The 922,746-nt window shown below is 37.6% G+C and carries 776 protein-coding genes, 8 tRNA genes, 6 rRNA genes, 15 pseudogenes and 2 riboswitches (2 of these 807 cut by a window edge); of the genes and pseudogenes, 475 read left to right on the top strand and 330 right to left on the bottom strand.

Going from position 1 to position 922,746, the window contains the following annotated elements:
- A protein-coding gene (locus tag ODZ84_RS08160; RefSeq protein ID WP_266176484.1) for an exo-beta-N-acetylmuramidase NamZ family protein crosses the window boundary here: on the top strand, window positions 1-1,015 show its 3' portion. Its footprint begins 182 nt before the window's first position; 1,015 of the gene's 1,197 nt are visible here — the last part of the coding sequence; its start codon lies off the left edge, out of view; its stop codon occupies window positions 1,013-1,015.
- A 52-nt stretch (window positions 1,016-1,067) separates the two neighbouring features.
- On the opposite strand, the gene ODZ84_RS08155 is transcribed toward ODZ84_RS08160, so the two are convergent.
- The 7 genes from ODZ84_RS08155 to ODZ84_RS08125 form a co-directional block, all read right to left on the bottom strand.
- Window positions 1,068-1,274: a hypothetical protein gene (locus tag ODZ84_RS08155; protein ID WP_266176483.1), complete on the bottom strand. Its 207-nt coding sequence runs from the start codon at window positions 1,272-1,274 to the stop codon at window positions 1,068-1,070.
- 4 nt (window positions 1,275-1,278) lie between these two features.
- Window positions 1,279-1,905, bottom strand: coding sequence for a DUF3575 domain-containing protein (locus ODZ84_RS08150; RefSeq protein WP_266176482.1), 627 nt, complete (start codon window positions 1,903-1,905; stop codon window positions 1,279-1,281).
- A gap of 6 nt (window positions 1,906-1,911) precedes the next feature.
- A complete protein-coding gene (locus ODZ84_RS08145) occupies window positions 1,912-3,087 on the bottom strand; it encodes a thioredoxin fold domain-containing protein (protein WP_266176481.1) in 1,176 nt (391 codons plus the stop codon).
- A gap of 384 nt (window positions 3,088-3,471) precedes the next feature.
- Window positions 3,472-3,547: transfer RNA gene (locus ODZ84_RS08140), tRNA-Phe, on the bottom strand.
- A 116-nt stretch (window positions 3,548-3,663) separates the two neighbouring features.
- Window positions 3,664-3,736 (bottom strand) — tRNA-Phe (locus ODZ84_RS08135).
- Between the two features lie 98 nt (window positions 3,737-3,834).
- Window positions 3,835-5,676: a lysophospholipid acyltransferase family protein gene (locus ODZ84_RS08130; RefSeq protein WP_266176480.1), complete on the bottom strand. Its 1,842-nt coding sequence runs from the start codon at window positions 5,674-5,676 to the stop codon at window positions 3,835-3,837.
- A gap of 22 nt (window positions 5,677-5,698) precedes the next feature.
- A complete protein-coding gene (locus tag ODZ84_RS08125) occupies window positions 5,699-6,937 on the bottom strand; it encodes an aspartate kinase (RefSeq protein ID WP_266176479.1) in 1,239 nt (412 codons plus the stop codon).
- Window positions 6,938-7,252: 315 nt separating this feature from the next.
- Here ODZ84_RS08125 and fbp point away from each other — a divergent pair, with 315 nt between their 5' ends.
- Both fbp and menC read left to right on the top strand, forming a co-directional pair.
- A complete protein-coding gene (fbp, locus tag ODZ84_RS08120) occupies window positions 7,253-8,269 on the top strand; it encodes a class 1 fructose-bisphosphatase (protein ID WP_266176478.1) in 1,017 nt (338 codons plus the stop codon).
- Window positions 8,269-9,276 (top strand): o-succinylbenzoate synthase, encoded by a 1,008-nt coding sequence (menC, locus tag ODZ84_RS08115; protein ID WP_266176477.1) that lies wholly within the window; start codon window positions 8,269-8,271, stop codon window positions 9,274-9,276. Before fbp ends, menC begins: the two co-directional genes overlap by 1 nt.
- A 45-nt stretch (window positions 9,277-9,321) precedes the next feature.
- On the opposite strand, the gene eptA is transcribed toward menC, so the two are convergent.
- The 3 genes from eptA to ODZ84_RS08100 all read right to left on the bottom strand — a co-directional run bounded on the left by eptA (window position 9,322) and on the right by ODZ84_RS08100 (window position 12,873).
- Window positions 9,322-10,845: a phosphoethanolamine--lipid A transferase EptA gene (gene eptA / locus ODZ84_RS08110; protein ID WP_266176476.1), complete on the bottom strand. Its 1,524-nt coding sequence runs from the start codon at window positions 10,843-10,845 to the stop codon at window positions 9,322-9,324.
- On the bottom strand, window positions 10,832-11,410 hold the full coding sequence (locus ODZ84_RS23415; protein ID WP_266177338.1) for a phosphatase PAP2 family protein: 579 nt from the start codon (window positions 11,408-11,410) through the stop codon (window positions 10,832-10,834). The genes eptA and ODZ84_RS23415 overlap by 14 nt, the downstream gene beginning before the upstream one ends.
- Before the next feature lie 944 nt (window positions 11,411-12,354).
- The gene (locus ODZ84_RS08100; protein ID WP_266176475.1) at window positions 12,355-12,873 is read right to left on the bottom strand and encodes a hypothetical protein; all 519 of its coding nucleotides are present in this window, start codon (window positions 12,871-12,873) and stop codon (window positions 12,355-12,357) included.
- Between the two features lie 157 nt (window positions 12,874-13,030).
- Here ODZ84_RS08100 and ODZ84_RS08095 point away from each other — a divergent pair, with 157 nt between their 5' ends.
- The 3 genes from ODZ84_RS08095 (at window position 13,031) to ODZ84_RS08085 (ending at window position 18,381) form a co-directional block, all read left to right on the top strand.
- Window positions 13,031-14,704, top strand: coding sequence for a glutamine--tRNA ligase/YqeY domain fusion protein (locus ODZ84_RS08095; protein ID WP_266176474.1), 1,674 nt, complete (start codon window positions 13,031-13,033; stop codon window positions 14,702-14,704).
- Window positions 14,705-14,861: 157 nt separating this feature from the next.
- Window positions 14,862-16,088, top strand: coding sequence for an MFS transporter (locus ODZ84_RS08090; protein WP_266176473.1), 1,227 nt, complete (start codon window positions 14,862-14,864; stop codon window positions 16,086-16,088).
- Between the two features lie 262 nt (window positions 16,089-16,350).
- Window positions 16,351-18,381: a TonB-dependent receptor gene (locus tag ODZ84_RS08085; RefSeq protein WP_266176472.1), complete on the top strand. Its 2,031-nt coding sequence runs from the start codon at window positions 16,351-16,353 to the stop codon at window positions 18,379-18,381.
- Window positions 18,382-18,473: 92 nt separating this feature from the next.
- Here ODZ84_RS08085 and ODZ84_RS08080 read toward each other — a convergent pair.
- Window positions 18,474-19,435 (bottom strand): annotated as a pseudogene (locus ODZ84_RS08080) (YpdA family putative bacillithiol disulfide reductase).
- Window positions 19,436-19,776: 341 nt separating this feature from the next.
- On the opposite strand from ODZ84_RS08080, the gene ODZ84_RS08075 reads away from it, so the two are divergent.
- From ODZ84_RS08075 to ODZ84_RS08060, 4 genes are all read left to right on the top strand, one after another.
- Entirely contained in the window at window positions 19,777-21,045 is a 1,269-nt protein-coding gene (locus tag ODZ84_RS08075) for a hypothetical protein (protein ID WP_266176471.1), read from the top strand.
- 18 nt (window positions 21,046-21,063) lie between these two features.
- Window positions 21,064-21,630 (top strand): DUF6705 family protein, encoded by a 567-nt coding sequence (locus ODZ84_RS08070; protein WP_266176470.1) that lies wholly within the window; start codon window positions 21,064-21,066, stop codon window positions 21,628-21,630.
- Between the two features lie 100 nt (window positions 21,631-21,730).
- A complete protein-coding gene (locus tag ODZ84_RS08065; RefSeq protein WP_266176469.1) occupies window positions 21,731-22,294 on the top strand; it encodes a DUF6705 family protein in 564 nt (187 codons plus the stop codon).
- 100 nt (window positions 22,295-22,394) lie between these two features.
- Complete coding sequence (locus tag ODZ84_RS08060; protein ID WP_266176468.1) at window positions 22,395-22,952, top strand: DUF6705 family protein; 558 nt, start codon at window positions 22,395-22,397, stop codon at window positions 22,950-22,952.
- Window positions 22,953-23,236: 284 nt separating this feature from the next.
- Here ODZ84_RS08060 and ODZ84_RS08055 read toward each other — a convergent pair whose 3' ends face one another.
- The 9 genes and pseudogenes from ODZ84_RS08055 to ODZ84_RS08015 form a co-directional block, all read right to left on the bottom strand.
- Window positions 23,237-24,529, bottom strand: a complete 1,293-nt coding sequence (locus tag ODZ84_RS08055; RefSeq protein WP_266176467.1) for a glycosyltransferase family protein — start codon at window positions 24,527-24,529, stop codon at window positions 23,237-23,239.
- A gap of 33 nt (window positions 24,530-24,562) precedes the next feature.
- On the bottom strand, window positions 24,563-27,103 hold the full coding sequence (locus tag ODZ84_RS08050) for a YfhO family protein (RefSeq protein WP_266176466.1): 2,541 nt from the start codon (window positions 27,101-27,103) through the stop codon (window positions 24,563-24,565).
- 34 nt (window positions 27,104-27,137) lie between these two features.
- Window positions 27,138-27,368, bottom strand: a complete 231-nt coding sequence (locus tag ODZ84_RS08045; RefSeq protein ID WP_266176465.1) for a hypothetical protein — start codon at window positions 27,366-27,368, stop codon at window positions 27,138-27,140.
- Window positions 27,369-27,393: 25 nt separating this feature from the next.
- Window positions 27,394-28,443 carry a DUF6263 family protein gene (locus ODZ84_RS08040; protein ID WP_266176464.1) on the bottom strand — a complete coding sequence of 350 codons (1,050 nt, stop codon included), beginning with the start codon at window positions 28,441-28,443 and terminating at the stop codon, window positions 27,394-27,396.
- Window positions 28,444-28,642: 199 nt separating this feature from the next.
- Window positions 28,643-28,768 (bottom strand): hypothetical protein, encoded by a 126-nt coding sequence (locus ODZ84_RS08035; RefSeq protein ID WP_266176463.1) that lies wholly within the window; start codon window positions 28,766-28,768, stop codon window positions 28,643-28,645.
- Between the two features lie 3 nt (window positions 28,769-28,771).
- Window positions 28,772-29,521, bottom strand: a complete 750-nt coding sequence (rlmB, locus tag ODZ84_RS08030; protein WP_266176462.1) for a 23S rRNA (guanosine(2251)-2'-O)-methyltransferase RlmB — start codon at window positions 29,519-29,521, stop codon at window positions 28,772-28,774.
- A 93-nt stretch (window positions 29,522-29,614) separates the two neighbouring features.
- A pseudogene (locus ODZ84_RS23410) lies at window positions 29,615-30,003 on the bottom strand (four helix bundle protein).
- Between the two features lie 28 nt (window positions 30,004-30,031).
- A complete protein-coding gene (locus ODZ84_RS08020; RefSeq protein ID WP_266176461.1) occupies window positions 30,032-30,502 on the bottom strand; it encodes a DinB family protein in 471 nt (156 codons plus the stop codon).
- 347 nt (window positions 30,503-30,849) lie between these two features.
- Window positions 30,850-32,187, bottom strand: a complete 1,338-nt coding sequence (locus tag ODZ84_RS08015) for a peptide-N-glycosidase F-related protein (protein ID WP_266176460.1) — start codon at window positions 32,185-32,187, stop codon at window positions 30,850-30,852.
- A gap of 238 nt (window positions 32,188-32,425) precedes the next feature.
- Here ODZ84_RS08015 and ODZ84_RS08010 point away from each other — a divergent pair, with 238 nt between their 5' ends.
- The 11 genes from ODZ84_RS08010 (at window position 32,426) to ODZ84_RS07960 (ending at window position 42,701) form a co-directional block, all read left to right on the top strand.
- Complete coding sequence (locus ODZ84_RS08010; RefSeq protein ID WP_266176459.1) at window positions 32,426-33,733, top strand: hypothetical protein; 1,308 nt, start codon at window positions 32,426-32,428, stop codon at window positions 33,731-33,733.
- 225 nt (window positions 33,734-33,958) lie between these two features.
- Window positions 33,959-34,963 (top strand): AAA family ATPase, encoded by a 1,005-nt coding sequence (locus ODZ84_RS08005; protein ID WP_266176458.1) that lies wholly within the window; start codon window positions 33,959-33,961, stop codon window positions 34,961-34,963.
- Window positions 34,964-34,968: 5 nt separating this feature from the next.
- A complete protein-coding gene (locus ODZ84_RS08000; RefSeq protein ID WP_266176457.1) occupies window positions 34,969-35,424 on the top strand; it encodes a GNAT family N-acetyltransferase in 456 nt (151 codons plus the stop codon).
- Between the two features lie 64 nt (window positions 35,425-35,488).
- Window positions 35,489-36,352: a DUF58 domain-containing protein gene (locus ODZ84_RS07995; RefSeq protein ID WP_266176456.1), complete on the top strand. Its 864-nt coding sequence runs from the start codon at window positions 35,489-35,491 to the stop codon at window positions 36,350-36,352.
- Window positions 36,353-36,390: 38 nt separating this feature from the next.
- Complete coding sequence (locus ODZ84_RS07990; protein WP_266176455.1) at window positions 36,391-37,287, top strand: BatD family protein; 897 nt, start codon at window positions 36,391-36,393, stop codon at window positions 37,285-37,287.
- Complete coding sequence (locus ODZ84_RS07985) at window positions 37,280-38,272, top strand: vWA domain-containing protein (RefSeq protein ID WP_266176454.1); 993 nt, start codon at window positions 37,280-37,282, stop codon at window positions 38,270-38,272. Before ODZ84_RS07990 ends, ODZ84_RS07985 begins: the two co-directional genes overlap by 8 nt.
- Window positions 38,272-39,279: a vWA domain-containing protein gene (locus tag ODZ84_RS07980; protein ID WP_266176453.1), complete on the top strand. Its 1,008-nt coding sequence runs from the start codon at window positions 38,272-38,274 to the stop codon at window positions 39,277-39,279. Before ODZ84_RS07985 ends, ODZ84_RS07980 begins: the two co-directional genes overlap by 1 nt.
- 116 nt (window positions 39,280-39,395) lie before the next feature.
- Window positions 39,396-40,118, top strand: a complete 723-nt coding sequence (locus ODZ84_RS07975) for a tetratricopeptide repeat protein (protein WP_266176452.1) — start codon at window positions 39,396-39,398, stop codon at window positions 40,116-40,118.
- The gene (locus ODZ84_RS07970; protein ID WP_266176451.1) at window positions 40,118-41,854 is read left to right on the top strand and encodes a BatD family protein; all 1,737 of its coding nucleotides are present in this window, start codon (window positions 40,118-40,120) and stop codon (window positions 41,852-41,854) included. Before ODZ84_RS07975 ends, ODZ84_RS07970 begins: the two co-directional genes overlap by 1 nt.
- A gap of 44 nt (window positions 41,855-41,898) precedes the next feature.
- Entirely contained in the window at window positions 41,899-42,501 is a 603-nt protein-coding gene (locus ODZ84_RS07965; protein WP_266176450.1) for a MarC family protein, read from the top strand.
- 5 nt (window positions 42,502-42,506) lie between these two features.
- Window positions 42,507-42,701 carry a hypothetical protein gene (locus tag ODZ84_RS07960; protein ID WP_266176449.1) on the top strand — a complete coding sequence of 65 codons (195 nt, stop codon included), beginning with the start codon at window positions 42,507-42,509 and terminating at the stop codon, window positions 42,699-42,701.
- 87 nt (window positions 42,702-42,788) lie between these two features.
- Here ODZ84_RS07960 and ODZ84_RS07955 read toward each other — a convergent pair whose 3' ends face one another.
- From ODZ84_RS07955 to ODZ84_RS07935, 5 genes are all read right to left on the bottom strand, one after another.
- Window positions 42,789-43,757: a chorismate-binding protein gene (locus ODZ84_RS07955; RefSeq protein ID WP_266176448.1), complete on the bottom strand. Its 969-nt coding sequence runs from the start codon at window positions 43,755-43,757 to the stop codon at window positions 42,789-42,791.
- A gap of 850 nt (window positions 43,758-44,607) precedes the next feature.
- Window positions 44,608-45,045 (bottom strand): PaaI family thioesterase, encoded by a 438-nt coding sequence (locus ODZ84_RS07950; protein WP_266176447.1) that lies wholly within the window; start codon window positions 45,043-45,045, stop codon window positions 44,608-44,610.
- A 53-nt stretch (window positions 45,046-45,098) separates the two neighbouring features.
- Window positions 45,099-45,695, bottom strand: a complete 597-nt coding sequence (locus ODZ84_RS07945) for a 1-acyl-sn-glycerol-3-phosphate acyltransferase (protein ID WP_266176446.1) — start codon at window positions 45,693-45,695, stop codon at window positions 45,099-45,101.
- Window positions 45,696-45,999: 304 nt separating this feature from the next.
- Window positions 46,000-47,721, bottom strand: coding sequence for a PspC domain-containing protein (locus ODZ84_RS07940; RefSeq protein ID WP_266176445.1), 1,722 nt, complete (start codon window positions 47,719-47,721; stop codon window positions 46,000-46,002).
- A gap of 11 nt (window positions 47,722-47,732) precedes the next feature.
- Entirely contained in the window at window positions 47,733-48,062 is a 330-nt protein-coding gene (locus tag ODZ84_RS07935) for a PadR family transcriptional regulator (protein ID WP_266176444.1), read from the bottom strand.
- 299 nt (window positions 48,063-48,361) lie between these two features.
- Here ODZ84_RS07935 and ODZ84_RS07930 point away from each other — a divergent pair, with 299 nt between their 5' ends.
- From ODZ84_RS07930 to ODZ84_RS07920, 3 genes are read left to right on the top strand one after another with little or no spacing between them, the layout of a single operon-like run.
- Window positions 48,362-49,066, top strand: a complete 705-nt coding sequence (locus ODZ84_RS07930; protein ID WP_266176443.1) for an FG-GAP repeat protein — start codon at window positions 48,362-48,364, stop codon at window positions 49,064-49,066.
- Complete coding sequence (locus ODZ84_RS07925) at window positions 49,044-49,634, top strand: HD domain-containing protein (RefSeq protein ID WP_266176442.1); 591 nt, start codon at window positions 49,044-49,046, stop codon at window positions 49,632-49,634. Before ODZ84_RS07930 ends, ODZ84_RS07925 begins: the two co-directional genes overlap by 23 nt.
- 16 nt (window positions 49,635-49,650) lie before the next feature.
- Window positions 49,651-50,823 carry a WG repeat-containing protein gene (locus ODZ84_RS07920; protein ID WP_266176441.1) on the top strand — a complete coding sequence of 391 codons (1,173 nt, stop codon included), beginning with the start codon at window positions 49,651-49,653 and terminating at the stop codon, window positions 50,821-50,823.
- Between the two features lie 93 nt (window positions 50,824-50,916).
- Here ODZ84_RS07920 and ODZ84_RS07915 read toward each other — a convergent pair whose 3' ends face one another.
- The 4 genes from ODZ84_RS07915 to ODZ84_RS07900 form a co-directional block, all read right to left on the bottom strand.
- Window positions 50,917-51,300: an acyl-CoA thioesterase gene (locus tag ODZ84_RS07915; protein WP_266176440.1), complete on the bottom strand. Its 384-nt coding sequence runs from the start codon at window positions 51,298-51,300 to the stop codon at window positions 50,917-50,919.
- Between the two features lie 110 nt (window positions 51,301-51,410).
- Window positions 51,411-51,595: riboswitch (cobalamin riboswitch) on the bottom strand.
- 73 nt (window positions 51,596-51,668) lie between these two features.
- Window positions 51,669-52,469 carry a hypothetical protein gene (locus ODZ84_RS07910; RefSeq protein WP_266176439.1) on the bottom strand — a complete coding sequence of 267 codons (801 nt, stop codon included), beginning with the start codon at window positions 52,467-52,469 and terminating at the stop codon, window positions 51,669-51,671.
- A gap of 30 nt (window positions 52,470-52,499) precedes the next feature.
- On the bottom strand, window positions 52,500-53,162 hold the full coding sequence (locus tag ODZ84_RS07905) for an ATP-binding cassette domain-containing protein (RefSeq protein WP_266176438.1): 663 nt from the start codon (window positions 53,160-53,162) through the stop codon (window positions 52,500-52,502).
- Window positions 53,163-54,273: 1,111 nt separating this feature from the next.
- Window positions 54,274-56,421 (bottom strand): endonuclease MutS2, encoded by a 2,148-nt coding sequence (locus ODZ84_RS07900; protein WP_266176437.1) that lies wholly within the window; start codon window positions 56,419-56,421, stop codon window positions 54,274-54,276.
- A gap of 418 nt (window positions 56,422-56,839) precedes the next feature.
- Here ODZ84_RS07900 and ODZ84_RS07895 point away from each other — a divergent pair, with 418 nt between their 5' ends.
- Entirely contained in the window at window positions 56,840-57,343 is a 504-nt protein-coding gene (locus ODZ84_RS07895) for a GNAT family N-acetyltransferase (RefSeq protein WP_266176436.1), read from the top strand.
- A 141-nt stretch (window positions 57,344-57,484) separates the two neighbouring features.
- On the top strand, window positions 57,485-58,126 hold the full coding sequence (locus tag ODZ84_RS07890) for a uracil-DNA glycosylase (RefSeq protein WP_266176435.1): 642 nt from the start codon (window positions 57,485-57,487) through the stop codon (window positions 58,124-58,126).
- Here ODZ84_RS07890 and ODZ84_RS07885 read toward each other — a convergent pair.
- The 3 genes from ODZ84_RS07885 to ODZ84_RS07875 form a co-directional block, all read right to left on the bottom strand.
- A complete protein-coding gene (locus tag ODZ84_RS07885) occupies window positions 58,113-58,604 on the bottom strand; it encodes a hypothetical protein (RefSeq protein ID WP_266176434.1) in 492 nt (163 codons plus the stop codon). The genes ODZ84_RS07890 and ODZ84_RS07885 overlap by 14 nt on opposite strands.
- 12 nt (window positions 58,605-58,616) lie before the next feature.
- A complete protein-coding gene (locus tag ODZ84_RS07880) occupies window positions 58,617-59,108 on the bottom strand; it encodes a DUF456 domain-containing protein (RefSeq protein WP_266176433.1) in 492 nt (163 codons plus the stop codon).
- Between the two features lie 75 nt (window positions 59,109-59,183).
- Entirely contained in the window at window positions 59,184-60,362 is a 1,179-nt protein-coding gene (locus ODZ84_RS07875) for a carboxypeptidase-like regulatory domain-containing protein (protein ID WP_266176432.1), read from the bottom strand.
- Window positions 60,363-60,634: 272 nt separating this feature from the next.
- On the opposite strand from ODZ84_RS07875, the gene ODZ84_RS07870 reads away from it, so the two are divergent.
- From ODZ84_RS07870 to ODZ84_RS07810, 13 genes are all read left to right on the top strand, one after another.
- Window positions 60,635-61,903 (top strand): mechanosensitive ion channel family protein, encoded by a 1,269-nt coding sequence (locus tag ODZ84_RS07870; RefSeq protein ID WP_266176431.1) that lies wholly within the window; start codon window positions 60,635-60,637, stop codon window positions 61,901-61,903.
- A gap of 150 nt (window positions 61,904-62,053) precedes the next feature.
- Window positions 62,054-62,773, top strand: a complete 720-nt coding sequence (locus ODZ84_RS07865; protein ID WP_266176430.1) for a pyridoxine 5'-phosphate synthase — start codon at window positions 62,054-62,056, stop codon at window positions 62,771-62,773.
- A 98-nt stretch (window positions 62,774-62,871) separates the two neighbouring features.
- Window positions 62,872-63,651: an alpha/beta fold hydrolase gene (locus ODZ84_RS07860; RefSeq protein WP_266176429.1), complete on the top strand. Its 780-nt coding sequence runs from the start codon at window positions 62,872-62,874 to the stop codon at window positions 63,649-63,651.
- A gap of 114 nt (window positions 63,652-63,765) precedes the next feature.
- Window positions 63,766-64,002 (top strand): microviridin/marinostatin family tricyclic proteinase inhibitor, encoded by a 237-nt coding sequence (locus ODZ84_RS07855; protein ID WP_266176428.1) that lies wholly within the window; start codon window positions 63,766-63,768, stop codon window positions 64,000-64,002.
- 21 nt (window positions 64,003-64,023) lie between these two features.
- Window positions 64,024-64,263, top strand: coding sequence for a microviridin/marinostatin family tricyclic proteinase inhibitor (locus tag ODZ84_RS07850; protein ID WP_266176427.1), 240 nt, complete (start codon window positions 64,024-64,026; stop codon window positions 64,261-64,263).
- 28 nt (window positions 64,264-64,291) lie between these two features.
- The gene (locus ODZ84_RS07845) at window positions 64,292-64,486 is read left to right on the top strand and encodes a microviridin/marinostatin family tricyclic proteinase inhibitor (RefSeq protein ID WP_266176426.1); all 195 of its coding nucleotides are present in this window, start codon (window positions 64,292-64,294) and stop codon (window positions 64,484-64,486) included.
- 91 nt (window positions 64,487-64,577) lie between these two features.
- Window positions 64,578-65,525, top strand: a complete 948-nt coding sequence (locus ODZ84_RS07840; protein ID WP_266176425.1) for an MvdC/MvdD family ATP grasp protein — start codon at window positions 64,578-64,580, stop codon at window positions 65,523-65,525.
- Window positions 65,526-65,528: 3 nt separating this feature from the next.
- On the top strand, window positions 65,529-66,533 hold the full coding sequence (locus ODZ84_RS07835) for an MvdD family ATP-grasp ribosomal peptide maturase (RefSeq protein WP_266176424.1): 1,005 nt from the start codon (window positions 65,529-65,531) through the stop codon (window positions 66,531-66,533).
- A gap of 260 nt (window positions 66,534-66,793) precedes the next feature.
- Window positions 66,794-67,807: an NAD-dependent epimerase/dehydratase family protein gene (locus ODZ84_RS07830; RefSeq protein ID WP_266176423.1), complete on the top strand. Its 1,014-nt coding sequence runs from the start codon at window positions 66,794-66,796 to the stop codon at window positions 67,805-67,807.
- Window positions 67,804-69,573: an AMP-dependent synthetase/ligase gene (locus ODZ84_RS07825; protein WP_266176422.1), complete on the top strand. Its 1,770-nt coding sequence runs from the start codon at window positions 67,804-67,806 to the stop codon at window positions 69,571-69,573. Before ODZ84_RS07830 ends, ODZ84_RS07825 begins: the two co-directional genes overlap by 4 nt.
- Window positions 69,574-69,715: 142 nt before the next feature.
- The gene (locus ODZ84_RS07820; protein ID WP_266177337.1) at window positions 69,716-70,771 is read left to right on the top strand and encodes a diphosphomevalonate/mevalonate 3,5-bisphosphate decarboxylase family protein; all 1,056 of its coding nucleotides are present in this window, start codon (window positions 69,716-69,718) and stop codon (window positions 70,769-70,771) included.
- A 274-nt stretch (window positions 70,772-71,045) separates the two neighbouring features.
- A complete protein-coding gene (locus ODZ84_RS07815) occupies window positions 71,046-71,216 on the top strand; it encodes a bacteriocin-like protein (protein ID WP_266176421.1) in 171 nt (56 codons plus the stop codon).
- A 78-nt stretch (window positions 71,217-71,294) separates the two neighbouring features.
- Window positions 71,295-72,149, top strand: a complete 855-nt coding sequence (locus ODZ84_RS07810) for a GLPGLI family protein (RefSeq protein WP_266176420.1) — start codon at window positions 71,295-71,297, stop codon at window positions 72,147-72,149.
- A 416-nt stretch (window positions 72,150-72,565) separates the two neighbouring features.
- Here ODZ84_RS07810 and ODZ84_RS07805 read toward each other — a convergent pair whose 3' ends face one another.
- On the bottom strand, window positions 72,566-73,648 hold the full coding sequence (locus ODZ84_RS07805; protein WP_266176419.1) for an endonuclease/exonuclease/phosphatase family protein: 1,083 nt from the start codon (window positions 73,646-73,648) through the stop codon (window positions 72,566-72,568).
- Window positions 73,649-73,787: 139 nt separating this feature from the next.
- Between ODZ84_RS07805 and ODZ84_RS07800 the strand changes: the two genes are divergently transcribed.
- Both ODZ84_RS07800 and gloA2 read left to right on the top strand, forming a co-directional pair.
- A complete protein-coding gene (locus ODZ84_RS07800; protein ID WP_266176418.1) occupies window positions 73,788-74,228 on the top strand; it encodes a nuclear transport factor 2 family protein in 441 nt (146 codons plus the stop codon).
- Between the two features lies 1 nt (window position 74,229).
- Window positions 74,230-74,607, top strand: a complete 378-nt coding sequence (gene gloA2 / locus ODZ84_RS07795; RefSeq protein WP_266176417.1) for an SMU1112c/YaeR family gloxylase I-like metalloprotein — start codon at window positions 74,230-74,232, stop codon at window positions 74,605-74,607.
- A gap of 1 nt (window position 74,608) precedes the next feature.
- On the opposite strand, the gene ODZ84_RS07790 is transcribed toward gloA2, so the two are convergent.
- Window positions 74,609-74,992: a DUF1634 domain-containing protein gene (locus tag ODZ84_RS07790; RefSeq protein WP_266176416.1), complete on the bottom strand. Its 384-nt coding sequence runs from the start codon at window positions 74,990-74,992 to the stop codon at window positions 74,609-74,611.
- Complete coding sequence (locus tag ODZ84_RS07785) at window positions 74,992-75,822, bottom strand: sulfite exporter TauE/SafE family protein (RefSeq protein ID WP_266176415.1); 831 nt, start codon at window positions 75,820-75,822, stop codon at window positions 74,992-74,994. Before ODZ84_RS07785 ends, ODZ84_RS07790 begins: the two co-directional genes overlap by 1 nt.
- Window positions 75,823-75,906: 84 nt before the next feature.
- On the opposite strand from ODZ84_RS07785, the gene ODZ84_RS07780 reads away from it, so the two are divergent.
- The 5 genes from ODZ84_RS07780 (at window position 75,907) to ODZ84_RS07760 (ending at window position 79,467) form a co-directional block, all read left to right on the top strand.
- Window positions 75,907-76,458, top strand: coding sequence for a DUF1543 domain-containing protein (locus ODZ84_RS07780; RefSeq protein ID WP_266177335.1), 552 nt, complete (start codon window positions 75,907-75,909; stop codon window positions 76,456-76,458).
- A 67-nt stretch (window positions 76,459-76,525) separates the two neighbouring features.
- The gene (locus ODZ84_RS07775) at window positions 76,526-77,638 is read left to right on the top strand and encodes a 5-(carboxyamino)imidazole ribonucleotide synthase (protein WP_266176414.1); all 1,113 of its coding nucleotides are present in this window, start codon (window positions 76,526-76,528) and stop codon (window positions 77,636-77,638) included.
- A 296-nt stretch (window positions 77,639-77,934) separates the two neighbouring features.
- Window positions 77,935-78,366, top strand: coding sequence for a helix-turn-helix domain-containing protein (locus tag ODZ84_RS07770; RefSeq protein ID WP_266176413.1), 432 nt, complete (start codon window positions 77,935-77,937; stop codon window positions 78,364-78,366).
- Window positions 78,367-78,530: 164 nt separating this feature from the next.
- Window positions 78,531-78,962, top strand: a complete 432-nt coding sequence (locus ODZ84_RS07765) for a type VI secretion system amidase effector protein Tae4 (protein ID WP_266176412.1) — start codon at window positions 78,531-78,533, stop codon at window positions 78,960-78,962.
- Between the two features lie 73 nt (window positions 78,963-79,035).
- A complete protein-coding gene (locus ODZ84_RS07760; RefSeq protein WP_266176411.1) occupies window positions 79,036-79,467 on the top strand; it encodes a hypothetical protein in 432 nt (143 codons plus the stop codon).
- A 336-nt stretch (window positions 79,468-79,803) separates the two neighbouring features.
- On the opposite strand, the gene ODZ84_RS07755 is transcribed toward ODZ84_RS07760, so the two are convergent.
- From ODZ84_RS07755 to ODZ84_RS07745, 3 genes are all read right to left on the bottom strand, one after another.
- Window positions 79,804-81,927, bottom strand: a complete 2,124-nt coding sequence (locus ODZ84_RS07755) for a cation:proton antiporter (RefSeq protein ID WP_266176410.1) — start codon at window positions 81,925-81,927, stop codon at window positions 79,804-79,806.
- Between the two features lie 7 nt (window positions 81,928-81,934).
- A complete protein-coding gene (locus tag ODZ84_RS07750) occupies window positions 81,935-82,498 on the bottom strand; it encodes a hypothetical protein (RefSeq protein ID WP_266176409.1) in 564 nt (187 codons plus the stop codon).
- Between the two features lie 122 nt (window positions 82,499-82,620).
- Complete coding sequence (locus ODZ84_RS07745; protein WP_266176408.1) at window positions 82,621-83,526, bottom strand: DMT family transporter; 906 nt, start codon at window positions 83,524-83,526, stop codon at window positions 82,621-82,623.
- Between the two features lie 143 nt (window positions 83,527-83,669).
- On the opposite strand from ODZ84_RS07745, the gene purE reads away from it, so the two are divergent.
- Entirely contained in the window at window positions 83,670-84,170 is a 501-nt protein-coding gene (gene purE / locus ODZ84_RS07740; RefSeq protein WP_266176407.1) for a 5-(carboxyamino)imidazole ribonucleotide mutase, read from the top strand.
- A 103-nt stretch (window positions 84,171-84,273) separates the two neighbouring features.
- On the opposite strand, the gene yiaA is transcribed toward purE, so the two are convergent.
- The 3 genes from yiaA to ahcY all read right to left on the bottom strand — a co-directional run bounded on the left by yiaA (window position 84,274) and on the right by ahcY (window position 87,085).
- Window positions 84,274-84,666, bottom strand: a complete 393-nt coding sequence (gene yiaA / locus ODZ84_RS07735) for an inner membrane protein YiaA (RefSeq protein ID WP_266176406.1) — start codon at window positions 84,664-84,666, stop codon at window positions 84,274-84,276.
- 149 nt (window positions 84,667-84,815) lie between these two features.
- Window positions 84,816-85,628 carry a hypothetical protein gene (locus ODZ84_RS07730; protein ID WP_266176405.1) on the bottom strand — a complete coding sequence of 271 codons (813 nt, stop codon included), beginning with the start codon at window positions 85,626-85,628 and terminating at the stop codon, window positions 84,816-84,818.
- 140 nt (window positions 85,629-85,768) lie between these two features.
- On the bottom strand, window positions 85,769-87,085 hold the full coding sequence (ahcY, locus tag ODZ84_RS07725; RefSeq protein WP_266176404.1) for an adenosylhomocysteinase: 1,317 nt from the start codon (window positions 87,083-87,085) through the stop codon (window positions 85,769-85,771).
- A 168-nt stretch (window positions 87,086-87,253) separates the two neighbouring features.
- Between ahcY and ODZ84_RS07720 the strand changes: the two genes are divergently transcribed.
- Complete coding sequence (locus tag ODZ84_RS07720) at window positions 87,254-87,784, top strand: HugZ family pyridoxamine 5'-phosphate oxidase (RefSeq protein WP_266176403.1); 531 nt, start codon at window positions 87,254-87,256, stop codon at window positions 87,782-87,784.
- A 243-nt stretch (window positions 87,785-88,027) separates the two neighbouring features.
- Here ODZ84_RS07720 and ODZ84_RS07715 read toward each other — a convergent pair whose 3' ends face one another.
- The gene (locus ODZ84_RS07715) at window positions 88,028-88,609 is read right to left on the bottom strand and encodes a GLPGLI family protein (protein WP_266176402.1); all 582 of its coding nucleotides are present in this window, start codon (window positions 88,607-88,609) and stop codon (window positions 88,028-88,030) included.
- A 342-nt stretch (window positions 88,610-88,951) separates the two neighbouring features.
- Window positions 88,952-89,314, bottom strand: coding sequence for a hypothetical protein (locus tag ODZ84_RS07710; protein ID WP_266176401.1), 363 nt, complete (start codon window positions 89,312-89,314; stop codon window positions 88,952-88,954).
- Between the two features lie 419 nt (window positions 89,315-89,733).
- Between ODZ84_RS07710 and ODZ84_RS07705 the strand changes: the two genes are divergently transcribed.
- On the top strand, window positions 89,734-90,348 hold the full coding sequence (locus tag ODZ84_RS07705) for a 4'-phosphopantetheinyl transferase family protein (protein WP_266176400.1): 615 nt from the start codon (window positions 89,734-89,736) through the stop codon (window positions 90,346-90,348).
- Here the strand turns inward: ODZ84_RS07705 and ODZ84_RS07700 are convergent.
- The 3 genes from ODZ84_RS07700 to porU form a co-directional block, all read right to left on the bottom strand.
- A complete protein-coding gene (locus tag ODZ84_RS07700) occupies window positions 90,329-92,614 on the bottom strand; it encodes an FUSC family protein (RefSeq protein ID WP_266176399.1) in 2,286 nt (761 codons plus the stop codon). The genes ODZ84_RS07705 and ODZ84_RS07700 overlap by 20 nt on opposite strands.
- Before the next feature lie 332 nt (window positions 92,615-92,946).
- Window positions 92,947-94,110 carry a type IX secretion system outer membrane channel protein PorV gene (gene porV, locus ODZ84_RS07695; protein ID WP_266176398.1) on the bottom strand — a complete coding sequence of 388 codons (1,164 nt, stop codon included), beginning with the start codon at window positions 94,108-94,110 and terminating at the stop codon, window positions 92,947-92,949.
- Window positions 94,111-94,170: 60 nt separating this feature from the next.
- Window positions 94,171-98,079 (bottom strand): type IX secretion system sortase PorU, encoded by a 3,909-nt coding sequence (porU, locus tag ODZ84_RS07690; RefSeq protein ID WP_456298824.1) that lies wholly within the window; start codon window positions 98,077-98,079, stop codon window positions 94,171-94,173.
- Window positions 98,080-98,242: 163 nt separating this feature from the next.
- Here porU and gldJ point away from each other — a divergent pair, with 163 nt between their 5' ends.
- Together gldJ and ODZ84_RS07680 are read left to right on the top strand one after the other, a co-directional pair.
- Complete coding sequence (gene gldJ, locus ODZ84_RS07685) at window positions 98,243-99,847, top strand: gliding motility lipoprotein GldJ (protein WP_266176396.1); 1,605 nt, start codon at window positions 98,243-98,245, stop codon at window positions 99,845-99,847.
- Between the two features lie 64 nt (window positions 99,848-99,911).
- Window positions 99,912-101,183, top strand: a complete 1,272-nt coding sequence (locus tag ODZ84_RS07680; protein ID WP_266176395.1) for a UDP-N-acetylmuramoyl-tripeptide--D-alanyl-D-alanine ligase — start codon at window positions 99,912-99,914, stop codon at window positions 101,181-101,183.
- On the opposite strand, the gene ODZ84_RS07675 is transcribed toward ODZ84_RS07680, so the two are convergent.
- Window positions 101,176-101,787, bottom strand: coding sequence for an NUDIX hydrolase (locus ODZ84_RS07675; protein WP_266176394.1), 612 nt, complete (start codon window positions 101,785-101,787; stop codon window positions 101,176-101,178). The genes ODZ84_RS07680 and ODZ84_RS07675 overlap by 8 nt on opposite strands.
- A gap of 36 nt (window positions 101,788-101,823) precedes the next feature.
- On the opposite strand from ODZ84_RS07675, the gene ODZ84_RS07670 reads away from it, so the two are divergent.
- The gene (locus tag ODZ84_RS07670; RefSeq protein ID WP_266176393.1) at window positions 101,824-102,213 is read left to right on the top strand and encodes an SRPBCC family protein; all 390 of its coding nucleotides are present in this window, start codon (window positions 101,824-101,826) and stop codon (window positions 102,211-102,213) included.
- Window positions 102,214-102,243: 30 nt separating this feature from the next.
- On the opposite strand, the gene ODZ84_RS07665 is transcribed toward ODZ84_RS07670, so the two are convergent.
- The 4 genes from ODZ84_RS07665 to ODZ84_RS07650 form a co-directional block, all read right to left on the bottom strand.
- Window positions 102,244-103,293, bottom strand: a complete 1,050-nt coding sequence (locus tag ODZ84_RS07665) for an anhydro-N-acetylmuramic acid kinase (RefSeq protein ID WP_266176392.1) — start codon at window positions 103,291-103,293, stop codon at window positions 102,244-102,246.
- Between the two features lie 4 nt (window positions 103,294-103,297).
- Window positions 103,298-103,891 carry an LPS export ABC transporter periplasmic protein LptC gene (gene lptC / locus ODZ84_RS07660; protein ID WP_266176391.1) on the bottom strand — a complete coding sequence of 198 codons (594 nt, stop codon included), beginning with the start codon at window positions 103,889-103,891 and terminating at the stop codon, window positions 103,298-103,300.
- A gap of 1 nt (window position 103,892) precedes the next feature.
- Window positions 103,893-105,173 carry a hypothetical protein gene (locus ODZ84_RS07655; RefSeq protein ID WP_266176390.1) on the bottom strand — a complete coding sequence of 427 codons (1,281 nt, stop codon included), beginning with the start codon at window positions 105,171-105,173 and terminating at the stop codon, window positions 103,893-103,895.
- 358 nt (window positions 105,174-105,531) lie between these two features.
- Window positions 105,532-105,783: an aldehyde dehydrogenase family protein gene (locus tag ODZ84_RS07650; protein WP_266176389.1), complete on the bottom strand. Its 252-nt coding sequence runs from the start codon at window positions 105,781-105,783 to the stop codon at window positions 105,532-105,534.
- Window positions 105,784-106,079: 296 nt separating this feature from the next.
- Here ODZ84_RS07650 and ODZ84_RS07645 point away from each other — a divergent pair, with 296 nt between their 5' ends.
- The 7 genes from ODZ84_RS07645 (at window position 106,080) to ODZ84_RS07615 (ending at window position 115,098) form a co-directional block, all read left to right on the top strand.
- Window positions 106,080-107,198, top strand: coding sequence for a DNA polymerase III subunit (locus ODZ84_RS07645; RefSeq protein ID WP_266176388.1), 1,119 nt, complete (start codon window positions 106,080-106,082; stop codon window positions 107,196-107,198).
- 297 nt (window positions 107,199-107,495) lie between these two features.
- Window positions 107,496-108,119, top strand: coding sequence for a TetR/AcrR family transcriptional regulator (locus ODZ84_RS07640; RefSeq protein WP_266176387.1), 624 nt, complete (start codon window positions 107,496-107,498; stop codon window positions 108,117-108,119).
- Window positions 108,106-109,419, top strand: coding sequence for a TolC family protein (locus ODZ84_RS07635; RefSeq protein WP_266176386.1), 1,314 nt, complete (start codon window positions 108,106-108,108; stop codon window positions 109,417-109,419). Before ODZ84_RS07640 ends, ODZ84_RS07635 begins: the two co-directional genes overlap by 14 nt.
- Window positions 109,420-109,438: 19 nt before the next feature.
- On the top strand, window positions 109,439-110,542 hold the full coding sequence (locus ODZ84_RS07630; RefSeq protein WP_266176385.1) for an HlyD family secretion protein: 1,104 nt from the start codon (window positions 109,439-109,441) through the stop codon (window positions 110,540-110,542).
- Window positions 110,543-110,584: 42 nt separating this feature from the next.
- Window positions 110,585-110,731 (top strand): hypothetical protein, encoded by a 147-nt coding sequence (locus ODZ84_RS07625; RefSeq protein ID WP_266176384.1) that lies wholly within the window; start codon window positions 110,585-110,587, stop codon window positions 110,729-110,731.
- 405 nt (window positions 110,732-111,136) lie between these two features.
- Window positions 111,137-112,711, top strand: a complete 1,575-nt coding sequence (locus ODZ84_RS07620) for a DHA2 family efflux MFS transporter permease subunit (protein WP_266176383.1) — start codon at window positions 111,137-111,139, stop codon at window positions 112,709-112,711.
- A 1,835-nt stretch (window positions 112,712-114,546) separates the two neighbouring features.
- The gene (locus ODZ84_RS07615) at window positions 114,547-115,098 is read left to right on the top strand and encodes a DNA-3-methyladenine glycosylase I (RefSeq protein ID WP_266176382.1); all 552 of its coding nucleotides are present in this window, start codon (window positions 114,547-114,549) and stop codon (window positions 115,096-115,098) included.
- Between the two features lie 66 nt (window positions 115,099-115,164).
- Here ODZ84_RS07615 and ODZ84_RS07610 read toward each other — a convergent pair whose 3' ends face one another.
- The 3 genes from ODZ84_RS07610 to ODZ84_RS07600 all read right to left on the bottom strand — a co-directional run bounded on the left by ODZ84_RS07610 (window position 115,165) and on the right by ODZ84_RS07600 (window position 118,565).
- Complete coding sequence (locus ODZ84_RS07610) at window positions 115,165-115,674, bottom strand: hypothetical protein (RefSeq protein ID WP_266176381.1); 510 nt, start codon at window positions 115,672-115,674, stop codon at window positions 115,165-115,167.
- Window positions 115,675-115,892: 218 nt separating this feature from the next.
- A complete protein-coding gene (locus ODZ84_RS07605; protein ID WP_266176380.1) occupies window positions 115,893-117,479 on the bottom strand; it encodes a patatin-like phospholipase family protein in 1,587 nt (528 codons plus the stop codon).
- A gap of 186 nt (window positions 117,480-117,665) precedes the next feature.
- Window positions 117,666-118,565 carry a magnesium transporter CorA family protein gene (locus ODZ84_RS07600; RefSeq protein WP_266176379.1) on the bottom strand — a complete coding sequence of 300 codons (900 nt, stop codon included), beginning with the start codon at window positions 118,563-118,565 and terminating at the stop codon, window positions 117,666-117,668.
- A gap of 73 nt (window positions 118,566-118,638) precedes the next feature.
- Here ODZ84_RS07600 and ODZ84_RS07595 point away from each other — a divergent pair, with 73 nt between their 5' ends.
- From ODZ84_RS07595 to ODZ84_RS07580, 4 genes and pseudogenes are all read left to right on the top strand, one after another.
- Complete coding sequence (locus ODZ84_RS07595; RefSeq protein ID WP_266176378.1) at window positions 118,639-119,661, top strand: 3-oxoacyl-ACP synthase III family protein; 1,023 nt, start codon at window positions 118,639-118,641, stop codon at window positions 119,659-119,661.
- Between the two features lie 206 nt (window positions 119,662-119,867).
- Window positions 119,868-121,283 carry a hypothetical protein gene (locus tag ODZ84_RS07590; RefSeq protein WP_266176377.1) on the top strand — a complete coding sequence of 472 codons (1,416 nt, stop codon included), beginning with the start codon at window positions 119,868-119,870 and terminating at the stop codon, window positions 121,281-121,283.
- Window positions 121,284-121,439: 156 nt separating this feature from the next.
- Window positions 121,440-121,756 (top strand): annotated as a pseudogene (locus ODZ84_RS07585) (3-oxoacyl-ACP synthase III family protein); the annotation flags it as partial.
- A gap of 303 nt (window positions 121,757-122,059) precedes the next feature.
- Window positions 122,060-122,761 (top strand): hypothetical protein, encoded by a 702-nt coding sequence (locus ODZ84_RS07580; protein WP_266176376.1) that lies wholly within the window; start codon window positions 122,060-122,062, stop codon window positions 122,759-122,761.
- A 73-nt stretch (window positions 122,762-122,834) separates the two neighbouring features.
- On the opposite strand, the gene ODZ84_RS07575 is transcribed toward ODZ84_RS07580, so the two are convergent.
- From ODZ84_RS07575 to pruA, 4 genes are all read right to left on the bottom strand, one after another.
- The gene (locus tag ODZ84_RS07575; RefSeq protein WP_266176375.1) at window positions 122,835-123,995 is read right to left on the bottom strand and encodes a thioredoxin family protein; all 1,161 of its coding nucleotides are present in this window, start codon (window positions 123,993-123,995) and stop codon (window positions 122,835-122,837) included.
- A 373-nt stretch (window positions 123,996-124,368) separates the two neighbouring features.
- Entirely contained in the window at window positions 124,369-124,575 is a 207-nt protein-coding gene (locus ODZ84_RS07570; RefSeq protein ID WP_266176374.1) for a hypothetical protein, read from the bottom strand.
- Window positions 124,576-124,805: 230 nt separating this feature from the next.
- A complete protein-coding gene (locus tag ODZ84_RS07565) occupies window positions 124,806-125,027 on the bottom strand; it encodes a cytochrome C551 (protein WP_266176373.1) in 222 nt (73 codons plus the stop codon).
- Between the two features lie 260 nt (window positions 125,028-125,287).
- Window positions 125,288-126,913: an L-glutamate gamma-semialdehyde dehydrogenase gene (pruA, locus tag ODZ84_RS07560; protein ID WP_266176372.1), complete on the bottom strand. Its 1,626-nt coding sequence runs from the start codon at window positions 126,911-126,913 to the stop codon at window positions 125,288-125,290.
- Between the two features lie 161 nt (window positions 126,914-127,074).
- Between pruA and ODZ84_RS07555 the strand changes: the two genes are divergently transcribed.
- On the top strand, window positions 127,075-127,554 hold the full coding sequence (locus ODZ84_RS07555; protein WP_266176371.1) for a hypothetical protein: 480 nt from the start codon (window positions 127,075-127,077) through the stop codon (window positions 127,552-127,554).
- A 12-nt stretch (window positions 127,555-127,566) separates the two neighbouring features.
- Here ODZ84_RS07555 and ODZ84_RS07550 read toward each other — a convergent pair whose 3' ends face one another.
- Genes ODZ84_RS07550 through ODZ84_RS07540 form a run of 3 tightly spaced genes read right to left on the bottom strand, consistent with a single transcriptional unit; the run spans window position 127,567 to window position 129,330 of the window.
- A complete protein-coding gene (locus ODZ84_RS07550) occupies window positions 127,567-128,670 on the bottom strand; it encodes a DNA topoisomerase IB (RefSeq protein ID WP_266176370.1) in 1,104 nt (367 codons plus the stop codon).
- Window positions 128,671-128,679: 9 nt separating this feature from the next.
- The gene (locus tag ODZ84_RS07545) at window positions 128,680-128,847 is read right to left on the bottom strand and encodes a phosphatidate cytidylyltransferase (protein WP_266176369.1); all 168 of its coding nucleotides are present in this window, start codon (window positions 128,845-128,847) and stop codon (window positions 128,680-128,682) included.
- 45 nt (window positions 128,848-128,892) lie between these two features.
- Window positions 128,893-129,330: a DUF6526 family protein gene (locus ODZ84_RS07540; protein WP_266176368.1), complete on the bottom strand. Its 438-nt coding sequence runs from the start codon at window positions 129,328-129,330 to the stop codon at window positions 128,893-128,895.
- A 360-nt stretch (window positions 129,331-129,690) separates the two neighbouring features.
- Between ODZ84_RS07540 and ODZ84_RS07535 the strand changes: the two genes are divergently transcribed.
- The 22 genes from ODZ84_RS07535 to ODZ84_RS07430 all read left to right on the top strand — a co-directional run bounded on the left by ODZ84_RS07535 (window position 129,691) and on the right by ODZ84_RS07430 (window position 147,798).
- Window positions 129,691-131,460 carry an aminopeptidase P family protein gene (locus tag ODZ84_RS07535; protein ID WP_266176367.1) on the top strand — a complete coding sequence of 590 codons (1,770 nt, stop codon included), beginning with the start codon at window positions 129,691-129,693 and terminating at the stop codon, window positions 131,458-131,460.
- Window positions 131,461-131,732: 272 nt separating this feature from the next.
- On the top strand, window positions 131,733-132,041 hold the full coding sequence (locus ODZ84_RS07530) for a Crp/Fnr family transcriptional regulator (RefSeq protein WP_266176366.1): 309 nt from the start codon (window positions 131,733-131,735) through the stop codon (window positions 132,039-132,041).
- A gap of 686 nt (window positions 132,042-132,727) precedes the next feature.
- Window positions 132,728-134,113, top strand: coding sequence for a tRNA uridine-5-carboxymethylaminomethyl(34) synthesis GTPase MnmE (gene mnmE / locus ODZ84_RS07525; RefSeq protein ID WP_266176365.1), 1,386 nt, complete (start codon window positions 132,728-132,730; stop codon window positions 134,111-134,113).
- Between the two features lie 169 nt (window positions 134,114-134,282).
- Complete coding sequence (locus ODZ84_RS07520) at window positions 134,283-135,422, top strand: site-specific integrase (protein ID WP_266176364.1); 1,140 nt, start codon at window positions 134,283-134,285, stop codon at window positions 135,420-135,422.
- A 195-nt stretch (window positions 135,423-135,617) separates the two neighbouring features.
- A complete protein-coding gene (locus tag ODZ84_RS07515) occupies window positions 135,618-135,902 on the top strand; it encodes a helix-turn-helix transcriptional regulator (protein WP_027374281.1) in 285 nt (94 codons plus the stop codon).
- Window positions 135,903-136,005: 103 nt separating this feature from the next.
- The gene (locus ODZ84_RS07510) at window positions 136,006-137,166 is read left to right on the top strand and encodes a VapE domain-containing protein (RefSeq protein ID WP_266176363.1); all 1,161 of its coding nucleotides are present in this window, start codon (window positions 136,006-136,008) and stop codon (window positions 137,164-137,166) included.
- 237 nt (window positions 137,167-137,403) lie between these two features.
- The gene (locus tag ODZ84_RS07505) at window positions 137,404-138,285 is read left to right on the top strand and encodes a toprim domain-containing protein (protein WP_266176362.1); all 882 of its coding nucleotides are present in this window, start codon (window positions 137,404-137,406) and stop codon (window positions 138,283-138,285) included.
- Window positions 138,282-138,920 carry a cyclic nucleotide-binding domain-containing protein gene (locus ODZ84_RS07500; RefSeq protein WP_266176361.1) on the top strand — a complete coding sequence of 213 codons (639 nt, stop codon included), beginning with the start codon at window positions 138,282-138,284 and terminating at the stop codon, window positions 138,918-138,920. Before ODZ84_RS07505 ends, ODZ84_RS07500 begins: the two co-directional genes overlap by 4 nt.
- Before the next feature lie 537 nt (window positions 138,921-139,457).
- A complete protein-coding gene (locus tag ODZ84_RS07495) occupies window positions 139,458-139,712 on the top strand; it encodes a DarT ssDNA thymidine ADP-ribosyltransferase family protein (RefSeq protein WP_266176360.1) in 255 nt (84 codons plus the stop codon).
- A gap of 40 nt (window positions 139,713-139,752) precedes the next feature.
- Window positions 139,753-141,110 (top strand): IS3 family transposase gene (locus ODZ84_RS07490; RefSeq protein WP_408612347.1). Its coding sequence is split into 2 segments (ribosomal slippage): window positions 139,753-140,088 and window positions 140,091-141,110, totalling 1,356 coding nucleotides; the frame shifts between segments, so codons are not numbered across the junction.
- Window positions 141,111-141,636: 526 nt separating this feature from the next.
- On the top strand, window positions 141,637-141,936 hold the full coding sequence (locus tag ODZ84_RS07485; RefSeq protein ID WP_266176359.1) for a hypothetical protein: 300 nt from the start codon (window positions 141,637-141,639) through the stop codon (window positions 141,934-141,936).
- A 2-nt stretch (window positions 141,937-141,938) separates the two neighbouring features.
- Window positions 141,939-142,592 carry a hypothetical protein gene (locus ODZ84_RS07480; protein WP_266176358.1) on the top strand — a complete coding sequence of 218 codons (654 nt, stop codon included), beginning with the start codon at window positions 141,939-141,941 and terminating at the stop codon, window positions 142,590-142,592.
- 218 nt (window positions 142,593-142,810) lie between these two features.
- A complete protein-coding gene (locus tag ODZ84_RS07475; RefSeq protein WP_266176357.1) occupies window positions 142,811-143,269 on the top strand; it encodes a hypothetical protein in 459 nt (152 codons plus the stop codon).
- A gap of 161 nt (window positions 143,270-143,430) precedes the next feature.
- Window positions 143,431-143,715, top strand: a complete 285-nt coding sequence (locus ODZ84_RS07470) for a hypothetical protein (protein WP_266176356.1) — start codon at window positions 143,431-143,433, stop codon at window positions 143,713-143,715.
- A gap of 152 nt (window positions 143,716-143,867) precedes the next feature.
- Window positions 143,868-144,104: a hypothetical protein gene (locus tag ODZ84_RS07465; RefSeq protein WP_266176355.1), complete on the top strand. Its 237-nt coding sequence runs from the start codon at window positions 143,868-143,870 to the stop codon at window positions 144,102-144,104.
- Between the two features lie 167 nt (window positions 144,105-144,271).
- Entirely contained in the window at window positions 144,272-144,652 is a 381-nt protein-coding gene (locus ODZ84_RS07460) for a hypothetical protein (RefSeq protein ID WP_266176354.1), read from the top strand.
- Between the two features lie 111 nt (window positions 144,653-144,763).
- Window positions 144,764-144,934, top strand: coding sequence for a hypothetical protein (locus ODZ84_RS07455; protein WP_266176353.1), 171 nt, complete (start codon window positions 144,764-144,766; stop codon window positions 144,932-144,934).
- Window positions 144,935-145,001: 67 nt separating this feature from the next.
- Complete coding sequence (locus ODZ84_RS07450) at window positions 145,002-145,592, top strand: hypothetical protein (RefSeq protein ID WP_266176352.1); 591 nt, start codon at window positions 145,002-145,004, stop codon at window positions 145,590-145,592.
- Window positions 145,593-145,962: 370 nt separating this feature from the next.
- The gene (locus tag ODZ84_RS07445) at window positions 145,963-146,424 is read left to right on the top strand and encodes a hypothetical protein (protein WP_266176351.1); all 462 of its coding nucleotides are present in this window, start codon (window positions 145,963-145,965) and stop codon (window positions 146,422-146,424) included.
- 75 nt (window positions 146,425-146,499) lie between these two features.
- Entirely contained in the window at window positions 146,500-147,117 is a 618-nt protein-coding gene (locus ODZ84_RS07440) for a hypothetical protein (RefSeq protein ID WP_266176350.1), read from the top strand.
- Between the two features lie 48 nt (window positions 147,118-147,165).
- Entirely contained in the window at window positions 147,166-147,549 is a 384-nt protein-coding gene (locus ODZ84_RS07435) for a hypothetical protein (RefSeq protein WP_266176349.1), read from the top strand.
- Between the two features lie 33 nt (window positions 147,550-147,582).
- On the top strand, window positions 147,583-147,798 hold the full coding sequence (locus ODZ84_RS07430; protein ID WP_266176348.1) for a hypothetical protein: 216 nt from the start codon (window positions 147,583-147,585) through the stop codon (window positions 147,796-147,798).
- Between the two features lie 193 nt (window positions 147,799-147,991).
- On the opposite strand, the gene ODZ84_RS07425 is transcribed toward ODZ84_RS07430, so the two are convergent.
- Window positions 147,992-148,747 (bottom strand): T9SS type A sorting domain-containing protein, encoded by a 756-nt coding sequence (locus tag ODZ84_RS07425; protein WP_266176347.1) that lies wholly within the window; start codon window positions 148,745-148,747, stop codon window positions 147,992-147,994.
- Between the two features lie 471 nt (window positions 148,748-149,218).
- Here ODZ84_RS07425 and ODZ84_RS07420 point away from each other — a divergent pair, with 471 nt between their 5' ends.
- From ODZ84_RS07420 to ODZ84_RS07340, 17 genes are all read left to right on the top strand, one after another.
- Window positions 149,219-149,992, top strand: a complete 774-nt coding sequence (locus ODZ84_RS07420) for an SDR family NAD(P)-dependent oxidoreductase (protein WP_266176346.1) — start codon at window positions 149,219-149,221, stop codon at window positions 149,990-149,992.
- A gap of 65 nt (window positions 149,993-150,057) precedes the next feature.
- Window positions 150,058-150,975, top strand: coding sequence for a helix-turn-helix domain-containing protein (locus tag ODZ84_RS07415; protein WP_266176345.1), 918 nt, complete (start codon window positions 150,058-150,060; stop codon window positions 150,973-150,975).
- A gap of 114 nt (window positions 150,976-151,089) precedes the next feature.
- The gene (locus tag ODZ84_RS07410) at window positions 151,090-151,686 is read left to right on the top strand and encodes a HEAT repeat domain-containing protein (protein ID WP_266176344.1); all 597 of its coding nucleotides are present in this window, start codon (window positions 151,090-151,092) and stop codon (window positions 151,684-151,686) included.
- Window positions 151,687-152,579: 893 nt separating this feature from the next.
- Window positions 152,580-154,097: ribosomal RNA gene (locus tag ODZ84_RS07405) — 16S ribosomal RNA — on the top strand.
- A 224-nt stretch (window positions 154,098-154,321) separates the two neighbouring features.
- Window positions 154,322-154,395 (top strand) — tRNA-Ile (locus tag ODZ84_RS07400).
- Window positions 154,396-154,495: 100 nt separating this feature from the next.
- A tRNA-Ala gene (locus ODZ84_RS07395) sits at window positions 154,496-154,569 on the top strand.
- A 207-nt stretch (window positions 154,570-154,776) separates the two neighbouring features.
- Window positions 154,777-157,540, top strand: a 23S ribosomal RNA gene (locus tag ODZ84_RS07390).
- 182 nt (window positions 157,541-157,722) lie between these two features.
- Window positions 157,723-157,831, top strand: a 5S ribosomal RNA gene (gene rrf / locus ODZ84_RS07385).
- Between the two features lie 1,426 nt (window positions 157,832-159,257).
- Window positions 159,258-160,775: ribosomal RNA gene (locus ODZ84_RS07380) — 16S ribosomal RNA — on the top strand.
- A gap of 224 nt (window positions 160,776-160,999) precedes the next feature.
- Window positions 161,000-161,073 (top strand) — tRNA-Ile (locus tag ODZ84_RS07375).
- A gap of 101 nt (window positions 161,074-161,174) precedes the next feature.
- Window positions 161,175-161,248: transfer RNA gene (locus tag ODZ84_RS07370), tRNA-Ala, on the top strand.
- A gap of 207 nt (window positions 161,249-161,455) precedes the next feature.
- Window positions 161,456-164,219, top strand: a 23S ribosomal RNA gene (locus ODZ84_RS07365).
- 182 nt (window positions 164,220-164,401) lie between these two features.
- Window positions 164,402-164,510, top strand: a 5S ribosomal RNA gene (gene rrf / locus ODZ84_RS07360).
- Together the 16S, 23S and 5S rRNA genes with 4 tRNA genes alongside form the textbook arrangement of a ribosomal RNA operon.
- An 849-nt stretch (window positions 164,511-165,359) precedes the next feature.
- The gene (locus ODZ84_RS07355) at window positions 165,360-166,475 is read left to right on the top strand and encodes a glycoside hydrolase family protein (protein WP_266176343.1); all 1,116 of its coding nucleotides are present in this window, start codon (window positions 165,360-165,362) and stop codon (window positions 166,473-166,475) included.
- A gap of 710 nt (window positions 166,476-167,185) precedes the next feature.
- The gene (locus tag ODZ84_RS07350) at window positions 167,186-168,064 is read left to right on the top strand and encodes a helix-turn-helix domain-containing protein (protein WP_266176342.1); all 879 of its coding nucleotides are present in this window, start codon (window positions 167,186-167,188) and stop codon (window positions 168,062-168,064) included.
- Between the two features lie 723 nt (window positions 168,065-168,787).
- Window positions 168,788-170,338, top strand: coding sequence for a GMC family oxidoreductase (locus tag ODZ84_RS07345; RefSeq protein ID WP_266176341.1), 1,551 nt, complete (start codon window positions 168,788-168,790; stop codon window positions 170,336-170,338).
- 27 nt (window positions 170,339-170,365) lie between these two features.
- Window positions 170,366-171,811 (top strand): aldehyde dehydrogenase family protein, encoded by a 1,446-nt coding sequence (locus ODZ84_RS07340; RefSeq protein ID WP_266176340.1) that lies wholly within the window; start codon window positions 170,366-170,368, stop codon window positions 171,809-171,811.
- 214 nt (window positions 171,812-172,025) lie between these two features.
- On the opposite strand, the gene ODZ84_RS07335 is transcribed toward ODZ84_RS07340, so the two are convergent.
- The 3 genes and pseudogenes from ODZ84_RS07335 to ODZ84_RS07325 form a co-directional block, all read right to left on the bottom strand.
- Entirely contained in the window at window positions 172,026-172,226 is a 201-nt protein-coding gene (locus ODZ84_RS07335) for a hypervirulence associated TUDOR domain-containing protein (RefSeq protein ID WP_266176339.1), read from the bottom strand.
- Window positions 172,227-172,419: 193 nt separating this feature from the next.
- Window positions 172,420-173,313, bottom strand: a complete 894-nt coding sequence (locus ODZ84_RS07330) for a cation diffusion facilitator family transporter (protein WP_266176338.1) — start codon at window positions 173,311-173,313, stop codon at window positions 172,420-172,422.
- Window positions 173,314-173,528: 215 nt separating this feature from the next.
- Window positions 173,529-173,875, bottom strand: a pseudogene (locus ODZ84_RS07325) (winged helix-turn-helix transcriptional regulator).
- A 95-nt stretch (window positions 173,876-173,970) separates the two neighbouring features.
- Here ODZ84_RS07325 and ODZ84_RS07320 point away from each other — a divergent pair.
- Both ODZ84_RS07320 and ODZ84_RS07315 read left to right on the top strand, forming a co-directional pair.
- Window positions 173,971-174,573 carry a nitroreductase family protein gene (locus ODZ84_RS07320; RefSeq protein ID WP_266176337.1) on the top strand — a complete coding sequence of 201 codons (603 nt, stop codon included), beginning with the start codon at window positions 173,971-173,973 and terminating at the stop codon, window positions 174,571-174,573.
- A gap of 531 nt (window positions 174,574-175,104) precedes the next feature.
- A complete protein-coding gene (locus tag ODZ84_RS07315) occupies window positions 175,105-175,722 on the top strand; it encodes a DUF4142 domain-containing protein (protein ID WP_266176336.1) in 618 nt (205 codons plus the stop codon).
- An 82-nt stretch (window positions 175,723-175,804) separates the two neighbouring features.
- On the opposite strand, the gene ODZ84_RS07310 is transcribed toward ODZ84_RS07315, so the two are convergent.
- From ODZ84_RS07310 to ODZ84_RS07290, 5 genes are all read right to left on the bottom strand, one after another.
- Window positions 175,805-177,973 (bottom strand): glycoside hydrolase family 97 protein, encoded by a 2,169-nt coding sequence (locus ODZ84_RS07310; protein ID WP_266176335.1) that lies wholly within the window; start codon window positions 177,971-177,973, stop codon window positions 175,805-175,807.
- Window positions 177,974-178,276: 303 nt separating this feature from the next.
- Window positions 178,277-178,975, bottom strand: coding sequence for a DUF1826 domain-containing protein (locus ODZ84_RS07305; RefSeq protein ID WP_266176334.1), 699 nt, complete (start codon window positions 178,973-178,975; stop codon window positions 178,277-178,279).
- A 173-nt stretch (window positions 178,976-179,148) separates the two neighbouring features.
- Window positions 179,149-180,906 (bottom strand): flavin monoamine oxidase family protein, encoded by a 1,758-nt coding sequence (locus tag ODZ84_RS07300; protein ID WP_266176333.1) that lies wholly within the window; start codon window positions 180,904-180,906, stop codon window positions 179,149-179,151.
- Between the two features lie 11 nt (window positions 180,907-180,917).
- Window positions 180,918-182,105, bottom strand: coding sequence for an FAD-dependent oxidoreductase (locus ODZ84_RS07295; protein WP_266176332.1), 1,188 nt, complete (start codon window positions 182,103-182,105; stop codon window positions 180,918-180,920).
- 291 nt (window positions 182,106-182,396) lie between these two features.
- Window positions 182,397-182,801, bottom strand: a complete 405-nt coding sequence (locus tag ODZ84_RS07290; RefSeq protein WP_266176331.1) for a hypothetical protein — start codon at window positions 182,799-182,801, stop codon at window positions 182,397-182,399.
- Window positions 182,802-183,046: 245 nt separating this feature from the next.
- Between ODZ84_RS07290 and ODZ84_RS07285 the strand changes: the two genes are divergently transcribed.
- From ODZ84_RS07285 to ODZ84_RS07275, 3 genes are all read left to right on the top strand, one after another.
- Window positions 183,047-183,592 carry a hypothetical protein gene (locus ODZ84_RS07285; RefSeq protein ID WP_266176330.1) on the top strand — a complete coding sequence of 182 codons (546 nt, stop codon included), beginning with the start codon at window positions 183,047-183,049 and terminating at the stop codon, window positions 183,590-183,592.
- A 24-nt stretch (window positions 183,593-183,616) separates the two neighbouring features.
- Window positions 183,617-184,486 (top strand): AraC family transcriptional regulator, encoded by an 870-nt coding sequence (locus ODZ84_RS07280; protein WP_266176329.1) that lies wholly within the window; start codon window positions 183,617-183,619, stop codon window positions 184,484-184,486.
- 79 nt (window positions 184,487-184,565) lie between these two features.
- Window positions 184,566-185,288 (top strand): SIP domain-containing protein, encoded by a 723-nt coding sequence (locus tag ODZ84_RS07275; protein WP_266176328.1) that lies wholly within the window; start codon window positions 184,566-184,568, stop codon window positions 185,286-185,288.
- Window positions 185,289-185,547: 259 nt separating this feature from the next.
- Here the strand turns inward: ODZ84_RS07275 and ODZ84_RS07270 are convergent, their stop codons facing one another.
- On the bottom strand, window positions 185,548-186,060 hold the full coding sequence (locus tag ODZ84_RS07270) for a hypothetical protein (RefSeq protein ID WP_266176327.1): 513 nt from the start codon (window positions 186,058-186,060) through the stop codon (window positions 185,548-185,550).
- 29 nt (window positions 186,061-186,089) lie between these two features.
- Entirely contained in the window at window positions 186,090-187,553 is a 1,464-nt protein-coding gene (locus tag ODZ84_RS07265; protein ID WP_266176326.1) for a hypothetical protein, read from the bottom strand.
- A gap of 587 nt (window positions 187,554-188,140) precedes the next feature.
- Here ODZ84_RS07265 and ODZ84_RS07260 point away from each other — a divergent pair.
- The 10 genes from ODZ84_RS07260 to ODZ84_RS07215 all read left to right on the top strand — a co-directional run bounded on the left by ODZ84_RS07260 (window position 188,141) and on the right by ODZ84_RS07215 (window position 192,385).
- Window positions 188,141-188,356 (top strand): RebB family R body protein, encoded by a 216-nt coding sequence (locus ODZ84_RS07260; RefSeq protein ID WP_047400697.1) that lies wholly within the window; start codon window positions 188,141-188,143, stop codon window positions 188,354-188,356.
- Between the two features lie 17 nt (window positions 188,357-188,373).
- Window positions 188,374-188,931 carry a hypothetical protein gene (locus tag ODZ84_RS07255; protein ID WP_266176325.1) on the top strand — a complete coding sequence of 186 codons (558 nt, stop codon included), beginning with the start codon at window positions 188,374-188,376 and terminating at the stop codon, window positions 188,929-188,931.
- A 14-nt stretch (window positions 188,932-188,945) separates the two neighbouring features.
- Window positions 188,946-189,173 (top strand): hypothetical protein, encoded by a 228-nt coding sequence (locus ODZ84_RS07250; RefSeq protein WP_266176324.1) that lies wholly within the window; start codon window positions 188,946-188,948, stop codon window positions 189,171-189,173.
- Entirely contained in the window at window positions 189,170-189,979 is an 810-nt protein-coding gene (locus ODZ84_RS07245) for a hypothetical protein (protein WP_266176323.1), read from the top strand. Before ODZ84_RS07250 ends, ODZ84_RS07245 begins: the two co-directional genes overlap by 4 nt.
- A 45-nt stretch (window positions 189,980-190,024) precedes the next feature.
- A complete protein-coding gene (locus ODZ84_RS07240) occupies window positions 190,025-190,420 on the top strand; it encodes a hypothetical protein (protein WP_266176322.1) in 396 nt (131 codons plus the stop codon).
- A 25-nt stretch (window positions 190,421-190,445) separates the two neighbouring features.
- A complete protein-coding gene (locus ODZ84_RS07235) occupies window positions 190,446-190,673 on the top strand; it encodes a RebB family R body protein (protein WP_266176321.1) in 228 nt (75 codons plus the stop codon).
- Between the two features lie 445 nt (window positions 190,674-191,118).
- Window positions 191,119-191,385, top strand: a complete 267-nt coding sequence (locus ODZ84_RS07230; RefSeq protein ID WP_266176320.1) for a RebB family R body protein — start codon at window positions 191,119-191,121, stop codon at window positions 191,383-191,385.
- Window positions 191,386-191,449: 64 nt separating this feature from the next.
- Window positions 191,450-191,710, top strand: coding sequence for a RebB family R body protein (locus ODZ84_RS07225; protein ID WP_266176319.1), 261 nt, complete (start codon window positions 191,450-191,452; stop codon window positions 191,708-191,710).
- A 77-nt stretch (window positions 191,711-191,787) separates the two neighbouring features.
- The gene (locus ODZ84_RS07220) at window positions 191,788-192,048 is read left to right on the top strand and encodes a RebB family R body protein (protein WP_266176318.1); all 261 of its coding nucleotides are present in this window, start codon (window positions 191,788-191,790) and stop codon (window positions 192,046-192,048) included.
- 76 nt (window positions 192,049-192,124) lie between these two features.
- Window positions 192,125-192,385, top strand: coding sequence for a RebB family R body protein (locus ODZ84_RS07215; RefSeq protein WP_266176317.1), 261 nt, complete (start codon window positions 192,125-192,127; stop codon window positions 192,383-192,385).
- 221 nt (window positions 192,386-192,606) lie between these two features.
- Here ODZ84_RS07215 and ODZ84_RS07210 read toward each other — a convergent pair whose 3' ends face one another.
- From ODZ84_RS07210 to ODZ84_RS07195, 4 genes are read right to left on the bottom strand one after another with little or no spacing between them, the layout of a single operon-like run.
- Complete coding sequence (locus ODZ84_RS07210) at window positions 192,607-193,287, bottom strand: response regulator transcription factor (protein ID WP_266176316.1); 681 nt, start codon at window positions 193,285-193,287, stop codon at window positions 192,607-192,609.
- Between the two features lie 2 nt (window positions 193,288-193,289).
- Window positions 193,290-194,048 carry a sensor histidine kinase gene (locus ODZ84_RS07205; RefSeq protein ID WP_266176315.1) on the bottom strand — a complete coding sequence of 253 codons (759 nt, stop codon included), beginning with the start codon at window positions 194,046-194,048 and terminating at the stop codon, window positions 193,290-193,292.
- Window positions 194,018-194,665, bottom strand: coding sequence for a hypothetical protein (locus ODZ84_RS07200; RefSeq protein WP_266176314.1), 648 nt, complete (start codon window positions 194,663-194,665; stop codon window positions 194,018-194,020). The genes ODZ84_RS07205 and ODZ84_RS07200 overlap by 31 nt, the downstream gene beginning before the upstream one ends.
- On the bottom strand, window positions 194,649-195,353 hold the full coding sequence (locus ODZ84_RS07195; protein ID WP_266176313.1) for a hypothetical protein: 705 nt from the start codon (window positions 195,351-195,353) through the stop codon (window positions 194,649-194,651). Before ODZ84_RS07195 ends, ODZ84_RS07200 begins: the two co-directional genes overlap by 17 nt.
- A gap of 361 nt (window positions 195,354-195,714) precedes the next feature.
- On the opposite strand from ODZ84_RS07195, the gene ODZ84_RS07190 reads away from it, so the two are divergent.
- Genes ODZ84_RS07190 through ODZ84_RS07180 form a run of 3 tightly spaced genes read left to right on the top strand, consistent with a single transcriptional unit; the run spans window position 195,715 to window position 198,926 of the window.
- Window positions 195,715-196,740 (top strand): hypothetical protein, encoded by a 1,026-nt coding sequence (locus ODZ84_RS07190; protein WP_266176312.1) that lies wholly within the window; start codon window positions 195,715-195,717, stop codon window positions 196,738-196,740.
- Window positions 196,741-196,743: 3 nt separating this feature from the next.
- Window positions 196,744-197,688, top strand: coding sequence for a hypothetical protein (locus ODZ84_RS07185; RefSeq protein ID WP_266176311.1), 945 nt, complete (start codon window positions 196,744-196,746; stop codon window positions 197,686-197,688).
- 5 nt (window positions 197,689-197,693) lie between these two features.
- Entirely contained in the window at window positions 197,694-198,926 is a 1,233-nt protein-coding gene (locus tag ODZ84_RS07180; RefSeq protein ID WP_266176310.1) for a hypothetical protein, read from the top strand.
- A gap of 80 nt (window positions 198,927-199,006) precedes the next feature.
- Here ODZ84_RS07180 and ODZ84_RS07175 read toward each other — a convergent pair whose 3' ends face one another.
- The 4 genes from ODZ84_RS07175 to ODZ84_RS07160 form a co-directional block, all read right to left on the bottom strand.
- On the bottom strand, window positions 199,007-199,774 hold the full coding sequence (locus ODZ84_RS07175; RefSeq protein ID WP_266176309.1) for a methyltransferase domain-containing protein: 768 nt from the start codon (window positions 199,772-199,774) through the stop codon (window positions 199,007-199,009).
- 156 nt (window positions 199,775-199,930) lie between these two features.
- Window positions 199,931-200,782: a hypothetical protein gene (locus ODZ84_RS07170; RefSeq protein ID WP_266176308.1), complete on the bottom strand. Its 852-nt coding sequence runs from the start codon at window positions 200,780-200,782 to the stop codon at window positions 199,931-199,933.
- A gap of 161 nt (window positions 200,783-200,943) precedes the next feature.
- Complete coding sequence (locus tag ODZ84_RS07165) at window positions 200,944-201,606, bottom strand: HipA family kinase (RefSeq protein WP_266176307.1); 663 nt, start codon at window positions 201,604-201,606, stop codon at window positions 200,944-200,946.
- Window positions 201,607-201,886: 280 nt separating this feature from the next.
- On the bottom strand, window positions 201,887-202,357 hold the full coding sequence (locus tag ODZ84_RS07160; RefSeq protein WP_266176306.1) for an Lrp/AsnC family transcriptional regulator: 471 nt from the start codon (window positions 202,355-202,357) through the stop codon (window positions 201,887-201,889).
- Window positions 202,358-202,500: 143 nt separating this feature from the next.
- Between ODZ84_RS07160 and ODZ84_RS07155 the strand changes: the two genes are divergently transcribed.
- Together ODZ84_RS07155 and ODZ84_RS07150 are read left to right on the top strand one after the other, a co-directional pair.
- Complete coding sequence (locus tag ODZ84_RS07155) at window positions 202,501-203,889, top strand: MFS transporter (protein ID WP_266176305.1); 1,389 nt, start codon at window positions 202,501-202,503, stop codon at window positions 203,887-203,889.
- Between the two features lie 441 nt (window positions 203,890-204,330).
- Window positions 204,331-205,077 (top strand): metallophosphoesterase, encoded by a 747-nt coding sequence (locus ODZ84_RS07150; RefSeq protein WP_266176304.1) that lies wholly within the window; start codon window positions 204,331-204,333, stop codon window positions 205,075-205,077.
- Here the strand turns inward: ODZ84_RS07150 and ODZ84_RS07145 are convergent.
- Window positions 205,074-206,054: a hypothetical protein gene (locus ODZ84_RS07145; RefSeq protein WP_266176303.1), complete on the bottom strand. Its 981-nt coding sequence runs from the start codon at window positions 206,052-206,054 to the stop codon at window positions 205,074-205,076. The two genes, ODZ84_RS07150 and ODZ84_RS07145, sit on opposite strands and share 4 nt — an antisense overlap.
- Before the next feature lie 12 nt (window positions 206,055-206,066).
- A complete protein-coding gene (locus tag ODZ84_RS07140; protein ID WP_266176302.1) occupies window positions 206,067-208,124 on the bottom strand; it encodes a phospholipase D-like domain-containing protein in 2,058 nt (685 codons plus the stop codon).
- Between the two features lie 426 nt (window positions 208,125-208,550).
- Here ODZ84_RS07140 and ODZ84_RS07135 point away from each other — a divergent pair, with 426 nt between their 5' ends.
- The 9 genes from ODZ84_RS07135 to ODZ84_RS07095 all read left to right on the top strand — a co-directional run bounded on the left by ODZ84_RS07135 (window position 208,551) and on the right by ODZ84_RS07095 (window position 224,905).
- Entirely contained in the window at window positions 208,551-209,099 is a 549-nt protein-coding gene (locus ODZ84_RS07135) for a DUF2652 domain-containing protein (RefSeq protein WP_266176301.1), read from the top strand.
- A 340-nt stretch (window positions 209,100-209,439) separates the two neighbouring features.
- Window positions 209,440-210,999, top strand: a complete 1,560-nt coding sequence (locus tag ODZ84_RS07130) for a T9SS type A sorting domain-containing protein (RefSeq protein ID WP_266176300.1) — start codon at window positions 209,440-209,442, stop codon at window positions 210,997-210,999.
- A 5-nt stretch (window positions 211,000-211,004) separates the two neighbouring features.
- On the top strand, window positions 211,005-214,637 hold the full coding sequence (locus tag ODZ84_RS07125) for a DUF5977 domain-containing protein (protein ID WP_266176299.1): 3,633 nt from the start codon (window positions 211,005-211,007) through the stop codon (window positions 214,635-214,637).
- A gap of 8 nt (window positions 214,638-214,645) precedes the next feature.
- Complete coding sequence (locus tag ODZ84_RS07120) at window positions 214,646-215,167, top strand: DUF6443 domain-containing protein (RefSeq protein ID WP_266176298.1); 522 nt, start codon at window positions 214,646-214,648, stop codon at window positions 215,165-215,167.
- Between the two features lie 27 nt (window positions 215,168-215,194).
- Window positions 215,195-216,381 (top strand): IS3 family transposase gene (locus ODZ84_RS07115; protein ID WP_408612399.1). Its coding sequence is split into 2 segments (ribosomal slippage): window positions 215,195-215,447 and window positions 215,447-216,381, totalling 1,188 coding nucleotides; the frame shifts between segments, so codons are not numbered across the junction.
- Between the two features lie 18 nt (window positions 216,382-216,399).
- The gene (locus ODZ84_RS07110) at window positions 216,400-219,510 is read left to right on the top strand and encodes an RHS repeat-associated core domain-containing protein (protein WP_266176297.1); all 3,111 of its coding nucleotides are present in this window, start codon (window positions 216,400-216,402) and stop codon (window positions 219,508-219,510) included.
- Between the two features lie 497 nt (window positions 219,511-220,007).
- On the top strand, window positions 220,008-220,961 hold the full coding sequence (locus ODZ84_RS07105) for an RHS repeat-associated core domain-containing protein (protein WP_266176296.1): 954 nt from the start codon (window positions 220,008-220,010) through the stop codon (window positions 220,959-220,961).
- On the top strand, window positions 220,943-221,590 hold the full coding sequence (locus tag ODZ84_RS07100) for a hypothetical protein (RefSeq protein WP_266176295.1): 648 nt from the start codon (window positions 220,943-220,945) through the stop codon (window positions 221,588-221,590). The genes ODZ84_RS07105 and ODZ84_RS07100 overlap by 19 nt, the downstream gene beginning before the upstream one ends.
- Window positions 221,591-222,742: 1,152 nt before the next feature.
- Window positions 222,743-224,905: an outer membrane beta-barrel family protein gene (locus tag ODZ84_RS07095; RefSeq protein ID WP_266176294.1), complete on the top strand. Its 2,163-nt coding sequence runs from the start codon at window positions 222,743-222,745 to the stop codon at window positions 224,903-224,905.
- 297 nt (window positions 224,906-225,202) lie between these two features.
- Here ODZ84_RS07095 and ODZ84_RS07090 read toward each other — a convergent pair whose 3' ends face one another.
- Window positions 225,203-225,544 (bottom strand): cupin domain-containing protein, encoded by a 342-nt coding sequence (locus tag ODZ84_RS07090; protein WP_266176293.1) that lies wholly within the window; start codon window positions 225,542-225,544, stop codon window positions 225,203-225,205.
- A gap of 131 nt (window positions 225,545-225,675) precedes the next feature.
- On the opposite strand from ODZ84_RS07090, the gene ODZ84_RS07085 reads away from it, so the two are divergent.
- Window positions 225,676-226,635, top strand: coding sequence for a Fic family protein (locus ODZ84_RS07085; RefSeq protein WP_266176292.1), 960 nt, complete (start codon window positions 225,676-225,678; stop codon window positions 226,633-226,635).
- Window positions 226,636-226,687: 52 nt separating this feature from the next.
- Here the strand turns inward: ODZ84_RS07085 and ODZ84_RS07080 are convergent, their stop codons facing one another.
- The 5 genes from ODZ84_RS07080 to ODZ84_RS23070 all read right to left on the bottom strand — a co-directional run bounded on the left by ODZ84_RS07080 (window position 226,688) and on the right by ODZ84_RS23070 (window position 231,850).
- Window positions 226,688-228,952 carry a glycoside hydrolase family 3 C-terminal domain-containing protein gene (locus ODZ84_RS07080; protein ID WP_266176291.1) on the bottom strand — a complete coding sequence of 755 codons (2,265 nt, stop codon included), beginning with the start codon at window positions 228,950-228,952 and terminating at the stop codon, window positions 226,688-226,690.
- A gap of 279 nt (window positions 228,953-229,231) precedes the next feature.
- A complete protein-coding gene (gene metQ, locus ODZ84_RS07075) occupies window positions 229,232-230,044 on the bottom strand; it encodes a methionine ABC transporter substrate-binding lipoprotein MetQ (RefSeq protein WP_266176290.1) in 813 nt (270 codons plus the stop codon).
- 129 nt (window positions 230,045-230,173) lie between these two features.
- A complete protein-coding gene (gene metI, locus ODZ84_RS07070; protein ID WP_266176289.1) occupies window positions 230,174-230,830 on the bottom strand; it encodes a methionine ABC transporter permease MetI in 657 nt (218 codons plus the stop codon).
- Complete coding sequence (locus ODZ84_RS07065; protein ID WP_323136876.1) at window positions 230,823-231,596, bottom strand: methionine ABC transporter ATP-binding protein; 774 nt, start codon at window positions 231,594-231,596, stop codon at window positions 230,823-230,825. The genes metI and ODZ84_RS07065 overlap by 8 nt, the downstream gene beginning before the upstream one ends.
- Window positions 231,593-231,850 (bottom strand): ATP-binding cassette domain-containing protein, encoded by a 258-nt coding sequence (locus ODZ84_RS23070; RefSeq protein WP_323136875.1) that lies wholly within the window; start codon window positions 231,848-231,850, stop codon window positions 231,593-231,595. Before ODZ84_RS23070 ends, ODZ84_RS07065 begins: the two co-directional genes overlap by 4 nt.
- Before the next feature lie 751 nt (window positions 231,851-232,601).
- On the opposite strand from ODZ84_RS23070, the gene ODZ84_RS07060 reads away from it, so the two are divergent.
- From ODZ84_RS07060 to ODZ84_RS06995, 14 genes are all read left to right on the top strand, one after another.
- Window positions 232,602-234,854 (top strand): hypothetical protein, encoded by a 2,253-nt coding sequence (locus tag ODZ84_RS07060; RefSeq protein ID WP_266176288.1) that lies wholly within the window; start codon window positions 232,602-232,604, stop codon window positions 234,852-234,854.
- Between the two features lie 24 nt (window positions 234,855-234,878).
- Window positions 234,879-238,319, top strand: a complete 3,441-nt coding sequence (locus ODZ84_RS07055; RefSeq protein WP_266176287.1) for a peptidoglycan-binding domain-containing protein — start codon at window positions 234,879-234,881, stop codon at window positions 238,317-238,319.
- A 120-nt stretch (window positions 238,320-238,439) separates the two neighbouring features.
- A complete protein-coding gene (locus tag ODZ84_RS07050) occupies window positions 238,440-244,991 on the top strand; it encodes a hypothetical protein (protein WP_266176286.1) in 6,552 nt (2,183 codons plus the stop codon).
- Between the two features lie 2 nt (window positions 244,992-244,993).
- Window positions 244,994-249,847 (top strand): hypothetical protein, encoded by a 4,854-nt coding sequence (locus ODZ84_RS07045; RefSeq protein ID WP_266176285.1) that lies wholly within the window; start codon window positions 244,994-244,996, stop codon window positions 249,845-249,847.
- A 20-nt stretch (window positions 249,848-249,867) separates the two neighbouring features.
- Window positions 249,868-251,610 carry a hypothetical protein gene (locus tag ODZ84_RS07040; protein WP_266176284.1) on the top strand — a complete coding sequence of 581 codons (1,743 nt, stop codon included), beginning with the start codon at window positions 249,868-249,870 and terminating at the stop codon, window positions 251,608-251,610.
- Window positions 251,603-252,139 (top strand): hypothetical protein, encoded by a 537-nt coding sequence (locus ODZ84_RS07035; RefSeq protein ID WP_266176283.1) that lies wholly within the window; start codon window positions 251,603-251,605, stop codon window positions 252,137-252,139. Before ODZ84_RS07040 ends, ODZ84_RS07035 begins: the two co-directional genes overlap by 8 nt.
- A 155-nt stretch (window positions 252,140-252,294) precedes the next feature.
- Complete coding sequence (locus tag ODZ84_RS07030) at window positions 252,295-253,227, top strand: ring-cleaving dioxygenase (protein ID WP_266176282.1); 933 nt, start codon at window positions 252,295-252,297, stop codon at window positions 253,225-253,227.
- Between the two features lie 53 nt (window positions 253,228-253,280).
- Window positions 253,281-253,577 (top strand): GNAT family N-acetyltransferase, encoded by a 297-nt coding sequence (locus tag ODZ84_RS07025; RefSeq protein WP_266176281.1) that lies wholly within the window; start codon window positions 253,281-253,283, stop codon window positions 253,575-253,577.
- Between the two features lie 68 nt (window positions 253,578-253,645).
- Complete coding sequence (locus ODZ84_RS07020; protein WP_266176280.1) at window positions 253,646-254,599, top strand: VOC family protein; 954 nt, start codon at window positions 253,646-253,648, stop codon at window positions 254,597-254,599.
- Between the two features lies 1 nt (window position 254,600).
- A complete protein-coding gene (locus ODZ84_RS07015) occupies window positions 254,601-255,221 on the top strand; it encodes an alpha/beta hydrolase (protein WP_266176279.1) in 621 nt (206 codons plus the stop codon).
- A gap of 156 nt (window positions 255,222-255,377) precedes the next feature.
- Complete coding sequence (locus ODZ84_RS07010; protein ID WP_266176278.1) at window positions 255,378-256,988, top strand: Na+/H+ antiporter; 1,611 nt, start codon at window positions 255,378-255,380, stop codon at window positions 256,986-256,988.
- A 175-nt stretch (window positions 256,989-257,163) separates the two neighbouring features.
- Window positions 257,164-257,475 (top strand): hypothetical protein, encoded by a 312-nt coding sequence (locus tag ODZ84_RS07005; RefSeq protein ID WP_266176277.1) that lies wholly within the window; start codon window positions 257,164-257,166, stop codon window positions 257,473-257,475.
- A 9-nt stretch (window positions 257,476-257,484) separates the two neighbouring features.
- Window positions 257,485-258,069, top strand: coding sequence for a Crp/Fnr family transcriptional regulator (locus ODZ84_RS07000; RefSeq protein WP_266176276.1), 585 nt, complete (start codon window positions 257,485-257,487; stop codon window positions 258,067-258,069).
- Window positions 258,070-258,386: 317 nt separating this feature from the next.
- Complete coding sequence (locus ODZ84_RS06995) at window positions 258,387-259,262, top strand: pirin family protein (RefSeq protein ID WP_266176275.1); 876 nt, start codon at window positions 258,387-258,389, stop codon at window positions 259,260-259,262.
- Between the two features lie 644 nt (window positions 259,263-259,906).
- On the opposite strand, the gene ODZ84_RS06990 is transcribed toward ODZ84_RS06995, so the two are convergent.
- The gene (locus ODZ84_RS06990) at window positions 259,907-261,088 is read right to left on the bottom strand and encodes a hypothetical protein (protein ID WP_266176274.1); all 1,182 of its coding nucleotides are present in this window, start codon (window positions 261,086-261,088) and stop codon (window positions 259,907-259,909) included.
- 439 nt (window positions 261,089-261,527) lie between these two features.
- On the opposite strand from ODZ84_RS06990, the gene ODZ84_RS06985 reads away from it, so the two are divergent.
- From ODZ84_RS06985 to ODZ84_RS06960, 6 genes are all read left to right on the top strand, one after another.
- Entirely contained in the window at window positions 261,528-263,138 is a 1,611-nt protein-coding gene (locus tag ODZ84_RS06985) for a reverse transcriptase domain-containing protein (RefSeq protein WP_266176273.1), read from the top strand.
- 123 nt (window positions 263,139-263,261) lie between these two features.
- Window positions 263,262-265,385, top strand: a complete 2,124-nt coding sequence (locus ODZ84_RS06980) for a type IA DNA topoisomerase (protein ID WP_266176272.1) — start codon at window positions 263,262-263,264, stop codon at window positions 265,383-265,385.
- 167 nt (window positions 265,386-265,552) lie between these two features.
- Complete coding sequence (locus ODZ84_RS06975; RefSeq protein ID WP_266176271.1) at window positions 265,553-265,975, top strand: PaaI family thioesterase; 423 nt, start codon at window positions 265,553-265,555, stop codon at window positions 265,973-265,975.
- 408 nt (window positions 265,976-266,383) lie between these two features.
- Window positions 266,384-266,728: a phage holin family protein gene (locus ODZ84_RS06970; protein ID WP_266176270.1), complete on the top strand. Its 345-nt coding sequence runs from the start codon at window positions 266,384-266,386 to the stop codon at window positions 266,726-266,728.
- 452 nt (window positions 266,729-267,180) lie between these two features.
- The gene (locus ODZ84_RS06965) at window positions 267,181-269,175 is read left to right on the top strand and encodes a S9 family peptidase (RefSeq protein WP_266176269.1); all 1,995 of its coding nucleotides are present in this window, start codon (window positions 267,181-267,183) and stop codon (window positions 269,173-269,175) included.
- Window positions 269,176-269,293: 118 nt separating this feature from the next.
- Window positions 269,294-269,782, top strand: a complete 489-nt coding sequence (locus ODZ84_RS06960; RefSeq protein ID WP_266176268.1) for a DNA-deoxyinosine glycosylase — start codon at window positions 269,294-269,296, stop codon at window positions 269,780-269,782.
- 50 nt (window positions 269,783-269,832) lie between these two features.
- On the opposite strand, the gene ODZ84_RS06955 is transcribed toward ODZ84_RS06960, so the two are convergent.
- The 4 genes and pseudogenes from ODZ84_RS06955 to ODZ84_RS06940 form a co-directional block, all read right to left on the bottom strand.
- Entirely contained in the window at window positions 269,833-270,861 is a 1,029-nt protein-coding gene (locus ODZ84_RS06955) for a phosphotransferase enzyme family protein (protein ID WP_266176267.1), read from the bottom strand.
- Complete coding sequence (locus tag ODZ84_RS06950; RefSeq protein ID WP_266176266.1) at window positions 270,852-271,760, bottom strand: sugar phosphate nucleotidyltransferase; 909 nt, start codon at window positions 271,758-271,760, stop codon at window positions 270,852-270,854. The genes ODZ84_RS06955 and ODZ84_RS06950 overlap by 10 nt, the downstream gene beginning before the upstream one ends.
- Window positions 271,750-273,141: a Gfo/Idh/MocA family protein gene (locus ODZ84_RS06945; RefSeq protein ID WP_266176265.1), complete on the bottom strand. Its 1,392-nt coding sequence runs from the start codon at window positions 273,139-273,141 to the stop codon at window positions 271,750-271,752. The genes ODZ84_RS06950 and ODZ84_RS06945 overlap by 11 nt, the downstream gene beginning before the upstream one ends.
- Before the next feature lie 164 nt (window positions 273,142-273,305).
- Window positions 273,306-273,859 (bottom strand): annotated as a pseudogene (locus ODZ84_RS06940) (AIM24 family protein).
- Between the two features lie 315 nt (window positions 273,860-274,174).
- On the opposite strand from ODZ84_RS06940, the gene queA reads away from it, so the two are divergent.
- The 5 genes from queA (at window position 274,175) to ODZ84_RS06915 (ending at window position 279,390) form a co-directional block, all read left to right on the top strand.
- Window positions 274,175-275,224 carry a tRNA preQ1(34) S-adenosylmethionine ribosyltransferase-isomerase QueA gene (gene queA / locus ODZ84_RS06935; protein ID WP_266176264.1) on the top strand — a complete coding sequence of 350 codons (1,050 nt, stop codon included), beginning with the start codon at window positions 274,175-274,177 and terminating at the stop codon, window positions 275,222-275,224.
- A 100-nt stretch (window positions 275,225-275,324) separates the two neighbouring features.
- Entirely contained in the window at window positions 275,325-276,359 is a 1,035-nt protein-coding gene (gene rlmN / locus ODZ84_RS06930) for a 23S rRNA (adenine(2503)-C(2))-methyltransferase RlmN (RefSeq protein ID WP_266176263.1), read from the top strand.
- A 74-nt stretch (window positions 276,360-276,433) separates the two neighbouring features.
- The gene (locus ODZ84_RS06925) at window positions 276,434-277,375 is read left to right on the top strand and encodes a sterol desaturase family protein (protein ID WP_266176262.1); all 942 of its coding nucleotides are present in this window, start codon (window positions 276,434-276,436) and stop codon (window positions 277,373-277,375) included.
- Between the two features lie 87 nt (window positions 277,376-277,462).
- Window positions 277,463-278,341, top strand: coding sequence for a hypothetical protein (locus tag ODZ84_RS06920; protein ID WP_266176261.1), 879 nt, complete (start codon window positions 277,463-277,465; stop codon window positions 278,339-278,341).
- 71 nt (window positions 278,342-278,412) lie between these two features.
- The gene (locus ODZ84_RS06915) at window positions 278,413-279,390 is read left to right on the top strand and encodes a polyprenyl synthetase family protein (protein ID WP_266176260.1); all 978 of its coding nucleotides are present in this window, start codon (window positions 278,413-278,415) and stop codon (window positions 279,388-279,390) included.
- Between the two features lies 1 nt (window position 279,391).
- On the opposite strand, the gene ODZ84_RS06910 is transcribed toward ODZ84_RS06915, so the two are convergent.
- Entirely contained in the window at window positions 279,392-279,685 is a 294-nt protein-coding gene (locus ODZ84_RS06910) for a hypothetical protein (protein ID WP_266176259.1), read from the bottom strand.
- Window positions 279,686-279,821: 136 nt separating this feature from the next.
- Between ODZ84_RS06910 and ODZ84_RS06905 the strand changes: the two genes are divergently transcribed.
- The 3 genes from ODZ84_RS06905 to ODZ84_RS06895 all read left to right on the top strand — a co-directional run bounded on the left by ODZ84_RS06905 (window position 279,822) and on the right by ODZ84_RS06895 (window position 283,396).
- A complete protein-coding gene (locus tag ODZ84_RS06905) occupies window positions 279,822-282,254 on the top strand; it encodes an alpha-ketoacid dehydrogenase subunit alpha/beta (protein WP_266176258.1) in 2,433 nt (810 codons plus the stop codon).
- A gap of 141 nt (window positions 282,255-282,395) precedes the next feature.
- The gene (locus ODZ84_RS06900; RefSeq protein ID WP_266176257.1) at window positions 282,396-282,611 is read left to right on the top strand and encodes a hypothetical protein; all 216 of its coding nucleotides are present in this window, start codon (window positions 282,396-282,398) and stop codon (window positions 282,609-282,611) included.
- A 479-nt stretch (window positions 282,612-283,090) separates the two neighbouring features.
- A complete protein-coding gene (locus tag ODZ84_RS06895) occupies window positions 283,091-283,396 on the top strand; it encodes a hypothetical protein (protein ID WP_266176256.1) in 306 nt (101 codons plus the stop codon).
- Window positions 283,397-283,406: 10 nt separating this feature from the next.
- Here ODZ84_RS06895 and ODZ84_RS06890 read toward each other — a convergent pair whose 3' ends face one another.
- Window positions 283,407-283,796, bottom strand: coding sequence for a winged helix-turn-helix transcriptional regulator (locus ODZ84_RS06890; protein ID WP_266176255.1), 390 nt, complete (start codon window positions 283,794-283,796; stop codon window positions 283,407-283,409).
- 243 nt (window positions 283,797-284,039) lie between these two features.
- Here ODZ84_RS06890 and ODZ84_RS06885 point away from each other — a divergent pair, with 243 nt between their 5' ends.
- The gene (locus ODZ84_RS06885) at window positions 284,040-285,101 is read left to right on the top strand and encodes an NADH:flavin oxidoreductase (RefSeq protein ID WP_266176254.1); all 1,062 of its coding nucleotides are present in this window, start codon (window positions 284,040-284,042) and stop codon (window positions 285,099-285,101) included.
- A gap of 492 nt (window positions 285,102-285,593) precedes the next feature.
- On the opposite strand, the gene ODZ84_RS06880 is transcribed toward ODZ84_RS06885, so the two are convergent.
- The gene (locus ODZ84_RS06880; protein ID WP_266176253.1) at window positions 285,594-286,796 is read right to left on the bottom strand and encodes a C1 family peptidase; all 1,203 of its coding nucleotides are present in this window, start codon (window positions 286,794-286,796) and stop codon (window positions 285,594-285,596) included.
- A 440-nt stretch (window positions 286,797-287,236) separates the two neighbouring features.
- Between ODZ84_RS06880 and ODZ84_RS06875 the strand changes: the two genes are divergently transcribed.
- The 3 genes from ODZ84_RS06875 (at window position 287,237) to ODZ84_RS06865 (ending at window position 290,281) form a co-directional block, all read left to right on the top strand.
- On the top strand, window positions 287,237-287,755 hold the full coding sequence (locus ODZ84_RS06875; RefSeq protein WP_266176252.1) for an RNA polymerase sigma factor: 519 nt from the start codon (window positions 287,237-287,239) through the stop codon (window positions 287,753-287,755).
- A 12-nt stretch (window positions 287,756-287,767) separates the two neighbouring features.
- Window positions 287,768-288,877 carry a TonB-dependent receptor plug domain-containing protein gene (locus ODZ84_RS06870; RefSeq protein WP_266176251.1) on the top strand — a complete coding sequence of 370 codons (1,110 nt, stop codon included), beginning with the start codon at window positions 287,768-287,770 and terminating at the stop codon, window positions 288,875-288,877.
- A 213-nt stretch (window positions 288,878-289,090) separates the two neighbouring features.
- Window positions 289,091-290,281 (top strand): hypothetical protein, encoded by a 1,191-nt coding sequence (locus ODZ84_RS06865; protein WP_266176250.1) that lies wholly within the window; start codon window positions 289,091-289,093, stop codon window positions 290,279-290,281.
- On the opposite strand, the gene ODZ84_RS06860 is transcribed toward ODZ84_RS06865, so the two are convergent.
- Window positions 290,227-291,081 (bottom strand): IS5 family transposase, encoded by an 855-nt coding sequence (locus ODZ84_RS06860; RefSeq protein ID WP_266176249.1) that lies wholly within the window; start codon window positions 291,079-291,081, stop codon window positions 290,227-290,229. The two genes, ODZ84_RS06865 and ODZ84_RS06860, sit on opposite strands and share 55 nt — an antisense overlap.
- A 447-nt stretch (window positions 291,082-291,528) precedes the next feature.
- Here ODZ84_RS06860 and ODZ84_RS06855 point away from each other — a divergent pair, with 447 nt between their 5' ends.
- The 16 genes and pseudogenes from ODZ84_RS06855 to ODZ84_RS06780 all read left to right on the top strand — a co-directional run bounded on the left by ODZ84_RS06855 (window position 291,529) and on the right by ODZ84_RS06780 (window position 310,931).
- Window positions 291,529-292,782, top strand: coding sequence for a hypothetical protein (locus ODZ84_RS06855; protein ID WP_266176248.1), 1,254 nt, complete (start codon window positions 291,529-291,531; stop codon window positions 292,780-292,782).
- 4 nt (window positions 292,783-292,786) lie between these two features.
- Window positions 292,787-297,361 (top strand): TonB-dependent receptor plug domain-containing protein, encoded by a 4,575-nt coding sequence (locus ODZ84_RS06850; protein WP_266176247.1) that lies wholly within the window; start codon window positions 292,787-292,789, stop codon window positions 297,359-297,361.
- Window positions 297,362-297,590: 229 nt separating this feature from the next.
- On the top strand, window positions 297,591-298,094 hold the full coding sequence (locus ODZ84_RS06845; protein ID WP_266176246.1) for a GbsR/MarR family transcriptional regulator: 504 nt from the start codon (window positions 297,591-297,593) through the stop codon (window positions 298,092-298,094).
- Between the two features lie 79 nt (window positions 298,095-298,173).
- Window positions 298,174-298,566: a hypothetical protein gene (locus ODZ84_RS06840; protein WP_266176245.1), complete on the top strand. Its 393-nt coding sequence runs from the start codon at window positions 298,174-298,176 to the stop codon at window positions 298,564-298,566.
- Window positions 298,567-298,598: 32 nt separating this feature from the next.
- Entirely contained in the window at window positions 298,599-298,943 is a 345-nt protein-coding gene (locus ODZ84_RS06835) for a hypothetical protein (protein ID WP_266176244.1), read from the top strand.
- 7 nt (window positions 298,944-298,950) lie between these two features.
- Entirely contained in the window at window positions 298,951-299,352 is a 402-nt protein-coding gene (locus ODZ84_RS06830) for a hypothetical protein (RefSeq protein WP_266176243.1), read from the top strand.
- A 157-nt stretch (window positions 299,353-299,509) separates the two neighbouring features.
- A complete protein-coding gene (locus ODZ84_RS06825; RefSeq protein ID WP_266176242.1) occupies window positions 299,510-299,980 on the top strand; it encodes an SRPBCC family protein in 471 nt (156 codons plus the stop codon).
- A gap of 131 nt (window positions 299,981-300,111) precedes the next feature.
- Window positions 300,112-301,038, top strand: a complete 927-nt coding sequence (locus ODZ84_RS06820) for a TIGR01777 family oxidoreductase (RefSeq protein ID WP_266176241.1) — start codon at window positions 300,112-300,114, stop codon at window positions 301,036-301,038.
- Window positions 301,039-301,809: 771 nt separating this feature from the next.
- Window positions 301,810-303,252, top strand: a pseudogene (locus ODZ84_RS06815) (alpha-L-fucosidase).
- A 20-nt stretch (window positions 303,253-303,272) separates the two neighbouring features.
- A complete protein-coding gene (locus ODZ84_RS06810; protein WP_266176240.1) occupies window positions 303,273-305,909 on the top strand; it encodes a glycoside hydrolase family 3 N-terminal domain-containing protein in 2,637 nt (878 codons plus the stop codon).
- Window positions 305,910-305,988: 79 nt separating this feature from the next.
- On the top strand, window positions 305,989-306,252 hold the full coding sequence (locus tag ODZ84_RS06805; RefSeq protein ID WP_266176239.1) for a hypothetical protein: 264 nt from the start codon (window positions 305,989-305,991) through the stop codon (window positions 306,250-306,252).
- A gap of 328 nt (window positions 306,253-306,580) precedes the next feature.
- Window positions 306,581-307,969, top strand: coding sequence for a dihydrolipoyl dehydrogenase (gene lpdA / locus ODZ84_RS06800; RefSeq protein ID WP_266176238.1), 1,389 nt, complete (start codon window positions 306,581-306,583; stop codon window positions 307,967-307,969).
- A gap of 22 nt (window positions 307,970-307,991) precedes the next feature.
- Complete coding sequence (locus ODZ84_RS06795; RefSeq protein WP_266176237.1) at window positions 307,992-308,606, top strand: PH domain-containing protein; 615 nt, start codon at window positions 307,992-307,994, stop codon at window positions 308,604-308,606.
- 64 nt (window positions 308,607-308,670) lie between these two features.
- Window positions 308,671-309,264 (top strand): hypothetical protein, encoded by a 594-nt coding sequence (locus ODZ84_RS06790; protein WP_266176236.1) that lies wholly within the window; start codon window positions 308,671-308,673, stop codon window positions 309,262-309,264.
- Between the two features lie 95 nt (window positions 309,265-309,359).
- The gene (locus ODZ84_RS06785; RefSeq protein WP_266176235.1) at window positions 309,360-309,959 is read left to right on the top strand and encodes a hypothetical protein; all 600 of its coding nucleotides are present in this window, start codon (window positions 309,360-309,362) and stop codon (window positions 309,957-309,959) included.
- Window positions 309,960-310,130: 171 nt separating this feature from the next.
- Window positions 310,131-310,931, top strand: a complete 801-nt coding sequence (locus ODZ84_RS06780; RefSeq protein ID WP_266176234.1) for a patatin-like phospholipase family protein — start codon at window positions 310,131-310,133, stop codon at window positions 310,929-310,931.
- Window positions 310,932-310,965: 34 nt separating this feature from the next.
- Here ODZ84_RS06780 and ODZ84_RS06775 read toward each other — a convergent pair whose 3' ends face one another.
- The 3 genes from ODZ84_RS06775 to ODZ84_RS06765 form a co-directional block, all read right to left on the bottom strand.
- Window positions 310,966-311,400 (bottom strand): hypothetical protein, encoded by a 435-nt coding sequence (locus tag ODZ84_RS06775; RefSeq protein ID WP_266176233.1) that lies wholly within the window; start codon window positions 311,398-311,400, stop codon window positions 310,966-310,968.
- A gap of 48 nt (window positions 311,401-311,448) precedes the next feature.
- On the bottom strand, window positions 311,449-312,156 hold the full coding sequence (locus ODZ84_RS06770) for an ABC transporter ATP-binding protein (RefSeq protein ID WP_266176232.1): 708 nt from the start codon (window positions 312,154-312,156) through the stop codon (window positions 311,449-311,451).
- Window positions 312,157-312,236: 80 nt separating this feature from the next.
- Window positions 312,237-312,803, bottom strand: a complete 567-nt coding sequence (locus ODZ84_RS06765; RefSeq protein ID WP_266176231.1) for a hypothetical protein — start codon at window positions 312,801-312,803, stop codon at window positions 312,237-312,239.
- A 901-nt stretch (window positions 312,804-313,704) separates the two neighbouring features.
- Between ODZ84_RS06765 and ODZ84_RS06760 the strand changes: the two genes are divergently transcribed.
- The 14 genes from ODZ84_RS06760 to ODZ84_RS06695 all read left to right on the top strand — a co-directional run bounded on the left by ODZ84_RS06760 (window position 313,705) and on the right by ODZ84_RS06695 (window position 336,717).
- The gene (locus tag ODZ84_RS06760; RefSeq protein WP_266176230.1) at window positions 313,705-316,812 is read left to right on the top strand and encodes a SusC/RagA family TonB-linked outer membrane protein; all 3,108 of its coding nucleotides are present in this window, start codon (window positions 313,705-313,707) and stop codon (window positions 316,810-316,812) included.
- Window positions 316,813-316,822: 10 nt separating this feature from the next.
- Entirely contained in the window at window positions 316,823-318,361 is a 1,539-nt protein-coding gene (locus ODZ84_RS06755; RefSeq protein ID WP_266176229.1) for a RagB/SusD family nutrient uptake outer membrane protein, read from the top strand.
- A 406-nt stretch (window positions 318,362-318,767) separates the two neighbouring features.
- On the top strand, window positions 318,768-320,036 hold the full coding sequence (gene fucP / locus ODZ84_RS06750; RefSeq protein WP_266176228.1) for an L-fucose:H+ symporter permease: 1,269 nt from the start codon (window positions 318,768-318,770) through the stop codon (window positions 320,034-320,036).
- A gap of 90 nt (window positions 320,037-320,126) precedes the next feature.
- Window positions 320,127-321,767 carry a UxaA family hydrolase gene (locus tag ODZ84_RS06745; RefSeq protein ID WP_266176227.1) on the top strand — a complete coding sequence of 547 codons (1,641 nt, stop codon included), beginning with the start codon at window positions 320,127-320,129 and terminating at the stop codon, window positions 321,765-321,767.
- A 118-nt stretch (window positions 321,768-321,885) separates the two neighbouring features.
- The gene (locus ODZ84_RS06740; RefSeq protein WP_266176226.1) at window positions 321,886-322,650 is read left to right on the top strand and encodes an SDR family NAD(P)-dependent oxidoreductase; all 765 of its coding nucleotides are present in this window, start codon (window positions 321,886-321,888) and stop codon (window positions 322,648-322,650) included.
- Window positions 322,651-322,744: 94 nt separating this feature from the next.
- Entirely contained in the window at window positions 322,745-323,596 is an 852-nt protein-coding gene (locus ODZ84_RS06735) for a fumarylacetoacetate hydrolase family protein (RefSeq protein WP_266176225.1), read from the top strand.
- Window positions 323,593-323,922, top strand: a complete 330-nt coding sequence (locus tag ODZ84_RS06730; RefSeq protein ID WP_266176224.1) for an L-rhamnose mutarotase — start codon at window positions 323,593-323,595, stop codon at window positions 323,920-323,922. Before ODZ84_RS06735 ends, ODZ84_RS06730 begins: the two co-directional genes overlap by 4 nt.
- Window positions 323,923-323,939: 17 nt before the next feature.
- Entirely contained in the window at window positions 323,940-324,764 is an 825-nt protein-coding gene (locus ODZ84_RS06725; RefSeq protein ID WP_266176223.1) for an amidohydrolase family protein, read from the top strand.
- Between the two features lie 503 nt (window positions 324,765-325,267).
- Window positions 325,268-326,050, top strand: a complete 783-nt coding sequence (locus tag ODZ84_RS06720) for an L-fucose dehydrogenase (protein WP_266176222.1) — start codon at window positions 325,268-325,270, stop codon at window positions 326,048-326,050.
- Window positions 326,051-326,665: 615 nt separating this feature from the next.
- Window positions 326,666-329,188 (top strand): RCC1 domain-containing protein, encoded by a 2,523-nt coding sequence (locus ODZ84_RS06715; RefSeq protein WP_266176221.1) that lies wholly within the window; start codon window positions 326,666-326,668, stop codon window positions 329,186-329,188.
- A gap of 548 nt (window positions 329,189-329,736) precedes the next feature.
- The gene (locus ODZ84_RS06710; RefSeq protein ID WP_266176220.1) at window positions 329,737-330,918 is read left to right on the top strand and encodes a hypothetical protein; all 1,182 of its coding nucleotides are present in this window, start codon (window positions 329,737-329,739) and stop codon (window positions 330,916-330,918) included.
- A gap of 19 nt (window positions 330,919-330,937) precedes the next feature.
- Window positions 330,938-334,138 carry an RCC1 domain-containing protein gene (locus tag ODZ84_RS06705; protein ID WP_266176219.1) on the top strand — a complete coding sequence of 1,067 codons (3,201 nt, stop codon included), beginning with the start codon at window positions 330,938-330,940 and terminating at the stop codon, window positions 334,136-334,138.
- A gap of 364 nt (window positions 334,139-334,502) precedes the next feature.
- Complete coding sequence (locus ODZ84_RS06700; RefSeq protein WP_266176218.1) at window positions 334,503-335,750, top strand: hypothetical protein; 1,248 nt, start codon at window positions 334,503-334,505, stop codon at window positions 335,748-335,750.
- Window positions 335,751-336,150: 400 nt separating this feature from the next.
- The gene (locus ODZ84_RS06695; protein ID WP_266176217.1) at window positions 336,151-336,717 is read left to right on the top strand and encodes an REP-associated tyrosine transposase; all 567 of its coding nucleotides are present in this window, start codon (window positions 336,151-336,153) and stop codon (window positions 336,715-336,717) included.
- Window positions 336,718-337,306: 589 nt separating this feature from the next.
- On the opposite strand, the gene ODZ84_RS06690 is transcribed toward ODZ84_RS06695, so the two are convergent.
- Complete coding sequence (locus ODZ84_RS06690; protein ID WP_266176216.1) at window positions 337,307-337,600, bottom strand: helix-turn-helix domain-containing protein; 294 nt, start codon at window positions 337,598-337,600, stop codon at window positions 337,307-337,309.
- A gap of 565 nt (window positions 337,601-338,165) precedes the next feature.
- Between ODZ84_RS06690 and ODZ84_RS06685 the strand changes: the two genes are divergently transcribed.
- The 8 genes from ODZ84_RS06685 to ODZ84_RS06650 all read left to right on the top strand — a co-directional run bounded on the left by ODZ84_RS06685 (window position 338,166) and on the right by ODZ84_RS06650 (window position 345,147).
- Complete coding sequence (locus ODZ84_RS06685; RefSeq protein WP_266176215.1) at window positions 338,166-338,708, top strand: hypothetical protein; 543 nt, start codon at window positions 338,166-338,168, stop codon at window positions 338,706-338,708.
- Between the two features lie 440 nt (window positions 338,709-339,148).
- Complete coding sequence (locus ODZ84_RS06680) at window positions 339,149-339,823, top strand: MarR family winged helix-turn-helix transcriptional regulator (protein ID WP_266176214.1); 675 nt, start codon at window positions 339,149-339,151, stop codon at window positions 339,821-339,823.
- Window positions 339,824-339,825: 2 nt separating this feature from the next.
- Window positions 339,826-341,298, top strand: a complete 1,473-nt coding sequence (locus ODZ84_RS06675) for a phytoene desaturase family protein (RefSeq protein ID WP_266176213.1) — start codon at window positions 339,826-339,828, stop codon at window positions 341,296-341,298.
- A 2-nt stretch (window positions 341,299-341,300) separates the two neighbouring features.
- Window positions 341,301-342,137: a phytoene/squalene synthase family protein gene (locus ODZ84_RS06670; protein WP_266176212.1), complete on the top strand. Its 837-nt coding sequence runs from the start codon at window positions 341,301-341,303 to the stop codon at window positions 342,135-342,137.
- 21 nt (window positions 342,138-342,158) lie between these two features.
- Window positions 342,159-342,629, top strand: a complete 471-nt coding sequence (locus ODZ84_RS06665; protein ID WP_266176211.1) for an SRPBCC family protein — start codon at window positions 342,159-342,161, stop codon at window positions 342,627-342,629.
- A complete protein-coding gene (locus ODZ84_RS06660) occupies window positions 342,626-343,084 on the top strand; it encodes a sterol desaturase family protein (protein ID WP_266176210.1) in 459 nt (152 codons plus the stop codon). The genes ODZ84_RS06665 and ODZ84_RS06660 overlap by 4 nt, the downstream gene beginning before the upstream one ends.
- 2 nt (window positions 343,085-343,086) lie before the next feature.
- Window positions 343,087-343,764, top strand: a complete 678-nt coding sequence (locus ODZ84_RS06655) for a lycopene cyclase domain-containing protein (protein WP_266176209.1) — start codon at window positions 343,087-343,089, stop codon at window positions 343,762-343,764.
- Between the two features lie 246 nt (window positions 343,765-344,010).
- Window positions 344,011-345,147 (top strand): cysteine desulfurase family protein, encoded by a 1,137-nt coding sequence (locus ODZ84_RS06650; RefSeq protein WP_266176208.1) that lies wholly within the window; start codon window positions 344,011-344,013, stop codon window positions 345,145-345,147.
- Between the two features lies 1 nt (window position 345,148).
- Here ODZ84_RS06650 and moaCB read toward each other — a convergent pair whose 3' ends face one another.
- Genes moaCB through ODZ84_RS06600 form a run of 10 tightly spaced genes read right to left on the bottom strand, consistent with a single transcriptional unit; the run spans window position 345,149 to window position 352,952 of the window.
- Window positions 345,149-346,057, bottom strand: a complete 909-nt coding sequence (gene moaCB, locus ODZ84_RS06645; protein WP_266176207.1) for a bifunctional molybdenum cofactor biosynthesis protein MoaC/MoaB — start codon at window positions 346,055-346,057, stop codon at window positions 345,149-345,151.
- Between the two features lie 3 nt (window positions 346,058-346,060).
- Window positions 346,061-346,498 carry a molybdenum cofactor biosynthesis protein MoaE gene (locus tag ODZ84_RS06640; RefSeq protein ID WP_266176206.1) on the bottom strand — a complete coding sequence of 146 codons (438 nt, stop codon included), beginning with the start codon at window positions 346,496-346,498 and terminating at the stop codon, window positions 346,061-346,063.
- The gene (locus ODZ84_RS06635; protein ID WP_266176205.1) at window positions 346,491-347,600 is read right to left on the bottom strand and encodes a HesA/MoeB/ThiF family protein; all 1,110 of its coding nucleotides are present in this window, start codon (window positions 347,598-347,600) and stop codon (window positions 346,491-346,493) included. The genes ODZ84_RS06640 and ODZ84_RS06635 overlap by 8 nt, the downstream gene beginning before the upstream one ends.
- A gap of 1 nt (window position 347,601) precedes the next feature.
- A complete protein-coding gene (locus tag ODZ84_RS06630) occupies window positions 347,602-347,832 on the bottom strand; it encodes a MoaD/ThiS family protein (protein ID WP_266176204.1) in 231 nt (76 codons plus the stop codon).
- Complete coding sequence (locus tag ODZ84_RS06625) at window positions 347,832-348,320, bottom strand: molybdopterin-binding protein (RefSeq protein ID WP_266176203.1); 489 nt, start codon at window positions 348,318-348,320, stop codon at window positions 347,832-347,834. The genes ODZ84_RS06630 and ODZ84_RS06625 overlap by 1 nt, the downstream gene beginning before the upstream one ends.
- A 9-nt stretch (window positions 348,321-348,329) precedes the next feature.
- Entirely contained in the window at window positions 348,330-349,064 is a 735-nt protein-coding gene (locus tag ODZ84_RS06620) for a sulfite exporter TauE/SafE family protein (protein WP_266176202.1), read from the bottom strand.
- A 10-nt stretch (window positions 349,065-349,074) separates the two neighbouring features.
- The gene (locus ODZ84_RS06615; protein ID WP_266176201.1) at window positions 349,075-350,253 is read right to left on the bottom strand and encodes a molybdopterin molybdotransferase MoeA; all 1,179 of its coding nucleotides are present in this window, start codon (window positions 350,251-350,253) and stop codon (window positions 349,075-349,077) included.
- On the bottom strand, window positions 350,250-350,846 hold the full coding sequence (locus ODZ84_RS06610) for a nucleotidyltransferase family protein (protein WP_266176200.1): 597 nt from the start codon (window positions 350,844-350,846) through the stop codon (window positions 350,250-350,252). Before ODZ84_RS06610 ends, ODZ84_RS06615 begins: the two co-directional genes overlap by 4 nt.
- Window positions 350,846-351,826 (bottom strand): GTP 3',8-cyclase MoaA, encoded by a 981-nt coding sequence (gene moaA / locus ODZ84_RS06605; protein WP_266176199.1) that lies wholly within the window; start codon window positions 351,824-351,826, stop codon window positions 350,846-350,848. The genes ODZ84_RS06610 and moaA overlap by 1 nt, the downstream gene beginning before the upstream one ends.
- 7 nt (window positions 351,827-351,833) lie before the next feature.
- The gene (locus tag ODZ84_RS06600; RefSeq protein WP_266176198.1) at window positions 351,834-352,952 is read right to left on the bottom strand and encodes an XdhC family protein; all 1,119 of its coding nucleotides are present in this window, start codon (window positions 352,950-352,952) and stop codon (window positions 351,834-351,836) included.
- 244 nt (window positions 352,953-353,196) lie between these two features.
- On the opposite strand from ODZ84_RS06600, the gene ODZ84_RS06595 reads away from it, so the two are divergent.
- The 6 genes from ODZ84_RS06595 (at window position 353,197) to ODZ84_RS06570 (ending at window position 360,983) form a co-directional block, all read left to right on the top strand.
- The gene (locus tag ODZ84_RS06595; RefSeq protein WP_266176197.1) at window positions 353,197-353,790 is read left to right on the top strand and encodes a (2Fe-2S)-binding protein; all 594 of its coding nucleotides are present in this window, start codon (window positions 353,197-353,199) and stop codon (window positions 353,788-353,790) included.
- Window positions 353,787-354,764 (top strand): FAD binding domain-containing protein, encoded by a 978-nt coding sequence (locus ODZ84_RS06590; protein ID WP_266176196.1) that lies wholly within the window; start codon window positions 353,787-353,789, stop codon window positions 354,762-354,764. The genes ODZ84_RS06595 and ODZ84_RS06590 overlap by 4 nt, the downstream gene beginning before the upstream one ends.
- A 26-nt stretch (window positions 354,765-354,790) precedes the next feature.
- Window positions 354,791-357,016, top strand: coding sequence for a xanthine dehydrogenase family protein molybdopterin-binding subunit (locus tag ODZ84_RS06585; protein WP_266176195.1), 2,226 nt, complete (start codon window positions 354,791-354,793; stop codon window positions 357,014-357,016).
- A 211-nt stretch (window positions 357,017-357,227) separates the two neighbouring features.
- Window positions 357,228-357,710 carry a (2Fe-2S)-binding protein gene (locus ODZ84_RS06580; protein ID WP_266176194.1) on the top strand — a complete coding sequence of 161 codons (483 nt, stop codon included), beginning with the start codon at window positions 357,228-357,230 and terminating at the stop codon, window positions 357,708-357,710.
- Window positions 357,703-358,722, top strand: a complete 1,020-nt coding sequence (locus ODZ84_RS06575; protein WP_266176193.1) for an FAD binding domain-containing protein — start codon at window positions 357,703-357,705, stop codon at window positions 358,720-358,722. Before ODZ84_RS06580 ends, ODZ84_RS06575 begins: the two co-directional genes overlap by 8 nt.
- Before the next feature lie 23 nt (window positions 358,723-358,745).
- Entirely contained in the window at window positions 358,746-360,983 is a 2,238-nt protein-coding gene (locus ODZ84_RS06570) for a xanthine dehydrogenase family protein molybdopterin-binding subunit (RefSeq protein ID WP_266176192.1), read from the top strand.
- Window positions 360,984-361,112: 129 nt separating this feature from the next.
- Here ODZ84_RS06570 and ODZ84_RS06565 read toward each other — a convergent pair whose 3' ends face one another.
- From ODZ84_RS06565 to ODZ84_RS06525, 9 genes are all read right to left on the bottom strand, one after another.
- Window positions 361,113-362,639, bottom strand: a complete 1,527-nt coding sequence (locus ODZ84_RS06565; protein ID WP_266176191.1) for an FAD-dependent oxidoreductase — start codon at window positions 362,637-362,639, stop codon at window positions 361,113-361,115.
- 56 nt (window positions 362,640-362,695) lie between these two features.
- Window positions 362,696-362,866 (bottom strand): hypothetical protein, encoded by a 171-nt coding sequence (locus tag ODZ84_RS06560; RefSeq protein ID WP_266176190.1) that lies wholly within the window; start codon window positions 362,864-362,866, stop codon window positions 362,696-362,698.
- A gap of 31 nt (window positions 362,867-362,897) precedes the next feature.
- Window positions 362,898-363,695: an SDR family NAD(P)-dependent oxidoreductase gene (locus tag ODZ84_RS06555; protein ID WP_266176189.1), complete on the bottom strand. Its 798-nt coding sequence runs from the start codon at window positions 363,693-363,695 to the stop codon at window positions 362,898-362,900.
- 29 nt (window positions 363,696-363,724) lie between these two features.
- Entirely contained in the window at window positions 363,725-364,891 is a 1,167-nt protein-coding gene (locus ODZ84_RS06550; protein WP_266176188.1) for a zinc-dependent alcohol dehydrogenase, read from the bottom strand.
- 36 nt (window positions 364,892-364,927) lie between these two features.
- Entirely contained in the window at window positions 364,928-367,069 is a 2,142-nt protein-coding gene (locus ODZ84_RS06545; protein WP_266176187.1) for a catalase, read from the bottom strand.
- A 155-nt stretch (window positions 367,070-367,224) separates the two neighbouring features.
- Entirely contained in the window at window positions 367,225-367,881 is a 657-nt protein-coding gene (locus ODZ84_RS06540) for a ferritin-like domain-containing protein (protein WP_266176186.1), read from the bottom strand.
- A gap of 79 nt (window positions 367,882-367,960) precedes the next feature.
- Entirely contained in the window at window positions 367,961-368,812 is an 852-nt protein-coding gene (locus ODZ84_RS06535; protein ID WP_266176185.1) for a KGG domain-containing protein, read from the bottom strand.
- Window positions 368,813-368,996: 184 nt separating this feature from the next.
- On the bottom strand, window positions 368,997-369,590 hold the full coding sequence (locus ODZ84_RS06530; RefSeq protein WP_266176184.1) for a Crp/Fnr family transcriptional regulator: 594 nt from the start codon (window positions 369,588-369,590) through the stop codon (window positions 368,997-368,999).
- Between the two features lie 307 nt (window positions 369,591-369,897).
- Window positions 369,898-370,494, bottom strand: coding sequence for a Crp/Fnr family transcriptional regulator (locus ODZ84_RS06525; protein ID WP_266176183.1), 597 nt, complete (start codon window positions 370,492-370,494; stop codon window positions 369,898-369,900).
- A 286-nt stretch (window positions 370,495-370,780) separates the two neighbouring features.
- Between ODZ84_RS06525 and ODZ84_RS06520 the strand changes: the two genes are divergently transcribed.
- Complete coding sequence (locus ODZ84_RS06520) at window positions 370,781-371,293, top strand: CinA family protein (protein WP_266176182.1); 513 nt, start codon at window positions 370,781-370,783, stop codon at window positions 371,291-371,293.
- A gap of 22 nt (window positions 371,294-371,315) precedes the next feature.
- Window positions 371,316-372,068: an SDR family oxidoreductase gene (locus ODZ84_RS06515; RefSeq protein ID WP_266176181.1), complete on the top strand. Its 753-nt coding sequence runs from the start codon at window positions 371,316-371,318 to the stop codon at window positions 372,066-372,068.
- A 184-nt stretch (window positions 372,069-372,252) separates the two neighbouring features.
- On the opposite strand, the gene ODZ84_RS06510 is transcribed toward ODZ84_RS06515, so the two are convergent.
- From ODZ84_RS06510 to ODZ84_RS06475, 10 genes are all read right to left on the bottom strand, one after another.
- Window positions 372,253-372,900, bottom strand: a complete 648-nt coding sequence (locus ODZ84_RS06510) for a MarR family winged helix-turn-helix transcriptional regulator (protein ID WP_266176180.1) — start codon at window positions 372,898-372,900, stop codon at window positions 372,253-372,255.
- Window positions 372,901-372,935: 35 nt separating this feature from the next.
- Entirely contained in the window at window positions 372,936-373,634 is a 699-nt protein-coding gene (locus tag ODZ84_RS06505; protein ID WP_266176179.1) for an SDR family NAD(P)-dependent oxidoreductase, read from the bottom strand.
- Between the two features lie 17 nt (window positions 373,635-373,651).
- Window positions 373,652-373,849: a DUF2805 domain-containing protein gene (locus ODZ84_RS23405; RefSeq protein WP_408612433.1), complete on the bottom strand. Its 198-nt coding sequence runs from the start codon at window positions 373,847-373,849 to the stop codon at window positions 373,652-373,654.
- Entirely contained in the window at window positions 373,819-373,932 is a 114-nt protein-coding gene (locus tag ODZ84_RS23620; RefSeq protein ID WP_323136874.1) for a DUF2805 domain-containing protein, read from the bottom strand. Before ODZ84_RS23620 ends, ODZ84_RS23405 begins: the two co-directional genes overlap by 31 nt.
- 58 nt (window positions 373,933-373,990) lie before the next feature.
- Window positions 373,991-375,184, bottom strand: a complete 1,194-nt coding sequence (locus ODZ84_RS06495; RefSeq protein ID WP_323136933.1) for a cryptochrome/photolyase family protein — start codon at window positions 375,182-375,184, stop codon at window positions 373,991-373,993.
- A gap of 19 nt (window positions 375,185-375,203) precedes the next feature.
- Entirely contained in the window at window positions 375,204-375,473 is a 270-nt protein-coding gene (locus tag ODZ84_RS23060; protein WP_323136873.1) for a cryptochrome/photolyase family protein, read from the bottom strand.
- A complete protein-coding gene (locus ODZ84_RS06490) occupies window positions 375,458-376,759 on the bottom strand; it encodes a DASH family cryptochrome (protein ID WP_266176178.1) in 1,302 nt (433 codons plus the stop codon). The genes ODZ84_RS23060 and ODZ84_RS06490 overlap by 16 nt, the downstream gene beginning before the upstream one ends.
- On the bottom strand, window positions 376,711-376,866 hold the full coding sequence (locus ODZ84_RS23400) for a DUF2256 domain-containing protein (protein WP_266176177.1): 156 nt from the start codon (window positions 376,864-376,866) through the stop codon (window positions 376,711-376,713). Before ODZ84_RS23400 ends, ODZ84_RS06490 begins: the two co-directional genes overlap by 49 nt.
- Window positions 376,867-376,868: 2 nt before the next feature.
- Window positions 376,869-378,188, bottom strand: a complete 1,320-nt coding sequence (locus ODZ84_RS06480) for an ABC1 kinase family protein (protein ID WP_266176176.1) — start codon at window positions 378,186-378,188, stop codon at window positions 376,869-376,871.
- A gap of 149 nt (window positions 378,189-378,337) precedes the next feature.
- Complete coding sequence (locus tag ODZ84_RS06475) at window positions 378,338-378,994, bottom strand: TetR family transcriptional regulator C-terminal domain-containing protein (protein WP_266176175.1); 657 nt, start codon at window positions 378,992-378,994, stop codon at window positions 378,338-378,340.
- Between the two features lie 95 nt (window positions 378,995-379,089).
- Here ODZ84_RS06475 and ribA point away from each other — a divergent pair, with 95 nt between their 5' ends.
- Window positions 379,090-379,680: a GTP cyclohydrolase II gene (ribA, locus tag ODZ84_RS06470; RefSeq protein ID WP_266176174.1), complete on the top strand. Its 591-nt coding sequence runs from the start codon at window positions 379,090-379,092 to the stop codon at window positions 379,678-379,680.
- A gap of 43 nt (window positions 379,681-379,723) precedes the next feature.
- A complete protein-coding gene (locus tag ODZ84_RS06465) occupies window positions 379,724-381,157 on the top strand; it encodes an SDR family oxidoreductase (protein ID WP_266176173.1) in 1,434 nt (477 codons plus the stop codon).
- Window positions 381,158-381,225: 68 nt separating this feature from the next.
- On the opposite strand, the gene ODZ84_RS06460 is transcribed toward ODZ84_RS06465, so the two are convergent.
- The gene (locus ODZ84_RS06460) at window positions 381,226-381,822 is read right to left on the bottom strand and encodes a Crp/Fnr family transcriptional regulator (RefSeq protein ID WP_266176172.1); all 597 of its coding nucleotides are present in this window, start codon (window positions 381,820-381,822) and stop codon (window positions 381,226-381,228) included.
- A 530-nt stretch (window positions 381,823-382,352) separates the two neighbouring features.
- On the opposite strand from ODZ84_RS06460, the gene ODZ84_RS06455 reads away from it, so the two are divergent.
- From ODZ84_RS06455 to ODZ84_RS06420, 8 genes are all read left to right on the top strand, one after another.
- Window positions 382,353-383,189: a cyanophycinase gene (locus ODZ84_RS06455; RefSeq protein WP_266176171.1), complete on the top strand. Its 837-nt coding sequence runs from the start codon at window positions 382,353-382,355 to the stop codon at window positions 383,187-383,189.
- Between the two features lie 59 nt (window positions 383,190-383,248).
- Window positions 383,249-383,413 carry a hypothetical protein gene (locus ODZ84_RS06450; RefSeq protein WP_266176170.1) on the top strand — a complete coding sequence of 55 codons (165 nt, stop codon included), beginning with the start codon at window positions 383,249-383,251 and terminating at the stop codon, window positions 383,411-383,413.
- 204 nt (window positions 383,414-383,617) lie between these two features.
- The gene (locus tag ODZ84_RS06445) at window positions 383,618-384,745 is read left to right on the top strand and encodes a glycosyltransferase family 1 protein (RefSeq protein ID WP_266176169.1); all 1,128 of its coding nucleotides are present in this window, start codon (window positions 383,618-383,620) and stop codon (window positions 384,743-384,745) included.
- Window positions 384,738-385,841, top strand: coding sequence for a UDP-galactopyranose mutase (glf, locus tag ODZ84_RS06440; protein ID WP_266176168.1), 1,104 nt, complete (start codon window positions 384,738-384,740; stop codon window positions 385,839-385,841). Before ODZ84_RS06445 ends, glf begins: the two co-directional genes overlap by 8 nt.
- Window positions 385,831-387,009, top strand: coding sequence for a hypothetical protein (locus ODZ84_RS06435; RefSeq protein ID WP_266176167.1), 1,179 nt, complete (start codon window positions 385,831-385,833; stop codon window positions 387,007-387,009). Before glf ends, ODZ84_RS06435 begins: the two co-directional genes overlap by 11 nt.
- A gap of 169 nt (window positions 387,010-387,178) precedes the next feature.
- Window positions 387,179-387,739, top strand: coding sequence for a YciE/YciF ferroxidase family protein (locus ODZ84_RS06430; RefSeq protein ID WP_266176166.1), 561 nt, complete (start codon window positions 387,179-387,181; stop codon window positions 387,737-387,739).
- A gap of 54 nt (window positions 387,740-387,793) precedes the next feature.
- The gene (locus ODZ84_RS06425; protein ID WP_266176165.1) at window positions 387,794-388,972 is read left to right on the top strand and encodes a PQQ-dependent sugar dehydrogenase; all 1,179 of its coding nucleotides are present in this window, start codon (window positions 387,794-387,796) and stop codon (window positions 388,970-388,972) included.
- Window positions 388,973-388,977: 5 nt separating this feature from the next.
- Window positions 388,978-389,943, top strand: coding sequence for a gluconolaconase (locus tag ODZ84_RS06420; protein ID WP_266176164.1), 966 nt, complete (start codon window positions 388,978-388,980; stop codon window positions 389,941-389,943).
- A gap of 171 nt (window positions 389,944-390,114) precedes the next feature.
- Here ODZ84_RS06420 and ODZ84_RS06415 read toward each other — a convergent pair whose 3' ends face one another.
- The 5 genes from ODZ84_RS06415 to ODZ84_RS06395 form a co-directional block, all read right to left on the bottom strand.
- Window positions 390,115-391,092: a helix-turn-helix domain-containing protein gene (locus ODZ84_RS06415; protein WP_266176163.1), complete on the bottom strand. Its 978-nt coding sequence runs from the start codon at window positions 391,090-391,092 to the stop codon at window positions 390,115-390,117.
- A gap of 96 nt (window positions 391,093-391,188) precedes the next feature.
- Window positions 391,189-391,629 carry a nuclear transport factor 2 family protein gene (locus tag ODZ84_RS06410; RefSeq protein WP_266176162.1) on the bottom strand — a complete coding sequence of 147 codons (441 nt, stop codon included), beginning with the start codon at window positions 391,627-391,629 and terminating at the stop codon, window positions 391,189-391,191.
- Between the two features lie 341 nt (window positions 391,630-391,970).
- Window positions 391,971-392,150: a hypothetical protein gene (locus ODZ84_RS06405; protein ID WP_266176161.1), complete on the bottom strand. Its 180-nt coding sequence runs from the start codon at window positions 392,148-392,150 to the stop codon at window positions 391,971-391,973.
- Window positions 392,151-392,321: 171 nt separating this feature from the next.
- Complete coding sequence (locus ODZ84_RS06400; RefSeq protein ID WP_266176160.1) at window positions 392,322-392,918, bottom strand: DNA-3-methyladenine glycosylase; 597 nt, start codon at window positions 392,916-392,918, stop codon at window positions 392,322-392,324.
- A gap of 60 nt (window positions 392,919-392,978) precedes the next feature.
- Entirely contained in the window at window positions 392,979-393,359 is a 381-nt protein-coding gene (locus tag ODZ84_RS06395; RefSeq protein WP_266176159.1) for a Fur family transcriptional regulator, read from the bottom strand.
- A gap of 86 nt (window positions 393,360-393,445) precedes the next feature.
- On the opposite strand from ODZ84_RS06395, the gene ODZ84_RS06390 reads away from it, so the two are divergent.
- The 3 genes from ODZ84_RS06390 (at window position 393,446) to ODZ84_RS06380 (ending at window position 396,486) form a co-directional block, all read left to right on the top strand.
- Window positions 393,446-393,784: a MerC domain-containing protein gene (locus tag ODZ84_RS06390; protein WP_266176158.1), complete on the top strand. Its 339-nt coding sequence runs from the start codon at window positions 393,446-393,448 to the stop codon at window positions 393,782-393,784.
- 12 nt (window positions 393,785-393,796) lie between these two features.
- Window positions 393,797-394,996, top strand: a complete 1,200-nt coding sequence (locus ODZ84_RS06385; protein WP_266176157.1) for a GTP-binding protein — start codon at window positions 393,797-393,799, stop codon at window positions 394,994-394,996.
- Between the two features lie 83 nt (window positions 394,997-395,079).
- Window positions 395,080-396,486: an alkaline phosphatase gene (locus ODZ84_RS06380; protein WP_266176156.1), complete on the top strand. Its 1,407-nt coding sequence runs from the start codon at window positions 395,080-395,082 to the stop codon at window positions 396,484-396,486.
- An 831-nt stretch (window positions 396,487-397,317) separates the two neighbouring features.
- Here the strand turns inward: ODZ84_RS06380 and ODZ84_RS06375 are convergent.
- On the bottom strand, window positions 397,318-397,890 hold the full coding sequence (locus ODZ84_RS06375; protein WP_266176155.1) for a hypothetical protein: 573 nt from the start codon (window positions 397,888-397,890) through the stop codon (window positions 397,318-397,320).
- 568 nt (window positions 397,891-398,458) lie between these two features.
- On the opposite strand from ODZ84_RS06375, the gene ODZ84_RS06370 reads away from it, so the two are divergent.
- Both ODZ84_RS06370 and ODZ84_RS06365 read left to right on the top strand, forming a co-directional pair.
- Window positions 398,459-398,740, top strand: coding sequence for a helix-turn-helix domain-containing protein (locus tag ODZ84_RS06370; protein WP_266176154.1), 282 nt, complete (start codon window positions 398,459-398,461; stop codon window positions 398,738-398,740).
- Between the two features lie 843 nt (window positions 398,741-399,583).
- Window positions 399,584-399,781, top strand: coding sequence for a hypothetical protein (locus ODZ84_RS06365; protein ID WP_266176153.1), 198 nt, complete (start codon window positions 399,584-399,586; stop codon window positions 399,779-399,781).
- A gap of 123 nt (window positions 399,782-399,904) precedes the next feature.
- On the opposite strand, the gene ODZ84_RS06360 is transcribed toward ODZ84_RS06365, so the two are convergent.
- From ODZ84_RS06360 to ODZ84_RS06330, 7 genes and pseudogenes are all read right to left on the bottom strand, one after another.
- Window positions 399,905-401,077 (bottom strand): cation:proton antiporter, encoded by a 1,173-nt coding sequence (locus ODZ84_RS06360; protein ID WP_266176152.1) that lies wholly within the window; start codon window positions 401,075-401,077, stop codon window positions 399,905-399,907.
- Between the two features lie 98 nt (window positions 401,078-401,175).
- Complete coding sequence (locus tag ODZ84_RS06355; protein WP_266176151.1) at window positions 401,176-401,631, bottom strand: Hsp20/alpha crystallin family protein; 456 nt, start codon at window positions 401,629-401,631, stop codon at window positions 401,176-401,178.
- A 302-nt stretch (window positions 401,632-401,933) separates the two neighbouring features.
- Window positions 401,934-404,210 (bottom strand): cyanophycin synthetase, encoded by a 2,277-nt coding sequence (gene cphA, locus ODZ84_RS06350; protein WP_266177334.1) that lies wholly within the window; start codon window positions 404,208-404,210, stop codon window positions 401,934-401,936.
- On the bottom strand, window positions 404,168-404,491 hold the full coding sequence (locus ODZ84_RS06345) for a hypothetical protein (RefSeq protein WP_266177446.1): 324 nt from the start codon (window positions 404,489-404,491) through the stop codon (window positions 404,168-404,170). The genes cphA and ODZ84_RS06345 overlap by 43 nt, the downstream gene beginning before the upstream one ends.
- Before the next feature lie 202 nt (window positions 404,492-404,693).
- Window positions 404,694-404,945, bottom strand: coding sequence for a hypothetical protein (locus tag ODZ84_RS06340; protein WP_266176150.1), 252 nt, complete (start codon window positions 404,943-404,945; stop codon window positions 404,694-404,696).
- Between the two features lie 58 nt (window positions 404,946-405,003).
- A pseudogene (locus ODZ84_RS06335) lies at window positions 405,004-405,384 on the bottom strand (FAD-dependent oxidoreductase); the annotation flags it as partial.
- A 641-nt stretch (window positions 405,385-406,025) separates the two neighbouring features.
- Complete coding sequence (locus tag ODZ84_RS06330; RefSeq protein WP_266176149.1) at window positions 406,026-406,601, bottom strand: YciE/YciF ferroxidase family protein; 576 nt, start codon at window positions 406,599-406,601, stop codon at window positions 406,026-406,028.
- An 807-nt stretch (window positions 406,602-407,408) separates the two neighbouring features.
- Between ODZ84_RS06330 and ODZ84_RS06325 the strand changes: the two genes are divergently transcribed.
- Window positions 407,409-411,314: a response regulator gene (locus tag ODZ84_RS06325; protein ID WP_266176148.1), complete on the top strand. Its 3,906-nt coding sequence runs from the start codon at window positions 407,409-407,411 to the stop codon at window positions 411,312-411,314.
- 426 nt (window positions 411,315-411,740) lie between these two features.
- Here the strand turns inward: ODZ84_RS06325 and ODZ84_RS06320 are convergent, their stop codons facing one another.
- From ODZ84_RS06320 to gntA, 5 genes are all read right to left on the bottom strand, one after another.
- On the bottom strand, window positions 411,741-412,103 hold the full coding sequence (locus ODZ84_RS06320; protein ID WP_266176147.1) for a response regulator: 363 nt from the start codon (window positions 412,101-412,103) through the stop codon (window positions 411,741-411,743).
- 179 nt (window positions 412,104-412,282) lie between these two features.
- Entirely contained in the window at window positions 412,283-412,534 is a 252-nt protein-coding gene (locus ODZ84_RS06315; RefSeq protein ID WP_266176146.1) for a hypothetical protein, read from the bottom strand.
- Between the two features lie 201 nt (window positions 412,535-412,735).
- Window positions 412,736-414,436: a pyridoxal phosphate-dependent decarboxylase family protein gene (locus ODZ84_RS06310; RefSeq protein ID WP_266176145.1), complete on the bottom strand. Its 1,701-nt coding sequence runs from the start codon at window positions 414,434-414,436 to the stop codon at window positions 412,736-412,738.
- Window positions 414,437-414,443: 7 nt separating this feature from the next.
- Window positions 414,444-415,028 carry an urea carboxylase-associated family protein gene (locus tag ODZ84_RS06305; RefSeq protein ID WP_266176144.1) on the bottom strand — a complete coding sequence of 195 codons (585 nt, stop codon included), beginning with the start codon at window positions 415,026-415,028 and terminating at the stop codon, window positions 414,444-414,446.
- Window positions 415,025-415,720 (bottom strand): guanitoxin biosynthesis heme-dependent pre-guanitoxin N-hydroxylase GntA, encoded by a 696-nt coding sequence (gntA, locus tag ODZ84_RS06300; RefSeq protein WP_266176143.1) that lies wholly within the window; start codon window positions 415,718-415,720, stop codon window positions 415,025-415,027. Before gntA ends, ODZ84_RS06305 begins: the two co-directional genes overlap by 4 nt.
- A 633-nt stretch (window positions 415,721-416,353) precedes the next feature.
- Here gntA and ODZ84_RS06295 point away from each other — a divergent pair.
- Complete coding sequence (locus ODZ84_RS06295) at window positions 416,354-416,539, top strand: hypothetical protein (protein WP_266176142.1); 186 nt, start codon at window positions 416,354-416,356, stop codon at window positions 416,537-416,539.
- Between the two features lie 231 nt (window positions 416,540-416,770).
- Here the strand turns inward: ODZ84_RS06295 and ODZ84_RS06290 are convergent, their stop codons facing one another.
- The gene (locus tag ODZ84_RS06290; RefSeq protein ID WP_266176141.1) at window positions 416,771-417,286 is read right to left on the bottom strand and encodes a hypothetical protein; all 516 of its coding nucleotides are present in this window, start codon (window positions 417,284-417,286) and stop codon (window positions 416,771-416,773) included.
- 545 nt (window positions 417,287-417,831) lie between these two features.
- Between ODZ84_RS06290 and ODZ84_RS06285 the strand changes: the two genes are divergently transcribed.
- Both ODZ84_RS06285 and ODZ84_RS06280 read left to right on the top strand, forming a co-directional pair.
- Window positions 417,832-418,401, top strand: a complete 570-nt coding sequence (locus tag ODZ84_RS06285) for a 3'-5' exonuclease (RefSeq protein WP_266176140.1) — start codon at window positions 417,832-417,834, stop codon at window positions 418,399-418,401.
- A 41-nt stretch (window positions 418,402-418,442) separates the two neighbouring features.
- The gene (locus ODZ84_RS06280) at window positions 418,443-419,501 is read left to right on the top strand and encodes an ATP-grasp domain-containing protein (RefSeq protein WP_266176139.1); all 1,059 of its coding nucleotides are present in this window, start codon (window positions 418,443-418,445) and stop codon (window positions 419,499-419,501) included.
- 653 nt (window positions 419,502-420,154) lie between these two features.
- Here the strand turns inward: ODZ84_RS06280 and ODZ84_RS06275 are convergent.
- The 10 genes from ODZ84_RS06275 to ODZ84_RS06230 form a co-directional block, all read right to left on the bottom strand.
- Window positions 420,155-420,397, bottom strand: a complete 243-nt coding sequence (locus ODZ84_RS06275; protein ID WP_266176138.1) for a hypothetical protein — start codon at window positions 420,395-420,397, stop codon at window positions 420,155-420,157.
- A gap of 197 nt (window positions 420,398-420,594) precedes the next feature.
- Window positions 420,595-421,104, bottom strand: a complete 510-nt coding sequence (locus tag ODZ84_RS06270; protein WP_266176137.1) for a YfbM family protein — start codon at window positions 421,102-421,104, stop codon at window positions 420,595-420,597.
- Window positions 421,105-421,154: 50 nt separating this feature from the next.
- A complete protein-coding gene (locus ODZ84_RS06265) occupies window positions 421,155-421,586 on the bottom strand; it encodes a hypothetical protein (RefSeq protein ID WP_266176136.1) in 432 nt (143 codons plus the stop codon).
- Between the two features lie 187 nt (window positions 421,587-421,773).
- Window positions 421,774-422,403 (bottom strand): DUF4304 domain-containing protein, encoded by a 630-nt coding sequence (locus ODZ84_RS06260; RefSeq protein ID WP_266176135.1) that lies wholly within the window; start codon window positions 422,401-422,403, stop codon window positions 421,774-421,776.
- Window positions 422,404-422,481: 78 nt separating this feature from the next.
- Window positions 422,482-422,934, bottom strand: a complete 453-nt coding sequence (locus ODZ84_RS06255) for a DUF4304 domain-containing protein (RefSeq protein ID WP_266176134.1) — start codon at window positions 422,932-422,934, stop codon at window positions 422,482-422,484.
- Between the two features lie 103 nt (window positions 422,935-423,037).
- Window positions 423,038-423,589, bottom strand: a complete 552-nt coding sequence (locus ODZ84_RS06250; RefSeq protein WP_266176133.1) for a hypothetical protein — start codon at window positions 423,587-423,589, stop codon at window positions 423,038-423,040.
- 204 nt (window positions 423,590-423,793) lie between these two features.
- Window positions 423,794-424,411, bottom strand: coding sequence for a DUF4304 domain-containing protein (locus ODZ84_RS06245; protein WP_266176132.1), 618 nt, complete (start codon window positions 424,409-424,411; stop codon window positions 423,794-423,796).
- 15 nt (window positions 424,412-424,426) lie between these two features.
- Window positions 424,427-429,970 carry an RHS repeat-associated core domain-containing protein gene (locus tag ODZ84_RS06240; protein WP_266176131.1) on the bottom strand — a complete coding sequence of 1,848 codons (5,544 nt, stop codon included), beginning with the start codon at window positions 429,968-429,970 and terminating at the stop codon, window positions 424,427-424,429.
- A 60-nt stretch (window positions 429,971-430,030) separates the two neighbouring features.
- Window positions 430,031-430,777 (bottom strand): SpvB/TcaC N-terminal domain-containing protein, encoded by a 747-nt coding sequence (locus ODZ84_RS06235; protein WP_266176130.1) that lies wholly within the window; start codon window positions 430,775-430,777, stop codon window positions 430,031-430,033.
- 6 nt (window positions 430,778-430,783) lie between these two features.
- On the bottom strand, window positions 430,784-431,236 hold the full coding sequence (locus tag ODZ84_RS06230; protein WP_266176129.1) for a CIA30 family protein: 453 nt from the start codon (window positions 431,234-431,236) through the stop codon (window positions 430,784-430,786).
- 369 nt (window positions 431,237-431,605) lie between these two features.
- On the opposite strand from ODZ84_RS06230, the gene ODZ84_RS06225 reads away from it, so the two are divergent.
- The 8 genes from ODZ84_RS06225 (at window position 431,606) to ODZ84_RS06190 (ending at window position 437,783) form a co-directional block, all read left to right on the top strand.
- The gene (locus ODZ84_RS06225; protein WP_266176128.1) at window positions 431,606-432,169 is read left to right on the top strand and encodes a Crp/Fnr family transcriptional regulator; all 564 of its coding nucleotides are present in this window, start codon (window positions 431,606-431,608) and stop codon (window positions 432,167-432,169) included.
- 73 nt (window positions 432,170-432,242) lie between these two features.
- Complete coding sequence (locus tag ODZ84_RS06220; RefSeq protein ID WP_266176127.1) at window positions 432,243-433,139, top strand: NmrA family NAD(P)-binding protein; 897 nt, start codon at window positions 432,243-432,245, stop codon at window positions 433,137-433,139.
- Window positions 433,140-433,154: 15 nt separating this feature from the next.
- Window positions 433,155-434,087: an alpha/beta fold hydrolase gene (locus ODZ84_RS06215; protein WP_266176126.1), complete on the top strand. Its 933-nt coding sequence runs from the start codon at window positions 433,155-433,157 to the stop codon at window positions 434,085-434,087.
- A 322-nt stretch (window positions 434,088-434,409) separates the two neighbouring features.
- Window positions 434,410-434,865 (top strand): hypothetical protein, encoded by a 456-nt coding sequence (locus tag ODZ84_RS06210; protein ID WP_266176125.1) that lies wholly within the window; start codon window positions 434,410-434,412, stop codon window positions 434,863-434,865.
- A 260-nt stretch (window positions 434,866-435,125) separates the two neighbouring features.
- A complete protein-coding gene (locus ODZ84_RS06205) occupies window positions 435,126-435,395 on the top strand; it encodes a hypothetical protein (protein ID WP_266176124.1) in 270 nt (89 codons plus the stop codon).
- 76 nt (window positions 435,396-435,471) lie between these two features.
- The gene (locus ODZ84_RS06200; protein WP_266176123.1) at window positions 435,472-435,726 is read left to right on the top strand and encodes a DUF5694 domain-containing protein; all 255 of its coding nucleotides are present in this window, start codon (window positions 435,472-435,474) and stop codon (window positions 435,724-435,726) included.
- Window positions 435,727-435,939: 213 nt separating this feature from the next.
- On the top strand, window positions 435,940-436,701 hold the full coding sequence (locus ODZ84_RS06195; protein WP_266176122.1) for a hypothetical protein: 762 nt from the start codon (window positions 435,940-435,942) through the stop codon (window positions 436,699-436,701).
- Window positions 436,702-437,015: 314 nt separating this feature from the next.
- Window positions 437,016-437,783 (top strand): phosphatase PAP2 family protein, encoded by a 768-nt coding sequence (locus tag ODZ84_RS06190; RefSeq protein ID WP_266176121.1) that lies wholly within the window; start codon window positions 437,016-437,018, stop codon window positions 437,781-437,783.
- A gap of 102 nt (window positions 437,784-437,885) precedes the next feature.
- On the opposite strand, the gene ODZ84_RS06185 is transcribed toward ODZ84_RS06190, so the two are convergent.
- Together ODZ84_RS06185 and ODZ84_RS06180 are read right to left on the bottom strand one after the other, a co-directional pair.
- Complete coding sequence (locus ODZ84_RS06185; protein ID WP_266176120.1) at window positions 437,886-438,272, bottom strand: hypothetical protein; 387 nt, start codon at window positions 438,270-438,272, stop codon at window positions 437,886-437,888.
- A 3-nt stretch (window positions 438,273-438,275) separates the two neighbouring features.
- Window positions 438,276-439,445 carry an FAD-dependent monooxygenase gene (locus ODZ84_RS06180; RefSeq protein ID WP_266176119.1) on the bottom strand — a complete coding sequence of 390 codons (1,170 nt, stop codon included), beginning with the start codon at window positions 439,443-439,445 and terminating at the stop codon, window positions 438,276-438,278.
- Window positions 439,446-439,530: 85 nt separating this feature from the next.
- Here ODZ84_RS06180 and ODZ84_RS06175 point away from each other — a divergent pair, with 85 nt between their 5' ends.
- The 4 genes from ODZ84_RS06175 (at window position 439,531) to ODZ84_RS06160 (ending at window position 442,630) form a co-directional block, all read left to right on the top strand.
- Window positions 439,531-440,496 (top strand): helix-turn-helix transcriptional regulator, encoded by a 966-nt coding sequence (locus tag ODZ84_RS06175; protein WP_266176118.1) that lies wholly within the window; start codon window positions 439,531-439,533, stop codon window positions 440,494-440,496.
- 116 nt (window positions 440,497-440,612) lie between these two features.
- The gene (locus tag ODZ84_RS06170; protein ID WP_266176117.1) at window positions 440,613-441,182 is read left to right on the top strand and encodes a Crp/Fnr family transcriptional regulator; all 570 of its coding nucleotides are present in this window, start codon (window positions 440,613-440,615) and stop codon (window positions 441,180-441,182) included.
- 78 nt (window positions 441,183-441,260) lie between these two features.
- Window positions 441,261-441,995: an SDR family NAD(P)-dependent oxidoreductase gene (locus tag ODZ84_RS06165; protein ID WP_266176116.1), complete on the top strand. Its 735-nt coding sequence runs from the start codon at window positions 441,261-441,263 to the stop codon at window positions 441,993-441,995.
- Window positions 441,996-442,213: 218 nt separating this feature from the next.
- Entirely contained in the window at window positions 442,214-442,630 is a 417-nt protein-coding gene (locus ODZ84_RS06160; protein ID WP_266176115.1) for a pyridoxamine 5'-phosphate oxidase family protein, read from the top strand.
- Between the two features lie 403 nt (window positions 442,631-443,033).
- Here the strand turns inward: ODZ84_RS06160 and ODZ84_RS06155 are convergent, their stop codons facing one another.
- Both ODZ84_RS06155 and ODZ84_RS06150 read right to left on the bottom strand, forming a co-directional pair.
- Window positions 443,034-443,468, bottom strand: coding sequence for a hypothetical protein (locus tag ODZ84_RS06155; RefSeq protein WP_266176114.1), 435 nt, complete (start codon window positions 443,466-443,468; stop codon window positions 443,034-443,036).
- A gap of 188 nt (window positions 443,469-443,656) precedes the next feature.
- Window positions 443,657-445,108, bottom strand: a complete 1,452-nt coding sequence (locus tag ODZ84_RS06150; protein ID WP_266176113.1) for an OmpA family protein — start codon at window positions 445,106-445,108, stop codon at window positions 443,657-443,659.
- A 585-nt stretch (window positions 445,109-445,693) separates the two neighbouring features.
- Between ODZ84_RS06150 and ODZ84_RS06145 the strand changes: the two genes are divergently transcribed.
- A complete protein-coding gene (locus ODZ84_RS06145; protein ID WP_266176112.1) occupies window positions 445,694-446,362 on the top strand; it encodes a hypothetical protein in 669 nt (222 codons plus the stop codon).
- Between the two features lie 349 nt (window positions 446,363-446,711).
- On the opposite strand, the gene ODZ84_RS06140 is transcribed toward ODZ84_RS06145, so the two are convergent.
- Window positions 446,712-447,059 carry a hypothetical protein gene (locus ODZ84_RS06140; protein ID WP_266176111.1) on the bottom strand — a complete coding sequence of 116 codons (348 nt, stop codon included), beginning with the start codon at window positions 447,057-447,059 and terminating at the stop codon, window positions 446,712-446,714.
- Window positions 447,060-447,584: 525 nt separating this feature from the next.
- Here ODZ84_RS06140 and ODZ84_RS06135 point away from each other — a divergent pair.
- Window positions 447,585-448,079 carry a hypothetical protein gene (locus tag ODZ84_RS06135; protein ID WP_266176110.1) on the top strand — a complete coding sequence of 165 codons (495 nt, stop codon included), beginning with the start codon at window positions 447,585-447,587 and terminating at the stop codon, window positions 448,077-448,079.
- Between the two features lie 13 nt (window positions 448,080-448,092).
- A complete protein-coding gene (locus ODZ84_RS06130) occupies window positions 448,093-448,299 on the top strand; it encodes a hypothetical protein (protein WP_266176109.1) in 207 nt (68 codons plus the stop codon).
- Between the two features lie 26 nt (window positions 448,300-448,325).
- On the opposite strand, the gene ODZ84_RS06125 is transcribed toward ODZ84_RS06130, so the two are convergent.
- A complete protein-coding gene (locus tag ODZ84_RS06125) occupies window positions 448,326-448,469 on the bottom strand; it encodes a hypothetical protein (RefSeq protein WP_266176108.1) in 144 nt (47 codons plus the stop codon).
- A 309-nt stretch (window positions 448,470-448,778) separates the two neighbouring features.
- Between ODZ84_RS06125 and ODZ84_RS06120 the strand changes: the two genes are divergently transcribed.
- Both ODZ84_RS06120 and ODZ84_RS06115 read left to right on the top strand, forming a co-directional pair.
- Window positions 448,779-449,483 (top strand): hypothetical protein, encoded by a 705-nt coding sequence (locus tag ODZ84_RS06120; RefSeq protein ID WP_266176107.1) that lies wholly within the window; start codon window positions 448,779-448,781, stop codon window positions 449,481-449,483.
- A 652-nt stretch (window positions 449,484-450,135) separates the two neighbouring features.
- Window positions 450,136-450,684 carry a helix-turn-helix domain-containing protein gene (locus tag ODZ84_RS06115; RefSeq protein ID WP_266176106.1) on the top strand — a complete coding sequence of 183 codons (549 nt, stop codon included), beginning with the start codon at window positions 450,136-450,138 and terminating at the stop codon, window positions 450,682-450,684.
- A gap of 182 nt (window positions 450,685-450,866) precedes the next feature.
- Here ODZ84_RS06115 and ODZ84_RS06110 read toward each other — a convergent pair whose 3' ends face one another.
- Window positions 450,867-451,358 (bottom strand): hypothetical protein, encoded by a 492-nt coding sequence (locus tag ODZ84_RS06110; RefSeq protein WP_266176105.1) that lies wholly within the window; start codon window positions 451,356-451,358, stop codon window positions 450,867-450,869.
- Between the two features lie 107 nt (window positions 451,359-451,465).
- On the bottom strand, window positions 451,466-451,774 hold the full coding sequence (locus ODZ84_RS06105; RefSeq protein WP_266176104.1) for a helix-turn-helix domain-containing protein: 309 nt from the start codon (window positions 451,772-451,774) through the stop codon (window positions 451,466-451,468).
- A 566-nt stretch (window positions 451,775-452,340) separates the two neighbouring features.
- On the opposite strand from ODZ84_RS06105, the gene ODZ84_RS06100 reads away from it, so the two are divergent.
- From ODZ84_RS06100 to ODZ84_RS06080, 5 genes are all read left to right on the top strand, one after another.
- Window positions 452,341-452,634 carry a hypothetical protein gene (locus ODZ84_RS06100; protein ID WP_266176103.1) on the top strand — a complete coding sequence of 98 codons (294 nt, stop codon included), beginning with the start codon at window positions 452,341-452,343 and terminating at the stop codon, window positions 452,632-452,634.
- The gene (locus tag ODZ84_RS06095; RefSeq protein ID WP_266176102.1) at window positions 452,634-452,912 is read left to right on the top strand and encodes a hypothetical protein; all 279 of its coding nucleotides are present in this window, start codon (window positions 452,634-452,636) and stop codon (window positions 452,910-452,912) included. Before ODZ84_RS06100 ends, ODZ84_RS06095 begins: the two co-directional genes overlap by 1 nt.
- Window positions 452,913-453,868: 956 nt before the next feature.
- Window positions 453,869-456,373 (top strand): PIG-L family deacetylase, encoded by a 2,505-nt coding sequence (locus tag ODZ84_RS06090; protein WP_266176101.1) that lies wholly within the window; start codon window positions 453,869-453,871, stop codon window positions 456,371-456,373.
- Between the two features lie 100 nt (window positions 456,374-456,473).
- A complete protein-coding gene (locus ODZ84_RS06085; RefSeq protein WP_266176100.1) occupies window positions 456,474-458,165 on the top strand; it encodes a sodium:solute symporter in 1,692 nt (563 codons plus the stop codon).
- Window positions 458,166-458,276: 111 nt separating this feature from the next.
- Window positions 458,277-458,795, top strand: coding sequence for a DUF2911 domain-containing protein (locus ODZ84_RS06080; RefSeq protein WP_266176099.1), 519 nt, complete (start codon window positions 458,277-458,279; stop codon window positions 458,793-458,795).
- Window positions 458,796-458,859: 64 nt separating this feature from the next.
- On the opposite strand, the gene ODZ84_RS06075 is transcribed toward ODZ84_RS06080, so the two are convergent.
- Entirely contained in the window at window positions 458,860-459,333 is a 474-nt protein-coding gene (locus tag ODZ84_RS06075) for a hypothetical protein (RefSeq protein WP_266176098.1), read from the bottom strand.
- 69 nt (window positions 459,334-459,402) lie between these two features.
- On the opposite strand from ODZ84_RS06075, the gene ODZ84_RS06070 reads away from it, so the two are divergent.
- Complete coding sequence (locus ODZ84_RS06070; protein WP_266176097.1) at window positions 459,403-459,594, top strand: hypothetical protein; 192 nt, start codon at window positions 459,403-459,405, stop codon at window positions 459,592-459,594.
- A 105-nt stretch (window positions 459,595-459,699) separates the two neighbouring features.
- On the opposite strand, the gene ODZ84_RS06065 is transcribed toward ODZ84_RS06070, so the two are convergent.
- From ODZ84_RS06065 to ODZ84_RS06050, 4 genes are all read right to left on the bottom strand, one after another.
- Window positions 459,700-460,761, bottom strand: a complete 1,062-nt coding sequence (locus ODZ84_RS06065; protein ID WP_266176096.1) for a hypothetical protein — start codon at window positions 460,759-460,761, stop codon at window positions 459,700-459,702.
- Window positions 460,762-461,076: 315 nt separating this feature from the next.
- Window positions 461,077-461,952 carry a hypothetical protein gene (locus ODZ84_RS06060; protein ID WP_266176095.1) on the bottom strand — a complete coding sequence of 292 codons (876 nt, stop codon included), beginning with the start codon at window positions 461,950-461,952 and terminating at the stop codon, window positions 461,077-461,079.
- A gap of 35 nt (window positions 461,953-461,987) precedes the next feature.
- The gene (locus ODZ84_RS06055; RefSeq protein ID WP_266176094.1) at window positions 461,988-462,869 is read right to left on the bottom strand and encodes a hypothetical protein; all 882 of its coding nucleotides are present in this window, start codon (window positions 462,867-462,869) and stop codon (window positions 461,988-461,990) included.
- A gap of 47 nt (window positions 462,870-462,916) precedes the next feature.
- Entirely contained in the window at window positions 462,917-463,777 is an 861-nt protein-coding gene (locus ODZ84_RS06050) for a hypothetical protein (protein WP_266176093.1), read from the bottom strand.
- Window positions 463,778-464,534: 757 nt separating this feature from the next.
- Here ODZ84_RS06050 and ODZ84_RS06045 point away from each other — a divergent pair.
- Window positions 464,535-465,233, top strand: a complete 699-nt coding sequence (locus ODZ84_RS06045; RefSeq protein WP_266176092.1) for an SMI1/KNR4 family protein — start codon at window positions 464,535-464,537, stop codon at window positions 465,231-465,233.
- 584 nt (window positions 465,234-465,817) lie between these two features.
- Here the strand turns inward: ODZ84_RS06045 and ODZ84_RS06040 are convergent.
- The 3 genes from ODZ84_RS06040 to ODZ84_RS06030 form a co-directional block, all read right to left on the bottom strand.
- The gene (locus tag ODZ84_RS06040) at window positions 465,818-466,453 is read right to left on the bottom strand and encodes a hypothetical protein (RefSeq protein WP_266176091.1); all 636 of its coding nucleotides are present in this window, start codon (window positions 466,451-466,453) and stop codon (window positions 465,818-465,820) included.
- Between the two features lie 7 nt (window positions 466,454-466,460).
- Complete coding sequence (locus tag ODZ84_RS06035) at window positions 466,461-467,423, bottom strand: hypothetical protein (RefSeq protein WP_266176090.1); 963 nt, start codon at window positions 467,421-467,423, stop codon at window positions 466,461-466,463.
- A 444-nt stretch (window positions 467,424-467,867) separates the two neighbouring features.
- Window positions 467,868-468,839, bottom strand: a complete 972-nt coding sequence (locus ODZ84_RS06030) for a hypothetical protein (RefSeq protein ID WP_266176089.1) — start codon at window positions 468,837-468,839, stop codon at window positions 467,868-467,870.
- A gap of 373 nt (window positions 468,840-469,212) precedes the next feature.
- Between ODZ84_RS06030 and ODZ84_RS06025 the strand changes: the two genes are divergently transcribed.
- On the top strand, window positions 469,213-469,797 hold the full coding sequence (locus ODZ84_RS06025) for a hypothetical protein (RefSeq protein WP_266176088.1): 585 nt from the start codon (window positions 469,213-469,215) through the stop codon (window positions 469,795-469,797).
- 43 nt (window positions 469,798-469,840) lie between these two features.
- Here ODZ84_RS06025 and ODZ84_RS06020 read toward each other — a convergent pair whose 3' ends face one another.
- A complete protein-coding gene (locus tag ODZ84_RS06020) occupies window positions 469,841-470,023 on the bottom strand; it encodes a hypothetical protein (RefSeq protein ID WP_266176087.1) in 183 nt (60 codons plus the stop codon).
- Between the two features lie 238 nt (window positions 470,024-470,261).
- Between ODZ84_RS06020 and ODZ84_RS06015 the strand changes: the two genes are divergently transcribed.
- From ODZ84_RS06015 to ODZ84_RS06005, 3 genes are all read left to right on the top strand, one after another.
- Window positions 470,262-471,167 (top strand): SDR family oxidoreductase, encoded by a 906-nt coding sequence (locus ODZ84_RS06015; protein WP_266176086.1) that lies wholly within the window; start codon window positions 470,262-470,264, stop codon window positions 471,165-471,167.
- Window positions 471,168-471,173: 6 nt separating this feature from the next.
- Window positions 471,174-471,911: an SDR family oxidoreductase gene (locus ODZ84_RS06010; protein WP_266176085.1), complete on the top strand. Its 738-nt coding sequence runs from the start codon at window positions 471,174-471,176 to the stop codon at window positions 471,909-471,911.
- 67 nt (window positions 471,912-471,978) lie between these two features.
- Window positions 471,979-472,890 (top strand): helix-turn-helix domain-containing protein, encoded by a 912-nt coding sequence (locus ODZ84_RS06005; RefSeq protein ID WP_266176084.1) that lies wholly within the window; start codon window positions 471,979-471,981, stop codon window positions 472,888-472,890.
- 284 nt (window positions 472,891-473,174) lie between these two features.
- Here the strand turns inward: ODZ84_RS06005 and ODZ84_RS06000 are convergent, their stop codons facing one another.
- From ODZ84_RS06000 to ODZ84_RS05990, 3 genes are all read right to left on the bottom strand, one after another.
- The gene (locus ODZ84_RS06000; protein ID WP_266176083.1) at window positions 473,175-473,984 is read right to left on the bottom strand and encodes a helix-turn-helix domain-containing protein; all 810 of its coding nucleotides are present in this window, start codon (window positions 473,982-473,984) and stop codon (window positions 473,175-473,177) included.
- A gap of 1 nt (window position 473,985) precedes the next feature.
- Window positions 473,986-474,957, bottom strand: coding sequence for an aldo/keto reductase (locus ODZ84_RS05995; protein ID WP_266176082.1), 972 nt, complete (start codon window positions 474,955-474,957; stop codon window positions 473,986-473,988).
- A 216-nt stretch (window positions 474,958-475,173) separates the two neighbouring features.
- The gene (locus ODZ84_RS05990) at window positions 475,174-475,551 is read right to left on the bottom strand and encodes a winged helix-turn-helix transcriptional regulator (RefSeq protein WP_266176081.1); all 378 of its coding nucleotides are present in this window, start codon (window positions 475,549-475,551) and stop codon (window positions 475,174-475,176) included.
- A gap of 69 nt (window positions 475,552-475,620) precedes the next feature.
- Between ODZ84_RS05990 and ODZ84_RS05985 the strand changes: the two genes are divergently transcribed.
- Window positions 475,621-476,394, top strand: coding sequence for an SDR family oxidoreductase (locus ODZ84_RS05985; protein ID WP_266176080.1), 774 nt, complete (start codon window positions 475,621-475,623; stop codon window positions 476,392-476,394).
- Window positions 476,395-476,576: 182 nt separating this feature from the next.
- Here ODZ84_RS05985 and ODZ84_RS05980 read toward each other — a convergent pair whose 3' ends face one another.
- Entirely contained in the window at window positions 476,577-476,798 is a 222-nt protein-coding gene (locus ODZ84_RS05980; protein WP_266176079.1) for a hypothetical protein, read from the bottom strand.
- A 1,267-nt stretch (window positions 476,799-478,065) separates the two neighbouring features.
- On the opposite strand from ODZ84_RS05980, the gene ODZ84_RS05975 reads away from it, so the two are divergent.
- From ODZ84_RS05975 to ODZ84_RS05855, 29 genes and pseudogenes are all read left to right on the top strand, one after another.
- Window positions 478,066-486,837 carry a non-ribosomal peptide synthetase gene (locus tag ODZ84_RS05975; protein ID WP_266176078.1) on the top strand — a complete coding sequence of 2,924 codons (8,772 nt, stop codon included), beginning with the start codon at window positions 478,066-478,068 and terminating at the stop codon, window positions 486,835-486,837.
- Window positions 486,838-486,895: 58 nt separating this feature from the next.
- Entirely contained in the window at window positions 486,896-500,908 is a 14,013-nt protein-coding gene (locus tag ODZ84_RS05970; protein WP_266176077.1) for a non-ribosomal peptide synthetase, read from the top strand.
- A gap of 27 nt (window positions 500,909-500,935) precedes the next feature.
- The gene (locus ODZ84_RS05965) at window positions 500,936-501,661 is read left to right on the top strand and encodes an aspartate/glutamate racemase family protein (protein ID WP_266176076.1); all 726 of its coding nucleotides are present in this window, start codon (window positions 500,936-500,938) and stop codon (window positions 501,659-501,661) included.
- The gene (locus ODZ84_RS05960; RefSeq protein ID WP_266176075.1) at window positions 501,661-504,930 is read left to right on the top strand and encodes a non-ribosomal peptide synthetase; all 3,270 of its coding nucleotides are present in this window, start codon (window positions 501,661-501,663) and stop codon (window positions 504,928-504,930) included. Before ODZ84_RS05965 ends, ODZ84_RS05960 begins: the two co-directional genes overlap by 1 nt.
- Before the next feature lie 70 nt (window positions 504,931-505,000).
- Complete coding sequence (locus tag ODZ84_RS05955) at window positions 505,001-531,058, top strand: non-ribosomal peptide synthase/polyketide synthase (RefSeq protein WP_266176074.1); 26,058 nt, start codon at window positions 505,001-505,003, stop codon at window positions 531,056-531,058.
- 2 nt (window positions 531,059-531,060) lie between these two features.
- Complete coding sequence (locus ODZ84_RS05950) at window positions 531,061-535,539, top strand: type I polyketide synthase (RefSeq protein ID WP_266176073.1); 4,479 nt, start codon at window positions 531,061-531,063, stop codon at window positions 535,537-535,539.
- Between the two features lies 1 nt (window position 535,540).
- A complete protein-coding gene (locus tag ODZ84_RS05945; protein WP_266176072.1) occupies window positions 535,541-549,751 on the top strand; it encodes a non-ribosomal peptide synthetase in 14,211 nt (4,736 codons plus the stop codon).
- 96 nt (window positions 549,752-549,847) lie between these two features.
- A pseudogene (locus tag ODZ84_RS23755) lies at window positions 549,848-554,503 on the top strand (amino acid adenylation domain-containing protein); the annotation flags it as partial.
- A gap of 84 nt (window positions 554,504-554,587) precedes the next feature.
- Window positions 554,588-555,946, top strand: a pseudogene (locus tag ODZ84_RS23750) (amino acid adenylation domain-containing protein); the annotation flags it as partial.
- Window positions 555,935-557,611, top strand: a complete 1,677-nt coding sequence (locus ODZ84_RS23745; protein WP_456298826.1) for a condensation domain-containing protein — start codon at window positions 555,935-555,937, stop codon at window positions 557,609-557,611. The pseudogene ODZ84_RS23750 and the gene ODZ84_RS23745, both read left to right, overlap by 12 nt.
- Window positions 557,612-557,703: 92 nt before the next feature.
- Window positions 557,704-560,100: an outer membrane beta-barrel family protein gene (locus ODZ84_RS05935; protein WP_266176070.1), complete on the top strand. Its 2,397-nt coding sequence runs from the start codon at window positions 557,704-557,706 to the stop codon at window positions 560,098-560,100.
- A 56-nt stretch (window positions 560,101-560,156) separates the two neighbouring features.
- Window positions 560,157-560,864 carry a thioesterase II family protein gene (locus ODZ84_RS05930; protein WP_266176069.1) on the top strand — a complete coding sequence of 236 codons (708 nt, stop codon included), beginning with the start codon at window positions 560,157-560,159 and terminating at the stop codon, window positions 560,862-560,864.
- Between the two features lie 139 nt (window positions 560,865-561,003).
- On the top strand, window positions 561,004-562,515 hold the full coding sequence (locus ODZ84_RS05925) for a cyclic peptide export ABC transporter (protein WP_266176068.1): 1,512 nt from the start codon (window positions 561,004-561,006) through the stop codon (window positions 562,513-562,515).
- Window positions 562,516-562,569: 54 nt separating this feature from the next.
- Entirely contained in the window at window positions 562,570-567,021 is a 4,452-nt protein-coding gene (locus tag ODZ84_RS05920) for an amino acid adenylation domain-containing protein (protein WP_266176067.1), read from the top strand.
- 78 nt (window positions 567,022-567,099) lie between these two features.
- Window positions 567,100-567,678 carry a 4'-phosphopantetheinyl transferase family protein gene (locus tag ODZ84_RS05915; RefSeq protein WP_266176066.1) on the top strand — a complete coding sequence of 193 codons (579 nt, stop codon included), beginning with the start codon at window positions 567,100-567,102 and terminating at the stop codon, window positions 567,676-567,678.
- A 7-nt stretch (window positions 567,679-567,685) separates the two neighbouring features.
- Window positions 567,686-569,626: an alpha/beta fold hydrolase gene (locus tag ODZ84_RS05910; protein WP_266176065.1), complete on the top strand. Its 1,941-nt coding sequence runs from the start codon at window positions 567,686-567,688 to the stop codon at window positions 569,624-569,626.
- Between the two features lie 446 nt (window positions 569,627-570,072).
- Window positions 570,073-570,240, top strand: a complete 168-nt coding sequence (locus ODZ84_RS23615) for a transposase (RefSeq protein ID WP_408612397.1) — start codon at window positions 570,073-570,075, stop codon at window positions 570,238-570,240.
- A gap of 527 nt (window positions 570,241-570,767) precedes the next feature.
- Window positions 570,768-571,643, top strand: a complete 876-nt coding sequence (locus ODZ84_RS05905; protein ID WP_266176064.1) for a helix-turn-helix domain-containing protein — start codon at window positions 570,768-570,770, stop codon at window positions 571,641-571,643.
- An 82-nt stretch (window positions 571,644-571,725) separates the two neighbouring features.
- On the top strand, window positions 571,726-572,922 hold the full coding sequence (locus ODZ84_RS05900; protein WP_266176063.1) for an MFS transporter: 1,197 nt from the start codon (window positions 571,726-571,728) through the stop codon (window positions 572,920-572,922).
- 45 nt (window positions 572,923-572,967) lie between these two features.
- A complete protein-coding gene (locus tag ODZ84_RS05895; RefSeq protein WP_266176062.1) occupies window positions 572,968-574,023 on the top strand; it encodes an alpha/beta hydrolase in 1,056 nt (351 codons plus the stop codon).
- A gap of 7 nt (window positions 574,024-574,030) precedes the next feature.
- A complete protein-coding gene (locus tag ODZ84_RS05890) occupies window positions 574,031-575,215 on the top strand; it encodes an NAD(P)-dependent alcohol dehydrogenase (protein ID WP_266176061.1) in 1,185 nt (394 codons plus the stop codon).
- Between the two features lie 38 nt (window positions 575,216-575,253).
- Window positions 575,254-576,003, top strand: a complete 750-nt coding sequence (locus tag ODZ84_RS05885) for an SDR family NAD(P)-dependent oxidoreductase (protein ID WP_266176060.1) — start codon at window positions 575,254-575,256, stop codon at window positions 576,001-576,003.
- Between the two features lie 150 nt (window positions 576,004-576,153).
- Window positions 576,154-576,663: a cupin domain-containing protein gene (locus tag ODZ84_RS05880; protein WP_266176059.1), complete on the top strand. Its 510-nt coding sequence runs from the start codon at window positions 576,154-576,156 to the stop codon at window positions 576,661-576,663.
- Between the two features lie 6 nt (window positions 576,664-576,669).
- Window positions 576,670-577,734 (top strand): carboxymuconolactone decarboxylase family protein, encoded by a 1,065-nt coding sequence (locus ODZ84_RS05875; protein ID WP_266176058.1) that lies wholly within the window; start codon window positions 576,670-576,672, stop codon window positions 577,732-577,734.
- 76 nt (window positions 577,735-577,810) lie between these two features.
- Window positions 577,811-578,035: a hypothetical protein gene (locus tag ODZ84_RS05870; RefSeq protein ID WP_266176057.1), complete on the top strand. Its 225-nt coding sequence runs from the start codon at window positions 577,811-577,813 to the stop codon at window positions 578,033-578,035.
- 278 nt (window positions 578,036-578,313) lie between these two features.
- A complete protein-coding gene (locus ODZ84_RS23610) occupies window positions 578,314-578,358 on the top strand; it encodes a bacteriocin-like protein (protein ID WP_408612432.1) in 45 nt (14 codons plus the stop codon).
- A gap of 191 nt (window positions 578,359-578,549) precedes the next feature.
- A complete protein-coding gene (locus tag ODZ84_RS05865) occupies window positions 578,550-579,626 on the top strand; it encodes a hypothetical protein (RefSeq protein ID WP_266176056.1) in 1,077 nt (358 codons plus the stop codon).
- 1,157 nt (window positions 579,627-580,783) lie between these two features.
- The gene (locus tag ODZ84_RS05860) at window positions 580,784-581,527 is read left to right on the top strand and encodes a fatty acid desaturase (RefSeq protein ID WP_266176055.1); all 744 of its coding nucleotides are present in this window, start codon (window positions 580,784-580,786) and stop codon (window positions 581,525-581,527) included.
- A gap of 131 nt (window positions 581,528-581,658) precedes the next feature.
- Window positions 581,659-581,820: a hypothetical protein gene (locus ODZ84_RS05855; protein ID WP_266176054.1), complete on the top strand. Its 162-nt coding sequence runs from the start codon at window positions 581,659-581,661 to the stop codon at window positions 581,818-581,820.
- Window positions 581,821-581,844: 24 nt separating this feature from the next.
- On the opposite strand, the gene ODZ84_RS05850 is transcribed toward ODZ84_RS05855, so the two are convergent.
- The 7 genes from ODZ84_RS05850 to ODZ84_RS05820 all read right to left on the bottom strand — a co-directional run bounded on the left by ODZ84_RS05850 (window position 581,845) and on the right by ODZ84_RS05820 (window position 586,569).
- On the bottom strand, window positions 581,845-582,114 hold the full coding sequence (locus ODZ84_RS05850) for a heme oxygenase (RefSeq protein ID WP_266176053.1): 270 nt from the start codon (window positions 582,112-582,114) through the stop codon (window positions 581,845-581,847).
- 195 nt (window positions 582,115-582,309) lie between these two features.
- Complete coding sequence (locus ODZ84_RS05845; RefSeq protein ID WP_266176052.1) at window positions 582,310-583,113, bottom strand: hypothetical protein; 804 nt, start codon at window positions 583,111-583,113, stop codon at window positions 582,310-582,312.
- Window positions 583,114-583,140: 27 nt separating this feature from the next.
- Entirely contained in the window at window positions 583,141-583,647 is a 507-nt protein-coding gene (locus tag ODZ84_RS05840; protein ID WP_266176051.1) for a hypothetical protein, read from the bottom strand.
- Window positions 583,648-583,673: 26 nt separating this feature from the next.
- Entirely contained in the window at window positions 583,674-585,371 is a 1,698-nt protein-coding gene (locus ODZ84_RS05835; protein ID WP_266176050.1) for a glycosyltransferase, read from the bottom strand.
- Window positions 585,372-585,408: 37 nt separating this feature from the next.
- A complete protein-coding gene (locus ODZ84_RS23395; protein ID WP_266176049.1) occupies window positions 585,409-585,633 on the bottom strand; it encodes a glycoside hydrolase family 130 protein in 225 nt (74 codons plus the stop codon).
- Window positions 585,554-586,282, bottom strand: coding sequence for a glycoside hydrolase family 130 protein (locus ODZ84_RS05825; RefSeq protein WP_266176048.1), 729 nt, complete (start codon window positions 586,280-586,282; stop codon window positions 585,554-585,556). Before ODZ84_RS05825 ends, ODZ84_RS23395 begins: the two co-directional genes overlap by 80 nt.
- A gap of 155 nt (window positions 586,283-586,437) precedes the next feature.
- Window positions 586,438-586,569: a hypothetical protein gene (locus ODZ84_RS05820; protein WP_262484501.1), complete on the bottom strand. Its 132-nt coding sequence runs from the start codon at window positions 586,567-586,569 to the stop codon at window positions 586,438-586,440.
- A gap of 166 nt (window positions 586,570-586,735) precedes the next feature.
- On the opposite strand from ODZ84_RS05820, the gene ODZ84_RS05815 reads away from it, so the two are divergent.
- From ODZ84_RS05815 to ODZ84_RS23605, 4 genes and pseudogenes are all read left to right on the top strand, one after another.
- Complete coding sequence (locus ODZ84_RS05815) at window positions 586,736-587,296, top strand: helix-turn-helix domain-containing protein (protein ID WP_266176047.1); 561 nt, start codon at window positions 586,736-586,738, stop codon at window positions 587,294-587,296.
- A gap of 103 nt (window positions 587,297-587,399) precedes the next feature.
- On the top strand, window positions 587,400-587,618 hold the full coding sequence (locus ODZ84_RS05810) for a CsbD family protein (protein ID WP_266176046.1): 219 nt from the start codon (window positions 587,400-587,402) through the stop codon (window positions 587,616-587,618).
- Window positions 587,619-588,119: 501 nt separating this feature from the next.
- Window positions 588,120-589,294, top strand: a pseudogene (locus ODZ84_RS05805) (IS3 family transposase).
- A gap of 204 nt (window positions 589,295-589,498) precedes the next feature.
- Window positions 589,499-589,756 (top strand): T9SS type A sorting domain-containing protein, encoded by a 258-nt coding sequence (locus tag ODZ84_RS23605; protein ID WP_408612431.1) that lies wholly within the window; start codon window positions 589,499-589,501, stop codon window positions 589,754-589,756.
- A gap of 159 nt (window positions 589,757-589,915) precedes the next feature.
- On the opposite strand, the gene ODZ84_RS05800 is transcribed toward ODZ84_RS23605, so the two are convergent.
- Both ODZ84_RS05800 and ODZ84_RS05795 read right to left on the bottom strand, forming a co-directional pair.
- Window positions 589,916-590,302 (bottom strand): hypothetical protein, encoded by a 387-nt coding sequence (locus ODZ84_RS05800; RefSeq protein WP_266176045.1) that lies wholly within the window; start codon window positions 590,300-590,302, stop codon window positions 589,916-589,918.
- A 74-nt stretch (window positions 590,303-590,376) separates the two neighbouring features.
- A protein-coding gene (locus tag ODZ84_RS05795) for an IS3 family transposase (protein WP_408612347.1) occupies window positions 590,377-591,734 on the bottom strand; the annotation gives its coding sequence in 2 pieces (ribosomal slippage) (window positions 590,377-591,396 and window positions 591,399-591,734; 1,356 coding nt in all).
- Between the two features lie 19 nt (window positions 591,735-591,753).
- On the opposite strand from ODZ84_RS05795, the gene ODZ84_RS05790 reads away from it, so the two are divergent.
- Together ODZ84_RS05790 and ODZ84_RS05785 are read left to right on the top strand one after the other, a co-directional pair.
- Window positions 591,754-591,942, top strand: a complete 189-nt coding sequence (locus ODZ84_RS05790; RefSeq protein WP_266176044.1) for a hypothetical protein — start codon at window positions 591,754-591,756, stop codon at window positions 591,940-591,942.
- Between the two features lie 323 nt (window positions 591,943-592,265).
- Complete coding sequence (locus tag ODZ84_RS05785; protein ID WP_266176043.1) at window positions 592,266-592,445, top strand: hypothetical protein; 180 nt, start codon at window positions 592,266-592,268, stop codon at window positions 592,443-592,445.
- A gap of 133 nt (window positions 592,446-592,578) precedes the next feature.
- Here ODZ84_RS05785 and ODZ84_RS05780 read toward each other — a convergent pair whose 3' ends face one another.
- Window positions 592,579-593,175, bottom strand: coding sequence for a Crp/Fnr family transcriptional regulator (locus tag ODZ84_RS05780; RefSeq protein WP_266176042.1), 597 nt, complete (start codon window positions 593,173-593,175; stop codon window positions 592,579-592,581).
- A gap of 265 nt (window positions 593,176-593,440) precedes the next feature.
- Between ODZ84_RS05780 and ODZ84_RS05775 the strand changes: the two genes are divergently transcribed.
- The 4 genes from ODZ84_RS05775 (at window position 593,441) to ODZ84_RS23600 (ending at window position 596,041) form a co-directional block, all read left to right on the top strand.
- Window positions 593,441-593,968: a GNAT family N-acetyltransferase gene (locus ODZ84_RS05775; protein ID WP_266176041.1), complete on the top strand. Its 528-nt coding sequence runs from the start codon at window positions 593,441-593,443 to the stop codon at window positions 593,966-593,968.
- A 231-nt stretch (window positions 593,969-594,199) separates the two neighbouring features.
- Window positions 594,200-594,577, top strand: coding sequence for a hypothetical protein (locus ODZ84_RS05770; RefSeq protein ID WP_266176040.1), 378 nt, complete (start codon window positions 594,200-594,202; stop codon window positions 594,575-594,577).
- A gap of 470 nt (window positions 594,578-595,047) precedes the next feature.
- Window positions 595,048-595,410, top strand: a complete 363-nt coding sequence (locus ODZ84_RS05765; RefSeq protein WP_266176039.1) for a hypothetical protein — start codon at window positions 595,048-595,050, stop codon at window positions 595,408-595,410.
- A 268-nt stretch (window positions 595,411-595,678) separates the two neighbouring features.
- The gene (locus ODZ84_RS23600) at window positions 595,679-596,041 is read left to right on the top strand and encodes an integrase core domain-containing protein (RefSeq protein ID WP_408612429.1); all 363 of its coding nucleotides are present in this window, start codon (window positions 595,679-595,681) and stop codon (window positions 596,039-596,041) included.
- Here ODZ84_RS23600 and ODZ84_RS05760 read toward each other — a convergent pair.
- A protein-coding gene (locus tag ODZ84_RS05760; RefSeq protein ID WP_266176038.1) for an IS3 family transposase occupies window positions 596,038-597,149 on the bottom strand; the annotation gives its coding sequence in 2 pieces (ribosomal slippage) (window positions 596,038-596,894 and window positions 596,894-597,149; 1,113 coding nt in all). The genes ODZ84_RS23600 and ODZ84_RS05760 overlap by 4 nt on opposite strands.
- An 84-nt stretch (window positions 597,150-597,233) precedes the next feature.
- On the opposite strand from ODZ84_RS05760, the pseudogene istB reads away from it, so the two are divergent.
- A pseudogene (istB, locus tag ODZ84_RS05755) lies at window positions 597,234-597,949 on the top strand (IS21-like element helper ATPase IstB).
- 303 nt (window positions 597,950-598,252) lie between these two features.
- Here the strand turns inward: istB and ODZ84_RS05750 are convergent.
- From ODZ84_RS05750 to ODZ84_RS05730, 5 genes are all read right to left on the bottom strand, one after another.
- The gene (locus tag ODZ84_RS05750; RefSeq protein WP_266176037.1) at window positions 598,253-599,317 is read right to left on the bottom strand and encodes a DUF3887 domain-containing protein; all 1,065 of its coding nucleotides are present in this window, start codon (window positions 599,315-599,317) and stop codon (window positions 598,253-598,255) included.
- A gap of 307 nt (window positions 599,318-599,624) precedes the next feature.
- Window positions 599,625-600,092 carry a hypothetical protein gene (locus ODZ84_RS05745; protein ID WP_266176036.1) on the bottom strand — a complete coding sequence of 156 codons (468 nt, stop codon included), beginning with the start codon at window positions 600,090-600,092 and terminating at the stop codon, window positions 599,625-599,627.
- The gene (locus tag ODZ84_RS05740; protein WP_266176035.1) at window positions 600,044-600,919 is read right to left on the bottom strand and encodes a sporulation-delaying protein SdpB family protein; all 876 of its coding nucleotides are present in this window, start codon (window positions 600,917-600,919) and stop codon (window positions 600,044-600,046) included. The genes ODZ84_RS05745 and ODZ84_RS05740 overlap by 49 nt, the downstream gene beginning before the upstream one ends.
- A gap of 9 nt (window positions 600,920-600,928) precedes the next feature.
- Entirely contained in the window at window positions 600,929-601,459 is a 531-nt protein-coding gene (locus ODZ84_RS05735; RefSeq protein WP_266176034.1) for an SdpA family antimicrobial peptide system protein, read from the bottom strand.
- A 6-nt stretch (window positions 601,460-601,465) separates the two neighbouring features.
- On the bottom strand, window positions 601,466-602,278 hold the full coding sequence (locus ODZ84_RS05730; protein WP_266176033.1) for a hypothetical protein: 813 nt from the start codon (window positions 602,276-602,278) through the stop codon (window positions 601,466-601,468).
- 1,319 nt (window positions 602,279-603,597) lie between these two features.
- Here ODZ84_RS05730 and ODZ84_RS05725 point away from each other — a divergent pair.
- From ODZ84_RS05725 to ODZ84_RS05715, 3 genes are all read left to right on the top strand, one after another.
- The gene (locus ODZ84_RS05725) at window positions 603,598-604,089 is read left to right on the top strand and encodes a hypothetical protein (protein ID WP_266176032.1); all 492 of its coding nucleotides are present in this window, start codon (window positions 603,598-603,600) and stop codon (window positions 604,087-604,089) included.
- A gap of 61 nt (window positions 604,090-604,150) precedes the next feature.
- Entirely contained in the window at window positions 604,151-604,405 is a 255-nt protein-coding gene (locus ODZ84_RS05720; RefSeq protein WP_266176031.1) for a hypothetical protein, read from the top strand.
- A gap of 37 nt (window positions 604,406-604,442) precedes the next feature.
- Complete coding sequence (locus ODZ84_RS05715; protein ID WP_266176030.1) at window positions 604,443-605,243, top strand: hypothetical protein; 801 nt, start codon at window positions 604,443-604,445, stop codon at window positions 605,241-605,243.
- Between the two features lie 585 nt (window positions 605,244-605,828).
- Here ODZ84_RS05715 and ODZ84_RS23050 read toward each other — a convergent pair.
- From ODZ84_RS23050 to ODZ84_RS05705, 3 genes are read right to left on the bottom strand one after another with little or no spacing between them, the layout of a single operon-like run.
- On the bottom strand, window positions 605,829-606,131 hold the full coding sequence (locus ODZ84_RS23050) for a helix-turn-helix domain-containing protein (protein ID WP_323136869.1): 303 nt from the start codon (window positions 606,129-606,131) through the stop codon (window positions 605,829-605,831).
- Between the two features lie 10 nt (window positions 606,132-606,141).
- Window positions 606,142-606,732, bottom strand: coding sequence for a hypothetical protein (locus ODZ84_RS05710; RefSeq protein WP_323136868.1), 591 nt, complete (start codon window positions 606,730-606,732; stop codon window positions 606,142-606,144).
- Between the two features lie 8 nt (window positions 606,733-606,740).
- A complete protein-coding gene (locus ODZ84_RS05705; protein WP_266176029.1) occupies window positions 606,741-607,550 on the bottom strand; it encodes an SDR family NAD(P)-dependent oxidoreductase in 810 nt (269 codons plus the stop codon).
- Between the two features lie 571 nt (window positions 607,551-608,121).
- Here ODZ84_RS05705 and ODZ84_RS05700 point away from each other — a divergent pair.
- The 3 genes and pseudogenes from ODZ84_RS05700 to ODZ84_RS23595 all read left to right on the top strand — a co-directional run.
- A protein-coding gene (locus ODZ84_RS05700; RefSeq protein WP_408612395.1) for an IS3 family transposase occupies window positions 608,122-609,308 on the top strand; the annotation gives its coding sequence in 2 pieces (ribosomal slippage) (window positions 608,122-608,374 and window positions 608,374-609,308; 1,188 coding nt in all).
- An 85-nt stretch (window positions 609,309-609,393) separates the two neighbouring features.
- Window positions 609,394-610,407, top strand: a complete 1,014-nt coding sequence (locus ODZ84_RS05695) for a PDDEXK nuclease domain-containing protein (protein ID WP_266176028.1) — start codon at window positions 609,394-609,396, stop codon at window positions 610,405-610,407.
- 386 nt (window positions 610,408-610,793) lie between these two features.
- A pseudogene (locus ODZ84_RS23595) lies at window positions 610,794-610,940 on the top strand (GntR family transcriptional regulator); the annotation flags it as partial.
- 53 nt (window positions 610,941-610,993) lie between these two features.
- Here the strand turns inward: ODZ84_RS23595 and ODZ84_RS05690 are convergent.
- The 7 genes from ODZ84_RS05690 to ribB form a co-directional block, all read right to left on the bottom strand.
- On the bottom strand, window positions 610,994-612,073 hold the full coding sequence (locus ODZ84_RS05690; protein ID WP_266176027.1) for an efflux RND transporter permease subunit: 1,080 nt from the start codon (window positions 612,071-612,073) through the stop codon (window positions 610,994-610,996).
- Window positions 612,070-613,140, bottom strand: coding sequence for an efflux RND transporter periplasmic adaptor subunit (locus tag ODZ84_RS05685; protein WP_266176026.1), 1,071 nt, complete (start codon window positions 613,138-613,140; stop codon window positions 612,070-612,072). Before ODZ84_RS05685 ends, ODZ84_RS05690 begins: the two co-directional genes overlap by 4 nt.
- Window positions 613,141-613,163: 23 nt before the next feature.
- Window positions 613,164-614,498, bottom strand: a complete 1,335-nt coding sequence (locus ODZ84_RS05680) for a TolC family protein (protein WP_266176025.1) — start codon at window positions 614,496-614,498, stop codon at window positions 613,164-613,166.
- A gap of 111 nt (window positions 614,499-614,609) precedes the next feature.
- Window positions 614,610-615,371, bottom strand: a complete 762-nt coding sequence (locus ODZ84_RS05675; protein ID WP_266176024.1) for a LytR/AlgR family response regulator transcription factor — start codon at window positions 615,369-615,371, stop codon at window positions 614,610-614,612.
- Window positions 615,372-615,375: 4 nt separating this feature from the next.
- Window positions 615,376-616,422 (bottom strand): sensor histidine kinase, encoded by a 1,047-nt coding sequence (locus ODZ84_RS05670; RefSeq protein WP_266176023.1) that lies wholly within the window; start codon window positions 616,420-616,422, stop codon window positions 615,376-615,378.
- A gap of 59 nt (window positions 616,423-616,481) precedes the next feature.
- Window positions 616,482-617,486 (bottom strand): DUF6268 family outer membrane beta-barrel protein, encoded by a 1,005-nt coding sequence (locus tag ODZ84_RS05665; protein ID WP_266176022.1) that lies wholly within the window; start codon window positions 617,484-617,486, stop codon window positions 616,482-616,484.
- A 339-nt stretch (window positions 617,487-617,825) separates the two neighbouring features.
- Window positions 617,826-618,476, bottom strand: coding sequence for a 3,4-dihydroxy-2-butanone-4-phosphate synthase (gene ribB / locus ODZ84_RS05660; RefSeq protein WP_266176021.1), 651 nt, complete (start codon window positions 618,474-618,476; stop codon window positions 617,826-617,828).
- Between the two features lie 94 nt (window positions 618,477-618,570).
- Window positions 618,571-618,697: riboswitch (FMN riboswitch) on the bottom strand.
- Between the two features lie 613 nt (window positions 618,698-619,310).
- Between ribB and ODZ84_RS05655 the strand changes: the two genes are divergently transcribed.
- The 7 genes from ODZ84_RS05655 (at window position 619,311) to ODZ84_RS05625 (ending at window position 624,819) form a co-directional block, all read left to right on the top strand.
- Entirely contained in the window at window positions 619,311-620,696 is a 1,386-nt protein-coding gene (locus ODZ84_RS05655) for a T9SS type A sorting domain-containing protein (protein WP_266176020.1), read from the top strand.
- A 791-nt stretch (window positions 620,697-621,487) separates the two neighbouring features.
- Entirely contained in the window at window positions 621,488-622,036 is a 549-nt protein-coding gene (locus ODZ84_RS05650; protein WP_266176019.1) for a hypothetical protein, read from the top strand.
- A 125-nt stretch (window positions 622,037-622,161) separates the two neighbouring features.
- Window positions 622,162-622,665 carry an SMI1/KNR4 family protein gene (locus ODZ84_RS05645; RefSeq protein WP_266176018.1) on the top strand — a complete coding sequence of 168 codons (504 nt, stop codon included), beginning with the start codon at window positions 622,162-622,164 and terminating at the stop codon, window positions 622,663-622,665.
- Between the two features lie 296 nt (window positions 622,666-622,961).
- The gene (locus tag ODZ84_RS05640) at window positions 622,962-623,387 is read left to right on the top strand and encodes a hypothetical protein (protein WP_266176017.1); all 426 of its coding nucleotides are present in this window, start codon (window positions 622,962-622,964) and stop codon (window positions 623,385-623,387) included.
- A 56-nt stretch (window positions 623,388-623,443) separates the two neighbouring features.
- Window positions 623,444-623,668, top strand: a complete 225-nt coding sequence (locus ODZ84_RS05635; RefSeq protein ID WP_266176016.1) for a hypothetical protein — start codon at window positions 623,444-623,446, stop codon at window positions 623,666-623,668.
- 395 nt (window positions 623,669-624,063) lie between these two features.
- A complete protein-coding gene (locus ODZ84_RS05630) occupies window positions 624,064-624,369 on the top strand; it encodes a DDE-type integrase/transposase/recombinase (RefSeq protein WP_266176015.1) in 306 nt (101 codons plus the stop codon).
- Between the two features lie 87 nt (window positions 624,370-624,456).
- Window positions 624,457-624,819, top strand: coding sequence for a response regulator (locus tag ODZ84_RS05625; protein ID WP_266176014.1), 363 nt, complete (start codon window positions 624,457-624,459; stop codon window positions 624,817-624,819).
- A 33-nt stretch (window positions 624,820-624,852) separates the two neighbouring features.
- Here ODZ84_RS05625 and ODZ84_RS05620 read toward each other — a convergent pair whose 3' ends face one another.
- The 3 genes from ODZ84_RS05620 to ODZ84_RS05610 all read right to left on the bottom strand — a co-directional run bounded on the left by ODZ84_RS05620 (window position 624,853) and on the right by ODZ84_RS05610 (window position 627,391).
- Complete coding sequence (locus ODZ84_RS05620) at window positions 624,853-625,446, bottom strand: Crp/Fnr family transcriptional regulator (protein ID WP_266176013.1); 594 nt, start codon at window positions 625,444-625,446, stop codon at window positions 624,853-624,855.
- An 87-nt stretch (window positions 625,447-625,533) separates the two neighbouring features.
- Complete coding sequence (locus tag ODZ84_RS05615) at window positions 625,534-626,625, bottom strand: calcium:proton antiporter (protein WP_266177333.1); 1,092 nt, start codon at window positions 626,623-626,625, stop codon at window positions 625,534-625,536.
- A 571-nt stretch (window positions 626,626-627,196) separates the two neighbouring features.
- Window positions 627,197-627,391, bottom strand: coding sequence for a cold-shock protein (locus tag ODZ84_RS05610; protein WP_266176012.1), 195 nt, complete (start codon window positions 627,389-627,391; stop codon window positions 627,197-627,199).
- Window positions 627,392-627,828: 437 nt separating this feature from the next.
- Between ODZ84_RS05610 and ODZ84_RS05605 the strand changes: the two genes are divergently transcribed.
- From ODZ84_RS05605 to ODZ84_RS05595, 3 genes are read left to right on the top strand one after another with little or no spacing between them, the layout of a single operon-like run.
- Entirely contained in the window at window positions 627,829-627,984 is a 156-nt protein-coding gene (locus ODZ84_RS05605; protein WP_266176011.1) for a hypothetical protein, read from the top strand.
- Window positions 627,985-628,326 carry a beta-1,6-N-acetylglucosaminyltransferase gene (locus ODZ84_RS05600; protein ID WP_323136932.1) on the top strand — a complete coding sequence of 114 codons (342 nt, stop codon included), beginning with the start codon at window positions 627,985-627,987 and terminating at the stop codon, window positions 628,324-628,326.
- Between the two features lie 38 nt (window positions 628,327-628,364).
- Window positions 628,365-628,736: a hypothetical protein gene (locus ODZ84_RS05595; RefSeq protein ID WP_266176010.1), complete on the top strand. Its 372-nt coding sequence runs from the start codon at window positions 628,365-628,367 to the stop codon at window positions 628,734-628,736.
- A gap of 155 nt (window positions 628,737-628,891) precedes the next feature.
- Here ODZ84_RS05595 and ODZ84_RS05590 read toward each other — a convergent pair.
- Window positions 628,892-630,249, bottom strand: a protein-coding gene (locus ODZ84_RS05590; protein ID WP_408612347.1) for an IS3 family transposase whose coding sequence is annotated in 2 segments (ribosomal slippage) — window positions 628,892-629,911 and window positions 629,914-630,249 — 1,356 coding nt in all. Because the reading frame shifts where the segments join, the coding sequence is not laid out codon by codon here.
- A 227-nt stretch (window positions 630,250-630,476) separates the two neighbouring features.
- Window positions 630,477-631,508, bottom strand: a complete 1,032-nt coding sequence (locus ODZ84_RS05585) for a helix-turn-helix domain-containing protein (RefSeq protein WP_266176009.1) — start codon at window positions 631,506-631,508, stop codon at window positions 630,477-630,479.
- A 15-nt stretch (window positions 631,509-631,523) separates the two neighbouring features.
- On the opposite strand from ODZ84_RS05585, the gene ODZ84_RS05580 reads away from it, so the two are divergent.
- Entirely contained in the window at window positions 631,524-632,696 is a 1,173-nt protein-coding gene (locus ODZ84_RS05580; RefSeq protein WP_266176008.1) for an FAD-dependent monooxygenase, read from the top strand.
- A complete protein-coding gene (locus ODZ84_RS05575; protein ID WP_266176007.1) occupies window positions 632,696-633,067 on the top strand; it encodes a hypothetical protein in 372 nt (123 codons plus the stop codon). The genes ODZ84_RS05580 and ODZ84_RS05575 overlap by 1 nt, the downstream gene beginning before the upstream one ends.
- A gap of 439 nt (window positions 633,068-633,506) precedes the next feature.
- On the opposite strand, the gene ODZ84_RS05570 is transcribed toward ODZ84_RS05575, so the two are convergent.
- From ODZ84_RS05570 to ODZ84_RS05550, 6 genes are all read right to left on the bottom strand, one after another.
- Window positions 633,507-633,680: a hypothetical protein gene (locus ODZ84_RS05570; protein WP_266176006.1), complete on the bottom strand. Its 174-nt coding sequence runs from the start codon at window positions 633,678-633,680 to the stop codon at window positions 633,507-633,509.
- Window positions 633,681-633,913: 233 nt separating this feature from the next.
- Window positions 633,914-634,042 (bottom strand): DinB family protein, encoded by a 129-nt coding sequence (locus ODZ84_RS23590; RefSeq protein ID WP_408612388.1) that lies wholly within the window; start codon window positions 634,040-634,042, stop codon window positions 633,914-633,916.
- Window positions 633,985-634,407, bottom strand: coding sequence for a DinB family protein (locus tag ODZ84_RS05565; protein ID WP_266176005.1), 423 nt, complete (start codon window positions 634,405-634,407; stop codon window positions 633,985-633,987). The genes ODZ84_RS23590 and ODZ84_RS05565 overlap by 58 nt, the downstream gene beginning before the upstream one ends.
- A 52-nt stretch (window positions 634,408-634,459) precedes the next feature.
- On the bottom strand, window positions 634,460-635,305 hold the full coding sequence (locus tag ODZ84_RS05560) for a helix-turn-helix domain-containing protein (protein ID WP_266176004.1): 846 nt from the start codon (window positions 635,303-635,305) through the stop codon (window positions 634,460-634,462).
- A 417-nt stretch (window positions 635,306-635,722) separates the two neighbouring features.
- On the bottom strand, window positions 635,723-635,896 hold the full coding sequence (locus ODZ84_RS05555; protein ID WP_266176003.1) for a winged helix-turn-helix transcriptional regulator: 174 nt from the start codon (window positions 635,894-635,896) through the stop codon (window positions 635,723-635,725).
- A gap of 616 nt (window positions 635,897-636,512) precedes the next feature.
- Window positions 636,513-638,981: a glycoside hydrolase family 95 protein gene (locus tag ODZ84_RS05550; RefSeq protein ID WP_266176002.1), complete on the bottom strand. Its 2,469-nt coding sequence runs from the start codon at window positions 638,979-638,981 to the stop codon at window positions 636,513-636,515.
- A 372-nt stretch (window positions 638,982-639,353) separates the two neighbouring features.
- On the opposite strand from ODZ84_RS05550, the gene ODZ84_RS05545 reads away from it, so the two are divergent.
- The 5 genes from ODZ84_RS05545 (at window position 639,354) to ODZ84_RS05525 (ending at window position 643,574) form a co-directional block, all read left to right on the top strand.
- Window positions 639,354-639,833, top strand: a complete 480-nt coding sequence (locus ODZ84_RS05545) for an NAD(P)H-binding protein (protein WP_266176001.1) — start codon at window positions 639,354-639,356, stop codon at window positions 639,831-639,833.
- A gap of 358 nt (window positions 639,834-640,191) precedes the next feature.
- Complete coding sequence (locus tag ODZ84_RS05540) at window positions 640,192-641,088, top strand: SDR family oxidoreductase (RefSeq protein WP_266176000.1); 897 nt, start codon at window positions 640,192-640,194, stop codon at window positions 641,086-641,088.
- Between the two features lie 40 nt (window positions 641,089-641,128).
- The gene (locus ODZ84_RS05535) at window positions 641,129-641,851 is read left to right on the top strand and encodes an SDR family oxidoreductase (protein ID WP_266175999.1); all 723 of its coding nucleotides are present in this window, start codon (window positions 641,129-641,131) and stop codon (window positions 641,849-641,851) included.
- Between the two features lie 33 nt (window positions 641,852-641,884).
- Window positions 641,885-642,610 (top strand): SDR family oxidoreductase, encoded by a 726-nt coding sequence (locus tag ODZ84_RS05530; RefSeq protein WP_266175998.1) that lies wholly within the window; start codon window positions 641,885-641,887, stop codon window positions 642,608-642,610.
- A 49-nt stretch (window positions 642,611-642,659) separates the two neighbouring features.
- Window positions 642,660-643,574, top strand: a complete 915-nt coding sequence (locus ODZ84_RS05525) for a helix-turn-helix domain-containing protein (RefSeq protein ID WP_266175997.1) — start codon at window positions 642,660-642,662, stop codon at window positions 643,572-643,574.
- Between the two features lie 530 nt (window positions 643,575-644,104).
- On the opposite strand, the gene ODZ84_RS05520 is transcribed toward ODZ84_RS05525, so the two are convergent.
- Together ODZ84_RS05520 and ODZ84_RS23740 are read right to left on the bottom strand one after the other, a co-directional pair.
- Window positions 644,105-644,899 carry an NmrA family NAD(P)-binding protein gene (locus tag ODZ84_RS05520; RefSeq protein ID WP_456298825.1) on the bottom strand — a complete coding sequence of 265 codons (795 nt, stop codon included), beginning with the start codon at window positions 644,897-644,899 and terminating at the stop codon, window positions 644,105-644,107.
- Complete coding sequence (locus ODZ84_RS23740) at window positions 644,860-644,988, bottom strand: NmrA family NAD(P)-binding protein (RefSeq protein WP_456298822.1); 129 nt, start codon at window positions 644,986-644,988, stop codon at window positions 644,860-644,862. Before ODZ84_RS23740 ends, ODZ84_RS05520 begins: the two co-directional genes overlap by 40 nt.
- A 73-nt stretch (window positions 644,989-645,061) precedes the next feature.
- Between ODZ84_RS23740 and ODZ84_RS05515 the strand changes: the two genes are divergently transcribed.
- Window positions 645,062-645,448, top strand: coding sequence for a winged helix-turn-helix transcriptional regulator (locus tag ODZ84_RS05515; RefSeq protein ID WP_266175996.1), 387 nt, complete (start codon window positions 645,062-645,064; stop codon window positions 645,446-645,448).
- Window positions 645,449-645,577: 129 nt separating this feature from the next.
- Here ODZ84_RS05515 and ODZ84_RS05510 read toward each other — a convergent pair whose 3' ends face one another.
- The gene (locus ODZ84_RS05510) at window positions 645,578-646,063 is read right to left on the bottom strand and encodes a DUF4385 domain-containing protein (protein WP_266175995.1); all 486 of its coding nucleotides are present in this window, start codon (window positions 646,061-646,063) and stop codon (window positions 645,578-645,580) included.
- A 155-nt stretch (window positions 646,064-646,218) separates the two neighbouring features.
- Here ODZ84_RS05510 and ODZ84_RS05505 point away from each other — a divergent pair, with 155 nt between their 5' ends.
- The 3 genes from ODZ84_RS05505 to ODZ84_RS05495 all read left to right on the top strand — a co-directional run bounded on the left by ODZ84_RS05505 (window position 646,219) and on the right by ODZ84_RS05495 (window position 649,459).
- Window positions 646,219-647,055, top strand: a complete 837-nt coding sequence (locus ODZ84_RS05505; protein ID WP_266175994.1) for an SDR family NAD(P)-dependent oxidoreductase — start codon at window positions 646,219-646,221, stop codon at window positions 647,053-647,055.
- 58 nt (window positions 647,056-647,113) lie between these two features.
- Complete coding sequence (locus ODZ84_RS05500) at window positions 647,114-648,034, top strand: helix-turn-helix domain-containing protein (RefSeq protein ID WP_266175993.1); 921 nt, start codon at window positions 647,114-647,116, stop codon at window positions 648,032-648,034.
- A gap of 78 nt (window positions 648,035-648,112) precedes the next feature.
- On the top strand, window positions 648,113-649,459 hold the full coding sequence (locus ODZ84_RS05495; protein WP_266175992.1) for an exodeoxyribonuclease VII large subunit: 1,347 nt from the start codon (window positions 648,113-648,115) through the stop codon (window positions 649,457-649,459).
- 279 nt (window positions 649,460-649,738) lie between these two features.
- Here the strand turns inward: ODZ84_RS05495 and ODZ84_RS05490 are convergent, their stop codons facing one another.
- The gene (locus ODZ84_RS05490; protein ID WP_266175991.1) at window positions 649,739-650,407 is read right to left on the bottom strand and encodes a cation diffusion facilitator family transporter; all 669 of its coding nucleotides are present in this window, start codon (window positions 650,405-650,407) and stop codon (window positions 649,739-649,741) included.
- A gap of 53 nt (window positions 650,408-650,460) precedes the next feature.
- The gene (locus tag ODZ84_RS05485) at window positions 650,461-650,853 is read right to left on the bottom strand and encodes a winged helix-turn-helix transcriptional regulator (RefSeq protein WP_266175990.1); all 393 of its coding nucleotides are present in this window, start codon (window positions 650,851-650,853) and stop codon (window positions 650,461-650,463) included.
- A gap of 276 nt (window positions 650,854-651,129) precedes the next feature.
- Between ODZ84_RS05485 and ODZ84_RS05480 the strand changes: the two genes are divergently transcribed.
- Window positions 651,130-651,585: a nitroreductase family protein gene (locus ODZ84_RS05480; RefSeq protein ID WP_323670683.1), complete on the top strand. Its 456-nt coding sequence runs from the start codon at window positions 651,130-651,132 to the stop codon at window positions 651,583-651,585.
- 273 nt (window positions 651,586-651,858) lie between these two features.
- Here the strand turns inward: ODZ84_RS05480 and ODZ84_RS05475 are convergent, their stop codons facing one another.
- Window positions 651,859-654,912: a DNA polymerase III subunit alpha gene (locus ODZ84_RS05475; RefSeq protein WP_266175989.1), complete on the bottom strand. Its 3,054-nt coding sequence runs from the start codon at window positions 654,910-654,912 to the stop codon at window positions 651,859-651,861.
- 19 nt (window positions 654,913-654,931) lie between these two features.
- Complete coding sequence (gene dinB / locus ODZ84_RS05470) at window positions 654,932-656,074, bottom strand: DNA polymerase IV (protein ID WP_266175988.1); 1,143 nt, start codon at window positions 656,072-656,074, stop codon at window positions 654,932-654,934.
- Between the two features lie 61 nt (window positions 656,075-656,135).
- Here dinB and ODZ84_RS05465 point away from each other — a divergent pair, with 61 nt between their 5' ends.
- The 6 genes from ODZ84_RS05465 to ODZ84_RS05440 all read left to right on the top strand — a co-directional run bounded on the left by ODZ84_RS05465 (window position 656,136) and on the right by ODZ84_RS05440 (window position 660,436).
- On the top strand, window positions 656,136-656,915 hold the full coding sequence (locus ODZ84_RS05465; RefSeq protein ID WP_266175987.1) for an XRE family transcriptional regulator: 780 nt from the start codon (window positions 656,136-656,138) through the stop codon (window positions 656,913-656,915).
- Window positions 656,916-657,022: 107 nt separating this feature from the next.
- On the top strand, window positions 657,023-657,649 hold the full coding sequence (locus ODZ84_RS05460; RefSeq protein ID WP_266175986.1) for an alpha-ketoglutarate-dependent dioxygenase AlkB family protein: 627 nt from the start codon (window positions 657,023-657,025) through the stop codon (window positions 657,647-657,649).
- Window positions 657,650-657,656: 7 nt separating this feature from the next.
- Window positions 657,657-657,869 (top strand): hypothetical protein, encoded by a 213-nt coding sequence (locus ODZ84_RS05455; protein ID WP_266175985.1) that lies wholly within the window; start codon window positions 657,657-657,659, stop codon window positions 657,867-657,869.
- Window positions 657,870-657,998: 129 nt separating this feature from the next.
- Window positions 657,999-658,676 carry a type 1 glutamine amidotransferase domain-containing protein gene (locus ODZ84_RS05450; protein ID WP_266175984.1) on the top strand — a complete coding sequence of 226 codons (678 nt, stop codon included), beginning with the start codon at window positions 657,999-658,001 and terminating at the stop codon, window positions 658,674-658,676.
- A 627-nt stretch (window positions 658,677-659,303) separates the two neighbouring features.
- Window positions 659,304-660,077, top strand: coding sequence for an exodeoxyribonuclease VII large subunit (locus ODZ84_RS05445; RefSeq protein WP_266175983.1), 774 nt, complete (start codon window positions 659,304-659,306; stop codon window positions 660,075-660,077).
- 65 nt (window positions 660,078-660,142) lie between these two features.
- Window positions 660,143-660,436: a hypothetical protein gene (locus tag ODZ84_RS05440; RefSeq protein WP_266175982.1), complete on the top strand. Its 294-nt coding sequence runs from the start codon at window positions 660,143-660,145 to the stop codon at window positions 660,434-660,436.
- Window positions 660,437-660,469: 33 nt separating this feature from the next.
- On the opposite strand, the gene ODZ84_RS05435 is transcribed toward ODZ84_RS05440, so the two are convergent.
- The 3 genes from ODZ84_RS05435 to ODZ84_RS05425 form a co-directional block, all read right to left on the bottom strand.
- Window positions 660,470-660,958 carry a DUF6265 family protein gene (locus tag ODZ84_RS05435; protein ID WP_266175981.1) on the bottom strand — a complete coding sequence of 163 codons (489 nt, stop codon included), beginning with the start codon at window positions 660,956-660,958 and terminating at the stop codon, window positions 660,470-660,472.
- A gap of 113 nt (window positions 660,959-661,071) precedes the next feature.
- Window positions 661,072-661,884: a helix-turn-helix domain-containing protein gene (locus ODZ84_RS05430; RefSeq protein ID WP_323136865.1), complete on the bottom strand. Its 813-nt coding sequence runs from the start codon at window positions 661,882-661,884 to the stop codon at window positions 661,072-661,074.
- 373 nt (window positions 661,885-662,257) lie between these two features.
- Window positions 662,258-662,572 carry a DUF2511 domain-containing protein gene (locus tag ODZ84_RS05425; protein ID WP_266175979.1) on the bottom strand — a complete coding sequence of 105 codons (315 nt, stop codon included), beginning with the start codon at window positions 662,570-662,572 and terminating at the stop codon, window positions 662,258-662,260.
- A 391-nt stretch (window positions 662,573-662,963) separates the two neighbouring features.
- On the opposite strand from ODZ84_RS05425, the gene ODZ84_RS05420 reads away from it, so the two are divergent.
- From ODZ84_RS05420 to ODZ84_RS05405, 3 genes and pseudogenes are all read left to right on the top strand, one after another.
- Complete coding sequence (locus tag ODZ84_RS05420) at window positions 662,964-663,230, top strand: hypothetical protein (RefSeq protein WP_266175978.1); 267 nt, start codon at window positions 662,964-662,966, stop codon at window positions 663,228-663,230.
- Window positions 663,231-663,705: 475 nt separating this feature from the next.
- Window positions 663,706-664,275, top strand: a complete 570-nt coding sequence (locus tag ODZ84_RS05415) for a Crp/Fnr family transcriptional regulator (protein ID WP_266175977.1) — start codon at window positions 663,706-663,708, stop codon at window positions 664,273-664,275.
- 78 nt (window positions 664,276-664,353) lie between these two features.
- Window positions 664,354-665,087: pseudogene (locus tag ODZ84_RS05405) on the top strand (SDR family NAD(P)-dependent oxidoreductase).
- Between the two features lie 199 nt (window positions 665,088-665,286).
- On the opposite strand, the gene ODZ84_RS05400 reads toward ODZ84_RS05405, so the two are convergent.
- The gene (locus ODZ84_RS05400; protein WP_266175974.1) at window positions 665,287-665,616 is read right to left on the bottom strand and encodes a winged helix-turn-helix transcriptional regulator; all 330 of its coding nucleotides are present in this window, start codon (window positions 665,614-665,616) and stop codon (window positions 665,287-665,289) included.
- A 120-nt stretch (window positions 665,617-665,736) separates the two neighbouring features.
- On the opposite strand from ODZ84_RS05400, the gene ODZ84_RS05395 reads away from it, so the two are divergent.
- Window positions 665,737-666,510 carry an SDR family oxidoreductase gene (locus ODZ84_RS05395; RefSeq protein WP_266175973.1) on the top strand — a complete coding sequence of 258 codons (774 nt, stop codon included), beginning with the start codon at window positions 665,737-665,739 and terminating at the stop codon, window positions 666,508-666,510.
- A 274-nt stretch (window positions 666,511-666,784) separates the two neighbouring features.
- Here ODZ84_RS05395 and ODZ84_RS05390 read toward each other — a convergent pair whose 3' ends face one another.
- The 3 genes from ODZ84_RS05390 to ODZ84_RS05380 all read right to left on the bottom strand — a co-directional run bounded on the left by ODZ84_RS05390 (window position 666,785) and on the right by ODZ84_RS05380 (window position 668,706).
- The gene (locus tag ODZ84_RS05390; protein WP_266175972.1) at window positions 666,785-667,663 is read right to left on the bottom strand and encodes an NmrA family NAD(P)-binding protein; all 879 of its coding nucleotides are present in this window, start codon (window positions 667,661-667,663) and stop codon (window positions 666,785-666,787) included.
- Window positions 667,664-667,740: 77 nt separating this feature from the next.
- Window positions 667,741-668,310 carry a Crp/Fnr family transcriptional regulator gene (locus ODZ84_RS05385; protein ID WP_266175971.1) on the bottom strand — a complete coding sequence of 190 codons (570 nt, stop codon included), beginning with the start codon at window positions 668,308-668,310 and terminating at the stop codon, window positions 667,741-667,743.
- 39 nt (window positions 668,311-668,349) lie between these two features.
- Window positions 668,350-668,706: a winged helix-turn-helix transcriptional regulator gene (locus ODZ84_RS05380; protein WP_266175970.1), complete on the bottom strand. Its 357-nt coding sequence runs from the start codon at window positions 668,704-668,706 to the stop codon at window positions 668,350-668,352.
- A gap of 80 nt (window positions 668,707-668,786) precedes the next feature.
- Between ODZ84_RS05380 and ODZ84_RS05375 the strand changes: the two genes are divergently transcribed.
- The 4 genes from ODZ84_RS05375 to ODZ84_RS05360 all read left to right on the top strand — a co-directional run bounded on the left by ODZ84_RS05375 (window position 668,787) and on the right by ODZ84_RS05360 (window position 671,223).
- Window positions 668,787-669,146: a VOC family protein gene (locus ODZ84_RS05375; RefSeq protein ID WP_266175969.1), complete on the top strand. Its 360-nt coding sequence runs from the start codon at window positions 668,787-668,789 to the stop codon at window positions 669,144-669,146.
- Between the two features lie 278 nt (window positions 669,147-669,424).
- Window positions 669,425-669,880 carry a DinB family protein gene (locus tag ODZ84_RS05370; protein WP_266175968.1) on the top strand — a complete coding sequence of 152 codons (456 nt, stop codon included), beginning with the start codon at window positions 669,425-669,427 and terminating at the stop codon, window positions 669,878-669,880.
- Window positions 669,881-670,042: 162 nt separating this feature from the next.
- Window positions 670,043-670,807: a helix-turn-helix domain-containing protein gene (locus ODZ84_RS05365; protein ID WP_266175967.1), complete on the top strand. Its 765-nt coding sequence runs from the start codon at window positions 670,043-670,045 to the stop codon at window positions 670,805-670,807.
- Between the two features lie 29 nt (window positions 670,808-670,836).
- Window positions 670,837-671,223, top strand: coding sequence for a VOC family protein (locus ODZ84_RS05360; protein WP_266175966.1), 387 nt, complete (start codon window positions 670,837-670,839; stop codon window positions 671,221-671,223).
- 63 nt (window positions 671,224-671,286) lie between these two features.
- On the opposite strand, the gene ODZ84_RS05355 is transcribed toward ODZ84_RS05360, so the two are convergent.
- Window positions 671,287-672,066 carry a helix-turn-helix domain-containing protein gene (locus ODZ84_RS05355; RefSeq protein WP_266175965.1) on the bottom strand — a complete coding sequence of 260 codons (780 nt, stop codon included), beginning with the start codon at window positions 672,064-672,066 and terminating at the stop codon, window positions 671,287-671,289.
- Window positions 672,067-672,158: 92 nt separating this feature from the next.
- On the opposite strand from ODZ84_RS05355, the gene ODZ84_RS05350 reads away from it, so the two are divergent.
- The 4 genes from ODZ84_RS05350 to ODZ84_RS05335 are packed head-to-tail and all read left to right on the top strand — an operon-like array spanning window position 672,159 to window position 676,390.
- The gene (locus tag ODZ84_RS05350) at window positions 672,159-672,395 is read left to right on the top strand and encodes a hypothetical protein (protein WP_266175964.1); all 237 of its coding nucleotides are present in this window, start codon (window positions 672,159-672,161) and stop codon (window positions 672,393-672,395) included.
- 11 nt (window positions 672,396-672,406) lie between these two features.
- Window positions 672,407-673,741 carry a TolC family protein gene (locus ODZ84_RS05345; RefSeq protein WP_266175963.1) on the top strand — a complete coding sequence of 445 codons (1,335 nt, stop codon included), beginning with the start codon at window positions 672,407-672,409 and terminating at the stop codon, window positions 673,739-673,741.
- Between the two features lie 10 nt (window positions 673,742-673,751).
- Window positions 673,752-674,798 carry an HlyD family secretion protein gene (locus tag ODZ84_RS05340; protein WP_266175962.1) on the top strand — a complete coding sequence of 349 codons (1,047 nt, stop codon included), beginning with the start codon at window positions 673,752-673,754 and terminating at the stop codon, window positions 674,796-674,798.
- Between the two features lie 2 nt (window positions 674,799-674,800).
- Window positions 674,801-676,390: an MFS transporter gene (locus tag ODZ84_RS05335; RefSeq protein WP_266175961.1), complete on the top strand. Its 1,590-nt coding sequence runs from the start codon at window positions 674,801-674,803 to the stop codon at window positions 676,388-676,390.
- 250 nt (window positions 676,391-676,640) lie between these two features.
- On the opposite strand, the gene ODZ84_RS05330 is transcribed toward ODZ84_RS05335, so the two are convergent.
- Window positions 676,641-676,898, bottom strand: coding sequence for a hypothetical protein (locus ODZ84_RS05330; RefSeq protein ID WP_266175960.1), 258 nt, complete (start codon window positions 676,896-676,898; stop codon window positions 676,641-676,643).
- A gap of 220 nt (window positions 676,899-677,118) precedes the next feature.
- Here ODZ84_RS05330 and ODZ84_RS05325 point away from each other — a divergent pair, with 220 nt between their 5' ends.
- The 3 genes from ODZ84_RS05325 to ODZ84_RS05315 all read left to right on the top strand — a co-directional run bounded on the left by ODZ84_RS05325 (window position 677,119) and on the right by ODZ84_RS05315 (window position 681,155).
- Window positions 677,119-677,400, top strand: a complete 282-nt coding sequence (locus tag ODZ84_RS05325) for a helix-turn-helix domain-containing protein (RefSeq protein WP_201134281.1) — start codon at window positions 677,119-677,121, stop codon at window positions 677,398-677,400.
- A 98-nt stretch (window positions 677,401-677,498) separates the two neighbouring features.
- Entirely contained in the window at window positions 677,499-678,959 is a 1,461-nt protein-coding gene (locus ODZ84_RS05320) for a DUF3945 domain-containing protein (protein ID WP_266175959.1), read from the top strand.
- A 75-nt stretch (window positions 678,960-679,034) separates the two neighbouring features.
- Window positions 679,035-681,155: a type IA DNA topoisomerase gene (locus tag ODZ84_RS05315; RefSeq protein ID WP_266175958.1), complete on the top strand. Its 2,121-nt coding sequence runs from the start codon at window positions 679,035-679,037 to the stop codon at window positions 681,153-681,155.
- Window positions 681,156-681,210: 55 nt separating this feature from the next.
- On the opposite strand, the gene ODZ84_RS05310 is transcribed toward ODZ84_RS05315, so the two are convergent.
- From ODZ84_RS05310 to ODZ84_RS05225, 18 genes are all read right to left on the bottom strand, one after another.
- Window positions 681,211-681,999, bottom strand: a complete 789-nt coding sequence (locus ODZ84_RS05310; RefSeq protein ID WP_266175957.1) for a hypothetical protein — start codon at window positions 681,997-681,999, stop codon at window positions 681,211-681,213.
- Between the two features lie 12 nt (window positions 682,000-682,011).
- Window positions 682,012-682,230: a hypothetical protein gene (locus ODZ84_RS05305; RefSeq protein ID WP_266175956.1), complete on the bottom strand. Its 219-nt coding sequence runs from the start codon at window positions 682,228-682,230 to the stop codon at window positions 682,012-682,014.
- Window positions 682,231-682,344: 114 nt separating this feature from the next.
- Window positions 682,345-682,773 carry a hypothetical protein gene (locus ODZ84_RS05300; protein ID WP_266175955.1) on the bottom strand — a complete coding sequence of 143 codons (429 nt, stop codon included), beginning with the start codon at window positions 682,771-682,773 and terminating at the stop codon, window positions 682,345-682,347.
- A gap of 23 nt (window positions 682,774-682,796) precedes the next feature.
- Complete coding sequence (locus ODZ84_RS05295) at window positions 682,797-683,027, bottom strand: hypothetical protein (protein ID WP_266175954.1); 231 nt, start codon at window positions 683,025-683,027, stop codon at window positions 682,797-682,799.
- Between the two features lie 47 nt (window positions 683,028-683,074).
- Entirely contained in the window at window positions 683,075-684,037 is a 963-nt protein-coding gene (locus ODZ84_RS05290; RefSeq protein ID WP_266175953.1) for a hypothetical protein, read from the bottom strand.
- Between the two features lies 1 nt (window position 684,038).
- Window positions 684,039-684,800 (bottom strand): hypothetical protein, encoded by a 762-nt coding sequence (locus ODZ84_RS05285; RefSeq protein ID WP_266175952.1) that lies wholly within the window; start codon window positions 684,798-684,800, stop codon window positions 684,039-684,041.
- Window positions 684,801-684,945: 145 nt separating this feature from the next.
- Window positions 684,946-685,665, bottom strand: coding sequence for an HNH endonuclease (locus tag ODZ84_RS05280; RefSeq protein ID WP_266175951.1), 720 nt, complete (start codon window positions 685,663-685,665; stop codon window positions 684,946-684,948).
- 102 nt (window positions 685,666-685,767) lie between these two features.
- On the bottom strand, window positions 685,768-686,598 hold the full coding sequence (locus tag ODZ84_RS05275; protein ID WP_266175950.1) for a hypothetical protein: 831 nt from the start codon (window positions 686,596-686,598) through the stop codon (window positions 685,768-685,770).
- A 35-nt stretch (window positions 686,599-686,633) separates the two neighbouring features.
- On the bottom strand, window positions 686,634-687,563 hold the full coding sequence (locus ODZ84_RS05270; RefSeq protein ID WP_266175949.1) for a hypothetical protein: 930 nt from the start codon (window positions 687,561-687,563) through the stop codon (window positions 686,634-686,636).
- Between the two features lie 22 nt (window positions 687,564-687,585).
- Entirely contained in the window at window positions 687,586-688,476 is an 891-nt protein-coding gene (locus ODZ84_RS05265; protein ID WP_266175948.1) for a bacteriophage abortive infection AbiH family protein, read from the bottom strand.
- A gap of 49 nt (window positions 688,477-688,525) precedes the next feature.
- Window positions 688,526-688,984 carry a hypothetical protein gene (locus ODZ84_RS05260; protein WP_266175947.1) on the bottom strand — a complete coding sequence of 153 codons (459 nt, stop codon included), beginning with the start codon at window positions 688,982-688,984 and terminating at the stop codon, window positions 688,526-688,528.
- Window positions 688,985-690,239: 1,255 nt separating this feature from the next.
- Window positions 690,240-690,527, bottom strand: a complete 288-nt coding sequence (locus ODZ84_RS05255; RefSeq protein WP_266175946.1) for a hypothetical protein — start codon at window positions 690,525-690,527, stop codon at window positions 690,240-690,242.
- A 20-nt stretch (window positions 690,528-690,547) separates the two neighbouring features.
- Window positions 690,548-691,045 carry a hypothetical protein gene (locus ODZ84_RS05250; protein ID WP_266175945.1) on the bottom strand — a complete coding sequence of 166 codons (498 nt, stop codon included), beginning with the start codon at window positions 691,043-691,045 and terminating at the stop codon, window positions 690,548-690,550.
- Window positions 691,046-691,057: 12 nt separating this feature from the next.
- Complete coding sequence (locus ODZ84_RS05245) at window positions 691,058-692,059, bottom strand: hypothetical protein (protein WP_266175944.1); 1,002 nt, start codon at window positions 692,057-692,059, stop codon at window positions 691,058-691,060.
- Window positions 692,060-692,087: 28 nt separating this feature from the next.
- Entirely contained in the window at window positions 692,088-693,284 is a 1,197-nt protein-coding gene (locus ODZ84_RS05240; RefSeq protein ID WP_266175943.1) for a hypothetical protein, read from the bottom strand.
- Between the two features lie 63 nt (window positions 693,285-693,347).
- Window positions 693,348-694,103, bottom strand: a complete 756-nt coding sequence (locus ODZ84_RS05235; RefSeq protein ID WP_266175942.1) for a hypothetical protein — start codon at window positions 694,101-694,103, stop codon at window positions 693,348-693,350.
- A 9-nt stretch (window positions 694,104-694,112) separates the two neighbouring features.
- A complete protein-coding gene (locus ODZ84_RS05230) occupies window positions 694,113-695,024 on the bottom strand; it encodes a hypothetical protein (protein ID WP_266175941.1) in 912 nt (303 codons plus the stop codon).
- Between the two features lie 401 nt (window positions 695,025-695,425).
- Window positions 695,426-695,725 (bottom strand): hypothetical protein, encoded by a 300-nt coding sequence (locus ODZ84_RS05225; RefSeq protein ID WP_266175940.1) that lies wholly within the window; start codon window positions 695,723-695,725, stop codon window positions 695,426-695,428.
- A 665-nt stretch (window positions 695,726-696,390) separates the two neighbouring features.
- On the opposite strand from ODZ84_RS05225, the gene ODZ84_RS05220 reads away from it, so the two are divergent.
- The 3 genes from ODZ84_RS05220 to ODZ84_RS05210 are packed head-to-tail and all read left to right on the top strand — an operon-like array spanning window position 696,391 to window position 703,240.
- Window positions 696,391-699,399, top strand: coding sequence for a SusC/RagA family TonB-linked outer membrane protein (locus tag ODZ84_RS05220; protein ID WP_266175939.1), 3,009 nt, complete (start codon window positions 696,391-696,393; stop codon window positions 699,397-699,399).
- An 11-nt stretch (window positions 699,400-699,410) separates the two neighbouring features.
- The gene (locus tag ODZ84_RS05215) at window positions 699,411-700,799 is read left to right on the top strand and encodes a RagB/SusD family nutrient uptake outer membrane protein (protein WP_266175938.1); all 1,389 of its coding nucleotides are present in this window, start codon (window positions 699,411-699,413) and stop codon (window positions 700,797-700,799) included.
- Window positions 700,799-703,240: an alpha/beta hydrolase family protein gene (locus ODZ84_RS05210; RefSeq protein WP_266175937.1), complete on the top strand. Its 2,442-nt coding sequence runs from the start codon at window positions 700,799-700,801 to the stop codon at window positions 703,238-703,240. The genes ODZ84_RS05215 and ODZ84_RS05210 overlap by 1 nt, the downstream gene beginning before the upstream one ends.
- A gap of 35 nt (window positions 703,241-703,275) precedes the next feature.
- Here the strand turns inward: ODZ84_RS05210 and ODZ84_RS05205 are convergent, their stop codons facing one another.
- The 3 genes from ODZ84_RS05205 to ODZ84_RS05195 form a co-directional block, all read right to left on the bottom strand.
- Window positions 703,276-703,551 (bottom strand): DUF6520 family protein, encoded by a 276-nt coding sequence (locus ODZ84_RS05205; protein ID WP_179468696.1) that lies wholly within the window; start codon window positions 703,549-703,551, stop codon window positions 703,276-703,278.
- 47 nt (window positions 703,552-703,598) lie between these two features.
- Entirely contained in the window at window positions 703,599-705,080 is a 1,482-nt protein-coding gene (locus tag ODZ84_RS05200) for a MauE/DoxX family redox-associated membrane protein (protein ID WP_266175936.1), read from the bottom strand.
- Between the two features lie 200 nt (window positions 705,081-705,280).
- Window positions 705,281-705,502 (bottom strand): hypothetical protein, encoded by a 222-nt coding sequence (locus ODZ84_RS05195; RefSeq protein WP_266175935.1) that lies wholly within the window; start codon window positions 705,500-705,502, stop codon window positions 705,281-705,283.
- Window positions 705,503-705,779: 277 nt separating this feature from the next.
- On the opposite strand from ODZ84_RS05195, the gene ODZ84_RS05190 reads away from it, so the two are divergent.
- A complete protein-coding gene (locus tag ODZ84_RS05190; protein WP_266175934.1) occupies window positions 705,780-707,489 on the top strand; it encodes a helix-turn-helix domain-containing protein in 1,710 nt (569 codons plus the stop codon).
- A 151-nt stretch (window positions 707,490-707,640) separates the two neighbouring features.
- Here ODZ84_RS05190 and ODZ84_RS05185 read toward each other — a convergent pair whose 3' ends face one another.
- From ODZ84_RS05185 to ODZ84_RS05175, 3 genes are all read right to left on the bottom strand, one after another.
- Entirely contained in the window at window positions 707,641-708,552 is a 912-nt protein-coding gene (locus ODZ84_RS05185) for a helix-turn-helix domain-containing protein (RefSeq protein ID WP_266175933.1), read from the bottom strand.
- Between the two features lie 67 nt (window positions 708,553-708,619).
- Window positions 708,620-709,531 carry an alpha/beta hydrolase gene (locus ODZ84_RS05180; protein WP_266175932.1) on the bottom strand — a complete coding sequence of 304 codons (912 nt, stop codon included), beginning with the start codon at window positions 709,529-709,531 and terminating at the stop codon, window positions 708,620-708,622.
- A 6-nt stretch (window positions 709,532-709,537) separates the two neighbouring features.
- Window positions 709,538-710,341, bottom strand: a complete 804-nt coding sequence (locus ODZ84_RS05175; protein WP_266175931.1) for an SDR family oxidoreductase — start codon at window positions 710,339-710,341, stop codon at window positions 709,538-709,540.
- Window positions 710,342-710,616: 275 nt separating this feature from the next.
- Between ODZ84_RS05175 and ODZ84_RS05170 the strand changes: the two genes are divergently transcribed.
- Window positions 710,617-711,462: an RteC domain-containing protein gene (locus ODZ84_RS05170; protein WP_266175930.1), complete on the top strand. Its 846-nt coding sequence runs from the start codon at window positions 710,617-710,619 to the stop codon at window positions 711,460-711,462.
- Window positions 711,463-711,512: 50 nt separating this feature from the next.
- Here the strand turns inward: ODZ84_RS05170 and mobC are convergent, their stop codons facing one another.
- The 5 genes from mobC to mobA form a co-directional block, all read right to left on the bottom strand.
- Window positions 711,513-713,513, bottom strand: a complete 2,001-nt coding sequence (gene mobC / locus ODZ84_RS05165) for a conjugal transfer protein MobC (protein ID WP_266175929.1) — start codon at window positions 713,511-713,513, stop codon at window positions 711,513-711,515.
- Between the two features lie 249 nt (window positions 713,514-713,762).
- Window positions 713,763-714,575: an AraC family transcriptional regulator gene (locus ODZ84_RS05160; protein ID WP_266175928.1), complete on the bottom strand. Its 813-nt coding sequence runs from the start codon at window positions 714,573-714,575 to the stop codon at window positions 713,763-713,765.
- A gap of 58 nt (window positions 714,576-714,633) precedes the next feature.
- Window positions 714,634-715,671 (bottom strand): SDR family NAD(P)-dependent oxidoreductase, encoded by a 1,038-nt coding sequence (locus ODZ84_RS05155; protein ID WP_266175927.1) that lies wholly within the window; start codon window positions 715,669-715,671, stop codon window positions 714,634-714,636.
- A 117-nt stretch (window positions 715,672-715,788) separates the two neighbouring features.
- The gene (gene mobB, locus ODZ84_RS05150) at window positions 715,789-717,078 is read right to left on the bottom strand and encodes a conjugal transfer protein MobB (RefSeq protein WP_266175926.1); all 1,290 of its coding nucleotides are present in this window, start codon (window positions 717,076-717,078) and stop codon (window positions 715,789-715,791) included.
- Between the two features lies 1 nt (window position 717,079).
- Window positions 717,080-717,517, bottom strand: a complete 438-nt coding sequence (mobA, locus tag ODZ84_RS05145; RefSeq protein ID WP_266175925.1) for a conjugal transfer protein MobA — start codon at window positions 717,515-717,517, stop codon at window positions 717,080-717,082.
- Between the two features lie 646 nt (window positions 717,518-718,163).
- On the opposite strand from mobA, the gene ODZ84_RS05140 reads away from it, so the two are divergent.
- The 3 genes from ODZ84_RS05140 to ODZ84_RS05130 are packed head-to-tail and all read left to right on the top strand — an operon-like array spanning window position 718,164 to window position 719,966.
- Window positions 718,164-718,931 (top strand): ParA family protein, encoded by a 768-nt coding sequence (locus ODZ84_RS05140; RefSeq protein WP_266175924.1) that lies wholly within the window; start codon window positions 718,164-718,166, stop codon window positions 718,929-718,931.
- A gap of 4 nt (window positions 718,932-718,935) precedes the next feature.
- Window positions 718,936-719,331 (top strand): DUF3408 domain-containing protein, encoded by a 396-nt coding sequence (locus ODZ84_RS05135; protein WP_266175923.1) that lies wholly within the window; start codon window positions 718,936-718,938, stop codon window positions 719,329-719,331.
- An 11-nt stretch (window positions 719,332-719,342) separates the two neighbouring features.
- Window positions 719,343-719,966 carry a hypothetical protein gene (locus tag ODZ84_RS05130; RefSeq protein ID WP_266175922.1) on the top strand — a complete coding sequence of 208 codons (624 nt, stop codon included), beginning with the start codon at window positions 719,343-719,345 and terminating at the stop codon, window positions 719,964-719,966.
- An 84-nt stretch (window positions 719,967-720,050) separates the two neighbouring features.
- Here ODZ84_RS05130 and ODZ84_RS05125 read toward each other — a convergent pair whose 3' ends face one another.
- Both ODZ84_RS05125 and ODZ84_RS05120 read right to left on the bottom strand, forming a co-directional pair.
- Window positions 720,051-721,154, bottom strand: coding sequence for an FAD-dependent monooxygenase (locus tag ODZ84_RS05125; protein ID WP_266175921.1), 1,104 nt, complete (start codon window positions 721,152-721,154; stop codon window positions 720,051-720,053).
- Between the two features lie 80 nt (window positions 721,155-721,234).
- A complete protein-coding gene (locus ODZ84_RS05120) occupies window positions 721,235-722,080 on the bottom strand; it encodes an AraC family transcriptional regulator (RefSeq protein ID WP_266175920.1) in 846 nt (281 codons plus the stop codon).
- Between the two features lie 262 nt (window positions 722,081-722,342).
- Here ODZ84_RS05120 and ODZ84_RS05115 point away from each other — a divergent pair, with 262 nt between their 5' ends.
- From ODZ84_RS05115 to ODZ84_RS05060, 12 genes are all read left to right on the top strand, one after another.
- On the top strand, window positions 722,343-722,648 hold the full coding sequence (locus ODZ84_RS05115; RefSeq protein ID WP_266175919.1) for a DUF4134 domain-containing protein: 306 nt from the start codon (window positions 722,343-722,345) through the stop codon (window positions 722,646-722,648).
- An 11-nt stretch (window positions 722,649-722,659) separates the two neighbouring features.
- Entirely contained in the window at window positions 722,660-722,992 is a 333-nt protein-coding gene (locus ODZ84_RS05110; protein ID WP_266177330.1) for a DUF4133 domain-containing protein, read from the top strand.
- On the top strand, window positions 722,989-725,496 hold the full coding sequence (locus ODZ84_RS05105) for a TraG family conjugative transposon ATPase (RefSeq protein WP_266175918.1): 2,508 nt from the start codon (window positions 722,989-722,991) through the stop codon (window positions 725,494-725,496). The genes ODZ84_RS05110 and ODZ84_RS05105 overlap by 4 nt, the downstream gene beginning before the upstream one ends.
- A gap of 24 nt (window positions 725,497-725,520) precedes the next feature.
- Window positions 725,521-726,153 (top strand): DUF4141 domain-containing protein, encoded by a 633-nt coding sequence (locus ODZ84_RS05100; RefSeq protein ID WP_323136863.1) that lies wholly within the window; start codon window positions 725,521-725,523, stop codon window positions 726,151-726,153.
- 1 nt (window position 726,154) lies between these two features.
- Window positions 726,155-727,147: a conjugative transposon protein TraJ gene (gene traJ / locus ODZ84_RS05095; RefSeq protein WP_266175917.1), complete on the top strand. Its 993-nt coding sequence runs from the start codon at window positions 726,155-726,157 to the stop codon at window positions 727,145-727,147.
- 12 nt (window positions 727,148-727,159) lie between these two features.
- A complete protein-coding gene (gene traK, locus ODZ84_RS05090) occupies window positions 727,160-727,783 on the top strand; it encodes a conjugative transposon protein TraK (RefSeq protein WP_266175916.1) in 624 nt (207 codons plus the stop codon).
- Window positions 727,784-727,794: 11 nt separating this feature from the next.
- The gene (locus tag ODZ84_RS05085; RefSeq protein ID WP_266175915.1) at window positions 727,795-728,064 is read left to right on the top strand and encodes a hypothetical protein; all 270 of its coding nucleotides are present in this window, start codon (window positions 727,795-727,797) and stop codon (window positions 728,062-728,064) included.
- A gap of 4 nt (window positions 728,065-728,068) precedes the next feature.
- A complete protein-coding gene (traM, locus tag ODZ84_RS05080) occupies window positions 728,069-729,364 on the top strand; it encodes a conjugative transposon protein TraM (protein WP_266175914.1) in 1,296 nt (431 codons plus the stop codon).
- Window positions 729,365-729,383: 19 nt separating this feature from the next.
- Window positions 729,384-730,286, top strand: a complete 903-nt coding sequence (gene traN, locus ODZ84_RS05075; RefSeq protein WP_266175913.1) for a conjugative transposon protein TraN — start codon at window positions 729,384-729,386, stop codon at window positions 730,284-730,286.
- Window position 730,287: 1 nt separating this feature from the next.
- Window positions 730,288-730,848 carry a conjugal transfer protein TraO gene (locus ODZ84_RS05070; protein ID WP_266175912.1) on the top strand — a complete coding sequence of 187 codons (561 nt, stop codon included), beginning with the start codon at window positions 730,288-730,290 and terminating at the stop codon, window positions 730,846-730,848.
- A 12-nt stretch (window positions 730,849-730,860) separates the two neighbouring features.
- Window positions 730,861-731,301, top strand: coding sequence for a DUF3872 domain-containing protein (locus tag ODZ84_RS05065; RefSeq protein ID WP_266175911.1), 441 nt, complete (start codon window positions 730,861-730,863; stop codon window positions 731,299-731,301).
- 132 nt (window positions 731,302-731,433) lie between these two features.
- Window positions 731,434-732,423, top strand: a complete 990-nt coding sequence (locus tag ODZ84_RS05060; RefSeq protein ID WP_266175910.1) for a DNA adenine methylase — start codon at window positions 731,434-731,436, stop codon at window positions 732,421-732,423.
- Window positions 732,424-732,688: 265 nt separating this feature from the next.
- Here ODZ84_RS05060 and ODZ84_RS05055 read toward each other — a convergent pair whose 3' ends face one another.
- Genes ODZ84_RS05055 through ODZ84_RS05015 form a run of 9 tightly spaced genes read right to left on the bottom strand, consistent with a single transcriptional unit; the run spans window position 732,689 to window position 738,126 of the window.
- Window positions 732,689-733,486: a PRTRC system ThiF family protein gene (locus ODZ84_RS05055; protein WP_266175909.1), complete on the bottom strand. Its 798-nt coding sequence runs from the start codon at window positions 733,484-733,486 to the stop codon at window positions 732,689-732,691.
- Entirely contained in the window at window positions 733,483-734,196 is a 714-nt protein-coding gene (locus ODZ84_RS05050; RefSeq protein ID WP_266175908.1) for a PRTRC system protein B, read from the bottom strand. The genes ODZ84_RS05055 and ODZ84_RS05050 overlap by 4 nt, the downstream gene beginning before the upstream one ends.
- Window positions 734,197-734,206: 10 nt before the next feature.
- On the bottom strand, window positions 734,207-735,376 hold the full coding sequence (locus ODZ84_RS05045) for a hypothetical protein (RefSeq protein WP_266175907.1): 1,170 nt from the start codon (window positions 735,374-735,376) through the stop codon (window positions 734,207-734,209).
- Between the two features lie 19 nt (window positions 735,377-735,395).
- Window positions 735,396-735,614, bottom strand: coding sequence for a PRTRC system protein C (locus ODZ84_RS05040; RefSeq protein ID WP_266175906.1), 219 nt, complete (start codon window positions 735,612-735,614; stop codon window positions 735,396-735,398).
- Between the two features lie 17 nt (window positions 735,615-735,631).
- Window positions 735,632-736,150 (bottom strand): PRTRC system protein E, encoded by a 519-nt coding sequence (locus tag ODZ84_RS05035; protein WP_266175905.1) that lies wholly within the window; start codon window positions 736,148-736,150, stop codon window positions 735,632-735,634.
- On the bottom strand, window positions 736,140-736,367 hold the full coding sequence (locus ODZ84_RS05030; protein WP_266175904.1) for a hypothetical protein: 228 nt from the start codon (window positions 736,365-736,367) through the stop codon (window positions 736,140-736,142). Before ODZ84_RS05030 ends, ODZ84_RS05035 begins: the two co-directional genes overlap by 11 nt.
- Window positions 736,342-736,551: a hypothetical protein gene (locus ODZ84_RS05025; protein WP_266175903.1), complete on the bottom strand. Its 210-nt coding sequence runs from the start codon at window positions 736,549-736,551 to the stop codon at window positions 736,342-736,344. The genes ODZ84_RS05030 and ODZ84_RS05025 overlap by 26 nt, the downstream gene beginning before the upstream one ends.
- 49 nt (window positions 736,552-736,600) lie before the next feature.
- On the bottom strand, window positions 736,601-737,674 hold the full coding sequence (locus ODZ84_RS05020) for a DUF932 domain-containing protein (RefSeq protein ID WP_266175902.1): 1,074 nt from the start codon (window positions 737,672-737,674) through the stop codon (window positions 736,601-736,603).
- 41 nt (window positions 737,675-737,715) lie between these two features.
- The gene (locus ODZ84_RS05015; RefSeq protein ID WP_266175901.1) at window positions 737,716-738,126 is read right to left on the bottom strand and encodes a single-stranded DNA-binding protein; all 411 of its coding nucleotides are present in this window, start codon (window positions 738,124-738,126) and stop codon (window positions 737,716-737,718) included.
- Window positions 738,127-738,527: 401 nt separating this feature from the next.
- Here ODZ84_RS05015 and ODZ84_RS05010 point away from each other — a divergent pair, with 401 nt between their 5' ends.
- A complete protein-coding gene (locus tag ODZ84_RS05010) occupies window positions 738,528-739,202 on the top strand; it encodes a DNA-processing protein DprA (RefSeq protein ID WP_266175900.1) in 675 nt (224 codons plus the stop codon).
- Window positions 739,192-739,800, top strand: coding sequence for a hypothetical protein (locus ODZ84_RS05005; protein ID WP_266175899.1), 609 nt, complete (start codon window positions 739,192-739,194; stop codon window positions 739,798-739,800). Before ODZ84_RS05010 ends, ODZ84_RS05005 begins: the two co-directional genes overlap by 11 nt.
- Before the next feature lie 64 nt (window positions 739,801-739,864).
- Here ODZ84_RS05005 and ODZ84_RS05000 read toward each other — a convergent pair whose 3' ends face one another.
- From ODZ84_RS05000 to ODZ84_RS04990, 3 genes are all read right to left on the bottom strand, one after another.
- Complete coding sequence (locus ODZ84_RS05000) at window positions 739,865-740,635, bottom strand: DUF5677 domain-containing protein (RefSeq protein ID WP_266175898.1); 771 nt, start codon at window positions 740,633-740,635, stop codon at window positions 739,865-739,867.
- 563 nt (window positions 740,636-741,198) lie between these two features.
- Window positions 741,199-741,993, bottom strand: coding sequence for a hypothetical protein (locus ODZ84_RS04995; protein WP_266175897.1), 795 nt, complete (start codon window positions 741,991-741,993; stop codon window positions 741,199-741,201).
- Window positions 741,980-743,026 (bottom strand): hypothetical protein, encoded by a 1,047-nt coding sequence (locus ODZ84_RS04990; protein WP_266175896.1) that lies wholly within the window; start codon window positions 743,024-743,026, stop codon window positions 741,980-741,982. The genes ODZ84_RS04995 and ODZ84_RS04990 overlap by 14 nt, the downstream gene beginning before the upstream one ends.
- A gap of 60 nt (window positions 743,027-743,086) precedes the next feature.
- Between ODZ84_RS04990 and ODZ84_RS04985 the strand changes: the two genes are divergently transcribed.
- Window positions 743,087-743,959: a hypothetical protein gene (locus ODZ84_RS04985; RefSeq protein WP_266175895.1), complete on the top strand. Its 873-nt coding sequence runs from the start codon at window positions 743,087-743,089 to the stop codon at window positions 743,957-743,959.
- Window positions 743,960-744,032: 73 nt separating this feature from the next.
- On the opposite strand, the gene ODZ84_RS04980 is transcribed toward ODZ84_RS04985, so the two are convergent.
- The 3 genes from ODZ84_RS04980 to ODZ84_RS04970 form a co-directional block, all read right to left on the bottom strand.
- Window positions 744,033-744,512: an LA2681 family HEPN domain-containing protein gene (locus tag ODZ84_RS04980; protein ID WP_266175894.1), complete on the bottom strand. Its 480-nt coding sequence runs from the start codon at window positions 744,510-744,512 to the stop codon at window positions 744,033-744,035.
- Between the two features lie 410 nt (window positions 744,513-744,922).
- A complete protein-coding gene (locus ODZ84_RS04975; protein ID WP_266175893.1) occupies window positions 744,923-746,608 on the bottom strand; it encodes a UvrD-helicase domain-containing protein in 1,686 nt (561 codons plus the stop codon).
- Complete coding sequence (locus ODZ84_RS04970) at window positions 746,599-748,677, bottom strand: ATP-dependent nuclease (protein ID WP_266175892.1); 2,079 nt, start codon at window positions 748,675-748,677, stop codon at window positions 746,599-746,601. Before ODZ84_RS04970 ends, ODZ84_RS04975 begins: the two co-directional genes overlap by 10 nt.
- Before the next feature lie 325 nt (window positions 748,678-749,002).
- On the opposite strand from ODZ84_RS04970, the gene ODZ84_RS04965 reads away from it, so the two are divergent.
- The gene (locus tag ODZ84_RS04965; RefSeq protein WP_266175891.1) at window positions 749,003-751,303 is read left to right on the top strand and encodes an AAA family ATPase; all 2,301 of its coding nucleotides are present in this window, start codon (window positions 749,003-749,005) and stop codon (window positions 751,301-751,303) included.
- A 2-nt stretch (window positions 751,304-751,305) separates the two neighbouring features.
- Here ODZ84_RS04965 and ODZ84_RS04960 read toward each other — a convergent pair whose 3' ends face one another.
- Window positions 751,306-751,761 carry a hypothetical protein gene (locus ODZ84_RS04960; protein WP_266175890.1) on the bottom strand — a complete coding sequence of 152 codons (456 nt, stop codon included), beginning with the start codon at window positions 751,759-751,761 and terminating at the stop codon, window positions 751,306-751,308.
- Between the two features lie 513 nt (window positions 751,762-752,274).
- Here ODZ84_RS04960 and ODZ84_RS04955 point away from each other — a divergent pair.
- The 4 genes from ODZ84_RS04955 to ODZ84_RS04940 all read left to right on the top strand — a co-directional run bounded on the left by ODZ84_RS04955 (window position 752,275) and on the right by ODZ84_RS04940 (window position 763,309).
- A complete protein-coding gene (locus ODZ84_RS04955) occupies window positions 752,275-758,730 on the top strand; it encodes an ATP-binding protein (protein WP_266175889.1) in 6,456 nt (2,151 codons plus the stop codon).
- Window positions 758,684-759,385, top strand: coding sequence for a hypothetical protein (locus ODZ84_RS04950; protein ID WP_266175888.1), 702 nt, complete (start codon window positions 758,684-758,686; stop codon window positions 759,383-759,385). Before ODZ84_RS04955 ends, ODZ84_RS04950 begins: the two co-directional genes overlap by 47 nt.
- A gap of 83 nt (window positions 759,386-759,468) precedes the next feature.
- Window positions 759,469-760,380: a PIN domain-containing protein gene (locus ODZ84_RS04945; RefSeq protein ID WP_266175887.1), complete on the top strand. Its 912-nt coding sequence runs from the start codon at window positions 759,469-759,471 to the stop codon at window positions 760,378-760,380.
- Window positions 760,367-763,309 carry a hypothetical protein gene (locus ODZ84_RS04940; protein WP_266175886.1) on the top strand — a complete coding sequence of 981 codons (2,943 nt, stop codon included), beginning with the start codon at window positions 760,367-760,369 and terminating at the stop codon, window positions 763,307-763,309. The genes ODZ84_RS04945 and ODZ84_RS04940 overlap by 14 nt, the downstream gene beginning before the upstream one ends.
- Window positions 763,310-763,863: 554 nt before the next feature.
- On the opposite strand, the gene ODZ84_RS04935 is transcribed toward ODZ84_RS04940, so the two are convergent.
- Window positions 763,864-765,221, bottom strand: a protein-coding gene (locus ODZ84_RS04935) for an IS3 family transposase (protein ID WP_408612347.1) whose coding sequence is annotated in 2 segments (ribosomal slippage) — window positions 763,864-764,883 and window positions 764,886-765,221 — 1,356 coding nt in all. Because the reading frame shifts where the segments join, the coding sequence is not laid out codon by codon here.
- A gap of 299 nt (window positions 765,222-765,520) precedes the next feature.
- Between ODZ84_RS04935 and ODZ84_RS04930 the strand changes: the two genes are divergently transcribed.
- Window positions 765,521-765,736 carry a hypothetical protein gene (locus ODZ84_RS04930; RefSeq protein ID WP_266175885.1) on the top strand — a complete coding sequence of 72 codons (216 nt, stop codon included), beginning with the start codon at window positions 765,521-765,523 and terminating at the stop codon, window positions 765,734-765,736.
- Window positions 765,737-765,763: 27 nt separating this feature from the next.
- Window positions 765,764-767,401, top strand: coding sequence for a recombinase family protein (locus ODZ84_RS04925; protein ID WP_266175884.1), 1,638 nt, complete (start codon window positions 765,764-765,766; stop codon window positions 767,399-767,401).
- Here the strand turns inward: ODZ84_RS04925 and ODZ84_RS04920 are convergent.
- Window positions 767,367-767,440: transfer RNA gene (locus ODZ84_RS04920), tRNA-Arg, on the bottom strand. The genes ODZ84_RS04925 and ODZ84_RS04920 overlap by 35 nt on opposite strands.
- A gap of 59 nt (window positions 767,441-767,499) precedes the next feature.
- Here ODZ84_RS04920 and ODZ84_RS04915 point away from each other — a divergent pair.
- Genes ODZ84_RS04915 through ODZ84_RS04905 form a run of 3 tightly spaced genes read left to right on the top strand, consistent with a single transcriptional unit; the run spans window position 767,500 to window position 771,279 of the window.
- Window positions 767,500-768,546: an ABC transporter substrate-binding protein gene (locus tag ODZ84_RS04915; RefSeq protein WP_266175883.1), complete on the top strand. Its 1,047-nt coding sequence runs from the start codon at window positions 767,500-767,502 to the stop codon at window positions 768,544-768,546.
- Window positions 768,547-768,590: 44 nt separating this feature from the next.
- The gene (mtgA, locus tag ODZ84_RS04910; protein ID WP_266175882.1) at window positions 768,591-769,235 is read left to right on the top strand and encodes a monofunctional biosynthetic peptidoglycan transglycosylase; all 645 of its coding nucleotides are present in this window, start codon (window positions 768,591-768,593) and stop codon (window positions 769,233-769,235) included.
- Window positions 769,236-769,248: 13 nt separating this feature from the next.
- Entirely contained in the window at window positions 769,249-771,279 is a 2,031-nt protein-coding gene (locus ODZ84_RS04905) for a hypothetical protein (protein ID WP_323136862.1), read from the top strand.
- A gap of 5 nt (window positions 771,280-771,284) precedes the next feature.
- Here ODZ84_RS04905 and ODZ84_RS04900 read toward each other — a convergent pair whose 3' ends face one another.
- The 3 genes from ODZ84_RS04900 to ODZ84_RS04890 all read right to left on the bottom strand — a co-directional run bounded on the left by ODZ84_RS04900 (window position 771,285) and on the right by ODZ84_RS04890 (window position 773,488).
- On the bottom strand, window positions 771,285-771,581 hold the full coding sequence (locus tag ODZ84_RS04900; protein ID WP_266175881.1) for a hypothetical protein: 297 nt from the start codon (window positions 771,579-771,581) through the stop codon (window positions 771,285-771,287).
- Window positions 771,582-771,650: 69 nt separating this feature from the next.
- Window positions 771,651-772,730, bottom strand: coding sequence for a DNA replication/repair protein RecF (gene recF / locus ODZ84_RS04895; protein WP_266175880.1), 1,080 nt, complete (start codon window positions 772,728-772,730; stop codon window positions 771,651-771,653).
- Window positions 772,727-773,488, bottom strand: coding sequence for a UbiA prenyltransferase family protein (locus ODZ84_RS04890; protein WP_266175879.1), 762 nt, complete (start codon window positions 773,486-773,488; stop codon window positions 772,727-772,729). The genes recF and ODZ84_RS04890 overlap by 4 nt, the downstream gene beginning before the upstream one ends.
- Before the next feature lie 18 nt (window positions 773,489-773,506).
- On the opposite strand from ODZ84_RS04890, the gene ODZ84_RS04885 reads away from it, so the two are divergent.
- Window positions 773,507-779,449 carry an alpha-2-macroglobulin family protein gene (locus tag ODZ84_RS04885; RefSeq protein ID WP_266175878.1) on the top strand — a complete coding sequence of 1,981 codons (5,943 nt, stop codon included), beginning with the start codon at window positions 773,507-773,509 and terminating at the stop codon, window positions 779,447-779,449.
- A 41-nt stretch (window positions 779,450-779,490) separates the two neighbouring features.
- Window positions 779,491-779,979 (top strand): serine protease inhibitor ecotin, encoded by a 489-nt coding sequence (gene eco, locus ODZ84_RS04880; protein ID WP_266175877.1) that lies wholly within the window; start codon window positions 779,491-779,493, stop codon window positions 779,977-779,979.
- A 313-nt stretch (window positions 779,980-780,292) separates the two neighbouring features.
- On the opposite strand, the gene ODZ84_RS04875 is transcribed toward eco, so the two are convergent.
- Both ODZ84_RS04875 and ODZ84_RS04870 read right to left on the bottom strand, forming a co-directional pair.
- Entirely contained in the window at window positions 780,293-782,017 is a 1,725-nt protein-coding gene (locus ODZ84_RS04875) for a helix-turn-helix domain-containing protein (protein ID WP_266175876.1), read from the bottom strand.
- Between the two features lie 142 nt (window positions 782,018-782,159).
- Entirely contained in the window at window positions 782,160-782,324 is a 165-nt protein-coding gene (locus ODZ84_RS04870) for a hypothetical protein (RefSeq protein ID WP_266175875.1), read from the bottom strand.
- Between the two features lie 25 nt (window positions 782,325-782,349).
- Between ODZ84_RS04870 and ODZ84_RS04865 the strand changes: the two genes are divergently transcribed.
- The 25 genes from ODZ84_RS04865 (at window position 782,350) to ODZ84_RS04745 (ending at window position 803,668) form a co-directional block, all read left to right on the top strand.
- Window positions 782,350-782,544, top strand: a complete 195-nt coding sequence (locus ODZ84_RS04865; protein WP_266175874.1) for a hypothetical protein — start codon at window positions 782,350-782,352, stop codon at window positions 782,542-782,544.
- 98 nt (window positions 782,545-782,642) lie between these two features.
- Window positions 782,643-783,092, top strand: coding sequence for a hypothetical protein (locus ODZ84_RS04860; protein ID WP_266175873.1), 450 nt, complete (start codon window positions 782,643-782,645; stop codon window positions 783,090-783,092).
- A gap of 115 nt (window positions 783,093-783,207) precedes the next feature.
- Window positions 783,208-783,822 (top strand): ATP-grasp domain-containing protein, encoded by a 615-nt coding sequence (locus ODZ84_RS04855; RefSeq protein WP_266175872.1) that lies wholly within the window; start codon window positions 783,208-783,210, stop codon window positions 783,820-783,822.
- A gap of 164 nt (window positions 783,823-783,986) precedes the next feature.
- Window positions 783,987-785,030: a grasp-with-spasm system SPASM domain peptide maturase gene (gene gwsS, locus ODZ84_RS04850; protein WP_266175871.1), complete on the top strand. Its 1,044-nt coding sequence runs from the start codon at window positions 783,987-783,989 to the stop codon at window positions 785,028-785,030.
- Window positions 785,008-785,841, top strand: a complete 834-nt coding sequence (locus tag ODZ84_RS04845) for a GLPGLI family protein (RefSeq protein ID WP_266175870.1) — start codon at window positions 785,008-785,010, stop codon at window positions 785,839-785,841. The genes gwsS and ODZ84_RS04845 overlap by 23 nt, the downstream gene beginning before the upstream one ends.
- Window positions 785,842-786,163: 322 nt before the next feature.
- Complete coding sequence (locus tag ODZ84_RS04840) at window positions 786,164-787,054, top strand: GLPGLI family protein (protein ID WP_266175869.1); 891 nt, start codon at window positions 786,164-786,166, stop codon at window positions 787,052-787,054.
- A 207-nt stretch (window positions 787,055-787,261) separates the two neighbouring features.
- Window positions 787,262-788,068: a GLPGLI family protein gene (locus ODZ84_RS04835; RefSeq protein ID WP_266175868.1), complete on the top strand. Its 807-nt coding sequence runs from the start codon at window positions 787,262-787,264 to the stop codon at window positions 788,066-788,068.
- A gap of 306 nt (window positions 788,069-788,374) precedes the next feature.
- Window positions 788,375-789,790, top strand: coding sequence for a TolC family protein (locus ODZ84_RS04830; RefSeq protein ID WP_266175867.1), 1,416 nt, complete (start codon window positions 788,375-788,377; stop codon window positions 789,788-789,790).
- Window positions 789,791-789,801: 11 nt separating this feature from the next.
- The gene (locus ODZ84_RS04825; protein WP_266175866.1) at window positions 789,802-790,758 is read left to right on the top strand and encodes an HlyD family secretion protein; all 957 of its coding nucleotides are present in this window, start codon (window positions 789,802-789,804) and stop codon (window positions 790,756-790,758) included.
- Between the two features lies 1 nt (window position 790,759).
- On the top strand, window positions 790,760-791,956 hold the full coding sequence (locus ODZ84_RS04820) for an ABC transporter permease (protein WP_266175865.1): 1,197 nt from the start codon (window positions 790,760-790,762) through the stop codon (window positions 791,954-791,956).
- Window positions 791,957-792,148: 192 nt separating this feature from the next.
- Window positions 792,149-792,604: a DUF1569 domain-containing protein gene (locus ODZ84_RS04815; RefSeq protein WP_266175864.1), complete on the top strand. Its 456-nt coding sequence runs from the start codon at window positions 792,149-792,151 to the stop codon at window positions 792,602-792,604.
- 11 nt (window positions 792,605-792,615) lie between these two features.
- Window positions 792,616-793,086, top strand: coding sequence for a hypothetical protein (locus ODZ84_RS04810; protein ID WP_266175863.1), 471 nt, complete (start codon window positions 792,616-792,618; stop codon window positions 793,084-793,086).
- A 2-nt stretch (window positions 793,087-793,088) separates the two neighbouring features.
- On the top strand, window positions 793,089-793,493 hold the full coding sequence (locus tag ODZ84_RS04805) for a hypothetical protein (protein ID WP_266175862.1): 405 nt from the start codon (window positions 793,089-793,091) through the stop codon (window positions 793,491-793,493).
- Window positions 793,490-793,861, top strand: a complete 372-nt coding sequence (locus ODZ84_RS04800) for a VOC family protein (RefSeq protein WP_266175861.1) — start codon at window positions 793,490-793,492, stop codon at window positions 793,859-793,861. The genes ODZ84_RS04805 and ODZ84_RS04800 overlap by 4 nt, the downstream gene beginning before the upstream one ends.
- Window positions 793,862-793,878: 17 nt before the next feature.
- The gene (locus ODZ84_RS04795) at window positions 793,879-794,421 is read left to right on the top strand and encodes an SRPBCC family protein (RefSeq protein ID WP_266175860.1); all 543 of its coding nucleotides are present in this window, start codon (window positions 793,879-793,881) and stop codon (window positions 794,419-794,421) included.
- A gap of 58 nt (window positions 794,422-794,479) precedes the next feature.
- A complete protein-coding gene (locus ODZ84_RS04790) occupies window positions 794,480-794,929 on the top strand; it encodes a VOC family protein (RefSeq protein ID WP_266175859.1) in 450 nt (149 codons plus the stop codon).
- Window positions 794,930-795,075: 146 nt separating this feature from the next.
- On the top strand, window positions 795,076-795,471 hold the full coding sequence (locus ODZ84_RS04785; RefSeq protein ID WP_266175858.1) for a DUF1398 domain-containing protein: 396 nt from the start codon (window positions 795,076-795,078) through the stop codon (window positions 795,469-795,471).
- Between the two features lie 160 nt (window positions 795,472-795,631).
- The gene (locus tag ODZ84_RS04780) at window positions 795,632-796,306 is read left to right on the top strand and encodes a DUF2490 domain-containing protein (protein ID WP_266175857.1); all 675 of its coding nucleotides are present in this window, start codon (window positions 795,632-795,634) and stop codon (window positions 796,304-796,306) included.
- 107 nt (window positions 796,307-796,413) lie between these two features.
- Window positions 796,414-797,418, top strand: a complete 1,005-nt coding sequence (locus ODZ84_RS04775) for a bestrophin family protein (protein ID WP_266175856.1) — start codon at window positions 796,414-796,416, stop codon at window positions 797,416-797,418.
- Between the two features lie 149 nt (window positions 797,419-797,567).
- Complete coding sequence (locus tag ODZ84_RS04770) at window positions 797,568-799,181, top strand: Na+/H+ antiporter (protein ID WP_266175855.1); 1,614 nt, start codon at window positions 797,568-797,570, stop codon at window positions 799,179-799,181.
- Between the two features lie 266 nt (window positions 799,182-799,447).
- Complete coding sequence (locus tag ODZ84_RS04765; protein WP_266175854.1) at window positions 799,448-800,470, top strand: glutaminyl-peptide cyclotransferase; 1,023 nt, start codon at window positions 799,448-799,450, stop codon at window positions 800,468-800,470.
- Window positions 800,471-800,578: 108 nt separating this feature from the next.
- Complete coding sequence (locus ODZ84_RS04760) at window positions 800,579-801,604, top strand: glutaminyl-peptide cyclotransferase (protein WP_266175853.1); 1,026 nt, start codon at window positions 800,579-800,581, stop codon at window positions 801,602-801,604.
- Between the two features lie 87 nt (window positions 801,605-801,691).
- Entirely contained in the window at window positions 801,692-802,612 is a 921-nt protein-coding gene (locus tag ODZ84_RS04755; RefSeq protein ID WP_266175852.1) for a hypothetical protein, read from the top strand.
- Between the two features lie 37 nt (window positions 802,613-802,649).
- Window positions 802,650-803,264, top strand: coding sequence for a deoxynucleoside kinase (locus ODZ84_RS04750; protein ID WP_259111122.1), 615 nt, complete (start codon window positions 802,650-802,652; stop codon window positions 803,262-803,264).
- A 53-nt stretch (window positions 803,265-803,317) separates the two neighbouring features.
- Window positions 803,318-803,668 carry an ArsC/Spx/MgsR family protein gene (locus tag ODZ84_RS04745; RefSeq protein WP_266175851.1) on the top strand — a complete coding sequence of 117 codons (351 nt, stop codon included), beginning with the start codon at window positions 803,318-803,320 and terminating at the stop codon, window positions 803,666-803,668.
- Window positions 803,669-803,719: 51 nt separating this feature from the next.
- On the opposite strand, the gene ODZ84_RS04740 is transcribed toward ODZ84_RS04745, so the two are convergent.
- Entirely contained in the window at window positions 803,720-804,025 is a 306-nt protein-coding gene (locus ODZ84_RS04740; protein WP_266175850.1) for a DUF493 family protein, read from the bottom strand.
- Window positions 804,026-804,065: 40 nt separating this feature from the next.
- On the bottom strand, window positions 804,066-804,734 hold the full coding sequence (locus tag ODZ84_RS04735; RefSeq protein ID WP_266175849.1) for a DUF4197 family protein: 669 nt from the start codon (window positions 804,732-804,734) through the stop codon (window positions 804,066-804,068).
- A 370-nt stretch (window positions 804,735-805,104) separates the two neighbouring features.
- On the opposite strand from ODZ84_RS04735, the gene ODZ84_RS04730 reads away from it, so the two are divergent.
- The 5 genes from ODZ84_RS04730 (at window position 805,105) to bglX (ending at window position 814,200) form a co-directional block, all read left to right on the top strand.
- Window positions 805,105-807,942, top strand: a complete 2,838-nt coding sequence (locus tag ODZ84_RS04730; RefSeq protein WP_266175848.1) for a SusC/RagA family TonB-linked outer membrane protein — start codon at window positions 805,105-805,107, stop codon at window positions 807,940-807,942.
- Window positions 807,943-807,946: 4 nt separating this feature from the next.
- The gene (locus ODZ84_RS04725) at window positions 807,947-809,410 is read left to right on the top strand and encodes a RagB/SusD family nutrient uptake outer membrane protein (RefSeq protein ID WP_266175847.1); all 1,464 of its coding nucleotides are present in this window, start codon (window positions 807,947-807,949) and stop codon (window positions 809,408-809,410) included.
- A gap of 73 nt (window positions 809,411-809,483) precedes the next feature.
- Window positions 809,484-810,872 (top strand): glucoamylase family protein, encoded by a 1,389-nt coding sequence (locus ODZ84_RS04720; protein ID WP_266175846.1) that lies wholly within the window; start codon window positions 809,484-809,486, stop codon window positions 810,870-810,872.
- A 139-nt stretch (window positions 810,873-811,011) separates the two neighbouring features.
- Window positions 811,012-811,713 carry a carboxylesterase family protein gene (locus ODZ84_RS04715; RefSeq protein WP_266175845.1) on the top strand — a complete coding sequence of 234 codons (702 nt, stop codon included), beginning with the start codon at window positions 811,012-811,014 and terminating at the stop codon, window positions 811,711-811,713.
- Between the two features lie 159 nt (window positions 811,714-811,872).
- Window positions 811,873-814,200 carry a beta-glucosidase BglX gene (bglX, locus tag ODZ84_RS04710; protein WP_266175844.1) on the top strand — a complete coding sequence of 776 codons (2,328 nt, stop codon included), beginning with the start codon at window positions 811,873-811,875 and terminating at the stop codon, window positions 814,198-814,200.
- Window positions 814,201-814,477: 277 nt separating this feature from the next.
- Here bglX and ODZ84_RS04705 read toward each other — a convergent pair whose 3' ends face one another.
- Together ODZ84_RS04705 and ODZ84_RS04700 are read right to left on the bottom strand one after the other, a co-directional pair.
- Window positions 814,478-815,644 carry an iron-containing alcohol dehydrogenase gene (locus ODZ84_RS04705; protein WP_266175843.1) on the bottom strand — a complete coding sequence of 389 codons (1,167 nt, stop codon included), beginning with the start codon at window positions 815,642-815,644 and terminating at the stop codon, window positions 814,478-814,480.
- A gap of 67 nt (window positions 815,645-815,711) precedes the next feature.
- Window positions 815,712-816,641 (bottom strand): AraC family transcriptional regulator, encoded by a 930-nt coding sequence (locus ODZ84_RS04700; protein ID WP_266175842.1) that lies wholly within the window; start codon window positions 816,639-816,641, stop codon window positions 815,712-815,714.
- Window positions 816,642-816,917: 276 nt separating this feature from the next.
- Between ODZ84_RS04700 and purB the strand changes: the two genes are divergently transcribed.
- From purB to ODZ84_RS04665, 7 genes are all read left to right on the top strand, one after another.
- Window positions 816,918-818,345 carry an adenylosuccinate lyase gene (gene purB / locus ODZ84_RS04695; protein WP_266175841.1) on the top strand — a complete coding sequence of 476 codons (1,428 nt, stop codon included), beginning with the start codon at window positions 816,918-816,920 and terminating at the stop codon, window positions 818,343-818,345.
- A 96-nt stretch (window positions 818,346-818,441) separates the two neighbouring features.
- Entirely contained in the window at window positions 818,442-819,404 is a 963-nt protein-coding gene (locus ODZ84_RS04690) for a WG repeat-containing protein (protein WP_266175840.1), read from the top strand.
- Window positions 819,405-819,428: 24 nt separating this feature from the next.
- Window positions 819,429-820,460, top strand: coding sequence for a PDDEXK nuclease domain-containing protein (locus ODZ84_RS04685; protein ID WP_266175839.1), 1,032 nt, complete (start codon window positions 819,429-819,431; stop codon window positions 820,458-820,460).
- Between the two features lie 29 nt (window positions 820,461-820,489).
- Window positions 820,490-824,185: a phosphoribosylformylglycinamidine synthase gene (locus ODZ84_RS04680; RefSeq protein WP_266175838.1), complete on the top strand. Its 3,696-nt coding sequence runs from the start codon at window positions 820,490-820,492 to the stop codon at window positions 824,183-824,185.
- 133 nt (window positions 824,186-824,318) lie between these two features.
- Entirely contained in the window at window positions 824,319-824,702 is a 384-nt protein-coding gene (locus ODZ84_RS04675; RefSeq protein WP_266175837.1) for a ribonuclease inhibitor, read from the top strand.
- 162 nt (window positions 824,703-824,864) lie between these two features.
- Complete coding sequence (locus tag ODZ84_RS04670; RefSeq protein WP_266175836.1) at window positions 824,865-825,494, top strand: SGNH/GDSL hydrolase family protein; 630 nt, start codon at window positions 824,865-824,867, stop codon at window positions 825,492-825,494.
- A complete protein-coding gene (locus ODZ84_RS04665) occupies window positions 825,494-825,826 on the top strand; it encodes a gamma-glutamylcyclotransferase family protein (RefSeq protein WP_266175835.1) in 333 nt (110 codons plus the stop codon). The genes ODZ84_RS04670 and ODZ84_RS04665 overlap by 1 nt, the downstream gene beginning before the upstream one ends.
- Before the next feature lie 54 nt (window positions 825,827-825,880).
- On the opposite strand, the gene ODZ84_RS04660 is transcribed toward ODZ84_RS04665, so the two are convergent.
- Window positions 825,881-826,237, bottom strand: a complete 357-nt coding sequence (locus tag ODZ84_RS04660; protein WP_266175834.1) for a diacylglycerol kinase — start codon at window positions 826,235-826,237, stop codon at window positions 825,881-825,883.
- A 203-nt stretch (window positions 826,238-826,440) separates the two neighbouring features.
- Between ODZ84_RS04660 and dnaN the strand changes: the two genes are divergently transcribed.
- The 4 genes from dnaN (at window position 826,441) to ODZ84_RS04640 (ending at window position 831,671) form a co-directional block, all read left to right on the top strand.
- Window positions 826,441-827,571 (top strand): DNA polymerase III subunit beta, encoded by a 1,131-nt coding sequence (gene dnaN, locus ODZ84_RS04655; protein WP_266175833.1) that lies wholly within the window; start codon window positions 826,441-826,443, stop codon window positions 827,569-827,571.
- A 67-nt stretch (window positions 827,572-827,638) separates the two neighbouring features.
- Window positions 827,639-828,469 (top strand): M23 family metallopeptidase, encoded by an 831-nt coding sequence (locus tag ODZ84_RS04650; RefSeq protein WP_266175832.1) that lies wholly within the window; start codon window positions 827,639-827,641, stop codon window positions 828,467-828,469.
- A gap of 169 nt (window positions 828,470-828,638) precedes the next feature.
- Entirely contained in the window at window positions 828,639-831,041 is a 2,403-nt protein-coding gene (gene pheT, locus ODZ84_RS04645; protein WP_266175831.1) for a phenylalanine--tRNA ligase subunit beta, read from the top strand.
- A gap of 219 nt (window positions 831,042-831,260) precedes the next feature.
- The gene (locus tag ODZ84_RS04640) at window positions 831,261-831,671 is read left to right on the top strand and encodes an META domain-containing protein (protein ID WP_266175830.1); all 411 of its coding nucleotides are present in this window, start codon (window positions 831,261-831,263) and stop codon (window positions 831,669-831,671) included.
- 46 nt (window positions 831,672-831,717) lie between these two features.
- Here the strand turns inward: ODZ84_RS04640 and ODZ84_RS04635 are convergent, their stop codons facing one another.
- The 9 genes from ODZ84_RS04635 to ODZ84_RS04595 form a co-directional block, all read right to left on the bottom strand.
- A complete protein-coding gene (locus tag ODZ84_RS04635; protein ID WP_007845674.1) occupies window positions 831,718-831,957 on the bottom strand; it encodes a hypothetical protein in 240 nt (79 codons plus the stop codon).
- Between the two features lie 38 nt (window positions 831,958-831,995).
- Window positions 831,996-833,315 (bottom strand): hypothetical protein, encoded by a 1,320-nt coding sequence (locus ODZ84_RS04630; RefSeq protein ID WP_266175829.1) that lies wholly within the window; start codon window positions 833,313-833,315, stop codon window positions 831,996-831,998.
- A gap of 69 nt (window positions 833,316-833,384) precedes the next feature.
- Window positions 833,385-834,275 carry a 3-hydroxybutyryl-CoA dehydrogenase gene (locus tag ODZ84_RS04625; RefSeq protein WP_266177327.1) on the bottom strand — a complete coding sequence of 297 codons (891 nt, stop codon included), beginning with the start codon at window positions 834,273-834,275 and terminating at the stop codon, window positions 833,385-833,387.
- A gap of 10 nt (window positions 834,276-834,285) precedes the next feature.
- Window positions 834,286-834,696 (bottom strand): hypothetical protein, encoded by a 411-nt coding sequence (locus ODZ84_RS04620; protein ID WP_266175828.1) that lies wholly within the window; start codon window positions 834,694-834,696, stop codon window positions 834,286-834,288.
- Window positions 834,697-834,738: 42 nt separating this feature from the next.
- Complete coding sequence (gene bla-A, locus ODZ84_RS04615) at window positions 834,739-835,617, bottom strand: CGA/CIA family class A beta-lactamase (RefSeq protein WP_266175827.1); 879 nt, start codon at window positions 835,615-835,617, stop codon at window positions 834,739-834,741.
- 67 nt (window positions 835,618-835,684) lie between these two features.
- Window positions 835,685-836,140: a DUF5362 family protein gene (locus ODZ84_RS04610; RefSeq protein ID WP_266175826.1), complete on the bottom strand. Its 456-nt coding sequence runs from the start codon at window positions 836,138-836,140 to the stop codon at window positions 835,685-835,687.
- Window positions 836,141-836,209: 69 nt separating this feature from the next.
- Complete coding sequence (locus ODZ84_RS04605) at window positions 836,210-837,931, bottom strand: cellulase family glycosylhydrolase (protein ID WP_266175825.1); 1,722 nt, start codon at window positions 837,929-837,931, stop codon at window positions 836,210-836,212.
- Between the two features lie 154 nt (window positions 837,932-838,085).
- Window positions 838,086-838,463 carry a hypothetical protein gene (locus tag ODZ84_RS04600; protein WP_266175824.1) on the bottom strand — a complete coding sequence of 126 codons (378 nt, stop codon included), beginning with the start codon at window positions 838,461-838,463 and terminating at the stop codon, window positions 838,086-838,088.
- Window positions 838,464-838,466: 3 nt separating this feature from the next.
- Complete coding sequence (locus ODZ84_RS04595; protein ID WP_266177326.1) at window positions 838,467-839,429, bottom strand: Gfo/Idh/MocA family protein; 963 nt, start codon at window positions 839,427-839,429, stop codon at window positions 838,467-838,469.
- A 129-nt stretch (window positions 839,430-839,558) separates the two neighbouring features.
- Here ODZ84_RS04595 and ODZ84_RS23390 point away from each other — a divergent pair.
- The 6 genes and pseudogenes from ODZ84_RS23390 (at window position 839,559) to ODZ84_RS04565 (ending at window position 849,756) form a co-directional block, all read left to right on the top strand.
- Window positions 839,559-840,211, top strand: a pseudogene (locus ODZ84_RS23390) (protein-L-isoaspartate(D-aspartate) O-methyltransferase).
- Window positions 840,212-840,466: 255 nt separating this feature from the next.
- Window positions 840,467-841,444 (top strand): 2-hydroxyacid dehydrogenase, encoded by a 978-nt coding sequence (locus tag ODZ84_RS04585; RefSeq protein ID WP_266175823.1) that lies wholly within the window; start codon window positions 840,467-840,469, stop codon window positions 841,442-841,444.
- A gap of 86 nt (window positions 841,445-841,530) precedes the next feature.
- A complete protein-coding gene (locus ODZ84_RS04580) occupies window positions 841,531-841,824 on the top strand; it encodes a hypothetical protein (RefSeq protein ID WP_266175822.1) in 294 nt (97 codons plus the stop codon).
- A gap of 161 nt (window positions 841,825-841,985) precedes the next feature.
- The gene (locus ODZ84_RS04575) at window positions 841,986-846,182 is read left to right on the top strand and encodes a T9SS type B sorting domain-containing protein (RefSeq protein WP_266175821.1); all 4,197 of its coding nucleotides are present in this window, start codon (window positions 841,986-841,988) and stop codon (window positions 846,180-846,182) included.
- 241 nt (window positions 846,183-846,423) lie between these two features.
- Window positions 846,424-848,409: a urocanate hydratase gene (locus ODZ84_RS04570; protein ID WP_266175820.1), complete on the top strand. Its 1,986-nt coding sequence runs from the start codon at window positions 846,424-846,426 to the stop codon at window positions 848,407-848,409.
- Window positions 848,410-848,418: 9 nt separating this feature from the next.
- On the top strand, window positions 848,419-849,756 hold the full coding sequence (locus ODZ84_RS04565) for a WG repeat-containing protein (protein ID WP_266175819.1): 1,338 nt from the start codon (window positions 848,419-848,421) through the stop codon (window positions 849,754-849,756).
- A 426-nt stretch (window positions 849,757-850,182) separates the two neighbouring features.
- On the opposite strand, the gene ODZ84_RS04560 is transcribed toward ODZ84_RS04565, so the two are convergent.
- Complete coding sequence (locus tag ODZ84_RS04560) at window positions 850,183-850,545, bottom strand: hypothetical protein (RefSeq protein WP_266175818.1); 363 nt, start codon at window positions 850,543-850,545, stop codon at window positions 850,183-850,185.
- Window positions 850,546-850,749: 204 nt separating this feature from the next.
- Between ODZ84_RS04560 and ODZ84_RS04555 the strand changes: the two genes are divergently transcribed.
- Window positions 850,750-851,094 carry a hypothetical protein gene (locus ODZ84_RS04555; RefSeq protein WP_266175817.1) on the top strand — a complete coding sequence of 115 codons (345 nt, stop codon included), beginning with the start codon at window positions 850,750-850,752 and terminating at the stop codon, window positions 851,092-851,094.
- 290 nt (window positions 851,095-851,384) lie between these two features.
- Window positions 851,385-852,158 (top strand): NAD(P)-binding domain-containing protein, encoded by a 774-nt coding sequence (locus ODZ84_RS04550; RefSeq protein WP_266175816.1) that lies wholly within the window; start codon window positions 851,385-851,387, stop codon window positions 852,156-852,158.
- 58 nt (window positions 852,159-852,216) lie between these two features.
- On the opposite strand, the gene ODZ84_RS04545 is transcribed toward ODZ84_RS04550, so the two are convergent.
- A complete protein-coding gene (locus tag ODZ84_RS04545; protein ID WP_266175815.1) occupies window positions 852,217-852,681 on the bottom strand; it encodes a DUF6591 domain-containing protein in 465 nt (154 codons plus the stop codon).
- Window positions 852,682-852,947: 266 nt separating this feature from the next.
- On the opposite strand from ODZ84_RS04545, the gene ODZ84_RS04540 reads away from it, so the two are divergent.
- Window positions 852,948-853,514, top strand: coding sequence for a hypothetical protein (locus tag ODZ84_RS04540; protein ID WP_266175814.1), 567 nt, complete (start codon window positions 852,948-852,950; stop codon window positions 853,512-853,514).
- Window positions 853,515-853,590: 76 nt separating this feature from the next.
- On the opposite strand, the gene tpx (ODZ84_RS04535) is transcribed toward ODZ84_RS04540, so the two are convergent.
- The gene (gene tpx, locus ODZ84_RS04535) at window positions 853,591-854,160 is read right to left on the bottom strand and encodes a thiol peroxidase (protein ID WP_266175813.1); all 570 of its coding nucleotides are present in this window, start codon (window positions 854,158-854,160) and stop codon (window positions 853,591-853,593) included.
- Between the two features lie 264 nt (window positions 854,161-854,424).
- On the opposite strand from tpx (ODZ84_RS04535), the gene ODZ84_RS04530 reads away from it, so the two are divergent.
- A complete protein-coding gene (locus tag ODZ84_RS04530) occupies window positions 854,425-856,053 on the top strand; it encodes an NADP-dependent glyceraldehyde-3-phosphate dehydrogenase (RefSeq protein ID WP_266175812.1) in 1,629 nt (542 codons plus the stop codon).
- Window positions 856,054-856,124: 71 nt separating this feature from the next.
- Here the strand turns inward: ODZ84_RS04530 and ODZ84_RS04525 are convergent, their stop codons facing one another.
- A complete protein-coding gene (locus tag ODZ84_RS04525; RefSeq protein ID WP_266175811.1) occupies window positions 856,125-856,955 on the bottom strand; it encodes an alpha/beta fold hydrolase in 831 nt (276 codons plus the stop codon).
- A 195-nt stretch (window positions 856,956-857,150) separates the two neighbouring features.
- On the opposite strand from ODZ84_RS04525, the gene ODZ84_RS04520 reads away from it, so the two are divergent.
- Window positions 857,151-857,645 (top strand): RNA polymerase sigma factor, encoded by a 495-nt coding sequence (locus ODZ84_RS04520; RefSeq protein WP_266175810.1) that lies wholly within the window; start codon window positions 857,151-857,153, stop codon window positions 857,643-857,645.
- A gap of 24 nt (window positions 857,646-857,669) precedes the next feature.
- Entirely contained in the window at window positions 857,670-858,263 is a 594-nt protein-coding gene (locus tag ODZ84_RS04515; RefSeq protein ID WP_266175809.1) for a hypothetical protein, read from the top strand.
- Window positions 858,264-858,360: 97 nt separating this feature from the next.
- Here the strand turns inward: ODZ84_RS04515 and ODZ84_RS04510 are convergent, their stop codons facing one another.
- Window positions 858,361-858,924 carry a YdcF family protein gene (locus ODZ84_RS04510; protein WP_266175808.1) on the bottom strand — a complete coding sequence of 188 codons (564 nt, stop codon included), beginning with the start codon at window positions 858,922-858,924 and terminating at the stop codon, window positions 858,361-858,363.
- 3 nt (window positions 858,925-858,927) lie between these two features.
- A complete protein-coding gene (locus tag ODZ84_RS04505; RefSeq protein WP_266175807.1) occupies window positions 858,928-860,472 on the bottom strand; it encodes a S41 family peptidase in 1,545 nt (514 codons plus the stop codon).
- A 167-nt stretch (window positions 860,473-860,639) separates the two neighbouring features.
- Between ODZ84_RS04505 and ODZ84_RS04500 the strand changes: the two genes are divergently transcribed.
- Window positions 860,640-861,743 (top strand): MBL fold metallo-hydrolase, encoded by a 1,104-nt coding sequence (locus ODZ84_RS04500; RefSeq protein ID WP_266175806.1) that lies wholly within the window; start codon window positions 860,640-860,642, stop codon window positions 861,741-861,743.
- Between the two features lies 1 nt (window position 861,744).
- On the opposite strand, the gene ODZ84_RS04495 is transcribed toward ODZ84_RS04500, so the two are convergent.
- The gene (locus ODZ84_RS04495; RefSeq protein ID WP_266175805.1) at window positions 861,745-862,032 is read right to left on the bottom strand and encodes a GNAT family N-acetyltransferase; all 288 of its coding nucleotides are present in this window, start codon (window positions 862,030-862,032) and stop codon (window positions 861,745-861,747) included.
- 332 nt (window positions 862,033-862,364) lie between these two features.
- On the opposite strand from ODZ84_RS04495, the gene ODZ84_RS04490 reads away from it, so the two are divergent.
- The 4 genes from ODZ84_RS04490 (at window position 862,365) to ODZ84_RS04475 (ending at window position 866,254) form a co-directional block, all read left to right on the top strand.
- Window positions 862,365-862,787 (top strand): hypothetical protein, encoded by a 423-nt coding sequence (locus tag ODZ84_RS04490; protein ID WP_266175804.1) that lies wholly within the window; start codon window positions 862,365-862,367, stop codon window positions 862,785-862,787.
- A gap of 234 nt (window positions 862,788-863,021) precedes the next feature.
- Window positions 863,022-863,915: a helix-turn-helix domain-containing protein gene (locus ODZ84_RS04485; RefSeq protein WP_266175803.1), complete on the top strand. Its 894-nt coding sequence runs from the start codon at window positions 863,022-863,024 to the stop codon at window positions 863,913-863,915.
- A gap of 88 nt (window positions 863,916-864,003) precedes the next feature.
- A complete protein-coding gene (locus ODZ84_RS04480; RefSeq protein WP_266175802.1) occupies window positions 864,004-865,005 on the top strand; it encodes an aldo/keto reductase in 1,002 nt (333 codons plus the stop codon).
- A 58-nt stretch (window positions 865,006-865,063) separates the two neighbouring features.
- Entirely contained in the window at window positions 865,064-866,254 is a 1,191-nt protein-coding gene (locus tag ODZ84_RS04475) for an MFS transporter (protein WP_266175801.1), read from the top strand.
- 471 nt (window positions 866,255-866,725) lie between these two features.
- Here the strand turns inward: ODZ84_RS04475 and ODZ84_RS04470 are convergent, their stop codons facing one another.
- On the bottom strand, window positions 866,726-868,945 hold the full coding sequence (locus ODZ84_RS04470; RefSeq protein ID WP_266175800.1) for an NADP-dependent isocitrate dehydrogenase: 2,220 nt from the start codon (window positions 868,943-868,945) through the stop codon (window positions 866,726-866,728).
- Window positions 868,946-869,319: 374 nt separating this feature from the next.
- On the opposite strand from ODZ84_RS04470, the gene tpx (ODZ84_RS04465) reads away from it, so the two are divergent.
- From tpx (ODZ84_RS04465) to gcvP, 20 genes are all read left to right on the top strand, one after another.
- Window positions 869,320-869,817, top strand: coding sequence for a thiol peroxidase (gene tpx, locus ODZ84_RS04465; protein ID WP_266175799.1), 498 nt, complete (start codon window positions 869,320-869,322; stop codon window positions 869,815-869,817).
- A 178-nt stretch (window positions 869,818-869,995) separates the two neighbouring features.
- Window positions 869,996-871,207: a DUF763 domain-containing protein gene (locus tag ODZ84_RS04460; RefSeq protein ID WP_266175798.1), complete on the top strand. Its 1,212-nt coding sequence runs from the start codon at window positions 869,996-869,998 to the stop codon at window positions 871,205-871,207.
- Window positions 871,208-871,347: 140 nt separating this feature from the next.
- The gene (locus ODZ84_RS04455) at window positions 871,348-871,938 is read left to right on the top strand and encodes a Crp/Fnr family transcriptional regulator (protein ID WP_266175797.1); all 591 of its coding nucleotides are present in this window, start codon (window positions 871,348-871,350) and stop codon (window positions 871,936-871,938) included.
- Window positions 871,939-872,013: 75 nt separating this feature from the next.
- Window positions 872,014-872,262 (top strand): VOC family protein, encoded by a 249-nt coding sequence (locus tag ODZ84_RS04450; RefSeq protein ID WP_266175796.1) that lies wholly within the window; start codon window positions 872,014-872,016, stop codon window positions 872,260-872,262.
- A 13-nt stretch (window positions 872,263-872,275) separates the two neighbouring features.
- Window positions 872,276-872,425 carry a VOC family protein gene (locus ODZ84_RS04445; protein WP_266175795.1) on the top strand — a complete coding sequence of 50 codons (150 nt, stop codon included), beginning with the start codon at window positions 872,276-872,278 and terminating at the stop codon, window positions 872,423-872,425.
- Between the two features lie 21 nt (window positions 872,426-872,446).
- The gene (locus ODZ84_RS04440; RefSeq protein ID WP_266175794.1) at window positions 872,447-872,860 is read left to right on the top strand and encodes a VOC family protein; all 414 of its coding nucleotides are present in this window, start codon (window positions 872,447-872,449) and stop codon (window positions 872,858-872,860) included.
- A gap of 309 nt (window positions 872,861-873,169) precedes the next feature.
- Window positions 873,170-873,601, top strand: a complete 432-nt coding sequence (locus tag ODZ84_RS04435; protein ID WP_266175793.1) for a VOC family protein — start codon at window positions 873,170-873,172, stop codon at window positions 873,599-873,601.
- Window positions 873,602-873,678: 77 nt separating this feature from the next.
- Window positions 873,679-874,092 carry an SRPBCC family protein gene (locus ODZ84_RS04430; protein ID WP_266175792.1) on the top strand — a complete coding sequence of 138 codons (414 nt, stop codon included), beginning with the start codon at window positions 873,679-873,681 and terminating at the stop codon, window positions 874,090-874,092.
- 35 nt (window positions 874,093-874,127) lie between these two features.
- A complete protein-coding gene (locus tag ODZ84_RS04425; RefSeq protein ID WP_266175791.1) occupies window positions 874,128-874,367 on the top strand; it encodes a helix-hairpin-helix domain-containing protein in 240 nt (79 codons plus the stop codon).
- Window positions 874,368-874,464: 97 nt separating this feature from the next.
- Complete coding sequence (locus tag ODZ84_RS04420; protein WP_266175790.1) at window positions 874,465-875,331, top strand: VOC family protein; 867 nt, start codon at window positions 874,465-874,467, stop codon at window positions 875,329-875,331.
- 144 nt (window positions 875,332-875,475) lie between these two features.
- Complete coding sequence (locus tag ODZ84_RS04415; protein WP_266175789.1) at window positions 875,476-876,309, top strand: SDR family oxidoreductase; 834 nt, start codon at window positions 875,476-875,478, stop codon at window positions 876,307-876,309.
- 39 nt (window positions 876,310-876,348) lie between these two features.
- Window positions 876,349-876,777: an SRPBCC family protein gene (locus ODZ84_RS04410; RefSeq protein WP_266175788.1), complete on the top strand. Its 429-nt coding sequence runs from the start codon at window positions 876,349-876,351 to the stop codon at window positions 876,775-876,777.
- 105 nt (window positions 876,778-876,882) lie between these two features.
- Complete coding sequence (locus tag ODZ84_RS04405; RefSeq protein WP_266175787.1) at window positions 876,883-877,329, top strand: SRPBCC family protein; 447 nt, start codon at window positions 876,883-876,885, stop codon at window positions 877,327-877,329.
- Between the two features lie 61 nt (window positions 877,330-877,390).
- Window positions 877,391-877,849 carry a DoxX family protein gene (locus ODZ84_RS04400; RefSeq protein WP_266175786.1) on the top strand — a complete coding sequence of 153 codons (459 nt, stop codon included), beginning with the start codon at window positions 877,391-877,393 and terminating at the stop codon, window positions 877,847-877,849.
- A gap of 165 nt (window positions 877,850-878,014) precedes the next feature.
- On the top strand, window positions 878,015-880,012 hold the full coding sequence (locus tag ODZ84_RS04395) for a S9 family peptidase (protein ID WP_266175785.1): 1,998 nt from the start codon (window positions 878,015-878,017) through the stop codon (window positions 880,010-880,012).
- Between the two features lie 400 nt (window positions 880,013-880,412).
- Window positions 880,413-880,991, top strand: a complete 579-nt coding sequence (locus tag ODZ84_RS04390) for an RNA polymerase sigma factor (RefSeq protein WP_266175784.1) — start codon at window positions 880,413-880,415, stop codon at window positions 880,989-880,991.
- Between the two features lie 13 nt (window positions 880,992-881,004).
- On the top strand, window positions 881,005-881,352 hold the full coding sequence (locus ODZ84_RS04385) for a hypothetical protein (RefSeq protein WP_266175783.1): 348 nt from the start codon (window positions 881,005-881,007) through the stop codon (window positions 881,350-881,352).
- Between the two features lie 84 nt (window positions 881,353-881,436).
- A complete protein-coding gene (locus tag ODZ84_RS04380) occupies window positions 881,437-881,694 on the top strand; it encodes a hypothetical protein (protein WP_266175782.1) in 258 nt (85 codons plus the stop codon).
- Between the two features lie 485 nt (window positions 881,695-882,179).
- Entirely contained in the window at window positions 882,180-882,830 is a 651-nt protein-coding gene (locus ODZ84_RS04375; protein WP_266175781.1) for a J domain-containing protein, read from the top strand.
- A gap of 611 nt (window positions 882,831-883,441) precedes the next feature.
- Entirely contained in the window at window positions 883,442-886,300 is a 2,859-nt protein-coding gene (gene gcvP, locus ODZ84_RS04370; RefSeq protein ID WP_266175780.1) for an aminomethyl-transferring glycine dehydrogenase, read from the top strand.
- Between the two features lie 125 nt (window positions 886,301-886,425).
- On the opposite strand, the gene ODZ84_RS04365 is transcribed toward gcvP, so the two are convergent.
- Window positions 886,426-887,403 (bottom strand): IS110 family RNA-guided transposase, encoded by a 978-nt coding sequence (locus ODZ84_RS04365; protein ID WP_266175607.1) that lies wholly within the window; start codon window positions 887,401-887,403, stop codon window positions 886,426-886,428.
- Window positions 887,404-887,664: 261 nt separating this feature from the next.
- The gene (locus ODZ84_RS04360; protein WP_266175779.1) at window positions 887,665-887,958 is read right to left on the bottom strand and encodes a GIY-YIG nuclease family protein; all 294 of its coding nucleotides are present in this window, start codon (window positions 887,956-887,958) and stop codon (window positions 887,665-887,667) included.
- Window positions 887,959-888,679: 721 nt separating this feature from the next.
- On the opposite strand from ODZ84_RS04360, the gene ODZ84_RS04355 reads away from it, so the two are divergent.
- Both ODZ84_RS04355 and ODZ84_RS04350 read left to right on the top strand, forming a co-directional pair.
- Window positions 888,680-891,154 (top strand): fibronectin type III domain-containing protein, encoded by a 2,475-nt coding sequence (locus tag ODZ84_RS04355; protein ID WP_266175778.1) that lies wholly within the window; start codon window positions 888,680-888,682, stop codon window positions 891,152-891,154.
- Window positions 891,155-891,174: 20 nt separating this feature from the next.
- Complete coding sequence (locus ODZ84_RS04350; protein WP_266175777.1) at window positions 891,175-891,675, top strand: T9SS type A sorting domain-containing protein; 501 nt, start codon at window positions 891,175-891,177, stop codon at window positions 891,673-891,675.
- Window positions 891,676-891,869: 194 nt separating this feature from the next.
- Here the strand turns inward: ODZ84_RS04350 and ODZ84_RS04345 are convergent, their stop codons facing one another.
- From ODZ84_RS04345 to ODZ84_RS04315, 7 genes are all read right to left on the bottom strand, one after another.
- On the bottom strand, window positions 891,870-892,595 hold the full coding sequence (locus ODZ84_RS04345) for an ankyrin repeat domain-containing protein (protein WP_266175776.1): 726 nt from the start codon (window positions 892,593-892,595) through the stop codon (window positions 891,870-891,872).
- Window positions 892,596-892,699: 104 nt separating this feature from the next.
- Window positions 892,700-893,152, bottom strand: a complete 453-nt coding sequence (locus ODZ84_RS04340) for a hypothetical protein (protein ID WP_266175775.1) — start codon at window positions 893,150-893,152, stop codon at window positions 892,700-892,702.
- 52 nt (window positions 893,153-893,204) lie between these two features.
- Entirely contained in the window at window positions 893,205-893,936 is a 732-nt protein-coding gene (locus ODZ84_RS04335) for a YggS family pyridoxal phosphate-dependent enzyme (RefSeq protein ID WP_266175774.1), read from the bottom strand.
- Complete coding sequence (locus ODZ84_RS04330) at window positions 893,933-894,652, bottom strand: AAA family ATPase (RefSeq protein WP_266175773.1); 720 nt, start codon at window positions 894,650-894,652, stop codon at window positions 893,933-893,935. Before ODZ84_RS04330 ends, ODZ84_RS04335 begins: the two co-directional genes overlap by 4 nt.
- Window positions 894,653-894,666: 14 nt before the next feature.
- Window positions 894,667-895,278, bottom strand: a complete 612-nt coding sequence (locus tag ODZ84_RS04325) for a MarR family winged helix-turn-helix transcriptional regulator (RefSeq protein ID WP_266175772.1) — start codon at window positions 895,276-895,278, stop codon at window positions 894,667-894,669.
- Complete coding sequence (locus ODZ84_RS04320) at window positions 895,278-895,541, bottom strand: DUF2024 family protein (RefSeq protein ID WP_266175771.1); 264 nt, start codon at window positions 895,539-895,541, stop codon at window positions 895,278-895,280. The genes ODZ84_RS04325 and ODZ84_RS04320 overlap by 1 nt, the downstream gene beginning before the upstream one ends.
- A 78-nt stretch (window positions 895,542-895,619) precedes the next feature.
- The gene (locus ODZ84_RS04315) at window positions 895,620-895,853 is read right to left on the bottom strand and encodes a thioredoxin family protein (RefSeq protein ID WP_266175770.1); all 234 of its coding nucleotides are present in this window, start codon (window positions 895,851-895,853) and stop codon (window positions 895,620-895,622) included.
- Window positions 895,854-896,805: 952 nt separating this feature from the next.
- Between ODZ84_RS04315 and ODZ84_RS04310 the strand changes: the two are divergent.
- Window positions 896,806-897,134: pseudogene (locus ODZ84_RS04310) on the top strand (DMT family transporter).
- A gap of 21 nt (window positions 897,135-897,155) precedes the next feature.
- On the opposite strand, the gene ODZ84_RS04305 reads toward ODZ84_RS04310, so the two are convergent.
- The 3 genes from ODZ84_RS04305 to ODZ84_RS04295 form a co-directional block, all read right to left on the bottom strand.
- The gene (locus ODZ84_RS04305) at window positions 897,156-897,815 is read right to left on the bottom strand and encodes a glycosyltransferase family 32 protein (protein WP_266175769.1); all 660 of its coding nucleotides are present in this window, start codon (window positions 897,813-897,815) and stop codon (window positions 897,156-897,158) included.
- A gap of 383 nt (window positions 897,816-898,198) precedes the next feature.
- Complete coding sequence (locus tag ODZ84_RS04300) at window positions 898,199-899,287, bottom strand: hypothetical protein (protein WP_266175768.1); 1,089 nt, start codon at window positions 899,285-899,287, stop codon at window positions 898,199-898,201.
- 13 nt (window positions 899,288-899,300) lie between these two features.
- Window positions 899,301-900,035, bottom strand: coding sequence for a DNA-formamidopyrimidine glycosylase family protein (locus tag ODZ84_RS04295; RefSeq protein WP_266175767.1), 735 nt, complete (start codon window positions 900,033-900,035; stop codon window positions 899,301-899,303).
- Between the two features lie 70 nt (window positions 900,036-900,105).
- Here ODZ84_RS04295 and ODZ84_RS04290 point away from each other — a divergent pair, with 70 nt between their 5' ends.
- Window positions 900,106-901,461, top strand: coding sequence for a deoxyguanosinetriphosphate triphosphohydrolase (locus ODZ84_RS04290; protein ID WP_266177325.1), 1,356 nt, complete (start codon window positions 900,106-900,108; stop codon window positions 901,459-901,461).
- A gap of 19 nt (window positions 901,462-901,480) precedes the next feature.
- Here the strand turns inward: ODZ84_RS04290 and ODZ84_RS04285 are convergent, their stop codons facing one another.
- A complete protein-coding gene (locus ODZ84_RS04285) occupies window positions 901,481-902,554 on the bottom strand; it encodes an NAD(P)H-dependent flavin oxidoreductase (protein ID WP_266175766.1) in 1,074 nt (357 codons plus the stop codon).
- Window positions 902,555-902,890: 336 nt separating this feature from the next.
- On the opposite strand from ODZ84_RS04285, the gene ODZ84_RS04280 reads away from it, so the two are divergent.
- Window positions 902,891-903,823: an SPFH domain-containing protein gene (locus ODZ84_RS04280; protein ID WP_266175765.1), complete on the top strand. Its 933-nt coding sequence runs from the start codon at window positions 902,891-902,893 to the stop codon at window positions 903,821-903,823.
- A gap of 49 nt (window positions 903,824-903,872) precedes the next feature.
- Here the strand turns inward: ODZ84_RS04280 and ODZ84_RS04275 are convergent, their stop codons facing one another.
- Window positions 903,873-904,220, bottom strand: coding sequence for a DUF4377 domain-containing protein (locus tag ODZ84_RS04275; protein ID WP_266175764.1), 348 nt, complete (start codon window positions 904,218-904,220; stop codon window positions 903,873-903,875).
- Between the two features lie 135 nt (window positions 904,221-904,355).
- Here ODZ84_RS04275 and ODZ84_RS04270 point away from each other — a divergent pair, with 135 nt between their 5' ends.
- Entirely contained in the window at window positions 904,356-906,377 is a 2,022-nt protein-coding gene (locus tag ODZ84_RS04270) for a hypothetical protein (RefSeq protein ID WP_266175763.1), read from the top strand.
- 139 nt (window positions 906,378-906,516) lie between these two features.
- Here ODZ84_RS04270 and ODZ84_RS04265 read toward each other — a convergent pair whose 3' ends face one another.
- A complete protein-coding gene (locus tag ODZ84_RS04265; protein ID WP_266175762.1) occupies window positions 906,517-908,520 on the bottom strand; it encodes a M43 family zinc metalloprotease in 2,004 nt (667 codons plus the stop codon).
- Between the two features lie 97 nt (window positions 908,521-908,617).
- Between ODZ84_RS04265 and ODZ84_RS04260 the strand changes: the two genes are divergently transcribed.
- Both ODZ84_RS04260 and ODZ84_RS04255 read left to right on the top strand, forming a co-directional pair.
- A complete protein-coding gene (locus tag ODZ84_RS04260; protein ID WP_266175761.1) occupies window positions 908,618-909,103 on the top strand; it encodes a hypothetical protein in 486 nt (161 codons plus the stop codon).
- A gap of 213 nt (window positions 909,104-909,316) precedes the next feature.
- On the top strand, window positions 909,317-910,234 hold the full coding sequence (locus ODZ84_RS04255) for an IS982 family transposase (protein ID WP_323670682.1): 918 nt from the start codon (window positions 909,317-909,319) through the stop codon (window positions 910,232-910,234).
- A gap of 26 nt (window positions 910,235-910,260) precedes the next feature.
- Here ODZ84_RS04255 and ODZ84_RS04250 read toward each other — a convergent pair whose 3' ends face one another.
- The gene (locus ODZ84_RS04250; protein ID WP_266175760.1) at window positions 910,261-910,602 is read right to left on the bottom strand and encodes a DUF962 domain-containing protein; all 342 of its coding nucleotides are present in this window, start codon (window positions 910,600-910,602) and stop codon (window positions 910,261-910,263) included.
- A gap of 120 nt (window positions 910,603-910,722) precedes the next feature.
- Window positions 910,723-912,393, bottom strand: coding sequence for an APC family permease (locus ODZ84_RS04245; RefSeq protein ID WP_266175759.1), 1,671 nt, complete (start codon window positions 912,391-912,393; stop codon window positions 910,723-910,725).
- A gap of 248 nt (window positions 912,394-912,641) precedes the next feature.
- Here ODZ84_RS04245 and ODZ84_RS04240 point away from each other — a divergent pair, with 248 nt between their 5' ends.
- The 3 genes from ODZ84_RS04240 to ODZ84_RS04230 all read left to right on the top strand — a co-directional run bounded on the left by ODZ84_RS04240 (window position 912,642) and on the right by ODZ84_RS04230 (window position 917,583).
- Window positions 912,642-915,605, top strand: coding sequence for a tetratricopeptide repeat protein (locus ODZ84_RS04240; protein WP_266175758.1), 2,964 nt, complete (start codon window positions 912,642-912,644; stop codon window positions 915,603-915,605).
- A 90-nt stretch (window positions 915,606-915,695) separates the two neighbouring features.
- Window positions 915,696-917,459, top strand: coding sequence for a TonB-dependent receptor (locus ODZ84_RS04235; RefSeq protein ID WP_266175757.1), 1,764 nt, complete (start codon window positions 915,696-915,698; stop codon window positions 917,457-917,459).
- 52 nt (window positions 917,460-917,511) lie between these two features.
- Window positions 917,512-917,583: transfer RNA gene (locus tag ODZ84_RS04230), tRNA-Arg, on the top strand.
- A gap of 233 nt (window positions 917,584-917,816) precedes the next feature.
- Here the strand turns inward: ODZ84_RS04230 and ODZ84_RS04225 are convergent.
- The gene (locus ODZ84_RS04225) at window positions 917,817-918,761 is read right to left on the bottom strand and encodes an ISAon1 family transposase (RefSeq protein ID WP_266172842.1); all 945 of its coding nucleotides are present in this window, start codon (window positions 918,759-918,761) and stop codon (window positions 917,817-917,819) included.
- 28 nt (window positions 918,762-918,789) lie between these two features.
- Window positions 918,790-919,143 carry an ISAon1 family transposase N-terminal region protein gene (locus tag ODZ84_RS04220; protein ID WP_266172843.1) on the bottom strand — a complete coding sequence of 118 codons (354 nt, stop codon included), beginning with the start codon at window positions 919,141-919,143 and terminating at the stop codon, window positions 918,790-918,792.
- Between the two features lie 111 nt (window positions 919,144-919,254).
- Between ODZ84_RS04220 and ODZ84_RS04215 the strand changes: the two genes are divergently transcribed.
- Together ODZ84_RS04215 and ODZ84_RS04210 are read left to right on the top strand one after the other, a co-directional pair.
- A complete protein-coding gene (locus tag ODZ84_RS04215; RefSeq protein WP_266175756.1) occupies window positions 919,255-919,584 on the top strand; it encodes a hypothetical protein in 330 nt (109 codons plus the stop codon).
- Between the two features lie 19 nt (window positions 919,585-919,603).
- Window positions 919,604-920,790 (top strand): IS3 family transposase gene (locus ODZ84_RS04210; protein WP_408612365.1). Its coding sequence is split into 2 segments (ribosomal slippage): window positions 919,604-919,856 and window positions 919,856-920,790, totalling 1,188 coding nucleotides; the frame shifts between segments, so codons are not numbered across the junction.
- Here ODZ84_RS04210 and ODZ84_RS04205 read toward each other — a convergent pair.
- A complete protein-coding gene (locus ODZ84_RS04205) occupies window positions 920,758-922,398 on the bottom strand; it encodes a lantibiotic dehydratase (RefSeq protein WP_266177323.1) in 1,641 nt (546 codons plus the stop codon). The genes ODZ84_RS04210 and ODZ84_RS04205 overlap by 33 nt on opposite strands.
- Window positions 922,399-922,568: 170 nt before the next feature.
- Between ODZ84_RS04205 and ODZ84_RS04200 the strand changes: the two genes are divergently transcribed.
- Window positions 922,569-922,746: the 5' portion of a hypothetical protein gene (locus ODZ84_RS04200; RefSeq protein ID WP_266175755.1), read on the top strand. 41 nt of this gene lie beyond the right edge of the window; 178 of the gene's 219 nt are visible here — the first part of the coding sequence; it begins with the start codon at window positions 922,569-922,571; its stop codon lies beyond the right edge, outside the window.

Here is a 922,746-nt window from a genome sequence, read left to right as displayed (position 1 = left end):
ATTAATGAAGGACCGCACCCACGTGGTGGATTTTTTAGTTAAGAACGGAATTACCATTAAATCGATTTTTGCTCCGGAGCACGGTTTTCGTGGTGATGCGGATGCCGGAGAAAAAGTTAAAAACGGGGTCGACATAAAAACAGGGATTCCGATCGTTTCTTTATATGGAAATAATAAAAAGCCGAAACCAGAGCAGTTAAAAGATATAGATATCGTTGTTTTTGATATTCAGGATGTCGGCGTGAGGTTTTATACTTATATCTCAACGCTGACTTATCTCATGGAAGCCGGCGCTGAAAATAAAGTGGAAATTATGGTTTTAGACCGCCCCAATCCCCATGATGGCTATACAGATGGTCCGGTGCTGAAGAAAAAATGGACAAGCTTCGTGGGAATGCATGAAGTTCCGGTGGTATACGGACTCACAATAGGAGAGTACGGAAAGATGGTGAATGGTGAGAAATGGCTCAGGAACGGAGTTCAGGCAAAATATACGCTGATACCGATGAAGAACTACCATAAAAATCAGCGATATCACATGCTAGATAAGCCTTCTCCTAATTTACCGAACGATAAGGCGATCAATCTGTATCCAAGTCTTTGTTTTTTTGAAGGAACCCAGGTCTCTGTAGGACGAGGAACCGATCTGCCTTTTCAGATATACGGTTCTCCCTGGACGGTAGGTTTACCTTATCAGTTTACTCCCAAACCCAATTTTGGAGCTAAAGATCCTTTTCTGAACGGGAAATTGTGCTATGGCGAGAATCTCTCTGCATATTCCGAAGATCTCAGAACATTAAATCTGGAATGGGTTATCAAAGCCTATCAGCATTATAAAAATCCACAACAGGATTTCTTCCTTAAAAATCTATGGTTTGATACCTTATCCGGAACAGATGAACTGAGAAAACAGATCATTGCCGGAAAATCAATGAAAGAAATTAAATCTTCGTGGAAGTCTGATCTGGAGAATTTCGAAAAAATCAGAACGAAATATGTAGTATACGAAAACTGAATAAAATGTCAACGGTAAACTTTTACAATTGACATTTCTATTTCATATGTATTTAGTCAAAATGCTGGGGCGGATTTTTATCATCCTTTCCTTTGTTCATGATGACAAGACCTATGGTCAATCCGATTACTCCTGCTCCTGCAATCATGAGAGCAGTTTCCAATTTGTCCGGCTGATCATTGCCCAGATAATTCATTAAAAAAAGAATCCCGAAGGTGATGATACAGATGATGATATGATTTTTACCAAATATTTTCATAAAATTATTTTAGTTTATAAGAGATCATTACCCCACCCCGGTAGGGAAGAATTTCTCCACTTTTATTATAACCGTCAGCATGATCATATCGCTTTCCTGTTGTACGGTCATAGCCTTTGTAGAAATCCTGGGAAGATCCGATACTGGCATATAAGTCAATATTCAATCGGTCAGAAACCCTGAACTGGTACCCTCCTGTAATACCGAATATTATTGAATATCCATTTTGATACAGATCAGATCTGTTATACGTAATTCCGGTATCTTCATCCGTCATAATACCATCTTTCCAGTAATTCCATTTTTGAGCGATGAAGCGCGATCCTGCGATACTGGCACCAATGTACCAGTGTTTGAAGGCTTCGTCAAAATAATATCTTCCTTCCAGAGATAAAGAATAATACTGCAATTCGTGTCCGGCAAAAGATTTCCATGGAGAGATGAGAACATCCCCCTGTACCGTAAATTTCTTACTCAGCTGGTGCTCCAGCCCCACATTAACAATTCCTATCGGAATAAGCAATGCATTCCCCTTTACATAAACGCCTGTTTCGTCCGTCTTCTCCTGTGCACCGATTGTTCCCAGTAAAAATATACAAAAGAAACCTGCGTACAATTTTTTCTTCAACATTAGTATTTATTTGATTTGCTTTAACAATTCTTCTGCCAAAGCAGAGTCCTTATTAGCCTGTTTAGCCATATCCCGGGACATTTCTGCATACGTTTTTGCCATCTCTTTATTTCCGTTAAGATAATAAAGCTTTGCAAGAATGTAGGTGTTTTCAGAGGTTTCCGTTCTCATCACTGATTTTTCTGCCCACTCAGCAGCTTTTTTCAGAGAGGAAGGCGTTTTTACATGCTCAGAAAATATCCATGCTGCTTTCAGCAATTCATTAGGTTCGAAAGATTCGGAATTTTTATAATACTCCAGTGCTGCTTTTTCATACTCGGCAAAATTTGCGTTCTGTTCGTAGTAGCTTAGTTTTGTCTGGTTTAATTTAAGCTGCGCATGGTATTTTCCTACCAGAGGCTCTGCTGTTTTCATGAAATAGTCTTCATTGATCCTTTTGTTTTTGTCATCGATAGACTGTTCCACTACTTTTGAAAGTTTGATCTGATTATCAAATTCGTTATAAGTTTCCTCAGGCAGATACCTGATAATGTCCGCTTTCTTTTCGGTAAAAACTTTGTAGTTCGGATCATCAGCAGATTTCAGAAAAAACAGCAGAAATCCGATGTCTTCTTTCGAAAGCTCCTCTGTAGCTTTTTTATTTTGAAAATACCTTTCGGAAGCTGTTTTTGCAAAGTTAAAATCAGAAGCAGAATTCAATTTCATGATGTTGATGAGGAATTCAGGATCTTTTTCTCCCTTAGCGAAACGCTCTTTAAGAGAGCCCTTTTTATTGTTAGGAGAATTGATTTCTTTAGCCATGGATATAAAAGAAGCTTCTTCCATATAGCCGAAGTTTTGAGAAACCAGTTCACCATCACCATTCAAAAATAGATAAGTAGGGTAGGACCGGACACCATATTTTGCCGCGATTTCTCTTCCTTCCCCTTTTTCCATATCAATTCTGGCGTTGACAAAATTGGCATTATAATAATCACCGACAGCTTTTTGGGTAAATATGTTTTTCTCCATCATTTTACAGGGACCGCACCATGAAGCATAGGCATCGATAAAAACAATTTTGTTCTCTTTTTTTGCCTTTGTAATAAGATCCTTAAAAGGAATATCCTGAAACTGGATCGCTTCCTGCGCAAATGTTATGATAGAGGAAATTAAAAATAATCCGGAGAAAATCTTCTTCATTTTTATACTAAAATTAGAAAGGCGAATATACTTATTTTCAACGTAATTTGTAAGGGTATTAGTATGGTAAATAGATCGGTCTTCATAAGTTTAACGAAGCTTTAACATATAAACTGTTCAATAATCAGTCTTGCCAAGAATATTTAAAAGCTGATTTTAAGATGCATCTGGCTTTGAAACTGATGTGTCAGATAGTCAACCAGATAGTCCGGTACCAGTAATTTAATAATTCTTTCTCAGATGACATCTCGTAAAATTACAATTATTAATTTTTCTCCCCAACTTTTTATACTGATCCATTTTCTCCCGCACTTTTGAAACTGATCCCTAATAAGAGCATAAAGAAATTATGTAATAAAAAAACCACCTCGATAAAGGTGGTTTTGGTGGTTTCTCCAGGAATCGAACCAGGGACACATGGATTTTCAATCCATTGCTCTACCAACTGAGCTAAGAAACCATTTAATATTTACTTCTTTTTTTGAAGTGGTGCAAAAATGATCATGATAATCATTCTTCACCGGTTTATTTAAAACTTTGAAAATAAAACCACCTTTTTACAGGTGGTTTTTTAAGTGGTTTCTCCAGGAATCGAACCAGGGACACATGGATTTTCAATCCATTGCTCTACCAACTGAGCTAAGAAACCATTCTTGTTACTTCGTTGTTTTAAAGTGATGCAAAAGTACTAAGTTTTAATATATGAAGCAAGTATTAACAATACTTTTTTTAACAAATCTTAAAAACCTATTGATTCTCAGTCTGATTATTTTCCTGTTCCTTGCGGATCTGGTCACTCATTTCCTCTAATACAGGTTTAATCGTACTTTCGGGAAGATCACTGATTCTGATATACATTAACCCGTCAATCGCATCATTAAAATTAGGATCAACATTGAAAGCAATCACTTTTGCGTTCTGCTTGATGTATTTTTTAATTAAAACAGGCAGTCTCAGCTCAGGTTCAAGGTCGTCAATAATTTTATCCAGCTTATTCAGATCAGATTCCATCTCTTCAAAAAACAGATGTTTATCCCGGTCGCGAAGCTTTACTTTGTATTCGTTTCTTGGGGTAATATATTGTGCTACCGCAGAATCATAGTAATTTGAGCGCATAAACTCAATCATCAGAGATTTTGAGAACTCAGAGAATTTATTGGATATGCTTACGCCTCCCATGAGGAACTTATGATCGGGATTTCTCAGGCAGACATGTACAATTCCTCTCCATAAAAGAAAAAGGGGAAGGGGTTTCTGCTGGTATTCCTGGCAGATATAAGCTCGGCCCATTTCAATCACTTTTTTAAAGAAAGGGTGGATATCCTGCTCAAATTCAAATAAAGAACTCGTATAAAAGCCTTTAATGCCGGATCTTTTCATGACTTCTTTACCTAAAGCCATTCGGTAAGCTCCCACCAGTTTTTCCTCGGCATTATCCCAAAGGAAAAGATGGTGATAATGTTTATCATATTCATCCAGATCAAAAGGAAGATTGCTCCCTTCACCTACCGCGCGGAATGTAAGCTCCCTCTGGCGGCCGATTTCCCGCATAATAGAAGGGATTTCTTCGTATGCTGTAAAGTATACTTCATAGTTCCCGTTGCTGAAAAACATCTTATCGGTGCCTTTCAGTTTGCTGATGTCCTTAAGGATATCTTCTTTGGGTGTTTCATCAATGATGTTCTGAACGATATTTTCTTCTTTGAGCAAGGGAAATTTTAAAGAAAGATTCTGAAGGTTAATCGCCTGGGCAAGAGATTTTCTTTTTTCATAGTAGGACTTCATCATATAGACCTTACGTTTAAGAAACTCACCCAGCTCTTCAATAGTTTCCATCTCATCCATCGCCTTTACCGCAATAGGTTTTCCGATCCGGATGCGGATCGGTTTTTCCCTGTCATTCATCATTTCTGCAGGCAGCATGAGGGTCTGTAAATTCGGATGCACCTTAGAAACCTGATAAAATAAACGGCTGTTTTTCGCATGAAAATACATCGGAACTACCGGCACTTTGGCCATTTTTATCAGCTTAAGCGCCGGCTTTTCCCATTCTTTATCTAAGATTTCACCGTACGGATTGTTTTTGTTTGAAACTTCTCCCGCCGGGAAAATGCCTACACATCCTCCGTTCTGTAAATGTTTCAGGGTTTCACGCATTCCGGATGAACTGCTGTAGGCCCCTTTTCTGTTTTCAAAAGGATTTACGGAAATGACGTACGGCTCCATAGGCTTTATTTTTTCCAGAAGAAAATTACCCATTACCTTGAAATCCGGACGGACTTCAGATAGGACTTTGCACATTAAAATCCCGTCAATCGCTCCCAACGGATGATTCGAAACCAGAATAAACGGCCCCGTTTTCGGAATTTTAGCCAGGTCTTCTTCGAAAGCGATATAGCTTAAGTTTCTTTCTCTCACAAATGAGTCGAAAAAGTCTTTACCTTCCTTGTCTTTCAGTTTGTCGTACAGCTTATTAACTTTATTAATTTTGGCAACGCTCATAACAGCAGATGCCACAGGATTTTTTAGAAATCCTATTTTACTTAAGCCGGAAGCCTGGATTAAATCGTTTTTCGAAATTAAACTCATATGTGTTTAGTCGCAATTTGTTTTAGTGTGTTACCATTTGAAGCGTATTCTTCGCAATCTGCTCCAATAATACACTTTTTTCCTGGTAAAATTTATCTATGTTCTCTATCTTCGCGTTTCTTACGGTAAATAAAGATACATTTTTAACTACTTCAGTAGAAAATACTTTCTGCAGTTCTTCATTAAGTTCATTTACATTATCGAATTTATCTTCCAGACATAAAGCTAATGAAATAGCAGAATTCTGCATTAGGGAAACTTTGATCTTATATTTCGACAGATATCCGAAAATCAGGCTCATATGGTCTTCTGCAATGAAGGAGAAGTCTCTCGTTGATATTTTTAATAACGTCTGATTTTCTTTTAATATATAGGATTCTTCGCTTTGGTTTTTTTCTGAAGCACCTACTTTTGTTCCCTCTTTGGTAGGATCTATGAATGATTTTACAAAAAAGGGAATGTTTTTTTGCTGAAGCGGCTGCAGCGTTTTCGGGTGAATGACACTGGCGCCGTAATAAGCCATCTCAATAGCTTCTTCGTAAGAAATATTCGAAAGAAGGGTTACATCCTTGAATTTTCTCGGATCTCCCGTCATCACTCCGGGTACATCTTTCCAGATCGTCATAGCTTCTGCATTCAGGCAGTAAGCAAAGATGGCGGCAGAATAATCCGAACCTTCTCTTCCCAGCGTCACTGTAAAATTATTATCATCGGATCCGATGAACCCCTGCGTAACATAGCAGATTTCTTTATTTAAATGAGAAATAAATTCTTCCGTTTTCGTCCAGTCTACGGTTCCTTCCCTGTATGAATTATCCGTTTTTACATAATCTCTTGCGTCCAGCCATTGGTTGGAAAACTGGATTTCGTTCAGATACTCGCTTACAATTTTAGTGGAAATCATTTCTCCGCAACTAACCACCTGATCGTAAACGAAATTGTAGTTCGGAGATTTGTTTCTTCTTAAAAAAGAATCAATATCATCAAAAAACAGATTAATTTCTGCAAAAACCGGGTGGTTTTCAGGAAACAGACCTTCCGCGATCCCCATGTGTTTTCGTTTTATCTTTTCAATCTCAGTCTGATAGTTATCCTTCTTGAAATAAAGTTCTACAACTTTTTCCAACTCATTCGTCGTCTTGCCCATGGCTGAAATAACCAGCAGACATTTGGCAAATCCCTGGCTTTTTAACACCATAGACACATTTTTTACACTTTCAGCATCTTTTACCGATGCTCCACCAAACTTGAAAATTTTCATTAAATTGTTAATAATAAAATTGTTAGATAAAAATTAGTTGAGTTTTTTACGGGTGTCAAAATTATAAATTTACAACGAGATATGAAATAGGCGTGCTGCAGGTTAGGCTTAAGATTTGATTAAAATCAGTAATTCGTCTGAATTTTTCGTAATGCTTTAACAGATTGGGGAATTCATTTTAACAATAAATGTGATGGATCGGGAATTATTGTAAGTGTATCTGGTTGTAAGACAAGGATTAAGGTCTTTTATACAAAAAAGCTTTAAAATGTAATAAATTTTACGAAATTTGGTGAAAACGTAAAAAGAAAAAATATGTCAGATCAGCCATTACAGACTTTAGGAGAATTTCTTATTGATAAGCAGGACGATTTCCAGTACTCCACAGGTGAATTTTCCCGTCTTTTAAGTGCCATAAGATTAGCTTCAAAGGTCGTAAACAGGGAGGTGAATAAGGCCGGAATTGCAGATATTATCGGAAAAGCCGGAAACGAAAACGTTCAGGGCGAAGAGCAGCAGAAACTGGACGTTATTGCCAATGATATCTTTATCACTGCATTGTCTCAGAGAGAAGTGGTCTGTGGTATTGCTTCCGAAGAAAATGATGATTTTATAGACATTAAATGCGGCGAAAACGGCCACCTAAGCAAATATGTCGTATTGATTGATCCGCTTGACGGATCCTCAAATATTGATGTAAACGTTTCTGTGGGAACTATTTTTTCAATTTACAGAAGGGTTACCGAACCCGGAACCCCGGTTCAGATGGAAGATTTTCTACAGAAAGGGGTTAATCAGATTGCTGCAGGGTATGTGATCTACGGATCTTCAACCATGATTGTCTACACGACCGGAAACGGAGTAAATGGCTTTACACTGGATCCTTCTTTAGGTACTTATTATCTCTCACATCCGAATATGCAGTTTCCGAAAACAGGTAAAATCTATTCAATTAATGAAGGAAATTACATTAAATTTCCCCAGGGTGTTAAAAATTATCTGAAATATTGCCAGATGGAAGAAGGGGACCGACCGTACACCTCAAGGTATATCGGTTCACTGGTTGCAGATTTTCACAGAAATATGCTCAAGGGCGGAATTTACATCTATCCTTCTTATTCCCAGGCTCCTAATGGAAAACTGAGATTATTATACGAATGCAATCCAATGGCTTTCCTGGCTGAACAGGCAGGCGGAAAGGCAACCGATGGTTTCAGAAGAATTCTGGAAATCGAACCGACAGAACTGCACCAGAGAATTCCGTTCTTCTGTGGAAGTGTTGATATGGTTGAGAAAGCGGAGGAATTTATGCGAATTGATAGTGTAAAATAATGACAGCAACGTATTTTAAATATTTGTTAGAATTCAAGCGCCCGAGTGGAACATCTCGCGGCGTTTTGCATGAAAAGGAAACGTTCATTCTTGAAATTTCGGAAAACGGAAGAAAAGGAACCGGAGAATGTGCCGTTTTCAGAGGTTTAAGCTTTGATGACCGTCCGGATTACGAAGAAAAACTGCAATGGCTGTGTGACAATATCCACCAGAATCCTGACTTTTTAAAAGAGGAATTAAAAGCATTTCCATCAATTTGGTTTGGGTTTGAACAGGCGATTCTGAACTTACAAAATGGAGGGAATCTCTATTTTCCCAGTGAGTTTACTGAAGGGAAAAAGTCCATTGTCATCAACGGTCTGATCTGGATGGGCAATATTCATTACATGGAAGAGCAGATCCAGGATAAGCTGGAACAGGGTTTTCACTGTATTAAATTAAAAATCGGTGTTGACTGGGAATCGGAGCACCAGGTTCTTCAGGAACTGAGACAAAAATTTTCAAAAGATACGTTAGAACTGCGCGTTGATGCCAACGGGGGATTCACCAAGGAAGAAGCCAAAACAGTTTTACAGCAATTAGCCGATTTAGATATTCATTCCATCGAACAGCCGATCAAGGCAGGAAACCGGGAAGATATGGCAGACCTTTGTGCCGAAACTCCAACTCCAATTGCTTTGGATGAGGAATTAATAGGAATTGTTGATTTTAACGAGAAGAAAAAATTGTTAAGCCTGATAAAACCTCAGTTTATTATATTAAAGCCAGCTTTAGTTGGCGGCTTTTCAGGTTCAGATGAGTGGATTGCCCTGGCCGAAGAGCAAAATATCGGCTGGTGGATCACTTCAGCGCTGGAAAGCAATGTGGGATTAAATGCCATTGCCCAGTATACATTTTCTAAAAATACTAACATGCCTCAAGGTTTGGGGACAGGAGGCTTATTTACCAATAATTTTGACTCTGATCTTGAGCTCAAGAATGAATTATTATGGTTTAAAGTGTTATAATAACCAAGATGTATTTCGCAGCCTATAAAAAAATAATGAACTTGATTATCTGAATATATTTAATTCTTCATTGTAAATGGGGCTTTGGATTCCTAAAAAATACATTACACTGTGAAATACATGATGTTGAGATAATGAGATATTATTGGATTTTAGCTTTTTTGAATCCTCTGATACCCAAACAATGAATGGGATTTCATATTGTTGTTTTGGGGCAATACTTATAGGTATTCCATGCATATACAGGTTTTTTTCGCCAAGGGATTCTCCATGATCTGATACAAATAGCATGGTACTCTTATAATCTTTTAATTGTTCTAAATACTGAATGACATTATACAGGAGGTAATCTGTATAGATAATAGTATTATCATACGCATTAATAAGTTCCTGCTGGGAACAATTTCCCAATTCAACACTAGTGCAGACTGGTGTAAAGTTTTCAAATCTGAGTGGATATTTTTTGCTGTATAAGGGGCCGTGGCTTGTACTGGTATGCAAAACAATAAATACCTTATTTTTTGTACTCTTCAGTATCTGTTCTTTTAGATCGGTCAAAAGAATTTCATCATAATCACAGTCTTTACCTTTACAGTGCGACTCTAAATTTTCCTTATCCTGGTATTTTTTAATATGAACGGGGGGTTCACCCCAATTGGTAGTTCGCCAGATCACATCTACATTATGTCTAAATAAATAATTGGGCAGTATTTCATATAGCTCATCTGTATAACGATGTTCTAAAATACACTTTACCCCGGCAGTAGTATAGGTACCACACGAAGTAGCTTCAAAGCTGTATAAATTTTGTACTTTCGACAGCAGCGGGTTGGTATTTCTGCTATATCCATATAGAGAAAAGTTCTCACTTCTTGCAGATTCTCCGATTACCAAAACGACCACTGTTTTTTCATTGTCCTTCATCACTGCATCCGGCAGTAAAATTTCTTTCTCATTTCTTTTGTATTTATGAATATAAAATAGAGCTGAATTTACTGAATAGGACCAGGGCATGGCAAGACCGCCTAACGTTTTAGAGTGTTTGTCGATCCACAGCCAATTAGCTGCATTGGCGAATGCCATACACACAAGAAATGACAATGTACAGGAAGAGGTAATCAAAAAATTTCGTAATGGGACATTCAAAATTCTGACTTTAATTGTATACACACTGGGAATGATCCCCAGTACAATAATATACATTATTAATTTTACAGAAAAGAAACTGCTCGACTCTTGATAGTTGGTATTAATTATATTACCAATCATGCTCTCGTCTATGATAATACTGTAGGTATTAATAAAGTAAACAGCAATCGAATTGATGACAAATGTTAAAACCAGCAATATTTTTCCGACAAAACGAGAAATAAAACAGAGTAAATAGAAAACAAATGTGTTAGCTATTACCATCACAAGTATTAAACTGATGATAAGAACAATACCGTTGAATTTTTTACAATCAACATTATCAAAAACAAAACTGAAAAACGGAATATGAAAGAGCAGGAAATTAACAACACTCATCAACAGGGAGAAATCTAATAATTTTAAATTATTTTTTGACATATTTAGCAGTAATTATTGTTAGTGAGACCAGTAAGCTTATTAATGATAAATAGAATACAATTAGATTTTCATTAATAATTTTAATAACCAGGATCATGACATGAACTATGAATAAGAGTATAAAAACAGGATAATATTTCCTGTTGCCAATCCATATCCATATATTATATTTTCGGTTAATAAAAATACCGGAAAGAGCTGAGATATATCCGATAATACTTCCAAAAATCACATCAAGAGGATAGTGAGCACCTACTGCTACCCTTGAAAATGAAATAATGAAGCCTGCCAACAGTATGCTGCAGCACCAGATTATTTTATACTGTATCTTATTAGGCATAAATGTAAGCATCAATACAGTGAATGTTGTGAAAACTGTTATTGCATGTCCGGAAGGAAAACTGTTATGTCCAGATAATGTCTCTCCTATACACACAAATTTTTTATGATCAAAAACGGTGGCCGGTCTAGGCACTTTAAAATATTTCTTAGATAGAATGCTGAATAGGACCGAAACAAATGATGCTGTCAATAAAGACTCCCATATTTTCGGAGTATATGTCATAAGGATAGAAAAAAAGGGCAGCAGAATAAGTGCATTTCCTAATTGCGTTAAATTATACTGAAGATTAGGGTATTTTGACAATTCGGAATTTAAAAACAAGAACCACGATTTCTGGATATGCACATAGTTATATTGATTTATATTTTGATGATAAAAGAAAAGCAGGATTAGAGTTAATAAAAATATCGGAATATAAAATAAATAACCCCTGATAACATTTTTGTTCATAATATGTTTTTTAGATGTTTATAGTATAAATTATAAATCCCTAGGTGTGCATTGTGTTTATCTGTAAATATCAAAATGTTTAATATAAACCGTTATATCGTTTACGATATACAGGTATCATCAGTTCCATTGATTTTTATACGTAACAAATACGTCCACATAAATCAATTTGATTAATATAGCTTTCTTGTTGTTTTGATATGGCTAAAGATTATTGTTGCGGTTCTCTCTTCCGTTTAAATCTATTCTGATTAAGACTTTGCTTAAGAATTTTCTCTAATAAAATAAAATGGTATTTTCATCTTGTGCATTAATTCCATTCTATAACATAGTATAGGGGTGTTTTATTGTTTAATAAAGTAATTTTCTAATACGCTTATAATTATCTTTAATGTAATTAATATGCTATAATTTTTTTATATTATAAAATTATATAGCGAATTAAAATAAAAAAATGATAAAAATGTTTTTTTTAAAAATATCGATTAATTTTTTTTATTTCTATGGAAGGAGTTTAATAAGCAAAAAAAAATTCCTAGAAAATTGTAGGAATTTAAAATGTATTTGGTATTTCAAAGTATACAATAATTATTTGACCATATAATTATAGTTTATAGATTGTTTAATGCTAAATTACGTCTTTTACAAAAATTGCTTTCTTAATATACTCAAGTATAGAAGAAAACCTTCTTTTAACCTTTTTCATTGTATTAAATTTAGTATTTCTCTCGGTGATGGATTTGCAAGGGCTGTGCCAGAAGGTACCCTGTTTTTAAGTTTAACATATGACTTATTTCATGGTTATATTTTAGCATATTCTTAGGAAATAATTGTGAAAATATTTTCGTTATTAGTTGATGTGTATTGATGATATTAAAGAAAAATGATGTTTTTACAGTTAAATATCCTGAAAGGAGGTCAGGCAGTACGATCAGTTCGGGTGCATTGACCGAAGCCCTCTGAGTTGAAACAGATGCATTCAAACCTGTTTCTTTTAAAGGCACTTTAATTTTTGGACGATATTTTTTGAATTCTGAAAGCAGTAAACGTTTTACAGTACTCCGGATGCAGTAGGCTTTTTTTCTTTTTAATGCAATAATTAGTTTTCTATTGATTTCAAAATGAGATCCGGCTGTTCCGGGAGTCGGGACAGTGGATTCATCGTCAGGAGAAGCGTCTGATTCTTCAACCTGATGACGAACAATTTTTCGATTGCTTAAGAGGTAAACAGCCATGTTCGGGATTTGAGAAAACGGTTTTTAGTCAGGTCCAAGATATATAAAAAAATTGAATTATTAATAATTATTGTTTTACGCGATAATTTCCGTAAACCCTTAAAATTTCCTAAATTTGCAGATTGTTGTGCAATACCACATTTTAAAGCGAATTGTAATGGAAGAAGAAAAAAAATCACTCAATTTTATTGAGCAAATTATCGAAGATGATTTGGCAAACGGTCTGAAAAAAGATCAGATCCGTTTCCGTTTTCCACCTGAGCCGAACGGTTATCTGCATGTAGGTCATACAAAAGCGATCTGCATCAATTTCGGTTTGGGTGAAAAATACAATGCTCCCGTAAACCTTCGTTTCGACGATACGAATCCTGAGAAAGAAGAGCAGGAATTCGTAGATTCTATCATGAAAGACGTTGAATGGTTAGGTTTTAAGTGGGATAAAGTATTGTACGCATCCGATTACTTCCAGCAGCTTTATGATTGGGCCGTTCAGCTTATTAAAGAAGGAAAAGCATATGTAGATGAGCAACCTTCTGAAGTGATTACCGAACAGAGAAAAAATCCTACGGAACCGGGTGTGGAATCTCCATACAGAAATCGCCCTGTAGAAGAGTCTCTGGACTTATTTGAGAGAATGAAAAACGGTGAGTTTGAGGAAGGGGCAATGTCTCTTCGTGCAAAAATCGATATGGAATCACCCAACATGAATATGCGTGACCCTGTGATGTACAGAATTCTGAAAAGACCTCACCACAGGACCGGCACAGACTGGAAAATTTATCCGATGTACGACTGGGCACACGGTGAATCCGATTATCTGGAGCAGGTTTCGCACTCATTATGCTCATTAGAATTTGAAAATCACAGACCGCTTTACAACTGGTATCTGGAGCAGGTTTATGATGAATCTAAGATAGCGCCGAAGCAGAGGGAATTTGCCAGGATGAATGTTTCTTATATGATTACTTCCAAAAGAAAACTGCAAAGGCTTATTGCCGAAAATGTAGTCAACGGTTGGGATGATCCGAGAATGCCTACCATCTCTGGGATGAGGAGAAAAGGTTTCACGGCCAATGCCATCAGAAACTTTATTGATAAAGTGGGCGTGGCAAAAAGAGAGAATCTAATTGAAATTCAGTTATTGGACTTCTGTGTTCGTGAAGATTTAAACAAGGTGGCCAAGAGAGTAATGGCGGTGGTAGATCCGATCAGGCTGGTGATCGAAAACTATCCTGAAGGACAGGAAGAGTGGCTGGATACTGAAAATAATCCTGAGCAGGACAATGCAGGAACGAGACAGGTACCTTTCTCAAGAGAATTATATATCGAGCGTGAAGATTTCAAAGAAGAAGCGGGCAACAAGTTTTTCAGGCTGAAATTAGGCGGCGAGGTCCGTCTGAAGTCTGCCTACATCATTAAAGGAGATAGGGTAGAGAAGGATGAAAATGGAGAGATCACTACGATTTATGCCACCTATGATGAAAAATCAAAGTCCGGAAGCGGAACTGAGGAAAGTCTTAGAAAAGTAAAAGGTACGATCCACTGGGTGTCGGCTAAGCACGCTATTCCTGTGGAAATCAGAAATTACGAGAAATTATTCACCGTAGAACAGCCTGATGCCGAGAAAGATGTAGACTTCTTAAACTTCATTAATCCTGAATCTGTGACGACCATTAAGGGGTTTGCTGAGCCGGGCTTAAAGGATGTTGCAGTTGGGGAGCCTCTGCAGTTTCAGAGAATTGGCTATTTCACGAAAGATCAGGATTCTACAGATAGAAATTTTGTATTCAACAGAACTGTGACCTTAAAAGACTCTTATAAGCCGGAGTAGAAATTATTTATATCCATATAAATGAAACAGGGCTTAATTTTTAAGCCCTGTTTTTTTATGTCTACGCGGAGGTTTCTGACCTCAGATGAAGAAAAGAGTAAGACGGTCTTTCAGGCCTGTTCAAATTGATTTAAGTTAACCATCAAATCAAAAAAGTATGAAAATAATAAACATATATACCAACTCATTCAAAGGACTTTCACAGGAAAGCTGGATGCTCGCGCTGGTGATGCTCATTAACCGTGCTGGATCCATGGTGCTGCCGTTTTTAGGCGTTTATATGACAGACCACCTGCATTTCAGCATTGAAAACACGGGCGTTGTCCTGAGTTTTTTCGGGATCGGTTCCGTATTGGGATCATGGATAGGCGGAATGATTACAGATAAAATAGGAGAATATAAAGTGCAGTACCTCAGTTTATTGCTCAGTGTTCCTTTGTTCTGTCTGATTCCCGTTTTTAAAACAGAAGTTGGTGTCGCCGCGATTATTTTAGCACAGAGTATTATTAGCGAGACGTTCCGTCCCGCCAACTCGGTTGCGATCACAAAATATGCAAAACCGGAAAATATTACCCGCGCGTTTTCATTAAACCGGATGGCCGTAAATCTGGGATTTTCAATCGGTCCGGCTCTTGGAGGGATTTTATCTGCCATATCTTATGAATTTTTATTCTTCAGTAATGCTTTTGCCGCATTATCAGCTGGTTTAATATACATCTGGTTCTTTGCAAAACGAAACAGACTGGCTAAAGTAAAGGCGAAAAAAGTGAAAGAGGCAATCGTCATCAAAAAAGAAAATTCACCTTACCGCGACGGGAAATTCCTGATCTACTGCTTCCTGTGTATGCTGTTTTCGATCTGCTTTTTCCAGTTATTCAGTACGCTGACAATATTTTATAAAGATACCGCAAGATTAAGTCAGCAGAATATCGGATATATCTTAGGGTACAGCGGTTTTCTGATTGTACTGCTTGAAATGGGCTTTGTGCAGATTGCCGAAAAATACTTCAGCCTGGCGGTAACCATGCTTTTGGGGACCTTCATCTGTGGATTGTCTTATGCCATGCTGGCGTTTGACTACAGTATGATCACCCTGGTGATTTCCATGACGGTACTTTGTATCGGTGAGATCTGGACGTTGCCCTTTATGTCTACCATTACGGCTTTGCGTTCCGGAAAAAATAATAAAGGAGCCTATATGGGACTGAACGGGATTTCGTTTTCTGTTGCATTCATCGTGACACCATACCTGGGAACGATGCTTGCCGAACGGTTTGGCTTCAATGCACTGTGGATCGGAACAGGCATTTTAGCCTCTCTGGTTGCTGTTGCACTCTATTTCACGGTCCCATGGATGCTCGGTGATAAGAAAGACAGAGTATAGTTTCCTGGGCGTATCCCGGAGATTTCCTTTCAATATCATTCAGAATCTCCGGGCCGGGCTTTTGCGGGGTCCGCTTCGCTTCCGTACTCGTTCGTTTCTCACTCGCACCGGCTCCTTCGTCGCCGCCCTCCATATCCCTTACGCAAAATCACCTGGCAAGGTTTTCAAACCTTGCCAGGTGATTTTTTCTTAGAAACAGATATTTTATTCAATTTAATTTCAATTCAATGAAAAAAAGAATAATTTTTGCTACCATTAGTCAATGACAAAATTTTATTATCTGCTTTCCCTTTTTTCAGCTTCGTTTTTCTTTTCACAAAAGAAGGATTCTGCAACACTCATTTCGGAAGTCCGCATTGATGCCTATAAAAAAGCAACCCCTTTTATAACGTCTACCAAATCTGTTTCTGTGGTTTCAGAAAACCTGATGAACCAGAGTACTCCCGAAAGAATGCTGGAGTCTGTCAATCAGATTGCAGGAGCCAGAATGGAAGAACGGTCTCCAGGAAGCTACAGGATTGCTCTGCGCGGCAGTACCCTGAGGTCACCGTTCGGAGTGCGTAATGTGAAGGTGTATCTGGATGATTTTATTCTGACGGATGCTTCGGGAAACACTTATTTTAACGTGATATCGCCTGAGCTTATTGAAAAAATGGAGATTTATAAGGGTCCGGAAAGCGGCGATTTCGGAGCCGTTACAGGCGGAACAGTGTTGTTACAGACGACAGCATCAGATCATCTGTCGGCCAATCTGTCCATTGGAAGTTACGGAACCTTCAGTCAGAGCTTTAATTTTTCAAAACAGGTCGGAAAGCATTTTGTCGAGGTTTTCCAGAATTATTACCGGACCGATTCTTACAGGGAACAGTCTGCCGTACAGCGGAAACAGATTTTTTTAAAAGATCATTATCAGTATTCGGAAAAAGCATCTTTAAAAGCCATGCTTTTATATACAGATCTGGATTATGAGACTCCCGGTGGATTAACGCTGGAGCAGATGCAGGCCGACCGGAAACAGGCCAGGCCCGCCACTGCCGCACTTCCCGGGGCTAAGGAACAGGATGCGGGAATCCGTAACAAAATGATTTTGGCAGGACTTTCCCATGAATTTAAGATCAGTCCGGAATTCTCTCATTTTATACTTGTTCAGGGATCTTACGTAGATTTTGAAAATCCTTTTATCACCAATTATGAAAATCGGTTTGAAAAGAATTTTGCCCTGAGAACTCATCTTAATTATGAAAAAAACGGGAATGGTTTTTATTTGGCTTACCGGCTGGGCTTTGAAGGCGGAATGAATGATATTACCGTTAAGAATTTTGATAATAACAAAGGAACCGAAGGCGATCCCCAGAATTTTGATCAACTGAAAAACGTATCAGGATTTTATTTTCTGTCACAAAAATTAAATATCGGTGAAAAATTATTTACAGATATTTCAGTAAGCTTAAATTCAAATTCTTATCAGTGGGAACGCCGGTATCCGCAAGTAGAAAATGGAGATGTGAGATTTAAAAACCAGTGGCTTCCCAATTTTGGGGTGACCTATGTTTTCGGAATAGGGTTTTCGGTAAGGGGGAAAATAGGAAAAGGAAATTCAGCTCCGACCAATGAAGAGATCCGTTCCTCCAACCAGGAATTTAATACGGATCTGAGCCCGGAATATGGCTGGAACAAAGAGATCGGATTACGGAAACAGTTTGGGAATTTTATTTTTTTAGAAGGAAGTTACTTTGATTTCAGGATGAAAGATGCGATTGTCAGAAGACAGAATGAAGCGGGACAGGAATACTTTGTCAACCAGGGAGAAACCGCTCAGAAGGGTATCGAATTTCTGGTAGAATCAAAAAAGATAGATCTTAAAAACCGGTTTTTCAGCAATTTAAAATTCAGATTTTCAGGAAGTTTTTACCATTTTACCTTTGAAAACTACCGGCAGGTCGACAAAGATTTTTCAGGAAATGATTTGACTGGAGTCCCGAAAACAAGTATAAACAGTTTACTGAATTTTACTTTATTTAAAAATATGACCGTCGACTGGTCTCACTTTTATGTTTCAGAGATGCCTCTAAATGATGCAAATACTGTTTGGTCGGACGCGAGTTTTGTAGGCAATATCAGGTTCGGATTTCCCTTAGCTTTTGAAAAAACAAGGGTGAATTTATCTTTACAGATCCAGAATTTATACAACACAGACTACGTTTCAGGCTTTGACATCAATGCTTTTGGCAACCGTTTTTATAACCCGGCGGCTAAAAGAAACTTCATCTTTGGCGTAAAAATGGACTTTTAATGATTCCCAATATCAGTCGTCATTCTGTAAGAACCTAAGCATTTTACATAACTCGGAGCATCGATTTTTACAGGATGACAAATAAGTTTACCTTATTCTGAAAGAATATTCCGGATAATCATTTCCGCATGAATTCTGGAGTTTTCAATAAACCAAAGGTGCGTATCTTTTCCCCGCAGACCACTCCCGCCAGGTAAAGGTTTTTAATATTGGTCTCCATGGTTTCCGGATGGTAATGTGGATTCAGACAATCGCCATGCAATTCGATTCCGGAATTTTTCAGGAAGTCAAAATCGGGAAGGTATCCGGTCATCGCAAGAACGAAATCGTTCTCAATTTCATGCACTTCACCTTTTTCATCTGTAAATATCACCGAATTTTCCTTAATTTCAACGATCCCCGAATTAAAATAGGCTTTAATGCTCCCTTCGGCAATCCGGTTATCAATATCCGGCTTTACCCAATATTTGACACTCTTTGAAATCTCAGAATGACGTACGATCATCGTTACTTCAGCTCCTTTCCTGTACGTTTCCAAAGCGGCATCCACCGCAGAATTGCTGGAACCTACCACCACGATCTTCTGTTTCGCGTAAGGGTAGGGCTCTGTATAATAATGCTTCACTTTTTCAAGATGCTCTCCCGGGATGTTCATCAGGTTGGGAATGTCATAGAATCCTGTAGAAATAATCACATTTCTGGCGACATAGTATCCCTTAGAAGTTTTGATTTCAAAAACATCATTCTTTTTAGAAACTGCCGATACTTTCTCATACAAATTGATATTCAGGTTTCTTTGTCTTGTAATTCCCTGGTAATATTCCAGAGCTTCCTGTCTTCCGGGTTTCGGAGCCGTGGAGATAAAAGGAATATCACCGATTTCCAGCTTTTCAGCAGTTGAGAAAAACCTCATGTATAAAGGATAGTTATATAGAGAATTGACAATGGTTCCCTTTTCAATGATCCGATAGGTAAGATTGTTTTTCTGAGCTTCCAGGGCACAATTAAGACCGATGGGTCCTCCTCCGATGATGAGAATATCTAGAATTTCCATAACGCTAAGATATTGAAAAACTTTTTTACTTTTCATCGAATTCGTGAATATCCAGGAGTGGAATTAATATGTGATGACCTTATGAAAAACGCTATGGTAAAATAGCCTTTAATAATTTCTGCCTGCGACAGACGAATGATTTTTTTGTTTTAAAATATTTAATAATATGTAAATCAGTAGTTTGTAATATTTCTACACCTGTGTTTAAGATCAGTTAAGTTAAAATTTTATAAAAATTTATCACTTCTATTGGAATTATTTTATATTTTTACAGGAAAGATTTTATCTTTAAGATGTCAGCTTTTGCAGACATTAAAAAAAACACACTTGTAAAAAATTCGATGATGAAAAATTATTTTATGGCTATTCTGGCCGGAAGTTTTCTTTTAATGGCTTCCCTTCAGTCCTGTTCCCGTGACGGTGTAGAAACTGAAATTTCGGATGCTCATCAAGATCCTGTGGATTTTATCAGGAACGAATATATCAGAGGAAAGGATATGTTGGCAGGAAAGAAGATCGAATGGGATAAAATAAAAGAATACCGTCATGAAGGAGATCTTATCCTGATCACGGTTCCCATCAAAAATGAAAATTCAAACGTTATTGAAAAACTGTCTTTCAGAATAGACAATAACAGGGTATCCGGGCATTTATGGAAATTTCAGTCCGACGGATTCTTTACTTCTGAAGATTATGTCCTGCCGGCTCATGAGCTGATGGAAAAGATGACCGGTACGGTTTCCTATACCTCTCTGGAAGGCTCTGTACGGTATACAAAGAAAGTAGTAAGAGGTGAGTTTATTGATGAAGTGGCTAAAAATGGGACGGGTCCCATCACTTCTGCTGCCTGTAAACCTTGTCACGGAGAAATTAAAACGATAGTCATTACACCTCCCAGACCTAGGCCTAATCCTGATCCTGGCATACCAACCAATCCTATTCCCGGGATTATTATTATACCTAATCCGCAGATCACCGATCCTTGCTCAAAAATAAAGCATCAGAAAAGTATCTCTGAATACAATCAGAAGATTAATGATTTAAAAGGGAAAACAGGGCAGCAAAAAGAGACCGGATATACTCAGAAAGCGGATGGCACCTATGCTTATCATAATAACGCTTCTACCAATCCCGGCTCCAACTCTCTTTCTCTTCCTGCTTATCCTAACAATAAGAATATTTTAGGGTATATGCACACCCATGTCGATGACTTTACCGATGCTAATGGAGACCTTAGACAGGGAATCAAAATGTTCTCACCCGCCGATGTAGGATATTTTATGGATATGCTCCACAATGCCCAGGCAGCGGGCCGGCCTTTGGGAGAGGTATATGCGGTAATGGTGACCAGTATGGGAGTCTACCAGATAAGATTTACAGGAAGTGCCGGTCAGATAAAAACTTTTACCAAACTGCAAATTGAGAATTTTAATGAGTCCTATAAAGATGATATGGGTGATTTTAAAAATTTAGAGTCTAAATTTTTAAAATTTGTAAAAAATACAATGGGATTAGAAGGGGTAAATTTGTATAAGACCCCACCTATCGGAAAAGCGAAAGAATTAAAAATTAACAGTGACAATACAATTTCGGAATCTGAATGTCCTTAAACAATTAAAAATATAACAATGAAAAATCTTTTTTTAATTTTAACATTACTATACTATGCTCATTCTACAGCACAGCAGACTGTTTCTTTAGAGACCATAGCCTCGTGTCGCAGTAATCCTGAGACCTGCCCTGATGCTCAGTATGTAAAAGACGTGAATAACCTCTTAAATAAATATGTGGGAATCTGGAAAGGGAACTTAGACGGGAATAATTATGAATTTAATTTTATTAAAAAAGAAAATGTTGAACGTGGATTTGACTCTATTAAATGGGATAGATTAATTGGAAGAGTTAAAATAACGAGTCAGAATGGAAGCATTCTCTTTAACAATTTTAATAAACCCGATAATAAAGCGAACTTAGGTGATAACTTTCAAAATGATTTAAAAACATATTTGGTAATTTTCTCAGGAAATAAATCAGGTTGTATTGATAGCGGATATCTTTATTTAAGGATCAGCCCTCAGACGCCCAACCAAATGACGATTACCTTTCATCCGGACTTTGATATTGTAACACAGGACTGCAGTCATTTCAAAACAACCATTCCTACGGGTGAAAAAATCTACCTGACAAGACAGTAAAGGTTCTGGTATTTATGAGGTTTTAGCTGGAATTATTAGACAGGATCTTGATTATTCTATGAAGATTTGATCTTGTCAGTATCGGGATAAAATGCAAACAATGAAAAAACTATTTTTAATTTTAACACTGCTGTACGGTGTCCATTCTACAGCACAGCAGACTGTTTCTTTAGAAACAATGGCTTCATGTCGCAGTAATCCTGAGACCTGTCCTGATGCTCAGTATGTAAAGGACGTGAATAACCTATTAAATAAATATGTAGGAACCTGGAAAGGAAACTTAGACGGCAATAATTATGAGTTTAACTTTATTAAAAAAGAAAATGTTGAACGTGGAAGTGATTCTCAATGGGATATGTTGATTGGAAGGGTTAAGATAACTTATCAAAATGGAAGTACTCTCTTTAACAATTTCGATAAACCCGATGATAAAGTAAGCTTTGGTGATATTTTTCAAAAAGATTTGAAAGTTTATTTAGTAAGATTTTCTGGAAATAAGTCAGGTTGTATTGATAGCGGATATCTTTATTTAAGGATCAGCCCTCAGACGCCCAACCAAATGACGATTACCTTTCATCCGGACTTTGATATTGTAACACAGGACTGCAGTCATTTCAAAACAACCATTCCTACAGGCAAAAAAATCTACCTGACAAGACAGTAAAGGTTCTGGTATTTATGAGGTTTTAGCTGGAATTATTAGACAGGATCTTGATTATTCTATGAAGATTTGATCTTGTCAGTATTGGGATAAAATGCAAACAATGAAAAAACTATTTTTAATTATTTTGTCAGCTTTAGCAATATTCCTGAGTGCTCAAACGGTCTCTTTAGAAACAATGTCTCAGTACAGTCCGGGAAACTATCCGGCTGCAGAATACGTAAAAGATATTAATGGGCTGCTTAACAGGTATGTAGGAACCTGGAAGGGAACATATGAGGGAAAAGTATACGAATTTAACCTTATTAAAAAAGAAAATGTAATAAGCGAATTTTCAACGACAAAGTGGGATAGGTTGATAGCCCGGATTAAAATAATTAATTCTAATGGAACAGTGGAATTTAATAATTTTAATAAACCTGATGACCAGGTTAATCGCGGCTATAATTTTCAGAAAGATTTAAAATTTTATTTAATCACTTTTTCTGGAGGAAAGCTTGATTGTATTGATTATGGCTTCATATATGCGGGGATTAAGTCTGCAACGCCCAACCAAATGACCATTCATTTCCTTCCGGATCATGATATTGTAACACAGGACTGCAGTCATTTCAAAACAACCATTCCCACAGGTAAGATGATTTATCTGACCAGATTATAAAATATTACTTTCGCGTTTGTCTGGTTGTTTAGACCAATGATTTACCTGCCGAGGTCAAAAACACCGCTTCATCCAATCAACGCAGTCGGGTCCTCTGCTCCTTTAAATGCATTGCTTCATTAAATAAACTTTGCTTCAGAAAACTAAAAAAGTCAATTTTCAAAGTTGTATATCTTTACAGTCGTGATACGCCAGGTAAGACAGATCGCTGATCAATTGATGAAATTAAATAAACAGAGTATTTTAATTATTTTGAAAGTCAGATAATCTGTGCAAAGAAATATCTACTCTAAAATTCCCACCAATTGTCCCGTCAGATTTCTTCTTGAAAACTGCTCTATATTCTGACTGTTTTCAGAAAGATTTCCGTTTTTCCACCGTTCAAATTCTTCGAGAATAAAATCTTTGATCACTTCATAATCATTGTAGCAGAAATGTTTTCCTGCATTGGTCTCCTTCAATATTCTGGACACATCCGCATCGTTGGGGCCAAATGAGATGATCTGTTTTCCTGTCGCGAGATATTCGAATATTTTTCCGGGAATAATGCCTTTAGAAGATTCATTGGGAAAGTTGGTGATCAGTAACAACGAAGAACTCTTCATTTCCTCAACCGCTTTATCATGAGCAAGATATCCTAAATTCAGGATATGAGTTTTCAGATCCGAATTTTCGATGGAATTTAAAATTTTATCATCTATTCTTCCTACAAATTTCAAAGTGAAATTTTCAGCAAAAGAAGCGTGCGTTTTAACCAATTCATCCAGTGCTTTCCAGAGGTTTTCAGGATTTCTGAGCTGTTCCAGAACTCCGATATAACTCAAAACAAACTTATCCCGGTAAGCCAGAGAGACGTCTTGTGAATGAGCATCTGTTTCGTCAAAACCATTGGTGATACAAATGGCATTAGCCCCGTTTCTTCTGAAGTTTTCAGCATCGGTGTAGCTTGTGGCTAACGTAATATCTGCATTTTTAAAAACGTCATTTTCCAGCTGACGGTGCTTTTTATCAGAACTTTTAGTCAGTTTCAGATGTTTATAATAAGAAATTTCCGTCCAGGGATCCCTAAAATCGGCAATCCACCGGATATGAGGCATCTTTTTTTTCAAATGTAAACCGATCAGGTGTAGAGAGTGGGGAGGCCCCGAGGTCACGATGACTTCTATTTCATGATCTTTCAGGTATTTTTCCAGGAACTTCACAGATGGTTTTACCCAGAAAACCCGGGCATCCGGAATAAAGAAATTCCCTCTCACCCAAATCGAGAGTTTCGATTTCCAGCTTTGGTTTTTCCCGACATCAAACTGCCCGGCCTTAAATTTTTTATTGCTTTTATTGAGTTTTTCAGCCAGCTGATACGGCTCCCATATTTTTGTTTTAACAATGTCGATATTCTCTGGAATATCTTTCATCAGACTTTCATCTAACAATGGATAACTTGGATTCTCCGGAGTATAAACCACCGGTTTCCACCCGAATTCAGGAAGATATTTTGCAAACTTGAGCCATCTCTGAACACCAGGACCTCCCGCAGGAGGCCAGTAATAGGTGATGATCAGTATTTTTTTCTGTTTCATATATTAAATTCCGCAGGAATCAGACTTAATATTTTAAACTTTTCCTTCCACCAGGATTTTCTTCTTCTTGTTTTTATTCATCCAGAAAATTCCAAAAGCACTTAACGCAATAAATAATCCGAAGCAAAGCATGGAAATCCATTTCCCGGTTTCAATGACCTGGGGTTCAAAAATCATTCTGACCGTATGTTTTCCGGCAGGAACATGTACTGCACGAAGTAAATAATCAGCTTTAATGTAAGGAACCTCTTTTTCATCAATAAACATTTTCCATCCGTGAGGATAATAAATTTCGGAAAATATGGCTAACTGAGGGGTTTTGGACTCTGCCTTAAATTCCAGTTCATTCGGACGGTATTTCGTTAAACTGATTACTGCCGCAGGATCTGCCTGAACTGGTTTCCCGTCGAAATAATTTTTATCTGAAGAGGCAATTACCGCTGTCTTTTTACTGTCGATGATGCCTATTGACTTAATTTCTTCATTAGGCGTGTTTACAAATTTTAAATCACTGACAAACCAGGCATTTCCGTTCGCCTTAGGATTCGGAACAGCCTGCGGCTGTTCAGGTGCACCAACGACCCAATATTTCGCATTCAGTAAATTCAGTACATTCGGTACTTTTACAGAATCCATGACCTGGAAATATTCATTGATGACGTCATCATACCTTCTTAATTTCACAGCATGATAACCACCGATGGAAGATTTGAAGTAAGAGGTATTGGTCTCACTGAATGTTCCTAAAATATTGTTGAAAACCCGGTAATGCGTCTTATCCTTTTCAGCAATGGTTTCTAAAGTTTTGTTAACATGAACACTAGATAAAATAGAACTTAGGCTCGGATTTGCTTCTACTTTTTCCGCAAGAAGATCGGAACCTTCAGTCTGGAAAGGGTTTTCGGCAAATACTTTATCCACATAGTTTTCATCGTTTAAATACCGTTTGTTTACGGTCCAAAGGTCAAATAAACTTACGGCTCCGATAATGATCAAAGCGATATTCTGACTCAGTTTCTGCTTTAAGACCATCAATAGAGCAGCTGCTGTAATGGCAACATAAATAAAAGCTTTTATGGCATCGATTCTGAATAGTTTGAATCGTTCTTCCGTTAAATAATCCAGTAAAAATGGTGGTAAATAGGTTCTTTCATTAGAAGTTGAAAAGCCCAGCACAGATTTTCCTGCTACCAGAAGAATTAATAACAGCCCTAAAGTGGCTCCGCTTACATACAGAAGGATTTTCTGTTTGTATTCCCCGGTTAATTTTTCATCAGTAAAGAATCTGTACAGCCCGAGAATAGCAATTAGCGGGAATAACAATTCCACTACCACCAAAATAGATGATGGAGCCCTGAATTTATTGTAAAACGGCACAAAATCGATAAAGAAGTCCGATAATACCATAAAGTTGCTTCCCCAGGCCAGTAAGATGGTTAAAATGGAAGCTCCTAAAATCCAGTATCGGTATTTTTTTGAAGCAAAAAAGAATCCTAAGACCGCAAGGAAACAAACGATCGCTCCTTGATAAGCCGGTCCGGAAGTACCGGGCTGGTCACCCCAGTAGGTTACCGATCCGAAGCCTTTGGACACGCGGTCCATTTCGGATTGCGAACTTACGTTTTCCTGAACCAGCTCCTGAATTTTATTCATCATTTCCTTTCCTTCAGGCTCCTGGCTTCCGCCACCCATTAATCTGGGAATGAAAAGATTCAGGGTCTCCAGCTGTCCGTAGCTCCACATCAGGATGCTTTCCTTATCCATTCCGGATTTTCCTGATGTATGGCTGTCATTCGTTAAAATCTGTTTTCCACGAACGGTTTCCTTAATATATTCCGAGTTCGCCATGATTCTCTGTGAATTCATTCCGACACCTATGATCCCTGCGGCAGCGATAATTCCTGAAGAGATCAGGAAATGTTTCATCGGCGTTTTCTTCCGGATTGCCCTGATTAATTCAGATATAAATAAAAAGCCTAATGCCAGAAACAGATAGTAGGTCATCTGAGGGTGGTTTGCAGCAATCTGAAGTCCCATAAACAAAGTGGTCACAATGAACCCCCAGATATACTGCTTTCTGATATAGACGAGCAATATACCGGCTAAAAGCGGTGCAAAATACTCAATGGTATTCACTTTACCGTTGTGGCCCGCTGCAATAATGATATAAAAATAGGTGGAGAGCCCGAAAAAAGTGGCGCCCAGGAGCGCATATTTCCAGTTTCTTACCACAACCATTCCCAAAAGGAAGAACCCGGCAAACAGTAAAAAGAGATAATTGACAGGTCGTGGAAGAATATTGAGATAACTGTCGATTTTCTTGATAATATCGCCTTTAAACTGGCTTCCCATCTGATAGGTAGGCATTCCCCCAAACATGGAATCACTCCAGTAGGTTTCTTTTCCGGTATCTGCTCTGTAATCCAGAAGCTCTTTTGCGCCTCCTCGATACTGTACAATATCATGCTGGAAAAGCTGTTTCCCTGTAAAAACAGGAGTAGAGTATAAAAATGCTAAAACAATAAATACAGCTAATGAAATTGCAATATAAATTAAGTTTTTATTTTTTGCCATACGGGGTGATTATCTTTTATTATCCGGGAATTTTTTACCTTTTGCCTTTAGTTTCTTTTACCTCTTCATAATCTACAGTTTCTGCGTCCCATTTGATATTCTGATGGGTATTCTTGGGAGAGTTTAGATCTTGTGGATTGTTATTCTGTTTGTTATTATTGTTGAATCTATAACTGTAAAACGTCTTGAAGAAAATCCTTTTCAAGATATTCCAGACAAAGAAAATAATAATCGCGGTGAGTACTAACTCAAGAATGTACTTCATAACTTTAATTTTAAAAACTTCTACATTATTTTGCGGAAGGATTTACCATCACAGAAGACTTTGATACGCTTTTCATAGACTGAGACTGTTTTCCGTCTGAAATAGTTTCAATCTGAGTGGTCACGACATTGATGTTCTGATTGGTGATCCATCCTGTATTCTGGTCAAATTTCATGGTCCCGTTCTGTACCAGTTCACTGCTTAAACTGTGCGTGATAGGCCCTTGATTCTGTTTCTCCGTTTTTTTCGGAATTCCTCCGGTTACGGAAATTTCAGCAATACCGTTTCCGACACTTGTTAAAGTATAATTTGAGGTTACCTTTATTTTACCGTTCGGATCCGCATTTTCACTGTTCGTCCATTTATCGCCTATTTTAGCGCCCTTTTTAGGAATAATCGTGAGGTTTTTGGTAAACTGATCTTTAAGGACCTTTTCGTTAAATGATTCCTTAAGACTGGCAACCACACTTTCTTTCTGGTTTTTATCTTTTAAGATGGTTGATACAGCATTAGACACCTTAGTATAAACAGCATCAAAACCGGTAATTGAAATGACATTTCCTTTAGTGTCCATTTTCATGTTCAGCTTATTGCCTGTAAGAGCCTTATTGATATTCCAGATCATTTTAAGATCATCTTCCTTCGGGATAGGCAGTTTTGTATCTACAATAATGGTTTTTCCGTCAGCAGTCTGGGAATTTCTTTTTCCGATAAGGTTTAAGGTCATATCATATAGGTTTCCTTTGATATCATTTACGGTAAAAGTCATTTCGTCAGTCGACTCACTTGTTCCGTTCAGAGTTTTTCCCTGAGGATCCGTCATCGTTTTGGTGTCCCGCTGATAGGTCGTAAGAGGATAAGTTTTCCCTTTTTCAAGCTTAAAAGTCTGTGTGAAAATGCCTGCAGAATCTTTAATGGCAGGATTGGCTTCCACTTTTGCTACTGAATCGGCAGGAACTTCTACGGTGATGGTTTTTCCTGTTTTAGGATCTACTTTTGTAATTTTTGCCGTTTCTTTTTTACAAGAAACAAGAGCTATAGATGATATTAGCGCGAGCGCTGCAATGTTCTTCATTAGATTTTTTTAATTTTTACTACTGTTTAAATATATTTTCTGCGAGGTCCTGCAGTTTTCCCTGCGAAGATCCATCAGATTTATTAGAAAGGATAATCACGTCCATATTCTGTGATGGATAAATCTGTAGGGCACCTGAAAGACCGAACGTTCCTCCGGTACGCCATAAAGTTCGGCTGCTATCTTCTATAAACCAGTCTCACCTCTGCTGGTGAACGAGCCGGTCTGGTTCATTCATCTGGCGATTATCCGTAGATACCTCTTTATTCTGAGCATTGCAGGTAACCAATCCAAAGGCAAACGGTAAAAGAAGCAGGATTTTCATCAATTACAGATTTGGGACTGCAGTCATTTTCTGCCTTACCGCTTCATACAGAATTGCTCCACAGGCTACGGATACATTCAGAGACTGTGTTTTTCCTTCAATCGGAAGTTTTATTTTTTCATCGGAATGATGCAGGACTTCTTTGGAAATTCCCGTTTCTTCATTACCCATGACGATGGCACAGGGTTCTGTAAAGCTTACGTCGTAAATAAGTTTCTGCGCCTTTTCAGTCGCTGAAAATACAGAAATTCCACTTTGCTGCAGGAAATCTACCACATGAGCCAGGTTAGGTTCCTTACATATTTTTATGTTGTAAAGTGCTCCTGCGGAAGTTTTTATAGCGTCTGAATTGATGGGCGCTCCGCCTTTCTCAGGAATAATAACCGCATCTATTCCTACACATTCTGCCGTTCTGCAGATGGCTCCGAAATTCCGTACATCCGTTAATCGATCCAGGATCAGCAAAAAAGGCGTTTTTCCTTCTTCGAATAACTGAGGGACGATATCTTCAACCCTGTGAAACGGAACATCTGATATAAATGCGACAACACCCTGGTGATTTTTTCTCGTAAACCGGTTCAGTTTTTCAACCGGAACGTAGTTGGGACGGATTTTGTTTTTAGCTAAAACAGTTTTTAATTCAGCATAAATTTCTCCCTGTAGCGCATTTTGCACAAAGATTTTATCAATTGTTTTTCCTGCTTCAATAGCTTCAATTACGGGACGCAGCCCGAAAATAAAATCGTCTTTCATTAAGTTTTTTAAATTTTATGTTCAGGGTTTAAAGCTAAAATTAGTGATCCAGTTCTTATTTACTTTTCAGACAGTAAAATTCAGGAACGGATATCATTTATACTTTGTACCTTTTAAATCTGTTATTTTCAAATATTTAATAAATGAGCTAATTTTTCTACTCAATACCTCGGTCTGGTTTTTTAAGCATTCAAATTTATCCTGTGAAATGAAATTTCTATCAAAAACACGGTACAACTGTGATCGTGTTTCTCCACAAGATGCTTTCGAGATTGATAAAAACTGAATAAATTCCTTATTTCCGTTTCGCCCAATCCTTCAGCAATATTGTCCATAATGGAACCTGATGAACTATTAATCTGATTGCACAGCCTAAAATTATTTTTCAGATCCGTTGTTTCAATCACAATATAAATTTCTTTACAAAGTTCTATGGATAATTTCCAAATTTCTAAGTCTTCAAATCTGTTTACTGTGGCCATAAACTTTAAACCAAAAACCTTAAACTGATCAGTATTTTTCTCCTAAAATTGCTCTTTTCTGCGACATGATATATCCGTAATGCAAGCTCTCATGCATATTGTTGAAGATAATCGCATCCTGAATGCTTTTCAGATCCATCCCGAAACTTGTCGTATAAGGTGTGTAATCTGCAAAGAAATCGCTGTCATAATCTTTCATCAGAATCTTTGAAGTTTCAGTAAGTAAAAACTCCAGGTCTTCCACTTCTGATACGTGAACATTTAAATTGGGTAAAGTTCCCTTTTTATAGGTTTCTATCCAGTATTTATCAATTCTGAACGGATTTCCGCTGAGGTAATAATGCAGCAGCTGCTGTGTGGCAACGGTATGCGCAATATTCCAGTAGATATTGTTGTTAAAACCATCCGGGATCAGCAGAAGATCCTCATGAGAAGTGTTCTGCAGGATATCCAGAAGGTTTCTCCTTACCTGTCTGTGAGCTTGAAAATGATAATTCATTTTGCAAAAATTTTAATCACCAAAAATAGTTTAATAAACTGGAAATGACAATTTTTGAAAGGCAGATTAAAGTAAAATTTATATATTTTTATGAAAAAATGTAATAATGGTATTGAGTGTTAAGGTTTCAGGTATTCTTAACCTTCTATCAATGCCGGAATATTTAACAAAATTTAACGCAGATATGGCATTAATTGTTGATTAATGCCTGTAATGATTAGAAATTTACCAATTATTTTGAAGCTAAAAACCCTCCGATGATTTGTCAAAGGAGGCTTTATTATTTATTAGCTGTTTTATAAGTTATTTATTTTTTTAAAAGAAGTTTTTTCTACTCATTAAATCAATTATTTTTTAATGATCTTATGTTTAAAAGCGGTTCCGTCTTTCAGAACAATATTCAAAAAATAAACTCCTGTACTGTATGAAGAAAGGTTGATCCTGTTTTCTTTATATACTTCAGTCAGTTTTCGTCCATCCACGCTGAAAAGTGCCATTGATGAAACGCTCTCTTTTGATTTTATATTGACGAAATCAGCAGTTGGATTAGGATAAATGTTAATATCTATAGTTTTTACGTCCGTTACATTCAAAGAAGCATTGCTTTTCCCCTGCATATAAACAGAAAGATACACATCCCCTTGTTGTCCGTTAAAAACAGCAGTAGGAACCGAATGTTTTAAAGTGTGATTTCCGGCTGCCATAGAAGGTAAAGTAAATCCTCTGATTGGTACTGAGTTACCCGGACACCAATTGTTCCACGAGGTCCAGTCCTCAAAAGATTTAGGCGCTGCTCCATAGATTCCGTTTCCCTGAGTATTGTAAACCCTGTAAGGCTCACAGGATATTCCCCCTGGGGTATAGGTGAGTACCTGTACATCATCTAGATAGGTGTAATTCTGTCTTCTTATATATTCTTCACCTCCTGCATTGGCGCCGTGTGGCGTAGAGATAACTACAAAATTAGCATGGCTAACAGCATTGGGAAGATTGAAGGTAACCAGCCTTACCGTCTCTCCGGCAACATCTGTACTGTTATAATTATTGAGCCTGTTATAACTTAAAATAGGAGTCAGGGTGTTATAATCTGTAGGCGTGGCTCCAATATCCGTTGAAAAGAAGGTAAGGTTTCCTGAAAAAACATCAATCCTGTTGGTACATCCGGCAACCTGCGTCTGAGCAGCGTAGGGTACCCCGAACATCTCAAGCTCCATATATATATCATACATATTTCGAAGCTCAGTATTATGAAAAACGCTGTACAGGTTGCTTATGTCATAGGTGTAGGGAACTTCTGCGGGAGAGCGGTTTTTATTCATGAACGGAGTGATGTATCGGGCTGCTTCAATTCTTTTTACATGGGCATCATCCATGGTATAGGTAGGTTGATTCTTAGGAACCAAAGCAAGGAAAACATCTCCCACACGGTCATAGTTATCACATAGCGCTCCAACGGTTACCCTCATGGCAATTTTGGCTTTAAAGGAATCCATTTCTGCATCTGTTAGCTTCCTTGCATATCTTGTATTGCCCAGTCTGATGAGACCATTAGGAACCGGAGTAGTTACCGGAGCAGCATAGCCGTCGTAATACACAGCATCTGAAATCAGATTTGTCATGGTTGTAGTCTGTGATCTGAAGAGACCTGTAAGGAACAGACTTACAAAAAATAGTCTTTTATACATATCGCTGATATTTAATGTAAATATATTAAAATAGGCATTAAAAATAACAATTATTTGTTTTTATTTTAATTAAATGACTTTTTTATTATTGATTATTTAAATATTTAAATTGGATATTGAAATTTATCTAAAAATATTCATTATATTCAATGGATTTGATTAAATATTTTCTTTTATTACCATAATCAATATTTTTATTATTAAATTAGCAATGTATTTAATAAAAATATTATTAATAATGAAAAGAATTTTACTTTTGGCTTTATTCTTTCTGGTATTTGCAGTTAATGCTCAGATCAATATCAATATTGGAAGTACAAGCGTAGGAACGGCTCCGGTGAGCAGTTTTTTTTCCTACTCCTATGTTCAGCAGATCTATCGTAAACAGGAAGTAAATGCCGCTGCTGCCGGGAATATTACCGGTTTAACCTTTTATCTTGATCCCTCTGCAGTCATTAATGACTCATCCAATTGGAGCGTTTATCTCGGTCATACTTCAAAAGGGTCTTTTCTATCCGGTACCGACTGGATTCCTATTGCCCAACTGACTCAGGTATTTTCGGGTACTGTTAATAGAAACGGCAATAAAGTCGAAGTGGTTTTTACAACTCCGTTCGCGTACAATAATACAGATAATTTGGTTGTTGCTGCAAAAGAAAACTCTCCCAGCATCGATATTAATAATTTTGATGAGGTTTTCCGTGTCTATTCGCATCTGCCTAATTCGACCCTTTACTATAAAGGTGACAGAGCGGTTGTAGATCCTGCATCTCCACCAGGAGGAATAAGAGGCGGGTATAAATCGGCGATAACGATTTCCGGATTGCTTCCTTCGGCGACTCCTTCCTGTCCTTTTATTACTTTTCCTCTGAATAATGCTCAGAAGATTGCCCTGTTGCCTGAATTTAAATGGATTGCTGTTTCAGGGGCCACTTCCTATAAGCTGTCAGTAGGAACAAGTCCGGGGGCTACAGATGTTGTTAATCAGCAAACAGTCATCGGTACCAGCTACACATTAACGTCACCTCTTAACCGGGATACCAGTTATTATCTGAAAATAACGGCAATATCAGGAACTGCGGAATCATCGGGCTGCGCAGAGGTTGTGTTTAAGACAGTCCCGCCGATACCAGTCAATGATGCATGTTCCGGGGCATTGTCAGCATCAGCCTTTCCTTATACGTATACACAGAATGATGCTGTGTCTGCCACCAATAATTCCGGGAATATAGCTGTATGCTCTGTTCCTCAGAATACCGGCATGAATGACGGAACCTGGTTTAAGTTTACCGGAAACGGAAATCAATATACCGTTAAAATAACCATGCCTCCCGGTAGTGCTTTTGATCCGGAAGTTGCGGTATATAAAGGAAGCTGTACTCATCTGGAATGTGTGGATACGATGGATAACGGAGGCGGCGGGCAGACAGAAACGCTTGTTGTCAATACGACTGCAGGTACCGAATACTTTGTGAATGTGGGAGCTTACGAAGATACCACGGATGCTCCTGAAGATGTATTTACCATCACCATTACAACCCCCTGACAGAATAAATCAGTTAGATGAATTCAGACCTGATGAAAATGTTGCGATATAGTTGTCGCGACATTTTTTATGCTTAATTTGTAAGATGGAAAGCTGGGGCAGTTATTACTCTGAAATCTCTGTGGAAGCCGGAATATTTAACAAACTTTAACTCAAATATGGCACTAATTGTGTTGATTAATGCCAGTAATTATTAGAAATTTACCAATTATTTTAATTTAGACTATGTCAGATACCTATCAAGCAGAAGATATTCGCCGGTTAACGGAACAGGTAAAGGAGGCTAACTTCCACTTTTCCCGTCTTCGGGATGAAATCAATAAAGTTATTATTGGTCAGGAATATATGGTAGACCGCCTTCTGGTGGGTCTTTTGGGGAATGGTCACGTTCTTTTGGAGGGGGTACCCGGATTGGCCAAAACTTTAGCGATAAAGACACTGGCAGATGCTGTGCACGGGGAATTCTCAAGAATTCAGTTTACTCCGGATCTTCTTCCTGCAGATGTGGTGGGTACTATGATTTATAATGTAAAAGATAACGATTTTTCTATTAAAAGAGGTCCTGTTTTTGCCAATTTTGTGCTGGCAGATGAGATCAACCGTGCTCCTGCCAAAGTGCAGTCGGCGCTTCTGGAGGTAATGCAGGAAAAGCAGGTGACCATCGGCGATGAAACCATGAAGCTTCCGAAACCTTTTCTGGTGCTGGCTACCCAAAACCCGATCGATCAGGAAGGTACTTATCTGCTACCGGAAGCACAGAGCGACCGTTTTATGCTGAAATGCACCATCGATTACCCGAAATTCGAAGATGAAAGGACGGTAATGAGAATGGTTTCCACTTCTCATCAGCCGGAGGTCAAGCCGGTGATCTCGCTGGAACATATTGTGGCGGCAAAAGAGCTGATCAACCAGATCTATCTGGACGAAAAAATCGAAAAATATATTCTCGATATGGTCTTTGCTACCCGTTTTCCTCAGGATTACGGACTGGCCGAACTTAAAAACTACATCAGTTTTGGAGCTTCTCCAAGAGCATCCATCAACCTGGCAATTGCTTCCCGGGCATATGCATTCTTGAAAGGCAGAGCTTTTGTAATTCCCGAAGATGTAAAAGCACTGGCCAAAGACGTGTTGAGACACAGGATTGGTTTAACGTTCGAAGCAGAAGCGGAAGAAATTTCATCAGAAGAAATTGTAAACAGAATTTTAGCAAAAATACAGGCACCTTAATTCTAATGAAGGAAATTGTAATAAGGAGGGCCGTTCCGCAGGATTGCGCTGCAATGCTGGATTTAATTAAAGAACTGGCTGAATATGAAAAGGCACTGCATGAGGTGACTTTAACTTTAGAGCAGTTTACCGAAGACGGATTCGGCAAACATCCCGTTTGGGGAGCTTTTGTTGCAGAACTGCACGGGAAGATTGTCGGAATTTCTTTATATTATGACCGGTATTCGACCTGGAAGGGCCGAAGATTATATCTTGAAGATTTAGTGGTTACCGAAACAATGAGAGGAAAGCAGATCGGAAAGAAACTGTTTGATGCTACCCTGGAACACGGAAAATCAAATCAATACAGCGGAATGGTTTTTCAGGTTCTGAACTGGAATGAAGCTGCCATTAATTTTTATAAAAAATACAGCCCGAAATTTGATGATGAATGGTTGAATGTATCCATTGAGTTTAACTGACCCGAAAACGGACAAACTTATGAAGGTCATAAAATAACTTAACTCTAATACACTGAAACGACCTATGCAGATAAAAGATATTGTAAAAAAAGTAAAGCAGATTGAGATCCGTACCAGAAAGAAAACGGAAGCATCTCTGATGGGACAATATCACAGTGCTTTTAAAGGGCAGGGAATGACTTTCTCGGAAGTGCGTCCCTATCAGTTCGGCGATGAGATCCGCAGGATCGACTGGAACAAGACAGCCCGTTTCCGGGAGCCATTCGTAAAAGTGATGGAAGAGGAAAGGGAACTGACAATGATGATCCTAGTGGATATCTCGGCCTCCATGGATTATGGCACCAAAACGCAGCTTAAAAGAGAATATGTGGCAGAAATCGCCGCAAGCTTAGGTTTTTCTGCGGCAGGCAATAATGATAAGGTAGGATTGATTCTGTTTGCGGATAAAGTATATAAAGTAATTCCGCCCCAAAAGGGGAGAAAGCATATTCTCTCGATTATCAGTACGATCTTAACCGCCGATTATGTTCCTGCAGAATCAAAAATGGATAAAGCCATGGAATACATGATGGGAATTTTCAAAAGAAAATCACTGGTCTTTTTATTTTCGGATTTTGAAGATGAGTACGATTCCAAGATCCTGAGGGTAACATCTAAAAAACACCAGTTGCTCGGGATGAGAATTTATGACGAAAAAGATAATGAAATTCCTGATGTTGGATATGCTTTACTGTATGATTCAGAAACGGGAGAACAGGTGTGGGCCAATACTTCCAGTGCAAGGTGGAGATATACTTTTGCAGAGGCTCAGAAACAGAAATTAAAAGCATTAGAAGAAGATTTTGCCCATAGCTCGGCCAGCTTTTTGAATGTAAGCACAGGAGAAGATTACTCAAAATTGCTGTATCACTACTTTCAGAAAAAATAACAAAAGAGAACGGAAGGCTTTGCCAAATTTATTTACCATTGAAAAAAATACTACTTATACCATGTTTTTTAATCTGTGTCAACGTATTTTCACAGATCCTGTCTTCAAAGGTGGAGAAGAAAACCCTCGCATTAGGTGAGGTGAATCATTTTGTCATAAAGATTGATAACCTGAATAATCAGCAGGTTACATCAGCTCCCAAAAATGAGCTGCTTCCTTTTCATTTTGAGGAAACAAAAGACAGCATTGGACAAAACCAGAATTTATACGAGAGAAAAATTGAATTTGCCGTTTACGATGAAGGGAAATTCACCATTCCCGAACTGGAATTCAAAGTAGGTGATAAAGTTTTGAAAACGGTTCCTTATGAAATAGATGTGATCAATACTGCACAGAAAACGGATCAGATCACGGATATTATGAATAATAAGGAAGTAAAGCTTGAAGTGAAAGACTACTGGGAGCTTTATAAATTCTATATTTTAGCGGGATTAGGAATTATAGCTCTGATCATTGCAGTGATCATGTTTATAAAGTGGGGCAGGCGACCTAAAGATTCGCCGGTGGTCACAACTAACCAAACCTTAAAGGAGCTGGATGCGCTCAAAAAGAAAAAATATGTGGAAACCGGCGATTACCGCTCGTTTTATGTAGAACTGATTGATATTTCAAGAAACTTTATTACACGGCAATACCGTGTGCCGGCTGATGTCCTGCTGACGGATGATTTAATTGATCTCATTAAAAAGAACAACACGATTTCCCAGGAGAATGAAAGAGTGGTGGAAGATGTATTTTTAAGGGGAGACATGGTGAAATTTGCGAAAACGTTCCCGGACAAAGAAGCAATGGAGAAAGATTTTGCAGATATCAGAGATTTTGTGAAGAGATCATCAAAAGACATAGAATTCGAAAATTTGAGAAAGGATGTTTAATTTTGAGTTTTACAGCCCATGGTTTCTGCTGCTTTTCGTCTTGTTTATTCCTTTATTCATTAAAGATGTAAGCGTAAAGAAAAGAAAAGGAACGAGAGTTCCAACGGTTAGAAATATGGAAAGCAGCGGAGGAATTCAGGCAGTGCTTTTTTTTCTTAAAATATCAAAGTATGTGATCCTTTCTGCATTGATTATCGCTATGGCACGGCCCAGAACTTTTACCATATCCCAGGATCGCGACGATACAAAGGGAATTGATATCATGCTTTCCGTAGACGTTTCTTTAAGTATGCTGGCAAAAGATTTAACGCCCGACCGTCTGACGGCATTGAAAGATATTGCTGTAAAATTTGTCGAAAAAAGACCAAACGACCGCCTTGGATTGGTAACCTACTCGGGAGAAGCATTTACAAAAGTACCTGTAACCTCCGATCACCAGGTGGTTATCGATGAACTTAAAAACCTGAACCCTTTGGAGCTTCAGCCGGGAACAGCAATAGGAGAGGGACTTTCCGTAGCGGTGAATCATCTTAAAAACAGCAAGGCAAAAAGTAAGATTATAATCCTGATGACCGATGGGGTCAATACGATAGAAAATGCGATGCCGCCTGCTATTGCTGCAGAACTTGCAAAAAACAATAATATCAAGGTATATTCCATAGGTATCGGAACCAACGGATATGCGCTGATGCCCACTCAAACAGATATTTTCGGTGATCTTGTGTTTACGGAAACAGAAGTGAAAATAGATGAACCTGTATTAAAGGAAGTGGCGGAGATGACAGGAGGCAGGTATTTCAGAGCTACCTCCAACAGCGGTCTGGAGGAAGTCTATGATGAAATTAACCAACTGGAAAAATCAGACATCAAAGTATCAAAACTATATAATTACGATGAGTATTTCAAAATTTTTCTTTGGGTTGCTTTAGGAATGCTGGTTTTTGACGCTTTGCTAAGATGGGTCTTTTATAAAATTTTAAGCTGATGGAGTGGTATTTAGGAAATTACTGGTATTTATTGTTACTGTTGCTTTTGCCGCTGTTAGCTGTTTTTCTGATCCGTTATCTGAAATGGAAAAACAGAAAAAGGGAGATTTTTGCAGACAGCCGTTTTCACGAGGTCTTATTTGAAAAAAGATCGGGATTCACAAAATTTTTTCCCGCTTTGTATTTACTGGGAACTCTTTTTCTAATCTTTTCAATCATTGATTTGTTGAACGGTTCGGAGGAGGTCAAAACCAATCAGAAATTAAATAATGTCATCTTCATGCTGGATGTGTCCAATTCTATGAATGCAGAGGACATCAGTCCAAGTCGTCTTACAGAGGCTAAAAATCTTATGATTCAGACGATGCAGAAGATGAAAAGCGATAAAGTGGGCATTGTGATTTTTGCGGGACAGGCAGCTTCCATCATGCCGCTGACCACAGATTATAATTCTGCGGAAACGTATATTAATGCTATTGAGACCAACTCTATGCAGATTCAGGGTACAGATTTCCTGAATGCGATGGAAACGGCTGTTCAGAAATTTAAAAATGTCAATAAAGGCGCCCGTAAAGTTGTTCTTCTGAGTGATGGAGAGGATAATGAGGGAAATGACAAGGCCGCGATAAGTCTGGCAAAAAAAGAGGGAATTACAGTGACTTCCGTAGGAATAGGCTCCAATGAGGGCGCACCGGTTCCAGAGTATGTTTTCGGACAGCTGATGGGATACAAAGCTGACGTAAACGGGGAGACGGTAATTTCAAAGAGGCAGACCGCTGCATTAACAAATATAGGAGAATCTACAGGTGGATCTTACATTGACGGAAATAATATCGATGACGCTCCGGATATGATTATCAGTGCATTAAACCGTAAATCTTCTTCGTCCGAAACATTGGTGAAATCCCAGATTGCCAATCATTATTATCAGTATTTTTTAGCTGTTTCTATATTCTTATTCTTTTTAATCTATATTTTCAATCCGAAAAGAGATTTTAATGTGTAGCCCGGAGCTCATTAGACAGAATGTCGCTGACTTTAACCCAAATTTAACAATTAAGGCACTGTTTATTAACATATAAAGGAATAATTTTGCAGGTAATGAATACTAAAATCACAGTTTTGTCGTTTATAATTGCTTTTGCATTCTCAAATACTTTATTTGGGCAGGAAAGATATAGAACGCTGGTTTATGAAGGTAATCAGAAATTCAACGGTAAAGACTATGATGGGGCCTCTTCAAAGTACATGGAAGCCATAAAATCCAATGATAAAGATTTTACTGCCCATTACAATCTGGGGAATGCCCTGTATAAAAATAAAAAATACGAAGAAGCCAAGGCAGAATTTGAAAAAGCACAGCAACTTTCCCAGACCCTTCCTGATAAAGCAGCCTCTCTTCACAATTTAGGAAATACGTATATGCAGATGAATCAGCCGGAAAAAGCGGCAGATTATTATAAACAGTCCTTGAAGCAGGATCCTTACAACGAATCGACAAGAAAGAATTATGAAATTGCGAAGTTGAAGGAAAAAGAAAACCAACAAAATAAAAACGACCAGCAGAATAACTCAGATAAAGGAGGCGGTGGTAAAGACCAACAGCAGCATGATGATCAGAAAGGAAATGATCAAAAGCAGGACCAGGGGCAGGGTCAGCAGAATAAAGGCAAGAGCCAGCAAGGAGATAACCCTGATCCCAACCAGAATAATGAAGGAAAATTACCCAAAGATCTTGAAAACGCAATATTAAATAAAGTAAGCGAAAAAGAAAAAGAAACCGCCAAAAGAATTTTGAATAAAAATTCTTATTCGATGCCCGAAAGCAACGAGAAAGATTGGTGATGCAGTACAGATTTACCCACATATTGTTTCTTCTTATATCCGTAATTTCTTATGGACAGGTAAATCTAAGCTTAAAAACGGATAAAACGGATTATAACGGTAAGGAAGCTGTTAACCTTACGATCATCCTGGAGATGAACGGAGGAGATCTTGTACAGCAGACCGGCTTTCAACTGCCCGATCTCTCGAAATTTAACATGATCGGAAGCGGATCTGTAACCAATACGCTGGTAGATCCCGAAACCAATACCGTCATTATCCAGAAAGTTTCCAGAATTGCTCTCGAACCCAAGCAGAAAGGAAAGGTGAAAATAGGGTCCGTTCTGGTAACAGTCAGCAATAAAATCTACAAAACAGAACCTTTTAATATTTTTATAAGGGATGTTGACAAGAAGTCTGTTGCCGGGAAAACTTCCAATGACGTCTATCTTAACCTGGAGATCGAAGACCGTGAAGTGTATCAGGATCAGCCTACCATTGCTGTTCTGAAGGTATATTCAAAGAATATGGACAACTTCAGGAAAGTGAAAAATATAAGCCTTCCGAAAAATGAAAATATCAACGTACACCCTGTAAGTTTTGCAAAATCTGAAATAGATCCTGCGGATTACGGGAATATGGCATCACAGGTACTTGCCGTTTTTATGGTATTTCCTAATGAGGCCGGCGTAATAGAAGTTCCTTCAGTTTCTGCATCCATAAATTCATATTCCCATAAAAATAAAATTTTATCCAACAAGGTAAAAATTAATGTAAAAAAATTACCTGAAGGTTCCCCTGTATATTTCAGGAATGCGGTGGGTAATTTTAAAGTAAGGGTGTATAATGAATCCCGGGAGAGAATAGAGGCTAAGAAACCGGTTAATGTCGTCGTAAAAGTTTCCGGGGAAGGAAATTTGGCAGATATGGAACTGCCCAAGATAACAGCTTCACCGGACTATGAGGTTTTTGCCCCGAAAATTACATCAAAAACAGCTCCCGGTACTACAGGTATTAAAGGGGAAATTCAGGCGCATTATGTGATTATTCCTAATAAGACAGGGCCGCTTTTCATTAAAACTGAGCCTTTTGCATTCTTTGATCCTGCTGAAAAAGAATATGTAGACGTAGGCCAGCAGACTTTGGCATTAAACTCATTGTCGCATGAGCAGGTAATGGCATCACGTACTACTGTTGAAAAGGTGAATGAGTATACCAATACTTTTTTGGAAACCGTTAATACTCCTGTTTTAAAGACAACTACTTTTAAAGTCAAGGAGAAAAGCAAATTTCATTGGAATGTACTTTTAATTAATATAGCGATTTTAATAGCGCTGTTTATTTCCTATCTCATGTTTAAGACTTGGCAAAAAAAACGCAACTTGGTTAGCGAAATAATACCGGCAAAATCATTGGGTTCTGTTGCGGAAACTGAAAATGAGATCAGGGAGACGATGAAAACGGATATTAATGATCATTTCAGTTACCTGGAAAATCTTAAAGATAATGAAGAGTTTCAGAAGTTTTTTGATACCGTGGAAGATTTGGATCAGGAAGTACGGTCCCGTTATTTAATAGGCTCAAAACAAGAATTCAAGGCATTCCTTGAACAGGATCAAGGAAGTGTTATAGCAGAAAGGTATGGTATTCTTTCTCAAAGAATACAATTGGAGAAATTTGCTCCGGTAAAATCTAAAGAAGGAATAGATGAACTTTTAAAAGCAATTGTTAATTTGTATTCTCAAATTGAGAAATAATCAATTTATTTTCATATTTTTGCGAAATTTTTAATTACAAATAGATGGAAGTTTTTAATGATTTTTCTATAAAAGAGATCGTCACCTGTTTTATGGTACTTTTTGCCGTAATTGATATTATCGGCTCAGTTCCCATTATTGTAAGTCTGCAACAGAGATTCGGACAAATTGAAGCCGGACGGGCTTCTATAACGGCAGGCCTTATCATGATTGTTTTTCTGTTTGTCGGAAATAAAATTCTTAAATTGATCGGGGTAGATGTTAATTCATTTGCCATTGCCGGCGCTTTTGTGATTTTTATCATAGCCCTGGAAATGATTTTAGGAATCGAAATCAACAAAACCAGTGAAGTGAAGGCCGCCTCCATTGTGCCTATTGCGTTTCCGCTGGTGGCCGGAGCAGGAACGCTGACCACTACTTTATCCTTGAGGGCTGAATTTCATGACATTAATATTATTTTAGGAATCGTCCTCAATACAATTTTCGTATATTTGGTGCTGAAATCTGCGAAATGGCTGGAGAAGAAAATGGGAGAAGCCACATTGTCTATTCTGCAAAAAGTTTTCGGCATCATCCTTTTGGCAATTTCAATAAAATTATTTACCGCAAACTTTGCGCAATTAGTGCAGAATTATATTAATTTTTAAGAATCATGCAGAAGTTTTATAAAGTATTATTAGTCGTATTAATTATTATTGTTGCCATCAATATATATGCAATAGATTGGCAGTCAGATGTTTTGTCAGAAGATAACCAGAAGTTTGTATTCTCCATTGCCGCAGGTGTTCTGGGGATCATCTTACTTTTTGTGATGAATACCTGGAGCAAAATTGGCGTAAAAAAATAAATAATAAACCATTAGCAATATAAAAACCTCTTTCATCAGTGTGAAAGAGGTTTGTTTTTTATGACGGAGCATGATGCTTTAAACCTTTCAGGAAATGACCAGATTTTTCAAAATAGCTTCAGACTTAAGTTCTGTTTCCGTCCATTCTTTATGAGGATCACTCTGGGCTGTGATTCCTCCGCCGACAAATAAGTGAATGGCGTTCTGATAAAGTTTTGCACAACGGAGGTTGACAAAATACTGTATAGTTTCCGTGGTTTCAATTTTTATATATCCTGAGTACAGCTCGCGGGGATATTTTTCAAACTTTTCGATATTCTCTTTGCAGAAATCTTTTGGTATACCGCAAACAGCAGGAGTAGGATGAAGATCGTGGATCAAATCATCGAGCCTTTCGGATTGAATCTTTATTTTAAAATCATTTCTGAGATGCTTGATATTTCCGGAAATATGATCATAGGTCTCTGATTTTTCGATGACATCCGAATAATTTTTAAGAATATGTTCAATATACTCTGAGACCGGTTTTTGTTCCTCAATTTCTTTCCGGGACCAGCTTTCTGAAACCGGAAGCGTACCCGCGAGGCTCATCGTTTCAAATTCGTGTGTTGCCTTATTGAATTTTCCTAAAACTTCTGAAAATGCTCCCATCCATGCGTCATGTCCTTCATTGAAAATATACCTGAACGCATTCGGATAAGACCTGCAAAGATGCTTAAAACTTTCTTTCAGATCGATTTCTTTAAAATCAGTCAGGATCTTTCGTCGGGAATATACGAGTTTAGGAAGTCTGTTTTCCTTAATGACTTCAATGATCTTTTCCAGGTTTCGTAAATATTCACTTTCCGTTTCCTCTTCAAAATTTTCCACATTTCCGGGTAAATCGTCATTTTCGATAGAAATCTTTTCGAAACTTTCAGCATCAATTTCAATGAGATCCCCGTCAAAATGCAGTGGCTCTGAACGATCGAAAGGCTTAAAGAATACTGTTTTTGTATTGTTATTCTGTTTGGTGGAATAGAATTTTTCGTCAAAAGGAAATTTGAAGTAAATCATGAATGCAGTTCTTTATCGAAAATCAGGATCTGAAAATATGTATTAAATTCGCTGGCTGATTTTCTTTGTACAAAGGTATTATTAGTCCCAAAGATGTCAAAGCTAAATACGTTTTTTTTAATGATACTTTCTATCTAATGATAAAAAAAGACCCAAAAATTCGAATCTTATTATTTTAATATGGAAGTTGTTTAAACTTATTCAGGTAAAAAGAGTTCCGAGAAAATTAGCAATTTTGGATTGCAATGTGAAACATAACAATCTGGAAATCATCAGCAAAGATAAAATAGAGAAATGGATTTTACCATTTAAGCAAATGGAAAAGAGAATTTTCTACGAAGTTTGACTTGGTAAAAATAATTCAGATCATTATAAACGGCTGAAAACCGGTTGCCAGTGGCGGAAACATTCGTTAAAGGACTATTTCGGGGAAGAAAATACCAAAGAATTAAGTGTGCTTCAGAAGAAAATCAGATTTTTAACAAGACTTCAGTGTACTTCTTCTGCGCAAAGTATACTACTTGAATTAACTTAAGTTTTTAGAAATCTCTTGGATTTCCTTTGTGGTTTGCTACAGACAACCACACGAAGGGATTCGTGCGGTAGCGGTGAAGGGATTCGTGCGGTAGCAGTGTGTGGTATTTACTGTCTCAAACTTAAGTACACTTTAGAAAGTTTAAAAAAATATCGCAGAATTAAGTTCACATGAGGTGAAAATCAAAAATTTTCAAAAAACTTAAGTGTACTTCTTTTGCGTAAAGTATATTACTTTAATTAACTTAAGTGTTTAGAAAGCTTTTGGATCTACTTTGTGATCATAGAAAAGCTTAAGCAGCTTTATGCTATAATCCTATTTTAAGAGAATATTGTTCGTCATGGTAGTATGATTCAGCAACTGTCCTTTTTCATCACGGATTTCGATTTCCGAAACATGCATTGTTTTTCCTTTTCTGATAAAACGTGCCACAGCAGTTACCAGTCCGTCTTTTTTACTTCTCAGATGGTTAGAGTTGATATTCGTTCCTACACCATAATATTTACTGCCGTCTATGAAAATATTAGACAGGCTTGAACCCATGGTTTCTGCCAGAACACAGCTTGCACCACCGTGTAAAATTCCGAAGGGCTGATGTACTTTCGGACCTACCGGCATGGTAGCGGTCAGGGTTTCATTTTCCTGATCAATATCGATAAATTTTATTTCCAGTGTTTTGGCTAAGGTAACTTCACCTCCCCAGCTGTTCAGAAACTGTAAAATTTCTTCCTTATTTTTACCTTCCGTATACATATTTTATAAGTAGTGAATAATTTTGATAACTTCTAACTTCTAACTTCTAACTTCTAACTTCTAACTTCAGCATCATTTCCCATAATATTCGGATTCCAGTTTTCCGGAATTTTAGGAACAATATCATGTTTAATATAGTAATTCTGAATTTCCTCCATAATTTCAGAGAAAGGAACCGAAGCTATTCTTTCATAAGGAATAGTATAGCCTAAATACACAATATTTCTTTTAAAATCCCCGGCAGCCAGTACGATAGGAACTTTAGCCGCTAAAGCCATATGATAGAAGCCTTTTCTCCATTTCGGGACCCAGCTTCTGGTACCTTCCGGGGTGATCACCAGGCTGAAGTCTTCTTTTGCAAATTGCTGAGCTACAAAATTAACCAGGTCATTTTTCTGGCTTCTGTCGATGCCTATTCCGCCCAGGCCTCGGACCGCGCTACCATACCAGGCTTTGGTATGAGCATCTTTAATGATGATTTTTATCGGTTTTTCTAAAGACCAGTAGGCAAGGTTTCCCAAAATGTATTCCATATTGTGAGTGTGAGGCGCTACCACGAGGATACACCTGTTCAGGCTGTCGGCGTCACCCTGGAGAACGACTTTCCAGCCTAAAATTTTCAGCATCAGTTTGCCTATCAGTTTTTTCATAAATTCAGAATTAAAAACAAAAAAGTATAACCAAACTTTGGTTATACTTTACAAATATATTGAAATATTGTTGCTCTTAAAACAATCCGCTGATTAAATCTGCGATTTTGATTACTATTTCTAGTGCTAATTGAACCATTTGTTTACGTTTTTGATTGGGGTTATTAATTTTGTACGAAGATAATATAAATTTCTGATATGCAGTAATTAAAATTTGTTTTTTTGTGTGATGAAGAGAGAAGAAGAGTGTGAATTTCAAACCATTGGCTATCCATCCACACCTTCTGCCACTCTCTGCAGTTTATTATTTGGTTTTTATAGAAATTTCGTTTTTAGCTTCGTTTACTTTGATATCTACGTTACCTCCTTTCATCTTTTTGATATTTGATTTCATGGAGTCGATCACCTGATCTGCCTGATTGGCGGGAACCTTTTTTCCGTTAATGATGATGCTGTCTTCATCGTTGGAATTATACTCAATGGTGGAACCGTTTACCGTGATTTTATTTTTTTCAATTCTGATATTTTCTTCATCATCTGTATCCTGTTCATTATCATCAATACCATCTGCATTTAAGTCTCCGTCAAAGCTGATGCCATCTTTTTCCACAGGTATTACGACTGTTTTGATAGGAACCACCAATTCGTAATTTACACTAAAATCTCTGAACCTGTGTTCATAAGGATATTTGATGTAGTTAGGAAGAATTACCTTATTATTGATCACTTCTACCGGGATGCTCACATTAAGAGGTAAGTTGTAGCCTTTTGCTTCTTTTTTAATGATCAGGTAAGGTGTTTTAATGTCGGCTTTTCTTGTAATCTGTACATGAACCCAGTCTTTTTCATACACCGATATCTTATCAGAATAAAGGTCGTCATCGTATCCGATAAAGTTCTGAGGAATGGTTACCTGTTTAAGATCGACATATAAACTGTCAGAAGTGGTACTGATTGCAACTTCTTCGGTATCTTCCTTATGGCCTTTCAGAAACATTTCTTTTTTGGCCATGCTTACTCCGAAATAAGATCCCAGACCAATCAGGATAATAAATAAGGCACCGATTACCCAACCGATATTTCTGAGTTTTGTCTTAGGGGAGAATATCTTGATGCTTAATAGGCTGAAGATGATGGCAGGGATCAGGGAGCCTATAATGATGATGGCTGATAATATTTTATCCAGTCCGTTGTCATCAAAATAAAATCTGATTTCATTAGCTCCCGGAAAATTAGAATCCATTCCGAAAAGTCCGAAAACAACGAATACTCCAACGATGCTGCTCACGGCCATTAAAGCCAGGATACCTCCCACGATATATTTAAAAACATTCCAGATTCCGCTGCTTGCGTTATTGATATAAGGTTTGTTTTCGATGTATATTTCTCCGACTCTCTGGGTAGACTCATTGGCAAACTGTACCAATTTATTAGACTCACTCTTAAGATTGTCGAAGTTCATAGGCTTTCCCTTCATTTTCAGGAAATCTGCCGCAGTTTCCGCTTTTGGTAACACAATCCACAGAATGATGTAAAGCAATACGACCAGTGATGAAGAAATGGCTGCAGTGAAAATTCCAAGAACAAAAACGCCTAACCATATCGCTCTCATCGCTGTGATATCCATCCCGACATAGTGAGCCAGTCCTGCACATACTCCTGCTATTTTCTGTCTTTCAGGGTCGCGGAATAACTGTCTTTTATCCGTATATTCTGTTCCGGACGAGTATGTCTTTTTAGTGTTTTTTTCAGAATAATAGGCTTCCTCCTGTTCTTCAATTTTTTCAGGAGAACCGATTTGGGCAATTACTCTTTCTACATCAGAATCATTGATGACTTCACGTTTGGCCATCGTATCTCTGAAGATTTCCACCATTCTGATTTCTATATCGTGCATTACCTCATCTGCTTCCGAAGCATCCAGAGAGCTTCTCAGCGCGTTCAGATAATCGCTCAGCTTTATATATGCGTGTTCTTCTATAGTAAAAGAAAAACCTGCGAGTCCTATTGAGAGTGTTTTGTTCATAGCTTTGTTTTTTAGTTCTTTTGTGTTATTTGATTTACGGCATCTGTCAAGTCGTTCCAGGTATTCTGAAGTTCACCTAAAAAAAGTTTCCCTTTTTCTGTGATCTGATAATATTTTCTCGGAGGGCCTCCTGTAGATTCTTCCCACCGGTAAGAGAGAAATTCTCCGTTTTTTAATCTTGTTAAAAGAGGGTAGAGGGTTCCTTCCACGACATCCAGTTTTCCTTTTTTCAGTTCATCGATTAGATCGGAAACATACATTTCACGATGATTGATGAGGCTCAAAATACAGAATTCCAGAATCCCTTTTCGCATTTGCGCTTTGGTATTTTCAGTATTCATCTTTATAAGTTTTGTTAATGGGTTATATAATTCCGAATCCGGATCCTAGCTAGTCGATCCTATTTCGATTTTACATTACAAAGATATGTAATTAAAATGGTATTATGCAATACAAAGTAGTGTAAATTTTTATAATTTATATTTAAATACCTTTAAATCAATTTATTAAATTTTATATTGAATTTTTAATAGGTAGACGCGGTAGCAATATGAACCAGAAATTTGTAAATTTTTGTACTTTTGACTGAAATTTTATTAAGCCGTTTCGGTGAGATTTTTCAGAATAAACATAATTTAAGATGAACTGTAAATTTATATTTCCAATGATCCTTTTGGGAAATTTGTGTTTCTCTCAGCATACATTCGAATTAAAAGATGCATCACAGAAGTATGGAATCAAAATAAATGTTGAGCACTGTGAAGGGGAAGAATGCGGTGGAAAGGCAGTTATCGATTTGACTGATAAAAAAAGCGAAAAAAAAATCCAGACATTACATTCTGATGATTTAAACTTTTATCTGAATAAAGATCAGATGCCCACAGCCAATATTATACAGTTATATAATGAGCAGAGTCCGTTGATTTTTGATGATTTTAATTTTGACGGGACAGAAGACCTGGCCATCAGAAACGGAAATGAAAGTGGCTATGGCGGACCGTCCTATGATGTGTACGTTTTTAACAGGACCAGAAATAAATTGGTTCCCAGCGAAGAATTAACTGCGCTCGCTCATGAAAATCTGGGAATGTTTAACACCGATCCGGAAAGAAAAAGGCTGGTTACTTATTCCAAGTCAGGATGCTGCTGGCACCTGACCACAGAATATACCGTGCTTCCGCAAAGAGGTCTCTTTAAAGTCTACGAGCTTGAAGAAGACGCCACAGGAGATGACAAAGTAAAAGTGACGAAAAAAGAATTTATTAATGATCAATGGATTACCAATATCAAAGTGTATCCGATAAGCGAATATTATAAAGAAAATGAAAATACAAAAGGAGATTGATTTTATACTGGCAGTGGATGCCCTGAAAAATGTACAGCGAAGAAATTACAATGCCGATGATTGCCGAAGAGAAAATACAGCAGAACATTCGTGGCAGATTATTATCCTGGCCCAGATTCTGTTTCCCTATGCGAAAAGCAGAGCGGATATTGATCTGTTACGGGTAATCAGAATGCTTTCCATTCACGATCTGGTTGAAATTGAAGCGGGAGATACTTTTTTATTTGATGAAGCAGCCATGGTTGGAAAATTTGAACGCGAAAAAATTTCAGCCCAAAAGATTTTCGGGATTCTGGACGAACCTTTAAGCACGGAGTTTTTTAATATGTGGCTGGAATTTGAAGAAGAGCAGACCCCTGATGCTGTTTTTGCGTGCGCCATCGACAGAATCATGCCATTTATTTTGAACTCCCACACTTCAGGAAAAAGCTGGACGGAAGCCGGAGTGACTGAAAAACAAATCAGAAATATGCTGGAAAACGCGATCAGCAGGGCTTCAGATGAAATGGGTGAGGCCTTCCGGATATTGCTCAATTTTAATCTTGATTCTGAAAAAGTTTTAAGATAAAAACAAAAAAATGCTAATGGTACCAATTAAAATATTGCTCATCATTGTCTTTGTATTTAATGCAAAATTATACGCTCAGAAAAATAATGAAATTGCCATTCCTTATCGGGACGGGAAATTATGGGGATTAAGTGATACACTGGGCGTCATTAAAGTAAAACCTTTTGCCTCTGAGTTTAAAAAAATGGTGTACAGCAGTATTGCACCCACTTCCAGATTTGTGTTTAAGACCGATAAAGGCTTTGTCGTTACCGATCATGCAGGGAAAATATTTCTGCCGGATAAGGAAACAGCGGATTCTGTAAAGGTGGATGAATATCAAAATGACTATGTCTATATCTTCAAAAATTCCAAAATGGGATTGGTATATCAAGGTAAAAAAATTATTGATTGCCTGTATGATGACATATTCCTGTCTTTTAACAGAAGTTACGTCGTTAAAAAAGACCATAAAGCAGGCCTCATCAACAGTAAAGGAAAAATACTGATTCCGGTACAATACGATCGGGTAGTTCCTTCTGCAGACAATGATACTAAAGATTTTAAATGGACAGCTATTGATGGAGCAGAACGGATAACTTTTTCTGATGTAGATATCTATGGTCTTGGAAGTCCCGGTCCTCCCAGCGCTTCCGGTACTTCAAGAAGCTATACCATCGGTGGTAAAAATAAAGTAGCCTCAAATATTGATGTCGACAGCCTAATCAGAGTCCTGAATAAAAAGTACAATTTCGTCGATACTTCCTATAAAAGAAATGGGATGATTCTTGTTGAAGAGGATAAGAAAATAGGAGCTTACAGTACTGTTGACGGTAAAATAATATCAGAACCGGTGTATGACGAAATGACTTTTTTCTCCAATGATAAGGGTGGGATTGCCCTGAAGGTCAAAAAGGACGGGAAATACGGAATTATCAATAACAGCAGAAAGATTAAGGCCGAAGTCATCTATGACAATATCTATTTTGACGTAAAAAATAACGTATACATTTTACAGAAAGAAGGTAAGAAAGGCATTGTCGTTTTCAGCACGGTTTATGACATTATCCCTCCTAAATACAGAGACGTAAAAGCTGCAGGACCTATCAGAGTAAGCGACCGCTGGAACTTCGGCCTTTTTGACGTGGTGACTGAGGATCATAAGAGAGGTTTTGTCGGGGAAAACGGAATAGAATTTTTTAAAAATTAACTATTTTGTGGGTTTCAGCGGGCTTCGCCCGCCGAAACCCACAAAATAGTTCAGAATAAGAACTCGGGCGGCCGTCGGCCGCCCGAGCTTTTTTTATAAAATCTGAATAGGCTTTTTAAATTCATCAATGGCGACAAAAGTAAAATCTCCGACAATGGCTCTTTCCCGTTCATAAGAGTACATCTGTTCGGTATAGATTTCTACATTTACTTTCATACTCGTTTTTCCGACATGGGATACCCGTCCGATCAGTTCAACGATCGTTCCGGCAGGAATGGGTCTGTTAAAGTCTATTTTATCGCTACTCACGGTAACCACTCTTTTTCTCGCAAAACGGGTCGCTGTAATAAACGCTACCTCATCCATCAGCTGCATTGCGGTACCTCCGAAAAGCGTATCATAATGATTGGTCGTGTTTGGAAAAACAGCCTTAAAAATTCGGGTTTCAGATGCTTCAATTCTTTCTTCTGTAGTCATATTTCATTATAATTAATGCAAAATGAACTTTATTAAAACAACAGAATAAGATCAGGAACAGAAATTCCTGACACCTCTATCAGATCAATAAACTTCAAATCGCGAAAGTTTTTTGTTTAAAGAAAAAGGCAGGTCTCCTGACTTGTAACATCCTCATCTCCTTCCCATCCCGCTTTACGAAACAGTGGACTTGTGATAAAGACATTAGTTACTTACAGTTGCGCGACAGTTCGTGATTTTCACACGATTCCCTGTTAATCTGCAGTTAAGCAGAACCATTTTCTGAAAAGTATGTTCTGGAGACTGCAAAGCCGCCAGAAATTGCTTTTCGGCTGCAAAAATAAGGATAATAAGGAATAAAAGAGTAATTATTCCAGGTTTTTATAAATGATCTGGCTTTCTACGCGGCCTTGTTTTATCGTCCAGATGGTGGTATATCTGTTTTCACCGGACCCGTTGGTCATATAAAGAAAAATATGATCATTGTCGATCGCTGTTACCCCGACATTATTAAAATCCATAGTGGGCTGAAACATATTTTTAATGGCATCCCTTACAAATACAGAACCTCTTCCCGGCTGCTGTACCCGTACAGATTTAATCTCGGTTAAATCTTCGGGAAGCTCTTTACCGATTCCCCAGGGCTTTACCTTATCGAGTTTAACAATATTTCCGTCGGCATCTTTTTCCTGTTTTTTAATTTTTGCATACGACGGATAAATATCAATAATGACCTTTGTTCTTTGGTTTCCCGGAATTTTTGGATTCGTATCATCGGTGAAAATAAGCGATTTTCCGTTCTTAGACTTCGATGGGGTGAAAGGCGGCAGCTGATCTACAAAAACCACGCGGTTTTTATTCACCATTCCTTCTTTCGTAATGCTGTCGTATCTTACAAAAGGCTTTTCAGTATCTTCTTTTTCAGGATATTTAATCCAGATCCATTCGGTTTCCCCCGGAGCCGGCTTTACATAAACAAATACATCCCCCGTCTTCATCCGGATTTTATCGATGATTTTTCGGTAATTGTCCATTGGTACGCGCACCATAGCATATCCTTCCTCGGCTTTTACCACCCCAAAAGGTACTTTATTCTGTCCTTTTGCAAAACCCAAAGAGAACAGACTGAAAACGGATATATAAAAAGCTTTGTGTACGGAAATCATCATGAAAAATTTTTCGGTCTTCAAATATATAAATTAAATGCTTTTCGGCAGATAATTATACTGTTGTAATTCCTTTAAATCTTTAATTTGTTTTAAAAAAGTATCCGAAAGTAAATAAATATCATCCGAAATATCCAGAACTTCCTGATAATGGTGATCGGAAATAATAATTCCCTTTTTCTCAGATTGTCGGCGAATATGCCTTTGAATTTCGTCCGTCATCTTAGGAGATAAAGCGCTGAAAGGCTCATCAAGCAGAATAAACTTTGAATCAGAGTAGATCAGGAGAAGAATTTCAATCATTCTTTTTTCTCCACCGGAAAGATTTTTTGCCCTTTCACTAAGAAATGGTTTAATAATGCTCAGCTGCAGCAGTTTTTCTGTGTCCTCTTTATTGCAGAAAAGAGAAATAAGTTTTCTGATTTTAATGCCTTTTGGAATAAAAGAATACTGGGGCAAATAGGCCATATTTCCTTTTCTGTCCATTTGATTTTGGAGAACTTTATCATTGATCCGTATAAACTGTGAATCACCTTTTAGTGTTCCGAAAATGATGTTCAGAAGAGTCGATTTCCCGGCGCCGTTAATCCCCAGAAGTCCGACAATTTTCCCTGTTTCACAGCTTAAATAAATATCCTGTAAAATTTTTTTCCCTTTAAACGATTTATTGACGCTGTCTACATGTAATCTGTTCATAAAAATTTTGTCAGCATATTTACGGTTAAGCTTACTGAGAGCGTGAAAATCCACAGAAAAGATCTTGAAAACCCAAAGTTAGCATAAAAATAATATTCCTGTTTTAATCTCAGTTCATAAATCAAATATTGAGAGACCGGAAAAAAGACAGAAAAGCATAATCCGAAATGATGAGCACTAAAGCCCAGCTGTGCTGAGATCATGAGAGAAAAGATAACCGTTGGGATTAATAATTTTAAATAGAAAATCCACAAAATCTTACAATTTTTAATCATGCTTAATATGAAGTTGTTTAAACTTATTCAGGAAAAAAGAGTTCCGATAAAATTAGTAATTTTAGATTGCAATGTAAAAGACTAACAATCTGGAAATCATCAGCAAAGATAAAATAGAGAAATGGATTTTACCATCTAAGCAGAGGAAAAAAAGGATTTTCTACGAAGTTTGACTTGGTAAAAATAATTCAGATCATTATAAACGGCTGAAAACTGGTGCCAGTGGCGGAAACATTCGTTAAGGACTATTTCGGTGAAGAGAATACCACAGAATTAAGTGTGCTTCAGAAGAAAATGAGAAGATTTTTAACAAGACTTCAATGTACTTCTTCTGCGCAAAGTATATTACTTAAATAAACTTAAGTGTTTACAAATCTCTTGGATTTCCTTTGTGGTTTACTACAGACAACCACACGAAAGGATTCGTGCGGTAGCGGTGTGTGGTACTTACTGTCTCACACTTAAGTACACTTTAGGAAGTTTAAAAAAATACCGCAGAATTAAGTTCACATGAGGTGAAATCAAAGATTTTCAAAAAACTTACGTGTACTTCTTTTGCGTAAAGTATATTACTTAAATTAACTTAAGTGTTTAGAAAGCTTTCGGATCTCCTTTGTGATAATAGAAAAGTTTAAACAGCTTTAATGTAATAAGAATAAAAGTTTCACAAACTAAGAGATAAACATCGTGCTATACACTTACAAATTATAACAATACTACACAGATAAAGTTTATTATGCAATCCAATATAAAAGAGAGTGCCCAACAATGAACACTCTCTTTCTATGTATGAAATGAAAATCATTTTCAAATTCTCAAATGAATCCATTTTCAAATTAAATCCTTTCCAGTTCATCTGCATTTATCGTTGTTTTAAAAGTACCGTAATTCACGATCACTTTATTTCTGGAGATCTTTTCAATCGTTCCCACACTGGTACTTCCGGTAATACGGACCCTTTGGCCGACTTTCATCCAGACCGCCCGGTCCGTTTTACGTTTTTCTTCGATCTTTTCGTTCGTTTCCGTAATCTTTTCAATGACCTCTTCCTTTTTCAGCTGTTGTGTGATTTTTCTTTTCACCACCTGCAGTCTTTTGGTTTCATCCTTATCAGCACCGATTTTTCTGAACTTTTCCTGTTCCAGGATTTTCACAAAATCTTTTACGACATCTTTTCTGGACTTTCCTTTTACATAACTGTCGATAAAGGTTTCAATTTTATTTCCGAACTGAAGTTTGCGGTGTTCTTCCTCGTATAATTTCTGGAAATTAAATAGCTTCTGCTGAAGCTGCTCATTCAGTTTTTGCAGATTGTCACGTTTATCTTCCACCGATTCTTTTCTTTCCGCAAGATCGGTCTTCAGTTTCTCAACCTCATACTTTTCCTGCTGAAGCTTAACGATGGTTTTGTCAAGATTTACAATATCATGTTCTACCTTTTTCTTGGCAGAATGAATGATAAACCTCGGAATTTTATTCTTCTCGGCAACCTCGAAAGTAAATGAACTTCCCGCCTGTCCGACTTCCAGTTTATACATCGGTTCCAGGGTCTCTTCGTTAAAAAGCATGGCTGCATTCTCAGCATTGGGGAGCTGTTCCACCACCAGTTTAATGTTGGTGTAGTGGGTTGTAATGATGGCAAAACTTTTTTTATCATAGAAAAACTCCAGGAAGCTTTCTGCCAGGGCGCCACCCAGCTCAGGATCTGAACCTGTCCCAAATTCGTCGATCAATAAAAGTGTATTGGCATCAGATTCACGGATAATTCCTGACATTTTCTTCAGCCTTGATGAATACGTCGACAGATGATTTTCAATGGATTGGTTATCCCCGATATCCGTCATGATCTTGTCAAAGAAAAACATCTCTGATTTCGGGTGCGTAGGAACCAGTATACCTGTCTGTATCATCAGCTGAAGCAGTCCGACTGTTTTCAGCGTGATGGACTTTCCGCCTGCATTGGGACCGGAAATACAGATAATCCTGTTGTGTTCCGTTAATGACAGCGTCTGCGAGAAAATCGTTTTATTTTCTGCCTTATTCCTCAGCCACAGCAGAGGATGGAAAGCTTCTCTCAGCTTTAACGTTCTGTGACGGTTGATTTTCGGTAAAACTCCATTGATTAATTCTGCAAACTTAGCCTTGGCTCTCGTTAAGTCAAGATCAAAAATATACCCCTGATACCTCCATAGCTGAGGTTGGAATTCGGCCAGTTCTGAAGTTAATTTCCTCAGGATTTTATCAATCTCTTTTTTCTCTTCCTCCTCGCTTTCCTTAAGCTTAAAGTAATGCTTTACCACGCTGTCCGGCTGCATATAGGTAATAGAACCTGTCTTTGATAGCCCAAGTACTCTTCCCGCCACTCTTTTTTTATAAGCAGATTTTACAGCGAGCACGCGCTGGTCATCAATAATCGTTTCCCGGATATCATCCAGAAAATCACTCTGTCCGTAATTGAATAAAGCTTTGTTGAAATTTTCCTGAATCGCTTTTCTGGCAATCTGAATTTCAGCCCGCAAAGCCTTCAGAATAGGGGAGGCCTCACTTTTAACCTCACCAAACCTGTTAAAGACCTTATCTACTTTGTCAATAATTTCTTTTCTGAATTCCAGTACTGAAACATCCTGGATCAGGGTAGGAAAAGTTTCAGGCATGGTCGGGAAAAACTTCTGAAGTCTTCCGATCTGTTCCGTGATGGTTTTGATTTTGATGAAAGCGCTGTTTTCAAGACGGTAATTTTCGATCAGCATGAGCTTCAGCTCACTTTCGATATCCTCATATTCATCAAACGGAATCGCATTTGAACTTTCAAAACTCGATAAATATTCGGAGGTCTTTTTTAATGAAAGTTCTGCCTCGTCAATTTCCATCGGACGAAGGTGAAGAATTTTTTCTCTTGTTTTCGGAGAATATGCAAATGGAGAAATCTCCGCGAGCAATTGCGGAAATTCCAATTCGTTTAAATCTTCTTTATTTATATACACACTGCAAATTTAGTGAGAAAATGTGAAATGGATGAAGGACAATTTGAAAATGAGTTAATTTGAAAATTTGGGAATGAAGATTTTTAAAGATAATTTTGTGTAAATTCATAATGTATGGTAAAAATTATTAATAACCGCACTTCAGAATTCTCTGGTTATATATACCATGTAGCTCTGCTTTTCCGAGATACAATATCGGGATCATTAAAATAGTGAATCCTGAGATCTGAAGTGAACCAGGGAAATAAGTAATGACTTTCAGATCCACCGGTGCAACTCTGATTCTTTACCTTTGGATATTGATTCCTGCCGGATACTTTTAGATTTACTATGAGCAGCAGAAATCATTTTTTTTCTGTTTATTATATTGCATTCGGGAGAAATCAATTCATAAATTAAATCAATCAAATAACAGACAATGAAATTGGAAACTGAAAGACTCTTGTTAAAAGACATCAACGAAAGGCATGTTGAAGACATTCTGCGGATCCGGAGTAATGAAGTGATCAATCGGTTTGTCAAGAGAAATTCACCGAAAAATAATTATGATGCGCTACAATTTATTTTAACCATTAAAGAAAGAACCCGGAATAATGAAACTTTTTACTGGGGAATTTCCTTAAAAGATCACCCTGATCTTATCGGGACCATCTGTCTCTGGAATTTTTCGCAAGACCGCACAACCGCTGAGATTGGTTACGAATTATTACCCGACTATCACCGTAAAGGGATCATGTCTGAAGCATTGGCAGCCGTTATTCATTTTGCATTTAACCATTTAGGCTTAAACGAAATTCTGGCCATGACCGACACGCTTAATGAAAATTCAAAAAGACTTCTTTTAAAACATGATTTTGTATGGGAAGAAAATAAGGAAGATGAAGGCTTTCCCGAAAATCTGGTTTTTAGCCTGAAGAAATAAAAATAGAATATTGCTTTCTGACGCATGAAAAATAAGTTTCTATTTTAATTATTAAATTTGCTTACAGATTCTTGATACGCTCGATTAAATACAGTCTGGCGTAAAAATTGAATTTTCAAACAATCATTTCAAATTGAACCTATGACCTGGACAGAAATACTAGCCCCGATAAAAAAAACGCCTTATTTTACGAACCTTTGGGAAAAAGTGAAACAGGAATACGCTACTACGAAAGTTTTCCCCCCTAAAAATCAGATCTTCCGGGCATTGGAAATTACCCCTTTTGATGACATTGAGGTTGTTATTATCGGACAGGATCCTTATCATAATGATTACCAGGCCAATGGTCTGTGCTTTTCTGTTTCCGAGCAGGTAGCGGCGCCACCGTCTCTTAAGAATATTTTCACTGAACTGAAAGACGATCTGGGAATCGAGAGAACTTCGAAGGAACTGGATGACTGGGGAAAGCAAGGTGTTTTATTACTGAATGCTACCTTAACCGTCCGGGCACATACTCCCAATTCTCACAAAGACCTGGGTTGGGAAACGTTTACCAATTATATCATCAAAGAAATTTCAGATAAAAAAGAGAATGTCGTTTTTGTACTGTGGGGCGCTTTTGCACAGAAAAAAGCCGAACTCATTGATCCGGCTAAGCATTTTATTCTGAAGTCTGCCCACCCGTCACCTTTTTCAGTTTACAGGGGCTTTTACGGGAGCAAACCATTTTCAAAAATTAATGAATATCTTGTTTCAAAAGGGAAGAAGCCTATTTCGTGGTAAGATTTTCCTTGGTGATAGTTATTCCGATTCTGTATTTTCCTGCCAGAGCTTTGGCGCCATTCACAGATTCAGGATAAGGTGTTACTTCTGTCAATGTAACCGTATACCCGTTGAAAGGAGAAGATCTTTGGTGTTTTCTTCCTTCATTTTCTTCTGTTGCAAGATTTAAAACCATGGGTCTTGTAGCTAATCCCATGACCTCAACCTGTGCAATCGCAACACCTGCCCAGATACAGTTGACGCCTTTCGGGCATCGGCTGTCCTCGGAAATACCTTTGAAGGTTACATTCATGTCGTACTCCTTTAGAAACTTATTTTCTCCTTCGTTAAAATAAATAATGTTGCTTTCTTTATTCATGGGAGAGTCTTTAGCTGAAGTTACTGCTGAAGTCTTTGTTGAGGTTTTTGTTTCTTTCTGAGCATTGCAGCAGGCTAATGTCAGCAGTGCCAGGCTCAGTAGGGTGGATTTACAGATCATTATTTTGTTTTTTTAGATAATATTAAGCATATTAAGTACGACTACCAAAAACATTGCCACCCCTACAACAAAACTGAAACCTGTTCCGTAAATGAATCCTATAAAAGCCCCTTTTGTGGATTTCAGGGCCTTATTGATATCTTTGCTGTCATGTAATAATTCTCCGACAAATACCCCGGCAAACATTCCGATCAGAAAACCTAACGGAATAGGTAAAAACATTCCGATAATCATTCCCACGACAGAGCCGATGCTTCCCCAGCGCGTGCCACCGTATTTTTGATTGGTCTTAGCCGGAATCACATAGCTTAATACCACTGATATAACTGTTAAAATTCCGAAAGCCCACACATAGATCATCGGCAAATCGGCATCCGTTCCGAACTTATAGATTAATAATCCACAGATGCTCAGTAATAAACCGGGCAGAATGGGAAGAAAGGTGCCCAGTGCTCCCAGAAATAAGAGTACAAGGCAAAGAATATTAATTAATGCAGTATCCATTTTTTTAATTATACAGGCAAGATAAAAAAAAGTGGCCTTATAAAAAAGCCACTTTGTCAAAGAAGTTGGAAATTATTATAAGTTTAAGATGACATACTGCAGAATAACACCTGCGTTTCCGATATTTCCGGAAGCGTGGTTATGGAAAGTAGTGTAATAAATATATCCGCTGTTTGAAGATCCCGAGCAGGGTCCTACCGTTGCTCCCAGTGCTACCAGATAAGGAACCAGTGCCTGCGGTACAGAAATACTGATCTGAATATTTCCCGGAAGACTTATGCAGACGGTTGTAAAGGTTGTATTAGGTGCATTTCCGATCGTTGTATTCGGAATACCGGTTGCTGTAAAATGATTGGTTCGGATCATCAGCGCATCATTGGTGGCTGTTTCTTTAACCAGAACTTCCCAATAGGCCGGGTCATAGTTCACTATTTTTTGCCACGAACCCAAATCGTAATCAATACCTAAGGTGCTGAATCCTAAAGCTGTTGAAAGACCGGCACTGTTTACCGTAGCGGCTACCATTCCCGAGTTGCCGGTATTTTTAGAGCATAATTTGCTGTCAGGAACAAATCCTCCGGCAAGCGAACAGTTATTGGTATTGTTGGTACCGCCCACCAGATACGCAACATCCCAGTCGGAAGCATAAATACTGCCTCCATTGGCCACGAAGGTCGCCAGATTGGTGTCAATAGCAGCATATAGTGCTGTATTGGAATAATTGATTCTGGAACCGCAGTTCAGAAAAATGATATCATATTGGGCAATCGTCGTGAGGTTAGCAAGATCATTGGTCGTGATTTCAGTAGCGGCATATCCCAAGGTCTGGATAATATCTTCTATTTTATCATAAGAACCTTTCACGTATGCAATTTTCGCCACCTGGTTCAGTTTGGTCTGGCTGACATCAAGATTCAGATTTTCATTCTCTTTCACGTTAGCGGAAATTTCAGTCCGGAAATTGCTGCCATTACCCGTCTGAATATAAATCGTATGATTTCCGGTCGGGGCTTCAAGACTGAAGTTTCCATCTGCGTCTGAGGTTGTGTAATAGATTTTGTACTGGTCATCAAATGTAAAAACGGATGCGCCGCCAATGGGCTTGGTTCCGTTTTGTGACATGACCTTTCCGGTAAGTTTTCCGGTTTTGATGATCTCGGGTCCTTCATGATCGGAAGGAGAAGTAACTTCTCCGGTACAGTTGATTAAAAGTGTGAAGACCCACAGCAATAGAATCAGGTAATGTTTTCTCATATCTGCTTGGTTTTGATTTGTTTAGTTTTATTCAAATTTAGAAAATATTCAGATATAAATTCATAAAATATCGAATAAATTTTAAAATAATTCATTAATATCTGTAATTGATAGTGAATTTTTTACTTGTTTGCTGCGCTTACAGAAAATTTCGTATTTTTAGTAAAATCATTTAAAATTTTAATTAAATATTGGATACCTCTTGCTTTTGGGATGAAAATTGATGCATGCTTCTGATAAATATCAAACTCATAATTCCTAAATTCGCGATAATGAATGACCAGATACAAGAAACCAAAAATGTTTTACAGGAACTGAGTGACAAACTCTATATTTATATAAGCAGTGCATCACCATCAGGACTGGATTGGGTTTTCCACATTATTATAAAACTGGCTCTGCTCTGTGCTATATTTTTGGTGATTGATTTTATTTTTAAGTTTGTAATCAATTACGTTTTCCGTTTTTTTCATAATGAAAGCAGATATCCGGTCATAAGCTCTATATATCGCTCGAGAATTACAAATTCTCTGGCGCATTTTGCAGCATTGGCAGTTGTGGGAACGATGCACAGTTCGATATTTCCAAGCACAGCGCTTCCGAAAACCACGATTTTTATTATCAGGTCTGTCAATTTGGGAATGGTACTCATTCTTGCCGGGATGCTTTACAGATCGCTCACAGCTTTCAGAAATTATTTCGTGATCAAACAGGATTTCTACAAGATTATGGCCCTGAATGCCATCTCTGAGACCATGAAGATTTTAGGGATTTTTATTTTTTCAGTAGTCGGAATCTGTGTCATATTCGGGATCAGGGGCACCACGATTGTCGGAAGTCTGGGAGCAATTACGGCAGTATTGGTGTTGGTTTTCCGGGATACCATCTTAGGATTTGTAACAGGTATTCATGTGGCCACGTCAAAAAGTTTAAAAGTGGGCGACTGGGTAAGTATTCCAAAATACAGTATTGAAGGTAATATTGCCGATATCAGCCTACTGACGACAAAAATCAGTAATTTTGATAAAACAGTTTCTACCATTCCCACGTACGATTTGCTGACCACCGAGATTAAAAACCTTCAGGTGATGTCGGAATCCAATACCAGGAGAATTAAAAAATCAATTTATTTTAATATCAATTCATTTAAGTTTCTGACCCAGGAAGATATTGAACGTCTGAAAGAAATTAACCTGATTTCAGAATACCTTCAGGGTAAAAGTGATGAGCTGAAAAAAGAAAAAGAAAATATAGAGCATGCCGATAAAATTATTAACGGAAGACAGCTTACCAACATCGGTGTTTTCAGGTATTATGCCCAGAGATATATCGAAAATGATCCTGATATCGATCAGGAAGGGGCGATGATGGTTCGCCAGCTTGAGATTACCCCCCAGGGATTACCCCTGGAAATCTACTGTTTTGCCAATGATTCACGATGGGCAAATTTTGAACAGATTCAGGCTGATATTTTCGATCATTTATTGGTTGCTTCCAAAGAATTTGACCTGCAGGTCATGCAGGTAAATGTGAAAATATAATTAGAGATGTAAATACTGGGAAGCTCGAAATTAGTATTAAACCCTGACTTTTTTTAAAGGTCAAAATGCAGGAGATGAGAAGTAGAAGTGCAGTTTATAAAAAATAAGTAATTTTACGTCTCAATCTATGATTAACAGGTATATTAAAAAATGACAAAACTAAGTGTAAACATTAATAAAATTGCAACCATAAGAAATGCAAGAGGAGGAGAGACTCCAAGTGTGACGGAAGCGGCCATTAAAATTCAGGAATTCGGGGGACAGGGAATCACGATTCACCCCAGACCTGATGAAAGACATATTACCAGAAAAGATGTTTATGATCTGAAACCTCTGGTAACGACAGAATTTAATATTGAAGGAAATCCTCACCGTCCGTTCATCGACATGGTTCTGGAGGTAAAGCCGGAACAGGTAACACTGGTTCCTGATGCTGATGATGCCATTACTTCCAATGCAGGATGGGATACAAAAAAGCATCTGGATTTTCTGACAGAGATCATCGCTGAATTTAAAAATGCCGGAATCCGAACTTCCATTTTCTTAGATCCGACCCCTGGATTGGTGGAATATGCTGCTAAAACCGGAACAGACCGGATCGAATTATACACAGAGGCGTATGCTAAAAATTACATCAGTAATAAGGAACAGGCTATCAAACCTTATTATGAGACTGCTGTTGTTGCTGCAGACTTTGGTCTGGGAATAAATGCAGGACATGACCTGAGCCTGGAAAACTTAAAATATTTTGCAGATGAAATTCCTAATCTGCTGGAAGTTTCCATCGGTCATGCGCTGGTTTCCGAAGCTTTATATATGGGATTGGAAAACACCGTTCAGTCCTATTTGAAGAGGCTGGCAAAATGGTAATTTAAAAACTTCAGATGGGAAATCTCTGATCTAAAATAGAAAAATATAACTTATCTGTTGTCTAAATCTGAAGTCTGGAATCTTTTTATCTAAAAAACATGGAAATTTTACATTCAAAAATATTGGGCGAAAATCTATCGTCTACACCGCTATTAGTATTTCACGGATTATTCGGAATGCTCGACAACTGGGGAAGCTTCGGGAAGGATCTCGGAGAATCGCTGCCGGTTCATCTAATAGATTTAAGAAATCACGGGAGAAGCTTTCATTCCGAACATATGTCGCACGATGATCTGGCTGACGATATTGCCCGCTATATGAATCATTATGGAATAAGCAAAGCTCATATCCTGGGGCATTCCCTGGGAGGAAAGGCAGTAATGCAGTTCGCGATAAAATACCCCGCAATGGTTGAGAAACTTATCGTTGTGGATATTTCTCCAAAAGCATATCCGCCGCATCATCAGGGCATTATCAAAGCATTGGAAAGTGTGGATTTCAATACGGTACATTCAAGAAGTGAGGTGGAATCGGTATTGAATCAGTATATCCCTGAGAAATCGACCATCCAGTTTCTGCTGAAAAACCTGTATTGGGATGATGATAAAAATCTGAGATGGAGATTTAATCTGAAGACCTTATCAGATAAATATACCGAATTTGTCTCCAATGCTATAAAATTTGGCGTTTTCGAAGGGGAAACTTTATTTATTGCAGGCGGAAATTCGAACTATATCCTTCCGCAGGATGAATTTGCCATTAAGCAGCAGTTTCCCAAAGAAAAGATTGTTACCGTAAAAAATGCAGGGCATTGGGTCCAGGCTGAAAATCCGGTCGATTTTGCGAAGGTGGTTAAAGAATTTTTGGGACTGAACTGAATTGATTCTCTGCTGGTTCGATTTAGTTAAAATTTTCTTAAAACGGTGATTTATTTTTATCTGTATCATAATTTTTGTATTTTAGTTTCATCAAATAACTAAAAATATTAACTTATGAAACAGAAAAACTCAAAAAAACCTTTCTTTGCTTCATTTTTAGAGAAACAAATTCAGGATCCGGAAAAAGTAAAAGGAGGATCAGAAACAACAGCTGCTCTTGAAGATTCAGTAACCAATGCTTTAAGAGATAATGTAACGTCTCTTATCCATGATGGCTATACCAGTCCGGGTAGTGACCACGTTACGGCGAAATACCCTTCTGACGGTGATGAAGACGGCGTTAAGTTTTAAACTTATATCATCGTTGTAATCATGAGTAAAAAGAATTCAAAAAAACCTTTTTTTGCTTCGTTTCTTGAGAAACAGGTGAAGGAGCCGGAAACCATTACCGGAGGGACAGGGTCTCTTACCTCTGCCCTTGAAGACAATGCCACTACCCAGCTCAGAGATTCCGTTACATCTTCACTGCAGGATCAGCTGACAAGACCGGGGCTTGACCTCGTGTCCAGTAAATATCCTTCTGATAGTGATGAAACCGGAGAAATAATATAAACTAACTTATCATAAAAATAGTATTCATATGAAAAATAAGACTTCAAAAAAACAGCCGTTTTTTGCTTCGTTTCTTGAAAAACAATTAAAAGAACCTCAAAAAGTAAAAGGAGGGACAGATATTACAATCCCTGAAAGAGATGTAGTTACAAAACCTCAGTATGACATGGCGCAGACCCAAAAATATCCGTCTGATGGAGACGATGACGTTCAGTCTGTGTAAGATGACTTGTTTATATCAATGAACATATTAACAAATTCATATTGAAAGGAAACTTAGCATTTAAGTTTCCTTTTTTAATAAAATATAACCAATGATTCTCTGTATTACTCATTCCAACGATTTTTACAATATCGACCTGTTTTTTGAATATCTTACCTCAAAAAATATTCCTTATTTCAGACTCAATTCCGATCATCTGAACCATCTTCAGAAAATAAGTGTCGGTGAAGATTCATTTGAACTTACGGATGAATCCGGAACAGTCATCAATTCAAGAGATATTAAAGCCGTCTGGCACAGGAAATCATGGGGGATTGAAGTTCCCGGGGAACTGGACGAAGATTATGAAAAAATATTCCTGAAAGAATACGGAAGCCTGCGTTACAATCTTTTTACCATCCTGGAAGATCTACCATGGATCAACCCCTTCGGAAAGGAAGCAAAAATCGACGGAAATAAAATGTTTCAGCTCAGAATAGCAACGAAACATCATCTTCATACTCCAAAAACCCTCTTTTCCAATGATGAAGAGAAAATAAAAGCTTTTTTCCAAGAATATTGCCATGGAAAAGCAGTGGCAAAACTGCACGGAGCCATTAAAAAATCTATGAATGGGGAAAACTTTCTTTCCACGACGATCATAGATCAGGATAACCTGGAGCACCTTGCTGATATTGTCTACTGTCCCATGATTTTTCAACCGTATATCGAAAAAGAATATGAGCTCAGGATCGTTTATGTGGATGGTGAGTTTTTTACCGGTAAAATCAACAACAGCGAAAATGCAGACTGGAGGGTGGGACACGAAAGCTTCTTCTGGTCGGCCTATGAGCTGCCTGAAGACATTCAACGAAATCTTACTTCAATGATGAATGAGATGGGACTTTATCTGGGAGCTATTGATATGATAAAGGGCAGGGACGGAAATTATCACTTCCTGGAAGTCAACCCACAGGGAGAATGGGGAATGCTGCAGAAAGATCTTAACTTTCCGATAGCACAAAAAATAGCTGATTTTCTAATAACAAGATTACAATAACCAATGAACAAAATTTTAATTATTACCCATACGGGAGATAACTTTTCGATCGAAAAAGTAACAGAATATATTGAGAAAAATAACTGTGAGGTCATCCGTTTCGATGTGGATCTCTATCCTTTGCAGAATAAGCTGTCAACAGTTTTCGAAGATGGCCGGTGGATCAGTGTTCTTGAGACTGCTGATAAAAAACACCGCCTGGACGATATCTCGGCAGTGTGGTACAGAAGAGCCTACAATATCGGCAATGGTCTGAAGGAAGAGCTCGACTCTAAGTTTTACGGTGCAGCTATGGGAGAGATCAGAAATACCCTTTTCGGTTTTTTAGAATCTGTTGATGTATATTCCTTAGGTAAGCCGAGTATTTACAGAAGACTGGACAGTAAAGAAGAACAGCTGAAAATTGCCGATAAAATAGGATTTAAAGTTCCGGAAACCTGCCTGACTAATAATCCGGATCATGCCAGACAGTTTATCATTAAGCATCAGAATGTCGTGGCCAAGATGCAGACCGGATTTGCCATTTATGAAGACGGTGTAGAAAGTGTCGTATTTACCAATGTCGTTAAAGAGGATAAATTAGAAGAGATAGATTCGCTTTTATACTGTCCGATGCAGTTTCAGAAAATGATTCAGAAGAAAAGAGAACTTCGGGTAACGGTAGTGGGGCGCGACGTTTATGCTTTTGAAATCGATTCCCAACAGTTTGAAGATGCCAAGGTAGACTGGCGGAAAGACGGTGTTAATCTCATTGATAAGTGGCTGCCTGCCGAACTTCCCAAAGATATTGAAGAAAAAGTGCTGGAGCTTTTAGATGTTTATAACGTGGACTACGGAGCTTTGGATATTATCGTATCGCCGGAAGATGAGTATTTTTTTATAGAAATTAATGCTGCAGGTGAGTTTTTCTGGCTGGACAATCTGACGGAAGGAAACCTTATTTCAAAAAGTATAGCCGATGTTCTTTGTGATAAAGCACCAAGAAGAAATAATATGATTCTGGTATAACTTGTGGTGCCTGATATTACAGAACAATGATAACAATGGAGCGGGCGTTAGCCCGCTTTTTATATCTCCGGAGTCTGATGGCTTCAGCCGAAATTTATATTATCCCTGATAAAAGGAATTTAATAAAATTTAGGATGAGATTCTCCTTTAAAAATCGCAAATTTGCAGATGACGTTTTCGGATCATTTTTTTTATGAAAAATGAGAAATTTCCGGGATGAATATCATATTTAGTCATTAATCAAGCAGAAATATAATTTGATGGTTTTTGTAACGGGTGCCACCGGAATTTTAGGCAGAGTCATTGTTTTGGAACTTCTTAAGAAGGGCAAAAACGTACGTGCAGCCAAGAGACCTGCCAGCAATATCAATGATGTAAAACATTCCTATAGATTTTATACGGAAAATCCGGATGAATTTTTTAATAAAATTGATTGGGTGGATGTAGATTTTGATGATATTCATTCTTTGCAGGATGCGCTCAGGGGAGTGGATGAAGTATATCACTGTGCAGCAAAAGTAGGCTTCAATCCCAAAGACGATCAGGAAATATACCATACCAATATAAAAGGTACCGAAAATTTATTATTCGCCTGCGAAGGATCCGGGGTTCAGAAATTTCTTCACGTAAGCAGCATCGCAGTGTTAGATCTCTTTAATGAAAACGGAGAACTGGATGAAAGCTCCGATTTTAATCCGAAAGACGAGCATTCAGCCTACGCTGTTTCTAAACACCTTTCCGAAATGGAAGTCTGGAGAGCCTCTGCAGAAGGCCTGAATACCATAATCGTAAATCCGGGAATGATCATCGGAAGCGGAAACTGGGGCCGGAGCAGCGGGGAAATTTTTCCGACTTTTGAAAAAACAGGATTTACATTTTCCGGAGGAACGAGCTATGCAGATGTGAGAGATGTTGCCGGAGTCTCTATAGAACTCATGGAAAGAAATATCTTCGGAGAGCGTTTTATCATCATTTCAGAAAATGAAAAATATACAGAGCTCGCCCGGCAGATCAGGCCGAAACTGGGATTGAAAGAAGCAAAAGTGCTCACAAAATCTCTGTTAAATGCAGGAAGATGGGCTAATATCCTTCTCGGATGGCTGATCCCGCCCCTGAGGATGATTACAAAATCCAATATAGACGCTATTTCATCCCTTAATATTGTTTCCAATAAAAAAATCAGGGACAGAATCGATTATCAGTTTATTCCTGTTGCGGAAAGCATTGATTTTCATCTTAAAAATTATATTAACGACAAAAAGCTGAAGAAATGAACCTTGCAGAGGCAATTATTAATAAGAATATAGAAAAACATCCTGTAAAATCTGCAATAGGCTTTAAAAAGAAAGAAGAAGGCTGGAAAGAAATCAGCTGGAAAAAATTCGGTGATATTGTTTTTAAAACAGCCAATGCACTGAAAGAGGCCGGGATTAAGGAAAATGACCATGTCGCCATATATTCGGATAACTCTTCCGAATGGATGATTTTTGATATGGCAGCCATGTCTGTGGGAGCGGTTACTGTTCCGGTTTACTCGACCAATAATGCAGAACAGGCAGAATATATTATCAATGATTCTCAGACCAAAGCCATCTTAGTAGGGAATCAGGCACAGTACGATGCCTGTCTGGAAATGTTGCAGAAAGATAACAGCAGTCTTGAGCTGATTATCGTTTCAAAAAAAGCAGTCTGGATCAAGAAAGAGTTTAACAGCTTTTATCTGGAAGATTTTATTGCAAAAGCAGCGGCGACATTTGAAATCTGTAAAAAAGAATACGATGACGTGGCTACACTCATCTATACCTCAGGAACAACGGGTACCCCTAAAGGCGTTATGCTGACTCACGGGAACTTTATCAGAGCTTTCGATGCTCATTTTGAATTTTTCAAATTTAAAAATTTTGAAGAAGAGCTGTCACTGGCATTTCTGCCTTTAAGCCATGTTTTTGAAAGAAGCTGGAGCTTACTCTGCCTGTATGGCGGAGCAAGAGTTTATTTTCTCGAAGATCCGAAAAATATATCAAAAGCCCTGGAAGAGGTAAAGCCTACGACCATGTGTGCTGTGCCGCGGTTTTTTCAGAAAGTCTACGCCGGAGTTCTGGAAAAGGCTGAGGAAGGCTCATCCCTAAAGAAAAAAATATTCGACTGGGCTGTGGCAACAGGCTGGCAGACTGCAGAATTAAGGAGAAATGAACAACCGGTTCCTTTAGGTCTAAAGATCAAAGAATCTATTGCTGATGCGCTGGTTTTCAGTAAAATTAAACAAAGAATGGGCGGAAGACTTTGGTTTCTTCCCTGTGGAGGCGCTTCCTTGTCTCCGGAAGTGACAAGGTTCTTTGAATCGGTGGGAATACATGTAACGGTAGGATATGGCTTAACTGAAACCACAGCTACACTCACACTTTTTCCGTTAACTCATTTTGAGCATGCAACAAGCGGAAAACCCTTGCCGGGAGTGGAACTCCGGATCGGAGAAAGCGATGAGATCCAGGCAAAAGGAAACGGAATTATGAAAGGCTATTACGGCAGGCCCGAAGAAACTCAGAAAGTCTTCACTGAAGACGGCTGGTTTAAAACAGGAGATGCCGGAAAGATCGATGAAAAAGGAAACCTGATCATCACAGACCGGCTGAAAGACCTGATGAAAACTTCCAACGGAAAATACATCGCACCACAGCAGATTGAAAATCTTCTTACAAATAATAACTTTATTCAGCAAATTGTCCTGATTGCGGAAGGCAGGCAGTTCGTTTCAGCATTAATCGTTCCTAATTTTGAGTTCCTTGAAGATTTCATTAAAAGAAATAATATCCCATTTACCAATTGGGCAGAGCTGGTGAAAAATCAGACGGTGCACGATTTTTATAAAGATAAGATTAAAGAACTGCAGCATGATTTATCAGACTTCGAAAAAGTGAAAAAATTTACTTTAATGCCTGCTGAATTTGACATCAATACAGGAGAAATCACGCCTACGCTGAAAGTGAAAAGGAATGTGGTGCTGAAAAAATATGCAGATCTTATCGAGAAAATGTATTAACCGTTATTCGCTGGCGATCCGGTAATAAATTATGTAGTATCTTTAGGGTAAATTTAAAGTAAGATTCTTAAATTCCGTCCAATGAACCATGACCGGCAGATTCCGGTCAGCATTCAGGATGATATATGAACAGTAAAAAATGATGACAACACAAGAATTTCTAGGACAGGAAGATTTCAATATCAATTCAAAAACGGTTTCAGAAAGCTGCCCGTCCAATATTGCTTTGATCAAGTATTGGGGAAAATACGATAACCAGATTCCGGCCAATCCAAGCATCAGTTATACCCTGAGTCATTGTAAAACCATGACTGCGATGGAATTTATAGCCCATGAACCATTTTCTGTTCAGACATTTTTATCAGGGAAAGAAGAGCAGAAATTTGCTGCGAAAATAGAAAAATATTTTAATAATATCGAACAGTACCTTCCGTGGATTTTGCAGGGGAAATATATCATCAATACTGAAAATACATTTCCGCACAGTTCTGGAATTGCAAGTTCAGCTTCCGGCTTCGGCGCTATTGCCAAATGTCTGATGAGCCTTGATGCCTCTTTTTCGGGAATAACATCAGACGAAGAGTCATTAAAAAAAGCCTCTTTTTTAGCAAGGTTAGGAAGCGGAAGTGCATGCAGAAGTATTTACAGCGGTTTAGCAGTTTGGGGACAGTCCCAGGTAAGGGAAAGCTCAGATTTATTTGCCGTAAAATATCCTGATGATGAGGTTCACGAAATTTTCAGGGATTTTAATGACTGGGTTTTACTGATCCATGAAGGAGAAAAAAGTGTTTCGTCAACGGTAGGTCATGGGCTGATGAAAACAAATCCGTATGCTGAAAGAAGGTTTCAGGAAGCAAGGGATAATTTTGAACCGATGATCAGAATACTCAAAAATGGCGATCTGCAGGCCTTCATACAATTGGTGGAACATGAAGCGCTTACCCTTCACGCCATGATGATGATGAGTGATCCTGCTTTTATCTTGATGAAGACAGGAACGCTGGAAGTCATTAATAAAATCTGGGATTTCAGAAAAGAAACCGGTTTGCCGTTATTCTTTACACTGGATGCAGGAGCAAATGTTCATCTTTTATTCCCTAATAACGGCTCCGAGGAAACGGTTCAATCTTTTATTCAGGAAGAATTACTGCAACATACTCAAAATAATGGAGTAGTAAAAGATGTGATGAGGTTTTAAGATAAAATATGATAATAATAATATACTAAATAATTAAACAACTTTTGGTTTTGAAATTTTGGACTGATATTAATTATTTGACCTGTACAAAAAATACCTAAAGCATTCGTTAAGAATGCTTTTTTATTTACGTCATAAAAACAATTTAGCCATCTATATTCAAATATAACTTACGGGTTTCCACACTAAATGAGATACTTAACATAATAAAAAATATCTCTCAGACATGAATTAATTGTATATATTTATAGCTTCATCTTAAATTTTCACAATTATGAAAAAACTGAAAAAATTATCTCGTAAGGACCTTAAAACTGTAAAAGGAGGGGGCAGACAAGTTTGGATCGCAGAATTTTGTGGTCAGACTGCTACCACAACTCAGGATTGGACTCCTGCACAAGCAAATCAGTGGCTTGCTGAACTTGAAAAAAATTACTGTAATTAATTTTCATCATATTAATTATTTGCACTTATGACCCGATAAAGTTATAAGTGCATTTTTTTTGCAATCAAAAATAGTTCTATGTATTACTTAAAAAAATTATTTCAATTAATAGTCTTATTTTTTAATGTCTTATTTTTTTCTCAATTACATAAAAATGATACTTTGCGTGGTGAATTTACCTATTTATTAAAAGCCAAATTGAGTACATTAACTTGTGATTATAAACATGAAGAATTTTTTTCGTTACAGGTAAGTGATAAACGTGCATTTTTTGCAAGTAGACAATCAATTAAGAGAGATTCTACATTCCAGACAGTCCAACACAAGAAATTGGATCATGGTGGGATTCTTTTAAGTACAAAAGGAATGAATATACCAAAAACCCAGTTCTATTATACAATTATACAATCAAATGAAAATGTTCAGTTTTTTGAGTCTGTTTCAATGTCATTACTTACGTATAAAGAACCCGTAATAAAAAATTGGAAACTTATAGATGAAACAAAAATAATCAATACAATTACTTGTAAGAAAGCAGAGGTTAATTTTAAAGGTCGAAACTGGATCGCATGGTATTCTCCTGAAATTCCGTTGCCCTATGGTCCATATAAATTTAGTGGCTTACCAGGACTAATTGTCAAAATAACAGATGATAAAGAAGAGTATGATTTTGAATTAGTAAAATCTATATCTGCATCTAAATTAAATGATAAATTAATTACCATTAAAAAGAGCAGATATACAGAAGCCATAGAAACGACACCGCAAAAATTAAAACAGGCAATTAAAAGTGCTGATGCAAATACCGCTGGCGTACTCGCAAGTTACGGAACTACTATTATACAAGGGCAGGAAACTATAAGGCAACGACAAAAAGAAAAAGAAGAAAATAAAAAATACGAAAACCCGATAGAATTAGAAAATGATGAGTAAACAACTGATCTTTTTTGGTTGTTGACTATATAGGTAGTCTATCCATTAGTTGAATAAATATTCTTATCAATGAAATTTCAATAATATAATCTTTAAAAGATTGTATCAACGAACAATTAGAAAATGACCTTTCCAAAAAACTCTACTTTTGAACATATCCAATTCGGATGAAATTACACCGATACAACAGTTTTTGTTTTGGTGCTTCGACCTGAGCTTTTCAGTTCTTTTTCTTTAAATTCTTCTGATTTTTTCTTCCTGCCATTTTGATGAGAGGATCGAATTCAGGATGGTAATTGCTTGCTTTTGAACTTAAAAATTTTATTGATACCATAACTGCAATAAAAAAAGTCGAGATTGTTGCTTACCGGGTAATGACAGGATAACTGCAATTTTTCTTAACAAAGCTAAAATTCTCAATCCTCTGTCACCACTGCATCGCGGTCTCCGTCTTCTTTTTTACCCTCGCGGATCATCTCTTCAGCTTCCGCTTTTTCCTCATCGGTGGCGTGATCGATTCTCTCTTCCTGCTCTTCATTCTGATGATCTATAAAAAACTCACAATAAACAGGGAGATGATCGGATCCGAAATTTTCCAGTGTTTTAAGATCTTCAATAAATATTTCTTCACTGTGGAACATCAGATCAATCGGGAATCTCAGCAGTTTGTATTTTGCATGAAAAGTAGAAACAAAAGAACGTCCGATCCGGGGATCTATCAGATGGCTGGTTTTTCTGAACAGAATGGAAGATTTCGACCATGCGACATTATTGAAATCTCCCGCAACAAGTACCGGGTCTTCGATTTTGCGTATCCGTTTTGCCGTACTCAGGAGATCACCATCCCTTTCTTTGGAGGTTTCCTCTTCAGTGGGACTGGGAGGTGGGGGATGCACAGCGAAAAATACGAATTTAAAGCCGTCCCCGGTCTTCAGATGGGCTTCAATAGTAGGAATATCATCCGCAACGAAAAAATGCGTTTTTGAGCTTTGTATTTCAATGGTGGAATAAAAGTGCATTCCATATGTATTTTCAAGGGTGACTTTATGCTGGTAAGGATATTTTTCCTCCAGCGGAACCAATGCTTTTTCCCAATCTGCATTACTCTCCATCGTAATAAAAATTTCGGGACGGTACTTTTCTATGAGATTGATAAAACGTTGGTATTCTTTATTAAACTGATAAACATTGGCAGAGATAAAACTCAGCTTTTCAGACGACCGGGCTCCCCGGCTATGTTTCCTGATGCGGTAAAGAGGCGTGTACCGGATAAGGATGATCCCATGATGGATAAGCATAATGATTAAAAGTGCCTGACAATACCAGAAGCCTTTTGGATTCCCCGTGAAAAATCCGAACAGGAAAGTGAAAATGATAAAATAAGCAATCTGTATTTTACCAAACTCAGGAACACGAAATATCCAGTGAGGATTTTGAATTTTTGGAAGTATCGTTAAAATCAGTAACAATCCGGTTAAAATCAGATAAGCTGTCCCCATATATTATTAAAATAAGCATGTAAAATTAATTTATTTATCCGGATATCAGCAAATTGTTTTTTAAACTTTGTGCATTGTTCAAGCTTTTTTTTCCTTCCGAAACCTATTTTTCCTTATTTTTATTCAAATAAGATATAACATGAATAAATTAATTATGGCAGGACTGTTTTTTTCAGGCTTATGCTCTGCCCAGCTATCTTCAAAAGAAGAAGTCCAGAAGCCGGTTGAAGATTTATTTCTGGGCATGAAAAATGCCGATTCCAAATTGGTAAGTACTGTTTTTACAGATACGGCTATTATCCAGACCGTAGCGAAAGACGGGAGTGTGAAGACAGAAAGTGTTAAGGATTTCATTGCTTCCATATCAAAAGCAGAAAAAAATGAACTGGATGAAAAAATCACCGTGGGATCTATAAATATTGACGGTAATCTGGCGAGTATTTTTACGCCTTATCAGTTTTATTTAAAAGATAAATTTACCCACTGCGGCGCCAACAGTTTCCAATTGGTTAAACAAAATAATACCTGGAAAATTCAATACCTTATTGATACCAGAAGAAAAGAAAATTGCGAAAATTAATATGAAAATTCATCATATCGCCATCATTTGTTCAGATTACGTGATTTCTAAAAGATTTTATACTGAAATTTTGGGGTTAAATATCATCCGGGAAGTCTATCGTGAGGAAAGGCAGTCTTATAAACTTGATCTTGCCATCGGAGATCATTATGTCATCGAGCTGTTTTCGTTTCCTGATCCTCCTGAAAGACCTTCCCGTCCCGAGTCATGCGGACTGAGGCATCTTGCTTTTTCAGTGGAAAATGTATATGAAAAACGCCAGGAATTAATTCAGAAAGGGCTGATGTGTGAGGAAATAAGAACCGACGAATTTACAGGGAAAGAATTTTTTTTCACCCGGGATCCCGATCAGCTTCCGTTAGAGTTTTATGAAATGTAAATTAATGCGCGTATCCTGTAAAGAAACTCACCGCCATAATCGCTAAAACGATGGAAGAAATGACTACATAAACATAGTCTTTTTCTTTCAGATATCCGATCAGTGCGAAAATAATTCTCATCAGAGGAGTAAAGATCAAAAGAAGAATTCCCAGCTGAATAATTGCCATTCCTTCTCCTTTACACAGCGAATCCCAAAACTGTCCCCATACTTTTTCAGAAGAGGATCCCATGTCGAGGGAAGTGTACTTTTTCGGCATTTTAAAGCCTTCCAGAAACAGTTTGATAAAACCGATCAGTGAGGTGACAACAGATAAAATAACCCCCAGCCTCAGAAGGTTTCCTACCGAACGGTTCAGATCTACATCCGTGAAATTCTTTTTCATTATCTGAAACTTTTATTAATACCGTTATACATCATATAAATGGATAAAATGGTAATGACAATGGCGAAGAACACTTTAAGCTTTTTCGTCTTGGAAACCATCAGCGTCTTAGATCCTATGAAACTTCCTACTACGACACCGATAAGTACCGGAGCTACGATCACCGGAACGATTTCTCCTCTCTGAAAATAAATCAGCGAGCTGGCCACTGCCGTGACCCCGATCATAAAATTACTGGTCGTTGTAGAAACTTTGAAAGGAAGTCTCATCATATTGTCCATCGCCAGAACCTTCAATGCACCGGAACCGATTCCTAAAAGTCCGGACATGGCCCCTGCAAACATCATCATCATAAATCCGGGAACGGTATTTTTTGCCGAATAGCTTTTTACCACCCCTTTATCAGGAAAAGTGCCGTAAAGTTTCAGTTTATCTTCCAGACTGCCTTTGATAACGGGTTCCTGATGATCGGGCTTGCCTTTAAGATTCAGAATAACAGTCAGAAGAAGTATGCTGGCAAAGATGATTCCAATGGTATTGGGATTAAGCATTCCCGAAACCAAAGCTCCGATAATAGCACCCGATGTAGTGGCAATCTCTAAAAACATTCCGATTCTCATATTCGTGAAGCCCTCTTTCACAAAAGCTACTGCCGCTCCTGAAGACGTTCCGATTACAGAAATAAGGGAAGCACCGATGGCATAATGCATAGGAACACCGAAACCCAACGTTAATAAAGGAATAATGATAACCCCTCCTCCTAAACCTGTCAGCGAACCCAGAAGTCCCGCCGAAATTGCTCCCAGGAAGAGAATAATAATTTCTGACATGCTACAAATATAAAACTATTGTAGTAGTCTGCCAAACGTTTAAAAAAGATAAATTTGACGTATTTTTGCAGTATGGAAAATGACCTGAAATTATTCTACGTGATCCTCGGGGCCACCCCTGAAGGACGAAATATTGAGCAGCACGATGTGTTTTTCGGAATTGCGGAAAGTCTGAAAGACCTCGTTCCGGATATGAAAAATTTCTGGAAAGAAGCCCATGGGAAGATTCACGTCGACGCTTATCAGGAAGTGAAATTTGCAGACGGATATGAAGTAAAGATTATTGAAAAAACAGATCGTCCATCGCTGCATCAGCTGTATTTTGTAAACCTTGGCGGTTACAAAAGAGGATATTTTGAAGAATTTCACGAACAGCACCTGATGGTGGGAGCATCGATGGGAGAAATTGTAAAAAAAGCAAAATCGACCGCGTTTTATAAAACCATGGGGTTTGAAGGAGCCGTGAGCCATATCGATGATAAGTACGGAGTGGATATCGATGATATTTTCAACGTAAATGATATTCTTCCCGCCAGGATGAAAGAAAAATACTCCATCATCCTGACCAGGTCTGATGCCGAAAATCAGGAAAACCCAATGGGATTAGGTTATCTGAAAGTTGATAAAATTCAGTAATAAGTCTTCCCTGCCAGGGAACAAATGTTTATCAAATTAAATCTAACAGAAAAAATAAAAAGAAAAAATGAAAATAGGAATTTTAGGTGGAGGACAACTTGGGAGAATGCTGATCCAGGAAGCATTGAAATACGATGACGAGTTTTATACGCTGGATCCTGCTTCTGATGCCCCTTGCCACAATATTTCTTACTTTACACAGGGAAGTTTCAACGATTACGAAACCGTCCTGAATTTCGGAAAGGATAAGGATGTCGTGACGATTGAGATCGAACATGTGAATGCGGATGCTCTTGCCGAGCTCGAAAATCAGGGGGTGAAAGTGGTTCCTAATGCAGCGATCATCAAGACGATTCAGCAAAAAATCCTTCAGAAACAATTTTATAAAAATCATGATATTCCAAGCCCGGAATTCGAAGTAATGGACGGAAGTTCGGATGAGATCAGAATGCCATTGCCTTTTGTGCAGAAAATGAACACCGGCGGATACGACGGGAAAGGAGTTCAGGTAATCCGTACGGCTGAAGAGATGAAGAATCTGTGGCTACAGGATTCTGTGATTGAAAGTCTTGTAGATATTGATAAAGAACTTTCTGTCATCGTTGCCAGAAATGAAAGCGGAGAAACTGAAACGTTTCCTGTGACCGAAATGGTGGCCGATCCGAAACTTAATTTACTGGATTTTAATATCTGTCCGGTATTTCTGGATGAAGCTATCGAAGAGCAGATCGATGCAATCACAGAAAAATTCCTGAATGCCGTTAATTCTCCGGGACTTTTTGCGATCGAATTATTTTTAGATAAAGAAGGAAAAGTATGGGTGAATGAAACTGCTCCGAGACTGCACAATTCAGGGCATCAGAGTCAGGAAGGAAACGCCAATTCACAGTTTGAACAGATGTACAGAGTGATAAAAAATTTACCTCTGGCTGATACCGATGCTGTGATCTACAGCGGAATGCTGAATCTGGTGGGAGCAGAAGGCTTTTCAGGAAAGGTCGTATACGAAGGGATGGATGAGGTCCTGAAGATGCCGGAAACCTATATTCACCTGTACGGAAAAACAGAAACCAAGCCCGGAAGAAAGATGGGACACATCAATGTGTTAGCAGAATCCAGAGAAGAACTGATGGAAAAACTGGTAACCGTAAAAGAAATGGTGCGGGTGATCGCAGAATAATTTTACTGATTATATTAAACAGAATGATTAAATAGAGGGCCCCGAAAGTTGACAAACTTCCGGGGCATTTTTATTCGATCAATTTCTGAGTTTTTCATATCCGTCAGTTTCTGGTCATACGAATGGATTTTGCGGAAGGTGTACAGTGTGACATAATCTGAGATTTTTCAGCAAGTTATCCACACAATTCATGGTACCGAACCACGGGAAGTGGTATTATACCAAATGGGATATGTAAAAAACCGGACTGGCAGAATACCGTATAATTTTATATCTTTGATTTCAAATCTCAACCTATGACCGCTACAACAAAGAAACATATCGGGAGAAACATCGCAAGAATCAGGGAAATGCGCGGCATGAAGCAGGAAACCCTGGCCGAAATTTTGGGCATCAGCCAGCAGAAAGTATCCCTGTTGGAAAATGCCGAAACACTGGAAGATCTCAAACTGGTACCGATTGCCGAAGCATTGGAAATCTCTGTGGAAGCCCTGAAGAATTTTTCGGAGGATGCTTTCTTTAATATTATTTCGAATACCTTCAATACAAATGATAACGCTATCGCCATTTTGCGGACAGAGATTTATCAGCCTACTTTCAATCCGTTGGATAAGCTGCTGGAATCTTATGAAGAAAATAAAAAATTATACGAGCGGTTATTAGAGACTGAAAAGGAGAAGAGTAGGGTGATTGAGGAGCTGGTGAGGAAGGTGATGAGGGAATCTTGATGGTCTGAGTTTGTGAAAGTTTGCTTTTTTTATTGTTTTGCAAAGAAACTATATTTAAATGTTTCAGTTTTTTGGAAATAGGTCATTATCAGTTTATAATAGTACGGGTTCCCTTGATTGTGAATTAAAAAATAGTATTATATTACAGTAATAAATTTTTCATAATGGTGAGATTTGATGATTTATGGAAAAATCACCCCGGACGTTACAAGCCTTGCAATGAAGCACTGTTTCAAAACCAATGTGCGATTAGAATGAGCCAGGCATTGCATGATTCTAAGGTTTATCTGGTTTCTTTTCATGGAGCAAGGTGTTGGGAAAAGCACAAAGATGGGTTCAGGCATATATTGAGAGCCCAAGAATTAGCAGATTGGATTCATATGCATCCTGAAATTTTTGGAAACAGATTAAAGCTCGAAAGAAAAAAGTACCCCAAAATGAATCACAAAAGTTTCAGACACAAAGGAATTGTTTTTATAAAGGATGGATGGGGAGCTACAGATCATATTGATTTATGGAACGGTATATCTTTAAAAGCCGGGAGTCTGGATTATTTAGAGAAGGGAACAGAAATTTGGTTCTGGTTTGTAATTTAAATAAAAAGAGATGAAAATATTGTGCATTATTATAATAAGTATCTTTCTTTTATCCTGTGAAAAGAAGAATCAGATGGAGATTGGCCGTAATAATCATAGCATAACAGTAACAGATTCTACCGTAATTGATGGAGTTAAGTTAAAGTTAATTGACAGCAGCGGTGTAGGAAAATTAATTACAGATTCTAATAAATACAGAATTTCAGGGAAAATTAAAATAAAAGCGCCTTGTTATTTTTTAAGAGACAGAAATAATAAAGTTACCTCTTTTTCTTATTCTGATATAGGGGTTAAACATACTTTAGCAATTGTTGGGGATATACTCAACAATGAAGAAAAATCACACTATAGTTCCTTTGGTAAGGATGAGATATGGGGATTAAAAGTTCAGGGAATATTACTTAAAAATGATATCTTTTTAACAGATAAAATTGTCTTTGGAGGGCCGTTTTGTGTGAATATAGGGTTAGATGAAAAAGATTATTGGGCATTTGCCCATGATTAAAATTAAACAGGGTAAATGATATTTGAAAAGGCATCTTATTTCGTAAAATTTCTGAGCTCTAAGGGCTCACAATTTCCAGAATAACTTTTTTTACTCAGACAGTTAGTGAGACACTACCAAATAAAATGGTTTCCCTGTGAAGCAATCACAACATTACAGGAGTTCAAATAAGCATTATCTACCATAAAGAATAGATAGGATCACAATATTTTTATATGTTTCCAATTATTAAAAATTAAATTTACATCAAGCCGAAGAAAATTTAATTTCTCCAGGATTATTTTTTTTCATTCTTTATTCTTTAAGGCAAAATTAAATGTTATTCTCTTTACTTGTTTACTTGAAAATTTTCTTGATCACATTTCCGATTTCCATAAAATCATCATGGTTTCCGACAGAACGTTTTTCGGAACTCGTCTTGTCATATTCTGAAAACGGATAGATCAGCAGGTAATTGTTATCATTCAGTTTTCTGTTTAATAGCTTCGGGATCAGTCGCATCTGCGGAATAAATGAATGCATTCCTTTTTTTGCCATAAAAAGAATCAGGGCCTCATCTTCTTTCAGCTCCGAAGCGGTTTTCTCACCATCCTTCCAGCTTTTCATAATGATAAATTCAGCTTCTATATTGGCTTTTTTAAGGATTCTCTGCAGAATGTCCAGAATATTTTCCGGTGTATAGAAAACCATGGTTGCCCCGGAATTCCTGGCGATATTCCAGACCCTCAGCAGAGCATGGAAAAATCCGGCTTCCCGGTGCGCGTTTTCAGGAATCATCACCGCATATTTTTTTATGGTGGATAGAGGCTGCGCAGCATGATACACAAGAACATTCACATCATCATTCTGCAGATAACCGTTATAAAGATTATAAACAAAAGAAGGGGATAAGCCTTTTTCGTTTTCGAGCCCGATGATAAGGTCGGTAATATTCTGTTCTTTAATGACATTATTGATTCCGTTCACCACGTCATTGTCATATCTTTTCAGGGCTTTTAAGGAAACATCTGCCGACGCTGCTGAATCGGTTGCTTTATGAAGCAGTTTCTCGGCATTTTTTACAGAAGACTCGTTTTTATCTTCATTAATGACATTCAGGGCAGAGAGATTTTCCCTGTTGGTATGCGCTTTTATCAGAATTCCCAGATTCACCATTCTTTCTACCGTTTCTTCGTGATTGATGGCCAGGAGAATATTTTCCTCTTCGTGATTGTTTCCTGAGACGGTAGCTTCATTATCACTTTCCGCTATTTTCTGTGCACTCGACATCGAGATAAATGAGGAAATGGTACATGAGACCAGGATCAGAAGAATGCTGCCGTTAAGCACATGTTCGTTCAGCAAACGGATCGGTTCGCCGGTTTCAGTTTCAGAAAGAATAATATTGTATCCCACCATTACAGAAGCCAGTGTAGCTGCCGCAGATGCAGAACTTAATCCGAAAATAAGCTTTCCTTCTTCTTTAGAAAGTCTGAATGTTTTCTGTGTGGCAACCGCCGAAAGATATTTTCCGCCGATGGAAGCGACCAGCATGATACCGGCAACTTCTAACGTTTCCCAGCTTTTAAAGAATACCGTAAAGTCAATCAGCATTCCGACACTGATCAGGAAAAAAGGAATAAAAATAGCATTTCCGACAAATTCTACCCGGTTCATCAGTGAGGACGTATGCGGAATCAGCCTGTTTAAGGCCAATCCTGCAAAGAATGCCCCGATGATGGCTTCTACACCTGCCAGTTCTGCAAGAAGGGCTGCCAGGTAAATCATCACCAGTACAAAAATATATTGCGATATTTTATCATCTACTTTTTTGAAAAACCATCGTCCGATCATAGGAAAAATAACCAGGACAATCAGTCCGAAAATAATGAATGATACGGATAATTTGATCCAGAATTCCGTTCCTACCTCTCCCTGTGACATTCCTACAATCACTGCCAGCACCAGAAGTGCCAAAATATCGGTGATCATCGTTCCGCCTACCGTAATATTCACGGCCAGATTTTTGGAGATCCCCAATTTACTGACTAAAGGATACGCGATCAGGGTATGTGATGAAAACAGACTGGCGAACAGTACAGAGGTCAGCATCGAAAAATGTAAGATGTAATATCCTCCCAAATATCCTAAAACAAAAGGAGCGGCAAAGGTATAAATCCCGAAGGTAAGGCTCTTCCATTTGTTTTTCTTAAAGTCCCCCATATCGATTTCCAGACCTGCAAGAAACATGATGTACAGAAGTCCGGTAGTTCCGGTAACAACGATACTGCTGTCCCTTGCCAGAACATTAAAGCCGTTCGGTCCGATGACCGCACCGGCAATGATCAGCCCCAAAAGATGCGGAACTTTGATTTTATTCAGAAGAAGAGGGGCTGCGAGAATGATAATCAGTACCAGTAAGAATTTAAGTACCGGATCTTCTATCGGAAGACTCAGGTTATGGATGCTCAGCAAAATCATAAGTGTTTTATTTGGTGGAACGTATCAGTTCTACAGAGAATTTGGCCATACAGTTATCAACAGTGATGGTGCGTGTTCCTCTGATTTTATTGTCGGAAATATCATTAAGAAGAATATTCATTTCCACCTTTTTTGCGGCGGTGGAATCGGTCTTGAAATTCAGCTTAATTTCATTATGATCAAACTTTCCTGAATAGACTCTGATCAGGTTATTGTTATTAATGATCTTGGTAACCAGCTGTGTCGAATCGCTATCGAATTCCCAGGTATCTGTTCGCTGATCACCCACTACATAATCGCTGCAGTTGGACTCTGTACAGATCACTTTGCCATTCCACGAACCCGCAATTTCTTCCGGCCATTTCAGTATCTGTACAGAATCTTTTTTAGCGAAAATACTGTCTCTCATTTTCAGAAGCGACTGATATTCGAGTTCTTTTTTTGCGAATGATTTTTCTTTTTCCAACAGCTGCTGCTCCCGCAGTGCGATATTTCTTTCTTTGTCTTTATGATCACAACCTGTCAGCAGTAATACAATAACAGATAGAAAAGGAATAATATTTTTTTGCATATTGTCTGTCTTGGTGTAAACAAGATAAGAAAAAAAAGAAAAAATAAAACTTGCGGATGTGAGAGAAGTCTTCTCCTTAGTTCCGGCAAAGATAAAAATTCATCAAGCCGAATAGTATCAGGTCATTCAATTCTTTGTTTTTTAAACATCTGTGGATTATAATTAATGACAAATACTCCAAAAATAATCAGGACGGCCGCGATTATAAACTTTGCTGAAATCTCTTCTTTTAAAAGCAGCCAGCTCAGGAAAATGGAAATAATCGTGTTGACATAGGCCAGAATGGAAACCTGTACCGGGGAAACCTTGGTCAGCGCGTAATGATACGCGAAAAATGCCGCTACGGAACCAAAAAGGGCAAGGTAAAGCATCGCAGCAAAACTTTTTAAGCTCCAGTTTCCGAAATTATAATCTTCTGAAAATAAAAAAGCGAAGATAAGCTGTAATATCCCGGCAAAAATAAACTGATAAAAAAGATTCAGTGATATACTTTTGCTCTGTATTTTTAATTTTTTTGTAAAAAGAGTCCCTGAAGCCCATCCCAAGATGGCCGTGAACAGCAGTACGATCCCGATCCGGTACTCAGGATTGGCAAGATCTTTTATTCCATCCCAAAAAATAAAGACGATTCCGCTGAAGCACATCAGTAATCCGATAAAGGCCCGGAGGGTAAATTTCTGTAATCCAAGAGCCAGACTGCCCAAAAATACGACGATAGGCGAAGTAGCGCTGATCAGAGAAGTAAGGCTACTGGTCATAGTTTCCTCTGCAACAGTCGTTAAGCCATTAGCAATAACCAGCATCAGTAACGAAAAAATCAGCTGATATCCAAGATTTTTCCATCCGATCCAGCTAAACTGTTTCCGGTAAAGAAGGATAATAAGCATAATAATCCCGGCCAGAAACTGCCTGATCCCGGCAACAAACCAGGCCGGAATGGTCTCTACGGCAACACGGATTGAAAGAAATGTAGTTCCCCAGACAATGGCAACAGTAAGAATAGCGAATGTAAGTTTATAATCTTTCATATCAATAGCAATCAGCAAAACGATGCACTTTAATAAACGGAATGAATACAGTTTCCACTGTCTTCAGGTGACAGAACAACTTTTGCGCCTTTTTGCACGAACCTTATTAATTTTTTATCTTTGAACATCAAATAAACTGAAGAATGGTAGGAATTATTATGGGCAGTCAGAGCGACTTGCCAATCATGGAACAGGCTGCAAATTTTTTGAAATCTTTAGACATTCTGTATGAGCTGACCGTAGTTTCTGCTCACAGAACACCCGAGAGAATGTTTGACTATGCCAAAACAGCTCAGGAAAGAGGGTTGAAGGTAATCGTTGCCGGAGCAGGCGGGGCGGCGCATCTTCCGGGGATGGTGGCAAGCTGTACCACGTTACCGGTCATTGGTGTTCCGATTTTATCCAGCAATTCTATTGACGGATGGGATTCTGTACTCTCTATTCTTCAGATGCCGGGAGGTATTCCTGTAGCTACCGTAGCTTTAAACGGCGCACTGAATGCCGGAATTTTAGCGGCGAAGATCATCGGTACCGGAGACGCTCAGGTGGCAGGCCGCCTTCAGAACTATCAGGATGCTCTGAAGGATAAGGTATTGGGTACAGTGGATGATATTAAGGCGCTGCACCCTAACCAGTATGATTAATTTTATTATGACATCATAAAAAACATTCGCCCCGCAATTTTGCGGGGCGAATGTTTTTATTTTAACAGCAAATAAAAACTCTCCCAAAACAGGAGAGTCGTGTTTATTGCTCAAGCATATTGTCTCTTGTGTTTTTCTGCACGGCAATAGCGCCGAACAGGGCCAGCAAAAAGGCAAATGCATAAAACCCTTTTTCACTCGGAAGGATGGTTGCATTCCAAAGCCCGATGGCCAGTAATACAATGGAGGACAGCGTCGCAAACCAGCAGATTCCATAATAAATATCCGTTACCGGAATGTTTTCCAACTTATCACGCACTGCTTTCTGCAAAGAGACCACGGCAAATAAACCGTATAACAGGATCGTGAAATAATACCCTTTCTCATTGAGCAGCATTTCTGCTCTCACCAATCCTACGATAAAACCGATCATACCGGCTCCCAATGCAATCCACGATGCCGCAATAAATGCATTCGATACCTTTTGTTTTTTCATGTTTAATGTTTTTTTATCAAAGTTCTCAAAGATATAGATTTTTTACTATTCCGGGACGGGAAAATCCAAGGAATTGGTTATGTCATTAAAAAGAAGTAAGAATAATGTTAATTTAAAAAACGCCACAAAAAAGGGAAGTTCTGAAGGTCTTATTGCGTGATATATTCGTAATTATGTTTCACATATATATTTCCGTTGCTTTCTTTTCCGATCACCTGGGTTGGTAACTGCTTATCATTATATTGAATTTCATATATGATGTTTTGATTATTAATCCAATTTCCAGCGTTGTCTTTATAACTGATTTTTTCGGTAGTGTAGTTATTTGAACTTAATGCATAGGCTCCGCCAGTAGACACTTTAAAATATTTATTGGTGTAAGAAAAAGGATTTAATTTACCATCATAGGTGAATTCTCTTTTTGTAGTATATGAAAATGTTCCTCCGCTTACAGAGATTTCTGAAGAGATATTATCCCCGGTATAAGTGTATGATGAGGTACTTGGCTTTGTACAATCTCCGGACTGGCACTGGGTATATCCGCTTACTTTACCATTGTTATAGGTGTAATTTACTGTCCGGTTATAGTCTGAATTGCTGTAGATGGATTTAACTTTTTCAAGCTGTTCACCATTATAAATATATTCGGCGTAATATTCTAAACTGCCATCCGCTTTATAATAGTTTGTTTTAATAGGTCTTCCTGCCATATCGTACTGAAAAACCGAAGTTCTCCCGGCAGATACAATTTTGCTGAGTTGCTTCTGGCTATTGTATTCCAGCGTTGTTACAGTAGTTTCAGGATTTGCCGGATTATCATAATAAACCGTTATAATTTTGCTTAACAGGGCAGGCGGTGCAACCGCAGGATCTGTAATTATTACCGCAGTATCATCACTACTGTTGCAGCCTGTGAAGAATACCACTGAACTCATCATGCTTAAAAGAAAGTATTTTTTCATTCGTGTCATAATTTTTTTAATGTGCAAAATAAAAATAATCAATAATTTAGAATCATTAAAAAACTCTCCGATGATTCGGAGAGTTCTGTATATCAGGATTCATCTGTAATTCGGCAGGATCTTACAGATTAAATCATTTTCTAGTATCTGTAATACTCAGGTTTGAACGGTCCTTTCACGTCTACACCGATGTATTCAGCCTGTTCAGGAGAAAGCGTTTCCAGTTCTACACTTAATTTCTTAAGGTGTAAAGCAGCTACTTTTTCATCCAAATGTTTAGGCAGCATATACACTTCGTTTTTGTACGCTGCAGCGTTGTTCCAAAGTTCGATCTGAGCCAGAGTCTGGTTGGAGAAAGAGTTGGACATTACAAATGACGGGTGACCGGTAGCACATCCAAGGTTTACCAATCTGCCTTCAGCAAGAATAATTACTTCTTTACCTTCTTCCAGGGTATAGATATCCACCTGAGGCTTCACTTCAGATTTGGTGTGACCGTAGTTTTCGTTTAACCATGCCATATCGATTTCGTTATCGAAATGTCCGATGTTACAAACGATCGCCTTATCTTTTAATTTTAAGAAGTGCTCTTTTCTTACAATGTTGAAGTTACCGGTAGTCGTGATAACGATATCTGCGTTATCAACAACAGTATCTAATCTTTTTACTTCGTAACCGTCCATAGCAGCCTGAAGCGCACAGATCGGGTCGATTTCCGTAACCGTAACGATAGATCCGGCACCTCTGAAAGAAGCAGCAGTTCCTTTACCTACATCTCCGTATCCGCAAACAACCACTCTTTTTCCGGCTAACATCACATCGGTTGCTCTTCTTACCGCATCTACGGCAGATTCTTTACATCCGTATTTGTTATCGAATTTAGACTTTGTTACAGAATCGTTAACGTTGATGGCAGGCATTACCAAAGTTCCGTTCTTCATTCTTTCGTACAGTCTGTGAACACCGGTAGTTGTTTCTTCAGAAAGTCCTTTGATATCTTTTGTGAATTCAGGGTATTTATCGAAAACCATATTCGTTAAATCTCCACCGTCATCCAAGATCATATTTAACGGCTTTCTGTCTTCACCGAAGAATAAAGTCTGCTCAATACACCAGTCGAATTCTTCTTCATTTAAACCTTTCCAGGCATAAACCGGAATTCCTGCAGCAGCAATGGCGGCAGCAGCGTGATCCTGTGTAGAGAAAATATTACAAGAAGACCAGGTAACTTCAGCTCCTAAAGCAACCAGCGTCTCGATAAGCACAGCAGTCTGGATCGTCATGTGAAGACATCCTGCGATTCTTGCTCCTTTTAATGGCTGTGACGGCCCGTATTCTTCACGGATGGCCATTAAACCAGGCATTTCTGCTTCAGCAAGGGTAATTTCTTTTCTTCCCCATTCAGCAAGGGAAATGTCCTTCACTTTGTAAGGAACGTATTGTGTTGTAGTACTCATATGTAATGAATAAGGTTTTAATTCAATTGATAACGAACTGCAAAATTACGATTTATAATTCAGATACAAAAACGACACATCAATTCGGTCATATGAGATTTTACATAGCCAATATTATTTTTCTTTATTCTAAATAAACTATTTTTGCCATAATAAATTTTTTATTCTATGAACCATACCCATACCCAGGAAGACGCTCAGAAACAGGCAAAGCCTCTAACTCCGAAAGTAAAGGAACTGATCGCCCGCACCAGGAGTGTCATTTTAGCCACCGTTGATGCGGAAGGAATTCCCAATTCAAGTTATACACCTTTTGTTGAAATGAACAACACTTTTTACATTTTAGTATCATTCATGGCAAAGCATACCAAAAACCTGGCTGACGGAAGAAAAACTTCAGTGATGTTTATTGAAGATGAATCCTCAACCAAGCAGATTTATGCCCGTGAAAGACTGACGATCGAGGCGTCAACCTCGCAGATTGAAAGAGATTCTGAAGTCTGGAATACCGTTGTTGTCGAACTGAAGGAAATGCACGGAAAAGTAGTAAACGTTATCGCTGAAATGAAAGATTTCATCTTAATCGGTCTTCATCCGATCAAGGGCTCGTATGTAAACGGATTCGGAAGTGCCTATTTTGTAGATCAGAATCTGGAGATCATGGAACACAGAAACGACGTAAACCATCAGTATAAATAGTACCGATGAGAACCGCAAGGTTCAACGGTTAAGTCTTTCATATTTTAATTTCTAATAGGATTATAATTCACTTGAATCTGGGTTTGAGTGAATTTTTTATAAACTGGCTTTAACTTATAGTACTGAACTAATATATAACTACCTAATAAGAAAGATTTGATACTCCGATTGAAATCTGTTAAAAAAAGGTGAAAAAATTTAAGCATCCAAGGGGATCCTTTCAGAACGAATGATAAGTTAATATCAATGAGATGGTTTTTCTTCCCATTCAAATGTTTTTTCAAGATGAGGTCTTACAGTAACTATTTTTCCGGTACTTCCGGCAACCTGAGCATTATTCATATATTGATTCCCTTTCTCATCCTTTAATTGAATATAGTCCTGTACCTGTATCTTAGTAAAAGTTTTAAACTGTGGATTGAAGTCAATTTTGCTTTTGTCATTGAGATCAACACTAATCGCTTTCCATATGTCATAATCTTTACTGTCTACCCGTACATCAAGGATGGTGCCCGGAAGACCATAAAATTTAAAGGGACCAATAGGGTACGGTATTTCTTTTGTAAAATAAGCCGTAACCGATGAACCACGAAAAACAGTTGTTGCTTTAAAGCATTCATAACCAAGAATCTTTTTAGAAGTCTTATAATCTATTGCCCATATAATATCGGGAACATTATCATGAATAAAAAAGTCTCCTTCATTTTCCAAGTATTGGGTATAGAAAAAATCTTTGTTTTGATCTCTAGGATTTATTTTAGAGATAAAGTAAAAAATCTTTTTGTATTTTCCCTTTTTTACCATCGCTAAACATAATATTACCATCCTGTTTTGATAGAACATTTAAGCCATCTGTATAAAGGTCTTCATATACATTTGCAATAGGTGAACGAACATTCAAATACTTTATATGGATCTTTTTTGTTTGGGAATTAAGTATCTCGGGAATAGAGATAAGAATGATAAAAAGAAACCTAATCATACTTACATATTTATTATATCTTGATTCATTTGCTGTACTCTGTACCCTTGCGCTCTTATAGCTGAAGGTACTCCAGACTGGTAAGTCATACAAAATTTTAGATTCATTTGACCAGATGTGTACATTAAAGCTGAATTAATGAGTTTTTAATTTTTTTGCTGTAAAATATTTGAAAATATAATAAATTAATAATCCGTTATAGGCTTATCTAAATTTGAACAATCAATTTTTGTAATTTCTTCTTGCAAGCTGTCGTGTAATTGTTTGTTTCCATTTATTCGAGTAATATATTTGTTTTCCTCATTAATACTAACAACAGAGACCGAATAATAAAAATATTTAATTAAATTTTTTTCAATGAAGCCAAAAAATTTATCTGGTTCAAAATCTTTATATATTATTAAAAATGTTGATTCTGTATATCTATATATTTGATGAAAGTTAGATGAGGCAAGAACACATAATAAAAATTTTCTTGCTTTATTATGATCGTTTTTAAAATCACTTTCACAATTTTTCACATCATAAGATAAATGATATAATGTCATAATTATTAATTTAATTGTTTCGTCAATATTACAAACAAAAACAACATCTTCATTACGGAAAACCGTAACGAGGAGGGTGTATCATAACTAAACCATGTGGGTTGAGAATCTTTAAACGAAAATCCTTCTCATACAGGAGGGATACAGGAAAATTTAGTAAAAAAGGCCGTTTTTACGAGTTGTGAGACGGTCTCTTTTGCTAGTGTAAAATTAGTACGTAGACGCCATAAATTATTATATAAATCTGATCGGGATTCATATAATGACAACTTAGACAAACAAAATTTGTGTCTCAAATTAGCTGTAAAATGAAACTTTGGATATAAAAACAAGGTGGGCTAAAAACTTTCTTTAATCTTCGGTAACCGTCATCTTTCAGCCAAAATTATTTTTACTAATTTTGTATCATAAATATATCCATGCCTCTTTACCGCGATTTTTCAGATGATACTGCCACCATTCTTGTATGGAAATACGATGAGAAGGAAGATTTGAATATTCATGAGCTTCTGGAGCCTGAAAATGCCGACAAAGTAAAAGATTATCATCCGAAAAAATTACTGGAGGTATTAATGGTCCGTAAACTGCTGAAAGGTCTGAAGCCGGATTCCAAAATATTATATAAAGACAGGGAACCGTTTTTATCGCCCAAAGATGCAGAAATTTCCATTACCCATTCTTTTCCTTTTGCTGCAATTGCGATTTCCAAAAGCAAAATAGGAATCGATATTGAAAAATTTAATCCCAAAATTTTACGGGTTATTGACAAGTTCACTTACGAAAATGAAAGAGGATTTATTCCCTTTGACAATGAAGTGACTTACTACACCATCATCTGGAGTGTAAAGGAAAGCATGTACAAAATTCATCATTCCAAACACTGGTCACTGAAAAAACATTATGACGTGAGACCTTTTGAATTAAAACATCTTCATCATATTAAGTGTAGAGTGTATGACGACCATATATCTGATGAATTCAAGGCCAGGGTAGAATTTTTCGATGACTACTGTTTTACGATTGTTGAAGAGTAGCTGTTCCTGCAGTAGTCATATTTTTAGACTCGTTTTTATAATTTTCAATTACCTTTCGCTGTTCTTTGGCAACATCATAGATCAGCTCAAGAACGTCATGAATATTTTTAAGTTCTGTTAAATGAGATATTTTATCCGGATCTCTTCTGTCGTACCCTTCATTTTCTATGAGTTCGGTTTTTCTTTTTAGGATCAGATCCTCAAGTGATGAATCTTCAGGTTCGATGCGGCTTTCCATTTTTAGAACCTCACTTATGGTATCACCATTCAGAAGATTGGAGACCTGCTGCATTTCTGCCTCAATTTTTTTGCTCCAGCCTTCAGCATCTATCTCAGGATATTTTTCATTATCTTTCACATACTGCGAAAGAGAAGCGGTGTAAGCAGTCACCAGATGAGAAGTGGCCACAAACTGATGAACGACTTCCAGTTTTTTCTGCTGATTTTTCGGCTCGGAAATCATTCTTTGAAAATTGTCCGAAAGATTGGCCAGGGAGATAATAGCATTTTTACGTTTTACTTTATAATCCTCAAGGTTGTGCTTTTCGTCCAGAAACTTAGCAATAACACTCTGAAAATAACTCAAATTGCATTCAGCCGATTTTCTCATCAGATCAAGATTCTGAGTGTGCTCCCAGACCGGAAGAACAATATAAGCGACCAAAGAAGTGATTAAACCTGCAATAACCGTATCAACAATCCGGTCTCTGAAAATAATATCGATGTTGCCCGGGCTTAAAAAATTAAAACTCAGAAATACATAAATGGTCATGAACAGTACGGCCCAAAAGTATTTCCCCTTTAAGAAACTGAAACACATGACCATACTTAAAAGCAAAATACCAAACAGCAGGGCATTGATATGGATGACATGCAGGATTCCATAAGCAATGACCGCCCCGACAATGGTTCCGTATAGCCGCAAAAGATTTCTTTTTTTGGTAATAGAGTAGGCCGGTTTCAGGATAGCGACCGTGGTAATCAGAATCCAGTAGGTGTGCCCGATCCCTAAAAACTGAAACAGCGAAAAGGAGTATCCTATCAGCAAAGCGATGGTAATTCTCAGTGCATGGCGAAAATGGGAGGAAGAAAAAGAAATATTATTCCTTAAAACCCTGAAATTCAGCTTTTCTTCATTAGGCATGAATTTCCTTAAATCCAATCCTGTTGAAAGGCTTTTTGCCAGTTTTACGTTTTGTGAAAAAACTTTATAAATCTCATTGATCTCTTTGGTGATTTCATTAATGCGCATTAAGATCTGGCGCAGAATCATGAAATTTTCAAAATTATCCGGAGAGATTTTTTTATTTCTGAGTTCGAAATAATGATGATTCAAATTTCTCAGTTCTTCATCGAGATCATAAACAGGTCTGGCTTTTGTTCCAATCTGGAGAGAAATTCCGATATTGGTCATTTCTTCTGCCAGCAGATTCAGATAATCGTGAATACTGACCAGGATGGTCGTATCCTCAAAACTTTTCTGAAGTTTTTCATAGTCACTTTCCGAGGTCATTAATTTCTCATGAAGATCCATAGAATTCAGCAGCATCAGCATCAGCAAACGGCTGGTCGTGGTGGATTCATTCACAATGACCCGGGTTTTGAACACCGTTTCCCTGGTTTCTTCCTGAAGGTTTTTTATTTCGATCTGCTTGGCAATTACCTGCGTAGTCAGTTTGTCGAAGTCCGGATTTTTTTCGTAATAATTGGCCTTGATCTTTAAAAATTCGGCCAGCTGAAGATAGTTCTCACCGATCATCTGGCTTGCCAGTTTGTAAGGCTGAATGGTAGTAACAATTAAAAATATCAGCAGAAACCAGATACATCCTGATGCAAAAATCAGTAAGCTTTTAAAAATATCGGCTCCCGTCAGGTGCCCGTCGATGAATATGGCCATCACCACTAGAGACAGTGAGCCTACTGCCGCCAGTCTCTGCCCGTACACGCCAATTAATGAAAAGAACATTCCGAAGATGATGATCTCCGCAAAAACCAGAATCTTCACATGCATGACCATACTGGCAATGAACGCTACGAAGACAAAACAGAAAATAGCAAAGGTAAGTGCATTTCTTCTTCTGATAAACGGTCCCGGCTGATCGGTGAGAGCAACAAAGCTGGTTCCCAGGGGGAAAAGAAAATATTCTTTTAAAATACCGAAGTGGGCGAGGACCAGACAGGGCAGAACAGTAGCCAATGTAATCCTGATGGCAGAATATACATATTGGCTGGTTACGAATTTTTTGAGTTCCGCGGAATAATTCATATTGCAAAAATACTTATAGAAAATAGAAAAGCCTTATAAAAATAAGACTTTTGTAGAGATATCTTAGGGTATTGAATTTTATTTTAATGTGAATTGTGAACAGTCATTATAAGCAGTCGATTTATTGCGGCACTAAAATGATACATTCTGGCTGTGGGCAAGATGTCAGCTAAAGATTTCGGGCAGATTCCGGAAGGCTGAAACCAAGGATAGGAGAGAAGCGAAAAGAGCTTCAAATGACAGGTCTGCTTTTAGTAAATTCAGATCACTGAGTGTGGAGTAAATCAAAAAAGCCCCATAAAATGAGGCTTTGTATCAGAGAAGATATATTTTTAATAATCTACATTAGAGGTTTCATCACCGATATTCCAGGTAAGACCGAAACGAAGGGTGTTATCCAAAGCAGTATTAATTTTAGACATATTGATCAGGTAAGAAATATCCAATCCGAAAGAACGGTATTTTAAGCCAATACCCGCCGTAGCAAATTGTCTTGCTCCCTGCTCTTCACTTTCGTGAAAATATCCTGTTCGCACTGCGAAGGCATTGTCATAAGAATATTCCAGCGCACCGCTATACATAATAGAGTTTTTGTTATCGAACGATTTTGAAATACCCTGTATTACACCTACGTTAGGCACCGCATAGATGGGCTGTCTTGTATTAGGATCCATTCCTACAAATTCAGAACCCGGAACTAGGATCTTAGAACCTTCAACACTGATTCCAACCCGGTTCATATCATCCAGGTACATATCATAGCCTACCCCTAATCTGGCCATGGTCGGAAGATAAGATCTGGATTCTTCATTTCCTGTATAATCCAACTTCGGACCAAGGTTCTGAACGGCAAAACCGGCGTTTATTTTACCATCCATATTTCCTAAACCTGAAAATTTTGGAGAAGTATAATAACCCGAAATATCTACCGCAAAAGAGTTAGCAGGCTTAAGGGTCGTATCTGTGTTGAACCCTCCGGCTAAATCGGAACGGATATATCTACCCGTAACGGCCATTGAGTAAGAATCTGAAAGTTTAAGACCATAAGCAATATCAATAGAGAATTCGTTTGGTTTCGAGGTACCCATGGAAGTTACATCATTTCCTACTAACTGAGTAAGGTCTACTTCCCCCATATTAAAGTAATAGATACTCGCAGAGATGGTAGATCTTTCTTCCTGCCCTAAGAATTTATGGAACGCTCCATATAGCAAAAACACATCATTGGTAAGTTTTCCCATGTAAGGAGTATAGTTTAATCCTACGGAAGAACTTGTTCTGCTAAAAGGATATTTCGCAGCATTCCAGAACTGAGAAAATGCATCAGGTGAGGTTACCACCCCCTGGTCTCCCATACCTCCGGACCTTGCATCCGGCGCGATTCTTAAAAAGGGAGCTCCCGTCAATACTGGTCTTACCAGGCTCAGATCCTGAGCGTAGCCTAAAAAACCAGCACCTAACCCAATTCCTAAAAGCAGTTTAGTAGTTAAATTCATATGTTGTCTTTTATATATTATCAGTTTTTTATTAATATGTTTAGTATTATTATTTTAAAATTATTTCAAAAGTACCATTTTTTCTATAGCGGTAGCACTTCCTTTGCATTTTTCTTGATTTTGACTTTTTGCAAATATCTTAAAAATATACGTACCTTTTGCTACTGTCGACCCAAAATCATCTCTTCCGTCCCATTCTATTGCCTGGCGTGGTGTTCTGAAGCCCTGTAGGAAGGGTTCTGCGACCACCGGCTGAGATAAAGTTCTTACCAGTTTCCCTGTTATGGTATAAATTTGAACATTCACATCCAGAATATCATCACAATTGTGTTCAAACTGGATGTACGTTTTATTGGTAAAAGGATTCGGCCAGTTTAAAGGTCTGTTAATGATCAGATGCTGATCGGCCTCATTCTTAACTTCAAAGTTTAACGTAGAGGTTGTCGAATTATTGTTTATGTCCCAAACTTTAAATGTCAACTGATGCTGACCGATCGCTAAATTCCTGAAAGGGTAGGTAACGTTCCCTTTCTGATAGTCTGCTAAACTTGGACTCAAACATCCGTTTCCTTCACCTGAAGCATAGAAGTCGTTCAATACAACGGTGTTAATGATTTGACCGTCCAAATATACAGTAATATCATGACCGATACCAGATCCTGTGGAATTAATTCCCGTATCATCCGTAACACAGGCCAGCAGCGTCGGATTCTGATCAGTGATTCCGCCTTCTGCAAAGTTGGTATTGTTCATGTACAATTTCACTTTTGGCGGCTCATTATCATTAATCCCATTAGGGTTAATATCTCCCACCTGTACGGCCTGGTTATTAAATACGTCAAAGTTTTTATTATCCGCATATCCTAATATTCTGCCTTCCCCTACGGCATAATTAATATCTTTCGGAACATAAAATTCTACATTGAAAACCCCGTTTACAGCAGTTCCCGATGCTTTAACAATAGCGCTTCCTTCTTCTGTATAATTTAAAACGGCAAGATTACCGTCGTTATTCAATGTTTTTTTGTTTAACCTTTTATCAAAAATATTAATCACCACTCTTCCGTTAAAGGTCGTATTAATCGTTCCGTTCGGATTATTGATATGACCTTTTACTTTTACGAAATCCAGTCCTCTGATTAATCCGGGAACCGGAGTCTCAATATTATCAATGACCATTAATCTCTGAGGTCTGCTTAATTTCATGGCGGGGTCACCCAGTAAATTTACTTTTAAGTGGTTGGAATCTCCCGGCTTTAATTTTTTAGCATTTAAATGGGCATTTCCTAATGTATTGAAATCATCGCCCGTTAATTTGAATATCTCCTTTGTATAAAGATTGGTAAAATCAATACCGTAACCGATACCCACCGCACGGCTTGAAGTGATCATGGTAGCAGGTCCTCCCTGTTTCAGCTTCATAAACTGCTCTCCTGCAGAGAATGTTGCGGGCTCATCCCACAGCGTAAACTCACAGGTGATGGTGGATACAAAAGGGAATCTGCTGTATACGTTCGAGTAATTGTTGGCGTTCTGAATCTCATCTGTTGTCAGCACTCTTTCCTGTGCCCAGCCATTAATCCCTCCATGCCCGAAATAGAACAGGTACAGACTGTTTCCGATATCATTGGAAATCGCCTGGTTTACCTGCGGATAGCGCTGTCCTCCTGCGGTACTTTGTGCCTGGAAAGCATCAAGATACAGTTTTCTTACGTTGTATTCTCTCAGCAGAGTAGATCCGGGCTGTTCAAAAACATCTGCCAGCGTATTGTTCATTACCGTATGGAAAGGAACAGGATTGCTCGGAGATTCATCGTGATCATCATCTACGACAAAATCCAGTTTCATACGCCATTCTCCAAATGGAGTAGACTGTCCCGGCATATTATTATAATACGCCAGGATTTTATCGATCATATTACCGGCTTCCGTATTATTGGCTGCAGGAATTCTTCCGATCGGAACATCAGGCATATTGTTCGAAAGAGAAGCTGATGTCTGCGGCTTGGTCATAACGATATAGTCATCCGTTACGAAAGAATTGATATAATCCGCAGAATCTTCACTTTCATAGCTGGACACCACATTAGAATTATTGGAAATTCTGTTTTTGTAATCATAAGAAGCATCGCCGACGATCAGAACATATTTCAGAGTTCCCAGGGGGGTATTTAATTTGGTGATAAAATCTCTGATCGCTGTCAGATCTCTGCTTCCGCTCCCGAATTCGTTATAAATCTTATCCGTATCAACGATTTGTACGTTATAGTTGTTTTTTGTCTGATGGTAATTGGCCATTCTCTGTGCCTGACCCATCAGTTCAGGAGTGGTGATGATAAGATAGTCTACATTCTGTAATGCGGAAAGATTCTGATTATTAATCCGGCCTACAAACTGAGGACTGAAGGCGGCATCATTTTTAAAAGCCACAAATTCATTGTTGAAATTTTGATCTGCGGCAATATATCCGAAATTAAAAGTAGCGTTTCCCGCTGCCTTATTCACCCTTCTGTTAGCATTCGTAATATCGGTAACATCCCAGATCTGCTCCATTCCCGATGCATTTGAAACACTAAAACCATAATTTGTGTTGCTTCCGCTCAGCAGGGAGAAATCTCTGAAGTTCATCTGAGTCCCGTTGAATGTAAGATTCTGCTTATACTGCACTTCTACATAATCAAAATAATACGTTCCGTTAGGATTTACGGTGATATTGGGTTTGTAATTAAATGTAATCTGGGTACCGCTCAGATTTGAGATGGTTCCGGCATATCTTGAAAGATAAAAGTCGTAGTTGGAATTGGCTGTATTGGCAGGTATCACTACCGTAATAGGATTTTGGTTATTAATATTGAATTCCAGACTGTTCTGCTGCGATTTAAAGCCTATGGCCTGTGTTCTGTACCTTACGACATCGCCTGCCTGAATGGGTGTTTTTGTATTGAAGGTAATGGTCTTCGGACTGGTGAAAGGCGTGTCTTCTACCCAGATCCGTCCTACTTTTAATAAATTTTTCTGGTCGATATTGGTAACCTGATAATCGTCATACCTGGTAATAAGGGGAGTGGCCGGAAGATTGACATCTACTGCCTGAACTCTTTTTCCCGGACCTTTATCGAAGTTAATATAATAGTATGAAAAATCTTCGTAAATATTTTTGACGTTATTGCTGTAATCGTTTCTGTTTTCAGATCTCTTGAAGCCATTACCGTTATCGTTGTTGTAAAGGTTGTATCCGTCCGGTCCCTGTGCATAGAACAGCGCGTAGTCTCCATCATTCCATACGCCGTCATCTTCACCGACGACCTGAATGGCATTTTCCTGGAGGGCACTGTATTTTGCATCCTGATTAAATTCAGGAAGCATAATGCCCCCGTTTCCGTAAACTCTGAAGTTTTTTGGGTTTACAGAAGAAGGGTTGATCCCGTTGGCACTCAGAAACTGAGCCGTTATTTTGAAAATTCCGGATTTATCGACTTTTATTTTATAAAAATTTCCGCTGGAAAGAGGATTGTTTGTGGTTCCTACTTTAGCTGTGCTGAAATTACTGATGGAAGATCCGGATTCTGAAATTTCGAAAGAAGATAAACGCTGAGCCCTTCCGTTTACTCTTTTTAACAGAGAAACATTAATGCTGGCGTATCGATCCCCTTCAAAATAATAATAATCAACATCACTGATGTCGCGTTCCGGTAAAAGATCCTTGTTCAGATCATACAGATCTCTGGCGGAAACGTTCTCCCAGACCGGGTTGGTTATTTTTATCTGTCTTTCTCCGATTTTTTGCTTGGTTAGTATAAAAATGTTATTTTGGCTGAACGAAAGTCCTTCATTTTTAATATTAGGAAGTGTCAATTTTGTATCACCAAAGTCCTGAACTTTTGATCCGCTCCATTCGATAGAGATTCTTTGGGCGTAAATCATTGACACGAAATTGATTAGGAGTAAAATCGTAATTTTTTGTCTCATGTTTATTTTTGAAATTTCTAAATTACAAAATAAATGAAAATTTTATAATTAAATTGCGATACAATAAAATTAATTTGTTAACGTTTTTCAAAAAAATCAATCTTTATTTGATTTATTGAATAATTTATTTTTTCTTTGTACTTTGAAAATATTTATATCGACTATGAAAAAACTACAGTTGTTTTCATTAATAGCATTAAGTTCTACACTTGCATTAACCAGTTGTGGCGGCGGAGGTACCAACAAAGGTGGCGGTACTAAAAAGTTTGTCAGCAAGACCGGTTGGAAGCCAAACGAAAAACAAGGTTGGTTTTTTGCAGGAAAGCAACAAAAGCAGAAAGGTTGGCCGGGAATGGTATATGTAGAAGGTGGAACTTTTACCATGGGATTAGTGAAAGATGATGTTATGCATGATTGGAATAACTCGCCTCGCAGAATGCAGGTAAGCTCATTCTTTATCGGAGAAACAGAAATTACTAACTACGAATACCGCGAATACCTTACATGGTTGAAGTACGTATTCCCACCAAGTGATCCTAGTTTTAAGGAAATCTACAACGGTGCTTTACCGGATACCTTATTATGGGATAACAAATTATCCAGAAATGATTACAACGAAACCTATTTCCGTTCTCCGGAATTCGATTACTATCCGGTAGTAGGGGTTTCATGGACTCAGGCTAACAGATATTGCGAGTGGTTAACAGACAGAGCAAACGAAAAGGCTTTAATGCAGGCCGGTATCATCGCGAAAGATCTGTATATCAACGAATCAAACAATCAGGGAGGTACGGCATTTAATATGGATAAATTCAAATCGAATGATCCTGAAATGCAAGGTTATATAAACGAAAAAAGAATGCAGCAGAAGAACGGTATCAAAACTACCAATCAGAGACTGCTGTCAGCAAACAGGTCTCCAAGCAGTGCTATGGTGCAGAAATTCAGACTTCCTACAGAAGTGGAATGGGAATATGCAGCTTTGGGGATGGCCAAAAACAGAGAGTACAACCAGTATCAGGGTAAAAAACCTGAAATCGAATTGTTAAGAGGAACCAAAGGAAGAGACAGAGGGATGTTCCTTGAAAACTTCAAAATGGGTACAGGAGATTATTCAGGTATTGCCGGTTGGAAAAATGACGGGTCTGCAAGAACTTCAGACGTAAGACAGTATCCATCCAATGACCTTGGAATCTACGGAATGTATGGCAACGTCTCTGAATGGACTGCAGATGTTTACAGACCGATCATCGATGAAGATTTCAGTGACTTCAACTATTACCGAGGAAATATGCCTCAGGCAATCGTAAGAAACGGAGACGGAACTTACAAGATGGTAGACGAGAGCAACATTAAATACGATACTTTAGCTGACGGAAGATTGGTTTATAAGAACTTACCGGGTCAGTTTGAAAGAGAAACCATAGCAGACTACAGAAACTACAGAGATGGTGACAGACAGTCTTCATTAGATTACAGAAGTACTTCGGACTCTGTGAGCAGCAGTGAGAATATGTACAATGCGCCTCAGAAACGTTTCATCGTAGATGCTGCAGGTAAAGTAATTCTACAGAAAGACAGAAAAGAAAGAACTTCTTCAATGACGAATGACATCAGAGTTATTAAAGGGGGATCCTGGCAGGATACAGCTTATTGGCTGGATCCGGGACAAAGAAGATATAAAGACCAGAACAAAGCTTACGGATGGATCGGATTCCGTGTAGCTCAGGACGCCAGAGCAAGCGACAAAGCAAGAACGAGAAGATAATATTATCAAAAAAATACTTATAGAAAACCTTACGTAATCCGTAAGGTTTTTTTATTTTTGGACTATGAATATAGAACAGTTTTACCCGATATTTTTACAGTCAGAGAAGGTCACTATTGATAACCGTAAGATTAATAAGAACGATATTTTCTTTGCGTTTTCAGGTGAAAATTTCAATGCTGCCACCCAGGCCGGTAAAGCGATTGAAGATGGAGCATTGGCTGTCATCGTGGAACAGCAGGATTTTGAAGATACAGACAGAAATATATTCTATGTACGTTCAACACTTGAATTCTTACAGGAGCTTGCCGTGTATCACAGAAGGCAGCTTCGGATTCCTGTAATAGGACTCACAGGAAGTAATGGGAAAACGACTACGAAGGAAATTATCCATGCTGTGCTTTCGCAGAAATTTAACGTACAATATACCAGTGGAAATTTAAATAATCATATCGGGGTTCCTTTGACTTTGCTGTCTGTAAAGCCGGAACACGAGATGGCAGTCATCGAGATGGGGGCCAATCACCAGAAGGAAATTGAGCTCTTATGCAGTATTGCCCAGCCCAATTTCGGATATATTACCAACTTTGGAAAGGCCCACCTGGAAGGATTCGGTGGATTTGAAGGAGTAATTAAAGGAAAATCTGAGCTGTATGAGTATCTGGAAAGTCATGCGCAGACTATTCTGGTTAATGAAAATGATGCTATTCAGGCAGATAAAACAAAAAGCTATTCCCCTAAAATTACCTTTGGGAAAGAAAGTTCAGATTATCAGTTCGGGCTGTTTTCTGGAGAACATTTTGTGGGATTAAGCTACGAGGGAACGAAAGCTATTTCTCAGCTGACCGGTGAGTACAATTTTACCAATCTGTGTGCCGCAGCAAGTCTGGGCCTGCATTTTGGAATTGATTTTGAAAAGATCAGGCAGGCTATTGAAGAGTATACGCCTACCAATATGCGTTCTCAGATTGTCAAAAAAGAAAACCAGACCCTGGTACTGGATACGTACAATGCCAACCCAAGTTCGATGGTGGCTTCTTTGAAGAATTTTATCACTTTTGAAGGTTCCAAAACTATTATTATCGGAGATATGCTTGAACTAGGGGACGACAGCGAAAAAGAACATCAGAATGTCCTCAGATTAAGCCGCGAACTCAATTTTGACGGGATTATTACCGTTGGAAAAAATTTCAGAAGCGTGAATGCGTCAGAAACATCTTTTGAAAATACTTTACAATTAATAGAATATCTTAAAACGAACAAAATTCAGTCTGAAAATATTCTATTAAAAGGATCACGGGGCATTGCTCTGGAAAAAGCGATCGGCTTTATCTGATCTTTGTATTCCGGAATTCTTTGATGATCAGCTTTATATTTTGAAATGTGCTTGGGAAAACCTCGTCTTCGATCTGAGCGGCGTTTTTCCATGCCACTTCCGTAATACCTTCCTCGGTCTGTGGTTTTGAGGTATCTTCTCCATCGAAATTCATTTCAAACCAATGGGTACATTTCAACACTTTATCGCCATTTCTTTCTACGTAAATATGGTAAGTAGTATTGATAAATCTCACCAGTTCCACATCCTTTAAACCTGTTTCCTCTTCAATTTCCCTTACGGCAGATTCTTCACGCGATTCTCCCGCTTCCATTTTCCCTTTCGGAAGATCCCATTTTCCAAGTCTTCTGATGAAAAGAATATCTCCGTCAGGATTACTTACAACCCCGCCTGCAGCTTCAATAATTCTGAAAAGCCCCTGAAATTCAGTCCATATGGCATCGATATGCTCACCAAATACGTTCAATTCCGTTACAGATGTATTCTCTAAGAGATCCAAAGCAATCTCCAAAGATGTAACGTCTTCGTATCCAAAAGTTTTTTCAAGATTTTCAGACTGCTTAGACAGTAATAATTTTTTTTCGTTCACAAAAACTTTATACATTTGTAAGAATTAAGAATTTAAATACAAAAATAAAAAATGAATTTAGAAGGACGAAAGATTATTGTTAATAAATCAGCTAAAGAATTAAGCGAACTCTTAAAATCTCCGGAAAATTACAAAGAGTTTATGCCGGATGGCCTTCAAAAGTTTGAAACCAGAGAAGACGGATTTAAATTCGGACTACAGGGAATGCCGGAAATTGCTCTGAAAATAGATGAGGTAAATGATGAGAAAGCAGTTTTGAAGTCTGCAAGCTCAAGCCTGGATTTTTCATTAACGGCTACTTTAAATCCTCTTAATGAAAGCCAGACTGAAGTACAGATGCTATTTGAAGGGAAGTTTAATCCATTTATAAAAATGATGGTGGAAAAACCCTTACAGAACTTTATCAATACTTTAACGGATAAGATCGAAGCTTATAAATAAGATCACAGACCTTCAGAAATGAAGGTTTTTTTATGCAATAATTCCTGAACTGTGATTCTCCGGACTTCCTGTTGCAGAGGCAAGAACATTGATCTCATTATTCAGCTTTAAAACACCCATCAATGCGAAAATCAAAGCTTCCTTATAATCAATAATATCTTTTTCCGGTATGATTACTTCAACAGCAGTTTTGGATTTTATTTTTTCAATAAGATAGGTGTTGTAAGCGCCGCCGCCGGTGACAAGTACGTTCGAAATAGGATATTGATTGAGAACATTTGAAATCTGAAGGGCGATATGCTCGGTACAGGTAGCCAGAAGATCGAGGGTAGCTATTCCGCTTAATTTAGGGAAAATGTACTCGTTGCACCATTCGATTCCTAATGATTTAGGATGACTCCGACTGTAGAATTCGAGTGCGTTTAACTGTGTTAATAATTCCGGAATAACTTTTCCTTTTCTGGCAAGATCACCATTTTCATCAAAACTTTTATGAAGATCACTGGCCAGATAATTCAGTAAGATATTCACAGGCGCAATATCAAAAGCAACTCTTTGCTGATTAACCTGTAGAGAAATATTTGAAAAACCTCCCAGATTAAGGCAGGCATCATATTCAGAAAACAAAAGCGCATCACCGATCGGCACCAGGGGGGCTCCGTTTCCGCCCATCAGAACATCCTGCGTTCTGAAATCATAGATCACGGGCAAGCCGGTCATTATCCTGATTGCTCTTCCGTCACCGATCTGTAAGGTGAATTTTTTCTGTGGCTGGTGAAAAACGGTGTGACCGTGAGATGCGATCAGGTCGATATCTTTCAGACGGTATTTCCGTAAAAAATCTGACACTTCTTTTCCAAGGTAAAAACCATAGGCAGAATTGAGTTCAAAAAGTTCTTCAGAAGAAAGATGAATAGCCTCTTTCAGCTTCTCTTCCCAGAATAAAGAATAGGGGATGGTTTCTGCCTGCAGGATCCTGAAGGTCCAGGTCGTCTCTTGTTTCTTAAATTCTGCAAAGCAGATATCAAGACCGTCTACGCTGGTCCCGGACATCAATCCGATGGCGTGAAAAGTCATCATCCGGCTATTTTTTTGATTCTGAGATTTGTGTAGTGCTGAAATTTCCGGAGTTTTTATAAAAAGTATATTCAGAAAAATCATCTTTGGCAGTCATTCCATTGGCTCCTACCAGGGTAGAGCCGTCTTCCATGGTCACATAAACGGTATCATGGGTGTAAATACGGTTTCTTTTCTGATCCCAGTAGATGGTCTGTGTAGCAAACTTCTGTCCCTCATTGGTTGTAATTCTTACATCACCTTTCGCTTCATAGAATTTTTTATATTCATAGATGCGGGCATATTTGGCGGTAAGCTTACCGGGAACTTTAGGTTTTTTCTTATCAAAAAACTGGATGTTAATTCCTTTTCGGGCTTCTACATACGGGCTGTCTATTAACTCATATTTTTCAATGATGGGGGCCAGTGCTTTAAGCGTTACGAAACCGGAATCTCTCTGGATGATTTTGGCATTATTAATGATCTGTGAAGGGAAATTCTTGCTTTGATTGCCATGCGCTTTGGTCATATCTTCTTCACAGGATGTTACAACAAAAAATATAGCACAACTAAAAAGATATGCTATATTTTTATATAATATGTTATGGTTAACAAATTTCATCTTATTCAAGTAAACGCTTTCTGAACCATTTGTCAGCAAAATTGAAACCAACTTTCAGGTTAATAAAGTTCTGATTGATCAGGTTGTTTTTAAGAGTTCCCCTTTTTCCGACTTCAAGGCCAAGTTCAAGCCCGCTCATCCTTGTGATGCTGCTGTTTTTGAATGGAAGCAATACCCCTGCTGAAACCCCGAATTTATTGATGTTGGTACCCCAGATCTGTAAATTCCCTTTTTCATAGAAAGCCCCATATCTGTATACCACTCTTGAGAAGTAACTTCTGAAGTTATTGTAATTCGGAAGATACCAGCCTCCGGCAGAAATTCTGTAAGAATCCTGAAGCTCGACAGAACTTCCGAAATAGTTTACAGCTTCTCCTTTTTTATAATCTCCCTGGAGGGAAAGGAACCATTTGTTCTCTTCACCATATCCTACACCCAGTGATGCCTGTAGAGGGATCAGGTTCTTGGAATTGGTACTTCTTTCTTCAATGATCGATTCGTTGCTCTTGGTAGTACCGGCGGCATCAGCATAAAAATACGTACTGTTTTTATAATCCGTAGTCATATTGCTGGTATTACCGAAAGTCGTCGTAGCACCAAAAGTCCATTTACGGTCGTTACGGGTATCAACAAGCTGATAGTTGGCTCCCAGAGTAAAATTAAAGTTCTTGATGCTGTTTTTGGTTTCATAGCCGTTGATCAGTTCAGCATTGGAATAGGCAAGTTCGTTAAGATCGTAAAGATTTCCGAAATAATAATTTGCTCTGGCTCCCACTCCGAAATGATCGGTTACCTTATAGGATACAGCGATCTGAGCTGTATTTAATGTTCCGCTTCCCTTGAATCTGTTGGCCGTAATAACCCCGTCATTAGTCTGTGTGTCGAGGATATCATAGCTCTTGGAGCTGTAAGGCTGATAAGACAATCCCATTTTGATTTTTGAAGATATCGGGAAAGCCAAGGATATATTAGAAAGATACGTAGAATGTTTTGTAGACTTCGTATTATTATAATCGGTTTTAAAGTAATTATTTTCGTTGGTGGCTTCCAGTTTTATACTGGTAAGCTCGAAATTATTGTTATTTGCGGGGTTCGCAAAATTAAAATTACTGGTAAAATCACTTATAAATGCTGTTGATATACCTCCCATAGAGGAAGTTTCAATCGTATTATCATATTTTGCATCTCCAATTCCATAAGCGGCATACGGTGAGTTACTCAAATTCTGCGCATTTAGGAAATATCCAACCGATATAAATGATAGTACAAAGATTTTTTTCATTCTTTATTTTTAAAATAATGCGCAAATATCTTAAATATTAATGAATTGTAAAAGTTTCATGAGGTTAAAGTTTGTTAAGGGGAATTCTTTGCACGGAAATTGTAATTTCACATGATCATTGATACCGGTTGAATTTACATAAAAGGCTGCTGTGAATGATAGAACAGTCTTTTTAAGTGTTTTATGCATCCTTATTTATTTTACTTCCAGTACGGATCTGGTATGGCTGAAATTTTTAAAACTGAATTTCCGTGGTATTTTCCCATTCCCGAGGTTCCGACACCGCCAAAAGGCAGATAGTGGGAACCCACATGCACGATCGTACTGTTGATTTAAGCATCTCCGCTGGCTGTACGGCTTAAGACATCTTCTGCAAATTCCTGATTTTCTGTAAAAATATAGAGCGCCAGGGGTTTCGGACGGCTGCTGATTTCTTCAGTACGTCATTAATATCAGAATAGACAAGCATCGGCAGGATTGGGTCGGAGATCTCCTGCTGCATAACCTGGTCATTCCAGGTTACGTTATCCATCAAGGTTGCTTCAAAATGACGGCTTTCAGGATCATAATTTCCTCCGTAAATTACTTTGAGAGGTTTCCGGCGAGCCAAAGGCTCGCCGGAAACCTCTCAAACAGGAGTGTAGAGAAGATAAGGCATCGCGTAAAATTTTTAGAAGTCACTATAAATCTTAAGCTTTTTTTTGAACTGATCTGCTGCCGGTGTCAATATGAGTTATATTTAATACCTGCAGTACCTGTAAATAAAATATATCCGTATATTTTACAAAATCTGTAGCGGTAAACGACTGTTTAATTTATCAAATCAAAGTTTCAGAACGACAGCAGATTAAACTTAAATTAATGGATAATTAAAAAAAGTGAGCGAAGATTTTTTATCTTTGGAGTATGAATTGGGAGAACATTGCCGGACAGGAAAACCTGAAAAAACTTCTCAGAGACAGTATCGCAGAAAACAGAGTAAGCCACGCCCAGCTTTTCACAGGAAAAGAGGGATATGGTACATTGCCCATCGTGCTCGCATACGCTAAAGAAGTCCTGAGTCGGGAAAATGAGCATGCCGCCTCAAAAGTGGAGCATCTCAATCATCTGGATCTGCATTTCAGTTTTCCTGTTTTTACAGATAGCAGAAATTCTTTAAGTAAAAATAAGTTCGAAGAATTCAGAGAGATGATCATGGCTTCTCCCTACGCAAGCTATGATGACTGGACTGCTTTCCTTGAATCCGAGAACAAGCAGCTTTTCATTTCAGCAGATGAAATAGATGATCAGAACCAGAAATTCGCTCTTAAAAGTTTTGAAGGGGGGACAAAAATTCTTGTTGTCTGGAGAGCGGATAAAATGAATGTCGCCGCGGCTAATAAGTTCCTTAAATTTTTGGAAGAACCGCCGGCAAAAACGATTATTCTTCTTACTGCAGAAAGTACCAACGATATTCTTCCGACGATTCTTTCCAGAACGCAGGTTGTAGAAATTCCGAGAATCCATGATGAAGATCTGAAAGTTTATCTCAAAAAGAATTTCAGTGTTTCTGATGAAAAAATAAGAGAAATTACCCATCAGGCCCAGGGAAATTTAAATGACGCCATTAAACTTCTGAATTCAGGAACTAAAGATGAAGAATTTGAAAAATTATTTATTCAGTGGGTTCGGGATGCTTTTATGGTAAAAAAGAAACCAGGATTTCTGAAAAATATTATTTTGTGGGCCAGGGAAATTGCCGGCTGGAACAGGGAGAAACAAAAGAATTTTCTGAACTACTGTTCAGAAATTTTCAGATTGGCATTGCTGCAGAATTACCAGTCAGAAGACCTGGTGTACAAAAAAATAGAGGCTCACGGATTCAACTGGGCCGGTTTTTCAAAATTTATCAGTGGGGCAAATATTGAAAATATCCTGGAAGAGATCAGTATCGCCGATCTTCATTTAACCAGAAACGGAAATCCTAAAATTATCTGGACCGATTTAGGAATAAAATTATCAAGATATATCCATAAGAATACTTAAAGTGAGCTTGTGATAAATGATTACAGGTTTTACTACCTGATCAGTTAACAAAGCTGTAATTTCCTGACCTTAAAATTTGAAAATTCAGTCCTTTAACATCTATTTCGTGAACATTTACAGAGGAAATAACCGTAAAGTTACAGTATCTATAATATATATTAAATTTATTAATATTATTTAAATGTATGATTATGAGTTATTTACATTAATTAGAATTAAAAATATATTAAAAAATCAATCAATCGTTTGATTTATCGGAAATCCGTTGTACATTTGCGCCTTGAAAAATGAGACAAGATGATTTCTAAAGAAGAAAATATATTATATGCCGCTGAAAAGCTCTTTGCTGAATTGGGCTTCGAAGGAACTTCCACCAGGGAGATTGCCAAAGCGGCGAATGTAAATATTTCAATGATTTCGTATTATTTCGGTTCAAAAGAAAAGCTTTACGAAAAATTAGTTGAGCACAGAATGAAGGAAGGGCAGTTCTTTTCAAAGGACATCCTGGAAAGAACGGATATTAATGAATGGGAGAAAGTAGAAAAAATTGTTGATCAGTTCTCGGGCAGGGTAAGACACCACAAATGTTTTTACAGAATCATGCAGCGTGAGCAGCTTCACAGCAAAAATCCTCAGATCGTAGAATTCCTGAAAGAAACAAAAATGGGATTTATTGCCATGTATTCAAAAATACTGGAAAGCGGTCTTGAGAAAGGGATTTTTACTAAAAATCCACCGATTTATCTGCTTCATTCTACAGTAAGCGGAACTTTATTTTACGCATCCAATGCGAAGGAAATGTATAAAGAATTCCTTAACGACAGGGATGATGAAGACGTTTTTGACGAAAAGTATTACACAGAACTTAATAAACATATTAAATATTTACTAAAAGACCTTTTAGGTTATGAAGAGAATTAATAACTCAGTCCTTGCACTTGCCCTATTTGTAGGGTTTGCCAACATCAATGCTCAGGAGAAAAAAACTTTGACTCTTGACGAAGCCGTGCAGTTGGGTATCCAGAACAGTAAAAATCTTAAGATCGACGCAGCTAAGATCGAAGAGGCTACTGCTGATCTTCTGGAAGCAAAAAACAGACAGCTTCCGGAGCTGAAAGTTTCAGGAAGCTATATGTATCTTCCCATAAAACCGAATATTGATCTTAAACTTCCCGGAGTTTCCGCAGCAGGTGGTCCTGAAGTACATCAGGTAGCGTACGGATCAGCGAATCTAAGTGTTCCCATCTACAGTGGCGGAAGAATAAAATATGGAATTCAATCTGCCAAATACCTGGTGGAGGCCTCAAAACTGAGTACCGAAAATGATAAAATAGCCATTGCTTATAATGTGGCTCAGGCTTATAATAACCTGTTTAAAGCCAATCAGTCCATTAAAGTTTTAGAAGAAAACCTCAGTGCTTCTCAAAAGCGAGATGAAACTTTCCTTAAACTTGAAAATAATGGAGTTATCGCCAGAAATGACCGTTTGAAAGCAAATCTACAGACTTCAAACATTGAGCTGCAGCTGCTGGAAGCTAAAAATAACTACAATATTGCCAATATCAATATGGATTTATTGTTAGGTATTCCTGAAACTACTGAGATTGAAGTTGATCAGAATTATATCGAAGAAGCAGGAGACGTAAAACCGGTAGATTTTTATATCAGTGAGGCTCGGGACAACCGTAAAGATCTTCAGGCCCTGGCTCAGCAGAGAAAAGCAGCAGAGCTGGGATCAAAATCGGCAAAAGCTGAAAATCTTCCTTCCATCGCATTTACAGGAGGTTATGTAGCAGCGGATATTCCTAAATTTCTTACGATTTACAATGCGGTAAATGTAGGTGTCGGAATTTCCTATAATTTATCTAATATCTGGAAAGAAAATTCTTCATTAAAGCAGTCTCAGGCAAGAGAAAAGCAGTTGGCAGCCAATAATGAATTATTAAATGACAATATCAAGCTTGAGGTCAATAGAGAATATCAGAATACAGATTATTCTAAAAAGAGAATATCAGTTTTCGAAAAATCTGCTGAACAGGCTAATGAAAATTACAGAATTACAAAAAATAAATATGAAAACGGTTTGGCAACCATGACGGAGCTGCTGGATGCCGATGCCGCTCAGATTGCTGCAAATGTTGGAGTTATTAACGCAAAAGCAGATGCAGTACTGGCTTACAGAAAATTATTACAGACTACAGGAACTTTAACAATTAAATAAATTAAGAACGATACCAACAATGGAAAATAATAATACACCAGTAACTGAACCTAAAAAGAAAAAGAGTTTAGTATTCCCGATCATTTTGGCGGTTGTTTTAATCGGTGGAGGAATCTACGGGTACAGAGCGTATACGTACGGGCAGTCTCACGAAGAAACGGATGATGCCCAAATCGCTTCCAATCTCGCTCCTGTTATTTCTAAAATTTCAGGATATGTAACGGAAGTTAAGGTAAAAGATAACCAGTTTGTGAAAAAAGGGGACACCCTGGTAATTCTGGATAACAGAGATCAGAAAATGGCTCTTCAGCAGGCGGAAGCGGCATTGTCTACTGCAAAAAGTAATATTTCCAATGCACAGGCTTCTACCACGGCAACTTCAAAAAATATCGGTTCTTCCCAGGCAGCAGTCACCACGGCAAATGCCCAGATCGAAGCCGCTAAGGTGAATGTATGGAAAACAGCTCAGGATTTAAAGAGATATTCTGTACTGGTAAAGGACCATTCGATTACAGAGCAGCAATATGAGCAGGCTCTTGCAGCCAAGCAGACAGCCGACAAACAGCTACAGGTTTTAGTGGATCAGAGAAACCAGATTGCTCAGCAGACCAACATCGCTTCTTCCCAGACAGCAGCGAGTTCTCAGCAGATCAGCGTTGCGGGGTCTGTTGCCAAACAGAGAGAAGTAGATGTTGAAAATGCAAAATTAAACCTGTCATACACTGTAGTGGTAGCTCCTGAAGACGGATATGTAGGAAAAGTTCCTATTCAGGCCGGACAATATCTTCAGGCCGGATCTCAGTTATTTGCTTTGGTTAAAAACGATCAGAAGTGGGTAGTGGCCAACTTTAAAGAAACTCAGGTTGATAAAATGGTGGAAGGACAGAAAGTGAAAATTGAAATCGATGCTTTTCCTGATCAGGAATTCGAAGGGGTCGTAAGCTCATTCTCTCCTGCAACCGGGGCTACTTTCTCCATACTTCCTCCGGATAATGCCAGTGGTAACTTTGTAAAAGTGGTTCAGAGACTTCCTGTAAAGATTGATTTTGTGAATCTTGATAAAAATATCGCAAAAAGACTGAGAACAGGAATGAATGTGAAAGCAGAAGTTTCTTTGAAATAATAATATAATAAGTGAATTGTCAGTTGGGAGAAGGGTAGTCCGATGATGAGGTCTGATGATGTGGGATTGATCATGAAGTCGGAGCCGGTCATGAAGAAGAAGTCAGCGATGAAGAAGAAAATGAAAATCATGAAGTTGATCACGCAGCGGATTTTTGCAGTTGGAAATGAAGAGGCAGGCAGAAACTGATGATGCGTTACGCCGGACTATAGAGGAAATCGATGACAGGTTGAAGATGAACGTAAGACAGACTACATTGTTGATGGTCATTGACAATTCACTTTTAAAAATAATTAAAATATTAAGAATTAGGAGATTTGGAAACAGTATTGACGGAAGTTTTAATGATTAAAAATTTTAATAGTTAAATCTACCATTAAAAAAACTGTTGAGGGACTCATCAATACGAACGGGCTCCAGCCCGTTTAACGAAAACGTAATTCTCGGTTGGCTTTAGCCAAAACCTAAATTTTTAACAGCAATCAGTACGGAAACTATTAATAGAGAACGAAGTTAGTTCGTAAAAATAGCTGTTCTCCTTTCCGAAGTTTCTAAATCTCATAATTTCTTGATTTTTTAATACCTATAAAAACTATGCAAGATTCATTAGTAGAATATGGAGCCCGAAGAGTAATCATCACGATTACGGCAATTCTTTGTGCGCTGCTTGAAATCGTAGATTCCACGATTGTAAATGTTGCCCTGAACGAAATGAAGGGAAACCTGGGAGCTACCCTTTCTGAAGTTGGATGGGTGATCACGGCATACGCGATCGGTAACGTTATTGTGGTACCGATGACCAGCTGGCTGTCCCAACAGTTCGGACGAAGAAACTATTTCGCTGCTTCCATCATTATATTTACCATATTTTCATTCTTATGCGGAAACGCATCGAATATCTGGGAATTGGTATTTTTCAGACTGATGCAGGGAATCGGCGGCGGTGCTTTACTCGTAACTTCACAGACCATCATTACGGAATCTTATCCGATTGAAAAAAGAAGTATGGCTCAGGCGATTTATGGCCTCGGGGTAATTATCGGCCCTACTTTGGGTCCACCGTTAGGAGGATATATCGTAGATAACTTCAGCTGGCCCTATATTTTCTATATTAATATTCCTATCGGGATTGCGGCCACTTTAATGACGCTGCAGTTCGTGAAAAGCCCGAAATATGCTGAGAAACGTAAAGCCTCTGATGTCGACTGGCTCGGTATTGCATTACTGGCCATTACCGTAGGATCATTACAGTATATTCTCGAAAGAGGTCATGAAGAAGACTGGTTTGCCAGTGGGTGGATTGTCTTATTTACCGCATCGGCCGTCTTAGGATTTATATTATTCCTATGGCGGGAGCTTACCTTTAAATATCCTATTGTGGAGCTAAGGGTGCTGAAAAACAGTAATTTAAGAATCGGAACGGTCATGTCCTTTGTTTTAGGATTCGGTTTATACGGTTCTACCTTTATTGTTCCGCTGTATACGCAGAGTATTTTGGGGTGGACGGCCTTACAGTCGGGAGCTCTGATGATTCCGGCGGCGCTCACCACTGCTTTCATGATGCCGATTATCGGAAGATTGCTGGCAAAAGGAGCCAAGCAGCAGATTCTCGTCGCTTTAGGATTGTTTATCTTCTTTATCTACAGTTTCTGGGGGTACAAAATTCTGACACCGGATACCGGTAAAGATGCTTTCTTCTGGATGCTGATCGTAAGAGGAGCAGGCCTCGGATTACTGTTTATCCCGATTACTTCATTGTCATTAAGCACGCTTAAAGGTCAGGAAATCGGTCAGGGAGCGGCTTTTACTGGGATGATGAGACAGCTTGGAGGTTCATTCGGAATTGCTGCGATTACCACATTTATTGCCAATGCCAGCCAGAAATACAGGGTGAATCTGATTTCCCATCTCGACGAAACGGACTTTGCCGTACAGCAAAGATTACAGGCTCTAAAGGGGAGCTTCATGGCTAAAGGAATGACGCCTGATGCCGCCATGAATGCTGCCTATAAAATGCTCGACCTATCAGTAACCAAACAGGCAACGGTACTTTCATACATGGATGTTTTCCTTTATTTAGGAGTCATATTCCTGATATGTATTCCGTTTATCCTCTTCATTAAAGAGCGAAAAAGCAAAGAAAAAATAGATTTAAGCGGAGTACATTAAATCTTATCAAATCATAACAAAACCTTCACCAACGTGGAGGTTTTTGTCATTTATAATGAAAAGGTCCGGGAATGATGCTGCAATGTATTGCGATCATTACCGTTTGTACTGTTACTGCTCTGATCCGATACTTTCTTTGTGAAGGGTTCCCCATTTTTCAAGTTCTTCGATCACGGGCTTCAGCTGATATAGGCAAATAGTTATCATAACGTCTGGTAAGGTTTTCTCGATACACTCCGCTTTGCTGCGTTATTCGAAGTGACGGGAGTTGTTATTTGCTGATTATCAATCAATTTAAAAGAGCAACTGTATATTTCCAAATATTTAATGAGACTACCGTCACTTCGAGTAGGTTTTTGAAAAAACCGTATCGAGAAGTGCTGTATCAGGGAAATAATTGTGATATTATACCATTCTCTCCAAAACTTCTCGATACACTCCGCCTTGCTGCGTTACTCGAAGTGCCGGGAGTTGTTATTTGCTGATTATCGGACTATTTAAAACAACAACTGTATATTTCCAAATATTTAATGAGACACTACCGTCACTTCGAGTAGGTTTTTGAAAAAACCGTATCGAGAAGTGCTGCATCAGACAAATAGTTATAGGAGCATTTTATTGTGTACAAACTTCTCGATACACTCCGCTTTGCTGTGTTACTCGAAGCGACGGGGAGTGGTTATTTTACTGATTATCGGGCTATTAAAAAGAGCAACTGTATATTTCCAAATATTTAATGAGACACTACCGTCACTTCGAGTAGGTTTTGAAAAAACCGTATCGAGAAGTGCTGCATCAGGGAAATAATTGTGATATTATACCATTCTCTCCAAAACTTCTCGATATACTCCGCTTTGCTGTGTTACTCGAAGCGACGGGGAGTGGTTATTTTACTGATTATCGGGCTATTAAAGAGCAACTGTAATAATGGAAAGGTCCGAGAATGATGCTGCAATGTATTGCGATCATTACCGTTTGTACTGTTACTGCTCTGATCCGATACTTTCCTTGTGAAGGATTCCCCATTTTTCAAGTTCTTCGATCACGGGCTTCAGCTGATATAGGCAAATAGTTATCATAACGTCTGGTAAGGTTTTCTCGATACACTCCGCTTTGCTGCGTTATTCGAAGTGACGGGAGTTGTTATTTGCTGATTATCAATCAATTTAAAAGAGCAACTGCATATTTCCACATATTTAATGAGACACTACCGTCACTTCGAGTAGGTTTTGAAAAAAACCGTATCGAGAAGTGCTTCATCAGGGAAATAATTGTGATATCATACCATTCTCTCCAAAACTTCTCGATACACTCCGCTTTGCTGCGTTACTCGAAGTGACGGGAGTTGTTATTTGCTGATTATCAATCAATTTAAAAGAGCAACTGCATATTTCCAAATATTTAATGAGACTACCGTCACTTCGAGTAGGTTTTTGAAAAAACCGTATCGAGAAGTGCTGCATCAGACAAATAGTTATAGGAGCATTTTATTGTGTACAAACTTCTCGATACACTCCGCTTTGCTGTGTTACTCGAAGCGACGGGGAGTGGTTATTTTACTGATTATCGGGCTATTAAAAAGAGCAACTGTATATTTCCAAATATTTAATGAGACACTACCGTCACTTCGAGTAGGTTTTTTGAAAAAACCGTATCGAGAAGTGCTGTGTCAGGCAAATAGTTATAACGTCATCAAAAACAGAATTGAAATGCTGAAGAACCCGAATAAAAAGTAGCTCAAATAGCCGGCGGATGATTATCTTAGCATAAGAAACAGGGATAAACATCAGGAAAGCCCCTGAAAAACTTTTAACTAAAACAGAAAATATACTGAAATGAGTTACTGTTCAGCAATAAATGGGATGCAGCCGGAAAGCAGGAGAGCACTTCATAAAAAATACCATGATCATCACTATGGTTTCCCGATTCATGATGATGATGAACTGTTCGGGAGATTGATCATGGAGATTAATCAGGCAGGATTAAGCTGGGAAACTATCTTGAAAAAGGAAGAAAGCTTCAGGGCGGCTTACGATAATTTTAATATTCACAGAGTGGCCGCTTATACGGAAGAAGACCGTGAACGATTATTAAGCGATCCCGGGATTATCAGAAATAAATTAAAAGTAAATGCAGCTATCGAAAATGCAAAAACAATTGTCGGATTACAGAAGGAATTCGGATCATTTGAAAAATGGCTGGAGCATCATCATCCTAAAGAATTGACGGAATGGATGAAATTATTTAAAAAAACGTTTAAATTCACCGGGGGAGAAATTGTTAATGAATTCCTGATGAGTATCGGCTATCTTAAGGGTTCACACGATGAAAACTGTCCGGTATATCAGGAGGTCCTGAAACATGATCCTCTATGGCAGAAAATATAATGATGATGAGCGTTCAATTCTTTATCTTCTAACCCTATAATATACCTAAGAAGTTTTACAGGGCGATTACCTTAAAACTCTCACTGAAACATCCGGTTTTTCGCCTTGCGGAACAATGAAGATGGCATCATCACTAATCGTATCTCCGGTATCAAAATAATAACTTCCGGTAATAGGTATGGTACTGCTGACGAACTTTCCTGACTTATCATAAGCAGAATACGTAACATTGATCATCTGCGGCTTCATTTTCAGCTCTATTTTTTTTGAAGTGAGTTTTGAGCCGGTTGCGTTGATACAGTCCAATTCTACTAACCCGATATTTGTTACGATTTGCGGATAGGAAGAAAGTCTGATCGTGTATGATTTTTCGGAATTATTTTTTACGGAAGCTGAAACTTTATACCGGTCGAAGGACTTTCCTCCTGTTTGTACCGTTTCTTTATTCAGAACACTGAATGTCACACTCATTCCATTGACATTGATGGTTTGTCCGTCCGATATTTTCTGTGCATGCATAGAAGTTCCGAAATGGAATGCGAAAAAGAATATAAATAATACAATGGAGTTTTTCATAGATTTAAGTTTAAGGTTAAATTTACGGAAAATTATAGATCAAAAAGCCGTATTATTTAAAATTAACCTGATCCTGAAGACATTGCGTGTAAAAGTTGCTTTATAACGGAACGGTAAAAATCCTGTAAGGCAGTAATTTCTTATGTTTTTGTACGTTAGGACAGATTTTAATGACTATAGATATCAACATTAAATTCTTATCAGGAAGCTGCAAGACATTACCCTACCGTCGGCGTATCCTCTTCCTTCAGTATTTTCTTTTCCTTCATCGAAACCATCATTCGCTCACATTTGTATTTCTCCCAGTCAAACCGGTTGAGAAAATCCAGGGCAGCACAAAAACCTCTGTTGAAAAGGTCTTCTTTTTCTTCCCTTTTCATAAAGAAGTTGAGCCAGTTGCTCGTTCCGCAATTCACGGTCTGAATACTGAAAAGGTGATAAAAGGTATGTTTGGTAAGGAATGTTTTGTCATTAAAACCCTTCAGGGTGCTGATGATATTTCCGGCAAAAGATATAGGCGATTTTAAAATTTCTTCACTCGTTTTTCCTTTTTCTGAAAGCAGATCAGAGTCGCTGGTCAGCTGTACGCCGAATAGGGGCATTCTTGGGTAGAAAATATCGGTAGCGTGGAAAATATCAATCGGGAAATTGGAAATGCTGCCGCCATCAATAAATACACCTACAGGGTTAATATTTTCCTGCTGGGTGTTCATCCAGTACCTCCAGGCATATTTTACAGAGTCATCGTCTTTATGGATAAGTTTTTGGAAGGGTTCAAAAAAGAAAGGAACCGACATGGAGGCTCGAACGAATTCAGCCGGGCTGCTGTGTTTCAGCTCCTCTTCAGACCAGTATAAATTGGCCATGGTGGGAAGTTCCACTTTTATTTTGGCGTTGATATCGGTGGTGATAACGACATATTCAGATTTTAATTGATAAAAAGGATCCTGCTTATAATATTCATTATTGACTGTGCTGTCGTAGAATATCTTGTAGCGGACCTCATCGATATGATCTTTGTTGTTTATTCTGATCTCTTCGATGCTGTTGAGGGCGATGGTATAATATTCCGTTCCGTTCCCGTAGCGGTAGTTCAGGTTAAGGTCCTCACCGGATTTTACAAACTTATGGTTAAGAGCAGCCACTGTTTTTATACCGAAACTTTCAAGCACTTCTTTCATCTGGTTCAGAAAAGTATTTCCCGGATTAAGCCCGGAATTCGCTTTCGTCAGATCGTTATATAATTTACTCAGATACAGAAATGCAATGGTGACCGGTACGATCGGAACCAGGAATAGAAGTTTGGCCTTTAAGGTCGTCTCAGACGGAATAGCAAAAGGTGCGATCACAAGAATTCCCATGACAATGGCTGAGATCATTGCATTGATTTTAATGAAATCCTTATTGTTGAGTATCGAATGGATCGTTGTTTTCACGTACGGTTTACCGTCCATAAAATCTGAAAAATCCCAGTTGAACAGAATATCTCTGATCATGTCGCTTTTAGCTTCTTCCTTGGTTTTACAGGCTGCAATAAGTATCGTATTGATCGCGCCGGCACTGGTTCCTGCGACCTTTAAAAAACGGATTCCGAAAATTTCAAGACCATACAGATAGCCCACCAGTGCGCTTCCCCAGACGCCGCCGCCTTCCTGTACAAATTCTACATACTGCTGTCCTTTGGCATCAAGGATATCAGAAAATTCCTTGGAAGAGATATTTTCATGCAGTGCCTGGAGTTTTTCTTTAGACGCCTGGGAAAGAATATGATCATCAATGATCCTGTTGAGCATTTCGGTTTTCATGGTAGTTTTACTTTATGGTGGATCGGGCTTCGGTTTACAGACCTGCTTATATGTAACCTCAAGAAGGAATATAGTATGATTTAACATAATAAAAATACATCATTTAACCGTTGATGATATATTTTAAAAATTAAATATTATTGAATTTTGTCATAAGGGATTTTAACCTATCTGACCGGTATTAAATCACCATTGCTTTCTTCTCGCGTAGATAAAAGTACAGATAACCACCACAGCCATTAAGCCCAGCGTACAGAAATAACCATATTTCGTGTGCAGCTCCGGCATATGGTCAAAATTCATTCCGTATACTCCTGCGATAAAAGTAATGGGTAAGAAATAAACGGAATAAATGGCCAGTACTTTCATCACCTGGTTGGCTTTCTGATCCGACAGTGCCAGGAACATCGAGATCAGGTTGGTGATCTGGATGTTTAAATGATCAAAATCTGCCACTACATCCTTATGTTTGTCTTTAAGATCTACCACTTCAGAATCCCGTAATCCGAGAAGCTTAAACTTATCGATCGCATCCGTGGAAATGGTAAGCACCCTGGAGTTCAGGCCCGATTTTCTCTTCAGCTTATACAACCTCCTGATCTGGTTCGTATGATTGGTATTCTTAAGGAAAATTTCATTCTCGATATTATCCATTGTTTCAAATAAACTTACCGACTCATCATCAAAGCTTTTCATAATCAGCAGGGTCAGCATTAACGCAATCTGTTGAGGGTTGCTGTCATCCTTCGATGCGGAGAGCTGCTTTTTCGTTTCTGCAATACTTTTGGTTTTCATCCGGTGTACGGTGATAATGGTACTGTTCAGAAGAAAAATGCCGATTTTGGTACTGATGTCACTGATGGTGTTGAGGTTTTTCCTTTCAAGCTCCGTGCTTTCGCGAAGCAGAAAAAATTTCACATTACCGTCCTCCTCGTATTTGGGAAGGTGATTGGGATCCAGCGTATCTTCCAGCAGGAAATTATTAATTTCGTATCGTTCATGAAGAAACTTCAGATCCTCGGCTGTAGGAGCTTCCACATCCACCCATTCGCACCGGGAGTCTCTGTATAAGGTATTAATTGGCATACAATAAAAATAGTAATATTTTGAAATACGATGGATTAAATAAGTTTATCTTTGCCAAAATTAAAAAAACTATATGATTAAAAGTACAATAAAGGGAATTGGTTTTTATGTTCCGGAGAATGTTGTAACGAATGATGATTTAGCTAAATTAATGACCACCAATGATGAATGGATCACAGAGCGAACAGGCATTAAAGAAAGAAGGCACCGGAAAAACAGAAACGATTCTCAGGAAACCAGTGCCTATCTTGGATTCAGGGCATCAGAAAAAGCATTGGAAAAAGCAGGTTTAACCGCTGGTGATATCGACTATATTATTTTTGCCACCCTTTCACCGGATTATTATTTTCCGGGTTGCGGCGTATTATTACAGGATATGCTGGGATGTGACACCATCGGAGCGCTGGATGTGAGAAACCAATGCTCGGGTTTTGTCTATGCATTGAGTGTGGCGAATGCATTCATCAAATCAGGAACCTATAAAAACATTCTGGTGGTGGGCGCTGAAATTCACTCCTTCGGATTAGACTTTTCTGACGCAGGAAGAGGCGTTTCCGTGATTTTCGGCGATGGGGCAGGTGCTATTGTACTTTCTGCCACGGAAGATGAAAATGCAGGAGATATCTTAGCCGTCAATATGCATTCCGAAGGAAAATATGCCGATGAGCTATGTACGCAGTTCCCAGGTTCGAAATTCGGGTGGAGCGACAGGATGAGGAAAGAGCCTGAACAGGTAACCGATAAAGAAGTATACCCGATCATGAACGGAAATTTTGTTTTCAAACATGCGGTGACCAGATTTCCGGAAACCATGCAGGAAGCACTGGATAAAGCAGGAAAAACCATAGAAGAGGTAGACATGTTCATCCCGCATCAGGCGAACTTAAGGATTGCTCAGTTTGTTCAGCAGAAATTTGGACTGCCGGACGAAAAAATTCATAATAATATCCAGAAATACGGGAATACAACTGCTGCTTCTATTCCTATCGCTCTACATGAAGCGATTGAATTAGGGAAAGTCAAAAGAGGAGATCTCGTTCTTCTCTCCGCTTTCGGAAGTGGATTCACCTGGGGAAGCGTATTGTTTCAATATTAGACCTGAACTTAAAGATAGAAGAAGTGGATTTTATATCCACTTTTTTCATTTTTAATTAAATTATTCTTCTTTTTGTGAATTTTTAGTTAAGTTTTTTTATTTACACTTAATTTTGCCGTTGATTATGATTTTTATAATAGTTTTGCACCATACAAATGAAAAATATTTATAAAATTAATATTTATTGACTATTAAATTTTACAAAAATGAAATCTAATTTATTATTGGGGATTCTTTTTTTTCCCTTAATGTATTATGCGCAGGTTGGGGTTAATACCGCAGCACCTGCCGCCTCTCTGGATATTACGGCAAAGAATCCCACAGGCGCTGCCACCAATGTAGACGGTCTCCTGATTCCCCGTGTGGACCACCAAAGAGCTCAAAGTATGACCGGTGTACCTGTTTCTACACTGATTTACGTAAATAGTATTGCTACCGGAACCCAGTCAGGCAGTGCAGTGAATGTCGACACCGTAGGATACTATTATTATAATGGTACTGCATGGACAAAACTGAATCCCGCAGTTACCCCTGCCTCATCCTTTAATATTTATAATACAGACGGCAGCCTTTCTTCAAACAGAGTGGTGACCCAGGGCGGAAATACCCTGTCATTTACCGGTACTGCCGCCAATGCTTTTTCAGTAGACGGCACCACCTTATCCGTGGATGCAGCCAACGACAGAGTAGGAATCGGCAGTATTGCCCCTACCAGAAAACTGCATGTGGAAGGAAGCCAGTTCCTGAATGCTGCGGCAACAGCTTCTGCCACTAAAGAAGCTTTAGATATTAATGTAGGACACGATGGAATTGGCTACGGTAACCGTGCCGATAATTATGGAATCAGTATGAGAACGGCTTCTTCGGCTGCCGGTGGCCTTATTTCACGGATCAACTTTGGAGACACCTCTACCGTCAATGCAGATGGTACACGCTATTTGTCATTTAGCGTTGGACAAACGCCTAATGAACTGATGTATCTTACCGATGCCAATTCCGGAAGAGTAGGTATAGGCACTTTGACTCCGCAGAAAACATTGCACGTTAACGGATCTTTACAATTCACCAATGAACTGAACGTAGGAGGGACAGCCACCACTGCGGGAAGTGCAGGAACTGCCGGACAGGTGTTAAAATCCAACGGCCCCGGAGTAGCCCCCAGCTGGCAGGAAGTCATCAGTCCTGCAGACAGTGTGGTACGTCTTAGTGGAGTCGCTATAAGATCAGGATTGCAAACTGCTTCTACCGCCGGTACATGGACAACGATTATGTATAATTCGACACCGAAAATGGATCCCTCTGTGGTATCTTATAATTCTGGTACTGGAATTTTCACTGTTTTAAAAGCGGGGTATTACCAGCTGATATCCTATTCTTCATTTGATATGAGTGCCAATGCCAGTGGTGAAACTTCGGGGACAGGCCAAACAAGAATTCGAAAAAATACAATTAGCATTTCCTTATCGAGCAGTGGATACTCGGAAAGGACAAATGAAGTTAATCATACCACGGCTGGATTAGATTACTTTAACGTGGGAGATACTTTTAGCATACAAATGGTTATGACCCGACCCTTTAGGATCTCTAAATCTTCACTTTCAATAACGTATTTGGGAGAGTAAGCAATATATTTATTAGATCAGTCATTGGGTAAATGTCAACGTTGGTCTTTACAGCTATCCGGAGAACTGAAGTTTATCCGGTTTTCCCATTAGTGAAATCATATAGTATGTATATTGATACCAATTAATAATGCAGTGCTCATACAGGGAATTTGTTTTCAAATAGCGGTGACCAGGTTTCCGGAAACCATGCAGGAAGCACTGGATAAAGAAGGAAAAACCATACAAGAGGTAGACGTGTTCATTCCGCATCAGCCGAACTTGAGGATTGCCCAGTTTGTTCAGCAGAAGTTTGGCTTACCGGATGAAAAATCCATAATAATATCCAGAAATATGGAAATACAACTGCTGCTTCTATTCCTATCCCCTTACATGAAGCGATTGAGCTGGAAAAAGTCAAATGAGGGGATCCCGTACTTCTCTCTGCTTTCGGAAATGGATCCACCCGGGTAAGCGTATTGTTTAAGTACTAATATTTTAAATTTAAGATAACAGGAGGCCATCTCACAACTTGTGAAAACGGCCTTTTTTATGAAATTTTTCTGTATCCCTATACGAAATAGGTTTTCGTTTAAACGATTCTCAACCACACCGTTTAGTTATGATACACCTTCTTTTCATTTTTAATTAAATTATTCTTCTTATTGTGAATTTTTAGTTAAGTTTTTTTATTTACACTTAATTTTCTCATTGATTATATTTTTTTTGATAATTTTACTAAATACAAGTGAAAGTATTATAAAATTAATAATTATTAAAGATTAAACTTTACAAAAATGAAAAACAATTTATTATTTGGCATTTTGATGTTTCCATTGATCTGCAATGCCCAGGTAGGCGTTAATACTCCAACTCCGCAAAAAACTTTACACGTGAACGGCTCTCTACAGGTAACCAATGAAATCAATGTAGGCGGAACGGCTTCTGCCGCAGGAAGCGCAGGAACCTCCGGGCAGATCCTCGTTTCAGGGGGAGCAGGAGCAGCGCCAGCCTGGCAAACCCTGAATACCGTAAGTGGTACCATCAGTAATGCCTATTATGTGCAGGGAACAACAACAGCGACGGCCACCCAAGGACAGACTATTGATGTTCCCGGAGTGACCATTACTTTGACCGTTCCTGCCGGGAAAACGCAAACATTTATGTTCAATATTACAGGCTACATGGTGGGAACAAACCTCTCTTCTCAGGGGGCTTTTGAGTTACATCAGAATAATGTCAAGATTTCATCAGCATTTGTTTCAATGGTTTCGTCCAGAGATCCAGGCCTTATTAATCTACCAGTTCCCACAACTTTCCTTAAATCTGTTACTCTGGGTGAAGGAACTTATACTTTTACTGTTAAGTATAGCAGCTGGGGAAATCAAGGAGGAGGAGGAACCCAGTTTGTCAATTATAACCCTACCGGTTATCTAGGCTACAGTGGCGATACAGAAGCAATGCTTACCAAAATGCAGGTTTTAGTATATAACAACTAATTCATAAAATCGTAACATGTACAAATAAAATAAGCGGGCCATTGGCCCGCCTTTCTATTGTATTTTCCGTTAATTAAAGACTTTTCAGCAATTTCTCCGTGTCCGCAGCGTCCTGTCCGGTACTTTTTGCCAGCTGGACCGATTTTTCCGCCCACAGTTTAGCATTTTTTTTGTCTCCAATTTTGTTATAGAGATTGGCTAAAGTGTCGGTGTTCGCATAGTTTTCGCTTTTCTTTACAGATTCCTGAGCCCAGCTTATGGCTTTTTCTAATGAAGACCTGGTGCTTACATTTTCAAAGTAATTCCATGCCAGGAAATTGAGTTCTTCAGAACTTATAGAAGATGGATCCTTGTAAAGTTCGAGGGTTAATTTCTCATACGTGGCGATATCTTTATTTTTCAAAGCACTGTTGGCTTTGGACTTCTTGAGCATCTTTTCAGCTTCCTCTTTGCTTAAAAAACTTTGGGTTTCTTTCATAAAATACGCATCATCCCATGTTTTGGAATCAGCATTATAGGACTTCTTCAGAACAGTCGTAAATTTTATATTCTTATCGAACATTTGATATTGGGTTTCAGGGAGAATTTTTATAATATCTGCCTTCTTTTCTTTAAAAATTTTATACAACGGGCTTTCTGTGCTTTGGGTTCCGGCCAGTAACATCTGAACATCTTCCTGATCCAAGTTTTGCTTAGACTGGAAGTAACGTTCCAATACCCGGCCTGTAAAAGGAGCATCGGTATACAGTGTAAGCCCGGCAAGATTTTTCAGAAATTCAGGATCTTTTTCACCCTCTTCAAATTTTTGCTTCAAAGCAGCTAATCTTTTATTAGGATCACCGGCATCTTTGGCAAACTGAATAAAATCGTTTTCTTCAACGTATCCTAAAGTTCTGTGCACTTCTTCACCGTCTCCATTGATGAACAGGTAGGTAGGGAAGGCCTTGACATTATATTTTTTAGCGAGACCTATTCCTTCTCCTTTTTCCATGTCGATTTTGGCATTGATGAAGTGGCTGTTATAATAATCTCCCACCGACTGCAATGGGAAAATATTCTTCACCATCAGTTTACATGGGCCACACCAGGAAGCGTAGGCATCTACAAATACCAGTTTATTTTCTTTTTTTGCTTTCGCCAGAATCGCGGTGAAATTGCTGTCTTCAAATTTAATTCCCTGAGCAAATGCCAGGACACCAATGCATAGGGAGGATAATATGGCTAATTTTTTCATAAATATTTTTAATAATTACAAATGTAATCATTATGTAAATACATCAGTCGGAAGAAATGAAAAATAGTTACACCTGACAGAGCTGATGATGATCGGGAAGTTTTTTTGGCTTGAATACATTTTGTATAACAGTTCTTATCCGATCCATCGTTAATGAATTTAGTTGTTTGTATGAATATGGGCTGCGCCGGATGATCGCAGGTCGATTTAAAAGGGATTTCAGGTTTTTTCAGCTGACTTATAAAAGGCAAAAATAACAGAATTAGACTTGATCTAAAGGGAAAGAGTCCGGTACAATACCGAACTCTTCTTATCAAAATATTATTCAATTTTGTCTAAACTTTTGGGTGCAGTCTAAATACTGCGGTTCTGATTATTTTGTTTTCGTACTGTCCGTTTTTATGGTTGCCGTATCAGCAGCAGTATTGCGGTCCGAATGGGCCACAGCAGAATCGCCCAGATCATTTCTGAACGGACTTTTGTCATGCTCATCTTTATATTCTTCCCTGTTTTCTTTTTTATCAGCGCAGCTTCCTAAAACAGACAGGCCGATCACAGCTCCGATCCATAATTTTTTCATAGTAAATTTCTTTAATGTTAGTAGTAATCAAATATAATCATTATTAAGTAAAAAGTAAAAAGTAAAAAGTAAAAAGTAAAAAGAGCTTGATAAATTTCAATACAACGGAGGGTGGGGTTGTACTGCCAGGATATACTTTAAAATTCTTTGAAATTGGAGATCCGTCAGCGTAAAATATAAAAATTCCCAGTGGTTATCTGGGAATTTTGGATTTTAAGATTAACAATGGTTTATCTGTTTGTCGGAGAGGCAGCTACAGAATCGGTAACTCTGGTGCTGTCAGGATTTGCAGTAGTGGTCGTAACAGTATCCATCGTTGTAGATGGTGATCGTTGGGCCGAACTGTCCATTGCCGTTGAATCTGTATTGTTTGTGGACATCGAAGATTCCTTGGTTCCGCAGCTCACTGCAAATAATCCGATAATTGCTGCTATTAACAATGACTTTTTCATAATCTTATATTTTGTTGTTAGTGTATTGTTAAGCACTCAAAAATTATTCCGAAATAATTTTTTTTTATTAATAAATACCACTAAATCAGCCTATAACTTATTAATAATATAGGTGTCTAATTACATTGTATGTTGTGAAATGAGCAGCAGCATTACTTTTACGGATAAGGGGAGGCTATAAAAAAACCTCAGAGCTAAAGTTCTGAGGCTGTATGAAAATTAATGAACAAAAGTATAATGTCCACTACTGAATGTGCTGATTATCCAAGATACGGATATTTATAATCCTTCGGAGAAACAAAAGTTTCTTTAATACTTCTTACCGAAGTCCATCTCAGGAGATTCATTTTAGATCCTGCCTTGTCGTTGGTTCCGGATGCTCTGCCACCTCCGAAAGGCTGCTGACCTACCACTGCTCCGGTTGGCTTGTCATTGATATAGAAATTTCCGGAAGCATTTTCCAATGCTTTGAAAGCTTCATTCACGGCATATCGGTCCTGTGCAAATACAGATCCTGTCAATGAATAAGGAGAAGAAGAATCTACGAGTTTCAAAGTTTCCGCCCAGTCCTGATCTTCGTAAACAAATACAGATAAGATCGGTCCGAAAATTTCTTCCACCATACTTTCATACTGAGGATTGGTGGTTTCGATAACGGTAGGGTGAACAAACCATCCTTTGGAATCATCTGTTTTTCCACCGATTACCACGTTAGCCTCACCTGATGCATTCGCTCTGTCGATATACCCTTTGCATTTTTCAAAGGAATTTTTATCGATTACAGCATTGACAAAATTTGAAGGATCTTCAGGAGAACCGATTTTAATAGATCCGATCTGAGTTTCCATTACTTTTTTCACCTCAGCCCAAAGTGATTGAGGGATATACGCTCTGGAAGCGGCAGAACATTTCTGACCCTGGTATTCGAATGCTCCTCTTACCAAGGCAGTAGCCACCGCTTCTACATTGGCGGAAGGATGAGCAATAACGAAATCTTTTCCTCCCGTTTCTCCGACGATTCTAGGATAAGTTCTGTAGTTGTGAATATGGTCTCCGATCATTTTCCACATTCCCTGGAATACTTTGGTAGACCCTGTAAAGTGAAGACCTGCAAAATCTCTGTGGGCAAGCACTTTTTCAGCCGTTTCTTTTCCATCTGTGAAGATCATATTGATTACCCCTTTCGGAAGACCGGCTTCAGTAAGAACATCCATAATTACTTTTGCAGAGTAGATCTGCTTGTCAGAAGGCTTCCAGACCACGACATTTCCAAGCATGGCCATGCAGGTAGGCAGATTGCCGGAAATCGCCGTAAAATTAAACGGGGTTACCGCAAAACAAAAACCTTCCAAAGGTCTGTATTCTACACGGTTCCAGATTCCTGTATCAGAAACCGGCTGCTCAGAATACATTTCTGTCATAAATTCTACATTGAATCTCAGGAAATCGATAAATTCACAGGCAGCATCAATTTCAGCCTGGTGAACATTTTTCGACTGCCCGATCATGGTTGCTGCATTGATGACGTCTCTGTAAGGTCCCGCCAACAGATCAGCCGCTTTTAAAAAGATGGCCGCACGGTGCTCCCAGCCCAGCTCATTCCATTCCTTTTTAGCAGCCAGTGCAGAATTAATCGCGTCATCTACATGTTGCATGGTTCCTCTGTGATAAAAACCGAAATCATGCGCATGATCCTGTGGCGACTGAAGCTGAACAGTGTCACCCGTTGTAACCTCCTCACCATTGATGATCATTGGAATTTCTATTTTCTCAGCCCACATTTTTTTGTATTGGGCGATCAGGCTTTTTACTTCTGGAGTTCCCGGCGCGTAAGAATTTACCGGTTCATTAACTGCAAATGGTACTTGCGAAATTGCTTTTGACATATTACGTTGTATTATTTTTTAATTTGCTAATGATACAAATTTACAACATTTAATCTGTACAGAAAATTGATACAAACGATTTCGTTTTATGGTTATAATTATGATATATTTGGTTGAAACTAATTCCATTAGAAAATGAAAAAATTATTTCTCATTTCATTATGTTTTTCACAAATTATTCTGGCGCAGCACAGGAAAAAAAGGTCGAGCCGGTTCCGCCGATAAAACAGATGGAAGAATATAAAATTCCTGATGATAGATTACTGAACAGCACTTTAAAGGGTTCAAAGTGGTATTTTGACCTGAAAAATTACAGTGAGGGCAGACTTTATCTGAATACGGACTCCTCAAAGCCTGACCTTTTAAACTTTATGGATAAGAACCGGTTTCAGATTACCATTAACCAGAAGGACTGTAAGGGCCTGATAAAAGGAACCTATGTAATTAAGAAAATAGATGAAGGCACGTCAACAGGACAGTTGGGACACCGTCCATTTGAGATCACCTCTCCTCCTCAGAAGTGTGCTGCAGACTTCATCCGATTCTTATCAGGACCTGTTGATGTTTTTTACGATGAAAGTGAGAAAGTGATGAAAATGACTGAAGGTGAAGATTTTCCACCTACTGTCCCAGGGCATTAATTATTAATTTTCTTACATCTTTTCCGTTTCCAGAATTTTAAGAACTAATTTTTCCTGTTGGGTTAAATCAGCCTTGCCGTCATTCTCTTCGATCTGTTCAAGCTCGTCAAGATATTTTTTGATGGTATTGTTCTCATAAAGGTTGATCACCAGAGGATGAACGTAATATTTTCTGCACACGGTACTGGTATTTCCCAGATGGGAGGCGACCCTTTCCAGGGCTTCTTTCACCTTCTTTTTGTATTCGGTATTGGTTTCCGCATAACCGATCTCTTTAAAAGCAATCAGTGCATTGACGGTTCCGGACCAGGTTCTGAAATCTTTTGCCGTAAAATCTTCACCGCTGATTTCCTTGATGTAGTTATTCACCATTCCGGAATCGATCGTATGGTGATTGCCATCGTCATCATAAAACTGAAACAGTTCTTTTCCCGGAATCTCCTTACATTTCTGAACCAATCTGGACAGTCTTCTGCTTTTAAGATTAACATTATGCATAACGCCCTTTTTCCCTTTGAAAGAAAAAGTCATTTTCTGGCCGTTTATCTTTACGTGCTTTCCTTTTAAAGTGGTTAATCCGAATGATCCGTATAACTTTTCATATGCATTGTTTCCAATCCGGATATTCGTTTTCTGCATTAAACTTACGATTAACGCTAAAATTTTTCTTTTTTCAAAATTTCTTAAAGCCAGATCCTGTTCGATATGCAGTCTCATCTGCGGTAAGGCATAGCCAAACTGCAGCATCCTGTAAAATTTTGTATGATTTCTAAGGGCACTCCAAAGTGGATGATATCGGTACTGTTTTCTCTTTTTTACATCAAAACCCGTCGCCTGAAGATGCCCGTTGTCTAAGGCACAGATCCATACATTTTCCCACGCCGGAGGAATAACCAGTCCGTTGATACGCTTGATCTCATCTTTGTCTTTTATTTTTTCACCATCCTTGAAGTAAGAATATTTTTTTCCTTTCTTTTTCCGGATGATACCGGCAGATTCTGCATCGGACGTGTAAATAAGATTTACCGCCTTTGCAGAAGCCTCCGGATCTTTCATAATCTTGACAATCTTAGAAGGTTTCAGATGGGAAATAATGTCTAATTCTGAATTATCCATAAGTTCTGGTTAAGAGTTCCTACCCCTTGAGAATAGCCATAAGATAACGGCTACTACGCCTACCACTAAAATAATTCCCCACCACATTCCTGCTTTAAAGATGGTCTCTACTGCTTCACAACTTGTTAATAACAGTAAACTGAATATGGTCATACTATACAAGCTCAATTTTTTCATGATAATCTATTTTTTAATGTTTATTATTTGATTTGATATTATATCTTAAATTCTGTGTCGGTCAGCCCGCCAGCTTTTAATCGACTTTTTAATGGCATCCCCGGGTATATTTTCATGAAGGGCTTTATCCAAAAGTTCTTTGAATTCATCGTCGTACGCGAATCTTAATGCGGCAATCTGGTCAAACGTCAGTTTTTCTTCCACTTCATCGGAGCGATGATTAAAAAGCTCAAAATACCGCTGTTTGAATTCAAGTCGTACCAGCCGGTTCTGAAGTCCCAGCGCATAATGCTGTCTGACCATAATCGCAAGGTAGAAAATCAGAAAAATAACAGCGGAGAATAAAATCCAGCTTAGCTGATGCTGTTCATCCTGGTATACCTTATAGATCCCGAAAGCTTCTGACAGAATTAAGACGGGGAGATATATAAAATGATGCGGCGGATAAAACTTCCTGTGATTTTTATAATTCTGCTTTTCCATGAAATACCTACTACAATAATCTTTCCAAAACTTTAAATTTTTAATACCAAGTAGTTTTACGACGCATTTAATATTAAATGTCATTCAAGAAGGTGTAAAATTATATTCTGTTAATGACTGATTTTTAATGAATTAATGATCATGAGGTTTTACCACCGACAGACTGCAGAAGTTTCCGGGTAAATGGTGAAAAAATAAAAATAATGTAAGTTCCGTTTATTTCTGTAGTCCGCATTGGAAGAGAATTTATATGAACGGCAGAATTCAGGTAAAATTATATGCAAAGATCCAAAAACTGCTCGTGATGTATTTCCGGACCTCAAAAAAGTTGTAACTTCACCTTTTAAAAAATATTGAAAAATGACTTCAAGGGAAAAAGTAGCTGCGCTTCGTGAGGAAATGCAGAAAAATAATGTTGATGCATTTATAGTATATTCAGCAGATCCGCATATGAGTGAATATTTGCCGGAAGAATGGCAGGAAAGATCCTGGCTGTCGGGATTTCTGGGATCTGCAGGCTTTGTGGTCGTTACAAAAGATAAAGCCGGACTCTGGACAGACGGCAGATACTTCACACAGGCTCCTATTGAATTAGCCGGATCCGGAATTGATCTTTTCAAAGACGGAATGGAAGGGACGCCCAACTATATCGACTGGATCATCTCTGAAATCCCGGCCGAAGGAAAAGTGGCGGTAAATGCTGTAGCTACTTCCCATGCCAACTGGGAGCTTTTAACGCAGAAATTACAATCAAAAAATATAACGCTGGTAGATCATCCGCTTCTTAAGCAGATCTGGACCGACCGGGGAACACCGTCTAAAAACCCTATCTTCATACATCCTGTAGAAAGATCGGGAAAACCGGTTATCGATAAAATTGCTGCGATCCGTCAGAAAATGGAAGAACAGGAAGCCACCGTTCATATCATATCAAGTCTTGATGATGTAGCCTGGACCTTAAACCTGAGAGGAAGTGATGTACAGAGCAATCCTGTATTTCTGGGATACCTGATCATTACTAAAAATGATGCGATCCTGTTTACCGACCTGGAGAAATTGGAAGTGGAAGCCAGAAAGCAGATGGATGAGTCTTTCGTGAAGATGATGCCTTATGAGGAATTTTACAATCATCTTAAGGTATTTAACGGTGAAAAAGTCCTGGTTTCTCCTACCAGCAACCAGTCTATCTTTGAAGCATTGAAATCTGACAATGAATTCATCAAAGCTCCGGTTCCCGGGAATGTAATGAAGGCCCAGAAAAATGAAACTGAGCTGGAAGGCTTCCGAAAAGTGATGGTGAGAGACGGTGTAGCCATGGTGAAATTCCTGTATTGGCTCACCCATAACGCAGGGAAAGAAGCCATGAATGAATATTCAATCGGTGAAAAGCTGAGAGGTTTCCGTGCCGAAGGTGAAAATTTTGTGGGTGAAAGTTTCGGAAGTATCGTCGGATATAAAGAACATGGTGCCATTATGCATTATTCCGCAAAAAGTGAAGGAAGCAAAGAGGTGACCAATGACGCAAGCATCCTGGTAGATTCAGGAGGTCAGTATCTGGAAGGAACCACGGATATTACAAGAACATTGGCGCTGGGAGCTGTTTCTGATGATTTTAAAAGAAATTCTACCTTAGTTCTTCAGGGGCTGATCCGTTTATCGATGGTAAAATTCCCGAAGGGAACCAAAGGTGTTCATCTGGATGCTATTGCTAGACTTCCGTTATGGATGGAAGGGAAAGATTTCAACCACGGGACCGGTCATGGTGTAGGAAGTTTTATGAACGTTCATGAAGGGCCTCAGAACATCAGAAAAGATATGAACCCACAGGATCTTCTTGTAGGAATGGTATGTTCCAATGAGCCGGGCTATTATTTAGAAGGGGAGTATGGAATCCGTCACGAAAATTTAATTGCGGTAAAAGAAGCTGAGAAAACCATCCACGGTACCTTTTATGAGTTTGAAACACTTACATTCTGTCCGTTCTTCAAAAATACCATTGTCAGAGAGATTCTTTCTGAAAAGGAAATAGAATGGCTGAACGCTTATCACAGAACGTGTGAAGAGAAGCTGGGTCCTTATCTGGAAGGAGAGGTTAAAGACTGGTTCCTGGAACTGGTAAGTCCGCTGTAAAAGAATAAAATAATCTGTAAAAATAATGCCTTATACTTTTTGTATAGGGCTTTTTTAATTGTGCAACCGTATTTTTACGGAAAAATTACAGGGTTTATCCTGAGGTGCTGAAGATGGAGAGGGTGTATCTTTGTTTCAACAAAAAGACATCATTTCATCTCTTCATATACTTAGTAATTCAAAGCAGTAGAATCACCTCAAGTCGGAGGTGATTTTACTTTTTAGAGGGAATTCGCAAGCGTTTTATTATTTTTGCATAAATTCCAATCGTCATGCTCCGACAGTTTTTTGAAAATCTCGCCCTGTTTTCCGAAGCTGAGGTCACCCATTTTTTGTCGCTCTTTGAAGAAAGAACACTGGATAAAAATGAGTATTTTGTAAGAGAAGGTGAAAAATGTAAGGAAATCGCCTTTATACAATCCGGGATTTTCCGTTCCTTTTATATTTCTGAAGAAGGGAAAGACATGACCTACTGTTTCAGATTTCCCAATGATCTTATTGCTTCCTGTTCTACATTTATTTCCGGATTGCCAAGCCGGGAAACTATGCAGGCGATTTCAGAAGCTGAAATTTTAGTATAAAAAAAAGAAAAGGTTGAAGAATTAGTGAATGAAACCAAAACTGGATCAGGTTCCTGAAAATAATTACCGAACAGGAATATCTGGAGCTTGAAAAACGTTTTTTCAGTTTCTGAGAGACCGTGCCGCTAAAGTGCGCCCCATTTTATGGCAGAAAACGAGGCTAAACCTTTTGTACGTATAAAAATAGCACAAGTTTAAAAAATTTTTGATTTTTCTTAAGCGAACTGATGATTTTTCATGGTGATCAACTAAAAAAACTTAGGTGTTCTTAAGTGTTAAAAAATTCATATTAACGATATAAGATGGTCATTAGTACCATTTATCTGAACCCATTGATAATGAGATATGGTGCTCAGACAGGACCTGGATCAAACCTAACAGGTTTCTAAAACCTGTTAGGTTTTAATATTTAAACTCTCATCGCTAACAAAAGCCTGCGACCCTAGCCCGGATCGCAGCATTTGTCTGAGCTCATTTTCTGTATTTGGGCGGCTCGTCGCAGACGAGCCGCCCAAATACAGAAAATAGCGAGTGCGGAGAGCCGGAAAAAGCTCCTGAAAAATTCATAGGTTATGTTTTTTAACTCCGGGGGCCATGGTATATAAAGAATTACAGATAAAAGTTGAAAATCGGGGCCATAGAAAAACCATATCATTCCCTGTCATTAAAAACCGTAAATTTGCAGCATGAATAACGATACCATTTGCGCACTGGCTACGGCCAATGGAGTAGGAGCTTTAGGCATTATCAGAGTTTCGGGGAACGATGCATTACCGGTCGTTCAGAAATCTTTTCCGGCAAAAAATCTTGAAAAACAGAAGTCCCATACCATTCATTACGGGTATTTTGTCGATGGGGAAGAGGCGATCGATGAGGTGATGCTGTCGATATTTTTGGCGCCTAAAAGTTTTACGACCGAAAACTCTGTGGAAATTGCTTTCCACGGCTCCCCGCATATTGGAAAACGTATTTTGGAAACGCTCATCAAAAACGGGGCAAGGATGGCGAAAGCCGGTGAGTTTACGCTCCGTGCCTTCATCAACGGGAGAATCGACCTTTCGCAGGCCGAGGCTATTGCCGATGTGATAGCATCAGAAAATGAAGCGTCAAGAAAAGTAGCGATCAGCCAGCTAAAAGGAGGGATTACCAACGAGATTTCTTTCCTGAGAACAGATTTGCTGAACTTCGTTTCCCTGATCGAGCTTGAACTTGATTTTGCGGAAGAAGATGTGGAATTTGCAGACCGCAGCGCTCTGAACCAGCTGCTTGATAAAATCGAACTGAAATTAAATTCCCTGATCGAAAGTTTCCAGTACGGAAATGCAATTAAAAAAGGAACTGCCGTTGCCATTATCGGAAAACCCAACGCCGGAAAATCGACCCTGCTGAATGCTTTGCTGAAGGAGGAACGAGCGATCGTCAGCAATATCGCAGGGACTACAAGGGATACCATCGAAGAGGTTTTGCACATCAAAGGGCATGCTTTCCGCCTGATCGATACGGCCGGATTGCGGGAAACCATGGATGAGATCGAAGCGATCGGCGTTAAAAAAGCCAAAGAGAAAGTGGAGAATGCCCATATCCTGGTATATCTTGCCGATGCCGCTACAGAAGATTTCTCAGAAGATATGGAAATGATAAAATCTCTGGTAAGGGACGATCTTAAATTAATTATCTGCGCCACAAAAATAGATGAAGTTTCACCTGCTGTCTATGAAAAGGTTGAAAATATTTTCCGGAACTCGATTTCCTATGAGTTTGATTTTATTAAAATCTCGGCAGTAGAAAACCAGAATATGCAGGATCTTAAGAACGAACTGTCTTCGTATGTGGAACAGTTAAAATCTGCTGAAAACAATGTTGTGATCACCAACCAACGTCACTTTGAAGCCCTGGGGAAATCCCTGGATGCCGTACACAAGGTGAAGGAAGCCATTTCCTTCCAAATTTCTACAGAATTGCTGGCCTATGAACTGAGAAATGCCCTGGAACATCTGGGTGAAATTTCAGGGGAAGTCACAAATGATGAGGTGCTGGGGAATATTTTTTCTAAGTTCTGTATCGGGAAATAATTTAGCTTTTCTTTGATTTCTTTTTCTTTCTTTTATTTGATTATCAGATATTTATATAAATTTTATTTTCTCTTTTTGGAGTTTATTCTTATATTTGTACACCTGTTGTACACCTCGAACCACAAAAAGTAGCATAAAGGTGTACAAATGTACACCTCAAATAAAAGATATGAATATTACTTTAAAACAGAAAAATTTAGCTGATGGAAGGATTAGTCTTTTCATTGAGTATTACAAAGGTTCTTCTACTAATGCACAAGGAAGAAGAGTTCACCTGCGAAATTTTGAGTATTTGAAACTGTATTTGCACCCCGATCCAAAGTCGGTTAAGGAAAAAAAAGAGAATAAAGAAACTATGGCTCTTGCCGAAAGTATTTTGGCAATCAAAAAAGCTGAATATGTTCAAGGTCGCTACGATTTGAAAGATACTGTAAAAAGTAAAAGGACTTTTTTAACATACTTTGAGGAGTTGACAGAGGAAAAACAAAAACAAGATACTTCTAATAATTACGGTAATTGGTTATCGACTCTACAACATCTCAAAAAGATTGTTCCAAAAAATATGACTTTCGATGAAATTGATGAAAGCTTCGTCAAGAAAGTTCACCGATATTTTGAAAAAGATGCTCTCACAAAAAGTGAACTGCCACTTTCTCAGAACTCAAAATATTCATATTTCAACAAGTTTAAAGCTGCCCTAAGGAGTGCTTTCGATAATGGATATTTGACGATTAATTATGCTTCAAAAGTCAAATCCTTTGAACAAGCTGAAAGCCAAAGAGAATATCTGATTTTTGATGAATTACAACGATTAGCAAAAGCAGAATGCAAATATCCGGTTTTGAAAAAAGCTTTTCTTTTTTCGTGTTTATCAGGACTACGTTGGTCGGATATTAATACTTTGACCTGGAAAGAAGTTCGTGATGAAGGTGATGTTTCCAGAGTCAATTTCCGACAAGAAAAAACTGAGGGTGTAGAATATCTTTATATTTCAAAACAAGCCAGAGAATTGCTGGGCGAAAGACAAGATCCGCAAGAAAGAGTTTTCAAAGGCTTAAAATATGGAATGACCTACAATACTGAAATTATCCGTTGGTGCAATCGTGCTGCAGTTCCTAAGCATATTACTTTTCATTCAGCAAGACATACGAACGCCGTTCTGTTGTTAGAAAATGGTGCAGATATTTACACGGTTTCTAAAAGACTGGGACATCGTGAATTAAGAACAACGCAGATTTATGCTAAAATTGTGGATAGCAAAATGAAGGAAGCTGCTGAGATTATTCCGGAATTAAATATCGAGTTATGAAAGTTCCGTTTTCTATTTTTTAAAAGCAATGAAAATCACTTTCTAATCCAGTTGAATCCAGAATAATCTTATTTAGCCTTTTAACATTTCAAATTAGTCCAAAGTATTCTTATTTAGCCCACAACCTATTGATAGTCTTTTATTTATGGTTTTTATTGTTGACTTTTGTTTCGTTAAATCAATTAAAAGAAACAGATGGAAAATAACGAAATCATCATTCATAAGCTCAACAGAATTGAAAAGCATATTTTCGGGCTCAAGGCAATTCTTAATGTAGAAGAGCTTTCAGATTACACAGGGTTCAAGAAATCCTATATCTACAAATTGGTTCATACCAACTCTATCCCATTCTCAAAACCTTCCGGAAAAATTCTATTCTTTGAAAGAAAAAAAATTGACGAATGGTTGCTCAAAAACAGCCATAAATCAAACGATGAGATCCAACAAGAAGCAATAGAATTTTCTTTACGCAAAAAATAAAACCTAACTACTGCCATAGTTAGGTTTAAATGTTTGTTTTACTGGAAGTAAAGAGCAAATATAAAAATTATTTGTGACTCCTTCCAAAATCAAAAAATGTTTTATGGAAGAAAATAAAATTCTGTATCAAATTGAGACAGAAACGAAAACAATATTTGACAGAACGCTCAATTATTTGAATTCAAAATATTCAATTAGATTCAACACAATCTCTCTTGAGCTTGAAATTAAACTTGTTTCGGATAAAAAATGGTCACCACTCAATTTGAACTCATTATTTATAGAACTTGTCAGATCAGGAATTGATATTCCGATTAATAAATTGGAGATTCTGGTCAGAAGTCATTTGATTCAGCAGTACAATCCGATTCGGGAATATTTCGAAAACTTGGAAAATTGGGACAACGATAACCATATCAGTAAGCTTTGCAGTTATGTAAAGACGACCGATGATAAATCCTTCCAAAAGTATTTCGAGAAGTGGATAACCAGGACTGTAATTTGTGCATTGAAACCCGGCTACATCAACAAACAGTGTTTTGTGCTGTTCAATACTAAGCAAAACAGTGGAAAGACGAGTTTTCTGCGATTTCTCATTCCTGCAAGTCTTGAACAATATTATACAGAAGACATTGGTGTTGATAAAGATGGCTTAATTTCCTTATGTAAAAACCTTCTGGTCAATATTGATGAGCTTTCGGTAATGTCAAAAACAGATGTTAATATTCTTAAATCCTTCATTTCAAAAAATACCGTCAATGCACGTTTGCCTTACGATCGAAAATCATCATTGATGCACCGAACGGCTTCGTTTTGTGGGTCTACCAACCGGTCGGATTTTTTAACCGATGAAACCGGAAGTGTGCGGTGGCAGATTTTTGAAGTTTTGGAGATTGATTTCAATTATTCTAAGGAAATCAATATTGAAAAAGTTTGGTCACAAGCATACTATAATGCTTTTGAAAGAAAAAATTACAATCCTGAACTCACGGCTGAAGATATCCAGGAAAATGAAAAGCGGAATGAAAAATTCAAACAGGTATCCCTGGAACAGGAAATTATCCTTAGTCATTTCGAAAAATCCAAACTGCAAAGTGAATTTCTGACGCCTTCGGACATTATGCTTGCGATGAACAATGCGCTTGGTGTACGGCTGAACATTATAAAAATTGGTAAAGCCTTGACCGCAATGAACTACGAAAGAATAAAACATCCGAAAAGACAAGTCTATGGATATTTGATTCGAAGGAAAATTGACGAATGAAATAATTTAAAATTACTTACCACTTACCTGAAAATTGCGGAAACCATCATTAACAAAAAGTTTACGATAAGGTAACTGAATAAAAGTAAACTTACCTAATTACCTGAATTAAATGAAGGTAACCAGGTAATAAAAGGTAGGACGTAAAATCCGTAGAAACCTCGATGAATAAAGGCATAGGTAATAAGGTAGGCGAATTAAAAAAAACTTTATAAAAAAACACAAAAATAAAACTCTATGAACTGCAGACAATTCAACAGCATATCGTTGGAAGAAGTCCTCCTTTCTCTCGGACACCTTCCCACGAAACAAAATGAAAAAGAAGCCTGGTATCTTAACCCCTTTGCCAGCGAATCCCAGGCCTCTTTTAAAATTAATAAAAGCCTAAACTATTGGTACCTCTTTTCAGAAGGAATTGGTGGTAATAATACCGATTTTATGAGGAAATATCTGAATGCTTCAGTAAGTGAAGTTTTAGTTTGGGCAGAGAATCATAATTTTTCTTCTTTTCAAAAGCAAAATGTTCCTTATCAGAAATTTGAGAATCTTCCGAAAAATTACGAGATAATTGAAATTAAAAATGTCCAGCATCCGGCACTCCTGGAATATTTGAGAGAAAGAAAAGTACAAAATCAAACCGAATTTTTAAAGCAAATCCATTATCAGAATAACAATAAAAACTATTTCGGAATTGGTTTCAAAAACGATTCAGGCGGTTACGAAATCCGCAATAAATATTCAAAAATATGCCTGGGTAAAAAAGATGTTTCAACCATCAAAAACGGTTCTGATTCACTTAGGGTTTTTGAGGGCTTTTTCGATTTTCTTTCTTTTAAAACTCTCGAAAATGAATTGGAAAAGCAACCTTCCGATTATCTCATTTTGAACTCTGTTTCGATGATCCAAAATGTTAAAAATTCACTTGGAAAATATGAAAAAGTGGAGCTTTATTGTGATAATGATGAAGCGGGAAATCGTGCTGTAGAAATCATTTGCAATGAAACAAAAAAAATAGAAGATTGCCGGGTTCTGTATTCAGATTTCAAGGACTTGAATGAATATCTTAGTAAGAAAACCGAAGAAGTTCAAAAACAATATAAATCTGCATTTAAGAGATGAGAAATTCAAAAACTTTTGATGTGAACTTATTTGAGAAAATGTTTGATTTAAATTCAAAAAATAAAATTGGCGCAAATACTATAGCTGTTTTTACTTTCATCCTCTACAAATGTGAAGATTCACGAAAAGAAATTGTTTTATCAGACTATCAAATGGCAAGAGAGCTTGGTCTTTCCAGGCAAACGGTCATTACTGCAAAAAATAAGCTCAAACTTATAGGACTTTTAGATTATAATAGAAATCCGGGTTTTCCAAATCGTTTTATTTTAAATGGCAACCCAATGCCAAAAGTAACACCAAAAACCTGTGAAATGATAGATAAACCGATTGATGAACTAAAAACCATTGTGGAATCGGAAATTAATACCAATAGTTCATTTTCAAAATATCCGAACTTAAAACAGTTTATGGATTTTGCGAAAACTTTAAAAGACTATTCAGAAAAGCTGGATGCTTTATTGATTCAAAAATTTCAAAAATGGGAAGAAGCCGATTGGAAAAATTCAATTGGAAGACCTATTTTGAATTGGCAAGCTACTCTTGAAAAAAATATGAATACCCTTGATGTTTCACACTTTAATGGAAATTCTTCGCTATCTAATCTTCCAAAAATTAAAAGACCGAAACTAGATTAAAATCAACTACTCCGACTGGTATAAATTAAGGTAGACTAAATAAAATTTCTGACTTATGAAAACTCTATAGCAAGATGTGTCTTTGTATATACAAAATTTACATTTTGTACCTCCAAAGACTTTCTTGCCTTTTCTGCGAAAAGGGTCAAAAAACTTCGGAACTCTTTTTTTTGTTTTGGAAATCTTTATTTTTTAAGGTTGAAAATACACAAATTTTAGATAGATTAAGGAGATGATAGTGAAGAAAAAAAATGTGCCGAAAATTAATTTTTTACTGTCAATTTTCTTGAAATTGCATTTTCAAAGTTTTTCAGTGCATTAAAGTTTATTTAATTATGTCTACCTTCATGAAAATTAATACAAACGTCAAATCGAAAAAACTCAAGAAAAATTTAATTAATTAATAATCAAAGCATCAAAATAAATTCTATATTAGTTGTTGAAACAGTTTTACGAAGATATATTAAACCATATTAACATTAACGCAATACGTAAATTGGAATGATAGCTGTAATTGTAAACAAAGTGTAGTTAAAAATGATTAATAAAAATAAAGAATATTGCTATAGAATTATACATATCGAAAACCTGCCAATAATATTAGAAACTGGAATTGTATGTAAAAAAAGCTCTAAAGCTAATTCTCCCTATGTTAATATTGGAAATCCTGAAATAATTGACGTAAGGAGTGAAACTAAGGTAAGAATTGAACATTATGGAATGATTGGTGATTACGTACCCTTTTATTTTACATCTGTAAATCGTCAGCAAAAAGTGGACATTAGACATTAAAAATTTAAGGAGTGTTTTCATAAAAAGAGTAATTTTAATTATGGCAACACCGAAAAAGAAACCGACCGAGAAATTCGTAAAAGATATTCGGCAGAACACCCGCAGAATATTCACTGCAGAGCAAAAGATTTTAATCGTGATGGAAGGTCTTCGAGCGGAGACTTCCGTAGCCGAACTTTGCAGGAACCATAATATTGCACAGTCGCAGTTTTATGCCTGGAACAAGGAGTTTATGGAAGCAGGAAAGAAGCGCTTAAATGGAGATGTCGCTCGCGAGGCTACGAGTGATGAAGTATCAGATCTGAAGAAGGAAAATGCACGTTTGAAAGAGATCGTAGCTGATCTGGTCGTTCGCTATGACATTGTAAAAAAAAGTTTAGACAGGCTGGATTAATCGATAAATACAGGAAATATATGAGATTATCGGCAGCTGAGAAATACGAGATCATTCAAACGGTAACCACAAGTGAACTCGGCGTGAAACGAACCTTGGAAAGTTTTGGAATTGCTAGAAGCAGCTTTTACAAATGGTATCAAAGCTACTTGGAAAACGGCTATGATGGCTTGGAAACTACGAAAAGAACAAACCATAGGCAATGGAACAGCATTCCTGAAAGACAGAAAGATCTGGTAGTAGAGATCGCTTTGGAACACACCGAATTATCTGCAAGGGAACTGGCCTACAAAATTACCGATGAGCAAAGTGTTTTTATTTCAGAATCTAGTGTTTACCGGATTTTGAAGCAAAGAGACTTAATCCCGGCACCGAATCATTTTCTTCTTTCGGCAGCAAATGAGTTCAAAGACAAAACGGAATTTGTGCATCAAATGTGGCAGACAGATTTTACTTATTTCAAGATCATAGGCTGGGGATGGTACTATCTGAGCACGATCTTGGACGATTACAGCCGCTACATCATTCACTGGGAGCTATGCGACTCAATGAAAGCCGAAGATGTGAAACGAACGGTGGACACAGCCATTAAAAAAGCAAAATTAAAGACCAAAGCCAAACCGAAACTGCTCTCGGACAACGGTTCCTGCTACGTCTCCAATGAGTTGAAAAGCTATCTGAAAGACGATTTAAGGATGAAACAGGTTCACGGAAAACCAATGCATCCGCAGACCCAGGGCAAGATTGAACGTTATCACAGAACGATGAAAAATGTAGTGAAACTAAATCATTTTTATCATCCCGAGGAACTCATCCAGGCACTGGAGAAGTTTGTAGAAAACTACAATAACAAGCGCTATCACGAGTCGATAAATAACCTCACTCCAGCAGATGTGTACTTCGGAAGATCAGAACAGATTTTGGAAAAAAGAAAGCAAACAAAAGCGGAATCCATCCGAAAAAGAAGACAAATATATAACCAACAAAAATTAGTAAGTTTATAAATCGAAAATCCTCCTTAAGGATTTAAACTAAAATGTCTAAGTTGGTTTGAAGACGTACAATTAGTATAATTGGAGTAGACACAAATATGGATACTATCATACTAGAACTTAATAAAGAAGATTTTTTTTACATTGTGGCAGAAAGATGATATAATATGAAGCATCTTAAAATATAAATATGATAAGTCCTAGGTGCAGTTTTAGGAGGTTGTAGTTTCTCCGCTTGACTAAGGAACTTTTGGGAAGGAGCTTTAATTGGGAAGTATTGTTGCTGCGTTTAATTATATTGCGCATATGGGGGCAGATTTGGAATGATGAAAGAAAACCAATAAGAAGGAAACGAATTAGAAGTACGAGTGAAAAACATTCTGCCAATGGCAGCCGTGGAGGACAAACCGCTGTTATCCCGCAAATTGGGGAAGGCCCGAAAGCAGGACAAGGTCCAGGAATATTTGTTCCCAGTGGCTCTCAAAGTGGGGTCACTGCTGATATGGTTTTTTAAGATGATGGCACCGCAGATGTTAATATGACCACACAGACTTCAAGAATGAATACAAGAGGTTCTTATATTGCCAATTATGAAATTGTAGGTCCAGATGGAAGTAAAATTGATGCAGGTTTTTTATTGCATCAGGAGTATGGAATAAGTTCAAGAATGGATTATTCTACATATAATTCTCAGGGAAGTCCGAGTGTTTTATCAACAGCAACTTTCAGAAGCATCCCTTTGAATTCAACCATAAAAGTGAATATAGGTCTTACCTATCAAATTCCCGCAGGAGCTAAAGGAGTAATACATACCAATCACCTAATAAAAGTAAGATAAATATGTTTAAGAAAATATTTTTTATAAGTTTTCTTTTTTCAATAATTTCTTGTAAAAAAGATACTATAAACTGTGATGAAAAATTTGGGAATTTATATATTAAAAGGACCTCTCTTTGGTTTGATTTTGAAAAAGAACCAGGAAAAACATACAATAATTTTTCAAGGGAACAGTATACCAAATTAAGAAAACAAGTTAATGACAGTATGTCTATTATGATCGATTGCGCTTTGGAGCAAAATAAAAATAGTGAAATTTTGTATTTATATAAAATGAAACAGCTTTTTTTAGTCGATAAACTGAATGAAGTTGAGCCATTTTTAAAGAAAGTAGATCGGAAAATAGTGAAGGATGATATTTACTTTCAGCTTTCTTTATACAGTCTGTTATGCAAAGAACTATTGACTGGGCATAAGCCTGTTGAAGAATATAAAAACCTTTTGAAGTCTTATTCTCCAAAACTAAATCCTGTTTATAACGAAAGAGCGCATGAAGAATTTTTAAATTATCTTATTGATGACAACCTAGAGGGGTTTGAAAAGAAAATGCTGAAAAGATATCCAACCACTTCTGATATGTCTATGGAATATGGAGACAACAGGCTGTCTATTATAAAAGAAATGATGATGAGAGGAGATAATTTGATATTCGATTAGATGTTTACAGGGCAGATTTTTGAGTAATGTAAAGAGTTTTAGCGTATCATGACACTCTTTTCAATAATAGTCTTCCAAAAGCTCCGTTCTGGGAATGAAGGATTAGTGGAATAATGCCAAGCAATTTTCAATTATATAGATTCACATCCCGCTCTCATGAAAGTCTATCAATCACAGTATAATGATTCTATAAAATCAAGTTTCTTTAAATAAAAGTTATGTATAAGTTTTTCTTAGTGTTTCTAATGAGCTTTTTATCTGCTCAGCAAAAATGTAATCTATCATTTTTTAATAACCCATATTTACATGATGGAAAAATTATTTTTAGGATACAAAATTCCAGTAACGGAAAAGTTAAAGTTCCTATACTGTTTAATGCGGAGTTTGCCAGACCTACAGATATACAAATATATAGCTCAGAATCCAAAAAATATATTGCCTCAAAATATAGTTTTGACGGTACCTTGTGTGGAGATCCAAAACAATGTTTTGGGAAAATGGTTAGGCTAAAGAAAGGAGAGAAGCGAGAATATGAAGTTAAAATTATCCCGGGCAGAATATCAGGAGCATTTAAAGAAAAGAAAAAATACAGATTTAGATTATCTTTTGATACCTATTTCTTTAGTGGCTGTAATGATTATATTACAGACTGGCTCTATTATGATAACACGAACTAACAACAACTCACTGTATGATCTTTACTTCATCAGATTAGATGATAATAAAGGTCCTACATAGAAATCCCTATGAGTGCGATTGGCTTAATTCGAATTAACCATATAACCCAATAAAATGATGCACTAATTGTCTAACACAATAGCTGAAAAATTATTAAAAAATGAATGAGAAAGATCATAAAAATAACCAGGATGATAATTTTATGGATAGTTTTGAAGACTGGCATTCCCGTAAGTATAGTGATGAATATAGATTTAGAAATAAAACTCCTTTTTTTGTCAAAACTCCTAATTATTTGATAAATGGCATTTTATTTTTAACACTTCCTGTTTTAAGTTTAATAGTATCTATTATTTTAGATTTGGGAATAAGTTTTTATTTGTTTTTGTCACTAATCTGTATCCCTGGAATTTATTTTATCATAAAACACTTCAAATTAAAATAGAACAATTGCAGAGTAATTACCATTTTCTTTTCAATAATTGATAATTCTATGATCTCTGCCGCTTTAACGGGTGCAGGATTGTCTCAGTATGGTGGTTATTCTGTTATTCCAAATAGCAATTTTAAAGAATTAAAAAATAATTTTCTGAAAAAATGATTGAAAAAATAAATAAATATTGGAACATTATGATGATTCTTATTTTAATTTTCATAATAATATACATTTTCTCTGTTTTTATTTTTGGGGGCTTAGCAATGGATAAAGGAGTTGGTAAATATCATTATTCAAAATCATTGGAAGAAGCTAAAAAAGAAAATGGATATGGAGACAACAGACTGTCTATTATAAAAGAAATGATGATGAGAGGAGATAATTTGATATTCGATTAGATGTTTACAGGGCAGATTTTTCAGTAACGTAAAGAGTTTTAGCGTATCACGATACTCTTTTCAATAATAGCCTTCCAAAAGTGGAGTATCAAATTAATTTTAAAGGCATTAATAAAATTATTCATAGAACCCAACCAACAAGAACCTATCCTTAAAATTTTATTTATATGAAAAAGTATATATTAATAATATTCCTAGCCTTACTATCATTATTTATTGTAGCAGCAAATGGTAATTTTTCAGATTTTAGGGAAAAAGGTCCTTCTGGATATGTATTCATTTTTGAAGGAAGTAAACAAAATGCTATAATGAGGAATAATGAATTAGTTATAGATAGTGGAGCAGTAGACTTTAAATATAATAAAAATTATGTTGTATTTTCAGTTGATACTACCTATTCTATGAAACCTCAAGAGATCAATAAATCACAATTAAAATATTATTTATTTGATGTTAAAACAAATGTTTTAAAGGAAAACATTAAGTTTGATGAGTTTAAAACGCTAGTAAAAGAAAAATCGTTAGAAGATATTGATATTACAAAATAACTAGAGTGGCTCACTTTTTTGAGACAAAAACTCATGTTTCTTATACACTAACTAATGGAAAGATAATAGATCAGGGGGGTACTGAATAATAAGATTGGCTTAAATGCAAAAATGGATTATAATGTCTACACCACAAAAGGAAATGGAGCTGTTTTGTCAACAGCTAGATTGCAAAATATACCTTTAAATTCTACAATAAATGTAAAGATTGGACTTACTTATCAAATTCCCGCAGAAGCTAGAGATGCAATAAGAACAAATCATATTATTAAAATAAAATAATTATGTACAAAAAGCCTTTTTTTTAAGTTGTTTTTTATTACTAGTAATATCATGTAAAAAGAAAGAAATGAATTGTGAAGAAAAATTTTACAATCTTTTTGAAAAGAGATGGTCTATTTGGTTTAGTTTTGAAGCGCAAGGAGTGGTAGCTTATAATAACTTTTCAGAAGAGAAGTACAAAAAGCTTCGAAGACAAACAAACGATAGTCTTCAGATTACTATAGATTGTGCATTAGAAAACGATAAGAAGAATGAGATTTTATATCTCTACAAAATGAAACAGCTTTTTTTAGCCGATAAACTGAATGAAGTTGAGCCATTTTTAAAGACGGTAGATCGGAAAATAGTGAAGGATGATATTTACTTTCAGCTTTCTTTATACAGTCTGTTATGCAAAGAACTATTGACCGGGCATAAGCCTGTTGAAGAATATAAAAACCTTTTGAAATCTTATTCTCCAAAACTAAATCCTGTTTATAACGAAAGAGCGCATGAAGAATTTTTAAATTATCTTATTGATGACAACCTAGAGGGGTTTGAAAAGAAAATGCTGAAAAGATATCCAACCTCTTCTGATATGTCTATGGAATATGGAGACAACAGACTGTCTATTATAAAAGAAATGATGATGAGAGGAGATAATTTGATATTCGATTAGATGTTTACAGGGCAGATTTTTGAGTAATGTAAATAAAATCTAAGGGATCTTTTCAGCAGAAACTGTAGTGTTAGAGTGCTTCCGGTGATTTGGGATCAGAATTCTCCGGGTAATTTCTGGCTGCGTTTATTCACGTGACTTATATGGCAAAGACTACTTACCCATAAAAAATTCTAAAGTAGCCCTACAGAATGGATTTGGTTTTGTTAAAAATTCTGTAAATAATGTAATTATTGACACAACAAATATGTATTTAAGATTTTATGGTGGCTCTGCTTCGATGACTGCACCTTTTAACTTTAATGGTGTTCATTCAGCTTTTAAAAGCAGTGATATTATAGATGATTGTAATTTATTTAAATAGGCTAGAATGGAAAGGTTATTAAACAAACCAATAGATAGTATAGATTATCATTTAACAAAATATGGAGATATCTATTTAATAGACGAAGACATAATTTTGTTTGATTTAAAAGCTAAATATTCACTTATACAAACAATAGAGGATATGATAAGTGAGGTTAAAATTATTTTTGAAAAAGAAATACAACATTTGTTATTTGCCAGACTGGTTCAACAGTATGGAAATCCCAAGCATTATTATGATTTGAAGAGATTTACGGAGCGAAAAATGAAAGGAGAATTTTTGGAATGGAATATAAAAACATGGATAACTGTTCCTTATAAAAATAATGTAGTAGATATGCAAAATAATAATATCTGGCAAAATAATAATTTTGTCATTAAATTATTAAATTTCTCTACGATTGATGGTTTTGATGGAGACTATACATATTTAGTTTATACAAGAATAAAAAAAAGCACAATATAATACCACTCCCGCCAGAGGCATAAGTTTCAATACAGTGCTGCAATATTTTAATGAATATAAAAACCCCAACAAAATATGGCTATCAAAAAAATAATTTTAATTTTTTCGGTTTATCTTTTGATCAACAGTTGTACGATCAGACACGAATATAATTTTTATACAAGATTTGATGGATTAAACAGAAAGTCAACACTTTTTTTAACTAAAGATGATATAATTATTGATAGTATTCAGAATATTGACAGTTATTATGGAAAAGATAGTATTGTCAGGCGAAATAATAATCAATGGGATTATTATTACAACGGAAGATGTGGAACAGGATGTTCTGTACTGTATTATATGAACGTCTCTCCGGTAAATGATAAAATTAAAGTAAAACTTAATATTCTATACAAGTCCAAATCAAACGCTGACTATCAAAATATACTGACAAAAGAATATATTCCATATTTTTCTTCAGGAAAAAATTATATTTCAAAGATTATTAAAGAAAATGGTATTGTGAAAAATACAACTGTAAATCCTATTAAATATGATAGAAAAAATAATATTTACTATAATACAACTTTCGAGTACAATAATGCACTATATAAGGGCATCAAGGCCGACTCTCTCGAATATATAGTACTAGGTGGGAATAACTGGAAATTTTATAATTCAAAATCAAAAGAAATAAGTGATTTAGAATAATACTATAAGTCTGTAGTACCCGTTAGTCATTAAATAGTTAAGAAACAGATGGTTTACAAATCAATACTACTGATATTTTTTGCCATAACCTTATTAAGTTGTGGCAATGGTTCAGATTTAAAAAATCAAATCACAATTACAGTAAAAGTTATAGACTCACAAACAGAACAACCTAGGGTAAACGATACTGTTACCATAAGACAGGCAAAATGGGGAATTCCCAGAAGATATGTTGAGGTAGGGCAATATGTGACCGATTCCTTAGGGAAAGTTGAACTTAAAATCAGTAAAGTGAATCGTTATAGTTTTGAAACGGATGGACCAAATTTCGCATTTGGTTCAGACGAATATGGAGAAGGAGAATTAAAGAATCATCAACAGGTTATAATAAAGGTAGTTTCTCCGGACAGGAAACACTTAAATATTGAGTAAAATACCTGCAGGTTCAAAAGTGCATCCTTAAATATGAAAAAATATATTTTAATAAGTAGGGGAATTATTATATTTCAAGCTATTGCATTGGTCATGTTGGCAGCCAATGCTAAAGTTTCTGATTTCACAGAAGAGGGGAGTGCAGATGATAGCTTTACTTTTGAAGGAGGAAATCAAAACCGTATGATGAGAAAAAATGAGTTCGTTATGGATAGCGGAGCCGTAAAAGATCTGGACATCACAAAATAAGAAGTGAGTTCTTATCATTAAAAGCTGAAAAAATAAGGATTCTTTATTATTAAAAGATTATCACAAAAAAAGCCCCGGATATAAATCGGGGACTATGCGAATATCGATTAAAGCCAAGGGTTGTAAGAATCTTGACGATCATGTATTTTAAAAAGAAAGAATATCCATTTTTACGGCAGAATATCCGAAGACTTTACTTTTTTATAAATTTTACAGTCTGATGATCACCGGTCCTCAATGTATAAATACCATGTATTAAATTTTTGATATCAATTTTTTCGTCGCCGGAAATCTTTCCTTCTCCCACCAATACACCGGCGGCACTATAAATCTGGTAGAACTGACTATGGGACAATCCCGAAATCCTGATAAAATCGGATGATGGATTAGGAGAGATGATAATATGCTGCTGTTTATGGCTTGTTTCATTAACTGCAAGGGTAGAGAAGAAGGATATAGGAACATTGTAATCCTGTACAGAAGCACCGTTCGATTGGGAAATTCTCCAGAGAAAATTATAGTTTCCCGTGTTTGTAGGATTTTTTATGAGTCCGGAAACTATAACCTGGATTTGAGCTCCAGCAGGAATAGATACCCCTGTCGATGCTCCTCCCGTAGAAAGCTGTATACCCGATGCCCAGGATCCGCCAACACTTCCAAATGCAGTATTGCAGGGATAAGTGATCCCGTTAACCTTAAAAGTCACATAAGGCTGCAGACCCGCACCACCTGAAACAACAGGCGAAATTGCTGGATATCCTGATGGCAGCCAAAGATAAAAGACATTTGGAATGCTTGTACCCGTACCGATAGCCTGAGGTGCCGTATAATTAAAAGTATAGACCGCAGCTGCGCCAGGCGAAGTATTGCTTACGGTAATCGATTGAGCTTCAGATAAACTAAAGGTCATAAGTAAAATTAAAATTACACCATGTAAAAGTTTGTTCATAAATTTATTTTAATAGTATTCAAATGAGTTCTGATGTCAATAAAATCCGGAATTGTGTTTATCGGGATTATCAGGTTATATTGCCCCTTCAGAAAATGATGACAAAAGGAATATAGATTTTAAAGGCGCAAAGATAATCAAACCTGTCTGCACAAACAACCCCGGATCACCCGGATGGTGCATGCTTAAAGTATTTTTATCAGTTGGAACAGAGGTTTCCATGCTTAGATAGTTGTTGCTCAATCCTGTTCTGATTTGCGAAAATTCAAAGATTTTTCTCACGCCTCATTAAAAAATCATCTTTTTTTACGTGAACTTTCAGTTTTTCATCTGTTTTCAGGAAATAAAATCCAGGAAACTTACGTCCTGTTCTGTGTAATTCCCAATTCGGCTTTACATATCCTCAATCTGGATACACTTACTCAAAAACAAATATCCACATTTGTCATATCAATTAAATCAGTTTAAATCATGCAGACAAATGAACAAAAAGTAGCACTGGTTTCCGGTGCCAATACAGGAGTAGGGTTTCAGATTGCGAAGGCCCTTTCCGATAATGATTATACCGTATATGTAGGATCCCGGGATTTTCAGAAAGGAGAATCTGCAGCTGCAGAAATCGGTGGTAAGGCAAAAGCAGTTCAGCTGGATATTACCGATGAGAAATCGGTAAGGGCAGCAGTCGATACCATACAGAAAGAAGTCGGATATCTTACCTTACTCGTGAATAATGCTGCAATTTCGCATGCAGGAAAGCCCGGACGTACAATGGAAGAAGTTCTGGGAGCACAACAGGCCAGCAAGGCAGACATCAGCGAGTTGAAAACGGTGTGGGAAACCAACGTATTCGGAACTCTCGCCGTAACACAAGCCTTCTTACCTTTGCTTCGGAGCGCTCCTGAAGCAAGGATTGTTACCGTGTCCAGTGCATTAGGTTCTCTTGGGATCAATTCAAATCCTGAGAACCCTTACCGCTCGGCTTTTGATGCAGTGTACGGCGCATCTAAAACCGCACTTAACGGGATCTTCCTTTCTCTGGCTATTGAATTGGAGCATACCAGTATTAAAGTACACCTGGTAAGTCCCGGATTCACGGCAACAGCACTCAATAATTTTCAGGGAACCGATACCGTGGAACAGGGTTCTATTGAGCCGATAAGAGTAGCACTTGCAGAAGATCTCCCGACAGGAAGCTTTACCGGACCTGCTGATTTCAGTGGTCCTGATCATATTCTTCCCTGGTAGATTTTAAATACATTCTGAAACCTGCGATACCTATAGTCGTAGGTTTTTTTTATTAAATTTATGAAATGAAAAACAAGAACAGCAGGCTCATCCGGTTTATTTCCATTTCGGAAAGCCATAAAGCATTTGGTTTGCCTGCCCCACAGCACCCGCTGATCAGCCTCGTTCATTTTAATGAAAACAATCCGTTCAACGTAGACATGGCGCCGATTTATGATGTCCTTAGTTTTTACAAGATTACTTTTATTACGCAGAATCGCGGAAGGCTGAAATACGGACAGGATTACTATGATTATAATGAAGGCAGCATGCTTTTTTTAGCTCCGAATCAATTGGTTGGGAGCACAGATTATAACAGCAGAACCCACTGTTATATATTGCTTATCCATCCCGATTTCCTGTTGGGTCATCCATTATCCCAAAAGATAAAGCAATATGGCTATTTTTCTTATTCTTCTAACGAGGCCCTGCATGTATCGGAAAGCGAAAAAGAAACCATCCTTTCGATTTTCAGCATAATGGAACTGGAGCTCAACAGTCGTGTGGATGAATTCAGCCAGGAAGTAGTGCTGGCCCAGATAGAACTGATGCTCAGCTATGTTAACCGTTTTTACAAGCGTCAGTTTATCACCCGGAAGGTGGTGAACAACGATATTCTGGAGAAAGCAGAGACCATTCTTGATCAATACCTCAATCAGGAATCTCTTCATTCAGGAGTTCCTACAGTGCAGTACCTTTCGGAGCAGCTGCATATTTCACCCGGGTATTTAAGTGATCTGCTGCGTACTAACATCGGGCAAAATGCACAGCAGTACATCCACGCAAAAGTGATTGAAAGAGCAAAAGAAAAATTAATCTCAACGCAACTGACGGTAAATGAAATAGCCTATGAGCTGGGATTCGGGCATCCTCAGTCCTTCGGCAAACTGTTCAAAGCTAAAACAGGCTTTTCGCCCCTGGAATTCCGGGGGAATTTCCATTGACCGGTGTTATATCATCAGTTTTAATCTCCTCATCGCTGCTAAGTCACGGACCTTAACAATAAAGAAGGAATTTCAGTAAAGCGAAAAATGCTTTTAACTTTGAGAATACTAAAAATGAAGGAACTTATTGAAAAACTGAAAAGTACGGAGCACGGATTCAGGCATATTATTGAGGCCGGTGATCTTATTTTAAAAGATGCCTCATTGAATCACCAGGAATTTGCTGTTCAAATTCTTAATGATAAGGTGTATCAGATCAGGATGTTGGCCACCTACTTACTTGGGCATTTATCGGTGGAAAGCCCGGAGGCACTTAACCTACTTGAGACCAGCATTGCCACAGATCATAACTGGCGGGTTCAGGAAATGCTGGCTAAAGCTTTTGATTACTATTGTCAGTCAATGGGTTATGAGAAATCTTTACCCATCATCAAAAAATGGATCGACGATGATAATCCCAATATCAAAAGAGCCGTAATTGAAGGGTTAAGAATCTGGACTGGCCGGCCTTATTTCAAAGAAAACCCTGAAGTAGCCATTCATCTGATCTCAGAGAACAGGCTGCATGACAATGAATATCTAAGAAAATCAATAGGTAATTCCTTAAGAGATATCTATAAAAAACATAGTGATCTTGTAGACAAAGAAGTTCAGAACTGGGATCCGGACGATAAAAAAATAATATTTATTAAAAAGCTGATATATAAATGAATAAAAAGCAGCGTAATTAACACTGTTTTTTCATCAGGAGCTTAATCACGCTATCCGCACTCGCTATTTCGTGAATTCGGGCGGCAAAGCCGCCCGAATTCACGAAAATGAGCTCAGACAAATGCTCCTATCGTGGCTAGGGTATTGGGAATAAAAGCAATTCCGGCATTCCAATCAGTACAAAATATATATAATAAGGAAAAAACGGTCATCCAAACCTCATAGGTTTTGAAAACCTATGAGGTTTATATATAAAGAATAAGAAAAATACTTTCATCTTCCCTACAACGATTATTTTTGCCTCTAACCTCTAACCTCTAACCTCTAACCTCTAACCTCTAACCTCTAACCTCTAACCTTTAACCTCTAACCTCCAAAATTAATATCCCGGAAAATCAGCCATTTACCTTTAAATATGAACCCAATATTAATATTATGTTAAATAAATTAGGATGGTATAGGATAAAGGGTGTACTTTTGCGGCACTGAAAAACCAGGAGTAGTTCAGTAGCGCAGAAGAGCTTTAAGGAGCGGAGAATATAGAACTGATATCTACGGTACATGAGATAAAAACTTTTTAATTTTTAGATAATAAAAGTTGCGGAGTTTAAATTTTTTAGTATCTTTGCAGTCCGGTAAAACGGGAGCGCAGGAGTAGAATGATTGAGGTTTTGAGAGGGGATTAGGGTTAACAAAAAACTTTAAATTTTCTTAATAAAACATTTGGTCAATTAGAAATTTATTTTTACTTTTGCACACGCAAATACGATAAAGCGAAACGACAGAAATTAGCTTAAGTAGGAGCGAAAGAATAGAGATCATTGAAATACAATATAACAACCAAGTAAGGAAAAACTAAAGCGTCAAAACTTTGAGTGAGTCAGAACAAACATACAATGGAGAGTTTGATCCTGGCTCAGGATGAACGCTAGCGGGAGGCCTAACACATGCAAGCCGAGCGGTATTTGTCTTTCGGGACGAAGAGAGCGGCGTACGGGTGCGGAACACGTGTGCAACCTGCCTTTATCAGGGGGATAGCCTTTCGAAAGGAAGATTAATACCCCATAATATATTAATTGGCATCAATTGATATTGAAAACTACGGTGGATAGAGATGGGCACGCGCAAGATTAGATAGTTGGTAGGGTAACGGCCTACCAAGTCAGTGATCTTTAGGGGGCCTGAGAGGGTGATCCCCCACACTGGTACTGAGACACGGACCAGACTCCTACGGGAGGCAGCAGTGAGGAATATTGGACAATGGGTTAGCGCCTGATCCAGCCATCCCGCGTGAAGGACGACGGCCCTATGGGTTGTAAACTTCTTTTGTATAGGGATAAACCTACTCTCGTGAGAGTAGCTGAAGGTACTATACGAATAAGCACCGGCTAACTCCGTGCCAGCAGCCGCGGTAATACGGAGGGTGCAAGCGTTATCCGGATTTATTGGGTTTAAAGGGTCCGTAGGCTGATCTGTAAGTCAGTGGTGAAATCTCACAGCTCAACTGTGAAACTGCCATTGATACTGCAGGTCTTGAGTAAGGTAGAAGTGGCTGGAATAAGTAGTGTAGCGGTGAAATGCATAGATATTACTTAGAACACCAATTGCGAAGGCAGGTCACTATGTCTTAACTGACGCTGATGGACGAAAGCGTGGGGAGCGAACAGGATTAGATACCCTGGTAGTCCACGCCGTAAACGATGCTAACTCGTTTTTGGGGCTTTATGCTTCAGAGACTAAGCGAAAGTGATAAGTTAGCCACCTGGGGAGTACGTTCGCAAGAATGAAACTCAAAGGAATTGACGGGGGCCCGCACAAGCGGTGGATTATGTGGTTTAATTCGATGATACGCGAGGAACCTTACCAAGGCTTAAATGGGAATTGATCGGTTTAGAAATAGACCTTCCTTCGGGCAATTTTCAAGGTGCTGCATGGTTGTCGTCAGCTCGTGCCGTGAGGTGTTAGGTTAAGTCCTGCAACGAGCGCAACCCCTGTCACTAGTTGCCATCATTAAGTTGGGGACTCTAGTGAGACTGCCTACGCAAGTAGAGAGGAAGGTGGGGATGACGTCAAATCATCACGGCCCTTACGCCTTGGGCCACACACGTAATACAATGGCCGGTACAGAGGGCAGCTACACAGCGATGTGATGCAAATCTCGAAAGCCGGTCTCAGTTCGGATTGGAGTCTGCAACTCGACTCTATGAAGCTGGAATCGCTAGTAATCGCGCATCAGCCATGGCGCGGTGAATACGTTCCCGGGCCTTGTACACACCGCCCGTCAAGCCATGGAAGTCTGGGGTACCTGAAGTCGGTGACCGTAACAGGAGCTGCCTAGGGTAAAACAGGTAACTAGGGCTAAGTCGTAACAAGGTAGCCGTACCGGAAGGTGCGGCTGGAACATCTCATTTTAGAGTCTCGTTTTCGGACGAGAATAAACAAAATTAAGGTACTTCAATGTACCATGCACTTACTTAAAGCGAAGCTTTAGTTTTTTATTTGGTTGCTATATATATAAAAATACACACCCACTAGAGATTAGTAACAGGGAACAAGAGATTTTAGATTATAAATTATAAATTTTAGATTTAAAAGTTATTTAAAATTTTCAATTTAAGATTTAAAATTATAACGAAGTCTCGTAGCTCAGCTGGTTAGAGCGCTACACTGATAATGTAGAGGTCGGCAGTTCGAGCCTGCCCGAGACTACTAATTGAAGGGAATTGCAGATTTTAAATTATAGATTTTAGATTATAACATATTGTTTTCATTTAAAATCATCATTTAGAATTTAAAATTTCTACTAGAGGGGGAATTAGCTCAGCTGGCTAGAGCGCCTGCCTTGCACGCAGGAGGTCAAGGGTTCGACTCCCTTATTCTCCACATATTGTATGGTGTACGATAAGTACATACGTACAATGTATGAGGGTAATTTTACGGAAATGTATATTCTACATAATGACGGAGCCGTCATTAGTACATATTTCGGGATTACATGATTACAAGATTTAAGATCATTGACATTAACGGTAAAGACATCACAAAGAGAAAACCGAGCACTTATAAGTGCTTGAGTAACCTAAAAATAGGAAAGAAATCGTTAAGGGCGTATGGCGGATGCCTAGGCTTTCAGAGGCGAAGAAGGACGTGGTAAGCTGCGAAAAGCTCGGGGGATTGGCACACACGAATAGATCCCGAGATGTCCGAATGGGGCAACCCGGCATGTTGAAGACATGTCATCTTGATGTTTACATCAAGAAGCAAACCCGGAGAACTGAAACATCTAAGTACCCGGAGGAAAAGAAATCGAAGAGATTCCGTAAGTAGTGGCGAGCGAAAGCGGATTAGCCCAAAAGTCTTTATATATTTAGAAGAACGTACTGGAAAGTGCGGCCGTAGACGGTGATAGCCCGGTATTCGAAAGGTATATTTTGATGATAAATGAGTAGGGCGGGACACGTGAAATCCTGTCTGAATATGGGGGGACCATCCTCCAAGGCTAAATACTCCTGAAAGACCGATAGTGAACAAGTACTGTGAAGGAAAGGTGAAAAGCACTTCGAATAGAAGGGTGAAATAGAACCTGAAACCGTACGCCTACAAGCGGTCGGAGCCCACAAGTTGGGTGACGGCGTGCCTTTTGCATAATGAGCCTACGAGTTAATTTTACTAGCGAGGTTAAGGACTTCAGGTCCGGAGCCGGAGCGAAAGCGAGTCTGAATAGGGCGCATAGTTAGTAGGATTAGACGCGAAACCTTGTGATCTACCCATGGGCAGGTTGAAGCTCTGGTAACACAGAGTGGAGGACCGAACCGGTTGACGTTGAAAAGTCTTCGGATGACCTGTGGGTAGGGGTGAAAGGCCAATCAAACTGGGAGATAGCTCGTACTCTCCGAAATGCATTTAGGTGCAGCGTCGCAATAAAGTTTATTAGAGGTAGAGCTACTGATTGGATGCGGGGGTTTCATCGCCTACCAATTCCTGACAAACTCCGAATGCTAATAAATGTTCTGCGGCAGTGAGGGCATGGGTGCTAAGGTCCATGTCCGAGAGGGAAAGAACCCAGACCAACAGCTAAGGTCCCCAAATATATGTTAAGTTGAAGCAACGCGGTTGGACTGCATTGACAGCTAGGATGTTGGCTTGGAAGCAGCCATTCATTTAAAGAGTGCGTAACAGCTCACTAGTCGAGCGGTCCGGCATGGATAATAATCGGGCATAAACATATTACCGAAGCTATGGATTTATAATTTTATTATATCTGGTAGGAGAGCATTCTATTTGCGCCGAAGCAGTATCGTGAGGTATTGTGGAGCGGATAGAAAAGAAAATGTAGGCATAAGTAACGATAAAGGGGGCGAGAAACCCCCTCACCGAAAGACTAAGGTTTCCTCAGCCATGCTAATCAGCTGAGGGTTAGTCGGGACCTAACGCGAACCCGAAAGGGGTAGTGGATGGACAATGGGTTAATATTCCCATACTTGCTCACACTAAAAAGGGGACGGTTCGACGTAGCTATTGAAGACGGACGGAAGTGTCAAGGCCTAGCCTTCGGGCGAAGCTGTTATAGTGAAATCGGATCCAAGAAAAGCCGAAGTGAAGCAACCCGTACCAAAACCGACACAGGTGGTCGAGGAGAGAATCCTAAGGTGCTCGAGTGAGTCGTGGCTAAGGAACTAGGCAAAATAGTCTCGTAACTTCGGAAGAAGAGACGCCAGCAGCAATGCTGGCCGCAGTGAAGAGGCCCAGGCGACTGTTTATCAAAAACACAGGACTCTGCTAAATCGAAAGATGCTGTATAGGGTCTGACACCTGCCCGGTGCTGGAAGGTTAAGGAAGGGCGTTAGGGTAACCGAAGCGTTTGACTGAAGCCCCAGTAAACGGCGGCCGTAACTATAACGGTCCTAAGGTAGCGAAATTCCTTGTCGGGTAAGTTCCGACCTGCACGAATGGTGTAACGATCTGGGCACTGTCTCAGCCACGAGCTCGGTGAAATTGTAGTATCGGTGAAGATGCCGATTACCCGCAATGGGACGAAAAGACCCTGTGAACCTTTACTATAACTTCGTATTGACTTTGAGTAAGTAATGTGTAGGATAGGTGGGAGACTTTGAAGCAGGCACGCTAGTGTTTGTGGAGTCAACGTTGAAATACCACCCTTTACTTACTTGGAGCCTAACTTCTTTCAGAAGGACATTGCGTGGTGGGTAGTTTGACTGGGGTGGTCGCCTCCAAAAGAGTAACGGAGGCTTTCAAAGGTACCCTCAGCACGCTTGGTAACCGTGCGTAGAGTGTAATGGCATAAGGGTGCTTGACTGTGAGACCTACAAGTCGATCAGGTGCGAAAGCAGGACATAGTGATCCGGTGGTTCCGTATGGAAGGGCCATCGCTCATAGGATAAAAGGTACTCCGGGGATAACAGGCTAGTCTCCCCCAAGAGCTCACATCGACGGGGAGGTTCGGCACCTCGATGTCGGCTCGTCACATCCTGGGGCTGGAGAAGGTCCCAAGGGTTGGGCTGTTCGCCCATTAAAGTGGCACGCGAGCTGGGTTCAGAACGTCGTGAGACAGTTCGGTCTCTATCTATTGCGGGCGTTAGATGTTTGAGAGGGCTTGATTCTAGTACGAGAGGACCGAATTGAACAAACCTCTGGTGTATCAGTTGTACCGCCAGGTGCACCGCTGAGTAGCTACGTTTGGAAGAGATAAGCACTGAAAGCATATAAGTGCGAAACTCGCCTCAAGATGAGACATCTTTTAAGGGTCGTTGGAGATGACAACGTTGATAGGCTACAGGTGTAAAGTTGGTAACAGCATAGCCGAGTAGTACTAATTACCCGTAGATTTATAGCCTATTGGTTGCTATAATCTTAACTTTAATTAATTAATAATAAGACAAGTGCTTATAAGTGCAGAACTGGTTTTGCCTTTGTGATGAAATTTACCGATAAAATTTGTAAAATGTAAAAAGTAAAAAGTATCATGTCAATACATGGTACCTATTACAACCGACATGATACAAGATATACCTTATTTAGGGTGGTTTTAGCGGTGGGGCTCACCTGTTCCCATTCCGAACACAGAAGTTAAGCCCACCAGCGCCGATGGTACTGCGACAAGCGGGAGAGTAGGTCGCCGCCAGTTTTTATTAAAAGTCTCATACATTCATTTGTATGAGACTTTTTTCGTTTTATAACCAGGAGATAGACATGAGATATTAGATACTAGATGTCAGACTTCAGACAACAGATATAAGACAGCATACCAATAAGTCCCTTTTTTATTTACTGCTTGCAATTACCCGAAAGATTTTCTTTGCTTAATGGCTTTAGCCTAAAATTAAAATCTTTATTGCAGGATTCAAATTAGTTTTTCGCCTTATGTCACCAATCATCAGATACCCTCACAAACCATAAGCTGTTTCATAGCTTAAAATCTAATTTATAACACTAAAAATTTCCTGACCTTTTAATCTCCCAGATGTTTGGATGGGATTATTATTCTATTGAATTAAATCGCCACTTCATCGTTCGTCACTGATCGAATATCTTAATACAATCATAGTTATAATACGTAATCAAAACTACTGTTATTCCTGTTTTCCCACGCTTCACTTTCACGGTTTCCATTACCAAAAAAAATTACCGTTCTATATTATTTAATCTGTTAAAAAAATGATTACATTTATAATCTACCGTAAGTACCTTTTTATATTTTAAAAAATATTCCAAGGAAACATCCCATGAAATTTAAGCATATCCGGAAATAAAATAGCAACGTCATTCAAATCTTCAAGGTTTTAAAAACCTTGAAGATTTAATTAAACAGGCACCCTAAAGAAACATCTAAAAAATACGCTCTATCCATTTACTTTTCGATAGCCCACTACAAATTATAAAAAATTTTCCGGCAAAAATATTTTACATTTTTCTTTGATGTATTGTATATAAATTAATTTTGCTAACTGCTATGAAGAGTAATAAAACAGAGTCCTAGTAATAGTTCAGAAAATATAAAGTTAATGTGGGTAAGTTGGATAAATCTTTTAACATTAAACATATCAATACGTTAATTGAATGAGTTTTCCACAATAGCTCTTCCATATTAATATTATGTTAAATAAATTAGGATGGTATAGGATAAAGGGTGTACTTTTGCGGCACTGAAAAACCAGGAGTAGTTCAGTAGCGCAGAAGAGCTTTAAGGAGCGGAGAATATAGAACTGATACCTACGGTACATGAGATAAAAACTTTTTAATTTTTAGATGATAAAAGTTGCGGAGTTTAAATTTTTTAGTATCTTTGCAGTCCGGTAAAACGGGAGCGCAGGAGTAGAAGGATTGAGGTTTTGAGAGGGGATTAGGGTTAACAAAAAACTTTAAATTTTCTTAAGAAAACATTTGGTCAATTAGAAATTTATTTTTACTTTTGCACACGCAAATACGATAAAGCGAAACGACAGAAATTAGCTAAAGTAGGAGCGGAAGAATAGAGATCATTGAAATACAATATAACAACCAAGTAAGGAAAAACTAAAGCGTCAAAACTTTGAGTGAGTCAGAACAAACATACAATGGAGAGTTTGATCCTGGCTCAGGATGAACGCTAGCGGGAGGCCTAACACATGCAAGCCGAGCGGTATTTGTCTTTCGGGACGAAGAGAGCGGCGTACGGGTGCGGAACACGTGTGCAACCTGCCTTTATCAGGGGGATAGCCTTTCGAAAGGAAGATTAATACCCCATAATATATTAATTGGCATCAATTGATATTGAAAACTACGGTGGATAGAGATGGGCACGCGCAAGATTAGATAGTTGGTAGGGTAACGGCCTACCAAGTCAGTGATCTTTAGGGGGCCTGAGAGGGTGATCCCCCACACTGGTACTGAGACACGGACCAGACTCCTACGGGAGGCAGCAGTGAGGAATATTGGACAATGGGTTAGCGCCTGATCCAGCCATCCCGCGTGAAGGACGACGGCCCTATGGGTTGTAAACTTCTTTTGTATAGGGATAAACCTACTCTCGTGAGAGTAGCTGAAGGTACTATACGAATAAGCACCGGCTAACTCCGTGCCAGCAGCCGCGGTAATACGGAGGGTGCAAGCGTTATCCGGATTTATTGGGTTTAAAGGGTCCGTAGGCTGATCTGTAAGTCAGTGGTGAAATCTCACAGCTCAACTGTGAAACTGCCATTGATACTGCAGGTCTTGAGTAAGGTAGAAGTGGCTGGAATAAGTAGTGTAGCGGTGAAATGCATAGATATTACTTAGAACACCAATTGCGAAGGCAGGTCACTATGTCTTAACTGACGCTGATGGACGAAAGCGTGGGGAGCGAACAGGATTAGATACCCTGGTAGTCCACGCCGTAAACGATGCTAACTCGTTTTTGGGGCTTTATGCTTCAGAGACTAAGCGAAAGTGATAAGTTAGCCACCTGGGGAGTACGTTCGCAAGAATGAAACTCAAAGGAATTGACGGGGGCCCGCACAAGCGGTGGATTATGTGGTTTAATTCGATGATACGCGAGGAACCTTACCAAGGCTTAAATGGGAATTGATCGGTTTAGAAATAGACCTTCCTTCGGGCAATTTTCAAGGTGCTGCATGGTTGTCGTCAGCTCGTGCCGTGAGGTGTTAGGTTAAGTCCTGCAACGAGCGCAACCCCTGTCACTAGTTGCCATCATTAAGTTGGGGACTCTAGTGAGACTGCCTACGCAAGTAGAGAGGAAGGTGGGGATGACGTCAAATCATCACGGCCCTTACGCCTTGGGCCACACACGTAATACAATGGCCGGTACAGAGGGCAGCTACACAGCGATGTGATGCAAATCTCGAAAGCCGGTCTCAGTTCGGATTGGAGTCTGCAACTCGACTCTATGAAGCTGGAATCGCTAGTAATCGCGCATCAGCCATGGCGCGGTGAATACGTTCCCGGGCCTTGTACACACCGCCCGTCAAGCCATGGAAGTCTGGGGTACCTGAAGTCGGTGACCGTAACAGGAGCTGCCTAGGGTAAAACAGGTAACTAGGGCTAAGTCGTAACAAGGTAGCCGTACCGGAAGGTGCGGCTGGAACATCTCATTTTAGAGTCTCGTTTTCGGACGAGAATAAACAAAATTAAGGTACTTCAATGTACCATGCACTTACTTAAAGCGAAGCTTTAGTTTTTTATTTGGTTGCTATATATATAAAAATACACACCCACTAGAGATTAGTAACAGGGAACAAGAGATTTTAGATTATAAATTATAAATTTTAGATTTAAAAGTTATTTAAAATTTTCAATTTAAGATTTAAAATTATAACGAAGTCTCGTAGCTCAGCTGGTTAGAGCGCTACACTGATAATGTAGAGGTCGGCAGTTCGAGCCTGCCCGAGACTACTAATTGAAGGGAATTGCAGATTTTAAATTATAGATTTTAGATTATAACATATTGTTTTCATTTAAAATTTATCATTTAGAATTTAAAATTTCTACTAGAGGGGGAATTAGCTCAGCTGGCTAGAGCGCCTGCCTTGCACGCAGGAGGTCAAGGGTTCGACTCCCTTATTCTCCACGTATTGTATGGTGTACGGTAAGTACATACGTATGATGTATGAGGGTAATTTTACGGAAATGTATATTCTACATAATGACGGAGCCGTCATTAGTACATATTTCGGGATTACATGATTACAAGATTTAAGATCATTGACATTAACGGTAAAGACATCACAAAGAGAAAACCGAGCACTTATAAGTGCTTGAGTAACCTAAAAATAGGAAAGAAATCGTTAAGGGCGTATGGCGGATGCCTAGGCTTTCAGAGGCGAAGAAGGACGTGGTAAGCTGCGAAAAGCTCGGGGGATTGGCACACACGAATAGATCCCGAGATGTCCGAATGGGGCAACCCGGCATGTTGAAGACATGTCATCTTGATGTTTACATCAAGAAGCAAACCCGGAGAACTGAAACATCTAAGTACCCGGAGGAAAAGAAATCGAAGAGATTCCGTAAGTAGTGGCGAGCGAAAGCGGATTAGCCCAAAAGTCTTTATATATTTAGAAGAACGTACTGGAAAGTGCGGCCGTAGACGGTGATAGCCCGGTATTCGAAAGGTATATTTTGATGATAAATGAGTAGGGCGGGACACGTGAAATCCTGTCTGAATATGGGGGGACCATCCTCCAAGGCTAAATACTCCTGAAAGACCGATAGTGAACAAGTACTGTGAAGGAAAGGTGAAAAGCACTTCGAATAGAAGGGTGAAATAGAACCTGAAACCGTACGCCTACAAGCGGTCGGAGCCCACAAGTTGGGTGACGGCGTGCCTTTTGCATAATGAGCCTACGAGTTAATTTTACTAGCGAGGTTAAGGACTTCAGGTCCGGAGCCGGAGCGAAAGCGAGTCTGAATAGGGCGCATAGTTAGTAGGATTAGACGCGAAACCTTGTGATCTACCCATGGGCAGGTTGAAGCTCTGGTAACACAGAGTGGAGGACCGAACCGGTTGACGTTGAAAAGTCTTCGGATGACCTGTGGGTAGGGGTGAAAGGCCAATCAAACTGGGAGATAGCTCGTACTCTCCGAAATGCATTTAGGTGCAGCGTCGCAATAAAGTTTATTAGAGGTAGAGCTACTGATTGGATGCGGGGGTTTCATCGCCTACCAATTCCTGACAAACTCCGAATGCTAATAAATGTTCTGCGGCAGTGAGGGCATGGGTGCTAAGGTCCATGTCCGAGAGGGAAAGAACCCAGACCAACAGCTAAGGTCCCCAAATATATGTTAAGTTGAAGCAACGCGGTTGGACTGCATTGACAGCTAGGATGTTGGCTTGGAAGCAGCCATTCATTTAAAGAGTGCGTAACAGCTCACTAGTCGAGCGGTCCGGCATGGATAATAATCGGGCATAAACATATTACCGAAGCTATGGATTTATAATTTTATTATATCTGGTAGGAGAGCATTCTATTTGCGCCGAAGCAGTATCGTGAGGTATTGTGGAGCGGATAGAAAAGAAAATGTAGGCATAAGTAACGATAAAGGGGGCGAGAAACCCCCTCACCGAAAGACTAAGGTTTCCTCAGCCATGCTAATCAGCTGAGGGTTAGTCGGGACCTAACGCGAACCCGAAAGGGGTAGTGGATGGACAATGGGTTAATATTCCCATACTTGCTCACACTAAAAAGGGGACGGTTCGACGTAGCTATTGAAGACGGACGGAAGTGTCAAGGCCTAGCCTTCGGGCGAAGCTGTTATAGTGAAATCGGATCCAAGAAAAGCCGAAGTGAAGCAACCCGTACCAAAACCGACACAGGTGGTCGAGGAGAGAATCCTAAGGTGCTCGAGTGAGTCGTGGCTAAGGAACTAGGCAAAATAGTCTCGTAACTTCGGAAGAAGAGACGCCAGCAGCAATGCTGGCCGCAGTGAAGAGGCCCAGGCGACTGTTTATCAAAAACACAGGACTCTGCTAAATCGAAAGATGCTGTATAGGGTCTGACACCTGCCCGGTGCTGGAAGGTTAAGGAAGGGCGTTAGGGTAACCGAAGCGTTTGACTGAAGCCCCAGTAAACGGCGGCCGTAACTATAACGGTCCTAAGGTAGCGAAATTCCTTGTCGGGTAAGTTCCGACCTGCACGAATGGTGTAACGATCTGGGCACTGTCTCAGCCACGAGCTCGGTGAAATTGTAGTATCGGTGAAGATGCCGATTACCCGCAATGGGACGAAAAGACCCTGTGAACCTTTACTATAACTTCGTATTGACTTTGAGTAAGTAATGTGTAGGATAGGTGGGAGACTTTGAAGCAGGCACGCTAGTGTTTGTGGAGTCAACGTTGAAATACCACCCTTTACTTACTTGGAGCCTAACTTCTTTCAGAAGGACATTGCGTGGTGGGTAGTTTGACTGGGGTGGTCGCCTCCAAAAGAGTAACGGAGGCTTTCAAAGGTACCCTCAGCACGCTTGGTAACCGTGCGTAGAGTGTAATGGCATAAGGGTGCTTGACTGTGAGACCTACAAGTCGATCAGGTGCGAAAGCAGGACATAGTGATCCGGTGGTTCCGTATGGAAGGGCCATCGCTCATAGGATAAAAGGTACTCCGGGGATAACAGGCTAGTCTCCCCCAAGAGCTCACATCGACGGGGAGGTTCGGCACCTCGATGTCGGCTCGTCACATCCTGGGGCTGGAGAAGGTCCCAAGGGTTGGGCTGTTCGCCCATTAAAGTGGCACGCGAGCTGGGTTCAGAACGTCGTGAGACAGTTCGGTCTCTATCTATTGCGGGCGTTAGATGTTTGAGAGGGCTTGATTCTAGTACGAGAGGACCGAATTGAACAAACCTCTGGTGTATCAGTTGTACCGCCAGGTGCACCGCTGAGTAGCTACGTTTGGAAGAGATAAGCACTGAAAGCATATAAGTGCGAAACTCGCCTCAAGATGAGACATCTTTTAAGGGTCGTTGGAGATGACAACGTTGATAGGCTACAGGTGTAAAGTTGGTAACAGCATAGCCGAGTAGTACTAATTACCCGTAGATTTATAGCCTATTGGTTGCTGTAATCTTAACTTTAATTAATTAATAATAAGACAAGTGCTTATAAGTGCAGAACTGGTTTTGCCTTTGTGATGAAATTTACCGATAAAATTTGTAAAATGTAAAAAGTAAAAAGTATCATGTCAATACATGGTACCTATTACAACCGACATGATACAAAATATACCTTATTTAGGGTGGTTTTAGCGGTGGGGCTCACCTGTTCCCATTCCGAACACAGAAGTTAAGCCCACCAGCGCCGATGGTACTGCGACAAGCGGGAGAGTAGGTCGCCGCCAGTTTTTATTAAAAGTCTCATACATTCATTTGTATGAGACTTTTTTCGTTTTATAACCAGGAGATAGACATGAGATATCAGATGTTAGACATAAGACTTGAGATGTCAGACATGGGACATGAAATGAAGAATTGCTTTTTTAAAGGTAACCTAATAGGCAATCCCAAAAGATTATCTTCGCCTACTGCCTACTGCCTACTGCCAAGGCTTCAGACCAAGAGAGGCTTTAGCACCATCCACTAGTTATCCCTAAACTGCTTTAGCCTAAAGTTAGGATGAATCAGAGCTAAATTGAAAGCTAACCAGACATTTTTACGGTCAGTCTGTAGCTAGCGGGCTTAAAATTATGGAGGTTATTAATCCTGGGCAGATAGAACTAATGTTATTAATTATATCGTGGGATGAAAAGTTCAACTACATCAAAAATTTTCAATCTTATTCTTACTATAGATGAGCAAATATTCATGGTCATATGTTATATAGTTTAACAATAAATGATAAAATAATATCATTTAATGAAAAAAATAGATTGGTATTTATAAAATAATTCATTTATCATTGTTTCCAATAATTTTCTGTTTTAAATACCGTTAATTCTATATTAATTCAATGGTTGAAATAAAGATCAGTATTCTATTATTATCAAAGAATACGATGATGGTTATTTTTAAAAGGCTTGAAAAGGAATTTTCTAAAAACATCATATTGGTCAGGCTGGGACAGGTATATAAAAAGATATATTTTAGTGAAAAAGATACTACTTGCATTCCTATTCTGAAATGAAAAGATGCTACAAATGGTTTTAATACAGTAGCTCATTTGCAACAACAATTTATTTCTAAAAATCATCAAAATGAATATTTCACGAAGGAACTTTTTGAAATCAATGGCCGGCATTCCCATTTTCTTATCCATGTCAGGCCATGAAAAACTTCTTTTTAATAAAGAAGACGCCTTTATCGACAAACTGCTGCCTGCTCCTAAAAGAGGAGGGTTTGCTATGAGTGATTACTGGATATGGGACCCGTCGGTAATAAAAGCAGAAGATGGTAAATACCATATGTTTGCTTCAAGATGGAGTAAGAAATATCCATTTGGAAATTGGGTCACCAATTCGGAAGTTGTAAGAGCTGTGTCTGACATGCCTGAGGGGCCCTATGAATTTGCCGAGGTGGTATTGCCCCCTAGAGGAAAACAGTTTTTTGATGGCTGTACAACACACAATCCCCGCATTATCAAGGTCAATGGGTATTATGTCCTGTATTATTTCGGGAATACTTACAGCGATCCGGCTCCATTGTGTGATGAAGATGTATGGAGTAATGGCCTGGCACATAAAGCATGGATGAACAAGAGAATAGGAATGGCTTACTCGAAATCCATTACAGGCCCGTGGATCCGTTCGGATAAGCCTGTGCTAACTCCGCGGCCAGGAAAATGGGACGCCTCCATTACATCAAATCCTTCCCCTGTAGTATTGCCCGACAAAAGTATTTATCTGATTTATAAATCCTCTCCTGTAGATCACAATCCGCCTCTGCTATTAGGAGCTGCGATGGCAAAAGATTTTAAGGGTCCATACAGAAGAATTTCCGCAAATCCGATATTTTCTTTTCATTCTATAAAAAATAAAGCCAATGACGTAGAAGATCCTTTTGTGTGGTGGAACGGAAAATCCTATGAACTGATAATGAAAGACCGGTTTGGACATATCTGCGGTGAAGAAGGCGGGGGGATCCATGCGTTTTCCTATGATGGTGTCAACTGGGAGCTGTCTTCCCCTGTAAAGGCATATTCAAAAAAAATAAAATGGGACGACGGGAGTGAAACCATTCAGGCCAATTTTGAGAGACCATCTATATTGTTTGACGACGGAAAACCAACCCATCTCTTTGCAGCGACCGGCAGCGGAAATAGTCCCTACCACTTTGAACGTACCTGGAACATGGTCATTCCTTTGAAACAGTAATGGCGTCATTGCAGCTTATTCTCTCATCTTAAGATAGGGAAAGCCTATGATTTTAATAACTGTTATTAAAAAGCTGACGAGCTATTACCAGGCATATCATTGATTATTTTGCTGAAAAATTCCGGAGTTACGCCAATATACGAAGCAATGTGCTTTTGTGGTATTGACAGAATTAACGAAGATAGAAATATTTTATGCGTGTTTCTTGCAGCCTTAGAACTGTTTTAACCAATATTAAATCGGTTACTTGGATGTTGCCAATATTATTTTAAATTTGTTTCACCAGATATCGGGGTGAGTTACTTCAGTTTACGAAATAGTTCTAATTCCGGTATTTTTAAGGTAATTACAGATGATAGAAAGAATGAGGAACGAATGGAAGCCTATATCTTCACAGAATACATATCCGGAAATGAGATATGGTCGGTGAGGGGATAATGCTTTAAGGCTCACCCCGTAACTGAACAAGCTGGATGAAGGCAGAGAGTGTCCAGAAAATGGTCAGGGCGGTCTCCGTATGTAGAATTCTCGTACAGAGAGACTGTCGTTTAAAATCTGTTATCACTGCATTTAGGGATAAGAATACAAAAATCGGAATCTTAAAATGCAGAGATGTGATCTGTAAGACCTAAAGAAGAAGAGACAATTGAAGAAACGGGGAAATGGATAAAACAGGTTGGATAATAAAAAAATAAGCTGTAAAATCGATTATGGGACACATTATTACGTATTCTTTTAAACCTATTGAAAACCCTAAACAAAATCTGCATATCATATCTGTTTCCGAGCGGATGGAAAAAGGAAAGGATCTGATCTTGGTGGCACATCGTACAGATTTCTTTATTGTACAGGTAATAACCAGTGGCAGATCTTCTCATATGGTAGATTTCAACGAAATAACGGTAGAAAAGGGAGATGTCTTGTTTATTGTACCCGGCCAGATACATGCTTTTCGCAAAGGTATAGATTATGACGGCTGGCTTGTCGCTTTTCCAAAGGATTTTTTTTACCAGTCGTCCCATGATCATTATTTTCTTGATAATGCCAATATTTTTAACAACTTACATCAAATTACCCGCCTCAATCTTCCGGGAGATGAACTAGACCCTATTCTGGCTCTGATTTTAAAAATATCCGATGAGCTGAAAAGCAGACACGATACATTCCAACGTCAGATTCTCCATAATTATTTATCCAATCTGCTTCTGTTTTCAGAACGTAAGTTTATACAGGACCATACAGATGAAACTAAAAGTATCCTGTTAACGCAGGAGGGAAAGCTTGTAACAGAATTTAAAAAGCAAATTAATAAATATTTCCGGAATCAGACCACGGTAAAATATTATGCAGGTATGCTTCTGGTAAGTGAAAGAACATTACAGAAAGCGACGATGGCTACCCTCGGAAAATCCCCGAAGGAACTGATTAATGAGCAGATTATCCTCGAAAGTAAGCGCCTGCTTGTACATGAATTAATGACAGTCAAAGAAATAGGGTACTTCCTGGGATTTGACGAACCTTCTAATTTTACAAAATTTTTTAAAAAACAGACCGGAATCTCTCCGAGCCAGTTCAAAAGTAAAAACTGATTGCACTGTGTCGCTTCTGTATCAATAATTTATGTATTTGTAACAGAGCCGGCCGGTCAGTAATAATGTGCTTTTATAATACGATTAAAAGTCTTGCATCATTTCAGGATGCCAAAAAGCAAAACATCCTGCTGTTCGGATATTTCACTTTCCTGTTCAGGCTTATCTTCAGGCGTTAAGCAGTTATTTTTTTTCAGCATTTCAATATTATCCTGTAAATGCCTGATAAGTGATAATACTCATGTTATTTATAAAGTTATTTACACCATTGCGATTTTCGGACATTTCAACAGAGGCTGTACTTTGCCGTAAAAAATCAGCGATATGAAAATACTTAAAAAATAGTTTTATTACGCGAATATTTTTGATCCCACTGCATCCGAGTCATTGACCAGGCTTAATGCCCAAAAAATATCGCCCCTTGAAGCCTGAAAGTAAAACATTTCTTTACAGACGATGAAACAGGAAATATGAATTATCTTACAAAAATAATATGATTCGGCACTTGCAGATTGACGGTTTTCTTATTAGAGTACAATACCATTCGCATTCTGCCATTTTTATTTCGTTTTTTAACCTTTATCCGCTCTCTTTTACCTTGTTACTTTGTATCAGAATAAATTATTATTGATGATTGTAAAAACTAATTTATTAAAACACGTACTGCGGATAGGATGTTTGGCCTTGACCATTATTAATGTAAACGCACAAAAGATTAAAAAAATGGATATAAAACAAATCATTTTGCCTACCGAAATTGAGTACGATTATATTATTGTAGGTGCAGGATCTGCCGGTGCCGTTTTAGGAAACAGGCTTTCCGAAGACGGAACTAAAAAAGTTCTGGTATTAGAAGCAGGACCGATATTTGACAGAAAGGGATATCCGGATGTATTGGCAAGCAGTGATGTATTGGCAGCGGGTGGAGATAAAAGATTTGAATGGGGATACCAAAGCACTCCAGGTTACATCGGCAAGGCTCTGAGTGTTCCAAGAGGAAAAGTGCTGGGCGGAAGCTCTGCTATCAATGGTTCGGTAGCTGTGCGTGCCTTACCTGCTGACTTTGAAAGATGGGCAACAAAATATCACATAAAAGGTTGGACATGGAGTGATGTTTTACCCTATTATAAAAAAATGGAAACCTCAGAAATTAAGGATCCGGTGTGGCATGGTAATCAGGGGCCTTTTCTTATTCATCAGATGTCTAAAACAGAGGTAAGTCCTGCCCAGTTAGCATTTTTAGAATCAGCCAAAGCAAATGGCTATGAAGAAATTACAGACTTTAATGCTGGTAAGCAGCATGGTGTTGGTCCGTATCCTATGAATATTATTAATGGGATAAGATACAATACAGGGATGGCCTATCTGAATGAAGAGATACGTAGCCGGAAAAACCTTACCGTTATTGGGGAAGCTCTGACCGATAGAGTTGTGTTTGAAGGAAAAAGAGCGAAAGGAGTCATTACCGCTGACGGAAGTGTTTTCAAAGCTAAAGAAATTATACTTTCTGCAGGTACCTATGGAAGCGCAGCAATATTACTCCGCTCAGGAATCGGGCCTAAGGAGGAACTTGATAAGCATGGGATTCCCGTTATTGCAGAATTGCCGGTAGGTAAAAAGTTATACGATCATCCGTTCTATTACAATGCCTATGCTTTGGATCCACACAAGACAGGAAGACAGACTCCGGTAATCGGGGTTAAGCTCTGGACCAGATCATCTTATGCAAAAGACGGGGAACTGGATTTGCATATTACGGCTACCCATCTCTTCCCACATGAACAAAGTCCTACAAAAGCAGGATTTGTACTGGCTGTAGGATTAACGAATCCTAAATCATCAGGAAGCCTTAAACTTTCCAGCAGAAACCCGAAAGATGCACCCATTATTGATCTCAATTTTTTAGCTGAAGAAGAAGACCGTAAAAGACTGGTAGAAGGAATTAAACTTGCCCGTAAAATAGGGAATTCCCAGCCCATAAAAGGTATTTTCGTACAAGAGCTCAATCCTGGTGCCGGTGTAACAAGTGATGAAGACCTTATTCAGTCAGCAAGATCTACATTGGACACTTATCATCATCCATTTTCTACAGTTCCGATGGGCGAAGAAAGTGATAAAAGTGCAGTAGTGGATTTTGCCGGAAGGGTTTATAAAACCAAGGGCCTCAGGGTAGTGGATGCATCCATATTTCCTGATGCTGTTTCAGCTGCACCCAATCCAACCATCATAATGCTGGCCGAAAAAATTACAGATGATATCAAAAAAAGCAAATAACACAAATAACCGCATAAATTCAATGATATGAACATAGCATTAAACTGGATAGATGGAGAATGGATTGATAACGGGAATTACAGGGAAAGCTTCAACCCTGCAGATGGCGAAAAAATAGGTCTTTTCGCAGACGGTGGAAAAGCAGAAGCGATACTGGGAATAGCTGCTGCAAAAAGAGCATTTAAAGAAACAAATTGGAAGAGCGACCGCCAGCTAAGATATAAAGTGCTGAATGAGCTGGCAGACCAGTTTGAAGCTTATCACGAAAAGCTGGTAAATTTACTCACCCTGGAAAATGGAAAAGTACAAGGCGAAGCTGAATTTGAATGTAGCATGGTTGCTCCAAAACTGAGATACTTCGCAGCACAGGCACTTACGCAGACCGGACGTGCCCTGGAAACATCGCCAGGTTCTTTTAGTGCAGTAGTGACAGAAGCTGTAGGAGTAGCAGGAATAATAGTCCCATGGAATTCACCCATCATTCTGATGGTACGTTCCCTGGCTCCGGCCCTTGCGGCAGGCTGCACTGTGGTTATTAAAATGCCTGCCCAGACTGCTCAGGTGAATGCTCTCGTTAATGAAGTTTTTGCCTCTGTAAAAAGTCTTCCCAAAGGAGTCATTAACCAATTCACTGAAAGCGGAAGCGAGGGTGCTGCATTGATGGTGGAATCCCCTGATACTCCTGTAATTTCATATACGGGTAGTACACGTACCGGTAAAATATTAATGGCTAATGGCGCTCCTCAATTGAAAAGATTTGGCTTTGAACTGGGAGGAAAGACCCCTATGCTGGTATTGAATGATGCTGATCTTGATAAGGCGGTCCCTACCCTTGAAAAGGCAATTACCGTTTTTGCCGGGCAGTTTTGTATGACAGGCAGCCGTATAATCGTACAGAATGGGATAGAAGAGCAATTGATCAGAAAGCTGTCGGAAAGACTGGAAAATGTAAAAGTGGGGCCTGCCGCCGATTTACAAAGCGAAATGGGACCCATGATTGATAAAGCTAATGTGGAACGGGTAGATAAGGCCGTTGAAAAAGCAATATCCGAGGGTGCTAAAGTACTGGTACGCGGAGGAAAAATAACTGAAGGTCCGCTGGCCTCAGGAGCTTTTTACCGCCCCACATTGCTTCAGGTAACCCACAATAAACTGGAAATTGTACAGGAGGAAACATTCGGGCCGGTAGCTACGGTACAGGTTGTTGAAACAGTGCAGGAAGCTATTGAATCAGCCAATGATAATGTATATGGATTGGCTGCTTCTGTCTGGAGCCAGGACGTGGATCTCCCTTTAAAGATTGCGAGAGAGCTTGAAGCCGGAACAGTCTGGATCAATGCATGGGCTGAAGTAAGGGATGAATTCGAAGAAGGAGGATATAAACTTAGTGGCCTGGGAAGATTAAACGGTTTGGCATCTTTGGAAGATTTTCTGGAATATAAACATATTGTTCATAAACACGGAACGGTATGATCTATAAATGAGAGCTGGTTGTCATTACTCAGGGGAGAGTAGTGACACCGCTTGATTTAAAAAAGTACAGAATTTGCAGCTGTTCCAGACTATCTCTAATTATAGTTTCCGGATAAAATACTGATGCCAGGCTCATATGTAATGAATCAACCTATCACAGACACTCAAAGTGAAGACTGCACACCTGGTAACCGATTTTCTGCAGGTTTTCGGATTATATTTTCTTTAATGCTTCTTCCTTATGCACTGCGGATTTCCCGGTTTTTTCACTCATAACCTCATACTGCGGGCTTTCTTCAGAAGCTCTGCGCTGTTTCTGCATAAAGGTAAAATCACTCGTGTGAACCCTGGTGATGATTCCATGGGTTTCTCCAAACCTGAATTTCCATTTAACATGATCTCCTTTTTTCAACATGATTTTTGATTTTAAGTGTATAACATCGAAAGAGAGCGGAGCATTCGGCTCCCACCCAAAAATATCAATCAAATAGTATACCTGATAAAAATTTTCTGATTATTTTATAAATATTGCGGAATGTCTGAGAATCATACCTGACAGGCACGACTGATTTATACTAGCATATAATGATGATATTAAAACTGATCAATTATTCAGGCTGAATAATAACAAACCGGACCAAAGGGAATTCGGCTTTTATATGCTCCCGTATCCGGTGTATCCCTTCAGTGATTTCTTCTGTATCCAGATGATCTTTGAAATCTATGATCAGCATCAGAATGACTTCTTCCGGTGACTGATACGTAGATAAAATACTTTTTGTTCTGACGACCGACTCATCTTTTTCTGCCAGTCTGGCAATCTTTTGTCTTGTTTCAGGAGCTATTCCTTCTCCCATCAGTAAGCTCCGGCTTTCCCTGGCCAGGATAAAAGATACGAAAACCAGAATCAGCCCTACCATTACCGAGGCGAGCCCGTCTAATTCCGGGATTCCAAAAGAATGGCTGATTCCCATCAGAATCATAACAATGATCAAACCGGCCACTGCCGCCCCATCTTCAAAAACAACAAGAAAACTGGAAGGGTCCTTGCTCTTTATAATGGCATCCCACCATCGCATGCCGTTTCTGGTTTTATTAAATTCTTTGACAGCAATAAATAGAGAGGTTCCCTCAAAAATAAGCGAAAGGAATAATACGATATAGTTCCAGAAAGGATCTTTCATCACCTCAGGTTCTATCATGTGCAAAACACCTTGGTAAACCGATAAAGCACCGCCCAGACCGAAGATCAGAATAGAGACGACAAAAGACCAGAAATAAAGTTCCTTGCCATATCCGAAAGGATGAAATTCGTCCGGTGCTTTTCTGCTTCTTTTCAATCCATATAAAAGTAACAGCTGGTTGGTCGTATCCACAGTGGAATGAATACCTTCAGAGATCATGGAAGAGCTATTGGTAAATGCTCCCGCAATAAACTTTGTTAATGCAATTAACAGATTGGCAGCAAGTGCACTGTAAATTGATTTACGATTGTCAGTCATTTGTTAGTAGATATCGATATATGAGGAATAAATAGACAGCACCTCAGCGCATGATACAATAATCTCTGCTGCTGTATCTACAACATTTACAAAAATAATGCTACAGATGGTATAATGTTCAGAGAATATTTGTTTGCAACCACTAAGTTACTGCACGCCAATTTATTATGGGATGAAGAGACTTTTAATACGGATAGAATCTGAAACGGTCGGACTTAGGGGACCGACTTTATGCGTTCATCTGCCGCAGCTACTTCATCTCCCCATTCAGAGATGGCATGAAGCAGCGGAATTAAGGTCTTTCCGAATTCCGTTAATTCATAATCTACTTTTAGCGGAGGCTTGCTGGTGTGAACGGTACGCTTGATCAGGCCGTCCTCTTCCATTTCTTTCAACTGCAGACTTAAGGTCCGTTCAGTGATGACGGGACATTCCCTCCTTAATTCACTATATCTTTTTTTTCTATGAGATGGATAAGGATGACAGCTTTCCATTTTCCTCCTATGTATTTCATGGTCAGGCTGGTGCTGCAGGGGTAATGTTTGTTATTGATACGATACATCTGTTACTATCATTTTTAGCCGGTATTGCAAAGATAGATCACTATACTTAGTTTTGCAACATTAAAAAGTATAGTATAATTAAAATTTTACAGTTATGAATTTTTTAGACCTTGCCAAGCGCCGGTATGCAACCAAAAAATATGATCCGGCCAGGAAAATTTCTTCAGCGCAGATTGGGGAACTTAAAGAAATACTACATCTGAGCCCGTCTTCCATCAATAGTCAGCCCTGGAAATTTACCTTCGTGACAGACGAAACGGTAAAAGAAGCACTGGCAGCCCAGTCTTATACGAATGAAAAGTCAGTGAACGATGTCGGGCTCCTGGTTGTTTTCAGTGTTATCGATGATATTGATCATTTTGAAAAAACAAATCTCTCCGTTCTTCCCGAAGCATGGGTAAAAGGTTTTTATGAACCGATGATAAAGTCGAAGGGTGAAGCTGCCGTAAAATCATGGATGGAAAGTCAGGTCTATCTTTCCTTGGGTTACTTTCTGAGTGCCTGCATAAGTATGGGGCTCGATGCGACTCCAATGGAAGGGATTAACCGCCTGGCGTATAAAGAAATATTACCCCCGGACGGGTGTTCTCCGTTATTTGCTGTAACGGTGGGCTATGCCGATCCAAATGATCAGAGCCATCCCGATTCTCTGCCGAAATCACGCTTACCATTGAACCAGATAATTCAATCGGTTTAGTACAGAAACATACAAACCGCCATTGTACATTTTACCTGGCAGATGATAAACAGCTGTTGAATCTGTTGGAATACCATAAACGATTGCTCATTGATGGATTTCCTTTAACAAAGCGAATCTGTTTTCTTTGATGGGAAAGCTCGTTAATCCATCATTTTGAAAAGCACAACAGGTAAATATGAAATATTTTATGAAATTTTGCATAAGTATTTGATGATGATAAGAATATTTTACTTTAAATTGCATATAAAGATTAAATTTTGGTATAATCATTGTTTAAATTCATCACGTATTAACTATTGATCAGAAATTAATGAGTATGGGTATAGCTAACGGAATAATTGTAGAGAACAAGACAATCCGGGAATACCTATAACGAATCATGAGTATTGACAATAAGTTTACCAATGCAGTATGGATAAATGATGTAACAAAATAAAAGTATCATAGCTTACCGGAATCTTTATGTAAATGATCCGAAATGATTCTGCAGAAAATAAGATCTTACCAAATACATTTTAAAATAATATTATGAAAAATTCAATCCTAACACTTCTTGCAGTGGGCGCTTTAATGTCATGTGAGAAAAAAGAAACCACTAATGTCAATAATGATGCTGACAGTACAGCCGTATCTTCTGATACAGCAATGAATGCTACACCTACTGATTCTACAGCAGCTACAGCTACTACTGCGAATGCAACCTCAGCCACACTGAATGATCAGGACAAAAAATTTGCAGATAAGGCAGCCATGTCCGGAATGGCTGAAGTAATGCTCGGTGAGCTTGCTTCTACTAACGGTACTAATGCTTCTGTAAAAACACTGGGTGCAATGATGGTAAAAGATCATACCAAAGCCAATGACGAGCTGAAAAGCTGGGCATCAACAGCAGGATACACGTTGCCAACAAGCGTAAGTGCAGAGCAGCAAAAAACATATGATGATCTGAAAGCCAAAAAAGGTGCAGATTTTGACCGTGCTTTTGCAGATGTTATGGTAACAGATCATAAAAAGGCAATTGAAGAATTTAAGAAAGAATCTTCTTCAGGAGGTGATGCTTCCCTTAAATCTTTTGCCGGCAAAACACTTCCGGCACTGGAACACCACTTAATGGAGTCAGAAAAAACAAAGGCTGCAGTGAAATAATTAATAATATCATTGCAATATTATTAAAAAACGAATCCCTGTTTCAGACAGGGATTTTTTGTGTTTCCGGAAGTCTGTATAATCAGTGTTCAGTCAGAGGTTTTATAGTGACCGCAAATCCGCCGCTTCTTGCCATTTTAAATTTTATCTTTGACCGGTTCGTAATTTGTTTTTTATAGATATGATAACTTTTAGGATTGTTTATATAATCTGCGTCTTTTCCGTCTTCATAGATGGTGGCTTCATACCTTTTGCCACTGTCAAGAAATGAGAAATTTACAGCATACTCCCGTTTATTTTCGTCGGTGATGCCTCCTAAAAACCAGTGGTCTGTATTTTTTGCTTTTCTCGCTGTGATAATATAATCACCGGGTTCTGCGGCCAGGATTTTGGTGTCATCCCAATCGGCAGCCACATCTTTGATAAACTGAAACGCATCCATATGTCTTCTGTAGTTTTCCGGCAGATCCGCTGCCATCTGAACAGGCATATACATCACCACATATAGGGCCAGTTGTTTTGCCAGCGTGGTTTTTACAAAGCGCTTATCGCCAGGAAAATAGTAATTTAATTTTGTCTGGAAAATCCCCGGTGTATAGTCCATCGAGCCGCCAATCCATCTTGTAAAAGGGAGAATCGTCTGATGATCAGGGTTATTTCCCAGGAAGGCTTCGTGTTCCGTCCCGCGTGCAGCTTCGGCAGAAACCCAGTTTGGATAGGTTCTGCTTTCACCTCCCGGCCGTACAGATTCATGGGAATTGATCATAATCTTATATTCATGAGCCTTTTCGACAATTCTGTAATAATGGTTGATGGTCCACTGCGAGTAGTGATGTTCACCACGGGGAATAATGTCGCCGACATATCCTGTCTTTACGGCATCATAGCCGTAGGTGTTCATCAGCTGGAATGCTTTATCTGCCCATCTTTCATAGTTTGTTGCGGAAGCGGAAGTTTCATGGTGCATCATCAGTTTGATCCCTTTAGAATGTGCATAGTCATTTAACATTTTAATATCAAAATCCGGATAAGGAGTAATAAAATCAAAGACAAACTCCTTTGAATGGTTGGACCAATCCTCCCAGCCGACATTCCATCCTTCGATCAACAGTCCCTGAAAACCGTTTTCAGAAGCAAAATCGATGTACTCCTTAACTTTTGTATTGTTGGCACCGTGTTTTCCGTTGGGAGTCAGTTTTGAAAAATCCGTCTCGCCGATCCGGACATTGGATTTCGGTGTACCGTAAGCCCACTGTGACTTCCCGATGATCATTTCCCACCATACGCCCATGTATTTTGTGGGATGGATATATGAAGTATCGGTGTATCTTGTCGGTTCGTTCAGGTTAAAAAGCATTTTCGAATCCATGACTATTTCCGCTTTCGGAGAAACAATAATCGTTCGCCACGGGGACACTGAAGAAGTCTGGATATATCCTTTGGCGCCCTGCTTATCAGGTGTAAGATGAGTTTTAAATTTAAAATTCACCGCATCCACATCCAGATTGGAGGCGGGATAATCTAATACTGCGGCCTCGGCAACATTGATGTATAAAGGATTTTTTCCTTCTTTTTTAAGCATCAGCGACGTCTGAACTGCATTTTTTATCAGCGTCTGAGAAGAATGCTTATCCCAGGCCTGGTCCCATCTTCCCGGAATTTCAGAAATTTTTGTTTCCTGGTAAGGATATTCCTGAGAATCATAATCACCGACGATCCACCAGGCTTTCATATCAGAAGGAAAATCAATTTCGGAATCTTCTTCCCGGATGGTGAAATAATTCAGGTTTTTCTGCTGTGGAAATTCATACCTGAAGGCCAGACCGTCATCAAATAATCTGAATTTAATAATGATATGCCGATCGGAAGAAGCTTGAGTAAGTTGTACCGCTAATTCGTTGTAATGGTTAATATAATTTTTCTTTTCCCCTAAAACAGGCTGCCAGATTTCATTTTTCGAATTCCGTTTTTCATCTGTTTTTGTAAAACCGTTGTTGAGATCAAAGGATGAATCCTGAGATTGTATCATTTCTGAAGACATCTTTACCGCTGAATCATTCCTGAAAAGTCTCAATCCCATTTTAGAGTCTTCAACTACGGTATCGCCATTGTATTTTAAGTGATAATAAGGAATTCCCTGCTTAAGCTCAAAATTCATTTCAAACTTTCCGTCCGGCGATTTCAGCGATTGCGAATACAGAACTGAATGTGCTGTCAGGAACAGAAATACTGCGATCGTACATTTTTTCATTTTAAAACATTTGACATTTAACATTAATTTTAATAATGAAGCAGGGTAGTAGTCTTTAGAAATAATAATAACTTCATAGTATTATAAGGCTCAAAATTTACGCCAAATTCTATTAATTATTAATGAATTAACCTATAATCACATAGTTTTAAGGCATACAATTAACTGTAGTATCGTCATCCTGATACAATGAATCAAAGAGTATGCATTCATCCGAAAGATAATGTGAAAAATTTCGAAGAATCAGTTAAAAATATTTTGAAAAATATAGTTTCGGGGTGAAAAGGCGATTACATTATTTTATCAGCAAATGAGCAATAATCGGTATTCGCCGGCATTTTCCGCCGGCGCACGATGAACGCACGGCAAAACGTTCTGTTGCGGATGATCTACAGCCAATCTCCACAGATGACCGCATCCCAGGTTTATGGGTTGAGCATTGGGTTTTGGCTGATAATGCAGGTCGAAAAAACAATCTTTCAGGAAATTTTCAAATTCTGCTTCCGGCCCATGATGCAGTTCTCTGAGTTTTTTCCGGATTTCCGGAATCAGGATTTTCTGGTCCACCTGATCATTGGGAATAATATCGCTGGCGGCTCCGTAATAGGTACATAAAAAAGTATCTGTTCCCACAGGAGAGCGGTCGACATGATAAGAATAAACATCCGTAGCAATGAAGTCGAATTCCTCATCCCGCTCATAATTTTTGAGTAAATTAAGAGAGGGCAGTGCCCCGGAATCCGTTAATAAGCGCAGATCATTTAAGATGATTTCTCTTGCTTTATCCCCTTCTGCTGAAAGTTTTAACGCTAACAGATCCTCCATAGAGACTTCGGTAATATTCTCTTTTAACGTCAACTGAGAAACAATTTCTTTAAAATCACCCTGTAAATTTCTATACCAGCATAATGCATTGGTACTGTCCTGGAAGGGAGTATTTACCAATTCGTAAAAGCCGGATACCACTCCAACCTGATGGCTTTCGGAAAATATAGGGTCCATAATAAAGGTTTAACTTCCTGCAAAAGTACGTAACAACAGAAGAAGATCAGCTAAATTTGATTTCAAATCTTTGAAGGTATATCAATCAGGAATAAAAAATATTTTAGAAGGTACATGACCCAATAAACCGACCCGCTTTAATGGCGGGTCGCATTTATATACTTATTTCAGGATTACCATCCGAGGTAATACTTCTCGCTCAGCCAGTAAGGACATGTAAGGCCGAAATATTCCCTCAGCATTTTTTCAGCTTCACAGAAAGCTCCTTCCACCCAGCCCTGCTGATCAGAGTAAGCTTCACCACAGATATGGATTTGCTCATCCACTGCCGGTTTTCTCATGTACGTCATGACGTCTTGAACGGAGTACCCGGCTTTCCAGGCGTGATATCCGGCTCCGAAAGGATCTTCTGTCCAGTCTCTGAAATACGTCACATACGGTTCAGGAATGGTGACCTGATCGCCGTGAAGTTCGCGCAGCTGATTCATCAATTCATTCACCATTAATTTTGTCGCCTGTACATTATCCAGCTCGTGCAGTTCTGTAAGCGATGCCGATTTGGCAGGTTTTACTTCGAAAAGCACATTATCATCGGTAAGAGCCTTCCAGAATGTTTCCGTTTCCATATCTCCGTAGCTTCCCAGCAGCATGGAATTATTGGTTTCAGGGTCTGTTCCGAAGTAGTAGCATTGCCTCATCGGTAAATCGGTGATAGAATGTCCGGAATCAATACCCAATTCTTTCCACCAGGGGTATTTAAAGCCCATTAAAATTTTAAAAGCAGGCTCCATGATAACGGAACTCATGTTGTAATGAAGCGTAGAATTAAGATCAGCGTTAAAAAAGAAGTTGTTCTGATCCAAAAGCTCCAGTGATTTTCTCGGCATTGCAAGAATAAGGTGATTGGCAAAGACTTTCCACTGCTTATTGGTTTTAAGATTCAGAAAAGTCAGATGATATTTGTGAGAGGCGTTGAGCGAATAATCTTTGGTAAAGGTCAGTAATTTATTTTCAGACCAGATGCATGCTCCGTTATGTTCCATATAAGCATTAGCAATGGCATAAGCGATACTGTCGTAGCCTTCCTCAATGGTTTTATATTGGGTATCTGCGGAGAAATCTCCCACCATATAAGGAAAGGCTTCCGCAGAATTCCAGTTGATAGTATTTGAGTAGTATCCACCGGCATTGGCCAGAAACTGGTATCCTTCCTGTGAAACCTGATCTTTGATCAGATTCCAGAAACCGATATCATTTACTTTACGTCCGTCATAAGGAGAGTTAGGAAAATTATAGATGAGTTTAGGTTTAATGTTGTCCCAATCTCTGCTATCCAGCTCAAAAGAATAATCCAGGGGAGAAGAACCTTTAATTTTGCTCCCGTAAGTTGAAGCCACCCAGGCGTCTGCCATCAGTACATCGTGAATAATTTTATTAAATAACTGATCCGAACTGTAGCCTACATCACCTTCATTAAGATAATACCGGGTGATGAGTTTTTTATGTTCGCCCTCGGCAGAATTCCAGTCACTCTGTTTGAAACGCTCTTTTCTGAGGTACATAAGAAGTTTTTCAGGATCCCCCATTGGAAAAGGAATGGGAGTCATAATGTCTTTCAGAACAGGAATACGTGTTGTCGGATCTTCGGAAGAGGGATAGCCCTCAATTAAATTCGTTACGATTTCCTGTGAGGTCAGATAGCGCATACCGCCCAACTCGCCCCAGAAATTCATTCCCGGCAGAATCACAGACTCCAGTCTTCCGCCCAGCTTATCATTCATATCGAAAATCTGTACTTCATGAGCCTCAAACTTTTTATCGGTTACAAGACGAAAGGCAGAATATAATCCCGAAGTTCCTGCACCAATAATGGCGACTTCAGTTTTCAGATCAGGGTGCATCCCTGTATTTAGAGGAGTGTTTTTATTCATGGTTTATATTTTTAAAGTGCTTTAAAATATTTGCGTCCCAGCTGGAATGGGGTAATATCAAATTCCGTATGTCCGTCCAGTGCAAGATCCGACATGATTTTTCCTAAAAAAGGAGTGAATTTTGCGGCCCAGCCTGTAGCATAGACGACAATATTTTTGTGATTCGGAACATATCCCGGTGCAAAGTCGATCAGAAGTTCTTTATTGGGGATTTTACTCAAAGCGATAAGGCAGGTTGAGGTATACTCCGGCTCAGTACTTAATCCGGTCATATGTTCTTTAACCCATTCTGAAGTGTAGTCGAGTTCCTGCTGATCAGGAATTAGGGTCCTGTCTCCTGGCTCTTCCAAGGGATTGATCACAAAATCAGGCGCGACCCTGATGTATTCCGGATGATCCCAGTCGACAGACGGAAAGCCATAAAACTGATTTCCGTTATCACCTGACGCGTTCTGAAATACAAACCATGTCGGATACTGAATGTCGGGATCGGTCTTTTTAAAATATGCTGAAGACATATTCCAGTACGTCGCTTCGATTTTAAAATCCAGTAAATTGATCACACTGTTGATATAGGGACCCGGGATTACCGCCAGTTTTTTGGTAATATAAATTCCATAGGGAGTGGTGATTTCAAAAAGTTCCCCGATCTGATTAATTTTAAGAACAGGCGAGTTCTCTTCAAGAGATACCGTTTCTTCCTGCTTACACAAATCCAGAAGCGTTTCTATGGTTGCTTTGAAATTAATGCTTGCGCCGTCCGGCTGAAATAGTCCGGTATAAGTGTCCGGTAAGTTTCTGAAGTTGTATTCTTCTTCAATTTCTTTTGCGGTAAGCGTGGTGTAGGGAACCTTCAATGCTTTTAACGCTTCTTCGGCTTCGGCAATATTTCCTTCTGTAGAATGCACCGTGGGATCTCCGAACCAGAGTGTTCCTACCTTATCCAGCAACGGAATATCTGTCTGTTTTTGCAGTTCTTCCCAATAAGGCTGGGCATCAAGAGCCATCTGTACCATATACTGATCCGGATACGGGACCCTGAATTGGCGCGATACACCTGCAGAGCTTCCCAGCTGATTCACAAACGTGAACTGTTCCAGTACCAGCGTTCTGGCTTTACGTTTTCCAAGATGGTATGCCGTAGCCAGGCCTATTGCTCCGCCCCCGATAACAATAACGTCGTAGTTTTCTTGATTCATGTTTTCGTTTTTAGCTTTATAATTGTCAGGAGAATGATCGGAATATCTGAATTCCGGGCTACCTCACGTCATCAAAGTAACAAAGAACAAAAAAACTGGTGTAGAGTAGAAATACGTAATTTTTTATAGTGATCGGGTCTGCAACCTGAAAAGAACAGTGTAATATACCATATCAGCGGGAAAAAATTCAGGCGGGACCGGATTACTCCGGATCTTCCTCTTTCAATCTGTTTTTAAAAACCAAAAAAGCTCACCATAACGGTAAGCTTTATCCATGATTATGCAAACAGTTTATCCTGCTTTACACATCGCATCCCAGGTTGTCCAGAAATGAGCATTGATGGCTCCCGGAGCCGGAGATGTGCTGTCTGCAACGATGCCTACCATTGAAGCACAGTTGGAATTACAGCCGATCTCATTGCGACTTCCCTCCTGTGGAGGAATCTCTCGCCAGGTACCTGTGGAACCGCTTAGCAATTCTACTTTAATGTCAAAGATTCCTGATAGATTAGGAGTCTGGATCTGTCCTGTCGGATTTTCACTGGATATGGAGTCGCTCCAGTTTCCCTGTGAAAAAGTGACACGCCATTTTGAAATCATTTTAGCAGTGTTGTTTTGTGGTGACAGGTATACCCAAAACTGAGCACCTCCGCCTAATTGAACCTGACCGGTTGAGTTTACATTTACTTCTGACATTTTAATTGTTTTTAGTGGTTATTAGATATTGTTATTGTATGTCAAAGTAACGATGATGAAGAGAAACAGGGTAGAGTATAAATCACCAATTAATATTTTGAGTATAAATACGCATTGAACGGGAGTGCTCTGTTCAGGAAGATTGAAAAATACTGATATTTTCCTTTACACCGTTTTTAGTACGTGAAACTGAAATTACTTAACGGTGAAAAAATCTTATCTTAGTATTCGGAAAAGTGATTAAAATGAAAAAAATAATATTTCTGACTTTGGGAGTTGTTCTGCTTAATTCCTGCGTAGTACGCACGGCAACCAAAGTGGTAACCGGAGTTGCAAAGGTAGGTTATAAGGCTGTCAAAGGAACGGTAAACGGCATCGGCTGGGCAGTCAGCAAAGCCAAAGGGAAAATAGATGAAGACCGCGTGGATGGTACCTGGAAAATAGTGGGAGTCTACCGGGGATCTTTTGAAGACTTTGCAAATGATCAGAATCCGGAAAGTGTATTCACCTCAGCCTGTACAGATGGTTCTGACCAGATGATTTTTAAAGCAAAAAAATCGAAATTCAAGCCGGTGCATTGCAGTTCTGAGAAGGAGGACTGGGTAAAATATTCCATGAAATTCGGAAAAAACCCTTTAACCGGAGAAAAGGAAAATTATATAGAATACAACTCCAATTCTTATATTTCCGTGATCGATATCACTAATAAAACCATGGTTTTAGAAGGGAATCTGATGCCTAAACTTGCTTTTTCAGGGGCTAAACTATACCTACTGGAAAAGGTGAAATAACATACAAAAATTGCCATAATTTTTATGAGACCAAATATTCCGACCTATGACTTAACGGGTATTTCTGCACATCAATTCATTGTTGAAAAGATAAATCATACCCAACATGCCCGGAAAGCTCTGTTGGACCGGGGAATTCATCGTGACAGCCACTATATTTTCACCATCATGGAACAGGGATTTGTGAGAATGATGATAGATTTTGCTGTTATTGAAGCAAGGGAATCCTGTATCTTCTGCATTATGCCGGGGCAGGTGCATCAGGGACTTCTTATGGAAGATGTTGTAGGCTGGTTTGTGGCGGTAAAGGCCGATTTTGTTCCGGATACGGTACGTTCAGTTTTCGAGGAATCCCTGACAAAAATAGAACCTCTGCTTCTGGATATGGAATCAATCGCAAAAATAAGTATGACAGCGGATTTGCTGTACGGATATTGTAACGATGGAGGGTTTGCTTCAAAGGAACGTCTTTTAACAGTCCGATCTTTGCTGAGCGCATTGATGGGAATGGTTGCTCACAGGTATTCTGAGGAGAACAGTCTTGACATATCTGATCAAAACCGTGCATCACAGCTTACAAGAGCCTTCAGAATTTTGGTGCGGAAAAAGTATAGAACATTGAAAAGTCCATCATCTTACGCAGAACTTTTGCATATTTCAAGAGGATATCTGACGGAAGTGATTCGGGAAGTTACAGGCAAGTCCGCGCAATACTGGATACATTCGGAAATTTTAATAGAAGCTAAAAGACTGCTGGTATTTACAGACCTTACGGTGAAAGAAGTTGCCTATGAGTTGGGATACAGCGATCACGCCTATTTCAGCCGTTTATTTTCAAGGCTTGAAAATCAGTCGCCCTCAGAATTCCGACAAAAGCCTCAGGAATCACTGTAATCCACGGATAGTCCAACCAATACCTTGGAACAGCTATTGAAAGACACCTGTTTTGCAGCTTCCTTTGCAATAAAAAAACATGTCTAGTTTACCCAAATGGATCAATGACGCAGTAGTGAATGTGATGTCATCGAAATTTAGAGACTGTACCATTATCAGAACTGAATATATTTCAGCTCAGCTGTGCAGAATACAATTTAAAGCAAACCTGGAAAATCTGTATTTCGAACCTGCTTATGCCATAGGAATCCGAATCAATGAAAGGGATTTCCGCAATTATTCGCCATTTAATTTTAATGTAGAAGAGGGCTGTTTTGAAGTCATTTTTCATCTTCATGATAAAGCTTCAGCAGCGTGCCGTTTTATCGGCCGCCTGTCAGAAAATGATTCTTTGAAGATTCTCATTCCGAGAGGAAGAAGATTCTTTGCTCCTGATGCAAAAATTCACTTTTCTGTTGGAGATGAAACTTCTTTGGGAACTTCCATTTCTATAAAAGAGGCTGCGGAAAAAGCGGATAGCTCATTTTTATGCCTTCACGAGCTCGACCAGCCGGAATATTTGGAAAGTCTCGGGCTCTTTGGATATTATGTCGGCAAAAACAATCCATTACAGCTGATAGAAACTTTAAAGGAGTTTTTAAGAGAAGAAAAATGGGCAATTAATCATGATGAGGTGGTTTTTTATCTTACCGGAAACGGGCAGACTATGGCTCTTGTGAGGAAATTCCTGAAGGCAAACGGTGTTTCAGCCAGGTGTATCAGATCCCAGGCATATTGGATAGAAGGAAAGAAAGGATTATAATAGTCAATGAAAGCCGAAAGATGTAGCCGGCATGCTTTATGCGTGTTGTTTGATTAAACTACATTCTGCTTTCTACTTTTTAAGTAAAAAAAGATGCCCGGAACCGAACATCTTTATATGAATTACAGGATTGCCTACTTTCGGGCTTTTAAATTTTCTTTTTTCTATTTCCGGCGAGCCTTTGGCTCGCCGGAAATAGAAATATCAATGGCAGAGGAATGGCTGCTGATCTTGCTTACATTCCATCTAAAAAAGGTTTCTACAATGTATTCCGGAAATTTATGAGTTTCGAATAATTTTCGCCAACCACAGCACTGGCTTCCTGTAAATTGGCGCGGGCATCAGGTCCTACATTACTTCCCCAAAAAATCATGGCTTTATCACCATAAGTGTTTCCGCTGTTCTTTTGGCTGATCCAATATTCATATTCCATACATCCAAGTCTTCTGTTATTTTCCATTGTTCTTTTCAAACGAAGAATTTCCTGGACTTCAGGAGAAAAAAAGACGGTACCGATTTCCTGTTCTCCGATATTCCGGAAAAACAGATGAATTCCCCGTATGGCAATATGGGCTCCGGCTCCCACCTGGGTATAGTCGAAATCTTTAGTGGCGATTATCGCTCCGATTCTTCCGCTTTTTCTCACCAGATGAGGGTTTTGCAGAGCAAACATTTGTTGGTTGTAATTTTCTCTCACCCATTGATAGCCTTTCAGGCTGCTGTACCGAAAGCCGACAGTCGCACAGTATGACAGTAGTTGGTATTTTTTCATGATTTTTTTATTAATATTTGATTACTCGTTTATTGAGTGATCGCGAGTATTTTACTATTAAAGCCTGAGCTGTAGGAAAAGTCTCCACTAATAATTTTTCTGGCTTGTTCAAGTAAAATAAGTGGATCAACAGAAGTTCCTTCTGAACTGGAATTATATCGACGTACCCGTCTTTTGAATTTTACCGGTATCCCCACAATTATAATGGACTGATTATAAGCAAACTGTGCTACAGGTATTTGTAAAGGGCTTAATTTAGGGCTTAGTATCATCGTTTTTTTCGCACTTTCAGGAACTGCATATTCCATAATTGCTTTGAGATCTATCGGGCTGAATCCTTTTTTATACGTCAGAATTTCTTTAGGTTTTGGTATTTTGTGAATACCTGGAGACCAGTCGGGCCGGCGGTCTCGTGTTGCTTTTGGAAGTTGTTTATAATATTTTCCGGATCTTGTCGGAGGCTCAAAAATTCCCAGACGTTCATAACCGGTTGCCATTCCTCCTGCTATGGTTTTGCCAAAAGCATGAAGATGCCACTGTGACATTCTAAAACCTCCTTCACTGTCGGGTTCTTCCATATATCTTACTGTATAACCCAATAAGGCCATGGCTTCAAGATTGCCACTGCGGAATCCCAAATGTTTAACTTCAAAAAAGTTTCGGTTAAGAAAATCATAGAGTTTAAATTGCCCGAAACGTTTGTTTCCTCCCCAAGCTTTTAATGAGTCTGAATCTTCCGTCCAAAACTCGGTAAGGTTAAAAACTTTATTAGTTCCGAAATAAGCATTTATTTTTTCTGCAATGGCACTGTACTTCCGTCCTTTTTCTTTCTTGTAACCCTTGTCTCCTGCTATAATTACAGCATCATAGTACCTCGCAGCCAAAAACGCGATTTGTGCCATACCAAAATAGCTGGAGTCATGTTCGATGTGGACGTCACCTTTTTTTCCACTGAAGCGGGACCATAATACAAGTGCGTTTTTACCTTTCACCGGTACTCCTTTTTCTTCAAGCCATATTTTGATGTGAGCATCCTGGGAATCGTTGATGTCCCACGAATTTCTTATATTTCTTCGCATTTCTTCAGAAAAGTGCTCTGCAATATACTCTGTCCCGGCATCTACAGGAAGGATGTTTTTATTGAGTTGTCGTCCGGTCACGTTAAATTCCCGGTTATAAACTTCCAGTGCTCCTGCTTTTAAACCTCCTGCGGCTGGTCTGAATGTTCCTACACGGATAAGGTGTATTCTTTCTTCCCCAATTCCGGAATCAATATAAAACTGTCGTATAGACGACCCTTTATCGGTAGGATCTGATTCAGTCTGATCAGTAGAAATGACGATATGCGCATTGGTATCGATCAGAGTACCGGAAATACCAAACATATCTCCGGTAGCATAGCCGGGCTGTGTGATCATCTGTGGCAGTGGTTCTGAACGTTTTAAAATCCTGATTTTTTTCCTGGCCGGTTTTTTTTTGTTTCTTGAGGGCATAGTTTTAGTTTTTTATTAATTAATGATAAAAATTGCGTAAGTCAATTATACAGAATCAGCTCTGTAACTTATCTAATGACAGTATTCCTGATTTGTATTAACGGATATCACAAATTTCCATGTAATGATTGTGATAGATCACAGGGTATACATCCATTTTTAAAAAATAGGGACTTACCCTTAACGGTAAATAGGGCATTAGAATGATATTTCTTTGGAGAAAGAGGGGAAAGCTAAGTTATGAGTTATGAGTTATGAGTTATGAGTTATGGAGTTCAGTAATTATACTACAGAACTTACCCATTAATTTAGACGCAATTCTTAGAAACTGTAGTTAATATTAACTTGATCGTTTCACTTACAGCTTTTAACGGGTAAGATGACATTACCTACTAAGAATTTCACCTTTGAGAGAATTCCCTTATTTTTTAAAATTCAGTTTTTTCCCTTAATGAAGATCTGTTTTTATTGATGACATTTGTAACAGACAAAAGAGATAAAGTAACGAATGACTGAAGGTTCAATCACAACATAAAGAAGAGCCTGAAGCGAACAAAAACTAATAGATAACCATTTAAACAGAAAATATGGCAGATACAGTAAACAACCAGACTACCGATGCAGTAACGCAGACCAATGTTACCGTGCTTGGCGAATCTCCGGCACAGGCCATGAGCATGCTCTATCAGATGGCTACCCATGCCAGCGGAATTTCCATTCAGAATTCGGTGACAAACCAGCAGAACCTGAATCAGCTTAACCCTGCGATTGTAGCCGATGCCATAAAAATTTTAAAAGGATAATGTAAAACTTAATAATCATGGATGACAACAATGAAACAGCAGGATCTCAGGGAGCTATAGCGACCACCGCTGCAGAAAAGGCGGTAGTATTTGTGAATACTGAAGTGTTATCGCCTCCGAAAGCCGATCCGATGTCAGGAATTGCCAAAGTAATGATCGAGCAGTCGACAGGAATGATGGTGCAGGATTTACAGTCTTTTTTAAAAAGCTTTGAGCAGGTCGGAATTGTTGCATTGAGCAGGTTGGCTAATAACTTCCTTACTTACGGAACCTACAGTGAAGAAAAACCTCATCCGGGAAGTGGAACCAATGACAAAGAGGTACAGAATCTCTCAGCAGCCAACGGAAATGATATGATGAAAGATTTATTTAAGATCGTAAGTGACTATGCGGAAGCTAAAACGAAAATCTCCGGCGCTATTTACAATTCAAATCCAAATCAAAGTGCAAGTCCCGCTCCCAATCAAAATCAGAGTTCAGTGATACAGCCGGTAACGCCTGTAGAAACACAAAACCTGCCTTCGTATACAGATACGTCTCCCGAAGCGGAAGATGATGAAAAAAAAAACGGGTAACAGCACCGGCACCCGTGATGGAACCTACAGATATACCGGTCTCCAAAGATGAGGTGAGCAAGAACTTTAATGCTGCTGGTGACGGGGGGAAGTTGGTTTTAAAATCTGTAAAACTGACTCAGCCCTTAGTAAAGCCGGAAATTAAGGAAGCGGTCATTCCCGCAGAAATCAATGTCAGTGAACCTGTAAAAAGAAATATAATTACAAAACTAATCGAAAAACTAAAAAAAATTAAAAAATGAGTTATTATAACGTAACAAAACCAGCAAAAATTTTAAACCTGCCTTCTCTGAAAGAACTCAATGACAACATTTATCTGTCAAGAACTCAGGATAATGAATATTTCAGTATAAAAACACCTGCTAATAATACAGACCGGGCGGTGTTTACTGTGGGAACTTCTGATATCAATATACAGCCCATGGTGAGAAAGGTAAACTGTGTCAAAGGGAAAAGATTACTTAATTACCAGTCATTCGTAATGGAACCCAAGGATAAATCGATGGGAATAGTAGTGATCATGATCAAACTGGAAGAGCAGCAGACGTTTTTCTGCAATGTGAGAATTCTTCCCCTTAGTACCTTAAGCGATATTGCAGAGCCGGAAACAGATTCGCAACTTCTGACCGTCAATCTCGAAAAATCAAAATGTGTCCTGAAAACGGATATTACGATCACAGCGTCCAATACCGGAGAAGCCTTATTTTCCGTGCATGATGTAGATGTGAATGGCATATCCGACCTGGTAACACCGGATGAAATCGTAGAACTGAAAAGGGAACTGGAATTTCAGGGTGCCAGGCTCATTGCCCACTATTTCCAGGAAGTTCTGGAAATTATTGTGAATGATAATCCTTCGAATACAACGAAAGCTTCCGTTATTCCTGATGATTATATTTTAAACCTTCCTCCTGATGCTTTAAAAGAAATAATGTCTGCGAATGCCATCTCAGGGTGTATTGCCCTGGAAATTACAGGATATAATGTAATAAAAAATCTCAACAGAGACTGGACAGCCGCCTCCAATTTTATTGGTTACCTCTTATAACAGAAGGATTCTTAATCTCACCCATTTAACCCAAAATCAATAAACATGCGAAGACGAAGTACCCGGAAAAAAACAAATCCGCCTCCCATTTCTACGCCGGTAGTAGTGGAACAGGCAGAACCCGAAATAGTGGGAGAAGATATTATGCCGTTTGTTCTCAGGCATGAAGATGAAATTATAAATTATATTAAGGAGAAAGCCACCAAAGCCACTCTTACATCATTGGCTCCTCTGCTAGAGAAACTGGAACAGGCTGTTCAGGAACATCAGGCTTACCAGGCAGCTACAGCGGTACCTGCTGCAGAACCTGCTCCTATGGATTATGATGCCCAGCTGAAAAAACTTCAGGAGTCTTCTATGATGAAAGTAAAGGAAAAAGAACTGAAAATTGCAGATAGAATGAATAAACTGCAGGCAAGATTTTCGAATATCCGTAAATAAAATTAGAATCAATAACTTTATTACTATGAATGAAATTACCACAGCCGTCATAGGAATGTCCAGCGCGCTGCCTGCAGCTATATCTGCCCAGGTAAGTGCACATTCTACAGGGATCATGCAGATGAATTCTGCACTCAATCAACAGCGTGATGCCATGCTGGGAATAGGAAATTATGTAATGGGAGTTAAGAAAATGGGCTCCGGAAGATTACAATGCAAAACCTCCTTACCCTTCAGAAAAGGACGTTTTTAGCCTCCTTTTAAACCATGGATGCGGTTGAGTTTCTCTGAAGACAGTATTCAGTGCCCTCAACATATACAGTCAGGTCAATATTTTGCACTGAATCATGCTGCTGCAATCTGCAAAAGCAATTCTCATCAATATGATACTTCAGCCTCAGAAAACAGATCAGCAGCATATCCGCAGCAGAAATTTATTTTAGTTACACTAGAATCTCAGCCGCATCCTTTTTACATTAATGATGAGATAAACTCACACAGATCTACCGATCACGGTTTCAGCTATTGTATCAGGAACCACCCGTACAGATCAAATCAACATCCATAAAAGTCTACAACAATGCTTTTGAAATCCGTTTCATCCGCATGATCTGTGGTGAGTTTATAACAAATAGAAAACTAGTTTAAATCAAATAATTATTAACCGAGAGCAAATCTCAAAACAAACAATCACAATTATGGCAACAGTCAATGAACAAATCACAGATGCAGTAACGCAGTCTAACGTAAAAGTAGTAGGTGAGTCTCCTGCAATGGCACTAAGCAACGTGTACCAGTCAGCAGCACACTCTACAGGAATCATGTTTGAAAATGCGGTCAATACGCAGAATCAACAGAACATTTTAGGACAGGCAGCTACCACACAGGGAATTATGCAGATCTACAGCATGGATACGGTATCCGATGCAGTTTCTATCGCTAAAATCCTTAATCCTAATCCTTAATGTATCCTAAAAATCTTACAACCGGAAAATCCGGTTGTATTTAAACCACAAAAAATAATCATTTATGGCAACAGTAAACGAACAGATTACGGATGCAGTAACGCAGTCCAATGTGAAAGTAGTAGGTGAATCCCCGGCAATGGCTTTAGGGAATGTGTATCAGACCGCAGCACATTCTACAGGAATTATGTTTGAAAATGCAGTGAATACACAGAACCAGCAAAATCTGGTTACGCAGGCAGCAACGACACAGGGGGTTACGCAGATCTACAGCAACGATACCATTGCAGATGCTATTTCCATTGCTAAAATCCTCAATTCATAAACCTGTCTTTTAATAACAACCAAAAAGTACAGCCGGATAACCCGGTATTTTTTAAACTCAAATAAACAATCATCATTATGGCAACAGTAAACCAACAAATCACAGACGCAGTTACCCAGACCAATGTCAAAGTAGTCGCAGAATCTCCGGCAGTAGCGCTAAGTAATGTGTATCAGACGGCTGCACATTCTACGGGCATCATGTTTGAAAACGCAGTGAACACGCAAAATCAGCAGAATATTGTAACCCAGGCGGCGACCACTCAGGGAATCACGCAGATCTACAGTCTGGATACTATAGCAGACGCAGTATCGATCTCAAAAATTCTGAATCCTTAAAACTTTTCCGCATCCCGCGGAAATAATACGGCAACCGGATCATCCGGTTGTTTCATCCCAATAAACAATTATCATTATGGCAACAGTAAACGAACAGATTACAGACGCAGTTACCCAATCAAACGTAAAGGTCGTAGCAGAATCTCCGGCCATGGCTCTCAGCAACGTGTACCAGTCGGCAGCACATTCTACAGGAATAATGTTTGAAAATGCAGTGAATACGCAAAATCAACAGAATATTTTAGGTCAGGCAGCCACCACTCAGGGCGTGATCCAGATCTATAGCCTGGATACCATATCAGATGCGGTTTCTATCGCTAAAGTATTAAATCCTTAATTTATATAGGGTGTTTTTAGATTTTACTTCAGGGAGTACTCAGGTACTCTCTGATTTTGTAATTTTATGAGGAAAGAAAGCAGGGAAGCAGGAAAAAGAAAGTAATCTGTTTTTGAAAATAAATTCAGATTATTGCTTGGAAAGGATTGAATTAAACCTATTATCAGTCGGAATGATTAATATTAACTTCCTGCCTCCCTCTTCCGGCTTGTGACCGATATTTATTTGTCAAACAATACGATTTCATTCGGATCTACAATGCGATTCTGAACGGCATAGATGACCAGTCCGGCCATATTTTTCACACAGGTTTTGATCATGAGGTTGGTTTTGTGGGTTTCAACGGTTTTGGGAGAAATAAAAAGACTGTCGGCGATCTCTTTTGTGCTTTGCTGCTGACAAACCAACCGGAGTACATCAATTTCTCTATCGGTAAGTTCATCCTTAGAAAAAGCATGGAATTCGGGAAGTTTGTTAGACATCTGTCCTCTCATTACGTCTACCTGTTCGCTGGAAAAGTAATGGCCCGTGATGTATACCGCATTCAGAACATTCAGCAGTTCTTCAGGTTCAATTTCTTTCGGTAAAAAGGCGTGAGCACCCATTTTCAGCATTTGCCCCATAAAACTTCTTCTGTAGAAACTTGAAAGAACAACAATTTTGAGGTCAGATTTTTTCTCCGATAAAGCAGACATGACTTTCAGACCGTCACCGTCGGCCATTCGAAGATCAAGAATGAGAATGTCTATAGAATGATTATTAACTTCATCCAGAAAAGCATTTCCGCCGGTCGATATAAGGCATACATGGTACCGGCCGTCCTGATCGATATAGTTTCTCAGCAATTGTACAAAAAGTAAATCGTCATCTGCAATGGCGATATTGAGTTTTCTATTTTCCATTTTTATAGGGTTGTGGTATTAACAAAGAAGATGTATCGTGTCCCTCTCTGTGGTTTGGTTTTCAGTTTATAAATCGCGTTCATTTGTTTTGTTCTGGACCGAATACTTCGTAAACCAATTCCTGACGGATGATCTCCGACATTAAAGCCCCTGCCGTTGTCTTCAGCAATGAAACAGAGAGAAGCCTTTGAAATCCTTACCGACAGGGTGATTTTTGAGGCTCCGGCATGCTTTAGACTGTTGTTGATAAGCTCCTGAAGTATTCGGAAAATATTTAATTTTATTTGGTTATCTACTATATTTTCTTCTAAAATGCAGAGATGGTAATCTACCCTGATATTCTTTTTCACCTGCTCAAGATAATCTGAGATAAGGTCGCCCAGCTCAATTTCGCTGAGATCCGGTGGAGTCAGATTATGGGTAAGTTCCCGGATAAGCTGCATTGAGTCTTTTAAGTCCAGATGCAGTTCATCTGTGTTTTTATGAAGAGCATTCAACCGGATGAGGTTAAGCCGTGATATAATATTGTCATGTAGCTCTCCGGCCAGTCTTTCCCGGTCTTTTTCCTGTAAAAATATGGTGTTTTCCCAGGATTCTGTCTGGCTATTCCGAAACATTTTCATGACCTTATGCTTATTTTTTCTGACACTTTTCATATAACTGATCAACAGCAGTGTGATGAATACGGTGGTTAAAAACAACAGTCCGATAGCTATCCATATCCATACAATTACCACACTTTCATTTTCCCCGTACGGCATCCCAGGTTAATAAAAGCAATGTAAAAGGACCAAAGCAATACGCCTCTGAAAAGCCAGACCGGCGCTACCCATTCCAGATGATTATTAATTAAAAAATTAAAAGTCGTTGAAATAATACTTTCTATCGAGAAAAATAAAAAGATAAAAATATTGAGGATAAATAAAGTTTTATCTGTTCTGGTATCTCTCAGGATATGGAGAAAGTAGACCCCTGCAAAACCGCAGATCAAAATATTGGTAATGATGTTCGAGTAAAAAGTAACCGATTCTATATCCTGTTTATATATCATATTTACTAATAATGATACCCCGGCAAAAGAGCAGATCAATCCTCGTACCGTCGGGGAAATCCTGTAAAAATAGGCATTGTAAATTCCCGTGATCATTAAAAGTCCAAAACACTGGCTTATGGAATAAATGTAAAAATTCACGGTATTGATTTTCATCAGGCGAAAAATGAGATCTGAAAATTCCAGCGTTAGCTCGCCCAACAGAAATACTATTAACAGCGTTTGTACCTGTTTTCTGTGTTTCAGAAACAATCCAAATCCGATAAGCAGGGTCAGGTTTATGGTAAACTGTAAATAAAATGACAGTTCGTTATACGTAGGCATCACTTTTCAGCAATAGTTGATATTGGTCAGCAGGATCATTGGCCGTGAACGGAGGCCGCGGGGTCGAATAATTTTCCGCTGTCTGGCTCATCGTCGTAATTCCAATATCTTTCACGCTGATGATTTCGATATGATAATCCGCTATTGAAGAATCTCTCATCGTTTCATTGGTCAGCCCGAAAAAGCAGGTGCACGATTCGGCATCGGTAAGAGGTATTCTTTCATAATCTTTGAAAGGAATAGAAATCAGTCGGAAAGGATCTGATTTTTGAGTTTCCAGCCAGGCGCTTCCATACATATTGAAACGGAAATTCCGGTAAACAGCTGCTTCGGAAGTAATCGGAACATTGGAAATCAGTTCTGATGAAGGTGTTGGCTGGGCTTCCGGCGCGATGCGATTAAAGGTTTTGATCACAATACGGCTAAAGTCTGCTTTGGCATCACTTTCAGAATCGATCAAAAAAAATAACAGCTGATCCTGATCAATGCCCAGATATGCATGGATGGACTTGTCAGACGAATGTTCAAGGTTTTTTTTCCATTCTGCGATGTTCTCTCCTTCAATGGAAAAATGGGATCCCTGGGTAAGATACCTCATGATCTCTTTTCCGCTTTTTTCATTTCCGTTCTTATAGGAATCACTCAGGGTTTCCCAGTTTTTAATAGATTGGTAGACAGTATCAATTAGCATGGTATAGTTTTTTTGTAAGGAGTAATTTTTTTATGGTGAAATTTACAAAAAAAAGCTTTTATGTGGGATGTTAAATCACATTTGGGTGGGAATTGTTAACGATTCGTTATTCTTCTTTATTATAATCAGAAGATATATTATCAATTATGCCTTTCCGTAATGGCGGGTAGATCATTTTTATTATTATTGCAGATCATAAAACATGAATGGGTCAATCCTGTACACCAGGAATTAGAGTATTTTGACCAATGATCCGGGAATTACGGAATCCCGTAATTTTTTAATGATGCTTGTTTGTAGTTTCGGGCATTATAAAATTGACGGTTTAAATAGTAAACCTCAAAAAATTAACAGGATCATTATGAATAAAAAAACTACACCTACAGATCTCTTTTTAGGGGTTTTAGCATTATTACTTATCAGTGTCAGCTTCTACCAGACGTGGCTGGGTCTGCAGCAGATTTTCGGCCCGGCATCATTTGTGATCGCCCTGGTTCTTTCATTGCTGCTTCTATTTTTGTGTTGGATGCTTCGAATGGCAAAAATGGAAGGGAGACCTACCGGAAGCCTGGTCGGAATCTATATTTTTATAGCTTCCTTCTGCTTTATTGCCAATTTTAACGCACTGTACACCAGATTTATGAGGACCGATATCTATACGGATGAGCTTCGGGATATCAATAGGAAATTTGCAGATCTTGAAAATGATGTCGAATCTAAATTAAGCTATAAGTACAATAAAGTTACCACCCAGAATATCGAAATAAAGAAAAAGCAACTGATGGAGCAGATCAAAGATCCCGGAAATAAAGGAATAGGAACCAGGGCTCAGTCATTGATAAGAGATATTGAAAGATTATCGGGACAGAAAATAGATCTGCTGACCCCTGTCGGGACTGACTACGAAGATCTGGCGGACAGAATGGGTAACCAGATTGATAACATGATTTCAGATTTATCGACGGAGGAACGTGCTTTGAAAACAGACATTAATAATGCTTCATTAAAATGGAACAAAAATATTCAGAATCTTTTGCTTTTATCAAAAAAGGAAAAAGATGATCTTTCACAAGGCATTATCGATGAGTCGCTTACAGAATATAATAAATTGGGAAGCAGAGCACAAACGGTATTAGGAAATGAAAAAATTCATTTTGAACCGGCAATTTCCCAGACTCAGGAAGTGGGGAAAATCGGTTTCGCTTTTGAGCATGCGATTAAACATTTCGGGATGTACCAGTTTGTGGTACTGTTAGGCTGTATCTTGCTGGATTTTGTTATCGTGATCATCATTTTACTGGTGACGAACGCGGGTGCCGGAAGAAACAATAACGGGAGTGTATTTACAAACAAGAGAAATGGTAACACCTTAATTCCCAATAACTAAATCATGGAAAATCAGAATGATAATTTAAGACCGCTTTTGTTCGAAGAATCTCACCCGGAAGAAACTTTAAAACCGCTATCTCTTGACCTGAGAAAAGAAAATGGCCAGCATGAAGACTTTATTCCTATTGCAACAACGATTTCAAATGACATTAAGAACAAAGACAGCAATTTTGTCTTCTTCTTTGGAACAGCAGAATCCGGGAAATCGGTGATTTTATCGACCATGCTGTATTATCTGAGATCTCACGCAGGCGTTTTAAGACCTAAATTGGGAACTCCAAATACAAAAGAAGCCAATGTGCTCCTGTCGGATTTCTTTGAAAATATCCGACAGGGAAATTTACCCAACAGAACCTCACGCGACCAGGTAACCCGATTGGATATGGTCTTTGAGCCGAATAATAAATCAAAAAAAGTAGTTCCCATAGATCTTACCTTTCTGGAAACCTCAGGTGAAAATCATAACGAGATCAGAAGAGGAGGAAGCTATCACAGCAGCATTGAGGCTTTTCTGAATGCCAAAGTTCCTATAACATTCATTATTGTCACAAGCTACGAATCGGCTCATCGTGAAGACAGTTTAATTAATGAATTTCTTGACGAGCTGGAAAGAAAAGGTAAAAATTTAAAATCCGTTAATGCGGTGCTGGTTATTTCCAAATGGGATAAATCCGGAAGAATGGATGTGGAAAACAGTGAAGAACTGGATGGCTTTATTCACGACCGGCTGCCCATGACCTCACAGAGGATCAATACTTATGGCTTAAATAAAACGTATTATACCGTGGGCAGTGTACAGAATTCGACGGGACAGGAAAGAATAAACCTGTTAAATCTTTCTACGGCAGAAGTTTTATCAAAATGGCTGTACAGAAGTATCGTCGGATACGATCTAGATTATGAAGGTACTTTTTGGGAACGTATAAAATTCAGCTTTACAAATTAATGGACATGAAGTATTTTTTTTCAGCCTTCGGAACTTTTGGGAATCCGAACGGTTTCAGGCAGTCATTCTTTTTAGGTGGAGATCCCGCCATTGCTAAAAGTCTGAAAACATTTGATCTGAAAACCGATGCGATACAGCTTTTTCCGGGAAGCAGACTTTACGGTATGCGAAAAGAAAAAATAGGGGACACCAATGTGATTTCTTACTGTATATACACCTTCGCAAAGGAACACAGCTCCCACAGAGCAGGAACTTTTATAGGTTCAGGATTGGTGTTTGCTGACAAAATTGCCAGTGAAAATCTCACCATTGCCCTGTTGAATGAATTTCATCATGATCTTGAAAAAAGAAATATAGTGGATGATACCATTAAAATAAATCATTCTGACCGTTTTTCAGTAAGTAAACCGAAGGATTTTGACAAAGCAGGCTTTCATGGGAAAGAAATAGATGAGTTGTATTCGCTAAAAAATACAGGCGGCTATCTCATGGTGTACACCGAAACCCATCCGTCACAGTTGCAGTCCCTGTTTAGAAGATCGCTTGATCTTCTCCATACGTACGAAATGATTTATTTTACTCAAAGTTATGATGTTGCTGAATTTGTAAAACAGAAAGGTATTTTTAAAATCGTTGATATCCATGGTTTTGAGGGTGAAATTCAAAAGCTTGAAGCGGAACGGTCACAGATTATTACCAACACCATGAATGAATTTGAAAGGGAAGCCCACAGTCTCATAGAAGATCGCAGGAAACTGGTAAATGAAATCAATAGCAAGATTGAGCAAAACAAAAAACGGCATCTGGAAAACGAGCAGAAAATTAAGGAATCCGAGAATGAAGTCGAAATAATCAATAAAGAGTATGATGAGTATTCCGTAAGAATTCAGGAATTAATGAAATCGTTGTCCAGCGGCGAAAAACCTGAAAAAGTAAGAAGATTATATGATGATTATAAAAAATCACTACATTCAAAAATCAGTCAAAACAGAAATATCCAATCCCTGCATTCGGTTTCTTCTGCTCATTCCGGACATGACTGGGGCCAGAAAACAGATTCTCCGTTCGGAGGCAACTTCGCGGATTTTAGTAAAAGCAGCAGTAATATAAGAAAAAAAGAATCAAAAACAGATGTTTATAAAATCACAACTTTTGTTTTGAGTTTTCTTATTATTTCGGCTCTCGTTTTCTGTTTCATGTTTTTTACAGATGGGAAAATAAAAATTCCGGAGTTTTGAAAATTTCCGGATTAAATAAATAAAAAACAAATTTTTCAGAGTTGAATGAGGCGGTTTACACCATTAAACCGCCTTTATTTTCATCTCTTCCTTCCATACATCAGAATCCTTTTGAACGAATACATAGCCGGAAGTTTAGGGAAATTATCTGCAATTCGTTGCTTAAATTCTTTTGTGAAAAGCTGTTGCTGTTCCTCATTCAGTTTTTCGAGATACGGTATCAAAGCCGATCCTGAAATAAAATTGAATAAGGTATCGTGATCTTCAGCAATAATGGGATACACCTTTTGTGACAGGTGAAGGTTTTCAATCCCGTTTTCAAATAGAATCTGTGCGTATTCATCAATGGTGAGGACTGCGGATGGACGGTTCCAGCTATTGAGCTGCGTTTTAAAAGGCTCATCGTTGGCGAGTCCGAATAAGATCTGATTCAGGATATTCCCCGGCTGGTAGGGCATCTGGACCGCAAGCTGACCCTCTGGTTCCAGCTTCGAAATCAATCCTGGAAACAGGTCCTGATGATCATCAGACCATTGCAGTGCAGCATTGCTGAAAATAAGATTCCATTTTTCATCGTTGTTCAGAATCTCTTCGGTGGTAGCCTGCCGGAAATGAAGACGGTCATTTTCAAGACTTTTTGATTTTTCAAGCATTTCGTAAGAAGAATCAATTCCGGTAAACGTGGACTGGGGGAATTTATCGGCAAGAATGGCAGTTTGTTCACCGGTTCCGCATCCGATATCAATGGCTTTCATCTTAAGATCATCTTCGATCATTTCGGCAAGGTCAAAAAAAGGTTTGAAGCGTATATTCTTAAACTGATTATAAATGTCAGGATTCCAGGGCATAATTTGTACATGTAATAGTTATTCAATTTACAAAAATTTTAGCCGGAAAGAAAAATGACGAATCAGAAAATATAAGATAATTACTACAGTACTTGTAATGCTGGTTTATCTCAGAAAAATAAGCATTTTGATGTGGGTTCCAAGGTTATTTAATTTCTAATCAAAGTAAGGACGCACAGAGTGCTTTTTTATATAGTCTTCTATGATTCCCAAATCATTAATATCAATAAATTCTAAAAAGTTTGAATCCCGTATCTGTTGCCACATTAAATGATTTTTTTGATTGTTTTTTTCTGGTTCTATGCCCAATACAAAGTATTTACCATTCTTTTTTCCTTCTAACTCGAGTGCTTTAGTTAAGGAAATATATCGGGTTACATCATTTTCCAGATAATAATGTTTTTTTTCAAAATCAAATGCCTGACCAGCTACAGGAACGTTATTAATTCCCAAAAAGTTTACTTCAATTGGAGCAAAAAGATTTTCAAAATCTGAAGAATCTAAAGTAATATCGATATTTACATTTTCCTCAATCGTAGGATATAAATATTTTTTAACCTCAGAAGCTACATGTAAACTCTTTTTTCTATAATTGTATTCAGAATCTTGCGAATCAAACCTAAATACATATTTCTCAAATAATATTTTGAAATTTAAGTCGCTTAACTCTATATCAATAACTTTCGGGGGAGAAAACTGAATGACGTTATTTGAATATTTAGATAAATAAATTAGATAACTTTTATTTATCCAGTTTGTTGCAGTTGATAATTCGCTATCAAATAATGAGGTAAAGTCACTTGAATTAATATCACTTTCTAGAGCTTTCAGATAATTTTTAACGATATACATTTTCTCAGCACTAAGTATATTTTTAACAGCATTTAATTTATCTGAAGAATACTTAAAATAATATTGATCCCCATTTTTCATAACCATACCAATGCTCACTTTTTCGTCAAGAGCGGCATTTAAGGATATTGATAATATTGAATAAATAGTTTTCATTTTAATTGAGTATAAAAGATTGAACAAATTGTTTAAAGGTATTGTCACATTTTTTAAGCCATGAATCCCTAAAAATTGAATTGTCCAGTTGATACTTTAAATGTTTTAAATCTAAATTCCATGATGGCGGAATTTTTCTTAAAATTTCTGGCAAATTATCTTTACATTCCAATGTACAAAGATAGAAATTTTGGATTAAAAGTATTTACAATCTGTCTTGTATTAGTATTTCTGGAGAACAAAATTCTGGACAATTCCGTCTTTATAATTGATTCATCTTCAGTAAGTTCACACAGTCTATACTGCAAAGAACTTGTATTGAATAAGTTTACATGATCAATAGCATAAAAGAATGATATCTTATCTGATGATGTATTTAATAATAAATTAAAGTTATTAAAATTTCTATCTTCATTTGACAGCCAAATGTCAAATAAAGCTATTTTTAAAAAATCGCTTTTATTCCGAACTTTATCTCGAAACATTTTCTCTTTAAACAATGAAAACATAGTTTGATCTATCTCTTTCGCATTCTCTAAATATAAAGATCCAAAACATTCTTTATCAAACCAATATTTTTGTAATCTCGGAATCATATCATTGGGAATATGTTCTTCTTTTACTTTAATTAATGAGGTCTCAGGAACCTTGATGTTCCATATTTTAGCAAATTCTGCTGCTAATAACTCATTAAAAAGATTAAGATGAAATCTGTCATATTTACAAACCCAGTAGTTTAAATCATTACATGATACTAAAAGAGGATCACTGCCTGAAGTATTAAAAATTTTGTGAATATTCTCAATAGTATGCAAATGTTTCATCAATAATGATAAGTGTCTTGTTTACAAATATATAAACAAATTCTGATCATTAGATATAATCAAAAAAATATTTTTGTCATATTTAGTTTTCGTAGTGGCAGTGATATTAAATCAATATCTTTAAACTTATAGATCATCAAAGTGATATTTTATTATAGAATACTTCATAATTGATCATTAATTGACAGAACAAATCTCTCACTGTAAAAGGACAAAACTTGACGCATAAAAATATATTTATTTGTAGAGAAAAGTTTGTATGAAAATTTTTAATCTATAATCAGAGAATCTGTGGACTCTCTTTGATACTGTTCATTACAAAAATGCTTTTTGTCTGTCCGATCCCTTCAATTTCTGAAAGTTTATTGACGAAGAATTCATGAAACTCATCCATATTCGGAGCCAGGATCTTCAGCATAAAATCAAAATCCCCGCTGATGTTATAAAATTCCACGACTTCCTTCAGTCTGCTGACTTCTTCTATAAACTGGCCTGCCATTTTTTTATTATGAGCATTTAAAGCAACCATACAGATGACCATCATTCCTTTGTTTACTTTCTTACGGTCTAAGACGGCTGTATATTCTTTGATGATCCCGAGCTTTTCCATACGTTTGATACGCTCATGGGTAGGCGTAGGGCTCAGATTAATTCTCGCTGCAATATCCCGGACACTCAGTTTCGCATCTTTCTGTAAAATTCTCAGGATCGACAAATCTTTTTCGTCAGGACGGTAGTTTTCTGTTGCCATTTGTTCTATTTTTAGAATGTAAGTAATGTTTAAAAGAGTAATTGTTCTTTAAATTGACTTTAAAATACAATATTGTTCCAAATTTAATATATAATTTTTATAAATGTTCTATTAAATATAATTTTGCAGGAAATTTGAATCGTATGGACGCAAGGAAAAATCTGATCTTAATTTTAGCATCGGTGGGAACATTTGTAGAAGCTTTGGATATTGCCATTATCAATTTAACGATACCGGCAATTCAGAAACAGTTCGGGATCGGAGCAGAAATGGTTCAATGGCTGCAGACCCTGTATGTATTATTTTTCGGTGGTTTTTTAATCATTGGCGGAAAACTGTCGGATCAGATCGGAAGGAAAAAAATATTTTTAATAGGTGGACTGGTTTTTATGCTGACTTCTCTGGGAGCCGGATTGTCATCGGGGTTTGAAACGCTGGCTTTTTTCAGGGCACTCCAGGGATTAGGGGCAGCTTTCATCATGCCTTCTGCCATGTCTATTGTAACGAATACTTTCAAAGAAGACCAGGAACGCAACAGGGCCATCGGTATATTCAGTTCGTTTGCTGCGATCGGATCGGGAAGTGGCCTGTCAATCGGAGGAATTATCAGTACGTATCTGAGCTGGCATTGGGTATTCCTGATCAACGTTCCGATTTTGCTGGTCACTCTCGTTCTTGCGTACCATTATCTCCCAAAAGATGAAAAAGCAGGGAACAGCCAGAAAACAGATGTATTTTCGGGAATATTGCTGGTCATCGGGCTGCTGAGCCTTACGTATGGAACGCATGAACTGATTCATCTTAAAGAACAGCCGTTCATGATTACCGGATCTCTTGTACTGGCGGTCGTATTGCTAATGATGGTGTTTTACCGGTTAAGATCTGTTGATCAGCCTTTAATCGATCTCAAATTATTCAGATACAGATCACTCGTTATTGCCAATATGGCATTTGTTGCATTAGGAGCATTCTTTATCGGGTTTTTATTTTTAATTTCACTGATGTTACAGAAAGATATGAATTACAGTGCGGCATCAGCAGGATTAATGCTCGTTCCTTTCAGTGTTATGTCGGCTCTGGTAGCCAAATTTATTCTGCCTCACATTTCCGGAAGATTGAATTCGTCACAAATGGGTGTCTTCGGATGGCTCTTTATGTTGGCAGGTGCTGTGATATTACTGGTCTCCATTTATACAGGACATCCGCTGGCAGTTGTTTTACTGGGGGCGGCATGTATTTCGGGAATCGGGATGACCTTCTGCTTCACGGCTTTGTCAGTCCTGGGCATTCAGGATGCGGACCCGTCGAGTTACGGAGTGGCTTCGAGCTTAAGCTCTACAAGCTATTTCTTGGGAGCGGGAATCGGATTATCGTTCATGACCCTGATGAGTCAGATTTTTCCGTCATCACATGCAGTAGGAGAATTAAGCGTCATGATTTTGGTAGCTTATGCTGTACTGGCTTTAGGGATGTTGTTCTATTTTATATTTAAAAATGTAAAAATAAAAAAAGCCGCTGTGGCTGTTTCATAAAGAATAATCAGCTCAATGGGTGGGAATTGGAAGAGGGAAGGAGAAGATCTCTATTTGATATCCAATTTATAGGTTGAAGATATTTTAATTTTATTTTGAAGCTTTATCGTGCTCTCCGCACTCGCTATTTTCGGGAATTCAGTCTGCGGCGGCAAAGCCGCCGCAGACTGAATTCCCGAAAATGAGCTCAGACAAATGCTGCGATCACGGCTAGGATGCCGATTTTTGATCATGACAGGAAGAAATCCTGAAAGTTTAGGTTCCTTTATCTGAAATCAATCAACTTAAATTCCTTCGCGCAGCTCAAATACAGCTTCATCAATCAACTTGGTTGATTCCTCTTTGCTCCTCACACCACAGCTTTCCCCCTTTATTCATCAAAAAATAAAGCAATATGAAACAAACCATTTACCTTCAGCAGATTCTTTCTATTTTAGCAGCATGAAAATTCAAATCATCAGCGATCTGCATCATGAATTCGGAATGACCGATCTCTCTTTTGAATATGCAGATGTGGTTGTACTGGCAGGAGATATCAACCTGGGAACAAAAGGAATAGAGTGGATTAAAGCTAAAATACCGGACAGACCTGTAATTTATGTCCTGGGAAATCACGAATATTATAAAGGCTCCTATCCCAAGACTTTAAACAAAATAAAAGACGCAGCTCAGAATTCTAACATTTCTGTATTGGAAAATTCTTTTGTTGATCTTGATGGAATCCGTTTTCACGGTGCCACGCTGTGGACCGATTTTTCAGTCTTCGGAAACCCGGTACATTACGGTTCGATCTGCCAGTCGGGGATGAATGACTATAAGCGGATCAGGCGGGATCCATCATATTCTAAAATAAGATCGGTCGATATCTTTAAAATTCACCAGCTTTCAAAAGCATGGCTTACCGAAAGCCTTGAAAGTTCAGAAGGTATGAAAAACATCGTGGTTACCCATCATGCCCCAAGTATACGGTCGGTTCCCGAAAAGTACAGAGAAGATCCGCTTACCTCAGCCTATGCGTCCGATCTTGAGGATTTTATGATCAGACAAAAACCATTGTACTGGATTCACGGACATATTCATACCCCGTGCAGATATCATATCGGTGAGACGGAGATTATCTGCAATCCTCACGGCTATATCGACGAAAAATACAATGGTTATGATAAAGAACTGATCATTGAAGTTTAATTTTTACTGATTTTCTCCATAAACTTTTTTACCGCATCATAAGCATCCGTTCTTTTAGAAAAAGCAGGATATATATCTACATTAGCTGCTCCGGAACTTTTCAGCCACTGGGTCCAGATTATTTTCATGATCTCGAAATCCGTCGGCTGTATCGTCGTGGATCCGTTTTTATCAAGCGATCGGTCTACCATTTCGAGAACGAGCACATTCACATTTTTCAGACTATTACTTGTCTTTTTAATCAGATATTCCGGTTTTGATAAAATAAATTTCTCAAGATCTGCCGATTTACTATTGATAAATTCCTGTCTTATTTTTTTTATCGACTGCTGATCAAAGGTATACCCGGTGCTATTATTAGCACTTTCTATATATCCGTCTGTGAAAAGGACTACGACATTTTTACTGCTTTTGATGATGCTGCTTTTTCCGTTAGGAATAGTCCTGTCCGGCACATTGATCAATGAAGAATTGATGGTTTGGTTAAAATAATTCCATACATCAGAACCGGCGGGATTTTTAAGAGAATAAGCGTAAATTTTTTTTATACTGTTTTTAAAACGGGAAATAGCGGGTATCAGCTTATGTCTCTTAAATTCGGAAGCATCTTTTGTTTTTCCTTCAAATGCTCTGAAATCGATCTGAAGATTCCTGGCATCGGCCACCTGTGACTGATTAAGAATCCCCCGGTTGACAAAATCAAATTGATAAACATCAAGCTGGTTCATCCGCCTGTTATTTACCGTAAGAAGATTTCCGATGCTGTCAATAACCGTATTCAGTAAAACAGTGTCGTGTATAGGTTTCGGATGGATTTCATGGTCGATTCTGTTCGATAAATCCGGCACTAACAATACATTAAAGTCATAAACCTTTGAAAATGTCGCGGGAGTTTCAGTGCCAACTTTATTTTTGCAACAGCCTGCGTTCAAAGAAATGATAATACTGCATAACAGAAAGTAAAATAAATTTTTCATGGTCTTAACAATTTAATTTTGAGCAAATTCGGTGGTGAAACTTTTTTGAATGGTAATCATATTCAGCCAGTTTTCGCACTCTCTGATGGCTTCTGTGGTTTTAGCTTCTGCTTTTTCAACAGAGTAGATCTTATACAGATATTTGCTCCAGCCTTCCATGAAAATATTCACCCTGTTTTCCATTTCTGTTTTTGATACCGGGAGCTTGTCATTATCTACCTGGCTCTGATAAATATGAGCCAGATTTTCGACTTTTTCGATGAAGGATAACAGAAGCTGCTTAAGATTATTAATTTTTGTATTAATCTGTATCGGGAGTTCCTGTAATTGTTTGGTAAGAGCCGTATTTTGTTTCTCCAGAGCAGCAGTTTCACTGTTTAATCTTCCGTTTTCTTCTTTTAATTCATTAATCTGCATCTGGTGAACCAGCATTTCTTCTTCATATTTACTCACAATGAATTTGGTCTTTTCCTGATGATGGGTTTGTGTTCTTTTCTGATAAGAAGAATATAATCTGTTAACAACCAGTCCAAATAAATATATCCCTAATGTCCCTAAAGTAAATACTAATAAAAAATTTTGCGATAGCACAATCTCCCAAAATTCAGATTTTTTATCTGTCTGATTAGTTAGATATTCGATGTCATTGATGTTCCTGGCCACTTTGTAAGCAATAAAGCAGTCAACAAGGAAAATCAGAATCATCCCTAAATGATTATTAAAAAATGTAATGATTTGATCTTTAAGCTTACATGGTTCTGTGAAATCATTTGTTTCTTTTTCGGGTTTTATTAATTTTAAAAGTCCCAGGCTAAGTGGAATGCTTACAAATAGAAAAAGAAATAAAATTCCTCCGGCTCCCTTATTCCAAATTTTTGTAATAGCATGCGCATTGAAAACTTCAGGAATTTCCGAAATTACTCCTTTGTTTAAAGCTTCCATAATATCTTCTTTGGAAAAAATAAAAATGTAGGCAACTGATGAATAGAAAACGAAAATATAAAGGACCAGCATTAAGGTCATAAAGCTCAGTAAGATGGTCAGCGGCCAGTTCACGGGAGGTTTTACAAAATCCACTTTCAGTTCGTTGATCTTTTGCAGCAGTGCATCGATTTTGTCCTGAATAAACGGAATTTTTATAGAATCGGTCGATTGTACAATCTGTTTCTTTTCTTCAATATTTTTTTCGTTTTGCTGGATGTTGCCTTCCATATTCCGAAGATCTGCCGTAAGATTGTAGTTCAGGGAATCAATTTCGTTCTGTGTTTTCATTTCCACATTTCCGATGCTTACTTTCAGCTGTTCTTCAATTCTGTTTTTCAGTCTTGTTTTCTTCTCGGCGATTACTTCTATCTCGTTTATGAAATTCGAATAAAGACTGTCCATCGCCTGCGGAAGCACCTGGTGATCACCCTGATTTTCAGATGCTCTCTGATAGGCATTGTCTTTCAGCAGGCTTTTATCAAATGAGCCCACTTCAGTGGCAATGATATTGTCGAGAACATCCTTAAAGTCTTTTAACGACTGTTCCTGAAAATTGAGAGGTTTTATCTCTGCTTCACTTTTCTCATCGCCAACAGAGCTTCCAAGTGCCTGTTCTTCTCTCTCAATGTCCTCCAGGCTGTAGCCGTTGTTGAGTTTTTCCGCTCGGTCTTTAATTTTAAAAAAACTATCGGTCAGTTCATGAACCGTTTTCGGAAAATTGGTCACCAGAACCTGCCCATGGTTGTTTTTCGCGTTATTAGACCAGTTGTAAGAGCCGGAAATAGCAGTCGTACGGTCGATAATACAGAATTTAAGGTTCATCATCCCGTAACCTACACTTTTAATGCGGATATAGTTCAGCCCCTGATTTGCCAGTACATCAAAATCTAACTTTTCATTGTCAGGCTGGTCGGAAAGAATTAAAGAAACCTTCACGTTTTCAGAGAGTTTTTCCCGGATAATGTTGTACAGTTCGTGGTTGGTGAACCAGGCCATGGCGATTAATATCTCTGATCTCGCGCTCTTAAGCTCCGACTTAATTCTTTCCAGAATTTCATCAGTATTTGAAATGGAATCTTGAATCATGCTGTTTATAATTATGGTTAAAAAGTTTTGTGATTAAAAATTTTCTTGCTTTAGATGATATTGTGAATTTTATTTCACTTTTCAAAAATAGAAATACGGGAAGCTTGCTTTTTACGGTTTTCCGTAATCGAAAACTCAGATTGGAAAGACGGATATTTAAATTGATGATTCAGATGTTTCAGTATCTTGTGGGTTCATATTCAGTAATTTGGATCATTTGTAGGCTGATGTTTTATCTAAATATCAGTCGGCAACTTACCCCATTTTATTTTTCGTTCAACCCAAAATTTACAGGTGGAAATCCGATCCGGATTCTCTCAATGCGTGATGATCAGCTATCCTGATAACTTTGTACTGAATAGAATTATAAAGTAAAATCAAACCCGTTACGTCTGATAGAATAAAAGGTTTTTAACCACACTTATTATGGAGAATACAAACGTTAAAGATGGCATTATTCTTATTCCGGATTTCAGCGGGTTTACGGAATTTGTATTCAATACTAAACTTTATACCGGAGAATATATTGTAAGACAACTACTTTCTACACTCATCGATATGAATGAGCACTATTTTGAAATTTCAGAGATTGAGGGCGATGCCATCTTATTTTACCGGTATGATGAAAATCCGTCGTATCAGAAGATTTCAAAGATGCTGAGAAAGATGCAGAATGCCTTTACCCGCAAGATTGAAGAATTAAGTCAGTCATTAAGCACAACCATTGATTTATCATTAAAATTTATCGTTCATTACGGAAAATTTTCACAATACCACATTGGAAATTTTAAAAAACTGTACGGGAAAACCATTGTGGAAGCCCATCAGATGCTGAAAAACGGCCTTGCAGAACAGCCATCCTATGTTTTATTCAGCAACTCATTTCTGGAAAGCAGTCAGAATAAAAAAAATGATTTTAATCAAGAGAAAAAACACCATCCTGAACTTGGAGTGATCCATTATTTTGCGAACTGAAGGTCTTTATGTTATTGTAATCTGTGTCATTGCTGTCACATGCACCGGGTCCGGAGCCAGTTATTCCAACCTTTTGTAATATTTCGGCATCTTTAATTTTAACACGACTTATTTTGTCGCCGGGCAGCACTACTTTTACCAATCATAATAAAAATCAATACGTTATGATGAAGAAAAAGCATAAATCTCTTGGCCGGAACAATAATTAAAATTATATTTACCATATAAACAACACAAAAAAAATTATAACGATGAAAAATTACCTTAAGAGGGATGCCTTTCTGCGGCATCGCCATCCATCCACCATCATCAGCAAAATAAATCATTAATCAATACGAATATGAAAAAACTCTACAGGAGTGCATTTTTCTTATGCACTATTTTAAATTTTTCTGCCCAGGAAGTAATCTGGCAGAAAGACATCCAATCCAACACCCAGGATTTTCTGAGCCAGGTCACCACCACCATTGACGGGCAATACCTAATTTCGGGAAGCAGCATTCAAAGTACGAAGATACCGTCTGGAGGCGGTAAACAGAACAAGGGCTATGAATTTCATCTGGTTAAACTCAACCAAAAAGGCGAAGAAGTCTGGGAAAAATATTTCTCGGGACAGAATCACGATTTTTTATCGGCAACAGTTGCTACGCAGGAAGGTGGTTTTCTTTTGGCGGGAACTTCATTTTCAGGAAAAGGGTTGGATAAAAAAGAAGACTCTAAAGGAGGATCCGATATATGGTTGGTCAGAATTAGTCCTTTTGCTGAAGAAATGTGGCAAAAAACGATCGGCGCCGCTTCCGATGAAGAGGCGAGAGCGGTGATCCAGACGACTGACCTGGGATTTTTCGTTGCAGGAAACGTCCAAAACTCAGCTAAAGGGTACGGATCGAAAGACGTTCTGGTAGTAAGACTCGATAAAAACGGGAAAGAATTGTCCCAGCTGATTTTAGGAGGGAAAGGACTGGATGAAGTGGAGAAAATGATCCCGACAAAAGATGGAGGTGCACTGCTAGGGATATACTCAAGAAGTGCAGCCGGAGGCTCCAAGAAGACCGAAAACTTCGGGGAAGGCGATTACTGGATCATAAAACTTTCCAAAGACGGAAAAGTGGAATGGGAAAAGAACTTCGGCGGGAAAGGGGATGACCATTTAAGAACATTAGCGCTGACCTCAACGGGCTATTTAATCGGAGGAGAATCAAGATCGGAAAGATCGGGAAATAAATCCGTTGGGATCACCGAAGGAACGGATTTATGGTTGATTTCTTTAAATAACAGGGGAGAAGAAATCTGGCAAAAGTCCTACAACTTTAAAAACAGGGATATGCTAATGGGAATTAGTGTTATTGAGAAAAAAGAGAAAGGAGAAAAGAATAGAGATGTAACGACAGGTATTTTATTGGGAGGTTATACGCAGGCGGAAGGCAGGATAGAAGCTGATGATGAAAAGTTCTGGATGCTGTACGTGGACGAAAGCGGAAATGAGCAGTGGAGAAAGCACGTGAAAGGTCAGTCTTCTAAAAAAGAGGAACGGTTATCTGATATAAAGCTCAATAGGGACGGTTCAATTATTCTTGCAGGCACCAGCGCTGAGGAATTGGAAAAAGAGAACTGGAAAATTGTAAAGCTGGGTGATCAGCAGATTGATCAGCTGATCGAGAAGCAGGATATTAAAATCTACCCGAATCCGGTGTCGGATTACGCCTATATTGAAATCGGAATGAACTTTACAGAAGCGGAGATTGTGGTGTATGATATGGGCGGAAGACAGCTGCAGAGTCTGAAAACCAAGAATAAGGTAACTAAGATGAATACACAGAATCTGATTCAGGGCGCTTACCTGGTGGTCATCAAAACGGATACGGATAAAACGGCGAATGCTAAATTGATTAAGAAATAAAACTAATGAAGAAATTATTAATACCTATAATTGCCTTGAGCACTGTAAAAGGATATACTCAGACTCAAGAAGCACTTTATTCACAATATTACTTTAAAAATATACCGCAGGCTCCCTCTACAAGTAATTTTATGAGATATGGGGAAGTACAAAATTCAGAGTATACTGGTTCAAATTCGCCGGAGATACCCATTTATACCATCGAATCAAATAATTTAAAGATTCCATTGTCCCTAAAATATATTTCGGGTAACGGAATTAAGGTAACTGATGAATCAGGAAGTTTTGGTCTTGGATGGGATATGAATCTTCCAACTATCACTCAGTCTGTCCTTGGTCAGGACGATTTAAGTATGGGCCTGGGAGCCGATAAATTCAAACTTGACTTTATGTACCCAAGCGGATATGATGGTTATTTACCTCGTCAGTGTACTGCATTTACAAATACTTCTAATCCAGGAATTGGAACTTACTCTTATTATAAATCTGTTGACAGGTATTTGCCATTTGCAGGTAAACTAGCACAATATATGGGTAATGAGGGAATTTTAATAGACGGATCTCCCGACATCTATACATTAAATCTATTTGGAGAGAAAATAATTTTTACTATAAGTAATTTTCCTACAAAAAACGGACAAAATGGGAATACATGCATAATTTACGGAGGAATAACCGATACTTTCACTCCTGTTTTTACAGTCTTAAATAAAAAAGGGTATAACATTCAATATAATAACTTAACATTTGTAATTACTGACCCCAAAGGAGTTAAATACTTTTTTAATCAAAAAGAAAATGTTAGAAATGGTCTGATTTCTCTTATAAATAGGAATTTTGTAGTCAATCAAATACAAGATACTAATGGAAGTTCCATATATTTTCAATATAAGAATACAGAAAACGTAAAAAACGTAGCCTTTTATTCGCGAAATTTAAACTATTCATATGATCATACTTCCGGATCGGCTAATTTGCCCATTGCAAGTACGACGGGGCTTTATCAGTATACTGAAGAATATGATTTTATATATTATAATAGCATTGGGGGATCACAGACTTTAAATCCTTTATATACTAATACGTTTATTGGCTACACACATACTACTGGTATGTTATATGGTACAGCACAGAATTATTTAAATATAGAAAAAATCTATGGTGATTTTGGAAGTGTTGATTTTACCTATTCTTCTCGCATAGATCATCCTACTTTGAAACTAGATAAAATCGAAGTTAATAATTCTCATAAAATTACTGAAACTGTAAGGTTCTTTTATGATTACTTTACCGCTGAAAATACTTCTAAAGTTATTAACTCGAATTATGATTCGGTATCAGGATCTTATTATGATAATATATCTCCTAATCTTTTGACTAAAAAATTAAAATTGGAATCTGTAAAAATCAATGATGATGATTATAAGTTTGGTTATTTTAGCACGCCAATTCCTCCAAAGAACTCTTTTGCTCAAGATTACTGGGGTTATCCAAATGGGAGTAACAATAATGTCTCATTATTTCCTAATCCGTCAGACTTTTTATATCCAATCACATTGCCTGTCGTTGCAGGCATTAATAATAATATAAAAACTGCTAATGAAAACTTTGTTAAAGCAGGGTTATTAGAGAGAATAATCTATCCTACAAAAGGTTATTCTACATATGATTATGAGCTAAATGAAGCAGATAATTTATTCAATAGCTTTGATAAATCACAAATAAGTAAGGGGAAGGGTGTTCGACTCAGACAACAATTAAACTATGATCATACCAATACTATAGTAAGTAAAGATTCATTATCTTATTATCAAGGAAAAGATACTAATCCTTTGTTTTTATTTAATAGAAACAGATATAGAACTTTAAATGTATATCCAGTATATTATACAGGTGAATATTCATTATATAATATTGTCAATATAAATTCTCAAAATGCTAATTCGGCTTCCCCATTATCTTCAGGAAACTATGTGGGATATTCAAAAGTTGTTAGACAAAAGACAGATGCCAATTCTTCTCAAAATAATGGCAAAATAATCACCCAATATACAAATGGATTGGATATCCATCATAATAATTTTGAAAATCGTATTCCTTTGTCAATGCCTTCAACACAAGGGAATGGGGATCAAAATGGAAAGGTGCTGAATACTGAAATTTATGATAAAAATAACAAGTTATTAAGGAAAACAGAAAACTCATATAAAAACGAATACTATAATATTCAATATGGATCATCATTTGCGCTTAATTCGAGATATGTAGTTAACACCAACAAAAATAACGGTGGTGCTCCGATGGAGGTATTCCCACATTCAGTATCTATAATGGGATATTTTCCAATATTATATAAAGAAAGTTTATTAACGAAAAGTAAAATGATCGAATATTTTAATGGAATTGAGTATAATACGAATATAACCTATAATTACGATCCCAATAACATTTTAGTTACAAAACAGACAACAACCCCCGAATCCTCTTCTATTTTTGAAGAATATTTTAACACTTCACAAATATTACGATTCTCACAAGCTAATATTCTTTCAGAAAGTACTGGAAAAAGAATAATTAAGAATGGAATGCAAGTATATCGACAAGATATAAAGTATGATGATACTTCTCATTTTAATCCTTCGTCAATAATTACAAGAGATCTGATAAATACGACTTCAGCCACAGAAGTAGTATATAATCTTTATGATAAAGGTAGACTTTTGCAATATACAACCAAGGGAGGCGTACCAATTACTATTATCTGGGGTTATAAAGGTAATTTACCTATTGCGCAAATTGAAGGCGTTAGTTATTCTCAGATTATGCAACTGTTTGGTCTGGATGGTAGTAATTCTCTTTCATATAAAAATTTAGAAATTGTTAAAAAGTCTGATGAAGATATTGATGATGCCAGCGAGCTTTTATTAATTGATAAGTTGGACGAGTTTAGAAGTAAGGCTGAGCTTAAAGATTTTAAAATAAGTACATATACCTATGATCCTCTAGTGGGAGTGAAGTCTATCACTCAACCGTCAGGTATTAGAGAAGTTTATCAATATGATTCAAACAGTAAATTAAAGAATATCAAAAATGTTGAGGGGAAATTATTAAAAGAATACAAATATAACTATGCACCTACGGTTCATTACAACAGTGAAAAAAGTCCTGTATTTACAAGGACAACCTGTGGACCCGGAACGTTGCCTGAACCAACAATATATAGGGTTCCGGTAGGTAAATATTCCTCTACAATAAGCCAGGCAGATGCTGACCAGAAAGCACAGAACGATATCAATGCCAACGGACAAGCTTATGCTAACACAAATGGAGTGTGTAAACCTTATGTGTGTACAGTTACACCCTCTTATAACGTTTCTATTTATTATTCTGCCTTTCAGGAAACATCAGCCAATCATATAAAAGCCATCATAAGTTTACCGGTCACTGATCCCAACTTAAATTGGTCTGGCGGTTTATTTATCGGAACACTTCAGGATTTATGCAGACCCAATTCTTATAAAAATATAAGTATTAACGGATGGAGTATTTCTATAGCTCCCAACGGAGGAGTAACGTTATATTCAGGTGGAAGTTCATCTGGAGGTGTAGCTACCCTTAATTTTGAATACGATAAATAAAGCAAATCATGAAAAAAATAATTATACCAGTAGCCACATTGCTTCTTTCCGGTTTAGTTCATGCACAGAATGCGCCGAGTCCTACAGAAAATTATATCCAGTCCAGAACCTATTTAGAACCTGTTACGACATCCAGTCCGGATGCAAAACAGATTAACACCGTCCAGTATTTCGATGGCCTGGGACGTCCAAAACAGATCGTGAATGTCAAAGCCTCACCACTGGGAAAAGATGTGGTGACCCATATTGAATATGACGGATTTGGAAGGCAGACCAAAGATTATCTTCCCATCCCACAATCCCAAACCTTAAACGGAGCTATTTTCCCGACTCCACTTGCCAATGCTTCTGCGTCTTACGGCTCAGAAAAGATCTATGCGGAAAAGATTTTAGAAAACTCTCCGTTAGACCGTATTCAGCAGCAGATCCAGGTGGGAACAGACTGGAGCAATAAACCGGTGAAATTCGATTATGATGCCAATGCAGTAGCCGATGAAGTTGTAATCTTCCCCAAAAACAGTATCATTTAAAAATATAGTTTTTAAATTTGGAATACTATGAAAAACAGTAAATTTTCAGAAGTTCAGATTATTAAGATTTTAGCTGAACAAAATCAAGGAAGAACCGTGAATGAGATTTGCCGTGAACACGGGATCAGCCAGCCGACATTTTACAAATGGAAGAGTAAATATGGTGGTTTGGATGTGCAGCAACTCTCTAAAATGAAGGAATTGGAAAAGGAACTCTCACAATATAAAAAGATCGTGGCTGAACTTACGCTGGAAAACGTGGTAATGAAAGATGTGATTGCAAAAAAGCTTTAACACCTTCCGAGAAGCGGGAACTGGTCGTTTATTCCGGATCGGAACACGGAATAAGCATTCGGAATGCGTGTAGACTTTTTATCATAAACAGTTCGGTATTTTATTATAAAAGAAAGAAAAATAATGAGGATGATAAGATTCGGGAGGAGTTGATTTTGCTCGCAGAACAGCATCAGACCTGGGGATTTTGGACAATGCACCACCGTTTGAGAAATTTGGGTTTCGGGTGTAATCACAAACGGGTTTACAGGATTTACAAATCGATGAAACTGAATCTAAGAAGTAAACGAAAGAAACGGCTTCCGGCAAGGGTGAAAGAGCCTTTGCTTCGTCCTGTTTATCCTAACGTAACGTGGAGTATGGATTTTATGCACGATACTCTGGAGAATGGTAAAAGCGTTAGAAGCCTTAATATCATTGATGATTTTAACAGAGAAATTTTGAATATTACCATCGACACCAGTTTACCATCAGCAAGAGTTGTTTCTGAGCTGGAACAACTAATCGACTGGCGTGGGAAACCTGAAAAGATAAGAGTTGACAATGGTCCAGAGTTTATTGCTGAAAAACTAAAAGACTGGTGCAATAAAAATGAAGTCGCGCTTCATTATATTCAGCCTGGAAAACCAACGCAAAACTCTTTGGTAGAAAGATTCAACAGAACTTTTCGGACAGAATTCTTAGATGTTTATTTATTTGAGAACATCAGTCAGATGAGACATTATTCGGAAATTTGGATGTGGATGTATAATAATGAGCGGCCTCACAAATCATTGCAATACCTCACGCCGAGGGATTTTTTATTGAAATATGGAAAACTAACCCAAACTAAGGCCAACGAGTTTCCCACATTCCAACAAAATTTTAACAACGACAACAATAAATTATTAACTAAAAGCTCTACTTTTAAGTGTACTTAAGATGGGTGAGATTACAAAGTGTTTAAATATACCACCACAACCACCTGGGAAAATAATGCCACCAAATCCACAATCAGTTATACCGGAAATTACGGAGCCAACCAGCTGTATAAAAATACGGTCACCGATGAAGACGGCAATAAAACCATTGAGTTTAAAAACGGACAGGGGCAGGTCGTTTTAGTCAGAAAAATCAACGGAACCGAAAAAGTGGATACCTATTATGTATACAATGAGTATAATCAGCTGGCATTTGTGATCCCTCCGAAAGCAGCCGTCGCTACAGATCTCAACACTGTTATGGATGCTCTCTGTTACCAGTACCGGTACGACGGCAGGGCAAGACTGGTGGAAAAGAAAGTCCCGGGAAAAGGTTGGGAACATCTGGTGTATGATAAAGCGGATCGTCTGATTTTTACGCAGGATGCTGTAATGCGTGCTGCCGGAAAGTGGCTTTTTACCAAGTATGACTCGTTTGGAAGACCTATTATTACAGGACGAGTTTCGGGAACCGACCGAAACGATATGCAGAATGTCATTGGGAATAATCTTATTCTTACAGAGCGCAGAGATGCAGCTGGCTTTACAAAAAACGGGATGCAGATTTACTATTCCAATGACAGCTTCCCGTATTTTGATACAGCACTCACAGTTACGTATTATGATACGTATCCCGCCGGTTCACCCGCTGTCACCAATGTGTTCTCCCAGGAGCTTTTAACGGATAACCATTCCAATACCGTATCCACGAAAGGATTACCGGTAGCCAGTTATATCAAAAATATCGAAGACGACAGCTGGACCAAAATCTACACCTGGTATGATACCAAAGGAAGAAGTATAGGCTCAAGGAGCGATAATCATCTGGGAGGCTATACGGTGGTCAATCATAAACTTGATTTTGCTGGTGCTGTCCTTCAGACCAATACCTATCATAAAAGACTGGCGGGTGATCCCGAAACCAGTATTGCGGAAGTCTTTGAATACGATCATCAGAACAGGATAAAAAAACACTGGCATTATGTAGGCAATAACCCTGGAGAATTACTGGCTGAAAATACGTACAACGAACTTTCCCAGCTGACCAATAAAAAAGTAGGGAATAACCTTCAGAGCATTGATTATGCGTATAATATCCGTGGGTGGCTGACCCAGATCAACGATCCGTCCAATTTGGGCAATGATCTGTTTGGTTATAAAATCAATTACAACCATGTCGAAGGTTTGGAGAATCCGAATACCGATTTTATGGATCTGAAAGTAAAGCCGAAATACAATGGAAACATCGCTGAAGTATCCTGGAAAACCTTAACAGAAGATAATGAGCCTTTAAAAAGGTACGGTTATGTGTATGACAATTTAAACCGTTTATCAGCTGGATTTTATCAGAAACAGGGTGCTGAGTCGGCGCGTGAATATTTTGAAAGACTGGAGTATGATCTGAATGGAAACATAAAAAGACTGCAAAGATCTGATGGACTGGTTTCAGGAAATACCGCTTTAATGATCGATAATCTTAAGTATGATTATGCGGGCAACAGGCTCACAAAAGTAACGGAAGAACAGATCGGTAACAGCAGGAGCTATCCTTATTTGACCACGCACAATACAATAGGATATGATGATAATGGAAATATGACCAGTCATTTAGACAAGGGAATTTCGGCAATCAAATATAATTACTTAAATTTACCAGAGCAGATTACCCAAATGACCTTGACCTTGACCCAATTTATGGGACAGTCCAAAATAACCCGTTATACCTACCGGGCAGACGGAGTAAAAGTGAAAAAACTCTTTGGTGACATTGAAACAGATTATCTGGATGGATTTCAATACAAGTCTACAACACCATCAGAGGAAAATGCAGGTTTGGTGACTGGTGGAATTATGGTTGAGCCTGCCCCAAATCAAACAGCAGTAATAAAATTAAGGATTATTCCTACTTCCGAAGGATATTATGATGCGCTTAATAAGCTCTATATTTATCATTATACAGACCATTTGGGAAATGTAAGATTAAGTTATGCAGATACCAACAAAGATGGCTCGATTCAGCCACGGCAATATTTTCAGAGTCTGTGTGACAATATACCATGGGATCCGTGGAATCCCCCAAGCTGCATCAGTATCTGGAAACCGGGCGAGATTGTAGAGGTTAATAATTATTATCCGTTTGGCTTACTGCATAATTATACACTGACTACTCAGAATGCGTACCAGTACAAGTACAACGGAAAGGAATTGCAGGAGACGGGGATGTATGATTATGGTGCAAGATTTTATATGCCGGATATTGGACGATGGATTGTACATGATCCATTAAGTGATGCTACTTTTCAACCATATAGTTACGCTAATAATAATCCTATATCTTTTAATGACCCAACAGGGATGATAGCCCAACAACCTGAAATGCATGCAAGTATTGGAGTTACAAAAAATAAGAAAGGAGAATATGAAATAGTAAGTGCAAAAAATGATGGAGATTTTGGGATTTATTTGGTTGATTCAAATGGAAATTATGACATTAAGAAAAGTCAAAGAGTTGGAACTTTAAATAATTCTTTTGATTTTCTTTTTACAAATGATGCTACAGGAAAATTTGATGGAGTTGCGATGAATAATGATAACTCAAATATAACCCTTAATACATTTACAACCCTAGGAGCATTAATATATAAATACAATTATAATACGAACAATGATATAGATAATTTTTATCTTGATTTAATAAATCTCGCCTATTCTTCAAGAAATGGAGGGGCATTAGATTTAAAAGTATCTCTCGGATTAGATTTATATTCTCCAGTAAAAGCAGGTAAAAATATAACATCCTTGAGAGCTGCTTCAAATATTCTTTTTGGATATAATATGAGGAAGATTTATGATAAATATAAAAACAATTCAAGTTTCAAAGAGAAATTTGCAAATGCAGATGACTTTTATAGATATGCAATGCAAGCTGTAGGAGGATACAATCAATTTCAAAATAATAGGAGTGGTTTCTTTAATGGAAATGGATACAATAAAGGATTCCCTTTTTATGGAGAACACACTTATTCAGGTACGAATATTTATAGAGGCTATTTTCATCAATTTACTAATCAAAAACTAAAAAAAGATTAATGCAATTACTTCGCTATTTTACATTTTTCGTCCTCTTTTTATTGATATTCAGTTGTAAGAATGAAAAAAAAATATATAAGAGAATAGAGACTAAAAGTTATTTTTTAGAAGGATATACATATTCAAATTATTCTGATAAGATTTTTCCTAATGAACTTATATTAATTGATAAAACTTCAAAAGACACTATTTATCGTTGTACAAATTGCTATAAGGACTTTCATTTAATCTTAGAAGACACTTTATTAATCTATGGAGGAAATAAACTTGATAGTACCATAGCTCATAGAATTATTTTAAAGAAGATACCTGTTCCACAAGGATACAAATACAATATTCCATTTAGCGCTAAATAACTCTAATTAGCTCTTTTTAGGAAATTTCAACAAAATATGATACAAAAAAATTCCTCCCTTTCTCTAAAGTGGGAAGTTTGATATCTGCTGTTGGTGTAATTATGCCCAATCTGCATCAGTATCTGGAAACCGGGCGAGATTGTGGAAGTTAATAATTATTATCCGTTTGGCTTACTGCATCATTATACACTGACTACTCAGAATGCGTACCAGTACAAGTACCTTTCCCAAGAACTACAAGAAACAGGGTTCTATGATCTCAATGCTCGTTTCTATATGCCGGATGTTGTAATTTTCGGGCAGCACGATCCGCTTTCTGAAAAAACGTTGCAGCCTTACGCTTATGGTTATAATAATCCAATAATGTTTAAAGATCCTACAGGAATGTCTGGAGAAAGTACGCATACTGATAAGTTTGGAAATGTTGTTGCGGTTTATAATGATGGTGACTTGGGGGTTTATCGTCATGATGGTAATGCTAAAGAAACTAAACAAGAACTTAATCAAAACTATTCTAAAGAAAATACTTCGGGTGGTGGAGAGAGAATGGGAAGAACACTTGTTTGGGATTCATTTAATAATGGAAAAGGAAATCCTACAGGCAAGATAGATTTTGGTTCTTACGCAGCAAGAGATTGGCTTAATAATTTTAGTGATGCAATTTCTAGAGATACTGAAGCCAATGGAGGATTTGTAGCAAGGATGAATTATGCATGGAACGGTGGAAATGGTGATAAATATGATTATAAAACCCAAAATGGTGGAGGATTATATTCGGGTTCACAAATAGCGGAAGGTGTATATGTTTCAGCCAGAGATGTTGGAAATTTTGCAGCAGGAAGAGCGGCCTTCTTGACGGGGCAATCTAAAATGGATTTTATGTTAAATGCGGGAGGATTTAATTTGTCGGGGAATAGTAAAATGGGGCTTATATTTAATAACTCTCACTGGAAAAGGGAAGCCCAAAAAGCAGGTTTTCCAGCGTATGGAGAAGCTTTTAACTCAAATCTATTTCAGCGTTTAGGCTATGAAAACGTAACGACAGCTGAAGGAATAATCAAAAAAAGCAAAATAATATGGGGAGATCGAAAATAAAAAATGTCTATCTGCTTTTACCATTATTGTTATCACTTATAGCATGTGGAAATTCCAATTTTGATAAATTGGAAGGTAATGGATTTTCTTATCAAATAAGTGCGGGCAAAACAGATATAGTACGTCTTAGATTCACTACTGATGAAGGAGCACCTAAAATTCAGCTTTTTGACACAAAGGGAAGACTTAAAGAAGAAGCTACTATTGCTCCAAGTTGGCCATTCGGGATGACAACAGTGAAAAATGATACCATACAAATGACTTATGTTGTTGGGGATCGTGATCTTAATATATTTTTACGTTGGCTCAAAAAAGAGAAAGGCAAATACCATCCTACTCATATAGGCAATTATTCTATTCACTATAACTACGAAATACGAAATGAATATAATATAAATCAAGATTCAGTACAGGTAGATTCATTGTATATTGATAAGAACACACAAATGATGTCTCTATTTTTAAAACAAGAATTAATTGCTAAAAAGCCGATGTATTTGTTTACAGTTGAGTCATCTGAAATAGCACTTTATGATCCATCAAGTAGCTCATATATACCCTATACATTTGTAGACAATAAGAATATTAGTGAGGAGTATCTTAAAGAAGTTCTTGCTTTGTATAATTAATGAAATTTAAAATAAAACCGCCACTTGTTCGAGTGGCGGTTTTTACTTTTACGAGTACGCTTTTTTAGCTTTGTTGTAATAAACCTGATTTACAGCAAAATAATAAAAATAAAATTACTGAAGCAAAGCTAGATTACTATGAGCGTTGTAGGCTATTAGTTTTAGAACAACGTATTCTTAACCAAGATTTTGGATTTGCAAAAAAAGGAAAAGATATTGATGAACAAGTAATTAAATATTTGGGGAATATTATTACTTCCAAAAAAGATACTCTCAAAATTTTAAAATCTGTTCATTATATAGGTGTTTATGAGGATTCAAAAAGAGGTAACGGACAAGTATATATTTATAACTCTTTCAATAAGCTTTTAGGTTTTTATAATTTAGGTTCTGCGTCTGCAGTACCTAATAGTATTGATAATAAGGGTTTGATTTTCAAATATGATAATGATAATTGTAATCAAACTACCAAAATGGATATACTAACTTAGCATCCAGTAGAAGTTAAGCATAAAACCTTAATTTTAACGTATGAAACGAGAGCGAAAATATACGATCCAGCTTTTAAGACCAAAGCCGTTCAACTGAGCAATGAGTCCCAGTGGTCATCCTCATAAGCTGGAGCCTTATTTATTAAACATTCTAAAGAAAACAAACTTTCTATTTATTGTAATAATCCATCTGAAAACACGATGAAAGATTTAAAAAAAAATTTTAGTAGTATACAGATTATTAATTAAATCATAAGTAAGATTCATGAGACCGGAATATATGATATGAAGCACGGTTTATCTGAGACACACAGGAAGACACGGAATGATTGAGGGAAGTGACCTTGGTACTGGTAAAGTTCTCTGGTTCTTATAGAAAAAGGCAATCGGACGCGCAGAAATTAGCCGCTAAAAGACATACGAATATTTTGGAGAGAATACAATAACAACGGCATCAGCCATAGCATAGATCTTTTATTTCTTCCTTTGGAATAAAATCCGAAGCATTACCCCTAATTTTGAAAGAATACTATAGCGGGGATTCAAAGATATCAAGTGTTTATTCACAAAATCAGGATGCTAAAGATTTTTTTACCTATTTTAATTCTTCATGTAACAGTTCTTCATGCTGAGGTGTCTTATAGTTGAAAACAAATAATCAATGAAGAAGTTATTTTCGCCAATCGCCCTAATAGTGGGTCTTTCAGTATTTGCTCAGGAAAAAAATGATACCGTAAAGCAGGAAAAAGAAATTGCTGCCGTGACGTTGACAGCCCGGAAACCCACGGTAGAATCAAAAGTGGACCGCACGGTTTTTAACGTGGCCAACAGTTCGATCGTTGCCGGAAATACCACCTGGGATGTACTGAGAATGACTCCGCTGGTAAGCATTGATAATAATGATGCCATCAAGGCGGAAGGAGAATCCGTAACCGTTTATATCAACGACAGAAAATCTGTTTTTACAGGAAAAGAACTGAAAGAATATCTGGCTACCATTCCTGCCGATAATCTCCTCAAGATAGAAGTGATCACCAGTCCGTCTTCGCGCTACGAAAGCGCAGGATCTGTCATTAATATTGTCCTTAAAAAACGTGACGACGAGGGACTGAAGGGAAGTGCGACCTTTAACAACAGGCAGAACAGGAAAAACTCCCAGTATACCAATCTGAATCTGAACTATCATAAAAAGAAATTCACCCAGACGCTGATCGGAAGTTACAGTAACAATACCTATGTTCAGCAAAACGCGATCTACAATACATTGTATGAAAATAACAAAATAACAAAGATAGAGAGCGAAAGTATCTATAGAAACCAGAGTCCTTCCATTTCCTCAACGTCGGAGTACGAACTGAATGATAAAAATAACATCGGGCTTATCCTGGAATATTATCAGAGTAAAACGGCGTCTTCGTCTGAGGCAAGCGGAATTAATTTTATGAATAACGATTTTCAGGATTCGTATGTTCAGAATCAGAATTCAAACGGAATGAACCGGACATTAGGAACCAACTTTTTTTACAAATATTATGATAAAGAGAAAAACAAAATTTTAGATGTTAATATCGGAACCAATTATGATTCTCAGAAAGACCGAAGTCTTTTTATCAGGGATATCAGTACCGAACCTGTAGCAGATGAGCTGGGAATTAATGCTTATAATCAGATGCGAAACTACTATCTCAAAGTAGACTATACCCAGCCTTTGGGAAAATCCGGTGCTACATTCGAAGTAGGAGGGAAGATGGATTTTAACAATAATGTGATTCCTAATGATCTGTACGGAAATAACCTGGACAGTGACCTGCGAACGAATGACATCTTTCATTACAGCGATAATATCAATTCCTTATATGCCAACTATAGCAGGACTTTTTTCAAAAAACTGGAAACCAGAATCGGCCTGCGCTATGAACACATCGACTTTAAGGTACGCCAGGACGTCGCCGGAACCTACCGGAAAGATTCTTACGGGACCTTTTTGCCGAACCTGTTGTTAAAATATTCTTTTTCAGATAAATATGATCTGAGTGTTACCTATAACCGCAATATCTGGCGCCCGTGGTACTCGGAATTCAATCCGTTTCTTATCCCCAATAACGATGGGATCTATACACGGGGAAATATGGATCTGGAACCAAATCCAAGTGACCGCGTGGTCATGAAACTGGGGGTTTTTAAGAAATACTTTCTCTCGGCAAGGTATATGTTTACAAAACAGGACTATTGGACAACCTATGACTATGAAAACAATAAAACAATTTCATATCCGGGGAATTTTCCCGGAAAAGTTGAAAAATATTATCTTTTTGCAAGTACCAACCAGACTTTTCTTAAAAATAAACTGAGCGTAAACGTTGGTTTCGGATGGTATTATATCGACAACAGTGATTTCAACAGCAGGAACGGACTTAACAAAGAAGATGGCTCAGGCCCTAAAAATTATATCAGCTATTGGGGCGGATCCACCAACCTCTCGTACACCAATCTTTTTAATAAGAACATCAACCTGAGTGCCTGGGTCGAACTCTCAAACCAGAATAACGGAAATTCTTTAGCAAACAGAACCAATGTATTCCATAATATTTCCGTAACCAAGATTTTCCCGAAAACACAGATGGAAGCCAGTATCCAGCTGATGAATATTTTCCAGAGACCTAATTTTGATACGACGACGTTCAGTTCTGCAGGTACCTTCAGGAACTCCTCACAATCCGACTGGTACGGCGTCTCCCTGACCTTCGTCAAACGTTTTGGAAATCAGAAAGTAAAAGGAAATACCAAAACTGATGTTGAAAAAGGCGGAGGCGGCGGTAAATAGCATCTTCTTTAACAGCTACAGGACATGCAGATCATGCATGTCTTTTTGTTTTAGATAATAAGTGATCAGGAGCTTTTTCCTGCTCTCCACACTCGCTATTTTTTGTTTTCGGCGAGCCGGAGGCTCGCCGAAAACAAAAAATGAGCTCAGACAAATGTTCCGATCAGGGCTAGGATGACGGTCACCATTCAATATTCGGAAAACATCCGGTTCTGTCATCCCCTGTAATGATCCGGATATATTCCGGGATGAAGTCAGTCTAAATAACAGGCTGCCAAGGATATCAAAAACTGTTTATTATTTAATATTTTCTACTCTCGACGGATGATCCTGCAGATTAAGGCTGAGCCTTACCATACTTTCTTCCAAAGCAACCAGATCATGCGGAATATCAGCAGACAGCTGAATCATCATGCCTTTCTTTAATAGATAACGCTTTTCCTCGACTCCAAAATCAATAAGCCCCTCCAAAACCTGGACAATAATAGGGTAGGGCGCTTTATGCTCCTTCATCTCCTGGCCTTTACGGAAAAGAATTCTGATCTCCTTGGCCAGATCGTTTTTGAGCATCACCTTTACAGCAGGCTTGTGGCCATCCTCGTAATGCAGGTCATCATAAAATGAAACGGTTTCTACCATTGAATTTTTATTTTAATATAAATTTAAGGATATTAAACTGATTTTAGATGACATCGGACAGGAAATGATATTAATAAGTTTATTAAAATAGAATCTCTATCTTTGATACTATCAAATGATACTATCAGATTGTGAAGCCACCTTATACCATAACAGATAAAATTTTAGAATTGGTTATTTCTATTTCAGAAAAAATAGGAGAGATTAATGCTCATCATCTCTATAAGCCAACCACGGAATTGCGAAAAAAAAATCGCATTAAAACCATTCAGTCTTCATTAGAAATTGAAGGAAATACACTCACGGAAGAACAGATAACCGCTTTACTGGAAAATAAAAGAATTATCGCTCCGGCCAAAGATATTCTTGAAGTTCATAATGCTATTGAGGTGTATCATGATCTGAAACGTTTTAATGCAAATAAAATGAAAGATCTTGAGCTTGCCCACGCGATGTTAATGAAAGATCTGGTTGAAAATGCCGGAAAGTTCAGGACAAAAAATGTAGGAATTGTAAAAGGCTCAAAAGTTGAGCACCTGGCACCAGGCGGAACCATGGTGAAAGGGCTGATGAATGATCTTTTTAAGTATTTGAAAAATGATAAAGAGCTCATATTAATTAAAAGCTGGGTATTTCACTATGAGTTCGAATGTATACACCCTTTCATAGATGGGAACGGAAGAATGGGAAGATTATGGCAGACATTAATTTTAATGCAGCAATATCCTGTTTTCGAGTATTTGCCGGTAGAAAGTCTTATCAGAGAAAATCAGAAAGAATACTATAATGCCCTTTCAGAATCTGATAAAAAAGGGCAGTCTACTCCCTTTATTGAATTTATGTTACAAATCCTGTTAGCATCTTTAAAGGAGCTTTTGCGGTCACAAAATAGTAATCTGAATACAAAAGACAGAATATTTTTATTTAAAGAAAAAGCCGGCGCCCAAAAATTCAGCAGGAAAGATTATCTGCAGAGTTTTAAAGATATTTCGGCTCCTACAGCGAGCAGAGACCTGAAATGGGCAGTCACAGAAAATATTTTAATGAAATTCGGAGATCACAGACTCACGGAATATCAGTTTAAGGAATAAAAAATGCCTGAATAAAATCCAGGCCCTCCGTTTTAGAAATATATAAGTAAGATTACTTCAAAGTAAACTTCACCTTCGTTTTAATAGCATCAGAAGAATTTCCGATGTGGGCTTCGAAATCCCCGGGCTCTGCCACCCAGTCGTGTTTCTCAGCATCGAAGAAGCTTAATGCTGTTTTATCAATCGTAAAAGTCACCTGTTTTTCTTCTCCAGGATTCAGATATACTTTTTCAAAACCTTTCAGTTCCTTCGCCGGTCTTTCCACAGAAGATTTTACATCAGAAATATATAACTGGGCAACTTCCGCTCCGGCGATCTTTCCTGTATTTTTAACAGAAACCGTGAACGTAATGGTATCGTCCTTCGAAATAGTAGTTTTATCTGCTTTAGCTTTTCCAAACGCAAAAGTAGTATAGCTCAGACCATGCCCGAAACTGAATAACGGCTTGATCTTTTTTGTATCGTGCCACCGGTAGCCTACGAAAATTCCCTCGTTATACGTAATATTAATCGGGTTTTGCTGATCTTTTCCTTTTCCTGCTGCAAACTCATCTTTCTGTCCCGGATATTCTCCCAGCTGATGGGCCGAATTATCCTCCAGTTTCACCGGAAATGTAAATGGTAATTTTCCGGACGGATTGGCATCACCCGCTAATACGGAGGCAATTGAATTTCCTGCTTCAGAACCCAGGTACCACGATTGAAGAACAGTAGGTACTTCTTTGATCCAAGGCATCGCCACAGCGTTTCCGGAAACCAGTACTACCGCCAGGTTTTTATTTGCTTTTGCCAATGCAGAAATCACATGATCCTGATTATAGGGCAGTCCGTAGCTTTTTCTGTCGTTTCCTTCACTATCCTGGAAATCCGCTTTGTTTAATCCCCCTACAAAAATAACATAGTCCGATTTTTTTGCCAGTTCCACCGCTTCGTTTAGTAATTCCTGGGGTGAACGCGTATCTTTCAGATCCTGACCCGATTTTACACCATTGTATTCTCCGCCGATGTCTCCTACATATCCGCGGGCATATTGTACATCAGACTGTTTTCCGAATCTGGCCTTAATCCCGTCTAAAGGAAGCGTTTCATACTTCACTTTTAAGGAAGAAGATCCGCCGCCGACCGTCATGATCTTAATGGCATTTTCACCGATAACGGCAATTTTTTTCGCTTTATTAAGGTCTATTGGAAGTACATTACCCTGATTTTTCAGCAATACGATTCCTTCTTCACCGATCTCTTTGGCCACTGCTTTATGCTCTTCAGAGGCGATATTTCCGAAAGGCTTGTTTCGGTTCATCGTCGTCTTGTAGGCAAGGGTGAGAAGTCTTGTTACTTTATCATCAAGTTCTTTGGTTCCCACTTTTCCGGATTTGATCAAATCAAGATAGGGCTTGGCCAGGTAATAATTGTCATAGGCATTTTTTGTTCCTGCGGAAAGACCGTTGGTCCAGCTTCCGAATTCAAGATCCAGTCCGTTATGGATTGCCTGTTCGGTATTGTTGACCGCTCCCCAGTCGGATACCACAACGCCTTTGTATTTCCATTCTCCTTTCAGGATGTCATTTAACAGATATTGGTTCTGGCTTGCATACTGATTTTTATACATGTCGTATGCACCCATAATGGTCCAGGAATCTCCTTCCGTAACCGCTGCTTTAAAAGGAGGTAAATAAATTTCGTACAGCGTTCTGTCATCGATCTTTACATTGCTGGTATGGCGGAACATTTCCTGGTTATTCAGTGCAAAATGCTTTACTGAAGTGGCCACTCCGTTGGATTGTACGCCTTTTATATAGGGAACCACCATTTTTGAGGTCAGATAAGGATCTTCACCCATATATTCGAAGTTTCTTCCGTTCAGCGGTGTTCGGTAAATATTCACTCCGGGTCCCAGGAGGATATCCTTTTTGCGGTAACGTGCTTCCTCTCCTAAAGCTTTTCCGTAGTTCCAAGACATCTTTTTATTCCATGTTGCCGAAAGAGCGGTTAAAGCCGGATAGGCAATAATCGAGTCATTCGTCCATCCTGCCTGGTTCCATTCATCCCACATTACTTCCGGCCGTACTCCATGAGGACCGTCGGTGGTCCAGAATTCAGGAATTCCCAATCTGGGCACCCCTGGAGAACTGAATTTCGACTGAGCGTGAAGCATCGCTACTTTTTCTTCGGTGGTCATCCTTGAAAGAGCATCCTGTACACGTTGTTCTACAGGTTTTGATTCATCTAAATAAACGGGTAAAGTAGTATTTGATTGAGCCATATACGAAGCAGAAATAAGGGTGAATAAACTTACAATGGCAGTCTTCTTTAACATAAAAGCCTTTTTTTGATTAACAACAAAAATAAGGAAAATATTTATTATCTCAAATTGAGAAAATGAATATTTTCAATAAATGGTTATTTCTGACCAGTTATTTCTTATGATTTACAGATTGCGGGAATTTCAGAATTAATTTTAACCGGTAAAACATTGCACGACCCGGCAAAAAAAAGACATCATTTCAAAAAATCGAAATAATGTCTAATATACAATAATAGATTTTATCATGCAAAATAAGCTTACCGCTTACTGCTTAAAGGCTGTTGCTGTAAATTAATTCCACCCTTTAACTGCACCTCCTTTAAAAATCTCTGCTGCCTTTTTCATGACCTCATCAGACTGGTACGCCTTTAAAAAGTTTTTTACTTTTTCAGTGTCTTTGTTATCCTGTCTTGCAACCACGACGTTCATATAAGGAGAGTTTTTATCTTCTTTAAAAATTCCGTCCTTATCGGCATCCAGACCGGCCTGGGCAGCAAAATTGTTATTGATAATGGCAATCACTACTTCCTTATCGTCCAGTACTCTGGGTAATTGAGGCGCTTCAATCTCGAGGATTTTAAGCTGTTTCGGGTTATCCGTAATATCAGTCACTTTCGGTAATAATCCAATGCCGTCTTTCAGTTTCAATAATCCGTTTTTCTGTAAAAGAAGTAAAGATCGGCCTCCATTGGTCGGATCATTCGGAATAACCACCGTACTTCCGTTTTGAAGTTCATTAATATTTTTTATCTTTTTTGAATACGCTACGATAGGATAGACAAAAGTATTCCCGATAACAGCCAGTTTATAGCCCCGTTGTTTTGACTGTTCGTTCAGATAAGGAACATGCTGAAAAGCATTGGCATCGATATCCCCGTTATTCAGCGCTTCGTTGGGTACAACATAGTCATTGAAAGCGACCAGTTCCACATCAAGGTTGTATTTTTCTTTAGCTACTTTTTTAGCCGTCTCTGCAATTTCCTGTTCCGGCCCGGAAGTGATTCCTACTTTTATAAAGTTCGGATCATCCTTTTTTGAAGACTGACAAGCGGTGAATACTAACATCCCTGCCGTCAATAAACCTAAAATCTTTATTTTTTTCATTGTAAATTATTTTTTCTTTAAAAAGGATAAAAGGTTAATGTGCCGTTATGCAAATAACCTTTTATCGACACTATTTCACATCCACATTATATTGTTAAAGCACTTATGAATTATATCTGTGCCATTTATTTAACGGTGATCAAATCTTTTGGCCAACCGGTCCCCGGAAAACTGAATGATAAACACAATGGCTACCAGCAGTCCTAAAACCAGATTCATAATCAGTGCATCATACCCGATATAACCGTACTGATATCCGATCTGTCCCAGTCCGCCGGCTCCCACTGCTCCACCCATGGCAGAATAACCGACTAAGGTGATTAAGGTAATCGTTGCATTATTGATGAGTGACGGTAATGCCTCAGGCAGCAGAACCTTCCGGATGATCTGAAACGGACTTGCTCCGAGCGCCCTCGAAGTTTCAATAAGTCCCTGGGGAACTTCCAGCAGGCTGTTTTCAACAAGCCGGGCAATGAAGGGAGCGGCTCCTACGCTCAAAGGAACGAGTGCGGCATTCATGCCGATGGATGTGCCGACAAGGCTTCTTGTAAAAGGAATCATCCACACGATCAAGATAATAAAAGGAATAGACCGGAAAATATTCACCAGAACAGACAGAATTCTGTTATATATCATATTTTCCAGTAACTGATCTTTTCTCGTCAGAAATAATAAGATCCCGACCGGCAATCCCAGCACAAAACCGAAAAATCCTGAAACAAACGTCATGTAAACCGTTTCCCACACTCCCTTTGATAAAAGAGAAATTACTGTATCACTAAGCATATCCTCTTACCGTATTTTGAATTTTATTCTGATTGAAATGATAGATGGCCTGCTGGTTCTCTTCTTCCTCGCCCTGAAGCTGTAACAAAAGCTTCCCGAAATTGGATTCACCCAGATATTCTACATCCGCCTTCAGAATCTTATACGGAATTTTATATTGATCATATACGATCGACAGTACTTCTTCAACAGATATTTTTTCATTCACTTCCACCTCGATAAGGGGAAATAATCCTTCCTGTGGCTCTTTCTGTAGTTTTTTATTCAGTTCTTGTGGTATTGTCATAACCCCGGAGTTTAAAAATTGTTTGATAATCGGATTCTCTTTGTTGGAGATGATCTCGCTTAAAGTTCCTTTCGCTAATAGTTTTCCTTTATCAATTACGGCTACGTGGTTGCATACCGTTTTGATGACTTCCATTTCGTGGGTGATCAGCAGAATCGTGATGCCCAGCCGTTGGTTGATATCCCTTAATAATTGCAAAATAGATTGCGTTGTAGCCGGATCCAGCGCGCTGGTTGCTTCATCACAAAGCAGGAGATACGGATCATTGGCTAGGGCCCTTGCAATGGCAACCCTTTGTTTTTGTCCGCCCGACAGGCTTCTGGGATAATCATGGGCTTTGTCTTCCAGTCCAACGATTTTCAACAGTTCATTGACCTTTCTGTTGATATCCGCTTTATTGTTGCGATCCAGTTCTAAGGGAAGGGCAATATTCTCAGAAACCGTTCTGGAAGAAAGCAGATTGAAATGCTGGAAAATCATTCCGATCTTTTTCTCTCGCCGGCCAATTGCCTGGAATTTAATTTTGTAAAATCAACTCCGTTAATTATAATCTGACCATAATCCGGTTTTTCTAGAAGATTCACCGTCCGGATCAGGGTACTTTTCCCGGCTCCGGAAAATCCTATAATTCCGACAATATCACCTTTTTCGATCGTAAGGCTCACATCGTCCAGTGCTTTAAAAGACTGTTTCTTCTGGTGAAATGTTTTTGAAATATTTTTTATTTCTATCATTTTTTATTCTGTTCCTGTTAAATAAAAAAGGCTCTACAACGTGGTAAAGCCTTTAAAAATATGTCATATAAAAGTAAGGTCAACCACAGCAAATCTGAAATTCAGGCACACAGCAATACATCATCATGCTATTGATGGTATGCTTTCTCACTGAATAATGTATAAATCCCGCTTTCATTATATAGGTCTGATTACGGTTGCAAATATAAGGCATAAATTTTTATTAGTCCACTGGAAAAGTAGACTTTTTTATTTTTAATGTATTGGTGAATTTTAAGTATTTGAAAATTAATAATTTACAGAGTTTTTTTTGTGATTGCGAAATTTTTGAAAGAATATTATTAATAATATCAACAGTTTAACTGATAATAATTGAAAATTTTCTAAAAATAAATTTGTTGCGTCGAGTTTTGACGTTGAGAGGGAATAGTTTTGCTTTAGAAATAAAACAGTAAACCAATGAAAGTAGAATTAATCACAAAGATAATTTTTTTAGATATTATAGACGATCACATTAAAAAATATTATTGATTTTTCATATAACTGCTTTATTTCAATCTCAAAGAAGTAATGAATATCTAATTCGCCAAATAGTAATAACCATGAATATCGCTCACTCCATTCATCCAATTGTCTGATTTGATATTTATATTACTTCTTTGATTCTTCTTAAACCAATTTTCAATTAATAATAGATCTGCAAGATTGCAGAAGTGTTTTAGTTGTCCATACCTAATTTCAAATACATAATATGGCAAGAATTTTTTTATTCACAGACCCCAATGCGATGGTCGCCCAGAGTTCAGCCGAGGCTTTCGGTCCCTTATCCGGATCTTTGGGTACCGATCAGTATAATTTGGAGAATAAATTTTCTGTAACAGATAATGCACCGGTATTTGCAGTATGCAAATCTCTGCTTCTCGCTCAGGAAGACCCTTCTAATCCCGAATTATTAAACATTGCATTACTACCTATTACAGTGTCTGCATTAAACAATATCCCGGTTAAATTTTTTATTTACAGAGGGATCAAAAGAAACTCCTTATATGGGGCAGACGGAAAGATCCTTACCGTTTCAAACATGCGTTCCGGTAAGAACATCATCGAAAGAATCCAGCAGATTCAGCAAAAAATGAATAACGAAGCTGGAACCACGATGGCTGCTACAAAAAAATATTTAGGATGCGAAGTATCCGGAAATCTTTATCTGGAGCAGGCTTTCTTCCTGGAAAGCAATACAGGAAGTACTCCTCAGGATCCGAATCTATTTCATCCCATGATTGTAGATGAAGGTTTTGAAATCGGGAAATTTAAAGGAGGTACTACCAAAGCAGGATTCCAAATCATTTTGGACAGGATCGGATATGAACCTAAACTAAATGATCTCAGAAGATCTAATGATATTCTGCAAGCTCCCTCACTGTCAGCCACTCCGACAGGAGAAGAAAGATTTAAAGACAGAGTCAGAAAGGAAAAAATTCTGGCTTATATGGATTGCTGTGCTTTCTTCGGAAACTTTTACAGCAATAAAGCAAGTAAAATAGGAGTTTACTCTTCAGGCGAACAGAATATGGAGATCAAAACGGTTCTCTCGAAATTCTATAACAAAAATACAATCTACATCGATATTCGTGATGATTACGGAAATTCTTATAATCATTACTTTAAAACACACGATACAGTAAGACTTTATATGAAGAATCCATCTTCCTCCAATCAGCCGGTACTGACAGAGATGGATTACTATAATTCAAAATGGCCGATATTACAGTTAAGAGACTATCAGGTATCTTCGGCCGGATCTTCTAACAAAGAAACGATAGAAATTGCTTTCCCGATGCAGTTGGGAGATCCTTTTACGAACTATATTTTGTACGCTTACAACATCAGTATGGGAAAGAATAATCTTTCTGTAATGAAATCAGATGTACAGTTAAGTGAAGCGACGAAAGATCATAAAGTTTTATCGGGCTATACTCAGAAGGTAACATTTAAAAATATCAATGTTGAGAATGGTAAGCTGCTGTCAAACTATATGTTACTAAAGCTTTCCAATAATAGGAATTCTTATGATCATTACAGAAACGGAGACTTTAATAATGTATTTCCTCTTCACATGAAAGATATTTTAGGCGATGATGATTTAGCGGATGGAGATTTCAGGGTATATGTTTATTCGTCAATCAACGCTCCGATCATGAGAAAAAACAAGAAAGCTTATCTGGCTAATATAGGCATTGCAAAGGATAAAGATAATGTGACATTTTTCACCTTTAATTCTCAGACGGTAAAAGACAGAAATGTAAATGATTCTGTCGATAAGAAATATCAGAAATTATTTAATTTACTTCCGACGGGTACATTTCAGTATCAGATGTATATTGATGAATTTGAATATCAGGCCGGTGAATCTCTGGGATTTCTTTCCGCACTACCTTTCAGATGTATCAATGATGGCCAGGCGGAATATTTGCTGCAGCGTTTCCTTGTTGAGAAAGGAACTGCCTCTTACAAGGCTTTGGCATATGTAAAAGCAGGGGAGGGAAATATGACAGACGCTTTCTTTGCCGATTTTGATGCCTTTTGTATTACCAATCAGGAATATCGTGATCTTCTTAAGGAAGTCATCCGCCCGTCGAATTCCAGTGATTATGAGGCTAATTTTCCGACCTATCTTGAGAACTATTACAACTGTTTGGCATTCAACAATTCGTCACTTTCAGAAACATTTACGGATAATGCAGCAAATACAACAGTATTCCGCTACCAGCCTGTATATATTGATTTTGCAGGTACATTTCTGAAACTTGTTCCTAAACCTGATGAGGTACAGATTACCAGAAAAAATTCTTTAACAAAAAAGGTACTCTGCACAAACTCAAATATAACTTATTATTATTTATCAGTTTTCGGTTTGCCGGTAAATACTCAAAATACACTGGAAAACCTGAAATGGGATTCTTTGCAAATCAATATGGTGTTTAATACAATGAGAGTGTATTAATAACAACTAACAAAACAATAACTTATGGCAATTTATATATCTGAATTAGCATTAGAAAAAATACCTTCAAATAAATTTGTATCAGTTACCACAAGCGATGGAAATTACCAGCTGAGATCAGAACTGTTTAAAACCAACAGAGATCTGGTAAACCTGGTGACGAATCCTTTCAGGACACTTCCTGTACAGAAAGACGATCGTAGACCAGGAGTCGTACGGCGTATACAGATGGCATTAAAAATCATCGGTCAACTCCCAAATATCAATTATAATCTCCCCGGAGGTTTTACACTAAACTCTGAATTTAATCCGGTAACAGAACAGGCAGTAAAAGATTTTCAGCAAAAAGTCGAAATTGATATTACCGGAATTGTGGATGCACTTACCTTATCGTGGCTTGACCTCACTATTGCAGATCATATTTATGATATGGAAACCGGTGAGCATATCGCGGATAAAAGTGACAGAGATAATAAATTTGTCAGTTTCTCCGATACTCTGGGCTCAGACGGTTTATATAAGTACAACCTTACTTATATAGATTCGAATAAGAATATGCAAACTGTGGAAGTGAAAGATAAAAGTATTCACTATGTTCAGGTTTTGAAAGAGACAGGGCAGAAAAATGCCACGGTTCCGATTTCGGGAATAAATAATATTACCGGCAAAAATCTGGATATCAGTCGAAAAAAATATAATGACGGATCGGTATTGTTGCGGGATAAAAATAATAAGCAAATCAGAGTATTTGCCCCACCAAGACTTCCGGAGTCTGAACCTTACGAAGTTAAAAACGGAGATAATATCTATTCTATCATCAATAAATATTATTATGTAGATCATGATATTGAGTACATGACAGGAGAGGGAGTTATGGTACATAAAGTTCCTAAAAGACTTTCAAGTACCAGCGATACAAGGGTGAGATTCTATATGTTGGTACTTTATTTTTTCAATTTAAATACGAAAAGAGAAGAGGGACCGATAAAATTTAATAACCTTGGAAAAAATGATGCTTTTTACAAAAAACTGGAAAAGGTTTTTATCCATGAAAATAAAAGACCGGCAACATCAGGCACATCATCCAGTAAGCTGCCTAACTTTTACAACTTTGTAAAAAGTATAAATGAATATTCAAATGTGACAACAGGAATGACCGTAACGCCGGGAATGGGAATAAATGTGCCATCAAAAGCATTTGTTGAAATGTTGTATTATCATCTGAACTTCAATCCGGATCTTATGCTTTCAGGAGGAACATATGTTACGTCTGTACCTGATGTCAGAACCGAAATTACACAGGAAATTCAACAAAGAAAAACGTTGGGAGAAGTCTTTTTTGATTTTGTAGATGATGCAGTCAGTACAGCAGCTGACAAAATTATGGATTTTTATCGTGAAACATTGAGTTTTTTTAAAAGCGCATATGTTCATCTTAGAAATCAGCTTCTGGACAAATGGCCGAGGGGACTTGGATCTCACATAAAAGTGGGGGCCAGTGTCACTTGGGGAATTCCTCTGAAAACAGGTACCGAAGGAGATTTTTTTATGTGGCGGAAAGTCACGGAAAGAAATAAATTGGTGATTTGCATGGCACAGTGGGGAAAATTTGAAGCAGGTGTCGATGATTCATTAGGAATAGAGCTTACCGTAGGGTTAGGAGCAGCTAAAAGAAATAAAAAATTAAATTTAGGACTGAAGATCGAAGGTGATGTGGAAGCATCCGCTTTAGGATATGTAGAAGGTAAAATTGAATATGAATTCCCTGTAGAACCTAATAACACCGCGCTTATCTCGATGTGTATGGCATCCATGGCACCTATGGCAAATGCGCAGACTCAGTTAGGTGCTCTGATGGCAAATAAAGTACTGCAATATTTTAAAGTAGTAGACCTGAGTCCTTTCCAATACATGATAAAGGCAAATCTTACTTTGGGAGCAAAATTAAGTGCAAGCGGAAACATTAACGGAGTATTGGATATCCGGTCAAAATCAGAACCGGGGGATGAAGATCAGTTCATAGACGATGAAGAATTGACAGAAAAGAAAAATAATCTGTCTACATTAAATCAAATATTGCATTATCTTGATTTCAACTTTGAATTTGGGTTAGATTGTAAAAGTTTTGATTTGGAGTATACAGCATCTTATCCGGAAGGTGCGCTGAATCCTAAAGTTCTTACCAGGCAGCCTTCAGGCACTGAAATACAATTAGGAAATGCCATCGCAGCCAATATTGAAATTGAAAACAGCCCTGGTTTACGAAAGCTTTTAGATGTAACAAATACTGATATCGAACTACCCGATTTCAAATTTGACAGAGCAATTGCCCTTTACACGAAGTTTGTACTTGAAGAAGAGACGGTGAATGGAGTTAAAAAGCTTAAAATTAAAGACCGTTTATATAAAGTGGGAACAAGTACAGGAAGTGTGGATTACAACGCGGAAGGTGGTGATGAGTTTTTTATTCATCTGGACAAACCTGCTTTATTAAATATCCTTGGTAATCCAGATGCTTACACTCCGGCGGATGCCATAAATTTAATAAAAAGCATTCAATACCGGAAAAAAGAAGCCATTGAAGGTGATGCTCCGGTTTTGGAATCTACTGTCATAGAGTCTCTGACGAAATGGTATAAATCCAAAAAGATTATGAATACTAATTTAGGAGACTTGGTGATGGAGGAGCTCGGACTGCAGTTCAATGCTTCCTATGATATAGATATTAACCTAGATATCAAGAATAATTCGTTATCCGGATTAATTAAAGACAGCATTCTTTGTACAGTAAATCTGTTAATGTGGTGGGACGGCCTGATATCTGACCCGGCTATCAATTCAAATCCGGCCACTATGAGGGAGATCCAGAAATGGCTGTATGAGAATGTCTATCTTGTTTTCCAAAAGACAACCAATTTACAGCAGACGCAGCTTGCCATTTTAACGATCAATACAAAACTTAATGAATTGGTGAATAAGGTTAAAAATACCAATATTGGCACGTCATCCGGAACGATCAATATTTTTGATAAATACAATTATAATTCATCTAATGTTAATAAACTCGATTACGTTAAACGTTACCTTAATGTAGTTTTTACTATGGTTGAAAGAACAATCGAGTATACGCGGGATGGAATACAGGTTGCAGGCTGGGTAATGGATATTCTGTTTACGAAGATTTTCCGTTTTCTGGTAGATTCTCTTGAAATTACATTTGCTTTAGAAGGTAGCTTTGAAGCAGCCGCAACAGTGAATGCTAAATTGGGAGAAGCGGTAGCTAAAGAAGCAGTGACTATCGATCTGCAGGGAGGATTGTTCGACAGAAGTCTGCTGATCGACAAAAATCAGATGACCGTGCTGGCAAGCGATGATCCGATGAGAGGTTTAATTGAACTTATCAGACATACCTTAGGTCAGGACTACAGAAAGATAACCGATCTTTTATTCGAGCCTTCAAAATAATTTCTTAATACATATTCTAAGCGCTTAGAATCATTTTATAACTGATTCCGGTAATCCCTTGCCGAAAAATCAGTATCCCAATCATTTAAACTATTAATAATCTCATCCAAAATACAAAATATGAGTAATTCATTAATCTATCCTCGGCTGAGCGATGTTCTGCCGATAGATAATATACCTGACCAGCTTGATGGTGTGAGACAGGCTTTAGAAAGTATCTTCGGTAATCTCTATGCAAAAGATATACATCTGTACACTTCTCCTGATGGTTCTTCTGGTCACTATTCCCTTAAAATTGTGTTTCTGACACAGCTCGGAATAAATCTCCCTTTTTTAGGAGGGGACGACAGTATGAAATTAGTGGTAAATCCTACCGCTGTCGGTACTACTGAAGTGGCCGTTTCAGTAGATTACAACTGGAAAATTATCCGTTATGTAAAACAATTCACCTTAGACTCGTTCGATAATACTCTTGTGACGCTTTTTCAGATACTATTCGAATTAGCCGAAATTACACCGCAGGACCTTTTAAGAAATGTTATCGTTACATTTATTCCGGAAGTAAACGCTGTAGAAACGCTGATTAACAAAATTAATAACGACTATAATACCGTTATCAGCTATGATCCTAATGCATTAGAGGAGGATCAGCTGCAGAGCCTTGCAGATTCTATCGAATCTTATGATCTTGATATCATAGATGTTATCATTAAATCATATATTGAAGGTAACGGATTCAGTGAAGGAGTGACAAGGCTTAAAAAACTTTTCAGTGATATTGTTGATAATGTGGAAGATAATATCAAAGAATTGATTAAACTCCATTTTCAGGCAACAATCTCTGATTTAAGCCTGGGGTTAAGATTCCCAAGAAAGTGGTTAACTCCCGTTAATACAGGACAGGACCCGAACCTTGAGTTAGACGAACCTTTACCGGAGCCTTATCACAGCTATCTCACTTTTGATGTAGGAACGCTGAACTATTCTTCTGACAGTGGATTAAAATTTTATAAAGAAAACAGTTTTAATCTGAACCGGTCAATGATCGGGAATACAGGGCTTATCGCTGAATTTGAACAGCTTAAAATCGATTTGAGTTCAGATTCCAATATTCCGGAAGCCATCATAGACGGAAGACCGGATAATTTTAAAGGAGTATATGCTAAAAGAGCGGCAATCGCACTGCCTTCCAAGTGGTTTAAAAATGTTAATAATACAACCCTTCAAATCTATGGAAATGATCTCTTGGTAGGAACCGGAGGTATTTCCGGAACGATTGGCCTGGAGGCCATTAACGGAACTCCGGTTGCAAGTGATAACTATTTGTATGCCAATATGGAAGGCTGGAGTATCGGTTTTAATTCATTCGATATTACCTTTAAACAAAGTGATATCGTTTCCTCCAATATTAAAGCTCAGCTGGTCCTTGAAAAATTCAAAGATTCCAGTAATAATGCAGCAAGAATAGATGTCACAGGACATTTGGATGCCGATGGCGATTTCCTTTTAACCGCTGCTGCTGTTCCTCCATTCGATCCTAAGATTACTTTGCCGGGTGTTTTCACCCTGCATTTAAAATCCGTAGAGCTCGGCAAAGAAGACGGCAAGCTGTTTATCGGCGCTTCCGCTGACGTAGAGTTTGTGGACGACTTGTTGGGTGGTCTATTAAAAGGCCAGACGCTGAGTATTTCTGCGCTTAGGATTTACAGCGACGGGCATATCGATTTCAGGGTAAACGGGGGTAATATGACCCTTCCCAAGCCTATCAAGCTGCCAATTGGACCTGTTGATGTGTCGGTTACTGCGATCCACTTCGGTTCCCATGAGCGTGAAAAAGGCGGAGTGATCCGTAAGTATAACTATTTTGGCTTTGATGGAGGTGTGAGCATCGGCGTTGCCGGGATCGATGCCCGTGGTGACGGGATTAAGTTCTATTATACCGTTGATGACGGACCGCGTGATTCTTACCTTCATATCCAGACGATCCATGTGGATATGATCATTCCAGCCAACTCAAGTGACCCTACGGTTTCAATTAAAGGGTGGCTGTCGATCCCTGAGCCTGGCGAATTCCAGGAATACAAGGGTGGGGTGAGCTTAAAGGTCAAAAACCCGAGAATTACGGGTGGGGTAGACATGCGTTTAGCACCCAAATACCCTGCATTTTTAATCGATGCGCACATTGAACTTCCAAACCCTATTGCCCTGGGTCCCGTATCCATTTACGGTTTCCGCGGCCTGTTGGGCTACCGTTATGTCGCTGAAAAAGCAGCGATCGGGATGACCTCTGACAATACGTGGTACCAGTATTATACGGCTCCTGAAAGAGGCGTTGGGGTTGATAAATTCAGCCGTCCCGACAAGACCGAGGATTATAATTTCCCGTTCTCGTTAGGAGTAGGCGCCCTTTTGGGTGATACGATGGCCAATGGAAATATCATCTCCGCCAATGCGATGCTGCTGTTATCCTTACCATCAATGGTAATGGTGGATGCCAGGATGAAGCTTTTATCCAGCAGGGTAACTTATCAGGATGATCCTCCATTCTTTGCCTTCTTTATTTTCGGGGACAACTCTTTGGAGTTCGGTTTCGGGGCAGACTATAAATTCCCTGAAAGTTCCGGGGATATCATCAAGCTTTACGCGGAGATCCAGGCCGGTTTCTTCTTTAATAACCCATCGGCGTGGTATATTAATTTCGGAACCAAACAGGCTCCTATCACCGCGAGTCTTTTAAAGAACCTCTTTACGCTGAAAGCCTTCCTGATGATTTCAGGCAAAGGAATCGAAGCCGGAGCCAGAGGCGAGTTCAGGTTCGACAGGAAATTCGGACCGATTAAGATCTTCGTTTTGGCTTACCTTGAGCTAGGGGGCAAGATCAGTTTCCAGAAGCCGCAGATGGGAGCTTACTTCGAAGCCGGCTTAACGATCGATATCGATGTAAAGATCATCCGGATCTATGCTTCCGTCACGATTCTCCTGGCTGTAGAATCTCCTGAACCGTTCCTGATTTACGGAGCCTTCAGTGTGGCCTTTAAGATCAAGATCCTGTTCTTTAAGCTCAGCTTCAGTGCCAAGATCGAACTTAAGTGGGAGTTTAATAAAACCGTCAGAAGAGATCCTGTGAATCCGTTTACGGAAATCCCAGGACAGAGCGAGAGTCTGGTTAAGGGAGTGAGTATGCTTACCAATGAAACCTTTGATCTTCAGCAGGTTGCTGATCCTCAGGCTTATCCGGCTGTGAGTACCATTACCAAAGTCGTACCTCTGGATACCTATATCGATATTAAAAGTACCAAGGGCTTAATTCCGAGCTTAGCAGCCAATGAGATTATCGGGGGTTATACCAGCGCTGCGGGTAATGCCGTAGATCTCATCCCGCCGGATAAAGTGATGAAAGGTCTTGAGCTGAGACAGGTTAAACACCAGTATACCCTTGAAAGCATCGAGATCAGTGCCTACAAAGAACATCCCCATACCGATCCTGTAACCGGGGCAGTAATTTCTGCAGGCTGGATCCAATATAACCCGTTCAAAGCGATGGATCCTGGTAATACGTATCTTGATGCTGCCAAAGCAGGACAATGGCAGAAAAAAGACAATCAGTACAATGCGATCCGTATTCTGGGCATGACGCCGTTCTCCTACACGGAGCAGGGGAACCCGGGATGGTTTATTCCTGAACAGTATGGCGTAATGCCTTCCACACTGTTCTGTGAGGGCCAGGATATCGACGATTCGGTTTCTGACTTCTTGGATAAGCCTTTGAATACCCAGTATTATGCTTCCAGCAACAGCTTCTTCCAGAGTAAAGGCGCTTCATACCAGATTTCGGGAGATGTTCAGTACACCGTAGATATTTACGGGAACCCTGTCATGCAGGGCGACTCGGGCAAAGTATCCGATGCCGTGAATATGCACGGATTCGATCAGTCGCTGGAATTTAAGAATACCTCGCATCTTACGATCATGCTTCCGGCACCATCTCAAAAGGTAGAACTTAAGCTAAGTACGTACAGTACAGGATTAAAGATCCAGTATTTCAGTCCGCTAATTGATGACAGCCAGTCTTTTGTTCAGTACGATATGGATGAGATCTATTACTCCAAAGCAGAGCTGAGCGATCGGGTGGTTGTTCCTGAGCCTATTGCGAGTAAAGGAATTACAAAAATTGTGATCATTCCTGATGTTACAGATTCTGTGCAGATTAACCTGATTCAGGAGCAGATGGCAGTACTGATGCAACAGGGTTACCAGCAGGCCCTCTCGCAGGGCGGCTACGTAGGCCAGGTGCAGCCCAGCAACTGGCAGCAGTATATGAGTCTGCAGTCCCAGCTGGAAAAATACCAATCCGTGGGATGCGACGGAGCAAGACGGGATAAAGAAGAGGCAATGTGTAAATACTACCCTGATATCCTGGGCCATTATAACAATAATTTCTTTGTTCCTTTCAAGAGAAGAGGCGGGGCTGCTACCGGTCTGGAATATGCCGATTTTATCAGGAAAAGATTAGATACGGGCGTGTTCCACTCAATGTTATCTTCTCTGCAGTCGTACGGCATCGGCTCTGCGATTTTTACGATATATCTGAGCCAGTATGCAAAACTTCTGGATGCGCTTTCCGAATATGTAGCATCGAACCCGGATGATATCTCAGGCATCATTGAGCGTTTTGAAAAGATGAAGTCCAAGTTCCGACAGGTTGAAAGATTATCTCTGGATATGAATCCTTGTACAGATTCCCGATTGTGTAACCTGAGTACGGAACTTTCCACCAAGGAGTTCGGGCTGTTCAATGACCGGACAGGATTAAGCCAATCGCCATTATTCGATGCTTATAATGCCTTTGTTGCCAATACGCCGGGATATTCTTACCTGCGAAACCTTCTTGCCAGACAGATCTCTACCATCAGTACTGTTTTATTGGGTGGCTGGACGATGTATGTGACCAATATAGGGGCCTACAACCAGGCGTGTGAAGATATCATTTCGATTCTGAAAGATCTTGGCAACTGCTCCAGTAATAAGAAATGCTTTACGCTGTTCCATGAAGTTAAATGGCTATCGGTAGAAGACTATGAATTTAACCTCAGTATTCCTTCTCAGGAGGCAATCGAAGCCCAAACCCAGGCTGCAGTAGATGCGATCACCCATTCCGTACAGCCGATCTGGCGACCGGATACTGCGTATTACGTGAAGTTTACCCTTCAGGATAAAGTAGATAATACCGTTCAGCAGCCGTATCATTACGGTTATGCATTCCGTACGGCAGGGCCCCTTGGCTTCTTCCACCTGGACCGCAATGCTACCTATGGTGATATTGAGATTAAAAATCCTGACGGCTCGGTTCATATTTTAGAAGACACAACAGGAGTGCTTCGCGATACCGGCGGGAACACCATTGAGCAGCAGACTGCCCATCCGGATCAGTATCCGCATACCTCACTCAGAGCATATATCGATTACCAGCGGTCTTATCCCAATGCAGACGGGAACCTGGTGAATGCCAAGCCTTTATTCTACCAGGATGATACGACAGAAATCTCCATGTATTTTACCTCGAGTTATGTCTCTAAATTATTAGATGGCTGGCATGAATATAAAGGCCTTAAGCCCCTTGGAGGAACGATGAAGATTATCATCAAAGATCCGGTAGAAGGTATTTCGGTGGTCAATCCACCGTATATTGATGCTACCGAACAGTTCATTGAAACCTCTCCAAGTGAGATTTCCCAAACCTTTGAAGAATGGTTAACCGATGATAACCCTGCCATTCCGCCGGTACTGAGCCAGTATGCAAATATGCTCAATAACGGACAGAGCTGTATCGGAGATATTACCCTCACTACGCCAAAATCGATCTACCGTGTGGCCCGACCTAAAAAATTAAAACCACAGAAGCTGTATACGGCCCAGGTTCTTAACCTGTACTGGGGCGATGAGCCCGGGGTTGATCTGATGAATATTACCGAAGAGCTGAAGCAGAAATATGCTAAAGAAGTCCATAAGTTTGTGTTCCAGACCTCGCGCTATAAGAACTTTGAAGAGCAGGTAAAGAGCTGTTTCATTGGCTATGAGGGTGAAAACGGACTGGCCGGGATCAGACAGGCAGTCTATTCTATTGAAAAATCCATAGCGCCGAATAAACTCACGGCAGCCTGGGATATTATCAGGACCAAACCGAAAGAAGTCTGCACTAATTCCTTAAGTAAAGCCATTGAAACCCAGTACCAGCATCCGTTTGACAGGATTGTCCAGGGTCTGTTCGGGATTACTCCTCAGGAGGATGCTCCGACCACGGAATTCAATAAAATCACAGATTCGGATACCGGGCAGGTGGTTGCGGTTTTAATCCGGAACCCAGAACCGTTCAACCATCCTAAAATTCCTGTAGAAGAGGTGGTAACAGTGCATACGTTGGCCACTCCGCCTGTAGTCACTCAGGAAGGAATGATTGAAGTCGTGAATTTCAACAGCTCAGGGAAACCGGTTCTGAATTCCGATTATAAGGTAATTTATTCCAAAGACTATTCACAGGCTTTAGTGATGAATACCGCGAAATCCATCACCGCTACCGAACTGAATTTTAAATTCATCTATAAAGTTTGGGACGGAACAAAATATAAAAAATCAAGTACAGTTATTGCTGAAAATATTAAAATAAACTCATAAACATGTCTTTCAATACCAATACTATACCTAATGTGGCCGCTGCCTCATTACCGATGAATAATACCTTTTTACAGTCAGATTGTTTATATATTCAGGCTGCGGGATCAAGAGGAGAAGACAGTACTGCGGGCATCCATTTAAGATGGATGCTTAAGGGAGCTGCCGGAGAACATTTACCTAAAGGAGACGCCTACCAAGGCTCTCCTGAAGGTTTCAACAAGCAGGATGACTATATAAGACTCTTCAGACTTCGTTACGAACCTATAGCCACTACTTTATATCTTACCTCTTCCCCGAGTACGGTGGTAGACTCAGAAGCTTTATGGCTGTATTCCAGCGGGAAGCGCGACGGGAGAATGTTTTATGTGTATTTTAGAAATACCACTAAATATAACGAAGTAAGAGCAAATTATGATCCTTTCAATGATCCTTATGCCTTCCTGCAGCAATATGGGAACAACCTTATTGAAGTAGAATCGAAGGATGCTTTATTCTTCGCCGTGCAGTTTACCCCCGAAAACGATACAGTGATCGAGGGGATGAAAACGGAAATTCTCTCGGTGGAAACCAATAAGCAGAACCTTCCGAAGAACGTTACCTTCCGCCAGACGATCGCCAATTTCAGAGATAAGTTTTTTGCCGAAAATGCCAGAAGCGTCCGTTTTGTCTCATTACCGGATAATCTTATTACCAAAATAGATTTCGAATTCTACGAGGATATTGCCCAGAGAGAAGGCTGGGAAGAAATCGGTAAATTTGCCCTTACCACCAAAGACGACGAAGCTTATAAAAGGCTGGAGCAGGATTCGGGTAACCGTACGGTGCATGCCGCCTGGCCCAGATACAATGACGGGGAATTTGTGAATATCAGAAACTACCAGTCTAAGTGGTATGATGATACCAAAGACCCTGAAACCAGCATCAGGGACTCCGTGGAGAAATATATCCATTTAAGCGAATCGGCGAGCAATCCGTTGGCTTTGGACTATTATTATCCTGAAGATAATTTTAACGATCCTAATCCGCTGGAAGTCTCTCATTTCAATATTCTTCAGATGGCCGCTCTGGATTTCCACGTGGCAAGAATGCTGGGATTGGGACATATGGACATTACCGATGAAATCTACAGTGGCGAGCAGTATATGTATGCCGCTCATTATGTAACCTTAGCCGACCTGGGTAACGGGCAGGGGATGAATGAGGTGACTCACGTTGCCTTTACCCTACCTACTTCCCTAACAGATGAGCGCACCTGTTTACCGGTGAAGCTTAAGAAGCCGGTACCGGGTATTGTTTCCGCCGATCCTGCGGCAGGGGTTACCATGAGCAGCCTGACGGATGCCAGTGGATATACCTATGACGGCGCCTCAAGATACATGAGTTTAATGATCCATGAGCTCTCCCCGGATGAGCCTTCCAACAGCCCTTTCTACTATTCACCGGAAGAATTCGACATGTCAAAATTCACCTATCCCGTGAATGTGGGAATAGAATACAGGATGAATGAGGAGACCGATTGGAGACTTCCTGAGCTTGCTCATGACCCGAACTATGTGAATGTATTTTCCAACGGTGAAAAAGCCCATAATGAAACCATAGCCATTGCCCTTCCTGACTTTGGGAACCCTGCCTATGTTCATAAACAGAAAAGATCCGGCAGGCATGTCTATGGATCTTACGGAGTCAACTGGTTCTCAAGATCCGCCACATCGCTGGAGACCTATCAGGTAGAATCCAGCATCAAACCTGCCAATGGATTGTTACCGCCATCCAGCGTGAACGCCTTTCTGATTCAGCAGGAGCTTCCTTTACTGCTGACTTCAGTCAACGAACAGGCCCTGTATAATCAAAACCCTGCTGCGGACAAGACTTTGGTGAGACTTACGATGGAGTATGACGCGTCCCAGGATATGATTACCTATCAGAAAGCGGTAAACGGAGAAGAAGTTTCGGATTTCAGTCCTTTACCGGACGCAGAAGAACTTTTTGCCGACCATATTGAGGTATTCTTCCGCCCCGAAATTCCAAACAGAGTATTCGGAGCCATTGAAAGTGTTACCGATTTGCCGGGCAACCCTTTGGTTTCTGTAATTAAAACCAAAGCTTTGGTACTCAGCAGTACAGGGGCCACTGCCGCGACGGCCCAGACCTTAAAACCTACCATTGCAGTGGCAGACTTCCCAAAATATGTTGGGGGCGTATTCTCTGTGGGCACCGATGATTATATTATTCACAATATTGTATCCGGTACCAACCCTGATTATCCCGTTTTCCACATCCTGAAAAAACAGGTTGGAAATGCTTTCGGACAGAATACGGCGATGCCTTTTGACCCTGCGAACTTTACGGTACCTGTTGCCAACGAATCTTTGATGGTGGTAGAAAACATGCAGAACCCTTCAACCTGGGGTGCCGTAAACCCACACCCTTTAAAAATCAAGATCGGGGACGGCTGGCCGGTTCATACCGAAGAGAAAACCATAGAATCAGGTCAGGCTCCTGACACTACCTATAATACGTATTTCAGGAAATATCGGGGAATCAACAGAACAGCGGTGATGACCAAAGTCATCGACTTAGATCCCGTTACCCACCAGCCCCTTCCTTTTACAGGTCTGTATGAGATTAATTTCCCGGGCTTCAACCTGGGGAATCACCCTCAGTATGCTACAGTCGCAGGACAGGACAGTGTACAATGGTACCGTGGAAGCATCCGTGTGGAGAGGTATGGTGTTCAGAATCAGGAAAAAGCAGTCCTTAAGGTCATCCGTATCGATAATATCGGTGCCGGTAATGGAGATCTTAAAATCTTTGCCCTGGATGAATCATTTGCTACTAATCCGTTACTGCCTGTGGCTATGCCAGGGATCACCACAGAAGTGAACTTCTACCCGGGCTACAGGGCCTACCTTCACCATAATGTACCATGCAGGCTTACCAAAGAAGACATTATCCCTCAGGATGATGCGCTGGAAAAATACAGCATTTTCGGGACTAGAACGGTAGATCTCACTTATGTGGATTATAAGTCGCGGATTTCTATCCCGACCATGATGTTCGGAAGAAAAATCGAAGCGCCTATGGCCCCTGAAATGCCGATGGGATCGAAATATGCTACCAGGCCCGATACCTTCGGACGTTCTTCCTATGCCTTTACCAATACGTATCAGCATAAGCCCTTCAGCGTGATGTTCCTTCGGAGCAATGATGACATTCTGCTGAGCTCTTTATACAAGCATACCCAGGATTATAATGCCAGTCCTGAACCGAATTCGGTAGAAGATATCCGTGAAAAAAATAACGATGATTTTTTCAATGACCGGTTATCGGAACTGGCCAATTGTATTTTCAACAGCGATGCGACGCAGTTTAACCTTCATAACGGGTACAGGCTTCCGATTCCTAACAGCCCGGATCTGTTAAAGGGAATCAACCTGTTTATTGCCGATCATAACGAGCATTACAGCCCGGCGATCCCTGCCCTTACGGAGTCAGCGTATAACAATATTCAGACTTTATCGCAGGTTATTATCCCGGCGGATCCCGGTGGTACATTTGGAAAGGTGGCCTTTCTTGATTTTGTAAAACAGACGATCCGAAACACCTTTGTTCCGCTGACGGAAGTTCCGATTCTTTACCAGTTTGTGAAAGGCGGTGATTATCAGCCCATTCCGAAAGCCCAGGTGATCAGGGATAAAAACGGAACTTTGCTGACTCCGGGTAACGATGTCAATGGAGAATTTGATATGGCTCCTATGATGAAAATCCTGGAAACCACGCCGAAGCATAAGACGTTATTTGTAGATTATACCCTGGACGGCGCTTCAAAAAGCGTGTACTTTTATGCCGTCAAAGAAACCAATGCCCAGCTCGTACAGAGTGAGATGAGTGAGGTGATAGGCCCTGTAAAAATGGTCAATTCATTCCCGTTAAAGACTCCGGAAATCAAAAGTGTGATTCCGGTGCTGGAAAACCCTGCCAATGGGGTGAGCCCGGCGATGAAAGTGAACATTAATACCTACAACAAAGTTTACAATGTTAAAAAGACCAAATTATACCGTGCCCTTACCATGCAGGATGCCGTTTCGGTAAGAACCATGGAACTGGTGCATGAACTGGCGATTGAAGACACCATGTCTGATGACGGAGTCTGGACGCTGCAGGACAGCTTCGATGATCTTACCCAGGTTCCCTTCAGCGATCCTTTATATTACCGCGTGACGGTGGAGGCCGAAGTAGAATATGCCGAAGCGAAATATACCACCACCCAGAGCGATGTGATCGTTACCGAATATGCTCCCTCAGAAGCATCGAAGATCATGATCACCATGATGACAGAGAACGTCCTGCCGGGTGCTCCCGAGCTGCAGTTTGAATCTGATGCCGTGAGCGGAAACGTAGTGACCTCAGGATTATTAAGCTGGAAAGAGCAGTGTTATAAGGGCAAATATCACCTTTATAAAATGAATAACCAGGGGAACTGGAAAGAACTGGCCCGAATGAATGTCCTTCCGTCCAATGCCTCCAAAGTACAGCTGTATTTATTTGAAAACGATCCGCTGACTAACACCGAAAGCTGGATGGCAAAAGATATTTTTGATATTACCGACGGAACAATGTTCCTAAGACTACAGAAAATAGGCCTGGATCCTCTTACCGTGAAAGATGCAGAAGGAAATCCTGTCTACCATCATTTCAAAGTCGTTACCGAAAATACCTCAGGAATGTTCAGTAAAGAAGACCGTATCATTACCCTGTATAACCCTAATTCATCAGCCCAGATCGGAGGGATTTCCACCGACGGGACCGACGGAATGATCATCGAACAGACGTTTGTCGTAAGACCGAACGTATAAATGAAATTAAAAATAAAATTATGGCAAAAACACCCATCACCCAATTAAAAGAATATTTTAAAGCCAATAAAAGGCCTACCGAAAAACAGTTTGAAGATCTTATAGACAGCTATGCTCACTTAGATGATTCGGCTATTAAGAATCTGCAGACCTCTGAATATACCACTTATCTTGATTTTCCGTCTGGTTATCAGGTCGGAGATTATGTAGAGTTTTTAGAAGTTTTTCCGGAGATGGCTTATGCAAGCGGACTTTATGAAATTTCGATAGCTTATACCAGAGGAAGTATTGCTTCCGCGGCGACTCACCTTGCTGCAGTTTCACATTCAAATCCAAATATGTGGAGAGAATGTGGAATCATTAATAAAAATAACTATGTAGCAGATCCAAATACAAATGGCTTTACAATTGACGTCAATGGTTCTTCCCGAAGGTTCCGTATCAGAGCAACAAAAGTACTCGGTGTCACCAATGCAACGATGTCAGTAGTGATTAAAGTACGGTCAATTAATAAAAACAGTGCATGGAATACTCTTAATAATAAGGGAAATGATCCGTCAAATATCGGTTTACAGCCTATGACGCATGACTGGAGCTTACTGGTGGGAGATACTTTTTCTCCGGATTCAGCTAAAGTGGGACTGAAAGTTACGAAAGATGCAAAACTGGGAGTAGGCACCGGTTCTCCCGAAGCAAAACTACATGTGCAGGAAGCACAGCCCTTAGGTAACATCAATTATATCTCAGCATCTTTTGACAGGGCTGACGCAGGAGGTGGCAGTAACAAAATCAGATTAAAATACCATAATACTGCTGACCTGGAACTCAACTCAGGATATTCAGCAAACGGATTTACGTATGGTTCTTATAACGACCTGAATATTATAAATAACAGACTGAATAATAACACGGTCTCCGGAGGCATCAATTTTGTAACCAACGGGGGGACACAAATGAATATTGCTCCCAACGGAAATGTAAGTATTGGAGGTCTTTCAAATTCAACTCAACCATTAACCATCAGTGCTACACAAAGTTATGATGAAGGCGGACCTACAAATGGTAAGAATTCTAATGCTTTATTAAGGCTACAGTCCAGTGACGAAGGGTATGGAGAAGTTATGGATTTCGGAATGAATATCGGTCCTTCTTACGGATGGATTCAGCCTCAGGATTTTAACAATACGACTACATTTTATGATCTGGCACTAAATCCCAAAGGAGGAAATGTGGGGATAGGAACATCTAATCCTATTTCGGCACTTGACGTAAAAGGAGGAATCACTTCACAATCTTCTGAAAATGAAGGAGGATCGGTTCTTCTTGTGAATAACAGTAAGCCGGCTGATAAAGCAAGAAGGTGGGCGATTTATAATATGGGAGGTGCTTATGGTAACGGCCTGCAGTTCTGGAGTTACTTCGACAACGGAAATTATGGAGCAAGGCTGGTGCTGGGAGATACCGGAAATATGGCGTTGTACGGTAAACTTGAGGCGAAAGATGTCGTTATTACTCAGACTCCGACCGCGGATTTCGTTTTCGCATCAGACTATGATTTAAAACCAATTCAGGAGGTTGAAAAGTTTATTTCCGAAAAAAATCATCTTCCTGAAATTCCTTCCGCCAAAGAAATGACGGAGAACGGAGTGGAAATCGGGAACTTCCAGATTAAACTTCTTCAGAAAATTGAAGAACTCACTCTGTATCTGATTTCTCAGAATAAAGAAATTGAAGACCTTAAAAAAAGAGTCAGTCATGCCTAAAAGAATAATTTCAGAGCTGAAAACATTTTTCAAGGCCGGGAAAAGGCCTACGGAAAAGCAGTTTGAAGATATGCTCGACAGCTATGTGCATTTGGATAATCCGGATTTTGCCGGGTCTGATGAAGTAGGAAGCGTAAGAACAGGAATTTTAAAACACCTGATGACTAAAAACAGCAGTACCCATCTGTATCATATAAAGCTTCCCTATAAAGTCGATACGCATACCGCAATGTATTATTTACATGCTTCGGGATATTCCTATCAGTCAGGTGAGATTATTGATATTATCTGGACAGGATATTGTTATCGTCCTTCCAATGCCATATCAAAGACAAAAACCCATATCAACAGAAGCACTGCCATTACAGCAGGACAATATGTCGGAACCGATTCCAGTGTTTATTTATGGTTTAAAGTACCGAATATCTACTATACAACATTCAGGTTAGACGCCATGAAAGTAGGTAACGGAACCATGTTAAAACAAGGAGATGTTCAGCTCACGGTAAGTGATCTGGCTCAGTTATAAACATATTGATTAAAGTCAGCCCTTTTAAATCCAGGATTTAAAAGGGCTTTTCTTTTTTATCCGGGAATCAGGTTTTGTGTATTTATTAAACTAGTTAAATGTACAGGTTTTTTTATCAGCCTACATTTGTCATATCAAAATTAAACAAACGGAAAATGGAAAATAGAATTTTAGGACTGCACCATATCACCGCAATTGCAGATAATGCCAAAAGAAATTTAGACTTTTATACTCAGGTTTTAGGCGTAAGGCTTGTCAAGAAAACCGTGAACTTTGATGATCCGGGAACCTATCATTTTTATTTTGGAAATGAAGAAGGTACGCCGGGAACAATTCTCACTTTCTTTCCCTGGGAAGGAATCGGAAGAGGGACCAACGGAAGCGGACTGGCTACGCATATCGGATATTCGGTTCCAAAAGGAAGTCTGGGTTTCTGGAAAAACAGATTACACCAGTTTAATATACAAGTTGAGGAAGGAGAGATTTTTGGTGAAAAATTAATCGCGTTTAAAGATCCGGACGGTTTACAGCTGCAGTTTATAGAATCATCAGCTCCTGATGACAGAAAAGTCTGGACAACGGATGATATTAAAGATGAAAATGCATTAAAAGGATTCCACAATATTACCCTGACTCTGAAAAAAGCAGATCTGACCATTAAAGTATTAACGGATATTTTTGGATATGATTTACAAAAACAGGAAGGAGGAAGATACCGTCTGGCAACAGATGCCATTGAAACAGCAAACCTTGTGGATATTATAGAAAATGATAAAATTCCGGCTGGAAGAAATGCAGCAGGAACGAATCACCATGTGGCATTCCGGGTGAAAGATGATAATGTACTAATGGAATTTCGTGAAAAAGTAATGTCAGCAGGCTTAAGCATTACTCCAAAAATCGACAGAGATTATTTCTACTCATTATATTTCCGAGAGCCGGGTGGCGTACTGTTCGAAATTGCCACAGACAATCCCGGATTCACCGTAGATGAACCTTTAAACGAATTGGGACGCAACCTAAAACTTCCGAAACAACATGAAGCATTACGTGAAAAAATAGAAGGTGTATTACCGAAATTATCATAGATCATTAATCAGTTTTCACAAACGGTATATCTTAGCAATAAACAATAAACAATATGGAAACAACACAAGTAGTTTTAGGAAACGTAAGAGGAGAAGTTCAGCTTTTTTCAGATGATCATAAAGCAGGAAAAATGGATATCTCGGTGATCGGACATAAATTAACCGTCTATCATACGGAAGTGAATGAAGAATATGCCGGAAAAGGTTTCGCCAAATTATTACTCGCCAAACTGGTTTCTTATGCCAGAGAAAATGATTTGAAAATCGTTCCGTTATGTCCATACGTTCATGCACAGTTCAAACGCAATCCCGAAGAATATAATGACGTTTGGCTGAAAGAACAGGAATAATCAGATAACAAATCACCTTTACATTAAAATCTATTAACCAACAGCAATCAACCAAAAACCAACAAACTATGTCACTTATCACAGGACTTCACCATGTCACAGCCATCACAGGCGATGCACAGGAAAATATAGACTTTTATACCGGAATTTTAGGACTTCGGCTGGTAAAAAGAACCGTTAATTTTGATTATTCTGAAGTCTATCACTTTTATTTCGGGGACGAGTTCGGAACGCCCGGGACGATCTTGACTACTTTTCCGTACGGCAAAGGTCTGGTAAACGGAAGGCATGGTAAAGGAATGCTGAACACAACAGCATTTTCAGTTTCAATAGATGCGCTGGACTATTGGCTGAACCGGCTGAACCAGTTTAATATTCCTTTCAAACAGCCTCAGCAGAGGTTTTCCGGCGAAGTTTTCATCTACCTTGAAGATTTCGACGGATTAGGACTGGAATTGGTTTTTAGTGATAAAGATGACAGAAAAGGCTACGATAACAAATTTATTCCGAAAGATTACGCCGTCAAAGGAATTCATCATGTGGAAATCTGGCTGGATGCATATGAAAGAACAGCGGCTTTGCTGACCACCCAAATGGATCATCAGATCATCGCCGAAAGCGCAGACCGTTTCAGATTCGGAACCGGTAATGCTCCCGGAAGGTATGTGGATCTGGTGTGCACTCCCAATGCTTTGAAAGGTCTGGCAGGAAGAGGAACCGTTCACCACGTTGCTTTTGCGACGCCAGACGCGCAGTCACAGCTTGAAATGATTGAAAAATTAAACAGATTCGGATTAGAACATACCGAAGTGAAGGACCGTAAATATTTCACTTCCGTATATTTTAAAGAACCGGGAGGTGTCTTATTTGAAATTGCCACTTCCGGGCCCGGATTCGATGCTGACGAGGAATTCGCTTCGTTAGGAGAGCATTTAAGCCTGCCTGAACAGTTTGAAGATAAAAGAGCACATCTGAATGATGTTCTTCCTAAATTTAATTATCCAACAGAAAAATACAGATAAAATGAGCCATATTTTAGATATTAAAACAACAGGGAAACCTTTGGAACAAGCCGAAAAAGCTTTAATAATGATTCATGGAAGAGGAGGAAGCGCACAGGATATTTTAAGCCTCTCGCAGCATTTAAATGTTGAAGATTATGCCTTATTAGCGCCTCAGGCAACCAACGGAAGCTGGTATCCGCTTTCATTTATAGCTCCTGTCGAACAAAATGAACCGTGGTTGTCGTCAGCTATTGAAACGATTGGAAAAACAGTGAAAAGTGCTTCAGATGCAGGAATTAAATCTGAAAATATTTATTTTTTCGGATTTTCGCAGGGAGCCTGTCTTACACTGGAGTTTTTAGCGAGAAATGCTCAGAAGTTTGGAGGAGCTGCAGCCATCATAGGCGGCGTTATCGGAGATAAGATCAATCGCGAAAATTATTCGGGAGATTTTGCCCGGACCCCGATTTTTCTTGGAACCAGCAATCCCGACTTCCATGTTCCGGTAGAAAGAGTATATGCGACAGCCAATATTTTAAAAGAAATGAATGCTGACGTTACCGAAAAAGTATATGCCAACTTCGGACATTCTATTAATCAGGAAGAAATGGAGCTGGCCAATACCTTGATTTTTAAATAGATTTCTTAAATACAAAAGCTACAAATATCAATAGGAACGGGCTTCAGCCCGTTTAAATAAAAATTTAAAAATCAATTGGCTTCAGCCAAAACTTAAATAATCTATACATTAGAGGAAACTTTGTCTTCTAGGCAAAAGAAGTATAAATAAAAAATTATGCACGAACAACTACTCTTAATACTGGGCCTTTTACTCATCGTCATGCTGCTGGTGATGCTTGCACAACGCATCAAAATTGCCTATCCCATTTTTTTGGTACTGGCAGGCTTGGGGATCAGTCTCATTCCGGGAGTTCCGGTATTAAAACTGGATCCGGAAATTATTTTTCTGATTTTTTTGCCGCCCCTTTTGTATGAAGCAGCATGGTATACCTCGTGGAATGATTTCTGGAAATGGAAAAGAACAATCGGATTACTGGCTTTCGGATTGGTTTTTCTCACTTCTTTAGTCGTAGCTTTTGCATCACAGGCCTTAATTCCAGGATTTACCCTGGCTTTAGGATTTCTGTTGGGAGGCATTGTCTCACCGCCGGATGCCGTAGCCGCAACAACAGTTTTAAAAGGATTGAAAGTGCCAAAAAGAACGGTAGCCATGCTGGAAGGTGAAAGTCTAATTAATGATGCATCATCATTAATTGTTTTCAGATTTGCACTGGCAGCAGTAATGACCGGGATGTTTTCGATGCAGGAAGCGACCGGGCAGTTTTTTCTGGTGGCTGGAATGGGCGTGGTTGTAGGAATCGCGGGCGCTCATATTTTTTATGCCATACACCGGTTTTTGCCGACCACACCGGCGATAGATGCTGCACTGACGGTCATGACCCCTTATATTTTATTTCTCAGCGCGGAACATTTTCACTTCTCGGGAGTCATGGCAGTGGTAAGCGGTGGATTATTCATGTCTTTCCGTTCGCATGAGATTTTTAAAACCGGAACGACAAGAATTAATATGACCGGAGTCTGGAATACCCTGATTTTTGTGATGAATGCATTGGTTTTTGTGCTGATAGGACTGGAACTTCCTGATATTATCAGCGGATTGGGAGAAACTTCCCTGACGGACGGGATTAAATATGGCCTGATCATAAGTGCAATTGTAATTGTGGTCCGTCTGTTGTGGATTTATCCGGTGGCTCACATTCCAAGATGGCTGAGCAAGAAGATCCGGAAAGATCCAAGCCCGGGATGGAAAAACCCGTTAATCATCGGTTGGGCAGGGATGCGTGGAGTGGTTTCTCTGGCAACGGCATTATCTATTCCGGTGATGATGAACGATCAGGCAGAATTTCCCATGAGAAATTTAATCATTTTCATTACGTTTGTCGTTATTTTTGTAACCCTGGTTTTTCAGGGGCTTACTCTTCCCCTGATCATTAAATTAACGAAAATCGGAGAAATAGATCCGATTTTACCATCCCACGAGCAGCAGGCTGCCATTCAGATCAGATTGGATAACCTGGCAGTAAACAGACTGAATGAAAGATATAAATCCAGTCTGAATAATAACAGCCTGGTTGAGAATTTCAAAAATACCATTGAGAATGACATCTCTGTTCAGGAAGGTCATCTGAATTCTCTGGAAATGTGCACCAACAGGCAGAATGACCTCAAAGAATATCATAAGATCATGCTCGATATTTTTGCAATGCAGCGTAAAGAATTGTTTAAAATAAAAAGAGAAAAACAGTTTAGTGATGACGAAATCAGGAGAGCTGAATCGCAATTGGATTTAAATGAATTAAAAATTACCGGGAATAAACATTTGTAGGGCCGTTGATCTTTATCGGTGAAATTGAAAATAAATGTATTCAATTTTTCTGATGGGAAAGTCTGAAGAAAAATTATTCTGTACAGCATCAATTTAACCAGAGGTGAAACTTGAATTATAACCCAAACTATTAACCATTAACAGATAACCAGTACTTTAAAAATAAAAATATACAATGAAAACACTACAATTTCTCGTGATCGGGAAAAACCAGGAAATACTGGACACCTTAAAAAGAATCATCGAAAACACAGAAGGCTGGAAAGCTGAAATACAAAGTAACGAAACACTGTGCTATGACTATATCCGGGAACATAAAACGGACATTGTTCTGCTGAGTTCGGGACTGGAGGAACAGTTTGAAAAAGATATTAAGGTTTTTTGTGAAAATTCAGATCAGGAAGTGAAGGTCATAGACCATTATGGCGGGGGAAGCGGACTTTTAAAGAATGAAGTTTACGCACTTTTTCCTAATTTGCAGCCGTAAACTTAATTTATGTTCGAAAATATCATTAAAAACGTCACACGATTCATTAATCTTAGTCAGGAAGAAGAAAATTTTTTCACCGATCTGCTCACCTGTCAGACGATTCCCAAGAAAACGGTTTTATTAAGAGAAGGAGAGGTATGTCAGTTTGAAGGCTATATCCAGAAAGGCTGTGTGAGAGTCTATTACCTGGATGATAACGGTTTCGAAGTGACGATTTTATTTGCTATTGAAGACTGGTGGACGAGTGATATTGCCTCATTTCAGGAACAGAAGCCTTCAAATCTCTATATTGAAACCCTGGAAGACTCAGAAATTTACCTACTGAATCCGGAATCAAAAGAAAAATTGTTAAAACAATATCCGAAATTCGAAAGGGTTTTCAGAATGTTGGTTCAGCGAAATTTATCAACACTTCAGAACCGCCTGGTGAATACCATATCAAAAAGTGCGTCGGACCGTTATTTAGAATTTGTGAAAGTATATCCCACGATTCCACAGAGAGTTCCACAGTATTATATTGCCTCTTATCTTGGGGTTTCAAAAGAATTTGTGAGTACCATCAGAAAGCGACTGGCTTCAAAGGATAAATGATTTTCAATTAATAAATCATTCAAAAAATTCCAATTACTGATAAGTTTAGTAAATACTTGAAATTTTTGGCAGGATGATTATATTTACAGATTACCGATCCTTTGTTTTTATTCCAAAAAAAGGTCTTATAAATTTTAATTTATCAGATACCCGAAAACTCAAATTTTATAAGAAAACTTTTTTATAGCCCTTTCTTATTCCAACAAAAAAATAGAACCAAAAAATATTTCAAAAGCGATTTATTAAACTAGTTAAATGCACAACATATTTTCTCTCCCTACATTTGCCTTATCGAAATCAAATAAATAACAACAGATATGGACAGAAAGGATTTTTTAAAGAAAGGATTATTGGGAACAGGAATGTTTGTAGCATCTGCCTCACTTGGAAATACCATGAAAAATGAGATTGACGAAATCGAGCCGCTTGAGCCCATCGGATACAATCATTTACCCAACCCTGAGTCAAAAATTAAAGACAATTCTGTGATTCATAAAGCAGATTCAAGAGGAAAGGCAGACCACGGATGGCTGGTGAGCAACCATACTTTCAGTTTTGCCAATTATCATAATCCGGAAAGAATGCATTTCGGAGTACTGAGAGTTCTTAATGACGATAAAGTAGAAGCAGGAAGAGGCTTCGGAACCCATCCTCACGACAATATGGAAATCATCAGCATTCCTCTGGAAGGTGATCTGGAACATAAAGACAGTATGGGGAATTCTGCAGTGATCAGAAGCGGAGATATCCAGGTGATGAGTGCCGGAACCGGAATTATGCACAGCGAATTTAATAAAAATACAGACCGCCCGGTTAAATTCCTTCAGATCTGGGTGTATCCTGATAAAAGAAATGTTATGCCGAGATATGGCCAGATCACATTAGACAAAACAAAAAGTCAAAATACGTTTCAGCAAATTCTTTCTCCCAATGCTGATGATGAAGGAGTCTGGATTCATCAGGATGCCTGGTTTCACTTGGGAAACTTTAAAAATCAAACCGAAACCAATTATCAGCTGAAGAAAAAAGGAAACGGAGTGTATGCTTTTATTTTAAAAGGAAGCGCAGAAATTGAAGGTCAGCCATTAGAAAAAAGAGATGGCTTCGGAGTTTGGGATATTACCGATCTGACTATAAAAACAACAGCGGAAGGAACTGAAATTCTGTTAATGGAAGTACCGATGTCAATGTAACAGAAAAATTAAACAGATACTCCTGTAGGAGTGAAATATAGTGTGGTTTGAAGACCCGGGTTTTTTAGTCCGGGTCTTTTTGTGTAAAAAAATACAACTGTTTTTATGGTATTGGTATTTGATTGTGAGTTGTGTATAGTATGTTCCGTTATCTAAAAAAAGACAAATATCTCTCGGTGGGCGAAAAAAATGGGAAAATGAATAAATAAAAAAAATATCCATTCCTTATCCCACATCAATGTGAAATTGTCACCCAAAAACTACCTTTGATAAACACCCGACACCCGACACCCGACACCCGACACCCGACATCCGACATCCGACACCCGACACCCGACACCCGACACCCGACATCCGACATCCGACATAAACTATCCAAAACCAAAAAACTGGAAAAAGTATATCTGCTGGCAGGTCCGTCTTTCTTTGAAGTGGCAGGCGGCGGAATTAAAATGCAATTGCTGAGGTGAATAAGAAATAATAAACTGGTTTTCGTTAACATATTGGAAGGTGTATAACAACTAAACGATGTGGGTTGAGAATTGTTTAAACGGAAACCCTGCTCGTATAGGGATACAGGAAAATTTCATAAAAAAGGCCGTTTTCACGAGTTGTGAGACGGCCTCATTATTAATATTTTCATTTTATTCGAGTAAACTAGCTCCTTTTTGAATCTCAGTAACTTCTGTAATTTGCTTTAAATTGAAATGTCTAATATTCCCATCTCTTAAAAAGCAATTTGCCACAATAAAAACATAGTCTTCATTTTCAAGGTCATTTGTATGATAATCTCTAGAAATAACTTTGATTATTCTTTTAGTCATTCTATCTAATTTATCTTTATAAGTTATTAAAAAGTAATTGCCATTTACGAAAATATCTTCCGTAATTTGTTTAAATGTTAAACCGTAGCTTGGATAGTTATTTCCAAAAACTGATTTTTTAGGAATGAGATTAATAGTATTAAAATGCAAATTTGAATTTTCAGATCTTATATCGCTTAACGATATTGAAGAAATCTTTTGTTGAAGGTAATCAAAGTAGTTTAATTTATAATAATAATGATTAAATATTATCTCCTTTGGATTGGCTAAAGTTTTGGCTGCAATTGAGATATTATTGTTTCTTTGTAATATTAGTACAAACCTATCATTTAAGAAAGATTTAAAAAAATCAATATAAATGTTTTGATTTATAATTAGGCCTAAAATGTTTGATGGGATAAATTCTTCAGAATATGTTGTTGTTTTGTGGTTGTACCATTTGCATTTGAATAGGTATTTAGAACAAGCTTTCTCTAATTGAGCGTTTCGAGAAGAGAATTTTTTTTCCTCTTTATTTTTTACAATATCTACAATCGTCATTACAGGAGGTAAAAAGTCAAGGTGATTATTTTCTTTTTCAGTACGTTTTCCATTTGAACTGTCAATAAATACCTTCTTTTTATTTAACTCAAAATCTACGTTTTTTAGACAAACAAGTTCATTTACATATTTATCTTTAAGAAATTCTAAATCATAATTTTCAATAGAATTAAATTCATATAAATTCAAATATGATTTTATTGGTTTTAATAATTTTATTTGACTTTCTTTAATCCATTTATCTTGATATTTTCCATCTTTATGTGAATAATAAATACACTTAAATTGCTTTTCAAAAAGTTTGCCAGTTACAGTATCATATTCATCTTTATTTAATATTTCTGAAATCACCATGATAGGTGGAATCATATCAGCATTAGCTGATATTTTTATAAAATTATTATCGTAAGTATAAGGATGATTTTTAAGACAGACAAAATCACCGATGGAAATATTTCCCATAATTTAATTTATTTTCGCGGTTATCTGGCAAATATAATAATAAATATGTATTTTTGGATGCTTGTAAAAAGGAGTGTAATTACAACTAGATTAAGATAATAGGTTTTTACTAAAAACTTACTTATAACAAATGGGTTATGAGGTTTAAAGATTCGAATACTTCTTCCCAATTTTGAAGGTTGAAGTACGACAATAGGATAATAGCCACAAATTTAGTGATAATTATAGTAGGTTCCAAATACCTAATTGATTTTATTAATTTATCTGTCATCATCTTGACGGGGTTTAATTATATATACACAGTTCTTCACGATAAGCTGAATAAGCTCTAAAGCTATTTCTATTAATTACGGAAATATTGATGACTCAGTAACTGGGTACTTATCTTGCGAAAGCGTATGTAATTATAAAACGATATTGACTTTTTACAAGCTTTTTTATGAATAAAAGACCAGATTGGATAAAAGAAAAAGGCTATTTACATCTTTCACCTTCTCTTAAAATAGGAGAAGACTGGAAAAGATACTCTCATAATATTACAAATAAAAGTTATGTAGCAAAATATGCTTTTTATCCTCTTATACATACTGTTTTAAAAGATAGAAAATATAAAAAGGGGGATGCTGAAAGACATAAGCATAACAAAAGGAGACATTCTCATTTTCATAAAGATACTAACCAAGCAGAAAAAACACATAAGCTTCGCCCATTACACTATGCAAGTCATATGGATGCTCTTGTCTACGGATATTATAAATTTCTTTTAGATAATTTGTATGAACAAAAACTAAAAGAAAATCCTTTATTAAATTCTTGTGTAAATGCCTATCGTAAAATTGCTATTTCCGAAGAGGATGAAAGGGGGAAAAGTACTATTCATTTTGCGAAAGAAGCTATTGATGAGATTAAAAAAAGAGGAAATGATCAAGAGGTTTGTGTTTTAACTTTCGATTTAAAGAGTTTTTTTCCAAGTTTAAATCATCAGTTTTTAAAGCAAAAATGGAAATGGCTTTTAAATGTAGATGAACTGCCAAAAGATCATTATAATGTTTTTAAAGCATGTACAAAATTTCGCTATGTACTTCTTGACGATTTAAGAGTTCAAAAAGAAAATAGGAAAGGGCGAAGATTAGGTTTTGATGAAGCGAAACTTGCTAAAATTAGAAAAGAAAAAGGGTTTAAATGTTTTTTTGAAAGTAATGAAGAATTTCGAAAAACAATTAAAGAAGGAAAGTTAAGAATATATAGTAATCCTTTTACTAGAGATAAAATTAGTGTTGGAATTCCACAAGGTCTTCCTATAAGTGCTCTTCTTGCTAATATATATTTATATGATTTTGACTTAAAAATAGTTATTAATCTTGTACAAGAAATGGGAGCTTACTATAAAAGATATTCCGATGATATTGTCATAATTTGCAAGCCTAATCAAACTGAATATATTGAAAAATACATTTATGATTTAGTTGAGGAAAGCAAAGTTGAAATAAGTAAAAATAAGACAGAGAAATTTATTTTTAGAAATGTTATTTATTCCCCCAAACATAATGATAAGAGATTAGCATGCTTTAAAATAAATAAATTGACTCAAAAAGAAATAGAAACTCCACTATTATATTTAGGCTTTGAATTTAGGGGATATAAAACGGTAATTAAATCAGCTAATCTGTCTAGTTATTATAGAAAGATAATTTCTATAACCAAAAGAAGATGTAAAAGAGCCAGAACTTTATTACACAAGAATCCTGAAGCTAAAAAGGCAGTTTATATCAATCAGATTAAAAAGCTTTATAATAAGCCTTTAAAAATTAATGATTCTGAAAGTACAGAGCTTAAGAAACAAACGAGGAAAAGATATTCTTTAGTTAAAAATGAAAGAGGATTCTATGAATTTTCACATTACTCTGCAAATAATAAAAAAGAATCGAATTATTATTCTTATATAAAAAGATGCTGTGTAATATTTGAAGAAGATCATTTCATGAATCAGATTAGAAAAAGAAAACATATAGTTTTTACAGCGATTGACAGACATTTGAATAAAAAATAAATAAATTTTCTTTATAATTTCGGATCTTGCTCTGTTTCAATCATCAAGTGATAACTCTCAACTAAATTAGCGAAAGTCAAAAAAATTCCCGATTTTTGCAACCCTTCAATAATTCCGAAATTCATGAAACTTTGTATTGCCGAGAAACCCAGTGTTGCCAGAGATATTGCTAAAGTATTGGGCGCTACCATGCCTAAACAGGGCTATATGGAAGGGAACGGCTACTGTGTGACGTGGACGTTCGGACATCTTTGCACGCTGAAAGAACCTCACGATTACGGTCCACAATACAAATCCTGGAATCTTTTTTTACTGCCGATCATTCCGAATAATTTTGGGATCAAATTAATTCCCAACAAAGGTGTTGAAAATCAGTTTAAAGTGATCGAAAGATTAGTCGGAGAATGTGATGAGGTCATCAACTGCGGGGATGCCGGGCAGGAAGGAGAACTGATTCAACGGTGGGTTCTGCAGAAAGCTAAATGTAACAAACCTATACAGCGTCTGTGGATTTCATCCCTTACCGAAGAGGCGATTAAAGAAGGTTTTGCCAATTTAAAACCTTCCGAAGATTACAAAAACCTCTATCTCGCGGGAAATGCAAGAGCGATTGGAGACTGGCTGTTGGGAATTAACGCCACCCGGCTTTTTACAAAAAAATTCGGGGGGAATAAAGCCGTTCTTTCCATCGGGAGAGTACAGACGCCCACGCTGGCCATGCTGGTGCAGCGACAAAAAGAGATCGATGCCTTTACCACAGAAGAATATTGGGAACTCAAAACCAAATACCGTGACGTTATCTTCAATGCGGCCATCGACCGTCTGAAAACTTTAGAGCGTGCCGAAAAAGGCCTGGAATATCTTAAAGTCAATCCCTTTGAGATTGTTTCATTTGAAATCAAAGAAGGAAAAGAGAAAAATCCGAGACTCTTCGATCTGACCGGTCTTCAGGTGGAAGCCAATAAAAAATACGGATATTCAGCAGAAAATACCTTAAAGTATATTCAGAGTCTTTACGAAAAGAAACACGTCACCTATCCGCGTGTTGATACCACTTATCTATCGGACAGCTTATATCCTAAGATAGAAGGCATCCTCCGGAAAATGTATTTCTATCAGGAGTTGGTTGCACCCTTACTGGAAGCACCGATTCCAAAGTCGAAAGCTGTTTTTGATGATGCGAAAGTCACGGATCACCATGCCATTATTCCGACCGAAGTTCCGCCATCCCAGAACCTGAGCAGGGAAGAGAAACTGGTTTACGATCTGGTTGCGAAAAGGTTTATTGCTGTATTCTATCCCGAATGTAAAATTTCAAACACCCTGGTAGAAGGACAGGTAGGAACCATTCCGTTTAAAACAAGCGGTCGGCAGGTTCTTGAGCCCGGCTGGAGAGCCGTGTATGCAAAAGATACCAAAGAAGAACCCACGGATAAAGAAAAAGATAAAGAAGAGGAGCAGACCATTCCTGAGTTTACAGTCGGGGAGACCGGACCTCATGATCCGATGATTCACCAGGGAAAAACGTCCCCTCCGAAACCTTATACGGAAGCAACTCTTCTGAGGGCCATGGAAACTGCCGGAAAGCAGGTGGAAGATGAAGAACTCCGGGAACTCCTGAAAAATAACGGAATCGGAAGACCTTCCACCCGGGCCAACATTATCGAAACACTTTTCAAAAGAAAATACATCGAGAAGAAAAGGAAAAACTTAATTGCTACCCAAACCGGAATTCAGCTGATTGACACTATTGAAGACGAATTGCTGAAAAGTCCGGAACTGACGGGAGAATGGGAATCTAAGCTTCGTAAAATCGAAAGCGGTGAATATGAAGCCAACCATTTTAAGGAAGAACTGATCCAGATGGTTACGGAGCTTACCAAAAAAGTAGTGGACGGAAAAGCGAAGGTATTTACCCTGCATGAAGAAAAAGAAGAAGTTAAAGAAAAGAAAAAACGCGAACCCGCAGCAAAAAAAGAACTTCAGTCCTGGGAGGAAACGAAATGCCCGAAATGCAAAGAACATCATTTAATAAAAGGAAAAACAGCGGTAGGGTGTTCGGATTTTAAAAATTGCGGCTTTAAAATATCTTTCGATATTTTTGGAAAAAAGATATCGGACAAACAGCTGTTGGATCTGGTTTTAAAAGGAAAAACTTCAAAGCTGAAAGGTTTTACCACACATCCTGAAAGTTTAACGGAAGGCGTGTTATTACTCTCTGATCATTTTCAGGTTGAGCTTAATTAATCTTTTTCACCCGGATTTTGTCCTTGTTGTTAACAGATACTACGAACATTGTTCTTGATATTATCAACAACCGGCCGGTTCACTTTGAACTCCGGTTTTAAATTTGTGCTCCCGGTATAGAATATTTGGATAATTTGTCTTTACATTTACCATTCAAATAACAATCCATGACCCCCGAAAAAAAACAACTTATCACCGACAGCTTCAGCCGCTCCGAGACCTTAAAATTCTATAAAGCGGAACTCCTTGAAGTCGATACCGATTTCATTTCCATGAAAATCCCGAAAATGGAACTGATGACCAGAAAAGCCGGCATGTTCAACGGAGCCATGATTGCTTCCCTGGTGGATGTCTCTTCGGGATACGCTGCCGTAAGCCATTACCCGGAAGACTGTTATGTCGTCACCGTAGAACTGAAAGTAAACTATTTAAGACCCGCCATTGGTGATGCGCTGGTTTCAAAATCCTATGTGGTAAAAGGAGGCGCAAAAATCAGTGTCATCAGAACCGAAATTTATGTGGTGGATGACCACGAAACCTCCGAAAGTCATGTCGCAACGTCACTGGTAACCATGATGAAGATCAAATAACGCCTTATCTAAGATTATTTGGAGCTTTTCCGGCTCTCCGTACTCGCTATTTCCGGGATTTTGGCAAGCCGGAGGCTTGCCGAAATCCCGGAAATGAGCTCAGACAGATACTGCGATCCGGGCTAAAATGACGGTGACACTCTTCAATATTGGGTAACAACTACAAACTTTTATCCTGTAGAGCATTGCACAGATGATTCCCTGGAGTTGATAATTTACTTGACAATAAATTTAAACTCATTCACCTACATTCCCTGTACATGATTCAGTTCAGCCTTAAAAATAGAATAATCTGTAATGACATGACTGGCAGGTTTTTCACCAAACAGCATCCTGTTATTTCATCTCGTTATGCCGATTGGAACGCCTTTTGCAAGCTCAACATCAACTTTAAAAAAATCCACCGCTATGAACTTATTAATACGACTTTTTATAACGGCCATCGTTGCCTTTCTCTTAACCAAAGTTTTGCCGGGAGTCCATTTTGAAGGATTCTCTACAGCCATTATATTTGCTATTGTTCTAGGACTTTTAAACCTGACCATCAAGCCGATTTTGAGCATCTTTGGATTACCTTTAACCATCATCACACTTGGGTTTTTTGCACTGGTGATTAATGCTTTGATCATTCTGATAGCTGATTATTTCATTGACAGTATGGAAGTCAGCGGTTTCTGGTGGGCCTTTATCTTCAGTATCTTACTGTCGATTATCACCTCTTTTGCCAATTCGATGTTCTCGGATGCAGATTAAGACACTATATTCATATCACGATAGAAAATCCCGGTCATATTTCTGATCGGGATTTTTATTATTGATTTCTGATTATTTTATTCATATTCTGTTCCATCATTAGTTTTTCCTATGCCAATTTTATCAGTTCCTTACAGGTTTTTACTTCATCATTGATTCAATAAAATTTTGTAAAATAGTTAAGGCCAAGTTAAATTGGTTGGGCGAAGCCTGAAAATACAGCTTCATCAGATCAACGCAATTGATCCTTCTTTGTCTCTTTATCACAACCCTACTATAAATAACTTTGCGTCAAAATATAAACTCTGAGATAAAACAGATCATCAGAATTGCTAAATCGTTTTACATTGAAATCATCACCGCTTCTGAATTACATCTGATAAATGTTTTATTAATTTGAATTTTAACCACATTTGCATACCTTTGGAAATCTTTGAATTAAACAGGAATTTATGAAACTTAAGTACAGTCTGCTGGCTTTGGCAGCTCCGCTCTTAATGAATGCACAACAAGTAATGACGCCTGAGATCCTTTGGACTTTGAAAAAAGTGGGAGTACAGGCCGTTTCCCCGGATCAGTCTTCACTGATCTACAAAATAGGACAGGTTGACCTTAAAACCGAAAAAACAAAAAATGAGACCTACTTTTTAAATGTTCTGAACCATCAGTCAACAAAAATAGATTTCGGTAAAAAAGCATTGATTCAGTGGGATAAAAACGGAATTTATGCCCAGGAAGGAGATAAAATCTATCTTTCAAAAGACAGTGGGAAAAGCTGGTCAGAATTTTATACCATCGGGGAAGCAGACAACATCGTCATTTCTCCGGACGGCAAAAAAATAGCCTTCAGCAAGCAGGTTTTGGTAGAAAATCTCATGGGGAAAGATAAATATTCTGATACTCCGAAAACCACGGCCCAGGTTTATACAGATCTGAACCACAGGCACTGGGATTATTTCAATGAAGGAAAGTATAACCACGTATTTGTAGTAAATACCTCTGCAGCGGTAGATTCTGCAAAAGACTTACTGGAAGGTAAAACCTGGGATTCCCCGCAAAGACCTTTCGGCGGTGCTGAAGATTTTATCTGGAGCCCGGACTCTGCACAGCTTTTATATGTTACCAAACCCAAAAGCGGTAAAGAATATTCTACAAGTACCAATACCGATATTTTTGCCTATGATCTGGCTTCCGGATCAACAAAAAACCTAACGGAAACCAACAAAGGATACGATGTTAATCCGAAATTCAGTCCCGACGGTAAATCATTAATCTGGCAGAGTATGGCCAGGGACGGATATGAAGCAGACAAAAATGATATCAAGCTTTTAGACTGGAAATCCGGTAAAACCTCAAATCTTACCGAAGGGTGGGATGAAAGTGTTTCCGGAGATGTTTTCTGGAGCGGAGATTCAAAAAATATTTATTTCACGGCAGCTTTTAAAGGAACCAAGCAGCTGTTTTCTGTAGATCCTAAAAGTGCTAAAGTTCAGCAGATTACAAAAGGTAATTTTGATGTGAACGAAATATTTGCGGATACCAAAAATTTTCTTCTCGTAGGAAGAACTGATGTGAACCATGCTACAGATCTTTTCTCGGTAAATGTGAAAAACGGGGAAATGAAGCAGGTTACCGAAGCCAATAAAGATGCTTATGCAAAATTGGCCCAGGGAAAATCAGAATTAAAAATGGTGAAAACTTCGGACGGTAAAGAAATGGGCGTATGGTTCCATTATCCTCCCAACTTTGATCCCAATAAAAAATACCCGACTTTAGTATACTGCCAGGGTGGACCGCAATCTGCCTTAACGCAATTCTTCAGTGTACGGTGGAACTTTGCACTGATGGCCGCCAACGGATATATCGTAGTGGCTCCCAACCGTCGCGGAATGCCGGGATGGGGAACAAAATGGAATGAAGAAATTTCCAAAGACTGGGGCGGGCAGCCGATGAGGGATTATCTTGCAGCCACAGACTATGCCAAAACATTACCGTATGTTGATGGAGACAGAGTTGCAGCAGTAGGCGCAAGCTATGGTGGTTACAGCGTATTCATGCTGGCCGGGATTCACGAAAACAGATTCAAAACGTTCATCGCTCACGATGGCTTATTTGATATGAAATCCTGGTACCTGACCACAGAAGAACTTTGGTTTGCCAACTGGGATCTGGGCTCTCCCTGGGAAAAGCCCCTTCCGAAAGCATACACAGAATTTAACCCAAGCAATTTTGTTGAAAAATGGAACAAACCGATTATGATCGTTCAGGGCGGAATTGATTTCCGTGTACCTTATGAGCAGGGACAGGAAGCATTTCAGGCTGCGAAACTCAGAGGCTTAAAATCCAAGCTGGTCTATTTCCCTAATGAAAACCACTGGGTGCTCCATCCTCAGAACGGATTGGTCTGGCAGCGAGAATTCTTTGACTGGTTAAAGGAAACACTCTAATTGGTTTCACTTGCAGAATATTAGCAAAAAATATTTACTTTAATCAATACGAGCGGGCTTTAGCCCGCTTTTTGTTTCTAAAATTCAGAAGGCTTTAGCCAAAATGAATATTTGAATCATGCAAAACAGAATCTCTTCATTTCCACCAATTATCGACCCATCATCCGAAATCTTGATTTTAGGTTCTATTCCCGGCGTAAAATCTTTGGAAAAACAACAGTATTATGCCCATCCCCAAAATAAATTCTGGAAAATTATCTGTGAATTACTTAATGAAACATTCACGGATAATTATGCTGAAAGAATTGATATCATAAAGAAAAACCATATTGCCGTTTGGGATGTGATCGATTCCTGCGAAAGAAAAGGCAGCCTGGATTCGGAAATCAGGAATGAAGAAGCCAATCAGATCGGAGAACTTTTAGAAGAATATCCCAATATAAAAGCGATATTTTGCAATGGAGGGAAATCGTATAAAAACCTGCAGAAAATACTGGGGAAGAACTTTAGACTCCCAATCCACATATTGCCGTCTACAAGTCCTCTTCATACCATTTCCTTCGAGAAGAAACTGGAAGAATGGAAAGCCATTTTAGAATATTTATAGAATAATATCCGGAAATTACCTGGCCGAAGAGCATGATACCAAGGGAAAAATTACACTTTAAGGTATTTTCTCAATCCCTCAAGCAGCCTCAGCTGGTTTTTCGTTCTGTCCAGGTTGTGATCATCATATTTCACTGCGTAATACTTATTACCATTTAAGTGATCCGTCAAAAAACGTACTTCCTGAATATATATTACCACTTGTGCTGCATAATCCAGATTTTCAGATTCCTCCGGGGTTAATCTTTCTTTAAGATGAAACAGAAAGCCTTCTTTTACGGCATACATTTCAGCATTAAAATTGTCTGTGGCATTTCCATCATCTTCATGGGTCGAATTGGTATAGGACTGGATCATGGTTCCGAAATCGTATAAAATGGTAGAAACCATCACGGTATCCATATCAATGACAGCTAGCGCTTCAGCATTTTCATCAAAAAGAATATTACTGATTTTAGCGTCAGCGTGGATGATTCTTTCGGGAAGCCATTTATTTTTGATCAGTTCAATCCATCGGTTGGGTAAAAGTAAGAGATGATTTGTCAGTTCTATTTCTGCTTTCGCTTTTTCGATTAAATCAGGATCTGCGTCTCTCAGTGCTCTTTTATAATCTGAAATCCTCTTTTCAAAATTAGTGAAATCGGGTAGGGGGTCTGCTATTTCGGGTCCATCGCCTGTATTGACAATATCAAGAAAATGACCGAATGCTTTTGCTGCCTCATAAGCTGTTTCTTTAGAGGGTACTTTTAAAAAAGTCGTACTGCTTTCGATATAATGTTGCATTCTCCAGGGCTGTCCGCTTTTGTCATAAACCAGGAGCTGCTGATTGTAGGCCGGAACAGGATCAATAATGATCAGCTCGTAATGATGAGACTGAAGCTGGGCATTGATTAGCAGGTGATTAGTAATTAGACTGTCTGGATTTTTAAAAACCTGATTATTGATTTTCTGGAGAATATATTTTTTATCTTGATCATAATTTTCCAGAAGATAGGTAGAATTAACCAAACCGTTGGTAATCGGTTGGATATCATAACAATCAATGCCAATAAATTTTCTGACAATAAGGTCTAATTCCATAAATCTTCAGGATATCGGTTTTGCTGAATCTGACGGATAATATTGTTTTTGAGCATGATTTTATCCTCTGCATAGGTCATTCCCATCCACTGAGAGGGTGATGACTTTACCCGTACTTTTATTTTTTCTTCATTAATCATGTTCTGTACTGCGACAGGAATATAAAATTCTTTTTCAGGAGAAGGAGATGACCGCATGAAATCAGTAAAGTACGTTTCCAGAGAATTAAAAAAAGCAGGATGAAAAACAAAAAAATTCATCGAAACTAAAGTATCGGAACTGATCTCTACATTAATATCTTTTTCGGTATACACAATCACATTATTTTCTCTTCTTACGGAAGTTTGTTCCTCAATTTTTAATAAATAATTTTCATGATCCAGCGTACAGATTCCTCTGGCAACCCTACCGTTTTTACTTAACGTAGTTTCGACGGGATAAGCAATTAATTCAGACCGTGTAGCAGAAATAGCTCCTGAATCCATCTCTTCTGATGCCAACTGGTAGATTTCTTTACCATAAAAATCATCCGCATTGATGACAGCGAATAATTCCTCAATTACATCTTTTGCACAGAGAACAGCATGTCCGGTTCCCCACGGTTTCTTCCGGAAGGAAATATTCTGATTTGCAGGAACTCCTGTTTCCATCTCCTGATATACCCAGACCAGTTCGAAATTCCTCTGTACCGATATATTCCTTAATCTTTCTAAATAATTACCGGGAAGAAACCGGTTTATTACGATAACTATTTTATTAAAGCCGGCTTCTAAAGCATCGTAAATAGAATATTCCAGAATAGGGGAACCCTTTTCTAAAATGCCGTCCACCTGTTTCAGTCCTCTGTAACGGGTTCCTAGCCCTCCAGCCAGTATGAGAAGTGTTTTCTTACAGTTCATCGGTCATCCCAAATACAGGTTTACGGTTTTGATACTGTCCTCTTGTGAAATCCGGAATGTCAATCGCCTGTCCGCCCTTAGCAATCGATTCTTCGCTGAGTGGCGTTATGGAATACCAAGCAGCAAGATCATATACATCCATCGGAAATTCAATATTTTTTTTAATACATTCGATAAAAGTGTTCATTACAAAAAAGTCCATACCGCCATGTCCGGCACCAGTGGCCTGATTCTCATACTTCTTCCACATAGGATGGTCATATTCTTTCAGCCATTTTTCGGAATTATCCCAACGGTGGCTGTGATTCATTATTTTTTCAAAATAGATATGTCCCTGGTCCGGTCCGCCAGATCCGAAATCCTGCCACAGGCCTCCTGTTCCCTGGATCCGGAACCCCAGATCATAAGGTCTCTGAAGACTCGTATCATGGGTTAAAAGTATGGTTTCCCCATTTTCACAGGCAATTTGAGTGGTTACGACATCGCCCTGATTAAATTTTACTTTAGCATTCGGATGATTTTCTCCACCCTTCGGATGTTCTGCAATATATTGGTGAAGCCCAATCGATTTAGAGGAAAAAGAAGACAGTCTGGTGAGCCGGTTTCCACGGTTGATATCCATAGCCATTGCGACAGGACCTAAACCATGGGTAGGATAGAGCTCCCCATTCCGTTTTACATAATGTTCCGTTCTCCATTTTGCCTCACTGAAGCCTTTAGCTCCGAATTCTACCCCTGAATTATAGGGTGTAATCCCATCATTGAATAAAACTCCGCGGAGATCATGCTGATAGCCGCCGCGCCCGTGGACAAGGTCTCCAAACAACCCTTGGCGAACCATATTCAATACCGCCATAATATCTCTCCGGTAGCACACGTTTTCCATCATGAAAATAGGAACTTTTGTCTCCTCATAAGCTTTCACAAAGTCCCAGCAGTCCTGAAGTTTTATTGCTCCCGACACTTCCATACCCACAATCTTTCTGGCCCGCATCGCTTCCACTCCTTGGATAAGATGCCACTCCCAGGGAGTAGCAATGACAACAGCATCAATATTCTTCAGCTTCAGAAGATTCCTGTAATCATATTCACCATCAGAGAATTCCCTGGCTGCGGGTCTGTTGTATTCCTTCAACATTTTTTGACATTCGGAAAGCATACTTTTGCTGGGATCCGCAAAGGCTATAATTTCAGTATCATTTCTTTTGGCAAGAAGTTTTACATGTTCCCGTCCCCTGAGCCCAACGCCGATGAAACCGATCCTTACTTTTCTATCGGTGGCAAAACCTTCGGAGTAGGCAAATAATGAATTAGGAAGGACAAGGGCTCCGAAACCTGCCAGAGCAGCCGTCTTAATAAAACTTCTACGCGAATTATTCATACATGTATTTTATTTTAAAGATATTAAAATATCATTACTGAAATAAGAATAGTGCTAAATTATCAGAGTCAGTACATTAATCCGTTATTTTACATTAATTTTATTTTGAAATATTGTTAAAACAGCGTGTTTTATACTGTTCAGAAGGGTTTTGGTTTAAAATCCTATTTTTCAATAGTGTATACCTCTTCATAAGGCTGAATCAATACCCAGCCGTGCCCGGAAAATTTCATCTGGAATTCTTCGCCGCTTCCCCTGCCGATTAAACTTCTAAAAGAAACATTGGTCTTTAGTTCCGGACTCAGGTTTCCCGACCATGCCACCGTAGCATTAGGATCTGTAAAAACAGGATTTTCCGGTGTCACCAATAATGTCAAAGGATCTCCGTGGGTGGTAATCGCAATATGTCCTGTTCCGGAAAGCCTAACCTGAAATAAGCCTCCTGATAGTACTCCGGCAACACTCTTTAACATTGTAATTTCATTCTTAATGCGCTCTTCGTGAGCCAAAACATCATTACCGTTCACACAGACCGATTCGTTATTCAGGTACAGAATACGAACTTTTTTTCCGGAATCGGCAACATACAATTCCCTGTCCCTTCAGCTTTCATCAGCCTGGCACCCTCACCGCTGATCGCCTTTTTCAGAAGATTACCCCATCCTCCGGAAAGCATTCCCTGCTTTTCAAACATAATATTTCCGATGTAGCCAACCATACTTCCTGCTTTAGTCCAGACAGACTGGCTGTTTAGGTTAATCTCCAGCAGCTGAGGTTTTTCAAGCTCGAAATAATCTCTTTCCATCGGATTCTCTTGGGTTTCATTTACAAAAGATTCAATTGAATATTTACTCATGAGTTTATTTTTTGTAACTCAAAACTAAACTTTTTCTGTGTTAAAAATAGCCGTAATAGCACGGTTTTTCATTTCATTTCAAATAATACTTGACAAAGGGGTCCCGAATGTCGTATATTTGCACCTCGAAAATTACACCTTGTAATTTCAATAAATTTTTAAACCGTAATTTAAAAAATGAAGACATCCGATTTTAACTTCGACCTTCCTGCAGAATTATTGGCAGAACACCCGGCTGAGCACAGAGATGAAGCCAGATTAATGGTTCTTGACCGTAAAACCCAAACCATTGAGCATAAATTATTTAAAGACGTTGTAGATTACTTTGACGAAAAAGATCTTTTCATCTTTAACAATACGAAAGTTTTTCCTGCCCGTCTTTACGGAAATAAAGAAAAAACAGGGGCTAAAATTGAAGTTTTCCTGTTAAGAGAGCTTGATAAAGAAACCCGTGTATGGGATGTTCTGGTGGATCCTGCCAGAAAAATCAGAATCGGTAACAAATTATTCTTTACAGAAGACGAATCTCTGGTAGCTGAGGTGATCGATAATACCACTTCCAGAGGAAGAACATTAAGATTCTTATTCGATGGTTCCTACGAAGAGTTCAGAGCCAAATTGAAGGAACTGGGTGAGACACCGCTTCCTAAATATATCAAAAGAGATGTTGAGCCTGAGGATGCAGAAAGATACCAGACGATCTATGCTAAAATCGAAGGCGCTGTAGCAGCACCTACTGCAGGTTTACACTTCTCCAGACATTTGATGAAGAGATTGGAAATCAAAGGAATCGATTTTGCTGAAGTTACGCTTCACGTAGGATTGGGAACTTTTAACCCGATTGAAGTAGAAGACCTTTCTAAACATAAAATGGAGTCTGAAGAAATCATCATCGATGAAAAAAATGCTGATATCATCAATAAAGCGGTAGATGCCCACAGAAGAGTCTGTGCAGTAGGCACCACTACAATGAGAGCCCTGGAAACTTCTGTTTCCTCAAACAAAAAGATTTCAGCGTTCCAGGGATGGACTAATAAATTCATCTATCCGCCTCACGATTTCGGAGTAGCCAACACCATGATTACCAACTTTCACACGCCAAAATCTACATTAATTATGATGATTGCAGCGTTCGCCGGAAGAGATTTCATTATGCAGGCCTACGAAGAAGCAGTAAGAGAAAAGTATAAATTCTACTCTTACGGAGATGCCATGTTAATTTTGTAATTAATTTTAAATTATAGATTATAAATTTTAGATTATGTCCCAACTTTAATGGTGGAATTTAATCTAAAATTTATAATTTAAAATCTATAATCATACTATTTTGAAAGATATCCGTACGTTATCACTGAACCAGCTTCAGGACTATTTTGAGTCTTTGGGAGAAAAACCGTTTCGTGCTAAACAGGTTTATGACTGGTTGTGGAGTAAAAATCTCCATTCGATAGATGAGATGACGAATCTTTCGAAAACCCTTCGGGAAAAAATTTCCGAAGAATATACCATTAATCCGGTCTCTGTAGATCTGCTTCAGAAAAGTACGGACGGAACCATCAAAAACGGAGTGAAACTTCATGACGGTTTATTGGTAGAATCGGTATTAATCCCTACGGAAACCAGAACCACCGCTTGTGTTTCCTCACAGGTCGGATGCTCACTGAACTGCGAATTCTGCGCAACGGCCAGGCTCAAACGAATGAGAAATCTTGAAGTCGCTGAAATAGTGGATCAGGTAGCTTTAATCGACAGCCAGAGTAAAATGTATTTTGACAGGCCACTTTCCAATATCGTGTTTATGGGAATGGGAGAGCCGATGATGAATTACAAAAATGTAGTGGAAGCCATCAGAAAAATTACCCAGCCGGAAGGTTTGGGGATGTCACCAAGAAGAATTACCGTTTCTACTTCAGGAATTCCCAAGATGATCAGAATGCTGGCCGATGATGACCTGCGTGTAAAACTCGCTTTATCCCTTCACTCTGCCATAGAATCGAAGCGGAATGAGATTATGCCGTTTTCGGACAAATTCCCTTTAACGGATATCATGGAATCTCTTCAGTACTGGTACCAGAAAACGGGATCTGTTATTACTTTCGAATACTGTGTCTGGAAAGGCATCAATGATACCGATGAAGATATCAGGGCATTGATTAAATACTGTAAACAGGTTCCTTCCAAAGTGAATTTAATCCAGTATAATCCCATCGGAGACGGAAAATACGATAAATGCAACAAGCAGGCAGAAGAAAACTATGTCCGCCAGCTTGAAAATGCGGGCATTACCGTAATGATCCGCAAAAGCCGGGGAGGTGATATTGATGCGGCCTGTGGCCAGTTAGCCAATAAAACGGCGGATTAAAATTTCATTAAAAAAATCAGAATAAATTTTTGAGAAATTCTTAAAATCCTACATTTGTACTAAACAAATGTACAATGATGGATTTCCTTATGGGCGAAGACGGTCTGGAAAATGTCTACGCCTGGTCTATTCCCGTTCACGCCACCGTTATCTTAGCGGAGATGCTTTACAGCCATGTATCAGAAGCTAAACTATACAACGGAAAAGACGTGGCAACGAGCATTTATCTGGCATTAATGAACTTCGGGCTTGATCTTGTGATGAAGGTCTTCGCGATGGGAGTGATGTTTTTCTTTTATAATCACAGGCTTGTTTCCTGGGATTTCACTGTGTGGTATTGGCTGCTTTGTTTTGTAATAACAGATTTTGCGTATTATGTTTTACATTATGTAGATCATCATTCCCGGGCTTTTTGGGCGGTGCATATTACCCATCACAATTCAGAATATTTTAACCTGACCACAGGTTTCAGAAGCCCGGTTCTGCAGCCACTGTACAGGTATCTATACTTTTCGCCACTGGCATTTTTAGGATTTAATCCCTGGCATATTATGGTTGTCTATGCGATCGGCCAGGTTTATGGTACGTGGGTACATACCCAGACTGTAAAGACCATGGGCTTTCTGGAATACATTTTGGTAACGCCTTCCCATCACCGGGTTCATCACGCCTGCAACATCAAATACCTGGACCGCAATATGGGAATGTGCCTGATCATCTGGGATAAGATCTTCGGTACTTTCGAAAAAGAAGATCCCGATACTCCTGTAAAATATGGAATATATCCAAAAATGCCCGATAACAGACCTGATACCGTACTTTTATACGAGTGGCGCAAAATCTGGAAAGATATGAGACAGCCGGACCTGAAATTTTCAGACCGGATCAATTATCTGTTTAATTCCCCCGGTTGGAGACACGATGGAACAGGGAAAACGGTAAGGCAATATCAAAAAGAGTACAGGATAAAAAAGGACGGGAAAAACAAAGTCACTCAGAAAATAACTGACGTTTAAGACAGGTTAGCTAATATAGCCTGTCCAATTTTTATAAACCAGGACTAAACCAGTGGGATTCTGACATCAAATCGATATTTTTACCCAATGAAAAAACTGTGTCTGATTTTAACCGTTTTCATTTTTTCACAATCATTCGCTCAAAAAACAGAGTTTCTGAAGATCAGAAAATATAGGGTAAATGATCTGGATGAAAAACTGAAAGAAACATCCGGCCTCAGCCTTCTGAACGGAAAACTGTATACCTTCAATGACAGCGGCAACACACCCGAATTATTTGAAATTGATAAAAAATCCGGTGAGATCATCAATACCATAAAAATAAATGGGAAGAATACAGACTGGGAAGCACTGACTAATGACGGAAATAACTTCTATATCGGGGATTTCGGAAATAACGGAGGGACGAGAAAGCACCTGGAGATTTATAAAGTTCCTTTTGAAAATGATCTGTTAAAGGGTGATAGTATTAAATTAATTTCTTTTGAATATCCTGAACAGAAGGAATTTGTTCCCCGGTACATGCAGACCGATTTCGATGCGGAAGCCATGATCTACCTGGATGGAAAACTTCATCTGTTTACCAAAGAATGGGGCGCGAAATCGACTACCCATTATATCATTGATCCTGAAATTTCAGATAAGCAGAAAGCCCGGAAAACAGAAGTGTATAAAACAGGCTTTGTCGTTACCGATGCCGCATATTTTAATAAAAAACTTTATCTGGTAGGTTATACAAAGAAAACAGAAGTATTTTTAGATGTATTTAATGAAACTGAGCCCGGTGTGTTTTTTAAAGAAGCTCCGAGGCATTATTACCTGGGAAGTTCGCTGTCTGTTAGCCAGATTGAGGGTATTGCCGCAGATGAAACAGGGATTTATATCTCAGGAGAAAAATTTCATTCTCCGCTGGGAGGGGCAAAACAAAGTTTGTTTTTTATTCCCAAAGATAAACTCAAAGATTAATTTCCCTTAAAATTGACTGAAAAAAATTATCTTTGTGATATTAATAATTATTTATCCATCATTCGAAGATTGTGGCGAACACTGTAGAAGAAATCAAACGACCGATCAATGAGGAAATGAAACTTTTCGAACAGAAGTTTTATGAATCAATGCAGAGTAAAGTACCTTTATTAGATAAAGTCACTCGTTTCATCGTCACTACAAAAGGGAAGCAGATGCGTCCCATGTTCGTATTTCTCTGCGCAAAACTCGTAGGTGATGTCAACGAAAAAACCTATCGCGGAGCTTCCATGATCGAGCTGATTCATACCGCAACCTTAGTTCATGATGATGTGGTAGATGAAAGTTTCAAAAGACGTAATTTCTTCTCAATCAATGCCCTTTGGAAAAATAAAATTGCCGTTTTAGTAGGCGATTACCTCCTCTCAAAATCGGTTTTATTATCTACAGATCATAAGGACTACGATTTATTAGGTGTGATTTCCAGAACCATTCGTGAAATGTCCGAAGGTGAGCTTCTTCAGCTGGAGAAAGCAAGGAAATTGGATATTACAGAAGACGTTTACTATGAAATCATCCGTCAGAAGACAGCGACTTTAATTGCGGCCTGCTGTGAAATCGGAGTTTTATCCAATAATGCAGATGAGCATCTGGCAAAAAAAATGATGGACTTCGGAACCTATACCGGAATGGCTTTTCAGATCAAAGACGACCTTTTTGACTACCTGAGTTCCAATGTCATCGGAAAACCGGTAGGAATAGATATCAAAGAGCAGAAAATGACACTGCCACTTATCCATACCCTGAAAATAGCGGGTGAGAAAGATAGAAAATATTATTTTAATACAATAAAGAGGTACAACAACGATCAGAAACGGGTAAAAGAGCTCATCGCCTTTGTCAAAAATTCAGGTGGTCTGGACTATGCCGTGACCAAGATGAAGGATTTTCAACAAAAGGCCAAAGATATTCTGAATGAATTTCCGGATTCTGATGCCAAAAAATCTCTACTGATTATGCTGGATTATGTAATTGAAAGGAAATTTTAAATTAAATGACCTTTACGGTCACAATTATAACGGCCAGAACAATGCAAAATAAAGCGATTAAAAATAAATAATCCGCAATATTCTCAAACCTGCTTCCACGTCTCTCATTCTTTGCCCGTATCGCTAAAAACGAACAGAAACAACTGAACGCAAAAAACAGACATGCCACACCTGCAAACTCGTCCAAATGCGTACTCTGACTTATCTTGGAGATTTTTAATGAGGTGATAATCACCAAAGAAAATCCAAGCAGATTACTGGATGCATTAAGAATATGAGAAGACTTTTTTTCCATCTTTACAAATTTATTCCAATATAAATACTATTTCTTTTATTATCAAATTTTTAAAAAAGATTATTAAAAATTAAAATTAATTTAAAAAGTGTATATTAGCAAAATACTTCGAGAATTATAAATTTTATTTTTGGCTATGCAGACAACCTATATTGAAACACAGCAAATTTCCTTTCAAGATTTTAAAAATCAGATACTTGAAGATTATAAGTTAGGGAGGATTTCTCGAGAAATGTCTTACCTGGGCAGAAGAGAAGTTCTCACGGGAAAGGCTAAGTTCGGAATTTTTGGGGATGGTAAGGAGCTTCCCCAGTTAGCAATGGCAAAAGTATTTAAAGACGGAGATTTCCGTTCAGGATACTATAGAGACCAGACTTTTGCATTATCTGTGAATGCGTTGACGGTTGAAAGTTTTTTTGCACAGTTATACGCAGATACCAGTGTGGAAAGAGAGCCTGCCTCCGCAGGAAGACAGATGAACGGACACTTTGCCACCAGAAGTCTGAATGAAGACGGAAGCTGGAAAGATCTGACCGCCCAGAAAAATATTTCTTCCGATATATCGCCTACGGCAGGGCAAATGCCAAGATTATTAGGACTGGCACAAGCTTCAAAAATATACAAATCCGTACAATTTGACGGTTCTGAAAAATTTTCAAAAAACGGAAACGAAATCGCCTTTGGAACCATCGGAGATGCCTCTACTGCTGAAGGACATTTCTGGGAAACCCTGAATGCAGCCTGCGCGCTTCAGGTGCCGATGATCGTATCGATCTGGGATGACGGTTACGGAATTTCTGTTCCCACCATGAAGCAGAGAGCAAAAGCGGACATCGCTGAAATGCTAAGCGGTTTCCAGAGAAAAGAAGGTGAAATGCAGGGATGTGAAATTATTCAGGTGAAAGCCTGGGATTATCCTTCACTGTTGGATTCCTATGCGAGAGCAGAGCAGTTCGCAAGAATGGAATCCGTTCCTGTAGTAGTGCATGTAATCGAAGTGACACAGCCGCAGGGACATTCTACTTCAGGATCTCATGAAAGATATAAAAATGAAGAGCGCCTGGCTTGGGAATCTCAGTTTGACGGCCTGGTAAAATTCAGAGAGTGGATTTTAAATTATTCAATAGAGATTGAAGGTAAGGAAGAGATCATCGCAACCGCTGAGGAACTGGATTCAATAGATAACGAAGCTAAAAAAACAGTAAAAGCAGGACAGAAAAATGCCTGGGAAAATTATCAGAAAACCATTACCGATTTAGCCGGATCAGTATTGCCTTTGGTAGAAAATCTCAAAGGACAGAATGCAGAGATTGAAAATTATATTACCCAGTTCAATAAACTGGTTTCTAAGGCAAAGAAAGATGTTTTTCATCTGGTAAGAAAATCTTTACTGGCAACCAGGGGAACAGATTCAGCAGAAAGAAATCAGCTGATGCAGAAATACAGTGCTATTTTTGAGGTTGAAAAAGATAACTATTCTTCTCATTTATATTCTCAATCCCAGTGGAAAGCGGAAAACGTAAAAGAAATTAAGCCTGTCTACTCCGACAGTTCTGAAGAAGTGGACGGAAGAGTTGTGGTAAGAAATAACTTCGACAAAATATTCGAAAAATATCCTGAAACTTTAGTCTTTGGTGAAGATGCCGGAAATATCGGTGATGTCAACCAGGGACTCGAGGGAATGCAGGAAAAATATGGTGACATTCGCGTTGCCGATACGGGCATCCGTGAAGCTACCATATTAGGTCAGGGAATCGGAATGGCGATGAGAGGGCTAAGACCGATTGCTGAAATTCAGTACCTGGACTATATTCTATATTGCTTACAGGGAATGAGTGATGACCTGGCAACGGTTCAGTACAGAACAAAAGGCGGTCAGAAAGCACCTGTAATCATCAGAACCAGAGGCCACCGTTTAGAAGGCGTTTGGCATTCAGGCTCTCCGATGGCAGGAATTCTGAATCTTTCAAAAGGGATCTTAGTATTGGTACCAAGAAACCTGACAAAAGCTGCCGGATTCTATAACACGATGCTTCAGAGCGATGATCCTGCGGTAATTGTTGAATGTCTGAACGGATACAGGTTAAAAGAAAAGCAACCAGATAACTTAGGAGAATTCACTGTTCCTGTCGGAAAAATTGAAGTGACAAAAGAGGGAAGTGACGTAACTTTAGTGACTTACGGTTCAACCTGGAGAATTGTCATGGAAGCAGCAGAAGAGTTGGAAAAATTAGGGATTTCAGCAGAAGTTATCGATGTTCAGTCATTAATCCCTTTTGATCTAACCCATGAAATTGCCGAATCAGTAAAGAAAACCAACAGGTTGGTTGTCATCGACGAAGATGTGGAAGGCGGAACTTCAGCGTTTATTCTTCAGCAGATTCTGGAAAAACAAAAAGCATTCAGATTCCTGGATTCTGACCCGTTAACGATTGCGGCCAATGACCACAGGCCTGCCTATGCAAGTGACGGAGATTATTTCAGCAAACCTTCTTCAGATGATATGGTAGAAAAAATCTACGCCATGTTTAATGAAACAAATCCTCAGAAATATCCTGCAATATTTTAATTAGGATTTTAGATAAATTGTAAACCGCTTTCTTCTTGGAAGCGGTTTTTTTAGATATTTTTAATTGGTATAATTTATCAAATTTATCTATTTTAAAATCAATTAGTTGCCTGATCAGAATAAAATCCTTAAGTTTGGTTTATGAAAAAAAATGTTAAAAAATCTTTATTAGGGAAGAGAGACTTATCTACCGGAAGAGTTGCTGTTAGTAGCGCTTTAGGTAGAATATTACTTCATAGTGAAAAAGATTCCGGCAATATTATTTCTGCCATCAGAGCCGCTGCTAAGGATGGAATTTCTAAAAGAATTGAGTTAATGCAGCCAATTACTAAAGAAAAATTAGAAGCTTCGAAATAGTGGATATTGCTTTAAGTGGAATTATTCTCTTAATCCTTGTTCTTCCTGGAATTTCGTTTGCTAAAGGCTTTTATTCCGGAGAATTTTCAAATCAATATACTACAAGTGATTTTATAATTTATTAATAAATACTCTTTTTCCAAGCCTTATTCTTTACTTATTATCTTATCCGATAATCTATTATTTTTTTGGTTACGATTTAAGGTTTGATATTCTTTTAAATTTTAACATCTTCCAACGATGACTTAATAAAATTAGCAATTACATCAGTAGAGAAAAATAAAATTGCTATTATTATCTATCAAATTTTCCTTAATATTATATCATATTTAATTGGTAATCGATTAAAAACATATGTCCTGTCCAAATCACTCGATATAACTTATGACATTTTAAGATATAAAAATATTTGGCATTATATTATTACTGCAAGATTATTAAATTTCGAAAAAAATTCTCATATTTTACAGAATGATACTGTGGAGGATGTTGATTTTACCCATGTCGACGCATTGGTAAATGTTAATGATCAAACATTTATTTATAAAGGAGTTCTTGCTGATTATCAATTGGCTAAGGACGGAGGCTTAGATCTACTTATAGTAACGAATGCTCAAAGAAAATTTATTTCAGATCCAAGTAGTTTATATAAAGATATAAAAGGGAACTACATTATACTCAAATATTCAGATTTAATAAATCTAAATTTAACATTCATCCAATTAGATGAAACATTTGATAGTTCTGGAAACTTAATTTCTGTTGTTGCCAGAACTATACAGTAAAAAAAAACCATTAAACAACAGCCTTTTTCATCTTCTTACTTTCCAGAAGAGTCTTGCAGTCCTTCTCTTTTTCAGGATCGTAAACATGATATTTCGTTTCCCATTCTTCTAACTGATACATGATCGGCAGCAGGGCCAGTCCTTTTTCCGTCAGCGAATATTCAACCCTTGGAGGAATTTCCTTAAACTCTTCGCGAATCACCAGTCCGTCGGCTTCCATTTCGCGCAACTGATCTGTCAGAACCTTTCTTGAGATAACGTTAATTCTTACCGCAAGTTCCCCGAAACGAAGTTTCCGGTCCTTGATGACCAATACAATAATGGGTTTCCATTTGCTTCCCAATGCAGCCATTGCTTTCCCCAAAGGACAGCTGTAAGCCATCAATTCGTTCTTTTTCATACTGTTTGATTATTAACCTTAGCTGTAAAATAAAAATCGCAACTTTCCCCAAACCTAACGGGTCTCTGAAACCCGTTAGGTTTTAATAAGCATTTCATTAATATAAACCAGACTACTTCTAAGAGTTACCTCAATGTTACTAATGTAAGTTACTGCAAAGTTACCACTTTTTTTAATCGAAAGATACAAATGTGAACTATTATTAGTTACTTTGTGTAACAATTATAAAACAGACCTTTAAAAATGAGTATAGAATCATTATTTAAACCTTTCCAATATAAGAATTTACAGCTTAAAAATAGAATTGTCATGGCTCCGATGACCAGAGCACAGTCTGATAACGGAGTTCCTACCCAGGCTATTGCCGATTATTATGCCAGAAGAGCAGAAGCCGAAGTGGGATTGATTCTTTCAGAAGGAACGGTCATCAACAGACCTGCCTCTAAAAATATACAGAATATTCCCGATTTCTACGGAACAGAAGCATTAAACGGCTGGAAGAACGTCATCACTGCCGTTCATGCCAATGGTGGAAAAATGGGACCTCAGATCTGGCATGTAGGAGATACGAGAAGTTCTGCAGATTATCCTTCAGTAGAGATGGAAAAAGCCTCAACGATGAGCATGGAAGATATTCAGGATACGATTGCCCAGTTTGCTGCTTCAGCAAAGTCTGCAAAAGACCTTGGATTCGACGTGTTGGAAATCCACGGGGCACATGGTTATCTGATCGATCAGTTTTTCTGGGATGTTACCAATACAAGAACGGATGAATACGGCGGAAAAACACTGAAAGAAAGAAGCAGATTTGCCGTGGATGTGGTACAAGCGATCCGGGCAGCGGTAGGGGAGGATTTCACGATTATTATCCGTCTTTCCCAATGGAAACAGCAGGATTATAAAACAAAATTAGCCCACACTCCTGAGGAAATGGAAGAATGGCTGTTGCCGCTAAAAGAAGCGGGAGTTGATATTTTTCACTGTTCGCAACGCCGTTTCTGGGAAGCTGAATTTGAAGGTTCTGATCTCAATTTTGCAGGTTGGGCAAAGAAAATTACCGGTCAGCCGACGATTACTGTAGGTTCTGTAGGACTGGAAGGTGACTTTATGGCCGCCTTTGCCGGGCAGGGAACGGGAAAAGCAGATTTATCGGAACTCACCAGAAGACTGGAAAGAGGAGACTTTGACCTGGTAGCGGTAGGCCGTGCCCTTTTGCAGGACCCTGAGTGGGTAAAAAAAGTAAAAGAAGGAAATACGGAAGACCTGTTGGATTTCTCGGCAGAAAGTCTGGCGGTACTTTATTAAAACTATGGTGAATGGTGAATTGATCCGGCTGTTAATTTTTAACCTTCAGTATTATTAACAAACTATTCACTGGTCAGGTGAAGTTCACCGTTTATCATCATCTATATTTTTGATTTACCTATTTAAATTTTTAAACGATACCAGCTTTCAGAATTTCCGAAAGCTGGTTTCAATTTCAAAGGGCAACCTGTACTTACCGGAACACGCTCCAGTATCCCGGACTCTCGTTTTTTGGGAATAGTAATACTCAATGGTATTTGCTTCGCGATCCGGAGGGTTTCCGCCATTAATTCTTTTTAAATCTGATTTTAATAATTTTTTCAGTTCATTCTTACGGAATATTTTGATGATCAACATAAATATTTCAGATAAAAAAAATTCTTTAATGGATAAACCAGAAATGACCTTAAACAAAACCGCTTCCAAAAATTGAAAACGGTTTCTAACAGATTTAAATATCTAATGCCTTAAAAGGCAAAAAGTGAGTTCTTTTTACAAACCAATATTCTTAGTAGGTTTCAATTGCTTTTTAATGCTTTTCGGCAGTGCATCTTTGTGCAGTAGAATGGCTGTTGATTTATACTCAACATAAGGTCTGGTTACATAAAGGTATCCTTCAAAATCATTGGTTACCCCCCAGGAGTTTTTAACCATATAATATTCTTTTCCGGACTGATCCTTGGCCAATCCTACGATATGCATCCCGTGATCATCTGTTGTAGAAAGATTGTTCAGTGCTTTCTGACGCATATCTTCTGTGATGGTCTTGTCTTTTTTAGGTTCTGTGAAAAGCGCCCCCTTATTTTCTGAAGTGATATTGTCCAGATCAATGTCAGGAACATAGGCAACCCCATTCTTATAGGAAAAATAAGGCTCGGATACATCGGTTGCCCATCCTATAGAATATCCTTTGTTCACAGCATGGTCAATGATGGCCGTCAGATCTTTCATCGGCACATTCCAGTCGGAATCGTGGCTCCAGTTATCAGGAATAGGAACTACAAATTTCTGATAATAAGGATAATCTTTGTACGAGGAAATCTCTACATAATCTTCAGGATTTATCCCTACGACTTCCTTAGCAAAAGTTTTGGGCGTATAATTTTTGCCCTGGTACGTAAAGTTGGCCGGAACTTTTCCTAAATATTCGTCCAGGATTGCATCTACAGAAGCCATCCAGTTGTCCGAAAGCTTCCCTTTAGATGAAGCCTGAACCAGGCTGTCCAATACAGGTTTTAATTTCCCCTGCATTTCATTGAAGTTATTCAGTTTCTGACCTTCTTTCAGCCCTGTGTACACGTCCTGGGGAACAGCACCATATTTTTTATACATATTGATGACGTCGTGTAATTCGCCTCCGTCGCCCCAACTGATGGCACCATTATTTAAAACATATAATTTTGCTTTGTCGTGATAAGAATTCCTGGCGGTAAATATTTCTGCCAGATCAACCGGTTTTTTACCCATTCTCTGCATTTCAGATTCCAGGAAAGAGTTTCCCGAATAGCTCCAGCAGGTTCCCGATGAACCCTGGTTTTTTACTGAAGTAGCTCCTACATCTTTCAAGGTGGTGAACTGGAAATTAGCATTTTGAGACTGATTGTTTTTGAGCTTGTTGATTAAGTTATCCTGGGCAAACATCATACTTCCTGCAGACAAAACAAAAAGTAATGATGCAATTTTGGTATTTTTCATTACTATAAAAAGATTATTTATATGAATAGTCGATGCTGTTATAGATTTGTTACAGAGGGAAAAGTTAAATCAAAAAAGAAAGTTTTTTATGAAAAGGGTATGGAAAGGAGTGGATTTTGTAAGCGGGAGGCCTTAAATTTATATTGAAAAGCCTGTTAATCAGAGCTTGAAGAAGATTATATTGATAGTATCATATTCTTTGGGTAAATTAAAAAAATAAATGATTTAGGTTTGATCATTCTTTCGATTGCATTACCAAAAACATCCGGACTGAGGAATTGTTCCTTAAAATCCCGGTCACATTAAACTTCCAGCCTCCCTCTTCCCGCCATAATAATCCCTTTGTCACATTCAGCATTTTCCAGTATTTTTAAAAAAAGTTTATTATGTTTCCAACCTTTTTAGAAATTACTGCATCTATGAGAGTATAATGCCTGACTATGGAAAGAGAATTACTGTTAGAATGTCAACGTAACGACCGCAATGCTCAGCGGCAGGTGTACGAAAAAATGGCGGGTAAAATATACTCGGTCTGCAGACGCTATCTGAAAAATGATGAAGACATTGAAGAAGTTTTAGCAGATACTTTTTATAAAATATTTACAAAAATAAATCAACTTCAGAATCCGGATATTTTCGAAAGCTGGGCCAGGAAAATTGCCGTTAATGAATGTCTCCAAAAACTGAGAAGCCAAAAGGCACTTCATATTACTTTAGAAGACAGTCATGCATTTTCTTCGGAATCTGCCACAGAAAGTATTTCTTTTGAAAAAGATGTCCTGAGCCTGCTTAACTTCCTGCCGGAAGGCTGCAGAGCGATTTTCAACCTTTTTGCGATCGAAGGCTATCCTCATAAAGAGATTGCAATGATGCTTTCCATCAGTGAAGGAACCTCAAAATCGCAGCTTAATTTTGCCAGAAAAAGATTACAGGAACTCTTGGTCAATCAAAACATTTAAACTTTTACAACAATGGAAAATAATCACGATATAGATAAAACTTTCAATGAGGCATCCAAAGCTTTGGATGAACCTGCGACATTTCCGGGGTTTGAAAAAGTCTGGAGTAAGGTAGAAGAGAAACTGGATAAAAAAGAATCCAAAAAAAGAACCATCCCGATGTGGATTCCTTACGGAATAGCGGCAAGTTTAATTATTGGATTCGGAGCTCTTTATTTTACTACAGATCACAAAGAAACAGGAATACCACAAGAGCCGGCTGCGGTCATGGCAACACATACCGTGTTACCTGCCCCTGCAGAAACAAAAGTGCCTGGACATGATATTCAAAAGATCGATGAAGTCATTAAAACAAATATTGAAAAAGAAATTCAAAAACCGGAGTCTGTGAAAAAACTTGCGGTTGAAAAGCCTTTACCTTCTGTTTACAGATCTCCGATGCCGGAATATACTGCCGTTTATGCACCTAAAGCAGATATTTACCGGGAACCTGCTATGGCTGCCCATTCTGATACTCCGAAAGAAAAGAATATGGAAGAAGTCATTGCCATGGGAATCAAAAAAGAAAAGAAATCTATCCTGAATTCTTCTTTCAGAATGTCATCCAATGAAGGTCACCCTACCAATATCAATGCTGTGGGTGACACCGCACAGTCCATTTCTTTTGATTCATACGACAAAAAAGGATCACTGGCAATCGTGGGATATAACAGGCCGCTTGCCAAATCTAAAAATTATACTGCGTCCTCCACGACCATTTCAGGCAGAGATCTGGTAAACTCACTGGAGGGGAAGGCTTCCGGGATCAATATAAATTCAGGGTATGCAGATGCATCTGCGAAGCAGTCGGTTTCAGTAAGAGGTATGAGTAGTGAAAAAACCGATAAAGATCCGCTGTACCTTATCAACGGGCAGGTTTCAGATGCTGTACACTTTAAAAATCTGGATCCGGACAAAATAGAATCCATACAGATTTTCAAAAATGAAAACTCAGCATTAACGGCTGTTTATGGCAGTCGTGCCGCTAACGGGATGATCGTGGTTACAACGACAGACATCACCAGAAAGCAGAAGAAAGCAGTGGAAAAAATAATCAGGCAAAATTCACCTGTAAAAAAATAAAATTCCAAAAGATTTGAAGCTGGAGAAGCAGGCCGGAAGTCATTGCTGTAGTGGTTATGGTAAAGTTTGATGATATGGTGTATGGAATGTATTGTTTAAAAACAATCACTTCCGGTATCCGGCTTTAATTTCATGTTTTTTGACGATCATATCCTGAAGAGATCCTTTTCTTCAGAAGTATTTTCAGTTTTCATTTTCTAATAACCCTATACAATGAAAAAAATCTATATCCTGTTATTTCTGCCTGGTTTATTTATGGTGTGTGCGCAGAATTCACAATTGTATCATGCAGGAACATTTCTCAATAAGGAAAATAAGCCCCAGAATTTTTTAAAGGTTTATAATAAAACCAGCGGAGTATATGAGCTTACGGATGAAAAAGGCTTTGCCATTATTGCCGCAAAAGCTTATGATACACTGGTCTGGAATAACGGGAATAGCAGAGAGATCGTTTATTACCCAGATGAACTTAAAAGCATTTTAGAAAGCAAAATTCCTAAAGAAAGAGTGCTGAGTATTCATAGCAGTGCCTATGACAGTCTGGTCTCGAAGAAACCCGAAGACGAATACAGCCTTGAAAATTCCCGTCAGCGCTTAACATTACATTCTGATCAATATGTTTTTAAAGTAAGAAAGCTGAAGCAGGTCAGCGAGAACAATTTCAAGCTGAAAAGAATGCCGGAAAAGTATTTATTTCTTAACGGAAGTTTTACCACGTCTTTTGACATTAAAAGCCGCAATGCTATTCCCCGGATTCAGAAACAATACGTTCAGGGAAGATCGTATAACGGACAGCCGGTCTGGCGGGGACCCGAAACTGATGAAATGTTCAGTTTCGGACCGGATATTTCTACGTTAGCATTTGATCACCAGCCATATCCGTATGACCAAAACGGAATGCTGGTTCCTGCAATCAGCGGAAATCCTCCTGCAACTGCCTACAATAATGAACTTTTTAAAGCAACAGTAGGATATAGCAACCAGTTGAGACTGAATGCTTTTATCAAGAACGAAAACGATGAAAAAATCCGGATTTCATTAGATCTCGGGCAAGAGAAAAATCATATGTATTTGACTGACCAGTATAATGTCCTGAACACCTTAAAGACAAAACTTAACACGAAGATTTTAAAATTCGACTTCAATTTTGCAGTGGTCTATGAAGAAAATAAAGCGACTAATTCCAACAGGACAGCAGTGTTCAACAGGGCTTATCAAAACTCCCTCCTGACCCCGGTTTCATTCTCCAATAAACAGGGACTGCTGTTACCCGACGGTGCCCAGAGAAGCTACAGCAGGGGAGCAGACAATCCGGAGTTTCTGCTGGCTCAGGAAAATAAATATAGAACTCATCTCGACTTTTTCATCATCTTTTTACAGGCAATAACAATAAAAGCTAAATAATTAAATCCTATCCAGCTGGTAATGGTGGTATCAAACCTGTTGAGCACCGATCTGAAACTATCCAGCCAGGCATTTGTTCTTTCTATGGCGTATCGCTCTTTGTATAGTTGATGATCAAAATAATGGTCATTATCTGTATTAGAGTTTCTTTTATTATGAGCAATATTGGCTATTATCCCCAATTCTGACGCTCTTAAACGTAGATTCTCCGCATCAAATCCGGCATCAAAATTCACAAAAAGACCATCCAATGAGATACCCGACTCCTGTAAAAAATTGGTCATTTCTGTAAAATGTTTTTCAATATTAAACAAATCGTTATGATTTCCACACACAGGGATCGACATGGCCAGTGGCAAGCCATTTCGATCCGACAAATAAAGGGCATTAGTTGTTTTACGCTTTTTCCTACCCTGATATCCAACGGCTTCACCTCCCCTTAACGCCGGAGTGTGGCTGCCGTCTACATCTGCGCTGGACAAATCGATCATTGATTTATTGTTTTGTAAAATACCACTCCAGCAGGCTCTCCATATTCCGGCTTTACACCATTGATGGTAGTAGCCGAAAACTGTCTTATAATGTAGAACTTCTTTACTGAACAATTGTAAAACAGGTAAAAGATACCATTGAATGCCTGTTTTAAGTTTATATAAAATACAGTTAATAATCTCACAAATAGGTGCTTTTGATTTGAAACCTCTTTTTCCAATTGGAATATAAGGTGCAATTTCTAATTCTATTGTATCTTTGCTTAGTACTTGGTACAAGGGATAGGATTTTTTTTTGTTTAGCGGCACTAATTTCCTAATCCCTTTTTTTATAGCAAACAACTAATCTATTTTTTTTTAATAAGTCAAGATCACTTCATAATTACCAGGATAGAAGAAGACAGTTCAGCTTTGATCTTAAAAGACAGTGGGGGCAGTTTAATTTAAATATCAGTCAATCTTTCGAGAATGATTATTTCCGGAATTTTGATCAGTACCATCCTTCCACCCATGGATTTGCCGATGGTATACAAAATGAACGGTTGCAGAATAACAGATTATATCATTCGAATATTTCAGGATCCTATTCTTTTGACGGATACCATACGGACCATTTGCTCAGCCTTAATTATATTCTGAACAACGAGAGATCACAGGTTTTTCACAGTCTGACCAACAAAACTTATCTGTATCAGAGGTTAATACAGGATTATATAATAAACTAAGGTTGACTATACCGATCGTAACGATTTTTTTATGGGTTTCAATGCGGGGAATGCATTCTATATCTCAAATACCTCTCTCAGGGATAATTACTGGCTTCCAAAGGCCGGGGCCTATATTATGTTCAATAATATTTTTGGCTGGTATAATATTAATTTGAAAATGTTCGGGACGTATACCCGGCTAAGTACAGAGCCGGAAATCACAAAATCATATGCTTCTTACGGAACTACTTTACTTAAAGCCCAGAATGCCTATCAGTATTTTCCGGTGCAGGAAGCGGAACGTTTCAAAAACCTTTCAACTGTGAATACACAAGAGTGGAAAGGTGGTTTTAAACTGACGTACCGGAATCTGGCTTTTGAAGCAGAATATTTTAAAAGGAAAATCACAGATGATATTTTCCCTGTTTTTGAAGGAAACCAATTGCTTCTGAAGAATCTGGCAGATCATACCTATACCGGTTATGACGTAAGTTTCTCGTATGATCATATTTATCTGGGAACCGATTTCAGAACCAGCCAGAAAGCTTCATTCTATAGCTATCAGGATAGAGTGAATCGGGTAAGTCCCGGATATAACGGTCTGGCGCTTGCGGGGTTTACAGATATTTATAAAACATTGAGGGAAGGTGAGGCCTTAGGCGTTGTGGTCGGAAGTTATTTTAAAAGAAATGCCGACGGCGCTTTACTGATTGATGAATCCGGATATCCTGAAAAGGCAGACGGTCTAAAAGTGATTGCAGATCCTACTCCTGATTTTGTGGTGAAATTCAATCACAGCCTGTCCTACAAAATGTTTTCTCTTGATCTGAATTGGGAATGGAAAAAGGGAGGACAGATCTGGAACGGCACCCAGGCGGTACTGGATTATTATGGCAGGTCCTCAACTTCCGGGGACGAACGCAATATCAGAAATTATGTATTCCAGGGGGTGAATTCCAATGGAATGGTTAATCAGATCCCTGTTGATTTCTACGATCCGGATCAGCCCGTTTCAAAAAACCGATGGTCGAGATACGGCTATCTGGGAGTAGCGGAAGACTATGTTCAGAACGCAGATTACATAAGGATCAATACAATTTCGTTAACGGCAAAATTTAATGTCGGAGAATTTAAAAGGGCATTAGGGGTAACTTTTTTTGTGAATAATATTCTGCTCTGGCAGGCCGCTAAAGGGGCAGATCCTAATCAGAATTTCTATGATGCTGAGAACGGAAGAGGACTGGATTTCTTTAATCTTCCCTCTTATAAGACTTTTGGGTGCATGGTTTCATTTCAATTTTAATTTTATGAATTTTAAAAATACAATCTACCTTATTCTGCTGGTTTTTCTTGCTTCAGGCCTTCGTCTGAATGCCCAGCAGCCATTCAAAGATTTTGAAAAAGAAAAAACGTACATCCAGACCAACCATGTGTTTTATAAACCCGGCGATGAGATGTACTTTAAAATTTATACGGTCAATGCAGAAAATAATCATCCCACTGAGCAGAGCAGGGTGGTGAATGTGGAACTGACTGATCCCAGCGGAAGTGTCATCAAAAAAGAGAAATACGAGATTAAAAAAGGATATTCTGAAGGATACTTTTACTTTTCGAATGATATGAAAGGCGGAATTTATAAAATTCGTGTCTTTACCAACTGGATGATGAACGAAGATGGGAAAAACACTTTTGAAAAAGAGATCACTCTACAGAAAACAGTTTCCCCAAGAATCCTGATGAAGCTGGATTTCCCTAAAAAAGGATATGGTGCAGGAGATGAGGTCCTGGCAGATTTTACTATGAGAAGTCTCAGCAATCTGCCGATTCCTTTTTATGAAGCAGAGTACACAGTGATGCATAATGGTGAAAAAATATCCGAAGGAAAACTCATTACAGATAAAGAAGGAAAAAAACAGCTGAAATTTAATCTTCCGGCCGTTTTAAAATCTTCTGATGCCCTGCTGAATATTAAAGTCAGCTTCGATGGATTTACAGAGTCTGTTTCCAGGAATATTCCGATTGTCCTGAACCGTGTCGATGTGAAACTGATGCCTGAAGGAGGAACTTTTATCAATGGATTAGAACAGAATATCGCCTTTAAAGCTTTGGATGAATATGAAAAACCGGTTGATGCTGTGGTAGCAGTGTTCAATCAGAATCATGAAAAAATGGCTGAGGCAGCAGCGTATAATTTCGGAATGGGTAGTTTCCTTTTTACACCCAGACGAGGTGAGACTTATTATGCCAAAGTCATAAAGCCGGAGAATATTACGCAGATATATCGGTTTCCGGCTGTCCAGGAAGAAGGTATTGTATTTTCGGCGCGTAAAAGTAAGGGAAAGATCCATTTGAGCATTCAGTCAACGGATGAAAAAGAGGTAGTTATTCAGGGAAGCTTTCGCGAAAAAGAAAAGTACACCAAAACCCTGTCGTTAAAAAAAGGACTGAATTCTCTGGAAATTGATGAAAACGGACTTCCTATCGGAATTTGCCGGTTTACCGTTTCGGAAAACGGAATTCCATTGGCTGAACGGCTTGTTTTTACCCATGAAAATAAGCAGCTGAATGTAAAAGTAAAACCGGTAAAGCAAAATTATCAGCCTCGCGAGAAAGTAGTGGTCACCATTGAAACAACGGATGAAAATAATAAACCGGTCCCTGCCAACCTGGGAATAAGCGTGGTCGATGACAAGCTATGGACCTATGCAGATGACAGACAAAACCATATTCTTTCCTGGTTACTGATGGATTCTGAACTGAGAGGGAAAATTGAAAGACCTCAGTTTTATTTTGACAAAAAAGAAGAAAAAGCCACGGAAAGTCTCGACTTATTAATGCTGACCAACGGCTACCGGTATTTTGAACTGACTCCTGAAGTGATTAAAGATCAGAAATACAGCTATTTGCCTGAGAAAAAGAATCCCATCTATGGGATTGTAGAAGATGAAAATAAAAATCCCATAAAAGCTGAGGTCTATCTGATTTCCGGCTCAATGATTCTGAAGCAGGTCACTTCCGATGACGGAACGTTCTATTTTTCAGATCTTCAGGGTAATGGTTCCAATCAGCTGATTGCAAAATCTTTCCAGCCAAGGCAGGAAGTGAAAATCAGAATTTTATCATATAAGCTGGCTGTGAATCCGCTGTCAAAAAAATCTCCCGGTAATGTCAATATAGAAGAAGTTGTAAAGGAAGCGGTAAATGAATCCGGGAAAAAAGTATTACAGGAAGTAGAAGGCCGGAAACCGGAAGAGACCCAAAATAAGGAAGTAAGCGAAAACCGTCCCAATACTTCAATGCTGAGAAGACCGAATAACAATATCAGTGACAGTTCAAGATCATTAAACTCACAGGAATTAGAAGGTGTTGTCGTGATGGGATACTCTTCCTCCAGAACGAATGCTAAATCTACGGGTTCTTTGGTTACGGTATCCAATGAATTTCAAAATTCAAGCATGAGTGCTGTTTTAAATGGCCGGGCAGCCGGAATAGAAATAAGTCCGGCGGGTCAGCCGGGAAGTGGCTTTCTTAATGTTCAGATCAGGGGAAATGCTTCGATTTCCAATAAAACACCACTGTACGTGGTGGATGGTATTCCTGTTGAAAACATGAAAACAATGATTAATCCTAATGACATCAACAGCATTACCATATTAAAAGATGCGGCGGCAACCTCAGTATATGGCAGCCGTGGTGCAAACGGAGTAGTGGTCATCACCTCTTTTAAAAGTAACAGGTCGAATATAAAATTCAACGTGACCCGGAAATCATATTACGCAACATTATCGATTCCCGGAGACAGCCTTACTGCCTATTCCTACACGCGAAGCTTTTATTATCCGGTTTATGAGACTACCGCTACTTCCTACCGCCATGATTACAGGGAAACTTTATACTGGAATCCGGTAGTGGAGACCGATCAGTACGGAAAAGCACAGGTTGAATTTTATAATTCCGATGCCAGTTCTGCTTTCAGGATTATAACAGAAGGGATTTCTTCTTCTGGTTTAATCGGGAGAGATGAAACAACCTATGCCGCTCAGAGTCTTATTTCAGTAGATGCTAAAATTCCTCAATATCTCACCCGGACCGATCAAATGACCATTCCCGTGGTGATTAAGAACAATGCTCCGGAAAGCAGAAAAATGGAATTGAATATCATCGCTCCCAATCGGGTAAAGGTTATAAAGCAGGACAGTGTCATCAGCTTAAAACCTCTGGAATCCGGCAGGCTACTGGTGACGCTGCAGACAGATCAGATTATCAATTCCAATATTCAGTTTACCGTAACGTCCGGGGATTTCAGGGAAACCATGATCCTTCCTTTCACCGTAGAAGAAAAAGGATTTCCTCATTATTATTCGCTCATTAATAACCGGTCGGACAGTTTAAAAATTCATATTCCGGAGGTTATCAGCGGAAGTCTCTTCTCGTCGTATTACGTATATGAAAACACCGCTTTACAGTTGTTTGAAGATATTGAAAGGTTAAAGAAAGAGCCTCACGGATGTTTTGAACAGCTGTCATCAACGGTTTATCCTAATATTTTTGTTCTGGATTATGTGAAGTCGGTGAAAAAAATTACTCCCGATACGGAAAGTATGGTCATCAGAAATTTAAAAAAAGGATATCAGAAAATGCTTAGCTATAAAAATCCGGACGGCGGATTCTCCTATTTTGGCTCGTCAGAGTCTGATGTGGCACTGTCGGCTTTTGCTTTACTGGAGTTCAGAGATCTTAAGAAATATGTAAATATTGATGCAAAACTCATCCGGGATCTGACCTCTTTTATTCTTTCAAAGAAAAACCGGAACGGAATTTTTGAAATAAGAAGAAATTACGAAATGAGCAGCCCTTATTCGGATTACGCATGGTCCAGAAATATGTATGTGCTCTACGCTTTATCCAAAACAGGATTAAAAGACGAACTGGAAGATGCCTATCAGGCCAGTCTCAAAAAAGTCCTGGCCACTAAAGATTCCTATCAGCTGGCCCTCATGGCGAATACCTCATTCTATCTAGGGAAAAATAAAGAATATGAAACACTGATGGATTTTCTGAACCTTCAATACCAGAATAAAAACGTAAAAACACAGACTACTTTCACAGGTTCCAGGGGGATTTCTGCCGATTCGGAGACCCTCTCCCTGTATATGATGGCATTGCAGAAGAATGAAAAGATCAACCAGTTAAAAATGGCACAGGTTGCTGATGAATTAATTACTTACAACGGATATTATGGTTTTGGATCAACACAGGCAACCTCTTTAGCTCTGGAGGCACTCGCTAAGTTTTTTACGAATAACGAAAAATTATACGGTACGGCAAAACCCAAAATCATGATAAACGGATCGGAAACTACAGCCAACAATTCATTGGCCTCTGCTTTTAAATCAGGAGATAATGAGATCCAGATAAAGTATTCCACAGGAAAGGGCCTGCCTTACAAAATGGATTATCAGTATTTCACTTTACAGGCTCCGCAAAGTGCTGATATTCCTTTAACCATGGAAACTAAACTGAAATCGCCGGTCTCGAAAGTAGGGGAAACCAAGAGGATGACCATCACCATTAAAAATAAAATCAACGGCCGGCTGCCCATGACAACAGCCAAAATTGGAATTCCTGCCGGGTTGACCCTGCAAAATGCTTTGCTGAAAGACCTGCTGGATAAAAAACAGATTTCCTACTATGAGATTTTCGATAACTATCTGGTGTTGTACTGGGAATATTTTGCTGCCAATGAAACGAAAGTCATCAATCTTGATCTGAAAGCCGAATTTGGCGGGGCATACACCGGAAAATCCAGCAATGTTTATCTGTACTATATGCCGGAGGCGAAATACTGGAACCAGGGAATTACCACGACCATAGAACCTTGATTAAACTAATAAACGTCTATATATTCCCGATCCCTGCATCAGTGTTGAGCAGGATCATTTTTTAAATGACAAGTCGGAATAAGAAATTCATGATGATCTGAAAATGACTATTGAAAGCCACCGGCAGCACCTCTTCATCAATAAAAGGAAAAAAAACAAAATAAACTTTCAATAATTACTGAAAGTTCAAAAATAATAATTATATTTGTATCAGAAAAGACAAAACAGTATGCAACTTTCAGAAGCCAAAGAAAAATATATTCAGACCTGGGGTGCGTTTGCCACCAATTGGGGGATCAACCGTACGATGGCGCAGGTTCATGCCTTACTCCTGGCCAGCGGAAAGGCACTTTCTACCGATGAGGTGATGGAGCAGCTGGAAATCTCAAGAGGAAACGCCAATATGAATCTTCGGGCGCTGATGGATTGGGGTATTGTAAGAAAAGAATTTGTAAAAGGAGAAAGAAAAGAATATTTTATAGCAGAAAAAGATGTCTGGTATCTGTTTAAGCAGATCACAAAAGAACGGAGAAAAAGGGAAATAGAACCTGTCATTAATTTTCTGGAAGAGCTTAAGAATATTGAAGACAAAGATACAGAAGGGGCAAAGGAATTTATTAAATTGATGGAAGATTTCAGTTCTGTAACAGGAAAAATAAATAATATCATGGATCTGGCGATTAAAAGTGACGACCACTGGCTGGTTGGAAAAATTACCAACCTATTAAAATAAAAAGGACTTCAGATCCTTTTTTATTTCAGACAAACTTTCAAAAATTATTGAAAATATAATAACATTAAAAACTTTAATCATGAAACTTAATATTTTAAAAGGAGAAGTGGTATTACAGACCATAGTAAGCTTGGTAGGCCTGCTGTACATTATTTCTGATTATACTGGGACAACCCAGGGGACAGAATTTTTTATAGTCCTTTTCTTTGTCGGTGTTTCAAATTTACTGGGCTTTTTAATAAGAATCTCTGTTATGGCAAGTAAATTTAACCGGTATTACTTCTTTGGGGTCATTTTGTTTTTTCTGCTGATTTTTCTGATGGCAGCACAGAATGCAGATTCCAGAATAGACTATATCATTTATTTTATGGGAACGGGAGGCGTACTTTTTAATCTGTATTATCTGGCTTATGGTTTTTATCTGATTACAAAACAAAACAAGACAAAAAAGAAAGATAATTTTTTCAGCTGATATTCAAAATTACTGAAATATTAAAGTATACCATGTTCAATATTCTTTCATACCTGCTTTTTCTGGCCATCAGCTCGTACATTACGGTAGATGTGGGAAGAAGATGCTACAATGCCGGAAAATATTATCTGGAGTATCTGATTCTCGATGCTGATTTATGTCTTACGATTAACAGAATCCTGTTGGGATGCTATTATCTCATCAATCTCGGATATATCGCAGCCAGTCTGGCAAATTGGGAAAAAGTAAATTCTGTGGAACAAATGGTGACCGTCACTTCCATGAGAATAGGATACATCATTTTGATGCTTTGTTTTTTACACTTTATGAACATGTTCGCTCTTTATTTTTTAAGAAAAAATTTAACTATAAAATAATAATCCGATGAACGCAACCATCCTTACGACAACGTACAACTTTCAGGCATATATGATCTATTTACCTGTCGTCATAGCACTTACAGTTCTGGTTTCCCAGTTTTTATTTAAAAATTCAAAAACTTTTATGATTGATATTTTTCATCAGAAAGAAGATATTGCCATGGCCACCAACTCACTTTTTAAAATAGGTTTTTACCTCCTGAATATAGGCTTTGCCCTTTGCATTATTGAATTCTTTCAGATCGAAACTGTAGAAAGACTGGTCGTCGCTTTACGTAAAAAAATAGGAGGATTCTCCATCTATCTGGGAGTAATGATGCTTCTAAACCTCCTGCTTTTTTTAAAAGGCCGTAAACATGCAATAAACAAAATAAAACCAATACAAAATGAAAACACTGATCTTTAAAATTTGGATGTATTTCACTTTCAGATTTCAGAATAAAAGAACAAGAGGCGATTTTTTAAACCTTTAAAACGATGACCATGAAAACTTTTTTCAAATACGATCTCAAAAAGACACCTTTAAAATTTGGCTCCGGATTAATCTTTAAAACACTGAAAAAATGTCAAGAATTTATTTAAAAATAAAGATCAAAGCCGATATCTGCACCGTTTTTGACATGGCAAGAGATATCGATTTACATCAGAAATCAACGTTCAAAACAGGAGAAAAAGCCATTGCAGGAAGAACTACAGGATTGATTGAAGAAGGAGAAACGGTGACCTGGAGAGCAAAACATTTAGGTTTTTATCAGACCCACACTTCCAGGATCATCAATATGGACAAATCTTATCAATTCACAGATATTATGGTAAAAGGAACTTTCAAGTCCTTAAAACATCAGCATATTTTCAGTCAGGAAGGTAAATGTACAATCATGACCGATATTTTTGAATTTGAGTCTCCGTTTGGGATCATCGGAAAACTTTTCAACCGTTTTTTTCTCAAAAACTATATGAAGAACTTTCTGCTGGAAAGAAATAAATTAATTAAAACTACCGCAGAAAATAATAAAAACTTGATTGAAGAATAAGGTAAAGCGCGAGCGAAGCGAGCGTCAAAACAGTTAGTATCAGCGATACTATTCTGACCTTGTCGAAGCATCTCAACAAAACAAAATCTTAATAGACCTAAAACCAAAATACATAAAAACCAAAAACAAACATGAAAATCATCATCGCTGCCGGAACCGGATTTCTGGGAAGAAACCTGGAAGAGTATTTTAAAGAAAAAGGAAATCAGGTGTATATTCTGACCAGGAAACCAAAACGTAAAAACGAATTTCATTGGGACGCCAAAACGCTGGGTGAATGGAAAAATTTGCTTGAAAATGCCGATGTTCTTATCAATCTCACGGGTAAATCGGTCGATTGCCGGTACACGGAGAAAAGCAAACGGGAAATCTATTCTTCAAGAATCAACAGCACAAAAGTTCTCCGGAAAGCCGTTGATTATTGTACCAATAAACCCAAACTCTGGCTGAATGCAAGTTCGGCAACCATCTACATCCATTCCGAAACACAGATGAACACAGAAGAAAACGGGATTATAGGTGATGATTTTTCAATGAATATCTGTAAAAGCTGGGAAAAGGAATTTTTTAGCCCTGACCATGAAGATGTGAGAAAAGTGGCATTACGGACCTCAATTGTTTTAGGTAATAATGGCGGTGCATTCCCGAAATTGAAATTGATCACAAAAGCAGGACTGGGTGGTAAGCAGGGAAACGGAAATCAAAAGGTAAGCTGGATTCATATTGTTGATTTCTGCAAAGCAATTGATCATATTATTGACCATGAAAACATATCAGGAATAATCAATATAACAGCCCCAAATCCTTTGTCTAATGAAGAACTGATGATGGAATTAAGGAAGCAAATAAAAATCTCCTTTGGGTTGAATGCAGCGGTCTGGCAATTGGAACTCGCCTCTGTTTTCTTAAAAACCGAAACAGAATTATTATTAAAAAGCAGAAATGTATACCCAGAAAGGCTTATAACGAGCGGTTTTCGGTTTCTGTATCCCAACATCGAATCTGCGTTTAAAAACTTACTTCAACCTTTCACATCAGCTAAAACCAAAGATTTTTAAAAACTAAAGTGCTCTTCTTTGCAGTGTAATACTCATCTTACAATTCTAAAGTCTTAAAAAAAATCTTTTAACCACATCAGTCACATTAGATGTAATGCTGTGAGAATATTCAGATCATATAAGATAAATCAAAGATTTTTCAAACTAAATTGTTCTTCTATGCAGTGTAATACTCATCTAACACTTCTAAAGTGTTAAAAAATTTTTAACCACATCAGTCACATTAGATTTTAATGTATTGTTTGAAAATATTCAGATCACATAAGAAAAAATCAAAGATTTTTCAAACTAAATTGTTCTTCTATGCAGTTTGATACTCATCTTAAAACTCTAAAGTGCTAAAAAAAAATCTTTTAACCAGATCAGTCACATTAGATGTAATGTTGCGAAAATATTCAGATCATATGAGAAAAAAAATCAAAGATTTTAAACCTAAAGTGTTCTTCTATGCAGTGTAATACTCATCTTACCATTCTAAAGTGTTAAAAAATATTTAACCACATCAGTCACATTAGATTAATGTATTGTTTGAAAATATTCAGATCACATAAGAAGAAAATCAAAGATTTTTCAAACTCAAGTGCTCTTCTATGCAATTGATATTCATCTTAAAATTTCTAAAGTGTTAAAAAAAATCCACATTCACATGAGATGTAAGATTCTAAGGCGTTAAAATGCAATAAGTTTTTATTTTTAAGCTTAAAATGACAGGGCACAAACCGTTTGCGCATTCATCAAATGATGATTAAATTAGCCAAAAACTAAGCGTCAATGTTCATCAAGCCAAAAACGAAAACCATATTTCTCTCATCATTACTGCTTTCAACGACCTTTTTTTCACAGGCACACAATGTCTCGGAAGGCTATCAGAAACCGACGGACCCACTTGTCGTGCAGAATCTTGAGGACTGGCAGGATTTAAAATTTGGACTTTTTATGCATTGGGGGACATACAGCCAATGGGGGATTGTTGAAAGCTGGAGCCTTTGTCCGGAAGATGAATCATGGACCCAGCGTAAACCGGAACACGGAAAATCCTATAACGAATATGTAGAAAACTATGAAAATCTTCAGAAGACTTTCAATCCCACTCAGTTCAATCCTCAAAAATGGGCGGATGCTGCCAAAAAAGCAGGAATGAAGTACGTGGTCTTTACAACGAAGCATCATGATGGTTTTGCGATGTATGATACCCAATAGTCGGATTATAAGATTACCTCTACAAAAACACCGTTTTCTAAGAATCCGAAAGCAGATGTAACAAAGGAGATCTTCAGCACCTTTCGAAAAGAAGGCTTCAAAATAGGAGCTTATTTTTCAAAACCCGATTGGCATTCTGACGATTACTGGTGGCCTTATTTCCCGCCAAAAGACCGGAATGTTAACTATGATCCGAAAAAGTATCCCGAAAGATGGAACGATTTCAAAAAATTCACATGTAACCAGTTAAATGAAATTACGTCAAATTACGGTAAAATAGATATTCTGTGGTTGGACGGAGGCTGGGTACGCCCGTTTCATACCATAGATCCTAATGTTGAGTGGCAGAGAACCATCAAGGTCGAACAGGATATTGATATGGATAAAATAGGAACCATGGCCCGCAGGAATCAGCCGGGAATCATTATTGTTGACCGCACGGTTCCCGGAAAATGGGAAAATTATGTAACTCCTGAACAGGCTGTTCCGGAAAAGGCGCTTTCAATTCCCTGGGAAAGCTGTATCACGATGGGCGATTCGTTTTCGTATGTTCCGAATGATAATTATAAATCATCCCAGAAAATCATCGAAACATTAGTTAAAATTATTTCAGGAGGCGGAAATTATCTGATGAACATTGCGCCCGGGCCTACCGGAGACTATGATGCCGTAGTCTATGACAGATTGAGCGAAATTTCGGGCTGGATGGAAAAAAATGGCTCGGCCGTTTTTGCAACCAGAGCGGCAGCACCTTACCACGACGGAAATTTTTATTATACCCAAAGTAAAGATGGGAAAACCGTAAATATCTTTCATATCGATGAAAAAAGTACTTACCGGGCTCCCTCTGCCGTACATTTTCCGGTTCCTGAAAATTTTAAAATAAAATCAGTGAAAATATTGGGGTTACAAGGTAAAATTCAGTGGAAGCGTTCCGGGAATTTACTTGAAATACAATTACCCCAGGAAAGAACTCAATTAAAATATTCAACTGTCATTCAACTCACGCAATAATGAAGCTTATGTTAAAATTGATGGCAGTTTCACTCCTGAGTTCAGTTTGTATTGCTGCCCAAAAACCAATATACAAGGATCCCGCACAGCCTGTGGAGGCAAGAGTTCAGGATCTGCTGCAAAGAATGACTCCCGAAGAAAAGTTCTGGCAGTGTTTTATGATTCCGGGAGATCTGGATAACGTACCGAAAGGTCAGTATTCACACGGGATTTTCGGACTGCAGGTCAGTGCAGGAAATCAGGGTGGAGGAGTGGCAGGACAATTATTGAAATATAATGCCGGTGAAGATGCCGGAAGATTGGTAAAAAAAATCAATGCCGTTCAAAAATATTTTGTCGAAGAATCCCGGCTGGGAATCCCGATAATTCCCTTTGATGAAGCTTTACACGGATTAATGCGTGAAGGAGCGACCGCTTTTCCCCAGGCAATCGGTTTATCGGCGACCTTCAACCCCGAATTAATGAAGGAAGTATCTGCTGCGATTGCTAAAGAATCCCGACTAAGGGGAATCCGCCAGATTCTGACTCCGGTAGTGAACCTGGCAAGTGATGTCCGGTGGGGCAGGACAGAGGAAACCTATGGCGAAGACCCGTTTCTGACGTCTGTGATGGGAGTCAGTTTTATCAGTTCATTTGAACAACAGGGAATTATTACAACGCCGAAACATTTTTTAGCCAATGTGGGCGAAGGCGGAAGAGACTCATATCCGATTCACTGGAGCAAAAGATATTTGGAGGAAACGCATCTGATTCCTTTTCAGAAAGCTTTTATTCAGGGGAAAAGCCGATCGGTGATGACCTCATATAATTTGCTGGACGGAAGACCTTCGACCGCCAGTCACTGGCTGTTAACCGAAAAATTAAAAAATGAATGGAATTTCAAAGGTTTTGTCATCAGTGATGCCAGTGCGGTGGGTGGTGCCAACGTTCTCCATTTTACGGCAAAAGACTATGGTGATGCTTCGGCACAGGCGATAAATGCCGGACTGGACGTGATCTTTCAGACCGAATATCAGCATTATAAACTTTTTATTCCGCCTTTTCTGGATGGCAGGATTTCAAAGGAAAGGATTGATGATGCGGTGGCCAGAGTGCTGAGAGCAAAGTTTGAATTAGGTCTGTTTGAAAATCCATATGTTTCCGATAAAGATATCTCTGCGCTAAAGAAGATCAACCATAAACCGCTGGCAGAGAAAACAGCCGTGGAATCCTTTGTTTTGCTTCAGAATAATAACAGGACGCTCCCGATTTCCGAAAATTACAAAAAGATTTTAGTGGTCGGACCCGATGCCGTGGACGCCCGACTGGGCGGCTACTCCGGACCGGGAAATAAAAAAGTGAGTATTCTGGACGGGATTAAAAATTTGGTTAAAAATAAAAATATTGAAATCACTTACTCAAAAGGGATCGACTGGAATTTAAAGGATTTTGTAACCGTTCCCGCTGAATTTTTATCTTCCGGAAATCAAAAAGGGCTGAAAGGAACGTATTTTTCCAATCCTGATTTAACAGGGAACTCCGCATTTGAAAAACAGGATGAACAATTAAATTTTAAATGGACCTTATATTCCCCGGATCCTGAAAAATTACAACCCGACAGTTACAGTATCCGCTGGACCGGAAAACTGGAAGCTCCGGATTCAGGAACGTATCAGTTGGGACTTCGTGGCAATGATGGTTTCAAAATGTATTTAAACGGAAAATTAATAATTGATCATTGGGAGAAGGTGAGTTATTCCACAAAAACGATTGATGTTGATTTTATCAAAGGTCAGAAATATAATATTGTGGTAGAATTTCATGAAAACAGGGGTGAAGCGAATATCGAGCTGATCTGGAATTATGGCCTGCATGATTACCAAAAAGATTTTAATGAAGCTTTACAACAGGCACAGCATGCAGAATATATCATCATAACCGCTGGAATTCACGAAGGTGAATTTCAGGATCGCTCTTCACTGAGCCTTCCAGGAAATCAGGAAAAATTCATTGAAGAAATTTCAAAATTAAATAAACCGACCACCGTTGTTCTGGTTGGCGGATCAGCCATAAAAACCACAGACTGGCAGAATAAGACAGGGGCTATCCTGGATATCTGGTATCCTGGAGAGGAAGGCGGAAATGCAGTGGCGAAAGTCCTTTTCGGATTAGAAAATCCGTCCGGGAAATTACCGGTCACTTTTCCGGTTGAAGAAGGGCAGTTGCCTTTGACGTACCATCATCATCCGACAGGACGTGGAAATGATTATTATGATCTGAGCGGCGAGCCATTATATCCGTTTGGTTTCGGACTGAGTTATACCACTTTTGAGATTTCTGATTTACAATTAAATAAAACGAGCTATTCGGAGCAGGATACAGTCGTGGCAAAAGTAAAGATTAAAAATACAGGGTCAACAGCAGGAAGCGAGGTTATTCAGTTATACGTAAAAGACCTGTTGGCCTCGGTTTCAAGACCGGTTCTGGAACTGAAAGGTTTTAAAAAAATAGATTTGAAACCAGGCGAGTCAAAGCAGATTATCATCGAAGTTCCTGTAAAGGAATTACAGTTCCTGGATTCAGCAATGAAATGGACCGTCGAGAAAGGAACCTACAGAATTTTTGTCGGGAATTCTTCCAAAAATCTTCCGTTAAAGCAAAACATAGAGGTTAATTAATATTATTAATACTGTGGTATGATATATGTAATATTTTAAAGAACCTGAATGGTGTTCTCATTCATAAAAGTAAAATATCATGAAAAAATTATTCATATCAACCGTTTTATTATTAGGTTTATCAGTGAGCGCATACGGACAAAGACGTCCGCCGGCTCCTCCACATCCTTCCAGAACTGAGCTGAAAAACAGCAAAGCCCAGGAATTACAGAAAAAATACAATACAGAAAAAAAGTTGATTTTGAATCACCCGCTGGCGACAAAAAAGATGAAGCAGGATCAGCTGAAAGCACTGAATATAAGATACCAGAATGAAAAGAAACTGCTGCGAAGTGCAAGATAATATCCTTTAGGAAATAATTTGATTTTATAAGAGAATGCTCAGGTATTCTCTTTTTTCGGCTATACTCCTAAAGCGTTTCAGTGATTCTTTCACCCACCTGAAGAGTCTGCTGTCTGCTGACTTATTACCTCCACTTATCAAACGAAAAATGAGGATCGCAGAATAAAAATCTTTAATGTTGATAATCATGATCTTCACAAGGAACCGTTCAGGCAGTGCAGGTGGATCACAGTTTCAAAATGATCACACAAGAGCTTTACCCAATACCTTTACCGAATCTCGGTTATCCAAATATTTTTCCTTAAATTCGCATAAAAATTTTATACTAATGAACTACGATATTATTGTCATCGGAAGTGGTCCTGGTGGATATGTTACCGCAATCAGAGCAGCACAGTTGGGTTTTAAAACTGCCATTATCGAGAAAGAAAACTTAGGAGGAATCTGCCTTAACTGGGGATGTATTCCAACCAAAGCTTTGTTGAAGTCTGCTCAGGTATTTCATTATATCAACCACGCTGAAGATTATGGTTTGAATAAAGTGGAAGCTGGTTTCGAGTTTCCGAACGTAATCCAGAGAAGTCGCGGAGTTGCTAATAAAATGAGCAAAGGGATAGAGTTCTTAATGAAAAAGAACAAGATCGATGTGATTTTGGGTACTGCGAAAGTTCAGAAAGGTAAAAAAGTTTCTGTTACTGATAAAGAAGGTAAAGTAACTGAATATACAGGAACTAACATCATTATTGCTACAGGCGCACGTTCTAGAGAATTACCAAACCTGCCTCAGGATGGTAAAAAAGTAATCGGATACAGACAGGCATTATCTCTTCCTGAGCAGCCGAAATCTATGATTGTCGTAGGTTCCGGGGCCATCGGGGTAGAATTCGCTGATTTTTATAACACAATGGGTACCAAAGTTACGGTTGTTGAATTTATGCCAAACATCGTTCCCGTAGAAGACGAAGAAATTTCCAAACACCTGGAAAAATCTTTGAAAAAGACAGGAATCGAGATTATGACTAATGCTTCTGTAGAAAGCGTGGATACAAGCGGCGAAGGCGTGAAAGCTACCGTAAAGACAGCGAAAGGAAACATTACGCTTGAAGCGGATATCTTATTGTCTGCTGTAGGTATTGCAGCAAATATCGAGAATATCGGTTTAGAAGAAGTGGGAATCCAGACAGATAAAGGAAGAGTATTGGTAAACGAATGGTACGAAACTTCAGTACCAGGTTACTATGCCATCGGAGATATCATCCCGACTCAGGCTTTGGCACACGTGGCTTCTGCTGAAGGAATCACCTGCGTTGAGAAAATCAAAGGAATGCACGTTGAGAAAATCGATTACGGCAATATTCCGGGTTGTACCTACTGCCATCCTGAAGTAGCTTCCGTAGGTCTTACCGAAAAGCAGGCTAAAGAAAAAGGATACGAAATCAAAGTAGGTAAATTTCCTCTTTCTGCAAGTGGAAAAGCAACAGCCAACGGAAATACGGACGGATTCATTAAAGTGATTTTCGATGCTAAATATGGTGAATGGTTAGGTTGTCACATGATCGGTGAAGGAGTTACGGATATGGTTGCGGAAGCAGTTGTAGCCAGAAAACTGGAAACGACAGGTCATGAGATCATTAAATCCATCCACCCGCACCCGACTGTTTCTGAAGCGATCATGGAGGCTGCCGCTGCTGCGTACGGAGAAGTGATTCATATTTAACATACTTAAATACATACAGACAATGTTTAAAAAATTAGCTGCAGAAGCATTAGGTCTTGGAGATATCGGTAAAATCATTCCTGCTCAGGATTATGATAAAGTAGACTCGGATGATTATATCATGTCGGAAGATCAGGAGAAAATCTTTTTCCTGATCAAATCTAAAAGAGATGAATACTGCTTTACAAACAGAGCTCTGATTCATATTGACGGGGCAAGTGCTCTGGATAGAAAAAGAGTATTGAAAAGATACGAATATTACCAGTTTCCTTTTTCGAATATTGCTTTACAAACTGCAGGGACTATTGATTTGGATGTTGAAATTTCTTTTAATATCGGAAATGTTCCGTTGATGATCAGTGTGGCAAAAGGTCAGATTGATCAGTTAAAAGATCTGTATAAAGCACTTCTGGCGATCCAGCAGGAAGTACATCACAATCATTCACTGCTGAACTTTGCCAATGACAGCCTGCAGAAAGCAGTAGCAACTGTGGCATCAGGAAAGCAGGAGAATGTTTCGAAAAGTCAGGAATTAAGAACGATCAATGAATATATTTTTGCATGGAATACCACCAGCTTTGATAAATATAATCAGAAAGATTTTTCAAGAATTTTTGAAAAGTATATTAATAACTAAAATATTAATTTACACTATATTTAAAGCCCGGAATTCTCTGGGCTTTTTCTGTAAAAGAATAACTATGAAAAAAATTACATTTGCAATTGCTATATTTTGTTTTACTTTCTTTTTATCTCAGAATAAGGAGAATAAAAGATATTTTTCGACACAATATATACTGAAAAATTCTAATGATACGATAAGGGCTAAAATTAGAAATACAGGAATTTATAGCAATAAAAAATATTCATTGTATACGATTTTGATGAAAATGAAGATGGTTGATAGTGATGGAAACACGATTTGGATTAAACCTAAGGAAATAAAATATATTAAAATTACTGATAATGAAAATGTTGAGTATGAGTATTTTGATTCAAACGAGAAATTTTTGAAAGAAGAGGGTCTGGTGAGAGTTATATATGAAGGTAAAAATATAAATTGGTATCAGAGTTTTGATAATCCTAAACTCCTTACTAATATTACTTTCAAGGGCTATATTGTTGATAAAAATAAAAATATTATCGACGAATATTACTTTGAAGATTCTAAAAATAGATTTAAGAAATTGTTCAAAGATTATCCGGATTTGCAGGAAAAGGTCAAGTCTCTTAGAACGGACGAAGATTATATTGATATTTTAAAACTATATGATGTAAGGTTGGATAAACAGTAATACATTATTAGCTCATTTAGAAAATCTTATTTGAATATTAAATTGTACCATATTTAAAGCTAGGAATTCTGCCCTTTTTCTATAAAAGAATAACTATGAAAAAAATAACTTTATTACTTTCCGTTTTCTGCTTCGGTTTTCTGTTCTCTCAGAAAGAAGAATTGTATCATGAAGTCTATTTCCCCGTAAAATATGTATTGAAAAGCTCAAAAGATACCGTCAAAACAAAAGTTCTGAACGTAGGGATGTACACCAACGAAGAATTTTCACCTGCAACATACCTCCGGCAGATGACCGTTTTGGATCCTGCGGGAAAAAAAATCAAAGTTCCTGAAAATGAGATCAGGTATATGGAAATTACAGATCTTAAAAAGGTAAAAAGAAAATTTGCAGAGGCTAAGCCTGTCTTTTCAAAAGATACAGGCCTTATTCAGGTAATGTATAGCGGAAGAAAGACAGCCTGGTACCGGAAAAGCTATTATTCGGGACCTATCTACACTTATAAGACAAAGGATACGGATTACTTACTGTTTCATAAAGATAAAAGTATTACAGAACTGCATTTCAGGCTGCCCGGTGCTATTTTCCAGCTGAAGGAGAAATTTAATAATTATCCTGATCTTTCTGCAATGATCAATAATATTGTAGATGACAAAGATCTTGTGAAGATCCTCAGGCTGTACGACCAAAAATAATTTTCTGTACACCAGCTCTCGCTCGCCGTTATTCTCCGATAAAAAGGAGCTAAAGAAGGATGATAAATTTTAAAAGGGAATCATCACATTTATATATTAAAATAAGTTTAAAATTAAACGGTTCTTGAAAATTAATCCGATTTTCTCAGTCTGTTTTAGTACTTTTATTCTATGAATTTTGAAAAAACAGGGCTTGTTTTATCAGGAGGCGGTACCAAAGGTATTGCCCACGCAGGAGTTTTAAAATTCCTGAGAGAGAAGAACATCAATATCGATATTTTGTCATGCTGCAGTGCGGGCTCTATTGTAGGTTGCCTCTATGCAGTCGGTAAGACTCCGGAGGAAATTCTGGAATTCTTTAATTCGGTTTATTTTTTCAATTGGAAACATTTTGCGTTCAACCAGCCGGGATTAGTTTCTTCACTGATCTTCAGAAACTATCTCAGCCCTATTTTTCAGGGGATGAAACTGGGAGACCTGGATAAAGAAGTGAAAATTGTAGCTACCGAACTGGTAGGAGGTACAGAGAAGATCTTTGATGAAAATTTCAAGGTAGTTGATGCCATCATTGCATCGTGCTCCATTCCCGGAATTACAACCCCTTATATTATTGGTGACGAAATGTACTGTGACGGAGGGGTTCTGAATAATTTTCCCGCAGATATTATCCGGGATAAATGCGATAAACTCATCGGTGTATTTGTTTCTCCCCCGCACGAGATTAAGATGGATGATCTCAGAACCATTAAGGCTGTTGTTTCCCGCTCTTATGATTTGTTATCTTACAGGATTGAGAGAATTAAGTTTGACTATTGTGATTGGTTTATCTCATCACAGGCCTTATCAAGTTACGGAACTTTTGAAAGACGGAAAGACCGGTTGGAAGAAATATTTAACATTGGCTACAAAGCTGCGAAAGAAAGCTTTTCCGAAAGTCATTTTTTAACGGAACTCAAGCAGTCCGGTACATAAAAAAGAACTCTCACTTTTAAGTGAGAGCTGTATATTAATTCTTTACGACCCATCCATCCTGGTTGGCGATCGTTTTACCGTTCTGATCCATTACAACCAGCGTATACGGTGCCTTATTAGCTGACGTGGTCAGGTAATTTCTCCAGACCTGATACGTATATCCGTCATTTGAAAATTCATAGTAATAATTACCGCCTGTGCCATCCGGAATAAGATCTCCGTTGCTGATGATCATGCTGGGTTTCGAAGTAACCTTGGCATTAGCATTCCAGGACTGGTAAAGATATTGTCCGTTAGGCTGCAGATCGAGTTTGATCTTAAACTTCTTGGTTTTAATAATAACGGTCTTAGGGGCTTTCTGGAAATACTCACTGCTGACCGGATGTGAATGGATATTTCCTGATTCCTTAGCGGAAATTACCGAGAGCTGAGCTATGCAGAATGTTCCGAGCAAGATTTTTCTGATCATGTTTAATGTTTATAAGTTACATTAACCTTTAATCAAATTTAAAGCCAATTAAACAGGCTGAGTCTGGGTATATGCGGCAAAAGCTTCTTCCAGACTTTCAAACTTACCTTTAAACTCATCGATCGGACAATCGCGGAGTATATTCCCCTTATGAATAAGAATAACACGCGAGCACAGTGCCTCTACCTCCTGCATAATATGGGTTGAGAGCAGAACGGTCTTTTGCTGTCCGATTTGTTTTACTACATTTCTTATCTCAAGGATCTGATTAGGATCCAGCCCGTTGGTAGGCTCGTCCAGTATTAAAAGATCCGGCTGATGGATAATAGCCTGGGCCAAACCTACCCTCTGCTTATATCCTTTCGAAAGCTGACTTATTTTTTTTGATTTTTCCGGGGTAATGCCGACCAGCTCTATTACCTCATCGACTCTGGAAAAGGGAATATTATGAATATTGGCTACAAAATGCAGATACTCTCTCACGTACATTTCCAGGTAAAGCGGATTGTTTTCCGGAAGGAAACCTATTTTTTTCTTAGCATCAATTTCGCTTTCAGCAATGCTTCTGCCGTTAAAAATGATCTCACCTTCATCAATTTTTAAAGCACCGACAATAGATTTCATCAGCGTAGACTTCCCAGCGCCGTTCGGACCCAGAAGACCTATAATTTCATTTTTGTCTATAGAAATATTGATATTGTTAAGAGCGGTCTGTTCACCGAACTTTTTTGTGAGCTGATTTATTTGAAGAGCCATAATGGTAATGATCTTTTTGCAAAAATAAAATAAAAAAACTCATTCGGATGAATGAGCTCAGATTATATTTTAAATTCTTATTATTTTCTTGTCTTTTTAGTCTTTCCGCTGGAAGCAGGGGAGGCTGCTGTAGAAGAACTATTGGTTACCGGTCTGCTGCTGTTACTATTGTTTATGGCAGCCGACCTTTCATATAAGGCCGCTTTGCCGTTACTTTTCCCAAAGACCTTATCCACCTGTTTCTTATTCAGAAACTGCGATTTTCCCACATACTTTCTGTTTTTGTTAATGTACTGAATAAACTGTACGGTCGGCTGTCCGAAATTTTTCTCATAATGCAGCTCGATAATGTCGTTAGGAAGCTCCAGAATAATGTTGCTTTCCGGTGCATCGATAAAGCCGTTTGTGATCATGGTATAAAGACCCGACACGTCCCCGTTAAGATTTTTGAAAGAAAAAGATCTGAAGGTATTTAGATTGGCTGTGTTAAGATCCTGATAATTAATAGTAAATGTATCGTCTTTTTTATATAAACCAACGGAATTATCTTTACCAATTTCCACTAAACTTTCGTTTTTCAACACTTTAATTTGTGAGAAAACTGAAATACCGAACATGAAGGTAAATAGTAAAAGTATTTTTCTCATTAGAACTTATTTTAATGTTTATAATTGGTGCACCTAAATCTAATCATAAAAAAAGTTAAAACCAATTTTATTTTAAAACAAAAGTAATACTTTTTTTTAATATCTGTCATCCGTGAAAGTGCGAAACTATGCAGACCATTGCAATCAGAATGCTCATTTAAATGTTTGATTGCAAGAATATTATACAAAGAACAGTGAATTATTCGTTTAGTAGGCATCACTAAAAAAAGAACTTTTTGTTTTCTGTAATCTATTGGTATGTAGTGAATTAACGAATCATTCGCATTCGGCTGTGTGGATGATTTAAAAAATATATATTAAATCTGTTTAATATGAATTGAGGGACCTGTTGATTATTTAACGGATCATTGGGATGAATACATGAAGAACTGATGATCGTGATCTCCACGGTTCTTCCGGGGATGCATAAAGATGGTAGATTGAATTTTTTTTCATTGTGTATATTTAAAATTAAAGGGGTAAAGTTAATCAAAAAATAATTTCTCAAAAATGGATACTTTCTTAATTTCTTTAAGGTCTTTAATTAGGAGCTAGGTTATCATCCATGAGCCTGACAACGTAGAACGCATCATTAATTTACCGGCTATTTTCTATTCCTGCTGTTGGTGATCCGGATTCTCTGTGCTTAAGAACATCGTTATTTTAGCTTTTTTGCCTGCTCGATATTATAGTCTTCCATCCCAATTCATAAAAATCGTCGGTATTTCTCTGTTAAGAGAATATTAACAGGTGACTACAGGATAGCAGAATTTTCCGATAAGTATACTTTTATAAAAATAAACAAACAACAGAATCGGACATGATTTTATCAGACTTTGTGTGTTCAATTAAAAATAATTAAACGTAACAGTAATTTTTTTAAATAATTAATAACTGAAAAATGAAGAATTCTATATTAACGTTAGGTCTCTTAATAGGTGCAGCGGGATTTGTTTTCGGACAGGAAAAACAAATATCCGGAGTAGTCTTAGGCCAGGATGCTAAGCCTGTTCAGAATGCTGTCGTGAAGCTGAATAATACTTCCCAGGAGGTAACTACCAATTCTGATGGAAGCTTCAGTATCCCGCTTACCGAAAGCATCAGTAAACCGGAGCTTGCCATTTCTCATGAAGGCTATCTCAGCAGAAAGGTAGATGTCTCGGATCAGGAAAATGTGAAAATTACGCTGCAGCCTGATCCCAATGATAAAGTAAAAAGCATCGATGAGGTCGTTATTATTGCCTACGGGACACAAAAAAGAGGAGAAGTTACCGGCGCAGTGGGAAGAGTAGATCCTGAAAGTTTTAAAAACCGTCCCATTGCCAGAGCTGACCAGGCATTAACGGGGCAGATTGCAGGGGTGAAAACACGTTCTACTACCGGAAAACCGGGAGAACCGTTAGAAATCAGAGTTCGTGGGACAGCTTCGATATCAGCCAGCAATTCTCCGGTTTATGTAGTAGACGGAATGGTGGTTGATGATCTGGGGAATATTTCATCCGATGATATCCAGTCTATTGAGGTTTTAAAAGATGCTGCTTCTACAGCCATGTATGGATCCAGAGGTTCAAATGGTGTGGTCATCGTGACAACAAAAAAAGGAACCTCGGGAAAACCGTCCTTTAGTTTTTCTCAGTACTACGGTGTGCAGACTATTGAAAAAAAGCTTGACATCATGACCAGTGCAGAATGGATCGATTATGCTTCTGAAGCGATTGATAAAAGATGGGTTGCCCTGGCACCGGGAAATTCCGCATCAGATAGTTATGCTGTGAGGGCAAATTATTTCAATCTCGCCAATACCACCGACTATAATCTTGCGAATATCAATTATATGAAGGATCCCAGATGGGGGACCGGCCAGGTCGCTTATATCGACTGGCAGGATGCATTTTACCGTCCGGCCCCCATTCAGAATTATCAGTTAGCCGTCCGCGGTGGAAATAAAAACGTGAAATACCTGATTTCCGGAGCTTATTTTGATCAGGAAGGCCTGGCCATTAATACAGGTTTTAGCCGGTTCAATCTGAGTGCAGTGATTGATGTGAATATCTCAGATAAATGGAAAGCGGGGATCACATTGCGCCCGAGCTATTCACAGAGTTATGGGGCTACTGTGGACGGAAAAGATAATCTAGCTCATAAAATGCTTTCTATGGTTCCTGTAGCAGAACTTAATGCCGGGCTTTATACCAATTTCGGAAACAACACCCGGTACAGGTGGGCCGGTTCCACGCAGAGCCCTGTCGGAGTGATGGAACAGACTACAAATGATACAAATGAATTCAGACTGTTCTCCAGCCTCTATATGTCTTATGACATTTTACCTGATCTGAATTTTAAAATTTCCGGCGGGGCCACAAATAATTTTAACCTTAACAACGGATATACTCCTACTTTCGACCTGATCACCAATATACCCGGACAGGTAAGTATTGCCAGCCGCAGAACCGTAAATTATAACCGGTATCTGGGAGAGGCTCTGCTGTCGTATAAAAAGTCTTTTGGTGACCATAATATCAATGCGATTGCAGGGTACAGTGCAGAAAACTACCGGACAACCTCACAGTACAACCGAAACAAGGGTTTTCCGAATGATGATTTAAAAACATTCAATTTCACCCAATCGGCATCTGTGCTCAATTCAGAATATACCGCTTCAGAATGGATGCTGATCTCGATGTTTGGCCGTGTTAATTACGATTATAAGAAAAAGTATATGCTGTCGGCAAGCATTCGCCGGGACGGATCCTCCAGGTTTGGCTGGAACAATCTGTGGGGAACGTTTGCCGCTTTCGGAACAGCCTGGAAAGCAGATGAAGAAAATTTTCTGAAAGAGGCGAAATGGCTGAATAATCTGAAATTCCGATACAGCTGGGGAGAAAACGGGAACAATTCGATCGGTGATTACAGAGCATTCGGAACACTGGCGGGTGGAAACTATTCTTTTGGAGGAAACTTATCGAACGGTTTGATTCCCAACACCATTGCCAACCAGGATCTGACATGGGAAAAAACGCAGTCATCGGATTTTGGTTTTGAACTGGGACTTTTTAACCGGATTGACTTCACAGCAGACTACTACATCAAAAAAACGAAAGATCTACTCCTGGAGCTGCCGATCCCTTCGGTAACGGGCTACACTACCATGTGGAAAAATGTAGGCTCCGTGCAGAATACAGGGTTGGAACTGGAATTAAGCACCAAAAATTTAACAGGAGCGTTCAAGTGGAACACCTCAGCTAATATCTCATTCAATAATAATAAAGTGCTGCAGTTGGGAAGTGATAATGCTCCCATTTACACAGGTTTCAGCAGCAGTACCAATATTATAAAAGTAGGGGAAGAACTGAACTCCTTTTATCTTTATGAAGCCATTGGGGTATTGTCATCAGCAGACATCAGCAATGCCGGTGTGGCTAAAACAAACGGGGCGATCGCAGGCGATGTCAAATACCGAGATGCCAATGGAGATGGAGTGATCGATGAGAAAGACCGTCACATCATCGGAGGACCTACCCCGGATTATTACTGGGGATTTACCAATACATTTTCCTATAAAGGCTTCGATTTGTCAGTGTTTTTCCAGGGACAGAAAGGAGGATACAGCTATGCCTTACTAGGTCGTGCAATCGATCGCACGGGTATGGGTACTACCACCAACGTGATGGGAAACTGGGCCAACCGCTGGCGCTCCGACGACAATCCCGGAGATGGAAAAACGCCTAGGCTGGATGGCACCACGGGCAGTCTTCTGGATACAAGATGGCTGTATGACGCCACCTATATTCAGCTTAAGAATGTGACCTTAGGATACAGCTTTCCTAAAGACCTGGTAAGCAAACTGCAAATTTCCAATCTCAGAATTTATTTCAGTCTTGAAAATGTCTGGAGAAATGATCACTACTATGGCGGTTATAATCCGGAGTCTGTACAGTCGGACGGTACCGACTATGGCGCATATCCCAATGCAAAAGTATGTATGATGGGGCTAAACTTTAACTTCTAATCTTTTTAAAATGAAAACAACATACAATAAAAATACAAATCTCTTTCCTGGATATTTTAAAACCTTTGGAAAAGCATTACTATGGGGAACTTTAACATTCGCAACGCTGAGCTGTGAAAAAGATCTGATGCTGGAGCCCGAAAATAATATTACCCAGACTTCTTTTTATACGACCGAGCTGCAGATCAGCCAGGCCGTATCAGGAGTGTATTCAGCAATGGTGAATGCCTCTTCCAGAGGAGGTTTTGATGTCAATTTTTATCTGCTGGCATCAGAAGTCCGTTCCAATAATTTTAATGCGATTTCACAGAACGGAAACAGGGATTATTATGCCATCAACCGTTTTCAGGATACTTCATCAACAGAAGAGGTGGAAATCCTCTGGGAAGATGCCTATCAGCTGATTTCCTATGCCAATACCATTCTGGCAAGGATAGATGCCGTTCCTTTTGCAGATCAGGCGACAAAGGAACAGTACCGCTCCGAAACGCGTTTTTTAAGAGCGTATGCTTATTTCGAACTGATGCGGAATTTTGGAAAAGTTCCGCTTGTAGATCATCCTGTGACTCCCGAAGAGGCGGTTTCCATTCCCAGGACAGACTTAGCCACACTGTATGAATTTGTAACTTCAGAAATTGAAGCTTCTGTCGCAGGTTTAAAAAACGCCTATGATGCCAAAAATAAAGGAAGAGTTACGAAATCGGCTGCCCATGCGATGTTGGGGAGAATATACCTGACCGGAAGCGGATTTCCCTTAAATAACGGCTCTTATCTGCAAAAAGCAAAAAGCCATTTAAACACCGTTATTCAGGGAGAAGGTCAGTACGTTACTTTTGCTGCCAATTATGCAGACCTGTTTAAGAGTGCCAATGATAATAAATACCATATTTTTGAGATCCAGCATATCAGCGGAGGCTTATCCCAGGGTTCTTATCTGCCGAGTTACGTTTCACCCACTTTTGGTGTTAATGACCCTCTGTACAACCCGCAGGGCAGTTTATACAGTGCCGCGGAATTAGGAGTCTCGCAATCTTTGATCAATTCTTATGAGACAGGAGACCTGAGGCGTCCTTTAACGGTAAAAACCCAGTTTATCGCACAAAACGGACAGGTAGATTATGCCAATTATTTTGTGAAATTCCGGGAGCCGGGTGTCGTATTGACGAACCGTTATGACTGGCCAATTAATTTCCCGGTGATCCGGTATGAAGATGTGCTTCTCATGTATGCAGAAGTCTTGAATAATGAGGGCAATACTTCTGCTGCAGTTCCGTATGTGAACAGGATCCGTCAAAGAGCGGGATTGGCTCCACTTTCGACATCGATGACCGCAGGCGACTTTACCACCGCCCTTCGTAAAGAAAGAAGAGTGGAATTTGCCGGAGAGGGAGTTTACTGGCACGATTTGGTACGTTGGAATATTGCCGTAGCGGTCATTAATCAGGCTGCAGCAGATTTAAACTACAATTTTACGATCACCACGAATGATTATCTGTATCAGATTCCTTTATCCCAAATTCAGGTAGCAGGATATGAGCAAAATCCGTAAAACTTTTAATATGTTGAATAAGAGCTGCAGTATTTTGCAGCTCTTGTCATTATCAAGCACTATATGGATTTACAATTTCTGCTGGCTTATTTTTTAAAAAAAATGTCCTGACAATAAAGTTTGCGTCAAGGAATTAAATTGTAATAGAAGATTCAGTTTCATCCGTTTAATTTAAATTAAGAATTTAATATCGAATAATTAATAAAATTAAGAAATATTTACACTGTCTTGTGCTATCCTGTCCGAACACTTTTTATTTTGTAAAATTTTTATACTTTTAAAAAATAAAAAATATGTAGACAAAGACCGCAATGAGCTGCATATCCAGTTTGAAATATACTGGCCGGTCCGCTAATCTTTTAAAGTTATGCAAGTCAGGAAATATTAATGATCATAAACCAAACCCATGAATGATACCCGAACAGGAAACCCTATTTCTACACCCTTAAAAAAGAAAAGCTTCAGCCTTCCGCTTATTCTTATCACCAGTCTGTTTTTCTTTTGGGGATTTATCCATAATTTGGATCCCATTCTTATTAAACACCTGCGAAGTGCCTTTCAACTGAGCCATTTTCAGGCTTCCTTAGTAGATTCAGCTGTATTTGCTGCATATTTTTTATTGGCTATACCGGCAGGACTAATTATTCAGAAATATGGGTATAAGACCGGAATTCTGGTAGGACTGTTCTTTTTTGCCGCCGGATGTTTTATGTTTGTTCCAGCTGCCAATACAGTAAGTTATCCTTTTTTCCTGGGAGCGCTTTTTGTGCTGTCATGCGGCCTGGCGGTTTTAGAAACAGCAGCCAATCCTTATATCACGATTTTAGGCGACCCTGAAAAGGCACCTCAAAGATTAAATTTTGCACAGTCTTTCAATGGTTTGGCCGCATCTGTGGCGCCTATTATCGGCGGTGTGTTTATTCTGGGTGAAGAGCCTAAAACACAGGACGAGCTTTCCCGACTTACCCAAACTGCCAAATTAGCCTATATTCAGGCTGAAACGTCATTGGTAAAAGGACCTTATATCATACTGGGACTGATTATTCTGCTGGTGATGTTCCTGTTTTTATTCGTAAAACTGCCGGAAGTGAAAGAAGGCACAGAAAAGTCAACAAAGAACTTCCTTCAGGTTTTAAGACTGAAAAATGTCGGATGGGGTGTTCTCGCCCAGTTTTTTTATATCGGGGCACAAATCTATGTATTCAGTTTTCTGCTGGTTTTTGCCGAAGACGCCATTCAGATGAAAGGTCAGGATGCTAAATATTATGCGGGAATGGCCGGATTTTTATTTATGATCGGGCGCTTTGCCGGAACTTTTCTGATGAAATATATCGTTCCTCAGAAATTGCTGGCGATCTATAGCGTCATCAGTATTATTCTCAGTATTTGGGTGATTATCGGATCAGGGGTTTCAACCTTGTATGCACTTGTGACGCTTACTTTCTTTATGTCGATCATGTTTCCTACGATTTTTGCTTTAGGAATTGACGGGGCAGGATCAGAAACAAAATCAGCCTCCAGTCTACTGATTATGTCGATTGTTGGAGGGGCAATCATCCCCCCTTTAGCCAGTAAGATCACAGATATTTCAGGAAATATTCATTTCTCATATGTGGTTCCGTTGATCTGTTTTGTCATTGTGCTTCTGTTTTCATTAAGGTTTAAACTCAGGTAGGCAGCAACATGACAATAAGTGAGCGGAAGTATAATCCTGATTATAATCAAGCATTGAACTCCAAAATAATATTAAAATTTAAAGCGTACTATGAGCCGGTTAATTTTAAAAATAAATAATAAAGATAATGTTTTAGTCGCTTTGCAGGATATCCCGGCAGGCACTGAGATCATTTTTGATGGGATTACCTATACTACGGTGGAAGCAATCCCTGCTAAACATAAATTTTTTATGAATGACATGAAGCAGGGGGACGAAATCTTTATGTACGGTGTCCTTGTCGGGAAAGTGCAGTACGATCTGCCTTCAGGATCCCGCATGACGACAGATAATACCAAACATGCGGCCGAGCCCTATTATTATCGTGATGTCGACTACCATTGGACAAAGCCTGATGTCTCAAAATTTCTGCATAAAACTTTTAAAGGATATCATCGTTCGAACGGAGATGTGGGGACGGCAAATTACTGGCTGTTTATCCCCACTGTTTTTTGTGAAAACCGGAATCTTGATATGATTAAAGAAGCCCTGTATAACGAATTAGGATATGCCGTTGATGCCAAATACAAAAGCTACACGCATCTGCTGGTCGAAGCAATTTCTAAAGGCGGGAATCTGGATGACGTTGAATTTTCTCCGTCAGCTATCCCTTCCGCAGAAAGAGTTTTTAAAAATGTAGACGGTATCAAATTTCTCAATCACACCGGAGGATGCGGAGGAACACGACAGGACGCAGATACCCTGAGTAAGCTTTTGGCATCTTATGCAGACCATCCAAACGTTGCCGGGGTAACTTTGTTGAGTTTGGGATGCCAGCATTTGCAGATTGATCACTTTAAAAAAGATCTGTACAGCAGAAATCCTGATTTTGATAAACCTTTACTCGTTTTTGAACAGCAAAAAGCAGTCAGTGAAGAAACCATGATCAAAAATGCCATCTTTGAGACCCTGAAAGGGCTTATGGAGATTAATAAAATCGAACGGGAGGATGCCCCGCTCAGCAAACTTAGTGTTGGCGTAAAATGTGGAGGAAGTGATGGGTTCAGTGGTATCTCTGCAAACCCTGCGGTGGGCCATCTTGCCGACATACTCTCCGTTTTGGGGGCGAAGGTTTTACTGGCAGAGTTTCCGGAACTCTGTGGTGCCGAACAGGAATTAATAGACCGGGCTGCAGACCGGGCAACCGCCGAAAAGTTCATTAAGCTCATGACGGAATATGATGAACTTGCCCATGCCGTAGGTTCAGGATTTTATATGAATCCTTCACCGGGAAATATTAAAGACGGGCTCATCACCGATGCCATAAAATCTGCCGGAGCAGCAAAGAAAGGCGGTTCGTCACCTGTTGTAGATGTTTTGGATTATACAGAACCGGCTACTAAACCGGGTCTCAGCCTGGTATGTACACCAGGAAATGATGTAGAAGCCACCACCGGTAAAGCCGCAGCAGGAGCGACTTTAATTCTTTTTACAACAGGTTTGGGAACCCCAACCGGAAATCCCGTTTGTCCTGTTATTAAGGTAGCGACCAATACAGCATTAGCAACGAAAATGTCTGATATCATCGATATTGATACCGGAGCCATTGTGCGTGGCGAAAAAACCATTCAGGAAATGGGAGAGGATATTCTGGACTTCTGTATCGAAGTTGCCAGCGGCAATATTATTCCCAAAGCGGTTGCCCTGAACCAGGATGATTTCATCCCTTGGAAGAGAGGGGTCAGTCTTTAATACCTATTTTTCAAAGATTATCACTTAAGTAAAAGGCCTTTGCAAACTTAAGAGGAGCAGAGTCAGAAAAAGATCAGCACCCTATGTATGAACATAACAACAAATTTAATAAGATAAAATGTTTTCATTAAAAAATAAAAAAGCTGTGGTAACAGGTGGCGGAAGCGGAATCGGGCAGGCCATTGCGGTCCAGCTTGCAGCCAGCGGCGCTGAAGTCAGCATTCTTGAAATTACCGCACAAAACGGAGAAGAAACCCTCGGAAAAATAGAATCTTCGGAAGGAAATGCAAAAATTTATGTCTGTGATGTTTCAAAACAAAAAGATGTTCTAGCCGTTTTTGAGCAGATAGGTCCGATCCATATTCTGATTAATAATGCCGGAATCGCTCATATCGGGAAGGCTGATACCACTTCAGAGGAAGATTTTGACAGGATTTACAACGTGAATATCAAGGGCGTCTATAATTGTCTGTTTGCAGGTATTCCGCAGATCAGAAAATCAGGGGGCGGTGTCATTATCAATATGGCTTCCATTGCGGCATTGGTCGGTATTCCCGACCGTTTTGCTTACAGCACGGCAAAAGGCGCTGTAAAGGCCATGACTATGAGTGTGGCGAAAGATTATATTCATGAAAATATCCGTTGCAACTCCATCTCCCCGGCACGGGTCCATACCCCTTTCGTAGATGGATTTTTACAGAAAAATTATCCCGGTAATATCGATGAAATGTTCGAAAAACTATCTAAAACCCAACCGATCGGACGAATGGCCCAACCGCAAGAAGTGGCCTCCTTAGCACTGTATCTCTGCAGTGATGAAGCATCATTTATCACCGGAGTGGACTATCCTATTGACGGTGGTTTCACCACTTTAAATAATTAAAAATAAAGCACATTTTACAATAAATTATAAAGCTCTGTAGTTTTTATAAAGTGAAACACTTTTAAGAGCTTGACGTCTAAAAAATTAAAAGAATATGAAACTAATAAGATTCGGAAAACCTGGACAGGAAAAGCCCGGGGTCATTATCGGCGAAAAAAGATACGATGTCTCTCATCTGGTGAAAGATTATGATGAAAACTTTTTTTCCGGTGATGCTATAGAAAATTTAAAATCTGAAATCAATACACAAAATTTATCCGAAGTTTCTCCAGAGGAAAGACTGGGTGCTCCCTTGTCCAGACCATCCAAAATTATCTGTGTCGGGCTGAATTATAAAGATCATGCCGCAGAGACGAATGCTCCGATTCCCCAGGAACCTATCTTGTTTTTTAAGGCTACGACCGCCATCGTGGGTCCGGATGATGATCTGATGATTCCTAAAAACAGTACAAAAACCGACTGGGAAGTAGAATTAGCCATTGTCATCGGAAAAAAAGCAAGCTATGTTTCTGAGGAAAATGCGCTTGAACATGTAGCAGGATATGTTTTGCACAACGATTACAGCGAAAGAGAATTCCAGTTGGAAAGAAACGGACAGTGGGTAAAGGGAAAAAGCTGTGATACATTTGCGCCGATCGGTCCATTCATAGCTACATCCGATGAAATCGAGGATGTGCACCGTCTTCGTCTGTGGCTGAAAGTTAACGGACAGATTCTTCAGGACGGAAATACATCCAACCTTATTTTTAATGTACCTTATATGATAAGCTACATCAGTCAGTTTATGACGCTGCTTCCGGGAGATATCATCTCTACAGGTACCCCGGCAGGGGTCGGTTTGGGACAAAAGCCTGAGCCCTGGTATCTGAAACCGGGTGATGTAGTGGAATTGGGTATAGATGGTTTAGGAAGCAGCACGCAGAAAGTAAAAGCATACGGAGAATGAAAAAATTCTGTCTCGCCCTTGATCTGATCGATGATCCTCAATCGATTGCCGAATATGAGAAATATCACCAAAATGTCTGGCCACAGATAAAGCAAAGTATTTTGGATTCCGGAATTACATGTATGGAAATCTACCGGATTCAAAATCGATTGATGATGATAATCGAGGTTAATGATCATTTTTCTTTTGAAGCTAAAGATGAATTGGATAAAAACAATCCGAAAGTTCAGGAATGGGAAGAACTGATGTCGAAATTTCAACAACCGTTACCCAATTCCAAGCCTGGAGAAAAATGGCAGCTGATGGATAAAATATTTTCACTGTAAATTCATTTCAGAAAAAGATGATTGATTCTCACGTACATTTTTGGAAATATGATCCGGTTCGTGATGCCTGGATTACAAAGGATATGGAGGCCATCCGAAAAGATTTTATGCCCGAAGATTTTTCTTTGTTCCTGCAAAAAAATTATATAGATGGCTGTATTGCCGTTCAGGCTGATCAAAGTGATAAGGAAACTGAATTTCTGGTTAATTTGGCCAAAGAAAACCCATTTATCAAAGGGGTTGTCGGCTGGATTGATCTGAATTCTGAAAAACGGGAAGAATTTCTTCAGAAATATCAGGCTGAAAAATCACTTAAAGGTTTCAGAGTTATTGCTGAAGGCGAAGGCTCCGGTTTTTTACTCCAAAAACAGGTGCTCGAAGGAATTGCTGCGCTCCGTCGATATGGCTATACTTTCGATATTTTATTAAGACAAAACCAACTTTCGGATGCCGTACAACTTTCGGAAAAATTGCCCAGCCAACCTTTTATTCTGGATCACTGCGGAAAACCGGATCTTAAGACCAATAACCTGAAAGACTGGAAATGTATGATTTCAGAACTTGCACAAAACCCTGATGTATACTGCAAGACTTCAGGACTTTTAACCGAAGGAAACCGGAAGAAGCCTGATGAAAGATCGATTTTTGAAATTCTAGATTTTACTTTTTCGCAATTCGGTATCCAACGGGTGGTTTTCGGAAGTGACTGGCCGGTCATGTTATTAGGAGGTAATTATGCTTTGTGGCTGGAATTGATATCAAAATATGTAAGTCAGTTTTCGACAGAAGAACAGCAGCTGTTTTTCTCCGGAAATGCTGTTACATTTTATAATTTGGAATAATGGCAAGAGTAGACCATCCATGAATCATAATAAAATCTAATGTGACTTATGGATTAATAAATATGTTGATAACAACTACGTAATTTTAACACTTAAGAATTTTAAGATGAGCATTATACTGTAGAGAAGAGCACTTTAGTTTTAAAAATCTTCGATTTTTTTCTTATGTGTTCTAAATATTTTCAGCATTGCATTAAAATCTGATGTGACTCATGTGTTAATATAAATGTGATGATAACAAGTACGTAATTTCAACACTTAAGAATTTTAAGATGAACATAATACTGTAGAGAAGATCACTTTAGTTTTAAAAATCTTCGATTTTTTTCTTATGTGATCTACTATTTTCACGCAATACATTAAAATCTGATGTGACTTATGTGTTAATATAAATTTATTGGCAATACTTCGGAATTTTAAAACCTATTCCGCCGGAATAAGAATAAAATAATAAAAACTGTTGCGCTTGCATAAAGATAACATGAAATCAATTATACCTAAATATGAACTTAAATCTCGACCATAAAATTATCATTGTAAGCGGTGGCGCGAAAGGCATCGGAAACGCCATTGCAAAAATTCTGGCAGAAGAAAACGCACTGCCGGTTATCATTGGCAGAAATAAAGACGACAATAAAAGAGCCATTCAGGAAATTCTGGAGCGCGGAGGAACGGCAGATTTTGTTACTGCAGAGCTATCAGAACCGGATGAATGCAGAATAGCGATCGGTGAAGTGGTAAAAAAGTATGGAAGAATCGATGGCATTGTTAATAATGCCGGGGTGAATGATGGAGTAGGGCTGGAAAACGGGTCTTACGACGGATTCATAGCGTCTTACCACAAAAATGTAGTGCATTATTATCTCTTGGTACATCATGCGCTTCCCCATCTTAAAAAAAGCAGAGGTGCCATCGTAAATATTGGGAGTAAAACCGCAGAAACGGGACAGGGTGGAACCTCGGGTTACGCGGCTGCCAACGGAGCCAGAAACGCCCTGACGAGAGAATGGGCGGTCGAACTTCTGCCTTACAGTATCCGCGTTAATGCTATTATTGTCGCAGAAGCCTGGACACCCCTTTATGAGAACTGGATTTCTACTTTTGAAAATCCGGATGAAAAGCTCAAAAGCGTCACCGCTAAAATTCCGCTGGAAAAACGCATGACGACTTCTGAAGAAATTGCGAATATGACAGCATTTCTCTTATCAGAAAAATCATCGCATACCACCGGGCAGCTGATTCATGTAGATGGCGGATATGTACATCTGGACAGAAGCTTAGGATAAACTATAATTTAATGATAAGGCTTGATTATAAAAATCTGTAAGTTCAGATCAATGGCATCACTGGGTTAAAGTGGTGCCATTGATTTTTAATATATTATACCTTCTGTTCCAAAAGGATAGCGGGCACCTGTTTCAGATGGTGTTTCTATACCACAACAGGATAAAAACCAGGATTATTTTTTGTTGTTTGTTTGATCATCCGAAAGAATACTATATTTTTGCCAGCGAAATATAGCATCATCCACGATGAATATTATTTCTATTAAAAAAACTAAAAACTAACTGAAAATTAATTAAACCATGAACGTAAAAAACGGAACTGCATTTCATTCTGTCAATTCATTGATAATTGTTTCCGGCCATGGAAAAAACAGCAATTATTCCTCCTGATATTTTAGCCTGTTCGTAGGCACCGATATAACTTAACGAATGACCGTTAAATCAGCGGAAAAATAAGGTCTGCCTATACCGGCGCTGCATTTTTTTGGATCAGTTGATTTTACAGTATGTATTTATGGAGTTCAGAAACCATTCAAACGAAGCGGAACCGAAAAGCTAAACGAGTAGGAAACACGATACAACTTAAACATGAAGAGAATTATTTTATCTAAAACTATGAAAAAACTTTACTTTTTACTCCTGATCATCATTTCAATTTCCGCCTTTGCGCAATCGTACACGTATACCAGGTACGATACGTCAAATTCTGGAATAGGAAGCAATTATATTGCTGATATTAAAACGGATTCAAACGGGATGCTTTGGCTGGCTACTTACAACGGGGTTTCTACCTTTAACGGAACAGCTTTTGCCAATTATAATACCGGGAATTCAGGCATTGCTTCTAACGCAATTTTAAAAGTTCAGATTGACGGATTGGGCCGAAAATGGTTTGCGTCTCAATTTAATGGGATCATCCTGTACAACGGAACTGCATGGACAAATTATACAACCTCCAATTCGGGATTGCCGGGTAATGAAATTCATGATATAGCGGTTGACGGTCAGAATAATCTTTGGATTGCAACAGATTCGGGCCTTACAAAATTCAACGGAACGACCTGGACCACTTATAATTCTGTCACGAATCTGAATTCAGTAGCCACCGACAGTAATAATGGTATATGGGTTACCAATGGCGGGGTACTGTACAAGTTTAACGGGACCGATTTTAATTTTATCGCACAGGGAACCGACCGTATTTTAAGAATTGCCAATAATACGGTATATGTTAAAGGTTTTGACAGCTTAATCACTTTAACGACAAGCGGAACCAACATCACATTTACGTACCAGAATAATTCCTGTCTTGCGGGATCCAACCCGAATGCTCTGGATGTTGACAGCAACAGCAAAGTTTGGATTGGATTTAACGGTGCCGGTCTGCAAAATTTTACCGATTGTACGACATACACTAAAGCCAATACCAATCAGGGATTGCCGGATGACTATTTCAGTGCTGTTAAAACACAAAGTTCGGGAATCATCTGGCTAGGCACATTACAGCTTGGTCTGGTGAAAATGACACCGGCTGTTGCGGTCTGTAATCCGCCAAGCCAGATGTATACTTCCAATATTACTTCGTCAACAGCGACTCTTAACTGGTTACCATCAACATCAACACCCAACGGAGGCTATTACTACGTGTACAGTACCAGCCCGACCATGACAGGTTCAGGTACAGCTGCTGCTTCTACAACAGCGAATATATCCAATTTACAGCCTAATACAACATACTATTGGTGGGTGACGGCGAATTGCGTGTCCAGTCAGAGCACCTGGGTTTCCGGAGGATCTTTCACGACACTGCCTGGTGCCGTAACAGGTTGCTGGCAAAGTATCAGCGCAGGCAGTACCCATTCTCTCGGGATAAAGACTGATGGAACACTTTGGGCATGGGGAAATAATGGCTATGGACAATTAGGGGACGGTACCAATATATCCCGTTTTGTTCCAAAACAGATAGGATTGAATTCGACCTGGAAAAAAATAGCAGCAGGAGAGTATTTTTCTGTAGGAATTAAAACAGATGGAACCCTCTGGACCTGGGGAAATAATCTTCTCGGGCAGCTAGGTGACGGCAGTAATAATGACAGAAATATGATGCTTCAGATAGGAACAGATACCAATTGGGAAAATATAACTGCAGGGCTTAATCACGTGTTAGCCATCAGGACCAACGGAACACTATGGGCGTGGGGAAATAATTCCGGTCGTCAGCTGGGTGACGGAACAAATATTACGAGGTATGTGCCTACCCCAATAGGAGCAGCAACAGACTGGCAGAAAATTTCAGCAGGCGCAGGTTTTTCATTGGCTATTAAAGCTAATGGAACACTATGGGCCTGGGGAGGCAATGGATTTAGCCAGTTAGGAGACGGTACGACCATGACCCGAACTGTACCTACCCAAATAGGAACCGATACGACCTGGGAAAATGTGGCAGCCGGACGCGAGCACTCACTTGCACTTAAAACAGGGAGTTTACTGTATGCCTGGGGATCCAATTCTGTAGGGCAGTTAGGTGATGGAACCAATATGGACCGAAGTATTCCTACACTGGTGTTTCAGGGTGTTCAAAAAATTGATGCCGGGCGTAATACCAGCATGATCATAAACACATTAGGTCAGATGTTAGCTTGTGGCGAAAATACTTTTGGACAATTAGGAGATGGTACCACGACTCATAAAAACAGCTTTGTCCTTATAGGAAATGCCAATGATCACCATTTAATTTCTGCTGGAGGAGACTTTTCTTTTTCAATCAATACAAGCGGGGTGCTAAAGGCATGCGGCGCCAACGATCAGGGTTATCTGGGAATCGGATCTACGGCTAATAAAGTTACACTTACTCCTCTTGCCTGCCCGACAAGCAGTTTAGCAGTGGATGAAATTTCATCAACGTCAGATAACCTTAAAGTTTTCCCGAACCCGGTACAGGATATTCTGTATATTTCATCTGATCAGAAAATTACTTCAGTAGCAGTCTACAGTGGAGCCGGACAACAGGTCCTTACAAAATCTATTGATGACAAAAGAGGATCGGTGGATGTCTCCGCCTTACCGTCAGGGGTTTATATGGTTAAAGTAAATATGAACGATAATACGGTAAAAACGGTAAAAGTGATCAAACGATAAAAAGACACAGACTGTAATAATAAGTTAAAAGATTTGGAACTTGAGATAATATTGGCGTCACTTGATGTAGTGGCGCCATTATTTTTTGATAATTGTTTGATGATTCATAAGAAAGCAATACTTTTGCAACCGAAAACAAAATAGCATCAATGATGGGGTCTTGTTTTTTTAAAAAACTAATCAAACCTGAAAATCAGTTACAACATGACACACAAAAACACTTTGCCTTATTTCGAATCTATCTACTCATCGGAACTTAATTTTTCCAACCATCCAAAACATCATTAAGTCTTTGAAATTTTTTAGAGATATCATCTGTCTGTAATCTGCAGGATTTATTTTTCATAAACACAATATCAGTTATTAAAGGTTTATCAAAAAAAGTATCTGCAACAATACCGGAGGAATTATGATTTTATCGGTATAATCCTGTATGATCTGGAATAAATACTTTCCGGATTAAAAGGGTACGGTAGAAAATACCAATGAATATCTCTGTAATCAAAGTTCTTATTTAACATTTAACCAATCAATTTTTTACTACTATTATGACAAAAAAACTATTAGCTATTGTTCTGACAGGTATGTTCAGCACAACGGCATTTGCTGCTGACCTGTATGTTAGAAATGCCGGAACCGGCGGAGCGTACGCTACCATTAGTGCTGCAATCACAGCTGCTTCAGATGGAGACCGGATCATTATTCAACCCAAAACGAATGGAACTGCTTATGTAGAAAACCTTACCGTTAACAAATCCCTGACTTTTGTCTCAGAAACCATTTATAACAAATACTTAATTCAGGGAAGCGTTACCATCAGTCCTGCAGCTGGGAGAGTCGTAACCATAAGCAATATGAGTTTAGTGAATAATTCGAATTATAACCTGACAGTAAGCGGGGCTACCTCAGGGGGCCGAACTACGGTTAATATTTATAACAGCTTATTGAATAGTGTCTCTGCCGGTCTGGTCAATACAACCACCAATATGTCCGGAAATACGCTTCAGGGAGGTATTACCATTTCTCATGGAAGAATTACCTCTAATAAAGCAGAGTCTATTGGCGTTTATTCTTTTGCCGCAGATACTTCTGTTGCATCACCGGATGTCGAAGTTTACGGTAACGCAATTAGGAATGTATTATCCAACTATCAATCCAACTATAACTTTAAGTTCTATAATAATTTCTGTTCTCATATTATGGTTAATGGCATTAAGGATGGCAGTTCAAACGAAATTCTTAACAATACGGTGTATGATCCGAATCCTGGTGATATCCCGCCTTTCTACATCAGCTTAAACAGCAATACGATCACGGGAAATATCAGCATTATGAATAATGCTTCTTCTTTTGTGGTGGGTCAGACTGCAGTCTGCATTCAGAACAACAGTAGTAATGCTAACGTTACGGCAAGCTACAATGTATTTACCAATGCTTTTGTAACACAGGGGACGATGACGCAAAGCAACAATTCCGGACAGGTAAACATGAATTTTGATAATGCAGCATACACCGTGACAGGTATGAATGTAAATGCAGGAAGTCCTGTGGTAGATTATACCGATTTAGACTTAACAAGAAATGACGCAGGTCACTATGGTGGTTCCAACAGTTGGGCAAATTACTGGCCAATAGACAGCGGAGGCAAGCCTCAGGTAAATTATCTGCTGACGCCGAGAACCATGAGCAGCGGTACGTTGAATATCACCGGATCTGCTTTTTCCAAATAATTCTTAATCATACAACAAGATGAACAAATATATTTACAGTATCATTGCTTTGCTTATGATCATGCTGTGTCCGGCACAGATGTTCGTGAGCCAGGCCGAGTACTTTTGGGATAACGACCCGGGAGCAGGAAACGGAACTGCGGTTTTGGCTGCCGACGGAAATTTCAACAGTGCTTTCGAACAGCTCACCAAAACAGGAGTCACCACACCAGGGAGCGGTCTGCATAAATTATGCATCCGTATTAAAGATAATACCGGCGTCTGGGGTCCTGTTTTCACCAATATTATCAATGTGCAGCAAAATCAGACCTCAGCGCCGATGGCGATTGCACAGGCCGAGTATTTCTGGGATAACGACCCGGGAGCAGGAAACGGAACGCCGGTATTGGCTGCTGATGGTAATTTTAACAGCTCTTTCGAACAGCTGACAAAAACAGGAATTGCATTGCCCACGGGCGGATTACACGTATTCAATATTCGTGTTAAAGATAATACCGGAGTCTGGGGACCTGTCTTCAGAAATGTAATTGGTGTACAGAATCCCGCTTCTACGGGGTGCTGGCAAACGCTGAGCGCAGGAATAGACCATTCTGCAGGCATCAAAACAGACGGAACTTTATGGGCGTGGGGAAGTAATTATTATGGACAGCTCGGTGACGGTACTACTGTTACGACCAATGTTCCAATTCAGATAGGGACATCAAACGACTGGGTGAAAATATTTGCAGGAAACCATTATACCTTCGGCATCAAAACAGACGGAACGCTATGGGCATGGGGAGTGAATGATTATGGGCAATTAGGTGACGGAACCAAAACAGATAAACTGAGTCCCACTCAGATAGGAACGGCAGCGAACTGGAGAAGTGTTACAACAGGATGGGGGCATACTGTAGCCCTTAGAACAGATGGCACGCTATGGAGCTGGGGATATAATGTGAACGGGCAGTTAGGCAACGGAACAACAGCCGAAAAACTCATACCTACTCAGGTAGGAACAGCAACGAACTGGCAGAGCGTCGAAGCAGGATCGTTTTATAATGTGGCTGTTAAAACTAATGGTACCCTCTGGGAATGGGGTCACAATACCTATGGTCAAGCGGGCAATACATCGATGATAAAGACCAATCCGGTTCAGATAGGAACAGAGACAGACTGGAAAAATGTAAGTGTCGGTGATTACCATACTATAGGAATGAAGAACAATGGAACGCTCTGGGGTTGGGGGCTGAATGATGCAGGGGAACTGGGTGACGGTACTAATGTGAATAAATATATTCCGACCCAGATAGGAACGGGCACCAACTGGCTCAGTACGACCGCCGGGGCTATTTCCACTTATGCTATTAAAACAGATGGTACCCTGTGGGCATGGGGCAGCAATTACTACGGCCAGCTGGGCATCGGGACCAGTGGAAATGTACCTGCGCTCTCACCCGTACAGGTGGGGTCCTCCTCTGATAATGTGCTGATTTCTGCCGGAACTGTTCATGCAGTAGCCCTGAATATTGATGGCTTTTTGAAAGCAGGTGGACAAAATGTTTCGGGTCAGTTAGGCGATGGAACCTTTGTTCAAAGAAATATATTTACTCCTATAGCCTGTCCTTCCAATTGTGCTTCTACAACACAATTCTCGACAACCAATATCACCTTATCAACGGCTACTATCAGTTGGGCAGCGTCAGGATCGGCTCCTATTGGAGGATATCTGTATTTTTACAGTACCAACTCTCTGGTTGGTGGTATTGATGGGACAACTGTATCTCCGACTAAAAATCTGACCAATTTATTACCCAATACCAAGTACTACTGGTGGGTGGCATCTCAATGTGGATCCAGCAGAGGAAATTGGACATTAGGCGGAAGTTTTACTACGCTTCCTGCGGTTTCAACAGGCTGCTGGCAAAGCGTTAGTTCGGGATACATTCATTCCGTGGCACTTAAAACAGACGGTACCCTCTGGGCCTGGGGAAATAATAGTTACGGACAGCTGGGAATCGGATCCGCCGGTTCTAAAAGTACCCCAACTCAAATAGGAACTGCCAATAACTGGCAGAAAATAGCAACCGGAAATTATCACTCCATAGCTTTAAAAACCAACGGAACAATATGGACTTGGGGCAGAAACGATTATGGACAGATCGGTGACGGAACATCCGTCGACAGGACAGCTCCGGTACAGCTCGGAAATGCCACAGACTGGGTAAGTGTTGCCAGTGGGGATAATTATATTATGGCTCTGAAATCAAATGGCACCCTTTGGGCCTGGGGCAGTAACTTAAGAGGTCAGCTGGGAGACGGAACCACGGTCAACAAGAGTTTCCCCATTCAGATCGGAACAGCCACCAACTGGCAGACCATAGCACCCGCATCTCAACACACACTGGCTATAAAAACAGACGGAACCCTATGGGGCTGGGGATATAATACATCCGGACAGCTCGGCAGCGGAACGTCTACTATATCAAATCCGGTTCCTACTCAAATCGGAACAGCCACCAACTGGAAAAGTGTGGCAGGAGGAGTTTCCCATTCTCTGGGGGTAAAAACAGATGGAACCCTCTGGACATGGGGAGATAATTATTATGGGCAATTAGGTAGCGGGATATTATCGAACAGCTATACCCCGGCTCAGATCGGAACGGAGACGGACTGGCGAAGTGTAGCGGCAAACTATGATTACACTTCTTTTGCAATAAAAACAGATAATACCCTTTGGGCATGGGGTAAAAATGATTCCGGCCAGTTAGGTGAAGGTACGGGAGTCAACAGAAAGATTCCAACCCTGATCGGAAGTGCAACAGACAGACAAAGCGTTGCCGCAAACGTGGATAATACGCTTGTAATAAATGCCAGTGGGTTCTTATCAAGCTGTGGCAGCAATATGTATGGACAGTTAGGTGACAATACAAGCATCAGTAAGAAAATCTTTATCCCTGTTGCCTGTCCTACGAGCAGTCTGGCTGTTAATGAAACTTCTGCTGCATCAGATCATCTTAAGGTATTCCCGAATCCCGTACAGGATATCCTGAATATTACGTATGATCAGAAGATTCTTTCCGTGACTGTTTACAGTGCGGCAGGTCAGCTGGTCACTACTACAATAATCAATGATACCAGAGGAACGGTTGATTTTTCAGCTCTTACCTCGGGAGTTTATCTGGTTAACGTACATTCAGATAACAATACGGTAAAAACAGTAAAAGTTATCAAGCGTTAAACTTGCATGACAGTGCATTAGTATATCTTATGAGGTCTAAGAAAATTCTAACATGACCTCACCGTATTTATAAAAGAACAGCGTCACTTATTTTTTAGGTGGCGCTGTTTTTTATCTTAATATTTTAAAGCTCTGATCATTTGAACAGCAGCATTACGTTTTTATAAAAGCAGTAGACAGGAAACATCTTAAATCTCGAATATTATAATCTTAATTTTGTCAAGCTTTGGACAATAACATAATCATAAATTTAATACAGAATTAATGCTGAGGTCATCCCAATAACAGGGGAATCCGGTAGTTTCGTCAGCAGTTTTACAGACTGTTAAACCTATGATTCTATTATCTTTTTAAAAAATTAATTATGATTCAAAAACCAATTCTTGGATGGATGCTTCTGCTTGCCATCACGGGCATCGGATGCCAAAATAACGGAATGACTTCAGTAACGGCAGAAGAAGAACTTTCGTCAAAACTCAGTACAGACAAAGCAGCTGCAGAAGTGAGTGTGAATCCTTTTGTAGACACGAGCCAATATATCAGCTCAGGCTTTAGCTTTTTAAATCCTTCTGAAATTAATAAAAACCGGCAGGCCATTGGCGGAAATTCTTACACCGAGGTGTACGGATTCAATATCCCTGAGGAAAACCGCGTACGGGGAATCCGCTGGAATACTGACGATGAAACCACCTCTATCTGGCGGCCGCAGGGCATTGCCGGATTCTCAAAAGATGGCGTCCGTTACCTCCTGATCAGCTGGTACGCAAAGGATGCCGCCGAATATAAAGGCTCCCGCATTACACTGATGGACATCAGCCCAAGTTCGCCCACTTATCTAACCTATCGGCATATTTTGCTGGTGCAGCCCGATATTCCTGTTACGACTGCCACGTATACCCAATATGGTTCTTACGCGCCGCTGAATGTCCATGCCGGAGGTATCGCCTATTTTAAAGGGAAAATTTATCTCAGCAGCACAAATCTGGGGGTGCGGATATTCGATCTGGATAAAATAATTGAAGTCAGTACAGGAGACACTACTAATGAAAAGTGCGGTAAAGATGCCAATGGTAATTTATTTGCTTTTAATTACCGCTATATATTGCCTCAGACAGGATATCAAAAAATCAATAACGCCAGTCCTTTCTCGACCGTGCAGGTCAATAATGAAGGAACGCAGCTATGGACTGGCCAATACTATGCAGGCAGTGCCGATGCTTCCATTGTTCCTCAGGTCTTTGGTTTTCCTGTGGATGCCGGCGGAATGCTTCAGAACACGGGAATTGTTTCCGTAGCTCCCAAAAACAGCCTTTTTGCCGATAACCATGCCCACGGTATCCAGGGCGTATTCAGAAAAGGAAACAGGACCTGGCTTTCGTGCACGGGATCACCCAGTAACTCTTACGGTTCCAATGCCAGACTGGCCCGGTATACCGACGGAGCCGATGATACCGTACGCTACCGATGGCCTTATGGTGCAGAATCTCTGTACTATGAATCCCAATACGGCTATCTGTGGAGCCTCACAGAATACGAACCCAACGCCGGAGCACAGAATGGCAGCCAGGTCAACCGCTGTATCTTTGCGGTAGATTTTTCGAAGTATGAGTAGGCAGGAATAGAGGATAAGAATTGATAAATATAAGCATCATTGTTATAACGATGCTTATTTTATTTAAAACATATTTTTCGAAGTCTTTTACTAGGCGGAGCTAAATGTAAATAAAGTAATGATGTAAAAAAACAGAAAAACCGTATCAAGGAACTTTCGTGAAAAAAAGCCGAAAAATTGAATTAATCAAAATGTGGAGTTATTACCGGGCAGGATGGATTTTATTACAATTGCTTGTTATTAAATAGTTTAATAGTTTGATAGTTTAATAGTTTAATAGTTTAATAGTTTAATGTGGTAATTATAGAACTTTAATACACCCGCTACCGCACGATTCTATCGTGTGGTTTTTATTTATCCATTTCTCACAAAATTTTTATCTTTATAAAAAACATATCTGATGAGTCGAAATTACAAATTCCATAATCCTAATGGGCTATACTTCGTAAGTTTTGCTGTCGTGGGCTGGCTGGATGTCTTTATTAAAGATGAATATAAAGAAATACTTCTGAAAAGTTTAAGTTTTTGCCAAAAGAGTAAAGGAATGGAAATACATGCCTGGTGTATCATGTCAAATCATGTGCATCTGGTTTTCAGAAGTATAAATGGGCAAAAACCGGAATTTCTGCTGGGTGATTTTAAAAGATTTACCAGCAAAGCGCTCGTTGCAGCAATTAGAGAGAATCCGACAGAAAGCAGAAAAGAATTTTTATTAAATTTCTTCCTTACAGAGGGTTCAAAAAATTCAAATGTTGCCCAATATCAGTTTTGGAGACATGATAATAAACCTATTGAGTTATGGAGCAACAAAGTGATTAACCAGAAGATTAATTACATCCATCAAAATCCGGTAAAGGCAGGCTTGGTTTCGCGCGCAGAAGAATATAAATACAGTAGTGCAAAAGATTATTGTGATGAAAAAGGGCTCTTGGATGATATTGTTGTTTTTAGAATCTTTAATGTCTAATGCTAATAACTACCGCTACCGCACGATTCTATCGTGTGGTGTAATACTTTTATACAATAGCTTTTGCAACCTAGACAATAGATTCTGGAAAAAAATTAAAAATATTGTTGTTTTAGATTGTTTGCGGTGTGGTACAGACAACCGCTGCCGCACGATTCTATCGTGTGGTGCAGTGTATTTATTCAATCACTTTTGCAACCTAAATAGTAGATTCTGAAAAAGCTTTAAAAAATAATGCTGTTTTTTTGAAATATTTGCGGTGTGGTACAGACAACCGCTGCCGCACGATTCTATCGTGTGGTGTAGTGTATTTATTCAATCACTTTTGCAACCTAAATAGTAGATTCTGAAAAAGCTTTAAAAAATAATGCTGTTTTTTTGAAATATTTGCGGTGTGGTACAGACAACCGCTGCCGCACGATTCTATCGTGTGGTGTAGTACTTTTATACAATAGCTTTTGCAAACTAGACAATAGATTCTGAAAAAAGTTTTAAAATAATGTTGTTACTGAATATTTACTGTGTATTATAAACAACCACACGAAAGGATTCGTGCGGTAGCGGGGTATATATACTTACCTATTATCAGTTAACTGGTTTTCTTCTTTTTAGGAACAGCTTTTAAAATATTATTATCAACCATATATGTTTCAAAATCAAATTTGATTGAGAAAAGTTTTGAAGGTTCTAGTCCAGCTGCTAATAATATTCTTACCAGCGTAGATAATTTAGGTATATTTTCCTTATTTAATAACCTGTAGATTTGTTTTCTGTCAACATTAGCTGCTGCTGCCAAATCTGAAACATCAATTCCTTTTTCATTAATAAATTCTTTCACATAATCAGCTATTGCAATAAAATATTTATCTTGAATGTATTCCATTAAATAAAAGTGACATATTTGTCAAAACTTTCATTGACAAATATGTCACAGTTTCAAAAAAAGTATTACATTTGTAAAATAAGCTACAATAAAGTAGCTTTGCGATACTTCAAAAAATAAAAGAAGCTATTGCTTAGAATCTTGTAATAGAAAACTGGTAATTTTTAAACACACAAGACAATAGGCAAGAAGCTCACGACCTAGGCGTGGGCTCTCTTATTTGTGTGTAAGGTATACCAGTACCCCTATTACTGATAATGTAGAGTCCCATGCCGTTTTATTTCATGCTGTTCTGTCTTTCTACAATCATCTTTTCTAAGCCGCTTCACAACATACAAATATCATGATACGATACAGTGGAGTGTACAATCCATTGCGGCTTCAGGGCTTTCACGGGACACAAATGTTATTTATTATTTTAATCTGTTAAGTGTGGAACTCCGGCGTACCGGTGTACGCCGGATGTTTTTACCAGGCAAGTGAAATCAAACGAATTCCATGCAGTAATGGAAGAGGATATCAATGACAGCTCTTTTACATTATTCAAAAAAAATGCAAAAACTTTATGAAAAAAAATACAGCAGATCCAGAAACCCTCTTTTGGACAGGCCCTAAGAAACGTGCTGGGTTACAGCTGTTGGAGAACTTCTTCCAGTTCAATGATCTGGTAACCACTAAAAAAAGGCTAAACGACATCATTCGCTACGCCATAAAAAAGGATGGTTTCATTGCGGAAGATCCGTCGGTGCTCTTTCAGTTTCACCAGTCGATGCGCTCGTTTGTGCGGGCAGGGTATCTTCTGATGCTGAAGAAAAAGAAACATCGTTTCAGCAGACTGCCGGAGAACTCCGTTCCTGTGGTGTTTGGCTTGCTTTCGGAGCAGGAATACCTGGATCCGCTATTGGTATTCAGTCAGGCCTATAAGGAATACACCATCAAGGAGTTCGACTACTTTATGTCCGGGATGTTTTATTTGTCGATGGGCACCTCGGATCACATACCCGAAAAAAATATCATCAACCCGTACATCCATCTGATGAAAATGCTGGATGCTGCCTATCTGGTTCTGGAAAGAAGCAGAAAGAGAGAATATTCTTTACAAAAATAAATACCTGCTACCGCACGATTCTATCGTGTGGTGTAGTTTTTATTCAATCACTTTTGCAACCTCAATAATAGATTCTGAAAAAAAATAAAATATTGTTGTTTTTTTTAAAAATATTTGAGGGGTGGTACAGACAACTACATGAAAGATTTGTGCGGTAGCAGTGAAAATATTGCTTAACAATTAGTACAATCAAACATACCATTATACTATTGTGGTGTACGCCTTTTACGGCTTATCCAGAGGTAAATAAATCAGATCGCTATATAAATCAGACCAGCAATCCTCCACGATGGATCAAATATCAACCCTTACACATTTGTGGTCCTGTTATTGCGTTATCTTCTCCGACTGTACCGTATTTATTTTTATATAAATAATTTTAGTATATTAATATATTATATTTAATTAATTTGGTATATTTGTATACCAAATTAAATCACATGGATTACACTATGATGAAAGAAGTCATCACATTACTCGAAGACTTTGATAATGAAAATACGGGAAATTCTTACAGTTCAGACCTTGCTGGTTTTAAGGCATGGGTGTGTGCCAAAGAATCCTACAGATTAAGAAATGAAGTGGACGAACCGTACTGGGAGGGAAAGGAAGAGGGCAGAAGTCCAGAAAGTGTAATAAGTACTTTTTTGGTTCATCTCAGCAGGTATGCAAAAACCTATTCAAAATCGGCGATTTCAGGATCGGATTTTACAACTCAGGAAGACTTTATTTATCTGATTACGCTGAAGTCTTTCGGCGCAATGACCAAAATAGATCTCATCAGAAAGAATGTACATGAAAAACCTGCCGGGATGCTTATCATCAACAGATTGATCAGACAAGGGTGGATTGCACAGGCAGATTCCGATACCGACAGGAGAATGAAAATCATCCATATTACAGAATCCGGGCTTCTGGCTTTGGAAAATCAGATGCATAAGATCAGAAAAGCCACTCATGTGGTATCGGGTAACTTAAGTTATTCCGAAAAGATGCATCTGATCCGTCTTCTGAATAAGCTGGACAAATTTCATTACCCGATATTCACTAGAAATATAGAGTCAGAAAAGCTTTTAGACATCGTCAGTAAAGAATATTCATTCACGAAAAATTAATTATGAGTAAAAAAATAGCCATTATAGGATCTGGTTTTTCCGGGTTGTCAGCCGCGTCTTATTTAGCTAAAGAGGGCAATGAGGTGCATGTATTCGAAAAAAACAGCACGGCAGGAGGCAGAGCAAGAAAATGGAGTACCGATGAAGGCTATGTTTTTGATATGGGACCAAGCTGGTACTGGATGCCGGATATTATTGAGGCTTACTTTGAAGACTTCGGAAAGAAGTCATCTGATTTCTATGAGCTTATTCCCCTGGATCCCCAGTTTGAAATGGTATTTTCAGACGGTGTGATGAATATACCCGGGCGTTACGAGGAGATGAAAACTTTATTTGAAAGCATCGAAAAAGGTGCGGGACAAAAGCTTGAAGAGTTTATGAATGATGCGCAGGTAAAGTATGAGATCGGGATGAAAGATTTTGTGAATAAGCCCTGCCATTCCTGGTTTGAGTTTATATCTCCCAAGATGGCAAAGAATGCGATGAAACTGGATCTGCTTACCAACTTCAGCCGTTTTGTGAGAAAATATTTTCAAAACCCTAAACTGATTATGCTGATGGAGTTTCCCGTGATTTTTCTGGGTGCGGCACCAAAGGATATTCCTGCGCTGTACAGCCTCATGAATTATGGCGGCTATAAACTGGGCACCTGGTATCCGATGGGTGGCTTTTCGAAAGTTACCGATGCGATGATGAAGATCGCGAAGGGGCAGGGAGCTCATTTTCATTTCAATTCGCCCGTAGAAAAAATTACGGTAGAACATAATAAAGCCAACGCTGTGATCGTAAACGGCGAAACGGTGAAATTTGATGTGATTATTGCTTCCTCAGATTACCATCATACCGAAGATCAGCTCCTGCCTGAAGAATACAGAAATTATAAAGATTCTTACTGGGAGAAAAAAACATTTGCCCCGTCATGTCTCATTTATTACCTGGGAATCAGCGAAAAGGTGCCAAATCTGAAGCATCATACGCTTTTCTTTGAAAATGATCTCGACCTTCACACGCACGAAATATATGAAGATAAAAAATGGCCTACACAGCCGCTGTTCTATGTGTGCTGTCCATCCAAAACAGATCCTGGAACTGCCCCGGAGAACAGTGAAAATGTATTCCTGTTAATGCCGGTAGCTCCCGGAATAGAAGATACCGAAGAAATAAGAGAAAAATATTTTCACCAGATGATCACAAGACTGCAGAAGCATACCGGAGCATCAGACATCATTACAAAGATCGATTATAAAAAAAGCTACTGCATTAAAGATTTTAAAGAAGATTATAATGCCTACAAAGGCAATGCCTACGGTCTTGCCAACACCTTATCACAAACCGCTGTTCTAAAGCCTTCCATCCGGAATAAAAAGATAAAAAATCTCCTCTATACAGGACAGCTTACGGTACCCGGTCCCGGCGTGCCGCCTTCTATTATTTCCGGAAAAATAGCCGCTAACGAAGCCAGCAAAATATATTAACTATGAAAAAATTGTTTGACGACCTTTCTTATAAAGTGAGCCGAGAAACAACGAGACAATACAGTACCAGTTTCTCTCTCGGAATAATGGCCCTTTCCCCGAAAATCAGAAATCCCATCTATGCGGTTTACGGATATGTACGCCTTGCCGACGAAATTGTAGACAGCTTTCACCATTGTGACAAGCAGAAACTGCTGGCACGGTACAAGGCGGAAACCTTTGAAGCCCTCGAAGACCGGATCTCGCTGAATCCTATTCTGCAGTCGTTTCAGGAAACGGTGCACCGGTACAATATAGATCACGCTCTTATTCACCAGTTTCTGAAAAGTATGGAAATGGATCTTCAGAAGATCGATTACAATTCAGATTTATACAAAGAATATATCGTAGGATCTGCGGAAGTAGTGGGCCTCATGTGTCTTCACATCTTTACCGAAGGAAATACAGCAGAATTTGAGAAGCTGAAACCTTACGCCATGATCCTGGGATCTGCTTTCCAGAAGGTAAACTTTCTGCGGGATATGAAGGATGACTACCAGATCCTGGGGCGCTGCTACTTTCCCAATGTAGATATTTCTTATTTCGACAATACGGTAAAAGCTCATATTGAAAGAGAAATTGAGGAAGAATTTAAAATTGCCCTGGAAGGAATAAAAAAGCTGCAGGCTTCCGCTAAATTCGGAGTTTACCTGGCTTACCGGTATTACATTTCCCTTTTCAGGAAAATAAAGAGAACCTCCGCCAGTAAGATCATTAACCAGAGAATAAGAATCTCCAACGGAAAAAAAATATCCCTGATGATGAGCAGCTATGTACAATACAAAACGTCTTTTTTGTAAAAGACCAAACCAAAGCAGACTATGATACACAAGCTTTACAGAGAACAGCAGCTGAACTGTGATATAGAAACCGCATGGAAGTTTTTTTCTTCTGCCAATAACCTGTCGGAAATCACACCGAAGGATATGAATTTTATCGTTCGCACCCAGCTCACGGATGATGAGATATTTGAAGGAATGATCATCGATTATTATGTTTCTCCGCTTTTCGGCATCAAAATGAAATGGAAAACGAAAATCACGCAGGTCGATTTCCGGAAAAGTTTTACAGACTTTCAGGAAGCAGGACCTTACAGGCTCTGGAATCATCATCATGAATTTATTGTGAATGAAAAAGGGGTATTGATGAGAGATACTGTAGATTACGAACTTCCTCTGGGATTTTTGGGAGAAGTAGCCCACAAGATCTTCGTCAGAAAAAAACTGGAGCACGTTTTCAGTTATCGGTATAAAGTTTTAGAAGAACGTTTCAATAAAAATATAAGTTTATGAATTTTCTGATTGTCGTAGCCACGTTCTTTATCATGGAGGGAATGACCTGGCTTATTCACAAATATATTATGCACGGATTTCTTTGGATGCTGCATAAAGATCACCACGACCACAGCAATGACGGACCGATGGAAAAGAATGATTATTTTTTCCTGATTTTTGCAGTACCTACAATCCTTTTGATGTATTACGGGACTCTGCAAAATTTTAACCATTGGTTTTATATTGCCCTGGGAATCGCTTTATACGGAATGGCTTATTTCTTCGTTCATGACATCTTTATCCACCAAAGGATGAAAATCCTGCGCAATACACAGAATCCCTATTTACTGGCCATCAGAAGGGCGCACAAACAGCATCACAAGCATACCGGAAAAGAACGCGGAGAATGCTTTGGTTTTCTGTGGGTTTCCGTTAAATATTTTAAAATGTATTTCAATAAACACAGAGCCTGATCATGCTGCATTACACCTATCTTCTGATTAATTTTTTCACGGTGGTCGTCTGTTTTATTTTTTCTTTTCACCCGAAAATAAAATTCAACAGACACTTTCCTGCTTTTTTAAAGGCAGCCGGGATAGTCGCTTTTGTTTTCATCTGCTGGGATATCTGGTTTACAGGTAGAGGAGTCTGGTGGTTCAATGATGCTTATCTCGTAGGAATTCGGATATTTAATCTTCCGGTTGAAGAAATACTTTTCTTCTTCTGTATTCCGTTCTCATGTGTTTTCACTTACTTCTGTCTGAATAAATTTTTTAAGCTGGATTGGAAACCGCTGCCGGAAAAAGTATTCGTTGTCATCTCCATTATTTCAGCACTTGGAATTGCGGTTTACTTTCAGGACAGGATCTACACTTTGATGACCTTCGTGACAACGGCAGTCAGTATGTTGGTGCTTTATTTTATATTAGGAGCACGATGGATTGGTAAGGTTTCATTCGTTTATCTGATGCTGATGCCGGGATTTCTGGCGGTTAACGGAATACTCACCGGTACAGGTCTTGAGTCTCCCATTGTGAATTACAATCCTCAGGATTTTATGGGAATCCGAATGCTGACCATTCCTTTAGAAGATACGGTATACGGATATGAAATGATCTTGTGGAATATTTATTTATTTCAAAAATTCAAATGAAATGAGCAGATTGAAGCTTAGACCCGCAGACGACAAACAGGATTGATCTTAATAGCTTATCAGTTTTATATGAGATAGTTTTTCCAAACTCATTGCCTCGTTATCTTCATGAGGTCCTTTTTAAAAAATCTTTGTTTAGTGATGTGGTGAATTAACTGTAAAAAGGAGAGATTTAACAATTTTATAGGCTTCACAGGAGTTTAATCATTGGATAATTATTAAATTGACCTTTATTTGTTAGATGCTATGAATGATTACGTGTATTTAGACTATAATGCCACCACACCTGTCGATAGAAGAGTCGTGGATGCGATGATCCCTTATTTTAATTCTCTTTATGCCAATTCGGGCAGTTCCCATCTTTTCGGACTTACTGTAAAAGAAGCTATAGAAGAAGCCGGCGAACATATTGCTGAACTGATTTCTGCAAATCCAAAAGAAATCATTTATACCTCCGGAGCAACAGAAGCCGTGAATCTCGCATTAAAAGGAATTAAAAAATCACATGGTAAAAATCACATTATCACCCTAAAGACCGAGCATAAAGCCGTTTTAGATACCTGTCATTACCTGGAAGAACAGGGATTTCCTGTTACTTACCTTAATACTGGAAAGGATGGTCTGCTCGATCTGGACGAACTGCAGAATGAGATCAGTGATAAAACCCTGATGGTGTGTATCATGTATGTTAATAACGAAACAGGTGTCATTCAGCCTATAAAACAAATCGCAGAGATTACCCATAAACATGACTGTCTTCTGTTTTGTGACGCCACACAGGCGGTAGGGAAAATTGAAATGAATGTTAAAGATCTTGGAATTGATGTGATGGCTTTTTCGGCCCACAAATTCTATGGACCGAAGGGAATCGGAGCGCTGTATATTTCTTCTGCTATTAAAAAACGTACTGATCCTCAGATTCACGGTGGCGGTCAGCAGTTCAACCTGCGAAGCGGGACGCTGAATGTTCCGGGAATCATAGGAATGGGGAAGGCAGCCGAAATTGCGCTTGCTGAGATGGAGAGAGATGCACAAAATAGTAATGAACTCAGGAACCGCCTGGAAAATTCACTCTTAAAAATTTCCGGTACATCCATCAATGGAAATCAGAACAGCAGGATCTTCAATACAACCAATATCTGCTTTTCGCAGGTAAATGCTGAGCAGATGATTCTGTCATTAGGGAATATCTGTGTGTCCAGCGGCTCAGCCTGTAATGCGGCCACCACCCGGCCTTCCCATGTTTTAAAGGCCATGGGAATGGAAGATCGTGATGCACTTTCCTCACTAAGATTCAGCCTGGGAAAATTTACTACCCCATCCGATATTGATATAGCTGCGCATAAAATAGAGAAAATAATATTACAGTTGAGAAACGGGTAAATTAATGATCCTCGCCTTTTTTAACTGAAAATACATGCAGAATCTGTGGAAACAGGGCCTTCATATAATCTCTTACAGCACCTGACGATCCCGGAAGTGTAAGGATCAGCATATCATCAGAAAATCCCGCTATCCCGCGGGAAAGCATTGACGTTTTCACCCGGTCCTGTCCGTAATTTCTTGCCGTTTCCATCACACCGGGAATCTCCCGGGTAATAAACGGCTTCACCGCTTCAGGAGTGACATCGCGATCGGACAGCCCTGTCCCTCCCGTAAAGACAAGAAGATCATATTTCTTATTCTTAAACAAATGAATCTGTTCCTGAATGGCAGGAATATCATCCGGGACGACATTGTAATCAATCTTACCGATTCCCTGATTCTTCAGTGCTTCAGTTAAGAATTTTCCTGAGCGGTCCTCTTTGAGGCCCTGAGAAACAGAATCACTGCAGACAATCACTGCAGCCGTAAGGTTTTGATTTTCAGGCAGATTCTGGCTGCTCTTTCCGCCGTGTTTTTCCAGCAGTCTGATGTTGGCGATTTCTACATTTTTATCGATTGGTTTCAGCATATCATAAATCACCAGTGCCGCTACAGAAGCGCCGTGCATGGCTTCTACCTCAACGCCGGTCTTGTAAATGGTATGAACTTCAACCGTGATATGGATGTTCAGATCATCCATTTCATAGTTAATAGCCGCATATTCCACAGGCAGAGGATGACAGTCCGGAATAACATCACTGGTTTTCTTAATGGCCAGCAAAGCAGAAGCCCTGGCAAATTCCAGGACATTACCTTTTGGCACTTTTCCGTCTCGCACCGCTTCTATGGTTAAGGCATCTGAAGCCTTGATCGTTGCAGACGCAATTGCTTTTCGAAGCGTAAACGTTTTAAAAGTAATATCTACCATAGCTTATTGATTGGTTTTCCATTGGTGGGTTTCGTCCTCAAAAATCTCTTTTCCCCAGATCGGCAATTCGTTTTTTATACGTTCTACCACTTCATTACAAGCCAGCGTTGCTGCTTGTCTGTGCTTTGACGAGGTAAAAACAAAGAGGCAGATTTCTCCTGCACTCACGACACCCAGGCTGTGATGAATATGCATACAGGTAAGGTCATATTTGGCAAAAATCTCTTCTCGGATGGCTGACATCTGATTCAACGCCAGATCTTCGTATGCGGTATATTCGATAGCCTTTACCGTTTTATCCCCGATTTTATCCGCGCGAACCTGGCCCAGGAAAATCTGATGCGCCCCGATTTCCGTTTTTGAAGAATGTTTGGAAATACTTTCTGCAATGAACAGAGGCGATATGGGACTCTGCTGAAATATATTTTTTATGTTACTCATTTATTTCTTGGTTTAAATTCTGGATACCACCTTCCAGATGGCTGATGGTAATGTCAGGGCCTGCTAATTCCTGCAGAATCAAGGCGCCTGCAAGGCTTCTTTTGCCGGACTGACAGACCAAAATAATATTGCGATGGTGAATTTGACAAAAGCGTTCCTTTAATTGAGATAAAGGGATCGACACATAAGGAATCTTAAGTTTAGGATGCTCATCAGGCTCCCGGACATCAATAACAAGAGTATCGGGAAGTTTTGATGCTTCTTTAAATACCGGAGGAGAAATGTTTTTAATGCCATCCTGTAAGATTCCGCAGTGTTGTTCATAATTCATTTTTTCAAATTCTTCCACGGTAGACGGAATGTCCGCATTTACAGGGTCTTCATAAGGAATCCCAAAAACAGCAGTCTGGTAATCTAACATATTGATGGTCATTAATTTATTGATTAATGGTTCTCCAGTCCCGGTGATCAGCTTGATGGCTTCGGCGGCCTGTATGCTCCCGATCATTCCTGGCAAAACACCCAAAACACCGGCATCGTTACAGTCCGGCACTTCTCCCGGTTTCGGAGGTTCCGGAAAAAGATGTCTGTAGTTCGTAGTACGTCCTTGCTTATCGGGAACATTGAAAACAGCAACCTGACCTTCATACTGATAAACAGCACCGAAAATCAGCGGTTTCTTCATCAGTCTGCAGGCATCATCCAACAGGTACCGTGTCGGAAAGTTGTCCGAGCAATCCAGTATCAAATCATAATCCGAAATCATCCGGATCGCATTTTTTGTGGTGATGCGGGTAGAAATGATGTCAAATGCAACCTCCGGATTCATCGCACCGAGTCTTTTGAATGCCGCTTCGGTTTTTAATGTTCCAATGTCATCCGATGTGTAAAGAACCTGTCTGTGAAGGTTACTCAATGAGACCAGATCGTCATCGGTAATGCCGATATTTCCAACGCCAGCTGCGGTGAGATATTGCAGGACAGGGCAGCCCAGACCTCCTGCTCCGATGACAAGAATTCGGGCAGATGCCAGCTTTTCCTGAGCATGGATGCCAAAGTTTTGCAGCTTTATCTGCCTGTCGTATCGTTCCGGATTCCACATATTATCCTCCTGAATAAGGTGGCATCAGGGCTACCACGTCGTTGTTATGTAATGGTGTATTTTCTGAAATGATCTTCTGATTAACTGCAATTCTCAGTTTTAAATCTTTTAAAAGAGAAAATGTTTCGTTCAGTTGATGCATTAATATATCGGTATTTTCAGCTTCAGCTTCAAAATCCGAGCCTAAAATTTCTTTCAGTCTGCCAAAACTGATTATTTTTATCCTACTCATTAGTCTGCTTTTTTTAAGACAATGGTTTTCAACATTTTTACGTATCTTCTTCCGGTTGCAAAATCAGTGGGAGACAAGGTGGAGATGCCGTCTTTCGGTCTGCCTTCAACTTCCGGAATGATCAGTACATGGTCCCCCACAGAAGTATTGAAAATTTCATTCCATGAGAAAACAACCCTATACCCATCTTCTGCAATACAGGTGATATAATATTCACTCAACACTTTTGGTGACTTCTCGTTAAAAGATATTTTTGAAAGAACATCTCTGAGCAAAACACCATTCACGTTTTTGAGGGTAGATTTGTACTCTTTCAGATGATTGGTAATCTGAACACTGTCTAACTTGTGTTTAGTATATTTTGCCAGATCGGCTGCTGTGACTGTTATTTCTCTATGATCAGGAGCAATAATCCCGATGCTTTTTGCCGATTGGGCAAAACTAAAAGTTGTAAACAGAAAAGCAGCTGATAACGTTAAATTTTTCATGGTATGATTTTAAATAGTGCTTGAGATTAATTTATAGCAAGCCATCAGGAGAACGACAGCCAGTACATATTTCAGTCCGTTCTGATTAAGCTTTTTTGAAGCTAAATAGGCGCCAAGCAACCCACCGGCAAAGGCACACACGATATACATCCACATGTCTTGGGTAAAAGCGATCTCCTTGGTAAACATTCCACCCAAACCGGCCACGGAATTAACGAAAATAAAGGCTGCACTGATGGCTGCGGTCTGTTTCTGATTGGTCCATTTTAACAGAATAAGAACCGGCGACAGTAAGATCCCTCCGCCGATACCGATCATTCCTGATAATAAGCCGATAACGCCCCCGAAGATCAGGGATAGATAAATTTGAGGATCCTTCAGCTCGCTGTCATCCGGACTCTTGAAGAAGAAAAAACGGATGACCGGGAAGAGCAGTAAGATGCCCAGAATACGCTTATATAAGGTATCTTCAATATGAATCATTCCGCCAACGAAAGCCAGGGGAATAGAGGCCAGCGCTATAGGAATAAAAATCCGGAGCCTGAAATGTCCACCTCTGTAATACTGTATAAAGGCCGTCATGGACACAAAAAGATTAAGAACAAGTGCGGTAGGTTTCATTTCTTTCGGAGCCACCCCATATAAAGCCATCAGCGCTAAATATCCGCTTGCGCCTCCGTGTCCTACTGCTGCATACAGAGCGGCAATTACAAATAATATAAGGTAAAAGAATTCTACATTCATTTTTAAGTTTCTATTTTAATATGATGACTTCCACGGCCTCATCTTTCCCGCATCCTTCTGAATTTTCTTTAAGAATCATAAGACAGTTGGCTTCCGCAAAAGACTGCAGACGGTAAGATTCCTGTGCATGAAGTGGCGTTACCTGCCCGTCGAGATGGGTTGCTTTAAGGAAATGCATGAGGCCGCTTTTCTTCTGGTAGGCAGATGTTGTTAGGGCGCTGGTCTTTGCGGTAATGTCCGGACGCATCATGATTTTTGAAAGTAAAGGAGCAATGTATACATAAAAGCAGGTAAGTGCGGAAGACGGATTTCCAGGCAGTCCGAAAACGAGTTTCTCCTCTTTAGTTCCGAAAAAGAAAGGTTTTCCGGGTTTTTGCCTGATTTTATGAAATCGTTGTTTAACACCACATTTTCGGGTGGCATCAATCACGTAATCATAATCACCGACACTCACGCCGCCGACCAGGATCACTATATCTGTTTTTAAAATGGCCGAATGAAGGGCCTTTGATACTTCTGAAAGGTCATCTTTTACCAAAACACTTTCAATCGTCTCTATTCCGCATTGTTTCAGAACACTTTCCAGCTGGTAGGAATTGGATTCGAAGACCTGCCCGAAATCCAGATTTTCTCCCGGTTTTACCAGTTCGTTACCCGTTAAAATCAAGGATACGGAAGGTGCGGCATAAACCTTTACTTCAGTGCATCCTATTCCTGCCAGATATCCTATAGCCGCCGCAGAAAGATAATTTCCGGAACTGATGGCAATGCTGCCTTCTTGGGCATCACTTCCGGCATCTCTTACATGCATGCCTTTTTCAAGATCGGGATCTTCGATGATCAGGTATTCATGATCTTCAACCGACACTTTTTCCTGCATAACGACCGTATCTGCACCATCAGGAAGCGGTGCTCCCGTAAAGATCCTGCAGGCGGTGCCGTTTTCAAGTGTGAAATATTCTGTAGAGCCAGCCGGCATTTCGCCCGCGATTTTTAATTTTAAATTTTTATCTTCAAAACGGATCGCATAACCGTCCATTGAAGACTGCGAAAAATTCGGAATATCGTATCTGGAATAGATATCCTCAGCAGTTGTATATCCAAATGCTTTTTTTAACGGCAGAATCTGCTGTTTTCTTTCCGGAATATTCTGATTGATTATTTCCTGTGCTTCCTGTACACTGATCATTTTTTATTTTTTAAATTATCATAATCTGAGGGCGTGTCGATATCAATCGCTCCGTCCTCAAACCCGAAAGTTTCTGCGTCTTCCCGATGCTGTTGAATGATCTTTTTTGCCCCCTGTTCACCTGTGATAGTCATGAGTTCTTCAAAATAGTTTTTCGAAAACAGAGCCGGAACGCCCAGGGTATCTGCATATTTAGCGGTGACGATCCCTCTGCCGGAAGTTTTGTATAGCTGAAACATCTCCAAAAATACCTGACTGGTAAGATAAGGCTGATCACAAACGGAAATAAAACACTTTTCCATTTCAGGATAACGGGCAGATAAGGTTATTAATCCCGATGTAATGGATGAAGCCATTCCGGAATCCCATTCTTTATTTACGATAGTGGGTATATCTTTATTTCTTATCGAAAAAGCGATGTCATCATGATGTGCACCCAGCACAAGAATGATCTGGTTTGTATCAAATACTTCCAGTGCGGTATCTATGGTTCTTTCGAGAAGTGTTTTATTCTGATACAATAAAAGCTGTTTTGCAGATCCCATTCTTGTAGAATTTCCTGCTGCCAGTAATATAATTCCAGTATTTTTCATTATCCGCCAATATTAATCATACTTCTGTTCTCAATGATCGACGCATTGATTTTTTCAAATTGCCGGTCCAGCTGGCCACCCTGTATTTTTGCTTTCGAAAAGATCGCAGACTCTATGACCGGTACAATATCCTCACCTTTGCGCAACGGTGTTAAAAGATCGGTTTCATACTTCGAGAAAAGGCAGTTTTTCAGTTTTCCGTCTGCCGTAAGCCTGATCCTGTTGCACCCGCTGCAGAAAGGTTCACTCATGGTACTGATAATGGAAAAACTTCCTTGGTGACCATTGATCTTATAGCCTTTCGCGGTATCATGAAATCCGACGGGCAGAGGAAAAAAATCGTATTTTTCTCCGATAATATCCAGAATATCTTTTTGGGTCATTACCTGGTTGCTGCTCCATTTATTCCCGCTGAAAGGCATAAACTCTATAAACCTTACTTCGACAGGATGGCTTTTTGTAAAAGCTATGAATTCCGGTATTTCATCATCATTAACGCCTTTCATCGCCACCACATTAATTTTGGTCTTTATACCATGCTTCAGCAAAAGATCAATATTTCGGACCACCCGGTCAAAATAGTCACGGCGGGTAATCTTCAGAAATTTCTCTTTCTGCAAGGTATCTAGGCTTATATTAATGCTGTGGAAATTCGCCTCGACAATTCCGGAAATCATATCGTCAATACGGATACCATTCGTAGTGCAGGTCAGCTGTACGGGCAGTTTTCCTAAGTTGCGGATGATCATGGAAGCATCTTTTCGTACAAAAGGTTCGCCACCGGTCAGCCGGATTTTGTCTACCCCCTTATGAACAAAAAGCCTGGCTAAAGTATCAATTTCATCCGCCTGCATCAGTTTTGAATGCGGAGTAAAATCGTAATTTTCTTCCGGCATACAGTAAAAACAGCGCAGGTTACAGTTATCCGTTAAAGATATCCTAAGGTAGGTATGGGTTCTTCCGAATTGGTCTGTTAGCATAATCTATTTATATACTGAGAATATCAGTATGTATTTTTTCTTGTTTATCCCGTAAGGATAAACCGTTTTTTCCGCTTAAGACCGCTTTGATCTCTGCAACTATGGAGATGGCAATCTCTTCCGAAGTCTCAGCACCAATATCTATTCCAACAGGACCGAAAAGTTTATTTAATTCTTTTTCCCCTAAAAGAATTCCCGAATTTTTAAGATCATCCAGCATTCTGTTAAGTCTTTTTTTCGGTCCCAGCAGCCCTATATAGCGTACCGGCTGGTGAATGATAAGCTTTAAAAGAGCAAGATCATAATTGTAATTATGCGTCATCAGGACAAAAACAGTGTTTTCATCCATGGCTGTCATATTAATGATTTCTTCAGGCTTTCCAAGCAAAACTTCATCGGCAAGAGGAAATCTTTTTTTCAGAGCATGGGTGGCCCTGCCATCTGCGATCACCGTTTTCCAGCCTAAAATTGAGGCAGTATCTACCAAGGGTTTCGCATCATTTCCCGCGCCGGCAACCACCAATGTCGTCTGCGGAGGAATATACTGCAGCAAAATTTCACTAGATGAAAAACCGGTCAGCATATTTTGTTTTTTCTCCAGCACCTGTGATGAAAAACTTTTCAGTTCACTTTCAGAAAGATGGCCTGAATCTGATATCGTAATGTTTTGATTTTTCACCAGTCCCACAGTTCCGGTCTGCTTATTTCTGTTTTCCAGTGAAAACACGGTGGCGATGACCGATTCATCTCTTCCGTCAGTTGTTTTTTCCAGAAGACCAATAGGGTTGTGAGAAGTATTTTCATTGATGTATTCAAATAATATATGAACAATCCCATTGCAGCCCAGCTGTACCCCAAATTCCACATCATCCGGATTGCTGGTGTCATACGTGACAAGTTTGTTATTTTTCTGATGAATAGCAAGGACTGCTTTCCTTAAGGCATCTCCTTCCAGACAGCCTCCACTGATGGCACCGGTAAGATATCCGTCTTCTGTTACCAGCATTCTTGCGCCGGCCTGCCTGTAAGAGGATCCCTCTACCTTTACTACAGTAGCCAGCGCTGTTTTTAATCCATCAATCTGTGCTTTTTTATAAGCTTTTACAATGTCATTAATCTCTTTCATCAGCAGATAATTTTATGAATTGGTAATTATTTTTAACGGGAGGTATGATTTTCTTGAAATAAAACCATTAAAAAAGTTTCTCTATATTCAAATTTACACAAATAATAACGTTTATATATTACTTTATTTAAAAACCGTAATATTGGTATGTAAAACGGTAATATATATTGCAGTTTTTTAATTTTATTTGGTGATATTTGTTAAAAATCATATTTGCATATCATTATACTAATAAAAATAATATATGGAATTAAAAGGACAATACAGTAGGAGAAACTTCCTCAAAGTTTCGGGACTGCTGGCAGGTTTTATGGCTGTTCCCTCTTCAGTAAAGGCATTCTATCAGGATGTAAAGCAATACCTCGTTCCAAAGAAAAATGTATCGAGGCTTACGCTTTCTGTCAATAAAAAGACGCACACGCTGTATGCAGATACCCGTACTACCTTACTGGACCTCTTCAGAGAACAGCTGAACCTCACAGGTTCAAAAAAAGGCTGTGACCACGGACAGTGCGGAGCCTGTACAATACACATTAACGGGGAGCGGGCATTGAGTTGTCTTACCCTGGCAGCAATGGCGCAGGGAAAAGAAATTACAACCATTGAAGGACTTGCTAACGGTGATGACCTTCATCCGATGCAGAAAGCATTCGTGGAATGCGACGGCTTTCAGTGCGGATACTGTACGCCGGGCCAGATCATGTCTGCCGTTGCCTGTGTGAATGAAGGTCATACGGGTTCTGTGGAAGAAATTAAAGAATTTATGAGCGGTAATCTCTGCCGTTGCGGAGCGTATAACGGTATTGTTCAGTCTATCCAAAAAGTTGCAGCACAATGAGACCATTTAATTTTGAAAAAGTAAAATCTGCTGCTGAAGCTTCTGCCATGAAATCAGCTGTCAGTCAGTATATCGCAGGAGGAACCAATCTGGTGGACCTGATGAAAAAAAATATTGCTCAGCCAGAGAAACTGATTGATATAACCACGGCACTTTCTGACACTATTGAAGATCAGAATACCGGTCTGAAGATCGGGGCAATGGCAAGCAACCGTAAGGTGGCGGATGACAAAGCGGTGATTGAGAAATTTCCGCTTATTTCCAAAGCCATTCTTGCGGGAGCCTCCCCTCAGATCAGGAATATGGCAAGCACAGCAGGAAATTTACTGCAGCGGACCAGATGTCCTTATTTTTATGATATTACCACTCCCTGTAACAAGAGGAAGCCTAACAGCGGATGCAGCGCCATCGGAGGAGCCAACCGGATGAGTGCCGTGGCAGGGTATAATGAGCAGTGTGTTGCCGTTCACCCTTCAGATTTCTGTATCGCTTTGGCTGCTCTGGACGCAACGGTAACTGCGCAGACAAAAGATCATAAGGAAATTAAAATTCCGTTTACGGATTTTCATAAGTTGCCTGAAAATACCCCATGGCTTGATAATAATCTACCGCAGGACGCTATCATTACACATATTGAGATTCCGGCTAATGCATTCAGCAGACATTCCGCTTATGTTAAGTTAAGAGACCGTACCTCCTATGCCTTTGCTTTAGTATCCGTTGCAGCAGCATTAAATCTGGACGGGAAAAGAATAAAAGATGCCCGTTTGGCATCAGGAGGCGTAGCCCATAAACCTTGGCGCTGGTTTGAGGCTGAAAAATTTCTGCAGGGAAAACGGGCGACAGAAGAGGCCTTTGAGGAGGCGGCAAGATTAGCGGTCAAAGATCTCAAACCACTGTCTGAAAACGGATATAAAATACCCATGCTTCAGGGAGCTATGATAACAGCATTAAAAAATAGTATGAATCAATAATTGGGTATATATTAAAAAGTAAAATTATGGGATTACTGGAATTACTGAAAATTAAATCCAAAAGACCGGAAGGTCGTGTTGAAGGAGTAGAAAAAGTGACCGGAAAGGGGAAGTATGCGGCTGAATATGAGGTGAAAAATATCTGTTATGCTGTATTGGTCAACAGCACAGTTCCTTCCGGCAGAATACAATCCATTACAGTAGATAAAGCCAAACAGGTCGAAGGCGTTCTTGATATTATTACCCACCTTCACAAACCTGCAGTGCCGGGTATGGCGACGGAAGACAAAATTAAGGAAGCCAAGTTCGGGCTGCCTGTTTTTCATACGGATAAAATCTTTTTTAAGGGCCAGCCTATTGCTATGGTGATTGCCGAAACCTTAGAGGATGCTACTTTTGCAGCCTCGTTGGTAGAAGCAGAATATCAGAAAGATGATTTTGCTGTTGATTTTAATGCTGCCAGAGAATCAGTTCCTTTGAAAGCCGAAGGAAAGGAAAGGGGAGGTTTTAATACCTGGCAGAGCCTGCCACTGATTATCGATCAGCAATACAACATCAGGGCAGATGTGCACAATCCTATGGAAATGCATGCTACCATTGCCCATTGGACAGGACATGATACTTTACGGCTGTATGATAAAAACCAGGGAGTAAACAATGTTCAGAAAACATTTGCGAAATTATTCGGGCTTCCTGAAAAAAATGTTGAGGTATTCAGTGAATTCGTAGGCGGCGGCTTCGGTTCCGGACTTAGGGTCTGGCCTCACGTCCTGGCTTCCGTTATGGCTGCAAAACAGGTAAACCGTCCCGTAAAATTAATGCTCACCCGTTCCCAGATGTTCGTTGCGACCGGATACAGGCCTGCTTCATGGCAGAGAATTAAATTGGGGTCGGATCAGTCAGGAAATCTTTTAGGAATTCTGCATCAGGCCAAGAATGAAACTTCAGTCTATGAAAACTTTAACGACGGCATTACCCGGGTTACCAGACTGATTTACAAATTTCCCAACTTAAAAACTGAAGCAGCCACTGTTCCCCTAAATTTAAGCACCCCAACCTGGATGCGCGGTCCGGGGGACTGTACCGGAGTATTCGCTCTGGAATCTGCCATAGATGAATTGTCTTATCGGCTGAAAATGGATCCTGTAGAGCTGAGACTGAAAAATATTTCCCTGGAAAAACACCCGGACTCGAACCTGCCATGGTCTACCCACTTTCTCGACGAAGGATTGAAAAGAGGGGCCGAAATGATAGGATGGAACGCCAGAAAAGCAGTTCCTGCAAGCGTTACCGATGGAGACTGGTATATCGGATACGGAATGGCTGTCGGCATGTGGAATGCCGGGAGAAGGGAATCGCAGGCAGCCATTGTACTGCATAAAGACGGCAGTGTGATGGTACAGACTGCGATGACGGATATCGGGACCGGTACGGGAACAGGAATGCAGAATATAGCCCACGAAATTACAGGAATACCAAAAAATAAAATCCATATTGAACTGGGAAATTCCACCCTTCCTCCGGCACCAAGTCAGGGAGGGAGTACAGGTTTATCATCTGTGAGCGGGGCGGTATACGAGGCGAGTACTCAACTTAAGCAAAAGGTAGCAGAATATGCAGCATCACTTAGTGAAAGTTTCAAAGGTGCTGTTTCCGAAAATATCCTTCTCACCGATACAGGCATCAGCTTAAAAAATAATTCTGATGCTACCGTCTCTTTTGCAGATCTGTTTGAAAAGAATCATCTGGATGAAATACGTCTTGAAGTTACTTCAAAGCCTGGAAGCGAACGGGAAAAATTTGCTTTCTGCTCATCCTCGGCACATTTTTGTAAGGTGCGGGTGAATAAGCGTACCGGAAAAGTAAAAGTGGAAAAGCTTGCTGTCATGGCAGACGGCGGGAAAATCATCAACAGTCAGGCAGCGGCGAACCAGATGTCCGGAGCAGCAGTGGGAGGTATCGGAATGGCACTGATGGAGGAAAACCAGATTGATTCCAGATTAGGGACATTAATCGGTAATGATCTGGCAGGATACCACTTTGCAGTCAATGCTGATGCACCTATTATAGAAGTAGATTTTATTAACAAACCTGATCCTCATATCAATCCTTCCGGGGCAAAAGGTCTGGGAGAGGTAGGAATCATCGGGACGGCACCGGCAATAGCTAATGCCATCTATAATGCGATTGGTGTCCGGATGAGAGATTTACCGATCACGCCGGATAAGATCCTCATGGCATTATCCCGTTGACTTTTTAACATAAACGCAACAATTGTAGAACTATATCAATATTCTGTATCGGGCCGGTACAGAATATTTTTTTAATTAATAATCGGTAATCCCTTATTTAGATTCAATATATTTAACGCATTTTTTATGATTTAATACACCAACACTCATCGGTTTGAAGGTTTACGGTTCCCTTTTTGTATCATCATCGTTATACCAAATTTACAGATGTATGAGAAATACAGGAAAACAATCTATTACCCTGAAAGTAAATGGAAAGGAGCACCATCTGGAGGTGCTTCCCTGGGTATCGCTTCTTGATGCTTTACGGGAAAATCTGCATTTTACCGGAACCAAAAAGGGCTGTGACCACGGCCAGTGCGGGGCCTGCACGGTTCTTATCGACGGTAAGAGGGTGCTCAGCTGTCTTAGTCTGTGCGTGATGAAAACCGATGCTGAGATTACTACCATTGAAGGAATTTCAGATGGCGAAAACCTCCATCCTGTTCAGCAGGCTTTTATCGATCATGATGCCTTTCAGTGCGGATACTGTACTCCGGGACAGATTTGCAGTGCGGTCGGGCTGCTGTCTGAAGGTAAAGCCAAAACCCGGGAAGAGGTTCAGGACCTGATGAGCGGAAACTTATGCAGATGTGGCGCCAACAGGGGAATTATTAATGCTGTCATGTCAGTTAAACAAAATACATATGAATAATTTTTCTTACATCAAAGCATCCAGTATTGATGAGGCTGTTTCACTGACAGAAGGAAACGAGGATCACACGATCATTGCAGGAGGCACCAATATCATCGATCTGATGAAATATTTCATTACCGAACCGGATACCCTGGTTGACATTAATAAAATTCAGGGAATCCATGACATTGTCCGGCTCGGTGACGGCGGTATTCAGCTCGGTGCTTTAATGACCAATGCTGGTACTGCATATCATCCGGTGATTGAGGAAAAATATCCTTTACTGTCGAAGGCGATTTTGGCAGGAGCTTCTGCGCAGATCAGAAATATGGCCACCAATGGCGGAAATTTATTACAGCGTACAAGATGTTATTATTTCTATGATATTCATACTCCGTGTAACAAAAGACAGCCGGGATCCGGATGTTCTGCCATCAAAGGTTATAACCGTATCCATGCTATTTTAGGTCACAATGAAAACTGTATCGCTGTTTTCCCTTCGGATATGTGCGTGGCACTCGCTGCGCTGGAGGCGAGAGTGAATGTATCCGGACCGGAGGGAGACCGGACCATTGAATTCGCTGACTTTCATAAACTTCCGGAAAATACTCCGGATATCGACAATACTCTTAAAAGGGGAGAGATAATCACAGGAATTCAACTGCCTGAAAAAGGATTTTCAAAAAATTATTCTTATCTGAAACTCAGAGACCGAAGTTCGTACTCTTTTGCCCTCGTGTCAGTAGCGACAGGTCTTGAACTTGAAAATGGAGTGATCAGAGAATCCCGGATTGCGTTGGGCGGCGTTTCTCATAAGCCGTGGCGTGTCAGAGAAGCTGAGGATTTTTTAAAAGGAAAAGAAGCGAATGCTGAAAATTTTGCGGCTGCCGCAGATATGATCTTAAATGGAGCCACCGGATTTGAACACAACAACTTCAAAATTAAATTAGCTAAAAAAGCCATTGTGAGAAATGGGTTGATGGCCCTTAATCCGGAGTCTCAGAGACCGGGAGCAAAGCCTTCATTATAATGTATTCATTTTAATCGAATTTTATGAAAAATATACCCTCTGTCGGAAAACCAGTAAGTCGTCTTGAAGGTCATCTGAAGGTGACGGGAAATGCAAAATATGCTGGAGAATATGACGCTACGGATTTATTATACGGATATGTAGTCAATAGTACCGTTACCAAAGGTAAAATTAAATCTATCGATACCTCGGAAATTAAAAAAATGGAAGGTGTGGTTGAAGTTTTCACTCATGACAACAGACCTTCTACTGCCTGGTTTGATTTTCAGTATGCAGATATGGATGCACCACCGGGAATAGTTTTTAAGCCGCTTAAAGATGCTGAGATCAAATACAATGGTCAGCCCATTGCCCTTGTTGTGGCAGAAAGTTTTGAAACAGCCCGTTGGGCCGCCGCAAAAATCAAAGTGGTCTATGAAACTGAAGATTTTGAAACAGATCTGAAAACGAATCGTGATAAAGCCAGGGATCCTAAAAAAGGACTGGCCTCTCTGCTGAAACCCCCGCCACCGAAACCTACAGGTGATTTTCAGAAAGAATATGAAAAATCAGCTGTACAGACAGACAGCCATTTCAGTCATGGGACCGAACATCACAATCCGATGGAGATGTACGCTTCTACAGTGATTTATGAAGGAAAGGACAAATTAAAAATATACGATAAAACACAGGGAACCATCAATTCTCAGATGTATGTTGCCAATGTTTTCGGGCTGAAGATGAAAAATGTTCAGGTGATTTCACCATTTGTAGGAGGCGGATTCGGCTCCGGGCTTCGTCCCCAGCATCAGCTCTTTATGGCCGTTATGGCTTCTCTGGCATTAAAGCGGAACGTACGTGTGACGCTGGACCGCGCTCAGATGTACATGATCGGACACAGACCGCCTACTTTACAGCATACCAGATTCGGGGCAGACAAAGACGGAAAAGTAAATGCTATTTATCATAAAGGAATCGGCGAAACTTCACGGTTTGAAGATTATGTGGAGATGGTGGTTAATTGGGCCAGTATGCTTTATCCGGCCGAAAATACTTTACTTGAACACGAGATTGTTCCGTTGGATGTGTACAGTCCGCTGGACATGAGAGCCCCCGGTGGAAGTACAGGAATGCACGCTATTGAGGTTACAATGGATGAAATCGCTTACCAGCTGAACATTGACCCGCTGGAATTAAGACTTATCAATTATTCCGAAGTCGACAAGAGCAGCGATAAGGAATATTCCAGCAAAGAACTCAGAAAATGCTATCTGGAAGGGGCTGAAAAATTTGGCTGGAACCAGAGAAATCCTGAACCCCGGAGTATGAAGCGTGGCAATAAATTGGTAGGATACGGAATGGCAACCGGTATTTGGGATGCCAACCGGATTTTCGGTCGTGCCGAAGCGATTATGACTGCTGACGGGAAAGTAGAAATAAAAAGTGCGGTAACCGATATCGGAACCGGAACACTGACGATCATGACTCAGATTGCAGCGGATGAGCTGGGACTTCCCATCGAACATATTACTTTTACCTATGCAGACAGTGCTTTGCCGTTTGCTCCCATTCAGGGCGGATCATTTACAACGGCAACGGTAGGACCTGCCGTGCAGAATGCATGCCAGGCTTTGAATAAAAAACTTTTTAAGAAAGCAAAAGATCTTGAAGGTTCATTTTTAAAAGACACGGCTTTCAAAGACGTTATCTTCAAAGAAGGATACATTGTAATGCGGGATAAACCCGAAATGAAATTGGATATAAAAGAAATTTTTAAGACCAACGAAGGAAAAGCGATCCGCACAAAGAACTCTGCGATGCCTAATCCGTTAACGTATGGAAAAAAAGCCAGAGCGGTTCACAGTGCCGTCTTTGTGGAAGTAGAGGTGGATGAAGAGCTGGGGGTCATAGAAGTTACCAGAGCCATTACAGCGGTTGCCGCCGGAAAAATTATCAATCCGAAAACGGCCGAAAGCCAGGTCCTGGGAGGAATGATCTGGGGCATCAGTAAAGCCTTACACGAAGAAACAATACTGGACCATCAGTTTGGAAGATATATGAATGCTAATCTGGCAGAATATCACATTCCGGTTCATGCAGATATCCATGATCTACAGGTAATTTTCGTCGAAGAAGATGATAACTTTGTGAACGATCTGGGCGTGAAGGGAGTCGGTGAGATCGGAGGAGTAGGCATGCCTCCTGCGATTACCAATGCCATTTTTCATGCGACAGGAAAAAGAATTTATGATCTTCCGATTCATTTTGACAGGCTACTTTAACGTCAGGTTTCATTGATGATAATTATTATATTATATATTTGAATATCAATGCATAAAAAATCCCCGATCATCGTCGGGGATTAATATTTTATACAGACCGGAATCTTGCTGCCTTTGTTCCGGATTGCTTTAAGATGCAGCTTCTTCAGGATCAATTCTCTCCAGATCCAATACCGTAGGTCCGGTAAGCATTTTACCGTTAACATTAAATCTGGAGCCGTGGCACGGACAATCCCAGCTCAGCTCCGCACTGTTCCAGCGGACTTCGCACTTCGTATGCGGGCACGAGCTTTTAATAAGATGGGTTTTGCCGCCCGTTTCCTTAAATAATGCATACGATTCGCCTTCATACTTCACAACTTTTGCCTCACCATCGGTAACTTCAGCCAGCGATTCTATCTTTTCTTTGAAAAGCTTATCTTTGATAAAATCAAAGGCTACCGTAGCGGTTTCCTTCACAAAGTCGGTAAGTCCTGCAATAGGTTTTACCCTTGACGGATTAAAAAGTTTTTCGTATTTATTCTCTCCTTTAATGATTAGATCTGTTATAATCTGTGAGGAGATCGTTCCGAAAATCATCCCGTTGCCGCGGAAACCTGTCGCAGTATATATTTTCCCCTTACTTCCTGGAAGCTTTCCGATGTACGGAAACCCGTCTACAGGCTCGTAATACTGGCTGGACCAGCTGTAGTGTACGGTTTCAACATCAAAGTGCTCGCGGATGTAGTTTTCCAGTCTTGAAAAACATTCACCAGTATCCTGTTCGTGACCGGTCTTGTGGTCTTCTCCTCCGGCAATTAACAGAGTCTGTCCGTCAATTTCCTGGGTCCGGTAATAATGATACGGATCCAAGAGGTCATAGCCCAGTTGCTCAGGATAATTTTTATCTTTCAGACTCAATGCAATGGCGTAACTTCTGTAAGGGGCGTTGGTAAAACTGAGAACATTAAGACCCGGCGTAATATGAGTAGCATATACCGCATTCCGAGCTTTTACTTCCCCGTTTGATGTTTTTAAAACAATCATATCATCCTGTTCTTCATGGCTTTCACAAACACAGGTTTCCTGGATAACTCCTCCAAGATTAATGAATGCTTCGCTCAGGGCCCTGATGTATTTTATCGGGTGAAACTGTGCCTGGTCAGGAATGGTTACGGCACTCACGAAAGGAATAGGGAAAGGAATTTCGCTGGTAAAGGTCATGGGGTGTCCCACCTTGGATGCTCCGTCAACGATGTCTTTCAGCTGTTTGTCCTGTTTCTCATCCAATGCAAAAAGACAGGCAGATTTTTTCTCAAAATCGCAGTCTATTCCGAACTGCCTGATATGATCTTCAATGATGGTAATAGCTTCCTGTCCCACCTCCGCAAACAATTGGGCATTGTCAAGCCCGAAATCACTGATAGCTTCAGGGAAGGTCGTATCGAAAAAATCATTGAGGTGAGCAGTGGTACCGCCCGTTGTTCCAAAGCCTATGTTGGAAGCTTCAAGAATAATACATTTTTTGCCGGCTTGCTGCAGTTTTATTGCCGTTGATACGCCGGTAATTCCTCCGCCAATAATGGCAACATCATATATCTCGTTAAAGTCAGCTCCGGATGAGAATTTTTTATTCTCTTCCTGCCATATGCTTTTTCTGGCTCCGTCTCTATTCATAATTTAATTTTTTTAATTGAGTACATAAGAAAACAATAGAGCTTGATGATCAAGCTCTAATGGTATAAGGATATGGAATCATTCTCCGGATGATTTCCGTTTTCAGCATTTTTGCTTTCTGAAGAGGTGTTCTCTTTCTTTGCATTATCGTCATCAGGATCACATCTGCAGGATTCAATAGAAAGAAAACAGAAGAATCCTAAAACTAATGTTATTGCTGTTTTCATAGCTATCTTGTTTTTATGAGCAGGAGGGGGATTACTTTTCATCCACCGGTTTCTGCATTTCACCCATTCTGTGTGCTGCCATACTGTCTGGTGAGATATTGGTCATGGCTACGGATAATTTATTCTTTAGTCCAGAAATTACCTTATCGTTACCGTTCATAAGCGCATCAAATCCGTCTTTCGCTACCTCTTCCGGAGACATCAGGTTATCTTTATCTTCCAGAATTTTACTTTCGTTCATTTCTGCCTTATTAAAGAAATCGGTGTCCGTAGGTCCCGGTAAAAGGGCTGTTACTGTGATTCCGGAATCCTTAAGCTCCTCACGGATCGCTTCAGACCAGGATAAAACAAATGCTTTTGTCCCGTGATAAACCGAATGCCAGGGCCCTGGTGCCTTACTGGCCACAGAGGCCAGGTTCAGGATCTTTCCGGATCCTTTCGTCAGGCGGTCTTTCAGGAATAATTTGGTTAAGATAATAACGGAAACGATATTTAAATTAACAATATCTACTTCCCGGTGAATATCCGTATCCTGAAATTTTCCGTAAACGCCTTGTCCTGCATCATTAACAAGAATTTCCGGACTTATTCCGTGCAGTTGCAGTTCCGAATATAACGAGTAGGCATCTTCCTGCAGAAAAAGGTTTTTGGCCATGGTAATTACATTGATTCCGAAACTTTTAAATTCCTCAGCTTTTGCCTTCAGTTCATCATGATTTCTGGAGACAATGACAAGATCATAGCCTTCTTGAGCAAACAATTTGGCCAGTTCGTAGCCTATTCCGCTTGTTGCTCCGGTGATCAGGGCATATTGATTTTTGCGTTCCATATGATTTAAATATTGGTGATTTTACTAAATTATTTCCAGGGATCAAGAACGACCTTTACACATCCGTCTTCTTTTTTATTGAAGATGTCATATCCTTTAGCAACATCCGTTAAAGAAAGTCGGTGGGTAATGATATCATCCAGGATAACACGGCCTGACTGTACATGGTCCATCAGCTTATCGATGATCGGGTGTACGTTACATTGTCCGGCTTTTATGGTAATTCCTTTATCGAAGATCTGTCCCAGCTTAAAATTATCATAGTTCATCGGGTATACGCCCAATACGGAAACGATCCCGCCACGTTTTACCGCGCTCATACAGGCTTCCATAACCTTCACAGATCCCTTTTCAAAATTCAGAACTGCTTTTGCCCGGTCTAATAAATTTCTGTCCGGTTCAAAACCTACGGCATCAATGCAAAGATCGGCACCACGTCCGTCCGTCATATCCCTGATCTGCTGAACTGTACTTTCGGCATCTTCCCATAGAATGGTTTCACAGCCGGTCAGCTTTTTAATCTGATCCAGCCTGTACTGAAGCGTATCTATAACAATGATCTTTTTGGCATTATACAGCGCTGCACTTTTTGCGGACATAGAACCTACGGGTCCGGCTCCGAAAACAGCAACCGTTTCTCCACCCTTCAGATCTCCCCACATCACTCCTGTATAGCCTGTAGGAAAAATATCTGTTAAGAATAAAACCTGCTCATCGGTGAGATTTTCAGGAACTTTCCTTGGCCCGAAATGAGCATACGGAACTCTTACATATTGGGCCTGACCTCCGTCATAGCCTCCGTAGAGATCCGTATATCCGAACAGTGCTCCTCCTTTTTCAGTAACCAGTCCGCCTTCCGGACCGTAATTTTCCGGATTACTGTGTTCGCAGGCTGTCGGAAGATCATTCTGACAGAAGTGGCAGCTTCCGCAGGCAACAGGGAAGGGGATAACGACCCGGTCACCAATATGCAGATTGGAAATATTTTTCCCTTTTTCCTCTACAATACCCATAAATTCATGCCCCATGACCATAGGTCTGGCCTGGGGAATTCCTCCGGAGTACATATGTAAGTCACTCCCACATATTGCGGTGGAAGTGACTCTTAGAATAATATCATTTTCATCTTTTATGATCGGGTCCTCTACCGTATCACAGGTGATTTTGCCCGGTGCGTGAAAAACTGCAGCTTTCATAATAGTAATATTTAGTGTGATGTAAGTGATCTTTACTTACTTTATGGCATTTCTTTCCAATTCAAGATCCCATACCCTGTGATTCGCAATGGCATTGATAAATTTATCCGAAGGACTTTCGTCTTCCGAATTGACAATAGCCGGATCGATATGGTTTTTTAGACTTACATTACTGTTTAAATAAAGAGGCTCCGTTCCCTCTCCGAAATAAATAGCTTTGCAATGCTTATAAGCTTCATTAATGAAGTGAAGGACAAGCTGTTTGTTTTCAGGATTCAGAAGTTCATTGGCAGACTTTTCTCCCGCTGCAATAAACAGTGCATCAAAACATACACTGGCTGTGCTGCTCAGAGAATGTTTCGGCGTCAGTGAAGTACCTGCATCTGTTTTAACGGGGGCTAAACTCGGTGCGATTATTTCAACAGCGGCATTTTCTGATTCCAGTTTTGTTTTCAGATCATTAAGAGCAGTCTCATCTGCACCGTCAGCCATAATGAATCCGATCTTTCTGCCTTCAATGGTGTTTTTTACTGTATTTCTCATACTTAAAGCTCCTGAAAATGTGGTGTGGGCTTCTCTTTCTTCACTCTGCAGATCTACGTGTGTACTGTCTGCCGGAAGACTCTGGTTTGGAAATTCCAGTTCTGTAACCTCAACGCCTACTTTGGCAGCTACTTTTTCAGCCAGGTTTTTATCAATAAAGTTAAGCTGACCTACCATTCTTTTCCGTATTTCAGGAATAGTCACTTTTGATAATTCAAAAATAAGGGCGTTCTGAAGATGTATTTTTTCCGGAGCAGACTGGCTGTTATAGAATAATTTTGCCTGGGAATAATGATCTACAAAACTTTCGCTTCTCTGTCTGATCTTCGTGCCGGAAACTCTTTCCTCATGGGAGGTAAAGCCACCTTCGGACATCATCGCCTGAAAAGGGCAGCCTCCTCCGATAGAGTTGGGCTCGTAGCTTACTTTTCCTTTGACGATCTGCTGTCTCATGTGTCCGTCACGCTGGTTGTTATGAACGGTGTTTACTGATCTGTTGATCGGGATCTCATGGAAATTAGGAGATCCTAATCTTGATAACTGTGTATCTGTATAGGAAAATAATCTTCCCTGCAATAACGGGTCGTTGCTGAAATCTATTCCAGGAACAAGATGTCCCGGATGGAAAGCAACCTGTTCTGTTTCTGCAAAGAAATTATCAGGATTTCTGTTTAGGGTTAATGTTCCGACGATTTCTACAGGAACTTCTTCTTCGGGAACTATTTTTGTAGGATCGAGGAGGTCAAAGTCGAATTTATCTTCATCCTCTTCAGGAATAAGCTGTACTCCGAAATCCCATTCCGGGAAGTTGCCTTTTTCGATAGATTCCCACAAATCCCTCTTATGAAAGTCCGGATCTACACCGGAAATTCTCTGGGCTTCATCCCAGGCAACAGAATGAACGCCTAATTTAGGTTTAAAGTGAAATTTCACAAAGTGTGATTTTCCTTCTTCATTAATAAATTTAAAGGAGTGCACGCCAAATCCTTCCATTCTGCTGAAGCTTCTCGGGATTGCTCTGTCACTCATCAGCCACATGATCATGTGCATACTTTCAGGCATTAAAGAAATAAAATCCCAAAAAGTATCATGTGCTGAAGCGGCCTGAGGAATCTCATTATCGGGCTCAGGCTTTACAGCATGTACCAGATCCGGAAATTTCATGGCATCCTGAATAAAAAAGACAGGCATATTATTGGCTACCAGGTCATAATTACCTTCGTCGGTGTAAAATTTAATCGCAAAACCTCTCACGTCACGGGCAAGATCAGTACTCCCTTTGCTTCCGGCTACCGTAGAAAACCTTACAAAAACCGGAGTTTCCTTTCCTACTTCTGATAAGAATTTTGCCTTGGTATAGGGTGAAAGGCTTTTATTTAATTTAAAGACACCGTGGGCTCCGGAGCCTCTGGCATGAACGATTCTTTCAGGAATTCGCTCGTGGTCAAAATGGGTAATTTTTTCTCTGAGGATAAAGTCTTCCAGCAGAGTAGGTCCCCGGTCGCCGGCTTTTAGGGAATCCTGGTTATTGCTGATTTTAAGTCCCTGATTGGTGGTGAGTTTAGTTTCTTCGTTAGCTGTTTTGTGCGATTCCAGTTGGTCTAACTTTTCATTGGTTGATTTTGGGTCATTCATAATTCTAATATTTTATTGGTTTTTCAGACGATTTTAAAAGCCATGATTATTTGCGGTTATTTAAAGCTTTTAAAATGCCGTATTGTTGTTTTATTTGGGTTAAAAATAGGATAAAAGCCATACAGATTTTTCTGTATGGCTATGTAGGGTGAACATTAATCTTCCTGTTCCGCATCAAAATTGATGGAGGTCTCAGCGATTTCTGTGAGATTATAATCGGTATCTTCTTCTTCCTGTAATGTTGTTTCAAGCAGATCTGCCACTTTATCGTGCCCCATGGTGATGGCCAGCTGAGCCAGTCCGCCATAGGTTGCGATTTCATAGTGTTCCACTTTTTGAGCTGCAATAATCAATGCTGCGTCACGGGTCATGGATCCTTCCTCTGTAGATTTAATAATTTCTTCACCTTCTTCGATGATTCCTTTAATAGCCTTACATTCCTTTTGTTCAGGTTTCTCATCAATTAGCCTGAATATTTTTTCAAGTCGGCTAACATGCTTTTTAGTCTGAAGCTGATGATCTTCAAAAGCATCTTTAAGTTCTTCTGTTGTAGCGACTTCCTGCATTTTGTCCAATGCATCGATAATCGCGTTTTCTGCAAAATAAATATCTTTGAGTGCTGAAACGAAAAACTTATGCAGAGAAGAATTTTTCATTTCGTCTGCATCAACGGTTGCATTATCTACTTTCATAGTTTTTTGATCTTCCGGTGCAGGTGATGGAGTGGATGCACTGGTTGCTGTAGTAGCCATAGAGGGTGTACCTGCAGCGTTTTCTTTACTGCCTTTATTGTCTGATGTTTTAGTTGCCATAATGTATAAGTGGTGTTTGGTTAAAAAGATTACCCCTTTATATCATGAAATAATATAAAGAGGTAATCATTGAATTGAATTATGAATTACGTCTACCTCCAAATCCTGATCTGCCGGAGCCTGAAGATCTTCCGCCACCGTGAGATGCCTGTCCGCCCATACGAGCAATTCTCGTACGTTCAGCTTTGCTCATCGATGCGAAGCCTCTTTTTGAATTTCCATTACCAGATCCTGAATTTGAGCTTCGACCTGAACCGCCGTTATTTCCTGATCTTGAGCCTGAGCCTGAACCAGAACCGGAGTTTCCTCTACCGCTTCCTGATCTTCCTGAATTTGATGATCTTCCGCTTCCATTACCGCTACCACTTCCATTATTGCTACCATTTCCTCTGCTGCTTCCGCTGCCTTTCGGTCTTCCCGGATTATCATGTCTTCGGTCGTAGTTGCCGCTGTTAGAAGAGCTTCCTGAATTTGATGATCTTCCTCTTCCGCCTGACCTTGAGCCTGACCCGGAACCGGATCTTCCTGAATTCGAACTTCTTCCTCTACCTGATCCGTTACCGGAACCACCTCTGCCACCGGAAGTAAATCTTCCCTGGCTGTCTCTATCCTGATTCCCGTTATTGCTTCTGCCTCTTCCACGTCCACGACCTCTGTTATCATCGTCGTCATCGTCGTCTTCATCATCGTCATAATCTACATCATCGTAATCGTCGTCATCATAATCATCGTCATCATAGTTGTTTTCATAATCATCATCTTCGTCTTCTTCAAAGTAATCCTCATACTCTGAGAAGTCATCGTCATAATCTTCATCGTTTTGTGCATCTTTATAACCATGGTCATAACCTAACTGGTAGATTTCTTCAAGATTACTTGATGAATTTGAATTTCCTCCTGAATTACGATTTCTTGAATTTCTAGTGTTCATAATAGATTTTTTGTATTAATATTTAGTGATGCTTATTACCTTCCGTGACTAGTATTAGACGGTAATAGCTTTGGTTTCTAATAAAAATGAAAAGCTAAATGCTTTTATAAATATAGGATAACGTGATCCTTTGTGGTATGACCTAAGTCATATAACATATTGTTTTATAGGAAGTAATAGTGTGTTAATAAAAAATTTTTCCGTTTTTAATTTTCAGTATATTATTATTGTGCAGTTTTTTTACTGTTCTGATAACGGTCTCCACCCTAAGCCCGGTAAGATGAGCAAGCTGCTTTCTCGTCAGAGGAACCTTAAAACTGAATTTTTCCGTATTACCGTCTCCCTTCAGATAATTCATAAGAGAATTGATTTTAAATGAAGGATCGGAAGAAGAAATGCTGTACATCATCACATATTTGTTATGCAGTGATTCCGATAGCGCACGCACGATATTGATGAGCTCTTCAGGCTTATTCTGTATTAGGTTATAAAAATCAGTTTTATGAAGTTTAAGGATTTTACAGTCTGTTTTTGCAGTAGCATTGGTAGGATAACGTCTGTCACTGAAAAGAAACGATTCTCCGAGGCTCTTACCGTCAGTCAGAATACTTTGGGTAAATTCTTTACCGTCTTCATGATAGTTATTCAACTCTACCGTGCCGGAGACAATCTGAAAATAAAAACGGGGTGCCGTATCTTCATGAAAGATCACATGGCCGGGCTTATAAGTTTCATACTCAGCTCCGTAAGCAACTAATAAATCTTCACTAATTATCATATATCAAATTTAAGGTTAAACAATGAATACTTAGTTAAATCATTGAGGTGTGAATTGCAAAAAATGAACCATCATTAAAAAAATAGTGAAAAAACTACAATTTTAATTCTGCTTCATTGTAAAAAGGGAACACCTTAATTAAAGGTATATTGGGTAATATAGGAAATATTCTGAAACTGTTTTTGATCTCAAAAATTCTTTTTAGAGTAGTGGTTTCCATATTAATTTTGTGGTGTTTGGTAACTCTCACTATGCAAGTATAGGACCATTCTGAGAAAAAATGCAGAGATGTGGTATGTAAAGATCTTTACACAAAAATTTTTCGGTCGATAATTTTCAGGAAATTCTCTTTTTCAAGTTTTTTTACTGATCTTACAACGGTTTCTACCCGTAATGCGGTAAGGGAGGCTATCTGCTGTCTGGTTAAGGGTACCTGATAGGAAAATTTAGACTGATCTTCTGTAAAGCTCTTATGATAGGTAAGCATTCCTTTGATCCGGGTATCCGGCCGGAGGGAGGAGTTGTTTTCCAGCATAATATATTTGTAGTAGAGACGTTCTGATAAGAATCTGTTAATATCTTTAGAAATCTGAGGATGATCATCCAGAAGTTTTACGAAATTGCTTTTGGGAAGTTTCAGAATCGTACATTTTTCGAACGTTATGGCATTTACAGGGTATTTTTTATCGATAAACAGTAATAACTCACACACACTGAAACCATTGTCTAAAATAGCTAAGATAAGCTCTTTGCCATCATCCGTATAGTGGTTGAGTTTTATTCTTCCTTCAATGATCTGGTAATAATACTTAGGAGTATCTCCCTCATTGAAGATCGTAAAAGCTTTATCATAAGTTTCAGTATCTGCTCCGTATGACAATAAAAGTTCCTGTGAGATCAGCATATAGACTATTTAAAATTTAGTATTTGTTAATAATCAAAAAATTAAAGTTATAGAAAAAATAACAATATCTTGTCATCAAATTTTTAAGGCCGGTTTAATTTCTTCGAATGTTTTATTTTCTTTCTATTCGGTGATTCTAATCATGTTTTTTTAAAATTTTATTTACGAAATTGGACTTAATGATGGTAAGCTACTCATTCTTTACATGATGGAACCTCTTATTTGACAAAGATATCTGTTATTCCGGATCTTCTGAACAAAAATATTTTAATTAAAACAAAAAATTATGAATCTTCAAAAAGATTTACTGGACTTTATTGGTGAGTATCTGCAGGCCGCAAATGAGACCGTTTCTACGGCAGAAAGCGTAACTTCGGGTTTTCTGCAGTTTTCTTTTTCTCAGATAAAGGATGCTTCCCAGATATTTAAAGGAGGAATTACCGCTTATACTCTTGAAGAAAAAGTAAAGCTGTTACAGGTCGACGAAAAAGAAGCCCACGAATGTAATTGTGTTTCTCAGCATATATCTGATACCATGGCCATTCAGGTTACAAAATTATTCAATACCGAATGGGGAGTGGCGGTTACAGGCTATGCTACGCCTGTTGAAGAGTCGGAATTCAAGCTTTTTGCATATTTTTCTCTCGCTTATAAAAACCAGGTTGTCCTTTCCCAGAAAATAGAGCTCAATTCCAGAAAGGAGTCCGTAAGCGCGCAGTTCTGTTACAGCGAATTTATCATGGAATGCCTGAAATTGGAAATGGATAAAAGAATGAGCTCGGATGAAAAATTAAATTAAATTAATCACACTTAAACATTATATGGATAAATTACAGCTAAAAGACAAAAATGTCTTAATCACCGGTGCAGACAGTGGAATAGGAAAATCCATCGCTTTACTTTTTGCAAAAGAAGGAGCGAATATTTCTTTTATCCATTATCACGATAACAAGGATGCAGAAGAAACGAAAAATGAAATTTCAGCTTTAGGAAGAAAAGCATTATCGTTTGAAGGGGATATTAACGATGCCGGATTCTGTAAAAATGCAGTTGAAAAAACCGTGTCGGAACTTGGCGGAATAGATATTTTAATTAATAATGCAGGAACCCAGGTTCCCTGTGAGAATATTGAGGATCTGGAAGAGGAAAATATCAGAAAAACCTTCAATTCCAACATTATCGGAATGATTTTATTAACGAAAATGGTTTTTCCGTATTTGAAGCAGGGAAGTTCGGTTATTAATACAACATCAGCGGTGGCATATCTCGGCCATGAAGAACTGTTGGATTATTCCGCTACAAAAGGTGCTATCGTTTCTTTTACGAGATCTCTGGCTTTACAGTCCAAGCCTAAAGGTATTCGGGTCAATGCCGTTGCGCCGGGACCTGTTGCCACACCACTTACTGAAAAAACGTTCGGGGAAGAGGAAGAAGATCAAAGCAAACCGCCGCTGGAGCGCAATGCTTCGACTGAAGAAATCGCATCCAGTTTTCTGTTCTTGGCAACTGAGGCTTCTTCCCAGATTACAGGGCAGGTCCTGCATCCGAACGGCGGCTTAATAGTGAGTGGATAATCATCTATGAACGGGAAGTTATCATACAGTATTTTCATTACCATAAAAACAACCTAATGAGGTATTCCTGATGATCATAAAAAAGGTGCTGTTCTGCTGAACGGCACCTTTTGTCGTTGGAATTTTATATCTTTTACATAACATATCACTTTTCCGGACTATATGAGACAAAAGAGCTGATGCTCTATTCTATGAGCTGTACGATCTCATGAAGACCGGAATTTCTATACTCACAGTAAATATGGGAATGAAAATCATTCAGTTTTCTGAGTAGTTCAAAAAGCTCAGCCTTTTCTTTATTTTCTAACTTTCCCGCCAGAATCCGCGAGGTGATATTTACCTTTTCTACGGAACGGTGAAAGTAATCCTTTCCTTTATCCGTAATATTCAGGCGCTTGCTTCTTTTGTCTTCAATGTCGTTTTTTTCTTCGATCAGGCCGTATTCCAGGAGCCGCCTGATGATCTGCGTCCCGGTCTGTTTCTCATGACCGTTTCTTTCAATCAGCTGAATTTTAGTCAGGTTCGGTTCATCTTTTAACCGGTAAAGATAGGTGAATTCTTCATTCGCCAGCTCCGGGAACTCACTTAACCCTTTTCGGATAAGCTGTCTGGAGTATCTTCCCAGAAGCAGAACCTGCTTACAGATTTCGTTTTCGGTAAAAGAGACCTGGTGCTGTTCACTTTTAAAAAGCTTGGTCGGACTTTCCTCTCTGTATTTGGCATCGTTCATCCAGATGCGGAAATCCTCAACTGTAGAATGAGGTTTACAGGAGCCGGAATTTTCAAATTTTTTTACCTGTTGCAGCAGATCAATGAAAAAATCAGTATTCATAGTGCAAATTTAATCTAAAAATATAAGTTTGTTATCTACAGTTTCACACTTCCCATTCCGCCATCCACCCCGAAAACCTGCCCGGTAATCCAGGATGACTTATCCGAAATAAGAAAAGCCGCCATTTCACCTATTTCGTCAGCATGACCTATTCTCTGTAAGGGATGCCTTCTGGCTGAAGATTCTCTCTTTTCGGGAGTCGACAGAAGCTGGTAAGCGAGATCAGTATCCGTTAAAGAAGGCGCAATGGCGTTCACCCTGATTTTGTGTGATGAAAGTTCGGCTGCCAGACTTTTCGTAAGGCCTTCCACCGCACTTTTACTGGCTGCGACTGAAGCATGAAACGGCATGCCCGTTTTTGCCGCTACCGAACTGAACATCACAATAGAAGCGCTTTCCGATTTTTTGAGATTAGGCAACAGTTTCTGAATTGCTTTTACTGCTCCCAAAACATTAATTTCAAAATCATTCTTAAAATCATCGTGAGAAAGCCGGTTAAAGGGTTTCAGATTAATACTGCCGGGTGCGTAGACCAGTCCGTCCACTACTTCAGGGAAAGCGATATCATCTAAATTTCCGGAAATAATATCCATCCTGTGAACTTCAATATTCGGATGCTGCAGTTCCGGATTTCCCGTTCTGGAAATTCCGATGATTTTATGGTGTCCGGAGAGGATTTTTGCGGTTGCCAGTCCGATTCCTTTTCCGTAACCGATGATGACGATATTTTTCATAATAATAAGGATTAAGATTATCTTTTAGCAATTTTGTTATTGCTGATTATACGCTGTCTGCTGCATTTAAAACGGTTGATTTCTCCACTTCTTTTTTTAAGATGTTTCTGGCTCACGCCGGAATTCACTCTCTTTCTCCAAAGTTTAAAACTCGACTCTTTCAGTTCTGTACGCATCAATGCGATCACTTCGGATTCACTGATCCGAACTGAAATGTCAGGGCTTCGAAAGGGGTCCGGTCTTCCCAGGCCATTTCGATAATGCGGTCTGTTTCCTGTAAGTTAAATTTGTTATTCATATTTTATCTTTCCTGAAAGCTGCAAGGAATTATTACGACTTGCAGGCATTACGGTTATTCATGATGTGAGATTTTCAATACATTCTTTTGCCGTTTTTAAATGCTGTTTTTGTTTTTCTTCCGGCATTTTTTCAAATGTTTTCACCATCATTCCAAGCCTCGGATTTTCAGCAAAGAAATCTTGGTGATCATGAATGAAATTCCAGAAAAGAGCGTCCCATTGCTCCATCCAGTCTCCATCGGGGTAATTACTCATTTTTTTAATATAGTTGCTTCCGCTGATATACGGTTTCGTGCTCATTTTTCCGCCGTCCGAGAAGCTGCTCATGCCATATACATTCGGAACCATGACCCAGTCATACGAATCGATAAACATTTCCATAAACCACCGGTAAACCTCATTGGGATCAAACCGGCAGAGATTCATAAAATTGGCAAAAATCATCAGTCGCTCGATATGATTTGCATAACCTGTTTTCAGAATCTTCTGGAGCGAGCGGTCAACCGGCCGGATTCCCGTTTTTGCGGTATAAAAAGATTCAGGAAGGCTGCGCTGATGCTTCCAGTAATTTTTATTTCGCTGATAGGTTCCCCGGTAAAGATAGACACCCCGTACAAACTCTCTCCAGCCCAGAATCTGCCTGACGAAACCTTCCAGGGAATTTACCGGAATCTCCTGGTCCTTTGCAAACGAAATGGCTTCTTCCAGAACATTGCCGGCATTCAGAAGCCCGACGTTCATCAGTGGAGAAAGTACGCTGTGGTGCAGAAAATGCTCTTGTTCCACGATGCTGTCTTCATACATTCCGAATTCTGAAAAACGTATTTCCAGAAACTGCTCCAGCCATTTTTCAGCTTCTTTAAAAGTCACGGGATAAAACTGTTCATCCGTAAGCGTTCCGTAGTTTTTCGGGAAATGCTTTTCGGTATACTGCTTAGCTTCCTCGTAATATTTATTGTTTTCCGGAAAATAAACAGGAGGTGCTTTTCTGTTTTTCGGATATTTCTTTCGGTTTTCCGTATCGTAAGTCCATTTTCCACCCAGAGGTTTTCCTGCTTTCATCAGGATATTCCGGGTGATTCTCTGCTGTCTGTAAAAATCGGTCTGATGATAAGTTTCTTTATCTTCAAAATAATCTTTCAGTTCTTCTTTTGTATTGATAAACAAAGGGCTGTCCGGCATATCAAGTTCCAGGTAAGTGTCTCTCAGTCTTTTTTCCAGCCAGTTGTCACATACATCAGCAGTCCTGATGGTTTTAAAATTTTGTTTCTCAAGTTCGGCAATAAATTTTCTGATGTCCGAGAAGCTCCGATGTGCTTTCTATGTATTCGACCTTAAAACGTGATTTTTTCAGTTCATTTTCATAAAATTTCATGCTCGCCCGGTGAAATGCGATTTTCTGTTTGTGAAATAAATATTGCTTAAAAAACAGAAATTCTTCCAGGATAAATACCGGCTGGCTTTTATCAAGGTAATCCGTATCCCTGAAAAGCTGGTTCGGGAAAATAAGTTGGGCGGTATGTTTTATTGTTTCAGCCATAATGTTCTGAATTTATGGTTCGGATCGTATATTTCCGCCTGTTTTTCGGGATTGAAGGTTCTGTTCCGGTGATCATTTCCCACACCACCCAGGTACATCCAGTTGCCGTAATTGCTGTGAACGTCATAATCAATCAGCCATTCTTCAAAATAAGATGCCCCTATTCTCCAGTCCTGTTTCAGGATTTTACAGAAGTAGGAAGCCACATTCTGACGTCCTCTGTTGCTCATCCAGCCTGTATGTCTGAGGTCAAGCATATGGGCATTTACGAAATCTGAAGCTGTTTTTCCCTCTTTCCACTGACGGATGAGTTCATCATCGGGATCAGCAGAATATGGTTGATGGGCAATTCCGTTTTTCCTGAATATCAGATCCCGGTGCTGTAACGATGTATACCTGAAAAAATCTCTCCAAAGCAGTTCAAAAATCAGCCAGTAGGTAGATTCATTGCTTCCGAATTTTTCTTCGTACCTTTTTATCTCATGATAAACGGTCACTGCAGAAAGACTTCCGTCTGCTAACCATGCTGAAAACTTTGAGCTGTATTCCGTACCCGTCAGCCCGTTTCTGGTCTCTTTATACCGGCTTAAGTTTTTAGTTTCCGAAAAATAAAAATCCAATCTTTTCAGGGCTTCCCTTTCACCACCGGAAAAAGGAAAAGCACTTCTCTTATCCGTTTCAAAATCATCGAAGCCTAGTGATCGCAGTGTCACTTCATCACTATTAAAATAAATTTCTGTTTTGTTGTGATACCTCATCCCTGCAGATTCAAATTCAGGTCTGATTAAAAGATTTTTCTCAATATTTTGTCTGAAAGTGGTAAAAAGCATCGGGATTTCCCCTGAATTTTTAAATACAAAAAAAGGATGCACCAGAAACTGCTGATAAAATTTTTCCCAGGTGACGGATGGCAGAACGTCTTTAATTTTTGTCTGAAGGCTGATTTCTTCTTTCGTCCATTCCTCCTGACAGAAAATCTTTACAATCTCAAATTCTTTAGCAATATTTTTAAAGACATCTTCTGTTTTGCCTTGTTTAACTAAAAGAGAGATGTTCTGTCCGGCTAAATTTTCCTTAAGATCTTCAACACTTTCGAGAAGGAATCTGGCTCTGTATTTCCCGATTTTTCTACAGCCATACTGCATCTGATTAAAAAAATCTGTGTCAAAAACGTAGAGGGCAAGAAAGGGCAAATCTTCCCGCATTATATTGGATAACGTTTCTGAATCTCTCGTTCTCAAATTTTTGGTGAACCAGAGGATATTGATTTTTTGTTTTTTCGGCATCTTTCGCTGCAATATTTTACTTCATTCCAGTTTTTCTTCCACTTTTTACGCCAGTTAAAGGGCAGTCTGCACACTTCACAGATTTTGAACGGTAATCCGGCGGGCATAATCAGGGTTTTATATAGTTTTTAAAACGGTTGATAACCACTTCTTTTGCTTTCAGGTCGTGCATCATATGGTATAAACCAAAAAATGTGCGGTTGAGATAAATGAAATGTCTGGAACCGCGGTTGGTATTCATTCCTTTCATATCGCTTATTTTGGCATACCGCTGTCCCAGGTCTGCTATTTCCTGGAAAAAATGCTCATCGGAAAAGTCGAATTTTTCCTGATTGAAGGGTCTGGTAAATAACTCGAGCAGTTCGTAAAAAAGCTTGGTGAAAAATTTTTCTTCCTCTGGCGAATCGTCCTTACGGAGAATTTCCAATATCAATAGTTTTTCCCGGAACACTTCAGGGTTATTCAGGTTTTCCCGTTTTGCCAATTCAAAATACGGGCTGTAAAAGTCCTCCGGAATTTCTTTGATACATCCGAAATCGATCACCAGGAGCTCTTTATGATCAGAAATCAGGAAGTTTCCGGGGTGGGGGTCGGCATGTACTTTTCTCAGGATGTGCATCTGGTACATATAAAAGTCCCATAGGGTCTGGCCAATGGTATCAAGATCCTTCTGGGTGTTTTGTCTTTTTGTAAATTCCGAAAAGTGAATTCCGGACATCCAGTCCATGGTAATGATTTTTTCGCACGAATACTCAGGATAATAACGCGGAAATTTCACGTTCGGAAGGTGTTGACATTCTTCGGCAAATTGCTGGCTGCGTCTGAGCTCCAGGTGATAATCGGTTTCTTCAAATAATTTATCTTCCACTTCCTGGAAATAGGATTCCGAACCTTCTTTTTTGATATTGAACATCTTCATGGCAATAGGTTTTACCATTTTCAGATCACTGGAAATGCTTTCTCTGACTCCGGGATACTGAATTTTTACAGCCAGTTTCTGAGCTCCTTTTTCTGCGGTATGTACCTGTCCGATGCTTGCTGCATTTACCGATTCGGCAAAAAATTTATCGAAAATATCTTCCGGGTTTTTCCCGAAATACTTTCTGAAGGTCTTTTTTACCAATGCACCGGACAATGGCGGAACGGAAAACTGCGAAAGAGAAAACTTTTCCACATAAGCTGCCGGGAGAATGCTTTTTTCCATGCTCAGCATCTGCGCAACTTTCAGAGCAGAACCTTTTAGTTCCTTCAGGGAGTCGTAGATATCTGTCGCGTTATCACTGTTCAGGATTTTACGGGCTTCTTCCTCATCTTTTGTAATTTTATTACCATAGTATTTCAGGTAATTGACTCCGACTTTCGCACCGGCTTTAAGCAGGCTGCCTGTCCGTTCAATTTTTCCTGTAGGAATTTTATCTAATGTTTTCATGTGATTGGGTAAGATTTATTACGAAGTTTTTCTTCATTCTTAATGCAGTAACAGGCTCAGTTTACGTTTTTCTGTTCAGCTGTATTGGCTTTAAAGCTTTTAATGCCCGATCTGCCAGCCGTCTAAGCCTGATAATGTATAGGTAGTCACTACCTCATATTGAGCCTTTCTTTCCAAAGAAATTTTCCAAGGTCGAAGATTTTTTTCAGTGGTTCATGATCCATCAGCTGAAAGCCGGTGTCAATGGATTTCTCAATGTAAATATCCGTTTTTTCAAAATCAGGAGAAGTGTCTTTTTTCCAGAATTCTATCGCAGAGACCAGGTGAAGCCAGAGCGCTTCCTGCCTCGATTTTTCATTGAGTTTTCTGAGGTCTTTTGATTTATCAATCAGATCCCAGTCATTAAAATCTAAAGTTCCGATAAATTGTTTGTGCGTTTCACGGAGACTCTGAAGTGTTTTTATATTCTGAATTTTGCTGTTTCCCAGAATAGATAAGACCAAAGAACGGTTCATGGTAAGATTTTCAAAGAAAATATAATATACATTCAGAAGTTTCTCTTTAGTGGTAACATCATCTGCAATATTAACTTCTGAAGCAAGTTCGAGTGACTTTGTGAACAAATGATCAAACATCTGTCTTTCAATCTGCTCAAATCCTGAAAAGTAATGATAAAATTCTTTTTCTTCAAAATCGTTTTCCCGAGCAAACAGAAATATGTTTTTAGGCTTCTCTCCATGATTCAGAAGGTAATCTCCATATAATTCAAGTATTTTTTCCTGCGTGATATTGGTTTGTTCTTGCATAGTAGAATTATTTACGTCAAATTTAGTAATTAATTTTATTTTTAATTAAAATAAAGTATAAATTTGTACTATATAAATCATTTAATTTTTGAATTATGTTCAGAATACAGGCACAATCAGATATACCTACAGACTTCGGAATGTTTACGGTTTATGCATTCTCGGAACGGGAAGATGACTGGAGTCCGCACCTTGTATGGGTATCCGCAGGCACGGATTTCAACAAGACGGTTAATGTCCGTTTTCATTCGGAATGTATTACGGGCGAAGTTTTTCATTCTAAAAAATGTGAATGCGGACAACAGCTTGATGCTGCCATGAAATATATGTTGGAGCATGGCGGAATGATTATTTATCTCCGGCAGGAAGGACGGAATATAGGGATCATTAACAAGTTAAGAGCTTATGCACTTCAGGAAAAAGGTTTCGACACGGTAGAAGCCAATCTGAAACTCGGACTGCCTGCTGACGGGAGAAATTTTGAGGTAGCGGTAGAAATGCTGAAGATTTTAAAGGTGAAGGAGATCAATTTGCTTACCAACAATCCGGATAAGCTTAAGTCTCTTGAAAACAGCGGAATCAAACTCAATAGCAGAATTTCCCTTGAAATAGGTGCGAACGACGTTAATGAAAGCTATCTGACAAAAAAGAAAGAATATTTCGGGCATCTCCTGGAAAAGGTATAATTATTTCATCACCTTAACATTTTGCCACCATTAAACCAAACGTATGAAAAAAATACTGCTTACCGGAGCAACCGGATATATCGGAAAAAGAATGATCAACGTTATTGCCGCCCAGGGTTATCAGGTGATATGCTGCTGCAGGGATAAAAGCAGGTTTTCCAAGGGTGTCGACATTGATGATGCCCAGATCGAAGTGGTAGAAGTGGATTTTCTGAAGCCAGAAACACTGGAAAATATTCCTAAAGATATATCAGGAGCCTATTATCTCATGCATTCGATGAGCAACAGCAATGATTATGCAGAAATTGAAAAACAATGCGCTGTTAATTTTTCTGATTTTATGGAAACAACAGACTGCCGGCACATCATCTATCTTTCGGGCCTGGCCAATAAAGAAGAACTTTCAGCCCATCTGAGCTCACGGCTTGAGGTGGAAAAGATTTTGATGAAATGCACCGTTCCCGTAACGGTCTTAAGAGCCGGAATTATTATCGGCTCAGGAAGTGCCTCTTTTGAAATTATCAGAGATCTGGTAGAGAAGTTGCCGGTAATGGTTGCTCCGAAGTGGCTTCATACCAAATGTCAGCCCATAGGAATTGCCAACGTGCTCGACTTCCTGATTTTTACCCTGTTCAAAGAAAAAGCATACCAGCGAAACTTTGATATTGGCTGTGATGATGTCTTAACGTATAAACAGATGCTTTTGGAGTTTGCCAGAATACGTGGACTGAAAAGGAAGATTTTTACGGTGCCCGTGATGACGCCTAAGCTGTCTTCATATTGGCTGTATTTTATTACTTCCACATCCTATAATCTGGCTACTGCTCTTGTGGGAAGCATGAAGATTGAAGTAATAAGCCGCCCCGAAAGCCTGGCGGAAATTAAAGCAATTACCGGAGTTCAGCCATTTTCGTATGATACTGCCCTGCGAAGAACGCTGGCAAAAATTCAGGATAATGAAATCGCCTCCAGCTGGAAAGACAGCTTTATCAGCAGCCGAAGCGACTCCAGCCTGAAAGATTACCTGGATGTACCCAAATACGGTTGTTTTACAGATCTCCAGACTGCGGAATACGATGATCGCGAACAATGTATAGACCGTGTTTTTTCTTTGGGTGGGACCAACGGATGGTACGGACAGAGTCTTTGGAAAGTGCGTGGCTTTATGGATGTATTGGTCGGCGGACCGGGACTGAGACGGGGAAGAACCAGTTCTACACATCTTCATCAGGGAGATGCCCTGGATTTCTGGCGCGTTCTGTATGCAGACAGAGAAGAAGGAAAACTGATTCTCTTTGCAGAAATGAAGCTTCCGGGAGAAGCCTGGCTGATGTTTAAGGTGTACAAAGGAAAGCTCTGGCAAAAGGCTGTTTTCCGTCCGCACGGAGTATCCGGGAGATTGTACTGGTATTCTGTCCTGCCTTTTCACGGGATTATTTTTAAAGGGATGGTAAGGAAGCTGGCAGGCAAACGATAAAATCCGTCAATAAACCGAAATTTTCAGCCTGTAACAGCAGGAAAATAATATTGTCTATAGTTGCTTCATTAAAAGAGAATTTTTCTGTTCCTGATCTGTACTATTTTCTCGCGTTCCATCTTTTTAATGGTCCGGATAGTAGTCTCTAAACAGAGACCGGTCAGTGACGCCAGCTGCTGTCGTGTAATAGGGACCTCGTAGGTGAACGGTGCGGTGTTTTCCTGTTCCTGTTTCATCAGATGAAGTACTTCCTTCAACCGCTCAACAGCACTGTGACATGAGATTTTCTGCATCAGAACAAACTTACGGTACAGGTCTTTCGACAAAGATTTACAGAGATCCATATAAAAAGCGGGGCTTTGATCCAGATACGACAGTAGGCTTTTTCTGCAGACCCTGATGACTGAGCATCGGGTAAGCGCAACAGCGTTCATCGGATACATTTTATCTGAATGCAGCATATATTCTCCAATAGGATCATAGGACGTAAGAATACCCTGAATAAATTCTTTACCATCTCTGTGATAGTTGTTGAGTTTCACGTTTCCGCTTATAATCTGGAAGTAGAATTGAGGGCTTCCGCCTTCCCGGAATATATAATCTCCGGGATTATAATTTTGTTCTGCTGCTCCGAGGGAGTACAGAAGTTCTTCTTGTAAATACATAGATAATTTTTTGTGGTTGATGATAGAGTAAGATGTAGAGGTTCATGAAGAATATTTTCGGCGTATTACGGGAATCGTAACGTTGCTGACGATGAGGTATTTTTCAACAGGCATTCTGCTGTGAATATACGGGAATGGTCACGAATAATGGGTTTGTCCCTTTTATACATTTATATGAGACGACTTTCCGGAGTGTAATTGCTGAAGCTCCTAATGTGAAATAGGAAATTTATAAATCATCAACAAATAATGTATTTCAAATGTACTGGAAAATTACTAAATAATTATATGTTTTGAATCATATTGTAAAATCAATAAATAATATCAATAATATGTTATAAATATTGCCAGATCTGTGATTTTGATGGTGGCTGTTTTCCGCTGCTGCCTGTTTGAGAAAAATCAACAGAGACTCCAACAATATGTGATCGCTGTCATAAAATAGGATGTCTTCTCTTCATTACATTTGAATCAATCAAAGACAAAGTCACATTGATACAATTAAACCAAACTACATTAAAGAATAAATTATGATTCCAAAAGGAAAGTTATTAATCATCGGAGGGAATGAAGACAGAAGTGACGCGGATAATGAAATGGAAAAGCAAAACCGTGATTTTATACCCCATGAAATTTTAAAACTACTGGTATCTGACAAAGATGACCGCATCGAAGTGATTACCACTGCCAGTTCAGAGCCGGAAAGCATGCGCCGGATGTACCGGGAAACTTTTGACCAGATCGGCTTTACCAATTATGATTTTCTTCATCTGTGCGACGAGCAGATGCATTCTGATCATTATTTTAAAAGGATAGAGGATGCCAAAGCGGTTTTTTTTACCGGTGGGGATCAGAACAAAATTTGTGATGAATTGAAAGATTCGGCCATTATTGATCTTTTGCTGAAAAAGTATAAGAATGAAAATGGTTTCCTGGTCGCAGGAACAAGCGCAGGAGCTATGTGTATGCCTTCAGTGATCATCAGTGATGCTGAAAATGGGGAAGCAATTCTTGATGCTGATATTAAACTGGTACCGGGTATGAACTTTATCTCTTCCTGTATTGTCGATACTCATTTTATTCACAGAGGCAGATTCGGCAGACTGGCCCATGCCTCGATTTTGCATCCTGATAAATGGGGCGTGGGATTGGGAGAAGATACAGCTTTACTGATTGAAAATGGGCATCTGGCCAGATGCAAGGGCTCCGGAATGGTAGTGATTATTTCCGGAAAAGAAATACAGCAGACCAATATCCAGTCGGTAGAGAAAGGAGAACCGGTGTATGCGGAAAACCTCAAAGTACATATTCTTACTGATGGCTGTACGATTAACTTTAATGACGGCAGTATGATACCGGCTGAATAAATAAATACTTCAGGACGATCATCCTACAAATCATAAAATAATAATTTAAAATACGAATTATGAAAACCGAATCCAAGAAAAACAGACCAGGCCTGCTCATCATTATTTTATTTGCCTTAGTTCCTCTTACCGTGCTGGCTTATTTCATTCTGCATATGTTTCTTCCGTCGCTGTTTGAGTCTGTGCCTACCGGAGAGATCCAGCCCGTTCATCCCAACAGATAAAAATATTTGTTTTAAACAAAAGGAGAGAGCCAATTCAAAGTTTGCTCTCTCTTTTTTACCTCGATAATTTATAAATGATTATAATGATATTATCCGATTGTATGATATCTAATTAACAATTTCAGAGACTGCAGATTATGACTCACGTCATAAGATGTGCATATTCTTTTCACTACATTGTTCACACTTAATCACAATATACATATGAAATACTTATTATGCTTCAGCCATCTATCATGGAATTTTGTTTATCAGCGACCGCAACACCTTCTCACAAGGTTTTCAAAGCATTACCAGGTATTTTATTTTGAAGAACCGAAAATCGGGGATTCTGATAGGTATATCGTTAATGTACAGGACGGAACGTACATTGTCGAACTGCTGGTTTCAAATCATGACGAGACCACCAACGAAAGAATACAGAATCTTATTAAAGAACTTTTAGAAGAGTACAATATAGAAAATTATATCAGTTGGTATTATACTCCGATGGCTCTTCAGTTTACCCGTGAGCTTCACCCGGAGAAGATTGTTTACGATTCTATGGACGAATTATCCGCATTCAAATTTGCACCGCCACAACTGCTGCAGCTGGAAAATGAGCTGTTCAGAAAGGCCGATGTGGTTTTCACCGGGGGAAATTCTCTTTACCAGGCGAAGAAAAACAGGCATCACAATATTCATGCTATGCCAAGCAGCATTGATAAGTTGCATTTTGGCCAGGCAAGAGCCATTCAGGAAGAACCGGCAGACCAGAAACCGATCAGTTCTCCAAAACTGGGATTTTTCGGCGTTGTCGATGAGCGTTTTGATATTGAACTCCTTCGCGAAGTTTCAGCAAAACGTCCGGACTGGCAATTCATCATCATTGGTCCTGTCGTAAAAATAAGTCCTGAAGATCTGCCTAGAGCTTCTAATATTCACTATTTAGGTCCTAAAACCTATTCTGAATTGCCACAATACATCTCCCACTGGGATATTGCATTGATATTATTTGCTTTAAATGAATCTACAGAGTTTATCAGCCCGACGAAAACCCCTGAATATCTTGCAGCAGGGAAACCCGTTATATCCACAGCGATAAAGGATGTTATCAATCCGTATGGCAATGCCGGTCTGGTGCATATCATTTCTGATTCCGAATCGTTCATTTCGACTGCAGAGAAGATCTTTGCCGATGACGAAAGGGACCATTGGCAGAGAACCGTGGATCATTTTCTGGAAGATGATTCCTGGGATAACACTTTTAACAAAATGAATGCCCTTATTGATGCAGTGAAGGTAGTAAATGAGCTAGATACAAACACACAAAAACAGATTAACCATGTATGATTTTTTAATAGTAGGCTGCGGTTTTGCAGGAGCAGTTTTGGCAGAGCGTCTGGCCAGCGAAGGGAAGAAGATTTTAATTGTTGACAAACGGGATCATATTGCGGGGAATGCATTTGACTATTATAATGAAGAAGGAATTCTCATTCATAAATACGGACCCCATATTTTCCACACCAATTCTGAGGATGTCTTCAGATATCTGGGAAAATTTACCGAGTGGCGGCCTTATGAACATCGTGTTTTGGGAAGTGTGGACGGTCTCCTGGTTCCGATCCCTATTAACCTTACCACAATTAATGAATTATACGGTAAAAATTTAACTTCAGATGAGGTGACAGATTTTCTGGCTTCAAAAGCTGAAAAAAGAAATCCTATCCTTACTTCCGAAGATGTAGTTCTGAACGCAGTAGGTAAAGAGCTGTACGAGAAATTTTTCAAAGGATATACCAAAAAACAGTGGGATCTTGATCCTTCTGAGCTGGATGCTTCCGTAACCGCCCGTGTTCCTACAAGAACCAACAGGGATGACCGGTATTTTACAGATACTTTTCAGGCAATGCCGAAAAACGGTTATACTGAAATGTTTAAAAAAATGCTGTCTCATAAAAACATCAGCATTATGCTTCAGACCGATTATAAGGATATTGTGGATATTATTCCTTTTAAAACACTCATTTATACAGGTCCTATCGATTCTTATTTTGATTATTGTTACGGTAAATTACCTTACCGATCCATAGACTTTAAGTTTGAAACTTTGAATCAGGAAAATTATCAGCCAACAGGGACGGTGAATTTTCCCACCTCCAATATGTATACAAGAATTACGGAATTCAAGTTTTTGACCGGGCAGAAAAATGAAAAGACAACGATTGTATATGAGTATCCCACTGCCGAAGGTGATCCGTACTATCCGATCCCGAGAAAGCAGAACCAGGAAATATACAATCAGTACAAAAAACTTGCTGAAGATCATCCGGATGTGTTTTTCACGGGCCGTCTGGGGACGTACAAGTATTATAATATGGATCAGGTGGTGGCCCAGTCACTAGCCCTTTTCAAAAAGCTAAAAACAAGGGAAGAATATGTTCAGTAATGATTTTTTACCATCCAATACCAATCCGTTCAAAAGTTTCCTGATGGGTGGCTTTGAATGTGCAGACCATCAGAATGCATTTGGAAACAGGGTGGATCTATATAAAGAATCAGGACATGACCGGTTTTTGGAAGAGGATTATGACCGGTTACGGGAAGTCGGTATTAAAACCGTACGGGAGGGAATCCGCTGGAGTGCCGTTGAAAAAAGACCCTATGAATATGACTGGGAAGAAGTAGAACGCGTTATTAAAAGTTCCCGTGCTAAAAATATCCAGGTCGTCTGGGATATCTGCCATTTTGGTTATCCGGATGATATGACTCCTCTTCATCCGATGTTTGCAAGAAGATTCAGCCATTTATGCCGCGAATTTGTCATTACCTACAGAAACCTTGTGCCTGATGGTCATTTAATTATAACGCCTATTAACGAAGTGAGTTTTATTTCATGGCTGGGGGGCGATGTAAGAGGAACTTCACCCTATTGCGTAGGTCAGGGCTGGGAAGTAAAATATGCATTGATGAAAGCCTATATTGAAGGAATCGAAAGGATGCGTGAAATTGATCCGTCGGTAAGAATTTTGGTGACCGAGCCTTTGGTAAGCATCGTTTCAAACGACCAGAGTAATTTTGAAGCGGTTTTACTCGCTGAAGAAAAACATTTCGAACAGTTTCAGGTTCATGATATCCTTTCGGGACAGATGTGTCCCGAACTCAGGGGGAAACCTGAATATTTGGATATCATCGGGGTTAATTATTATTATAACAATCAGTGGATTAATGAAACCCACGAATTTCTGCCTTGGGCAGACGAGCCGCCACATCCTTTATTCAGAAGCCTTCATTCTCTTATTGAAACGGTTTTCACCCGGTACGGAAGACCGGTAGTCATTACTGAAACAAGTCACCCCGGAGAAGACCGTGCACTGTGGATCCGTTCGATCGAAAAAGAATGTATCTCGGTTCTGAAATCCGGGCTTCCTCTTTTAGGATGCTGTATCTATCCGGTTATCGACCGTCCTGACTGGGATCATCCAACGGTCTGGCATCACAGTGGAATCTGGGATATATTCGATACCGAAACATTAAACAGGGTGCCGGACAGAATGAGTATCAGCGCTATGGAAGGATTTAAAAGAAAGCTGGATGATCTCCGGGTACCCGTGTAATCTCTGTATATAAGCTTAATACATGCTGCTTTCCCGGAATCATACGAGATTGAGGCTGCAGGCCAGGATCCTGCCCATTTTATGATATTTAAAGTATAACTTAAGATATAAATGACGGACGGTCGACACACTTTATTATAGAATAGACAACACCACTAAAAATAATATTATGCAAAAAACAAACAGTCAAAACGAGAAAAACACACGCAAGGTCAAGGCGAAATCTTCTGCAGCTGACGGACTCAGAGAGTTATTTATCGACGAGCTGAAAGATATTGTTTACGCCGAAAGAGCATTGGTAAAAGCCTTGCCGAAAATGGCCAAAAATGCAAGTGAACCTAAGCTGGTCTCCGCCATAGAAGAACATGTGAAGGTCACAGAAGGTCAGGTTCAGAGGCTGGAGCAGATCTTTGATATACTTGGAGAATCGAACCGCGGTAAAAAATGCGATGCTATGGAAGGCCTTATAAAAGAAGGGGAAAGCATTATGGAAGAAACAGAGGCAGGGCCCGTACGTGATGCAGGAATTATCTCGGCCTCACAAAAAATTGAGCATTATGAGATTGCCTCGTACGGTACATTGGCTGCTTTTGCCAAAACACTGGGCGAAGAAGAAATAGCTGCGCTACTGGAAGCAACATTAGCTGAAGAAAAAGAAGCTGATGTGATTTTGACAGATTCCGCCTATCACTCCATTAATTTTGAAGCTGCGGAGGAAAACGATAAATAAATTAATTAATGAATTCATAAGCTACAGCTTATGAATTTTTTTTATTTGATACCTATGAATACCACAACTATCTTAAAAATAATTCCTCTCGTAACAGCTTTTGTGTTTTCGAATGCTTCAGCGCAACGGGGGATACCACCCAAGGAAATTACCAAAATTACCCATTCTACCAATTATCCGGAACATCTCGATTTTCTTCCCGAAATGGTTAACCTTCTGAAAGTTCCTGACGGATGGACGGTCTCAATAGCTGCTTCCGGCCTCGGAAAACCCAGAATGTTATATTATACTCCTGACGGAAATCTATACATCACCAGACGTGATACAGGAGATGTGCTTTTACTGAAAGACAGGAATAAGGATGGCAAATTTGAGGAAATCAAAACAGTGGCTGCCGAATTTAAAGGAGTCCATGGCATCACAGTAAAAGATGGCTTCATGTATCTGTGTAATAATAATGAATTACGCAGGTATACAATAAATGCGGACGGGACGCTTACTGACAAGCAAATGCTTTTCGATGATATGCCCAGCGCAGGACAGCATCCCAACAGGACCATGGATTTCGGACCGGACGGAAAACTTTATATTTCAATCGGAACGCTCTGTAATGACTGTAAAGAATCAGACCGTGAGGCTGCTACCATGGTACAGGTAGATCCGCTCACATGGGAGCGTAAGATCTTCGCATCAGGCCTTAGAAACACGATCGGTTTCGACTGGCATCCGCAGACAAATGAATTCTGGGGGATGGATAACGGTGGGGACGCCAAAGGTGATGACTGGCCGCCTGAAGAATTAAATCATCTTAAAGAAGGTAAAAATTATGGTTATCCGTTTGCCTATGCCAAAAGAGAAGTGGATACCACCAGGGAAGATCCTGCGGGAAACAGTAAAGAAAAATGGGCGGAAACTACCGAACCTTCTGTGATGGAATATCAGGCACATATGGCACCCATTGGGTTCCGCTTTTTCCCTGCCGGCTCAGCGTACAGCGGAGACGCTCTTGTCTGCTGGCACGGCTCCTGGAACAGAAGCAAGCCGGTGGGCTTCAAAGTCCAAAAAATAAAGTTTTCTAACGGAAAGCCCGTATCGGCTGAAGATTTCCTGACCGGTTTTCTTAAAGGTAAAACCAGATTCGGAAGACCCGCGGGCGTAGCCATCACTGCATCCGGCACGGTATATATTTCTGACGACGCAAACGGAGTTCTTTACAGCATCAAGCAAAAATAAACGGTATGAAAAAATTAATATTATGTAGTCTTATGGTCGGATGCGCAGCCGCTATTCCTGACCAGCCCAGTACAAGAATAGAATTTAATGCACCGGAAGCATACCCGGAAGGTATTGCCTACGACAGTAGTTCAAATGTTTATTATGTTTCATCAGCACGGCTTGGCAGCATAGGAAAAGTTACTCCGGCCGGCGTTTACAGTCTGCTGATGAATGATCCGTCTTTGAAATCCACATACGGATTGAAAGTGCATCCGGACGGGAAGCGTTTGTTTGCTTGTGTAAGCGATGCCAATTACAGCAAATTTACGTCTCCGGACACGCGGAAAAAAATGGCCAGGTTAATTGGCATTGATATGATAACGGGAAAGAAAACAGATGATATTGACCTGTCTGGCCTGGTAAAGGGAAATCATTTTGCTAATGACCTGACTTTTGACAGTCAGCAGAATGCGTACGTAACCGACAGTTTTTCAAACGTAATTTATAAAGTGACGCCCGGTGGCAAGGCTTCGGTCTTCGCAGACAGTCCCATGTTTAAGACAGAAGGGATCGGTCTCAACGGAATTGTCTTTCATCCTTCAGGGTATCTGCTGACGGTGAGCAGCGGAACCGGAGTTTTATATAAAATCGATTTGAATAATCCCAAAAATATAACTAAAGTTGCCACAGAACAGTTTTTTATGAACGGTGACGGCTTATTGCTTACAGAAAATCAAAAATTGGTCGTAGTACAAAATGGGGGCAGTGATAAAATATATGAGCTGACTTCCCAGGATAACTGGGCTTCTGCAAAATTATCTGCATCCACCTTAGTGGCCGACCGGTTTACCTATCCGTCTACCGCTGCAATGGCAAAAGATAAAGTCTGGATTATGAATGCAAAATTTTCAGAACTCACAGACAGTACCAATGTTCCCTCAGTACGATTTGACATTCAGCATGCACGGCTGATGCCGCTGCCGAAATGATTTAATAATACATTTTATAAATACCGTAAATCATTGAATTATTGTAAAAATACACCGATTTCCGTCATGAAGCACAGAAATCGGTGTTTTATAATTCAATGTTAAGAATCATTTCCTATACTGTATCAGTTAGAGCTTAGGTCAGCGTAGGGTACTTAAGATGGACAACCTCTAAAATTTTTCAGGATTTCTGAATTGACTTGGTGATAACTTCAGATGTTTCCTGAAGAAGGTACTGAAGTGCGAGGGTCCCTCGAATCCAAGGGCGTAGGCTATTTCTGAAATGGCCCAGGAACTGTGTTTCAGTAAAATCTTTGCTTCTTTTAAAATCCTTTCAGAAATCATTTCAGAGGTAGTTCTAGACATCGCTTCTTTTACTGATTTATTCAGATGATTAACATGAACAGACATTTGGCCTGCAAAATCAGAAGCACTCCTGAGTGTAATTGCTCCGGAAGCACTGCTTATCGGGAACTGACTTTCAAGAAGGTCTATAAACAGAGAAGTAATTCTTGCCGCCGAATTCTGTTTTTCAGGCAATATATTTTCCGACGGCCTCATTTTTAAAGCAGAATGAATCAGCTGAAAAACCAGATTTCTAAGTACATCATCTTTATATTCGAAATCAGAATCCTTCTCGTGCTTCATCTGTACGAAAATATTCTCTAAATAAAGCAGCTCCGAGGTGCTTAATTCATACACAGGATATCCGCCGGGCTGAAAAAAAGGATATTTTTTAATATCTCCGAAATTGTTAAAAAAAGACTCTGTGAAAATGCAGCTGTAGCCCGATTGCAATCCGTCAATGGGTTCCCAGTTATAAGGAATCAGAGGATTGGCAAACAGCAGCCCGTGCTTTTGTATTTCAAAACTTTTATCAGCATAATGAATCTGGCTTTTCCCTGATATTAAGCATATTTTAAAATACTCCTTTCGGCTGTATGAAACCGGATGATGATGTTCAGGCTGATTCTTCCTTGATATGGATAGGATATTGAAATGACCTTCCTCTTTTTTCAGATCGGAAGTTTTTAAAAATGGTCTCTTTGCATAGTAATCCTCCAGAGTCTCGGGTTTTATCATGGCAGAATGTCTGAAATATGGTTTGAAGATGTTTTCCAGTACAACAAATTTAAATCTTTTCATCATATTTTCCAAAGTATAAGAACCGGGCGAAATGAAAAGACCGTTTTCACAACTCGTGAACACGGTCTTCCTGCTACATTCCTGAAACTTGCCATGAAGCTACTGCACGAAGTTACTCAAAGGAGCATTCATGGCTTCTAATGCAACCATTGGATTCCAGAAATCCACATATTTTAAAATTTTACCCTCTTCATTAGTATGAACTACCGAAATATACTTTTGGTTATACGGTTTTCCTGTGCTGATCGCAGTTCCCGTACTCGTAAATTCGGCAATGACCAAAGTGGGGTCTTCAGTGGCATAAAAATGAAGATTTTCAAAATCAACCTTAAAATGTTTCGGGAAATTTTTCATATAGTCATAAAGCTCTGTCTTTCCCTGTACGAGTTTAGGAAAATCGGCAGGACCATAAGGAAATTCCAGAACACCTTCTTCAGAAAAAAGATCTACCCATTTTTCGATCTGGCCGGATGAAAGGAAATCCAGATGATTTTTGAAAGTGTTTTGTGCTAAACTTTTAATTGGCTCTTTTGTACTCATAATCTTTAAATTTTGTTCCGTTATTTTTATTAAAATTTCTAATACAAAATTAGCAGGGAAGTATTCTTTGGTGTTTTAAAAAATCAAATGATAACTTTCAAAAATCAATCAATTTCATATAAGTTTTTTTTCAATATAATATCTTACATAAAGTAAGCTTAAAATACTTAGTGCATTGCAGTTTCGCAGTTCAGGCCGGGAAGATTCAGGTTTACTGGCTCTAATGGTCATAATGATCATTCAGCGGTAATTCACTTTGATAAAAAAAAGCCCTTGAACTGCACGTTCAAAGGCTTTGGTTTTCAGCATCAGTAACTTCATGATTGCCGGTTATCTTACATTTACTCACTTTTTTTGTATTGTCCGGGGGCGTAATGTTTCGCCGATTTAGATCCTGTTACCTTTTTTACCTGTCCCGGTGGAAGTCCGTGATTGCCATTGGATTTAGGTACAGGTGCACAGGAAAAAATCAATGACCCGGCAAAAACAATGAGGCCTGTCTTTTTTATAGTATCCATCATACTTTTTTTTAAAACTTATTAAAATATTATGCCAAGATTCCATAAAAATCAACAGGGATATTGTTTAGAAATTTCGGGATCTGAGGGTAATGGCGTTAAAAATATTTCATGAAATGCTTGATACGATGATAGAGAGTCATTATGTATCGGATCATCAGCACACAGTTTATACTATTTGTTCCGGGCATACTTAGAATTGCTGACAAAGAAACGTAACGGCAGCAGGGCATGTTCTTCCGCGTACCCGATTCCTATCCGGGGTGCCTCTAAAATCTCAGCAGGCTCATACGTGATCCCCTGATCTTCAATCCAGATACGGTCTTCAGTCAGGCTTTGTCTGTTAAAAGAAAGATCAATACCTAAAGCTTTTGTCAGTGATCCGGGACCGGAAGATATAGCGGGCTTTTCTACCGGCATTTTTCGTCTCGTTTCCATTTCATCGAAACCGTAATACGGTTCAATACTTCTGATAAGAACACATTTCGGATCGTTTTCAACGGAAGTGACAACATTCAGCAGATGATGAATCCCGTAACAGAGATAGACATACGCCAGACCTCCTTTCTGAAACATCACTTCTGTCCGTGCAGTACGTCGGTTCCCGTATGCATGGGATGCTTTGTCTTCAATTCCGAAATAGGCCTCTGTTTCCACGATAATTCCTGCCGTGACAGTTTCCCCGGTGGCAGTATATATAATTTTACCCAACAGATCTTTTGCTAAAAAATTAACATCAGTATTGGCATAATATTCAGCTGATAGTTTCATAATGTCAATGTAATGGAAATATCTCAGGTATCGGACAATAATTTCTGAAAAATTGTAGGTTTACTGACAATTGGGACAAATTCCGCTGATAACAAAATTATAATCTTCAATAATAAATTGAGGCGGCATTTTAATCTGAGGAACACTGTTTTCGATACAGGTTACCTGATGGCATTTCCTGCAGTTAAAATGCACATGATTATGCAAATGGCCGCCCTCTTTACAACCATGACATTTAGCATAATTGACCACGCCATCCACATTTACAAATTTGTGCACTAAACCTTCTTCTTCAAGCCGTTCCAGAACCCGGTAAATCGTTACCCGGTTGCATAATGCACCCACTTTTTCCTGAATCATATGGTGAGACAATGCCTTATCTGAATCATTTAATAAACTCAGTATCTCGCTTTTAGCCTGAGTATTTCGTGTTTTTTTCATATTTTAATGCAACGATGTTGCGTTATTGGAATGTTATTTTTACTTTTGCAACAAAGTTACAATAAGAAACTTAAAATATAATTTTTATGAAATCAAAAATTCTGGATGTCGTCGGATTATCAGCAGCTGCACTTTGTTTGATTCATTGTATAGTCTTTCCGTTATTAATGGTTATTCCATTAGGAATTTCTCATAATCCATTGGTTGACCTTGCTTTCCTGATTATCGGGGCAGTTGTGGTCTATAGAATTTCAAAGAAAACGCAGCATACATGGCTGAAGGTTTTATTTGCGGTCTCGATTCTGCTTATTTCAGTTTCGGTTTTTGCAGATCTATTCTTCGAAATTCATTTGCCTTTCATTTATTTTGGTGCGATTGGGTTAATCACCGGACACCTTATCAATTTTAATCATCATAAGCATTAATTCATAATAAAGATGAACAAATTACCCGTAACCGTCCTGAGCGGTTTTTTAGGAGCCGGAAAAACGACCTTGCTTAACCACATCCTTCACAATAAAGAAGGTTTAAAAGTTGCAGTCATCGTTAATGATATGAGTGAAGTTAATATTGATGCTCAATTGGTGAAAAGTGAAAATACTTTATCGAGAACCGAAGAAAAGCTCGTTGAGATGAGCAATGGCTGTATATGCTGTACCTTAAGGGAAGATTTAATGATGGAGGTCGAGCGGCTTGCTAGTGAAAACAGATTTGATTACCTGCTCATTGAAAGCAGTGGGATCAGCGAGCCGGTTCCTGTTGCACAGACATTTTCCTACGTAGATGAAGAGAGCGGGATCGATTTGTCAGGATTCAGCTATATTGACACTATGGTAACGGTGGTAGACTGTTATAATTTCGGAAAGGATTTTGGCACTAATGAATTATTGGCCGACAGAAACCTCACAGACATCGAAGGCGATCGCAGAGCCATCGTTAACCTTTTGACAGATCAGATCGAGTTTGCCAATGTGATCATTCTTAATAAAACGGATCTTGTAGATGCAGATACTTTAGGTTTTTTAAAAAGTGCTATCAAGAGATTGAATCCGGATGCCAGAATTATTAGCTCTGAATTTAGTAAAGTAAATCCAAAAGAACTGTTGAATACCGGGCTTTTCGATTTTGAAAAGGCTCAGAACTCTGCCGGCTGGCAGAAGGAACTGGAGTCCGCCGGGCATACCCCGGAAACGGAAGAATATGGAATCAGTTCGTTTATTTTTAGAGATCACAGACCTTTTCATCCTGTCAGATTATGGGAATATCTCGATAAATATTATCCGCCGGGGATATTAAGAGCAAAAGGGATATTCTGGTTAGCATCAAGACCAGGCGATGTGCTCAACTTTTCACAGGCTGGAGGATCGTTGCGACTGGAAAAAGCAGGCGTATGGTGGTGCAGTATGCCGCTTATTCACAGAATGCAGTATTCTGTATTTGTGGAAAATCAGACTTTTATCGAAGAAAGATGGGATAAAGTTTGGGGAGACAGAATGAATGAATTGGTCTTTATCGGGCAGGAGCTCGACAAAGAACAGATTTACCGGGATTTACAAAGCTGTCTTATTAATGATAATGAATCAAAATTGGTGAAAGAAAAAAGATATTTCAAAGATCCTTTTCCTAAGAATATTTAATATTAAAATTGATAATTAATTAATGCAACACTGTTTCAGTAATGTTGCAGTCTCCATAACTTTGCTATTTATAATTTTTTACAATGGACAGACGTAAATTTCTAAAAGGCTCAGGTCTTTTAACAGGCGCCCTCGCTTTAAACCCTATTCATCTGCTGGGAGGTAATTCCAAAATCAATGATTCTCAGCATAAGAAAGCTAAAAATATCATATTTATGGTAAGTGACGGAATGAGCCTGGGAACCCTGACCATGGCAGATCTTTATTCCAGAAATATACTGGGTAAAACTAGCCATTGGATTGATCTTTATAACACCGGAAAAGTGAGCAGAGCTCTAATGGATACAGCGTCTGCCAGCTCGATCGTGACAGATTCTGCTGCTGCCAGCTCAGCATTCGGGGGTGGGGTAAGAGTTAAGAACGGGGTACTGAACATGGGTACTGACGGTGAAAAATATGTTCCGATATGGCAGAAGTTTAAGAAAGCAGGCAAAAAAGCAGGTTGTGTGACCACTGTCACCATCACCCATGCAACGCCGGCGGGTTTCTGTGTAAATTCCGGAAGCCGAAATGCCGAACCTGAAATCGCAGAAATGTATCATCACCTTGGATTTGATGTGATGATGGGCGGAGGTGATGAGTTTTTTAATCCCGGTAAGAGAGCAGACGGCAAAGATGTTTATGAAGCATACAGACAGAAAGGGTACCGGGTATGTAAAACTAAAAATGATTTGAAGAACATACAAAAGCCCGGTAAAATATTAGGGGTTTTTAATGCAGGAGCATTGCCGTATACCATCGATCAGAAGAATCTCCCGGCTTTGCAGGAGAGTCCTTCGCTTGCAGAAATGGCAAAAGTTGCCATTGGGCAGATGAAAGATCATGCTGAGGGTTTTGTACTCCAGATAGAAGGCGGTAAAGTAGATTGGGCAGCCCATGCCAATGATATTTCCGCTATCATACACGACCAGCTGGCCTTTGATGAAGCGATAAAGGTTGTTCTGGATTTTGCAGAAAAAGATAATGAAACACTGGTTATTATTACAACCGATCACGGCAATGCCAACCCGGGCACCATCTATGGAACGGATGCCACTTCAAAATTTAACAGCATATCAGATTATAAATACTCAAACGAATTTATATTGAATTCCATACAACATGATTTTACGCTGCAGCAGATCAGGGACTGGATTTATGAAACCAACCGTATAAGATTGAGCGACGAAGAAGGAAAGCATTTACTAAACTTTTATTCCGGGCTGGAAAAACAGGAGTCCGGATTATACAATTATAAAAAGTTACCTTATAAAGCCTATTCTGAGATACAGCAGAAACATAATAATGTAGGCTGGATCAGTATGGATCATTCGGGAGATTATGTTGAAGTGGCGGCTTACGGTCCCGGAAAAGAATGGCTGTCTCCGTTTATCAGAAATACGGATCTTCACCAGATGATGCTGAAAGCAACTCAGATCAAAAAAACTTAGCTGCTACCACTTTTCCAGATATAAATCACCGCTACCGCACGAATCACCGCTACCGCACGAATCCTTCGTGTGGTTGTCTGTAGTAAACCACCAAGGAAATCCAAAGGATTTTAAACACTTAAGTTAATTTAAGTAATATACTTTGGACAGAAAAGTACACGTAAGTTTTTTGAAAATCTTTGATTTTCTTCTGAGGTACACTTAATGCTGCGGTATTTTTTAAGCTTTTTAAAGGGTATTTAAGTTTAAGATAATAAATACCACACACCGCTACCGCACGAATCCCTTCGTGTGGTAGCCTGTAAACCACAAAGAAAATCCAAAGGATTTTAAACACTTAAGTTAATTTAAGTACTATACTTTGCGCAGAAGAAGTACACGGAAGTCCTGTTGAAAATCTTTGATTTTTCTTCTGAGGTACACTTAATTATGCGGTGTTTTTTAAACTTTTTAAAGGTATTTAAGTTTAAGATAATAAATACCACACACCGCTACCGCACGAATCCCTTCGTGTGGTTGTCTGTAGTAAACCACCAAGGAAATCCAAAGGATTTTAAACACTTAAGTTAATTTAAGTAATATACTTTGCGCAACAGAAACACACGGAAATTTTTTGAAAATCTTGATTTCTTCTGATGTGCACTTCTTCTGCGGTATTTTTTTAAAACTTTCTAAAGATATTTAAGTGTGAGATAGCAAATACCACACGATAGAATCGTGCGGCAGCGGTGAGATAATAAATACCACACGATGGAATCGTGCGGTAGCAGTGGTGAACTTAATTTTCTGGTATTCCTGTTAACTTATGATGGGTCTCCTCATCCAAAACTTCTAACTTTTTATGTACCTCTCACCTTCTTCCGGATGGTTGCCGGCCGTCTTCTTTTTGCTTCTTCTCTGAAGAATAAGGTGTGCGGCATCCAGCATTTTCATCAGATGAATGTACGGGCTGATGATATTTTTTTCGGGAATGTGATCCGAGATGCCCATCGACAAATAAACCATCCCGGACATAAAGTAATCGAACTCCTTGATGGTGTATTCCTTATGGGCCTGACTGAATACCAAGAGCGGATCCAGGTATTCTTGCTCCGAAAGCATGCCGAACACCACAGGAATGGAGTTCTCCGGCAGTCTGCTGAAACGATGTTTCTTTTTCTTCATCATCAGGAGATATCCTGCCCGCACAAACGAGCGCATCGACTGGTGAAACTGAAAGAGCACCGACGGATCTTCCGCAATGAAACCATCCTTTTTTATGGCGTAGCGAATGATGTCGTTTAGCCTTTTTTTAGTGACAGCCAAATCATTGAACTGGAAGAAGTTTTCTAAGAGCTGTAACCCAGCACGTTTCTTAGGGCCTGTCCAAAAGAGGATGTCCCAATCTGCTGTATTTTTTTTCATAAAGTTTTTGCATTTTTTTTGAATAATGTAAAAGAGCTGTCATTGATTCATCCATTACTGCATGGAATTCGTTTGATTTCACTTGCATGGTAAAAACATCCGGCGTACACCGGTACGCCGGAGTTCCACACTTAACAGATTAAAATAATAAATAACAATTGTGTCCCGTGAAAGCCCTGAAGCCGCAATGGATTGTACACTCCACTGTATCGTATCATGATACTTGTATGTTGTGAAGCGGCTTAGAAAAGATGATTGTAGAAAGACAGAACAGCAAGCATGAAATAAAAACGGCATGGAACTCTACAATATCCGCTTTTGAGGTACTGGTATACCCTGCACACAGATAAGAGAGCCCACGCCTAGGTCGTGAGCTTCCTGCTTATCCTCTTGCGTGCATAAAAATTACCAGTTTTCAAAAGCAAGATTCTAAACAATAGCTTCTATTTTCTTTGAAGTATCGCAAAGCTACTTTATTGTAGCTTATTGTACAAAGGTAAGAAAAAAAAACAAAAGGATACATATAAGTATCCTAAATTTTAATTTCAAACTTTGAATTTTACGGTTAATGAATGAAATTGACCTTAATAATTATAAAAAGGCGCTTGGTTACAGAATCTCTGAATTAAGAAAGAAAGTGATAAATCCCGAGACAAATAAACCTATTTCACAAGAAGAACTGGGCTTAAGGACAGGACACGCCAAAAAAACCATAGGAGAATTAGAAAGGGGCAACACAAACCCAAGATATGATACGCTACTTATAATCAGCAGAGAACTTAATGTTACCATACAAGAGCTCTTTGATTTTGACATGAAAAAATATATTAAGTTATCAAATAAATCCTGACGAGTTGGGATTTTTTATTTACGGAAATCCGTAATGATATCGTCTAAAGACTAGCTGTTTTTGGTTTTATTAATCAAAAAATATTTATTATGAGCGATGATTTAAGTAAAAAAAGACCACAAGATGCGACTAAAGTAAATGTAAACGAAAGTTGGGAAAGTAATATACTTTACGCAGAAAAGTACACGGAAGTTTTTTGAAAATCTTTGATTTTCTTATGAGGTACACTTAATTCTGCGGTATTTTTAAGCTTTTTAAAGGATAATTAAGTGTGAGATAGGAGATATAAATACCATACCACACGATTGAATTGTGCGGTAGCAGTGAAAGTTTTTTAAACAATTAAGTTAATTTAAGTAAGATACCGCTACCGCACGAATCCCTTCGTGTGGTTGTCTGTAGTAAACCGTAAACCACCAAGGAATTCCAAAGCTTTTTAAACACTTAAGTTAATTTAAGTACTATACTTTGCGCAGAAGAAGCAAACGGAAGTCTTGTTGAAAATCTTTGATTTTTTCTGATGTGCACTTCTTCTGCGGTATTTTTTTTTAAACTTTCTAAAGGTATTTAAGTGTGAGATAGCAAATACCACACGATAGAATCGTGCGGCAGCGGTGAGAAAGTAAATGCCACACGATGGAATCGTGCGGCAGCGGTGGCTTGTATACACTAGACCTCCACAACAGCCCATGATTTGAACATAGTTTAGATTTAAAATCTATGATAATTAATTAATTTGAATTTTTATTTTACGTTTCAAGCTAGTGTTTGATGCTTTTGTGACTATGATCATATATTTTCTGTGCATCAATTGATAGGTTTGTTATCATCAATCACATTATCATGAAATATATCGTAACATCATTATTCATTCTTTCTGTTTTGTCGGCATGTCAGAAAGCCGAGACACAATATAAGGATCAGGCCAACAAAAAAGAGACGGTAAACGACGGAAAATCCGATACGATCCGGACGTTAAAAGAAATATCAGACACCATGCATCAAAAGAAAGACACTGCCAAGGTGATCAATGGTAGTTGATAATATAATCGTTTAGATGACTCCGAAGGGAAGGCTTTTGAAATAATCAGCACCTTTATATTACAGACGGCCCATTAGTAGGTTTAATATTTTTTATGAGCCGTCTATAAAACATACATTCTCTTATCTACTGATATCAGTCACAGATTTTTTTTCAATAATTTTCTTTAAAACAGCGATCCAGATGGTAGACAATAACAGTGACAGGCATGTTATTCCAAGCCCGGCTTTATATAAACTATATTCTATGATGCCTGATTTGTAGGCGATGGACAATGCTAAAATCCCGAACTCTCCTGTTTGGGATAACAGGGCACCTCCATACCAGCTGTCCTTCCACGGATACTTCAGTAAACGGAATATAACGGCAGACATAAGGCTGTTGCTGATGAGAACAAAAAAAGTTCCCAGCAGAATGATCCGGAAGTTAGAATACAGGTAGAAAAGATCAAGACGAAGACCTATGGAAACAAAAAAGAGGGTAGTGAAAAACACTTTAAAAGGCATTAAAGAATGTTCGAGCCAGTGAAATACCTTTACCCGTCCTACGATAACACCGGCGATAAAACTTCCCAGTGCACCGCTCAATCCGGCTGTTTCAGCACATAATCCAAATCCAAGGCAGATCATCAGTCCAGAAAATACCTGCAGGTCATGATCATTCTCAATCGTACGAAAAAATTCCGGAAGCCTGATTTCCTGTACATTTCTTATCTTTTTTAAAACGAAAAAAATAGCAATGCATACAAGAACAGGAAATATGATTTGCAGAAAGCTGAAATCATCTTTGCTCCAAACCTTCAGTAGGGTCAGAACAGGGGCCAGAAGAAGATCCTGGAAGATCAGCATATTGAGGATCATGATCCCGAAGGTAGTTTTTAAAGTTTGGTGCTTCTTCAGGAATTCGCTGACCACAGCAGTACTGTTAAAAATAAAAAGGACGGCGATCAGGACGGTGCTTTTTAGGGGCAATTCTGTAATATAGCCTATCGAAAAAGCGAAGGCTGTACTCAGAACTATTTTTATGCTCTGTGCTATGACAGGTTTAATGAGCAGGCTGCGTTGGTCCGGTACATCAATTTCCATACCCAGAAAGAACATCAGAATCAGGATTCCTATTTCACCGATGACTTCTATCTCATCCGGTTTTGTAAAAACCCCTGATCCATATGGCCCAAGCACGATACCGGCGATAATATAAGCAATGAGGTAAGGTTGGTCCAGTTTCTTCAGAATAAACATAATACCCAATATGGTAAGGCACAGTATGCATATGGCCCAAAGTAATCCATCCATAATTTATCATAATTAAATTGACAGTGAATTATTAATTTTTACCGGATATGACAGAAAATTGGTTTCCCCGGAGGAAAACCAATTATAAAATATACATGTTACTGAATTTCGATCAGGCGGGGAGGCTGTTTTTTGGCTTCTTCCTTTTTAGGGATGGTGAGCCTTAAAACACCATTTTCGTATTTAGCCTCGATATGTTCTTCATCCACCACATCTCTGGCGAGCTCAAAACTACGCTGAAAAGCCTGATAGCTGAATTCTCTGCGGGTGTAATTTTCTTTTTTATCTTCCGTTTGGTTTTTCTTGGAAGAAGAAATGCTAAGAAGATTACCTTCCAGGCTAATTTGGAAATCTTGTTTTTCCATACCCGGTGCAGCAACTTCCACTTCAAAGTTTTCAGGATTTTCCTTAATATTTACCGAAGGGAGAGTCGTGAGAGGGGAAGAGTAATTATTGTTGCCCCAATTAAAAAGTTCGCGGCTGAAAAAGTCATCGAACAGTGTACGTGGATTTGCAGGGAGCAAACTGCCATTGTTTCTTTTTACGATTGACATAATTTTACGATTTTTTAAAAGTTAAACAATTAATTGCGTGATCACAATGAGAAATTTCCCAAAAACATACCAAGTAAAAAAATTGGAAAAATTGTCACGATACAGCGTGAAAAAATGTCAGAATATGGTCATATTCCAATAATGAACTGCTCTCAGAGCTAAGAAACAAGAATAAGGATAGCCTTGCTATGCCCGCTTAATAATAGTAAATCATCAAGAGCAATTCGTCGTTATATTCTTGACAAATCAGAAAAAATCAAAATAGCTGAATACGGTGACTTTCTGTACAATCACCCTTTAGATTAATCCTGATAAAGCAGGGCTACTTTCTGCGTAATTTTCAGCGTATGTATAGCATCATCTGCACAAACAATAACATAGCTTCCCTTTTCTGCTTTCTCAACAGCATGGTGAATAGCAGATTGAGTATCTGCAATGACCTGATATTCGAATCCGTGCTTTATATTCCGGATTCCCTGTCCTAAAAGTTCAGTAATCGATTCTTCGCTTCTTCCCCTCATATCGCGATCAAATCTGATAATAATATGGTCATACATGGAGGCTGCAATTTCTCCGAATTCAATAATATCATGATCTCGACGGTCGCCCGGCACCGTAATAATCCCGGTTTTCTTCTCTGGAATGTGTTTAAGATACCCTGCGAGGGCTCTGAGGCCGTGAGGATTGTGAGCATAGTCTATTATGACGTTTATGCCATTGATTTCGAATTCATTGATGCGTCCGGGAGTGTGTTCTGCACTAGGTATAAAACTTTTTAAAGCGAGGGCTATCTTTTCAGTATCGATTCCCGAAAAATAGGCTGCCAGAACTACAGGAAGCAAATTTTCATTCATAAATTCTGCTTTTCCATTACGGGTGACGGGCGCCTCTTTCATATTAAAAACGTGAATTTTATGCGTGCCGTCGTAGATGAAAACATTCAGGTGGCTGTCTGCATATACAGCACTTCCTCCATTTGTCATATGTTCCTGGAGGTAGGTATTGTTTTCATCAGAGCAGAACAGGGCTACTTTACATTTTACCATGTCTTTCATTCTATAGGCATATTCATTTCCTGCATTTAAAATAGCCCAGCCTTCTTTTTTTGCCGAACAGGGAACCACCGCTTTTACAGCCGCAAGGTCCTCTACGGTATAAATATCTTTTAATCCCAAATGATCAGCCGCAACATTCGTGACAATGGCGATGTCACACTGGTCGAATCCGAGGCCTGACCTGATAATCCCGCCCCGCGCACATTCCAGCACTGCAAAATCAACGGTTGTATCCTGTAATATAGTCCGTGCACTTTGCGGCCCGGAACAATCGCCTGTTTTAATTCTTTCATTTCCCACATAAACACCATCCGTAGAAGTGAATCCTACTGTATATCCGGCATAAGCAGCTGTATGCGCCATGAGCCTGGTCGTCGTTGTCTTACCATTGGTCCCGGTGATAGCGATGATGGGAATTCTTCCCTCATCATCCTTCTTAAACATTAAATCTATAATGGGCTCACCCACATCACGCGGTTCTCCTTTGGAGGGATATTTATGCATTCTTAATCCCGGAGCTGCATTAACTTCTATAATAGCGCCCCCATTTTCAGTAAAAGGACGGGTAATATCAGGACTTATTACATCTATTCCGCAGATATCCAGGCCAATAACTTTTGATGCTTTTTCTGCCACTAATATATTGGACGGATGAATGACATCGGTGACGTCTTCCGCAGTGCCCCCAGTACTTAAATTGGCGGTGGCTCTTAAAAATATTTGTTGCCCGCTTGCAGGAACGAAACTCACGTGCAACCCCTGTTTTTGAAGATGCAGTTCTGTAACATCATCGAGGCTGATTTTTGTCAGAACATTTTCGTGACCATTTCCCCGTAAAGGACTGAGATTTTCGGTTTCTACCAGTTCTGAAATAGTGGAAACACCGTCACCTACGACCGAAGCAGGCTGTCTTAATGAGGCTGCAATAAATTTATTACCAATCACTAATATTCGGTGATCGTACCCTATAATCTCTTTTTCAATAATCACAGATTTTGAAATTTCCGCGGCAGACCGAAATCCAATGAGAAGTTCTTCAAAGTTTTTAATGCCGCAAGTTACATTTCTTCCCTGGTTACCGTTAAAAGGCTTTGTAACCAGGGGGTACCCCAACTGTTCTGCAATCAGTAAGAGTTCACTCTCCTCCTGTGTTAGCCTTCCGTCTGGAACCGGTAGATAAGCACTTTCCAGGAATTGTTTCATATAATCCTTGTCGCAGGCAATATCTACAGATATGCAGGAAGTATGTTGAGAAATGGCCGCGCTGATCCTTTTCTGGTTCTTTCCATATCCCAAAATGGTAAATCCGGCAGGCCCTTTGCTCACAGGTATATTCCTTTTTCTGGCAGCTCCAGTAATCATGGCTGTTGTCGGGCCATCGCCATACTTATGATAAATATGCTCTACCTGTTGCTGAGCTTCGCCGAATGGTATGGGAATTTCACAATCGCAAAGTGATTCTATCATTTTTAGGACAAGCCTCAGCGATTCCACGCCTGCTTCTTCAATTTCATATTCGAACATTCCGTAAAAGATCCCGGGGCAGGTATGGTTATACGATGATAAGCAGATGATCCCTGTAAAATTGATGCCAGAGTTACTGTATAGTCTAACAGGCACAGTCCGAATTCATCATAAGAGGGTTCGAGGTGATAGGTGAAACGAAAAAAATCGCTGATCAGCTGTTGCTTTTCGGGGGTTATTTCCGAAATTGCAAAAGGATCAAATTTGATGATAATTAGACGCTGATGATTGCGAGACCACATATTGGGTCCCCGCATGATTCTGATCTCATTTGTAATCATATCCAATGATAGTTTTTAAATAAATATTGACAAAAAGGCTGCAGGCGAACTACCCATCCGCATTCTCCAATAGTATTAGATTCTTATATTCTACTTTAGAATGCTGTGGTATATATTTAAATGATTATATATCAAACGGTTATGAAGCTTGATCTGCCTCTGGCTAATCATTCTTTTAACAAAATAGATGCCTGATAGGGTTTTATCTTCTCGCTGCGGATGAATCCCTTTTGGTGTTTTGTGATGAATCTGCAGACGGAACATTCTGTATCGCTGCATTCTGCGATTCCGTATTCAAACTATCTGTTGACATGGCGGAAGAGTTATTAGTGGGCATGCTGTTGTTGTCATAAGCAGATGCTGATTCTGCATTATTGGAGGTGGTTGCAGCCGTGTCTTTTGTGCAGCTGCTCACTGTAAAAGCTGCAACAATTGCTGTTATGATAAATTTCATATATAATTTTTTCTTGGTATGTTCAAAGTTATCATTGTCATGACAAGTAAATTATGACTTAGCGCATAGAATACAATGCATTACTGATATTCATTTTATTACTTGTAAAAAAATATACGTCTGTCAATTCTTTATTTGTCATCGCTGCTGCCATATTGCCGGTAAAAACAGCTTGTGAAATCGTACGCATAGCCGTACAGCTATCGCCACAGGCATAGATACCCGGAACAGTAGTTTGTTGGGAATGATCCAGTTTTATCAGTCCGTTATCGGTAAGCTCCAGTCCAAAGCACCCTACCATCCCCGGATGCTGAATACAGGTAGGAGAATGATAAAGTACATCAACTTTTATCTGAGTATCATCAGTAAACCTTACAGCGTGTAGTTGTCCGCTTTTGTGAATCATCTGTTCAACTGTTGTTTCAATGATCGGGACATTATTTTTTTTAAATGTTCAGCTGCTTTGTATCAAAATCAGCGGGACCATTGATAAGAATTATAATATGCTGTTAAATTCTTAATAATCGCTGTCATGTTTATACCCGTCTCACCCTTGGTCATAATGAAAGACCGGATCTACAGACGAGTTTCTTTAACGGTCTCATTAATATTATAATAGCTATCTGCGCCATTGCAGGGATGTCCAAGATCCAGTAGAAAGACCTCGCAGATGGCTACACAACCTGTGGATTGTACCGTCTGCATCATTTATTGTTTGTTATTATTGTTTCGGGTGCTGAATCAATGACACTAATTGCCGTATTGTATAGAGAAGATACAAACTACTCACTCCTGTCAGTATAAACCAGACTCTCAGTGAGCTCATGCATAATCAATAAACTCAAGTTATTGTTTACCACTTCAGGTATTTTTTTATCTGGAGGTCATCTGCTGTACTGCCTTGTGATGTATCTTGATGATTTACATATTTCTATCACACATGAAGCATATGTGAGTAGTGTAGTGGCTGCTTTGATAAGAAGCTGGTTTTTAGATCAGATATCAGCCTGGAAGAATGTAAATATATTAGGAGAGTAGAAATAATACTACTCTCCTGTGTATGTAAAGTGTACATCTATTTTACTCGCTTGCTGCTTCCAGATTAATTTCTGAAATGGCCAATTTTGTTAACAGAGTATCACAATTCTTTTCCTCGTCCAGAGTTTGCTTCAAAATCTTCATGGCTTCTTTCTCTCCAAGAAGTTCACAATAAGAAATAAGCGTACCATATGATGCGATTTCATAGTGCTCCACCTTTTGAGCAGCTGCAATAATTCCTGCATCTCTTACAGGACCGGCTTCCGTTTCCTTCATGATACTTTCTCCTTCCTTTATCAGTCCTTCCATTGCTTCGCATTTCTCAGCTTTTGCTTTTTCGCCAAGAATTTCAAATACCTGGTCAAGGCGTGCGATTTGTTCTTCGGTCTCCGTAATATGCTGGTCTATTGCTTCCTGAAGTTTTACTGAACTGGCATTCTTCTGCATTTTTACCAATGCTTTGGAAAGATGAGTCTCTGCCCAGTACAGGTCCTTCAGACCGTCAACTAAAAATTCTCTTAAATTTTCAGCTGCGTCACTTTTTGCTTTAACTGCCCCTTTTGTGGCTGCTTTTTCCTTGGTCGCTGTAGAAGCCTTTGAATTTGTTAATTTTGCCATAACTAATATTTTTTGGTGTACTTCTAAGTTAGCAAATACTAAACCAAAATGATGAGGTACTGTATTAATACATACCACATTACAGATATTATTTATCCGGATAAGTTTGCTTCGCAACATATATAATTATAAGCGCATTCGATGGAGTTGTATAGATGTTTTGCCTTTTCCGGATTGGTCTTCATGTTGGATGCATCTGTTGATAAGAGTGATGAATATTTATAGGAACTCTGTTTCTGTTCTTGAATTTTCTAATGCAATTTATATTGTATACACCGCGAAACAGCAAATTATGGTGAATAGCTTAAGATAGCATATATATATCCATATTAAATTACAGAACTGTTGTTATTATCACCAGCTAAATGGTTAAAAATGAAAGGATTAGAATTCTACTATTGTCATGCTGTTAAAAATCAGTTGTGAGAATCCGATTGACAGTATTCTGTGTTAAGCTATTATGTGGTACTGTAGGGTGTATGTTTTATTCGTAGCTATAGCTACCGCCCGAATCTTTTGTGTGGTCTTATTTCTTATTCACACTAAAAATCAGAAGTAAGCCCCTTGCTACCGCCCGAATCCTTTCGTGTGGTTTTATATAAACAATCAAATGATTATTCCTTGCTACCGCACGAATCTTTCGTGTGGTTTTATATAAACAATCAAATGATTATTCGCATATAAATATTTTATGCACAATAGGCTAATATGCTTATAAATATACTTACAAAAACTAAATATCTAAAAATAATTTTTTATACTATTTTTCTGAGTATATTTATCGTAAAACAAATACTTATCAATATTATGGACAATTATCCAGTACCTGAGAACGAAGAGGGAAGAATTAAGAAACTGGAACTGTTTGATCTGCTGAATCTTCCGAAGGACTCTCAGTTAGATATTTTTGCGGAAACGGCCTGCCTGGTTGCTGATTGTCCGAGCTCACTTGTTTCTATTATGGAAAGTCAGACACAGACCATACAGAGCTGTATCGGAATTTCTTTAGATGTCGTCGATCGGGAAAATACATTATGTCGGTATACTATTGCAAGCGGAGATGTTGTCGTAATAAATGATACTTTGCTGGACAGCAGGTCATCCGGGAATCCGATAATTCGGGAAAGCGGTATCCGTTTTTATGTAGGTGTACCACTCACTGATAATGAAGGTTTTGCACTGGGAACACTATGCGTTATTGATTATAAGCCTAAAACCATTTCTGAGAGCCAGATTGCCACCCTACGGAAGATAGGGGAGACCATTACGAAGCTTCTCATGAATAAAAGAAAAAATATCCAGGCCGAATATTTCCAGCAGACCTTCGATATTTCCAATAATCTTATCTGTGTTCTTGATAGCGAATTTAATCTTACACAGGCAAATCCTACGTTTAAAAAAAGTTTCGGGATATCGGACAGTCGGGAGGTTGATAGAAGTTTTCTAACGGTTCTGGGAGAGCAGAATGCTGGTTTACAGCATCAACTGGAAAACGTTCTTCAAACCGATGAAGAATTGGTACTGACGACCACCACAAATATTAATAATGCAGGTCCCATTACTGTAAAATGGTATCTGAGGCCTAATCAAAATCACTCTGAAATTTTTTGCTTTGGGATTGATATTACCCAGCATATTGCAGAAAAAATTGAGCTGCAAAGTTCTGAACGGCGTTTCAGAAGCTTTTTTGAAAATGCCATTGGTCTCATGAGTATGCATGATATGGAGGGCAATATTCTTGAAGTGAACCAGAAGGGAAGAGAAACCCTGCGCTATTCTGCAGACGAAGTAAACAAGTTGAATTTAAGAGACCTTGTTCCTGAAGACAACCGGCCTTTTTTGAAGCAGTACCTGCAACGAATTAACCAGAATAAAGAAGATTTCGGGACCATGATCCTCAAATCGAAAGAAGGTGAAGAGCTGATCTGGATGTATCATAATCTTGTCGAAACCGATAAAGACGGAAAACCGTACGTAGTGAGTACTGCCCTGAATGTAACTGAAAGAATGAGCCTGGAGAAAGACCTTCTGTATGCCAAGAAAATACTTGAACAGACCAGTTCGGTGGCCCAGGTGGGCGGTTGGGAAGTCAATCTTAAAAATAATTCTGTATTCTGGTCCACGACAACGAAGGAGATTCATAAAATAGATCAGGCATTCCAGCCGGATTTTGAAAACGCACTGGGTTTTTATAAAGAAGAAGACAGACAAAAAGTTGAACTTTTGTTTAAAAGAGCTGTCTCCGAAGGTATTCCTTATGATGAAGAGTTTCAGCTTGTCCGTAATGACGGCGCTACCATCTGGGTGAGGGTAAAAGGAATTCCGGAGTGTGAAAATGGGGTCTGTAACAGGGTTTATGGAATCATTCAGGATATAGACGCCTTTAAAAACATGTATCTAGAGCTTGCCAGGAAAGAAGCAATGATGCAGTCATTCATAACCTATGCTCCGGTTTCCGTAGCAATGCTGGATAAAGATCTTAATTATCTTTCGGTAAGCACCAGCTGGAAAGAAGAGTTCAATATGAACAATATCAATCTGATAGGAGAGAACATGTTTACCGTTTCTCCTAATATTCCTGACGAGAGAAAACTTATCTACAAAGATGCGCTGAAGGGTAAAGTCTATAAAAATGAAGATTTTGCCATTGAAGTCTTACATAAAAAAGGTATGCAGCATTATAACCTGGAAGTAGGACCCTGGTATCTTTCTGATGGTGTAGTAGGAGGCGTAATTGTCTCAGTACAGAATATTACAGGTTCGGTAAAAACGAACGAAGAGCTTAAGAATGCAAAGAAAATGGCCGATATCGCAAGTAAAGCCAAATCGGAATTTCTTGCCAATATGAGCCATGAAATCCGTACGCCTCTTAATGGTGTTATCGGTTTTTCTGATCTCCTTTTAAAGACTCCACTCACCGAAATACAGGTCCAATATCTAAATTATATTAATGAATCCGGGGAAAATCTACTGACCATCATTAATGATATTCTTGACTTTTCTAAAATAGAATCCGGTAAAATGGAGCTTCTTATTGAAAGGTCCAATGTTTATGATCTTGTAAGTCAGGTAATCAATGTGATTCTTTACCAGTCGCAGAAAAAAAATATCGAGCTGCTTCTCAATATTGAGCAGGGGCTTCCGAAAACACTTTTGCTTGATGAAACAAGGCTGAAGCAGATTCTTATCAACCTGTTGGGTAATGCTGTGAAATTCACGCAACGTGGCGAGATTGAGCTTAAGGTGGAAAAGCTGAATATCAGCGATAAAGATATAACATTAAGATTTTCTGTAAGAGATACGGGGATAGGCATTCCGGTTGAAAAGCAGCAGCATATTTTTGATGCTTTTACACAGGAAAACAGCTCTATCAGCAAACGCTATGGCGGAACCGGGCTGGGACTTACAATATCGAATAACATTTTAGGCTATATGGGAAGTCATCTTTCCCTGAAGAGTGTACCGGAAAAAGGGTCTCTCTTTTTCTTTGACATCGAAATTCCCTATGAAGTATCCGAAAACAATGAAGATGAGGACCTTAATATAAAAAAGGTTCTCATTGTAGATGATAACGAGGCCAACAGGGTGATTCTCGAACACATGCTGGCTTACAAAAAAATTGAATCGAGGCTGGCTGCCAACGGAATGGAAGCCCTGCAGATCCTATTGGCGGGGGAACGTTTTGATGTTATTTTAATGGATTACCATATGCCGGTTATTTCCGGGCTAGAAACTATTGAGAAAATCAAGGAATTATTCATTCAAAAGAATGAAACTTCACCCCTGGTCATCCTGCATACTTCTTCGGAGGAGCACGATGTGATCAATTCTTTCCGCCAGGAAGAAAACTCGTATTTCCTATTAAAGCCGATAAAATCGGATGAACTCTATCAGATCCTGAAACGGGCGGTACAGGACAATGTAAAAGAAATACATGTAGTACCGGAGCAGGAAGAAGAACCTTCTTTATTTCCGCCGGATCTCCAGGTTCTGCTGGTAGATGATAACCCCGTGAATATGGTGCTTAACAGCAAAATGATGAAATACCTCATTCCCGATGCAGAGCTTACAGAAGCGGTAAACGGTCTGGAAGCCCTGGAGCAGTGCAAAAAAAGGCATTTTTCGGTCGTGCTGATGGATGTTCAGATGCCGGTAATGGATGGTATTGAAGCCACAAAGCAGATCCGTCTTCTTCCGGAATATCATGATATTCCGATCATTGGAGTAACGGCAGGAACCATCACCGGAGAAAAGGAAAAATGTATCATGTCCGGAATGAATGATTTTCTTCCGAAACCTCTGAGGCAGTCTGATCTTTTTGAAATGCTTAAAAAATATATTTCGAACGACGCCACAGAAAATAAAAATGCTGTAGAAACGGAAAAATACCTTGATCTGGATCTCCTCAATGATCAGACGGGAGATGATGATGAAGAATTCAGGACCATGTTCCTGAATCTGGTCATCCAACAGCTCAACGAGGCTGAAAATAACATAAAAACTGCAGTTGCTGAAGAGAACACAGGAGAGTTGAAAAAAATCCTCCATAAGCTGAAAGGAACCGCAGGCACTGCCGGATTGATAAAACTGGCACAAACTGCTTTATACTGGGAAAATAATGTGGATGAAACTACAGATTTCGCGACCTTACACCAGGCACTGGCGGACGATATATCTATTGGATTAAGTTTAATAAAAGGCTTGATAAAATAAAATGTTGATATGTCGATAGGGATTGCTAAAGGCGATCAACTGACTTAAATACTAATGATGTTATTTTAAAGGTTTATCATAATATATATGGAAGGAGTATTTAACGGTTTGGAATTCCACTGTTGTTTTTCAGATTTTAGCTGAAATGTCCGGGATACAATTCTGTTATACTGCAATCTTCCGCAGGAATAAAGAGGTATTACAGTCATTGCGCTTTACCATGGCCTTTAACAAAAGATTATATTGAAATAAGGGAAAATCAGCAACATGATGATTTTCCCACATTTCAATAATTTAAACTCCAGAAGATTCATTCAAACTAATCAGATGAATAATTTTCTGATCAGCCCATTCTCAAAAGGAGGTATGTTTATATCTGAAGTTAAGATAATACTGAAAATCGAAATAGATAACCTCAGAGAAAATTTATTGAGGATTAATTAAATTTTCAATTCTGATAATCACATCGTCAATATCAAAGGGTTTTGCAACAAATTCATCTGCACTACAGGCTTTTTTTACCATGTCTGACTTCGCATGTGCGCTGATGATCATGACCGGAATATCCGAAGTGAGCGGATCTTCTTTAACAGCGTTACACAAGTCGGTTCCGGAACCATCGGGAAGTCTCACATCCATGATGAAGATATCGGGAACTATGGATTTATCTCTGGAATCGAAGGCCTGTACATCAGAAAAAGAACGTACATCATAATTCTCGAATGACAGGAGCAATTGTAATGCATCTCTGATGCCTGTCTCATCTTCTACTATAAAAATTGTTTTCATGCTTTTGGCTCGCAAAAAGAAAGCCAATCTCTAAAAATTATGAAATACATATTAATTTTTTTATTAAATTTCGATTTATATGGGTTATTTTTAATATTATCCAAGCCGATCATACACAGAATTTCCATATATAGTACATCATTTTTAAGTCGTCCTATGGATAGGATACCTTTTTTTGATCAATGTATACTTGACCCTTCTGAAAAAAGTTTTATATCAGATTTCTGTGATTCAAACATAACAGAACTTTCTCTTAAAAATTTGAAAGGAAGAATGAGAACGGAACCGTCCTCATGTTTATATTTAAAATATTTATTTTTACCTTTAATAATGTCTGTGATTTTATGGCAGTACTTTTCAAAGTCTTCATCCTTTACCATCAGGATATGAACACCTGATGCATGCTTTATGGTAATTTTTCTCTGTTCCATTTTTAATCTTTTTTCTGATAAATACTAATTTGGTGCCAACAGGACGCATGGCTATGAAAGCAGGCATTATCCGAACAACAAGGGGAATATATTATTCTGTTAAAGATCAGCTTTGATGACCATAGCTCAGACACCACATTATCCACCAAATTCAAATAGGAAACATTGGATAACTTTCCGAAATTATTGACCGTTCAGGCCTTACATCACTTCATCACGTGCAGATCTGATACATCTGATCGCGTGCAGCATTTCATCCCGGGTAATATAAGTGCTTACCGGATACACTTTTAAGGCGTAAATAACGGCTTCAGGATCCGTGGTATTCTCATTATAAGTGGCAGGTCTGAATCCCTTTGTTATGCTAAGGTAAGGCGTAAATTTTCCGTCTATTATCTTTTTTTCTCTGAACCATTTCCACAGATGGTCTGCTACTTTTTCGATCAGTACATTATGTTTTACCAAATCATTTTTCAGATCTGAATTCTGTAATTCCATGCTATACTGCTCCGAAGCGTTAGTCTGTTCGGTATATATTCTTAAAAGCAACACAGGACCATGATCAGATTGGTTTACACAGACCATGTCCTGATATTGGTCGAGCTCCTGCATCATATACTGCTTATTGTTGAGCCCATGGATCAAAACGTGCTGAATACCTTCGGCCCCTAAAAATTTCAGTGTTGCCCATCCCGCCATGGAGCCACTCGCCGCGCGGGAAACTTCCAGAGAATAGTTATGAGGATTATAATCGCCACGTTCCTGCAGATAAGCTGAACTCTCGCGTTTCAGAAGATTTTCAAACTCATCCTTATCTCTGTACATAAATAAGCTGCTGGTCAGGGGAGAGAAATTTTTATGAAAATCTACCCCAAATGCATCAGCATACCTGATCTCCCGGATTGCTTCATAATTTTTCCGGGCAGATCTCAGTACCGGCTCCGAAAATTGATGAGGATTAAGCTCAAAATCGTAATTTTTAAAAGCCAGCCAGGACCATCCGATCACAGCATCACAGTATAGTAATGCCTTTCCATATTCAGGACGGTTAGGATAGCGGTCGAGTAATTTTCTGACGTCTTTCACAGGATCAAAGGCACATGCGTCAGTGGTTGCCATGGTACAGATAACGGATGCAACGGGTACATTATTGGTATAACATTCTTGCAGAACCCTTTCGAGATCATCGGTATCCATTGTATTTGAATCAGGCAGTGTTTTAATGGTAATGATGTTATTCATCCCAAGACCGGTCCAGTCTGCGCTGTTTAACATGGCATAATGTGCCTGCTCGGAACATATGATCTTCACATCGGTTCTGATCCCCTTTTCTCTGGAATCAGGTAAAACCCGGCTTAAGGCATACTTCATCTGGTACATCCAGCATCCTGAGCCTCCATACGTAAATATTCCTCCTGATTTTTCTGCCTCCCAGCCAGCCATATCCGCTAAAATAGCGGAAGACTCCAGTTCGGCTTTCGAGGTATTCCATGCATACTCCGTCTCCAGGATATTAGGTGAAAATATCTGCGTCAGCATAGAGGCGGCTATCGCTGCATAGTTTTCCTGGGGACAGATATTGCTCATATTCAGGGGATGTCCCCAGTTGGGTAATCCTTCAAAGGTTGAAATAATATCATCTAAAACCTGGCTGAACGGTTCACCTTTTGGTTTCAGCACTGCTTTTTGGGCTGATGCTCTGCTGACGGTGAGATCGGGACTCTCACCTAAGAAAGAACTGCTGTTGCGATCCGACGGTTTAAGAGAATTTATTCCCCGGACTGCATCCGATATAAGCTGTGCAAAGGCTGTATTGCTTTCATCATGAAAAGGGGATGAGAAATAGGTCCTGACATCAGGACTGCCGGTATGATCAGAATGTTCGGGATTGTGTATCTCCATATGCTGATCAGGTCGTTTCAATCTGGTAGCCGATCGGTTTAAACGAATGATTGTTCGACATTTCAGCAGAACAGGCAGTCATTCCGATAATAAGGTCCATCTCGGCTTCAATAACGATATGATCTCCGGCTTTACTCTTAGGCGGCAAAACAGATATTTTACCACTGTCACCGTCAACAGCAACGTGCATGAATATATTAAAGCATATCGGTATATCATCAGGTTGTATGTGATAAGGTGATAACGCTTCACATAAATTTCCGAAACAGCCCCGGTGCGGATTCTGATCTCCATAAATAATTCTGAATGTATCAGCACTGCAGGGAGTCAGTAAAAAGTCATGACGGCCTACCGTATCTTCAATAATATTGAACATAATATTACTCCGGTTGGAATAAAACGGATCACCTGTGGTCAGGAAAATTGTTTCGGCATAATCGATGGTTCTTCCGGATGACAGGTATTCCTTTGTGTCGTGCTCGTTAAAGCAGATAAAATCAGAAACCTGCTCACCCTGTATATCAGTAATTTTTACCCGTTGTCCTTTTTTGAGGACAAATGCGGTACCACTCCTTGGAGGTATTGTATTCATATATTTTTATATTTAAATGGACATTGCCAGTTATGATCATATCTTAATCCGCTATACTGATACACTTCACTGGAATCCCCGAAATCATTCAGCATGGGATTGATAGATCCGCTCAAAGCTACATCTTTTTTCCGTACGATATTTTTCATTTTGTCATATCGCTTCAGCGCTCTTAGCTCCTCGAACTGGGCATGGGGATTAAAAACCAGAGTCGGATATTTAAAACGTCTTGCCGGTCTGCTGCTTTCCGGATTGAGGCCTATCACAAAGAAGGCTTCTTCCTTTAAGCTGAAGCTGAACTCATCTGACTGCGGATCAGGATTAACCCTGCCATCATACGGATACATTTCTGCATCCAGGTCAGATAATGCCTGCAGACGCATCCACATAAAGCGGTCGAACATTTCTTCGCTCAGATCTGTGGCCTCAGGAAAAATGATACAGACGGTGTGGAAGTGATTTTCAGCAGTGCGGTACTGATCTACAAATGTGTGGATAAAATCCAGAATTTCCCTGTCTTTTCTGGGACAGGCGATATGACCGGCAGAGAAAATTTTCATCTGATCTTTTTGAAGGGCAGCTTTCGCAGCTACGCATGGGAAAGAGACTTGGTCTACAAATGATTTGAACTCGTCTATAACTCCCTGGTCATTTTCAAAGGTATTTTTAGGTTGTGATGTAATTGGTGTCATACTTCAATATGTTTCAAAGGATGTGCCACCGGCTACCGCTTGTACATCTAAAATGATTTTAAAACACTCTACCTCATTCCAAAGGACTGATCGTAAAGCTCCGTTTCTGTACTGAAATACCTGGTGTCTGTATAAGATGAGAAGTACTGTTAATGGTGGATTGCTGACAAAAAAAATCGAGAAGGTGAGCAGCAATTAAGATTATTATGGTGTGCAATAAGCTTATAAAAAAATTAATCAAAAAAGACATTATTACGAAAAATTTATTTTAAATCATCCGTTAGAATCGGGTGATCCGGAATGACGCGATGAAGTGCGATAGAAGCAAACCTGAAATCGTACCCTACCTGTTCTTTATGTAATAAGGCGGATTAATCATGTCATACGATATAATGTGTAATTTATTAATAGATACTTTTTTAAGTACGTTTTCCGCCTGTTTTCAATATAAGAAAAAAGAGAATCTCCTGACCTCTCATAAAATACAGTAGCAAAAAGAATAAATCAGCTGGACAGTATACCCGGACCCTAGACTTGGCAAGAGAATTGATTTGACAAAATCAATGGAAAATTTTCTGTTAAATAAATAATAAGTAAAACAATTTAATATTAACTGCTAAAAAAAATTAAACTATGAACGTCAAGCGAATATTTGGTACGGTATTGACCGTTCTTGGAATCGGTGGATTGATTTATGTGGGCAACGGCCTTATCAATAAAGGTGTCGGCAGTACATCTCTTATTGTTGTGGGGATTATTGCCCTTTTATTTTTTTCTTCGGGAATCAGTCTGGTAAAGAACACTAAGGATGAAGGCTGATAACAACTATCAAGCGACTCGAACCTTGGTTCAAGTCGCTTGATATTAATGCGTAGAGGATATACTCGTAGGCTCTTATTAGCAGTTTGAGGTAATAATCACCTGTCTTCATTCAGGCATCTAAAAATATGAAGGATTATTAGGTCTCCGAAATTGCTCCCGATAAATTGTACTTAGTGACATCATTAAAGGGCATTAGACTTTGCGATATTTTGTGAGACTGATAGTGCTTTAAGCTTTTTTTACTTTTAGGTCACCATTATCTTCACTCCAGGTAAATGCACCTATTCCCTCTGCCATGCCGGCAAATGTTCCTATAAGAGATCCGGATTCAGTCATAAGGGTTAATGATACTGCCCCTTCTTCCAGTGCTCCTGCGACAATGACCCATCTGCATTTTCCGGAAACTGTACTGGGATCCACCACAAAAGTACCTACTATTTCACATTCTATAGCAGCGGCTACTGCTCCCCATCCGTGTGCCTCAAACTCAACAGCGGCTATATTCGTAATGTTGGTAAGCGCCAGTGTACATGATACGCCATAATACGCTAAACCTGCTGCTTCGAGAGTACCGCCTGCCGCCCATACCGAAGTGGATGCATCAAAGGAAGCCAAATGTGTATTCGAAATAGCAACTTCACTGTCCTGGGGACTGTTCCGGATAATTTCAATTTGTTTTGAAAGTACTGTCTGTGCCAATATACTGAGGTCATTGTTCTTTGTAATTAATGTGTTATCTGACATGTTGGTTATATTTTATTGTATGCTTACTCTATCCAGTTTTCAGCTTCCCTGTATGATATTTTTAAATTTTCGATCTGTTAATGATTCGCTGAGAAATTATCCTTAGTCCGAATTTGAACGGAAATATCTTGATAATAAGGACCTTGCATTGTAAATGACTCCGTTTATGATGTAAATTTACGACGTTAAATATTACATCTTGTAAGTATAAATACAGAAATTATTATGATCGTATTTATACGGTAATCAGTGGTTTATAGGTTCTTCGACAATCTTTCCGTGGCAGGGGTTTACAAGAAAGCTCTAAGTCATGGAATTTTTTGAAGTCTGAAATGATGATTTTAAATCTCTGGATATATCCGGCAAAGATGACACATTTGTCCAGCCGATAAGAAATTAAGATGAAAAATAGCCATCGGGTAATCAAATCCTAAAAAGAAATTTTAAATTAGCAGTAGAATAGCTTTACCGCATTTATATCGGATTAACACATGTATTAATTAAAAGGGATCGGTAGAGCGCAAACCTAAACATCTGAATATCATATGAAATTTTCAAGTGACCTGGTCATTTATGATTTGGAAGGAAGTTGCAGAACTTTTGGAAAAAATGAAATACATGAAACGAATATAATCGAGATCGGAGCTGTAAAATTAGACAGAAAAACCTTTGAAATAAAAAGCGAATTTTCAATTTTAATAAAACCCAAACATTTTCCAATCCTTCCTGAAATCACAAATATTACGAACATTACCAATGAAATGGTTGAAAATGAAAAGTATTTTGATGAAGCCATTCTTCTGTTTTTAGATTGGTACGGAGAAAAAAACAAATCAACTTTAGCAGGTTGGGGATTGTACTACGACTTACCGCTTTTACGGAAAGAGTTTACCGAATTCGGATTGGATTATAATACCTATTTTGTGGGTGGAGGTTTTGACATCAGAGCATTGGGGGTCTATTGGCTGGCCAAAAAAAATATCTCTACATCCGGGATTTCATTAGAACGGGTTTTGGAAAAAATGAATCTGAAAGTAGATTTCAAATTTCACAGGGCATTGGATGATGCAAAAGCAACAGCATTGATATTACAGCAAATTCTTAATGAAAGATAACTGCCTGCTGTTGATAATTTTTAACCGATATCAGACATAATATGAAATCGAATAATAGAGTAGCGGTACTGTATCAGTCACAGGCTCCTCCTCCAAAAAACGGAATTACTAAACCGATGAAGGCGGGAGGCTATGCAGACAGCGGTGCCGACATTGCGTTCTCCCTAAGACGCCACCAAACAGAAATCGTAACTCCATCAGAAGCTCCGTCAGTAAATCATGATCTGGACTGGGTATTTCCGGACACGCGAGAAGGAATACAGCTTGCGATAGAAAAGGGGGCAAATGTCATTTGGCTCAACACGGTTTTATATGCCGGGCACCCGATTGAAAATTTTACTGACATGGATATTTCTGTTGTCGGGCAAATTCCCCGAAATGTGGATATTTATGATGACAAACTGGTGACCAATCAACTCCTGAAAAAACACCATCTTCCAATTCCCCGATCGGTAATGATCACCGCTGACAATGCGACTGATTTTCACCTGGAATTCCCGTATCCCGTTGTTGCAAAGCCTATCAGAGGACGGGGAAGTCAGGGCGTCACGCTGGTGCAAAGCAGGGAACAGCTTGCGATAATTCTTGGTGAGATGTTAGGATCCAAAGATTACGGTCATGCGATTTATGCAGAAGAATTTCTTTCCGGAGAAGAACTTACGGTTACGGTAATGACGCCGGGAAAATATAGTATCAACAAGCAATGGATCGATAAAACAGGATATTGGTCATTACCCCCGGTACGGAGATTCAATCACCAAAACGGAATTGCACCTTATAACGGAACAGTCGCTGTGATACATAACAGCGAGGTACTTACTGAAAATCAGCTTGAAAAGACTGAAATCAAGCAGTTGTTAAAAGAATGTGAGCTCGCTGCTTCCCTTGTGAATGCCAAAGCACCGATCAGGATAGATTGCAGGGCAGACTGTGACGGCAACTATTTTTTGTTTGATCTCAATATGAAGCCCAATATGACGGGAGCCTCCAGACCCCACCGGCAGGATCAGGATAGTCTTACGGCGATAGCAGCCCGAAAAATAGGATGGAGTTTTGATGATTTAATTTTGAATATGCTGAATCAGAAATGGAAACTGTAGTCGGTGGGTTCCGGTTTTTAAGACGTTTTCTATCATTATTTATAATATTTAATTTTCTCGCATGTTCTGTGTAGGAGAACAAGTTTGATGAAGGTGTATCACAACTAAACGATGTGGGTTGAGAATCGTTTAAACGAAAATCCTGCTTGTATAGGGAGACAGGAAAATTTCATAAAAAATACCGTTTTCATGAGTTGTGAGAGGGCCTCATTCCGTATATAGTATCCCAAAAAATTGATTTCTGAAGTTCAAGTCAGCAATACATTCCGGACTTTCTTTTGTAACAATAAAACTGAAAATTCATTTTTCTCTACATTTGAGAAAGGCTATATTTATATAGGTCTAAATCTCTTTGTGTAATGAATTCGCCTTATGTTTAAAATCCTCAGGCGTGAACTCTTGCAATTCAGAAATATCATTCGTTTCATTTTGCCAAAAGTGTTCAATTTTTATAAGTCGATTTAGATCTTTAGGTAAGATCATTTTACTTAAAATATTCATATTATATTTTGCTATATTCACTCTGATTTCCTCGATTCCAGCATGATATTTTTTGGTATCCGAATTCAGTACTTTATCAAAATCATATAAAAGTCTGCAACAATATAAAACCTCATCTTGTTGTAACGAAAATGTTTTAAATATACCAGATTTTAGTCTGGTGAATACAGACTTTTCTCTCCGGATATAAAATTAAAGTTTTCAAAGTCTGTTCCAGGCAAATTAAAGCTATTAATAAGATATTGGGCAACTTTAGAGGGTGCTGTAATATTATTAAAATAATCTTGTAACTCATCCCATGTAGTCCATCTGTTTCTGTCAAGAGAGAGATTAATTAATCTGAGATAAGCGTATAAAAACAATAACTGTGAATAATTTATTTGAACTTTTTTCATGATAACAAATTAAATAAAGACGATATATGCCGGTTTTTTGACACATTCTATATAATCATTTATTACAATCGATCTCCCTGAGATGCTCTTTTGCCATTTCTCATCAGGCTTTCCATACCTTGCTGTATGAAGTTTTCTGAATTTGGTAAAATCTCTGAATTTCTTTTTTACTAGGTTTCTAACAATGTGAACTATTGTTATTGATCGGCAGTAAACAATACAAAACGCTCTTCAGCGGCTGCCTTTTTCCAAAATTCCACAGAGTTTTTAAACCACTTCCATGTATATTCAAAATCTTCTTCACTTAAAAATTCTCCATAATCCGTATCGTCCGGAAGAATTTTATGGTAACCGGTTTTTAAATCATCTTTGGAGAGTTTTTCAACAGCATTGGCTATTTCTAAAACTTGTTTTGGCGTTTTTAAAGACATAATATAGTCATCTTTATGATAAATTCTTTGTCCTCCTAAAATGATGTGGTTTAGTGGAAAGGTTCCATTATCCCACTCAGCTTTTCCGTCTGTTAAACTTCTGTGCAACCCATCCCAAGCCTGGTCAAGCTCTGCAAATCTTTCAGGCTCATTTTCCATGAATGAACTTTCAATATCTTGTTGCAGAAATTCCAGCCTGTCGTCGTCAGACTTAAAAGATTTTAGTTTTAAGACTGTTTGTTCGTCAAGCGAAAAAAGTACTCCTAAGCAAGCCATATTTTATTTTTTATGAATATATTTAGTTGGTTGTATTTGTTTCAAACACCCTATTTGTCAAGTTCTGCCAAGAATTGCGGCATTTCCTCCATTAACATTTCTCTTGAATATTTCATTTGGTCATCTAAATAATAAACCAAAGCATTGTTTAAGTCGATCAACGCAACTGAAATAAGACCTATACAGGCGCCTGCTGCATAGTCCGCACCCCATATAAATGAAATGGCAGTGTCTTCATGGGTTATATCCTTAATAATCCAGTCGGCCTCATTTTCGGATATTGCGCTATTGGCTGTGTCGATATAGGTTTCAACATAAGTCTTATATCCGTTAATACTGCAATCTAATCCGCCCTGTTCTATTTTCCTCTCAGGTTCATTCAATATCTTGAAGTCATATCCCAGTTGCTGGATGATCTCCTCAATTTGTCGGTTGGTTGGGATGTCAGCTTTTTTCAAAAAAGCGATCTGTGTCATTGACATAATTTTTTTTTAATATTAGTAATTTTTCACATGAATAGTTTATCACTCGAATAGAAGCCTAGGATTTTTCTGAATAAAGAGATGTCTCGGTTTTGAAATATTCTCTATACTTATTTACTGTAATTTCATCAGATGCTATTTGATAGTTAAATGTACCTGGTCAAAGCCTTTATAGTATAAGCCTGAACTAATTCTGTGGGTCGTTTTTTATATAGTTATAATTAATGTCCTCCAGATGTTCCATAGCAACATCATAGCATTTCTTGCCGTCCGGTCCCTGCATAAACTTGTGTACTACATCATCCAGGGATTCAATATCTCCTTTTTCTTTCAAAAATAGGGTTAGATATTTAAAATGGTTTAGATTGGTCGATCCCATAAATTCATTATTAAGTAACCTATTCATAAGATCTTCATCGGATATACGCTTACTTATTTCAGGTATTATGATATTTTGAATATTATCTTTTACATCTAAAATTGCAGTTTGTAGACTATCTCCTGCTCGAATTTCCCACCAGTAATCCTGTTTTTCTGGTCTAAAGCATCCGATTCTGGATTGCCAGTGACATGAGGAAACTTCCGGTACTGCCATAGTATCATAATTCCAATCTGTGATTTTGCCCAAGACATCAGAATAAATCCCCAAATTAATGGTAAATTTCACTATTTCTGGAGCCATATTCTGGCTCCTTTGAAAGTTCACAATTCCATAATTCTTGTTTGACTTTATGTAGAAAGTACTCCCTTTTTTACGGTATCCATTTTCTTGCAGAAATGGGGTAATTGCTTTTATAAGTTCTTTAAAAATATTCATACGTTAATTTTACCGTTTTTATAATAAGCCGTCTTAATTTTCGGATAGCTCCGTGATGAATTGGGATTTCATAAATCGCTAGTTCATGAGTTTTTCCAGTTCCTTTTTTACTACCGGGAGAATGGATATTTGCCTTTTCGACTCTAATTCCTTTATACCTGCTCTTGTTGAAGTTTTTGTAGTAAACGGAACAATATGATTTTTAAATAATTCTCTTAATCTTTCAATTCTTAAAGAATCATCTATTGGCTGATCAAAGTTAAATATACTTCTATACTCATCAGTTTCATTTGCATTAACGTGACCTAGCGGACTTTTAATTAATTCTTTTGTAGGAGAATAAGTTCTGTCAAAAGAACCTTGTATAAAAATTTTTATATTAAGCATATAATAATCTCCAAAATTTGATTTTTGCAATTCAAGTATTGCGATACATTCCGGGCTTTCTTTATACCAACCGCTAAATGCTTTTAAAAAACCATTTTCTTTAGCCATATTACCGAATATGTTCTTAAATTCTTTACTATTCACATTAAAAGTTTTAAAGTTAGTTGCCCAATCAGGATAACTAAAAGTTAATAATAAGTGCTACATCATAAGCTTTTCTAACTCTAGTTATCCAATGATAATGTACTTATCCTTTTAGAGTCAAATCGTATTCGGTTGAGCGATTTACATCTTGTACCAATCTCCAGCCCTCTCTGAGTCTTTCTTCAGCTTTCGGCCCTACATAAAACATCCCAATTTTTTTAAATATCTTTTTAATTTTTGATGAAAAGAATTTATACATTTCCTGTGAGTCATTTTCTTTAGATATAGTTGCAACTCTTCCTGCTACAATCACATTTTCCGAGTATACACCTCCAAATTTTATTTCGATTGAAAGAGGATTGTTTTTTTGATCGAAAGTAAATTTCACTCCTCCTTTCAGTTGCGGAATTTCCCTAATATTTAGCAATGTATTTTTCTTCATTACTAAATATCTATCTATTTTGTTCCAATTTCCCGACAAAGCAATACCAACATTAGCTGTTTCAAATATTGAATTGTAAGCAGGTACATTTTTTTCTTCTAATAAAAATGGGGAATCATAATAGTACTTAATGTCAAAATTTGTTTCAAAATCTCTAAGTATTCGTTCGAGATCTTCAAATACTGCAAAAAACATAGTTTGTTTACCTGTCATTATTTTTTTTAATATTAGTAATTTCTCACCTGAAATAATTTATTAAAATAAGAATCCAGGGGATTTTTCTGAATAAAGAGAATGTCTCAAAATTGAGACATTCTCTATACTTATTTACTGTAATTTATTTCATCAGATGTTATTTGATAATAAAATGTACCTGGTGAAAGCCATTATAGTATAAACCTGAACTAATTGTGTGGATTATTTTTTTATATAGTTATAATCAATGTCCTCCAAATGCTCCGTAGCAATATCATAGTATTTCTGACCGTCCGGTCCCTGCATAAATTTTTCCACTACGTCATCCAGGTCTTTAATATCTCCTTTAGCTTTCAAGAATATGGTTAGATATTTAAATGTTTCGATAGCTGTTGATTCAGTAAAATCTCCTTTTACCAAACTATTCATAAGCTCTTCATCCGTCAAGCGCTTACCAATTTCAGGTAATATAATTTTTTGCATATTATATATTATATCTGAAATAACTTCACTCAAATCATCACCAACCTGAACTTTCCACCAAAAATCTGGTAGATTTGGCATAAAGTCTCCAATTCTAACCTGCCATTGGCATGACCATACATCTGGCACCTCTGAACTATCATAATCAAAATCTACTATTTGGCCTAAAAGATCTGAATAAACACCAAAATTAATCGTAAATTTTATCTCATCTTTATTGCTGTCTTGGCTTTTTTGTAAATTTATAATCCCATAATTTTTATTGAGATTTATAAAAAAAGTATTTCCTTTCTTCTTGAATCCTTTTTCTTTAAGAAATGGTGCAATCTCCTTAATAATTTCCTTAAAATTGTCCATAAAATTTATTTAGATTTATTTTTTTCTAACAACTTGCACGGGATAGCCATTAGCTCTCAGCCAATCATCCTTCAACTTCTGTAAGGTGTGATATCTAGATCCTCCAACTTTGGTTTCAATTCCTGCTGACTTACCATTAGGCATCTTAACTTGTATGTCCATATACCGCTTTCCATATGGAGTTTTCTTATAAACTTCTGTCTTTACTACTTTTCCTTCTGCTCTCAATGCATCAGCCAATTCATCTCTAAAGGCATTTCCCGCAGTTCTATTAGCCTGAACTAAAGCTCCTTTACTTATTTTTACTGATGTTCCTTCATTATTTACCGTCTTTGTATATTGCCCATTGTTAGTGGACGCAGGACCTTCAATGGTGATTGTTTCATAACTTTCAGTTACCGGGTTATACTTGGTACCGATTTGTATATCAGTAGCAATATCTATGTCCCCAATTGTTAACGTTTTTCCCTTAGGTGTAAGGCCAACAGTAGCTGTTTTGGGAGTATTGTTTAAGGTCCACGGGCTTCTTCCTGCTTCAACAGGAACACCTTTTAAAATTGTTCCTTTTGGCGCTCCTGTAGTAGCGGCCTGTACATTCCTTAATGCCTGTTGAACCGCTCCGGTGACTCCTCCGACAACACCTCCTATTACAGCTCCTGATAACCCGCCCATAAGGGTACCTTGCAGTACATTTTCACCAAACATGACCGAGGTTGCAAATCCACTGAGCGCACCTGCCACAGCACCTCCTGAAACCCCTGCAATAGCTCCGCCGAGTAGACCGCCCTGAATACCCCAGCTTGCAGCAGCAAATGTGGCCGCTGAAGCGCCTACTGCAGCTCCTACACCACCGGTAAATGCACCAATAGCACCACCCATTACAATTTTACCCCAGGTGGCTCCCCAATTCCATTCTACCGGATTCCACGAACCATTGGCTTTTGCCCCTGTGACATAAGCGCCTATCACCGCTCCTACAACAATCCATGCAAACTCACCATTCGGATCAGCATACATGAGAGGATTATTAACTACATATCCGTATTTATTATAAAACTGGGTATTGAACGGATCCTGTATATTCTCGTCAGCATTCAGAAATCGTCTCAGGAGCGGATCGTAAAGCCTGCCATTCATATGGATGATTCCCACCTCCATAAAATGCTCATGAGAAGTATAACCCCGGTCGATATACAGGCTGCCGAAAGCTTCTATAGCCGCCGGAATGGAACTTCCCAAAGCTACAGGACCATCCTTTATTTTCAGATGGGTAAAATTTCCCCACGCATCAAAATGCCTTTGTTCAAGTTTGGTTCCCGTTTCCTCACTGATGGCCAGAATACTTCCGAGATAATCTTTATGCAGAAATAAAAAGGATCCGCTGCTCTGATCATAATTTTTTAAATATACAATATTACTTTCATATGGGTTTGCCCCTATGTAAATAATGTGCTTATCGCTCCCGGTCTTATTATCTTTTATGATCTCAAAACTTCCGTCTTCACTGTATATTTTTGTATATCTTCCATCTTCATCCCTACTAAACTGTCCTCCATACGTCACTCTTTGTCTCATGGCCGTTAAACCGTAGCGGAAAGCGACATCTCCTTTTTCTCCGTCTATAAATACCGGATCATTATTTTCATTATAGATAATGCTTTGAATCAAATCATTATTATAGTTCTGAGTTCCGGCAGCATTCAGGGTCAGTCCCGTGGGTTGATAAATTTTAGCTGAATTCTCGAAATTTACAATTCCTACCTGGTCATTTTCTAAAATTCGGCCTTTTTTATCATAGATATTTCTAATGCCCGATGGCAAGATGCCGGTTATTGGATCGGTCCAGTTGGCGAGCCTGTTATTATCATCATACTCGAAGTTTTCCTTAATATCAAAATTGCCCTCCGTTTTCCTGTATCTGAGCTCATTTCTGATAGCATCAAAAGAATAGGAAATTTTTAAAATATTCGGCTTCAGTGAAGATGAATGATTAATATGGGTCAGTAATCCATTTGCATCGTAGGCATTAACAATATCTGCTGCCCCTAATTTTGACCTTATGACCAGTCCTTTGGCATTGGTTTCTTTCAGCTCCCAAAGTATTTTTCCGGATTTATTATCTTTAACCTGATATAGCTCCCCATTCCAGGCACTGTAGACATTTTTAATAGAAGCCGTGGTAATAGCCCCTGAAGATTCAATTTCCTTCTCATAGGAAATTACTCGTCCCTTGTTATCATAAATAGTATTCTTCTGGGAAAATTTAGCTTCCGGATTTTGCTGGTAGACTGCAATTTCCTTTCCCTGGGGATCATAGGTAATATTGTAACTGTAGTCTTTCCCATTGGATGTTCCCTTTTTGAAAGCAAGCCTTCCTTTATTATTGTAAGAAAAATTAATGACCTTATCGGTTTCATCTCCTGTGCTTGAAACCTCTTTTTGAAGGGTAAGCTGCCCTAAGCTGTTGTATTGATAGTTTTTCTCTCCTTTAGGACTTTTTACCTTTAACAAAGCCCCCATAAATCCTCCATATTCGTAAATATACTCGCCATTGGAGGGGTCATTTACCATTATCTTATTCCCCCAGTCATCATATTTTGTAGTTACAATATGATCTTCATACTGCGCTTTAATTTGCTGACCAGCTGCGTTATAGGTAAACTGTACGGTTCCGCCCGGGTCTGTAGATGAAATGATGTTTCCCAGAGCATCAATCGTCCGGGAGGTTATCCTCCCGTAGTCAGCAGGATGTGTTTCTTTGACGCTGGTGGTAAATCCTGACACGGTAGTTTCCGTCTGTTTTCCGTTAAAACCTGTAAAAGTTACCTTAGCAGGAAATACGTTGTCATCATACAGGAAAGTATTCCACTGGCTGGCCGCCTGTCCTTCAAAATAAGGTTCCGAGACTTTTAGTTTTCTGCCTAAGATATCATACTGCGATTCCCTGGATATATACTGGCCCTGTGCAAAAGCTTTGGTACTCATTTTATATTCCTGGCCCAGTTTATTAGTGAAAATCCTGGAAATATCACCATCAGGGTTGTTCTGTGTAACAGTAGCATTATATCCGCTGTCTCTGTTATATTGTAAGGTAGTAGTGCCTAAAAGACTGGATGTACTGGTTAGTAATTTACCCCAATGATCATACGTATTGGTAACCGTATTGCCGTCAGGGTCAGTCTCATTCAATACAAGTCCCAGGGTATTATATTGATAAACAGTTTGCAGTCCAAGGTGATCTGTTTTCTTAATAACGTATCTGCCCTGTGGATCATATTCAGCAGATTCCGTTCGTGAATTTCCGTCTAAAGCAGACTTTGTATTTTTTAAAATAATATTTCCGAATCCATCATAAGAATATTCCTCTACAATAGAATTGCTCATATTAGCTCCGGGAGAAAATGTGCTGCTTTTTAAAAGGTTGTTATCATAAGTGTAGGTGGTCAGATCGCTTTGAGTATCATTATAAGCTTCAGCTTTTTCAAGCTTGCTTACAGGTCTTCCTATATAATAGTTTTTTCCTGTTCCGCCGATGTTATGCTGATAGTTAAATTCAGCTGAAGACACGGAGTATCCGTTATTTATGGAAGTTACGGTACGATAAGGAAGATAATAACTTCCATATGTAATTATTTTTTCTGTCAGGGTTCCGGTCAGAAAATCTTTGGTTTTTGTAGCCTTAGGCACCGAAGCGGTCACGATCCAGTTCGTATATACCGCAGGGATCGTGGTCACTACCTGTCCGTTCAGGAGTTTATCTGTTTTATAGGATACCGACTCAAAGCTCAGCAGCTGGGCGTTATTTTCTGAAATATCAGAAGGGAAAATATTATTTTCATTATTGGTCCTGATGCTCCATTGTTTTACCGGGGCTCCGTCCAGAAGGGGATCAATTTCTGATCCTGACCAGATCTTAGTATTTTCGAACCCGTCCGCATACCATGAAGAGCGGGCGGTCTGCAGATAACCCAACATTTTTTTCCCGTGCATATTCCCGGTAAGACCTTTATAACGGAAATCCTGTTTCCTGCCTTCTTCTGCGAGTTGCGATACAGCATACGCATGGTCCGCTCTAGTAAGGGAATAATATGGATACAGTTCTTTTTTTTCTTTCTTATAAAAATTGGGAAGCACCGGATTGTTTGGTACCGCTTCAAGGTATTTTATCGAAGTCGTGACCCCTCCCTGGGTAATGGAGCTTACTCTTGCCAATTCGGAAAGAGGAGTGGGACCTTTTATTTTTTTAAGATGTTGTTTCCAATACAGGAAGACATTGTAATAATTATTTCCTGATTTAATAGAGTTGGTAACCGGTGTAAACAGGGTAAGATCAAAAATATCCTGTACCTGATATTGTGGACTTTGAAATGTCCATCCGGCACCGAAATTGGGAGTTCCGTTAAGTTCAGATCCACTGGCCATTTTAGCATTGACTACATATCCGAAATTCCTGTAATTGGTATTGAACGTATTGATCTGATTATAGGAGAATACCTGAACAATATCAGATTTTCCATCCTTATTCATATCGGTTACTGAAAAGAAATATTCTTTGGTAAATTTTGCATAATTACCGGTCATTTCTTTTTGAAACTTCCTGTAGGTAAAAAATTCTTTCTTCAGGAAAGGGGTAAATCCTTTCTCTGTTCCGATGTAAAATCTCCAGTCATCAGGCTTACCTACGGCATTGTCGGTAATAGGAATGGCAAAGTCTACCTTACCATCGCCATTATAATCTCCAAACAATACCGGAAATTCAGGTTCCTTCGTTTCAAGCAGGTTCCCTGAAAACCGAATTTTTTTCTCATACTGATTGGTATTAATCTTGACAAATTCAAAGACAGTATATCGAGAACCCCCGACACTAATAATCTTAACTTTACCGTCTCCATCAATATCCATATATTTCTGGTCAGGATATGAACTATCGTTAATAAGAGAAACAATAGAAGAATGTAACGTACTTGGATTTTTAAGGTCTATGATACCTCTTGAATTAAAACCGGGAGGAGCTCCATCATCGATAAAAACATCAGGTATCCCATCCCCGTCAAAATCACCTACCTCGATTTTGACGTTATCATCAAATCCTGCATAAGCTGTATTTGCCAGGTTTTTTTCAAATACTTTTTCAAAAGTATTATTTCTAAAAATATAGCCAAAAATTCTTTGATTTTTGTATTCAACAATACCATTGCCATTATAAACCTGACCTTCTTCATCCAGTAAGGTACTAACTAATTTGGCATTACCGGCAAAAGTCTTACCTGTCGAAATGGCGGTAAAAGATTCATTAAAAGCGCCGAGCTTTACAGTACCGTTGTTCATTAGAAAATCCAGATAAGAATCGCCGTTAAAATCCCCTATTAATTTTACATCAGTAAAAGGATCCGGTTCTGCAGCATACTCGGCATAAGAAGAATTTACCAGGGGTGGATAATTTAAAGTGACAGGATTGGCAGCATCAGTACTTGAATTTGAGTTATATTCGTTAATCTTACTGACAAACTGATAATTTGTTCCATTATTGGTATATTCTACAGAGTATCTCTTAACCACAGTATTATTGGTAAATACTTTTACTTCTGATAATATCTTACTATTATAATATTTTACCCCCTAGATATAAGATTCTTCCTTTAGATTTCTGTCCGTGTAATTAAACTGAACAGAATTCATATGCGGAGTATTCAAGTCCTTATTGCCTCCCCACTGTATATTCGATATCAAAGTAATATTATTTCCCTGATTGTAGCTGTAGGAAATATAATTTCCCTGTGGATCCCTCCATTCGCTGATATTATATTCCAGTGAAGTTCTGGCATCAAGATTACGGCCATACCAGGCCTGGGACCCGTCATCGAAAGTTATTTCCCAGTATTCCGAACCTTGCCATGGATGACCGGCACCATATGACCCGATTGATTTAAATTTAGTATTAGAGTACTTTTCCGAAAAATATTCTGCTCCGTCTTTACCATATTCTCCGGATTTCAGAATCAGCCTTTGGCCATTGAAGCTATAATAATCTGTATAGTCAAACTTAACATTCTTTACTTCTTTCGCATTTTCTATATTCTTTGCGGTTCTTGTAATGGCAGTGACACCGGAAATCATCCATCCATATCCTGCAATACCATTTCCTGTTTCACTGGTATACACCAAACTAAGCTGGGGTCCTACACCTTTTACTCCCTGAGGAACTTCAATGGGTAGTGTAAACTGGAGCTGGCCTGCTCTGGTAACATCTATATCGCCTTTAGTATCATGAAAACTCTGGCTGGTTTGTGATAAGCACAAAACAGAGTAGAGAGAAAATATAAGGAACGAAAATAATCGAACATTTTTATAATTATTGGTCTTCATATCGCATTATCTTTTGGTGATGTTTTTACTGAAAACCCGGCCATCTTTAAGGGTAAAGCGTAATACATAAACACCCCATTCATAGCCGGTCATGTTTATTCTCAGTTGTCTGTTCAGACCGGGCAGATTCTGTTGCTGGAATTTCCAGTGTACCGTGCTGTGCTGAAATAGGGAAATGGATTGAATGAGATCATCAGCCTCTTGTGTCCAGTCAATAGAAAGAAAATCATTAACCGGAACCGGATACAGACGTATCTGTTTCCAGAATGTTTTTTCATCCGTTACGAGATCAGTGTGCAAAGATCTCTTAGAATTTGAATTTTTCCCTACCTGTTCATTTATTTCAAGACCGCGATACCGCTGATTACCTGCTTCATCATATTTGAAGTAAATTTCCTGTTGGGCATGAAAGCCGGTTGCTGTACATAATAGTAATGCAGCCACGTAATTTTTTTTCATATGTGATTTTTACTGGCTAACTTAAAAACTCCATTTTATTTTTGATTCAGTAAAAACCCATTTTTATATGGGCTTTTTACGGTATTTATTTTATCTCCTGACAATTCTGTAACACTATACTTTAATAAAAAAGCTAACAGATCATTACAGAAGACTTTTAGGATAACGGCAAAAAATAATGGGTATAGCTAAGAAGAATGAGGCACCGAAGGAATTACAATCTCACAAACGGCATATCATGATGAACTATTGAGTTCATTTAAATTAAGATTCGTCACTAAAAATAAAAGCACATCATTGGGAGGATCTTTTCCGGAAAATTTATAATACATTTGCCCAGATTACCGTTCTGTCATCTGTACTAATTCTATGCAAGAGCTTGCTGATTTTATTAAAACCCATACCCGTCATCTCTGTGAAGAAGAGCTGTTTTTAATTATTTCTAAATTCCGTACACAGACGCTTCGGAAAAAACAGCTTTTGCTGAAACGGGGACAGATTGCCAACCGGTACTATTATGTAAGAAGCGGCGCACTCCGTTTTATTTATGGTGAGAATCAGGATCTCACAGCCTGGATTGTACTGCCCGGGGAATTTTTTACGGAAATATCGAGCTTTAAACTGCAGACTCCTACACGGTTCAATATCGAAGCTGTCGATGACACTGAACTGTGTTATATTGAAAGGGCAGAGATGGAGCTGCTTTACCGGCAGCTGCCTGTCTGGCAGGAGTTCGGAAGGGAAGTATGGGAGACGATGGCCATGCGCATGATTGATGAAATCATCCGCTTCCAGACCATGACGGTAGAAGAACGTTACCTTGAATTTTTACGTCAGCCCGGATTTATGCAGCATATATCCGTTAAGCAGCTCGCTTCCTATTTGGGAATTACTCCGAACGCCCTGAGCCGTATACGGAAAAATATCCGCTGATACGAAACTACCATTTGGTAGTTCGAGCCTTTCCGATAATTCATAGTTTTGATCATTAAACAAGATCAGCATTATGAAAAATATAATTTTAGTTGCCGGTGCTACCGGAAGCCTGGGTGAAAAGATCTGCAGGGAATTGCAAACGAGAGGAGCAAACGTAAGAGCACTCATCCGTCCGGAAAGCAACCCGGAAAAAACAGAAGCATTGAAAGAGGCGGGAATTGAGACGCTGGTTGTCGATTTCAGCAATTCTTCCCAGCTCGTGGCTGCCTGTTCAGGCGTCTCCTGTATCGTCTCCGCGCTTGCAGGATTGAAAGAAACCATCGTAGAGGTACAGACCCAACTGCTGGATGCCGCAGCAGAAGCAGGTGTTCCCCGCTTTATCCCTTCCGATTTCTGTACCGATTACACCCAGCTTCCAGAAGGCAGCAACCGGAATTTTGATCTACGGAAAATATTTACCGCTCTTGCAGAAAAACGTCCTGTCAGGCTGACTTCTGTTTTCAACGGAGCCTTTTCCTATGTACTGCGTTTCGGCATCCCGCTTCTGAATACCAAAGAACAGTCTATTGCCTTTTATGACGGCAAGGCAGACTGGAAAATAGATTTCACCTCCCTTGAAGATACAGCCGCTTTTACGGCCGAAGCGGCTTTGGACGACACTGCCCCGCGTTATTTACGCATTGCCGGCTTCAGGGTAAGTCCCGAAGATCTTGTCAGGCTGAGTGGGAAAATATTCGGGACACCGTTTCAGCTTCAGAACCAGGGTTCCCTGGAGCAGTTTTCGGAAACGATTCAGAAAGTACGCACAGCGCATCCCGAAGGTGAGCAGGAACTGTATCCGGCTTGGCAACAGATGCAGTACCTGTACAGCATGTTTGCCGCCCATCATGATCAGCTGGATAATGCGCGGTACCCTGGCTTAAACTGGCAAAATGCTGAAGAAACTTTACGATCATCTCATATCTAATCAAACCTGTACAAAATGCAAAACCAATACACAGACGAAGCCCTTATCTTTGATTGGGCCGGATTCACCAGTCATATCATTGAAGTAAACGGAATACAGCTTCATTATGTAGATGGAGGGAGTGGCGTACCCGTGATCTGCCTCCCGGGATGGCCGCAAACCTGGTATTCCTACCGTACGATCGCCTGCCGGCTGGCTGAAAATTATCGGGTCATCGTTGTCGATATCCGTGGAATGGGCAGTTCTGCCACCCCTGCTTCGGGCTATGATAAAAAGACCATGGCTGCAGATATCCACGAACTTATCCTGAAACTGAACCTGGAACAGGCTTTTGTTATGGGGCATGATATCGGCGGTATGGTAGCGATGAGCCTGGCGCAGAACTTTCCTGAGACGGTAAGCGGTCTCATTGTTGCGGACGGCCTCCACCCCGACGAAGGAATTCTTCAGATGCCCCTGATCCCTTCCGCAGGAACTTTTACGGATAAAATCAATCCTCAACAGCCTTATACCTGGTGGATGGGCTTTAACCAGATCAAAGGATTACCCGAGAAACTGCTGGAAGGGCGGTACCGGTATTTACTCGACTGGCTTTTCAGCTATGTCATGACCGATGAAAGCCGGATGTCCGATTTTGAAAAGGAAGTCTACGCTGCCGTGTACAATCAGCCGGAGCGTATCCGGGCTTCCAATGCATGGTATCAGACTTTCAACCAGGATATTGAAGATGGTAAAGGCTATAAAAAACTAACTTTACCGGTTTTGGGGATTGCCAGCAATGTCTCATATGGATTCTACCAGTATGCTCTTCCACAGTCAGCTGATCATTATGAGCTGATTCACCTGCCGGACACCGGCCACTATATGTTTGAGGAGAATCCTGACGCCGTATTTGATGCCGTATCTGCATTCCTGAATAAAATGCAGGGAGCCGATCTTCTAAAGTGAAAAATCCTCAGATCCTTCAAAAAGTGATTAATAGCTGCTTATAGTTATGCTAACAGATTGCCGAATAGCAACAACAGTTTAATTATAGCTGGACTGTTACTCGTATTGATAAAGCCGGGTCATGAGTTGACAATAAGGGAAGTATTTAGATTTGCCAAATATAAAAAATAAGAGAAATTCAGTCAGCTTACGGTATACTCGCAAGTTATACTGATGAAAAAAGCGGATTTAAGGAAGACAGGGTAAAAATTTCCAGGAACAATCACAAGAATTGATATATTTGGCAAATCTAAACATGATACCGTCTAACCATCATCTGACTATGAATTTCAGCATCATAACCTCAAAAATATTTATTTTATTTATTTTAATCCTGAACCTGAATATTTTTGCTCAGAAAAAGGAATTTGACATAGCAGGAAACTGGGAAATGACGGACTTCTGGAGCAATAAAAGTGCAACCGTTTTTACAAATGACGGATATATTTCGATTACTATAAACGGAGAGAAAATTGACGGGAAGAATTTTATAATCCGGGGCGGACCCCATGATAGCGAAAAAGGGGAAATGAAATATGTAATCAATGCGAATAAGAGTCCTATTCAAATTGATGTGATTGCCCTGAAGGACAATATTGAGAAAGGAAGAATTCTGGGTATTATTATTCCGGTAAACCATACCAAAATCCTAATGCTGTTAAGTTTTAACGGAAAAAGACCCAAAACAATGAATGACGAAAATTTTGAACAGACTCTGACTTTATACAAAAGAGAATAAAGAAAATATTTAATTATCCTAATAACCACATCACATAAAATGAATCAGTTTTTCACCTTTTTAGTGCTGGGCATTGCAGACCTCTTTATTCACAGAACGTACCCTACGAAAACAGAATATTTATAAAACCAAATCTGATGATGCCATTCCCGTACTGAATGTTGCCACATTTCATATGGGAGAAAGCTCTGACGCAAACTCAACCGATTTCGATGAAAATGACAAAAAAATCAGTCTGAGATTAAAAACTGGCCAAACGTTTGCCAGAATTTAAACCGACGATCATTGTTATTGAAGATTTGCCTGAAAATGACAGTGTACGACAGAGCTCTTATGCGGACTATATCAGAAACCCTAAAAAGAGATTCCTGAAACCCGATCAAAGAGAATTGAGGGCTTATGAAGTGGGCCGGCTCAGCGGAGCAGAAAAAATTTACGGAATTGATTTTAAGGAAGGGTATAACTACAATATAAACGTTGTTAACAGTGCGGATACAGCTACCTTAAAAAAAATATGCTGTGTTAAATGATGAAAATGATGCGAAAAATCCGGAGGTCGGAATTCCTTTTTATGATCTATTCAAATTAAATAACCATCCTTAATATTTGGAAAGCCTTATTAATTTTAATGCCGATTTACTGCTGTACAATTCAAGTAAAAATCATCACGAAGGCGCAGATGAGGCAGGGAAATTTTACCACAGAAATCTAGTGATGTTTTCAAACCTCAACCAGATCCCTGTTAGCGGAAATGACAGGATTTTTATACTGATGGGCGGAACCCACACTGCATTTTTTATGGATTTTTTAAAAAGAAGCCCAAAATTTAAAACCGTAAATACATTTGAATACCTGAAATAGGTCAGCTCCATGATGTTGAACCTCTGGTGCAGTACTATACCATTTTCACTGTCGTATAAATATACAGGAATAAATAAAATATCCATATTAACGAGATGTATAGATGTAAAATTTTTATTGATTTAAATATTTACTGGTTAGAAGACTTTAAATTTTATCGATTAAATTTAAATAGCTATTTTTGTTTTTTAACAAATTTTTAACAAGTATAAAGTGATTAAAAAAAAATTACTGTTTGCAACGTGTATTACTTTAAATACAGTTGCTATGGCACAAATCGGTGTCGGAACCAGTACTCCGGATCAATCTTCGATTATGGAGCTTTCCTCTACTAACAAAGGATTTTTACCCCCTCGTGTGGCATTAACAAGTGCAACAGATGCTGCAACGGTACTCAATCCTGCTAATGGATTAGTGGTTTACAATACCAATGCAAATTTTGCGAGTCCAGGCCTTTATCTGAATTTAGGTACACCTATATCACCAGATTGGAGAATTCTTCAGGTTCAAAGACCAGGTGGTACAACTATCGAATATACTTCACTGGACTTAGCACCACAATTCGATATGAATCTTCTTCCGAATAGCTCAGATACCTGGACAGAGGTTACAGCTTTAAGACAGAATCTTGTAGTTTCAACAGGAACCAATATAAAGACTGTTATGACTGGCATTTTGAATGCTCAAGGTAACAGCAATACGCTTGCGCAATGTGATGTGATAGTAAAGCTTACACCTGGAAATACTGCATTGCCAAGTACCTTAAGCAGTGCTGCTGCTGGCCCCAGAGACTCATTTGGATTAATAACCAACAATGGCAGTGGCCAGACTGTTTCAATAAATGTTGCAAAATCTACCGTAGCCACTAATCAAAATTATGTCATTCAGGTTTATGTGTCAAGAAATAATTCGCCATCTAATTTAGCGTCTTATTACTTATCTCCATTTTACATCAATACTTTGGCTACAAAGTAAAATAATCAATAGATTAAATTTGTAAATCCAACGGTCTCAAAATTCTGCACTGCAATCCGACAACTTCATCATTTGTAAAAAGTTGTCGGAACAGCATTTCTTCTTTTGAGACAGCATTTCTATTATTGATTATTAATTCAGAAATCTGTTAGATCCCGATTTTAAAGTGATCGACGCGGATGGTAAGAGCGGTGGTCATGGAAAAATCATGAAGAAACAGAAGCCTTAACCAATATCAAAAATATTTTAATGAACACAGATCTGATTTCCGAAACAGTTGGAAGCAAAAAACAGGATTACGATAAAATAAGCGAATGACTGAAAAGCAATTAAAAATCCGGCAGCAGGCATTTGCATTAAGCCTCTGTACGCTTGTATTTATGGGTGTTTATAATTTCTGCACCTGGTATGCGTCTTCTTTAGATTTTGTGCCGTCATTTACTTTTGATTTTGAAAAATCGATTCCGTTCGTACCTTTGTCGATCATTCCGTACATGGCAAGCGGGCTTTTTTTCTGCCTGGTATTTTTTTCCTGTAAAAATAAAAATCAATTAAAAATATTAACATGGAGGATGCTCTTTGTTACAGTGACTGCAGGAATATTTTTCATCGCAGTACCGTTACGGTTTTCTTTTGCAAAGCCTGAAGTGTCACATCATATTCTGAATCTTCCTTTTTCGTTTCTGAAAGCATTCGACTCGCCTTTCAACCAGTCCCCGTCACTGCATATTGCTTTTGCTTTTATATTCTGGTCGGTGTTTAAAGATCTTTCAAAATGGCGGATTTTCTTAATGATCTGGCTGATTCTGCTGGGAATTTCAACATTGACCACGTATCAGCATCATTTTATCGATATTTTAAACGGAGCCATTCTTGCCCATATCAGCTTTATCATCATTCCTTACCGAAAACATGATCCCGAATACCGGAATTTACGGTTAGCCAATTATTATTTGTTATCAGGGTGGATCCTGATCTCAGCTGCTTTATTGCTGAATCAGTATATTGGCAGAGAAGGGTTAATGGTATTATTACCTGCAATATTGATGATCGGTATCGGGTATAATCTCCAAAAAAGATAAGCCGTATTTTTAGCTGGCTGTTCATGATGATCTGCTGATAAAGATGGAGATTGAACCGGAATAGATTCCATCTTCCTGCCATTCGTTGCAGTCAGCATAGCATTATTTAATATGTGCTGTCCGTCTCATTTTTCTTCCCAGGATAACAGAGGGAAGAATACCCACCAGCAATGTCAGCCAGAACCACGTAGGATGAACCGTGCTTATCCACAGCCAGCCTACCACCAGCATAATGCTTATTCCCACCATGTAATGCTGTTTGTTTTCTCCACCGCTAAGAGATGTTATCAGACCTCCGGTGATACAACTGATGTAAACACAGCTTAATTTGATGACCAGCTGAATGATATCGAAGAAATTCCAGGTGTCCTGATCAAACAGGTGCATAGAGGCCGGAACCAGCAATCCCTGTATTTTAGCGAAAACGGAGCTCAGAAGGCCGATGGTTACGAATCCTGTGACGACGGAAAATATTTTTTTAAAAATCATTACTCAACTGATTTTAAAATTAAACTGATCTTCACTGAGCACGATCGGATCGGTCATGATCTTCTTAAGTTCGATGTCAGATGCCGCTTTGAAAGACGTAACAAACTGATCAAGCTGCTGCTCATTTTCAGGGATAAAAGATGCTGCGTTCTTTCGTGCATTGCTTTGGAATTTATGGATGACCGGCTGCATCCACTGGTTATAGTTGCTGCATGCGGATCTAAGATCATCAGGTGTTTTGCTGATAAAATGAGATAAGGCCTTCGCACCATAGATGGATAGCGATGCTCCCATCCCGGAAAGGGCCGTCGGACAATACCCGGCGTCGCCCAGCAAAACAATGTTTCCCTTAACAAGGTCAGAGACTTTAACCATTCCTATTTTATCAATGAACATGTTTCCCTTTTGTGAAAAACGACTGAGCAGCTCCCGTACTTCCAAGCTGTATGAACTGAATGAACTCTGCAATAGTTCTGCCGGTTTGTTCCATGGTGCAGGATCTCCGCTATGACGAAGATAACACTGAATAGCAATTTCATCGTTTGCAATAGGGTAGATGGAGAGCATTTTATCCACATCAATATAAATCTTAAAAGAACCCACGGTACCGGAATGTTCTGTCCGCAGCCGTCCTCCCATATACAGTGTATTGAAATCTTCCATTCCGGAATCCGTAAAATAGCGTTCCCGGGTGGCAGAACGCAGACCTTCTGAAACAATTACCAGGTCAGCTTCCATTTCTGATCCGTCAGAAAATGTCACACCGGTGGTATCACCTTCTGAACGGAGGTCCGAAATCGTTGTATTGAAAAGTATATTGATCTGGTGTTTTAAATTATCATACAGGACATTGTGAAGACCTCCACGCGAAATCAGTATTGAATTTTCAATATTTTTATTCATTTTTTCATAGCTGAGATACTGAATGATCCGGTCATCTTTTTCTAAAAAACTGACAAACTCAGAGGGAGAGGAGGCTGCTTTTAATTCCTCTTTCAGTCCGAGTTCTTCCATGATCCTCACTCCAAAACTCTTCAGGGAGATCAGAAAGCCGGCTGTGGTAAAGGACGGAGCCCTGTCTGCCACTGTAATGTGATGGCCCTGTCCTGACAGGAATTTTGCCGCAGTTAATCCTGCAATCCCTCCGCCTGATATCAAAATATTTTTTTTCATTAGGTAACTTTTAAATGATTATTGCAAATTTAGTTTTACCTTTAAGCATAAAATAGTCCCTTCCAGAATAAAAATAGTCCATAAAATGAATTTTCCTGATAACAAAAAGCAGATGCTTGATCTGGCGGAGAAATTGGGAATACCGGCATCCGAACTGCGCAGTACGATTGATGTTCTGAGTCTTAACGAGGTTCATATTGCAGATATGCTCCCGGAAATGGTTGTGATGATCCGCTCGATGATTGCGGAAAAAACATTCACCTACAGAAGAAAACCTATGGATATGGTTAAAAGAGGTCTGCTTTTTTCCTTCCAGAACATCATCAGTCATCCTTCAGCCGGTAATCAGAATACAGAAAAATTTACTGAAGCCCAGCCTCACGTCCGGATAACGCCTTTTCACCTGGAAAGTGAAGTGGTATTTCCCAAAGGATTTATGATTACGCAGATTACGATACTTATCGAACTCGATTTTCTCAGGGATTTTCTCGGCCGGGCCCGGGAGACGTTTAGTTATCTTTTTAATGATGAAAAAACATTCCTGATAGAGGAGTTTATGTCTCCGGATATGGCTGATCTTGTCAGTAAGATCGCCACTGATCCTGCATCAGGTATACTTTCCGAAGCTTATTATAAATTGAAAGCACTGGAACTGCTTTATCTGCTTTTTAAGAATCTCTCTGAACGGGAGACTGTAAGATATCACAGTCTCCGTAGTGATGAAATAGCCTCTCTTTACCGCGTCCGGAATGCTATTGCCGCTTCAGTCTCACAGCCTTTGACACAGGATGAATTGGTGAGAATCGGTGGTATGAATGTTCTCAAACTCCGGAAACTCTTTACTCAGGTTTTCGGAAAAGGATTGTATGAATACAGCCAGTATCTTCGGATACAGGAGGCAGCAAGATTAATGCGGTATGATCGTCTTTCGGTCACTGAGGCCGGATACCAGCTGGGTTTTACCAACCTCAGTTATTTCGGAAGACTGTTTGAGCAGCACTTTGGAATGAAGCCTAAAAAGTGGAGTATATATCATCGCCTGAAAGGGTAGTAGGAAGGCTGCCTGTTCTCTGGGATATTTTCTATTGCTGGTTTTTTATTCAGAGAGACTTATTACGTCAGGCTTTATGATGCTGGCAGTTGCTCTGAATTGGGTAGCTTTGCAGAATGAAGGAATTTACAGACCTCTTGTCGCAATACGGAAACCTGGACCGGCAACAGACTGATCTGATGATGAGTCAATCGGTAAATCTGGAACTCAGAAAAGGCGACCATTTCTGGGAAATAGGAAAAACTTCGAAATACGTGGGATTTGTTACCGGCGGAATTCTTCGTGTATATTTTGATAACGATAAAGGAGATGAGATCACCCATTATTTTGTTCAGGAAAATCATTGGCTTTCAGATTGGGATCACCCGGATAAAAACATCAGCCCGGTTGCCAATTTACAGGCCATTACCCAATGTTCACTCATTGCCTTCTTAAAAAAAGACTGGAACGGATTATTACAATCTGTCCCTGAATTGAATATCATCATCCAAAAGATCATCATCAAGCATAAATCAGAAAAGCTCGAAAGAAGGAGTTCGCTGATTTCAGAAGATACCACAAAGCGGTACCTGTCTTTCCTGAAGCAGTATCCGAACATGGTGAACCGTATTCCGTTGTCGTATGTTGCCTCCTATCTGGGGATGAAACAGCAATCCTTAAGCAGGGTACGGAAAAGTATTCGCTGATCACTTTTTCACAAATGTGAAAAAAAAATATTTTTTGTTGGTGCAACTTTGCCGCATTAACAGTTTAATCAGCAAAAAATGAAAAAAGTACTTATTACAGGAGCCAATAAAGGAATCGGGCTGGCCACGGCAAAACAGCTTTTGCAGAGAGGATTTTATGTATATCTGGGCTGTCGCAGTCATGAACGCGGTGTACAGGCAATGGAACAGTTAAAATCGGAAGGATTAACCAATGCCGAACTTCTGATCATTGATATTACCGATGACAGGTCCGTGAAAAATGCCCGGGCTGACCTGGGTAAAAAAGCAGAAAAATTAGATGTACTGATCAATAATGCCGGTATTACCGGCAATATGCCACAAGATGCTTTGACGGCAACGGTCCCGGAATTTGAAAAAGTGTTTCAAACCAATTTATACGGAACTTTAAGAGTCGTGCAGTCTTTTACCGATCTGCTGGAAAAATCCGAGAAACCTCAAATTATTAACATCAGTTCAAGTATCGGCTCCCTTACCCTTCATAGTGACACCCACTGGAAGTATTACGAAAATGCCCATCTTTTTATGGTTTATGCCGTCTCCAAAGCTGCACTCAATCTGTATACCATTTCACTGGGCAACCAACTTCCGAAGTTCAGGGTCAATCTAGTCGATCCGGGGTTTATAAAAACCGACCTTACCAATAATGAGGGAAACGGGACCCCTGACGAAGCTGCGCATACCATAGTGAAGACGATCCTGAATAAAAATCTGCCGACAGGAAAATTCATAAGTGAAGATCATGATTCCGGAACCGGAGAATGCCCATGGTAAACGTGTACACAATATTGATGGTCGAAACAGATTGGTAACAGAAATCACTTATATTATAACTTTTTATATCGTCTGGACGGAAATTTCGGAACCGATGAGCGAGGAATTGTGATTTATCGGTACGGATTTTGGTTTACAGCAGCACAGCAGACTGGCTCTAATCATCTTCACAGTCTCTGAACTTAATCGTACACACCAAATAATCACAAAAAAATATTATGAAAAAAGCATCATTAAAAACCATTGCAGAAAAAATGAAAGATTTAGACTTCTGTATGATGGTCACTCAGGACGACAGTCAGGTATCACATTCGAGACCGATGAGCAACAACGGAAAAGTAGAGTATGATGGAGACTCATGGTTCTTCACCTACGAAGACAGCAACAAGGTGAATCAGATTAAGCAGACTCACCATGTGAATCTTATTTATCAGACCGATGATATGTTATTCATAGAATGTACCGGTGAAGGCGAAATTATTACAGATAAAGACACTCTGAAGAACAAATGGGTCGACGGCCTGGACCAATGGTTTCCGGAAGGTACCGATACTCCCGGCATCTGCTTAATTAAAGTAAGCGCGAAACAGGTGAAGTTCTGGCATAAAGATGAAGAAGGGGAGTACAATGCGTAATTGCCGATATGTATTTGTAAACAACTTCAATCCTATAACCATAGAAAATCCCGGCCGCAGCCGGGATTTTATTCTTGTAACATCGCACTGACGAAAAAACTTTCGTGTTCTAATCTCCTTTTTTGTGGTGATGAGGTTTTAGCGAGGTTTTGTTCTTAGGCGTTTCCTTGTTATCTCTCTGGCGTTGATCTAACTTATCAGTTGATTCCGCAACTTTTTTCGGACCTGGTTTGATTCCCATAGCAAATAAATTTTAGGTTAATACGATACATTAAATCAATCATATTTAATGCCAAATTATAATTTTCTGTTTTAGAAATAAGTAATCTGAGACAGTTACTCCGATGTTGGGCATTACCGAAGCAATGAGAATTGTCAGTAGAACCTGATCTTTCTATGGTGATTATTCTACATTCCCCTTATACTGTTCTTTACCGTCAACATAGAGAACAGATTTTATCGGATCGTAGCTGTATTGGCCATTCTGATACATGCCCTTGCTATCCTTATCCAATAGGACTGCCTGTTGATCTTCCCGGTCCGGTAGAAATAGCTCTGCCTTTTTCTGGTCGTCGCCCATCAGAACAAACGCACTAATCACGGCTGCATTGTTCTGGGCATTTACAGGATTCAGCCGGAACCCTTCGTTAAAAACCTGGATGCAATTCTGCTTAAGTTCACTCCATGTCTGTCCTGCTGAGGCCATACATCCGTGGTCGTCTTTATCGGAACCTACTGCTTTTCTCTCATCGGCAGGTTTTTTCTCGGTGTTCTTGGCAGGCTGGTTACAGGCTGACAGTCCAACCATACATACTGCTGTTAAAATCAGTTTTTTCATACGAATCATATTAATATTCTGAAAAGCCTGCAATACGGATGCCATTGAAGGTAAGTTGTCAACAATAGCTGCAGATAAGAGCGGTCGGCAGAGAGTAGTTGTGAGAATATTCCCGTGTCAATAAAAAAAGAGCTCCTTGCGGAACTCTTTTGCATTATTTAATCATTGATGTCTATAGGGCAGACATCTTATTTAGCTTCAAAATAGACTCTTCTGTTCGCTTTGTTTTTCCACTCCGGACATTTGGTAGCTGGGTCACATTCAGGGTATTTCAAATCTTGTTTACCTCTTCCCACTGCTTCTAATTTTCCTGACTGAACACCGTTTTTAACTAAGTAATTCTTAACATTTCCGGCTCTTTTTTCAGACAATTTCATGTTGTATCCTGCAGTTCCTCTTGTATCTGTTGCTCCTACCACTCTGTAGTCTCCTTGTGAAGAATTGATGTAGTTTACTGCATTATTAAGAATAGGAGTGCTGGATGGTAAAATTCTGTCAGAATTCAAATCGAACTCGATGCCTTCCAATACTCTGCTCTGGTCATCCACGGTTCCCACAGGGTTGCTGGTAGGACATCCCTGGTTTTCTACAGGTCCCGGTACTGTTACACATTTGTCATAAAGATCAATAACACCGTCAAGATCTGTATCTAAGGCAACTCCGGATCCATCCACTCTTGCTCCTGCAGGAGTATCGATTTGTCTGTCCCAGTCATCACAAACACCGTCGTTATCGGCGTCTCCGCTCTTACATACGGTGATATCCTGATTCTTCTCTGCTAAAACATCCATTTTGTAGTAGATTTCCTGTAAAGGATCATGCCACATCAGGTGATTGTCGTGTTTTCCAAGGTTGAAAGTCAGACCCAACGTTGCATTGAAGAAGTTATCTGAAGTATTTTCAGAACGTTGGTTAATCGCACTGGTGTGAACACCTCCTCCGTCAAATTCATCATCTCCGGTAATCACGTACATTAATCTACCTTCGATATCCACTCTGTTACTAATTTTATATTTAAGACCGGCACCAGCCTGTCCGAATAGAGAGTTTAATTTAAATGGTTTCACTTCAGTCATCAGCCTTTGTCCTGCTTCATCTTTCTGAAATGCTTTGTAAGCAAGCGTACCGATACCTGCATAACCATGTAGCGCCCATCTGAAAGCCGAACGGTTATCAACTCTTCTCAAAAGATTTGAAAAATTGATATCTCCTAAAATTGAGATCGCATCATACTGTGTTCTGCCGGCTACCTGTTGGTAAGCAGAAGCATTAGCAGGTGCAGCATCTTTGGTATTGAACCATCCCTGTCTTGTTTCGCCTCTGTCATACTGCAGCTTTAAACCGAAAGCATGGGTAATGGCTTTATCAATACTCACATAAGCAGAATATCCGAAAAGGTTTTTCCCGTTTCCATTTTTTATGGAAGTAAGATCTGCGGTCTGCATTAGCGGAACCCCGGCTCCCACGGAAATTGACCAGTCATTAAATCTCTTTGCAGAGGCATTGAATGGCGACGTAGTAAAGGATTCTTCGCTTACTGTTTTTTGGTACTGATTGTTAACAGCAGTTGCTGTATCTTGCCCGAAACCGGACATCGGGATAGCCATCGCTAGGGCTACAGATGCTAGATTAAATTTCATAACTAATTTTTGATAATTAATTTATTTATGTTAATATTATTATAATATTAGTAAAACGTGATTCGTAATTTACAATTTCCATACCATTGTAGTTTTTCATGTAATGGATATGCTGTTTTCTGGAAATCGATTACTAAAATTATATGGATATTCATTATGATAGAATGCTTTAAAATCGCTGAATGATTATTGTCGATCTATCACAAATTATTTAAATATTTTATTGATTATCTAATTGATACATTATTTTGTTATTTAATGCGGTATGTTTTAATATCAGAGCCTGAATTGAAACAGATGCCCGGGTGATGAATTACCGGTAACAAACAGACTGTTTTCATGAGAAATCTCATATTTTAAAATTATTTCGCCGGTACATCCCGTTCACCTCTGATACAGTAAAATTTGATGCATTTACTATAGATATCGGATCCGACATTTAGATGTGACGGGTTGAATTCAGTTCCGAAAGCTATGAATAATTGGTTTTAAAAGCTTTTTTTTGTCCGTGAAACAATAAGGAAGTATTTTTGCCGGAGATCACTGCCCGTGATCTAAAATTAACACTTAACCTTTAAATATATTATGAAAAACTATGCTTATGTAACCTCCTATGTTTCCAGAAACAGAATGTTAAATGCCGAACAATGGCTTATCGATGATAAAACTGTTCTGAAAAAACTCATCGCCTTATTCAGATATCAGGATTTTCAACGGGAACAGGAATACGCTCAGCTTTCATTACTTACTGCATTTGCAGAATGTCTGACAGATGAAAATAAGACGGAGTTTTTTGCCATATTAAACAGTCATGCCGATCAGGTGGAGTATGTCACCTTCAGACCTCTTGACAGTTATGAACAGACCGGGATCAGTTTTCATACCTCACTGGTGAATGGTTATTTTGATGTTAAAATGATTAAAAGGGATCAGGCGAAATTTCGCCGTGAAGCTTTAAAAGATATTGATTCCTTATCAAAGGAGATCATAAGCGAGCTTCATCTCAAAAAAGATACTAGAGAGATTCTGTTAACAGATGTTTTACTTTGGCTCAACGGCAGAAGAAACGGAAAGTTATGGTTCAGCTTATCTTCGGCGGGGATTCTGGAAACCAATTTCGATTCCGAAAAAGCTGATGCCGGAATGGTATTTACAGAAATCCAATGCAATTTATCCGATCCGTATCTGTATTCTCAAAATGATGATTTCAAGTTTTTTTTACTCTCTGTAAGAAATACAGAAAACCACCTGTAAACCACAGGAAGCTTTTCTTAAGGACATTACAAGCAAACCATAAACCTGCAAACAGAAGGTCATCTCAGTCAGGATAGAGAGAAGGTGATTTTTTTATAACCGTACCTTATATATAGGATATGATTTTAAAGGCTGGAAATCTTCGGCCCTTTATAGATCTTCCGGAATGGATGAATACTATTATTATAAGCAAAACAGCCACTTCATTCGAAATGGCTGTTTTGTAATCCGGATAAGTGTTATGATGTTAGGAGCTCTTATTAAACAGAACATTCAATATTGTTCCTGTTTTTTATAACCGTCTTAGGCCCGCACCAGCGTTTTTTTATAATTGGTTTTTTTTAAATACTTATTTCCATAGTAGGGTCAGTTTTTCATCTTTCAGCTGATTTTTTTTTCGGATCAATGCATAACTTACGGTTTCGTCAGCATTGAAGTAGAGCTGTAACAGCATTCTGGATCTTCCAAACCTGTTGTTGTCTACCGGATAAATCCATATTCCGTCAGAATACATCCGTACATCATAACCGAACATTTCCAGAATTTCTCCGTGACTTTTTCCAACAGCTAAATTTTTTGTGATAAGATCCCGGATCAGCCTTTTTCTTTTTCCCGGATTCAGCTTCCATATGTTGCTGTTAAACGGCTGATTGTTGAAACTGAAGACAGAAAATACATTTCTTATAATTTTTCGCATGAATCTTAAAGTGAATTTTACTTATTCTTTAATGGTTTAAATATCCGGTGTCTTAAAAAAGGCTCCATTATGCAATGGTGCCCGAGGGCAAGCCCGGAATCAGATGGGTTGTTTTAATAAAATTTAATTCCGGATCACAGGTTACAAATTTGATTCCAATTTTAATAAAGAGGAGATATTATTCCGCTCTGAACGGATGAATTTTTCTTAACATTTCATATTCGCTTTTTCAGCGGATATAATAAAGGGCAACGATGGTTTCCGGAGATGAATTTTTATTATGGCTTATTTGAGTAAACGGCCATTCAACGGAATGGAACTGTCACTTCAAAAAACTCAAAATAAAGAACAGAGACCTTAAATAGAAGGCCATACAGACTTTAAGATCTCTGCTTTTTTGGAAAAGTGGGGGCAAAAGTGCCGGACATCAGACCTTTTTGAGGATCATATCAGCAATATTATGTCTACATTTGTGAAAGAGTCCGATTATTGCTTTTATGTATTTATGGTAATAAAAAACTGATTATGAAGTATTCAGCATTTATCGTTTTGCTTTTTCTCACTGCCTGTAAAGATCATGAGGCCCAAAAATTCTGTGATGATCTGGAAGCGGCAGAACAGCGGGTGTATCAAATCATGGTTTCAGACGGTGCCGAAAAAAAACGCCTGCAGGCATTGGTCGACGGCCAACCTCAGCTGGCAAAAGAGATTACGTTGGGTCAGATTAACGGCTTAGACCGGATTATTGGCGAGATCCAACGATACGATGTAGATGATATCGACAGTGCCCGGGCAGTGAAAAAATCTACCCTTTCCTATTACAGGGCCTACAGAGGATATAAACTGCTGGATACCGTGGATGCCTATTTACTCAGGCAGTCCCTACATAAAATAAACAATGTGCAGCAGACTACCGCTTTCAGACTATCCAGGATTGCAGAAACAGCACGTGTTGAAAAACTTGATCTCACAAGAAACAGGCTTATAGAAAAATTTAAACTTCTTCACCGGATAAAATGAAAAAGACAGGGCAATGAAATACTCGGAAACGGTTATCACAATGTCCGATGGGGAAAGATATTCCCGACACTCAAAAGATTTACAGATCATTCTAATTAAAAAGACCATGCCGATAAACCAGATGCCTCCGGACGGAGGAATGTTATATAAAGAGACAGATATGGCGCAGTTTTTTCACCGCTACCGCACGAATCCCTTCGTGTGGTTGTCTGATTTCTAAACACTTAAGTTAATTTAAGTATAACTTTACGCAGAAGAAGTACACGTAAGTTCTTTGAAAATCATTGATTTTCTTCTGAAGTACACTAATTCTGCGGTATTTTCTTCCCCGAAAAAGTCCTTAACCAAAAGTTCCCGCCACTGGCAACCGGTTTTCAGCCGTTTTATCATGGTCTGAATTATTTTGCCAAGTCAAACTTCGTAGAAAATCCCCTTTGCCCTCTGCTTAAATGGGGTAAAATCCATTTCTCTATTTTATCTTTGCTGATGAGTTCCAGATTATTGGTCTTTTACATTGCAATCCAAAGTTGCTAATTTTATCGGAACTCTTTTTCTGAATAAGTTTAAACAACTTTAAAACATAACCGTGCATTTCCAGTATATGAGGTTATAATTTTTTCTATATTAGAAGAAGCATTTTCGTACTCGTTTACGGATGTCTAGAAAAATGGCATGTGTTTGTGTTTTTCAAATTGAAGCATGTCTGTAAGTATCATTCTAATTAAAAAGACCATGCCGATAAACCAGATGCCTCCGGACGGAGGAATGTTATATAAAGAGACAGATATGGCGCAGTTTTTCCCTGAGCCGTTCAATGCCGTTACTGCCGTATTTTTTTTAGCCATAGCCATTTTCTGGACTGTTAAAATGAAAGGTAATTTCAGAAAATATCCCTTTTTAACCTACTGCTTAGCTTTATTATATATTGGTGCGATAGGAGGGACGGTTTACCATTCCTTCAGACAGTGGCCGGTATTTATCATGATGGATTGGCTGCCCATTATGTTACTGTGTTTGTCTGCCGCATTTTATTTTGTGGTGCAGAGCACCAGATGGTTTTATGCTGGGGTAATGGTGCTGGGATATCTCGTGTTTATGCTAGTGTCGAGAAACTGGATTTTCGCTGGTAACCCTTCTCTGTTTATCAACGTCAATTACGCCGTCATGGCCGCACTGGTTCTTTTCTCAGTACTGCGTTACCTGGTTTACACGCAGTGGAAAGCCGGTCAATGGGTAGGTTTTGCTGTATTGTCATTTATTTTGGCCCTGACCTTCCGTATTGCTGATAAATGGGAATGGTTCCGCTTCGGAACCCACTTTTTATGGCATACCTTCGGAGCGGCGGCTACGTTTTGTATGTTTAATTATATTTACCTGACGAGGGATGAAGTTGGAAAGGGGTAGTTAGGTTTTATTTCGGTTGCTCAAAGTGTCATGACTTTGAGCATGTAAATAGGATTCTTTTCTTTAGACTTGCTCTAAAGTTGGAGACTTTGGAAAGCTATTAAAACCTCTACTGAAGCCGAACAAGTCACTGGAAAGTAACAATTTATAATAAAAGTTTACACATATTGTAAACTTTTTTTGTATATTTGTTAGGCGATGTAGGTCTTAAATAAAACTACGGGTGAGAAACATGCTGCAACAATAACTAAAATTGATGCTGCTGAAATTTCGCAAATTAATAAGACAAAATGGTTTAATTTTAATTGGAACAAAGAAAAAACCTCTCATGTTTATAAATTAACAGCAGAGAATAAAGAAGAACCAATAGGACTGCTGTCGATAGAGGAGCGGCCACGGGATTACGCTTTGGAAATCAGGCTTCTGGCGGTCTCCAAAGAAAATGTGGGTAAATCGAAGAAATACAGTCGTATTGCAGGTTGCCTTATTGCATTTGTATGCAAAGAAGCATTTAAAAGAGGGTTTGAAGGATATGTATGCTTAAAGCCAAAAACAAAGCTTACAGCACATTATATAAAACAGTATGGACTACAGTCAACCAAAATGTATTTGATAACCGAAGGAGAAAATTCATTAAAATTAATTCAGGAATATGATGAAGACCAACAGAACGAAAATTGAGGGAACTGATTTTTCAAAGTTAACTGGTGAACAACTTGCAGATGCTTTTGTGTTCCCTGCGGATAAAGTTTTGAGCATGAAGGAGAAAAAAGAAGAGGAGGAATTTTGGGCAGCACGTCGGAACCAATTTGAAAATCGCACGCATAAGCAAAAAATGTATTCAAGATTGTTACAGCTCAAGTTTCAATTGGAAGATTATATAAATAGCAACCAATATGAGGAAGCATTTAGTTTTGGATTTTTTTTAAATGAGTACGTTAGCAGACAGGATAAAAAAGATAAGGACTTTGCTGTTGAAGTGGATGTAAAGCCCGCTGTACTGAGTCAATATATTAACAATCATCGAAATCCGACAGATGAGTTTATCATCAGGCTGGAATTACATTCCAACGGGATGATTCCTGCAATAAGTTGGTTCAAGGTCATGCAGAAAGATAAAGAACATGAGATCATGACAAGTCAGAAATTAAGAAATGAAGAAAGCAAGCATGTTAAAAACAGACTTGGATTTGCTTATTAGCTTTCGGTTGCTCGAGAACTTCAATACCGTATAAGTTAAAATTATTGTGGGAATTTTGGTGCAGCCTAAAGTTGTTTTTTGTTATGCCGCTAAGTTTTATAGCTTTATAATCAAAAAAATTACAATTAGACATTAAAGGGTACCGAAAGCTGAGCTTCCAAACTTACGTCTTATCCTGGAGATTATCTTGCTTTTCTATTCATGCTTTCCATTCCATTAATTCCGTAGAAATCTATTTTTTCAATCTCCATATTGGAGAAGATCTTAGCGATGTCCTCATTCCATTCTCCATGGAATTGTTCTGTTAACTTTTCGATCTCACCCGGAATTTTATTTTTAAAAAGTATTAATATGGTTGGAAATTGATAGTGATTATTGACAGCGTATATTCTATTTTCATTATTGGTAAAATAGATTCTTAATAGGTAACTTTCCTTACTGTCAAAAATTTTACTGTCATAGGCAAACATAGAAATGTTGATATTTCTACCTTTCAATAAGTTATAAAAATCAGAAAATTTTTGATGGTTAAATGCGGTTTTACTTGCAGCCGCATTCTGTAGCTTCGGAGTGATTGTATTATAAAATCTTGAATATTCTACTTCCTGCGCTTTACCCATTTGTAATGCCATTGCAGAAAAAGAAATAAATAATATTTTTGGGAGAAGTTTCATCTACAATTCATTTAATTATTTAAGTTTGAAAATAACTCTAAAACCAAAAATAGCTAGTCTTTAGGCGATATTATTACAAATTTCCGTAAATAAAAAATCCCAACTCGTCAGGATTTTCTCTTATTTTGATTTTTGAATTCTTTCTGTAGCTGATCAATTTCACTTTCAATCTTTTTGACCTCTTTTTCATTGAGTTTCGTAAATAAATGTAAGAGATCAATTTCAAGAAAATTACAAAATGTAACAAGGCTTTCAATAGTTGGATTTGTTTCTGCTCTTTCAATTCTACCAACATGGTTACTTGAGATATTAAGCTCATTTCCAAGCTGAAACTGTGAAAGTCCTCTTTTAAGCCTATATAGTTGAATAAGCTTTCCAATTTGAAATTTTAATTCTTCTATTTCCCATTTATACATTTAGTAAATTTTGGACTTTCTAAAATTTTTCATCAACACATATATGTGTTTTATTATTTTTTTTTCTTACATTTGTAAAATAAGCTACAATAAAGTAGCTTTGCGATACTTCAAAAAATAAAAGAAGCTATTGCTTAGAATCTTGTAATAGAAAACTGGTAATTTTTAAACACACAAGACAATAGGCAAGAAGCTCACGACCTAGGCGTGGGCTCTCTTATTTGTGTGTAAGGTATACCAGTACCCCTATTACTGATAATGTAGAGTCCCATGCCGTTTTATTTCATGCTGTTCTGTCTTTCTACAATCATCTTTTCTAAGCCGCTTCACAACATACAAATATCATGATACGATACAGTGGAGTGTACAATCCATTGCGGCTTCAGGGCTTTCACGGGACACAAATGTTATTTATTATTTTAATCTGTTAAGTGTGGAACTCCGGCGTACCGGTGTACGCCGGATGTTTTTACCAGGCAAGTGAAATCAAACGAATTCCATGCAGTAATGGAAGAGGATATCAATGACAGCTCTTTTACATTATTCAAAAAAAATGCAAAAACTTTATGAAAAAAAATACAGCAGATCCAGAAACCCTCTTTTGGACAGGCCCTAAGAAACGTGCTGGGTTACAGCTGTTGGAGAACTTCTTCCAGTTCAATGATCTGGTAACCACTAAAAAAAGGCTAAACGACATCATTCGCTACGCCATAAAAAAGGATGGTTTCATTGCGGAAGATCCGTCGGTGCTCTTTCAGTTTCACCAGTCGATGCGCTCGTTTGTGCGGGCAGGATATCTCCTGATGCTGAAGAAAAAGAACATCGTTTCAGCAGACTGCCGGAGAACTCCGTTCCTGTGATGTCCGGCTTGCTTTCGGAGCAGGAATACCTGGATCCGCTCTTGGTATTCAGTCAGGCCTATAAGGAATACACCATCAAGGAGTTCGATTACTTTATGTCCGGGATGGTTTATTTGTCGATGGGCATCTCTGATCACATTCCTGAAAAAAATATTATCAACCCGTACATTCATCTTATGAAAATGCTGGATGCCGCACACCTTATTCTTCAGAGAAGAAGCAAAAAGAGGATTGCCGGCAACCATCCGGAAGAAGGTGAGAGGTACATAAAAAGTTAGAAGTTTTGGATGAGGAGACCCATCATAAGTTAACAGGAATACCAGAAAATTAAGTTCACCACTGCTACCGCACGATTCCATCGTATGGTATTTATTATCTCACACCAAAGTACCTTTTAAAAAGCTTAAAAAATACCGCAGCATTAAGTGTACCTCAGAAGAAAATCAAAGATTTTCAAAAAACTTACGTGTACTTTTCTGTCCTAAGTATATGACTAAAATTAACTTAAATGGTTAAAAATCTCTTAGATTTTCTTCGTGGTTTACTACAGGCAACCACACGAAGGGATTCGTGCGGTAGCGGTGGTATATTACTTAAATTAACTTAAGTGTTTAAAAAAACTTTTACTGCTACCGCACGATTCCATCGTGTGGTATTTATTATCTCACAACTAAATACCCCTTTAAAAATCTTAAAAAATACCGCATAATTAAGTGTACCTCTGAAGAAAAATCAAAGATTTTCAAAAAACTTACGTGTACTTTTCTGTCCTAAGTATATGACTAAAATTAACTTAAATGGTTAAAAATCCTTTGGATTTCCTTGGTGGTTTACTACAGACAACCACACGAAAGGATTCGTGCGGTAGCGGTGGTATATTACTTAAATTAACTTAGGTGTTTAAAAAAACTTTTACTGCTACGCACGATTCCATCGTGTGGTATTTATTATCTCACAACTAAATACCCCTTTAAAAAGCTTAAAAAAATACCGCATAATTAAGTGTACCTCAGAAGAAAACCAAAGATTTTCAAAAAACTTCCGTGTACTTTTCTGTCCAAAGTATATGACTAAATTAACTTAAGTGTTTAAAAGTCCTTTGGATTTTCTTTGTCGTTTACTACAGGCAACCACACGAAGGGATTCGTGCGGTAGCGGTGAAATTCAGAGTCCGGTTCTTTTACGTTTGAAAGAAAGATGATTTACTTATATTTGCCCCGCAAAGCAAATCTAAATGTTTAAAAAAGTAATCATTGTACTGATCCTTGGCTTTTATCCGGCTTCCGGTTCGGCCCAGCAGGTCCGGCCTTCCAAATCATCTGACATTTACCGCGACCTTAAAACCCTGAAACACCTGCCTAAAGTTTTATACCTGGCAGCCCATCCCGATGATGAAAATACGGGATTGCTCTCGTGGTTAATCAACGACCAGAATGTGGAAACGGGCTATCTTTCTTTAACCAGAGGCGATGGCGGGCAGAATTTATTGGGAACAGAGCAGGGGGCAGCCTTGGGTTTAATCAGGACGCATGAACTTTTGGAGGCCAGAAAATTAGACGGTGCCCAACAGTTTTTTACCCGCGCGATTGATTTCGGATTCTCTAAAAATACGACCGATACTTTTAAACAATGGGATGCCGACAGCATTACAGCAGATGTTGTTTGGGTAATCCGTCAGTTCCGTCCGGATGTGATCATCTGTCGTTTTCCTCCGACTTCGGCGGCAGGACATGGACAGCATGCGGCTTCGGCAGTGATCGCAGAAAAAGCTTTTAAGCTGGCAGGCGATAAAACGGCATTCCCAGATCAGCTGAAATATGTTAATGCCTGGCAGCCCAAACGTGTGCTGTGGAATACTTTCCGGTTTGGTGCGGTGAATACCACGGCTGAAAATCAACTGAAAGTTACCGTCGGGCAATATGATGCGCAACTGGGAATGGGCTATGGCGAACTGGCGGGATTAAGCAGAAGCTTACATAAGAGCCAGGGTGCAGGCACACAGTCTGTAGCCGGTATCAGAACCGAGTATTTTTCGCATGTCGCTGGTGAGCCTGCAAAGACAACCCTTTTTGACGGGATTGTTAAAACGTGGACAACACGAGGACACGCGGACATCGATCAGTCATTGGATAAGATTATTTCCGATTTCAGTTTCAATGATCCGGAACGTAGCTTACCTGCTTTGCTTGCTTTACGGAAGAAGATAATGGCGCTACAGGATGCAGACCTCAAAAGTGATAAAATAAAATCTCTAGACCGCATTATTTTAAGCTGTGCGGGATTTATGGGCGAGGCGGTTACCGGTCAGGCTGAAGCAATTGCCGGGGATCATCTCAATTTCAGACTCAATGTAATTTCGAGGGCGACACATCCTGTCGTTTTAGAAAATGTAAAATGGTTAAATCAATCAGAAAGCTTCAACAGAAAACTGTCAAGAGATTCTTTAATTACCATAGATCATAAAATTCAGATTCCAGCGGATGCAGCACTTACCGAACCGTACTGGCTGGCAAAACCGGCCACGAACGCGGCCACCTTTTCTGTTCCGAGTGATACTTTAATCGGTTTACCGGAGGCAGAGTCACCCCTGAATGTATTGCTTGGTTTAAGAATCGGTTCGGAAAAGTTTGAGGTTCAGCTTCCTTTGTCGTTTAAAAAATTAGACCCGGTGCGCGGTGATGTAGTGGAAGCCCTGCGCATTGTTCCTGCATTGGAACTGAAATTTACACAGCCACTTTACCTGGCCAAAGAAAATGAAGATTTACATTTAAGTTTAAATGTCAAGATTAATTCTGATAAACAGTTCAATAAAGGTATTTTAGACCTGACGTACAAAGGGGAGCGGTTAGGCGGCAGTGAATTAAAATCTATTAATGGAAAAGATTTTACGGTCGACTGTATAATTCCGAAAAATAAGCTTGCCGCAATCAATTCAACCCGTGTACAACTGGATGCCGACTTTGTTGCAGATGGTGTACCATATCATAAAAAACAGGTGCTTATTCAGTACCCGCATTTACCCTCTTTACAATACTTCGCACCTGCAGCGGTCACCGTGATGAAAGGTGATATTCAGGCGAAGGTAAAAAAAGTGGGGTATATAGAAGGAGCGGGTGATTTCGTTCCTGAATTTCTGCGCATTGCCGGGATACAGGTAGAGGTTCTGAAAGATGAAGATTTCTATGGCAACCCTGATGGATCTGCCGGAAACAGCAGCCGGAATAAGCTGTCACAGTATGATGCCATCGTATTGGGAATCCGTGCCAATAATACGGAGAAAAAGCTGGGCCGCTGGATGCCTTTTTTATGGTCTTACGTAAAAGACGGTGGGAATCTGGTGATGCAGTATAATACCAACCAGGATGCAACGGTGGACCAATTGGGAATGTATAACTTCAGCATTGCGAACAAACGGGTTACCGAAGAAAATTCGGCGGTTACAATCTTAAATCCCAATCATAAATTACTGAACGATCCGAACAGAATTACGGCGGAAGATTTTAAGGGCTGGGTGCAGGAGCGTGGTGCCTATTTCCCGGTTCAGTGGGATGGCGCGTATGAGCCGCTGTTTGAAATGCACGATACAGGCGAGGAGCCTCTCCGGGGATCTACTTTATACGCCAGGTACGGCAAAGGGAATTTTATCTATACCCCATTGGCATTTTTCAGACAGCTGCCTGCGGGGAATGTCGGGGCGGCCCGTTTATTTTTAAACTTTTTATCTGCACAGAAGAACTGATGAAAAACCAACTTAAAAACTGGAATACCTGGTACCTGCTGCTAGCGGTGGCACTGGCCGTTCAGATCATATTTTATTATTTATTTACTAAATTCTGGGCATGAGTACAATAGACTGGACTGTTCTTATTTTTACCCTTGTTGCAGTGGTGGTATACGGCGTATTCATCGGTCGTGGCCAGAAAAGCAACGAATCTTACCTGAAGGCCGATAATAAAATGCCCTGGTACATTGTGCTTATCGGAATTATGGCTACACAGGCCAGTGCCATTACCTTTCTTTCGGCACCGGGCCAGGCGTATACCGACGGGATGCGATTCGTTCAGTATTATTTCGGTCTGCCTCTGGCAATGATCGTAATCTGTATCACATTCATTCCTATTTTTCAGCGCTTAAATGTTTATACCGCCTATGAGTATCTGGAAAACCGGTTTGATAAAAAAACAAGGGTACTCACTTCACTTCTTTTTCTTTTCTCCAGAGGCCTGTCAACAGGAATCAGCATCTACGCTCCGAGCATTATCCTGTCGAGCGTTTTAAACTGGAATATTTATTTAACCAATGTTTTAACAGGAGGCATTCTGCTGATCTATACCTATGTCGGCGGTGCAAAGGCAATCGCTCATACCCAGAAATTACAGTTTCTCATTATCCTGGGAACCATGGCTTTTGCCGGGTACCTGCTCATTGAAAATATGCCGAACGGAATCGGTTTTACAGACGCGCTATATCTGGCGGGAAAATCCGGAAAGCTTAATGTCATCACTACAGAATTCGACTGGAAAGATAAATACAATATCTGGAGCGGGCTGATCGGCGGTTTTTTTCTGGCATTATCTTACTTCGGGACCGACCAGAGCCAGGTCGGAAGGTATATTACGGCGAAAGACAATACCAACGCCAAAATGGGACTGCTGCTGAACGGACTGGTTAAAATTCCGATGCAGTTTGCGATTCTTCTCATCGGTGCCCTGCTTTTCGCATTCTTCTCCCTGAAACCGGCTCCGATTTATTTTAATGAACGTTCTTATCAATATCTAAAGGACACACAACCCCAGCAGGCTGCGGTTTTCGAGAAAGAACATCAGCATTTACAGGTAAAATTTAATGCAGAGTCGAAAGAGATTTTAAAGCTGAAGGAAACGCATTCCCCACAACTCAAAAAAGCGGTGCAGGATTTTAAAAATACACAGACTGAGGTAAAAGCACTTCACGGAAGAGTAGAGGAAGCGATCAATCATTCCAGCTATAATGCGGAGAAAACGGATACCAATTATATTTTCCTGTACTTTGTGAAAAATACCCTGCCTGCAGGCATGATCGGTTTACTGTTTGCCGTCATTTTCCTCGCCAGCTGGGGTTCCATTTCCGCAGCGCTGAATTCCCTGGCCGCCTGTTCCCTGAAAGACGTCCATCTGATATTCCGAAAAGAAATTCCTGATGATGAAACGGAACTGAAGTTCAGCCGGCTGCACACTTTAGCATGGGGCTTATTCTCAATCGGTGTCGCCATGTTTGCCACGCAGATGGGTTCCCTTATCGAAGCGGTGAATGTTTTAGGATCTCTTTTCTACGGTCCGATACTGGGGATTTTCCTGGTTGCCTTTTATTATAAGAAAATCAACGGCTCTAATGTATTTATTGCTGCCATTTTATCAGAAATGACTGTTATTGCCGTGTATCAGCTCGATATTGTTTCTTTTCTGTGGCTCAATGTCATCGGGGCAGCGGCAGTCATTATATTTTCGGCCATCGGGTTGCTGTTTTATAGATCGAAAGCAGTAAATTCGTGAATGGAGAATGGGGGAAGGAGTGAAGAGGAAAGAATAAAGAATAAAGAAGTAGGAACAAAGAGGAAGGATATAGAGTGAAGAATAAAGAACAAACAAATAAATATAAGTATTATGAAAACAATCCTTAGATCTGCTACCGTCCTTGTTGCTGCAATGACGATGTCTGTAAACGCTTTTGCACAGGACACGAAAAAACCTGCCAGCCCTGCGGCTACGGCTACAGGAAAAATTAAAGATGCAACGGTTACCATAGCCTACAGCAGCCCTTCTGTAAAAGATCGTAAAATCTGGGGCGATTTGGTGCCTTATAATAAGGTTTGGCGTGCGGGTGCCAATGAGGCCACTACCTTTGAAACAGATAAAGACATTACCGTTCAGGGTAAAAAACTGCCTGCGGGTAAATACAGCTTTTTCTTAATGCCAAAAGAAAGCGGAACGTGGACTGCGATTTTTAATAAAGAGCCAAAACAGTGGGGCGCTTATAAATACGAAGAAGGAAAAGATGCTCTGCGCGTAGATGTAAAAACAAAAGCGTTAAAAGCGAAACAGGAAACTTTAATATATAAAGTAAACAGTAACGGATTCACTATGGACTGGGATCAAATCTCGGTTCCCGTGGAGATCAAATAATTAAAGTATAAGTAATCAGAATCCCGGATAACCGGGATTTTGTTTTATAGTAAAGCTTTTATGGTTAGGGAAGGTGCTGCAAAAACTTTTTATGTATTTCTTCTCTGATATACTTTTCATCCTCTTCATTTAAAAATCCCAGGGGTGCATAATCTGTGTATTTCTTTTTAAAATCTTCAGCGATTTTATGGTATACCTTGTCCTTTTGGATGTATGGGGAGTTATACCAGTTAATTTTTTCAAATTCTCTCTGAATATCATTAAAGAATATTTTAAAATAGCCTCTGTCTTTAATTTCCCTTTTCCACGTCAGAAGCCAGTTGATCTGGCTGGCTATGGTATTGGTATTTTCAGGATATCTCAACTCCTGTTTTAAGAAAAATCGCGGATTTTCGTTGTTAAACCGGCAGATAAGATCATAATCTTTACCCATCCTCTCATTAAAATCTGAAAGGTTAAGCCGGGCAATTTTAATATTCTCTGCATTTTTGTCGATCGTTTCCTGGGAAACACCCTTTTCAAAAGAAATTATATTCAAAACGAAGTTTTTTGTTTCACAAATATAATGAAGAAATTGCGGACTGCTTTTTAAGTTTTAAAAGAATATATGCACAAGGATTGGTGGGTGAGAGATTGTCCGTTCTCACCTGTTTTGATAGTGAATCATGAGTTTCATAAAAGTCTGAACGTTATCTGTGCACCGGAAATTGATATCGGAATCACTCATAATATATCGAAGCAGGGAATTTTAGCCTGGAATGGGATTGTCTGTTTCAGGTTAATCGTAATGGATATGTAAAAAGCCGGCGATGAAGATCAGTGCCGGCTTCTTTTGCTGTAAACAGCAATTTGATTTTTAGAGTAAATATCCTATGTTCATACAAATGATCCGGAAATCCTGTTATCAGTTGATAGGAAGAGCATACATCTGGTTTTCTGCCCAGGTTGATCCTCCAAAATTATCAATGGTACCCGTATAGCCATTAACAGCTACGCTTCCGGCCCAATAATAATAAACTTTTGCAGAAGATGAAGTATTATTTAATATCAGAGATCCTGAAACAAGACCAAACTGAGTAGCTGGCCCCCAGATTCCACTCATAAGATTGGAACCTACGATGTCCGGCGTAAATACAAAAGTAGTGGGACTGTCTGAAAAGCTGCTGCGTACCCAGACAGACTGGCCCGTTGGCATATTAACGAAATTTGTAACCAGCTGAGTTGTATTAACAATATATTTGCTGTTGGCCGGAATGGTAATCGTGGTTCCGGTATAATTATAAGCTCCCCAGTTGGATGGATTGAGATTAACACCGGTTGCAGAAAAAACGGCCTGTATTACCGGAGCAGATGGGGCGGGAAGTGCCTGCTTTCTGATGAGCCCATCGTTATCTGCGGTAAGCATGACAGTACCTCCGGCGGAAGGAATATTTCGGACACGGGCACTACCGTCGACATCCAGACGTTGGGTAGGAGTCGTGGTACCGATTCCGACATTTCCCGCCTGATCGAAAGTTGTGGTGGATGTAGTACCCGATATGCTCAGTGAATTTCCATTATTGGAAATTGTAGTAGCCTGCCCGAGAGATCCTCCCAGGATCACATCATTGCCCGAAAGCGAAACGCCGCTCCTCGCATTGATGGTTTTATCAAGCTTCTGCCAGACATTTCCGTCAAAGTAGTAATATCCTGCTGCATTGATATTGACCGTCTTAGGACTTGATACTGAAACAGCGGAAGATGCATAAACTATAATCCCCGTCTGATCAGAAGTATACTGATTATCGGCTGATTTTATCTGTTCTCCTGTAAGCCTGGGAAGAAGAAAACCTTCAGGTAATGTTCCGTCCGTACTTTTTGCTGATACATCCAGTGTTCCTTTAGGATTTTGGGTATTGATTCCCACCTGGGAATAGAGAACCGCTGAAAACAGAGTAGCAACTATAACCGATGCATGTTTTTTCATGTTTAAAAGTTTTAAAATGATTTATTTTATAAAATAAAGTGAATATTTACTATAGTAAGACTGTTGATTATTTTCCTCTAGTATAAGAATAATGCAATGCATATTAATTTTAAAGGCGCAAATATACTGATAAGTTGTATTAAAGCTAATAATTAAAGACTTATTTGTGTAAAATATTCAAAAGATGAGAATAAATGCCGATCACGGGACACAGGATATTATTGGATAACGTTTTGAATGACATTTCATAAAAATTCATACAGAAATCTATAAAAACACCTGCAATATTCCTACAGGTGTTGTCATCCGGTATACTTACTGGCCTAAATAAATAAAAGTGTTTACGGCAAGATAGGCAGACTGGTTGTTCAGGGTTTGCCCGGATCCCAATGTAGTGGACGTTGTTCCGGTAAAGGTATGGCTATGGTCCGGGGCAGAACCTGTAATGCCTACTCCGACACCGCCAAATAACGTGGGACTCGCAGTACCTCCATGTCCGGAGCCATCATTGCCTGTACTGGTGCCGGCATATAAAAAGGCACCTCCCGTATCTGTGTTATGCGTGTGTGCTCCTGCTGATAAGGCCGTGCCGGCAACAGTAGAGGTTAAGCTGATATTAGGAAGGTTGCTTTGTGAAATGGCGAATGAATTACTTCCCCCGGTAGTACCTACATTTTCTGCCGTGCTTCTGGTTTTCAGAGTTCGGTCTGTAGCATCATATAAATTGGTGGTTAGGCCTAAACTTGTTGCTGCTGCCTGCGCACCGGCCGGAAGCGTAGAAATGGCCCTGCCGTTCAGCAGGTACCAGCCGTCGTGATCTGCTGACTTAAATGACTGGGTAACACTTCCCAATGGGTGCGACAACAGGGTTTTGTTGATTTTTTCCCAGGCAGTTCCATTATAAAAATAGAATCCGCTGGCATCGATATTCTGGGCTTTTGCTGTCTGAGTGCCTGTGGTATAATCATTAACATATATCATGGTGGATATTTCCACGGTACCCATATTCTGTGCACGCTGGCGGTCTACTCTCGGGATTAGCATCCCATCTGTATTCGTGGTCGTTCCTGTAGGGTTTTTGGCATTGATATCCAACGTTGAAAGAGGAGTGGCAGTATTGATTCCGACCTGGCTGCAGGCCGTACCAAAAACTGATAATAATATAACTGATAATAATGATTTGCTATTCATGATTTTGCTTGAAGAGTATTATAAATAATAACAGATTATTCACCTAAATAAATAAAAGTATTGACCGATAAGTAGGGAGACCTGTTATCAACTGACACACCACTTCCCCCGAGAGGGGTTGTTACCGTTCCGCTGAAGATATGGGTGTGGACGCCCGCAGCAGCCGTATTGGCTCTCGAGTTTACCCCTCCCCAGGCACCGTTTCCGGCATTACCATAGCCGGTTCCGTTGTTTCCGGCACTTGTTCCGGACAGGAGGTAGGCGCTCCCTACGGCAGGGTTATGCGCGTGGGCTCCCGCTGCGGCAGTAGTTCCGCTGGTATTGTTGGTAAGTGTTATATTGGGTAAATTACCCTGTGAGATGGTCAGTACATTACTTCCTCCCGCAGTTGCCACATTTTCGGTGGTATTTTTTGTTTTCAGAACCCTGTCTGAAGCATTCGGGATGTTGGCTGTGAAACCTAACGCCTGTGCCCTGGCCTGCACTGCAGCCGGGAAAGCAGAAACAGCTCTTCCGTCCAGCAAATACCAGCCGTTATGGTCAGTTGCTCTTACTGAATATTTTATATTTCCTGTAAGCGCGCTTTTATCGGTATAAAACAGCTTTTCCCACTGGCTGCCATTGTAATGGTAGAAGCCCGTATTATCGATGTTCTGGGCTTTTCCCGTCTGAGTTCCCGTCGTGTAATTATTAATGTAGATGATCGTAGACCTTTCAACGGAAGCCATGTTCTGGGCCCGCTGCCGGTCTACCCGGGGAATTAAAATTCCATCTGCTTTGGCAGAGGTCCCTGTAGGATTGACTGCCCTGATATCTAATGTTGACTGAGGCGTGGAAATATTAACGCCCACCTGTCCGTATGCGGTATTCACCAGTGCCAGAAATGCCGCTGATGAAAAAATTATCGTTTTTTTCAAGATGTCTGATAAATTTTTTGATTTTAATAAGGGTAGCGGTGTTGCTTTTATTCACCTAAATAAATAAAACTGTTTAGAGCAAGGTAAGCAGACCGGTTATCTATGGGCTGACCGGATCCTCCCAGTGGAACCTGTACTGCCTGGGATACCGTATGCGTGTGTGCTCCGGCAGTTCCTGTGGTTTGAAACGCGCCTGTCCCTCCCCAGGCACCGGCTCCTCCTCCGCCATATCCTCCGCCTGCCAGTCCGGTAACTAAAAATCCGCTGCCTTTATCAGAAGTGTGTGTATGGCTGCCTGCAGAATTTATGGTAATGTTTGCGTTCCCCGCCAGTGAAACGTTAGGTAAATTACTTTGTGAAATGGTGATAGAGCCATTACCGCCTACAGCTCCGATATTTTCGGACGTACCTCTTGCTTTGAGGGTTTTATCGGTTGCGTCGAATAAATTGCCTGCCAATCCAAGGCTTGCTGCTGCCGACCTGGCATTGGCAGGAAGGCCTGCGATGGATCTCCCGTCCAGCAGATACCATCCTTCATGATCAGCTGTTCTGGCAGAATACTGAATGTCTCCCAAAGAATAAGATCGGGAGTCGAAATTAAGCTTTTGCCAGACACTTCCGTCGAAATAGTAAAATCCTGTTACATCTATATGAACGGCTGTTCCGGTATTGGTCCCCGTTGATATATCATTCACATATACCATTGTAGAAGTTGCTACGGTAGCCATATTTTGTGCGCGCTGTCTGTCGATGTGGGGAATAAGAATTCCATCGGTCTCTGTTACTGTACCGGTAGCATTTTTTGCCACGATGTCCAGTGTTGCCTTCGGATCGCTGCTGTTGATTCCCACCTGGGAATACACGAAGCTCCCTGCCAGGAATAATGCTGTTGAGTATAACTGTTTCATTAATTGTTTTCTTGTTTGTAATGATTAAGATTTTCAGGTATTATTTAAAAGCACGATCCGCTGAATTTTGTGAATAGTGTTAATTCCCCTCATTAGTATAATTGGAGTAAGACCTGCTTCTTTAATTGATCATCGGAATGGTTACTGATCTTCGAAGTGAAAAGCAGAAATATTCATTCTGAGTTCACCATAAATAAGACCAGGGTCATGATTGAAAATAAAATCTCTGAAAAAATAGTAATGCTTCATACCTTAATTAGTTTAAACCTGAGATCTTTACGGGAAATATTGTATGATTAAATAAAGACCTGCAAAGCTACTGCATTTTGGTTGATATATTCATGAAAAAATGATGATTTTTAAAATATTATTTTACCATTTTCAATGCATTAATAAATATTTTTAAGTCCCTGATTAAGCGTGTTTTTTATTGGAATTACTGGTGTGTTTGGCTGTTGAGGTCAGAATACGATGAATTTTTCCTTATGAATTTGTTTATAACAGGTATCTAAACCGTAAAACAGCTGTGTGAAATGCCTGATACATATGTTTCAACATCTGGGGTTGAGTGTATATAGGCAAACTTTTACCCGATCGCAAATCAGAACGTTAAAAAGATAAGATACATCTCAAAAAATCATGATTATATGTCAGGACATAAAATTAAAATCAGTAACTTATCTACTGAAGATTTTAGAATGATTTATTTAAATCAAATAAGTACAGAATCTATAAACATTCCTTACATTCCAACATTATGACACTGAGTGAAATAGAAAGCGAATACGGATTTACATATCCTGAAATTTACAAGCAACTGGAACAGGATGGAATGCTTGATGTCGGAGAATACAGCCCGGCATGGTCCGATACGGTTTTTCCCAGGCTGAAGGAAAATCCTACACTTTTACTGTTCAGCTATGATTTTGAATTACTCAATACGGAAGCAGTGAGTGAAGCGATTGAAGAACTGACTGATCCTGATGATTACAGGCAGATTAAGCCTGAATTCAGGTTTGTTCCGTTTGCGCAAAGCGGTGGAGGCGACCATTTCTGCTTTTCCCTGAATGAAAAAGACGGTGACCATATTCCTGTGGTATTGGTTTGGCATGACAGCAACGAAGTAAATTATCTTGCCAGGAACCTGCAGGACTATATTTTCAGAGCTTTACTTACCGATATGTCGGACCAGGATATTTATAATAAGGTTAGTGACGAAGAATTTAAAAATAATTTTAACCGTAGTCTGAAAACCCATACAAAATATCTGACCGAAAAGCAGACCGCTATTTTGCAGAATGTACTTTCAAGAGATATTATTGACTATGAGACTGAACTGCCAAAGGGTAGAAAAGAGAAACACAGAGGACTGCTGACGGACATCGAATTAAATAAAATATTATCGGAAACAATTGGATTTGACAAATTAGATTCAACATTCGCATATGCTGATTGAAATGAAATATTCGGCGGTCAGTAATCATTAATAAACTTTAAAGCTGGCTGATCCCGGTTATACTGAAGAATCATTCCTGAACAGATTGAAGATTGAAAAAAAAATGAAGGGACTTATCAGCTCGAGAATTGATTTCTGCCTGCTTTATTAAGTATTATTATTTACGGTAGTGCTAAATTAAACGGGATGGTTTGTACGTAGATCAATCCGTTCTAATAGATGTAAATTATGACAAGAATACTGTAAACGTTTGTAAAGCAAATTACATTCTACACACTCACTTTTTTTAATGTTGAAACCATGTTTTTTGCAGAAATAACCACTCCTTCCATGTAACCGAAAACCCGGCCGACGTTTCCGTATTGGACAAGAAAAGTCTATCATTAAAATATCCGGATTGTAAAAGTGATTGTCCATTATTTTGATGGGGTCTGCTGACGATTTTCTATAAATGTGAAAAAATGGTAATATTAAGAACCTCTTACATTCACTTTAAACATGACGTTATTTTAATGTTTCTGAATATGTCATGTCGCCACCGCTGAAATCACAAAAAACAGGAGAAAAATTTCGTGTTACTCTATTTACTTCTGTTCAAAGGATTTCAGGGTGCCATTCTCATGATACTCAATATCATATCGTGAACGTTCATTCTGTATCGTCCTGGGAGACCAAATAATCTTATGATTCCTTTTTCCCGTAAAAATGACCTGATTCTCATTGTTGCTTCCTATTTCATTTCCTTTTTCTACGAGTACTTTGTAGACATTGTTTACATTTTTAAAGGGAATTTCATCCAGACTGACCAGGCGGGCTTTGATGTTATCACTCTTAGAAAGCACCACAGGTTCAGGCTCCTGCCATTGTCCATCTGCATAAGTATACTCATCTACAAAATCAGGGTTTTCAGGGGTCTGAATTTTGGCAATAATTCTTCCGTCAGGATAAAAATGAATATATTCAAAAATATTGATGGAAATTCCACGGAAGCGGGGGAGGTCGCGGAGCTGTTGTTCTGCAAGTTCCAGTTTCTCAGGCATCGAAGCAAAGGGTACACTGTTTTCCGTCCTGTTCTCCATATCCCGAAATTCGTCAGTATGACTTTTTGTGGGATTTCCTGCAGGTGTAGCAGGAGTCAGCGTATCATTAATACTTTTGTTAAAATCTTTGCAGCCCGTGAGAAAAACCGGAAGCAGCAGTATTAAAATATTTTTTTTCATTATATTTTCAGTTATTGATCTGATCATAAAAAACAAATTTTTCAGGCCGGTCCGAAAGGTACATGATCTCCCTGTGTTTTAGAGCCGAGACTTTGGCGATATCCAGTAACGAAACAATTTCTTTCTTTACCCCATGGATCTTCTTTCCGCCCTTATCCGTAAATTCCAAAGTAAATTCTACCTGTGGCTGTTCATTGATATAGGTTCCCGTTTGTTGTACCTGTACAATTTCGGCTATTGTTTTTTCTCCTTTAAATTTCAGTTCGAGAAGTTCCCGTCCTGTATTATTACCCATAATGAAAACTCTGAAAATAAGATAAAATATTCCCATGAATAAAATAAAGCATGCAGGGATCACCAGCAGCGGGTGAAACAGTTCCAGAAAACGCCAGCCCAACCCGCCATTCTCCGTAGTATAGGCATACAGATAATAAGCAGCTACACCACCGGTAAAAACAAGCCATAGCAACAGCAACACATAATTTACTTTTGAAGTTGACCCTTCCAGTAGCAAATAAGGATTGTTTTTAAATTCGGAATCAACTTTAAGGTAGATGTTCTTTCCCTTCTCAAACCTGTTTTCTTTAGGACGCACGTCATTGACCATCATGGTATGATGAATAACCGCTCCTGAGAAATTCATCATCTCTAAAGTTATCTGGCGGGATATAAAATTTTCGTGTTTTTTGAGAATTGCTGACTGTATGATCTTGGCCTGCACTCTTTTTCCATGCCGGTCTATATAGGCAAGATTTTTTTGGGCCAAAATGCCGTTCCTGATGATCAGCCATAAGGTAGTTCCGAGCACTGTCGTCCAGAGGAGAAAGCTAAGTCCCAGATAAAAAACGGCAAGCCTGCCGTTTTCGGTATTACTGCTGGTATGATAGGTATTGTAATAGATAATACATGGATGTACGAATATAAAATAGGCGATAAAAATGCCCCAGAATCCAATAAACCCGTTTTTCATTTCAAATTTAATTGATCTTGTTAATTTCTTATTTTGAAGACTTATCCGTTTGCAAATATCATACCTTAATACTTCGCGAAACGTTGTTATCAATAGAAAAATGCAACTTTAGGAGAGCGCTGTATTATCTTTAATTTTTTAATGGATCTGAAAAACAGGACAGTTTACATGCTCTCACAAGTCATTGCAATACTTCCTTTTTAGTGGGGCTTATCAGTTTCCCAATTTCCCCTAAAATTTTAAACACGACAACAGTAAATTTAATAAGAAAGAGCGGGGATGAACAATATCCGGAAATAAATTTTTATGATTTATATTCTGTTTTATATCTGATCATCAGTTGATTATTATTGGTATTAATAAAAAGGAAACATCATCACATCGATAATGTACAAGTTCCGGAATGTTTATTCAAGGATCTATAACCATATCATACCTTACCTGTTATTTGAAAGACATATCCGTTTTATAGCAATATTTTAAAACAGTATGATCTTCCAGAGCCCGTCTGAAATTTTTCTTATCATGATCAATTATACCTTGTTGGGTACCAAATCTTTTCAGAAATTTTTCAGTTGGATTTTCCAGTTTTTCAGTAAAGGTATTACAAACAAGACATTTTTTATCAACCATCGTACTAAGTACTGATTTTCTGCTACAAATCGGACACTTTTTTAAGCTATTGCAAAGCTGGTGAATTTCTTCAACCTGGGATTTTGTAAGCAGGCCTGTGGGTAATTTTCTAAGTAATTTAAAAAAATTAAAGGATCCAGTAGAAAAGGAAATATAATCTCTTGCATCATATTCTCTGGAGATTTGTTCTTCAGGCGAAAGTCTGTTTAAAGTAATATGAAAACTTTCGTAACCATCGGTTTTCCATTCCACATGATTTATTTCGGACCAAAAGACATGGTATCTTTTTTCTTTAAAATAAGAAAATCCATTCTTATCAATATTGCTGATCCTGTACTTTTTCAAATATTTCAGATAACATTTTTTGCAGAAATAGAAATCACCATAACCCTCTACCTTTCTTCTGCTTCCACAGTTTCCACAAGTAGACTCCAAAATTTTGATATACCTTTTCAGGATTTGTTCGAGTTTGGGACTGACTTCTGTATGAAATCCCCGAAAAGTCATACGGCCCCAGGACTCTTTATAATCCAAAGGTTGCTGAAAAGTCCATCCGCTGGCAATAAGTTCTGCAAACATTTTTCTTGCCTGCTTTTCCCATCCGGAAAATAAATCCTTTACTACTAAACGGATATAGGAATTCTGATTGAAATTGTCAAAATTGAAATTCCTTCTGCTTAGTTCCATTTTCATTTGGAAATAAGCATCCTCATTATAGTGTACTTTATCCATAAAAAACAGATAAGCCAGGTAGTCTGTCTTAGTGTTGTGAAAAGGATTCATTGCTGTATTTTTAGTTTAAAAAAGAGCAAAAGTACTCAAATCCGATATATATATACTAACTTGTTGTAAACTGGTAAATTTTAACCAAAACTCTACATACATGTTTCGAAACCGCACGAGATGACAAGTAAAACAGAAGAAGGTATAAACATCAGATCCGAAGCTTAATTTCGGACTAAATGATTTGACAACACGGTTCGTTTGTTAATAATGTATTTATTTTGGAAAGAATATTGGTATTCCTCAGTTTTTTTATATTTTTGAAACGTTATAAAAACTAATAGTATTATAAAAAAACTTATGACTACGATCCTACTTTAGGAAAATCCGCAGGATATACGATCAGTGTTGTAAAAATGTAAAAAGAATGATTATGCTCAGGTTTCTTATTGTTACTTTCTCTGTGTTTTCATTATTTCTTAATTCTCAAACCACAGATCTCAGGGAAAAATGTTCTATAAAAGAAACTTTTTTTAAAGAACTATTGGCCGTAAATGATAATACAGTTAAATGTTTAGCCAAAAATTCCGATAAAAGTAAAACTATTTTTTTCACCTTTGCCAGGTGGTGTGCGCCATGCATGTATCATCTTAATGATTTTATGGCACTGGAAGAAAATTATGATGTAGATCTGTATGTTCTTCTGGTTGACAAAGAAAATCATCATTTTACTGATCTGGCAAGAAAATATGTATCTGAAACTTTTCCAAAAGCCAAAATAGCTATCATTGGCGATGTTCCGGGTAGAGGAAGAAGTAAAAAATACAAAGATTTTATGGATGCGATTACTCCTTCAAAGTTTGAGAAGATAGATGATATGTCTAAATATATTGTCATAAACAAAACGGGCGAGGTAGAACTCGTAACCTCCTGGAAAGATTCCAAGGGTGATCCGGATTGGACAGACAGTAAACCAATGATCAACAGATTGATCGTACCTTTAATAAGTAAGAAATAAGCATAATAAAAAACGAAGCTTCCGGATTTTTTTCGGGAGCTTTTTATTTACGGCAGGGCGTTCCATGCCCGTCTCTGTAATTTTCCACTGATGTTTTTACCGTACTTTCTTTGTCCAGATGGCTATTCGGATCTGCATCCGGCATGTGCGCAACAGCTTTCTTGTGTAGTTTCTGCAGAAAGATTTCCACTCTTAAAAGATTACAGGACCCCCAGTTGTTTATCATTCTCCTCCATCTATCATAACTATATAGATTTAAATTAATAAAAGCTAATAAGGCCCTCTATTTCTTAAAAATGAAAGTTTAAACAGATTAATTACGATCTATTTACACGTTTGTCAAAATCTACAATCAGAAATTGTACCTGATTAGTTTAACCGTTCGTATTTCAGTTAAGTATTGCCGGGATTCTGTTAATGGTATCTCTGAGGGTTGTTGCAATTTTGTACTTATAATTTAGACAATGAAAATAACATTAACAGGTTCTCTTGGGAACATCGGAAAACCACTCACTCAGTTATTGGTATCGGCCGGACATCAGGTAACGGTAATCAGCAGTAAAGAAGAAAGAGTTTCAGAAATAGAATCCTTCGGTGCAGTTGCGGCCGTAGGAAGCATTCAGGATGCTGAATTTTTAACGGCGATATTTAAAGATGCTGATGCCGTTTATCTGATGGAGGCCTGGGAAGGCATCGGAAGTATTTTTGATAAAGAAATTGATTTCCTGGCTGAATTTAAAAGAATTGCCCGAAATTATGTAACCGCTGTTCAGCAGTCCGGCGTCAAAAAGATTATCCACTTAAGCAGTATCGGGGCACACTCTGATCAAGGTACCGGAAGTCTTTCGGTCCATTATAATGTCGAGCAGATCTTACGGACACTTCCTGAAGAGGTGTCCATAAAATTCATGCGTCCCGTAGGTTTTTTCAGCAATATTTACCGTTGGCTTCCGACCATAAAGTCTCAGAATGCAATTATTCAGAGCTACGGGGGCGACCGGAAAGAACCATGGGTGTCACCTTATGATATTGCAGCAACAATTGCAGACGAAATGGAAAAACCCTTCACCGGGAAAACAGTTCATTATGTCGCAAGCGATGAGGTATCTCCTGATGAAATTGCTACTGCTTTAGGAAACGCAACCGGCAATCCGGATCTGGAATGGAAAGTAATCTCCGGTGAAGTATTATTAGATCAGATGCTTTCTGCAGGCGTTAACGGGTGGATTGCCGAAGGAATGATTGCCATGCAAAAAGCCCAGGGAGACGGTAGCCTGTACGAGGATTTTTACGTCAATAAACCTACGCTCGGAAAAATAAAATTAGAAGATTTCGCAAGAGAATTTTCCCAAATCTATAACAAAAAATAAATTAAAATGAAAACAGCATTTATAACAGGGGCCAACAAAGGAATAGGATTTGAGACGGCCAGACAGCTTTTAGAAAACGGATATTTTGTCTTTATAGGAAGCCGGAATATTGAAAACGGGGAATCTGCCGTACAGCAACTTAAAAGCGAAGGTTTTGAAAATACGGAAGCCATTCAGCTTGATGTGACGGACGCTGCGTCAGTAGAAGAAGCAAGATCGAAGATCGGAACTAAAACCGATGTACTGGATGTGCTGATCAACAACGCAGGAATTAACGGTGGAATGCCACAAGCTGCCCTGCAGGCACCGGTAGAAGCTTTTCAGAAGGTGATGGATACCAATCTGTACGGGGTGATCAGGGTGACGCAGATATTGATGGATCTCCTCCGGAAATCTGAGGAGCCGAGGATTGTCAATGTCTCTTCCAGCGGCTGCTCACTCACGCTGCATTCTGATCCGGACTGGATCTATTACGGTCACAAAGCTGCCGTATATACGGCTTCAAAAGCTGCGATGAATATGTATACGATCAATCTCGCCTACGAACTCCGCGACACTTCATTTAAAGTGAATGCCGTATGTCCGGGATTTGTTGCTACGGATTTCAATGATCACAGAGGTACCGGAACGGTGGAAGAGGGCGGAAAAAGAATTGCAAAATACGCCATGATCACTGAAGACGGTCCCACCGGAAAATTCATCAGTGAGGAATATAATCCCGAAACCGGTGAAACACCTTGGTAATTAATTCCCTATTTTTACACAACCAACACCTGAAATAATTTTCAGGTGTTGACTATTAAGATTTAAAATGAAAAGCACCCAACATCATCCCCATAAATTTCTGTCATTATCTGAATTTCACAAAATGTTCGGATTACCTAAGCCAGAACATCCCCTGGTCAGTTTGGTTCATCTGGAAGATATGACGATTCCTGCGGAAGCGCTATCGGATCATCTGGTATTGGATTTTTACAAAATCGCCTATAAAGATACGATCGGAAGTGCCAAATATGGACAGCATCATTATGATTTTGGTGAAGGCGGTCTGGTATTTACGGCTCCGGGACAGCTTTTTGAAAAGCCTAAGAATCATAAAAGCAAAGGCATCCTTATCCTGCTTCATCCTGATTTTCTCCTTTCCTATCCGCTGGCAAAGAAGATCAGGCAATACGGATTTTTTTCCTATTCCACGGACGAAGCGCTGCAGGTATCAGAAAAAGAGAAAGAGACTCTGTTTTCTGTATTTAAGATTATTGATGAGGAGCTTAAAAGCAGAACAGATGACTTCAGCCACGATGTTGTGATCTCGCAGATCGAGCTTCTTCTGAATTACAGCAGCCGGTATTATAAACGACAATTTATTACGTTTAAAGCGGTCAATGACCATCTGATCGAGAAGTTTGAAGAAGTGCTGGACTTTTATTTTAAGAATGATGAAGAATTGCAGAACGGAATGCCAACGGTCCAGAACCTGGCCGACCACTTAAATGTTTCCGCAAGTTACCTGAGTGATATGCTGCGCTCTTTGACAGGGCTCAATACACAGCAGCACATCCACAACAGGTTCATTGAAGCCGCCAAAGAAATATTGTCCACGACTGATCTGTCCGTTTCTGAAATTGCCTATCAGCTGGGATTTGAGTATCCGCAGTCCTTCACCCGGTTGTTTAAAAGTAAGACCAGCCAGACCCCATTGGAATTCAGGCAGTCATTTAGCTAACCAACGCTATAGACCGGAATCAATTGATAAGACCGCTCTGTATGCAATGATTTTTCGAAGGTACGGGAGTGACAAAAGTTATTTCGGGCTATTGCCGGCTTTCTAAGAGGACCTGGAAAAATGCTTTTCTCCATAAACCTGATCGACCGTATATATTCAGAAAGATCATCGGGTAAGAACAATTGAAGAAAATAAGATTTAAAAATCATACTTACCTGCCTTAAAAACAGCCCTGAGCAATCATTTAAATTCTCAGGGCTGTTCTGTTTATATGTAATTGATTATTAAAAACCTAAAGTCGGTGCTTTCCCGAATTTCTTCTTGAACGCATAGGAGAAATGGGACAGGTTTTCAAAACCCAGGTCGAGGTAGATAGAAGATGGTTTCATCTTTTTAGTTTCCATAAGATGCTTTGCCTCATTCAGTCTTTTGTCCTGCAGCCATTTGCGCGGCGGCATCCCAAAGGTTTTCTGAAAATCCCTTTTAAACCCTGAAAGGCTTCTTCCGGTTAACTGGGCGAATTTTTCTACCGGAACATTGAACTGGTAATTGCTGAGCATAAATCTTTCGAGATCTATTTTATAAGGCTCTGAAAAATCGAACAGAAAATTCCGGAGTTCGGGAACGGCAAGCAACATTAATTTAATGCCTTCCTTTACTTTCAGAAGTCCCATCTCATCGGTCATTTCAGCACCAGAGCTTCGGGCATAGGGAACAATAGATTGAAAGTACCCTTTCAGAAACTCGTTATCCGGTAGAATGCGGTTTGAAGATTCGGTATATTTTGTATTGGCCTCGATCTTTTCTTCCAGAGCGATCTTGCGCATAAGATTCTCTTGCAGAGAGATGACGATCGTTTCATAATATCCGCCGGGTTCAGGGGTTTTGGTAAGGGTGCCAAGCTGATTTTTATGGATCAGCAATACTTCGCCGGCAGAGATGCTTATATTCTGCTCCGAGGTTTCTACAACCATCTGACCGGAAACCTGCATGACCAGGGTATGATGGTTCCAGATGCATGATTTTTCCTTCCTTTCTGATGAAAGGTAAGAGTAAAATATAACGCCGGGAAGAATTTCTGCTGGACTTTCCATTTTATCTTTGTAAATAAGTGCTGCCGTGGATGGCACCTTTTGCAAATGTAGCGTTTAAAATGTTCATCTCATCTCCTGTAAATACAATATCCATTGCAGCGATGTTTTCAGGCAGTCTTGATCTGCGGCTCATACTTACCAATGGCATGATGTTTCGGCCCTGTTCTTTTACCCATGCGATGGCAAGCTGTGTAGGGGTGCAGTCCTTTTTACGGGCTATCTGTTTCAGCACCTCCACTTTTTCTAGATTATGGATAAGGTTTTCGCCCTGAAAGCGGGAGAAGTGGTTTCTGTAATCATTTGCAGATACGGGCGCCTGCAGATCTCCTGACAGAAGACCTTCAGCAGTATTGGCAAAAGCCACGACGCTGATCCCCAATTCTTTAGCCACAGGTAACAGGTCATCTTCGATCTGACGGTCTGCCAAAGAGTAGCCGAACTCCAATGCACTGATAGGATAGACGCTGTTGGCCGTACGAAGCTGATCAGAAGTGATTTCAGAAACTCCGATATGGCGCACTTTACCTTCCTCTACCAGGCCGGCGATCGTTCCTATGATATCCTCTACCGGAACACTGTCATCTATTCTGCTCGGCTGGTAGAGGTCGATGGTCTCGATTCCAAGGCGGGTCAGCGAGTAGTTGACGAAATTCTTAATGGCTACCGGACGGAGATCAAGCCCTATCCATTGGCCATTGTGAAAGATGGCTCCGAATTTCACACTGATAAAAGCCTCATCCCGTCTTCCCTTAATGGCTTTTCCGATGAGCATCTCATTATGGCCTGCACCGTAAAAATCTCCGGTATTCAGGAAGTTGATCCCGCTGTCCAGAGCCTGATGAATGGTTGCTATGCTTTCCGCTTCGTCAGGAGCAGGTCCGCCCCAAATCGAAGACATGCGCATGCATCCAAGACCCAGCTTTGATACCATAGGGCCGTTCTGGCCCAACTGAATTTTTGTAATTTCTGACATTTGACTGATTTAATGTTATAGGACAAAGATCTCCATTTATCAATCAATTCACTTTCTTCTATGGTTCAATTTACTTACGTGTACGGTTCAGGGTGTAAACCATATCTTCGGTGCAGATGTTTAAGATCTACTGAGATCTGGTACCAGATATCTTTAACAGACCGTCCGGATTTTACACAGGTCTATGGTAGCTCAAAGAATACTATCAACATACTTTCAGTCCTTCACATATTCCAGCCCCCATTTGTAAAGTTCATTGATGCTGGTTTCCAATTTGCTGCCCTTAACGGTTAATGAATATTCAACAGTCGGGGGAACCGTTGCAAAAGCTTTGCGAATGACAATCCCATTTTCCTCCATATTCTTCAGCTCCTTTACGAGCATTCTCGTACTGATTCCCGGGATCATCCTTTCCAGTTCCTTAAAGCGTTTCTTTCCGGAAAGCAGGGCATAAATAATAGACATCGACCATTTTCCTCCAATAATGTCCAATATTTTCTGAAGCTCACATTTATTTTCAGATTTTTCAATTTTTTCTTTGTTCATAACGGTCTGATAAGCAGTAAAAGTTACATTGAGGTTATTAGTATACATTGGTGTAACTACTTGCAAAAGTAAAGTAATGGAAATAGATTTGCAACCTAATTTAAAATTTAATTTATCATGTTTGATTCTCTCAAAGGAAAAGTTGCCCTCGTAACCGGAGGTACGAAAGGAATAGGAAAAGCCATTGCCGATAAACTCAGCGCAAACGGAGCACTGGTGGTAATCACTGCCCGCACAGAAGCAAAAGACACTGCCGGCAGCCATCATTTTATTGCTGCTGACCATACACAGGCAGACAGTGCAGGCTGCATTGCCAGGGAAATTATGGAAAAGTACGGTAAGATAGACATCATCGTAAACAATGCCGGTGCAAATTCAAGTCCCGGCGGTGGTTTCAGCACATTGGAAGATGAGGACTGGTTCAGAGACTGGGAACTTAATTTCAGGTCTGTCGTTCGCATCAATAAAGCGTTACTTCCTGCGATGCTTGAACAGAAAGAGGGCACTATTATCAATATATCCACCGGAGCTGCAAAACAGCCTATCTGGGAGATGACGATGTCTTATTCGTCGGCAAAAGCTGCTTTGAATGCGTACAGCAAAGCATTGGCGAATGAATTAGGACCCAAAGGGATCAGGGTGAATACGGTTTCGCCGGGTGTTGTCAAAACACCGCTCATGCATGAGTTTATTGAGAACATCGCTCAGCAGTCCGGGGCCAGTTTTGAAGATTCTTTTCAGAATATCATCGATACGGTCGGCGTGCCGGTAGGAAGGATGGCGGAACCTGAAGAAGTGGCCAACATCGTGGCATTTCTTGCCTCTTCCGAAGCCCGGTACATTACAGGAACCAATATTTCTGTGGATGGCGGGGCCTCGCCTACGGTGTAATCTGTCCAATATTTCGTAGCAGATCAGCAGCTGCTTTTTGTTATAGAATAGAAAGCATTGATAAGACAATGGGTCAAATCAATGCTTTTTTTTATAAGATAATGTCTCGCTAATCTGTAAATTAAAGAGTTTTTGTACCATTTTGAGCCTTTACCACTCAATTTACGGATTGAGATATATTTTTAAAAATTCACCCGGATATCGGTAGGTGTTTTCATCCTGATGGTGATCAGTGTAGGCTCATCAATAAGTTCATACTCCGCCGGTGTGTGAGATTCATCTTCATTTTTTTTCTGTACCTTAAGGTTTCCGAAGTCTACTTCTTCTTTCGGAATCTCGATAAAGTAACCGTCGTTTTCTTCGTCATGAATAAAATGTTCTTTTTTGAAATCAATAAATTGCATAAAAATGGTGTTTTTGTTTGGTTTAACTTAATCTGATATTAGCAATAAGTGTGACAATTTTTGTTATTCCTTAAATTTGATCATAATGCACCGTTCGACGTACAGAAAAAGGTGGAGAAATTTCCTGCTTACAATGGTTACTTTGTTCAATGATTTCAGGGTTCCGTTTTTATGGTAATCGATATTGTTTTGTTTTACCAATACAACCCGGCCATTATTTTTCTCCTTTTGAATTTCAGTTCAGGAATACAAGGCTGGTATTGTTGTTTCCATGATAAAACCGGAAAACAAGATAATCCACAACGGAAGGATGACTTAAGAGTAAAATTGCCTGATTGCAGAGTACGTCGGGCTGCAGAGAAATGAGTTGTCCAGTGAGATCGTTTTCAATGAAATTTCCTCTTTCAACATTTACGGTTTCTCACAGTTAAGATGATAAATAGAATTACTTCAAGTATAGTTTATATTTAGTAACTGTTAAAAAGGGAGCCTTCAAAAACAAGGAAATTTACCTGAGATTTATTAGTTTAATGTAAACTCTTCTATTGAGTGATTTATTTGTTTAAATCTTTTATTGATGATTTATATAAGTAAATACAGATATAAAACATTAGAAATAGAGTTGTTTGTACTGAGTAAATAGTCTTTTTCATAATTTTTTTATTCTGTAATACAGGTTGTTATATTAATTAATGCATAGTTCACAATAAAACTATAAATGAATTGACTTTTTTTATTACTTTAGCTACATCACTAATTTATGAAAAAGATGTGATAAAAAAACATTTAAAACTCTGAATTAAATCTCAATTTTGGGATTTTAATCCACTTGTCTTTTAAGTTTTGCAAATTTTTTTGTGATCTAAATGAAAGAGTTTTAAATAATAACTAACCATGTGAAACAAGAGAATATGAATGTAGAGATATGTTTATATGCAATGCATATTAAACTCCAATACGAAAAAAATACAATGCTGCAACCCAGCAAAGAGAATCTAAAAGCTTTCCTGCTCATCAACGAAGCTACATCTTTTATCAGATTAAAATTTAAAAGATTTCTTTAAAGCCAATGATATTTTCCGAACATAAAAAATAAACAATGTTCCACTGCGAATAATGTTTATCAAAAAGGTGTATACATAATCAACTGATAATTTTAATTGTATAACCAATAGCACTGACATGTAAGTAGTTCATCTATTTTATAATGTATCATAGTGGCTAAAGGGCTTAAGCTATCGGTTACTTTAAACAAAAAAATATATTTATGAATGCAAAGGAAGAATTAGATAGTTTTCATTTGGCTTCAAAGTATTGGAAAAAAAAGGTATTAAACAGAGATAAAAATATCAAACTTCTAAAGAAAAAAGAATGTACTTCACATATTAGAATTAATAGAGAAGATCTCTCCTATTTTAATCAAATTACAGCGGATAATCAAATAGCACAATATACGGTTATAACTGCTATTTACTCTTTTCTATTAAAGAGGTTGATACGTGAGTTTGATGGTTATCTTGCCTCAAATTGTCTAGATCAGTACAATTCACTGCTTCTTTCGCTTCCTGTAGACTTAAATATGCCTTTTAAGGATTATCTTCAAAAAGTTAAAGAGGAAATTCTAGAGAGTTTAACTCATTCTAATAAATATAATGTTAATGAGAATGATAATGTAATCGATTTAAATAGCTTTTCAAATTTTAGCATTAATGTAAATTCTGAAAATGATATCAATGGTAGCGGGATTTTATTTGATCTTAAAATCAATGAAAATATGGATATGGATATTCATATTATTTTTGATGAATATTTTATAAAAAAAGAAATTATAGATTATCTGGCTCAGCATTTTACTCATTTTATAATCAATTTAAAAAAATATATAACCTCTGATTTATCCTCATATTCTCTATTAACAGAAGAGGAAGAAGATAAACTAATGGTAGATTTTAATGCTACCGAAACTGTTTATCCCAAAGATAAAACGATTGCTGCATTATTTGAAGAACAGGTAAAGAAAACTCCTCAGAATATTTCAGTTATATTTGGAGAAACAGAATTAACTTATTCAGAATTAAATCAAAAGGCTAATCGATTTGCAAATTATATTTCTTCTCAATATAAAATAAATGCCGGAGATATTGTTGGTGTTCATCTGCCTAAATCTGATTTGGGAATAATTTCTTTCCTGGCAATTTTAAAATTAGGTGGGGTATATCTGCCAATTGATACCAACTATCCTCTTGAAAGAATTAACTACTTAATAAAAGATAGTGGTTTAAAATTACTGATTAATGATGGAACCCATACACTAAATATTGATGACTGTGATCTAATATCTGCACATTCGCTAGTGTGGGACAAGTATGACGCAGCTAATATTAATACGGTTATTTCTCCTAAAGATTTGGCTTATATAATTTATACATCCGGTTCCACGGGAATGCCAAAAGGAGTTATGATTGAGCACCACAGTGCAATAAATATGTTTGTGGATCAGATTAGAGCCTTTGAAATTACAGATGAAGATAAGGTAGTACTGTTTGCTTCCATGTCTTTTGATGCCTCAATATCAGAGATTTTAATGGCTTTAAACAGTGGGGCTGCATTAGGGATTCCTTCAGAAGATGAAATTAAAGATAGAGACCGGTTTGTAGCTTTTTTAAAAGCATTCCAGGCAACAGTTGTTACTTTTCCTCCAAGCTATTTAGGATTATTGTCAAATGATGATGTTTCAGGATTGAGATGTGTGATAACAGCAGGAGAATCTGCGAATCCTTCTGTGGCTTTAAGCATTACTGAACTTGGTATAGATTATTATAATGCCTATGGTCCTACGGAATGCACGGTATGCGTTTCTATATATAAAGTAATGAAGGATGATTTTAATAAATCAATCATTCCGATCGGGAAGCCAATTGCTAATACGAAGATTTATATTTTAGATGAAGGACTACAACCTGTACCAATTGGAGTGTCCGGAAAAATATATGTTTCAGGGGCTGGTTTGGCGAGAGGATATTGGGATAAACCAGAACTTACCAGGGAAAAATTTATTGCAAATCCATTTCTAGACCAGGAGCAGATGTATGATACGGGAGATCTTGGCTGCTGGTTGTCAGACGGAACTATTGAGTTTCAGGGGAGAATGGATCAACAGGTAAAATTGCGTGGCTTTAGAATCGAACTTGGAGAAATTGAAAACACAATTCTACAATATGCTAAAGATTTAAAACAGGCAGTAGTAGAAGTTAAAGAGCATAATCATGAGAAGGTACTGGTTGCCTACTTAGTGGCAGGTAGCATTCTAGATAAATCAGATTTACGCAGTTTTTTACAAAGCAAATTACCAGATCATATGATTCCGGGGTTTTATGTTTCATTGGAAAGATTACCACTGACACCCAATGGAAAAATTGATAAAAAATCTTTACCAGAGTTATCCGGCGTTGATCTCATAAGAAAAACCTATGTTGCTCCACGAAGTAAAACAGAGGAGACCCTAGTCAAAATCTGGGAGGAAGTTTTAAATATTGAAAAAATTGGAATTCATGATGATTTTTTTGAATTAGGTGGACACAGTTTAATAGTAGGGCAGATAATCAATAGAATAAATAAAAACTTAGGGAAAACAATATCTTTTAAGACATTTTTTTCAAATGCCACTATTGAAAAGATTGCAGCACAATTACAGGATAATAATTATTTGCCAATTTTAAAAGCTCCAGATGCAGAGTCTTATCCTTTAACGGCATCTCAAAATAGATTATGGATATTGAGCCAGCTTGAAGGTGGTTCATTGGCTTATAATATGCCTGCTGCAGTGAAATTTAATGGAGCTCTTGATATCGATAAATTTGAAGAAGCATTTAAAAGACTGATAAATCGTCATGAAATTTTAAAAACTTATTTTAAAACAAATAATGAAGGAGAAGTTCAGCAATATATATTGCCGGAAAATCAGTTAAACTTTAAAATTGTACAGGAAGATTATAGCTCCACAGAAAATCAGGAAGAAAGAGTTAGAAATTATTTATCTGAAAGAAATAGAGAAATTTTTGATTTAGAAAATGCCCCGCTTATACGTGCTTTTTTAATTAAGCTAAGAAAAGATGAATATGTGTTTTTCTTGTCAATGCATCATATTATTGGAGATGGCTGGACAATTGAGTTAATTATAAACGAAATTGCAAAAACATATAATGCCTTAAGACAAGATAAGACGATTGAGCAGCCTGAATTAAAAATTCAATATAAAGATTATGCTTTATGGATAAATGATGAGTTGCAGCATGAAAAATATCGAGCATCTGAAACCTATTGGCTGAATCAATTTTCAGGGCAGATCCCCGTTTTAGATTTGCCAAGTTGTAAAACCCGTCCATTAGTTCAAACATACAATGGAGATGTGGTAAAACATACTTTTAGTCAAGAATTTTCAGAAAAAGTAAACCGCTTTTCCAAGGAAAATGACGTGACGTTGTTTATGACTTTAATGTCTGGAATTAATACTTTATTGTATAGATATACTGGTCAGGATGACATTATTTTGGGTACTCCTGTAGCAGGAAGAGAACATCCGGATTTAGAGAATCAATTAGGACTGTTTTTAAATACACTTGCAATACGAACTCAAATCAAAGAGAAAGTTAGTTTTTTAGATTTAATTGTTGACCAAAAAGAAACTTTATTAGAAGCATATGATCATCAAAATTATCCTTTTGATTTGTTAATAAGCAAATTAAATTTAAAACGGGATACAGGTCGCTCTGCTTTATTTGATGTTTTGGTAGTATTACAAAGTCAGTCACAATTAAATAATATAAATACCGAAGAATTATCGGATATAGAAATAAGCTATTTTGACTTCAATAACAAAACAACACAGGTTGATATTAGTTTTAGATTTGTTGAAACGGATTCGTTACATCTTGTAATAGAGTTTAATACAGATATTTATGAAGGGTATTTAATAGAAAAAATGTTTTCTCATTTTGAGAATCTTCTTACTCAATTACTAGAAAATCCTCTGGCTGCTGTTGAGCAGATCAATTATTTATCAGAAGAAGAATTAAATCAAATACTAATAAATTTTAATAACACAGAAGTACATTATCCCAAAGAACAAACAGTAGTCAGTCTATTTCAGGCCCAGGTATTTAAAACTCCTGGTAAAGAAGCATTAAGGGACGGGAACAGGTCCTATTCGTATTCTGAACTCGATATTTTATCGGGCCGGATAGCAGAGCATCTCATTACGGTTTATGGCGATAAAGACCCATCTCCCATTGCTGTTTTATTGGAAAGATCCGCAAATTTGGTCGTTGTTTTATTGGGAATATTAAAATCCGGAAGACCCTATATTCCATTAGATCCGGCATTTCCAAAAGACAGATTACGTTATATTATAGCAAATAGCCAGAGTCAACTGCTTTTTACTCACAAGAATTATAGCCTGGATAATCTGGAGGATAATGTAACTGTATTGGAATTAGAAAATATTCTCGAAGAAATAAATGATTTTAAAGGTGTTGTCACCAGAGCCATTTTACCACAAGATACTGCGTATATAATTTATACCTCAGGTTCTACGGGAAACCCTAAAGGCGTTGAAATTGGACATCAGTCATTGGTTAATTTCCTGACAAGTATTCAGAGGTCTCCGGGAGTAGATGTTAATGATCTATTTTTTTCAGTAACCACCTATTCGTTTGATATTTCAATATTAGAGTTCTTTGTACCCTTGATTTCAGGAGCTCTTTTATATGTAGCGGATAAACATGTTTTAGCCGATCCCAATTTAATTATAAAAAGAATTGAGGAAGTAAAACCCACCATCATTCAGGCTACACCAAGTTTTTATCAAATGCTTTTTAATGCAGACTGGCAAGGGGATAAAAGATTAAAAATACTGTGTGGAGGAGATTTATTAAGTGAAGCATTAGCTGCTGATTTGATTGATAAAAGCTCAGAAGTCTGGAATATGTACGGTCCTACAGAAACTACCATATGGTCCAGCATGAAAAAAATAGAATCTGCGGAAGATGCTTCAAAAATTGGAACACCAATCCATAATACCCGGTTCTATATTCTCGATCCCTATTTAAATCCGATGCCTGTCAATATTGCCGGTGCAATTTATATAGCAGGAGATGGGCTTGCAAAGGGATATTATAACAATGAGGAACTGACAAAGGAAAAGTTTATTGCCAATCCTTTTAACTCAGGAACCTTATTGTACGAAACGGGAGATGTGGGAAAATGGAATGAAAAGGGAGAAATTGTTTTTTCAGGTCGCAATGACAGTCAGGTTAAAATCAGAGGTTATCGAATTGAACTGGGAGATATAGAGACTCAGTTAAATCAAATCAATGGGATAAAAGCAGCCGTTGTTATTGCAAAAAAAGAAGACCTACAGGAAGCTTTTCTGGCAGCGTATGTTTTAAAAGGTGAAGAAGAAATAGATCTTGAAAAGATTATGGCTCATTTACAGATGAACCTGCCCTACTATATGATACCCAATGTGATTATTCCATTAGAAGAATTTCCATTAACTCCAAATCAAAAAATTGACAGAAAAGCGCTTCCGTCAATATCGTCAGAAGATATTTTCCGGAAAAAATACGTAGCACCGCAAAGTGAAATTGAAAAAGGACTGGCCTTAATCTGGGAGGATGTATTAGGCGTCAAAAATATTGGAGTTACAGACGATTTCTTTGAATTAGGAGGACACAGTCTATTATTAGGACAGGTGATAAACAGAATTCAGAAATTATTGGGAGGTTCTGTAGGCTATAAAGACTTTTTTACCCATCCTACTATTTTCGGTTTAAGCAAGGTCATCGAGATCAGTACTTATGTTACAATTCCAAATGTAGAAGAATCAGAATCTTATCCTTTAACACCTTCTCAAAACAGATTATGGGTTTTAAGCCAGTTAGAAGGAGGGGAATTGGCTTATAATATGCCTGCAGCAGTTATATTAAAAGGAATAATTGATATCAATAAATTTCAGGAAGCATTTCTTAAATTAATAGCTCGGCATGAGATATTAAGAACTTCATTGAGAGCCAATCATGAAGGAGAAATTTCTCAGTTTATTGTTCCTGTGCAGCAGGTAGAATTTAAAATTTCAAAACAGGATTTTTTACTTTCAAATGATAAAGAAAAGTCAGTTGAAGATTATTTAGTACAAGAAAATAACAAAATATTTGATTTGGAAAAGGCACCCCTGATGAGAGCTTCTTTTATCAGGTTAGAATCTGATACTTATATGTTTTTCTTATCTCTGCATCATGTCATTTGTGATGGATGGTCTCTAGAAGTTATAATATCTGAAGTTATAAAAATTTACAATGCGCTGACGCTGGAAAAAGAAAGTGAATTACCAGAATTAAATATTCAATATAAAGATTATGCTGTGTGGTTAAATGACGGTTTACCACAAGGGAAATATAAGCTTTCAGAGCAGTATTGGCTGCAGCAGTTTAAGGGAGAATTGCCAGTATTGGACTTACCAAGTTTTAAAATGCGTCCACTAAATCAGACATATAATGGGAATAATATCACCTATCAATTTTCAAAGGATTTTCTGGAAAAGTTAAAAGTATTTTCTGTAAAACAGGACGTTACTTTATTTATGACATTAATGACGGGTATTAATAGCTTATTGCATGCATATACAGGTCAGGATGATATTATAATAGGAACTCCAATTGCAGGAAGAGACCATCCGGATTTAGAAAATCAAATTGGCCTGTATTTAAATACGCTTGCAATTCGTACGGTGTTTGAAAAAAATATTTCTTTCTTAGACTTATTAGAAAAACAAAAAGAAATTTTACTTGGGGCATATGAACACCAAAATTATCCGTTTGATGAACTGGTAAGTCAATTAAATTTAAAAAGAGATCATAGCCGTTCAGCTTTATTTGATGTTTTAGTAGTATTGCAAAATCAGTCACAATTAAATAACCTGGGTAATGAAGAGCTGGTAAATCTTGAGGTCAGTAATTACAAGGTTCCGAGAACATCTTCTCAGTTCGATATCAGTTTTACTTTTATTGAAACCACTGTTTTAGAGTTAACCATAGAATATAATACAGATATCTATGATGCTTATCTTATTGAAAGAATGTTTTCTCATTTTGAAAAAATTCTGATAGAATCAATAACAGACCCCGAATCAACAGTTCAAAAAATTCAGTATTTAAATGACGAAGAAAAAAGAAAGTTATTAGTAGATTTTAATGCTACTCAAGCGGTTTATCCACGGGAAAAAACCATTGTTGATTTATTTGAAGAACAGGTGGCTGAAAATCCGGATAATATTGCTGTTTTATTTCAGGAAAAGGTATTTACATATGCAGATTTAAATAAAAAAGTAAATCAACTGGCTTTTTATTTAAGAGAAAATTATGCTATACAACCCAATGATTTTGTTGGGATTAAATTAGAGAGAAGCGAGAAAATGATTATCGCTATTTTAGGGGTCTTAAAATCAGGTGCGGCTTATATCCCGATCGATATAAACTATCCGGAACAAAGGATTGATTACATAGAAAGAAATAGTAACAGCAAACTTGTTATTGATGAATCAGAATTGGAAAGATGCCTTCAGAATTCGGAAAATTATTCAAAGAATAACCTTCAAAAAATTCATACTCCAAATGATTTAGCCTATGTTATTTATACTTCAGGTTCAACGGGAAATCCGAAAGGTGTAATGATTGAGAACAGCTCTCTGACCAATTATCTTATTTGGGCAAAAGATTATTATTTAACAAAGGATTTAACGAATACAAATTTTGGTCTATTTACTTCATTATCATTTGATTTAACCATTACCAGTTTGTTTTTACCCCTCATTAGCGGAGGATGTTTGCAAATAGCAGAACCAACCAGCAATGTGATCGAAATTTTTCAGAACTACTTAGAGAGCGATATATCCTGCATAAAGCTGACGCCTGCGCATATTAATGCTTTAGAGGGGCTAGGTTTAAGATCAGACAAAATTGAATTGGCAATTGTTGGTGGGGAAGAACTTAGAAAAGACCACATTGAAATATTAAAAAGTATCAATCCGGCAATTAGAATTATTAACGAATATGGCCCAACAGAAACTACGGTGGGATGTACCATTTATGAGGTGACATCTACGGAAGAGCCTATTTTAATTGGTCGTCCTATCGCCAATACTTCTATTTATATTGTTGATGAATTCAATAATATACAGACCGAAGGAATCACAGGAGAAATTTGTATTGGAGGTTCAGGTCTGGCAAGAGGGTATTTGAACCGTGCAGATTTAACGGCAGAAAAATTTGTTTCTAATCCATTTCAGGAAGGAACGATGATTTACAAAACAGGTGATTTGGGAAAATGGCTGCCTAATGGTAATATAGTGTTTTCAGGAAGAAAAGACCAGCAGGTCAAACTTCGTGGATACCGAATAGAACTAAGCGAAATAGAATCTGCGATCACACAGTTTTCTGAAGATATTAAACAAGCAATAGTAGAATTAAAGGAGGTGAACTCAGACAAATCTCTAGTTTCTTACATGGTTGCTAATCATAATATTGATACTGCTCAACTCATAGAATTTCTCCAGACAAAACTGCCTAATTACATGATTCCTGGCTTTTATATAACCATGGATAGCTTTCCTTTGACTCCTAATGGAAAAATAGACAGAGCGTCGTTACCGGGCATATCTGACCATAATATAATTAAGAAAGAATACATAGCACCAAGAAATGAAACGGAAAAAACATTAGTTGGATTATGGAAGAAAGTTTTAGCAGTTGACAATATCGGTGTTTTAGATAATTTCTTCGAATTAGGAGGACATAGCTTAAAAGCAATGAAATTAATAGGCCTTATCAATACTGAATTTAAAATAAAACTGGTTATAAATGATTTGTTTAAAAATATGGTATTAGAAGATCAGGCTGTACTTATAGAAAATATCAGTGATTTATATGTTTCTGATGGAGAGAATAATCAGAATAACAGTGAAACTGAAATTTTCTCTATTTGATTTGAAAATCAAGTAAATAAGGAAAAAAAACTAAGAGTTAAATAAATTCAATAAGGGAATGCAAGCACTACTTAAAAAATTAACGAGTTCTAATATAAAAATTGATTTAGTTGATGATAAACTGGATATTAAGGCTCCCAAAGGGGTGATGACTGAGGATTTATTGAATGAAATTAAGCTGCATAAAAATGATTTAATTGAATTTATTTCCTCCTATAAAACTAAAAAGACAAAGAGTCAGTTGATACCGCAGACTCCTGTAGCATCCAGTTATGTTTTGTCTTCTTCTCAACATAGAGTATGGCTGTTAAGTCAATTGGAAGGCGCCAATACAGCCTATAATATGCCCAGTGTTTTTCAATTAAAAGGAAATTTAGCAATTCCGGCTTTAAGAAAGGCATTTGAATCCCTGATTGAGCGTCATGAATCTTTACGTACAGTATTTAAAGAAGAAAAATCAGGAAATGTCAGACAGATTATACTTGATATTAGAGATGTCAAATTTCAATTGGAATATGAAGATATAAGCAGCAGCTTAAATCTGTCCGAAAGAAAAAAAGAGATTATTATAAGTGAAGTTGAGTATTCTTTTGATTTATCTGAAGATTCTTTGCTTAAGGCTAAACTGGTGCAAACTTCCTCAGACACTTTTACCTTTATATGTGTCATGCATCATATAATAAGCGACGGATGGTCAAATGATGTGATGATCAATGAACTATTTGCTCTATATGATTCTTTCGTAAGCGAGGTCGAAAATCCATTAAGTCCTCTGGAAATTCAATATAAAGATTATGCTGCATGGCAGCAAAATCAATTGAAAGAGATTGATATGAGTAATCATATGAACTATTGGATACATCATTTTGAAGGTGAATTGCCCAACTTAAATCTACCAACCTATCAAACCAGGCCAGCCATAAAAACATATAATGGAAGGTCGCTGAAAAAAGTTTACAATGATACCATTTTAAAAGACTTTAATGCTTTATGTCAATCCCAGGGAAGTACACTTTTTATGGGATTATTAGCGACAGTAAAACTGTTGTTTTATAAATATACCAATCAGACAGATATTATTGTAGGCAGCCCTATTGCCGGAAGAGAACATGCTGATTTACAAAATCAAATTGGTTTCTATGTGAATACATTAGCACTGAGAACAAAATTTAAAGAACAAGATCGTTTTTTTGATCTTCTTGCCCATGTTAAAGAAAATACTCTTAACGCCTATAAGCATCAGGATTATCCATTTGATGAACTGGTAGAACAATTGCCATCAATACGTGACAGAAGCCGTAATCCTTTATTTGATGTTATGATGACGCTCCAGAACACAGATCATCTAAAAGGAGATACCTATCGTTTGGGTGAAATAGAAGTACAGAACGTAGATATAGAAGAAGATAAAGTAAGTAAGTTTGACTTAAAGTTTTCATTTGTAGAATTAGAAAGAGGATTAGAGCTGATTGTTACTTATAATACCGATTTGTATACCTCCGATTTTATCAGAAGGCTTTTAAATCATTTCGGTTCATTACTACAGCTGGTTATTGCAAAACCAGAACAATCAATAGATTCCCTTGATTATTTATCTTCAACTGAAAGACAGCAGCTATTGTATGACTTTAACAATACTGCAGCGGCATATCCAAAAGATAAGACACTGATCGCTTTATTTGAAGAGCAGGTAGAAAAAACACCGTATAATATTGCAGTAATCTTTGAAGAAAAAGAATTTACTTATCTTGAAATAAATGAAAGTGCCAATCAGTTTGCAGGGTATTTAAAAGCAAATTATTATACTGCTGCCGATGATTTCATTGGAATCAAATTAGAACGAAATGTAGAACTAATTGTATCAATTTTAGGAATATTAAAATCCGGAGCTGCTTATGTGCCCATTGATCCGGCATATCCGCAGGAAAGAATAGATTATATTGAAAAAGACAGCACCTGTAAAAAAGTAATTGATTCGGTTGAAATTGAAAAGTTTAATTCGGTTCGTTTTTCATTTGGCAAAACCAATCCTGATAAAACATCAAAAGCAGGAGATTTAGTGTATATGATTTATACGTCAGGCTCTACGGGTAATCCAAAAGGAGTGATGATCGAAAATCGCAGTCTGGTCAATTATCTTTTACACCAAATAAATTTTTTAGAAATAGAGTCAAATGAGCGGATTGCTTTATTATCATCTGTTTCTTTTGATGCTTCTGTAGAACAGATGTTTACCGCTTTGTTGAGCTCTTCGACATTATGCATTGTCAAAAAAGAGGATGTACTGGATGCTGAAAAACTGGAAAAAATAATAGAAAAAAATGCTGTTACCCATTTACATAGTGTTCCTAGTTTATTAGTAAACTTAGATCTCAGTTCAGCTTTATCCTTAAAAAGAATTATATCTGCAGGTGAACATTTCAAACCTGAATTGATAGAAAGATATGTAGAAAAATATCAGTTATACAATAAGTACGGGCCAACGGAAGCTACCATTTCATCAACAATAGGCCGTATACATACTGCAGATGACATATCCATAGGAAAACCCATTTCAAATACACAGGTATATATTTTAAATGATGCTCTAATGCCGGTTGCAGTTGGTATAACTGGAAATATATATATATCAGGATCAGGCTTAGCAAGAGGGTATTTTAATAATGTCTTACAGACAGAGTCCGGTTTTGTTGCTAATCCTTTTTGTGAAGGAACAAAAATGTACAAAACAGGGGACTTGGGAAAATGGAATTCCGACGGTTCTATTGTGTTTGAAGGAAGACAAGATTTTCAGGTAAAAATAAGAGGTCACAGAATAGAATTAGGAGAAATCGAGAGTGCTATTTCTGGGTATTCAGAATCGTTAGATCAAATTGTTGTTGATGTAAAAGAAAAAAATGGAGAGAAAATATTAGTTGCTTATTATTCTTCTCATCAAAATATTAACAAATCAGATTTGAGAAGCTATCTCCAGAATAAATTACCAGACTATATGCTTCCCGGTTACTATTTAGAGCTGGAGAAAATGCCCTTGACTCCAAACGGAAAAACAGATCGTAAAGCGTTACCGGATATTTCAGAAGAAGATCTTATCAGACATGAATATATAGCGCCTGCAACAGCAATAGAAATTGGATTGGCTAAGATCTGGGAACAAGTTTTAAATGTTGAAAAAGTCGGAATTACAGATAATTTCTTTGAGTTGGGCGGACACAGTTTAATCATTGTCCGGGTTATTAATAAAACGTTTAAAGAATTAGGAAAGAGTATTTCATTTAAGGATTTCTTTGCTAATCCAACCATTGCCGGTTTAACCAAAAAAATGACAGATTCAGATTATTCTGCCATTCCAGCGGTACCACAATCAGAGTCTTACCTTGTCACTCCTTCACAAAACAGATTGTGGCTGCTGAGCCAGTTCCAGGGAGGATCATTGGCTTATAATATGCCAACAGCCATTAAACTCACCGGAATTCTTAACGTAGAGATTTTACAGAAATCATTTGGATACCTGATAAATAAACATGAAATTCTGCGCACCTATTTCAAGATTAATGAAACAGGAGAGCTACGTCAATTTATTTTATCGGAGCAAGAAGTCGTTTTTGAAATTGATTTTTTTGATTTTCAGGATAAAGAACCAAAAGATCTGGAAAATCATCTGATTGCATTAAATAATACTCCTTTTAATCTTGAACAAGCACCTTTAGTCAAAGCAAGCTTAGTAAAAGTTTCAGCCGCAGAACATATTTTCTTTTTCTCACGTCATCATATAATAGGGGATGGCTGGTCATCGCAAATCATGATTTCAGAAATCATTGAGGCGTATAATAATTTTTTGGATAATAAAGAAATAAGACCATCTGAATTAAAGATTCAATATAAAGATTACGCAGCCTGGCTGCAAAATGAATCTAATGTAGAAGCAATTAAAGTATCTGAGAAATATTGGCTAAATCAATTTTATGGAGAGATTCCTGTACTGGAGTTGCCTGCTTTTAAAACACGCCCGCTGATAAAAACTAATAATGGAAGCCATGTCTCAAACAGATATTCACAAGATTTTCTGAATAAGTTACAGCAATTTTCTAAAGAGGAAAATGTTACTTTGTTCATGACATTAATGGCCGGCATTAATGCTTTATTGTATAAGTATTCAGGACAAAATGATGTTATCATGGGTACGCCGGTAGCAGGAAGAGAACATCCGGATTTAGAGAACCAAATCGGTTTATATCTTAATACACTTGCTATACGTACCCAGTTTAAAGGTGATAGCAGCTTTTTAGATTTACTTGCCCTACAAAAACATACTCTGTTAGAAGCCTATCAATACCAAAATTATCCTTTTGACCTATTAGTTGATCAATTAAATTTAAAAAGAGACACCAGCCGTTCTGCATTGTTTGATGTAATGGTTGTGCTTCAGAATCAGAATCAGGTTAAGTCACTTCACAGTACCCAGTCATTGCAGGGATTGAAAGTTGAAGAGTATGTATTTGAAAACAAAACAGCTCAATTTGACATGAGTTTTATCTTTACAGAACTTGAAGACGGATTATCTTTAACCATACAATACAACACAGATATCTATGATGCTTTTTTAGTAGAAAGAATATTCGCGCATTTTGAAAACCTGTTAATCAATTCGATTGCAGATTCTTCAAAAACAGTAGATCAGATAAACTATTTATCACCCTCGGAGAAACACCATTTATTGGTTGATTTTAATGATACTAAGATTGCTTATCCAAGAGATAAAACGATCATTGAATTATTTGAGGAGCAGGTGAAAAAGACTCCTGATCATATTGCTTTGGTATTTGAAGATAAAAAATATAGCTACCGGGAAATCAATAAATTATCCAATCAGTTTGGAGCCTATCTAAGAGATAAATATGAGATCCAGGTTGAGGATCTAATTGGAATTAAATTAGAGAGAAATGAAAAATTAATAATTGCTATTCTGGGAATATTAAAATCTGGAGCCGCTTATGTTCCTATTGATCCGAATTTTCCTCAGGACAGGATTGATTTTATTAAAAATGATACTCAAAGTAAAGTCATCTTTGATGAAGAAGAATTTTCAAAATTTATTCTTCAAAGTACAGGATACAGTGATGAGAATCTTAAAAATATCAATAGTCCAACAGACCTTGTTTACGTAATCTATACCTCTGGAACAACAGGTAATCCTAAAGGTGTTATGGTGGAGAATAGAAGTGTAGTAAGACTTGTTAAACCATGTTCTTATTTTACGTTAGGTACTGAAAATATTCTTCTAAGTACCGGAGCAATATCATTTGATGCTACTATTTTTGAATATTTTGGAACCTTATTAAACGGAGCAGGACTCATCCTTGCTTCTCAGGATGATTTATTACAGAATGATAAACTGGAAGAAGTTATCAATAAAAACAAGGTGGATTGTTTTTTCATCACGACTTCATGGTTTAACTATATTGTTGATAGCCATATTGCGGTTTTTAAAAATGTAAAAAAATTAATGGTTGGTGGAGACGCTATTTCTTCACATCACATCAAAAAAGTATTTAATGCTTTTCCGGATATACAGCTGAACAATGTATATGGTCCTACAGAAAATACTACTTTTTCACTAATATACGAAATTGACAGTTTGACCTGTACAACAATTCCTTTAGGTAAACCCATTCCAAATACCACTGCATATATTCTAGATGAATCATTGCATCCTACACCTGTAGGTGTTACCGGGAAGATTTATGTAGGTGGTGCAGGAGTTGCCCGAGGTTATCTGAATCTTCCGGATTTAACAAGAGAAAAGTTTATACCCAATCCATTCGTTGAAGGAGATACACTATATGATACAGGCGATCTTGGGCGATGGCTTTCAGATGGTTCTGTAGAGTTTTTAGGAAGAAAAGACCACCAGGTAAAAATCCGGGGGTTCAGGATAGAGCTTGGTGAGATTGAAATGGCGCTATTACAATCTTCTACAGCTTTAAAGCAGGCCGTTGTGGTGACTAAAGGCAGCCAAGGGAACAAAATTCTGGCAGCCTATTATGTATCAGATCATGAAATTGATAAAAAAGAACTTCAGAATACTTTAAGCAGGTTATTACCAGAATATATGGTTCCTGATTATTATGTTCCATTAGATGTTATTCCACTCACCTCAAATGGAAAGGCAAATCTGAAAGCATTACCGGAAGTGGACGACAATGACTTAATAAAAGAAGAATATGTTGAACCATCCACAGAAATCGAAAAACAGTTGGCTGCAATATGGCAGGAGGTGTTAGGGTTGCCAAAAATCGGTATCAATGATAATTTCTTTGATCTGGGAGGGCATAGTTTAATAGTTTCTCAGGTGATCAACAGAGTTCAAAAACAATTGGGAAGTTCTGTAGGCTATAAAGATTTCTTTGCGAATGCTACGATATCAGGATTAAGTAAAACATTAAAAAACAAAAAGTATTGGGCTATCTCTAAAGCTTCGCAATCTGAATTTTATCCTTTAACTGGCTCCCAAAGCAGACTTTGGATACTAAGCCAGCTTGAAGGGGGATCTCTGGCGTATAATATGCCGGGTGCGGTTCGTTTAAAAGGAAATGTTGATACTGTTAAATTTCAAACTTCTTTTAAATTGTTAATCGAACGCCATGAAATTTTAAGAACCAGCTTTAAAGCTACTCAATTAGGTGAAGTCTATCAATATATTATTCCAGCTTCAGCTGTAGATTTTCAAATCATTGAAAAAGATTTTCGTTTTATGATCAGTCAGGAAGAATTTCTTGCTGATTATTTAAGACAAAGCAACAATGAGACATTTGATCTGGAGCGTGCACCTCTTCTAAGGGCCAGTATTATACAACTAAAAGATGATGAATTTTTGTTTTTCTTGACGTTGCACCACATCATTGGCGACGGATGGTCTATGGAAATCTTAATCTCCGAAGTAATAAAAATCTACAATGCTCTATTAAAAGAAAAAGAAGCAGAATTACCACAATTGGAAATTCAGTATAAAGATTACGCTGTTTGGCGAAATGAGGAACAGAAAAATGAAGAAGCTTCAGAAAATTATTGGCTTACACAATTTTCAGGAACTCTGCCGGTTTTAGAATTGCCGGGTTCTAATACTCGTCCCTTGGTTCAGACTTATAACGGGGCAAGTGTTACTCAGAGATTTTCAAAAGAATTTTCAGACAGGCTTCAGTCTTTTTCAAAAGAACAGGATGTTACTTTATTTATGACTTTAATGTCGGGAATAAATGCATTGTTATACAGATATACCGGTCAGGATGATATTATCATTGGAACTCCAATAGCAGGAAGAGAACATCCTGATTTAGAGAACCAAATAGGTTTATACCTTAATACACTGGCGATCCGTACACGATTAAAAAAAGAGATTTGTTTTAAGGATTTACTTGCGGTTCAAAAAGAAACTCTGCTGGAAGCCTATGAACATCAGCATTATTCCTTTGATTCTCTGGTAGGTAAGTTAAATTTGAAACGAGATATGAGCCGCTCGGCGCTGTTTGATGTCCTGATGGTTTTACAAAGTCAAGGGCAGTTAAACAATCTAAACAATGATACTCTGCTAAATCTTGAAGTGAGCCCGTATGAGATTGAAAGTTCAATTTCTAAATTTGATATTACGTATACTTTCGTTGAAACAGAGGTGCTGTCGCTTTCAATAAACTACAATACAGATATCTATCATGGCGGGACCATTGAAAGAATGTTTGCTCATCTTGAGAATGTATTAAAAGAATGTATAAATCATCCTTCGCAGGCTTTAGAAACCATAAATTATTTAACAGAGCCAGAAAAACAACAATTACTATTTGACTTTAACGATACAAAAGTTGTTCATACACAGAATAAAACCCTGGTAGATTTATTTGAAGAACAGGTTGCTGAAACACCTGATGATACGGCAGTTATCTTTGAGGATCGTAGGCTTACGTATAAGGAGTTAAATGAAAAAGCAAATCAGTTGGCGGCTTATTTAAGAGCTCATTATACTATTGATCCTGACGATTTAATCGCAGTTAAACTAGAACGGAATGAATTCCTGCTTGTTAGCTTATTGGGAGTACTGAAATCCGGAGCGGCCTACGTGCCTGTAGATTTAAATTATCCGCAACATCGAATTGATTATATTGAAAAAGACAGCAATAGCAAAGTTGTTATTGATCAGGACCTATTAGAGAAATTTTATGAAGTTCAGGACAATTACAGCCCATTAAATGCAGATCAGCGCTCAACATCCGATCATCTGGCTTATATTATTTATACATCCGGAACTACAGGAAACCCCAAAGGTGTAATGATAGAGCATCATAATGCCGTTGAATTGATTAACTGGTCTAAAAAGGAGTATCATGCTGATGCATTTGATATTGTTTACGGAGTTACCTCTCATTGCTTTGATTTGTCTGTCTATGAATTTTTCTATACCCTTTCGACAGGTAAGAAAATAAGGATTTTAAAGAATGCCCTGGAAATCAATCATTATCTGGATCAGGACAGTAATATATTATTAAATACGGTTCCCTCTGTAGTAAGAAAATTAATAGAAGATCAAGTACTGCTGGATCATATCAAAGTGATCAATATGGCAGGAGAAGTTCTTCCTACAGATATTATTGCGAAGCTTCCTTTGGATAAAATCGAAGTTCGGAATCTCTACGGTCCATCGGAAGATACCACCTATAGTACATCTTATCGTATTACGAATAAAGATTCCAGAACCATTTCTATAGGTAAGCCAATCTCCAATACCCAGGTATTGATTCTTGATCAGCATAACCAATTGGTTCCTCTGGGAGTTACAGGCAGGATCTTCGTATCCGGAGCAGGTGTAGCGAGAGGCTATCTGAACCGGGCAGATCTCACGGAGGAAAAGTTTTTGACCAATCCTTTTATAGAAGGGGAAAGAATGTATGATACAGGAGATTTAGGCTATTGGTTATCAGATGGAAACATAGAATTTATAGGCAGAAAAGACCATCAGGTTAAAATAAGAGGCTATAGAATTGAACTGGGAGAGATAGAATCGGCTATTTTAGGGTTTTCTGATCAGCTAAAGCAGGTAGTTTTAGAAGCAAAAGAATTTAATTCTCAAAAGGCATTAGTTGCTTATTACGTAAGTGAAACGAAAATAGATAAGGCAGATTTAAGAAGCTATTTGCAAAGTAAATTACCAGATTATATGCTGCCAGGTTACTACCTGGAGCTGGACAAAATGCCATTAACTCCAAACGGAAAAGTAGATAAAAAATCATTGCCAACGATCTCAGGAGAAGATCTTATAAGACGTGAATACATCGCCCCAACAACAAATACAGAATTACAATTGATCAAGATCTGGGAGGAAGTTTTAAATGTTGATAAATTGGGAATAACGGATAATTTCTTCGAATTAGGCGGAAATAGTTTAATAGCGGTTCAGGTGATCAACAAGACTTTTAAAGAACTGGGCACTGGTATTTCGCTTAAGCACTTTTTTAATAATCCAACAATAAAAGGACTGAGCAAAAATTTAATCCAAGCGGATTATTTGGCTATCCCACCCGCCCCGGAATCAGGAAGTTATCCGTTGACTCCCTCTCAACGTAGATTTTGGGTATTAAACCAGTTTGAAGGCGCATCTTTAGCGTATAATATGCCTGTTGTTCTGAAGTTTACAGGAGATTTGGATATTTTAAAATTTGAAGAAGCCTTTAAATCACTAATTCTTAGGCACGAGATTTTAAGAACAACTTTCCGGCCAATAGAAGGAGAACAGGTACGTCAGTTTATTACGCCAAAAGAGGAGCTAAACTTTACAATCAATTATGTTGATCTTATTCCTAATAATGAAGCCAAGGACATTGTTGATGCTTATTTGGCAAATGAGATCGCGATTGCTTTTGATTTAGAAAAAGGCTCTCTGATTAAAGCATCTTTACTAAAAATTAAGGAAAGGGAACATATTTTCTTTATGTCCATGCATCATATTATTAGTGATGGATGGTCTATGGAATTATTAATCAAAGAAATTGTAAGTGTATATAATTCTTTAGTTAACAATACAGCCATCAATTTACCGGAGTTAAAAATTCAGTACAAGGATTATGCAGTTTGGCTAAATGATGATATCCAAAAACAGAAGTACAATGCAGCTGAACAATATTGGATGAAACAATTTTCAGGTGAGCTGCCAATATTAGAATTGCCAAGTTTTAATAAGCGTCCTTTAGTGAAAACATTTAGTGGAAACAGTATCAGTCATCAATTTTCAAAAGAATTTTTGGAGAAAGTAAAAAAATTCTCAAAAGATCATGATGCTACTTTGTTTATGAGTTTATTGTCGGGGGTAAAAGCTTTATTTTATAAATATACAAATCAGCGAGATATTATAATAGGAACACCTATTGCAGGAAGAGAACATCCTGATTTAGAGAACCAAATTGGTTTATATCTTAATACACTGGCAATAAGAACTCAGATAGCAGAAAATGCTACTATTTCAGACATTTTAGATAATGAAAAACATACATTATTAAAAGCGTATCAATATCAAAACTATCCCTTTGATGATTTGATTGGTCAATTAAATTTAAAAAGAGATACCAGTCGTTCAGCCTTATTTGATGTTATTGTTGTGCTGCAAAATCAAGCACAATTACAAATAACAAATGAAGAAGATTTAGCAGGCCTGCAGGCAGAAAGCTATGCTTTTGAAAATAAGATCGCTCAATTTGATATGAGTTTGGTCTTCACAGAATGTGAAGAAGGTTTGTCTTTAACGATACAATACAACACTGACATTTATAATGCTTTTTTAATAGAAAGAATCTTCAGTCATTTTGAAAATCTGGTAAGCAATTCAATTGCCGATCCATCAGCCGTGTTAGATCAGACAGATTATTTGAAGCCATCTGAAAAACAGCAATTGTTATTCGATTTTAATGCAACGGCAGCTTTTTATCCAAAAGATAATACAATTGTTGCCTTATTTGAAGAACAGGTTGAAAAAAAACCTGATAATACAGCAGTTGTTTTTGAAGACAATACATTTACATATCACGAATTAAATAAACTTTCCAATCAGCTTGCTCATTACTTAAGAGAAAATTATAGTGTTCAGGCTGATGATTTAATTGGGATTAAATTAGAGAGAAGTGAAGACCTGATTATTTCAATTTTAGGAATATTAAAATCCGGAGCAGCTTATGTGCCCATTGACCCAAATTACCCACACGATAGAATAGATTACATAAAGAAAGATAGCGCAGCTAAAGTTATTATTGATGAACTCCTGTTCGAAAAATTCAGAAAAGTTCAGAACCAGTATTCGCAATTGAATATTGAAAAAATCACTTCTGCAACTGATTTAGCCTATGTAATTTATACCTCCGGAACTACAGGTCAGCCAAAAGGGGTAATGGTTGAACATCATAATTTAATTAATTTATGCTATTGGCATTGCACGGCATTTAAAGTTGATGAAGATAGTCGTGGAGCGTTATTTTCCGGAGTTGGATTTGATGCATCTGTTTGGGAGATTTTTCCTTATCTGATTAGTGGAGCATCTCTGTATCCTATTGGAGAAGAGGAGATACGGTTAAATTTAAAAAAGCTGGCTGATTTTTACAGTAGTAACAAGATATCACATAGTTATTTGCCATCTGCTATTTGCAGTGATTTAATCAGCTCCGGAATCGTCATCGATAAAGTGAAGCTTTTGGTTGGAGGAGAATCGTTAAAAATAGCTGAAGGTTCACATTTAGATATTTATAATAATTATGGGCCGACAGAAAATACGGTAGTGAGTACGTTTTATAAAGTAAATCCAGATCATGGCGGAATGATCCCAATAGGTAAACCGGTTTCTAATACGCAGGTTTATATTTTGGGAGATCAGTTACAAATTTTACCGGTAGGAGTGAGTGGTAAGATTTACGTGTCGGGAGCCAGTATAGCACGTGGTTATCTTAATAATGAAACGCTTACGTCAGAGAAATTTATTGCAAATCCATTTGTCGACGGACAAAGAATGTATGATACAGGCGATCTGGGGCGTTGGCTTCCAGATGGGAATGTTGAATTTTTAGGAAGAAAAGACCATCAGGTTAAAATAAGAGGCTACAGAATTGAACTTGGAGAAATCGAAAATACGCTTTTGAAATTTTCAGCATCTTTAAAACAGGTTATAGTAGAGACGAAAAAGCTAAACTCAGAAAAAGTTTTGGTAGCGTACATCATCTCAGAAAATACTTTGGATAAAAGAGCCCTTCGTAATTTTCTTCAGGACAGATTACCAGATTATATGGTTCCTGGGTTTTTTGTCGAATTATCTCATTTTCCTTTGACCCCAAACGGTAAAATTGATCGAAAGTCCCTTCCTTCCATATCATCAGATGATATGATCCGAAAAGAATTTGTTGCACCGGTAACGAGCGTTGAAAGAGAATTGGTTGCGATATGGGAAGACGTTTTAAAGATTGAAAATGTGGGAGTTACCGATAATTTCTTTGAACTTGGAGGGCATAGTTTAAAAGCCGGCTTATTGATTAATGAATACAGAAAAGCCTTTAATGTAAAAATTAAGGTAAACGATATATTCAAATCAACAACTATTAATTCTCATGTTAAGCTGTTGGAATTATGTGATACAATCGATCAGGATGAAATACCTAAAATACCGGAAGCTGAAAGTTATGCTGTGTCTGCAATTCAGAAAAGAATCTGGATAGCCAGTCAATTCGAAAACGGATCTAAAGCATACCATATGCCTGCTTGTATTGAATTAGCCATTAATCCGGAAAATTTCAGAAAGGCTATACTTGCTACAATAGAACGCCATGAAATATTGAGAACCGTTTTTAAAGAAAACATTGATGGCGAAATAAAACAATGGGTTTTACCTCCCGAAAAATTAAAATTTGAGGTGGAATATCAAGATTATCGTCATGTGGAAAACATTGAGAAAGTAATAAAAAACTTTGTTGATGACGACAACGAAAAACGCTTCGATCTTGAAAACGGACCTTTATTGCGTGCTGTATTGCTGCAGATAAGTGATACGCATTATGTGTTTTATTATAATATACATCACATAATAGGAGATGGGTGGTCCATGGAAGTTTTAACAAATGATGTTTTAGCTTTTTATAAAGCTTATGAAAATGGAAATAAAGTAGAACTTGAAGATTTAAAAATTCAACACAAAGATTATGTTGCCTGGATCGCACAAAATAATTCAGAAAAACAGCAGCAAAAATATTGGTTGAATAAATTTGAAAAAGAAGTTCCGCCGCTTGATCTGATTGTATCAAAAGAACGCCCCCAAATTAAAACATATAACGGGAATGTTTTCTCTGGCGATATAACCGGAAATAATTATACAAAACTATTACAGACAGCGCAAAATACAGAGACCACGTTGTTTATGAATTTTTTAAGTCTTATTTATATTTTATTATATAAATATTCTTATCAAAAAGATCTGGTTATTGGCAGCCCTTTAGACGGTAGAGATCATCATAGTCTGAAAGGCCAGATCGGATGTTTTGTAAATACGGTGCCGTTTAGAGTTTTATTGCCTAATAAAGAGAATTATCAGTCACTTTTAGAAATAGTTAAAAATACTGTTTTAGAAGGTTTGGAACACCAGTCCTTTCCTGTAGAATCCATAACAGATCACTTTAAACTGCAGAGAGATTTATCCAGAAGCCCTTTGTTTGATGTGTCTGTTGTTATGATTCAAAATGCCATAAATCAGAATCAGATTGCAATAAACGAACAAGGATATTCTAACATGATAGAATCATATAAAAGCAAATTTGATTTGACTTTTTACTTTAAAGTTTATGAAAATAAAATTTCCTGCAATATTATTTACAATACCGATTTATTTGAGGCTGATGTAATAGAAAAAATGTTCATAGAATTTTTAATGCTGATGGAATCTGTTTTTTCAAACGATTCTTTACCAATTGATGATTACATCGTTGCATCGAATACGGAAGAAATCCAAGAGCAGGCTAGCTTTTTTGATGACATCAATGCTGCTATTGACGATAGTTTTTAAATAAAAATGATATCAAATAACATATTTATGAAAAATAAATTAGGTATTATTTCTGGTATGGGCACCAGGGCAGGGTTGCTTTTTTTAAACAAGCTGATTGATAAAACTGATGCCAAATGCGATCAGGATTTCCCGGAATTTATTGTGCATAACAATAGCCAGGTTCCGGACAGAACCCTTGCGATAGTATATAATGAAGAATCGCCCCTGAAAGAACTTAAGAGATCACTGGACATTCTTGAGAAATGTGAGGTGGATTATATTATTTCTACCTGTGTAACGTCCTATTATTTTTTAAATCAATTTGATGCTTTAGGCAAGAGTAAAATAGTAAATCCTATAGACCTGATAGCGAGCCGGTTATTAAAAGAGTATAGCCATCTTCAAAAAATAGGATTATTAGCAACAACAGGCACAATAAATTCTAAACTGTTTCACGACAGATTCCAAAGTATGCCTTTTGAATTGATAACACTCAGTAAATATGATCAGGAGGAAAAATTTATGAAATCGGTTTACATGGAAGGAGGATTTAAATCCTCTACAATTTCTGATTCTGCTTATGATTTATTTAATGACGCTTTAAAGAGCCTTATAGATAAAGACGTTCAGCTTATCATTGGTGGATGTACAGAAGTTCAGATAGGTATTAAAAATGCTGATGTCAATATTCATTTTCTGGATGTAATAGACGTATTGGTAGATGAAGTGGTGGATTTAATGAATCTAAAAAAAATAGAAATAGCGCTATAATGAATAAAAAAGTTTTACATTATTTATTTGAAAATATTGCGGAAGAAAAACCAGCCAATATTGCAGTTCGTACTGAAACGAAATCGGTATCTTATAGTGAATTAAACAGTCAGGCTAATCGTTTAGCAGATCTTTTAGCTCATTTTTCTATAAAAAAAGAAGATATAATAACTACTTTTCTGGATGACAGACTGGCTCAGTTAATTGCGATACTGGGTATTTTTAAATCAGGATCTGTTTATTTACCTCTGGATCAAAAATACAGTCAGAATTATTGGGAAGAACTTTATACGAAAATCAAGCCTGAAGCTTTACTGATTTCAAAAAATAATTTTAATTCCTTTTTCGGATATGACTCTCTTTTCGAATATAATATTCCAACCATTATTGCTGTTGACAGCAATGATGGTAAATTGATTTTTTCAGAATATAGACAAAGTGAAGGCATCTATATAGAGAATGAAATTGATATGGAACTATCAATTCACAATAAGGATATAGTTGTAGAAGGTGAAGACTCTAATTATATATTTTTTACCTCAGGGTCAACCGGAAAACCTAAAGCAGTTTTGGGTAGTCATCAGAGCTTAAGCCATTTTATACACTGGGAATCAAAAGAACTGGCTATTACTGAAAAAGTTAAGGTAGGGCAGTTAACATCACTTTCTTTTGACGCTTCTTTAAGAGATATTTTTGTAGCCTTAATGAATGGAGGAACTATTTGTTTTCCATCAAAAGAAATAAAAGAAGATTCAGCTTTGCTGCTTCAGTGGCTTAAAAATGAAAAAATAACATTGTTACATACCATTCCGACCATGTTACGATTACTTTCAACCATACATAATGCAGCAGAAACTGTTACTTCAAATGAGTTTCCTGAATTAGAATATATATTGCTTGCAGGAGAAAAATTGTATGCTAAGGATATTACAAACTGGAGAAAATTATACGGGCACAATACCACTATCATAAACCTTTATGGTGCCACAGAATCTACATTGGTTAAGTCATTTTACCGAATAGAAAATAATCTTAATAGAAATTCTGAAGAAGTTTTACCTGTTGGACAGCCTATATCCAATACCAGGATTTTGATTGTGAATGAAGCCAATGAGTTGTGTCGAATTAACGAAAAAGGAGACATCTATATTAAAACTCCATTTTTGTCAAAAGGCTATTACCACGATCCGGTACTTACAGCGGAAAAATTCGTTCAAAACCCATTGAGGCAGGAAAAAGATATAGTCTATAAAACCGGAGATTATGGGAAATATGATTCCGAAAGAAATGTAATCGTAATAGGCAGGGAAGACGGAATGGTTAAACTCAATGGGGTCCGAATTGATATGAATTCTATTGAAACTGTAATCTTAAAACTAAATGATATTCATACCGTAAAATGCATGATATACAATAGTGATTCTGTAAGCAGCAGCCTTGTATGTTTTTATGGATCGAATACTGTCACTGAGGATGATTTAAGAATGCATTGCTCAAAGTATTTGTCTGTATATGAAATGCCTTCTGTTATTTTTCGATTAAAAGAATTTCCAATCAATGCAAATGGAAAAATAGATACTGTACACCTTCAGAACAGCATCCAAAAAAGGCTTTCAGAAGGAAATACAACTCAAAAAAAACAACCAGTTAATGCTGTAGAAGAAAAATTAATAATCTTATGGCAGGAAGTCCTGAATATAGGCAATATCGGAACTGAAGATCATTTCCTGTCATTAGGAGGGAATAGTATCAGGCAAATCTCACTGAGATCTAAAATAAGAATGGCTTTCAATGTTAATCTAACAATTGAAGATCTGTTTTTATGTCCCACAATACGGTCTCAGGCATCACATATTTCCACGCTTCCGGTATTAGAATCCATCGCTGGGAAAAATGAAATCATACCAATTTCTGAAAATGAAAATGGTTATAGCATATCTAATGAGCAATTAAGAATTTGGCTTGCCTCTCAATCTGAAGATCACTCAAAAGCAAATAATATGTCATACACGTATCATGTAAATGGTGATTTTAAAGTCGAGCTTTTTAAAAAGGCATTGCAGGAAATATTTAATCGATATGAAATCTTAAGAACAGCATTTGATGTAAATGAAGCTGGGGAAGTAGTACAAAAAATTGTTGACGAAATTGTTATTGATGCCGTATTTGATTATAAAATTGTTGGTGAAAACTTTAACGAAAATAACGCAAAACAATATTTAAAAGATTTTACCGATCTGGCTTTTGATTTGAAGAAAGCTCCATTGGTAAAGTTTCTTGTGATTAAAATTTCCGAAGATAAGTTCATTCTATCCACATTAATGCATCATATAATCGGGGATTACACCTCTGATAAGATTATTATCAGTGAGGTTATAAAATTTTATAAAGCTTATGAAAAGGGCCATTCGGTCCAGCTCAGCCCAATTAACGTTCAGTATAAGGATTATGCTTACTGGATTAAAAACAGGTTGGCAAATAATGAATTTTCTTCAGAAAAAGAATTTTGGGAAAACTATTTAGAAAATATAAAACAACAGCCTAAATGGTATAAAAATTCAGTTACTGATAATTTTGAAGGAGCTCATTACTCAAAAGTGCTTTCTTCCGAATTTACCGGAGAAATTAAAAAATATTGTGTAGATCATAATTATAATGTGATGGGAATTATGACTATTGCTTTAGGGATTTTAATTCATAAGATAAGCGGTCAAAATGATATCATTATAGGAGCTCCCATTAATCTTAGAAATCATCCCAGTTTAATAGGCCAGGTTGGATTATACTTGAATATGGCTCCTTATAGAGTAAAAATCAATGGTCAAAATAAAATTAAAGAGATTATTGACGAAACAATTAAAAATCAAGTAAAAATTTTCGACAATTCATTTTATCCATTCGATTCTATTATTGAAGATTTTGATCACAAACATCATTTTAATCTGATGGACAGAATTGATGTATATGTCAATTTTATCAATCACGAAGATGCAAATGATACCGATAGTTTGGAGAATATATCATTTGTTCCGCAAGAAAAAATCATAAAAAGAAGCAAATTTCCTATTTGCTTTTATATCAATAATAACCAGGACGAAATCTCTTATTTTATTGAATACCAAAAGAATGTATTCAACGATTCGGAAATCTCAAAACTGGGAGAACGTTTTTTGCTGTGTTTGAAACAAATTGTTGATAATCAGAACGAAACCGTAAATAAAATTAGCCTGATTGATAAAAAATCTATTCCCTCATTCAGTCTAAAATAATTTAAAACAACAAATAACCTAATAATAATTCAAATAAATCTTTTTGATTTTATTTAAAAAAAACAAATTAATGAGAGTACTTAATTCATATCATCAGCAAAGACTATGGTTTATAGATTATTTTGAAAAGAATGATTTATATGTCGGAGGTCCTATTTATCATAATATCCCTTTCTTTTTAAAAATTGATAAAAAATTAGACCGTAATCTTTTGAAAAATGCTTTTCTAAAATTATTGGAAAATAATAGTGTTCTGAGAACAAGATTGTGTAAAGATGGAGGAGATATTTTTCAGGAAATTTCTGAACCAGGCCTTTTAAATATCGATGCTTTATTGGTGCAAAAGGAAAATCTTGTTGAGAACGCAGAAGAATTACGCCAGATTCCATTTGATTTTGATACGGATTATTTGATTAAATGTTATTATGAAAATAAACAGGACCATACACTTATATATTTTATTATTCATCATGCCATCATCGACAGACCAAGTATTAAACTGATTGAAAATCAATTTTTGGCATTAATGAATGATTTAGAATCAACTGATGAAAAAGCGATTCAGTTTCATAATTTCTCAAATTGGCAGAATACATTAACGGATGAAGATTTAGAGCCATTATTATTTCATTGGAGATCAAAATTAAAAGATCTTCAGGTTTTATATTTTTCTACAGATAATGAGCGTGAGCAGGTTCATATTTATAAAGCTAATAAAGTTAATACATCGATTGCTGCAGATAAGATAAGATCATTTTGCTTAACAAAAAATATGAGTGCCAAAAGTCTGTTTCTGGCTGCTTATAAAATGGCTTTTGCCCGCCTTACAGGATTATCAGATATTGTTATGGGTACCTGGATGGATCTGCGTGGTGAAGAATTACAAAATGTAGTAGGCCCTATAGAAAATCTTGTTGTTCTACGTTCGTTTTTAGATCAGCAAAAAAACCTGCTGGAATTATGTACGGTGGTAGATCAGGAATGGCATGAGGCTGAAAATTTTAAAGCAATGCCTTTTGATAAACTTGTGTTGGAACTCAACCCTAAAAAGGATATGAGCAGAACGGCTTTGTTTGATATATTATATGTCTATGAATCAAAGATAGAAGAGACAAAAGGAGTAGAAGATTCTGCAATTAGTAATCAGGGATGGGGTAAATATGATTTTAATTTATTGGTAAGTGAAGAAGCTGATAAATTTGATTTAGCTTTAACTTATAACGATTTATATTTTAATCAGCATACTGTTCATTCACTTTTAGATTTAGTAAAAAGAATTCTGGAAGCCTTGATAGAAGATGAAACTTCTTATTTAAAAGATATTTCATTAGTTTCTGCAGAAGAATATAACAAACTCTGCAAAAATCAAAAGTTTGAGAACGATCCCTCTGTTTCAATAGTAGAATTATTTGAAGAACAGGTAAAAAAGCATAAAAAAAGACCTGGAGTTACCTGGTCGTCCGGAAAATTAAAATATGAAGATTTAGATAAGAAATCGAATCAGTTTGCGAATTATCTGATTGATGTTTATGATATTAAAACAGAAGATAAAGTAGCCATTATGTTACCTAAGAATGATGCTTTAATAGTATCGATATTAGGCGTTCTTAAGACGGGTGCAGCTTACGTGCCTGTAGATCCAGGCTACCCGGAAGATCGTAAATCTTTTATGATAGAAGATGCAGATTCTAAGCTGGTTATTGATGCCGGGCTTTTAAATTCTTTTTCAAAATCAAAGGAAAATTTTTCACAGTCATTACCTGAAGTTACGATTACTGGAGATAATTTGGCGTACATCATTTATACTTCCGGTACTACCGGAAAGCCAAAAGGAGTAATGATAGAGCATGGAAATGTTATAAGCTTACTAAATTCATGCTTTTCAGAGTTCGAATTTTCTGAAAAAGATACATGGTCCTTTTTTCATTCTTATTGTTTTGATTTTTCTATTTGGGAGATTTTTGGAGCTTTGTTAACGGGTGGTAATGTTTTGGTTTTAAGTAACGAGGAAGTGCGTAACCAGGAACTGGCGGCTAATTTAATGGCAGAGCATAAGGTAACTGTATTTAGCCAGACACCATCCGCATTTTATAATTTTATTGCTTTAGATTATAAAGTACCTTCTTTACGTTATGTTGTTTTTGGAGGTGAAGCATTAAATCCGGCTAAACTAAAACTATGGAGAGAAAATAATCCGGAGGTTAAACTTATTAATATGTACGGAATTACAGAAACAACTGTACATGTTACCTACAAGTTATTAAGCGATGAGAGCTTATCATCTGCTGTGAGTAATATTGGTAAACCACTAGCTTTTGCGAATTGTTATGTATTAGATCAGCAGCAGGCATTATTGCCTTACGGCAGACCTGGAGAATTATATGTATCCGGACAGGGAGTTGCCAGAGGATATTTGAACCGTCCGGAAATAAATGCAGAGAGATTTATTCCGTGTCCTTTTGATGAAAATGAAAAGATGTACAGAACAGGAGATTTAGCTCGATTTCTGCCTTCAGGAGAATTAGAATATCTGGGAAGAATAGATGATCAGGTTAAGGTACGCGGTTACAGGATAGAATTAGATGAAATTAAAAAACAGATAGATTCCTTTCAAAGCGTTACACAAAGTGCAATCAATTTGGTTTTAATGCCAGATGGAGATAAAAGTATTGCGGCTTATGTTGCTTTTAAGGACGATTCCACCATAAACGATTTAAAGCTGCATTTGTCTGCTAAACTTCCTGAATATATGATTCCGGCGTTTATCATTCAAATGGATGAGCTGCCTATTAATAGCAACGGCAAATTGGACAAAACCAAATTGCCGTCACCATTAGATAATTTGACAAATAACGGACAGGATATAGTAGCGCCTTCTAACCCAATTGAAATTGATTTATTCGAAATTTGGAAAAGACTACTGAATACTAAGGAATTTGGAATCAAAAATAACTTTTTCGAAATAGGAGGACATAGTTTAAAAGCTACACGTCTTATCAGTGCAATTCATAAAGAATTTAACGTACGTTTAGAGTTAAAACAAATATTTGCTAACCCGGTATTGGAGCAGCAAGCCTTATTAATAGAATCCTCATTAAAAGATAACTTTAACGAAATAGTAAAAGTTGCTGAAAATGATATGTATCCTGTTTCTGATGCCCAAAGAAGATTATGGCTATTGAGCCAGTTTGATGGTGCATCTTTAGCTTATCATATGTCATCTGTAATGGAGCTTGATTCTATTACAGACTTAGAAAGTTTTAAAAAAGCGATATATGCTACAGTAGAAAGACATGAAATTTTGCGAACTGTCTTTTGTTCAGATAAAAATGGTTCGATTAATCAGAGAATCTTATCTCTAAAGGATCTCAATTTTAATATTAACCAGGAAGATTTTAGTAAAACCGAAAATGTAAAGGATTTACTGTCGAATTATATTAAAGAAGACAGAAGCAGAGCTTTCGATTTAGAAAATGGTCCTCTATTGAGAACCAGTATTATCAAAATGGCGTCAGACAAGTATATCTTTTATTATAACATGCACCATATTATCAGTGATGGATGGTCTATGAGTATTGTTAAAAGAGATATTGTAGCGTATTATGAATTCTTTACGCACGGTACTGAAATCTCATTACCGGAATTAAGAATTCAATATAAAGATTATGCAGCTTGGCAATTGCAGCAATTTAACGAAGAACCTTTTCTGAAAGCAAAACAGTATTGGCTGAATAAACTGTCTGGAGATTTACCAACAATAGAATTACCATCACAAAAGCGAAGACCAAATATCAAAACCTATACCGGTAAAACGCTAAAAACGTTTCTTACAAAGGAGCAGGTAAGTAATTTGCGCCAATTTACCAGAGAACAAGATGGTACTCTGTTTATAAGCTTATTAGGAATCTGGAATGTTTTATTATACAAATATACACTTGAAAAAGACATTCTGGTAGGAAGTCCGGTTGCAGGAAGAGATCATATTGATCTAGAAAATCAGATCGGGTTTTTTGTTAATACTCTTGCCTTAAGAAATGAAGTCGATCCGGAAGAAAGTTTCCGGACGCTATACAGCAGGATTAAGGAAAATACTTTAAAGGATCTGGAAAATCAGATATATCCTTTTGACAGATTGGTTGAGGATCTGAATATCGCAAAAAATACCAGTCGAAATCCGGTATTTGATATCATGCTGATATTACAGAATGCAGGAGAGCAATCTGAAGAATCAGCACCACAATATGAAAGTGAAATTATTGAGGAATGTACAGAAGTATTATCAAAATTTGATCTAGAAATAATTTGTAAAGAAGTGGATGAAGATTTAATGCTTCAAATCAACTATAATACGGATATCTATGATGCTGATACAATAAAAGATTTAATAATTAATTTTAAGTTATTACTGACAGCATTAATCAATACATCAGAAGTAAGTATTGGCAACATAGAGTATATTTCTGATAATCAGGTTGAAAGATTGTTAGGTTTTAACGATACAGCAGTTGCCTATCCGAGCGATAAAACAATAACAGAATTGTTTGAGGAGCAGGTTGAGAACACACCCGATCATATCGCTGTTGTTTTTGAAGAAAGATCGCTTACTTATAGAGCGTTAAATGAGCGTTCTAACCAATTGGCTGCCTATTTAAGATCTAATTATAGTATTGCTTCTGATGATCTGGTTGGAATACAATTAGAGAGAAGCGAAAAACTGATTGTTGCCATTCTGGGTATTTTAAAATCAGGTGGCGCTTACGTTCCTATTGATCCGAATTATCCGCAGGATAGAATTGATTTTATTAAAAATGATACCCGGAGTAAAGTGGTTATTGATGAAGAGGAATTTTCAAAATTCAGTATTCAAAGTACAGAATATAGTGATGAGAATCTTTTGAGCATAAACACTTCAACAGATCTGGCTTACGTAATGTATACCTCCGGAACAACCGGTAATCCTAAAGGGGTTATGGTAGAACATAAAAGTGTGGTAAGACTCGTTAAACCCGGTTCTTATTTTACTTTAAATACAGAAAATATCCTTTTAAGTACGGGAGCCATATCATTTGACGCTACTATTTTAGAATATTTTGGAACCCTATTGAACGGGGCTAAATTAGTTCTTGCCACCCAGGATAATCTGTTACAGATTGATAAGCTGAAAGAAGTCATTAGAATCAATGAAGTTGACAGCTTTTGGATGACAGCGTCATGGTTTAGTTTTGTAGTAGACAGCGATATAGAAGTATTCAGGAATGTAAAAAAGATCATAGTCGGTGGTGATGTTGTTTCTCCGCACCATGTAAAAAGATTATATAATTCTTTTCCGGATATAGAAATTACAAACGGGTACGGGCCCACAGAAAACACCACTTTTTCTTTGACTTATCCTATCAGTCATTCAGATTATACAACCATTCCTTTAGGTAAACCTATTTCAAACAGTACCGCTTATATTTTAGATGAAGAATTACATCTTGTACCTGTAGGAGTTACAGGGAAGATTTATGTTTCCGGGGATGGCGTTGCCCGGGGCTATCTGAACCGTGATGACCTTACCTCTGAGAAGTTTATGGATAATCCTTTTGAAGAGGGTCTCAGAATGTATGATACCGGAGATTTGGGCAGGTGGCTTCCGGATGGTAATATAGAATATTTGGGAAGGAAAGACGATCAGGTTAAGATCCGTGGTTTCCGTATAGAGCTGGGAGAGGTCGCAAGTCATTTACTGGAAAGTTCTACGGCACTAAAACAAGCTGTAGTTGTAGTACAAGGGGAATCTTCGGATAAATACCTTGTCGCTTACTATGTTTGTACTGATAAGGTTGATAAAAAAGATTTGAAGTCAAGGTTAAGCAAAGTGCTTCCGGAATATATGGTTCCGAATTATTATGTTGAATTAGAAAATATTCCATTAACTACGAATGGGAAAGCAGATATAAAATCCCTTCCTGCAATATCTTCAGAGGATATGATCCGAAAAGAATTTGTTGAGCCGGTAACGGGCGTTGAAAAAGAATTAGCTGCGATATGGGAAGAAGTTTTAAAGCTTGAAAAAGTAGGTACCACCGATAATTTCTTTGAACTTGGAGGCCATAGTTTAATCGTTTCTCAAGTGATTAATAGAATTCAGAAGCAGTTGGGAAGTTCTGTAAGCTATAAGGATTTCTTTTCGGAACCAACCATCGGGGGCTTAAGTAAGAAAATGTTCGATTCCGATTATTTATCAATACCATTAGCGCCCATTTCACAGTCTTATCCCTTAACATCTTCACAGAGAAGATTCTGGATTTTAAGTCAGCTTGAAGGAGGATCTCTGGCTTACAATATGCCTTTTGCTATCAGGCTCAGGGGAGATTTAAATCTTCAGAAATTTCAAGAATCTTTTACAATTTTACTCAGCCGTCATGAGATTTTAAGAACATCGTTCAAGTTCACAGAAGACAAAGACATTCATCAGTTCATTACAGAGGTTGATGCCCTAAATTTCAGTGTTAAATATTCGGATTTTAGTCTGAATGAAGACAAAGAAAATGATATCCTGGATTATTTAAAATCGGAGAACTCGATTGCATTTGATTTAGAACAGGCGCCTCTCGTTCGTGCTTCTATACTAAAAAGCCAGGAAAAAGATTTTGTATTTTTTATCTCAATGCACCACATTATTGGTGATGGGTGGTCTATGGAGTTAATGACAAAAGAAATGGTAGCCATTTATAACTCATTAATAGAAGATAAAACAATAGATCTGCCTGTACAAAAAATTCAATACAAGGATTATTCGGTATGGATCAATGATGTTATTCAAAAAGAAAAATACCAATCATCGGAGAAATACTGGTTAGAGCAGTTTCAAGGAGAATTGCCGGTACTAAAATTGCCAAGCTTTAAGGCACGTCCTTTAACGAAGACGTTTAATGGGGCTTCTGTAAATAAGATGTTCTCAAAGGGATTTGGTGATACCATTAACCAGTTTTCAAAAGATAATAATGCAACTTTATTCATGACTTTATTGGCCGGAATAAAGGTTTTATTGCATAAATATAGCGGACAGAATGATATGATCATTGGAACGCCGGTAGCCGGACGAGATCACCCGGATCTGGAGAATCAGATTGGTTTATATCTAAATACGTTAGCCGTTAGGTCTACAGTTAATGACAATGATAATTTCTTGACTGTGTTAGATAAAGAAAAAGAAGCTTTATTGGGAGCGTATGAACATCAGAGCTATCCTTTTGATGATCTGGTGGGGAAACTGAACCTGACACGTGATGCAAGCCGCTCTGCCTTATTTGATGTTTTGGTCGTTTTACAAAATCAGGGTCAGCTAAAGACAATAGCTAGTGAAGAAGAATTAAAAGGGTTAAAGGTTGAAAACTATGTTTTTGAAGACAATACAACTCAATTTGATCTAAGTTTTATTTTTGTTGAGAGAGAGGCTGGCTTATTTCTTACAATCCGATACAATACTGATATTTATGACAGCCTTTTAATAGATAGAATCTTTGATCATTTTGAAAATATAATCAATAGTTCCATTGCTGGCCCTTCAATATCATTAGAAGGTATCGATTACTTAACGACCGAAGAAAAAGGTATTTTACTGCATGATTTCAATGATACAACAGTAGACTTTGATCGTGAGAAAACAATCATTGAGATATTTGAAGAACAGGTTAGGAAAACACCTGACCATATAGCTGTTATTTTTGAAGATCAGCAGTTTACCTATCGTCAGATCAACGAGGAAGCCAATAGGCTGGGTATCTATCTTAGAGGAAAATATTCCATCCGGCCAGATGATCTGATCGCCATAAAATTAGACAAGAGCGAAAGAGTTATCATTGCTGTGTTAGCTATATTAAAGTCCGGAGGAGCTTATGTGCCCATTGATGTCAATTATCCTGAAGAAAGAATTCAGTATATGGAAAGTGACTCAAGAAGCAAGGCGATCATTGATGAAGCAGAATTTACTGCATTTTATGCAGTAAGAGATCAATATTCTGCCTCTGATCCTAAAAAGAACAATACTTCCAGTAACTTAGCGTATATCATCTATACCTCTGGAACAACGGGTAATCCAAAAGGAGTAATGGTAGAAAACCGGAATCTGGTTTCCAGGATGAGTTATTATCAGTCATTCTTTACATTATCGGAATCAGATGCTACTTTGTTCTATAGATCCTATTGTTTTGACGGAGCTATTGAAGAGTATTTAATTCCGCTTCTTACAGGAGGAAAGAGCGTAATAGCCCATAAGGAGTTTTATGAAAGTATCCATGAGTGTTTAATAGAATTGGTTGATAAGCATAGTATTACAAAAGTAAATATGCCGCCGTCCTTATTAAATGACCTGTTGTCTAATCCTGATTACAGTGAAAAATTCTATAATTTAAAAACATTAAAACATGTTGTTTCCGGAGGTGATGTATTAAATACCCGCCATTTAAAGAAGGCTAAAATGAATGCCCGTTTTTATAATGCATATGGGCCCACAGAAAATACGATTGATTCAACGAACTGGATCGTTGATGTTAATTACAACAGTAAAAAAAGTATCATCGGTAAGCCTATTCTGAATTCTAAGGTATATATTCTTGATGATAAGGGTGCACAATTATTACCTGTAGGAGTGGCAGGAAAGATTTATGTGTCAGGAGGCGGCGTTGCCCGGGGCTATCTGAACCGTGAAGATCTTACTTCTGAGAAGTTTATGGATAATCCTTTTGAAGAGGGTCTCAGAATGTATGACACCGGAGATTTGGGCAGGTGGCTGCCGGATGGTAATATAGAATTTTTAGGAAGAAAAGATCATCAGGTAAAAATCCGTGGTTTCCGTATAGAGTTGGGAGAGATAGAAACGATTTTGCTTCAGAGTTCCAAGGCCTTAAAACAGGCAGTTGTCGTAACAAAAGGAACTGAGGAAGATAAGGTTCTGGTTGCTTATTATGTATCTGATGATAATATAGACAAAAAAGAACTGCAGAGTAATTTGAGCAAATTATTGCCGGATTATATGTTGCCTTCTTATTATGTTCAGCTGGATGCTATTCCTTTGACATCAATAGGGAAAATAGATCGTAATGCCCTTCCTGCAATATCCTCAGAGGATATGATCCGAAAAGAATTTGTTGAGCCGGTAACGGGCGTTGAAAAAGAATTGGCTGCGATATGGGAAGAAGTTTTAAAGCTTGAAAAAGTAGGTACCACCGATAATTTCTTTGAACTTGGAGGCCATAGTTTAATCGTTTCTCAAGTGATTAATAGAATTCAGAAGCAGTTGGGAAGTTCTGTAAGTTATAAAGATTTCTTTTCGGAACCAACCATCGGGGGCTTAAGTAAGAAAATGTTCGATTCCGGTTATTTATCAATACCATTAGCGCCCATTTCACAGTCTTATCCCTTAACATCTTCACAGAGAAGATTCTGGATTTTAAGTCAGCTTGAAGGAGGATCTCTGGCTTACAATATGCCTTTTGCTATCAGGCTCAGGGGAGATTTAAATCTTCAGAAATTTCAAGAATCTTTTACAATTTTGCTCAGCCGTCATGAGATTTTAAGGACGTCGTTCAAATTCACAGAAGACAAAGACATTCATCAGTTCATTACAGAGGTTGATGCCCTAGATTTCAGTGTTAAATATTTAGATTTTAGTCTGAATGAAGACAAAGAAAATGATATCCTGGATTATTTAAAATCGGAGAACTCGATTGCATTTGATTTAGAACAGGCACCTCTCGTTCGTGCTTCTATACTAAAAAGCCAGGAAAAAGATTTCGTATTTTTTATCTCAATGCACCACATTATTGGTGATGGGTGGTCTATGGAGTTAATGACAAAAGAAGTTGTCACTATTTATAATTCACTAATAGAGGGTAAGATAATAAATTTACCGGTACAAAAAATTCAATACAAGGATTATTCGGTGTGGATCAATGATGTTATTCAAAAAGAAAAATACCAATCATCAGAGAAATACTGGTTAAAACAGTTTCAAGGAGAATTACCTGTGTTAGAATTGCCAAGCTTTAAGGCACGTCCTTTAACGAAGACGTTTAATGGGGCTTCTGTAAATAAGATGTTCTCAAAGGGATTTGGAGATACCATTAACCAGTTTTCAAAAGACAATAATGCAACTTTATTCATGACTTTATTGGCCGGAATAAAGGTTTTATTGCATAAATATAGCGGGCAGAATGATATGATCATTGGAACGCCGGTAGCCGGACGAGATCACCCGGATCTGGAGAATCAGATTGGTTTATATCTAAATACGTTAGCCGTTAGGTCTACAGTTAATGATAATGATAATTTCTTGACTGTGTTAGATAAAGAAAAAGAAGCTTTGTTGGGAGCGTATGAACATCAGAGTTATCCTTTTGATGATCTGGTGGGAAAACTGAACCTGACACGTGATGCAAGCCGCTCTGCCTTATTTGATGTTTTGGTCGTTTTACAAAATCAGGGTCAGCTAAAGACAATAGCTAGTGAAGAAGAATTAACCGGCTTACAGGTTGAAAACTATCCCTTTGAAAACAAAACAGCGCAGTTTGATCTAAGTTTCAATTTTGTTGAAAAAGAAACAGGATTATTTCTTTCAATCCGATACAATACTGATATTTATGACAGCCTTTTAATAGATAGAATCTTTGATCATTTTGAAAATATAATCAATAGTTCCATTGCCAGCCCTTCAACATCATTAGAAAGTATCGATTACCTGACCACTGAAGAAAAAAGGATTCTATTGCATGAGTTTAAAGATAAAGCAGTTGCTCATCAGAATGATAAGACGATAATAGAATTGTTTGAGAATCAGGTTGAGAAAACGCCGGATGGTATTGCTGTTGTTTTTGAAGAAAGATCACTTACTTATAGAGAACTCAATGAACGTTCTAATCAGTTGGCAGGATATTTAAGGTCTGCTTATGGTATCGGGTCCGGTGATTTAGTCGCCGTTAAGTTGGATAGAAATGAAAACATGATTGTTGTTATTTTAGGAATACTAAAATCCGGAGCAGCTTATGTACCGATGGATCCTAACTATCCACAGGACCGAATAGATTTTATGATCGACGATACGCAAAGCAAAATCATCATGGATGATATTGAGCTGGCGTTATTTATGAATCAAAAGCAGAAATATAACCGTTCTAATCCGGAGAGCGTAATTAAACCAACAGACTTAGCGTACATCATTTATACTTCCGGTACTACCGGAAAGCCAAAAGGTGTAATGATAGAGCATGGTAATGTAATAAGTTTATTAAATTCATGCTTTTTGGAGTTTGAATTCTCCGAAAAAGATACGTGGTCATTTTTTCATTCTTATTGCTTCGACTTCTCTGTTTGGGAGATTTTTGGAGCACTGCTAACAGGTGGTAATATTTTGATTCTAAGTAACGAAGAAGTTCGTAATCAGGAACTGGCCGCTACATTAATGGCACACCATAATGTAACCGTATTTAGTCAGACGCCTTCTGCATTTTATAATTTTATTGCATTCGATTATAAAGTACCTTCTCTGCGTTATGTAGTTTTTGGTGGTGAGGCCCTGAATCCCGCTAAATTAAAACTATGGAAAGAGAGCAACCCGGAGGTTAAGCTGATTAACATGTATGGAATTACTGAAACTACCGTACACGTTACTTACAAATTGTTAACTGATGAAAGCTTATCTTCTCCTGTCAGCAATATTGGTCAGCCATTAGCTTTCGCGAATTGTTATATACTCGATAAGCAGCAGGCATTATTGCCTTACGGCAGATCCGGAGAATTATATGTATCCGGGCAAGGAGTTGCCAGAGGGTACTTGAATCGTCCGGAAATAAATGCTGAAAGATTTATTCCGTGTCCTTTTGATGAAAATGAAAGGATGTACAGAACAGGAGATTTAGTGCGATTTTTGCCTTCAGGTGAATTGGAGTATTTAGGAAGGATAGATGACCAGGTTAAAATCAGAGGATATAGAATAGAGCTGGGAGAGATAGAAAGTTGTTTACTAGATAACATTCAGGAATTAAAACAGGCCGTTGTTGTTGTAAAAGGAGAATCTTCCGATAAATATCTTGTTGCGTACTATGTATCTGATGATAAGGTCGATAAAAAAGATTTAAAGTCAAGGCTAAGTGAAGCACTTCCGGACTATATGGTTCCGGGTTATTATGTGGAATTGGAGAGTATACCTTTGACACAGAATGGTAAGGTGGATCGTAAGCGTTTACCTGAAGTTGGTGAAGCAGATATGATTAAAGAAGAATATCTTGCTCCAAGAACCAAAGAAGAAGAGCTGTTGGTAGACGTGTGGTCTAAAGTCCTTAAACAAGACCGGATCAGTGTAAAAGATAATTTTTATAATTTAGGCGGAGACTCTATTAAGTCTATTCAGATTGTTTCAGGTTTGAAACAGCACGGATATACGCTAAAAATAGTACAGTTATTACGTAATCCTGTCATAGAAGATCTTGCCCAGTTATTAGAATTGGATACCGTCGAGATTGATCAGTCAGAAGTAGAAGGTAGTGTTGTATTGACTCCGATCCAGCAATTTTTCTTTGAAAGTGAGCAAATCCCTAATAAAAATTACTACAATCAGTCTGTGCTATTAAGGAGCCAGAAAGAGATTGATCCGTCTGTTTTAGAGAAATCCATAGCTGACCTCGTTAGGCATCATGATGCTTTGCGTATGGTGTATAAGGAAGAAGATGGATTATGGACGCAATACAATGAAGATAATTCAGAAGCACATTATAAAATTAGTTTTTATGATTTACGGTCAGATTCCAGAGAGGCTGAATTAGAATCATTGCGCAGCATTGGTAATGATCTGCAGTCAGGATTTGATATTGGATCAGGCGTTTTGTTTCATGTTGGACATTTCAGGATGTCAGACGGAGACCGTTTAGCGCTTATGATTCACCACCTTGTCATTGATGGAGTTTCATGGCGTATTTTGTTTGAGGATTTATCTCATTTGTATGAGTCCTACCAAAGAAATGTACCAATTAATCTGCCTTTGAAAACAGATTCGTTTCAGCGTTGGGCTTCGGTTCAGAAAGCATATGCCAAAAGCGAAAAGATGCGGTCGGAACGATGGTATTGGGATGAAGTTTCCAAAGAACCCATAGGGTTATTGCCAATGGATTACGATGGTGGCAGAGAAATTTCATTAAGGGATAAGGCTTCTTATTTTACTCTTGATAAATCTTTGACGGAGAAACTTCAGACCCAGGTTCATCATGTTTATAATACCGAGATCAATGATGTCTTATTAACAGCACTCGGACTGGCGATTCAAACTGTTTTTGGGGTTGATAAGAGTGTTTTGAAAATGGAAGGGCATGGCCGTGAGGAAATTATCGATGGTATTGATATCGGAAGAACGGTTGGGTGGTTTACCAGTGTGTATCCTTTCGTGCTGGATCTGTCATCGTCCAAAGGTCATGAATTAATCGGTGTTAAAGAATCATTGCGCAAGGTTCCTAATAAAGGAGTGGGGTATGGGATTCTGAACTACCTCGACAAACGCTTTGCCAATGAACTTGTTCCAGGTATTCAGTTTAACTATTTAGGAGATTTTGGCAGCAATGCGGGAATCAATAAAGAAGGAGAATCCCTGTTTGAATTCTCATCAGAAAACATTGGGGCAACATCAGATACTGCCAATAATTCAAGTGAAATCTTACTTGACGTTTCAGGAATGATGGTTTCTGATCAGTTAAATATGTCGATTCGTTATTCAGAACAGGCTTTTAAAGACGATACCATAGCCAGACTCATTGCTGCCTACGAAGCGGAGTTGTCAAATCTTATCGGAACATTATCGGAAGTTAAAGAAAACCGTCTAACACCATCAGATCTTACTTATAGCGAATTAAGTTATTCAGACTTAGCAGTGCTTAATAAAGATAATAATGTTGAGGATATTTATGAGCTTTCACCATTGCAGCAGGGATTGTATTATCACTGGCTGGTAGATCAGTCAAGTCATATGTATTTTGAACAGCTTTCCTATAAGCTGCACTTTAGCAATTTAAGTATTAATGCCGTAGAACAGGCTTATAATGAGCTGGTTAACAGATATGCCATTTTACGTACCAGCTTTACCAATGATTACAGTGGTGTGCCTTTGCAGATCGTACACCAAACCGTTTCCGGTAGTTTCAGTTATGAATCTATTCGTGATTTAACAGATATCGATGAGGCATTACACATTATTAAAGAAAAGGATAAAGCTGTAGGATTTGATTTGGATAAGCCAACTCAAATGCGCTTGACAGTAGTAGAGTTGGGAGACGGAAATTATGAATTTATCTGGAGCAGCCACCATATTTTAATGGATGGATGGTGTATTAGTATTTTAATTAATGATTTCTACAGCATGTTAATGGCGATAACCAATGGTCAGACCATACAGTTGCCGGAACCCGTTAAATACTCCACTTATATAGACTGGTTATCAAAAATTAATAAACACGCATCATTATCATATTGGAAGAATTATTTAGATGGGATAACGTCAAAGACGGTGCTTCCTTTAGGGGCTAAGCCATTGTTAACCTCAGGTACTATTTTCCAGAAGAAAACCTTGAGTATAGATGGAGATTCCTTCACATCCGTTAAAAACTTATGCGGGAACCTGGGTATAACCTCAAATACCTTTATACAAGGAGTCTGGGGGTATTTACTTTCCAAATATAACAATACACAGGATGTTGTTGTTGGGGCAGTAGTATCGGGCAGACCGGGAGAATTGCCGGGAGTACAGAATATGGTAGGATTATTTATTAATACGATACCGGTAAGAATACAATACGAGAACACAGATACAGTTATTACGTTCCTGAAGAAATTACATTCAGAAAACTTAGAAAGTACTCCACATCATTATCTTAATTTGTCTGAAGTACAGTCTCAAAGTTCTTTGGGAATGGACTTGATTAATAATTTGATAATCTTTGAGAACTATTTGGTACAGGATGCAATCGAAGATGAGATTGAGGAATTGTATGGACAAAAAGAACAAAGGATTACGATTGAAGGTGTTGAAGTCTTTGAACAGACAAATTATGATTTTAATGTGATAGTTGTACCTTCTGCATCGTCGTTGACTATTGAGTTTAAATATAATTCTTCAGTTTTTGAATCTGGGCAGATTGAGCGTCTTGCCAATCATTTCGCAAATATAGTAGCTCAGTTTAGTACAATTGAAGAGTCGTTGTTAGAGCGCGTAGATTACGTAACAGCTGAAGAAAGAGATCTTTTACTATATGGTTTCAACGATACAGCAGTTGCCTATCCGAGCGATAAAACAATAACAGAATTGTTTGAGGAGCAGGCTGAGAACACACCCGATCATATCGCTGTTGTTTTTGAAGAAAGATCGCTTACTTATAGAGCATTAAATGAGCGTTCTAACCAATTGGCTGCCTATTTAAGATCTAATTATAGTATTGCTTCTGATGATCTGGTTGGAATACAATTAGAGAGAAGCGAAAAACTGATTGTTGCCATTCTGGGTATTTTAAAATCAGGTGGCGCTTACGTTCCTATTGATCCGAATTATCCGCAGGATAGAATTGATTTTATTAAAAATGATACCCGGAGTAAAGTGGTTATTGATGAAGAGGAATTTTCAAAATTCAGTATTCAAAGTACAGAATATAGTGATGAGAATCTTTTGAGCATAAACACTTCAACAGATCTGGCTTACGTAATGTATACCTCCGGAACAACCGGTAATCCTAAAGGGGTTATGGTAGAACATAAAAGTGTGGTAAGACTCGTTAAACCCGGTTCTTATTTTACTTTAAATACAGAAAATATCCTTTTAAGTACGGGAGCCATATCATTTGATGCTACTATTTTAGAATATTTTGGAACCCTATTGAACGGGGCTAAATTAGTTCTTGCCACCCAGGATAATCTGTTACAGATTGATAAGCTGAAAGAAGTCATTAGAATCAATGAAGTTGACAGCTTTTGGATGACAGCGTCATGGTTTAGTTTTGTAGTAGACAGCGATATAGAAGTATTCAGGAATGTAAAAAAGATCATAGTCGGTGGTGATGTTGTTTCTCCGCACCATGTAAAAAGATTATATAATTCTTTTCCGGATATAAAAATTACAAACGGGTACGGGCCCACAGAAAACACCACTTTTTCTTTGACTTATCCTATCAGTCATTCAGATTATACATCCATTCCTTTAGGTAAACCTATTTCAAACAGTACCGCTTACATTTTAGATGAGGAATTACATCTTGTACCTGTAGGAGTTACAGGGAAGATTTATGTTTCCGGGGATGGCGTTGCCCGGGGCTATCTGAACCGTGATGACCTTACCTCTGAGAAGTTTATGGATAATCCTTTTGAAGAGGGTCTCAGAATGTATGACACGGGAGATTTGGGCAGGTGGCTACCTGATGGTAATATAGAATATTTGGGAAGGAAAGACGATCAGGTTAAGATCCGTGGTTTCCGTATAGAGTTGGGAGAGATAGAAACAATTTTACTTCAGAGTTCCAAGGCCTTGAAACAGGCAGTTGTAGTAACAAAAGGAACCGATGAAGATAAGGTCCTGGTTGCTTATTATCTGTCTGATGATAAAATAGATAAAAAAGATCTGAAATCAAGGTTAAGTGAAGTTCTTCCGGAGTATATGGTCCCGAGTTATTATGTACAACTTGATGTTATCTCTTTAACATCTAATGGAAAAATAGATCGTAAAGCTTTACCGGAAGTTGAAGAGGATGATTTAATCAAGGAAAATTATATTGCCCCAAAAACCCAGGAGGAAGAGCTTTTGGTGTCTGTCTGGTCTGAAGTTTTAAAACGGGATCAGATTAGTGTAAAAGACAATTTTTATAATTTAGGAGGAGACTCTATCAAATCTATCCAGGTCGTTTCCAGGATAAAGCAGAAGGGCTATACCTTAAAAGTTGCCCAGATTTTAAAAAATCCTGTTGTAGAGGATTTGGCAAAACTGATCGAGGCAGACGCAGTGGTTATCAGTCAGGATGAAGTAAAAGGAATGGTTGACTTAACTCCAATCCAGCAATTTTTCTTTGAAAGTGAACAGATCATTAATAAAAACCACTACAATCAGTCTGTGCTATTAAGGAGCCAGAAAGAGATTGATCCGTCTGTTTTAGAAAAATCCATAGCTGACCTCGTTAGGCATCATGATGCTTTGCGTATGGTGTATAAGGAAGAAGATGGATTATGGACGCAATACAATGAAGATACTTCAGATAAGCACTATAAGATCAGTTTTTATGATTTACGGTCAGATTCCAGAGAGGCTGAATTAGAATCATTGCGCAGCATTGGTAATGATCTGCAGTCAGGATTTGATATTGGATCAGGCGTTTTGTTCCATGTTGGACATTTCAGGATGTCAGACGGAGACCGTTTAGCGCTTATTATTCACCACCTTGTCATTGATGGGGTTTCATGGCGTATTTTGTTTGAAGATTTATCTCATTTGTATCAGTCTTATCAACTCAATACACCGGTAAGCCTGCCTTTAAAAACAGATTCTTTCCAGCGGTGGGCTTCGGTTCAGAAAGCATATGCCAAAAGCGAAAAGATGCAGTCGGAACGATGGTATTGGGATGAAGTTTCCAAAGAAACAATAAATGTATTACCTGTAGATTATCAGAATAAGGAACAACTTTCACCAATGGATAAGGCTTCTTATTTTACTCTTGATAAATCTTTGACGGAGAAACTTCAGACCCAGGTTCATCACGTTTATAATACCGAGATCAATGATATTTTGCTAACAGCACTCGGACTGGCGATTCAAACGGTTTTTGGGGTTGATAAGAGTGTTCTGAAAATGGAAGGCCATGGCCGTGAGGAAATTATCGATGGTATTGATATCGGAAGAACGGTTGGGTGGTTTACCAGTGTGTATCCTTTCGTGTTAGATTTATCATCATCCAAAGGTTATGAATTAATCGGTGTTAAAGAATCATTGCGCAAAGTTCCTAATAAAGGAGTTGGCTATGGTATTCTGAACTACCTCGACAAACGTTTTGCCAATGAACTTGTTCCAGGTATTCAGTTTAACTATTTAGGAGATTTTGGCAGCAATGCGGGAATCAATAAAGAAGGAGAATCCCTGTTTGAATTCTCATCAGAAAGCATAGGAGGATCATCAGATACTGCCAACAGTTCAAGTAAAGTCTTACTCGACGTTTCAGGAATGATGGTTTCTGATCAGCTCAATATGTCTGTTTATTATTCAGGAAATGTTTTTAGTGATGAAACCATTGCCAAATTCATTGCTTCCTACGAAACAGAGCTGATCAATCTTATCGGAACATTATCGGAAGTTAAAGAAAACCGTCTAACACCATCAGATCTTACTTATAGTGAATTAAGCTATTCAGACTTAGCAGTGCTTAATAAAGATAATAATGTTGAGGATATTTATGAGCTTTCACCATTGCAGCAGGGATTATATTATCACTGGCTGGTAGATCAGTCAAGTCATATGTATTTTGAACAGCTTTCCTATAAGCTGCACTTTAGCAATTTAAGTATTAATGCCGTAGAACAGGCTTATAATGAGCTGGTTAACAGGTATGCCATTTTACGTACCAGCTTTACCAATGATTACAGTGGTGTGCCTTTGCAGATCGTACACAAAACCGTTTCCGGTAGTTTCAGTTATGAATCTATTCGTGATTTAATAAATATCGATGAGGCATTACACATTATTAAAGAAAAGGATAAAGCTGTAGGATTTGATTTGGATAAGCCAACTCAAATGCGCTTGAAAGTAGTAGAGTTGGGAGACGGAAATTATGAATTTATCTGGAGCAGTCACCATATTTTAATGGATGGATGGTGTATCAGTATTTTAATTAATGATTTCTACAGCATGTTAATGGCGATAACCAATGGTCAGACCATACAGTTGCCGGAACCCGTTAAATACTCCACTTATATAGACTGGTTATCAAAAATTAATAAAGAGGTATCATTATCATATTGGAAAAATTATTTAGATAGTTTAACATCAATGACTGAGATTCCTTTTAAAAAGGAAAAAGGACAAATTAACGATCAGGCATTTAATAAACAAACTGTTCATATTGACGGAGATGTATTTGAAGATGTTAAAAAAATATGTAATGAGCTGCGTATAACATCTAATGCATTTATACAGGGAGTATGGGGATATTTGCTTTCAAGATATAATAATACACAGGATGTAGTTTTTGGAGCAGTAGTATCCGGTAGACCAGGAGAATTACCGGGAATAGAAAAAATGGTTGGTTTATTTATCAATACCATACCTGTGAGGGTAAGATACGAAACAGCCGATACGGTAAGAACATTCCTGAAAAGACTGCATTTAGAAACATTAGATGCTTCCGCTCATCATTATCTTAATTTGTCTGAGGTACAGTCTCAAAGTTCTTTAGGAATGGATTTGATTAATAATTTAATGATTTTCGAGAACTATTTGGTACAAGATGCAATCGAGGATGAGATTGATATATTGTACGGTCAAAGAGAAGAAAAAATTATTATTGAAGAAGTAAATGTTTTTGAGCAGACAAATTATGATTTTAATGTAACAATAATACCTTCTGTACAAGAATTAAAAGTAGAATTTAAATACAATTCAAATATTTTTGATTCAGAATTAATACAGAATTTGTTATCCCATTTTTTAAATATCACTAAACAGTTTAGTTCAAAAGAAGACATCTCCTTAGAAGGTATCGATTACTTAACAACTGAAGAAAAAGGTGTCTTACTGCATGATTTCAATAATACAACAGTAGACTTTGATCGTGAGAAAACAATCATTGAGATATTTGAAGAACAGGTTAGGAAAACACCTGATCATATAGCTGTTATTTTTGAAGATCAGCAGTTTACCTATCGTCAGATCAACGAGGAAGCCAATAGGCTGGGTATCTATCTTAGAGAAAAATATTCCATCCGGCCAGATGATTTGATTGCCATAAAATTAGATAAGAGCGAAAGAGTTACCATTGCTGTATTAGCCATATTAAAATCCGGAGGAGCTTATGTGCCTATTGATGTCAATTATCCTGAAGAAAGAATTCAGTATATGGAAAATGACTCAAGAAGCAAGGCGATCATTGATGAAGCAGAATTTACTGCATTTTATGCAGTAAGAGATCAATATTCTGCCTCTGATCCTAAAAAGAACAGTACTTCCAGTAACTTAGCGTATATTATCTATACCTCTGGAACAACGGGTAATCCAAAAGGAGTAATGGTAGAAAACCGGAATCTGGTTTCCAGAATGAGTTATTATCAGTCATTCTTTACATTATCGGAATCAGATGCTACTTTGTTCTATAGATCCTATTGTTTTGACGGAGCTATTGAAGAGTATTTAATTCCGCTTCTTACAGGAGGAAAGAGTGTAATAGCCCATAAAGAATTTTATGGTAATATCCATGAGTGTTTAATAGAATTGGTTGATAAGCATAGTATTACAAAAGTGAATATGCCGCCGTCCTTATTAAATGACCTGTTGTCTAATCCTGATTACAGTGAAAAATTCTATAATTTAAAAACATTAAAACATGTTGTTTCCGGAGGTGATGTATTAAATACCCGCCATTTAAAGAAGGCTAAAATGAATGCCCGTTTTTATAATGCATATGGGCCCACAGAAAATACGATTGATTCAACGAACTGGATAATTGATGTTAATTATAACAGTAAAGAAAGTATCATCGGTAAGCCTATTCTGAATTCTAAAGTATATATTCTTGAGGATACGGGTTCAAAGTTATTACCTGTAGGAGTTGCAGGGAAGATTTATGTGTCAGGAGGCGGCGTTGCCCGGGGCTATCTGAACCGTGAAGATCTTACTTCTGAGAAGTTTATGGATAATCCTTTTGAAGAGGGTCTCAGAATGTATGACACCGGAGATTTGGGCAGGTGGCTGCCGGATGGTAATATAGAATTTTTAGGAAGAAAAGATCATCAGGTAAAAATCCGTGGTTTCCGTATAGAGTTGGGAGAGATAGAAACGATTTTGCTTCAGAGTTCCAAGGCCTTAAAACAGGCAGTTGTCGTAACAAAAGGAACTGAGGAAGATAAGGTTCTGGTTGCTTACTATGTATCTGATGATAATATAGACAAAAAAGAACTGCAGAGTAATTTGAGCAAATTATTGCCGGATTATATGTTGCCTTCTTATTATGTTCAGCTGGATGCTATTCCTTTGACATCAATAGGGAAAATAGATCGTAAAGCTTTACCGGAAGTTGAAGAAGATGATCTAATCAAGGAAAATTATATTGCCCCGAGAACCCAGGAGGAAGAGCTTTTGGTATCTGTCTGGTCTGATGTTTTAAAACGTGATAAGATCAGTATAAAAGACAATTTTTATAATTTAGGAGGAGACTCTATCAAATCTATCCAGGTCGTTTCAAGGATAAAGCAGAAGGGCTATACCTTAAAAGTTGCCCAGATTTTAAAAAATCCTGTTGTAGAGGATTTGGCAAAACTTATTCAGGCAGATGCAGCTGTTATCAGTCAGGATGAAGTAAAAGGAATGGTTGACTTAACCCCAATCCAGCAAATTTTCTTTGAAAGTGAGCAGGTCGTTAATAAAAACCACTACAATCAGTCTGTGCTGTTAAAAAGCCGGGAAGAGATTGATCCGTCTGTCTTAGAGAAATCCATAGCTGACCTCGTTAGGCATCATGATGCTTTGCGTATGGTGTATAAAGAAAAGAATGGATTATGGACGCAATACAATGAAGATACTTCAGATAAGCACTATAAGATCAGTTTTTATGATTTACGGTCAGATTCCAGAGAGGCTGAATTAGAATCATTGCGCAGCATTGGTAATGATCTGCAGTCAGGATTTGATATTGGATCAGGCGTTTTGTTTCATGTTGGACATTTTAGAATGTCAGACGGAGACCGTTTAGCGCTTATTATTCACCACCTTGTCATTGATGGAGTTTCATGGCGTATTTTGTTTGAGGATTTATCTCATTTGTATGAATCCTACCAAAGAAATGGACCAATTAATCTGCCTTTGAAAACAGATTCGTTTCAGCGTTGGGCTTCGGTTCAGAAAGCATATGCCAAAAGCGAAAAGATGCAGTCGGAACGATGGTATTGGGATGAAGTATCACAAGAAAATATTGCTTTGTTAGCAGGAGATTATCAGGAGATTGAAAAAAATGCTGTAATAGATAAATCTTCTTATTTTACTCTTGATAAATCTTTGACGGAGAAGCTTCAGACCCAGGTTCATCATGTTTATAATACCGAGATCAATGACATTTTGCTAACAGCACTCGGACTGGCGATTCAAACTGTTTTTGGGGTTGATAAGAGTGTTCTGAAAATGGAAGGCCATGGCCGTGAGGAAATCATCGATGGTATTGATATCGGAAGAACAGTGGGCTGGTTTACCAGTGTGTATCCTTTCGTGCTGGATCTGTCATCATCCAAAGGTCATGAATTAATCGGTGTTAAAGAATCATTGCGCAAGGTTCCTAATAAAGGAGTGGGGTATGGGATTCTGAACTACCTCGACAAACGTTTTGCCAATGAACTTGTTCCAAGTATCCAATTTAACTATTTAGGAGATTTTGGCAGCAATGTGGGCACCAATAAAGAAGGGGAATCCCTGTTTGAATTCTCATCAGAAAGCATAGGAGGATCATCAGATACTGCCAACAGTTCAAGTGAAGTCTTACTCGACGTTTCAGGAATGATGGTTTCTGATCAGCTCAATATGTCGATTCGTTATTCAGGAAATGTTTTTAGTGATGAAACCATGGCCAAATTCATTGCTGCCTACGAAACAGAGCTGGCAAATCTTATCGGAACATTATCGGAAGTTAAAGAAAACCGTTTAACGCCCTCTGATCTTACTTATAGTGAATTAAGCTATTCAGACTTAGCAGCGCTTAATAAAGATAATAACGTTGAGGATATTTATGAGCTTTCACCATTGCAGCAGGGATTATATTATCACTGGTTGATCGATCAATCAAGTCATATGTATTTTGAGCAGACTTCTTATAGGTTACATTCAAAAGATCTGGACATTGCTATTGTAGAACAGGCTTACGATCAATTAGTGAACAGATATGCCATTCTCCGGACCAGTTTTACCAATAACTATGCAGGAACTCCTTTACAGGTTGTGCACAAATCTGGTGAAATCGAATTCAAAAGCAAAAAAATTACCGGGATTGAAGATATTGAAGGTTATCTAACTGAGATAAAAGAACTGGATAAAACAATCATTTTTGATTTTGAAAGACCCAGTCAAATGCGTTTACAGGTGCTGGATTTAGGAGAAGGAGATTATGAGTTTATCTGGAGTCATCATCATATTTTAATGGATGGATGGTGTATTAGTATCTTACTGAACGATTTCTACAGTATTTTAATGGCATTGAGTAATAATCAACCTGTTAATTTACCTGAACCAACGAAATACTCCAATTATATTAAATGGCTGTCTGCAATTAATAAAGAAGCATCTCTAAGCTATTGGAAGGACTATTTACAAGGCATGGATTCTGTAACCCAGCTCCCTTTCATCAATAGTAAAAAAGCAGTTAGTGGAAACCCATTTAAAATAGTAAGCCTTACTATTGAAGGAGATTTGTTTTTGGCTATCAAAAAATTATGCCAGCAATCAGATATCACATTAAATACCTTTACTCAAGGGGTCTGGGGATATTTACTTTCCCGTTACAACAATACCACTGATGTCGTCTTTGGTGCGGTAGTATCTGGAAGACCAGGAGAATTATCAGATGTAGAGAAAATGGTTGGGCTGTTTATCAATACAATTCCGGTAAGAGTACAATATAAAAAGGAGGAGACTGCAAAAAAATTCCTTCAAAAATTACATTCCGAAAATTTAGTAAGTACATCTCATCATTATCTCAATTTGTCTGAAGTGCAGTCTGAGAGCGATTTGGGGATGGGTCTTATTAATCATCTAATGGTCTTTGAGAATTATCTGATTCAGGAAAGTATCGGAGAGGAGCTTAAAGATTTATATGACGAGGAAGAAGATAAAATAACGATTACCGGAATTGAGGCATTTGAGCAGTCAAATTACGATTTCAATATTATAGTACTGCCCTTAGAATCATCCTTAAGAATTGACTTTAACTATAATTCAGCTGTTTTTGAATCCCATCAGATAGAAAACATCTGTAATCATTTTTCCAATGTAGCAGAGCAGTTTAGTAGAGTGGAAGAACTACCATTAGAAGAAATTGATTATTTATCATCAGAAGAGAAAAATAAATTGTTACTCGATTTCAATGATACAGCGGTTGATTATCTACAAGATAAAATGATCATCGAATTATTTGAAGAGCAGGTTCTGAAAACACCGGATCATGTGGCTGTTATCTATGAACAAACCGATCTGACTTATAAAAAACTTAACGAACAGGCCAATCAGCTTGGAAGCTATTTAAAAGAAAACTTTGGTATTAAACCTAATGATCTTGTTGGTATTAAGCTTGAGCGAAACGAACTTATGATTGTTGCTGTTTTAGGAGTGCTGAAATCAGGCGGAGCATATGTTCCGGTCGATCCGGCTTATCCTAAAGATAGAATTGAGTATATCGAAAAAGATAGTCAGAGTAAGGTTATAATAGATCATGCTTTTCTACAGGATTTTATCGCTGTTCAGGAAAAATATTCGAAAGAAAATGGTCCAATAAACAGCCAGGCAACAGATTTGGCATATATAATATATACTTCTGGTACCACAGGAAATCCTAAGGGAGTAATGATTGAGCACAGCGCTATGGCCAATTATCTTATTTGGGGTAAAGATTATTATTTAACTAAGGGTTTAATTAATACAAACTTTGGTCTGTTTACTTCATTATCATTTGATTTAACAATTACCAGTTTGTTTTTGCCACTTATGAGCGGTGGAAGTTTACAAATAACAGATCCAAACAGCAATGTGGTAGATATTCTTCAGAAATACCTGGAGAGTGATATTTCCTGCATAAAGCTAACACCTGCACATATAAGTGTTTTGGATGGATTAGGGTTGAAATCAAATAAAATTGAGTTGGCAATAGTTGGAGGGGAGGAACTTAGAAAAGATCACATTGCGACATTAAAAAGCATTAATCCGGAGATTAGAATCATTAATGAGTATGGTCCAACAGAAACAACCGTGGGCTGTACCGTTTACGAAGTGATAGCCCAGGACGAAATCATTTCAATAGGCAGTCCAATTTCAAATACCTCGATCTATATTGTAGATAAGTTCAATAACCTACAGGCAGAAGGACTTACAGGGGAAATTTGCATTGGCGGTTCAGGCTTGGCTAGAGGGTATTTAAACCGTCCGGATCTAACTGCTGAAAAATTTGTTTCTAATCCGTTTTTGGCAGGAAAACGAGTATATAAGACAGGCGATTTAGGCCGTTGGCTTCCTGATGGAGATATTCAATTCCTGGGCAGAATAGATGATCAGGTTAAAATTAATGGCTACCGGATAGAGTTGGAAGAAATCGAGAATCAGTTAAAATCAAAAGAAGATATCAGTAATGCTGTCGTTACAGTTATATCAAATTCAGATAAAGACAAAGAACTGGTTGCCTACTTAATTTCAGATACTGAACAAAACGTGTCAGAAATAAGAAGCTTTTTATTGAAGAGGCTCCCATCTTATATGATTCCGTCTTATTATGTACAATTAGATAAATTCCCTTTAACCCGAAACGGAAAGTTGGATAAAAAAGCACTTCCAAATCCTGATGGATCGAGTATAAAAACGGAATCCGACTTTGTAGCTCCAATAAATGAAATTGAAGAAAAATTGATAGAACTATTAAGCTTAGAAATGAAACTGGATAAAGATAAGATAAGCACAATTGACAATTTCTTTGATTTGGGAATGAATTCTATAAAACTTATCAAATTTATAAATAGAATTTCCCACGAATTCAAGATAGAAATTAAGCCGATAATATTATTTCAATATCCAAATATTAGTGAATTAACATCACATTTTTTTAACCAGTCTGCAACAACAGACCTTCAGGAGGACGCTAGCTATGAAGACCTTGATGAGATAATTAATTTAATGAACGAATAACCATGAAAAAAGAAGAGATTAATAAAAAAGATATTGCAGTTATAGGAATATCGTGCAAATTTCCTCAATCAAATACTCCAGATGAGTTTTGGGAAAATTTGGCCAATGAAAACGAATTACTTCATTTTTATACCGAAGACGAACTAACAGATATTGGGATAAGTAAAGAACTCATTGCCCATCCTAATTATATTAAAGTAAATGCAGATTTAGAGAATATAGGCTCATTTGATTATTCATTTTTTGGATATACGAAAAATGAGGCAGATTGTATGGATCCTCAGACAAGAATATTGCATGAGCAGGTTTGGCTTGCATTTGAAGATGCAGGATACGACATATCTTCCTATAAAGAAAAAGTTGGAGTCTATGTTTCGATGTCAGAAAACCTAAATTGGATCATTTATAATAGAGTTAATCCCAACAAACATGTTAATTCGTTCTATCAGCAAAAGTTAATAAATAAAAGCTTTGCTCATACTTTATTATCTTATAATTTAGACTTAACAGGGCCTAGTTATTTTATTGATACCGCTTGTTCAAGTTCATTGTCTTCTATTCACATCGCTTGTAGAAATCTACTTTTAAGAGAGTGTTCTATGGCGTTGGCAGCAGGAGTTAGCATTGACAGTACAAAAAGCAAAGGGTATATTTATGAAGAAGGGATGATTGCTTCAAAAGACGGACATTGCAAAGCTTTTGATGAAAAGTCTTCAGGAGCAGTTGCAGGTAATGGAGCAGCAGTGATCGTCCTTAAGCGTTTAGAAGATGCGATCAGAGACAGAGATCATATATATGCTGTTATAAAATCATCTGCAGTCAATAATGATGGAAAAGGAAAAGTGGGATATACGGCGCCAAGTGTTACAGGACAATCTGATTGTATCAAGCTGGCTCATAAGCTGGCAAATGTTTCCTCAAATACCATCAGTTATATTGAAGCACACGGTACTGGGACCAAATTAGGAGATTCTATAGAAATTGAAGCGTTAAACAAAGCTTTTAATTACGATACAACTCACAAATGTGCTGTTGGTTCAGTAAAAACGAACATCGGGCATTTAGATGCAGCTGCCGGAATAGCCGGCTTTGTTAAAACTGCTTTGGCCATAAAAAAGAAACAGATACCCGCAACATTACATTTTTCTAAATCCAATCCTGATATCAATTTTAATTCGGGACCATTTTATGTGAATGCCCGGTTACAAGAATGGAAAAGCAATGGAGAATATCCGTTAAGAGCAGGCGTAAGTAGCTTTGGAATAGGCGGTACAAATGCTCACGTTGTGATGGAAGAGCCACCCCTTTTGAGTCAATCAAGTCAATCAAGACCATATCAATTATTAGTATATTCTGCAAAAACCCAATCTTCATTAAGTCATTATCAGGCTAATCTTCATCAGTTTTTACAAAACAACGGCAATATTGATTTAGCTGATTTAGCGTATACTCTTAAAGTGGGCAGAAAATCATTCGCACAACGAAACTTTGTGGTTTTTAAGGATAAGGATGAAGCACTCTATAGATTAAAAGAGCAGGTAAATACTGCCAGAATGCAACTTAAAAGAAATATAATCTTTATGTTTTCTGGCCAGGGAAGCCAATATTTTAATATGGCAAAAGAGGTGTATGTACACGAACAGGATTTCAGGATTTTGATGGACAGAGGATTTGAAATTTTAAAAAACCTTACCGGAGAAAATTATAAAGCCATAATAGGATATGAGAACGATGATAAAATTGAACCATTTTTAATAAATAAAACACAATACACCCAGCCATTGCTTTTCTTAATTGAATATGCTTTTGCCAGCTTGTTATTAAAATGGGGAATATCACCGAAATATATGATAGGACATAGCTTGGGTGAATATGTAGCAGCTTGTATAAGCGGAGTGTTTTCTTTTGAAGACGGTTTATCCATCCTTGTAAAAAGATCATCTTTGATGAGTAAAGTGGAAGAAGGGGACATGTTGGAGATAGGATTATCTTACGAGGTAATAAAACCGTACATCAACAGTGATATATCAGTTGCGGCTTTAAATACGAAAAATTCTGTAGTAGTATCAGGAAGCAAAAATGATATTGCGGAGTTTATAAAAGTATTGGCAGAACAGGGGATTTCATATAACATCCTAAAAACATCTCATGCTTTTCATTCAAAAATGATGGATTCTATATTGGATGATTATGAAAATGAGCTTTCTAAAATAAATTTCTCTAAGCCACAACATCCATTTATATCCAACCTTACCGGAAAAGAAATTTCTCCCGAAGAAGCAATGTCACCCAAATACTGGGTTAGACATTTAAGAGAAACAGTTCATTTTTCGGATGGGATTGACTATTTATTAAAAAAAGGAGACTCTGTCTTTATAGAAATAGGTCCGGGAAAAGCCTTGTCCACTTTCTGCCAGTTCAATGAAAATTATAAAGGAAACAATTTAACAGTAGGTTTAATAAGGCATCCGAAAGAAACAAAGGATGACAATCAGAAGCTGGCAGAATCCTTAGGGTATTTATGGAGTTCAGGGGCCGATGTCAACTGGAAAGAATATTACTCTTATGAAACCCGTAATAAGATGCCGGCACCCACTTATCGTTTTGACAAACATGTTTTTGCTTCTCATGTTAATCCGTTTGAAAAACTGGCAGGTTCTGATTTTAATAATGATAAGAAATCGATCTCAGAATGGTTTTATGAACCTTCCTGGAAAGCATCAAGACTAGTTAAAAATGTTGATCATCAATCTACGGAGAAATGTTATTTGATTTTTATGGATGATTCTGGATATGGAGAATCATTAGTGCAAAAAATAAAAAAAGAATCCGATAAAATAATTGAAGTAAGAAAAGGAGATCGTTTTCAGAAGAAATCTGATTGCCAATATGAATTGAATATCAGTGATTATAGTACTTATGAAAAGCTGTTTGCAGATTTAAAAAATCAAACAATAAAACTTACCCATATTATTCATTTATTCAATATCGACGAAATATCAACAGGCAGTACTGATAAAGAAACTTATAAGGAACTGGGTTTTTATAGTGTACTGCATATAGCTAAAAACATTCATGAACTGGAGCAAAAAGAAGCCTTGGATTTCGCAGTGGTAACCAGTAATCTGCAAAAGGTTCTTGGTAATGAAAATACAGATCCATTGAAATCGACAAACCTAGGCTTAATGAATGTAATTACGCAGGAGAACCCTCTGGTTAATTGTAGAAATATTGATGTTGTGCCTACAGATGATACAGCTGAAATTGTTGAAAATATTACTCGTGAAATTCAGGCAAAAGTTTTTGATAAGTTTGTTTCATATCGTTTAAACAGCAGATGGATAAGAAGTTATAATCCGATCCAAATAGAAAAACCACTGGAGCGCAATACAAAAATAAAAAACGGAGGAGTCTACTTAATTACCGGAGGCTTGGGAGACTTAGGATTTGTTCACGCAAAATATTTACTGGAAAAATACAATGCATCTTTAATCTTACTGGGAAGAACAGTTCTTTCATCAACAATGGACAATGAAAAACAAGTTAATTATGACCGTCTGCAAACCTTAGAAAAGCTGGGAAATGTGCAATACTATCATGCGGACATTACTAATTTAAACGATGTCCAAAAAGTTATTCAGCAGGGAGAACTTGTCTATGGACAGATCAATGGCATTATTCATACCGCCGGAATTATTAAAGGTAAATCTTTAAGAAGTATTAACTTTTTGAAAGTGGAAGATTGTGAAAAACAGTTTGAACCCAAGGTTGAGGGTGTACAGGTACTTGCAAAGATATTTAAGAACAGAACATTGGATTTTTGTTTATTTTCTTCATCATTATCTTCAGTATTAGGAGGAAAGGAATTCGGGGCTTATGCATCAGCAAATACTTTTATGGATTACTTCTCCTATACCGGGAAAATTTCCAACAGTATAAGTGTTAACTATGATGGATTGGGTTTTGAAGAAAATCCGAAAAGTGGATTACTAACTTCATTAAATATTATAGATGTTTTTGAGAGAGTTTTATCCATAGAGAATATGCCTCAAATTATTATCTCTACCAGCAGTCTGGATAAAAGGCTGTCTAAATGGGTAGATCAATTAGATACAAATTCGGATGAAAACACTGAGAATCCGGCAGAAATAATAAGTGATGAATTTGATAGATCCGGTTTAACGAATACATATACTAAACCTGATACGCCGGTTGAAGAGAAATTAAGTGAATTGTTGGAAGAATTATTTGGCTATAAGAATATTGGTGTTGAGGATGATTTCTTTGAACTGGGCGGAAATTCATTGATGGCGATCACACTATCGAACCGTATTTACAAAACTTTTAATGTAGAACTGGCAATTGAAGATTTTTTTGAGAAACCTACGATTAAAGAACTTGCCAAAGAAATTGATATGGTTAATAAGTTAATCGAGATTCAGAAAAATAGTAAAGAAAAAAAATATAAAACCGAGATATAAGATGATAGATTTAATAAAAGAGTTAGAAAGCAAAAATATTTATCTTTCATTGGTAAGTGATAAACTGGAGTTAAGTTATGATGAAGAAATAGAAACAGATACTCTGGAAAGAATTAAAACCAATAAAGAACAGTTAATTAAATTTCTACATAAATATTCAGGTAATAAAAAATATGAGGAAATAAAATCAGTTGATAAACTTTTAAATTATCCTTTATCTGATGCTCAAAAGAGACTTTGGATTTTAAGTCAATTCAGCCAGACATCCCTTGCTTACAATATGCCAATGCATATCGTATTGGATGGAAATTACAATATAGAAAATTTCAAAAAAGCAATATTTTCTACAATAGAAAGACATGAAATTTTAAGGACAGTTTTTAGAGAGGATGAATCTGGAGAAATACGTCAATGGATTTTATCTAAAGAAGAATTGGGGTTTACTGTTGACTATCAGGATTTTAGAAAAGATGAAGAAAGAGAGTTTAAAGTAAAAGAATATATAAAGGAGGACAATGTTAAGCCTTTTGATTTAGCTCACGGGCCATTAATTCGGGCAGTATTATTTCAGGTTTCAAATGACAGCTATGTATTTTATTATAATATGCATCATATTATAAGTGACGGATGGTCTATGAATATTTTGTCTCGTGATGTTTTAGCATATTATGAAGCATATCAGCAGGACAGAGATGCACATCTGCCGGAACTTAGAATACAGTATAAGGACTATGCCGCCTGGCAGTTATCACAGCTGGAGGAATCTGCTTCAAAAGGGCATAAAGAATATTGGTTAAATCAATTTTCAAAAGAATTGCCTGTTATCGATTTGCCGGCTTCAAAAAAACGTCCGTTAATTAAAACAAACAATGCGAGACGTCTGGGTACTTATCTGTCAAGAGAGCTTTCAGAGGGGCTCAAAAAATTCTGTCAGGACAATGATGGAGTATTATTTATGGGGTTGGTTACTGCTCTTAATGCATTATTTTACAGATATACTTCCAAAAAAGATTTAATATTAGGAACCGCTGTTGCAGGAAGAGATCACATCGATCTTGAAGACCAAATGGGGTTTTATGTGAATACTCTGGCATTAAGGAATGAGATTCAATCAGGAGATCGTTTTCTGGATTTATTTCAAAGAATAAAAGGAACTACTTTAGAAGCTTATAGCCATCAACGATATCCATTTGACCGCTTAGTTGAAGATCTAAAATTAAAAAGAGACCTGAGCCGTAGTTTAATTTTCGATGTTATAGTAACATTGCATAATTTCGAAAACAGCAAGACGAGTACTGTAAATGAAATATCAGATGAAATCATAGATTTTGGAGAAACAATAGGTAAATTTGATATAGAGGTTAGTGCTAAAGATGTGGGAGGGCCTTTGGAATTTGAAGTCGTTTACAATACTGATGTTTATGATCATCAGATGATGGTATGTTTTATCAACCATTTTAAACAATTATTGGCAGAAGTTGTAAAAAGCCCTCAGATTAGAGTTGATGAAATAAACTTTCTATCACAACCTGAAACAAAAACACTTTTAAAAGACTTTAATGCCACTGAAGTTGCTTATCCGAAAGATAAAACAATAATTGATCTTTTTGAGGAGCAGGTTGAAAATACACCTGATCATACAGCGGTTGTTTTTGAAAACAAAGCATTGACATATAACCAGTTAAATGAACTTTCTAATCAGCTTGCAGATTATTTAAGAGAAAACTATACGATTCAGGCTGATGATCTGATTGGTATTAAATTAGAAAGAAGTGAAAAATTAATTGTTGCCATTCTCGGAATATTAAAAGCCGGTGCAGGGTATGTGCCGATTGATCCGAATTACCCTCAGGATCGTGTAGATTATATAGAAAAAGACAGCAATAGCAAAGTGACTTTAGATGAAGAAAGATTTTCGGCATTTACCCTGCAAAGCCAGAAATATAAAAATACGAATCCGGAAAGAATAAATACTCCGACAGATTTAGCGTATGTAATGTATACGTCCGGAACTACCGGACAGCCTAAGGGTGTGATGGTAGAGCATAGAAGTGTAATAAGACTTGTAAAACCCGGTTCTTATTTCCCTTTAAATCAAAAAAATATTCTGTTAAGTACCGGAGCCATATCATTTGATGCCACTATTTTTGAATATTTTGGAACCCTATTAAATGGGGCAAGACTCATCCTTGCTTCTCAGAACGATTTATTGCAGACTGAGAAACTGGAAGAAATCATCAATAAAAACAACGTAGACAGTTTTTGGATGACTGCTTCCTGGTTTAGCTACGTTGTCGACAGTAATATTGAGGTTTTTAAAAATGTAAAACAGTTAATTGTCGGTGGAGATGTTGTTTCTCCGCACCATGTAAAAAAAGTATTCAATAGCTTTCCGGGCATAAAGATCAACAATGGATATGGTCCTACGGAAAACACTACTTTTTCATTAACACACGAAATAGATCATTCGGATTATACAACAATTCCGTTGGGAAAACCAATCTCAAACAGTTTTGCTTATATTTTAGATGAAGCTTTAAATCTTGTACCCATGGGAGCTTCAGGTAAAATTTATGTAGGCGGAGCAGGCGTTGCGAGAGGCTATCTGAACCGTCCGGATTTAACAGGAGAAAAATTTATGTCCAATCCATTTGTTGAAGGAGATAGAATGTATGATACAGGAGATCTTGGCAGATGGCTTGCGGATGGCACAATAGAATTTTTGGGACGGGAAGATCATCAGGTAAAAATTCGCGGCTATAGAATAGAGTTGGAAGAAATAAAAAGCCAACTGATGGATAAAGAAGGTATTCAGGAAGTAACAGTCCAGGTTTATGAGGCAGATGGAGGAAAGGAGCTGGTTGCTTATTTTGTTTCCAATCAGGAGGAAGTGATAACGGAATTAAGAGATTTCTTATCTCAAAGGCTTCCTAATTATATGGTGCCGAACTCATTTATTCAGTTGCAGTCTATGCCACTTACAAGTAATGGGAAAATTGATAAAGCAGCATTGCCTGATCCCGATGGATTCAATATATCGAGTGGAGTAGAATATATCGCCCCTACAACTGATTTAGAGAAGAATTTAGTTTCTATATGGGAAACCTTAATGAATAGTACCCGAATTGGTATTAATGATGATTTCTTTGATTTAGGCGGGCACAGTATCAAAATAGGTAAGCTAATTAATAGCTATCAAAAAGCTTTTGGGGTAAAGCTGGGCTTTAGTGAATTGTATGAAAATACTTCATTGTCTTCTCATGCAAAACTGATCGCTCAATCTGGAAAATCAGGACATGCGTCAATTCAAAAAGCTGTAGTTTCGGAAAGTTATCCTTTATCAAATGCACAGCATAGACTATGGGTTTTAAGTCAGGACGAAGAAAATTCTATAGCTTACAATATGCCATCTTATCATATTCTGAAAGGTGATTTTGATCGTAATAGTTTTAAGCGTGCTGTACAGTCTACGATAGAAAGACATGAAATTTTAAGAACCGTTTTTAAAGAAAATGAAGCCGGAGAAATAAGACAATGGATTTTATCCGTTGAATCTCTGGATTTTGAAATCGGCTATTATGATTTTAGAGAAAAAACGGATAAAGAAGCAAGTATTAAGGAATATCTTAAACGAGATGCTGGTGAGCCTTTTAATTTGCAAACAGGCCCGTTATTAAGAGCTGCATTATTACAATTATCAGAAGATAGCTATGCTTTTTATTACAATATGCATCATATCATCGGGGACGGTTGGTCTATGAATGTGCTTTCCAATGATGTAATGGCCTATTATAGCGCTTATAAGGAAGATAAAACAGCTGATTTATTGCCATTGAACATTCAATATAAAGATTATAGCGTATGGCAATTAGACAAAGGATCAACAAATGATTCTAAGGAATTCTGGATGAATCAGTTTTTAGGCGAACTGCCATTAACAGACCTGCCTTCATCACAAAAACGTCCTTTATTAAAAACAAATAACGGTAAACATCTAGGAACATATTTGTCTAAAGAATTATCACAGCAATTAAAAACTTTTTCCCAGGATCGTGGCGGTAGCTTATTCATGGGGCTTGTGGCTTCTTTAAATGCATTGTTTTACAGATATACCTCTCAGGATGATTTTATTATTGGAAGCCCGGTTGCAGGAAGAGAGCATATTGATCTGGAAAATCAAATTGGTTTTTACGTTAATACAATAGCATTAAGAAATCAGGTTAAACCTGAGGAAAATTTCAGTGACTTATTTGAACGTGTAAAGAATACGACTTTTAAAGCGTATGAGCATCAGCAATATCCATTTGATCAATTAGTAGAAGATCTGAAATTAAAAAGAGATGTAAGCAGAAGCGTTCTTTTTGATATATTGATTAATTTAAATAATGTTAATGATAACCAAACTCAAGGTGAAGTAACAAACATAGAAAATATTGTTGACTACGGATCGATAGCAACCAAATTCGATCTTGATTTTAATTTTGGTGAGGTAGGCGATTATATCTCATTGAAGGTAAAATTCAATACAGATGTTTACGATCAGCATATGATTGAAGGGTTGATGAACCACTACAAACAATTACTGGAATCGTTATTAAAAAATACTGAGACAAGTATTGATACCGTTGATTATTTATCTAAAGAAGAAGAAAAGCTTTTACTGCATGATTTTAATGCGTTGGATGTAAAATTTTCTGAGGTAACGGTATTGGATTTATTTGAAAAACAAGTAAAAGAAAACCCCGATGCTATTGCAGTAGTGTATGAAGAGAAGAAATTAACCTATAGAGAACTGGATGAGAAATCAAATCAATTAGCACATTCTTTAAGAGAAAACGGATTGGAAAGAGAAGAATTGGTTCCTATTTGTATAAATCGTTCATTGGAAATGCTTGTCGGGATAGTGGGAATCATAAAATCAGGAGGTGCCTATGTACCCATAGATCCGGCAAATCCGAAAGACCGGATTGATTTTATTATTGAGGATACAAAAGCAAAAATTATTGTAACAGAATCTTCATTACTTGAATTGCTTGACATAAAAAAAGAAATAAAATCTCTATACCTGGATCAGGAAAATTCACTAAGTACCATTACTGCCCCAATTTCTGAGCATCCAGCAATGGATGACTTAGTGTATTCGATTTACACATCAGGAACAACCGGAACCCCTAAAGGAGTACTGATTGAACACCAAGGATTAAGTAACTATATTCAACATCAGATTGCTTATTTTTCTTTAGAAGAAAAAGAAAGAATACTTCTTTTTTCTAATTATGTTTTTGATGCTTCTGCAGAACAGATATTTATTAGTATTTCCACTGGAGCAACTTTATTTATTCCTGCTTATGATACAATAAGAGATATAGAAAAAATAGGAGAATACATCCGGGAGAATAAAATCACTCATTTACATGCTACCCCTAGTTTTCTTGAAATTATTCCCCAGAAAGATTATCCGGAATTAAAGCGTGTGGTCGCAGGCGGAGAGAACTGTTCTGTAAGTTTAGCCAATAAATGGGGTGATAAAGTCAACTTTATTAACAAATATGGGCCAACAGAAGTTTCAATCACTTCTTTATTACATACTGTTAATGCACAGGATAGGTCCGGAATTATAATTCCGCTAGGTAAACCCGTAAGTAATACTAAGTGTTATATAGTAAGTGAGTCTGAAAAGATCGTTCCGATTGGTGTTGTGGGGGAGTTGTATTTGTCCGGTGTTCAGGTGTCGAGGGGGTATCTGAACCGTTCAGATTTAACGAAAGAGAAATTTATAGAAAACCCTTTCGTAAAAGGAGAGAGAGCTTATAAGACGGGGGATCTGGCAAGATGGCTGCCAGATGGTACGATAGAATATATTGGAAGAAAAGACGATCAGGTAAAAATAAGAGGACATCGTATAGAGCTTGGAGAGATAGAAACACAGCTGAAAAATATCAATACAGTAGACCAGGTAGTGGTGTTAGCAAAAGAAGCTCCGAATACTTCAAAACGATTAGTGGCTTATATCGTAGGTGCAGATTTCGATAAAGATGAGGTTATTAAAAAACTTACACAGAAACTACCGGAATATATGGTTCCACAGGTTTATGTCAAGTTAGAATCTCTGCCTTTGACCCGAAATGGGAAGATTGATAAAAAAGCGCTTCCTACTCCGGATTTTTCAGAGATCATTTCAGAAAAATATGTAGCTCCCCGTACCCATGAAGAAATAGAATTAGCATTGATCTGGCAAGAAGTTTTAAAAGCAAAACAGATAGGTGTTCAGGATAATTTCTTTTCAATGGGAGGAGATTCTATTATGGCAATCCAGCTTGTAAGCAGAGCCAAAAAGAAAGGAATTATTTTAAAAGTACGGGATATATTTAAGTATCAAACCATTCAGGAACTTGCTCAAAACCTACAGAATGATATTGCCACAATAAGTGAACAAGGCCTGTTAAAAGGATCTGTTGGCTTGCTGCCCATAAATCAGTGTTTTTTTGAAAGAAAATTTAATAACCATAACCATTACAATCAATCTGTATTATTTTCTGTATCAAAAGATATTGATGCCACAATCATTGATAAAGCAGTAGGATATCTGGTTAAGCAGCATGATGTTCTAAGATTAAAATATGAGCAGAATGAGGAGGGATACCAAGGCGTTTTTATTTCTGATTTTCCAGGTCTTTCTTTAGAAGTTATAACAGAAAATGATGAGCCGTTTAGTAATCAGATCACTACTATCTGTAACTCATATCAGGAAAATTTATCCATTGAAAGAGGAGAAATTGCGAAGTTTGTTCTGATAGAAACACCTTCATCAGATCCATTCAACCGATTATTTATGGTGATACACCATTTAGCAACAGACGGTGTTTCCTGGCGTATTATGGTTGAAGATCTGTCTTCTTATATTACCTCTTTACTGTCTGGTAATGAGGTTTCTGTAGAAGAAAAAACAACATCATACCGCCAATGGCAGCAACGATTGAAAGAGTACGCCCATTCAGAAGAACTGTTATCTGATTTTTCTTATTGGAAATCCATAACGGCAAAAAATAGTATCCTGCCTCAGGACACTGCTTATGACGGAATTACAACGTATGCGGAAACGAATAATTGCAGTGTTTCATTAACCAAACAACAGACAAAAAGTTTAGTGCAAAATTGTCATCATGCTTTTGGTACAGAAATAAATGATTTACTCTTGTCAGCATTATCATTAAGTTTATCAAAATGGTCAGGGAAATCTGAAATGATCATAGGTTTAGAGGGGCACGGAAGAGAGGATTTATTTGATGAGATAGACCTGAGCAGAACAGCAGGTTGGTTTACTTCACTATATCCTGTTTTATTACAGGCTGAGGAGAAAGATCTTGCAGCAACAATTATAAGAACAAAAGAGACCCTTCGCGGTATTCCAAATAAAGGAATTGGTTATGGAGTTTTACGTTATTTATCTTCTGACAAAAAAATTCAATCTGAGCTCTCTACTGATGTTGAGCAAATCGTATTTAATTATTTAGGACAGTTTGGAACAGGGGAAAACGAAAAAGGATTATTTGACTTTGCAGCAGAGTCTACAGGAGCAAGCATAGGTTCGGAAAACAAAATATCAAATAAGATATCGGTTAACGGAAACCTTATGGGGGACGTTTTAAGCTTTGTATGGAGCTATGATGCCAATAGATATAAAGAAGAAACTATTAAAAGTATTATTAATAATTTTAAAGATGCTCTGCTTAACATTATTGCTTTGTGCGAAGGAAAAACAGAGCGTATCAAAACACCATTTGATTATGGTTTGAATGGTCTGGTGAGTTATGAAGAATTAAAAAGTTTCAAACAAAACACTCATTCTTATGATGTAGAGGATATTTATAGATTAAGCCCTTTACAGGAAGGACTGCTTTTTCATAGTTTATATGATCAGGACCCTAATGCTTATCTAATTCAGTTAAGTTTTGACATGGTGGGAGAATTGCATCCGGATTATTTTAAAACAGCATGGGAATTAGTAACAGAAAAACACAGTATTCTGAGAAGCTCATTTTATTACGAGAATTTGGGAATTCCGATTCAATGTGTTTATGATAGGGTAGATCTGCCACTTACTGTAATAGATTATCGTAATAGAAATAATGAGGAACAACGCAATGAGGTCGATAAATTTTTAAATATTGATTCGAATACCTTATTTGATCTGCAGCAGGCTCCATTATTCAGAATTACATTATTAAGGCTTGGAGACCATCGTACCAAATTAGTATTTACCCATCATCATCTTCTTTTTGATGGCTGGTCTATGCCCATTGTATTTTCTGAATTTATGTCTTCTTATCAAAATTTAGCCAGTAAAAATGTACTGGAAGTAAAATCGAAGAAAGACAATTATAAAGATTACATCAGATATATTTTCTCGAAAGAAGAATCAAAGACACTTTCATATTGGAAGGAATATTTATTGCAACTTGAAGCTCCAAGTTTATTACCCTTTGTAAGTGATGCTAAAAAGCGTACAAAGACTTTTGGTACTCATAATTTAATCCTGAAAAAGGATGCGGATTATATTGGGAAATTAGAAACATTTGCTTTGTCAAACCATTTGACGATAAATACTATTGTTCAGGGGATTTGGTCCTATTTGTTATCTTGTTATACAGGTAATTCGACAGTTGCTTTTGGTACCGTTATTTCCGGAAGACCTGCAGACTTAGAAGATGTAGAAACCCGTGTGGGCTTGTACATTAATACAATTCCGCTATGTACTACGATAAAAAATGATCATGAAATTATTAATTGGTTAACTGGTATACAAATGGAGTTTACTACTTCGAGAGAGGAGTATGGGCATTCTTCGTTAGCTCAAATACAAAAATTAAGTGCTGTAAATGGAGAGCTGTTTGACAGTATTATGGTTTTTGAAAATTATCCCCTGGAGGCCATTCAATCTGTTGAAACAGACTTAAGTATAGAAAATATTCAAGGTAAAGAACAGACAAACTATGCATTAACCCTGAAAATAGGGCACGCTTCTGAAAGAGAATTGGCAGTAGATTTTAACTATAATTCATCTATCCTTTCAGATGCTGACATAAGAAGGATCTCTTCTCATTTTAATGAGTTGCTAAACAGTATAATAGAATCGACTACTCTCAAAGAATTAAATTACCTGACAACTTCGGAACAAAAAGAATTGGTAGAAGGGTTTAATAATACGGAAGTAGGGTATAATCTGGATCTCACGGTATTGGATTTGTTTCATGAGCAAGTTGCCGGTCAGCCTGATGCAGTAGCATTAGTTTTTGAAGAAGAACAGCTGTCATTCAGAGAATTAGATGAAAAATCAAGTCAGTTAGCTCACTATCTTAAAGAGCAGGGCGTAGAAAATGAACAGCTCATTCCTGTTTGTATGGATCGTTCATTAGAAATGATGATTGGAATTCTTGCTATTATAAAAGCAGGAGGGGCATACGTACCTATAGATCCTGAGTATCCGATGGAGCGTATAAACTATATTGTAGAAGATACTCAGGCAAAGCTTGTCCTGAGCACCAAACAGCATGCTCATAAAATAGATTCTATAAAGTTTATTAGTCTGGATGATTTCAACTATGAATTATTTTCTACGAATTCTCCAAAAGAGAGTCTTTCACCTAATCAATTGGCCTACTGTATTTATACATCAGGAACCACAGGTAACCCTAAAGGAGTGTTGAATGAGCACGTAGGTTTATTAAATCGTCTGTTATGGATGCGCGATGACCTAAATATTAATGAATCTTCAGTTATTTTACAAAAGACAACCTACACTTTTGATGTTTCCGTATGGGAATTAATCATGCCTTTAGTTGTTGGGTGCAAAATGATTATTGCGAGACCTGAGGGTCATAGAGATCCAGACTATTTGCAAGAAGTCATTGAAAACAAAGGAGTAACAATTGTTCATTTTGTCCCTTCCATGTTAGGAGTGTTTTTAGAAAGCCTGGATAATAACAGATGTCAGAATCTGAAGCATGTGGTGTGCAGTGGTGAAGCGTTACCTTCTTCTATGGTTTGTCATTTTAAAGAAAAGCTTACAGCAACGCATATTCATAATTTATATGGTCCTACAGAAGCTGCAATTGATGTAACTGCTATAGACTTAACAGCTATAGATACTCAGATTGAAGGGGTAAGTATTGGAAGATCAGTGGCAAATACACAATTGTATATCGTTAATAAAACAATGGGACTTCAGCCTATAGGAGTTGCCGGAGAATTATTGATAGGAGGTATTCAGGTATCAAGAGGATATTTAAATAAACCGGATTTAACATCAGAAAAATTTATTGCCAGCCCGTTTATCAAAGATGAAAGATTATATCGAACCGGAGATTTAGCAAAATGGAATTCTGATGGAAGCATTGAATATTTAGGAAGAATAGATAAGCAGGTCAAGATAAGGGGATATCGAATAGAATTAGGAGAAATTGAAAATCAGCTGGAGCAGCTTTCTGCTGTTAAACAAGCTGTTGTCATGGTGAAAGAAAATGCTAATGCTGGCAAACAGTTAATAGCTTATGTTATTGATGGCGGAAACTTTAATGACAAAGAAGCAATAAGTCGTCTGAAGGAAGTTCTTCCGGATTATATGGTTCCTCATGTGTATATAACATTAGAAAGTTTCCCTTTAACCGGAAACGGTAAAATTGATACTAAATCCCTGCCAGAACCTAATTCCTCAAATCTAACTTTTGAAGAATACATTGCACCCAAAAATGAAACAGAAGAACAATTGGTGTTAATATGGCAGGAAGATCTGAAAATTGATACCATAGGAATTAGAGATAACTATTTTACTCTTGGTGGTGACTCAATAAAGATGATTCGTCTGGTAAGTAAAATTAAAAAGGCCTTTAACATTCAATTTCAGATAGCGTCGTTTTATGAAAACCCAACTATCGAAGAATTAGCTGTTTTTATATCAGATATCTCAGCCAAAGATAATAATAATGATGATAAATTAATCAGAAATACAGAAGCTTCTTTAGCTGCTCTTGAAAATGCAATCTTAGCTCATCATCCTTCGGTTGATAATATAGCGAATGTTTATCCTTTAAGTGATATACAATTGGGTATGATTCTTACCAGCCAGTTAATGAGAGATAAAGGAGAATTTGGCATCTATCATGATCAGTTTTTGTTTCAGTTTGCACTAGTAGACATAGATTTATTAAAGCAGGCGATGCATTTGCTGGTCAAAAAACACGAAACTTTAAGAACTTCGTATCACCTATACGAGTACGATCAACAAGTACAGATTATACACAATGAAATTCCGATTAATATAGGATTCGAAGATCTGAGCACTATTGAAATGAGTAAGGATAAAGAAGAATATCTTCAAAACTTTGTTATAAAAGAGAGAGAAGAAAATCCATTTGATATTACTCAGGCACCATTATGGAGAATTAATATATTTCAGATAAACAGTACTGAAATCATTTTTGTACTGCAGTTTCATCATGCAATATTGGACGGATGGAGTGAAAAAAGCCTAAGAATTGAACTTTTTAAAATATATGACGCCTTAAAGAACGATAAAAATTATCGCCCAGAACCTCTGAAATGCTGCATGCGTGATAGTATTATATCGGACATTTTAGAACGGAAAAATGAGAATAATAAAGCCTACTGGAAAAACAAAATGTCTGATTATAACAGATTGGATATTTTTACTGAGGAGCATCAAATAGATATAGTTTCGAAAACGTACGGTCCGGAGTTTAAGAATAGACTGGTAGATATTTGTAAGAAAAATAGAATTTCGCCTAAAGCACTCTTTTTTAGTGGTTATGTTTATTGTTTAAGTCTTTTAACGTATAAAAAAGATATTACTGTAGGTTTGGTTTCGCACAGAAGACCTTTTGTCGAAGATGGAGAAAAATTAATGGGGTGTTTTTTGAACACCGTTCCGTTTAGATTTAAAGATACATTTTCTAAAGAGTCTTCCTGGATTGATTATGTCAATACAATTCAGTCAGATCTTGAAGAACTGAAGGGGAAAGATCGCATTTCATTATTTGATATATCACAATTAATGGAGGAGAATGCGATCAATGAGAATCCTTTTTTTGATACAATTTTTAATTATGTTGATTTTCATGTTTTAAATGAACTTACAGAGAATAAGGAATTTAAAGCAACCCAGTCTAAGCGTGAAAATGAAAATTTCTCTTATAAAAGTTTTGAATCCACAAACACATTTTTAGATTTCAGTATAAACTTAACAGGTGATTTTTGTTCGATAACAATTAAAAAGAAAAGAAAATTAAGATCAAATCATCAATTGAAAGATTTGATGCAGTACTTTGAAAATTTCTTAAATAGCTTTTTAGAGAATGCTGCTAACCCAGTCAATAGTCTCGATATTCTGCCACAGATAGAACAGGACAAATTGCTGATTGAATTTAATGATACAGAATCAGATGATCCTTCTCATAAAACGATAATTGATTTATTTACGGAACAGGTTACGAAAACGCCTGATAATATTGCTATTGTTTTTGATGAAAAACAACTTACTTATAAGGACTTAGATAAGCTGTCGAATCAATTGGCTAATTATTTATTATCAAAATACGACATACAATCAGAAGATTTGATAGCCGTAAAATTAGATAGAAGCGAGTGGCTGGTAATTTCATTGTTAGCAGTGCTAAAATGCGGCAGTGCTTATGTGCCCATTGATTTAAGCTATCCTGAACAACGTATCAAATATATTGAAAAGGACAGCAATTGTAAATTAACCATTTGCTCAGATTTATTGGCTTCATTTAGTAGTGAAAAGGATCATTTTTCAGAAGCACCGCAGATTAATATACAACCGGATGGTTTAGCCTATGTCATCTATACTTCGGGATCAACAGGAAATCCGAAGGGAGTAATGATTGAACATAGAAGTCTTGTGAATCTATGCTTTTGGCACAATAAAACATACGGGGTAAATTCACTAAGCAAAGGAACTTTATTCGCGGGTATTGGGTTTGATGCTTCGGTATGGGAGATTTATCCATATTTGATTTCAGGGGCTTGTCTATATCCAATTTCAGATTATGATACGCGTTATGATGTATTGAAATTAGTTGACTTTTTAAATGAAAATACGATCACACATGCGTATCTGCCAACTAAGATTTGTGAGGAACTGAGTTCACAAAATTTAAAGGTGGATACAATTATTTTAACCGGAGGTGAGTCATTGAAACTTAATAATGTGACAAATGATCTGAAGATTTATAATAATTACGGACCCACAGAAAATACTGTTGTAACTACCTATTTCGATCTAAATGATCGTAAAGGAGATATCATTCCGATTGGTAAACCGGTTTTTAATACGAATGTATTTGTTTTATCCGAAGAATTACAGCTTCAGCCAATAGGAGTTGTGGGTGAGCTTTGTATCTCCGGAGTGGGATTATCAAGAGGATATCTTAACAATCCGGATTTAAGCAGGGAAAAGTTTATTAATCATCCTTTTAAGCAGGAAGAACGTCTCTATAAAACAGGAGATCTCGTGAGATGGCTAACAGATGGTACAATAGAGTTTATCGGCAGAAAAGACAATCAGGTCAAAATTCGTGGGTATAGAATAGAATTGGGAGAAATAGAAATTCAATTATCATTAAAAGATACGATAAAAGAAGTAGCAGTTATAGTTGAAAATATTGACAATGATCAACAAATAGTAGCCTATTTTGTATCTCAAAAAGAAGAAAATGTTAATGATTTACATGATTTCTTATCTAATAATCTTCCGGATTATATGTTGCCTGGTATGTATGTTCAATTAGATGTGATGCCAATAAATTCAAATGGAAAACTCGATACAAGCAAACTTGCAAATCATAAGGGAATTAATCTCCGGGAGAAAGTAGAATATGTTGCTCCAAGAAATGAAATCGAACAAAAACTGGCAGAAATTTGCGAAGAGCTGCTGCAAAGAGACAAGGTAGGAGTTAATGAAAATTTCTTTACACTTGGGGTTAACAGTCTTAAAGCAATTCAGTTTACTTCCAGAATAAGTAAGGAATTCGATGTGAAAGTAAATTTTGTTACTTTATTTGGTAATCCAACCATTGAGAAAATGGCCGTTGAAATAGAGACCTCATTATGGGTGAATAATGATTTGTTTTTAGAAGATGACGATGATAGTGAAATTGAAAATATTTCTATCTAAAACTTAATAATGGCTCTTAATTCATATCCCTACGGACAGGATCTTAAAGAGCCATTAAAAAACAACATTCACTACCCACTATAATAAAAACATTTTATGATAAGTAATTTAATTAATAAACTAAAGCTACTCAACGTTAAGATAGATGTTGTAGATTCAAAATTAGATATTAAGGCTCCAAAAGGTGCAATTGATGCCTTATTGTTAGAAGATATCAAACTGCATAAAGACAAGTTAATTGATTATATTAACACTTACAAAGCGAAAAAAGTAAGTCATTTTAATATTAAAGCAGTTCCATTAAAATCTTCTTACCCATTGTCATCTGCCCAAAAAAGGCTTTGGTTGGTTAGTCAGATTGAAGATTATTCAATTGCATATAATATTCCGTCATACAAAATTCTGGATGGTAATTATAAGATTGAAAATTTTAAAAAAGCTATAGATGCAACGATAGAAAGACATGAAATTTTAAGAACGGTTTTCAGAGAAAATGAAGAGGGTGAAGTAAATCAATGGGTATTGTTGAGTAAAGAACTGGGATTCACCATAGATTATGTCGATTTAACAAAGTCTGAAGATCAGAATGCCGGCATCAGCAACTATTTTCACCAGGATTCAGTCAAGCGGTTTGATTTAGAAAAAGGACCGCTTTTAAGAGCAGCTTTGCTTCAATTATCCGAAAACAAACATGTTTTTTACTATAATATGCATCACATCATTAGTGATGGTTGGTCGATGGATGTACTGGTAAAAGATGTATTAGCATATTACAAATCATATACGGAAGAAAGTGCAGTTGAATTGCCAGATTTAAAAATTCAGTACAAAGATTATTCTGGCTGGCAATTGGAACAAATGGAAAAAGAATCACATCAAGCCCATAAAGCCTATTGGTGTGATACGTTTTCTGGCGAGTTACCTACAATAAATTTACCTGCAAAAAATAAACGTCCTTTAATAAAAGGGAATAAGGGGAAGCGATTGGGAACTTATATTTCAAAGGAGAACTCTCAAATGTTAAAGAAGTTTTGTCAGGAAAAAGGAGGAAGTTTGTTTATGGGCCTTCTATCCAGTTTAAATGCTGTGTTTTATAAATATACAGGACAGAATGACCTGATAATTGGGACTCCGATAGCAGGTAGAGATCATTTAGATTTAGAAAATCAAATAGGATTTTATGTAAATACCTTGGCGCTTAGAAACAATGTGAACCCCAATCAAAGTTTTGACGAACTTTTGGACAACATTAAAAAAAATACTTTGAAAGCCTATGAGCATCAGGAATACCCATTTGATCAATTGATTGAAGATCTAAACCTGAAGAGAGATATTAGTAGAAGCGCACTTTTTGATGTGATGATGGTATTGCAAAATGGAAATCAGGAATCTGTTAAAGTTATACTTCCGGAAGAAACGGTTAACACTGTAACTGATTTTGGAGAAACAATATCAAAGTTTGATTTGGAAATTACTTTTCGGGAAGTAGGTGACTGTATTTCTCTTCAGATCATATACAATACTGATGTCTATGATAAAGAACTGATAGAAGGCTTTTTGAAGCATTATAAACAATTACTTGAGTCTTCATTAGAACATCCAAATCAGAAATTATCCGAATTGGAATATCTATTAGAAAATGAAAAAAAGCAGTTATTAATTGACTTTAACGATACAAAAGTTGTTCATACACAGAATAAAACCCTGGTAGATTTATTTGAAGAACAGGTTGCTGAAACACCTGATGATACGGCAGTTATCTTTGAGGATCGTAGGCTTACGTATAAGGAGTTAAATGAAAAAGCAAATCAGCTGGCGGCTTATTTAAGAGCTCATTATACTATTGATCCTGACGATTTAATCGCAGTTAAACTAGAACGGAATGAATTCCTGCTTGTTAGCTTATTGGGAGTACTGAAATCCGGAGCGGCCTACGTGCCTGTAGATTTAAATTATCCGCAACATCGAATTGATTATATTGAAAAAGACAGCAATAGCAAAGTTGTTATTGATCAGGACCTATTAGAGAAGTTTTATGAAGTTCAGGACAATTACAGCCCATTAAATGCAGATCAGCGCTCAACATCCGATCATCTGGCTTATATTATTTATACATCCGGAACTACAGGAAACCCCAAAGGTGTAATGATAGAGCATCATAATGCCGTTGAATTGATTAACTGGTCTAAAAAGGAGTATCATGCTGATGCATTTGATATTGTTTACGGAGTTACCTCTCATTGCTTTGATTTGTCTGTCTATGAATTTTTCTATACCCTTTCGACAGGTAAGAAAATAAGGATTTTAAAGAATGCCCTGGAAATCAATCATTATCTGGATCAGGACAGTAATATATTATTAAATACGGTTCCCTCTGTAGTAAGAAAATTAATAGAAGATCAAGTACTGCTGGATCATATCAAAGTGATCAATATGGCAGGAGAAGTCCTTCCTACAGATATTATTGCGAAGCTTCCTTTGGATAAAATCGAAGTTCGGAATCTCTACGGTCCATCGGAAGATACCACCTATAGTACATCTTATCGTATTACGAATAAAGATTCCAGAACCATTTCTATAGGTAAGCCAATCTCCAATACCCAGGTATTGATTCTTGATCAGCATAACCAATTGGTTCCTCTGGGAGTTACAGGCAGGATCTTCGTATCCGGAGCAGGTGTAGCGAGAGGCTATCTGAACCGGGCAGATCTCACGGAGGAAAAGTTTTTGACCAATCCTTTTATAGAAGGGGAAAGAATGTATGATACAGGAGATTTAGGCTATTGGTTATCAGATGGAAACATAGAATTTATAGGAAGAAAAGACCATCAGGTTAAAATAAGAGGCTATAGAATTGAACTGGGAGAGATAGAAATGCAGTTATTATCAAAAGAAAATATTCAGGAAGTTACTGTACAGGTTTTTGAAACGGAAGAAGATAAACAAATAGTTGCCTATTTTGTATCAGCGAAAGAAGAAAGAATATCAGATCTCCGCGATTTTTTACTGAGCACTCTTCCTAATTATATGATACCTGCAGTATTTATTCAGTTGTCATCTATTCCGCTTACTCCAAACGGTAAAATTGATAGAGCTGCTTTACCTAATCAGAAAGATTTTAATCAATCCAGTGAGGCAGAATATATTGCACCAACAAATAGTTTAGAAAAAGAGCTAACCATCATTTGGGAAGGATTGCTGAACAGAGAATTGGTAGGAATCAAAGATGACTTTTTTGAACTTGGTGGCCACAGTATTAAATTAGGGAAACTCATTAATAGCTATCAAAAGAAATTTGATGTGAAGCTAAGCTTTAGTCAATTGTTTGAGAATACCTCTTTAATCTCTCATGCGGGGTTAATTTCTAAAGCAGGAAAATTAAAATATAAAGAAATAGAGAAAGCAGTAATTTCTGAAAGTTATCCTTTATCAGATGCCCAACGAAGATTATGGGTTTTAAGCCAATTTGAAGAAAATTCAGTGGCTTATAACATGCCTTCATATTATGCTTTAGATGGCGGATATGATATAGATCACTTAAAAAAGGCCATTGATGCAGCCATTGACAGGCATGAAATTTTAAGAACTGTATTTAGAGAAAATGAATCAGGAGAGATTCGACAGTGGGTTCTAAATAGAGAAGCAATTGATTTTAAAATAGATTATGGTGATTTTAGTAATTCCGATGATCAACAGTTGAGTATTAAGGAATATATTCAAAAAGATTCCCAGGTATTATTCGATTTAGAAAATGGACCGTTACTAAGAGCTGCTTTACTTCAGTTATCTGAGAATAATTTTGTCTTTTATTACAATATGCATCATATTATAAGTGATGGATGGTCTATGGACATATTGACCAAAGATGTACTGAAGTATTATCAGTCATTTGTAAATAGTACTGAACCAAATTTACCAGCGTTAAGGATTCAATACAAGGATTATTCGGTATGGCAGCTGAATCAGCTAAAAGAAGCAACGTATCAGGTACACCAATTATTTTGGTTAGATAAGCTTTCCGGAGAGTTGCCGGTCATTGACTTACCATCAACAAAAAAGCGTCCGGTTGTAAAAACCAATAATGGGGAGCGGCTTGGAACTTATCTGTCAAAAGAAATATCCCACGATTTAAAAACTTTCTGTCAGCAAAAGGGAGGAAGTTTATTTATGGGACTTGTAGCTTCATTAAATGCCTTGCTTTACAGATATACTTCTCAGGAAGACTTTATAATAGGTAGCCCGGTGGCCGGAAGAGATCACATTGATCTTGAAAATCAAATAGGCTTTTATTTGAATATGATTCCATTAAGAAATAAGATTAATCCGGACAATGATTTTCATAAATTGTTTGATTCAGTAAAATCGAACATAGTCGATGCTTATGAACATCAGCAGTATCCGTTTGATCGCTTGGTAGAAGATTTAGAATTACAGAGGGATATGGGTAGAAGTGCCATTTTCGATGTTGTAATAATGCTTCAAAATGTCGGAGAGAAAGCAATTGAATCAAACGTATCTGAAGAATCGACAAATAGAATTACCTCTTTAGGAAAATCGGTTTCTAAATTTGATATTGAAATTACTTTTGAAGAAATAGGAGATTTAATTTCCTTCCAGATTAATTACAATACAGATGTCTATGATCATGATACAATGACAAGAATCATGAAACATTATTTAGATATTCTTACAGCTGCTCTTCATTCACCTGATGAGCCTTTATATAAAATCGACTATCTGTCGCCTGGTGAGAAAGCACAGATCTCAGAGGATTTTAATAATAATAAAAGAAATTTTGCAAAAGGTTTAACTATAGTAGACTTATTTGCTAATCAGGTGAAAGCAAATCCTGATCGTACAGCGATTGTATATGGGGGTAAAGATTTTACATACAAAGAGTTAGATGATATTTCCGATGCGTTGTCATACTACTTGTTATCAGAATATGATATACAGATTGAAGATTTTATTGGGATAAAGCTGGAAAGAAATGAGTGGTTGGTTATTAGTCTTCTTTCAGTATTAAAGATGGGTGCCGCTTATGTACCTATAGATCCTGCATATCCTGTAGAAAGGATAAAATATATTGAAAAAGATGCCCATTGTAAAATGGTTATTGATAAGGATTTATTAGAAGCATTTGCGCTTGGGAAAAGTAATAAGAAAAATGAATTTTTAAAAATAGCTGTAAAACCGGAAAATTTAGCTTATGTTATTTATACATCAGGTTCTACGGGATTGCCGAAAGGTGTAATGATTGAACATAAAAGTGCCGTTTCGTTCTTAAATAACTTAGATTTTGAACTAGGGTTTAAAGGACATACCATTGTAGCCGGAACAACCAATGTAGTTTTTGATATATCTTTTCTTGAAATATTTGGGACCTTGTGTAGCGGTAGAAAACTGATTTTATTCTCATCAGAAGAATTGATGTCCCCGGAACTATTTATGAACACCCTACATCATAATAAGATAGAAGTTTTACAGGTTACGCCATCAAGATTTAGTCAGCTATCCGAAGCTTTTACATCAAAACCTTCTCCATATCTAAAACAGCTTTTAATGGGTGGAGAGCCATTTCCAAAAACGGTCTACGAGACCATAAATACTTATTCTGGATTGAATATAATAAACGTATATGGTCCTACGGAAACTACAATATGGAGTACAAGTTTAGCTGTTAATTCAAGTAAATATCTAAGTATTGGTAAACCATTGGCCAATGAGAAAGTGCTCATTTTATCAGATAAGCTGCAAATACAACCGATAGGAGTTGTGGGAGAACTATATATAGCAGGCGATGGATTGGCAAGAGGATACTTGAATAAAGAAAAACTCACTAATGAAAAGTTTATTGAAAATCCTTATGAAAAAGGAAGTAAGATATATGCAACAGGAGATTTAGCCAGATGGAGACCGGACGGGAATATCGAATATGTTGAAAGAAAAGATGATCAGGTAAAAATTAGAGGACATCGTATAGAACTTGGAGAAATTGAAAATGTATTACTTCAGCAAAAAGAGATTGAACAGGCCGTAGTTCTGGTCAAAGAAAAAGATGAAGAAAAATTTATCATCTCTTATCTGGTTGGCAAGGATCTGAATATAGATGCCATTCGGATAAAACTTTCGGAATTTTTACCAGGTTATATGTTACCCAATTATTTTGTGATTCTAAAAAAAATGCCATTGAACGCAAGCGGAAAAATAGATAAGAAAGCATTATTAGAAATAGATAAAATGGAAATATCTTCAAAAAACTATGTGGCTCCATGCAGTAAAGAAGAAAAGATCGTGATATCGATTTGTGAAAAATTGTTGAAAAAAGAAAATATTAGTGTTAAAGACAATTTTTATAATATTGGTGGAGACTCATTGAAAATAATACAGTTAATGAATCAATTGAACCGTGAAGGGTACGCGGTAAAAGTAGATCAAATTTTTAAAGCCTCAGATTTTGAAGCTTTAGCTAAAGTTATAACAATTAAAGAAAATAAGACTGAATCAGTAGATTTAAATAAAGATATTAGCTTCAAATCGGAATCAGAAATCGTAAATGAAAACATAAATTTGAAAATTGGCGATAAAATTCATGTATCTGAAAATCAAAAACATGTAATGAAATTCAAGAATTCCGAAGGTTTTATCGGTCCGGTTAAGATACATAAGTCTGATACCGAGTACATCGAATTACAATTGCGTGAGTTTTTGAGTAATTTTCCTGATCTGAATATTGAATTTATACAAGAAGATAAGTTCATTTATCAAAAACGAGTATCATACCAGGATTTAAAAATTGCTGTCAGTACCTACAATTTAGATTTCAGCAGTACAACCGATATTTTACAGTTAATCTCAAATGAGATTCCTCTAAAACCATATGATATGTTCAATAGTGAGCTTATTAGATTATTTATATGTAACGATATAAACGGAGGCAAAGAATCTTATATATATATTGCAATTAGTCATGCAATAGCAGATATGTATACTTGTAATATCTTACAGCAAGAGTTAACGAATTTCATGAGGAATAATAAAGCTTTAAAGAATCAATATCCTTCTTCAGGCTTTGATTTTGCTCTATGGCAGAAAAAATATCTGATATCTGAAAGAGGACTAGAGGAACGGTTTTTTTGGGTGAATGATTTAAAAAAGTCTGATCTTGAACTACTGTCAGATCAAAAATCAGCCCAATTAAAAAAACACGATTATACGAGTGACAGTAAAAAAGTGTTACATACTACACAGACAATGTTCTTTACGGGACAAAAATTCGAACGAATTAAAGAATTGGCTCAAGATTTAAATATTCCGTTATCTGGATTATTTATGGGTTTTCACCAGTATTTAATGAATGATTGTTTCAAAGAACAGTTTCATTTTCAATTGATCACGGTTTCAGGACGGGAAAGTATTGTTGAAGAGTTTGATACTTCAAATATTTTAGGCGCTTTAAATAATTTCATACCATTGCGATTAATTTCTGATTCCAATGATTCCTTTTATGATTTGTGTCAAAATGTGTATTTGAATTATCTAAATGCAAGAATGCATCAGGTAATACCTTATGAAACCATCAGAGAAGACTTTTTTGTTGAAACACATATTGATATAGACTTATGCAGACTAGGAGGGGTGAGTTTTCAAGAAATACCGGGGACGATTGATGAAAAAAGGTCTGATAAGGTAATTCTGGGTACCCAAGTACTATCAAATCAGCATCCATTGGATATCATATGCAGGGTAAGAGATAATGGAATTGAAATTACGCTTATTTATGAGCAAGATGAAAAGAGTGCGCTTCGATTAGATGTTCTTTTAGAAAATGTTTTTGATAAGAAAAGCCCCGCAAAATAAGATTTCTTCAGATTAATCACTAATAAAAGAATTTTATATAAATTTACTACCTAAATAATAACATGAATAACTTTTTTAAAAAACTAAACAGAATGAGAAAAAAACTCAGGAACAAAAACCTTTTGATAGTATTCCTTTTAATTCCCTATCTGGCAATTTGCCAAATAGAGGTAAAAGGAAAAATAAAAAATAATACCGCTCCCGTTCCATTTGCAAATGTGGTACTTGTTGACTCACTTGGAGTCTTAAAATCTGGAGCAACTACAGATCATAATGGCGCATTTATAATCAAGACAGTGAAGGGAGCTTATACTATTAAGGTTAGTCTTTGGGGGTATAAAAGTTGGGATAAAAAAGTCCGCCTGGAAAATAGTACCGTTTTAGAAGATATAATTTTAAGCCAGGATTTAAACGATATAGAGGAAGTTGTCGTCAAAGGGAAAAAAAGAATCTTTGAACAGCAGATGGATCGTCTGGTATTTAATGTTGAGAATAGTCCTACTGCGAGTACAGGTAATGCTTTGGATGCGTTAAAAGTAGCGCCGGGGCTTATGATTCAGAATGGCTCAATTAGTATTTTAGGCAAAGGGTCATCACAGGTAATGGTTAATGGTAAATTGATGCAAATGTCAGGTGACGATTTAATCAGTTTTTTGAATTCTATTCCTGCTGGCAACATCAAAAAAATCGAAATTATAACGAATCCACCGGCTCAGTATGATGCAGGAGGAAATGGGGGACTCATTAATATAGTCTATAAAGAGGGAATGAAAGACTCGTGGAAGAATTCATCTTCTTTCGCCTATGATCAGAACTATTATAATTATTTTACATTAGGTAATGATTTCCTGTACAATAAAAATAAACTTAGATTCTCTCTGGGGCTAAATGGAAGTATTGGTGCTTACAGAGCCCTTGAAAGTTTTGATGCTTTATCCGCAAATAAGTTGCAAGAGTTGGATTCAGATACGAAACAAAAAAAGAACAGTTTTACAGGAAGGGCCTCATTTGATTACGATCTTACTAAAAATATCGTTTTAGGTTTTATGTACTTAGGTAATCTAAGAAGACCAGATCAGGATAATAAATCAGTCACTCAATTATTCGATTCTAATCATAATCTTGAACAAATAATTCAGAGTAAAGGTTTTAATGACAGGGAATATAACAGTAATATTTATAATATGAATGTTATGTCAAAATTAGACACTTTAGGAAGAAAGCTTACGGTGGATTTTAGCTATTTGGATTACAATGTAAAACAAAATAATAGCTTCGCAACAAATACATCAGTTCCTAATGATCCAGCTTTTATACAACAAGGATCAGCCATTAATAATTCAGGACAGGCTATTGAAAATTTTAGTACAAAGATTGATTTTGAACATCCAACCAAATTTGCCAATTTCTCATATGGTGCTAAGCTAAGCTTCAATACATCAAATAGTGATGTCAAGCTTTTTGATGCTACAGTAAATCCGCCAGTATTGGATGAATCGCAATCTAATGAGTTTGAATATAAAGAGAACATTCAGGCATTATACGCCAGTGGTTCAAAGAAAATAAACTCAAAACTGAGTTTACAATTAGGATTAAGAATAGAAAATACGACCACAGATGGTTTCTCTAGGACGATAAATCAAACAAATAAAAGGGATTATTTTAAATTGTTTCCTACATTTTATGCTTCGTATAATCCAAATGATAAAAACAATTTTGTCTTCAATTACGGAAGAAGAATTAACCGCCCCGGATTTAATGATTTAAATCCATATCGATTTTATATAAACAATAACAGTTATTCCGTAGGTAATCCTTTTTTACAGCCTTCATTTAGTGATAATTTTGATTTTACCCACACTTTCAAGAAAAAGCTAAGCTCAAATGTGTTTTTTAGAATTACTAATGATAACTACGGGATATTTTTTACTACAGATACAGAGAATGACATACAGGTTATAACAAGGAAAAACTACTCAAATGAATATTATTATGGCATTAGCGAAAGCTACACATTTGATAAATATTCTTGGTGGACAAGCCAAAGCAGTGTATCGCTCTTAGGTTCTGAAACTACCTTACTTGATGATATAAATGCAGAGGTTCAAAACGGTGTTAGGCTTTATTTCAGTACGAACAATACTTTTTCACTAACTAAAACAACAAAATTAGAAGTTAATTACTGGTATAGTTCGCAGCACAAAAGAGGATTATTTGAAAATGGACAGTCCCATAGTCTTGATATAGGAGTGAGACAAAGTTTATTAAATGATAACTTAAAGATTGTTCTGTTACTTAATGATGTATTCAATACATCATACTTAAATAACAGCATATCGATTGTAAACGGAGTAAAGCAAATAGGAAATTTTAATTACAGTAACAGATTTTTCAGACTTTCTCTTCTCTACAGTTTTGGTAGCAAGAAAGTAAAAGCCGACAATCGAAGATTTGGTAATGAAGAAGAGCAACGACGTTCTGGAATTTAATACCGAAGCTTATCAAATATCCCCTGGTACCGAATACTAATTATAATAAAAAAACCATGAAATATCAATTATTCTTACTCCATTTTGCAGGAGGAAGTGTCTATTCCTTTGATTTTCTTAAGAAATACATAAAACCTAATATTGAGTTTATTCCTCTAGAATTGCCTGGAAGAGGAAAACGATTTAGTGAACGACTGCTAAAGAACAAAAAAGAAGCCATCGAAGATTATGTCACCCAGATTAAAACCTTGAGAAATAGTAATCCCTATTTAATTTTTGGCCATAGTATGGGGGCAACCTTGGGATTGTCTGTAGTAGAAAAGATGGAAAAAAACGGTGATCGGCCGGAAGCTTTAATAGTTTCTGGTAATCCGGGACCGGGAATACCAAAAGAAGATAATACTAAACGCTATCTGTTAGAAGATGCTGAATTCAAAATTGTATTAAGAGAATTAGGTGGAATTCCGGATGAAGTACTTGAAAATGATGAGCTATATGAATTCTTTAGTCCAATAATAAGAGCTGATTTTGAAGTGCTTGAAAATGATGATTTTTCAGAAAAAAAAATCAGATTAAATACATCATTACACGGATTAATGGGAGATGAAGAAGAAACTTGTGACAGAATAGAAAATTGGAAAAATTTCACAAATGCTGATTTTCAGTTTAAAATATTTAAAGGGAATCATTTTTTTATCAATGAACATGCTCAGGGATTGGTAAAGGTAATTGAGGGCTATTCTACTAACGCAATTATTAAATAATTTATTTATGTTCAAATTAAAAATTAAAGAATTAATATATATAGTTTTTTATGCTCTTTCAAATACCGTTTTGAGTTTCGGAATTATATATATAATCAACAGTACAGTGTCAGGTAAAGCTGAATTCCAAAATGATTACATGGGAATAGTCTTTGCCGCAGCTATCATATACACTTATTTATTAAATATAAATTTTCAAAAATGGCTCAATAAACTTACTTATGGTATACTCTATAAAAATGAAGAACTAATTTTTTATAAAATTTTAAAGGCTCCTCTGATTACGTTGGAAAGGCTCGGTTCACAAAGATTTTATACCACTATTGAAGATTTAAGGGTTTTCTCATCTTTTCCGGAAATTGTAACCCATACCTTTAATTCTTTGCTAATGTTGATATTGTGTTTAGTCTATCTCTTTACACTATCTGTCCCTTCTGCATTCGTTGTGGTTGCGCTGATAATTGTAGTGGCATTTATTTATTTCTTTGTGATTAATAAAATGGCTCCGCTGGTAGATAAATTAAGAAAATACAATGAATCTTATTATAAATATGTTGAAGATGTAATAAAAGGATTTAAAGGATTGAAATTAAGCTCACACAGAAGTGAAAATTTGATGGATAAATTTCTGGTGCCCAATAGAAGATCAGCCAAAGATCTGGATTTCAACATTAATTTTGTGTTTTTATCGATAAACCTAATCAGCCAGTACGGCTTATACTTAATCATTGGGACAATTCTTTTTTTCCTTCCTTTATTCGATCTTTTAAAAAAAGAAGATGTGATTACTTATGTAATGATTTTAATGTTCATATCAGGGCCGATTAATAATTTAATTAATATGCAACGGGTCTATACCAGACTATTTGTAGGAAGAAAAAGAATTAAAGAATTTTTGAATGACTTTGAAATTAGTGATGAAAATCTTGTAGAAGCAGAAAATAATATCGGGAACAACATTGATTTTAACAAGCTTGAATTTGAAAATATTCACTTCAGTTACCAAAAAAATACTTTAGAAAATTCATTTAGCTTGGGTCCCGTCGATCTTTCCATACAAAAAGGAGAAACCATATTCGTTATTGGCGGAAACGGAAGCGGGAAAAGTACTTTTATTAATATTTTAACCGGTTTGTATAAACCAACTGTAGGAAGCTTAATTTTAGATAATCAGATTGTAGACAGGGAAAATCCGGTTCAGAATCTAATTTCTGCAGTTTTTACGGATAATTATATCTATTCTAATAACTACGACAATTACTCCCTTGAAAATAATAAAAGATACCAGGAATTGTTAGAAGTCATGGAGCTGGATAAAATTATTCTGGATGATAAAGAAGGCTCGGCAAGAAGAAATTTCTCTAAAGGACAAAGTAAAAGAATGTCTTTGATTTTTGCTCTCCTTGAAAATAAACCAATTTTAGTGCTAGATGAGTGGGCCGCAGATCAGGATCCTCATTTTAGAAAGTATTTTTACGAAAATTTGCTGCCCAAACTTAAAAATGAAGGAAAAACAATTGTTGCAGTAACTCATGATGATGCTTATTTTAAGCATGCTGACCGAATAATTAAATTTGATTACGGACAAATCGTAAAAGATTTTGATGTAAAAGAAGAAGTATCAAACAGCGAGAGTTTATGGTACAATTAATAATTAACGAATATTTCTATTCAGTAGAATTTCTAACCTTATAATTCTATTATTATGAAACTAACCTTACCGCAGCAGGATATTTATTTTGAACAGTTACTATATCCTAACGAGCCCATTTATAATATCGGAGCCAAAATTGAAATTAAAGGACATATCAATATTGATGCATTTCAAAAGGCATATCATGAGCTTATTAATCAACACGATGCTTATAGAACAAAGCTGGTTAGAGATCAGGAAAATATCCGGTTGAAAATCGTAGATATTCACAATTCAGAATTAGGATTTATAGATTTTTCTGATAGTGAAACCGCTTATGAAACAGCAAACTTATATATGCAGGAAGAATTTTCCAAACCCTTTGATTTATTTGGAGAAAGTCTTTTGCACGTTTTTACCTTAGTAAAGGTAAACGATGGCTTTTATTATTTGTTTTCAGTTTATCATCATATTATTACAGACGGCTGGGGAACTTCGCTGATGTTTCAGCGCCTGGTTCAAAACTATAATGAGATCTGTGAATTTGGAGGGGTACAAACAGAATATTCTTTTACATATAAAGATTTTATGGAAGATGACGCTGCATATACCGATTCAGAATCTTTTATGGAAGACAAAACATATTGGAAGGACAAATTTAAAGTCCTGCCTGAAAATTTATTCAGTAAAATACAGGATTCAGGTCAAATAAATAAAAGCAGTCGAAAAGAATTAATCATTAAAAGAGAAACTTATAATGAATTGATTCAGTTAGCAGACAATTACAATTGTACAACTTTTCATCTGATCCTCGCTTTAATCTATACGTATTTTGGAAGAAAGCATCAAAATAATGATTTTGCAATTGGTCTACCGGTTTTAAACAGAAGTAAATCAAAATATAAAAAAACTGTGGGCCTTTTTATGGGAATTTCTCCTTTAAGGATGAAAATTGATTTTAATGAAACAATTGAACAGTTGACTAAAGATCTGAAAAATCAATTACGAAAAGATTATCGCTATCAAAGATTTCCTTTAGGTAAACTTATTCAGGAGCTTCAATTATTTCAAGAAAAAGAAAGATTATTCAGTATAACGCTGTCTTATGAAAAACAGAATTATTCTAATGATTTTCAAAATACAGTTACAGAAGTAATTCCTTTAAGCCATCAGTCAGAGCGAGTGGCTTTAGCATTATACATAAGAGAATTTGATGAATCAAAAGATGTGAAAATCGATTTTGATTATAATCTGAATTATTTTGATAATTACGGAATAACCACTATTGTCAATCATTTTGAAGCTTTGATTGATGAGGTTATAAAAAGCCCTGAAAAAAAATTAAGAGAATTAAATTATTTATCAGAAGAAGAACTAAATCAAATACTAATAAATTTTAATAACACAGAAGTACATTATCCCAAAGAACAAACAGTAGTCAGCCTATTTCAGGCCCAGGTATTTAAAACTCCTGGTAAAGGAGCATTAAGAGACGGGAACAGGTCCTATTCGTATTCTGAACTCGATATTTTATCGGGCCGGATAGCAGAGCATCTCATTACGGTTTATGGCGATAAAGGCCCATCTCCCATTGCTGTTTTATTGGAAAGATCCGCAAATTTGGTCGTTGTTTTATTGGGAATATTAAAATCCGGAAGACCCTATATTCCGTTAGATCCGGCATTTCCAAAAGACAGATTACGTTATATTATAGCAAATAGCCAGAGTCAACTGCTTTTTACTCACAAGAATTATGGTCTGGATAATCTGGAGGATAATGTAACTGTATTGGAATTAGAAAATATTCTCGAAGAAATAAATGATTTTAAAGGTGTTGTCACCAGAGCCATTTTACCGCAAGATACTGCGTATATAATTTATACCTCAGGTTCTACGGGAAACCCTAAAGGCGTTGAAATTGGACATCAGTCATTGGTTAATTTCCTGACAAGTATTCAGAGGTCTCCGGGAGTAGATGTTAATGATCTATTTTTTTCAGTAACCACCTATTCGTTTGATATTTCAATATTAGAGTTCTTTGTACCCTTGATTTCAGGAGCTCTTTTATATGTAGCGGATAAACATGTTTTAGCCGATCCCAATTTAATTATAAAAAGAATTGAGGAAGTAAAACCCACCATCATTCAGGCTACACCAAGTTTTTATCAAATGCTTTTTAATGCAGACTGGCAAGGGGATAAAAGATTGAAAATACTGTGTGGAGGAGATTTATTAAGTGAAGCATTAGCTGTTGATTTGATTGATAAAAGCTCAGAAGTCTGGAATATGTACGGTCCTACAGAAACTACAATATGGTCCAGCATGAAAAAAATAGAATCTGCGGAAGATGCTTCAAACATTGGAACACCAATCCATAATACCCGGTTCTATATTCTCGATCCCTATTTAAATCCGATGCCTGTCAATATTGCCGGTGCAATTTATATAGCAGGAGATGGGCTTGCAAAGGGATATTATAAGAATCAGGAACTGACAAAGGAAAAGTTTATTGTCAATCCTTTTAACTCAGGAACCTTATTGTACGAAACGGGAGATGTGGGAAAATGGAATGAAAAGGGAGAAATTGTTTTTTCAGGTCGCAATGACAGTCAGGTTAAAATCAGAGGTTATCGAATTGAACTGGGAGATATAGAGACTCAGTTAAATCAAATCAATGGGATAAAAGCAGCCGTTGTTATTGCAAAAAAAGAAGACCTACAGGAAGCTTTTCTGGCAGCGTATGTTTTAAAAGATGAAGAAGAAATAGATCTTGAAAAGATTATGGCTCATTTACAGATGAACCTGCCCTACTATATGATACCCAATGTGATTATTCCATTAGAAGAATTTCCATTAACTCCAAATCAAAAAATTGACAGAAAGAATTTGACGCAAAGGAATATCATACAGACAAAAGGTGATTTTAAAAATGCAGATTCTAAACTTGAAAAAACACTGTTAAAATATTGGGAAGAGGTATTAAACAGGGATAATATTAGTGTAAATGATAATTTTTTTGCCCTTGGCGGACATTCTCTGAACGCTGTGAGACTTACAGGATTAATAGCTAAACATCTTTTATATGAAATCACATTAAAAACAATTTTTGATAATCCTACAATCAAATTGTTGGCAAAGCATTTGGAAAGACTTAAACCCAATCAAGCTGTAGTTATTCCGCTGGATGATAACAAGGAACTTTACGAGCTGACACCCACTCAGTATAATATTTGGTTAGCATCTCAGGACGAAAATAGTTCAATTGCTTACAACATGGTTATGGCCTATAAAATAGAAGGAATTATTGATGTGGATAAAGTTGAAAAAGCAATAAACAAAATAGTAGAAAAGTATGAAATCTTAAGAACGGGTTTTGTAGAAGTAAATGGTACACCCTACCAAAAAACGCACTACAATGGTATCCATGTAACCGTTCCTGTTATAGAAGTACAGGAAGAAGAAACAAATAAAATAATTCATCAGCTAAACAATAGGGCATTCAATTTTCAGGAAGATTTTTTGATTAGAACATATTTATTAAAAGAAGCAGATCAAACCATCCTGTTGTTCAATACCCATCATATTATAATGGATGGCTTATCTCTGGAAATTTTTGTAAATGAATTCATACAAAATTATAGAGAAACCAGTTTTCTTCCATTACAGGATGAAGATCAATTGACATTTCAATTCAAAGATTATTCAGAATGGTTTAATAAAATAATCGGGTTAAATCAAGCTGAAAATGAATCCTTTTGGAATAGATATCTTGAAAACTATTTACCTAAAGATACATTTTATAAAGATTTTTATCCAAAGCAAAATCAGCGAAATGGCTCAGATTATTCATTTGAAATAAGCTCAGAAGTTACTTTAGCTTTAAAAGATTTGGCTGTTAAAGAAGGAATTACTTTCTATAGTCTTTTGCTATCTGTATTCAATGTATTGATTTACAGAATATCTAGCCATACAGATATTTGTATTGGAACAGTTCATTCAGGAAGAAATATTGCCGGATTAAATAATCAGATAGGGATGTTCGCTAAGACACTTATATTGAGAACGCAAATTTCATCAGATGCTGTAATTACAGATTTGTTAAAGCTTACTCAAAATAACCTGTTAACGATAAGCGATTATCAGGATTTCCCTTTTGATAAAATTTCCAAATCTATTTTTGATGTCTTATTTGTATACCAAAATCCTGAATTTAGTTTTGATGAGATCACTTTGGAAGATGAATTAAAATTAACATCTTATCCGGTTAAAAGTAAATTTAGCCGAATGCCTATTGTCTTTAATTTGTTTGAGAATGAGAACAAGCTCAAAGGAAACATTGACTATACCTGTGATTTTTTTGAAGAAGAAACTATTCGTTTTATTGCCGAAAAATATAATAAAATTCTAATAGAAATAATAAAAAACACATCTGAGAAAGTAAGATCATTAGATATTAGATCTGATATTGAAAAAAATGCTGATTTTAATTTTGACTTTAATTTTGACTTTAAATTTAACTTTTAAATAAAAAATGTTGTGATACAGCTATATTACACTTATTTGTCGGAAAAAAATCATGAAGATTTACTGCAAAATAGCCTGGTGAAATTTCCAGCTGACTTTCAGAATAAGATTAAGGGATTTCGAAGATGGCAGGATGCACAATGTTCACTTTTAGGAAGAGTAATGCTTTTTAAAGGAATTGAAGAATTAAAAATGCAAAACTGTGATAACAGAGAAATAAAATATACCATGTACAACAAACCTTATTTTGATGATAATTTGGTTGAATTTAATATTTCGCATTCAGGAGAAATTGTGGTTTGTGCATTAAGTGAAGAGCATCAGATAGGAATCGATATTGAATTGATTACTAACATCGATCTTCAGGATTTTCAATCTCAAATGACAGAAAGAGAGTGGAATGCTCTAAGCACTTCTAATGATAAAACAGACGCTTTTTTCAAATACTGGACACAAAAAGAAGCGGTCATAAAAGCATATGGTCATGGATTGTCATTACCCTTGAAATCCTTTGAAATTCAGGATAACTCTGCTCAAATTAATGATCAGACTTTTTACTTAAAAGAAGTAACAATCAACAAAAACTATAAATGTTATATCTCTTCTAAAATAAATATGGATGAGATAATTATAAAAAACTATAACCCGAATAATTGAATTTAAAATGATAAATACAAAAAGACTCTTTTTATTGCTATGTATGCTGCCATGTTTTATACTTGCGCAAACCAGTAATTTAAAACTCGAAAAAACAACTTCATTTTTTCCTGACAGTAAAAAAATCAATACAGAAAAGATTGAATGGAAATATTTAACAGTTCCTGAAAATTGGGAAAAGCCCGATGGAAAGAAAATTAAGATTGCAGTTGCAGTACTAAAAAGTACCAAAAATAAGGGAAGTTCAAATCCAATCGTATTCTTACAAGGAGGGCCGGGTGCAGGAGGAATAAAAGGTATTTCAGGATGGTTTAGTCATCCATTACGAGAAAAAAATGATATTGTCTTTATAGACGTCAGAGGAACCGGTTTTTCATTTCCTAAATTTTGCCCGGACTTAGGAAAAAGCTTCTTAGAAATATTGGCAAAAAATCAAGGCAAGAAACAAGATGAGCAACAAAAAGCGGTGGCTGCAATGCTTTGTAAAGAAGATCTAATCAATAGAAATATTGATATTAATGCTTATAATAGTAAAGCGATTGCTAAAGATCTAAACGCTTTAAAAACCCTGTTAAAGTACGAAAACTGGAATGTTTATGCTGTTTCTTACGGAACTTATACAGCTCAGGTATATGCAAATGATTTTCCCCAGGATATAAAATCATTAACTCTGGATTCTCCCATTTCAGATATTTCGCAGTATTATAATCTTAATACTAAAAATTATATGAATAGTCTTGAAAAAGTTTTTAAAGATTGTGAAAATAATCCTCATTGTAATAAACAATATCCTAATTTAGAAGCAGCCTACTATGGTACAATAGCAAAATTAGATAAAACCCCGATTACCGTTAAAGTAGATAAAAAAATAATTCCAACAGGAAATTTTACTTATAATGCTGAAGATTTTAAAGTTGCGATTCAACAATCCCTCTACCAGAAAAAGTTGATACCGATGTTGCCCTTGTTAATTACTCAGTTTAAAAATGGAAATAAAAGCGCTTTAAGCGCATTGGTAAGTTCATTCTCAGGAGCTTTAAGTCTTGATTATGGAGCTTATTACTGCGTAAGTTGTAATGAAGCAATTCCTTTCAATTCAATTTCTGATTTTGATAAAAATGCGGGTAAATATAATAAATTAGAAGGAGGGTTGTCTTTTTACAGATCTGATTTCCTCGTTTGTGACAAATGGAATTCTGGGATCACAAAAAAAGAAAATTTTTATAATGATTTATCAGATTTGTCAAATTTATCTGCTCCGGTTTTAGTTTTTTCTGGAAAATTTGATCCGATTACACCGATAGAAAACGGTGAAGCTACTGTCAGAAAATTTAAAAAAGGATTTTTAGCAGAAGCTCCGGTATCAGGCCACAGTTCTAGTTTTTCGAGTGCCGGAGCACAAATTGTAAATAAATTTATAAGTGACCCGGATAAAACCCCTGATCTTCATGATCTGCAGTCAGACACAAAAGTAGATTTTATTACTGATATAAAAATAAATGGTGGTGTCTCTAAATTTGCAAATAGTTTGAATGAATTTAAAATCTTATTTTTTGCACCATTGATTATTGCAGTTGCTATTCTTATTATTTCAATATTTGGTTTTCTGTTTTATTTGATAAGAAGAAGAGATGATAGTAACGCCAATAAGCAAATGAAAATATTGATTATAATAACTGCTTTAATAGGACTTTTTACTATTGGTGGATTAATCACCGCAGTATCCGATACGGCACAAATAAATTTATATATATTGGCTTTTGGAGTAGCCAATAAGTTTATGTATTTATTTACCCTTCAATGGATATTTATTGGATTTATAATAACTTCAGTACTGTACTTTATTCTAAGAGTAAAATCAATTTCAAACCCTAGTTTAATGGCGACAGTATTATTTTCACTTATTTTAATTGGTATTTATTTTCAATATTGGGGATTTTTTTATTAAAAAATTAAACAGTATACAGAGTTTGATACTATTCTTAATTTGCGTTGATCAGATATGATTTTAAAAATATGGTCAGAACTGACTCATTGATGTACATAGGTATATTTGTTAAATATACAATCTGTTGATATTAGTAAATTAATCCATCTGTTTAAATAAAATTAACCCCGAAATTTAGCTTTTTAGCTAAAATCGGGGTTTTAAGTTTCAGGTCAGCTGAAATTGCGAAGATTTTGAATTACAGAACGAACTGAATTTTGTTACTGGAAAGATCTTATTTACAGAATATCCTGATTTAAGGCAGGCTTATGGGTTATCGGATGGATCAAGAAAGATGTACAATCAGAATATTCCCAAATCTACTGCCATGACAAAGTTAGCGCATTGGTTCAGAGCTGTTGAAACATCAGGTTTTAAATCATTCTCAGTTTTAAGGAAAAACAATAATGAATCATTACAGCAACATCTTAAACTTTTTCGACAGAAGAAGTACCAACGCTTCGGCAGAATCCTTTAATGCTAAAATTAACAACTTCAGATTACAGCTTCGGGGAGTAAAAGACAAAGTACTTCTCTTGTTCAGAATAATTTACTTTCCATCCCTCAACTTTTGATCATGATCCGATAAAGTTGATAAAGAGAATTTATGTGTAAAAAGAGAGATCATTATTTGATAGTTGTCTCTTTAAGTGACTTAACAAACGTACCTTCAAATACTTTTATAGATGATTTGGTTCGGCTGAGCCAAATTAAACAAGAATTACAAAAAGTAATTTCAAAATTTACTTTAAAAGAATTATGACTTTAGAAATTTTAAAAACAAAAGAAGATTAAAGAAACTTGATTGATAATTACGCTTACTTAGTCGATGAGAAAAAATCCCGCAGGTGATGGATTTATTCGCATCAGACTTAACTGACAATGTGTATATGGGTTAAAACTTGATTTTCAGCGTTTCGGGAAGAGCAGATATGGAAAAGAATTTCAACAGCCAAGTCAATCAAGTAAAAAGTATTTACCTTAAACGGACAACATACCGTAAAAATCGATGAAGAAACCGCTACGGGAATTTCATTTTCACAACTGAATAAATTTCTGTAAAATTTAATTTTTCTAAGTTTGAATTTCTTAATTTTGTACAATGGAAAAGATAATCAGAGTCGTTTCGGAATTTAATAGTGAATTAAAACTTCAGGGTTTTAAAGCATTTCAGATTGAACAAGATGGTGCTGAAACCAGAACGTACAGCAGAAAAGAATTCTATAAAATCTGTTTGACGACCGGTAGAAGTAAAATTCATTATTCTGATAAAACTTTCGAACAGGAAGGAACGGTTCTCTTTTTCGGAAATCCGCATATTCCTTACTCTTGGGAAACGATTTCGACAACTTATGTAGGGTATACCATTCTTTTTTCAGAAGATTTCTTTAAAAATTCCGAACGTTCGGAGAGTTTGCAACAATCATCATTCTTTAAGATTGGCGGAACTCCTGTTTTAAAAATTACAGAAGAGCAACGAACTTTTCTCAATACCATTTTCCAAAAAATGATTGATGAACAGGAAAGTGATTATGTGTATAAAGATGAGTTGATTAGAAACTACATCAGTTTGATTATTCACGAATCTCTAAAGCTTGAACCGGAAGAAAACTTTGAACGAAATAAAAATGCTTCTTCCAGATTAACTTCAGTTTTCTTAGAATTATTAGAAAGACAATTTCCGATTGAAACTACTGATACCCCTTTAAAATTAAAAACGGCTCAACATTACGCTCACTATCTGAATGTTCATATTAATTATCTGAATCGTGCCGTAAAAGAAATCACAGGAAAATCTACAACTACACACATTACAGAGCGTATCATCACGGAGGCTAAAGCTCTTTTACAACATACAGACTGGAGTATTTCCGAAATCGCTTATTCACTTGGATTCGATTATCCGACTTACTTTAATAATTTCTTTAAAAAGCAAACAGGAACTAATCCAAAAGCTTTTCGTTTAGCAGAAGTTTGAATTTCTTAATTTTTTGTTTGAATATCGTTATCATTTAAAAACGATCCGAAAGTAACTTTGCTCAATACTAATGAGATGTTATATGGAGAGTAAAAATAGCGGAATTGGAATTGAAAAAATAGCGTACGCAGGCTGTCTTGGTGCGGTCAGTATCATCAGTACCGAGTTTGGAATTATTGGGGTATTACCACAGGTAGCCTTACATTACGATATTGGAATTGACACCGCTGGATTATTACTCAGTGCTTTTGCTTTGACCATCTTCCTTATCGGACCGTTTTTGGTTCTTTTAACATCTGGGATAGATAGGAAAAAAATGATGCTTTGGGCAATTTTTCTTTTTCTAATATCCAATATTGTTTCCGCATTTGCCCCGCCTTTTTGGCTTTTGGTTCTATTTCGAATTTTTCCTGCAGTCTTACAACCCGTCTTTTTTTCGGCAGCGGTTGGAACAATTATCCGTTCGGCATCGAAAGAGGAACAGCATAAATTAATGGGAATTGTAATAGGTGGGATTGCCTTGGCGCAAGTGACTGTTATTCCATTCAGTACCTATATGTCGAGTCTTTACGGATGGCAAATTAGTTTTGTGATTCAGGGGATTATTTCACTGATTGCTTTGGCTGGTATTTTTACCTTCATTCCAGCAATGCCGGTACAAAAGAAACTGTCCTATGGAAGTCAATTGTTGATTCTGAAAAAACCGCGATTTATGATCAGCATTGTCTTTAATGTGCTATTGATTTCGGCTTGGTTTTCAACTTACAGTTATTTTGCAGATTATTTAGGAAAAGTGAAAATGATGAGTGGACAAGAAGTGAGTTATATGCTTTTACTTTTCGGTGTAGCCGGAGTGGTAGCCAATTGGTCAGCCGGAAGATTATTGTCAAAGAATATTGTCCGCACTACCGCATTTTTCTTATCAGGAACTATATTGCTTCCGGTGATTTTACAGTTTTCGGGTGAAATTTTTTATGTGCAACTTTTTGTGGCCGGAATCTGGGGAATAATGTACGGTCCGGCATTCTTAACCGCCATTTCTTATATGATTGATGCCGCGCCGGAAGCTCCGGAATTTGCCAACAGCCTTCAGTCTTCTTTCGGAAATCTTGGTGTTTCAACAGGAACCCTTGTCGGCGGATGGTTTATTGCAAACCTGGGAATTTCTTCTATTCCGTGGGTAGGTGCCGGATTTGGAATATTGGCAGTTTTAACGATGCTGGTTCGAGAAATTTTTGATAAACAGACTGAATTAAAACTAAAGTCGGCGACATTGTAAATTTCACTCAACAATAATAGATTAATAATTAAAACAAATATTAAAATGAAAAAAACAATTCTATTTATCGTGCTTTTCCTGACAATTGTCGGAAAATCTTTCGCACAAGATAAAAAATCAAATTCAAAAAAAATGGAAACAATAGAACAAAACGAGCATTATACTTTTCAACTCAGCAATAAAGTAACCCGAAAAGCAGTTACCTTCAAAAACCGTTACGGAATAACGCTTTCCGGAGATTTATATCTTCCCAAAAATGCAGGAAACGAGAAACTGGCAGCCTTGGCCATCAGCGGACCTTTCGGAGCGGTAAAAGAACAATCATCAGGTTTGTATGCCAATCAAATGGCGAAGAGAGGTTTTGCCGTTATCGCTTTTGACCCTTCTTATACAGGTGAGAGCAGTGGAGAGCCAAGAAATTTAGCTTCACCGGAAATTAACACAGAAGATTTCAGCGCTGCAATTGATTTCTTAGGATTACAGAAAAATGTAGACAGAAACAAAATCGGAATCATCGGAATCTGTGGATTTGGAGGTTTTGCTTTGAATGCAACTGCAGCTGATAAACGGGTAAAAGCTGTTGCGACAACAAGTTTGTACGATATGACGAGAGTAATGTCTAGAGGATATAATGATACTGTAACGCCCGAGCAAAGAACCAAAACTTTAGAAGATTTGAGCCAGCAACGTTGGAAAGATGCTGAAGCTGGAAATCCCGCAAAAGGAGCTAGAAACTTACCGGAAAAATTAACAGGAAGCGAATCTCAGTTTGTAAAAGAATATTTCGATTATTACAGAACGCCAAGAGGTTTTCACGAGCGTTCTTTAAACTCAAACGGAGCGTGGTTGCTAACCAATCCGATCTCATTTATGAATATGCCAATTCTAAGTTATGTAAAAGAAATTTCGCCAAGACCAATGTTGTTGATTGCAGGTGAAAATGCACACTCAAGATATTTTTCTGAAGATATTTTTAAGGTAGCCAATGAACCGAAAGAATTAATGATTATTCCCAATGCGGTTCACGTGGATTTGTATGATAAAGTAGATGTGATTCCTTTTGAAAAGTTGGATAATTTCTTTAAAACCAATTTGAAATAATACTTATATGGAAGAAAACAACAATCAAAATTCAAGAAGAAACTTTATTCAGCAGACGGCTTTGGCTGGTGCGGGCTTAATGCTGCTGAATCCTTTCGACATTTTAGCACAAAATAATCAATCAAAAAATAGGAGTAAAAATATAAAATCAAGAGGCTACGCCGGAAAAGGCGAAAACGGAAAACTGGAAAGTTGGAATTTTGAACGCAGAGCCGTGGGAGACAACGATATTTTAATTGAAATTAAATATTCAGGAATCTGTCATTCGGATATCCATACCATCAGAGGGCATTGGGGAAAACAGGTTTATCCTCAGGTTCCGGGTCACGAAATTGCAGGAATTGTAACGGCTGTAGGTAAAAATGTTACCAAATTTAAAGTCGGTGACAAAGCAGGGGTCGGTTGCATGGTCGATAGTTGTATGAAATGTGAAAGCTGTAAAAACGGCGAAGAGCATCATTGTGAAACTACAGGAATGGTGGGGACCTACGGCGCACCGGATAAAACATCGCCTTCCGGAATTACGCAGGGTGGCTATTCCAGCAACATTGTGGTAACAGAATATTTTGCTATTAAAATTCCTGAAAGTATTGACCTGAAATACGCTGCACCATTGCTTTGTGCAGGAATTACCACCTATTCACCTATGATGAAAATCAATTTCAGAAAAGGCGATAAAATTGGCGTGATTGGAATTGGTGGTTTGGGACATCTTGCCGTGAAATTGGCGGTTTCTAAAGGAGCTGAAGTTTACGCTTTTACTACTTCGGCTTCAAAAGTAAACGACATTAAAAGTTTCGGTGCGAAAGAAGTGATCATTGTGAAATCGGCAGAAGATTTAAAGTCTTACAAAGGCAAATTAGATTTTATGATTTCGACGGTTCCCTACGCTTATGATATGTCGCCTTACATCGATTGCGTGAAGAAATACGGTTATTTTACACAGGTCGGACAACCGATTAACGGGGAATTGACGATTAATAATTTCAATATGATTTTCAATCGTGTCAACTTTAACGGTTCGCTGATTGGCGGAATTCCTGAAACTCAGGAAGTGATGGATTACTGTGCAGAAAATAAAATTTACCCACAGATAGAAATCATTAAAGCCAGCGAAATCAACGATGCGTGGGACAAAGTGGTGAATAAAGAAGCGCGTTACCGATATGTGATTGATGCGACAACTTTTTAGGTTCAAATAAAATTTAAAATACAAAATCAAAAATAAAAATGGAAAATCAAGTAATATTCGTAACCGGCGGTGCGATGGGAATGGGAGAAGCTGTTGCGGTTATGGCGGCCGAAAGAGGTGCGAAAGTAGTTGTAGCCGATATTAATGAAGAAGCAGCACAAAAAACAGTAGAAAAAATCAAAGCTATTGGAGGCGAAGCTTCTGCGGTGAAATGCGATGTTTCTTTGGCGAAAGATGTTGAAGCAGCTATCAATTTTGTGGTCGAAAAATATGGGAGACTGGATGCGGCATTCAACAATGCGGGAATTCAGCCGAGACCTTCCAAACTTGCAGATTTACCCGAAGAAGAATATGATAAGGTAATGGGCATCAATCTGAAAGGAACCTTCCTAACGATGAAATATGAGCTTCTGCAAATGCAGAAACAGGGAAGCGGTGCGATTGTCAACAATTCTTCTATCGGCGAACTGATTGCAGGAGCAGGAAGAGCGGCTTATCACGCCACAAAGCACGGTGTTTTAGGACTGACGAAAAGTGCAGCGGTAGAATATGCTTCTGAAGGAATCAGAATCAATGCGGTTTGTCCGGGAACTATAGAAACACCCATGGTTGAAGAAATGTTTTCGTTGGGCGACCTTGACGAAAGTGCTTCTAAAGATTGGGCGCCAATAAAAAGATTAGGCAAAGCGAGCGAAGTGGCAGAAACGGTGCTTTGGCTTTTCAGTCCGGCTTCCAGCTACATTATCGGTCAGCCGATTTCTGTGGATGGCGGAATCAGCATTACATAAAATTAAAGGGTTTGTTTCGGCAAGCCCTTATCTGTTTATCCCTTTAAATCAGTAAAAATGGTAAGTAATTCCGTAATTGATATAACAAAAAATAATCGTATTGTCGGAACTTGTGATAGCGCTGATTTTGAGTAAATTCCATTAAAAACAATGAAACATTTAATCATCATTCTTTTAGCGTTCAGTCCAACGGTAATCGCACAAAATAAAGTAAATTCAAACAAAATAAAATCTAAGAAAATGAATACAGATATTCCTAAAATAAGTGATTTTCCAACAGGTGAAGAAAATACGGCTTACGCACAATATTTTATTGGTAAATCCTATTTGGCGCCTCTTACAAGCAATAAAGAATTAAATGTGCCCGTTTCCAATGTCACATTTGAACCGGGTTGTCGCAACAATTGGCACAGCCACACCGGCGGACAACTTCTGATTGTTGTGGGTGGCGAAGGTTTGTATCAGGAAAGAGGAAAACCTGCCCGTCGTTTAAAAGTGGGTGACATCGTGGAAATTGCTCCGAATGTTGAGCATTGGCACGGTGCGACTGCTGAAAATTGGTTCGCACATTTAGCCACAAACGGTAATCCACAAACTAATCAAAATACCTGGCTGGAAGCTGTCTCTGATGAAGAATTTGCTGAAGCCAACAAAAATTAATTTTCTATGAAGAGCAAAAACAAGTTTCTGCAATGGATGATTCTTTTTGTTCTCACCTTAAGTATGACAAAAATGAATGCACAGCAAAATAAAACCAATCAGAATCTGAATACTAAAGAGCACAATCTGGTAAAGATTTCTTCACTCACGGCAACTGGGAATCTTGAAAATTTGAAAGTTCAGTTGAATGCTGGATTAGATTCGGGTTTGACAATTAATGAAATCGAGGAAGCGTTAGTTCAACTGTATGCGTATTGCGGTTTTCCGAGAAGTCTCAATGCGATTAATACTTTTAAAACCGTTTTAGACGAAAGAAAAGCGAAAGGAATTAATGATATCGAAGGAAAAAAGAATATCACTGAAAATAAGGTTGCCGATAAATATGAACAAGGCAGAAAAACGTTAGAGATATTGACGAACACTCCACAAACCAAACCAGCACCAGGTTTTGGCGAATTTTCTCCAAGAATTGACGCTTTTCTAAAAGAACATTTATTTGCCGATATTTTTGTGAGTGATGTTCTCACTTATCAGCAAAGAGAACTGGTGACGATTTCGGCTTTGGCTTCTTTGGATGGAGTAGAAGGGCAATTGCAGTCGCATATCAATATGGGAAAGAATATGGGAATCACTGAAAATCAATTAGGTGAATTGGCTGATTTGATTCAGGAATTTGTTAATAAATCTCAGGCAAATATGGTTCGGAAAATGATCGGAAAGCCGGTTGTTCCGGTTATCGAAAACGATATGATAGTTCGTATTTCCGAGATTGAAATTGACCCTGAATTTTTAGAAGAATACCATTCGATTCTGAAAGAAGAAACTTCTGCATCAGTTCAACTGGAGAAAGGCGTGATTGCCATTTTTCCGATGTATCAAAAGGAAAATCCGGCTGAGGTAAGGATTGTGGAAATCTATGCGGACAAAGAAGCGTATCAGTTTCATTTGCAGACACCGCATTTTTTGAAGTACAAAACTTCGACCTTAAAAATGGTGAAATCTCTGAAATTAATAGATATGGAAAGTCTGGATAAAGAGATGATGGCTAAGATTTTTGAAAAGATAAATTAGTATTAGACCATATTTCAATGCAGGGTTCGAAAATAAAATATTGTTGTTATGATAAACAAGCTGGTTTGAAAAACCTATGGCAGAAACTCAACCTAAAAATAATATTCCCTCTTCTTTTGCTCCACGTAACCCCTATGAGGGACAGTTAAATTTGTTAAGTATTAGCTCAGGTGGAGCATCTGGAGGTTTAGTTGATTTTTTATTAAAACAAAGTATTAAAAAGACTACAAAGCCTACATATGCACAGATACAAGAGTTTTATAAGAAAATTAAAACTCTCTTTATGGTGATTATCTTATAAATAATGGCTTGAATAAATTTGAATTTGAAGAATTTGTCATACATATAGATAAAAAATATAATTTATCTGAAAAATATTGGAATAATTTTTAAAAAAATGATGATTTGTTAAAAAAAATAAATTAAAAATTGTATTAAAAATAAAAAATAGTATTAAAAAATTATAAATGTTAGAAAAACGGGTATTTTATTTATTAATTTGAAAATAAAATTTGACAATTATTAAAATACCATTTAGATTTGTCTTACTATTAATTATAACATTATTCAAAATAAAAAATGAACAATTTCAAGAAAATGTCAAGAACTGAATTAAAGGATTAAGGTGGACTTAGCTGGTTCAGATGTATGACAAGAGCTTTTCATTGGCCTTGGCAATCTCAATCTACTATGCACCTCAATATTGGGATGCTTGTAGAGCTGCAAGTTCAGTTGATGAATTAAACTAATCCTTGAAAAAATTCAAAACAATTTAGAGGCTGATAACAGCCTCTTTTTTTATAAATAATATGTATATGTTAAATACTTATCTATTAATTCTTTTTTTATTTCCAATTATCATTTTAAGCCAGTCAATAACAACAAAGGTATTAGATTCAGGTAATAAGAGACCTATATCAGAAATTCAGGTGCTTTCAGATTCTGGAAGCCAGATTGGATTTACAGATGAAAATGGAATTTTTACATTTAATCTAAGTGAAGTCACAAAGAATGGAATTAATAATGTTACATTTTATCATCGAAATTATGCTTCACAACAATATTCAATCGATAAAATCCCAATTACAATTTCCTTAGATAAGGTTCACGAGATAGAGCCAATAGTAATATCTGGTAACAAAAAAGGAGACTATTTCGTATTGCATGGCTATTTTAGAAGTTGGAAATTGATAAATAATGAACTTGTTAAATACAATGATGGGTTAATCTCGTATTATATTCCTAATTCTTCAAAAAAAACTACAGAAACAAATATAGAGAATTACAGAACTTTAAAAAAAGATGATTATAAAGATAAAGCAAAAGGAATAATTTCTTTAGGTGATGGATATTTGTATTACAAAATACCTAAAAATGATAAAGCTAATATTTATAACAACAATAAATATTTTAAGCTCGAAAAATTAAATGACAGTACCTCAATATTATACTCTAAAAATAAAAATGATGTTTTTAGTAAAAGAGGGAGAATATTATATGATAAAAACCATTTAATCAAAGAAGTACAAAAAAATATATCTTTTGAAAAAGATGAAGCATTTAAAGTTCTTTTATGGAAAGCAACAGGACAATTTTATAATTTAGAAAAATGGGAAGGTGAAGGAAATTCAAGACATGTTTCTTATGTTTTTGATAGTCAAAAGTGTTTAGTTAAAGATAATATTGAGGAAACAATTAATGAAATATTTATTGATAATGTTAATTTCAACAATGTTACGGTTCCGCAAAAAACAAATACTAAAGTAGATAAGGATAAAAGTTACTATGATACTTTATTTTGGAATGAAAATATTAAAATTCATGCCTTGCCACTCAATATTCAAAATCAAATAAAAAATCTCAAAATGGCACCTAATAACTTAAAAAAATAATTCCTATATGCCCAAAAGATGTTCAAAATATTTTATTCTATTTACAAAACATCAATAGTAACGTAAAAATTAACACTTCTGGATTAAACAAACGTTTAAAAAGCCACTCAAGCTATCCTTCCTTGTTGTCTATTGTTAAGGTTATTAGTGATTTACTTCAGATTACAGCTTCGGGGAGTAAGAGACAAAGCTTTTTCCTCTTCAGACTCGCTCAACTTTTTGCATAGTCCCCAACTTTTGTTCATGATCCAAGAAAATGATGTCAACCGGAATCCTTTTCTTTGACCATGTATATAAAGATTTAAGTAAAGAGGATATTTTCCATCTTTATTTTTATAATCGGTCTTTAAAAAAAATGAGTGTTTCATAGCTTTTATTATTGGAGCATAAAAAGCCGATGAATAAAGTGAGTTTGCAAGCATAGTTAAAAAATTAATTTTAACCGGCCATTTTTGTTACTGAAAAAACATTTAGTGTCAAGCTTAGTGACAAAAAAAGGAATAATAAGCAAAATCTATAGTTTTGGGATTACTCCTTTTTAACCGTAAATGCTTATTATTCCTGTATTTTTGCAATTCTCTTTAAAAAAGTATATTGCGTTTGTGACCAAGACGAGCGTATCTTCAAACACTTTTATAGATGATTTGGTTCGTTTGAGCCAAATTAAACAAGAATTGGCTATTACGAATTAGCATTTGATTTCTTATAGTTGTAGAGTTTTTGTAATATAATCTTAAACATATAAAACAATAGAAGTTGATATAATTGACTTGGTTTTACTTCGATCGTCTTTCACATTTTGACTGAGATTTTAAAAAATATGACTAATATTGATAATGAATTTCTATAATTAAACCGGGTATGTGTCTCATGAAACATTACATAAACCATTTTATTTGCAAAATAAAGAAAGTTTGAAAGTGATAGAATGTAAATTTATATTGATGAGTAAAGAGACACAATATTTTTATTTTCTATTCTTTTTATAAATATTTGAAAGAAAATCAAACCAAATTCACAAAATGGTTGTACCTTATAGAAGATATTGCAGAATGAAAATTAATTTTCGTGTGAATAGTGGCTAATCAATAAAGCATAATTTTTTCTTTACCTTCCGTAATACTTCTACGATAATTATTCACTTTAATTTAAAACTTATGGAAATATTCATTTTTATACTAATTCATTGGTATTCATCTCTTTTTTTTCAGTCGGTTTTTCACCATCGTTATGCTGCGCACAATCTTTTCACAATGTCAAAATTTTGGGAAAAGATGTTTTACCTGGGCTGTTTTTTTACTCAGGGTTCCTCTTACATCAGTGCTTACACGTATGGTCTAATGCACCGTTTGCATCATGCACATACAGATAAAAGCGAAGATCCGCATTCACCTCACAACGATCCTAATCCTTTTGTGATGATGTGGACGACACGAAATAACTATTTTAACCTTTATATAGGAAAAACAGATGCCGCAGAAAAATACAAAAAGAATCTTCCGGAATGGGAGAGGTTTGATAAAATAGCACACAATTATATTACAAGATTTTGTTGGATTGCTGCATATATAATTATTTATGCTTTATTGGCAACAGCTTGGTGGCAATGGCTTTTTTTACCAGTGACTGTAATAATGGGTTCTCTACAGGGAATGGCAGTAAATTGGTGGGCACACAAATTTGGTTATGAAAACTATAAGTTAACAAATACTTCAAAGAATATTTTGCCATTTGATTTTATTTTCTGGGGCGAAGCCTATCACAATAATCATCATAAGCATCCGCATAGACCTAATAATGCAACGAAGTGGTTTGAGTGGGACATGGGATTTCAGACAATGGTTTTTTTGCAGAAACTTAAGATAATCAAAATAAAATATCAATCAACAGATTTTATTTAACCATAATTATTCGATTAAATTTTTCTCTATCTATTCTTGCTTAAAAGGATATTTAATCTGAAAGAAAGATTTTTTAATATTAATTGCGGAAGAGGTATACAGAGGTGATAAATTTACAAAAATAGGGATCTATGAAAGGAAACGAGTATCCTAATTTATATGCAGGATTTTTTGATAAAATAAGAAAGCTCTTCACAGGTTTCGGAGGAATGATTGAAATTTCTAAAATTCAGTGGAAAAGGTTGGAAGATGGACTATTAGAAATAATAAAAGCTTCTTATTTCAGATTGTAGATATAATTTTGTAATTCAGAAATCTTATATCATATCATAGCCATTGTTGTTTTTAATAAAATAATGTTCTATAGTTTGTTTTGCAGAACTGCATAGGTGTATCAATTCTTTGTACGACAGATCTTCATAAATAAAAGCGCTGGAGATATTAATTACATATTCCGTAACAATTTGAATATCTACCATTGTAATTTGCCTCGGATCATCTAAAACATCCAAATTAGATTCCTTATTCAAGAAAGGTATTTTCATGGTGATTGAATCTTTAAATTTATATAAGCGTATAGTATTCATAGGTTTATTTTAATGATTAGGGATTTGAAGAATAATAATTCTGATGAATCTTTCATTAATGCGGTAGCCAATCACCGTGTTTGAAAATTGGAGAAGGATAGCATAGCCGGTATAGAAATAATTTAAAACCGTTTATCAAGGCAATTTTTGGCTGAACATTTTCATGCTATTGATTTTATGAGGTTAAAATTGTTTTTAAATGCTATTAATCTTTCTTCTATCCTTACCATCAATCCATCTTCCTAGCATTATTTGTTCTGAGGGATATTTATCTTTATTCATACTCAAAGCTTTTAATACTACATTCCAAAAACTAAGTCTTTCGCTGGATTCCTCTTTATAGTTTTTTAAAGCCTCAATATATATTCGTTCATACCTTTTAAGTTTATCATTATTTTTGATTTTTGGAATGTTTATAATACTGTTCTGTATGATCTCTGATAGATTATGAGGAGAGTGGGTTTTGATAAAGTTTAGCTCTATTTTGCAAATATTTAAAAGTGAAATCAGAATATGAAAAAACTCATCATACATATTACAAATGTTTGCTCTCCAATATAGTACTTCTTCATTGGGGAGAATTTGATGTCCTAACAGCTCCAGTTTTTCGTAATTGTCTTCAATGGCTTTCACGAAAATTTTATTCTGCTGCCAAAACAAAGAAAAATTAAAGTGGTTTGCTTGTATAGTATTTTCTTTTATGTATTCAATTTGGAGTTTGATATACATAAGATTTTGATTTATCTCATTGATAATGGTTTCCCAAAGAATATGTTGAGTCAATGTACAGTTGGTCTTAAAAACCAATCGGGATTTTTTATTTATTTTTTGCAGCTCTTTTAGTATGCGAAGAATTTCTTCCAGGTCTTTATTTAAGGCGATATTGGTATTTCTGATATAAAGCAATGAGGCAAACTCAGCATGAGAGATTTTATTCAAGCTGTTTTTTTTATTGAGTAGAAGGAATTTAGTTTTTCTTTTATTAAGTGTATGTTTCATTTTAATCATTAAAGGAAGTTATTTATTCTATTGAAATTCTAGACTAAGCCTTGCCATCAGATAACTGACGGTAGATTCTGCACCCTGATTGAGATTTACATTTTTTTCCTCAAGCCCATCATAGCAACCTCCTGTTGCCGGGTTATAAACGATCTGATTCAAATGATTTTTCCCCAAAAACCAGTTGAATGAATTGTACATCATTTGTAAATATTTTTCATTATCGAAAACTTTGTAAAATGCAGATAATGCCAAAACAGTATAAGCAACATCAATAGGCTGTTCTCCGCCAATTGGAGTGTTATTTTCCAGTGTTTTTTTTTGCATCCAGCCTTTATTGGAGATCACTTTTATATTATCATCAATCATAATTTTAGATAACAGAAATTGGAAAGACTCTTCTGCGATTTGTTTGTAAAGCTCATCTTTGGTTGAAATCCACGCACAGAGTAAAGCTTCCGGCAATACACTGTTTCCGTAGGTCAGATAATTCTCAAGCCAATGCCAATCGTCTTTTGCTTCGTGTTGATACATTTTCACTAGACGATTCGCTAATTCTTTTAATAAGGGAAGATTTTTTTCTGAGTTTTGATAATGCAATCCTTTTCTGCCCAGACAAGATTTTTTTGAATGATTTCCTCTGCATTCTCAGACAATTCCTGTGGCAAAATTTCTTTTAATGAAATTAAATAACTTAGAGCCCAGATTGCTCTTCCGTTGGAATCATCCAGATTAGTTTCATAATTCTGCTGTGTAAACTGTTTGTGCTCGTCAACGTAATTCAAGAAACTTCCGTCATTATGCTGGCAAAATTTAATAAAGTTTAAATAAATTGAAATCAATTGCAGATCTGCTTTGTCTTTACTGATTTGAAAATGCTTGCAAATAGCAATTATCGCCCGTGCATTATCCAGCGTATATCCTGAATTAATATCCGGTCTACTGACCTTTGAAAACTGAATCATCCCGAAATCTGTTGTCATAATTTGAATATGCCCAAGATTGATTTCCGGTAGAGTATAATTGAGTTCTGTTCTATTATTTCTGAATTTCTGAAATAATAAAGCGTGTAAAATAGATGAATTTTCCCAAGCTGTCGGAGCCATTTTTTCCAATGCTTTCTGACGTAGATCCTCTCGTTGGCTTTCATTTTCTAATATTGTCCTTACTGCAGCAGACAACTGCTCCGGAGCTTCAAAATCAATAATAATTCCGGTATCTTCCTTTAAAACTTCCAGAGCGTGTGGAATTGGAGTGGAAACAATGGCGCATCCGCAGCTGATTGCATAGGAAAATGTGCCGCTCACTGCCTGATTTCTGTCTTTTGACGTGAAAAGATAAACATCGGTAAGCTGAAGATATTCTAGTAATTCCGGGAGTGGAAGATAATCATTAATAAATCGGATGTTGTTTTCCAGATGAAGCTTACAAGTTAGATCTTCCAAAAAATCACGATATTTTTCGCCTTCGTGCCTTACTATTGCAGGATGTGTTTTGCCAAGAATTAAAAAAATTACATCAGGATTTTTAGCAATGATTTCCGGCAAGGCTTTCAGTGTGGTTTCAATATTTTTTCCCGAACCTAATAATCCGAAAGTTGAAAGAACCTTTTTGTTTTTAAGATTATACTTTTCTTTCAACGCAATTTTATCTGTGAATGTCAAAAGGTGTGTTCCATGGGGTATTACCGTAATTTTATCGAAAGGAATTTCATAATCATTCGAAAGAATTTCCGCAGAAATACTAGTCATTACGACAAGAGATTTTGCAAAATCGGCAATTTCTTTCACCCTTTCCTTTAGCTCTTTATCCGGTTTTGGCAAAACAGTGTGAAAAGTGATGATAACATCTTTTTTTAAGTTCTTGAGAAAAAGATACAAACCATTTCGGGTTTCATTAAAAAAGCAGAATTCCTGCTGAAGCATTACCAACTCAACTGTATCGTTTTTATTGATCTTTGCAGCCAATTCCAAATAAGAAACGGCATCTGAGATGTTTAATTTATACTCGGTAAATTCATTATACTCATAGTTTTCCTCTTCCGTTTCTATCGGGCAAACCATCGCATTGAAAGATTCTCCGAATTTTGAATGAAGAGATCTTATAAGATCATGTGTATAAGTGGGAATTCCACATACTTTTGGAGGAAAAGTGCTTACAAAAACAATGTTGGTTTTATTATAGGTTTTCTGCTTTTTTTCATTATAAGATTGCCTAATTGCTTTATCCTCCACGTCTGAACTAATATTGTTATTCATTTTTAATTTCTTTTAACCGTATTCTGCCTAATCATCTTTATACCGCGTACATCATCAACTCTTTCAATAATTTTGAAATACTAACTGATGCAACAGCAATCCTTTCGTCTGCAGCTCCATAATAGATATACAGTCTGTCATTTTCTACAATGGTTCCTGTCGGGAAACAGACATTGTTGACTTCACCCTTCAGTTCCCATTCTTCTTCGGGTTTGAAAAGCGGATAAGGGAAGTCGGGAAATTTCTTTCTCCGGATTTTCAAGGTTCAATAAAGCTGCACAGGCGTTGTAAACATAACTGTTAACGGTATCATAAACACCGTGATAAATCATCAGCCAGCCATATTCTGTTTCTATTGGTGGACAACCCCCTCCGATATAACTTGATTCGTGATCATATTTCGGAGATAAAAGAATATTGTCTTTAAAATGTAAAAAATAATCTTGCCAGAAATCAGAATTCAGATCTTTCATATTTTTTATGCTGACAATCTGAATTTCAGGTCTTATCCTGTGAATGAAATTAAATTTATCATTTATTTTTCTGGGGAAGAAAATCAGATTTTTATCCCATAAAAAGACGGGGACACTACCAGTATGGCTAATTTGGAATTCGTTGTATCTTCTATATTTATTCGGTATTAAACCCTCTGATTCTGATAAAAGCTTAAACTCTTCATAAGAAATTTTAGGAACAATAATTCCTTCATTTTTCCAGAATTTAAAGTCTTTTGAAGTCGTTAATGTTCCTAAAGCATTGATGCCGTCATAACTGGTGTAAGTAAGATAAAATAAATCATCTATTTTTACAATTCGAGGATCTTCCACACCGTGTTTTTCGTACTCAGATTGAGGAACAATGATGGGTGAATCTGACCGTTTTTCTACCGTAAGCGGTCTGACAATACACAATGCCCGACAGTTGAAAAATTACCCTTAGCCACGGCACGGTAAAATAAATGTATTTTGCTATTTTCCTTAATAACAGCAGGATTCAGAACTCCTTCGTTTTCAAAATTTAAGTGGTTTTTTCTGAGTATAATTCCTTCTTTTTTTATTTCTAGCATTTAGGTTGTTGCGTTGCGACTTTCATTTTCTTTATCTTTCCTTTTGTTTTGTTTGTCTTCCCGCTTCTCTTTTAGTGATTTGGCAGCAGGTGTTTTATCTGTTTTTTTCTTTGTATTCTTTTCTTTTGACATTTTAAAATATTTTTATTCTATGTAAAGGTCATCAATTAAAAAAAGAAAGGTTTGTAATAGTCTTTCAATTTGTTACATAAATCATAGATATTAAAATTTAAAGGACTAACTTTGAAAGAGTGGCTGTCAACATATAGATTGACAAACTCGAAATACGGTAAGGATTATGAAGTTATATATAAAATATATGGTAAGCCTGCGCTGCAAAATGGTGGTACATCAGGAGCTTGAAAAACTGAATATCAGAAATGCCGTTGTAGATCTGGGACTTGTAGAAATATTGGATAATATTACGGATGAACAGCGAAAGTTATTAAAAGAAAATCTCCTTAAAACCGGACTTGAGTTATTGAATGATAAAAAAAGCATTCTAATCGAAAAAATAAAAAATACAGTCACAGAAATGATCCATTATTCCGAATCTCTTCCTAAAGAAAATTTCTCAGATTATATCAGTGAAAAGCTTGGCTACGATTACACTTACCTTGCCAATACATTTTCCGAAGTGAAAGGGATGACTTTACAGCATTTCATCATTATCAATAAAGTGGAAAGGGTTAAAGAGCTCCTTTTGTATGATGAGCTTAATCTTACTGAAATCTCTTATAAACTCAATTACAGCAGTGTTGCGCATCTTTCCAATCAGTTTAAAAAAATAACCGGACTTTCTCCTTCTTTTTATAAGCAACTGAAGCAAAAACGGCTGAAAAATTTAGAAGACTTATAAAACGTATGATATATGCAAATCTACTTTCGAAATGTATAACAGGATAAGATTAAAATAGATCATCTTTGGATTGTAATAATTCTGTTACATACAAATTCGAATTATGAATACAAGTCACAATAAAGCTCATGAGGCTTTTAAAATTACAGGAGATTGGAAAGAACAATCAAAACAATTAAAAGAAAAATTTTCACAGCTTAAAGATTCAGATTTAGCGCTTGAAAAAGGAAAAGAAAATGAATTGCTGGGAAGATTAGAAAATAAACTAAGCAAAAGCCGTGAAGAGGTTATTAAGATTCTTAATAATACTCAACTTTCATAATGAGCATATTAAATCCTGAGAAATAGTACATATGTTTTGACGGATTTAATAGAAAAAGGGACAGGTGCTTTTAAAGCACCTGTCCCTTTTTCTATTAAATCAATGCAGTTATCAGCATACAAATAATTTAAAAGGCACAGTATAGTGATAAAATAAGAATTGCGATTACTAGGTGGGTAGGGGTATATCTTAATTATTATTTCATAAAAAAACAAAAAAACTATATTGATCTTATCTTGTTTTAATTAAATAAACTTTCCAGTTTTCATAAGAATTATAATTATCAAATTTAGTTTTTAAAACATCATGTAGTTTTTAGGATGTATGATATAAAAATTACGTCCTAATGAAGTTGATAAATCCACTTTATGCATCACTATTTCATGACTAGAGAGACGTTTAAAAAGTCTAGAGGGCTTTGTAGCACTGAAAGAGTCAATCAACTGGATATACTAACTTAGCGTCCAGTAGAAGTTAAGCATAAAACCTTAATTTTAACGTATGAAAAAAGAGCGAAAAATATACGATCCAGCTTTTAAAACCAAAGCCGTTCAACTGAGCAATGAGCGAACTAATATCTCGGAACTCGCACGATAACTCGGAATTGCAGTTACACTACTCTATAAATGGCATAAAGAGTACGAAGAGTTTGGAGAAGGCAGTTTTCCGGGGAATGGGAATTTAAAACTAACACCCGAACAGGAAAAAATCCACGAATTAGAGAAAAAGCTTAAGGATGCAGAACTGGAACGTGATATATTAAAAAAAGCAATCGGCATCTTCTCCAAGAGCGGTCGATGAAATATGAATTTATAAAAAATAATGAATCCATATTCCCGATTGAAAAGATGTGTCATGTTTTAAAATTGAGTTCCAGCGGTTATTATAAATGGAAAAACAAACCCTTTAGCAAGAAATTGCTTTTGAAAGAAAAAATAAAAGAGCAGATAACTTCAATTTATTTTTCATCAAAACAACGCTACGGTAGTCCCAGAATTAGGTTTGAATTAAATTCATTAGGATATAAAATATCCCGAATCACTGTTGCGAAATATATGAAGGAGCTGGGTTTGAGAAGTAAGCTAAGTAAGAAATTTAAAGTGACAACCAATTCAAAACACAATTATTTGGTGGTAGAAAACCTGTTGAACCGGAATTTCATTGCAGAGAAACCTGTGCAGGCTTGTGTTTCAGACATTACTTATATTCAGACCAAGGAAGGATTTTTATACCTCACAACAGTCATTGATTTATATGACCGAAAAATAATCGGATGGAGTTTGAGTAATGGGATGAGCACCGAAGAAACAAGCCTTGCAGCTTGGAAAATGGCTGTCAGAAATAGGAAGATAGCAGATGGATTAATTTTCCATTCTGACCGGGGCATTCAATATGCGAGCAGGAAATTCGCAAATACTTTGAAATTTTATGAAGTAACAAGAAGTATGAGTCGCAAAGGAAATTGTTGGGATAATGCGGTGGCTGAGAGCTTTTTCAAATCACTAAAAGCAGAACTCATTTATGGAAACAAGCTTATTACAAAAGAAAAGATGAAACTGGAAATCTTTGAATATATAGAAGTCTGGTACAATAAAAAAAGACGTCACAGCACCCTGAATTATCAAACAATAGAAGAATTTAACAATCAAAACAAAATCTATCAAAATATAGCTTAACTGATACTGGAATTTTTATTTGCATATCCAATCTCTCCATTGAGTTTGAATTTTATAAAAAATGTATTCTCGCGAATATTAATTGTCTTTGTAACCCCTTCTTCTGTGCCCAACTTTTTTAGTACTGCTTCACCTTTCTCCGCATATGAAAAATATTCGTCGCGATAAAATAAAGTGGTAGTAGTTTTCCTTGAATAAACGTAGATCTATTACTATGCTTTACCTGTACGTCTTCAAATTTATCCTAATCCAACAACTGACTTTATTAAAATCAAAGAACAGGAAAATGCTTCTGAGAATTTAACCTATTTGATAATTAATAGTTCAGGAAGGGTGATTCAATCAGGTATTTACAATGATGAGCCTATCAATGTAAAAAAATTGAATTCTGGTTTATACTTCTTAAACTTATCATCAAAACTGAATATAAAAGTATTTTACGGAAAATTTATAAAAAACTAAAAGCCTAATTTTCAAAATAACACCTATATAAAGATATTTTTATTATAAAAGCTTGAATTTAAAAATAGTCTCACAAAACGATCATAAATAAAAATGTCCTCTGTTCAGCTTTAAATAACTGAAGTAGGGGACATTTCTTATTTGCTGTTATAATTTTGATCAGTTATGGCTGTAACAAGCGCGCAAAAAGCTGAACCAGGCGGGCACGCCTCCGGTTAAGTGAGTCTCCAGGGCGATAATTTCACTGGAAATTTCCATCCCTGCCAGAGGTTGTAACTGGACTTTAGCAAGCAGTTCGCTTGTGCCTCGGGCAGTAAGCCAGCGGTAAGGACTAGAGTCGGATAATTCACGTCCTCCTAATGTAATGTGCAGATGCCTGCCGGAAAAATTTATTTCAGAGGTTGCCGCTTCGTCATATAATTTAAAGATAAGGCTGTTGTCTCTGGTAATGCCTGGGCTTCCGATTCCGATATTTTTAAATATAGATCCTTTGAGTGCAGCATAGGAAGTAAAAAGCCCTCCATAGGAGAAACCCCATAACCCCACATTATCCTGCTTGATTGTACGTCTTCAAACCAACTTAGACATTTTAGTTTAAATCCTTAAGGAGGATTTTCGATTTATAAACTTACTAATTTTTGTTGGTTATATATTTGTCTTCTTTTTCGGATGGATTCCGCTTTTGTTTGCTTTCTTTTTTCCAAAATCTGTTCTGATCTTCCGAAGTACACATCTGCTGGAGTGAGGTTATTTATCGACTCGTGATAGCGCTTGTTATTGTAGTTTTCTACAAACTTCTCCAGTGCCTGGATGAGTTCCTCGGGATGATAAAAATGATTTAGTTTCACTACATTTTTCATCGTTCTGTGATAACGTTCAATCTTGCCCTGGGTCTGCGGATGCATTGGTTTTCCGTGAACCTGTTTCATCCTTAAATCGTCTTTCAGATAGCTTTTCAACTCATTGGAGACGTAGCAGGAACCGTTGTCCGAGAGCAGTTTCGGTTTGGCTTTGGTCTTTAATTTTGCTTTTTTAATGGCTGTGTCCACCGTTCGTTTCACATCTTCGGCTTTCATTGAGTCGCATAGCTCCCAGTGAATGATGTAGCGGCTGTAATCGTCCAAGATCGTGCTCAGATAGTACCATCCCCAGCCTATGATCTTGAAATAAGTAAAATCTGTCTGCCACATTTGATGCACAAATTCCGTTTTGTCTTTGAACTCATTTGCTGCCGAAAGAAGAAAATGATTCGGTGCCGGGATTAAGTCTCTTTGCTTCAAAATCCGGTAAACACTAGATTCTGAAATAAAAACACTTTGCTCATCGGTAATTTTGTAGGCCAGTTCCCTTGCAGATAATTCGGTGTGTTCCAAAGCGATCTCTACTACCAGATCTTTCTGTCTTTCAGGAATGCTGTTCCATTGCCTATGGTTTGTTCTTTTCGTAGTTTCCAAGCCATCATAGCCGTTTTCCAAGTAGCTTTGATACCATTTGTAAAAGCTGCTTCTAGCAATTCCAAAACTTTCCAAGGTTCGTTTCACGCCGAGTTCACTTGTGGTTACCGTTTGAATGATCTCGTATTTCTCAGCTGCCGATAATCTCATATATTTCCTGTATTTATCGATTAATCCAGCCTGTCTAAACTTTTTTTTACAATGTCATAGCGAACGACCAGATCAGCTACGATCTCTTTCAAACGTGCATTTTCCTTCTTCAGATCTGATACTTCATCACTCGTAGCCTCGCGAGCGACATCTCCATTTAAGCGCTTCTTTCCTGCTTCCATAAACTCCTTGTTCCAGGCATAAAACTGCGACTGTGCAATATTATGGTTCCTGCAAAGTTCGGCTACGGAAGTCTCCGCTCGAAGACCTTCCATCACGATTAAAATCTTTTGCTCTGCAGTGAATATTCTGCGGGTGTTCTGCCGAATATCTTTTACGAATTTCTCGGTCGGTTTCTTTTTCGGTGTTGCCATAATTAAAATTACTCTTTTTATGAAAACACTCCTTAAATTTTTAATGTCTAATGTCCACTTTTTGCTGACGATTTACATTGAGAAATGTATTATTTCTGAACGAGGAGATAAAAACTGGGAAGAAGCTCGAACAAAAGTATGGGAACGGATGAAATCTAACGGAGAAGTTGCTTATTGTGAATCTAAAGATTTTTACTATACAATATGATAATTAAACTATTAAAATAATCTCAAAAAACGATCAAGAAAAGGAAATTTTATATTTTTCATGCTAGTAATAATTTTGTTTTTACTTTTCTTTGTAAAGTATGAAAAAGGAATAGAAGTAGGAGCCTGGGCGTGAATAGGAGTATAAAGTGGATATGGAACTAGATTATCCTGATGATATCGAAAACATATTATTGAATGAAGTTTTAAAATTAATATCAATTTGCAAATTATTTTTGGTAAATCATATTATTTAGAAGCAAAAATTATTATATTTTTAGGTAATAAAAGCTAAAATTATATTAACACCAAAAATTAATTAAAATGAAAAAATCAGAAATGAAAGGATTTAAAACCTTGTCTAAAAATGAGCTGAAAAGTATGTATGCAGGAGATAAAAATCCTTCGTGCGTTATTTCATGCTGCGATCCGAAACTTCCACCATGCGGGTTTGTTAACTGCAATGGAATACAGTGTCCGGGAGGACCGGTTGTACCTAAATAAAGTTATTAAAAATCAAAAAGACCGTCAATAACGGTCTTTCTCATGTATAGAGTAAATAAAACACTACTTAATTATTCAGAAAAACATCTTCTACATCATTCGTCCTGCGCATTACGGCTCTTGCGTTGAAACATTAATAGTAAATTTTACCGTTTTCGATTTTTATGATTTGTTTTCGTTCCATTTTTTTCACGTTTCTAATAACTGTTTCTGTACATAACCCTATTAAATTAGCTATTTGTTTTCTTGTAAATGGAATCTGATAAGAATAAGGGGATTTTTTTAAATTGCAATTTTTATAATATTCCATAACAGTCTTGATTTTAAAACATGGATCTGGTGACGTCATATTAAACACCATCATATGATTAAAGTATATTCCTTCCGCTAGGCATTTAAACATACGTGCTGTTGCGTCAGGATGATTTGCCAGTAACTCTAAAAATTGTGTTTTTGCTAATTTTAGTAAAGTAATTTTACTTTTTGCGATTGCATTGGATTGGTAAGGCCTATCAATAAACAATAAAGATTCTCCAATACATTGACCATCCGTCATTATATTATAAAGGCACTCTCTTCCTCCATCATGATAATTACTAACTTCAATAGTTCCTTTTACAATCTGATAATAAAATCTCGGTTGGTCTCCTTCATGAAAAATCAGATCATTACAATTATATTTTTCATAATTTGCGCCATATTGCAAGAGCAAGTTTTCATCAATAATCATTTTTTATATTTTGTAGGTATATGAATTATTCTGCAAAAAATAAACCGATTTCACTCTTAAATTACATTGTTATATTAGAATTCTGTAATAAATATTAAAATAGTGTACTATATTCAATATCATTAGAACATTATTTTAACTTTTAAAGAGTCTCAAAAAACGATATCAATGAAAAAGTAGTAATTTATTATGTAATTTGCTTAAATTATACAGTATTAAAAATGGAAAACTCGGTAATATTTGAATAAACAAAAATTTTAAGGCAATGATATTAAACAAAAATATTAGAATTCAAACTAATCGATTAATATTGAAACCTGTAGAAATATTATATATTGATGATATTAACGAACATTTCGATGCTGAGCTCACGAAATATATGCCTTTCAACCCAAGGGGAGATAAAAGTGAAATTCGTTCTTTTATACAAGAATCAAAAAAGGGATTAGACAAAAATACAGACTTAGTAATGGTTGCCTTGGATTCAAATAATCAGTTTGTGGGTTGCTGTGGAATTCATAATATATCCTTAGAATCTGCAGAACTGGGTCTTTGGATTAAAAAAAGCATGCAAGGCATTGGTCTGGGCAAAGAAATTATAATAAACCTTATTGACTTTTTAGAAAATAATTTTAATCTCAAATATATACTTTATCCAGTTGATGAAGAAAATATAGCTAGTAGAAAAATACCAGAAAAATTAGGTTTTGTGCCTTTTAAAAAATATCAGAAAAATAAAGGCGTTTCATTATTTCTTAATATAATAGAATATAGAAAGTATTGTAAAATTTAAGTTTGCGTATACAATATGCACAAGAATAAAAAACAAAATCAAATAAATAGTAATACTAAAATGATAAAAAAATATCCTTTCATAAAAAAGGATATTAAAAAGCTATAAAATGATTGCCATTTTATATTTCAAGAATAAAAGGTAATAAATGAAAATCTTATGACTTAAGTTATGAGCAGAGAAATAATTTTAATATAACAATTTATACTTTAGTCTCAAAAAACTATATTAATGGAAACAAAAAGGATTGGATTTATCATTAAAGATCTATTAGAATTAATAAAATTATTTTCTTTAAATATTGATTTATATGAAACTACAAGTTCGTGTCATTTATATAAAATGAAACTTACATTTGAAGAATTTATTGATGATAATGGTTATAGTTATGAAGAAATTTTGCATGTTTTTAAAAACTTAAATATTCAAACATCTGAAGTGATTAGATATTCGGAAAATGGTAGAGATTATTTAGAAATAGCACCTTTCTCTACCGGAATGAAATTTAATCATAAAGATTGTTTAATAGAATTTGAAATAAGAGATTACTGGTTAAGAAAATTATTAAAAGGTGAGTTAATAATTGATTATCATAAATTAATAATCTAACAGAACGATGTCTTCTGCTTGGAAGTATTGAACAAAGCGATAGTCTTCCTTAGTATTCTTGTAAGGATTATATACGTGGTTATTTAGGAAATAAAAGCTCCAGCTGAAAGCTGAAGCTTAATACAAATGATGAAAAATAATTTATTACTAAGAATAAATACATAGTAATTAATTCATCATAAATATACTAAAACAAATTAACATATTAGTTATAAGTTGATGTCCAATAGATCTCAGAAAACGTAGCTTAACTGATACTGGAATTTTTATTTTGCATATCCATGATGGCAATGTTCAAAAGAGTATAATAAAGGACATGGTTCAAATTATCCTAAGAATGAACAAGATGATCATATTCACGACTATAAACCAAATCCTCGTAATCTTACAGGAAGAGGGGAAAGACATCCAGGAAGGCCGCCTAAAAAAGGAGAATTAATTAGAGATTTTGGAATAAAAAAATAGATATAATGAATATAACAAATACAGCTTCAGAAATTTTTATCAAAGAAAACTCACTAGTAAGCACAAAAATAGAAAGTGTAAGTCTTGATAAAGATGAATTGGGAGAATTAAAGATACAAATTACAATAAGTGGTTTTTCTAAGAAAAGCAAATTTTTAAAAATAACCTTATTATTTAGTGATATTATAGAATTTAAATTTTACTATAGTAATATTTATAATTTCTATAATATTGAAAATTTCAAATTATTACATCTTACTAATCAGATTTATATAAGTTTTGATCCTGATAATGTTAATAATAATATATCGGAAGATGATTCGGATTTTATACTTGCTAAAAAACTTGAATTATTTACGATAACATAAACTTCCAATCTTCTGCCCCATTTTGGTGCGAGTTTCTATTTATAAAACCACATCACGATTTACGATGGGGTATTGCCTTATACACTATTTCAGCAGATGGATTACCTGTAAAATATCCGCGGCTAAATGACCTATATCAACAAGGACCAGATGACAGCTTCGGATTTTGGAGGAAAGCTTTTCTCTTATAGGATCAGGTACAATGAAAAAGAAGGGATCACAAATCTGTAATCTTCCCTAAAAAGGGGAAGTCTTCAGTCCAGAGTTTATTGCTGAAAAACTAAAAGACTGGTGCAATAAAAATGAAGTCGCGCTTCATTATATTCAGCCTGGAAAACCAACGCAAAACTCTTTGGTAGAAAGATTCAACAGAACTTTTCGGACAGAATTCTTAGATGTTTATTTATTTGAGAACATCAGTCAGATGAGACATTATTCGGAAATTTGGATGTGGATGTATAATAATGAGCGGCCTCACAAATCATTGCAATACCTCACGCCGAGGGATTTTTTATTGAAATATGGAAAACTAACCCAAACTAAGGCCAACGAGTTTCCCACATTCCAACAAAATTTTCACAACGACAACAATAAATTATTTGACCTATTCCCAATATATGGAACAGTCTAAAGTAGAGAAAGTTGTTTTTTCTGACTGTTATTGATGAATTCATTTGGCGTTAAATACCCTAGCGAACTATGAGGTCTGTAGCAGTTGTAATCCTCTCTCCAGGCATCCAATTTTTGCTGTGCATCTTCTAAGGAGAGAAACCAATTAACATTAAGACACTCATCCCGTAGTGATCCGTTAAAACTCTCAATAAATGCATTGTCAGTAGGTTTTCCCGGTCTGGAGAACTCCAGCTCTATTTTCTTTTCATAAGCCCATCGGTCTAATGCTTTACTAATAAACTCAGGGCCATTGTCAATCTTAATCCGCTTAGGAGAAGCCTCTTGTTCAAAGGTAACATTTTTTAATATCTCTGCAACATTTTCACCCTTGATTGAAATTCCACAGCGGATTGCCAAAGATCTTCGACTATAATTATCCACTAAAGTTAAAACCCTGAACTTCTTCCCGTCAAAAAGGGCATCACTCATAAAGTCCATGCTCCAGCATTCATGTAAAGTAGAGGCTTTACCATCGGTAGGCACTCGGGATCTTGATGATTTTATTCTTTTGTTTAGTTTTCGCCTCAGATTTAACCCTTCTTCACAATAAATTCTGTAAACACGTTTTTGATTACCTTTCCAGCCCTCACGTCTGAGTAAAACATGTAGACGCTCAATACCATAGCGAACACGAATGTTTGATAATTCTATCAGTCGCATTCGAAGCGCTGTATCATCCCCTCGGTGTGGGTGATAATAATAAACGCTGGAGTGTAAAAATATTAAGCGACAGCTTCGTCTCTGAGAAATTCTGTAATCATTTTGTATAACTCTCGCCAGTTCACGCTTCTGAACTGGCTTTAGAACTTTTTTTTCAGAACATCCTGAAGAATCTGCTTATCCAAACTTAAATCTGCTACCAACTTCTTGAGTTGACTATTTTCTTCCTCTAATTGGCGTAATCGGCGAAGTTCTGTAACACCTAAACCTCCGAATTTCTTTTTCCAATTGTAAAAAGTTGCCTCACTTATACCCATTTTACGACAAACTTCTTCAACTTTTACTCCCGTTTCAGACTGTTTCAATGCAAAAATGATCTGACTTTCTGTAAATCTGCTTTTTTTCATTAGATTTTTCTTTATTTAAAATTAATTATTTCTCGAAAAATCTCCACTTTTAAGTGATCCTGTTTTTTGGGAATAGGTCAAAGTATGCACAATGCCTCTAAGACCGCTATTGAAAGCGGAAGGACAGACCATTATACCCTCGACCAGTTTGTATCGATGCTCATTGATGCCGAATGGGATGAGAGGCACAACAGGCGCATAGAGCGAAGCATCAAAAATGCGAAGTTCCATTACAGGTGCAATATTGAAAGTGTCAACTTCGAAAATCCCGCAATCTCGACCGTAATCTGGTAATGCGTCTTGCAGGATGTGAGTTCGTAGAGAAAAATGAGAACATCCTGGTCACAGGAAGTACAGGCGTGGGTAAAAGTTACTTGGGAACCGCGTTGGGCTATCAGGTCTGTATCGAAGGCTTCAAGGTCAACTATTTTAATACTTCCAAGCTGTTTGCCAAATTAAAAATGGCAAAAGCAGACGGGTCATACCTGCGCGAACTAGCAAAAATACAAAGACAGGATGTGATCATCCTTGATGATTTTGGCCTTCAGGCATTGGACAGTGCCAACAGGATAACACTTCTGGAGATCATTGAAGACCGTCACAACAACGGCTCCATCATTGTGACATCACAGATCCCGGTTCAAGGCTGGTATGACATCATTGGCGAAAAGACCATAGCTGATGCTATTCTGGACAGACTTATCCATCAATCTCACCGCTTGGAACTCAAGGGGGAATCTATGAGAAAAAGAGAGGAGTTAGCAAGGAGTAATTATTTATTATATTTGAATACTAATTGACACATGAAAAACAAGAGTTTTTATTTAAAATTAAGGGTAGTCAATTTAAACCGAAATTCCTGATCACTTTGAATTGGAATTAGGTGGTCAATATCACTGGAATTTACAATAGTGTCTATTTAAATATAAAATTTTTTAAGTCTTTTAATAAAACCTCACTTATATTCTTTTTTTCTTCATAATCTTTTGGCGATGGGATATCACTTCCTTCTATAAAAATATGATTTAATGATGGATAGTATTTGAATACAGCTAACTTATTACTTTTCAAATGGCTTTGCCACAAATTAAAATCCTTATCAGTTACCTGATAGTCTTTCCCCCCTGTAAAAAAAGCATAGGAATATTAATTGATTTTAATAATGTCAAAGGATTATAGTTTATTAAATATTCCCAATATTTTGCAGATAAATTAAACGGAAGAGCGGAGTTATCAGAATTTGAATTAAATTTTTTGGAATTTAAATAATTTACTTGTTTCTTAATACTTTCAACAGATTCATTAGAAACGGATGAAGGATTTATTTTATTAATATAAATAAATTGATCCACAATTACTTCTTGAACAGGTCTTGCATTAGCAGCTAAAAAAATTAATTTAGAAATGTTATTATTTTTTTTAAATATTTTTGGAAGGAGATACCCTCCTAAGCTATGTCCTATAAGTATTATTTCATAATCTTTATAATTTTCATTAAAATAATTGATAACATTAACCGCATCATTAATAACTTCTTCTTCAACAGTTGAATTATTGTCAAAGGTCTCAGGATTAGTAAGGGTTCTTTTATCAAATCTATATGAAGCAATGCCACTACTAAAAAGATATTCCGCAATATCTTTTAAAGGCTTGTTTTCACCAATTGTCTCATCCCTATCTTGTGGACCAGAACCATGAAAAAAAATGACTAATTTCTTTTGATTATTTTGCAAAGGCTCTAAAAAAGTTCCTTTTAGTTCAATATCATTGCTTTTAATATTAAGAGAATTATTATCTGCATTAGTATTTTCAAATATTTTATGAGGTATAAAAAATAATCCAATAATTTTATTATCTTCATTAAAACTGATCTGAATATCTAATTTAGACTTTTCAAATTCTGAATAATAATAGTATATGTTATTCTCTTTATTAATTTCTATGACTCTTTTAAAAGAACCTAATTGCTCTTTAATTTGTTGTTCAGTTGCTCTAAGCTCATTTATTGGAAGTTCATTAGTAATGGAAGAATCGAATAAGTCATAAGATTTATCGATATTTCTATTTATAAATAAAGATTCAATAAAAATGCTCCCAATTTCTTTTTTACTTTGTGAGAAAAGTAAGAAGGGAGTAAATGTAAAAAATATTTTTAAAAAAAAATTCATTATATATTCTTAAGTTATCATATATTTTTTTGTGGATTTATATTTAAAAAGTCAGAAACTAATTCAAAATTACTTTTTATGCGATATAAATTTCATTATTAATATATTTTTGCCAAAGCAGGTCTTAATTCAATACCACTTAGTTTTTCCAATCGGCTTTTTATAAGATAGGTTCAAAATTTATTACATTATTCTCCAATTTTTTTGTTTTTAAAATCTTCTGTTTATTATGTTATTCTGTAATATGAAGATTTGTAAAGAAATCAACAAAAAAGTCACTATATAATTACAATTTTAGACTTTTATGCTAAATTGGTATATGAATAGAATCTAAATATGTCTTCAACTCATCTGGCTTCAATGTACCTAATAATATGTTGTTTCCCTCCTTATATTTAATCCTTAATGCGAAATTTCCAGACGTTGAATAGCATTTAGCATTTCCATTTTTTCTAATGCCCCATCCTCCAAAATCAGAAAGAGGATTATATTCAATAACATCTAAAGAAATATTTTCATTAATAATAATTTCCTTGTATTTTATATTAAACGGGAAAAATTTATATTTAATGACATTGTTAGAAATATATACTTTTAAGTTTGCGATAAAGAAAAAAATAAAAATAGAAAAACATGGAAGAAATGTCAAACAAGCAATCAAATAATTTGATTCCTTAATAAATAATATAGATGTTGCAATCCCAGTTAAAAGAGATATAAAGCTTATTATTTTAATCCAGATCTGATTAAAATTCTGTTTTTCATAATATTCCATTCTATTAAATTAAAATTAAACGGTATTAGATAAAGAATTAATGTTCCGGACATTGCAAAAAAGAAACTTCCTAAACCCAATATTATAAAAATTAAAAAATGAAAAAAAATTCCAATAAAACAAGCAAATATTCTTAATTCTTTTTTCAAAAATACAGAAATACTCAAAAAAAGTTCTAAAATTATTGTTCCCCACGTTAAAGCGAAAACAGAATATTTATTTTCGATAAGAGGCAAAATAATGCTTTTTAAATAATTTGGAGCTCCAAAACTACTATGATTAACCCAATAATACATTGCTGTTCCATCCCACCATTCATCAACTGGAAATTTTCCTACAGCAGCGTTAAAATATAGAACAGAAGTTTGAAATTTAATAACAAAAAAAATAGAAGTTGCAATGAACTTTTTTATTTCAGATGATTCTATACTTTGATATAACCAATGATTCTTTCTATTATCTAAAATACATATAGGAACAATCAATAATGTTAGAATTGAGCTAATTTGATCCCCACCATCAATAATAATAGCAGAATTCAAGAAACTGTACGTAATCCACCAATGCAAAATACCAGTTATTCTTATAAAATAGCCACTAATTGTAATAACTAATATAATAATAGATAATGAAATTGACCAATTTAAGTTATTATATCCAAAAATGTTGAATATATTAATGTTATCCCAAATATCATCAGTTTTAAAGGTTTTTTGTACGAAAAGAGTATCAGCATCATTAAAAAGAAAAGATATTAATGTTCCAAATGCTATAAGTGATCTTCCTAAACCTAATATTGGGGAAAAAGGAGAATTTTTAATATTCATCAAATAAAACTATATAATTTCTGCAAAACACACAGAATATTGTTTTCTAACTCTTGAAGGGTATTTAGACCAAGCCCAAGGAATAACTGGCTGACTAACTATCATATAATACCCTTTATCAAGGGTATTAATTTGTAACTGATTTTTATTTATTTTCTTAAATTTTTGTTGTTCAATTTTAATGTTTTCTAAAGAATTTATTTTTATCCATGTGATTCTTTGAAAAGTGGAAAGTATAATCGATAAATCATATCCTAATTTCCTGCTTTTTCTAGAAAGTCCAAAAAAATTTTCTGCATTAGAACTCAATGAGTTAATTTTTATTGGTTTATTCTCTACTATTTTATAAATAGTAACCATATCTTCCCTTGGACTTCTTGTAAAAAATGACCAGCCTTCAGGAAGTAAGGTTCTGAAAGTTTTTTGTATGCTTGGATTAACAGAAATACAAGTTTGTTCGGAGAGACTACTAATAAATGTAAATATTAAAAGATTTATTATTAATATTATAACTATTGATTTAATTAATATTACCCTCATATACTATTAAGGATTAATATTTGAAATTTCAACAATTAGTTGTTCCTTAACTGTTAGAGACATTTTATCAACAGATAAAGACATTTTCTTTGGCCAGAACTTTACTTTAGCATATACAGCAGCATAAGCAAGTGCAAGTGCTGCGGCGTTAACAACAACGCCATAGTTTACTACAGCCGCCGCATCCCATACAGCTACAGCGATTACAGCCGCGACCCAAATACATAATTCCTGAGAACTTAAATCCATTTTATTATCTGTAACTAAATTACCAACATCTTTAAGGTATAGATTGAGTCCATCAACCGTATCTAAGTCATATTTAGTAATATCTATTTTTTGCTGAACATTATTTATTCCTAACATTACACTCTGGTACTTAGGGGAATTTATGATTACTGCTTCTGCCAAGGAAGCACCAACATCCATTATATTATCTATATCATTAAAGTTTTTGCTTTCAATAGCTATTTTTAGATCATCAAAGTATGTTGGATTTATTTTTTTAATTCCATTAATAATATCATTATTAAATTCAACTTGACCCATTCGTGCCTCGATAGGCATTTTAGATATCTCATCTTTTAGCTGTTTGAAATGCTCAACTTTATCTGCAACTTCGCCCTCAAAAAGAAAAATACCTCTATAATATTCTTCTCCTGAATAGCCAGAAATTTTTGAAAGAGCTGATGATTTCGAAGTTATTTTCTCTTGAGATATTTGATTATTTAAACTATCTTCTATTTCATTACTATTACAGTTTATTAGAAGTCCTAAGAATGCATAAGCAATTAAAAATTTAAAAATTTTATTTTCCATAGTTTTTTTGTAAAAATATTAATAAATTTTATATTTTGTAAAAAAAATGTTAAAAATAATTTATTTTTTGCCATAGAATCAAAATAAGTATAAAAATGGTTAAAAAATTTAACTAGAATAGCAGAATTATGGATTTGATATTATGAAGTTGTTTAAACTTATTTAGAAAAAAAGTTCCGAGAAAATTAGCAATTTTGGATTGCAATTTATAAAACGGCTTAAAACCGGTTGCAGTGGCGGGAAATTTCAATAAAAGACTATTTCGGAGAAGAAAAAATAAGCTGGTAAAATGTGTATTATTTTTTTAATAAGTGGAGCAAGGACCGCAGCTTCAGAAATATTTGAGTTCATCTTCTGAATCGCAATAGGAGATTGTGGGATATGTTGTGTGTTCAGCTCGACGGAAGCCAGACCCGGTGCAGAATGGGCGGAGAATCAACGGGGTATTAAAGCAGGAAATCTGCGAAAACCAGCAATATGATTTTTCTTTGTGACAATCGTGATCAAATGCTCTAGATGGGAAATCCCAGAAGCGGAAATCATCACGATCTGTATGAAATAGAAGATGTTATAGTTGAAATTATGAATTTTATCAGAAGCAGAAATCTCTCATAAAGGTCTTTTTTTGAATGCATATTCGGGATTTGACAGTCAAAATTTAAGACAGAAATTAGAAATGGCTGAAATAATGAGAAACATTAAACCCAATCCCAGAAATGGAAAAACAGTAGATACTGATTACTATTTTGATAAAAAACTGTACGAAAACAGATTTAAAATAGAGTAGGCAAATACCTGGTTAGACGGCTTCAAGGCTTGCTGATAAGATTTGAAAAACTGTATATTACCTGGAAGAATCTGCACTTTTTGGCATTTTCTTTAGGCTAATCAAAAAATTAGTTTAAACAGCTTCAAAATTAACAACTTTCCTACTTACTAAATGTGAAAATTATGGAATCTCTGAGAAAGTATATGATAAAATTGACTTAGAAACTGAAACCAAAATTATAGAAATCACTCAAAATTTTTCAAAAAAGCATTCAATTATGTTTAATCATAGTTATTTACTTGATTTTACAATTTTTAAATAAAAACATCAGCTAACTAAGTCTCAAAAAACGATCATTGGGCAGGCATTTACAGCAGTCAAGGCTAATCCTTCCCAATATAAGAGATGGGCAACTTCCGATTTACATTATTTAATTACCTTAAATAATATAACAATTACTCTGGTATTGCAAGCCAATGATTTTAATTTATCAGTAGGGGAATATTTAGCTCAATTAAAAAGATATTTTTAATGAAATAATATAATTATTATGGAAATAAATTATTTAAAACTTTTTCAGCAAAATCCAAGAAGTGATTTAAATAACTCGAATACAACACCTAATAAAGGAATTAATAATCAACAGATACAGGAATTAGAACAACTTTGGAATAATGGGAATCAATTTCCAACTGTAGTTAAAGAATTTTTATCAATCGGGGGAATCTACAATTGGATATTTGAAGGAGGAGATCAAAAACAACTAAGATCTTTAATAAACAGATATTGCCAAGAGATTAACTATTCAATTACGAGGCCTTTTATAGCTTTTACTAAATCATTTTCTGATCCTCAGTTCTTTATTGTTTTTTTAGATGAAAATCAAATAGATCCTAAAGTTTATGAGTTAAATCTTTATATGAATGATGATCTTATTCACTATGGTGTTTCTAGATTAAAAGCTACAGGTATCAATCTTTCTCAGACTATTAATGGAGCTGTTTATAATTATAGAAACTCAGAGTCATTAGGCTTATTATGAAATATCTATTGAACTCATTTAATAGTCTTACTAAATGATTTAAAAAAAATAATAAAACAACATGGAAGAATTAAATGAATTGAAGCGATTAATTGCTATTTCTTACGGAACAGAAGATAAAATTTTTGCGCTGCATTATTATGACAGGAAACAAGCTCAAGATGCACTTTTCGAAGCTTTTAGAATCCGAGTAGGTTTTCAAAGCTATGTTAACCTACACAGAGAATTTTTGTTAAGTGAAGGAGTACCGCAGGATCATATTCAAGAACAACTCAAGTTAGTAAAAGACCTTGCACGTTATTTTACAGAAGATTAAATATTTAAAAAAAATCTTAAAAAACGATCGGCTATAAATGAAAACCTATCTCAAAAGAAATTATCAATCCACCAGTTTATTCCCTATAAATCAAAAAATTTTAGGATGGAACTTATTGCCAATAGAAGGAAAAGGTTTAGTTGCAAAATTTACCGGAAGCGATAGATATGCGCATATAGAATTAATTATGCAGAAAACCGATATTGATTATGGATCTGAGGTTTTATGGAACATAAGTGAAAATCAAATTCCTTACAACTTTGGACACAGGTCAATTGTAGATGAAACGTTAACATTTTTTACAAATTATGTTTCAGGAATAAAAGGAAAAACAACTTTTCTGAAATTTGAAATAACAAATATTGGAATTCATTTTTTGGACACTCGACCAGAACACTTTGAAGAAGCTACGATGAAAGCTATAGTTAATTGTTTTGACAAAACTATCAATCCGTTTAATGGTGATTTAGCCGCAAGAATTTCAAAACAGACTTTGGAATATAGTCGCCAACATAAGCTTGGATTTTTAAAAAATGAAATAATAGAATCACTTAAGATTGATAATATTTCAGAAATTTTTGCAAAAATCTTCAGTAGCGAGAATATAGATTTACGATTGCTTAATGGAGCTAATTTTAATGTTTATATGAATGATAGTTTCGAAAAAAGAAAAGTATTGTTAGAGACATCAGATATAGAAACCTTAAAAAAATTTGATGCCATAAATGATTGGGAAAGTATTACGGATATTGGAAAGGCTCATATTGCAAAAATTTTAAAAGACCAATACGATATGAGTTACCATTTCAATATTAAATTTGAAGATTTTAATAAATGAGGAAAATCCCTAAAACTGCCTAACAGTGCTTTTGCAAAATTGCTGTTGTAGTGCTTGTCAGAACGTGCTTTTCCATAACTTCGTTTAATCTAGCCGAGCGAACTCAGTTTCAATTTCCGCAACTCCCGCAAAGCCAAAGGACTTTGCTATTGCTATTAAATCTCACAAAACGATGAAGAAAAGGAGGTTTTATATTTTAGTAATAATAACGATAATAGTTTTATTCTTACTTATTTTTGTCAAGTATGAAAAAGGGATAGATGCAGGAACCTGGGGTATGAATAGAAATATCAACTGGAACTTTAGCTTCAGTTTGTAGTTAGAAATATAGTCTTAAAAAACGATCCAAAAATTAATATCTATTCAAAATAAGATGCTGATCCATCCGGAAGGTTTCTCCAAAGATATCCAGGCGATGTCCACGCCTGAAATTCTCGCCAGTACGTGAGTTCCTGAAGTAAGATAAGACCTGGCAGCCCATCAAGCTGATCAGATCCGGAAAGTTGAAGGAGATCTCTGCATGCACGTCTGAAAATCAATAAATACTGACATTCTATCTCAATTATAAATACACAGTGTTATTTGTTAATTAAAAGACTGCCTAAATTCTTTTGGAGATAGGCTGGTTTTTGTTTTGAATAGTTTACTGAACGATTGGGAGAACTCAAAACCTAATTCATAGGCAATCTCGCTGACACTCTGATCCGTGGTCGATAGTTTTTCTTTGGCTTTTTCGATTAACTTATCGTGTATATGTTGTTGTACGGTCTGTCCGGTCAGCTGTTTTAAACAATCGCTGAGATACTTTGGAGAAAGATTGAGTTTGGACGCCAGAGAACTGACCGTTGGGACACCTTTATGCCTCTCCGAAAAACTGATATTCAACACATGTTCAAATCTAATTAAAAGTTCGCTGTAAGATTTTTCTTGTCAAAAACTGTCTGTTGTAGTAACGGTTGCAATGAATCAGGAATAGGTCAATATTCGAAATAATGACGTCATGGCTGAATTTATCAATCGGCAGGCTTGCTTCCTTTTCTATCTGCTTAAGAATAGCTTCCATATTATCCTGCTCTCCTTCAGACATTATTAGTGCTTCGCTTACAGCATAGTCGAAAAAGCCATATTCCTTTATTTTTTGCCCTACAGAATGTAAACGGAAAAAGTCTGGATGCACCGAAAGGTGCCATCCGGAAGTGGCAAATTCAAAGTTCTGGTCCAGGAAAATTACTTGTTTCGGGGAAAAGCAGGAAATGATGCCTTCATCAAAATCAAACATATTTTGCCCATATTGTATTCTGCAAGGGTGTTCTTTTTTTAGCGTGATCTGATAGAAATCGGTGATCATCCTCGTTCTTCGTTCAATTTTAATTACCGGGAAATCCTCGAAACGAATGATACTGAAAAGCGGATGCTTAGGTTTGGATATACCTAAAAGCTTATGCAGCTGCCCAATGGTTTCAATATGAACGTTTTCGATATTATCCATGTTCAAATTTACAAATTCTGATTTGTTTTTTTGCGGTAGGAGTTTGCCAAAAATTTTACGAAGGTTGCAGTAGGTATTATCGAAAATATTTTTCTCAAAAAACGGTTTCTGCTACCTGCAACAACAAACGTTTTTTTCCTGTCAAATGCATTCAGAATTTCAATAGCTACTTCTTCGGCGGTTTGGGTTGTGTTTTCTGTGTATTCAGAACTTAACGCCTTAGCTTTCTCATTGTCCAACCCCGCTGCATGATTGAAATTAGTACGCGTCACTCCCGGACATGCCAAAACCACTTGAATTCCGTAGGACCTGTATTCCTCAGTAATTGCCTGCGTAAACGACTTGACAAAAACCTTGCTGGCGGCATAGGTAGCCATATATGGAAATGGGGTAAATGCCGTCATCGAAGCAATGTTGATTAATGAACCACTCTTTCTATTTTTCATTTCTGTCAGGAAAAGATGTGAAAGAGATACCAAAGATGCGATATTGAGTTGGATAAGCTTAAGTTCTGACTGGAGTTCCATTTGTGTAAATTCCCCGCTCGAACCAATCCCTGCATTGTTTATAAGCAGATCAACTGATAGTTTTTTCCTTTTACTTTCTTCAAATACGAAATTTGCAGCTTCAGGTTTACTAAGATCCACTACAATGTAATGTGCCTCGATCCCGTACATAATTGCCAATTCACTACAACATTCTTTTAGTTTCTGTTCATTTCTGGCCACTAGTAGTAAATTGCGTTTTCTCTTAGCCAACTTTCGTGCAAGGGCTTCGCCTATTCCACTAGTTGCTCCCGTAATTAATGATACTTGCATTTCTTTTTCTTTACCACAAAACTGGTAAATTTATAGTGAGTAGTCGTGTTCAAATGTCGGATACTTGTGTTTAAATGTCGGAAATTGGGAAATAAAATGCTATCAATGTTAACTCAAGAAAAGATTACGGCTGAAGCTAGTTAAAAAGAAGTGAAATTAGAGGTATTCTTCATACCAATATGGTTAATAAAGCTTGTAACTTATAAAATGTACAGTATTTTTTCTAAAGATTTTATAAATCTTTAGGTAATGCGTGAGTCTAATTTTTGCAACAATCATTATTGACAATCTTATTATATTTTTACTAAGTTATTTTTATCCGAAAATATTAGTAACTGAAGCAAAATTAATATCCTTATTTGTTAAATCTCAAAAAACGATCTAACAGGAGAGTTTAAAAAGATGAAATATACTGGGTTATTTATATTAAATAGAAATCTATATTTAAATTTGAACGATAAATATTCTACAAAACTTAAATGTCTTTACAAAGAGCCAATCTTTATGTACATTTGTAATCTTCCCCAAAAACAGTATCATTTAAAAATATAGTTTTTAAATTTGGAATACTATGAAAAACAGTAAATTTTCAGAAGTTCAGATTATTAAGATTTTAGCTGAACAAAATCAAGGAAGAACCGTGAATGAGATTTGCCGTGAACACGGGATCAGCCAGCCGACATTTTACAAATGGAAGAGTAAATATGGTGGTTTGGATGTGCAGCAACTCTCTAAAATGAAGGAATTGGAAAAGGAACTCTCACAATATAAAAAGATCGTGGCTGAACTTACGCTGGAAAACGTGGTAATGAAAGATGTGATTGCAAAAAAGCTTTAACACCTTCCGAGAAGCGGGAACTGGTCGTTTATTCCGGATCGGAACACGGAATAAGCATTCGGAATGCGTGTAGACTTTTTATCATAAACAGTTCGGTATTTTATTATAAAAGAAAGAAAAATAATGAGGATGATAAGATTCGGGAGGAGTTGATTTTGCTCGCAGAACAGCATCAGACCTGGGGATTTTGGACAATGCACCACCGTTTGAGAAATTTGGGTTTCGGGTGGAATCACAAACGGGTTTACAGGATTTACAAATCGATGAAACTGAATCTAAGAAGTAAACGAAAGAAACGGCTTCCGGCAAGGGTGAAAGAGCCTTTGCTTCGTCCTGTTTATCCTAACGTAACGTGGAGTATGGATTTTATGCACGATACTCTGGAGAATGGTAAAAGCGTTAGAAGCCTTAATATCATTGATGATTTTAACAGAGAAATTTTGAATATTACCATCGACACCAGTTTACCATCAGCAAGAGTTGTTTCTGAGCTGGAACAACTAATCGACTGGCGTGGGAAACCTGAAAAGATAAGAGTTGACAATGGTCCAGAGTTTATTGCTGAAAAACTAAAAGACTGGTGCAATAAAAATGAAGTCGCGCTTCATTATATTCAGCCTGGAAAACCAACGCAAAACTCTTTGGTAGAAAGATTCAACAGAACTTTTCGGACAGAATTCTTAGATGTTTATTTATTTGAGAACATCAGTCAGATGAGACATTATTCGGAAATTTGGATGTGGATGTATAATAATGAGCGGCCTCACAAATCATTGCAATACCTCACGCCGAGGGATTTTTTATTGAAATATGGAAAACTAACCCAAACTAAGGCCAACGAGTTTCCCACATTCCAACAAAATTTTAACAACGACAACAATAAATTATTAACTAAAAGCTCTACTTTTAAGTGTACTTAAGATGGGTGAGATTACACATTATAATAGGAATTATTTTTCTTTTTCTAATTTTATCAATTCTTGAAATTAAAGCTATTACCAAATAATGTCTATAAGCAGAGTGATAATAAACGATATAAAAAGCATCATAGTAGAGTCAAAGAATAATGCTATCCGCACTATTGATCATCATCGCACTATGATGTATTGGCGTATTGGTAAGCGTATTTTTGAGGAGGAGCAAGAGGGGAAAGACCGTGCAGATTATGGTAAGTTTCTTACCAAATATATTTCTGAAGAGTTAGAACCGGAATATGGTACTGGTTTTTCTAAAAGACAAATTGAAATTTTCCGTCAGTTTTACCGCGTATTTCCAATTGCGAATACAGTGTATTCGCAATTGAGCTGGAGCCAATACAAAATTCTTATAAGGCTTGACAATCCGGATAAAATAGATTTCTACATTGCAGAAACAGTAAAGAATAATTGGACAGTCCGTCAATTGGAAAGACAAATTTATAGTAGTTTATACGAACGACTTTTAATAAGCAATAATAAAGAAGGTGTATTAGCAGTAGCAAGAAATGAAAAGCTGCCATCTGACGCAAAAGAAATCATCAAGGATCCCATGATCTTGGAATTTCTAGGATTAAAGAAAGAGAATTCCTATTATGAAAAAGATTTGGAAAATGCTATTATTACACATTTACAAGATTTTTTGTTAGAATTAGGGAATGGTTTTTCATTCGTAGCAAGACAAAAAAGAATACATCTTGAAGGGGATGAATTCTTTGTAGATCTGGTTTTTTATAACAGATTATTACAATGTTTTGTTATAATCGAAATCAAAACACATAAGCTTACACATCAGGATATTGGCCAGTTGCAGATGTACGTCAATTATTATGACCGTAAAGAGAAATTACCGCACGAAAATCCGACTATCGGAATTTTGTTATGTGCAGACAAGAATGATGCAGTTGTAAAATTTACATTACCAGAAGGCGAAAAACAAATTATTGCAAGTCAATATCAGCTGTACTTACCAACAGAAAAACAATTATTAGAAGAATTAAATAAAGAGTTAGAAAGTTTTGAGGATAAACAAAATGAATCCTAAGTTGATTGTAAAGTTATTAGAAAACACCTCATAAAGTCTCAAAAAACGATTAGAATGCAAATTGCTGAATGTTTGGTGTAGAACGTTATTATTTCATAAAACTGATAAATATTAAGCATTTTGCTGAATGTTTGGGGTATTTTATAATGGTAACTTACTAATTAATTATTTAAATATATTGGTTATATTAATTATTTAACTAATATATTTAACCTTTTCTAGTTGCTCACATTACACAAGTGTTTCTATATTCAAAGTAATATGCGTGGGCCAGTTGGAGATATTTGCCTTCTGCCTCCAGAAAACTGAATTTATATTTATTTTCTCTACACCTTAATTAGATCTACTTTTGTATTGATAAGATTACAGAAGACAAAATATATAAAATGGTAAGGGAAATTCTCTATCTGAAAATTGCAAGGGTTTTAGAAGAACAAATTATATCCGAAACATTAAGAATTGGAGATAAATTACCTTCAATACGCACAGTACAGACGATGTACAATGTTAGTTTAAATACTGTAAAGCAGGCTTTTTCAGAATTGGAGAGCAAATCCCTTATAGAGTCTCGCCCAAAATCAGGCTACTATGTCAGCAAGACTTCCCGGAGGAAGCTTGCACTTCCTGCTATTAGTAATCCGGCAATATCCGAACGCAAAAGTACTCCCGAAGATCTGACGCTTAAAGTTTTTGATTCTTTAAGAGATAAAAACATACAACAGTTTTCTTTAGGTATTCCTGATGAAAGCCTTTTGCCCATAGCCAAACTGAACAAAGGAGTGGTTAAAATAATGAAAAGTCTCGATGGTAGCGGTACTGCATTTGAACCGGCACAGGGCAGTATTAACCTGAGAAGAAACATAGCCAAATGGTCTTTGGTGATGGAGGGAAGATTGTCTGAAGATGATACTGTTCCGCCATCTTCCTTTTTTGAAACGATGAGATTTCTTATCTGTTCAATAGACGTTACATTCGCATCAAATTTAATAGCAAATTGCTGCTGAACCGTTTCGATATTTCCCGCAGGATATGATCTGTTTGCATTGTTGATGGCTAATGCTACCTGTGTAATGTCAAGATTATACGAACGAAGTTTTTCAGGATCGATATTGACCTGAATTTGTCGCTCATCGCCTCCAATGATGTTGACCTGTCCAACGCCTTCCGTATTTTGAAGGATAGGAAGGATATCGGTATCAATCAAATTATAAAGTTCTTTTGAAGACATAGAACCTGTTACAGCTGCGTTGATGACGGGTATTTCTTCCAGATTGACCTTGCTTACAATAGGTGCTTCAATGTTCTCAGGAAGAGTGTTCATAGCCTGCTGAACCTTGCGCTGAACATCTCTTTCCGCTTTATCAAGATCTGCATTACTTGTTAAGCTGATACTGATCTGCGAAGCTCCTTCCTGTGATGTGGCACTGATAATGTCAAGACCCTCTAAAGATGATAGAGCATCTTCCAGTTTTTTGGTTACGTTGGTTTCAACTTCTGCTGCTGAAGCGCCCGGATAAAGTGCATTGACGCTTACTGTTTTAACTTCCATCTTGGGAAGGAGGTTGTAGTTTAGATTAAGATAACTCTGGGCACCAAATAAGATAAGTATGGTGAAAATTACCACAATAAGTAAAGGTCTTTTTATAGCGATTTCTGATATGCTCATTTGAATTTTTTATTGTTTGTCACTTTTATTTTTGATTGATCTTTAAGGTTGATCTGCCCTGAGACCACGATAATTTCACCACTGGAAAGACCTGAAAGAACTTCCACCTGATCTCCAAAATCCATTCCTGTACGAATGCTTCTGCGGATTGCCTTATTGTTTTGAACAACATAAACGGCAGGATTTTCTGAATTTTGCAATAAAGCTTCTCTATTAATAACCAGAGATGTTGCGATATCGTGAGCGATGAAATCGACATAGACAAACGATCCGGATTTTAGGAGATTATTGTCCGGATTATCCACGGTCATTTCTACAAGATAGCTGTGGGTTGCATCGCCTTGAGGGCTGATGAACGTTATTTTACCATCAAAAATGCGGTCAGGAAAAACTTCATTTGTAATTTTCGTATGGTCATTCATTTTCACCTGATATACCTCAGAGTCCGTCAAATAAACCTGAACTTTGACCTTGTTAAGATTTACGATCTTGGCAATTTCTGTTCCTCCATTCACATATACTCCATTTTCTACTGTTTTTTCGGTTATAATGCCTGTAATGGGTGCCAGAATTCGGGTGTCGCTGATTTGTCTTCTTAATAATGCCGATTGGTTTTTGGCATCAGTGTAATCGAGACGGATTTGGTTTACTTTTTCCTGCGTTGTCGCTTTTCCCTGCAAAAGTTCGATATAGGTGTTGAGTTCATTTTGAAGCTTTTTTTCCTTGGAAATAGCATTTTGAAGATCAATATTAATCTTCTGCGGATCTGTAACTGCCATCAGCTGGCCTGCTGACACTTTAGTTCCCAATTCAAAATTAATCCTCTGAACGTTACCCGCAGTAGAAGTGAAGACTGTGGCTTGCTTAAACGGAGCAATATTTCCTGTTTTTTTTAAAGCCGAAGATGGTGTGTATTGTAGCACCTTTGAAACAGTTACAGGGATGCGCAGATCAACTGTTTCTTTTGATGCCGTACTGTTATTGATTTCCTGTTTATTTAAATACAATTTATAAGTAATAAAACCAATAGTAAGTACTGCTGCTATTATAATAGGGAGTCGTTTCATTTGTTTAGTTATTCTGATCACAATTATTTAAGATTTTGATAAAAGTTTTTGATGGTTCCTCTTGCTTTTTCCAATTCGATCTTTGCTACATATTGATCTACAATAGAGTTGAGATAGTTATTTTGTGACTCTTTCAGAGAGGTCTGGGAAGTAAGCCATTCATTCATATCTATAATTCCTTTGGTGTACTGCAGATTAGAAATATTAAGAACTTGTCTTGCCAGTTCAAGATTTTTTGATTCTGCTTCGATACTAGTGAGGGCTTGTTCGAGCTTCACTTTTGCATTTTCATATTCCATTCTGAACGTTGATTCGTCTAATTTTAATGTTTCCAAGGAATTGATATGTTTCAGTTTTGCCTGCTGCATCTGTGATCTTCGGCTGAAGCCGTCAAATACAGGCATACTCAACTTTACACCGATGGACGAAAAATCAGAAATAGTACTAAATGACTGTCCTAGCTGATCTCCGAACCCGGTGCCACCATATTTGCCATATACAGAAAGTATAGGAAGATATCCCGCTCTTATCTTTTTATATTCCAGTTCTTCAAGTTGTGAATCTATTTCGGCGATCTGATAGTCAGTCCTGTTTTTAACTTCAAAAGGAATTCCTTCATTTGGGTTTACGCCATCAAGCGAATACGATATAGGTTCATTTTCAACAGATAATTCTTCACTGATAGGAAATCCCATGGCATTTTTCAGTCCATTGATGCTGTTGGTAATGTTTTTTTCGCAAAGCCGTATCTGTGATTGGTTATTGCTGTAAGTTACTTTGATCTTATACAGTTCAACTTCGGCCAAAACTCCCTTATCTACCTGAAGCTGTGCAATCCTTTGCTGTTCGGTATAAATTTCCCTGTTATCATTTAAAAAGCTCAATTGCTGACGGTAAACAAGGGTCTGATAATAGGAAGAGGCAATATTGAAAATGACTTCCTCTTCATTTAAGACAGCATTTTTCCCTGCCCTCCTGATATTGTATTTTCCTGCCTTTAATGAGATAAGGAGTGACTGGTCGTAAAGCTTCTGTTCCAATTGTACTGTTGCGGTTGTCGTATACTGCTTTGTAAAAGCAACCCGGACATCTGTGTCACCAAAAAGACCGGCAGGCAATATTTGTTCCTGCACTTGCAGATTGTCGTCAATTCCCGCATTAAGTGATATTGAAGGAAGATATCCGGCACGTACTTCCTTACGTTCGGCTTCCGCAATGCCGGTTTCATTATTTTTAATCACCACACTTTTGTGGTTTTCCAGACCGTATTGTATGCAGTCTTTTAAGTCAAATGATTGTTGGGCTTGTAAAGTATTTAGAGACAAAACTAAAATTATCCCTGAAATATATATTCTCATAATCTTGAATGAATGTTCAAAATTACTTGATGAGAAAGCTGATTAAATAGAATAAAATGTTGAAGTGGACAAATTAGCCATTCAATTACAAAATGGTATTGCAGCCGCAAATTACTGACTTAACCAGCTGATAAACTTACTGGTTTTTTCTTTGCTTACCAGGACTTCCCGGTTAAAATCAAAGGTAAAGACAATACTGAGTTTTCTGTACAGCGCATGGTGAGTTTCCCTGACCGAATTTCTGTTGACCAAAAACTGTCTGTTCACCCTGAAAAAGCTTTCTCCTGCCTTACTTTCCATCTCATCCAGCGTATTGGGTACGACATATTTCTGATGTTGGGTGGTGTAGATGTACGTCAGGTCATTTTCAATATAAATTAAAAATATTTTACTGAAAGAGATCGGGATCAATTGATTTCGATATCTAACCATTAGTGTGCTTACTGTCTTCTTTTGGTAAGCTTCTAAAGCTTCGGTAGTCGCTTTATATTGTCTTGACAAGCTTTCATTTAAAGAATGTCTTAATGATTCAAATTTCTTTAATGATTTTTCTAACAAAGTTTTACTGAACGGCTTTAGGATATATTCAACACCGTTCGCTTTAAATGCTTCTAAGGCATACGCATCATAGGCGGTACAAAATATTACAGGTGTATTAATTTTAACGCTTTTAAATATCTCAAAGCTAAAACCATCTTCTAATTCTATATCACTGAATATAAGATCCACAGTAGGAAAAGTCTGAAAGAATTGTACTGCAAGTTCTACAGAGGGTAATAATGCCTGGATTTCAATTTCCGGATGAATCTCTCTCAACGTTTGGCTTAGATCATTGGCAATTAGCAGTTCATCCTCTATGATTACAATTTTCATCGGATCAATTTAATTTAAAGCTTATAACAAAGTAGTCATTCTTGTCCTCAATCTGCAATGGAATGCCAGAGAGAATTTGGTAGCGTTCTGAAATATTAATAAGACCGCTTCCTATGGAGTGGTCCGAATATTTTTTCTTATGGATAGGATTTGAAATAATCAGCTGCTCATCCAGCTGGTTTACTGATATAATAAGCGGTTGTTTTACGGAAAAATGATTATGTTTTATTGCATTTTCTGCTAACGGCTGTAAAGAGAAGGAGGGTAAGCTTTTTAAGAGATAAGACTCATCGTCAATATTAATATTCCATTGTAATGCTTCTCCGAAGCGCATTTTTTGCATCTGCAGGTAATTCTCAAAAACAGCGAGTTCTTCCTGTAGCGTTGCTGTGATGTTCGGAGATTCAGCGATGGTAGACCGAAGAAAATCTGAAAGCAGTAAAAGATATTTTTCTCCTAACTGATGGTCCTCTTTATAAAGGACCTTCATTGTATTGAGGGAGTTGAATAAAAAATGAGGCTGAATCTGCTGCTTAAGCAAGAGATTTACAGCTTCGGCACTTTTAACTTTTAAGTTGGCATTTTCAAGTTTTGTATTATTTCTTTCCAACTGTACAATAACAAAATTATGAAAAATCATAATTAATGTCGTAAATACAATGCTCTCAATAATGAAAACGGGAAGGGTCTCTTTTTGATATAATAATTGTAGTCTGAATTCTGTGAACGGGCTTGTACCTATATAAATCAAAAGAAACAAAGCAAAGCCGGAAAAATAACTTAAAGTGTATCTGAAAAGTCTGAATTTCAAAATATCATCTGTAAAATATTTTGCAGATGTACGTAGAATCCGGTGGAGAAGATAGCTGCATACTAACATATATAAAAATGTCATAAAAGAAGACAGCAATGTGATTCCTAATGTAGCATCCGAAATCAGGGAAAGAAAGGAAAATATGAGTACGCAGACAATGCTGCTTACGATTATATTACTAATGTAAATCTCCTTTAAGCTGCTTCTTAAAACATTTTTGCCAAAGTTATTGCTCATGTGGGTCAGTTATTAAGTACATAGGCTGAAGGTTACAAATCTATGAAAATTTAATAATGCTATCTTTTCGCTTTAAACGGATTAAATGAAATCCCTACATTGAAGTAGAAAGAAGGGTCCGGCTTTGAATCTAAAACATAATCTTTAAAAGATGCCTGCTTGTCCATTACTCTGGAAGATGGCGATAGCCTGACTCCTGTTTTTAATGAAGCAATAAATGAATTTCCTAAGCGGTGTTCATATAATAATCCTGAATTCAGATCCAACTGCGAAAAAGTGTATGCTCGATCATTATTATAAAGATAAAACATTGTACCTCCTAATTCCGTCCCAACAGACAATCTTCCAAGATGAGAAATGTTTTTTCTTACGTACATCCACTTTGGAAGTATTGCATCGATTACAATACCGTTGCTGAAATGATGCTCATAAGAAAATGAAAGAAAAGCCGGAACAATTGCATTGGGGTCTATAAGCCCCACCATTCCAATGGTCATTTTGGTGTCAGCAGTTGCTTTCAATACCATCGTTGCCGTGACCACCCCCCTTACTCTTTCAAAATTTTTGTTGCTTCCATCCACGGTTGCCACTCCTGAATAAATCATAGTTTTATTAAATAATTTTGAGTAGTACGAAGCATTGAGCGAGGTGGCATGATAATGAAAATCTTCTGCTTGATCTATAATTTGTTTGACGTCAAAAGGGTTGATCGCATCCACCGTTGCTGATAAATAATTATAATTCAATGTTGCACCCATAGACCAGTCTTTCTTCCGTATGATATTTATATTGGATGAAATCTTAACGCTTGAAAGATTATTTACTTTACCTTCAGGAAGAATACCCTGCAAGTACTTAGAAGAAAAATTGTAAGGCATAGACTGTGTATACTCCACATTGATCAGCCTTGCCATTGGAAACTTATTGCTAACCGCTTCTTCGACCTTTTGGGATACTGTTGGAGTATCTGAATTTATGCTGTCTTTTTCCTGACCCATATAAAATTCAGGAAATAGTATAGGAAAAGAAAGTATTAAAATTTTAAGTACAGCTGATTTTGACATATTTTTTTTTTAGTAAGGCAAAAGTATCCTGCATCTAATTAATTATGCTTTAAATTTTTGCTGAAGTGGACAAAATAAGATGTGAGGCTAAAGAAGAATAGTATAGAATATATTGAAGAATAGGAGAAAGCCTGATTTAAAAAAATGATGAATACTTGCCTGCAATTTTATGAAAGTAGTATGTTGCACATTGGAACACATCGATTAAAGACAGTAAAAAATTTATTATACAATTCAAATAACTAAAAAAGTTTCAATTAGGCCTGCTAATTTTTAAATAAATTATATAAAAAAACCGTTCTTCAAGAACGGTGCTCTGTACGTTAAAATCTCTATTTACTAATTTTGGCTCATCATCATCTTTCTGTAGCTATAGATATCTTCAATTGTAACGACAGTCATTCCGTTTTTTTCAGCAAAAAATGCAATTTCTGGAAGCCTTGCCATGCTTCCGTCTTCGTTAGTGAGTTCACAAAGTACGGAATCATCCCCGAGATTAGCCAGCTTTACTAAATCCACACTGCCTTCTGTATGGCCACGTCTTTCAAAAACGCCATCATTTTTAGCAATTAAGGGGAAAACGTGTCCAGGACTTGCAATATGCTCCGCTAACGCATTTTCTGCAATGGCTGCTTGGATTGTAGTCACCCGGTCTTTAGCAGAAACCCCTGATTCCACACCTTCTTTGGCTTCGATGGAAATTGTAAATGCAGTCTGATTTTTAGAATTGTTGGTTTCTACCATCGGGCGCAGATTGAGATGCTTACTTTTCTTTTCAGAAATGCAAAGGCAGACAATTCCGCTGCATTCGCGGATTAGAAGTGCCATATCTTTTTCTGTGATAGTAGAGGCGGGAAAGATGATATCGCCTTCGTTTTCACGGTTTTCATCGTCTACCAAAAGAATTCCTTTTCCCTGTTGTAGTGTAAGAAGTGCTTTTTCTACACGCTCTTTCGGAGTTGTTCCGAATTTTTCTAATAATTTTTCCATGTTGTTTTACTTTAAAAAGTTAAAATACACTTCGGTCATGGAAATGAAATACAACACAGTAATGAGTCTATCGAAATAGCCTCACTGAGTGTTTCATTTTCTTCTCCCATACAGACTGTAACTGTCGGTATTGGAATTTCACCAAATCAGTCCCTTCAAAAAGAAAGGAGTCGCGGACTGTAACCGCCGGTAGGGAATCTCACCCTGCCCCGAAGAAAACTTACCTTAAGTTTAATGTATGTTTGATTTAAATTCTATTCATTATTTTTTAACGTACAGGCTGCAAATTTCAGGAAATTTTTTGAAATGAAAGACTTTTCACTGTAATAATCTAAATAAAGTGATGAAAAGCTTAAGTGGATTTATCATTAAAAAAAAGCTTAAATAACGATATAACTGTATGACTTGAAGTTAGGTGTATACAACATATGATCAACTGTTTTTCTGCAGTAGATATTTATATCAGATGACCTGAAATATAAAATTTATGATTGGAGAGACCTGTATTTAGTTGAGCAATTCCGCTTCGAATGGCTGCAATTACCAAACTTGGAAACGTTAATAATAGATATAAATAATCTCAAAAAACGATCAATAAACAAGTAGTTAAGAATTTTAGAAGTCCCAAATCCAGATTATATAAATAAATTGCCATGCACCAATCCTAAACATCAGAGTATTTCATCGTTAGTCGAAATATATCGGTTGATGTTAACAAATTAGCATGTAAAATAAAAATATAGCTTTATTATTAAAGTAGAATGTAAATTCTATTAATATAAATATTGTAGTATTGCATTTGTTTAATATCTATGCAATTAATATAATTAGAAAATGAGAAATAAATTTACGATTTTATGTACTAGCATCTTTTTATTACATAATACTTTTATAGATGCACAATGTTTTAAAAAAGTTTCGACAGTTTGGGATACTAACATTGCTCTAAGTGAAGATGGGACAATTTGGGAATGGGGAAGTAATAATTCGGGTCAATTAGGTCTTGGAGTTTCTAATTTTCAGGATAGAAATACTCCTTTCCAGCTTACAACTTCAAACGATTGGAAGAATGTAATTTCATACTATCGTACCACCATGGCTCAAAAAAATGACGGAACATTGTGGGCATGGGGGAGTGGTTCTAACGGAATTTTTGGCAATGGCTCCAGTGGTATTACAAATTATATTTATGTTCCAACTCAAGTAAACACAGTACCTTATGACAAGATATTTAAGGGGTTTGAAACTTCTTTTGCAATTAAATCAGACGGAACACTTTGGGGGTGGGGATATAATTCAGATGGTCAAGTTGGTGTAGGCAGTAGTCCATTTAATGTATTAGTGCCGACTCAGGTAGGAGCTGATACAAATTGGCAACATATTTCAGGAAGCTTATATCATACAGTAGCAATTAAAACTGATGGAACTCTTTGGTCTTGGGGTGCAAATGGTGGTGGAACTTTGGGAAATGGAACTACTATCAGTACAAGCCTACCTGTTCAAATAGGAACAGGAAATACTTGGAAAGACATTTCATCATCTAGTCATACTCTAGCATTAAAAACAGATGGAACTTTATGGGGATGGGGAGGTAATAGTTATGGACAGGTAGGAGATGGTACTACAGTAGATAAAATTATTCCTACCCAAATCGGAACTGATAATGATTGGAGACAAGCAAGAACTTCGAATGAAAGCAGTTTTGCTATCAAAAATGACGGAAGTTTATGGGCATGGGGTCGAAATGAAGGTAGACTTGGGGATGGTACAATGCAGCAGAAACTTGTACCGACACGAGTCGGAAATTCATATGAATGGCAAGATATTGAATGTGGAGGAAGTCATTGCATTGCAAGAAAACAAGATAATTCTATTTGGACATGGGGATATAATAATAGAGGACAATTAGGTAACGGCACCTTTTCAAATAATTTCATACCAACTATGATTAAAGGCCCATGTTCTTTACTAGGTACAGAAACTGCAATTACTTCATTTCAACATCTGAAGATATTTCCTAATCCCGTATCGGAATATTTAAACTTCTCAAAAGAAATAAAAAATATTAAAATTTATGATATTAATGGGATATTGGTGAAAGATGTACAGAATATTAATAATAATAAAATAAATTTATCCTCCCTCGATACTGGTGTATATGTTATTGAAGCACTAACATCTGATGAAAAAATTTTTAAAGAAAAATTTATAAAAAGATAAGTTAATATTTAAAACAATATAAATTTTGCATTATTATGTAAATTATTGTTATTCAATTTATAAGTATTAATAGATTTTGTTGCTATACAAAAACAGTAATCTATAAGTTTAGGAAAGTATTTTTATAATAGATAAAAGCACGAAAAAGTTGGCTAATAACGGCTTCAAATAATTTAATAATTCTCAAAAACGATTGTTTTCACCATAATATGTATAAAGTTAACGAACATCAAGGATGAAAAATGTTATTAAGTGGATCTCGATCATTTCTTATTTATTAATCATTTTGGCAGGATGGATGAGTGGAATCCCATTTATTATATGGTTAATATTTACAGCCTTTGACTTTGGAAATATTGACCAATTGTTTGCTATATTTGGACTTGTAGGAATCATTTTAAACCTAATTAAATGGAAAACCAGTACTAATATTACTATTTTAAGTTTTATACTTATGTTATCACCAATCATTAGCAGGTTGCTACAAGTTCCAATTGAAATGTTCGACTATTTAGCATTTCAAATTCCTCTGATGATTTTTATATTAACCTATTTAACTTATATCATAATTAATGCAAGAGAGAAGACTGTTGGGAAGGATTTGCAATAAGTGGTGATAAATAAAACGTTAGCAGCAGCTTCGTAAATCTCAAAAAACGATAATATAGGACTTATGTGTATTCTGTTCATCCAAAGAATGTTTAATTTAACCGAAAAATTGTTAGTAGCTTTAAATTAAACAGGTACTTAATATTTGGAATTTGTTTCTAAATCATATTATAACAAGGGTAATGAATAAATATTTAAAAGGATGTTCGATCATCTTGGGAATTTTGCTCTTAGGCATTATAAGCATAATAATATGGTATAATTATGATGCAGCTAAAAGGCGACAACAGGCCAAGATAGATGCCGTCAAATATTCTGAAATCTGTGAACAGACTGAGTTTGTAACCGGCAAGCCCTATGTAACATTAACCGGCTTTGATAGTTTGGAGGTCAACAAGGTAAGGTTTTTACTTATACGGCAAGGCATGGCTGTGCGAGATACTTTAACATCTCCACATCCAGAAGCAATTTATGAGTCTGTAAGCATTCAAATCCCTTTTGCAGCATTTAAAAAAACAGATACCATAGTAATGCAGGTTATCGGCGAACATGAATATTTTTTTCAGGTCTCTGACTTTCATCATTATGCTTACTTACATTATGGCATGATGGGCTATCTGGGTACTTATGATTGCCGTTTTGATGATCATCGTTTTTTAGTCAATGGTAAAGCAAATAACGGTCAGCTACGTAAAAAGGATGGGCTTGCTACTTTAGATTGGAAAAAGTAAATACAAAAGTATTAAAGAGCTTTTTGAAAAATAAGCTTTTACAAACCAAAATATATTTTTAAAGTTAAGTCTTAGAAACGATAAAATTTAATCGTCGTTTCAACCATTGCAGAAACATCAGCCATATGAAGTTACTTGAAAAATGTGATAATGCATTACAGGAATTGTATAAATTTTCGGAGGATATTTTATATTTGGGAGAACCTATCACAGCTTCTCGAATAGAAATTTTGGAACAAGAAATTGGATATAAGCTACCGGAAGAATTTGTTTATATTCTAAAAAAACATAATGGTATTATTCTTTGTGGTACCGAGGTTTATGGATTAGCATCAGAATTAAGAGGACGCTCTTTAGATATTATTTATAAATTCGAACATTTTGAAGTTGAAAATCCAATGCCCGTCTATTTTTTTCCATTTTCACCTGATGGACGGGGAAATCATTATTGTTTAGATTTGTCTAAAGCGGCTGGCGGAATGTGCCCTGTAGTATTTTGGCAATGGGATTTCGAATACAATGATTTTGATAGTGTAGAAGTCTCAAATAATAGTTTTACTGAATGGGTCAATGAAGTTTTGATCGAGTGGACTAAGGAAACTTATAATTATGATGGTACTGAAAAATAAGAATTATATATTCTATTTGATTTGGTATGTGTATTTAATGCATAAGATTCTTTAACAAATTGTAGATTATATCCGTGTCAAATAAATCTTAAAAAATGGAAGTACGCAAGAAAAATAAAATAGAACTTCTATTGATGGTAAGGAGTATTTATGGTGGATAATGAGTATTATAATAAAATGGGATGCCATGATTAACTCTTATTTTTTTATTACTTTTATATAATACAACTGATCAGTGTTGAAATCTACATGCCAAATTCCATTTTCATCCGAGTTTATAAAAAATTTGTAATAATATGGTTACTATAAAAATCAAACGTGAAAAAATGAATGCTGTATTTATGAAACATCATTTGAAAGGTCTGCCCTTCGATGCGGTGATTCATCATTTCAGCAAAGAAGATTCAAATGAACATATACATGATCATCCATTCAGTTTTACAACTCATATTTTAAAAGGCAGTTATATTGAACGCATTTATGAGATCCATAAAGATGGAAGCTATACTTCCTCTCTATACCATAGGACCGAAGGAACTTCTCATTTTGTTCCGGCAAATACAATCCATGAAATTATCGAACTTCCAGAGGAGGAATGCTTTACTCTTATAAGACCTGGGGAAAGAGAAAAGGAGACTTATTTCTATAGATTCGAGGAAGGTATGGTTTTTACTAGGAAATGGAACCAACGTAAATTTAGAGAATTAATTCGATCCAAATAAAAAGATACATTTCGTAAAATATCAAATTTGTTTTTTCTTAGATACTTCATATATTTTTGTACTGGACGCTAGCCGAACTTTGCTGGAACCATAACATTGCACAATCGCAGTTTTATGTCTGCAACAAGGAGTTTATGGAGGCAGGAAAGAAGCGTCTAAATGTAGATGTCGCTCGCGAGACTACGAGTGATGACGTATCAGACCTGAAGAAGGAAAACGCTCGTTTGAAAGAGATCGTAGCTGACCTAGTCGTTCGTTATGATATTGTAAAAAAAGTTTGAGATTATCAGCCGCCGAGAAATACGAAATCATTCAAACGGTGACCAGGAGTGAAATTGGTGTGAAGCGAACCTTGGAAAGTTTTGGAATCGTCAGAATAGTTTTACAAATGGTTTCAAAGCTACCTCGAATACAGCTATGATGGCTTGGAAACTACCAAAGTACAAGCACAAGACAATAGAACAGCATTCCTGAAAGACAGAAAGATTTGGTGGTAGAAATCGCTTTGGAACATACCGAATTGTCTGCAAGGGAACCGGCCTACAAAATTACCAATGAGCAAGGTGTTTTTATTTCAGAATTAGTGTTTACCGTATTTGAAGCAAAGAGACTTAATCCGCGCACCGAATCATTTTCTTCTTTCAGCAGCAAAATGAGTTAAAAGACAAAACGGAATTTGTGCATCAAATGTGGCAGACAGATTTTTACCTATTTAAAGATCATTGGCTGGGGATGGTACTATCTGAGCACGATTTTGGACGACTATAGCCGCTACATTATTCACTGTGAGCTATGCGACTTGATGAAGGCCGAAGATGTGAAACAAACGGTGGACACATCCATTAAAAAAGCGAAATTAAAAACCAAAGCTAAACCGAAACTGCTCTCAGATAACGGTTCCTGCTACGTCTCCAATGAGCTGAAAATCTACCTTCAGGATATTTTATCTCTGATTATCATAAATAATTTTCAGAAAACATAATTGTCGCATAGTATTTGTATGACATGTGAGGCAGCAAGCCGTTTTTTATCAGGCTATATAAATATGCGTTGCGTTAGGGATTATACTATGGGGACAATATTTATATTAGAAGATGAGGACAGCATTCGCGAATTGTTGGAAGTGGTCTTCGATATGGAAGGCTATAAGGTGATATTTACTTCAAATATTACTGAATTTAATAAGTTGCACACCAACTATAATGTAAATCTCTATCTGCTAGATATCCGGCTTGCGGACGGCTCAGGTATCGATGTCTGTAATAATTTGAAAGCAAATACTGACACTGCTGATATTCCTGTACTTTTAATGAGCGCACATGCCAAAATTAATGAAATTGAGAAAGTATGTAGCCCGGATGCTTTTATTTCCAAACCTTTTGATCTTGATAATATAGTGGCAATAGTATCAAATCTACTAGGAAAATTTTAATTGGTGGTTCAATGTTATCGTTCATCTTTTACATTAAAAATAGATTATATCGTTAACAATTTTCAATAAACCCTGCTGTTCAAGGCATTTGATGCATGGCATTATTTGTTCGATATCAACATTTGTTAAATCGGCGATTTGCTGTAACTTCAGCCTAACCTCATAAGAGAATATCTCCTGATCAGCCTTCTCATATTTCAAATTGTGAAATAGCTGCTGAATTTTGAGTTTCGGGCTATCTGTGATGAAAAAGCGGTTCGTAAGCGGCCGCGGATATGAATCATTTGAAAGGTGTTTTAAAATCTTTAACATCAAAGATTTATCCTGCTGTATCATCTTATTAAAGTGCTCTTTGTCCATTACAAGGATACGACAGTCGGTAAGTGCTAATGCATTGTGAAGTAAAGGCATTTCAACGAACATTGAGTACAGACTTATCTGTTCACCTTTTCTTAACAATTGAAAAGTCATATCTAGGATATTAAATCCTGTGGAAAATAGCTTGACAACGCCGTCAACTATCTGATAATAATGATTTTGAAAGCTTCCGTGATTAAAGATATAGGATCCTTTTCTGAAAGTCTTTTCTACCGCGCCATGAAATCTTAAATATTTCTCATTGATCATCCTGCTATTTTTAAATTTGTACTGAAGCTAAATATTTCTGTTTCTTTTTTATTTATGATTGACCTCATAAATTGATACTCATTATCTTTATGGTACGATTGATGTAAAGAGATAGATCAGAAAGATGCCGACCAATACAACCCCCTGCATGATGTTAGTCTTTCCTGTCGCTAACGATACTGTAATAATAAAGAGGGAAAGTCCCAGTAATACTGTTGATTTTATATCGATCCCCAAGGTCATTCTAATACCACTGATGACCGAAATAATGGCGATGGCAGGAATGCTGAGACCGATACTTGCCAGAGCAGAGCCGAATGCCAGATTGAGAGAAGTCTGTATCTCATCATTTCGGGCCGCCCTTACGGCAGCAAGAGCTTCAGGCAGTAAAACGATCCCAGCAATAATAATTCCCACTACGGATCTGGGCGCCCCAACTGCCACCACTAGATATTCGACGTCCTTCGAAAGCAGCTTGGCCATCATCACGACAACTCCCAAACTGACAAGCAGCATAAAACCACTAATATAGCTGCTTTTGCCGGTAACTTTTATCTCAGTCTCATTATTATGAGCAGTACTGTCTTTCTGTGGGAAACGGAAAAAACTGCGGTGCCTGATCGTCTGCACCATGGTGAAACCAAGGTATAGGAACAGACATGTCACTGCAATAAAAAGCAATTGAAAAGAGGTATATTCCCCACCTCCATGACTCACCGTATAATTTGGCAGGATCAATACGAACACCACCACTGCTGTCAGAGTGATCAAAGCTGTGCTCACGCCTTTTAAAGTAAATGCCTGTTCCCTGTATCGAAGAGATCCTATTACGATGCATATACCGATAATTCCGTTTAGAATAAACATTACTGCTGCAAATACGGTATCTCTGGCCAAAGTAATGGTCTCAAGACCTTTGGCACCCATCATGATGGAAATAATCAGCCCCACCTCAATAACAGTGATTGCAAACGCAAGAAGTAGCGTACCGAAAGGTTCGCCCAACCGGTGTGCCAAGACTTCGGAGTGGTAAACTGCAGTAATCACGCTTCCCAGTAACAGGACAGCTAGCAGGATAGAATAATAGCCTGATGAAAAGATGAAACTCCCGAAATACAAGAGCCATGATAGAACCGGTACGACAATCGTCCAATACCGCAAATATTTATTTTGATTCATAACGAAATGCAATTTAATTTCCCACGTGGTAATGGCTTATTTCTATTTGAACTGTAGGAATACTATATCACCAGTATCCGCAGGTCTGGATTCGTCCCTAAATCATTGACTGATTTGATCGTTCCATGCAATGAAACTCTAGAATTCACCTTTACATAAATATCAAATCTGAGGTCTTTAATGCCGTAATTGATCTCAAGGCACATATTCTACACCAATGCGATTTGCTTCCACCAATAAGGGATCAGCGAAAGGGTCAGGTACCCATAAGCGATAATGGATCCGTAAGGTCTTTATTAGATGTCCTGTCTTAATACATGTGTATCCGCTGGTGGTATAGTATGTCATCTGCAAAGCGGTCAATATGCTTCTGGCCGATGATATGCCAGTGTGAAATTCCGACATTACTCCCTCCAGTAATACTCTTTGTAATTATTGATAATCCGCATTACGTTTTTTGATTAATAGTTCAATGCCAAAGAAAAATGTGTTCTTAAAGAAGATAAAAAGCCTCTCGCACAGTGCGGGAGGCAGGTAATACAACTAACAATAAATTATTATATGGATCAGATTATGCCAGTTTAACGTTGATGGCGCTTAAACCTCTATCTCCTCTCTGTACATTAAAAACAACCTGATCGTTCTCACGAATGCCTATTGAAACGAGTCCTGAAGTATGTACAAAGATATCTACGCCACCTTCTGACGGCGCGATGAAACCGAAGCCCTTTGCTTCGTTGAAAAATTTTACGGTGCCTTTTTGCATTGTAATAAATTAAAAATTAATATAATGGTATCTGTATACTTTACAGATTTCATTTTTGTTGTAAATTTTGATAAATAGGACAAAATGTAATTTTATACTATCTGCCTGTCATTCTACGTGGCTCAGTGATATTATGAATAAGACATCTCAGGGTCTTGGCCTGCAATATCGCATCATTTTTTAAGACCAAAGGAATCATCATTCTCAATATCATTAAAAATCGGATCTATAAACGGGGGAACTGTAGAAGCAAGACCGATCGTTGTCATAGGACCGGTTAAGCAAAGGCAGGAACCTTTCTTTATGAATACTTTGCAAATGTAGATGAATATTAACTAAAAATAAAAATTATAAACAATTGGTTATCATTATTTTATTCGTACATTACGCACACATAAAATTATTTGCACAGTGCGGATGATCAAAATTCCGTAAACATGCAGACCTTCTCAACTACACCACAGACCGTGTCCCAGATGATCGACAAACATTCCTTACCTCAGGTTCGTATCGCTTATTTTATCATGATACATCAGCGACCCGAGGCCTTTAAGATGTTGTTTGAAAAAATATATACCCACGATCAATTCTAGCTGATACATATTGAGCGCAGAGCAAGTTCCGACACAACAGATGCGATTCAGGATTATATTGTTCAGTATCCTAATGTATACATCCTGGAAAGTATGAATATCGTATCAGGAGACTTCAGCATCATCCAGGCAGAGCTCAATGCAATGGAATTTCTACTCAATGCCAGTAAGCAGTGGGATTATCTGATCAACTCAAGCGGAGAGGACCTTCCCTTGAGGTCTCAGGATATCATCAGGCAGTTTCTCACGGTCAATGCAGGAGAAATTATATTTTCTACTACGATCAGAAATTTTACAGACCGGACACGTTGCGCAGGATTCAGAATCACTTTACTGAACTGACCCACACAATGTCCGCATTGATGTACAGACGAGAGTTCATGAAAAACGTTAAACCCTACATAGGTGGAAAATGGTTTATCTTTACCCTTGACACTTGCTCCTTCTTCACAACTAATGAGAAGGTAATGGACTTTGAAGATTATTATCTGCATACCCTGCTTCATGTTGAGTCGTTCTTGCAGACCGTTCTTATGAATACAGATTTCAATGATATTATAGTGAATGATGACAAAAGGGCAGTTTTTGCACCTCCATTAATAGGGAAAGAAAATTACTACCACCAGTTCCTGAAATTCCTGGCAGAGAGTAACAGCCTCTTCATCAACAAGCTTACAGACATACATGATGATCGAATAATCGAATATATGGAGGGTAAAATGCACTACATAAGCTCAGTGAATTCAAAATAATAACACGAAAAATTATTCAGGTCTTATTTTGCTTTTCTGGACCTTTCCTCTTATGTGTCAATTTTTAAAGAGGTTTGAGATTATTTTAATGCAGTTTGTACGTCTTCAAACCAACTTAGACATTTTAGTTTAAATCCTTAAGGAGGATTTTCGATTTATAAACTTACTAATTTTTGTTGGTTATATATTTGTCTTCTTTTTCGGATGGATTCCGCTTTTGTTTGCTTTCTTTTTTCCAAAATCTGTTCTGATCTTCCGAAGTACACATCTGCTGGAGTGAGGTTATTTATCGACTCGTGATAGCGCTTGTTATTGTAGTTTTCTACAAACTTCTCCAGTGCCTGGATGAGTTCCTCGGGATGATAAAAATGATTTAGTTTCACTACATTTTTCATCGTTCTGTGATAACGTTCAATCTTGCCCTGGGTCTGCGGATGCATTGGTTTTCCGTGAACCTGTTTCATCCTTAAATCGTCTTTCAGATAGCTTTTCAACTCATTGGAGACGTAGCAGGAACCGTTGTCCGAGAGCAGTTTCGGTTTGGCTTTGGTCTTTAATTTTGCTTTTTTAATGGCTGTGTCCACCGTTCGTTTCACATCTTCGGCTTTCATTGAGTCGCATAGCTCCCAGTGAATGATGTAGCGGCTGTAATCGTCCAAGATCGTGCTCAGATAGTACCATCCCCAGCCTATGATCTTGAAATAAGTAAAATCTGTCTGCCACATTTGATGCACAAATTCCGTTTTGTCTTTGAACTCATTTGCTGCCGAAAGAAGAAAATGATTCGGTGCCGGGATTAAGTCTCTTTGCTTCAAAATCCGGTAAACACTAGATTCTGAAATAAAAACACTTTGCTCATCGGTAATTTTGTAGGCCAGTTCCCTTGCAGATAATTCGGTGTGTTCCAAAGCGATCTCTACTACCAGATCTTTCTGTCTTTCAGGAATGCTGTTCCATTGCCTATGGTTTGTTCTTTTCGTAGTTTCCAAGCCATCATAGCCGTTTTCCAAGTAGCTTTGATACCATTTGTAAAAGCTGCTTCTAGCAATTCCAAAACTTTCCAAGGTTCGTTTCACGCCGAGTTCACTTGTGGTTACCGTTTGAATGATCTCGTATTTCTCAGCTGCCGATAATCTCATATATTTCCTGTATTTATCGATTAATCCAGCCTGTCTAAACTTTTTTTTACAATGTCATAGCGAACGACCAGATCAGCTACGATCTCTTTCAAACGTGCATTTTCCTTCTTCAGATCTGATACTTCATCACTCGTAGCCTCGCGAGCGACATCTCCATTTAAGCGCTTCTTTCCTGCTTCCATAAACTCCTTGTTCCAGGCATAAAACTGCGACTGTGCAATATTATGGTTCCTGCAAAGTTCGGCTACGGAAGTCTCCGCTCGAAGACCTTCCATCACGATTAAAATCTTTTGCTCTGCAGTGAATATTCTGCGGGTGTTCTGCCGAATATCTTTTACGAATTTCTCGGTCGGTTTCTTTTTCGGTGTTGCCATAATTAAAATTACTCTTTTTATGAAAACACTCCTTAAATTTTTAATGTCTAATGTCCACTTTTTGCTGACGATTTACATATATAAAATGATGTGATTTTCATCTTGTCAAGCTACTGCCAAAGCAAACCTTTTAAACAGAATCTGTTTCTCAGTATATGATAGCTCTTATTGCTAAACGATCATAAATATGCTAAACAATCATAAATTTTGAGACACGTCGCGGTTGTTCATATCGAATAAAGTGCGCTCCATTTCTTAGGTTTCATTCCAAAATGCTTTTCAAACAGCCTCCCGAAATAACTTAGGTTCGAAAAGCCCAATCGATATCCTGCTTCTGAGACAGACAATTTCTCCTCACGGATGAGCCTGGCCGCTTCCTGCATACGAAGATGCTGGTGATACTCTAAGAGTCCCTTTCCAAAGACCTGTGCAAAGAGCTTTCGTAATTTAAGAATATTCATTCCAGCGATGGCCACCAGTTCATTTTGCATTAATTGACCGTCCAAAGATGAAGATATTCTGTCACGTACTTTGTATAAAGCCTGTATTTCTTCACTTCGCAAGCTTTGATAGGTCATATATTGTCTTTCCAAAAGATTTTTGAAAAGAAGGAAAAGCAGCTGTAAGACCTTAATCTTGCAATAGAACTCGGGAAGGACGGTTACTGATGAAATATCGGCGATATCATTGACCACGTCCGCCATTTCAGGTGACATAAATTCCTCAATTAAAAGTGTTTTTTCATCATTGAAGAGATATTCAAACTTGCTTTGGTCATAACCTATGCAATTTTTAAGATAACCAAGTCCGATCAGGATCGTGACCTGAGTGATGTTGATACCCTCTGGAAATATAACCTCGCTCTCCAGGTGGAGTGGTGCTATGCGAACATGAGGCTGAGCTAATGATATTTTTTTTTCCTGTGAAATCTCAGTTGGACGTTTGACGATGTTCTGAAAAGAAAACATCAACCCTTTTCCAATGATATCGATAGGTTTCCTTGAGTATGAAAATGTTCTATCTGCCATTAGCGATCTAACCATGACCATCATTTCAGGAAGCATATCAACGATGTAGAACTCATTGAGTTGTAAATGATGAAGCTCTTTGTCAAATTCCGAAACCGGGATGCCCAGCTTGCTTGCCAACTGAAGCATTTTTTGTTGGTTCTTATATATGCTCATATCTTTATGGACTATTTTTATTGCGAAAGGAACTATTTTTATTCCTAATGTAATAATAATTTTGCAACATAACATTATAAAAGAATTAAAATGAAAAAAAATATTCTTATCGCAGGAGGCGGCATCGCTGGGTTGACAGCAGCAAGGTTCCTTTCTTTACAAGGACATGAAGTTACAGTGATCGATCGGGTATCATCCTACACAAAGACGGGCTTTCTAATTTCACTGAAAAGTTTTGGTGTCAAGATTATGGATGGACTGGCACTGACAGACAGACTTAGAGCTGCGTCTTCTCCTTCTGAATCTGTCAGTTTCATGGAAAGGAATGATGAGGTTATACAAAAGATCAGCTATGAAGAAATGAATAAAAATATCGAACGTTCGATACTGATCTCACGGGGTGGGCTCCACCACGTCCTTTACGAAGATATTATAGATGAGGTGAATATACTATTCGGTACCACGATCTCCAGTCTTATCCAAAAAGGAAATAATACTGTCGTTGCATTATCTGATGGAACTGAAATGGAAGTGGACCTGGTCATTATATCCGAAGGATTGCGCTCCCCAACACGTGACAGATATTTCGAAAATTCAAAATTGGAAGATTTCAATACATTGTACCTGGGTGGAAAACTGCAGTTGGAACATTCTTATGAGATCGGTTCTTTTAAGATCTATATTGACGTCAATAAAATGCTTTCCATTTATCCGATTGCAGATAATGAGATCGCAATCCAGTGCTATATCCGTCATACGGGAGACTTGTCGACCATTCGAGATCATATCCCTAATCTCTTAAAAGATTCGTTCACCGAATATAGTATCGAAGTGCGCGAATTACTTGATCATTTTAGCGATAACAGAACAATGTTTATCGATAAGATGGGTATGATAACAGCTCGTGATCTGGTGAATGGAAATCTTGTATTGTTAGGGGACACGGGCTATTGTCCGACCGCTTTATCGGGGATGGGCGCATCATTGTCGATCTATGGGGCTAAAGCATTGGCACAATTCATTGGTGAAAATCCTAATGACCTATGTTTGGCGCTCAAGAATTACAATACCTTAATGCAGCCGATCATTGGGAAATTTCAAGGAAATGCAAGAAATAATGCATCTTCATTTATTCCGGCAAGTAAGGAAAAGCTTGATAATTTCGTTACGGCTTTCAGCGAAGCATCCGAAATGGATCTGCAGCATATCATGACTGATCCGATCGTATTGACGGAGGATCAGATGAATTTCAAAATAGGATAATGATGAAGTTAAATAAAATACTCTCAGTGATTGCAGGAATTGTGACCATCGGACTTTTAAGTTCAGTATTTGCTAAGATTCAAGGTGCATTGTTTCCAGCCTCTTTGGAATTGTTTGACCGGATGTCATGGTCATTTTCCGATAATATTCAACTGGTCCTTAAATTAATATGCGTTTACAGCAGTTGCATTTTGGGAGGTATGGCAATATCATTTTGCGGAGGAGCTAGTAGGCAGCATTATATCGTATCAGGAGCCATTATGCTCGTAGTGGGCTGGTTATGGCTCAATACCGCTCATCCAGTATGGTTTTGGGCATTATTGATTGCAGGGATATTGCCTTTTATTATGATCGGTAATAAATTGCCATAATTTTTATTGTAAGTAATAAAATAATGAAATATGTATGTTGCCATTTAAAGATTTATTACTTGTTTTCCTTGGATACTACCCAAAGAGTAGAGAAGTCCACTCTCTCTCTCTCAGAATAATTCCGAAAGTTTTTATGGCGAGGCATTATTAAAGATTATAAATCTGTTTTAACTCTCATATTAATAAAGATTATCGTTAAAAAAATTTTTTAAATAATATATATCAACCTGAGATTACAGCCTTATGATGATACTTTAAATACTAAATCCGGCATTCTTTTATTCTGCAATTATGTTAACATTCATTTGAAAAAAAATACATTAATTCCATGAAATCATACTATTCATATATTAGTATAAGTACAAAAACAAAAAAGAAAAGTAAACCGCCTTGCTTTGAAGGCAGCGCAATATCTTGTCCTAAAGCCATAAGTCGGATTTTACTGCGATGTACAATGGATTCCCAAAAACCACATTTTTAGGGCCATCATCAGCAGATCGGCCTGATATTCTTTGATCTCTTTTGCAATTTCTGTAATCACAGTGTTAAACCTCACATTTTTATAATAGCAATTAATTCCCTGTGACTTTTGGTCTATGGCATTAGTTGCCACGAAATCTGAATTTTTGGATTTTAATTATTTCATTGCCTTGGTAAACTGAAGATCTCCATCTCCGCTTTAAGGCGTTCTGCTGCCTCTCTTATTCTGACCAAAACTTTGTCAGGTATTTCTTCAGCATCACAAGCAAATAATAGCTTGGTGACATTATCAAATCTTGCATTCATCGGTATCGCTTATTAATATGCAGGTTATATGAGTCTTTTATTTCTGTAGGTCAGTGGAAATTATTTTTTGATAAAGTAAGTGGCCAGGTCCGTATTGGAGAAATCTGTAAATCCTGTTTGCCTTAGTAGTGTCACAAGTTGCCCGCGATGATAGGTTGCATGATTGACAAAGTGGGGAAAGTCTGCCAAAACATCATTTCTCCTTTTATCCCGCTTGGATATATAAAAGTCACAGGTTGATGGTAATATTCCTCGGAATAGTTTTCTATGAACTTTAAAAGTTCTGCGGATGCATTTTCCCAGATATCGATCAGTTCGTCTTTTGTACCATTAAAATTGCCCGACAGGTAAATAGGATTTGGGTCTTTTCTCCAGAAGTCAATCCATATTTTTTTGGCACTTACCATATGGACGGTCGTTTTTTCAATACTGCTGAAACTACTTGGAATCGTTTGTTCCCATTGTGATTCGGTGATTTGCCTAAGCCATTCAATAATGATGCGGTCTGTCCAGTTATTGTATTTGGCTAATTCTGTAAAATACTTTTTTGTCATTATCCTTACGTTTAATTTTGACACAAAGTTAGCTTGGCAGTATCGTGTTTAATTATGGTTGATCGGTCAAATGCTGTCGGGATTCGGTCAACTTTTGGTGTTGAAATTCTTTAGGGCAAATGCCAAAGGCCTGCTTGAAGGATTTTGAGAAGCTGGAGTGGTTTTCGTAACCTACTTTGAAAAACACTTCGCTTGGATTTTCATTTTGCTGCAACAAAAATTTTGCTAATTTCATTTTTTGCTGCAGTAGGTATTTACTTGGTGTTTCGCTGTAGAGTTTTATAAATTTACGGTTGAAAGTTGAAACGCTCATGTGGCACAGAAATGATAATTCCTCTACTGTAAGATTGTTGCTGATATTAAGTTCCACGGTTTTCCTTATTTCAAAATCAGCATAATTTTCTTTCATCTCAGTGTTAAAACAAAGAATTTCATGCGGGTATTTTTCAAGCAGGTGAAGCATTAATTCTTCAAATTTCAATTCTAACAATTTGTCGGAAAAAGAATCGGGTTTTGTTTGGACAAGTTTGAGTGACGTAATATAGTTCCTGATAAAGTCGTCTTTTTCGAATACGACAAACGGTTTTTTTTCCTTAACAGTTTGAGATTTTGGAATCTTGTCAAGTAAAGAAGCATATTTTACTAAAAAATTTGAAAATGCTGTATTATCAAATAATAGCATCGTGCTCACGTAGCTGTTTTTTACAGGGATTTTTTCTGTCATGATACAGTTTCCTGATGACAGTATGACAAGTTGATCGTCAATGATAGTTGTTGCCTCATTTGCATAATACACTACTTTTTCCCCTTGTTCCAAAAATGAAATAAGATGATGAGGCAGAAATATTTTATTTCTGGGAGCCTGTTTGTTAGAAGTATAAGTTAATGTCTTTATCATATTTCTAAATTAGGTTATGGATTCAAATGTGTTCTATTAAATGTCTATTGTGATAATAATGATTCTGTGGCTTGGCACAGGGATAAGGATAGCAGATATGGAACGTATGGTCAACTCATTCATCAAGTTTGGACATACAAGAAACTTTGACGTTAGTCAGAAAGACCATCATAAAAGCAAATACATGCTGCCACTTCCCAACAGTTCCTTGCTCATTATGGAAGGAGATCTGCAAAAACATTGCGTAGATAGGATTGTCAACTCTACTATACCAGTAAAAGAACGTATCAATCTAACCTTTTGTCTAATCCAAGAACTTTGACCATTAAGATTGAGCGGATCTTTGACATTCAAGCAATGACGCGTTGTCCATGGATCGACCCCCAATCTGCTATTATTGGTCAGTTGACTAAGAGATTATCCATAGTCTGTGATCCGGTATTCAACAGCGACAGGTGCTCTAGTGAGCACATGGCGATCGATTAATTCATTTATTTCCAGATCCTTCAACTCGCGGTTAAGCATCTTCCAGGAAATTCCGTTGACCTCTTCAGCAATTCTTAGTATCGCATCGGCTTGTAGCAGAAGCACTCAATAACAGACATTTTCCATTTTCCGTTTAAAATTTCCATTGTATCGCTAATCGCCAATATTTTTTGGCTGCAATCTTTAACTAAATCAAATTCTTGTTCCATACCGTTCATTTGGTTACCGTTTGTCACTATAACTTTTTGTTACTTTTATACCAATTGAATATTCAGTCTATTGTCATCAGTTGAACGACCTCCTAAAGTGCAATAGGCGATTTTTCAAATAAATCCGACTCCACTAATCCCAGTTCAATAATTTTGACACTAATATCAGATTGTGCCAATTCGTATGAAAGACTTCACTCCAAATAGATCCTAATGGAAAAGCTTACAAACCGGCGATCGACCGGCTGTAATGGACAGACCATATTTTTCGCTCTGAAGTATGAAATAAAACCTCTGGCAATAAGTATTACACCAAATAAATTATTTTATATCTGATATTCAATTTGTTGTTCAGAGATGTCTTCCAATGGTTTCAAAAAGCTATTAATTTACATTCAGGAATACAGTATCGGAGATGGAATTAGGACCTCCTTGATCAAAATTTAATGATTATTAGTGTGATCTTAATAATATGACTGGTGGCGACCTAACAGGTCTTCAGCATCATTTTATTATCTCACTTCAAAAATATAGGTCTTACCTTTCTCAGTATTGAAATCGAACACCTTCGTTTCAGGGATTTCGAATCCTTTCAGTTCCGCTTTCCCAGATGTTAAAGGCGTTTTAATTGCATTCACTTGATAATATTCATTAGGATTTTCTCCTTTTGCTAGACGAAACTGATTTTTTGAAGATATTAAGGATAATTTCGCATCAATTTTTATTCTTGCATTTCCACCTAAAGTAGATTTTATGTTTAATTTCGTCAGCCTAGAATTTTTCCAGTCCATATCGATCTCAAAACCGCCTCTGGCTTTCAAGCCTTTCACGGAACCGTTCGGTAATGCATCAGGAAGTGCTGGAAGAAGGTATAAGTAGCCGTCGTAACTTTGCAGTAACATCTCCGCGATCCCTGAGGTACACCCAAAATTTCCATCGATTTGAAACGGTGGATGTGCATCCAAAAGATTCGGGTACGTTCCTCCAGATTGACCTTTGGTCTCCATCGGAGCAGGTGTCAATTGGTCTGAGATCAATTTAAAAGCTCGGTTTCCATCCAATAGTCTTGCCCACCAGTTTACCTTCCAGCCCATAGACCAACCTGTGGACTTGTCACCACGGTAAAGCATTGAATTTTTTGCAGCTTCAGCCAGGTCAGCATTCCTGAAAGGCGAGATCTGTCCTGAGGGAAATAAACCGTACAAATGCGATATATGCCTGTGTTTGTCATTGGTTCTGTCCATATCTTTCAGCCATTCCTGCAATTGGGCGTGCTGCCCGATCTGCATTGGCGGAAGTTTGCTTAAAGCTGTTTTAACTTCATCAGAAAGGACTTTATCTTCATTAAGGATTTTTGAAGCATTAATAAAGTTGTTGAAAACATCAAAGACCAATTGGTTGTCCATCGTAGTTCCAGCCGTGATTCCCACACTTTTCATATAAGTGTTCTCGGGCGACATCGAAGGGGAAACCACCAGATATTGCTTGGAAGGATCTGGCTGAAGAACATCAAGATAAAATAATGCAGCACCTTTCAAGACATCATAATTCTTTTTCAGGAAAACTTTATCTCCGGTGTATAAATAATGGTTCCACACGTGCTGTGTGAGCCAAGCGCCACCCATCGGCCACATTCCGTAGAAACCACCATCCACGATTCCTGTGATTCTCCAGAGATCGGTGTTATGATGCATATTCCAGCCTCTGGCGTGGTACATTTCTTTGGCAGATTCTTGCCCGGTAATTGATAGGTCCTGGATCATATCAAACAAAGGCTCGTGCATTTCGCTGAGGTTGGTGTTTTCTGCCGGCCAGTAATTCATTTCTGTATTGATATTGACCGTATATTTGCTGTCCCAAGCCGGATTCAGTTGATAATTCCAGATTCCCTGCAGGTTTGCAGGCTGTGTTCCCGGTTGTGAAGATGAAATGAGTAGATACCTTCCAAATTGGAAGTATAAAGCTACAAGATCTGGGTCACTGGAAGTTCCGAACTCTTTTATTCTGACATCGGTTGTCTTCTTTGCCTGCTCGGTTGTTCCCAGATCAAGACTTACGCGTTGGAAAAATTTCTGGTATTTTTCAATATGCGCTTTCAGTTCAGCATCATATTTTTTGTTTGATGCTGATTTTAAATATTCCGAAACTCTCGCATCAGGATTTCCCGAAAGGTCATTGTATTTTTTGAAATTGGTTGCGATTGAAACATAGACCACCACCTCATCCGCTCCAGAAATATTTAACTGATTTCCGTTCGAACTTAATTTCCCGCCTTTTAAAATAGGAAGAGCAATTGTTTTGAAGTTGATCTTCCCTGTTTTATTATCAACAGATCCGCTCGTTCCGTTGATCACCAGTTGGTCTTTCTCGGTAAAGATTGATTTTTTAAGATGTGGGGTGGAAGCATTGATGTTGAAATTCAAACTTCCTTTTTTGCTGGAAGATAATTTGATCATAATTACATTATCGACAAATGAGGAGAAGACCTCACGTTTGAAAGTCACGCCGTTCACTTCGTAAGAAACCGTGCTGACCGCCTTTTCAATATCTAAGGTCCTGTTGTAATTTTTAAAGTTTTCGTGACCTTTAAAATCCAAAAAAAGGTCGCCCATCGTTTGATACGGCATTCCGTAATTCAGGTCTTTTGAAGCCTGTCTAGGGTAGGTTCTGTTGGAAAGATCTTGTGCTTCTTCAAACTTGCTTTCATTCAGTAATTTTCTAATTTTCTGAATGCTGTCGAAAGTGTTCTTCGGAACGTTGTTTCCAGGCTCGCCAGCCCAAATAGTTTCCTCGTTTAACTGAAGATGTTCTTGAGTAGCACCACCAAAAACCATTGCGCCCAATTTTCCGTTTCCGATGGGCAGGGCTTCATTCCAGGTTTCTGCAGGTTTGTTATAGGTTAATTTTAAATTCTGCTGTGCTTGACCAGTTATGGAGAATACAGTTACTATAAAAAAAAGTGCAATTTTTCTTCGAATCATGTCGATTACGTTTATATAATACATTGATGTTGCTATAATTTTATATCAAAAAAATAATCCTTTATGAGATGCAAAATCCCTCAGTGTTCAAAAATAGTGATTTAAATTAATATTTAATCTCTAAAATATATTGATGGCGCACTTACGTTTCAGAGATTTGATCCCTACCTTTTAAATAATCGTTCATTAAATAAGTTGTGCTGAGTAATGCTTAATGACCTTTAGCTTGATACTCTGTAGGCTATTAAAAACAGGTCAACTGGAAGCCGGAACCAACTGGAAGAACAGCTAACAATAGTGATATGATACAAGTTTTACCTCTTTCATCACAGCATCTTTGTAAAGTAAATAATAACAATTAATTTTTAAAAAATGAAAAATAGAATCGTAGTTCTCGGAGCAACAGGAACAGTAGGAAGCAAAATTTCGGAGATCCTTTTAAACGAAGGCCATCAGGTAAAATTGGTAACAAGGAACCCGGAAAAGCTGGAAAGATTTCGAAACTTGGGTGCGGAAATCATTTCCAGAGATATGAGCGATATGGATACATTGACCAATGCCTTCAGAAATGCCGATAGTGCTTTTGTGCTATTACCGGACAATGTTAAGGCCGAAAATACAAGGGCCTACCAAAGACAGGTAACAAGTAAACTGATTGAGGCCATCGAAAAATCAGGCATCAGGTACATCGTAAATATGAGCAGTCTGGGGTCCCATATGCACGAAGGAAATGGGATAATGGGCGGGACCGGAGAACAGGAGGTCAGGTTAAATCAGTTGGACGATGTCAATGTATTACACATAAGGTCTGCCTATTTTATGGAGAACTTCTTAAGAACATTCCTTTGGTGAAAAACGAAGGGATAAACGGCACAGCAGCGGATGGCGACCACGCCATCCCTATGGTAGCAACAAAAGATGTCGCAGGAATTGTGGCTGGACATTTGGCAATTACCGAGTAATGTCGATTAATAATAATTGTTTAACAACGGCAAATGTTCCTTGCCTTAATGTCAAGAGTTTGGCTGGAGCAATTTCGTCCAGCAATTGCAAATATCCGCGTTTAGATTTTCGTTGTTGATTGACCAAATGCAATTTACAAATTTGAGTGTTAATTTTAAAGGTGGTCATATTTGGCTACATCAAAGTCAGATATAGATACATCGTCTACTGAATTTAGCCATAGATTTGTATAAACAAAATAGAAAAAATGAAAATTACACTGACAGGTTCATTGGGCAATATAGGAAAACCATTGGCAAATGATCTTATTTTGAAGGGACATGAAGTTACGGTGATCAGTACAGATCCGGGAAAAGAAACGGCTATTGAAGCGCTCGGTGCTAAAGCAGCAGTTGGTTCTGTTGAAGATGTAAAATTTCTTACGGCGGCATTTTCTGGGTCAGATGCGGTATACCTTATGGAACCGCCCGTAGACTTCTTTGATAAGGAATTGGATATAGCAGCCTACTACGGAAAACTGGGACGTAATTTCGTCGAAGCAGTTTTAAATTCGGGAGTGAAGCACGTGGTACATCTAAGCAGTATCGGTGCGCACACAAACAAAGATAACGGGATGCTTCACTTCCATCATTTGGTAGAGAATATCCTCCGGGAGTTACCTTCGGATATATCCCTGACGCATGTCCGTGCCCTTGCTATTTATTATAATCTTCTCAGCTTTGTTCCAGGAATCAAACATACAGGAAAGATCACTGCTAACTATGGTGGAGACGATATCATTGCCTGGGTTTCTCCTGTCGATGTGGCAGAAGTGATCGCTGAAGAACTTGATTCGCCTGCGCAGGGAAGAAAATTTCGTTACGTGGTAAGCGATGAGCTTTCATGCAATGAAACGGCATCCATATTAGGCACGGCCATAGGAATTCCTGATTTAAAATGGGAGCTAATTTCTGATAAGCAACAACAGGATAGACTGGTTTCAATCGGCATGGCGCAAAATCAGGCTGCCGGACTGGTGGAAATGAATGCGGCCATGCATTCGGGAAAATTGTTTGAGGATTATCAGCAGCACAGACCTTCGGCAGTAGGTAAAGTGAAGATGAGTGATTATGCCAAAGAATTTGCAAAAGCTTACAATGCCTAAGCTTGTCATAGTGCATTAATTAAATTTTAAACAGAAACAAATGAAAAATGTATTGGTTACCGGTGCTAACAAGGGTATCGGATTTGAGGTTGCCAAACAGATGGCTGAATTAGGATACCATGTTTTTTTAGGTTGCCGTGACCTTCATAAAGGTCTGGAGTCTGTGGATCAATTAAAAGAATCGGGCATTTCAGCTGTGGAAGCTTTAGAAATTGATGTATCAGACCTAAGCTCAGTTCACAACGCTGCTTCAACTTTAGCCTCCAAAATTGATGTGTTGGATATATTGATCAACAACGCCGGTACTGCTGGCCCACAGCCGCAGAACATCTCACAGTGTGACATATCGGTAGTCAAGGAATTATTCGAGACCAATGTTTTCGGCGTGATCCAGACCACACAGGCAATGATACCACTTTTGGAAAAAGCCAGCCAGCCGGTTATTGTCAATGTTTCAAGTGAAGTAGGCTCTCTAACCATGCAGACCAGTGAAAGCCGTAATCCAAACTGGGACCTGTACCATGTATACGGTTCAACTAAAACCGCCCTTAATGCATTTACTATTGCGTTCGCAAATGAGTTTAAAAATTCAAAATTCAAAATCAATAGTGTCACTCCAGGCTATACCGCCACTGATCTCAACGGATTCGCCGGATTTAAGACGGCGGCAGAGGGGGCAAAGCCTATTGTTAAATTGGCGACCATTGGGTCTGAAGGTCCGACAGGAAAATTCTTCCGGGAAGAAGGCGAAGTACCTTGGTAATAGTTAGGAATCTTAAATCTTAAACAGAAAGGAATGAAAATCTCAAATCAGAAAATACTTATTACGGGGGGAGCCTCCGGGATCGGTCTGGGACTTACCGAAAAACTGGTAGAGCAGGGCAATACCATCATTATCTGCGGGAGGCGGAAGGACAGACTTGATGAAGTGGCTGCGCGCTTTCCCTTAAGTGTAATACCAGTAGTATGTGACGTCTCACGGGAAGAAGAGGTGCGAAAGCTTCATCAATGGGTTGTAGCGAACCATGCTGATCTGAACATATTGATCAATAATGCGGGTATCCAGAACCGGATGGATATCGCAGATGCCGATTTTTACGTCAGAGCGGTTAAGGAGATCAACGTTAACGTTTTGGCTCCGATTTTACTTATCAGCCTGTTTGCAGGACTGCCAACAATGAAGACTATTGTGAATGTTACCTCTGGCCTGGCTTTCGTACCTTCTGCAGCCATGCCGGTTTATTGTGCGACTAAAGCGTTTCTGCGCTCATTTACACTTTCTCTCCGGAAGCAGTTTGAAGCGCGGGGTATAGCAGTTATAGAGATCAATCCTCCTGCCCTACATACGGACCTTGGCGGACCGGGCCACCATGATGGATATCCGGAAGTAAGTGAGTTCATCGATTCCATTTTCAAGCAGCTTGTACAGGGCAGTAAGGAGCTGACTTTCGGTTACAGCAAAGAAAGAGCAGATGAAAATAACCGTACCATCACAGACATTTTTAACAAGATGAACCCATAGCTGAACTTTGCGGGTAAATTACTATATTTAAATAAAAGCCTATTTTAAAATGAAAGAAGTACGGAAGTTAAAATCGTTGATTGAATTTCACCGTTCGAGGGGTTTGCTTCCACCTCAACACCCGCTTATCAGTGTGGTGGACTACGCAGATGTACGTTTGTCACCGGAAAATAATAACGTGAATTGGGTGTTTGACTTTTACTCCATATCACTCAAAAGAAACGTGGCTACTAAGCTAAAATATGGACAACAGCAATATGATTTCGACGAAGGTATACTATTCTTCATAGCACCCGGACAGGTGTTTAACGTTGAAGTACGCCAGGGGAAGCAGGATGATAAATCAGGCTGGATGTTACTGGTACATCCTGATTTTTTCTGGAATGCAGCGCTGGCGAAAAAAATAAAGCATTATGAATTCTTTGACTATTCAGTGAACGAGGCACTGTTTTTATCAGATACCGAAGAAAGCATCCTTAATGGTATTATTCAGAACATCAGGCAGGAACACCATTCCAATATTGATAAATTCTGCCAGGATATCATCATTTCCCAGATCGAAACGCTGCTGAACTATTCTGAAAGGTTTTACCAAAGACAATTCATTACCAGAAAAATTACAAATCACCAAATACTTGACCGGATGGAAAGTTTTCTCAACAGTTATTATGAAGCTGATGATTTATCAGGAAAGGGACTCCCTACGGTAAAATTTTTGACGGAGGAATTAAATATTTCTCCCGGTTATCTCAGCAGGCTTTTAAAGGATTTAACCGGACTGAGTACGATGCAGCACATACAGAACAAAATTATAGAGGAATCCAAAATAAAGCTGTCCACATCAGATCTATCCATTAGTGAAATTGCTTATCAACTAGGTTTTGAGCACAGCCAGTCTTTCAGTAAATTATTCAAAGCAAAAACCAATCTCTCACCCGTGGAATTTCGTTCCTCGTTTAATTAGGTGAATAGTATCGAATTTTAACATCTTAATTATTGTGATGAATCGGGTTTTTAAAACCTTTTCCTCTTGGTGCACTGAAAAACATTCCATCATTAACGATTAGATTGAACTTGTAACTATTTTTGAGATAAAATTTATATACTCTTTATGCTACATTTTAAGAATGGTTCAATATTAAATTTTGAGACTTTTTTGACAAGATCTCCAGTTTAATATTTATTTTGATAGACAAGTTCGGTTTTCAGAGTTTTAAAAAATTCTTCGCTACAGCATTATTATAACAATTTCCTTTTATGCATTAGTTTTTATTTTATTTTGGTATACGTGATGTGCTTCGCAATTCCGCTCATACTTAGTCAATGGAAATCAAGTTATCATGATCCTGGAAAGGACAGTGGAGCCCTGCCATTTCCTGAGTGGCAATACTGATGCCCTAAGTCTTTATCGTCTCACTTAATGACCAGCCGATATTATCATAAAGTTTCATATTGAAAAACCGGCAAAAAGCCGCTTTTTTGATTTATTCTTGATTAAAGATTACCAAAAGATTGTAATCCCCTGATCTTTTCAATGCCTGTATCATCCAGCCATTCTTCGAAGCTTGTCAATTTTGGTAACCAGGATGATATCAGCTTATCATCGATAGGATCGTATCCTTCTTTTGCTACCATCTCTACCAGTTTTGCAAATATTTCACTTTGCTGATAAAGCATTTCTAAAGGAACCTGTACAAATTCTATAGGCTGATCTAATTTTTTCTCTAGCAGTTCCAGTACTTGTCTAGGTGTAAAAAGCTGACCGCCAAAGTCAATGGTCTTGCCATTGAAATCGCTATGGTTCTGAAATATAATACGTGCAAAAGTTCCAATGTCTTGAGTAGTAACCCATGATATTGCGGTCTCTTCAGGCAAAGGGTTGATGAATTTACCTTCACCCAATCCAAAGCTTGGCAAAAGAAGATTTTCCATAAATGAGGCAGGCCTGATCACCGCACCCTGTAATTTACTTTCCAATAGATATTGTTCAATGGTAAATTTAAATTTTGGGCGAAATCTATCCTGTTTGTCAGAGGCCATAACCGAAGAATACAAAACAAACTCAATTCCCTGTTCCTCTGCCAATTTGATGGTTTGGATTCCTAATTCAGCTTCCTTTTCATCTGTCTCTTTGCTGGAGACCCATACTCCGGGAAGAACCAAGTAAAGCCCGTCCACTTTTTTAAATGTATCTTTCAAAACATCAACGTCTTCCAGATCTCCTTTTACTAAAACAGCTCCTGCATCTTTTAAATTTCTTGCTTCTTGTGACTGGGGATTCTTGTCAATGCAAACACTTCAAAATCGTTTTGCAATAGTTCATACACGGTGGCGCTTCCCTGATTTCCGGTCGCACCTGTAACCAATATTCTTTTCATTTTAAAATTCTTTGAAGCAAAATTACTTTCCTTATTCATTATATTTGTGTTTAGTAACCTATAGGAAAGTGTCATGGAAAAGAAGATAAAACCCTGCATAGAAAATGAAAAGATCTTAAAGCAAAGATTTCTGGCGCTAAGAGATACATTGGATCTATTGAGTGGAAAATGGCGTTTCTGTATCCTTCTCAATCTCCATTATTATGAGAAACTAAGATTTAAGGATTTCTTTGAAGTGTCGAAAGGTATTTCTCCCAAAGTGCTTAGTTCTGAGCTGACGACCTTGGAAGCCCATCAGCTGATCCAAAAGATTGTTGAATATACACCTTCCAAGGATATTACTTATTATGTATTGACAAAACACGCTCAGGAGATCTGGGAGGTATTGAATACATTGATCGAATTTGGTCTGTCGAACCGTCAGGAAGTTTTAAACTCTTTTCGATCGGATAAAAATTAATTCCTATAGATAGATCAAGTTCCTGTGACTATGTTATATTCTAATATGACCAACTTGTTCTTCGAATAATCGGGCAGAAAAGTGATCACCAAAATCAAAGATTAAGCTTTTAATTATGCATCCAAATTTTTATCCGTGATCTTTCTTCCATTGCATTTTTAAATCAGCATACATCTCGTTTTTCTCAGCCTCTTTCCATTTTTTGTAGAAGATATCGGCAGACCTGGCTTTTTCAGGATCACCAGTTCCCCGTGCCATTAATTGATAATCTTTTTCAGCCTCGTATTTCTTTCCACCTTTATAATTGGCATATCTCCTTGCCCGGGTAAACCCCATTTGGAGGTATTTTCTGGCCATATCTGCACCGACAAAATCATTCGCTTTCAGGTAGTCCAAGAAAAGTATGAAGATCTTCTCTGAGCTTTCTATTGCAATTTCCGCATTTTTGAAGCGCCAAAATTTGCCGATCTCAGATTTGTACGGTTCACAGATCAATACACCCTGCTCACCTTTCCCTACCTTATATCTTTCTGGATGTTCTCTGTAGTCTATATCAGGCTTCCAGGCGTAATCTGCTGCTTTGAAACTTAAATAACTTGGTTTGTGATTGCTCATGGTACAAACGTAACAAACTGGATGCCTTTTAATAGATTTTCTTGAATGAGTGAATACAAAGGAAGTTCTGCCATTAGCCTACAAAATTCTGCGTTCAGCCTACAAATATGAATTTAAGGCTTGCTAATTTTGTCTTGTTAAATAAATATAAAATTATGGCACAGCAAAATAGAGTATGGTTCATTACAGGAACCTCACGTGGTTTCGGACGTGTATGGACAGAAGCAGCATTGGAACGTGGTGATAAGGTAGTTGCCACGGCAAGAAAATTGGAAAGTATTTCCGATCTTAAAGAAAAGTACGGAGATAATGTATTGACCTTGGAATTGGATGTCACAAAACCTGATCAGGTCAAAGACGCTGTTAAAAAGGCCCACGAACATTTCGGGAAACTTGACATCGTTTTAAACAACGCTGGTTACTCATTGGTCGGAACGATCGAGGAAGCGACAGCGGATGAGATACGAGCTTTGTATGAGACCAATATCATTGGTCCCGTAACGCTTATTCAGGCGGTATTACCTATATTGAGAGAACAGGGATACGGTCATATTTTAGGAACTTCAAGTAATATCGGGCACTTCACTTTGCCTGTCATTGGATATTACAGTTCGTCAAAGTGGGCTTTCGAGGCGATTCACGAAAGTCTTTCAGAAGAAATAAAACAGTTTGGGATCAAGGTCACCATTATTGAACCGGGGGCTTATGCGACGGAATTCGGTAGCCAGGAGTCATTGAAATTCTCGGGAAGTATTGATGTCTATAATGATTTCAAAGCTGAATTTATCAAAGGTCTTTCTTCTTATGAGCAGGGAGATCCGAATGCCACAGCGCAAGCCATTCTCAAAGTGGTAGACTCTGAAGACCCACCGTTACGCTTTCATTTGGGAAGTCATAACCTTCCCCTAATCAAGGGTATTTACGCAGATCGAATTGCCCTTTGGGAATCTTGGGATGAGGTTTCAAGGTCTGCTCAAGGAAATATCAAATAATCTGGAAACAACCGATCATAGCTTTATGATCGGTTTTTCTTATCTTTAATAAAGAATTATGAAAAAGGAAGAATTAACACCTACCAAATTTAGGTCGCTCACTGAGGCGCATCTTTTCTTTGACCTGCCGAAGCCTAAACATCCGCTTATCAGCCTCGTCAACGAAGTACATAGCTTTATGCCACAAGATAAGATGTACCACCGCCATGTTTTAGGTTTTTATAAAATATCCTACAAACCGAAATTAAGCGGAAAAGTGGAGTATGGACAGGATTATTATGACTTCGACCAGGGTGGGCTATTGTTTGCAGCACCTGGACAGATCGTTGGCGGAAAGGGATCTGAAGACTCTGCCTGCTCTCAATTTTCACTTTTTATCCATCCTGACTTTTTTTGGGGATACCCGTTGGCTAAAAAGATAAAGCAGTTCGGTTTCTTTTCCTATTCCATAAAAGAGACTTTACACCTTTCCGAAGAGGAAAAAAATACGGTCCTGTCGATTTTCAGTTTTATGGAGACTGAACTCAATTCCAGGATCGATGACTTTAGCCATGATGTGGTCATCTCACAGATTGAATTACTACTAAACTATGCTAACCGTTTTTACAAGAGACAATTCTTAACCCGTAAAACGGTTGCCGGCAATCTCCTGGAGAAATTTGAAGCATTGCTGGATGAGTACTTCAAAGATGATCTTTCCGTAGAATATGGACTCCCATCCGTATCATACTTTGCTGACCACCTGAACCTTTCCCCAAGCTACCTTAGTGATATGCTCAGGTCACTTACCGGTCAGAGTACACAGCAGCACATCCACGACAGACTGATCCCAGAGGCAAAACAGCTTCTTTCAGCTACAGACCTTTCAGTAGGTGAAGTTGCCTTTGCATTGGGTTTTGAGCATTCACAATCTTTCAATAACCTTTTCAAGTCCAAAACAAAGCTGTCACCTTCAGAATTCAGAAGATCTTTTAATTGATCTTCGTCGGGTTGTGTATTTATTTCAATAAGCCATAACTTTGTTTCCGCTGTGAATTATAAAAATAAAAAATGATAAATGGAGGAACACGAAGTTAGTTACCCGGTATACTCTCCGACGTCCGTCATAGGGATCTTCAGCAATGCCCTGAAGCTCAACGCCACGGTCAATCTGATCTACCTTAAAGGGCGATATGCCTATGGTGGTGGTAAGTCTTATGGCAACTACTACTATGACCATCTGTTCTCCGAAGCGGACAATATATCCATCGGCGTGCGTGTATCTTCATTACTAAGGAGCAAGATCGCCAATAATGAGATCTATACTTTGAGAGGTTATATTGAGAAAAGCATCAAAAATTCTTCCATAGAATTACGCTTTGTGGTCGATGAGATCATCCAGCAAGAGGAAAGGTCCATATCCGAGGAAGAACTGGAAAGGTACGGACTGATCCAGAAAAAGTTGGAGACAGGGTCAAAAGACCTTGAGACCTTGATAAGAAATAAGATCCTGAAAGATGAGAAGGTCAGAGTTGCCAACATCTATGGTAACAACGCCATTGTCCAGAAGGATTTTTCAGAGGGACTGGATGTTTCTCAAATGTATTTTGATGTTTCAGATCACCCCTGCAACATTACCTCGTCCACAGCGATCATTGCAAAACTGAAAGAAATTTCTGCGTCGGATTATGATATCGTTGCTTTGGTAAGGGGAGGAGGCGACCGCCAGAGTATGGAAACATTCAATGACCTGAAATTGTCAGAAGTATTCATAGACATGTATCCAGTAACGGTGACAGCCATCGGGCACACGGTTGACGAAACATTATTGGACAAGTTGGCGGACAAGCGTTTTCATCTGCCCCACGATTATGGGGCCGGACTCCATGCAATCGCAGAAAAACTTTCGCACGAAAGATCCAATTCAAGGGCCTTATTGATCGATGAGGTCAAGAAAGATGTAACCAAGCAGTTTTCTGAGCAGGTCGAAACTCTTGAAAAACAGCTGAAGAAGAAAAATGAGGAATTTGCAGAAGCTCAGAAAACATACAAGGAGCAGAGCGAGGCGCATAACAAGACCTATTCTGAGCAGCTTAAGGTGAGAAATGAAGAATTTCAGAAACTTCAGGAGACCTCCACCAAACAGGTTGAAGATCTTCAGAAAAATTTTCAGGAGCAGCAGAAACAGCGTATTGCAGAAATGGAAAGCTATAAAAAAGAGATCGCGATTTTGCACGAAAAGAATGTGCAGTCTGCTATCAGTGAAAAGACCGCTTCATTGTTGGTCAATCTTGAAACATTGAAACAGGAAAATGCCAGATTGAATCAGGAAATTAAAGGCAGTAGAACAGATTACACAAAGGTTATAATAGCTTTTGTTATTGCATTGGTCATTGGTTTTTTCATCGCAAGATCATTACAGTGATGCTGCTACATCATTATGTGATCGACTGCTTTGTTTCAAAATTATTTTTTGTGATCATTCGGGCTGATTGATCACAAAGCGGACCAAGGGAAATTCCTCTTTGATATGGCCTCGGATGCGTTGTATGGCTTCTGTGATCTCCTCTGTATCAAGATGTTCTTCAAAATCAATGATAAGCATCAATACAACTTCCTCAGGTGATTGGTAAGTGGAGAGTATACTTTTTGTTCTTACCACGGCAGCATCCTTTTCAGCCAGTTTTGCGATCTTTTCTCTTGTTTAGGGGGCAATACCTTCTCCCATTAAAAGGCTCCTGCTTTCCCTCGCCAGGATAAAGGAGACAAAGACCAGTATCAATCCTACGATGACCGAGGCAATACCATCTAATTCAGGGATCTGAAAAGAATGGCTGATCCCCATCAATATCATCACAACGATCAGTCCTGCCACTGCCGCACCATCTTCAAAGACAACCAAAAAGCTTGCGGGGTCTTTGCTTTTGATGATCGCTTCCCACCATCCAACGCCGTTACGGGTCTTGTTGAATTCTTTGACGGCGATAAATAGGGAAGTTCCCTCGAAGATCAATGAGAGCACTAAAACGATATAGTTCCAGAAAGGGTCTTTCATCAGTTCCGGTTCCATTATATGTGAGATCCCCTGATAAATGGATAGAGCACCCCCCAGACCGAATATCAGAATAGAAACGATAAAGGACCAGAAATAGAGTTCCTTACCATAGCCGAAAGGATGCGACTCATCAGCGGGTTTCCTGCTCCTTCTCAATCCATACAATAATAACAGCTGATTGGTGGTGTCAACGGTAGAGTGGATCCCTTCCGAGATCATGGAAGAGCTATTGGTAAATGCCCCGGCAATAAACTTTGTTAAGGCTATGAGCAGGTTGGCGGCAAGTGCACTGTAAATTGATCTTTTATTATTGGCCATTTAGATGGATGTAAAATATGAGACAGATAAAATTTAAAATTTAAGGGTGGCGGTCAAATATCATTTTTCCTTTCCTTAATTAAAATTTTGGACCTCATTCCGGATATGATTCGTTCTCTATGTAAAAATCCCCAGTCTGCTATGGTAGTGGTGAGCTCTTTAAGCGATTCCCCGTATTCAGTTATTTTGTATTCAACAGCTACAGGTGCCGTGTTCAGGACATGACGATCTATCAATTCGTTTATTTCCAGGTCCTTTAGCTCACGGCTGAGCATCTTGCCGGAGATGCCCTTGACCTCCTTTAAAAGTTCGGAATAGCGCATCGGCTTATAACACAGGCATGCAATGATGGACATCTTCCATTTCCCGTTTAAAATTTCCATTGTATCGCTGATCGCCAGTATTTTCTGGCTGCAATCCTTTACCAGATCAAATTCTTGTTCCATAGCATTCACTTGGTTACCCTTTTGTCACTATAACTTTTTGTCACTTAGTTACAAAGGTACACATTGATGCTGTAACTTTGCCCATCTAATTTATAAATGACAAAATGGATCTAATTAAAAATCTACAATGGCGTTATGCTGTCAAGAAATACTCAGATGAGGTGGTCACAGAAGAAAAGATCGACCAGATTGTCGAAGCCATCAATCTTACCGCATCGTCGTGGCATCCAGCCCTATCGCCTCTATGTCATTACCGACCCAGGGGTTAGACAAAGATTGGGACAAGGGTCATTCAATTCTCAAATTCATGCTTCCTCCCATTTATTGGTCTTTGCGGGATTCAATGAAATAACCAGTGAATACATCACAGATTATATTGACATGATGGAGCAGCAGCGGAATTTGGAAAGAGGAGGATTGAAAATGCTGTCGGATATGTTGATAGAATATTTCTCTCCTCAGACGCCCGAGCAAAATGCGATCTGGTCGGACAAACAAGCCTATATCGGTTTGGGTACTGCTTTGATCGCAGCGGCAGAACTTAAGGTGGATGCCACGCCTATGGAAGGCTTTGATCCGAAATTGTTTGATGAGGTTTTAGGTTTGTCTGGAAAGGGTCTTCACGCATCGGTCATCATGTCATTGGGCTTTCGGGATGCTGAAAACGACCATCTTGCGTCGGTTCCAAAAGCCAGACTTCCGATCAATGAATTTTCTACTAGGATAAATTAAAGACTTGTAAGGCTTCAATATCTTAAGTCCTGAACAACGCAGTTCAAAATAAGCCCTACATACCTGAGGGCTTATTTTGATTTTAATAATCAATTACCAATATCTTTGTATGAGATCTTACTAAAAAAGAATATCTATCTACCGATAGAACACAACGAAGTTAGTTATCCAGTATACTCTGCAAATGACTCATCATTTTAGTATATGCTGAGCAATTAAAAACTACATATGTAAGGCTTTGATCTCATCTATTCGACCAAATGCTCGTTGTCTCTATTTCATCTTCTGTCTAGGCAATCCTATTTCCTGTTCCTGCGGATAAGGTTTTCTTTGCGTCATACTCACATCTTCCTGCAATAGCCTTGCTGTCTCCAATGATCGATATTGATCCATTGAATATCTGGGATCCGGAATGAACGGCATTTTAGCCATTTTGTGAATAGTGATCGTGGGGAAATGGAAATCGACCTCGACCGTCCCGAGCAAAAGATAACATCCGCCGCCCTGAAAAGGATATTCTTCCAGGCAATTCGGAAAATGGGCCGTATCAAAATACTCACCTCCCGCGTCGATCCAGGTCCCGAAAAACATAGCTCCTCTTTTAGTGGGGACATGCTTCCTGGAGATCAGGTAGGCCAGCATTTTGACCTGACTTTTATGAAATTTCGTGAGTTCTTTGGCCATAACGGTTCCCCTGTATCTGGTCTGTAAAAGATCAAACGGGCTGAAAGATACGGGAAAGCCAAGGATCTCTATTTCGTCAAAGGCATCTTCAAACGGATCCCTTTGTATTTTAGGAAGCTGATATTCTTTTTTTGGCTCGTCAAGTAGGGTCAGTTGCATATTGTCCGGTCTGTTCCCTGCCATCAGGAATCTGGCCTCTATGAGCAGTTCATGCTTTTGTTTTCCGGTAAAACGGAAAGCTCCAATGAATATCAATATCTGCAAGGTTTCAATACCGATCGGGATCCTTTTGACAAAATCTTCAAGACAGGTATAATCTCCGTTATTTTTCCTTTCTTCCGGGATCATCTGTGCGATCTTTCCTTCCAGTTTTTCAATATGCATCAATCCCAGATAAACATCGTTCCCGTAGACCGTGGTCTGTAGTTCACTCAGGTTGACACACGGATTACAGATCGTAGCCCCTGACATTTTGGCCTCATGAACATACACCTCTGTACGGTAGAATCCGCCACCATTATTGATGGCGCAGACCATAAACTCGATGGGGTAATATACTTTCAGGTACAGACTCTGATAGCTTTCCACAGCATACGAGGCCGAGTGTGCCTTGCAGAATGAATAACCGGCAAACGATTCGATCTGTCTGTAAACTTCTTTTGATAATTGTTCCGGATGCCCCAATTCCTTACAGGATTCAAAGAAATGGTCCTTCACTTTTTGAAGAGCCGAGAGAGAGCGACCTTTGCCGCTCATCGCTCTCCTTAGCACATCCCCGTCAGGAGCAGAAAGTCCACCGAAGTGCAAGGCAATTTTGATCACATCTTCCTGATAGACCATTATACCATAGGTTTCTCCCAGCTCCTTTTCAAAGACCTCATGGAAATACTCGAACTTATCAGGATTATTATGCCTGAAGATATATTCCCTCATCATGCCGCTCTGTGCCACACCCGGACGGATAATGGAAGAGGCAGCGACAAGAACTTTATAGTTCTCACATTTCAGTCTTCTCAGTAATCCGCGCATGGCTGGGCTCTCAATGTAAAAGCATCCTATTGTTTTCCCGATACTTAGGAATTCATTGCACCTGGCCTCATTTTTCGACAGGGTAGTGTCCTTGATATCTATCGTGATGCCTCTTTTTTCCCGGATCAGGTCGACCGCATCTTTGATCGTTCCCAATCCTCTCTGGGATAGGATGTCAAATTTTTCCAGGCCGATGGCCTCCGCCGTATGCATATCAAATTGCACGATAGGAAAGCCTTTGGGCGGCATTTCCAATGCAGAATAATAGGTGATAGGTTCCTCTGAGATCAGGATCCCGCAGGAATGCATGCTTCTCTGATTGGGATATTTCTCCAGCATTTTCCCGTAATGATGAACCGCCCTGAACACCGAATTGTTATCGTGCTGGTCCATCGGTCTTCCTGCCAGGATATCAAGTTCATCCTTAGGCAGACCAAATGCCTTTCCGACCTCCCGGAAGATCGACCTGTATTTGAATTCGACATTCGTTCCGCAAAAGGCCACGTGGTCTTTGCCGTATTTTTTGAAAATGTATTCTAGAATTATATCACGGGTCTGCCAGCTCCAGTCTATATCAAAGTCTGGAGGTGTCTTTCGGTTAAGATTCAGGAACCTTTCAAAATAGAGATCCAGTTCCAAAGGGCATATGTCTGTAATTCCAATACAGTAACTGACAATGGAATTGGCACCACTTCCACGTCCGACGTGCATAAAACCCATTCGGTTGCTGTATTGGATGATGTCCCAGGTGATCAGAAAGTAGCCACAGAAATTCAATTGATCAATAACGCCCAATTCCTTTTCAACCCTTGCCTTGGCATCAGTATCACCGTCAGGATATCTTCTTTCAAGACCTTCATAAGCTAATTCTTTCAACAGCTTAAAATCATTTTCCCTGCTATCTGTAAAATGCTTCTTATTTTTAGGCGTGGAAAAGTCAAAATCAAAACTGCAGTTGTTGACCAGGTATTTTGTGTTCTCAATGATCTGGGGATAAAGTTTATAAGCACTTAAAAGCTTTTTCTTATCAAAAAATATCTCGGTACTTTGACAATGGTCATTTTCTGAAAGCTTGCTGATCAAAGTGTTTCCATCGATCGCCCTTAAGATCTTGTGCAGCTCATATTCCTCAGTCCCATTAAAGGTTATCGGATGGAGAATGACCATCTTGTCAATCAATTTTTTCAGCTCAGGCCTTACCAAGAGGTTCAATTCATTCTCTCTTATACCGATGAATTCATATTCCAGCAGCTTCTCAGGAATGTTCTTCAAAGGATAGATGACAAAAGTATTTTCAAGGGAGGGATTCGTTTTAGGGATCTCAATTCCTTCACAGTTATGATCTGTCAAAAGCCGGTTGGTCTCTGCAATACCTATAGCATTTCTAGCAAGACAGATGTAATATTGTTCATTTTCAACGCGGACATCAACTCCCACAATTGGCTTGATATGATTCTCCTCACAGAGCTTATAAAAATCATAGATCCCGGTCACCGTATTGATGTCTGTCAAGGCCAGTGTTCTGATATTCAGATCCACAGCCTTCCGTACCAGATTCTCAATGGAAATGGTGCCGTACCGAAGGCTGTGATAAGAATGGCAATTGAGAAACATAGCAGATGATATATTTTTATTATTTTAAAAAACCTGATGCCCTTCCGACGCTGGAAGTCCCGAATCTGTTCTTGATCCTGTCCATGGTCTGATAAAGGGAGATCAATTCTTCGGTATCTTCGAAAAGATCCATCTGATGACTCCCGTGCACAAGACCGTTGAAGCGGATGCCTATCAGACGGATCCGCATTCTTCGGGTATACACTTTATGAAACAATTCAAGCACTGCCCTGAGTAATGTATGATCAGCAGAAGTATAGGGGATTTTGCACTGTTTGGTTTCTGTGTCAAAGTTGGAATACCTGATCTTAACGGTAACGGTAGAGGTTAGCCATTTTTCCTGTCTGAGCTGAAAAGTCAACTTTTCGACCATTCCCGACAGTATACTTTTGATCTGTTGAACATCGATCGTATCCTCAGAAAATGTATCTTCGGTGGATATTGATTTTCGTTCCGAATAGGGAACTACGGGCGTATCATCGATGCCATGGGCTTTTTTCCAAAGTACCGTTCCATTTTTTCCGATCAGTTGATGAAGGACCTCTACAGGCATCTCACTAAGGGTCTGTATTGTTTTCACGCCTAGCCTGGAGAACAGATTGAAGGTCTCAGTGCCGACCATCGGGATCTTTTTGATGGATAGGGGATTTAAAAAATTCTGGATATGGGGAGCCCTGACCTCAAGTCTGCCTGTCGGTTTTGATTCACCGGTCCCGATCTTTGATACCGTCTTATTGGTGGAAACGGCAAAGCTGATCGGCAGACCTGTATTTTTTTGAACAGCATCCGCTATCTCATTGGTCCATTGAAAGCATCCGAAGAACTGGTCCATTCCTGAGAGATCAAGATAAAATTCATCGATGCTGGCTTTCTCCAGCACCGGTACTTTTTCCTGAATGACCTCGGTCACCAGATGCGACATATTGGAATAATATTCCATATCTCCTTTGATGACCTTTGCCTCAGGGCATAGCCTCAATGCCATTTTTATCGGCATCGCCGAGCGCACCCCAAACTTCCGAACCTCATAGGAGCAGGATGCCACCACACCACGGTCTCCATCGCCTATTATCACAGGCTGTTTCTCCAAGACGGAGTTTTTCAGCCGCTCACAGGAGACAAAGAAGGTATCCAGGTCCATATGTGCAATTGCTCTTTCCATTCTGCAAACTTAGTCACGTTTTTAAACAAAATTTGTATATTTGTTGTCATAAATTATGACAATGTCAATTTTTGCAGATAACATCGTGTTTTTGAGGGGTCAAAAAAATCTAACCCAACATAAGCTGGCGGACGAACTCATTCTTACAAGATCAAGATACGTTTCATACGAATATGGAAATGCAGAACCTCCCATTGAGGTATTGGTCCGGATCTCCAAATATTATAATATCAGCATCGACCTTTTGGTCACGGTCGATATCAGAAAGTATCCATTGGACAGGATGGTCAATCTGCCCGGAAATAAGATATTGCTTCCTATAGCAGTAGATTCGGAAGGGAATAATTTCATTGAGATCGTACCTCAAAAAGCTTCTATGGGGTACTTGAAAGGCTTCAGCGACCCTGAATTTATTGAAGGTCTTCAGAAAATGCAGCTGCCTTTCTTAAAAAACGGAAAATACCGTGCATTTTTAGCGGATGGTGATTCTATGCCACCCTTTGCAGACCAATCCATAATCATCGGAGAATACGTAGAAAAACTGGAAGACCTGAAGTCTAACAAAGAATATATTTTTGTTACCACTGAAGGCATTACCTACAAGACATTTTTGAAAAGGAACAAAAAGTTCATTACCGTATCAGCCGATAACTCATTTTACGAACCATACGACATTCCATTGGAGGATATCGCAGAAGTATGGCGTTATGTAAGAGGGATACTTCCCCAGGATTATAAACCGCATTCGCTTCCTGATGAGGCCAATCTCAAAAATCTCGTGGCAGAAGCGAAACGAAGCATCAGCAATCTGGAGAACGGAATTCTTAAACTCAATCCTTAATAATAAAAACTTCCCCGGAGGGAAGCTAAAAACACAAATGATGAAAAAAAAATTATCCCATTAAATTGGGATTTGATAAAGATAAATATTTTACACAAAAAATCAAAATGGGTCAGCTGAGTTTATTTGATGCCGAAGAATTTTATGAGTTTCCAAAAGACCTTTTGGAATACAGGGAGAATTTCCTAAGTGAGGAAGAGGCAGATCGTTTAAAAGACCATCTGCTTAAAACTGCTCCCTGGGAACAGCGCACTCAGAAAATGTATGATAAGATGGTGATAACGCCACGCTTGACCGCTTGGTATGGCGATTCAAAATACAATGAATCCGCTGATAATAATGCATCAGCTACCAACCCTTGGACTCCGGAGTTATTATCCTTGAAAGAGAGAATAGAAAACGAATTCGGTTATCAGTTCAATGGTGTCCTTTTAAATCTCTATCGTGACAACAATGATTCAGTCGCTTGGCACAGAGATAAGGAAAGCAGGTACGGAAAGAGACCTGTAATTGCATCCATTAGCCTTGGGCAGACCAGGAATTTTGATTTCAGAAAAAAAGACCATCATAAAAGCAAATACAGTCTGCCGCTCCCGCACGGTTCGCTTCTCATTATGAAAGGTGATCTTCAGGAGAATTGGGAACATCGGATCGCCAAATCTACAATACCTATGAAGGAACGTATTAATTTGACCTTCCGACTGTATAATATCATAAAAAATAAAATTAAATAATAGTTATATGTCTATTTCGTACTACGATTTTAAAAATCTACCCACGCAATCTCAATACGAATTGGCCTTGGCCGAAGGAAAGGTCATCAGTGAAACCTCTAAGGATGGACTAAAGTTTGTATTGTATGAGCTGACAAGTTTTTCAGTTGAGATTGTATATAAGACCATCAATAACAAGATAGAAGGTCTTAGCGTATTCCAGAATAAAGGAACTCTGTGACAACTAAAATAATTCTCATTTGTCTTTGTCCTAAAAAAGTGTGATTTGAATCACATCAAAATAGTGACCTGGGTCGTGCTTTTAAAAGACAAATACTTCCAACTTTGTAGTAATTAAATAAATATAAAAATGAGCAAAAAAGTTTTATTCGTGCTTACGAGTCACGATGAATTAGGAAATACAGGACAGAAGACCGGATTCTGGACAGAAGAATTAGCGGCTCCTTATTATGCATTGTCTGACAAAGGTGTTGAAGTTACATTGGCATCTCCTAACGGAGGTCAACCGCCAATTGATCCTAAAAGTGAAGATCCCTCATCTCAAACGGATGCTACTCGCAGAATGGACAAGGATGATGTTCTAAAGGAAAAATTAAAGAACACACATCAATTATCGGAAATCAAAAGTGGAGATTTTGATGCAGTATTTTATCCTGGTGGACACGGTCCTTTGTGGGATCTGGCTGAAGATAAGGTTTCTCAGAACTTAATTGTTGATTTTTACAGCAATGATAAGCCTGTAGCATTCGTTTGCCATGCACCCGGAGTTTTGAAGGATGTAAAAATAGACGGTGAATATTTGGTAAAAGGTAAAAACGTCACTGGATTTACCAACACTGAAGAAGAGGCTGTACAGTTAACTGATGTAGTTCCGTTTCTGGTTGAAGATATGTTGAAAAAGAATGGCGGATCATATAGTAAAGTTGAAGATTGGGCTCCTTACGCAGTGGTTGACGGAAGATTGATTACAGGCCAAAATCCTGCTTCTTCTGAGAAGGTGGCTGAAGAGTTATTGAAACTTATTTAGTTTTTTCATTTCAGAGAATCAGACCTTGGTGTTCGGCTGTAAAATAATTCCATTTTTTTAGGAAAAATTAGGATAATCAGGTCTTTTTTAAAATACAATTAACACCATTGATGATCTTTAAATGTATTGAGTTTCCGTAATTTTGTAGAGGAAATACTTTTATAAAGATTTTCATGGTTATTAGTTTTTATCCCCATATTATTTGGGGATTTTTTGTTTCTACAGCAATAAAAATGTTTTGATGTTGAAGCCAAAAATTAGAAAGCGGCAGGCGTTCCATATTCTTTTTAAGGTATAGGAATAGTTGCATTCAGTTTTAAAACTCACCTTTTCAAGATATGTAAACACGGCTATTTTATTTAAGTGCAATTAGCAATACCTTTGCCTATCAAGCTTTTTAAAACGACAGTCAATCATATGGACGATCAAGAAGTCACATAACCGATCTATTCACCAGCTTCAGTTATTGGGATCTTCAGCAATGCCCTGAAGCTCAATGCTACAGTCAATCTGATCTATCTGAAAGGCAGGTATGCTTTTGATGGTGGTAAATCCTACGGGAACTACTATTATGACCTTCTTTTCTCAGAAGGTGATCACACATCGATAGGGATTCGTATTTCATCTTTGCTCAGGAGCAAGATCACCAATAATGAGGTCTACACACTCAGAGGCTTTATTGAGAAAAATATTAAAAATTCTTCGATTGAACTGCGCTTTGTTGTGGACGAGATCGTTCAGCAGGAAGAAAAAGCCATCTCCGAAGAAGAACTGGAAAGGTATGGACTGATCCAGAAAAAACTGGAGACAGGATCAAAAGACCTTGAGAACCTTATTAGGGATAAGATGCTCAAAGAGGAAAAGGTCAGGGTCGCTAACATTTATGGAAATAATGCGATTGTCCAGAAGGATTTTTTCGAAGGATTGGATGTTTCCCGAAAATATTTTGATATTTCAGATCACAGCTGCAATATCACTTCTTCCACAGCGATCATATACAAACTGAAGGAAATCTCAGCTTTGGATTATGATATTGTTGCCTTGGTCAGGGGAGGAGGTGACCGGCAGAGTATGGAAACATTTAATGACCTGAGCTTATCCGAATTATTCATAACAATGAAACCGGTAACTGTAACGGCTATCGGACATACGGTTGATGAAACATTATTGGATAAGCTGGCCGACAAGCGTTTTCATTTACCCCACGATTATGGTGCAGGATTGCACGCCATTGCTGAAAAGCTTTCTCACGAAAGATCGAACTCAAGGGCTTTGCTCATCGATGAAGTGAAAAAAGATATAACGAAACAGTTTTCAGAACAGGTCGAAACTTTGGAAAAACAGCGAAGAAGAAAAATGAAGAATTCACTGAAGCCCAGAAAACTTATAAAGAGCAGGTAGAGAACCATAACAAAAGCTTTACAGAACAGCTGAAAATTCGAAACGAAGAATTTCAGAAGCTTCAGTTGACATCTAGCAAGCAGCTTGATGATCTGCAGAAGAATTTCCAGGAGCAGCAGAAACAACGCCAGGCAGAAATGGAAAGCTATAAAAAGGAGATCGCTATTCTGCATGAGAAGAATGTACAGTCTGCCATCAATGAAAAGACATCGTCTTTACAGATCAGTTTGGAAACATTGAAACAGGAAAATGTCAGACTGAATCAGGAGGTCCAAGACAGCAAAACCAATTATATGAAGATCATTATCGCATTTTTAGTGGCGTTGGTTATAGGATTTATTCTTGCAAAGTTTATATAGCATAAAAGATCAGGTTTTAGCCTGCTCTAAGGATTAGTATATAAACCTCTTTTTAAGACGTTTCATCGGAAAGTACCGACGTTCATCTTTTCCATTTCTTAACCCTGAGATCTCAGCCTTCAGAGAGTCTACACCAATCTTGGTATAAGAAATAACCTGTGGAAAATCGTGCATTTTATTTTCAAAGACCAATTGAGTTTCAGAAATTATCTTTCCCTCAAAACAGATCGGAGCGCCTCCATTTTGATTTTTAACGACAGGAACATAGAACAAGTTTCCTTTATTCTGAGCCAATCGTATGGTCTCAAATACTATAGTATCCTCATTCTTGATCATATAACTTCTACCTCTCAACTCATTCCTCTCAGCTTTTTGCCAGGTCTCATAGACACTGCCTTTCGAAGTTTTATGCTCCCAGGTTCCGACCAGCCACTCCATTTTTCTGATATGAGCGGCATTTTTTACGGTACAGCTGCAAATCATTAACAAGGCAGCAACCAGAGCGAAATTTGTTTTTGTCATCACATTTTAATTTTATCGATGACGCTTTATACAATTCTTTATTGTCCGGTCATCAGGTCACAATGCGAAGTTGCGATATCTCCAGCAAATAAAATTGTAAAAACGCGACAGGATCAATCTCCGATAAAAAAAGAACTCATTTTCAAATTCTTTCTGTAGAATTCTTTTGGAGTGATGCCAACGAGTTCTCTGAAATCTTTTATGAAGTGAGACTGATCATAATAATCGTTCGCATGCGCTAAAGAAGTAAGGTTAGCGGATTCCTTAGTCAACAGCATCTTGAGCGCAGCCTGAAGGCGGATGATCTTTGATAATTGTTTGGGACGTAAGCCAATCGCAAGATAAAACTTACGTTCCATTTGCCTGCGGTTGATATCGATCTTACTGGAAAGTTCATCAATGGAAAGCTGACCGTTACCTGTTAAGATGGTCTCTACGGTCGATCTCACAATATGATCGATCGTTTCTAAACTTGCTAGCCTGTCCAGTAAGAATATTTCGACCAAATTGATCCTCTCCTGCACCGAATGCGCATTGAATATTTTCTCTTCAATATCTTTCCCATCCCGTCCGAACAGTTTTTCCAATGGAATGGCCGTATTTTCCATTTCCTTTATCGGAATGGAAGCGAAAGGCAAAAAGCCATGGGGATGGAAACGGACGGAGAAGATACTTGTCTTTCCTGTGGGCTCTATTTCAAGCGGCCGTGTCAGCTGCCCAATGACAAAACATCTTGGTTGGATCATACTGTTTCCATCACCAGTGTATTGCTTATAAAGATCTCCATGATGGAAGATCATTTCCATACATCCATCTGGAATGATCGATTGCTTTTCAAGTCGGTCACCTGCCGAATCTTCCATTGTCCAATAGCATTTGATAACCATCTTCAATTCTTGGTGCGGGTCAAATGTCTGGTAATTCATTGGGTTTTAATTTTCACTAAAAATAAAAAAAATAGACTAAACTTGATCTGAGAATATAGATAATTGGTTGCAATACTATTATATTTGCCGTCCAATTTAATTTTATAAGCTATAGTCGTTATCTTAAGGGACTTTAGCGATTTGAAAACCTATACCTGTATTGGCATCTGAAACTAGTGCTATTTTTTGTCCATTTGTCTGCATAATTTTGATTGATTCAAATTGAAATACAGTAAAGGTGGATATAAAAAGACAGCCTTTTCAGTCAAATCGGCACTACTTGAAGCGAAATAAAGGATCGATTTTCTATGATCTTAAATAACCATTCAAAGCTATACATAGAAAATACCTTTCCTGTTTATTACGAATTAATTTATTTATTCTCACAGATAGTCAGCCCCTGCGTGATAAAATCTCCATAGGATATCTTCAGACCTGCCCATTTCGGGTCATCTAGCCAGATCTCCTCAACCTTGCTGATGGATGGATCGTTATGTGAAGCTCCTTTCGCTGATCCGTTAAGAGCATAGATTTTACCATCGTTTGTTCTTCCGTAAATTTCTTTGTATCCGGAACAATAAACCTCGATTTCATTGACAGAGAACGGCCATTCACCGATATATTCCTGTTTGGTGAATGTAAGTGTATTCTTTTGGGAAGGAGCACTGCATGATAAAATCAATAGCAAAATTGAAAAGTAGGTTAATTTTTCATCGTTAAAAATATATATCTGTAAAAGTATGAAAGCTCTTTTATCAATTTTTACGGTTTTCCGTAATAAAAAAAGGTCTGCTGTCTCAATTATTCTGGCTGAATAATAACAAAATGAACCAATGGAAATTCACTTTTTATATTTTCACGAATACGCTTAATGGCTTTAGTGATCTCTTCAGTATCAAGATGGTCTTCAAAATCGATAATGTGCATTATTACAACTTCCTCAGGTGACTGGTAGGTAGATAATATGTTTTTTGTTCTTACCACGGCAGTATCTGTCTCAGCTAATTTCGCAATCTTTTTCTTTCGTTTCTGGGGCTATTCCTTCACCCATCAATAAGCTTCTGCTCTCCCTTGCCAGAATGAAAGAAACAAACACCAGTATCAATCCTACAATGATCGAGGCTAGCCCGTCCAATTACGGAATCTGGAAAGTGTGGCTGATTCCCATCAATACCATTACAACGATAAGACCTGCGACTGCCGCACCATCTTCAAAGACTACGAAAGATTTCAAGCTTACATCAATGTTCTTTCTTATTGTTTTCAAGGAATTGATTGTAGTTTCCTTGTGCCTGCCTACAGTTAAATTATATTCAAGGATCGGTGGAACATTGGCAAAGCTGTAAGGATTACAATGCTGTTTTCTTCTATATTTTTTAGTTCTTTCACCCGTATCCTTGTCTTGATGATAAAATCATCCATAAATTTCAACTCAGCAATGGAATGATGAAAATTTTCAATTATTTGAAAGCCTCCATTGGTTTAGGAAAAGCATCGGAAAAAAAAATCCTTCGTAGGTTCGAACGTCTTTTATGTGGTTGGGCCACGGTACGAATACCATTCCAACATGGTAAAAGATAAGCAGGCCGAAAGCGATAACCCTGAAATTATCTAGATCATATCTACGCATTTTATTTGGCTCAAAAGTAATTCGTAGCTTAAAAAACTAATAATGTATATGACCAAAGGGTTTATTTTCTTGATGAATGGAAAAATAAACCCAATGATGAGTGGCATCTGAAAATGTTATGTAAGGGATAAAAAGATTCAGATTTAACCGTAACGTAATTATCCGGCGATAAGTTGTATTAACTTTGTCTAATGAGCGAATTTATAAATTTTCTGCTGCAGTTTGGAAATATTGAACAGCACCACATTGAATTAATAGCAAGCAAGTCGATAGAATTGGAGCTGAAAAAAGGCGGGTATTTTTGGGAGGCGAAAAAAGCTTCGAAGCATGTCGGTTTTTTGAAGTACGGTATTCTTCGTGTTTACTATGACAACGATAAAGGAGATGAAGTTACCCATTACTTTGTGGAAGAAAACCATTGGCTTTCAGATTGGGATAATGCTGGTCAAAGTGTTACACATACTGCAAATTTACAGGCAATAACTCCATGCTCTTTTGTTGCTTTCTTAAAAAAAGACTGGAGCGAGCTTCTACAGTCGGTCGATGGATTAAATGAAATCATTCAAAAGATCATCATCAGTCATAAATCAAAAAAACTGGAAAGAAGAAGTCCATTGATTTCAGAAGATACTACCGAACGCTATTTGTCTTTTTTAGAAACATATCCAAATATGGTCAACCGAATACCGCTGTCCTATATTGCCTCATACCTGGGAATGAAACAGCAATCCCTAAGCAGGGTACGAAAAGGGATACGCTAAACACTTTTTCACAAATGTTAAAAGAATTAATTTTTTGTTGACCCAAATTTGCAAAGTCAAATTAAATCAGTAAAAAAAATGAAGAAAGTATTTATCACAGGAGCCAATAAAGGAATTGGTTTCGCTACAGCAAAACAACTTTACAAAAAGGGTTTTATGTGTATCTTGGTTGTCGAAGCCGGGAAAGAGGTTTAGAGGCATTGGATAAGCTAAAATCTCAGGGACTAATCCATGCTGAAATTATGCAGATTGATATTACCAAGGAGGAGTCAGTAAAAAATGCCCGGATTGAACTTGGAGAAAAAACAGATCGATTAGATGTACTCATCAATAATGTAGGTATTACTGGCAATATGCCGCAAAATGCTCTGTCTGCGACTGTTTCTGAATTTGAAAAAGTCTTGGACACAAATTTATACGGCACTTTAAGAGTCGTTCGATCATTTATTGATCTCTTAGAAGTATCTGCAGAACCACAAATTATTAACATCAGTTCAAGTATTGGCTCACTAAAGCTTCATAGCGATAGCAGCTGGAAATATTATGAAAATGCCAATCTATTTATGGTTTATGCTGTATCAAAAGCTGCGATTAATATGTACACAATTTCGCTGGCAAACAAGCTTCCAAAGTTCCGGGTTAATCTTGTTGATCCGGGATTTATAAAAACTGATCTTACCAATAATCAAGGTAGTGGAACGCCTGAAGATGCTGCTACTACGATTGTTAATGCATTGCTGGATAAGAATTTTCAGACTGGGAAGTTTTTAAGCGCGGACCATGATCCTGAAACAAAGGAATGTCCATGGTAAAGTTTATACACATGAAAACTTTTAAGTTTGCAAAGATCATAATGATAAAGCGTGATATTTAATAATGACCAATTCTTGTGTAAGAACTAATCATAACGAAGGTTATCCTCACGGATAACCTTTAAAACTATATGATTCAATCTAAATGATCATTTTCACGTGAGATCATTTCCTTATCCGATTGCTTATTTCTCCATTCTCAATCATTCACATATTCCAGCCCCCATTTGTAAAGCTCGTTAATGCTGGTTTCCAGTTTTTTGCCTTTGCTTGTTAATGTGTATTCAACGGTGGGCGGAACTGTTGCAAAGGCTTTACGATTTACAATGCCGTTTTCTTCCATATTCTTCAGTTCCTTGACAAGCATCCTTGTACTAATTCCGGGTATCATTCTTTCCAATTCTTTGAAACGTCTCTTCTCAGGGATCAGCGCATAAATAATTGACATTGACCATTTTCCTCCGATAATGTCCAGAATTTTCTGAAGCTCACATTTATTTTCCGGTTTTTCAACTTTTTCTTTATTCATAAATAATTGATTGTCAATTAAAGTTACATCGATGTCTATAGTATACAATCGTGTAACTACTTGCAAAAGTAAAGTAATGGAAATAGATTTGCAACTTAATCTTAAAATATAATTTAAAATATGTATGATTCTTTAAAAGGAAAAGTAGCCCTGCTCACAGGCGGTACAAAAGGAATAGGAAAATCTATTGCTGACAAATTGAGTGCATGGGGAGCATTAGTTGTAACAACTGCTCGTACAGAAGCAAAAAACCAATCTGATAACCATCACTTTATTGCCGCTGACCTTACTAAGGCAGACAGTGCAGCAAATATTGCAAAACAGATATTGGAAAAGTATGGAAGAATAGACATTATTGTTAATAATGCAGGAGCCAATTTAGGTCCGGGAGGTGGTTTCAGCACATTGGAAGATGAGGATTGGTTCAAAGACTGGGAACTCAATTTTATGTCAGTGGTAAGAATCAATAAAGCGCTATTACCCACTATGCTTCATCAAAAAGAAGGCACAATAATCAATATATCTACTGGCGCAGCAAAACAACCGATTTGGGACATGACCATGTCCTATTCATCTGCCAAGGCTGCCTTGAATGCATATAGCAAAGCATTGGCTAATGAGTTAGGACCCCAAGGAATCAGAGTGAACATTGTTTCTCCAGGTGTTGTCAGAACACCACTGATGAATGAGTTTATAGAAAATATTGCTCAGAAATCAGGGTCGAGTTTTGAGGAAACTTTTCAAAGTATTATTGATACCGTTGGAGTACCGCTAGGAAGAATGTCAGAACCTGAGGAGGTAGCCAACGCAGTTGCATTTCTTGCCTCTTCGGAAGCGCAATATATTACTGGAGCCAATATTTCTGTAGATGGTGGCTCATCACCAACCGTTTAATGCTGTGATAACTTAAAACTGTCTGGGATGACTTAGAGTCTTTAGCATTAGAGCTTAAGGAAGCATTGATTTGGCGTTATGGTCAAATCAATGCTTTTTTATTTGTGACTGCCTTTAAAAGCCGTTTTGATTTCCAGATATTCATTTTATTTTCTAAACACCGACCAAAATTTTATTTACAAACCTCACAACAGGAAGTAAGAGAATTGCGGTAATAAAAACGCAAGGCCAAGTAACAATGCCATTTCAAATGTTTTTTATATTTAGCTTTATTTTATTTTATTTTAGAAACTAAATTATCACTCATCCATTCTTTAATTGTTGTCGGTGTTGTAGATGCCTCTGTTCTCGGTTCTGTGTCATACAAGCCGTTACCAATTGCCTTTAGCATATCGGTCAGAGAGTTTGCAAATGCTTCACTTGTATGATGGTCTTCCAAAAGCGTTTTTATATAGTCTCCTTTTGAAACTTGTTGAAAACGAATAGACTTTCCTGTTAATTCACTCATTTGTAAAGCAATCTCATTATAGCTTAAATCTGCCGGACCTTGAACTGTTAACCCTTCAATACCTGTCCAGGTTTTGTCAATTAGTAATTCTACTGCTTTTGATGCGATATCTTTTACTGCGATTTGTGGCGCTTTGTAATCTCCGTCAATGGGCAAAAAAAATGTTCCTGATTTTTTTAGGGATACAGTCTGATACAAAAGGGTTTCAAAGAAGACCGGGCAACGCAATGCCCTTACTGATGCTCCGGATTGACTGATGATGTCTTCGCCTATATGCAGTGCTGTTATAAGACCAGCCTGTAAATTACTTTCTTTGCCGCCGCCGGATAAATAAACAACTCTTTTTGTACCTGCATTTTTGATTGCTTTTGAAGCTACTGTAGCAAATTCTTCGTAGTAAGCATTTACATCTCTTTGTGTATTGCTTTGAGGAACACAAAAATAAAGAGTATCACAGCCTTGTAATGCTTCTGTGAATTCAGATTCATTCAGCAAAGAACCTGTGGCTACTTCTACTTTTTCTAAAATGTTGGCTAATATTTTTTTAGGATCTCTAACAAAAATTCTCACCTGTTGGCTTTGCTCTACCAATTGTTGCAGAATTATTGAACCTGTGTTTCCTGTTGGTGTTGTTATTAAAATCATAATTGAACTTTTATTGTTTAGTGAAGTACAAAGATGATGAGAGTATTTTTCGAAAACGTTGTTCTATGTTCACATTTTCAGACCTTCGATTTTAATCTGCTCAATGTTTGAGGGGTGAGCCCTAAATACGAGGCAACCATTTTGTTTGATAGTCTTGTCAGCCATTTCGCTTGATTTGTCAAAACCCAACGGACTTTTTCTATGGCGTCTAACTTTTGAAAACAATAAATACGTTCCTGTGATTTGATATAAGCTGACTCTAAAATTTGTCGGTAAACGAAAGCAAACTGTGGAACTTTTTCAACTAAATGAAAATAATCGTCACGGTTTATGACTAAAAGTTCCGAAGCTTCAATAGTCTGCATAAATTCAAATGAAGGTTTTTGCTTGATGAGACTTGGTAAAGCAGTGCTGAAAGCATCTTCAAAATGAAAATATCTTGTTCCCTCTTCTCCTTGTTCATTAACGCTAAAAAGTCTTATACAGCCGCTGTTTACAAAATAGTAATGTTTGCAAATTTCGCCTTCTTTCAATAGAAATTCGTTTCGTTTGGTCTTTTTAAGTTTGAAATATGAGGAAATATAAGAAAGTGTCTTATCGTCAATTTCAGTTCTTGTTTTAAAATATTTTTCTAATTGTTTATACACAGATCTTCTTTTTAATCAATTATATTCAATGACAAGATATTAGCTATTCCAATATCCATCCCATTTGCATAAGCTATCGACTAGTAATAAGAGTTGCTTCCCTTTATCAGTAGTAGAGTAAATTATTTGTAAAGGAGCCGTATTCATTCTTTCATTCTTCTCGATTAAGTTGTTTTCGACCAAATTATTTACACGAGTTGCAAGAACATGTTCCGAAATTTCAGGAATGCTTTTAGTTAGTGTAGAAAATTGATTATTCCCTAATGAAATTTCATATAATATTGTCATCAGCCATCGTGTACCTACCAAACTAAGTGTATCATTTACTCTACACCTTTCTGATAATATTCTTCTATTGGCCTGGTTGGTGGAGCTTTCTTTAATTTTCTTTCCCATTACATTACTAATAAAAAAATGAGTTATTGCGTACTACTGATCATCAGCATAGCTTTGGTGCAAAGTTATAAATTAAGTTTATGGAAATTAAAATAGTATTGTTACCAATTGTTACTGATGATTTTGAAGATACAGTAGCTTTTTATAGAAAAATTACTGGTAAAAATGTTTCTCTTTCAGCTGCCCACGACGGGTATCAATTAAATTTAGTGGATCATTTTGTTATTTTGGGTGCTGTGGACGGTCCTGAGGCGCTGGAGATACCTAGCTTGGTTAATGCAATATTTGTAGTTGACGATTTGGAAGCTTTTTGGAAAATACTTGAAAAAGAGTCAAAAAGAATAATTATTCCAGTTAACAGAGTTAGTACAGGTGTTCGATTTATAGTAGAACAAAAAGACGGGAAAATAATTGAATATCTTCAACTTAATGATAATTAAGTCTGATTTATTGCTCTGGGCTGTGCTATCTGTGATTTGTATTTTAATGAAAATATAAAAAAATCAGCTTTCGAGGTTGAAAATTTTACAACTTCGAAAGCTAATTGCTTTAGTGCAGGATTATAATCAACAAAAGTACTCTTAAGATTCTTTGTTCCTAGCAATTCAATTTTTGAAAATTATAATTTTTATCATATTTAGTATTTTTGTTAGAACAAATTTCTACAAGCATACACTCTTAATGTAATAAAGAATATTTACAAATTCAATAGAACAATATGAAAGCATTATTTAAAACGTGGGAAACAAGTCGTAGAATCTATTTAAGTTACTTTGAAAATTATTCATTAGATCAGCTTAACAAAATTCCAAATGGTTTCAACAATAATCTTATCTGGCATATTGGGCATATCATTGTAACACAACAAAAATTGATTTATAGAGGCTCTGGCCTACAAGGATATATTTCAGATGAGTTGTTTAATAAATATCAGTCTGGTACCAAACCTACAGAGCCTGTTTCTGAAAAAGAAGCTGCTGAACTTAAAGGGTTATTGACTTCATTCATTGATTTAACAATAACAGATTTTAAAAAGAATGTTTTTATGACTTACAAAGAACGAACTACAGGTATCGGTTTCCATTTGTCTTCCATCAATGATGCATTTGAATGTAATAATTATCACGAAGGAATGCATTTAGGATATATGTTAAGTATTAGAAAGTTTGTGTAATATTCTTTGAGTAATATTTTTTGGAATTTTATTTTTTAGTATATCTAATCAATTAAAAACTTGACAAATGATTTTACTATATCTGGAAGAAAATGGGACTTAATAACGAGGTGTCAAATTTGTAATTTTGTGAAATGTATATTTATTTCATGCTAATTAAAAATGTGTTTCCCAATAAATAATTTAGAATATATCTGTCTTCAACCCGATGAATCGCTAACCAATATCGTGGAAAGCATCTGGATGGTAAAAAACCACTCTGATGAAGAAAAAGAAGGCATTATAGTTCCCGATGGAAAAATAGATTTATTTCTGTTAGCCGATGAAAATGGAAATTTTGAAATTTTCGTTGCCAGGATATGTTCTGTTCCCATTAACAAACCTCCATTTCCCAAATCTACAATGTTTGCAATCAGCTTTTACCCCATTGCTGCCGAATATATTTTCAAACAATCTTTTGCAGATTTAAATAACACGAAGAAAATACTTCCGACAGATTACTGGGGATTTTCAAGAGATGACCTGATCGATTTCAACCAATTTTACTATAAGGCTATTGAGGTCATTTCTTCGTTATTATCCAAAGAAATAGAAAACCGAAAAAAGAAATTATTTAAACTCATTTATGATTCAAAAGGAGAAATTACTGTAAAAGAAGTCGAAGAAAATACTTTTTGGAGTAGCAGACAAATGAACCGTTATTTCCACAAATGGTTTGGCGTAACGCTTAAGACCTATCTCAATATTATCCGTTTCTCCAACTCATTAAAACAACTAAAAAATGGGGATTTCTACCCCCAACTCAATTATGCAGACCAATCTCATTTTATAAGGGAAGTGAAAAAGTTTGCAGGGGTAAAACCAATTATCTTAAATAAAAACGAAAACGACCGATTTATCCAATTTAGCCTGATGCCGGAAAAGTAATTTTGTTCTGTAATTAAAACAAGAACAAAATGAATTTAAATCACATCAACATCGTTGTACAAGACGTAAATAAAGCTATAAATTTATTTACAAAAGCCTTAAGTTTTAGTTTAATTGTCAATCGAAACAACAAAATGGCAGTTCTGGAAAATGACCATAATTTTGCCTTAGTTATTTGGGGACAGGAATTGAACCACAAGGAAAATACGCCTGAATATCCGGAGAATTTCCACATCGGATTTTATCAGAAGGATGAGCAAGCAGTTTGGGATATCTATGAAAAGTTAAAAACAGAAGCTGACTTACAATTTGAAAGTGAACCTAAGAAAATTAGAAATACGTTTGGTTTCTATTTCTTTTTTGAAAAATTGATGATGGAAATAAGTGTTGATCCATTTAAGGATACTATCAGATAATAAAACTTAACTATAAGTTATTTTAGTGTAAGATTATAGTTAAAACAACTATTATCTTACTGCTTATTTCATTTTAAATTCCGTAGGTCTCATATTGGTCAGCTGCTGAAAATTATTGCTAAATGCAGCTATATTCGAATATCCAATTTCATAGGCTATTTCGGTCATATTCAGATTTGTATCTTTTATCAATTCCATCGCCCGGATAATCCGCAGCATTTTTAAGTATTGAACAAAAGTGATATGCAATTTCGTTTGGAATAATCTGGTCAGACTTCTCACACTCATTCCTGATTGCTGAGCAATTCGATCTAAACTTAGATTTTCATTTAATCGATTTCTAAAACTGTCGATTATGGCATTGAGCCTTTGATCGTCCGTTGTAGGTAGTTGAATGGAGAATTTTTTGAGGTTTTCCTTTGATAATACATTCTTAAGCGTGGATAGAAATTCAAATTCCCACGAACCTTTGTAATAATCACCTTGCCATTTCTCGCTAAATGAGAGCATCTCTGCCAGCAACTTACTAACGGGATAAATACCCAGTTCATCATAAAATTCACCATCTTTTTCGTCTGGAAAGTAAATATTGATAATGTACAAATCCTGTGTATTAAACATCAGATTGTGCGGATAATTTTTTGGTATCCATATGTAATGGTTAGATGGGATATAGAAATCCTTTTCGTCTGTTTGCAAGTAAGCAATTCCACCATAAACCAATAATAACTGAGCCTTATCGTGCTGATGAGCAGGTAAACGCTGCTCCGTCTGTTGTCTCATCACGAGGATTGAATCGGGATTTTGATCCACACTACTTATTAATTGACTAAGTATATCCATGTGGCCAAATATAGCAAATATTAGGCTAATTATATAAAAATGAAGCTAAGTGCGTTGAATAATTTTGCAGTATTAATAGTACCAAAATCAATATGAAACGTAAAATCATAAAACCCGACAAAGATTTTGAACATGAAACACAAGTGAAAAAATCTGAACATCAATTACCTCGTCCAAATAAAGAAATTGATAAAGCCAACATTTACGGGCTGTCTTGTGCTTATTCCAGCCCCTTTATGCCAATGATAGATTTAAGCTTTGCTTTTGATGAGTTGAAAAAGATGCTAAAAACAATGGTTAATAAAGAGAAAGAAACCAATCATTTATAAAAACAAAACCAATGAAACAATATAAAACAGTTTTGATTTTGAGCATACTGATGTTGTTATTTGCACCCTCTATTTACGCTCAACATACAGAAAAAGTCCAATCTTTAAGTTTGGAAGAAATATGGAAAGTTGCAGAAATGAATAATCGACAACTGAAACTATACGACCTAAATCATCAGCAAAGTACAATAGAAATATTGGAAGCCAAAGACCGTTTGTTACCGGAACTTTCGGTAGGAGCAGACCTAAAACTCAATTCTAAATTTCTGATCTATGACAATGGATTATTCTCTTCTCCACAGGATGTGGCTGTAAAAGGCTATGGGTACGGCGTAGGCTACAACTTAAATTTTAATCTTTACAATGGCGGTAAAGACAAAAGGAGCATCGTCATGAAAAAGGAAGAAGAGACACGAAAACAATATGAACTGGATCTCCAAAAGCATAGCGTAAAATATGATGTCGCAATTGCTTATTTTGATTTATACAAATTTTTACATTTCTATGATTTTCTTAATGCAGAGACTGAAGCAGAAAAAAAGCAATTGAGATTAATAGAAAGTCTGCATAAAAACGGCACCGTACTAAAGAGTGATGTGCTGAGAATCTCTGTGAAATTGTCTCAACTGGAACTTAGTCTTTCCGACGTTAAGAAGAAGATTGAGATCGCTAAACAACGGCTCAATATACTGATGGGGCGTAAAAATGATGCTGAATTAACAATACAACCCGAAGATATAATTGAATTAAACGCTATCACAGACGGTGACTATAATGATTATGTAGACATCGCTTTCAACAAATCTCCAGAATACAAAATAGCCATTAGTGACATCAAATGGAGTGAACTGAACGTAAAACAAATGAAAGCTACGATATTGCCTAAAGTTTCTTTGTATTCTAATTATAATTACAACTATCCTCAAATTTCCTTTTATCCGTACTCAAACGATTTGTGGGGATTTGGTCAGACAGGAATTAAAGTCCAGTATTCCATCGATAATTTGTACAAAAGCAAACATACCATTGCTCGTACCCAAGTTGTCAGCAGTCAGGCTAAAGAAAAAGCTGAAATGAAGAAGGACGAAATCTATCTTCAGGTAAGAGAAGTTTATTTACAGCAACAGCAGGCTTTGGAGAGTGTGGAAACGGCAGAGCATAATATCATTAAAACCACCGAAACCGTTCGTGTTATCAGAAGTAGCTACCTGAATCAGGAATCGCTACTGACCGATCTTTTGGAAGCAGAAAATGCTTTATTGGAAGCAAAATTCAATCTGACAACAGCACAAACAAACGTAAAAGTAACCCATATCAGACTATTGGCAATTATAGGAATTCTTTAATACAACTATTATGAACAAAAATAAAACAGATAAAATTATTGTAAACCTAACCAAATGGTTGGGAATTGCATTATTCGTAGGGATCATTATTTGGGGAGCTACCTATTTCTTAAAAGGATATCGCTTTGAACAGACTAATGATGCACAGGTAGATGCTTATCTCTCACCGATAAATGCAAAAGTGGGCGGCTATATCAGCAAAATATACTACAAGGACAATCAACTTGTTAAAAAAGGTGATACACTTGTGGTAATTGAATTGGACGAGTATGGACTGAAAAAAGATGCTGCATCAGCAGAACTCATGAGTTCACACGCCAAATTACCGATTTTGACGGCGAACGAAGAAACGCAACTTAAAAGTATTGAGGTTATAAAAGCACAATTGGAAGGAGCTAAAGCGAGATTGAACCAACAGCAAAAAGAATTTGACCGTTATAAAAATCTACTGTCAGATGAATCTACCACACAACAAAAATTCGACAACATTAGTGCTTCTTTATCCATTGCACAGTCAGATTATGATCAGGCGAAAGCTTCTTTAAAAGTAGCAGAATCTAAACTTAATGATTTTAGAGCTCAAAATAATGCTATAAAGGCAGAGATAAAAATTAAAGAAACACTTGTTCAAAGACAGGAATTGGACATCAGATATACGTTTATCACTGCACCTTTTGATGGACAAATTGGTAAAAAGACCATTCAGGAGGGTCAACTGATACAACCCGGGCAAACATTGGCTTTTTTGGTGAACAAAGCCGAGGAAAAATGGGTGATTGCTAATTTTAAAGAAACACAGATTGGCAAATTCAAGATCGGACAACCAGTATCCATAGAAGTTGATGCCTTTCCGAATGAAAAATTCAATGGTACTATCGAATCACTTTCGCCAACCACAGGTTCACGTTACTCATTGTTACCTCCAGATAATGCTACAGGTAATTTTGTGAAGATCATCCAACGGATTCCTGTAAGAATTAAACTGATCGATATGCCTGAAAAATTACGAAAACTTTCTGCCGGAATGAATGCCAATGTTTATGTTTTAAAAGATTAATAATGCAAGCACATAAAATACCTATTTTCAAATCTTGGGTATCCGAATGGGTGGCGAGATCCGTCATATTTGCTATCCTGATGGCCTGTCTGTTTAGCTTCGCTTTTTACGGTAGTCCGGTTGCAACGATGGGCTTTTACGGCATACAGCCTACCGATGTACAATATGGTATGGTCGTTATCTATGGATCTACCGTAGCTTTCTTAGCATTGGATTTCCGTATCGTAAAATATTTTGCACCAAGAAAATATCTACTGATGGCTCTTGCCGTAAATGCAATATGTTCTGTGATCTGTTTTCATTTCAAAGATTGGACATTGTTTGTTAGTTGCCAGTTTTTTCAAGGAATTACCTGTGCATTAATGTCAGGCATCGTCTTACAACTTATTTTTCCAAGGTTACAATCTGTACGTGCCCGTGTGATTGCCTTTAGCCTACTGTATGGCAGCATACAGATTGCCGTTCCTTTCTATTCTATTTTTACCAGTGTGGTCATTCATTTCTTTGATTATAACTGGCTATTCTACGGATTTATAATCATAGTCATCATTCTAACAATTACTGTTTTGCTAACAATGAACGGTAAAGCTCGATTTACCAAGAAGATTCCACTTTATCAGGTCGATTGGATAGGCTATCTGTTTTACGTGTCTTTTATCTTAATCTTAGGATACATCCTTGTCTACGGGCGACAATTGGGATGGTTCGGTAGTTCATTAATCACTACTCTTAGTGTCGTTGATCTAATTATTCTTTCCCTTTTCATCATTAGAGAATTGAAGCTTAAACGACCATTGATCAACTTGCAGATTTTCAAGACAAAGAATTTTGTCATTGGGCTATTACTACTTTTTACATTTTATATTTTTAAAGGAAGTACAGGACTTGCCTACGGCTATCTTGAGGTGATTTTAGGAAATGACCCACTGAGCACCATTCCTATATGGACGGCTGTAATTTTTGGAACTACATTGAGTATGTTCACTACTTCCAGATTTATCCTGATGGGGTACAACCTGATAAGGATGATTATTGTTGGCTTTGGAATAATGGCGATCTATTATGCTTATATGATACTATTTGTTTCTGTACAGGGTGAAACAATTGATTTCATTCTACCGATGTTTATTTATGGTGTGGCAACAGGAATCCTATTTGTTCCTATTGTTTCATTTACCACTTCATCAGCACCTCCCCAAATTTCTATCAATGCATCGCTTCTTGGTATATTGGCTAGGTTTACAGGGTTTACAGCTAGTCTGGCATTGAATAACGAACTTCAATTATTTGCAAAATCAGGAGTTCGAGAAAAGATTCGGGAATCAATCACGGAAACCAGCCCTCAATTACCAACCACCTTACTGGACATTCAAAATCAATATAATAATTCAGGTAGCGATATCTATACTTCAAAAACAGTATCCTCAGCTTATTTTAATCAAATGATAGGTCATCAGATATTGGCTCGTGCCACCAGGGATTATTATGATTTGATGTTAACAGGTGTGATTTTCGTAATTGTTGTTTTGCTCTTATTACCACAAATTCAAAAAGTTGTTTTGAGATTACGAAAAGGTAATATACCATATTAAAAATCATTTTCATTGAATGTATGTAAAGCTTCTTATGGATAAATTTTATATTAAAACACTAAACAGTTGTTTTATTAGTCTTTGACTAATAAAGTCATACCATTCAAGAGGAAAAAATTCAGGAGGTAATGAGTTGGGCAATTTTTCCTGCAACAATCTTAAAAACTCCAGTTGATCATTTGATTGCGGGTATACATTTCCTATGGCAAAATTCTTTCGAGGAAAATCTGACTTAATATTACTGGACATTCTACCATACATAGTTTACCAAAAAAATATTTGCATTTTCAAAAGCCTTACAGTAATCCCTTATTGCTGCTTCAAAATTTGATCTATTCGGTTTTTTATATTGTTTAACATCAATTATGGCTAATGCACTTTCACTTTTATTATCATCTTTAAAAATTACATCAGGCTGAACATACTTTTTACGTTTATCGCTTATTAAATTTTCAACACGACTCTTCATTTCAGAAAAAACATTGAGTTCTGGAATTTTTATCTTCACACATTCTGTAAATTTTTCAGCAGCACTTCCAAAAGCTGTTCGGTTAATCCTATCTTATTGTAGATATTGAATATTAAACCAAAAAATTCATTACTGAATTTAAAAATCTTTTCGGTACTACGAAAAGGTAGTGATTTTATGTGATGTGCAATTTTCAACTTTACCCCAATAAAAAGTTGATCAACTGTTCAAATCATTATTAACATCAAAAAATCACGTTATGAATATCGAAAGAACAGAATTTATTGCATGGATGGAGAAGATCATGGAACGATTCGACATCCTCAAAGAACAAACGACATCAAACCAATCCCGATTTATTGAGGTCGACGGCGAAGTTCTGTTAGACAATCAGGATGTCTTACAACTTCTAAAGATCAGTTCAAGGTCCTTACAACGTTACCGCACGGACAAAAAGCTTCCTTACTACACCATAAGCGGCAAGCTGTATTACAAACTGTCCGATGTCCATCAGCTCATCAGGGAATGTCTAAGTTCATAAGGAACTGAGACATCAGCTGCCAAAGACCTACCTACAATAACATTTTATATCAATCCATCACAAGTACATCTATTTTCGTCTCATCAAAATCAATTGTGATGGAAGAAACAGCACAGAATGGAGCCGATGAGATCAAGCCAGTGTCAGACACACTGTTGGTCTTGAGCAAGGACACCAATAAGATCGAAATGGTCAAGGGCGTGGACAAAGATGGAAACCTTCAAAAGTTCCCACCAAACGAAATGCAGGAAAGTGGTCAATTGATCCGTGTTGACAAGCACGGTGATCTCTTCTCCAACTTCTTTTCCAATTTCTACCGGCAGCTTAAAAACCCTTCGCATTTTAATTTTTTCAAGGTCTCGGAATACGATGCGGTCAACACAGCCAAAGACCTTCAGCAGTATGTCGATCAGGCATCGCTTGAAGAAAAGGAAAAATTGAAAGAATATGAAGTCCTACCAAAAAATACAAACCCATCAAAAAATCAGAATACAATGGAAAACAACACAGAAACTCAGGAGTACCGTTTCCAGCCTGAACAGATAGACTGGAAGACGATGGAAAAATTCGGGCTTAACCAGGAAAAGCTTGAAAAGCTAAATGCTATGGATCCTCTGCTCAGAGGCTTCAAAACCAACACATTAATTCCCATCACCATCAATCTGGGAACAGCGGTCAGCAAGATGGATGTCAGGCTATCTCTCCAAACCGCAGACAACGGTGAAGTTGCCGTTAACCTGCACGGCATCCGGAAGGAGCCGAACTACAACCTCAAGTTCCTCGGTCATGAATTCACTGACGAAGACAAAAAGAACCTTAAAGAAAGCGGAAATATGGGAAGGGTGGTCGATCTGGTCAATCCCAAGACCGATGAGATCATTCCTTCAGTCATCAGCCGTGACCGCCTGACCAATGAACTGGTGGCTTACAGGGCAGAGTATATGAAGATCCCAGACGAGATCAAAGGAATCCAATTGGACGAGCATCAGAAACAAACCCTTTTAGAAGGCAAGCCTCTCTATCTTGAAGGCATGACCTCTACCAAAGGCACTACCTTCGATGCTACTGTGCAGTTCAATGCCGATAAGCGCTATGTTGAATTCATATTCGACAACAATCAAAAGCTTCAGCATAGCCAGTCTCAAAAAGAAGACAGTTCACAAAACCAGAGTCAAGATCAAAATAAAAACAGCGAACCCCCAAGAGTTTTCAGGGACAAAGAACTGGATGACAAGCAGTATGAAAAATTCAAGGCAGGTGAGACGGTCTATGTTAGTGGTCTTGTTGACAGCAAAGGCAAAGAATATCAGGGCTACATAACTTTCAACAAAGAGACCGCCAAGACCGACTTTTCCTTTACCAATCCCAACAAGCTGAAGGAAAAAGCCCAGCCATCAGAAGCCCATAAAACACAGAAGGCGGTCAATACTGATGGTAAAACCAATGAATCGACCAAAAACATCAAAGAGCCGCTTCAATCCAAACAGCAGGAGCCTGCCAACAAGCAGCAACAGGAGCAGCAGAAAAAACCTGCCAGATCAAGAGGCAGAAAAATGTAATGGAGACCCCATTCCATTAAGGATCTTCGACCTAGCAAGAATAAATCAACCATAACAACCATCAAATCCAAACCTATGAAAGCCATCATTGCAGAAAAACCCAGTGTTGCCAGGGAAATTGCCCAGATTCTCAATGCCAATAACAGAAAAGACGGCTACTTTGAAGGAAACGGCTACTGTGTGACCTGGGCGTTAGGTCATTTGGTATCATTGGGAATGCCGGAAGATTATGGCATAAGAGGCTTTAACAAAGCCTCTCTGCCTATCTTTCCCAATCCCTTTATCCTCACTCCAAGAAAGACAAAGCAGAGCCAATCAAAAAACTACCAAGCAGACCCATCCGCCTTAAAACAGCTCAAGCTCATTAAAAATGTCTTAGGTCAATGCACGAGCATTATCGTTGCGACTGACGCGGGAAGGGAAGGCGAGCTGATCTTCCGCTATATCTATGATCATTTAAAATGCAAAAAACCATTTGAAAGACTCTGGATCAGTTCACTGACCGAAAAAGCCATACAGGAAGGCTTTAGAAATCTTAGACCCGGTTCGGATTTCGATGGACTTTATGAAACTGCAAAAGCCAGAAGCGAAGCCGACTGGCTGGTCGGAATCAATGCTACCCAGGCATTGAGTATTGCAGCGAACAACGATGTCTATTCCTTAGGCAGGGTCCAGACCCCTACATTAGCATTGATCTGCAAAAAATTTCAAGAGAACAAAGATTTTAAACAAAAGAAATACTGGCAGATCCAGTTACAGCACCGAAAGGACTATTTAAATTTTACCAGTCTTTCCAACCAGCAATGGGAAGACAAAAAACAGGCAGAACAGATCTTAAAAGCCATAGAGCGGGAGGGTAGAGCCACGGTAGAAGAGGTCTCCATCAACACGATCAAAGAACAGTCTCCATTACTGTTTGACCTGACAGAACTACAGAAAGAAGCTAACCGAAAGCTGGGATTATCAGCAGATGAAGTATTACAGACCGCACAAAGCCTTTATGAAAAGAAGTTCATCACCTACCCGAGAACCGGAAGCAAATATATTCCTGAAGACCTTTGGCCGGAAATCCCTGAACTCGTAAGAATACTGAATCAATCCGACCCATTCAAACCAGCGATAGCAACACTCAAGTTCGGCAACTTCAACAAACGCATTGTCAATGATCTCAAGGTCACAGACCACCACGGACTTTTACCGACCACTAAAATTCCATCCGCTCTAACTGCCAGTGAAAAAGCCATTTACCATATGATCGTTTATCGCCTGTTTGAATCATTATCAGAGCACTGCTCCAAAGAAGTCAGCCACATCATTATCAAAGTCCATCACTATGAGTTCATTATCAGAGGCTCCAAGATACTAAATAAAGGCTGGCGAGCCATCAAAGGCCTATTGTCTGATGAAGCGAGCCCAAACCAAGATGATAACAGCAATAATAATAGCAACAATAACGAAACACAAGAACCCCAACTCATTGAACTTCCGGAATTCAAAAAAGGCGATGAGCTTAAAATCTCATCAACAGAACTAAATGAAAAACTGACCAGACCTCCCAAACTCTACACTGAAGCTGACCTTCTTTCTGCTATGGAAAACGCAGGCAGGCAAATCGAAGACAGAGATCAGCAGAAAGCTTTAGCCAACATTGGTATCGGTACACCCGCAACTAGAGCCTCCATTATTGAAACCTTAATTACCAGAAACTACATTACCAGAAAAAGCAAAACATTGATCCCAACCGACAAAGGACGAAGGGTCTATGATCTTATCAAAGACCAAAAAATAGCCAATGTCCAGATGACCGCAGAGTGGGAGATGGCACTCCATCAGATTGAAACAAAAGAAATCAATTCAAAACAGTTCATCACTGATATTAAAAACTACACAGCAGAAATTACCCAAGAACTATTATCGCTCAACATTACCCAAGAAAACATCCCGGAGCTCAAATGCCCCAAATGCCAGCAGCATCATCTCATTATTAAAGATAAAATCGTCAAATGCCCAGATGAGCAATGTCAATGGATTTTATTCAGAATGATATGTGGCATACAGCTCAGCATCAACCATATCACTTCCCTCATAACAACAGGAAAAACTCCGCTCATCAAAAATATGAAGAGTAAAAACGGGAAAAAGTTTGATGCTTATCTTATTTTAAAAGATGATTGCCAAACGGCTTTTGAATTTTAATGGACATCGAAGATATACAAAATCCCAGTTGAAAAACTGGGATTTTTTATATCAACTAATCGCTTTTTATTTTGGCGGAGTAGTATTTTTTAAACCATTCAGGATAAACTTCATCATCATTTTCATCCCACATCTTTTCGCCATCTGTATTTACTTTGAAATGTCCAAACATTGTGTGATCTCCGCCTTCTTTTGAATTATCAAAAAAATAAGCTTGATAAACATTCTGAGCTGCTTCATACAATAAATTCATTGAACGGTAGTATCTTTCAATAATTTTTTCTTCAGGTACATCATGTCCATTTTGTTTTACTCTCACCTGTTTAATACGATATACATTAATAGTAGGGTGTTCTGTTGATACAAAATAGAGATATACCTTATAACCTTTAGCTGTTGCCTGCTTTATAATATCGACCTTTCCGCTATGCGAAAAAACCGTTTCAAACGAGAATTTTTTATCTTCGGAAAGCAATTTTTTTCTTAAATAATCTGCGACAATTTGTTCTACCCGCTCGTGCACTCTTTTTTCCTGGTTATCTATAAATTCCTTTGGAAGAGTTAATCGATCATCAGTTATTTGTATGCAGGCTTTGAAATCATCTAAGGTTAAATCAGTTTTTATTAAGCCCGAAGCTTCTACGATTTCAAAAAATTCATCTTCATTGAAGGTGATTTTATATTTTGAAAATAGGCATCCTTTTTTTAGAAGATCTTTTGCAATTTCATCGGCATTGATATAAATGCCAAAATCAAGTTTCACGCCTTTCTGCGTGTCAGTGTCAAGTATTTTCTGAATGATACTACTTTTACCTGAGCCGTTAGGTCCGGCGAAAACTCTCATTCTCTTGTTCATTTAATCACGTATAACTTTTAATTGCTGAGGTTCTTCGCTTATCTTTTCTAATCTTTCGATGTTCCCATTAGAATGCTTTCTAACTACCCATCCTTCGTGTGCAATTACAACATATCCATTAGTATGCATAGCTCTTAAAGCTCCTTCTCTGAAGGCGCTTCTCGATTTTTTTGCTACCATATCTTTGCTTATATATCTTATTTTACTTCCTCTTCTCATATTTTTTAACTTAAAAAACTTAGCAATAATGATTAAATATAATCAATATTCTTTTGTTATTTTTTATTATAAGCAATTTACGAATAAAAAAATTATTAATCAACTTACTATCTATCATTTATTCATTGATGCAATGTAAAAATTTAACAATGATCCCAAAACAAAAATGATAACTGTAATAAAAATTGTTATTTTCGCTGTTCTCAATGATTTTTGAGCGATCTCAATGGATTTTTGTGCAGCATCATTGGATTTTACTGCTATCTCAAGATTTTCTTTTGCCAATTCGACATTTTCCTCAGCTAATTCCATATTCTGATAGTGTTTAACATCTTCATTAGTTTTAAAATCATTTTCAACATAATCTCTGAATGCTTGATTTATAATAATTGTTTTTTTTGAAAATTCTAAAATCAGCTGTACAGCGTCTCTGTCGTGAATCTCTGATGGAATAAATTGATTTCTAGCAATAAGCCCACCATAACGCGAGTTCTTCTCGTCTTGACTTTCTTGATATAGAAATAACATTCCATTCTTTTCCAAATATTGTAGAAGATTGAAATAGTTTATAATTTTCCACGAAAAATTGCGAGCAAAAGTAAAAAATCGCCTTGACCAGTTTTGTAAAGCTCTGCATCAAAACGATATTCTATATGCTCGTTTTCATAATCCAAATATATATCAACGTTAGTCAATTCATTATAAACAACATTACCTATTAGAACATCATTTGTTTTACTGGCTAATCGTAACAATTTTTTTGCAAATTCTTTTTCTTGCTGTGATAAGTTTCTCATAGTTTGTTTTATTATTTTATCAAATGGAATTCAACCGTCATATTTTTTTATTCAGCTTTAAATAATTCAACTGTTTTATCATCAAAATCAATTGCAATAAAATCAGCATACAAATTGGTTCCAAATATTTTGTCTCTTTTACTTATTAATGAAACAGAATCTGTTAAAAACGTAATATTTTCATCAATTAAATATGCTATACGATTTACTGTAGAAGTGGACAGGCCATCAGTTGAAGTTGGATAATCTTTAAATTTAACCTCATTATACTTTGTGTCAATTACGGATACGTATGCTTTTTCGGCGTCTGCGATTATTTTTATACGGTCTTCCAATTCATTTTTTCCTATTTGATCAAAGTCACTGTCAATTAAATATTGCTTGATTTCTTGCGATTTTATTCTAAAGAAAAATAGAATCATTTCATCAGTTAATCTTGAACCCTGATTTAAAGGATGCTCATTAGAAAGTATTCTCAGTCTTTTATCGTGAGGTTGAACAATTAATCTTTCGAAGCTTGTTTGACTTTTTGATATTCCTACATAGTGCAAATTGTAAGTGAAGAAATCTTCGAAATCATCAAATCCCAAAATAAACGGTTTTCCTCGGCTTCTGTCAAAGATTAACTTTTCAGTAGTAAACCAGTCAAAAATATCCTGCTTATCATCATCCAGCCGCCAAATTCTTATATTTTTATCTCCCATCTCAAATTTGAGATTAACGTCGCTTGGAACTCGGTAGAAATCATACATTGCATTAATATCCAAAGTACAAAATGATGTTCTGGCACCACATATAATCTGAAAAACTAATTTACCATCCTGATTAATATTTTGATCAATTTCTTCATCTGGTGGAAATATAAAAAAGGTTTCTGGCTTTTGCCCTATAAAGTACAGGTTGCTCTGTGATATTTGTTCTTGGACTTCAGTAATATCCTTTATCCATTCAGCTTCTTGGTTAGAAATAGGAGGGTAGACCAATTCCAACTGGTGTAATTGAGATCTCATATTAGCTATTCTTCCATCTTTTGTAATGAAGTTGTAGGCCGGTTTTCTCACCACCTTTAAAAAACTTGCCGCTGTTTAGCGTATCAATCAATTTTCTTATATCGTCAGCGTGTCTTACCTTCCAACCTAATTTATTTATTAAGTATGAACATATGATGTCTGAGTTTAACTCTGGCTCGTATTTATGCAAAGCTTTTACATAGGTTTTCGCTCTCGAATTATCCGAAGGGTGGTTTATACCTGTAGAAGTATTAATAACTGCAGTGAGTTCTTTGAAAGCATTCTTTACAATTGCAGACGGTTCTGGATATGCTGCCACATTTTCAGCTTCATCGATGCTTAGATCTTTGTTTATCTTTTTTGCGTTCGTGGTATTAATCCAGCTTTCTGTATTCTCTTTTATCCAAGGTATTGCGATTATTGCGTCAATCTGTCTGTAATCTTGTACTTTAAAAATTTCATCAGAATTCAGACCGCAGCAAATAATGACATCTGATGGATTGTTATAACTGCCTTTATAAGTTCTGACTGTTTCTATTTTAAGGTTAGTTCCTAAAAAGGATGCACCACTAAACATTTTTTTCACTGTTTGTGAACCAAATAATCTTTCGAGCCAACCTGTAGTGTTTTTAGAAGCCACCAAAAAAATGATTTTATTTAGTTCCTTACTTTCCTTTACGAGATTTGAAGCAAAATTCAAAGCTCTTTCATAAGCTTCGTCATCGTTTCCCTGTGTATCGAAATAATAGTATTTATCAGCCATTGTTTTTTTAATTTATAAAGGTTTGGTAAATTATTTATATTTGGTCTTAGATTAAGAAAAACCGATAATATTTAATTACGGTTTTACATATCAACAAAATAAAATGGTTTAATCCACAATAATATCAGTGTATTTACTGAATTTTCTAACTAAACCTTTTAATTGTTTTCATCTCGTCATATTTTTTATCCATATCTCCATTCACATTACCGAGAGAATTTAGAAATTCAAAAAATGCTTTTCGATTATAAGCTAGTATTGAATGTGAGATTAATTTTTTAAAAACCTCCAGCTCATCAAATCTTAAATCTGCAAATTTCGCTCTTAAAACGATTTCAAGTCTCCCTCTTTTTTCATGACAGTCTCTACAAAGACAGCGTAATGTGTCCAAAGGATATTCCCAAGGTTCTTTTCCGTATTGGTAATAACAATGGTGAACTTCCAGGCTTTTAGTTGAACCGCAATCCTGGCAACGATATCCTGCTCTTGATTTGACCAGATCTCTTTTATTTTGCCATCTTCTATCTCTTAACTTATGCGCATATGATTTGAATGGTTCTTCTAAAGGTACGTTTTCCAAATTCTCTTCATAATAAAATCCAATATTCCAGGCATTTCCGAGTTCATAGAAAAAACCAAAAGACAATACTAAATCTTCAAATTCTAGGTATTGTTTTTCGTCTCCAAAATTTAGAATATTATATAGACCACCTTCTGTAGTAATAACAAACTCGCTTTCAGTGTGATACTCTTCCTCGCGTTCCTGCCATTCTTCAATTGTGAAAAAGTGCGTTTCAGATGTCAAATCATTTTTTTCAAGCCATAATCTGAGAGATTCAATAAGTTTATCTCTTTTTTCTTTCATATATTCATATAGTTTTAGAGTTCTTCTCGTATACTAATTTTCTATGTGTAGGTATTTAAAGATAAATATCCAAAATACAATCAAACTAATTTGATATCGTGCTCAAATATTATTAATCTGTTTATATTCTAATATTGTTTGTGATTGCTCTGTGATCTTCAAAATCATATTATCATTGGTCACTATAGAAAGATCGGGATTACTTCCTAAATACAATAAATGAAGCAAATCCGTATAATCATTTTTAGCGGGCGTCCCTAATTCACCACTTTTTTTAGCTGAGAAAAAAGAAAAAGCATTCATGAAAATATCTATACTATGATTATAACTGTTGTATACTTCTTCTTCGGTAACGAGGTCGTTATCTTCTGAAGCCTGAGCTGCTAAATGACCAGCAATAACCTTAATGGTTAAAGCATTATTAACATCAACTTCTGAAGCTAAAGACTTTACGATTTGCTTGGCATAATCTTCAAATTCTTTTCCATTATTTATTCTCTGCTCAGCATATATACTTTTCAGTTCCTGATTTCCTTTTAATGTTGCTTCTATAAATATGTCTGAATAGCTTTTATCAAGTGCTTTAAAGAAATCAATATTATAAATCTCCTTTTCGGTGTTAGTAATAAATGCTTCCAAGTTCTCACTGTGATACAGTTCAATACAAAGCTTTTGTAATCCAAGCACTCTACCTTCTTTTATTTCAATTATTGGAAAAGCCTCGGCTTTAATTTTTTCTGGTAGTTTCCATACAACTGGAAATCTTGAATCAATTAAGTTTTTTATAACTTGCTTTCTTATATTAAATTCTCTCTCGCTAATTCCCGAAACTAGCTCCATTACAACCAGTGCAGAAGTAAAAGAATTACTTTGCAGTTTGTGTAATTCTTTGCTAAGAGCTCTAGCAGCTACGGTATCCAGATAGTATCTCATTTTTATCAATTTTGTTTTGAGCTGGTAAAATCATTTCAGAGAAGGTCTTTAATTTTATCTGATGTTAATAATTCAATGGATGATACTAAATCTCTAACTGTAAGCTTCGGTATGTAGCTTGTGTAATGTACCAAGTCCTGTACGTTTGAATTTGAAACAGTAAAGGTATCAATATCTATATTTTCAAGCTTAAAAGCTTTTGGCATCACTTTTCTATACAAATCTTGCAGAAAAGAATTAAATACATCAATATTAATATTTATGTTCCTTAAATGCATGTCTATTTGTATGATTTCATTGTTGGTATTTTCAATTATGGAGTATGGTAATCTAAAATTTCTGTAAGTATCTAAATACGGGAAATGTAAGAACTCGACACCTGCCTGAAATGAACAATGGTATATGTAAAAACTAATTGCAGCATCACTTCTTTTCTCTAACTGACAAATAACCGCCATCTTTTCGTAAATCGTTCTCTTTAATTCCAAAGCATCAAAAATGTACAAATCGTAACATTGATCGGAACAATCTCTTAGTACTGAAAATGCTTTTTCAAGTTCATTATTTTCTAAAAGAATATCAGCTTTAAATAGCAATACTGAAACTTTTTCTTTACTATTATTAGGAATTAAATCAAAATTTTCATCAATATAATTTAATGCATAATAAGGATTAATCTTATAAAACAGATTAGATAAATGTAAAGTGTTCTCAACACTTCTGTACTCAACTGATTTCTTATGAACAAATTCTAAGACTTTTTCGTTTTCGTCACCAAGTCTTTTTGCATAATCAATGAATCTGTCTAAGATTGAAATTAAATCATTAAATTCAAATTCATTATTTTGAATAAATTCGAGCAAAAAAGTATTAGCAGTTTCTAATGATTGACTTTTCAGCTGATTAGTCAGAAAGGTTTTGAATTTTGAAACCTTGTAGGTTTTTTCTCTAAAAATATATTCCATTGTAAAAAAAGTTGGAGGTAGGCTAATCTACATTATAATCAGACATATTAAAAAACTCTATTTTATTTGTGTCAATTCCAATTTTAAGGAGTGTTTTTAAATGTTTTGTTTTCTCTTCATCGTTATAATAGCTGACACTCCATTTTACTTTTTTAACCATATTTTTTCTTATAGCTCTAAAGTAGGGAAGGTCAGTAGGATTTAAAGAATGCCCTAATATTATAATCTCATCGATTTCGTTTAAACCTTTGAAGAAGCTGTCATATTCACGAATAGAATCTTTTACGGGTTTTTTAAGTGCGTAAAACGGATATTTAGCATTCTCTTCTGAATCCGAAAAAGGTGTTCTGTTCCTTTCACCATTTTCATCAAATTCAGGTTGTGCCTTTAAATTTTTATTATGTCCAAATACAAAACTTCCCGGGCTATTTTCTACATCCCCATGAATATGCAGTATATTGCTGCTAGGGATTTTATAGATCTCTTCGAGTGTCAGTGTATAATTGAAGTTTAAGAAAAATGAATTTTCTTCTAAAAGAAGTTTCCTATTAGTGTCTTCAAGGCTTAAATCGGTTAGCCAATCCTCAAAAGCTTCCCTGATTTTATCAATCAGCAGGTCGCTTTCTTGCGCCAAATCATCTTCCAGACTATAAATATAACTAGGTCTGAAGTTTTCATCAGATACATCAATGTTATTTATATCGTCAAAGAGAGCTTTCCATTTAAAAGTACTGAGATCATTTTCAAAGTCCTTCCATAAATGGTCGGGATATGATGATAACATAAAGTACTCCTCAAATATATTTTCTAAATCTTGGTGATTTGCAGTAACAAATTTGTGAAAATCACTATATGTTGTGGGAAGATCGTGAAATCTATCGAAGCCATTCCCAACGATATAAAGTTTTTTCATTAATGAACTTTATCGAGGTATGTAATACAGATTTTATCCTTAATGTTTATTAAAAATAATTTTCAGGCCAAAGATCATACGGTAAACAATTTTTGATCATCTCTACCGCTTGGTCGTAGCCTCGTAACTCTAATTCTCTAACGAAGTATGGCCACGGCGGTATATTACTTTTGTATATATTAGATGAAGATGTGGACATACCTCCTCCTGCTGAAGTTGACAGCCCGCCATACTGCGAAGTCGAGAGTCCTCCATATTGAGATGTCGATAATCCACCATACTGAGATGTTGAAAGTCCGCCGTACTGTGAAGTTGATAATCCCCCATACTGCGAAGTTGACATTCCCCCATACTGTGAAGTCGAGAGCCCTCCGTATTGAGATGTTGACATTCCGCCATATTGTGAAGTAGACATTCCACCATATTGTGAAGTTGATAATCCACCACCCTGGGCTGTACTTAAATTTCTTGGCCAGGTTCTTAAATTTTGTATAATTGGTCTTGGCATGGTTTGTAAGTTTCGTTTTCTTAAAGGTAATGATAATATATCTATTTTAAAGTACAGTATTTAAAATAATGCGTACATCAAAAAAATAAAAAAATCCCCGATGGAAATCGAGGATAAAAACTAATAACCATGAAAACTCAAATATGATTGAGAATCTTTAGCAAATGTATGTCTTAATGAATTTATAATAATTATTGTTGTGATTTTTTGTATTATTTTTAACTTAAATAAAAATCGTTTTAAGGTAAATTTTACAAATAATACCTTTAATAAAAAGCTTTTTAAAGCTTTTGCATTGATATTTCACAATAGGTTTTATTTGAATTATTCTTAAAATTAATTAAGATTTTTCAAGTTAATGTAATCGCTTATTCCAAAGCTTATCAATTAGGGCTAGGTATTACAAAATCCACTATTTCGATAATTCACTCTTTACGGGGATTCTGGATTTAGGTTCTAAATGTCGAGCATATCTCCATAGATACAGAAGGCCAATGATGATAAATATGTATGATACCCACTTCAAAATAATTTCAAAAAATTTAGTAAACACAGACTTTTCATAGCTTGAGAATGCTTCAAGCCCGGTACTATTTCTTCTGTAGAATTTTCTGCGGTAAATCCAATATTGAATTGCTGCACCAATCAACAAAGTAATTATCGCAATAATTAATAGTGTATCCATAATGATAGCTTTATAGTTGTAATCATATAAATTTAAGTATTTTACATTTAATCGTCGCGCTATACTTTTATTAAAATCTATTACAAAAATCTACAAACCATCCTTGAAAAGGATCATCATATAATGATAACAATTCTACATTTATAAGTTGTTTTTGAAATTGTTAATAATCAAAATCAGCTAAGGGATGTTTAATTTTTTCATTCGCCGGAATTAATGAATTTAATTTAATGATTACCTTTATTACTTGTTCGAAAAGAAGTAAAAGTTCCAGAGATGAAATGTCATTAGTTTTCCCTTTGATAAGCTTTAGCTCAAATTTTAACTGACTGACAACAGATGTTGCATCTTCAATTTCTAAAAGCTGGGTTTTTCTATTTTGAATTCCGAAATTATGTATCGTATTTCGCAGGTAGAAAAAATAGAATATAACATTTTTTTCATAATCGCTGATATCAGTAAAGAATACAATTTTGTCAAGTAAATTCTTAAATGCATTTTTTATAGAATCGTCATAAATATCAGAGGATTTTGCTTCAAAGTGACGTGCTATAGTTTTAAGATGACTTTCTAAGGATATAAATAGTCTCGTAAAAAGAGCATCTTTAAAAATCCATCAAGATTAAACTCAATATCTTCAAGATCAGATTTTTTAAACTGGTCGGATATTTTTTCCTGAACAAAATCAATATTCTGAAGTTCTTTCGATAATTTTAAAGAGATCCAAAAATTCTGAAAGGCTTGTGCAATGCTGTCTATTGTTATACTTCTGATATCTTCTGAATCAGGATGCGTATTATTTTTACCGATAAAATTTATTATATTTCTGGTAAAGTCTATTTTTTTATTAATATTCATATTCTCTCTTTACTCAAAAATCAAAGCAGTTCAAAATACTTTTTAACCTTGTTATCTAAAAGATTGTAATTATCAAAATTTTTCGACTTCCAATTTAACTTCAGTTCATTAACTGCATTAACGATGTTCGTCATAGTGTCAGTACCGAAAACAAATATTTCATTAGAATATTTTTGTGTTCCATTGTCGAGAACTTCAAAGATCCTTGCGTACACTAAATCAATTAGACTACCATCAAGTTCGTTTAAAACTTTTAATGCTAAGTGTGCTCTTTCGTCGTCGAATCTGACCTCATTTTTAATATTGATAAAGTGACCAATGATAATTCCTGCAAAAATCTCTTTGCTAAGTTTAGATGTATTAAAATTTTCAAAAGCTATAAGTGAACGGGATCTCCAATGACCTTCATCAGCTGAAGCGTACAGAACCCTTCCAAGTTCAATATTCTGTTCCAAACTGAAATTATTTAAAGCATTTATACCGAATTCGCTATCAATGAAATCAATAACCACATTCATCTGAGAAAATTGTCAGGTTTTTAGTTCTCCTATTATTCTATCAAATTGTTTATCCGCATTGCCATAATAATAAATTGATAATGAAAACCTCAAAGAGTCTAATTTGATGAAAAATTTGTTCTTGTATTCATCTTCAAGAATACTCAAACTTTGTAGTTTACCATATACTTCAGCCAATTTCGTAATAGTATTATTGTCATGTAAATTCACAAAATAATTTATCAGTACGTCTTTTACACGATCGTCAACTTTATTCCAGAAGTATTGGTCGACCACACATAAGGTGAAATTTTCGGGATAGCTGACTGCTCTATTTTCAAAAGCCCAGTTGTTATCAGAGAGATCATAAGTGGTTTTTAAAATGAGATGTTTTACAATTATTTCAATTTTCTTTATTTCATTGGGCTTGTCTTGATTACTTCCGTAATAAAAAAATAGTTTTTTAAAGTAATATGGGTGTAGATTTTCTTTGACTCTAACCAGAATATTATTTGCTAACTGCAGGATTTTATTTTCATCATTATCTACTAAGTGCGGTTTTGTAATTATATTGTCACAAAACTCGTCAATATAATTCTTATTGAAGTCTACTTCTTTAGATAAAACAATGGTTACAGCCTGATTAATAATATAATTTAAGTCCTCAATGCTCGGACTTGTATTATAAGGATGAGCATAAATACAACGTTGCCCCCCCCATAAAAATTCAATCGTGCTTTTCTGAGTCGGCTCAATTATGCCACAAACTCCACATTGTTCAAATATTTTTCTATCGGTTGACAATCCACCACTTTCTAGGTTTTCTATATCTGTAATCGCGGTTTTTGCTCTGCTGTCTTCTAAGGCTGCAAGTTGATATAATTTGTTTTTCAAAGATTCAATTATATTAATCCAAGCCATAATGTATGATGAACGGTAATAACCACCAGTCATTGTTCCGATAACTTCATCAAATAAAATAAGATCGGCTGGTGCCAATATTTTTGCTCTAAGATCAGTATATTTTTGGGTCATTGGTTTTTATTTTAACGGCAAATTAATATTATTTCTCATTCAGGAGGAATTTTTCGACGAACTCATCCATTTTTCGATCGTGTATTTTTATTTCATCTTTGACGATGTCAATTCTTTTATTATCTAAGGTTGAATATTCATCAAATAAAGACTTTTGCAGGACTCTGTAATGTTCGAAACAGCTTAATAGTTCTTTGTGTGTCGATTTCTTATGTATTGGTATAGTAATAGATTTTAACTTTAAAATTGTATCATCAAGGTAAGAGATTAAAGATGATTTGTTTTCTCGAATTTTAAACAACTTTTGTCCAGCATCAATTTCATTACTGATTTCTAAATCAGTATAAACATCCTTGTACCTTTTTTCGGTCATTATTTTTTTGATTTTTCCTCTCCAGTTTTCAGTTAAATAGACAGATTGAAGTGATTTTAAATCTTGGAGAACACCGGATAGCAATTCTTCATGAAGAGTCTGTAGATTCTTCAAATCCAAATTTGAAATGGGTCTGTTATGGGCTTCTTCTCTTCTTAATTTATTTAAGCTATCCATTGAAGTTTCAAATTCAGCAGAACTTTGAAAATAATTTGTAAATAAATTGTAGTAAGAGAGGATAATTTCTTTAAGCTGCAGGGTAAAAGTATAGGCAATTAAAATATCACCATCAGTACAATCTTCTCCAAAATTGTTGAAATAGATTTTCTTAACATCTCTGCCAAGTTTACTATTCAAACCCTGTTCCCACCAATCATCTCCAAATTGATCTCTAAGTTTTATTTTTACAATTTCCCTTAATCCATTTTCAATTTCAGAAATTATCTGCTTGGCCTGAGCCAGACGAAAGTCTTCTGTATTTATTTGAAAAAAGGTCGATGCAAGCCATTCGATGGATCCTCCCTTCCCAACGAGTTCTGCTGCGGTTTTGGTTGATAAAGCGTATAAAATTTCGTTGTTATTTTCATCAAAAGCTCTCACCGCATAGTTTAACAGGTTGACATTTTCGTAGTTCATATCTCTAAAAATACCGTTAAAACAACCCATTATCGGAGCTATTTCTAATTTTATATCGTATGACTTTCTTGAAACAGGATAGAAATCGCAGCATAGTGTATCTTCGTTGAGGAGATACACATCTTTTACATTGATTTCCTTACAATTATTACTAAAAATATGCAACGTTTTCAATGTAGCACTGACCATACGTGTTAGATTCTCAATTGTTATCATTCTTACTGTTTTTAAATAGATTTTATTAATGCTAAAATTCAAAAAAAGACTTTTGCGACACCCCTAAGATTTTTCCTTCGCTTTAAAAGTCTTCTGAAACTCTTCTAAGACTTTAAACTGTAAGTGATTGATAATATCAAGAACATAGCGCAGATGACTTTCAGCATTTTTTAGTGCAAAAAAGACCACTTGCATAGACTGATACTGTGGCAGCTTAAAAGTTTTTTCAAGACCTGGCTGTTCTTCTAATGAAATGTTGGTAAGCAGTTTCTCTTCTTTTAAAATATTTATTGGTGTAAAATGGGAAAATCCATCTCTGAATTTAAGCTTGTAATCTTTAAGTTCTTTTGCTTCTGTGGCATTAAGAATTTTATATTTTATACATTTCTGAATATTGGCCTCCATATTTTTTCCTGCATATTGCTTGTCAGCTTTTATGTATGCTTCTACTATTTTTTCATCATTATAATCTATGACAGTTCCTACCTCGAATTGTATCAAAGCAAGTTTCAAAGCACGTTCAAGAAGTAGATTCGTGTTGGTAATGCTTGGGATATAAGCATCAATAATTAAGCAGTTTACTGAGTCTTTAATATGTTGTTCTAAATCTCTAAACAAAAATAGGTTGTGCTCGTAAAGATATTTTTTATATTGGTCATACTTAGTTTCGAGACCTTTCTCAAAAACTTCTTTAAGTTCTTTCTTGTTGGCACTATCTATAATTTGTGATAAGTCTTCAAATTCTTTATCATCTTTTCTGAAAGAACTAAGATTTTTACCTTTATACTTCCATTTTTCCAGTTTTTCAGCTTTATTCATAATTACTTATTAACAGTTACAAATTTTTTCTTCTAAGTCAGGTTTTCCGTAGAATGAAAATTTACCTTCACATTCCGGACAATCATAAACCATCATCTTGTCTCCACAATTCATGCAAAGACCATTTATACTATTCTCATTACCCTTTACATGAATGTTCAAGGTATCATAGACTATAGATTTTTTAGAGGAACACAGATCACAGTTGATATAGCCCGCTGCATCAAAAAGTTGTAGATTACAACAGTAGCATATTTCAGTATTGGGAGAAAATGTTTTATTGTAACATCTTAAACATTCATACGCAAGACCTGAATATTCAATTGCTATATTGTGCATTTCATCGATGTAAGGATCGAAAGAAATTAAACTATTATAATCTTTCTCATCTAAATGCTCTTCATAGAATTGTGTTGGAGTTGCAAACTCAAAACTTATATCTGTCAGCAAAGGCATCAATAGGTGGGTTACAGCAAAAATTAGTTCCTTTTGAATATTGGCTATATCATCTTTAGATAAAAACAGATTTAAATGTACAAGCCGATTCCTGTACATTTGCAATTTATCTAGATGTTTGAAATGAATGTCAGTAAAAAAAGTTAGATTCTTATTTCTCTTCAAAGATTTTTTTAGCTGGTCATATGTTTTTGTTTTCAGATGATTCTTTTTGAATTTTTGTAGAAGAAGATTCGGTGACAAGTTGCGATTACTTTCTAAGATTGAATAGATATCAATTTCTTTCACCATATAGGTTTTTAATGATAATTCAATTGATGTCTGAATATAAAAGCATGATATAATAGCCTGCTCAGAATCTGAAATAACATGACCATTTTTAGTAATTTCTTTTATTCCTCTTTTTAGAAACAGAACTGCATTAATATAAATTGTATTATAGATTTCCTTAATATGTATGTCCATGGTGAAATAGTGTTTTAGGTATTAATTATGTAATATATTATTTTTCATAATGCAAAGAAAATATCCAAGTGCGCATTCTTTTTGCATACTTTAAATTTTTTTTGATTAAGTGAAAAAATCTTCAAATTTTTGGCAAAGAATCTTCCAGGCAAGTGATTACCTCCACCGCAGATGAGATAAAAAAATGTATATTAGCAAAAACAACAAAGATGAAAGCACTAAAAATCTACAGCATTATTTCAACGATTACAATTATCGTCTTATCATTTTCACTTTATTCTACGAACAAAGAGTTTTATAAAAATAAAAAGAATTAAATGGAACATAAGAAGTTCTCCAAAAATGCTCCGACCGCTGCTACAAAGAAATAGGAAAGTAAAAAAACTTTTAACTCAGTTCGGTTAGGAGTTTTGTGTTAAAATATTTTGTTGAAATTCTAATATTTGTTTGTTTGTTATTTTCGAATATAAATCACCAAAATCAAGCATTGTAAATCCCATCGATTCAACAATAAGAGCTATCGTAATCATTGACGATCTTTTTCTGCCACTAAAAGCATTTGTGACAGTTGCTTTTCGTATATCGGCGTTGGAATTAATGGCAATTTTTTCATAACTATCAATAATGTCTGATTTTTCATTTTGAGAATATCCTTTATTACGACTAAGTAATAATCGTAGTACAATTGCGGTCTTTATCATTATGATTTTCTCAGCATCATTTAACATGGATGCAATTAAAAACTATTAAAATTTTTATTTGGTACGCTTTTGTTTACCAAACAAATTTTTCTTATATTTGTAAAATAGGTTACAGAAAATGTAACTTTGCGATACTTCAAAGATATTTAGAAGCTATTGCTTAGAATCTCGCTTAGAAAACTGGTAATTTACGGAACGAGAGGATAAGTATTAAGCTCACGACCTAGGCGTGGGCTCTCTTATCTGTTCCAAGGCATACCAGTGCCCCTAAGCTGATAATGTAGAGTCCCACGCCGTCTTTTTCCAATGCTGTTCGCCTTACATCTACATTACAATCTAAGCCCGCTTCCTAAAAATAGTATCAGATTACACGATACAATAGGAGGGTACAACCTATTGCGGCTTTAAATAGCTCACACGGGACACAGATTCATTCATATTAAATTCTTTCCGGTGCCTGGAAGTCACTGCTTACAGAACCTCACCAGTCCTTTTTCACACCAAAGGGCATCAGGAAAGTTTTATTAAAAAAGAATCAAAAAAACTACTCAACTTAAAAATTCAGAAGAAAGAAAAAAGCCCCTTCCCATGCAGTTTGGACACTTACGGGAAAGAGCGTAGTTCAGTAATTAATCTTTAGAAAATTAAAAACCTTTTACAAATCTATGAAAAATTCCTATTACAAGATAGGAGGTATTTTCTTTGGCCTAATGTTGACCGCTGTAAGCACCAACACAAAAGCCCAAATACGCACCATTTCCGGTACCGTTACTGCATCCAATAGACCCCTTTCAGGAGTGATTATCTCCCAAGAAGGAAGCGATCAGGTAACGACCACCAGCGAAAACGGAACCTATACATTACAGGTTTCAAAAGAAAATCCTATCCTATTGTTCAGACATCCTGATTACGCTGAAGAACGAATCACAGCAAACAATCAGACTGTCGTCAATATCAGCTTAGAACAAAAAGTAAAGGGAATCGAAGAAGTTATTCTCAACGCCGGCTACTACAAGGTCAAAGACAAAGAAAGAACCGGTAGCATCGCCAAAGTTTCAGCAAAAGACATAGAAAACCAACCTGTGACCAATGTCCTTTCAGCCGCACAGGGTAGAATGGCAGGGGTAAACATTACACAGAATTCAGGGGTAGCCGGTGGAGGCTACGATGTACAGATCAGAGGCAGAAACAGCCTTCGGACATTGTCCAACAGTGCGGTTGACGGTAACCAACCGTTGTACGTATTGGATGGCGTGCCGATGTCGTCTCCTGTGACTTCCGTATTCTCAACACAGATTCTGCCTTTCCAGAATATCAATCCGCTCAACAGCATCAACCCCAATGATATTGAAAGCCTTGAAATTTTAAAAGATGCAGATGCGACAGCTATTTATGGGAGCAGGGGAGCGAACGGGGTAATTCTCATTACAACAAAGAAAGGAAATAAGAACAAATCCAACATCAGCATCAGCTCAAGCCTGGCATTCAGCAGCGTAGCATCACGCTTAAAGATGATGGATACCTCCGAATACATTGCCATGCGAAAATCCGCATTTGGTAATGATAACATTTCGACCTATCCTGCTACGGCTTATGATGTCAATGGTGCCTGGGATGGTAATCGATATACGGACTGGCAAAAAACACTCATCGGCAAAACCGCTACGACTTCCAATACGAGCGTAGGATTGTCGGGTGGTTCTGACGGTTGGACGTATCGTATTAATGCAACTCACAATGAGCAGACCACGGTTTATCCGGCTGACTACCAATACAAGAACAATGTGTTGTCAATGGGTTTTACCCACAGGTCAAAGGATAATAAATTAAACATTTCACTATCGAATAATTTTTCACAGCAGTTCAACAATGTGATCAATGAGGATCTGACGAACATCAGTCTGTTTTTAAGTCCCAATGCACCGGCATTGTACAATAGCGACGGATCACTGAACTGGCAGAACAACACCTTTACCAATCCGATGGCTTCAACCGTGGTCACCTATCAGAATGATTCCAAGCAGATCAATAGCAGTCTGAACGTTTCATATCAGATCTTGCCAAACATTAGTTTCAGCGTCAATTCGGGATTCAACTATCAGAATTTTGAAGAGTTCAATCTCCGTCCCCATACGAGATACAATCCTGCGTTCAACTTTACCAGTGCGACCGGATCAAGTACATTTACCAGTTCGTTCTCGTCCTTTTCCTATAATATAGAACCCCAGTTAAATGCAGATTACAGGATTGGAAAAGGCAAACTGAATGTTCTGGTTGGTGCCACGCTCAACTCATCAGAATCCAAGCAATCGTCTATCCAGGGATCAGGATTCGAGAGCAATGCTTTGATGATGAACATCAATGCGGCAAAGACCAAGATCTTTTCAGACATCATCTCCAAAGACTATAAGTATATGGCGGTGTTTGGAAGGATCAACTACCAACTGGATAATAAATACATTATTAATGTGACGGGCAGAAGAGATGGCTCCAGCAGATTTGGTCCCAATAACCGGTTCGCCAATTTTGGAGCAGTAGGAGCCGCATGGCTATTTTCTAAAGAAAACTTCCTGAGTAACAGAAGCTGGTTAAGCTTTGGTAAACTACGAGGAAGTTACGGAATAGCCGGAAGTGATAATATAGGCGATGCCCAGTACCGTGACACCTATTCGGTCGCTTCAACAAGTATTTATAATGGCGTTGTGGGCCTTGTCCCTACAAGATTGTTTAATGGTAATTTCAGCTGGGAAAAAACCAGAAAACTTGAATTAGCGTTAGAGACTTCTTTTTACAAAGAGAGAATAGGTTTGAATGTTTCCTATAACAGAAACAGATCTGACAACCAGCTTGTCGGCTTGCCACTTCCTGCAACCACGGGCTTTAGTTCGGTGCAGGCCAATTTAAACGCGACGGTAGAAAATAAAGACTGGGAATTTGAATTGCGAACGTCGCCGATCAAGACCAAGACCTTTTCATGGCAGTCCGATCTCAATTTGACCGTTCCTAAGAATACGCTTCTTGCATTTCCAAACCTTGAAGGTTCGACCTATGCGAATCAATATGTCATCGGACAAAGTACGTCTATCGTGAAATTGTATGACTTTTTAGGAATTAATCCGGCAACAGGATTGTATTCATTCACCGATGTCAATGGGGATGGCAAAATTTCATCCCCCGATGACAATAAAAGTATTGAAGACCTGTCCGTAAAATTCTATGGGGGCTGGTCAAACCGCTTTAGTTACAAAAACTGGGATCTCTCATTTTTAATACAATTTACGAAACAGCGCAATTATAACTATCACAGCTATATGCCTGTAGCAGGAACGATGAACAATCAGGCAAAGGAAGTTACTGATGTCTGGTCTCCATCAAATCCAACGGGTTACTATATGCCTTACAGCACAGGAGCGAATGCCGGAAAGAATGCTGCCCACGCTAATTTCATGCGAAGTACAGCGGCTGTAGGTGATGCTTCATTTATCAGATTGAAGAATGTACAGCTCAACTACAAAATTCCTGTCGAATTAGCATCCGCACAAGTAGTCATCTATCTACAGGGACAGAATGTGCTGACCCTGACAAAGTATTTCGGAGTAGATCCAGAGTTTGTGGCAACAGGTTTTTTGCCGCCTTTGAAAACGTGGTCGATCGGTACCCAAATTAATTTTTAAAGCCTTACAAAATGAAAAACATTATCACCAATAGAATCAAATGTCTGACAGTCGGTTGCATGATCCTCAGTTCAATTTCATGCGAAAAATTTATCGACACAGACCTGCCCTATAATCAGATAGGGACTAATGAGGTTTTTTCAGATGTCTCATCAGCCAATGCAGCAGTGGCAGGTTTATATGCAGAACTGTGGAGTTCTTCCATTATATCTGGGGATATCACGGGTTCTGCTGCCATTCTCGGAACTTACACGGACGACCTTACCTGCTATGCGCCCTATATTCAAAATGGTTTAGTCGATCTGTATAACAATGTGCAAATTCCGAGCAATACCATCGTGTATAATTTATGGTCAAAAGCCTATAAGCACATCTATTATGCAAACTCCATCATCAAAGGAGTCAAGGAATCCACTTCAATTTCCCAGTCCAATAAAGATCGATTGATCGGAGAAGCTACGGTGTTGCGTTCTTTGCTATACTATAATCTGTCCCTGATCTTTGATGAGATTCCCTATACGGATACAACGGATTATATCTACAACAGCCAGTTGAAAAAAATATCAAAAGTTCAAGTGATGGCTCAACTTGAAAATGATCTTAAATCAGTATTGGATGGTCTCAGCGATCAATATGCCAATCAGGAAAGAATCTACATCAGTAGAAAGGTTGCTGAACTTTTATTAGGCAAAGTTCTCTTAGTGGGTGAAAAGTGGAATGAGGCGGAAAACTTATTTTCACAAATAGTACAATCACCGTTATATGTCTGGGAAGCAGATCTGACTAAGGTCTTCAATAAGACAGGCAAACATATTTTATGGCAGTTAAAACCGGCTAGCTCTACAGATGCAACGAAAGAATATCTGTTGTATAATTTCACAACAAGTCTTCCGACAACATTTGCACTGTCGGATGCATTGGTCAATTCTTTCGAAACCGGCGATTTGAGGAAGCAATCGTGGATACTACCAACGGTCATCAATGGGAAAACGTATTTCCGTCCGATGAAATACAGAAATCCTGTCAATTCGAATACAACCGAGAATTCAGTTGTGTTTAGAATTGAGGAAGTGTACCTGTTGTATGCAGAAAGCTTGACCCAGCAAAACAAAATAGCAGAGGCTAAACCTCTCGTCGACAAATTGAGACAGAGAGCGGGAATTGCTCCATTGCCTTCCGGGCTTTCAAAAGAGAATATGATCAACAGAATTGCAGACGAATTCAGACATGAGTTCTTTGCTGAAATGGGACACCGTTTTTTTGATCTGAAGCGGTTAAAGAAAATGGACATTATTGCTTTGTCCAAGCCCAGCTGGAAAAGCTTTCATAATGCTTTTCCAATTCCTGAGAAAGAACTGACCATCAATCCAAACCTTAATCCACAAAACCAGGGATACTGATGAAAAGGATTATTATGCTGATGCTATTGTGCATATGCTATCCGGCTTATGCACAAAAAGACAGTGATTTTCTCTCTGCGGAAAAGAAGCAGAATCAGGCCTACGATATCCATGTGAAAAGTACCTCAAAAGATGGAAAATGGCTGGCATTTTTTAAAATGTACGATGATAACATTGATACTCTTCTGATCGTCAACCGCAAAGAACCTGAAATTCAATATAATAGGTTGAAAGTTTTAGACCATCAGTGGAGCACAGATCATTTGATTTTAAAATATAAAGATCGAACGGAGATCTTTGACTATGCTCATAACAAAAAAGAGATATTGCCAGCCTGCCAGACCTTCGGTATACTGGATAAAGAAAACATTGTTGCTTTACATACTTCTCAACAAGTATTACTATATGACCTTAAAGGGTATAAGGTCATTGATAGTATAGGCAGAGTCGTCAAGGTATTTTATATTGATGGTGGACTGTATTTGCAAGCTAAGAACAATGAAGAATATCATTTGTTACAGTGGAGTGATGGTAAAGCAATCACAATCTACAAGTCTTCCGGTCAGGTTTCGAATCTCCTTGTTTTGCAGAATAATACATTATTGATTTTCGAAAAAAAAGAAAATTTAATACAGAATATTGTGTATTATGATGTTTCCTTGAAAAAAGAATATAGATTTTCCCAAGATCAGCTCATCAACTTTAATTCCGCAACCGCATACCAAAGAAGTGATGGGAAGTTAATAATCAATGCTGAAAAAATTAAGGATAAGAGTAGGATGGATGCTCCGGAAATTTGGAGTACTTCTGATAATAATTTGATTGAGAAATTCAGGAAATCGGAGACGATGAAGTACCTATGGTCACCAAAGGAAAAGAAGGCCATAGTTTTAGGTGATTCAAAATTAAACAGGGTTGTTGATATAGGCAACAAAGCGTATTTTCTGGCATTCAGCTTTTCTGAACTTCAGGATTATACATTAAAAAAGGCACCTGCTAAGGTTTACCGTTATAATGTTTTAAACGGCAGCTATGATCTTATAGATACGATAAGCTCTAACGTTAACTATTCTCCAGATGGTAATTATCTTATTTACAGGAATGGAAACAACTGGAAATTAGTAGATGTCAATTCAATGAAATATGAAAATATTGAAGATGTTGCCTTTTCTAATCCCTATTTTACCGATAAAAATAAGATATGTTTTGACGGCTCAGAAGGCATATGGGAATATGATATCACAGACCGAAATATCAGGCCACTCTTTAATAAAGAAAAAGGCAATTATAAGATCTTAAGTTTTAACTACACTTCCAATTTTCCAAATTACCCTTTTGAGATTTCTTTCTATTGCAAAGTTCTTAACTCGTTTAATTATTTATTCGAAGTCAATGATGAATTGAATTTAACGAAATCGGTATTTGAAAAAGATGGCAACAAGTACCACAGAATGATCAACTCGACTCAGTCAAAAATTGTCCTTCAAAAAACTGATAACGCAAAAAAAGCCTACTTATTTACAGAGGAAAATTTCAATCAGCCTAAGCAGATCATCGATGTCCGCAGATTTTACAGTAAAAAAGTACTCTTCCGATCAAATAAAAGAGATGAAGCCCAATCGATGATTAAAGTTGAAACCATTAGGTATAAAAATGCTGAAGGAGTGGGGCTTAGAGGTATTTTATATTATCCTCTGCACTTTAAAGAGGGAAAAAAGTATCCAATGGTAGTCCATGTCTATCAGATACAAAGTGATAAAATAAATCAGTTTCCACTGCTGTTGGAGAATGATATTGATACGGGATTTAGCATTAGAACGCTTATTGAAAAAGGCTATTTTGTTTATATGCCCGATATAGTTTTTGACAATAAAGGCACTGGAATTTCAGCATTGGATTGTGTCAATAGATCAATCGATGCCTTAGTCGGAAACCCGTTGATCGATTTTGAAAAGATGGCATTAACAGGACATTCCCATGGCGGTTATATCACTAATTTTATAGCCACCCATTCCAATCGGTTTGCAACCTATGTATCGGGTGCGGGCAATAGTGATATTATCAGATCTTATTATTCCCTAAACGAAGAATTTATCAGTCCTTTTTACTGGCAGTTTGAGAACGGACAGTATGAGATGAAAAAACCATTTGTTAAGGATAAGTACCTTTATTTTATAAATAATCCTATCAATTATGTAGAACACGTATCAAAACCGGTACTTTTATGGACAGGAAAAAAGGATAAGAATATTGAATGGGGACAGGTCATGGAATTCTTTATTGGCCTAAAAAGAAATAATAAAAATGCAACATTGCTTGCCTATCCCGACGAAGGGCATATCTTTTCCTCAAAAACCACTGCCAAAGATCTTCATAATAGAATTCTTCAGTGGTTTGGGTACTATTTGAAAGGAGAACAAAAACCTGACTGGATCGATTAACTATAGAAAAGGATGCCTTTCGGCATCCTCTTTTTTTAATTTCTGTGAAGCGTTACGCCACACTCGGTATCACTCAGGAATTGCTGCATGACCCTTGGGGATCCACCCACCAATTCTGTGCAGATCGGGCCACTTGTCGGATTGCAGTCTACCTCACCTACAACAATACATTTCTCATTGGGAGCTGATGCATCGAAGTAATAAGCAATTTCTGCTTTTTTGTCTGTTTTTGCTTTATTGGTTGCAAAAGCACTTCCGACACCGAATACTAGAACGGCTACGGGAATCAGGACTGTTTTAAGATTTTTCATAATAATAAGTATTAAGATGTGCCTACAATTAATTCAGGTTTTCGGCATTACCTGCGAAATTCATCAAGTATCGGTTGCGCAAAATGATATTTGACAATTTCATTTCCAATTAGAATATATATGTATTCTCCAACAATAAGCATATCCTTAACTTTTTCACCATGGCCGTCAGGCACCAAAAAGCTTCCGGAATAATATTGCTGGTTGATTTTATACATATCAATGATGCTTGCCTTATTCCATTGCATAATTCCATCATGAGTGGCTTTAGAATTCGAGTTAACAAATAAAAGATTACCAGAAACGGTTGCATTTTTTACACTTTGCTGAAGCGGATTTTTTATTTTGTTTGATCCGTCAGGTAATTTTACGGTCTCCGTTTTTTGCTTTTTGTTAAAGCTGATCAGTTTAAATTTATTCTGTTGATGTGTTATGTTGTTGACGACAGTAAATTCATTTTTGTAATAGTACAGGTAGATAAAATTCTTTTTATCAAAATCAGACATTAATAGGCCGTCATTCTCTATATAACCAGGGTTTTGTGTTCCGAGAATGTCATAATGAAGATCTATTTGATGATCCTGATAAGTTCCAATGACAAAGGTTTTGAATTTTGAACTTTGGGATCTAAATAGAAAGGATGTATCTGATATTACATTGAGCTGATCAAAGTACATGTCATTTAAACTGACAGTTCGTAATGAATCAGCCTGATCTAAACTACCTTTATAAATAATAGGAACGGTACCATCATAAATGTAATAATACGGAATCTGAAAAGTCACTCTTAAACTTTTGAACGAGTGTGATTTCGGATCTAAAGGGATTCTAAACTTTGAAAAACTCTGGAGATCCTTTTGTACAATGGTGAGGTTTAGAGGAGCAGTTGTATTTCCCAGATAAATGTTATTCTTATCCTGACCGATAAAATAAAACGAGTTATAATTTATATTGAGCCTTACTTCATCTTCTAGTACGTGTGGTATGTATCTTCTTGTAAAATTGTTATTTTTTCTTAATTGATTCTCTGATTGAATATACAGTAAAAAAACACTCAATGAACTTAAGATCACAATGACCGAAACCAATGATAGATATTTTTTTGCTTTCTGATTTATATATGCTTCAGATAAACATATAGCGATCATCAATATAATGACACATATAGCATTGAAATTAAAGTGAGTTCTCCAACTCATATTCTCAAGAATGCCACCACAAGAACAAGGCACAAATTCACTATACTCAAGAATTAAATAAATGTACATTGTAAATGCTGACATAATTCCTAATGAAGAATATAAGCCTATATGCCTGGTTTTAGGAAACAGTAGGATTGCGACAATCATCAATTCTATGATGATGACAAGATATGATACAATCCCGGCATAAGAACTTAATAAAGGTGACTGTGCGATTTGAACCTGAAAATTTTCGAAATCCAATATTTTGCTCACGCTTGCGTACAGAAACAGTAGAATAAAAAAATAAGAGGTAACTTCGTTAAAAATGAATGATAATCTTTTCATGACTTTGTTGCTTAGTTATTTAACAAACTTGAATCAATCTCCATTTGATCTTCCTTCCACAATAGTCAGGCATTTTCTCGCCTTTGAATAAGGTGACAGTCGTTCTAAAATTCCCCATACTTTCCCAGATACCGCTTTCCGGACATGGTAAGCCTGTGACAACTGATATGGAGGTAAGGGGAATCATAGGTCATCTTTTTTTATTTGTATGGAACAAGCCGCCAGTTGTCACCGTCTCTTACCGGCGGATCAGGATCTACAATCTCTTCTGATGTTCTGGTCGAATCACCTCGCATCATCAGCGTTTTTTCAATCTCCTGTAATTGATCGTTCTCAGATATGACATCTTCATCTCGGTTTGCACAGTTTTGCATAAAAACTGAAGCTATCGCTACACTAAATATTGGGATAAACTTTTTCATTTTAATTATTTTAAGTTGGTTATCCCGGCCGGATTGAATTAGAATTCTGAAGCCAAAGTTATCTGGCTGAAGACACGAAAAAAACTGTTCTACGGAGCAATTTTAAAATAGACACGTCTCAATTTTAAAATTGATACATCTCGAAACAACCTCTGATCGCCTTATATGTTGGTGGTTTAGAATGACAAGCGTCAAGAGGTCAAGTAAGAGGCGAAAACTTCTTTATTTAAGGGCAAAATGATTAATTTTGGGATGGTGAGGTTCTAATAATCAGTATATGAAAAAGTTAAATTACTTTCTCGTCCTCTTTTCTGTATTATCGCAACTAGCATTTTCCCAGCAAAAAAAAGACAGGACGTTCAAGGAGATCAGAAAATACTATGAAAAAATGACCATAGACGATATGGATGCAGTGCCACACGTCAAATTGTTTATCCAAAAAGCAAAGAGGGAAAATAACCTTCCAAAATTAGTTCAGGGTTACAGGGATGGGAGACAGTTCGATTACCAAAACAAGATCAAGTATGCTGACAGTGCCATTGCCGTGAGCTTGACACTTGGTAACAAAGAAGATATTAGTAAGGACTATCTGAGCAAAGGCATTGTCTACTATTTCTATCAAAAGAAATACAAACTGGCTCTTGATCAATACTTAAAAGCCTATGAGTATTCAAAGGGATCGAAAGATCAGTATCATCACTACAAAGTTATTTATCATCTGGGAATCGTTAAAGAACATTTGGGCTATTACAATGAGGCCTTGGAACACTTTCAGGAATGCGCTGTATTTTACAGTTCAGAGCCCGATCATAAGCTTCATGAAAATGAGAGGTATAATTACAAAAAGGCATATCTGAACAGTCTTCATCAAATGATCGTTAACAACAGATATTTGAAAAACTTTTCAAAAAGTGACAGCCTAAGTCAGCTCGGTTATCAGCTTACCAAAGGTAACCCTGACTTTACCCTTGAAAACAGTTATTTTCTGAAATGTATCGGCATTTCAAAATTTCATAAGCAAGAGTACAGGGAAGCCAAGACAGATCTGGAAAGAGCTTTGCCTGTCATTTTAAAACGTAATGACTTTGCCTGGGCGCAGGTGATCTACTATTATCTGGGTAATATTGCAAAAGCTCAAAATGATCAGAACAAAACAATCTATTACTACAGTGAATTAGACACCATCTTTCAGAGGCACGAATTTATACTCCCGGAGGTTTACAGAAGTTACATCTATCTGATCGACTATTATAAAAATATAAATGTAGATGTATCCAAACAGCTCTACTACACAAATCAATTGTTGAAAGCGGATAGTCTGATCTCAAAAGACTATGCCTATCTGTCTTCAAAGCTTCATAAAGATTATGACCGTAGAGCCCTGATCGAAGCAAAGGAAAACATGAAGAAAGCCAATACCAAACAGATGAGATATGCCCAGATAATCATTTTTTCCGGATCGATCGCCCTGGGTTTCTTTATTTTGCGCTCTCTCAAATACAGAAAAATAAAAAGGCAGTATGAACTTCTTCAAAAAAAGATAGCAGAGGGAACTTATGAGATCCATGATATTGTACAGGATGAACCTAGAGACAATTCCATAAGGAAAACATTTTTAACGCCTGAAATCACCCTAGAGATCAAAGGAAAGCTTGAAAAGTTCGAACAGGAAAAGCAATTTTTGAAGAAAGGATTAAGCGAAAAAAGCGTAGCTTTAAAATTATCGACCAATTCCCATTATCTTTCAGTCTATATCAATGAACATAAAGGGATGAACTTCAATAAATATATTGCTGCGTTAAGAATCAACTATATTACCCATCTCCTTAATACCAATCATATGTATCTTAGGTTCACAATAGAAGCATTGGCAAATGAGTGCGGCATAGCATCCCGGCAAAATTTCTCCAACCTGTTCTCCGAGATCAACGGCATACGCCCGACCGATTACATCAAGCAACGCAAAAAAGAATTGGAGATCGATTAGCCAGCACATCAATATTCCCAGTTATAAAAACGATGGGAATACAAAATGAGTTACTTCAAGATTTCTTAACCTATTGAAAAAATATTAAAAATCAGATCCTTATTTTGAGATACTTAAAAAATGTTGCGAATGTCGGATCAATTTCGTTAAACTATCTGAATTGTTTCCTGAATTCCAAAGGGGATATCTCAGTTCTTTTTTTGAAAAGTTTATTAAACGACTGCGGATATTCAAATCCTAAACTGTATGCGATCTCAGCCACAGAAAGATCTGTCGTAGTTAAGAACAATTTTGCTTTCTCAATTAACCTGTTTTGGATGTGCTGCTGCGTACTTAGTCCAGTGATAGAGCGAAGCATATCACTAAGGTAATGGGTAGACAGGTTGAGTTGGCCGGCAAAATATTCGACGGTAGGAAGACCTTCCTTAAGGCTTTTTTCATCATTAAAATAGTCGTTCAGTAAATTTTCCATTTTGATCAGAAGTTCACTATTTGCTGGTCTTCTTGTAATGAACTGCCTTTCATAAAAACGGTTGCAATAGCTTAGCAATAGGTCTATCTGAGCGACGATGATCTCCTGGGTATGTTTATCGATATGTTGATATTCCTGTTCGATCTTTAAAAATATCTCAAGAATATTTTTCTCTTCTTTTTCCGAAAGATGTAAGGCCTCATTGGTTGCATAGGAAAAGAAACCGTAATTTTTGATGGTTGTAGCAACAGTATGTTTTCCCAGAAAATCGGGATGGAAAAATAGGGCATAGCCAGTTCCTGCGCCATTATTTTGTGAGTCAGTCTCACTCAAATCAAGAATTTGAACCTGTTTAGGCGCTGTAAAGCTCAGGACGCCTTTGTCAAAATCATACTGGTTCTGTCCGTATCTCATTTTAGCCTTGACATCTTTTTTTAAGGATATGCTGTAGAAATTGGCGGAGAATTTCTCTAAAATTGAGTCTTTCTGAATCCGTATATCTTCAAGATCGACAATGCTGACCAAAGGATGCAATGGATCAGGCAAAGTCAACAGATGATGGAATTGTAATAGGGAATCAACAGTATTCATCAAGTTTATTTGTACAAAGATAATAAAGACAAAACCACGAGGACTTTGTTTTTATTAACATTTAAAATTATAAATTTTCTTTAAAGAATGGAAGTAATTGTGACAAAGCTTCAGAAGTTGCTTGAGGCTCATCATATAGATCATAATGACTGGCACCTTTTACGACGAAGATATTTTTATTTTTTGAGGCTGCCTTGTTATATAGTTCAAATCCATCTCTGTAGGAACCAAAGGCTCTGACCTTATCTCCGACAATGACCAAAAGTGGCTGTGTCAACAGCTGATCTGCCAAGTGGAAAGCATCGAAATTGACCGTATTCCCAAAACTTGTAAAAAGGAGTTGATTGGATGATCTCGGATGATTTCCACGAGGTGTTCTGTAATAATCGATACATTCCAAAAGATCCATTTCCTCGATTCCCTGTTCTTTTGCTTCCTCCGCAGAATTTGGGGTCCAGTTGACGATCAACGGTTCAGCGCCATTTTCTTCAGATGTACGTTGCTTACTAACGGCTTCCAGGATCTGGATCGGATCCAGACTCTCTTTGTAAGCGCGGCAAAAATTAGAAGCTGAAACCGTGGCGACTGCTTTGATTCGTCTTTCTGTCAAAGCCGCATTGGCTGAATAAGCACCGCCCGCACAGATTCCTAAAACGCCGATCTTTTCGTTATCGACAAAATCCAATGTTGTAAGATGATCCACCGCACATTTGATGTCTTCAACTCTCGTTGCCGGATCTTCCAGAAATCTAGGTTCTCCACCGCTTTCTCCCTGAAAAGAGGCATCAAATGCAATGGTGATAAATCCTTCTTTTGCCAGTTTTTCAGCATACTCCCCAGCCGTTTGTTCCTTGACACTGCTTCCGGGATGGACACAGATGATGGCGCTGTATTTTAGGTTTTCATCAAAGTTGTCCGGCAAATTAAGATGTGCTGCAATTTCCCAGTTTTTATTCTTGAATTTGATTGATTTTTGCATTTTTATTTATCCTACCATTTGGGTTCTTATTTCTTTTCTCATTTCTTCTGTCCCGATTTCGAGCTGCCTTGCATAGATTGCCTTTGCATCTTCGCCGGCAAGGTACCGTACCTGATCTTTACCGTCTGTAGCAGCTTCATAAACAATCTCTGCGATTTTCTCAGCGGTAGAGGCGTTCTTCATCATCCCGTCGATACCCTCAAACATTTTTGTTTCCAGTTCTTTATAAGAGTCATGTGAGTTTGTATCTAGTGATCTGCCTGAAAAATCTGTTAAAATTCCTCCAGGTGCAATAGTTTTTACTTGAACATTAAATAACGAAAGTTCGTGTGAAAGACTTTCCGACCAACCTTCCAAACCGAATTTGGCGGCGTGGTATACGGAACTGATAGGGAAACCTATAAATCCACCCATAGACGTAGTTGTGATAAAAATACCAGCTTCCTTTTCTCTGAAGTGAGGAATAAATTCATTGGTAACTCTAAAAACGCCTAATAGGTTGGTCTCGATTTGTTTTACGATCTGCTCATCACTGAGGCTTTCAAATGGGGCGATCAGTCCATAGCCGGCATTGTTGAAGACAACATCAACAGAATGGATGCTTACAGCTGCGGCAACTACACTTTTGATCTGTTCAATGTCTGTGACGTCTAATTTTAAAATAGTAACATTGGATAATTGTCTAAGTTCTGTTTCTTTTTCAGGATCTCTCATTGTAGCGATCACGTTCCAGCCTTTGGCTTGAAATAACTTGGCTGTGGCTTTTCCCAGCCCTGTAGAAGCTCCTGTAATAAAAATGGTTTTCTGCACTCTTCTTTGTTTAAATTCTTATAGCAAAGGTCTTATAAAGAAACTGTGTGGATGTTTCCAAATTGCGGATATGTGTTTCCAAATTGAAGCTGAGGGATAGCTGTATGTACTAAGCATTGAAGAAGGCAAGAGTATAGCAAGAGGTTCTCGACTCTTTAGTGTTAGATCCGATGAAACACGTTCGACTGATCAGATCATACAACGCAAAAAGGATTTGGTTATCAGCTAATTATCGCATGAATACGCGAATTTTTGTAAATTTCTGAAAAAAGGACATGGTAACAAAAGCTATTTTTAGAAAAATCACAAAATTACATGACAACCTCGAGTTGGAAATCAATCAAGTGTACGACGAAGATGAAGATATGGTGAAGGTAGCAGAGAGATCATTATTGATAATCGATGAATCCATTCGTAAATTGAAAGAAATGATCTCTACCCATCATTTTGACCATATCGCTGAAGAGGTATATTTTTTCAAAAAGCTGAAACCTCAGTTTATTTCCAAATTCATTTACTACTCGACGATTTTGGATGTTGAGTCACACAAGCCTAATGCAGGCAATAAAGCCTTAAAAAAATACTACGAGGCTGAACAGGAAAAACTAAGGATTTTTTATATGGAGCAAGCAGAGCTTTACAGCTATTACAGAAGGGAAGCGACCTATCTTGACCATAAGCTATTTGTCAGAAATTCTTACGACCTGAAAATGAAATTATCATTCGGTTTTTACAATTTTGACACTACCTTTACAACTTCTCACGATCATATGGTTGCCAGATTCATTGCCAACCAGCAATTTGATCAGTACTTAAAAAGACAGATCGAAAATCTCAGTGAGAATAAAAGCAAACAAGCTTTATCGCCATTAGCTTGGTCTGCATCCAAGGTCGGTTTGATCGAATTGGTTTATGCGCTGTATCAAATGCGCTGTTTTAACGGAGGCAATATAGAACTTAGTGAGGTGATCAAATTTGTAGAAAAATCTTTGGACACGGACCTTGGAAATTTCCACAAGACCATATTTGAGATTCGCAACAGAAAACAGGGACCCACCAAGTTTTTAAATCTGGTCACTGATCATCTCAATCAATATTTTTTAAATACAGACGGCGAGTGATCAAAATTTTTAAAACCTCAGATATGTAAATATATGTTTGAGGTTTTTATTTAATCTTTATTAATCAGATGTTTTAGATCGGGATCATTTGAAATTCTCTCAATTTCATCATTTATTATATGAAGAATGTCAGCTTTGATTTTTTTATAGTTGGCTGTAATTTCTTCCTGCATGTAATCGATTCCCTGCCCGTCTACAAATGAACGGATCTGAGGTATTTTTTGATAACTCTTTTGCTCCGAAGAAAGTTTAACGTTATCAACGACGATCTCCGAATGGAAAATTTTCTGTTCGATCCTTTCATCAAAATTATCGGAAACCGCCCCAACAAAAATGCCTTGTGTCAATGTTGAGATCTTAGAGGCCGGGATCAGGCTGTCCAATTGTGTTGAAATGGATGTTGAAGTATCATTTCTACTGATTGAGATGCTTTGCCTTTTTTGCAAAACCTTACCAAATCTCTCTGACAGGGCTTTTGCCGTTTCTCCGACCACCTGTCCACTAAAAATATTCCCCACGGTGTTTTGGATCACTTTGCTTTCTTTATCGCCATAGTCCCTGGTCAGCTGTGAAAAATCCTGAAATCCCAAGCAGACAGAAACCTTGTTGCTTCTGGCAGTTGCGATCAGATTATCCAATCCTCTGAAATAGATGGTAGACAGCTCATCAATAATGACTGAACTTTTCAGCTGGCCTTTTTTATTGATCAGTTTGACAATTCTGGAGTTATAAAGTCCTAATGCAGCAGAGTAGATGTTCTGTCGATCCGGATTGTTGCCTACACATAGTATCTTAGGTTCGTTCGGATTATTGATGTCTAACGAAAAATCATCCCCAGTCATCACCCAATATAACTGTGGAGAGATCATTCGTGACAAGGGGATCTTTGCCGAAGCGATCTGTCCTTGGAGCTGATCCTGTGCGCCTCCCTGCCACGCATCCATAAAAGGAGAGAGGTAGTTCTCCAATTCGGAGTAAGAAGTGAGAATCGTAAAAACATCCTCATATTTCTTATTCAGCAGTTCGATGGCGTGTGGAAAAGTACAGTATGTACCATTCTCATAAATTTTCAGAAACCAAATGATCGCAGCCAAAAGGATGATAGGGCTTTCCACGAAAAAATCGCCCTGCTTTTGAATCCAGCTTCGGTTAAGATTCAGCATAATGGTATACGCCGCTTCATAGGCGTCAGAGATGTCCGTCATAAAGTTCGGGTTAAATGGATTGCACCGATGACTTTTTCTGGGATCATCAAAGTTGATGATGTAAAATTTAGGCTTTATCTGATAACATTCGGAATGTTGTAAAAGATGATTGTATGCAATGGTCGAGAGATCATCAAATTTAAAATCATAGATATACATGGAGAAGCCTTTTTCAATATGCTGTTTTATGTAGTTGTTGACCACAGCGAATGATTTTCCAGAGCCGGGCGTACCTAAAACAATGGTAGCACGAAATGGATTGACCACATTGATCCATCCGTGATGCCATTTTCCCTGATAGTAAAATTTGGTAGGCAGATTGACTGAATATTCATTGTATAGTAGTTTTATCTCCTGTTGGAAGCTTTCATTTTCATTATTGAATACATCATCCATTAAATTATGTTTCAGATGGCGGCTCATCCACACACCAGCCATCATCAAGAAAATATAACCCGAACCAGTTGACAGCATATATAAGGGAACCACATAGTCCGATGAAAGTTGTAAAAGGGGTATGCTAAAAAAGAAGAATAAAACGCCCAAACCTAACGCAACCACTATCTTCTGCCATGTGATCTTTTCATTTTTTACACCTTTGGTACCAAGACAGCTCAGGCTCAGTAATACTACTGCAAAAAGTTTTGAATATAGAGGATAGCTGAATAAACTTGCTGTCCTGTTAAAGTTCTGCAGGATTTTATTGACAATCTCTAAGGTCCATCCACTCTCGACAAACAGGCCATAACAAAACCAATATAGATGCATCAAAACCAATATGATACTTACCGCTCTCATAAATGCCATTATTTTGGCAAATCCTCTTAAATCGTCTTCTCCCTGCATAGTTTAAATTTTAATGTTTGGGCGTAAATTTAAGTGCTATAGATAATGGCTATACGAATGTGTAAGTCAATGGAATTATGTGGCAGTGTCTGACACAACTTTAGTCAAATGTCGTTTTTTTTCTAAAATTATAGAATGGCGACAAGCTTCCTAGTTTAACAGAATTTGTTTTATTATAAGGAGTGTTGTCAGTGATATTGTATAAAAACTATGATTTGTAATAGCTACTACATTCAGGAATTAATAGTCTCAACTCTGACTAATCAATTCTGTCGGGGCCAAGCCAAAGTGTTTTTTAAAAGCATAGGAAAAATGTGATAAGTTTTCAAAGCCGACTTCGTAAAAAATGTCGATAGGTTTTCTGCGTTTTTCGACAAGCTGGTACCGTGCCAACTCCAACCTTTTCTCTGTCAGCCATTTTTGTGGTGTAGTGGCGAAAGTCTTTTTAAAATCACGTTTAAAAGTCGTCAGGCTTCTTCCTGTCAGGTATGCAAATTTTTCTATGGGCATATTGAACATATAATTCCGCTCCATAAACTCGGAGATATTGATCTTGTGAGGTTCGGAAAAATCGGACAAAATGCAGTCAATGTCTTTATTTAAAGTACGAAGTATGGTAATGGCTTCTGTTATTTTGAGTTTGGAGATTTCCGATGGTAACTTGTTCTCCAGTTCAAAGTAAGGGAGCAATGAGGCAAAGAAACTGGCCAGCAGTGGGCTTTTAGTCAGCGCTACTATTTTCTGTGATTTACGGAGTACGTTTTCAATTGTATGATTTGTGTAGAAGTCCTGTAAATAAGAAGTTGTGAGTTTCATAACAATCGCCTGGTAAGGCAAACCGTCTTTTTCATATTTGATGAGTGTGGCCAATTGATTTCTTGGGAACAGATGGGTCTCTCCTGCTCCGAAAATATAGGTCTTATCTGCCTGGATTACTTTTAGCTCGCCTGATAAAACCCGCACCAATGAATGTTCCTCAACGATCATTTCCCCTTTGTAATGAAATGCTTCGCTACAGGTAAAAACGATTTCGGCATTGTTGTATACTTGTCTTTTAGCCATAGTACAAAGTTAAAGAAAAGAAGTTAGGCAACGTATTTTGGTGCCTAACTTCTTTTGATTATATAACGTCAAACCTGACGCCTGTCAATTCTTCGCTCAAAGTCCAAAGTTTTTGAGCAGCCTTGGCTTCCAATGCGAATGGAGCTACACCTTTCATCCCGTATCTTTCTTTTTTCCATTCTCCACTGGTATAGAATTCCGGGTCATAATTAGCAATCTCCACATCTTCCATATAGACACCTCCTATGTCTTTCAATTGTGGATTTGTCGCAGCCCAGACAGTTGTAGCAGCTCCCTGTTCGGTTGTTTTGAGTATTTTTTTCATTGCTGTTTCAGATTCTGCGTTCGGTGTTCCGTCAGGATTTACAGCCCCTAATGCAATATAATCATCAATCTTGAGATGTCTTCCCAGGTTGGTCTCCAAAATCAAACCTGGATGCAGTGTGTAGGACCTGACGCCGAATTCCTGCGCTTTCTTGTCCAGCTCTACTGTAAAGAGAATGTTCGCGGTTTTGGCTTGTCCATAAGCTTCAAATTTGTTGTATTCTCTTGTATTGTAGTTGATGTCGTCAAAAACAACAGGCGAAAAATAATGCCCTGAAGAGGAAACATTGACGACCCTTGCTCCATTTGCTTTTTTCAATGCAACCCAAAGCCTTGCGACCAATTGAAAATGTCCCAAATGATTGGTGGAAAACTGCGCTTCATACCCGCGCTCATCTCGATGCAAAGGTGTCCACATGATACCTGCATTATTAATGAGCAGATGCAACGGTCTGCCGGAAGCCAAAAATCTTTCAGCAAATGCATCAATGGATACGGGATCGGTCAGATTCATATTTTCCAGTTCTACATTTGTAATTCCTTCCAGATTTTTCTTTGCTTTTTCAGTATCTCTTGCCGGAACGATCACCGTAGCTCCTGCAGAGGTTAATGTTTTTGTGATTTCCAGACCCAGCCCGTTGTACCCACCCGTTACGATCGCGATTTTGCCTTTTAGGTCAATTCCTTCGATTATATCTGTTGTGGTTGATTTTGCGTTGAAGCCTGAACCTATCGGTTGTTGCAATGCTCCGTTGTAATTATTCTGATTCATTTTTTTAATTTTTGTTGAAGCAAAGTTAGATAGACATTTGACGGCAAACTTTGTTATAGAGTCGTTTTTACTTTGTTTATAGGCTCAACAATCAATCTGTACAAATGAAGAGCAAAACTACTTTCGCTGACCTCCTTTGCGTTTCTGTTTCTTCTTCATCTTATTTTCAAAATCCTGCTCGTCGTAATCCTTTCCTCGAGTTTCGGGAAATAAACTACCAAATGCCTCAGTCAATTCGTCTGCATATTTTGAACTATTCAAGAAGTCAAATAAGTGATGTGATTGTTCTTGAGAAATATCCGAATCTTTTGATGTGGTTATTCTTGTCTGTGGTTCTGCTGATTCCTTTATCGCAGGTGGGATTTTTTTGTTCCACTGATAATTAAACATATTTGCAGAATACTCGTTCCCCAATCTTGACCCGTTCCATACTGTTCTGGATCGGTGATCAATAAACGTTATTCCATAGATCCTACCATTATCATTTTTACGGACAACAGTGTCAATTCCCTCATTTTTCAATTTCTTTTTAAATGCTTGCTCATCTTTTGAAGAATGATGAGCCTCCATAATCTTTTTTTTTAAATTTTGTTTGAGCAGTTGATCATTATTTTTGTTTTTACAAGCAGTGCAGTGTTTTTCGAGGGCATCGATTCCTGCATTTTTCCCAAACAAAGATGCCTTGAAAGGATTTCCAGCATTTTTTCCTTGGTCATCTAAAGGAAAATAAAACAATCCTCTTTTTAGTTGACCTCCTAATTCTCCCTCCACTTTCTCCACAGTAATATTAAATAATGAAAGCAAGGCATTATATTCCCCTAACGAATGAAATTGGTAGTAAGAGGATATGTGTCGTATTACCGACGCGATCTGGCTTTTAATATCTCCAGCCTTATAATCAATCGGTCGAAAGATCTTGTGATTTTGCTGAGACTGGTTCGCAACTGCTGATATAAGACCAAATTTATTTTCCAATTCCCGGCAGATTTTCATCGATCGGATCTTTTCAAATTTGTCGGATATTTTCGTTCCATCTTCATCCACGCAGACTGAAACAATATGGATATGACTCCGGTCGATATCATTATGTTTAAATACTACAAATGGCTGACCATCAAAACCCATCTCATTCATATAAAGGTGAGCCATTTCTTTATATTGTTCATTAGAGACTTGATCTTTAGGATCAGGATTTAAGGAGATATGCAAGGTGTGTTTTTCAGTATTTCGGTTCGCCACCAGGTAAGGTTCAAATGATCTCGCCAATTGAGCAACAGAATACTTCCCGTCAGCTGTTTCAATCATTTTATTGGTCATCAGAATTTCTCCCTTATCCTGTTCCATTTTTGAATTATTATAAGACAGGGTGCCAAAAAGATTACTGCTTCTTCCAATTTTTGCGATCATTTTATTCTTGATTTTTCAAATGTTTCTGATCAAATTCCTCTGTCAACTGCATCACTTTTTTGAAAATGTCCACCAATTTGACAGTGTTCTTTTCCAATTTATAGAGTAACGAAGCCGCTTTTTTCTCAGAAAAGTTATGGTACAGGATCTTGACTATTTGATTGTAGTTCACTCCAACAGTCCGAAACTGGCTGTGAAATGAGGTCAAACGCATATAGAAATCTACTGTTCCTTTATCCACTTTAATGGTCTTTATTGTCTTTTCGAAAATGCATGAAGTGATAAAATGGGCCTTCACTTTCATTCCCGACTCGTCAAAAAGTTCAAGAAAGCGGGAATGTTCCATCTCATTAAATGAGATCGTATATCGGATCTTTGCAGGATCGGTCTTCGGACGGCGTCCCGTTTTTTTCTGTGGTTTACCATTATGTTCATTCATCGTCTGTCCAATTAAATTACAAAACATCGACTTCGGAGATTGTTTCTGCCTCCTGCAAGGGCAAGTTGTTTTGCGCATCCGAAAACGTTTCGAGATGCTCAAAACACAACTTGCGCCTTTCGGGTGAAAGGATAAACCCAAAATACAATGGATTTGATCCTGCATCGCAGGTTCTTTCTCTAATTAAAGGAGCAGAGCTTTAAACCAGTCAACTAAGCTTTGACAAAGTAAACCACAATGCTTTACAGAACCTCTGATGTGCATAACGCCAAACAAGACCACTGCGAGACAAAGACAACCACTCAGAAGCTGAGTGCAGGCGGATGCTATTTATTTGTACCAGAATGTCAGCAGGAATGATGTATGGCAAAATTGTTTGAGTTCCTGAAGGCAAGCATTCAGGAATTCAAGCTTTCCGGAAATCCGGAATTCACACAGGACAGAGATCGGTCAGGAATTATATCCTGAAGGAAGTACGGGATCATTTCAGGATAGACCGATTGACTGATTGAAGGATGATCTTCATTATTGAAGTCAGATCCGATTTCGGCTGTGCAAGATCTCAGGAGAGCCGGATGTAGTTGAAGCCAGCCAGCTGTCACTTTAGAAGTATCGTTAACCAATGTTCAACAATAAAATCAGAAAAATGGAAACAAAAAAACAACCACTAATCATTGCCTTTTCGACTCAAAAAGGAGGGGTAGGCAAAAGTACTTTCACAACATTGATCGCCAGTATCCTACATTATCGGATGGGTTACAATGTCGCTATATTCGACTGTGACTTTCCGCAGTACAGTCTGATACAGATGAGGGAGAGGGATCTTAAAACAGTGATGCAAAATGAGGTCCTAAAAAAAATGGCCCGTAAGCAGTTCACCACCATCAATAAAAAAGCCTATCCCGTTTTCCAAAGCAAGACCGATACGGTCTTGGCAGAGCTGGAAGCGTATGTTGACAATTCCGAAATTGTACCGGATGTTGTTTTCCTGGATCTACCAGGCACGGTCAATACGGCTGGAATCTTGAGTACACTTGCCAATGTCCACTACATCTTTTCACCCATAACCGCGGATAGGGTCGTCCTTGAAAGCACCCTTAGTTTTACGGATGTCCTGACCAATGTTCTGATGAAGAAAAAGCATACCGAGATCAAAAGCATACAGCTGTTCTGGAATCAGGTCGATGGCAGGGAGAAAACCCCATTGTACAAAAATTACAGTAAGGTGATCAAAGATCTGGGACTTCAATTGATGGAAACATCAATCACTGACAGCAAGAGATTTCGCAAAGAAGGGGAGACGGTGGCCAAAACCGTTTTCCGTTCGACATTACTGCCGGCAGATCCTAAGTTGATGACATTATGCCGGCTTGATCAGTTTATGGATGAGTTTTTAAGAATTGTAAAATTGTAAAAAGATGGACAGTGATAAGAAGAAAAACGAAGACAACAATATCGATGAACAATATTTGATGTCTATCATGGCTGGCAACACAAAAAATGAATCGCAGAGTCAGGAACTGGATTCCCTAAAGGAAAAGCCCGCGATGAAGCAAAAAATAAAAAACAAAAAAAGCGTTGGAATTACCTACGCTGAGCAGTTTCTTACCCATCACACGATGACCAAACGTGGTGATAAAAGTATTTATATTCGACCTGAATATCATGAAAGATTTTCCCGGATCATCCAGATCATTGCCGAAGACCAGATCCCTCTGTACGCTTATCTTGACAATGTATTAGCGCATCACTTCGAAACTTTTGAAAAAGAGATCACCGATGATTTCAACAGCAAATACCGTCCAATCTTTTAATCTATCACCTTATGGAACAATTAATCATCATAGGGCTATTATTAGTTATCATCCTACTACTGTTGGATAGGAAATTTACAAATCAGCATCCAAAAGAAAAAAGTGCTGAAGCTCACCTAACTGTGCCCTCTATTATGGGAAAAACAAAGACAGAAGAAAGAAAGTTACAGCCATCTGATGCTGATCATAGCCAGAACAAATCTATCGTAATAAAAGCAAATAATTTTGATTCAGAAACCAAGGAGGAGGTATTTGAAAATACGGCTTCAAAGAAAGAACTTGACGAGATACTGGTCAAAAATAATGATTGGGAAGACGAGGAAGAAGACTGGCAGTACCAGAATGATTCTAAAATAGAAAGCGGGTTTGCCACAGGGGTTACCTTTCAGGAATTGAGTACTGCGGGACAGCTGCTTCAGCAAGATGTGCTGGAGCCTGACTTAGAACAGCAAGCGGTTAACATCATTCAAAAAATTCAGGGAACCGAGCTTTTTGATCTTTTAGAAAATTCATTAGGAGATGCATCAAAGCGAGTTGCCAATTTGCTGAGCCAGAATATTTCGAATGAAGATGAGGACATTTATTCTAAGCGTAAAGATGGTGCAGATGGTTTCGACATCGGGGAGTTTGTTTAAACAAATTCCCCTTTTATAATTTATCTACATCTGAAAGAAGGATAAAAGTAATTTTGTCGAGATCAGATTAGAGACATTGCCACTTTAAAACTCAAGACCATTCTTATTTCTCAAGTCTATTTCTTCCTGCGTTGCCGGTAAAAGCTTGTCCAGCATTTCTACCGCACCACTCTGAACTTCTTCTATAAAAGGACGCAGGTCTTGATTGTATTCTTCAAAAGCCAATTCAAAATTTCCATCGCATTTTTCAAAAGCATCTGCCAAAGCAGTAGCACCTATGATGGCAAGCGAACCGCCCATTCCGGCTGCCGGCGAAGCACAGTAACCTGCATCACCAACCAATGCAACACGGCCTTTCGTCCAGGATGGCATTTTTATCTGACAGAATTGATCAAAGTAAAAGGATTGGGAATTGAGTAATTCATCTTTCAGTTCAGATGCTCTCCAACTCATATTTTGTATTTGCTCTTGAACGATCTGTTTCATCTGCTCCTGATCACGGTAATCATAAAAGATTTCCTTTTCCGGACGGAAGGTAAAAATGATGTCCGTTTTGTTGTTATAGGCATAGAGCGCAAGACCTTTGTTTGGTTCTGCGTACATTTGATAGGTGCCTTCCTCCACCAACAATCTTTTTGTGATCACAACACAAAAATATTGTCCAAGAAAATGAGCATATTCCGATTCTTCTCCAAACCAGATTCTCCGCACTGCAGAGTGTATTCCGTCACAGCCAAACACCAGTTCAAATTGATTTTTAGAACCATCTTTGAAAGCGACTTCTATGCAATCTTCCTTCTCATTTAAAGAAGTGATACTGTTATTAAAGATAAAATTGACGTCATCTTTTATAAGATTAAAAAGCATATTGAGCAGAATATCTCTCTCGATTTCAAACTCATTGTCTGGCTGCTTTTCTATTAAGACCGTTTTTTCACTCACATCATCGGCGTTTTTGAATTCCCATTTTTCAGGACCTATTCTTTGGGCTTTTATCTGTTCAAAAACTCCCATCCGTTTTACAATATTCACAGTTTCATCCTTAATATCTACAGGTGTTCCTCCCATTTTAAGATGATTCCCAATTTCTACTACAGTTACTTTGTAACCCATTTTGTTCATCCAATAAGCCGTAGTTAGTCCTGCGAAGCTTGCTCCGGATACCAGTACGTTTTTATTTTGTCCCATTTTATTAATGTTTATAATTACGGTGCAAAATTCTCAAACAATAGAATAGTGAGAAATAACAAAAAACAGTAAATATTGGACTATTCGTGGTTTTTGTTACGGAAAGCAAGAGCAGACATGCCTGTTGCCTTGGTAAAAAGTCTTGAAAAATAGGAATAGTCATCGTAGCCCAATTCAAACGAGATTTGTTTAACAGACTTATCGCTGTGATAAAGCGTTCTTTTGGCTTCTAAAACAACTCTGTTCTGAATATGTTGCGAAACTGAAGAACCTGTAGTATTCTTTACGCACTCATTCAGATAAGCGGTAGAAATATTCAATTGATCTGCATATGCGCTAGGACTTTTTAAAGTACTGTAATTCTTTTCCAGTAATTGTTTGAATGATTTTGCCATAATCTCAAACCTTGAAAAATTGGATTCCGTTTTATTTTGATCCAGAAATTGCGAGATCAGAAATGCAACCAGCGTATTGCAACTGTCTTTCAGTAAATAATAATGAAGTTTATTATTTTTTTGAACTGAAAAACTGTAGCAAAGGCTAAAGATATCAGAAAGTGTTGAATTGGTTTCATTGTTAAGCTGCAAAGGCTTTGCAGGCGTGATCCCTTCCAGCAGTTCAAGATAATCAGGATTAAGGTTTTCATCTCTTACCGACAACGAGCAAACGGTAATTTTTTCAAAATCTAAAATACGGTGCACCTGATCAGGATGCATATAAACAACGGATGGCGCGTGGATCTCATACTTCTGAAAATCAATTTCAATGTGAATCACGCCTTTTTCGATAATATGAAATGTATGTCCGTCATCCCGATGTGAATGTGTAAAATCAGGTTTGTCGAGACTTATTTTATCGATTGAAATACCCTGACCAGAGTTTTCAGTCATTGTATTTACAGGAATATGCTGATTGTTTTTACGCATTCAATTGTATGACTATTTACTAGGTAATTTTATTGCCTAAGCAACGATTCAAAGCTACAAAATAATTCAACTGATCTAATTAATCTAGTTAAGCAATCTATTGAGATAACCATTACACCAGTTTCTTTTTCTCATCAACAGCCTTTTTTCGCCAAACTATACCGTAAAAAGACAAGGTATAAAACCACATCTGTTTCCATAACACCTTTGCCTCATCAACCCACAGGGTGTGGGCTAAAGTAACAATTAATGTGTTTCAGTTATGGAAAAACAAAGAAAAAAACTGCTGCTATCAGGTCTGACCTTTATGGCAGTTACGGGTGCCTTTGCCCAGGGCAACGGTACCGCAGGGATCAACGAGGCCACACAAATGGTGACCTCCTATTTCGAACCGGCTACCCAGCTCATCTATGCCATCGGGGCGGTTGTCGGACTCATTGGAGGGGTCAAGGTGTATAACAAGTTCAGCAGTGGTGATCCCGATACCAGCAAGACCGCTGCCAGCTGGTTTGGTGCGTGTATCTTCCTGATCGTGGCAGCAACGATCCTCCGTTCATTCTTCCTTTAAACTTTGTTATGATGAATACCTATCATATCAACAAAGGCATCGGGAGAACGGTCGAGTTCAAAGGATTAAAAGCACAATACCTGTTCATTTTTGCAGGAGGACTGTTAGGAATACTTGTATTCGTGATGGTCATGTATATCGCAGGTGTCAGTACCTATCTCTGCCTCACAATTGGCGGTGGCGGTAGTTCAATTCTTATCTGGCAGACCTTCTTACTGAATGGAAAGTACGGTGAACACGGCCTGATGAAATTAGGAGCTCAAAAGAAGCATCCCAGATACATCATCAGCCGCAAATGCATGTACCGCTACCTCAAAAGCAACCGTCAAAAAGTTTCAGCATGAGAAATACCTCCAAAGCCGCAACGCTGGAGAGTAAATTTCCACTGCTTGCGATAGAGAACGACTGTATCATCTCAAAAGATGCGGATGTCACGGTCTGCTTCAAAGTCAGACTTCCAGAACTCTTTACGGTGGCATCGGCGGAATATGAAGCGATCCATTCGGCCTGGTTCAAGGCCATCAAGACCCTGCCTGACTTCACGGTCGTCCATAAGCAGGACTGGTTCATCAAGGAAAATTACAATCCTGATCTGTCCAGAGAAGACCAGAGCTTTCTGTCAAAGTCTTTTGAAAGACATTTCAATGAGAGACCATTCCTGAACCACTATTGTTACCTGTTCATCACGAAGACCAGTAGAGAAAGAATGAGGATGCAGAGCAACTTCTCATCCCTATGCAAAGGCAAACTGATCCCAAAGGAGATCAAAGACAAAGAAGTGATCAGCCGCTTTCTGGAGGCTGTCGACCAGTTTGAAAGAATTATGAATGACAGCGGCTATGTCCATCTGGAACGGATGACCGAAGATGAGATCTCAGGAACCGACGACCAGTCGGGAATACTTGAACAGTACCTGACCCTGTCACGAGAACCAAATCCTTCTTTACAGGATATCAAGCTTGGCTCAGAAGAGATGCGTATCGGCAATAACCGCATCAGCTTGCACACACTATCCGATACCGATGATCTGCCAGGCACTGTCTCATCACACAGCCGGTATGAAAAACTGAGTACCGACCGAAGTGACTGCTTATTATCCTTCGCATCTCCGGTAGGACTTCTGTTGAGCTGCAATCACATTTACAATCAGTATCTGTTCATTGATAACAGCGATGAAAACCTTCGCCAATTTGAAAAGTCAGCCAGAAATATGCATTCGTTGGCAAGATACAGCAGGGCGAACCAGATCAACAAGGAATGGATAGAGAAATACCTCAATGAAGCTCATTCTTATGGTCTGCAATCCATCCGCGCCCATTTCAACGTGATGTCATGGTCAGACAGTCCTTCAGAATTGAAACAGCTGAAGAATGACACCGGAAGTGCATTGGCACTGATGGAATGCAAGCCACGCCACAATACGACGGACACAGCGACATTGTATTGGGCAGGGATTCCAGGCAATGCGGGCGACTTTCCAAGCGAGGAGAGCTTCTATACATTCATCGAACCTGCCTTGTGCTTTTTCACCGAAGAGACCAACTATCAGGATTCACCATCACCGTTCGGGATCAAGATGGCCGACAGACTGACAGGAAAACCAATCCATCTGGATATCTCAGATCTGCCGATGAAACAGGGCATCATCACCAATCGGAACAAGTTTATTTTGGGACCTTCAGGAAGTGGAAAATCCTTTTTTACCAACCATATGGTCAGACAGTATTATGAGCAGGGTGCGCACGTACTGTTGGTCGATACCGGAAATTCCTATCAGGGATTGTGTGAACTCATTAAAGGAAAGACGAAAGGAGAGGACGGGGTATATTTTACATACACTGAGGATAATCCGATCGCCTTCAATCCATTTTATACCGATGACGGCGTCTTCGATATTGAAAAAAGGGAAAGCATAAAGACTCTGATCCTCACTTTATGGAAAAGGGATGATGAACCGCCGACCCGTTCGGAGGAAGTGGCCTTGTCCAATGCAGTCAGCGGATATATTGAAATAATTAAAACCAACCATCATTATCCCTCATTCAACGGATTCTATGAGTATGTGAAAGATGACTATCAGAAAGTCCTGGAGCAGAAGAAGGTCAGGGAAAAGGACTTTGACATCGCCAACTTTCTCAATGTATTGGAGCCTTATTACAAAGGAGGGGAATACGATTATCTGCTGAATTCAGAAAAGCAGCTTGACCTGTTGTCCAAAAGGTTCATCGTTTTTGAGATCGATGCGATCAAAGACCACAAGATCCTGTTCCCGATCGTGACCATCATCATTATGGAGGTCTTCATCAACAAGATGCGACGACTCAAGGGCATCAGAAAACTGATCCTCATTGAAGAAGCCTGGAAAGCGATCGCCAAGGAGGGGATGGCAGAGTACATCAAATATCTGTTCAAGACGGTCAGGAAGTTCTTCGGAGAGGCTATCGTGGTAACCCAGGAGGTGGATGACATAATCCAGTCACCGATCGTCAAGGAGAGTATCATTAACAATTCAGACTGCAAGATCCTTTTGGACCAGCGCAAGTATATGAACAAGTTCGATGACATCCAGGCGATGCTGGGTCTTACAGACAAAGAAAAGTCACAGGTACTTTCCATCAATATGAACAATGATCCTAAGAGACTTTACAAGGAAGTATGGATCGGGCTGGGCGGAACGCACTCTGCAGTCTTTGCTACTGAAGTTTCCACCGAGGAGTATCTGGCTTACACTACAGAGGAGACAGAGAAATTGGAAGTTATGAATCTCGCCTCTGAATTGGATGGCAATGTAGAACATGCCATCAAGCGGATCTCTCTCAGGAGGATCAAATCGACCAAAGACAATTAATTCAATCATTAAAATTTTACAACAATGAAAAATTACATCATTAAAACAGCAATGGTAGCCGTTTTCGCTATCTCAACATTCGCAAATGCACAATTCGTTGTGACCGATCCTGCCAACCTGGCATCAGGCATTTTGAACTCCGCCAATGAGATCGTGCAGACCTCGTCAACGGTTTCCAACGTCATCAAGAACTTCAACGAGGTCAAAAAGGTCTATGAACAGGGAAAGGAATATTACGACAAGCTGAAGGCTGTCAATAACCTGGTCAAAGATGCCCGAAAGGTGCAGCAGACGGTTCTTCTCGTAGGTGATGTCTCAGAGATCTACGTCAACAATTTTGGGAAGATGCTCAACGACCCCAACTTCAATGCCCAGGAACTGACGGCAATTGCCAACGGTTATTCAGCCCTTCTAAATGAAAGTACTGAGCTACTAAAAGAGCTGAAAGAGATCATCACGGCCAATGGTCTTTCCCTGAACGATAAGGAAAGAATGGATGTGATCAACAGGGTCTACAAAGAGGTCAAAGAGTACCATAATCTGGTAAGATACTATACGAATAAGAATATTTCTGTCAGCTATCTGAGAGCCAAAAAGCAGAACAACACGAAAAGGGTCTTGGACCTTTACGGAACCGCCAATCAAAAATACTGGTAAGATGGAACCGACTAGTTTACACGAAGTACTTCGTTCGGTCTATGATGAGATGATGCCCTTGTGTGCCGATATGGCTGCCGTAGCAAAGGGCGTCGCAGGTCTGGGAGCGTTGTTCTATGTGGCCATCAAGGTATGGCAGTCACTCAGCCGTGCCGAACCGATCGATCTGTTTCCTATGCTCAGACCTTTTGCCATCGGTATCTGCATTATGTTCTTTTCAACCTTGGTATTGGGCAGCATCAATGGTGTTTTAAGTCCGATCGTTCAGGGAAGCCATTCGATGCTGGAAGATCAGGTATTGGACATGAACGACCTGCAACAGAAAAAAGATCTTCTGGAAAGAGAAGCGATGCTCAGAAATCCTGAGATGGCCTATCTGATCTCTGATGAAGAATTTGACAAGAAGCTCGAAGAGCTGGGGTGGTCTCCGTCAGACCTGGTCACTATGTCCGGAATGTACATCGAAAGGGAGATGTTTGACATCAAGAAAGATATCAGGGACGGTTTTCGTGAATTTCTGGAGATCCTATTCCAATCAGCAGCTTTGGTCATTGATACGATCCGGACCTTCTTTCTCATCGTACTTTCCATATTGGGACCTATCGCTTTTGCCATCTCCGTGTGGGATGGTTTTCAGACTACGCTGACCCAATGGCTGACAAGATATATCAGTGTCTATCTCTGGTTACCCGTTGCGGATATTTTCAGTTCGATCCTGGCCAAAATACAAACGCTCATACTGGAGCGGGATATTGAGATGCTGGCAGACCCGAACTTTATTCCTGATACTTCCAACACCGTCTATATCATCTACATGATCATCGGGATCATCGGATACTTTACGGTTCCCACTGTTACAGGATGGGTGATCCAGGCAGGAGGTGCAGGAAACTTTATGCGCAATGTCAACCAGACCGCCACCAAATCCGGCAATATTGCGGGAGCTGCAGCGGGCTCGGCAACAGGTAATATTTCAGGCAGATTATTAAAATAAAAATTCGATCCTATGGAATTTAAAACTTTAAGAAATATAGAGAACAGCTTTAAGCAGATCCGCTTATTTACATTCGTTTTTGCGGTGCTCTGTTTTGCCGTGGTAGGCGTGGTCGTTTTTAAGTCCTATCAGTTTGCAGAAGAACAGCGCCAAAAGATCTACGTGCTGGATAACGGCAAATCACTGATGGTCGCACTGTCCCAGGATATGTCGATCAACAGGCCTGTAGAGGCGAGGGAACATGTAAGGCGTTTTCACGAGCTGTTCTTTACCGTGGCACCGGATAAGAATGCTATCGAAAGCAATGTCAAAAGGGCCTTTAATCTGGCAGACCAGTCTGCATTCGATTACTACAAAGACCTTCAGGAGAAAGGCTACTACAACCGGATCATCTCAGGGAATATTCAGCAGAGGGTAGAGGTTGACAGTGTCGTTGCCAACTTCGACAGCTATCCTTATAACGTAAAAACCTACGCAAGACAGTTCATTATCCGATCCAGCAATCTAACGATACGAAGTCTGATCACCGATTGTTCACTGGTCAATTCCGTGAGATCGGACAGCAATCCCCAGGGATTTACGATTGAAAAATTTAATGTCATTGAAAACAAAGATGTTGAAACTGTCGAACGTTAAAAGTCAGAACAATGAAAAAGATCAGGGATAAAATAGAGCAGCATATTTTGCTTGCGAACCAAAAATGGAAAGCACTTCCGGAGAAACGGCAAAGGCTGTTTACCAAGTTGTTTTTAGCAGGATACACTGTTGTCACGATACTGGTGTTGATCAGCATCTTTGTCACAATCGCAAATGATAACAACACCATGTCGATCAGTCATATTACGACCATATCAGATCATACGGCTGTGAAAAGACCGGCACAGGATAATAAAACGGGTTCAACCATTAAAAAATAGGACAATGAAAGATTCAAATAAGATCAAAATCACGGAGGGCGAATCGCAGGAACGGGAAAAAGAAGCAGAAGGTCTGCAGAAATTTCCGTTGGAACGATTTAAAAAGCCGATCATCTATTTTCTGATGGCTGTTGTATGTGCGGGATGCCTTTACCTCATCTTAAAACCAAAGGAGGGTAAGGTCATTGAAGGATCAGGCTTCAATGCGGGGATACCACAAGCCAAGGATGATCAGCTGCAATCTGATAAACAGAAGGTCTATGAACAGCAGCTGCTGGATCAAAAAAATGAAGAGAAGAGAAATGCGATGACCAGCCTGTCAGATTATTGGAGCGATCCTAGCAACGTAGGTCAGAATTCAGGTCAGACCCCATTGACCGCTGATCCAAACAGTTTGTCACAGTCTGATCAGAATGCCGTCAAAAGCTACAGCAATGCACAACATACATTGCGTTCTTTCTACGGCAGAGATGAGCAGGAAGTGGCCAACCTCAGAAAAGAAATCAACAGGTTAAAGAATGAAGCTTCACAAAGCAGTTCGGTACCTGTCGGACTTGGGGTCAATGACCAGCTGGCACTTATGGAAAAATCCTATCAGATGGCTGCCAAATATCTTCCTCAAAATAACAAGAAGGAAGAATCTGGGACGGCTGAAGTTAATGATGAGCATGCTGGTAGCAATAAAGTACTGCTCACCGCGGTAATACCCGCTCACTTGAATGTCGTCTCTTCTTTATACAGGGAGCCGTCAGACAGTACATTTTTAGCGGGTCTGAATGACCGCAGGATATTTGGGATCCAGGATGATGTGAAAAATACCGCACGATCGAAAAATGCCATTGATGCGGTTGTTCATAAGACAACGACCATGACGAATGAAAGTACTTTATCGATCAGACTCTTGGAAAGTATGCTTCTGGCACATACAGAAATTCCTAAGGGAGCCTTGCTAAAGGCCACCGGTAAATTCCAGGGTGGGAGACTGCAGCTGAAAATTTCGTCGATAGAATATCAGGGCAGCGTTTATCCTGTGGAGGTCAATGTCCATGACAATGATGGTCAACCCGGTCTGTATGTTCCTTACTCGCCCGAACAAAATGCAGTGACCGACATTGTGGGAAGTATGGGTCAAACTTCCGGGACCAACATTATGATGACACGGTCGGCAGGTCAGCAGATCGCTGCGGACCTAAGCAGGGGAGCTGTACAGGGGCTGTCAGGCTACTTCCAGAAGAAGGTCAGACAACCAAAGGTTACCGTAAAGGCAGGGCATCAGGTTTTGTTGGTGCCGAAAAAATAACCACTTAAAATCAAAAAAAATGAACAAAATAAAAAGCCATTATCTCGCTATAGTAGCATTTCTCCTTTTGACAGGAAGGGCACTGGCGCAGGATTCCATATCAGCATATCTTCCATTGGAAGAGGCAAGGTTGGAACCCTACAAAATGCAGGTCACCTACAACAAAACTTCGCACCTGCTTTTTCCTTCGCCGATCCGCTATGTCGACCTGGGGAGTGACCTGCTGGTCGCCAATAAAGCGGAAGCTGTTGGAAATGTCCTCCGGATCAAATCAGCAGTCAGGGACTTCGAAGAAGAAACCAATTTTTCGGTGATCACCGAAGATGGGAAGTTCTACAGTTTCGATGTGTTTTACAGTTCATATCCTGATACCCTCAGCTATGACCTTTTAAAGATGCAAAGAAGCCAAGAGCGTCAGTATGCTACGGATGTCCTGTTTGAAGATCTTAACGGAAGTTCTTCCTCCCTGACAGCGCTCATCATGGAAAACCTGTACGAAAAGAGCAGAAGAACCATCAAGCACATCGCTTCAAGAAGCTATGGGATCGAGTTTTCAGTCCGCGCATTGCATGTGAATGAAAGCAAATTCTATTTCACCTTAGAAATTAAGAACAGCAGTAACGTAGCATTTGATATTGACCTCATCAATTTTAGGATCGTCGATAAAAAAAATCTGAAAAGAACGGTCGTTCAGGACAAACTTTTGGAGCCGCTTCGCATCCATTTTCCGGTGAGGACAGCTGCTCACGATTCTGAAATATCCGGGATTTATCTGATGGATCAGTTTACGCTGTTAAAAGACCAGGTCTTGGAGATCGAAGTTCTTGAAAAGAATGGAGGAAGACACCAGATAGTCCAGCTTGACAATACAGACCTGATCCAGGCGAGGCTGATCAGCAGTTTAAACATAAAAACGAAATAAGATGAACAAGATATTTTTAGCCATTGTCTTAATGGTAATACCACTTACGAAAACGTTTGCCCAGCAGATGATGCCTGGGCAAAAGGGTTTTGAGCTGACCTATTCTGTATTTCCGGGATCTCCCGAAAAGCAAAATTATGCTTTGGAAGCAGGTCTTATCTCTTACAGCAGAAACGGTAACTACTTTTTCGGACTCGCCGAATACAGTAGAAAGTATGATGAGTATGGACATTATGATATTCCGATAGATACTTTCTTGTTCAACGGTGGTTATAGTCTCCGTGTATGGGGAGACCTGATGCGGAATGTCAATATCAATTTTGGTCTCGCTGGTCTGATAGGCTATGAGCAGGTCAATAAAGGTACTGAAATGCTTTACGACGGGTCGATCCTCAATTCCACCGGGAACTTTATTTACGGTGCAGGTGGCAAGTTGTCTTTAGAAAGCTATCTCACAGAACATTTGGTCTTCCTGGTCAATGGTCAGCTACGCTATTTGAGGAACAGTCAGCTTGAAGAGTTTCACGCTTTGTTCGGTCTCGGACTGCGATTTAATTTTTAAAAAACTTACACAATGAAAAATGTGATCAACAAAAAGATCTTGCAACTATGTATGTATGCAATGGCCGTTATCTTAATCAGTTTTGTTTTTGGCTCCTGTCAAGACAGCGATCTGGAAATTCAGCAGGATTTTCCTTTTGAGGTCCAGATAATGCCTGTTCCAAGTAAGATAGCTGAGAATGAAACGGTGGAGATCCGTATTTCGCTCTTGACCCCATCAGATTTCAATGGAACCCAATACCATATTCGATATTTTCAATACGAGGGAAATGGTAAACTTCAATACTTCAATGACCCACCATACTTGCCCAATGATGAATATCAGTTACCTCAAAAGCATTTCAGGCTATACTACACATCCCAAGCCTCTGAATCCCATCAGTTCAGTATCTGGATCAGGGATAGTTTTGGAAATGAAAGGAGGGTAGATCTTGAATTTGACAATGCATCTTAAAATTTGTCATTGCTATCTAACGGCTTGGTTTAAACCAAGCCGTTTTTATATAACGACTTTCAACGCAAAATAAACTCATTACCAGACAAAATAAAGTCTCATTCCCATTATACAGGAGATTGCAAATAAAAAATGAATTATTTGGGATCTAAGATAAGATTGTCCGGTTTTATTTACAACGAAGTTTCAAATATGACAGGGCATAATCTTGACGACCGCAGCTTTTGCGATTTGTTTGCAGGAACCGGAACAGTCGGGAATATTTTTCATAGTAAGGTCAAAAGCATTGTTTACAACGACCGCGAATATTACAGCCTCATACTCAATACGGCATTTTACAGTGACGTAAGTGAAGCGCAATATCTTACGATGCTTCAGGAATTAAACAGATTGGAAGGTGTTGAAGGATTTGTATTTCAGGAATATTCAGAATCAGGATCTGCCGGTCGATTGTATTTCTCTGCCCATAATGGGAAGAAAATAGATGCGATAAGGCTGCATATCGAAGATCTTTATCAAAATTCTGACATCAGTGAAGATCTCTATGTTTTGTTGATAGCAACACTTCTTGTCGCTTTAGATAAAATTGCCAATACAGCATCCATCTATTGTGCATTTCTAAAGCAACTGAAGAAAACGGCACTCTTCGATATTGAACTTTTACCAATAAAGAGGGCTTTAAAAAAAGTGAGATATAAAGTATACAGAGAAGACAGCAGCGTTTTGATAAAAAACCTTAAAGGGGACATCCTGTATTTGGATCCGCCATATAACGGAAGAGAATATGGTTCGTATTATCATCTGCTGAATACCATATCATCGTATGATACCCAGTTCCAGCCCAAAGGGATAACCGGATCAAGAAACTATGAGACCTCACGGTTTTGTCGTAAAAAAGAAGCAGAAAAAGCACTTTTTGAACTCATAGATAAGGCTGACTTTAAGTACATATTTCTCAGCTACAACAATGAGGGGTTTATCCCGCCTTTCCGTATAAAAGAGATGATGACAGGCTTAGGTCACTATCAATATTCATCAATAAGATACCCGAAGTTTAAAAGTCTAAGAAATGATTCCAGGTCATACACTGAAGAGTATTTGCATTGCCTGATCAAAGATTAAATGACAATAAACGCAACTTTTTTGAATGGCGTTGGCGTTGGTCTCTGCTATTCAAATGGGTTGCTTCATTGATGTAAAAAAAGATGTTTTCGACCTTGGAAGAAATGATCTTTTTTCTCGTCTGCCGCAGAAAGACAAGTAGAAAGCCCCACAACTTTTTTGAAAAGACGGAAAAGGCGAGGAGTTCAAATAGGTTGTGTCCGATATGACCGCAAAAAGACCTTTCCGAACTTTGGTCGGAATGGTCTTTTTGCCCGATTTTTTATCAGGCTATTTTAATGGGTTGTGTATTGAAATCTTTCAGATTATGAAAGAATCCCCTGTAAGGGGTCAATCCGTATCGGAACAAATTCCAAAGCAGACTGCAACCCATCTGCACCAGAGAGCTATTGATGAACAGATCCTGTTTCTGCAAAGCTTCGGCTAATGAACAACTCGGTGTGTTATCGTTCTCTTCGGACTTTTTTAACAGTTCACCAAATTCATCCGTTATGAAAGGTAGATCTTCAACAGGTTCGTATTTTTCAGACTTTGGTTGACGGATAGTTCCGATGGTCGAAAGGATGACCTGTCCTTTATCTTTGGTATTTCCGAAATCCAGCCAATATTTAAGGCTTGAATTGTGATGTCTTTTATGTTTGAGAATATCGGCAATTTCAAATCGGGCTGATACATTATCAACGCAAGAAATATAGATGTTGGCTTCTACATTTTCGGGATAACAGTTTTCTCTCTCCCAAGCAAACTTTTTGTTTTCCGCTTTCCAGTTTGTCCCTGCCCAACGGTTACAGCGGTTGATAAGAGCCACGGATTTATGCAGTCCTCTTTCAGATTCCGCAAAACGCTGTCTTCCCAGATTGGCAGAAGTGATGATGTCATCATCCCACAGTCTGACCTGCAGACCCGGATGTTCCATTTCAGTTAAGCTGTGGTTTATTTCCATGAGTGCGGTCAACACTTTAGATCCTGTTCCCCCTGCACCGATCACATTGACTGTAACAGGATTGGTAGGATCGATCAAGCTGTTATCCGTAAAATGAACCTTTAATTTTTCAGTATTCATAAGAGCAGGTCTTTAAGGGTTCTATTGGTTTTCTTGAGTAATTTCTTTGGAAAGGGATTGCCCGTACTGATCAGCTCATTCCAGAGATTGACCAAGTTACCTTTTATGGGGTTATGACCATTCATCAAATGACTGAAATAACTATTGAAAAAATAATTTTGCCAAGCTTGGGTAAATTCCTCGATCGATGCAGAATTTTTGATATTGACATCCACCGTTCCCATACAGACGCTTCCGCTTTCGTAGATGTTAAAGAACGGTGCATGATAAAGCACCGTTTTTTCTGTGGGTCTTCTGTCAGAAGACAAGGCAAAAATTACCAGACTTTGTTTATTGGCGGACCAAAGCAAAGCGGGAACTTGTGCCATGCCATTAGGGATACCGAGACTTTCAGAAAAGAAAAGTTTTATATTTTGACCTTTGGTGTGCCAGAGGACAGAGCCTTTACTTGGGTTGATATGCAGGATGTTTTCTGAAAGGATATTTTGAGGTTTTAAAAATTCCCTGCTTCTTTTGGTTTCGATATGAAGTGCTTTGGATAAAAATTTTGCTTCACGAATGGTCAACGGGTGTGCATTGATGGGATTTCCGTTTGTGTCCATGTCAAAATGTTCTACATAAACATTTTTGATCCTGTCATTTGTCTGATAAAATACCAGAGCCGATGTCGGATGGTACAGTGTTCCAAGGTCTTGTTTGATGTTTTCCATTGTTTAAGATTTAAAATTCGTTCATGAGGTCGATGAGTTCCGTGATCAGATCAAAGATCTGATGTTCAAATTCGAGGTTGTCTTGGCTGACATCCGAACCGTTAAAATGCTTAATGATCACAGGTTCTTCCATCTGTCCGTATTCCTGCAATTCGTTATTGACGCTTTGAAAAAGTTGATCAAAAAGACATCCTTTGGCATCAGCACAAAAGGAAATATATTTATCCATCGTGACCGTATTTTCAGAGTTTTCATCAGTATCATCATCGCAATCGTGGTTAATTTGTGCCTGTGCATTTCTGAAAACAGTTGAATTCGGAAAATTGACAGATAAGTGAAATGCCGTTCTTGCCACCTCCAAACATTTGCCATCAAAATGGTCTTTTGCTTTGAATTGTTGTAATCTGGATTCAAACCATTCCAAATTTTGAAGGTTATAAATTTTCCTTTCCATACAGTCTCCGATCCATTCAGCTTGTTTGATGTCCGCTAAGAGCCTTAAAGCATCTTCTGTTTCATCATCTTCGGTAACCCATTGCTCCAACATATCGTACATCCAATACAGATAACTTGCTTCCTGCCTGTAATAAGGAATGTCAACAATATGATATAAGTAACTGTACACGGATAGTAAGAGTCGGAAAGCGTTTTTATACTTTTTCTCCTTTGACAATCGATACAGGGGCAGAACAGGAATGTAATATAAAGTTGCTCCAGTATTGTATCTTTCTTCACTTGTGAAATAGACCTTTCCTTGATCTCTTATCAGTTGTATTTCTTCCCAATCCCTTGTCTTATTTTTTAGCTTTTGCTGTAAATCGTGGACTGCCAAAGCCATATTGTAAGGATATTCATATTCTTGGGATGCTTTGGGATCGATCTGATAATGTTCTGCGAGGTCGGAAAGGGATTGATAAAAATCCCTTTCCATCCTTTTAGACTCTTTACAAGATTGTACAGTTTCATTTTGTTTCAGCTTGGGAAGAAATGAAAATCTCAGAAAAGCAAGGGAAGCATTGCCACAGGGACCGATTTCCTTTGATCCTTTCTTATCTCTCCTGCATCTTTTGGACGTTTTATCCACTCGGCGAACTCGCCCAACTGTCGGTGCAGTTGCTTCTGTTTGGGATGCTGTGGGATTCTGATCGTTCCCGATATGATTTGTCGTTGCATAGTTCATGACTGTTTGAGTTTTGATGTTATCCTTTTGTTCCCATAACACTTTCAAAAGTGTACTGTAAAGTATCTTCACGGATCACAGGCGGAGATACTTTGGCGGTTGTTAAAATGGGATAGGTGTTGGCGTAAAAATTCATCACGGCTTCAACACTCCATTTCGGTTCTGGGTCGCTGAGTTTGATCTCCTGCCCTTTATCAACGATGATAAAAACCCTTTCTAGTTCGGTTGCGAGTAACATAGTTCTTGATTTTAAGGTTATGAAGTAAATAGGTTAGGCGCAAATTCTTTTTCATAGGCTTCCTGCTTTTCCAATATTTCCTTGGAATATTCGGGATATTCAGAAGCCTTTGGCAAGGCTGACCATGCATCCTTGAATTTGGATTCGCTTTCAAGATCCTCCGCTTTTTTCATGGCATCTTTATATTTTTTCTCTTTTTCTTCTTTGGCTTTACTTTCCTTGTCAGCGTTTTGTTTTTCCATGGCAGAATGCTTTTTCGCTTCTTCCAATTGCACCATAAAAGCGTCCATATTGACCATAAGGTATGATGCAGACTGAATCGGTTGGGCAATGTTTTCAAAAAAACCATTGTCCAGATCTTCAGCAGTTCCCCGAAGATTTAAGGGTGGGATTCTGTTTTTTGCATCGTCTCCGCATTCGTTGTTTTGAAGCAGTACCGAAACGATCCAATTGTTATCTGTTGCTTTCTGAATCGATATATTCAAGTTGCCTGTAAAGTCAAGTTGCGTTACAAGGCTGAAAAAATTAGTGTTCATTTTGTTTGTTCTTTAAAATTGATTTCTTAGAATTTCTATCGTAATTGATCTTGTAGCCATTGGAATGGATAATGGTTTCAAGTGAATTTCTTGCCTTTGTCAAATCTTCATCATCAGATCGGGTCATATCTAAGAGATGAAGATCTTCAAACTCTTTGATGATATTTCCAATGATGCACAAAGCTTTGTATTCAGTCTTTTTTGAAAGGATGCTCATTTTGATTTTGTTTAAGTAGTAATAATTTGTTGTACACATCAGTCCAATAGGCTTTTTGCCTTGCGTCGAATTCTGCGAAGCTTTTATCTTCGTGTTCATGATCTTTGAGATTTTCAGCCTGTTGAATCGCTTTTTCCAAATCGGTTACCTCAATATTGTTTCCGTGTAGATCCTTGATGTTCATAAAATGATTTTATAAAAGTAACCGCCATTAAAGGCGGATACCTTAATTGTTAATTTAGAGTGAAAATAGAATGTCCGTCTTTGGCAAATCCTGTACACAATTCAAAAGCTTTTTGAGATTTCAATTGTGCAGTTCCTCCCAAAACGATGGACTGTAGTTTGGCTTCATTGTCTTTGTATGTTTTGACATTCTGATAATATCCAGTCACTGCGTTATATGCTCCGAACAACGTCCCTTTTGTTGTTTCCATCTGTTGGGTGTCGCTCATCATCGCATAGGCAAAAGCATCATCAACGGTATTTTTAAAAACAGTTGAGAGATCATCAAAATTTCCTGTTTGTAAATGCTGTAAGGTTTCTTTATTGGGGCAGAGTGCCAATTGGATAAGCTTTTTCATTTCATCATCACCGACCTTTATTTTTGCCCAGTGATTAAACGTGCTTTCCAATTCATTACTCAATATATTCGCTAATCCCATGACCTTGTGGGCATCGTCCAAACGCTGTTTTGCTCCTGCGGTATGTCTGATCCGCACCACATTGCTCATATTCTTTAGCGAAGCATTTAGGGTATTTTGGCAAACAATGCGTACAGGGGTAAATGCGGCTGTGATGCTTCCGCTCCCATCGTGGGAGGTGGTGAGGAAAATATATTTTTCCGTAATATCGTCACCATTTCCAACACGGATATAATCGGGTAATTTAGCCGTGATAAAAATGCGTTCCCCATTTCCTAAAGCTCCTGCAGTCTCGTACAAGATTCCATCTCCACCGCCTACAATAGAATCAAAAAATGAAAAGGCTTCACGGTTTTGTACGATCTGGTAATCTTTTCCGACTACGCCTAAAACGGTATTATTATCAGTGCGGATATTGGCAAAGTAGTTGGGAACTTCCAATTCTGAATCGATCATTTCTATTCCGTTGCTATTTTCTATAATGCCTGCACCTTTTGTAAACAGTGGAGACTTTTCAACCTCGTAGTCTAGTCCTGCAAATTTGATGGCTTCTTCACTTGTCGGGTACTCCTGTACGATCTGCCCCAAGTTATGCCATGCTTTTTCCTTTACGCTGAAAAATGAATATTTTCCTGTTCTGCTGTTGAAATTTAAATTATGTGCCATGATGTTAATATTTAATTGTTAGAGAATTTTGTTTGGTAGTTTTAAAATGGGAGATCATGATTGTTGTCACTGTCGTTGGAATTAGAATTAGAAATTTCCTTCTTATCTTTTTTATTCGATTCAGTAAACTTGTTTTCAGTTCGTTTACTACTGCTGTGAACTTTGATCTGCGAGGTGTGGAAATTCAGACCTGCATGGGGTTCTCCGTCTTTTCCTAACCATGCAGAGGTGTAGGCTCTTCCGCTTAATTCTACCAAAGTCCCTTTTGTTAAAAAGTCTGCAAGTTTTGGAGAGATCCAGTAGGCACATTCAAAATAGGTGGTCTGTTCGATTCGTTCTCCCTGTTTGTTGCGATAATTGTCATTCGTAGCAATTGAAAAATTAACTACCTGTTTTTCATTTGGCAAGTTGCGCACTTCCGCATCCCTTGTCAGTCTTCCGATAATGTTCATAACCGTAGGTTTTTAAAGATTGTACATTTTGATCTGTTCTCAATCTCTTCTCCGTCCTTTCTCTGAAAGCCCTTTGGGCTTCGCTGAATGTTTTTCAAAAGAAAAACCGGAAAAAAGAAAGCAGATAATCTTAGCGGGCAAAGGCGAAAGCCAAAAGGAAACGGAATAATTGGAGGGTACCTTCAGGGAGGAGACCGTTTATGCCGTAGTCTTTTGGCTGGGTGAAGAAATGGATGACCGATATACCTTAGCTGCCTTTTTACCGGTTTATTATGAAAAAGATCAGTTGTATGTAATATTTAATAATTTTACCTTGATGGTTGGTTTTAGTGTTTTTCGATTTGTATTTTACACACTAAATACACTATATTTACATTATTCATTTAAATCTTGAAGACCCTATGCAGATCAGTGCTTTTAACGAATACTACGATAAGCTTACTACCGTTGAGAAAAAGAACAGTCCCAAAGAGTTGTTTTACAAAGGGGATTTTTCGTTATTGGAAAATGGAAGAAGGGTAGCGGTCGTTGGTTCCAGGAAGGTTTCTGAACTGGGTATAAGAAGAGCAAGAAAGATAGCGAAGCTCTTGGTTCAAAATGACATTACTGTGGTCAGCGGTTTAGCAGAAGGTGTCGATTCGATCGCACATAAAACTGCCATTGAATTTCAAGGTCACACCATAGGTGTTATCGGAACACCCCTTGATAAATATTTCCCTGCTGAAAATAAAGACCTTCAGGATTTTATTGCTGAAAATCACCTGCTGATCTCACAGTTCCCGGAAAACTATCCCGTAACTCCAAAAAGTTTCCCTATCAGAAACCGCACAATGGCGTTGATCAGTGATGCAACGATCATCATTGAGGCGAGTGAGAAAAGCGGAACAAAACATCAGGGTTGGGAGGCATTAAGATTAGGAAGACAGTTGTTCATTATGGAAAATGTCCTTAACGATAAAATTTCATGGGCAGAAGAAATGCTAAGTTATGGTGCACAGGTACTGACCAATGATAACTTTGAATTTCTGATCGAAAGCATTCCCTATTTAACAACAAAGAAAGAGTATGTCTTTTGAGTTTCTTACTTTTCTGGCCTATTCTCCAAGAGGTAGGTCCGAGATAGAAATTTCTTCAAGAACAGTTGCCGGATCCTGTAAAAACGGAGATGTAAGCTTCAGTACGAGACTAAGCCAGAGAATAAAAGAGGCAGATCTATCAGAATTTTTTGCAAATTCAGCTTTAGTTCCGGTACCAAGAAGTACACCTTTAGTAGATGGCGCTGTTTTTCCGGCGAAGATCATCTGTGAGACGCTTGCCAGCAATGGAGTGGGAGAGAGTGTAGCTGATTGTCTGATGCGCAAGTATGCAATTCCCAAATCAAGTGGGCAATTTCACGCAGACACCAGAAATACGGTGCAGGCACATCAAGACAGTCTACAAGTAACCCCGATATTGATTACAGAACCAACCATTATTGTGGTTGACGATATTCTGACATTAGGTAGAACATCCATGGCCTCGGCATTAGAACTTCAGAAAGTTTATCCTGATAAGGAGATCAAAATATTCTGCGCTATTAGAACGAGAGGTTGGAAAGAAGTTGATAAGATAATTGATATCAGCAGAGGGACTATGCACTTGGCCGCTAATGGTGGTGTACAATTACCTGATTGATCATTACATCTATTTTATCTATTTCACTTTTTTTTATCGATTATATATTGAAATACCCTCATAGCTAATTGAAGTTTAATTCAGAGAATATGTTTGCTTCGAGATCCATTAAATTAGAAAGTTGTAAAGAACCATTTAGCATTTTAAAAATAGCATCGCAATATATTTGTAAAGAGTTTCCGTAAAAATTTTTTGAGTTGTGTGTCGTTAAAGCTAAAATAGCATTCGAAATTAAAATACTGTTGCGTAGTAAATTAATTGTGGTTACTTCTGATTTTTTTTCATTTTTAGCTATGCGTAAAGCATCCCAAAAACCTTCATCGGCTCTCGGATGTATATAAGATGAGCCAAGGTCATATCCTAAAGAATAGAGTGGTTTCAAATCTATCCTTTTTGAAAAGTCTTCAATTTTAGGCTCAATCCAATTTAGTTTTTTACTTTTTAATTCCTGATATAACTTAATTTGAAATTCATTATCTTTAATTTCATCCGATATTTCTTTCGTATTATAAGAGTTCTGGCTTCGCATTTTATTTCTTATTTCAAATGTTTTAACAAATGACCAGTCTTTAAATTCTTGATATAAACCTGAATCTTCTAAATATTCCACATAAAAATATCTTTCTATTAATAGACGATATAATGCAGTTGCCTCTCCTGTCTGATCTTCCTTAATTAAAAGTGAAATGCTATTAAGTAATGAACTTGCTTTTGCGATAAAATTTCTGAGAATTGTTTCTTTTGTATCAAAAGTATGAGTTTCAAATCGTAGTATTATATACTTTGATATTTTTTTATAAGAATCTACAATCTCATGAAGTTCCGATCTTGTCATCAGTTTATTAGTTTGATTTCTAAAGATAATTATTTAATTTCAAAAAAGATTGAAGCCAGATAATAAAGTAAAGAATTGAATTTATTTACTATTGATTATGATTTTACTAGTTTTAACTGTGTCGTTAAATTTATTTTATGTTGAGAAAGTGAAAGAAATTTTTTTCTCTACTTCTGGCTTACAAAAGTAAGTCAAGCATCGAAAAATTTTCCAGAATAAATCACATTTAGCAATAAACAGCAAAAGCAAGGTAAAAACCTTGCTTTAGAATCTGTGCTGACCAGGCCTTGATCTGCAGTGCTTGATAACATACTCTAGTCTTCCATAACGAATTCTAGTATAAGCTCTAACAAATACAGGTCTCCAACCGGAGCAAAATAAACAATGTTGCATGATAAATGATTTTAAATTTAGCATATCTAAAATCCTCTGCAGATTGTTTAAGTAACAAATATATGTAATTATAATAATAATTCAAAATGAATTATCAATGCATTCTTATAAAAAAAATCTTGTTTTACACTCTACTTTAAACACTTACTATTCTAATTTACTGAAGCTTACTAGATTTTTCTCATTTGTTCAATAAGCGTTTTGAGAGTGTGTTCAATTGTTGTAAGACGTTCATTTTGTGAAATGGTAAAATGATCTTCTGGATCAAAATTATTATTAAGTTCTTCACTAAACATCTTATGTTGAGCAAAAAGAAACATCAATTGCAAGTAAATTGGTAAAAAAGAAATGATTAGTTGACAATCCTGATCAAACTCATGTACATCAATTCTAATTTTCTCTTCCTCGTTGATATTTTGGTACCCTTTAGGTTTGGGATTTTTAGTTGGATAACTGTCTCTATGCTTAACGCAATTAGCTACCCAATTAACTTTGTGAACAATATTGAATTGCTGCCAATCTCTGATATTGAAATCAAAATGCTCCTTCGTCCAGACATTCAAAGTTTTTTCAGATTCATAAAACTCATCGAACAATATTTCTGTAACCGAGATAACTTCATTAACATAGTTTTCAAGTTTATGAAACAATCCAACGTAGGAAAGCCGGATCGTATCATACATCGTTTCTTTGAAATCTATTTGTTTCAAATCTAGATATTGTCGATATTTAGAATTCTCAATATCCTTTTTTGAATCATAGACAGCTTTATTTGTTGCAGGTATAAAATGTTTGGTCACCAATTCTTTGTAAGAAGAAATATCTGCGATTTTATAAGATACAATATTAAATAATTTATGTGCAAGTTCGTCTCTCTGTGTTAAATCAAAGTTTGGTAATTTAGAAAAACCCTCTATGAGTTTATCGACGAACAAATCAAATTTATTCAGTTTAGGCTTTTTCATTATTTGAGTTTAAATTAAATTTTTTGAAAGTAATTTCACTATTGATTTTTACATGTGCGTGCTTCTCTTTAAGAGAATTTAATAGTTCATCCTGTTCTTCATTACTTAATGGCTTATCAGGAGACTCTTCAATACCATATATTCCTATTTTGGCAATATATTGCATCTGCTCATATTCTTTAACAATCTTTCCGATTTGTTTTTCTATTTGGCTGTATTCAAACGCTGTTTCAAAAACATTTTTGGTTAATAGATCGGTTATTATATATCGATGAATAACCTTATTCCTTTGATCATATAAAATATAAAGCTTATCATGTAAATCTTTGTTAATTATACCATTTTCAAGAGCCATTCTGTAAACTTGCTTTTCCATCACTGGTTTATCATGTTCTCGCTGATATATGAGAGTTGTATCGATAATATTCGATTTATCATCCAATTGCTTCTTTAAGATCAAGACCAACCGTAATGAAGCATCAATCTGATTTGATAGCAATACGGTTATTTCTATTGCAGATCCATTATCATATGCTCTTTGTAGAAGATCTACAGAAGCTGCATATGAATTCATGAATTGATTGAAACGATAAGAGTTTAAAACAGAGTCTTTATATTTTTCGTCAATCATTCGGATACTACTTAGACAGAAACGTACTTTGTCAAGCTCTTCTTTCAATTCATCCGTGCCACGTTGAACACTTTCATAAGTATAAGTACACGAAAGATAATTATCATTTATAATGTCTTCCCATATATAGGCATCAATTTCATCATCTGGAATAAACTTTTCTTTAAAATCTATTCTTCCAGAAGGTATATCATGTTTGATGAATTTAGTAAGATGACTTTTAATATTTGTTTTATTGTTTGTAATCAAATGACAACTAATTTGAAAACTTCCAATGGGATTTTCATATGGTTCAAAACAATTTGATGCAGAATTTTTGGCGGCGTAAATATCATTTTTAAAAACCCAATCAGGTGGAATTATTAACATATACCTTCCTGAATTATCAACAAATTGTCTCATAAATTAGTTATATAATGTAAATTTACTCACACAGAAAATACAAACAAAATAAATTACTTTATGGTGGTCAGATTTGCAGAAAAGATATCAACTATTTTCAGAAGGTATTTTATAAGCCGCGAAGTATCTTCAGTCCATAGAACTACTTATTACTCTCTTCCCGATAAATTTAGAAAAAGCCATGACTACTGTGAATTTGTAATCAATCAAATTGAAGAGCTCGTTTTAGATGATAAATTTATTCAATTGAAAATGCAGACATTCGAATTTTCAGAAGATGTGATGAGTAGAATGGATGTACCTGAAGAACATATTTTTGACAGATTATCTGAATTGGGTCTCACAGCGGAATTAAATAAAGTTGTTACAAATCACTTGCTGTTTTCACTGATTATGGAAACCTGCTATTTTATTCAAGAAAGTTTACTTTGTTGTTTAAAGATGAGGATGACCGTTTGTTTTACTTTGTTAAGAAAACCTTTTCTTGAGATATCTATAATAATAATGAAACTTCTAAATGAATCCGATTTTATTGACAAATTCAATAATTTAGAAGGTTTCGATCCCATAAAAACAACAATAGCAGAAAAAAAAAATCTAATTAGTAAAACCAATCAATTGTTAAAAAATAATTTTGATGATGAAGAATTGTATGATTTAATTTTTAACAAAGAATTTGGAAATAGTCTTTTTAATCTTACCAATAGCGCAATACATTTATATACTGACCGTAACCCTATTTCTGCAACTGAAAAACAGAATTTAAACCTGATTTTTGGAACACAAGAGAATATTGATGAAATGTGGGAACACATTTATGATACCATACCTATGCTATTATCTTTTTTGGCTGGTGCATTAGACGAATTAGTTTATAAATGTACTGATGTTGATCAAACTGTTTTTGATGAGAAGGTCTTCCGTGCGTCATAGGATGAGGGGAAGATGTAAAGTTGGATAAATAATTCAATTGCATTTAAATAATCTGACCAATAATCACTATCAATCAAGTTGATTTGATAAGTTCTGTTCTTGCACAAAATACAAAGCTGAAAATTGCAGCTCTGGTGAGCTGTAATAATCTAAGAGTTTCTTTTTCAAAGGTTTTTACATCCGTTTTTAAAGAAAATTGTGGCTCTTCCCAATTAGTTTCTAGATATAATTCGTCATTGAGCGAAAAGACACCGTGCTCCAGTTTATTTCTCCATTCCTTATAGAAACCAAATTCTCCGTTTATTTTTTCAAGATCGCAAGCTGTACTATACAGTGCTGTTAAGTGAATGTTTTTCTTTTGATTTATTTCCTCCCACCTTTTATTATTTCTTTTGGAATTCCAAAAATTCTCAAAGTAGATAGATTCGTTTTTAGAAATATTTAAATTAAAGATATAGCAGATTCCTTCTGCTATTTTATCAAGAATTCCAAAACATAGTCGAAAACTTGTTCGTAATTTTTCGTACTTAGTTCCGTTTAAAATTCCATCCACTAACCTTTTCTTTTTTGTTCGTCAGTACTTACTCTGACGTATAAGTAAGCTGTTTTCATAAATGTGACGTAATTAACACCTAATTTAAAAACATTTAAGTTAGGTGTTTATACGAAATATATGCTTCAGACCAAATAATGAAACTGACAAGAATATCTTTAAATTACAGTTACTATATATTTTAATGTACCAGATTTATTTTTACACTAAAAAGAACAATTTTATTTCTCTATGGATAGTATAATTTTAAAAACAAGTAATATTTTATATATCTAATTTGGTATATTGTTGCCTTAATTTGCCTACTGATTTTAATGTCATTGGGCTAGCTTAGCTCTTCGAATAAATATGAATTTTATGCTAAGTGTTAAAAAAATCACAGCTTTATTAGTTGGTTGTTAGAATATCGATTAAAATCTTTGAACAATCACCATATCTTTTATTGTGTCTTCAACATTAACATCAAGTGTTGGAACTGAAATAAAAAGCTGGTCTCTGGCACGACTTGCTCCTACGTAATAAATTCTATGTTCTTCTTGCGTATAATTGTATAAATCTGGTTCATACATAAATTTTAAATCCTTTTCTTCTTTTAAAATTAGTAGAACATTTTCAAATTCATCTCCTTTTGCTTTGTGTACCGTTCGGTGATAACTTAAATCTTCAGATATATTTACACATAAGTAAACATTATGGAATGTGTTGTTTTCATAAAAAATCTTTCCTTTTCCTTTAGTTGCCTTCGGAATTTTATCATTAATATTTAGCCTGATAAACTCTGAGAATTCAAGCATAGAAAGATCTTTATAGTCATTGAACTTTGCCATTAATATTGTTAAATATTGTAAAGCCTTCTTTTTTCCTTCTAATTTATTACGTCTGTAATTTATTACGTTTTCTAAAACTTTTATAGCTTCTTTAAATTTGGATTGCTGACCAAGAGCAACAGCTGTAATACACGCAGTTATTAGATCTGCTCTTTTTTTTGTCGAGTCTTCTAACTTTATTTTCCGTAAAAGTTTATAGTCCATTCCAGTATCGTTTATTTCTGATTTCATAGCATTAGAAGTAATGTTATTTCTTGACAAAGTATATACGTACCCATCAGGACAGGAAGTTTTAGCCCTTCTCAGAGCTTCGACCATATCACCCACATAAAGTACAGGTTTCGATATCGATACTGTTCTATGATAATCTTGCGGAAGATCTTGCCTGATAATATTTAGGAAATCGATAATCTCGTTAGTACTTCTACGATTAAATTTTAAAAAATAGTGATCCATCTCAGGTAATGTAAATCCATCGAAAAGGGCAGGAGATGCACCTTGAAATGCATATATGGATTGAGCTACATCGCCTATGATGCCAACTGTAGAACCCGTTGATAATTTTTCAATTATGTTTACCTGTATTGGATTGCTGTCCTGAAATTCATCAATAAATATGTAAGGAAACTTTTTATTGATGATTTTAATAACAAAAGGAAACTTTTTAATAATCTGATAGGCAAAAAACAATACATCATCATGATGAAGTATACCTCTTTGCCAAGCCATTTTTTTGTAATCAAAATATGAGCTGTTTTTAATAGAATAACCCCCAACTCTGACAGGATAATCTGTTTTGACAATCAATTCATCACCTGCGAGCGACCATCTGAGTTTTTCAAAGGCATCTGTAATAATGTTGTCATCTGTTATTCTCTTTTGTCCAGTTACTGCTTTCCATTCTTGTAAAAATGAGTAATCAGAAACTATGATATCTGTATGACCATCTAGCGAACTGATATCAAAATCATATTCTTCAGCAATAAATGACAAATAAGGTTTAATTATATGAGAATAAAAGAAACTGTGAATTGTCAATACTTCGACCTGAGTTGCCGAGCTGCCAAGTCTTGTCAAAACTGTTTCAGCAGCAATATTAGTATAGGTTATACACAGGATTTTCTTTGCCCCAGAAATGAGTGTGGAATTTCTTGTAACATTTTTTATGTGCTCAACTAGCCAGTGCGTCTTACCTGCACCGGGACCTGCTTTAACTTTAAAATGTTTATGAATGTCTATTAAGGAATCGGATGATATTTCTACTGGCATAACTTTTCTATTGCGTCTTTAATATATTGAGGTACATTAAACTCGATATAATCTTCTGTGCCTTTATCTTGTAAATTATCTTTTAGAACAACTGCTAATTCTAATGCATTTTCGCCTTTACCAATGGAATTAAGATATCTTGCTGCAATTATCGATTTTTTCTTACCATCTAAATCAAGAGAGGTGTTGAGAGTAATGCCGGAAATTATTCTCTCATTCTCATCACTTTCACGTAGGATTTCAAAGAAGTTTTCAAGTGTTGAATCTTCCTGATCGTACAAATCCATTAGACGTTCTAGCTCATTTCTATTTTTTATAGAATCTGTTAGAATTAGTTTTAACGATGGATTTGAAAATGCTATTTCATATTCCAATGTTTTTCCTAACTCCGAATCTTGAGAATATACTGTAATGTTCGGGTGAGTCTCCGGCTGGTATTCGTTGCTAAAAGAATTTTGCTGGTAATCGAAGGTTTCAGCTTCACTATTATATTCAAATGGATAACACTTCTGAAAATTTGATCTTTCTACTGTTCTGTTTTTTCTTTCAGGATCCCTGTCAGTCATACATACGACAGGTTTTGATATTGAGAAATATTTTTCAGAATCGAATAAATAAAGAAAATGTTTAAAATATCTTCCTCCAACATTAATAACACTTACATGATGATCTTCTAAAGATTTATCTTCGTAACCTGCGAATACCGTCGCAAGGATTTGTTCGGCAAGTCCTTCAACAAAAAGTACCTTTTGACTAAAAAGCATATCTGACTTACTTGCATCCAAAAATCTCTCAACATACTTCTTGCTATGATCTAAAGGTTGACCTTCTGCATTAACAAATGTTTTTCCGGGATATGCCACAATAGTTTCTCCTTCATTATTGTGCAGGCAAATAATTTCATCTAGCCCAACGGCGGATGTTATATGTGTTGAATGTGTTGTGACAAAGATTTGTCTTACTTTTCTTTTAGTTTTATTTTCATCGAGAAATTTTAAAAACTTGAATTGCATTGCCGGATGTAGATGAGCTTCTGGCTCTTCGATAGCCAGCATTGAAAATATTTTTGCATTGCTATCCAAATAATTAACGTCATTATTGACCTGCATTTTTGCTAAAAGAAGAGACATGTAAATTAAATTGTTGTAACCAAGACCATTGCGTGTTGCAGGAATTTTTATTCCTGTCTCATATTCTACAATTAACTTTAGAACACTATACAACTCTGTCTCTGATATTACTCCTTCAAAATCTGGAACAGCATTGTTAAATGACGCTCCCGTATCTTTTGCATAAGATAATATTTCTTCCTTTCCTGATGCAATTCTCCTGTGTAACAAACCTACTAATTCTTCAGCTTTTTCAGAAAACTCAATTTTTCTTTCTTTAATATCCGTATGTTTCTCAGGTGCTGTTTTTGTTGGATGGATTTTGATATCATAATCCATGAAAAAATCAAAAACATCTCGCAGCAAAGTATTTCGCCCAGTCAGCATATCTCTCTCGACGTCCCTTATAGCATCTAAAAATTGAAAATCAAATTTTTGTAATGAGTCTACGTCTGCTGTGGATTGATTGCCAACATTTCCTCCCCAAATCTTTACTACATAAAGTCTTAGGAAATCATGCTTAATCGTATTCCAAATATTTTTATTTTGGTTTTCATTCTCAGGAATTTCCCTAACTAAGGTTTGGTAATTCTCGACATGCTTTTCGGGAAGAAAGAATTCATATGTTAATTTTGCTTCGTAATCTTCCTCTAATCTGGTTAGCCAAGTTGAAACGGTTACTAAGTCATCCTCCGTTTCATAAGATCCTTTTTTGATTGTTATTTCAATGCTTACTTTTGGAGGAGAAGTCAATAAATGTACGGTCGGAATAAGTTTGTAAAAGTCGTCAATATTAAGACGTTTTGACTTTGAATTATCCATAACTAAGGAAAGAGCGGAAACCAAATTTGATTTTCCGGCATTGTTATGACCTATTACTACATTGATGCCGTCATTAAAATCAACTGTAGTATTTTCAAAATTCCTGAAATTGGTAATTTTAATCTGAGATATGTACATGGTTAGTTGAGTTGAAATGTAAAAAAGTAAAATTATTAAATTTTATGTACTTAATTTAAAGTCTTGAATAAGCTTTGCTAATTTATTTAATTTCCCTGCTGAATTATTACGGTTTTCCATAATTTATAGAAAAAAAAGTTTTTAAATTTACAGCACTTCTTAGATGTTTAGACAAAATATAAAACAGCAAATTAAAAATTTGTAATAATTATTAAGTCACATTTTTTAAGTGAATTTTTAATTAGCTATTTTCATCGTTGATCATGCAGTTAAGACTCAGGGAAAGTCTTTTACTTTAAAAAGAAATTATAATAAAAAACTAATAATGAGATTAATAGACGTTCTTGGTCTTAAAAACTTTAGAATATTTGATGATGTAGAAGGATTTCAGGAGGAAATGTCTTCTATCAATATACTGACGGGAGCAAATAATTCTGGCAAAAGTTCAATTATAAAATTCCTGCAGTTACTAAGGGATAGTATTAAAGAAGGACAATCAGTATTTGACCTTGATTTGGGTTTACAGGAACATTTATTGGGAGATTTTGACAATGTTTTAAATAACATAAACAATAATATAATTCAAATTTCACTTCCTTTTACTTTTTTAGGATTGACTAATTTGTTTGTTGCATTATCTTTTGAGGTGCAGTCAAAGCAAAAATATAAAGCCAAGTTAAGAGAAATCAAGATACTTGACAATGAAGATGAATCACTCTTGTTTTCATTTGGCTATGTGAAAGCAAGTGAAAATGATTTATCAGCAGATAATGCAGAATATAAAAAGAAAAAAGAGGCAAAAGATCGGGAGTTTAAAAAGCTTCAGAAAGAATCTGATAATATTGTTTTTTCACAATTCATACAACTTTTTCCTTACGATCAGCTAGTAGGGTTTATCGAGTGGACAATCGATTTTGGCAAATTAAAGAAAGAACTGAAAAAGGTTTTCCAGTTCTATAAAATTTATCAAAATAATGAAAATAGAGGAGAATGGCTTGAAAAGATGGATGGTATTACATTTAAAGAACATGTTCCATTTGTTCCTTCAATACTTATAAAATCATTTAAAGACACTATTGATTTAAGCACCGGGGAGATATTTGTTGATGGGTTGCGTGAGGATACTGTAAGTGATAGGAGAGAACTTAGGGAAAGTGACTTTGATGTAGATGATTATACTCCACCTCCAACAATAGAAGAGATTCTTTATGTATCTTCAGGTCATATTATAAAACAGCAGATTAATTGGACGTGTACTGACAGTTCAAACATTTCATACAACGTACTTGAAAATTGCTTTAAAACTTCTTGGGATCATCTGCAACAAAGAATTTTAACCGTCAACTATCTTTCGGCAGTAAAAGAGAAGAATGCGAGAGTTTATTCTGCATCTGGTAATTCTCCTTTTATAAATTTACTTAAAGATTACCACGCATTTGGATCAAATTTTCCGTTCATGGAGAAGTATTTAAAAAAATTCGAAATCGGATCAAATATTGTCATTGATTTTCAAGTAAAGCTTCAATTAATATCAATTTCTGTATCAAATGCGATCGGAAATACACGCGAACTTGTTGACTTCGGATATGGCATTAAGCAATTGATTTTAATATTAATTCAAATCTGTGTGCTAGCTAAACGTAATAGAAGAGAAAAGGAGATTCCCGACAATCAGTTTGGAAATGTAACGCAAGTATATTACCTTCCCAGCCTTCTATTAATTGAGGAACCAGAAGCTAACTTGCATCCTAAGTGGCAGTCACTTCTTGCAGAAATGTTTTTAGAGGCCAATAACAAATTTAATATCCAATTAATAATCGAAACTCACAGTGAATATCTTATTCGTAATTTCCAGAACTTAGTAGCTGCAAAGAAGCTTAATGGCAAAAGAGTAAAATTATTTTATCTTAGGAATAAAGCGAAGTCTAATACTAATATCGAGCAAATGTCATCTTTAAATATCTCTGATGACGGCAGTATCGATTATAATGTATTTGATAGTGGTTTTTTTGATGAAACAACTAGTTTAGAACATAGTCTCCTGAATATTCAATTTGTTAATGATTTTAATAATTTGAAAGAAAAAAATGTCCAAGATGGAGAAAGAATCAATGATCTAGAATTGCGAATTGATGAGTATGTTAATAAGTTAGATATCTCGGTTTATGAAGGAATTATTTCTAACAATTTTGATATCCATAAATTAAATAGTACCACTGTTAAATACCTATCTTCTGCTGAACTTTTGCTTTCTACGACAGACTTAAATAGTGATTTCTCGCCTGTTATTATTCAGTATGGTAGAGCAATTGAAAATGAATTGAAAATCTTATTTTCCACAGTTTTAAGAAACAGAGATTTAACAATGTTTGAAATGCAAAGCTTTTTGAAAGAGTTTAAAAACGGAAGGGTTAACTGTGGGCTTAGAGATTTTAATAATATGCGAAGTCGTATTCCTACAATATTCACTAATCCACGAAACTTAAAAATAAATTTAATTCATAATTTGAGAACTTGTAGAAATTCCGCTGCACATGCAGGACAGACCAAATCAAGGCAACAAGCGGAAAATTATATCCAAGTTGCAAATGAATTCTTGACGAGATGGATTTCAGAAAAAATTTAATTTTAAAAGAAATTTGGTGGCATTTTTATTAGTGTAACTTCTTGAAAAGCTTTGATTATATGTTTATTTCTGGGATTATTATATGTTGGATTTTCTTGAATATATCTGTAATTGTTATGTAATGTAGGAATTGCAACCCCAGATCTCATAATAGCATTTCTAGTTTGAAAAGGAAGTTTAAAAAATGCAATCGCTGATTTCACTTCATTTTCAGATATTTCTTTTCTTGTGTTTGCTACACTACAACCATCTCCTTTATGGACAAATTTCACCGTGAAGTACTCGAAAATAATAAGATCTTTAGTATTAATCCTAAAAGCTCTTTTAGCCTTTTCTGGATCATAGCCATTTTCCCTTATTTGTTCAGAGTGTAAAGGGTATTTTGTATTAGTTATTTCGACAAATCCATTATTTAGTAAAATCTGAGCAAGTTCCTCGGATGCGTAATAGTTTTTCATTATTATTTATGTTTCTAATGATGCTTTATAAAAAAATATTGCTTTATTTAAAATTAAGTAAAATTTGGAAAATGACAAGCTATTTTGTTCTTAAAATAACTAAACGATAGGGTGTACAGTTTTAAGTTGATTATTCTTTATGATAAGCTCAAGAGTAATTCCTTGGCTCGTCTTACTTTTAAATGCATAAACATTGATTTATACTGTATGTGTAAGCAAAATAGCATCGATTGGTTAACTTTTTAAAGCCCAGGAAAATGGCAAAAAACTTGTGGGTATCCACCTATGTTAAAGATTATGTCAATTTACCTGATCCTTTTGCAGACTTTGGAATACAATCAGAAGAAAAGTTCAAAGCTGAAATGTCCGCTCATTTAAATTTCTCTAGCTGAGGGACTCTTAAATAATCATTTGATGTACTGATAAATTTTTTGAAACGGGAAAATTAGCAGGTATTTAAATGAAATTTGACAAATAATTTTAAGTAAATTAGCTATACAAATTATTAGTTAAATGGTTAATAAAAGGTTTATTCCTGATGCCGATTTATCAAGCGCTGGGGATGATTTTCATATATTGTGGGCAATCAAAAAATCGCTCGAATTACTAAACTTTGACAAGCAAGCACTAAAAGCTTTAACTATTGAAGGTTTTGAGAAAAATCTCTCAAAGAAACTTGATCCAACCGGCGAAATGTTCTTAGGAATTGATTTAACGGAATATTTTGGCGGAAAGGATTTCAATAGCGCAAATTCTATACTCATTTCACAACTAAAATACAGTACTAGAAGAGTTGATGAAAATTTTACTTTTTCAAAGCTTTATGAAGGAAAAAAGAGTAAATCTTTTCAAGGTTCAATTGTGCACCGTCTAGCTAATGTTTTTAAAAAATTTGTGGATGAGTTTGGAAGGGAAAAAGTTCTGCAAAAAATAAAGATTAAACTTGTAAGTAACAGAAATGTTAATCAATCCCATCTAAATCAGATTCTTAAGGTTCAAGATTTTTTAAAGACTAATAAAAGAGCATTAAGTTTTAATAAGGTTTTTTCCGAAGTTTCCGAATTAAATAAAGATGCTTTTGGAAAATTGCATAAGGCTTCTGGTCTTAATCTTACAGAGTTTACAGATTTTGTGAGATTGTTGGATTTTGATGATTGTGGATCGGATTCCAGGCAGCTTCTTAAACTTGAATTGATAAATTCTATTTCAAAAAATAGCATAAAGTCTAAAGGACAGTTCAATTCATTATTTCAGCTGGTATGGAATAAGATGATGCCTGAAAGTGAGGATGACCGCACCATAGGCGTAATTGATGTGATTGCAAGTTTTGGATTTAGTTCGCTTGAAAATCTTTTTCCTGTTTCTCAAAATTTCGAAAAAAATATACGTATTGTTGAAAGAGAACAACTGAAGGATATTGTAAATGTTATTGATTCCAATGTTTCTTACCTTCCCATCTGTTTACATGGTGGTGCAGGAATTGGTAAGTCAACCATTGTTCATCAGATAAAAAATGCTGTTCCCGACTATTGTCAATCGATTCTCTTTGATAGTTATGGTGCAGGTAAATATCAGAATCCGGAAGATAAAAGACATTTGCATAGAAATGCTATTGTACAATTGGCTAATGAGCTTGCCAAATCATTAGGAACTGAGTTTTTGCTAGTGCAAAATGAATCTGATGATGTTTATTTGAATGAACTAAAAAAGAGGATTAGGGCAGGCGTTGAAATTTTAAAAAGCAGAGATGCTAACGCTTATTTACTGCTCATTATTGATGCCGCTGATAATAGTGTGACAGCAGCAGAATCGTTTGGGGAAAGGAGTTTTGTTCAAGATTTGGTCAATATGGAAATTCCAGAGGGTTGTCATATTGTGGTAACCTCTCGTACGTACCGAAAAGATTCTCTCAAACTCCCACTTAAAAAACATTTGGAGTACGAACTACAACCATTTTCATTGGAGGAAACGACTCAATTTGCAAAAATCAATTTTAAAAATATTACTAAAGGAGAAATTTTAGAATTTCATCAATTTACTAATGGTATTCCAAGAGTACAGTTTTATTCAATGTCCCTACGAAATCAGGGAATAAAACAGGTAATTAATTATCTGAAGCCTAATGGTAAGCTTGTTGATAATTTGATTCTTGATAAAATTGAAGATGCAATAGTTAAGCTTGGTGAGGATAATAGAGCTCTTGTAGATGAGTTTTTTAAGTTACTCATAATGCTGCCAAGACCAGTACCTATCAACTACATTTCAGAAATTATGAATGTTCAAATTGCTTTTCTTCAAGATTTAGCATCTGACATTTGGAATGGATTAGTTCTTGAAAATAACCATTTCTATTTCAGGGATGAAGACTTCGAGAATTATGTAAGACAGACATATCCTTCCAGTCTGGAAGAACATCAGGATATTGCTAATTTGTTTTTATCCAATTCAAGTAAAGATGAATACGCTTCTACAAATCTTGGAGCAATCTTATACTCATCGGGTTTGAAGAACCAATTGATTGATATTGTTTTAGATAGAAAGCTTTTAGATTTCCCTACAGACCCGATACGCAATAGGGAAGTTTATATTAACCGTACGAAACTTGCTCTTAATGCCAGTGTTGAAAATGAACATGATATAAATTATTTTAAATTATTATTTATAGCCGCCGAAGAATCTAAAACAGATAAAGGCCTTACCAACCTACTTATTAATTATCCGGATTTGGTTTTGAGATTTGGTGATCAAAATTCACTGACAAGACTTCAAATGCAAACTGAAGAACGTTCTTGGGCTGGAGCATTTCATCTTAAACTGGCTGGCATCAATTCTCGTAAACGGGAAAATAGAGAAATAGCCATTAAGCATCTTAAGACTGCTAATGAATGGCTTGTTTGGAGAAAAACAAAGAATGACGAGGAGCTAAGGCATTATCCAATATCAAGTCTTGATATAGCATTTGAAGCTGAGGCTTTTTTGAAATTATACGGAGTCAGAAGAATGATGGAACGTTTCAATAGGTGGAGGCCTGTTGAATCAAAAATTAGTGCGGGCAAGCATCTTATCGAGAATATTGTCAGTTATTCAAGTGAAACTGAGATTGCAGAGTGGTTGAAGTATGATAAATTTAGAATTGACGAAAAGATATTTATTTCTTGTAAACTTTTTCAGTATAACTTGCCAATCGGTTTTGATTTGACTCAACTTGCTAAAGATTTATTAAGATTATTTTCTCATAATAAAAAGAAATTTAGTCAATTATTTTATGAGTTTGCTGTAGAGTTTTGCGGAATTTTAAGCTATTACAAAGTTGATAGCGATTTGATAGTTGATTGTCTCGAACGAATTGATTCAAAACCCCTCGGTAAAGTGCCTTTCTTTAATGACAGCCATTTCGAGGATGAACCAAGATTGATGGAAATTTTTCTCAAAAAGGACTGTCTCATGTCATCCCTCAAGAATGTAGACAAAAAACTAGAAGATTACTATCCTTCTAATTTTAAAAACATTGATAAAATTAAAGATTATGACCAACGTAAAATAATCGAAAGAGATAAGAGAGAGTTTGTAGCTTTTTTTAAATATGCTCTTCCAATTTATCAGTTGCATTCTGATTTTTTAACTCACCGTTTTGAAGAGACTGAGCTTACAGACCGATTCCGAAAGATTTGCAGCGATATTCAAAATGATTATGATTTTAAACACCAATTTGGTTTTTGGGCAAATTCACGATTTACATTTTTCGCGGTTAAGCTCGCAAAAACCTGTAATCATTTTGATGATAGAGGTGAGTTGATGCAGTTAATTATCGATAGCTTCGACAAGCAGACCGACCAGTTGAAGCTTAGGTTTGAGATTTTAAAAACAATCATCTTAAACGAAAGATATTTAAAATTATCATTCAAACTCTTATATGAGGCAAAAGTAATGATTGAGGAAGCTCATGTTTCTGCTAACGAATCTACAGAGAGATATCTACAGTGTTTGCTACTGAGTACTAAGATTAATGATACGCTCAGTAAGGACTTTTTCGATAAAGCAATTAAGTCTGTATCAGAGATTGATACCGAGGCTTTTGCGCAAATTAGATGTATTTATGAATTGTCGCAGATCGGAGTTGTCAATGAAAATCCCCAGTTGGCTTATGATTTTGCCAGATTTATTGAGTACTGCGACATTAAATTGGGTAATTATGATAAGAAAGGTTTTCCTTACGCTGATGGGTTAGTGGGAATCGGAAACATAGACAAATCATCAATGTTTCCTACCTTATGCCGTTGGCATCATCGCAACGTTATACATCTTGGAGGTTCTATAATTACCTTGCTTAAAAAAGCAATGGAAATAGGATATGTTGACCACATTACTGCATCGTCGCTGCTTCCTCTGAAAACGAATTACAACTGGCAAAGTCTGGAAGATTTATACAAAATGATTATCGCACATATTGATATTACCGGAAAGACAGAGATTAAAAATAAATTTATAAAATCTGAATTCCGAGAGTTAAGAATACAAAAAGATAAACATTACTCAAAAGAGATATATGAACAGGTAAAAACAGGCCAGTTTATTGATGGTAATTTAGTGAAGGATTTAAAAGGATATGTTGACTTTCTGGATTCTTTAGAAGCTAAACCTGAAGATTCGAAATCAAAACATATCAATAGCGCACAAAATCATCACAATATTGATCTCACGACATTAGATTTTACATCTGTAAAAGATTTGGAAAGAGCTATAGATGATATCATCGTTAACAATGAAAGTTTCAATAACAGAACAATCATCAAAAGCTTTTTTTCCGATATAATTAAACATTGTGAAGTTGAAGATCAAGTATCGTTTCTCAATGCTCTTGTCGAAATTAGCAGTGATTTATTGGATTATTATATTTTTGAGCAGATACTGGAAAAGGCTTTTGATGAGTGGGAATTCTATCCAGATATTAAAATATGGAAGAACGAAAACTTTGAAAAAGTATTAATAAGTAGATTACATCAGTTTGACTACGGCAGTAGTTTGAATATCTATTCTATCAAAAGCTTAGCGAAATTGTTTTCTATAGACGAAGCCACACTGGAAATTATTATAAGAAAAATTTTGCCGCAAAAAGTTGATCTTCTTTCGGATGAGTCGATTTACAGTTCTTTTGAGCTTGTCAAAAATAGTCTGTCAAAAGACAAAAATGAGGAATTGTTGCAGTGGATCATCAACAGATGGACCTTACCCATTCAACCCGATATAGCTGATGGTTTGTGGACAGAGGAGTTAAGACCTCCGAGTGATTTTAATGAAAATATTGCCGATTTGTTGCGGTTTATTCTCGGTCATCCAGATAAGCGTCTACGCTGGCGGGGAATCCATTCGTTACGAAAAATGGTAAACCTTGGAAATACGGATGTGTTGCAAATAATTCTTAAAAAACAAAATGAAAGAAATTGTCTGCCATTTCAGGAGAAAAAATATATGTTTTATTGGATGTCCTGCAAGTTATATCTATGGATTGCTTTGGACAGGATATCAATAGAAAACCCTGCAAAGCTTTTACATTTTAAGGATGTTTTCTATCAGGAATTAGTAAGCAATGATCTGCCTCATGTCTTGATCAGGCATTATATTAAAAAAACTTGTCTAAACCTTTATTCATTTGATAGCTCCGTATTTACAGATGAAGAGCTAAATTTTATTCAGCAAGTGAATAATACTAAATTGGAAATGGTTGAGGAAACAATATACGCCCGAAAGCAAAGGAAATATGCGCGGAATGATTCTGACAGTTGGCTTTACAAATTTAGTAGTTTGGATACATTACCGTATTGGTATGACAAGGTTGGAGATCCTTTCAACTTATCAGAATATGATGTAGCAGATGTTGCGGACAAGATTATTGCTGAAGATTGGGGATATGTTGGAAATCCTAACGAAGATGATTTTATAGGAAATCAGCTTTATAATGGAGATTGGCATCTTACAAGTAATGATAAGGGAAGCAACCCCGAAGTAGAGAATATTTCCATTTACTGGCAATACCATGCTATGTACTGCGCTGCTGATTTTTTGTTGGAAAATGAACCCTTCGTTAAAACCGATTATTTGGATGGTCGTGAGGATTGGGAAGATTGGTTAAAATCTGAAGCCAATGCTTTTGATAACTTCTGGCTATCGGATTTACGAGATCCGCTTCCACTAAAAAAGAAATACTGGAAGGAAGGCGAAAACAAATTTGATTTGATTTGGCGTGATCAGATCCAAGAAGATGATTTTGATTCGGTAGCAGGCTTTTTGGATCAAACCGATCCTTTTCTTTATGTATATGGTGGTATTATAATGTATATGGGAGCCAATCAAGAGTCTGTAAGTATTACATCAAATCTGGTCTCTTCAGACAAATCAGATGCTTTATTGAGGGCTTTGCATACAACCAAAGACAGCTACGATTATTATTTTCCTCTTGCTAAAGATGAAGATGATGATGGAGCAATAGATGAAAAAGATTTCCTTTTGAAAGGATGGATAGAAGAATTTAAATCGGAATACGAAGGTCTTGATTCACAGGATCAACTTTTCAACCGTAATCAGCAAGGTTCTTTCGTTTTGGATGATGGCTTGCAAAAAAATTATGACGTAACTTATGATGAATACTATAAAATGGGTTACGCAAAAGATTCATTGATAAGTGTCTTTGAAAACTGGAATGAGGTTTCTAACGATGAACGAAGAAATAGAAAATATAATACAGGTGTTGAATCTTCTGGAAGTATTTTAAAAATATCGAAAAAGTTTTTAGTTGAATTTTTAAAACAAGAGCAAAAAGACCTTATCTTAAGATGCTGGATCGAAAGACAACTCGAAGAGAGGCACTACAGAAATAGAGACAGCGATAATAGATATCAAATAAAACTTTACCTAATAAAACCAGATGGAACAGTCAAAACACTCAGAGGAGTCAATTATAAAATTGGGTGAGAAACTCATTAAGGAACTAAACCTTGAATATTCTAGTAATACACTTGCTAGATGGATGTCACACTATATAGCAGAACTTATCTCCGGAATTAATGCTGCTGAATCTAAAAGCGAAAAAAAACAATTACAGACCGAATGCTGTAATGTTATTCTTAAGTTATGGTCTAGGAAAGATGATCTCCCAATCAAACAACCTTTGGAAGATTTAAAACCGGTTTTGGAGATATTGAAAATTTTACAAGAGGATAAAGAGCCTATTATTATACCTCGATGGTTAGAATATAATGCAGTGCCACGAGATAATGAATGGACACAATTTGTTGATCTTGTAAAAAATAATTCTGAAAAAATTTTTAGCAAAGTTGTACAAATTAACCTGCATAAAGATATTCTGCTGAAAGATCAGGAATGGATGAAAGAGAATAAAGAGTTTTTAACTCGGGAGCAAATCAGTTTCTTAGAGATTCTAGAAGTTTTTAGTGATTTTGATAAAAATATGGGTGTTGTTGATTTAAATAATTTTAAAATGTCGGATGATAATATTTCCAGAGTTGATCATATGTTCAAGGATTTAGAAGATCTACTGGAAGCACAAAAAAATGAATTGGCTCGAATTAAAGAAAATTTTTACAAAAAAAATGGTAAAGCTAAATAGTTTTTTGACTTGCAGCGCAAGATTTCTTTTATCTGTGGCGGATTTCTAATTTAATTATATTTGTATAAGTAGATATTTTAAAAATGATTTACCTCGCTATTGATACCTGTGTTTGGCTGGAATTGCTTAAAATTGACTTCCTAAATCCAGACAATTACTTCGATGAACTTCTTTTTTGGTTAGAAAATGGATATGTTCAATTCGTGACCACGGAAAACCTTGAGAGGGAATGGAAACGAAACAAAGATGTGAAAAAACGTGAGATTCTTAAAAGTTTTAAAGAGAAGAAAAGAGAAATTGCAGGAATGATGAGCGCTGTCCATCAGCTAGATAATATGTACGAGCCTGACAAAGTGGAAGCCTCTATCGATAAACGAATGACTAGAATTGACATGTTATTTTCCAATAAGGCAATCATAGCAAAAGAAAGTGATGAAATCTACTTGGAAGCTACAAAAAGAAATCTTAATTGTTCACCACCAAATCATGCCAAAGATAGTTTTAGGGATACCATAAATCTGCTTACGCTAAAAAAGCACTCGCAAGATCATGGCTATTCCAAATGCATATTTACCACCATTAATTATAAAGATTTTAGTGAAGGAACCGAGCGCTATATATTGAACAGGCAACTCGAACAAGATTTTAAAGAAGGTAATTTGGAATATGTATTTTTTGACACATCAATCAAAGCTTTTTCAGGCAAGTTGTTTAACATAGAATTGAAACCCTATCTTCCTTCTTTCTCCCAACATTTGCTGGAGGAAAAACGTAAACAAGAAAGCAGATTGCTTACAGAAAGAAAGATTCAACAAAGAAATAATATGGATTTGGAAGATGATGAGTTTGTTTCTAACATAGCACAAATAGACAGAATCATTCTGTCTGGAAAACAAACAACATTAGATAAAAAGATTCTGGATATTTTATTCGAAATGAATCACAGTTATCAGTTATATTTTTTCAAAAAATTGGCAGAAAATGAGTTGGTTTAGTTATTTAAAAGAGCAAGGTTTTTTTAATCCGGAAAACAATCCAGTACCCGTGCAAAAGGAAAGTGGATATCAGATACCATCTTGGGAGGTTTTAGATTATCTGATTAGTGTTGCTACAAAATTTGAAAGTTCTGAGCATTTGGAACTTGTTCCGGAAATTTTACAAATCATTAAGAATATTTCGGAATATCCTGTCGACAATTATCACACTTGGTATCGCTTAATTAAGATTTTGTCTTTGGTTCCAAACGAAAATGTAACAAAGGAATATTTGGACTATATCCCTGTATGGGTAACCAGTCAATTTGATACAATGTTGCAAACATCTGAAATTACAGATTCATTACTGCCTAAATTTTTAACAGATAATCCAAGTGATAGAGAGAAAGCTGAAATAATTATTTATTATTTATTTGAGTTGAGAACATCAAACAATCTGGAGGATTTTAATAGATCATCTACCATACAATACTATTCACCTTTTTATTCATATACCTTAAATAATGCATTTCATAACGATGGATTACTTGACAAAATAATAAATAATTGTCATAACAAAACGATATACAGATTATTGGAGCAAATCAATTTCTTGTTACGAGATCACGTTATTGTTGCAGAGGGAAAAATTGGTGAAACAAATTATATTTTCAAAATATTTCGAATTTTTGAAAAAATGACATTTCGCTTGGAAAAATCTTTAAATGGTGAAACGATGATTATCGATGAGGTTTCGGAAGAGAATTATTTAAAACTGGATAAATTTTGGTTTAATCAATTTTTAACTGATTTATTTGAAAAAAATAACCTTGATAAAATAATATATGAAGATATTTATAATCGTCTGAGTTTTAATTTTTGGAGCGATTATACTTCTATAATTGGATATGAAGGAATTAAAGATTTGGATGAGAACTCTCATTACAATAATCCTATTTTAGGTGTGTTTTCATTTAATTTAAGAGAATGGTTGACAAAATTAGTTACGCAAGATAGCGAGAGTTTACAAGATGTATTAAATGATTTTATTGAAGACGAAAGATTTAATCTTCCATACTTTAAGAGAATGTTGTTCTATATTATTGCTGAAGATTGGAGTAATTTAAAATCTTTTTTTTGGAAATTATTGGATGAAAAAGATAGTATGTGTTTATTTTCTACCTATGCCTATAGATTGGAGCTTCACTATCTACTATCTAAAATTAGTAAAGACTTAGATGAAGAGGAACAAAAGCTTCTTTGGGAGATAATTGAAAATGGTCCGATAGGTGACAAACATTTAGACTCGAATAAAGAAGAATGGCAACACCGATGGTTGGACGCACTAAAAGAAAATTTATTTTTTAATGCTAAGTTCTTGACTATTGAAGCGAAGTCGAAGATTACTAAGGATTATTCTGAAGAAGGTAAAATTGTTGTAAGAATGGGGCATATTACTCCATTTTCAAAAGAGGAAATTTTAGAGCTGTCCGATGAGCAACTATTGAAAGAATTAGATTCTTTTAAAAATAATAATGGATTTGATGTTCCAACAATTGATGGATTTGCTGAGGCTATAAAGCAAGCTGTAGAAGAAAATCCATATAGATTTGCTTATTTTGTTGAAGGATTAGTTGAGGTCAAGTTTATATATGCCTACAATATTATATCAGGGTTTTCCAACGCCTGGAAGACAGGTAGAGATTTTGATTGGGAAATGGTTATCGAATTTTGTTATGCATACATAACAAGTGATTCTTTTAAATCAGATAAACTTCGATTAGATGATGATTTTAGGGTGACTAAAGATTGGATAATAGGAGAGATTGGTATGCTCATAACTTCTGGAGCACAAAATGAAAGTCATAGTTTTGATATCAAATTATTGCCAAAGTGTAAAAAACTTATACTTCAATGCTTGAATGAATTAGCTATAGATGAGATTAATAACATAGAGAGAGGGGATTTTATATTGTACTCTTTAAATTCTACAGCGGGACATATTTTAACAGGTTTGCTTAATTATTCTTTGAAGTATGCTAGAAATCTGCCGAATAATCAGAAAGTCGCTCGATGGGATATTGAAGCAAAATTGGCTTTCGAACAATCGTTCGAAAACCATATAGATTCCTATGTTCTCTTCGGAAAGTTTCTTTCCCAATTTATGTTCTTAGATAACAGCTGGGTTAATGATAATCTTGCAAAAGTAAAAGATTATGATGATATTAAATGGGAAGCATTTATGTCTGGAATCGCTTTTAGAAATCCACTAAATATAGATTTCTATAAAATACTTTATTCAAGTTATCAGCGCGCCATAGATTCAGATAAGATTCTTACTTATTATAATCACGGTCTGTTAAGGCATTTTTTAGCCTATTATTTTTGGAATTATGAAAATAGTTTTGAAGAGAGTTTTCTTTATAAATCTCTGAAGAGTCCGAACATTCATGTTCTCCAAAAAATTATTTCTCTTTTAAGAGGGCAAAAATCAACTATTGAAAATGATCAGCTTGAAAATAAAGAGGATTTAATTAACAAAATTCTAGAAGTTTGGAGGCTAATAAATCAGTCTATAGAAAAAGTAACCGATAAGAACGATAGTAAGTTATTAGAAGGAGTCGTTTATCTCACTGATTTTATAGAAAAATTAGATGAAGAAAATGTCTTATTGGTTGAAGAAAATGTGAAGAAATTTCAGAATCAGATCGTAAATATTCATATAACAGAAGCATTATCTCGATGGATAAATAATAGCCCCGCTCATTTGATTAGCAGAATAGCTTTATTAATGAAAATAAATTATGTTTATAAGAAAGAACCTATTTTAAATGTTTTGATATTCTTATACGAGAATCAACAGAATATTGTAGCTAATCACATCATCAATAGATTGGTGAAAGAGGGATATGATTATTTCAGACCCATCTATCAACAATACAACAAGTAAAATAATTTCATTAAAGAATTTTTACCTTTGATAGTCTGTGTTTTAGTAAAAACAAGCGCTCTTAATCTTATTTAAAAAAATGACCTAAAAATAAGAGAATGATATAAAGCTTATGGATAGTTTTTCAAATAAGAACAAGTCCCGTCTAAATATAATTGTCTAATACTTTTTAAAAATTTCCTATTTACATAATCATTCATAATATTAAAAGTATTTGTTAAAGTTAGTAAAAATACAAAATTGGCGATTTTATATAACCAAATCAAAATAATGTATTTGCCACCAAGTCTTATAATGAACTACAACTTTCATCTAATTATTCTCTACATTTCAATCTGAGATAATGAATGATGAGAGTTTAGCAAGTTTATTTAAATCTTCTACAAAAGTGTTCGGAAAATGCACCGCTGAGGTCAGTGTAGTATCAAATGTACATACCATTATGATTACACATAATAGTACGTGCTTTTTAAGCTTCTTTCTCATTAGTCCCATTGTACGTCTTCAAACCAACTTAGACATTTTAGTTTAAATCCTTAGGGAGGATTTTCGATTTATAAACTTACTAATTTTTGTTGGTTATATATTTGTCTTCTTTTTCGGATGGATTCCGCTTTTGTTTGCTTTCTTTTTTCCAAAATCTGTTCTGATCTTCCGAAGTACACATCTGCTGGAGTGAGGTTATTTATCGACTCGTGATAGCGCTTGTTATTGTAGTTTTCTACAAACTTCTCCAGTGCCTGGATGAGTTCCTCGGGATGATAAAAATGATTTAGTTTCACTACATTTTTCATCGTTCTGTGATAACGTTCAATCTTGCCCTGGGTCTGCGGATGCATTGGTTTTCCGTGAACCTGTTTCATCCTTAAATCGTCTTTCAGATAGCTTTTCAACTCATTGGAGACGTAGCAGGAACCGTTGTCCGAGAGCAGTTTCGGTTTGGCTTTGGTCTTTAATTTTGCTTTTTTAATGGCTGTGTCCACCGTTCGTTTCACATCTTCGGCTTTCATTGAGTCGCATAGCTCCCAGTGAATGATGTAGCGGCTGTAATCGTCCAAGATCGTGCTCAGATAGTACCATCCCCAGCCTATGATCTTGAAATAAGTAAAATCTGTCTGCCACATTTGATGCACAAATTCCGTTTTGTCTTTGAACTCATTTGCTGCCGAAAGAAGAAAATGATTCGGTGCCGGGATTAAGTCTCTTTGCTTCAAAATCCGGTAAACACTAGATTCTGAAATAAAAACACTTTGCTCATCGGTAATTTTGTAGGCCAGTTCCCTTGCAGATAATTCGGTGTGTTCCAAAGCGATCTCTACTACCAGATCTTTCTGTCTTTCAGGAATGCTGTTCCATTGCCTATGGTTTGTTCTTTTCGTAGTTTCCAAGCCATCATAGCCGTTTTCCAAGTAGCTTTGATACCATTTGTAAAAGCTGCTTCTAGCAATTCCAAAACTTTCCAAGGTTCGTTTCACGCCGAGTTCACTTGTGGTTACCGTTTGAATGATCTCGTATTTCTCAGCTGCCGATAATCTCATATATTTCCTGTATTTATCGATTAATCCAGCCTGTCTAAACTTTTTTTTACAATGTCATAGCGAACGACCAGATCAGCTACGATCTCTTTCAAACGTGCATTTTCCTTCTTCAGATCTGATACTTCATCACTCGTAGCCTCGCGAGCGACATCTCCATTTAAGCGCTTCTTTCCTGCTTCCATAAACTCCTTGTTCCAGGCATAAAACTGCGACTGTGCAATATTATGGTTCCTGCAAAGTTCGGCTACGGAAGTCTCCGCTCGAAGACCTTCCATCACGATTAAAATCTTTTGCTCTGCAGTGAATATTCTGCGGGTGTTCTGCCGAATATCTTTTACGAATTTCTCGGTCGGTTTCTTTTTCGGTGTTGCCATAATTAAAATTACTCTTTTTATGAAAACACTCCTTAAATTTTTAATGTCTAATGTCCACTTTTTGCTGACGATTTACAGTCCCATAAGATCACACTTAAAAAACAGAATCTACTAGTATTCCGATTATCCCATAAATTGCTTCTGTCCTTAATTGCATATAATTACTGGATAACAAATTTTAAATATTAGTTTATATATGCATCTAGCGCCAATAGATGACCGTTGAAGCAACTTATAAAACATAAGTATTCTGCTTTTTAAATTACAATTATTGAGAACAAGTCCTCAATTGAATTGTTATGAAGAAAGGTAAAGTAAAGAAGCAAGAAACAGCAAGACCGAAAATCGATCAATACATCCCATCTATTGAATTAAAAAAAATCCCGCCTGAAAAGGCTTTGGCAATATTGAAAAAAGCGGGCTATGAAATCGACCTGGATCAGTCAGAAGAGATCATGGAGTTTTTATATATCATTGTGAAATTAACGCTCAAAGAATATTTTACATCTGACTGATTATTTGTATTTTAGTACCATATTAGAATGATGAATTTCTACCAACGCAACCTTCTCCATGTTGCAAGCATTAAACAACTTTTTAACGAAATCGTCATTAAAATGATTATAGCAGATCTATACATAAGAGTTTCCACCGATGAGCAGGCCGAAAAAGGCTATTCCCAGAGAGATCAGGATGAGAGATTGCGCAGATATTGTGCAAATAATAATATTTCTATAAATAAAGTAATATATGAAGATCACTCCGCCAAAAGTTTTGAACGTCCCGAATGGAAAAAATACCTGATAGAGATAAAAAAGAGAAATCATAAAAGTACACTTGTCCTGTTTACAAAATGGGATCGGTTTAGCCGTAATACGGGTGATGCTTACCAGATGATCGGTCTTCTCCATAAAAATCACATTATTCCCCAGGCGATCGAACAGCCCTTGGATATGTCCGTTCCGGAAAATAAGCTGATGCTTGCCATATACTTGTCTACTCCTGAGGTCGAAAATGACAGGAGAGCTTTGAATACATTCCATGGTATGAGGCGAGCAAAAAAGGAGGGGAGATTGATGGGAATAGCCCCTTACGGATATATAAATAGGAGTCATGAAGATGGCAAGAAGTACATTGGCATTAAGGAGCCAGAGGCTTCAAATATGATTTGGGCATTCAATGAGATCGCAAAAGGACATATTCCTGCTGACCATGTACGATTACAGATGAATAAAAGGGAAGGTGTATCAATGTCAAGAAGCGCTTTCGCAAAGGCCATGAGAAATCCAGTTTACTGTGGTAAGATCTACATTGAAGACTATAAGCAAGAGGAAGCTTACTACATTGAAGGGAAGCATGAGGCATTGATCAGTGAAAGGTTATTCTATCAGGTTCAAAGGATCATGGACAAAAAAAGAAAAGTAGAGGGTCCGGGAGGAAGAGTATTAGGTAATGAGCGTTTTCCACTACGAGGCCTTCTAACCTGCCCAAGGTGTGGGAAAAATCTCACTGCAAGTGGTGCGAAAGGAAAATCTAAAACCTATTACTATTATCATTGTCATTACAAATGCGGATTCAGATTTGACTCTGACAGACTGAATGAACTTTTTGAGATGGAAATTTCAAAACTGGAGTATAATCCTATCATCAAAGATCTTATGAAGGAGATACTTTTGGATAACTATAAACAATTCACTTATGATATCGAGGCTAAAAGAAAATCGATCTCAAAAGAAATCAACCTGCTGAATGAAAAGGTTGCCAGCGCAAGAGATAAATATCTTTTCGATAAACTAGATGAAGAAGATTACAAAGAGATCAAAAGAGTCACAAAATTGCAGATTGAACAGTTGGAACAGGAGCTTCAGCGTATCGTATCGGAAAGCAAAGAACTTGACATCAGAACAAAAATAGAAAATGCACTCGATTCCATGGAAAACCTTGCAAACCTTTACCAGCAAGGCGATCTATCAACAAAAAGGACGATAGGGTGTTTGATATTTCCCCAAAAAGTCGAATTTGACGGAAAAAGTTTTCAAACACCTAAAATGAATATTGTTGCCCAATGTATCTATCAGTATAACAATGGATTAGGAAATAAAAAAAACCGACATAAGAGAGTAAAAACTTCAAATGTCGGTCTTGTGACCTCGACAGGATTCAAACCTGTAACCTTCTGAGCCGTAATCAGATGCGCTATTCAGTTGCGCCACGAGGCCGTTGTTTCCTTCATGTTTAAAGGTTTGCAAATATAGCACTTTTTTCTTTTCTTTGAAAGATGAAACCAAAATTTTTACTGTTAATCGCATTTTTGAGCGTAATCTCCTGTAAAAGAGAACTAAAAAATTCACCTGAAAACTCTGTTGCCATATCCGGTTTGGTCCATTTTAAAGATCAGAAAGATGGAGTAGAGATAAAATCGGGAAAATTTACGTATCATTTTAAATCAGATCAGATTCCGTTTAAGAAAGTTATCTTACTTAATGCTAGTATGGCAGGCTATATTTCAGAATTGGGCGCAGAAGATTTGGTGGTCGGGGTTTCGAGTCCGGAATACATTTATTCTGATAAAATACAAAGCCTGGTAAAGAGCGGTACCATACAGAATGTCGGGAATGACCAGAAATATGATGTCGAGAAGATCATTTCTCTGAAACCGGATGCCATTTTTACCAATTATATTGCCAGCTTCGACAATACTTATCAGTTACTGAAAAATAACGGAATTCAGGTCGTATTCCTTGACGAATATAGGGAACAGAAACCATTGGAAAAAGCAGCCTATATCAGGCTTTTCGGAAAGCTTTTCGGAAAAGAGAAAGAAGCGTCTGCCACATATCAGGAGATCGAAAAGAACTATAACGATCTGAAGAAGCTGGCCCTGCAGGGAAAAGAAAAACCTGTCGTACTGGCCAATGAGATGTATGGCGATGTATGGTATATGCCGGGAGGTAAAACGTCTGTGGCCCATTTTATTTCTGATGCCAATGCCCGTTATATTTTAAAAGATAACGCAGACGAAAAAGCCGTGACCATGAGCTTTGAAGAAGTCTTTGCCAAATCAGGCGGAGTACGGTACTGGATCAACGCAGGAAATCATGTTTCTAAAAAGGAGATGCTGAATATCAATCCTTTTTATGCGAAGCTTGATGTTTTTAACAACGGAAAAATTTATGGAATCTCAGGAAAAGAAAGGCAGAAATCCAATGATTTTTTTGAAAGCGGGATTATAAGAGCGGATCTGGTACTGAAAGATTATATAAAGATCTTTCATCCTGAGCTTTTACCCGGTTATGAGCTCACTTATATGAAGGAATTACAATAAATCCGGGTATTTGCTTATTTTTGTACTTTCTTTTAGAAATTGATATGTGGAAAAAAATTAAACAGCTTATTTTTATCATTCTCATTCTGAATGTTGTGTTTATCATTTGGGGAAGATTTTTCAATCCTCCGATTACCATTACACAGCTGGGAGGGCTTTTTGAGTATGGCAGGCTGCAGAGGGACTATATTTCCTACGACGAAATGGGAGATAAGGTAAAAAAGGCAGTCATTGCGTCTGAAGACCAGAAATTCTTTGTTCATGACGGTTTCGATTACACTGCAATCGAAAAAGCCATGAAATATAATGAAAAGGGAAAAAAAGTAAGAGGCGGAAGTACCATTTCTCAGCAGACCGCAAAGAATATTTTTCTCTGGCAGGGCAGAAGCTGGTTCAGAAAGGGACTCGAAGCAGTATATACTTTCATTATCGAAAAAGTATGGAGTAAAGATATTATCCTCGAAAGATACCTGAATTCTATCGAAATGGGGCAGGGTGTTTTTGGGATAGAAGCGGCTTCACAGTATTATTTCGGAAAGTCTTCTAAAAATCTTACCACGTCGGAAGCCGCCTGGATTGCTGCCGTTCTTCCGAATCCGAAAAAATACGATCCGAAACATCCGTCCGCTTATTTGTCAAAAAAGCACAACTGGATTATGAGACAAATGAGGAATGTGAGTTTGAAATAGTATCTTTGCACCAATGAAATTCTTAAATTCCGGCATAAACTTTCAATCTGTTCTTAAAAAATATTTCTCTTTTAAGAACGAAACCCTCTCTTTGGAACCCCTTGCTGAGTTTCTCGAAAGTGCTAAAAGAGCAGATTTTACGGAAGTGCTTAATTTTTTCAGAAATAATCCTTCCTCGGCAGAAAATTTTAAATATTATATTCATCATATTTTTGCGGGAAGACCATTCAATCTGTCTTTAACAGAAGCGAATATCCTGTCTGAAAATGCCTTTTTTCCGGAGTTTAAGAAAAGAGTCCTCAATAAAGTGCTGCCTCCGGTAGAAAATGAAAAAACCGTATGGTATTTAATCGATAATATCAGCCTCAGACCCAAAAAAGATCTGGAATATTTTCATAACCTTCCCGAAAATGAAATCGGGGAGTTTTTAAAAATTATCGATGCTGCCGACTTTATTAAAAAATCAGTCGTAAAAAAAGAACTGATCTTTTCCATGAATATCCTTTCCTGGCGGGTTACAGGGATGGCAATGGAAGTGGATGTGGTAAGAATGGCTCCCCAGTATCGGAATTTTGATAATCCGTTTCTGGCATTACAGAATGAACTGGAGCGGCTTGCTGAAGAATTTGAGAAAAATCCGGAAATGTTGCTGAACTCTAAAGACAGCCAGTACAAGCAAATTAAAATTTATGTTGAGCAATGTCAGGAATTTGTAAGCATCGCGTTTAAAAATTCTTCCAAATATGGGATTTCAGGGAAAATTAACCAGTCTCTTCTCAAAATCCGCCAGCAGACCCAAAGGATCTACGAAATTGTTCAACTGCTGGTCATTGACAGTGAAGAAGATGTGTTGATCAAATCAAAGCAGCTGATTTTTAATATTTTAAGGTATAAATCCCATAAAAATAACATTGCCGAATTAATTAATGACAGTACCCGGCTTCTTTCCCACCTGATCACCAACCATACTGCTGAAACCGGAGCCCACTACATCACTTCCACACGCAAAGAATATATGACCATGTTCTATAAAGCCAGTGGCGGAGGTATCATTGTAGGCGCTTTATGTGCGCTTAAAATGCTCTATGGCTATGCTCCGGGAAGTGATTTTTTCCATGCATTCTTATACTCAATGAATTATGCCATGGGATTTGTAATGATCTACCTGATGGGTTTTACCTTAGCGACCAAGCAGCCGGCAATGACTGCTGCAACGATGACGAAAGTACTGTCCGAAGAAAGCAACGGAACAAGAAATAATTTAGAATTTGCGCATCTGGTATCAAAACTCTTCAGAAGTCAGTTTATTGCTTTTGTTGGGAATGTTCTGCTGTCTTTTCCGATCGCTCTGGCTATTATTTACGGATTGGATGTATTCTTCTCGCAAAATTTAGCCGTAGACCGGTCAGATAAGCTGTTGAAAGATTTAGATCCGTTTAAATCCAAAGCAATTCTTCATGCCTGTATTGCCGGTTTCTACCTCTTTATCTCAGGCATTATCTCAGGAAATATCGGGAATAACTCGGTTTTCTACCAGATCCCGGAACGAATTGCCAAAAATCTGTCGATCAGGAAGTTTCTCGGTAAAAAATTTGCTTTGGGATTATCAAAATATTATGCTAAGAACTGGCCGGGAATTGTTTCTAATTTCTGGTTTGGGGTTTTCCTTGGCGCTACAGCACCGGTAGGACTGTTTTTTGGGCTGGATCTCGATATCCGGCATATAACCTTTGCGGCCGGAAATTTTGCTCTGGGACTTTACGGAAAAGATTTTTCTGTAGACGCTTATACCTTCTGGATTTCCTTTATAACCGTTTTTTTAATCGGATTTTTCAACTTTTTAGTAAGTTTCGGTCTGTCTATGTTCCTGGCATTCAGATCCCGGAAAATGAATTTTGGGCAGGTAAGTGAAATCTACAGGGAAATTTTCAGATATTTCTGTAAGCATCCGCTGAAATTCTTTATCCCGCTAAGCTCAGGACTGGACAAAAAAGCTGATGATCTGATGAACAGCAGGATTCCTGCAAAATCGGAAGAACATTAGTTCCGTTATATAATGTAAAGATCATTAAATTTTTCCTCCCCGAATTTATCGTGAAATTTTTTAAGATAAAAGCTTTTACGCATTTTAAAATCATTTTTCAGAAGAGGAGATCCGATCTTGATGATGATGATCTTTTCTTTTAGGTCAACCCTGATAATCTCATTGAAAAGGCTTTCGTCCAGATAATCTTCCAGAAAATCTTTAATCTCAAAAGCAACCAGCTTATCTTCAAAACCATGAATTCTTGCAAAAGATTTGACAAGATCAGAAGATTGGTATTCGCGTCGTTTCTGCTTTTTCATAATAAACGTCGTTTTTCTGCTTTTTTAAACTGTTTTTTCGTGTTATCGTATCTCTCTGCTTACGTTTAGTTAGATCTCAAAAATGATACTTTCTTCATTGATTTTTTTCACCACACTTTCCGTACGTTCCCTGTGGGTATCGGTGATGAAGATCTGCCCGAAATTCTCCTGATTGACCAGTTCGATCAATTGTGAAACCCGGTGATCATCAAGCTTATCGAAAATATCATCCAGCAGAAGAATAGGCGTTTTGTGAGTGAGTTCCTTTACAAGACTCATCTGAGCGAGCTTTAAAGAAATGAGGAAAGACTTCTGTTGTCCCTGTGAACCTGTTTTTTTGATCAGGATCCCGTCCATTTCAAAAAGGAGATCATCTTTATGGATTCCTCTGGAAGTGTAGGTCAGCATCCGGTCTCTTTCAAGGCTTTCTTTTAAAAGGTTCTCAAAAGCAGCGTCCAGCAGATGCGATTCATAGATCACCGACACAGTTTCCTTACCACCGGAAATAATCCGGTAAAAATTCTGTACAATAGGATTTAACTGTTCCACAAATTTTTTTCTCTTTTCAAAAATTTTAGTTCCGGATCTGATGATCGGTTCGTCATAAATTTCAAGAGAATCTTTGTCCCAGGTTCTGTTTTTAGCAAAATATTTCAATAGCGCATTTCTCTGCTGAACGATTTTCTGATACTGAATTAAATCAAACAGATACTCCGAATTGGTCTGTGAGATCATGGAGTCCAGAAATTTCCTTCTGCTTTCTCCCGAATCCGAAATCAGATTAGAGTCATAAGGAGAGATCATAACACTCGGAAGATATCCGATATGATCGGCCATCCTGTCATAGCTTTTATCATTTTTTTTAATGACCTTTTTAGCCTCTTTGGGCTGCAGGATTTTTATAATATCCTCTCCGTCTTCATTTTGAACTTCCGCTTCGATGGCAAAAAAATCTTCTTCAGTTCTGATATTATTAAGATCGGTATTTCCTAAAAAACTCTTTCCTACAGAAAGATAATGCAGCGCGTCCAGAATATTGGTTTTTCCGACGCCGTTATTTCCTACAAAACAATTGATCTGCGGTGAAAAGTCGAATTTTCGCTCAGGATGATTTTTGAAATTGAGCAGAGAAAGGTTCTTAATAATCATTTGTCAAAAATACTCAATATTAATAAGAATAAAAAAGGAAGTGCAGAGCAGCTTTCCACACCGAAAGAAAAATACGAGTCATTCCTTTTATTTTCAGAGAAATAAATCAATATAAATGTCACAGCACCGGAAAAAAAATAAGCAGTTGCATACATACTTTTAAGGTATGCTGCTGATAAAATACAGCTTATAAGAACCAGTGTATAGGCCAGGTATTTTGTATTCTGAACACCGATGATCGTCGGAAAGGTTTTCACCGTATCCACCTTCATATCACGGATGTCGAAAGGCAATACCAAAGCTGTGATATAAAAGAAACTGATTAAAAATATCGGAATGCTGAATTCGTGCAGGGTGAGCCAACAGTTGACCAACGCCCATACCATTCCTACGTAAAATACCTTCAGTAAAGGAATTTTCCGGATATAAACATCCAGGAAAAAGCTGTTATAAAGAAGGCCTAAAACAACGATAATAAACCATTTCAACAGTCTGATCTCATTATGATTGATAATAATAAGCAAAGCACAGATAATTCCTGCCATGGCATTTAAGATCAGTATTTTAATGAAATGTCTTGTTTTTTGGTATTTCGTATAAATATATCCGCTGAAATAGGTGATGAAGATCAATAATACAGAAGGCCAACGGAATGTGTTTTGCTCTTCCATGAAAAATACTGCAAAAAGAGTCCCTGTTAAGGATACGTAAAGCTGGCTGTCAATAACAGATTTTTTGAGTATTTTTAGGAAATTCATTTATCAAAAATAACATATATGAAAAGATTTTACAAGATTTTTGTGCTTTTGCTTCTGTTGCTGAACTTTTCGGCCCTCTTAGCCCAGAAATATTATGACGAACAGTGGAAAAAGGTAGCTGCAAACTATCAGAAAGGCACCTATAAATCTAATCTTCCCATCATTTCAGATATACAAACACAGGCGATGAAAGATAATAATATTGTGCAGCTGATTCAGTCTTTAAAAGCAGAATTCAGTATTGTGAACCAGACCGGTGAGGACGACAGGAACGATTCTGTAAGCAGGCTTTTTAAAAAACTGCAAACGGTAGAAAAGCAGCTGAAAGGAGAAGATAAACTGGTATTCAGTGTTTTGGTAAATGGTTTTTTACTCGATTATTACAATGAACATTCCTGGGAGATCGGGGGACGTACCAATATCAATTCACAGGATGTTTCGCAAATTGAAACATGGAGTAAACTGGATTTTAAAAACTACCTGATTCAGAACTATGACGAACTTGATCAGCAGAAGACTTCCATGGGCAGGGTTTCTTTAAAAAAGTACAAAGATGCTTTTTCGAATAAGGAATATATCTCCTATTTTCCGACTTTGGAAGATTGGTACTCCGCGAAAAAAATTGCCTTTTTGAAACAGGGTACGCTTTTTACCAAAAACGAACTTGAACAGAATCACAGTAAAGTCAATGCTATTTATGATGAATTAATTGCCAGGAACACAGGAAATTCAAAATTATATTTTTCAGATAAAAAACTGCAGGATAACTGTGAATTTACCCGATGTAAAGATAAATTAAAAAAGCTACAGGAGCTTTTGAGATCTGAAGTGCAAGGAGATTATAAAGTCTGGATTATGGATGAGATCACGGATGAGCTGATTTCTGACAATAAAGAAAAAGAAGCACTTGAGCTGATCCGTCAGGCAAAGGCAGAATATCCGAAATCACCATTCATCGAAAATATAAAAAATAAGGAAAGCCAGCTTCTCAATCCCGTCTTAAATATCAAATTTGAGCAGCAGACCCAGGCAGACCGCCCGATTCATTTTGTGGCAGAGCATAAAAATGTCTCTTCCTTTTCCATCAGTATCTATGAAGTTAAAGACGACCTGACCTCATTTCTGCAGTACGGTCAGAATCCTTATGCCAACTCATTTGATAAGGTTAAGAAAAAACTGGTCAAAAAAGAAGTATACCCGTTAGATGATCCCAAAGATTACCGCTCTCACAAAACGTCACTGGAAATACAGGCACTTCCTCCGGGGATCTATCTGGCAGAATATTCTGTCGCGGGAGTTAGCGAAAAAGATACGGATGCTGAAAAAGATTTCTATTTTCTGGTTTCCGAAAACCGAATTATTTACCAGACCAAAACAGATCAGGATCAGATAAAAAATGAATTAAAATTAGTGAGCAGCGAAAACGGGAAACCGATTGCTGATGAAAACCTGACCTTTTATGAATTCGTAGCCAATAAAACTTTAACCAAAACAGAGGCAAAAACCAATGACAAAGGAATGTTCAGGTTTCCGGTTACCGCAAATAAACAATATTACAAAACATTCCTGATTCGGCAGCCAAAAACCAACAGTTTCCAGATGATGCAGGTGTATGGAAACGGGCTCAGTAGAAATTTTGATCGTTTTGAGGATGCCCCTTCAAAAGCCCAGATCTTTACAGACCGGGCAATATACAGACCGGGCCAGACGGTTTATTTTAAAGTGATCAATACCCGGCTGGAGAAAGAAACCGAATCTGTGGTTGCCGGAATGAAACAAAAAATCACCTTAACGGACAGCAATGGGCAGGATGTTTCTTTTCAGAATTTCACCACGAACGAATTCGGATCCTACCACGGCAGCTTTATACTCCCAAAAGGCAAACTGAATGGCATGTTTTCATTAAAGACTGACGAAAATAAAGGATATAAAAATATCAGGGTTGAAGAATATAAAAGACCGAAGTTCGAAGTCACATTTGATCCTGTAAAAGAGGAGTACAGATATGGGCAGACGATCGAACTGAAAGGTAAGGCAATGATGTTTTCAGGAGTCGCCCTAAGCAACACAACAGTAACTTATGAAATCAAAAAACGGAATATCCGATGGAGATACTTCGGATGGTACCCGCAGGATGAAAATAATGAAAACTCTGTTCTGGGGGAAGCAAAAACGAATGAAAAAGGAGAGTTTGTCATTCGTCTCGACCTTAAAAAAGATGATAAATTAGAAGGAATACAGATTGATAATTATGAGATCAACGCCTCTGTAACAGATATCAATGGAGAAACGCAATCGGCAGACACATCGCTTAAAGTGGCGTCAGTTTCCCATTATATAGAAGCCGGTGAAATTAAAAATACATTTTCCGACGAAAACATAAAAGTGCACATTGAAACCAAAAATTATAATGAGCAGCCTCTGAAAAAATCATATCAGGTAAAACTTTCGAAGCTTCAGACGCCGGGCCGGATTTTCAGAAATAATTTTAAATCAGAAGTTCAGAACCTGCCTAAATTCGCAAAAGAGGAATTCATCAGGAGGTTTCCGCACGATCTGTATGATAAAAATGATGAAGCCAAAAACTTTAAAGTTTCATCGGTCATTCTTAATGGCACGACCCGGAATGAGACCTCTCTTGACCTTGGTAAGCTGGAAGCAGGAGAATATCAGCTGGAGCTGTACAATATCGAGGGAAAGGATACGATAAAGACTTCCAGGAATTTCAGTGTATGGAACAAAAATTTACTGTCAGATCATCAAAAAACATTTCTAACGGTTATAGAACCCGACAAAAAATTTTCAAGAGGAGAGAAAGCGGTCGTGCATGTTTATTCGTCGGTTCCAGATGCTTTACTGAATGTTTTCGTGCAGGATGGATCCGGTAAGACGGTTTCTGAAACCCGTCAGTTTAAAAACGGAGTTCTGGAGTACACAGCAGATATTCCGAAGGATAAAAGTGTCCAGACCCTGAATCTGCAGTTTCAGTTGGTTGCCTATAATGACGTTCAGACCCAATCTGTCGATCTCAGCATAAAAGATACAGAGGAGCCCTTAAAAATCGAAACCGTAACTTTCCGCGATAAGCTGGAGCCGAACTCGAAAGAAAAATGGTCGGTTAAAGTGCTTGGGAACAACAAAGAAAGAATAAGTGCGGAAGTACTGGCAAGTATGTACGACCGGTCCCTTGATCAATTTGCAGTCCATCAGTTTAAATGGCAAAGTCTGTACACACCAACCTCTGTGGTTACCTCTTATGATATCAGGCAGTATCTTTTACAGAAATATTATCAGAAAAGAATACCCTACTGGGAAGGGCATTATGTCGCAGAACCTGATTTTGACTGGTTTGACGGCAATATTTATCCGATGATTCAATCCCTTGTAACAACAACAGGATTAGCCAATCAGGAAGGCGTAATGGCCAAAGCCTATGCGCCACCGCCATCACCAATGGCTGTTGTCGGTCGTACAAAAATGAAAGCTGGAAGAATGGATGATGAAGCAGGAAATATGATAATTTCTGGAAGACAGTTGTCCAAACAGGAAGAAAAAGAATTTACTGAAGTTGATGGAGACGGTATTTTAGACAAAGATGATTTTGAGAAATCTTTAGGCACTGTTCCCGTCCGCCAGAATTTAAACGAAACCGCTTTTTTCTATCCGGATTTAAAAACGGATTCCGAAGGCAACGTTAGCTTCGAATTTACCTCACCGGAAGCGCTCACGGCCTGGAAATTAATGTTCCTGGCACATACCAAAGATGCAAGAGCTGCCACACTGGAAAAAGAAGTGGTAACCCAAAAAGAATTCTCAGTGACTCCAAATTATCCAAGATTTCTGAGAGAGGGTGATGAACTGAATCTCCAGACAAAATTATCGAATTTAACGGGTAAAAAACTCAGCGGTTCCGCAGGCTTACAGATTTTGGATGCCTTTACAAATGAAGATATTTCAGAGGAGTTCGGACTCAATTCGCTGACAGCCGTTTCGGGGGCGAATAAAGAGCAGGCTTTCTCGGTGAACGAAAACGGAAATTCTGTGTTAACATGGAAAATAAAAGTTCCTGACCATGTTTCTTCTGTTATTTTAAAGGTAGTGGCGAAGGCAGGATCGTATTCGGATGGTGAACAGCAGGCCGTAGCAGTTCTTCCCAACAGAATGCTTATTACCGATGCGGTTCCGGTGTTTGTAAAAGAAGGGGAAACAAAAACGTTTGAACTGGAAAACCTGAAAAGTGCAGTGTCAAAAACCATTTCCAATGTTTCCAATACCCTGGAGCTGACAACCAATCCGATCTGGGAGGTTATTTTTGCCCTTCCGGCTCTTAAAAATGACCAGAATAATTCTGCGGATGTGATTTTTAATAAATGGTTTGCCGATGTGGTGGCTTCTGAGATTTTCAGCGCCAATCCGAAGATCAAAGCTATATTCGAAGAATATAAAACTAAAGAGTTGCTGATTTCAGACCTTGAAAAAAACCAGGAACTGAAACAGATACTGTTGGAAGAAACGCCATGGGTACTGGAAAGCAGGAATGAAGAGGAGCAAATGGCAAAGCTGTCACTCTTATTGGATACCAATACCATGCACAATTCGATCCGGAATGACTGGGACGATTTCAGAAAATTACAGAATCCTGACGGGGGCTTCTCCTGGTACCAGGGATATCCGAGTTCATACGGAACATCATTGTATATTCTGAAAAATCTTGGAAAAATCAATTCATGGCTGAAAGATCATGTAAAAAATTACCAGAATGCTGAGGAAGACGAATTGGTCGAAAATCTTATCAACTATGTAGATAATGAGATCGGTAAATATGGAGATGTTAACAAAGAAAATGTCTGGAACAACTGGACACTGGATTACCTTGATACCCGGAATTACTGGGAAAAGCAGTATCCGTTAAAAGGAAAAGGCGCTGCCTTAAAATCGCTGGTAAAACAGAAGGCGAAAACAGCAAAAATGACAGACTTTACTTTCTTCGGACTGCACAGAATGGCCTTATTAATGAATGATTACAACTTAAAAGAGGTTTCCGGAAAGTTAATGAACTATCTGAAAGAAACTTCCGTAGCATCAAAAAGTCAGGGTGTTTACTGGAAGCAGAATCTTGACGACTGGGGGTGGTTCAGCTCAAAAGTAGTCAACCAGGCCGGAGCACTGGAAGCGTTCAACGAACTGAGACCTAACGATGAAAAATTCATTGAAGAGATCAAAATCTGGCTGATCACGCAGAAAGAAGTTAATTCATGGGGAAGCTCAAGAGGAACAGCAGAGGTGATCTTTACGATTTTAAATTCAGGGAAATCCTGGACAGGTGCGGATAGTGATAAAGCTACCGTGATTTGGGGTGGAAAAGAACTGAAACCTCAAACGCAGGCAACAGGATATATAAAGTCAACCGTGAAGTCTGATATTCTGGATAAAACTCTGGCGGCCGTTACCGTTACAAAGCCCGGTCCGGGAGTGGTTCAGGGTGGATTGTTCTGGCAGTATTATGAAGATCTTGATAAAATAAAATCTTCTGAAAATGATATTTCCATTGTTAAGGAGCTGTATAAAAAAATAAAAACCGTCAATGGAGAAGAACTACAGAAAATTTCTCCTGTAACCCCGTTGAAGGTCGGAGATAAAGTAACCGTAAGGATGATCCTCAATACCAACCGTCCTATGGAGTTTATCCATATAAAAGATATGCGTGCGGCAGGATTTGAACCGGTAGAGGTACTGTCGGGATATCAGTGGAAAAATAATCTAGGATATTATCAATCTACCAAAGATGCGTCCACAAATTTTTACATTCAATACCTTCCGAAAGGCAAATATATATTCGAATATGACTATGTGGCCAATGCATCAGGAAAATTCTCAAACGGTATCACGATGATGCAGAATTATTATGCGCCGCAGATGAGTGCCCACACCAGGGGCACTAATATTCAGATTTCGGAATGATTTTTGGAATTACAGAATTAATAATAAAAAGGTAAAAAATTATGAAATTTTCAAAGGCTTTAATTGCGGGTATGGTCATAATGTTAGGGGCAAATGCTTCCGGTCAGAAGACTGCGGAAAAATTTGAAAAATTGCAGATCGACATGTTTCCTAAAGCCAAAGAAGGATATAAGCAGGTATACATTCAGCTGCCGGTTGCTAAAAATGAAGATCAGTTAAAAGTTGAATTCTTTGTAGGCGCAGAAAAAGAGCTGGATTGCAACAGGCATTTTATGATCGGAGAGATTAAAACTCAGGATTTACAGGGCTGGGGATATCCATATTATGACGTTGAATCCAAAGGCGAAGTCAAAGGTACCCTGATGGCATGTCCTGATAAAAAACTGACTAAACAATTCGTAACTCTCACTCCGGAAATTGTGAGATACAACAGTAAACTTCCTCTGGTGTTCTACGTCCCTAAAGGTATGGAAGTACGGTACCGAATCTGGCGGGCAGACTCAACCATGAATAGGGCAGTGCAGAAATAATTTAAGATTTATTAATAATAATGAAACTCCTCACATTTTTTGTGGGGAGTTTCTGATTCTTACAGCACAAAAGGTTCGTCAAAACTGATCTGCACAACGGCTATTTATTTTTTGTATTTTTCTTAGGCTGGTAATCCGGATGTCCTAACTGCCAGAAGGCGAATGCGAAAATGTCAGCTATATTTTAACATGTGTTTTTTTTAGCGTTATTTACTATCAAATTAAATCTCTTTGTCCTGCTCTTCAAAAATCATGATATCGTAATTGATCAATTTCGTATATATAGTTTCACAATGTGCTAATTATTACTTATTTATTTTTTCCTTTGTTCCTGTAACGATTTAATATAATACGAAGGTAAAGTTCCGGTGATCTTCTTAAAAGCATTTGCGAAAGATTCGGAAGTATTATATCCTATGTCATTAGCAATAGATAAAATAGTATGCTTTATTAATTTTTCATCATTCTTTAATTCTTGTACAATGTAGTTTATTCTAAGCTCATTCAAATATTGGGAAAAATTCTTCCCTTTCAATTCATTTACTGATTTTGATAAGTAGTATCTATTTGTTCCTAAATCTTTGGCAAGACTGTCTATTGTAATATTTTTGCGCAGAAATTTTTTAGCTTTTTCAAACTGTTCTAATTTTGTTTTAAGATCTAGCAGTTTATCATCAGATAATAAACCTTTAGATTTTTCTTCCGGAGAAACCTGCAGTTTTTCGCTTTTAGTTAGCGGAATAGATGCTGGTGCGGAAGATCTCGATTTTTTAATTAATAGATCTGCCTGCCTTTGGTATTCTTTAATTCTTTTTTTATGTATATATATTAAACAAAAAGTACCTAAAAGAACAGTCCCCAAAACACCATATAATATTAGATTTCTATTGCTCAGATCAGATATTATTTTTTCCTTATCCTCAAGTAAAATAGGAGTATCGTACTTTTTATAAATTTCTTTTGATAAGTATTGCTTGCTGTTATTGATAACACTATCGGCATAAAAAAGTTTATTGATGAATTTTAGTTGTTTTTCTGTATCACCATTTTTTTTATAATATTCAATTAAGATTTTATACTGGTCTCTTAATATGGGCACAAACTCATTAGATGTGAATGACAGTGAATCAGATTTCAAAAAATAGTGTATTGCTTCATTTTTTTTATTAAGTTCATCACTGATTTTTCCTAAATAATAATATAAAATTGATAAATTGGTGTAATTTTTATTTTTCAGAAGGTCTCTTTCTATTCCTGCAAGATGTATATATGCAATCGTATAATTTTTCAGATAGTACTCCGCAATACCTTCTGACATAATAAAATAAGCATATTGAGTATAATCATTATATTTTTTACACTCTGAAAGGCCTAGTTTATTATAACGTTTACTTTCCTGATAGTTTTTGTTTTTATTATAGGAATTGGATACAGAAAAAATTGATCCTATATAGCTTTTAATGTCTTTATTATGGGTTTGCATTTTCTTCTTCTCGTATTGATAATATTCTAAAAAGAGTGGAAGCGCTTCTTCATCCTCATCAGTAGCAGTCTTTAAAATTCCAACCAGTTTTTTTATATGGTAAAACTGATCTAAATTTTTATTTCTAGATAAACTTTGTGCTTTTATATATTGATTTAATGCTTCTCTATATTTAAATTCATTATTCAGTAATATTCCTTTGATGATATATGCTTTTGCAGGATATTCTTTTGTATTGGCTTTTTGTGTTATTTTTATTAAAGAGTCTGCATATGGATGCCCATTTTCAGAATTCAGTCCTTTTGCATGAGCTAATTTATAATATCCGTCATATATCATATCATTATTCTTTTCTATTTTTGCCTTACTAAGAATACTATTGGCGTATAACTCTGCCTTTTCATTATCTATTCTCAGAACTCTGTTGTAATGATTAATTAATTGTTCAAAATTTTTTTTTCTTAATGAGTCTGGTGTATGAAAGCCTTCCTTACTCTGTGAAAAGAATAAATTGAGAGTAAGAAAAAAAATAAATGAAAGAGATTTTTTTTGCATCGTGTGTTTACTGTCGTAAAAATACAAATTCCCATACTTATTTTCTAGTCATAAATTGATTTGAGTGTTTAAAAAGTTGATTTAGATGTGTTTATAGGGTTTTTTATTTGACGGATTTGATCAATTTCGTATAGTAGAAACGTTAAATTTGATCAATTCCGCTATACTTTTCTTGTATCAAAAATAAAGCTGCTGCATTTTTGTTTCGGGTAAAGACATAACCATATTTTTCTTTTTGTCTATGCACATTAAAAACAAACTGCTGATCAGCAAAACTCCCATGCCAGGGATTATATGGCAAAAGCATTTATTAAATTCAAAATTTTAACAACATGAAAAAGTCTATTGAAAATTTGAAATCAAAAAATCTTGGAGGTTTTACAAGAGCATTTGGTGCAAAAATTAAAGGAGGAGGAGAAAATACAACAACTCTTGCTGAATTAGTAATTACAGTTCATAGTAATGGTACAAAAAGTATCTCTACTATAGGAGAAGATCATTCTGATGGATGTGATGCCAACTGCTAATTCACTTTAATTGTTAATCAGGCACTTCTTCTGTCGAAGTGTCTGATTTTCATAAGTGTCTCAAAAATATTACATTTAGTTACCAAATAATCAATATTATGAAAAATAGATCTTATTTACTTAATGGATTTATAGCTTTATTGCTTGTTAGTTGTAGTTCTGATATTTTTGATCCTTTATCTCGATACAATCAATTTGATAAAACTAATAAATATCTGTTATATAGAAATGACAGTCTCGGAATTAAATCATCTACATTTTGGGATTTTCAATTTCCCGAAAGTAAGAAAGAAATTAAAAAAATAAGAAAAGGGAGAATACCTTTTAAAAATATTTTATTATATGCCAAAACAGACAGTCCAAGTTATGAATATTACATCCTGTTGAATAATGACATCTCAAAGTCAGAAAGTAAATATTTGGTTAAAGATACCATTATTGGTAAGAAAAAGATTTCGCTAGTTGCTACTAAAGAAATTCCCAGGTCTGATTGGAATTTCCTTACAAAGAACTTCCATTTTGATGGGCAAAATATTAACCATAAATGATTTTAATTATATCAAGAGATGGTGATACCACAACTGACTTGGTTGTTGATTGGTTGTTAAATATAGCAAACTGTATAATATTAAAAGAATAAAGTGGTTAACCTGTCCTTTTAAAATGACAGAAAACAAATTATTACAATTAGGAGAAGCGAAAAAGCTTGGGCTTAGTATTCCTAGGACATTTCTTATAAGTTCTCTAAAAGATTTAAAGAATTTAGATAATACTAAAGAATACATAACTAAGCCAATAACAAATTGTATCCACCCTATTATTAATGGAGAAAGTCGTCTGATGAAAACGTCTTTAGTGGATTTTGAGAAAGAAGGCTTTGAATTGCCTGATAGTTTTCCCACTTCCCTTATCCAAGAAAAGATTGAAAAATCATTTGAACTTAGAATATTTTATATTGATGGAGTATTTTATGTGACTAAAATCATTGAACCGAAAACTTCTGAAATTGATCATAGAGTAAATATTGCATTACAGATAGAGGGAATGAGATATGAAAATTATAAACTTCCGGTTTCAATAAAAACTAAGCTGAAAAAGCTCCTCAAAAAGTTTGAACTAAACTGTGCGTCAATAGATATGATTGTAAGTCTAAATGGAACATATTTTTTTCTGGAGATTAATCCTACAGGGCAGTTCACTTATCATTCCATTTTTACCAATACTTATCTTGAAAAAAAAATTGCAGATACACTCATAAGCTTTTACTATAAAAAATAAATTTCATTTGATCTACTTTTTACTGGATAAAAAAACAACAAAAACAATCCGTAGAATTAGTTTTAAGAAAAATAGGATCGCCTATTCTGAAAAGCATAATAATAGGATATATAAAACAAAGACCTATAATAAAGTGTTTACACCTTTTTTGAAAATTAATGATTATGAGTAAAAAGTTTTATCTACACAAAGACTGCTTTATAGTAAATGGTATTAAGTATATGATAATTTGCGATACTTTTAACGAAAAATATGTACATATTTTAAAAAATATGGCTGTTGATTGTACATCAAAAACAATAAATAAAAATACTGAAACAGTTGATTTGATATCCTTTTTAGAAAAAGAACATTATGGCTCATATAATAAATCCGAAAATGTCCTCGATAAAGATCTTATATGGTTTTCACCGAGAATAATAAACGAAGTTATTGTAGCCTGTAGCAAAAAATTAATTTCTAAAAAAATCATTTTATTAAATCTCATAGGCGACCTGAATAACCAGTACTTGCAATTGAGGTTTAATCCAGATTTTGCTGATTTGACCGAACTAGAAGGATTTTTGGAATTGTTTAATTCGTCAGCTGTTAGGACAATTGAACTTATGCTTTATTACAATAATTTTAATCAGGATCTCTTACAATCGATAGTAATAAAATATTCAAGAGTTCAGGTAGTGTTTTTATATAATGCCCCTGAAAATAATATATATACCGAAAAAGAAGGTCTGCTAACTTTCGTAAGAGTTAAGAATAACGTTATTAATGAGAAATTTTGTGGGCTCATTGAAGAGAATTATTTTAGTACTGATCTTAAGACGTTTTCTAAATCAAATTTATTTAATAGTTGCTTGAAAGAAAAACTTTATATTGATGAAAACTTGAACTTCCGCACTTGCCCTGCATTGCAGTATTCGTACGGAAACTTACTGGATGTAACAAAAAAAGAAGTTTTTGAACACCCTCTTTTTAACAGATACAGAAATATAACCAAAGACAAGATCGAAGTCTGCAAAGATTGCGAATTCAGATATATATGTACCGATTGCAGGGCCTACACCGAACGAACCCATATTAATGAAGGCCTGGATATTTCGAAACCTTTAAAATGCGGCTACGATCCTTACACCGGAGAATGGGAAGAATGGAGCACCAATCCTTTAAAACAAAAAGCAATAAAACATTATGAATTGGAAAATTTTATTTAAAATTACCGGTACACTGATACTACTTGTTTCCAGCCTGTCTAAGGCACAGAATTACAGGGTATATTACCGTATGAGCTATATAACAGATTCTTTGAAAAAAGAAACTAAACAAAAAAACATGATATTGTTGGTAAACAACCACAAATCAAAATTTTATTCTCAGGAACAGCTTGATAATGACTCTTTAGTGATTGAAAACAAGAAGAAAGGAATGAAAACCCAGATCAAGTATGATTATGATTTTATGGTTATAAAAGATACGGAGGCAAAAAAAGTGTTTAAATTTATTAGCTTACTAAGAGATTTTTATAAAACTTCAGAAAATACACCTGCCTTTAATTGGAAGATCAGTAATGAAACAAAAAAAATAGAAAATTATACCTGCCAAAAAGCTACTCTTAATCATGCCGGCCGTCTATGGGAAGCATGGTTTACACCCGATATTAGTTTACAGGATGGTCCGTCTATTTTTAACGGATTACCAGGTTTAATAGTTTACATGAAGGATTCTAAAAATAATTATGAATTCAGTTTTACAGGAATAAAAAAAGATGAAACTACAGATATTAATTATCTATCCTCAAAGCCTTTTGAGGTATCAGAAAAGCAACTCGATAAAGTTCTTTTAGACCATTATAATGATCCATATCGAGAAATGAAATCGGGCAATGTAAAAGTACGTTGGCAAGATGAAAATGGTAAAGAGTTCAAACCAGACTACAACGAGCTGACCAAAAATGAGCAAAAATATATAAGAGAAAATAATAACCCAATCGAATTATCTGAAGCGATACAATATCTTAAAAATTAAAAGTAACACACCGTTTTAAGAATTTTTTTAATATCCGCAGAGTTTAATTAAAATTTAATCATAAATCTGTATTTAATGAATTATAAAATACTAAAAAGTTTAATACTGATCTTCTTGTCCTGTAATTTTATACCCCAAACTTTAGACTCGATCATCAGCTTACTTATAAAGAAGATTCTTTAAGCCCTGAAGTTTCAAATAAGAAAATGGTACTCCTGGTTCAGGGAGGTAAGTCTAAATTTGTACTTGGAAGAATCTGCACTTTTTGGCGTTTTCCTTAAAACTAATCAAAAAAATTAAAGGCTTAAAAAGCTTCATAATAATGGAAAAGAAAAACACATCAATATCAAAAGCTTTTATACTTTTAATTTTAGCATTTCATTGTAGCTTTTTACAAGCGCAGAAATTTAGGTTTTACTATGAGCTAAAATTAATTCCAAATTCTTCTCAAAGTGACATAAAGAAAAGAGACATCTATATTCTTGATCATGATACAAAAACTAATGAATCATTATTTTACAGCAGCAATTATTTGAAGAATGATTCACTTAAAAAAAAAATCAGCTCATTAATGAAAGTTTCTAGTATGAATGTTAACATGAGTGATTTTAAAACCTCTTTTATCAAAGAAATTATAACCAAGAAAAACAATATATATAATATTCATTCTACAATTGATGGAGATTTTTATACTTATCAGCAGGAAATTAAAAACAATTGGAAGCTAGAAACTGAAAATGTAGAGGTATTAGAATATAACTGTAAATCTGCGGATATTTCATTTGGTGGAAGAAACTGGAAAGCATACTTTACAAATGATCTCCCTTTTAATATTGGGCCTTATAAATTCGGAGACCTTCCAGGGTTAATTACAAAGTTATATGATACAGATAAAAATTTTGAATTCAATTTGATTGGAGTAAGTAAAATTGAAGAGCTAACAAAATTCAATTTTTCAAAATATATAAAGATCAATGAAGATCAATATATTAAGCTATATGAATCATACTTGAAAGATCCCGTAAAAAGTATGAAGCAGGGAACAATTATTACTGGCGATGGAACAAAGTTCGTGATGACAGGAGGGTTTAGTAAATCCGAAATAGAAAATGAAAAAAAAGAGATTTACTCACGTTTATCCAAAGATAATAATTGTTTAGAAAAAGATTCTAGAAAATGTAAAATACAAAATAGTATTTTAAATTCAAAGTAAATTAATGGATCAATGGATGTGAAATTATCAAAATTATGGAATATCAACAGAGATAATATTACTCCATGTAATGTTTGTGAATTCAGGTATTGCTGCACAACGACATATCTACCGGAGAAAGATAAGACTGGATATAGGGTTAAATGCAACTATAATCCATACACCGCAGAGTTTAATTAAAATTTAATCATAAATCTGTATTTAATTATGAATTATAAAATACTAAAAAGTTTAATACTGATCTTTTTGTCCTGTAATTTTTATACCCAAAACTTTAGACTCGATTATCAGCTTACTTATAAAGAAGATTCTTTAAGCCCTGAAGTTTCAAATAAGAAAATGGTACTCCTGGTTCAGGGAGGTAAGTCTAAATTTCTTACAGAACAGCAATATATTAAAGATTCTCTTAAAAATGCAGGGTTTAATAATTCTGCTGTAGAAGATAATAGTTTCTTAGTTGTTAATGACAAAGAAAACCTAAGTTTTAAATATTATATTTTTATTAAGGATATATATAGAGTAAGAGATGTGGTAAAGTTTGATTGGGAATTAAAACCCGAAACAAAAAAGATTAATTCCTACTTATGTAGAAAAGCCATTTTAAAATACAAAGGCAGAACCTGGGAAACATGGTATACTCAGGAGGTGCCGATCCAGGCAGGACCGTATATATTCCGAAATTTACCCGGACTAATCATTGATATGGAAGATTCTACCGGCTCTTACAGATTTAGTCTTCTTTCCATAAAGAAGAGATTTGACACGCTGGACTTTGAGAATATGTATAAGGAAGCACTTACTGTCAAAGAAAAACAATTACAGAAAGTATATCTGGATTATTACAGTGATCCTCTGAGGGAAATGAAATCAGAAAATGCAAAAACAAAATTTATAGATGAAAAAGGAAAAGAAGTAAAGCCTGATTTTAGAGAGATAACAAAATCAATCCAATACCGTCTGAAAAAACATAATAACCCGATAGAGTTGTCGGAGGCTATAAAATATCCCGATTGATACAAATTAATTTCAGATGCTTATACCATAAAATATTCATCATAACTGATCTTCAAAGAAAAGAGCTTGATTAAAAAAGATTCCTGCAGGTTCCGGAAAGCAGTAAATATTGAGCATATCATGGGATGCAGAATTTTTTTTTCATAAAAACACAATCCAAATACCAGTTAAACGATTTCATTTAAAACCCCTTCAGTAAAGGCTTTCGGTTAAACCGAAGTTAAACGTTTTTTAAATTCACCATTTCGTGGCTTTTCTTCTCAGAGGGAAGGCTTTTTTGCATTATATTTGTTAGAAACATGGACCATGAAAAACAATGTATTGATTTTTACGTTTGGTTTTTTAGCATTTCCCGTCTTAGGTTGGGCTCAGGCCGCACCGGATTTCAGGGAACTTTTAGACAGTGCCATGGTTCGGGATTCCGAACTTAAAATGCAGATTACCCAAAACAGACTCACCGATATTGATGCCCACAAGCTAAAGGATATTTTTCTTCCTACCCTGGAAATCAGCGGACAGGCAGGATATCTCAACGGAACTGCGCGGCTGACGTCACCTGAGATCAATCTTACACCATTTATAAGAATTCCGGAAGGTTCTTTTAATAATAACTTAAATGTGTCCGGATTTTCGGGAATAGCAAAAGCAGATGCAAAAATGTTGCTGTACTCGGGAGGGAAAGTCAAATACCTGAAAAAAGCGGTCGAGGAAAAGAAAATGTCAGAAGATATTTTACTCGAAAAAACAAGAGATGAAGTCGTAGCTAATATTTCAAAAGCATATGATCAGCTGGCATTAATTCACCAGTCTAAAAAAGTGCTGGATGAAAGTAAAAAAAGGCTGGATGTTAACCGGAAGACCGCTGATAAAGCATTGGGATACGGGCTGATAACACCGTATGACCATAAGAAAATAGAACTGGCCCAGGCCACATTGGATGCCAAAGTGGTGGAATATGAAGGCAAAAAAGAACTACTTCTTACCCAGCTGTATATCCTGACGGGAATCCGTAAAGAACGGCTGAAAATGATAGAGCCGGTTTTACAGCCTGTAGAATTTTTATCCCCGGAAAAAGGAATTGAGCAGAGAGCAGAAATCCGCGCGCTGGAACACGGAATTGCAGCAGCAGACTACAAAATAAAAGCAGAAAGAACATGGATCATTCCAAAGGTCCAGCTCATGGCATCTGCCTATTACATCGGGCTGTACGACAGCAGAATTAAGACTTCCGAAAATATAATCCCGGCCGTTCCTGTCATCGGCTATGAAGGAGCCAGACTGGACTGGAGACCGAGAAACATCAATATCTTTCCTTTCATTACCGCCGGAGTAGGCTTTAAATGGGAAATTCTCGATGGAAAAGAAGGAAAGCATGCTGAAGAGACGGCAAAAATAGGTAAAGAAATCCTTCAGAATCAAAAAGAAGATGCAGTAAAGAAACTGACTCTGAATCTGGCCAATAATCAAACCGGTTACGATGTGGCAACTGCCCAGATCACTCTGAAGGCAAAGCAAAAAGAACTGGCTAAAAATGCTTTGGTTCAGGCAGAAAAAGAATTCAGATACGGCGTCAGTAAATCGTCCCAGCTGATCGACGCTGAAAATGATCTTGAAATTTCCGAGCTTGAATACCAAAATGCGGTTTTTAATCAGCGACGAGCTGGAATAGAGCTAATGAGATCCACTCAGGAACTGGAAATAGCCAAACTTTATCAACCCTAAAAATTAAAGTGATGCAAAAAAATATCTCCCTGTTATTGATACTTCTGTTCGTATTGGGAAGTTGCGATAAAAAAACTGAAAAGCTGAACGATTCTGAAGGCAAAACAAAAAAAGACGTTATTTCCTTTGCGCCTAAAATTACCGGAAGAATATTAAAAATATACGTTACAGAAGGACAGACCGTTAAAAAAGGGGATACCCTCGCTTTGCTGGATATTCCGGAAGTGTCTGCAAAAATAGCGCAGGCGCAGGGGGCGGTAAGTGCGGCAACAGCGCAGGAGCAAATGGCTAAAAACGGAGCGACGGCCGATCAGCTGAAACAGCTCCAGGCAAAATATAAGGGTCTGAAAGAGCAGTACAGCTATGCCCAGAAATCATTCCGGAGAGCTTCCAATATGTTTCGCGACAGCCTGATGTCTCCGCAGGCGTATGATGAGGTATATGCTAAAATGCAGGGTGCAAAAGCCCAGTATGATGCCGTGGTTGCCGAACTGGATGATGTGAAAAGAGGAACCCGATCTGAGAAAGTGGAAATGGCTGCCGGCCAGGCTTCACAGGCAAAAGGAGCATTACAGGAAGCGAATGTCGCTTACTCGGAAAGATATGTCATTGCCACCAACGATATGGAAATTGAAACCATTAGCCTCAATACCGGGGAGTTGGCCACCGCAGGATTTGCTTTGTTCAACGGGTATATTCCCGAAAGTACCTATTTCAGATTTACGGTTCCTGAAAGTCAGATTTCCAGATATAAAAAGGGACAGACCGTTAGCATGGAGATTCCTTACAACAAAGAAAATCTTGAAGGAACGGTTTTGTACATCAAACAGCTGACAAAGTATGCGGATATTACTACGGCATATCCGGATTACCAGCTGCAGGATGCGATTTATGAGATTAAAGTAAAGCCGAAAGAGATGAGTAAGGCAAAAGATATCCTGGTAAATTCAAACGTGATCCTAAAATAATATGAAAGAATTTTTCCGACTTTTAAAACGAGAATTCAGGCTGTTTACCGGCAATTCGACTTTAAGGACGGTGTTCTTTCTGGCGCCTGTTTTTTATGCCACTTTACTGGGGTTTGTCTACAAAAGCGGAAAAGTTGAAAATACACCGGTACTGGTGATCGACAGGGATAATACTCCTTTATCAAACCAGCTGACGGAAATGCTGGAAGATAATAAAAGCATAAAAGTCATTCCTTATCTGCAGGAACCTTTCAGTATAAAAGATGAGGTGATAAAGCATGAAGCCGCCGCCGTGGTGATCATTCCTTCCAAATTTGAAGCGGCCGTTCTTCAGAAAAAATACCCCGAACTTAATGTCTATGTCAATACAGGAAATGTGCTGACAGCCAATTTTGCCTCGAAAGCATTGCAGCTGACTATCGGGACATTTTCTGCCGGTGTATCCATTAAAGCGCTTCAAAAGGCAGGGATGCCGGCCACGAGAGCGGCTACCCAATATGAGCCCTTTAAAGCGAATTATATCACCCTGTTCAATACCACCGGAAATTACCTGATTTTTATGTGGCCCGCGATGCTGGCAGTCGTATTGCAACAGGTGATTCTGCTGGCGATGGCGGTAAGCTTTGCTGCCGAATTTCAGGGCGGAACATTCATCCGGGAGTATTTCAGAATGAAAAGAAGCGCATTTTTCACCATGCTGATTAAAGTGATTCCTGTCTGGGTATTTTCTGTTCTGATTGTGGGCTTTTATTATTTTATGCACATGATCTTTAAAGTCCCGATGCCGGAAGGCATACTCAACTTTATCTTATTAACCGCTGTTTTTGTGGGTTCCGTATCATTTTTAGGCGTTTTGATCAGCATTCTGATTCCTGATGCCTTAAAAGCTACCCAGATTCTGATGGTTATTGCCTCTCCTGCATTCATCATCAGCGGGTTTACCTGGCCCCTGAACGCCATGCCTGCCTTTGTACAGTGGATCGCCAATATCATTCCGCTGACCCCGTTTTTACAGGCTTTTAAAATTCTGCTCATTCAGAAAGGTTCTGTAGAGCTTACTTTTCCTTACTTAAAACATCTCACCGTTTTATTAATCGTATATGCTATTTTAGGATGGATAGCTTTAAAAATTAAAATGGGGCTGCTGTTTCGCTATGTAAAACCGGAAACAGAAACGGTTCCGGATCTATCGGAGTGATGAGTAGATTCCCTGAAACATCAGAAGATTATTTCCGCTAGTGTACTGATGGATCACCGACTTAATTCACTTTAAAACTTATTGTGATTAAGAGATAACTGTTTGCAGGGTAGTTGTTTAACTTCTTTGTAAAAAAGTGTGGAAAATAATCAGAAAAACTGATATATTTGTTTTTTTAACAAGTAAAAAACTATGGAGAACGTATTTGATGCAAAAGATGCTCAGAATTATATTGATAGAATAAATAAGCTGGTAGAGGACACCCATGGGTTGTGGGGAAAAATGACTGTTGACCAGATGTTGGCCCACTGTTGTATCACTTATGAAATGGTGTACGAACCTGAAAAACATAAAAAACCGGGTGCTATCGCCAAATTTATTCTGAAAAGTTTTGTGAAATCTAAAGTGGTGGGAGAAAAAGCGTACCCGCGTGATTCTCCTACGGCACCGCAGTTTCTGATCACAGGACGAAAAAGTTTTGACGATGAAAAGAAAAGGCTCATCGGGTTTATTCAGAAGACCCAGCAGCTGGGTGCTTCCGCGTTTGATGATAAAGAGTCTTTCTCTTTCGGAAAATTAAAATCCCACGAATGGAACAACATGTTTGCCAAACATCTTAATCATCATCTGGCACAATTCGGGGTCTAAATACAATACACATGAAAAAAATTTTATTATTCTTTACCCTTGTTTCCCAATTCATTTTTGCCCAGATGCCAGATGTTTCGAATGTCTGGCTGAATGACAGCAAACCTTATGCTGGAACAATCGGAAATGATAAACAGGAGCTTAAACTGAAGATCAGTACTTCTGAACAGGACAAAAAAAATGATCAGGAATATTTTGTTTCGGGCTATTCCTTAGTCGACAAAAATTATACAAAATTTGAAGGCAAACTTAAAATCACCAAATATAAAGATGCTAAGAAAAGAGGTAGTGTATACGGTGAGTATGAGTTGGCTGAAGAAAACAAAGGAAAACATTCCGGAATTTTCAAAGGCAGATTTATCTATACGTTCAAATGGAATAAAGCAACGGAGAAAGTAGAAGCCCAGAATATAGAATTGACCGGTGACTGGAAAAGTTATGATCAAACCCTTAATTTCAGAACACACCTGAAAAATCAATAAGTATGCTTGGGAAAATTTTAGCTGTGCCGGCGGGACTCCTCCTGGGTGTGCTGTGTATTTCTGTTATTGAAAAATCAGCGCATTATCTGTTTCCCCGACCTGCAGCAATGAATGCTGATGATATGGAAGCTTTGAAACATTATGTGGAAACAGCTCCGGTAATGGCTCTGCTTTTTGTTATCATAGGATACGCGGTCGGTGCTTTTACAGCAGGTTTTTCTTCCACAAAAATTGCCGGTGACGGAAAGAAAATATATGCAGTGATCTGCGGACTTATTTTTCTGTTTCAGGGAATTTATATGATGTATATCCTGCCTACTCCGATTTGGTTCTGGATCTCAGGAATCGCTGTCTGGGGCTTGGTTTTAGTAGGTTATAAATCAGCTTTAAATAAAAAAATAACATGAAATTAGGAGCATTTTCAATCAGTTTAAGTGTTAAAGATCTGAATAAATCAAAGGATTTCTATGAAAAACTAGGTTTCACCGAAATGGGCGGAAGCCCCGAACTCAATTATCTGATTATGAAAAATGAAGATCATATCATTGGTCTTTTTCAGGCTATGTTTGACGGAAATATGCTTACCTTCAATCCCGGCTGGGATCAGAATGCGCAGAATCTGGAATCTTTTGATGACGTCCGCGATATTCAGAAGCATTTAAAGAATGAAGGGGTAACATTAGATAAAGAAGCCGATGAAACCACTTCCGGCCCGGCACATATTTACCTCAAAGATCCTGATGGCAATATGATCCTTATCGATCAGCACAGATAATGTAAAAACGTTCAAAGATGAAAAAAAATTTAAAAAGGATTGTTATCGTTCTTGCTTCCATCCTGATATTCTGGATGGTTGCGGCAGCTCTGATTCCGGGTGACTGTAAGTATGAGAAATCAATCATCATTGACGCGCCCATCGATAAAGTATGGCAACATACCAATACACTGAAAGCGATGGACCGGTGGAGTCCCTGGAATGACCTGGATCCGGGTATGAAAAAAGACTGGACCGGAACACCGGGACAGCCCGGCGAAAAGGTATGCTGGAGCAGTACCAAAGAAGAAGCAGGACAAGGCTGTCAGGAAGTGAAAAAAGTAGATGCCGCCCATAAAAGAATCGATACGGATATCGTTTTTTTAACCCCTTATAAAAGTGAAGCACAGGCATACGTGATCTTAGTCTCTGAGGGAAACCGTACAAAAGCGACCTGGGGATTTACGTCTGTAATTCCTTATCCTTTTACCATCATGAAACTCATGATGAATATGGAAGAGGCGATCGGAAAAGATTATCAGGAAGGACTTACACGACTTAAAAATCTATCGGAAAATTAGATCCGGCTGTAACAATTAAATGATCAACTAAAATTATAACAACAAAAAGAAACACATTATGGCAACAGTAAACGTTTATTTAACATTCGACGGAAATTGTAAGGAAGCATTTGATTTTTATAAATCCGCATTCGGAAAAGAGTACCAATATATCGGAACTTTTGGCGAGATGCCTCCTGCAGAAGGCCAGGAAGCTAAAGAAGAAGACAAAGACAAAATTATGCATGTCTCTTTGCCTATTTCCCAAGAAACCACTTTAATGGGGAGTGATGCAGGCGGTGAATGGGGATCTCAGCTGAAAACCGGAAATAATTTCTCAGTTTCGATCAATGCCGAATCCAAAGATGAGGCAGACCGGTTGTTCAACGGACTTTCTGCCGGAGGACAGGTAACCATGCCAATGGCAGATACGTTCTGGGGTGCTTATTTCGGAATGTTTACCGATAAATTCGGTATCAACTGGATGGTCAACTATGATGATCCTGCAAAAATGCAGCAAGATTCTTAAAATCATATTGTATATCAAAATATAAAAACCGGCATCATCATGTGCCGGGTTTTATTTACAATACATATTGGCATTCCGGAAATTTTAAATCTCAAGAAAACAGCCAGGCAGGGAGCTGCATATACTCATATAAAAAATAAGCACAAATGAAATTTACGATTGAAAAAATTAAAGAAGAGCACCAAAAAGTAAAAAGTGGTGCTGATTTTCCCCACTATATTCAGACTATTAAAAATTGGGGAGTTGCTCATTATACAGTATATGTAAAAGACGGCAGTACAGAATATTTTGATGCGGCAGATGCATCATTGATGGCCGGAGCCAAATATGAGCGCCTGATAGTGTCAACGGTTGTCAATCTTAGCAGATTTACCTCACGACTGCAGCTTCATCAGAAAGGCGGAACCGATTATATGACTTTTTGTAATGACTGTGCCGAGAGCGGAGTAGAAGGCTGGACAGTAGATCTGAATGAGATGACCTGCTCTTATTTTGACCGTTCTGGCCATGTGATGCTGACAGAAAAAATACCTTCTCTCTAAAAAAAACACCTTTTACAGACCTGATAAGAATTATTTTTATACCATCTTTTTTTTACCTATTATTGGTCTAGGAATCACTGTCCAGATAATGATGGGTGATAATTAAAATAAATGTCTTTTAGAAGTTCATTTAAAATGATAATTTAAAAATAAAGAATATATGAAGGTTTTAAAGTTTCTGGCCATGGTTGCTTTCAGTTTGGGAACGACATTGTCATTTGCACAGCAAAGTGATTTGGGCGCATGGTATATGTATTTTGGAAATAATAAAATCAGTAAAAAATTAAATTTCCATAACGAAATTCAGTACCGTAATTTCAATGCTGCCGGAGACCTGGAACAACTTCTGATTCGTACCGGTATCGGTTATGATCTCACGGAAAATAATAACAATATATTGCTGGGGTATGGTTTTATCTTAAGTCAGCCATACGTTGACGGTGAAAAAACCCAGAATACGGAACACAGGATTTTTCAGCAGTTTATTACAAAACAGAAGTTCGGACGTTTTAATCTTCAGCACCGATACCGTCTGGAGGAACGTTTTTTACAGGATGATTTCAGAATGAGGTTCCGTTATTATCTGGGACTCCATATTCCTGTTACCAATAAAGAACTGCTCCCGAAAACACTGTATGTTTCGGCGTACAATGAGATTTTCCTGAATTTCGACAGTCCGACCTTCGACAGAGCCCGGGTGTATGGTGCTTTAGGATATGTCATCAATAAAAATATGAGGATCGAAGCGGGTTATATGAATCAGATTCAGGAGAATAAAAACAGAGGACAGATACAGATCGGATTTTATAATACGATACCATTCACGAAAGATTAATAAAACCTTCATGAGAAACTATTAGATACAGAGTCATAATGTTAAGGATAAAAAAGGAACCTTTCTAAAACAGCGTCAATAAATTAATATTAAAAACACAAATACATATGCACTCAGGAAAAAGATTCGGTGCCCGCGAATTTGCAGTCTGGACCAGGAGAAGTATCTTGTCTCTTACGGCATTGGCATGCATTCCGACGATATTATATTTTTTTGGATATACCTTTCTGTCATTTCCCTGGCAGCCCATTGCTATCATGGGAACAGCAGTAGCGTTTATCGTAGGTTTTAAAAACAATGCAAGCTACAGCCGCCTCTGGGAAGCACGCCAGATTTACGGAGCCATCATCAATGACAGCAGGAGTTTCGGATACATCCTCAGGGACGCTCTTTCTGCAAAGAATCCGGACGCGGTAAAGGTAATGTTTCTGCGTCATTATGCATGGCTCACGGCACTCAGGTTTCAGCTCCGCGAACCCCGTGCCTGGGAAAATATGCAGACGGCACAGTTTGGTGAATATGCAAAAAAGTATGATATCCCCGAAAGACTTTCAACATTGGATGAGGAACTGAAAAGATACCTTTCAGAAACGGAGCTTCATTATGTTTTAGGTAAAAAAAACCGGGCCACCCAATTGATGGCCGCACAGAGTAAAGCATTATCCCGCGCTTATGCAGAGGGAGAAATAAATGATTTTCAATGGACTCAGATCAATCAGCAGCTGATCAGATTCACGGATGATCAGGGAAAAGCGGAGCGTATCAAAAACTTTCCTTATCCGAGGAACTTTTCTTCCATTACCACGTATCTTCTGCTGTTATTTATCGTTTTTGTCCCCTTTGGACTGTTGAAAGAGTTTGATCAATTAGGGGACGGAACCTTCGTTGAAGGCTTCACGCTATGGTTCAATATCCCGTTTTCTCTTTTGGTCACGTGGTGTTTTCATACCCTGGACAGTGTCGGTGAAGCGTCGGTAAATCCATTTGAAGGAAGCCCGAATGATGTCCCGATTACCCAGATCAGCAGAACCATTGAGATCGATATGAGGGATATGCTGGATGAAAGTAATCTTCCGCCTGCTATCGTCCCGAAAAACAATATTGTTCTTTAACATTGATCCTAAATGACTGTCCTGCCGATGATTATTTAAATTAAAAAGTATGCTGAATGGTCAATACAGGTGAAACAGTCAACTTTTTAAATCAATGGAAAGATGCTTTTCGGAAGTAAAAAATAAAATTAACTTTAAATAAAATTGATATGATCCATACCTATGTTATAATATCTATCGCGGTGTTATTGTCTGTGATGATATTGGTGATGATCGGTCAGAAGCTGAAAGTGGCTTACCCTATTTTTCTTGTTATTGCAGGATTATTAATCAGCCTGGTCCCGGGAATGCCCCACATTGAAATAGAACCTGATCTTGTTTTTCTGATTTTCCTTCCGCCCATCCTTTTTGAGGCGGCCTGGTTTACATCCTGGCAGGATTTTCACAAATGGAGAAAGCAGATCTTCTCAATGGCTTTCGGATTGGTGTTCCTTACTTCGATAGTGGTCGCTTATCTTTCTTCATCCCTCATTCCGGGGCTCACTGTGGCCATGGGATTTCTTTTGGGAGGTGTTAATTCTCCACCAGATGCCGTAGCAGCAACTTCGGTATTAAGGAATATGAAGATTCCGAAGAAAATAACAAGTATTCTGGAAGGAGAAAGCCTCATCAATGATGCATCGAGTTTAATTGTCTTTAAATTTGCCCTGGCCGCTGTGATTTCAGGACAGTTTATATTCAGGGAAGCCGTTCAGGACTTCTTTATGATGGCAATCGGAGGAATAGCAGTAGGCGTGGGAGCAGGATTTCTCTTTGGCGCTTTACTGAGAAAAATCCCTACAAATTCAAATATCGATACCATTATCACCCTCATTGTTCCCTACATCATGTATGTCGGGGCAGAACATTTCCATTTCTCGGGCGTATTAGCGGTAGTTGCAGGAGGTCTGCTGATGTCATACAATTCCCATTGTTACCTGAGTCACACGTCAAGAATTCAGTCCGGGAATGTATGGAGCGTTCTTATTTTCCTGATGAATACTATTATTTTTATCCTTATCGGGCTGGAATTGCCTGTTGTCGTAGCGGCCATGAAAGACTATACCATTTCAGAAGGTATTTTTTACAGCATTGTTATTGGCGGAGCCATTATCTTCACCAGGATTCTGTACAGTTATGCCTTAATGTATTTCCCGAGAATATGTTCCCGAGAACTACGGCTCAAAGTCCCTAAACCGGATTGGCGGGAACCGTTTATCATAAGCTTTGCGGCCATGCGCGGCGTGGTTTCCCTGGCGGCGGCCTTATCGATACCTGCATTTCTGCCCAACGGAGAGGCGTTTCCGCACCGTAATATTATTTTATTCGTAACCTTTGTGATTATTTTGATCACCCTCGTGGGACAGGGGCTGCTCCTGGCACCCATCCTTAAAATATTAAAAATAAAGGATGCAGGAAGTGAGTTGCCTGAAGAAAAACAGGAGGTTATTTTAATGAGAAAACTAAAAGAAACAGCCCTTCAGAAGTTAGACAATGACTTTTCAGACCTTGCAGAGAAAAACAGCCTGGTAAAACACCAGAAGCATAAGCTGGAAAACGAAATGATGATGATGGCAGATAAGGCGCAGTGTATGGCTTCCACAGGTGATTATGTTTCTGCGATGAATGAAAATAAAGACGTCCTAAGACAGGTAATTCAGGCACAGAGAAATGAACTTCACCGTTTAAAACGTGAGAAAGTATTTGATGATCATGTGATGAGAACCATAGAAATGCAGCTGGATTTTGACGAGGCTAAAATTACAGGATTTTCACACAGCTGATTTCGCCTAAGCTTGTAACAGTTATTTATAACCTTAAAAAAAAAATAATTTTAAAGAATCTTCAATGTGTTGATGTTCATCAACAGTGAGAAGGATTGACAATAAAAAGCACTGTCTGCCGGGAAATAAAATTGCAGGATCGCAAATTGTGAAATCAAAGAGGCAGGATAACGATGCTTATAGGTTACCATTCGGTTAATCTGTAGATGGAAATTAGAAAATAGGAATAAATTTTGCTATTTTTGGGGAAATATTTCAGAAATTCAATGAAAAAAAATATTATAGCAGGTTTTGCTGCCCTCATACTGTTAGCGTCTTGTAATAAGGATGAAAAAATCCTGAATACACTGAATGAATTTAACAGTTCAATGGAAACGAAAGGATATCATTTTGGGGATAAACTGAATATCCCTAAAGATGTTACAGACAATGCAGAAAGTATTTCAATAAGCTTTGGAGATAAAGAAACGTCAGATTTAACCATTGATCCGAGATTTTTCACCCTGGGAGACAATGCTGTGACTTTCAATATCAGAACAAAAGGAGGAGAAACCCTGAATCAGGATGCTACCATCAACGTTTTTGCGAAAAATCCTGAACAGAAAATCAATTATGAAATCGTTGCCGAATATCCTCATGATCCAAAGAACTTTGTCCAGGGGTTTCAGATCGAAGGAAATACCATTTATGAAAGTGACGGACAGAACGGTTCTTCCCAGATCTTAAAATATACCCTGGGAACGACGACTCCTCTGGCTTCAACAAAACAGGCACAGGAGGATTTTTCTGAAGGAAGTACTATAGTCGGTGATAAAGTATATCAGTTGACCTGGCAGAGCAAAAAAGGATACATCTACGATAAAACTTCATTAAAGCTTTTATCTGAATTTGCTTATCCTAATGTACTGGGAGAAGGCTGGGGTTTAACATATGACGGAAAAAACCTTATTGCATCGGACGGAAGTAAACTGCTGTACTTTCTGGATGTAAACAACCCTTCAAAATTAATTAAATATATTGCAGTCGCAGGAAGTAACCAGGCTTATGATCAGTTAAACGAGCTGGAATATTACAATGGGTTTATTTATGCCAATGTATGGCAGAAACCGGTTGTCCTGAAAATCAACCCTGCCACAGGAGAGGTAGTGGGGACTTTTGATTTTACAGATATTGCAAAACAAAATACCAAAGGAAGTGATGACGTCCTGAACGGAATTGCTTTTAAAGGTGACAATATGCTGGTCACAGGTAAAAACTGGTCTAAGATTTATGAAGTAGCCATTAAATAATAAGACTTATTTTAAAGGTTAAATTAAAATAACGATAGCGTTCCGGAGGGGCGCTATTTTTTGATGGAACGGAATAAATTTTAGTATTTTTGAAAATTATTTAAATCAATGAGAAAAAATATAATCTCAGGTTTGATGGCGGTGGTATTACTGATCTCCTGTAATAACGATAAAAAACTGCTTGATACCCTGAACAACTACAATATTTCCATGGAAGATAAGGGATACCACTTAGGAGATCCGCTTAACCTTCCGAAAGAAGTTACCGACAACGCAGAAAGTATCTCTATCAGTTTTGGAGATAAGGAAACATCAGGCTTAACGGTTGATCCTAAGTTTTTTGCCCTGGGAGACAATGAAGTTACTTTTATCATTAAAACCAACAGCGGAGAAACCCTGCATCAGGATGCCACTATTAATGTTTTTGCAAAAAATCCCGAGAAACAGATGGCATATGATGTGCTTGCAGAATATCCGCACGACTCCGATAATTTCGTAGAAGGATTCCTGATGGAAGGCAATATGGTGTATGAAAGCGATGGTCTGGACGGCGCTTCTCAATTGATAAAATATACGCTGGGAAGTACTACGCCCATAATGACAGAGAAGCAGCCTGCCGAAATATTTTCTGAAGGATGTGCGATTGCAGGCGATAAAATCTACCAACTGACCTACAGAAGCAAAATTGGTTTTATTTACGATAAAAATTCATTAAAAAAAATAGCTCAGTTTCCTTTGCCCAATGCAATGGGTGAAGGCTGGGGCTTAACCTGTGACGGTAAAAACCTGGTTGCCACCGATGGCTCAAACCATCTTTATTATCTGGATGTAAACGACCCTTCAAAAGTGATCAGAACAGTTTCCGTAGCCGGAAATACAGAGACCTACAGCCAGCTGAATGAACTGGAATATCACAACGGCTTTATCTACTCCAATGTCTGGCATCAGCCGGTTATTCTTAAAATTAAACCGGAAACCGGTGAGGTAGTGGGCAAATTCGATTTTGCAAAAATTACCGCTGACAACGATCAGGGAGATCCGGAACATGTCCTGAACGGAATTGCTTTTAAAGGAGAGGATATGTTGATTACAGGAAAAAAATGGCCGAAAATATACGAGGTCGCAATAAAATAATGATCATCTAAAAAAGGAGATCGTATTTCAATAAAAGTATGTAAATTGCTGCAAACGTTTTTGATAATCGATCCCGAAAAACAAAATTTGAAGGTACTCCATTTAATACTGTTATTTATTTTCTGTACATTTTCTGCACAGAAAACCCTTCCCCTGGACACATTAAAGCTGAAGGAAGTACGCGATATGCTTGCTGACGATTACGGAAACCTCTACATCTACAGGAACAAAGACTTCAGTTTTACAAAATATGATTCTTTAGGAAGGCAGATCGGAAAGCTGATGGTAACAGTACCTTTTAAAATTCAGACGGTTCAGAATCCTCTGAGTGTTCCTCTGTTTTCTGAAAATGCCCAGGAAATGAAATTTGTAGATCATAATATGAATGAAATTCAGAGGGTTGACTTCAGGCAGAAATTCGGTTTTATAAAAATGGCTTATGCTGAAGATCTTCAGCAGCTTTGGCTGCTCGATGACAGTACAAAACGCCTGATTCAGTATAATTTCAGAAATGAAACGATTATCAATTCTTATCCGTTTGACGGGAGTTTTGAAGACCTGACAGATCTTTTGGTTTTTGAAAATAAAGTTTACATTTTAACGAAAAAACAAATCAGAGTTTATAATTTTAAATTTGAAAAATTATTTGAGTCGCCGATAGAAAACGGAAAACGTTTCAGAAGGGAGAATGAATTTGTTTTGGTTATTACGGGCAACTCGATTTTAAAATATATCCCTGAAAAAGAAATGGTAAAAGTTTTTGCAGACCCTGATGCACAGATTGTGGATAAAAACACCCTTGCATATTTTGAAATCAAGGCCAACAAACTTTATCTTTACGACCTCGAAAAAACGAAAGAGGTAAAGCAGCAGACAGATCCTGAGATCATAGAAAAGGTTCAGGAAAAAACAGAGGATTCTAAACAGGAACCAGCTAAAAAATCTGAAGGCTTTGATATGCTGAATCTCTTTGAGGAGATTGGAGAAATTCAGAAATTGGGAGTTTAATCATTGAGTGATCAAAAAAAATAGTAAGGATAAAGATATGCACATTGCGGTTACAGGAAATATCGGAGCAGGAAAAACAACATTAACGACAATGCTTTCGAAGCACTACGGATGGGATGCACAGTTTGAAGACGTGGATCATAATCCTTACCTGGAAGATTTTTATGCAGATATGAGTAAATGGAGTTTTGCGCTGCAGGTTTATTTTCTGGGAAGCAGGTTCCGTCAGGTAAAGGAGATCAGGGAGAGCGGTAAAAATATTATACAGGATCGTACCATCTACGAAGATGCTCATATTTTCGCGGAAAACCTCAACGATATGAAATTGCTTTCGGACCGGGATTTTAATAATTATTCTTCAGTATTTAATCTGATGAAATCATTTGTTTCAGCTCCTGATTTATTGATTTATCTGAAATCAGATGTCCCTAACCTGGTGAAAAAAATCTATAAACGGGGACGGGAATACGAAGCATCAATCAGCATAGAATACCTTTCGAAACTGAACCAGAAATATGAAAAATGGATTTCTGATTACACCGAGGGAAAACTTCTGATTATTGAAGTCGACGATCTGGATTTTGTAGAAAAGCCTGAAGATTTCGGATTTATTCTGGAAAAAATAGAAGCAGAGCTGAACGGATTGTTTTAACAGTAATGGATTATTATTTATTCACAGTAATATTAATTTTTAACCGATAAAAAATGGTAGTTAAGGTTTTACATAATGGAAGCTGTTCGAAATCGAATGCTGTATTGGAGTATCTGGATGAAAACGGCGTGGCGTTTGAGATCATCAATATCCTTGAAGATCCGCTAAGTGTTTTAGAGCTTAAAACAGTCCTGAAAAAACTTAACCAGGATGTTTCTCACATCATTCGCAAAAATGAGAAACTGTATCAGGAGAAATTTGCAGATAAGAACTACTCGGAAGACGAATGGCTCAGAATACTGTCAGAAAACCCTTCTCTGATCCAGAGACCTATTTTAATCAAAGGTTCTGTAGCGATGTTGGGGCGGCCGGTTGAAAACGTAAAGTATTTTATAGAGAAATAAATAACAGTAAAATAAACTAAAAAGTCAGTGCTTAACACTGACTTTCTTTATTTATAATAGAATTACTCCTTCTATTCGTGCGACTTCTTTATAAATATGCACTACCTGGTCTGCATCCAGCACAAAAGCATTGATATTGCACGCCGTGTATTTTCCGTTTTTGCTTTCACGGTTTCCTAAAGTGAATTTAATCCCGTCGAATACCTTGTAGATCTCGGTGAGCTTACTCTGGTCTGTCGGAATGATGAATTTAAATAAATAGTCTTCCGGAAAATCATGATGACCTTCCAGTTTTTCCTTTAAAGAACTGTAAAATTCCTCAGGATTTGAATGTTGATTTCCTTGTAATATGTCCATTTACAAACTTAATTAATCTATAAATTTAGCAAAATTTTTCTTATTTTCCAAGTGGTCCCAGGAGAGCCTTGGAATTTTGGTGTTCATAATCCTCAATAATATTAAAGAGACCGTTTACCAACTGTTCAGAAGCCATTTTGCTTAAACCTCCGGCGTTCACATTATTACTGCCTCCGCCTAAAAGATTTCCCAACAGGTTATTCCCGGAAAGAGCAGTATTGATGGTTTTAACGATACCGTATTCATTCAGTTTCTCATCTACTTTTGGGGCAATGGCAGCAATAAGCTGCTGAGAGGTTTTTTCCTTCAGGATCTGGGTAGCCATCGTCCCTTCAGCAATTCTTCTTACATCCTGTGAGGTCAGACTGTTTACCGCACCTTCCAGGATCGGGCGTGACGTATTCACGGTATAGGCTGCGGCCTGGGCAATATAATCTCTCTCCTTGGCAACAAGAGAAGGAGCGATTTTCTCCAGGGTGGAATTGATATCTCTCAATTGTTTCGGAAGCGCCTTATCTACCATATTATTCTGTAGGAACGCCTCTTTATTGCTGTAGATTGCCATTCCTTTATCGATACCGTTCAGTAAAAGTTTCTTGATTATAGATACCCCGAGATCCGTAGAAGCAATGGTAGAGCATGAGTGCATCGTGGTAATAACGGTACCCGTTCCTATAAGTAAGGCAGCTGCAATAATATATCTTTTCATGTAAATTTTTCTTGTTGTTTTTCTTGTCAAATAACGCACCAAAGTTAAATACTATAATCTATTTAACAAAATATTAGAATATCAGTCCAAATTGGGAGAATTTTTAACATAAAATGTAATTTCTGCATTTGATTTATTTTACAAAAACTGCCTCATTTTAACAGATAATTCGTTAAAAAATGGTTTATTTTAAGATGTGTTTAGTAGACTTGTGAAAATTAATAATTTTTTTCAAATATTAACGATGTAACGTATATTTTTATAATTTTGGCTAATGTCTTTTTTTGAGAAATAATGTGACTGTTTCACTAAGACATGAAAGGCGTGTGAAGGCCTGACTTATATTGATTGTACGAATAAATTAAACTATATGAAACAACGTGATTTAAAGTATTCATGTCTCATTGCTGTTCTCTATTTTGGGATGAACGTCAATGCTCAGACTACTCCTCAGGATACTATTCCTAAAGAGAATAAAATTGACGAGATCGTGATGATCGGGTACGGTAGCCGTAAAAAGGTGGATAATACTACTGCTGTCAGCTCTATCAGTGCCGAAGAGATTACCAAAACAAAAGTACTTAATGCATCGCAGGCTATTCAGGGTAAAGCTGCAGGGGTTCAGGTAACAGCTTCCGATATGCCTGGATCTACGCCTACAGTAATGATCAGAGGGATTGGTACCGTATTGGGTGGAAGAGAACCATTATATGTTGTTGATGGTATGTTTACAAACAATATCAATAACATCAACTCAAATGATATTCTATCTTATGATATATTAAAAGATGCTGTCGCACTTGCAATTTATGGAAACAGGGCTGCCAATGGGGTAATTATTATTACAACAAAATCTGGGAAAGGAAAAATGTCTATCAGCTATGATGGTTTGATCGGAATCAGAAATCCACTTAAAAAAGTGGAAATGGCAGATGCTTCGCAATTTGTAAATTATAATAATATAGGTCTTGCCAACCAAGGTAAAGGGCTTTTAAATCCAAATCAGCCATATAATACGGATTGGTTTAAGGAAATTACAAGAACGGGAATTTACAATCAACATAACATTTCCATTTCTGGATCTTCGGAATCTGTTAAATATTTTCTAAGCTTTAATAATTATGATGAGCAGTCAATTCTTAAAGGGACAGACTATAACAGAACTACTGTAAGAACAAATAACGAATATAGAATTGCTAAAGGAATTAGATTAGCTCAAAATTTAAGTTTAGCATTTACAAATAGTACACCCAAGTCTTTAGGTGCATTTACCAATGCCTATAAACAGTCTCCCCTAGTTCCTGTATATTATCCAAACGGACAATACGGTCAGCCTATTTATGACTCCAATGGTAACATCAGCTATAGTGGAGGTAGATTTAATAATGTAAGCAATCCAGTAATGCAATTGGCTTTTGATAATCAAAAAACAAAAGACTTTTTATTACAAGGTGGTTTGAAACTAGATATTGATATTTTAAAAGAATTAAAATTTACTTCTCAGTTTAGTGGTGAATATGGAACAGGCAAATCATATAATTTTGTTGATTCAAGAGGTCTATGGCTGGCAGGTGACCCTACCAGAGTAGAAAGCGGATACCAGGCAAGTTTACCACTCAATAGACTAACAAATAATAGCAACAACTTTTTTAATTGGGTATTAAGTAATTACTTAACTTTTTCGAAAAAGTTTGGACAACATGATTTGGAGGTGGTTGCAGGTACTGAAGCTTCTGTGAAAGATGGAGTGGAAACTTTAGTGATCAACAGAAAAAATCTACCTTCAGGACAAGATTATTGGAACCTTTCAGGTACAGATTATTATGGTTTTCTATATAGTGATTCAAATACTAAAGCAATCGAGTCTGTCAAAGGAAATGGGAATAAAACGATTTCATATTTCGGAAGAGTTCAATATAAATTTATGAATCGCTATTTATTGAGCGGTACGATAAGACGTGACGGATCTTCTCAATTTGCAGATGGCAATAAATGGGGAACATTTCCATCATTTGGAGCAGGTTGGATAGTTTCTGAGGAAGACTTTTTAAAAGATAGTTTCTTTAGTTTATTAAAATTAAGAGGAGGCTGGGGTAAAATAGCTAACCAGAATGTTCCACTAAACTATTTACCATTATTATCTGGATCTGTTTATAACTATGGCTTTGGTGGAACGGCTGTAAGCAATGGCGTTACTGTTAATAAAGGTTATGATCCTAGCTTAGGATGGGAAATCACTGAAGAAGCTTCTCTGGGATTGGATTTTGGTTTCTTAAATAGCCGTTTGACAGGTTCATTCGATGTTTATAATAAAGAAACAACAAATATTATCTTACAAGTTACACCATATTTAGCAACAGGTATTTCTGAAGCCAATTATTCTCATATGGGAAGTGTTGTAAATAAAGGAGCTGAAGTAAGTTTAAACTGGGCAGACCGAGTAGGAGAAGATTTCTCTTATTCAATAGGAGCTAACTATTCTTATAATAAGAACCAATTTAAAAATGTAGATACCAGTAAACCTATTTCTCAACTATCGGGTGGAAGTTTAGGAAATGGACAATGGACTAAATTATTCAATGCTACGACGGTTGGAAATGCATTGGGAAGTTTTTATTTGTGGGATTTTGATGGTTATGATGCTAATGGAAATATGACCTATAAAGATCTTAATGGTAATGGAATAACAGGATCGGCAGATGCAGGAGATAGAAAATATTTTGATTCATATATTCCTAAATCTACATTAGGGGTAAATATCTCTATGGCTTATAAAAATTGGGATTTTGCTCTTAATGGATATGGGGCTTTTGGATTTAAAGTATATAATGGTAAAAAAGCTCAAAGAATCAGTGGTGAAAATATAGAAAGATCAGTAGCTAATGATTATTGGACACCAACTAATACAGGAGCTTCAAACCCTGCACCAACTACAGCAATTCCTATTGCTTCAACTTTCTTCCTTGAAAGTGGTGATTTCTTTAGAATTAATAATATATCAGTGGGATATACTTTCAGAAATATTACTGATTATATGAAATCAATTAAATTTTATGTAAGTGCAATAAATCCTGTAATTTTCACGAAATTTTCAGGATACACCTCTGAACTTTCAGGGGATGGAAATCCTTATGGAACAGCAGGTGTTGAACTAGACTCTTATCCTGCGTTGAGGTCTTTCGTATTTGGAGTTAACCTAAATTTTTAAGAAAATGAATAAGAAATATATCATAGCTGCGGCATTTTTAATTTTAGGAGCCGTAAACCAGAGTTGTAGTGATGAATTTATTGATGTATCACCTACAGAAGCAATTCCTGAAAGCAATCTGGACATTTATAATACAAATGACGGAGCTACCAGTTTTGTGACGGCTATTTACGCCAAATTCTTGGATTGGAATATGAGTACGTTCGCTTGGATTGGGGTAACCTCTATTGTTTCTGACGATGCAGATAAAGGATCAAGTCCGGGGGATTCAGGTTCAGATAAGGACATTTTAGATGCCTTAAACTTCACACCTTCAACTCCGTCATTCAAAGAATTATTCGCTTCTAATTATCAGGGAATTAATAGAGTAAATCAAGCATTGAAATATATTCCTCAATTAGATAAAGCTGATCCTGAATTAAGAAAAAGATTAATTGGCGAGGCGAAATTTCTGAGAGCATTTATGTATTTTACCTTGGTAAAATCTTTTGGAGGAGTTCCTTTAGTAGATCATGTACCGGTTTCAGGAAATGAAGCGGATAGGGTCATGACGCTTACCAGAAAAAGTAAAGAGGAAATTTATGCTTTTATAGAACAGGATTTGAAAGATGCTATTGAAGCTCTTCCTAATAAATCAGTATATACCGGAAATAATGTCGGAAGAGCATCTTTAGGAGCTGCTCACGCTTTATTGGCAAAAGTCTATTTATACCAGAAAAAATGGCAATTAGCTGTGGATGAGTGTAACTTGGTGACAGGATATTCTCTGACACCTAATTTTCAGGATATCTATAAAGTATCAGGAGAAAACAATGCAGAATCTATCTTTGAAATTAATGGTAGCGGAGATACTGCAGGTAGAGCAATCCAACAGTATAGCCAGGTACAAGGAGCGCGAGGAACGACTGGATGGGGTTGGGGATTTGCAACTCCTACTCAAGGTTTATATGATGCATATTCTGCAACTGACACAAGAAGAGATGCTACAATTATCCATAGAAGTATGACTTTATATGATGGATATTTTGTTGGTCCAAACGTAGAAAATAAATTCTATAACTACAAAGCTTATTCTTCCAATTACAGAGACCAGGCTTCTACAGATGTCAACATCCGTTATTTGAGATATGCCGAAATTCTTTTAATAAAAGCAGAAGCAATGAATGAATTAGGTCAGACCTCTGCCGCAATTCCTTTCTTAAATCAAGTAAGAAACAGAGCAGGCATCGGAGATACACCTGGTGTTTCTCAGGCAGACGTGAGAGCGGATATCTGGAAACAGAGAAGACTTGAATTAGCATTCGAACACGACAGATGGTTTGATTTGGTGAGAACAGGTCAGGCAGCAGCAGCAATGGCCGCTGACGGCGGAAAAGTTTTCAAGGTAGGAACCCATGAGCTATTCCCGTTACCTCAGGACTTCATTATGGAAGCGGGAGGATTGTCGGCGCAAAACCCTGGCTACTAAAATTAATCAATAAAATTACAGAGGAGGATGAAAGTTCTCCTCTTTTTTTAGTAATTTGTTTTAAAATGATATAATGAAAAGGATAATACGATCGATAGCTGCTGCATCATTACTGGTAGTCTCTTGCAAAAATTCTCAGGGAGCAAAACAGCAGGCTTCAAAAGCTGAAATTGTGAAAAGCAACAGTACAGATGAGCAGTTGATGAACAGAGTTCAGAAAGATGCCCTGAAATATTTCTGGGAATATGCAGAACCGAATTCGATGTTGGGAAGAGAACGTTATCATGAAGACAATATCTATCCGGATCATGATAAACATGTGGTCACCACAGGTGGATCAGGATTTGGCTTAGCCACCATATTGGTCGGAGTGGAACGAGGTTTTGTACCCAGAAAAGAAGCGGTTAAAAGGCTGACGGTTATGATGGACTTTCTGGCAAAAGCAGATCGTCACAAAGGAGCCTGGTCGCACTGGATCAATGGTGAAACCGGAAAAACAGTTCCTTTCGGGAAAAAAGACAATGGTGGAGATCTGGTAGAAACCGCATTTCTGACATCCGGAATTTTAATGGTCCGCGAATACTTTAAAAATGGGAATGCAGAAGAAAAAGCGTTGGCAAAAAAGTGCGATGAACTCTGGAAAGGCATTCAATGGAACTGGTACACAAAAGGCGGCGAAAAGGTCCTGTACTGGCACTGGTCTCCGGACTATCAGTGGGAAATGAATTTTCCGCTGCAGGGATATAACGAATGTCTGATCACGTACATTCTGGCCGCTTCCTCACCTACATATTCCATCGATGCTGAAACATATTATCAGGGATGGACCAGAAACGGCACGTATCTTTCAGACAGAGAAAAATACGGACTTCCCTTGTATGTCAGACATAACGGAGCCGAAGAATATGGCGGTCCGCTGTTCTGGACCCAATATTCTTACATCGGATTAGATCCGAACAACCTGTCTGACAAACTCATTAAAAATTATTTCGATTTAAATAAAAATCAGGTCCTTATCGACTATAAATACTGTGTCGAAAATCCAAAGCAGTGGAAAGGCTACGGACCCAATTACTGGGGACTTACGGCCGGATATTCAAGAAATAAAGACGGAAGCGTTGGTTATGATGCGCATTTCCCACAAAACGACCACGGCGTTATCACCCCTACAGCAGCACTCAGCAGTTTCCCGTATTCACCCAAAGAATCCATGGATTTTTTAAGGTTCATCTATACTGAGAAGCCTCAGTTTATAGGATCTGCAGGTCCGTACGATGCTACATCCATCAATTATGACAACTGGACGACACCAAGATATCTGGCAATCGACCAGGGAACCATCGCACCGATGATTGAGAACTACAGAACAGGATTTTTATGGAAATTATTTATGAATGCTCCGGAAATCCAGCAGGGTCTGAAAAAATTAAGCTTCAGATCAGAGAAGTATAATATTAAATAATATTTTCAGGAGCTATTCCCGCTTTCCATTGCAATCTTTTTCTGCAAAAAAGGATTTCCATTGCAATCGGGGCTAAATAATATGGAACGGAACACACTCCTTCCGAGGTTCATGATAACCCTAAAGCCTAATATTTAAAATGAAATTAAAACTAAACCATTTACCCCTTCTGCTTCTGCCGTTGTCTCTGAGTCTGAATGCTCAGGAAATCAAAGCAGAACTGAACAAAGAAGTTAAAAGACAGGAAAAGATGTCCTACATTTTCGATTACCCGCAAAAAGTAAAAGGAAATGTTCCGTTGATCGTGTTTCTTCACGGTTCCGGAGAAAGAGGAAATAATCTGGAAGCGGTAAAAGCGCACAGTCCGTTTACCTATAAAAGCCTGATCAAGGAGCCTGTGGCTATTCTGGCACCTCAATGTCCGGAAAATACATGGTGGGATACGGTGACGGTTTATCATTTAATCAAAGAAATTCAGAAGAAGTATAACATCGATCCTTCCCGGATTTATCTTACCGGTCTCTCTATGGGAGGATGGGGTACGTTAAAACTCGCAATGGAGCATCCCGAAATGTTTGCGGCGGTAGTGTCGGTCTGTGCACCCACCGACAGGGTGATGTATGCGAATATCGATAAGTATAAAAATTTAAACATGAAAATTTTTCATGGCGGAATGGATGATGTGGTGCTTCCGGAAAATGCATTTAATTTTTACCAGAAACTGCATCCGGTAAACCCTTCCGCAGAATTAACTATTTTTCCGAATGACAACCATAATTCATGGGATTCTACCTATTCAAACCCTGAGTTATACAACTGGATGCTGTCAAAAAGGAAATAATTAAAATAATATTGATAAATTAAAAGTGCCGCCTGTCATTACTAAAATACCCTTACGGACAGGAATAGTCAGAGCATGGAAGTAAATCCGGCAAACCGGCATTAAAACGGATCAGTATTAAAAACAAAAAACAGAACTATAATTTAAGAAGATAGATTTATGAAAAAGTTAATTGTAATGGCAACCTTAGCCCTTGCGCCTGTATTTTCGGCACAGGAAATGGTAACACAGCCCGTTCAGTCTTACCAGACGGCCCGGTATCAGGCTAAAAAGAAAGCTTTTGTAGACAATCTTCTGTCAAAGATGACAGTAGATGAAAAGATCGGACAGCTGAATCTGCCAAGTTCCGGCGATTTTACCACAGGTTTGGCCAAAAGCTCCGATATCGGAAAAAAAGTTGAACAGGGATTAGTCGGCGGACTATTCAATATAAAAGGAGCTGATAAAATTAAAGCAGTTCAGAAAGTAGCGGTAGAAAACAGCCGCCTGAAAATTCCGATGATTTTTGGTATGGATGTGATTCACGGATATGAAACGACATTCCCGATTCCTTTAGGCTTAGCCGCTTCATGGGACATGAATCTGGTTCAGCAGTCCGCAAGAGTAGCAGCTAAAGAAGCAGCAGCAGACGGAATCAACTGGACGTTTTCGCCCATGGTGGATATCTCCCGTGAACCAAGATGGGGAAGGGTCTCTGAAGGTTCCGGTGAAGACCCGTATCTGGGAAGCGAAATTGCCAAAAATATGGTGTACGGTTACCAGGGGAAAGACCTGGCCAACGGAACCAATATTTTAGCCTGTGTGAAACACTTTGCCCTGTACGGAGCCGGTGAAGCGGGTAGAGATTACAATACCGTAGACATGAGCCATGTAAGGATGTTCAATGAGTATTTTCCGCCTTACAAAGCAGCTGTAGATGCTGGAGTAGCTTCCGTGATGGCGTCTTTCAATGAAGTGGACGGAGTTCCGGCAACAGGAAGCAGATGGCTTCAGACAGAAGTGCTGAGAAACAAATGGAATTTCAAAGGTTTTGTGGTGACGGATTACACCGGGATCAACGAAATGGTCGACCACGGAATGGGAGACCTTCAGCAGGTTTCTGCATTGGCTCTGAAAGCAGGAGTAGATATGGACATGGTAGGAGAAGGATTCTTAACAACCCTGAAAAAATCTTTATCGGAAGGAAAAGTAACGCAGGCTGAAATCGATATGGCTGCGAGAAGAATTCTTGAAGCAAAATATGACTTAGGTTTATTCGATAATCCATATAAGCACGGAGATGCAAAGCTGGCAGCGAAAGAGGTTTACAGCATGGAGAACCGTAATATTGCAAGAAGTGCCGCAGCTCAGTCGATGGTATTGATGAAAAATGAAAACCAGGTCTTACCCTTGAAAAAGTCAGGAACGGTGGCCGTGATCGGTCCATTGGTTAACAATTCAATGAATATGGCAGGAACCTGGAGTGTAGCCACAAAACACGCAATTTCGGTGAACCTGATGCAGGGACTGCAGGCGAACTACGGTAAGGATGTAAAATTCCTGTCTGCCAAAGGAGCCAACATCGATGATGATGCCAAATTAGAGGAGATCTATGCTGCTCACGGTAAAAAAACAGATCGTGACAACCGTTCCAAAGAAGCTTTACTAAAAGAAGCTGTGGACGTTGCCAATAAAGCAGATGTTATTGTTCTGGCTATCGGAGAATCCGCAGAAATGAGTGGTGAATCTTCTTCAAGAACAGAAATTACCATTCCGCAATCTCAGGTAGATTTATTAAATGAACTAAAAAAGACAGGAAAACCAATCGCAATGGTGCTGTTTACAGGCCGTCCTTTAGCTTTAACGAATGTAAAAGATAAGCCTGATGCCATCCTGAATGCCTGGTTCGCAGGTTCTGAGGCCGGAAATGCAATCGCAGACGTTCTCTTTGGAAAAGTAAATCCTTCCGGGAAACTTCCGATGACATTCCCGAGAAGTCTGGGTCAGGTGCCGATTTATTATAATGCTAAAAATACAGGCCGCCCACTGGATCAGGCATTAGTGGATAAGTGTGAGTACCAGAGATTCCGTTCCAATTATATGGATGAGTGTAATACGCCGCTGTACCCGTTCGGATACGGGCTGAGCTACTCCAAATTCAGTTATTCCGACGTAACGGTTTCCAATGCCAATCCGAAAGGAAATCAGGCTGTTCAGGCCACAGTTACTGTAACGAATTCCGGAAATTATGATGGTGCAGAAGTTGTACAGCTGTACATCAGAGATATGGTGGGAAGCATCACAAGACCGGTAAAAGAACTGAAAGGATTCCAGAAAGTAATGCTTAAAAAAGGCGAATCTAAAAAGGTTACCTTTAACATTACACCGGAAAACCTCAAGTTTTATAACGGAGATCTTAAGTACGACTGGGAATCCGGAGAATTTGATATCATGATCGGTACCAATTCTGAGGAGGTAAAACACTCCAAAATCAACTGGACAAAATAAATGACAGAAGCCGCTTATCATGAGCGGCTTTTTTCAATTTTGTAATCCTGATATAAAATAGTGTCTTCCATCAATTCAAGACTGAAGAAACAGGAAAAATGACGTTTAAACCAGTATAAAAAAACAGGAAATTTATAGATCTCCTGTTTTTTTACTGAACTTCATGTTGTCCGCCAATAAACCTCGCAGGTTTTCAAAACCTGTGAGGTTTTTCATATAATTCAACGGTATTTCCCAGATAAGCTTTAAGGAACTTGAGTCGTTAAACTAAATAGAGTTACCCGGCAACAGCTTCCTCAGCATAAATAACGCCTTCATAACAGGCATTGTAAATCACCTTCAGCTCATCCAGAGAAGGAACTCTCGGGTTAAAACCGGTACATGGATCGATTAGGGCATTATTGGCAATATAATCAAGATTCTTATCCCAGTCTTCTCTGGAAATTCCGAATTCTTTGATCGCTGACTGATTATTAACCTCAGAACGCAAGGCTTCAATAGCCTGGGCCAGTTCCTCTGTCGTTTTCTTACCGATTACTCTCGCCAAATCAGGATAACGTTCTGTTGCCTGGGCATTGTAGCGGATAACATTCGGTAAGAAGATAGCGTTGGAAGCACCATGAGGAATTCCGTATAAAGCGCCAACCTGGTGAGATAATGAGTGTACAATGCCCAGCCATGCATTATTAAATGCCAGTCCTGCCATAAAAGAAGCATCATGCATATTCTGACGGGCCGTAATATTGTCCGGATTTTCCACCGCCTCTTTCAGATTGTCAAAAACAATCTCCAGACCACCTTTTGAAAGCGCATCTGCAATATTGTTATCAATATTGGAAACATATGCTTCTACACAATGTGTCAGGGCATCAAGACCTGTATTCGAAGTTACGTGAGCCGGCATGGAAGCACAGATTTCACCATCCACAATCGCAATATCCGGAGTCAGTTCATAAGATACGATAGGATATTTTACGCCTTTTTCCCTGTCTGTAATGACGGCCAGACCGGTAGTTTCAGTTCCCGTTCCGCTGGTAGAAGGAATGGCGATGAATTTAGCCTTATTTCTTAAAACGGGAACCGTGAAAGGTTTGATCATCGCCTCAAAGTCAGCATCGGGATACTCGTAAAATACCCACATGATTTTGGCAGCATCGATGGCAGAGCATCCTCCCAAACCGATAATCCAGTCCGGTTCAAAAGCTTTAATCACCTCGGCACCTTTCATACAGGTAGCGGATGAAGGATCTTCTTCCACACCCTCAAAGATTTCGGTTTCGATGCCCGCTTCCTTAAGGTAAGCCACAGCCTTATCCAATGTTCCGCTCTTTCTCATCGAGCTTCCTCCCGTTACAATTACGGCTTTCTTTCCCTTGATATTTTTTAATTCTTCAAGACTTCCGGCACCATGGAAAACTTCTCCTGCAATAAATAACTTACTCATTTTTCTTATTGATTTTTGATGAAACAAAAGTAAGAAGGTCAGCATGGGTAATGTTATACAAACGGGACTATGCGTTATACATTTGCGCCAGTTCCTGCTGAAGTTCGGTCGGGGTTTCCTTCAGTTTAGATTTTACAAATTTATTAAGCGCAGACGGTGAGTTGAATCCAAGGTCAAAAGCGATTTCCTTATGGGAAAAGTCAGAAAACAGAAGCTGACGTTTGATTTCCATTAGAATACGGTTATGAATCGCCTGAATGGCTGTTTCGCCGCAGTGTTTCTTTATGATTGAATTTAATTTTTTGGGACTTACCGCCAGTTCTTCCGCATAATACTGAACGGTTCTGTGCTCTTTGTAATGCTCATTCAGCAATTTTTTGAATCGCACATACATCGGTTTATCAGCTGTTTCTTTAGTGAAGATCGGGTGCAGGCCATGAACGGATTCTATTAAGCCCAACAGGAATATTTTAATCTGAAATCTTGCCTGCTCCTTTTTAATAAGACTCGGCTTCTGGTAAATTCCCTGAATGAGCCGAATGGTGTAAAGACTCTGTTCAAAATCCTCCGGAGACAAAACGGTGCAGTTAAGCTGCGTTGAAAGGTTAACATTATACGTGCTCAATTCATTTTTCAGGATATCCGAGCAGAACAGTATTTCTTCAAACAAAATGATTTTCCCTTTTAAATTTGCATCTGCATTAGAGATACAATGCACCTGCTCAGGGAATACAACGGAAATTTTTCCGGATTTTAGGGAATGAACTTTGTCCTCGATATGAAGCTGAAGCGTTCCGTCTTCAATAACAATAATTAAGAAATGATCTTTTTTATGAGGGTTCTTATAATGATTCAGATGCTCTTCATTCAAATCAAAAACCCGGAAAGAAAGATTTCTGTCTTCCTCCTTTTGAATATTCTTTTTTATCTCCAGTTTCTTCAGTCCACCCATTTTCTTATGATTAAAAAACGAAGCAACAAATCTATAACAAATCATTTTTAGTTTGCAAGATTTGAAAGGATGAAATTTTTTAGGAATTCTTTCTGTCTTTTCAATCAAAAGAATGTCGTCAAATCCGGATAATGCACAGGTCAAAACAGCACAGATCTTAATTTTTGACAGCTTAAAATTTCAAAAAACAGGAGCCATTTTGAACGTAAGATTCCAGCCATGATTTTTTGTCGGTTTCTTTCAGGACAAAAGCACAGCGGGATTTTCATCTCTCACCGAAAAAACCTATTTTTGCATATCTAAAAAAAGTAAAAGAAAAGAATGAATTCCTACAAAAATCCTTTGGAAGAACGCTATTCAAGCGAAGAAATGTTATTTAACTTCTCACATAATAACAAATTCCAGAATTGGAGAAAACTTTGGATTGCTCTTGCTGAAATCGAAAAAGACCTGGGGCTTGACATCACAGACGGGCAAATCGCTGAGCTGAAAGCCAATGCAGAAAATATTGATTATGATAAAGCGGCTGAGTATGAAAAAAAATTCCGTCATGATGTAATGGCTCACGTTCACGCGTATGGTGATGTGGCACCGTCAGCGAAGGGAATTATTCATCTTGGAGCTACTTCAGCTTTTGTAGGGGACAATACAGATTTAATTCAGATCCGTGACGGACTTTTAATCTTAAAGAAAAAGCTGGTTAACGTCATGAAAAATCTTTCGGATTTTGCGATCCAGTATAAAGATTTACCGACCTTAGGATTTACCCACTTCCAGCCGGCTCAGTTAACGACTGTCGGGAAAAGAGCTACCCTGTGGTTGCAAAGCTTAGTTCTTGATATTGAAGAACTGGATTTCTTCCTGGAAACATTAAGATTCAGAGGTGTAAAAGGAACGACCGGTACTGCGGCAAGTTTCTTAGAGCTTTTCAATGGTGATTATTCTAAAGTAAAACATTTGGATAAAGAATTGTCAAAAAGATTCGGTTTCGAAAAAGTATTCGGGGTTTCCGGGCAGACCTATGACAGGAAAATCGATGCAAAAGTGGTAGCTTTATTAGGAAATATCGCGCAGTCAGCACATAAATTCACAAACGATTTACGTCTTCTTCAGAATCTTAAAGAAATTGAAGAGCCCTTCGAGAAAAACCAGATCGGTTCATCCGCAATGGCCTATAAACGCAATCCGATGAGAAGCGAAAGAATCGGAGCGCTGGCAAAATATGTAATGTCTTTAACGACAAGTTCAGCAATGGTAGCTTCAACCCAGTGGTTTGAAAGAACACTGGATGATTCTGCAAATAAGAGATTAACGATTCCTCAGGCGTTTTTAGCAGTTGATGCCATTTTACTGATCTGGAATAACATCATGAACGGAATTGTGGTGTATCCGAACAGGATCAACAAACATATTATGGAAGAACTTCCTTTCATGGCGACAGAATATATTATTATGGAAGAAGTGAAAGCAGGTGGCGACCGACAGGAAATCCATGAAGTAATCAGGGTTCATTCCATGGAAGCTTCTAAAAAAGTGAAAGAAGAAGGTAAAGAAAATGACCTTATCGATAGAATTTTAAATGATGATTCCTTAAAACTGGATAAATCTAAATTAAAAGAAGTCCTCGATCCTAAAAACTTCATCGGTTTTGCTCCCATTCAGACGGAAGAATTCATCGCCAACGAAGTTCAGCCGATCATTGATGCTAATAAAGACCTGATCGGTTTAGAAGCTGATCTTAAAGTATAAACAGTATGCAGTCTTTTCGGCTGCATTTTTACTTTGTCAAAGTTTCAGACCTTTGACAAAGTTTACCCCGTAAAAAGAAACTCTAATTGCATCAGAATGAAAAAACTTCTTCTCTTCATTTCATTGGTTCCTATACTTTCTTTCTCTCAGCAGAAAGAAATTTTAAAGTATTTCAAATCAAAAGATTCGTTGGTGGGTGTTAAAAATCAGGACGGTAAAATTATTGTTCCTGCTCAGTTTAAAATATTTTCTGATCTTCAGGATGGAGAACCGGTGAAAGGAGAGACCATCTTTTTTGACGGTGACAGAAAAGGAGATCAGAGAGAAAAGAATGCCTGGGGATTTGTCTATGACAGAAAAGGGAATTTTCTCTACCGGCCTTTCTTTTATGATAACGGAGCAGATTATTTCTCAGAAGGGGTAAGAAGATTCGTCAAAAACGGAAAAGTGGGTTTTGTGGACAGAAACGGGACAGTCATCATAGAAGCCGGACATGATTTTGTGTCACCATTCAATTACGGATACGCTGTTTTTTGTGACGGTTGCGACTGGGAAAAAACAGAAGATGAACATAAAGCGATCGTAGGAGGAAAGTGGGGTGTGATGAATGGCAAAGGAGAAACAGCAGAACCCGTTGAAAAGTCTGTTAATACCATAGAAGTTGAAGGACAACATTTCCCGGACCCTTTCTTGTACAGTGAAAAAGAGAAGAATATTCTTCAGTTTTTCGAAAAACTGAATAAAAAGCTTTCCAATATTTATTATGTAAATGTGTATCATAAGCTATCTGAAAATGAAAAGAGATTATTCTTTGAAATCGTGGAAAGGCCAAAGGCAAATTTCCCATACTATCAGATCAATACTTATGATTACAGGAAAGTGGAAGCAGGAATGATGTATGATTTCAAATTCTTAGTCTCAGAAGACGGCAAAAATATTTTTGCTCTGGGTGAGGATGACGAAAAAATTCCCTTTGAAAAATGGCTGAAAAATGAATATGTCGAAGCCGAAAATTATCAGAGAGAACATCCGGATAATGCAAATAAACTAAATAACTAAAATAATACTCTATTATATAAAATAATGTTGCAGAATCAAAATCATCATCAATTAATGACCGATTTGAAGGAATTGGTTACCAAGACTAAAAGCGAAGTTGCTGTTCAGGTAAATTCTGCGATGGTGGTTTTATATTGGAAAATAGGACAAAGAATAAATGGAGATGTTTTAGGAAACAAAAGAGCAGAATATGGTAAAGAAGTGGTTTCACAAATTTCTCAGCACCTTACTTTAGAATTCGGAAGCTCTTTTTCAGAAAAAAATCTCCGAAAAATGATGCAATTTGCTTCTGTTTTCGAAGATTTTGAAATTGTCGCATCGGCGATGCGACAATTATCATGGACTCACTTTCTGCTTCTGATTCCAATTTCTGAAGATCCAAAAAGAAATTTTTATCTTGAAATTTGTAAAATTGAAAATTGGAGCGTTCGAACTTTAAAAGATAAGATAAGTTCTTTACTTTTTGAAAGAACAGCCATTAGTAAAAAACCCGATGAAATAATCAATAAAGAACTTGAAAACTGGTCTGGAAACCAAATTTTGAACCCAGATTTGGTTTTTAAGGATCCTTATTTTTTGGATTTTTTAGAATTGAAAGATACATTTTCCGAAAAAGATTTGGAGGAAGCCATCATTGTTGAACTGCAAAAATTTATTTCTGAACTAGGGATTGATTTTGCTTTTCTGTCCAGGCAAAAAAGAATTACAATAGACCATAGAGACTACTATTTGGATCTGCTTTTTTATCACAGGAGATTAAAATCTCTAATAGTTATTGAATTGAAGTTAGGAGAATTTGAAGCTTCCCATAAAGGACAAATGGAACTTTATCTTTCTTATCTTAATAAATATGAAAAAGTGGAAGGCGAAAATCCTCCTATTGGTCTCATTCTTTGTTCAGGAAAAAATTCCGAACATATAGAACTCATGAATTTAGAAGATGATCACATTAAAGTAGCAGAATACTTGCTTGTATTGCCCTCAGAGAAAGTTTTACTTGAAAAACTGAATCGTTCGATAGAAATTGCAAGGAATAAAATTGAAAATAAAAAATAAGTCTAATCATATTTAATATCTGGCATCTAATGTCTAATAACAAAAGAATTTTCGTAGAAAAAAGAGGTATTTTCGATGTAGAAAGTCCAAAAATTTTTGATGAAGTAAAAGCGGTGATTCCGTCTGTCCAAAGCGTAAAAGTATATAACATTTACGATATATTCGGATTGCAGGACGGTGAATTCGGAAAAGTGGTCAACAGCACTTTCGTAGACCCTGTTACTGATATTTTACATGAAGAAAATCCTGCAGAAGGAATTTTTTTCGCAATGGAATTTTTACCCGGTCAATACGATCAGCGTGCAGATTCTGCTCAGCAGTGTATTGCTTTACTGACTGAAAATGAGAAGTCTAAAGTAAGAAGCGGTAAATTAATCGAGTTTGAAGGAATTTCTGAATCCGATTTGGCAAAAATTAAAGATCTGCTCATCAATAAAGTCGAATCTCAGGAAAAGGATTTAAGCAACCTGGATATTCCGGCGGAAGAAACACCGTCAAAGGTTATTATTCACGAAAATTTCATCAGCTTTGATGATGCTCAGCTTGAAGAATTCTTTAACAATCATGGTTTTGCTTTAGGTTTGGATGATTTAAAATTCATTCAGGAATATTTTAAAACCGAACAGAGAAATCCTACGGAAACAGAACTTAAAGTTTTAGACACGTACTGGAGCGACCACTGTCGTCACACAACGTTTGAAACGGAACTGTCAGATATTGAATTCGATGGACCGTTTAAGCATACCCTGGAGACCATCTTCAATGATTATATTGAAAAAAGAAAATTCTTAGGACGAGAACTCAAGCCGATTTCCTTAATGGATCTGGCGACCGTCTGCGGAAGATATTTCCATAAAACCGGGGATTTGGAAAACCTTGTGGTTTCAGATGAAATCAACGCCTGTACGATCCGCATCGAAGCCGAATATGACGGTAAAAAAGAACCGTGGTATCTGTTATTCAAAAATGAAACCCACAATCACCCGACTGAAATTGAGCCTTTCGGTGGGGCATCCACCTGTCTGGGAGGTGCCATCAGAGATCCTTTGTCAGGACGTTCTTTCGTATTTCAGGCAATGAGACTCACGGGAGCAGCTGATGTATTGGAACCTGTTAATAAGACCTTACCGGGTAAATTACCTCAGAAAACAATCACAAAGCAGGCGGCCAACGGATATTCTTCTTACGGTAACCAGATCGGTCTGGCAACAACAATGGTTTCTGAAATCTACGATGAAGGCTACAAAGCAAAAAGAATGGAGGTTGGTTTCGTAGCTGGAGCCGTTCCTGTAGACTGGGTACGACGTGAAAAACCTGAAGCCGGTGATTCTATTATCATTTTAGGAGGCGCAACAGGCCGTGACGGTGTAGGCGGAGCAAGCGGAAGCTCAAAAGAACAGGATGAAACGTCTATTCACACCATGAGTTCCGAAGTTCAGAAAGGAAATGCGGTTGAAGAAAGAAAAATACAGAGACTGTTCAGAAATCCTGAAGTGACAAGACTGATTAAAAAATCCAATGACTTCGGAGCCGGAGGGGTTTCCGTAGCGATCGGGGAGATTGCTGATTCTTTGGAAGTTAATCTGGATGTTTTACCTTTAAAATATGAAGGTCTGAACGGAACGGAGCTTGCCATTTCTGAATCTCAGGAAAGAATGGCCGTAGTGGTAGAGCCAAAAGATAAAGAACAGTTTATTAAATTCTGTGAAGCTGAAAATATCGTGGCTGTTGAAGTGGCTAAGGTAACCGATTCAGGGAGAATGCAGATGTTCTGGAAAGGAGACAAAATCGTTGATCTTTCAAGAGCATTTTTAGACACCAATGGTTGTTCAAAAAGTCAGGAAGTTAAAATTACCCACCTGAATGAAATAAAAGAAGAAGTTCCTGCATTCAACGAAGAGAATTTCCTGAAAATTTTAAGTGATAAAAACGTAGCGTCTCAGAAAGGCCTGCTGGAAATGTTTGATTCTTCTATTGGCGCGACTACAGTGGCGATGCCGCTGGGCGGAAAATACCAGCAGACTTTAATGGAAGGAAGTGTTCAGACATTACCCATCATCGGAGCGAAAGATATTGAAACCGTTTCTCTGGCGAGTTGGGGATTTGATGCGGAGATTTCTAAGCAGAATTCTCTGTTGGGAGCTTCTTATGCCGTTGTAGAAAGTGTAGCAAAGATCGTTGCCATGGGTGGTGACTACAAAAATATCAGATTCAGTTTCCAGGAATATTTTGAGAAATTAGGACAGAACCCTGAAAAATGGGGGAAACCGTTGGCATCTTTGTTGGGAGCCTATGATGCCCAGATCAATTTCGGATTAGCAGCGATCGGGGGAAAAGATTCAATGAGCGGTACATACCAGGATCTGAATGTTCCGCCGACACTTATTTCTTTCGCATGTGCCAATGGTGAAAAGAAAACCATCATCTCTCCTGAATTTAAAAACGAAGGAAATAAAGTCTATTTCTTCAATCATATTGCTCAGGAAAACGAGCTTCCGGATTACGATGCTTTAAAAAGAGTTTTTGAATTTATTTTCGAAAATATCAAAGCCGGAAAAATTGTTTCAGTAAAAACGGTTAAAGAAGGCGGAGTTGCTGTTGCTTTAGCAAAAATGAGCTTCGGAAACAGATTAGGCGCTGAAATTACGGTTGATGAAAATGTTTTATTAACGAAAAATATAGGTAGCTTAATCATCGAATCTAAAGAAGAATTAAGTTCTGTAGATCTTCAGCTGATCGGTGAAGTTAAAAATTCAGCTGGTATCAGAATTAATGATGCTGAATTTGCTATTGAAAAATTATTAGCGGCGAATACCAATACCTTTGAAAACCTGTTCCCGACGGTTGAAAAAGAAAAAATAACGGTTGCGTTGGATGAGAAATTAAATTCCATCAACCCAAGGAATATCATCATCAAAAAACACGGAATCGCCCAGCCAAAAGTATTCGCTCCGGTTTTCCCGGGAACCAACTGTGAATACGATACGTTTAACGCTTTCGCGAAAGAAGGGGCTGTCATCAGCAGTTTACCTCTAATCAATATCAATCACCAGTTACTGGATGAAAGTATAGATGCGTGGGTTGAGGAAATCAAAACATCTCAGATTCTGGCATTCTCAGGAGGTTTCTCTGCGGGTGATGAACCGGACGGTTCTGCCAAGTTCATTGTGAATGTGTTGAAAAACGAAAAAATGAGAAATGCCGTTCACGAACTGTTAGACAGGGACGGAATGATCATCGGGATCTGCAACGGTTTCCAGGCATTGGTAAAATCCGGTTTGCTGCCTTACGGAAGAATCAAAGATCTGGATGAGAATTCTCCTACATTGGCTCACAATGCCATCAGAAGACATATTTCCCAGATGGTGAATGTAAGAGTCGTTAATGACGAATCTCCTTGGTTAACCGGAATGAAAGATCAGGTGTTCACCATTCCGATTTCTCATGGCGAAGGTCGTTTTATGGCTTCAGAAGAGGAGATCCAAAGGTTATACGAGAACGGACAGATCGCTACGCAGTATCTTGATTCAGAAGGAAACATCGCGCACGGAATGCCGTACAATCCAAATAACTCATTGTTCGGAATTGAAGGAATTACAAGTCCTGATGGCAAAATTTACGGACGAATGGGACACCCGGAGCGTTTTTCAGAAGGGCTCATGAAAAATATTCCAACTGCAAATTATCACAATATCTTCAAAAATGGAGTAAAATACTTTAAATAAGCGATAGTTTTGGCGAATTTTTTTAAGCTTTTAGTCAAACCTTACGATTTTTTTAACGGTAAGATGTAATAAAGTGAAAAAATAAATTGCTTAAATTGGTGGAGATTTTAATGACTCATCAATGCTAAAGTAAATGAAAAAAGTAATTTCAAATAAAAAAGTGACTGTCATTAATGGCAGTCATTTTTCCGATCTGGAAGGCTTCTACGAAGAGATTTCCCGGCTCCTGATGAATGACGAAGATTGGAAAATCGGGACCATGGATGGTTTTGATGATATTCTGTATGGAGCGGAAACAGATATTACCTGGGAAAATTCCCAAAAATCAGAAGAGGACCTGGGTGTTACTGCTACTAAAGAGTTCTATGAAAATAAAATCCGTCAGGGAAAACCTTTTAACGTTCAGTTGATTCGACAAAAGCTGGATGATCTGATAGACGGAAACGGACAGACCCTATTTGATATTTTAATTGAAATTATAGAATCCCATAAAAATATTACCTTAATTTTGAACTGATTTTGAGGTGAAACTATTAAGAATTTATTTAAATTTTGATACCTATCGGGCTTTGAATTGATGAAGTTTAAAATGATTGTCGGTGTGAGATAAGCGCTGTCATGCTGAGCCTGTCGAAGCGCTGTAATATCTTCGAAATTAAATACTTATAATTAAAAGTTAATGAAAAAAACAATTTATGGATTATTCTTCGGCGACAGCATCACGTATGGAGAATACGACGGCGTTTTCGGAGGCTGGGTAGATATTCTGAAAAGATATGCTCTGCAGAAATACAATGAAGGAAACAGCAATGAGCTGATTCTTTTTAATCTGGGAATTGGAGGTGAAACAACGGAAGGTCTCGTCAGGAGAATTCCACATGAAATGGCGGCACGGAATTCTGCTGAAGGGAACATGGTATTTCTTGGATATGGCGCCAATGATCTGGCCGTGAAAGACGGAACACAGATGGTACACCCGGAAAGCTTTAAAAAGAATATATTAACAGCCCTTCATGAGGCGAAAAAATATACCGACGATATTTACCTGATCAGTATACTTCCTTTCTCCAAAAATGTAGATGGGGTGGTGGTTGCCTCGGGAAAACGGAGAACAAATGAAGACGTTCTGGTTTATAATCAGATTCTGACAGATATTGCCCTTGAAAACGCATGCAGCTACATCGATTTTTATAAGGCTTATTCCGCTGACAAAGAAGTTCTTCTTTCGGCAGACGGTGTCCATCCTAACGAAAAAGGCTATGGCATGATGGCCGAAATAGCAATTCCAATCATTGAAAAATATTTATAATGCATTATTTATTTTCTTACGGAACCTTACAGAAGGAGCAGGTTCAGATCGAAACTTTCGGGAGACTTTTACAGGGAGAGAAGGATGTTCTTACAGGCTATAAGCTTAAAATGCTGGAAATCACTGATCCGGAAGTGTTGCGTAAAAGCAGCCAGAAATACCACCCTATTTTAGAGTTTTCAGGCAATACAGACGATGAAGTGGAGGGTGTTTTGTTTGAAGTTACCGAACAGGAGATTCTTCAGGCCGATGAGTATGAGGTAGATGATTATCAGAGAATTGAAGCCGTTTTTAAATCCGGAAAAAAAGGATTTATTTATGTAGAGAAATAAAAATGATATTCAGGTGTATTCAGATGGCCCGGACATCCGGGATGATGACAGAATTTAGTTAAAGAAATATTTCCAGTATACTGAAATTCCTACGGAAACAGCCAGGATCACCATCAGAATAACGGCTCCAGCGGCAATATCCTTAATGTAACCTATTCTTTCATCAAACTCAGGATGAATGATGTCGCAGATTTTTTCGATAGCGGTATTGAATATTTCTGCCATCAGAACACCGAAAGAAACAACCAGGATAAGAACGGTATCAGAAGATGAAAGGCCGAAATGAAAAATTAAAACCAGATTGATAAAGAAAGCGATGACTTCAATCCGAAAATTTCTTTCCCGCAGTACCATCATGAAAATGCCTCGGAAAGCATTGAAGAAACTTTTATGAATCGGTGGTTTTCGCATGACAGAAAGAATAGGTACAAATATAATTATTTGAATCGAAGAAAATTCTTATCTTTAGTCCTTTCTGGTATTTATTAACTATCAGAAAATTTAAAAGCAGAAATGATGTTGAAAAATCTTTGATTCTTGTTAATAACTCTCAGGATTATATTTTTCAGTCTATTTTCTATTTATTATATTTGTAAAAACTTATTTTTAAATCTATGAAATTTATTATTTCAAGTGGTGAACTGCAGAAGGCTTTGCAAACTGTAAGTGGCGTAATATCAAGCTCTCAGTCGAGACCGATTTTAGAAAACTATCTTTTTGAGTTAGACGGAAATAATGTTACCATTACAGCATCTGACGGTGAGACGACTCTTGTGACGTCCCTTGACGTGAAGTCTGATGACTCAGGAAAATTTGCTGTTCCTGCTAAGATTTTTCAGGATTTTATAAAGACTTATGGTGAACAGCCTTTAACATTGTCTGTAAGGGATAATGCAGAAGGTACCGGAAGTCAGCTTGAAATTCTTGACGAGAAAGATAATTTCGCAGTAGCATTGGATAATGCCGATGATTATCCGGAATTGCCGGAATTTGACGCTTCGCAAAGTGTAACAATGCCTGCCGGAGTTTTATCCGAAGCCCTTACCAACACGCTTTTCGCAACAAGTAATGATTCCCTCCGTCCGGTTATGACGGGAGTTCTCTTCCAGTTTGGGGAAAACGAGACTAATTTTGTTTCTACCGACTCCCACCGATTGGTCGTTTATAAAAGAATGGATCTGATGAATGCCGAACCTATGGAATTCATTATGCCTAAAAAACCGCTGAATATTTTCAAAAATATCCTCGCCAGCTCCAATGAAGATGTTACCATCGAATTTAATGAGAATATGGCCAAGTTCACTTTTGGGAAGCATATCTGGATCTGCAGACTGATTGATGGGAAATATCCGAACTATACTGCGGTAATTCCTAAGGAAAACCCGAATGTACTGACCATTAACAGAAGTCTTTTACTGGGAGCCATTAAAAGAGCTTCTATTATGTCTAATAAATCCACCAACCAGGTGAGATTTAAGCTCTCTGCCAATATCCTTCACCTCCATGCTGAAGATACGGAGTATGCCAATAAAGCAGACATGCAGATTCCTTGCGACTATAACGGGGAAGATATCAATATCGGATTCAGCTCAAAATTCCTGACGGAAATGCTGTCCATTCTTGGCGCTGATGATATTACCATGAAGATGTCCCAGCCTAACAGACCGGGAATTATTGAGCCGCTGGATGGTCTCGAAGAAAATGAAAATATACTCATGTTATCAATGCCGGTAATCGGATTGTAATATTATAAGATATAAAATCATAAAGAGATTGAAAATTTTTCAGTCTCTTTTATTTTTTAGAATGACTATGCAAAGATTATTTACATTGCTGTTCTTACTGCAATTTATCATTCTTTTTTCTCAGAAAAATATTAAAGTTTATTATGAGAGAAAAGGAGATACCATGGTTTACTATGCCGATAACCAGGAACTGTTTCCCATGTCTTTTGTATTTTCCCGCCAGCCCGAACTTGAAAATATGAGAAGTCCTGAAATGTTCAGAACTATCCAGGTGATTCCGTCAAAATCATTAAAAAACAGGGTCGCTTATTTTATTGTTAAGGATAAGTCTAAAGAATGGGGTGCAGTCATGCCTCCATATATGATGTATATCGGGGATGTAACCCTGAAAAACTATGATGCCGATTACCCTTATGACCTGCCCTTCCGGAAAGGAAGGTCTTCCACCGTATACCAGGGATACAACGGCAGTTTTTCACACCAGAATGAAAATTCATTAGATTTTACCATGCCGGAAGGAACAGAAGTGGTCGCTGCCCGCGAAGGACAGGTGATCGATCTTGTAAAACATAATACGATAGGTTGTCCGACCCGGAATTGTGCAGACAAGGCCAATTATATTACCATCATGCATCCGGACGGAACATTTGCCCATTACTATCATTTAAAGCAAAACGGCGTTAACGTCAATATCGGAAATCAGGTGAAAAAAGGTGATGTCATAGGTCTTAGCGGAAATACCGGGTGGAGTAAAGGACCCCATCTTCACTTTGTATGCTATATTCCAAGTGCGACAGATGACAAATTCAGGAAAACACTGAAAACACTTTTCAGGACAGGAACCGGAAATAAAACGGAGTATCTTGTTGAGAAAAAAACATACTTAAGAGCATATTGAAGAAAATAAAATTAAAAATGGTTTATCCCTATTTAAAGTTATCTCTAAATTTCGATATTTCTCAAAAAAACACGACATTTGTAGACTCAAAAATTGAAGTAGAAATTTCAAAATAATAAGATGAGACCGGTAGGTTTTATCTGACCTTAGAAAAAATAAAGATTATCAGATGAAAATATCAAACAATTGGCTTAAAGACTACATTAAAACGGAATTAAAGACGGAAAGAATCGGCGAATTCCTTACAGATATCGGTCTTGAAGTTGAAGGGATAGAAAAATTTGAAAGTGTGAAAGGCAGTCTGGAAGGGATCGTTGTAGGTAAAGTACTGACTTGCGAGAAACATCCGAATGCTGATAAACTAAAGAAAACAACAGTAGAAATAGGAAACGGAAAAGTTTTACATATTGTCTGCGGAGCTCCTAATGTGGAAGCGGGACAGATTGTTCCGGTAGCTGTTGTAGGAACTAAAATCTATGACAAAACCGGAAACTTTTTTGAGATCAAAGAAGCCAAGATCAGGGGAGAGGTTTCGCAGGGAATGATCTGTGCGGAAGATGAGCTGGGCCTGAGTGATGATCACGGCGGTATCATGGTTTTGGATGATGAGAAGTATGAGGTTGGAAAAAAATTTGGGGATTATTTTGAACTGACAAATGATGAGGTTTTTGAAATTGGTCTTACGCCCAACAGAACCGATGCCATGTCTCACTATGGGGTGGCAAGAGATCTTTACGCGTATCTTTCGACCAACAAGCAGAAGTCTGAGTTTGAAAAAATATCTTCTGAATCCCTGAATAACGAAGGTTCTCATGGGTTTACTTTAGAAGTTGAAGATGCAGAACTCTGTCCGAGATACATCGGTGCTGTAATCGAAAATGTTAAAGTTGCAGAATCTCCGGCCTGGCTGAAAAACAGGCTGAAAGCAATTGGCTTAAGCCCTATTAACAATGTTGTCGATATTACCAATTATGTTCTACATGGATACGGGCAGCCGCTTCACGCTTTTGATGCAGACAAAATTGCAGATCAGAAAGTAAAAGTGGGAACAGTAAAAGAGGGAACAAAATTTACCACTTTAGATGGCGTTGAAAGAACATTGAACGGTACGGAAATCATTATTAAAGACGGAAAAGATACTCCCATGTGTATTGCAGGAGTATTTGGTGGGGCTACTTCAGGAGTTTCTGGAGAGACGACCACTATTTTCCTTGAAAGCGCTTATTTCAACCCTGTTGCCGTAAGAAAAGGAGCTAAATTCCATGGTCTGAATACCGATGCATCATTCAGGTTTGAAAGAGGAGTAGACCCGAATATTACCAGAACAGCCATTACCCACGCCATCAGATTAATCACTGAACTGGCAGAAGGAAAACTTGTCGGAGATCTGTTGGAAGAATATCCTAAGAAGATCGAGGATAGCTATGTGATCATCAGGTTCTCTAAAATTGAACAGATTTTAGGGACTAAAATTCACAGAGAGAAGGTAAAAGAAATTTTAAAGGCGCTGGAAATTCAGGTACTGAATGAGATCCAGAATGGCCTGGAAATTTCTGTTCCGGCTTACAGAGGAGATGTGACTAGAGAAATCGATGTTATCGAAGAGATCCTGAGAATTTACGGATATAATAAAATCGATGCTCCTCAGAAAATTTCGTTTACGCCGGTGAAGTTAAATGCTCATGATCAGGATGAATTAGAAAACAGCTGGGCCAGAAATTTACAGAGTTTAGGGTTTAATGAAGTAATGAATAATTCTCTGACTTTTGTGAAAGATGAAACCGATGCGGTAAAACTGTTAAATCCTTTAAGCAATGATTTGGCATTTATGAGAAAATCTTTACTGGAAGGTCTTCTTCAGAATGCAATCTACAATATCAACAGAAAAAATCAGGATATCAGGTTCTTCGAATTCGGAAAAATTTATCATAAAAAGGATAAATATGAAGAAAGAAAACAACTGGCACTTTTAGTGACCGGAAGAGATGTAGCAGAAAACTGGCTTCAGCCGAAATCAGCCACCAGTTTCTTCAATTTAAAAGCTTATGTGAAAGTTTTACTGGAAAAACTGACTGTCGATTATAAAGAAGTGGCTTTGTCTGATGAAAGGTTTTCAGATGCTTTGGCGTATGAAACAGACGGAAGAGTTTTGGTAAGAATCGGAAAAGTTTCTGCCCAGATGCTGAAAGATTTTGATATCGACCAGGAATGTTTCTATGCTGAAATAGAATTGGAATTTGCTCAGGAACTTCGCGCTGCAAATGAACTGAAATTTAAAGATATTCCTAAATTCAACAAAATCAGGAGAGACCTTGCATTGCTGATTGATAAGCATGTGAACTACGAAGATCTTTACCAGACGGCAAAGAAGAATAAGTCTCCTTATATTAAGAACATCAATCTTTTTGATGTTTATGAAGGCAAAAATCTGCCGGAAGGTAAAAAGTCTTATGCCATGAGTTTTGAGCTTTTAAATGAAGAGAAAACACTGGAAGAAAAAGAAATTGCAGTAGTGATGGATTCTCTGATTAAATCTTTCCAGAAAGAATTCAATGCCGAATTGAGATCATAATATTAGAATATTACAATAGACATATTCATATATAAACGGACTTTCTTGAGTCCGTTTTTTTATTTGTTGCAGGGTAGCTCATTTTTTTCGGAAAAATTCGCAGTAATCTCCAGGTAATACTTAGAAATAAATCGGTGATCCGGGAAGAATAAAATCCTTTGAAAACCGTTATGATAATAATATTTCCGTAAATTTGGTTTAAATAAATAAAAATAAAAAATGAAAAATATCTTTTTAAGTATAGGTGCCACAGTGTTGTTAGCGTCATGTGGGTCTATGACGAGTTCCTCTGCTTCAAAAGTAGGAAAGGCACAGCCATCACTGGCAAGTACAAAATGGGAACTTGCCGATAATGTAAAAGGGAAAATACCTACTTTAAATATCGAAGGAGAAAAGATCAACGGAAATGCAGGGTGTAATAATTATTTTGGAACGGCTAAAGTAGATCCTGCAAATGGAAATTTTTCTGCCGGACAACTGGGATCTACCAGAATGGCTTGTGATAATATGAGCGTAGAACAGAATTTTATGGATATGGTAGGAAAAGCCAATAAATATGTAGTGTCAGGAAATACACTGGAATTATATAAAGATAACTTATTGCTTCTGAAATTTAATAAAGCACAGTAAAAATAAAAGGAACTCAATCTGAGTTCCTTTTTTATGGGTAAAATTATTATTCTTCCTCTTCTTCGTCGTACTTCGCCAATTCTTCATCACACCATTTGAAAGCAGCTTCTACTACTTTAGTAGCCTCATCTGCCATCGTTTCCTCGTCGTCTCCTTCCAGATCATCTAACCATTCAACTTCTTCTTCTTCAACATTTAAGATGAATCTTGGATATTCTGTATGAACTACGAATAAATCTTCTGGAAATTCCGAATTATCTGCTAATAAAAACTTTGGTAATTTCATTTTTTTAATATTTTAACTTTAAATCAAAGATAATAAAATTATTGATATTTGTTCTTGTCGATCTTAACTTTTTGCAAAACTTTATAACGCGTTAATGTTGTTTTCTGCAGCGTATCCTCAGGCTTGAAGGTAATACTTACCTGTGGATTTACCGTACTGATCAGTTCTGCTACCTGTATTTTTTCCAGGTCCAGTTCTTCGATGATAAAAAACTTCAGTGGGGCTTTATCAAGCTTCTCTGTTTTCAGGAATTCCGTGATTTTTTTTCTGTTTTCAAGATAATTTCCTCTGGAAAGCCAGGTGAAAAGCATCCCGGACATGAGGCTTAAAAATCCTACCACATACACCTTTATTCCGAAAAGCGAGAAAAGCCTTTTCAGGTACACCAGCCAGACCGGAAGGCTGAAAGGAGCCATCAACCGGTAATCTATCGGATTTACAGAATAGAAATACTGCACGAAATAGGAACAGACGATTCCTGCAATACTTACAAAAATATAGAAAAACTCAGCGTCCGAAAGCTTATACTTAATAAAAAGGTAAATGATGAAAAGAATGTTGACCAGACCGATGCCGTAAATGGCATAATTAATAATACCTCCACCCGGATTGGCAATATGAATAAAAGGATTGAAAGTCGTACACAATCCCTGAAATAACTGGATCAGCAATTCCGGAGTCGTATGCAGGCCCATTTCTAAAAATTGCTGAACATATTCTGCGTTAAAATAGTCTATAAAAAGAAATTTATATAGGACAATAAATACCATGCCGACCGTTGCTGAAATGATAAAGGAAATGCCATAGGTTCTCTTCAGGAAGATCAGGCCGTACAGACCGGTTCCTCCGATGATAAAAAGAGCACTGTATCGTATGTTATAGAGGGCTATTAAACACAGGGACAGATAAAAAACGGACTGCCATTTTCCAAGCTTTCCATTAATGGTAAGCATGGCCGTGTACATGAAAAGAACGACAAAAGGTAAGATCAGCGCCTCACTCATGGTGTAAGAAAAAATAGAAAGAAAACTGAATAATGTACATAAAACAACAGATTCCCGGAAGTAGAACTTTTTTCTCCAGGCAAAAAAAACGATAAATAAGAAAGCCAGAAGTCCGATGACTTTACTGCTCCAGAACTCATCCGGTCCGAAATAAGTAAAGAACTTTATAGCAGCAGGATATCCTAATGGCGTCGTGGTATTATCAATAACCGGCAGTGCGCGGGCAAATCTCATATAGCGGATAGAATCAGGGTTCACCCTTCCTTTTTCATTGAGTAAAAAACGCAAAATGGTCATCATAAAAGTTATGATGACCAGTAATATCTGAATATTCTTTTCTTTAAGTTTTATCAAAGCGTAGTAGTTAAATTATAAATTAATAGCTTGAGCCCAAATTTATAACTATAACTCATAACTTTAAAATTATTTCGAAAACATTTCTGCTACTTTTTCAGCTTTTTTGCTTTCGGAGTAGTCATAAAAACCTTCCCCTGATTTTACGCCGAGCTTTCCTGCCATTACCATGTTTACCAAGAGTGGATTAGGAGCATATTTAGGATTTTTGAAACCGTCATACATCACGTTCAGGATCGCCAGGCAAACATCAAGACCGATAAAATCTGCCAGCTGAAGCGGCCCCATCGGATGAGCCATTCCCAGCTTCATCACCGTATCGATTTCTGCAACCCCGGCAACCCCGTTATATAAAGTTTCGATAGATTCGTTGATCATTGGCATCAGGATTCTGTTGGCCACAAAGCCGGGATAATCATTAACTTCTACAGGAACTTTTCCTAAAGTTTTACTCATCTCATAGATAGAGTCAAAAGTTTCTTTAGAAGTAGAATACCCTTTGATGATCTCTACCAGTTTCATAATGGGCACAGGATTCATAAAGTGCATCCCGATAACTTTATCAGCCCTTTTGGTAGCGGCGGCAATTTTCGTGATAGAGATCGATGAAGTATTGGTAGCCAGAATACAGTTTTCAGGGGCAAACTCATCCATCTGTCCGAAGATCTTCAGCTTCAGTTCCTGGTTTTCGGTCGCTGCTTCTACAATAAGGTCCGCCGCTCCTACGGCATCCTGAAGTGCAGTGAAAGTCGAAATATTTCCCAATGTCTCAGCCTTCTGTTCTTCAGTAAGGTTTCCCTTTGCAATTATTCTGTCAAGATTGGTAGTAATGGTTTTCAGGCCTCTGTCCAAAGCTTCCTGAGATACATCTACGAGGTTCACTTTAAACCCGCTTTGCGCAAAAGTATGGGCAATACCGTTCCCCATGGTTCCAGCTCCGATAACTACAATGTTTTTGATCATTTTTCTTTTATTTTTTATAGATAGTTAGATTCCTAGCGTTGGCTAAATCAGCTTTTTTCACCATTTCGGTTTCCTCAAAACCTATGGTTCCGTCATGATTTTTCTGTCTGGCATTATTCTGGGCTTCCACAGCAGATTTCAGCCCTTTCACAAACGCTGTTTTCTGTTTCCTGGTAAGTTGATCTGTCCCTATATACAGGTTAAATTCACCTTCTCTTCCCAGACCGCTCTGTCTGTAGACTTCCAGGTTTTTAATTTTATTTTTCTTCTTGAATTGAGTAATATATTGGTCTACGGGTGCTGTAGACGGAGTTCCGCAGCAGATGCTGCCATATCTCAGTTGCAGATAGTTATCTCCCTTCTGGGCACAGAAAAGTGAAAAACTGAAAATTCCTGCGAGTACTATTATTTTTTTCATAATGAATATCTTTTACAGCCGCCTAAAATTAAGCCTAAAATTTTACTTATTAAAATAATCCCACACTGTTTTGGAAACATCGGAAATAATTTTACAGTTTACTGCATCGCTTTCCGTTGAATTGCTGACGAATACGGCTATGGCGTAATGCCGCTGAGAAGGCAAAGTGACGATCGCAATTTCGTTCTCAGCGCCGGTAAGTCCTTCCTTATTCTTTCCTGAAGCACCCGTTTTTCTGGCCACCGGGGTGCCTTCCGGGAGCTGTTCTATCAGTTTGTTTTTTCCGGTAGATGTGGATAATAATACTTTTGTCAGGTAGTCAGTTGATTTTTTTGATAACAATTTCCCGTCATACAGCTTTTTCAGCACATCGACTGCCGATTTTGCGGTACTGTAATTTTCATATTGCGCATTCCAATCCCTGTGCATAGTGGCCTCATTATATTTGATCCGGAATCCCTTTACGCCTTTAGCATCCATAAATTTCTGCACGCTCTGTGTGCCTCCGAGTAATTTCAGTAAAATATCGCAGCCGTTATTATCACTTTTCGCTACAGTATATTCAAGAATCTCACGTAGCGGGACCTCAACATTTCCACCGGGATATTTATCCCGTAGCGGCGACCATGTATTTTCCAGCAGATTGGTTTTATTCAACAGGATTTTCTGACCAAGCGAAAGCTTTCCGTTATCTACCAGGTGCAGGACTGCTGCTGCAATATGGAATTTAAACACACTCTGCATCGGAAGCTTTTTATCCTGGTTTTTGTTATAAATAAAGCCGTCTTCAAAACTGAGAACAGAAATGCCCACGGTAGCTTTTTTATCTTTAATGATGGCATTGATTTTTTGTTCTAAAACAGATTGCTGGGCAAACATACACGCAGAAATCAGAAGAAAAAACAGACTGATTTTTTTCATAATAAGTAAGGTTACAAAAAATCCTTCTTAAAAAGAAGGACTATGATTAATTTTAAATAATACTGATCTATCTCATACCGCTCATCCCTGCAATCATCACACCGAAAATAGCGAGAATATAAAGGGCAAATACGATAATGGTTAGAATACCGATAAATTTATAATGTGACTTCAAATATTCGAATGCCTTGGTAAGTTCCGTCTGGTTATTGGAGCGCAAAGCAGATTTCATATTGGATCCGAATCTGTAAAGATAATTGATCGGAATAAAATAGAGTGCAGCGAATACCAGATAAACAAGAGAGAACACCATACCGCCTCCAAAAGGCATCATACTGTTTTCTGTACTCATCGAAGCACCTAATGTCATCATAAATAAAGCAGCAATTACCATAAGGCCGATACCGATGTATCCTAATATCGCCAGAAAAGTAGTCCATTTTGCAGCCTCTGCAAGAAATAGTTTTGATGCGTTGTCGATCCTTAATTCATCAAACTGATCAAAAGGAGATTTTGTTTCCATAATAGTTTTAATTTTCCGGAAAAATACTTAAAATTATTAGAACTGTAAATTTATTTTGTCTTTAATACATTATTTCGCTTCGAAATAACTAAGGTTCACCCCGTTACTTTCAAAAATGAGCCGAATTCTATTCTCACCCTTTTTCAGACGGATTTCCTTTATGGAAGCTGTTTTCCAATTTTCCTGTCCACCGGTGGAAGGAAGCGAAACGGTTCCTAGCGGTTTTCCCGAAGCATCCTCAATCCTGATTTTAGCATCTTTTTCAGCAGCATAATGCAGGTCAAAAATGTAGGTTTTATCCTTTTTTGAATTGATGGTATACTGAAGCCATTCACCTTTCTCTGTTTTCCCGACATAATAGACATTATCGTTTGTTTTATAAATATCTACTCCGTCATTTCTAAGCTGGTTTCCGGAATTCCATTCAGATCTTTTTGCAGGATCACTTACCCACAGATTCATGAAATCTTTATCGGAATACGCAGAACCTATTCTTCCCAGGTCATAATCTGTCGCTGGGATTTTTCCGGGAATCTGATGATTTTTAAACGGTTTTGTGGAAGCGTCATTGGTTTGCCTGAACATGGCATCGATGACATCGGTCTTAATTTCTGTATTGCTGAATTTGTAGTTGTCGGCAATTTTCATCAGCGCCCTGGTGGCAAATTCTTTTGATGGCTTTTCTCCTCCGTTTTTCCAGTAATCCAGAAGTTTCTGATACTCGGGCGTAATTTTGACGTTAGTAATTCCTGCAATATTGTCGATTTTTTTCATTGGCCAGAATGCATATCCGATATTGTGCTTATCCAGAAGCTGAATCAGTTCCGTAAACCAGACATTGGAATTTTCTCCCGTTTCTCCCAGCCAGATCGGAATATTATGTTTTTCTCGTAAGTCTAAAAGAGGTTTTAAAGTCTGGTCATCATTATTATTCCAGTATTTATGGAAGCTGAAGACCATATTGTTATCCCAGAGAGGAATCAGGCCGTTATAATTATTCCCCCAGCCATTTCCTTCGATAATAATAAGGTGCTTCTGATCCACTTCGCGGATGGCTTCCGTGATTTCTTTTTGTAATTTCCAGAGCGGGGCATTGGACATCTCATCCGTTCCGTTAGGGTTTTTACCCGTAAAATTAATGTTCGGCTCATTAATCAGGTCATAACCACCGATCCAGGGTTCATCTTTATATCTTTCGGCCAGTTTTTTCCACAAAGCAACGGTCTTTTTCTGATTTTCCTCACTTTCCCAAAGAGAAGGTTTGGATTTGTCATTATCGGAAATATTTACATCATTTCCCTGCCCACCCGGAGCGGCGTGAAGATCAAGAATCAGATAGATTTTATTGGCAGCACACCATTGTAAAAGATCATCGGTCATTTTAAAACCTTCTTCCAGCCATGTGTTCTGACCTTTTTTAGGTTCTTTTTCGATCGGCAGAGTATACAGATTGTAGTGCATCGGAAGCCTTATCGAATTAAAGCCTGCTTTAGCTAAAAAATCAATATCCTGTTTCGTGATGCCGTTTTTAAGGTAGGCTTTATAAAATTCCTTCATTCCGTCTTCCCCGATCAGTTCAACGATTTTTTCTTTAATTTTATATTGTGGTCCCGCAAAATCTGCGGTTTTCAGCATATAACCTTCCTGGAGCATCCAGCCTCCGGGGCCCAGACCTCTCAGCTGAACATTTTCACCTTTATCATTAATGATTTTCTGGCCGCTTGTTTTCAGTAATTGTGATGTCCCAAATTGAGACAATAACAGAGCGGAGAGTAGAATGGTTCTTTTCATAGTCGTTTTAATTATTTAAATAGTAGGGATTGTTGTTTAGAAATAGGATTAGATAATCACAAATATATTTAAAAATAACTGAATAAAAACTAAAAATTCCTCTTCAAAGAAAAATTATTTGAAGAAGAATTTTTAGTAACGTATTGTTAAATAATTATTTGCTTGTAAGATGCTTGATATGTTCATTTCTGGCTTCCACCCTCAGGCTGTCAAAAAAATGATGGCCAAATTTTGCATACAGATTATTATTCATCATTTCCTGATAACAGATTTCAGGTTCTCTATCTACCGGAATGCATCCCTGAGGTGAGATGGTATTAAAAACGACCTTAATATTATTTTTATTTAAAAGCTGTTTAAATTCTTTACGGATATCTAAGCTGTCAGTCAGCCTTATAGGCTCAAAATAAATAAGCTTGTTGCTTTTAAAATCATTTTTTGCCTTCTCTCTGAGCTCCTCACATGATACTTTTTTCTCATGGCAGGAATAAAAAATTAAAAATAAGATGAACACAAAACTGAATCTCATCATATATCAGCTGATCAGTTTCATGATCTCCAGGGCTACTTTTAATGCTTCAGTACCGTCTTCTACAGAAACTTCTACGTTTTTATTCTCCATAATAGAGTCTGCCAGAGAATTCAGCTCATCCAGAATAGCATTATTAGGCTGAATGTTTGGATATTCAAACAGAATTTGGTTCTTTTCACCCTCAGCATTTTCAATAATCATGTCAAATGGAGTAGGATGATCAGGAGCATCTTTCATTCGGATTACTTCCGCTTTTTTCTCCAGGAAGTCGACGGAAATGTAAGCATCTTTCTGGAAAAACCTGCTCTTTCTCATGGCTTTCATCGAAATCCGGGAAGTGGTAAGATTGGCTACACACCCGTTTTCAAATTCAATCCGCGCATTGGTAATATCAGGAGTCTTGCTGACAACACATACGCCGCTCGCATGAATGTTTTTTACTTTAGATTTCACGACACTTAATAAAATATCCAGGTCATGAATCATCAGATCCAAAACGACGGAAACATCTGTTCCACGCGGATTAAACTCTGCCAATCGGTGGATTTCGATAAACATCGGATCTTTGATGTATTCTTTCGTAGCCATGAAGGCCGGATTGTATCTCTCAACGTGACCTACCTGAGCCTTTATATTATGCTCCCGGCATTTCCGGAGAATTTCTTCAGCCTGTTCAAGGGTTTGCGTCACCGGTTTTTCAATAAAAAAGTGAAGTCCTTTTTCAATTGCTTTTAAGGCATAATCATAGTGATAAATCGTGGGGGTTACAATATCCAGAACCTCAATCTGATCAAGCAGATCATTGAAACTTTCAAAATACGGGTATCCGAATTCAGCTTCTAACTTTTTACCGTTTTCTACATCTTTATCGTGGAAACCCACGAACTCATATTTATCAGACTGATTCAGAAGTCGTAAATGGATCTTTCCTAAATGTCCGGCACCTACCAAACCTGCTTTTAACATAGCTGTATTAAATTTCTGTAAAGATAATAATTTAGACATTAGGAAGAGATGAGAGGTTTTAGGTTGATAAATAATATTTGTTTTATTATTTTTGTGCAGATTACCATCAGCCACTAATAATACATCTAAATGACGCAGGATTCGTTTGTACACAAAGGAAAAAGAAAAAATTTAGTAGAATATCTCCGATACAGGATCGGGATTTCGGATGAAAATGTACTTTCGGCAATAAATGAGATTCCGAGACACCTTTTTATTGAAAGTATTTTTGAAGATTACGCTTATGAAGACCGTGCTTTTCCGATTTTAGCCCATCAGACGATCTCGCATCCATCTACCGTTGCCGAACAGTCTGAGCTCTTACAGGTAAAAGCCGGGAAAAGATCCTTGAAATCGGAACCGGATGTGGCTATCAGACCGCTGTTTTACTGGCCATGAAGGCTCACGTTTACACTGTTGAAAGACAAAAAGACCTGTTTGACTTTTCAAAGAAAAAATTACGCGAAATGAATCTCTATCCCAAGTTTCAAAGTTTCGGAGACGGTTTTGCAGGGCTTCCCACCTTTGCTCCTTTTGATAAGATTATCGTTACCTGCGGTGCGGCTGTTTTACCGACAGAACTGTTAAAACAGCTGAAAGTCGGAGGAAAGATGGTCATTCCGTTGGGACCCACTGATGAGCAGGTCTTATTCAGGTTTACAAAAATTTCGCCGACCGAATTTGAAAAAGAAGAATTCGGGGCTTATAAATTTGTACCGATGTTGGGAAATACAAACCAATAATCAGGTAAAGATTAAAAAGGACTTCTTTATACAGATCTTCGGTACAGGTTAAATTTCTGCCATACATTTTTCACCATAAGAAAATAGGATTTTGACGGTCTTACTTTCTTACCTGATATTATCCTTCTGTAATTTCAGAGGAAACTGCTTCATTGGAAAAAATTAAACGAAGGCCGGAAGCATACTATATGAGTAAACCTTTTTTTGTGAAATGGTTTGTTTTTTGCAACCTGGAACGTATTAATTTAATCTGATATGAAAGTATTCGTAAATAAAAGAATTCCTGAAGTCGGCATTCATATGCTGGAAGATGCAGGACTGGAAGTATATATTCCCGAAAACGAAAACCTGTCGCATGACGAATGGTTAAGCTGTTGTAAAAATAATGACGTCATCTTAAGTGTGGGTGGTGATTATAAATATGATAAAGACTTTTTTGGTGAATGTCCGAATATAAAGGCAATTGCTTTATTTTCTGTTGGTTTTGACCATGTAGATATCAAAGAAGCGAACCGGAGAAATATCCCGATTGGTAATACGCCTGATGTTTTAAGTAAAGCCACTTCTGACATTGCATTTTTACTGATGCAATCGGTTGCAAGGAGAGCAGGTTATAATTTCGAGAAAGTGAAATCGGGAAACTGGGGTTCGTTTGACCCGTTACATGCTTTAGGACAGGAACTGTATGGAAAAACCCTGGGAATCTTTGGCTTGGGAAGAATCGGTTTTGAGATGGCAAAAAAAGCACAAAAGGCTTTTGATATGAATATTATTTACCATAACCGCCATCGTAATGAAGAAGCCGAAAATGAATTAAATGCGAAGTATGTTTCATTTGATGAATTAATCGGGGGATCTGATGTGTTAAGCATTCACGCGAATTTTAAGCCTGATCAGAAAGAATTGTTCAATGCCGCAGTTTTCGATAAAATGAAACCGAATGCGATCTTTATCAATACAGCAAGGGGAGGTTTTCATCACCAGACAGATCTGTATGAAGCGCTTACAGACGGTAAAATCTGGGGCGCAGGCCTGGATGTAACCAATCCGGAACCTATTTATAAAGAAGATCCGATACTGGAATTATCTAATGTATGTGTTTTGCCCCATATCGGCTCTGCCACGATTGAAGCAAGAAGCGGAATGGCAAAATTAGCAGCAGAAAACCTGATTGCTTTTGCAAAAGGCGAAAAAATGCCTCACTGTGCCAATCCGGAGGTTTACAGCGGTTAAATAAAATTAAATACATTAAAAATTTCCTGTAAAGTATAGCTTGGAACCATTTTTGTCTGCTATACATTACCTTAAATATTAATATTATGATACCAGAAGACAATTCAAAAGAACAGGAAAGAAAACTGGAAGAGATGGATTACAGTCCGAGTGAAGACATATTCAATCAGGAAGAGCATATTCCGCTGGATGGTGACGGAAATCCTATTGAAGATCAGGCTTACGATGACGACCAGATAGACAAAGGATTAGATATTCCCGGAACCGATGACGATGACGCCATGGAGGAGACCGGAAGTGAAGATGAAGAAAATAACTACTGGAGCCTCAGCGATAATGAGGATGACCACGAAGAACAAAACGATGATTTAATCAACTAACCTTACTGACTCAGTAAGGTTTTTTTATGACTGAAATTGAATGCTGTATAATTAAATAATTTATGTATTATTAATTTAACATAAATAAATAATTATCATTGGTTTTTTTTGAACAAAAAGTAATAACTTTATCATCAAGTAGTGATTAATTTTTTTAACGAATGATAAGATTTTTACAAATTTTGTTCTCATTAACTGGTATTTTAGTTCTATCTCAAGCACCCGTAAATATAAAAGTAAAGGATGCGTTGGGAAACGAAAATTTTAATGTCAGCTGTAGTAACAACCTCGATCCGAATGGCTGCTTAGCCCTTCATGTAGATTATCCTGTACTGAAACAGACCACAAGTTATGAAGTAAGTCAGGCAACGTATGCACCCCCTGTTTCCATGAATCAGGGTACGGCACTGAATGCAAACTATGATGACCTGTTTGCCGTAAAACTTGATTTACCGTTTAAATTCTGTTTTTTTAATCAGTATTTTGATGCACTGGTGGTAGGATCCAACGGCATGGTGACCTTTGATCTTACGCAGCTTGGAAATATTAATTATCCGAACGTACAGTGGCAAAATCCAAATCCGAATCTTCCGAAGAACTCTATTTTCGGCGTGTACCATGATATGGTTTTTTCTAATGCTGATTCATCAGAAATTTACTATTCGGTAACAGGAACGGCACCCTACAGAAAATTTGTCATTAATTTTTATAACGGAAGGGTAACAGGATGTACAGACCGCTCATCATCACAGATTGTTCTGAGCGAAACCACCAACAGTATTGATGTTTTTGTAGATAAAAAATTAACACCCTGCCCTACAAGAAAATTTGAAAATGCTTTAATTGGGGTCATAAATAGTGACGGAACGCAGGGCTATGCTCCGCCCAACCGGAATACAGGCGTCTGGCAGGCTTCACAGGAAGGATGGCACTTCGATCCGCAAGGGAATGTGATTCAGCCACAGGTAACCTGGACCGATTCGTCGGGCCAGACGGTCGGAAACGGAGTACAAACGACCATCTGCCCAACACAGAATGAAGTCTATACGGCCAATGTTGTATTTAATATCTGTGGCAACAGTACTTTGACGCTCACAGATGATTTTGCGCTGACTTTCGATCCCACGTATCCCGCAGCAAAAAATTATACTCAGGATTTTTGCGGAAATACCCCTGTGAATATTAATCTGAACAGCTACCAGTCGAATCTGACTTCTCAGAACCCCGCCGGTTTTAATTTTAGTTTTCATACCAACTTACAGGATGCACAGAACGGAAGTAATTCAGTACCGGTGAATTATACCCTTACCGCAAGTACCACGTTTTATGTAAGAATTCAGAACCCTGCGAATCCGACCTGTTACAGAGTTGCTGTTTTAACGCTGAACCTGCTGACTAAAAGCCTGCTTAAAAATAAAGTAGAAATCTGTGATATCAATAACGATGGAGTAGAGCAGAACTATAGCCTGACTTTGCTGAATCCGGAGCTGTTCCCACCGGGAACAGCCGGAATTTCTTACCATATTACACAGACAGATGCTCAAAATAATATCAATGCTGTAACCACGGCCAATATTACAGCAAACACTTCGCTTTGGGTAAGGGTGCAGGAAGGAAGCTGTACGTATGTGCTGGGGCCTGTTCATTTTCAGTTCAGGCCGGGACCTAACGTCAATTCACCGGTGAATTTCACCTATGCTGTCTGTGATATTAATGCTGACAATAATGAACCGTTTGATTATGCCCTGACAGTTGGTCCTCTGATTACGACCCAGCCCGGCGCTACTTTCACCGCATTTCAGACCTATGACGGAGCCTATACAGGCACTGGCACCGTTTTAACCAGCATTCGGGAAGGTATTTATCAGGTTTTTATCAGAGTTCAGATCCCGAATGGCTGTTTTGCCGTAGTTCCGGTCAATATGAATGTGACTTTCAATAAAATTACAGCTACAGAAAAAACCGAATATATCTGCTTTAACGGGACAGACGATATCAGCGTAAATCTTACGTCCTTATCAGCAGGCATGCTGGTATCTCCCGCAACAGTGCCGGTAACGGAATTTTATGCAGATGCTGCCAGTGCAACATTGGGTATCAATCCGATCAATCCGAATCAGACCATTACCACTAATGGAAATTTTGTAACGCAAACCTATTACGTGAGGTTTGAGATATCGGATGACTGCTATACCATAAGACCCATTCAGGTGAATCTCGTACATCCGGTGATTAATCTGTCGAATTTTTCGGTTTGTGATTTTAATAATGACAATACTGAAAGTGTACTGCTGAACCAGTTTTCAGGAGCAATTACCGGAAGTCAGAATGCAACGGTGGCTTTTTATCTTACGCAGGCCAATGCGCAGAATGGAATCAACGCTGTCACCAACATTACTCTCACAGGAAATCAGCAGGTTTTTGTGAAAATCACTTCTTACGGCTGCCAGCAGATTTATCCTGTGAACCTGAATCTTACCTCAACTCCGGTAGTCAGTACTCCGATCAACATCACCCTGAATAATATCTGCGACAACAACAATGACGGAGCAGAAATATATAACCTGATCCAAGTTCAGCCTCAAATGTACAGCGGTGCGGATGCCGTTTTTACCTATTATACGTCTTATGATCCTTCAACCCATGTTTTTTCAGATGAAATTGCCAATCCAAGTCAGTTTCCGGTTTCAGGAAATGCAACGGTGTATGTCAGGGTGAAATTTAATACAAACGACTGTTTTTCCGTCGCTCAGATTAATATCCAGATGACCTTTTTACCGCCGGTGGTCTTAAATGATGCGACATTAAATACCTGTGATGTAAATTTTGATTTAAATGAAACCTTTCAGCTGGCTCAGGCAATTCCCCAGTTATTTATTCCGTCACAGAATACACTGCCGCTTTCTGATATGACCATAACGTACTACAATACAGCCGCAGATGCCAATGCAGGGAATCCGGCCGCCCAGATCGGACCCGCAGTTACGACTAACATTTCCAATGTGACGGTATGGGCAAGATTTCAGTCGAATTCTACAGGGTGCTATTCGGTGGCGCCTATCCAATTGAATACCTACTTTCCGCCCAAAGCCATTACCTCCACGATCACGGTTTGTGACGAGAATCTTGATGGCAGCTATGAAGTTAATTTGCTGAATTTTACCGATTCGATGGTGGATATTCCCAATCCGATGAATACCTTCAGTTTCTATCTTACCCAATCGGATGCTCAGAATGGGACCAATCCTATTGCCAATCCCGGAAATTTTACAGTTCAGTCCTTTCCGCCACAAATCTGGGTAAAAGTACAGAATCTGCCGGGTTGTGATGATATGGCAGTGATCAATTTCATTTTCGGTACAAAAATCACGCTGCAGAATGCCGGACCTTTTCAGATCAATACCATTTGTGATACAGGAAATGACGGTATTGAAAATGTAAATCTGAGCCAGTTTCAGCAACAGATCTATACGGGTGCCAATGTGACATTTACCTACTATCCTTCGTTAGCTGATCTAAATGCAGGATCGAATGTCATCACCACGCCTGCCAGTTATCTTTTCAATCAGAATACGGGCGGTATTATTTATGTGAAAGTGAGTGTCCCGGGATTTTGTTCTGAAATGGCAGAAATTCATGTTTCATTAAAACCAACACCTGTGTTTGATATTCCGACCCTGTATATCTGTCCGGACGGATTTTTAGATTATACCGTACAGATTCCCAACTATACCATTACCAGTTATGTGTGGACCGATCCTGCCGGGCAGGTCATCTCTACAACCAATACAATTGCTGGAGTAAAGATGTTGGGGCAGTATCAATTGACAGTGACGGCAAGCAACGGATGCTCTTATACAGATACTTTTGAAGTGAAATATTATGATGTTCCTGTTATTCAAAAGCTGGAAATTAACGGCAATACCGCAACGGTACATGCTACGGGGTCAAGGCCTATTGTATACTCTATTGACGGGATGACCTGGCAGCCGGGCAATATTTTTTATAATCTGCCAACGGGAGTCACCACATTTTACGTACAATATGTAGAAGGTGAATGCATCGTGAAACAGGACGGTGTCATTCTGGACATCAAAAATGCAATTACGCCTAATGGAGACGGTATGAATGATCAGTGGATTGTAAGAGATCTGCATGTTTTCGGAACAAGACAGACGAATGTGAAAGTTTTTGACCGGTATCAGATGCTTATCTTTGAACAAAATACCAACACCCAGATTGTCTGGGACGGAACAATAAGAGGAAGAGCTATTCCAACCTCCAGTTATTGGTATGTGATCACACTACCGGATGGCAGAACCTTTACAGGATGGATTCTCGTAAAGAATAATAACTAAGTTTTTTAACTGATTATGCATAGAGTCCGGCACAACGTAGTTGTGCCGGACTTTTCTTATGATAAGCTTTTTTCCTGACATTAGAATCCTTCAGCAGAAAACTTTCGCCATTTTCCGCAGAAGGAAAATTCTACGGCTAACGTCCACTGAAATTTTATTTGTCTCATATTTTATAAATTGAATATCTTTAAAACTTTCAATTAATACATTTAACGTTAAATATAGAATCTTAAACCGTAATATGACTTTCCAGGAACAAATACAGCAAGGTATTCCAAGCAAGCTGCCAAAGCAGAAACCATACGAAACCCATATCAATCATGCTCCTAAACGTAAAGAGATTTTAGGGGACGAAGAGAAAAAATTAGCCCTAAAGAATGCATTGCGTTATTTTGAGCCTGAATTTCATGCAGAATTATTGCCTGAATTTAAAGAAGAACTCGAAAAATACGGAAGAATTTATATGTACCGTTTTCGTCCAGATTATGAGATGAAGGCAAGACCGATTTCAGAATATCCCGGAAAATCGGAACAGGCAAAAGCCATCATGCTGATGATTCAGAATAACCTGGATTATGCCGTAGCCCAACATCCGCATGAACTGATCACGTATGGAGGAAATGGGGCTGTGTTTTCGAACTGGGCGCAGTACCTTCTGACCATGAAGTACCTGTCGGAAATGACCGATGAACAGACATTGACCATGTATTCGGGACATCCGATGGGGTTATTTCCTTCACACAAAGACGCGCCGAGAGTGGTGGTGACCAACGGGATGATGATTCCGAATTATTCTAAACCGGATGACTGGGAAAAATTCAATGCCTTGGGAGTGACTCAGTACGGGCAGATGACGGCAGGAAGTTATATGTATATCGGTCCCCAGGGAATCGTTCACGGAACAACAATTACGGTATTAAATGCATTCAGAAAGATAAATAAAGAGCCCAAGGGCGGACTTTTCGTAACTTCGGGTCTGGGCGGAATGAGCGGAGCCCAGCCAAAAGCAGGAAATATCGCGGGCTGTGTGACAGTTTGTGCTGAGGTGAATCCAAAGATCACAAAAATCCGTCACGAGCAGAAATGGGTAAATGAAATTCATGAAAATCTTGATGAATTAGTAGAAAGAGTAAGAAAAGCTCAGGACAATAAGGAAACAGTTTCTTTAGCCTATTTGGGAAACATTGTTGAGGTCTGGGAGAAATTTGATCAGGAGAATGTAAGCATTGATATCGGCTCTGATCAGACTTCCCTTCACAATCCTTGGGCGGGAGGATATTATCCTGTCGGACAGAGTTTTGAAGAATCCAATACAATGATGGCGGAAGATCCGGAATTATTTAAAGAAAAAGTTCAGGAAACACTGAGAAGGCATGCCGCTGCCATCAATAAATATACAGAAAAAGGAACGTATTTCTTCGATTACGGAAACGCCTTTTTGTTAGAAGCATCCAGAGCCGGGGCTGATGTTATGGCGGAAAATCCTACATTAGGAAGAGAATTTAAATTTCCTTCGTATGTTCAGGACATCATGGGGCCGATGTGCTTTGATTATGGTTTCGGGCCATTCCGATGGGTTTGTACATCCGGAAAACCTGAAGATTTACAAAAAACGGACGAAATTGCCTGCAAGATCCTGGAAGAGATTCAACAGAATTCTCCTGAAGAGATCCAGCAGCAGATGAAAGATAATATTCAGTGGATTAAAGGGGCGCAGGAAAATAAACTGGTCGTTGGTTCACAAGCAAGAATTTTATATGCCGATGCAGAAGGAAGAATGAAAATCGCTGAAGCCTTCAACCAAGCTATTAAAAATGGAGACATAGGACCTGTCGTTCTGGGCAGGGACCATCATGATGTTTCCGGAACAGATTCCCCTTACAGAGAAACCTCCAATATCTACGACGGATCTAGATTTACGGCGGATATGGCGATTCATAATGTGATTGGTGACAGTTTCCGTGGCGCAACCTGGGTTTCCATTCACAACGGTGGCGGAGTAGGCTGGGGAGAAGTGATCAATGGTGGTTTCGGAATGTTGCTGGACGGAAGCAGTGAAGCCGACAGGAGATTAAAATCAATGCTTTTCTGGGACGTAAACAACGGAATTTCAAGACGAAGCTGGGCCAGAAATGAAGGCGCTGTTTTTGCCATTAAGCGAGCCATGGAAGCAGAACCGAACCTGAAAGTAACGTTGCCGAACTTTGTGGATGAGAGCCTGTTTTAAATGTTATTAATGAACCGACAGCTTTTCCTTTTAATACTATTGTTTCCGATGCTGCTTTTCTCACAAAAAAAGCTGGCGGGAAATTACAATAAAAAATACGGAATCTTCACGACAAAAGATGAAGACAGCATTTATTTTGTCGACAAATTCAGGTACGGGAAAGGTATATTTTGTAATAAAGCTTACCTTGGCTCTGTAACCTATTATGACAATAATGTAACAGTTGAAAGCCCTGACAAATGCGGTCTCATAGATGAGGCCGGTAAGATTCTGCTGTCCAGAGATTTCGAAAAAATCACGATCGTAAATGATTCTGTTGTCAAACTGAGAAATAATGATAAACACTGGCTGTATAATACTAAATACGGAAAAGATATCTCTGAAAAATTCAGCGTAATTTCTTATTTTCAGGATAATAAATTTACCCTGACCCATAATAGAAAGTTTTACGGGATTATCGATCTGAACGGAAATGAAATATTAAAATGTGAATATACCCAGGTACTCCCTTATGATAAAGATGTCATCATCGCAGAAAAGGATCTCCGTTACGGATGTTTTACCCCAGAGGGAAAAGCATTACTGCCCTTTGATTATCAGAATATAAGCAGCAGTGAACATTTTATTTTCGCAAAGAAAGAGGGTCAGTTTGAAATTTTTGATAAGGCAGGAACTGCGATTACGCATATGAGTGCAAAGACGATAAAGGAACTTAATGAAAACACCCTTGCCATAGGAGAGAACGACAGGGTTTATATGTACGATCTCATCAGCAAAAAAAGAATTTCAACCCCAACTTATCTTGATCTTGCTGTATCTTATTTTGATAAAAACAGGAATATTCACTTCCATGCCTATGAGAAAGACGGGTTGTATGAGCTGAGATCCGGGTTTGTAGATCGTGACGGCAAAATTATTTTACCGCTGGATTATAGGATCGGCAATTTCCGGGAAGGCTTTGCGACTGTAGGAAAGAACGGGAAATATGGTTTTATTGATGAAAATAAGAAGATGGTTATTCCGCTGAAATTCGAAAGGGTATGGAACTTTTTTGACGGCGTTGCCAAAGCCATTTATAACGGAAAGAGCGTTTACGTGGACACAAAGGGTAACATACTGTTTGAATCTGACATTAATCCTGAAAGCATGAAGGAATACATCGGTTTTTTCTACGAAGGAATGGCCATAAAAACAAAAAACGGAAAATTCGGTTTTGTTGACAAGGCTGGAAAGGAAATCATTCCGTTGGTTTATGATCAGGTGCATGAATTCAGCAGTGGTTCTGCGCTGGTCCGTAAAGATAACAGGTATTATTTTATTGATAAAAAGGGAAAACGAATTGAATAGTTATTGCAGTATACGGATTGATAATCTGGTCTTTACAGACGGATAGATATCCTCCGGTTGGTTTAATTTTAATGCTGTAGCATCCCGTCCTTTGAGTAGGTTTTAAAAACTGTATCAAGAAGTCATTGAATAGGTATAACCAAATTTGAGGAGGTTTTTTTTATTGGGAAGGCGTTTTTTCGCTTTCAACGAGTCATGAAAGCATACCTTAACCTTAAAGTAACGCTTCCTGATTTTGTAAATGAGAGTTTGTCTTGGACCATCGTCATTGCGAGGAGGAATCGACGAAGCAATCTATTGATTGAAATATATACTTGAGATTGCTTCGCCTTGCTCGCAATGACTGAAAATATAAACCTGATGTGATGCAGGTTTCTTTGTTTTTGTCTTCATACTTTTACCAGCATTTGCTCGTACCTTCGATTATTAACGTTTTTTGGTTCTAGAGTTACCGAGATTGGGATCACAGGCAGATAATCCTGTTTTCTTATAGATTTCTCTTCTTCTTTCTTCTTCTATTTTTTCTTTTGATAAAATAGGTGGATTGTTCTCTTTTTTATTGGGACGGGATATGGAAATCGTGTTATGAGATTTATTATTCGGTTGGCTAGGTAACCATTTATTTCCACAATTTAAACAATGTACTTCAATTTTGTTTGATCCAACTGCTCCTGAAATAATACCTAGTGGTCCAGCCACAAAAATTCCTGCTAAAGCTTTTCCAAAGCCAAATCCTTTCTTTTGTGAAGTTATTTGTTCCGAATTACATTGAGGACATTTTATATTCATATTTAAAGTTTTTAATTTTTTCTTTGATTAGTTTTTAATGATACTCTATGATTAAGTAGTTGTAAAATTAGATTTTAGTATTTATTTTTTTTTGTGGAAAACCATAATCAAAACTATTAATACTTCTAAAGATATTATTTAAGACCTAGATTTAAGATATTTCCTATATTTGTAGAATAAACCGATACTAAAAAACATAAAATAATGATAGCAGAAATAGAAAAATATATCGAGATCAAGAATAATATTGATGAGATTCTGAAAGGTTCTCCCTTCAAAATGTCTTATATTATTGAGAAATCGGGAATTAAGAAGCCTACCTTTTTCAAAAAATTAAAGGAAAAAAGATTTACACCGGAGGAGCTTTTGGTCATTTCTAAAACAATAGAAGTCAGAGAATGGTGCAATGAAACAAAAGAAGAAATTTTGGAATCTACCAAACGTTCTGAGGATGATTTTCAAAACGGGCGGGTTCATGATTATCATGAGGTGATGGAAGCATCAAGGTTACGGTTAGAAAAATACAGGAATGCAAATAAAATTTTCTGATGAATCACTTTCCGATTTACAAAATGTAGAAGAATTATCTTCTTAATACCTGGAATGATACAGTTTTAAGCGATTTTCTCATCAAGCTGGATGAAATTATTCAAATAATCTGTGAAGGAAATATTGTGTTTCAAAAATATCAAAATACCAAATATCATAAAATTTTAGTTACAAGACACAACACACTTATTTATATCGTCGAAAATGATATTCTGAAAATTATCCGCATTATACAAAACTTTCAAAACCCTGAAGAAAATTACGAATCACTGAAATAATACGATCAAAACATGAGAAACCTAGGAATCATCGGTTGTGGCTGGTTAGGCAGCCATATGGCAGAAAGATTATCCAACCGATATGAAATTTTTGCAACGACCACCTCCGAATCTAAAATAGAAGAATTTAAAGCCAAAGGATATCATCCAACAGTGGTTGATTTTCCAGATCATCTTTCTGAAGAAATGAAAGAGTGGGAGGTCGCATCACAATTGGATGCCATTATTATCACAGTTCCGTTTTCCGGAATTCGTGGCGCGCAGGTTTCAATGGAAGGTAGGCAGCAGAGTATGTTGTCATTTCTCGGGGATTATAAAGGGCAGTTATTTCTGATGAGTTCCACGGGAGTATATCCCCAGAGCGAAAAAGAATTTACCGAAGATGATCAGCCCGCAGAAAATGTACCCAGCGAAAGCTTTATGACCAATAAATTCCCGCATACCAACGTTTTAAGGTTAGCAGGATTAATGGGCGATCAGCGGTTGTTGAAGAATTACAATATCTCCGGTTTGGATCAGTTGGTGAATCATATTCATTATGCAGATATTGTTTCAGTGGTGGACAAAATGCTTGACATTCAATCGCAGTCTAAAGTATATAATGTGGTGGCGCCTATTCATCCGGATAAACAAGAGATCATCAATGCGCAGAAGGATGTACCGTATTCAGGAGAACGAACACCAAAAGGACGGTTGATTTCTCCTGCAAAATTAATTTCAGAATTAGATTTTAAATTTCAATATCCTGATCCTAGATATTTTCATCTTGTGAATACGTCTGAATAACATAAAACCTGCGGAGAAGCAGGTTTTTTTGGGTATTTATTATTAAGAATTATTTTTTTCAATACATTGCTTCCACCATTTTTGTTTGAATTTTCATCATTCGTGCCACCTGTGCAGAACTTAACTCGTTGTCGTTTTGAGCTTTTTCCATGCTTTCTTGCAGGTTAACCGCTTTTTGCATCATAGAGGGATATTCTGTTAATGCACTATGATCTCCATTTTGAGCTTTCTTATAAAACTGTATATACTGCGTTACATACTCTTCATAATCATCCAACATTTTGTCGTAGTTACTGCTTCCTGTTGAAGAGACAGTTTCCCTGTTATTTTCATAGGAATCATCTGATGCTAAATGATCTGAATTCTCATTTTGTACGGTCTCGAAATTTTCTGTAGTATTTTGTTCAACCGTAGCAGTGCCGGATCGTACAGATAAATCGGCATCGTTTTTTTTGTCTTTACTACAAGCTACTATAGAGACTGTTGCAGCAATGGTAAAGATTAATAAAATTGTAGATTTCATGATTACGTTGGTTTTTCCTGGTTTATGCCCTTCAGCACTAAGACGTCAAATTGGAAAATGGTTTATATTAGGTTTACCCGCCTGTTAAATTATTTTTTTCAAAAGTAAATCGTTGGTATGAATATCAATGATGGGAAACCGTATTTTGAAGTTTTTTTGAAAAAAACAGTATAAAATTCGAGGCGAAAGTGATATCGGTAATAAGATAATTTTAGTCCTCTTCCAACCCTTTTCATATTTCCTGCATCTTTACATAAAAAGACAATATGAAAATTACGATATCAAAACCCTGTCATGAAAACTGGAACATGATGACGCCGGAAGAGAAAGGAAGATTTTGTTCGGTTTGCTCAAGAACCGTCCAGGATTTTACGGATTTTTCCGATGAAGGACTTTTAAACAGTATGAATTCCGATGAAAAAATATGTGGCAGGTTCAGAGAAGACCAGTTAGGCAAAAATTTAAGCTTTTCAGTCACAAGTAAAATAGCATTAGGTTTATTGACAGCTACAACAGCGGTAACAACAGCAAATGCACAGGAATTAAAAAATGTGGAGGTAAAGAAAGTTGACTTTAAGAAAGGAATAGACGGGGTGGAAGTAATCGGAGGCACTCTCAGTAAAACCATGTGGTTAGGAATGCCCAGCATAGAAGATATTGAATCTACACAGCCTCTGATCATGCTTGATCATAAAAAGATCTCTGAAGCTAAAATGAAGAAAATAAAACCGGAGAATGTAAAAAGTATAAAAGTTCTTTCTGGAGAAGGTGCCGGAAAAATTTACGGAAAAGCCGGGCAATACGGGGTTATTGTTATTGAGAGTAAGAAGTAATCATCAGAATGGTTGGTAAAATATCTGCGGCGATCGAAGATCGCCGCAGATATTTTTATTTTAAATTAAGTTTTATTTATTTAACCGCTTTAATAGCCGCTTCATAATTCGGTTCCTGCGAAATATCGGCCACCTGTTCTTCATAAACAATTTTTCCGGAAGGATCGATTACTATTACCGCTCTGCTTAAAAGTCCTTTCATAGCAGAATCGGTAAGCTCCACACCGTATGTTTTTCCAAAATCAGAACGGAAATCGGAAAGCATTACTACATTTTTGATCCCTTCAGCACCACAAAACCTTTTTTGAGCGAATGGTAAATCTTTAGAGATACAAAGTACCGCCGTGTTGGGAAGGCTGGCAGCATCTTCATTAAAATGACGGACAGAGGCCGAACAGACGCCCGTGTCGACGCTTGGAAAAATATTAAGAATCAGATATTTTCCTTTATAAGACTCCAGAGTCTGCTCCTTCATGCCGACATCAGTTAATGTAAATTTAGGAGCCGCTTTATTAACTGCCGGTAATGTACCATAGGTATGCACCGGTTTTCCGCCCATTAAAACGGTATTGGCAGATTTGGAATTTTGTGCAAAGGTGAGCACCGTGAAAAATAATGAGGCGCTGAAAAATAATTTTGAAAACATGAACTTTATTTTTTAAGGTTTGAAATTAGATGGTGATGGATCTGGAAATCCTGGACTTTTAGATGATCTGAATATTTTAAAGTTAAACGTTCCTGATATAAAAAGCTAAGCAAATGTATCCATTTTTAAAATACAGAAGATTAATTTTAATTCAAATGCCTATCCATAGAGCGAATCTATTAAATGGCTCTTTTTAAAATCAAATTTTCCGTCTACCTTTATTCTATTCAAATTCTACACCTAATTAAAAAAATAAGAAGATTTATGGATTCAGTTCAAAAGCCATCATTTCATGAAATTTTTAAAAGCGAAAATGAAATTCCCGAAGAATATAAAATTCCCGAAATTCACCAGTGTGTTTATCTCTTAAACGGCGAACTCGTAGAGTGGAACGGAGATGTTCAGGATATCTATTCCCCCATCTGTATTCCTACAGAAAACGGACTGGAGAGAAAGCTGTTGGGAAGCATCCCGAACATTGGTCCCAAAGAAGCACTGGAGGTTCTTGAAGCCTCGGTAAAAGCCTATGATAATGGTCTTGGGGAATGGCCGACAATGTCTGTTGAAAACCGGATCAGGTGTATGCAGAAGTTTGTATACCTGATGATTCAGCAGCGTGATCTAATTATAAAGCTGCTGATGTGGGAAATCGGAAAAACCCTTCCGGATTCTACCAAAGAATTCGACAGAACGGTAGATTATATTAATCAGACCATCGATGCATTGAAAGATCTTGACCGTGAATCTTCCCGTTTTCAGCAGGCTGAAGGTACCATTGCCCAAATCAGAAGAGCACCGCTTGGAGTGGTACTGAGCATGGGACCGTTTAATTATCCTCTCAATGAAATTTTCACCACGCTCATTCCTGCACTCATTATGGGAAATACGATTTTATTTAAACTTCCGAAACACGGCGTTCTGGCACACTACCCTTTGCTGGAAGCTTTCAGAGAAGCTTTTCCGAAGGGGACCGTGAATACATTATATGGAAAAGGCTCTGAAATTATCACCCCGATTATGGAAAGCGGAAAAGTGAATGTTCTCGCATTCATCGGTTCCAGTAAAGTGGCCAACGGACTGAAAAAGCTGCATCCGAAAGTTAATCGTTTAAGGGCAATTTTAAGTTTAGATGCAAAAAATGCAGCCATCATTACTAAACATGCAGATCTGGATGTTGCGGTAAGCGAATGTATTCTGGGATCTCTTTCTTTTAACGGGCAGCGATGCACAGCGTTGAAACTGATCTTTGTACAAAAAGAAGTGGCGGAAGAATTTATTCATAAGCTGACGCACGCCGTTTCGGCTCTGAAAGCCGGTCTTCCGTGGGAAAAAGATGTGAAAATAACTCCGCTTCCTGAAGTAAATAAACCACCTTACCTGAAAGGATGTATTGATGATGCTCTATCAAAGGGGGCAAAGGTCCTTAATGAAAATGGGGGCTATAATGAAGCTTCTTTCGTGTTCCCTGCCGTTGTATTTCCTGTGAATAGTGATATGAAGCTGTATCACGAGGAGCAGTTCGGTCCGGTGATTCCTGTAGTGCCTTTTGAAAATATTGACGAGCCTATTAACTATCAGGTGAATGCAGACCATGGAATGCAGGTGAGTATTTTCAGTGAAGATGCTCAGGAAGTTTCCAAATTAATCGATGCATTTGTGAATCTGGTAAGTCGTGTCAATATCAACTGCCAGGCGCAGAGAGGTCCGGACGTATTTCCGTTTACCGGAAGAAAAGACAGTGCCGAGGGAACCTTGTCTGTTTTTGACGCCCTTCGCTCATTTTCAATCCGTTCTTTGGTAGCTGCTAAAATTACAGATTCCAATAAAGAATTACTGAATACGATTGTAAGAGATCATGACTCTAATTTTTTGAGTACAGATTATATTTTCTAGCCAATTGCTAATTCAATACAGAAAAGCCGCAATAAATTTCTATTGCGGCTTTTTTATAGATAATGAAACAACTATGTTGTGGTCAGAAACTCGGACAGTGCAGCATTCAGCTGATCCGGATGAGTGACGTTTAATCCGTGCGGCCCACCTTCGACAATAATAAATCTGTTATCTGCAATTCCTTCTGCTGCCTGCTTTCCGGCTGTTTCAATGGGAACAATATTATCCTTGTCGCCGTGAACGATCAGGGTCTTCACATTCACATTTTTCAGCTCCTGACGAAAGTCGGTATCAGCCCAGCTCTCTGCACATTTTACAGTGGCAATGGCATTGGCATTGGAAGAAATACTCCAGTCAAAATCCAATTGTTTCTGGCTTACAGGCTGGCTTAAAAAACCGTAATTGTAAAAGTCTTTATGAAAAGATTCTAAAAAAGTGACTCTTTCTTTTTTCAGGCTTTCCAGAATCGTATCCAGTTTTTCCTGCGGGACACCTTCAGGATTGTCATCTTTTTTCTTTACTAAAGGAATGATGGATGAAATCAAAGCAACTTTATCAATGTTTTCAGAACCGTAATTGGTCAGGTAACGTACAACTTCACCTCCTCCCATGGAAAAGCCGAAAAGAATAGCATTCTTAAGTTCCAGCTGCGTGATGAGATCATGTAAATCTGCTGCCAGGCTGTTGTAATCATAACCGTCTGCAGTAGGGGTAGATTTTCCGAACCCCCTTCTGTCATACGTAATCACCCGGTAACCCAGGTTTAGAAGTACCGGAATCTGAAGTTCCCACGATTTTCCGCTCAGAGGCCATCCGTGGACTAAAATAATGGGCTGGCCGGTTCCGAAATCTTCATAATAAATCTGAACTTTTTTTTCGGTTTCTTTTGTAATGTAAGGCATATATTTTTTTTTTTGGTGTCCTACATTAACACAAATTTTAAGCCACGAAAGTCTGCCTGTAGATTAGAGAATTAAATATCAGAGGTGTTTTCAGATCCAATTCAGGCATAATGAGATCCAATTTTCATATTTTTATTAAAATGTCTGTAACATTTTCCGGGTATTACAACTAACATGACAGAGCCTTAAGAAACCATGACGCCATCAGAACAAGAATTCTTAAATAAAATCGAAAAACATAAAGGAATCATTTTTAAGATTTCCAAGATGTACATGGATGAGAAAGATGACCGCGATGATCTTTTTCAGGAGATCACATATCAGGTATGGAAGGCATATCCAGGATTCAGAGGTCAAAGCGAATTTTCGACCTGGCTATACAGAATAGCATTAAATACAGCCATTGTCTTTCTGAAATCTGAAAAGAAAAGGAGCTTTATAGGAAACGAAGATTTTTCCAACTACAAAATAATTCAGGACGAATATGATCATGAAAAAGAGGAAAAACTGGATACAATGTATAAAGCCATTAATCAGTTAAATCCCATTGATAAAGCTTTTATTTTCTACTATCTTGAAGATTTCCCGGGCAAAGAAATTGCCGGACAGATGGGTATTTCAGAAGGGAATGTACGGGTGAAAATGAACCGCGCCAAAAATAAACTGAAAGATATTTTAAACTCAAAATAAATACTGACCTTTAAAACGACAACAATGAATATAGATGAACTTAAAAATATATGGAATGATGACATTTCGCACGAAACCCCCGAAATCAGCATGGAACATAAAAATAAAATCAATCTTCCCCTGGAAAATATGCGTAAGAACATGCGTATGGAATTCTGGTCTACCTTAGGTATATTTATCTTTGCATTTGCTCTGGTCAGCCTTTGTGAAGCCCCTTTTAAATTTAAATTTTATATCGATATTTTATTAATATCAATGGGAATCGTCACTTTTTTCTTTTTCAGTAAATTTTTCAGACTGTACAAGGAAATGAGTAATCCTGTTTTAAAAACATATGATGCACTCAAAGATCTTCTGCAGCAGCTTAATCTTAATAAGCAGTATTATCTGTCTTTTTATCTGAGCTTTGTTCCGTTTCTGGTCTGCGAACTTATTATTGTGATCGAATGTCTTCCGCACAGACAGCCGCTTTCGGATATGCGTATTGCCACAACGCTGATCTCTGCAGTATTAATAGGTCTGTTTGGATTATACCTGGTCGGAAACTTATGGTTTAGACATTTTTACGGGAAACATATTACCAAAATTCAGAATTTACTGACTGAACTGGAAAAATAACATGCTTTTCGGCGGGCTGAAAGCCCGCCGAAAAAATTTCAAACTTTCTAAAACAAAACACGACGTCTTTTAATTGAAGACAATAACCACATCGTTTCTACTGAAGATAATAAGCAGGAAATTCCCTTATTATAGAATAAAGATCTCTCCATTCAAAATAAAACGGACTTACGCTGCTCACACTTTGCATTCCCTTCTCTCTAAACAGCTTCCTGGTTCGGGTCACATGAAAATACTGGGAGACTACAATAATACTGTTGAAATGAAGCTTTGATCTGAGCTTAATAGTATTTGTAACCGTCGCTCTGGTATTGTTACCTGTATTGTCTACAGAAATTAAAGAATCGGGAATTCCCCTGGAAATGAGAAATTCTTTCATTTTATCTCCTTCATAATAGCCCTCTTTCCCTAATCCTCCGCTCACTAAAATCCTTCTGATCCGATGATCGTTATAAAGGCTGATGCCGCTTTCAAGCCGCTTTTTCAATCTGGAAGACAAGGTTCCGTCCTCATTCACTTTACTCCCGAGAATGACGGCCAGATCAGCATTCCGGCCTTTATCAGAAAGTCCGTCAGCGGTTATATAGATAGAATGAATGAAGAACCATAATGCGACTACGGAGAGGAGCAGTATAAAACACCGGAAAATAATTTTTATCATGCCTTATCTACTTATGCTTGTTTTTTTATCTCTGTCGATTTCATTTTTTATCCATTCCAGCTGGGGATCCTTTTTTTCGATAATATCCTGCATGGTCTCCCGGATGGTCACATCGGGCATGACCCCTCTTTTTGAGTTTGAAAATTGTATATTGGGCTGAACTAAAACAAGTCCGATCGGTAAATTAATATGAGAATTTGGAAGTTGCTGGTAGGAATAGAAACCTGCCACAGTACCGTCATTAGCGCCTCCGGTCTCTTCGCCCACGAGTGTTACCCTTTTATCATTTTTCAGCTTCGCCGTAATAATAGATGATGCTGAAAAGCTTCCTCCGTTGATCAGAACAAAAATCTTTCCGTTAAAAACATTTTTCTTAGGTTTTTGAAGTTTACCGGCCTTCATTTTATAATAAACTTTGCCGTCTTTCTTATACGTACTAAAGGTCTGTGCTACAACAAACGTAGGATAAAAGATACTTTTCAGGGCATAGTCCAGAGGATTGCTCTTTCTGAAATAATTAGTTCTTAAAGGACTGAATTTTGAGGTCACTTCCGAAGGTTTTATCAGAACATAAGGTTGGGGAGAGAGATAGGAATATAAATTATTGATTTCATCCAGGGCTCCTCCGTAGTTATCTCTGATATCAATAATCAGGTAGTCCGATTTTGAATTTTTGATCTTTTCAAAACTTTCCTTATAAAATTTTCTGGAATAATCACCGGAAAAACTTTTCACTTTTATATAAGCTACCGTGCTGTCCCGATCCAAAAACTTAAAATTTCTGTTGTAAGTATTGGTGAAAGCAACATAGTCATTCAGTTTCTTCTCTGAAGTTCTTTTTTCCTGCGCTTTATTTTCCTGAACATCTTTTTCGGATTTGATCTCTCTCTGTAAAGTAACGGTTTTTATCCGACCTTCATAAAGCGTTTCTATTTTGGCGCTGTTCATAAAGCCATTTTCGGCAGTATAAAAATTAAAGAATATATCTTTCAGGAAATAGGGTTGAAAAGTAGTATTGAATCCATCACTGCTGATTAATCTTCGGTATTTTTTTACATATTCCGAAGCCGGAATGTTGTTGATAGATAAAACTTCCGTTCCGGGCTTTATATCTTCGATAGAATCCTTATTTTCTACAATATATAAATGATCATCCTGCACGAAATATCCAAAACGGCTGAACATCCCTTTCCTGGCATCTAACGATTTGATTTCTCTTCTGGTCAGTTTCCTTCTCGGAATTCTCAACGAAAGATGTCCCTCCCTGATATTGGCAATAACAGGCTGGAGTTTAAAATAAAACTGAATAGGAGTGAGCGGCTCGTGAATCGTTTTTTTCAGGCTGTCAAACTGGTGATCCAGTTTTTCTTTAGAAATATACCAATACAGCCTGGGATGCATCTCTTTCAGCTTAGTATACGTAAAATCCACGTCCTTCTTCAGCTCTTCAACAGAAATACAGGAGGTTCTTTGCTCATTATGTTTCCTGACAGATGAACAGGAAGCCAGCAACAGAATAAAAAATAAAAGTGAATAATTATTTTTCAAGATTGTGATTTTTTGTCGTGCAAAATTAATAAGATTAAACAATTCTTTCATGAAATTGATGATAAAATTCTTCAGAAGGTCCTATAAATTTACTTAAAAATAAAGGTTTAATACTTTCAGATCGTCATATAATATTAAAGTTATAAATTTAAACCAATTTTGTAAACATGATATACGCCATTATCGCCATCCTGGCTTTAGGATTTTTATTATATATTGTAATCACGGGACAGCCTGCGTTCGGAGCACAACCCAAAGGAAAAAGATTGGCGAGAATGAAAAAATCTCTGCATTATAAAAACAATCAGTTCCAGAATCTCAGTTATACACCGTCTGTAGCAGAAGGTCACAGTATGCCGGAGGTGATGTATGACTTCTTTTTTAAGAAAAAAGATCCCTATCTGAAGCCTCACAAAAACGTTCCGGCAATTCATACGGATCTTAAGGCTATTCCGAAAGATCAGGATGTTTTTATCTGGCTCGGCCACTCTTCATATTATATTCAGACCGATGGTGTTTCTTTTCTTATAGATCCTGTTTTAAGTGCGTATGGTTCACCTTTCAAATATTTTAATAAAGCATTTGCCGGAGCGGATGTTTTTAAGCCTGAAGATATTCCCGCTTTAGACTATCTTGTGATTACGCACGATCATTATGATCATCTTGATTATCCCACTGTGAAAGCCATCAGAGAAAGGGTCGGGAAGGTAATCTTACCGTTAGGTGTAGGAGCGCATCTTGAAAGATGGGGATATTCTGAAAGTCAGATTATTGAGGAGGAATGGGGTGATAAAGCAGATCTTAAAAACGGGATCATCATAATTTATACCCCCGCAAGACATTTTTCCGGCAGAAAAATCAGCAGAAACCGGACGCTCTGGACGTCCTATGTTCTGGAAACACCTACAAAAAAGATATTCTTAGGAGGCGACAGCGGATACGATACTCATTTTAAAATGATTGGTGAACAATACGGTCCATTTGACTATGCCATTATTGAAAACGGACAGTATAATGAAGCATGGAAATATATCCACGCATTGCCGGAAGACGTTATTCAGGCAAGCCTGGATGTGAACGCCAGAAATATTATTCCCGTACACTCTTCAAAATTTGCATTGGCATTACATCCCTGGAACGAGCCACTGAAAAAAGTGACAAGCCTTGGAAAAGCGAAAAACCTTCATGTCCTGACTCCCATGATTGGTGAGCCCGTAGATTTAAACAAAAGAGATCAGGTGTTTTCTGATTGGTGGGAAGATGATTATTAATTCAGGCATGCCAGATGTCTTTATACCGCACAGGATGATTTTCAAATTGCTGCCTTACAAAATCACATTCCGGATCTACCAGTAAGTCTTTTTCCTCGGCATAACGCACGAGCTCGTCCAGAAGCATCTTGGCGTAGCCTTTGCCTTCACGTTCTTCGTCGAGTTTGGTGTAATAAACGGTCAATAGTTTACCATCAATTTCGATTGACATATAGCCTGCTTTTTTTTCATCAATTAACATCTGCAACTCATCCTGATATGGAGATACTTCAAATTTTATATTTTCCATAATGATTGGGATTTGATTAGTTATTCTATTGGTGTTCAGAATTATGATGTGAAATTCTATCTTAAAATTACAAATTTAAAATCAAATTCGAAGATTAATTATCCTGAAAAATAAATTTTATGAACTGTATCAGAGAAACACTAATCATTACCTGTTAATTCGCATGTTAAGCTATGATAATGACTTCTGTTATGAGATGCAGATGAAACTTGTAAAAATAAGTTGTAATAATGATAAAATCTCCGTAATATTTTTAGCATCATGAGAGGTTTTCAGACGTATTGGCATTTAAATTGGAAAATCAATAGTAATTAATTTAAAATTACGACGACATGAAAAAGATATTCATCACAGCACTCCTTATAGGAACTTTTACTTTAAGTTATGCACAGTCAGATTATTATAATGATTACAGAAGAAGCATTTCGGATATTAACTGGCAGACGGTCATCGGTGATTTAATATTATCCAAGACTCAGGCCAGCCAGATCTTTGCTTTAAATGACCGGTATGACGACTATAATTCATGGAATAAAACATATGGTCATAATCCTGACCGCTGGCGGGAGGACCGATACGCACAACTGGAAAATATTTTGGGAAGAGAGAAGTACCAGAAATTTAAAACAAAATATTATAAAGGTCAGAATCCTGTAGCAGTTTACAACCGGAATAAAAATAATGACACTGGAGATCAGCAATGGAATAAAAAGGGCAACAAGCATCATTCTAAGCAGAAAAACAAACATCATTAATCAATTTAAGGGACCATATTAAATGAATGGCTGATCAGACGATCAACTTTTCTGTTTATTTCTCTATTCGGGAATAAAAAATTCAGCAAGCCGCTAAAAATTCTCTTCGTTCACCCGAAAAATCTCATCTGTTATAAAAATCGCAGGTAATGCCGGTTTCATAAGCTGATCATATTATTATCAGCAGCCATTATTTTTTTTGAAAGTATTGTTTGAATTTTATAATTTTGTAACATGGAATCTAACGAAACAGTTAAAGGTTTTTATCAGCGTGTAGGCCTGCAATGTATAAAAACACCCGGAGTAGGGCATTTTAATGTGTTTTCACGTGAAAATTGTTCTTTAATTACCCCTTACAGCAGAAGAGATTATTATAAAATCTCATTAATCATAGGAAAAGGCAAGCTTCATTACGCCGATAAATGGATTAATGTAGACCGTCCGGTACTGTTATTTTCCAATCCTGTCATTCCGTACTCCTGGGAAGCAGATGATCCTGACCAGACCGGTTTTTTCTGCCTTTTTACAGATCAGTTTGTGCATGAAGGAAACCGCTTGGGCAACCTTCAGGATTCACCGGTTTTTAAAATAGGAGGAACTCCGGTTTTCTTTATTAATGAAGAACAGCAGAAGACGGTGGCAGATATTTTTATTAAGATGATGACTGAAATTCAGTCCGATTACTTACATAAATATGATATGCTCAGGGCCTATCTGCATCTTCTCATTCACGAAACCATGAAGATACAGCCGGCAGAAAACTTTGAGCCTTATCAGAATGCATCACAGCGTGTTGCTTCTTTATTTATGGAACTTCTGGAAAGACAGTTTCCGATAGACAGTCCGGAAAGATTTCTTAAACTGAAAACTCCTACTGATTATGCTGATCATCTTTCTATTCATGTCAACTCGCTCAACCGTTCTGTCAAGGAGATTACGGGGAAAACGACAACACAGCAGATTACTTCGCGGATCATCCAGGAAGCCAATGCCCTGTTGAAACATACAGACTGGAACGTATCTGAAATTGCCTATGGACTGGGATTTGAGGAGCCTGCCTATTTTACCAATTATTTTAAAAAGCAGACGGGAATGACCCCAAATACAGTCAGAACCTCACTTGTTTGAATTTTATAATTCTTCGTTTGAATTCTATATTACATCCGAAGAATTCCTGTTATAATTTTGTCCTGACAATTTAAAACCAAAAATCATCATGAAATTTAGAAAATTAGGAAACACAGGAAAGCAGCTGTCCGCTATTGGTTTGGGATGTATGGGGATGAGTTTTGCTTACGGGCCTGCAGACGAGCAGGAGAGCATCAGCACCCTTCATAAAGCGCTGGATCTGGGCGTCAATTTCTGGGATACTGCCGATATGTATGCCAATGGCGAAAATGAAAAACTCATTTCAAAGGTTTTAGTACCCAATCGGGATAAAATTTTTATTGCCACCAAATTCGGCTTCAGATTCAAAGATGGAACACCAGGTCACAGCGGGGCTCCCGGAACTTACTTTGACGGATCGCCGGAATGGATTAAAAAAGCGGTAGACCTGAGCCTTCAGAGATTAAAAATCGATGAAATAGATCTTTATTATGCACACCGTGTTGATCCGAATGTGCCTGTTGAAGAGACGGTAGGAGCAATGGCTGATTTGGTAAGGGCAGGAAAAGTAAAATACCTGGGATTATCAGAAGCGTCTGCTGAATCCATCAGGAAAGCTAATAAAATTCATCCGATTACAGCATTACAATCAGAATATTCGATATTAACCAAAGATGTTGAAAAAGAAATTTTACCAACGATCAGGGAACTCGGAATTACCCTGGTTCCGTATTCGCCGCTCGCAAGAGGTCTTTTTGCCAATATCCATGAAGTACAGAAGCTCGGAAATGACGACTTCAGAAAATCGTTACCACGATATCAGGAAAAATATTTGGAGAATAACAGAAATCTGGCCAAAGAAATTAATGACTTTGCAGCTTCCAGGGGAGTCAAAGGAACACAGATGGCTCTGGCCTGGGTCCTGAATCAGGGAGAAGATATTATTCCGATTCCCGGGACAAAAAGAATTACATACCTGCAAGAAAATATTGCAGCCACTGATATTGAACTTTCACAGTCAGATTTGGATACCATCGATGCGATTCTAAAAAAATACCCGGATACCGGGGAGCGGTACAGTGAAGGTTCTATGAAATTAGTCAATAATTAAAATAAAAATAAGCTTCCTGAATAATTTCAGGAATTCATGAAAAGATTGAATGACAGGAATGAAAACTCTCAAAGAAAAAAATCAGTTAATAGCCACGGTTCTGGCTTTTGCCGTTATTCCGATGTCGGGATTGGCAACGGATATCTACTTACCGTCGATGCCGAGTATGGCAACAGAATTACATCAGCCGGAAAGCAATATTCAGCTTACACTCTCCATTTTTTTAATCAGTTACGGACTGACCCAGTTTTTTGCCGGAAGCATTGTCGATTCTTTTGGTAGGTACAGGGTTTCTATGGCATCACTGGCTCTGTTTGTAGTCTCTTTTTTAATTACAGCGACCACTCAGAATATTTTCGTGATCTATGCCATGAGGGTTTTGCAGGGAATTTTATCAGGATTTGCTGTCGTTTCAAAAAGGGCATTTTTTGTCGATGTGTATGAAGGAGAGGAACGGAAGCATTACCTTAGTATTATGACGATCGTGTGGTCGGTCGGGCCTATTGTCGCTCCGTTTATCGGGGGATACCTCCAGAAAATCTTCGGATGGCAGTCTAACTTTTATGTTCTGGCAGCATACAGCTTACTGCTTCTGATTCTTGAATTTTTATTCTCCGGGGAAACGCTGAAAAAAAGAAATCCTTTTCATATTGAATTCCTGATGAAAGAGTATGAATCGATGTTTAAAGCGAAAGATTTCTTTTACGGAATGCTGATGTGCGGATTGAGTTACTCCATGATCATGTTCTTTAATTTATGCGGATCATTCATTATTGAACATAAAATGGGGTATTCGGAAGTTGTTGCAGGTTACGTTTCATTAATTCTGGGATTTGCCTGGATGACGGGCGGATTCTTGGGAAAAGCATTAATTAATAAAGCATTTCTGCCGAAGATCCGTTATGCCAATTTTATTCAGTTGATTTTAATTGTTGTAATGTTTTTGGCCTCTTATTTCTCAAATAATATTTACAGTCTGGTAGCCTTTGCCTTTCTGATTCATGTGACCGCAGGGTTTATTTTTAATAATTATTTTTCCTACTGTATCGGAAGATTTCCGAACTCTGCCGGAATTGCCGGTGGTCTTACCGGAGGAGTCGCCTTTATTATCACCTCAGCGATCAGTTACGGTATCGTTGCAATACTCAAACCTCAGGTTCAGTTGCAGGTGGCAGAAGGCTATTTTGTGCTGGGAATATTGGGGCTGTTTATTTTAAGCATGATTAAATTCAGAAAGGCACATGCCTGATTAATCTTACAAGTTTATATTTTAATACATATTTTCATCATAAATCCTCCCGGAGAAAAAGGGGAGGATTTATTTTTTAACATAAGAAAACTGAAAAGTTGATATTTGTTTTTATGAGAGACGATAGAATAAGATTTTTACTTTAATCTGTATTAAGTTTCTTCAAAATCAATTCCTGATGGTATATTTTCAGGAAATCCTGCCGCTGTAAGTTCACTCTGTAATGTTTATATTCAAGCCGGGAAGGAGATTGAAAATAATGAGTCTGACCTGGTCGTTTTGAAACGAAAAACTAAATATGCTGAGCATGTCGAAGCCTATTTATGAGTCGATATCCGGTTTAAATAAGAATTTAATACAGATCGATTTAAACTCAGTAGATTTTTAACCTGGTAAAGTATGGCAATTTATTATTAAGAGACAAAAAAGGCTCCTTTTTAAAAGGAGCCTGCATTTATATCAGAATTGAAATTAAATTCCGTCAATGATTTCATTTAATACAGTACTTGGCCTCATGGCTGCATACGTTTTGTAAGTATCCGTTTTGAAGTATCCGTCAATCTGTTGAGGTTTACCCTGCGCACCGATTAATTCAGCATTGATGACTTCTTCATTTTCCTTCATCGCTTCTGCAATCGGAGCAAATTGTTTAGCCAGTTCAGCATCAGCTGTCTGATTCGCCAACGCTTCAGCCCAATACATCGCCAAATAGAAGTGAGAACCTCTGTTATCGATTTGTCCTACTTTTCTTGCAGGAGATTTATCCGTTGCTAAAAATTTGGCATTTGCTTCATCCAGAGCATCAGCCAGAACCTGGGATTTTGTATTCCCCTGAGTTTGTGCCAAATGTTCCAAAGAGGCCTGTAAAGCAAGGAATTCACCTAGAGAATCCCATCTTAAATAACCTTCCTCAATAAACTGCTCGACGTGTTTTGGAGCAGAACCTCCTGCACCTGTTTCAAATAAACCACCGCCGTTCATCAGCGGAACAATGGAAAGCATCTTGGCAGAAGTTCCGAGCTCAAGAATAGGGAAGAGATCCGTTAAATAATCTCTCAGTACGTTTCCGGAAACAGAAATCGTATCTTTTCCTTCTCTTGCTCTTTTCAATGTTTCGGTCATGGCATCTTTTACATCGAGAATCTTAATGTCAAGTCCGTTTGTATCGTGATCAGCCAGATATTTTTCTACTTTTTTAATGATCTCTCTGTCGTGCGCTCTGCCTTTATCTAACCAGAAAATAGCAGGCGTATCAGATAATCTTGATCTGTTTACGGCTAATTTTACCCAATCCTGGATCGGAGCATCCTTAGTCTGGCACATTCTGAAAATATCTCCTTTTTCTACTTTCTGAGAAAGAAGAACGTTTCCTGCTTCGTCCTGAACTTCAATTGTTCCTTCATCAGCTGCCTGGAAAGTTTTGTCATGAGAACCGTATTCTTCAGCTTTCTGAGCCATCAAACCAACGTTCGGAACAGAGCCCATCGTGGTAGGATCCAATTTTCCATGCGCTTTCATATCATCAATAACAGACTGGTAAAATCCTGCATAAGAACGGTCCGGAATGATACAAACCGTATCTTCTTCTTTTCCTTCCTTGTTCCACATTTTTCCTCCGCCTCTTACCAAAGCTGCCATAGAAGCATCAACGATGATATCGGAAGGCACGTGGAAATTGGTAATTCCCTTATCAGAGTTTACCATCGCCACTCTTGGTCCGTTGGCTAAAGCAGTCTCAATATCCGCTTTAATATCCGCTTCCTGGGCATTTCCTTTGATTTTATCGAAAAGATCAGCTAAACCGTTGTTGGGATTAACATCTAAGGACTTGAAAGTATCTGCATATTTGGTGAAAACCTCTTTGAAGAATGTTTCTACGATTGCTCCGAAAATGATCGGATCAGAGATCTTCATCATCGTCGCTTTCAGGTGAGCAGAAAGAAGGACGTTTCTGTTTTTTGCCTCCTCAATAGCCTGCTGGACAAAAGCTCTGAGTGCATTTAAATTCATTACAGAAGAATCGATCACTTCTCCGGCCTGAAGACCTGCAAAATCTTTTAATAAATTTTCGGCACCATCATTTCCTTTGAAAACGATTTTATATTTTGTAGCATTTTCCAGCGTTGTCGAAGTCTCAGTCCCGTAAAAATCTCCGTTGTCCATATGAGCAACGTCGGTTTTACTGTCTGAAGCCCAATCTCCCATTCGGTGAGGATTTGCTTTTGCATAATTTTTAACAGCTTTTGGAGCACGTCTGTCAGAGTTTCCCTCTCTTAATACCGGGTTTACGGCACTTCCCAATACTTTGGCATATTTCGCCTTAATAGCTTTCTCTTCCTCATTTTTAGGCTCTGCAGGATAATTGGGAACTGCGAAGCCTTTAGATTGCAATTCGGCAATAGCTGCATCCAACTGAGGCGCTGAAGCTGAAATATTGGGTAATTTGATAATGTTTGCATCCGGTTGAGTTGCCAGCTGGCCTAATTCAGCCAAAGCATCACCGATCTTCTGATCATCTTTCAAAAATTCTGGGAAGTTTGCTAAAATTCTTCCTGCCAAAGAAATATCCGGAACTGCGATCTCAATATTAGCTGATTTCGTAAAAGCTTTTACAATCGGTAAAAACGAGTGTGTTGCCAACATTGGAGCCTCATCCGTAAGGGTGTAATAGATTTTTGATTTGTCTGACATTATACTGTTATTTATTATTTGATTTTTAAAGTCCCACAAATTTAGTGATTAAGATTCTTTTTTCAACTTATTTTATATAAAAAAAGAGGCCGATGCATCTCCAAACTGAATTTAAATCACTTTCTTTTCCTGTACTGAAAGACGATCCGGAGATTGTAGCAGATGATCGGCTGTTGGAAAATGACTCTGTGCCTGCCGGACTGCCGGGGTGATATAAGCATTGATGTAAGCGAATGCTCCAAATTATAGTATGGACCATAAATTCATCTACGCAGACTTCAGTGTTTTATTTTCGTTTTAAGAATTATTTAACCATTTATTGATAAGATAATTTTCTATTTTGATTAAATTTGAAAAACATTAAAAAATTATTTATGTCAAATATTACATTAAAAGGAAATCCGGTAAACACTATTGGGAATTTACCAACCATAGGAACTACAATCAGAGATTTTGCTCTGGTAGATTCAGCATTAAATGTAAAAACGCTGCAAACTTTCGACGGAAAGAAAAAAGTGTTTAATATTTTCCCAAGTATTGATACGCCTACATGTGCCTCTTCAGCACGAAAATTCAACGAAGAAGCATCCGCACTTGAAAATACGGTGGTCATCAACGTTTCTAAAGATTTACCATTTGCTCTGGGAAGGTTCTGCGCTGCCGAAGGACTGGATAACGTAGAAACACTTTCCGATTTCAGAAGCAGTTTCGGAGATGACTATGAACTTACCATTGCAGACTCTCCGATGAAAGGATTGCTGAGCCGTGCGGTTATTGTAACGGATGCTGATAATAAAGTAGTTTACACGGAGCAGGTTTCAGAAATTGGTAATGAGCCGAATTACGAAGCAGCTTTGTCTGCCCTGAAATAAACGGGAATAAAATTTAAAAAGCCTTGCAGAATTTTATTTTGCAAGGCTTTTTTTTTGAAATTGATGAATGATTGCGTTAAAATAATGATCATCAAGAGATACACTGAAATCTATAAACAGAAAATATTGACTGAACGCATCAAAAAATTACCTGATTAAAGCTAACTTTACAAAATAAATGAAACGATCCGGAACAGCAGATTTACCCCTTCACCATGGCAAAGTGCCGCCGTGGCTGTACGAACGTATGTCAGTACTCGGACTTTCAATCATTGAGGTGATCCTAATGGATTACGGAAAAGATGAGGTTTTGCGAAGGCTTTCAGACCCGTTCTGGTTTCAGAGTTTCGGGGCAGTGATGGGAATGGACTGGCATTCTTCAGGGATTACAACTTCTGTGATGGGAGCTTTAAAACGCTCGGTCAATCCCAATTCGAAAACGCTGGGATTGTATATCTGCGGAGGAAAAGGAAAGTTTTCCAGAGAAACACCATCAGAATTACTTCAGATTGCCGATAAAACAGGGCTGAACGGAACCGAGCTGGTAAGAGCGAGCAGACTCTCTGCGAAAGTTGATAACACGGCCATTCAGGACGGCTATCAGCTGTATTTACATAATTTCATCGTTTCAGATAATGGAAACTGGAGTGTTGTCCAGCAGGGCATGCATGAATCTGACGGAACGGCAAGACGCTACCACTGGCATTCGGAAAACATAAAATCATTTATTGAAGAGCCGCACACAGGGATCAACGGAATCTCCAGAGGACAGATTCTTAATCTTACCGACTCCGGAGCTTCAGGAAACCGGAAAGGAATTCTGGACATTTCCCACACGGATTCTGCAGAGATTATGAGTGATTTTTCAAGATTAATTCTTCCCAATCATCATGATGTTCAGGCTTCTGATGTCGATTTAAGACGTCTTGGGGCACTTCTGTACGTCACCCGTGAACAGCAGCCTCAGAATTTTGAAGATTTATTGTTACTGGAAGGGGTGGGTCCCAGAACCATGCAGTCGCTGGCTTTGGTGAGCGAGGTGATTCACGGTGCGCCTTCGAGATTTAAAGATCCCGCAAGATTTTCATTTGCTCACGGCGGAAAAGACGGACATCCGTTTCCGGTTCCCACGAAGGTTTATGATGAAAGCATCCGGATCCTGAAATCAGGGATCGAAAAATCCAGGTTGGGAAACTCCGATAAATTGAAAACACTGAACAAACTTCATCAGATTATTGAAGCTACTGAAAAAGATTTTACCCCCGATTTTAATATTCAGGATGTTATAGAAGAAGAAAGGCAGAATTCATGGCGCTTTGGAGGTAAAACGATCTTTGGAGATGCCCAGAAACCTACTCAGTCAAAAGCCATCCAGCTTTCTTTGTTTTAAATCGTGAATTTTGGTTCGTACCATCTGGAATATCATAGGTCTATAAAAATATCCTGTAGAATTTAGTATTTGTCCAAAAAACTTTTCTTCAGGTCCGATAAAAATTCTATTTTTAAATCTGAAAAAAGAACATTAACCTGATGACCAACAAGGCTTTAGAAATATGCTATGATTTTCCGTTTTTTCTACAGGAAGAGCTTGAAGAAATATTTCAGGCCCATGAGAAGGTTTTTTTCAAAAAAGGAGACTGTATTCTCAAAGAGGGAAAAACAGCTAATGAATACTATATTTTAGAAAGAGGTCTTGCCCGTTCGTTTGTTAATGATTTCAATGGAAATGAAGTAACCACACACTTTTTCGCTGATCATGAAATTGTGATCGAGGTTTCTTCATTATTCCAAAGAATTCCCACGCAGGAAAATATCGTCTGCATCACAGACTGCGAATGCTGGCAACTCGATTTTGAAACTTTCCAGGAACTATTTCATAAAATTCCGAATCTCAGGGAATGGGGAAGATCATGGATGTCGCATCAGCTTTTTTTGCATAAAAAACGATCTGTAGAAATGTTTACGCTTTCTGCCACAAAACGCTATCTCAATCTGTTGGAACAGAAGCCGTGTGTTATACAGTCGGCACCTTTGAAACAGATCGCTTCCTATCTTGGCGTTACCGATACTTCTTTAAGCCGCATTCGCAAAGAATTGGTTTCTCACCCTAAGAAATTTTAAATCTTGTCTTATGGCAAGCTGATTTTCATAAAGACTCAGTAATTTCGGTTAAAAGTTAAGACTAAAAATTACAAAATGGAAATCAATCAGATCTATGTCAATCTTCCTGTTGAAGATGTTCAGGAAACAAGAGCTTTCTGGACAACATTAGGTTTTTCAATCAATGAACACTACTCAGACGAAAAAGCGATTTGTGTTGTCATGAAAGAAAACCATATCTACATAATGTTTTTAAAGAAAGACTTTTTCAGCACTTTTACAGACAGACCTGTGGCTGGAGGAGAAACTACAGACGCTTCTTGCTATCGCTGTCAACAGTCGTGAGGAAGTGGATATTATGGTGAAAACAGCGATCGAAAATGGAGGCTCAGCATATAGCGAACCTCAGGATCATGTCTGGATGTATCAAAGTGCTTTTTCCGATATAAACGGACATCAATGGGAAGTGATGTTTGCTGATGCGTCCAAGATTACAGACAAAAAATAATTATTTAATTAAAATATACAGATGAAAATTAACCAGATTTATGTCAATCTTCCGGTCAAAGATATTCAGAAAACAAAAGAATTCTGGATCAATATCGGATTCTCTGTTAATGAGCAGATTTCAGATGAGCGAGCGGTGTGCATTATCATGAGCGACCATATTTATGTGATGTTTATAACGGAAGAATATTTTCAGACTTTTTCAGAAAGGCCGGTTCCGAAAGGAGATACAACACAGGTTTTGCTTGCCATCGGGTTAAACAGTCGCGAAGAGGTGGACAAGATCGTAAACGCAGCGGTGGCGAACGGTGCTTATCAGCACGAGGAACCGCAGGATTATGGCTGGATGTATCACAACTCCTTCTGGGATATCAATGGTCATGGCTGGAATGTAACATTTGCGGATTCTTCTCAAATGCCTCAGGAATACAAATAATAACGACATCTGCATAAGAACTCAAAAAATTACAGATACTTTAACGAGTTACGCTGATTTTACCTGAAAATATAAAAAAACCTGCGTCATCCGCGTTATCTGTGAGAGAAACTAAAGCCAAGCAGGTAGTTTAAAATAATCTACCTCAGATTTATGAGATTATGCAGATTTATTAACGAAAAATATAAAAAGATCTGCGTCATCCGCGTTATCTGCGGGAAAAACTTAACGATGAAGTAGGTAGCCCAAGATAATCTCGTGCAGATCAAACATCTCAAATAAAAATTCAAACTTTAAAAATAAAATATCATGGCTAAATTAAATCCGTACCTCAATTTTGATGGAAAAGCCGAAGAAGCTTTTACCTTCTATAAATCTGTTTTTGGTGGTGAATTTCTCGGGGAAGTTTACAAAATGGGAAGCGCACCTGGAACTGAACACTTATCGGATGAAGAAAAAAACAGAGTAATGCATATCTCCCTCCCGATCGGTAACGATTTGCTGATGGCTTCTGACATTGTTCCCGGTTTTGGACAGAGGCTGGATATCGGAAACAACAATTACGTATCCATTTTTACGGAGTCCAGAGATGAGGCAGACAGGCTTTTCAAAGGTCTTTCAGAGGGAGGAAATATTGAGATGCCGATTGAAGATCAGTTTTGGGGAGATTATTTCGGAAGTTTTCAGGATCAATTCGGTGTTCATTGGATGGTGAACTATAATGAAGAATACACAAAATAATCTTATATTTAAACTAAATTAAGCAAAGGGTGGCTGAATGTGAGTTACCCTTATCACTGCATTATTAAAGATATTATATGGAACCTATTAAGATTGATATTACGATTTTAGCTCCTGTGGACAAGGTTTGGGAGTACTACAACAAGCCCGAGCATATCACCAGATGGAATTTCGCTAACGAAACCTGGCATTGCCCTTCGTCTGAAAATGACCTGAGAGTGGGGGGACTATTCAAAACCCGGATGGAGGCGAAAGACGGAAGTTTCGGATTTGATTTTGAAGGAATTTATGATGAGGTAATCCCTAATGAAAGGATAGAATATCATATCACGGATGGCAGAAAGGTCGCGGTGGTTTTTGATCAGATTGATGGCAGCACCACAAAAGTGATCATCAATTTCGAGCCCGAAAAGCAAAACTCCGTGGAAATGCAAAGAGAGGGATGGTACGCAATCCTGAACAATTTTCACAAATATGTGGAAAATCATTAAGCACCTTTTGAATCATCATGATTAACTTAATAATAATGACAAAATGTTTACGCTCTGTTTGTATCGTTAGTCATGTTGTAGAAGGAGATTTTTTACGGGGTATTATTGCGGTATCCGCAAGAAGAGCACTGGAAAAAGAGAAAATAAATTCTTTTGAAAAGTTGTCCGGCTATTCTGAAAAGGAAATTATGGAACTGAAGGGTTTCGGAAAGAATACAATGCAAAAACTGAAGATTTATATGAAAGAAAATGATATCTATTTTAAAAGTAATTAACATATAACTTGTCATTCTTAAAGGAGAATCTTTAATTTCTAAACAACAGGTGAGATTGATTCTCTTTACCCGAAATGACATTCAAAATTTAAACAATATGAATAATGATATTTTCCCATGTCTCTGGTATGACGGAGATGCAAAAGAATCTTCAGAATTTTACTGTAAAGTATTTGACGGAAAAATTACAGCAGATACTCCTGTTGTCATGAATATAGAACTTTTCGGACAAAAAATAATGCTTTTGGACGGAGGTCCGCAATTCAAAAAAAATGCTTCGGTTTCGTTTATGGTGATATGTGAAACGGAGGATGAGGTGCAGAAATATTGGGATATGCTCATAGAGGACGGAATGGCCCTGATGCCTTTGGATTCTTACTCATGGAGTAAAAAGTACGGTTGGGTAAAGGATCAATATGGGGTGACCTGGCAGATATTTTTAGGGGAGAAGCAAGGTGAGCAGAAAATTATTCCTACAATGATGTTTATTCACGGCAATAATGGAAAAGCTTCAGAGGCCATGCAATTGTATACGGCTGTTTTCCCGGACTCTGAAATTGGAAATATTTTAAGATACGGAGACGGGAGTGAAGGGCATGCTGCCGCTGAACCGCCTGAAAATATTCAGCTTGGACATTTTGTAATTAACGGATACAGTTTATTCTGTATGGATAATTCGTATGATCATCAGTTTGATTTCAATGAAGGAATTTCAATGGTGGTGATGACTGATGACCAGGAACAGACTGACAGATACTGGAATAAGCTGGTCTCAAACGGAGGGCAGGAAAGCATGTGCGGGTGGCTCAAAGATAAATATGGCTTTAGCTGGCAGATTGTCCCGAAAAAGCTGATTCAGCTGATGAGTGATCCTGATCAGGCTAAGGCTCAGAAAGTGGTGCAGGCTATGATGAAGATGCAGAAAATTATCATTCAGGATTTGGAAAATGCTTATCATTCATAAAAATTCTGACAGGATAGGAAGCGGGAGTCCCGTAATAAGTTAGTATTTCAGTTGATTCTTTAAAACTGAAAACTTCATGCTTCATTTGACTTCCTATTTTGTTTTTTCGGCTTGCTGTTTGATGTTACACAGAAAAGATGGTCTATGAAAACACAGAACAAGTCACAATCTAAGTCAAAAGTTCCTAAAGAAGGACAGCTTCCTGAGATTATAAGGAACAATTATCTGGGAAGCAGGAAATTATTAAATAAAAAGGCAGTTATTTCCGGTGGAGACAGCGGAATCGGTCAGGCGGTTGCGGTGCATTTTGCCCGCGAAGGTGCGGATATTGCCATTATCTATAAAGAAAGTGATAAAGATGCTAAAGAAACGCAGAAATTGGTTGAAAAAGAAGGGCGGACCTGTATATTATTAAAAGGGGACATCTCTAAAAAGACCTTCCGATCAAAATCCTTGGAAAAAATAAAAAAAGACTGGAAAAATCTGGATATTCTGGTCAATAACGCCGGAATTCAGTTTCCTAAAGATGATATTGAAGAGATTTCAGATGAACAGATTCAGGAAACTTTTAATGTCAATATTATTTCAATGATTGCCTTTACAAGAGATCTTCTGCCCTTGATAAAAAAAGGGGGAAGAATTATCTGTACAACATCAGTTACCGCTTACCGGGGCAGCGATCGTCTGGTAGATTATTCTGCTACCAAAGGTGCCATTACCACTTTCATCCGTTCTCTGGCTACCAATATTGCAGACAGAAAAATTCTGGTCAATGGGGTGGCTCCCGGTCCTATCTGGACCCCGCTTGTAAAAGAGACATTTGATGATGTATCTACATTCGGAAAAGATAATCCGTTAAAAAGAGCAGGGCAGCCATCGGAGGTAGCACCGGCGTATGTTTTTCTTGCCTCTGAAGATGCCAGTTTTATTACAGGAGAAATTATTCACATCAACGGAGGAGACTATGTAGGCGGATAACAGTCTGCTCAACCTTAATAAACACCACAAATATCAGTAATGGAAAGTTTAAGTTTTGAAATTGAAATCAATGCAACACCGGAAAGAGTATGGGATGTACTCTGGAGTGAAATTACTTACAGGCAGTGGACTACAGCCTTTACGGAAGGCTCTTTTTACCAGGGAACACTGGAGGAAGGAAGTATTGTTAAGTTTTTCGATCCTCATGAGAACGGAATGTACAGCCGTGTAGAAAAAAACATTCCTCATCAGGAAATGAAGTTTGTACATCTTGGGGAAATTTATGAAGGAATAGAAGTTCCGCAGGATTGGGGAGACGCCTCTGAATCTTACCTTTTGGAAGAAAATGAAGACGGAACCAAACTAACGGGAAAAATCCATACTCCTACAGAATTTAAAGAGTTTTTTGAGGAGAAATTTCCAAAAGCACTTGGAATTGTGAAAAATCTTGCAGAGAATCAGCTTTAATTCGTCTGGGTTCTTCTTTTAAAAGTTAAGTATTTCAAAATATAGTTTCTACTGATTGGTAAATACCATATCGAGAACCGAAAAAACAGTATCACAAAATTAATTATGGAAACATTATCATACGAAACAGTAATCAAAGCTCCCAAACAGAAGGTCTGGGACATCCTCTGGAATTCCGAAACATACGGACAATGGACTCAGTATTTTAATCCCGATTCTCCATCTCAAATGAAATCTGACTGGAAGGTGGGCGGAAAAACCTATTTCCTGGATATGAATGACGAAGGAATGGTTTCTACCATTGACAGTTTAGATGAGCCCAATCAGGTTATTTTTAAGCATCTTGGAATGGTCGGTAAAGATGGTACCGAGGATACCGAAAGCAGGGAAGTAAAGCAATGGAGCGGATTTTTCGAAAAGTATATTCTGATCGATTTCGACGGAAACACGAAACTGCATACAGAAGTCCAGGTCGAAAAAAACTGGGCGGATCATATAAATAAAGGTTTTATAAAAGGCCTGGAGATCGTGAAAAGTCTGGCGGAAAAATAATTTTCTGTAGATTATTACCTTAGCGGGGTTCAGTCCGGGTCTTATAAAACAATACGGTATCATGAAACTATTATCAATTCTTATCATTACTTTCATTCTGGCACTGGTCGGGACAAAACTTTATCAGGGAAGCTGGAATTTTTTATTTTCAGGAAATCTGGGGATGGCAGCTTTTATCATCTTTACGGGATTTGCGCACTTTAAATTCCAAAAGGGGATGGCGCTGATGATTCCTGACCTTATTCCCGCAAAAATGTTTTGGGTCTATTTCACCGGAATCATTGAGATTGCTGCCGGTATTGGACTGATGATTCCATCAATTCGTGAATTCACCGCAATTCTTCTGATTATTTTCCTGATTCTGGTTTTTCTGGCCAATATTAATTCTTCTAAAAAAAGAATCAATCTTTTCAAGGCAGATTATTCCGGTCCGGGAATGGGTTATCTTTATAAAGAGCGAATTCCCATGCAGATCATATTAATCGCATGGACATGGTATTTTGGAATTTATTTAAATTAAAAACCGTATTTATAATAACAAAACGGATTGTAAAAGTACAATCCGTTTTTTATTTTAAAAATGATCAGATGGGTTGTAACATTTAGTCCTTTTTAAGTGTCTTATTGAGAGATATTCATTTTAATTAAATGTAAATTGATAACCTAAGACCAAATCGATCAGACTATGAACTCTAAATTATTAACCACTGCTCACATTGTAATAACAGCCATTATGATCAACGCGCAAAGCCCGGCCTCCAAGTTACCGGGTGATCCTACACTTGTCTCTTCTAAAGCTACTTTAAATAAACTTATCTCTAACGATAAAGGAAATTTTAAATATAAAGTTGAAGATTATTTTGCAAGACCCAAAGCTTCCCAGTTTAAAATATCACCTGACGGGCAATATCTTTCCTATAAGGAAAAAGATAAGGACAGTAAGAACCATGTTTATGTGAAAAACCTGAAAACAGGAACAATCACCAAGGCACTGGAAGAAAAAGAGGATCTGATCAGAAGCTACGGATGGTTAAATAAAAAACGTCTCTTTTATACCCAGGATAAAGGAGGAAACGAAAATCTTCACTTATATGCTGCAGATATAGACGGTAAAAATCTTAAAGATCTTACGCCTTTTGACGGCGTAAAGATCGGTTTTGTCAATATCATAAAAGACACTGACTTTGCTGTGGTTACCCTGAATAAAAATAATAAGCAGATTTTCGAACCGTATAAAATTAATTTCGTGACGGGCGAAATGACCCAGCTGTTTGAAAATAAAGATCCCAAAAACCCGATTGACGATTATCTTTTTGATAAAGAAGGAAATTTAAGAGGATATAAGGTTCTTGAAAACGGACTGACTACAAAAACCTATTACAAAGATTTACAGACCGGCAAATTCAATCTTTTAAAGTCGACTGACTGGAAAGATACTTTCAATGTGATGAGGTTTAATGACCATTCAAAAAACAAAGACGAAGCTTACGTTGTTACCAACCTGGACAGCGATAAATCTAGGATCGTTCTTTATGATTTAAAGAAAAATGCCGTTATCAGAGAAGTTTATTCTAATCCCACTTTTGATGTCGGTTCCATAAGCCTGGCAGGGAAAAACAGAAATTACGAATTAGACTATATCAGCTATGAAGGTGTCAAAAACGAAACGATTCCGGTGAGTGCATTTTATAAAGAAGTGAATGAAAACCTCAGATCTGAATTTGGAGACCGGGAATTTTATGTGGTTTCTTCTGATGATCAGGATTCCAAACTTCTAGTTGTTGTAGACAGTGACAGGTTGTATGGCAAATATTATGAATACGATACCAAGACAAAAAGTATAAAACTCCTTCTGGATCTGATGCCACAGCTGAAAGAAGAAGATATGGCCGAAATGCGTCCAATCGAGTTCAAGAGTAGGGACGGGCTGACCATTCACGGGTATATTACTTTGCCAAAGGCTGTTGCAGAGGGCCAAAAAGTACCTTTGATTGTTAATCCTCACGGCGGTCCGCAGGGCATCAGGGATCATTGGGGATTCAACCCTGAAACCCAATTGTTTGCCAGCAGAGGTTATGCCACATTACAGGTTAATTTCAGAATTTCCGGAGGATACGGAAAAGAATTTCAGACCTCGGGGTACAAGCAGATCGGCAGGAAAGCAATGGATGATGTGGAGGACGGAGTAAAATATGCCATTGGACAGGGTTGGATCGATAAAGATAAGATCGCCATTTATGGCGGGAGCCATGGTGGTTATGCTACTTTGATGGGACTCATCAAAACACCGGAGCTGTATACCTGTGGAGTCGATTATGTTGGTGTTTCAAACATTTTCACCTTTTTCGATTCGTTCCCGGAATACTGGAAGCCTTACAAAGAAATGGTAAAGCAGATCTGGTATGATCTGGATAATCCGGAAGAAGCGAAAATTGCCAAAGAAGTCTCTCCTGTTTTTCAGATCGATAAAATTAAAAAACCATTATTTGTCGTTCAGGGAGCCAACGATCCGAGAGTGAACATCAATGAATCCGATCAGATTGTAAAAGCACTGAGAGCGAAAGGCTTTGAAGTTCCGTATATGGTAAAATATGATGAGGGACACGGATTCGGAAAAGAAGCCAACCGTATCGAATTATATCAATCGATGTTAGGATTTTTTGCTGAAAATTTCAATAAATAAATGTTCAGATTTATAATTAAGAAGGAAACGGAGGGTATTGTTACGCTCCGTTTTTATGTTACTGCGGGGAGAAAAGTCGCCTGCAGATGTGGTTGAAGTGATGAAATATTTCTGTTGATGCAAGGTCGTAAATATTAATAGGCGAAAAAAGGCTGAAAGAGACGGGAGATACCTTAGCCCCGATAGAAACGGTTACCCCACAGCATGCGGTGGAAAGGTTGTGGCGCGAGGAGTAGGAGTGGATAGCGGGAAACAGCTCCTTGAAGCCAGTAATAATGAAAACAGTTGATTTTTATAATCAGATCCCATACAATTCCGGTTACCAAAAGAAAAACTGACTTTTCCGGAAAATATTTTAAATTTATTAAAGTAAAATAAAAATTTCAATCGTCATAGACATATGGAGATTGTCGAAAAAATAGCAATGCCACAGAAAGAGAAAGAAAGTATCATCTCACAAACCGTTTCAAAGTACGGCGGAAAGCTGATGTCCTACATTCGTCCGAAAGTGAAAAATACGGAGGATGCGGAAGATATTCTCCAGGAAGTATGGTATCAGTTCAGTAGTCTTACCAATCTTTCCGAGATTGTAAATGTCGGCGGATGGCTGTACAGGGTAACGGCCAATAAAATTACCGACAAGTACCGGAAGAAGAAAACAGAAAATTTAGAAGACTTTGTGTATGAAGATGAAGACGGAAGTTTCTCTATAAAAGATATCCTTTTGCTGGATGAAAGTGCAGGACCGGAGGTGAAGATGTTTCAGGATGAAATCTGGAAAAAATTATTTGAAGCACTGGAGGAGCTGCCTGAAAAGCAAAGGCTCGTGTATGTAGAAAATGAGCTCAATGACAGGACCCTGCAGGAAATAGCCGATGAACACGGCGAGAATATCAAAACAATCATCAGCCGGAAAAACTATGCGGTCAAGCATCTGAGAAACAGACTGAGAAAATTATACGAAGATTTAAATAGTTAGTAAAAAGAAAGATATGAATCATAATAAACACAAAAAAGGCTGGATTTTTTTATTCTTATGTCCGCCTTTAATCTTATTGGGAGTTACCTGGATCGTGATGGCACTCTGGAACTGCCTGCTACCTGACATTTTAGGAGTGAAATCCATTACCTACTGGCAGGCCATGGGAATTCTGATCCTGAGTAAGATTCTTTTCGGAGGGTTTCATTTCGGAAAGGGCATGAAAGAATTTAAAGAGAAAAAAATGATGCGCGACAGAATGATGAGTTTATCCCCGGAAGAGAGGGAAAAATTTAAAGAAGTCTGGAGAGACAAGTGCTCAGGAGGTTTTTTTAACCGAACTAACAGAACAAACGAATAGTTTACATTTTAGAAGTAGTAAAGTAAAATTAAAATTTATTCGTCCATATAAAAAAGAAGTAGTAAAATTTAAAATTTTGAAAAAATGAAAAATTCAGTATTAAAAGGTGCTCTTGGAGCATTAGCCGTGGCCGGAGTTGCCATCATCGCTAAAAAAGCAATCGAAAGAAAAAGATTTGTAAAGGGTATTTTTGAAGAATATGGAATCAAGGAGAAATCGCCTTTCGGATTAGCAGATAAAATCAGGGAAATGGATGAAGACCAATATCAGGAACTCAAAGGGAAATTCAAAAAGGAATTTGCTTCCAGATGCGGCAGAAGACACGAAGCATTCGAAAAATAAAAGTAAACGACTTAATTAAAATGTTAATTCCGGCGCGGGAAGCTTTGCTTCCCGCGCCGGAATCTTTATTTCCCGGAAAGCACCTAAGCCGGCCTTTAGTCAGCAAGTCGGTATAAGATTGATTTCGATAATCAGCTTACAGTATTTTCTGCTTCCAATGATTTATTAGAAGCTGTTTCCAGCTTTCCGCACTCGCTATTTTTTCTCTATAAGAAAAAATGAGCTCAGACAGATGCTGCAATCTGGGCTAGGCTGCAGTCATTACATTCAGCTTCCGTCGTATTTGCTGTATGTTTCATCCTTTTGCCAGAACTGTATATGTTAATAATTTGATGTAAACAAATATGTAGCTAAATGTGACGTGAACGAATGGGGAGCAAATAACGATTGGAAAAGTTTTAAAAAGGAAACAGCGTGATCCTGTAGTAAAAAGAGGTAAGTATGCTTTGCCTGCAATAACAAATTCTTTATTTTTGTATAGTTCAATGAAAGATTACTACTATTTTCTCGGGATTTCTCATGATGCTTCTTCAGAAGACATCAAAAAAGCCTATAGAAAATTATCTTTAAAATATCATCCTGACAAAAATGAAAACGACGATTTTTTTGCAGACCGTTTTCGGGAAATTCAGGAGGCTTATGAAACATTGAATGACAAAAGCAGGAGATATTCTTATGATCAGAATTTAGAAAGTCATCAGAAAAGCTTCCGGTATCATATTCCGCCATCCATCAAAACTTTTACCGCGAATAAAATTCATGCTAAAAAAGGAGAGGAGATTATTATCAGTTGGCAGACCCAGAATGCTGATGTTGTAAAAGTATTGCCTTTTGGTTTAGAAAAACCTTATGGAGAAAGGACTTTTAAAATAACAGAATTTAAAGACGGGAAATTTCAGATTTTGCTGCATGCCACCAATTCGCTACTGCATAAGACCGTTGTTCAGGGAATAACCATTACACAGGTTTTTGAATCCGAAGGTGAAAAATTCAGAGATAGAACGGAAGAATTATTCAGATCGCAGCCAAAAACAGCAGCAAATCCAAAAGGGCAACCCAAAATTATGAGAATAATAGTGGCCGCAGTTTTATTAGTAGTGGCTATTTATTTTTTAATAAAAAGCTTTAGCAATTAAGCCAATTTTTTATTTCCGGGACATTTCTTACATCTCTTTCCTTTTTTAAATTTTTTGCAGCAGGATTTTTTGTCGCCGCAATACATTCCTTCAGTGTTCACAGAAAAAGCCGGAGTCAGAGCCGGTACTTTGAAAGGGACAATCATATTCATGCTACAAATATATTAATTTAGAATAAATATAGATAATAATTTTCGAAAAATATTTAAATGCTGATTATGATCACGTTAAGTTCTGTATAAAGCTGATTTTTTCATGGCAATTCTGTAAGACAAATTAATTAAGCTTATTGCTGAGAGATGATTTTACAGCTGATCTGACCAGGATAGTCATCAATTTTAAACAACATTACAGATCATTACTTTGATCTGAGCAAAGCAGATTGTTTTTAAAAATTTCATATTAATTTAGAAGAAAATTAGAATAAAATCCATAAAGATGGAAGTGAAAGATGAAATTAGACTTTAAGCAAGGAAAAAACGAAAACGTATTCATTTTAAAAACGATAGATAGTTTTATTTGTTATTTCCATAATTTTGTACTCTTGTACAATCATGTAAAAAATTGTATTTTTACCCATCTTTTTTTACAAACAAAATCTAATATAAAAAATGAATACAGAACAGTTTGTGAGCCGTCACATTTCCCTCAATGAAGCCGATAAACAGGCGATGTTGGAAAAAGTTGGCGTTTCAAGTATCGAAGAGTTAATTTCTCAGACCATCCCTTCTTCTATCCGTTTAGAAAAAGATCTTGAAATCTCAGAACCGCTTTCAGAATACGAAATGCTTATCCATTCCAAGGAGCTGGCATCGAAGAATACTGATTATACAAGCTACATCGGTTTTGGATATCACAATACGTTGTTACCATCGGCTATTCAGAGAAATATTTTTGAAAATCCAAGTTGGTACACCGCTTACACTCCTTACCAGGCGGAAATTGCGCAGGGAAGATTGGAAGCTCTTCTGAATTTTCAGACTGTTGTATGTGATCTTACAGGGTTTGCTTTGGCCAATGCTTCATTGCTGGACGAATCTACCGCTGCTGCAGAAGCTATGCATATGTTCTTTAATAACAGAACAAAAGATCAGAAAAAGGCCGGTGCCAATAAATTTTTTGTTTCAGATCTTGTGCTGCCGCAGACCATTTCCGTTTTAAAAACAAAGGCGGAAGGATTGGAAATCGAAATTGTAGAAGGAGATCACAAAACTCATGAATTTGATGGCTCTTACTATGGAGTTTTATTACAATATCCCGGTAAAAACGGAATCGTTTTAGATTACACAGACGATATCGTTGAATATAAAAAATTAGATCTTCAGGTGGCAGTAGCCTGTGATCCGATGGCGTTGGTGAAATTAAAATCACCTGCTTCAATGGGGGCCGACTGTGCAGTGGGAACAACTCAGAGATTCGGTATTCCATTAGGATACGGTGGTCCTCACGCGGCATTTTTCTCTTGTAAAGAAGATTACAAAAGAGATATTCCGGGAAGAATCATCGGGGTTTCCCAGGATATGTACGGAAAACGTGCACTGAGAATGGCTTTACAGACGAGAGAGCAGCACATTAAGAGAGAAAGGGCGACTTCAAATATCTGTACCGCTCAGGTTCTTTTGGCTGTCATGGCCGGAATGTACGCTGTTTATCACGGGCCAAAAGGATTGAATTATATCGCGGATCAGATCCATTTTAAAGCCAACGCTTTAAAAAACGGTCTTAAAGCTTTAGGATATCAAACGGTTGAAGAACCTATTTTTGATACTGTAAAAATCACGTTAAGTGAGGATGAAAAAGGAAGATTAATGAGAATGATGCTGGATCATAAGCTTAATCTGAACTATTTTACAGAAGGCGTTGTAAGTATCGCGATCAACGAAAGTACAACACTTGAGAAATTAAATTATCTGATGGCTTCGTTCGCGCAGTTTAAAGATAAACAAACGTTTAAATTGGAAATTAAAGAAGGATACAGCATTCCTGAAGAGAATTTAAGAAAAGACGAAATTCTTACGGAACAGGTCTTCAATAAATATCATACAGAGACAGAATTGATGCGTTACATCAAGCGTCTGGAAAGAAAAGATCTGTCATTGACGCATTCAATGATCTCTCTTGGTTCTTGTACGATGAAACTGAACGCGGCCACGCAGATGTTACCACTTTCGTGGGACAATTGGGGAGCAGTTCACCCGTTTGTACCGGTTGACCAGGCCGGAGGATACCAGGAAATGATCAGTGAACTGGAGAAAGATTTAGCTGAAATTACAGGATTCGCAGGGACCTCTCTTCAGCCGAATTCAGGAGCCCAGGGTGAATATGCAGGATTAATGGTGATCAGAGAATATCATATCTCAAGAGGTGAAGGTCACAGAAATGTAGTATTGATTCCTCAGTCTGCCCACGGAACAAACCCCGCTTCTGCAGCCATGGCCGGAATGAAAATTGTTGTGGTGAAAAACCTTGAAAACGGAGAAATTGACTTTGAAGATTTAAAGGCTAAGACAGAGCAGCATTCTGAGAACCTTTCTTGTGTAATGATCACGTATCCGTCAACATACGGGTTCTTCGATGCCAACATTAAGGAGATTACAAATCTGATCCACCAACATGGCGGACAGGTATATATGGATGGTGCCAATATGAACGCTCAGGTAGGATATACGAGTCCCGGAAATATCGGAGCAGACGTTTGTCACCTTAATCTTCACAAAACGTTTGCCATTCCTCACGGAGGGGGAGGTCCCGGAGTTGGGCCAATCTGTGTAGCTAAACACCTGGTTCCTTTCTTACCTTCGAACGCGAACATAAGAATCGGGTCCAAAGAAGCGATCGATGGTATTTCTGCAGCCCCTTACGGTTCCGGATTGATCCTGAATATTTCTTACGCTTACATTAAAATGCTGGGAACTTCAGGATTGAAAAAGGCTACTGAGCATGCGATCCTGAATGCGAACTATTTAAAAGAAATTTTAGCTGAGCATTTCCCAATTTTATATTCCAACGAAAACGGGAAAGTAGCGCACGAATGTATCGTAGATTTCAGACAGTTCAAGTCTTTAGGAATTGAAGTGGCTGATGTGGCGAAAAGACTAATGGATTATGGTTTCCATGCTCCAACTGTTTCTTTCCCGGTTGCAGGAACATTAATGATCGAGCCTACGGAATCCGAAAGCAAGTCAGAAATCGACCGTTTTGCAGAAGCGCTTATTGCCATCAAGCAGGAAATTGATGAGATTGCCAACGGAGAAGCTGATGCAGCTAACAACGTCCTTAAAAATGCACCTCATACAGAGCAAATGGTAATCTCCGATTCATGGGATAAGCCATACAGCAGAGAAAAAGCAGCCTATCCGCTGGAGTGGGTAAGAGATCACAAATTCTTTGCTTCCGTTTCCAGAGTGGATGAAGCTTACGGAGACCGAAACCTGGTTTGTACTTGTGAGCCGATCGAAGCTTATATGTAATTAAGTTTTTTGATATACTAAATCCCTTTCAGTAATGAGAGGGATTTTTGTTTGGATAGATGAGCTCAGAAGCTTGTGCGGAAATGAATTATTTAGAGTACTGTTCCACTTCCTCACTTCGATTTCTATGACGTGAGCAACTTATTTTTATAAACAGAATTATTTTTTATAAGAGCATAAACTCTGTGTATGATTTTATTTCTAATTGCATTTAACACAGACATCTTATTCTTTCCCTCCAAAACTTTTCTTTGAAAGTATGAAGCTAGATCATTTTTCAATCTTATAGAACTTAAAGCAGCTAAATGTAAAATCTTTTTTAACTCCTTGTCAGCCATTGTAGAGACTCGAGGTTTGTAATAGATTGATGAACCGGAGCGATGATCAAACGGAACTACTCCTGAATAACAAGCCATCTTTCTTGCCGATTGAATCTCTGTAAATCCATTAGTTTTGACAATTAACATACTAGCCAATACTTTTCCAACACCTGGGACAGTCTGTATTCTTTTATATTGATCCTTCAATTCTACATTCGATTCAATAATCTCTACAATCTTTTTCTCAACTGTTTTAATCTGTTTATCTAAAAGTAAAATGAGTTGCTTATTAAGTTTTATAATTTCCTTATCTGTATGATTTTTAAGAAAACTTAAATCTTTCATCTGTCTTAATAAACCTGCTTTTATTTTTACTCTGTGCCTGCGTTCGGCATTCAATAAACTTATTTTTTGAATATCTGACGATTTAGGAGTCCAAGGGTCTAAATCCATATGGTTTTTCTCTAAAAAAATACAAATCCTCTGACTGTCGAGTTTATCATTCTTACCCCTTAGAAGACCAATGCTTTTCTTTAAATGAAGTGGATTTATAACAAAAACCAGCAGATTCATACTGCTTAAAATTTCGTAAAGTTCAAAATTATATCTTCCTGTATTCTCCATTCCTACAACGGTATTTGCATCGTTGGGAAAGCTCTTAAAAAACTTTTTGATAGCTTTCGAACAATTCTCAATTTGGTAATGCTGTGTTGTAGAGTAACTATTAACGAAAACATCCAGAGTTAATTTACTGATGTCAATTCCAATAAAAATTTTTTCCATAAATTTGTTTTTGATAATTGAAAGAGAAACTTATCATTATCTCAACTCCTTAATAATGGGCTACAATCCCGAATTTCTATCTGAGTTTTTTGATAAGAAAGTGTTTAAGTCTTAATCGAAGTATGAGTTTTACTCGGAGTATTTGATAGTTTACTTAAACACTTTTCTCTTGTTAATAAATATATTATTTTTATTTCTACAAATCTAAAGGAGTAGGTTTGAAAAACCATATCGAGAAGTTTTTAAATAAAGAGACAATAGTTATTTGTAAAATTTCTTTTTAGCAAGATTTGGCAGGTCTTCATACCTTCCTTCAATTAATGCTAGCTTTTTTGCCCGAGACCATTTTTTAACCTTTTTCTCGAAAAGAATAGCCTGTTCAATATCTGTGAAATGGCAAAAATAGACCAATTGGAGTGGGCGTCTTGAATAAGTATAAGAACCAAAATATTTACCGTCCTGATGTTCATCAAAACGTTTGTAAACATTTTCTGTAACACCAGTGTAAAAACTATTATCAGAACAAAGTAATATATAAACGAATGAAGATAGCATTTTTAAAAATACTGAAATTTCTCATTATAAGGCTGTTTTATAGTGATTTCAAATATCTTTTAAAATGCATATAAAAAGTTTCATCACTTTGTTAGATTTTCAAAAAATTGTATTGAAAACTCTTTATTTATGTAATTTTCTTTTGTTAGGAAGTGACCGGTTCTGGATACATTTTTCTCCGCCATGCTTCGAAAAACACTCGAACTGACGAAGTGATTTTATAGAGTAATGTTCTCACGTTCGTCACTTCGAGTAGGTTTGAAAAACCGTATCGAGAAGTTTTTTGAGCGGAGTAGTACTGGTTGTTTGTTATTCACCGGTTCTCGATACATTTTTCTCCGCTTCGCTGCGAAAAACACTCGAACTGACGAAGTGATCTTATAGAGAACCTTTTCTCACGTTCGTCCCTTCGAGTAGGTTTGAAAAACCGTATCGAGAAGTTTTTGAGTGAATTGGGAATATTGTCGTTTTTTCACCGGTTCTCGATACATTTTTCTCCGCTTTGCTGCGAAAAACACTCGAACTGACGGACAACAATCCGGATCGTGTTTTTTTGAAATAATAACAATATGCTATCCAATGAAAATTTATCTCAAAACAGAGAAAAACAGGTAGATATGCTTTGTTTAGTGTAATTAATTGATATATAGGTAGTAGCAGGATGCAACAGGATGCCGGTATTTCCGTTTGTGTTTAGATTAGTTCACACAAAATTAATCTTATGAATACATCGTTACTCATTAAACAAACTTTTACCTCATTGCTGTTTTGCGGGTTATCATTTTCCACTTCAGAACTTGACGCTCAGACTTTAGCCTTTCCCGAAGCTACCGGTTTTGGAAGATACACCACAGGAGCGAGAGGCGCTGCCAATCCTCAGATTTATCTGGTAACCAATTTAAATGACAGTGGTCCGGGATCATTTCGTGATGCCGTGAGCCAGCCTGGGCGTTTTGTGATATTTAAAGTGGGTGGAATTGTAAATTTACAGTCCATTGTCGCGGTAGCTCCCAACACCACCATTGCGGGACAGACTGCTCCCGGAGAGGGTATCCTATTTTTAGGACCTCGGGTTTCATTTTCAGGAGCTAATAATACAATTGCCCGGTATTTCCGGATCCGTTATGGAGGGACCTCTCAAAACCAGGATGCTTCAGGAATATCCAATGGCGCGAATATCATCCTGGATCATATGACATTTACCTGGGGAACAGATGAAGTTTTTTCAGTCAACTGGGACAATAATGGGACGAGTCCGGATAATATCACCATTCAGAATTCGATTATTGGACAAGGACTGCATCGTCATAATCATTCAGCAGGAGGATTAATGCAGCCACCGGCCGGCGGTAAAATAAGCTTAATCGGAAATTTATATATCTGTAACAAAACCCGTAATAACAAAGTAAAAGGAATAAATGAATTCGTCAATAACGTAGTCTACAACTGGGGAAATTATGGCAATACCTATGGACATACGCAGTCGGGTGAAGCGTATATTATGGGTGGAGATTCTGCAGGAAGTTCTTTTGCCAATATCATTAATAATTATTTTATCGGAGGCCCGAATACCAACAGTGCGGTGAGTACTCCATTCAGTGTCGGAAATGCCAATTTCAATTTATATGGTTCCGGGAACTATTTTGATAACAATAAAAACGGAGTTCTGGACGGCACTTTAGTTCCTCAGAATTTAACGGGATATCCGGTGGGAGACCTTGCGGCAATTCAGTCTTCTGCATATGATTATCCGATGAAAAATCCTGCACTAACGGCTCAGGGTGCGTATAATAACATCGTTGCAGGGGTAGGAGCATCTTACCCAAGACGCGACCAGGTCGACAACTTAATGATTTCCGACCTGATGTCGAAGGGAACCACTGCCACTTATGTATATGTACAGAGTGATTTAACGACTCAGTTTGGATTTACGAATGGGGGAGCAGGACATGTTTATGGAGCTCCGGCTCCTGTGGATACAGATAATGACGGGATGCCGAATGCATGGGAAATAGCCAATGGACTGAATCCAAATGTCTTTGATGCCTTAGCGGTAAGCGCAACACACGCTCCGTATCTGAATATTGAGGTGTATATCAACAGTCTGCCAAATACCACAGCTCCGGATTTTATCATCCCTCCTACGAATCTTAACTTTACAAATGCCACTACAGCCGGAAGCCCGACATCAAGTTCATTAATCGTGAATTGGAGTGATAATGCAACTAACGAAACAAATTACGTCCTGGAGCGCTCTACCAACGGAACTTCCTTTTCTGTTATTGCAACACTTCCCGCCAATTCAACCAGTTATAATGAAACAGCTTTAACACCTAATACTCAGTATTATTACAGAGTTAAAGCTATTAATGCAACCGAATCTTCAGTTTACACATCAGAGGTATCGGTTACCACCCCTCCGGTTCCGTCAGCTCCCGGAAAAGCAGCTACTCCCACTCCGGCGAATGGGAATAATAATGTAGAACTGAATAACGGAAATTTTCTTCTAAAATGGACCGGCAGTTCAAACACAGCAACCTATTCGGTTTATTTCGGGACTGATCCCCAAAACCTGAATAATATAGCCAATATCCCGTATGCTGCTGTGCCGTCATATCAACTCACCAATTTAAATATGGCGACAAATTATTACTGGAGAATTGATGCTTCTAATAATCTAGGCAGTGTGACAGGAGATGTCTGGAGTTTTCGCGCTCTGACGCCGGGTATTGTCGGAAACTGGCCGTTCTCAGAAGCGCCGGCTGCAGGCGAACAGATTGCAGATGTAACCTCTTACGCCAATAACGGCATTTTGGATGCTGCCTACGATAATGCGAGCGTAAGAGTTCCGGGAAAAGAAAATTATGCGCTTGATTTTGCAACAGCACCGAACGCTTACATTGCGAGTATTCCACATCAGGATCAGATCATGTTTAATAATAATTCTTTCACTGTTTCTTACTGGATGAAGGCTCCGTCAAGTATGATTCCATCTTCTTCGGCAACAAGTCTTTATGTATTGTGCAAAGGTTCATTCACCAAAAATACAGCGACCGGGGCTACGGGTAAACGTTTTAATATAGAAATTAAAGGAGGGCAGCTAAGATATGCAATCGATGATGATGTTACGAAAAAAGAATCACTTCACCTATTGCCAATTATTTTACCGGAAATTGGGTTCATGTTGTCATTATGAGAGATATTACGGCACATAAAATGAGAATTTATACCAATGGCGTTTTAAGTGTGGAAGGTGACGAAACTGCCGTTACCGGAATCGGTGAAGCGAGTGATCTGGTCATTGGAAATATCGGTGAACTTGAATTTTTGTCTGCGGCCAATACTCCTGCTCCTTACAAAGGCGCGTTTGATGAACTTAAAATGTACAACTATGCATTATCTCCCACAGAAATTTATAATCTGTACAATCAGTCTGTATTGGGAAATAAAGAATTCAGCATCAGTAAAAATACGGGAACCGTCTATCCGAATCCTGTAAAAGACCAGATATTCATTCAGCTTCCGGAATATAAAAAGTCGAGCCTGACAGCAACTTTATTTGATATGACCGGAAAGATCATTTTAAAACAGAACATTAATGCGGACGGCAACGGAATTTTTAAACTGAATATGACCGATAAAAAAGCATCAGGAAATTATATTCTCAATGTATCAGGAGAAAATCTGAACAGTAATTTTAAAGTTATGGTGAAATAAATAGAACACGCATATTAATAATTTTTGTACAAAAATCCCTTTCAGTGATTCACTGAAAGGGATTTATATTGAATCCACATCCAAATTCCGCTCTTAATTGCTAATTACCATTACCTGATATTAACAAGAATTTTTTCATTTACTTTAAATATACTTTAATTCTTACGGAAATGTAATGTAAGATTGGGCTTTACCTATTTATTATTCTGTAAAAGGTTCACAATTTCTGTATTCCCTTTTTCTTCGGCCATTTCCAGAGCGGTCTTTCCGTCTTTATTTTTTACCGTTAAATCCGGCTTGTAGGATAGTAAAAATCTGACCGCTTCAATATTTCCTCCCTGCGCACAATACATAAGGGGAGTTTCGTGATCTTTATCAACATTATTGATGTCTGCACCGTTTTTAATAAGGTATTCGGCAATATTCAGATAACCCTTTCCAATGGCACTTGCAAGAGGGGTAGCCAGATCTGTTGCTTTTGTATCTACGGTTGCTTTCTTTTCAACCAGCAGTTTTACGATTTCCATCTGATTATTCCTTGCAGCAAAGCGTAATGAAGTCCACCCGTTTACATCCTGAAAATTCGGATTTGCATTATTTTTTAAAAGAAGTTCTGCAATTTCAGTATATCCTTCCTGTGCTGCAAAATTCAGTGGTGTGGCGGTAGTCTCTAATACGGTATTTACATTGGCTCCCTTTTTTATCAGTAGTTCGACAATTTTATAATTTCCTGTTCCTACTGCTGCATACAGAGGGGTGAGATGATATTCTTTTGATTTTTGATTAATGTCTTCTCCTTTTTCCAATAATGTACTGACTTTCTCAAGATCCTGATTTTCAATAGCCGTAAATATTTTTTGGGAAAAGACTGTAGAAAAGGCAAAAAATGATAAGGCAATGGATAGACTTTTAGTTTTCATAGATAAGTTTTATGGTAATTTTAACCGGCCAAATATATAAACAAAATCTTGTAGTCCTTCAATAAAATAACCCGATAGTTACCTGTCAGTAAATCAGCAGCTTTTTAGTTGATTATTTTATTCACTTCCATTTCAATTTCTTTCCTGCACAATATTGGATCTGTAACAGAAGTTTCAATCTTTGTTTTTTTCCAGAAAGGATAAAATAATAACCTTGTTTCTCCAATAGAAATACATTTGGAATCGGGATACTCGATTTCAACAACAGTTCGGAAAACAGTATGCCCCTTTATAAAATCTGTTGTTTTTACCCTATGGGTTAAGAGATCGAATACCTGAATAATTCCATCGTATAAATTTCCGTAATCTTCACTGAAATGGGTGTGGTTGGCCCCGTATCCTACAGTAAATTCGCTGCTGTCGGCGCTCAGCCAGAATCGGGTCTTTTTTATTTCAAGAAATTCACTTCCGTTTTCATCATGAGAAATTACTTCATCTCCCAATTTGGATTCCAGTAATTTTTTAATCTCGTAAAATTTCCTTTTGTGTAATTTCATAGAAATGATGGTGCTGATTAATTATCTATTCTGAATGCCCATTCGTTGTTTATCACTTTCCTTCATCCCAATAGTAGGAATCCGGGTAAATCCTCTCCCCGAAAACGGCTGTTCCCACCCGCACCATGGTAGAACCTTCTTCAATGGCTGTTTCGAGATCTCCGCTCATTCCCATCGACAGTTCTTTCACCTCCACATCCGGGATATTTTGACGGATGATTTCCTGCTGGAGGTTTTTCAGAATTTTAAAGCAGGCACGTACCTTCTCGGTTTCAGCACTGAATAAGCCGATGGTCATGAGGCCTCTGATTCTTAAGCTATTCAGTTCAGCCACTTTTTTTACCAGATCGATAGCAAGATCGGGATGAATACCGAACTTACTTTCTTCATTTGAAGTATTCACCTGAATAAAGATATCCATGGTTCTTCCTTCCGTTAAAAGTCTCTGGTGAAGTTTTTCGGCAAGTTCAAGACGGTCAACAGATTGGACGCAGCTGACGTCATACTTCAGAATATCCTTTATTTTATTGGTCTGAAGATGCCCGATAAAATGATTTTCGTGAGGGATATTTTTTAAATCTTCATATTTTTCCTTTAATTCCTGAACTTTATTTTCGGCAATTAAAGTTTCTCCGTTTTCCAGAGCTATTTTTATTCTTTCTGCTGAAACGGTTTTTGTGGCCAGTAATAATTTTACCTCATCAACATTCCGGCCTGTACGGATACAGGCATTTTTTATTCTTTGGTTGATGATCTTCAGGTTGTGGAGCAGATTTTCTTTCATGACTGTGTTTGATGTTGAATTTCCAGTTTACGGATTAAATTTCCTTTCACTACGGTAAAAGTATGGTCTTTTGCTTCAGCAAAAGAAACCCCATACTTCCGGTCAATTTTTCCTAAATCTTCAGGGAATTTCGATAGTAAATTATCATAAAAACGGTCCAGAAAATCATTGGAAGGCATTTCATAATTAATTTTTAGCTGAAAACGTCTGATCAGCGCTGCATCTATGATTTCCGGATGATTGGTCGCGCACAGCAGCAGTGCATTTTCGGGAAAATAATCGATCAGCTGGATCAGGGTGTTTACAAGACGTCTCATTTCGCCCACATCTTTGTCATCGCTGCCCCTCGCTTTACCGATCTGATCGAGCTCATCAAGAAAAAGGACCGATCTTTCACGTGCAGCCTTATCAAAAATCATTTTAATATTCTGGGAGGTTTCCCCAATTCTTGAAGAGACAATATTGCTTAAATTAAGGATAATGATATTTTTACCCAAAGCATTAGCGACTGCCTTGGCCGTCATGGTTTTTCCGCATCCTGAACTCCCCTGCAGAAGGATCTTATTGTTGACGGGGAGACCATACTCCTGTAATTCTTTTGAATAGGTATTTTCTTTGATCAGCTGTACAAATTGTTCCTTATTTTGCGGGTCAAGGAAAACATCGTTCAGCGTTACAGGCTCTTTATCCTGAATTATAAGGTTGTACAGATTCATTTTTTTATTTTCAATTAAACTTTCATCATATGTTCGGGGCAGTCGATCCGCAGATCTTCAGCATATAAAGTCCGTTCCAGAAGTTTACAGAAAGGCTCTTTTCCATTCTCTGAAGGACGAAAATACACACAGGTTGCACACATTCTCTGAATCGTTATAACTCCCGATATATTGAGCTGCCGGATAATGCCAAACAGACTATGGAGCATATTTTCTTTGCTTTCCTCATCCAGCAGCCGGACAGGCGCAGTGATATCCTTTGTAAAATAAGAAGTTTTATCCGCTATTTCTTTTCCCTTTTGACTCAGATGAATGATGTAGCTGCGGGTATCATGAGGTTCATATTCTTTGGTGATCAGATTTTTTAATTCAAGCGATTTTACGGTTTCGCTGATGGTAGCTTTCGTCATATTGAATTCGTCTGCCAGGTAGCTTACCTTTCTTTTTTCATCACTGTGATTCAGGAGAAAAATGAGAACCTGTACCTGGATCGGACTCAATGCATGCTCTTTACTTTCCTGCCACAGTAAAACACGGAAAGCCTGTGAGATCCTCTCTAAAGAAGCTACGATTTTGCTTTCCGTGTTCTGGTTTTGATGTCTTAAATTAAAATCTGATTCATTCATCAATTACAATTTTCCATTTCTATAATGGTATAGCCTTTTTTTCTGATTTCGGCTTCCCATTCGGGCAGTACCGCCTCGGTGTGGCAGAAACTGCATTCTTTAGAGGTAAGGTCCGGATTTTCCATTCCTTTTCCCTTTAGATAATCTTTTCCGTATCCGTAGATAACTGCGGTGTCGGTAATTTCTCTGGGAGCAATAATATCAAAATGCATTACTGATCCGTCTTTTTTGGTCACATATGTATCCCAGACTGCTATTTGCATATTAACTTATTTTTTTTATGATAATAATATAAAATGCTTCACAAATGTAGTAGTCCTAACTATGTGAAGCAAATTTTTTTAACCTTTTACGTCTTCTAAAGACGCACCGAAATTAATGTGAAGAACATTTCCGTTAGGTGTCACTAAAGCTGGGACAGACTTTAAACCTGCCTTTTCAGCTTCTTCAATCCTTTCTCTGTTGTCTCCAAGATGTACAATTTCCACATTTTCCTGGCCGATTAATGAGATAATGTCGTGCTCTGCACTTACACAGACAGGACATCCTGCATGATAAAAAACTGATTTTTTCATTGTTGATTGTATTAAATTAATTACTGAAGCAAATTTAGTTAGTTATCCTAACTAAATAGATTAAATTTGTAAAATTAACATAATTTTAACATTTTGACAGCTGTTTAATTAATGTAAGGAGTTGAAAGAGTTGCGTTTATCATAATTGCCTTAACTTAAATTGATCCAACAATATTAGGTGATTAATATTAGAGCCTTATATATGATAAACACTCTTCGAAATTCTATGTCAATAAAAAAGGCCGAACTTTCGTTCGACCCTATCGGCTATTATAAAAATTAAAATTGTCTGCGTTTTAGATTATGTTTTGCCGCTCTTTTACTCCGGTTGAGTAAAAGAGCAGATCTGATTATCCAGATTAAAACATAACAATACCATCATATCTTCATATACTGGACTGATTCAGCCTTAAAAAGTTTCTAGTTATTTTCTCTTCTTACCGTCATAAAATAAGAAGCGAATACTACTAAACATGTTGCGATTCCGATGTAAGTTACCATTTTTGTTTTATTTTTAATTATTTGACTTATTATTATCAATTTTACATTGCAATATTACCACTTTATAATGAAGTGTCAAATGAAATAATTATGATGTTTATCAGGTACTTACGTATGTTGTTGTTAAGTTTTAGTCTCTTTTTGTTTACAAATATTTAATACATTTTTCAAAAATTAATGTTATTTTTATTGTTTTATCTGTAAATTTTTAAAAATCTGCTAATGCTTTGAGGGCTTCTGTTTAAGACTTGATAATACAAAAAAGATTAAATGATATGCATAATATTAATAAATATAGAAGCAAAATTTTATCACAGATAGAAAATTTTACATTAAAAAACAATTAACATTAGAATTTTAATCACTCTAATGTGAACCTAATGTTTCTTTTTAAATGAATTTCGGGTAGGATCTCAGTTTTCAGTAGTTTTACAGAAACTGTTATTATATGATGCGTAGTTACATTTATTTGGTATTGGCATTATATGAAATTGTGGCGACTACTTTTTTGAAAAGTCAGAACAGTTTACCCGGGTTATTCCTTCGGTGATTACTGCTTTAGGATATGTGGCGACCTTTTACCTGTTAAGCCTTACCCTTCGCCAGGTTCCAATAGGAATAGCCTACGCCGTCTGGCCGGGCACAGGGATAGTAGCTGTTACGATTATCGGGATCCTGGCTTTTAAACAGATTCCTGATACGCCGGCAATTATAGGAATACTATTAATGGTAATCGGTGTTTTGGTGATTAACCTATTTTCAAAAATGGGATCACACTGATGGTGAAAATCTTAATTCAAATCAGGAAGCTATGATGTCCTGGGTTTTCTGCTGTTGTTTCCAATGTTCAGCCCTCTTTTCATAAAGGAAAAATTTGCCAAGTTTGTACTTAAACTTCAGATATCCTCGAAATTCAATTCCGTCAAATAAACGGTACGGGATATCCGGATTTTCTTCCAGCGAAGTTTTGATTCCTAAACTAAAGACCGTAGGACCTGTGGTCGAATGGACATCATTAGGGTATCGGTGGGTCTGGATATTATCAATCATCAGTTCAAGGGTTTTTTTCAGAAAAGGATGATTTTTACTGAAGATTAAACCCCATTGCACATATAAATTAGGATGTCTTTCCGTACTGATAATGGCTTTATCGTTTTCTCTGACGAGATACCGTAACGGTCTGGTAATGGCACTGTCGATATCAAGATACACGCCTCCTTTTTTATACAGAATGGCATATCTGAAAAAATCTGCTTTAGCCGCTCCGATGGTGAGTTTATGATAGCTTTCTATATATTCAGGAGGGAATTCGTCGGTGAGAAACCTTTCAATATCCTGATCATCATAGAAAAAATACCGGTACTCAGGATTTTTTCTTTTCATATACCAGATATGCAGTTTTGTGATCAGGGGAAGTTTTTTAGTTTTAAAAGTCTGAAATATTTGTTTTGGAATGGACATGGATTTAAATTTAATAAAACATAAGAGAATTCAGATTGAAAATGTAATAGCGCATAACTAAATAATTGTTAATTAATCGATTGAACTATCTATTTTCGCTGTATGTCTCTTCAGTAAATTGACAGTTAGATCACTCTTTTATGTAAAAGTTAAATCAATCATTTGATTAATTTTTGTTTTTTTAAACAGACAATAGAAGTGTAGGTTGATCTATTTTGAGGTAAGACATTCGCTATTGTACCAAGTCTTAGAGAGAAGTGGATTTAAAATTTTAATATCCGGTAATATAGTCTTACAACTACAAATATTGATACCTTAAATAAGCTTTCCATGCATAGAAGAAGATAGGGTATTGGTAAGTATTAAACCTATCAAATCGTAGGTCAGATGTTATAGGTGGAAATCTTTTTTACAGTCCATTTTTTATTGATAAATACAGCCTCGATAGACCCGCCGCCACTGCCGCTTCCATAATTAATATAAAATTTGTTCTCCTGTTTATCTTTTTTAATTCTTCCCAGATAGTAGGGAAACATTCCCAATTTATAGTCTGACTGTAAATGATTCATTTCCTTTTCAGGATAGATCAGAATTTTCACATTTTTAGGTGAGGCTTTCTGAAAATAATCGCAGTCTGAAAAATATCCTGTAAAAAAGTAGTTGCTTTTTGAAAAATGAAAATTCTCATATTCGCTGTCGATTATCAGGGAATAAAGATTTGAAAACTTCGAGTTTTCTGATTTGTATAGCGGATTCATGTCTGTGAAATCCGGGATACCATCCTGATCAGTGTCCGAAGATTTTGGGTCTAATAAAATTAACGTTTCAAATAAATCATTGAATCGGTCATGATCCGTATCTTTTCTGACGATATCCAAATCAATTTCAAAAACCAACCGATCCTTTACTGCTTCACTTGGAGGACCGAAAGGATATCCCCAGCTTTTACTGATCCGGATAAAACTGCCATAGGCGACCAGCGTATTACCGGTGATAAAACTGACAGGCTGTCGGTCATTAAGGTAGGTGAATTTGCTTAGTCCAAGATAACAGGCGTTCGGAACACCATTTTTGACTTCCAGAAACCAGTATCCGAATTGATTTTCTCCGATTCCGTAGGTCTCCCTGTTATTCTGCTGTATATTCTTATAAACGAACTGATCTCCGAAATGGCTGATCAGTTCTTTGAATCTTAATTGATATTCTTCAGCCCTTTTTCTCCATATACTTTCATCACTTATATTCAGATTCCTGTCATTATTATAATTTTCCTCATAGCTATCTACGTGCTTACTCACAGAAAATTTCACATGATGCGGATTGGCCTGTAAAATATCTTCCGGGCGGTCGATTGTAAATTCCTTGTAGTGAATTTTCTTATCTTTACCATCTTCAAAACAGTTTTTTTCAGTCCTATAATCCTGACAGGATAAAGTTGCAAAAGAAATGAGTGTTAAATAAAATAATTTCATCAGGTGGTAATCTTTAGTATAATTTCTGGTCGGTTTCACAGTAAAAACTTCTTCTTTTTCCCAGTCCTGTCTGTTTTTTGATCATCTTGTTTCCGCACTTGGGACAGATTTTTTTAGTGTGTGCGAGCCAATGCTTTTTAAGCACAAAATCTCTTTTCCATTGTAAAAAGTCAAAACTGTAGTTCCGGGCTTCTGTAATAAGTTCACTGATCTTTCTGGCAGGCATCTTTCCCAACATGCTTTCCGGCTGCACTCCGATTCTGAAAAGTACTTCATTTTTGATGATATTTCCCACTCCTGAAAAAATATCCTGATCCATTAATGCATCGCACACCATCATTTCGGGATTTGATTTTAATTTCTTTTTGGCTTTTTCAGCGTTCCAACCGTCGCTCATCACATCAGCTTCCCAATCGATGCCTGACAGAAATTCAAGGTCTACCCGTTTCACATTGCAGGTGTAAAAATATACGGCACCCTCTTTAAAGTTGAGCGACAAACGCAGCTGCCGGTCCGGTTTGGTATTTTCATCCACTTCATAAGAACCGAACATCAATAAATGAATCCTGATGGCGAACTCATCAAAAACAAGGTAAGTCTGCTTTCCGAACGTTCGGATTTCAAGTAAAATTTTCCCTTCTAAGGGGGCTTTTTCAAATTGGGCATTCCCATCTGCTTTTATTACTTTTTTACCTGTAAATTTCTGCAGATCTTCTTTCATTAATACAATGGTAGGACCTTCCGGCATGGCTGTTTTTTTCGATAAAAATTCAAATATTATTCCGTAAAAGTAAAATTTGAAGTAATTTTGAAAAATGATGAACTTAAATCAGATTTTCACCAATCAGCGTACGGGAAACAATCCACATACTAAAGCTTCAAGAACGGATTTTCAGAGAGATTTTGACAGAATTATTTTTTCTTCGGCTTTCAGGAGACTTCAGAACAAAACCCAGGTTTTTCCGCTTCCTGGAAGTGTTTTTGTACACAACCGTCTGACGCATTCACTGGAAGTTTCGTCTGTCGGACGCAGTTTGGGAAGTGTCATCGGAGAATTTATCCATGACAGCTTTACAGGTGATCTGACGGAAGATTCTAAAAATTTTTACCTCCATAATTTAGGAAATGTTATTGCAGCCGGCTGTCTTTGTCATGATGTTGGAAATCCGGCATTCGGCCATTCCGGGGAAGATGCGATTGCCAGTTATTTTGAAAGAAATGAAAATGATTTAAAGCCTAAATTCAGCGAAAAAGAATGGGCAGATCTGGTAAATTTTGAAGGTAATGCCAATGCGATCAGGGTGCTGGCTCAGCAGCAGCAGGGAAAAGATGCAGGAGGAATACAGCTTACGTTTGCTACCTTAGCAAGTATCGCCAAATATCCTTGTGAAGCGATCGCCCGGGATAAAGCAATCCTTCACCGGAAGAAATTCGGGTTTTTCCAGAATGAAAAAGATATTTTTCTTGAGATTGCCAAAGCAACCGGTTTGATCCCTGAGAGTGAAGAGCCGTATATTTTTAAAAGGCATCCGTTTGTCTGGCTGGTAGAAGCTGCAGATGACATTTGCTATAACATTATCGATATGGAGGATGCTCACAGGTTAGGCATTGTTTCTACTGCAGACTGTAAAAATCTTTTCTTTGAACTGGTAAGATCTGAAACCGATGACGTTAATAAAGTGGAGCATAAGCTTAATTCCATTGGCAATGAAAATGAACAGATTTCCTATCTGAGGGCAAAGGTGATCAATGCGTTAATCAATAAATCCATTGAGCTTTATAAAAGTAATTTCAATACCATACTTGAAGGTAGTCTGGAGAAAGGACTTCTCGATATTTATAAATCAGAGAACAATGCATTGCAGGATATCGAAAGCTTTTCTATTGAGAAAATTTACAATCACAAAGCTGTGGTGGAGATCGAGAATGCAGGTTACAATGTAATGTACGAACTGCTGGATCATTTTATTCCTTCGATTTTAAAATCTGCTGACGACAGAAAATCATACGATAAAAAAGCACTGAAATTAATACCCAAACAATTCGTGTATGATGAAGGTACCGATTATCAGAAAGTCCTGGGCGTGATCGATTTTGTATCCGGAATGACGGACAACTATGCTACCGACCTTTACCGGAAGATCAAGGGAATTGATATCGGGATGACGGTTTAACAATCAGCTTCAATCCTTCTTACCTCATCAACTCATCTGCTTCTTCAATGAGAGATTTCATTAAAGCGGTAGCACTTTTATATTTCAAGATGGGGGCGATCTGGCCGCACCAGAAAAAAACCAGTTCATGCTTTTTCTGTTCCAGTGCTGCTTTTCTCATAGGTGCCATAAAAGTCGTCTGCAGCGGGAAAGGCAACGTCTGATCGGTTGCATACAGCAATTCACCGCTAATGTCCGTGGTGATTCCGCGTCCTAATCTTCCGGTGTAAGCCCTGGAAAGAGTAGTGGATTTTGCGGCTTCCGAGAACAAAAATTCTTTGTGAACCGGCAATGCTCCGGATTCTTCAGTTGCTAAAAATGCCGTCCCGATCTGTACGCCTTCTGCTCCTAAAGTCATTGCTGCCTTTATTCCCCTGCCATTGGCAATTCCGCCGGCGGCGACGAGCGGAGTTTTTACCTTATCTTTTATCAGTTGGATCAAAGCGAAAGTACCGGTCGTTGAAAGTTCTGCTTTTTCCAGGAATGAAGGTCTGTGGCCTCCGCTTTCAAAGCCTGAAGCTGCAATAACATCAACGCCAATATTTTCTAATGCAACGGCTTCGTCTACTGTCGTGGCATTTCCGACAACTACGGTTCCCTGATTTTTTAGCCGATCGATAACATCCGCATCCAAAAGCCCATACATAAAGCTGAAAACTTTAGGTTTAATATCAAAGACCACCTGCAACTGATTCTGAAATCTTGATTCAAAAGAGGGTGGAAGTGGTGGAAGCTCTGTATTTAAACGGTCGTAATAAGGTTTAAAGATTTCTGCTGTTTTCTGATACTGCTTTTGTGTATGCTCCTGATCAACAATATCGTGATCATTCACCCAAAGGTTCAGGTTATACGGATGGTCGGTTATTGATTTTATCTGCTGATCGGCATCATAAATTTCCTGAGGAGACAGGGTATAGGCACCATAACCTCCCAACCCGCCAAGTCTGCTGACGGTTGTCGTCAATTCAACGGTTGACAGTCCGCCACCGAACGGTCCCTGGAAAATCGGATATTCTATGCCGAGTAAATCTGTTATTCTGTTTCTATTCCACATAAGTTTACTATTTTTTAATTAGAATCGGTTTGAGGTTCTACAGCGGTTAATATTATTTATGGTTACCATAACTTTTAATCTATAAAAAAGACTATTTGAAACATGATTTTTACTATTTCATCTGAATCAGGTAATGAGAATCACCCATCAAAATTAATCATATTCAGATGGAAAAAAAGCGTTAAAATATGAAAATTTTTAAGTTATATTGAATGCTTCTCTGACATCCCTTATGCTCTGTTTCCCGGCTTGCTTATTATAAGTCCTAATTTTTTACTATATTTAATGAAACACAACATTCATTATTACGACACATTAAAAATAAAAATTAAAACTATGGTATATTTAGGTATTTTAGCATTTTTCGGACTGATCACATTGTTCGCCTCTTTTTTTACGGTCAAGCAGGAGTCTGCAGCAGTAGTAGAAAGATTAGGCAAATTCTTAAAAGTCAGTCATGCAGGTCTGCATTTGAAAATTCCGTTTTTAGATCAGATTTCTAAACGTCTGAATCTCAGAATTCAACAGCTGGATGTTATTATTGATACCAAAACCCTGGACAATGTTTTCATTAAAATGAAAGTTTCCGTGCAGTATCAGGTGATCAGAGAAAATGTAAAAGATGCGTATTACCGTCTCGAGAATCCTGAAAATCAAATTACTTCTTATGTTTTCGACGTTGTCCGTGCAGAAGTTCCGAAAACGAAATTAGATGATGTCTTCGTAAGGAAAGACGATATTGCGATTGCTGTTAAAAGTGAATTACAGGAATCAATGCAAAGTTACGGGTATGACATTATCAAAGCTTTGGTCACTGATATCGATCCCGATGAGCAGGTAAAACATGCGATGAACAGAATCAATGCGGCAGAGCGGGAAAAAACGGCAGCGGAATATGAATCTGAAGCGCAGAGAATCAGAATTGTAGCCGTAGCCAGAGCAGAGGCAGAGTCTAAAAAACTTCAGGGGCAGGGAATCGCAGACCAAAGGCGGGAAATTGCAAAAGGTCTGGAAGAATCCGTAAAAATGTTGAATGCTGCCAATATCAACGCGCAGGAAGCATCAGCATTAATTGTCGTTACACAGCATTATGATACCTTAAATTCTATCGGAGCTAATAACAGGAGTAATTTGGTTTTGCTTCCGAATTCTCCTACAGCAGCGAGTTCTATGCTGAATGATCTGGTTGTTTCGATGGCCGCAACGCAGAAAATGGATGAATATAGTAAAGCACAATTACCCGATCCGCCCAAAAACAGAGATTATTAAACATAATTCTTACCATAACAAATCCCTTTTCGGTTGAAAGGGATTTTTTTTATTTCTTAGTTTTAGAAACTTGTCTGATAAGAGTGTATCTGATGGAAGAGCCGTCCGCGGGAGGATTAGCTAATTTTTCGGTTTTTATTTTCAGAACATATTCATACCCGGGTTCGTAAGTAAATCCTTCGATATTAGAATACAGATTACTCCATTCCCCTGCAGGAGTTTCTTTTACCTGAAGGCATTTCATGGGAGCAACTCCTGTACAATCTGCAGTTTGTGGTCCTACGATAATGGTTTTCGTATTTTCACCGGACATTCCTGAGGAAGTGGTGCATTGCAGTGCCGTAAATAAAGAAAGCATGGGAATTATTCCTTTTATAATATTTTTCATTTTGTTCATCTATACATTTTTAGGCAAAAGAACAATTACTGTGCCCAAATCTACCTGATGAAAGTTGCCTTTTAATGCTTGCTTTTTATTATTTAATTAATTAATTTGGGTGTCCTTAATATAAATTAAACCAAATAATACAAAATGGATAATCAAATTCAAATTGAAAATTACAGAATTCAAAAACCTGAAGCGTGGGCCGGAAATATTGAAGATCAGGAACTGATAAACCGTATAAAAGATTCTGAATTTGCAAGAAAACAGGCTGATGAAGGACGCGATTACTGTTATTTTCTTGATAAAAAATATTATACCAGCAATACGGAAAACAGTGAGTATGTCTGCATGGCTTATACTTTAAATGAGCCCGGAAATCTTGAAAGAGCATCCGTTTCGGAAGTTGTGGTGGAAGAAAATGAAATTTATTACATTCACAGAATCAGTGTTTTGAGAGATGGTATTTTAGTAGATAAAATCCAGGATACCAAAATCAAAGTGCTGGACAGCGAAAACCAGAGCAGTGGCGGGGTCTTAAGCAGTAACAAAAAGATTAATATCACCATTAAGGATCTGAGGCTTTACGATATTCTGATTATGGAAGATTCCAGGGTAAAAGCGTTTACAGACCGCGACTTTTTAAGAAAAGCATTTTCGAAACACGTATGGGTAAGTCCCGATAATTACTGGGCCTATGGAACCTTTAAATTTACTTTCATTAATGATCGAAGTGAGACCGTTGCGTATAAAAAGACATTTTTCAGAGATGAAAAAGGAGAGGTGATACCACCTGAAGTCGGTTATCTTAAAAAAGGTGAAAAATTCCTTATTGAAGAAGAGAATTATATCAATCCCGTAGATGCCAGCCGTGAAATTTTTCCTTTCATCGATTTTGCTACGGAAAGCAGCTGGAAAGATTTGTCAAATTATATTGCGCCTATTTATGAAGAGATTTTCAGCAGATCTTCTCTTAACGAATTTGCTCCCGACTTTGTTGAAAAATTAGACGCTATAGTGGATGCAGACGAGAAAATTCAGTTCGCTATTGAGTATGTGCAGAATAATATTTACTACATTTTTAATGCAGATGAAATGAATGGGCACAAACCTCAGGAGCCTGCAAAAACGTATGAAACCAAACAGGGGGACTGTAAGGCAAAATCGGTACTGTTAAAAGTTATTCTGGACTATCTGGGAGTAGATTCTTCTATTGTTTTAGTGAATTTTCATACTGATTTTTATATAAAATATTATCTGCCGTCCCTGCTAAGCTTCAATCATGTTATTGTAAAGATTAATCATCAGGGGGAATCATATTTTGTAGATGCAACGATCCGTGATGAGTTCGGATTACTGGAAAACCGCGGTTTTATTTATTTTATGCATTATCTTGAAATAAAACAGGACAGCGAACTGCAGGAGCGAAAGTCTTATAGGTATCCTTATTGCTGTATCGATGAAAAAGTGGAGTTTAATACAGAGGGGAATACCGGGCAGTTAAGATTAACGACATTATATAAGGGAAATCGCGCTAACGCGATGAGAAGGTTCTTTAAGAATACCAACAAACGGGAAATCATAGACAGCTGGAACAACTTTTTATTTTACAGTTTAAATTATGCAGGTGACAGAAACGGTACCGATGTGCGGAATGTCTTTAAAGATGCAACAATTGATGTCATTGGAGATGATAAAAAACTGAACGAGTTTAGAATTCAGTATCAGGCACATGTAGAAAATCCTTATTTCGTGGATCCTCAGAAGAACCGGTTTTTAATGTATTTTGACAGAAATGTCATCAAAGCCAGCGCCAGAGATTTTATTCATAAGGATCTGCTTTTCTGGCATAATTTCGACAGTGAGAAATACGAAATCAATCTTTATACGGACCAGAAAATTGATACCAATGAAAAATATACGGTCCAGGAATGTACCATTTCAAATCCGTATTTTGATTATACCAGTCGCAAAAAAGTAACCAAAAACGGAGCAACTGTTTCTATAGATTATAAGCCCTTGGTCAATCTCGAAATTCCTGAGCGTGATTTTGAGGCGTTCAGAGAGGCCCATCATCAGGTGGCAGACAGCAATTTCGGGCTGGGGATTGACATTATTGAACCCGGACTGATGAATATGCTGAAATTCAGCTTTAAAAAGAAATTTAAATAGAGTTGAAGCGGAATCAATATGATTAAGTTTTTTTTAAGTGGATTATACAGAAATAACTTTGTTTTATAAATTGAGAAAATTGCAAAAGAGGCCTTCTTCACAGATGTGAGAAGGCCTCTTTTCATTGAGTTTTTTTTATTTATTTCTTAATGAATTTAATATCTTCAGATATGGTATCGTTATTAATTGTTATAATATATGCGCCGGTACTAAGTTCAGAAACAGGCACCTGTTTATTGATGATTTCTCCTTTTTTAATGATTTGACCTACCATATTATGGATTTCAAAGTTTGTTTTTCCTGAAATGTTCGTAATATTGATGATATCACCGGTCGGATTAGGATATATACCAACTTTTTGGACCCTTGTATCGCCGCCTGCCCCTAAATTGTTTTGAGTTGTAAATGCTTTTGTAGTATAATAAGTAAAATTATCAGTAGCATGAAAAATAACCTGTCCTGAACTTGTTGATAAATCTACGTAGGCACCATCACTTAAGCCATCTCCGTAATCATCAGAAATGGTAAATACATAGCAGTCCTGGGGTAAGGTCCACGTTTGTGTGATCAGCGAAGGATCGGGCTGTCCAGTCTGGGTATTGGAATATGATCCTGATTTGATGACCTGTCCTGCACTGTTTTTTAAATTCCATTTTGTTTCACTGCCATACCGGTCTCTCTGTAATTTGAATGTTACAACGGTGGTGTCAAAATACTCGGGTGTTGCGGGTTTTATATAATTTCCAGAAGAAACATTATTGCTAGCTCTTTGGTCAGCGCTTCCATTTACAGATACGATAGAAGCAGAAACCGGTGAAGACGGTGCCGTAGGATCCACAGGAATAAGAATCACATCGGATTTATCCTGAGCTAAATTACCGGTCCAGTTATAAGTCTGGGCAGGGCCTCCGTTAAAAGAGTAAGAAATTACCGATGATGTGAGATTGCTGCTTCCTCGGTTATAAAGAACGATGCGCAGTACACCGGAACCGCAGTTAGATACACCGGCAGCACAGCCTCCTTCGTACCTTATTTCGGCATCATTGGGAAATAACGGAATAGCCTGATCTGCCAGAGAGGTTTTCAGTTCCATTCTCCTTGGAGAATTATCCATGACTGCTCTCATTCTTGTTTTCTGATCATTGGTGTAAATGTTCATACAGGTATCATGGGTGTAATCCATGTAATTCTGAACCATCTCATATACTGCCGGATCATCACAGCTGGGTTTGGCTGTATTGCATATATAATTGGCACTGTGTGCCGTAGGGGTATCTGCGCAATAATCTGTTCCACATGCGTCCTCTCCCCAGATGTGCTTCAATCCTATAAAATGCCCAACTTCATGGGTCATTGTTCGCCCTCTGTCGTAACCGGGCTGCATAAGAAATGTTCCGTCATTGTAATCCATACTTCCGAAAGTACTGTACACTGCAACTACGCCATCTGTATCAGCTAACCCTCCGGTTGCTGCTAATCCTGGGAGTCCAGAGTCGGGAAACTGGGCATATCCCAAAAGTCCGCTTCTTGCAAAATCAATACTCCACATATTCATATATCTTGTGGGATCCCAGATGGTCTGAGGTTTTACAATACTGTCGATATGTTCTAAGCTCCAGTAATCCTGACAGAGATTTTTTCTATCGATGCCATTAGTTGGGTTTCCATCCGGATCTACTTTAGCGAGGGCAAATTGTATTTCTGTATCGGCCCCTACCAGATTAGAATTAAATCCAGGGGTATTTGCTAATTTTCGGAAGTCATTGTTCATGACCGTGATTTGAGAGATTACCTGGGCATCCGGAATATTTGGAGCTACACCAATATTCTGTCCGCTATGGATAACATGCACAACTACAGGAATAGTGATAATGTTTCCGTTCTGAGATTTATTCAGCTTGCTTTTTTCAATTAAAGGAGCCAGCCAGGATTCAAATTGTTCCGTGGTAAGTCTTCCAGGAAACTTGGCCCTTAATGCTTCTTCATGCTCGTTGGTTGCACATCGCTCGACCCCCAGAGGGCATGCATTCGCTTCTGTTGATTGCATTTTAATCCTTAATTCTTTATGTTGTGCATTTACTGTTCCGATAACAGCAAAAACAGTTAGCATTAAGGAAATCTTAGAAAAAATAGATTTAGTCATCACTCATAATATTTTATTATATTAGCAAATGTATAAAAATTACAAATAAATAATATATTAAAAATGTTAAAATACGATAATTTATTAAATATTTATAATGAAAAATAGACTTTTATTGCTTAATATTATTTCGATATTTTTAAGTTTGAGTTGTTTTAATCAAAGTAACTTGGATAATGACAAAATTTTATCAACTTCAATTTTAAAAAAAGAGAAAATTGAGAAAGTTCAGTTATCAGAGCAGACAAGAGGAATTAATGAGGAGGTTATTCTGACATCAACTTCTATTACGGCCATTTCAAACGGAGATGTATCAGAATGGCCAATCTCTTCCACTTATTGGGGAAATGTTTCCCGGGAAGCGGAAGCTATTGATCTGTCTCAGATTAAAAATCTGCAGTCTCCAACCACAGACAGATACTCTGATCAGGCCATATCTGTGACGATTACGATTATCTGTGACGGATCTGCCTTCACCTCGGCAAGTTTCGACATCGGACAGCCTCCGAAAGAGTTGAAAAGATTATATGAGGCAATCAAAGGTAATTCAGTAAAGATAAAAAAAAGCAATTTTAAAAGTTAAAGGTTGTTGTTAATTGATTCCGGTTTAAATTTTTCCGGCGGGTTTGCAAAGCAAACCCGCCGGAAAAATTTACCAATTGAAACTGTTTGTAAGTTTATGTTTGTTTAATTAACCTGAGTTCGGGATAAGGAAATGAAATAAAATTTGTATGAAAAAGTAATAATTCGTATATTTAAGTTATTGATGTTCAAATATTTAAACGAATTATTACTTATGATTTTGAAAGACCAAATTACAAATATTTTTGTACAAATTGATGATTTTTGTAAAGAGTTTGCTGCTCAAATTAAAAAAATGAAAAAACAGGCCCTTGGGGATAGCAAGAAAAGAAGAAACAGAACATCCAGAATGTCTGATTCTGAAATTATCACCATCATGATAGGATTTCACTTAGGTGCCCACAAAACATTTAAGCATTATTACAAAGAAATAGTTTGTGGGTATTGGAAAGATTTATTTCCCACCAGTCTTTCATACAATCGGTTTATTGAACTTCAGCAAAGAAACTTTGTGGTTTTGGCCTTGTTTCTGAAAGAAAAATGTTTGGGAAAATGCACCGGAATAAGTTTTATGGATAGTACAGCTCTGAGAGTTTGCAGAAATCAAAGAATACACAATCATAAAGTTTTCAAAGGTTTGGCAGAACGTGGAAAATCTTCAATGGGTTGGTTTTATGGCTTTAAGCTTCATTTGGTTTGTAATGAAAAAGGAGAACTCTTATCCTTTTATTTAACAAAAGGAAATGTAGATGACCGAAATCCAAAACATATAAAAAAAATGACTCAGCAGCTGTTTGGAAAATTATTTGCAGATAAAGGATATCTTTCAAAAGCTCTATGGGAAATGCTTTTCGCTGAAGGCATTCAGCTTTTTACCAAACTCCGAAAAAATATGAAAAATCATATTATGAAGATGGAAGACAAAATTTTATTAAGAAAAAGAGCAATAATTGAGACTATAAATGATGAACTTAAAAATCATTGCCAGATAGAACATACCAGACATAGAAGTGTGAACAATTTTATAATCAATATTTTGGGAGGATTAACCGCATATTGCTTCTTCCCTAAAAAACCCTCACTAAACCTCAATAAAGGAAATGACGGCCAATTGTTTTTACAATTCGCTTAAACCGAACTCAGGTTAATTAAGTAATACTATTGCTCCCAAGGCTTCTTAGCTGCCGGTATTCCTGTAAACTTCTGTTTGCCGATCAACAGCTCAAAAAATAATCTGAAATCTGAAATCAGTGACCAGATAGGATACCTGAATGTCGCGGGCTGATTTTTCTCTATTACGGCATGGCTGAACCAGGCAAAGCCATATCCAAAAATCGGCACATACCATAAAAATCTTTCTTTCCCGGAACTGATGACATAGGCGATAACGATAAAGACTAAAAGAGTACCCAGAAAATGAAAAATGCGGGTGCCCATTCTGCTGTGTTCTGTTAAGTAGAATTGATAGAATTCTCTGAACGTTTTTATTCTTTCAGACATAGTGTTTTGGTTTAGATATAAAAAAGCAATAGCAATAATTCAGCCATTTTTTTTTAAAAAAGAAATCGCGAAAGACGGATTGTCCTTCGCGATTTTAGCAGGTATATTTAAGTTGAATATTTAAGATTTTCCCAGTTTGCTGTTTTTATAACCGTAACAGAAATAGATCACCAGCCCTATGGCAAACCATATCCCGAACCAGAACCAGTTTTCATGACTCATTCCCGTAAGAAGATATAAACATGAGCTCAAACCTATTAACGGAATTAATGAAAGATTCTTCATGAATGTCCAGACACAGATGGCCAGATTAATTAAAATAAAAAAGAAAATGGAAGCCCTGAACTCTCCTTCTCGGGGATCGCTCCAGTTCATCAGACTATCAAAAAACTGTGGCTGCCAGATGTAGAAGCCAATGAGCCCTCCGATAAAAACAGCCGGGAAGATCAGTTTGCCGTTAATATAAGGCAAGTGGAACCTTCCTTTTATTTTTTCCTTTGCGGGAAGCATCAGAACCCCTGCGCAAACCAGTACAAAGGCGAAAATGGTTCCTATACTCGTAAAATCCAGAATAAATGTTTTATCGGTGAACAGAATGGGAACTCCCACCACAATACCCGTAATAATGGTAGCAAAAGAAGGTGTTTTGTATTTAGGGTGTACCTTCTGAAACTTTTGAGGCATAAGTCCGTCACGGCTCATGGCATACCAGATTCTGGGCTGTCCCATCTGGAAAACCAGCAACACGGTGGTGATAGCCACAATCGCTATAAACGAAACGGTGAGTTCCATCCACGCCACATTGGCATTGGTTTTTTCAAAAATAAATGAAAGAGGATCTCCTACACCGTCAAATTTTTTGTAATCTACCATTCCGGTTAATACCAGGGTTAAGGCAATATAAATAAAAGTACACAGGACCAGGGAAATGATCATTCCTTTCGGCAGTGTCTTTTGTGGATCTTTTGTTTCTTCTGAAAGCACACTTAGAGCATCAAACCCGATATAGGCAAAGAAAACTCCCGATACAGCGCTCATGACGCCTACGAATCCGTTCGGCATAAAAGAAGGGATCCCTGTCTCAGGGCTTACGGGCGTCCAGTTTTCCGTATTGATGTAAGAAAAACCAACCAGAACGACCAGAATAATCACTGCTAACTTTAAGATTACCAAGGAATTGTTGAAATTTTTACTTTCTTTCACTCCGACATAACATAGCCATGTGATTAATCCGTTGATCACAAGAGCCGGAACATCGACAATGAATTTTAAACTTCCTAATAATGGGGCCGTTTTCCAGGCATTTAGCAGTTCTTTGTTTTCAGAGCCGTTTTTAAAAGCCTTCTGTGCTTCGGTATAGCTGCACGTTAAATAATCGGGAATATGCATTCCCATGCGCTCAAGGAAGCTTGTGAAATAATCGGACCAGGAAAAAGCAACATAGATATTTCCAAAGGAATATTCCATGATCAGTGCCCATCCGATGATCCAGGCGATTAATTCCCCGAAGCTGGCATAGGCATACGTGTAGGCAGAGCCGGCAGTGGGAATTCTGCTGGCAAACTCAGCATAGCAAAGTGCGGTAAATCCGCACGCAAATCCACAGATTAGATATAGTAGGATAACACCCGGGCCTCCTCTGAAAACGGCTTCTCCCAAACTGCTGAAACTTCCGGCTCCAATGATGGCCGCAATACCGAAAAATACAATATCCCAGACCCCTAAAACCCGTAAAAGATCCGTCGATGTATCTGTTTCTGAATAGTTTTTCCTTCTGAATAGATGATTCATTAAATGAGTAGGTTTAATTTGAAAAAAACAAATGTAATTATTTCTCCGTTATATTCCGGTTTTTCTTAAGGTTTCTTATGGAAAAGTTAAGAAGTCTTAAAAAGTATCAGACTTATCAACAATGTGTTAAAAGGCTTGTTTATACAATATCTTTTGTATATTTTCGTTCGGAAATTGTGGATAAATATGACACGGAATTTTAAATAATTAACTGATTTTCAGCTTACCCATTTTAAAATTTAAAATTAATGAAATCAAAAAAAATACTTTTAGCGGCTGCTGTGTTTTATTTCGGGATTTCCGAAGCGCAACAGTCTCAATACTTTACCCAAAGAGAGGACTACAGGTTCAATCTGGCAGAGAATCTTTACCAGACCAAAATATACAACGCTTCCCAGTATGAATATGCACGACAATATTTTTATAACCAGAATTTATCGAGATCAAAAAGAGAAGCGGCCCAGTTTTTTGATAATGTAATAGGTGTTATTCTTCAGAAAAATCATGCTGAAGAAGGACTGACTGCCTTCATAAAAGAATATCCGAACTCTGCTTATTTTGCCCAGGCTAATTTACCGCTGGCGGACTATTATCTTGCTAAAAAAGATTTTGAAAAAGCACTGGAAACTCTGAAAAATGTGAATCAGTACCAACTGTCAAAAGAAGAAAATACACAGTATATTCTGAAGCTGGGATACGCTAAATTTATGATGGGCGATTCCAAAGGTGCAACCGATGCACTGGAAGAGGCTTATAAGACGGCAGATGATTCTCAGAAAGGAGATATTGCGTACATGTTGGGTCACCTGTATTATTCAAACCGACAGAACGATAAAGCTTTCCAGTATTTTGACTCGGTAAAAGACCAGCCGAAATATTCGAAACTGGTACGTCCGTATTACGTTCAGATGTATTATAACGATAAAGATTATGATAAAGCTGTTTCAGAGGGTACTCTTCTGCTGAATGAAGATATTTCAGATTTCTATAAAGCTGAGGTTCATAAGATCATAGGGGAGAGCTATTTCATGAAAAATGATTATACTTCCGCCTATCCGCATCTTAAAGATTACCTGAGTGTTCAGCAGAATCCGTCTGAAAACGATCTGTATGAAATGGGATTTGTTGCCGCTAAACTGAAAAAATATGACGAGGCGGTTTCCTATTATAACCAATTGCTGAACAGCAACTCTGCATTGGCTCAGAATGCTTACTATCAGCTCGGTAATGCTTATCTGGCAGTTGATAAAAAGCAGGAAGCCCTTTCTGCTTTCCGTTCTTCTTACCAGATGAATTATGATCCGAAGGTCAAAAAACTGGCACACGAGCAATATGCAAAGTTAAGCTATGATATCGGTAACCCTTTTGAAAGTCCTTCAGCGGTCATTCAAAGCTATATTAACGAAAATCAGAATGCGGCAAACGCTTCTGAAATGAGATCGATTCTTGTGAAATCCTATCTGTATTCCGGAAACTTCAAAGAAACCCTGAATGCTATTGATAAACTCCAGAGTTCTTCTCCCGATATCGATAAAGTAGATCAGGAGGTTTCCTACCTTCTGGGAACGGAAGAATTCAACAAAGGAAATTATGATGGGGCAGAGCAGTACTTCCTGCGAAGTTTAGGTTTTAACATCAATAAGGAATTTAACAACAGGGCTTTGTATTGGTTAGGTCAGGTCTATTATCAAAAAGCAAATTATCCGTCTGCAATCGTGCGTTATGAAAAATTACTGAACGAAACTTTTCCTGAAAAGCAGCAGTTACCCTATGATCTTGGATATGCTTATTTTAAATCTAAAAAATTTGACCAGGCGGAAACTTATTTTAAGCAATACCTGAACAATCCGAAACCTGAGTTTAAAAATGATGCAGAACTTCGTCTGGCAGATATTAATTATGCTAATAATAATCTGAATGAAGCCATCGCCATTTATGACAAAAACGAGGATGCTACAGATTATACTTTATACCAGAAAGCAATGGCGTTAGGGTTTAAAGGAGATACACAGGCGAAAATTACCAATTTAAAAAATCTGTTGTCAAAATATCCGGGATCCGAGTATTATGACGATGCCCAGTACGAAATCGGAACTGCTTATGCAGCGCAGGACGATTTTGCCAATGCCAATGATTTCTTTGGGAAAGTGATTAAAACTTCTTCGGATAAAGATCTTATTGCCAATGCTTCGATTTACAGAGCGCAGAATTATATCGATCAGAACCAGAACGAAAAGGCCTTATCTGAATTGAAATCGCTGGGTGAACAATACAGAAACACAGCGTATGCAGAAAAGATTGTTCAGGCTGCGAAACCTGTATTCACTAAAAACGGAGATGTTGCAGGATATGAAAGTTTTGCAAAAAATATAGGGGTGAATGTAGATGCATCTGAAATTGATGAAATCAATCTTTCCACAGCGAAGCAGTACTTTACAAAAAAGGATTATAAAAATGCCATCTCCTATTACGAGAAATATTTAACCCAGAATCCTACAGGAGAAGGACTTTACCAGGCCAAATATGAGCTGGGAGAGAGCTATTATCAGACGAAGAATGCGACAAAGGCATTATTGGTTTTACAGGAAGTTGCTAATGTCCAGAACGATTATCAGGATGATGCACAGACCCGTTTGGCTCAAATCTATATGGCACAGGGTAATCAGGCTGAAGCCAGAAAGTACCTGGAAAATATTAAAAATTCTTCAGACGTTAATGTTAAAAATTATGCAAATGTAGAGCTGATGAAGCTGTATGCGGATGAAAAGAATTTCGCCCAGGCTGAGAAACTGGCGGATGCTGTTATTGCCAATAACAAAAATTCTACTGCAGTCATTGAAACGGCAAAAGTGATCAAAGCCAGAAGCCTGATGAATTCCGGTAAAGATAAAGACGCCCAAAACGCGTATACTTCTCTGGAAAAATCTTCCAATACCGAAGTGGCGGCAGAAGCACTGTATGCAAAAGCATTCTATCAGAACAAAGGAAAAGCTTTCAAATCCTCCAATGAAACGATCTTTAAGCTGGCCAACAATTATGCATCGGAAGAGTACTGGGGTGCTAAGGCTCTGGTCCTGATGGCTAGGAATTATGTAGGCTTAAAAGATAACTACCAGGCAAGTTACACCTGTGATCAGATCATTAATAATTATAAAGATTTCCCAGAGATTGTAGCTGAAGCCAAAGAGGTTAAAAAATCGATTAAAAAGTAAGTGTAAAATGTACAGCGTAGAATGTAAAAGTAAAATGTAGCGTTAGGTACATGATACATCCCGCATTATACATTAATACCCATTGTAAAAATGAACAAAAGAATTCAATTATTATCCATCATATTCCTGGGACTTTCGTCAGTGGCGTTTTCCCAAATCAAAGAAGAGAAACTGATTCTCAATAAAAAAAGAGAACCGGAAGTAAAAAAGATTGAAAAAAAGAAAACTTCGGTAGAAACCATCAAGAATTATCCGCCGGAAGAAAAATCTCAGAATCCTGTAAAATATACAATTACGGACGTTCCTGCAGTTTCAGATTTTAAAACCTCCACTATTCAGGGGCAGGATGTGACTCCCAAATTTGAAGGGACCGCTCAGAATAATTACGTCCAGTTCGGAATGGGTAATTACGGCAAAATTTTGGGAGATGCTAACATTTCGGCGAGACTGCGAGATAGGCTTGAAGTAGGGCTGGATGCGCACTTCCTTTCTACATTGGGGCTGAAGAAAGAGTATCCATGGGATTCGAAACAAAGTTCGACAACTTTGGGAGCCTTCCTGAACTCTTACGGAGATAAAGGAAAGTTCAACCTGAATGCCGAATATGGCTTAAACAGTAATAACTATTATGGTATTTATGCACTAGAGCCGGGAGATGTGGATCTGGACCAGCGGGTAAACCAGTTTAAGGTAAACGGATATTATGACTTTTATTCCAACGAGATTTTAAATGATGTAAGAGTAAAATCTTCATTTTTAAAAGATCATTTTGATGCTCAGGAAAATCAGGTGTCCATATTAGCTAATCTTTCGAAGCATGCTGTGGAAATCGGAAAATCGGGAATTAACCTGAACGCTGATTTAGGTGTTGGACTAGAAGCGGTGAACAGTGAATTCGCGATCAGGGATAACAATACATCGAACTTTGTTAATACCAGTCTTACCCCTAAAGTTACTTTCAGAAAAGGAGAGTCTTATCTAATGTTAGGATCATCATTTTCGTTTCTGAATTCAAAAAATTCGAACGATCTGATGGCTGGGCAGTTAAAAAATAATAAAACCTACTGGTTTCCACAGGCAGAATTTCAATATGCCGCTGCTAATGAATTCAAATTCTATGGTGGCGTTGACGGAGGCTTAAAGTTAAATACATATGCTGATTTACTGCAGCAGAACCCTTTCATTCTCTCGGATCAATATTTAAGACCAACGGAAACGAAATATCATTTCTATGTAGGTTTAAGAGGTGATATTGATGAAACTTTTAAATATGATGTGGCTGCGGGATTCGGAAAGATGAAGGATATCATGTTCTTTAAAGCCAACGGCCTGTTTGATAACACCTATCCTTTAAACCCTTGGGCATATAATTATGCCAATACATTCTCTGCCATTTATGATGACGGAAATGTGAGTGATATTAAAGGAAGCCTCCAGTATTTTCCTTTGGCCAATTTAATATTGGACGGAGAGGTGAAATTTACCAAATTCGACCTGAAAAATTACGAGGAAATCTACAATGTGCCCTTACTTACTGCCAGTATCGGGGCAAAATATACCATGTTGGATAAAAAATTATTGCTTGGTTTTAAAGGGATTTTTGCCAGTGACAGAACGACGAATTCCTTTATGATTGAGGGAGTTGGCAGTCCCATGATGTACCAGTCTACAGAGGATACAAATGACAAAGTTGGGGGGTATGCAGATTTAAATCTTTCGGCAGAGTATAAAATTCACAAAAATTTCAGTATTTTTGCACTCGGAAACAATCTTCTGAGCTCAAAATACCAGACGTACAAAGGATATAAAGTTCTTGGTGCACAGATTTTGGGAGGTGTGAAGATTACTTTCTAAAAAGATATCGGTAACAAATTCTGAAGTTATTTAATACCGGTTTATCACAACAGGCTGCATAGTTTAATGGATAGAACTTCGGATTTCGGCTCCGACAGTGAGGGTTCGAGTCCTTCTGCGGTCACAATAGCCCCTTTTATAGGGGCTATTTTTATTTCTTGATTTAATTCATTATAAATTAAATTACTTCTTTTTCCTGTTGTTATCTTTCATTTCACTTTTTATCAATATTCGTTACTTCATTTTATTCACAAAAAGATAATCAATCATACTTCAACCCAGTTTATTAATTTTAAAAATTAAAATATTAATTCAAACTGTGGAGAATATTATAGGATCATGAACAAAAGTTGGGGACTATGCAAAAAGTTGAGAGAGTCTGAACAGGAAAAATGCTTTGTCTTTTACTCCCCGAAGCTGTAATCTGAAGTTTTTAATTTTAGCATTAAAAGATTCTGCCGAAGCGTTGGTACTTCTTCTGTCGAAAAAGTTTAAGATGCCGCTGTAATGATTCATTATTGTTTTTCTTAAAACTGAGAATGATTTAAAACCTGATGTTTCAACATCCCTGAACCAATGCGCTAACTTTGTCATGGCAATAGATTTGGGAATATTCTGATTGTAAATCTTTCTTAATCCATCCGATAACCCATATGCCTTCTTTAAATCAGGATATTCTGTAAATAAAATTTCAGCTCTCTGCATTTGAGAAGGCGTCCACTTTTCCCTGCTTTTGTAGAGTAAATACCTGCTTCTTGCCAGAAGCTGTTTGCGGGTATCACCGTTTTCAAACGTTTCTATCTCAATAGGCTCCCTGTTTTTCTTTGCTTCATCGAGCAGGCTATTTTCCCATTCTATAGCTTCCCAACGGTAGTTGATCCTTAATTCCTGAAGGGCTTCAGTGGCGAGCTTCTGAACATGGAACCGGTCTATGACCTTAATAGCATCAGGGAAACAGCGTTTGGCAATAAGCTTCATAGACCCGGCCATATCAAGGGTAATTTCCTTTACATTTTTGCGAAGCTTCCTGTTTATTTTCAGAAGCTGCTCAATGACCTCTTCACTCTGTGTACCTTTGATAATGGCAACAATACTGCCTTTCCTGCCTTTTGCTTTTTTGGAAGTAAGAACCGTGTATAATTCTCCCTGGGAAAGAGCAACTTCATCCAGAGACAGAGAAGAGGAGCAATTTTCCGGATAAAGAATCCAATCTTCCGCATGGGGCTTTTGGAGCCAGTCTTTGAACCCGCTTAATGATTTTTTGTATTGCCTGCGGAATGTCTTTCCCTGTACCCCATACATCTCACCGATGGTTTCTAAGGGAAGGGCTTTAGTATCGGCTGATTTTTTTTAAGAACTCCGCAAAGTCCTTTGTCATGCGGGTTCCAACGGCAATGAGATTCCAGTCTCTCTGCAGGATCTTACCAGATTTTATATCGGTCCATCTTCTTCGTCTGATGTGAAGTTTTACAGGTTTTCCACGGAGAGGAAAGTCATTAACCGTGATTTCTTCATGAAAGCCTTTGGATTGTAGATGCAAAGAGGAAAGCTCTTTGGGAACAGTATTTTTTTCCTCAAAATAAAGATGAAGCAATCCTTCTTTTTCTTCAAAATGGGTAATATCAAAGTATTCAACCAGATATTCCGGTAACAGTAATTTTAATAATTCTTTCTCAGATGACATCTGGTAAAATTACATTTATTAATTTTTCTCCCCAACTTTTTATACTGATCCATATTATATTGATTCTTAAACAATTTTAATTATATTGTCATTAGAAAAACACGCACTTCAATGATGATTTATTATACCAAAGAGGAACAATCCCTGATTGACCTTTGTGACGAACTGCAAATTGAAAATCCTGAATACCTGAGAAAATACCATCAGAAAAATGATTTCTTACCGGAGCAACCGGATAGCATTCTGGTTTCAGGAATGAAATTATATATTCCATCATCGCCGGAAATAAGGAAGATTAACGGGGAAATCAGATATGAGAACAAAAGTTTATATGATTTTCCGGTTAACGGAAAATATCCTTTTGACTTCAGACTTTGCAAAGGTTCGTATCACATGAGCCAGTGTAATCTTCCCCAAAAACAGTATCATTTAAAAATATAGTTTTTAAATTTGGAATACTATGAAAAACAGTAAATTTTCAGAAGTTCAGATTATTAAGATTTTAGCTGAACAAAATCAAGGAAGAACCGTGAATGAGATTTGCCGTGAACACGGGATCAGCCAGCCGACATTTTACAAATGGAAGAGTAAATATGGTGGTTTGGATGTGCAGCAACTCTCTAAAATGAAGGAATTGGAAAAGGAACTCTCACAATATAAAAAGATCGTGGCTGAACTTACGCTGGAAAACGTGGTAATGAAAGATGTGATTGCAAAAAAGCTTTAACACCTTCCGAGAAGCGGGAACTGGTCGTTTATTCCGGATCGGAACACGGAATAAGCATTCGGAATGCGTGTAGACTTTTTATCATAAACAGTTCGGTATTTTATTATAAAAGAAAGAAAAATAATGAGGATGATAAGATTCGGGAGGAGTTGATTTTGCTCGCAGAACAGCATCAGACCTGGGGATTTTGGACAATGCACCACCGTTTGAGAAATTTGGGTTTCGGGTGGAATCACAAACGGGTTTACAGGATTTACAAATCGATGAAACTGAATCTAAGAAGTAAACGAAAGAAACGGCTTCCGGCAAGGGTGAAAGAGCCTTTGCTTCGTCCTGTTTATCCTAACGTAACGTGGAGTATGGATTTTATGCACGATACTCTGGAGAATGGTAAAAGCGTTAGAAGCCTTAATATCATTGATGATTTTAACAGAGAAATTTTGAATATTACCATCGACACCAGTTTACCATCAGCAAGAGTTGTTTCTGAGCTGGAACAACTAATCGACTGGCGTGGGAAACCTGAAACGATAAGAGTTGACAATGGTCCAGAGTTTATTGCTGAAAAACTAAAAGACTGGTGCAATAAAAATGAAGTCGCGCTTCATTATATTCAGCCTGGAAAACCAACGCAAAACTCTTTGGTAGAAAGATTCAACAGAACTTTTCGGACAGAATTCTTAGATGTTTATTTATTTGAGAACATCAGTCAGATGAGACATTATTCGGAAATTTGGATGTGGATGTATAATAATGAGCGGCCTCACAAATCATTGCAATACCTCACGCCGAGGGATTTTTTATTGAAATATGGAAAACTAACCCAAACTAAGGCCAACGAGTTTCCCACATTCCAACAAAATTTTAACAACGACAACAATAAATTATTAACTAAAAGCTCTACTTTTAAGTGTACTTAAGATGGGTGAGATTACAAGGAAACCAATAGTGTGATTAAACTGGCTATAATAGTAATCAACCAAAAATTTAATCATTGGTAATATATCTGATTTATTTACATCTAATGCTGTTGAAAAAGAAGGGATTATTATTTTTTTCAATTTTTTAGATATAATTACTAATTCTCCATTATGTATTTTTAAAAATAAATCATTTATTGGAATACAATACTTTGAGTTTTCTTTACTATGAATAATAATTCTATACTTTCTAAATCTTGATCTGTTTAGGATATTTCCTTGATAAATATTGGGTAAAAAATCGAGTTCAGCTAATATAGTTTCAGAAAACTCATTATCTTCATAATTTGCTATTTCCAAACATAACGCGTGTATCTCTTCATTAGCATTAGTAAACCGAGATAAAACTCTTGTGGGACTATGGGGGGACAGGGATTTTATATAAATAAAATCAGAATCATTTTCTTTATACAAACTAACTCTAGCACATCCTGTCGGACTTCTATCTGTTTGATGAGTTTTTTTAAGTTTTAATATTTGGTTTAATTCGATATCATTTATATAAGCTACTTTATTATCAAGATTATTATTTATTTTTTTCAAGAAAAAACTATCCATCAATTCAAAAACGTTTTCTATTGACTTATTACTTGAATATACAATACCTTTTTCTGGATCTAAAGCATCTAAAATAGAAACTGGCTCTTCTTCAAACCTTCTTTCAAATTTATTTTTAAAATCATTAATAGCAAAAAACTCATCCTGCTTGAATCTTATTAGAAATTCATTAAGAATATCAATTGATTGTTTTATCAGTGAAATTTGTTTATTGGAAAAACTACCTTCAGACGAAAAAAAAGTATTAACATATAATAGATTGTCGTTTTGAGAAATATTCCCGTTTTCTGTTTGTCTTTTTTGTATACTATATTGAATCTTTATCCTATCATTAAAGTTAAGATTATCAATTTTGCCCAAAAAACTATTGATTTTATCATTGCTTTTCTGTAAACCATCAAAACCTATTGTTGATGGTTCAAAATCGGATATAAGTATTTTACTTTCAATAAGCTCATTTATAAAATTGTTAGCATCTTCATATTCTACAGCCTCGTCAACTATTGAATAAATGACTTCTGTAATAGTTTTTCCCTTGTTCATTAAAGCAAATATCTTTTTGATATAGGAGTTGCTATTAAATGATGTATAACTACAATTGAGATTACCATTGGCATCAACCTTAAAGTCAACGTACCTATATTTTCCTTTATTATATTTAACAGTTGGATTTACGCTAAATTTATAATCTTCATAATTGGTGTTCGATGATAAATAAATGTTTCTTTTATATGAAAGGCTTAAATCAAGTAATGATTTAGTGTATTTATCTTTAATTGTTAATTTTCCGTCATTATTTTTATCATATTTTGTCTTTATCAATCCCACTCCAGAAAAAGCACCAAATGGAATGGTTCTATATCCAATTCTGCTAATATATTTTGTTAATGTATTTTTTAGTTTTTCATTTTCATTTTTTTCATTGATTAAATGAAAATATAATGAAGGGGAAGATAAATATATTGAATATGTTAAAAATTTATCATTAATAATATTATATTGATTATTTTTATCCTTTATTAATGAATTTAGTTTTATTAAAGAATAGACTGGTATTCTAAAGATATGACAAGAAAAAACGATATTTTCATTTATTTTTCTTGCGAATTTATAAAAATATTATATATTTGTCAAACTAATTAAATTAAAAATTTCACAAAATGAAACAACAGAAAAAATTAAAGAAATTAGTGTTGAACAAAGAGAAAATTGACACTATTGTAAAAGGAGACGAAAAATCAATTAAAGGTGGTTTTTTTGGATCAAGAGTGCTTTGTACCCAAACTAATGCAGATGTAGGATGTACTAGCCATACAAGTTGTAATCGTGGCAGTTCTC

This window comes from Chryseobacterium fluminis, from assembly GCF_026314945.1.
Taxonomy (GTDB): Bacteria; Bacteroidota; Bacteroidia; order Flavobacteriales; family Weeksellaceae; genus Chryseobacterium; species Chryseobacterium fluminis.
Note: the sequence above shows the minus strand (reverse complement) of the source record. Positions and strands in the feature narration are given on the sequence as shown.

What these genes read in the sequence shown, in the direction of transcription:
- ODZ84_RS06995 (WP_266176275.1), top strand. Translation starts at nt 258,387, where the DNA reads ATGGACAGAAAGGATTTTTTAAAGAAAGGATTATTGGGAACAGGAATG.
- ODZ84_RS07765 (WP_266176412.1), top strand. Translation starts at nt 78,531, where the DNA reads ATGGTGAGATTTGATGATTTATGGAAAAATCACCCCGGACGTTACAAG.
- ODZ84_RS07745 (WP_266176408.1), bottom strand. Translation starts at nt 83,526, where the DNA reads ATGAAAGATTATAAACTTACATTCGCTATTCTTACTGTTGCCATTGTC.
- ODZ84_RS07310 (WP_266176335.1), bottom strand. Translation starts at nt 177,973, where the DNA reads ATGAAAAAATGTACGATCGCAGTATTTCTGTTCCTGACAGCACATTCA.
- ODZ84_RS06175 (WP_266176118.1), top strand. Translation starts at nt 439,531, where the DNA reads ATGAATTTTCCTGATAACAAAAAGCAGATGCTTGATCTGGCGGAGAAA.
- ODZ84_RS07680 (WP_266176395.1), top strand. Translation starts at nt 99,912, where the DNA reads ATGAATATAGAACAGTTTTACCCGATATTTTTACAGTCAGAGAAGGTC.
- ODZ84_RS05875 (WP_266176058.1), top strand. Translation starts at nt 576,670, where the DNA reads ATGAAGAGCAAAAACAAGTTTCTGCAATGGATGATTCTTTTTGTTCTC.
- ODZ84_RS04705 (WP_266175843.1), bottom strand. Translation starts at nt 815,644, where the DNA reads ATGAGTAAGTTATTTATTGCAGGAGAAGTTTTCCATGGTGCCGGAAGT.
- ODZ84_RS04780 (WP_266175857.1), top strand. Translation starts at nt 795,632, where the DNA reads ATGAAGGTTTTAAAGTTTCTGGCCATGGTTGCTTTCAGTTTGGGAACG.
- ODZ84_RS06040 (WP_266176091.1), bottom strand. Translation starts at nt 466,453, where the DNA reads ATGAAAAAAAATATTTTAATACTGCTGCTTCCGGTTTTTCTCACGGGC.
- ODZ84_RS04360 (WP_266175779.1), bottom strand. Translation starts at nt 887,958, where the DNA reads ATGCTATCTTCATTCGTTTATATATTACTTTGTTCTGATAATAGTTTT.
- ODZ84_RS05200 (WP_266175936.1), bottom strand. Translation starts at nt 705,080, where the DNA reads ATGAAAAGATTATCATTCATTTTTAACGAAGTTACCTCTTATTTTTTT.
- ODZ84_RS23620 (WP_323136874.1), bottom strand. Translation starts at nt 373,932, where the DNA reads ATGAATAACAAATTTAACTTACAGGAAACAGACCGCATTATCGAAATG.
- ODZ84_RS07265 (WP_266176326.1), bottom strand. Translation starts at nt 187,553, where the DNA reads ATGCCCTCAAGAAACAAAAAAAAACCGGCCAGGAAAAAAATCAGGATT.
- ODZ84_RS05970 (WP_266176077.1), top strand. Translation starts at nt 486,896, where the DNA reads ATGCAAGCACTACTTAAAAAATTAACGAGTTCTAATATAAAAATTGAT.
- ODZ84_RS05910 (WP_266176065.1), top strand. Translation starts at nt 567,686, where the DNA reads ATGATAAATACAAAAAGACTCTTTTTATTGCTATGTATGCTGCCATGT.
- ODZ84_RS07935 (WP_266176444.1), bottom strand. Translation starts at nt 48,062, where the DNA reads ATGAATACTGAAAATACCAAAGCGCAAATGCGAAAAGGGATTCTGGAA.
- ODZ84_RS05210 (WP_266175937.1), top strand. Translation starts at nt 700,799, where the DNA reads ATGAAAAGGATTATTATGCTGATGCTATTGTGCATATGCTATCCGGCT.
- ODZ84_RS07925 (WP_266176442.1), top strand. Translation starts at nt 49,044, where the DNA reads ATGAAAATACAAAAGGAGATTGATTTTATACTGGCAGTGGATGCCCTG.
- ODZ84_RS05950 (WP_266176073.1), top strand. Translation starts at nt 531,061, where the DNA reads ATGAAAAAAGAAGAGATTAATAAAAAAGATATTGCAGTTATAGGAATA.
- ODZ84_RS04995 (WP_266175897.1), bottom strand. Translation starts at nt 741,993, where the DNA reads ATGAAAAAGCCTAAACTGAATAAATTTGATTTGTTCGTCGATAAACTC.
- ODZ84_RS04550 (WP_266175816.1), top strand. Translation starts at nt 851,385, where the DNA reads ATGAGAAACCTAGGAATCATCGGTTGTGGCTGGTTAGGCAGCCATATG.
- ODZ84_RS07285 (WP_266176330.1), top strand. Translation starts at nt 183,047, where the DNA reads ATGAAAAAAATAATATTTCTGACTTTGGGAGTTGTTCTGCTTAATTCC.
- eco (WP_266175877.1), top strand. Translation starts at nt 779,491, where the DNA reads ATGAAATTTTCAAAGGCTTTAATTGCGGGTATGGTCATAATGTTAGGG.
- ODZ84_RS05130 (WP_266175922.1), top strand. Translation starts at nt 719,343, where the DNA reads ATGGAACAATTAATCATCATAGGGCTATTATTAGTTATCATCCTACTA.
- ODZ84_RS06900 (WP_266176257.1), top strand. Translation starts at nt 282,396, where the DNA reads ATGAAAAAAAATGTTAAAAAATCTTTATTAGGGAAGAGAGACTTATCT.
- ODZ84_RS06445 (WP_266176169.1), top strand. Translation starts at nt 383,618, where the DNA reads ATGAAATACTTATTATGCTTCAGCCATCTATCATGGAATTTTGTTTAT.
- ODZ84_RS07710 (WP_266176401.1), bottom strand. Translation starts at nt 89,314, where the DNA reads ATGACATTATATCATTTATCTTATGATGTGAAAAATTGTGAAAGTGAT.
- ODZ84_RS07640 (WP_266176387.1), top strand. Translation starts at nt 107,496, where the DNA reads ATGATTTCTAAAGAAGAAAATATATTATATGCCGCTGAAAAGCTCTTT.
- ODZ84_RS06375 (WP_266176155.1), bottom strand. Translation starts at nt 397,890, where the DNA reads ATGAAAAAAAATACAGCAGATTGGGACATCCTCTTTTGGACAGGCCCT.
- ODZ84_RS05625 (WP_266176014.1), top strand. Translation starts at nt 624,457, where the DNA reads ATGGGGACAATATTTATATTAGAAGATGAGGACAGCATTCGCGAATTG.
- ODZ84_RS07155 (WP_266176305.1), top strand. Translation starts at nt 202,501, where the DNA reads ATGGACGCAAGGAAAAATCTGATCTTAATTTTAGCATCGGTGGGAACA.
- ODZ84_RS04860 (WP_266175873.1), top strand. Translation starts at nt 782,643, where the DNA reads ATGAAAAATAGATCTTATTTACTTAATGGATTTATAGCTTTATTGCTT.
- ODZ84_RS06600 (WP_266176198.1), bottom strand. Translation starts at nt 352,952, where the DNA reads ATGAAAGAGATTAATGACATTGTAAAAGCTTATAAAAAAGCACAGATT.
- ODZ84_RS06230 (WP_266176129.1), bottom strand. Translation starts at nt 431,236, where the DNA reads ATGAAAAAAAATTACGTGGCTGCATTACTATTATGTACAGCAACCGGC.
- ODZ84_RS06045 (WP_266176092.1), top strand. Translation starts at nt 464,535, where the DNA reads ATGACACTGAGTGAAATAGAAAGCGAATACGGATTTACATATCCTGAA.
- ODZ84_RS05255 (WP_266175946.1), bottom strand. Translation starts at nt 690,527, where the DNA reads ATGAATATTAATAAAAAAATAGACTTTACCAGAAATATAATAAATTTT.
- ODZ84_RS08100 (WP_266176475.1), bottom strand. Translation starts at nt 12,873, where the DNA reads ATGGCTGTTTACCTCTTAAGCAATCGAAAAATTGTTCGTCATCAGGTT.
- ODZ84_RS05170 (WP_266175930.1), top strand. Translation starts at nt 710,617, where the DNA reads ATGGTAACAAAAGCTATTTTTAGAAAAATCACAAAATTACATGACAAC.
- ODZ84_RS04830 (WP_266175867.1), top strand. Translation starts at nt 788,375, where the DNA reads ATGAAAAACAATGTATTGATTTTTACGTTTGGTTTTTTAGCATTTCCC.
- dinB (WP_266175988.1), bottom strand. Translation starts at nt 656,074, where the DNA reads ATGGAAAGAGCAATTGCACATATGGACCTGGATACCTTCTTTGTCTCC.
- ODZ84_RS04885 (WP_266175878.1), top strand. Translation starts at nt 773,507, where the DNA reads ATGAAAAGATTTTACAAGATTTTTGTGCTTTTGCTTCTGTTGCTGAAC.
- ODZ84_RS07240 (WP_266176322.1), top strand. Translation starts at nt 190,025, where the DNA reads ATGCGAAGACGAAGTACCCGGAAAAAAACAAATCCGCCTCCCATTTCT.
- ribA (WP_266176174.1), top strand. Translation starts at nt 379,090, where the DNA reads ATGTTCAGAATACAGGCACAATCAGATATACCTACAGACTTCGGAATG.
- ODZ84_RS07145 (WP_266176303.1), bottom strand. Translation starts at nt 206,054, where the DNA reads ATGAAAAATTTATTTTACTTTCTGTTATGCAGTATTATCATTTCTTTG.
- ODZ84_RS06655 (WP_266176209.1), top strand. Translation starts at nt 343,087, where the DNA reads ATGCTGCATTACACCTATCTTCTGATTAATTTTTTCACGGTGGTCGTC.
- ODZ84_RS06460 (WP_266176172.1), bottom strand. Translation starts at nt 381,822, where the DNA reads ATGTATTTACAAGAAGAACTTCTGTACTCCCTCGGAGCAGCAGAACAA.
- ODZ84_RS06595 (WP_266176197.1), top strand. Translation starts at nt 353,197, where the DNA reads ATGGAATTAAAAGGACAATACAGTAGGAGAAACTTCCTCAAAGTTTCG.
- recF (WP_266175880.1), bottom strand. Translation starts at nt 772,730, where the DNA reads ATGATTATTAAGAACCTTTCTCTGCTCAATTTCAAAAATCATCCTGAG.
- ODZ84_RS07455 (WP_266176353.1), top strand. Translation starts at nt 144,764, where the DNA reads ATGGATTATAATGTCTACACCACAAAAGGAAATGGAGCTGTTTTGTCA.
- ODZ84_RS04790 (WP_266175859.1), top strand. Translation starts at nt 794,480, where the DNA reads ATGGCAACAGTAAACGTTTATTTAACATTCGACGGAAATTGTAAGGAA.
- ODZ84_RS04760 (WP_266175853.1), top strand. Translation starts at nt 800,579, where the DNA reads ATGAGAAAAAATATAATCTCAGGTTTGATGGCGGTGGTATTACTGATC.
- ODZ84_RS05525 (WP_266175997.1), top strand. Translation starts at nt 642,660, where the DNA reads ATGAAAGAAGTACGGAAGTTAAAATCGTTGATTGAATTTCACCGTTCG.
- ODZ84_RS05450 (WP_266175984.1), top strand. Translation starts at nt 657,999, where the DNA reads ATGAGCAAAAAAGTTTTATTCGTGCTTACGAGTCACGATGAATTAGGA.
- ODZ84_RS05035 (WP_266175905.1), bottom strand. Translation starts at nt 736,150, where the DNA reads ATGAACACTAATTTTTTCAGCCTTGTAACGCAACTTGACTTTACAGGC.
- traM (WP_266175914.1), top strand. Translation starts at nt 728,069, where the DNA reads ATGAAAGATTCAAATAAGATCAAAATCACGGAGGGCGAATCGCAGGAA.
- ODZ84_RS04865 (WP_266175874.1), top strand. Translation starts at nt 782,350, where the DNA reads ATGAAAAAGTCTATTGAAAATTTGAAATCAAAAAATCTTGGAGGTTTT.
- ODZ84_RS04965 (WP_266175891.1), top strand. Translation starts at nt 749,003, where the DNA reads ATGAGATTAATAGACGTTCTTGGTCTTAAAAACTTTAGAATATTTGAT.
- ODZ84_RS05400 (WP_266175974.1), bottom strand. Translation starts at nt 665,616, where the DNA reads ATGAATAAAGAAAAAGTTGAAAAACCGGAAAATAAATGTGAGCTTCAG.
- ODZ84_RS04270 (WP_266175763.1), top strand. Translation starts at nt 904,356, where the DNA reads ATGGATAATCAAATTCAAATTGAAAATTACAGAATTCAAAAACCTGAA.
- ODZ84_RS07870 (WP_266176431.1), top strand. Translation starts at nt 60,635, where the DNA reads ATGAATGACCAGATACAAGAAACCAAAAATGTTTTACAGGAACTGAGT.
- mtgA (WP_266175882.1), top strand. Translation starts at nt 768,591, where the DNA reads ATGTGGAAAAAAATTAAACAGCTTATTTTTATCATTCTCATTCTGAAT.
- ODZ84_RS06455 (WP_266176171.1), top strand. Translation starts at nt 382,353, where the DNA reads ATGATTCCAAAAGGAAAGTTATTAATCATCGGAGGGAATGAAGACAGA.
- ODZ84_RS04770 (WP_266175855.1), top strand. Translation starts at nt 797,568, where the DNA reads ATGATCCATACCTATGTTATAATATCTATCGCGGTGTTATTGTCTGTG.
- ODZ84_RS04490 (WP_266175804.1), top strand. Translation starts at nt 862,365, where the DNA reads ATGAAAAAGATATTCATCACAGCACTCCTTATAGGAACTTTTACTTTA.
- ODZ84_RS07190 (WP_266176312.1), top strand. Translation starts at nt 195,715, where the DNA reads ATGAATAAAAAAACTACACCTACAGATCTCTTTTTAGGGGTTTTAGCA.
- ODZ84_RS07885 (WP_266176434.1), bottom strand. Translation starts at nt 58,604, where the DNA reads ATGATCTGTAAATCCACCCTACTGAGCCTGGCACTGCTGACATTAGCC.
- ODZ84_RS07470 (WP_266176356.1), top strand. Translation starts at nt 143,431, where the DNA reads ATGAATGAGAAAGATCATAAAAATAACCAGGATGATAATTTTATGGAT.
- ODZ84_RS04460 (WP_266175798.1), top strand. Translation starts at nt 869,996, where the DNA reads ATGAAACGATCCGGAACAGCAGATTTACCCCTTCACCATGGCAAAGTG.
- ODZ84_RS07280 (WP_266176329.1), top strand. Translation starts at nt 183,617, where the DNA reads ATGAGACCAAATATTCCGACCTATGACTTAACGGGTATTTCTGCACAT.
- ODZ84_RS05980 (WP_266176079.1), bottom strand. Translation starts at nt 476,798, where the DNA reads ATGCAATTTATTGATTTCAAAAAAGAACATTTTATTCATGACGAAGAA.
- ODZ84_RS07955 (WP_266176448.1), bottom strand. Translation starts at nt 43,757, where the DNA reads ATGATTTACTTCAAATTTCCTTTTGACGAAAAATTCTATTCCACCAAA.
- moaA (WP_266176199.1), bottom strand. Translation starts at nt 351,826, where the DNA reads ATGCTAACAGACCAATTCGGAAGAACCCATACCTACCTTAGGATATCT.
- ODZ84_RS07865 (WP_266176430.1), top strand. Translation starts at nt 62,054, where the DNA reads ATGACAAAACTAAGTGTAAACATTAATAAAATTGCAACCATAAGAAAT.
- ODZ84_RS06550 (WP_266176188.1), bottom strand. Translation starts at nt 364,891, where the DNA reads ATGAAAGCTGCAGTTTTTCACGCACCGGGCAAAATCACCTGTGATACG.
- ODZ84_RS07355 (WP_266176343.1), top strand. Translation starts at nt 165,360, where the DNA reads ATGAATATTTCACGAAGGAACTTTTTGAAATCAATGGCCGGCATTCCC.
- ODZ84_RS05745 (WP_266176036.1), bottom strand. Translation starts at nt 600,092, where the DNA reads ATGGAATATTATGAAAAACAGAATTTTAATCAGATCTGGATTAAAATA.
- ODZ84_RS05710 (WP_323136868.1), bottom strand. Translation starts at nt 606,732, where the DNA reads ATGGATAATATCGAAAACGTTCATATTGAAACCATTGGGCAGCTGCAT.
- ODZ84_RS05585 (WP_266176009.1), bottom strand. Translation starts at nt 631,508, where the DNA reads ATGTTATGTTGCAAAATTATTATTACATTAGGAATAAAAATAGTTCCT.
- ODZ84_RS05780 (WP_266176042.1), bottom strand. Translation starts at nt 593,175, where the DNA reads ATGATTATTGATGAAAACTTGCTCTTGCAATATGGCGCAAATTATGAA.
- ODZ84_RS06660 (WP_266176210.1), top strand. Translation starts at nt 342,626, where the DNA reads ATGAATTTTCTGATTGTCGTAGCCACGTTCTTTATCATGGAGGGAATG.
- ODZ84_RS07595 (WP_266176378.1), top strand. Translation starts at nt 118,639, where the DNA reads ATGATTAAAAGTACAATAAAGGGAATTGGTTTTTATGTTCCGGAGAAT.
- ODZ84_RS06245 (WP_266176132.1), bottom strand. Translation starts at nt 424,411, where the DNA reads ATGGACAATTTTAAGGAAATTATTAAGGAGATTGCACCATTTCTTAAA.
- ODZ84_RS07430 (WP_266176348.1), top strand. Translation starts at nt 147,583, where the DNA reads ATGAAAAAATATATTTTAATAAGTAGGGGAATTATTATATTTCAAGCT.
- ODZ84_RS04340 (WP_266175775.1), bottom strand. Translation starts at nt 893,152, where the DNA reads ATGAAATTACACAAAAGGAAATTTTACGAGATTAAAAAATTACTGGAA.
- ODZ84_RS06295 (WP_266176142.1), top strand. Translation starts at nt 416,354, where the DNA reads ATGAACGTCAAGCGAATATTTGGTACGGTATTGACCGTTCTTGGAATC.
- metI (WP_266176289.1), bottom strand. Translation starts at nt 230,830, where the DNA reads ATGCTTAGTGATACAGTAATTTCTCTTTTATCAAAGGGAGTGTGGGAA.
- ODZ84_RS06510 (WP_266176180.1), bottom strand. Translation starts at nt 372,900, where the DNA reads ATGAATACTGATTTTTTCATTGATCTGCTGCAACAGGTAAAAAAATTT.
- ODZ84_RS06795 (WP_266176237.1), top strand. Translation starts at nt 307,992, where the DNA reads ATGTTTAAAAAATTAGCTGCAGAAGCATTAGGTCTTGGAGATATCGGT.
- mnmE (WP_266176365.1), top strand. Translation starts at nt 132,728, where the DNA reads ATGAATAACGATACCATTTGCGCACTGGCTACGGCCAATGGAGTAGGA.
- ODZ84_RS04545 (WP_266175815.1), bottom strand. Translation starts at nt 852,681, where the DNA reads ATGAAATCTACAATTTTATTAATCTTTACCATTGCTGCAACAGTCTCT.
- ODZ84_RS07610 (WP_266176381.1), bottom strand. Translation starts at nt 115,674, where the DNA reads ATGAAAAACTCCATTGTATTATTTATATTCTTTTTCGCATTCCATTTC.
- ODZ84_RS06990 (WP_266176274.1), bottom strand. Translation starts at nt 261,088, where the DNA reads ATGGGAAATATTTCCATCGGTGATTTTGTCTGTCTTAAAAATCATCCT.
- ODZ84_RS07600 (WP_266176379.1), bottom strand. Translation starts at nt 118,565, where the DNA reads ATGCCAATTAATACCTTATACAGAGACTCCCGGTGCGAATGGGTGGAT.
- ODZ84_RS05345 (WP_266175963.1), top strand. Translation starts at nt 672,407, where the DNA reads ATGAAACAATATAAAACAGTTTTGATTTTGAGCATACTGATGTTGTTA.
- ODZ84_RS07940 (WP_266176445.1), bottom strand. Translation starts at nt 47,721, where the DNA reads ATGAACAAAACACTCTCAATAGGACTCGCAGGTTTTTCTTTTACTATA.
- ODZ84_RS04405 (WP_266175787.1), top strand. Translation starts at nt 876,883, where the DNA reads ATGGAAACATTATCATACGAAACAGTAATCAAAGCTCCCAAACAGAAG.
- ODZ84_RS05370 (WP_266175968.1), top strand. Translation starts at nt 669,425, where the DNA reads ATGAAAGCATTATTTAAAACGTGGGAAACAAGTCGTAGAATCTATTTA.
- ODZ84_RS06650 (WP_266176208.1), top strand. Translation starts at nt 344,011, where the DNA reads ATGAATGATTACGTGTATTTAGACTATAATGCCACCACACCTGTCGAT.
- ODZ84_RS07420 (WP_266176346.1), top strand. Translation starts at nt 149,219, where the DNA reads ATGCAGACAAATGAACAAAAAGTAGCACTGGTTTCCGGTGCCAATACA.
- ODZ84_RS04305 (WP_266175769.1), bottom strand. Translation starts at nt 897,815, where the DNA reads ATGTCCATTCCAAAACAAATATTTCAGACTTTTAAAACTAAAAAACTT.
- ODZ84_RS08150 (WP_266176482.1), bottom strand. Translation starts at nt 1,905, where the DNA reads ATGTTGAAGAAAAAATTGTACGCAGGTTTCTTTTGTATATTTTTACTG.
- ODZ84_RS05475 (WP_266175989.1), bottom strand. Translation starts at nt 654,912, where the DNA reads ATGTTTCTCAATTGCCATTCTTATCACAGCCTTCGGTACGGCACCATT.
- ODZ84_RS07625 (WP_266176384.1), top strand. Translation starts at nt 110,585, where the DNA reads ATGATGAGGTCTGATGATGTGGGATTGATCATGAAGTCGGAGCCGGTC.
- ODZ84_RS04470 (WP_266175800.1), bottom strand. Translation starts at nt 868,945, where the DNA reads ATGTCAGACAAATCAAAAATCTATTACACCCTTACGGATGAGGCTCCA.
- ODZ84_RS07255 (WP_266176325.1), top strand. Translation starts at nt 188,374, where the DNA reads ATGGATGACAACAATGAAACAGCAGGATCTCAGGGAGCTATAGCGACC.
- ODZ84_RS07140 (WP_266176302.1), bottom strand. Translation starts at nt 208,124, where the DNA reads ATGATTCAAGATTCCATTTCAAATACTGATGAAATTCTGGAAAGAATT.
- ODZ84_RS05605 (WP_266176011.1), top strand. Translation starts at nt 627,829, where the DNA reads ATGCAGACCTTCTCAACTACACCACAGACCGTGTCCCAGATGATCGAC.
- ODZ84_RS06505 (WP_266176179.1), bottom strand. Translation starts at nt 373,634, where the DNA reads ATGAAAAATATCGTCATCATCGGTTACGGAAAAGGAATCGGACTGGCA.
- ODZ84_RS07030 (WP_266176282.1), top strand. Translation starts at nt 252,295, where the DNA reads ATGGAAAATAGAATTTTAGGACTGCACCATATCACCGCAATTGCAGAT.
- bla-A (WP_266175827.1), bottom strand. Translation starts at nt 835,617, where the DNA reads ATGAAAAAAATCAGTCTGTTTTTTCTTCTGATTTCTGCGTGTATGTTT.
- ODZ84_RS04285 (WP_266175766.1), bottom strand. Translation starts at nt 902,554, where the DNA reads ATGTGGAATAGAAACAGAATAACAGATTTACTCGGCATAGAATATCCG.
- ODZ84_RS04700 (WP_266175842.1), bottom strand. Translation starts at nt 816,641, where the DNA reads ATGATTTGTTATAGATTTGTTGCTTCGTTTTTTAATCATAAGAAAATG.
- ODZ84_RS05110 (WP_266177330.1), top strand. Translation starts at nt 722,660, where the DNA reads ATGAATACCTATCATATCAACAAAGGCATCGGGAGAACGGTCGAGTTC.
- ODZ84_RS07315 (WP_266176336.1), top strand. Translation starts at nt 175,105, where the DNA reads ATGAAAAATTCAATCCTAACACTTCTTGCAGTGGGCGCTTTAATGTCA.
- ODZ84_RS05985 (WP_266176080.1), top strand. Translation starts at nt 475,621, where the DNA reads ATGTTTGATTCTCTCAAAGGAAAAGTTGCCCTCGTAACCGGAGGTACG.
- ODZ84_RS04970 (WP_266175892.1), bottom strand. Translation starts at nt 748,677, where the DNA reads ATGTACATATCTCAGATTAAAATTACCAATTTCAGGAATTTTGAAAAT.
- ODZ84_RS07330 (WP_266176338.1), bottom strand. Translation starts at nt 173,313, where the DNA reads ATGACTGACAATCGTAAATCAATTTACAGTGCACTTGCTGCCAATCTG.
- ODZ84_RS06690 (WP_266176216.1), bottom strand. Translation starts at nt 337,600, where the DNA reads ATGGAATACATTCAAGATAAATATTTTATTGCAATAGCTGATTATGTG.
- ODZ84_RS06185 (WP_266176120.1), bottom strand. Translation starts at nt 438,272, where the DNA reads ATGATTTTTAAAAAAATATTTTCCGTCGTCACAGGATTCGTAACCATC.
- ODZ84_RS08095 (WP_266176474.1), top strand. Translation starts at nt 13,031, where the DNA reads ATGGAAGAAGAAAAAAAATCACTCAATTTTATTGAGCAAATTATCGAA.
- ODZ84_RS06320 (WP_266176147.1), bottom strand. Translation starts at nt 412,103, where the DNA reads ATGAAAACAATTTTTATAGTAGAAGATGAGACAGGCATCAGAGATGCA.
- ODZ84_RS07920 (WP_266176441.1), top strand. Translation starts at nt 49,651, where the DNA reads ATGGTACCAATTAAAATATTGCTCATCATTGTCTTTGTATTTAATGCA.
- ODZ84_RS07500 (WP_266176361.1), top strand. Translation starts at nt 138,282, where the DNA reads ATGAGAAATTCAAAAACTTTTGATGTGAACTTATTTGAGAAAATGTTT.
- lptC (WP_266176391.1), bottom strand. Translation starts at nt 103,891, where the DNA reads ATGAAATTTGTTAACCATAACATATTATATAAAAATATAGCATATCTT.
- ODZ84_RS05905 (WP_266176064.1), top strand. Translation starts at nt 570,768, where the DNA reads ATGGAAAAGATAATCAGAGTCGTTTCGGAATTTAATAGTGAATTAAAA.
- ODZ84_RS07035 (WP_266176283.1), top strand. Translation starts at nt 251,603, where the DNA reads ATGCCTAAAAGAATAATTTCAGAGCTGAAAACATTTTTCAAGGCCGGG.
- ODZ84_RS08035 (WP_266176463.1), bottom strand. Translation starts at nt 28,768, where the DNA reads ATGAAAATCCTGCTTCTTTTACCGTTTGCCTTTGGATTGGTTACCTGC.
- ODZ84_RS05305 (WP_266175956.1), bottom strand. Translation starts at nt 682,230, where the DNA reads ATGAGAAGAGGAAGTAAAATAAGATATATAAGCAAAGATATGGTAGCA.
- ODZ84_RS23740 (WP_456298822.1), bottom strand. Translation starts at nt 644,988, where the DNA reads ATGAAAAGAATATTGGTTACAGGTGCGACCGGAAATCAGGGAAGCGCC.
- ODZ84_RS06410 (WP_266176162.1), bottom strand. Translation starts at nt 391,629, where the DNA reads ATGAGTACAAAAGAGCCAATTAAAAGTTTAGCACAAAACACTTTCAAA.
- ODZ84_RS04990 (WP_266175896.1), bottom strand. Translation starts at nt 743,026, where the DNA reads ATGAGACAATTTGTTGATAATTCAGGAAGGTATATGTTAATAATTCCA.
- ODZ84_RS05310 (WP_266175957.1), bottom strand. Translation starts at nt 681,999, where the DNA reads ATGAGAGTTTTCGCCGGACCTAACGGCTCAGGTAAAAGTAGTATCATT.
- ODZ84_RS06450 (WP_266176170.1), top strand. Translation starts at nt 383,249, where the DNA reads ATGAAAACCGAATCCAAGAAAAACAGACCAGGCCTGCTCATCATTATT.
- ODZ84_RS05530 (WP_266175998.1), top strand. Translation starts at nt 641,885, where the DNA reads ATGAAAATCTCAAATCAGAAAATACTTATTACGGGGGGAGCCTCCGGG.
- ODZ84_RS05610 (WP_266176012.1), bottom strand. Translation starts at nt 627,391, where the DNA reads ATGCAAAAAGGCACCGTAAAATTTTTCAACGAAGCAAAGGGCTTCGGT.
- ODZ84_RS07580 (WP_266176376.1), top strand. Translation starts at nt 122,060, where the DNA reads ATGAAAAACAATTTATTATTTGGCATTTTGATGTTTCCATTGATCTGC.
- ODZ84_RS04565 (WP_266175819.1), top strand. Translation starts at nt 848,419, where the DNA reads ATGAACCGACAGCTTTTCCTTTTAATACTATTGTTTCCGATGCTGCTT.
- ODZ84_RS07415 (WP_266176345.1), top strand. Translation starts at nt 150,058, where the DNA reads ATGAAAAACAAGAACAGCAGGCTCATCCGGTTTATTTCCATTTCGGAA.
- ODZ84_RS07820 (WP_266177337.1), top strand. Translation starts at nt 69,716, where the DNA reads ATGACAACACAAGAATTTCTAGGACAGGAAGATTTCAATATCAATTCA.
- ODZ84_RS05120 (WP_266175920.1), bottom strand. Translation starts at nt 722,080, where the DNA reads ATGCGTAAAAACAATCAGCATATTCCTGTAAATACAATGACTGAAAAC.
- ODZ84_RS06665 (WP_266176211.1), top strand. Translation starts at nt 342,159, where the DNA reads ATGATACACAAGCTTTACAGAGAACAGCAGCTGAACTGTGATATAGAA.
- ODZ84_RS05560 (WP_266176004.1), bottom strand. Translation starts at nt 635,305, where the DNA reads ATGATAAAGACATTAACTTATACTTCTAACAAACAGGCTCCCAGAAAT.
- ODZ84_RS05680 (WP_266176025.1), bottom strand. Translation starts at nt 614,498, where the DNA reads ATGAGAATATATATTTCAGGGATAATTTTAGTTTTGTCTCTAAATACT.
- ODZ84_RS06405 (WP_266176161.1), bottom strand. Translation starts at nt 392,150, where the DNA reads ATGATGGATACTATAAAAAAGACAGGCCTCATTGTTTTTGCCGGGTCA.
- ODZ84_RS06315 (WP_266176146.1), bottom strand. Translation starts at nt 412,534, where the DNA reads ATGGAACAGAGAAAAATTACCATAAAGCATGCATCAGGTGTTCATATC.
- ODZ84_RS05245 (WP_266175944.1), bottom strand. Translation starts at nt 692,059, where the DNA reads ATGACCCAAAAATATACTGATCTTAGAGCAAAAATATTGGCACCAGCC.
- ODZ84_RS06020 (WP_266176087.1), bottom strand. Translation starts at nt 470,023, where the DNA reads ATGATAAACAACTGGGGGTCCTGTAATCTTTTAAGAGTGGAAATCTTT.
- ODZ84_RS07790 (WP_266176416.1), bottom strand. Translation starts at nt 74,992, where the DNA reads ATGAAAAAGAATTTCACGGATGTAGATCTGAACCGTTCGGTAGGAAAC.
- ODZ84_RS07160 (WP_266176306.1), bottom strand. Translation starts at nt 202,357, where the DNA reads ATGGCAACAGAAAACTACCGTCCTGACGAAAAAGATTTGTCGATCCTG.
- ODZ84_RS04890 (WP_266175879.1), bottom strand. Translation starts at nt 773,488, where the DNA reads ATGAATTTCCTAAAAATACTCAAAAAATCTGTTATTGACAGCCAGCTT.
- ODZ84_RS07960 (WP_266176449.1), top strand. Translation starts at nt 42,507, where the DNA reads ATGCAGAAGTTTTATAAAGTATTATTAGTCGTATTAATTATTATTGTT.
- ODZ84_RS07620 (WP_266176383.1), top strand. Translation starts at nt 111,137, where the DNA reads ATGCAAGATTCATTAGTAGAATATGGAGCCCGAAGAGTAATCATCACG.
- ODZ84_RS08015 (WP_266176460.1), bottom strand. Translation starts at nt 32,187, where the DNA reads ATGTATAAAAGACTATTTTTTGTAAGTCTGTTCCTTACAGGTCTCTTC.
- ODZ84_RS04485 (WP_266175803.1), top strand. Translation starts at nt 863,022, where the DNA reads ATGGAATCTAACGAAACAGTTAAAGGTTTTTATCAGCGTGTAGGCCTG.
- ODZ84_RS04730 (WP_266175848.1), top strand. Translation starts at nt 805,105, where the DNA reads ATGAAACAACGTGATTTAAAGTATTCATGTCTCATTGCTGTTCTCTAT.
- ODZ84_RS06740 (WP_266176226.1), top strand. Translation starts at nt 321,886, where the DNA reads ATGTTTTCATTAAAAAATAAAAAAGCTGTGGTAACAGGTGGCGGAAGC.
- ODZ84_RS07020 (WP_266176280.1), top strand. Translation starts at nt 253,646, where the DNA reads ATGTCACTTATCACAGGACTTCACCATGTCACAGCCATCACAGGCGAT.
- ODZ84_RS04220 (WP_266172843.1), bottom strand. Translation starts at nt 919,143, where the DNA reads ATGTCATCTGAGAAAGAATTATTAAAATTACTGTTACCGGAATATCTG.
- ODZ84_RS04455 (WP_266175797.1), top strand. Translation starts at nt 871,348, where the DNA reads ATGACCAACAAGGCTTTAGAAATATGCTATGATTTTCCGTTTTTTCTA.
- ODZ84_RS06960 (WP_266176268.1), top strand. Translation starts at nt 269,294, where the DNA reads ATGCAAAACAGAATCTCTTCATTTCCACCAATTATCGACCCATCATCC.
- ODZ84_RS04930 (WP_266175885.1), top strand. Translation starts at nt 765,521, where the DNA reads ATGAAGAAAGGTAAAGTAAAGAAGCAAGAAACAGCAAGACCGAAAATC.
- ODZ84_RS07060 (WP_266176288.1), top strand. Translation starts at nt 232,602, where the DNA reads ATGGCAAGAATTTTTTTATTCACAGACCCCAATGCGATGGTCGCCCAG.
- ODZ84_RS07995 (WP_266176456.1), top strand. Translation starts at nt 35,489, where the DNA reads ATGCAGATAAAAGATATTGTAAAAAAAGTAAAGCAGATTGAGATCCGT.
- ODZ84_RS06060 (WP_266176095.1), bottom strand. Translation starts at nt 461,952, where the DNA reads ATGAATAGCAAATCATTATTATCAGTTATATTATTATCAGTTTTTGGT.
- ODZ84_RS05850 (WP_266176053.1), bottom strand. Translation starts at nt 582,114, where the DNA reads ATGAATACTATACGCTTATATAAATTTAAAGATTCAATCACCATGAAA.
- ODZ84_RS06910 (WP_266176259.1), bottom strand. Translation starts at nt 279,685, where the DNA reads ATGGAAAAAAAGTCTTCTCATATTCTTAATGCATCCAGTAATCTGCTT.
- ODZ84_RS05285 (WP_266175952.1), bottom strand. Translation starts at nt 684,800, where the DNA reads ATGGCTGATAAATACTATTATTTCGATACACAGGGAAACGATGACGAA.
- moaCB (WP_266176207.1), bottom strand. Translation starts at nt 346,057, where the DNA reads ATGGTAGATATTACTTTTAAAACGTTTACGCTTCGAAAAGCAATTGCG.
- ODZ84_RS04345 (WP_266175776.1), bottom strand. Translation starts at nt 892,595, where the DNA reads ATGAAAACTAAAAGTCTATCCATTGCCTTATCATTTTTTGCCTTTTCT.
- ODZ84_RS08040 (WP_266176464.1), bottom strand. Translation starts at nt 28,443, where the DNA reads ATGAAGAACATTGCAGCGCTCGCGCTAATATCATCTATAGCTCTTGTT.
- lpdA (WP_266176238.1), top strand. Translation starts at nt 306,581, where the DNA reads ATGAACTACGATATTATTGTCATCGGAAGTGGTCCTGGTGGATATGTT.
- ODZ84_RS05070 (WP_266175912.1), top strand. Translation starts at nt 730,288, where the DNA reads ATGAACAAGATATTTTTAGCCATTGTCTTAATGGTAATACCACTTACG.
- ODZ84_RS04235 (WP_266175757.1), top strand. Translation starts at nt 915,696, where the DNA reads ATGAACAAAAGAATTCAATTATTATCCATCATATTCCTGGGACTTTCG.
- ODZ84_RS04925 (WP_266175884.1), top strand. Translation starts at nt 765,764, where the DNA reads ATGATGAATTTCTACCAACGCAACCTTCTCCATGTTGCAAGCATTAAA.
- ODZ84_RS05845 (WP_266176052.1), bottom strand. Translation starts at nt 583,113, where the DNA reads ATGAAACATACACTTAATAAAAGAAAAACTAAATTCCTTCTACTCAAT.
- ODZ84_RS07655 (WP_266176390.1), bottom strand. Translation starts at nt 105,173, where the DNA reads ATGAAAAAAATCTTTGTACTATCATTTATATCGGTTGGATATTTCCTA.
- ODZ84_RS05580 (WP_266176008.1), top strand. Translation starts at nt 631,524, where the DNA reads ATGAAAAAAAATATTCTTATCGCAGGAGGCGGCATCGCTGGGTTGACA.
- ODZ84_RS06310 (WP_266176145.1), bottom strand. Translation starts at nt 414,436, where the DNA reads ATGGAGATACACAATCCCGAACATTCTGATCATACCGGCAGTCCTGAT.
- ODZ84_RS06340 (WP_266176150.1), bottom strand. Translation starts at nt 404,945, where the DNA reads ATGAAATTTATCATAACAGCAATTGTTGCAGCTTTTACAGTGAGCAGC.
- ODZ84_RS06330 (WP_266176149.1), bottom strand. Translation starts at nt 406,601, where the DNA reads ATGGCAAAATTAACAAATTCAAAGGCTTCTACAGCGACCAAGGAAAAA.
- ODZ84_RS06610 (WP_266176200.1), bottom strand. Translation starts at nt 350,846, where the DNA reads ATGAAAAATACTGGAATTATATTACTGGCAGCAGGAAATTCTACAAGA.
- ODZ84_RS04900 (WP_266175881.1), bottom strand. Translation starts at nt 771,581, where the DNA reads ATGAAAAAGCAGAAACGACGCGAATACCAATCTTCTGATCTTGTCAAA.
- ODZ84_RS05195 (WP_266175935.1), bottom strand. Translation starts at nt 705,502, where the DNA reads ATGAAAAAGTTTATCCCAATATTTAGTGTAGCGATAGCTTCAGTTTTT.
- ODZ84_RS06835 (WP_266176244.1), top strand. Translation starts at nt 298,599, where the DNA reads ATGTTCAATATTCTTTCATACCTGCTTTTTCTGGCCATCAGCTCGTAC.
- ODZ84_RS04335 (WP_266175774.1), bottom strand. Translation starts at nt 893,936, where the DNA reads ATGAAAGAAAATCTGCTCCACAACCTGAAGATCATCAACCAAAGAATA.
- ODZ84_RS06220 (WP_266176127.1), top strand. Translation starts at nt 432,243, where the DNA reads ATGAAAAATATAATTTTAGTTGCCGGTGCTACCGGAAGCCTGGGTGAA.
- ODZ84_RS06140 (WP_266176111.1), bottom strand. Translation starts at nt 447,059, where the DNA reads ATGCGAAAAATTATAAGAAATGTATTTTCTGTCTTCAGTTTCAACAAT.
- ODZ84_RS04835 (WP_266175868.1), top strand. Translation starts at nt 787,262, where the DNA reads ATGAATTATAAAATACTAAAAAGTTTAATACTGATCTTTTTGTCCTGT.
- ODZ84_RS07875 (WP_266176432.1), bottom strand. Translation starts at nt 60,362, where the DNA reads ATGAGAAAACATTACCTGATTCTATTGCTGTGGGTCTTCACACTTTTA.
- ODZ84_RS06360 (WP_266176152.1), bottom strand. Translation starts at nt 401,077, where the DNA reads ATGGATGGATTACTTTGGGCCATATGCATACTGTGCCTTACCATATTG.
- ODZ84_RS06035 (WP_266176090.1), bottom strand. Translation starts at nt 467,423, where the DNA reads ATGAAAAACGGGTTTATTGGATTCTGGGGCATTTTTATCGCCTATTTT.
- ODZ84_RS05420 (WP_266175978.1), top strand. Translation starts at nt 662,964, where the DNA reads ATGAAAGAAACAAACACCAGTATCAATCCTACAATGATCGAGGCTAGC.
- purB (WP_266175841.1), top strand. Translation starts at nt 816,918, where the DNA reads ATGAATTCCTACAAAAATCCTTTGGAAGAACGCTATTCAAGCGAAGAA.
- ODZ84_RS06065 (WP_266176096.1), bottom strand. Translation starts at nt 460,761, where the DNA reads ATGAAAAAACATGCATCGGTTATAGTTGCTACTCTGTTTTCAGCGGTT.
- ODZ84_RS04800 (WP_266175861.1), top strand. Translation starts at nt 793,490, where the DNA reads ATGAAATTAGGAGCATTTTCAATCAGTTTAAGTGTTAAAGATCTGAAT.
- ODZ84_RS04450 (WP_266175796.1), top strand. Translation starts at nt 872,014, where the DNA reads ATGGAAATCAATCAGATCTATGTCAATCTTCCTGTTGAAGATGTTCAG.
- ODZ84_RS07465 (WP_266176355.1), top strand. Translation starts at nt 143,868, where the DNA reads ATGATTGAAAAAATAAATAAATATTGGAACATTATGATGATTCTTATT.
- ODZ84_RS04640 (WP_266175830.1), top strand. Translation starts at nt 831,261, where the DNA reads ATGAAAAATATCTTTTTAAGTATAGGTGCCACAGTGTTGTTAGCGTCA.
- ODZ84_RS04870 (WP_266175875.1), bottom strand. Translation starts at nt 782,324, where the DNA reads ATGCTTTTGCCATATAATCCCTGGCATGGGAGTTTTGCTGATCAGCAG.
- ODZ84_RS07530 (WP_266176366.1), top strand. Translation starts at nt 131,733, where the DNA reads ATGCTCCGACAGTTTTTTGAAAATCTCGCCCTGTTTTCCGAAGCTGAG.
- ODZ84_RS07045 (WP_266176285.1), top strand. Translation starts at nt 244,994, where the DNA reads ATGTCTTTCAATACCAATACTATACCTAATGTGGCCGCTGCCTCATTA.
- ODZ84_RS06150 (WP_266176113.1), bottom strand. Translation starts at nt 445,108, where the DNA reads ATGAAATTTAATCTAGCATCTGTAGCCCTAGCGATGGCTATCCCGATG.
- ODZ84_RS04260 (WP_266175761.1), top strand. Translation starts at nt 908,618, where the DNA reads ATGAAAAATAGACTTTTATTGCTTAATATTATTTCGATATTTTTAAGT.
- ODZ84_RS07760 (WP_266176411.1), top strand. Translation starts at nt 79,036, where the DNA reads ATGGAGATTGGCCGTAATAATCATAGCATAACAGTAACAGATTCTACC.
- ODZ84_RS07050 (WP_266176286.1), top strand. Translation starts at nt 238,440, where the DNA reads ATGAGTAATTCATTAATCTATCCTCGGCTGAGCGATGTTCTGCCGATA.
- ODZ84_RS04520 (WP_266175810.1), top strand. Translation starts at nt 857,151, where the DNA reads ATGACGCCATCAGAACAAGAATTCTTAAATAAAATCGAAAAACATAAA.
- ODZ84_RS05670 (WP_266176023.1), bottom strand. Translation starts at nt 616,422, where the DNA reads ATGAGCAATAACTTTGGCAAAAATGTTTTAAGAAGCAGCTTAAAGGAG.
- ODZ84_RS07460 (WP_266176354.1), top strand. Translation starts at nt 144,272, where the DNA reads ATGAAAAAGTATATATTAATAATATTCCTAGCCTTACTATCATTATTT.
- gwsS (WP_266175871.1), top strand. Translation starts at nt 783,987, where the DNA reads ATGAGTAAAAAGTTTTATCTACACAAAGACTGCTTTATAGTAAATGGT.
- ODZ84_RS07860 (WP_266176429.1), top strand. Translation starts at nt 62,872, where the DNA reads ATGGAAATTTTACATTCAAAAATATTGGGCGAAAATCTATCGTCTACA.
- ODZ84_RS04785 (WP_266175858.1), top strand. Translation starts at nt 795,076, where the DNA reads ATGAAATTTACGATTGAAAAAATTAAAGAAGAGCACCAAAAAGTAAAA.
- ODZ84_RS07590 (WP_266176377.1), top strand. Translation starts at nt 119,868, where the DNA reads ATGAAATCTAATTTATTATTGGGGATTCTTTTTTTTCCCTTAATGTAT.
- ODZ84_RS07245 (WP_266176323.1), top strand. Translation starts at nt 189,170, where the DNA reads ATGAGTTATTATAACGTAACAAAACCAGCAAAAATTTTAAACCTGCCT.
- ODZ84_RS04440 (WP_266175794.1), top strand. Translation starts at nt 872,447, where the DNA reads ATGAAAATTAACCAGATTTATGTCAATCTTCCGGTCAAAGATATTCAG.
- ODZ84_RS05865 (WP_266176056.1), top strand. Translation starts at nt 578,550, where the DNA reads ATGTTAAATACTTATCTATTAATTCTTTTTTTATTTCCAATTATCATT.
- ODZ84_RS05205 (WP_179468696.1), bottom strand. Translation starts at nt 703,551, where the DNA reads ATGAAAAATCTTAAAACAGTCCTGATTCCCGTAGCCGTTCTAGTATTC.
- ODZ84_RS05750 (WP_266176037.1), bottom strand. Translation starts at nt 599,317, where the DNA reads ATGAATTTTTTTTTAAAAATATTTTTTACATTTACTCCCTTCTTACTT.
- ODZ84_RS05885 (WP_266176060.1), top strand. Translation starts at nt 575,254, where the DNA reads ATGGAAAATCAAGTAATATTCGTAACCGGCGGTGCGATGGGAATGGGA.
- ODZ84_RS06730 (WP_266176224.1), top strand. Translation starts at nt 323,593, where the DNA reads ATGAAAAAATTCTGTCTCGCCCTTGATCTGATCGATGATCCTCAATCG.
- ODZ84_RS06100 (WP_266176103.1), top strand. Translation starts at nt 452,341, where the DNA reads ATGAAAAAAAATACAGCAGATCCAGAAACCCTCTTTTGGACAGGCCCT.
- ODZ84_RS04585 (WP_266175823.1), top strand. Translation starts at nt 840,467, where the DNA reads ATGAAAGTATTCGTAAATAAAAGAATTCCTGAAGTCGGCATTCATATG.
- ODZ84_RS05295 (WP_266175954.1), bottom strand. Translation starts at nt 683,027, where the DNA reads ATGAGAAACTTATCACAGCAAGAAAAAGAATTTGCAAAAAAATTGTTA.
- ODZ84_RS05010 (WP_266175900.1), top strand. Translation starts at nt 738,528, where the DNA reads ATGCAGATCAGTGCTTTTAACGAATACTACGATAAGCTTACTACCGTT.
- ODZ84_RS05390 (WP_266175972.1), bottom strand. Translation starts at nt 667,663, where the DNA reads ATGATTTTAATAACAACACCAACAGGAAACACAGGTTCAATAATTCTG.
- ODZ84_RS04425 (WP_266175791.1), top strand. Translation starts at nt 874,128, where the DNA reads ATGACAAAATGTTTACGCTCTGTTTGTATCGTTAGTCATGTTGTAGAA.
- ODZ84_RS05575 (WP_266176007.1), top strand. Translation starts at nt 632,696, where the DNA reads ATGATGAAGTTAAATAAAATACTCTCAGTGATTGCAGGAATTGTGACC.
- ODZ84_RS08060 (WP_266176468.1), top strand. Translation starts at nt 22,395, where the DNA reads ATGAAAAAACTATTTTTAATTATTTTGTCAGCTTTAGCAATATTCCTG.
- ODZ84_RS05380 (WP_266175970.1), bottom strand. Translation starts at nt 668,706, where the DNA reads ATGGGAAAGAAAATTAAAGAAAGCTCCACCAACCAGGCCAATAGAAGA.
- ODZ84_RS04530 (WP_266175812.1), top strand. Translation starts at nt 854,425, where the DNA reads ATGGATTCAGTTCAAAAGCCATCATTTCATGAAATTTTTAAAAGCGAA.
- ODZ84_RS06015 (WP_266176086.1), top strand. Translation starts at nt 470,262, where the DNA reads ATGAAAATAACATTAACAGGTTCTCTTGGGAACATCGGAAAACCACTC.
- ODZ84_RS04580 (WP_266175822.1), top strand. Translation starts at nt 841,531, where the DNA reads ATGATACCAGAAGACAATTCAAAAGAACAGGAAAGAAAACTGGAAGAG.
- ODZ84_RS07810 (WP_266176420.1), top strand. Translation starts at nt 71,295, where the DNA reads ATGTATTACTTAAAAAAATTATTTCAATTAATAGTCTTATTTTTTAAT.
- ODZ84_RS07055 (WP_266176287.1), top strand. Translation starts at nt 234,879, where the DNA reads ATGGCAATTTATATATCTGAATTAGCATTAGAAAAAATACCTTCAAAT.
- ODZ84_RS23615 (WP_408612397.1), top strand. Translation starts at nt 570,073, where the DNA reads ATGAATCATTACAGCAACATCTTAAACTTTTTCGACAGAAGAAGTACC.
- bglX (WP_266175844.1), top strand. Translation starts at nt 811,873, where the DNA reads ATGAAAAAGTTAATTGTAATGGCAACCTTAGCCCTTGCGCCTGTATTT.
- ODZ84_RS07785 (WP_266176415.1), bottom strand. Translation starts at nt 75,822, where the DNA reads ATGTCAGAAATTATTATTCTCTTCCTGGGAGCAATTTCGGCGGGACTT.
- porU (WP_456298824.1), bottom strand. Translation starts at nt 98,079, where the DNA reads ATGAGACAAAAAATTACGATTTTACTCCTAATCAATTTCGTGTCAATG.
- ODZ84_RS05695 (WP_266176028.1), top strand. Translation starts at nt 609,394, where the DNA reads ATGTCTATAAGCAGAGTGATAATAAACGATATAAAAAGCATCATAGTA.
- ODZ84_RS06210 (WP_266176125.1), top strand. Translation starts at nt 434,410, where the DNA reads ATGAATTTCAGCATCATAACCTCAAAAATATTTATTTTATTTATTTTA.
- ODZ84_RS04765 (WP_266175854.1), top strand. Translation starts at nt 799,448, where the DNA reads ATGAAAAAAAATATTATAGCAGGTTTTGCTGCCCTCATACTGTTAGCG.
- ODZ84_RS07480 (WP_266176358.1), top strand. Translation starts at nt 141,939, where the DNA reads ATGTTTAAGAAAATATTTTTTATAAGTTTTCTTTTTTCAATAATTTCT.
- ODZ84_RS07000 (WP_266176276.1), top strand. Translation starts at nt 257,485, where the DNA reads ATGTTCGAAAATATCATTAAAAACGTCACACGATTCATTAATCTTAGT.
- ODZ84_RS07830 (WP_266176423.1), top strand. Translation starts at nt 66,794, where the DNA reads ATGGTTTTTGTAACGGGTGCCACCGGAATTTTAGGCAGAGTCATTGTT.
- ODZ84_RS07305 (WP_266176334.1), bottom strand. Translation starts at nt 178,975, where the DNA reads ATGGACCCTATATTTTCCGAAAGCCATCAGGTTGGAGTGGTATCCGGC.
- ODZ84_RS04240 (WP_266175758.1), top strand. Translation starts at nt 912,642, where the DNA reads ATGAAATCAAAAAAAATACTTTTAGCGGCTGCTGTGTTTTATTTCGGG.
- ODZ84_RS06975 (WP_266176271.1), top strand. Translation starts at nt 265,553, where the DNA reads ATGACCCCCGAAAAAAAACAACTTATCACCGACAGCTTCAGCCGCTCC.
- ODZ84_RS04410 (WP_266175788.1), top strand. Translation starts at nt 876,349, where the DNA reads ATGGAAAGTTTAAGTTTTGAAATTGAAATCAATGCAACACCGGAAAGA.
- ODZ84_RS07915 (WP_266176440.1), bottom strand. Translation starts at nt 51,300, where the DNA reads ATGACTACAGAAGAAAGAATTGAAGCATCTGAAACCCGAATTTTTAAG.
- ODZ84_RS04330 (WP_266175773.1), bottom strand. Translation starts at nt 894,652, where the DNA reads ATGAATCTGTACAACCTTATAATTCAGGATAAAGAGCCTGTAACGCTG.
- ODZ84_RS07945 (WP_266176446.1), bottom strand. Translation starts at nt 45,695, where the DNA reads ATGAAAAAACTGATAGGCAAACTGATGCTGAAAATTTTAGGCTGGAAA.
- ODZ84_RS06070 (WP_266176097.1), top strand. Translation starts at nt 459,403, where the DNA reads ATGCACAAGGATTGGTGGGTGAGAGATTGTCCGTTCTCACCTGTTTTG.
- ODZ84_RS06770 (WP_266176232.1), bottom strand. Translation starts at nt 312,156, where the DNA reads ATGGCTCTTCAAATAAATCAGCTCACAAAAAAGTTCGGTGAACAGACC.
- ODZ84_RS06785 (WP_266176235.1), top strand. Translation starts at nt 309,360, where the DNA reads ATGAAAAAAATAACTTTATTACTTTCCGTTTTCTGCTTCGGTTTTCTG.
- ODZ84_RS07730 (WP_266176405.1), bottom strand. Translation starts at nt 85,628, where the DNA reads ATGAAAAAATACTTTCTTTTAAGCATGATGAGTTCAGTGGTATTCTTC.
- ODZ84_RS06130 (WP_266176109.1), top strand. Translation starts at nt 448,093, where the DNA reads ATGAAATACTCGGAAACGGTTATCACAATGTCCGATGGGGAAAGATAT.
- ODZ84_RS07805 (WP_266176419.1), bottom strand. Translation starts at nt 73,648, where the DNA reads ATGGGGACAGCTTATCTGATTTTAACCGGATTGTTACTGATTTTAACG.
- ODZ84_RS04350 (WP_266175777.1), top strand. Translation starts at nt 891,175, where the DNA reads ATGAGAATTTATACCAATGGCGTTTTAAGTGTGGAAGGTGACGAAACT.
- ODZ84_RS07025 (WP_266176281.1), top strand. Translation starts at nt 253,281, where the DNA reads ATGGAAACAACACAAGTAGTTTTAGGAAACGTAAGAGGAGAAGTTCAG.
- ODZ84_RS06090 (WP_266176101.1), top strand. Translation starts at nt 453,869, where the DNA reads ATGTTTAAAAAAGTAATCATTGTACTGATCCTTGGCTTTTATCCGGCT.
- ODZ84_RS07195 (WP_266176313.1), bottom strand. Translation starts at nt 195,353, where the DNA reads ATGCTAATTGATACTGTCTACCAATCTATTAAAAACTGGGAAACCCTG.
- ODZ84_RS06480 (WP_266176176.1), bottom strand. Translation starts at nt 378,188, where the DNA reads ATGAAAACATTAGATAAAATTCCTACAGGAAAAATTGAACGGACAGGC.
- ODZ84_RS07555 (WP_266176371.1), top strand. Translation starts at nt 127,075, where the DNA reads ATGTTTTTCACAAATTATTCTGGCGCAGCACAGGAAAAAAAGGTCGAG.
- glf (WP_266176168.1), top strand. Translation starts at nt 384,738, where the DNA reads ATGTATGATTTTTTAATAGTAGGCTGCGGTTTTGCAGGAGCAGTTTTG.
- ODZ84_RS04940 (WP_266175886.1), top strand. Translation starts at nt 760,367, where the DNA reads ATGAGTTGGTTTAGTTATTTAAAAGAGCAAGGTTTTTTTAATCCGGAA.
- ODZ84_RS04670 (WP_266175836.1), top strand. Translation starts at nt 824,865, where the DNA reads ATGAAAAAAACAATTTATGGATTATTCTTCGGCGACAGCATCACGTAT.
- ODZ84_RS04810 (WP_266175863.1), top strand. Translation starts at nt 792,616, where the DNA reads ATGAAAAAAATTTTATTATTCTTTACCCTTGTTTCCCAATTCATTTTT.
- ODZ84_RS06865 (WP_266176250.1), top strand. Translation starts at nt 289,091, where the DNA reads ATGAAAAAAATCTATATCCTGTTATTTCTGCCTGGTTTATTTATGGTG.
- ODZ84_RS04280 (WP_266175765.1), top strand. Translation starts at nt 902,891, where the DNA reads ATGGTATATTTAGGTATTTTAGCATTTTTCGGACTGATCACATTGTTC.
- ODZ84_RS04290 (WP_266177325.1), top strand. Translation starts at nt 900,106, where the DNA reads ATGAACTTAAATCAGATTTTCACCAATCAGCGTACGGGAAACAATCCA.
- ODZ84_RS05640 (WP_266176017.1), top strand. Translation starts at nt 622,962, where the DNA reads ATGGTTACTATAAAAATCAAACGTGAAAAAATGAATGCTGTATTTATG.
- ODZ84_RS06560 (WP_266176190.1), bottom strand. Translation starts at nt 362,866, where the DNA reads ATGAAAACAGCAATAACATTAGTTTTAGGATTCTTCTGTTTTCTTTCT.
- ODZ84_RS07260 (WP_047400697.1), top strand. Translation starts at nt 188,141, where the DNA reads ATGGCAGATACAGTAAACAACCAGACTACCGATGCAGTAACGCAGACC.
- ODZ84_RS04825 (WP_266175866.1), top strand. Translation starts at nt 789,802, where the DNA reads ATGCAAAAAAATATCTCCCTGTTATTGATACTTCTGTTCGTATTGGGA.
- ODZ84_RS04840 (WP_266175869.1), top strand. Translation starts at nt 786,164, where the DNA reads ATGGAAAAGAAAAACACATCAATATCAAAAGCTTTTATACTTTTAATT.
- ODZ84_RS05375 (WP_266175969.1), top strand. Translation starts at nt 668,787, where the DNA reads ATGGAAATTAAAATAGTATTGTTACCAATTGTTACTGATGATTTTGAA.
- ODZ84_RS06355 (WP_266176151.1), bottom strand. Translation starts at nt 401,631, where the DNA reads ATGTCAATCGTAAAAAGAAACAATGGCAGTTTGCTCCCTGCAAATCCA.
- ODZ84_RS06110 (WP_266176105.1), bottom strand. Translation starts at nt 451,358, where the DNA reads ATGAAACTTCTCCCAAAAATATTATTTATTTCTTTTTCTGCAATGGCA.
- ODZ84_RS05995 (WP_266176082.1), bottom strand. Translation starts at nt 474,957, where the DNA reads ATGTCAGAAATTACAAAAATTCAGTTGGGCCAGAACGGCCCTATGGTA.
- ODZ84_RS07910 (WP_266176439.1), bottom strand. Translation starts at nt 52,469, where the DNA reads ATGATGATTTCCGTACACAAAGCTTTTTATATATCCGTTTTCAGTCTG.
- ODZ84_RS06385 (WP_266176157.1), top strand. Translation starts at nt 393,797, where the DNA reads ATGAACAAATTACCCGTAACCGTCCTGAGCGGTTTTTTAGGAGCCGGA.
- ODZ84_RS06920 (WP_266176261.1), top strand. Translation starts at nt 277,463, where the DNA reads ATGAAAAAACTGTGTCTGATTTTAACCGTTTTCATTTTTTCACAATCA.
- ODZ84_RS04525 (WP_266175811.1), bottom strand. Translation starts at nt 856,955, where the DNA reads ATGCCTTACATTACAAAAGAAACCGAAAAAAAAGTTCAGATTTATTAT.
- ODZ84_RS06155 (WP_266176114.1), bottom strand. Translation starts at nt 443,468, where the DNA reads ATGAAAAAACTGATTTTAACAGCAGTATGTATGGTTGGACTGTCAGCC.
- ODZ84_RS05105 (WP_266175918.1), top strand. Translation starts at nt 722,989, where the DNA reads ATGAGAAATACCTCCAAAGCCGCAACGCTGGAGAGTAAATTTCCACTG.
- yiaA (WP_266176406.1), bottom strand. Translation starts at nt 84,666, where the DNA reads ATGAAAAAACAAAAGGTATCGAATGCATTTATTGCGGCATCGTGGATT.
- ODZ84_RS05055 (WP_266175909.1), bottom strand. Translation starts at nt 733,486, where the DNA reads ATGAATACTGAAAAATTAAAGGTTCATTTTACGGATAACAGCTTGATC.
- ODZ84_RS07435 (WP_266176349.1), top strand. Translation starts at nt 147,166, where the DNA reads ATGGTTTACAAATCAATACTACTGATATTTTTTGCCATAACCTTATTA.
- ODZ84_RS07825 (WP_266176422.1), top strand. Translation starts at nt 67,804, where the DNA reads ATGAACCTTGCAGAGGCAATTATTAATAAGAATATAGAAAAACATCCT.
- ODZ84_RS06390 (WP_266176158.1), top strand. Translation starts at nt 393,446, where the DNA reads ATGAAATCAAAAATTCTGGATGTCGTCGGATTATCAGCAGCTGCACTT.
- ODZ84_RS05100 (WP_323136863.1), top strand. Translation starts at nt 725,521, where the DNA reads ATGAAAAATTACATCATTAAAACAGCAATGGTAGCCGTTTTCGCTATC.
- ODZ84_RS07015 (WP_266176279.1), top strand. Translation starts at nt 254,601, where the DNA reads ATGAGCCATATTTTAGATATTAAAACAACAGGGAAACCTTTGGAACAA.
- ODZ84_RS04325 (WP_266175772.1), bottom strand. Translation starts at nt 895,278, where the DNA reads ATGAATGAATCAGATTTTAATTTAAGACATCAAAACCAGAACACGGAA.
- ODZ84_RS04685 (WP_266175839.1), top strand. Translation starts at nt 819,429, where the DNA reads ATGTTGCAGAATCAAAATCATCATCAATTAATGACCGATTTGAAGGAA.
- ODZ84_RS07440 (WP_266176350.1), top strand. Translation starts at nt 146,500, where the DNA reads ATGGCTATCAAAAAAATAATTTTAATTTTTTCGGTTTATCTTTTGATC.
- ODZ84_RS05645 (WP_266176018.1), top strand. Translation starts at nt 622,162, where the DNA reads ATGAAGTTACTTGAAAAATGTGATAATGCATTACAGGAATTGTATAAA.
- ODZ84_RS05510 (WP_266175995.1), bottom strand. Translation starts at nt 646,063, where the DNA reads ATGAGCAATCACAAACCAAGTTATTTAAGTTTCAAAGCAGCAGATTAC.
- ODZ84_RS07510 (WP_266176363.1), top strand. Translation starts at nt 136,006, where the DNA reads ATGGAAGAAAATAAAATTCTGTATCAAATTGAGACAGAAACGAAAACA.
- ODZ84_RS04215 (WP_266175756.1), top strand. Translation starts at nt 919,255, where the DNA reads ATGATGATTTATTATACCAAAGAGGAACAATCCCTGATTGACCTTTGT.
- ODZ84_RS06950 (WP_266176266.1), bottom strand. Translation starts at nt 271,760, where the DNA reads ATGAACTGTAAGAAAACACTTCTCATACTGGCTGGAGGGCTAGGAACC.
- ODZ84_RS06945 (WP_266176265.1), bottom strand. Translation starts at nt 273,141, where the DNA reads ATGAATAATTCGCGTAGAAGTTTTATTAAGACGGCTGCTCTGGCAGGT.
- ODZ84_RS04955 (WP_266175889.1), top strand. Translation starts at nt 752,275, where the DNA reads ATGGTTAATAAAAGGTTTATTCCTGATGCCGATTTATCAAGCGCTGGG.
- ODZ84_RS07235 (WP_266176321.1), top strand. Translation starts at nt 190,446, where the DNA reads ATGAATGAAATTACCACAGCCGTCATAGGAATGTCCAGCGCGCTGCCT.
- ODZ84_RS05225 (WP_266175940.1), bottom strand. Translation starts at nt 695,725, where the DNA reads ATGATAAAGACCGCAATTGTACTACGATTATTACTTAGTCGTAATAAA.
- ODZ84_RS05890 (WP_266176061.1), top strand. Translation starts at nt 574,031, where the DNA reads ATGGAAGAAAACAACAATCAAAATTCAAGAAGAAACTTTATTCAGCAG.
- ODZ84_RS07335 (WP_266176339.1), bottom strand. Translation starts at nt 172,226, where the DNA reads ATGTTGAAAAAAGGAGATCATGTTAAATGGAAATTCAGGTTTGGAGAA.
- ODZ84_RS05140 (WP_266175924.1), top strand. Translation starts at nt 718,164, where the DNA reads ATGGAAACAAAAAAACAACCACTAATCATTGCCTTTTCGACTCAAAAA.
- ODZ84_RS07515 (WP_027374281.1), top strand. Translation starts at nt 135,618, where the DNA reads ATGGAAAATAACGAAATCATCATTCATAAGCTCAACAGAATTGAAAAG.
- ODZ84_RS06630 (WP_266176204.1), bottom strand. Translation starts at nt 347,832, where the DNA reads ATGAGTAGGATAAAAATAATCAGTTTTGGCAGACTGAAAGAAATTTTA.
- ODZ84_RS06850 (WP_266176247.1), top strand. Translation starts at nt 292,787, where the DNA reads ATGAATTTTAAAAATACAATCTACCTTATTCTGCTGGTTTTTCTTGCT.
- ODZ84_RS05870 (WP_266176057.1), top strand. Translation starts at nt 577,811, where the DNA reads ATGGCAGAAACTCAACCTAAAAATAATATTCCCTCTTCTTTTGCTCCA.
- ODZ84_RS05740 (WP_266176035.1), bottom strand. Translation starts at nt 600,919, where the DNA reads ATGAATATTAAAAATTCTCCTTTTTCCCCAATATTAGGTTTAGGAAGA.
- ODZ84_RS05515 (WP_266175996.1), top strand. Translation starts at nt 645,062, where the DNA reads ATGGAAAAGAAGATAAAACCCTGCATAGAAAATGAAAAGATCTTAAAG.
- ODZ84_RS07180 (WP_266176310.1), top strand. Translation starts at nt 197,694, where the DNA reads ATGAAGTATTTTTTTTCAGCCTTCGGAACTTTTGGGAATCCGAACGGT.
- ODZ84_RS05785 (WP_266176043.1), top strand. Translation starts at nt 592,266, where the DNA reads ATGAAAAAATCAGAAATGAAAGGATTTAAAACCTTGTCTAAAAATGAG.
- ribB (WP_266176021.1), bottom strand. Translation starts at nt 618,476, where the DNA reads ATGGAAAAATTATTAGAAAAATTCGGAACAACTCCGAAAGAGCGTGTA.
- ODZ84_RS05920 (WP_266176067.1), top strand. Translation starts at nt 562,570, where the DNA reads ATGAAACTAACCTTACCGCAGCAGGATATTTATTTTGAACAGTTACTA.
- ODZ84_RS06925 (WP_266176262.1), top strand. Translation starts at nt 276,434, where the DNA reads ATGATGGATTTCCTTATGGGCGAAGACGGTCTGGAAAATGTCTACGCC.
- ODZ84_RS06025 (WP_266176088.1), top strand. Translation starts at nt 469,213, where the DNA reads ATGCTCAGGTTTCTTATTGTTACTTTCTCTGTGTTTTCATTATTTCTT.
- ODZ84_RS04355 (WP_266175778.1), top strand. Translation starts at nt 888,680, where the DNA reads ATGAATACATCGTTACTCATTAAACAAACTTTTACCTCATTGCTGTTT.
- ODZ84_RS07545 (WP_266176369.1), bottom strand. Translation starts at nt 128,847, where the DNA reads ATGAAAAAATTGAGCTTGTATAGTATGACCATATTCAGTTTACTGTTA.
- ODZ84_RS07750 (WP_266176409.1), bottom strand. Translation starts at nt 82,498, where the DNA reads ATGCAAAAAAATATTATTCCTTTTCTATCTGTTATTGTATTACTGCTG.
- ODZ84_RS08125 (WP_266176479.1), bottom strand. Translation starts at nt 6,937, where the DNA reads ATGAAAATTTTCAAGTTTGGTGGAGCATCGGTAAAAGATGCTGAAAGT.
- ODZ84_RS05065 (WP_266175911.1), top strand. Translation starts at nt 730,861, where the DNA reads ATGAAAAATGTGATCAACAAAAAGATCTTGCAACTATGTATGTATGCA.
- ODZ84_RS06085 (WP_266176100.1), top strand. Translation starts at nt 456,474, where the DNA reads ATGAGTACAATAGACTGGACTGTTCTTATTTTTACCCTTGTTGCAGTG.
- ODZ84_RS23060 (WP_323136873.1), bottom strand. Translation starts at nt 375,473, where the DNA reads ATGGCTGAAACAATAAAACATACCGCCCAACTTATTTTCCCGAACCAG.
- ODZ84_RS05180 (WP_266175932.1), bottom strand. Translation starts at nt 709,531, where the DNA reads ATGCAAAAATCAATCAAATTCAAGAATAAAAACTGGGAAATTGCAGCA.
- traK (WP_266175916.1), top strand. Translation starts at nt 727,160, where the DNA reads ATGGAATTTAAAACTTTAAGAAATATAGAGAACAGCTTTAAGCAGATC.
- ODZ84_RS05355 (WP_266175965.1), bottom strand. Translation starts at nt 672,066, where the DNA reads ATGGATATACTTAGTCAATTAATAAGTAGTGTGGATCAAAATCCCGAT.
- traJ (WP_266175917.1), top strand. Translation starts at nt 726,155, where the DNA reads ATGGAACCGACTAGTTTACACGAAGTACTTCGTTCGGTCTATGATGAG.
- ODZ84_RS05565 (WP_266176005.1), bottom strand. Translation starts at nt 634,407, where the DNA reads ATGACAAAAAAGTATTTTACAGAATTAGCCAAATACAATAACTGGACA.
- ODZ84_RS06890 (WP_266176255.1), bottom strand. Translation starts at nt 283,796, where the DNA reads ATGAAAAAGAACGAATTGATGGCTTACAGCTGTCCTTTGGGGAAAGCA.
- ODZ84_RS06305 (WP_266176144.1), bottom strand. Translation starts at nt 415,028, where the DNA reads ATGAATACAATACCTCCAAGGAGTGGTACCGCATTTGTCCTCAAAAAA.
- ODZ84_RS05820 (WP_262484501.1), bottom strand. Translation starts at nt 586,569, where the DNA reads ATGTCAAAAGAAAAGAATACAAAGAAAAAAACAGATAAAACACCTGCT.
- ODZ84_RS06965 (WP_266176269.1), top strand. Translation starts at nt 267,181, where the DNA reads ATGAAACTTAAGTACAGTCTGCTGGCTTTGGCAGCTCCGCTCTTAATG.
- ODZ84_RS05190 (WP_266175934.1), top strand. Translation starts at nt 705,780, where the DNA reads ATGAAAAAGTTAAATTACTTTCTCGTCCTCTTTTCTGTATTATCGCAA.
- ODZ84_RS05900 (WP_266176063.1), top strand. Translation starts at nt 571,726, where the DNA reads ATGGAGAGTAAAAATAGCGGAATTGGAATTGAAAAAATAGCGTACGCA.
- ODZ84_RS05415 (WP_266175977.1), top strand. Translation starts at nt 663,706, where the DNA reads ATGAGCGAATTTATAAATTTTCTGCTGCAGTTTGGAAATATTGAACAG.
- ODZ84_RS06580 (WP_266176194.1), top strand. Translation starts at nt 357,228, where the DNA reads ATGAGAAATACAGGAAAACAATCTATTACCCTGAAAGTAAATGGAAAG.
- ODZ84_RS23745 (WP_456298826.1), top strand. Translation starts at nt 555,935, where the DNA reads ATGCCATTGAACGCAAGCGGAAAAATAGATAAGAAAGCATTATTAGAA.
- ODZ84_RS06095 (WP_266176102.1), top strand. Translation starts at nt 452,634, where the DNA reads ATGTCCGGCTTGCTTTCGGAGCAGGAATACCTGGATCCGCTCTTGGTA.
- ODZ84_RS04380 (WP_266175782.1), top strand. Translation starts at nt 881,437, where the DNA reads ATGAAAAATTCAGTATTAAAAGGTGCTCTTGGAGCATTAGCCGTGGCC.
- ODZ84_RS04740 (WP_266175850.1), bottom strand. Translation starts at nt 804,025, where the DNA reads ATGGACATATTACAAGGAAATCAACATTCAAATCCTGAGGAATTTTAC.
- ODZ84_RS07010 (WP_266176278.1), top strand. Translation starts at nt 255,378, where the DNA reads ATGCACGAACAACTACTCTTAATACTGGGCCTTTTACTCATCGTCATG.
- ODZ84_RS07175 (WP_266176309.1), bottom strand. Translation starts at nt 199,774, where the DNA reads ATGCCCTGGAATCCTGACATTTATAATCAGTTTAAGAATATACGCTTC.
- ODZ84_RS05115 (WP_266175919.1), top strand. Translation starts at nt 722,343, where the DNA reads ATGGAAAAACAAAGAAAAAAACTGCTGCTATCAGGTCTGACCTTTATG.
- ODZ84_RS06520 (WP_266176182.1), top strand. Translation starts at nt 370,781, where the DNA reads ATGAATCTTCAAAAAGATTTACTGGACTTTATTGGTGAGTATCTGCAG.
- ODZ84_RS04735 (WP_266175849.1), bottom strand. Translation starts at nt 804,734, where the DNA reads ATGAAAAGATATATTATTGCAGCTGCCTTACTTATAGGAACGGGTACC.
- ODZ84_RS05485 (WP_266175990.1), bottom strand. Translation starts at nt 650,853, where the DNA reads ATGGAACAAGAATTTGATCTGGTAAAGGATTGCAGCCAGAAAATACTG.
- ODZ84_RS07450 (WP_266176352.1), top strand. Translation starts at nt 145,002, where the DNA reads ATGAATTGTGAAGAAAAATTTTACAATCTTTTTGAAAAGAGATGGTCT.
- ODZ84_RS06885 (WP_266176254.1), top strand. Translation starts at nt 284,040, where the DNA reads ATGAGTATAGAATCATTATTTAAACCTTTCCAATATAAGAATTTACAG.
- ODZ84_RS07300 (WP_266176333.1), bottom strand. Translation starts at nt 180,906, where the DNA reads ATGAATAAAAACACTCCTCTAAATACAGGGATGCACCCTGATCTGAAA.
- ODZ84_RS05160 (WP_266175928.1), bottom strand. Translation starts at nt 714,575, where the DNA reads ATGGCTAAAAGACAAGTATACAACAATGCCGAAATCGTTTTTACCTGT.
- ODZ84_RS05935 (WP_266176070.1), top strand. Translation starts at nt 557,704, where the DNA reads ATGAGAAAAAAACTCAGGAACAAAAACCTTTTGATAGTATTCCTTTTA.
- ODZ84_RS07905 (WP_266176438.1), bottom strand. Translation starts at nt 53,162, where the DNA reads ATGAACAGATTACATGTAGACAGCGTCAATAAATCGTTTAAAGGGAAA.
- ODZ84_RS05045 (WP_266175907.1), bottom strand. Translation starts at nt 735,376, where the DNA reads ATGAACTATGCAACGACAAATCATATCGGGAACGATCAGAATCCCACA.
- ODZ84_RS06615 (WP_266176201.1), bottom strand. Translation starts at nt 350,253, where the DNA reads ATGATCAGTGTACAGGAAGCACAGGAAATAATCAATCAGAATATTCCG.
- ODZ84_RS05085 (WP_266175915.1), top strand. Translation starts at nt 727,795, where the DNA reads ATGAAAAAGATCAGGGATAAAATAGAGCAGCATATTTTGCTTGCGAAC.
- ODZ84_RS07230 (WP_266176320.1), top strand. Translation starts at nt 191,119, where the DNA reads ATGGCAACAGTCAATGAACAAATCACAGATGCAGTAACGCAGTCTAAC.
- ODZ84_RS06670 (WP_266176212.1), top strand. Translation starts at nt 341,301, where the DNA reads ATGAAAAAATTGTTTGACGACCTTTCTTATAAAGTGAGCCGAGAAACA.
- ODZ84_RS04510 (WP_266175808.1), bottom strand. Translation starts at nt 858,924, where the DNA reads ATGATAAAAATTATTTTCCGGTGTTTTATACTGCTCCTCTCCGTAGTC.
- ODZ84_RS06180 (WP_266176119.1), bottom strand. Translation starts at nt 439,445, where the DNA reads ATGAAAAAAAATATTTTGATATCAGGCGGAGGGATTGCAGGATTAACT.
- ODZ84_RS06010 (WP_266176085.1), top strand. Translation starts at nt 471,174, where the DNA reads ATGAAAACAGCATTTATAACAGGGGCCAACAAAGGAATAGGATTTGAG.
- ODZ84_RS06720 (WP_266176222.1), top strand. Translation starts at nt 325,268, where the DNA reads ATGAACTTAAATCTCGACCATAAAATTATCATTGTAAGCGGTGGCGCG.
- ODZ84_RS06980 (WP_266176272.1), top strand. Translation starts at nt 263,262, where the DNA reads ATGAAACTTTGTATTGCCGAGAAACCCAGTGTTGCCAGAGATATTGCT.
- ODZ84_RS05860 (WP_266176055.1), top strand. Translation starts at nt 580,784, where the DNA reads ATGGAAATATTCATTTTTATACTAATTCATTGGTATTCATCTCTTTTT.
- ODZ84_RS07605 (WP_266176380.1), bottom strand. Translation starts at nt 117,479, where the DNA reads ATGAAAACCGAAATGCTCAACAGGATCATTGATGATCATATTCTTTCC.
- ODZ84_RS05280 (WP_266175951.1), bottom strand. Translation starts at nt 685,665, where the DNA reads ATGAAAGAAAAAAGAGATAAACTTATTGAATCTCTCAGATTATGGCTT.
- fucP (WP_266176228.1), top strand. Translation starts at nt 318,768, where the DNA reads ATGAATGATACCCGAACAGGAAACCCTATTTCTACACCCTTAAAAAAG.
- ODZ84_RS06820 (WP_266176241.1), top strand. Translation starts at nt 300,112, where the DNA reads ATGAAAATCATCATCGCTGCCGGAACCGGATTTCTGGGAAGAAACCTG.
- ODZ84_RS07845 (WP_266176426.1), top strand. Translation starts at nt 64,292, where the DNA reads ATGAAAAATAAGACTTCAAAAAAACAGCCGTTTTTTGCTTCGTTTCTT.
- ODZ84_RS05765 (WP_266176039.1), top strand. Translation starts at nt 595,048, where the DNA reads ATGAATATAACAAATACAGCTTCAGAAATTTTTATCAAAGAAAACTCA.
- ODZ84_RS05790 (WP_266176044.1), top strand. Translation starts at nt 591,754, where the DNA reads ATGAAAACACTCCTTAAATTTTTAATGTCTAATGTCCACTTTTTGCTG.
- ODZ84_RS06755 (WP_266176229.1), top strand. Translation starts at nt 316,823, where the DNA reads ATGAAAACAACATACAATAAAAATACAAATCTCTTTCCTGGATATTTT.
- ODZ84_RS05315 (WP_266175958.1), top strand. Translation starts at nt 679,035, where the DNA reads ATGAAAGCCATCATTGCAGAAAAACCCAGTGTTGCCAGGGAAATTGCC.
- ODZ84_RS07485 (WP_266176359.1), top strand. Translation starts at nt 141,637, where the DNA reads ATGACCACACAGACTTCAAGAATGAATACAAGAGGTTCTTATATTGCC.
- traN (WP_266175913.1), top strand. Translation starts at nt 729,384, where the DNA reads ATGAACAAAATAAAAAGCCATTATCTCGCTATAGTAGCATTTCTCCTT.
- ODZ84_RS06880 (WP_266176253.1), bottom strand. Translation starts at nt 286,796, where the DNA reads ATGAAAAATACCAAAATTGCATCATTACTTTTTGTTTTGTCTGCAGGA.
- ODZ84_RS06680 (WP_266176214.1), top strand. Translation starts at nt 339,149, where the DNA reads ATGGATTACACTATGATGAAAGAAGTCATCACATTACTCGAAGACTTT.
- ODZ84_RS07675 (WP_266176394.1), bottom strand. Translation starts at nt 101,787, where the DNA reads ATGTATAAAGTTTTTGTGAACGAAAAAAAATTATTACTGTCTAAGCAG.
- ODZ84_RS06280 (WP_266176139.1), top strand. Translation starts at nt 418,443, where the DNA reads ATGAAATCGAATAATAGAGTAGCGGTACTGTATCAGTCACAGGCTCCT.
- ODZ84_RS06870 (WP_266176251.1), top strand. Translation starts at nt 287,768, where the DNA reads ATGGAAAATAATCACGATATAGATAAAACTTTCAATGAGGCATCCAAA.
- ODZ84_RS08130 (WP_266176480.1), bottom strand. Translation starts at nt 5,676, where the DNA reads ATGAGTTTAATTTCGAAAAACGATTTAATCCAGGCTTCCGGCTTAAGT.
- ODZ84_RS05015 (WP_266175901.1), bottom strand. Translation starts at nt 738,126, where the DNA reads ATGAACATTATCGGAAGACTGACAAGGGATGCGGAAGTGCGCAACTTG.
- ODZ84_RS05005 (WP_266175899.1), top strand. Translation starts at nt 739,192, where the DNA reads ATGTCTTTTGAGTTTCTTACTTTTCTGGCCTATTCTCCAAGAGGTAGG.
- ODZ84_RS07570 (WP_266176374.1), bottom strand. Translation starts at nt 124,575, where the DNA reads ATGAAAAAATTATGGATCGGAGCTGTGATCGGCCTGTCTGTTTTAGGA.
- ODZ84_RS04950 (WP_266175888.1), top strand. Translation starts at nt 758,684, where the DNA reads ATGGAACAGTCAAAACACTCAGAGGAGTCAATTATAAAATTGGGTGAG.
- ODZ84_RS08055 (WP_266176467.1), bottom strand. Translation starts at nt 24,529, where the DNA reads ATGAAACAGAAAAAAATACTGATCATCACCTATTACTGGCCTCCTGCG.
- ODZ84_RS06190 (WP_266176121.1), top strand. Translation starts at nt 437,016, where the DNA reads ATGACTGAAAAGCAATTAAAAATCCGGCAGCAGGCATTTGCATTAAGC.
- ODZ84_RS06370 (WP_266176154.1), top strand. Translation starts at nt 398,459, where the DNA reads ATGAATGAAATTGACCTTAATAATTATAAAAAGGCGCTTGGTTACAGA.
- ODZ84_RS05895 (WP_266176062.1), top strand. Translation starts at nt 572,968, where the DNA reads ATGAAAAAAACAATTCTATTTATCGTGCTTTTCCTGACAATTGTCGGA.
- ODZ84_RS05775 (WP_266176041.1), top strand. Translation starts at nt 593,441, where the DNA reads ATGATATTAAACAAAAATATTAGAATTCAAACTAATCGATTAATATTG.
- ODZ84_RS07770 (WP_266176413.1), top strand. Translation starts at nt 77,935, where the DNA reads ATGACCGCTACAACAAAGAAACATATCGGGAGAAACATCGCAAGAATC.
- ODZ84_RS04570 (WP_266175820.1), top strand. Translation starts at nt 846,424, where the DNA reads ATGACTTTCCAGGAACAAATACAGCAAGGTATTCCAAGCAAGCTGCCA.
- ODZ84_RS06525 (WP_266176183.1), bottom strand. Translation starts at nt 370,494, where the DNA reads ATGCTGATCTCACAGGAACTTTTATTGTCATACGGAGCAGATACTGAA.
- ODZ84_RS07475 (WP_266176357.1), top strand. Translation starts at nt 142,811, where the DNA reads ATGTATAAGTTTTTCTTAGTGTTTCTAATGAGCTTTTTATCTGCTCAG.
- ODZ84_RS05260 (WP_266175947.1), bottom strand. Translation starts at nt 688,984, where the DNA reads ATGCCAAGACCAATTATACAAAATTTAAGAACCTGGCCAAGAAATTTA.
- ODZ84_RS04875 (WP_266175876.1), bottom strand. Translation starts at nt 782,017, where the DNA reads ATGCAAAAAAAATCTCTTTCATTTATTTTTTTTCTTACTCTCAATTTA.
- ODZ84_RS08065 (WP_266176469.1), top strand. Translation starts at nt 21,731, where the DNA reads ATGAAAAAACTATTTTTAATTTTAACACTGCTGTACGGTGTCCATTCT.
- ODZ84_RS08070 (WP_266176470.1), top strand. Translation starts at nt 21,064, where the DNA reads ATGAAAAATCTTTTTTTAATTTTAACATTACTATACTATGCTCATTCT.
- ODZ84_RS04680 (WP_266175838.1), top strand. Translation starts at nt 820,490, where the DNA reads ATGTCTAATAACAAAAGAATTTTCGTAGAAAAAAGAGGTATTTTCGAT.
- ODZ84_RS04400 (WP_266175786.1), top strand. Translation starts at nt 877,391, where the DNA reads ATGAAACTATTATCAATTCTTATCATTACTTTCATTCTGGCACTGGTC.
- ODZ84_RS07215 (WP_266176317.1), top strand. Translation starts at nt 192,125, where the DNA reads ATGGCAACAGTAAACGAACAGATTACAGACGCAGTTACCCAATCAAAC.
- ODZ84_RS06125 (WP_266176108.1), bottom strand. Translation starts at nt 448,469, where the DNA reads ATGATAAAACGGCTGAAAACCGGTTGCCAGTGGCGGGAACTTTTGGTT.
- ODZ84_RS04635 (WP_007845674.1), bottom strand. Translation starts at nt 831,957, where the DNA reads ATGAAATTACCAAAGTTTTTATTAGCAGATAATTCGGAATTTCCAGAA.
- ODZ84_RS04475 (WP_266175801.1), top strand. Translation starts at nt 865,064, where the DNA reads ATGAAAACTCTCAAAGAAAAAAATCAGTTAATAGCCACGGTTCTGGCT.
- ODZ84_RS04665 (WP_266175835.1), top strand. Translation starts at nt 825,494, where the DNA reads ATGCATTATTTATTTTCTTACGGAACCTTACAGAAGGAGCAGGTTCAG.
- ODZ84_RS07130 (WP_266176300.1), top strand. Translation starts at nt 209,440, where the DNA reads ATGAAAAAACTCTACAGGAGTGCATTTTTCTTATGCACTATTTTAAAT.
- ODZ84_RS06700 (WP_266176218.1), top strand. Translation starts at nt 334,503, where the DNA reads ATGATTCAAAAACCAATTCTTGGATGGATGCTTCTGCTTGCCATCACG.
- ODZ84_RS07970 (WP_266176451.1), top strand. Translation starts at nt 40,118, where the DNA reads ATGCAGTACAGATTTACCCACATATTGTTTCTTCTTATATCCGTAATT.
- pheT (WP_266175831.1), top strand. Translation starts at nt 828,639, where the DNA reads ATGAAAATATCAAACAATTGGCTTAAAGACTACATTAAAACGGAATTA.
- ODZ84_RS04275 (WP_266175764.1), bottom strand. Translation starts at nt 904,220, where the DNA reads ATGAACAAAATGAAAAATATTATAAAAGGAATAATTCCCATGCTTTCT.
- ODZ84_RS04445 (WP_266175795.1), top strand. Translation starts at nt 872,276, where the DNA reads ATGGTGAAAACAGCGATCGAAAATGGAGGCTCAGCATATAGCGAACCT.
- mobB (WP_266175926.1), bottom strand. Translation starts at nt 717,078, where the DNA reads ATGATCGCAAAAATTGGAAGAAGCAGTAATCTTTTTGGCACCCTGTCT.
- ODZ84_RS07850 (WP_266176427.1), top strand. Translation starts at nt 64,024, where the DNA reads ATGAGTAAAAAGAATTCAAAAAAACCTTTTTTTGCTTCGTTTCTTGAG.
- ODZ84_RS08000 (WP_266176457.1), top strand. Translation starts at nt 34,969, where the DNA reads ATGAAGGAAATTGTAATAAGGAGGGCCGTTCCGCAGGATTGCGCTGCA.
- ODZ84_RS08050 (WP_266176466.1), bottom strand. Translation starts at nt 27,103, where the DNA reads ATGGCAAAAAATAAAAACTTAATTTATATTGCAATTTCATTAGCTGTA.
- ODZ84_RS06845 (WP_266176246.1), top strand. Translation starts at nt 297,591, where the DNA reads ATGCAACTTTCAGAAGCCAAAGAAAAATATATTCAGACCTGGGGTGCG.
- ODZ84_RS05975 (WP_266176078.1), top strand. Translation starts at nt 478,066, where the DNA reads ATGAATGCAAAGGAAGAATTAGATAGTTTTCATTTGGCTTCAAAGTAT.
- ODZ84_RS07275 (WP_266176328.1), top strand. Translation starts at nt 184,566, where the DNA reads ATGTCTAGTTTACCCAAATGGATCAATGACGCAGTAGTGAATGTGATG.
- ODZ84_RS06590 (WP_266176196.1), top strand. Translation starts at nt 353,787, where the DNA reads ATGAGACCATTTAATTTTGAAAAAGTAAAATCTGCTGCTGAAGCTTCT.
- ODZ84_RS07295 (WP_266176332.1), bottom strand. Translation starts at nt 182,105, where the DNA reads ATGAATCAAGAAAACTACGACGTTATTGTTATCGGGGGCGGAGCAATA.
- ODZ84_RS06640 (WP_266176206.1), bottom strand. Translation starts at nt 346,498, where the DNA reads ATGAGTAACATAAAAAATATATTTCAGCAGAGTCCCATATCGCCTCTG.
- ODZ84_RS05335 (WP_266175961.1), top strand. Translation starts at nt 674,801, where the DNA reads ATGCAAGCACATAAAATACCTATTTTCAAATCTTGGGTATCCGAATGG.
- ODZ84_RS07720 (WP_266176403.1), top strand. Translation starts at nt 87,254, where the DNA reads ATGAACCATACCCATACCCAGGAAGACGCTCAGAAACAGGCAAAGCCT.
- ODZ84_RS06290 (WP_266176141.1), bottom strand. Translation starts at nt 417,286, where the DNA reads ATGTCAGATAACACATTAATTACAAAGAACAATGACCTCAGTATATTG.
- ODZ84_RS05230 (WP_266175941.1), bottom strand. Translation starts at nt 695,024, where the DNA reads ATGGACATACATATTAAGGAAATCTATAATACAATTTATATTAATGCA.
- eptA (WP_266176476.1), bottom strand. Translation starts at nt 10,845, where the DNA reads ATGTCAAAAAATAATTTAAAATTATTAGATTTCTCCCTGTTGATGAGT.
- ODZ84_RS05275 (WP_266175950.1), bottom strand. Translation starts at nt 686,598, where the DNA reads ATGAGATACTATCTGGATACCGTAGCTGCTAGAGCTCTTAGCAAAGAA.
- ODZ84_RS05705 (WP_266176029.1), bottom strand. Translation starts at nt 607,550, where the DNA reads ATGCAAGTATCATTAATTACGGGAGCAACTAGTGGAATAGGCGAAGCC.
- ODZ84_RS04265 (WP_266175762.1), bottom strand. Translation starts at nt 908,520, where the DNA reads ATGACTAAATCTATTTTTTCTAAGATTTCCTTAATGCTAACTGTTTTT.
- ODZ84_RS05960 (WP_266176075.1), top strand. Translation starts at nt 501,661, where the DNA reads ATGAATAAAAAAGTTTTACATTATTTATTTGAAAATATTGCGGAAGAA.
- ODZ84_RS06735 (WP_266176225.1), top strand. Translation starts at nt 322,745, where the DNA reads ATGAAACTAATAAGATTCGGAAAACCTGGACAGGAAAAGCCCGGGGTC.
- ODZ84_RS07005 (WP_266176277.1), top strand. Translation starts at nt 257,164, where the DNA reads ATGAAAACACTACAATTTCTCGTGATCGGGAAAAACCAGGAAATACTG.
- ODZ84_RS06170 (WP_266176117.1), top strand. Translation starts at nt 440,613, where the DNA reads ATGAAGGAATTTACAGACCTCTTGTCGCAATACGGAAACCTGGACCGG.
- ODZ84_RS06825 (WP_266176242.1), top strand. Translation starts at nt 299,510, where the DNA reads ATGTCAAGAATTTATTTAAAAATAAAGATCAAAGCCGATATCTGCACC.
- ODZ84_RS05505 (WP_266175994.1), top strand. Translation starts at nt 646,219, where the DNA reads ATGGCACAGCAAAATAGAGTATGGTTCATTACAGGAACCTCACGTGGT.
- ODZ84_RS06625 (WP_266176203.1), bottom strand. Translation starts at nt 348,320, where the DNA reads ATGAAAAATTTAACGTTATCAGCTGCTTTTCTGTTTACAACTTTTAGT.
- ODZ84_RS04660 (WP_266175834.1), bottom strand. Translation starts at nt 826,237, where the DNA reads ATGCGAAAACCACCGATTCATAAAAGTTTCTTCAATGCTTTCCGAGGC.
- ODZ84_RS07980 (WP_266176453.1), top strand. Translation starts at nt 38,272, where the DNA reads ATGGAGTGGTATTTAGGAAATTACTGGTATTTATTGTTACTGTTGCTT.
- ODZ84_RS04390 (WP_266175784.1), top strand. Translation starts at nt 880,413, where the DNA reads ATGGAGATTGTCGAAAAAATAGCAATGCCACAGAAAGAGAAAGAAAGT.
- ODZ84_RS06250 (WP_266176133.1), bottom strand. Translation starts at nt 423,589, where the DNA reads ATGACAGGTAAACAAACTATGTTTTTTGCAGTATTTGAAGATCTCGAA.
- ODZ84_RS05460 (WP_266175986.1), top strand. Translation starts at nt 657,023, where the DNA reads ATGGGTCAGCTGAGTTTATTTGATGCCGAAGAATTTTATGAGTTTCCA.
- ODZ84_RS05545 (WP_266176001.1), top strand. Translation starts at nt 639,354, where the DNA reads ATGAAAAATAGAATCGTAGTTCTCGGAGCAACAGGAACAGTAGGAAGC.
- ODZ84_RS04725 (WP_266175847.1), top strand. Translation starts at nt 807,947, where the DNA reads ATGAATAAGAAATATATCATAGCTGCGGCATTTTTAATTTTAGGAGCC.
- ODZ84_RS05665 (WP_266176022.1), bottom strand. Translation starts at nt 617,486, where the DNA reads ATGTCAAAATCAGCTGTACTTAAAATTTTAATACTTTCTTTTCCTATA.
- ODZ84_RS04560 (WP_266175818.1), bottom strand. Translation starts at nt 850,545, where the DNA reads ATGAATATAAAATGTCCTCAATGTAATTCGGAACAAATAACTTCACAA.
- ODZ84_RS08010 (WP_266176459.1), top strand. Translation starts at nt 32,426, where the DNA reads ATGAAAAGAATTTTACTTTTGGCTTTATTCTTTCTGGTATTTGCAGTT.
- ODZ84_RS04945 (WP_266175887.1), top strand. Translation starts at nt 759,469, where the DNA reads ATGATTTACCTCGCTATTGATACCTGTGTTTGGCTGGAATTGCTTAAA.
- ODZ84_RS07080 (WP_266176291.1), bottom strand. Translation starts at nt 228,952, where the DNA reads ATGTTAAAGAAGACTGCCATTGTAAGTTTATTCACCCTTATTTCTGCT.
- ODZ84_RS07135 (WP_266176301.1), top strand. Translation starts at nt 208,551, where the DNA reads ATGGAGAATACAAACGTTAAAGATGGCATTATTCTTATTCCGGATTTC.
- ODZ84_RS07775 (WP_266176414.1), top strand. Translation starts at nt 76,526, where the DNA reads ATGAAAATAGGAATTTTAGGTGGAGGACAACTTGGGAGAATGCTGATC.
- ODZ84_RS05250 (WP_266175945.1), bottom strand. Translation starts at nt 691,045, where the DNA reads ATGAATGTGGTTATTGATTTCATTGATAGCGAATTCGGTATAAATGCT.
- ODZ84_RS06270 (WP_266176137.1), bottom strand. Translation starts at nt 421,104, where the DNA reads ATGGCTTGCTTAGGAGTACTTTTTTCGCTTGACGAACAAACAGTCTTA.
- ODZ84_RS07965 (WP_266176450.1), top strand. Translation starts at nt 41,899, where the DNA reads ATGGAAGTTTTTAATGATTTTTCTATAAAAGAGATCGTCACCTGTTTT.
- ODZ84_RS04715 (WP_266175845.1), top strand. Translation starts at nt 811,012, where the DNA reads ATGAAATTAAAACTAAACCATTTACCCCTTCTGCTTCTGCCGTTGTCT.
- porV (WP_266176398.1), bottom strand. Translation starts at nt 94,110, where the DNA reads ATGAATTTAACTACTAAACTGCTTTTAGGAATTGGGTTAGGTGCTGGT.
- ODZ84_RS04500 (WP_266175806.1), top strand. Translation starts at nt 860,640, where the DNA reads ATGATATACGCCATTATCGCCATCCTGGCTTTAGGATTTTTATTATAT.
- ODZ84_RS04365 (WP_266175607.1), bottom strand. Translation starts at nt 887,403, where the DNA reads ATGGAAAAAATTTTTATTGGAATTGACATCAGTAAATTAACTCTGGAT.
- ODZ84_RS04250 (WP_266175760.1), bottom strand. Translation starts at nt 910,602, where the DNA reads ATGTCTGAAAGAATAAAAACGTTCAGAGAATTCTATCAATTCTACTTA.
- ODZ84_RS07210 (WP_266176316.1), bottom strand. Translation starts at nt 193,287, where the DNA reads ATGGAAAATAGAAAACTCAATATCGCCATTGCAGATGACGATTTACTT.
- ODZ84_RS04915 (WP_266175883.1), top strand. Translation starts at nt 767,500, where the DNA reads ATGAAACCAAAATTTTTACTGTTAATCGCATTTTTGAGCGTAATCTCC.
- ODZ84_RS07410 (WP_266176344.1), top strand. Translation starts at nt 151,090, where the DNA reads ATGAAGGAACTTATTGAAAAACTGAAAAGTACGGAGCACGGATTCAGG.
- ODZ84_RS05235 (WP_266175942.1), bottom strand. Translation starts at nt 694,103, where the DNA reads ATGAATAAAGCTGAAAAACTGGAAAAATGGAAGTATAAAGGTAAAAAT.
- ODZ84_RS04385 (WP_266175783.1), top strand. Translation starts at nt 881,005, where the DNA reads ATGAATCATAATAAACACAAAAAAGGCTGGATTTTTTTATTCTTATGT.
- ODZ84_RS05990 (WP_266176081.1), bottom strand. Translation starts at nt 475,551, where the DNA reads ATGTATACTAATAACCTCAATGTAACTTTTACTGCTTATCAGACCGTT.
- ODZ84_RS08020 (WP_266176461.1), bottom strand. Translation starts at nt 30,502, where the DNA reads ATGAATTATCATTTTCAAGCTCACAGACAGGTAAGGAGAAACCTTCTG.
- ODZ84_RS04775 (WP_266175856.1), top strand. Translation starts at nt 796,414, where the DNA reads ATGCACTCAGGAAAAAGATTCGGTGCCCGCGAATTTGCAGTCTGGACC.
- ODZ84_RS06050 (WP_266176093.1), bottom strand. Translation starts at nt 463,777, where the DNA reads ATGAAACAGTTATACTCAACAGCATTATTCCTGGCAGGGAGCTTCGTG.
- ODZ84_RS05215 (WP_266175938.1), top strand. Translation starts at nt 699,411, where the DNA reads ATGAAAAACATTATCACCAATAGAATCAAATGTCTGACAGTCGGTTGC.
- ODZ84_RS06875 (WP_266176252.1), top strand. Translation starts at nt 287,237, where the DNA reads ATGGAAAGAGAATTACTGTTAGAATGTCAACGTAACGACCGCAATGCT.
- gldJ (WP_266176396.1), top strand. Translation starts at nt 98,243, where the DNA reads ATGAAAAAACTACAGTTGTTTTCATTAATAGCATTAAGTTCTACACTT.
- ODZ84_RS05735 (WP_266176034.1), bottom strand. Translation starts at nt 601,459, where the DNA reads ATGAGGGTAATATTAATTAAATCAATAGTTATAATATTAATAATAAAT.
- ODZ84_RS06830 (WP_266176243.1), top strand. Translation starts at nt 298,951, where the DNA reads ATGAACGCAACCATCCTTACGACAACGTACAACTTTCAGGCATATATG.
- ODZ84_RS06675 (WP_266176213.1), top strand. Translation starts at nt 339,826, where the DNA reads ATGAGTAAAAAAATAGCCATTATAGGATCTGGTTTTTCCGGGTTGTCA.
- gntA (WP_266176143.1), bottom strand. Translation starts at nt 415,720, where the DNA reads ATGACACCAATTACATCACAACCTAAAAATACCTTTGAAAATGACCAG.
- ODZ84_RS05360 (WP_266175966.1), top strand. Translation starts at nt 670,837, where the DNA reads ATGAATTTAAATCACATCAACATCGTTGTACAAGACGTAAATAAAGCT.
- ODZ84_RS06805 (WP_266176239.1), top strand. Translation starts at nt 305,989, where the DNA reads ATGAAAAAATTATTCATATCAACCGTTTTATTATTAGGTTTATCAGTG.
- ODZ84_RS04750 (WP_259111122.1), top strand. Translation starts at nt 802,650, where the DNA reads ATGCACATTGCGGTTACAGGAAATATCGGAGCAGGAAAAACAACATTA.
- ODZ84_RS05925 (WP_266176068.1), top strand. Translation starts at nt 561,004, where the DNA reads ATGGGAATAGTCTTTGCCGCAGCTATCATATACACTTATTTATTAAAT.
- ODZ84_RS05135 (WP_266175923.1), top strand. Translation starts at nt 718,936, where the DNA reads ATGGACAGTGATAAGAAGAAAAACGAAGACAACAATATCGATGAACAA.
- ODZ84_RS06275 (WP_266176138.1), bottom strand. Translation starts at nt 420,397, where the DNA reads ATGAAAAAAGTTCAAATAAATTATTCACAGTTATTGTTTTTATACGCT.
- ODZ84_RS07425 (WP_266176347.1), bottom strand. Translation starts at nt 148,747, where the DNA reads ATGAACAAACTTTTACATGGTGTAATTTTAATTTTACTTATGACCTTT.
- ODZ84_RS06080 (WP_266176099.1), top strand. Translation starts at nt 458,277, where the DNA reads ATGAAAACAATCCTTAGATCTGCTACCGTCCTTGTTGCTGCAATGACG.
- ODZ84_RS06465 (WP_266176173.1), top strand. Translation starts at nt 379,724, where the DNA reads ATGAAAAAAATACTGCTTACCGGAGCAACCGGATATATCGGAAAAAGA.
- ODZ84_RS04495 (WP_266175805.1), bottom strand. Translation starts at nt 862,032, where the DNA reads ATGGAAAATATAAAATTTGAAGTATCTCCATATCAGGATGAGTTGCAG.
- menC (WP_266176477.1), top strand. Translation starts at nt 8,269, where the DNA reads ATGACAGCAACGTATTTTAAATATTTGTTAGAATTCAAGCGCCCGAGT.
- ODZ84_RS06000 (WP_266176083.1), bottom strand. Translation starts at nt 473,984, where the DNA reads ATGGAAAGTCCAGCAGAAATTCTTCCCGGCGTTATATTTTACTCTTAC.
- ODZ84_RS07665 (WP_266176392.1), bottom strand. Translation starts at nt 103,293, where the DNA reads ATGATGACTTTTCACGCCATCGGATTGATGTCCGGGACCAGCGTAGAC.
- ODZ84_RS07120 (WP_266176298.1), top strand. Translation starts at nt 214,646, where the DNA reads ATGAAAAAAATAATTATACCAGTAGCCACATTGCTTCTTTCCGGTTTA.
- ODZ84_RS08145 (WP_266176481.1), bottom strand. Translation starts at nt 3,087, where the DNA reads ATGAAGAAGATTTTCTCCGGATTATTTTTAATTTCCTCTATCATAACA.
- ODZ84_RS06380 (WP_266176156.1), top strand. Translation starts at nt 395,080, where the DNA reads ATGGACAGACGTAAATTTCTAAAAGGCTCAGGTCTTTTAACAGGCGCC.
- ODZ84_RS06705 (WP_266176219.1), top strand. Translation starts at nt 330,938, where the DNA reads ATGAACAAATATATTTACAGTATCATTGCTTTGCTTATGATCATGCTG.
- ODZ84_RS05025 (WP_266175903.1), bottom strand. Translation starts at nt 736,551, where the DNA reads ATGAACATCAAGGATCTACACGGAAACAATATTGAGGTAACCGATTTG.
- ODZ84_RS06105 (WP_266176104.1), bottom strand. Translation starts at nt 451,774, where the DNA reads ATGTATAAATGGGAAATAGAAGAATTAAAATTTCAAATTGGAAAGCTT.
- ODZ84_RS05945 (WP_266176072.1), top strand. Translation starts at nt 535,541, where the DNA reads ATGATAGATTTAATAAAAGAGTTAGAAAGCAAAAATATTTATCTTTCA.
- ODZ84_RS04245 (WP_266175759.1), bottom strand. Translation starts at nt 912,393, where the DNA reads ATGAATCATCTATTCAGAAGGAAAAACTATTCAGAAACAGATACATCG.
- ODZ84_RS05655 (WP_266176020.1), top strand. Translation starts at nt 619,311, where the DNA reads ATGAGAAATAAATTTACGATTTTATGTACTAGCATCTTTTTATTACAT.
- ODZ84_RS04605 (WP_266175825.1), bottom strand. Translation starts at nt 837,931, where the DNA reads ATGAAAAGAACCATTCTACTCTCCGCTCTGTTATTGTCTCAATTTGGG.
- ODZ84_RS08090 (WP_266176473.1), top strand. Translation starts at nt 14,862, where the DNA reads ATGAAAATAATAAACATATATACCAACTCATTCAAAGGACTTTCACAG.
- ODZ84_RS05725 (WP_266176032.1), top strand. Translation starts at nt 603,598, where the DNA reads ATGGAAATAAATTATTTAAAACTTTTTCAGCAAAATCCAAGAAGTGAT.
- ODZ84_RS05650 (WP_266176019.1), top strand. Translation starts at nt 621,488, where the DNA reads ATGAATAAATATTTAAAAGGATGTTCGATCATCTTGGGAATTTTGCTC.
- ODZ84_RS07670 (WP_266176393.1), top strand. Translation starts at nt 101,824, where the DNA reads ATGAATTTAGAAGGACGAAAGATTATTGTTAATAAATCAGCTAAAGAA.
- ODZ84_RS07290 (WP_266176331.1), bottom strand. Translation starts at nt 182,801, where the DNA reads ATGTCAGAAGTAAATGTAAACTCAACCGGTCAGGTTCAATTAGGCGGA.
- ODZ84_RS07880 (WP_266176433.1), bottom strand. Translation starts at nt 59,108, where the DNA reads ATGGATACTGCATTAATTAATATTCTTTGCCTTGTACTCTTATTTCTG.
- ODZ84_RS04815 (WP_266175864.1), top strand. Translation starts at nt 792,149, where the DNA reads ATGGAGAACGTATTTGATGCAAAAGATGCTCAGAATTATATTGATAGA.
- ODZ84_RS23400 (WP_266176177.1), bottom strand. Translation starts at nt 376,866, where the DNA reads ATGCCCGCCGGATTACCGTTCAAAATCTGTGAAGTGTGCAGACTGCCC.
- ODZ84_RS04595 (WP_266177326.1), bottom strand. Translation starts at nt 839,429, where the DNA reads ATGTTAAAAGCAGGTTTGGTAGGTGCCGGACATTTAGGAAAGATCCAT.
- ODZ84_RS06365 (WP_266176153.1), top strand. Translation starts at nt 399,584, where the DNA reads ATGAAATATATCGTAACATCATTATTCATTCTTTCTGTTTTGTCGGCA.
- ODZ84_RS06570 (WP_266176192.1), top strand. Translation starts at nt 358,746, where the DNA reads ATGAAAAATATACCCTCTGTCGGAAAACCAGTAAGTCGTCTTGAAGGT.
- ODZ84_RS05815 (WP_266176047.1), top strand. Translation starts at nt 586,736, where the DNA reads ATGAAGTTATATATAAAATATATGGTAAGCCTGCGCTGCAAAATGGTG.
- ODZ84_RS05125 (WP_266175921.1), bottom strand. Translation starts at nt 721,154, where the DNA reads ATGGGACAAAATAAAAACGTACTGGTATCCGGAGCAAGCTTCGCAGGA.
- ODZ84_RS23070 (WP_323136875.1), bottom strand. Translation starts at nt 231,850, where the DNA reads ATGATAGAAATAAAAAATATTTCAAAAACATTTCACCAGAAGAAACAG.
- ODZ84_RS07700 (WP_266176399.1), bottom strand. Translation starts at nt 92,614, where the DNA reads ATGAATTATTCCGCGGAACTCAAAAAATTCGTAACCAGCCAATATGTA.
- mobC (WP_266175929.1), bottom strand. Translation starts at nt 713,513, where the DNA reads ATGCAGGGAGAAGACGATTTAAGAGGATTTGCCAAAATAATGGCATTT.
- ODZ84_RS04600 (WP_266175824.1), bottom strand. Translation starts at nt 838,463, where the DNA reads ATGATGAGATTCAGTTTTGTGTTCATCTTATTTTTAATTTTTTATTCC.
- ODZ84_RS04555 (WP_266175817.1), top strand. Translation starts at nt 850,750, where the DNA reads ATGATAGCAGAAATAGAAAAATATATCGAGATCAAGAATAATATTGAT.
- ODZ84_RS04315 (WP_266175770.1), bottom strand. Translation starts at nt 895,853, where the DNA reads ATGAAAAAATCAGTTTTTTATCATGCAGGATGTCCTGTCTGTGTAAGT.
- ODZ84_RS04295 (WP_266175767.1), bottom strand. Translation starts at nt 900,035, where the DNA reads ATGCCGGAAGGTCCTACCATTGTATTAATGAAAGAAGATCTGCAGAAA.
- ODZ84_RS05465 (WP_266175987.1), top strand. Translation starts at nt 656,136, where the DNA reads ATGTCAATTTTTGCAGATAACATCGTGTTTTTGAGGGGTCAAAAAAAT.
- ODZ84_RS07715 (WP_266176402.1), bottom strand. Translation starts at nt 88,609, where the DNA reads ATGGTAATATTATGTTTAGCGATGGTAAAAAAGGGAAAATACAAAAAG.
- ODZ84_RS04480 (WP_266175802.1), top strand. Translation starts at nt 864,004, where the DNA reads ATGAAATTTAGAAAATTAGGAAACACAGGAAAGCAGCTGTCCGCTATT.
- ODZ84_RS06145 (WP_266176112.1), top strand. Translation starts at nt 445,694, where the DNA reads ATGAAAAACTATGCTTATGTAACCTCCTATGTTTCCAGAAACAGAATG.
- cphA (WP_266177334.1), bottom strand. Translation starts at nt 404,210, where the DNA reads ATGTTCGAATATGAAATTGAAGAAGCAGGCGTGGAATCGCTGAGGCTT.
- mobA (WP_266175925.1), bottom strand. Translation starts at nt 717,517, where the DNA reads ATGAATGAACATAATGGTAAACCACAGAAAAAAACGGGACGCCGTCCG.
- ODZ84_RS05320 (WP_266175959.1), top strand. Translation starts at nt 677,499, where the DNA reads ATGGAAGAAACAGCACAGAATGGAGCCGATGAGATCAAGCCAGTGTCA.
- ODZ84_RS05810 (WP_266176046.1), top strand. Translation starts at nt 587,400, where the DNA reads ATGAATACAAGTCACAATAAAGCTCATGAGGCTTTTAAAATTACAGGA.
- ODZ84_RS06115 (WP_266176106.1), top strand. Translation starts at nt 450,136, where the DNA reads ATGATGAAGACCAACAGAACGAAAATTGAGGGAACTGATTTTTCAAAG.
- ODZ84_RS05350 (WP_266175964.1), top strand. Translation starts at nt 672,159, where the DNA reads ATGAAACGTAAAATCATAAAACCCGACAAAGATTTTGAACATGAAACA.
- ODZ84_RS06780 (WP_266176234.1), top strand. Translation starts at nt 310,131, where the DNA reads ATGAATTTTGAAAAAACAGGGCTTGTTTTATCAGGAGGCGGTACCAAA.
- ODZ84_RS05675 (WP_266176024.1), bottom strand. Translation starts at nt 615,371, where the DNA reads ATGAAAATTGTAATCATAGAGGATGAACTGCTAATTGCCAATGATCTA.
- ODZ84_RS06345 (WP_266177446.1), bottom strand. Translation starts at nt 404,491, where the DNA reads ATGATTACAAATGAGATCAGAATCATGCGGGGACCCAATATGTGGTCT.
- ODZ84_RS05955 (WP_266176074.1), top strand. Translation starts at nt 505,001, where the DNA reads ATGAGAGTACTTAATTCATATCATCAGCAAAGACTATGGTTTATAGAT.
- ODZ84_RS05490 (WP_266175991.1), bottom strand. Translation starts at nt 650,407, where the DNA reads ATGGCCAATAATAAAAGATCAATTTACAGTGCACTTGCCGCCAACCTG.
- ODZ84_RS04620 (WP_266175828.1), bottom strand. Translation starts at nt 834,696, where the DNA reads ATGAAAAAAATAATAGTACTCGCAGGAATTTTCAGTTTTTCACTTTTC.
- ODZ84_RS07950 (WP_266176447.1), bottom strand. Translation starts at nt 45,045, where the DNA reads ATGTATACGGAAGGTAAAAATAAGGAAGAAATTTTACAGTTTCTGAAC.
- rlmB (WP_266176462.1), bottom strand. Translation starts at nt 29,521, where the DNA reads ATGAAAGACGATTTTATTTTCGGGCTGCGTCCCGTAATTGAAGCTATT.
- ODZ84_RS05495 (WP_266175992.1), top strand. Translation starts at nt 648,113, where the DNA reads ATGGAGGAACACGAAGTTAGTTACCCGGTATACTCTCCGACGTCCGTC.
- ODZ84_RS06635 (WP_266176205.1), bottom strand. Translation starts at nt 347,600, where the DNA reads ATGTGGAATCCGGAACGATACGACAGGCAGATAAAGCTGCAAAACTTT.
- ODZ84_RS23415 (WP_266177338.1), bottom strand. Translation starts at nt 11,410, where the DNA reads ATGACATATACTCCGAAAATATGGGAGTCTTTATTGACAGCATCATTT.
- ODZ84_RS04225 (WP_266172842.1), bottom strand. Translation starts at nt 918,761, where the DNA reads ATGTATGGGGTACAGGGAAAGACATTCCGCAGGCAATACAAAAAATCA.
- ODZ84_RS05395 (WP_266175973.1), top strand. Translation starts at nt 665,737, where the DNA reads ATGTATGATTCTTTAAAAGGAAAAGTAGCCCTGCTCACAGGCGGTACA.
- ODZ84_RS06415 (WP_266176163.1), bottom strand. Translation starts at nt 391,092, where the DNA reads ATGATGAAAAGATTTAAATTTGTTGTACTGGAAAACATCTTCAAACCA.
- ODZ84_RS07205 (WP_266176315.1), bottom strand. Translation starts at nt 194,048, where the DNA reads ATGCCGTACGGGGAAAATGAAAGTGTGGTAATTGTATGGATATGGATA.
- tpx (WP_266175813.1), bottom strand. Translation starts at nt 854,160, where the DNA reads ATGTTTTCAAAATTATTTTTCAGCGCCTCATTATTTTTCACGGTGCTC.
- fbp (WP_266176478.1), top strand. Translation starts at nt 7,253, where the DNA reads ATGTCAGATCAGCCATTACAGACTTTAGGAGAATTTCTTATTGATAAG.
- ODZ84_RS07615 (WP_266176382.1), top strand. Translation starts at nt 114,547, where the DNA reads ATGAGTTACTGTTCAGCAATAAATGGGATGCAGCCGGAAAGCAGGAGA.
- ODZ84_RS05730 (WP_266176033.1), bottom strand. Translation starts at nt 602,278, where the DNA reads ATGGAAAATAAAATTTTTAAATTTTTAATTGCTTATGCATTCTTAGGA.
- ODZ84_RS06545 (WP_266176187.1), bottom strand. Translation starts at nt 367,069, where the DNA reads ATGAATGACCCAAAATCAACCAATGAAAAGTTAGACCAACTGGAATCG.
- ODZ84_RS04820 (WP_266175865.1), top strand. Translation starts at nt 790,760, where the DNA reads ATGAAAGAATTTTTCCGACTTTTAAAACGAGAATTCAGGCTGTTTACC.
- purE (WP_266176407.1), top strand. Translation starts at nt 83,670, where the DNA reads ATGGTAGGAATTATTATGGGCAGTCAGAGCGACTTGCCAATCATGGAA.
- ODZ84_RS06005 (WP_266176084.1), top strand. Translation starts at nt 471,979, where the DNA reads ATGAAAAGCACCCAACATCATCCCCATAAATTTCTGTCATTATCTGAA.
- ODZ84_RS06475 (WP_266176175.1), bottom strand. Translation starts at nt 378,994, where the DNA reads ATGCAAGAACAAACCAATATCACGCAGGAAAAAATACTTGAATTATAT.
- ODZ84_RS05240 (WP_266175943.1), bottom strand. Translation starts at nt 693,284, where the DNA reads ATGATAACAATTGAGAATCTAACACGTATGGTCAGTGCTACATTGAAA.
- ODZ84_RS07270 (WP_266176327.1), bottom strand. Translation starts at nt 186,060, where the DNA reads ATGAAAAAATACCAACTACTGTCATACTGTGCGACTGTCGGCTTTCGG.
- ODZ84_RS04795 (WP_266175860.1), top strand. Translation starts at nt 793,879, where the DNA reads ATGAAAAAAAATTTAAAAAGGATTGTTATCGTTCTTGCTTCCATCCTG.
- ODZ84_RS08155 (WP_266176483.1), bottom strand. Translation starts at nt 1,274, where the DNA reads ATGAAAATATTTGGTAAAAATCATATCATCATCTGTATCATCACCTTC.
- ODZ84_RS06430 (WP_266176166.1), top strand. Translation starts at nt 387,179, where the DNA reads ATGCAAAAAACAAACAGTCAAAACGAGAAAAACACACGCAAGGTCAAG.
- ODZ84_RS06540 (WP_266176186.1), bottom strand. Translation starts at nt 367,881, where the DNA reads ATGGCAACTAAAACATCAGACAATAAAGGCAGTAAAGAAAACGCTGCA.
- ahcY (WP_266176404.1), bottom strand. Translation starts at nt 87,085, where the DNA reads ATGAGTACTACAACACAATACGTTCCTTACAAAGTGAAGGACATTTCC.
- ODZ84_RS07095 (WP_266176294.1), top strand. Translation starts at nt 222,743, where the DNA reads ATGAAGAAGTTATTTTCGCCAATCGCCCTAATAGTGGGTCTTTCAGTA.
- ODZ84_RS07705 (WP_266176400.1), top strand. Translation starts at nt 89,734, where the DNA reads ATGCCTCTTTACCGCGATTTTTCAGATGATACTGCCACCATTCTTGTA.
- ODZ84_RS07040 (WP_266176284.1), top strand. Translation starts at nt 249,868, where the DNA reads ATGGCAAAAACACCCATCACCCAATTAAAAGAATATTTTAAAGCCAAT.
- ODZ84_RS05930 (WP_266176069.1), top strand. Translation starts at nt 560,157, where the DNA reads ATGAAATATCAATTATTCTTACTCCATTTTGCAGGAGGAAGTGTCTAT.
- gloA2 (WP_266176417.1), top strand. Translation starts at nt 74,230, where the DNA reads ATGAAAATTCATCATATCGCCATCATTTGTTCAGATTACGTGATTTCT.
- ODZ84_RS08045 (WP_266176465.1), bottom strand. Translation starts at nt 27,368, where the DNA reads ATGAAGTACATTCTTGAGTTAGTACTCACCGCGATTATTATTTTCTTT.
- ODZ84_RS05290 (WP_266175953.1), bottom strand. Translation starts at nt 684,037, where the DNA reads ATGAGATCTCAATTACACCAGTTGGAATTGGTCTACCCTCCTATTTCT.
- ODZ84_RS07840 (WP_266176425.1), top strand. Translation starts at nt 64,578, where the DNA reads ATGATTCTCTGTATTACTCATTCCAACGATTTTTACAATATCGACCTG.
- ODZ84_RS06160 (WP_266176115.1), top strand. Translation starts at nt 442,214, where the DNA reads ATGAAAAAAGCATCATTAAAAACCATTGCAGAAAAAATGAAAGATTTA.
- ODZ84_RS07350 (WP_266176342.1), top strand. Translation starts at nt 167,186, where the DNA reads ATGGGACACATTATTACGTATTCTTTTAAACCTATTGAAAACCCTAAA.
- ODZ84_RS04845 (WP_266175870.1), top strand. Translation starts at nt 785,008, where the DNA reads ATGAATTGGAAAATTTTATTTAAAATTACCGGTACACTGATACTACTT.
- ODZ84_RS05620 (WP_266176013.1), bottom strand. Translation starts at nt 625,446, where the DNA reads ATGATCAATGAGAAATATTTAAGATTTCATGGCGCGGTAGAAAAGACT.
- ODZ84_RS07540 (WP_266176368.1), bottom strand. Translation starts at nt 129,330, where the DNA reads ATGGAAAAGCAGAATTATAAAAATCACAGGAAGTTTTATCCGCCGCAT.
- ODZ84_RS07815 (WP_266176421.1), top strand. Translation starts at nt 71,046, where the DNA reads ATGAAAAAACTGAAAAAATTATCTCGTAAGGACCTTAAAACTGTAAAA.
- ODZ84_RS06585 (WP_266176195.1), top strand. Translation starts at nt 354,791, where the DNA reads ATGGGATTACTGGAATTACTGAAAATTAAATCCAAAAGACCGGAAGGT.
- ODZ84_RS06790 (WP_266176236.1), top strand. Translation starts at nt 308,671, where the DNA reads ATGAAAAAAATTACATTTGCAATTGCTATATTTTGTTTTACTTTCTTT.
- ODZ84_RS06400 (WP_266176160.1), bottom strand. Translation starts at nt 392,918, where the DNA reads ATGAAACTATCAGCTGAATATTATGCCAATACTGATGTTAATTTTTTA.
- ODZ84_RS07320 (WP_266176337.1), top strand. Translation starts at nt 173,971, where the DNA reads ATGAATTTTTTAGACCTTGCCAAGCGCCGGTATGCAACCAAAAAATAT.
- ODZ84_RS05540 (WP_266176000.1), top strand. Translation starts at nt 640,192, where the DNA reads ATGAAAATTACACTGACAGGTTCATTGGGCAATATAGGAAAACCATTG.
- ODZ84_RS05455 (WP_266175985.1), top strand. Translation starts at nt 657,657, where the DNA reads ATGTCTATTTCGTACTACGATTTTAAAAATCTACCCACGCAATCTCAA.
- ODZ84_RS07890 (WP_266176435.1), top strand. Translation starts at nt 57,485, where the DNA reads ATGACCTGGACAGAAATACTAGCCCCGATAAAAAAAACGCCTTATTTT.
- tpx (WP_266175799.1), top strand. Translation starts at nt 869,320, where the DNA reads ATGTCAAATATTACATTAAAAGGAAATCCGGTAAACACTATTGGGAAT.
- ODZ84_RS05595 (WP_266176010.1), top strand. Translation starts at nt 628,365, where the DNA reads ATGAAAAACGTTAAACCCTACATAGGTGGAAAATGGTTTATCTTTACC.
- dnaN (WP_266175833.1), top strand. Translation starts at nt 826,441, where the DNA reads ATGAAATTTATTATTTCAAGTGGTGAACTGCAGAAGGCTTTGCAAACT.
- ODZ84_RS06325 (WP_266176148.1), top strand. Translation starts at nt 407,409, where the DNA reads ATGGACAATTATCCAGTACCTGAGAACGAAGAGGGAAGAATTAAGAAA.
- ODZ84_RS05880 (WP_266176059.1), top strand. Translation starts at nt 576,154, where the DNA reads ATGAAACATTTAATCATCATTCTTTTAGCGTTCAGTCCAACGGTAATC.
- ODZ84_RS04985 (WP_266175895.1), top strand. Translation starts at nt 743,087, where the DNA reads ATGGTGGTCAGATTTGCAGAAAAGATATCAACTATTTTCAGAAGGTAT.
- ODZ84_RS07090 (WP_266176293.1), bottom strand. Translation starts at nt 225,544, where the DNA reads ATGGTAGAAACCGTTTCATTTTATGATGACCTGCATTACGAGGATGGC.
- ODZ84_RS04415 (WP_266175789.1), top strand. Translation starts at nt 875,476, where the DNA reads ATGAAAACACAGAACAAGTCACAATCTAAGTCAAAAGTTCCTAAAGAA.
- ODZ84_RS04675 (WP_266175837.1), top strand. Translation starts at nt 824,319, where the DNA reads ATGAAAAAAGTAATTTCAAATAAAAAAGTGACTGTCATTAATGGCAGT.
- ODZ84_RS04960 (WP_266175890.1), bottom strand. Translation starts at nt 751,761, where the DNA reads ATGAAAAACTATTACGCATCCGAGGAACTTGCTCAGATTTTACTAAAT.
- ODZ84_RS07170 (WP_266176308.1), bottom strand. Translation starts at nt 200,782, where the DNA reads ATGAAAACTATTTATTCAATATTATCAATATCCTTAAATGCCGCTCTT.
- ODZ84_RS06425 (WP_266176165.1), top strand. Translation starts at nt 387,794, where the DNA reads ATGAATACCACAACTATCTTAAAAATAATTCCTCTCGTAACAGCTTTT.
- ODZ84_RS05835 (WP_266176050.1), bottom strand. Translation starts at nt 585,371, where the DNA reads ATGAATAACAATATTAGTTCAGACGTGGAGGATAAAGCAATTAGGCAA.
- ODZ84_RS05365 (WP_266175967.1), top strand. Translation starts at nt 670,043, where the DNA reads ATGTGTTTCCCAATAAATAATTTAGAATATATCTGTCTTCAACCCGAT.
- ODZ84_RS04690 (WP_266175840.1), top strand. Translation starts at nt 818,442, where the DNA reads ATGAAAAAACTTCTTCTCTTCATTTCATTGGTTCCTATACTTTCTTTC.
- ODZ84_RS07575 (WP_266176375.1), bottom strand. Translation starts at nt 123,995, where the DNA reads ATGAAAAAATTAGCCATATTATCCTCCCTATGCATTGGTGTCCTGGCA.
- ODZ84_RS05265 (WP_266175948.1), bottom strand. Translation starts at nt 688,476, where the DNA reads ATGAAAAAACTTTATATCGTTGGGAATGGCTTCGATAGATTTCACGAT.
- ODZ84_RS05000 (WP_266175898.1), bottom strand. Translation starts at nt 740,635, where the DNA reads ATGACAAGATCGGAACTTCATGAGATTGTAGATTCTTATAAAAAAATA.
- ODZ84_RS05855 (WP_266176054.1), top strand. Translation starts at nt 581,659, where the DNA reads ATGAAAGGAAACGAGTATCCTAATTTATATGCAGGATTTTTTGATAAA.
- ODZ84_RS04975 (WP_266175893.1), bottom strand. Translation starts at nt 746,608, where the DNA reads ATGCCAGTAGAAATATCATCCGATTCCTTAATAGACATTCATAAACAT.
- ODZ84_RS07185 (WP_266176311.1), top strand. Translation starts at nt 196,744, where the DNA reads ATGGAAAATCAGAATGATAATTTAAGACCGCTTTTGTTCGAAGAATCT.
- ODZ84_RS07835 (WP_266176424.1), top strand. Translation starts at nt 65,529, where the DNA reads ATGAACAAAATTTTAATTATTACCCATACGGGAGATAACTTTTCGATC.
- ODZ84_RS07535 (WP_266176367.1), top strand. Translation starts at nt 129,691, where the DNA reads ATGACTTCAAGGGAAAAAGTAGCTGCGCTTCGTGAGGAAATGCAGAAA.
- ODZ84_RS06490 (WP_266176178.1), bottom strand. Translation starts at nt 376,759, where the DNA reads ATGCCGAAAAAACAAAAAATCAATATCCTCTGGTTCACCAAAAATTTG.
- ODZ84_RS07520 (WP_266176364.1), top strand. Translation starts at nt 134,283, where the DNA reads ATGAATATTACTTTAAAACAGAAAAATTTAGCTGATGGAAGGATTAGT.
- ODZ84_RS04420 (WP_266175790.1), top strand. Translation starts at nt 874,465, where the DNA reads ATGAATAATGATATTTTCCCATGTCTCTGGTATGACGGAGATGCAAAA.
- ODZ84_RS04375 (WP_266175781.1), top strand. Translation starts at nt 882,180, where the DNA reads ATGAAAGATTACTACTATTTTCTCGGGATTTCTCATGATGCTTCTTCA.
- ODZ84_RS05550 (WP_266176002.1), bottom strand. Translation starts at nt 638,981, where the DNA reads ATGATTCGAAGAAAAATTGCACTTTTTTTTATAGTAACTGTATTCTCC.
- ODZ84_RS06810 (WP_266176240.1), top strand. Translation starts at nt 303,273, where the DNA reads ATGGCAGTTTCACTCCTGAGTTCAGTTTGTATTGCTGCCCAAAAACCA.
- ODZ84_RS05535 (WP_266175999.1), top strand. Translation starts at nt 641,129, where the DNA reads ATGAAAAATGTATTGGTTACCGGTGCTAACAAGGGTATCGGATTTGAG.
- ODZ84_RS04300 (WP_266175768.1), bottom strand. Translation starts at nt 899,287, where the DNA reads ATGAAATTATTTTATTTAACACTCATTTCTTTTGCAACTTTATCCTGT.
- ODZ84_RS06565 (WP_266176191.1), bottom strand. Translation starts at nt 362,639, where the DNA reads ATGAATAGAGACGGAGCCAGAAAAAGCATATGGCAGGAAGAGAATAAA.
- ODZ84_RS07800 (WP_266176418.1), top strand. Translation starts at nt 73,788, where the DNA reads ATGAATAAATTAATTATGGCAGGACTGTTTTTTTCAGGCTTATGCTCT.
- ODZ84_RS05690 (WP_266176027.1), bottom strand. Translation starts at nt 612,073, where the DNA reads ATGAGCATATCAGAAATCGCTATAAAAAGACCTTTACTTATTGTGGTA.
- ODZ84_RS08085 (WP_266176472.1), top strand. Translation starts at nt 16,351, where the DNA reads ATGACAAAATTTTATTATCTGCTTTCCCTTTTTTCAGCTTCGTTTTTC.
- ODZ84_RS08075 (WP_266176471.1), top strand. Translation starts at nt 19,777, where the DNA reads ATGATGAAAAATTATTTTATGGCTATTCTGGCCGGAAGTTTTCTTTTA.
- ODZ84_RS05770 (WP_266176040.1), top strand. Translation starts at nt 594,200, where the DNA reads ATGGAAACAAAAAGGATTGGATTTATCATTAAAGATCTATTAGAATTA.
- ODZ84_RS05840 (WP_266176051.1), bottom strand. Translation starts at nt 583,647, where the DNA reads ATGTATCAACACGAAGCAAAAGACGATTGGCATTGGCTTGAGAATTAT.
- ODZ84_RS06695 (WP_266176217.1), top strand. Translation starts at nt 336,151, where the DNA reads ATGAGTCGAAATTACAAATTCCATAATCCTAATGGGCTATACTTCGTA.
- ODZ84_RS06970 (WP_266176270.1), top strand. Translation starts at nt 266,384, where the DNA reads ATGAACTTATTAATACGACTTTTTATAACGGCCATCGTTGCCTTTCTC.
- ODZ84_RS05715 (WP_266176030.1), top strand. Translation starts at nt 604,443, where the DNA reads ATGAAAACCTATCTCAAAAGAAATTATCAATCCACCAGTTTATTCCCT.
- ODZ84_RS06685 (WP_266176215.1), top strand. Translation starts at nt 338,166, where the DNA reads ATGAAAAAAAATACAGCAGATCCAGAAACCCTCTTTTGGACAGGCCCT.
- ODZ84_RS06530 (WP_266176184.1), bottom strand. Translation starts at nt 369,590, where the DNA reads ATGATAATTAGTGAAGATTTATTAGTTGCTTACGGAGCTGAGTATGAA.
- ODZ84_RS06555 (WP_266176189.1), bottom strand. Translation starts at nt 363,695, where the DNA reads ATGGAACGCAAAAATCAATATGCCCTGATCACCGGAGCAACAAGCGGA.
- ODZ84_RS06840 (WP_266176245.1), top strand. Translation starts at nt 298,174, where the DNA reads ATGAAACTTAATATTTTAAAAGGAGAAGTGGTATTACAGACCATAGTA.
- ODZ84_RS06395 (WP_266176159.1), bottom strand. Translation starts at nt 393,359, where the DNA reads ATGAAAAAAACACGAAATACTCAGGCTAAAAGCGAGATACTGAGTTTA.
- ODZ84_RS05615 (WP_266177333.1), bottom strand. Translation starts at nt 626,625, where the DNA reads ATGAATCAAAATAAATATTTGCGGTATTGGACGATTGTCGTACCGGTT.
- ODZ84_RS04720 (WP_266175846.1), top strand. Translation starts at nt 809,484, where the DNA reads ATGAAAAGGATAATACGATCGATAGCTGCTGCATCATTACTGGTAGTC.
- ODZ84_RS07220 (WP_266176318.1), top strand. Translation starts at nt 191,788, where the DNA reads ATGGCAACAGTAAACCAACAAATCACAGACGCAGTTACCCAGACCAAT.
- ODZ84_RS04395 (WP_266175785.1), top strand. Translation starts at nt 878,015, where the DNA reads ATGAACTCTAAATTATTAACCACTGCTCACATTGTAATAACAGCCATT.
- ODZ84_RS04905 (WP_323136862.1), top strand. Translation starts at nt 769,249, where the DNA reads ATGAAATTCTTAAATTCCGGCATAAACTTTCAATCTGTTCTTAAAAAA.
- ODZ84_RS06955 (WP_266176267.1), bottom strand. Translation starts at nt 270,861, where the DNA reads ATGGAATTAGACCTTATTGTCAGAAAATTTATTGGCATTGATTGTTAT.
- ODZ84_RS05500 (WP_266175993.1), top strand. Translation starts at nt 647,114, where the DNA reads ATGAAAAAGGAAGAATTAACACCTACCAAATTTAGGTCGCTCACTGAG.
- ODZ84_RS05270 (WP_266175949.1), bottom strand. Translation starts at nt 687,563, where the DNA reads ATGGAATATATTTTTAGAGAAAAAACCTACAAGGTTTCAAAATTCAAA.
- gcvP (WP_266175780.1), top strand. Translation starts at nt 883,442, where the DNA reads ATGAATACAGAACAGTTTGTGAGCCGTCACATTTCCCTCAATGAAGCC.
- ODZ84_RS04575 (WP_266175821.1), top strand. Translation starts at nt 841,986, where the DNA reads ATGATAAGATTTTTACAAATTTTGTTCTCATTAACTGGTATTTTAGTT.
- ODZ84_RS05030 (WP_266175904.1), bottom strand. Translation starts at nt 736,367, where the DNA reads ATGAGCATCCTTTCAAAAAAGACTGAATACAAAGCTTTGTGCATCATT.
- ODZ84_RS07930 (WP_266176443.1), top strand. Translation starts at nt 48,362, where the DNA reads ATGAACTGTAAATTTATATTTCCAATGATCCTTTTGGGAAATTTGTGT.
- ODZ84_RS06265 (WP_266176136.1), bottom strand. Translation starts at nt 421,586, where the DNA reads ATGTCAATGACACAGATCGCTTTTTTGAAAAAAGCTGACATCCCAACC.
- ODZ84_RS07100 (WP_266176295.1), top strand. Translation starts at nt 220,943, where the DNA reads ATGGGGAGATCGAAAATAAAAAATGTCTATCTGCTTTTACCATTATTG.
- ODZ84_RS07165 (WP_266176307.1), bottom strand. Translation starts at nt 201,606, where the DNA reads ATGAAACATTTGCATACTATTGAGAATATTCACAAAATTTTTAATACT.
- ODZ84_RS05020 (WP_266175902.1), bottom strand. Translation starts at nt 737,674, where the DNA reads ATGGCACATAATTTAAATTTCAACAGCAGAACAGGAAAATATTCATTT.
- ODZ84_RS07150 (WP_266176304.1), top strand. Translation starts at nt 204,331, where the DNA reads ATGAAAATTCAAATCATCAGCGATCTGCATCATGAATTCGGAATGACC.
- ODZ84_RS06260 (WP_266176135.1), bottom strand. Translation starts at nt 422,403, where the DNA reads ATGAATATTTTTAAAGAACTTATAAAAGCAATTACCCCATTTCTGCAA.
- ODZ84_RS04540 (WP_266175814.1), top strand. Translation starts at nt 852,948, where the DNA reads ATGAAAATTACGATATCAAAACCCTGTCATGAAAACTGGAACATGATG.
- ODZ84_RS04435 (WP_266175793.1), top strand. Translation starts at nt 873,170, where the DNA reads ATGGCTAAATTAAATCCGTACCTCAATTTTGATGGAAAAGCCGAAGAA.
- ODZ84_RS07855 (WP_266176428.1), top strand. Translation starts at nt 63,766, where the DNA reads ATGAAACAGAAAAACTCAAAAAAACCTTTCTTTGCTTCATTTTTAGAG.
- ODZ84_RS05060 (WP_266175910.1), top strand. Translation starts at nt 731,434, where the DNA reads ATGAATTATTTGGGATCTAAGATAAGATTGTCCGGTTTTATTTACAAC.
- ODZ84_RS04255 (WP_323670682.1), top strand. Translation starts at nt 909,317, where the DNA reads ATGATTTTGAAAGACCAAATTACAAATATTTTTGTACAAATTGATGAT.
- ODZ84_RS05965 (WP_266176076.1), top strand. Translation starts at nt 500,936, where the DNA reads ATGAAAAATAAATTAGGTATTATTTCTGGTATGGGCACCAGGGCAGGG.
- metQ (WP_266176290.1), bottom strand. Translation starts at nt 230,044, where the DNA reads ATGAAAAAAATAAAGATTTTAGGTTTATTGACGGCAGGGATGTTAGTA.
- ODZ84_RS07645 (WP_266176388.1), top strand. Translation starts at nt 106,080, where the DNA reads ATGAATTGGGAGAACATTGCCGGACAGGAAAACCTGAAAAAACTTCTC.
- ODZ84_RS06620 (WP_266176202.1), bottom strand. Translation starts at nt 349,064, where the DNA reads ATGAATGTAGAATTCTTTTACCTTATATTATTTGTAATTGCCGCTCTG.
- ODZ84_RS05340 (WP_266175962.1), top strand. Translation starts at nt 673,752, where the DNA reads ATGAACAAAAATAAAACAGATAAAATTATTGTAAACCTAACCAAATGG.
- ODZ84_RS06165 (WP_266176116.1), top strand. Translation starts at nt 441,261, where the DNA reads ATGAAAAAAGTACTTATTACAGGAGCCAATAAAGGAATCGGGCTGGCC.
- ODZ84_RS05685 (WP_266176026.1), bottom strand. Translation starts at nt 613,140, where the DNA reads ATGAAACGACTCCCTATTATAATAGCAGCAGTACTTACTATTGGTTTT.
- ODZ84_RS06905 (WP_266176258.1), top strand. Translation starts at nt 279,822, where the DNA reads ATGCAGACAACCTATATTGAAACACAGCAAATTTCCTTTCAAGATTTT.
- ODZ84_RS05185 (WP_266175933.1), bottom strand. Translation starts at nt 708,552, where the DNA reads ATGAATACTGTTGATTCCCTATTACAATTCCATCATCTGTTGACTTTG.
- ODZ84_RS07125 (WP_266176299.1), top strand. Translation starts at nt 211,005, where the DNA reads ATGAAGAAATTATTAATACCTATAATTGCCTTGAGCACTGTAAAAGGA.
- ODZ84_RS04855 (WP_266175872.1), top strand. Translation starts at nt 783,208, where the DNA reads ATGACAGAAAACAAATTATTACAATTAGGAGAAGCGAAAAAGCTTGGG.
- ODZ84_RS06575 (WP_266176193.1), top strand. Translation starts at nt 357,703, where the DNA reads ATGAATAATTTTTCTTACATCAAAGCATCCAGTATTGATGAGGCTGTT.
- queA (WP_266176264.1), top strand. Translation starts at nt 274,175, where the DNA reads ATGAAGACATCCGATTTTAACTTCGACCTTCCTGCAGAATTATTGGCA.
- ODZ84_RS06760 (WP_266176230.1), top strand. Translation starts at nt 313,705, where the DNA reads ATGAAGAATTCTATATTAACGTTAGGTCTCTTAATAGGTGCAGCGGGA.
- ODZ84_RS06420 (WP_266176164.1), top strand. Translation starts at nt 388,978, where the DNA reads ATGAAAAAATTAATATTATGTAGTCTTATGGTCGGATGCGCAGCCGCT.
- ODZ84_RS05040 (WP_266175906.1), bottom strand. Translation starts at nt 735,614, where the DNA reads ATGTTACTCGCAACCGAACTAGAAAGGGTTTTTATCATCGTTGATAAA.
- ODZ84_RS06435 (WP_266176167.1), top strand. Translation starts at nt 385,831, where the DNA reads ATGTTCAGTAATGATTTTTTACCATCCAATACCAATCCGTTCAAAAGT.
- ODZ84_RS06710 (WP_266176220.1), top strand. Translation starts at nt 329,737, where the DNA reads ATGACAAAAAAACTATTAGCTATTGTTCTGACAGGTATGTTCAGCACA.
- ODZ84_RS04320 (WP_266175771.1), bottom strand. Translation starts at nt 895,541, where the DNA reads ATGCAAATAGCAGTCTGGGATACATATGTGACCAAAAAAGACGGATCA.
- ODZ84_RS04745 (WP_266175851.1), top strand. Translation starts at nt 803,318, where the DNA reads ATGGTAGTTAAGGTTTTACATAATGGAAGCTGTTCGAAATCGAATGCT.
- ODZ84_RS06985 (WP_266176273.1), top strand. Translation starts at nt 261,528, where the DNA reads ATGAATAAAAGACCAGATTGGATAAAAGAAAAAGGCTATTTACATCTT.
- ODZ84_RS04430 (WP_266175792.1), top strand. Translation starts at nt 873,679, where the DNA reads ATGGAACCTATTAAGATTGATATTACGATTTTAGCTCCTGTGGACAAG.
- pruA (WP_266176372.1), bottom strand. Translation starts at nt 126,913, where the DNA reads ATGTCAAAAGCAATTTCGCAAGTACCATTTGCAGTTAATGAACCGGTA.
- ODZ84_RS06725 (WP_266176223.1), top strand. Translation starts at nt 323,940, where the DNA reads ATGATTGATTCTCACGTACATTTTTGGAAATATGATCCGGTTCGTGAT.
- ODZ84_RS06745 (WP_266176227.1), top strand. Translation starts at nt 320,127, where the DNA reads ATGAGCCGGTTAATTTTAAAAATAAATAATAAAGATAATGTTTTAGTC.
- ODZ84_RS05155 (WP_266175927.1), bottom strand. Translation starts at nt 715,671, where the DNA reads ATGAATCAGAATAATTACAACGGAGCATTGCAACAACCGATAGGTTCA.
- ODZ84_RS06235 (WP_266176130.1), bottom strand. Translation starts at nt 430,777, where the DNA reads ATGAAGACCAATAATTATAAAAATGTTCGATTATTTTCGTTCCTTATA.
- ODZ84_RS07345 (WP_266176341.1), top strand. Translation starts at nt 168,788, where the DNA reads ATGGATATAAAACAAATCATTTTGCCTACCGAAATTGAGTACGATTAT.
- ODZ84_RS07565 (WP_266176373.1), bottom strand. Translation starts at nt 125,027, where the DNA reads ATGAAAAAGTCATTGTTAATAGCAGCAATTATCGGATTATTTGCAGTG.
- ODZ84_RS05435 (WP_266175981.1), bottom strand. Translation starts at nt 660,958, where the DNA reads ATGACAAAAACAAATTTCGCTCTGGTTGCTGCCTTGTTAATGATTTGC.
- ODZ84_RS07065 (WP_323136876.1), bottom strand. Translation starts at nt 231,596, where the DNA reads ATGATTTTCCAGCATTTCAATCTGCTTTCTTCCAGAACGGTTTCTGAG.
- ODZ84_RS07550 (WP_266176370.1), bottom strand. Translation starts at nt 128,670, where the DNA reads ATGGATAATTCAGAATTAGACATTATTTCCCATCTGAAACCTTCTAAG.
- ODZ84_RS05430 (WP_323136865.1), bottom strand. Translation starts at nt 661,884, where the DNA reads ATGAATTACCAGACATTTGACCCGCACCAAGAATTGAAGATGGTTATC.
- ODZ84_RS07630 (WP_266176385.1), top strand. Translation starts at nt 109,439, where the DNA reads ATGGAAAATAATAATACACCAGTAACTGAACCTAAAAAGAAAAAGAGT.
- ODZ84_RS08005 (WP_266176458.1), top strand. Translation starts at nt 33,959, where the DNA reads ATGTCAGATACCTATCAAGCAGAAGATATTCGCCGGTTAACGGAACAG.
- ODZ84_RS07895 (WP_266176436.1), top strand. Translation starts at nt 56,840, where the DNA reads ATGAAATTGGAAACTGAAAGACTCTTGTTAAAAGACATCAACGAAAGG.
- ODZ84_RS06775 (WP_266176233.1), bottom strand. Translation starts at nt 311,400, where the DNA reads ATGATCAGAAAAATCTTGCTCGGAACATTCTGCATAGCTCAGCTCTCG.
- ODZ84_RS07340 (WP_266176340.1), top strand. Translation starts at nt 170,366, where the DNA reads ATGAACATAGCATTAAACTGGATAGATGGAGAATGGATTGATAACGGG.
- ODZ84_RS04650 (WP_266175832.1), top strand. Translation starts at nt 827,639, where the DNA reads ATGCAAAGATTATTTACATTGCTGTTCTTACTGCAATTTATCATTCTT.
- ODZ84_RS07635 (WP_266176386.1), top strand. Translation starts at nt 108,106, where the DNA reads ATGAAGAGAATTAATAACTCAGTCCTTGCACTTGCCCTATTTGTAGGG.
- ODZ84_RS06135 (WP_266176110.1), top strand. Translation starts at nt 447,585, where the DNA reads ATGAAGTATTCAGCATTTATCGTTTTGCTTTTTCTCACTGCCTGTAAA.
- ODZ84_RS05325 (WP_201134281.1), top strand. Translation starts at nt 677,119, where the DNA reads ATGAATATCGAAAGAACAGAATTTATTGCATGGATGGAGAAGATCATG.
- ODZ84_RS06030 (WP_266176089.1), bottom strand. Translation starts at nt 468,839, where the DNA reads ATGAATCCTTTTCACAACACTAAGACAGACTACCTGGCTTATCTGTTT.
- ODZ84_RS07985 (WP_266176454.1), top strand. Translation starts at nt 37,280, where the DNA reads ATGTTTAATTTTGAGTTTTACAGCCCATGGTTTCTGCTGCTTTTCGTC.
- ODZ84_RS06120 (WP_266176107.1), top strand. Translation starts at nt 448,779, where the DNA reads ATGTCTGTAAGTATCATTCTAATTAAAAAGACCATGCCGATAAACCAG.
- ODZ84_RS04515 (WP_266175809.1), top strand. Translation starts at nt 857,670, where the DNA reads ATGAATATAGATGAACTTAAAAATATATGGAATGATGACATTTCGCAC.
- ODZ84_RS06285 (WP_266176140.1), top strand. Translation starts at nt 417,832, where the DNA reads ATGAAATTTTCAAGTGACCTGGTCATTTATGATTTGGAAGGAAGTTGC.
- ODZ84_RS07445 (WP_266176351.1), top strand. Translation starts at nt 145,963, where the DNA reads ATGGAAAGGTTATTAAACAAACCAATAGATAGTATAGATTATCATTTA.
- ODZ84_RS04610 (WP_266175826.1), bottom strand. Translation starts at nt 836,140, where the DNA reads ATGGAAACAAAATCTCCTTTTGATCAGTTTGATGAATTAAGGATCGAC.
- ODZ84_RS07225 (WP_266176319.1), top strand. Translation starts at nt 191,450, where the DNA reads ATGGCAACAGTAAACGAACAGATTACGGATGCAGTAACGCAGTCCAAT.
- ODZ84_RS06715 (WP_266176221.1), top strand. Translation starts at nt 326,666, where the DNA reads ATGAAAAAACTTTACTTTTTACTCCTGATCATCATTTCAATTTCCGCC.
- ODZ84_RS05220 (WP_266175939.1), top strand. Translation starts at nt 696,391, where the DNA reads ATGAAAAATTCCTATTACAAGATAGGAGGTATTTTCTTTGGCCTAATG.
- ODZ84_RS07755 (WP_266176410.1), bottom strand. Translation starts at nt 81,927, where the DNA reads ATGATTTTGCTGAGCATCCATAACCTGAGTCTTCCGATAGAAGATCCG.
- ODZ84_RS07505 (WP_266176362.1), top strand. Translation starts at nt 137,404, where the DNA reads ATGAACTGCAGACAATTCAACAGCATATCGTTGGAAGAAGTCCTCCTT.
- ODZ84_RS04805 (WP_266175862.1), top strand. Translation starts at nt 793,089, where the DNA reads ATGCTTGGGAAAATTTTAGCTGTGCCGGCGGGACTCCTCCTGGGTGTG.
- ODZ84_RS07495 (WP_266176360.1), top strand. Translation starts at nt 139,458, where the DNA reads ATGATTAATAAAAATAAAGAATATTGCTATAGAATTATACATATCGAA.
- ODZ84_RS06765 (WP_266176231.1), bottom strand. Translation starts at nt 312,803, where the DNA reads ATGAGAAAAATACTTTTACTATTTACCTTCATGTTCGGTATTTCAGTT.
- ODZ84_RS06855 (WP_266176248.1), top strand. Translation starts at nt 291,529, where the DNA reads ATGGGTTTCAATGCGGGGAATGCATTCTATATCTCAAATACCTCTCTC.
- ODZ84_RS06535 (WP_266176185.1), bottom strand. Translation starts at nt 368,812, where the DNA reads ATGAACACTAGAAATTCAAGAAATCGTAATTCAGGAGGAAATTCAAAT.
- ODZ84_RS06515 (WP_266176181.1), top strand. Translation starts at nt 371,316, where the DNA reads ATGGATAAATTACAGCTAAAAGACAAAAATGTCTTAATCACCGGTGCA.
- ODZ84_RS06215 (WP_266176126.1), top strand. Translation starts at nt 433,155, where the DNA reads ATGCAAAACCAATACACAGACGAAGCCCTTATCTTTGATTGGGCCGGA.
- ODZ84_RS06225 (WP_266176128.1), top strand. Translation starts at nt 431,606, where the DNA reads ATGCAAGAGCTTGCTGATTTTATTAAAACCCATACCCGTCATCTCTGT.
- ODZ84_RS05050 (WP_266175908.1), bottom strand. Translation starts at nt 734,196, where the DNA reads ATGGAAAACATCAAACAAGACCTTGGAACACTGTACCATCCGACATCG.
- ODZ84_RS05720 (WP_266176031.1), top strand. Translation starts at nt 604,151, where the DNA reads ATGGAAGAATTAAATGAATTGAAGCGATTAATTGCTATTTCTTACGGA.